Below are 922,746 nucleotides of genomic sequence, written 5' to 3' on the forward strand. Positions count from 1 at the left end.
AAATCAGAACGGGTCGTGCTCATCCTGATATTTTGGCTCATGTAACTATAGACTATTATGGCTCTGCCACACCGATTACTCAGGTGGCAAATGTTACAGTGCTTGACGCAAGAACGTTGGGTATTACTCCATGGGAGAAAGGCCTTTCTGGGCAAATTGAGAAGGCTATTATGACTTCTGATCTTGGTCTTAACCCAACTAACCTTGGTGATAGTTTGAGAGTTCCGATGCCTGCTCTTAATGAAGAGCGTAGAAAAGAAATGGTTAAGCTTGTTAAGTCTGAAACAGAAAGTGGTAGAGTTTCTATTAGAAATATTCGTCGTGATGCTAATAGTGACATTAAAGAGCTTCTTAAAGAAAAAGAAATAACTGAAGATGAAGCTAAGAGAGCAGAAGATAATATTCAAAAAATTACAGATAAAATGATTGCTCAAGCTGATGCGTTAGCGGTTAAAAAGGAGCAAGATTTAATGGCTGTCTAATTATTAGATTTCTTAATAAAACTTGTATTTCACTCTATTCTTTCTTATTATTTACGTAGTTTAAATATTTATATAAGTATTTGTCATGACCTTGGCTAAGGAAAATGCTCTTAAGCATGTTGCTATAATTATGGATGGTAATGGGCGTTGGGCTAAAAGTAAGCTAAAGCCAAGAATATTTGGTCATAGAAATTCTATATCTAGTGTAGATGCTTCTATAGAGTATTGTGCTGAGCGTAATATTCAGATGCTGACTCTCTTTGCTTTTGGTCGAGATAATTGGCTTAGGCCTGCTAAAGAAGTTTCTGATTTGATGGATCTTTTCTATAAGACTCTCAAGGATAAGACTCCAAAACTACATAAAAATAATATTGTTCTTAAAGTTATTGGTGATCGATCTAGGTTGCCAGACAAGCTTGTACGTATGATAGAGTATGGTGAGTCTGTTACAAAAGACAATACTGGGTTGCAGCTTAGGTTGGCAGTTGATTATGCTGGAAGATGGGATATTGTTACTGCTATGAAATCTATCTTTGAAGATGTAAGTAATGGTAAGATGCGTTTGAGTGATGTGACAGAAGAAAATTTTGCTAGTTATACGATCGCTGGCGAGATGCCGGTTGATTTACTTATTCGTACTAGTGGCGAGGTTAGGTTAAGTGATTTTATGTTGTGGCAGCTGTCGTATGCTGAAATGTATTTTACTGATGTTATGTGGCCTGAGTTTACTAAGTTTGAATTTCAGAAGGCAGAAGAATATTTTAACTCACGCCAGAGAAGATTTGGTAAGAGTGGTGAACAACTTGATAAGAGGGATGTATGAAAGAAAGGATAATAACAGGAGTATTGTTAGTAATTTTTGTTTTTGCGGGGCTTGTGTATGCAAGTGACTATCTTTTTGGTGTTGGTGTCTTTTTGGTTGTAATGCTTTCGGCATATGAGTGGCTAAAGTTCACAAAGATTAGTCAGCAAGAGACGGTTAATTATCTTGTGATATTTATGATAATCTTGTTTGTTGTTTCTGAGTTTTTTGTTTATATTCAGTATGTTTTTCCAATATTTTGGCTGTATGCGATTTATAGGCTTAGTGGTTATGAGCGCCAGAAGTTTGATGCATTGTCTACCAATGAAATGTTGATACTTGGTGTTTTTGCGATTTCGCCATTTGCTGCTTCATTATATGTGTTGCACACCAATTCAATTTCTTGGATATTTATGTTTATTTTGGTTGTGGCTGGGGCTGATAGTGGAGCTTATTTTACAGGTAAAGCAATGGGTAAGCGTAAAATGCTTCCTCGCTTGAGCCCAAATAAAACTATTGAAGGCCTTTTGGGTGGTATGGCTTGTGCGGTAGTTATTGCGGTTATATTTCTTTTATTTATGGATTTGAGCATTTTTGAATATGTATCTATGGTTGTTATTTCGGCTGTGGTTGCTGCTTTGTCAGTGGTTGGAGATGTTTTTGAGAGTATGATGAAGCGAATCGCTGGTGTAAAGGATAGTGGTAATATTTTGCCTGGTCATGGTGGTGTGCTTGATAGGTTGGATGGCTATATGCCTGCTCTGCCTATTTTTGTTACATTGGGTTACCTGGCAGGTGTATTTGTTGTGTAGGAGAGCTGTTTTGAATATAGAGCTAAAAATTTTAAATAAAGACATTGTCAAGGAGGTGCCTGAATATGGCACAGAGGGTTCAGCCGCAGTTGACCTTAGAGCTTGCATATCTCAGAAAGAGGTTTTGAATCCTGGCGAGTGTAAACTTGTTGGTACTGGTATTGCAATTAATATCGCAAATTCAGGTTATGCAGCTATGATTTTACCTAGATCAGGTTTAGGGCACAAAAAAGGTTTGGTATTGGGTAACGGTACAGGCCTTATTGATTCTGATTATCAAGGTGAATTGATGGTTTCTTGTTTTAACCGTTCTCAAGAAGTTATAGAGATAGAGCCTCTGATGAGATTTGCTCAGCTTGTTATTGTTCCCGTGGTTCAAGCAAAGTTTGATGTTGTAGAAGACTTTTCCCAACAGACAGTCAGGGCGGCTGGTGGGTTTGGTCACACTGGAGTTTGATTTATGTTTTTTAATATTCCAAATATTCTAACTTTTGGACGTTTGTTTCTAATACCTTTTATTGTAATTTGTTATTATTTTGACTTTCCTCATCATCATGGTATTACAGCTACTTTATTTTTGCTTGGGGCAGCTACTGACTGGTTGGATGGCTATTTGGCGCGTAAGTGGGAGCAAACAAGTAAATTAGGTGCTTTTTTGGATCCTGTTGCTGATAAGTTGATAGTGGCTACTGCATTATGTCTTTTTATTGAAATGTATCCTTATTGGTGGGCAACAATCCCAGCAATTATTATGATATGTCGAGAGATTTTGGTATCAGCACTGCGTGAGTGGATGGCTGAGCTTGGTCAGCGTAGTGTCGTTAAGGTGGGTGTTTGGGGTAAGATCAAAACAACAGCCCAGATGGCGGCTCTATTTATATTTTTGATTAAGCCTGCGATAGATTTTAGGCACTCTTTGGATTATGCTAGCTTTAATACTTGGTTTATCTTATTAGGTTTTTTAATGCTTTATGTTGCGGTAATTCTTACGGTTTACTCTATGTGTAACTATCTTTATGTTGCGTTTAAGTCTGTTTTTGGCAACTCTGATAAATAATACTTTTTCTTTTCTTTCTTTTGCTTTTTTGTTATTATGTCTGTCTAATGCTATTTTTGCAGGGATCATATCCTTGTGAGGCATTTGAAATCAATTTAAAACAAAACTGATAAAAAACGGAGAATAATAACTAATGGCAACTATTAATCAGTTGGTGAACAACCCTCGCAAGAGATCGGTTGTTAAGTCTAAGGTTCCTGCGTTAAAGGCGTGTCCACAAAGAAGAGGTGTGTGTACTAGGGTGTATACTACAACTCCTAAGAAGCCTAACTCAGCACTTAGAAAAGTAGCTCGTGTAAGATTGACGAGCGGATTTGAGGTAACAAGCTACATTGGTGGTGAAGGTCATAACCTACAAGAGCATAGTGTTGTGCTTATCAGAGGTGGTAGGGTTAAAGATTTACCAGGTGTGCGTTACCACATTGTTAGGGGTGCTTTAGATACTTCAGGTGTTAATAATCGTAAGCACGGTCGTTCAAAGTATGGTACTAAGCGTCCTAAGTCTTAATTTGTGTTTAAAGTTTAACATTTGAAGAAGGTGTAAAAATGTCTAGAAGAAATAGAGCTCCTAAGAGAGATATTCTACCTGATCCTAAGTTTAAGAGTCAGGTTGTTGCTAAGTTTGTGAACCATATTATGCTAGATGGTAAGAAGTCTGTAGCAGAAAAGATTGTGTATGGTGCATTTGATAAAATTAAAGCTAAAGATGCATCCGCTAACGAGGTGGAAGTGTTTGAGAATGCTTTAGAAAGTGTTAGTCCAATGGTGGAAGTTAAGTCTCGTCGCGTTGGTGGTGCTACATATCAGGTTCCTGTAGAGGTTAGACCAGAGCGTCGTCAAACTCTAGGTATGAGATGGATAATTGATGCTGCGCGTAAGAGAAAAGAAAATACTATGGGTGATAGAGTTGCTGCGGAAATTCTAGAGGCTGTAGAAGGTAGAGGTGCTGCTGTCAAGAAGAGAGAAGATACTCATAAGATGGCTGAAGCTAACAAAGCATTTGCTCACTTTAGATGGTAATAGGAGAATAGAAAATGCCTCGTAAAACAGCTTTAGAAAAATATAGAAATATTGGTATCTGTGCTCACGTTGACGCAGGTAAAACAACTACTACAGAGCGTATTCTATTCTATACTGGTCTTTCTCATAAGATTGGTGAGGTGCATGATGGTGCTGCTACTATGGATTGGATGGAGCAAGAGCAAGAAAGAGGTATTACAATTACTTCTGCTGCTACTACAACTTTCTGGTCTGGTATGGATCAGCAGTTTCCAGAGCATCGTATAAATATTATTGACACTCCGGGTCACGTTGACTTTACTATTGAGGTTGAGCGTTCACTACGTGTACTAGATGGTGCGGTAGTTGTCTTCTGTGGTTCATCTGGTGTTGAGCCTCAGTCAGAGACTGTATGGCGTCAAGCTAATAAGTATGGTGTACCAAGAATCGTATTTGTAAATAAAATGGATAGATCTGGTGCTGACTTTGAAAGAGTGTGTGGCCAGATTAGAACGCGTTTAAAAGCAAATGTTGTTCCGGTTCAGTTAAATATTGGTGCTGAAGAAGATTTCAAAGGTGTTGTTGATCTTATGAAGATGAAGGCCATCATGTGGAATGAAGAAGACATGGGTCTAACTTATGATCTTGTTGATATTCCAGCTGAGCTTCAAGATAGGGCTGAAGAACTTCGTATGGAGATGATTGAGGCTGCTGCAGAAGCTTCTGAAGAGCTTATGGAAAAATACCTTGAAGAAGGCGAGCTTTCTGAAGATGAGATTAAACAAGGTCTTCGCACTAGAGTGTTAGCTAACGAAATCGTATTGGCATTCTGTGGATCTGCGTTTAAGAACAAGGGTGTTCAAGCTGTACTTGATGGTGTTATTGAATACTTGCCAGCTCCTAACCAAGTTGCTGCTATCAAATGTGAGACAGAGGATGGTGAGCCAGCTTCTCGTCCTTCATCTGATGAAGAGCCATTTGCAGCTCTTGCGTTTAAGCTTGCTACAGACCCGTTTGTTGGTAACCTAACATTTATACGTGTTTATTCGGGTGTGCTTAAGTCTGGTGATGCTGTATATAACCCTGTAAAAGGTAAAAAAGAGCGTGTCGGTCGTATTGTACAGATGCACTCAAATAAACGTGAAGAGATTAAAGAAGTACGAGCTGGTGATATTGCTGCTTGTATTGGTCTTAAAGATGTTACTACTGGTGATACTCTTTGTGATCTTGATAAGCCAGTAATTTTAGAAAGAATGGAATTCCCTGAGCCAGTAATTTCTGTTGCTGTTGAGCCTAAGACTAAGGCTGATCAAGAGAAGATGTCTATTGCGTTAGGTAAGCTAGCTGCGGAAGATCCATCTTTCAGAGTTAAGACAGATGAAGAGTCTGGTCAAACAATTATCTCTGGTATGGGTGAGCTTCATTTAGATATTATTGTTGATCGTATGAAGCGTGAATTCAAGGTTGAGGCAAATGTTGGTAACCCTCAGGTTGCTTACAGAGAAACTATCCGTGGAACTGTGGATCAAGATAGTAAGTTTGTTCGTCAGTCTGGTGGTAGAGGTCAATACGGTCATGTTGTTGTTAAGTTTGAACCATTGGCTGTTGAGACTAACGATGCTGGTGAAGAGAAAACTTTTGAGTTTGTTGACGAGATTGTTGGTGGTGTGGTACCAAAAGAGTATATTAGTTCAGTTGCTAAAGGTATCGAAGAGCAGATGCAAAATGGTGTATTAGCTGGCTATCCTATGATTGGTGTTAAGGCTACATTGTTTGATGGTTCTTACCATGATGTTGACTCATCTGAGATGGCGTTTAAAATTGCTGCTTCAATGGCTCTTAAAGAGGGTGCTAAGAAAGCAAATGCTTGTATACTTGAGCCAATCATGAAGGTTGAGGTTGTGACTCCTGAAGATTATTTAGGTGATGTTATGGGTGACCTTAACAGAAGAAGAGGTATTATCGAAGGGATGGACGAAAACCCAAGCGGAAGAGTTATTAATGCTCTAGTTCCTCTTTCGGAAATGTTTGGTTATGCTACGAATGTGCGTTCTATGAGCCAAGGTAGAGCATCATTCTCTATGGAGTTTAAGAAGTACTCTGAAGTGCCAAATAATATTGCTGATGAAATAATCAAATCACGTAACTCATAATAAAAGGATATAATTAAAATGGCTATAAATAATCAACGTATTAGAATTAGATTAAAAGCCTTTGATCATAAGCTTATCGATATTTCTACTCAAGAAATTGTTGATACAGCTAAGAAAACAGGGGCTCAAGTAAAGGGACCAATCCCTTTACCAGTTCGTAAAGAGAAATTTACAATTCTTATTTCTCCGCACGTAAACAAAAAAGCAAGAGATCAATATGAGATCAGAACTCACAAGAGGTTGATTGATATTGTTGAACCTACGGATAAAACTGTAGATGCTCTAATGAAGCTTGATTTGGCATCAGGTGTTGATGTTCAGATCAGTTTAAGCTAATATATACGATACTTTTTTGGAAATTCCAGAAAATAGTATTAGCTAGGTCTCTGCAGTCAATCGTAATTGCAGAGTTAATATAATAATAATAGAGGATATAATAATGTCTTTAGGATTAGTTGGTCGCAAATGTGGTATGACTCGTATATTTACTGAAGATGGTGTTTCTATTCCTGTTACAGTTGTTCAAGTTGAGTCAAACAAAGTTACTCAAGTTAAAACTGCTGAGACGGATGGTTATAATGCTATTCAAGTAACTACTGGTTTTAAAAAGCGTTCTAATGTAAACAAGCCTGCTGCAGGTCATTATGCGAAAGCTGGTGTTGAGCCGGGTAGAGGTTTGTGGGAGTTTGCTATTGATAATGCTTCTGAGTACGAAGTTGGTGCATCTATTGATGCTACTATTTTCGAAGCAGGTCAGAAAGTAGATGTCAGAGGTGTATCTAAAGGTAAGGGTTTTGCAGGTGGTGTTAAGCGTCACAACTTTGCTACTCAAGATGCTACTCATGGTAACTCTCTTTCTCATAGAGTTCATGGTTCTACTGGTCAAAACCAGACTCCAGGTAGAGTATTCAAGAACAAAAAGATGGCTGGTCACTTAGGTAGCGAAAACGTTACTATTCAGTCACTTGAAGTTGTGAGAGTGGACGCGGAAAATGGTTTATTACTTTTGAAGGGTGGTATTCCAGGTTCAGTTGGTGGAGATATTATCGTTACTCCAGCTGTTAAAAGTTAGTAGATAAATATTAATTATACCGGAGAGTTGTTGTGGACTTAAATATAAAATCTTTAGCTGGTGCAGAGGCTGGTGTAGTGGGTGTTGCAGATGGTATATTTGCAGCTGACTATAATGAAGCCCTAATTCATCAGGTTGTTGTTGCTTATATGGCAGGCGCTCGTCAAGGTACTAAAGCTCAGAAGACTAGATCAGAAGTATCTGGTGGTGGAGCTAAGCCTTGGAGACAGAAAGGTACAGGTAGAGCGAGAGCGGGTACGATCCGTTCACCTATTTTCAGAAAGGGTGGTGTTACATTTGCAGCTAAGCCTAAGAGCTATAAGCAAAAAGTAAATCGTAAAATGTATTCAGGTGCTGTTAAATCAATACTATCTGAATTGGTTAGATCTGACAGGATGACTGTTGTTGAGCAGTTGAAGTTAGAAACTCCTAAGACAAAAGAATTCAAGGCAATTGTTGATTCTTTAGGTGTTAAAGATGTTCTTTTTGTTGTTGGTGTAGAAGAGTTTAATGAAAATTTATACTTATCTTCTAGAAACCTTAAGAATGTTGCAGTATGTGATTCTGTGGAAATTAATCCAGTTTCTTTAGTTTGTTTTGAGAATGTTGTATTCACTAAGCAAGCTATTAAAGAAGTAGAGGAGAAACTAGTATGAGTTCTCAAGAAAAATTATTAAAGACAGTTGTTAGACCTCACGTTTCTGATAAGACTTATGGTCTTTCAGATGCTAACTCTACTATAGTGTTCGAAGTAGCAAGAACTGCGACTAAGCAAGATGTGAAAAGTGCTGTAGAGAAGCTTTTTGAGGTTAAAGTTGAATCTGTGAACATCCTTAATGTTAAAGGTAAAGCTCGTAGATTTGGTCGTGTTGAGGGTAGAACAAAGGCTTGGAAAAAGGCTTATGTAAAGCTTGCTGAAGGACATGACATCAATTTTGTTGGTGCAGAGTAACTTAGAGAAGGTTTGTAATCATGATTGAAATAAAAAAAGCTAAACCTACTTCACCTGGCCGTCGCCACGTAGTGAGCGTAAAGAATACAGAATTACACACAGGTAAGCCGTTTAAGGGTTTGGTAGAAGCTAAGAAGAGTAAGGCTGGTAGAAACAATACTGGTAGAATTACAGTTCGTCATCAAGGTGGCGGACATAAGCAGCATTACCGTGTTGTGGACTTTAAAAGAAACAAAGATAATATCGTAGCTAAGGTTGAGAGAATCGAGTACGATCCTAACCGTAGCGCAAATATTGCTTTAGTACTTTATGCTGATGGTGAAAGAAGATATATCATCGCTCCTAAAGGTTTAAAGAAAGATATGTCGATAGTTTCTGGTGAAAAAGTAGATGTTGCTGTAGGTAACTGTATGCCATTGAGAAATATTCCTCTTGGTACAGTTATTCATAATATCGAAATGAAGCCTATGAAAGGTGCGCAAATGATCAGAAGTGCTGGTACTTTCGCTCAGTTGGTTGGTAAAGATAATGCTTATGCAATTATTCGTTTAAGATCAGGTGAGATGAGAAGAGTGCTTCTTGATTGTAGAGCTGTTATTGGTGTGGTATCAAATTCTGAGCACAACTTAAAATCTTTAGGTAAGGCTGGTGCGAAGCGCTGGAGAGGTGTAAGACCTACTGTAAGAGGTGTTGCGATGAACCCAGTAGATCACCCGCATGGTGGTGGTGAAGGTCGTACTTCCGGTGGTAGACATCCTGTGTCTCCATGGGGTGTGCCTACTAAAGGTTATAAGACGCGTAAAAATAAGCGTTCTAATAAGTTGATTGTTCAAAAACGTAAGTAATTAGGGAGAAGGTTGTGCCTCGTTCATTAAAAAAAGGACCTTTTGTAGATCATCATCTTTTAAAGAAGGTTTTTGAAGCGCAAGAAAGTAATTCTAAAAAGCCAATCAAAACGTGGTCGAGAAGATCATTGATTGTGCCGGATATGATAGGTTTAACTATAGCTGTACATAACGGTCAACAGCATGTGCCAGTTCTTATGACTGAAGAAATGGTAGGTCATAAGTTAGGTGAGTTTGCTGTAACTCGTAACTACCGTGGTCATGCAGCTGACAAAAAAGCTAAGAAGAAATAGTTGGGGTTATACACATGGAAGTACAAGCTAAATTAAAAAATGCTAGAATCTCAGCTCAAAAGGCAAGACTAGTAGCAGACCAAGTCAGGGGCTTACCTGTAGAGCAAGCTATTAATCTTTTGACTTTTAGTAATAAGAAAGCAGCAGTGCTAATTAAAGATGTTTTAAATTCAGCTATCGCTAATGCAGAGCATAATGATGGTATGGATGTTGACTCATTGTTTGTTTCAACTGTATTTGTAGATGAGGGTCCTACTATGAAGCGTTTTGAAGCTAGAGCAAAAGGTCGTGGAAATCGTATTTTAAAAAGAACTTCGCATATCACTGTGAAAGTTGCTGAGAAAAATTAAGAGGTGTAGTAAAAATGGGTCAAAAAGTAAATCCTAATGGAATTCGATTAGGCATAGTAAAAGAGCATAATTCAACGTGGTATGCTGACTCTTCTGACTACGCTACTAAGCTTAATGAAGATATTAAGGTTAGAGAGTTTTTGCATAAAAAACTTGCATCAGCAGCAGTTAGTAAGATTCAAATTGAGAGACCTGCTCAAAATGCTAAAATCACAATACATACAGCAAGACCTGGTATCGTGATTGGTAAGAAAGGCGAAGATGTTGAAAAATTACGTTCTGATGTTAATAAGTTAATGGGTATACCTGTTCAGATTAATATTGAAGAAGTGCGTAAGCCAGAGATTGATGCTAAATTAGTTGCTGATAGTGTAGCTCAGCAATTAGAAAAAAGAGTAATGTTCAGAAGAGCTATGAAAAAGGCTATGCAAGCTGCTATGAAATCAGGTGCTAAAGGTATCAAGATTATGGTTAGTGGTCGTTTAGGCGGTGCTGAGATTGCTCGTTCTGAGTGGGCTAGAGATGGTAGAGTTCCTCTACAAACTTTTAGAGCAGATGTGGATTATTCTACAGCTCAAGCGTTGACGACTTATGGTATCATAGGCGTTAAAGTTTGGATCTATAAGGGTGAAGTTCTTCCTGGTCAATTGAATCAGAAAAATAATAAAAAAGGAGCTAAATAATGCTACAGCCTAAGCGTACAAAGTTTCGTAAACAGCAGAAGATGCGTAATAGAGGCTTGGCTCACAGAGGTAATAAAGTAAGCTTTGGTGAGTTTGGTCTACAGGCGACATCTAGAGGTAGAGTTACTGCTAGACAAATAGAAGCAGGAAGAAGAGCTATTACTCGTCATATTAAGCGTGGTGGTAAAGTTTGGATTAGAATCTTCCCAGATAAGCCAATTACACAAAAACCTCTTGAAGTTCGTATGGGTAAAGGTAAAGGTTCTGTTGAATATTGGGTTGCTCAAATTCAGCCGGGTCGTGTACTATATGAGATCACTGGTGTAAAAGAAGAATTAGCGCGTGAAGCTTTTGCTAGAGCTGCTGCTAAGATGCCAGTGCAGACAACTTTTGTTGAAAAGCAGGTGATGTAATGAAAAGAAAAGATACTTTAAAAGATTATAGAGGTAAAAGTATTGACCAATTGCAAGAAGCGAAAATAGAGTTATTGCAACAGTTATTTTCTCTTCGTATGCAGAAGGGTACAGGGCAATTAAAAAAGAATCACTTGTTTAAAAGTGCAAAAAGAGATATTGCTCGTATAAATACAATAATATCAGAAAAGAATAAATAGGTGCCTTGAAGATGAGCGATAAAATTAGATTGTTAGAAGGTAAAGTTTCTAGCGTAGCTATGGATAAAACTGTAGTTGTAAGAGCTGAAAGATATGTTAAGCACCCTTTATATGGTAAGTTTGTTAAAAAAACTACAAAATACTATGTTCATGATGAGAAAAATGAATGTAAAGAAGGTGATGTTATCAAGTTCAAAGAAACTAAACCGTATTCAAAAACTAAGAAATGGTGTTTAGTCGATATTATCCATAGAGAAAAATAATAAATTTGATTTTATTTTTGTTTATTGGTATATTTATCGGACTGCAAATTACTCAGCAGTCTTATATAATAATAATTAAGGGTTATTTGTATGATTCAAATGCAAACAGAACTCCAAGTTGCTGATAACAGTGGCGCTAAGAGAGTAGAGTGTATTAAAGTTTTGGGTGGTTCACATCGCAGATATGCATCTATTGGAGATGTTATAAAAGTGACTGTGAAAGAAGCTGCTCCAAGAGGTAAAGCTAAAAAAGGATCTGTATATAATGCTGTAGTTGTTAGAACAGCTAAAGGTGTTCGTAGAAAAGATGGTTCTAAAGTCCGTTTTGATGGCAATGCTGCCGTGCTTCTAAATGCTAACGGTCAACCTATCGGGACACGTATTTTTGGCCCTGTTACTAGAGAACTACGTACAGAGAAGTTTATGAAGATCGTATCTTTAGCACCAGAAGTACTATAGTTATATTTATTGAGGTGTAGATAATGAATAGATTAAAAAAAGGTGATGACGTAATAGTTATTGCTGGTAAAGATAAGGGTCGTAGAGGCGTTGTTAAATCATTCGCTAAAGGCGGTTCTTTAGTTTTGGTGGAAGGTGTTAATATTGTTAAGAAACATGTTAAGCCTAACCCTAATAGAGGTGTGGAAGGTGGAGTTGTTGAGAAAGAACTTCCTGTTGATGCTTCTAACGTTGCTATCTTTAACCCTGCTACTGAAAAAGCAGATAGAGTGGGTTACAAGTTTGTTGATGAGAAAAAGGTTCGCTACTTTAAATCTAATGGCGAGCTTGTAGACTTATAGGACTAAGTTTTTATGGCAAGATTAAAAGATTATTATCAAAAAGAGCTTGTAGCTAAGTTAAAGTCTGAGCTAGGGCTGGATAATATAATGGAAGTACCTGCTATTGAGAAAATTACTCTTAATATGGGTGTTGGTGATGCTGCAAAAGACAAGAAAATTATGACTTTTGCGTTAAATGATTTGACAGCGATTGCTGGTCAAAAACCAGTTGTTACTAAGTCTAAAAAATCAATTGCTGGTTTTAAAATTCGTGACGGATGGCCAATAGGTGCTAAAGTTACTTTACGTGGTGAGCGTATGTATGAATTTTTAGATAGACTTATAACAATTGCTATTCCTAGAATCAGAGATTTTAGGGGGTTAAGTGCTAAATCTTTTGATGGAAGAGGTAATTATAGCTTAGGTATGAGAGAGCAAATTTCTTTCCCTGAAATTGATTATGATAAAGTTGACTCTATCAGAGGTTTAGATATTTCGATAACTACTACAGCTAAAAATGATGATCAAGGAAGAGCTTTGCTTAAAGCATTTGGTTTTCCTTTTAAGTCTTAATTTAAATTGGGGTTTTAAATGGCAAAAAAATCAATGATTCAGAGAGAGTTGAAGAGAGAAAAATTAGTAGCTAAATATGCTCAAAAAAGAGCTGAGCTAAAAGCTATTATTCTTGATACAAACTCTACTGAAGAACAAAAATGGGAAGCTCAAATTAAACTGCAGAAGTTACCGGTAAACTCTTCAGCTTCTAGAGTTCAAAGAAGATGTAAAGTTACAGGTAGACCACATGCTGTATACAGAAAGTTTGGTTTATGCCGTAATAAGCTTAGAGAGTATGCAATGGCAGGTGATGTTCCTGGTTTGAAAAAAGCTAGTTGGTAATAAGGAATTTAAGTTATGAGTATGCAAGATCCTATCGCGGATATGTTTACAAGAATTAGAAATGGTCTTTCTGCAGAGAAGGAAGTTATTTCTGTACCATTTTCAAAAATGAAGATGGAAATCGCGAACTTTTTAGTTAACGAAGGTTATATTAAAGGTTGTTCAAAAGGCACAACTTCAGCAGGTCATCCTTCAATTGAAATTGAACTTAAGTATCATGCAGGCACGCCTGTAATTGAGATGATAAAGAGAGTTTCTAGACCAAGTTTGAGAATTTATAAGTCTCATGAAGAGCTACCTAAGGTATATGGTGGTTTTGGTGTTGCTATTGTCTCTACATCTAAAGGTTTGGTAAGTGATAGAAAGGCTAGAGATCTTGGTGTTGGTGGCGAAATTATCGGCTACGTAGCTTAAGTTAGCAAGGAGATTTGATATGTCAAGAATAGGTAAAAAACCTGTTGCTATCCCTAGTGGTGTTACGATAAATGTTGCTGCTGGTAATCAGGTTGAAGTTAAAGGAGCTAAAGTAACTTTAAGCAAAACTTTTTCTACAGAAGTAACTTTTAATGTTGAAGATGGCGTTGCAACTGTATCACCTAATAATAGCAGTAAGAATGCTGTTGCTCAGTCTGGTACTGCAAGAGCTATACTCAACAATATGGTTGAAGGTGTAAGTAAAGGTTTTGAGAGAAAATTAAAGATTATTGGGGTTGGTTATCGTGCTAAAGCTCAGGGTAGCGAACTTAATCTTACTTTAGGCTTTTCACATCCTGTGGTTTACAAGTTGCCACAGGGTATAACAGCTGAAACTCCAGCTCCAACAGAAATTGTTCTTAAAGGTGCTGATAAAGAGCTTTTAGGTAAAGTAGCTTCTGAAATCAGAGATTATAGAAAGCCTGAGCCATATAAAGGTAAGGGTGTTCGCTACGAAGATGAGTATGTGGCGAAGAAAGAAGCTAAGAAGAAGTAGTTAGGTAAGGGATAGTATAATTATGAATAAAAAAACTGCTCGTTTAAGTCGTAGTAAACGTACTAGAATTAAACTAAAAGAGCTTGGTCATACTAGACTGTGTGTTTATAGAACACCTAAGCATGTATATGCTCAAGTAATATCTGGTGATGGTTCTACTGTAATAGCTGCGGCGTCTACTGTAGAAAAAGACGTGAAGGCAAAGTGTAAATATACTGGTAATGTTAATTCTGCTGCAATTGTTGGTGAAGTTATTGCTAACAGATGTAAGGAAAAGGGTATTTCACAGGTTGCTTTTGATAGATCTGGATATAAGTATCATGGACGTGTTAAAGCTTTAGCAGAGGCTGCTAGAGAGCATGGTCTTCAGTTTTAATAAATAAAATATGGATGATTATTCATTATGTCTAATGAAGTGAAAAAAAACGAAGAGCTGATTGAAAAGTTAGTTAGTGTTAAGAGACACTCTAAGACAGTAAAAGGTGGAAGAATTATGAGCTTTGCCGCTTTAACTGTTGTGGGTGATGGTAAAGGTAGAATTGGAGTAGGTAGAGGTAAATCAAGAGAAGTACCTGCTGCTATCCAAAAAGCTATGGAAAACGCTAAGAAAAACATGGTATCAGTTAATCTTAATAACGATACGTTATGGTATGCTACTATGTCTAATCATGGTGCTTCAAAAGTATTTATGCAACCTGCATCTGCTGGTACTGGTATTATTGCTGGTGGTGCTATGCGTTCGGTTTTTGAGGCTGTTGGTGTACACAACGTTTTAGCAAAAACTTATGGCTCAACTAATCCTGCAAACGTTGTAAGAGCAACGATAGCTGGTTTGGCAAAAATTAAATCACCAGAAGAGATCGCTGAGAAAAGAGGTTTGTCTGTTGAAGAGATTCAGGGGTAATTAAAAATGACTCAAGCTAAAACATTTAAAGTTACTTTAACAAAAAGCTTAATTGGCCGTAAAGAAAACCATATAGCATCAGCTAGAGGTTTAGGTCTTAGAAAAATAAACCATACTGTTGAGGTGTTAGATACTCCTGAAAATCGTGGTATGGCGAACAAAATATATTATATGGTTAAGATAGAGGGGTAGTATAAGATGAAATTAAATACAATTGCTCCTGCTGCTGGCTCTAAGAGTGCTCCGAAAAGACTTGGACGTGGTATTGGAAGTGGATTAGGTAAAACTTCTGGTAAAGGTCACAAAGGTCAAAAAGCACGTTCAGGTGGCTATCATAAAGTAGGTTTTGAAGGCGGTCAGATGCCTATACAAAGAAGACTACCAAAGTTTGGTTTTACTTCTGCGTCTAAAAGATTTGTTGCTGAAATTAGACTACATGAATTGAATAATGTAGCTCTAGAAGAAGTAACTCTTGATGCTTTAAAAGACTCTGGTCTTATAAGAAAAGATATTAAATCAGTAAAAGTAGTAGCAAGTGGAGAAATCCAAAAAGCTGTTAGCCTTAAAGGTATAGCTTGCACAAAAGGTGCTAAAGAAGCTATCGAAAAAGCTGGTGGTAAGGTAGAGTAAGATTTAAGATATGTCAAAGTATAACAGTGCTTCTGGTACAACAGGTGAATTAAAATCTAGATTAATTTTTGTGGTTATCGCTATATTAGTATTTAGATTAGGGGTATATATTCCTATTCCAAATATTGATCCTACTAAATTGGTCGAGATTATATCAAATCAGCACTCATCAACAGGTGGTTTGATGAGTATGTTTAATATGTTCTCTGGTGGCGCTCTTACTCAAATGAGTATCTTTGCATTGGGTGTGATGCCATATATTTCGGCATCTATTATTTTTCAGATGCTTTCAGCTGTATATCCTAAATTTATAGAGCTTAAAAAAGAAGGTGAATCTGGTCAAAAGAAGATAACCCAATATACAAGATATTTGACACTTGCTTTGGCTATAGTACAATCATTTGGTATTGTTGCATTTGTATTACATCAAGATGGCTTAGTGACTACAAGCAATATGGGGTTATTTTATTTAACTACAATTGTTTCTGTTACTACTGGTAGTATGTTTTTAATGTGGTTGGGTGAGCAAATTACAGAAAGAGGTGTAGGTAACGGTATATCACTACTAATCTTCTCTGGTATCGTTGCTAATCTACCATTTGAAATTTCTAATACGCTATCTCAAGCTAATCAACATGTAATATCTTACTTATCTGTTTGGGTTCTATTGATACTTCTTTTGCTTGTTATTGCTTTTGTGGTATTCATGGAGAGTGCTCAAAGAAAAATTACAGTAAACTATGCTAAAAGGCAGCAGGGTAGAAAAATGTTTGCTGCTCAGACTAGCCATCTACCATTAAAGTTAAATATGGCAGGTGTGATTCCAGCAATCTTTGCATCATCTATACTTATGGTGCCCGGTGTTTTGCTTGGTTGGTTATCTAACTATAATTCACTTGGTTGGTTTGCAGATGTTGCAGAAATGTTGCAACCTGGAAGTATTGTCTATACTGTAGTATTTGCTGCGACAATTATTTTCTTTTGTTTCTTCTATACTTCATTGGTGTTTAATCCAAAAGAAACAGCAGATAATCTGAAAAAATCTGGAGCTTACATTTCTGGTGTAAGACCTGGTGAGCAGACAGCTAAGTATATTGATGCAGTTATGACTAGACTAACTTTAGTAGGTTCACTTTATATTACAGCTATATGTTTATTACCAATTTTTGTGGTTAAGTTCTTCGCTCAAGGACTTTCTTTTACATTTGGTGGTACATCTTTGCTAATTGTAGTAGTTGTGATGATGGACTTTATGGCTCAAGTTAGATCTCATATGATGTCAACACAATATGATTCTTTACTAAAGAAAGCAAATCTTAGTGGTAAGAGAAAATAGAGAAATATTATTGGAGAAATTAAAATGAAAGTTAGAGCTTCAGTTAAGAAAATGTGTAGAAACTGTAAAGTTATCAAACGTAATAGAGTAGTTCGTGTGATATGTACAGACCCTAGACATAAGCAAAGACAAGGTTAAACAATCAAGCAAATTAAATAAAGCTTGATTATTTGTTTTTAAAAAGCTATCCTAGCAAGTTACAAAATGCGATAGATAGTAACTAAATTAAGAATAATTATTAGGAGTGAATTAGATGGCTCGTATAGCTGGTGTTAATATTCCTGTTCATAAACATACAGTGATAGGATTAACTTCAATTTATGGAATAGGTAAAACAAGAGCGCAACAAATTTGCCAATCTTGCAAAGTAGATCCAACTGTTAAAATTAAAGATTTATCTGAAGAACAGATTGAAATTTTGAGAACAGAAGTTGCTAAATTTACGGTAGAAGGTGATTTACGCCGTGAAGTTTCTATGGACATAAAAAGACTTATGGACTTAGGTTGTTTCAGAGGTAGAAGACATCGTCGTAGCCTTCCTGTAAGAGGACAAAGAACGAAGACTAATGCACGTACTCGTAAAGGTCCAAGAAAGCCAATCAAGGCGTAAAATACAATTATAACTATAAAGATTAAAGGGTAGATTATATGGCTAAGTCTGTTAGATCATCAAAGAAAAAAGTAAAAAGAGTAGTGACTGATGCAGTTGCTCATATTTACTCATCTTTTAATAACACTATAGTAACTATCACAGATAGACAAGGTAATGCTTTATCTTGGGCTACTTCTGGTGGTAGTGGCTTTAGAGGTTCGAGAAAAAGTACACCTTTTGCTGCTCAAGTAGCTGCTGAAAGAGCCGCTGATATGGCTCTTGAATATGGTGTTAAAAACGTAGATGTTTTAGTAAAGGGACCAGGTTCAGGTAGAGACTCTGCTGTTAGAGCTTTAAATGCTAAAAACTTAAAAGTTACAAGCATAACAGATGTGACTCCATTACCGCATAATGGTTGTCGTCCTCCTAAGAAACGTCGTGTTTAATATTTTAAAGGGAAATTAATAATGGCTAGATATCTAGGACCAAAATGTAAGCTTTCTAGAAGAGAAGGTACTGACTTATTTTTAAAAAGTGGTGTAAAAGCTAACGACGAAAAATGTAAAATGAATACTGCACCGGGGCAACATGGAGCAAGAAGAGCGCGCCTATCTGACTATGGTTTACAGTTAAGAGAAAAGCAAAAACTTCGTCGTATGTATGGTGTTTTAGAAGGTCAATTCAAAAAATACTATCTTGAAGCTAATAGAAGAAAAGGTAACACAGGTGCTACTTTATTAGAGATTTTAGAGTCAAGACTAGACAATGTTGTTTATAGAATGGGTTTTGCTGCTACGCGTGCAGAAGCTAGACAACTTGTTGTACATAAAGGTATTATGCTTAATGGACATACTTGTAATGTTCCTTCAGCGCAAGTTAAATCTGGTGATATAGTTGCAGTTAGAGAGAAAGCTAAAAAGCAGTTAAGAATTCAAAATGCTGTTGAGCTTGCTAAGCACAGAAAAGAACTTTCTTGGATTGATGTAAATACTGATTCACTAGAAGGTACTATGAAGTCTTCACCAGATAGATCAGAATTATCTGCAGATATAAATGAACAATTAATCATCGAGCTTTACTCTAAGTAATAATTTTATTATTTTTTAAAGACTCGTAGATAGCCTTATTTCAAGGAGATTTTTTTAGTGAGTAATAATAATTCAAATCAGGAATTTGTACCTAATATACAGCTTAAAGAAGAGTTAGGGGCTTTTGGATATAAAATTCAAGTTTCTCCTGTAGAAAAAGGTATGGCTCATATCCTTGGTAACTCTATTAGAAGATTTTTGTTATCTTCATTATCAGGTGCTTCTATAATCAAAGTCAATATAGATGGTGTGTTACACGAATATTCGACTTTAGAAGATGTTAAAGAAGATGTTGTTGAGATTGTTTCTAATCTAAAAAAAGTTGCAATAAAGCTTGATAAAAGTGTAGCAAAAGTAGAATTAGAACTATCAGTAACTAAATCTGGTGTTGTAACTGCAGGAGATTTTAAAACAACTCAAGGCATAGAAATTATCAACAAAGATCAGCCTATTGCTACTCTAACTAACGAAAGAGAGTTTAGTCTGATAGCTACTGTTAGTGTGGGTAGAAATGTTGGAATTCTTTCGGCACTACCAACTGAGCTAGAAAATGTTGGAGACATCGCTGTTGATGCGGATTTCAATCCTATAAAAAGAGTTGCTTTTGAAATTTTTGATAATGGAAATAGTGAGACATTAGAAGTGTTTGTGAAAACAAATGGTACTATTGAACCACTAGCAGCTGTTACAAAAGCATTAGAGTATTTCTGTGAACAGATATCTGTATTTGTATCTCTTAGAGTACCAAGTAATGGTAAGACTGGAGATGCACTATTGGATTCTAATATTGATCCTATATTACTTAAACCAATTGATGACCTAGAGTTAACCGTTAGGTCATCTAACTGCTTAAGAGCAGAGAATATTAAGTATTTAGGTGACTTAGTACAATATTCAGAGTCGCAGCTTATGAAGATACCTAATTTAGGTAAAAAATCTCTAAATGAGATCAAGCAAATATTAATAGACAATAGTTTATCTTTAGGTGTTCAAATTGATAACTTTAGAGAACTAGTTGAAGGAAAATAAATATATAGTAATCATATAATATTAACTATAAAGGAGTAATTACTATGAGACATCGTAAAAAAGGAAGTAAGTTCGGAAGAACTAGTAGTCATAGAAAAGCTATGTTTAAGAATATGTCAGCATCTTTGATTAATCATGAGCTTATCAAAACTACTTTACCTAAAGCAAAAGAGTTAAGAACTATAGTTGAGCCTTTAGTTACTTTAGCTAAAAGAGAACATAAGCTAAGAAATGAATTAGATGTCAACTCTAATGAGTTTAAAGCACAATCTGTTGCTCTTAGAAGACAAGCTTTTGATTTCTTAAGAAATAAAGCTGCTGTTACTAAGCTTTTTGAAGAGTTTGGTGCTCGTTACGCAGAAAGAGCTGGTGGTTATACTAGAATTCTTAAGTGTGGTTATAGATTTGGTGATAAAGCTCCTATGGCTTTCATTGAATTGGTTGATAGACCTCAGGTAGAAGAAGCTGCTGACGAAGAATAATAATCTTTTTTCTGTATTCTATATTTATCTCAAACAGATATATCTATTTTTAATTTAACTTACCCTTATAAATTTTGCTAAACTCTTAATAATAGAGTTTTGAAAAATATTATCTTATTATATGCTACAAAAAATTTATCAGAGTATAATAGTCATTCTTGTTATTATAAATTCATTTACTTTAATTGCTCAGATCGATTATGGCGATATTAATTATTTGAATTATATAAATATAGCTTTTTCAGCTATTTTTTCTATAGAATACATTATCAGATTTTTTTTAGCACGTAGAAAGTTTGTTTTTGTTTTTGGTTTTTATAATGTTATTGATTTTATAGCGATATTTTTACCATTAATATTATCATTGTTTGGTATTAATTCTCATGAATTAATAGCATTGAGGTTACTAAGAGTATTCAAAATTTTCCAAAATACAGCGATAATGAATAGATTGATTAATGTATTTAAAAAAATCTATCTCGAACTGTTAGTATCATACTGCTTAATTTTTGTGATATTGATAATATCTTGTATCTTGATGTTTTATGCTGAGCATGAAGCCCAACCTCAGGTTTTTTCATCTATATCTAATACTTTGTGGTGGGGTGTTATTACTCTAACAACAGTAGGTTATGGAGATATGTATCCAATTACACTCTTGGGTAGATTAATAGCAGCTATAGTTTCTATGTTGGGAATTGGCGTTTTTGCTATTCCAAGTGGTTTGATTGGAGGTGCTTTTATTGACGAAATCCGTCAAGAAAGAGAGGTGGTTGCCAAAAATAAACAAAAAGTAGAATAATTATCTAAAAAGACATTTTTTATATACTAAAAAATCTTGAAAAAATAGCAATGACTCTCATATAGATACTTGTGATTAAGTTATTTGAAAAAAGTATAACAAAAGAGGGTTATATAAATGTCAGAGAAAAAATATACATTTGAAACAGAAGTTGATAAATTACTTCATCTTGTGATCCATTCACTATATTCAAACCGTGAGATATTCTTAAGAGAGCTTGTATCTAATAGTTCTGATGCTATCGAGAAGCTAAGATATGAAAGTATCTCTAATGCAGCTTTGAATGAGAATGATACTGATTATGCTATTAGAATTGATTTTGATAAAGATGCAAAAACAATTACTGTTAGTGATAATGGTATTGGTATGACTGAAGAAGAGGTTATTGAAAATCTTGGTACAATTGCAAAGTCTGGAACTAAAAAATTCTTAGAAAGCTTAACTGGCGACAAGAGTAAAGATAATGAATTAATTGGTCAGTTTGGTGTTGGTTTCTACTCTTCATTTATCGTTGCTGATAAGGTTACAGTTAGAACAAGAAAAGCAGGCCAAGATAAAGCTCAGGCAACTAAATGGATTTCTGATGCAAAAAATGGCTTTACAGTCGAGACTATTACTAAAGACAAGCGTGGTACAGAAATAACTCTTCATATAAAAGAAGATCAATTAGATCTGCTCGAGTATCACTTACTAAAAGGTTTAGTTAATAAGTATTCTGATTGTATTAATACACCGATTCAAATGAAAAAAGTTGAAACTAATGATAAGGGTGAGCAAACAATCAAAGATGAGTATGAGACTGTAAACAATACTAAAGCTATTTGGTTAAGATCAAAAGATGAAATAAGTGACGAAGAGTACCAAGAGTTTTATAAGTATATATCTCATGATTTTGCTAATGCTTTGATGTGGTCTCATAATAAAGTAGAGGGTAATCTTGAGTACAACAGCTTGCTATATATTCCAGAGAATAAGCCTTTTGATTTTTGGAATAGAGATAAAGATTATGGTTTATCTTTATATGTGCGTAGAGTATTTATTATGGAGAATAAAGAACTATTACCTCCATATTTAAGATTTGTTAAAGGTGTTATTGACTCTGCTGATTTACCACTTAATGTATCGCGTGAGATTTTACAGCATAACAAGGTTATTGATAAAATCAGAAAAGCTACTGCATCTAAGATATTAGGAGAGCTTAAAAAGCTTGCAAATAAAGATACTGAGAAATATCAAAAATTCTGGGATAACTTTGGTCAAGTGCTTAAAGAAGGCGTTTCTGATGATCATTCAAATAAAGAGAAAATTGCTGGTTTAATGAGATTCGCAACTACAGAAAGTGGTGATGCCAAGCAAACAGTTTCTTTAGCTGACTACATCTCACGTATGAAAGATGGTCAAGATACTATCTACTATATTACATCTGATAGTTATAAGGCTGCTGCAAATAACCCACAACTTGAAGCATTCAAGAAGAAAGGTATCGAAGTTATCTTGATGACAGATAGAATCGATGAGTGGATGATGTCTACTTTGACTGAGTTTGATGGTAAGCATATGAAGTCTATTATCAAGGGTGATATCGATCTTGATAAGTTTGAGACTCCAGAGAACAAAGAGAAATTTGAGAAAGAAGCGAAAGACTTTGAAAGTGTTTTAAAAGAAATTAAAGAAGTTCTAAAAGATAAGGTTGAAGATGTACGCTTGTCTAAGCGTTTGACAGATTCTCCAAGCTGTGTGGTTGTAAATGACTATGGTATGAGTCTACACATGCAGAAGATGATGGAAGAAGCTGGTCAAGGGTTTATGCCTGGTATGGGTATGAAGCCTATTCTTGAGCTTAATGCAGAACATAATTTAGTACAAAAGCTAAAAGATGAAGCTGATACTGAAGTATTTGGAGACTTATCAGAGCTTTTACTTCTTCAGGCAATGTTTGTTGAAGGTGCTAAGATAGAAGATCCAATGGCCTTTGTTAAGCTTGTGAACAAATATATCAAATAGTTTTTCTTTTTATTCTATTCTTTTTTCTTAATCATCTTATCTAGAAATATATTTTTTAATTTGTTTTTAAATCTCCCATCATAATGTATAAAAGAGCTTTTTGCACAAATTTTCTATTTAAACTTTGTTGGAAAATAACCGAACATTTATCATCTGGGAGATCTTCGCTAACTTCTTTGCCTCTTTCCATAGGCATACAATGCATAAAGATAGCATTATCATTTGCATATGACATTAGCTCTTTATTTACCTGAAATCCTGCGAAAGAATCTTCTGCTGTTGGTTCAAAGCCCATGCTACACCAGACATCAGTATATACAGCATCACATCCTTTCACAGCTTCTTTAGGGTCATCAAAACCTTTTGCGATACTTAGATCTTGAAGTTGATCTAAAATCTTTTGATCTGGTTTATGACCTTTTGGACAAGCGTAATGTACTTCCAAGCCGATAGTATTAGCTAATAATAACAAACTGTATAAGATATTGTTAGAATCACCTATATAAGCTATTTTTAGTGAGTCTAAACTACCAAAAACTTCTTTTAATGTTAGTAAGTCTGCTAATGTTTGACAAGGATGATATAAATCTGTCAAAGCATTTATAATTGGAACTTTAGAGTAAGAAACCATTTCCTCAACATCGCTATCTGCGAAAGTTCTAATCACAACAGCAGAACAATAGTTTTGTATCACTCTAATAAAATCTTTGGGTTGTTCATTTTTTCTAGAGGCAGAGACGCTCTCGATTAGATTACCACCCATTTCGATAATAGCAGCAGAAAAACTAAAACGAGTTCTAAGAGATGGTTTATCAAAAATCAGCGCAATAATCTTATCTTTTAAGGCATGGTTATATTTTTGAGGATTAATTTTCATATCCTGGGCTATTTGAATTATATTTTCAAAATCCTTAGTTGTTATTTCTGCCCCTGAAAGTAGATGATTAAAAGATAAGTTTTTCATATTCCTCCTCCAAATACACAAGTTGTTCCTAGTTCTTCTGCATTAAATAATATTTTTTTGGTTAAAATTTTTTCTTGATTACCATTTAGTATGCTGATGGTTTTTTTTGAGCAATTTAAAAAGTTTTTTATTGAGTCAAGTTTGATACTCATTCCACCAATAGCTGTTTTACTTTCAATTAGTTTTGAAATATCTTTCACTGAAAGGCTTTTGATTAAATTACCATTATTATCAAGTACACCATTTTGATCAGTTATATAGATAAGCTCATCGACATCACAAATAATAGCAAGCTCTGATGCAACATTATCTGCATTGACATTTACTGACTCAAATTTATCGGTAAGACAAATCGTTGCAACTATAGGTATTAGCCCTTGAGGTAGAGATTTTAGAATAACTGTAGGATCAACATCTTTGACTAAACCAACATAACCATATTTATCTTTATCGATTAGGCTACAAGTAACTAAGTTACTATCCTCACCAGATATGCTAATACCATCTAAATTGATACTACTAAACATTTGCGAGAGCTTTTTGTTAACTCTGTATAGAGCCATTTGAATTATCTCCATATGTTCTTTTGGAGTAACTCTTAAACCATCTAGAAATTTTGTTTGAACATTGTGCTTTTCTAGACACTTGGTTATAAATTTACCACCACCGTGGACAATGATTATTTCTGCCCCAGCTTCTTTTAGGTTTTTTATATCAATACATAGGTTTTTCATCACTTTTTCATCTTCAAGTACTGAGCCACCTAGTTTTATTAAGATTCTTTTATTTGCTAATTCTTTCATGATAAATAATCCGCATTTATATTTACGTATTGCTGAGTTAGGTCACAGCCCCATGCTATTGCTTGTTGGTTTCCTTGAGAAAATGTGACATCAATAGTTACAGTATCTTCTTTCATGGCATTTTTAAGATTTGTTAAATCATCTAAAACAGGTAGACCGTTTGTGAAGATCTTCTGTCCTTGCATAAATATCTGACAACTTTCTAGAGTTTGCTCATCTATATCAACTTCGCCAATTTTTGCTAAAACTCTTCCCCAATTTGGAGATTCCCCATATACTGCTGTTTTGACTAAAGAGCTAGAGATTATTTTCTTTGCTAACTCTTTGGAAAGTGTTTCATCGTTTAGACCTGTAACTTTTGCTTCGATAAGCTTGGTTGCTCCTTCGCCATCACGAGCAATGCTTTTAGCTAAAATCACAGCTATTTCATGTAATGCTTCTTTGAATATCTTTATATCTTCATCAGATGAAACTTCAATACCACTTGCGCCATTTGCCAGCATAAATACACAATCATTTGTAGACATATCACCATCTACTGAGATCATATTGAAACTGTTATCACTTGACTCTCTAAGGATTTCTTGAGCTAAACGAATATCTATATCAGCATCTGTTAGAAAATATCCAAGCATTGTTGCCATATTTGGGTTTATCATTCCAGAACCTTTGCAAATTCCAGTAATAGTGATTTCCCCTGTGGATAGCTGTATTTTCTTATAGACAGATTTAGGTAGTAGGTCTGTTGTTAGTATTGAGATTGCAAATTTATCAGCAATATTAGATACGCTATTTACTAGTTTTGGTATAGCAGATGTTATTTTATCAGTAGCCATTGGTTGACCAATAACACCAGTGGAGGCAATCAAGACTTGCTCAGATGAACAGTTTAGTTCTGTCGCTAAACTATCAACCACCTGCTGGTTGTGTTTATCGCCTATTTCTCCTGTAGCAGCATTAGCTTGACCACTATTTGTTATGATCGCTTTGATATTACCTGCTGGTAACAAATTCATACAATATTTAATCGGTGCAGCTTTGTATTTATTTTTTGTAAAAACTCCTACAGCTTTACAGTTTTCTTCTGAAATTATAACTCCTAGATCTGGACGATAGAGCCTAACACCACAGTTTACACCACCTGCTAAAAATCCTTTTGGTAATTTTGTTCTAAATAAGCTCTCCATGTCTATCTCCTTTTTTATAATCCTGTGGTTATAGGAAGCCCGTAATAGCTGTTTAAGTTTTCAATCGCTTGAGTAACAGCGCCTTTTAGTAAGTTATCGATAAAAGAAAAAATTATGATTTTATTATTTTTAATCGAAAATCCTAAATGAGTGCGGGGTGTGCCAACTATGCTTTTAATTGACAGAAATGATGATACTTCTGTACTATCTGTCTCTGCTGCTATATCAATGAATTTAAATAAAGGATAGTCAGCATATTCTTTGTTATAAGCATCGCTAACTAAACCTCTAATATTCTCTTCTGAAGTTGTAGTTTCTAAATTTAAATCAGCATAAATTGTCATCGCAATTCCAGAATGAATCGGTAACATACTTGTGTTGAAATAAAGCTCATCTTCTTTAATATCAAACTCCGTTAAAGCTTTTAGAATCTCAGGAATATGTTGATGTTTACCAATCTTATATGGAAAAAAGTTGTTAAGCATCTCTGAGAACATTAGATCTTGTCTTGGTTTTTTCCCTGCTCCAGAGACTCCTGATTTGGCATCTATAATTATATTGTTGGATTTTATTAGATTATGCTTTAGTAGGGGAAGTAGTGATAATAATGCGCATGTGGCATAGCATCCAGGGTTCGCTATTATGGTATCTTGCTGAGTAAATTTAACATATGGAGAAAGTCCATATTTGGCACCTTGTTCTATGCCTTCAATAGAGTGAGACAATCCATACCAAGATGCTAATAAACCTTTATCTAGTCTAAAGGCGCCACTTAGGTCTAAGACCTTTGTTTTTATATTCTTCTCATAGAGTTTTTGTAGTATCTCTATAGAAATTTCTGCTGGTGTAGCTAATAATAAAAAATCCACATCGAAGTTTTCAGCACTTAATTCATCCAAAGAGTATGTGTATTCTTTATTTTCTTGCTTAGATATTCCTAAGCTCCCAACTAATTTAAAATGGGGGTGTTTACTTATTAATTCTTTAAGAAGCTGGCCTGTGTAACCATTTATTCCAGCTATGCATATTTTCGAAATCATTATTTGCTCACAACTCGTAATACTTGATGAACACTGTAACATTTTAAAAACTTGCTGTGAATAATTATTTACCAAAAAAGAATAAAAATTTACAATAAAGATTGATTTGTGTTTATTTATTCATTTGATGTGAGGGAAAAAGTTATGAAAGCAGTTGTTAATATTACAAAGCAGTATGGTGCAAATATAGTAGCAGCCATGCCTATAAATATAGTCAAAGGGGAAAATGCTTATGTATATGATGGTTTGGGTAAAAAATATATCGATATGGCAACAGGTATTTCATCTGTAAATTTTGGACATAATAACCCTAAAATTTTGTCAGCTCTGTTTGAGCAAGTGAATAAAATTTCAGTTGTGCCAAGACTTTTTCACAATGAGCCTTTGGCAAATTTATTAAAGAAAGCTTGTGAGCTAACAAGTATGGATAAGGCTATAGTTATGAATAGTGGTGCTGAAGCTATAGAGACTGCAATAAAAGTAGCTAGAAAGTGGGGATATGTGAAAAAGCAGATTCCAGATGGTTTGGTAGAGATAATAACTTTTGATAATAGCTTTCATGGTAGAACAATAACGGCAATAGGTACATCATCGAATCATGCGTATAAAGATAAGTTTGGTCCAATGCCTCAAGGTTTTATCTCAATACCTTATAATGACTTAGATGCTCTTGAAAAAGCTATTACAAAAAATACAGCAGCAATAATTATTGAGCCTATCCAAGGTGAGGGTGGAGTGATTATTCCAAATGAGGAGTATTTGTATAAGTGCCAAGAAATTTGCAAAAAGAATAATGTGTTGTTTATTCTAGATGAGATACAAACAGGTATGGGACGTACTGGCAAAAATTTTGCTAAAGAGCATTATGGTTTAGATCCTGATGGGATGACATTGGGGAAATCTTTGGGAGGAGGAGTATTACCTATTTCACTGTTTCTAGGCAAAGAAGATCTTATGGAAGTGTTACACCCTGGTGATCATGGTAGTACTTTTGGAGGAAATCCATTGGCTTCTGCTATAGCGTATAAGGCTCTTAGTATTTTGGATGAAGAATCTTTAGCTGAGAGAGCTGAAGCTTTAGGAAGCTTATTTGTAGATCAGTTAAAAAAAATAAATTCTAAATATATCCAAGAAATAAGAGCAAAAGGTTTATTTATTGCTTTGCAAATATATCCGCAATATTTTGAGAGTTTTTATCAAGAACTTTTAAATCTAGGAATACTTGCTGTAAAAACTAGAAATAATACTATTCGACTTCTACCACCATTGACTATAGGCGAAGAAACTATTTTAGAAGCTGTGAGTATAATAAAAAATCTAAATCTTTGAAAATAAAAAGTTTTCTATGTTCGTTTTTAATTTTTTAATATTTTTGATTGATGATGGAGCAACAAAAATTGTGTCATCACCGGCTACTATACCAATTATTTCAAAGCTATTTTTATTATAGTCTAAAGTCCTTGCTACTAATTGTGCAGCACCTGGTGCAGTATCGATTATAACAATAGCTTCATTTGCATCAATCTTGATAACTAAAGATGAAATATTATCAGTCATTATTGGAGGAGCTGGCTCATTGGGTATTTTATATACTAGAGTACTTTTCTCATTTTTGACTTTAACGGCACCGATTTTTTTGAGCATTCTATTAACTTTTGACTGGCTAGCACTATAGCCTAGGCGCTCCAAAGTATCACAGATATCGTTCTGAGAAGAAAATTCTTTGCTAAGAATGAGCTGTCTTAGATCGTTATAAATATCAGATTTATCCATAAATTTCCCTTATATAAACTAACCACTGTCTTATTTCAGCCTTCGTTATTTTAACGATATTGAGATATCGCAATTATAAGCTTTTCAGAAGAATATATCTATTTTTTGCAAAAATACTAGAATTATTTATTTAGTTTAAGTTTGATAGCTACATAAGCATCACGGAAAGACAGACCTTGTTCTACTAATTTATATACTTCTTCGGTAGCATGCAAGTCAGGGGTCATTGCTTGCTCTAGTTTATCTATATGAACATTCAAATCCTTGATTGTTGAGTTAAATAATAAAGCGGTATCTTCGATTAGAGTTATAGCTTCAAAGAATGGTAGTTTTGTTAGTTGGTAGTCACGATTATAACCACTAGGGACACTATCAATTATAGAAGTGATTTGTTGGAGGTAACCTTGATACAATTTTGCATTGCCTCTCATGATTTCAAATAAATCATAATTACGTTTTTGAGGCATAATTGATGACCCTGTCGTATATGAGTTGTTTAGACTAAAGTAATCAAATTCTGCCATTGTAAATAACATCATATCATTAGCAAATCTTGAGTAGATGCTTATAGGGTTTGAGAATGTTTGTAGTGTCAGCTTTTCAAAATACCCTCTAGAGAATGCGCAATAAATAGGGTTGTCTTGTGTTCTATTAAAGCCAAGCAGTTCGGTAGTATATTCTTTATCATGTTTGAAGTTGTTGATACCAAATCCTGATGCTGATCCTAGGGGGTTTTGGTTAATAACTTTGCTAGTAGCTGATATTAGTAATAGAGTGTCTGCTAGTGCATCAGCAAAAGAACCCAACCAAGTTGCAACCGTAGTTGGCATTGCTTTTTGCATGTGCGTATAGCCAGGCATGGGTATGTTTTTGAATTTACTAGCTTTAGAGCGAAGAGTGTAGATATTCTCTTGAATAGTTTTTTCTAAGAATTGAATCTTATCTATCATGAAAAGACGTAGCATCACTAATGACTGATCATTTCTACTTCTACCTGTGTGTATCTTTTTGCCAACTTCACCATAATGCGTACATAAATACTGTTCAATTGCAGTATGACCATCTTCTTGACCTTGAGTTATTCTAAATTCATTGTTAGATAGGAGCTCTTGTATTTCTTGTAATCCTTTTTTGAGAAGATTAAGTTCATCTTTAGTAATGATTTTCATCTTATAAAGCATTTTTGCATGAGCTAAACTAGCTTGTAGATCGTATTTTAATAGTTTCTGATCAAGTATATGGTCCTGACCTACAGTATATTTTTCAACTATAGGTAAGAGCTTATCTGTTTCTGTTTGCCAAAGTTTTTTGCTCATAATATTACTTCCTATTTTTCGTTATTGAATATGCTGTACGTTGAGCTAAGCTGTGAAGTTCTATAAATCCAGCAGAAGCATTATGATTAAATAAATCGCCACCAGCTTCAAAAGTTGCTAACTCAGGTTTTAGCATAGAAAATGGTGATTCGACTGCTACTACTTCTATATTACCTTTATATAAAGATACAGTCACTTTTCCTGTTACTTTTTTATTTTGCTCTTCGATAAATGCAAGAATATTATTCATAACAGGGTTATACCATTCAGCAGCATAAGCAAGGTAAGCCCATTTGTTGTCCATAAATGTTTTTAGCTCATTTTCCTGACGGGTAGAAACAAGTTGCTCAAGCTTTTTGTGAGCAGCTATTATAATGCTAGCACCTGGGTTTTCATAAATACCTCTAACTTTTAGACCAATCAATCTATCTTCAATAAGGTTAAATACCCCAACACCATGTTCGCCACCTATTTTATTAGATTGCATTATTAGCTCTCCTAAAGGCATAGCTTTTCCATTTAGCTTGATTGGTATACCTTCGACAAACTCTAGGGTAACATTTTGTGGTTTATCAAGAGCATTTTCGGGAGTCTTACACCATTGTAAAATTGCCTCTTTAGGAGCAATTAAATTTGAATGTTCTATTTCGCCACCTTCTGCGGTATTACCCCACATATTTTCATCATAAGAGTAAGGTTTATCTTTTTGTTGCTTAACTGGAATACCATGTTTTTCAGCGTATTCTAATTCTTGTTCTCTACCCATTCCCCATTCTCTAACAGGAGCAATTGTTTTTATATTTTCATCTAATGTTGTTAGATAGCTTTCAAAACGAACTTGATCATTACCTTTGCCTGTACAACCATGAGCAACAACTTGACAATCATATTTCTTAGCTACTTCAACAGCTATCTCTGAAATAATAACTCTGCCAAGAGGAGTTGAAAGAGCATAGCCACCTTGATAATCAGCATTTGCTTTAATAGCTTTGCTTATAACCTCATCTGCAAAACGATTTTTGGCATCATACACCACAGCATCTATAGCACCTAAGCTGATAGCTTTTTGTTTTATTTGTTCTAGATTATCAGCAACTTGACCAATATTTATAGTTAAAGCAACAACTTCAACATCATATTCTTCTTGAATCCACTTGAGCATAACTGATGTATCAAGCCCACCTGAGTATAGCAGAAGACAACGTTTGAAATCACCTTTTTTTGCTTCATGACTTGCGACTTTTTGATATGAGATTGACATTTTTACTACCAGTTGTTTATTTGAATATTTATTCATATTATCAAATTAATATTCGATATCAAGGATTTTATTGCGTATAATTTGAATAAATATTTACATGGTTGAGATTTTATTTATATCCTATGTACACAGCTATAATTATCATAATAGAGCTTAAAGTCATTAGATATAGATAGAATTTAAAGATGAATTTTAGCCATAACCCATAAGGTATTCTTGCAACACCAAGTACAGCCATAAGTGTAGCTGATGTAGGCATTAAGCAATGTGTCCAGCCATCACCAAGTTGGAATGCTAAGACAGCAATTTGCCTACTTAGGCCCGTTAGGTCTGCTAATGGCGACATAATTGGCATGGTAAGAGCTGCTTGGCCTGAGCCAGATGTAACAAAGAAGTTAAATATTGATTGGAAGAAAAACATCCCTATAGCAGATACATATTCATTGGTACCTGATATAGCTTCTGAAGCATAGTGTAATACGGTGTTTAGCATAGTGTAATCTTGGGGGTTAGAGCCTCCCATAAGATATATCAGACCATAAGCAAAACCAATAATTAAACAAACAGGTAAAAGATCTTTGGCACCATTTTTGAAAGCATCAATAACAATGCTTAAGTTCATACCATTTACTTTACCAACTATAGCAAACAGCCCAGTTAATAGTCCTAGTATTGTAAAAAGTGTCGCAATTTCGGGGATATAATAGCCTAGTTCTACTACGCCATACACTAGCCATATTATCGTAGCGATAAAACTCAAGAGTATTAACCATGAATAGATACACATTTTTTGTGTTTGTTCTAAAGTATGGTCATCAGAGTTTCTATAGAAATTATCATAAATATACATAGGTGAGGATTGAGGTTTCTTTTGTATTTTTAGTGCATAGATGATTGCAAAAAAACTTATAGATAGAGTAAATACAAACCACATAATAATTCTAAAAAGGCTACCTGATAATATTGGAATTTCTGCAATTCCTTGAACAATACTAACTGAGAAAGGATTCATCCAAGAAGTTGCAAACCCTATTTGAGTCGCTAAGTAGATAACCACAGTGCAAGTCAGAGCGTCAAACCCAATAAGTACAAAAATTGGCACAAGCAACATTATAAAAGGAATGGTTTCCTCTCCCATACCAAATACAGCGCCGCCTAAAGAAAAAATAAAACATAAAACAGGCAGTAGGATGATTTTGTTATTTTGGAATTTATTTACTACTCTAAGAATTGATTGGTCAATAACTTTTGTTTTAAGAAGAACTCCGAAAGAGCCTCCTATAATTAATAAGAAAGCTATAATTGCAACAGCGCCACCATCTTTTGATCCTGAGGTTATACCATTGTATATAAAATTAGTAAAACCTCGACTTTGACTATTTTCAGTTGCAAAGACTTTGACAGGAGATGTTTCTGGATTGCCTTGAGAATCTAATTTATATTGAAAGCTATCAGCAACTAATACATTTCTAGAATATGTTTGGCCATCTGAAGAGTATTGGATTTTTTTTACATCAAATTTACCAACTGGTATGAAATAGCTTGTGATTGCTACGAGGATTGCGATACAGAATAGTATCACTAAAGTATCAGGCATTTGTATTTTTTTCATAGGGATATAGGTGATAGCAATTTATTTGTACATTAAGAGTATCAGTATTTCATAAATAAATTTTTGAAATTTTTTATAAAAATTAATATAAAAAATATATAGATATATATATATTGATAATATTCTATTATTTAATGGTGTTGTGAAAAACTAGAATGTCAAAATATTTTATAGCAGAAGTATATTTATTAAAGTAGTATTTAGTAGATGATAAGGGAGTTAATGTTGGTTACGTATATTCTACTGAGCACTTCAAACGAAGATTTATAAATTATTATAAATTAATTAAAAATATATCATTTTTCACCGTTTTTATTCTTATTTTTGTTTATGCAATACTATTGGTGCAGGTATTAAGCCTGAATTTTTGAAACAATATAGATAAGGAGCTTATCATGAAACTTAAAAAACTAACAATATTAACGGGGTTAGCATTATTAGCTAGTTCTGAAGCATATTCGCATGGATGGGTTACAGCACCAGCTAGTCGAGTTGATTTGTGTGATAGGGGTATAAACAAGGGTTGTGGAAATAGAGCAATTTATGAACCACAATCAATGGAGTATGGAGATGGTAGATTTCAAAATGGCAAAATGGATGGCGAAATCGGTGGGTCTGGAGTTAGTGGTTATGAACTAATGAATGAACAGAGTTCAAGTAGGTGGGCAAAAGTTGTAGTTAGATCTGGCCCAACAAAATTTACATGGAAATTCACGGCCCCTCACGTCACTACCGATCTATCATCTTTTCGATTTTATATAACAAAACAAAACTGGAATCCTAATGAGCCTTTAAAGAGGGATGAATTTGAGACACAACCTCTAAACTGTTACAATCCAGAACCTTATTTTGCAGGCAAGTCACAACCAAATAATCCTCAGTCACTTACTTGTGATTTACCTGATAGATCTGGTTATCAAGTTATTTTTGCTGAGTGGGATGTTGGGGATACAGGTGCAAGTTTTGGTAATGTAATAGATGTTGATTTTACTAATGAACATCCAGCTGGAACAGTTATCTTACCTGACGGAGATGCTGATAACGGAGGTGGTACTGATAACGGAGGTGGTACTGATAACGGAGGTGGTACTGATAACGGAGGTGGTACTGATAACGGAGGCAGCACTGGTGGACCTCAAGAGTATGATCCAAATAGCAGCTATCCAGATCCAGGCACAGAAGTTATTTATGAAGGTAAAATTTATGCTAACAAATGGTGGGTACAACCAGGAGTGGTCCCGGGAGCTACTCAATGGGGCCCATGGGAATATATTAGAGATCATGAACCAACAAACCCATCAGATAAATTCCCAGTTGAAATGAACACTTTTACAATTAACGAGGAAAATGTTCGTGAAGGAGATAGAGTAATTTTACAAGTCTCTAAAGATGGGGTGATGAAAGAGTATGAACTTGTAACAGTTCCTAGAGGTATGACTAGAAATCAGTTAATTAAACAAATGACTGATAAAATTAATCAAATCAGCTCTCAAGAACTTAATGATAGCATTATCGCTGGAGTCAAAAATAATAATGGTGAGGTTGTACCAAATGATGAGATGGTAAGCATTTATCAAGTTTCGGCTAAGCCATATAGTGATACGAGTTTCCAATATTATCAAGGAAATAATCATGTTAAAAATGAACTTCATTTAATGGACTTCAAAGATCAATATGATTTAGATTTAAATGGAACGGTTAATATAACTGCTAAGATTATGTCTCATGCTTCTGATAAAACAAATGTTTTCGTAACATTGCAAGATAGCAATGGTAAAGCAGTCTATGATAAGAGAGATATACAATTATCTCCTATGGAAACATATAGCTTATCGTTAACAGTAAACAACTTACAGCCTGGTGAATATGATCTTATAGTTGGTAGTATTCTTCAAGGGGCGCCAACTTGGCAAAAAGATAAGAAAATTAAGCTTGTTGATCCAAACCAAGATGGAGATGAAGCTACAGGAAACTGGATTTCTAACAAGCTTTATACTAAAGGTGATAGGGTAGAAGTTAATGGAGTAACATACGAAGCTCAATGGTGGACTAAAGGAAATAACCCTACACAATCAGGAAAATGGGGTGTATGGAGAGTGGTTGATGGTCAAGATCAGGGTAGTGATGATCCAAGCCAAAATGGAGATAATCCTACAGTTTTAGGAGTTTGGGATTCTAATACTGTCTATACTAAAGGAGACCAAGTAACTTATAAGGGTCAAGAATATACTGCTAAATGGTGGACTCGAGGTAATAAGCCATCTAAAAGCAGAGCTTGGGAAAAAGTATAATAAATCCTAACTTAGCTTATCTTAAGTGATAAGTTGAGTATCTGAATAATATAAATATAAATCTCATACAAATCTTAAATAATCTCTGTTCAAAGTAAAAGTACTGCAAATTAAATGTTTGATAGTTTTACTAGGTTAAAATAAGTGAAAATCAAATGTTGTTGATTTAATGTCTTGAATCTTGATTTTTTATAAAACACAGATGCTGAAGATGTTTGTATTTTAGTTACCATAGATTTTTTCTTTTTAGTTTAGGTTTAGAAGAATCACTCGGTATTGATAATAAATTTGTAAAGTTAAACAAACTAGTAGACTTTGAAGAGTCTCGTGAAAGTATGTGTAAGCCTTGTTTAAAGCTGTCAATTCAATGGTTTGATTAATAATATAAGTCAAAAAAATACAACAAGTCTCTTTACTCAAAAGGCTTTTATTGCGGTTACTGTTAATTATTAATAATAAAGATAACTAACGATAATTTTAGCAACTAGAACTAATTGTTGTTTATTTGAGCATTTTAGTTTTTTACAAAGTGTCATCATTGTTGTCTCTATCGAACGACTAGATTTATTTAGTTGAAGAGCAATCTCTTTAGCAGTATTTCCAGTAGCTATTAATTTTAAATATGATAAGTTTAGAGGAGTCAAATTATAAGTATTTATAATTTCAGTCTCTATTTCTCCAAAAGAATCTTTATAGAAAGTAGCATTAAGTTCTTTTACTTCAAAAGTTTTTTCTAGAAAAATTGACTGGTACATTAAAGAGATAACAGAATCAAGCCTTTTTCTAAGAGCAATTTTTGACTTAGTATCTAAACTGTTATAAAAATCTCTACCAATTTCAAATGAGAAGTAGTCATATATATTTTGAAAGTGTTTGCAATTATATATTGACAATAAATGTTTGTTTTCTAGTGCATAAGTATTATTAGGATTTAAAGTATAATAATCTATCACGCCTTCAAAATCAGAAGTGTATGATACAGTTACCTTGTCATATTGCCATAAACCACTATGACTGTAATTTAATGAGGCATTAACGTTAATATTACTTGTAACTGTTTGAAATTTATTATCATCAATGATTCTAATCCATGATAAGTTTGTAACTTGATCTAATTTTAACAAAGACAAGAAAGCTATAAGTTTTTCTCTATAAGCTATAGAGTCACTAATAACTAAGTTTACATCATCTGTAGTGAGTCTATATAAAGAATTAAATTCTATTTCGCATGACTTCTTTTTAAAATTCATTTAACCAGTCTTAATTAGGTTATATATATAAATAATAACTTTTCTCACTTGAAATATAAATATTTTTTCAATGTGCAAGCTTTGTTAATGATGATGTGCTTTAACGTTCTAAAAGCTATTAATTTAATGGTTTAGCTAAGATTGGTGTATCTATTGTTAGCAAAGGGTATATTAAGCTTATCAAAACAAACTATTTGCTAGATTCTGTGGCTAGGTACATTCGATTACGCTCAGTAATCACTTGACGGAATGACGTACTACATTTATATGGTTTTAGCTATATAGGTGTTTTGAACATTAGATAGTTACTAAATTGAAGTTAATCTGATGATAAAGCATTTTCAAATAGCAACGATCTCACAAAAATGCTATAATCAGGTTCCATGATTTTTTATATTTTCATGTGTTCAAATGAATCCAAATACTAAAATTATTTTTGTAACAGGTGGCGTTGTATCGTCGTTGGGTAAAGGTGTAACGGCAGCTTCTTTAGCTACTCTTTTAGAAAGTCGTGGCTTAAATGTAACTATGATGAAGCTCGACCCATATATAAATGTTGATCCAGGGACAATGAGCCCATTACAGCATGGTGAAGTTTTTGTAACTGAAGATGGGGCAGAGACTGATCTTGATTTAGGTCACTATGAGCGTTTTATTCGTAATAAAATGACTCAAGCAAGCAACTTTACAACTGGTAAGGTTTACCAAAGTGTTTTAAGAAGGGAGCGTAAGGGCGACTATCTCGGTGCTACTATACAAGTAATACCTCACATCACAGATGAAATAAAAAGACGAGTATGTGAAGGGATTGCTGAGGATGTCGATGTGGCAATTGTTGAAATTGGTGGAACTGTTGGTGATATAGAGTCTCAGCCATTTTTAGAAGCAATACGACAGCTAAGAATTGAGCTTGGTAGAAATAGGACATTATTTGTACATCTGACTCTGCTCCCATATATAAAAGTAGCTGGAGAGTTGAAGACAAAGCCAACGCAGCATTCAGTTAAAGAATTACGAGGAATTGGAATTCAAGCTGATATGTTAGTTTGTCGCTGTGAGAAAAAGTTTGATGAAAGTGAGAAGCGTAAAATTGCTCTTTTTACGAATGTTGATCAAGATTGTATATTCACAGCTGAAGATGTTGATACTATTTATGAAGTGCCACTTAAATATAATCATCAAGGTTTTGATGCTAAGTTGGTTGAACTATTAAACCTTAACACAAAAGAAGCAGATCTATCTGAGTGGCAAAATGTTGTAAGTACCATTAGAAATGTCAAAGGTGAAGTAACTGTCGCAATGGTAGGTAAGTATGTATCTCTTACAGAAGCATATAAGTCTCTTAACGAAGCCCTTTATAATGCAGGTTATAAAAGAGGTGTTAAAGTGAAAATAAAATTTGTTGACTCTGAAGAGGTTAATGATACTAACGTAGAGTCATTCTTTAACGATGCTGATGCTATTTTAGTACCTGGTGGTTTCGGTAGCAGAGGTGTTGAGGGTAAAATAGTCTCTATTAGGTATGCTCGAGAAAATCAAATTCCTTTTTTGGGTATTTGTTTGGGGATGCAGTTAGCAGTTGTGGAGTATGCTAGAAATGTATTGGGTATACAAGATGCACATTCAAGTGAATTAGATCCATCAACCTCTAATCCAGTTATAGGTTTAATAACAGAGTGGCAAGCAGAGGATGGTACTATACACCAAAGAACTCATGAGTCAGATCTAGGTGGTACAATGCGTCTAGGTGGGTATAAATGTGTGTTAAAAGCAGGTTCCCGTGCTAGAGAAATTTATCAGGCAGATGAGGTAATTGAAAGACACCGTCATAGATATGAAGTAAATAATAATTATGTTGATCGTTTAGAAAGTGCGGGTCTGATTTTCTCAGGAAGATCTGAAGATGATAAGTTAATGGAGCTAATAGAAATTTCTGAACACAAATGGTTTATAGCTTGCCAAGCTCATCCAGAATTTACATCTACTCCTAGATATGGGCATAAATTATTTGAATCATACATTCAAGCAGCTGTCGAAAAATCTAATAAATAATCCCTAGTTTTGAAATTTTGTCAATAAAAGTGATATAATCTGAATTAACTAAGAATTGGAGAATTAATTAAATGAGTAATCAAAGAACTTTATCTATTATTAAACCTGATGCTGTAGAAAAGAATATAATCGGAGAAATTTACAGACGTTTTGAGAAGTCTGGTTTGAAAGTTGTTGCAGCTAAAATGAAACATTTGTCAAAAACAGAGGCCGAAGGCTTCTATGCAGTGCATAAAGACAGACCGTTTTTTAGCGCTCTTGTAGAGTTTATGGTTTCAGGTCCTGTGATGATACAGGTATTAGAAGGTGAAAATGCGATAGCTAAGAATCGTGAGTTGATGGGTGCTACAAACCCTAAAGAAGCAGATGCTGGAACAATTAGAGCTGATTTTGCTGATAGCATTGATGCTAATGCTGTGCACGGTTCAGATGCTCCAGAAACAGCAGCACAAGAAATTAAGTATTTCTTTAGTGATATAGAGATTGTTGGCTAAGCCGGTCTATATCGAATAATACCTAGGAGGAGATTGATAATGAGTTGGTTAACTAGAGTAATTGGTAGAAGTCTTGGTTTAGAAGCACAGAAAAAAGATATGCCTACAGGAGTTTGGAGTCAGTGTCCAAGTTGTGGAGTAACGTTGTACTCTGAAGAGTTAAGCAATAATAAGTCAGTGTGTCCAAACTGTAATTATCATTACAGAATATCTGCTAGACACAGACTAAACTTATTCTTCGATAGAGAGAGTACAAAAGAGCATTTTGCTAATATATCTCCTGTGGATATGCTTAAATTCAAAGATACTAAGTCTTATAAAGATAGACTTTCTCAAGCACAGAAAAAAACTGAAGAACAAGATGCATTGGTAGTGATGGAAGGAACTGTGAAAGGATTCCCAGTAGTTGCTGCAGCATTTAACTTTATGTTCTTGGGTGGTTCTATGGGTTCTGTTGTAGGTGAAAAATTTACTAGAGGTGTTAAGCTTGCTATCGAGAAAAAAGTTCCTTTTGTATGCTTCACAGCAAGTGGTGGAGCTAGAATGCAAGAGTCATTATTCTCATTGATGCAAATGGCAAAAACTAGTGCTGCTTTACAGAAATTGGCAGAAGCTAAGCTACCATACTTAGTTGTACTGACAGATCCTACTACAGGTGGTGTGTCTGCGTCTCTAGCTATGCTTGGTGATGTACATCTTGCTGAGCCAAAAGCTCTGATAGGTTTTGCTGGACCTAGAGTGATTGAACAGACAGTAAGAGAAAAATTACCTGAAGGATTCCAAAGAAGTGAGTTTTTGGTAGAGAAAGGCATGGTAGATATGATCGTTGATCGTAGAAACTTAAGAGAAGAAGTTGCAAAGTTAATAGATAAGCTTATGCCTAACTTGACTAAAATTAATCATTCTCAATCTCTAGAATATAAATCTGAACAGCAAGTATAGTCCTAAATTAAAAATGAGCATTGAAGTCAAAATAGATAAAATAATGGCTAAGCCAGATGCTCGTAACTGTGATCTTTTAGATCTGTTACTTATTCTTGATAGATTTAACTTTACCAAAAAGTTTAAAGTAATAACAATTGCGGGGACAAATGGTAAAGGTACTACAGTAGCTATGTTAGAAGAGCTATTAGTGTCGAATAACAAGCAGGTGTTAAGTCATACATCTCCGCATGTTTTTAAATTTAATGAAAGAATATCTCTAAATAAGAAATCGATTCCAGATAATGTTTTATTAGAGCTATTAGAAAGATTAGATGAGATAACTCCTGAATATCGACTATCTTATTATCAAATAGCTTTTTTGTGTGCTTGTATGTATTCTCAGAAGGTTGCTATTGATTATCTGATTTTAGAAGTCGGTATAGGTGGTCGTTTAGATGCAGCAAATATAATAGATGCTGACATTACAGCTATTACTAATATTGATTTTGATCACTGTGAAGTTCTTGGTGATACGTTAGATAAAATTGGACATGAAAAGGCTGGTATAGCTAGGGCAGGAGTACCTTTGTTCTTAGGAACAAAAATGCCTGATAGTGTTTATAAATATGCAGAAGCTTGTGGTGCAATAATTTATGAAGAAAATCATGAGTATAGTTCTAGTGAGTGCTTTATACATAGTTATAATATTGCCGTAAGTATAGCTAATTATCTTTTTAATAAGTTGTTGATATCTTATATTCCAAATTTAGAAGAGATAAGAGCTAAAGCAAGATTTTCAATATTAAAAAATAATAGTTTCAATAATAGTTATGTTGTTGTTGATGTTGCACATAATCCAGCTTCCGTGAGGCACCTATTTGAGCTTTTAGATGCAAAATTTGGCAATAATAATGTCAGGTATGAGGCGGTATTTGGGGTTTTAGCAAGTAAGGATCTACATGAGATACTAAATATAGCAAGAGACCGTATACAGAAGTGGGATATTGTGGATCTTAAATATTTAGATGGTCGAGCGGCTGATTTAGACAAAATAAAGCAAGAGTTTGAATCACAAAAAATTGTGCGAGTTGATTTTAACACAGACCTGGGTAGTATATATTTGTCAAAAAAAGATACGGTAACAGTTGTTTTTGGATCATTTGTATTAGCTGGAGAGTTTATAAAGCAGTATGAAAAGTATAATAGTGAAAAGTGAAAAGCAGATGTTTGAGTTTACTCAAGAGTATGCTAAAAAACTTCAAGCAGGTCAGATTATATATTTACATGGGGACTTGGGTGCTGGCAAAACTACTTTTGTAAAAGGAGTGCTTAAGTCTTTGGGCTATAAAGGTAATGTTAAAAGTCCAACTTATACGTTGGTTGAGAGTTATGAGTTTGATAATTTTAATATTTATCATTTTGACTTGTACAGGTTGGCAGACCCTGAAGAACTTGAATGGATAGGTGTTAGAGACTATTTCAATAATGATTCAATCTGTTTTGTTGAGTGGCCAGAAAAAGGTAAAGGGTTCCTGCCAAAAAACAGTACTGATATATATATAAAATATTTACCTAATGGTAGGCAAATAGATTTTTGTTAAAAATCTCTATAAATATGGTATGAAAGTATATTATACTGTTAAAAATATTTTGTATTTATATTATTTGTCTGTGGGAGAGAAGGATGAAAGTTAGGTTTATAATCACCTTTTTATCAGTTATGTTCTTTGGTTCATCATACGCAACTTTAAAAGAGTGTTATAAAGATGGTGTTGATCAAGAGTATGAAAGAGTCTTAGAATCATGTAAGCCATATCTTAAAACTGATGCTAGAGCTACAGGGCTTTTGGCAGAAGCAAATGTTCAACTTGATATGAGTGATAAAAATGCTTTAGGTTATGCTCTTTGGGCTGCTGATTTCTATGAGAAAAATGGTGCCCCAACTGATCCTGAAGGAGTTAGGTCTTATTCATATTTGGTATATTTGATTGGTGAGTTATATTTCTTTGGAGCAGATGGTATTGAGGTTGATCAACCTAAAGGGATTGAATATATAACCAAGGCTGCGAATTTGGGCTATGATATTGCACAAAATCAACTAGGTAACTTATATGTAAGAAATGATAAAGTACCAGGTATGAATGTTGCTAAGGCTTATAAGTGGTATAAGCTTGCTATAGCTAATGGTAGTTTAGAAGCTAGAGGAGCTTATTTAATTAACAATCAGCAAAAATTTATCCAAGAGTATCCATACTGTATGTCTTTGGGTAGAGCTTTTATCGCAGATGCTTATTTAAATGGAGCTGGTGGACTTCCTCAGAGTCCTGAGTATGCTATCAAATGGTACCAAAAAGCATATGATTTAGACCATTCAGCTGAGATTGAAGCTGGATTGGCTGAAGTATACTACAAAGAGTATAAGAATATTAATCATGGTAAGCATGCATTTAAGCATGCAGGAATGGCTCAAGCACTTATCGCGAAAAATGATAAGCAACGAGCATATAAGTACGCACGTGAAGCTATAATGCAACCGTATGCTCCAGCATTTGTTATTATGGCAGAATTGACTGATAATAAAGTCGCTAAGTATGCTTATTTGTCAGAAGCTATCAAATTATATAATAATCCGTTGTTTGGTTTCTGGCGTCAGTTTAATCCTTACTGTATGCCAGATCTTTCTGATAAGCGAGGGCTGAAGAAAGCTGAGCAGGAGTTAGCTAAAATAAAGCTCACAGCAGAAGAGAAAGAATTAGCTGTTAAAGAGCAGGAGAGTTTAGAAGTATATTGGAATCCAAATGTTCAGTCTAAACAAGAAGGGCAAAAGCAAGAATCTTCTGAGGTTCAGCAGCAAGTTAGTGAAAAAACACAAGTAGAGTCAAATTAATCTTAATGAGTATCTCTGTGACTTGAGAAAATGAAAAAGTTCTTCTCAAATAGTTTAATTGTATCTGTATTCTTATTTTTATCGAAATTATTAGGTTTTGTTAGAGATTTATTATTAGCTAGTTTTTTTGGTAGTGGATCAGCTTTACAAGCGTTTTTGGTAGCTTTTAGGTTTCCTGAATTCATGCGCAAGGTTACGTCATCTGGTGTTTTGACACAAATAATTAATCCATATTTAAATGGTAATACTAATGATAGAAACAGAAAGTTTATTATAACTGTACTTTATTTCATAGCTTTATTGTTATTGGTTTTGACTATTGTAGCAATAGTCTTTAGTAATGTTTGGGTGGAAATATATGCATATGGCCTGGTTGATGATAGAAGTGTTTTGAGCTTAGTCAAAAGCATGTTTGTGATCATGATCCCGTACTTGTTGTTCAATGGGGTTATGGGAGTGATATCGGCTATCTTAAATAGTTATAGTAAATATCTAATATCGTCAATCTTACCAATTGTACTAAATATTTTAATGATAGTGGGTATAATTATCTCACCAATGTTTAATATTCCTATCTTTAGTGTTGCTTATGCGGTTCTCTTAGCAGGGATTATCCAAGTTATCATTGGAGGGTATAGTCTTAAAAGACTAATGGGTAAGGTTAAGCTTAATCAAGATGTGTTTTTGGTTAAAGATCTCAGGTCAAGAACATTCTTAAAAAAACTTCCTTCAGCATTTTTCGGAACAGCAATATTACAAATAAATGGATTGATAGAAACATTTTTTGCATCTTTTTTGCTATCTGGAAGCTTGGCGTGGCTATATTATGCAGATAGAGTTAATCAATTTTTATATGGAGTTTTTGGGACAGCTATAGCAACGGTTATGATTCCGTACCTGATTAACTATAAGAGAAACCAGCAGAAATTTTTCCAGACATTAAGCTTTATTATGAGGTTTACTTTAATAATAACAGTTCCTGCCGTTATAGGTCTATTTATATTGGCTAAGCCTATCGTTATTTCACTATTTTTCTATGGTAAGTTTAATTTGCAGGATATCGATTTTACTTATCTGGCTTTGCTTGGTTATTTAGTATCATTGTTTTGTTTTGTAATCGTCAGAGTAGTTGTTTCAGCACTTTACATACAGAATAAAACCTCAATAGTTTTTTATATTAGTTTAATATGTCTAATAATTACTATAGTTGCTGATATGCTAGTTGTGAATTTGTTTGCAAAAGATGATCATGCATTTTTGTATTTAGCGTTGGTAAGTTCCTCTGTTGCATTAATCAATTTGGTTATTCAGATGTGGGTGCTTTGTGATTTTAATATTAGATTATTTGTTGATAGTTATTTAGATTTGATGACAATTTTTAGGATAACAATTGCTAGTATATGTATGGTTTTAGTATTAAAATCATTTAATCTAAGTGATAGTTATTGGATTACTTTATCAATGTTTGATAGACTCAAAAGTATAGCTCTAATAGTGTCTAGTGGTATAATTGCTTATTCTGTAGTTATGATAGTACTGGGAGGTTTTAGATCTTTGAAAGATTTAAAACAGTAATAGTTTTATCAAGCTATCAGGACAAATTTATTTAGGATAAAAATGTACGATTTCAAAAAAATAAATAATCTTAGGGGAATAGAAAGAGAAACTTTGAGAATCACTTGTAGTGGAGTGCTTGCTGATTCGTGCCACCCGTATGCTCTTGGGCATAAACTAACTAATAGTAGTATAACTGTTGATTTTTCGGAGAATCTTCTTGAGTTGATTACTAGACCTCATGAGAGTATAGAAAGTACTTTTTGTGAGCTATATGACCTTTCAGCTTTCACATTAGCGAATATGGCAGATAATGAGATTATACTTAATACTAGTATGCCTCTTTCAGCTGATGAAAGTGAAATAGAAGAGGCTGATTTTGGTAGTTCGAACTCTGGACAGATGAAGAGACTTTATCGCAAGGGATTGTCTGTTCGATATGGTAAGATTATGCAAATAATCTCAGGCATACACTATAATTTCTCTTTTGATAGAAAGCTAATAGAAAATATCGCTAGTGATAAGCAAAGTTCAGTTTCTGATGTTTATTTTGATGTTCTTAATAAATATTTTGAATTTATGTGGTTATTACCATATCTATTTGGAGCTAGTCCAATATGTGCTAAGACTTCTGTTAAAAATAAGCCTAACTACTTGTCAGATTTAGATGATGAGTTTTTTGTTGGCAAATATGCTACAAGCTTGAGAATGAGTGATCTTGGTTATACGAGTCCAGCACAAAAGGATCTGGCTATATCATATAATAACGTTAAATCTTATGTTAAAGATTTGATACATGCGACTGATGATATTTTTGATGATTATAGAAATTTGGGTTTATATGATGCTGAAGGTCAAAGAGTGCAACTAAACGAGAGTATTTTACAGATAGAAAATGAGTACTACAGTGCGATTAGACCTAAGCAGATAGCTAAAAGGTGTGAAAGACCTGCATGTGCATTATATAACCGAGGTGTAGAGTATATTGAGGTTAGAGTTCTTGATGTTGACCCGTTTACTCCAGTTGGAATAAGTAAAAATACAGCTCTTTTCGTTGAAGCAATGTTGATGACTTGTTTGGAGGAAGGCGCAGTAAGATATAGTAAAGAACAAATCAAGCAGGCTAAGCAAAATTTGACTGCTGTGGCAATACAGGGTCGTAATCCACAGCTTAAGCTAAAAAAACTAGGTGATGCTAGAGAAGTCTTATTAAAGGATTATGCATTAGAGTTGTTTGATAAGATTGAAGCAACGGCAGAAAAGATGTCATCTGAGTATCTTGAAGCAGTATATCTAGAAAAGCAAAAGATTTTGGATATTAATAAAACACCATCTTCTAAAATAGTTAAGATTGCAGAGGAGCAAGGATATAAAAAATTTGCATTAAAGGTATCTCAAAAAGCATCTGAAGAGTTCAGAGGCTATGCGCTATCAGCAGATGTTGAGTCTGAACTACAAAGTCAAGTTTCTCAGTCTGAAGTTGCAGAAAAAGAGTTGGTTGCAAATGATAGCATATCTCTAGACGAATATATTAATAGGTATTACGAATCTTCAAAAGGGTGCTGTTAAACTTTGTTTTAATTTGTTATTTCTGTATAAATTGATGGGCATAAAAAAACCAGCTCAAGGCTGGTTTTGATATTGTGATACAAGTGAAGTAAAAAACTATACTTTCTTGATACCACCGAATCTCTTCTTGAACTTATCAACACGTCCAGCTGTATCAACAATTCTTTGCTTACCAGTGTAGAACGGATGACATTGTGAACAGATATCGATGTTCATAGCATCTTTACCAGAAGTTGATTTAGTAACAAAAGTATTTCCACAACTACAAGTTACTTTTACTTCAGTATATTTAGGATGAATTTCTTGTCTCATTTTTATAGTTTCCTTATATTTATAATCTGACATCGCCACTTAGACTATCTCATCTAAGCACCATATCCCTTATTAGAATAGCTCAGAGATTGTAGCTTAAAATATCCACAGTATCAAGCTTAATTCGAAGAAATATACTTCTCTCTACGTACACTCTTAGGTCCAAAACCTGCATTTGTAAGCATCTCATATGATTGATCAATCATATTGGGATTGCCACAAACGTAAACAATATCAGTCTCAGGGTTTAGCCCTATACTTTCAAATTGATTTTGAACATATCCAGAGATCTCATAATCTTTAAGATCTTGAGTTTCTCTACTAAGGCATAACTTAAAGTGAATGTTATCATGCTTTTTTGCAAACTCTATAAAATCATCTTGATAAAGAGCATCTTTGCGATATTGGACTCCTAGTAGTATATGTATTTCAGTGTTGTCAGCCCTTTCTAACAGCTCTGGGAACATTGCTTTGTATGGTACAATACCAGTACCAGTACCAACCAGAACTAATTTATTAATTTCTTCTTCTTTTAGAACAAGTCTACCTGCTGGTCCCATAGCAGGAGCAGTATCACCAATTTTCATATTAAAGAAAGTGTCAGTTGCTACACCGCCTTTTACATAAGTGATACCTATTTCTAGAAGCATATTATCAGAAGGTAGTGAGCCTAAGCTGTAGCTTCTGCGTTTTAGGTTACCTTCCTTATCTGTTAATAGGAATGTAATAAATTGCCCAGCGATAAAGTTAAGAGGTTTACCATCAGTTCTTTTGAATACGAAATGTCTAACATTGTCTGTAATATCTTTAAATGAAACTAGTTCAAGTTCAAATTTTTCCAAAGCCATTTTATTAAAAATTGTCATGTGTATTTATAACAGCAATAATTATATACTCAAAATACCTAGAAATATAGATATCTATCAAATCATATTGTTAGATAATTAGTAAAATACATTAGAACAAATTTATGCATTTAGAGTGCTTTTGTGTATATAATAATTTTATATAGGTAGTAAACTTAAACTTAGAAAATGTATAAAATACTAGTGTTTTTGTTGCTTCTTCCTTGCTTAGGATTGGCAGAAATGACTCAAGCAGATATAGAAAAGATATATACAAAACCAATCGTTCTAGATAGTAGGCACTATACTTTTAATGTTGAGTTACCTGTAGATTCGATAGATGGATATAGATGGTTTCTTATTCCACCAGATTATGATTATATAGATGATAGTGGCTATACCCATGAGAGTGTTAATGTTGAAAAATCAAAATGGGCTGGTATGGATAATTTTAAACTTAAACTCACTAAAAAGTTTAGGAAAGTACCTCATAAAATCATATTACATTTTGAATGTTTTCGACCGTTCGAGGAACATCCTAAGATTTTAACAAAAGATGTGACAGTATTATCACTTTTAGATTAGGAGCATATATGAAGAAAATACTGATGATAATATCTGCGATGTTGGTTGCTTTGAGTGCAACTGCTGCAGATTGTGCTGATAAAAGCTTTACTATAATAAGAGATAAAGCTAAGCAAATGGAGCAAGCCTGGGATGCGGCTGACCTTGATAAAGTTGTATCATTCTATGATGATGATTTTATGTATATGAGTGGAGGTAAAACTTATACAAGTAAAGATGCTGTGTTAAAGCATTATCTTGATGGATTTGCCGCAAATAAAGCTGGCAAAAGAGATATGGGTAAGTTAAAACTTAACTATGAGTATTGTCGAAACCTTGATGAGAATCATCAGTTAGTTATATTAAAGTTTATATGGGATGGTTCTGATGGTAAGGTTGTTACAGGTCACGATTTACTTGTTTGGCAAAAAGATGGTAAAGATAACTATACTATAATAGTAGATTTTCCACAGTCATAGTTTATATAAGGTATAAGAGGAGAAGTTATGTTTTTTTTGATATTTTTGGTAATAGTTTCTGTATTCTTATTGGCTTTTTCAATAAGTATAGTTGAGACTCAGTCAGTAAATGTAATAGAGAGATTTGGTAAGTTTGTTAGAATCCAGCGCGCTGGACTTAATTTTAGAATACCTTTTATTGAAAGAATAGCTGGTAGAGTCAGTTTGAGGGTACAACAGCTTGATATAGTTGCAGAGACCAAAACAAGAGATAATGTATTTGTGCATATGAAAGTTTCTGTACAGTTTCTAGTTGAAGAGACGAAGGCTGTGGATGCTTTTTATAAGCTAACAAATGCCAGAGCGCAGATGGAGTCGTATGTTTTTGATGTGATTAGATCATCACTGCCGCGTATGAGTTTGGATGAGTCTTTTGAAAATAAAGATGCAATAGCACTAGATATTAAAAAAGAGTTATCAGAGGAAATGAGTACTTATGGATATACGATAATTAAGTCATTAGTTGTTGATATTAATCCTGAGGAAAATGTTAAGCGTTCGATGAACGAGATTAATGCTGCGCAAAGACAGCTTGAGGCTACAAAAGCAAAAGCAGAAGCAGAGAAGCTTATCAAAATCAAAGAAGCAGAAGGGCAAAAAGAGTCAATGAAGCTACTTGGTGAAGGTATCGCAGAGCAGCGTAAAGCAATAGCTAGAGGTTTGCGTGTATCGATAGAGGATGTCAAAGAGGGTACTGGAGGAAATATTTCTTCTGAATATATTTCATCTTTAGTAATGATGTATCAATATCTAGATACGTTAGAGAATATGACAAAATCAGGTAAATCAAATGTGATTTTTACTCCAAATTCTCCAAAAGGCTTCAATAATCTAACATCAGAAATGATAAGTGCGTTATCTGCTGTTAAAGATATCTAAACTTTTTGTAACTATATTTCTTGAGAAATTGTGCTATTATAGCACAAGCCTTTTTAGGTAGTTAAATCCCTTATTTATATTTATGATTTTTAGGTTTATAAACGACATGAAAAGAATTTTATGTAGATTATTTATTTGTTTCTTATTACTTATGGAATCAAATTATTCATGGGCACTTATAGGCAAACTAAGTTTGCAGAACGATAATCTGAAGCTCGTAACAAAAGATAGAGAGTATAGTGTACTAGGTAGTTCAAGTGTTTTAAGTGAATCAAAAAGTATGGCTTATCTTGATACGTTGGTATTCATAGATAGTCAAAACCAAATTAATGATAATGCTTTGTATATTAATGATGTCCCGACTGCTATTAGTGGGAGCGAGCGATTGACGGGTGTTTTGGTTAAACGAAGTCATGACCTATATTTAATAGTTGATGATCAAGAGATTCCAGTTAAATTTATAGACGCAGTTGATTTTAGAGGTAATCATTTTGATCAAAAATCCATAGACTACTATCTTAATAAGAAAGTTAATGTTATAGCTGAATTTGATCATGGGGTCCTTTACATATCAGCGATTGTGATTAGTAATGTTTTTGAGAGTATAAATAACCTCTTCCCTTTAGATAGTAACTATAAAAAACTTATCGAAGAGGATTATGTAGAGTTTGTGACAGATACTTTAATGGAAGATGCTCTTAGTAAAAATCTAGAGCCATTTAAGGCTACTTTATTTGATAATGCAAAAGTTAAAAATGGTGATCATGTTTTGATTATTTCTTTGTCGGGTCGTCAAGGCGATGATCTAGTTACAGTTGGAGGACATTTTGTTTTAGGTGAAGCAACTGTTAAACATGGACAGCTCGAGAATTTTAGCTTTTATAATTTTTATACTACTAAGAATAAGAAACTAATGATGCCAGCAAAGGTTTCTTATGAAGATTATTTTGGACATTTATCACAAGGTCAGCAGAACTATAGACCTACGTATACTCTTTTGGTATATGGTGTAGATAAGGATAAAATTAAAAAAATGGCTGAGGTAATAGGTAGAGATTTAGAATATATGCGCACCTCTGGAGATACTGGTGGAATATCTTATGATTGTGTTAATACGGCCTTACATGCCCTATATAAGTCAGAATTTATAGAAAATCCCAACTTTTTGGGATTGGAGAGTTTTTATACCCCTCCAAAAGATTATACAGAAGGAAAATATTCATATTTTAATAATAGCTGGTATTACATTTTGAACACTAAGAGAGTGTTTTTACCAAGGTCTGGTTTTGAATATGTTTTGGAAAATATCGAAACATTTAACCCTAAAAGAGTTGATTTTGTATTTTATAATCAAACACCATCAGGCAGACCTGTTGGTGGGGCACCCATTGCCGGAGTGCTCAAATACTTTAGAATATCACTTCATTCAAATGAGCTTAGTGAGCAAAATACTGTTTATGATATAGCTACTTTTTTAGATGGTTTGGGAATATAGGCTTTATATAGGAAAAAGATACTTACAAAAGCATGTTTAAAATTTCCTGAGTTTTTCTACTTTCTGAAAAAGGCTTTTTAGACACTAAGAAAATGTCAAACCTCTGAGAAGTATATTTTTCAAAAATTTCTACAAGCTCTCCTTTTTGTATTGCATCATCTACACTAAATGATGGGAGGTAAACTATTCCTAGTGAGTTAATTGCCATACTGGTTAATAGTCTAGAGAAAGAGCATTTTTGTTTTAAATTTATGCTATATTCTTTACCAGATATTCCCCAAGTAGATTTGAAGTTTTGATAGTGGTCTAAGCATTGGTAATTTACTAGGTCTTTTGGACTGTTTGGTGTCCCATAACTTTTGAGGAAATCGGGTGAAGCGCATACAACTTTTTTCCATTCTCCTATTTTCTTTGCATAGAAGTCACCATCTGGTAGAGTTCCACAGAAAATAATAGCATCAAAATTTTCATCGTATAATCTATTTAAGTAGTTTCCAATTTTCCACTCAACAAAAACACTTTCATTATTTGTTGTATAAAGCTTTACTTTATCAAGAATTGATTCAAAAAATGAAAAAGGAATGCCTATTTTTAAGTTTCCTATAAATTGGTAATTAGTGTTAAGATCTGTTTTGATTTGATCTTCAATAAGTATAAGCTCTTTGATTCTTGGTAATATATTGATACCTGTTTCGGTTAAAAAAACTGATCTTGTATTTCTGTAAAAGAGAGTGGAGTTGTAATATGTTTCTAGTTCTTTAATTTTTTTAGATACTACTGATATCGATAGGTTTAATTCTTTTGCGGCTTGTCTGAAATTCAGAGTATGTGCGAGTTTATCAAAAATTTTATAGTGTAAAATTTCTATTTTCATTGATTCTTTTTTGATATCAGTGTTTCTATATTTTGATTATTAATATCATATAAGAATCATTGTAATATTTCTATGTTAATTTGAAACATGAATAATTAGGATAAAAAATGATATTGATAAATGTTGAATATAAGAAGAGTTTGGATGTTGTAGATAAGTATAGACAGTCACACATGAATTATCTTTCAAAGTTTTATGATGATGGGTTGATTTTGGCATCAGGCCCTTATAATAACCGCTCCGGAGGGTTCATCATTTCAGTAATGGATCTTGAGTCAGCAAAAGAATATGTTAGAAATGATCCTTTTTATCTAAATGACATAGGTGATTTTGATATTAAGGATTTTATACCTACTAAATCATCACTAGGTTTTAGGAATTTAATTAATGGTGAAAACTTTAGTAAAGATGGTAGAGAATTATTTAATCAGTTACATGGTAAACATGCTGGAGAACAGTTGATTAAAGCTTTATCGAAAATAGCCCCAGATTTCTCAAAGTTAACTTTTGATTTTGCATTTGAAAGTATTTTTGCTAGAGATACTGAGATGTCTATGCTGACAAAAGAATTAATTACAATTGCTGTATGTTGTGCAATAGGTGACTGCCAAGCACAAGTGCAGTCGCATCTAGAAGCTGCTATTAATCTTGGTGCTTCTAAAGATATGATAGTTGAAACTTTACTATTAGTATCTCCATTTGCAGGATTTCCTAGAGTTGCAAAGAGCTTACTTGCGATAGATTTGGGTTAAATAAGTTAGGAGTATTTTAAAAAAAATGTATATAAAAGACAAAAAATACTTTTTTAGGTATATGGTCATCTTGGCTATGATGAGTAGCATGGGATTATTAGCTTCCGATATATATGTGCCAGCGATGCCTAGTTTATCAAAAGCTTTATCAACAACTAGTTCGTCATTACAGTTAACATTGGGAGTTTACTTATTTGGACTTGCTATATCTCAGATATTTATAGGTTTTTTATCTGATATTTATGGACGCCGTAAGACTTTATTAATAGGTTTTGGTATATATACGATTGCTTCTATTTGCTGTGGTTTATCTTCTTCTGTACATGTGCTGATAATATGTAGATTTGTTCAAGCGATAGGAGCTTCTGCAGGTTTGGTTGTTGGAAGGGCAACTATTAGTGACCAGTTTAATCTCAGTGAGGCAACAAAAATATATAATATAATTTATCCAATAGTTGCAATCTCACCTGCAATAGCCCCATTAATTGGTGGATATATTTCTAGTTTTCTAGGGTGGCAAGCAACTTTTGAGTTTGTCGCAATATATGGCATAGTATTATTCATTATAAGTTTTCTATTCTTGAAAGAAACGAATCATAATAGAGAGCAAAAGAAGATAATATATATTTTTCATGATTATCCTTTACTGATATCAAACTATGCTTTTTTGAGTTATCTTATTCCTGTATGTTTAGTATATGGTGCATGGTTTACATATTTATCCCAGTCGACTTTTTTGTTTAATCAAATGGGTTATTCACAATATACTGTTGGATACTTTTATATACCTCTTGCGATAATGATTTATTTAGGAAATTTTTTTAGTAAGAAAGTAATAAATATTTGGGGGAGTGAAAAAGTATTTTATATTGGGTTGCTATCTTTCTTAATTGGTGGAGTATTGTTTACAGCTTTTTATTTTTTGTCGAGTATGAATTATGCTTTTGAAATAATAATACCAATGTCCATTGTTTCAATATCAAACGGCATAGTCTTACCGTTGGGGATAGCTTCTGCAATAAATATATTTAAAGATAAATCAGGAGTAGCCTCTGGACTAGTTGGTTTTGCTCAGATTGGTTTTTCAGGTCTATGTGCTTCATTTATTGGTAAATTATTTGGTATTAATACTTTTGTTCTTGTAATAACTATATTCTGTATGTCTATCTTAGCTTTTCTAAGTCACATATTGAAATCAAAAAATATAAACAAGAAGTAGATATTAACTTTATAATCTGAAAATATTTTGTTGGGGAAAATAAGTGGTAGCTATGAGTGGACTTGAACCACCGACCCCAGCATTATGAATGCTTTAAAATGTATTTATTTTTGTATATGAAATATCATGTGTTTAATTATAAGTATTGCAATATAAAGGTTTTTGAAAAGTTTTATATATTTTAGAACTGTAATTATTTATAATTTGTGTTACCCAGTTTGTTACCCAGTTTGTTACCCAGTTTGTTACCCAGTTTGTTACCCAGTTTGTTACCCAGTTTGTTACCTACGATTAGATAAGTGCCAAATATAAAATTTACCAAAAGTGAGCTTAATAAGATTAAGCCATCAAATAATATAGTCGATTATACTGACCCTGAGTATAAAGGATTAGTCTTAAGAGTTACACCTTCTGGAGGTAAAACATGGAGATTAAATTATAGAAATAAAAATAAAGTACAAAAGCGCTATACAATAGCAAACTATAATTCATTGACATTAACTCAGGCAAAGTTAGAATCACAGCGACTAAATGGGTTAATTTCTCAAGGTATCGATATTCAAGCAGACGAATCTCAAAAAAATAAGGATATGTCTTTTAAAGAATATTTATATGATTTCTATCTTGACTGGTATAAAGATAATAGAAAATCTTACAAGACAAATAATGATATTTTGACTAAGCAATTACAGTCAATACATGATACAAAATTGAAAGATATAACACCAAGCTTGGTTAGTGGCATCCTTTATAAGTATCAAAAAGACACAAATATATCTGACAGTCGTGTTAATAGAATTATGGCTTGTTTAAAAGGAGCTATTAGTAAAGCTTCTGAGTTTGGTTATATAGATAATAATAGCCTTAGTAAATTGAAATTAAAGCCAGTATCATCATCTAAAATAAGATACTTAGATAAGCAAGAAACTCAAAGATTCTTAGATACTCTTAGTAAGCAAAAAAACATGTTACTAAAGGGAATAGTAACTATTGGATATTATACTGGGATGAGAAGGGGAGAAATTTTTAGTTTAAGATGGTCTGATGTTGACTATACAACTAATCAGATAATATTAGACTCCAAAAATACTAAGAGTGGAAAGTCGAGGGCTATCCCAATTCATTCAGAAGTAAAGAAAATTTTATTAAAACTTACTAAAACTTGTAAAAGTGAACTTGTATTTAAATCACCAGTTACTGGAGCTGCTTTAGATAATATAAAAAAATCATGGTCTCGCTTTATAGCTGAAGCTGATATCGAAAATTTCAGATTCCATGATCTTCGACATAATTTCTGCTCAATGCTCGTTATGAAAGGTGTGCCAATATATACGGTAGCTCAGCTTGCGGGTCATTCAGATGTCAAAACTACTCAGATATATGCTCATTTATCACCAGATATAAAGAGAGCAGCCGTGGATTTGCTATAAAAGGTATTTGGGTTATTAGAATAATGATTTCCAGAAAGCTTTTAAGTGATCCAAAGGTTTAATGGGTGTTTCTTTCTTATCTTCTTGTTCTTGTGTTAAAGTTATTGGAATATTTCTGTCTAAAAAAATATCTAATTGGTTATCAATATTAAGACCTGTAATTTTCAAATCTGGTTTAGAATTATTGTTGCACGGCTCAGTTACAACATAGCTATTGTATGGATAAAAGACTAATGTTTCATCATCAACTTTGCCAGCGACTCCGTAGCAATGAACTATTTTACCGCTTATAGATTCTATGTTTCTCAGCTTAATATATAGGTTTTTAAAAGAGTGATTGCTTTTCTCATCAAACTGTTTTTTTAAAATATACCCGTCATTGCACTTATATATGGATTGAATTTTACCGCTGATAACACAGGGAGTAGATATGTTTGATATATATTTTAAATACGGTAGAAAGCTCCAAGAAATAATAAATTTGTCTAAACCTATGGTTATTTCACCATTATGAAATCTAATCTCTTTGAATTTAAAATCATTGTTAGCAAGTTCTTTTTTGTTGTAGTTATATTCTTTAACTTTTAAGTATGAATACTGGCAAAGAGCTTTGAAGGTAGGGTAGTCAAGGTCTTCCTTTAGAGTTAACTTTTCTAACACAATTAATTCGACTATTTCTTTCGGTAAGTCTGATATGTTGTATTGCTTATCTATGTTTATTACTTCAGCATTATTGTTGATAGTATCAGAGCGTTGAGAATTTACAGTTAAATGATTTGACAAGAGTTTTTATTCTTCAATTGTGTATATTTATAAAGTAATACGATTATGCGTTTTTTTCAACATGGTAATGCTCTTAGCAGAAACATTTTATTTTTATATTAATATAGTTAATCATTTAACCATCTATCTTTTCTAATCAAAAATACTTTGCCTACAATTCTATTTTTATTAAGCTCTTGATTTGTATCTTTTACTTGAGCTATAGAGTTTAATGGCATTAAGGTTGTTTCATAACCATTGTTATATAGAACTCTAACATTTACTTTATTGTCAGCAATACAAACCACGAGATCTCCATTGTTAAGATTATTTAGAGCGTTATCTGAGCTATCAAAAACTATTAAAGAGTTATCTTCTATTGAGTATTTTGCATAGTCTTCAGGCAGTAATGAGTTACTGTCTCGCCTCATATCTGTACCATTATATTTAAATGCAAAACATTTATCTTTTATACTACTTGGAGCTTTTAATGAAATTGCATCAATTTCATGAGCATCATTAAGAGTAATAACATCATCTCTTTTAATAACAGGTATAGTTAAAAAAGCAGTATTACTTTTTGCTATTGGGCTTTCACTAATATTTACATTTGAGTTATTTCCAAATGCATTATTTCCGCCAGATATAGTATTTCCAAAAGAATTATTTGATCCGCCAACATTATTATTGATAATTCCTTTGTGAGCTGTCTGATTGTTTATTTTATTATTATTATCATCAAGACCAAGAACCTCAAGTATTTGAGTGTATCTTTTCATGGTTGGGTGTGATGTGCCATTGAACCATTTTTGTATAGCTGTAAGGCTAACTCCTAACATTTCTGAGAACTCTTTTTGCGTAATACCAGCTCTAGCTAGCTCGCTCTTTACATCATTCATTGTAATCATATAATAAACTCCTAGTTGCATTTCAGAGTATATAAAAGTATAAGTATATAATCAAGTAAACTATAATTCTGTAAAATCTCTAAAAAATAAACTAAAAGTTGTTGATTAAAGAAAACTTTTATTATAGTATTGCGTTATGTAGAAAACTATAGGTTTATAAAGATGAGGAAAAATATATTAAAAAAAGGAAAGGTTCCTTTTACACAAGTTCCTAATATTTTAATTGATGATTTAAATACATCATTGAAAGCCAAAGGATTATATCTGCATATGGTATCTAAGCCGGATGATTGGAACTTTACAATTTTTTCAATGTCGAGACAAATTAAAGATGGTGAAACATCAATCCGTAATGCTTTAGCTGAGTTAAAAAAACTTGGTTGGATAATTTATAAAAAATATAGTGATGGTACAGGAGAGTATTTTATAAATTATGAGCCAAAACTTGAAAATCCACATATGGAAAAATCCAAAATGATAAAACCCACATGTGGAAAACCAACAGCTATTAATAATAAACATATAAACAATACTAATAAAGAAAGTAATAAAGAACATACAAACATAGATATTATTGAAGGCTTAGACCCTCAATATTTGGTAAATTATCTTCAGCATATAGGGTTATCAAATAAATTGGCAAAAAATGTGCTTGAGACAAATAAGGATAATTTAAGTGTTGTGTATGATGCATGTATTCATACAGAAAGTGCTATTGCAAAAAAATCAATAAAAACAACTAATCAGAACTATTTTTTTGGAGTTCTTCAGAAATTGCAAGGAGCTAGTCTATGAGTTTAGAAAAATTACTGAGTCAGCAAGTTGTTGAAATTATTCAACCGATTGTAGATGAATATAGCACTAAGTTGAAAAGTTATGATATGAGGGTTAATACAATACTTGATTTACCAATAACTCCAAAACAAATTGCTTTAGTTTTGAATTATAAGACTAATAAATCAGTAGATAGGTTATTTGAGCTAGGTAAGCTTAAAAATATATCGACAAATTCAACAAGAATGGCAACTGTACAAGATGTGCTGAACTACAAGAATAGTATAGAAAAATAATTTAATTATCAGGAATTTTACTAAAATGAAAAATAAAAATATATCTAGAAATAAATCAAATATAAGCATTACCTTCTATCTGGCAATAGCATTACCGATAGTTTCATGCATAGTAATACTTGTATCATACAATATAAATGGATTAGATATGGTCTTATCTACTATATCAAGTCTGATTGATTATTCAGGCTTTAAGACAGATGGTGGGTGGCACTTTAAATTATTATTGATATTGCCTTTGATAAGTGTGGCTCATTATATTGCTTTTTCTATCTTAAAAAAGCATGAGGTACCATTTGAAATACAGTTGTTACAAGGTTTCATGGTGATCTGCTATGTGGTTGTATTATCTATATTTTTTATAGGGGTGGGTTATACAATGGCTGTTTTTGTTATTAAAGCATTTAGTCATATGAACTTCTTTGGAAATCCATTTGATAGGTTAAATGAGATCTTTGCATCTCATGCTTATATCAAAGCATATGAAGATTTATCAAACCATCTATGGGCTAATATAGTTAACTTCTATACTGTTGTTATAATACTTTGCATAGCTCAAGTGATATTGGCAAAAACTTTATATGCTAGAAAAATTGAGCCTTTCTTTGCGGAGTATATAAATAATAGAGCTAATAAAAATACGAAAAATGAAAGGTTAACAAGCTCGCAGCAAGAATATGACTCTTTAGTAGATCGAGTTAAAGATGCCAAAAAATATTTACCAGTTAAGTATTTTAAAAATAATCAGACTTTCATCGGTAAAGATATTGATACTAATAAGCCAGTCTATATAGATGATGGAGAAATTTTTAGAAAAGAGTTACCACACTTTGCAATAGTTGGAGCTAGTGGCAAAGGAAAAGGGTCTTTTTCACAAACCTTTTTAAGTCAGATGATTTTAAAAGGATATCCTGCTATAGTTTTTGATCCAAACGATGATACTCACCTTATGAAAAACTTGAGCTTTCATGCAAACAAAGTTGGTAGGAAATTTAGATTAATTAATTTCAAAGATTATCTTGTAAGTCAGATTGATATTTTACAAAAATGCTCAGCTTATGAGTTTGAGGAACTTATGGGTAATATGTTCCCTTATTTGGAATATAAAGATAGTGACGGAAACTATTACAACCAATATTCACGTGATGTTATTCAAAAATATTATATAAAAGAACTTAACGATGCTGAGTGCATGCATGACCTTCATCAAAAAGTATTTGATAAATATGGTGAAGATGCGCTTAAAAATCCAAATGGTGAGCTCCCACAGTTTGTGAGTGAATTTCTGAGTCTGAGTAATAGACCGTTAGTAAAAGTGAGAAATAGTATTTCTATTAAAGAGTCTATAGAAGCGGGTGATGTAGTTTATATATCATGTCCTAGGTTAAATAAACGCACTGAGTTAGCTGTATTATGTAAAGCTTTTATGATGAGGATAGTTCAAATTTTACAAAATCGAGATGAAAACTCTAAGCATGTATTTATGTTTATAGACGAGTTTCCAAGCTTTGCAAACCTATTAGTTAAAGAATCTATTGAACAGCTGAGAAAGAAAGCTTGCACTATGTTGGTTAATCTTACTAGTTTTGAGAGTTTAGACGGTATTAGAAGTGATGTTGACGGAGGTTCTGTAAAGACTGCTATTATAACAAATTCTATAAAGCTTATTTATCAGCAACCAAATGCAAAAATATCAAAAAGTATAAGTGATATGACTGGAACAAAAATTGTTTATAAGGAAAACAAGATCATAAAACGTAATTCAGCGATGAAAGAAATTGAAGAAGCCTATGAAACTACAAAGATACCAGTAGAAGTTAATGTTTTTAGTCCTACATTAATAGAGAATTTACCAAGTAATGTGGCTCTATTTTTAAACTATGGATTACCAAAGATGGTGCATACAGAAGTGCTTAAATATCCAAGTGATACTGAATACCCAACCCTAATAGAAGCTGAGCCTTATAATGCAAATGACTCTGAAACAGATTCAGAAGATGACAATGATATTATGGGGGCTTTATAATGATTGAAACAAGAGGTAGGAAAGATCTTATAGAACAAGGTAATAAAAGAATAAAGCTTGCTTTAGATTTCTTAGCTGATGAAGTTTATACCAATAGACAAATATTGAAAGAGGTAACTGGAATTACTTCATCACAAGGTATTGGTGGATTTATCAAAAGACTAGAAAAGCTAGGTTTTGCTAGAGAAATAAATCTACCAAGTGTAGAAGAACCAAACAAAAGTTATAAAATCATAGGTATCACCTCACAAGGTATGGCTGAGACTAATCACCTTGACAGAAGAGGTTTTGAAATAAGCAAACTTAAACATAGCCAACTATTACATAAGTTTCTTTGTCAGCAGATACATTTACAAGCAATTAAACAAAACCACAAATATATTAGTGGTAGATGGTTAACTGATGAATGGTTTGGTGGTAAGAATGTTAAAAGACCTGATGCAATTATCATTACACAAGATAATCAAAAGATAGCTATAGAGGCTGAGAGAACTATAAAAAGTAAACATCGCTATCAGCAGATAATAGTGCAGTACCTTAAAATGATAAAAGCTAATCAAATATCTAAAGTTAGATATGTCATGCCAGATCAAGCTAAGGCTCAAATGGTTGAAAAAGCTATAAAATCTATAAAGTCAGTAACTGTATCAACTAATGGACAGAAACGACAATTCAATCTAACTGAAGATGTTTGGAAGTGGTTTCACTTTGAGACCATGTAAAATGTAAACACCTAAACTTGTGCAAAAATTGCATAAGCTCAAAAAAGGCATCTTACTTCATACTTATGCAATATATGCATATTGCAACTAGTAAAATAATCCTTACAAATTCAAATACATCTATCTAGAGTATATAAATACCAAATACACTATATAATAATCCTCTAAAAACTACCATATCTACAATAACTACTATAAATAGTCACTTCCAATACTCAAACAAACCGACAAAATCTTATTCATACCAGCCCAACAGAACTAACATAGTCACTACTAAAATCAGCATTTCTAACTTCTAAAAACACCTAACTTTGCTAATCCATAAATACCCAGATAATCACAGTATAGCTTTAGCTAATGCGATGACTAAAATAAGCTCTTCGTTTGTATTTTTTGACTAATACCTTTTGTCACTGTATTACACCAAACCAGTTTGCCAATACCATATAAAATCAAGGTTTTGCCTGTAAGTTCCACCATGATTTTCTATGTTTTTTAATTGGCTGTCCTTCAAGTTGTTGTAACAGTGAAAGCAAAAGGAGCAAAAAATGACAACAAACTACGAGCCACAAATTTATATCGCATGTTTAGCCAGCTATAACAATGGTATCCTATACGGTAAATGGATTAATGCAAACCAAGATGTTTCTGCTTTAGAAGAAGAAATTCAAGAGATTTTAGCAGATTCACCTATGCCAGATGCTGAAGAATGGGCAATACATGATTATGAAGATTTTGACAGTCTAGGTTTGTCAGAATATGAAAACTTAGAGACTATTTCTCAAGTAGCTCAAAACATAGTAGAACATGGTGAGCTTTTTATAGAAGCTTATAAGTATACAAATAGCATTGATGAAGCTATCGAAATGATAAATGATCGTTTCATAGGCTTATATAACTCAGTTGAAGACTATGCAGAAGAAACTACTGATATCTCATCAGTTCCAGAATATCTAAGATACTATATCGACTTTGAATCTCTAGCTTGTGATATTGAGCTATCAGGTGATATCACAACTTTTGCAGTTGATAATCAAGTAGCTGTTTTCTTTTAATATTTAGTTTATCCTTTTATACAAGTTACATATCAAACTTATTCAAAATGTCTATAAGTTCAATCATAAGCATATCTCTTGGTTTGGATAAATTATTTCTATCTAAAAAAGAAAAAAAGCGAAGAAAACTTGAAGTGATTAATGCTCTAAATGAGGCATCAAACTCAATACGGGAAATTTTAGATTTAGAAGAAAATATTGAAGAAATGGCTCTTGTATTAGAATCAAATTATAAGAAGGCTAATGACTCACTTGATAAAGCTAAAGATTTGATAAGAGTATATTTTAGTAAGAGAAAAGCTAACAAAACTAAAGAAATGTATTTAAGGTTATCAAAACTTAAAGTAGAGATTGCATATATAAGAGCAAATGAATATGAGCCAGAGTTTATACAAGAATATATGTCTGAACTGATTACAGCTCTTACTGACTTCATTGATGCGAAAGATAACTATATAAATCAATACTTCTAGCAATAGCCAAACCAATTAAATATAATAAAATCATACACTTATTTTCTATTTAAAATTCAAGCAAATGGCAAAAGCAAAAAAGACAGTTTCAGAGTCTATCGAAGTCACTCTATGGAAAGCAGCAGACAAACTTAGAAAAAATATCGATGCAGCAGAATATAAACATGTTGTACTAGGTTTGGTATTTTTGAAATATATCTCAGATAGCTTTGAAGAGCGATATGCAGAGCTACAAAGTGAAGAGTGGGCAGATCCAGAGGATAAAGATGAGTATTTAGAGTCAAATATTTTCTTTGTACCAACTAAAGCAAGATGGTCGTATCTCTTGGCAAATGCAAAACTACCAGAGATTGGTAAGCTAGTCGATGAGGCAATGGATGAGATCGAGAGAGAAAATAACTCTCTAAAAGGTGTATTACCAAAAGTTTATGCGCGTGATAATCTTAACTCGACAACACTAGGTGAGCTAATTGATATAATTGGTAATATTTCTATTGGTGATACTCAAAGCCGTAGTGCTGATGTACTTGGTCATGTGTTTGAGTATTTCTTGGGAGAGTTTGCTCTAGCAGAGGGTAAGCAGGGTGGACAATTCTATACGCCAAAATCTGTAGTTGAGCTACTTGTGAAAATGCTTGAACCATACAAAGGTAGAGTATTTGACCCATGTTGTGGTAGTGGTGGTATGTTTGTCCAATCTGAGAAGTTTGTTGAATCTCATCAAGGGCAAATCAATGATATTTCTATCTATGGGCAAGAGTCAAACCAAACTACTTGGCGACTATGTAAGATGAACTTAGCAATACGAGGTATAGATAGCTCGCAAGTTAAATGGAATTCTGAAGGCTCATTTTTGAATGATGCACATAAAGACTTAAAAGCTGACTATATCATTGCAAATCCACCATTTAATATATCAGACTGGAGTGGTGAGCTACTGCGAAATGATGCAAGGTGGCAATATGGCACACCACCAGCAGGTAATGCTAACTATGCTTGGATACAGCATTTCTTGTATCATCTAGCACCTACTGGAGTAGCTGGTTTTGTATTAGCAAAAGGAGCTTTGACATCAAACACTTCTGGTGAGGGTGATATTCGCAAAGCTTTGGTAGAGGCAAATTTAGTTGACTGTATAGTCAATCTACCTGCTAAGCTATTTTTGAATACACAGATCCCAGCATCGCTATGGTTTATCAAAAGAGGACGTAAGATAAAAGATATACTCTTTATAGATGCAAGAAATAAGGGACATCTAATCAATCGTAGAACTAAAGAGTTTAGTGATGATGATATTACAGAAATAGCACAGACATATCATAATTGGAAAGTCGACAAAAATTATGAAGACATCAAAGGCTTCTGTAAGTCGGCAAGCTATGAAGAAGTAGCAGAGTTAAATTATGTACTAACACCAGGTAGATATGTTGGGTTAGAAGAGGTTGAAGATGATTTTAACTTTACAGAGAGATTTACAAGTTTAAAAACTCAACTAGCAGAGCAAATGGCACAAGAAGAAGTTTTAAATCAAAGGATTATGGATAATCTAGCGAAGATAAAAATAGCAGAGGAATAAAGGTACAAAAATGTCATACTACGGCACCGACCGTAGTATCCATAGACAAAGTGATAATATAGATGTAAAAATGGATTCTATGGTCAAGCCATAGAATGACCAAATAAAGGTTATATATGAGTGATATAGTTATTTATGAAGATGGTAATGTCAAACTAGAGCTATCTATAGAAGATAAAACAATTTGGCTAAATGCTGATGATATAGCATCTATATTTGGTGTAAATCGTCCAGCAATAGTTAAGCATATAGCCAATATTTATAAAAGTGATGAATTAGATAAAAATTCAACTTGTTCCATTTTGGAACAGGTTGCAAAAGATGGCAAAAATAGAAAAATAAACTATTACAATCTTGATATGATTATATCTGTTGGTTACAGAGTAAATTCAGCGAAAGCAACTAAGTTTAGAAAATGGGCTACTGATGTATTAAATAGGTATTTGATACAAGGCTATGCACTAAACAAAGACAAACTCAAGCAACAAAAACTACAAGAGCTAGAGCAAACTATACAGCTTATAAAACAAAGCTTACAAAATAATGCTATAGGTACAGATGAGGCAAAGGGTTTTGTAGAGATAGTATCTAACTATGCTAAGAGCTGGGCACTTTTACAAGGCTACGATGATCAAAGCTTAGAAGAGATTACACAAACTAAAGAGTCAAAATTTATACTTGGATTTAATGAGGCTAAAGCAGCCATAGCAGAGCTAAAAAGTACACTAATAGCCAAAGGCGAGGCTACAGAACTTTTTGGACAAGAAAAAGCAGGCGAGCTAAAGGGTAATTTACAAAATATCTATCAAAGTTTTGCAGGTGAGGATCTTTTACCCTCAGTTGAGGCAAAGGCTGCAAACTTACTATATTACATTATCAAGGGACATCCATTTAATGATGGTAACAAACGCATAGGTGCTTATCTTTTTGTATTGTTTTTGCACAAGAATGGCATCTTATATAAACCAAACGGCGAGACTAAAATAAATGACAATGCTCTAGCTTCTATAGCGCTACTAGTGGCGCAATCTGCCCATAGCCAAAAAGAGATAATAATTAAACTAGTAATGAACATGCTATATGAGGGAGAGGCTAATGAGTAATTCAGAATTACCAAAGAGCTGGAAAGAATGTAAGTTGGGTGAGATATCGACAGATATATCATATGGATATACTGCAAGTGCTACTTTTGAAAACACTGGTACTAAATTTTTACGAATTACAGATATTGTTCCAAGTAGAATTAACTGGAAAAATGTTCCATTTTGTGAGGTTGATGAACTAAAAAAAGAAAAATATAAGTTGGATGTAGGAGACTTAGTAATAGCTAGAACAGGAGCAACAACAGGTTACAATAAAGTAATAAAAGATAGTAAGGATGCTGTTTTTGCCTCGTATTTAATTAGATATAAGCTAGATAAGAGTATAGTAATCCCTAATTATATTGGTTACTATTTACAATCTGAGATATGGGATGGTTTTGTTGGAGGAATTAAAGGAGGTTCTGCTCAGCCTGGAGCTAATGCTAAGCAGTTTGCAAGTTTTGAAATCAATCTCCCACCACTAGCCGAACAAAAAGCCATAGCCGAAGTGCTATCTAGCCTTGATGATAAAATTGACTTACTCCATCAACAAAACCAAACCTTAGAAGATATGGCACAGACTCTTTTTAGAGAGTGGTTTGTTGAAAAAGCTGATGAGGGGTGGGGAGAGGTGCCTTTGAGTGAGGTGGCAGATTTTTTAAATGGCTTAGCTTGTCAAAAGTTTCCACCTAAAAATGATATTGATAAATTACCAGTTTTAAAAATAAAAGATTTAAAAGCTGGCATTAGTGATAGTTCTGATTGGGCTTCAAATGATGTTGATAGTAAGTATATTATAGAAAATGGAGATGTTATATTTTCTTGGTCAGCTTCATTGGTTGTAAAAATATGGGATGGTGAGAAATGTATTCTAAATCAACATCTTTTTAAAGTAACATCAGAAAATTATCCAAAATGGTTTTATTATCAGTGGTGTAAGTACCATTTGGATAGATTTATTTCTATATCTCAAGCTCATGCTACAACTATGGGACATATTAAAAGAAAAGATTTAGATAATGCTTTATGTTTTGTTCCTAGTGATAATGTGCTTGAAAATATGAATAAAAAAATTCAGCCAATCATAGAAAAATTAGAAATTAACCAAAAACAAATAAAAACACTAGAACAAACTAGAGATACTTTATTACCTAAATTGATGAGCGGACAGGTGAGGGTGTGATGTGGTAAGAAACCACCCTACCGACAAGTCGGCACCCCTCCACGGGAGGGGAATTTGGTACTAGCTAAAATTTAGGATATTCCCCTTCTGTGAAGGGGTGGCAGTCGCTAGACTGACGGGGTAGTTTTTTACAAAAACATAGAAAAATTATGAGAAACACGAAAAAGTATTTTACATTACCATATAATCCAAAGCTCAAACAACGAGCAAAAGAGCTACGCAAAGCTGGCAATTTATCAGAAGTACTATTGTGGCAGAGAATAAAAAGTAAACAGCTGTTAGGGTTTGACTTTGATAGACAAAAAATAATAGGTAATTATATAGTGGATTTTTATAGTGCTGATATAAATGTCGTAATAGAAATCGACGGCTCTAGTCATGATGATAAACAAGAGTATGATACTATTAGACAAGGCTATTTAGAGGGCTTAGGGCTAAAGGTTATTCGCATACTAGACAGAGATATCAAAACTAATTTGGAAAATGTGGTGTTGTACTTACGAGATGAGCTTAAAGTAAGGTTTGTGTAAAAGGATGTGAAAATGAAAAGTAATTCAGAGATATTAATTTATCAAACAGAAGATGGTAAGACTAAGATACAAACAAGATTAGAAAATGAAACTGTTTGGTTATCTCAAGAACAGATGTCTGATCTTTTTCAAAGAGATAGAACAGTTATAACCAAGCATATTAACAATATTTTTAAAGAAGGTGAATTAGATGAAAAAAGCAATGTGCAAAATTTGCACTTTGCTCATTCTGATAAACCAGTTAAGCATTACAATCTAGATGTGATTATCTCAGTGGGCTATCGAGTTAAGTCATTACAAGGTACCAAGTTTCGCCAATGGGCAACTGCGAGGTTAAAAGAATATATAGTAAAAGGGTTTACTATGAATGATGAGCTTTTAAAACAGGCTGGTGGTGGAAACTATTTTGAGGAACTACTTGCTCGTATTAGAGATATTCGCAGTAGTGAAAAAGTTTTTTGGCGAAAAGTTTTAGATATCTATGCAACTAGTATAGACTATGACCCTAAAACTGAAACATCTATCAAGTTTTTTCAAACAGTGCAAAATAAAATGCACTGGGCAGCTCATGGCAATACAGCTGCTGAAATTATTTATCAAAGAGCAAATAGCTCAAAACCTAATATGGGATTGACAAACTTTAAAGGTAATCATCCAACAAAGGCAGAAACTAATGTAGCTAAGAACTATCTAAACGAAAAGGAACTAGATATATTAAATAGAATAGTTACAGCTTATATTGAAATGGCGGAGTTACAAGCACTAAACCAAAAACCAATGTATATGGCTGATTGGATTTCTAAGTTAGATGACTTTTTGAAAATGACTGGAAACTCAATTTTAGAAGATGCTGGTAAAATAAGTCACAAGATGGCTACTGAAAAAGCTAATAAAGAATATTCTCTATATAAGAATAAAACAAAAGATGAATTGACGAAGGTTGAAAAAGATTTTGTTGAATATATAGATAGCACAGCAAAAAAACTAAAGAAAATGTAACAGAGTTTTATTTATGAAAGAAGACAATATAGAAAACTACGCAATCGATCTATTTAAGTCAGAGGGCTATAACTATATATATGCTCCTGATGTAGCACCAGATACTGATAATCCTATTAGAGCTACATTTTCAGATGTGGTATTAGAAAATCTTCTGCGAGATAAGCTTCTAGAAATTAACCCACAAATTCAGCCAAATTTAATAGATGATGCTATCAAAAAACTTTTGCGTACTTCTTCTGATGAGCTTTTAGCTGATAATGAGCTTATTCATCAATATATTACTCAAGGTATCAAGGTTGAATATACTAAAGATGGTGCGACTAGAGGCGAGATTGTCAAACTTATAGATTTTGATAACTCTAGTAATAATGATTTCACGGTAATGAATCAGTTTACTATTATTGAGAATGATAATAATAAACGCCCAGATTTAATTATTTTCGTCAATGGTTTGCCATTGGTAGTTATAGAGCTAAAAAATGCTACTGATGAAAATGCAACTATCAAATCAGCATTTGACCAAATTCGTACTTATAAGGCAACTATTCCAAGCTTATTTAGATATAACGCTATTTGTGTGATTAGTGATGGGTTAGAAGCAAAGGCTGGGACTATTTCAGCTGATATTAGCCGTTTTATGACTTGGAAGTCTAGTGATGGTATAGCTGAGAGTTCAAAACTAGTACCACAATTAGAAACTCTAATTTTAGGGATGCTAAATCCTATAACCTTATTAGATCTTATCAAAAACTTTATCGTATTTGAGAAAGATAAAAAGCAAGATGAGAAAGGACAAACTCAAGTTTTCACAATCAAGAAGTTAGCAGCATATCATCAATATTATGCAGTTAATAAAGCTCTTGAGAGAACACTACAAGCTAGCCACAAAGATGGTGATAAAAAAGGTGGTGTAGTATGGCATACTCAAGGTAGTGGTAAATCGCTATCGATGGTTTTTTATACAGGTAAAGCTGTACTAGCACTAAATAACCCAACTATAGTAGTTATTACAGATAGAAACGACCTTGATGATCAGTTATTTGATACTTTTGCAGCATCAAAAAGCCTTCTAAGACAAACTCCAGTGCAAGCTAACACTAGAGAAGATCTCAAAAGGCTACTTAAAGTAGAAAGTGGTGGTATTGTATTTACAACTATCCAAAAATTCCAACCAGAAGAGGGTAATGTTTACGATACATTATCAGCAAGAGATAATATTATCGTAGTAGCAGATGAGGCACACCGTACCCAATATGGCTTTAGTGCAAAGACTGTAGATGATAAGGATGAACAAGGTAATATCATCGGTAAAAAGACAGTTTATGGCTTTGCTAAATATCTGCGTGATGCTCTACCTAATGCTACATATCTAGGCTTTACAGGTACCCCAGTTGAGGCGAATGATAAAAACACCCCTATGGTTTTTGGTGATTATGTTGATATTTATGATATATCACAAGCTATAGATGATGGTGCAACTGTGCCGATATATTATGAATCTCGTTTGGCTAAGATAAATCTAAGTGAAGAGGGCAAAGAGCTTGTCAAAGAACTAGATGACGAGATCGGTGAGTTAGATGAATCACAAAAGACAAAAGCAAAATGGACAAGGCTAGAGGCTCTAATTGGTGCTGAGAATCGTATCAAAGAAGTAGCTAATGATATTGTTAATCATTTTGAAGCTCGCCAAGAAGTCTGTGATGGCAAGGCTATGATTGTTGCTATGAGTCGTAGAATAGCTGTTAGATTATATGATGAGATTATCAAACTTCGCCCAGCATGGCATGATAAAGATTTGGATAAAGGTGTTATAAAAGTTGTAATGACAGCTAGCTCTAGTGATGGGCCAGAAATGGAGCAACACCACACAAGCAAGCAACAACGCCGTAATCTTGCAAACCGTATGAAAGATACTAAAGATGAGCTAAAACTAGTAATAGTCCGTGATATGTGGCTAACAGGTTTTGATGCACCATCTATGCATACTCTATATATCGATAAACCTATGCAAGGTCATAATCTAATGCAGGCTATAGCAAGAGTTAATAGAGTCTACAAAGACAAGCCAGCAGGATTGGTAGTTGACTATCTAGGTATAGCAAGTGATCTTAAAAAAGCTCTATCTTTCTATAGTGATAGTGGTGGTAAAGGTGATCCAGCACAGACACAAGAAAAAGCAGTTAGCCTAATGCTTGAGAAATTAGAAGTAGTCTCACAAATGTTTCATGGTTTTGACTATGAGAAATACTTTGATGCTGATACAAGGCAGAAATTAGCTATTATCTTAGAAGCAGAGGATTTTATTTTAGGCTTAGAAAATGGTAAAAAACGCTTTGTAAATGAAGTGACAGCTTTATCAAAAGCTTTTGCAATAGCTATGCCACATGATGAGGCAGTAGATGCCAAAGATGAGATAGCATTTTTCCAAGCTATTAAAGCAAGATTGGCAAAATTTGACTCTACAGGAACAGGCAAAACTGATGAGCAGATAGAGACAGCTATTCGCCAAGTTATTGATAAGGCTCTAGTAACAGATCAAGTTATAGATATATTTGATGCAAGCGGTATCAAAAAACCAGATATATCAGTATTATCAGATGAGTTTCTAGCTGAAGTTAGAGATTATAAGCATAAGAACATTGCTTTAGAAACACTCAAAAAGCTTCTAAACCAAGAGATAAAAGCTCGCTCTAAAACTAATCTAGTCCAAGCAAAGACTCTTAAAGAGATGCTCGAGGATTCGATTCGCCGTTATCATAGCAAGGCTATTTCATCAGTTGAGTTTTTAGATGAGCTAATAAACCAAGCTAAAGAAATTAAAAACATGGATACAGAGTATCAAAAGCTAGGTTTGACAGAGTATGAGTATGCTTTCTATACAGCAGTAGCAAATAATGAGAGTGCTAAAGAGATTATGCAGACTGACAAGTTGCGAGAACTAGCGATAGAGTTATTTAATCGCTTAAAATCATCAGCTTCTATTGATTGGACTAAAAAAGAATCTGTGAGGGCTAAGCTTAGAGTTACAGTCAAAAGAACTCTCAGACAATTTGGCTATCCACCAGATATGCAAAAGATTGCGACAGATACTGTACTTAAACAAGCAGAGCAAAGCACCCTGTCGCAAGCTAAGGGCACAGTAACAAGTTTGCTAGCCTAAGTCCTTCACGTTTCACTGGTGAAACCCGTTGGTCAACCCTATCGGGCCGACGGTGGGCAATGCGTAATGCTTCGCATGATTAATATTTAGAAACGCTATTGTAAAAGATTTATATAGCCTCAGGGCTATCTAAATCAACTAGCGTTTCTATTTTCCTTAGTTAATTAAATTATATATAATTAATGGTGTGAAATTGTCTAGTGTTTTCCTGCTAACTAGTTAATAAAAATAAAGCTTAATCAATATTTTATGAGTTTAATATAATGAAAAACACCATTAAACAACCATCTTTATGGGTATATCTATCCGCGATATTGCTTCCTTTAAATGGAGGATTGATAAATGTTATTACTCTAATGAGTTTTTTACATAATTCAGTAGGGTATGTAACAGGAAATATTTCTAATGCTTCTATTTATTTACATGATGATGATCTGATTCTATTCTGTAGAATGATCTTACTAATATTGTTTTTTTTATTTGGAGCAGTTACTAGTAGTTTAATTACATGTAGAGAGAGGTTTGAGAAAGATATAAGATATGTATTTATTATATTAATACAATTGATATGTATAACTGTAGCCATAATATTGCTTAGACTTGAAAAGCAATATAGTGATTTTGTTTTAGCATTTTTAATGGGTGCACAGAATGCTATGACAACTCATTATGGAACAGCTATAATTAGAACAACACATATGACAGGAACAACGACAGATTTAGGTATATCAATAGCTAGGTGGTTGAAATATAGAGATGAGCCTGTGTGGAAAATTAAATTATATTTGGTTCTTATACTATCTTTTATAGGAGGCTCTATTTTAGGAGCTATTTTATTTAGATATTATGGGGTTAATGTTGTATTTATATCAATATTAATTTATTTGATACTATTAGCTAAATATTATTTACGTAAACTTACTAATGGGTAAGTAAACCTGTTATTGGGGAGCATTCCTTTGTGAAGGATCTTTCTTCATACTTGGAGTCAATTTTTCAGGATCTAACTTTTGCTTTAACTCCTTTGTGGCTTGAGCCCACCATTCTAATTGTAAAAATGATCTTCCCATATAGTTTTGCCAAGATTCATGGTTGTTTATTAAGTCACCATTTTCTAAAAAGACTTCGTGAGCTTTTGGGATATGAATCATCGCAGATACTGGTAAACAGCCAAGTTCAGATAAAAAAGTTCGCATAGAAACAGCTGCTCTTGCTCCACCCCATTGCCCAGCAGAATATGTCACAATAGCGCTTGGTTTATAAGAAAATAATGAGCTACCAAAGTGATTAAGTAAGTTTGTTAAAGCTGGACTAATTGTGTGATTATACTCAGGACTTATCATGACATAACCATCAGCATTTTTTATTTTCTGAGCCAATAAATCTAGATTTTGAGGAACTTTATTTTTGTGATAAGCAAAATGTGGTTTAAATATTCTCTCTAATTCAAAATCCAAAGGATCAACAACTTCTACACTATGTGTAGTATTCACTATAAAGTATTTCTCGCATGCTAAAGCTACTCTATGACCTAATCTAATTGGAGAAGGAGGGGTTGATTGTCTTACAGAGCCTAAAAATATTAAAAAATGCATTTTTAAAACCTATAAATATTTTACAAAGTCAGTCTGAAGATATCGTTTTATCTGATCTCTGACTTTTCTATAGATATTTAACCTTTGCTCACCATCTAATCCTTCTGCTAACTTTGGAGGGTCTTGAAATGAATGATGAATTATATTTTTACATCCAAAAAATGTAGGACAGGTTTCTTTTGCATTATCACAAACAGTCAAAACTAAATCGAATTTAATATTAGCTAAACTATCTAAATGTTTACTAAACTGTTTAGAATAATCTAGATTTATTTCTTCACATACTTGTTTAGCAAACTCATTGATACCATGTATTTCTACTCCTGCAGAATAGAAGTTATGTTCCGGGTATAATTCTTTAGCAATCGCTTCCGCCATTTGACTGCGACAAGAGTTGCCTGTGCATAAAAATAAAATATTCATAATGAGTATTTGAATTTATTTAGTAATATAACTATAATACCAATATATTTACAAATTTAAATATATAAATGGATAAGGTAGTAAATTTTCTTAAAACAATAGCAGATAAAAATCGATTAAGTATTTTATTTTTATTAAAGGATAGGGAGTTATGTGTTTGTGAGTTAATGCAAATTATTCCACTTACGCAAGGCGCTTTATCAATCCAGCTAAAAAACCTTGCAAACATTAATCTTTTGGTCTCTCGTAAAGAAGGTAAGTGGGTGTTTTATAAGCTTGCTAATGATATTGATGTTTCTTATAAAAATATACTTAATCAACTTTTTTTAGAAATGACTAATAATAAAGGTGATCTTTTTATAGAAATATTAAAAAATACTAAAATTAAGGAGCAAATATGCAAAAACTAGGTTTTTTAGACAGGTTTCTGACTCTATGGATATTTATTGCAATGGCTGTAGGAGTGTTTATAGGCTATTTTATACCCCAATCGCAGGATTTTATTAATAGTTTTAGTTCTGGTAGTGGTAATTGGTTAATAGGGATAGGATTAATACTTATGATGTATCCACCATTAGCCAAAGTAAAATATTCTAGTCTACCTATTATTTTTAAAGATAAAAAAATATTAGGTTTATCACTTGTACAAAACTGGTTGATAGGACCAGTATTAATGTTTGTTCTAGCTGTTATATTCTTTCATAATGAACCAGCTTTTATGTCTGGTCTTATTATGATTGGACTAGCTAGATGTATAGCTATGGTAATTGTTTGGAATGAATTAGCAAGAGGAGATAAAGAATACTGTGCTGCATTAGTTGCTTTTAATTCTATATTTCAAATACTTTTTTATGCAGCTTATGCTTATATATTTATTACGCTTATACCAAAACTTCTTGGATTAGAATCTCAAATAGTGAATATTAGTATGTTTGATATTGCTGAGAATGTAGCTATTTATTTAGGTATTCCATTTTTAGCTGGTGCATTAACAAGGGTTATCTTGATATCTAAGAAGGGTGAATCCTGGTATAATAGCGTTTTTATTCCGAAAATCTCACCAATTACATTAATAGCATTACTTTTCACAATTGTATTGATGTTTGCTACTAAAGGAGAAACTATTGTACAGTTACCAATCCAAGTAATAAAGGTAGCTATACCATTAGCTATATACTTTTTGATTATGTTTTTTGTATCATTTTGGTTATCTTATAAGTATAAAGCTACTTATGAGCAATCTGTTTCATTAAGTTTTACAGCAGCGTCAAATAATTTTGAATTAGCTATTGCTGTTGCTATTGCAGTATTTGGAATAAATTCGATACAAGCTTTTGTTGGAGTAATTGGGCCTTTAGTTGAGGTTCCTGTACTTATCTCTTTAGTAAATGTTGCATTATGGATACAGAAAAAATATTTCAAATAATTAATAACAGTAAGGTTTAAATGTTAAATAGAAATTATTATAATTAATTCAAACCTGATAAAATAAGTTAATGATGAAACTTATTACTCCGCCTTAGTTTATTCATTTTTCATTTCAAATAATATTTATTAGTTAATTGCTATTTAAGTGATAAGCATGATTGTGCTTATTATTTTTCAAATAATTCAAGGTTTATAAAATATGAGACAAAGTATTAATAATTTTTTATTACCACATGGAGGTGTATTTAGAATAGATTTTTTATCTGGTTTAACTGTAGCTTTAGCCTTAGTTCCAGAGGCGGTTGCCTTTTCTTTAGTGGCAGGCGTTAACCCAACTGTTGGGTTATGGGGCGCATTTTTTATGTGCATTATTACAGCTATATTTGGTGGTCGTCCTGGTATGATATCAGGTGCTACTGGATCAATGGCTGTTGTGATGGTTTCTATTATGTTGCTGTTTCCTGGTGATCCCGTAACAGGTCTAAGCTATTTGATGGCAACTGTATTACTTACAGGTGTTATAGAAGTCATCATAGGAGTGTTAGGATTTGGTAAGTTTATCCGAATGATGCCAAAATCTGTGATGGTGGGCTTTGTTAATGGTTTAGCTATCGTTATATTTTTAGCACAAGTTGAGTCATTCAAAATCACACCACCAGGGGTAGAACCATCTATATGGATCAGTGGCTCTAGCCTTTGGGCTATGTTAGGATTGGTAATATTAGCTATGGTTATTACTCATTATTTGCCGAGATTTACAAAGCTGTTACCTTCAGCTCTTACAGCAATTATAGTGGTTACATTAATCGTAATATTTGTTCCATTCCCAAAAAGTATTAGTTTGCCAACTGTTGGTAGTCTAATGGCAATGAGTGGAGATAGTGTTTCTCATGGTTTTAGTTTTCCACATATTTCTTTATCTCTTGAAGCATTAAAAATAATTATACCGTATGCTTTTATCTTGGCAATTATTGGTTTATCAGAATCATTAATGACTTTAGCTTTTATTGATGAGCGTACTAAAACTCGTGGTCAAGGCAATAAAGAATGTATAGCTCAAGGTATAGGAAACATAGTGTCTAGCTTTTTCAAAGGAATGGGTGGCTGTGCTATGATTGGGCAAAGTATGATTAATATCTCTTCTGGAGGTCGTGGTCGCTTATCGGGTATTACAGCAGGTATTTTCTTGTTAGTGTTTATTCTAGTTGCAATGCCATTAATCAAGATAATTCCCTTAGCTGCTTTAGTTGGTGTGATGATGATGGTTGTTATAGAAACATTTGAATGGGCATCTTTTAAAATGATGCGTCGTGTTCCTAAAAAAGATGTGTTAATAATAGTGGTGGTTACTGTTACTACAGTAATGTTTGATTTGGCTATAGCTGTTATTGTTGGGATTATAATAGCTTCATTAGTGTTTTCATAGGAGACAGCTAAAAACATATGGGCAGAAGAAAAAACCAATGATGCTGGAGAGAAAGAATATATTATTCATGGACCATTGTTCTTTAGTTCTACAACAGGTTTTAGAGGATTATTTAAATTTGATAAAGATCCTCAAGAAGTGATTATAGACTTTAAATACTCACGTGTTGCAGATCAATCAGCGATAGATACTATTCAATGGGTCGCAGATGAATATACAAAACTAGGTAAAAACTTGCATTTACGTCATTTAAATAAAGAATGTAAAACTTTATTAGGTAAGGCAGGTGATCTTGTTGAGTTAAATATATTAGAGGATAAAGACTACCATATTGCTACTGATAGGTTAGCTTAGAAGATAAGATAATCAAACATCTTTAATAACTTTATTGTTACCTATTTGTTACCTAGTAAGTATTTCAGGGTTTTATTTTTATGGTTATCTGGTGTGCTGAAGGCATTGAAAATAAAGAGAAAAACTTGTGGTAGCTATGACTGGACTTGAACCAGTGACCCCAGCATTATGAATGCTGTGCTCTAACCAACTGAGCTACATAGCCACAAAAGATGATTGATATTATATGTAATTTAGTTAAATTGTCAATATTAATTCATATCGATGTTAAAAAAAATATTACTGATGTTTTATTACTTGCTAAATATATTAGTTTTGTAGTACGATATAAACCAAGTATACACAGGGTTTACCCTATATAACTATTAATAAAATAAGAAATGTCTGAAGGTAGAAACAAATTAAACGATTTTTCATTGTTACAATCATTGTTAGGTGGGTCATCTAAGATAGAAGAGAAGGCTTCTAGAATGAAGCAAGCTAGAGATAAGAATATCTCTAAGAGTAAAAATACTCCTAAAGCTCCTGCTAAGAAAGTAGAAGATAGAGATACCTCTTTTATACGTATTCCACAATATGGTCATAGGATAAACAACAAGACAGTAAATGAGCTACAGAATCCTCAACTAGAAGATGCTCAAGAAATTGTAGTTACTGTTGATGTTGAAAAAGAAAGACAAAAAGAAGAAGCTAAGCTATTTAAGTGGCTATGTCATCGTTTTCCAAAATGTTTTGATCCGATCAATAAAAAGCCACTAAAAATTGGTATAAGCGAAGAAATTGAAATAATTTATCAAAATGAGCATTTCGCTCCTGTAGATAAAATGGTTCTTAGAAATGTATTGCGCCGATATGTTGGTGATACACGCTATCATAGAGCTGTTTTTGAGCTTAAACAGCGATTTAATCTACAAGGTCAACCGGTTGAGGATTATGCTCCTGAGCATGTTGAGTACTCTAAAAAACGTCTTGATGAGATTGCTGAGAAAGCTGAGTTTAGAGCAAAAGGTTTGACTATGAAAGATTATTACGAATACAAAAAGCAGCAGCAAGAAGAAAAAGTAGATACAGAAGAGTAAATTCTTAAATCATTTTAAATCACCGTAAATTATTGCCTCTTTTGTCTTTTAAGTTTATTCTTTTACGTATGAATTACTAATTTATATTATGTTGTGAATTCAAAAATAAATAAAATTTTCTCTAAAAATTTTTTAATAGTTTCGGTTTTATCGGTATTTTTTGTGCTACTAACCAGTTGTGCAACTGATGATGGCTATCAAGGTCAACCGCTTCCTGTCATAAAACATGGTTATTCAAAGAAAAAACAGATAGCTTATAATATATACGGCTTTAAGTTCGAAAATACGCCTAGAGGTATTTACAATATTCTTGACAAAAAGCCTACTCAGTTTTTGGTTAACGTATATATTGGCGATAATTATGGCTGTAAGTTTATTTATACTATGAATAAAGATGGCAAAAAAGAAGAGATTAGCAAAACTAGTTCTTTTGAGTCATACTTGTCAGGTAGTAATGAGTTACTGAAACTTGAATGTAAGGGTGAAGATTCTAATATTGATTATAAAATTGTTGTCTATGCTAATAATACTGAGTACGACAAAATAGGGAATCTGTCTTATTTGGTTGCTTCTGGAGGACTCTAGCTCTACTTTCTCCAAAAATCTGGCATGAATAATACTAAAATAGTAAATATCTCAAGACGTCCTGCAATCATTGCAAAATCACATATCCATAGAGCCTCTTTGGGAAGGTTCTTGAAATTAGAGCCTATTTCTCCTAAACCTGGACCGACATTTGATAGCGTAGTTGCGATAGTGGAGAATGCTGTAGTGACGTCTAGACCGCAACCTAATAAAGCTAACCAGCCACCAGCAAAAATTATAATATAGACGGAAATAAATCCTGATACTCTATTTAGAGCTTGCTCAGAGATATGGATGTCACCAAGCTTAACAGTAAATACTCCTTGAGGGTGAATTACTCTTTTAGCTTCTAGAATAGCTTTTTCCTTAAAAAGAATTGCACGAATCATCTTCAAGCCACCGGCGGTTGAGCCACCACAACCACCAATTATTCCAATAAACATTAGCATTATTGGTAAGAAGCTAGGCCATAAGTAGTAGTTCGTATCAGAAACAAAACCAGCACTAGAGGATATTGATATCACTTGAAAAATACTATTTGTAACTATGCTAAAAACATTAGACAGGTCATCAGTGTGAGCAATCATTGTTATACATACTATAAAAGACGCAAAAAATATAAAATAAAAATATGCTTTAAATTCAACATTTTTGAAATAGTGACTTATCTTGAATTTTGATAAAGCTATATAGTGTGCTTTGAAACTAGTAGCACCTAAGAAAAGAAAAATACCACAAACTAGAATCATTCCAAAAGGTTTATCAGCCATACTTGAGTCAGATGGAGCAAATCCTCCTGTAGATACAGTTGAGAATGTGTAGCATATAGCATTAAAGGGATCTACGCCAACTAATAAATAAGAAATAAAGCATAGGAATGTTAGCAATAGATATACTAGCCATAGAGCTTTGGCAGTACTTGAAATTTTTGGAGCGATTTTGTCATCTTTCCATTGTCCAGATATTTCAGCTTTATATAGCTGCATACCACCTACACCTAAAAGTGGTAAGATGGCAACTGACAAAACGATAATTCCCATACCGCCAAAAAATTCAGTTTGTTGACGATAAAATAGTATACTGTGTGGTAGTTTGTCTAGTCCTTCAATTACGGTACCACCCGTAGTTGTAAAGCCAGAGACTGATTCAAATACAGCATCAGTGAATGAGAGGTTTAAGCCAGGAAATGACATATAAGGAATAGCACCAAATACAGTCACAAACATCCAAACTAAAGTTACTATCAAAAACCCATCTCTATTCGAAAGTTTTTTTTGGGTGTTCCTGGAGATAAACCATAAAAAGAAGCCACATGAAAAGGTCACAGCAAAGCTTAAAATATAAGGATAGGCATTTTTTTCGGCATATATGTAGTCAACTAATAATGGACTAAGCATAGTGATGCTTAAAAACATTAAGAATATACCAATTATCTTTGGTTTTTGACTCAACATAATCTGCTAATACTTAAAAGCTTAATGTTTTGTATATGACTTTGATGTTTAGTTTAGTATAATTATACACAAGCTACAAGATAATTTATATTTAGTATTTTAGGAGAGGTCGTCGTATGATGAAGCTTATATTGCGTTTGGCTCACTTGTTCGATAACAAAAAAGATAGAGCCTATGTGAGTGAAATAGACCAGTTTTTACAGGAATTCGATAAAGCTAACCCACAGAAGTCGGAATCACAAAAAAAAGAAATATTAAAGCACAGAAATATCTACAAAAGAGAAGCTAAGCCTAAGACAGATTTTCTTGATGGTTAGTTCTTTTATAGAAGCAACTTAAGGCACTCTTAGTTAGTTCTACTTTTACAGTCAGCTTTTATTAGTATCCCAAATATAATACACTTATGGTACATTTGCGTACCTTTTTGATTATTAGTAAGTTATGAAAAAGAATTATTTTATTATCGCTACTATATCGGTTTTTATAGTTGCATTTTTTTTGCTTCTAAATTATCTGCAACCAATGAGAGCAGATGATTTTGGTAGAGCGAATACGGATACCCTGGTAAAGGGGTTAATAATTATGGTTCACTCTATTCAGGCTGATTATTTTACTTGGACAGGTAGAGTTTCTGCTCAGGCTTTAATCTACTTCCTGATGAGTAAAACATATATAACTTTGTCACTATTTATAGTCAATGTGGTTAATTCGATAGCATTTTATATATTCATGTTGCTGACCTTCAAAATAGTCACTTATGATCGAGGTAGAATATTATCTAAAGATTTTGTTATATATAGTTTTTTCTTTGTTTTTGTCTTTTATCAAACAGGGTTTATGGCAAATATCCTATGGAAAACAGGAGCTATTCAGTACTTTTGGGGATTAACATTACTTACTGTTTTATACTATTTCTCTATAGTCAAAAATAAAAATAGCATGTTGCTTGGCTTATTTATTGGCTCGATTATTGGTTTATATAATGAGATATTTGTATGTGTCAGTATTTTACTTTGTCTAGCATACTTTTTTGAAAGAGTGCTAACAAAGAAAGTTATAAACGATACGCTTGTTGCTTTTTTTGTGGCGTGTGGAGTCGGAGGGATTGTATTAATAACAGCACCTGGAAACTATGCAAGGTTAGATCATTTATCATCAGGAGTTCAGTCATCACTATTGCAAAATGTTACTCGCTTGATAAGTGAGCTAATATTTACGCCACAGTATACGCTTATACTGTTGATTATGATTGTGATCTTTTTAATATTAGCTTTCACTAATAAAAATTTCAAAAAACTATCAATAGTTGTATATTCTGCAGCACTTGTATTATCACTGTTTGTATTAGTGCCAGTGGCAAAGTCATACGATCTAAATCAAAGAGTATTACTTATTTATTATGCGATATTTTTTATGGCTGCTTATATGCAAATTTATAGTCATAGTAGTTTATTTGTTATTAAACTATATGTAGCTCTCAAAAAGCTAAGTCCGATATTTGTGTTACTGTTGGTAGCACAATTATATTTAATATTTAGTATGAGCTTGTTTTTTTATAACTTCGAGCAAAAGCGTGATGTTTTAGTAGAACAATATCAACATTCGGGAGTTGCTGATCCAACATTACCGTGTATAGTTGATTATATATCACCAACTGTTTTTATTGATGATATTACACCTAATAAAGATCTTTATGATAATCAAGCTTATGCTGATTTTTATGGTTTTAAAAGTGTCGCTTGCAAGACTGTTGGTTAACTAAAAGTAGGATATGAAATAATGTTAAATAAAAGTTTTTTTATAAAAATATTGCTGCTGATTGTTTTTGTTATAACTTTTTTTATTGGTGTTGCAATTTATAGTTATGTGTTTGCTAGAGTGCAAAATTCAACAATATTTTTTAAAATTTTAGATGTTATAAGAGTGCATAGTTTGACTCAGGTAGTATCTTTTGTATGGATTACTTCATTGCCGGTGTTGCTAGCTGCTTACTACTATTTTTTCTTTAGAGTGATTTTTAAGAAGTATATAAAATAAAACTATCAATCTTTAGTTTCATCAATTACATCAGTATCTTTAGGGATGTCAAAATCAAATTTAGTATTATCTATGTCAATATCGGTTTTCACATCTGAGAAAGAGATTTTGGTAAATTGATTTAAAGATGTAGATATAGCTAGGTATTCAAGATTTTCATTATTAGAGAATTTAATTTGTATACTATCAATCATTTGATCATTCTTGGGTTTTAGTAGGTATGTGTTCTTGTCGAGCTCTTTAACAGTAAACAGTTTATTTATATTGTTAGTATTTTTAGAAAGCAAAATAAGATAAGGGAATTGAGCTATATTATTAGATACTTTCTTTATGATAACCTGTTCTAAGTCGCCATCATATATCCAAAGCTTTGATCCATTTGAGATGATTTCTTGATTATTGGGAGAAGTGGTTATCCACCTGAAAAATTTAGGCTTTTTTAAACTCATGTGGCCTTTTGAGCTAATATTATCGCTAGCTCTTCCACCATTAATGAGTTTTTGATCAAAGCTTGCAGTCATTGAGTGAATGTTTTTGATTTTATTTATAAGATCATCACTAGCATTAGCAAAACTATAGTTGATGCCAAATATAAGAGTTAGGAGTAAAGTTATTTTTTTCATTTAAGAGTCTCTTTTAATTAGAACTTCGCGCATACCATTTTGATTCATTTCTGAAACAATACCGTTTTCTTCCATTTCTTCCATCAGCCTTGCAGAACGGTTATAACCTATCTTTAATTTACGTTGGACAGCCGATATAGATGCCTTTTGTGTTTTGATAACAATTTCTACAGCCTCATTATATAGTGGATCTTCGCTGTCTCCGCTACCATTGCTAGAGCCACTACTACCATTATCAGCATCCTCAGAGGCTTCTAGAATATCTTGTACATAGTCAGGCTCGCCATACTCCTTCCATGATTCTACTACTCTATGTACTTCATTATCATCGACAAAGGCACCATGAATACGCATAGGAGCCCCAAAGCCCGGCTTTAAATAGAGCATATCACCTTGTCCAAGAAGTTGCTCGGCACCTTGCTGGTCAAGGATTGTTCTAGAGTCTATCCTTGAAGATACTTGGAATGACATTCTTGTTGGAATATTTGCTTTGATTAGTCCTGTCACAACATCAACTGAAGGTCTTTGAGTTGCTAAAATGATATGGATACCTGCAGCACGAGCTTTCTGTGCGAGTCTTGCAATTAGCTCCTCAACTTTCTTACCGACAACCATAATCATATCGGCAAATTCATCTGCAACAACTACAATGTATGGCATTTTTGTAAGAGTTGGAGCCTCGTGAGCTCTTTCTGGATTCATTTTGATGAACATTGTATCTTTGAGAGGTCTGCCAGCTTTTTCTGCCTGTTCAATTTTATCATTAAGTAATGCGATATTTCTAACTCCAGCAGCAGACATTAGCGCATAGCGACGCTCCATCTCTTTAACACACCAACGCAAAGAGTTAGCAGCTTCTGTCATATCTGTAACAACTGGTGTTAGTAGGTGAGGTATGCCATCATAGATAGAAAGCTCAAGCATCTTGGGATCAATCATAATAAATTTAAGCTCATCAGGGCTACATTTGTATAGCATACTGAGAATCATCGCATTAACACCAACAGATTTACCAGATCCTGTTGTACCAGCTACTAGTAAATGAGGCATTTTAGCAAGTTCAGCAAAAGTTGGCTTACCGGATATATCGACACCTATTCCCATTAAGGTAGGTGCTTTTGACTTCATGAATTCAGGTGAGGCAAGTACTTCTTTGATGCGTACCATTTGTCTAGTTGGATTTGGTAATTCTAAACCTACATAAGGCTTACCTGGTATAACCTCTACAACTCTAACAGCTGTAGTTGATAAGGCTCTAGCTAAGTCTTGAGCAATATTGGTAAGTTTGCTAACTTTTGTACCTCTTGCTAAATCTATCTCGTATCTGGTAATTACAGGACCAGGATAAGCGGCGACTACCTTAGCATTTATGTTAAAGTCATTTAATGTTTGCTCTAGTAAAGATGATGTTTCATTAAGCTGTGTCTGTGAAATAACAGTTTGCTTTGGCTCGGGTTCTGTAAGTAGATCCAGTGATGGTAAACTAGACTTTTTTAGAGGCTTAGTAACAGTTTGAGTGCGTGTAATTTCTCTTAGATCTTCTTTAGTCATTCTATTTGAGGGGGAAGACTCCTCAGCTTTGACGTCATCAAAATCGATATCAAGGTCCAAGATAGGTTCTTGTTCTATTGAAGTTGTTTTATTCAAATCTTTTTTAGGATCTTTGAATGAAAGCTCGTTATCAATATCTGTATTTTCTAGAACTTCACGGAAATTATCATTCTTTTTTGGAGAATTATCCTTTTTTATATCAACAGATAATTCATTTGAATTATTTTTTTCAAGGTTTTTTGTTGAGTTTGTTTTTCCTTCGAATGCGTCAAAATCATTTATGTCAGGTATATCTTTATCATCTTTAGGTTTAGCTTTTGATAAGTAGTTCAAGGCTCTGCCCAAAAACATAGCTATGTTTTTGAATATATAAATCCATGTTGTGCCTGAATATAGTATTAAGCCAACAAATAGTGATATTAGTAATGTAAATGTCCCACCTACGGAACCTAAATATTTTATAACAAATTTTGCTGTTTCATATCCTAAGATTCCTCCTGAACGTTGAGGTACCCAGTAGTTAAAAAAATTAAGATAAAGCTCAGATAATCCACAACAAGAGAGTATAAATGTAATGATTCCAACTGTTTTGATCGTGAACATCAAGTAGCTGAGGCTTTCTTGTTTTCTTTTTAGCAGAAGAATCCTAACAAAATCGATAAGCAGAAAAGGTAGAATGAAGCCAATAATTCCAAAAATTGCGAGTATAAAACTAGATATGTAAGCTCCGACAGGACCTGCATAGTTCTTGATTGTAGTTTCAGAAGAAATACTGCTCCAGCCTGGATCATTTATATTAAAGCTAAATAGTGCTATGAATAGATATACTATTATCGCGGTTAATATAACTATGAGAGTTATCTTAAGCCTACCTACCGCATGATTTGTTTTGTTTATATTGTTGTCAGCCATGATTTTGTAAAATGTTTAAAAATTAATGATAAAAACCAATTCATAATTCTAACAAAAAAAACTCTAAAAATGTTAGACTATACTACTAATTTATCAAGCATAAGTATTAAAGGGACAAGATTTGGCTAGATTTCATATCGTATTGGGTTTTATAGTTTGCTTTTTTGCGTGGGTATTTTTTTTAATATTTCCACATCTTGACATACAAATAGCAGGCTATTTTTATGATTCATCTATGCACCAATTTACGGGTGGTTATGATGGTTTTTTGGGTTTTCTTCACTGGTTTGCGAGATTTTTTCCAATATTTTTTTCTATAGCTGTTATTTTATTTTTGTTGGGATCCCTTTTCATAGATAAGCTTAAGATTAAGGCTAGAAAGGCTATATTCTTTGTGGCTGTTTGCTTATGGATTGGACCAGGTTTGGTTGTCAATTATGTATTCAAGGATCACTGGGGTAGACCTAGACCAGTTATGGTTCAGGAATTCAGTGGTGATAAGGTCTTTCAACCCCCGTTTGTGATATCATCACAGTGTGATAAGAACTGCTCTTTTGTGTGTGGTGATGCTTCGATGGGCTTTTGGATATTTGCATTTATGCCACTGGTTGCTACACGTAGAAAAAAAGCCATAGTATTTACTGCTGCAATATTAGCCGGAGGTGGTCTAGGGTTGATGAGGATAGCACAAGGAGGCCATTTCTTTAGTGATGTGGTGTTCTGTGGAGTATTCGTTTATATATGTACATGGATTGTTTATGCAATTATGTACCGGAAAAATAACGTTGATTTATAGGTTATAAACATACATAATTGAAGATTGAAGATATTGGTTGGAGCAGTATTATGGATTTAGGTTTTATTTTTATGGCAGAGGTTTGGAATATCTAGAGAAGCATTGTTTTATCTCTAACTTTCTAACTATTTAATCGCTCTAAAAAAATCTTAAATTTCCTAGATACCGACCTAATTGTAAAGAGTAGCTTATTAATTTGCCTCTTTGATTTTTTAATATTGCCTATGGGAGAGAAAAATAATAGATGTCACAAAAGCTTAAACGTGGATTACATACTCGTCATATGTCAATGATAGCCTTAGGCGGCTGTATAGGGACAGGTTTATTTGTAGCACTTGGTGGGGCCATAGCCGATGCAGGGCCTGGTGGTACTGTTTTAGCGTATGTCATAATTGCAATAATGGTATATTTTTTAATGGCTAGTCTTGGTGAGATGGCAGCTCATAGTCCTGTTAGTGGAACATTTTGTGAGTATGCAACTCGCTATGTTGATCCTGCTTTGGGTTTCAGTACAGGTTGGAGTTATTGGTTTAATTGGGCGATAACCGTGGCAACTGAAGTAATTGCAGCTGCGATAATTATGCAGTACTGGTTTCCAGGAAGCTCTATATTATTATGGAGTGCATTTTTCTTTGTACTCGTATTCGCTTTGAATATATTTTCAGTGAAAGTGTACGGTGAGGTTGAGTATTGGTTATCATTTATCAAAGTTTCAACAGTTATTATATTTATTATAGTTGGTTTCTTATCGATTCTCGGTATGGTTGGAAATCATGGCAGTATAGGTTTTGAAAATTGGCGTATAGGCGATGCACCATTTCATAATGGCTGGTGGGGATTTATCTCTGTATTTATGATTGCCGGATTTTCATTTCAAGGGAGTGAACTTATAGGTGTGACAGCTGGTGAAGCTAAAGATCCTGATACGTCTATTCCTAAAGCTATTAAACAAACTTTTTGGCGTTTGTTTATATTTTATATATTAGCAGTAGTGATAATTAGTTTCTTGATTCCATATAATAATCCTTCTTTGATACAGTCTAGTGCTGGAGATGATGTCTCGGTTAGTCCATTTACAATGGTTTTTGAGAGCGTTGGCTTAAGCTCAGCAGCTACTATTATGAATGTGATTATTCTTACTGCGATAATATCAGCATGTAATGCTAGTATGTATAGTGCGACTAGGGTATTATGGCATTTGGGTAAGATTAAGCAAGCCCCTCAGTTTTTTGCAACTACTAATTCAAAAGGCACGCCAATAATTGCTCTTTTAATTACAGCTTTAATTGGTAGTTCGTTCTTTTTTGTATCATTTGTCGGAAGTGGGAAAATATTTACATGGTTAGTTAATGTATCAAGCTTAGCTGGTTTTATAGCTTGGTTCACAATTGCCTTGAGCCACTATCGCTTTAGAAGAGCATATATTAAACAAGGTAAGAGCTTGAATGATTTACCATTTGTTGCGAAGTTCTTCCCTTGGGCTCCGATTATTGCATTAATTTTGGTTTCTATCGTAATAGTTGGTCAAGGAGCAACTATGCTGACTATGGAGGGTAGAAGTTGGTCTAGTGTTATAATTGAGTTTCTATCAACTTATGTAGGTTTCTTTGCATTTGTGATACTATATTTTGCATATAAAATAATCAAAAAAACAAAACTAATAAAACTTGAGGATTGTGATCTTTCAAGGGAGTCGTAGTTGTAGCATTATGAACACTTTTTTTATTCAAGGCAGGGCTGGCCGAGTTGAAGCAGTCTATGATAAAGACAAAGGTGCTAATCAAGAAATTGTAGCAGTTATATGTCACCCTCATCCGTTATATCAAGGCAGTATGCACAATAAGGTTGTGACAACTCTTTCTAGAGCTATGAAGACATTAAATATTGAGTCATATAGATTTAATTATAGAGGTGTTGGAGATAGTCAAGGAGAGTATGGAGATGGGGTTGGTGAGCTGGAAGATCTTCTTTCTGTCTGTAAATGGATTAAGGAAAATACTTCTTTCAAAAAAATCATATTGTGCGGTTTTTCATTTGGTGGAGCTATAGCTTATATGGGTTTGAATAAACTTGATAATGTTGTGGGTCTAGTAACCATAGCGCCAGCTGTTGACAGGTTTGATTTGACTAAGTTTGGTGAGCCTAATAACATTCCTTGGCTTGTTGTACAGGGAGTAGATGATGATACCGTAAATCCTAATTCTGTGTTTGATTTTACTCTTAAAACAGTTAAATCAGATTTAACATTAGTTAAAATGAATGAGGTTGGACATTTTTTTCATGGTAAGCTTATACAGTTGAAAGATGAGGTAGAAAAATTTTTAATACCAACCGTAGATGAACTATAAAACAAAAAAGGACCAAAGCAAATGAATAGAAATGTAGCACTAGAAGCAGTAAGAGTCACTGAGCTAGCAGCTTTAGCATCATGGAGTCAGATGGGTAGAGGCGATAAAATTGCTGCAGACCAAGCAGCTGTTGATGCGATGAGAAAGGCATTAAATGAAGTAGCTATTGACGGAACTGTTGTTATTGGAGAAGGTGAATTAGACGAAGCTCCTATGCTATATATTGGAGAAAAGGTTGGAGCAGGTGGCTGTGAGGTTGATATAGCTTTAGATCCACTAGAAGGTACAACTATAACATCTAAAGGTGGCCCAAATGCGCTTACAGTTTTAGCTGTAGCAGATAAAGGAGGTTTTTTAAATGCTCCTGATGTATACATGCAAAAAATTGCTGTTGGTGGTATTGATGCACCTAAAGGTATAGTAGATTTGGATGACTCAGTTACTGAGAACCTAAGAAGGGTTGCTGAGTTTAAGGGTGTGCATATGTCTGCGCTAGTTGTTTGTACTATGGATAGGCCTCGTCATGAACATATTATCAAAGAAGCACGTGAGTGTGGTGCTAGAGTTGTGCTTATTGATGATGGTGATGTATCAGGAGTTATTTCTACAGCTACGGAAGGATCAGGTATTGATGTGTTTATTGGTACTGGTGGAGCTCCTGAAGGAGTTCTTTCAGCTGCAGCTCTTAAATGTCTTGGTGGTCAAATGCAAGCTAGGCTTGAATTTCATAGTGATGAAGAAGTTCAGAGAGCGCATAGGTTAGGCGTTACAGATCTTGATAAAAAGTACGATATTGATGATTTAGCATCAGGAGATATAGTTTTTGCTGCTACAGGTGTTACAGATGGTAATATGCTTAGAGGCGTGAAGAGAGTTAATAGTACTCGTAGAGGATCTTATGCAGTTACTCATAGTGTGGTTATGCGTTCAACAACTAAGACTGTAAGACATATCACAGCAGAGCATAGCTTTGATTTTAAGGATGGTGTTGAGAAGTTTATGTCTTAAACTTACTTCAAACTCCTATTATTCTATTTTATATTTATCCAATATATAAATCTCTATATTGTTAAGCTTGCATAGTAAACTTTAAAATGACTTTTGAAAATGTTAAGTTTATAGGATGTATTTTTTAAATAGTCACTAGATAATGAGTCAAAATAGTATACTCTGGGTTACATTCATAATATATATTCTAATTATATTTAGTATAGGAATATATTCATATTTTCAAACAAAAAAAGTTTCGGATTATATGTTGGGCGGGCGGTCTTTGAGTGCTCCAATAGCAGCGTTAGGTGCTGGCGCATCTGATATGGGATCTTGGTTGTTATTAGCTTTGCCGGGAGCATTTATGGCTTCGGGATTTAACCAGATATGGTTGCCATTAGGTTTAACATTAGGGGCCTTCGTTAACTGGGGAGTTATCGCTAGGAGATTGCGTATTTACACGGAAATTGCCAAAGATTCGATAACAATTCCTGCATATTTTGAAAATAGGTTTCATGATAATAAAGGAGTAATAAGATCGTTAACAGCCATAGTAGTAGTTATCTTTTTTACGATATACACAGGCGCTGGATTTGTATCAGGTGGTATTTTGTTTAGCTCAATGTTTGGTATTTCTTATCATGAAGCACTGTTACTAACGGCAACAATTATATTTATTTATACATGTGTTGGTGGTTTTTTAGCTATATCTTGGATTGATTTTTTCCAAGGAACTTTAATGCTTCTGGCATTATTGGTTGTACCAGCTGTAGTCTATTTCAATTTAGGCAGTGTGGATATTATAGATAATTTATCAAATATAAAAATTCAAGGTTTTTATGATGTTACTTCAGGAGTGCCTTTGATTACTATAATATCGTTACTTGCGTGGGGATTGGGATATTTTGGTCAGCCACATATAATTGTGCGTTTTATGGCAATAAAAGATCCAAATAAGACTTCACAAGCAATGTGGATTTGTATGATATGGATGATTTTAGCATTGATAGGAGCAGCTTGTGTAGGTATTCTTGGAGCTGCCTATTATAGTGATGGCTTGACTAATCCGGAATCTGTATTCTTAAAACTGTCGGCAGTATTTTTTAACCCTTGGGTGGAAGGAATCTTGCTTGCTGCAGTTTTATCAGCGGTGATGAGTACGTCATCAGCACAATTGTTATCATTATCAAGTGCTTTCTCTGTTGATGTGTATGCCAAGTTTCTTAGGAAGAATGCTTCCCATAAAGAACTTCTTAATATTAGCCGCTTGGTAGTGTTATTGGTGACAGTTTTTGCGATTATACTATCGTATAATCCAGAGACAAGTATTTTAAAGTTAGTAGGTTTTGCATGGGCCGGACTTGGTAGCTCATTTGGTTCTGTGGTCATTTTTTCACTATTTTGGTCTAGGATGAATAAAAAAGGCGCCATTGCAGGGATTCTGGTAGGATCGCTGACTGTTTTGATTTGGCCACTGTTTAGTGATTTAGGAGGATGGTTTAAAGTTTATGCTATGGTTCCAGGATTTACTTTAAGTAGTATATGTATAGTATTGGTTAGCTTACTAACATCTAAGCCTGAAGAGTCTGTGCAGTTAGAATATCAAAAATATAAACAATCATTATAATTACTTATTGTGAGAGTTACTTTTTTCAAGTAAAATTCTCATCATTTGAATTCTATAATTTTTTATGAAAAAACTGTTATCATCTATAACAGCCTTGCTAGTTTTTTATGGTCTTTCTCAAGCTGGTGAAGATCTTGCAAGTATAGCTTTGTTGTCACTATTGTGTTGTTTTGTTATTTATCTTTTTGTAACATCTAAATCTCGCAGGTTGAATTTTGTAACTATAGTATACGTATGCTTGAGCTTTGTTTTTGTTACATTTGTGACAAAAGCTATATTGAATGTTGATTATGGTTCTCATCCTTTCATATCCATCTTGATATTGTGTATTTTATTGCCTACCTTTTTTTTACTTGGGTATAGAATTATTTTGAGTATCCATTGCTTTATTGATAGTCTTTTTGGTAGAAGTACGAGTTATGAGGGAATTGAGCAAGAGTTAGGATGCTCCGTAGTTATAACTACTCGTAATGAACCTTTTGAAGTTTGTAAGTTAACTTTTGATTCGGCGTATCAGCTTGATTATCCTGCTGATAAATTTGAGATAATAATTGTTGATAACAGTGACTTAGATCATCCAGACTTCTTAAAATGGCAAGACTATGTTAGTAAACATAATATGAAAGGTGACGTTAGCTGTAAATTTATCCATAGAAAAGGCACAGAGGGATTTAAGCCACGCAATCTTGATATTGCCATGGAGTATATTTGCTATGACTATGTTTTATTTTTAGATGCTGACTCAACGTTACCTAAAAGTACATTAAAAGTCGGGTTACCAGAGTTTAAAAAAGACGTTAAGCTTGGTTTTGTTAGCTTTTTGATAGAAAGTACTAACTATAGCACTAATTTAGTTACAAAAGTGGCCAGTATTTTCCAAAATACAATTCGCTATTTTAACGAGTTCGTAGGTAAATATGGATATTGTAACTATCAAGGGCATAATGGTATTTGGAGTAAGCAAGCTCTGATGGCGACATCTAAATGGGAAGAGTACTATAGATCTCAAGTAATGGTAACAGAAGATATTGCTGCTGGATTCAGATGTTATGAAGCAGGGTTCAATAGTAAGCCGATATTTCTTAAAACAGGTGAGTGGGTTCCTACATCTCTCAAAGAATTTGAGAAAATGTGGTTAAGGTGGTCTTTTGGTGGTATGCAAGTTATGCATAAGTATATGTCAAAGATAATAAGCTCCTCAAATCTGAATTTTAGAGTTAAGCTTGATATGTTGTATTTACTTTTTAAGGTTGTAGCTTCAGGTTTTCCAATATTTGCATTATTATTAGTGCTTTTTCCAAGAAGTAATGTAGCTTTTGTATCAATAGTAAATGTTACCCTTATCCCATTAGTTATATTGAGTGTATGGTATTATTTATATGGAGATATTAAAGGTAATTTTATAAGTAAAATTTCTCAGATTTATATAGCGATGTTTATGTTATCATCATTTGTATTTTGGTGTGGTATAAAAGCTGAGATTAACTACTATTTGAATAAACCCCAAGGCTGGAAACCAACAAGTAAGGTTTTTGATAAGGTTGAAGGCTGGACTCAGGTTATCTATGATAATTTTGGTAAATTAAGCTTTTCTATTTTAGGTCTTTCAATAGCAATATATTCTATTTCTAAGCTTTATAGCCAAGTAGATTTTTATCTATACTTGTTATGTATGTTGCCAAGTATATTGCTTTTTTTAAATACTATACTGTGTGTGTTAGTATTAGGTAGGGCGAAATACTAGAGTAATATTGATGATGGAGTATGATAATCTTATTTTTTTGATTGTGGCCTTTGGTTTTGTCCTTCTTAATGCTTTTTTTGTTATAGCTGAATTTTCATTAGTTAAGATAAGAAGTTCGCAAGTTGAGGTTTTAAGTAAGAGAAATGGATTACAGGGTAGAATACTTTACAAGGTTCATAGCAATATAGATATCTATCTTTCTGCTTGTCAATTTGGTATAACACTAGCTTCATTAGGTTTGGGATGGGTTGGAGAACCTGCCTTTTCTGAACTATTAGAGCCAGTTTTTGTATTTTTTGGAGTTACAGGGAATCTTTCAAGAATTATTGCTTTTGCAATTGGGTTTGCGATTATATCATTTTTGCATATAGTGATCGGCGAGCTTATGCCTAAGTCAATGGCTATCAGGCAAACTGAAAGGCTATCCTTGCTTACTTGTATACCTCTATATGTTTTTTATTGGTTAATGTTTCCATTTATTTGGATATTAAATATTACAGCAAACAAGCTTTTGAAGTTATTTAATTTAGACACTGTGGCAGAGGCTGAGTATGGGTATACTACAGATGAGGTCAAAATTATTTTAAAAAGTAGCCACCTAAAAAAACCTCTTACAGAAGAGCATAGAGATATTTTATTAAGAATGGTTGAGTTTTCACATCTACAGGCAATCGATGCTATGAGGCCTATAGAAGAGATGGTAGTTATTGATTATGATTCATCAGTTAGACAAAAGCTCGAAGTAGTCAAAGACAATCTTTATACCAGATACCCTGTTTATCAAGGAGATAAAGGTAATATTATTGGGGTAATTCATACAAAGGATATTCTATGTGCCTTAGATAATGATTTACGACAAGAGAGTTTAAGGCCGATATTAAAAGTGTCTCATCATGATCAATTAATTGGTGTTTTGCGAAAATTCCAGCAAGGTAAGCCTCACTTTGCATTAGTCTATAAAAAAAATAAACCTATAGGGTTTATTACGTTAGATAACTTATTAACAATAATGATTGGTAGAATCTCTGATGAATTCCATCTTGTTAAAGAGCCATGGGTAACATTAGCGAATAACAAATTCTTGATAAAAGCTCAGGCACCTGTGTACGCAATAGAAAAATTAGCAGATGTTGATCTTTCTGAATATCCAGTAGATACTGTTATTGATTTGCTAATTGCTTTATTTGGGCATCAGCCAACTATAGATGATGTATGGGAGCAGGAGAGTTTTTATATTAGACCGTATAGGTTTGAGGGTAATTCTCTAGAAGAGGTTATTCTAGAGCTTAAGTAGGATGCCTAAAATTCAAAGTATGAAAAAGTGACTTAAAAAAATAGCTGTGTTAGTATATGGCAGAAATTTTATTAAGAAAAAATGATTAAATGGTTAACTTTAGGTTCTATAAAACTAACAAACAAAAAGGAATATCTTTGGTTGAGAGTATAATCTCATCAGGGTTGATTTTGTTTGTTTTGTCATCATCATTTTTGATAATAAATTCCTCGATAACCACTTCAGTAATAGCAGAAAAGAAAACACAACTAATACAGGAGTTAGATAAAAAAATAGCTATTTATGTTTTAACTGGTAAATTTAATACTAAGGCAGTCAGTAGTGATTATTTTTTTCAGAAAAGAGTTAGTAATCCTAAAATGATTAAATTTATCGCTAAAAATAAGAATTTTGATATTTGTGTTTCTAAGGAAGTTATGAAATATGTGTCAAATTCATAGGAATCGGCTGATTTCAGGCTTTACACTAGTTGAGCTCATGGTTGGTATCACTATTTCTATCATAGTGATTACGATGGCAGTCAATATATATGTGTCTACAAAAAGGAGTTATCAAAAAGCAAAGCTTAATATTGAGCAAAATATAAAAGTTATTTCAGCGCAGAAAGTGCTTTCTGATGCTATTGTAAATGCAGGTTTATCATGTAAATATGGATCAGATCATCAACTTTATGTCAATAGAACTGGAGAAGACTCTCGTAGATTTAAGTTTTTTTACGATAATTACTCAGTTAGATTAGGAAAGTTATCGACCATAGAAAATTTATTAAAAAACTCTTCTAAGCAAAAATTTTTGTTCCATTCTGGTACAGATTACTTGATGGTTAAAACAGAAAACTCATCTGCAGAACTTACGCAAAAACCATTAAATTTAAGTTTGTATTTAGACAAAACTCAGCAATGGCAGAATGGTGATTATCTAGCACTTTGTAATAATGACTATATAGATATTGTTAAAATATCTAGCACTAATAATGAAACAAAACAAATAAGACTTGCCTCAGCGCCAGCTAATGAATTTAACAAGGGTGATTATATAGGTAAGATAAATATTCAAATTTTTTTTACAGCTGCTACAGTCGATCCTAAGAAACCAAGTGAATATAAGTATTCTTTGTATATGTTAGTTAAAAATGGTCAAGCTCATGCAACAGTATATCCCATCGTGGAAGGGGTTTCTGATCTTAAGTTAACTTATGTTGTTTCAGATAACAAGAATCTTTCTTGGAAAGAAATATATCAAGATACAAGCTTGAATGAAATAGGAGCTAAAGCACTAAAAATATCATTTAAATTGGATAATCAGTATTATGATAAAGTAGTTTTATTATGAAATATTTTCGTTTAGTGAGTTTGATAAGAGAATCAGGATCTTCATTATTATCGGCAATGATATTTGCTTTTGTGGTGTTAGTTACAGTATCAAGCCTTGCATATATTGTTAGGTACAATTTATTGAGCATAAAAAGTCTCCAGTCACAAGAAATAATATCAACGGTGGAGCAGCAATATATTCAAGAAATATCTCGCAAAGGAGCTATAGCTACGGGACGTTCTGAATTCGGCGATTATCTCATAGAAAATGTGTTACAGCGTAATAGACAAGCTATTTTCTCTAATAGTAATACTATGGTAAATTTATATGATTCGGAGCCGACTGCAATAAGCATGGATATACAGCATAAGCTTTTTTATAAAGATAAGCTAATGTTAACTAAGAAAATAATCTATAAAGAGTTACCAAAACATTCGATGACTGACTATCACTCATCTTTGATACCAATTAATGTTCCGTATGTTGATGTTGCAAGAATGAGTAGTTCACAGAAGTTTTATAGACTTAATACAAATCAGGAGATTAGTGACTCAGAGCGAGGCTATATAGGATACATCAAAAAAGAGTATGAATGGCTGTTGGTATCGATTAATAATAATATCCAAATTATAAATCTGAAAAATTTAGATTTGTCTGAAAATTATAATGTTAAAGTTGGTTGGCAACTTCGTAAAGGTAATTGGCACGTATTATTAGCCATATATGATAGTCAGCATTTGTATATATTCAAAACTAGGCTAAGCGATCTGACAAATAATTTTTCTAAGGCAATTCTAGATTTGTCAACGCCATGTAAAATAATTAATACACCCAAGGATATAGCAGCATTAAGTTGGTACTATCAATTAGATGAAACGCAACCTAGTTTGGTAGTTTTATCTACACGTAGAGATAGTTCAGGTAGTATGAGTATTATTGTGCAAGATGTTGAATATGACGAGTCTAATAGTAGATATACAGTTTTGATAAAAGATATAATAAATACGAATAAGGAAACTAATAATAGTAATATTTATGTACAGGCATTAGATCCAAGTAGAACTCTTTCAAAAAGCTTACTGTATCTATTCATTGGAAATAAATTAATAGTTTATGGTTTGGATAACTCTTTCAAGGCTAGTAAAAAAGAGGTTGATTTAGGTAAAGTTGTTGAGAACCCTCCTATAATTGTTAGGAAAAATCAATATAGTAATTATATTTTGGCTTATAATGGGGATCACTATTATCAGTATTTATATACTAATAATACTAAGCTCATTAGAGTTGTAAAAGTAATAAGATATCCTAAAGAAAAAATCCAAAATATAATAGTTAAATACAGTCTAAAGTTTATAGTTACTAGGATGAAAGTTTATATAGAGGACTTTAATAATGAGCGTATTGAGACAGTTGAGATATAGGTGAATAACTTGATAAAGCTAAAATATATTGTATTAGTATCTATTTTTTTTCTGGTCTCTAATTTGGTATATGCTAGTAGTTGTCAGCTTATTGATAATCAGAGTGGCTATAAGGGATTTTTAGAGTTTAGTTGTGATGCGGAAATATCGCTTGATGATAATAAAATTGTTTTTTATCTAATAGGAAAGGGTGTTGATGTTGATTCAATAGATCTTGCAAATGCAGATGTTAAATACTCTGTTGATGATATTGCTGAAAATGTTAAAAGAGTTGGTTTAAATATCTCAAAAAAAACTTTGTTTATCGACTTTGATTATTTTGCATATAAGGATAAACCAGTAAAACTAAAAATAACTGTGAAAAAGAATAGTAACTTGAATTATGAGGTTCTTTGGGGCGGAATTGTAAAAAACTCATACAAAATTCAAAAAAGTAGTGGTAATAATCTTCAGTTTTATAGAACTACATCAAAAGATATCTTTGCAATTAAAGATGGCTTCAAATGTACATTAAATGACGATTGTGATGGTAGGATAAAGCTTCTAAATCAAAATAATTTAGAAAATCATAAATCGTTACAAAAAGTTTTGGGTTATCTAAATTTTGGCATTATTTACCAAAAATTAGATTAATATTAAATTTAGTAAAGGATAGATGAGTGTTTTTATGATATTATATTAGTTATCTATATAGAAATGCTGATGTGATTTATATCTTGAGAAAGTACAAAAAGAACTTAAATACTAAAAAATATAAAGGATTTACCTTTCTTGAAGTTCTAATTGCTTCATTACTAGGTGTATTTGTTCTTATTGCGGCTTTCTATGCGATTGGCAATATACTCTCGAATGCTGTTTTATCTGAAAAAAAAGTTGAGCTTGTAGATGAGTTAGAGGCTAGAGTTGACAACTATATGTTAACAGGAAATTTTGATGATAGTGCGCAGGGTAATATTACTTTCTCAAGAGTTGATGATGGAAGTAGTGCAATACGTGAGTTTGTTGCTACTAATCCAGATTATTCGCTACAGGCGGTTAAACGAACATATTCAGCAGTTACACCAGCAAATGATGCGATAACTCAGGTTCTCGGTCCTTATATGGCTGCCGTATGGGAGATATATCGTAGTGCTGGAGCGACTCGCCTTGATGAGAGCCCAGAGCTTAGAGCTGCAGTCGAGCAAGCTAGAAGAGATCATTTAGATGATGGAGGTAGTACAATGATTTCTTCAGGGCATATAACAAATGTGTTGTTAAATGTTGGAACTACCGCGGTATCTAGTACTGTACCAATGGATAATCCTCCTATTGATCAAGCAAATGTTGCTCTTAGGATAGAGCTTAGAACAGATGCTGATGTTACCTCAGAAGGATTAACTTGGCATTGTGTAGCAGTTGGTGGGTTTGATGGTGATTTACTACCTTCATGGTGTGTTTTATAGCTAGGTAATATATGAATTTGAAGTTTAATAGGCGTAAAATAATTGGGACTTCATTACCAGAGCTTTTGGTAGCTACTGTGATAGCTATAGTGGTACTAACTGCTTTAATTAGTACTTATATAGGAGTTAAAAACTCTTATCAGAAGTATAAAGATAAAACTACAGCTGACGCTAAAGAACTACAGGTTAAGAGTATTTTTTATAATTTTATTAAAAGAACAGGATTTGCATGTCAGTTTGGTAGTCAGAATCAAACGTATCATGATAGAACATCAGATTCTTTAGATGATTTTTTTCATGACTCTTCAATGATTCGAGTTGGCCAGTTACCTTTGGCAACGTCTGATCATATCTCTGAAGCTCTTGAGACTGGTTGTTCAGGTGAGTGTTTTCAGCCTGGTACAGACTATATCATGATAAAAAGAGAAGAGTCTAGGACTTTTCTTACTGATGTGAATTCTCTTAGCTCAAACTTATCCTTAGACTCGGTGGAGGATATTTCAGTAGGAGATTACTTGCTCCTATGTAATAAAAATGATATTTTTTTGTTAAAAGTTGCTAGCATAAGTAGTGGTAGTAGTGTTGTTAACTTATCAGAGTCTCCTCAAGGAAGTGATTATTATCCAGGTGATTATGTTGGAAGATATTCTTTAGAGGTGTTATACATACGAGATAGTGGTGCTGTAGATGAATCTGGGCAAGCCATTTTCTCTTTATACGTATATATCAAGGATAGTGACTCTAATGGAATATCTTATGAGTTAGTTAGAGGTGTGCAAAATTTACAAATTGAAACGGCGACAGTTGCTAATAGTACTTTGACGTGGAATAGCATTCCTTCAGAACTAGATTTAAATGGCTCTAATTCGCCAGCATTAAGAATATCATTTAGTATTGGTGAGCAGACATTTAGCAGAATAATTAATTTATAAGGGTTAGCTATGTATCAGAATATCAAAGGTTCAGCATTATTAGCATCTTTAATATTTGCCTTTGTTATATTGGTAGTAATATCAGCACTTGCATATAATTTTAGAATGGATTCTTTGGCAATAGAAACTATCGTTAATGAAAAACAAAGTTTGCATGTTGATGAGGGTTATTTTAATAGCATACCTGTAGCACTTGATCTTACTACTGGAGATGATCAGACAATCGATAATTTTAGGTTTTTAACAAGATCGAATTCCGTTACATCTAGGTTTGATCATCGTAATACTAATTCCGAACTTTATTATGGAATCCCTTATCTGATAAGTTATGATATTTCGCATGAATTCTTTGAAGGAGATGTTTCAAGGTATGTTAGGAGTTTAGTTTATAACACATTGCCGGGCACTTTGATGAATCGCTATGACGAGGATTATTTTCCAGTAAATGTACCATTTGTCAATACAGCTGGTATGAGCGGAACTCTAGCAAGCTATAAGTTAGATCAAGAGGGTAGATTACAAGATTTAGAAAGAGGTTATATAGGCTATATCCATAAAAACAGCAGTATTTTAACTATAAGTAACGCTGGTGGTAGTTTTAATGTTACTGTACCAAATGACTTATCGCTTCTCAGTTATACTCTGGCTATTGGTTGGGACCTACAAGATGGTCGTTGGAGTATATTTTTAGCTATATATGATGGTAATAAAGTATATACCTCTTCTACAACCTTACGAAACCTTGTGGCAGGACAGGTCCAAGCACAACAAGATTTATCTAACTGGCAAGCTATTGCTGATTTACCAGGAGGGTATGCTTCAAACTTTCCTACGTATTCGCCAGGTACAGATTATGAAGTTGGTGATGTAGTTAATTCAGGTGGTGATTTATATAGTTGTAAAGTTGTCTCGTGGTGTTCTAGTGATGCTCGAGCTAATATTGACGCCTATGCTCCAGGCACAGGAAGTGCATGGTCGTCTGCATGGGATCTTGTTGAGTCTGGTGGTGCTCCTAGTGAGGGAGAAGGTTCGGATAGTTATCCAACATACTCAGCAGGGACATCGTATCAAAACGGAGATATTGTAATATCTGGAGAGAATTTATATAGCTGTAAAGAATGGGGATGGTGCTCTAGTACGGCTGCATCGTATTATGCACCAGGTACAGGAAGTGCGTGGTCATCTGCATGGGATCTAGTAGGACCTGTTGATTCAGGAGATGAAGATGGTGGCGATGATGGTGGCGCTGGGAGTGATCCTGAAGGCAATATTATATTAGTTACTTGGTATCATGACTTCAATAATCAGGTACCTAAGCCACTGGTATTAAGAAAAATGCCTCGTGACGGTAATTATGACTTAGATGTATATCGATCGACTTATGATAGTATTACTAGGATTTTTACAGCAATTTTATCAGATACTTTTACAACTGGATCTACAGATTTTGATGAGTCACATGTTCATGTTGTGATTCCTGATACTATGTTTATGTTAGATGCTGGAGTTCCTCTTATATTTCAAGGTAACAATATATTTGATTATAATAGGCTAGGTACATATCTATTAGGTACGAGTAACTCTTTGACAATAAGAAGTACACTAGATGTAGAATCAAGTCAGAAACCAGTTTTAGTCAAGAAAAATACAACACAGATGTATATTATATTTTTCAATGGAGATAAATACTATAAGTACTTGTATTCACATAGTTCTGAAGCACCATCTCTGACAGAATTACCTGAAGAACAATTTCCAGGAGAAGAAATACAAAAGATAATAGCTAAGTATGGCGTGATTTTTGTTATTACGGATAGTTATATTTATCTCATGAATCCTACAGATAATTCGCGCATTAGTAGATTAGTAGCTACTGGATCAAATTATCAAATACATAGAGCTAGTGATGGTAGGATATATGCATTAGATGATGGCTTGAACTGTACAGTAAGCTCTAGCTGTGGTAGTAGAGTCTATTTTGAAGATGGTTGTGCTAGTTATACTGGTGGTTGTGAGGCTCTTGCTGAGTTGACTAATGTTGATCCATATCTAAATATAGTCCATAAGAGCTTGGACAGTTAAGATTTTTTCCAAAAATACTAAAATTTAGTTATACTGATAGCTTATGATATAAGACTTATGATATGGATAATTACTATATGATTTTTTATAACTCGTTATCTGGTAAAAAAGAAGAATTTAAGCCAATTGAGCCTAATAAAATTAAGATGTATGCATGCGGGGTTACAGTGTATGATGATTGTCATATCGGTCACGCTAGAACATACATAGCTTTTGATGTTATTAATAGATATTTCAAGTATCGTGGCTTTGATGTTACATTCGTGCGTAATATTACAGATATAGATGACAAAATTATCAAAAGAGCTAAAGAAAATAGTGAATCTACTACTGAGCTAGTTGATAGAAATATTAAAGCAATGCATGAAGTATTTGATAAACTTAACATTCTTAAGCCATCTTTTGAACCTAAAGCAACAGAAACCATCCCAGAAATGATAGCTATGATTGAAACTCTCGTTGAGAAAGGCTTTGCTTATCAAGGTGCAAATGGAGATGTGTTTTATAGAGTAGCTGAGTTTGCTGATTATGGTAAATTGAGTAAGCAAAATCTCGAAGCACTTGAGCAAGGATCAAGAGTAGACGTTGTTGAAGAAAAAGAAAACCCAATGGATTTTGTACTTTGGAAAAAAGCAAAAGAGGGTGAGCCTGCTTGGGAGTCGCCTTGGGGTGCTGGTCGTCCGGGTTGGCATATAGAGTGTTCAGCAATGTCAAAGAAGATTTTGGGTAATACCTTTGATATTCATGCTGGTGGCTCAGACCTTAGATTTCCACATCATGAAAATGAAGTAGCTCAATCAGAAGCTTGTAATGATTGTAAATATGTAAATTATTGGCTACATTCTGGCATGGTAAAAGTTAATGCAGAGAAGATGTCAAAGTCTTTGAATAATTTTTTTACTATTAAAGAGGTATTACAAGAATATCATCCTGAAGTTATAAGATATTTCTTGGCTTCTACTGTATACAGAAGTGAAATCAACTATTCGAAAGAGAATCTTGATAATGCCAAAGCGTCTGTCGAAAGGCTGTTTAATGCTCTTCGAGATATAGAGCCAGTTGAGATAAATCTGCCTGATGATGCTAACGAGTATGAAGAGAAGTTTATCAAAGCTATGGATAATGACTTTAATACTCCGGAAGCTTTAGCAGTTCTATTTAGCTTGGCTAAAGAGATAAATACATTAAAAACAACAAATAAATATAAAGCTAGTGGTTATGCATTTTTACTACGCAAGCTTTGTGATGTATTGGGTATTTTATTTACTGATACAGAAGATTACTTCAAGCAGGGTGATGGTGTAGATGCTAGCGAAATTGAGAAGCTTATAGCAGAGCGTGCTCAAGCTAAAAAAGATAAAAATTATGCTAGAGCTGATGAGATTAGAAATGAGCTTCATAATCAGGGAATAATATTAGAAGATAGTGCAACTGGTACTACATGGAAGAAAGGTTAATAGATGTATTCAAGTGAAAAACAACAAGATATTATAGATAATCTACATACAATTAGAGATTATATCCGTTGGACAATCTCAGAGATGACAGCAAATAATGTTTATTTTGGTCATGGTTCTGAATCTATTTGGGATGAGGCTGTACATCTTGTACTTAGTGCAATAAATGTATCTCATGATATTGATAGCAATATGGTAGGCTCAAGATTGCTCAAAGAAGAGAAAAAAATAATTATTAATTATGTTTATCAAAGAGCTTGTCAGCGTAGACCTTTACCATATATTCTAAAAAAAGCTTGGTTCGCAGGTATGGAGTTTGATATTGATGAGAGAGTTATTATTCCTCGTTCACCAATAGCTGAGCTTATACGTAATGAGTTTTCACCATGGATTAATGATATTGATGATGTTAATAATGTATTGGACTTATGTACGGGTAGTGGCTGTATAGGCATCGCTTGTAGTAATGTTTTTGAAGATGCAAATATAACTTTGGTTGATATATCTGATGATGCCTTAGCTGTAGCAAATCATAATATCAAAAAGCACCAGTTAGGTGATAGGGTAAAAGCTGTTAAGTCTGATTTATTTGGTAGTCTTCAGGGCCAAAAGTTTGATTTGGTTGTCTCAAATCCTCCTTATGTTGATAGAGAAGATTTAAATAGTATGCCACAAGAGTATCATTATGAACCTAAACTTGCTCTAGAGGCTGGAGATGATGGGTTAGACTTAGCAAAAAGAATAGTTCTTGAAGCTGACCAGTATATGACAGAAAAGGGAGTGTTGATCGTTGAGGTAGGCAATAGTCAGTATGCTCTTATGGAGATGTGTCCTGATATTCCTTTTACGTGGTTAAGCTTTGCTGATGGTGGTGATGGTGTGTTTTTACTTACTTATGATGAACTAGTTAAATATAAAGATTCATTTAAAAAATATTTCCAAAGCTAATATTTAGTCTATAATCTCTTCAGAATTCAATCTTTTAAAAATTTAGGATTAGTAAATGCCTAATGATCCTTTTAAAAAAATATCATCTGATAAAGCAGTTATTCTCATAATTTGTCTTTTTGGTTTGATGTCACAATTTGCTACTGATAGTTTTACACCGTCATTACCTCATATTGCTGACTATTTTCATGCTGCTGCAAAAGATATCAAGTTAACTGTCGGGATATATTTCTTCGGTATGACGTGCTCTATGCTTGGGTTTGGTTATTTATCAGACAAATATGGACGCAAACCGACATTGCTAGCAGGTTATTTTGTATTTTGTATTGCAAGTATACTTTGTATGTTAGCTCAGAGTGAATCTCAGTTGCTATTTTTTCGCTTTTTGCAAGGGATCGGAATGGGTAGTTCTTTTGTATCTTTTCGTGCAATTATGAAAGATGTTTTCAGTGATAGTCAATCACTTGCGAAAGCTAGTCTTGTAATCACTAGTATAGTTTCATTAACGCCGCCTCTAGCCCCGATTACTGGAGGAATTATCCAAGAGACTATTGGTTGGCGTGGTAATTTTGCTTTACATTCAATAATGGCACTTGTGATTACAGTTTTGATTGTTAAGTATTTACATCTAGAAGCTATACCAAAAAGTAGCTATAAGCTTCTAGAGTCATATAAGAAAATATTATCTCATAAAGTCTTTGTCTTTAACGCAATATGTAGTGGTTTGGCGTTATCGCTTGTTTTTGTGTTTGCAACACTTTCACCATTTTTCTTCCAAGTAAAATTAGGATTTTCTGCTGTTGAGTTTTCATTTTTATCAGCAGCAGTAATTATACCCTCAGCAATATTTTTAATAATCTTTAAAAATAAGATCAGTAAACTAGATATGGATAAGGTAATACTTTATTGTGGATCTTTTTCTGCATTAAGTGGTATATTACTGGCTTTATCATATTTTATTTTTGGATTAGATGCTAAGGTAATTGTTGTATTATGTGCTTTAGCCTTTTGTGGGAATGTCTTTCAGTATACAGCTACTTACATTTGTGCTTATAATGATATACACACAGAGATTGGCGTAGCATCGGCAATATTTGGATTTATACAGATAGCTGTTACAACTATCTCATCATCGCTTGTTTCTAGTATTAGCCTTAATAATCAATTTTTATTTGGATTATTAATGATGGTACCACCCTTATTGATAGTCATACTCAAGACTATAGATATTAAAAAATACAAGATATAAAGTTAAATTATCTCTTTTTTAACTCTCAGAGCATTAAGCTTAGTGAGTGCTTCATCTTTAGTTATATTGTACATACTGGCATGTTGTTCTAAGCTTAGGCTATTAGGTCCAAATAGTTCAATCATATCAAGCATTTTTAGTTGATGTTTAATCGCTGATATATCTACGTATAAATAATCCATATTTATTGATAGGATAGGGCACTTAGTAGCTTTGATAAGTAGATATGAGTCATGATGAATTCCACAACCTAGACCATCAGCATAACCAATATTTAAAATAGCTACGGTAGTATCCGCATTACAAAAATATTCATTACCATAACTTATATATTCACCTTTTGGAATATCCCTGATAGAGATAATACAAGCTTTAAGAGATAAGCTAAATTTGATTTCTTTAGGCTCTTGGTCATAGCCTAATACTGCCGAGCTAGAACGAATATACTCTTGTTGAAAATCAGTATCAAAAAGAGAAACTGGTGAGTTAGAAAAAGTATATTTAAGTTTGGTTTCTTCAGCTAACGAAAGAATTTTATCAATATATTTTTTAGATTTATTATAGCCGTTATATCCCGTTGGGATATGTGAAAATAATGTTATATTTGAAAATCCGGAAAATTTTAGCGTATCAAGATGTTTTATAAAGTCATCTCTATAAAAACCAAACCGTCCCATACCACAATCAAAATCAAGCATAATTGGTTTTGACTTATCATCTTCATACTTTATATAGTCTTTGATTAGTAATTCATTACCAAGTATTGGAATAACATTTTTAGGTATTTTAAAGTCAAAGCATTCTGCATATATACCACTTAGGAAAATTATATCTTTTGTACAGTCTAAACTCTTTAAAACATAGTACTCTTCTATGCGAGCTATGCCGTAAGCATCAACTAGATCCTTGGTTACCTTATAGATGTTTTCTATACTTATGCCATAGGCATTAGCTTTGACGATAAACATTATTTTTGAGTGAGGATTTTTATTACGTAGATACTCAATATTTGACTTTACTAATTTGCTATTTATTTCTACTATAGGACTTAAATTCATAAAAGATCAATGTTGATGAAAAATAATCTATCTCTATTAATGTTAACAGGTTTGATAATTATATCAGTAGATTCTGTGAGAAATTTGCCTTCTTTAGCTGTATTTGGAGAGTATTTGCCATTATTTTTTATAATTGGTGTTGTGTTTTTTCTTATACCCGTAGCATTTATTTCGGCTGAACTTAGTGCAAACTTCGCCGATCAGTATCAAAATGGAATCTTCCAATGGTGCTCTAAAGGTATTAGTGATAATGCCGGTATGTTTGCAATTTGGGCACAATGGAGTAGTAATGTAATCTGGTTTCCTGCTAGTTTGCTATTTATGTCATCAACTATATGCTCGGTTTTTGGTTTTGCCAGTCCTCTAGCTATCGCTAGTATTATGATAACTTTGTATTTGTTAATAATGGCAATTAATCATTTTGGTGTCAAAGAATCTGCAGTGGTATCGTTTATATGTATGATTCTTGGAGTAGTAATTCCTGTTTTAGTACTTTTTATATTTCTTGGTTTTTGGTTGGTAAAAGGGTATCCTCTGGAGCTTAAAGTATCACAGATATCATTTAACCTATCAGCACTGAAAGACATATCTGCATTAACGGTAGTTATTATTTCTTTTTTGGGGATAGAGTTATGTTCGGTATATGTTCCGATGCTAAAAGACCCTCAGAAGACATTTACGAGAGCAATTTTCTTAGCTGTAATATTTATTGTATTAATGATGTTTTTGGGAGCTTTGACTATAGCTTTTCTAATTCCAGCTGGTTCTATAAGTTTATATAATGGTCTTTTTGAGACTTTTAAGATTGGTTTTGAAAGGCTAGGCTTACCAGCTGTAATGCCTTTGATTAGTATTGGTTTGGTTTTAGGAGCATTTGGCTCGGCTATCAGTTGGGCTTTAAGTCCCGCTGTGAGTTTGCGCCAAGCTGCTGAAAGAGGCTACTTACCAAAGAGATTTTCTACAAATAATAATTATGGTGTTCCTAGTAATATTTTGTACATACAAGGGTTAATTGTTATTGGATTATCATTGACGATAACTATGGTGGATAATATGAACTCTTTTTATTGGGTGGTAATATCACTTAATACAGAAGTATATTTGACTATGTATATCTTGATGTTTTTAGCAGCTTTACGACTTAGAAGAACATCAAAAAAGACTATAATACACAATGAGCTAGTTTTTTATAGTTTATGTATTATGGGTATTTTAGGTATCTTAGTTGCCATGATAGCAGGATTTGTTATGCCGAAAAATTTGGTAAGTATAGATTCATTAACTTATGCAGGATTATATTTATGCGGATTTTTATTCGTTTGCTCATTATTTATGCTTTTTGTTTATTGGCGTAACAAGCATTTGAGAGATCCGTTATAGATTATTTACGAGTGTTTTTTGCAATTTCTTTGAGACTATCGTTAATCTTAAAAAGTACCATAAGTATTTCACAAAAAATTTTAGCGAAAATTGAACCAAAAATAATCTCTAGAATACCGGATAAAATATAACCCGAAAATATAGCTGCTAAACCGCTTAAACACACTCCAATAATACTAAGCCAAAAAATAAAAACGATAATCGTTGGTGTAATAAAATTCTCAAAGCTTATAAATTTTTTTAGAAAATTAGTAACAGGGTTATTATTTGACTGTGTAGATTGATTCATTTTTATTCCCTAGTTTTTTTGTTTAAAATTAAAATCTTATAATTTTTGAAATTTCCTTATTTAGCTCTGGTAGGAACATATATTTTAATAATGAGCGTAAAAAGTTTAGCTTTCTATAGTCTTTAGAATATATATTAAGATTGTCATACATCTTTGAAATACAAGCTTTTATCGAACTAGGAGTATAATTCATCAGTTTTGCTATTTGGCTATATTCTAGGTTGTGTTCAATTAGATATTTAAGAATACGGTATTCTTTAGATGTGAATTTCAATGTTTCAAAATAATATTTAAACTCAATTATTGGAGCATCATTGAGCGTGTAAATTCTACATTTGGTTAAATCATTATTTTCTAGAGTCTTAATTCTGACCAAAATATAGTTTTTACCATCTTCATCATAAAATGGAATCTTCTCTGTTAGAATTGTTATTGGTTCAATACTTGTTTGATTTGCTAGAGATTCAGTCGAAAGATAATATGATTTTGAATCAATCGATATCTTCTCTCCTATAGCATAGTCATAGACATCATCTTTCCACAGGTCTATATCTTGATCTGATAGACCCTGTAGCTCTTTCAAACTAGCCACTCCTGTGCACTCTAAGAACATGCGATTACAAGTTATTACTTGTCCTTTAGCATTCTTTATAGCGTAACCAAAAGAGCTGTTTTTATTATCATTAACTACATCTATAGCTGTTTTAAGGTTAATTAGCTTATCTACTAACATTTTTTAGATATTCAAAATATTAATTTGACCTAGAGTTTAGCTAAAATGTTCGCTTATAACAAGCTAGGTAAGATGAGGATTTTAGTTAGATAATTGAGATATTTTAATCTTCAACAATATTATCTTTATTAGCTGTTTCTTTACAATATGCAACATAACGCTTATCAGTAACTATAATATAGAATATAGCCCCCACAATAGCATTAACTATATAGTTCTCAATAGGAGCTGTGGCACATATAAATATTATAAAAGGAAGTACTAGTATCATTAGAGTTTTGATACCGACACGTTTATATTCAAAAAAGCAGAATATAATAACCAGTACAGCGAGAATTACACCAAGATAAATATTTGACAGGATATCAACAGTATTTAATAGAAGAGTTAAAAGTACAAATACAACTAGGCCGAATATTCTTAGTTTAGGAGCAATAGCGCCCATACTAACAGGAGCCGCCATATAACCTATAATATTGAAACCCGTGACAAATAGCATCAAAGCAGCCCAGTTATCAGCAAACATTAAGAATACTGCACATAAAATAAAGTTAGCAATCAGTGATCTTCTCGAAATATTAACTTTTTGATTTATTTTCGCAAAAAATCTTGGCATTTGACCTTCAGCAGACATTGCATATAACATTCTAGAAGAAGCACCAAGATAACTATAGCCAGTTGCAGAAGGGCTAACAATACTATCAATGATTAGCAGTACTGCAATATATCCTAGTCCTATCATTGTCGCAACCTGTAGTAAAGGAGACTCAAAATCTAGTCCTGCCCAACCACCTTTTTCTATAAGGTAGCTATGAGGTACAGCCTCCATAAAGGCATATTGTAAAGCAATATAGAGTATTAAAACTATTGTTAGTGATAATATTATTGCAATAGGAACATTTCTAGAAGGATTTTTGATTTCACTACTGTAGGCAACGACTATTTGGAAGCCATTAAATGTATATACAAGTCCACCAGCGACAATTGCAGTAAGAGCATTGTAGGCTGTGAAATTATTATTAGGTATTTCTGGGGATAGTAAGCTATGATGTTCGCCACTATGTGTAAATGCGTAGATGATAAATATAAAAACTATAATTGCAGGTACTGTCATCTTAAATATGGTTATACCATTGTTAACACTTGATAATAGTTTTACACCGTAGAAGTTGATAATCAGATAAAGAAAAAGAATAAATAATGATAATATCATTCCATAAGTAGAGATTACTCCGCCGTCCATCAACCAGCTAAAACTTTTTAGCCCGGCCAAATATTGGGTAGTTGCTTGAGCCTCTGTAGAAATCATAACTACAACACCAAACCAGTTAGCAAATGAGAAAGGCATAGCAAAAAGGCTATTATGAGAGAGGGCGCTTGATCTTGTAGTAGCACCCCTTACTGGAAATACAGAAACAACTTTAGCTAGACATAGACCAACCATCATAATCATAATTGATGCTAGTACCCAAGCTAAGAAAGCCCAGTTTCCTGCTGCTTTTGCTGTAAGTTGGGCACTAAATAACCATCCAGAGCCAACCATTGATGTCACTCCTATAAGTACCGCACTCATTAGTGACATTTTCTTCGAATTAATCGTCCCCATTATAAGTTTTCCTATTTTTAAAAAATACACAGGTAATTTAGAATATACACTTTAATGGAGCTATTTAGCAATAGAGTTATTTGGTAAACTGAAAAATTAGAAGGTAAAGTTTTTGCTAATACCAGTATAAAATCCTGCTAGACTATTTTGACCTTGAAGGTTGACTTGATAAGGAGAAGAGTTTGTTTTAATAGGTTGATATTGTTGATTATAGAGTGGACCATAGTTACTAACATGGGGGCTTAGATTTTTATCATACTTGAAGTCTGGTTGTTCTGTAGACCCTGTATAAGGGTAGGTTGATGGGATTGCAGTTGCTAGATTTATGCTAAGTAAGTATGAAAAGAGTAAGAGTAGTTTATATTTGGGTGTCATCTAGCACTATCTTTAAATTGAGTAAAATAGTAAATTTAATGGAGAAAAGTGTAATGTCTCTCTAAAGGGATTATCAACTTTCTTAATATATTTTTTTACCATTTTATAATGGATATTGTTGATTTTCTCTAATGGCTTAAGCTTTTTGCTCAGGCTTATCTTTTTGTAATGTTGCAACCATTGATTAGCTATATTTCTAAAATCATCTTTAGTTATAGTTGGTGCAATCTTATTATCAAAAGAAATTTGATTATAAAAATGTTTAGGCATACAGAAAATATGTCTTATTATTTCATTATTAATATTAACTTGTCTAATCAAAGATTCATCAATTGCTGCAAAATCATTTAGATATGTAGCTTTCAAAGTTTCTATACCCAAAAAATTATTAGATATGTGCTGATTAAAATCTCTCTCTGTAGCGCTACTACTATCTATAGATGTACCTATATCATCTGCTAAATGTTTGTATAAAATTTTAGCATCAAAAACTTCAGCTAATCTTTTTAGTTGAGGAGACGAAATATTTTTATCATTATTTAAGTTATTTACCTCTTTTAGCCACCAATTCATTTTTTCATTGGCAATCTCTAAATTATTATATAGCTCTGTGCATGAAATAATTTGAGACTTTATCTGATCTAGTAAATAAAGTATTTGTTGTTTATCAGTATCTAATTTACGATATGCAAAGTACATCACAGACCCATATGGAGGCAGTTTCTCATTAGGATAGTTAAAATAGTTATACTGCATATTTATACCTTTTTGAATGCGACAATATAATTAACATCAGTACCTTTACCAAGTTTAAAACTGTCAGTTATAGGATTGTAGTGTACGCCGATTATTTCCAGAGCACTAAAACCATAATTTTCAGCTGTTTTTATAAGCTCATAAGGTTTAATAAATTTAGCGTATTGGTGTGTTCCCTGAGGTACCATTTTTAAGATGTGTTCAGCAGCAACTATAGATAATAGATAAGACTTAATATTTCTATTTAGTGTTGATGCAAAAAATAGTCCATCTTTTTTGATAAGCTTTGAAATAGAGGCAATAATGCTTTCAGGATCTGGGACATGTTCTAACATTTCCATACAAGTTATAACATCAAATTGAGTATCATTATTGGTAATAAAATCTTCAATAGTGGAACTTATATATTCTATTTCAAGATTATTTAGTTTTGCATGCTCTTTAGCCACATTAATAGCTTGTGAGGAAGCATCTAATCCACAAACATTATTTGTCTGATTCTTCAAAGATTCAGTTAGAATTCCTCCGCCACAACCAACATCAATTATTTTTTCATTACTCAGATTAGTAAATTTTTTTATAAACTCTAATCTTAGGGGATTCACCTGGTGTAGAGTTTTTAGTTCACCTTTTGGATTCCACCAATCACTAGCTAAACGAGAAAATTTATCAACTTCATTACTATCAATATTACTCATAGTTAATATTCTTTTATTATGTATATATTTTTTAAATAATACCAAAGATATAATATCTAAGAAAATTTTTATTAGAGTTTTTGGAGTTAATTTACTATAATAGGCTCTGTATATTTTTGCCAACCTGAAATAAGAGATTAATTTTAATGAAATTTAATGTTAAAAATATTTTAATGCTATCTGTCATTGGAGTAACTTTAGGTAGTTGTTCTAGTATGAAAGCAACTAAAGATAATAGAGATCCTTTTGAGAGCTATAACAGATCTATGTATGCTTTTAATGACAAAGCTTACGATACTTTGACTCCAGCAGCAAATGCGTATGATACTGTTGTTCCAGATTCATTCAAGAGTGGTATATTCAATATATTCCAAAACTTAGCAGAGCCAGCAAGAATCGTGAATGATTTATTCCAAGGTGAAATAGATTATGCAGGTGATGATAGTGTGAGATTTTTAACAAATACTACTTTAGGTTTAGCTGGTTATTTTGATGTTGCTGATAGCTGGTTTGATAAGCCAATGAGATATCATCAAAGCTTCGCTGTTACTTTACATAAATGGGGTGTGTATGATGATAATGAAGCATCTCCTTATGTAGTGTGGCCTCTGATTGGTCCAGGTACATTAGAGGATGTTACAACAGGTGTTGATGCACTATTTAACCCATTAACATATATATTCTTCTTTGCCCCTGTTGCACCAGCTATTTCTTGGGGTGTAAGTGTTGGTACGACTGGTACATATTATGTAAACCAAGGTGTATCATACTTACCTTCTTATTCGAATTTGAAAGAAGTATCTGTAGATCCATATATAGCAATGAGGAATGCTTATTTACAAAGTTATGACTATGGCATAGCTAAGGTTCTTAAGCAAGATTTACGTAAAGACGATGCGGCACTTCAGACAGATATGGCTGTATTAGGTGTACTAGGAATGGATAGTGAGAATGTAGAAGGTAAGATTGCTAGCACAGGGTCTGCTGCGACTAAGTCTTCAGAGCCACCAGTTATATTCAAAAGTAATATTGGTACGGTTAATAAAGCTACTCAAGTTCAAGAGGCCTTCGATCAAAGTTACTCAACTGATAGTAGTGCTCTTGATTTGGCTAATGTTGATAAAGATGACACTATCGAAACAGAGTCTGAAAAGCTTCAAACTAAAATTAATGATGCTAAGGCAGATCTGCCAGGCGATGCAGATTCACCAGCTTCGACTATACAAACTCTTGCAGAGCAAGGTTAATTCTTCACAGTCATAGAGATTTTTCTGCTAATGTCATAAGTTTATCTCTATTCTCGCCTTTTAACTGCAGAGACATACATCTAACTGATCCTCCAAGCTTAGAAATTTCAGCGCAGTTAATAGGGATTATATTTTTTGTAGTAATCTTCTCCATCTGGCTTATAGCTACCATGTCGGTGTCAATATCATACTGTGGAAGATATATGTTATTATTAGTGACTAGCATATTTACATATAGCCCAAACGCTGATCCAAAATTTTTGTCGTAAGTAGTAGATTCACAATGTGAAGTAACTATCTCTGAGATATTAACATTAGGTAAAGCATTAGATATATCAGATTTTAGTTTGGTTGTGTATCTCCTATCTTGATAAGTATTAATTATAACGTTATCTTTATTGATAAAACTTATTATTCCATCAGAATGTTGTAAGCCATATGGCTCATCAGGCTCTATAAATGCGACTCTATCAAAACCAAGAGCTAAGAGTTTCTTCGTTGCTTGTGAAATATTTAATTTATTATCAACAAGAAATTTCTTACTAAGAATGGCATCACCATAATAGTTATCAACTAGATTTCCGCCATCATTTAGTAGACCGGTTTTGATAAAGGAAAGTTTAGATTTGTTTGCTAATTTAAGAAATTGATATTGAGTATTGTCAGCAAGCTTTTGTGCATTTTTCGATACTCCCTGTCCAGCAGCAGTGTATCTAAACATGATAGGTTTATGAGGGTTTGTTATCGTAAAGTCTCGCATCCATATATCATGCATTGGGAAATCTAATACTCGATTTTTACCTAATGACTCGCTATATGTAGACATATTAGGCTTATTAGTAAGTATGATAACATCATCTTTACTAGCTAAAATCTTCTTGGCATATTCTATCTGAAAGCTAATTATTTGTTTTTTAAATTTTTTATAATAATTTGAAATTGGTGCTGCTAAAACGATAAGTTCATTGCTCTCTTTATAATGGTCTGTCATTAATCTTTTAGTATAGTAAGATTATTAGGATTTAAGTATAGAGGAATATTGGCTTTGACTTAAGTTTTTAAGAGCGGGTGTAATAAATATTACTTAGCTTCATCTGTAGCAATAGTTTTCATTGCAATGGCATGAAGCTCGCCAGAAAGAATATATTCATTTATTTTAGAATAAACTAACTGCTGTCTTTTAACTTTACTTTTCATATCGTTAAAATCATCGGCAATTATAGTCGCTGAGAAATGTACATTGTCATCGCTTTGAATGTCAGCGTTACAGTTTGTTAGTGAGTTTTCTAAAATGTCTTTAAGTTGTTCTTTTGTCATATTTTCTCCCAATATTACTAAATTAAGTACTCTTCTAGTATAGTATCTGCGCCGTGAACTTTAGCTAGAGAAAATGTTTTCTGATCAATGTTTTCTAGCTTTAGTTGTATACTATTTCTTTTGGCATATTTTATATATTCAATTATGAGTGATAAACCGGAACTATCAATTTTTGTACATGGTGAAAAATCGATAATCCATATAATGTCTAGCTTAGTTAGATCCTTTTTGTATGTCTTATAGAGTTGTGAAACTGTTTTTAGAGTCAATTCTGATTCTATAATCCATTTATTATTATTTATTGTTATCATTCTATACTTTGAAGATTATAGTTCTTGTCCAAAAGTTTTGGATATGTCTTTTCTTTAATTTTTTGAGTAACTTTTTTAGCGGCTTCTGTCATTTCTGGAACAGTTTTATAGGCTGCAAATTGTTGTTGGTATGTTCTTAGAATACTTACACCTGCAACATCAAAGTCATATATATGCCATTGATTATCTTTTTGGAACATTTTCACTGCAAAGTCAGAGCTTTGATTGTTATCAATGTTAGTAATTTTACCATTTACTACAACTATAGGTTTTTTCTCCCAACTATTGTCATCCTTGTTGAACGGGAATAGTGTTAACTTGTATTTGCCTGCGTATGCCACATTTTTGGCATACATAAATGCTAACATCTCTGTTGCTGAACGTATAAATTGTTTTTGTTCCTCTGGAGTTGCTTGTTTCCATTTTGGTGTGCCAACTACAAGCTGAGCAATTACTTTGGGTGCAACTATTGGAATAATTTCTGCATCGACAAGACGTAACAATTTATAAGGGTCTTGCTTGTACTCTTCAGCATTCTTGATTAGCTTATCTTGAGTTTTTACTATAGTTCTGTTGAGCATATCAACTGGGTTCTCTATAGCCCAAGCACTTGATATAGTTAACACCATAATCATAAATAAAATTGAAATTTTACGTAGCATAGTCAGTTTTCCTAGATTTAATTTACCAGCGTAGATTTTAATACAAAAATAATATATTTTAAAGTAGCAAATCTTATCACTTGCCTTTATCGTCATCCTTTCCTGCTACAAAGGTGTTTATTAATGATCCTAGATCTAAAGCAGATTGCGTGTTTTCAAGTTCTATTACACTGCCTTGATGTAAGTACTTATCTTGCTTAGAGTTACTTTCAGTATCACCAATACCTGCTATAGACATTATATCTTCACTAGGTGGAGTTAGTGCAACATAGTTATCTCCTAAAATGCCTGACATTGCTACTGCAGCAGAGTAGTTGGCAGGAATTTTCTTATCGCTATTTATTGTGATAGTGACTGCAGCCATAAAGCCGTTATAAGTTTTTTCTAATGAAATTTTTGTAACTCTACCTACTTCTACACCAGCAATTTTTACAGAGGCATTTGTGCGTAGGGATCCTACATTTTTAAAATCTGCTTCAATTGTGTATTCGTTTGATCCAAATGATTTAAAAGAAGTTCCACTTACCTTAAATGTTAAAAATACAAGGCATAAAACACCTATAATAATAAAAATTCCTACAGAGGTTTCAAAATGTTTGTTCCTCATTAAATTCCTCCAAACATAATCGATGTTAAAATCAGATCTGCACCTAAGACACTCATACAGCAGTATACAACAGTTTTTGTAGTAGCTTTAGCAATACCATTTGAGTCAGCGATACAGTAGTAGCCTTGGTATAGCGCTATCCATGCAGTTATAAATGCAAAAACAAGGCTCTTAATAATACCGTTTGTAATATCTGAAATTGTAACAGATGATTGGATATTGCTCCAGAATTCCCCATAACTGATTCCTAATCCAGCCTCTGCAAGTACGAACCCAGCAAGTATTGCAACAGTTGCAAAGATAAGTGCTAAGATTGGTCCGCTAATTACACATGCCCAAAATCTTGTGGATAGTATAAAACTAATAGGATTAACATTCATAACTTTTAAGCTATTGATTTGATCTGTTGCTTTCATCAATCCAATTTCAGATGTGATCGAGCTACAAGCTCGTCCAGCAAAAAGCATAGCAGTAACTACAGGACCAAGTTCTCTTAGAACACTTAAAGCAACCATTACACCTAGTAGTGAGTGAGCTCCAAATTTTGATAGTGTATAATAGCCTTGTAGACTTAATACTAGTCCTATAAAAATTCCAGATGTAACTATAATAATAATAGAGTTTACACCAACAGCTTTTATCTGTGTTATGCAATCTCTTATGTTTAGTTTACTGAAAATTATTCTTAATATAAGATCAACAGATCTTAACAAGTTATACGATAGAGAGATTGTAAGTTTATATATATTACTAAAAGCTAACATGGTTCACCTTAAAATCTCATTGTAAAAGAAGTTTTTATCTACTGATTTTTTATCTCTATTTTCTAGAGGTCTACCAGCCAAGAAGTCTTGTATTTGCTTATCTTTACTATTTTTTATATTTTCAGGCGTATCGCTAGCTATGACTTTTTTGTTACCTACTATAATAATATGATCAGAGATACTTAATGACTCTTGTATATCATGAGAGACAATTAAAGAAGTCATTCCTAATGATTCATTTAGTGTAGAAATAAGTTCTAATAATTTGTTAAAAGAGGCTGGGTCTTGACCTGTGAATGGCTCATCATACATCATGATGTCAGGATCCATAGCTATTGATCTTGCAAGCGCAACTCTGCGTGCCATTCCTCCAGATAGTTCACTTGGCATCATATCAATTGTGTGTGCTAGCCTAACAGCTTGAAGTTTTAGTAAAACGATATTATGAACTAATTCTTCACTAAGGTTTGTATTTTTTCGTAGCGGGAAAGCAATATTATCATAGACACTTAGATGTGTAAAAAGAGCCCCTGATTGAAAGAGAAACCCCATTTTCTTGCGTAGTTGGGCTAATTGTTTCTCTCGTGTGCTTTTGCTGATAACAGAATTATCAATATATATATCACCTGAATTAGGTTTTATTAGCCCTGCAATGAGTTGTAAGATAGTTGTTTTCCCAGCTCCGGATGGTCCTAAGATTGTAGTTATTTTATTAGATGGTATTAAGAATGAAATATCATCATAAATACAGCGCTCATCTCTATAAAAGGAAACATTCCTAAACTCAATATTACTCATTATAAAATAATAGACTAATTAAAAGGAATATTAACTTCTATTGTTGAATTCTTGCTACTATCTTCAACTTTTATATCAATGTCACGAATATTATCTTCGGATAAAGCGACATATTTTTTAACAACTTCAATGATTTCATCTTTAAGTTCAGCGAGTAGATGACTACTGATTTTTGAAGATCTTGGATGCAACTCATTTCTTTGATGTGCAACAATGATTTGAAGTCTTTCTTTTGCTAAAGAGGCACTCTGTTGTTTTTTGCCTAATCCAAAAAGTTTAGCTAACATAGTTACGATTTACCTATTAATTTTTTAAAGAAACCAGTTTTTTGCTCTGTGTATCTCATTGGTATATCTTTACCAAGAATTCTATCTACTGCATCAAAGAATGCTTTGGCAGCTATAGTATCGTCAAGATGAGTTACGGGATGGCCACTATTTGAAGCTTCTAGAATATCTTTAGATTCTGGAATTATTCCTACGATAGGAGTATATAGTATCTCACTAACATCCTCAGCCCTTAGCATTGCTCCAGCTTTTGCTCTAGCTGAATCATATCTATTCAGAAGTAGATGAATTTCTTTAAACTCCCCTTCTTTTTGTGCCTTTAGAGTTTTGCTAGATAGCATTCCTAATATTCTATCAGAGTCTCTTACAGATGAAACCTCTGGGTTAGTTACTATAATTGCAGCATCTGCACATCTCATAGCCATTAAAGAACCTTTTTCAATACCTGCTGGCGAGTCACAAATAATTATATCGAAAGACTGTTTTAATTCTTCGACTACTCTATCTACACCTTCCTCAGTAAGAGCATCTTTATCTCTAGTTTGTGAAGCAGGTATAAGATATAAGTTATCAATTCTCTTATCTTTGATAATAGCTTGGTTTATAGTAGCTTCTTCTCTTACAACATTTATCAAGTCATAAACAACTCTTCTTTCACAACCCATAATAAGATCGAGGTTTCTTAAACCAACATCGAAATCAATAACAACTGTTTTAAGGTTTCTTCTTGCGAAAGCGTATGCAATAGCTGCACTAGAAGTTGTTTTACCAACGCCGCCTTTACCTGAAGTAACTACGAAAACCTTACCTTGTTTTTTTTCACTCATTTAAGTTTAAGCCTCTTATTTTTAATTACTTTAAAAACCTTCTATATGGATTTTATCATCTTGTAGATATACTATATACCCATCAGTTTTGGAACTATCAACAGGTATACTTTCATTGTTGAGTGTAACATATTTTCCTGCGATAGAGACTAATTCTGCTTTTAGGTCTTTACATACTATTTTAGCATCTTTGTTTCCTGAGCTGCCAGCAATTACTCTACCACCAACCCTGCCATATACAATAATACTACCATCGGCTATAATCTCAGCACCATTATTAACATTTGCCGTGACAATCACATCTGCATCTCGGGCATTAATAGACTGACCAGTACGCACAGGAGAGGTAATTATTTTTGTTGAATAGGATTGTTTAGCCTCATCAATAGCTGCTTCTTTGGCTTTACCACTTTTAAGAATATTGTGACCAGACTTGGCTAGTTGGGTTTTTATCTCTTTGTTATCAACCACAAAGCCTATTGGAACCATACCATTGTTTTTGAATGATTCTATAACTTTCTCTAAAAAATTGAGAGAACACTTTTCACTTTTATCTATATCGCGAATATCAATCGCAAAAGGAGTGTTTTGGAAAAAAGATGGTGATTGCGAGAGTTTTGAGTTGAGTAAACTCTCAATCTGTGTAATTTCAGTTACATTAATATTAATGGCACTGATAGTATAGTTACCACCTTTAAAATGAAAAGCTTGCTTCATGTGTAAGGCCTTAAAAGTTTAAGAATATATTATTTCTATTTGATTTTAGCTTCTTTATACATTACATGTTTGCGAACTACAGGATCAAACTTTTTAATTTCCATTTTGTTTGGCATTTCTCTTTTATTTTTAGTAGTAGTGTAGAAGTGTCCAGTCTTAGCAGAAGATACTAATCTAATCTTTTCTCTCATTTTTCTTATTCCTCTTTATACAAAGCTTAATTAAATTTTGTGACCTTGAGCTCTTAGGTCAGCAAGAACGGCATCAATACCTTTTTTATCAATAATTCTCATACCTTTTGAGCTAACCTTTAGCTTGATATACTTATTTTCACTCTCAACCCAAAATCTATGAGTGTGAAGATTAGGTAAAAATCTTCTTCTTGTTTTGTTTTGTGCGTGAGAAACATTATTACCAGTAGCAGGTCTTTTACCTGTAACTATACAAACTTTAGACATCTAGAAACCCTCCCTGGGCAAATTTATTTATTATTTTTATACAATATCTCGATGATTTTATTATTTTTTGTCCAAAAAGTAAACTAGTAATATAAATAAGTTTTACTGTTTATTTTTGATTATAAGCTTTAATGTTTATACAAGAGGCATTCCTCCTGCTTGAGCAGAGTCTTGAATATTATTGTTATAGGTGAAATTAGTTTCTCCTTCATATCCCTCGGCTAGAGTTGGATTAACGTATCTTGGTGGGGTGTTTGGGTCATTATTTATTTTGTCATCGCTGTTGCTTGATGATGAACTTTGTTGTTTTGATTTGTTCATCATGCTAGAGCCTGAAGTGGCAATTGTAGAACCTGAGCTTGCATTCTTTTCATCTGGTAAGTATAAGGCTCCAGTTTGACCACAAGCAGTTAATCCTAAAATTGATGCGATTGAAATAGTAATTAGTAATTTTCTCTTCATGATGTTTATATTTTTTAGTTATAAATTGCTTATTCAAATTTAACAATAAATGGTACTATTAGCAATTGAATTGTTAATTTAACTTTTGAGATGTTAAAATTCAGTTTAGTCGACTTTCTAGTTTAAAAGTTTATGCAATTTAATGAAGTCAAAGGTGTTGGTGAGGCAACTATTAAAGTGCTAGCTAAATATAATCTGTATAATCCGGATGACCTTTTGACAATCTTCCCTAAAGAGTACAAAGATACTCGTTTTGTTAGCTCCATAAGTTCTTTGGTGGCAGATAAGAAGTATCTCATTGAGGGTAGAATAACTAATTTAACATACAAGAAGTTTGGTAAGAAATTCTTACGCTTTGTAGTAAATGATGAGACTGGAATTTGTACTATTGTAATGTTTAAATTTTACCCTAATCAAATAGTTGTACTTGAAAATGCTGAATATGTGCGTTGCTATGGTAAAGTCGATTTATCTTTGAGTCCACAAATGGTTCATCCAGAATGGGCGGTTATAAAAGATGGTGTATGTGCTATCAAAAAAGAGTTTTCACCAGTTTATCGGTTAAAAAAGGTCTCTGATAAAGTGGTGTCTAGAATAATTTTATCTTGCCTTAAAAGTAAAAGTGTTGCAGATATTTTACCAAGACAGCTGTTGCGTGGATTTGGTTTGATGAGTTTTAGTGATGCCTTGTATTATGTCCATGCTCTTACAGATTCTATAGATGACAGATTTATAAATATTGCTAGATCTTCTATAAAGTTTGAAGAAATGCTTGCCTACAAACTTGCTGAGGAGAGTATTCGTAAAAGCATAATAAATAGTAGTGCTCCAAGATTGTCTTTAGAAGAGTCTCAGCAAAATGAATTTTATAAAAAGTTACCTTATCAATTAACCCAAGCTCAGCAACGTACAATGACAGAGATTTTAGCGGATATAAGTCAATCAAGTGCAATGATAAGGCTTCTGCAAGGTGATGTTGGCGCTGGTAAAACAATTGTGGCAGCTATGGCTGTATATACTGCAGTTAAGTCTGGATACCAAGCAGTTGTGATGGCGCCTACAGAGATTTTGGCTGAGCAACATTATAGTTTTTTTGCATCATATATGGCAGATTTGGATATTGAGGTTGTACCACTATTAGGTAAGTTAACTGCAAAGCAAACTAGAGAAAGTTTAGAGGTTATTAAGTCTAAAAAAGATTGTGTTATTGTCGGAACTCATGCTGTGTTTCAAGAGCGTGTTGAGTATTGTAATTTGGGTTTGGTAGTTGTTGATGAGCAACATAGGTTTGGTGTCGAGCAGCGTTTAGCTTTAATTAATAAATCATCTCTAAGTGATAGGCATTTGGTGCCTCATCAGCTCATAATTTCAGCTACACCTATTCCTAGAACTCTAGCGATGACTCTGTATGGAAATTTGCAATTATCAATACTTGATGAGTTACCGCCTAATCGTAAACCTATAGTAACGACAGTCTTAAACAGAGCTAAAAAACAAAGTTTGATAGCTAAAGTTAAAGAAGCAGTATCTCGTGGCGAACAAGTATATTGGGTTTGTCCTTTGGTTGAAGAGTCTGAAAATATGGACTTTTTACAGGATGTCAAAACTTTACATAAAGAACTAGCAGAAGCTTTAGGACAGGAAAATGTAGGTCTTGTATACGGCAGCATGAAATCAAAAGATAAAATACAAGAGATGAGTGATTTTAAAGCCAAAAAGTACAAGGTATTGGTTGCCACTACAGTGATTGAGGTTGGGGTAGATGTGCCAAATGCGAGTATTATGATTATCGATAATGCCGAAAGATTAGGTATATCTCAGCTTCATCAGCTAAGAGGAAGAGTTGGTAGAGGGGCAAAGGAGAGTTATTGTATACTGCTTTATAGTGATAGGATAAGTGAAGTTGGCAAGAAAAGACTATCGCTTGTAAGAGAGTCGCAAGATGGTTTTTATTTGGCTGAGAAAGATCTCGAGATACGCGGAGCGGGAGATATCTTAGGTAAAGAGCAGTCAGGAGTGTCAACATTTAAGACTTTTGATATAAATGAGTATTATGATAATTATGATAAAATATCTAGTGCTACAGCTATAGTAGAAAGTGAATATCCACATCTAAAAAAGAAATTGGTAGATAAGTGGTTTGAGCAAAGAGTGAATTACGTGGATGTGTGATTATTATGTTATTGGCTAGTGTGGTTTCAATTTTAATTGGTTTGATAGCTACGATGGTAGTTGTTAGGACTTTGTATAAGCAAAGTGTTAGGAAAGGAGCACTTAAATCTAAGAAAGATAAAGTTATTAATGGAGTTATCGTTGGCTTAGTGTTTTTTTGTGTAAGTAGTTTCTCATATGTGCTAATCATAAATATTTGAGGCTTACTTGGTTGCTTTAAGAACTATAGCAAATGGATATAATAAGATTATAAACTTAAAAAACATTCGCTAATATTGGTATAATAAAGGTGAATATTGTATTTAAAAACAAGAGGATTAGCTAATGGCTGTTATCAAGACAGAAGATCTAATAAATAGTGTTGCAGAAGCATTGCAGTATATTTCATATTATCACCCGAAAGATTTTATTGATGCAATGTATGAAGCGTACCAACGTGAGGAATCAAAGCCAGCAAAAGACGCGATGGCACAGATTCTTATCAATTCAAGAATGTCTGCTATGGGTAAGCGTCCAATCTGTCAAGATACAGGTATGGTGTGTGCGTTTGTAAAAGTTGGTATGGATGCTAAGCTTGATAAAACTGATAGAACAATTACAGAGCTTGTTAATGAGGGAGTGCGTCGTGGCTATAATGATCCACATAATCCTTTGAGAGCATCTATGGTTTTTCCACCTCATGGAGCTAGAAAAAACACAAAAGATAATACGCCAGCAATTGTACATATTGATTTGGTTCATGGTGATAAGATTGAGATTGATATCGCTGCAAAAGGTGGTGGATCTGAGTTTAAGTCAAAATTTAAAGTTTTAAATCCTAGTGATAGCATTATCGACTGGGTAGAAGAGATGCTTCCACAGATGGGAGCGGGTTGGTGCCCACCAGGAATTATTGGTATCGGAATTGGTGGTACAGCTGAGAAAGCTATGCTTCTTGCAAAAGAATCTCTAGGTGAAGAGATTAATATGCAAGATATCATCAAAAATGGTCCTCAAAATGAGACTGAGCAACTAAGATTAGATATTTATAATCGTGTCAATGCTCTTGGTATAGGTGCTCAAGGTCTTGGTGGTTTGACAACCGTGCTTGATGTTAAGGTTAATGAATACCCAACTCACGCAGCATGTAAGCCTGTAGCTCTTATTCCTAACTGTGCAGCTACTCGTCATGTGCATTTCACATTAGATGGTTCTGGGGCTGTTGATTTACCAGCACCTAAGATCGAAGATTGGCCAGTAATCGAGCAAGCACAAAATGATGATGTTAAGAAAATCAATCTTGATACAGTTACTAAAGAAGAAATTGAAGCTCTTAGATCTGGTGATAATGTTTTATTGACAGGTAAGATCTTGACTGGTCGTGATGCGGCGCATAAGCGTTTACAGGATATGTATAATGCTGGCGAAGAGTTCTCTGTAGATCTTAAAGGTAGATTTATCTATTATGTAGGTCCTGTTGATCCAGTTGGTGATGAAGTTGTTGGCCCTGCTGGTCCTACTACAGCTACGCGTATGGATAAATTTACACCATTTATGTTAGAGAAAGCTGGTGTTGCTGGTATGATTGGTAAATCAGAAAGAGGTCAGGCTACTATTGACTCTATTGCAAAAAATAAGGCTGTTTATTTTATGGGAGTAGGTGGCGCTGCTTACCTAATCTCTAAATCAATCAAGAAAGCGGAAGTTGTCGCTTTTGAAGATCTTGGTATGGAAGCTATTTATGAGTTTGAAGTAGAAGATATGCCAGTAACTGTTGCTGTAGACTCTCTTGGTGTTTCAGCGCATCAGCAAGGTCCTAAGCTGTGGAAAGCTAAGATTGCTGAAATCAAAAAAGGATAGTTTTCCTCGTTACTAGTGTATATTACGACAATTTGATAATATGAATTTATATCTTTTGAATATTGATAGTTGTTATGAAAATCATAAAAATAACCTCTCAAAATAATCACATATACGAAAATCTAGTTCAACTCTACGAGTGTGAGTTTGCTCCTTTAACAGGTGAAAAACCAGATTCTAATGGTTTATATGTTATCCAAACGCCTATTAAAGGTGGTGTGATAGGTTATCTTGTATATATAGATAACTTGCCAGTGGGTTTTATGGTAATCAAGGAGCTCGAAGAATGTCTTGATGTTGCAGAGTTTTTTATTTTACCAAGCTATAGACGTAATAGAATTGGAATTGATTTTGCTAAAGACATTTTTTTAAGGAATAAAGGCAATTGGCAGATTAGACAGATTCAAGGAGCAGACTATGCGACTAGATTTTGGCGTAGGGTTGTGAAAGAGTTGGTCTGCCTGGATTTTATCGAATCTTTCGAGTATGATTCTGAGTGGGGCTATGTAACTATCCAAAGGTTTGCTATTTAGGTTCTTTATATAGTTTAATTATTAATCTTGATGTTTATGTGTGCTATATTCAATCTATAATTCTTTTCATTTTTGATAGTTTAGGGAGCAAGATATGAAAAAAAGGTTATTAATATTACTATTGGCTTCTCCAGTACTTGTTTTTGCTGCAGATAGTGCAACAAATTCGAATACAAATGTAGATAATCAACAGGTAAAGCAACAAATTCTTAAAATGTTGCAAGAAAAACAAGCCTGTGTAGAAAAAGCCAATTCAAAAGATGATTTAAAGAAATGTAAAGTCCATGGTGGTAAAAAACATAAAAACAAAAAAGATTAATTTATAGTGGGTTTTGATTTTTGGTATAACGATTTTTTGTTAAGTTGTAATTTCTATTAAATTTTGTTCTGGGTCAAGTACACAGCTTTCATAATATCCATCGCCTGTGATTCTAGGTTCTCCTGTAATTTTGAAACCATCATTCTTTAGTTGTTCTGTTAGTTGATCTACTTTTTCTTTAGATCCTACTGATATAGCAAGATGAATTAAACCAAATCTTTCTGTATTATCGAGACTTAAATTGTTCATGTTTTTTGAGTGCATAATTTCTAATCTTGCTCCAGATTCAAAAGATAAGAAATAAGAAGAAAAGCCTTTTATGGGGTTTATATATTTATCATTTGGTTTTGCATTAAAGTATTTACAATAAAAATCTTTCATTAGTTCAATATCTTTCACCCAAATTGCAATATGTTCTATTCTCATATATTGTGATTCCTTTATTATATTGTAAATAACACTGTAGCTAAGTTTAGCCATTAATCTTAAGTTGTATATGTGATATATTTTACTTTATTTGCTTTGAAAAAATAAATTGATGCATAAAGATAAAATATTTGAGTTTATAAAGAAAGTCCAAGCAATATCACATACAGGTGTTGTTTACTCTAAATGTCCATATGCTTTGGATAATTACCATGAACTACTAGAGTTAAGTTCAAAAATGTTACATGAGTATATCAAATCTGATGTGCAACCTTATGATATATACAGGGGTATGTATTATCCAACACCACAGCCAGGTGTGCGAGTGGTTATTTTTCAAAATAATAAACTTCTAATGGCTGAAGATGCTGATACTCCAAGTGAATGGACTATTCCAGGTGGTTGGTGTGATATTGATCTTTCGCCAGTTGAAACATGTATCAAAGAGGTTAAAGAAGAAACGGGTTATGATATTAAAGTGACTAAATTTTTAGCGCTCATGGATAGAAATAATTATACTCAAAGTGAAATTTATAATGTTTACAGTTTGGTATTTGTAGCAGAAATTGTAGGTGGCGAGAATAGCCCAAATTTTGAGGTTAATAAGGTAGATTTTTTTGATGTTAATGAGTTACCAAAATTATCGCATAAACTTACAAAAGAAGAGCTTGATATTATTCTAAAAGTATATGATGAAGACTCGGTCTATTTTGAGTAAAATTTTTGATTGTGGGTTTACATTTAGTTTCTAGGTAAATAGTATTTGTGTAACGTTTTATAAATTGAATTTTTATATTGTGATTTTAGGAGTCAAAATAGCGATTATTTTAAAGTTTATTATTAGCTTATTTGCGATAATTAATCCATTTTCATTAGCTGGAATATATCTTGATACTGTAAAACAATCAGATCAAAAAGAAAAAAGTGCAATTGTCTCTATGATGATATTAGCATTTTTGGCGATACTTAGTATGATGGTGTGGTTCGGTGATGATATATTGTCAGTTTTTGGTATTAATCAAGATGCTTTTCGTGCTGGTGGCGGAGTAATTGTCTTGTTTTTTGGCTTGAGAATTTTGGGAGTATTAACACAGCCTGAATCAAATGCTAATGTAAAAGCTGTTTCTGCTAGAGATTTGGCAGTTGTGCCTTTGGCTATACCTTTATTGGCAGGACCTGGGACAATAGCAACGGTAATTACAGAGTCTCATAAGTACTTTATTACATTTCAAGCAAAAATTATTGGTAATATATGCTTAGTATTTGTGGCAGTTATATTATGGTTGTTTTTTAGGTATCTTCCTAAGATATCTGCATTTTTAGGAGAGCATGCTATAGATGTTATTTCAAAGGTTATGGGTTTGATGCTAGTAGCTATTTCGGTAGAAATGATTTTTGATGGAATCAAAGGTTTCTTTTATTAGTTTAAGAAGGAGAATAATATGATAAAGGTATTTGGGATAAATAATTGTACAAGTGTTAGAAATGCCCTCAAGTTTTTTGAAGAAAAGGGTAAGAAAGTTGAATATATAAATCTCAGACAAAAAAAACCTACTTGGCAAGAAATGAAAGAGATAAAACAAATTGGTAATTTTCAGGTAATAGACCTATTCAACTCTAAGGGTAAGCTTTTTACGGAAATGGGCCTTAAAGAAAAATTTGGTAGTTTGTCGGAGCAAGAAGCATTTGAGCTTTTAGTTACCGATGCCTTATTATTTAAAAGACCTCTAGTTGTAGATGGCAGCTATGCTAGAACTGGCTGGAATAAAAAAGAATATGAAGAAAAGTGGGGTTAGAATAATTTAAAATTTGAGATGTTTTATTCCGTTGCGTCAGATTTTGCTTTCTCAATTTGTGCATCCAGACTAGCTGCTTTTGAGAGATTTTGTTGAGCTTCAGCATCTAGAACATTTGCCTGATCTTTGTCATACTGAGACTTAGAAGTATCAGCCTTAGCTTCTTTATCAAGATTTCCAGCATCAGTTGTTAGTGTATTAGCTTGTAGTTGATCTTGTTTAGCCTGTTCGTTTAATTGGCTTTGTTGTTGCTCAAGATCTTCTAGCGCGCGCTCTTTTTTATTTGGACCGCATGAAGCAAGTAAACTTACGCATACAACAGAAGTAAATAATATTCCTGATAATTTCTTTATAGTCATTGGTTATATTCTCCTAACAGTTATTAAAATTAAATTGATACAAATTAATTGCTATCATTTTAATTATGCTAAATGAATATTTATTAGTAAATACTAAACAGTTAATTTTTTATTAAAAAAAATGGCGATGCTTTAGTTCTTTAAGTAGATGTGTCTTTAGAATAAATTAACGGCATGAAGAAACATGATTGCACAGAAAATTGTAATAATCCCGGCAGTAATATTTAGCTCTTTTCTATTGCAAAAAACAGATATTAAGAACCAGACTAGAATACCCGTAGCAATACCTGTTGATATCGATGATGCAAGAGTCATCATTATTATGGTGAAAAATGCCGGTGTTGCTTGAACAAAGTCGCTCCAATTAACATTTGCTACTTGTTGCATCATCATTATACCTATTAGTATTAATGCTGGAGAAATGACTTCTATTGGGATAGAGCTAATTAATGGTGATAAGAATAAAAATGGTAAAAACATTAAACCCGCAAATATAGCTGTAAGGCCAGAGCGAGCTCCTTGAGCAATACCTACACCGGATTCTACAACTACTGTAGATGGACTAGAGCCTAGTATGCCAGATACTGTAGCGCTTGTAGCATCAGCAAGGAAGGTTTTCTTTAGTTCTTTATCTCTATGATTGTGCTCTTTTTGCATACTTCCATATAAGCTTGATATGGTTCCAGTACCATCAAAAAGACTTAAGAAGCAAAACGTGAATATTGTTGGCAAAATAGCAAATTTTAAGCCACTTGTGAAGTCTATTTGACCTATCAAAGAGAAATCAGGAGCACTTACCATAGTGGTTGGTAGAGCTATTATTTTTTCATGAGAAAAATGCTCTAAAGGTATAGAGAATATATAGCCTATTATGATTACTATGATAATTGGGGCAGGAATTTTTTTTATGAAAAGTATTACTAATAATATTAAACAGGCCATAAATAATATGGTATGTGGATTGATGCTATTTAAAGCTAATAGGCCTTCGTTAGAAGTAATAAAGCCACTATTTATAAAGCCGATATATGCAATAAAGAGTCCAATGCCAGCTCCTAGGGATTGCTTGATTGACTTAGGGAGGCTTAGCATGATTTTTGTACGAATATTTAAAATTACTAATAAGCTAAATATTATTCCTGACCAAAATGTTGCGCCTAATACGGTTTGCCATGGTAAGTGATATACTGATACAGCAGTATATGAGAAGAAAATATTCATTCCCATACCAGGAGCTACTACAAAAGGATTGCGTGTAAATAATCCCATAATTATGCTGCCAAAAGCAGATACTAAGATTGTGCTTGTTACCAAAGCATTGCTAGGCATACCAGCAGCAGCTAGTATTTTTGGATTTACTACGATGATATAAGAAATCGCTAGAAAGGAAGCTAATGCTGCTAGGAATTCTTTTTTTATTGAGGTGTTATTTGCTTTTAGATCAAAGAATGATTCTATTGTTTTCAACATATTTTACAGCTAAATCACTAAAAGCTATATTGTAGTAATTAGTATGATAAAAGTCTATTTGGTTTTGATTTTTAGCAAGATTTTTTATATTCAGAATATAAGTTGTCTAATTGTTGTCTAATATTGATTCCTATATTCCTATAGTCACATTCACGTAAGTTTGCTAGAGAGACTCTAGCGGAAGGGTGTGAGTCATCAAAGCCATTACCAGGTAGAAGAACTACTCCTGTCTCAGATGCTAAAGTTTTTAGCATATTATTAACACTATGATTTTGTATTAACCATCTAGAAAAAAACTTATCATAAATTACAGTTGAGAGATATTCTAAATCTAGAAGTGTATAATATCCAACATTATCTGAATTATAATGGTGCTGTATCTTAGGTGATATGGAATTAAATAAGATATTGTAGCGCCTTCTGATAAGCTTTTTTGCTTCTTTACGATAAATATCTTGACTATCTAGTAAGCTAGAAAGCGCAAAAAGGCTCATTTGTAATTGTTGAGGTAGTGAGATACCAGCGGTATGATTTAGTGCAACAGAGCGACTATCAGCTACTAATCTATCAATAAACTTTAATGCTCTTGAATTTGTTGTAAGAGAGCTGTAATGCTTATCAAGCTCACGCAGCTTTCTATCATCAAGTTCGCTAATTAGTTTATCAAAAATATTGTCTTTGTGTAGGGCAATCGTACCGATACGTCAGCCAGTTGCTCCAAAGTACTTGGAGAATGAGTAAACGCAAAGGGTGTTGTAGGCACATTTTGAGAATAATGATTCAAAGTCATCTGAAAAAGTTGCATAAACATCGTCGGTAATAATCATTAAATCGGATCGATGATCTCCGATGATATTCGCTATTTTGTCTAGAACAGAGTCACTAATTTTGACAGATGGTGGATTACTTGGGTTTACTAAGCAAAGAATCTTGATGGTAGGATCAAGTAGCTTTTCAAGTTCTTTGTCAGTAACCTACCAGTCTGCTTGTTCATCAGCATAGATGTGAACTATAGTATTGTTATATTCTGGAAGTTCTGGAATTTCTAGATATGGTGAAAAAATAGGACTAATCATTGCTATTTTATCATTGGCATTAAGCAGACCATTTATTTTCGCAGATTGGAAAATATATGTCATGGCAGCAGTACCACCTTCTGTCGCAAAAATATCAAATTCTAGTGGGATATCCGTATTCTTATAGAGTTCTTCACGCAGATAGTACATTACTATTTTTTCGGTGATAGAAAGCATCCTTGGTGGCGAAGGGTAGTTGCATCCAAGATATGCATTAGTCATTTCATATAAAAAGTCTTCTTTATTGATGCCTAAATGATCATCAACGAAAGAGATTGCAGCTTTAAGAAAACTAATTCCATCTAGCTTATCATTAGCCATGCAGTAGAAATCAAATCTTTCTAATATGCCTTTTTTCTCAGGTAAGCCACCAAAAATGTTATCAAGATAGGAGTAAGATCTTTCAGATTCTTTAAGTGCAAAGTCTCCAAGACGTAAGAAAGCATGTCTTGGAACTGTTGCCAAAAAATTAGGATTGCCACGACCAGCATTCAACATTAATCTATCGGCTTTACTTGTTGCTAATTTTATTAATTCATCTTTAAATTCAAATGGACTTAAATCTTGTTGACTCATAAAAATATCCTTTTATTTGGGTATGATTGTGACTAATGCAACTATAATAGGGCCCCATAGTGTTAGCCATATATTTGCTAAAGCATAAGATGATGTGAATGGAATTACAGGGGTAGCGTTGCTAGCTCGTTCTAATAGAGCCGCAAAACCAGGATTTGCGCTTCTACCACCAGCAATAGTTGCTAATAATACAATAGGGTTTTTGATTTTAAGTAGATAGTACGATATGTAAAAAGAAATTACTTGAGGTATGATAGTTACACCAATACCCAAGAAAAATAGTGTAAGTCCGTGCTCCTTGATGGCGATTATGGCTTGAGGTCCAGCAGTAATTCCAACACTAGCTACAAATATTGCTAAACCGAAGTCTCTGATAAAATTAGAAGCCCCTAATGGTAGATTGCTAAATTGAGGTTTAACTGATCTGATCCAACCAAAAATCAAGCCTGATAGCAAGCAACCAACGCCAGCCCCTAAAGTTATTGAAATACCAAAGATATTGAAACTTATTAAGCCCAAAATATAGCCTAAAACCATTCCTAAGCCAAAGAAGATGAAATCAGTGATCGGAGCTTCAGAAATATAAGTCCCTATCTTGTTGCTAATTTTATCAAGATCTTCTGGTTTGCCTACTAATACAATTTCGTCACCTCTTCTTAGCTTTAGCTCGTCAGAAATAGGAAGCTTTTGACCAGAGCGAATAATTTTTTGTAAAAATACTCCATAGTAGTTTTTGTCTTGAATTATGGTTTTGATTTCTTGGATAGTTTTGTTGAAAAGATTTTTGTTTGTTAATATCAAAGATCTTTTTTCTTCAATGAAGTTGAATTGCTGAGGTTTGGTAACTTCATCATCATTTGAAATGATAGATTGTATGTCTAAATCTTCGTAGAATGTTATGGCTACTATATCATTAGTATTTATGGTGATTTCAGGAGTTATGGTTAGTAGCTTATCATTACGAATGATATTTTCTATTACCACTTTATACTCATATGCTTTATATATTTCTACAGCTGATCTGTTTAGTAGTTCTGAGTTGTGATTAACTCTATATGCTCGAGTAGTGTATTCGCTAAAAGCAGAGAATTGACCAGCTTCTAAATCCAAGCTACCATCTGATTGTTCGGTTGCTAGCTTAATAGCTTCTTTTCTGATATCCCACTTCATTGTAAGTGGGAAGATTGTAGCTAATAGGATAATTGGCCCAAAAGATCCAAAGATATAACATACTGCATATCCAACGGCGACGTTAGCTTGCATTGTATGAATAATTGACTCTGGCAGTGAGCTTATGGCAGCTATTGCATTATTTGCTGAACCTATCATGGCTGATTGAGTTAATCCTCCAGCACCTAATCCAGCTGCAGTACCTTTATCTAATCCGAATATCCAAGCAAAAGTTAATACACATATTAACCCTAAGAGACATGTTATAGTCGAAGAAGCTAACAATAAAAGAGTACTTTTATTTAAGGATCTAAAAAATTGTGCTCCTCCTTGATAGCCAACCGCATATATAAATAAAGCAAAAAACAAAGAGCCTATCTCTGGTGGAATCATAATATTAAGTTGTCCTATGATCACTCCAATTATCAGAGATCCTGAAATACCACCTAATACAAAAGTCTTATATTTTATCTTTCCGAGTAGATAACCAATACTCACTGTTAAAAATAGTGCTATGAAGGGATTTTTGAGTATGTTGAGTATTGACTCTAGAATCATCTTAAACACCAGTATGACCACATAGATAGAGTATAGCAGACCCCTGTGGCTATAGTAATTACTGAGTTGCGATTTATTGCGTATTTATATATCCACCTGGTACTGATTCGATCAGCGATTTGAGTTCGAGTTCAAATAGGATTGGAGTTATTTCCATATAAGGAAGTTTTGACTCAGTAACTATTTTGTCAATTGTTGTGAGCCCCTGACCTATAATGTCTAGAATCACTTTTTCGGAGTTGCTTAGGTTTATATTATCGTCAGCTATTTTTGTAGAAGTTTCTTGTAAAGAGTTGTTTGGGTCAATATTTATCTCTTCTAAAATATCATTAATATCACAAACAAGTTTCGCTCCTTGTTTGATTAACTCATTGCAACCTTGACTAGATGTACTAAAAATACTTCCCGGTACTGCAAATACTTCTTTATTTTGCTCAAGAGCATGTTGAGCAGTTATTAATGAGCCACTTTTGCTAGCTGCTTCAATTACAGCCACTCCTTTAGATAGTCCACTAATTATACGATTTCTCTGAGGGAAAGTATAACGTGAAGCTGTTGTTCCTAAAGGTAATTCAGATATTATTAGTCCATCGTTAGAGATAATATTGCTATAGAGCGCTCTGTTTGAGCTTGGGTATATCATATCAACTCCTGTACCTACTACAGCAATAGTGTTTAAACTGTTTTCAAGAGCATATTTATGAGCTAGTGTATCTATTCCGTATGCCAGTCCACTTGTTATTGTGATATTTGAGTCTTTAAGTTCTTTGCAAAGTTTGTAAGTAGCATTCTTTCCATAAGTAGAATTATTTCTTGCACCAACAATTGCTAATTGAACAGTATCTAGAAGCTTTATGTTACCTGTGCAATATAATACAAAAGGAGGATTGTTAATATGTTTGAGATTTTCTGGATAGTCTTGATCTGTGTATGTTACTAATTTGTTATTGCTGTTTTCTAGCCAGCTATACAGTTTGTCTAGATAGCTTTGGCACTTTCTATTGTTGAGATATTCTATACTCTCGTGACGCAATAATAAGCTTTTGGTATATTTGCTTGGATTATCGATAATCTCACTAAAAGTAACACCAGTTTCTAACGCTTTTAGTAGGCGACTATTGCCAAAATATGGTGTGCATGAAAGAATTACTATGGATTTGGTAGTATTATTCATTACAGTCGAGTTGTTGCCATTGAGCTGCTAGTTATTTCCTGCAGTGAGTTAACTATTATTGCTATAGAATAGTTATTTGATTCCCTATATACAAAGCCATAACCTATATATTTCGGAGGAATAGGGAAGCCATCAGTCCTACTTTCAGGCTCGTATAATATTACTTCAGCTCCTAGTTTTAGTCCATCAGTAGCACCCTTGTTAAGTAGGATACTATTATAAGATGAGGAGAATGTATTCGTATTCATAACATCTTCAAGTACATTTGCAGTTACTTTGCTTTTCATTTTAAAAGTTTCACTTGGAAGCTTTTGATCTGCAATAGCATCAGGTATTACGTAATCACCAACACTAGCCTCCCTGGTTAGATTAGTGATTGTAAGAGCTGTTATACCTTTGTAAGTATGATCATATTTTGCTGTTCCTAATCTGTAATATTTGGTATCGTCGTTAAAAGATGCTATTGGTTTAGGCTCTGATATGATTATAAAGTTTTTATTATCAACATTCTGAGGGTATTCTTTATCTGCGAATATCTTGTAGTTAGTACTTAGTACCGGTCTTTTTTCTCTAGAGTCGTATATTCTTGATACATCATCGACTTCGTTACCATTTAATAGGTAAACGTTTGAGAAGAATTTGGTGTAGTCTGCAGGTTTTACATGTTTTAGGTTTTGTTCTATGTTATCTATTTGTTCAACGAGTCTACTTTTTAGAGTAATTTCGGCTCTTTGGTTTATCGCTCTATTTGAACTTGTATCATTTGGTGCAATAGGGTCTTGGTATCCTAGGGCTTTAATTATAATTCCATTGTCCTTATCTAACCCTCTTCTAACAAGATACTCTTCAACACTTTCTGCACGATTTTTGGATAGTCTAATATTATACTCAGTCAATATGTGTTTATCGGTTAGTAGTTTTGATTCTACTTTTCCAGCATATCCCCTTATTGTGAATGTTGTAGTGTCTGTAAGCTTTAGGTAAGCATAGAGTTTGTTGAGAACTTGCTTGGCTTGTTCATTAAGATTGTAACTATCTGCATCGAACTTAATATTTGTTTGAATTAAGTCTGGACCTTTTTGTTCTTTTAAACATATAAAAGATTGGTTGGACTCTATTAATTTTTCTGTACAAGGTCCTAATGTAGGAAAAGAAAGGTTTTCATCACTAGGATTTTCACTTCCTGTAAATGTTTCACAACCTGTTATAATTAACGTTGACAGTATTATTGAAGTAATGCTTAGTAGTTTTTTCATAGATGGTAATAAAACTTATGGACTTATTAATAGGATTCTACTATAAAGTTTTTGATGAGAATAGTATTTGTAGCTTAGGTTATTGATTTATATTGATAAAATCAATTTGTTATATAAACAAAAGATGAATAAAATCTCTAAATATGGTATCTTGAAGTTCAAAAAATACAATTAGAATTTATATGAAAATAACTTCAGACAGCTTTGTGAAAATGCACTTTAAATTTAGGTTGAAAGATGGTTCTATCGCTGAGGATACAGAGAACTATAATAGGCCTTTCATATTTCAAATGGGTCAAGGATGCTTTACTGATAAAGTTGAAAGTGAGCTAGAGGGAGCATCTGTTGGAGATAGTAAAAGAGTTGTTTTGATGCCAGAAGAGGCTTTTGGCGAAAAGCATCCTGCGAGCATTTATTCTGTGCCTAAATATAGGTTTCCGAAGGATATGGAGTTAGAAGAAGGTTTAATTGTATCATTTAGCCAAAAAGATGGCTCTAAGTTACCAGGATTGATTACTGAAATTAATGAAAATGATGTTACAGTAGACTTTAATCATCCTTTATCTGGTCAGATAATTGTATTCGAAGCTAAGATTTTAGATATAGCTGAAAAAGAGGAGGATTTAGGTGAAGATATTACTAGCTAATCCTAGAGGTTTCTGTGCAGGAGTCAGTAGAGCTGTGGAGACTGTAGAGAAAGTTCTAGAGGTTGAAAGGTCCCCTATTTATGTGCGCCATGAAGTTGTCCACAATAAGGTTGTTGTTGATTCTTTAAAGAAAAAGGGCGTGGTTTTTGTTAAAGAGGTCGATGAAGTTCCTAATGATGCTGTGTGTATATTTAGTGCTCATGGTGTTTCGCTTCGAGTTGAAGAAGCTGCAGCTAAAAAAAATCTTGTGTTATATGATGCAACATGTCCATTGGTTACTAAAGTCCATAGAGGTGTTCGCTTAGCAAGTAATAATGATGCTGAGTGTGTTTTGATTGGACATAAGGGACATCCTGAGGTTCAGGGTACTATGGGTCAGTATCGTAGTGAAAAAGGAGCTATATATTTGGTCGAAAGTGAACAGGATGTTGCTAAGCTAGATATAAAAAATCCTGATAATTTGTATTACGCGACACAAACTACTTTATCTGTGGATGAAACTCAAGGAATTATAGAGTCCTTAAAAAATAGGTTCCCAAATATCAAAGGACCAAAAAAAGAAGATATTTGTTATGCAACACAGAATCGTCAAACAGCAATAAAATCAATGCTTAAAGAAATAGATGTTTTAGTTGTTGTTGGCTCACAAAATAGCTCTAACTCTAATAGATTGAAAGAGTTAGCGACACTGGAAGGGATTAATGCTTATTTGGTAGATAATCCTGCGGATATCAAAAGAGCATGGTTTGATAATAAGAAAGTTTGTGGAGTCAGTGCTGGAGCCTCTGCGCCTGAATATCTTGTTCAACAGATAATCTCTGAAATATCTAATGTCTGTAAAGGTGGTGTTGATGTGGAGGAGTTTGATGGTATCAAAGAAGAGGTTTACTTCCCTCTTCCGAGACTTCTTAAACAAAAAATTATTGGTACTAATTGAGGAAGACCTTATGCAGAGATCAGTCAGGGGTGCAACAACAATAGATAGTGATACTAAAGAAAATGTAATAAGTATTACTAGAGAACTTTTGCATGAGATGATAAATCATAATGATATTGAATCTGAAGATATCGTTAACATCATATTTACAGCAACCCAGGATATTAAATCAGAGTTTCCTGCCGTTGCAGCTCGTGATATTGGCTTGGTGGATGTGCCTTTGATTGACTGCCAACAAATGACGCGTGAGGGAGCATTAGAATTTTGTATTCGGATTATGTTGACATATAATACAACTAAGTCGCAAGTTGATATAAATCATATATATCTACGTGGGGCTAAAATATTAAGACCAGATTTGTTAAGAAAATAGTAGGGTTAAGGTTATGTGGTTATTAGAAAATATTGATATGAAGAGGTCGAAGTATATACTTCCTAGCTTATTTACGAGTGCTAGTTTATTATTTGCTTTCTTGGCTATTATTGCCGCTTTTCAAGGTAATTTTATTTCATCAGCGGTATATATGTTATTGTCAGGGTTTGCTGATGCATTTGATGGTAGAGTAGCAAGATATACTCATACTCAAACCGAGTTTGGTGCTGCTTTAGACAGTCTCGCAGATGTTGTTTCATTTGGGGCTACTCCTGCATTGGTAATGTATTTTTGGATGTTGCATCATCTTGGACCTATAGGAGCTGCTATTTCATTTTTATATTTATTAGCAGTAGCCCTAAGACTAGCAAAGTTTGATACTATGATTGAAGTTCCAGCGGACTCAGAGGAACAAAAACTTGAGAGAAGATTATATTTCTATGGTATGCCATGTCCAGCGGGTGCTGTTACAATATGTGGTTTAATCTGGTCTGGCCAGTGGCTGATTGGTAGAGCTGGAGACACAGGTCATGACTTTATTATATTTTTACTAGTGTGTGTTACTATATTTACAGCTTTATATCTTGCTTTTATGATGGTTAGTGATATTAAATTTAGAAGTTTTAAAGATAGTGATGGTAAGGGAAATATAAGTAAACTTTACATAATATGTTTTATATTGATAATTTTGATGTTATTTACTATGCCTGAGAGATTATTATATTTAATAATGATTGGATATGCATTGTCTGGTCCAATATCTCATTATAGGTATAAGCAAAAAATTAAAAATAGCGATCTAAATGAAGATTCAGTTGTCGATGGTAAAAAAATAATAGACGCAGATAAGTAAAAAAATTATTCTTTAATTGTGACAAAAGCATCATGGCTTGCGTGACCTTGTTCGCCTATAATACCTGCAGAAACGCCACCCGGTTGTTGCATATATCCTAGCTCATTAGAGTCTAAGTTTTGTTCAGTTGGTGGTGGAGCTACATAGCCAAAAGAGTCTCCGGTTGAATTTGTACATGAGATTAAAGCTGTAGCAACAAAAGCTAGTATAAGTAAAGTCGTTTTTTTCATTACATATCAATCTGAAATTTTATTATTTATAAATAATAACAGATTTATATTTAATTTAGATGCATTAAATAGTTTATAATTTATATTAGTTTACGTATAATTAGCGACAACACGCGCGAAAATATATGAAAATATAAATCTGTCAGGAATATTTATGGATAATTCTATTTCTTTAGTTCAATTAATTTTACATGCTAACTTTATAGTTCAGCTTATTATGTTAGGTCTAGTTGGTATGTCTGTTTACTCATGGGCTATTATGTTTGAAGTCAACAATCGTGTCAAAAAATATCGTAATGAGCAAGTTCAATTTGATAAGTTGTTTTGGGCAGGACATCATATACAGAAATTATATGATTATTATCTCCAACATAAAGAAAACATCTTTGGTAAGTCAATAATATTTTGCTCAGGCTTAAGAGAGTTTAATAACTTAAAGGATACTGGAGTATTAAAGGGCGATACTATTCTAGAAGGTATGGAAAGGACAGTTGGTATAGCTATAGCTCAAGAAGCAAAAGAGCTGGATAGAAAACTCCCTGCTTTAGCTACTATAGGAGCAGTATCTCCATATATTGGTTTAGTAGGCACGGTTTGGGGTATTATGTCGTCATTTAATACTTTAGGCGGTGTAGAGCAAGCTACTATTTCTGTAGTTGCTCCTCATATTGCAGAAGCACTGATTGCTACAGCATTAGGTCTTTTCGTAGCAATTCCGGCAGTTATTGGCCATAGTAGGTTGTCTAATCAGGTTGATGATGTTTTGTCTGGTTATGAATCATTTCAGGATGATTTGTGTATCCTATTGTTAAAAGAAGCTCATAGAGATGAAGTGCAACAGCAACATCAAGAAAGCTTTTAGATAAAGGCTTTTAGTATGAAAAAGAGAAATAAGAGATTCTTCAGAAAAAAGAGACCAATGGTGCAAATCAATGTAGTACCTTATATTGATGTAATGTTAGTGCTTTTGGTTATTTTCATGATTACAACACCTATACTGACTCAGGGTGTAAAGGTCGATTTGCCTAAAGCGCAATCAGAAAAAATACCCTCTAATGATAGTAAGCCAATTGTGGTTACAGTAAACAGAGAAGGTGAGTATTTTGTTAATCAGGGAGTTAGTGATCCAAAGGCATCATTAAGCGCTAGAGATCTTACGAATGCAGTTGTTAGTCTGTCACAGCAATCTCCAGGTAAGCCTGTATACGTGCGTGGTGATAGTAGTGCAAACTATGGTGAGGTAGTAAAAGCTATGGCTCTTATTCAAAGAGCTGGTGTAGATAAAGTGGGGTTAGTCACTGAAGATGGCAAATCTTAATTATCAAAAAGTTATTACTTTCTGCAAAAAAACAGTCGATGAAAACCCATTTCTAGTAAAGGCAATACTTGTACATGTTGGCATAGTGATTTTGCTATACACACTGGCATTTATTAGTGATTTAAAGTTTGAAACAAGCCAGGCAGCTTTGAGTGCTCAGGTTGAAAAAGCTCCCAAAAAGCTTCAAATTATTCAAGCAACATCGATAAGTAGTAGTGAATTAAATAAGCAGCTTTCGGCTTATGAAAATCATCAGCAAGAGTTAAAGCAAGCTAGAGAAGATATTAAGCAAGCTAAACGACAAGCTCTCATAAAACATCAGCAAAAATTAAAAGCACAAGCTGAAGCTGAGAAAAGGGCTAAATTAGAAGCAAAAAGAAAAGCTATTCTAGAAGCAAAGAAAAAAGCACAAGCTGAAGCAAAACGTCAAGCAGAGCAAAAGAGACAGGCTCAAGAAGAGGCTGAGCGTAAGAAAGAGCTAGAAGAGAAAAAGAAGGCTCAAGAGGAAGCAAAACGTAAAAAAGAACAAGAACTAAAAGCAAAACAAGAAGCAGAAGAAAAAGCTCGTCAAGAAAGATTGGCAAAGGCAAGAGCTGAGGCTATCGCATCAGCTAAGCGTGAAGCAGCTAAGAATCAGGCTGATTTAGCAGTGAGTAAATATGTCACCGAATATACGGATAGGGTAGGCTCAAATTGGATTAAAGATGATTGTAGAGGTATATACGATTTACCAAGAGCAATTATTAGGAATGGAAAGTTCATAAGACTTACAGGAACGTCAGGTGATTATGGTTGTGACCAGTCATTGATAGATGCTATTAAAAATACTACACCGCCAGACATCTCCAATCCTGTGGCAAGAAGAACTATACAAACAGAGAATATAAGTTTTATATTTAAACAAAGTTAATGAGGAATAATATGAGAAAAATCATTACAGGCTTTTCGATATTTGTTTTTTTAATTTCTAGTCTATATGCAGATTTAGTTGCTGAAGTAACGACTGGAGTTATTCAAAAGCCGCTAGTAACGGTAATTAGTAATAATGTTGTAGATCAATTTCCTCAACAAGTAAATTCTATAATACTTTCAGATCTTAATCATAATGGTAAGTTACAAGGTGATGACTCTATTAAGTATGAAATTAATCAAAGTCAGAATATACCTTGGAAGAGTTTGAAGTCTGATTATGTTGTTTTAACAAAATATACAAAAAATTCAAATAATAGTTACACTGTTGAAGTGCAAATATATAAGAGAAATGATACAAGCTATATCAGATCAATAACGTACAAAAATATAAGTGTATCTTTAGTGAGACCTTTAGCGCATAAGATCGCTAATTATGTATACCAAAAACTTACTGGTGAGCAAGGCTTTTTCTTAACTAAATTAGCATATGTACAAGTAAGCAATCCTTATGCTAGGTATGGTAGAGTTTATGAGCTAATAATATCTGATTATGATGGATATAATAAACATACTGTTCTTAGACAAAGTGATAATCCGATAGCTACGCCATCATGGTCAAATGATGGTAGGTATCTAGTCTACTCAAGTTATAGTGGTGGTAGCATGGGTGTATATACTTTAGAGATAGCTACAGGAAAGGTTAGGAGGATAACTAACTTTAAAGGTATTAATAGTTCTCCATCATTTTCTCCAAATGGCAAAGAAATTGCCTTGGCTTTATCTAAGGGATATTCTGATCAGACAAACATTTATATATTAAACCTAGCTACTAAAGCACTAAAGAGAATAACAATAAATGGGATAAATACAGCTCCGAAATTCTCTCCAAATGGTCAAAGTATAGTGTTCACGTCTGATAGAGGTGGGCGTCCAAATATTTATGTTGCACCCGTAAACTCAAGATATCCTCAATCATCTAAATTGAGCAGTAGGATCTATCAGGGTTATGAGCCAAATTATACTCCAGATGGTAAAGACATTATTTTTATGAATCAATTAAGATCGAAGGGTACTCAAATTGCTGATTTCAATTTAGCTAATGGGACTGTAACAAATATCACAAATGGTAAATCAGATAGTTCACCTACAGTTTCACCATTTGGTAATATGATTGCGTACATATCGACAAACTCTAGAGGTTATAGTTCATTAGATATGGTATCATTAGATGGAGATAATAAATTTAATGTTGATTCAGCTAACAATGGTAACATTTTAATTCAGTCGCCTAGTTGGTCGCCAAAAAACTTTTAGGGAGCTTGTATGAAGGTTTTAGTTAAAAATTATGTTGTTTTAGCTTTAGCTTTGTTAATTACAGGTTGTGCGTGGTATAAGGGACCTCCACTGCAAGCTAATGCAAATGGTAGTTTAGATGGATCATCTTTAAATGAGACTAGTGGTCCAGGTTTTATCAGTACGCTTAAGAGTGGTGAGAATTATGGATCAAGTTATTCAGGTTATGCAGATAATGGCGGTAATTATGAAGTTTCAGGTTTTGAAAATAGCTAAAAACAGGAGTTGAATATGATGAAAAAAAGTATTATGAGTGTAGCTGTTGTAGGTTCTATACTTATGTTAGCAAGTTGTTCTAGTACTAGACCAGACAATAGTGATTTGATTAAAGATAAGTACTCTGGTGTTGATAGTTCTCAAGCATTAGAGATGTCTTCGCAAATATATGGTTCTGATAATATGAGTTCAGATCAGGTAGAACAAATGAAAAAAGAACTTATGGATATCAACTGTAGATCAGTATATTTTGGTTTTGATAGTTATAATATTACTGATGATGCTAAAGAGTGTTTGGATAAAACTGCTGACTACTTGATTGCTCATCCAGATCAGCCTATTAAGTTATCAGGTAATACTGACCCTAGAGGTAGTGAAAAATATAACTTTAATCTAGGTCAAAAGCGTGCTGAATCTGTATACAACTATTTACTAGGTAAAAATGTAAATAAAGACCAAATTTGTGTTGTTAGCTATGGTAAATTAAAACCAGCTGCAGAGCCAACTCAGTTCTATGATGAGTTCTGTACAGACGGTGTTAATGATGCATGTATGTATAAAGCATCTGAGAAAGCTTACTATCTAGATAGAAGAACAGAAATTGATTTTGGTGTTAAATGTGATGAAGATAATTCATCAAATTAATTAGTAATTTTCATATCTAAGTTTGTAATTCTATCTTTAACTATTTTTTTATATTAAATTGTTCTACAATATTCGCATAATTTTTGTTTGAAATTAAATATTATGATTAAAATTCCTAAAATTGGTTTTGTGAGTCTTGGCTGCCCAAAAAACCTTGTTGATTCTGAGCGTATCATAACTAAGCTAAAAGCCGAAGGTTATGACTTGGTAGATAGTTATGATAATGCTGATATGGTTATCGTTAATACTTGTGGATTTTTAAATTCTGCTATAGATGAGTCTTTGGAGGTCATTGGTGAAGCAATTGCAGAGAACGGCAAGGTTCTTGTAACAGGATGTCTTGGAAATAAGGCAGATCTTATCAAAGAGAAACATCCTGAAGTTCTGAGTATTACAGGGCCTCAAGATTATGAGAACTTAATAGAAGCTGTGCATACTCATGCACCTATATTTGCTAATGATTTTGTCTCACTAGTACCACCACAAGGTATTAAGCTTACTCCAAGACATTATTCGTACTTGAAAATATCAGAAGGGTGTAATAATACTTGTACATTCTGCATTATTCCAGACATTCGTGGTAAGTTAAAAAGTCGCTCGATTGATAATATCATGCGTGAAGCGGAAAAGCTTAAAAATGCTGGTGTTAAAGAGTTACTTGTAATATCACAGGATACTTCTGCTTATGGTGTTGATATCAAATATAAATCAGGAGTTTGGAATGATAAAGAATATCAAAGTAATATCTTAGATCTTTCAACAGCTCTTGGTGAGTTAGATATGTGGACAAGGTTGCATTATGTGTATCCATACCCTCATGTTGATAAGATCGTACCATTGATGGCTCAGGGTAAAATAAATCCATATCTTGATGTGCCATTACAGCATTCATCACCAGATGTTCTCAAAAGGATGAAACGACCTGCTCATACTCAAAAGACACTTGATAGAATTAATAAATGGCGTGAGATTTGTCCAGATATAGCTATTCGAAGTACTTTCATTGTAGGTTTCCCAGGCGAGACCGAAGCAGATTTTGAGCATTTACTAGACTTCATCGATAAGGCACAGCTTGATAGAGTTGGTTGTTTTAAATACTCAGAGGTAGAGGGTGCAAGGGCAAATCAACTTGATAATTTAATCTCTGAAGAGGTTAAACAACAGCGTTTAGATGAATTTATGAGTCTGCAAGCTCAAATAAGTGCTAATAAGTTAGAAAACTTTGTTGGTACAGAGCAAAAAATTATAATCGATTCAATAAACCTTGATGAAAATTATGCGATTGGTCGTACTAAATATGATGCTCCAGAAGTAGATGGACAAGTAATTATCGGCGATGCGCTAGAAAGAAATCTAAAAGTTGGTGAATTTGCGACTGTCGAGATTACAGAATCTACTGAGTATGATTTAATAGCTGATTAGTTTCTGTATATTAAACTTTCTTAATATTTATCTATCCATATAAAAAATCCATAATCTTATTTGTATACTTAAAATACTAAACCATCGTTGGGGAAAGTATTATGAGTAGTAATCTAGTTGTTATCGGAGCTTCAGGTTCTATAGGCAGTGCAGTTATTAAAAGATTAAAACAGTTATATCCTAATGCTAATGTATATGCTTTTTCACATTCTAAAGTAGTTGATTGTGTAGAAGGTGTAGTTTATGAACATATTGATTACTCGAATGAAGCAATAATCGAGAAAGCAGCAAAATATGTTTATGATAAGTCAGGAGCTATTAATCTGGTTTTTGTAGCTACTGGTATACTACATACTTCCGAGATAAAACCAGAAAAATGCTTAAAAGAATTATCTGCGGACAAATTTATTGAGCTCTTTAAAGCAAATACAATATTTCCAGCTTTGGTCGCAAAGCATTTTATACCCAAGTTAGCTAAAGATACTAAGTCTGTATTTGCAGCTATTTCTGCAAGAGTTGGTAGTATCTCTGATAATCAGCTTGGTGGTTGGTATGCTTATAGAGCCTCAAAGGCTGCTTTAAATATGTTTATCAAAACAGCAAGTATTGAGGCAAAGCGCTTAAACCCTAATGCTGTAATAGTTGGGCTTCATCCAGGGACTGTTAATAGTCATCTTTCAGAACCTTTTCAAGCAAGAGTACCTCAAGGTAAGCTTTTTACACCTGAGTATTCAGCTAGTAAGTTAGTTGAAGTATTAGATGGTTTAAAAGTGGAGGATAGTGGTAAATGTTTTGCATGGGATGGTAAAGAGATTATTCCATAGTTAAAGTTTTGAGAGGTATTTATGAGTGATAAAAGTATAACAAGCAGTGAAATTATAGAAATGGCTTGGTGTGATAAAACATCATTTGATGCAATCAAAAATATAACTGGATTGTCAGAACCACAAGTTATAAAAATCATGCGAAATAATCTTAAGCCAAATAGCTTTAGACTTTGGCGTAAAAGAGTATCGGGCCGAGCTGCAAAACATCAAAAAAAGCTAAATCATACAAATGCAAGTAGTCTGGTTTAAGCGTGATTTACGCATAGATGATAATTTAGCCTTAACACAGGCAGCTACAAAAGGAGATGTTTTACCAATATATATAATTGAGCCTGAGCTTTGGCAACAGCCTGATATGAGTCATAGGCAATATTTGTTTCTGTTAGAATGTTTAGAAGACTTAAATACTGAGCTTACGAGATTAGGACAACCTTTAATTATAATGGTTGGTAATGCTGTCGAGGTTTTTGAGCAGTTAATACAAAAATATCATATCAAGAGTGTTTGGTCGCATCAAGAAACTTGGAATAATTGGACATATCAGCGTGATATTAAGCTTGAGAAGTTTTTTAAACAGAATGATATTACATGGCATCAACCATATCAAAACGGTGTAGTTCGTTGTTTAGCTGATAGAGATAAATGGGCTTTAGTATGGCATAAACGCATGAGCGAGAAGATCGTTGAAGCACCTAATAAACTTAAATTTATTTGTGAAAATCAAACTAAAATACCTACGGCTGGAAGTCTTGGTATAGAGTATGATAATGGCTATAAACGGCAAAAAGGTGGTCGGGTTCGCGCACTTAGAATCCTTGATAGTTTCTTGTATCAAAGAGGTTGTGGTTATACTAAAGAGATGTCTTCTCCGGTGACAGCTTTTAAAAGTTGTTCCAGATTGTCGCCATATATAGCTTTTGGAGCTATTTCAATTCGAGAGGTGTATCAGTTAGCTAGTCAGCGTAAAAATGAAATCAAAGCTAGTAGTATAAAAAATAAAACAAAATGGTTAAGCGCAATGCGTTCATTTTTATCGCGTCTACGCTGGCATTGTCACTTTATGCAGAAGTTAGAGGATCAACCAAATATTGAATATGAAAATTTGCATTCAGCCTATGATCAACTACGCACAGAGCCGCTAAATAAGCAATATTTTGAGGCATGGAAAACTGGTAATACTGGTTTCCCGATGATAGATGCATGTATGCGAGCATTGATTGCAACAGGGTGGTTAAACTTTCGTATGCGTGCAATGCTCATGAGTTTTGCAAGCTATCATTTGTGGTTAGATTGGCGTGTTACATCGATATATTTGGCAAGATTATTTACTGATTATGAACCAGGCATTCATTACTCACAAGTACAAATGCAATCTGGGACTACAGGTATAAACAGTATTCGTATTTACAATCCTATTAAGCAAAGCATTGACCAAGATCCTGATGGCGAATTTATCAAAAGATGGATACCTGAGCTAGAAAATGTAAGTAATGAAAATATTCATACTCCATGGTTAGAAAAACATAATGCTATAGATTATCCAGACCCAATCATTGATGAGAAACAAGCACGGAAATTTGCAGCAGATAATATTTATAAGATTAGAAAAGACTCAAAGAATAGTCAAGAAACTAAAAATATTGTTAAAAAACACGCTAGTAGGAAAACGCTCAGAGAAATCAAATCTAAACAACAAAAGGTAGAGAATATTCAAGGAGAGTTATTTTGATGAGGACTTTACGATTGATTCTAGGAGATCAACTTTCGCAGAGTATTTCTAGCTTGAAAGATTGTGATAAGACAAATGATGTTGTGATGATGTGTGAAGTTATGCAAGAGGCTAGTTATGTTAAACATCATAAAAAGAAGCTTGTATATATTTTCTCAGCGATGCGTCATTTTGCACTGCAGTTGCATAAATTAGGTTATAAGGTTTGCTATACAAAATTAGATGATCCAAAGAATACTGGTTCATTTTATAGTGAAGTTGAGAAGGTTGTTAAAAAGCTTGGTATACAAAAGCTTATTGTAACTGAGCCAGGTGAATATCGTGTATTAAAAGATATTCAAAGTTGGCAGAAAGATTTCTCTATAGATGTTGAAATACTTACAGATGATAGATTCTTAGCGCCAATTGATGAGTTTGCAAAGTGGTCAAAAAACTATAAGCAAATACGCATGGAATATTTCTATCGTTATATGCGTACTAAACATAATATTTTGCTTGATAATGATGGCAAGCCAGAAGGTGGACAGTGGAATTATGATAGTCAAAACCGTAAAACACCAACTTCTGATATGCAAATCCCAAAACCATATAAAAGTACAGCAGATGATATAACTAAGCGAGTAATTAAGTTAGTCGAGAGAACATTTGCTGATAATTTTGGAGATATTGAGCCATTTAATTATGCTGTTACTAGAGAGCAGGCGCTCGAAGCACTAGATTTATTTGTTAAAGAAAGACTTAGTGATTTTGGAGATTATCAAGATGCAATGCTTGAGGGGCAGGCATGGATGTATCATTCACATATTTCTATGTATATTAATAGTGGCCTGCTATTACCTATGGAGTGTATCAAGGCTGCTGAAAAAGCATATTATAATGACAATGCTCCTTTAAATGCTGTTGAGGGTTTTATCCGTCAAGTTCTTGGTTGGCGAGAGTTTGTACGCGGTGTTTATTGGTTAAAAATGCCAGACTATCGCGATATGAACTATCTTGAAGCAACGCGTAAATTACCAAGCTTCTATTGGGACACTGAGACTAAGATGAATTGTCTTCATCAGTGTGTCAAAGAAACTAAAGAGAATGCTTATGCGCACCATATTCAAAGACTAATGGTTTTGGGAAATTTTGCATTGTTAGCTGGAATTGATCCTAAGTGTGTCAATGAATGGTATTTGTTAGTATATGCAGATGCCTATGAGTGGGTTGAGTTACCAAATGTATCAGGAATGGTACTTTTTGCAGATGGTGGGTATTTTGCAAGTAAACCCTATGCTGCTAGTGGGAGCTATATCAAAAAAATGTCAAACTATTGTGATAATTGTAGTTATAAAGTCAGTGAGAAAAATGGAGGTGGTGCTTGTCCATTTAATTACTTATATTGGGATTTCTTAGCTAGAAATAAATCAAAGCTCGCTAATAACCCACGCTTGGCAATGATTTATAAATCTTATGAAAAGATGACTAATGAGAAGAAAGAACTAATTAGACAAGATAGTAAAAAGTTTCTTGAGGAGTTAGGTATATGAAAAAACAGCATTTGCCTACGAAGGTTTGTGTAGTATGTGGTTTACCATTTACTTGGCGTAAGAAATGGGCAAAAGTATGGGATGAAGTAAAATACCGCTCTGAAAGATGTCGGAGAGCAAAAAATAAAAAATAAATCTTATCTGAAAATATTCAATTAACGTTCTCCAAGCCTATTTCTTATTTTAATTGCTATAAAAGATAACAATCTATTCTTATATTTAATTTAGTATGTAAAATAATTTTAAATAATATAGTTAATAACCATAAAAATGAATTTTATCCAGAAATATTTTGCAATTATAGTGATACTAGGAGTTCTTTTAGCTATATCAGTACCTTACATATTTATACCATTAAAGCCATATATTACTTATTTGTTAGCTACTATTATGTTGGTAATTGGACTTCATCTACAACCAAAAGATTTTGTAAAAGTCGCTAACCTCAAGGGAAAGCTACTTGTTATTTTGTTTTTGAAATTAACTGTTACATCAATAGCTGCTTTTATAATTGGTAAGCTTTTTGGGTTGAGTTTAACCGCATTGATAGGTCTAGTTATTGTTGGCGCTTGTCCAGGAGGCACGGCTTCAGGAGTTATGGCTTTATTAGCTAGAGCAAATATTTCACTTACTGTTAGTTTAACTTTCTTAACAACATTGTTAGCACCAATAGTTATGCCACTAATCATCTATTTTTTCTTTGCGAAGAGTATTGAGTTAGACTGGTTTGGTATGTTTGAAACAATGGCAATAATAGTTATCTTACCGATAGTTTTAGGAATTTTAATTAGTAAATTTACTAAACTAAATGATTCAACTTTAAAGAAAATCTTTAGTATTCCAATCCTCTTGATTATGCTAATAGTAATGGTTGTAACAGCTTTAAATAAAGAGGCTATTATACTTGTACCTTTAGATATTATTTTAAGCGTTATAATCCTTAGTATATTTGCTAATGTGTTTGGATATTTAATAGGTAAAGTTTTGGGTCTAGATTCTGATAGTAGATTAGCTTTGCTATTTGAGTTTAGTATATTAGATGTTGGTTTAGGGATTGTAATAGCTTTGACCTTCTTTGGTAATCAAGCAGCTATTGCTGCAACTTTTTATGCAATTTGGCAGAATATTATTGGACCTATAATTGTTAACTTTATAAATATATGTCGCAGTACTAAGTTTAAATCTTCTTAAAATATTTTGTTGACAAAAAAGTCTAAAATAGACTAATATATCTAAAAAATGGTTTTAGATATCAAAATGAATCCTGAGTTAGAAAAATTTATAAATGTCGCGGAAGCTATAAGTAGGCTTTTGCATCCTTTTGCAGAAGTTGTAATTCATGATTTATCTAAGAACAAGATAGTTGCGATTTTTAATCCTATCTCTAAAAGAGAAGTTGGAGATATATCATATTTAAATCATATAGATTTAGATGCTTACGATGATTTTGTAATAGGGCCGTACGATAAAATAAATTATGACGGGCGGAAAATGAAATGCATTATCACTGTAATTAAAAGCTCAACAAATGATGTTATAGGGACATTATGCATAAATTTAGATATTTCTGTGTTTGATAGATATCAAAATTTAATAAACGTATTTCTAAATAATAACAATATGCAAATGTCGCAGCAACAACAGAGCCTTTTCAGAGATACTCTTTATGAAAAAATTAACAATTTTGTGCAGAGATATTGTATAGATAATAATTTATCAATTGATAATTTAACAAGGGATCAAAAGAAAAACTTGATTTTAGAACTTAAACAACAAGGCGCACTAGATGGTAAGAATGCAAGTAAATACATTGCAAACGCACTAAATATTAGTCGAGCTACTGTCTATAACTATCTTAAATAATCATAGGAAAAAAATAATGTTAATCATATTAGGAGCAATTGTTGGTTTTGTAGCTAGTTTTATTTCTACGCTACTTGGTGGAGGAGCAGGTTTGATAGCTGTTCCAGCTTTTTATTTTATAATTGTACATACTTATGGAGCTGACTTTGCTATGCAAATAGCTATAGCAACTTGTTGTGGGATGTCTATATTTTTAAGTTCTATAGCAACATACAAACACTATCGTAAAGGTAATATACACTTGGGAGAGTTAAAGTATTATTTAGTATATTTATCTATAGGGGCGCTAGTAGGCTCAATAGTTGCAAAACATATAAATACAGATCTTTTGAAAATAGTCTTTGCAATATTGTTATTTGGAAGTGGTATCTGGATGATATTGCACAATGATAATAAGGTTGTTAAATTACCCAGAAGTGCTAGATATAGTATTTTTGGATTTTGTGGTATTTTGAGTGTTTTGGCAAGTTCAACAACCTTTGCAACAATGTTTTTTATAAAGATTGGTACTGATATCAAAAAAGCTATAGCTATAACTAGTGTCTGTGTGCTTATAAACTCATCAATTGCAGCATTTGTGCTTACTTATGGAATTAGTGTTAATGTACCATCAACACTTGGATATCTAAATATTCCATTGTTAGTATCATCGGGTATATTTGCATTGGCAGGTAGTCTTTTGGCAGTTAATTATTTAGGGATAATTTCTCCAAAGCTTCTAAAGAATTTATTCATAGTTTTGATGTTTGTTTCTGGTGGTGTAATGGTTATCTAAAAGTTGAAAATATAAGCTTTTGCTGTATACTTAATATCTCTTTGGAGAGGTGTCCGAGTGGTTGAAGGAGCACGCCTGGAAAGCGTGTATAGTTTAACGACTATCGAGAGTTCGAATCTCTTCCTCTCCGCCAGTTTTAAATAAAAGAATAATCTGTCTTTGTGTACGTTACTAAGACACTTTCTTGATGATATGTTTTCTCGTAGACATTGACTAGATTGTTTACTTTTTGTTCAAGTTGTTTTGATTTATCATCTGCAAGTATTGTGACAACTTTTGTTTTTTCACTATACGTAGTTCCTGTTGGGCTACGCCAATAGCCTCTAGCATCATTTTCAGTATAGCCATCAGGGAAAGCGGGTGTTATGTATTTGTTCTCAAAATTTTTGAACATCTTATCTGAAACGTAAGAGATATTATCTTTATCATCTTTCATAGTTCTGCCAAAGTAAAGTTTGACTATATATCCTTGATTATCTTTGGTATCTGCAAAGCCAGTATCCGATAATACAAATATACATAATGCTAGTGTAATTATATATCTCTTCATAAGTTTCTCTTTAGGTTCTTCTTCAAAAAAACAGCAGCTAAAATTAGCATTAGCCAGCCTATCATCAGTGTGGTACCACCTAATGGTGCTAGCTTCAAAATAATAGGTATATTATAAACCACAGAAATATAAATACTAAAACTAAATAATATTGTACCAACTATAAAAAATAAGTTGCTTAGTTTAAGAGTTAAACATCGTGATAAGCTCTTACTACTTAAAAGAGCTATACCAATACCGCTAATTACGATAGCATAGATTTGATTATAACGTATAGCTGTCATTATAAATTCAAAATGTTCAGCTGAAATTTGTGATTTTAAACCATGTTCTGCGTAAGCACCAAAAGCTACTGATATAAAACCTAAGATCGCACCAATTATTAAGTTCATCTATTCTCCAGTTTAGGTTACTTTATTTTACAATGGGTTAAACGATTAAAACGCCATTTCGCAAACAGACTATATATAATTTTAGCAAAACTATATATTAGTGGTAGTTTAATAATAGTTGCTAACTTTCTCCATTTGTTTAATTGGCTCCATATTATGATAAAGGCATCAACCCCAGTATGAAATTTATCTTCGTTATCTTTGACATGAAATAGCTTCAGACAAGATAGAGTATCTAAATTTTCTTTGTTAAGACTTTCTTCAGATATTTCGGTAATATCGATCCATTCAAAAATATTTTCTGGGGCTATATTTTTATAGTGATTTATCTCTTTTGAGCATAATCCGCATTTACCATCATAGAAAACTTTAATCACAAAAAAATCCTTTACTAAAGATATTGTATAACCACTACGATAAATATTATCAAGCCAATCCAGTGATTATCAGAAAAAGCCTTTATACAGTTAGCTATACCTAGTTTTTTGTATAAGAAATAATTTCTGATAAATAAAAAAGCACTAATAATAACACCTATGTAAAAAATAATATTAAAGCTTAGATATATACCTAGAGCTATCAAAAGTATTAATGATATGAAATTGAATAAAAAGATGTACTTAAATACTTTATCTCCAAATAAAACAGCTGATGACTTAATACCAATTTCTAAATCAAAATCTCGATCAGCTAATGCATAGATAGTATCATAAGCTATAGTCCAGCAAATAGTAGATAAATAAAATATCCAAGCTTCTAAAGGTATTTTGTTTTGTGTAGCAGAGAAGGCCATAAAGATACCAAAATTAAAAGCCAAGCCAAGCACTAATTGAGGAATTGCAAAAAATCTTTTACAAAATGGATAAAGTACGGCTAAAAATAAGGCGACAAATGATAATAAAATTGTGTATAAGTTTAAAAACAATACACAGATAAAAGCAACTATCGTAAGAGCTAGACACAAGTATAATGCATTCTTGACATTAAGTTTACCACTGGTTAAAGGTCGAGTATTGGTACGCTCTACATGTTTGTCAAAATCTATGTCTGCAATATCATTAACAATACAACCCACTGTACGCATTACAACCACACCAATAGTGAAGATAATCAAATATTTAATATCTGGAATACCATGACTTGCCAAAACTAGTGCAGTAAGAGTTGGCCAAAGAATTAGCAGTATTGGAATAGGGCGATGCAATCTCATTAGCATAATATATGCTTTGAATTTTGTATTACTCTGCATTACATAACTCCGGTAAAACTAGAAAATATTCTGTAATTAAAAATTTAAGCTCTTGATTATCTTTGTATGTAAATATTGAACTACGAGAAAAGATCTCTTGCTGAATATGCCTACTTGTTTCTTGATAAAAATCATCACTAGATAATTTACGGATTATAAATTCATCACGAGTAAATTTAGATTTTTCAAAAAGTAGATTATCGCCAATTGGTTTTGTACCAAGATTATCAACTTCTTGTGAAAAAAAATCATAAGTATCACAGGGAATAATTGTCCTAGCAAAAATTAATGTTTCATTGATACTTGAAAGAGTTATTTGCCGTACTAATGCAGACTTAATATCTAATAGTGATGCTTCTAACTGATTAACATTTGTAAAACACTGAGAGATCTTATCTAATATAATTTCACCATAGCCTTTTGATAGGCTTGTAACTAAGTTTTTTGCATCATTAAGCCAGTATCTTTCTACTTTTGATAAATTTTGTTTGTTAATAATATTCATATATCAGAAATACCTTAAACTTAAGGTTTCTTATTTTAATATCGATTTGTATAATTATACACTTAATACTTATGAATTTAATTAAAAGGGTTCCAAAATGCGTCCAAGTGGAAGAAATAACGATCAATTACGTACTTTAAAAGTTACACATAATTTTACGAAACATGCTGAAGGTTCAGTTTTAATAGAATTTGGTGATACTAAAGTTTTATGTACAGCTTCTGTAGTTGCTGGTGTACCAAGATTCAAAAAAGATTCTGGTGAGGGGTGGTTAACTGCTGAGTATGGTATGTTACCGCGTTCAACTCATACTCGTATGGATAGAGAGGCTGCTAGAGGTAAGCAATCTGGTAGAACACAAGAAATCCAAAGGCTAATTGGTAGAGCATTACGCGCAAGTGTTGACTTAACAAAGATAGGTGAGAATACTATCAAAGTTGACTGTGATGTAATCCAAGCAGATGGCGGCACGCGTACAGCATCTATTACTGGAGCATCATTAGCTATCAGGGATGCTATAGATTATATGAAGCAAAATGGTATGCTTGATGAACAAACTAATCCATTAATGTCTCAGGTTGCTGCAATATCTGTAGGTATTTACAATAATGAGCCTGTACTTGATTTAGATTATGATGAAGACTCTAATGCTGAAACAGATATGAATGTAGTTATGAATTCAAATGGTGGTATGATTGAGATTCAAGGTACAGCAGAAGGCAAAAACTTCTCAGAAGAAGAATTTGCTAAAATGCTAGGTCTTGCTAAAAAAGGTATTAAAGAAATATTTGAAAGTATATTCTAGTTCTTAATAAGCATAATTCTTATAAAATAAAATCTTAAAGAGTATTTATATGAGAATTTATCTTTGCCAGTAATGCAAAATCTTTTGTTTTCAATTCAAATAGAAATTCTTGTAATGGTTCACTTTTTGCAAAAAGAAGTCTTTGCTCAATTTGTTTAATTTGGTCTTCTAATGTCTGTCTTTGTTGATATAATTCACGAAGCTCTTTATCAGCGTTATTAAAAAAGTTTTGAATATTATCTTCTTTTTTGGCTTGTAGTCTAGTTTTGAGGTTTGTGCTTAGACTAGAAGTTCTGTTTACTGATAGCTTTTTTCTACTACCTAAAGAAAGTTTTTTACGTGGTTCTTGCTCTGACATTTATTTCTCTTAGTTATTAAATTTTAGACTTAATGTTTGAATTGTATAAGAATAACAATATAAATAGGAATTATAATATATTTGTTACTAAATTTATAGCTCCAAGCTTTAGAACTTTAGGTGATTTTGTTAGGAGTCACTCTAATTGATTCTAAATCTATTAGTGCACCGTAACTATCATCTTTTCCGGACTCTCTTAGTGTTAAGGTCTTACCTGAAGCACTAGTATTTTGTAAATCTATGTCAATTGTTTGCCAACCTTTAGAGAAGCTATCATGTGTATAGACAAGCTCATCACCTAAATAAACTTCAAAGTTACTTGAGTCATCACCAGTTCTAGAGTAAAAATCAAATGACATTTGCATACTATCAAAACCTTTTGATGCTAAATCATGAGAAAAGTCAACAATCTCATTCCTATCGCCGTCAAGCTCAGCAACATTTGGTCGGATATCATCAATATTATCAAAATTATTCCAAATTTCTATTTGCTCATCACCACCAGTTATATACCATTTTCCAAGGAAGTCACTGCCTGTATCAACCTTACCCCAATCATCATCTACTGTTGTTTCATCGTATTGGAAGCTATCTTCACTAAAAATCATATTATTTTCTTTAAGTATCCTAAAGAACGTAGCATCACCAAGTATACAATGCTCAGGTATGTTAGATTCATTTAGAGTATTGCCTGCAACTACACACCTCCATCTTACCATATCTGTTGGTACACTTTCTGGGCGTACCATAATCTCAGCATATCCATTTACTATGCCACTTCCCCCAGCTGTACCGATATTTTTCGTAAGAGCTGCATACTCATTAACTTCAGAGTAATCACCTTCAAGGTAAAAGTTTTTATTATCTTTTTTTAAAGTCCCATATTTCTTTTGCGCGTGCTGTTAATACAGACACTTCAGTAGCTATTTTTGTCTTAATTATGTAGTCAGAGTATGTTGCATAACCAAGAGTTGCTAAGATAGTAATTATTGCTATAGTTATAATTAACTCAACTATAGTAAAACCATTATGTTGAGTTTTTATATTCATATAGAGGAGTAGTTTGTTTGTATGTCTTATTATTATATCTTATTTTTAGGTGAAAATAGATTAAAAAAATATTAAAGGATAGTTTTTGTTTTACTTGGATTTGACTCCAATCGAAGCAAGTCTTTTTTCGATAGATGGATGAGTAGAGAACATATCAGACATATCTCCACTGCCTATACCAGCACTTAGTGGATCAAAGATATATGACGCACGACGGAGATTTTCATTTTTATTATGCTTATAGCTATATTGAGCTTCTGCTGTTTTACTATCGCCAGCAATCTTTAGTAGAGCATTTGCCATTGGTACATTTGTACGCATTAGCTCAACTGCTCCAGCATCTGCCATATACTCTCTTGTACGACTCAAGAATAGCATCATAAATATTGTGAAAATTTGTAACACATATCTTAAAATCATAATAATGATAAAAAATACGGCAGCATTATTGTTACGATTATTGCTGTTGCTATTATTATTGTTTCCTGAGAAAAGAGCTGAGTAAAATAAGAAATCCATAATAATAAGCATCATATTGGATAAAACCATAGTGAATAAGTTGAGCTTAATATCTTGATTTCTAATATGAGTTAACTCATGCGCCATAACAGCTTGTAGCTCATCACGGTTAAGAGCATTTGCAAGTTTTGTTGTGATAGCAACCATTGCGGACTTTTCAGAGTAACCTGATGCAAAAGCATTCATATAATTGGCGTCAATTAAAAAAACCTTTGGCATATATCGCATACCCGCAGCTACTTTCATTTCTTCAACAACATTATATACACGACGAGCTAAAGGATCTTGGTTATCTGCTGAAACCTCATGATATTCAGTGCCAGATAGCATAATTTTGTCATACATACTAAAAGTGATGAATATCCAAATTACTGCTATAGCAGATATGATCATAGTAGCGTAAGGAGGTATTTGAAATGTTGCTAATGCATAAAATACTTTTGATATAGGTAGCTCAATACCATATTTACTATAGTAAGCATTCGCAAACTCACCATATCGCCAAAAGGTATCAACAAAAATTCCTAGCAGAAAAAAAACAATTAGGAATGTTGCTATGACAAAATATGTGCGATAAGTATTTTTACGAACAACTTCACGCCAGTTAACAGATCCATATTTTAGATTATCAGTATTTGACATCTTATAGTTCCACTCTAGAGTCTTCTAGTTGTTGTTTTTTCTCTTCTGAGATATTCCAGTATACAAATTCTTCATTTAGCTTCTTGAAGATATTAACTACCATCCCAGCAAAGAAGGATTTTTTATGAGCATTGTATCTTTCTATTGAGTCATTAAGAGCTTGTTTAGCAAAAGCTAATTTATTTTCAGTAGATGTAATTTCCTCTTGTAACTGAATTACGTTTTGATTAGCTTTTAATTCTGGATAGTTCTCAAATTGAACATTTATACCTTTTGCTAGATCAGAGATCTGATTTTCAGCATTTATTCTTTCTTGAATATCGCCATTTGCTTTAGCTAAATTAGCTTGGTTTCTTAGTGCTACAACTTGCTTTAGTGTTGTTTGTTCGTAGTCCATATATTTTTTAACAACATTTACTAATGAGTCAAATACTTTGGCTCTGCGATCAAGTTGTACATCGATTTGTTTTTCAGAGTTTTTGACTGTTTCGATCTCTGCTATTAGTTTGTTGTAAGTCATAACTATATATACAGCGGCTATAGCTATTATTATCAGTAGTATTATCCCTATAGACATATTATCTCCATTTATTTGAATTTGTGTTACCTATGTAAAGATGACTCCAAAGTCTAAAATTTTCAAGTTTTATCTTAGCTATTTGATATCATCTTCTATGAATTTACAAAAAGCTTGTGTTAAAGCGGTGTGATATTTTTTCTCATGTAATAATTTGTAGAAGTTTCTAGACAGATCGAGTTCTTTAGTTTCAAGTATATAATATTTAGCAGTATCTAAAGCTTGGGTTGTAATTACCTCGGATATACAAGCCAGGCAATCACTATATGCAATATACTGTTTTATTGCTTCTGAGCTACGCAGAGTTATAGCTTTTTTTATACTTGATACTTTATCTTCAAGAGCATTAAAAAATATTTCAAATGTTCCAGATCCTTGTTCTCTCATTGCCCACTCATAATCTAAAAGATCTTTTATCTTAATATTTTTTTTCTTAGTTAATGGGTGGTCAATACGACAAATTATTTTTAGACTATCTTTTGTCCAAAGGTAAGTCTCTAATGTTTTACTATTACATTCGCCTTCGACAAAGCCTACATCACAGTTTAGTGACTCAACGCTATTTATAATTTCTTTTGTATTACCTGAGATAATCTCAAAATCTGTATCTGGATGTAACTTTCTAAACATTGCTACATATTTTGGTAATACATAATTGGCTATTGTGGTACTAGCACCAATAACTATTTTCCCAGATAATTGAGTGCTATTTAAGCTAAATGATTCAAACTCTTCAATTTCATCTAAAATTTTAATAGCCTTTGCTAGTAGGTTTTTACCATTATCATTTAGTTTCATTCTTTTACCAACACGATCAAATAATGTTGTATCAAGCATGTTTTCAAGTTGAGATAGAGACATACTTGCGGCTGCTTGTGAGATGAAACATTTTTCAGCACCAACACTAATGGATTCTGACTTAGCTGTATTTACAAATACTTGTAACTGTTTTAATGTGATTCGCATATTTATATTTTAGTAATACTTATATTACAAAATTTTATTATAAGATTTTCTGATATTCAATATAGATAAGATTTATTAAGACAGTATATTGATGATTGAGTATAATATGTCTTAGGCAAATAAATTAGGTTAATTATGGAAAGCTTTATAAAATATAAGTGGGCAGTGGTAGGTGCTGGTCCTGCTGGTATGGCAACTATCGGACAATTATTAGACAGTGGTATAAATGCAAAAAATATACTTTGGATTGATCCGAATTTCGGTGTTGGTGATCTTGGTAAAAAATGGGGCGAAGTTAGTAGTAATACAACAGTAGAGTTATTCTTGAGATTTCTGAATGATATAAAATCTTTTGAGTTTGAAAAAAGATTACAAAAATTTGTCCTAGAAAATTATGATAAACAAGGATTTTTACAGTTAAAAGATGTTGCAGAACCTTTGCAATACGTTACTGATAATCTACTTCAAAAAGTTGATTATAGTTTAGATACTATAGCAGAAATGAAAGTAGCCCAAGGTGTATGGAATCTGTATGGTGCAAGAGAAAATTATATGGCTGAGAAAGTTGTTTTAGCAACAGGTTCTATACCTAAAACTTTGAATATTCATAATCCTGAAACTACAAAAGAAATTGATCTTGCTACAGCATTATCTCCAAGTAAACTGAAAGAAGAGCTTATTGAGGGTGATAGAGTTGCAGTTTTTGGTTCATCTCATTCGGCAATGATAATCATTAGAAATTTAATTGAGCTTGATGTTGAAGATGTGGCTAATTTCTATCGTCAACCATTGAGATATGCTATCAATATGGGAGATTGGATTCTGTACGATAATTCAGGTTTAAAAGGTGAGACAGCTAAATGGGTTAGAGCAAATATCTCCCAAAATTTAGATAGTCGAGTCAAAAGATATTTATCAACTAATGAAGAGATAAATAAGCATTTACATGAGTATAATAAGGTTATTTATGCAGTTGGCTTTGATCAAAGAATACCTTGTGTAGAGAATATGGATGCTAGAGTTTATGATCCTACAACGGGAATTATAGCGCCAGGACTTTTCGGTGCGGGCATAGCATTTCCACGCAAAGTAACAGATCCTAATGGTAATGCTGAGCTAAATGTTGGTTTATTTAAATTTATGAATGATATTAAGCGTTTTCTACCATTGTGGATGAGATATGATATTTAGCTTATTTTAGTAATCTGAGTGAATTTATAATTATAATCAGAGTAGCTCCCATATCAGCAGCTATTGCCATCCATAAAGTAGCTAAATCAGTTATTGCAAGAGATATAAAAATCGCTTTTATAGCAATAGCACAACTTAAATAGTAGCTTTTACTCTGCCAATATTATTACAGGTGCTGGAAATGACTTAGATGAAAAACTATTTATCTGATGTAAGTTATTAGCATTAGATACCGAAATAATACTAAAAATTGATGCTGCCGCAAACATAAATTTTTTCATTTTTATTACCTAAAATACTTTCTAATATTTGATGTGTGTATTATCCCAGTATATTCTTATAAAGTTAAATATATTAAATTTATAATTTTGATAACAGAAAATTATAATATATGGGTGTTTACAGTTTAACAACTATAGAGTACAAAAGAGAAATTAGTCATAATCTATATACAAGAAAGTATTGTTTTTAATTGCTGAGCTTAATAATAATACTATTACCATTTTTAATAATAGAGCCTTGTTGAGGGTATACTGGTAAGTTTGTTGATATTTTTTTAGCTATATCAATTTGCTTCTCTGTAGGCATTTTGTAGTAGTCATTCAGCCAGTGGAGAAAGTAATAAACTCTATGGTTTAGATTACTTTCTTGCCATGAGCTATCAGGAAATATACTGCTAAATAAATCAAGATTGCTATTTAAGTAAAAGGGTTGGTTTATAGTTGTTTTTATAAAGTAACTATTGTCAATATGCTTTGAGGCGATGAAAATGATTGCCGTATTATATATTTTTGTGCCTATTTTATCATAGATGTTTTGGTATAAAGAATTTAGAGTTATATGCTTGTGTCATATTTTTACTGTAAGTCAAGAGACATATTTGTTTGAAGTTTATTAAAGCTATTATTATGGCTACTATTAATATAAGTTTTTTTCTTCTAAATACTTCAAAACAAACACTCGCTAGCATCGCTATACTAAGTGGTATAGTAAATAAAATTCTTAATGGCAATGGCGATATAAGGATTATTGGGAGTAATAGGGGTGTAATAATACCAATTAAAACTATAAAACTATCAAGTTTTTTAAGTTTGAACATCAATGCTAATAGTATGATATAGCATAAGCCGTAACTAATTGTAAGGCTTGAATCTAGTGTGTTTAGTATATATCTAAATAATAGACTTAATTGATTTGCTAAGTTAGTAGTATGCCAACCATCGTAAAAATTAGTAAGGTAATTTGACTTACCAACAAAAAAGTAAGATATATGCGTTGTAATAAAATATAGCACTAAGGCAATTATAGCCACGAAAATGGAATAATAAAAAAGCTAGCTACCTCTTTAGGAGTCAGATTTTTTTTGATGGAGTTTAATATCAACACAGTTATCATACCTTCTATATAGTAAACTATAAAAGATTGATATATACCCAGAGCAAAATATATCATAAGACTACTAAGTAGTATATTAGTAAGCCAATTTTCTTTTTGGAAAAGTTGTGCTAAAAAATATACTGATAGCGAGCTTAATAAAAAACCTAGTCCTATTTCTATACTTTGGTTAACGAAATTCAGTTGAAAAATATATACCGGAGATATAAGGTAAAACAATCCGAAGATGATTGTTGATAGTTTATTGTTGCTAATGTTATTGAGTATTGCTATCCAGACTATATAAGAGCAGAAGATAAAACCTAAAGCCAATATTGAATTAAAGTAAGGAATTGGTACTGTTCCAATTATCGAAACTATTAAACTAAGTATAGGTCTTCCAAGCCTTAAAAATTGTACATCTAATGGGTATAGATACTTACTATTACCTAAACCGTATGTTGCAAGCTCGGTATCAATAGATATTGTCCAAGATGCTATAAAGTATGCGTATGCAGTAATTGAGCAAAGAAGGGTAATTTTTATTACTAGATTATTTTGAATAATAACTTCTTTAAGATCTGCTAGTAGTTGTCTCATTAAATATTTGGCCACGAACTATACTTTTTTATTAGACGCAAATGTTACAATATATTCAGTAGAAAGTGAAACATAATTGATAGAGACTAATATGAAAAAAAATATACTTATATTAGGGGCTGGTGCTTGGGGTACTGCACTGGCATTGCAGTTAGCTTATAAAGGCCATGAAGTAAGAATTAACTCTTGGAAAGCAGGGCATAACGATCAAATGCTCGCAGAAGGTAATAACCAAAAATATTTACCAAGTATAGAAAAATTCCCAGATACTTTAACAGCTATACAAGACTGGAAGGCTAGTATTGATGATTTCGATGACATATTAGTCGCTACTCCAAGCTCAGGCTTTAAAAAGATTATTTTTGAGCTAAAAGACTGTATGCTGCCTAATCAAAATATTATTAGTGCTACGAAAGGGTTTTGTCATGATACCTATGCTCTATTGAGTGAAATAGCAGAAGATATTATACCAAATACAAAATTCGCCTTATTAACAGGTCCAAGTTTTGCCAAAGAGGTAGCTAATAAACTTCCGACAGCTGTTGTAGTAGCATCTAAAAATATTGAGTACGCTAAATATACACAAAAGCTTTTCAGCAATGAAAATTTTAGGTGTTATACAACTACTGATATTATCGGTGCTCAGGTTGGTGGTGCTGTTAAGAATGTTTTAGCTATTGCCGCAGGTACTGCTGCTGGTATGGATTTTGGTGTTAATGCTCATGCAGCACTAATTACAAGAGGTCTAGCAGAAATTAAAAAATTAGGACTTAAGCTTGGAGCAGATGTTGAAACATTTATGGGCTTGAGCTGTCTTGGTGATTTGTTGCTTACTTGTTCAGACAATCAATCGCGTAATCGTAGATTTGGATATTACCTAGGTCAAGGTATGTCTATAGAAGAGTCTTTGCTTAAGGTAAATAATGTCGTAGAAGGATATTCTACTGCTATAGCAGTGTATAAGCTTGCTCAAAAGCATGGAGTAGATATGCCTTTGGTCTTTGCTACTTATAGAGTTTTATATGAGAATGTAGATCCAAAAGATATGGTTAGACAACTTATGACTAGACAATTAAAAAATGAAAATTAATCTCCTCCAGCAACTTGTTTTGGTACATAATCTTTGAAGTTAGTTTCTTGCATTTTTACTTTAGTATTAAAAGCGTAGTCACCAAACTTAATTAGAGGTTTAGCTATAACCGAATTTTCCCATAAAGAAGAGTTTTTTACATAATCAATAGAGTTGAGAGTTGAGCAAGCGATTGCAAATATAAAGCTAAAACGTACTAAAGCTATAAAAAATGCTAAAAGCGTATTTGATAAACTCTCTTTTTCTTTGTTATTGCGCATAAATACTTTCATTACACCAAATATGATTAAGTATGCGCAGACTAGAACTAATATAAATGAAGTTATATAGGAGGTATTGTTGTCTGTGATCAGAGAGTTAAGGTATGCGTTTTGTATTTTTTGAGCAAGTATACCTGCTAATACTACGGCAAATATCATAAGAATAAATAACACAATATTTTTGAATAATCCTTTCACAGCTGCAAAAAGACTTAGTATAAAAATAAAGATTATTATAAGAATATCTAAAAAGTTAAGACTTGTTAAAAAATCCATTTTTTATCCCGTGATTATATCTTTGATTTGATTTAATTTTGTTATCCCAGTAATCTCAATACCATCAGTCTTTAGTGATTTTGAAACATTAGATTGAGGTATAATAATTTTCTTAAAACCATGTTTCTTAGCTTCATTTATTCGTTCTATACCATAAGGTACTGGTCTAATTTCACCTGATAAACCAACTTCTCCCATTATTAGCATATCATGAGGAATCTCTATTTCCTTTATACTAGAATATATAATCAATATTAGTGCTAAATCAATACTTGTTTCACTAATTTTGATTCCACCAACAACATTTAAAAATACATCTTTGTCATATAGGTCAATATGCATATAACGTTGAATAATAGCTAGTATCATTGCTAAACGATTGCTATCGATACCTACACATAATCTTCGTGGAGGCTGATTGATATTTTTGTCCACGACTAATGATTGTAGCTCAACAAGTAGAGGGCGTGTACCTTCCCAAACTGATACTATTACGCTACCAATTAAATTTGTACGACCATTATTCAAAAAAATTGCGGATGGGTTTTTGACTTCTTTCATGCCTTTATCAGTCATTGCAAAGACACCAATTTCATTTACAGCACCAAACCTGTTTTTTAAGGCACGCATCATTCGGTATCTGCCGTTGTCTTGGGACTCTATAAATATTACAGCATCAACTATGTGCTCTAATACCCTTGGCCCTGCAACCTCTCCAGATTTAGTGACATGTCCTACCAAAAAAACAGATATTTGATATTGTTTTGCAATTTGAGTAATATACGCTGCCGATTCTCTTACTTGTGATACACCACCAACCATAGATGATATATCAGGGTTATACATGGTTTGGATTGAGTCTACTACAACCACTTCTGGTTTATGTTCAATCATATAGCTAGCGATTTGCTCTATGTTTGTCTCACACATTACTAGTAGATTATCTTTTGGGAGATTTAACCTTTCTGCTCGTAGCGCTATCTGTTCAAGAGACTCTTCACCACTGACATATAGAACTTTCTTTTGTAAAGATAAAAAAGACATAATTTGTAGAAGTATCGAAGATTTGCCTATACCTGGCTCCCCTCCAACCAGTGTTACAGACCCCTTAACAATTCCTCCACCTAGGACTCTATCAAATTCGGATATATGCGTAGACATTCTAGAGTGCTCTTTGCCTTTGATATCAGCTAGTGCTGTAGCTTTTGAAATGCTGCCAGCAAAACCAGATCTAGCTATGGGTGTTTTTTTTGAATCAGGTTTGATTTCTTCAACAAAAGTGTTCCATTGATTGCAGCTGTGACACTGTCCTTGCCATCTAGGAGAAGTAGCTCCACACTCTTGACAAATAAATATAGTTTTTTGCTTAGCCATAGCTTAATTTACTTTGCCTTATAACCTAATAAGTACTTAGATAGTACTCTTTCTGTTTCGGAGGCATTAGGACCAATGAATTGTACAATATAGCGATATTTTTCTGGATTCTTATCATTAACTGTAATACTTGGTGGGAATACGGAAATAACTTGAGCCTCACAACCTACTTGTTCCTTTAGTTCAGATAAGGTTACAGACACTCTTACTATATCATGTAAATATAATAGTTTAGAGCTACTAATTTCTATTCCACCATTTTTAATAAGTTTTACGAAGTGGTTATATAGCTGTTCACGTTGATCAAACATATATTCTTTCTCAAACTTAATATCATCTTCACTATAGTCAACACCTGCGTGTCCTTCTACAATTTCACTAGATTCATCTTCATCTTTTATTTCGACTTGATCATTGCCTATATTATTTTCATCTAGGACTTCGCTACTTTCATCATCTTCATCAATAAGTTCAGGGTCTATGTCAAGTCCTTTATTATCTCCAAGATCAATTTCAATAATATTTACATTTTCATCATCAATATTATCATCAATATCATCATCTACTTCATATTCATTAGTAGTATTATCAGCCAAATCATTTTCAAAATCATCTTCTTGTAAAATATCATCAGATAGTTCATCTAAGCTTTGTTGAGACTTTTGTGGTTTTTGACCTAACATTCCACCACGATGATTGCTTTTAGTATTAGCTTTTTTTTGACTACTCGAAGAGCCTTTCTTTAGAAGGTCTAATCTACTCATTTTATATGCCTCCTAGCCTTTAAGCGAATTTTTCTATAAATGAAATATGAAATGCTAGAAATAAGAATAAGGATAAGTATAGATAGAAATTTGTGTTCATATATCCAGTGTTTGATATCAGCTTTATCTACTAGCTGTAATAAAGCGTTGCCAAAAATATATCCTAAAGATATATATATAGTTGACCAAATAAAGCTACTGATAGCATCTAAAGTCATAAATTTAAATCTTTTTACTTTGCTAATACCTACAATCAAAATAGTAACTGTTCTTAAACCATATAAAAACCTTATGCTTAGAATTGCTAATGTTTCATGCTTATCTAAGATTGCTAAAGCTTTTTGGGCTTTGTAATGCCATGAAGCTTTTTTTGTTAAGATTCTTTCGCCCATAAGCTTAGAAACTGTAAAAATAGTATTGTCATGAAGTATAGCACCAATTGTAGCAGCTAATATAACTAGGGGATAACTAAACATTGCAGCAGCTGTGGCGATGCCAACCATAATAAGAAATATCTCTCCTTCAATAAAGACTGCCAATATTACCGCCAAATATCCCCATTCCATTAGGAGATTCCAAAATTCAGCCTGTGTCATGGTTATTTCCCGTAAGAGTTAGTGATTAGTAATTCATCAACCAAAACTAGTGCAAGCATAGCTTCAGCTATAGGAACACCTCTAATGCCGACACAAGGGTCATGTCTACCTTTTGTGATAACTGTCGTATCATTACCATTTACATCTATACTTTTACCAGGTTGTAAAATGCTTGATGTTGGTTTGAATGCAAGCTTAGTAATTATGTCTTGCCCTGTAGAAATTCCACCTAAGATTCCACCGGCATGGTTTGTTAAGAAACCCTGGTTTTGAGTTATTTCATCGCGATGTTCACTACCTTTTTGAGCAACACAGTCAAAGCCATCACCGATACTTACAGCTTTTACAGCATTTATACTCATCATAGCGTAAGCAATAGTAGCGTCAAGCCTATCAAAAACTGGTCTGCCAAGTCCTGCTTCTAAGCCAGTAGCGATGACTGTAACCTCTGCACCAATCGAGTCTCCTTGCTTACGAATACTGTGAATTAAGCTTTCACAATTTGTAATAGCATCTCTATTTGCTATGAAAAATGGATTTTCATTAATAAAGTTTTTTTCTATAAAGTTGATCTTAAGATCACCAATTTGGGAGCAGAAACCAAAAACCTCAATACCATTATGTTTTAGTATTTTTTTTGCTATTGCACCAGCTGCAACACGCATTGCTGTCTCTCTAGCAGAAGACCTTCCACCACCACGATAGTCACGAATCCCATACTTTTTGAAATATGTATAATCGGCATGGCCTGGGCGAAATTTATCTTTTATTTCACCATAATCTTTTGATTTTTGATCTTGATTCTTTATTATTAGACCTATCGGTGTTCCAGTTGTTTTGCCTTCAAAAACACCTGAGATGATTTTAACCTCATCAGGCTCTTTACGTTGAGTTGTGAATTTTGATTGACCTGGCTTACGCCTATCTAGCTCAAATTGTATATCTGCCTCACAGAGAGAGATATTACTTGGGCAACCATCGATAATTGCCGCAAGTGAATCACCATGGCTCTCGCCACATGTCGTTACTGTAAAAATTTTACCGAAAGTATTTCCTGACATACTTAATAATAATATATGATGTATTTTTTTATGATAGCATAAATGATGAGTAAATTTAGCTAATCTAATCTTGATTTTAGATAAAAACTTTTTTGGCTATTAAGATGTAGTATTAAACTTGATTGAATTATTTTTTTAAACTAGCTTCGAAGAGTTTCTGTATACTAATTTCTGAAAAGCTAATAAAGGTATTGTTACAGCTATTGCAATTAATCCGAGTTTTATGATCAAAGGGGATGAGAGTAAGAAACTGTTTATTAAGTGACATAAAGATCCTAGCCATGCCAGCACAATAAATAACAAGCAGTACCCTGTAAAATGTTTTTGCTTGTAGTTTTTGTATGTCTGAGGTAACCAATATACAAAGCATATTGAGACAGAGGTGATAGTTGTAATTATATATATAGCACTAGGCTTATATCGAATTGCTAATATTGCAATTGTAATAAGCATAACAAAAATTAAATTAATTACTTCGGGCATTCTTTTATTGTTAAAAGATATCTGTAATTGTTGTACTGTGATTCCAATTAGATAGCCTATAGAGATAACAAGTAACCTCCAATCGAGATTTAAGTCTACTATTTGTACAATGCAGCAAAGAGTGAATATGAGCATGCTAAACTGAGTAAGCATACTTATATTATCTAGAGATTTCTTATTTTTTGCATTGTAAATGATTTGAGGAACAAACTGTATTAAATATATTATAAGCGATATGTTTAAGATTAATTCGCTAAGCTCTTGGGTGTTGGTTGATAGTTCCATATAAAAGTAATAAATAATCAAATTCTGAAGTTAATAATATTCTATTTAATTATATGTTTGTAATTGATTAAAATCCACCTGTTTAGATAAGTACTATGTTATTGTGAAGATAGTTTTTTATAATAGAATTTTTGTATTAAAAGAATTGTTATTGCAGGCAAAATGATTAGTGCATTTGGTGTAAATGTAGGTTCTGATAAAAGCATGAAGCTACTAGCAATATAAAGACTGGTTCCAACCAGTGCTATTAAGACAAAGCTTAAGCAAAAACCATCTGCTCTTTTTTGTTTATAATTTTTATAAATTTGCGGTAGCCAATAAAGTGTATTTATAGTAAATCCAACATATTCTATTAAATTATAGATGCTGTCATTATCCGATCCCATAGCAAGTAGTGCAATTGCAAATAGAATGATAAAGCTAAAGTTAATTATCTCTGGCAATTTTTTGCAAAAAATGGATATTTGTAATTGTTGTATAGACACTCCTATAAGGTAGATTATAGCAACACTAGCATATTGCCACTCATATCCGAAGCTAATAGTTTGGATAATATCACATAGTACAGTGATAAATATTCCAAGTTGTGTCAACATGCTAATGTTAGATAAAGAGTTTTTGTTTCTTACATTGTGAATGATTTGGGGTATGAACTGGATGCAATAAAGCAAAATGGAAATATTGAAAATAAGTTCTCCAAAAAATGGATTGTTCATTATCTCTACTCCAGTTTGAATACTACATAATTTTATAGTAGCACTTATTTATTTTTTAATAAATAAATATGCTTATATTGAGATACTTATTTAAACAGATATAAGTATTTACCATAACCCTTACTCTTCATCTCATCTTTAGGGATAAATCTTAAGGCTGCAGAATTCATACAATATCTTTTACCAGTAGGTTGCGGACCATCATCAAAAACATGACCTAAATGAGATCCTCCATACCTAGATAGGACCTCTGTTCTATTCATAAACCAACTATTATCACTCTTCGTTTTTATGAATGAATTATTTATGGGTTTTGTGAAGCTTGGCCATCCAGTTCCAGAGTTATATTTGTCTGTTGAGCTAAATAGAGGTTCGCCAGAAACAACATCTACGTATATACCTTGTTTATGATTGTTCCAGTATTTGTTGTCAAATGCTCTTTCAGTGCCACCTTTTTGTGTCACATAGTATTGCTGCCTACTTAGATTAGCTAAGGCTTTTTGTTTATCAAAGTTTTGCCAATTAGGTGTATCTGCAAAGCTAACTAATGGAATAATCATAAAAATGATTGATAGTATTCTGTTCATAAAAGTTCTCCTCTTAGCTATATATTTATAGTTGATAACATTAATTGCAATTTAAACTCTAGATTAAAAAAATAAATATTTGTATGATTATTTGTGTATGAACTACAATTTTTAGAGGTATATGAAATGTATAATTTTTTATAAATTATTAGGTGTCAGTGTGTTTACGTTTTTGTTAGCGGATTGTTCACTTCTACCTGGGAAGAAGCCTTATGATCGTGGCCATGATTTTGAGTTGATTGTGCATATGAAAGATGTTAAAACCCAAAAAGAAGTGGGCACGGTTACAATATCTCCTTACATTCATGATGGTAAGCAAGAGGGTATGCTGATTACCCCTTATTTATATAATCTGCCAGCATCAAGTGTACACGGGATGCATATCCATATTAATCCAAGTTGTGATGATAATGGTCAAGCAGCAGGGGGGCACTGGGATCCTCAGCACAATGACAAACATCTTGGACCATACAATGACAATGGCCATAAAGGAGATTTACCTGTATTAGTTATTGATGCTGATGGAACGTCTACAAAACCTGTTGTTGCACCAAAGCTAGATTCTTTAGAGGAACTAGTTGGGCATAGTTTGATGATTCACGAAGGTTCCGATAACTATTCTGATAACCCTAAGCCTCTAGGAGGAGGTGGTAATAGAATGTGGTGTGGAGTTATAGGTGATTAACTAATATTGCTTTAGAGATTAGTCACGCCTATGAAATTAATCTAAAATAATTTGTACTTAGAGATTGGATCTAATGATTTTGTTAGGTACAATTCCTATACTCTCTAAAAATAATGAAAGTAATGAAATGAAAAAAATACTATTAATATGCATGATTTTGTTTTGGTTTAACTGTTATGCTGCTGATAAAAATGAGGTGATTTTAGAAAATGCTTCTTTTATAAGAATTGATTCTAGTTCTGGTTCAGACAATAAAATGAAAATAACATCTGAAGGTGATAAAATTATTTTTGAAATAGATAGAAAAGCTAATATTGAAAGTACTAAATTCTTTTTTGATGGTTTGAAATACAGATATAATAAGTTGGGTCTTTTAAGTAAAGATATAGAGTCTAATTTCTCTGCTAATTTAGATTTAACAATTTCTCTAGAAAAAGGTGATTACCAGCTTAATAAAATTAGATTTGTTCAATTTCATGCAGGATTGAGAAATTCATGGAGAATTGCTGGAGAAGATTGTTTTACTTATGCCGAAAAAGATCCTCGAGATCAACATGGCCCTGCTCTTTTATGTAAAGCGACAAATTTGTCTACGAATAAACCTACATTCTTGATAATCTCTTCAATTGATGATTCTAACAAATATACGATTAGAGCAGATAATATGCTACTTTAATCAAACACTGTTTGATTTATGTTGATAAGCAAATAAATTTTAATGGTTATTATAGAGACGTGACTGTGCTATAAAAGTTATTTAGTATAATCTAGCAACTGGAATTTACTCCTGGAGAAAACTTGCATTAATAGTGCTTTTATTTGATAATGTTGTTTAGCTGAAAAATACTATAAACACGGGAGTTAAAATGTCTAATTTAAATGAGGTTGGTAAGATTTATGAGCGTCCTTGGGGAACTTATCAAACAATTAATTTTACCGATAAGAGCCAAACTAAAATAATCACTGTAAAGCCTAAAGGTCAGCTTTCTCTACAAAAGCATTTCAAAAGAGCTGAACACTGGGTGGTTGTTACTGGCAAGCCAACTATCACAGTTGATGATAGTGTTAAAGAATATAGTGTTGGTGAGCATGTTTTTATCCCCAAAGAATCTGTACATAGATTAGAAAATTTCACAGATAATGATATTCAAATTATTGAAGTGCAAGTTGGTGATTATCTTGGCGAAGATGATATTGTTCGTTTAGAAGATATTTATAAGCGTGATTAATTTTCAAATATTGTCCTAAAAAGTCTACCTATTATTTCTCTATCATCTAAAATAACTAGTATAAATTTTTTGAATAATCCGGAGAAATAATGTCTATAAAATCAAAAGCAGCTGTTGCTTATAAAGCTGGAGCACCTCTCTCAGTTGAAATAGTAAATGTTGCGTTACCAAAAGATGATGAAGTTTTAGTAGAAATAAAAGCTACTGGAATTTGCCATACTGATGCTTTTACATTATCTGGAGCAGATCCAGAAGGGCTTTTTCCTGCTATATTAGGACATGAAGGCGCTGGTGAGGTTGTAGCAGTTGGTAAAAATGTAACCTCTGTTAAACCAGGCGACCATGTCATTGCACTTTATACGCCAGAGTGCAGGGAATGTAATTTTTGTCTAAATCCAAAAACTAACTTGTGTCAATCAATAAGAGAAACTCAAGGTAAGGGTCTAATGCCGGACGGTAGCTCTCGATTTACAACACAAGACGGTAGAGAGATTTTCCATTATATGGGTTGCTCAACTTTTTCAAACTATACTGTCTTACCTGAGATAGCGGTTGCTAAAATTCGTAAGGATGCACCATTGGATAAGGTTTGTTATATTGGTTGTGGTGTGACAACTGGAGTTGGTGCGGTTGTTAAGACGGCTAATGTTGAAGCTGGTGCAAGCGTTGTTGTATTTGGTCTAGGCGGGATTGGATTGAATGTGATTCAAGGAGCTAAACTGGTTGGAGCAGGGCAAATTGTTGGTGTAGATATTAATAATGATAAAAAAGAATTGGCTGAAAAATATGGTATGACAGACTTTGTTAATCCAAATGAGATTGATGAAGATTTGGTGCAACACCTTATTAGATTGACTGGTGGTGGTGCTGATTATAGTTTTGAGTGTATTGGTAACACTGAAGTAATGCGCCAAGCTCTTGAATGTGCCCACAAAGGCTGGGGTGAAAGTATAATTATAGGTGTTGCTGGATCTGGACAAGAGATTTCTACTCGACCATTCCAGCTTGTGACAGGCCGTACTTGGAAAGGCTCAGCTTTTGGTGGTATGCGTGGTAGAACAGATGTACCAATGATTGTTGACTGGTATATGGATGGTCGTATTGATATTGACAACCTTATTACTTCAAATATTAAAATAGAAGATATTAATAAAGGTTTTGAAGAAATGCATAATAATATAAGAACAGTAGTTACTTTTTAGATTATTTATATATTCAGTTGCTTTGGTCAACCTCGCAAATGCTAGAATTTCTTGGCTTATCAGTAAGTTAATTGCTCAGGTACTACTTTAGGTATAGTAGGCTATATTTGTAAGTTAGAGAAATATTTAGGTTAATTCATTATCAATATTGATAATGAATTTATTAAGTAAGGAATTATAGGATAAGAAGAATTTAGAGAATAAATTATTTATTGTTATAAACTTTAATAGCTTTGTCTAGAAGTTCTAGAGCTCTTTTAAGAGCCTTTTCTTCTAAGATGTATGCAATTCTTATTTCGTCTTTACCAAGACCTTTAGTTGCATAGAAATCTGCAGCAGGAGAGACCATAACAGTCTCTTTATTATCATCAAAGTCTGTTAATAACCATAATGCAAACTTCTCAGCGTCATCAATAGGTAGTTTTGCAATTACATAAAAAGCACCTGTAGGCTTTTCACAAACTACATTATCCATTTTTGAAAGAGCTTCAAAAGTGATGTCTCTTCTTTTTTGGTATTCTGTGTTTACTTTTTTTAAGTAATCTTCTGATACTTCATAAAGAGCGGCTGAACCTATTTGTTCAAGAGTTGGTACACATAGTCTAGTTTGGCATAGTTTTGTAACTTCTTTGATGAAGTCTTTGTTTTTTGTACAAAGAGAGCCGATTCTAGCACCACAGGCGCTATATCTCTTAGATACAGAGTCAACGATGATTACGCGATCTTCAACACCTTTGATATTTCCAAAAGATGTACAAGTAAGATCATCATAAGTGAACTCTCTATAAACTTCGTCACTTATTATAAATAAGTCTTTTTCTTTAGCTACTTCTGCTAGTGTTTCTAACTCTTCTTTAGAGTATACAACACCAGTAGGGTTGCCAGGGTTAGAGATCATAATAGCACGAGTTTTGTCAGTTACACATGCAAGTATTTCTTCTTTTGAAGGTAAATGAAAGCCTTCCTCAGCTTTTGTTGTGATTGGCTTAATTGCTACGTCAACAGCAGTTGTAAAACCGTTATAGTTTGTATAAAAAGGTTCTGGTACAAGTATTTCATCACCAGCGTTACAAATTGCAATAGCAGCAAATATTAGAGCCTCTGAACCACCGTTTGTGATAAGGATTTCATCTTCAGCGAAGTCCATGTCAAATCTTTTGTAGTATTTTGATATAGCCTTGATTAAGCTAGGCTCGCCGTTAGCTACTGAGTATGCGATAGTCTCTTCATCAAAAGCTCTGATAGCATCCATAAACTCACTAGGAGTTTTGATATCAGGTTGGCCTATATTTAGGTGATAAACCTTTTTGCCTTGTTTTTGAGCGGCTATGGAATATGGCACTAACTTACGTACAGGAGAGGCTTGCATAGCCTTAACTCTTCTTGATAATTGCATTTAGTAAATCCTTTTTGTTTGATATTGGTTTAAGATATACAAGTTGATTATAATATATTTTCAAAGCTTAAAAAATTATAAATTAGTAAAAATAAGCTAATTATTCAACCTTTTCACTTATTGTTGATTTTACATCAAGTTTAACTTGTTTACCGGAACTATTTGTTGCTTTGATTTCATAAGCGCCGTCATCATACTCTATTTTTGATATTCCATGATATCCTTCACTTTCTAATCTTTTGAGTATACTTATCAAGGTATTAATACTATTTCGATATTAAATGTTTAAATACAGTCTTGCAAGTGGTTTGATATTAATCGATTTAGAATTCTTACAAAAGCATATATAATAATTAAGTTACAATATTTCGAGTGATATTAGTATGCTACAACATCTGGCTATTAAAAATTTTGCGATCATAAAATCTACAGAATTTGACTTTAGAGAAGGTATGACTGTCCTGACTGGAGAAACAGGGGCTGGTAAGTCGATTTTGCTTGATGCTTTGAGCTTTGTGCTTGGTGCAAGGTTAGAAAAAACTTTTATACAAGATGGTAGTGTAACCGAAGTTTCGGCAACATTCTGTATCAAAGATAATAAAAAGGCAAAAAAACTTTTAGATGAGCTTTTTATTGATTATGAAAATGATGAGTGTACATTTCGGCGAGTAGTTAATAAATCTAAACAAAGTCGCTTATTTATAAATGGTAGTGTTGCCAAATCTACTGATGTCAAAAAAATCTCAGATAAGCTTATAAACATTTATAGTCAAAACTCTCATCAGGATTTGCTTGATCCCAAGTCACAACTAAGTTTACTAGATAGTTTCGCAAATAATGATGATATATTGAGAAAAGTTTCAACGGTGTTTTATCAACTGCAAAAAGTAAATTCTGAGATATCAGAACTTCAGGAGTATGTTGATGGGCAAAATAGCCAAAGAGAGTTATTGGAGTATAAGCTTGATGAGCTTGTAGCTCTAGAGCTTGAAGAAAATGAGTTCGAAGAGTTATCTAAGCATCAAAAGAATCTCTCGAGTGTTGATGATATTGGCTATAGTCTTAATCATATCTCTAATTTGATGTATGATGCAGATATTAATATTATAGCAATGCTAACAGAACTTGAAAAAGAAGTGTTAAAGTTAGATGAAACATCTTTCAAAAGTCTTCAGGAGCTGATTTCTCAAACTAAGGTGTATGCTCAAGAAAGTTATGATGAAGCACAAAATAGACTAGAATCCTTGGAGCAAGATCCAGAAGCACTATCAAGAGTCGAGCAGAGAATGGGTGAGATATATGATTTTGCACGTAAACATAAAGTTGAGCCAAACTATATGTATCAGTATATCCAAGAGCTTCATGGTGAGCTAGAGAGTTTTAGTCAAGACGGTGAAAGGTTGGCTCAACTAAATGAACAAAAGCAAAAGCTTGAGCAAGAATATGATAGCTATGCACAAGAGCTAAGCCAAGCACGCCAAGCCACAGCAAAAGAATTTTCTAAGCAAGTTGAGAAAAATATTCGCTCCCTAAATATACCGAAAGGTAGCTTTGTTGCGCAGATTCTATCATCTCAGAATAAGACATCTAAAGGTATAGATGAGTGTCAATTTATGATTAACTTTAATCTAGGTGAGCAACTTGCACCAGTTAGAAAGGTTGCTTCGGGTGGGGAGCTAAGTAGAATAGGGTTATCAATACAAGCAGTATCGGCTGCTAAGAGATCTTATCCAACTTTAGTATTTGATGAGGTTGATGTCGGTATATCAGGAGCTACGGCAGAGATTGTTGGTAAGTTACTAAAGAAGCTCTCAGAGAGACTGCAGGTGTTGTGTATAACACACCAGCCACAGGTAGCAGCTCAAGGTCATACACATTTGCATGTTACTAAGAAGTATCTCAAAGATACTACAGAATCAAAAATTATAGAGCTAAATCAGCAACAGCGTATTGAAGAAATAGCTAAAATAGTAGGGGGAGTAGATATTTCAGAAAATACTTTATCACATGCTAGAGAGCTTTTGGGTTTATGATTGCTACCGGTCTTATTTTGATCTTTTGGATTATCTTTACAAAACAAGCAGACATTCCCAATTAGGTGTGAATCTTTTGGTTTTATTTACCCCATTTTTTATTGATGTTTGCACCACCACTTTTTTAGATTTATATAAACATTGAGTTATGAGAACATAGATACAAAGTGCAGTATAATTAGGGTTAGTAGTATTAGAATTTTAACTTCTAATCTGATTATACTGCCAAGAGCTATATTTATCAGAAGTTTGAGTAAAAGCACTTGGAGATATATCTTCAGCTTGGTTAGTATCTAGTCTTTCAACATTTACTGAACTATTAACACTAGATTGTAGTGAATCCATGGCACTATTATATTGCTCATAAGAGCCATTATAGTCACTATCGAACCCTTGACTTTCAATGCCATTAATTGAGCTAGATACGTTTCTTTGTTCATTTTGAAGCTCTAAAGATCTTGCATTTGCATCTTGCCTATTTGTGTCATATATGTCTCTTTGTTGGTTGAAGTATTCAGCAGCTTCTGTAGCATTGTTATAGTTGCTGCCTGCTTGGCTAGACATTGTCGCTCGTGTACTATCAATTCTACCTTGGTAGTAGTCGACACTATTTTGCCAAGATGTTGTATCAATATCATCTGCAGCATTATCAATTAGTCCTTGATAGTAGTCTAAATTAGATTGATTACTTTGTATGTTTTGATATTTTTGGTAATCACTGAAAGCAGTATCTGCATTGCTTTCAGCTGAGCTCATAGCACTTATAAGGTCATTGTATTGACTATCTTGTACTAAGGCTTCTGTTGTTCTATTTTGCCATGCTGTGACAGCATCGTTATGATCATTCATTAAGGTATTATCAAAATTTGCTCTTTGGGATTTATATGCTTCATAATCACTGTCTTGATTTTCGCTAGATGAGTTACAGCCTTTTGGTAAGACATTGCTACTTGGGGCAATGTAAGAACCGCTATTGTTATAAAATTCAAAATTAAGTCCAAAGTAACCATCATTAATACTAGACTGTTCTTCAACTATAGATACTGAACAAGTCCATTTAAAAGTATTGTCTTGTATTCTTGGAGTTAAGGCTATTTGATAGGTTGTGCCTTTTATGTTGCTTACACCTACGATTCTACCATTATGTCCAACTATATCACTCATCACACTAGTATTGGCATTACCAATATTAGCATCATCTGTGACATCATAGTTTTCTAACTGTTCTTGAGTGGAGACACCATGCGAAAAAAAGTAGTCTTGCACATCTTTTTTATAATTCTCTAAGGTGATGAGACTCTCGGTCAGCCTAGTTCTAGTGACATAATTTGAATATGCTGGTACTGCTATCGCTGCTATAACAGCTATAATAGCGATTACAACCATTAGTTCAACAAGAGAGAATCCTTTTTTGATTTTGTGGTTTAGCATACTATTATAAATAATAAAAAATTAATTTAATTATATATTATAAAAGTATAAACTCAAATACTTAATTTATACCGATATATCAAGTCCAAAATGATGGAGAAGTCTAAAGATATACCCGCCTTCACGGATGTGGCAGAGGTGTATGAAATACAGTTATTCCCAAGCAGGTGGGAATCTTTAGGTGATTAGTAATATATGTAGTGACAGATCATTGATCTGTCAGTTGTTATATATGGCTATGTAAGACTGTACGTTGTGCTATTACTACAAAACAGAAATCTGTCATTCTATGGCTTGACCATAGAATCCATAGAAAAAAGATGATTATGGTCCAAAAATAGATACTACAGTCGGAGACGTAGTATGACGCATTACAACTAATTAAAACCTGTCATTCCGGACTAGATCTGGAATCTCCTAAGTACTAACAAAAGTAGTTGCGCAAGTGTGTGGAACATTACTAGCTGTTAATGTTGACGCATTGATATTATGAGAACATGTCCACTGGAATGTACTACTACTAACTACACCACTAAGTCTGATAATATCTTGATCATTGGTGAAATACTGTGGAGAAGTTTGGCTTAGGTTTATGTCTATTGTTGCGCCTGAAGTGCTTCCCGTTACGGTGACACCTGTAGGTAGATCATAAGTCTGTTGTGAGATGTCTTTGTTATTGTTAATATCATTTTGGATACTGGCTTTGACATTACCAATTATATTCATTGACTCAATTATTGAGGCACGTTCTTTGTGGTTTGAGTATATTGGTATTGCTACAGCTGCTAAGATTGCGATTATTGCGATCACAACCATTAACTCAACCAAAGAAAAACCTTGCTGTTTTTGCATATTTTTATAAAACTAAAAAACTATAGTGAAGAAATTATAGCAAAAAAAATCAAAATAGAAATTAAGATAAAATTTTAGAGATAAAAAAGCCGCTCTAGGCGGCTTTTGATTATTAGATTTTTATAATTATTTAATAATTCGGTTAAATAGTGTTTTATATCTTGTTACACACTTAACCATTTAGAGATGTATTAGCTCTGAGTACAGTTGGATGGTGCTTGAGATGATGTTACACCATTGATGTTACAAGCCCATGTAATAGAACCAGAACCTGCTGTAGGAGTTAATTGGATTGTTGCACCAGATACTGATGGAGAAGTATATTCAATTCGACTGTTAGCAAATGTGGCACCACTTGGAGCATCATTTAGAGTCAGAGTTGTTGGTACAGTACCATTATTGTTAGCAATTTCTTCAGCTACTTGAGTCTTAACTCCACCTAAAGCAGATAAGTCGGAACCTAACTGAGCACGAGTAGTGTAGTTAGAGTACATAGGGATAGCAACTGCTGCCAAGATTGCGATAATTGCGATTACAACCATTAACTCAACAAGTGAGAAACCTTTTTGCATTTTCTTTTTCATAATTTGTTTTCCTTTTAGTTTTTGTTTAAATTTTAACAATCCAGCAAATTAAACCTAATTAACTGTAAGCTACATTATATTCTCTAGATTATATTATGCAAGTATTTTCATTATTATTGCATTAATTTAATATTCCAAAATTTAATTTTAACTAAACTAATGATTTTCATTATCACTTAACAGCAATTGTCGTAATATTTAACTTGATAGTCTAGGTTTTATACAGCAATATACGATTTATTTATAACCTAACAAAATATGTTAGCGATATGATATTCTGCTATAATTAAAAGTTCTGATGAATATTGACTGTTGAGCGCTTATGCTTAAAGATGTACTAAAAACTAATTTCCAAAGTTTAAAAGAAACTTTCAAAAGACCGAAACAACATAACTATCATCTACCCAATTATTTACAGCTCAGATACTTATTTGTACCTATATTAATCTTAGTGGTCTTTGCATTCTACAACTTGGATACTCCTGTTGAAAATTATATTAAGCATTCTATGCCAAAGGCTATTGACACCGCTTTTAGGCATATTACTGATGTAGGTAAGGCTGAATATATCTTGATAATATGTGGTCTGATAGTTTTAGTAAGACTATTTACCAATATTGATAAGCTTTCTGAAAGTGTCAAAGCTTCTTTTAATAAGATTTGTATATATTCAGGGTTTATTTTAGCAACTGTAGCGATTAGCGGTATTGTGGGGCAAGTGCTTAAAGTTATAATTGGTAGAGCTAGACCAAAATTTTTCTTGGAGTACGGATCACACTATTTCCAGCACTTTCATGCACCAGGTTATGATTTTGCGAGTATGCCTTCGGGGCATTCAATCACTGTTGGAGCTATGTTTATAGCATTTTTTTATATTTTTCCAAAATTTAGATATTTATGGTACGTACTTATAGTTGTGTTTGCAGGTAGTAGAATTATAGTTGGTTCTCATTACCCAAGTGATGTGATTTTTGGAGTGGCTTTAGGCTGTTACTGTACTGCATATATATACTACTGGATGTTAAATAGAGATCTATTTCCCAACAAATTGTGATAGTTGATTTTGGTTAACTATATGTTAATTTAAGTTTATAAAAAGATTTCTAAAAAAGCTCCAAAGATTCTGATAAATTTGGTATCATATTGCATATCATTTTTATTCATTAAGTTAAGTAATCAAAAAATGACTTTAATCGATGGCAAAAAGCTTTCTATAGATCTAAAAGAGAGATTAGCAGAGCAACTTCAAGAGTATAAAGATCAAACAGGTATAGTTCCCAAATTAGTCGCAATAATAGTAGGTGATGATCCTGCAAGCAAGACTTATGTGGGCTCAAAAGAAAAGGCTTGTAAAAAAGTTGGGATAAATTCAGAAGTTATAACACTTCCTGATGCGACAACTGAACAAGAGTTGCTTGAGCTTATAGACAAGCTCAACAATGACTCTAGCGTGCATGCAATTTTGGTACAGCTTCCGCTACCAACTCATATTAATAAGCAAAAAGTTATTTATGCAATCAAACCAGAAAAAGATGTTGATGGTTTTCATCCTACAAATGTTGGTAGGTTGCAACTTAGAGATAAGAAATGCCTAGAATCTTGTACACCCAAGGGAATCTTAACTATGCTCAAAGAATATGGCATACAGACAGAGGGAGCTCATGCTGTTGTTGTAGGAGCTAGTAATATTGTTGGTAAACCAGTTTCTCAATTATTATTAAATGCTAAGGCAACAGTTACAACATGTCATAGATTTACTCAAGATCTTAAATCTCATACTACTAAAGCTGATATACTAGTAGTAGCTGTAGGTAAACCAAACTTTATCACAGCAGATATGGTCAAAGATGGTGCTGTGGTCATAGATGTTGGTATTAACCACGTTGATGGTAAAATAGTTGGTGATGTTGATTTTAAAGCAGTGAAAGATAAAGTTGCGGCAATCACTCCAGTACCAGGTGGTGTTGGTCCTATGACTATTACAGAGCTTCTTTATAACACTTTTCAATGTGCTCAGGAATTAAATAGGTAGTATCTAGTAAAGATTTGAGATTGTTAAGAGATTTTTATAGTAAAACTTAGTATAACCAGTTCATTAAAAAAGGAAGAAAAATGGCAGGCTTAAAATATGAAGATGCTGGTGTAAATATCGAAGCTGGAAATCAGGCTGTAGATAGAATGAAAAATCATGTGAAAAAAACATTCACAAAAGATGTCTTAACTGGTTTAGGAAGTTTTGGATCACTTTACTCACTAAAGAGTGTCATAAATAACTATGATGATCCAGTGCTAGTCCAATCAATTGATGGGGTTGGTACAAAAACAAAAGTTGCTGTTATGTGTGGCAAGTTTGAGAATCTTGGTTATGATCTTTTCTCAGCAGCGACAAATGATATTGTTGTAATGGGCGCTAAACCAATCACTTTTTTAGATTATGTTGCTCACGATAAGCTTGATCCTGTTATTATGGAAGAGCTTGTCAAAGGTATGTCAAAAGCATGTGCTGAATGTGGAGTATCTCTGGTAGGTGGTGAAACTGCTGAGATGCCAGGGGTGTATCAATCGGGTGAGATTGACATGGTAGGTGTCGTCACGGGTATCGTTGATAAGAATAAAGTCATCAATGGCGAGAATATCAAAGAAGGCGATGTGGTATTTGGTCTTAGTTCATCAGGTCTGCATACGAATGGATATTCATTCGCGCGTAAATTATTCTTTGATGTCGCTGGTAACAAACATACTGATACATATCCAGAGCTATATGGCAAAACTATTGGTGATGTATTGCTAGAGCCACATATTAACTATACCAATATTATCCATGACTTCTTAGATAATGGTGTTGATATCAAAGGTATTGCACATATTACAGGTGGCGGTTTTATAGAGAATATCCCAAGAGTGCTACCACAAGGGTTAGGTGCTGAGATTGTTAAAGATAGCTTTGAAACTCCTGCTATCTTTAGAGTTATGCAAAGAATTGGCGATATTAGTGAGTTTGAGATGTATCGCTCATTTAATATGGGTATAGGTATGACTATAATAGCTAGCCAAGATCAATTTGATAAGATGAAAGAGTTAGCCAGAAAGCATACAAATACCAAACTATATCAAATAGGTAAGATTACAAATACAGGTAAGGTGGAAATTATCTAATGATTGATAAACAAATCATCATCAATAATATACAAAATGTTTTAAAATCAACTGATCTTAATATCAAAGATAAATACACTGGTAAAGTTAGAGATATGTACTTTACTGATGATAAAAGTATTTTGATATCAACTGATAGACAGTCAGCCTTTGATAGGTCGTTAGGGTTTATTCCATTTAAGGGTCAGATTCTTGCTCAATCATCAGTTTGGTGGTTCAAAGAAACTGCTCATATTGTCAAAAATCATTTTATAGCTTCTCCAGATGCAAATGTCGTAATAGCAAGAAAAGCAAAGGTCTTACCGATTGAGTTTGTAGTCAGAGGTTATATAACTGGCTCAACTTCGACATCATTGTGGACTCATTACAAAAATGGTAGTCGTGACTATTGTGGTAATATTCTCCCAGAGGGTTTGAAAAAGAATCAAAAGCTACCACAAAACATTTTAACACCTACAACAAAAGAACAAGACCATGATAGACCAATTTCAGCCGAAGATATCGTCAAAGAAGGTTGGTTAACTCAAGAGCAATGGGATTTTGCTTCACAAAAAGCCTTAGAGTTATTTGAATTTGGTCAGCAGAAAGCCTTAGAACATGGTTTGATATTAGCCGATACAAAGTATGAGTTTGGAGTTGATGAAAAGACTGGTGAAATTATTATGATAGATGAGATTCATACACCTGATAGCTCAAGATTTTGGCTAAAAGATAACTATGCCGAGAGATTTGAAAATGGTGAAGAGCCAGAAAATATTGATAAAGAATTCTTTAGATTATGGTTTGCAAAAAACTGTGATCCGTATAATGATGATGTTCTACCACAAGCACCTCAAGAGCTAGTTGTAGAGCTATCACAAAAATACATAACACTTTTTGAGATGATAACTGGTCAAAAGTTTGAAGTGCCTGTGGATATCAAAAATATTAGTCAAAGAATTGCAAAAAATGTTGCAAATTATTTAAATACGGAGAGTCAAGTGAAAATTCTTTTAGTAGGTTCAGGAAGTAGAGAACATGCAATAGCTGAAGCGGTTAAAAGAAGTGCTATTAAGAATAACCTTTTTTGCATAAGCACAGCGGTAAATCCTGGTATTGATAGAATAGCTCAGGGATATAAGGTTGGTGATATTTGTAACTGTGAAGAGGTTCTTGAGTATGCTAAGGTAGAGAATGTTGATATAGCTATTATTGGTCCAGAGGCGCCGCTTGAAGTTGGTCTTGCTGATACTCTTAAAGCAAATGGTATAGGTGTGGTTGGTCCAACTAAGAAGCTTGCTCAACTTGAAACATCAAAAGGTTTCACAAGAGATCTAATCCGTGACTACGATATAGGAGCAAATCCTTTCTTTAGGAAGTTCTCAACTATGGATGGTGTAGAAGAAACCCTCAAGGAGTATAGAAATCAGTTTGTCATAAAAGCAGATGGTCTAATGGGTGGTAAAGGAGTTCTTGTCTGGGGAGATCATTTACATACAATGAGTGATGCACTTAAGCATTGTCAGTCATTGATAGACGCAGGTAAGGAATTTGTGATTGAAGAGAAGCTCGTTGGTCAAGAATTCTCTTTGATATCTTTCACTGATGGAGAGCATTTTATTCATATGCCAGCTGTACAAGATCACAAACGTGCACATGAAGACGATAAAGGCCCAAATACTGGTGGTATGGGTACTTATTCAGATGCTAATCATAGCTTACCATTTTTATCAGACTCTGATATAGCTAGAGCAAAAGAGATAAATGAGAAAGTTGCAAAAGCCTTGAGTGACAAGTTCGGCGAACCTTATCAGGGTATTCTGTATGGTGGTTTTATGGCTACCAAAGATGACACAAAAGTTATTGAGTATAATGCTAGATTTGGCGATCCAGAGGCTATGAATTTGCTAACTTTACTTGAAACAGATTTTGTTGAGATAGTGCAAGCAATAACTAACGGTACTCTTGATAAGGTAAGAGCTGAATTTAAAAATCAAGCTAGTGTATGTAAATATCTAGTACCATTAGGATATCCAAATCAGTCAGTCAAGAATTTTGAAATAGATATTTCAAAATGTCCTGATGATGTCGAAATATTCTTAGGAGCTGTAGATTTTAGAGATGGCAAGTTAATTGGTACAGGTTCTAGAGCAATTGCAGTATTAGGTCTAGGTGATACAATAGCTGAAGCTGAGCAAAAAGCTGAAAACGCAGTCAAAAACATTTATGGTAAGCTATTTCACCGTCCTGATATAGGTACCAAAGAGCTTATTAATAAGCGTATTAAGCATATGAATTTATTGCGTGGTAATAAGTATCAGGAGCTATAGAAGTGTCTAGGCTAAAACTTGTTGTATTGGGTTCTACGCGTGGGACTAATATGCAGGCTATAATAGATGCTATAGCCGATAAGCAAATAGATGCTGATATAAGTTTGGTCATTTCTAATAAGCAAGATTCTTATATTTTACAAAGAGCAAAAGATCGAAATATAGCTAATAAATTCATAGCTTCAAAAGGTCTATCAAGAGAGGTTTATGATAAGCTTCTTGTCGAAGAAATCCAGAAATATAATCCAGATTTGATTTTACTAATTGGTTTTATGCGTATTTTAAGTCCAGTCTTTATAAAGGCTTTTGAGGGTAAAATTCTAAATATTCATCCATCACTATTACCAAAGCATGCAGGATTAATGGATTTGGCAGTGCATCAGTCAGTTATTGACGCTGGAGATAGTGTATCTGGATGTACTATCCATCAAGTAAGTGAAGAGGTTGATGGTGGTGATATGGTTTTACAGTTGAAATGTGATGTAAGAAAAGATGATATTGCTGAAAGCTTAAAAGAAAAAGTACAAGCTCTCGAGAGTAAAGCTTGGATAGAAGTTATTAAAAATTGGAAGCAAATAATTCAGTAGTGTCATTCTACGACTTGATCGTAGAATCTAAGTAAGGTGTTGAGCATCATTATAAATGGATCCTATGGTCAAGCCATAAGATGACATATAAGGGAGAAAAAGAGATGAGTATAGATGTTGGTGTAATCATGGGCTCTAAATCTGATTGGAGCACAATGAAAGAGTGTTGTGATATTTTAGAGAATCTAGGCATTAGCTATGAATGTGAGGTTGTTTCAGCTCATAGAACTCCTGACAAAATGTTTGATTATGCTGAGACAGCCAAGTCTAGAGGTCTAAAAGTCATAATTGCAGGTGCTGGCGGTGCAGCCCATCTACCTGGTATGGTTGCTGCAAAAACAGACCTGCCAGTCTTAGGTGTACCTGTGAAGTCTAGCACATTAAGTGGCAAAGATAGTTTATTATCTATTGTACAAATGCCAGCGGGTATTCCGGTTGCTACTTTTGCAATTGGTGTGGCAGGGGCTAAAAATGCCGCTCTTTTTGCTGCAAGTATTTTGCAACTTGTAGATTCTAAAGTAGGTCAAGCTCTTGCTAAGTTTAGAGCAGATCAAACTCAATCAGTACTAGATAATCCTAATCCGAGGGAACAGTAATATGAAAATAGGTATTATTGGAGCAGGTCAACTTGCAAGGATGCTAAGTATAGCTGGTACGCCTTTATGTCTAGAGTTTCACTGTCTTGGTAAAACAGGTGATTGCGCCGAAGAGGTTGTAAAAAGTGTAACAGATATTGATTTAGAACAAGTTAATGATGTTGTTGTATGGGCAAAACAGTTTGATGTGATAACTTTTGAGAATGAAAATATATCTCACGAGCTTATTAAAGCAATTAACCATGAGGTGAATGTATATCCATCTGCGAAAGCCATTGCTATCTCTCAAGATAGATTACTTGAGAAATCTTTTATGCAAGATCATGGTATAGCTACTGCTAAATTTGTAAATATTGATAGTCTAGATAAGCTTGAAAAAGCTGTACTAGATTATGGGCTACCGGCTATAGTCAAAACACGTAGATTTGGCTATGATGGTAAAGGTCAATTTATGCTAAAATCTCAAGAAGATGTATCAAAAGCTTGGGATGCTCTTAAAGATGCTCCAGATGGTCTTATTTATGAGGCTTTTGTCGATTTTGATTATGAAATCTCACAAATTTGTACCGCTGATATTAAAGGCAATATAGCTTTTTATCCATTAGCTAAAAATACTCATAGACAAGGTATTATAGTTGAGTCAGAAGCGCCTTTTGAAAATCAGGTTTTAGCTGAAAAAGCACAACAGATAGCTAAAACCTTAGTCAAAGAGTTTGCCTATGTTGGTACTTTAGCTATAGAATTCTTTGTCAAAGGTGATGAGTTAATAGTCAATGAGATAGCTCCTAGAGTGCATAATAGTGGACACTGGAGTATTGATGGCTCAATTACTTCACAGTTTGAAAATCATGTTAGAGCTATCGCAGGTTTGATCTTGGGAGATACAACAAGTCGTAAAACAGTGATGTTGAATTGTATTGGTGGTATGCCAGCTACAAAAGATTTAGCAGCACTTGATAGAGTTAAGATTCACAGTTATAACAAAGAACCACGTAAAGGCAGAAAAGTAGGCCATCTAAACCTTAATCTAAATGATGAAACCGATGCTTATCAGTTATTGCAAGCTAAAAAGCTTATAGAACTTTCTCAAGAGCTTTAATTTAAGATAAAAGCATTTTTTATCCAGTTAATATTTTCTTTGTTAATTGCTATTAAATCAAATCTACATTCGTAGTTTTCAAGCTTAGGATTCTTTTGTAAGAAAATATTTGCTGAATTAATAATTTTTTGCTGTTTACTGTAAGTTAGCATTTCTTCTGCTTTAGCAAATTTTGTTTTGCTACGATATTTTACTTCGATAAATACAAGAGTGTTTTGGTCTAAAGCAATAATATCAATTTCACCATAAGGCAAGGCTTTAAAATTTTGAGCTAGAATTTCTAGATTTTTAGCTTGCAAGAATTTAGAGGCTTGTTCTTCAGCTTTATTACCTATTTCAATTGCTTTCATATTTTTAGAAGTTTTTATTAACTGTGGTATATATTGTAGGAATAAATGTTGCTGGTAGATTAAAGATCTATAGCCACATTTAGCTTTGTTACTTTAATTAATTCCACTATGTCGAAGCAAGGCTTCTTCATTTGGTTTACGCCCCATAAATGCTACAAAGTTATCCATAGCATCACGTGAAGAGCCCTTTGAAATTATGTTTTCTAACAAGTCATTACCAACTTCATTACTAAGGATTCCTTCATTTTCAAAACGTGAAAACACATCTGAAGAAAGTATTTCAGCCCATTTGTAGCTATAGTATCCAGCAGCATAGCCTCCAGCAAAAATATGCGAAAATCCATTTTGGAATCTATTGTAGCTAGGAGTTTTAAGTAAGCTGACTTTTTCTCTAATGCTATCTAATTCATCTTGAACTTTAGCTACCGTAATTAATTTTTTGTAGTGGATATTCATATCAAATATAGCAAACTCAAGCTGTCTAACCATCATTAATGCAGACTGAAAATGTCTCGTGCCTACAAGTTTATCAATTTGTTTGTCACTGAGAGCTTTATTATCGCGTGATCCAGATATAAGTGCTAGTCCTTCTTCGCACCAGCAGAAATTCTCCATGAATTGGCTAGGTAATTCCACAGCGTCCCATTCAACTCCATTGGTTCCAGAAATTGAAGCAACAGTTACACGTGATAAGATATGATGAAGAGCATGACCAAACTCGTGAAATAATGTTACAACATCATTATGCGTTAGGTTTGCACCATCTTTTGATGGTGGTAAGAAGTTGCAATTAACATAAGCTACAGGTTTTTGAGCTAAGCCATTCGGCTGGATAAACGCTGTGCGTGAGCCATCCATCCATGCGCCACCACGTTTATTATCACGAGCAAAAAAATCACAAATTATACTGCCAATATATTCTCCATCCTTGAAAAAATCAAAAGTCTGTTGTTCATCTATATATTTTGTATAGCTTGAATTTTCTTTTATTTCTAAGTTATAGATTTTATTAAGTATCTTGAATAGTCCTTCTAAAACTCTCTCTAATGGGAAATATTCTCTAAGTTCTTCTTCTGTAAAGTCAAATTTAGCTTTTTTGAGTTTTTCAGAATAATATGCTGTATCCCATGGTTGAAGGCCATCTACAAGCCCAGCATCTTCAGCAAATCTGCGCAATTCATTAATTTCTTTTTTTGCTTGAGGCAATGATTTTTCAAGAAGGCTATTAAGTAGTTCAAGTACTTGGGTTGGTGTTTCTGCCATTTTGGTAAATAGAGAATTCTCTGCATAATTATCAAAACCCAATATTTGCGATTTTTCAGCACGTAGCTTTAGGATTTTTTCAATATTGTCATCATTATTGAAGTTTTTGTTATCTGCCTCTTTTGATGCTCTAGTACAGTATGCTTTATAGAGTTTCTCACGTAATTTGCGATTGTCAGCTTGTTGCAATACTGCTAGGTATGTCGGAATATCTATTCCTAATGCATATTTTTCAGAAATATTTTTTTGTTTTGCTTTATTTATTGCTGATTCAATAGTATTTTGGGATAGCCCTTTTAGCTCTTTCTCATCATTTGTGGTGTAGAGCCAGTCCATAGTAGCATCTAATACATTATTCTCAAATTTTGTAGTTAGTTGAGCTAACCCTTGCGAGATCTCTTGCAATCTTTTTCTTTTTGATTCGTCAAGATTTACGCCTGATTGCTCAAATCCGACAATAGCTTTTTTTATAGCTTGTGCTTGTTCAGCATTAAGCTCGTGATTTTGAATTTGTTTATATAAATTGTATAAATCTTTATTTTGTCCAAGTTTGGTATAGTAATCGGTAAGCTTTGTTACAGCGTACTCGTAGCTCTCGCGTAACTCTTTAGAATTACAAACAGCATTCATGTGAGCAATTGTAGAAAATGCTTGGCTTATTTTCTCATCATCTACTTCTAGTTGTAGGAGAGTTTGCCAGCTAGGATTTTGTTCTTGCAGTGCCTTTTGTAGATTGATTTCAGCATGTTCAAAAAGATAGTCTATTGCTGGCTTGACTTCATCAGTTTTAAATTCAGCAAGTTTCGGTAAATTAGATTCTTCTAGTATTGAATTCATGGTAGCCTCAAAATAATGTTTAGATATAATATTGATAAGTTATAATTTATATATGTTAGCTATATTATTATAATCAAGGTTTTTTTGCTATGATGACTTTACAAGAAGAAAAAATTCAAGCTCCAGTTTTTTTTAAAGAATATATAAATGGGCGAATTATTCTTAATATTGGTGAATATGATCATCCTTTGATTTTATCCTCTACAGAGATACTAGAATATCAAGATGAAATTAGTGACATAAATAGTATTAACAAGAGTCATCTTGATCTTGTGCTATCAACTGGCCCAGAAATTATCATTATTGGAACAGGCAAAAAACAGTTATTGCCTCCAATAGAAATAATTAATGAGTTAGCAAAAGCGGGTAGAAGTGTTGATTTTATGGCGAGTGATACTGCTTGTAAAACATACAATTTGCTTGTTAATGAGAATCGTAGTGTTAGCTGTATAATCATTTGATAAACAGCTGTTTATTTGGTGCAAACTAATGTTATAATCGATTTTGAGTGTATAACTTGTAAAAGGAGTAATTTGTATGAAAAAAATAATTAAACTTAGTCTATTGTCTTTATCAATCGCCGGTCTTGCTAGTTGTTCGACTGTTGCAGGTGAAAATTCTGCTGCTCAGGATCAAGCACCACAAGCTTCAGATGCTACAGCTGTTCAAGATTCTGCTACTAGTACAGCGCCTACAGCTAAGATAAAGTTAAAGAAAACTAACCAAGATGATATCAAAGCTACTATCTACACTACTTACAATAACAACCCTCAAGGAAGTGTAAGATTGCAATGGCAAGCTCCTGAGGGATCTAAGTGTTATGATACTAGTTTCCCTATCACTAAGTATGCTGAGAAAAATGATAAAACATGGGCAACTGTAGAAATTAAACAGGGTAATAAATATTGTAGCGGTAAATGGACAGCAAATGTTCTGTTTGATAAGCAAGTAATTGCTACTGATTCAATCACTGTATAGTTATTGTAAAAAACACATTATACTTTTTTCTGAGATGCTTATTCTTTAATTATAAAATCAGATTATTATTAAATAGCAGTTTTTGCTATACTAATTATTTATAAATAATTAAGATAGTAGTTTTATGAAAAAGATTTTAATAGTATCAGTAGCTCTGTCGGCTATATTAAGTTTTGGTTCTTGTGGATCTAGTACTGCAGATCAAATTCAGCAGCTTCAGCAAACTCAAAAACAATTAAGTGAACAAGCATCTCAGAATCTTGCTAATATTGATAGTCTACAGACTAAAATAGCTAAATATAGATTGCAAGCTGATGATCTGCAAAAAAAATCAGATAAGTTAGGTAGTGATATTGATGATCTGAAGAAAGCGTATAGTAACTTTAGTGATCCAAATAATGATAGTGCAATAGCAGTTAACAAAGAGCTGGTTCAGAAGACTCTTCAAAAAGCTAAAATTGATGAAAAAATAAATGAGTATCGAACTCTTGCAAATGGGTATCAATCTCAGATAAATAATCTAAAAGCTACTTCACAAACTCAGGCTAATCAAGCATCTAAAATATCTCAACAAATAGCGGAACTTAAATCTCATTCAAAATAATGAATTATTTTATTATCTTGAGTTGTTAATCTTCTTTACTTAAAGCTTCTAGCTGATAAAATATATGCTTATGATACTGTAGAGATAGATTTAACTTATGAAGAAAACTATATCTGTTCTGCTGATGTGTGTGATTTCTGTATCAGCTTTAATGTTAACAAGTTGTGCTACCGATAGTGAAAAGATGGCAAATTTGCAAGATAATCAGCAACAGCTAGAGCAACAAACGCAAGTGCTTCAAAAAGAAGCTCAGGAAGCTGAGCAAAGAGCTGAAAAATATGAAAAACTATCGCAAAAATATAAAGGTCTATTAGACCAAAAAGTGCAGGAGCTCAATCAGCTTCAAACTGAATACTCTAAACTTAGTGAAGAACATAATGAACAAGTAGCAGCTAAAAAACAAGAGATAAAAGACAAGCTCTTAAAATCTGCACAAGATTCGACGGTTCTTAAGAAGAGATTTAAACGATATACTAAAAAAGCGAGTGTATATAAAGAAAAGTCTTTGAAGCTTGAAGAGCAAGCAAAGCAGACGCAAGATAATCTTGAGAAAACAACTCAAGAGATACAGCAACTTAAAGGTCAATCAGTGATTGAGAACAAAGTAAACTAAAAGTGATAGGTAACAATATAATGAAAAAATTTTTACTATTAATATTAATAGCTACAGGGTTAGCAAGTTGTAGTACATATAATAACTTTATTGATAAGCTATATAGCTCAGATGATTCAATACAAGTTAATCCAGATGATAATCTTGATAATCCTGATCAAGAAGATCGTCAAGATAGCTCCGAAGATAAACCAACAGCTTCTCTAAATATGATTTATAAGCCTGAATCTCATGAAATAGAAGCTAAGATTATAACTAATTGGAATGGTGCTCCTCAGGGTACCATCTACTTGACATGGAGAGCTCCTAAAGATACAAACTGTTATAGCACTTCTTTCCCTATTACTAAATTTAAAGATGCTCAAGACTATACTGTTGATAATCAGAGTGTTCTTAGTGATGATAAAGTTTGTGATGGAGTTTGGACTGCAACTGTTGTCAATAAATCAGATAACTCAGAATTAGCTAAGTCTTCACTTGAAATTAAATAATATTTCTAAAAAATCTAAATTATTATATTTTAATTAACTCAAATTTCTAACTCGAGAAGTAACTGTGAAAAACTTTATAAGAAAAATAAACTTTGATGATTGTATATTTTATTTTCTTACTATTTCAATATTTTGTGTGTTTTTAATGCCATTTATGAAATATATACCTTTGAATTTAGTGCCCGTATCATCTGGAGGTAAGATTACCGGCTATTTTAATGATACTTTTACAGCTAATCTTCATTTGTTTTTTAATAGATACTATATTTTTTTCTATACGCTTTGTACAGCTAGTATAGCTATTTTGCTAAATAAGCAGACCTTCTATAAGCTTATACAAACATTTATGAGCTTTAGTGGTATAGTAAGATATGCGATTTGTATGTTTTTTGTACTTGGTGTTATATCCTCAGCTTTTGCAATTTCTCCATCGATTGCATTTAAAGGAGTTAGTGTAACATTTTTGCAATTTTTTTGTGTGCTATTTATAGCTGGGTATGTGAGAGATAATTTTAAGTCTGTACAGTATTTTTATGTGATTATATTGCTATCTTTGATTTTTTTTGGAGGAGCGTTGTTTCTACAGTTATCATTGGCTAATTATTCGGTGTATGGAGCTGTAGTTGCTGGTAACATCCAAAAAGTTTTATTGTTCATATATAACTGCTTAAATCCAAGATTTTTGGATAATTACTTTAGTTGGTTTCTGCCTTTGTTATTGTTACCATGGTTTATTGATCTAAGACCTATTTACAAGATAGGTTCTTTTATAGCATTAACTATAGTTTGGTTCGTATTGATAAATCATGCTTTTAGAACAATATTCGCTGAGTATATTGTAATAATACCTTTGCTTTTTATTTTTGCTCGCAAGTATTTTAAGATAGTTGTCTTGATACTTGGCTTAACTCTAGTTTGTGGATGTTTACTAGATTTATTCTACACTCATTTCATATCTGCGGTTGATAATACTAATATTAAATCTTCTGCTGATCTTATTCGAGGTGGGTTTAGTGGTAGGATCCCTCTTTGGAATGAAGCTTTTTGGGTTGGGGTTGAGCATCCTTTTACTGGGGTTGGGCAATGGAATTATTTAGCAATTACAAAAAGACCTGATGGGTATCCACATAATTTACTATTAGAAATATGGTCACAGTGGGGGATCCCAGCCTTTATTGCTGCGATTATAGTTATTATTACAGCGGTTAAGAATTTACTTAAAAAACGTATAGATATTTGTATCAATCCTTATCACTGTATGTTTGTGATGATGCTAACAGCTGGAATGATAGATGGTATGTTGAATGCTATGTTTAAGACATCATTAGGGCTCTTTGGTTGTGTGTTTGTATTTGGCTTTTGCTTATCAATATTTAGTAAGCAGGTTCAAAAAATAGATGGTATGATTTCATATAAGCATTATTTGTTGGTTGGTTTACCTGTTGTTGCTAGTATATTTTGTATAACAGTATTACCTCTTATTTTCCCTCCTATGTGGATATGAGCTAGTCATTCTAAAATTGCAGATGCAAATTTTAGCTTATAAACTTTAAAGATACTAGAGAAGCTTAGTATGTGGGATGTGTTGGTTACTAATATTTAAATAGAAATTTTTTAGATAGCAAAATGTTATTATTTGTTTTCTTCCCATGGTACAGCATAATCACATTCTGGATTAGGACATGCTTTTTGTTCACCGTCTTTTTTAGTTGTTTTATGTAGAAGTATTGGTGATTTGCATTTTGGACATTCTTCTTTTATTGGAGGATACCAGTAAGCATTTTTACATTTAGGGAAACCAGAACAAGCATAAAAGACTTTGCCTTTACGAGATTTTTTCTCAACAATATTATTTTTATTGCATTTTGGACACACTACGCCTGTATCTTTTGGCTTCTCAAGTGGCTCCATGTGCTTACAAGTTGGATAGTTTGAGCAACCAATAAATTTACCATAACGTCCTTGCTTGATATGTAAATTTGATCCGCACTCTGGGCACTTTCTATCTTCGACAACAGTAGGTTCTTCTTTTTCTATTTCTTTGCCGTCACTGTCGACACGACGAGTATATTTACAGGTTGGGTAGTTTGTGCAGCCTATAAATCTACCATTTTTGCCTAAGCGAGATGATAGTTTGCTACCACATTCAGGACAGTCTTCATCAAGCTCTTCTTGGACTACATCTTTACGAGATACATCTTCAGCAATTTTGTTAATTCTCTCAATGAAAGGCTTCCAGAAGCTGTTTAATACGGTAAGGTAATCATTTTTATGATGCGCAATTTCATCTAATTCTTTTTCTAAGCCAGCAGTATAAGAGTATTCAACATATTTTTTGAAATATTCTGTCAAAAATTTATTTACGACACGACCTTTATCGGTAGGTATGAATCGACGTTTTTCAACTTCAGCATAGTCTCTTTGTTGGAGTGTTGAGATTATAGTCGCATAAGTCGAAGGTCTACCAATGCCGTACTTCTCTAAGGCTTTGACTAGAGATGCTTCAGTGTATCGAGGTGGAGGTTCAGTTGAATGAGCTTTTGTTATAATATCTTTAAGAGGAACTTTTTCACCTTTTTCAAATTTTGGTAAAGTTTGTTCATCATTAGACTCTTTTTCATCTTCATCTTTTTCGACATTGTAGATTTTTAAGAATCCTGCATCGACAATTACGGTACCAGTTACTCTAAACTTGTGTTTTTCATTTTCTGTGATTAAATCAACAGATGTGCTATTCAATGTTGCGTGCTTCATCTGACAAGCAATTGTTCTGTTATATATTAGGCTATATAACTTAAATTCATCAGTAGTTAAATAAGGTTTCATAGACTCAGGAGTTTTACTAGCAGAAGTTACACGAATTGCTTCGTGAGCCTCTTGAGCGTTTTGTGATTTTTTACCAAACACTCTTGGTTTAGATGGCAACATATCCTTATCAAACTTAGACTCAATGAAGCTTCTGATATCATTAAGGGCGTCATTAGATAAGTTGGTTGAGTCTGTTCTCATATATGAGATAAGACCAACAGATTCGCCATTGCCTAAGTCCATACCTTCATAAAGCTTTTGAGCCGTAGACATTGTTCTCTTAGCAGTGAAGCCTAGCTTCTTTGAAGCTTCCTGTTGTAATGTTGATGTTATAAATGGAGGGTATGGGTTTCTTCTAGTTTTTTTCTCAGTAATACCTTCTACTATCAAAAAACCATTAGCATCTTTTGTGATGGTTGCTTTTGCATTTTCAGCATCTTTTTCTGCGGTGAAAGTGAACTGTTCAACTTTAGTGCCGTCAAACTCAGTCAGATTTGCAAAAATTTGTTTTTGCTTGAATATATCAGCAGTCAAGCTCCAGTAATCTTTTTTAACGAAATTCTCACGCTCAATTTCACGTTCAACTATCATTCTAAGAGCAGGGCTTTGAACTCTTCCAGCAGATAAACCACTAGTTATTTTACGCCATAGTAGAGGTGAAAGGTTAAATCCTACAAGAAAGTCTAATGCCTGACGAGCTTTTTGAGCATTAACTAAGTCCATAGATAGTTCTTTTGGATTTTCTATAGCATTCGTTACAGCTGATTTTGTGATCTCATTAAATGTAACACGATAAACATTTTTATCCTTCAGTAAGCGTGCATTTTTAAGTACTTCTTGTACGTGCCAGGATATGGCCTCTCCTTCTCTATCTGGATCGGTAGCAAGATATATATTTTCTGCATTTTTTGCAGATTTTTTTATTGCATCTAAATGTTTCTTGCTCTTTTCACTTGTTGTAAATTTGATTTTAAAATTATCGTTTACATCAATTGATGTATCTTTAGAGGGTATTTCTCGAACATGACCAAATGAAGCCAAGATATCAAAATTGTTGCCAAGATATTTTTTTATAGTCTTCGTTTTGGCAGGAGACTCAACAATTACTAAATTTTTTGCCATTTTAAACCTTTGAGATAATTTTGTATAAAAAGAGTATTTTTGCGAATACTCGCGAATGAATTAATAAAATATAAGAAAACACTCAGCTTATCAATAGCTAATGTATAAAAGTTGGTTTTATAGCAGGCAAATATAGACTATAATTTCCTAAGTACTCTATATAATAAGTTAATTTATATATTTTAAGGTTTTTTTAAAATGAATCAAAAATGTGCAAAAGTTGTGTCTTTGTTGCAACAAAAAGGTGGATCGGGAAAAACAACAACGGCAATTAATATTGCGTGTGGCCTAAAAGAGCAAGGCTATAAAGTTGCTATAGTTGATATGGATAAAGATAAACCTGATGCATACATGTGGATGACAAAAAACAATGATGCTGGTGATTTTGTTTATAGCCTTGACGAGAAGAATGTAAGAGAAAAGGTTATAGAATTAAAACAAAACTTAGACTTTGTTGTTATTGATACTCCACCTAATTTCCAAACTGCAGCTCTAAAGTCAGCTTTGCTCTCTGACTTGGTGGTTATACCATGTTCTCCAAGTGGAATGGACTTATCAGGTCTGATAGAGGCTAAGGATTTGGCTTTAACAGCTGAAAAGCCATACAAGTTTTTTGCAAATAGAGTGCAGATGCAATCGAATATGGCAAAGAGTTTACTAGAGTTTTTTGAAGAGGATGGGAATTATTTTGAAGCTTATGTATCTCAAAGTGTTAAGTTTATAGAAGCTGAAGCTGAGGGTGTATATGTGGGTGAGTATGCAAGGCAAAGTAAAGTACATATTCAAGTTAAAAAATTAGCTAGAGAAATAGTTGAGTTTTTTGGGGAAGAAAAATAATGGCCAAGAAAGTTTCTTTAATGAATCGTAAAACTAATTCTAAAGTTCATGATGCAGTAGCTCAAGAAAAAAAAGATATTCTCAGAGCTATGCAATTACAAGAGCTTAGTGATCAAGCAAGTAAAGTGGGCCAGCTTTTTGAATTACCTTTGAATCTTGTTAAACCTGATGCTAATCAGCCAAGAAAGACATTTAAAAATATTGATTCTCTTGCGGAAAGTATCCGAGAAAATGGTGTTATTCAGCCAATTATTGTTACTGCTAAAAAAGATGATGGAGCACATCATATCATTGCTGGAGAGAGAAGATATTTAGCAAGTCAAAAAGCAGGATTGACAACTATACCGTGTATTGTAAGGCAAGAAGAGTCTGATGCAAGTATTATTTTATTACAGCTTTTAGAAAATGATCAAAGAGAGAATGTATCACCATTTGAAGAAGCAGATGCATTAAGAGATCTGATCGAAAATAAGAATGTCAAAAAATCTGATATAGCTAAGGTTTTAGGTCGAGATAATAGTTGGATATCGATGCGTCTAAAAATAGCTGATGCAGAAGACAATATCCGTGAATTATCAAATAAAGGTATTATTGAGGATGTAAGGACTCTATATGAGCTTAAAAAGTTCGCAGAAGAAATACCTCAAGGGGCTCAAGAATTTGTAAAGAAAGCTTTAGAAAATAAAATATCAGGCTCGTATCGTAGTGCTATTACTAGATATAGAGATAACTGGAAGCGTAAAGCTGAGGTCCTAGATAGTGAAAGAATTGATGTGATAAATATCAAAAACATTTCTAAGGATGGTAATCTTTTAACTATAAAAGGTGCTCGTGGTGGTTCTAAGAATCATAGCTATACTTTTGAAATGACAGAAGAGTTTAAAAAAATACTATTTGATGCACTAATAAACTAATGTAAATATAAGATGAAAATAGCAATATTACAAACAGATCACATTCCTGAGCATCGACGTGGAGTTGCAGGTGGTAATTATCCTGATATGTTTGCCAATCTTTTTTTTAAGTTATCAGTGGTTGTTGATTTTGATATTTATGATGTGACTATCCAAGAATATCCCGATAATTATGATGAATATGATGGCTTTATTATTACAGGCAGTAAAGCTACAGCTTTTGATAATCTTTCATGGATAGTTAAGCTAAAAACAGAGATAAAGAATCTCTATCAGCAAAACAAAAAAATTATAGGTATATGTTTTGGACATCAAATTTTGGCTCAAGCCTTAGGTGGTAGAGTCGAGAGAGGGCCTATGGGGTTTGCTGTAGGGGTACGTAATGTTGAAGTTCTTACAAAAAAACCGTGGATGAGTCCATTTCATAATTATTTGAGCTTATTGTTTTATCATCAGGATATGATAGTCGAGTTGCCTGAGGGTGCAGAGCTAATAAGCACAAGTGACTACTGCAAGGTACAGATGTTTTGTATTAATAATCATGTTTTGGGGATACAAGCACACCCTGAGATGCTAAAAGTACATAATCATGCTCTTATAAAAGAATATCAAGATGATATAAAAAATGAGTTTCATCATGCTTTAGAAAGTTTGAGGATTAGGGATAATAGTTTGATAATAGCCCATTGGATGGCTAATTTTTTTGAGTATAAGGATTAGATATGCAACAAATAGGTAGAATTGTAGTCTTCGGGGACAGCCTTTTAGATAATGGTAATATTATGAAGACATTAGATATACCGGGTAAACCATATCATAATGGAAGATTTTCAAATGGTCTTGTTTCGACTGAGGTACTGGCCGAAATATTGGCTAAAGACCAAAAAACGCAGGAAATTAAGCATAAAAATTATGCTATTGGAGGTGCTTTAACTCATGGAGCCAATCCTTCTTCGCTATTAAAATTTCATTCTTTTTCAGTATCTGATCAGGTTGCTAGATTTGAGAATGAAGAAGGTCGTTTTGCTAATGATGACTTGGTTATTGTGAATGGTGGAGCAAATAACTTCATGTTCATGGTATACAATGAAATACCATATATAAATTTGATGCCGAAATTCAGAGTAGCAAGAGATTTGAGTAAAATCGTCCGTAAAGTTATAAAAATGGGAGCTAAAAATATAATCTTGTGGAATATTCCTGATGTGACTAGAGCTCCGGGGTACAAAGAGTATCTTTCTAACTGGGTTGGTAAGTTCTTTAAATCATATTTGAAGACTAATGTGAATTTGCAAAATGGACTATTAAGAAATCGTGTTGCAGAGTTACAGATGCTTTTTCCCAATGTTAATCTTAAGCTTTTTGATTTCTTTACCTTATTAAACGATTGTATTGATTCTCCAAGAAAATATGGGTTTGAGAATGTTACTGATGCATGTATTGATAGCTATGGCGGTGCAGATTCTTTAGGTAATATCCAGTATGATATAGATATACTTGGTGATCCTGAAAAATACTTGTGTTGGGATTATTGTCATCCAACAGCAAAAGCTAATAAGGTTGTTGCTAATAGGATGCTAGAGTTATGGAAGCATGATATTTAGATTTAATAATAGAATCTCTTAAACCCTTTTGTGAATTCAGTTAAATGCTTATGCAAGATACTTTAACTACTGATTTTGATCTGGAAAACTATCCAAATGCTTTAATTGTAGGAAAATCTCAAGTTAAAGACTGTGATGAGGAGTCTGAATATCATAGTCATTCTAAAGCTCAATTAATATTGCCAACTAAGGGGCTTATTCAGTCAAATGTCGAGGCTAATATTTGGGCAGTACCTTTAGGCAGTGCATTATGGACTCCTTGTTATGTTTATCATAGTAATTTAATCACAAAAGGTGGTGAAGTGTGTATGGCTTTCGTAGATAAGTCAATGCTTGCTAATATGCCGAAGAAAGCTTGTGTGCTATACATATCTCCTCTAATAAAAGAGTTGATTCTATACTTATCACAACAAAGAGTTTTAGACCAATTGAGTTATGAAAATCAAAAAATAGCTAGTGTTTTAGTTGACCAATTATCAAAAATGTTACCAACATTTTATAATTTTTCTTTACCTTCAGAAAAGATTTTACAAGAAGTAGCTCTTCAATGGCTCGGTAAACCAACAAAATATAAATATATATCTGATATGGCTTATGAATGTTCTGTTAGTAGTAAGACTTTGGCAAGGAAAATCAAAAAAAATATAGGGATGAATTTTAGTGATTGGAAAAAACAATTGCATATTGTTGTAGCGCTACAAAAATTATATGAAGGTTATTCAGTAAATTGGGTTTCTGAGTACTTAGGGTATGAATCGACGAGTACTTTTGTTACTTTCTTTAAGAGGATTTTTAAATGTTCTCCTAAAAAGTATGTTAAAGACTATTGTCAGAGTAATTTTTAAATATCATCAACGCTTATTTTTTCAGGATTTGCAACAAAAAGTGAAAAAATAACCATAATAACCGTTACACAAAGACAAATAATAAGAGGTAACTTCCAGCTAGAAGTTATTTGATGGAATGTCCCAGTTATAATAGGACCTAAAGCGGCTAATATATAGGCTATTGATTGAGATTTACCAGAAAGGACAGCAGCTAGTTGTGTATTACTAGTTCTGATGCCTATCAATATTAAGCTGACCATAAATGCACCACCAATTCCTACTCCTAGCATTATAATTGCAATAAAAGTAAATACATTAAGTAAAAGCAATAAAGTTCCTAAAAAATTACATAATGCAAATACTAATGTAAGAATATTTTTGTTTTTTAATATTCTCATAAGAGGAGTTATCATCAATACAGGAAGGCTTGATGATATTTGAAATAACCCTGCTAAATAACCAGCATTCTGAATAGAGTATCCTTTGCTTTCTAGAATGGAAGAAATCCATGTGGAAAGAGTGTACATAAGTATACCGCTACATGATAAGAATATACTTATTTGCCATGCGATCTTAGATTTCCAGATGTGGCTATGGAGATTTGTGGAGTTATTATTTTTTGGTAATAGGGTTTTATTCTTAAGCTGAGGTAGCCATATAATTAAAGTTATTATACCAAGTATAGCAACACTTGATAGTGCTAGTGTTAAGCCAGAATTGTCTGAGTAAGAGAGTCTTTGTGCTAGATGCATAATTGGTATCATTAAACTAATGGTTAGCCAAGATCCTAGCCCCATCATTAATCCATACACGGATATCATAATGGGTATATTGTTTGGAAATTTTTTCTTTATAAAAACTGGGATAAGAACATTAGATATGGTGATACCAATACCGATAATGATGGTACCTAAAAATATTGAATATATATTAATATGAGAGCGTATTAATATACCAAGAGTTATCAATATTATAGATACTATTAAGCTTGTTTCCAACGAGAGTTTTTTTGTAAAAGAAAAAATAAATACAGATAATGTTGCAAAAATTAGTAATGGTAGGCTAACTAATAGTCCGGTGGTTACTGGAGAAATATTAATTGTATTTACAATATTTGTAAGTAGTGGTGATACTGATGTAATAGGGGCTCTTAAAATAGAGGCTATTAGAACAATTCCAATAAAGCAAATAAATAACTGTTTAGTATTTTTCATTTAATTATATTGATATGTTTTGGTACTTATATCTTATGATATTTATTTTTTTAGGAGGGACTATTTATTTGGTTTAGAGGACATTTCAGCTGTGAAGAACCATCTTAATAAAATATCTACCCTTTAAATCCGTCAGCCACTATATAGAATTCTCTAGATTTGGGTCTTGATGATTTAGGTTTGAACTGTACAACTTTGTTAAAAGATTCTCTCACTAGTTTAATATACTCATCACTACCTTGACCTTGAAATACTTTTGCAACAAATGAGCCGTTTTTGTTGAGATTAGTATTGGCAAAGTCTAAGGCCAGCTCAAGGAGGTGGATAGATCTAGCTTGATCAGAAGTTTTGTTACCACTAAGATTAGGAGACATATCAGATATTACACAGTCAATTTTTCTATTATTGATGAGTTGAATTAGTTTATCGTAAGTTTCATCACTTGAAAAATCACCTTGAATAAACTCTACTCCAGCAATTGGAGTCATATCAAGCAAATCTAAAGCAATAAGTTTACCATTGTTGCCTATAAATTTTATTACTTGCTCTGACCAGCCTCCTGGAGCAGCTCCAAGATCAACTATAAACATATTCTGTTTAAATAAATTGTATTTATCTTGTATTTCAAGGATTTTAAAACTTGCTCGACTACGATAGCCAAGTTTATTAGCTTGAGCTACATAGTAGTCAGAAGTATGCTCTTGAATCCATTTTTTAGTAGTAGAACCTTTAGACATGGTTATCTTAGAATTTTTTCTTTATATTGTATGGATATTTTGTACATAAATAAAGCATGCTGATGATATTGTTTTTGTGTATATCAAAAGCTTATAAAATAGGTGTTTTAGAGTTATAATTAGTCTATTGGGATTCTCGTGTTTTGAGTTTGAAATGTATAAAAGAATATTTGTGCTGAGTTTAGTGGGTTTGTCTATGGCTTCTTGTACTATAAAAGAAGATATTCAGGACAATATTGATCACTATGATAAGTTAACAAGGTATAGTAAAGCTAGAGAAGTTAGTTATAGTAAGCATACAAATGATATCGATGGAGCTAGATTTTTAGTTGCGAACTATCCAGATCAAGTTATTCGTCTAGATGGAAAGGATTTTAATGATAGGTATAAGAAGTTGATTGAGTATCTTAAAGATAACGGTTATACAATCATGATTAATGAGAAGTTACCTCAAACGGCTACTATTATCGCGGAACTTAATAAGCCTCTTCCTGATATGAAGTATATGGGAGTTATTATGGAACAGGATTCAAAAATGGGCCAAACTGTATATAGTATTTCTTACGGAGGGAATGAGTTTAAAGCTAGGCAGTTCTATACTGACTATAAGAAAACACTATGATTTTTTGGTAAATAACGAAGCAAGTATCAGAAGTATTACGCCACAGGTTATTGCTGAATCAGCTATATTAAAAGATGGCCAGTGATAATTACCGATATGAAAATCTAAGAAGTCGATGACATAACCTTGAAAAGCCCTATCATAGAAGTTACCTAGAGCTCCTCCTAATATAAGTGAGAATGAGATTAGGTTAAGTCTTGCACTAGTTGGTTGTTTGATTATCAGATATATAAGCACAATTGCAGCGATTAATGAAATAGTGGCGAACATAATCATTTGCCATGATGTTTGATCATTGCTTAGTAAACTGAATGCGGCTCCATGGTTGTATAATAAAGTAAAATTAAAGAAGCTAGTCACCTTTACAGGTTGTGCAAATTCTAATTGTGTATTAGCCAAATATTTTGTGTATAAATCAGCAATTATAATAGCAATTGCTAAAATAAAATATTTAAGCTTATATTTAAGCGAACTCACGTGATTCTCCGTTTTCGGTAGTAATATTTTCAATACAGCGACTACAGATATCTTGATATTCTTGATTTTGACCTACAGTGGCACTACGGTGCCAACATCTTTCACATTTCGGTTCTTCAATCTTATTAACTTCAACATTTAGGCCTGTGATATTTGATTCAATAGAGTTATTTGTTCTTTCCTCAATAGCTCTCAGACTCGCTTTTGATGATATCAGTAAAAATCTAAGCTCATTACCAAGTTTCTCTAAAAGCTTATAATTGTCATTATCTGCATAGATGATGATTTCTGCTTCTAATGATGCTTTAATTACATCTTCATTTCTTTTAATCTCAAGTATTCTATTAACTTCTGAGCGTATTTCTTGAATTTTTGCCCAGAATTCTAGATTTAACTCATCTTGGTTATTAAATGATTTTAGATCAGTATACCACTCACAAAGTTGAATAGGTAGGTCAGTAGTCTTTGGTGTAGCCTCCCAAATTTCATCGGCTGTATATGAAAGTATAGGAGACATCCATCTTACTAGAGCATGTACTATATGATATATGGCAGTTTGAGCTGATTTACGTGGATGGCCATCTGCTTTTGCAGTGTATTGTCTATCTTTGATGATATCTAGATAGAAGCTACCCATTTCAATAGAGCAGAAGTGATGAATCAACTGGGCTACAGTATGAGTTTGATATTTATCGTAAGCTTCAATTATTTTGTCTTGGAATTCTTTTGTTTTAGCTATTGCCCATTGATCTAACTTGACTAGTTTGTCAAACTCAATAATATCTGTTTCTGGATTAAAGCCTTCTAGGTTTGATAATAAGAATCTAGCAGTATTGCGTAATCTACGATAAGTGTCAGCAGTTCTTTTTAGAATTTGATCAGAAACAGCCATTTCACTCTTGTAATCAGTAGATGCTGTCCATAGACGAAGTATATCTGCACCTAAAGTATTATAAATATCTTGAGGTGAGGTTACATTGCCTAGAGATTTGGACATTTTGCGTCCATGTTCATCAACTACAAAACCATGGGTGAAAACTTCTTTATATGGTTGGCTACCTTTAGCAGACATAGCAACTAATAGAGATGTTTGGAACCAGCCACGATGTTGATCAGAACCTTCTAAATATAAATCGGCCGGGTAGCTTAAATTTTTATCTATATCTAAAATGCACATACTTGATGAGCCAGAGTCAAACCATACATCCAAAGTATCTTTTACGCGCTTGTATGTATCTGTTTCAGATATGAATTCACTATCGTCTGCATTAAACCACGCTTCAATACCACCTGCTTCTATCTTTTGAGCTACTTTGTCAAGTATTTCGATAGTGTTAGGGTGTAATTCTTCAGTATCTTTGTGAATAAATAGAGGTAATGGTACCCCCCAAGTTCTTTGACGAGATATACACCAATCTGGTCTATCTTTAATCATACCCTCTATACGGGCTTGTCCCCAGCTAGGAGCCCAGCTAGTTTCTTTGATTGCCTCAATAGCCTTTTCGCGCAAACCTTCTTTTTCCATACTAACGAACCATTGAGGTGTGGCTCTAAATATCAAAGGAGTCTTATGACGCCAGCAATGAGGATAGCTATGTTTAATTTTGTCAAAATTCATTAAGCGCTTCTTTTCACCTAAGAGCTCAATGATTCTGTCGTTGGCCTTAAAGACAAATTCACCGGCAAAGAGCTTAGTATTCTCACTATAACAACCGTTGCCTTTTACAAAAATTTCCATAGATAAATCATGTTGTACGCCTAATGCAAAATCCTCGACACCGTGAGTTGGAGCTGTGTGAACCATACCTGTACCAGAATCATCTGTTACATGGTCTCCGTGTAAAATTGGTATATGACGACTATAGAAAGGATGTTCTGCTATGATTCCTGTTAGCTTGTTGCCGCTTGTATTAGCTATAACCTGAGCATTTTCGATTGCATATCTCTTGATAGTCTGCTCAACAAGGTTCTCAGCTAGTATGATGTATGAGTCTTCAACTTTGATTAGACTATAGTTAAGTTCGTTGTGAACAGCTATGGCTTGGTTCGCTGGTAACGTCCATGGAGTAGTTGTCCAAATAACTGCAAAAGCATCATGATTCAGTGACTCAAGACCAAAGGCTTTAGCAAGCTTCGCTTTGTCTTTAATTTTGAACTTTACATCAATGGCTGGAGAAACTTTGTCCATGTATTCTACTTCGGCCTCTGCAAGTGCTGATCCACAGTCAGTGCACCAATGTACAGGCTTAAAACCTTTACTTAAATGACCATTTTCAATAATCTTTGCCAATGTTCTAATCATGTTAGCTTCATAATTAAAGTCCATAGTCAGGTAGGGGTTATCCCACTCACCTAATACACCTAATCTCTTGAAATCTTTCTTTTGTATTTCTACTTGTTTTTTTGCATATTTACGACATTCTTTTCTAAATGCATTTTCAGATATTTTTTGTCCAGCTTTACCGTGCTTTTTCTCTACTTGTAGCTCTATAGGCAGGCCGTGACAATCCCATGTTGGGATATAAGGGGCATCATACCCACTTAGTGTTTTTGATTTGACAATTATATCTTTCAGAATCTTATTAACAGCATGTCCAACGTGTATACTTCCATTAGCGTATGGAGGACCATCATGTAATACAAACTTATCTCGACCAGCAAAATGTTCTCTGATTTTTCTGTAAATACCTTGTTTTTCCCACTTGTTAAGAATCATAGGTTCTTTATTTGCCAGGTTGCCTTTCATTGAGAAAGATGTTTTTGGAAGGTTTAAGGTGTCTTTGTAGTCACTCATGAGGGTTCCTTAGATATTTATAAATAGTTTATATTCTGAAATTAAAATTACTTAAGCTGAGATTATAAAGTACAAAGGTTATTATGTTAATACTCTTTATAATGTAGTTATTAATTTTTTTGCAGTTTCTGTATCTTTAGAAATCTGAGCTTTAAGTTCATCAAACGAGTTAAATTTTTTTTCTGGTCTAATAAAGTCAATAATTTCAGTTGTTATGTGTTTGCCGTAAATATATTCATCAAAGTTAAATATGTGTGTTTCTAGAAGATTATTTTTACCATCAATAGTAGGTCGAGTGCCAGCATTGGTAACTCCATAGAATATTTCGTTACCAATGTGAACCTTTGATAAATATACTCCTTTTAATGCTGAATTCTTGAGCAGCTTCTGATTTACTGTGTGAAACCCGATTTTTCTACCGTTTTTTTGTCCGTGTAAAACTCTCGAATTAATCTTTAGTGAGTTTCCAAGTAATTTGTTTGCTTGTTTGATATTGTGCTCGGCAATAGACTGTCGAATTTGGCTACTGCTTATACGGTGATTATCAAGATTAAGTGTAGAAATTCTATCAACTGTAAATTTGTGAGTCAGGGAGTATTGTTTTAATAGTTCATAGTTGCCAGTTCGGTTTTTGCCAAATTTGAAATCATCGCCAACTATTATATGTTTTGTATTTAGCTTTTTAACAAGAAATTCCTCAATAAAGTCTTTTGCTTCTATATTTGCAAATTTTTCATTGAATTTTTGGCAGATTATATATTCAACTCCTAACTTACTGAGATTGATAATCTTATTCCTAAAATCATATATTCTCGAAGGCGCAATTTCTTTGAGAAAGAACTCTTTAGGTAAAGGTTCAAAAAACATAATACAAGGTACTAGGTTGTTCTCCTTAGCTATATTGATAAGCTTTTTTATGATTGCTTGGTGTCCTAGATGAACACCGTCAAATGAGCCTATAGCTACAGCTTTGGCTGAAGAATTATTAGTTTTGGTTAAGTTTGTAATAATTTTCATTATAAAAAAGAAGGTTTAAAGCTATTTTATTTAGGAGTATAATAGCCTATAGTATTCATTTTTTGTTGAAAAAAAGCAACTACTGATAGATACTTATCTGTTAGATGTTTAGGTTATCGTATAACACAAATTATTATTGAGTGGTTTAAATCATGGCACGTGAGAAAAGAATTAGAAAATTAAGGAATAAGATTGGTAAGGTTTTTGCGATTGAGACAAACCTTACTGGTAGGCAATTATTAAATAATCGTGTTTTAAATAAAGATGTTGCTTTTAGCCAAGAGGAAAGAATTGCATTTGATTTAATCGGTTATCTTCCTGAGAAAGTTGAAAGTTTGGACGAGCAAGCTGCTAGAGTTAAAAGGCAGCTTGATCAAAAGCCAAATGCTCTTGAGAAATATGTATTTTTGAATAGGTTGCATGATTTAAATACAACTCTTTTTTATCATTTTGTCCGCGAAAATATCGAAGATATAATGCCTACTATATATACACCTACAGTTGGGGAAGCAGTACAAAAGTATAGTAGCTCATTTAGAAAACAGAGCGGACTTTTCTTATCTATAAGCCACAAAAAACATATTGCTAAGATCTTAGAGAGATATGAGTATAACAGTATTGATTTAGTCCTTGTAACAGATGGTGAAGCTGTTCTTGGTATTGGCGATCAAGGTATTGGTGGTATGAATATCAGTATTGGTAAGATCATGGTTTATGTTGCTGCTAGTGGTATAGATCCTGCTAGAGTTTTACCAGTTCAGTTGGATATGGGTACTAATAACGATCAGTTGCTAAGTGCACCTGGCTATCTTGGTATACGCCTGCCAAGGGTTTCAGGTGAGACTTATGATGAATTTATTGAAGAATTTGTAAGTCAGGTCAAGACAAGGTTTCCTAATGTGTTTTTGCACTGGGAAGATCTGGGTCGTGATAATGCTACACGTATCCTTGAGAAATATAAGGATAAGCTATGTACATTTAATGATGACATAGAAGGTACAGGTATTGTGGCAGCAGCTAACTGTATAGCCGCTGTCAAGACTGCTAGTGCAAAAAGGATAGAGGTGGGAGAGTTGACTCCCGAAGAAGCTATAAGTGGTATATGTGATATTAGAATAGTTATCTATGGTGCTGGAAGTGCAGGATGTGGTATTGCAAGACAGCTTGCAGATGTAATATCAGATAGAGCGGGTGTATCTATCGAAGAAGCTATGAAGAGTATCTATTTGGTTGATAGATATGGTTTGGTATGCGATAAGTTAAGAGCGAAAAGAATTACACCTGAACAGAAGCCTTTTGTTAAATTTAGTGATGAGATTGATACCTGGAAAGTCGAAGATCCAAGTTATATAACATTAGAAGAAGCTGTCAAAAATACAAAATGTGATATTTTAATTGGAACCTCAGGTCAGCCAGGATCATTTAATGAGGAAATCATTAAAACAATGGCTAAAAATAATAATTATCCTATTATTATGCCTTTATCTAATCCAACTTCGCTATGTGAAGCATTACCTGAAGATATTATTAAGTGGACAGAAGGTAGGGCACTGATAGCCGCAGGTAGTCCATTCCCAGATGTAACATATAATGGGTGTAAATATAGAATTTCTCAAGGTAATAATGCCTTTATATTTCCTGGTTTGGGTCTCGGTTCAGTTGCAGTGCATGCAAAAATTCTTACAAAAGGTATGATTAGAGCTGCTTGTTACAGGTTGAGTGAATTATCTCCAATGGTAATCAATGAAGACATAACACAGCCATTGCTTGCTAAAATATCTGACTTAGTTGAAGTAACGAAAGAGATAACTAAAGCAGTAGCTAAGCAAGCTATTTTGGAAAATGTTCATGGTGTAGACGTTGATTTGGAAGATCTTACAGAGGAAGAGTTTGATAGTGAGGTAGAAAGATTAATTAATTTATCGTCTTGGACACCAACTTACGCCCCTTATATGCCTATCTAAAATTAATAAATCTTATCTTATATTGATGCATAAAATTTGTTGAAACCAACCATAAAATTATGCTAGACTCAAAAAGATTTTTCTATGTCACTAGTTAAATATTTTTTGAGGAAGAGTTGTGGTAGGTAGATTGAAAAGAACTTGTATGTTGGTTGGCAGCTTACTAGCTTGCTATGGTTATGCTTATTCAGAAGACTCCCCACAAGTGGTTTCTCAGGGAGGGCCTTTGGGAGCTACAAGTATTGGAGATCAGAGTCTTGGTCAATCATCACAAAATAGTACAAGCTCAACTTCGACTTCAGCAAATGCTTCTCAGCAGTCAAGTGGTAGCGTGAATGAGAGAGAGCTATTGCTTAGTTTACAGAAGCAGGTTCAGCAGCTTCAAGGTCAGTTACAGCAGTTAAAATCACAAAATGCTAATGGTGGTTTAAAGAATACATCTAATGGTAGCTCATCGTTTACTACATATAGTTCAAAAGTAGATGGCAATAAAAACCCTGGATCTCTTGGTGGTAATGGTAATGGTGAAGGTAGAGATTTAAGTCGAGCTCTAGTGTCTGATAGTGATCCTTCTGATATTATGCAAAATGTTAGTGCTAGCGACTCAATTGTAAGTTTAGGAGATCAGCCAGCTGGAGGTATTTTCAGCTCAAATGGTGGTATTGACGTAGGTGGGGCTCCAGCAATTACTACACAAGGTCAGGTAACTTACTTAGGTTCATACTCTGGTAACAACAGTATCCCTATTGGACAGATTTCTTCAAACCTTTTTGCATCTACATTATTAGGTCAAAGAGAGAAATTTGATGATTATTCGGTATTCTTTGGTGGCTTTATCGAGGCAGATGCACAAGCATGGTGGGGTAGTGGAATTACTAAGAATAATCCTAACAATCAAAGATTATCTGCTAATGGACAAAACATATATCTAACGAATGCAAAACTGTATTTCCTATCAAATCTAGGGCATTATGTAACAGCGCAGTTTGACTTTGATACAGATGAGTCAGGAAGCTTTGGTTTAGGTAACGCTTTTGTTATATTTGGTAACCTTGATACATCGCCATTCTTTGTAACAGCAGGTAGAAACAAACCAACTGTTGGATCTTATGGTGGTGGTGGTTCATGGACAGGTGGTATTACCGGTTTCTTAGCTCCTGATAATGTTACTAACGTTTCATTAAACTATAAGGATGCCGTATGGAACGCATCTGTGGCTGTGTTTGGTTCAGATGACAAGCATGCAAACTTCTCTACAGGTCTATTCTATGCGGATAGTTGGACTCCTAATCTAGGTGCAGGTTTTAACGTTGGTTATGTATATAATATTGCAGGTGCTGGAAATAGCTCTATTCCATTAGCTCTGGATAATTTGAATAGAAAAGGAGATACAGTTGGTGCTATTAACGTTGATGGAAACTTGGCTTATAGTATGTGGGGAGGAATATTCCAGATAGGTGCCGGATGGGCAAGTACCACAAATGCTGAAGAGTTTAACGGTGTTGGTAATGGTAATGTGTTAGCAGGTGCATGGTACGGAGCACTCAACTACGCAGCTATGCTAGGAGGTAGAAATACTAACTTTAACGTTACTTATGGTCAATCATACAATTCTCAAGCAATACCAATGGGTACAGCAAATGCATCACCGAACTTTGGTAATACTGCAACGGGCATTAAAGAGCAGCTTATTTTCTCTGCTCAGAGAGCATACTTTGATGATAACGTTCTATTTGGTCCAGAGTATGCATATCAAAGACTATATAGTGGTGAACATATGAATACAATTACTCTCGATATGTCAGTATACGTATAGAAATATATTATGAATGCTTAAAAAAAAGATATATGCTTCAGCATTAATTTTTTCAATTTTTGACATCTCTTATGCAGATGATCAGCAACAGTTGAGTCAACAGGAAGTTGCTCAATTAGCAAGTCAAATTAAATTGCTACAAGCAGAGATTAATAATTTAGATCAGCAAGAAAATACAGAAGTCAAGGTTGGCTTAGGCTCGCAACAAAAAGCTAATATTGAATTTAGTGATTTTGATAAAAATGTAAGAGTTAGAGAGCAGTATTTGCAAGAGCAAATGGTTATAGGCGCCCCTGCTAATAGCGATAGCGACCAGGTCGATGTTGGTGATCAAGTTAAGATTACTACGCAGGGTGAAGTTACTTATGTGGGCTCATTCTCAAGTAATAACACTGTACCGATTGGTCAGTTACCAAGTAACCTTTTTGCATCAAGTATTCTTAGGCAGAGAGCATTCTTTGATGATTATGCAATCTTTTTTGGTGGATTTATTCAGGCAGATGCTCAGACATGGAATGGTAGCAATATTACAACAAGGTCAGGTGGAACCTTTGACGGTAATGGCGAAAACATATACCTAACAAGTGCAACACTATATTTTTTGGCAAATCTTGGGCATTATGTAACCGCTAATATGGATTTTGTCGCTGATCAAAATAATAACTATGATCTTCAGGATGGTTTTGTTATTTTTGGTAATCTTGACACAACACCAGTATTTGTATCTGTTGGTAAGTATAGACCTTCTGTTGGATCTTATGGTGGTGGTGGTCCATGGACAAATAGTATTACTGCGAACATGTTTAGACCAAATAGAATTACCAATGCAGCTATAAACTATAGAGGTGACACCTCAAATGCCAACTTTACGCTTTTTGATGCGGAGAATCATGCAACTTTTTCATTAGCATACTTCGATGCTGTAAAAATTGATAATCTAGGACAAATTGGTTTTAACCTGGGATATATGCATGATATTAGAGGAGCTAATAGTAGGTTTAGTTTTATAAATAATCGTGTTGGTGAGTTTAATGTCGATACAGCAATTAGTATCCAGAGTATACCTTTTTTACCTGGTAATCTAAATCTTGGGGCAGGTTGGGCAACGACTACTACGCAAAGTACACAGTTTAACGGTTATGGTAATGCTTATGCAGGAGCTTTTACAGTACAGGCTGCGTATACATTAACATTGTTTGGTAAGGGGCAAAATATTAACGCCAGTTATGGACACTCTTATAATGCTGATAATATTCCTATGCCACTATCTGCAGGGGTTGGGACTTTCAAAACAGCTTCAGGGATTAAAGATCAGATTTTGATATCTACCCAAAGGTCTTTATTTGATGATAATGTACTGGTTGGCCCAGAGTACTCTTGGCAAAGCTTGTATAATGGTCAGAAAATGAATACGTTCACTATAGATTTATCTGTGTATGTTTAATATGAGCTTTAGCTTTATAAAAATCGATAAATAGAGTAAGATTAGTAATTAGTATATATAATAAATTTATAGGACATATATGTCTTTCTTGGTTGCAATAGTTGGTAGAGCTAATGTTGGTAAATCTACTCTTTTTAATGTTTTAACAAACTCTCGTGATGCATTGGTTTTTGATTTTGAGGGAGTAACTCGTGATCGTCAATATGGTCAGGCTAAATACGATGGCTTAGATTATCTTGTTGTCGATACTGGAGGTATATCAGATCAAGATGCAGGTTTTGATGAGTTTATGGCAAAACAGTCTCAGATGGCAATAGATGAAGCGAATTTAGTTTTCTTTGTGGTTGATGGTAGATCAGGTTTAACAGCTGGAGATGAGTATGTTGCCGATCTTTTGCGTCAGAAAGATAAGAAAGTAGTAGTTGTCGTGAATAAAGTAGATGGTGTTGAAGAAGAGTCTGCAATGGCGGATTTTTATAAATTTGGCTTTGAAAAAGTATTTTCAGTATCAGCAGCACATCGTAGAAACACCCAAAAACTTATCGATAAATTTCTTAAAAAACCTCTGAATGAATACTATCTGGACTACACTCAGACACAAGAACATAAGGAGCAACTGCGCCATGGTATACACTTCTCGCTTATTGGGCGTCCTAATGTAGGCAAATCAACACTTACAAATAGAATGCTTGGAGAAGACAGAGTGGTGGTTTTTGATATGCCTGGAACTACTATCGATAGTGTTAGTATTCCGTTTGAGCGCCATGGGCATAAATACACTATTGTTGATACAGCAGGTGTGCGTAAAAGGGGTAAGGTAAAACAGACATTAGAAAAGTTTTCTGTTATTAAGACTCTACAAGCAATACAAGATTCAAATGTTGTGGTTGCTGTGGTTGATGCAAGACAAGGAATTTCAGATCAAGATTTAAGTTTGATACATTTTGCTATCAAGAATGGTAGAGCACTTGTGTTGGCTATAAATAAGTGGGATGGTATGACTGAAGAAGATCGCAATCAAGTTAAACAAGATTTGAAGCGAAAATTATTCTTCTTAGAAGATTATGTCGATATGCACTTTATTTCAGCATTGCATGGTACAAATGTGGGGCATGTGTTTGAGTCTATAGATACTGCATATAATTGTGCGAATAAAAAAATAACTACAGCAGATGCAACTCGTTTGATGCAACTTGCTGTTGAGGCTCATTCACCCCCGATGGTTGGTAAATTTAGAATTAAGCTTAAGTATGCTCATGTTGGTGGGCATAATCCTCCTGTCATCGTTATACATGGTAACCAAGTTAATAGATTACCTAATTCATATAAAAGATATTTAGAAAATTTCTTTAGAGAAGCTTTAGATTTTCGTGGTACTCCTATAGTATTTGAATTTAAACAGTCAGACAATCCTTTTGCAGATAGAAAAAATAAGAGAACAAAAGATGAAGGCAGTAAGAGTAAAAAAGCTAAATAAAATTGCTGAAGAAGTAACGATTAGTATTAGTGGTGCAAAAAATGCTCTGCTACATTTAATTTTTGCAGGATTGATTCCAGATACTAAGACCAAGTTTTGTAATGTACCTACAACTCTTTTAGACTATAAAGGAGCTAAGGAAATTTTAAAAAATGTTGGTGCTAGAGTTGTAGAGAAGGGAGAGTGTGTAACTATTGATACTAGTTCTATCTCGAATGAACCTCTTGAGTTATGCGGTGAGATGACATCTAAAACTAGATGCTCACTGATGCTACTAGGCTCTATGTTGAAGAAGAAGGGTCGTGTAAGAATTGGCTTTCCTGGAGGTTGTAGCTTTAGTGAGAAAAGACCTTTTGATATTCATCTTAATGGGTTGGAAGCTCTTGGTGCAGAAGTGAAGTTGGCGGATGATTATATAGATGTTATCTATAAGGAAGAAAAAGACGCTGAGTTTAAAATGCTTTTTCCTTCTGTTGGTGCTACTATGAATTTGGTCATGTATGCTGTCATAGGTAGTTCTGAGGTAGTTCTTGAAAATGTTGCCTTAGAGCCGGAAGTTGTTACTTTAATTGACTATCTAAATCAATGTGGTGCAAATATTTATTTTGATACTGATAGTAGGAAGATCAGAGTGATTGGTGTTTCTAGGTTGTCAGGATGTGAGTTTGAGATAATTTTTGATCGAATTCAAGCTATGACCTATGCTGCTATGGCTTATTTATATAAAACAAATGTTACAATTACGAATATTAATACTAATGATACTTATAACATTGAAAAGCCTCTTGAAAAGCTCACAAATATAGGTGCTAGATGGGAGTATGATCAAGCTGGTAATAGTATTAAATTCTTCGGTAAAGATAGCATTATAAAAGGTGATGACATAATAGCAGCACCTTTTCCACATTTTCCTACAGATTTGCAGCCTATATTTGCAGTTATGTTATTTATGGCAAATAGTTCAAGTACTATTCAAGATACCGTATATCCTGAACGCATCAATTATGTGTACCAGATCCGTAAGATGGGTTTCAATATTTCAATAGATAATAATTTAATAAAAATAATCCCTGTTAGCGATTTGGAAAATATACGTCCTGCTGTAATGAGTGTAAAAGATTTGCGAGCAGGCATGGCATGTTTAATGGCTGGATCATTGTTGGATGAGTTTTCGACTATTAATAATGCTCATCAAATTTTTAGAGGGTATAATAATCTTATAGAAAACATGTCTCATTTTATGCAGATTGAGATTTTAGATGGTAATGTTTAGGTAGCAGATGTCAAAATATATATCTTTAGAACAGTATAATACATATCGCATAAAATCTTATGCTAAGCATGTTTATTTTCCAGATAATGAAAAAGAGTTATTAGAAATTGTGAATAGGCATAATCAGGTATTTTTTCTTGGTAACGGTAGTAATGTTATTTTTTCAAAAGAATATTATGATGATGTTGCGTTTGTGGTATTTTGTGAAAATTTTAATTCCTTTAATATTGATGATAAATGTGTAAAAGTTCAAGCAGGAGTCTTATTACAAGATCTTGCACTTGCGACCTATGAGGCTGGTTTAAGCGGCATAGAGACTTTTTATGATGTTCCAGCTAGTGTAGGTGGTGCACTGATTATGAATGCCGGCGCTTATGGAGATGAAATATATACATATGTGAAAAGTGTTACGATTCTGGATCTCAAAACAAAAAAAATAAAGAAATATCTCAAAGACGATATTGAGTATGGTTATAGATACTCTATGTTTAAATATTTTAATGATATTTGTATCTTATCAGCGGAGTTTGAGTTTGAATCAAAATCTAAGCAAGAGATTAAAATGAAACTTGATGATATCTATTCGAGAAGATTATTGAATTTGCCTCAAAAACCTACAGCGGGAAGTGTTTTTAAGAGACCTCAAGCAAATATGCCTGTAGGAGTTATGGTTGAAGAGCTGGGACTTAAAGGTAAGCAAGTTGGAGGAGCTCAGATATCCCCTAAACATGGAGGTATTATAGTTAATAATGGTCATGCTACGGGTGAAGATATACTGCGACTTATAGAGCTCATAAAACGAGAGGTTTTAGAACACTATAGTATTGAACTACATGAAGAACAGATTGTTATTTAATATCTTTAGTTAAAAGCTCTTTTTTATATGTCTAATATCGAATATACTTTGTTTAGGAAAAATATTTTTAATAAATTATGAAAATAAAGATTTTATCTTCTTTCATTATGGTATCTTTATTTTTTAGCAGTTCTTTTGCTGATACTATTACAGCTAAAGCTAATCAAGCAGTTAATGTAGACACGAGTGATAATCCGTTACGAGATTATGCTCAAAAAACATCTATAAATACAGATTCAGCAATTAATACGGCGCCCACATCATCTAATAACACTCAGATTCTCGATACAAATCAGAGTGATGATAATGTTCCTAAGGCAAATGATTATGGAGATGCATTGAGTAGTTTGGTTGATACAAGTGATGATGATTATGATAAGCTGATTGCAGAAGCAAATGCTATTTTAGCAGATAGCACACCATCTGAAACCAAAAAAAAGATTGATGCTTTCAATAAAGAATTAGAAGAAAGGTCTAAAAAAGAAAAAGACAATTTTATTAAGAATACAGCAGGTAATACTTTGAGTAAAGCGAGTGATATAGTCAATAGTAACCAAACACAGAAAGTAGATCAGAAATTTGATGAGTCCTATAATACATATTCAGAAAAATCATCAGGTGATTATATAAATGAAAATGTTAAAAACTATGATGAGGATTATAAACCAAAAAACCATGATGGACTTCTTGAAAGTATTAGTACTCCTAAGGATATTGAAGAATCTTTCAATGATATAGATAAAGATGAAAATGATGATTTTAAATATAAACTAAAAGATGGTTATCCTATTGAGCAAATAACAACAGTTGGTTTATTAAGTGGTGAACAGAAGCGCTATAAGAAATGTTTGATAATGAAGACTTATGGTGGTGGTACATGGAGAACATATTGTCAGCCACTTAAAAAGCCTACTAAATGTCCTGATTATGATTGGCAACAGCTATCATCTATGTCTATCATGTACTGCTAAAATAAAACTATTAATTCTTTTTAAACTCCGTTATTTGTTTTTTAAGCTCGTCTAGGCTTATTCTATTAGGATTTGCGCGTGGGGTTATATTATTATCTTCATTCTTGCGAACCGCATAACCGTATAGAGCTTCTATTTCTAATTGTAGATTTTGCTTAAATTTATTAATAAAAGTATTCCACATGTTTTTACCAGTCAAACAAGTATGCATATTTGTATCTGCTAGAGGCTCATTGAGATGTCTAATATCTTCAAAGACAGTATTAGTGTTCTCATAAGTAAATGTAATAAGATCTGATTCGATAGCAGGAGTTTTGTATCTACTAGTTTGTAGGGTATTACCCCATGTTAGAAGATCTATCATATCATTTGTATGCTTTGACTTACTAATAGTTGCAAAAGCCTTTTTCATAGAGTCAAAAGATTTATCGCCAAAGGTCGAAAATAAAAGGATGCCATCATCATTTAGTAGCTCATAGTAGTCATCTAATTCTTGAGCTAAATTATCGGTTAGATGGATAATACTATTTGATATAATTATATCGAAAGATTGGATTTGATCTTGGTTTTTATGTATTCTTGTATTAGGAAAGCGACTTTGTAAACTGTTTAAATAATCGTCATCACAATACCCAGTTACCAAGATATCTGATGGATTAAGCTTTATGAAGTCAAGTCTTTTGAGTAGCCTATGAGCTATCTCATTTTTAATAAAAGATTGTCGATATAACTTTCTGTTGGATATTCTATTTAAGAAGAGATTATAATTAAACATAAGTGATCGCAATAACATATTTGTATGAAGATTATAACAAAAATACTGCAAATACTCTCTATTCAGAATTGTTTATTATGTAGACAGTCAGCAGAAGATATAGTTTGTAATTACTGTTTACATAATCTAGAAGAAGACTTGAATACACAGCAGTACAAGTTAGATTTTGATATTGAGTATGATTACTATCATCTACTTAGTTACACTGCAGAGGTTAGATATTTATTACAAAAGCTTAAGTTTCAAAAAGATTTGTTAGTAATGCGGGTGTTCAGTAAGCTTATGCAGAAATGGTGGGATAAGATCGGCGATAAATACTTCGCTGATGTTGATGCCATTGCTACAGTGCCCATACATAGGCTTAGATATGTCTATAGAGGGTTTAATCAGTCTGAGCTTCTTGCTAGTGAATTAGCAGAATATGCTGATATTAGAACAGTGTTTTCAAATTGCTCACGTACGAAATATACAAAGTCACAAGCTAAATCATCCAAACAAAAAAGAGCTTCACAGATAAAAAATGTATTTAAACTTAAGGAACCAGTAAGAGCCAAGCATCTTTTAGTTTTTGATGATGTGTTAACGACAGGGGCAACGATTAGAGAATTTATAGAAACTATATCAGAAAGTAGCCAGATTGATAAGATATCTATAGTTACACTGGTGCATCCAGAATAAGTAATATGGAATGTAGCTAATCCGAATAACTTTTGAAGCCGTTTTGTTATCCTATGGCTTGACCTAGGATCCACTTATTATGGGTTTTAAACTTGGATTCTACGATCAAGTCGTAGAATGACATTTTTCTTTCTGATGAATTATTTACTATAAGAAAATGTTATAAGTATGATAAAATCAATATATTTAATAATCGTATATAATTTTGTAATAATACTATCAACAAATTAAAAGATTATATGAAAAGGTATCAAAATGAAAAAATTAGTATTATTAGTGGTTTCAGTTATGGGTTTAATAAATGTGAGCTTTGCTAGTGGTTTACATGAGCTAAATAGTTTCTCAAGTAGCTCATTCCCACCACCAGTGATGATATTAGCCGAGTAAGGCTTACTCAGGAAGTTTTAGTTTAATTCTACCACCTAGTATATGAGCATGAATATGAAAAACCATCTGTCCACCTTCTTTACCAGTATTAAAAACAGTTTTAAAACCTTTTAAACCAAGTAGTTTAGCAACCTTAGGTATACTTAACATAAATTTACCCATAAGCTCTTCATCTTCTTCAGTTAGCTCATTCAGGCTAGCTATATGTTTCTTTGGAATAACTAAAACATGAGTATCAGCAGCTGGATTGATATCATGAAAAGCAAAAACATTTTGATCTTCATAAACTTTCTTTGATGGAATCTCGCCTGTGATAATCTTACAAAAAATACAATCAGACATTTATTTCTCCTTTTTGAAAATATAATAAGCCAAGCAAACAACACCTGCTATCAATATGGTTGTACTATGAGTAGTGATTAAATCCTGCAACTTAGTCAGAGAGCTAGTATCTTTAGTTATATTTGCTATAGCGCCTGTAGATATTAATAAAGCACTTGCACCCAATGCAAATCGATGCTTTTTCTTAGGTTCTTTAGCTTTACTAACTTGGTGTGATGGCGTGGTTTTTAAATTCATCTGCGTATGTTGTAATATATCAAATACCATACGTGGCAGTTCTGGTAGTCTATCACTAACTCTAGGCATATTCTCTAGCGAACGATGATAAAAACCTCTTAATCCCATTTGTTCTTTCATCCATTTCTCTAATATTGGACGAGATGTTTCCCATATATTAAGTTCTGGACATAGTTTTTGTCCAAGACCTTCAACATGAAATAGAGTTTTCTGCAACAATGTAAGTTGAGGTTGTATATTCATGTTGAAACGACGAGCAACAGCAAATAGCTGCATCAAAGTATAGCCTAGTGAAATTTCTTTCATAGGTTTTTCAAAAATTGGCTCACAAACTGTTCTGATAGCAGACTCCAATACATCTTCACGCGTATCACTAGGAACCCAGCCTGACTCTATGTGTAGTTCAGCCACTTTGCGATAGTCACGTTTAAAAAATGCCAAAAAATTACCTGCTAGATAACGCTGGTCATCACGATTAAGTGTACCAACAATACCAAAGTCGATAGATATGTATTTTGGGTCAGCTGGATTTGTGACATCGATAAACATGTTACCAGGGTGCATATCTGCATGGAAGAAGCAGTCATCAAACACTTGAGAGTAGAATATCTCCACACCTCGCTGTGCTAATAAACGGCGATCTACTCCTAGCGCATCGAGAGTTTCGATATCAGATACTCTGACACCACTGACACGCTCCATAACCATTACTGTAGAGCTAGTATATTCCCAATATATCTTAGGTACATAATGTATGGTTGAGCCCTCGAAGTTTCTGCGTATTTGAGATGCATTAGATGCTTCGCGTACTAGATCAAGTTCATCAAAGAAGCTTTGATTAATTTCTTTGACAATTTCAACAGGCTTGAAACGCTTAATTTCTTTTAGTTTGCTAAGTAGTGTTGCAAAGAAAAGCATCAAAGAAGTATCAAGTTTTAGGATTTTCTCTATACCTGGTCGCAATACTTTAACTACAACTTTTTCATCATTTTGAAGTACTGCACCATGAACTTGAGCAACTGAAGCAGAGGCTAGCGGGGTGCTTTCAAAACTTTTGAATATCTTAGTTATTGGTTTTTTTGCAGCATTTTCAATTTGTTGAGCAGCAATATCGTTATCAAAAGGAGGCACGTTATCTTGGAGCTTAGATACCTCTTTTATAACTTCAGGAGGAAGCAGGTCAGCACGGACAGATAACGCTTGTCCAAACTTAATAAATATAGGTCCAAGTCTCTCTAATGCCTCTCTAATTCTGACACCGTGCTCTAGTTTGCGTATTCTTGGAGAGTAATAAAAAGGGTTTACTAAAAGTATAAGCTTAAGACTTCTTATTTTAGTTGCTTTAATTGGTTCATTGAGAAGGCAATACCTATTTATAATATAAAAAATATATATAAGTCTTAGAAATTTTCTAATCATTGTATAAGCTCTGTAATAAGTTTAGTTTGGCTTCTATTCTATCAGTAGCCTGTTTTAGCTCTTGAACTTGACGATAAAAAATATTTATCTCATTTTGTGATATTAATGTTCTTTTTTCTTCAGTTAAAAAATCTTTAATATCTACTATAGTTTCTTGGCGTGATGTTCTAAGATATTGTTTCGCTTTAGTGAAAGGTTTCGCTATTGTCGCTGCAAATTCCGGGCTAGTAACTTCAGATATCTTATATACTAAATCAATATCAATAGCACTTATGAACTTATTGAACTCATTTAGGTCTTTAAGGCTACCTTGGTAATCAAGTTTATTGGCAATTATAAGTTCCTGAAGGTTCTTGTTGAATACTAGCTCAAGAATATGAGCTAGTTTACCTTTTAGCACATTTTTGGAATGCTCATCAGTAGCATGAATTTTTGATTTTTCAACTTTTAGTGTAACCGAAAAATCAATATCAGTAATCTCTACCCTTAATGTTTTATTATTAAGAGGTAGCAACAAACCACTCATTTGTGGGTCAAGTTTAGATAATAATATTAGGAAGTTATCTATTATTTGAATCATTTTAGTACTTATATCCAATATGTAAAGCTACGATTCCACCAGTCATGTTCTGATATTCCACATTATCAAAACCAGCATCATACATCATTTGCTTTAGTGTTTCTTGATCTGGGTGTTTGCGGATTGATTCAGCAAGATATTTATAACTTTCAGCATCTTGAGTGATGATTTTGCCTAAAAAAGGTAAAGCTTTGAAAGAGTATTCATCATAAACCTTAGACAGCATAGGTACTATGGGTTTTGAGAATTCTAGTACTAGTAATCTTCCACCAGGTTTTAGTACTCTGCACATTGATGCTAGAGCTTTAGCTTTGTCAGTGACATTTCTTAAGCCAAAAGATATTGTTATACAGTCAAAATAATTATCAGGAAATGGTAGAGATTCAGCATTAGCTTGAACATATTCAATATTACCTACACACCCTTTATTGGTAAGCTTCTCTTTACCCACTTCTAACATTGATGAGTTGATGTCACTCAAAACCACTTTACCCTGTGAGCCTACCATTTGACAGAATTTATATGCTAAATCACCAGTTCCTCCAGCTAAGTCAAGAACTCTGTCTCCTTTGCGTATGCCAGTCTTTGCAATAGTTTGTTTTTTCCAGATGCGATGGATACCAAAAGACATTAAATCATTCATTAAGTCATACTTAGCCGCTACTGAGTGGAAAACTCCGGCAACTTTTTTTTGTTTTTCTTCCCAAGGTACTTCTGTAAAACCGAAATCTGTTGTTTTATTTTCTTTAGACATTTAAACTAAAAATTATAATATTAAGATATAATTTCATTATAGCAGAATATCAAGTATTTGTATTGGCAAGATACCATTAAATAGGGAGTGTAATAATGTATATATTATCTGGAGATATCGGTGGAACTAATACTAGATTAGAGGTTTCTCTTCTAGAAGATGGATTAACACAGAGCATTGCCATCAGGAAGTATAAAGGAGCAAACTTTAATTGTTTGTCTGATATTATTGATAAGTTCTTACTAGAAGTTGATCTAGTGGGGCAGATTGATTCTGTGTGTCTTGCTGTTGCTGGATTTGTCGCAAATGGAGAAGTTCAAGTAACAAATTTACCATGGTTAGTCTCAGAGCAGTATATCTCAGAAGGCCTTGGGATAGATAAAAGTAAAGTTAAAGTTATAAATGACTTTGAAGCCATAGGTTATGGTATAGAATCTTTAGATAGAGAAAAAGATCTTATTACTCTCCAAGAAGGTAAAAAAGATGATGAAACATTGTGTGCTGTAGTCGGTGCTGGTACAGGTCTAGGTATGTGTCTAGTTAGTTATGATAAAGATCATAATCCTAGAGTGTACAAAACTGAAGGTGGGCATGTTGACTTTTCACCAGTTGATGATGAGCAAATTCAACTCTTTAGATTTATGCGTAGAACGTTTCATCGTATATCACCAGAGAGATTTTGCAGTGGCTATGGTATTTTCAATATATATAAGTATGTTGTACGTAATCCTTTATATGATCAGCCAGAGTGTCAATCGCTACGAAGAGAATTATTTAGCGTATCAGATTCTGATAAAGCAGCAGTTATTGTTAAGTATGCCATAGAGCATAGAGAACCTTCTGCGTTGAGAACTATAGATATATTTTTAAGTATATATGGATCAGTGGCAGGTAATTTAGCATTATCAAGTTTACCTTTTAGAGGGTTGTACATCGCTGGAGGTATTGCACCTAGACTTATCAAACAAATCAAAGAAAGTAAGTTTTTAGAGAAGTTTAGAGATAAAGGTAGAATGTCTAGTATGATGAAAGATTTTCCAGTTCATATAATTATGAATACAGATGTTGGTTTAATTGGTGCGCGTACTTATGCAGCCGGCTTAGTCAAAGTAGAGTAAAATTATTTTTTTTCTTTGAGATATTTTGAAAGTCTCAGTACTCCCAACCATATTAGATAAGCTACTACACATCCTGCTATTGCTACATAAAAAGTAGCAAATACGAAAAAGATCCCAACTAGTATAGCTAATTCAGTAATAAAAAATATAGCTAATATAGCAATCAGGCAAATACAGCTGAAAACATTCCTGTATGTACAGATTTTATTTGCTGAATTTGGTTCTTGGTTTAAGCTTTCTTGATTCATGTTATTTATATATCGTTATAATAGGTTAATTATACAGTTGGTAATTATTGCATTGCAAATGAAATATTAAGATTATCTTTTTATATGTTTTGATAGATAAATAGACTGAATTATTAAGAAAATAAAAGTTATGCCAAGAAGGCCAAAAAGTTTAAAGTTCATCCATATATTCGTTGAAAAAAAGTAAGCAACAAATAAGTTAAGAGTTCCTAGCACTGTAAAGTAAGCACCCCACATATTGTTGATTTCTCTCCATTTATGTCTTTTTAACTCAACGGCTTCTTTGAGAATTTTTTGCATTGGTGTTTCTTTCATTGTATATGTTGATATTATCAAACCAACTCCTATTAACCAGTTGATTATGCTAACTTTCCATTTGATAAACTCTTCATTATGGAAGTATAAAGTGGCTCCGCCAAATACCACAACAAGTACAGCTATTAGAATTTGTGCTTTAGCAATTTTTCTATGAACAAGATATTCCCAAATTACTTGAGCAACTGTAACTATTATTAATGCGGCAGTAGCATAAAAAATGTCATAAACCTTATAAACTGTAAAAAATACGATTGCTGGCAGCAAATCATTAATCATTTTATTCATTTGTATTATTGTTAAGTGTTGTATAATGTCATAAAAGTATAACTCTTGTTGCTAAGATAATGAAGAAATTAATTGAACTATATAGTTATGGTAATAATGTAACTGAATTAAAAGAGATAGCTAATATTTTGGATGGTGATGGTGTTCTTGCTGTACCAACTGATTCAGGATATGCTTTAGCTTGTAGGATGAAATCAAAAAAGGCTATAGATAAGATCATCAAAATACGTGAATTAGACGGAAAACATAACTTTACTTTATCTTGTAAAGATTTATCTGAAATATCTGAGTATGCAAGGGTTGATAATAGCGCCTATCGAATTCTAAAAAGATATACACCAGGGCCTTTTACTTTTATCTTAAATGCAACAAAAAAGGTATCATCATTATTGGTTACTAAATCTAAAAATACAGTTGGTATAAGGGTAAGTGAGCATTATGCTCTTCAGGCAATATCAGCAGAAATTGGTGAGCCATTAGTGATTGGGAGCTTTATTTTACCTGGGCAAGATCATGTTGTTACTGACTGCTCAGTTATTGATGATGAAGTTATGAATTATATAGATGTGGTTATAGAGTCGGATTATTGTGGTTATGAGTCAACTACTGTTGTGGAAATGCTTGAATTACCATATCAGATTTTAAGACAAGGTGCCGGAGAAATAGATCTCTAATCCTAAATGTCATAGATATTGAACATTAATAAGATAGTTAAATATGAACTCTTACAAAACTATATTTGAAAATTTAGAGTTTGAAATTTCACCAATAAAAAAATCTCGCTTTATATCTTTTGTCTACAAGGTAGCTAGTCACGAAGAAGTGCTAGAGGCAATAGATAATGCAAAGATTATTTATCCTGGAGCTAATCATTATTGCTGGGCATACTCTTTAGTAGATAATAATCGGCTTAGATTTAGTGATGATGGTGAGCCAAATGGTTCAGCGGGTAAGCCCATACTTTCACATATTCAAGGTCTTGGTATATCAAATGTTTTGGTTGTGGTTGTAAGATATTTCGGGGGGACGAAGCTTGGTGTTGGTGGACTTGTTAGAGCGTATGGGCAGGCAGCTAAAGAAGGGTTGGCTTTAGCCAAAATTATCGATGTAGAGCCTCAGAGTGAAGTTTTAATAGAATATGACTATTCAGAAACAGCAAGTGTTGATAATCTACTAAATCGTTATAATATTCAAATTATAAGGGAGAACTATTCTAATTTGATATCCAAAGTTATCAAGATATGTACATCCGAAAAATCTATCTTCTTAGAAGAAATAACAAATATAACCAAAGGTAGAGTGAAAACGTTAGAGTACTAAATTAGTTTGGTTTCAACTCTACTATTACGAATAAGCATATATATAAATGAGCCAAATAAACAAATAACCCCACTAAATATAAATACAAACATAAAATTATCATTTGTTGATTGTAGTATTATTCCAGTAATAAGTGGGGCAAGTCCAGCACCAACAAAATTAGCAAAATTCTGTAATCCACCAATTGTTCCTACTAAACTATATGGAGAGATATCAGCAACTAATGCCCATGTTGGAGATATTCTTAGACCAAGACAGAAAATGGTAACACTAATAACACAGACAATAATAAAGATGTTGTCTATAAATGGTAGCGCTAAGATTGCTATAGATGCAACTAGACATCCGATGATTATAGGTGTTAATCGTGAAAATACTGCTGTAAATCCTTTTTTTATCATAAGGTCAGATACTATACCACCTAACATTACAGAAGCGATTCCTGAAATAAAAGATATAGATGTTGCTATACTCATTTGAGAAAGGCTTAGGTGTTTTACTTTAATAAAATAAAAAGGTAACCATGTTAGAAATAACCAGTAAGCGTAAGATGAACATAGATTTCCTATACATAAAAAAACTACATTCTTATTCTTTAGTGCATAAGAGATAGAAACCTTTTGAGTCTTTTTGTAAGTTGGTCTACATTCAATAGTTTCTTCTGTATGTAGAAGCTTCCAACCTAATGCAGCTAGCAATCCGATAATACCTAACAAAATAAACATACCGCGCCAATCTATCAGTAGCATTAAACCAACTAGGATTAATGGTGCTAGGATGTTAGCTAATCTAGGACCTAGAGCTACTATTGATGACATTAGTCCCCTTTGAGAACTTGGAAAACGGTGTTGTATTATTCTAGTAGCGACTATGAAAAAGGGAGCTTCAGCGAGACCGAGTAATATCCGTGTTAGTAATATTGAATAAAATCCTATTACTAAGCCTCCTAATACACAAGCTACAGACCATGCAACCATACTTATTAGCATTACTTTATTTACACCAAGACGATCAACCATGTATCCCGCCGGTAGACTAGCGATAGCATACGGCCACATAAATGCTGATAACAATATTCCCATTTCTGTTGGTGTTATATTAAAAGCATTAGCAATTTCTGTATTTGCAATACTTAGGGTAGATCTGTCAATATAATTTAATAATGCTAAAAAGAATAATAGAAAAATTATTAAAATATTATAGTAGGATTTTTTCATTACTAAATACTTAGCTTATTTAACACGCATACCAGGCTGAGCACCTTCATGCGGTTCTAGTATGTATATTCCTTTGCCATCACCAGCTGCTAAAACCATACCTTCTGATATTCCAAATTTCATTTTTCTGGGAGCTAAGTTTGCTACCATTACAGTATGTTTGCCTACCAAATCTTCTGGCTTATAGGCTGATTTTATGCCTGCAAATACTTGTTTTGTAACTCCGCCTAGATCTAATATTAGCCTAAGTAGTTTGTCTGCACCTTCAACATGTGATGCTTCAGCAATTCTAGCTACACGAAGGTCTACTTTCATGAAGTCATCAAAAGTACATTCTTCAGCTATATCAAGTTTAGACCCTTCTTTTTTAGGCTCTGTCTGTTTTTGTGATTGCTCTTTTTCTAGCATTTTTTTAGTATCCTCTAAAATCTTGTCTACTTTTTCTTTTTCTATACGTCTAGCAAGTGGTTTGAATTTGTTGATTTTATGATTCTTTAAGAATGTTGGAGTATCATTCCAGTTTGCAATTTCTATATTTAAAAAAGCCTCTGCTTTTGCAACAATGCTAGGAATTATAGGTTTTAGATATGAGACTAAAACTTTGAACATATTTATTCCTTGTGAGCATACTTGATGGACTTTTTGCTCTTGATCTTCTTCTTTAGCTAGTTGCCATGGCTTATGATGATCTATGAATTGATTTGCTTTATCTGCCAAGGCCATTATTAGTCTTACAGCATGCGCAAATTCTCTTTTCTCAAAAGCTTCTGTAATTGCGTGATGATTTTTAGCAAACTCTTCTTCCAACTCTTTATCAAAGACTTCATTAGCTAAAGTTGCATCAAATTTTTTGTATATAAAGCCAGCACAACGACTTGCTATGTTTACTACTTTACCGACTATATCAGAATTTGATTTGGTGACAAATTCTTCAAGGTTTAAATCTATATCATCTATACGAGATGTTAGTCTAGAGGCAAAGTAGTACCTTAAGTAACTAGGCTCTAGATTGTCAAGATATGTTCTGGCTTGGATAAATGTGCCGCGAGATTTTGACATTTTTTTGCCATTTACGGTTAAGAATCCGTTTGCGAAGACACTTGTAGGAGTTTTGTAGCCTGTAGATGACAGTATTGCCGGCCAAAACAATGCATGGAAATAAATAATATCTTTACCAATAAAGTGATAAAGCTCGCTTTCACAAGAGTTATCTCCCAAAAATTCATTGAAATCAACATTACTTTTGTTGCAATAATCTTTGAAGCTTGCAATGTAGCCCATCGGAGCATCTAACCAAACATAGAAGAACTTCTGTTCATTTGTGCCAGGGATTGGATAGCCAAAATATGGCGCATCACGAGATATATCCCAGCTTTGTAATCCTTGTTCAAACCATTCTGCTAATTTATTAGCTACTTCTGGTTGTAGGCTTTTATTAGACTCAATCCAATTTTTAATATCTTTTTCTAATGCGGGCAGGTCAAAAAAGAAGTGTTCAGAGTTTTTTTGTATTGGTGCTTTTCCTGATACTACTGATTTTGGGTTTATTAGTTCTGTTGGATCATAAGTTGCACCGCAAACCTCGCAACTATCTCCGTATTGATCTTCAGCCTTACATTTTGGACAAGTACCTTTTACAAATCTGTCTGGTAAAAACATCTTTGCTTCAGGATCATACGCTTGAGCTATTTCTTTTTTTGATATGAGTTTTTGAGCATTCAGCTTACCGTAGATATCTTCAACAATTTCTTTGTTTATTTGACTATGAGTTGAATGATAATTATCAAACTCAATTTCGAAGCTTAAAAAATCTTTTTGGTGATTGTTTGAGTATTTTTCAACAAGTTCTTCTGGTGTGATACCTAAGCTTTTAGCTTTAAGCATTATTGGAGTGCCGTGTGTATCGCTGCCACAGACAAATATACATTCATTACCTTGTAGTTTTTGAAATCTAACCCAAATGTCTGACTGTATATACCCAAGCATATGGCCTAAATGAAGATCGCCATTTGCATATGGCAGTGCATTAGTAACTAGAATTTTTCTCATAATATAAATACTTATATAATTTATGTATGTTTAAAGTAATGGTTGTATTATAAAGTTTTTTCAAAATTTTGTTTAGTAATATATTAGTAAAAATAATAGTTAATGTAAAAAAAGATAGGAGTACTCTTGACACATTGTTATATGTATATATAATATCCTTTCACATGGTTTAGGAGAGGTGGCCGAGTGGCTGAAGGCGCTCCCCTGCTAAGGGAGTATAGGCGTTAAACCCTATCGAGAGTTCGAATCTCTTCCTCTCCGCCATCAAAAAAGTTTTCGATCTTTTCAAAATCGGGTGCTTAGCTCAGCTGGGAGAGCATCGCCCTTACAAGGCGAGGGTCGGGGGTTCGAACCCCTCAGCACCCACCACTAAATTAAAAGCGACTTAGGTCGCTTTTTTTATGTCTTAAATTTTTGTATATCACTTTTATTGGATTTTACTTTTTCTTATGTGCCTGGTGCATAGAGAATGTCTTGTAATTTATGTTTTATCGACCATATTGGATGCTTCTAAGGTAAGTTTCTGAAATCTGTTTATTAATAAATGATTTTTTTAGTTTAGTTATGAGGATAAAAGTCATTTAAATTTGCTAATAATCTAAGTAGGAATAGTTCGGGGTATATTTGTATGTGAGTTCAATTGAAATTTAATCTTATTGATTTTCAGATTCAAAACTATGTCTGCAAGTTTTTAATATCATGTGATTTGTTAGAGTTATATTTATCAAAGATGTAAGTGCTATATCTGGACTTATGTGAGTTTATTGTTGTTTGTGTGCAGTTTTATAGACTTGAGTATTATGAAGTTAAACAAAGTACTGTTTTTTTATTTAGTATGGCGCGGTGTCTTAACAGTAGATTAGATTGATTTCAATATTATAAACATTGGTAGGAGCACATTAATATTTATTACCGTATATTGAAAAATAAACTTGTTAATAAATCTATTTCAAAAAAATCTTAACAACTTTTAAATATAATTGCCGCTAGAACTGAGGTATTAAGTATTGAAATTAATGATACGTGTAATCAATATAAAAATAATCAGGTTAGTTGGGATAGTGGGTCTTGGTATATTTACTGAAAGGAAGTTAAATAATATTTTCTAAATAGTGTGAATAAGAGCTTTTTATTCTAAAGCATAGTGGATAAGCTTTAAGATGGTTTAAAAGGCTATGTGGATGGTAGTTTTTGGTGTTGAAATAGCTATTGAAATAAAAAAGTTGCAAAAACTTTAATTTTTTTGAAGAAAGTGGTTGCATTTTGGAAGAGTGATGCGTATTATATGTCTTCACCGGCTGACGAGTGATGTTAACGGTTGGGAGCTAAGGCTTCTAAGATATTTAAGAGATATATTATATACAAACACTTTGTTAAAGAATTTGAGTATCAGTAGTTAGAGTCAGAATTTGAGAATTAAACTGAAGAGTTTGATCCTGGCTCAGATTGAACGCTGGTGGCATGCTTAACACATGCAAGTCGAACGGTAACAGGAGAAGCTTGCTTCTTGCTGACGAGTGGCGGACGGGTGAGTAACGCGTAGGAATCTGCCCATCTGTGGGGGATACCAGTTGGAAACGACTGTTAATACCGCATAATATCTGCGGATTAAAGGTGGCCTTTGTGCTGCCGCAGATGGATGAGCCTGCGTTGGATTAGCTTGTTGGTGGGGTAAAGGCCTACCAAGGCTACGATCCATAGCTGATTTGAGAGGATGATCAGCCACATTGGGACTGAGACACGGCCCAAACTCCTACGGGAGGCAGCAGTGGGGAATATTGGACAATGGGCGAAAGCCTGATCCAGCAATGCCATGTGTGTGAAGAAGGCTCTAGGGTTGTAAAGCACTTTAGTTGGGGAGGAAAGCTTATGAGTTAATAGCTCATAAGAAGGACGTTACCCAAAGAATAAGGACCGGCTAACTCCGTGCCAGCAGCCGCGGTAATACGGGGGGTCCGAGCGTTAATCGGAATTACTGGGCGTAAAGGGTCTGTAGGTGGTTTGTTAAGTCAGATGTGAAAGCCCAGGGCTCAACCTTGGAACTGCATTTGATACTGGCAAACTAGAGTATGGTAGAGGAATGGGGAATTTCTGGTGTAGCGGTGAAATGCGTAGAGATCAGAAGGAACACCAATGGCGAAGGCAACATTCTGGACCGATACTGACACTGAGGGACGAAAGCGTGGGGATCAAACAGGATTAGATACCCTGGTAGTCCACGCTGTAAACGATGAGTACTAGCTGTTGGATTCGGTGTAAAGGATCTAGTGGCGCAGCTAACGCGTTAAGTACTCCGCCTGGGGACTACGGCCGCAAGGCTAAAACTCAAAGGAATTGACGGGGACCCGCACAAGCGGTGGAGCATGTGGTTTAATTCGATGCAACGCGAAGAACCTTACCTGGTCTTGACATCCTGCGAACTTTCTAGAGATAGATTGGTGCCTTCGGGAACGCAGTGACAGGTGCTGCACGGCTGTCGTCAGCTCGTGTTGTGAAATGTTGGGTTAAGTCCCGCAACGAGCGCAACCCCTATTGATAGTTACCATCATTAAGTTGGGTACTCTATTGAGACTGCCGCTGACAAGGCGGAGGAAGGTGGGGACGACGTCAAGTCATCATGGCCCTTACGACCAGGGCTACACACGTGCTACAATGGGTATTACAGAGGGCTGCGAAGGTGCGAGCTGGAGCGAAACTCAGAAAGGTACTCTTAGTCCGGATTGCAGTCTGCAACTCGACTGCATGAAGTCGGAATCGCTAGTAATCGCAGGTCAGAATACTGCGGTGAATACGTTCCCGGGTCTTGTACACACCGCCCGTCACACCATGGGAGTGGGTTGCTCCAGAAGTAGATAGCTTAACGAATGGGCGTTTACCACGGAGTGATTCATGACTGGGGTGAAGTCGTAACAAGGTAGCCGTAGGGGAACCTGCGGCTGGATCACCTCCTTAACGGAAATACGAAAAAAATAGAAATAAGCTCTAATTACATATTCAAGTGATTTAGCATAGTGTTTGTAGATAATATATTTTAGTGTAAATAGAATACGGGTCTGTAGCTCAGTTGGTTAGAGCGCACCCCTGATAAGGGTGAGGTCGGTAGTTCGAGTCTACTCAGACCCACCAGTTTTTTTGGGGCCATAGCTCAGCTGGGAGAGCACCTGCTTTGCACGCAGGGGGTCAGCGGTTCGATCCCGCTTGGCTCCACCATATTTATTTACATGAAGATAGAGATATTTAACAATTTAGTATAGAAATAGACTTAAGAAAATAAGTGCAAGCGGTGGATGCCTTGGCATTCAGAGGCGATGAAGGACGTGATAATCTGCGATAAGCTTCGGTTAGTTGGTAAATAAACTTTGATCCGGAGATTTCCGAATGGGGGAACCCACCTAACACAAGTTAGGTACTCACTTGACATAGAGTGTAGAGCGAACGAGGGGAACTGAAACATCTAAGTACCCTTAGGAAAAGAAATCAATTGAGATTCCCATAGTAGCGGCGAGCGAAGTGGGAAGAGCCTGGTATGATTTAGCTGTAATTATAGTAGAACAAGTTGGGAAGCTTGACGATAGAGGGTGATAGTCCCGTATACGAAATAATCATAGTGGAACTAAGCATACGAACAAGTAGGACGGGGCACGTGGAACCTTGTCTGAATATGGGGGGACCATCCTCCAAGGCTAAATACTCCTGAATGACCGATAGTGAACTAGTACCGTGAGGGAAAGGTGAAAAGAACCCTTATAAAGGGAGTGAAATAGAATCTGAAACCGCTTGCATACAAGCAGTAGGAGCATGATTTAGTCATGTGACTGCGTACCTTTTGTATAATGGGTCAGCGAGTTACTTTTAGTAGCGAGGATAACTGAATAAGGGATCCGTAGCGAAAGCGAGTCTTAATAGGGCGAATAGTTGCTAGGAGTAGACCCGAAACCGGCGCGATCTATCCATGGCCAGGTTGAAGGTTGGGTAATACCAACTGGAGGACCGAACCCAATACTGTTGCAAAAGTATGGGATGAGCTGTGGATCGGAGTGAAAGGCTAATCAAGCACGGAGATAGCTGGTTCTCCCCGAAAACTATTTAGGTAGTGCCTCGTGTATAACTCATTGGGGTAAAGCACTGTTTCGACGATGGGGGTTTTACGACCTTACTGACTCGATGCAAACTCAGAATACGATGAAGTTCAATCACGGGAGACACACTGCGGGTGCTAAGGTCCGTAGTGGAAAGGGAAACAGCCCAGACCGCCAACTAAGGTCCCCAAGTCATAGCTAAGTGGGAAACGAAGTGGGAAGGCCCAGACAGCCAGGAGGTTGGCTTAGAAGCAGCCACCCTTTAAAGAAAGCGTAATAGCTCACTGGTCGAGTCGGCCTGCACGTAAGATTTAACGGGGCTAAGCTATGCACCGAAGTTGCGGAATATATTTAGTATATTGGTAGGGGAGCGTTCTGTAAGCCGATGAAGGTGAATTGAGAAGTTTGCTGGAGGTATCAGAAGTGCGAATGCTGACATGAGTAACGTAAAATAAGTGAGATTCTTATTGGCCGAAAACCCAAGGTTTCCTACGCAATGTTAATCAACGTAGGGTAAGCCGGCCCCTAAGGCGTAGCTGAAGAGTGAAGTCGATGGGAAACAGGTTAATATTCCTGTGCCGCTTATATAAACGAAGGAGGGACGGAGAAGGTTAGGTAGGCCTGGCGAATGGTTGTCCAGGTGAAAGTATGTAGGTAGAGGTGCTAGGCAAATCCGGCATCTTGTTGATCTGAGATACGAGACGAAGTCAAACTTGTTTGACGAAGCTATTGATACCATGCTTCCAGGAAAAGCTTCTAAGTATATTGTATAAGTGACCGTACTGTAAACCGACACTGGTGGGTAGGTAGAGAATACTAAGGCTATGAGATAACTCTGGTGAAGGAACTAGGCAAAATGACACCGTAACTTTGGAAGAAGGTGTGCCCTTGATGGTGATGAGACTTGCTCTCTGAGCTGTTGGGGGTTGCAGATACCAGGTGGCTGCGACTGTTTATCAAAAACACAGCACTCTGCTAAATCGTAAGATGAAGTATAGGGTGTGACGCCTGCCCGGTGCTGGAAGGTTAATTGAAGGGGTTAGCGCAAGCGAAGCTCTGGATCGAAGCCCCAGTAAACGGCGGCCGTAACTATAACGGTCCTAAGGTAGCGAAATTCCTTGTCGGGTAAGTTCCGACCTGCACGAATGGCGTAACGACGGCCACACTGTCTCCACCAGAGACTCAGTGAAATTGAAATCGCTGTGAAGATGCAGTGTACCCGCGGTTAGACGGAAAGACCCCGTGAACCTTTACTACAGCTTTGCACTGGACTTTGAATATTTATGTGTAGGATAGGTGGGAGACTTTGAAGCAGTCACGCTAGTGATTGTGGAGTCGTCCTTGAAATACCACCCTTGAATATTTGAAGTTCTAACTCAGGAGAGATTCGAGGACAGTGTATGGTGGGTAGTTTGACTGGGGCGGTCTCCTCCTAAAGAGTAACGGAGGAGTACGAAGGTGCACTCGGTACGGTCGGAAATCGTGCCAAGAGTATAAAGGCAAAAGTGCGCTTGACTGCGAGAGTGACGGCTCGAGCAGGTACGAAAGTAGGTCTTAGTGATCCGGTGGTCCTGTATGGAAAGGCCATCGCTCAACGGATAAAAGGTACTCCGGGGATAACAGGCTGATTCCTCCCAAGAGTTCATATCGACGGAGGAGTTTGGCACCTCGATGTCGGCTCATCACATCCTGGGGCTGAAGCAGGTCCCAAGGGTATGGCTGTTCGCCATTTAAAGTGGTACGCGAGCTGGGTTCAGAACGTCGTGAGACAGTTCGGTCCCTATCTGCCGTGGGCGTTAGAGATTTGAGAAGAGTTGCTCCTAGTACGAGAGGACCGGAGTGAACGAACCACTGGTGTTCCGGTTGTTTCGCCAGAAGCATTGCCGGGTAGCTACGTTCGGAAGGGATAACCGCTGAAAGCATCTAAGCGGGAAGCCTCCTTCAAGATTAGATCTCTCTGATGTAAATCAGTAAGGAACGTTGGAGACTACGACGTTGATAGGCTGGGTGTGGAAGTACAGCAATGTATGAAGCTTACCAGTACTAATGATCCGAGAGACTTAAGTCTATTTCTATGCTGAATTGTTAAATATCTTTATAAGATATATTATCCAAAACACAGTTTTGGCGATAATAGCTTGTAGGAACCACCTGATCCCATTCCGAACTCAGAAGTGAAACTACAAAACGCCGATGATAGTTTGGCTCCGGCCAGGTGAAAGTAGGTAATCGCCATCTTATTCAAATATCAAAGACTTATCGTGATAAGCAATACAAAAGCCTCATAGTAATATGGGGCTTTGTGTTTTTATAACTACCAAATTTAAATACCTATGTCATCTATATTAAACAGCAACTTTCATCTATAATCTCCTGACATTTATATTCATAACTTATGTACTATGATTCTGTCAAAAATATTTGAGCAACAAAGAATTCCTACTATGGAATTATCTAAAGAAATAAGAAAGAAAATTTGGTTAAATAAATTTATTAAATCATATTTAGTCGTATTTATAGGCTATCTTAGTATGTATATGATTCGTAAGAATTTTAATATAGCTCAGAATGATATGATTCAAGATTATGGTCTTTCTTTTACTGATTTAGGACTGATTGGTTTGGGTTTTTCAATTACTTATGGTCTTGGTAAGATTGTGACAACTTATTACTTTGATGGTAAAAATACTAAGCAAGTATTGCCTTTTATGCTTATATTATCTGCAATATGTATGATAGGCTTTGGCCTAAGCCTAGGTAGTAGTACATATAGTATATTTCTTATGATTGCCTTTTATGCTATGAGTGGTTTTTTTCAAAGTCCGGGAGGCTCTTGTAGTTATTCTACTATCACTAAATGGACGCCTAGAAATAGAAGAGGATTCTTTTTGGGACTGTGGAATATGTCTCATAATATTGGTGGAGCATTAGCTGCGGCTGTAGCACTTTTTGGGGCACATGTAGTCTTTGATGGTAATGTGGTTGGTATGTTTATATTTCCATCAGTTCTTTGCTTGATTATTGGTTTTATTGGATTGAGGGTTGGTAATGACTCTCCTGAATCATATGGTCTTGGACCTGTTGAAGAAATATTTGATGAACCTATTAGTGAAGAAGATGCTTATGTTAAAAAAGTACAAATTTCAAAGTGGGAAATTTTTAAGAAATATGTGGTTTTTAATAAGATAATCTGGGTTTTGTGTTTTGCAAATGTCTTTCTATATGTAGTTAGAATTGGTGTGGATCAATGGTCACCTGTTTACGCTCATGAAGTTTTAGGTTTTACAAAAGAAACTTCGGCATGGAGTTACGCATTATTTGAATTAGGAGCTTTAACTGGGACATTATTATGGGGATTACTATCAGATCTTATTAATGGTAGACGTGGATTGACAGCCATTATATGTCTTATAGCTACTATCATCTTAATTTTCTTATATCAGTCCGCTACTAATCAGTATGTATATTTAACGGTTATGTTTCTTTTAGGATTTTGTGTGTTTGGGCCACAGCTTCTTATAGGTGTAGCTGCTGTGGGATTTGTTCCAAAACAGGGGATTGCAGTAGCAGATGGTATAAAAGGTACTTTTGCTTACTTGCTAGGCGATAGTTTTGCTAAACTTGGCTTGGGCATGATTGCCGATAAAAAAATTAGTCTATTTGGATTTGATGGTTGGTATGGAACTTTTATAGCATTATATTTAGCTGCGATTGTATGTTTCGTGCTAATGATGTTTGTAGCTATTGCAGAAGAGAAAAAAATTAAAAGGAATAAAGAGTATTATTCTAAGGCATAACTAAATAGAGATCTAGAATATACCATTATTATTTTTAGCTTCTTTTGGAATAGGTTCCATAAGCTCCCAATGTTCGATAATCTTTCCATCTTTTACTCTAAATGTGTTAATTGCAGCTGTTCCTAAATCATTTTTTGATGAGTAAAAAATATTTTCTAATATTACATAATCATTACAGGCAAATATTTTTCTTGTCTCAACTCGTGTAAATACTTTTTTATCACCAAGTCCTTTAAGATAGGTAATTAAACCATCTGGTCCATCCTCTGCTGAAGGGTAATGTTGAATGTATGTTTTTCCTAAATATTTAGAAACTTCATCTACATTAGCTTTATTAAATATTACATTTAATACAGCATTCTCAAAATCAATTACAGTGTTAACATTTTTTTCATTATATTTACATTTGATAATATTAGATTTAGGTATTATTTCTGGTACGGGATTATCTTGTTTATCTGCTAATAATATTGTAGGCATTAGAGTGGCTAAAATTCCTAATGATATATACTTCCTCATACAACTCTCCATATTTATTAAAGGGTTAAACCTTTTATTTGTTGCTCAACTTGTTTTAAAGATTTTTCTCGTATTTCAGCATTTAAATCAACTCCTTCAGCACAGATCACAGTTATGTCATTTATACCAATAAAATTAAGAATTGTTTTTAAATAGTTTTCTTGGAAATCTAAAGGTTTTGCAGCTCCTTCACTATAGATATTTCCTTTACTAAGAACAAGGATAGCTTTTTTATTTTTTACTAAGCCTTCAGGTCCATTCGCTGTATATAAGAATGTTTTTCTTGCAATCATTATATTATCAATCCAAGATTTTAGTGTCGAAGGGATACTAAAGTTATACATCGGCGATTCAATAACAATAATATCATTTTCAAAAAGCTCTTCTATAAGCTTGTTTGAGGTAGCAAGTCTATCTTGATTATTATTTGCCATGGCATTAATAAAGTCTGGATTTATATGTTCTACAGAATTATCTACAAGATCTCTCTCTGAAACTTTCACCTTGTCAGTGCTTTTTAAATGGCTAATTAAATCATCACCAATTTTTCTTGAAACCGAATTTTCTTCTTTAATACTTGATCTAATATGTAGCACTTTTTTCATTTTATTTCCATGCCTGAGGTTAAAAAATATATACTTATAATTATCACTATATTTACCAAATAAAACAAGAATGCACAACTATGATAGCTACTAACAAAAATGTAACTGAAGATCGATATTCTAAAAATTCTTGTAAACCTTTTAGAGAAATCTTAGGTTTAATAGGTGATAAATGGAGTATTATATTAATATCAATACTTGAAGATGGCACTAAAAGATATAGTCAGATTCAGAGAGACCTTAGAGAAATATCCCCAAGAATATTATCGCTAAAGCTTAGAGAACTAGAAAAATGTGGATTAGTATTTCGCGAGGTTGAACCTACCGTTCCACCTAGTGTCTTTTATTCTCTTACAGATCTTGGAAAATCTTTACTAATTCATACGAAAAATATAATACGTTGGGTAGAAGAAAATCAAAATAAGATTGAACAAGCTAATGTGGAATTTAACAAATTAAATTCAAAGTAATTGTAAGTAAGTAACTAATTTTTATAAAATTTTTATACCTTTGCTAAAGTTCATAATAGAATCTTTATATCACTTGAAACTATAATCTATCTCCTAAAAATATATGTTTAAAGAGGTTGATATGATTATTGTTTCAGGAGTTACAATGATAAGTTTGGCGATATATATGACAGCTACGCTTATATATCCAGAGAAATTTTAACTTATAGGAGAGTATAGCTATGAGTTATAATTTTATTTTGTTTGTGGTTTTTATATTTACATTAGTGATTATTACTAAACCACTAGGAACTTATATATTTAAAGTATTTAATAATGAGAGAACATGGCTTGATTGGTTTGCAAAGCCTTTCCAAAGAGTATATCTATTAATACTTGGCGAGAGCTCAAAAAAAGAACAATCAGCGAAAAGTTATTTTTTTAGTTTACTAAGCTTTTCGATTATGGCGTTTATCTTTGTTTTTATGGTATTACTTTTGCAGGGTCTACTACCTTTTAATCCGCAAGGAATTAAGGGAATGGGATTTTCTCAAGCATTTAATACCGCTGTAAGTTTTGTTACGAACACTAATTGGCAGAGCTATAGTGGTGAGACAGGTGTTAGCTATTTCTCACAGATGCTTGCCCTTGCTGTCCAGAACTTTGTTTCAGCAGCAGTTGGGTTATGTGTTGCAATAGTGTTGATAAGGTCTGTAGCAAGGCATGAGGCTGCTAAAGTTGGCAATTTTTGGAATGATTTGGGTAAAGCTATATTTTGGATTTTACTGCCAATATCTATCATAATCGCTATTGTATATATATTACAAGGTGTGCCACAAAACATTATGGCATATTTACATGTACATACTTTAGCTGGTAGTGATCAGATCATTGCTCAGGGACCTATAGCTTCACAAGAAGCTATTAAGTCTTTAGGTACAAATGGTGGAGGTTTCTTTAATGCAAACTCTGCTCATCCTTATGAGAATCCAACTATAATTACAAACTATATTCAGATGGTTTCAATACTTGCTATAGCTGTGGCATTAACTTATACCTTTGGTAAGTGGGTTGGCAATACCAAGCAAGGCTGGATGATATTTGCAGTAATGTTAGTACTATTTGTGATATCTCTAATGGTTATGACAATATCAGAGCTTCATGGCTTAGATTTTTTACATAGCAAAAATATCCAAGATATCTATGGGCAAGTTGGTCATTTATCAAATATGGAAGGTAAAGAGACTCGCTTTGGGATATTTAACTCAACTTTATATAATACTGTTTCAACGTCTGCTTCAGATGGCGGTGTAAATAGTGTTATGGATAGTTATTCTGCTATAGGTGGCATGATGGCGATGCTGAATATGGCTATTGGAGAAGTTATCTTTGGTGGTATTGGTGCTGGATTTTATGGCTTCTTTATGTTTTTGATGTTAGCTGTATTTATCGGATCATTGATGATAGGTAGAGCACCAAGCTTTTTGGGTAAGCGTATCGAAGCTAATGATATGAAATGGACAATGTTTGCTCTACTTATATCACCATGTTGTGTATTAGTATTTACAGGTTTGGCAGCAGTTATTCCAAGTGTGCATCAAGCATTAACTAATAGTGGTGCGCATGGTTTTTCAGAGATTCTTTATGCTTATATCTCAGGATCTAATAATAATGGTAGTGCTTTTGCCGGCTTAGCAGCAAATACTAGCTGCCTAAATATAACTATAGCTTTAAGTATGCTTATCGGACGTTTTGGAGTTATATTTGCTGTAATGATGCTAGCAGGGTCATTGGTTAAGAAAAAACGTAGTTCACAAATGAGTGAAATAAGCTCACTTGATACAACTAGTTTTATTTTCTCGGTCTTAGTGTTTTTCACAATAGTGCTAATAGGTGGTCTAACTATATTCCCAGCTTTAAGCTTAGGACCAATATTAGATCAACTAAATTTAAATTTCTAATCGGTGATAGTTATGAGTACAAAAAAATCTCCTAATTTATTGTCAAAAGAACTTGTAGTTCCGGCTATAAAGAAGTCTTTTACAAAATGTGATCCTCGTCAGATGATCAAAAATCCAGTAATGTTCTGTGTCGAAGTTGTGACTATTTTGTGTACACTCTATCTAGTTTCAGAAATTGTACATAAACAAGATATTGGCTTTACATTACAAGTTGTAATATGGTTATGGTTTACAATATTATTTGCAAACTTTGCTGAAGGCATCGCTGAAGGAAGAGGTAAAGCCCAAGCTGATACTCTAAAAGCTGCAAAATCTAAGCTTTTTGCATTAAGAGTTGAAAGTAATGGTAATGTCACAAAAGTAGATGCAGAGAGTTTAAAGATAGGTGATACTGTTATTGTTGAAGCAAATACTCTAATTCCTTGTGATGGTGATGTTATTGAAGGTATGGCAACAATTGATGAATCTGCTATTACTGGTGAATCTGAACCTGTTGTTAAAGAAGCCGGCTCTGATAATTCTGCTGTGACTACAGGTACAAAAGTTCTTTCAGATGCTATCAAAGTTAGAGTTACATCTAATCCAGGTGAGAGCTTCTTGGATAAAATGATAGAACTTGTTGAGGGAGCAAAGCGTCTTAAATCTCCAAATGAGATTGCCTTAACTATTCTATTGTCAGGATTAACACTAATCTTTATATTTGCGATTTGCTCTTTATATGGCATGGCAATGTATAGTAATACAGTTTTATCAGCTGTTGTTTTGATTGCTCTTTTTGTGACATTGATACCAACTACAATAGCAGGCCTACTATCAGCTATCGGTATATCTGGTATGGATAGACTTCTAAAGTTTAATGTTGTGGCGTTATCTGGGCGAGCTGTTGAGTCTTCTGGGAATATTGATTTATTACTTTTGGATAAAACAGGTACGATAACTCTAGGCAATCGCTTTGCTACGGATTTTATTGCTTTAGGAGCAACATCTCCAGATGAATTAGCGCATGCTGCTTGGTTAAGCTCACTTGTTGATGAAACACCAGAAGGTAAATCTATAGTTAAGTTAGCAGAACAGCGTTTTGGGTTTAAACAATCCTCTGTAGATATATCTGAAGCTGAAATCATACCTTTCTCAGCATATACAAGAATGAGTGGCATAAATTACCAAAGTCTTGAAGTAAGAAAAGGGGCGATTTCATCAATAGAAAATTATCTTAAAGATAAGCTTGATAAAGGCCTTCTAAAAATGTTTAGAAAAGTAACAGAGCAGATATCAGAGCAAGGAGGGACTCCTCTAGCAGTGGCTCATAAAGATAAGCTTTTGGGTGTAATTCATCTTAAAGATGTTATAAAGCCACATATTAAAGAGCGCTTTGAAGAGTTACGTAAAATGGGTGTGCAAACTGTTATGATAACAGGAGATAACCCATTAACAGCCGCTGCGATAGCTGCAGAGGCGGGAGTTGATGATTTCGTTGCTCAAGCATCGCCACAGGATAAATTAGACTTTATAATCAAAGCACAAAAAGATGGCAAAACAGTTGCAATGTGTGGAGATGGTACCAATGATGCGCCGGCTCTTGCACAGGCGGACGTTGGTATCGCTATGGCAACAGGGACGTCTGCAGCTAGAGAAGCTGGTAATATGGTTGATCTAGATTCAGATCCTAAGAAGATAATTGAAATAGTTAAAATTGGTAAACAAATACTTGTAACTAGAGGAGCATTGACAACATTTAGTATAACTAATGATATTGCTAAGTATTTTGTGGTGATTCCAGCACTATTTGTGACAGCATTTCCTAGTCTTGGTGCGCTTAATTTTATGGGGTTACATTCTTCAACAAGTGCAATACTTTCAGCAGTTATATTTAATGCTCTAATCATTATCTTTCTGATACCTATGGCATTGGTGGGCGTGAAGAATGTTGTAGCATCATCACAAACTTTATTACGAAGAAATCTTCTATATTATGGTTTAGGTGGTGTGATAGTACCTTTTATAGCTATTAAGCTGATAGATATGCTTATAACAGCTATGCATATAGTTTAAGCAAGGAGTTAATCTTATGAAAAACTTATTTAAATCTTTTATGGCGATGTTTTTCCTTACCATTGTGCTTGGTTTAGTTTATCCATTTTTTATAATGGCAATTGGATATGGTGTCGCACATGATCAAGCTACAGGATCACAAGTTTATTATAATGGTAATGTAGTTGGTTCAGAGTTGATTGGACAAACTATGCCAGATAGTCTGTTCCAGTCTAGACCATCAGCATCAGGATATAATCCGTTAGCTACGGGTGGTACTAATTATGCAGTTAATAATCAGACACAGTTACAAGATGTTAAAAATAGAATTAAAGACTTACAAGCTAAGTATGGTGTTAAGACTATTCCAGAAGATTTAGTTTTTGCATCTGGTAGCGGAGTTGATCCAGAGATAAGTCTGCAAGCTGCGCTATATCAATCAGCATATATAGCTCAAAAGAATAACCTTTCTATAGATCAGGTTAATAAACTTATCAAAGAGAATACTGAGGAGCATCTGTTTAATGTGGCTACTGTAAATGTTTTACCATTAAATATAGCTCTTTTACAACTGATAGGTAAAAATTCTCAAGGTATATCTAGTCTGATATAATTATATTCTGTGAATATTCTCAACAACTTTAATAGCATTGCTTAAGGCCTCTATGGATAATCAGCAAAAAGTAGATGCACTACTAAATCTAGCAAATAAAAGCCAAGAATCTAAGAAAGGTAAGCTAAAGATTTTTTTAGGTTATGCCCCTGGTGTTGGTAAAAGCTATGCGATGCTTAATAATGCTAGAGCTCTACAAAAAGATAATAAAGATGTGGTAGTTGGGCTTCTTGTTAGTCATGGTAGAGCTGATACGCAAGCGCTATTAGAGGGATTAGAGGTAATGCCACTTAAAAAAGTGACATATAGGGGTAAGGTGTTTGAAGAGCTTGATATAGATGCAATAAAAGCAAGAAAGCCAGATATAGTAATAATCGATGAATTACCACATTCAAATTTGCCGACATCGCGAAATAAAAAAAGATATATTGATATTGAAGAGCTTCTTGACGAAGGCATTTCTGTTTATACTGCGATAAATATTCAGCATATTGCTAGCTTATCTTATGAAGTTACTCAATTAACACAGGCTAATGTGAATGAAATTGTTCCTAATGATTTTATTCAGTCTGCAGATGAGCTTGTTGTTGTAGATGTTAGCCCAGAAGAGCTTATCAAGAGATTAAAACAAGGTAAAGTTTATAAAAGTGATGCAATAAATAGAGCGTTAGAAAGATACTTTCAATATACGAACTTAACTATATTGAGAGACTATACATTTAGGATGGCAGCAAACCATGTTGGTCAAGATATTCAACAATATAGAAAGTTGTATCAAAATGGTAGTGCGATACCTACATCACCATACGTATTAGTTTGTTGTGGTTATGATGAAGCAACCCCTAGTTTACTGCGTAAAGGTAAACTTTTAGCTACAACATTAAATGCTCGATTAATAGCTATATTTGTCCAAAAACCAAATAAAGTTACAAAGACTAGATTAAACTTTGCCGTTATCAGACGCTATAAGATGTTAGCAAATAGTTTAGGTTATAATATTGAGCATATTCTTGGGGATAGGATTTCTGATACGATACTAGAATATGCAAAGTCTATAGGCGCTACTGATTTAGTTATAGCCAAGTCAATACGCCCTAAGTGGAAAGATAGGTTTTTTGGATCTCTTGTCTATGATGTTGTTCGTAATAACAATACGGGAATGCAAATCCATATTGTTTCAATAAACAAAAAAGAATGTAAGGCTGAAGAGCCACAGCCACATAATAAGGCAAACATAAAAGAGTTAGTTCTAGATACTATAAGGTCGGTCTCGATAACTGCAATATCGGGAATATTTATATTTTTTAGTTTGAATATGGCTGGACTAGTATCACAGACTCTCTGTTTCTTGTTAGTTCTTGCCGCTTCTGCATATAGGTATGGCTTGATACCATCTATATTATCCTCTCTAGTGGGACTGTTCTTATATATGTATTTATACCTGGAACCTAACTTTGTATTTCATATATCTAGCTTAGCGGGAATAATTACATTTGCTTTGTTTATGGCTATCGTTATCTTTTCTAGTCATGTGATTCTACGTACAAAAAGAGCATTCAATCTTCTCCAAGAGCGAGAAAATAATATTTCTGTATTATATCGATTTACAAAGATATTTAATGAGAAAAGTTTAGATAAAGATTTACGTCCAATATTTTTAAATGCTTTGGAAGAATATTTTAAGTGTGATTTTGTATTTTTAAGTGTTTCAAATGGTGAATTAGAATCTTCAGCATTTCCACAACATCCAAATTTTAACCAAAAAGAGTTAGCAGCAGCAAAGTGGAGTTTTAAGTATAAAGATAGTTGCGGTAAGGGGACTAATACTTTCGCGGGATTGGACTGGGCGGTTGAGCCACTAGTTATAGAGAGTAGAGTTCTCGGTGTAATAGCTGTTTATCTAAGTTCAGAAGAAGCTGTAGAGAGGATAGTCACAGATAGTGTAATTCTAAGTAGCATGCTATCTCATATATCGCACTTACTACTTAAAAGAAATCTTGAAAAGGAAGAGAAAAAGTCTCTAGTTCTAGATGAGCAGCGAAGACTACAAAAATCGATGCTATCTTCTGTTTCTCATGACCTAAAGACTCCTCTAGCGTCTATAATGGGAGCCTTAAGTAGTGTTAAATCATTTAAAGAATCTTTTACTCAAGAGCAACAAGATGAAATGATTGACTTAGCTTTGACAGAGTCTAAAAGATTAGATAACTATATAGATAATATAATCCAGATGTTAAAAGTCGACTCAGGAAAACTCTCTTTGAGTATAAGAGATGTTGATAGTAATGATTTCCTTGTAGAAATTGAACAGGTTTGTAAAAGAGTTTATAGCAAGCAGAAATTCAAATTTATAGTCCCACGTGAATCATTTAAAATACAGTTGGATCCTATCCTATTCCAGCAGGTTATTCTTAATTTGGTTGATAATGCGGTTAAATTTACAGCTAATTTTGATAAAGAAGTAATGGTTTCTCTTGTAAGAAAAGGTAACGAAGCTTGTCTTTTTGAAGTAAAAGATCAAGGTATTGGCTTGAAAGAGGCTGATATGGAGAAGATATTTACAATTTTTCATAGAATTGAAAAAAGAGACAGCTATACCCATGGAAATGGTTTAGGTTTGGCTATATGTAAAGGGATTGTTACTGCACATAATGGTAAAATACGTGTTTATAGTGATGGCGAGGGTAAAGGAAGTGTTTTTAAAGTTACATTGCCTTTGCAATCAAAATTAGACAATAAGAAAAGATAGATGCTTTAGAAATGATAAAAAAAATACTAATAGTAGAAGATGAACCTCAAATTAAGAAGCTTTTAGAAAAAACTTTTTTGGTACTAGGGTATGATGTTGAGAGTGCACCAACAGCTTCAATAGCGACTAGCTTGCTAGGACAATATCATCCTGATGTTGTCATTCTTGATCTTGGACTTCCTGATCAAGATGGTCAAGATTGGCTTGAGGCTGTAAGAGTTAGTAGTGACGTACCTATTATTGTAGTTTCAGCAAGAAATGATACAGAAGAGGTTGTCAAAGCTTTAGAAAATGGTGCAAATGATTACGTTAAAAAGCCTTTTGATATGCCTGAGCTGATTGCTCGAGTTAGAAGACAGTTGATTGCTGTTATTAAAAAAGATCTTGAAATAGCTAATGTATATAGCTTTGATAATCTCATAGTTGACTTAAATGATCATAAGGTTATTTTGGATAATCAAGAAATTCACTTATCAAAAAAAGAATTTTCGATTTTGAGCTATTTAGTTAAACATTCAGGTAAGTTGGTAATGCAGAATACTCTTTTACATGAGGTTTGGGGAGATTGCTATGGAGACGGGGCTCAGTATCTAAGAGTGTATATTGGACAGTTAAGGAAGAAGCTTTCTGCCTGTAAAAAGCAACCATTAATTATTACAGAGAATGCCATAGGTTATCGCTTTATACCAGCTGATTAGGAAGTATACTTATAGTTTATAAGCTCATCTTTTTTTGGTCCAGATATTTTCCATACTAGACTAATCTCACTCTCTAAATTGTAAAGTTGGGCTGAATATAAATCATCAACACATACATGAGCCTGCTCACTCTGCCATAAGTTATCATCTATATGTATTAAATCAAAAAGTTTGACAAGATTATTATAGCCAAATCGAGCATGAGATAAGCTTATACGCTGTGAATTTATCTTTTGCCAGATATATTCGTTAGAAATATTTATAGGTTTGTTTGAGCTATCAAGTATAAAATAACCTTCTTCTTTGAAGTATATACAATTATCTTTTTGTTGAGTTATGACAGTACCATATCCATCTCCATTCCAGCCTGTTTGAGAGTTTTGGCCACTCTTAGATTCATACTTAAAGTGCCGTATATTAAGTAGCTTAGAGAATAGTTCCATAGTATTAGTAAATTTGGTTTTTATGAATATAGATTATAATGAAAAAATGTTTGGATAAGTCAGCATTATTTGCTTAGTTGTTAAAATAGAGTTATTATTTTAGCGCTTAATAAGAAATTATAATAAACCTTATGAACTCCAGATCTATCGGCTCAGTTTTTTTGATAATAGGTACTACTATTGGAGCAGGAATGCTATCTTTGCCTTTGATAGTTGCTTCATGTGGCTTTACCATGGCTGTAATTCTCTTAATACTTTCTTGGAGTGTGATGTACACAACTGCTCTTAAGCTTTTGAGAGTTTGTGCCGAGTATCCGTTAGGGGTTAATTTCACAACAATGATGCAAGCTCGAGTGTCTAAGGGATATCTAATATTTTTTAGTATTATCTATTTGTTACTACTTTATTCACTTATGTCTGCATATACCACACAAGGCTCATCACTAGTTGCCACACTTGGAGGTGTTGGTGACTCTTCTAAGACATCAGTAGCAATAGCAGCTATTATTTTTACACTAATTTTTGGTGCATTAATGTTCAGCTACAGAGTCAGTGATTATGCTAATAGATTGTTTGTGATGCTTAAATTTCTGTTTTTTGCGATTGCTATAGTGATTATGCTGTTTTATATCAATACAAGTTATTTGGAGAGAGCACCTCTTAGCTTTTCAGCATTTATTTTTGCGTGGCCGACATTATTACCATCTTTTGGTTTTCATAATATAATTCCAGTTATTTATGAGTATCAAAAAGGAGATGTTAAAAGTTTAAAAAAAAGCATACTTATCGGTAGCTTATGTGTTTTAGTAATATATATAGTATGGATTCTTTTAGCTTTAGCCCTTATTCCTCAGCAAGGTTTACACAGCTATCAAATATTATTTAGCTCTGGTAATAATACACCTATGGGTCTTGCTTCAGAGATTAGACAAGTCTCAAAGTCTGCTTCCTTAGAGGTTGGATTAAATGTATTTATGCACATAGCAATTATTACGTCTTTTATCGGAGTAGGAATTTCTTTACTACATTATATTCGTGATTTATTCTCTCGTTATAATAAGAAAATAACTAATTTAGCATCAGGTCTTGTTTGTTTCATTCCGCCTTTAGTATTTACTGTTTTCTACCCTAGAGGGTTTATACTTGCGTTACAGTATGCTGCAATATTTGCTGTGATAATATTTGTTTATACGCCAGCATTTTTAAGTAGAAAGGCAGATCTTAAGGTGTATTATTCAAATATCTATGTGATATCAATGGGAAGCATAGTAATATTTTTTCAAATTTTTAATCTGTGTTTCGATATCAATCCATTTACTGGTTTTTAAATAGTCGATGATAATTTAAGCTAGAACATATATAATGTATGATTAGCATTTTTATAAGTATAAGATTATAGAGTTATGAGATTCGTAGATGAAGTAGTGATTAAGCTTCAAGCCGGTAAGGGTGGTAATGGTTGTGTGAGCTTCCGTAGAGAAAAATATGTTCCTCGTGGTGGACCGGATGGTGGAGATGGCGGTCATGGAGGTAGTATTTATCTCAAGGCAGATGAGAATGTAAACACTTTGATTGATTATCGTTACAAAAGAGAATACTACGCTGAAAATGGACGTCCTGGCGAAGGTCGTAATTGCTATGGTAAAGCCGGAGAAGACTTATATCTTGTAGTGCCGGTTGGTACTAGCGTATTTGATGCTGAAACCAATAAAAAAATTGGCGAAGTTCTAAATAATGGTGAAATCTTCAAGCTAGTTTCTGGGGGTAAAAGAGGGATAGGTAATACGCACTTCAAGAGTAGTACAAATCAAGCTCCAAGAAAGTTCACCTTAGGAGAGGAAGGCGAATATAAAGAAGTTCGCCTAGAGTTAAATTTATTGGCAGATATTGCATTGCTAGGATTGCCAAATGCTGGAAAATCAACACTTATTCGTTCTGTATCTGAAGCTACGCCAAAAGTTGCAGACTATCCATTTACAACAATGTATCCACACTTAGGAGTAGTCAAGGTTGGTGTAGATAGTTTTGTGATGGCGGATATCCCAGGAGTTATTGAGGGTGCCGCTGAAGGCGCTGGACTTGGTCTTAGATTTTTAAAGCACTTAACTCGAGCAAGATGCGTGTTGCATGTTGTAGATATTTGTCCATTTAACGAGTCTGATCCTGTAGAGAACTATTTTGCAGTTGAGAAAGAGCTTAAAAAATATAGTGAAGAACTATATGATAAGCCTAGATTTTTAGTTATTAATAAGATTGATTTGCTTGCTGATGAGGTAGAAGGAAGGTGCCAAGAATTTGTCAAACAGATAGGTTATGAAGGTAATTATTACACGATATCAGCAGCTATGAAAAAAGGAACACAAGAGTTAGCGAAAAAGCTTAATGAGTTTTTACAAAAACAAGAATAGGCTGTAGATGAAAATAAAGAATCTTATATTTGGCTCACCAATTCCTAATGCAAAGCAACAGGATCAAAAAATTGGCTTATTTGCTGGGTTTGCAATATTATCATCAAATGCATTATCTTCAGTCTCTTATGCCACTGGAGAGGTATTTATAGTTTTAGCCACGGCAGGTGCTGCGGCTGTTTCACAGTACTCTATTGGAGTATCTGTGATGGTTATATTATTAATGTTACTGATGGGTTTTTCTTATGCTCAAGTCATAAAAGCTCATCCAGAGGGTGGTGGGTCTTACTCAATAGTAAAAGCACACTTTAGTGAAAAATTAGTTTTATTGACCTCAGCATCATTGATTATTGATTATATACTTACTGTAGCAGTATCAGTATCAACAGCTGCGGTAGCAATTAGCTCAGCATTCCCAGCCTTAGAAAATTATAGCACTAAGTTAGCATTATTTTTCTTGGTTTTTTTGATGATTATGAATCTAAGAGGGGTAAAGTCTACAGCTAAAATATTTGTATGGCCAACATATATGTTTATTGTCTCAATAATTGTGATGATAATAGTGGGTATATATCAATATAATCAAGGCACTTTAGAGACATTTGCTTACCAACAAGACTATCTTAATCAAATGCAAGCATCGATGGGTGTTTTAACAATAACTCTTGTTCTTCGAGCTTTTTCTTCAGGAAGTGCTGCTTTGACTGGTATAGAGTCCTATGCTAATGGAGTCGCTGCTTATAAGTCTCCAGGACTATCTAAGGCTATTATTGGCCTATTATTAATGGTTTTTTTGTCTATAGTGATGTTCGCAGGAGTTACTTTTATTGCTGCAAAAACTGAGATACTTCCTAACTTCTCTGAAAGCGTATTATCTCAAGTAGCTCATCAAGTATTAGGGAATGGCTTTTTTTATTATTTTTTACAAGCATCAACATGCTTGATTTTGCTTATGGCTGCTAATACATGTTTCACAGGTTTTCCTATTCTTGCTGCAATCATGAGTAAAGATAATTATCTGCCTGAGCAGCTTCAGCGTTTAGGCGATAGATTTGCTTTTAGAAATGGTATTCTTATTTTGACAGTTCTGTCAGCTATTTTACTTATTATTTTTGATGCTAAGGTTAGTAGGCTAATACCTTTGTATGCATTTGGCGTTTTTATCGCATTTACTCTTTGTCAAGCTGGCTTGGTTAAATATTGGTATAAGAATAAACGTACTTACAAGAGCTGGGGTATTAGAGCGTTCGTTAATGCTTTTGGTTGTGTGGCAACTTTTGTTGTCTTAATCACTATTATTGAAAGTAAGTTTTTCGAAGGTGTTTGGATAGTAATAATTGCTATATTGATAATAATGTATGGCTTATATTCAATCAAAATGCATTATATCAAGAGAGAGCATAGCTTAGCGCAGAGTGTTGATGAAGCCATAGTCAATGCTTGTATACATGAGAGCTTGAAGCCAAAGATAGTTATATTAGTATCTCGTATTCACAGGGGTACAATAGATGCGTTGACATTGGCGAGAAATATCTCTGATGATATAACACCAGTATTTGTTTCAGCAAATGAGAAGAAAATTGAAAAAATAAAAACAGAGTGGAAAAATCTTGCTTTTAAAGAAAAGCTCTTGGTTATGCGTCCAGTTTATAATTCGTTTATCACACCGGTACTGCAGATTTTACACAAGAATGATTTAAGAGACCCTGAGAAAGGATATTCTGTGGTAATAATTCCTGAGGTTGTAAATACAAAGTGGTGGCACTTTTTATTACATAACCAAAATTCGCGAATGGTTAAACTAGCTATTGCTGCAATGGATAAAAAAGATAATAAGACAGCTACCAGAGTGGTTATCTCTGTACCGTATAAGGCAGAGTAGCTGATGTTGAGATTTTTTGGAAATTTCTGGCATATATCTGATTTTTTCTGGAAAAGTAAGTACGGTAAAATAGCTCTGGCAATAGTAGCTTTGTTGCTGGTTCTTGAGGGCTTGGGGGTTGCTCTAAGTGTTTACTTAAACTCGTGGAATGTTGGGTTTTATAACTCAATTCAAGAATATAATAAGGCATTGCTGATACATCAATTAATTATCTTTATAGTCTTGATATCATTAATGATGTTTAACTTCTTTCTATCATATTTAGTTAAGCAGTTTTTTGTTATTTTTATCCGTAAACCAATGACTGATTTTTATACTAAAAATTGGCTGTACTCACGATCATACTATAGAAGTAAACAGGTTGATAATCCAGAAGAAAGGATTGATGAAGATGTTACAAGATTTATTACCGATTCACAGTCATTATTTTTGGGAATTACAAGAAGTATTTTTAGTTTTTTCTCATTTGCGGTAGTTTTGTGGGGATTATCAGGAGACTATACTTTCAATATTTTAGGTGTAGATATTACCATCTATGGCTATCTTTTTTGGGTGGCTTTTTTATTAGGTCTTTTGAATATAGTTGTAGTATTTTGGGTTGGTAAACCCTTGAAAAAACTGGTGTATCAAAAGCAGAAGTTACAAGCTAACTTCAGATATCACTTATCTACCATCAGAAATAATAGACTTTCAGTTAGAGATTATAACGCTGAAAGATATGAATATGCTCGTTCTAGAAGGAATTTCAAAGCAATTGTAACTAACTTCTATAGTTTAATGTTTCGTAATGCAAAAATAGATGTTGTAAATACGCTATTTAGCCAAGTCTATGCGATTATCGGTACAATTTTGTCATTGCCTAGATATTTTGCAAAACAGATAAGTTTTGGTCAGATGATGCAGGTAAACTCAGCAGTAATGCAAGTTATATTCCCTATGGTTTATCTTACATATGTGTATGAGACATTAGCTAGTCTAAGGGCTAGTATGTCACGGCTTACTGAGTTAAAGCATGAAATTTCATCAGAAAAACTGAGTGATGATGAAACAGATTTACTAAACTGTGAAGAAAGTATTTTAGAGGTAAATAGTTTTTCGTTAAAGAAATCACAAGACTCGCCATTTTTGTTAGACAATATATGTTTCAGGCTAAAGAACCACGAAAGGTTGCTTATAAGCGGACATTCTGGGATTGGAAAAAGTACTTTGTTAAGAGCCATTGCTGGGGTGGGATGTGGTAGTCATGAGGGAGATATTATCTTTGCTAGGAAGTGTCTCAAGATTTGTTTACTACCTCAGAAGCCTTACTATCCTGAAGATGACTTTAAGAGAGCTGTTTTTTATCCAATACAAACAGGTTTACCATCAGATGATAGATTTATTGAGATTCTAGAATTATTAAATGTTGGTTACCTGACCAAATATATAAATACAATAAATGATTGGCGAAATTTTCTATCGTCTGGTGAACAACAAAAGCTCAATTTCTGTAGGATTTTTGTTAAGGAGTATGATTTGTTGTTACTTGATGAGGCAACTTCAAACATTGATGTGAACTCTGAAAGAAAAATATATGAAATTCTACAAGAAAAGGGCTTTGCGTATATTTCAACAAGTCATAGTGAGAGAGTAAGAGAGTATCATAATAATTTTTTAGATTTTTCTAATGATTAATTAATAGGTGAACAATAATACTAGCAAAATATCCTAAGGCGATAACCCAAGTCCATTTGAGGTGTCCCATGAAGGTATATTTACCTTTGGATTTGCCCATCACAGCAACACCCGCTGCTGAACCTATAGCTAGTAAGCTACCACCAACTCCTGCAGTTAGAGTTATTAATAGCCACTGGGCATGCTCCATTGTTGGATTCATACTAAGTACTGCAAACATAACAGGTATGTTATCAATGATTGCTGAAAGTATACCAATGATGGTATTGGCTTGAGTGTGAGCAGAGAATATGCTTGGAGCAATTGACTGCATGTCTGTGTAAATATATTGAGAAGCAAGGCCAAGATAGCCTAAAGCGGCTAGCCCCTGTACAGAAACTAATATTCCATAGAAAAATAATAATGTATCCCATTCAGCTTCCTTGACCTTATCAAAGATATCAAAAGCATGGGGAGGCATTTTGTGTTTCTTTGGATTCCTATTTTCATAAGCAATTTTCAATCCATAGATATAGTTATATATCATTACATACCCAAAACCTGTCATCATTCCTAGAGATGGTGGTAAGTGAAGTAAATGCTCAAATGATACAGCTGTAGCGATCGTTAAGATAAATAGTAAAATAACGGGAATGGCACCTCGCTTTAGCTCTACCTTTTCTTCTATTATCGATTGAGATTCCATTTTTGGCACAAAGAAGCTCATGATAATGGCAGGTACAAGGAAGTTTACTAATGATGGAATAAAGATTGCGAAAAACTCAGTGAATTTAACAATGCCTGTTTGCCATACCATAAGTGTTGTAATATCACCAAATGGCGAGAATGCACCTCCAGCATTTGCTGCAACAACTACATTCACACATGCCATTGTTATAAATTTTTTATTGTCTTTGCCAATAGATATCACAACGGTGCTCATTACTAGTGCTGTTGTTAGGTTATCAGCAACTGCTGATAAGAAAAAAGATATAATACCTGTAAGCCAAAATGTAGCAAGATATCCGAAACCAGCTCTTAGTAGTGTGCTTTTTAGCTTGGCAAAGACATTGCGATCCTCCATTAGGTTAATATATGCCATTGCGACTAATAAGAATAATAAGAGCTCACCATACTCGGTCATAATATGGTCAAAGTTTGAGTGAACAATATTGTTCGCTCCAAGTGACTTTCCAACTATTGCAACAAGTATCCAAATAATACCTGCCGCGAGGATTACAGGTTTGGACTTATTGAGTTTTGTGAAATCTTCTGTCATAACGAATAAGTAAGCAATTACAAAAACCACAACTGCGGCTATAGCTAGTGGCTGATCAATAGCATGAACACTCACAGCACTCAGAGACTCTGTCCCTTGGGCAAATGACAAAATAGGTAAGATACTCATAAGTATTATGAGTGAGAGTTTTTTATACATCATATCTAAACAAAAATTATTGATGGCGCTATTATAACATTGTCAGCTAGAGAGTTAAGAATAAAACATACTTTTACTTTCAGGAGCACTACTATACTAAATGAGTAACATATTTATATTATTCTGATATAATAACCCGCTACTTACAAATAAAATACAAGGGGTGTTTCTATGTGGAAATATTCTCCAATAAAAACTATTCTTATTCTTGGTCCTATGGTCTTTGCTTTTGCATTGGCTATGGATGTCTATATGCCCGTTCTACCAGATATGCGCGAAGCGCTAAATACAACTCAGCAAATGGTACAAGTTACATTGTCTTTATTTTTGGTTGTTACAGGGATTGGTCAGCTTATTTTAGGTCCTCTATCTGATCAATTCGGTAGGTTCAAAGTTATATTAACTTCTTCAATTATATTTTTAGTTGGATCAGTTTTATGTGCGATTTCTCAAGATATTGAGTTTTTGATATTTTCGAGGGTTATCCAAGCGGTAGGCTGTTGCGGTTTATCTGTATGTGCTTTTGCAATTATTAGAGATGCATTTTTTGGTAAAACTAGTTCGATGATATATAGTTTTATTAATGCGATAATTTCAGTCTCGCCAATAATTGGGCCATTAATTGGTGTACAGTTAGCGATACATTTTCCATGGTATTCAGCTTTTATATTTCTAGCAATATTAGCTTTTGTGGCATTTTTGATAATAGTATTTTTTGTTAAAGAAAGCTTACCGATTGAGAGACGTAAAAAAATGTCATGGAGTGTATTTGCGAGGTATTTACACGTCATAAAGTCTCTGCAATTTTGGGCATACTCTTTAGCAGCGGTATCAGGAATGGTTTCATTTTTTATATTATTTTCAATGACACCATATATTATTAACTATTTAGGTTATCCAATTTCAGAGATATATATTGTATTTGGCTCAGCAGGGGTGGCATTTCTGATAGGTTCAATATTTGCTGGAGTTATAGTTAACGCACTTGGTGTCTATAACACCGCCTTTCTTGGTGTGGTGTGTGTATTTATTGCAGGTGTTTTGTCATTTAGTATATATGAAATATGGGGATTAAGTTTATGGGGCTTTTTTGCTCCGTGTTTCTTAGCGACATTTGGTTGTGCCCTTACCGCAGGTACTGGCGCTAGTGGTAGCATGGAGCCATTCTATGAAATGGCGGGTGTTGCAGCAGCATTATTTGGAACTATGGAGTTTGCTATTAGTGGAACTATAGGCAGCATAGCCATGTTATTCCCAGCAACTAGCTCTTTACCAATAGCAATTACAATGATTATTATTTCTATTATTGCGGCTTTATTGTTAATTCTAGTCAAAATCACACAGACAAAAGAATAGCTAATATTTATAAATCTTAGAAGTTACTTATGCTAAAAATATTAAAAACTATATTTAGTGCAGTCAAATCGATATGGAGTTCTTACTGGAACTGGTATATGGATTCATGGAGGAGAATTGCTCCAATAAGATACTTTGGTATTTTTCTTATGATATTGATAATAATATACGAAGTTTTCTTTAAATCTTAACTTAATAATGCTCGTGAAGCATAGTCTTATGAATTGTGGTTAGTTTCTGTCAATCTTTAAGCTTTAATATGCATATATGCATGACAGCTATGCGTATATAGATATTTTTATCTATTTTGAAATAAATTAGAATCACTGGTATTGAGTCATCATAACCTTAATTATTGCCTTTTGAATAAATATAGATGTTCTTATAGATCAAAGGCAAAAGTTAGATACTCTAATTTCAAGAATTGATTTTATAAGAAACCAAAGGATAAACTATGAAAAAAACATCACTTGTTGTAGTGGCGCTATTTACGTCAACATTAGCCTTAGCAACACCATTCACTTTGAATATTGATAATTAATCTGAAGCACAGGGATTGCAACTTCATTCATCTACTGATGGGGATAAGAACCTTGAAAAAGGCATTAATACTTTTAACCTTGATACTCAAAATCAGTATGAGATCCGTATACTAAATGTTCAGATAATAGGATCATTGAAGCAAGATGCAAGCTTTTTTACTATGCAGAGTGTTCCAATGAATCCAAAATATTATCAAAATTTGAATGTTGAAATCTCATCTCCAAATGGTTCATATAAAACTGTAACGCCTAAGCAAGCTAGTGGCATATGTGGTATTGATACTCAAGGGCAGGGCATTACTTGTAGAATATCAAAAGTAGCACCAAGCGAGCTTAATATTATCCTCACAGGAAGTAAAGCTCCTGAGCCAGTAGCTGAGTATACTTACGATGCGGGTGTTTGGGATGGTTCAAAAATATATCAAGTCAAATATAATCCAACTTTGTACCCTAAAGTAATATATTCGGTAGATGGAGGAAGGAACTATATGTCATATGTAGCTTGTTGGTATGCAGATGCTTCAAATACTCCAGGAAATGGTGATCCTTGGAGAGAGTACGATCCATCAAAAAATGTTTGCTTGTAAAATCTCCATGATTAAAACTATACTCTAAAGCTATCTAGACACTATTTATTTCATAAATTTCTTATTATTAAGGCAAACTTCATATCATCAGGTGTGACATTATCAAATCTAACTTTAGCTTGATAGCCACTGCCTTTTGCCTCTTCCATAGGATTACCATCTTTGTCTAGCATATTGTCTAGTGTTATTTCACGACTACCAGATGGCAACATAAGTTCGATACTATCGCCGATTTTCATTTTGTTACGGACATTGATATCAGCATAGCCAGTATGCTCATCGAAGTTTGTTATTTCACCAACAAACTGCTGAGTAGAACTACGTGAGTCTGAGTTTTCATACTTTTGATACTCATCATGAACATGGCGACGATAGAACCCTTCGGTATAACCTCTGTGAGCTAGACCTTCAAGTTTATCCATAAGCGTCATGTCAAAAGGCTTGCCTGCAAGAACATCTTTGATAGCTTGATCATATAGCTGAGCAGTTCTAGCAGCATAAAAGAACGATTTGGTGCGCCCCTCAATCTTGAAGCAATCAACACCCATTTTCATCATTGCTTCTACATGCTGTATAGCTCTTAGGTCTTTTGAATTCATAATATAAGTACCATGCTCATCTTCAAACATTGGGTTATATTGTCCTGGCTCTTTGTCATTCTCTATAAGCACTACTTTATCAGAAGGTGTACCGATTCCAAGAGTTGACTTGACTTCAACAGGTTCAAAGTCTCCCCACTCGTTTTGTTTTGCTTCAGCAACTTTGTAGTTATTGCGACAAGCATTATTACATACACCTTGGTTAGGATCTCTATGACTGTAGTATCCTGATAGCAGACATCTACCTGAGTAAGCCATACATAATGAGCCATGAACAAATGTTTCAATTTCCATATCTGGAACATGCTCTTTGATCTCTACGATTTCTTTTAGAGATAGTTCTCTTGATAATACAACGCGGGTAATACCAAATTTTTGCCAAAATCTAACAGTTTCATAGTTCACAGCATTGGCTTGAACTGATAAATGTATCTCTTGGTCTGGGAAGTTCTCTCTAACTAGCATAATCATGCCAGGGTCTGACATAATCATTGCATCAGGTTTAAGAGCAAGTACAGGAGCTATATCTTTGATGTAAGTTTTGATTTTAGCATTATGTGGAGCTATATTATTAGCTAGCATTATCTTCTTGCCTTGCGCATGAGCTTCAGTAATTGCTGTCTCAAGAGTCTTTAATTTTGAGAACTCATTATTTCTAGCCCTTAGGCTATAGCGAGGTTGTCCAATATATACTGCATCAGCCCCATAAGCAAAAGCATAGCGCATAGCTTTTAGGGTGCCTGCCGGTGACAATAGTTCAGGTCTTTTCATGTATTTTTATCCTTTGACTTAATATTTACTAAGCTTTTTTCTTAGAAAGCGAATGATTCAACTCTATATTTTAACTTTTTATTTTTTGTCTATAAAGATTTATTTTGATACAAAGAATTGTTGAATTAATTCTAATTTACAAAAAAATAAGATGGTAGGATTCAGTCAAAGTCTGGTATTTTGGAGATTTAGATATATCTAAATTAGTAACCTATAAATTATAATCCAAAAGGTCGGTAAGACCGCTAATATAATATAAGATATTATTAGTCCATCATAACCATACTTTGTTAAAAAAGCTCCAAGACCACTAAAAGCAAATGCTGCTAGGTTTTGCAATAATCCTAATGCTGATGCTGCTGTTCCTCGTCTATGAGGATGTAAAGATAGTGCTTCACTACTTATGTTAGGAGCTCCGATCCCAGAGCCTATTGTGAAAATGAAAAATGGTATTGCTAATAGCCACCCAGAGAGAGGTAGGTTGATTATTTTGGTAACTAAAACAATAGTCAAAGATGTTATGAATAGACAAATAGGAAGTATAATTTTATTTTCAAATTTAACTCCCTTTCTCAACATGAGTTTAGAAATTATTCCACCTAATATAAATGCAATCGATATCGGAATAAAAAATAAACTAAATTCCCCTGTCGCAAAATGAAGTTTTGTCAACAAGAAGGGAACTTGAGACAGGTATACATATACAGATATATATATCGAAGTACTAGCTAAAGTTAAGATGATAAATTTAAAATCTTTCAATAAGTGTCTGTATTGATTTAGTACAGCTAAAATAATATGCTGTTGAGTAATGCTATGCTCTTTTACATCATGGATACTTTTCGGAGGGGTAGGTAGCTTTATAGTTATTAAAAATAATACTGCAGCTATTACTATTAAAAAAATAAAAATCCCATACCATGTTGATAATGTTAAAATTATACCGCCAAATACTGGTGCTATAGCTGGCATTGAACCAATGAGGATATAGCCTGTACCAATAATATGTGCGGCATGCTTCTCGAAATAACTAAATGCTAGAACTTGCCATAGACACAATGCACTTGCTGCACTTAATCCTTGAGTTAGTCGAGCTATAAGGAAGGTTGAAATATTAGGTGATAAGATGGCTATAAGATTAGCAATAATATACAAGATAAGACCAAATGCTAGAACCTTTGATGTTTTGATGTGATCAGATAATGCGCCATATATAGGAATACCAATAGCGAGACCTAGCATGTAAAAGCTAATAGTCAAACTCATACTTGCTTTTGTTGTCGAAAAAATGTGCTGCAATATTGGCATTGCTGGTAAATAAATATTAGCTGTTAAGATTGATAAAAAAGCTAATGTGTAAATAAGAGTTTTAATATTTTTGCTCATGTGAGATTCCTGAAAAGAGTTTTGATATTAGACTTAGCTACTATTAAAATTTATTGTTCACTATTTATAAATTTTGAGGCTTTTAAGTTTTAAGCTTTGCTATTGTAGATCTGGTACAGAGAGTGAGAATCTTCAAGAACTCTATAGTTTAGTATTTTCTGATTTTTTACTTCATATATCGATACAATGTAAGTTTCAAAGATTTGGTTATTATGTGAGAACATAACCTTTAGTTTCCCATATTCGTAAACAAGATTTGTATTTTTACTAGCTATTAAATCTATAGATGTTTTATTAAACTGGCTAACATCTTTTTTGATGCTTTTGATGTTTTTGAAGTGTTCAATGATGGCTTGTTTGCCAAGGTGTGAGCCACTCCAGGCACCATTGATACTATCAGAATGCCATTCTGCATTATCATCAATTAGGTTTAGTGCAGCATCTAGGTTGCCATTTTGCTGATACTCAATAAAGTTTTGAATTATTTCAAGGTTGGTTTTAGTCATTTTAAATACCTCTAGGTTTATGTTGTGTTGAGAGTTTAAATTAGATTCTTAAACATATAAATTGAATAATTTTTAGCATTATGTTAACTTTTGGTTAACACTAGGTTTTTAAATTACTTTGTCTATGCAGTATACGTTACATCAACTCAGAGTATTTGCAGCTGTTGTTGAAAATAAGAGTTTAAGAAAAGCAGCAGAACAGCTTTTTATCACACCACCTGCGGTGACTAAACAACTTCAAAATTTAGAAGATATCATAGATTTAGAGCTCTTTAAGAGAAAAAATAATAGTCTAAATTTGAACAATGAGGGAGAGCGTTTCTATGATTTAGTCAAGCCTATACTTGAAAAAATAGATCAAGTTAATAGATTAGAGCTACCAATTTTGAGGAATAGAAAGTCAAAGATTAGAATAGGTCTGTTACCAATATTTGAAAAAAGTATCTTTGATGCAATAAATAGATGTATAGATAAAGAAACTATATTTGAATATGATTTAAAAGTTTGTAAAAAAACTCGATTAATAGAGAAGCTTGAGAATAATGGTTTAGATGTTGTATTGGCAGTAATGAGCGATGAAGAGGTTCATGACCTTAAGAGTAAAGGTTATAATGTCAAGTTATACAATAGAATTGATTTTGAAATGTATGTTTCAAAAAAATTATTAAAGCGTTACAGTAGTTTAGAGACAGTTTTTAGAGAGTCGGTGTTAATTTTAGAAAGTAAATATCGAGATAAATTTCGTTTATCAAATGTAATAAGCTTTGATTGTTGTTTAAGTGTTTATAATGCTATTATCCAAGGAGTTGGTTATGGTTTTTTACCAACATTTCTCGTTAGATCTCAAGAGGGTAAAGATTTAGTTAATATGGATACAGAGTTATCGTTAGTCAGTCTTTATAGTTATTATGTTTATCATACAAAAGAGTCTGCAAAGATTGATACTATTGGAAATCTCTTTCAAGTATCTTAAGAATATTAAATGGCAAAAATTAGCAAGTTCCCTTTACCGTAGTATTATGATAATATACTTTTTCTAAATAGTAGATGAAATTTACTTCTTAATAAACAGGGGTTAATGATGAATTTTGAGCTTGCTAGAGAGAATATGGTAAAGCAACAAGTCCTCACGGAAGGTCTTTCTTTAGATGGTGTTGCAGAGATTATGGCGGATATCCCTAGAGAGATTTTTCTACCCAAGGAGTATCAATCTTTAGCATACTGTGATACTAATCTTGTGATAGATGATAGAGAGCTTAGAAGCCCTATGTTTACAGCTAGGCTAATAGAAGCTTTGGCTATGAAAAAAACTGATAATATATTAAAACTTGGTTTAGAAACTGGATATCCAGTAGCGTTGATAGCAAATCTATGCAATAGCGTTGAACTTGTTGATTATGATGAAGAAAGACTAGCTACAGCAAGGCGTAATTTAGCAAAAATAGATGTTTATAATGTCGAATTTAATAGCGCTGAGCATCTTACAAACATTATAAAGAATGCCAAGAAATATAATTGTATATATATATCAAATGTTGTAGAAGAAAATGAGGTGGATGAGTCTCTGCTAGATCTTCTTGAGGTTGGTGGTAGATTAGTTTTTGTTGTAAGAACTGATGTGTGTGACAAAGCTTACCTTATAACTAAAACAGTAAAAGAAACGCACCAAAAGAGTTTTCTTTTTAATGTTTATAATAGATAAAATATTATGAAGAAATTAACTCTATGCTTTATTGGTTTGTTTTGGATGTTTACGGCATTTGCCAACGAAGATACTCCTGTGCCAGAATATAAATATGCTGGAAGGCCTGTTGGTACAAATATAAATCAAAATCCCTATAGTGTAGAAAAGCAATATGCGAAAGCTGATGAAATCAAGGTAGATAACAAGTTTTATGATCTTAAAAAGGCTGATGAAGTCGCAATGGTTCGTAATACTGAAGATAAGTTTTATAGTTTAGTTGATATTTATAAGTTGGCTGCTGAACATAATGCAGATTACCAAGCCGCTAGATCAACTTTTGCCGCTAATGTTGAAACAGTACCAGCTGCTTTGGGTGCATTGTTACCACAAATTGATTTTAACTATAACCTTAGACGAGATCTATATAATCAGTTTGGTGGTAGGGTTAATGATACTTCAAATAATCTTAATTTTAGTGGTTCACAGGTACTTTTTGATTGGAGTAAATGGAAGACATATACCCAGGCTACATATTTGCAAAAATCTTATGCAATGATTTATGCAAAAGCAGAGCAAACTCTTATTACAGACACGGTTACAGCATATTTTGAGCTTCTAAGAGCAGAGCAGGCGTTACAGTTCCAATTTGCGAACGAAGCATGGAACAAAAAGCTATATTTGACACAAAAGTATCAATATAATTCTGGTATGGTATCTTATGCGGATTTCAAGACCACAGATGCTCAGTATCGTCAAGCCGTGGCTGATAGAGTTAGTGCTCAGAGGAACTTCATTAATGCAAAAGCAGTAATGGCAAAACTTATAGGTAAACGTATTAGTTCGATTCTGTATATTTCAAAAGATACTGAATTTGGTAATCCTGTACCAGATGATATTAACTATTGGCTGAATACTGCAGAGAAGTACAATCTTGATATTGCACAGAAGAGATTTGAATATCAAGCAGCTCAAGAAGGTGTTGGCATAGAGTGGGGTAATTTCTTTCCTAAGGTTAACCTAACAGGTGGTATGTTGATGTCAAGAAATGCTCTTTCTGGAAATCAACAGCAGATAGAAAAAATCCCTACTAAATATGATGTTGCTAATATTGGTGGTGAGGCTAATTGGAACCTATTGAGAGGTGGCTCTGATTATGCGAAGCTTAAACAGGCAAGCTATAATAATCAAGCAGCTAATTACGCACTACTTCAAACACAAAGAGAAGTTTATGCAGGGACTGTTGAAGCATATCAAACAGTTGTTTTAGATGCTGTGAGAATAGATGCCTTCAGGAAATCAGTATATGCTGGTATTGCTTCTGTAAAAGCCATATTAGACGGTTTTGAGGCTGGTACACAGACTATTGTTGATTTGCTTAACCGACAGGCGATACTTGTACAGGCGCAGCTTTCATTCGCTGATGCTATATTTAATTATGTTGAGGATTATGTTAGGTTGAAACAGTTGCAAGGTGGTTTAACCTATAAGGATGTTGAATATATAAATAATATCCTTGGTAAAACAGATATAATCTCGCAGATTGCTACGGAGTAATTATTGTAATGTCTCAAATTTCAGCTTTTATTTTAGACTTTGAAAAATATAAAGCTGAGACTCTTAAAAACTATCTTTCCTCTAAAAAAAATATCAACTTAGAAAAGCTAACTAATAAGCAAAAAATATTCTCACAGTTTATTCGTTACTTTGTGTTCGAAAGGTTTTATGGTATTGATAATCTAGAGTTTGAATATAAGCATGGTAAACCATATCTTGATGGCAGTAAATTTTTTTTTAATATAAGTCATACTTATAACAAGGCGATAATGGTTGTTGCCTGTAATGAGATTGGAATAGATGCTGAGATTGTATCAGCAAAGAGAAATGTTCTTTTGATAGCTGAGCGATATTTTACTCAGCAGGAGTATCAAAGTATAGAAAATAGTGAGGATGTTTATAGCGAGTTTTATAAATTATGGACTCTCAAAGAAGCACAGGTGAAAAGAAATGCTCTTGGAATTGCTAGGGGGCTTTCTGATGCGAAATTTACTAAGAAGAGTACTCAATGGGTAAGTAATAACTATCCTGAGGATTTTTTTTCATTTACCTATCAAGAGTTATTAATTTCTATTTGCTCACAAAATATTGAGAATCAAAAGATAGATTTATATGAAATACAGGATTTTAATTTTATAAGTAAGAATTATTAGGGGGATAGTTATGGCGTTGCATGCTAAAAAGAGCACAAAAGATAAGTTGTATAAAGAATCATTACCAAAGTTTGAGATTCCAAAAAAATCAAATGATGCTTTTGAAGCATATCAAGAAATCAAAGATGAGTTGATGTTGGATGGTAACTCAAAGCAAAATTTGGCAACATTTTGTCAAACTCAAGTGGATGATTTTATCCACAAACTTATGGAACTCTTCAGCAGAAAATGCTATCGGTTGTTCAACTACTGGCTCATCTGAAGCGGCTATGCTTGGTGGTATGGCAATGAAGTGGCGCTGGCGAGATAAGATGAAGGCGCAAGGCAAAGATTACTCAAAGCCTAACCTTGTTACAGGACCTGTGCAAGTATGTTGGCATAAGTTTGCTAGATACTGGGATATCGAGCTTAGAGAAATCCCTATGTCCAAGGAGAGTCTAATAATGACACCAGAAACGACGCTTGAGTATTGTGATGAAAATACTATAGGTGTTGTGCCTACTTTTGGGGTTACATTTACAGGTCAGTATGAGCCTGTTGAGACTATTTGCGAAGCTCTAGATGAATTTGAGAAAGAAACTGGTATAGACATTCCAGTGCATGTGGATGCTGCTTCAGGAGGGTTTCTGGCACCATTTATAGAGCCTAAGCTTAGATGGGATTTCAGGTTACCAAGAGTCAAGTCAATCAACTCATCAGGACATAAGTTTGGACTATCTCCTCTAGGGGTAGGTTGGGTTGTTTGGGCCGATAAGAAATATTTACCTCAAGATTTGATTTTCAATGTTAATTATCTTGGTGGAGATATGCCAACATTTGCTCTAAATTTCTCTCGTCCTGGAGGACAAATAGTTGCTCAGTACTATAATTTTGTCAAACTTGGGTTCGAAGGTTATAAGAATATTCATAAGCTTAGTTATGATGTTGCAAAGTATATCTCTAAAGAAATCAAAAATATGGGTATCTTTGATATTATTCATGCTGGTAAAGGTGGTATACCAGCCGTGAGTTGGTCACTTAAAGCTAGCAAAAGTTATGATTTGTTTGATATCTCTGAAAAAATACGTGCCAAAGGTTGGCAAATAGCCGCATATTCGATGCCAAAGCATAGAGAGAATTTGGTTGTTATGAGAGTGCTAGTTAGAAGAGGTTTTAGCTTTGATTTGGCAGAGTTAATGATTCGCGACTTAAAAGATGTTGTTGATTCTTTAGAGAATAAATCTAAAGATATTGAAAGATCTAGTTTTTCGCATTAGTAGTATTAGAAGATTTTGATTAATTTATCATGATAAATATTGCTATAATATGTTTGTTAATGAAAGTAAATTGTATTAAGAGTAGTTGGTAGTTTTATGTGTGGAGTTATAGGAGTCGCTGGACCAAATCAGGTTAGCTATGCATTATTTTATGGTTTAAGTCTTTTGCAGCATAGAGGGCAAGATGCTGCCGGTATCGCAACAATGGATGATGGTCATTTTTTCATGCGCAAAAATACAGGACTTGTAAGTGATGTATTTACAGATGAGAAGTTAGAAAAATCAAAAGGTAAAATGGGTATAGGACATGTGAGATATCCTACAGCTGGTAGCTTAGGAGCTGCAGATAGTCAGCCTTTTTATGTCAATAATCCTCATGGTATAGTTTTTGCACATAACGGAAATCTTACGAATGTTGATGAGCTTGCGCAGATGTTACATGATATCGAAAGACGCCATCTAAACACAACTTCCGATTCGGAATTGCTTCTGAATTTTTTTGCATGTGGTATGAATAAGTCCAAAGGTTGTCCAACGACAGAAGCTGTATATAAAGCATGTGAGTTTGTTTTTGAGCATGCTAAGGGTGGTTATGCTTGTACTGCGATGATAGCGAATTTTGGCTTAGTCGCTTTTAGGGATCCGTATGGGATACGTCCTTTGATACTAGGTGTTAAGGAATATGACAATGGCGAGAAAGCTTATATGGTCGCTAGTGAAAGCGTTTCTTTGGATATATCAGGGTTTAAGATACTAAGAGATGTTGAGCCAGGAGAGGTGATAATTATCACAGAAGATAGGCAGGTCCATTCTAGAATATGTGCAAAAAATCCAGTTTTAGCACCGTGCTTATTTGAATATGTATACTTTGCACGTCCTGATAGTGTTATGAATGGCGTAAGCGTATATCAAGCTAGAGTTGATGCTGGTAAAGTTTTAAGCCAAAGAATCAAAGAAACTTGGAAAGATAAAGAGATTGATATTGTAATCCCGGTACCGGAGACAGGTAGAGCATCTGCTCAGGAGATTGCAACTGCATTAGGTGTTGAGTACCGTGAGGGGTTTGTCAAAAACCGTTATGTTGGTAGAACTTTTATCATGCCTGAAAATGTTGATAGAAAGAACTTCGTTAGAAGAAAGTTAAATCCAATACCAGCAGAATTTAAGGATAAGAATGTTTTGCTGGTTGATGACTCAATAGTTAGAGGTACAACATCTAAGCGAATTATTGAAATGGTTAGAGATTTAGGCGCAAAATCTGTATATCTTGCTTCTGTATCACCAGCTGTTTGTTATCCAAATGTCTATGGTATTGATATGCCTGTTAAGTCAGATTTAGTTGCTCATGGTAAGTCATTAGAGGAAATTCGCCAGTGGATTGGTGTTGATGGCCTTATATACTTGCCATTGACTGATCTTAAAGAGATTGTTCAAAAGCAAAATCCTGATATTACAGAGTTTGAAGATAGTGTTTTCTCTGGTAACTATATTACAGGTGATGTCGATGAAGCATATTTGGATGAGCTAGAAAGACATAGAAAAGAGTTAAAAGAATTGGAAAAGAAATATAAAGGGTTTGATAGCTAATGATTAGGTTTTTTGAAGGATTAAGTGCATTATCCCCGTTTAAAAGAGAGAAAATTTTAGCAGATGCTAAAAAGATATCTAATAAAGTTGAGTCTGTATCTACTCAATATATCCATGTAGTAGAACTTGAGTCAGAGTTAAGTGGTGAGCAAGAAAAAATAATTAAATCTTTACTTAACTACAATATAGAGTATGGTTCGACAGAGCCTAAGGGTCATACTTTTATTACGGCTCCAAGAGCAGGCACGATCTCTCCTTGGTCATCAAAGGCGACAGATATTATCCGTAATACGGGTATCAGTACCGTCAAGAGAGTAGAAAGAGCAGTTTTATTTGGTGTTGAGGGACAGGTTTCTGATAGTGAGCTAAGAGCTATAGAAAATTTAGTACATGATCGTATGGTTGAGGAAGTCTTTAGCTGTAGAGATGACTTACATAGATTATTTGGTGTTACAGCTCCAAAAGAACTTGAGTATGTCAATGTCTTAGAGAATGGTATTCAAGCTATCAAAGATGCCGATAAGAAACTTGGTTTAGCTCTAAGTGAGCAAGAGATTGACTATCTAGCAGATGAATATACAAAGCTTAATAGAAATCCTACAGATACTGAGCTATATATGTTTGCTCAAGCGAACTCGGAGCATTGTAGACATAAGATTTTTAATGCTAAGTGGACTATTGATAATCAAGAGCAAGACAAATCATTGTTTAAGATGATTCGTAACACTACTGAGAGATCTCCTAAAGGTGTGCTTTCAGCATATAAAGATAATGCTGCTGTGATAGAGGGTACAACGGCTCAGAGATTTTACTCAAATACTCAAACAGGTGTTTATAACTTCAATCAAGAAGAAGTCGATATCTTGATGAAGGTTGAGACTCATAACCACCCTACAGCAATTGCACCATTTAGTGGTTCGGCGACTGGTATTGGTGGTGAGATTCGTGATGAGGGAGCGACTGGTTTAGGAGCTAAACCAAAAGCTGGTTTGACTGGTTTTACAGTTTCAAATCTTAATATCCCAGGTTTTGAACAAGCTTGGGAGTCTACTAAGTACGGTAAACCTTATCATATTGTAACACCTTTACAAATCATGCTAGAGGCACCTATTGGTGGAGCTCATTACTCAAATGAGTTTGGCCGACCTAATATAAACGGTTATTTCCGTACCTTTGAGCAAGAGGTAAATACTTCTGCTGGTAAAGAGATGTTTGGTTATCATAAGCCGATTATGATTGCCGGTGGTATGGGTAATATCAAGAGAATGCATGTTGAGAAAGGCGATATTGATGTCGGTGCTAAGCTAATCTGTCTTGGAGGGCCTGCTATGCGTATTGGTCTTGGCGGTGGTGCTGCATCTTCTGTTGTGTCTTCTGATACTAACTCAGAGCTAGATTTTGCTTCTGTTCAACGAGACAATGCTGAGATGGAGCGCCGTTGCCAAGAGGTTATCGATAGATGTTGGCAAATGGGTGAGCATAATCCAATTACATTTATCCATGATGTTGGTGCTGGTGGTATTTCTAATGCATTCCCTGAGCTTGTTAAAGATGGTAATGTTGGTGGTCATTTTGAGCTTAGAAAAGTAAATGTCGGCGAAGAAGGACTTTCTCCATTAGAGATATGGTCAAATGAGTCACAAGAAAGATATGTATTATCGGTTGATCCTGAATCGCTAGAGCTTTTTGAACAGCTTTGTAACAGAGAAAGATGTCCATTTGCAGTGGTTGGTGAGGCAATTTCTGAGAAGCATATTACGTTAAATGATGAGTACTTTGATAATAAGCCGGTTGATTTACCAATGGGGTTATTATTTGGTAATACTCCTCAAATGCATATTGATGTTAAAACTGTCAAAGTAGAACAAGATGCTTTTGATACAAGTTCTATCAAGCTTGATGATGCGATTGAAAGAGTGCTAAAAGTACCGGCTGTAGCTTCTAAATCTTTCTTAATCACAATTGGAGATAGAAGTATAACAGGTATGGTTGCTCGTGATCAGATGGTTGGTCCATGGCAAGTACCTGTGGCTGACTGTGCTGTGACAACTGCTACTGTAGATAGCCAAGCAGGTGAAGCTATGGCAATGGGTGAAAGAACTCCTGTTGCTAGTATCAATGCGGCTGCTTCTGGTAGATTGGCAATTGCTGAGACTGTAACAAACTTATTAGCTGCGGATATCGAAAAGCTAAGTGACATTCGCCTATCTGCAAATTGGATGGTTGCTGCAAATCAGGGCGATGAAAACCAAAAGTTATATGAGACTGTAAAAGCTGTTGGTATGGAGTTTGCACCAGAGTTAGGTATTGCTATACCTGTTGGTAAAGACTCAATGTCAATGAAGACTAAGTGGTCAGATAATGGTCAAGCCAAATCTGTTACATCGCCTTTATCGTTAGTGATCTCAGGTTTCTCGCCCGTGACAAATGCGCGTAAGACTCTTACACCAGTTTTAATTGATGATAATGATACAACTCTTTTGCACATTGATCTATCAAATGGTGCCGGTAGACTTGGAGCTTCATGTTTAGCCCAAGCTTATAACCAAGTTGGCAATGTTGTACCAGATGTTGAAGCAAGTAAGTTGAAAGTGCTATTTGAAAATATCACAAAGCTAAAAGCTGAAAATAAAATCTTAGCATATCATGATGTATCTGATGGTGGTGTATTTGCAACTCTAGCAGAAATGTCATTTGCTGGGCGTAAAGGTTTAGATATTAGGCTACAAACTCAAGACATATTAGCAAAACTTTTCGCAGAAGAAGTTGGCGCTGTTATACAAGTTAAAAATAGTGATGTAGTACTAGTTGAAGAAATGTTTGACGATACTCAAATTCACTTGTGTGCAATAGCTAAACTAAACTCTAGTGATGAGTTAAACACCTTTGCAAATGGTGAGAAAGTATACTCAAATACGCGTGTAAACTTACAAAGATGGTGGGCTGAGACTTCTTATCAAATCCAATCAATCCGTGATAATAGCGAATGTGCTAAACAGGAGTTTGATAGTATTTTAAATACTAATGATAAAGGTATCCATGTTGAGGCGACATTTGATCTTGAAGAGGATATTACAGCTAAGTTTGTCAATGTTGAGAAACCAAAAGTTGCAATCCTAAGAGAGCAGGGAGTCAACGGTCAAGTTGAGATGGCAGCAGCATTTACTACAGCTGGTTTTGAGGCTCATGATGTCCACATGTCAGATTTGCATACTGGGCGTGTAACTTTGGCAGATTTCAAAGTATTAGTAGCTTGTGGTGGTTTCTCGTATGGTGATGTCTTAGGTGCTGGTGGCGGCTGGGCGAAGAATATCCTATTTACGGAGAAGCTAAGAGATGAGTTTAGCAAATTCTTCAGTCGTGATGATACTCTAGCACTAGGTGTGTGTAATGGTTGTCAAATGCTGGCACAGCTTAAATCACTAATCAAAGGTGCGGAAAACTGGCCGATATTTATTAAGAATAAATCAGAGCAGTTTGAGGCTAGAGCTTCTATGGTTGAGATTCAAGAGTCTGACTCTATTTGGTTTGCTGATATGGCAGGCACAAAAGCACCAATTGCGGTAGCTCATGGTGAGGGTCGTCCATTATTTGAAAATGATAGTCAGCAACAAGCTATGTTAGCAAGTTCGCAAGTAGCTCTTAAATATATCGATGGGCAAGGTCAAGCAACAGAAATGTATCCATACAATCCAAATGGTGCAGTAAATGGTCTAACAGCTGTGACAGCACTAGATGGTCGTGTACTTGCAATGATGCCACATCCAGAGCGTGTCTATAGAGCGATTACAAATTCGCATATCTCAGCGGAATATGATGAGTATTCTGTATGGATGAGAATGTTTAGAAATGCTAGGAAGTGGGTTGGCTAAACTACCCTCGTCAGTCTGCGACTGCCACCCCTTCATAAGTGAAGGGGAATTACAGTAGCTAAAATTAGCATTTGTTGCTTAATCTATTCATTTATATTGTGCTAAAATACTAATAGAGTATTTTAATAATTCATAGTTTTGAACTACTCGTTTTTACTGACGGTATTTATGTTAACCCTGAAGAGGGTATTGTCAAGTATGCTACTTTTAGTGAAATCAAACCTGACACAATTACACCTCTTCACTAACAGCGAAGGGGAATTCTTATGATTAAAATCAAAAATGATAATTTATTAGTAGAGATTAGTGAGCTAGGGGCAGAAGTCAGAGCTGTCGTAAATATCGAGACAGATCATCAATATATGTGGTCTGGCGATGGACGAGTTTGGGCTGGAGTATCACCAGTACTATTTCCAGTAGTTGGGAAATCTCATGGTAATAAGATCAAATACCAAGGTAGAGAATATCCTATGGGAAATCATGGTCTTGCTCGTCATACTGTATTTGATATTGTTTTACATAGTGAAAATAGTGTTGTCTTAGCTATGGAGACTACCAAAGAGGACTATCCATTTAGACTAAGATTTGAAGTCACATACACTCTTGAAGCTAATAAACTTCTCACAGAGTATAATATTATAAACCTAGAGGATAGTGTTGCATCATGTGGCTTTGGAGCTCATCCAGCATTTGCTTGTCCTTTTGATAACAAACATAAATTTAGTGATTATGAGATTACATTCTCTGAGCAAAAATTAGATTTTCATCCTATTACACCAGAAGCATTTTATACTGGTGAAACCAAGCATTTCAAACTATCTAAAATTGAACTAGATAATCATACTTTTGATAATGACGCTCTTGTGTATAGTGGTTTCACAGATAAACGAGTCAGATTGGCTGAGAAAGGTTCAAATCGTTATATTGAAGTGACTTTTGATGGCTTTGAATATCTTGGTTTATGGTCAAAACCTAAGGCTAATGCACCGTACGTATGTATTGAACCATGGTGTGGTAGAAGTGATACATTAGGTATGGATGTTGATATTGAGTATCGTATAGGTAATGTTGAGATAGAGCCTAAACAGGCTTTTTCTCGCTCATATACTATAGAGTTTGGTTACTAATTATATTTATTTGCGATAATGTTGTAATGTTGGGGCTATTCTAGTATCTTTTTTAAAAATATCTAAGCGTTAGTTAGTAATTTGTTTGGATATTCATTTGAATTATTAACTTTTAAGCTAAAAAATAAGGAGATAGTGTGTTAGCGAACACTCTAGGAGTTGGTGGAGATATTCTCGTGATAATCGCCTTCTTCCTATTACAAACAAATCGTGTCAAATCTAGTGATTTAAGTTACTTACTTTTAAATATAATAGGCTCTCTAGGAGTACTATTCTCACTGATGTATTACTGGAACCTACCGTCATTTATTATTGAGACTTCATGGGTTGCTATTAGTTGTTGGAGTTTATACAACTATCTGAAAAAGAGAGCTGTTAGTAGCTAGCTTAGTATCCAAAATATAGTCGGTATATAGATAATCTAATTGTGAGTGACAGATTCTAATATATCTAAGTATGTATCTATAAGAATAAACCCTTCACTATCAGTTTTTACATTTTTTTGTCCAAAAGGTCTAAGAAAACCTACAGGTGCCATATCTTTACCGATGCTTTTGGTAGCTGCGAACTTCATCACGCTATCATTTATCTCTTCTGCACTAGTGTTAGGATGTTTAGGTCTATATGACATTTGCATTTCTTTTTGGACTGAGCCAATACCTTTGCAAGTGATCTCATCAGTTATTAATTTTAGGTCAACAGACTCTGTTGGGGTTGTTGATACAAACAGAATGTTTACACAATTTTCATATTTATGATTATTCACCTGTATTTTAGGAATAAGCTTATGAGCAAGTAGTTTTTCTTGAACAGCACCATATCTATCACCATTATTCAAAAGCATTTCTTGGTTTAGAGTAATTCTAGCTGGTAAAAGTCGAGTGCTGTTAGGATATACTTTGTCGGTTAGATATACATCACCAAAGAAATTTACATAATATGTTTCGTAATATTGCTCTAATATTTTGTTTTTATTGTTTTTTACTGTTACAAAGTATTTACATTTTGAGTCGCCACTATTGCAAGACTCTATATCGATATCAATAAAAATAGACTTATTTGCTTTTAGTGCAGTTCTTTTGTAGCGATACTTAGTATCTGGTTGCATAGATATGTAATCACTACCGTTAATTATAGTTGTAGAACAGCTGGATAATAATATTATTGAAATTAAAGCAAAGGTTACTTTTTTCATAAGTTTTATTTTGTGATAGACATAAGAACATTCTTATAGATTATAGGAGCCTCTGAGTTAAGAGTTTCTTTCAAGTTTTCTTTGACAAGCCCAACTCCTTTACAATAGGTTTCTAAGCTTTGAGTTTTTTCGACTTGTTTTTTGTATGTGACAACTGAGTTGGCTTCTAGTTCTATACAGTTCTCATAGTCTTTACCGTTAACAGTCAGTTTAGGAATTTCTTTTTTAAATTCATAAGTATTTGAGAACTGGCTATTGCCTATAGTTATATTTTCTTTTCTAAGCTTGTTGAACTTTATATTGGCTGGTAAAAGCAGAGTTTCTTTGTCAGTATTAGGATGCTGAATATAGACATCACCATTGTTTTTTACGGTATAACTATACTCATATTTTGATTGAGTTATTTCTTTTTCAGAAGGATCTTTAATTTCGCTGACATATTTGCATGATGTTTTATCATTGTTACAGCTTTCTATTTTTGTTTGAACTAGAAAATTATCTTCATCATTGGCTTCAATACGTTGGAAATTATATGTTGTACCAACATCCGTTGAAATGTAGTCACTACCTTTTAGCTCTGAGCTATAGCCTGTAGATGCTAGAGTCATAATTGCGACTGATGATAATATAAGCTTTTTCATGCTATCTCCTTTTGCTAGGCAATCCATTTTGATTTGTATATTGAATACAATAGGTATTTTTAATCATAATCTTTAAGATAATATTATAGCAAATGAGTTGAAAAAAATTAGTAAAATCGTCGAAGAGTAATATTTATAAAAATGTTGACAATATAGTTCTATTTGAGAAAATTAAGATATATTTATGTTCAATCAAGTAAATCATTGTATACAGTGTCTTCTGAGTTTTAGTATTTAGTTTTGAGTCCGAGCTGATCAGAGTGCTTATACATGTTTGTCAAATAGGGTAGTAAAATGATAAAAAGGTATGATGTAGCAGAAATCTCAAAGATTTGGGCAGATGAAAATAAGTACGCAAAAATGCTTGAGGTTGAGTTAGCAATTCTTGAAGCTTTGGAAGACAAAATGGTGCCTAAGGGCACTGCAGCAGAGATTCGTGCTAAAGCAGAAATTAGACCTGACAGGGTTGATGAGATCGAGAAAGTTACTAAGCATGATATTATAGCTTTTTGTACTTCTATTGCTGAGCAGTTCACTGCTGAGACTGGTAAGTTTTTTCATTTTGGTGTTACATCTTCAGATATTATTGACTCAGCACTTAGCTTGCAGATTCGTGAGTCTATGGACTACGTTGTTAGAGATCTAGAAGCATTGTGTGATTCGTTATTAGCAAAGGCTCAAGAAACAAAAGAAATCATTACTATGGGTAGAAGTCATGGTATGTTTGCAGAGCCTATGAGCTTCGGTCAGAAGTTTTTAGGTGCTTATGTTGAGTTTAAACGTAGACTAAAAGACCTTAAAGACTTCCAAAAAGATGGTTTGACAGTGCAGTTCTCAGGTGCGGTAGGTAACTACTGTATTTTAACTACAGAAGATGAGAAAAAGGCTGCAGATATCTTAGGTCTACCAGTTGAAGAAGTTTCTACTCAAGTTATCCCAAGAGATAGAATCGCTAAATTAATTTCTATTCATGGGCTTATTGCTTCTGCTATTGAGAGATTGGCGGTTGAGATTAGACATTTACACAGAAGTGATGTTTTTGAAGTGTATGAGGGTTTCTCTAAAGGTCAAAAAGGCTCTTCAACTATGCCACATAAGAAGAACCCTATCTCTACAGAAAATCTAACGGGTATGGCAAGAATGTTAAGATCGCATGTATCTGTTGCATTAGAGAACTGTGTATTATGGCATGAAAGAGATATCTCTCACTCTTCAGCTGAGCGTTTTTACTTACCAGATAACTTTGGTATTATGGTTTATGCTTTGCGTAGAATGAAAAACACTATTGATAACCTTGTGGTTCAAAAAGATATCATCGAGGATAGAGTTAGAAGCACAAGCGCATACTTATCAAGTTTCTATCTACACTTCCTAGTAGCAAACACACCATTTATGCGTGAAGATTGCTACAAGATTGTTCAACAGGTTGCTTTTGATCTTAAACAAGGAGAATCATTCTCTAAAAACTTGCAGAAAGTAATGCAAGATGAACACAACATTATCCTAAATGTTCCAGAAATGGACTTCGAGGGTATCAAAAAGACTTATCTAAAAGAAATTGATAATGTATTTGAAAGATCAATCAAAAGTTAAGGATAATCTATAACACTTTTCTAATCGTCTCTTAACTATAAATATATCTTTGTTAGATACAAGTAGTATCATTACATAAAATTAATATCCCAGTATAGACATTATTTAAAACAATATTATACTGAAGTAATATATTCACCTTGATGTTGTACTCTGCTTATTATGTTGTATAAACAAATTAAAACGGTTTTAAAAATTCCTAAGCATACTGTCTATATACTCATAATATATAGTTTATTACTAGGTTTTTTATCGCTGACAATACCTGTATCAGTTCAGACACTAGTTAATCTTGTTGGTGTCAGTTTGTCTATTAGACCTGTTATATCACTTATTACTATTTTATTTATTTTACTAACAGCAGCTTTTTTTGTGAGAATTTTACAGTTAAAACTTGTTGAGGATATCCAAAGAAAAGTCTTCGTAGATGTTGTCTTACGCGTGATGACAGCTATTTATAGAGTTGATTTTAACAAGTTAGATGAGATAAATGTTCGGGAAAAGATTAATAGAGCGTTTGAACTCAAGTTCTTGCAAAAATCCGTATCAGTTATATTTATAATACTTCTTGATATATTTCTGCAAACTCTTTTTTGTGTGATTATTTTAGCATTTTATCATCCGCTATTTTTGGTATTTGATATTTTGCTTATTACCTGTATTGTATTATCCATTTTTGTTCCTATGAGGGCAGGCTATAATGCGGGAGTGAGAGAGTCTAGCAAAATATATAGTATAGTTGACTCTTTGGAAGAGAAGACAGCTGAGTTTCTGTCATTCAAGCAGCGTCCTTTAGAAAATTCTATAAACAAAGTAGATGCTAAGTTATGTGGCTATATCGAAGCTAGATCAAGTTTTTTTGGTGTGGTTCTTAGACAGCATATCTATATAGGCTTAACGTACATCTTCATAAATATATTGCTGTTGGGTATTGGTAGTTACCTAATCATAAACGGTCAGCTATCTATTGGTCAATTAATCGCTGCAGAAATATTGGTAAATATAGTTCTACTGGGGTTATTGAAATTTAGTCAATATCTCTATGATTGTTATGGCTTCATGGTAGCTGTACGTAAAATATTAGATCTACTCGAGATTTCTGAAGGACAAAAAGATAGTATACAACACAAAGAAGCTAGTATAGTTAATACAATTTCATCGATTGATATCAGTGTCTCTGACGATCAAAGATATTATCTTGATTATGAAAAAGATAACTTTCACCAACTGTGCTTGTCAGTAGGTGGTGCTCAAAAAATATTAGATTCATTCTTTGATGATGATTCTTTGGGAGTGATAAAGCTTAATAGTATTTGTTTGAATAACTATAGTAAAAAAGAAGTAGCTAAAAAAATTCATATAGCTAGCGGTATTGAAATTATTGCCGGTATAGTATTAGATAATCTCTGCGAAAGTGACTTTTCTCAAGAGAGACTGAGCTATCTAAGCGAACTTCTTGATGCTTTTGATGTGAAGTTTCTCGAGAAATATTTTGAAATGGAAATTGATTCTCAGACTATAAAATATAATCTAGAATTTAATACCTTAGTAGTATTGAAAATGAACTTGATAAGAGCTATTTTGAAGCAGCCTAAACTGTTGATATTGGTTGATTCGTATGGTTTAACAAATAGAAACGGTGATATGGCGATTACGAACATACTTCGTAAAATAGCGTTACCAACCTTAATTATATCTATTCAGTAGGTGACTTATTATGCAGTTAAAATCATCTGAAATGCTTAGGAAAGATCCTAGTTTTAAAAAGATTATATTTTTAGTTTTATTAAGTATTATAGCAGTTGGTGTTATCTTGGCTATTATTCCTTGGCAGCAAACTGTTGATGGTTATGGAGATGTGACAACCTTATCACCGTCTGAACGTCAACAAAATATTTCTGCGCCAATAGGTGGTAGGTTGGGCAAGTGGTATGTGTTTGAGGGCGATGCTGTTAAAAAAGGAGATCCTATTGTTGAGGTACTAGATCTTGATCCTGAGGTTGTCTCACGCTTAGAAGAAGAAAAAGCAGCGATAGAGTTAGGTGTTAAATCTGTTAAGCTGGCTATTAAAAATACTCAAAACAATATCGAAAGACATAAGTATCTAATAGATAAAGGAGCGAGTACTCAGAGGATATATGAGCAAGCTCAGATGGAGATGGTTAATTACACACAAGAATTATCAAAGCTTAATGTCGATCTAGCAAAAGTTAAGGTCCAGATAGCTCGTCAACAAAGTCGATTAGTTAAAGCGCCTACTGATGGGGTAATAATGGATCGTATCCATGGTATGGGTGGAGTGATTGTAAAAGATACTGATGTGCTAGCGACAATTGTGCCAGAGAGTAAGTCTAGAATAGTTGAGTTGTGGATCAATAGTATGGATGTTCCTCTTGTCAAAGTTGGTGATAAGGTAATGCTACAATTTGAGGGGTGGCCAGCAGTTCAGTTTAGTGGTTGGCCACAAGTCGCTATAGGTACTTTTGAAGGAGAGGTTATATTCATTTCTCCTCAAAATAATGCTCAAGGACAGTTTAAAATATTTGTTAAGCAAAGCGGAAGTAGAGATTGGCCATCGCCAGATGTATTAAGGTTAGGTACCAAAGTACATGGTTGGGTATTGCTTAATGATGTTAGTCTGGGTTATGAGTTATGGCGTAGATATAATGGTTTCCCTATAAATCTAAACAGTAGTCAGCTACATATAGGTGTCAAAAAAAGTGAACCGGTGCTCAAGCCAGCAACGATAAAAGAACAAATTCAGAACCAACCATCTAATATAAAATAGTAGTCGTATATCTTTCTTTATCATTATGAGTATTCTATAATTTAGGAGTATTTGTTTCTAATGATTTATTTAGGTGTTTAAATGGATAAAAAACTAGTAAAACATATTGCTAAGCTATCTTGTTTTGATTTGAATGAGCAGCAGTTAGAGCAATATACTCAAGATCTTACCAATATTTGTGAGATTCTTGATGCCGTCAAGAATTTTGATGCTAATGGAGTTACGCCGATGGTTTCTCCAATTAGTGTTGATTTTAAATTTCGTGAAGATATTCCTCAAGATCAAGATAATCGAGCAAGTTTTGATAAATTTGCTTGTGAAGTAGTTGATGATTATTTTATGGTGCCACAGGTTGTTAAATAGGGTGAGCAATGTCATATATTAAAAAATTGAGAGCAAGGTTAGATAGTGGTGAAGTCACAACAGTTGAGCTGACTAAGCAATATCTAGCAAAAATAAAAGACCAAGATAAAACCATAAACTCTGTAATTACACTATGTGAAGCAGAGGCACTAAAAGAAGCAGAAAATGCTGATGCTATTATTTCTGCAGGTAAGCAAAGTTTGTTGACTGGTATACCTATTTTGCATAAAGATCTTTTTTGTACAAAAGGTATCAAAACAACAGCAGCTTCTAAGATGTTAGATAACTTCGTAGCACCATATGATTCAACAGTTACAAAAAACTGTAAAGATCAAGGTATGGTAACACTTGGTAAGTTAAATATGGATGAGTTCGCTATGGGTTCAACTAATGAGCATAGCTATTATGGAGCTGTTAGTAATCCTTGGGACTTGGAGAGAGTACCAGGTGGATCTTCAGGTGGCTCAGCAGCTGCGGTTGCTGCAGGCTTTGCTCCTGTTAGCACAGGTTCAGATACAGGTGGATCTGTGAGACAACCAGCGAGTTTTTGTGGTCTAACAGCTATGAAGCCAACTTATGGAAGTACTTCAAGATTTGGTATGGTAGCCTTCGCATCATCTTTTGATCAAGCAGGTATCTTTGGACATTATGCAGAAGATGTAGCTATTATGTTGGATACTATCTCTGGAGAGTGTCAGTATGATTCTACCTGTGTTGGTGTAAAAGAAAATCATTTTACACAAGACTTAGAGAAAGATATCTCAGGTAAAGTAATTGGTGTTGATGAAAGTTTGATCAAAGACCTGCCAGCACAAATACAAGAAGCTGTGTCAAAAACTCTTGATAATTTCAAAAAGCTAGGAGCCGAAATAAAGTCAGTTAAGGTCCCTGACTTAAAAGAGGCTCTTTCAACTTACTATATCATAACACCAGCAGAAGCAGCTGCTAACCTAGCTAGATATGATGGTATTAGATATGGCTACCGTAACCCAGAAGCTAGAGACTTAGATGAATTATACAGAAAATCTCGTACTGATGGTTTTGGTGAAGAGGTTAAGCGTAGAATCATGATAGGTAACTATGTGTTAGCATCAAGTCAGTATGACTCTTATTATAATAAGGCTCAGCAGCTACGTAAGGTAATGACTGATCAAATTAATCAAATATTTGAGCATGTTGATGTTATATTCATGCCTGCAGCTCCAAGTGAAGCTTTCAAAAAAGGCGATAAGTTAGATCCTGTTTCGGCATATTTATCAGATATTTATACTATACCAGCTAATATATCAGGTCTACCAGCAATAGCTTTTCCGATTGGTTTTGCTAATGATTTACCTGTTGGTGGTCAGTTCATGGCTAAAGCATTTAATGATAATGTTTTGACACAAATGGTCACACAATATCAAAATAGTTATGGTATTGAAGAATTTATTTTAGAACAAGCGAGGATTTAATAGTGAATTGGGAAATGGTGATAGGGCTAGAGGTCCATATTCAGTTAAGTACTAAATCTAAGCTGTTTTCGACTTCTGCAACAAAATATGGGCAGCATCAAAATACTCAGGCTGCATTTTTAGATTTAGGTTTGCCAGGAACTTTGCCTGTAGTAAATAAAGAAGCTATTCGTAAAGCTGTTATATTTGGTTTAGCTGTAGATGCTAAGATATCAAAGGATAGTTTCTTCGCACGTAAGAATTACTTTTATCCAGATTTACCAAAAGGCTACCAGATTAGTCAATCTCATAATCCAATAGTACAAGAGGGTAATCTAGAGATTGAAACTTCTAATGGAACCAAAACTATCAGAATTGAGCGAGCTCATCTAGAAGAAGATGCTGGGAAATCAGTTCATGGTTATGTAGCTGGCGAGACAGGATTAGATTATAACCGTGCAGGTACACCACTTTTAGAAATAGTTACATATCCTGATTTTAGGTCATCTGAAGAGGTGGTTTCTTATCTTAAGAAGCTTCATCAGCTAGTCAAACATTTGGGTATATGTGATGGTAATATGCAAGAAGGCTCGTTTAGATGTGATGTCAACTTGTCAATTAGACCACAAGGCCAAGATAAGTTTGGTACTCGGGCAGAACTTAAAAACATAAACTCTTTTAGATTTATTGATAAAGCGATTGAGTATGAATATGCTCGTCAAATAGCTGTGCTAGAGTCTGGAGGAGAAGTTGTTCAAGAAACTCGTCTATATGATGCTGATGCAAATGAAACACGTTCAATGCGTGCAAAAGAGGATGCTTTTGATTATCGTTATTTCCCAGATCCAGATTTATTACCATTGATAATAACTGATGAATATATCGAAAGTATCAAAAAGCAGATGCCACTCAAGCCAGAAGAGCGTGAAGCAGTCTATTGTGAGCATTTAGCTGATCAAGAAGTTGAGTTTTTATTATCAAATCTTGAGATAGCAGATTACTATGATCAGGTAGCGACTGTGATAGGTTATAAGCCAGCGTATAACTGGATAACAGTTGATCTAATATCAACTCTTAATAGAGCGGAAAAAGAGTTTTCAGCAAATATAATCCCTGCTGAGATTCTATTAGAGATTATTGATAATGTCCAAAAAGATGTTATCTCACAAGCGAGTGCTAAGAAAGTCATAGCAGAATATATTGAGTCAGCTACATCTGTTGCTAATATTATCGAGAAACTAGGTTTGAAACAAGTATCAGATGAGGGTGCAATAAGAGAGCTAGTTCAAGGTATAATTGCTGCTAACCCTCAACAAGCTGCTGACTTTAAAGCTGGTAAAACTAAGCTTATGGGATTTTTCGTAGGTCAGGCTATGAAAGCTAGTAAAGGCAAGGCAAATCCTAAGCAAGTTAACCAAATAGTTCAAGAAGAGCTTAATAAATAAAATAGGAAAATCAAATGAATACAAATAAATTTTACTATCATCTTATGAAGCTAAATGTTTTGAGTAGTGACTATGTTGATGATAGTTATAAAGTTGCTTGGAAAGGAAATGTATACCCATTTTTTCATGATAGTAAGTATGAGTTTCATTATGAGGTTGCAAAATACTTTGACAGAGCTGATGAGAAAACTATAGATAAGCTTTGTTCTTTATTAGATGATTATATTGATGAGAAAACGGACTTTTCTAAGTTTGAAGAAAAGGTTGAAAAGGTAGTTGGTAAGGGAAATGTTTTTTATGTCCTTGATTATATTTTTAAGTCAGGCCAATACCAACAACTTTTGGAAAATGTTAAATTGAATAAAATGCACTTTAGCCAACATTTTATTGATCGTTTTGTTGCTGGTGGCTATTTCGATTAAGTCTTCTATCTATATATTTATTCCTAAATACTCGTTAGCGATATATTCAAATAGCGCTTTATGCACTTGATAGGTTGGATGGACACCATCCCAGAATATATATTCTTGAGGATTATCACATAATTTACCAGTTTCAGCAGCTAAAATTGCACTAGTAATATCTGGAGTCAGAGGAATTTTACTCATATCTAGCTCTCCTGATGAAATATTCTCAGATTCTTGAAGTAGAAGAGGCTTGGAGTTGCTTCTTAATAGGTTTTCATAAAAATCTTTTGGATTTTGACCATCTGGATTATAAGAGAAATAACCACCACTCCAACAACTTTGGTTGGTCTTGTTTGGGTTTATCGAAGTGTGATATTTTTTGTTGAAACTATCGGTATCATTAACAAGCATCTCGAATATTGGATTCATATCTACAAACTCTATATTAGTCTGATTTTCAGCAAACTGTTTTAGAATTTGGTTATGTAGCGAAGATACTTCTTTTAAGAGGTTTTGGTTACCTATATTTTTTGACTCTGGTGTCAATCCTAGATTAGGCAGTCCAATAACTAGAGTTTTTTGTGCATTCACAGTTTTGATAGCTGCTATAATCTTGTCAGTAACCTCGGTAGCAATATTCTTGAGTAAGCTAGGGTCTTGATTGGCTGATATTGTTAAATAGTCATTTGCACCAATAAAAAATATTGCTAGATTTTTATTGGTATCGTGAGCCCCGTCATCTAGAGAATATGCTTGAAGCTCAGTACCTATTGTATAGGGTAGGCCAAGATCTGTCCAAGATGGCTCAAAGACAGCGGTAGCTCCTCCAACAGCATAATTACTGATTGGGATTTTATTTTCTAGAGTTCCACTTAACATCGTTGTCCAAACTGAGCCATTAGAAAACATACCTCTATAATAAGGAGTTGATCTTGGGATAATTCCATTTGTATAACCATATAAGTTGCCTGTATCGCTTAGACTATCTCCAAATATAAGTATTCTTTCTATGTCTTTGAGTTTTGAATTTTGTGGACTTGTGAATTTTGGACATGCGGAAATTGTAAATATAGGTATACGATATTTTAGTGTTGTTGTGTAGCTATGCCAACTATAGTCAAAATCATTATTTTGATGCTCTATAGCTATATCACCATTCAAATTATCAAAATTCGCACTATTAATAGTCCAACCATTTTTTAGATTATATTGTATTGAACCATTATATTGTAAATTCTCAGAATGGAAGTTTATATCTATAACTGAGTTGTAATCCACAAATTTATTATTGGTATACTGTCCAACATTGATATACTGATTTGTATCTAATACTTGGTTATTTATGGCATTTCCAGTGCTATTTCCTGGAGATATACTGAATGATATTGGGACTGAACAGTTATTCTCTATAATAATTTGTGATCTTGCATCGGCATAACATAATTCAGTTAAGGAAGTGGTTAACGTCAAAAAAACCAGGCTAAGTTTTCTCATGTCTACAAAAAATAAACTAAATAATAGTAATACTTTAGCTTAGTCTTAACTTAGTAACTACATGTATACAGCAATGTCTATAGTGAAAGTATTCATATGTTTATTGTTATATAACTTTTGATATGAATACTCTGGGCCTATTAAGACATTGTTGTCAAAATATGCACGTTGAGTTGATAAAATTAGCTGGTTTTTGATTCCAGATGGAGATTGGCCAAATAACAGTGGAGATGCTGGTAATGACATCGGTATATTAGCAGAATTATATGTTTGCCCATATGATATGCCAAAGTTTGTGTTTCTACCGCCAAGTTGTAATGAATAGTTTGCTGCAGCATACCAACCTCCAGCTAAGACATTTTGATTACTACCGTTAAAGTCTTTTCTATTTGTAGTACTTGCCCAACCTGTTCCTAGGTTTAAAAAACCGCCGCCTATGGTGTAAGTAAGGTTACCATTAATGTTGAAGCTGCCAATATTATCTTTTGAAGAGTTTTGATTCTCCAGAAACTTGCTAAAAGAAGCATTACCAGCTCCAGCAATATTAAAGACATAACCTGTATTAAAGCCAACAGCTAGGCTCTCAGTCCAACGCTCAGCATAGAATAGTCCAGTTGAAAAATTTATACGATTATCATCAGATCCAAAGACTGCTATATTAGCATTTAGAATGTCATCTTTATAATTTAATGATATATTCGTTGTTCTACCTGGTGCCAGAAATCCTGTTATACCACCAGTCCATGGACCACCACCACCAAAAGCACCCACAGAAAGCCTACTTCTTCCAGCAGTTACAAATATTGGCGATGTATCTAGGTTACCAAATATAACAAAAGCATTACCTAAACCAAAATTGTTAAGCTCACTAGTGCTGATATCAAACTGAGCAGTAACGTAGTGTCCGACATTGGCTAAAAAGTATAGTGTGGAGGATGTCAGAGAAATATTTTGACCATTGCCAGAGAGAGTGTAACCATTTGAGATTCCTTCACTACCAGACCATACTTGAGCATCGACTTCTATTTTTCCACCTAAAAATATAGCATAGTCATCAAATTTGTTGCGTTGTCCGATTACCGTAGATGAGAATAGACTACCTGATATCATTCCTATAGGTATACTATTATTACCTGAATAAGCTCCTAAAAATGTTACTTGTCCTCTTGTCGTGATAGCAGGAGCATCTCCAACGTTGATAGCACCATTGTGACCAAAAATACCACCAACTGGACTATTTCTTAAATCGATGATTGAGTTATTTGAATTTATACTAGTGCTAATTTCGTAAGCATTTGCACTATCTCCAAATACCAAATTTATATCATTAGGATCTTGCTTCGTTATTCTTGATTCGTATGTCGTTAATTGGTTAGCATTTTGCGAGCTTTCTTCCATATCACTAATATCGGTTTGTAATTTACGTATCTGATGCTGTAGTTCAATGATAGCTTCTTCATTTAAGCTAAGCTCTTGACCATTAGTGTTTGAGAAAGATGTGCTGTAAGATAATAAAATAAGTATATATATAACTATAGGAGCTGTGATTTTAGAATTCATGATAATGTTATTGCATTGGGAGTAACAAATTAGAACTTAGATAATATCACTATGATAATGATAATCAATATCATTTATGGCAAATAAATAAATTAGATTATCTATTCAATAGAATAGGCTTAGCACTCTTGCTAGGGAAGAGTTTTTGTAATAATAGTAATGCTATTAAATACCCTGGTATGGAAATAATACCTCCTAGTGTGAAAAGCATTGAGTAACCAATATTCGCAGCTAAGAAACCACTAAGTGACATTCCTAGTATATAGATTAGAAGTTCAGCACATACTAAAACCGTAAAGTCAGTGCCTGCTTGATCTTTTGAGCTAAATTTCATGAATATAGTATATAGAACTATCATCTCCATAAGTCGAGAAGCCATATTTAATAATACAATTCCAAAGATAAATATTTGATTATCAATGCCATAAAAACTTATAAATCCTAGAGAGAAATAGCAAAAGCCTCTGATTACTGCCAATATTGTCAAAAGAATAGTTTCTTTATAAAAGTTAAAGAGATAACTAATAACAGCTGCACCACAAACACCTATTAATGCACTACCAGTTCCCATAACTATGCCTATCGTTGTTAGCGGAATGTGAGAATCTACCAAAAATGATGATTGCATTCCCATAACTAAACCTTCACAGGCTCTGTAGCTCAAACACATAAGTAACAATATTCTGGTTTCTTTTCTACTAAAGAAAGACTTTAGAGATGGTATGTGGTGCCGATATTCTTCGTTTTGATGACTTTCATTTATAAGAAACATATAGGCACAAATGCATAAACTTATCAAAGTCATATATAGAGTAATTTGATGCCAGCCTAAAATTTTGTATAGCGCAATTAGAGATGCTCCACCAATCATGCTACCTAGAGTAGTGCCAATTACTCTACAAAAGTTGCTCCACTGTAAGCTTTTAGCTTTTGTTTGTTCTATTGAAAATCCATCAATTGCTATATCTTGAGTTGCTGCAATGGAGGACAATAAAAACGCAAATAAGAAAATATAGTTGGTATAGTCTTTTGGAGTGTAAATAGAGAATATTAAAAATAGACTTATGGTCAAAAATTGCATTACAATAAACCAGCTTTTTCTTCGGCCTATTTTTTTGATATATAACCTATCTACATAAGGAGCCCATAGGAATTTGATAACCCATGGTAATAGTAAGATACTAAAAAGGCCTATTTTTTCTAAAGAGACTCCTTCAGAACGTAGAATCGTTGGTAATCCAAAGGTACAGAAATATAGTGATATAGCTTGTGCTAAATAAAGAATGGTTATATCAAGTTGTTTTTTCATATCAAGTTATCTTCTATTAGAATTTGTTGAGCTTTTTCCCATGCTGAGCATGTATTACCAACAGCAATACAGCTAAAGGGCATACCCTTAGCCATTGCTGGAGCATTAATCTTTTTGATCATAATAGGATCATTTGTGACACGAATCATACCTAGACACCATTTAGCAAGTTCAGGTTTAGACTCTTTAAACCATTTTGCTTGTTTTAATCGTGCTTTATGCTCAAACTGATATTGTTCAGAAAAAGTACTAATTACTAAGAATTTTTGTTGTTTCTTTAGTATTTGAGAACATTTATCTAACCAGCTAAGTACATCTTTATAGCTTGGGGAGCTACCAAAATGCATTTTAACTATTGGCCATTTTGAAATATCGCAGTCTACCATAATGTTTCACCCTCTATAAAAGAGCTCCTTGAACAACTAAATAGATATGCTTGTTTTTCAGGTAAGGCTATCTCACCAAGATTTGAATATCCGATTTTAGGAGCGATTTTTTGAAAAGGGATCACTCTGACATCAGGTTCAAAGATAACATTATTAGCACCAAGCATATCAAAGCAATATTTGCTAAGAGCTTCTACAAGTAATTTAGAATATCCTTTGCCTATAGCTTTTTCAGGGCCAATTAGTAGGTGCCATCCATATTCATTATCATAAGTAGAGAAATAATTAGCGATACGATCAGTCTGAGTGTTATAAATTTCAGCATAGGCGATTTCTGAATTATCTATCGATAATATAAGTAATTTTTGGTTAGGCTTTGAAAGCATATTGCAAAAATGTTTTTTTAGCTCTGACTTTGATTTATTCAGGCTCCAGAATTTTGCTACGTGAGGTTTATTCATCCATGAGTGAATAATATCTAAATCATGTTCTAAGTCAAATGCTCTAAAAGATACTCTATTATGCTTGAATAAATATTTATCTACATTTCTAGTGCTTTGGGCAAGATAAAGAGGATTATCAAGTTGACCTGTAGATATTACCTTAGGTCTTGCTGAATAATCACTATATCCAACTTCAAAAATTCTTAGCCTATTCAGACATAGTTTTGTAAAAGTCGGTTTATATAGATCAAAACGTTCAAAACGAGATTTTAGCTCAGGATTGCTTGTCTGATATTTTTGTATACAGTCATCTAATTTTTGATAGAAGTAAAGTTCGGGGTAGTTTAGTTTGTCTGCTAGTATCGAAGAGATATATCTATAGTGAACAACAAATAATCCTGTATGAATAAATTGCAGAAGATAATCATCTTCAACTTGAGGAATGGCGTTTTTTACCTGTTGTGGAAGCGATCTTAGTTCATCAACAGGATTTTTGCATATATTTATATCATCGACAAAATCTTTCATAGCCAGACCAACAGGGAGATTGTCCTCTATGATTAATATACTATTTTCTCCATGAGGAGAGAAAACCATGCCATATTTGTATAAGAAATGTAGTAGAGCAGGAACAGTATTTTCAAAAAACATTTCTAGCCATTTATCAATATCTAAAGATGATTCTTTGATCATTTCGCAAATGATACTTTTATCATTAGCATCAACATAAGTTAAAGCAGCCATTGTTATAGCTTGCTCACTACTTTTAAGTCTAGTGTGAATACTTTCTCTCCAGATTGCACCTAACTGCTCTGTAAAGTAGTATGGTACCTGAGGAACTTCTGACTGATAAGGATGATGGCAGTAGGCACTAGCTAACTCTCCTAGAAGTATGAAATTATATTTAGCTAAAAACTCATCTTTTTGGACTATATTTTTAACCCATTGTGTAAGCATTGGAGCATTAATTGTTTGATCTTTGGGTAGACCTCTATAAACTGCAGTATTTAGTATGTTTAGAGGTAGTTTTATACTATGTTTTTCAGGGTAAGAAATATTAGACATAGTTCTTATTGATTGCATAGCTAGATGCTGATCAGTTGACTTACCAAGAAATATAATATCTTTATCAGCTATATATTTCGTGAATTGTTGCATTACAGCATTTTTCCACTGCCATGGATGAACAGGTAAAATATAAAAATCACTAGGGTCTTTGTTATTCATTTTTATAGTTTTATTGAAGCTAGCTAAAGTTTCTGAATTGATTTCTTTATTGGTAATTTGTAGATAGTTAGTAGTTGTTACAGATGAAAACGTTACTAAATCTTTGCTTACGGCGATCCACACTAAATTGATGATTTTTTGCATCTCTGGGGCGTAGTTTGTATAGTCTGATGCATTAAAGCCAATACGACCTTTATTAATCACAAACCAGGGGTGACCAGTCATGTTCCCTTCTATGTAAGCGTATGGAAGTTTATAGATGTCTTTTGCTGAGATATTGTCTTTTTGTAAGATAGCGATATCTGCAAATATCGTATTATTTAGCTCTTTTATGAGGTGTGCCGTTGTGACAGAGTCAATATTTGTTATAGGTAGTGTATCAATGATAAGTCTTATAGCATCATCAGCAGGTTTTGTACTATTACTCTCATGTCTTGTTACAGAGTCCTTTTCAATAGTTAAGTTACCGTATATTCTTTGTACAGCCTTAAATTTGTAACATAGATCTGAGTTTATCTCTAAGGTATATACTTCTTGATCTATATCTTTTTGTAGTGGGCGAAAAATTCCTTCATAACTAAATTCTGAAATTATCTTTTCCAATAGTCTTGTGCTAGCTATCTTGTAGTAGTTTATTTCCTTTTTCATATAAATAGTCTCCTGTAATTTATGCGACTTTAATATTTGCTCTTTGTGTTAAGTATTTTCTTGGAACACCAAATGTTGAGAAAATCGTTCGAGAAGATACTTTGTATATCTCTTCGTTGAGAAGGGTATTTACTATCACAGCATTTCTATAACCCCCTAATCCTAAATCAGGAGTACCTACACCATGAGAGTTGATCTCAGCATTTTGGACAAAAATGTTTAAAGACGTATTTTGCGTGATTATTTTATAATCACGAGATATTTTGAGATTATTGCTATCATCTCGTTGAATTAGTGCTTCTATATTTTTGAGGACATTATTTATATTTGCTTTATATCCGGTTGCTGCAATAACTCTATCTGTTGCGATTGAGAACTCTTGATTTTGCTGGCTATGATAAAAAGAGCAGAGAAGTTTATCTTGTGAGTTATCAACATTTAGGCATTCACAGTTTGCAATCAATTCAGCATTGTTTTTATTTTCTATAGATTGTTCATAAAGGACATCATAGATATCTGATATTGTTTCAGCACTAATTCCTTTATAGAGTAAATCTTGTTCACTTAGAAGTTTAGGCTTTTCTAAATTAGGTAGGCTATAAAAATACTCAATATAATCAGGTGAGAAGTGTTCCAGACCAAGTTTGGAATACTCCATTGGGAAAAAGCCTTTACTTCTAGTTAGCCAGCTAATTTTTGTAGAATCGTCTTTTGACTTCATCAAATCTAAAAATATCTCTCCAGCACTTTGACCAGAACCTATCAGCGTTATGTGCTGATCTTTTAGAGCTTGATTTTTTATATTTAGATATTCACTACTATGGTGAATATTCGCTTTATTCTGAAGTTTACTTGGCAAATATGCGGATGTGCCCAACCCAAGTACAATGTTCTTTGTTAAGTATTGTTGCTCTAGGTTATCTTTATCTTTTACTGTGATGCACCAAGCCTCGTTCAGGGAATCAATTTGATGCTCTATATTTATAACTTCAAAGCCAAATTTACAAGAATTACACTTTTGTGATACCCACAAGCAATAGTCGTTATACTCTTGTCTAGGTATAAAGAAATTTTCTTTGAAGTAAAATTTATACATACGGTTTTTTTGATGTAAGTAATTTAGAAAAGTAAACTCACTAGTTGGATCAGCCATAGTTACTAAGTCAGCTAAGAATGGTACTTGTAATGTTGTCCAGTTCATCATCAACCCTGGGTGCCAAGAGAAATTATCTTTTTTATCAAAGAAAAGGCTGTTGATAGGTTTATCGTTTAATAATGCCGCTAGTCCAAGATTAAAAGGACCAATTCCTATGCCAATAATGTCATAGATTTTCATATAACCTCCTTAAAAGGATTATTTGTATTTACATAAATAGATTGATTAGTTAAAGGAGCCTGTAGTTCATCAAGCCCACTAAGTCTTGTGCGTAGATTAGCCTTTAGAGGTAATTGACCTATATTTAGAATCTTTTTGATAAATTTATCGCAGGTTTTATACTTTTCTAGGAAGCCTTCTAAGAAATCTATAGTTATTTTTATTAAATCTTGTTCGCTAATATAGCCAGTATTTGTAATGGTTTCTATTACAGAAAAAAGTTGATTCACAATGAAATAGTAGCAAAAATGATGATCTATAAACTCCTCAGATTCTTCACATAGACTACTGATATCCCCAAAACTAGCTTTTTTGAGTTCTGGATGATCTTTTATATAATAATATCCTTGGCTATCACGATAGTAGCTTTCAACTGGTAGTCCATGCTCTAGTTTGACTAGCAAGTTTTGTTGATGAGCTTCTAGAGCGATACCATATTTTGAGTACAGCCATAGTATAGGGGTAATAGCTACTGTTAAGTAAGTCTCAAACCAGTAGATAGTGGCTTCATAAGTAGAGATATTATTGTGTACGCTGAAGTACTGAATTAATGAGCCAATACGCGTAGCTTCATTAAATGGGTTGGGTTCAGTTAGACTTGCAATACATGCAATATCATCTTGAGGATTAAAGTTAGCACTGCGTATAATGCAGATACTCGGATCAAAAATTTTATTATTAACTTTTATTGCACAATAAGCAGGATCTGTAATTAGCTTAAAGAATGGGAACTCATTATTTAAGATAGTCTGTAAATGATTTGTATATAGTTTATGAACCGTCAAACTTCTGTTACATTCTTTGGCCAAATTCGTTCTTACTGAATTTGTTATGGCGATATTTAGCGAGAATTTCAGCATAATGTTGGCTTGTGGAGAGTACACAGTTCTAACAGAGGTTGTTGGATAAAACCAAGGGCCTGTTATGCCAATATCTATTATCTTTTTTTGAGCTTTATACTTTTGGATTTCATCATGTTTTGCCAAGTATTTTGCTTGCCAAGGATGTACAGCAAATAATTGGTAATCTTTATCAGATTTATAGTATATACTCTCATTTTTTAGGAAGTCTGAAAAAATCTCATCTGTATTTTTTTCAAGTAATGATTGTGATTCTAAAATATCTTTACTTATATACATATAATAAAGCTGAAACTTGCCATTTGTTTCTGGAGAATATTGTACGAACTCTTCCTTAGAAAAGCCTTCTCTACTCTTAGGGTCTGGTTGTAATCTATGACCTCTTATTAAGTTTTGCTCATTTGTGATAAATGAGTTTTCATATCCAAAGGCATCATCAATTTTGTGTTTTCTGTAATGTAATATCTGAGCAATATTTGTTGCGGAGTTGGTTATCCTCTCTAATAACTCATCGAAGGCGATTACATTAGAGCTTTCTAACTCCTTGCTAATTAAAAATACAGCCTCAAGAGGATCTAGCTTTATTTTTTCATCTTGTTTTACTAAATAGCATGGTAACTCCCATATTGGTGATTTCAATATTGGAGAAATTTTTACATTAGTTTCAAAACTAGAATCTATAGATTTCAAAAAGATATTAAACTTATAACCACCATCATTGTTTTGGGATAATTCATAATTGTTAAACTCACGGTAGTAACAATTTAAAAAATTTTTTAGAGTTATTCTATTTGCGTATTTATTCATTGTTGGCTTGCCTCTATTTGATTTTTGACTAAGTTGCCATAGTGTTTTATTTGCTTGAGACAGGCACTTATCAGTTCTGATGTTATCATTGGATTAACTAAGGTGATTTTTAAGTAAATATTCTTATTTATTTTTGTCTGAGCTATAGCAAATTTGCCACTATGAAATATAAGTTTATGAATCTCTCTATTAATTAAATTTAGAGTGTTAGAACTTAAATTTTTATCATAATACCTAAAAACAATTGTATTTAGATGATTGCTTAAATGTTGTTGCTCTTCAAAGGCTGGTTGTAGGCTATTGTCTTCTCCTATAGTTGTAATTGTTATATTTGTAATCTCAATAATATGATCAATCCATTTTGCAAATAATTCAGTACCACTATTTTGCAATGAGATAAATATTTTTAGAGCATCAAACCTACGAGTTGTTTGTATCGATTTATCTACTAAATTTATACTATCAAAGCCATCTTCATCAGGGTTTAAGTAGTCAGCATGGTAGCTTAGAAGCTTGAATGCTTGTCTATCTTTACAGAAAAAAGCACCACAACTTACAGGCTGGAAAAATAGTTTATGAAAATCAATAGTTACAGAATCAACAAATTCAAGACCTGCTAGTCGATCTTTGTGTTTATTTGAAAGTATTAGAGCTCCCCCAACAGCGGCATCTGCATGAACCCATATGTTATGTTTATTTGCTATTTCTGCTATTGACTTGATATTATCAATACAACCAAAGTCAGTATCTCCAACAGTTGTAACTATACATATCGGAATCAAGTCTTGTACTTTCAGAGAGTCTATTCTTGAGACTAAATCTTTAACATCTAATTTCAGATTCTCATCTGTTTTTATTAGTTCGATTGAGTTTTTACCTAATCCCAATATTGATAGAGATTTGTGCACAGAGAAGTGCGTTTTTTCTGTGCATAAGATACGAAATTTATTAGCAATATTTGGCAAACCTAAATCTGCTATTTTATGATTTAGAACATTTTCACAATAATGATCTCTTGCTAAAAGTAGTCCCATTAGGTTTGACTGAGTTCCACCACTTGTAAATATACCATCTGAGCATGGATTATTTTTGTAAATTAAAGAGCTAAACCAGTTAATAACAGCTTGTTCAATATATGTGGCAATAGGGCTTTGATCCCATGAATCCATAGATTGATTTAGAGCTGAGATAAATATTTCAGCAACTAATGAGGGTAACATTACAGGGCAATGTAAATGAGCCATAGAAGTTGGAGAATTAACATTCAGCGAATGTTTAAAAAACTCGCTAAGCTGATTCTGGATTATATTCTCTAACTTTTTAGGTTCTTTATCTATCTTATATTGAGTAGTTAGACCTTCTAATTGTCTTGCCTCTTGCCCACTAAAAATGTTAGAGCTCTTTAAGTTAGCTGTGATTATTTCTAACGTATCTTTTATACTTTGTTTATATGCATTAGTACTTTCTATAGAGCTGTTTAGAAAGTAATTATCAAGATTTAGACTCATATATTCTCCTTAATTGAGTCTTCTAATATTTGAACTACTTCATTGATTTGTTCAATAGTTATTGTTAAAGGAGGTAATAGTCTAATAGTTCCTCCAAAGCGACCGCCTAACTCAACTATCAATCCCATATCAAAACAAGTTTTTTTGATTGCTAGAGCTTTTTTTCCATCAGCAGGCAAGCTACCGATTGAGTCTGGCTTTGAAGATATATCAACTATTTCCATACCAATCATCAAGCCCGAACCACGAACATCACCAATAATGTTATATTTGTTTTTTAGGCTATGGAGTTTGTCGAGTAGATAATTACCTTTTTTACTTACTTGTTCTAGGAAATCAGTATTGTTTACTCTTTTTAGAACAACACTTCCTGCAACCATTGCAAGCACGTTACCACGAAATGTTCCTGTATGAGCACCAGGCTTCCAAGTATCTAAATAGCTTTTGTATAGTATTACAGATATTGGCAATCCTCCACCAAGTGCTTTAGATAGAACAATTACATCTGGATCAATACCGGCCTTTTCAAAAGCATATAAGTATCCCGTTCTGCCAATACCACACTGAACTTCATCAACAATTAGAGGTATATCTAGCTCTTTAGTTAGCTCTCTTATTGCCTTTAACCATTTTACAGGTGCAGGGATTACACCTCCTTCACCTTGGACGGGTTCCAGTATGATTGCGGCTGGTTTTTTTATACCACTTTCAGGATCTTTTAATAAGCGAGAGATCATTTGAATATTTACGTCTAGGCTTTGTTCATCTTTTAGACCAAAAGGGCAACGATATGAATAAGGGTAAGGTAGGAAATGTACATAGGGAGTAAGTCCGGCAATATCTTGTTTTGGTTCTAAATTACCCATAAGAGAAAGTGTTCCATGAGTCATACCATGATAGGCACCATGAAAAGCAATTATATTCTCTCTACCTGTTGCTGTTTTGCACAGTTTGATTGCTGCTTCAACTGCATCAGAGCCACTTGGGCTACAAAATTGAACTTTTGTTTTGCCATGATAAGACTGGGGTAGAGTATTTAGCAGCTCTTCCATAAAGCTATGTTTTTCTTCTGTAAGCAAGTCTAATGTATGTATTGGGACTCCTTTATCTAGAGTTTGTGATATCGCATTTGTAATTTCAGGATCATTGTGTCCAAGAGCAATAGTTCCAGCTCCTGCTAGGCAGTCTATGTAGTTCTTATTTTCAATATCTGTTAGATAAATACCTTGTGCTTTTTTTATGACTAAAGGATTTTTTCTTGGATAGCTTCTTGCGTTTGATTCCCAGATTGTTTGATTTTTTAACATGGTTTGTTGAGGTTGTAAATTCATATTTTAATCTTTGCTGTTTAATATTGATAATGATTATCATTTACATTATATTAAAAAGCAACATTAATTAGCAAAAAAATATATGAAAAATCAAATCGGTGTGGCTAAGTTTGGTGGAACTAGTGTAGGAACGGTTGCATCAATATATAAATGTGTTGATATAGTCAAAAATAATCAAGATATAAAAGTTGTTGTTGTCAGTGCTCAAGCAGGAGTTACTAACTTATTGGAAAAGCTTATAAAAAGTGATGTTTATACTTACAAAAAAATATTTGCAGACTTGTATTGTATTGTAGATCCTATTGTTCAAAGTATTATGCAAACAAGAAATGAGAAGATAGCATCATTGTTTAGAGAGCTTGAGAAACTTTGTCAGGAATTATACCTTGATAATAAATCAAAGTTTCGGTTACAATCACAAATTTTGTCTTTTGGTGAGAGGATTTCCGCTTATATTTTCGATCATGCTCTAAAACAACAGGGTATAAGCTCAGCACACATCGATGCTAGAGAAATTATAAAAGCTGATGGCAGTTATATTAAGGCCAGACCTTTGTTAAAAGATATAAAGTCTCAGGCAAAGAAATATTTTTCTGATTCACGAAAGCTATACGTTATGGGTGGCTTTATGGGTTCAAATTTAGATGGTGAAACCGTAGTGCTAGGTCGTGGAGGAAGTGATTATTCTGCTGCATTGGTTGCTGAGGCGGTCAATGCGGATATGCTTTACATTTGGACTGATGTGGCGGGTATACATCAAGCTGATCCAAGATTGATACCTAAATCACAAGTAATAAAGCAGATAAATTTTGAAGAGGCTATAGAGCTTATAGGTTTTGGAGCAAAAGTTTTGCATCCTGATACACTTTGGCCAGTTATGCGAAGTGGTACTAAAGTATTTGTAGGGTCGACATTTGATCCAGCTAGTGGTGGTACTTATATTACAAACGATAATGAAGGTATTGTAACAAAGGGGGTAAGAGCTATTGCTGAGAGGCGAGGGCAGAGTCTAATTAAAGTTAATTTGGTGAGTCTAGATTTATCAGATATAGTTTATAAAGTTCTGGCTGTTTTAAGAAAGTATGACATCACACCTGATGTTATCAATCTCACAGATGTGGAATTAATTCTTGTAATTGATGACACTAATAATATTACATACCAGTCTATAAATAATGAGTTAATAGATTTGTGTGAAGATGAGTTTGAATTCGAGAAAAATCTTTCTTTGACTGCTTTGGTTGGCGATAAGTTGGACACGATACCACAATTCTTTAATGAACTATTAAATGGACTTGGTGATTTGGATGTTAAATACTCAGGATATAGCTCTAGGGGTAAAAGTTGGTGCTTGATAACAGCTGACGATGCATTTGAAAAAGTCTATAAGGCTTTGTTTTAAGATTGTGATGGTTTGTTTTTATTTTTACAGTTTTTATTTTTACAGTTTTTATAGCATTTGATATAGATGTTTAAACTGTGATCCACCATTTCTGCACCCATTGATTTTACGACTTCCTTTTGTAGCTTTTCTATTTTTTCATTATAAAATTCTTGTATCTCATTGCACTCAATACATATGATATGATCGTGGTGATCTCCTTGATTTAGTTCGTACATAACTTGATCAGAGTCGAGTTTGAGTTTGTTTATTATTCCTGCTGATTCAAACTGATTTAGTACTCTGTAAACTGTAGCTATTCCCGTACTACTTCCTTGAGATTTGAGCTTAGAAAAAACATCATCAGGACTAAGGTGTCTATCTTTATTTTCTTCAAAAAGCTTAAGTATTTCAATACGTGGTTGAGTAACTTTAAAACCAAACTCTTTCAGGTTGTAACTATTTCCCGACATTTTGTTCATAATTAATTTCCTACTTTACTTAGATTTTGACATAAGTATGGCTGTTATTGCAATTTATATATTGTCTATATCAATAAAACACTATCTTTTGTGTAAACGATATATCAAAAGTTAAGGTGTTTATAAGTGTATTAATAGACAAAGTTTTAGAGAAATCTTTATCATCAGTCTATCTTGAGTCAACATTATTTTTTAATATGAAGATACATCTTCAGGAATTGATTTCTAATAATATTTATAATTATGATAATAGAAATAGGTTTGAAGATTCTTATTTTTGTGGCTTTCATCCTTGTCTACTATGTATGTTTTAGGTTTTTGTAATTGATATGTAATTGTGATATCATTGTCAGACTGGTGATTTTAAATCAATCTTTCTTATGAATACTAATATTTACGCACAATTTGCGCCTATACTTATATTCCTCATAATAGCTTTTGGTTTGGGTGTGGCATTTGCAATGATTGGTAAGATTTTGTCAATGATTGTTGGTGCTAACAACCCAAGTGCAACAAAAGGAGAAACATTTGAGTGTGGTTTTCCTACTTTTGGTGACGCTAGGGAAAAGCTAGATGTTCGTTTTTATCTAATTGCGGTACTATTTTTAGTGTTTGATTTAGAGTTAGCGTTCATTATTCCTTGGGGTATAAATTTGAGAGCTAGCGCTGGAATGCCAGCTATTTCAGATCACGCTTTCTTTGCGATGATTATATTTTTAGTGGTACTATTTTTAGGTTTGATATATGCCTGGAAGAGAGGAGCTCTGGAGTGGGAATAGGTAACGAAAATAAAGGTTTTATAACTGCAAGTGCTGACGCGCTTATAAATTGGGTGCGTACGGGCTCGTTGTGGCCTGTAACTACAGGGTTGGCTTGCTGTGCGGTTGAGATGATGCATGCTGGTGCTGCCAGGTATGATTTGGATAGGTTTGGTATTGTTTTTAGGCCTTCTCCTAGGCAGTCGGATGTCCTTATCGTTGCTGGTACACTTTGTAATAAGATGGCTCCGGCACTACGTCAAGTGTATGATCAGATGCCGGATCCTAAGTGGGTAATCTCTATGGGTTCGTGTGCAAATGGTGGGGGGTACTATCACTATTCCTACTCTGTGGTGAGAGGGTGTGACAGGATTGTTCCTGTAGATATATATGTTCCTGGTTGTCCTCCAACTGCAGAAGCCTTAGTTTACGGGATTATACAGTTGCAGAATAAAATTATTAGAAAAGACACTATAGCGAGGAAGTGATCGTGAATGCTAAGTTACAAGATCATTTTAATAATGTAGAAAAGATATTAAACGGCTTTGGTGTTGAATGTCGTATTTTTTATGGAGAGATTAATGTCTCTATAAAGGATCAGCGTGATATACATCTTGTCCTAAAAAAGCTTAAGAAAGAGTATCATTTTAAGCAACTTACTGACATTACGGTTGTTGATTATTTAACTTATGGTCAGTCAGACTGGCAGGTAGGTAAGGTTGTCTCTCAAACAGGTTTTTCGAGAGGGCGCCAGCAAGGTTTTAAGACCGCTGATGTTAATAATAGATTCGAGATTGTTTATCAGTTGCTAAGTATGGCTAACAATGTTCGAGTTCGTGTGAAATGTAAGCTGAGAGATGCTCAAATCATTATGGTTGATTCGGTTGAAGATCTGTGGCCTTCGGCTAATTGGGCTGAGAGAGAGGTTTATGATATGTTTGGGATTTATTTTAATAATCATCCAGACTTACGTAGAGTCCTTACTGATTATGGATTTGTAGGCCACCCTCTGAGAAAAGATTTTCCTCAGACAGGTTATGTGGAGATGCGTTATGATGAAAATCTTGGTAAGGTTGTCTATGAACCTGTAGAGATCGATGATAGGGTCAATGCGCCAAGAGTGATTCGCAATCAATAAAATTATGGGTTTGTAACAATGGCAGAGTATAAAAACTATACACTAAATTTTGGTCCAGTCCATCCTGCTGCGCATGGTGTTCTAAGACTTATTTTAGAGCTAGATGGAGAGACAGTCGTTAGAGCTGATCCGCATGTCGGCTTACTTCATAGAGGGACAGAGAAGCTTGCTGAGTTTAAGCCATATAATCAGAGTATTGGTTATATGGATAGGCTAGACTATGTTTCGATGATGTGTAATGAGCATGCTTACGTAATGGCAATCGAGAAGCTTTTAGAACTTGAAGTTCCTGAAAGAGCTCAGTATATCCGTGTAATGTTCGCCGAGATGACAAGAATTCTTAACCATTTGCTTTGGGTTGCCGCGTGTGGTATCGACTTGGGTGCTATGACAGTATTTCTATATGCCTTTAGGGTTAGAGAAGACTTATTTGACTGTTATGAAGCTGTTTCTGGTGCTCGTATGCATGCTGCGTATTTTAGACCAGGAGGTGTTGCTAGAGATTTACCAACACAAATGCCACAATATAAGCAGACTAGATTTACAAGCAAAAGAAAAACCAAAAAAATCAATGCTAATAGACAAGGTAGTATGTTGGACTTTTTAGATTCTTTTGTTGTTGATTTTGATAAATCTCTAGATGAGATAGACACGCTTTTAACAGATAACAGGCTTTGGAAACAAAGAACTGTCGATATTGGTGTTGTTACGGCAGAAAGAGCGGTTGAGCTTGGTTTCACTGGACCGATGTTGAGGGGGAGTGGTGTTGCTTGGGATCTTAGAAAATCTCAGCCTTATGAAGTATATGACAAGCTTGATTTTGATATTCCTGTTGGCGCTAATGGTGATTGTTATGATAGATATCTTGTTAGAATGGCAGAGATGCGTGAATCTAATAAGTTAATCAAGCAATGTGTTGATTGGTTGCGAGCTAATCCAGGATCAGTTCTTTCAGATAACCACAAAGTTGCGCCTCCGAAAAGAAATGCAATGAAAAATAATATGGAAGAGCTTATCCATCATTTTAAGCTTTTTTCTGAAGGTTATTGTACTCCTGAGGGAGAGGTTTATGTTGGTACGGAGCATCCTAAAGGTGAGTTTGGTGTATATATTAAGTCTGATGGAGCAAATAAGCCTTATAGACTTAAGATGAAAGCACCGGGATTTACTCACATAAGTGCTATGGATGAGTTGTTGTCAGGACATATGTTAGCAGATACTCCAGCGATTATCTCTACAATAGATGTTGTGTTTGGTGATGTAGATAGATAGAGGAAAAAGATGTCTTTAGTAGATTTGATATCGCCACAAGCGAAAGAAGATATAGACAGGGTTTTGAGTAAATTTCCAGCGGATCAGCGTAGATCTGCGATTTTGGAAGGATTGCATATTTTACAAGATCAAAATGGTGGCTACTTAACTGATGATTTACAAACAGCTCTTGCTGAATATTTACGAGTTAGTAAGGTTGATGTTTATGAGGTTGCTACGTTTTACTGTATGTATGAACTGAAGCCTGTGGGTAGACATAAGTTGAATTTATGTACGAATGTTTCGTGTATGTTAAATGGCGCGTATGATATATTGGCGCATATTGAGAAAAAACTAGGAATCAAACCTGGAGAGACTACGAAAGATGGTCGCATAACTCTAAAAGAAGTTGAATGCCAGGGGGCTTGTTGTGGCTCGCCTATGCTTGAGGTTGATAAGATTTTTTATGAAAATCTAACTATAGAAAAAGTGAATCAAATAATTGATTCGTTGGAGTAGTTATATATGGCAAATGAAGTTTGTTTTCGTACCCTGCATCTAGATAAGCCGTACAGCTTAGAGTCTTACTTATCGGTGGGTGGGTATTCTTATTGGAATAAGATTTTGACAGAAAAGATCCCACCTGAGCAAATTATTGAAGAGCTCAAGATATCAGGTCTTAGAGGTCGTGGTGGTGCTGGTTTTCCTACTGGTCTTAAGTGGAGCTTTATGCCACGCAATACACCGGGGCAGAAATATGTTGTATGTAATTCTGATGAAGGTGAGCCTGGGACTTGCAAAGATAGGGAAATAATGCGCAATAATCCTCATCAGTTAATAGAGGGTATGGCAATTGCTGGATATGTAGTTGGCGCTACTGCAGGTTATAATTATACGCGAGGAGAATTTTACGAACCTATTGCAAGGTTTGAGGATGCCTTGATAGAGGCTTATCAAGCAGGGTTGCTAGGTTCAAATATTAAGTCTTCTGGTATTTCATTTGACTTATACTCAGCAGTTGGTGCTGGAGCTTATATATGTGGAGAAGAGACGGCGTTGCTTAATTCTTTGGAGGGCAAAAAAGGCCGTCCAAGATTTAAGCCACCATTTCCTGCATTCAAAGGTCTTTATGGCAGACCTACAAATATAAACAACACAGAGACTTATGCGTCTGCACCAGCAATTTTACAGCATGGTGGAGAATGGTTCAAAAGTCTTGGGACTGAAAAAAGTGGTGGTACTAAACTTTTTTGTATTTCTGGTCATGTTAAGCATCAAAAAGTCATGGAAATAGGTCTAGGCACTCCATTCAAAGATGTCTTAGAGATGTGCGGTGGTGTTCGTAATGGACATAAGCTAAAGGCTGTGATACCAGGCGGAAGCTCTTCTAAAATTCTTACAGGTGAAGAGATGCTTAATGTTACTATGGATTATGAATCCATTGCTGAGGCTGGTTCGATGCTTGGATCCGGTGCAGTTGTTGTTTTGGATGAAACGACCTGTATGGTCAAGACATTGGCTAGGCTAGCAGATTTTTATTATGAAGAGTCATGTGGTCAGTGTACACCGTGTAGAGAAGGTACTGGCTGGTTGGCTCGTACGCTACACAGGATTGTTGCTGGTGAAGGAAAGCCTGAAGATATTGATACTTTAGTGAGAGTAGCAACAAACATAGAAGGTAACACTATTTGTGGTCTTGGAGATGCTGCAGCATGGCCAGTCCAAAGTTATATACATAAGTTTAGAGATGAGTTTGTGTATATGATTGAGAATGGTGGTAAGAGTATAGTGGATCAATAGTTGATTGAGGTATTTCAGTGTCAGACAATAAAGAATCCAAAAAAATAAATGTAGAGATTGATGGTAAAAACTACGAAGCTTTGCCAAATCAGTCAATAATAGAAGTAGCAGATGCTAATGGTATCTATATTCCTAGGTTTTGCTATCATAAAAAGCTATCTGTAGCTGCTAACTGTAGAATGTGTTTGGTCGATGTAGAGGGTGCTAGACGTGCCTCCCCTGCATGTGCTACTCCAATTATGGATGGGATGAAGGTCAAGACTCGCTCTGAGAAAGCTTTGCAGATGCAAAAAGATGTGATGGAATTTCTACTGATAAACCATCCGTTAGATTGCCCAATCTGCGATCAGGGTGGGGAGTGTGAACTTCAGGATATTGCTATGGGATACGGCAATACGACTTCTGAATATTTAGAATCAAAAAGAGCTGTTGAGGATCCTGAGTTGGGTCCTTTGGTCGCTACGGATATGACTAGATGTATTTTATGTACACGCTGTGTTCGTTTTGGTGAAGAAGTAGCTGGAGTTAAAGAGTTGGGTGTGATGGGTAGAGGAGATCACTCTGCCATTAGCACATATATTTCAGGAGATATGGTCGATTCAGAAGTCTCTGGAAACGTGATTGATCTTTGTCCTGTTGGTGCGTTGACGTCTAAGCCATTTAGGTTTAAAGCTAGAGCATGGGAGCTAAAACAGCTCCCTACAGTATCTTCAGGAGATGCTTTAGTCACAGAGATTAACGCACATATCTATCAAAATCGAATTGTCAGAACTGTTCCTAGAGAGAATGAGATAACTGGAACGTGGATAGCAGATAGAGATAGATTTGAATATACAGGATTATATAGCCCAGAAAGAATTGAAAAACCAATGATCAAGAAATCTGGTGGTTGGGTTGAGGTGTCTTGGGAAGAGGCGCTAGACTTTGTTAAAGTAGCTATTGAAAAAACTAAAGAAAAAGATGGTGTCGATGCAATATCGGCAATCGTGTCTGAGTCTGCTACTTCTGAAGAAATGTATCTGATGAAAAAGCTATTGGCAAGTGTTGGATCTACTAACATTGATGGTAGAGTAAGGCAGTATGCCGATATACCAGGGATTAGTGCTGGTAAAGGCTTTAATTGTTCGTTAGAAGATATTCGTGAAAGTGATTTTATCTTGGTTTTTGGGTCAAACATTAGAAAAGAGTATCCACTAGTTAATATTGCGGTTAAAGATGCTGTAGAAAAAAATAATGCCAAGGTAGTTGCTTGGAATGTTTGTGATTATGATTTTAACTATGATGTTAAACAAGTCAAACTAGCTGCTGATAATATTCAATATATTGCACTATCTCTATTAAAAGCTATTTTTGTAAGGGCAAACCTACCATACGGCGACTTGGATGTAATTCTAAGAAAGGTTGATCCAGCAGCGGAGGTTAGAGAGACCGCCGATAGAATTGTTGCAGCGGAAAATCCGAAAATTATAGTTGGCCAAGATATCGTTAATAGTAGTGGCTTTGAAACAGTATTTAGTATTTTAGAAATATTAGAAAAAGTTATTGGGGTGAAAGGCGGTGTTTTAGCTAGTGATGTTAACTCGGTAGCTGCAGAGAGAATATTTAGTTCTTCTAAATCTAAATTCAGTACGTATAAGTGTCTAAATGGACAAACAAACACCAAGCTTTTATTTGCTGCTCATACTGAGCTATCGAAGGATAGTTTGTATGGTGAGCAAAAATTGAGAGAAGCATTTGAAGGTATTGATATAACAGTTAGTTTCTCAGCATTTGCCGATAAGTTTACAAAAGATATTTCAGATATTATCTTGCCTGTGGCGACTCACTATGAAACAAGCGGAAGTTTTGTTGATTTATTTGGCAATACTAAAGAGTTCAAGCAAGTAGTAAAACCATATGCTGATAATAAAGAGCTATGGCGTGTCTTGAGAGTTATTGGTAATCTACTTGAGTTAGATGGTTTTAAATATAATTCTATATCAGAAGTGACTACTGACGCTTATGCTCATAGAGCTAGAGTTGGTGTTAATCATGTGGCTCAGATTCTTAATGCAAATTTAGATTATCAGAAAGAAATTGCACTTGTAGCATCAAATTCCATGTATGGTACGAGTAGCTTACTTAGAAGAGCAGAGCCTTTACAAAAAACCTATGATGCCAAGCGTTTCGCGGGTGTTAGAATATCACAGGAACTAGCAGATGAAATAGGTTTAAGTGCTGAGTTTGGTGTTGTAAAAGTTTATGATATTGATAATGAGATAACTCCAAGGGTTACGGTTGACTCCAGTTTACAAGCTAAAAATATCATGATACCAAGATCATTGTATAAGTCATTTTTATCAGGTGATAATGTAAGTATTAAGCTTGTGAAGGAGGGAAAGTAGTATGCTAGCATATATATTATGGACAGTACTTTATGTATTGCTAATAGTTATTCCTCTTATACTTGTGGTTGCTTACTATATTTATGCTGAGCGTAAAGTTATAGGATATATGCAAGATAGATTGGGCCCAAATAGAGTAGGGTCATTTGGATTATTGCAACCGATATTTGATGCTTTGAAACTTTTTCTTAAAGAGATTGTTGTTCCGACTAATTCAAATAGATATTTGTTTTTTGTAGCACCAATTTTAGCATTTGCACCTGCTTATGCGGCATGGGCAGTTATTCCTTTTTCGAAAGGTGTAGTGTTGTCCGATATGAATCTTGGATTGTTATATATATTGGCAATGACATCTTTCTCAGTATATGGGATTGTAATAGCAGGATGGGCATCCAATAGTAAATACTCTTTGTTTGGTGCCCTCAGAGCAGGTGCTCAAGTTGTGTCTTATGAATTAGCTATGGGATTTGCAATAGTTGGTGTTGTAATTGCGGCTGGCTCTATGGGCATAACAGGCATTATTGAGTCTCAAGCCGGAGGTCTGTGGCATTGGTACTTTATACCTTTGTTCCCATTATTCGTAGTGTACTTTATCGCAGGTATTGCTGAGACTAATAGGGCACCTTTTGATGTGGTTGAGGGTGAGTCGGAAATTATTGCTGGTCATCATATTGAGTATACGGGATCTAGATTTGCACTATTCTTTTTAGCAGAGTATGCAAATATGATTTTGATTAGTATTTTAACTTCAATCATGTTTCTGGGAGGTTGGTGTTCACCATTTGAGGCTACTCCTTTAGAAGCTATATTTAACTTTGTGCCAGGAGTTGTATGGTTGTTTGCTAAGACGGGTATATTTATGTTTATGTTCTTGTGGGTGCGTGCGACATTCCCTAGATATAGATACGACCAAATTATGCGCTTAGGCTGGAAGATATTTATACCTTTAACATTTGTTTGGGTTGTAGTAGTGGCTTGTATGGTTAGGTTTGGTGTAGGACCTTGGTGGTAAAAAGGATAATATTATGAGAAATATAACAAGTTTTTTTAAAACCTTTCTACTTTGGGAACTTCTAAAAGGGATGAAGGTCACAGGTAAGCACTTTTTTACACGTAAAGTTACTGTGCAATATCCTGATGAGAAAACTCCTATCTCTAATAGGTTTAGAGGGTTGCATGCCTTAAGACGTTATGAGAACGGTGAAGAAAGATGTATTGCTTGTAAGTTGTGTGAGGTTGTATGTCCAGCATTAGCAATTACAATCAACTCTACTGAGAGAGAGGATGGATCACGTAGAACATCTAGTTATGAAATAGATTTATTTAAGTGTATTTTTTGTGGTTATTGTGAAGAATCATGCCCTGTGGATTCTATTGTTGAGACTAATATTCTTGAGTATCACTTTGAAGAACGTGGTGAAAATATTATGACAAAGGCTAAGCTTTTAGCTATTGGTGATAAATATGAAGCGCAGATAGCAGCTGATAGATTACAAGATAAGGATTTTAGGTAGAGAAATGGTAGTAACAGATATTTTATTTTACATATTTGCATCACTGGCTATTATTTCTGCTTTAGTGCTGGTTTTGGCAAATAATCCAGTAAACTCTGTAATAGCAATGATTTTCACATTCATCTTTACGGCAGCTGTATGGATAATTTTTCAGCAAGTATACTTGGCATTATTGTTGATAGTCGTATACGTAGGTGCGGTTCTAGTAATGTTTTTGTTCGTGGTATTCATGTTGGATCTACACGTAGAGAAACAAGGTAGAGTAGGGAGATTCTTCTATGCTTTTGCAGCTATTATAGTTTGTGCAATATTTGCTACAGTGATTAGCTATGCCGCTACTAAAGTATTCGCGGGAGACTCTATGCAAGGTGGTGTTGGTGGACTTAAGGTTATAGGATTAACTATGTTTGATAATAGCAATCTATATGTATTTGAGTTGGTTGATTTTATTTTATTAGCAGCAATGACAGCAGCAATTACACTAACATTGAGATCTAAGCGTAAAGGTAACAAGTCTGTAAATCCTGCACAACAGGTCAAAGTTAGAGCAAAAGATCGTCTAACTATGGTTAAGATACCAAGTAATAGAGAGGGCGCTAGAGATGAATAGTATTTCAGTTTCGGTTACGAATGGTTTGATTTTTAGTACATTGCTATTCGTAATAAGTGTTGCGGGCATAATTATTAACAGAAGAAATATTCTTATACTTTTAATGTCTATAGAGTTAATGCTTCTAGCAGTTAATACTAATTTTCTGATATTTGCTAATATGCACCATCAAGCGATGGGTGGCGTTTTTGTTTTCTTTATAATGGCTGTGGCAGCAGCTGAGACAGCAATTGGTTTGGCAATTGTTGTGGCAATATTTAGGAAACGTAAAACTATTGATTTAAGTAAACTCAATACACTAAGAGGTTAAGAGCAAGCTATGATAATAAATACTCAAGTAGCAGCTGTACTAATAGCAGTCATAGTGTTATCACCATTGCTTGGTGCTCTGATTGCTGGATTTGGTGGCAAGTCTGTAAAGAATGCAGGTGTTAACTTTTTTACAATTTCTTTATGTGGTCTTTCTTTTGTCCTTAGTGTAATTTTAGCCTATGGTGTTTTTGCTGGGTCAGAAGTTTATTCTGTAAGTTATTATCAGTGGGCTCCGATTTCAGATAAGTTTACATTTGATGTTGGTTTTACTGTAAATAAAATAACTGTATACATGATGTTGATAGTAACTTTTGTATCAACATTAGTACATGTTTACTCTATTGGTTACATGAAAGGTGAAGAAGGCTATGCAAGATTTTTTGCATATATTTCAGGATTTACCTTTGCAATGCTCTGCCTAGTTATGGGCAATAACTTCTTATTGCTATTTTTTGGATGGGAAGGTGTTGGTTTATTTTCATACCTATTAATTGGCTTTTATTTTAATAGAGATAAGGCTAACGTTGCTAGCTTGAGAGCGTTCATCGTAAATAGGATTGGTGACTTAGGCTTTTTGTTAGGTATTGGGGCGGTTATTTTATATACTGGATCTGTTGACTATACAACGGTATTTGCAGCTTTATCAAATATTGATAATACTCAAACTATTCACTTCTTAGGTTTGAGCTTCAGCCCTGTTACATTGATGTGCTCGCTTCTTTTTGTTGGTGCTATGGGTAAATCTGCTCAATTTCCGCTACATTCATGGTTAGAGGGTTCAATGGAAGGTCCGACACCAATTTCAGCACTAATCCATGCTGCTACAATGGTTACAGCTGGTGTATTTATGGTTGCTAGACTTTCTCCAATGTTTGTACTATCACCTGCTGCACTAAGTTTTGTGCTTATTATTGGTGCGATTACATGTTTGTTTATGGGCTTAATTGCGATAGTACAGACAGATATAAAAAGAGTAATTGCATATTGTACACTTTCTCAGCTTGGATATATGATGGTAGCTCAGGGCGCAGGAGCATTTTCTATTGGGATGTTCCATCTGATGACGCATGCTATGTTTAAAGCATTATTATTCTTGGCGGCTGGTTCTGTAATAGTTGCGATGCATCACGAGCAAGATATTCGTAGAATGGGTGGCTTAAGAAAGTATATGCCTGTTACATATTTATGTATGCTTATAGGTGCTTGGGCACTTGCAGCATTACCGCCATTCTCAGGTTTCTTTTCAAAGGATTTAATTATTGAAGCGGCGCAGTCTACGACTGTATACGGTCACCAGTTTGCGTACTACATGGTATTAGCATGTGCATTTGTGACATCTTTCTATATTTTTAGAATGTTTTTCTTGGTATTCCATGGTAAAGAGAGAATGTCAGAAGAAGAGAAGTCTCATATCAAAGAGTCGCCGTTTAGTATACTAATTCCATTGGTATTATTGGCTATACCTTCAGTATTCGTTGGCGAGTATTTCTTCACAAGTATTTTATCGCAAAATCATGGTTTATTTGGTGATACTATAACTTCATATATTCAGGCAGGACTAGGTGGAGAGTCTGTTACAGCTCATCTTGCTAGTGAACCTGCTACAGCTAGTTCTATGGCATTTATAAAACATTCAATATCAACGGCACCATTCTGGTTAGCTTTTAGTGCTTTGGCTTTGGCTTATATTTTGTATATGTGGTTGCCAGTTATACCAAGAGTGCTTGCAAATGCTAAGTCTGGGTTTGGTATTGTTTATCATATTTTAGTTAAGAAATACTTTATTGATACTCTTTATGATGTTGTATTTGTTAATATCTTCTTGGCTATTAGTACTTTCCTATGGAAAGCAGTAGATATCTTTATCATAGACAAAACGATTGTACATGGCACATCTAGTCTGATCTATCATACTGGTGATAGTTTTAGAAAAATTCAACGTGGATATCTGTTTGACTATGCTTTTGTAATGATGGTCGGTGTGTTGTTATTTATGATTTTGCTAATATCAGTATAGGTAGAGGGTAAACTAGTATTATGAATTTAGGTAATTACTTATTAAGTTTAATAATTTGGCTTCCAATAGTTGGTGGCTTTGTTGTATTAGCGACAAGAACAAAAGAGTTGCATGGTGATGCTGCACGTTGGGTAGCTTTGGTATTTAGCTGTTTAACTCTGGCTTTATGCATACCTCTGGTGGCATCTTTTGATTATAGTAGTTCTGCAATGCAGTTCCAAGAATCAGCAAAATGGTTCAAGGTATTTGGCATGCATGATATTTATTATGGTCTAGGCGTTGATGGGTTTTCAGTTTTATTTATTGTTTTAACAAGTTTTGCTACTTTAGTTATTGTTCTAGCAGCTTGGACTTCTATCAAAACAAAAGTTAGACAATACATGGCGATATTTTTGATTACTTGTGGTCTAACAAATGGTGTCTTCTGTGCAACAGACTCTATACTTTACTATGTTTTTTGGGAAGCGTTATTGATTCCAACTTGTTTAGGTATAGGTATTTGGGGTGGTAAGAACAAAGCGTATGCGGCTGTTAAATATTTTATGTATACTTTCTTTGGTTCGGTATTTTTACTAGCTGCGATTTTATATATTCAAACAAGAGTAGCGGCATCTCCAGCTGACTTATTGGTAAGTGCAGACACCTATTCAATCCAAAACTTTATCGCGTGGGCTGCTCAGTCAAATGGGTTGGCAGACTCTGTTAAGTTTACACTTACTGCTCAATGGTTAATATTTGGTGCTTTCTTCTTAGCTTTTGCTGTTAAAATTCCGATGTGGCCGTTCCATTCATGGTTACCAGATGCTCACTCAGAGGCTCCAGCTGGAGGTTCTGTTATACTTGCAGCACTTATGCTTAAGCTAGGTGCTTATGGTTTCTTAAGATTTGCAATACCAATGCTACCTGAAGTTACAGCATCATTAGAGTACGTACTGATAATTATGTCTTTGATAGCTATTGTATATGTAGGTGTGGTTGCAGTTGCTCAGACTGATGTCAAAAGACTGATAGCATATTCATCAATTTCGCATATGGGTCTTGTTACATTAGGTTTGTTCTCTATTTTCATACTTAAGAGTGCCGATCCTGTACTTGGTACAACTAATGCGCAATTAGCACTACAGGGTGCTGTATTTCAGATGATTGCTCATGCGTTTTCTTCTGGTGGCATGTTTATTGGTATTGGTTATCTATACTTAAGAATGCATACAAGAGAAATATCAGATTTCTCAGGTGTGGCTAAGACTATGCCAATATTCGCAATGTTTTTCTTACTTTTCTGTATGGCTAATGTAGGTTTACCAGGCACTAGTGGCTTTGTCGGCGAGTTTATGATTTTGTTGGCTGTATTCCAGTACTCTCCATTAATAGCATTAATTGCTGGTTTAACTTTGGTTATAGCGCCAATTTATACTCTATGGATGTATAAGAGGGTGTTTTTTGGAGAAGTGGTATCTACGCAAGTAGCGAACCTGACTGATTTGAATAAGATGGAGCTATTTGTATTTATATTGTTAGCGGTACCAACTTTATTGTTTGGTTTTTATCCAGAGCCGATACTGCATCTTTCAGAAGCTGCTTCGGCTAATATTGTTGGTTTATCTCTATAGGGTGGTGTTTTGATTATGAGTTTATCAATTCTTTATATATTGCCAGAAATACTATTAGCACTAGGTGTGATAGTTGTAATGTTTTCTGGGCTTTTTTTACACGGTAAAATTAGGAATATTAACTACATATTCTTTCAAGTATTTACGCTACTTGCTCTTGTTGCTACTTTTGCCAAAGAATACTTAATCCAAAATAGTAGCTCTGTTTTTGAGGGGCAAGTTGTATTCAGTGGTTTTGCTTATACGTTACAGTTAGTGATACTTGTATTGGCAGTATTCGTGGCGCTATACTCAAGAGAGTATGTGAAAGATAGAAAAATATCTGACGGTGATTTTTATACACTTTTGATGCTGTGTGTGTTAGGTGCGATGGTTCTTACAGCTGCACATAGTTTGGTTACAATCTATATTGGTTTAGAGTTATTGTCATTACCAATGTATGCACTAATAGCAATTTATAGAGATTCTAGTACAGGCCTTGAAGCTGCTATTAAATATTTCGTATTAGGAGCTATTGCTTCAGCTTTATTGTTATTTGGTATGTCATTTGTATATGGTATGACAGGTCAACTTGATATTACTGATATTGCAACTGCACTTTCACAAGGAAATTTCACAGGCTTAGAGCAGCAGTTCTTACTTGTATGTTTAGTTATGATGATAGCAACTTTCTTATTCAAGTTAGGAGCTTTCCCATTTCATATGTGGTTGCCGGATATTTATCAGGGAGCGCCAAATGCCGTTGCCAATATTGTTGCGACTATTCCAAAAGTAGCAGCATTTGCTATGCTTGTTAATATTTTATTTGTAGGCTTTCCATCGCTTAAAGATTCTTGGATATACTTATTCAGAGTTATAGGTATATTGTCGATATTCTTTGGTAGTTTAGTGGCTTTATCGCAAACAAACGTTAAGAGACTTTTGGGTTATTCTACAGTATCGCAAATAGGTTTTGTTTTGTTAGCTACTACACTTAATCCGCAAGGTTATGCCTTAACAGCAGCTAGCTTCTATGTAATAGTTTATGTTTTTACTACTCTAGCAGCATTTGGGGTATTAACTACAATCTCTGTTGGCGGTTATGAAGTTCAAGATCTTAAAGATCTAAAAGGTTTCAATACAAAAGACTCTTGGTTAGCATTTATACTGCTGATAGTTTTGTTCTCTATGGCAGGGATTCCTCCATTCGGTGGTTTCATAGCAAAATTATTTGTTATTATGGGCTTAATTAATGATGGCAGTTATGTATTGGCATGTTTTGTGCTATTTATGGCTGTTGTGGCATCATTCTATTATGTAAGAGTTATTAGAACTATGTATTTTGATGAGCCAGAGAATAATGAGACAGTTAAGCCTCCAATGACATCTCTTATAGCACTAAGTATCAATGGTTTAGTTCTTTTATTCTTAGGTATTATGCCAATGCTTCTTCTTGGTGTTCTTACTCAAGTTACTAACGTTATTTAAGTTTCAATAGTTTATTGCCTATTCTTGTCATAACTTTTATACTTTTATGTAAAGATGATTTAATGCTGTTTTTCTATGAAAGAAATTTTAGGTCCAATTAATGATGTAATCAAAAACTCGAAAGATAATATTATTAATAAAAGTTTAAAAAAACTTGATGTAGTGAGTAGAGAAGAGTTTGAAATACAGAAAAAAATTCTTTTGAAAACACGTCAAAAATTAGAGCAGATCGAAGCTAAGTTGGATAAATTAATAGCTGAGAAAGAGTGAGATGTCTTTAGCAATTCTAAAAAGTCGAGCTCAATTGGGTATTGAAGCACCGCTTGTCTCGATAGAAGTTCATTTGTCAAATGGTCTGCCTGGCTTATCAATAGTAGGCTTACCAGAGGCAGCTGTCAAAGAGAGCAAAGATCGTGTTAGAAGTGCTATCATAAACTCGGGATTTAATTTTCCAAATAAACGTATCACAATTAATCTTGCCCCTGCAGACTTACCTAAGAGTAGTGGAAGATTTGATTTGCCTATAGCATTAGGTATTTTATATGCATCAGGCCAAATAAATATTGTTAGAAATGTTGGAGATTTCGAGTTTGCTGGAGAGTTGTCTCTAGGTGGTGAGCTTAGGAAAATTTCTAGTGCGATACCGATGGCTATTAAGTGTGTTGCGAATAACAAAAAACTTGTGATACCTATTCATAATGAAAAAGAGATTGCTTTAGTTGAAGATGTTTGTGCTTATTCTTTTGAGACTCTAAAAGAAATCGTAGGTTTTTTATCTGGTGACGATAAAACTTCGGTAGAGCAATTACAAGAAATTGACTTTGAGAGACTGTATTCTGATTTAGAAGATGTAAAAGGACAATATCAGGCTAGACGCGCTTTGGAAATTGCAGCAGCAGGTGGTCATAATATTCTTTTAGTTGGTCCACCGGGAACTGGTAAGACTATGCTTGCTAGTAGGCTTAATTCTATTTTGCCACCATTAAACAAGAAAGAAGCCCTTTCATCAGCGATGATTGCTTCAATTAAAGGTGAATCAGGGATAGCAGAAAGTTTTTATAAAAGACCATTTCGTCATCCTCATCATACTTCTTCAGGTGTTTCTTTGGTTGGAGGTGGTAGCAATCCTATGCCTGGTGAAATATCTTTAGCTCATAATGGCGTGTTATTCCTTGATGAGTTGCCAGAGTTTAATCGCAAAGTTTTAGAAGTTTTAAGAGAGCCTCTTGAGACTGGAGTTGTAAATATTTCTAGAGCAAAGTGTCAGGTAGAGTATCCAGCGAACTTCCAATTGATAGCTGCTATGAATCCTTGTCCGTGTGGGTATTTAGGATCGCAGTATAAAGAGTGCTCAGATTCAATTCAATCAATTAAAAGGTATCAAAGTAAGCTTTCAGGACCTCTTTTAGACAGAATTGATTTACAAGTTGAGGTTCTTGAGCTAGCAAAAGAGGATCTAACAAATCAAGAATTAAGAGGTGAAAAAAGTAGTATAATTAGGGAGCGAGTTAAAAAGGCAAGAGATATCCAGATCACTAGGCAAGGTAAAATAAATTCAATGCTAACAAGTAAAGAGCTAGACGAGGTTTGTGACCTTGATGAAGAAAGTAAAAAAATGCTAACACTAGCTATAGAAAAGCTTGGACTATCAGCCAGAGGGTACTATAAAATACTCAAAGTTGCTCGAACAATAGCAGATTTAAGCGGATGCAAGAAAATTGAAAAACTAGCAATTCAAGAAGCTATAGGTTACAGAAAAATGGACAAGTTTTTTAAATAGTCCTTCATAATAAATTTAAAGGTATGTTAAGTATGAGAGAGTTGTTTTTGGATGCTTTTAAGCATGAGAAATTAGAAAAACCACCGATATGGATAATGCGTCAAGCTGGTAGATATTTACCAGAATATCGTGCAGTAAGATCAAAGTTTGAGAACTTTATGGATATGTGTCGCAAAGCAGATGCTTGTTGTGAGGTGGCACTACACCCGCTAGAAAGATATGATCTTGATGCTGCAATTGTATTTTCAGATATTTTAACTATTCCTGAAGCAATGGGTATGGATCTGAAATTTATCAAGGGTGTTGGTCCTGTATTTTCAGATCCTATTGAGTCAGAAAAAGACTTGAGTAGGTTGAAATCTATTGATAATAGTGTTGGTGATTTGGAATATGTTTACAATGCTGTTAGAACTACGAAGGCTGCTGTAAATGTACCTCTTATAGGTTTTACTGGAAGTCCATGGACACTTGCTGCATATATGGTTGAGGGCTCTGGCTCAAAACAGTTTAATAAACTAAGAAAAATGATGTATGCAAATCCTCAATTGATGCACGCACTTCTTCAAAGGTTAGCGGATATAACAGTGATTTACCTGCTTGAGCAAGTCAAAGCCGGTGCTAGTTCTTTAATGATTTTTGACACTTGGGGAGGAATTCTACCTTTAGAACAATATAAAGAATTTTCATTAAAGTATATGGAGTATATTGCTAAAAATGTGAAGCAGAAATCTAATGTTCCTGTAGTTTTCTTCACAAAAGGAGGGGCAAACTTTTTTGAGGAGTTTAAAGATAAGTCATGTGATGGGGTTGGCGTTGATTGGAGTGTAACTCTAGATCAAGCACGCCATAGGATAGGTGTAGGTAAAGTTCTGCAAGGCAATTTTGATCCGGCATTTTTGTATGGCACACCTGATAGTATCAGAAGTACGGTTAAGAAAAGTATGGAGTTTATTCAGTCAGATAAGCTGAATAATTATATCGTAAATTTGGGTCATGGAATATATCCTGATATTGACCCTGACAATGTAAAAGTTATGATAGATGCTATAAGAGAGTTTAGTATTTAAAAAAAGAGATTATTATAAGGCTTGACATCTACTAAAATGTTGTTATTATATATTCTCATAGACGCGGGGTGGAGCAGCTTGGTAGCTCGTCGGGCTCATAACCCGAAGGTCGTAGGTTCAAATCCTGCCCCCGCTACCAAAAGTTTTTATTTTATAAAGGCCCTTCAAGGGCCTTTTTGCTATCTAGAGGGTATGCAAAATCTAAGGGGTGAAAATGTTACTAGATGATTTGTATGAAATAGTAGAACCCATCACAGCTGATTTAGGCTATATTTTATGGGGAATAGAGGTTGTAGGTACTGGTAAGCTTACAATACGTATCTTTATTGATCATGAGAATGGTGTTTCAGTTGATGACTGTCAGGTTGTAAGTAAAGAGGTAAGTGCAATTTTTGATGTGGAAGATCCTATCTCAGATAAGTATGTTCTAGAAGTATCTTCTCCGGGTATGAATCGCCAAATTTTTAATATTATTCAAGCACAAGCTTTGATAGGATTTAATGTTAAGGCAGTTACCTTAACACCAGTTGAGTCTCAAACAAAATTTAAAGGTGTGCTTGAGAGAGTTGAAGGCAATGATGTTACTCTAAAGCTTGATGATGGTAAAGAAGTCAGTTTTGATTTTGATGAGCTTAAGAAGTTTAGAGTTTCGCCAGATTTTAGTTAGATAGAGGGATTAGGTATGAGCAAAGAATTATTGTTAGTATTAGAGACTGTAGCAAATGAAAAAGATATTTCAAAAGATCTTTTGTTCGAGGCTATGGAAGAAGCATTGGCTATTATAACTAAAAAAGAGCTTGATGAGCACATGAATATCGAAGTTAAAATCGATAGGGTTACAGGAGATTTTAAAGCAGATCGAGTTTGGCATATTGTCTCTGAAGATGAAGATTTGATTGATTATTCAAAAGAACTTTATGAAGATGTTGCACAAGAAAAGGGCTATGATGTTAAAGCTGGTGACGTAATACGTGAGTCTGTCGAGGTCAAAGAATATGGGCGTATTGCTGCTACTATGGCAAAACAGATTTTAATGAAAAAAATCAAAAATTTTGAAAGAGAGAAAACAGCTAAATTTTATCAAAGTAAAATTGGTGATATTGTTTACGGAGAGGTTAAAAGAGCAACCTATGAGATCCTTGTTATCGATCTTGGTAATAACGCTGAAGGTATCCTACCTAAAAAAGACTTGATTTCGAGAGAAAGATTCCGTGTTGGTGATAAAATTAGAGCATGTGTTGAGAATGTCGAGGTTGATGAGTTTGGCAAACCAAGCACAGTCATGCTTAGTCGTGCTAGCAATATGATGCTTAAGGCGTTGTTTAAGCTTGAGGTTCCTGAAGTAGAAGAAGAGCTGATAAACGTAGTAAATGTTGTTCGTGAACCAGGCTTTAGATCAAAGGTAACAGTTAAAAGTAATGATCAGAGAATAGATCCATGTGGTGCTTGTGTTGGTGTTAGAGGATCTAGAATACACTCTATTATGAGTGAGCTAAGTGGTGAAAAGGTAGATGTTATTCTATGGGATGAGGATATGGTTCAATATGCAATCAACTCTTTGTCACCAGTTGACTCTGAAGATATCTTGGAAGTAAATGTTGATGAAGAAACTAGCTCAATGGATATTGTAGTTAAGCAAGAAAGCCTATCAAAAGCTATTGGTAAGAATGGGGTTAATGTTAGATTGGCAAGTGCTCTTATTGGTTGGAAGATAAATGTTTTATCTGATACTGAGCAAGAAGAGAAACAAATGACGATAGTTGAAAAGTTTGTGGACGCATTGGATATTGATCATGACTTTGCACTAGTGTTAATCGAAGAAGGTATCGAAACATTGGAAGATTTAGCGTATCTTGATAGAGATGAGCTGCTAGAGATTGAAGGTTTTGATGAAGAGATAGTAGATGAACTTCAAGAGAGAGCAAAAGCTGTAATATTATCTCAGGCATTAGGTGGTAAGAAGCCTGCAGAAGACTTGCTTAATATGCAAGGTATGGATGCGGAGCTGGCTAATAAGTTAGCTCAAAATAATGTAGTAACAATGGAAAATCTAGCAGAGCTATCTGTAGATGAGTTGCTTGATATTGTTGCTATTGATGAAAAACAAGCAACAGATTTGATAATGCAAGCAAGAGCCCCTTGGTTTGAATAGGAAGTACGAATCAAAATAGTACAAAGGAGAGGGAAATGGCAGAAATTACAGTTGGGCAGTTGGCACAACAAACAAATAAAGATGTAAGCACTTTGCTGAATCAGCTTAAATCTTTTGGTATTGAAAAGAATAGTGAAAAAGATACTTTAAGTCCAGAAGAGATGAAGACTCTTTTAGAGAAGGTTAATAGTACAAAGAATTCAGTTGCTAGGAAGAAAGTGACTTCACTTAAGCTTGATGGTAAACATAAGATAAATGTATCAGTTAAGAAAAAGAGACGAGTTGCAAAGAAGGTAGAAGAACAACCTGCTATAAAAGTAGAGAAGTCTAATACTGAAGAGTCTAAGCCAATAGTTGATAGTAAAGAAAATCAAGTAGCTGATAGTGTGAATGCTCAAGAGCAACATGTTAATGCTGAACAGCAAAAGCAGGAAAAAACTGTCTCAAAACCTGTTGTCAAAGATAGTGGCTTTAAAATCACATCAATGCCTGAAGTTAAGGTACAAGAAACTAAGTCTCAAGATGATGAAAAGTCTGCTGCTGCTAAACAAACTAAGAAAAAAGCTACAAAGAAAGTTTTCTCTGAACCTGCTAATAGTAATACTAAGTACAAGAGGGAAGAGGAAGAGAGAAAATCAAAGGCTAAAAAAGCTGGTGGTAAAGGCTTCAAAAAGGCTAATCCAAGACAATTGTCACAGCTTGCAGGTGATATGGATTCATTTGATGAGTTTGGCAGTAAAAAAGGTAAACTAAAAGCTCCTAAAGTTAAAAAACAAGAGTTTACAAAACCTGTTGAAAATACAGTGAAGACAGTTGAAATACATGAAGGTATTACGGTTAGTGATTTAGCTAATAAAATGGCTGTAAAAGGTGCTGAAATTGTTAAAGTATTGTTTAATATGGGTGTGATGGCTACGATTAATCAGTCATTAGATCAGGAGACAGCTGTCCTGATTGTTGAAGAAATGGGTCATAAGTATACATTGCATAATGAAAACGCTCTTGAAGAAGCTGTTACTACAGTTGATAGAAGTTTGCATAAAAAGATTTCTCGTGCACCAGTTGTGACTATTATGGGTCATGTGGATCACGGTAAGACCTCATTGTTGGACTATATACGTAAAGCAAGGGTTGTAGCAGGAGAGGCAGGTGGTATAACACAGCATATTGGTGCATACTCTGTTGAAACGAGTAAAGGATCGATTACATTCTTAGATACTCCGGGACATGAGGCATTTACATCAATGCGTGCTCGTGGTGCTAAAAGTACAGATATTGTGATTCTAGTTGTTGCCGCAGATGATGGGGTTATGCCTCAAACTGAAGAGGCTATTCAGCATGCTAAAGCAGCAGGTGTTCCAATTGTTGTAGCTGTAAATAAGATTGATAAACCAGAAGCTGATCCAGATAGGGTTATTGGTGAGCTAGCTCAGCGTAATGTGATTCCAGAATCTTGGGGGGGAGATGTTATGTTTGCTAATGTTTCCGCTAAAACTGGTGAGGGTGTTGCTGAACTATTAGATGCTGTATTATTACAATCAGAAGTTCTGGAATTAGAGGCGTTTGCTGAGGGCTTGGCTGAAGGTGTTGTTATTGAATCTCGCTTAGAGAAAGGGCGTGGTCCAGTCGCGACTGTACTGGTTCAAAACGGTAGTCTTAAGCAAGGCGATAATATCTTGTGTGGTACTGAGTACGGTAGAGTCAGAGCTATGCATGATGATCTAGGTAAGAAGATTAAAACAGCAGGTCCAGCTACTCCTGTAGAAATACTTGGTCTGTCTGGTGTTCCAGCAGCTGGTGATGATGTAGTCGTTATTGATAATGAGAAGAAGGCTAAAGAGCTTGCGGCACAAAGATCTCAAAGACAGAAAGAAGCTAAAATAGCTCAAGAGCAAGCACTTAAGTTGTCCAATATGTTTAGCAATATGGGCAAAGAAGGTGAACAACAAACTCTTAAAATTATTCTTAAAGGTGATGTGCAGGGTTCAGTTGAAGCAATTAGAGAGTCTTTACTTAAACTTTCGACAGATGAGGTTAAGGTTGATATTATCGCAAGTGGAATTGGAGCTATTACTTCTTCTGATGTGACACTAGCAGTTGCGTCTATGGCTGTGATTGTTGGTTTCAATGTGCGTGCTGATGGTGCTGCGAAAAAGCTTGCTGAAACAGATGGTGTAGAGCTTCGTTATTATAATATTATCTATGATTTGATAGATGATGTTAAAAAAGCAATGACTGGTCTTCTATCTCCAGAAATGAAAGAACAAATTATTGGTATTGCGGAAGTTAGGGAGGTCTATAGATCTTCTAAATTTGGTTCAATTGCTGGTTGTATGGTAGTTGAAGGTACTGTTAAACGTACAAATCCTATTCGTGTCTTGAGAGATAACGTGGTTATTTATGAAGGTAGCCTTGAGTCACTTAAGAGATTTAAGGATGATGCTAATGAAGTTAAAAAAGGTATGGAGTGCGGTATCGGTGTCAAGAATTATAATGACGTCCGTGAAGGTGACCAGATAGAAGTATTTGAAGTTATTGAGGTTGCTAAGGAGTTATAGTTATGGCTGCAGAAGGTAGAGTGCAACGAGTGGCGAGTGAGTTACAAAAAGTAATATCTTTACTATTGCGTACAAAAATTAAAGATCCCAAGCTTGCTACTGCAACTATTACAGAGATAGAGCTTTCTAAGGATTTATCTTATGCAAAGGTATACTATACCTGCTTAGACACTCAGGAAGCTCAATATATATCTAAAGCTTTTGATAAGTCAAAGGGCTTTTTTAGATCATCTATAGCTAAATCACTAAATCTTAGAATAGTTCCAAATCTTAAATTTATTTATGATAAATCTCTTGATTACGGAATGGAGATGGAAGGAAAAATCCAACAAGCATTAGATGCTGATTCAAAGATAATTAAGCAAGATAACGAGTCATTACAAGAAAACTATAAAGATAGTGTTACAGAAACTAAAGTTGAAAAATTAAGGTAGGTAGCTTATGAGCAAACTTACTATTATCCGTGGCTTTAATGATATTCTTCCTTCTGATAGCTTTAAGTGGCAATTTCTAGAGTCAAAAATAAAATCAATTCTTGGTAGATATAATTATGATGAAGTTAGACTACCTGTCTTAGAGAAGAGTGAGCTATTTCATAGAAGTGTCGGAGAAACTTCAGATATAGTTTCAAAAGAAACATATGATTTTGTAGATAGAAGTGGAGAAAGTCTAACGCTCAGACCTGAAGGTACGGCCGGTTGTGTGCGTATGGTAATTGAGAATAGTTTGGCTAATAGGGGGCAAACACAAAAGCTTTGGTATTCTGGGCCTATGTTTCGCTATGAGAGACCTCAAAAAGGTCGGTATAGACAATTTTATCAACTTGGTGTTGAAGCTTATGGTTATGATAATATTGCGATAGACTTAGAAATTCTTACTATTGGCTGGAACTTATTTAGAGAGCTGGGTATTTCTGGATGTGTAAAGTTGGAGTTAAATAGTCTTGGATCTAGTTCTGATAGACAAGAATATACTAAAGCACTGTTAGAGTATCTAAAACCATATCATGCTCAACTGGATGAAGATTCTATCAAGAGGTTGGATAAGAATCCTTTGAGAATACTCGACTCTAAGAATGAGCAAACTCAACAGATATTGGTGAATGCTCCTAAGCTTATTGATTTTATTGACGAAGACTCGTTGCTTAAGCTTAAACAAACATGTGAGTACCTTGATAATCTAGGGGTTGGATATAGAGTTAATCAGAAGCTAGTCAGAGGTCTAGATTATTATAGCGGATTGGTTTTTGAATGGACTACTGATCAGTTGGGTGCTCAAGCAGCAGTATGCGCTGGTGGTCGTTATGATAATTTAGTAGAAAACTTAGGTGGTCAAAAAACTGGTGCTATCGGCTTTGCTATTGGTCTAGAGCGATTAATACTTTTACTTGAAAGTGAAGGTAAGCTTCCTCTAGATAATGATGCTTGTGATGTTTTTTTCGTGCTAGATAGTAGTCAGTTGCATAGATCGTTGCTGACGGTTGAGAGTATACGCCAAGAGTTACCTATGCTAAAGGTAGGTATGGATTTGAAATTCGGTAGCTTTAAGTCGCAGTTTAAGAAGGCAGATAAGTCTGGTGCTGAAATTGCTGTGATAATTGGTCAGGATGAACTGTTGCAACAAGCTGTTGGTGTGAAATATTTACAACAAGATAAGCCGCAAGAGCAAATTCATTTGAATGAATTAATAAATTTTCTAGAAAAAATAGTTATATGAAGTTACATAATATAAAAGGTTATGCTTGGATAGTTGTGGGTCTGAGCTCATTTTTACTGATTGATAAATACATAATGAATGTATCTCCTAGTCTTATAGCAAATGAGCTGATGACTAGTTTTTCGATAAATGCTACAGAAATGAGTGCTATGGTATCGCTATTTTTGTGGTCAGTAGTATTTTGTCAGTTTTTTGTAGCCGGCCCAATTATAGACAAGTTAGGGTTTAGAAAAGTCAGTTTTTTTTCACTGATTCTTTCTGCAATTGGGCTAATGTTATTTGTTCTTTCGGCAGATATTCATAGTTTTGAACTTGGCTGTGTTTCTCGATTAATGATTGGAATAGGAGCATCTTTTGCTACTGTTGGTTATATTAAAGCAGCAGCAGTTTGGTTCGATCCACGTAAATTCGCCTTTGTTTGTAGTTTTTTGATGACTGCTGCAATGCTGGGAGCTTTGCTAGGACAAGTTCCGCTTGTTTATCTTATTGAAATTACAGGGTCATGGCATAGGGCCTTAATTGGTTATGCATGCTTTAGTATAGTTATGGCTTTGCTATATCTTGCCTTGGTAAGAGACTATAACCCTGAAGCATCATTTGCTAATGATACTAGAGGGAATGCAGGAACTCTCGCTGGTATAAAAAAGGTACTTATGAACAAGAATAATTGGTACCTTACACTATATACGGGATTAACATTTACAACGATAGATGTTTTTGGTGGTATTTGGGGTAATAACTACTTCAGGGAGTTATATGGAATTCCTGCTAAAGAAGCTTCATTTATTGTATCTATGATGTTTCTTGGACTTGCTATAGGCTCTCCTGTTATTGGTAAGCTTTCTGAGAAATTTGATAGTAGAGTTAAGATTATGGTCATTTTCCATATAATTGCAACAATTTGTTTGGCTTTGGTTTTACAATTTAAGCTCACTCCCGGAGTTTCAGGAGCATTATTGTTTGTATTTGGATTTTGCCTGGGGGTATATATGCTAGCTTTTGCCATAGGTAATCGCATAAACCCAATAGTTGTGGCCGCTACTGTAGCTGCTTTAATTAATACAGGTGAGCCATTACTAGGTGCGTTATTCGATCCTCTTATAGGGCATCTACTTGATCTGACATGGACTGGTCAATATATAGATATTCATAATCAAATTACAAATGTTGCTACGGAAGGCACTCATAGGTATTTTCATATAAGTGCTTATCATAATGCTTTTTTGATTTTGGTTTTTAGCATGTTTGTGTCTTTTTTCCTATTAGTTTTAGTTAAAGATAAAGAAGTCAAATAATGAAATTAGAGAACGCTTATCTCAAAAAAGTTCGAGAACTTAATCTAAAAGTGGATTCTTTGCAGCTTGAGGCTATAAAGAATTTGCAGGAAATAATGAATCAGATATCAGTAGATAAGAAAAAGAAGTTCGGTTTTCTCAAGAGGTCATTATATTCTCATATCAAAGGACTTTATATGTGGGGAGGTGTAGGTAGAGGTAAAACCTTCATCATGGATATTTTTTTTGATAATTTACCTATTAAGCAAAAAAGAAGACAGCACTTCTCTCATTTTATGAAGGAGATTCATTCAGAATTAAGGAAATATCAAGGTTATAAGAACCCCATATCGAAGGTTGCATATGATATGGCTAAGGATATGCGAATTATTTGTTTTGATGAGTTCTTTGTAGAAGATATTGCTGATGCTATGATTTTGGGAAGTGTTTTCACAGAATTGTTTAAGCTTGGTGTAATACTTGTAGCCACCTCGAATATTGAGCCTGAAAATTTATATAAGAGAGGTTTGCAAAGAGAGCTATTTTTACCAGCTATAGATATTCTTATTAAAAATCTTAATGTTTTGAACTTAGATTCAGGTGTTGATTATAGGTTTCGTTTGCCTACGGAATACTTAAATTACCTCTACCCATATAACGAGCAAAATCGTAAAAACTTTTTTGATAAGTTTTTCCTTAGAAATGAGCACTTTGATAAAGATCTAAGTATAGATGTTTTGGGTAGGAGAATTGCTGCGCTACTTATAAGCCATAAGGATATTTGTTTTGACTTTAAGGTTATTTGTGGTGATGGTAGAAGCTCTTATGATTATATTGATATTTGTAGTAAGTATGAACAAGTTTTTATTTATAAACTGACTGGTTTTGATCAGTATAATGAGGATATGGCGCGACGTTTTATTGCCCTTATTGATGAGTTCTATGATCAAAACAAAAAAGTTGTTATATTGGCGAATAGTGATTTTACTCAGCTTTATAAAGGTGAGCGTTTAAGATTCGAGTTTCAAAGAACGATAAGTAGGCTGAACGATATGCAGAATAATAATTTTGGTATCTCAAATGAATAAGGTTCAACTTATTAAAGTTGCTGAAGATATTGTAGAGCAAAGGATTGATAATTTTTTAATAGGTAGATATTCTCGCTTGCCAAAACCGCTTATTTACCGATGGATTCGCAAGGGTGAATTACGTGTAAATAAAAAAAGAGTTAAGCAGACAACTCGTGTAAGTGCGGGGGATATCGTTAGGATACCGCCATTCAATTTAGATGAAAAAGTAGAAAATATAAAGGTTCCTAGGTCACATTTAGATTTTTTAGAACAACGAATTTTATATGAGACAGATGATTATATTATTGTAAATAAACCATCTGGTATGGCTGTTCATGGTGGGTCCGGTGTCAATTCTGGCTTAGTAGAAAGGTTGAGACAGTTACGCCCTAAAGCAAGGCGTTTAGATTTGGTGCATAGACTCGATAAAGAAACTTCTGGTTGTGTACTGTTGGCTAAAAAACATAGCTCGCTAGTATATTTCTTTGATATCTTCAAAGAACGTAAAGTGAAAAAAATTTATTATGCTTTAGTTCATGGCTATTGGGATAAAAAGATTTTAATGATTGACCTACCTTTGAGTCGTAGAGAGACAAAAGATGGTCAAAGAATAGTCAAAGTTGATAAACGAGAAGGTAAAAAAGCTCTTACAAGAATATTATCGGTGCAAAAAGTTGGAGATTATAGTCTTTTAGAGATTAAGTTGGAAACCGGCCGTACTCATCAAATCAGGGTTCATACTAAAGCTATGGGACATCCTATTGTAGCTGACAAAAAATATGGCTACATAGATAAAGATAAAAAACTACTAGCAAGGGGTGTAGATAAATTGTTACTTCATGCTGGAAAGTTAGAGTTTTATGATGAGAAGCAACAGAAGCTTGTAACAGTCGAGGCTAAATTAGATTCAAGATTTGACATGTTGCTTAAGTAAGATACCTTTTAGTCTTTACTATCTTTTATTAATAATAGGACTATCAAGGATGCTGCCATACTTATCACAAGAGTTGTAAAAGCAAAATGGTATGAACTTAAATCAAAATATTTAATATCATCAGGACTTGTGTGTTGTGAAATAACCTCTCCTGCTTTGTTTAGGTATTTTCCAGTCCACGACCAGTCTAGGAAATAGCCAATTAAAGGGTCAAAGATAGCTCCTAATATTGGTTCCCCTGTATTGATGAATGCTGCTACTGTGGCTGTGATAACGATAGGATTTATACGATTTCCTATTGCAAACGATAGCATGTATATGCCTAGGCATAAGCCAAATACGAAAAGTAGTATTGCTGATAGCGTTGCACTAGTTTTGGTTAGTAGTACAAAGCTTAAGGCGATAGATCCTATAATGTGAAAGAAAATCATGACCCCTTTTCGGCTATCAAGAATTTCAGATAGCTTTCCTATGATTGGAGATCCTATTGCCATACCTATGAATATCATTGATATGATGCTAGCAGCTTCTTCACGAGATATGTGGTAGGCTTCTCTAAAATAAGCATTGCCCCAAAATCCAGCAAATGCATCAACAGCTGTAAAGCTTAGTCCTACATAAAAAGTTAAAAGCCAGTTATTTTTATTTTTGACAACTTCTTTTAGCGCATCTAATGTTTTTAATTGATTACTTGGAGAGCTAGCTTCAGGCTGTTTTGGGTTAAAGTCACGTACAACTATATAGTAAAGAACACCGATAAATAAACTAGCAACTGCGAATAGAAGCATAGCCATTTTCCAGTCGCCACATAGTGTTATTAGGTATGCTAGAGGTGCTTGTGCGCAGAGTGCGCCAATCATTGCTGCAGTTGCTAAAAAACTAGCAGCGAATGCAAACTTACGGGGTTCAAACCAAACGGAAACAGCTTTTAAGTAAGATATGGTGGCAAATGAAACTCCTAGCCCTGTAATAATTCTAGCAATATATGCCATGCTTAAGCTACCTAGATTTGAGGCTACAACAAAAAGTATGACCCCTATTGCAGAGATGGTTATTGATATTGGGCTTATTAGTCTAAATCCAAATTTGTCTATAATTGGGCCTGCAAGAAATAGCTGACAGATAATTATCGACCAAAAAAAAGCTGAGCCTAACGCCCCTGTTTGAGTGGCGTTGGTATGAAAGCTGGACATCATATCATCAGTAATTAGGCTTGGAAATACTTGCATAATATATTTGTCAAAGAGCAAGAAAGAACTAAGTACAATTATTATCCATGCATATCCGCGAATGTTGTGAATTTTTTGTTCCATACCGTGCCTATTTTAGGTAGTTTAAGGATATAATTTTAAGTTCCAGTAATATATAAATCAAGCCTAAAGCTTTTCTTTGTTAAATATATGCTTTTTTGATATCATAGCTTTAATATTTTTTATTAACAGTGATAGTTGAGTTGTGTTGTCAAATATTAGGGTAAATGAGAAAAGATTTATTTTAATTCAGTTTTGTTTGGGTATCGTTGGATATCTTGTTATTTTGTCAATATATGGCTATGTATACGCTAATTCTTTTGCGTTTGGTGCTGCAACAATGTTTTTAGCCAATTTTATTTTTTTCTTCAGATTGTTTGTTGAAAAGCAGTTCAGTCCAGGAGTTGAGATAGTCATTTTTTATATGAGCGAGCTTCTAAAATTAGGCATTGTAGCATTGATTACAATACTGTTGGCAGTTTATGTCAAACCCAAATTATTTTCTTACATTTTTGGATTACTTTTGTTACAATTGGTTGTATGTTTTGTGCCTATCTTGTTTAGAAGGGTAAGATAGGCACGTTTTAGGGTTGTTAAATATAAAAAATATTTAAAAATTATTGGTGGATATGTAATGGCAAATACAGAAGCAGGTTCTCAAGTAGCTACTGAGTACGTTCAGCATCACTTACATCATTGGCAAATAAGCCTTGGCGAAGGTTCTTTCTGGCAATTAAATGTCGACTCTTTGCTAGTTAGTGGGGTTTTGGGAGTTGTATTCATCTTAGCTATGTTTATGGCGGCAAGAAAAGCTAATGCAGGAGTTCCCGGAAGGTTTCAAAATATGATCGAAGCAGTATGGGAATGGATGGATGGTATGGTTGCTGAAAACTATCATCACAAAAGAGATTTTGTTACGCCACTGGCCTTAACAATCTTTGTCTGGGTTGTTCTTATGAATTTGATGGATTTACTCCCTGTTGATCTTTTTGGTTGGATTATTAGCTTTTTCACAAGTAGTCATGATGTGTATTTTAGGGTGGTGCCTACAGCAGATCCTAACGTTACTTTTGCGATGTCTATCGCGGTATTTTTCTTGGTGGTTTTTTATAATCTTAAAGCTAAAGGATTTGGTTTGCTGAAAGAGATTTTAAGTTCTCCTTTCGGGATATGGTTATTCCCTTTAAATATATTCTTTAGACTTGTAGATGAGATAGTTAAGCCAGTTTCGCTGTCGCTACGTTTATTTGGTAATATTTTTGCAGGAGAGTTAATATTTATCTTGATTGCTCTGTTACCGTGGTGGTTCCAGTGGACACTTGGCGGAATATGGGCTATTTTCCATATATTGATAGTTTTAATACAAGCATTTGTATTTATGATGCTGACTGTGGTTTACCTAAATATGGCGCAGGAAGCTCACTAAGTTTAAATCAACCTAAATAAAATTAAATAAAACAGGAGAAATAAGAAATGGATATGTCTTTACAGGTTTTAGGTAACTTAAATGGTTTGACTGCTATAGCGGTTGCTTTACTAATCTCTTTACCAGCATTAGGTACTGCGATAGGTTTTGGTGTGTTGGGTGGTAAGTATCTAGAGGGCGTGGCTCGTCAGCCAGAGCTAGGTGGTATGCTACTTGGTCGTATGTTTATTGTTGCTGCTTTCGTAGATGCATTCGCTGCTATCTCAATCGCTATTGGTTTCTTAGTGTTGTATGCTAACCCATTAGCTATCCCTGGCTTAGCAGAAGCTGCTCAAAAAGTTGTTGGTGCATAGTAAAAAGAATATAAAATCATAAATTTGTTATCTAAAGGATAAGTAGATGGATATTAATATAACTCTAATTGGGCAGATGATAACATTTGCAATCTTCGTTGGCTTTACAATGAAGTTTGTATGGCCTCCACTGCGCAAGGCTTTAGATGAGCGTAGAGAAAAGATTGCTGAAGGTTTGGCATCTGCTGATAGAGCATCTAGAGAGTTAGAAGTTGCCAAAAGACAGTCTGCTGAAGTATTGCGTGAAGCTAAAGCAAAGGCTACTGAAATAGTTGAGAATGCTTATGTTAGAGCTCATAAAGTAGATGAACAAGCTAAAGAAGAGGCTATTGCAGCAGCTGATAAAATCAAAAGCATGGCTATGGCTGAAATCGAGCAAGAAAAAATCAAAGCTAAAGAAGAACTTAAACATGAAGTTGTTAGCTTGGCTATGGCGGCTGCTAGTAAGATTATATCAGCAAATGTTGATGAGCAATCTAGTAAAAAGATTCTGAAAGACTTCGTAGAGAAAGTATAACTTTTGGGTATAAAAGGTAGGTACATGACAAATCTAAGTGTAATTGCTAAACCATATGCAAAGGCTGCGTTTGAGTTTGCAAATGAGTATAATCTTCTGCAAGAATGGTCAAAGCATCTTCAGTCTTTTTCTGAATTAGTACAAGATGATTCTGTCGCAGCTATTATTGCTAATCCTGAAATTTCTCAGGATGAGATTATAAGCGCTGTAAAAGGCCAGTTAGATGTGAAGTTTTATAACTTTGTTGCACTAATAGCAGAAAATAAAAAGTTATCTATACTGCCTGAAATAGCATTCCAGTTTGAAACTATCAAAAACACACACAATAATATAAAAGTAGCAGATGTTACCTTGGCTTATAAAGCTGATAAGAGCACGCTTACTAAGCTAAAAGCTAAACTTGAAGAGAAGTTTAACTGCGCTATTGAAATGAATGTGAGTGTTGACCCTGTTATAGTGGGTGGAACAGTAATTAAGGTTGGTGATACAGTAATAGATGATTCTGTATCAGGTCGTATAGAGACATTAAAAAGTATTTTGTTATCATAAATTATAGGAAGTGAGCTTATGCAATTAAGTCCATCAGAAATAAGTGGTTTAATAAAGAAAAGAATTGAAAAGTTTGATAATTCAGTTGAACTTAAATCAGAAGGTACTATTGTCAGTGTTGCTGATGGTATTGTTACTATTTATGGTTTGGATGATGTAACTGCTGGTGAGATGATTAAGCTACCAGGAGACGTATATGGTTTAGCGCTAAACCTAAATACTGACTCAGTTGGGGCTGTTGTCTTAGGTGAGTATGAACATATTAGAGAAGGCGATAAAGCATATTGTACAGGTAGAATATTAGAGGTGCCTGTTGGAGAAGCTCTTTTAGGTAGAGTGGTTGACGCTTTGGGCAACCCTATCGATGGTAAGGGTGAGATTGAAACTGATCACTCTTCACCAATTGAAAAAATTGCACCTGGTGTGATTTGGAGAAAATCAGTAGATCAGGCATTACAGACTGGCGTTAAGTCAATTGACTCGATGGTTCCAATCGGTAGAGGCCAAAGAGAGTTAATTATCGGTGATAGACAGATTGGTAAAACTGCCATTGCTATCGACGCGATTATCAACCAAAAAGGTACTGGTGTAAAGTGTATTTATGTGGCGATTGGCCAAAAAGCATCATCGATTGCAAATATTGTTAGACAGCTTGAGGAGCATGGGGCTATGGAGCATACAATTATTGTAGCTGCTACAGCTTCTGATTCTGCTGCATTGCAATATATTGCACCTTATGCTGGGTGTTCTATGGGTGAATACTTTAGAGATCGTGGTGAAGACGCTTTGGTTGTGTACGATGATTTGACTAAGCAGGCATGGGCATATAGACAGATTTCTTTGCTTCTAAGAAGACCGCCTGGACGTGAGGCATATCCTGGTGATGTATTCTATCTTCACTCAAGGCTTCTAGAAAGAGCAGCTAGGGTAAATGAAGAGTATGTGGAAAAATTCACAAACGGTGAAGTAAAAGGTAAAACTGGTTCTTTAACTGCACTACCTATTATTGAAACACAAGCTGGTGATATTTCTGCATTTGTACCTACAAACGTAATTTCAATTACAGACGGTCAGATATTTTTAGAGACAGACTTATTTAACTCTGGATTAAGACCAGCAATCAACCCAGGTAACTCGGTATCTCGTGTTGGTGGAGCTGCGCAAACAAAGATTATTAAAAAGCTTGGTGGCGGTATCCGTTTAGCACTAGCTCAGTTTAGAGAATTAGAAGCATTCTCACAGTTTGCATCAGATCTTGATGAAGCAACTAGAGCACAGCTTAACAGAGGCCAAAGAGTTACAGAACTTCTAAAACAAAAGCAGTTCTCGACATTGTCAATTGCTTTGATGGCATTATCATTGTATGCGGCAGATAATGGCTATCTAGATAGTCTAGAAGTTTCTGAAGTGATTCCATTTGAATCTGCGCTACATGCTCTTGCAGAAAGTAATTATGCAGAAGTGGTTGCAGAAATTAATGAGACAGGCAAATATGATGCTGAGATAGCTGACAAGTTAAAAACAATTGTTGAAGATTGTAAAGCAAATCAAGCTTGGTAATAGGAGTATAGACTATGTCTAACGCTAGAGAAATAAAATCCAAGGTATCGAGTGTTAAAAATACACAAAAGATCACTGGTGCTATGGAATTAGTTGCGGCTAGTAAGATGAGAGGAGCTATTGTTAAGATGAACAATGTTCGCCCTTATGTTGAAAGTGCAAATACTATTATCAAAAATGTTACATCTGCAAGTATAGATTATCCGAACCCTTATCTATTCGATAGAGAAGTTAAGAGGGTTGGCTATATAGTTACATCTACTGATAGAGGCCTATGTGGTGGGCTTAATATTAACTTGTTTAAGCATGTTCTTAAAAATATCAAAAAGAATGTTGAAGATAGAGTTGAGATTGATGTCTGCGTAATTGGTTCAAAAGCAGCAAGCTTTTTTGCAAAGCTAAAAGATGTAAATGTAGTGGCTACAGCTCATTATAACGATAAAGATAAAGAAGGCAGTATTAGGGCTATTAGCGGAGCTGTTAAAGTGATGTTAGACAAGTTTACTGCTGGTGAGATAGATAGACTATATATGAGTAGTAACGAGTTTGTTAGTACAATTAAGCAAAAGCCAAGATTGCAAACGCTATTGCCTATACAAGATATCTTCACAGAAGAGGAGCTAAAAGAAAACAAAAAAAATGCTTCTAAAGGCCATTGGGACTATATCTATGAGAGGGATATAGAAGAAGTATTAAATGCTCTGTGTATTAGGTATATTGAAGCTCAAGTTAGAGGCGCAATATTGGAAAATGCAGCATGTGAGCAAGCAGCTCGTATGATGGCTATGAAAAATGCAACTGATAATGCTAGTGATATTATTGATCAGTTAAAATTAGATTACAACAAGGTAAGACAAGCTATGATTACCCAAGAGCTTGCGGAAATTTGTTCAGGTGCGGCAGCAGTTTAGGAGAGGTAAATGAGTACAGGTAAAATTATTCAAGTAATTGGTGCTGTTATTGATGTAGAGTTTTCTCGAGATAACACTCCAAAAGTATATGATGCTTTAGATGTAAATGAAACAGGTTTAGTGCTAGAAGTACAACAACAGATTGGTGATGGCGTAGTACGTACTATCGCTATGGGTTCTAGTGATGGTTTAAGACGCGGAATGGTTGTGGAAAACACAAATGCTCCAATCTCTGTGCCAGTAGGTCAAGGTACTTTAGGTCGTATTATGAACGTATTAGGTGAGCCTATCGATGAGGCTGGACCTGTTCAATACACAGAGACAAGATCTATACACCAAGCTCCTCCTGCTTATGATGAGCTTGCACTAAGTACTGAAATATTAGAAACAGGTATCAAAGTAGTTGATCTTATTTGTCCATTTGCAAAAGGTGGTAAAGTAGGCCTCTTCGGTGGTGCTGGTGTTGGTAAGACAGTTACAATGATGGAGCTTATCAACAACATTGCTAAAGAGCATAGTGGATATTCTGTATTTGCTGGTGTTGGTGAAAGAACTCGTGAAGGTAACGACTTCTACTATGAAATGAAAGACTCTAATGTATTAGATAAAGTTGCCTTGGTATATGGTCAGATGAATGAGCCACCAGGAAACAGATTAAGAGTGGCTCTTAGTGGTCTAACAATTGCTGAAGGTTTCCGTGACGAGAAGCGCGATGTCTTGATGTTTATTGATAACATTTATAGATATACTCTTGCCGGCACAGAAGTATCAGCACTACTAGGACGTATGCCATCAGCAGTTGGTTACCAGCCAACACTTGCTGCTGAGATGGGTGCTTTACAAGAGCGTATTACATCTACTAAGACAGGCTCTATTACATCAGTTCAGGCTGTATATGTACCAGCAGATGACTTAACGGATCCATCACCAGCTACAACATTCTCACACTTAGATGCGACTATTGTATTATCGCGTCAAATTGCAGAGTTAGGTATTTATCCAGCTGTAGATCCACTAGACTCAACTTCTAGACAGTTAGATCCACTAGTAGTTGGACAGGAGCATTATGAAACTGCTCGTGCTGTACAGAAAGTACTTCAAAGGTATAAAGAGCTGAAAGATATCATTGCTATTCTTGGTATGGATGAATTATCTGACGAAGATAAGAAAACAGTTGATAGAGCTCGTAAGATTCAAAGATTCTTATCCCAGCCATTCCATGTTGCTGAAGTATTTACTGGTAACCCTGGTAAGTTTGTGTCACTTAAAGATACTGTAGCGAGTTTTAAAGCTATAGTTAATGGTGAGTATGATCACTTACCTGAGCAAGCTTTCTATATGGTTGGTTCAATTCAAGAAGCAATTGAGAAGGCAAAAACTCTATAATAGGGTGTAGATATGACAAAAAAATACCTAAAAGTTGATGTTGTTAGTCCTCAAGGTTCTGTATTTAAAGGTGAGGCTGATATTGTAAGTCTTCGCGGATCTGCTGGAGAGATGGGTATAGCGTATGGACATACTGAACTTTTATCTACTCTCCCTGCGGGTGTTGTAAATATAAGAAAAGATGAACATACTGATGTGCTATATGTTTCAGGTGGTATTGTTGAAGTTACTCCTACTCGCGTTACAATTATGGTAGACGATATGGAAAGGGCTGAAAATTTAAATCAAGCAGAAGCAGAGAAAGCTAGGAAGCGAGCACAAGAAGCTCTTAAGAAGCCAGATGCTTCTAAGCTTGATATTGAAGCTGCGACAAAAAGGCTTCAAGAGGCTGATGCTCGTCTTAAGGCGCTTAATTCTTCTAAAGGATTATATTACTCAAAAGACGACTAAAAAGTTCTACTAGTTATCTAATTTTCTTCTACATCCTGTTCCATTTTAGTCAAAGTATTAAATCAGTTATTTGATTTATATGATAATAGTGTAATTAAAAAATGACTATTGTTAACATATTTATATAAAATTATTTATAATTATGTAATTAGTATTTATATTTATATAGTAATGAAAAGATTTTTTACTCTGGTTGTATTTTGCTTTTTGACTATACCTTTTTATATAGCTGCAGAGTCTGTTACAGGAACACAAAAAAATATTTCTAAAGCGAATCTGCTTCCAGATAGAATCATAGCAGGATTTTTGGATGTTAGAACACCTAGCTCTACCTCTAGAGTCGATATTCAGAAGGCAAAGAGTGATGGGTATAATGTTGTTGTTATTGCTTATGGTGAGGTATATGGTACTGACATAGGTCTTTATACTTCTAGTCCTACATCGATACAGACTATCATAGATAAAGTTAGACAAGCTAAAAATTCTGGAATGAAAGTGTTACTAGCAGTGGGAGGTGTTCCAAATACATTTTATCCTGGCGTAAGTAAAACAGATATTGAGCCAAAAGTTTTTGGTAAAAAAATGACAGAAGCTCAAATTAACACTTTAGCAAATAATATTGTTAATTTTTTACATAAAAATAATATTGATGGAATTGTTTATAGTTTTAGAAAGTTTACTTCAGCAGATTTTATTAATCAGCTTTCTCTTGATATCAAGAAACTGGATTCAAAAATTGTAATTGTTGCAGAGCCTCAAGTAAATGACTATAAGCTAGTGACAACGGGTAAGAGTAATGACTATGACAAAGTCATCCAGAATGGATATATAGATTATTTATTTATTCAAGAGTGTGACACATATCCTGAATATGAACCTGGCTTTATAGCTGATAGCTATTCAAGAATTGTCAATGACCTGCATATCCCAATTCATACTAAAATTTTGATAGGTGAGCCAACAAATGCAGTTTCAGGAGGCACAAATACAGTATATCATCCTGAAGGAAATGCTACTTTGTCATTAACAACTGAGCAGGCTGTTAAACTCATGTTGCCCCAGTTTGAGAAGCTTAAGTTTAAACCAAGGTTCGCAGGTGTAACAGGCTGGTCTCTAAATACTGATTATGCCGCTGATTTATATGGAGATTCTGAGCATAGTTCAGGAGCATTTGCTAAGAGTCTTAGAGAGTGTATTTATAATAATGCTTGTGCACAAGTCGATAAAACAATAAAAGGTCCAGTTATCGCAGGAATTTTACCCTTATGGGCTAAAAGTAGCTCTTATGATACTGTTGGTAAGCAGATTAATACAACCCCTGTAGATATAGCTATGCCAAAAACTAAAGAGTATTGTGAGCAAAACCCCGAAGTATGTAAGTATAATGTGATAATAGCAGCATATGCAACATATATACACGGGAAAGGGTTTGAGCTTTCATTTGGTGAAAAAAATAGGGGCTCAGATAGATTGTATAGCCCAGAAGAGCTTAAAGAGTTTATTGGCTATATGGAGTCAAAAGGAAAGCATGTTATTGTTTCGATTGGCGGGGAATCTTCTCATATTGATTGGCAAGCTGTGAATTTTGATAATTTAGCTAGTGTTGTTAAAGAGTATGGTTTTGATGGTGTAAACTTCAATTTACCACATTCAGCTATTCCAAAGAATGACAAAACAGTTGAAATTGCAGCTATGAAAATAAGTAGCTTAATATCAAGTCTTAGGAAAAATAATAAGCAGTTTTGGTTAACTTTCTCACCTGAGTGGGAATATATTGTTGCGCCATTAGCAAAAAATGGTGAAGATAACTTGTATAGAGAAAGTGGTTATGTTGAGTTATTAGATGCTATTGGTATTGATAAAATAAATTACCTGTTTGTAAGTACTTTCTCAGGGAAGCCATCTGAGGGAATTATAGGGTTTGATAAAAATGTTAATAATGATTATGTTAAGATTTCACCAATTGATGGTTATGATAAATTTATAGCTTCGCTTGCTTGGGCACTGACGACTCAAGATGGTTTTAGAGTAAATAAGCCTAAATATAGTAAAATAGATAAACCTATTGTTATATCTCCCAAAAAGCTTGTTTTTGTTATTCCTGCTACACAGGGTGCTGTTCATGGAGGAAGGATATATGTGTTATCAGAATCTAAAATAAATAAAGCAGTTACGTTGATGAAAGAAAATAAGGCATCATTTGCAGGATTCGCTATTTGGAGTATGGACTTTGATGCAAGTAATATCAAATTAGAAGATTTGAGTGATGATTATAAACATAAGCCTTGGAGTACTACTAATATAATAGCCAGTGTTAAATTGCCACCAGTACTTTCGAATATTTATATGGATAGTCAGGTTGATAGTATAAATAAACGCTCTATACAGCCACAAAAGTATATTGGAGATACACATATTATTAGGTATCCATATAATATCGGAACTTATGATGCTGATACTATAGTAAGTTTTGCGGGTAAGATGTATAAATGTAAGTCTATGCTAGAAGTTAGGCTTTGTAATGATGATGCTTATATCCCTAATGGTTTATATGGCGATCTTGCATGGCAAGAGCTTAAGTCGAATAATACTAAAAAGTCCTCAAAAAACAAGAAATATAAATTAAAAGCAGGTAAGGTGGCTAATTATCCAAAGGGAATGGGAAGTTATAAGGTTGGTCAAATAGTGCTAGCTGAAGGAAGAGAGTTTGAATGTCAGAAAGAAAGATACTGTAATGACTTATCCTATAGTCCCATGAATAAAAGAGGATTTTTAGCATGGAGTAATATTACAAATGATATCACTCATGTTGCAGCAGATAGACAGGAGATTAAACCTAGTGGTGCTGAGTATATTTATCCATATAGTATTGAAGACTATAAGGGAGGCACCGTAGTTGCTGTAGGTAGTGATTTATACAGATGTAATATCGGTCCTGAGTCAAGCTTGTGTACCATGAGTGCATATAAGCCAACTGGTAAATATGGCACAGATGCTTGGACAAAGATAAGTAATAGATGATTAGATTGATTCTATAAGCTCTTTCAATTCGCCAGATTCATTCATTTCCATGATTATATCGCATCCACCCACTAATTCACCTTTTACCCATAGTTGAGGAAAGGTTGGCCAGTCTGCATATTTTGGTAGAATAGCTCTGATGTCAGGATTTTCTAAGATATTGACAAAAGCGAATGGTTTTCCGCATGATCTAACAGCTGTGGCAGCATGAGCAGAGAAGCCACATTGAGGAAGGTTTGGAGAGCCTTTCATGTATAGTATAATGTCATTTTCTTTAAGTTGTTTTTCTATTCTATCAACAACTTTTTGCTCTTCAGGTGTATACATATTTATTTCCTTTTTATTTGATTAAACAACTAAGCTTAGAAATTTTATCTAAAAAATGATAGCATATTATACTAAACGGGTATAGTACTAAGATGCTATAATAATTAACTTCAATTAGTTCGAGGAGAATGATTAAATGAAATTTGAATTACCAAAACTACCTTATGCACTAGATGCACTAGAGCCTACTATTTCAAAAGAAACGATTGAGTATCACTACGGTAAGCATCATCAAACGTACGTGACAAACCTAAACAATTTGGTTGAAGGTACAGAACATGCTGGTAAAAATTTGGAAGAAATAGTAAAAACTTCTTCTGGTGGTATATTTAATAATGCTGCTCAAGTATATAATCACACATTTTACTGGAACTGTCTAACACCTAATAAGACTGAGGCATCTAGTCAATTGAAAGCAGCTATAATTGAGACTTTTGGGTCAATAGATGGTTTTAAAGAACAGTTTTCAAAAGCTGCAGTGACTACATTTGGATCTGGTTGGGCATGGCTAGTTAAAAATACTGATGGTAAACTTGAAATTGTGACTACTAGTAATGCAGGTTGTCCTCTAACAGAGAGTAAAAAGCCATTACTAACATTTGATGTTTGGGAGCATGCATACTATATCGATTACCGCAATGCTAGACCTAAGTATGTTGAGTCTCTGTGGGATATTGTAAATTGGGAGTTTGTTTCTGAGCAGTTTGCAAAATAGGCTGTTATAAATGATTAAGAATAATCTACCACTTTTCTCTTTTATAGCAGGTGTGCTTTCTATAGTTCTTGTTTTGGTGGTAATTATATTATTCCCAAGTCTTCAGATAACTGCTATTACAAAAAATGTTGTGTTAGCGATTCTTTTGCTACCATGGATAGTTTTTATTATTTCTTTATTGTTTTTCAGAAAAGATAAGTGAGTTAACCTATTCAATATTTGCCATTAATTTGATTCTGTTTCTGAAGATATAAATGATTGTAGATATTAGTATGCCGATTATGAAACTAGCAATGAAGAGTCCCTCCCAGTTATAGTGGCTTTGAACATATCCGGCAAATGGTCCTACAAGAACTCTTCCTAGTGAGTCAATCGAACTAAGTACGGCAAATTGGGTTGCTGAAAACTTTATATTTACAAGGCTCATTATCATTGCAACAAGTATTGCTGTGCCCATTGCTCCACAAAAGTATTCGACAGCAACAGAGCTTACCATTAAGTAGTAGTTCTTACCAACGATTGCGAGTAGTACGTACATTAGATTTGCTGACGCCATAATAATGCTAAAGAAAAGAAAACTTTTAAAAATTCCTATCTTGTTAGCGATTAATCCACCAGTAATAAGTCCTATTAGTGTGGCTGCTAATGAGAAGGCTTTGTATGAAACAGCTATCGTGGTTTTATCAAAGCCTAAGTCGGCGAAAAAGACCGTATTAAGTGAGAACGCAATCGCATCTGCAAGCTTATAACCAATTATTATTAACAGTATTATGATTGCTGTTTTAATTCCTTGTCGTTTAAAGAATTCGATAAAGGGTTCTGTAAAGGCTTCTTTAAAGTTTTTTGGAGCAATGGTTGATGCGGATTCTCTCAAGAATATGCAATATAGTGGGCAAATTATAAAAAATGCAAGTATTGTTACTAAAGCTAAGCTCCAGCCATTGGATATAAGATTCTGAGTTGAAACTATATCAATATTGGTAAATAAGGTACTTGCACCGTAGTATTCGGTAAGTTTTGGGGTGCATATTTTTATAGGCTCGGCACCTCCACTGTAGTAGTCAGCAAATATTAACACTAATGAGCCTGTAACAAGCATGGCGATGCGGTAACCCATCACTGCTATAGCGTTACCTAAAGCTTTCTCTCTTTCATTTAGGACTTCTGTTTGGTATGCGTTGATAGCAATATCTTGTGTCGCAGATGTAAAGCATATCATAAAGCCAATGAATGCAATCAAAAGAGGTTGATTTGCAGGGGATAATTGACTCATGAGTGCGATCAGTATTATTAGAGTTACTTGTGTTGTAAGTATCCATCCTTTGCGCCTACCTATGTTTAAGATATTGATTTTATCAAGAAATGGGGCCCATAAATATTTGAAAGTATATGGTATAGCTATTAGTGTTAGAAAGCTTATATTTTGAATGTTGATGCCGCTATCTCGATACCAAAGTAGTAATGATGATGCTGTAAGCATCAAAGGTAATCCTGATGCATAGCCAAGGATTAGCATTGTAAGCATTTTAGGCTGTTTAAATGGTGCGACTAACTTTTCACCAAATGTTGGAGAGCTATTCATTATACATAAGGTAGAAATTTACTGATAAAGGAATCGTAGTTTAATTGGATAGAAAAGTAAATAAAATAAGAATGTAGTTTTGATTAAATTAAAGATCTCTACTAGTTGCACCAGTGTATAACTGTCTTGGACGCCCAATTTTTTGTGCAGGATCATTAACCATTTCGATCCATTGAGATATCCAGCCAGAAGTTCTTGCAAGAGCAAATATCGCTGTAAACATGCTTTCTGGGATACCCATAGCTTTTAAGATAATTCCTGAGTAGAAATCTACATTCGGGAAAAGTTTTCTATCGATAAAATAGCTATCTTGTAGAGCAATTTCTTCTAATTTTTTAGCTATGGCAAGAAGCGGATTGTCACTGTTACCTAGCTTAGCTAGAATTTCTTCGCAGTTAGCTTTCATAGCTGTGGCTCTCGGATCAGTGTTTTTGTATACTCTATGCCCGAAGCCCATTAGCCTAAATGGATCATTTTTATCTTTCGCTTTCTCGATGAATTTGTCGATATTATCAACGCTACCAATTTTTGATAGCATCTTTAATACAGCTTCATTAGCACCGCCATGAGCAGGACCCCATAGAGCAGTAATACCAGCAATGATAGCAGCATAAGGAGAGTTACCAGTTGAACCAGAAAGTCTAACGGTTGATGTTGAAGCGTTTTGTTCATGATCAGCATGAAGCATGAAGATAGTATCCATAGCCTTAACATGTAGCTCGTCAGGTTTAAAGTTTTCATCTTCACCAAACATCATATAGATAAAGTTTTCTGCGTAGCCATACTCTTTCTTAGGTTCTAAGAACTTTTTGCCTTGGTTATGTCTGTAAGCCATTGCTGCAATAGTAGCAATTTTAGCAACAATATTTTTAGCAACATCGTCTTGAGCTTCTATTTGACCATTGTGTATATGCTCAGCAGCTAATACATTAACACCAGCAATTAACCCAGACATTGGGTGTGTATGCTGTGGCATAGACGATATAGCAGCTTTGACATGCTCACATACTGGCATTTTTGAAATGATTTCGCTTCTAAAATCGTTAATTTGAGTATCATTGCCAAGCTCTCCATATATTAAAGCATAGCAAAGACTTCTATAGTTTGACTTTTGTGTCCATTCTTCTATTGGATAGCCCCTGTGAAGAAGAACACCTTTGCCACCGTCGATATATGTGATTGTAGACTCACACGCAGCAGTTGACATAAATCCAGGATCGTAAGTAAAGACACCATGCTTTACCAGAGATGATACATCGATGCAGTCATTACCAAGGCTAGGAGTGTAGACTGGTAATTCTATTTCAATATTTTTTTCTGCATACTTAAGAGTTGCATATTTACTCATTAATAGGCCTCCAAGTGAGTTGATCAAAAAATACAATGCAAGTGGTTTGCAATAAAAAGATACCTTTTAAAAATATGCTTATTAGGTATCGTTACAGGGGAATAATAAGCTAAAGATTTCTCTTTTGCAAATAAAAAAAATATAAGCCTAAAGTGTTCTCGCTATATGTGATAATGTTTTGTAGCTTGTGTTGTTGTAATTTAAACTAAATAAGGATTAAAAAACTGTTTAAGTATTTGAATTTGTTTTAGTAAAAATATATTATTTAAGGGTTGTGGTATGACATTGGTTTACATCCAATTTACTGATATACATATAAAAATTGCTTCGGAGGAATGTCGAGCATGAAAAGAATTACAAATGTTGATTTAATGTCAATTAAATCTTATAAGTTTCCTATCACCGCCATTAGTTCTATACTACACCGTATCTCTGGTGTGGTGTTGATTTTTGCAATCCCTTTGGCAGTGGTTGGTATGAACTATACTCTAGCGGGTCCTGATGGCTACCAGCAAACAGTTGCTATATTAACCAAAGGTTGGTGTAGCGTGTTTTTTTGGCTTTTTTTGGCATCTATTACATATCATGTTTACGCAGGTGTTAGACACATGATCATGGATTTGGGCTTTGGTGAAAGTATGAAGGTTGCTAAATTTACTTCGCTATTAGTTATTGTATTAGGTGTTTTATCGGCTATTTTATGGGGGTGCTACTTATGGCTGTAATTTCATTAACTTCATCGGGTATTAAAGACTTTTTTGTACAAAGAGTTACTGCAGTAATTATTGCGGCTTATTTTGGTTATCTTATCGTTGAGGCTTTATGTTTGTCCTACTCAGGAACTCTTAATTACGATAGCTGGAGAGGTTTGTTTACTGATGGTATGTTCTTCAGAGTTGCTACATTGATGGCTTATTTGGCAATGTTTTTTCATGCTTGGGTAGGTATTTGGATTATCTGTGGTGACTACATTAAGTGTGCTTGGGCATCAGCTCTTGTTATGCTGAGTTTTGTTTTAGTTTATGTATTCTGCTTTTTTTGGTTGTTTGCAGTTTTATTTTTTTACTAAGAGGTTATTTTTATGAGTATAGCTACGCAAGAATTTGACGCTATTGTAATAGGAGCAGGTGGTGCTGGTATGAGAGCATCTTTCCAGCTTTCGCAGTCAGGTTTTAAAACAGCTGTTGTTTCTAAAGTTTTCCCTACTAGATCGCACACGGTTGCGGCTCAGGGTGGTATCGCAGCAGCTTTGGGGAATATAGATTTTGATGATGATCTTCCTTCAGATGATTGGAAGTGGCACATGTATGATACTGTTAAGGGTTCTGATTATATTGGTGATCAGGACGCTATTGAGTATATGTGTGAGCATGCTCCACAATCAATTATTGAGCTAGAGCATATGGGTATGCCTTTCTCAAGACTCAAAAATGGCAAGATATATCAGCGAGCGTTTGGTGGTATGTCAAGAAACTATGACCCAGCTAATCAAGCTGAGAGAACCTGTGCGGCAGCCGATAGAACAGGTCATGCTCTTTTACATACTTTATACCAAGGTAATTTGGCTCATAAAACAGATTTTTATACAGAGTGGTTTGCTGTTGATTTAGTTAAAGCTGATGATGGAAGTGTCGCAGGTGTCATAGCTTTAAGTATCGAAACAGGAGAAACTGTGTTCTTAAAGGCTAAGATCACAATTTTGGCTACTGGTGGGGCTGGACGCATATATGAGTCTAGTACTAACGCTTACATTAATACTGGGGATGGTATGGGTCTGGCACTAAGAGCTGACCTTCCCCTTCAGGATATGGAGTTTTGGCAGTTTCATCCAACTGGTATTGCAGGAGCTGGAGTTCTTGTTACTGAAGGCTGCCGTGGTGAAGGTGGTGTGTTGCGTAATAAAGATGGTGAAAGATTCATGGAGAGATATGCTCCAAATGCTAAGGATCTTGCTTGTCGTGATGTTGTATCTCGTGCGTCGCAGCAAGAAATTATGGAAGGTCGAGGCGATACTTTCTCCGGTACAAGCTGTGTTTGGTTAGACTTAACACACTTGGGTGAAGATGTCATTGATGAAAGGCTTCCTACAGTTAGAGAATTGGGTAGAACTTTTGCTGGAATTGATCCTGTAGAAAAACCGATACCTGTTGTACCTACTTGTCATTATCAGATGGGAGGTATACCGACTAATAAGCATGGCCAAGTGATTACTCAAGTTGATGGTGAAGATAAAGTTATTGGCGGCTTATATGCTGTTGGAGAATGTGCTTCTGTATCAGTTCATGGTGCTAATAGGCTTGGTAGTAACTCATTGTTAGATTTGGTAGTATTTGGTAGAGCTGCGGGTATGCACGCTGAACAAAGCCTTAAAGAAGGTATGCCTATGAAAGAAGTTTCGCAAGAGAATGTTGAGAAAGCAACTGCTAGAATCACAAAGTGGGATACTTCTGAGCAGAGAGGTTGTCAAGAAAAGATCGCGGTACTTAGAAAAGAGTTGCAACAAACAATGCAGCAGTATTTTTCTGTGTTTAGACAGGAAAGCACAATGAAAGAAGGTCTCGATAAGCTATTTAAGATTAGAGAAAGGCTGGATAATGCAGTTCTTGAAGATAATTCTAGAATTTTCAATATGATGAGAATAGAAGCGCTAGAGCTAGATAACCTAGTATTAACTGCGATAGCAACTGCGAAGTTGGCTCTTGAAAGAAAAGAGTCTAGAGGGGCGCACTCAAGAGTAGACTATCCTGATAGAGATGATAAAAACTGGATGAAGCATACGCTATATTTCTTAGATGGTGATAAAACATCACAGCGTGATGTGAATATGTCACCTACTAAGGTTAAAGCTTTCCAACCAGCAGAACGTAAGTATTAATTACGAGGATTTAGTGTAATGGACGTAAGATTTAAAATTTATAGATATAATCCAGAAGTAGATAAAAAGCCATATTATGATGAATATACTATTACGGTAGAAAATGAGGGTGTTAAAGTTTTAACAGCTCTTGAGCTCATTAAGGAGCAAGACCCTACATTAGCTATGAGAAGATCTTGTAGAGAAGGTGTTTGTGGTTCTGATGGTATGAATATTAATGGTAAAAACCGCTTGGCTTGTATTACTTCAGTTGGCGAGTTGAAGCAGCCAATCAAGGTTAATCCTTTGCCGGGTTTACCTGTGGTTAGAGATTTGATTGTTGATATGAAGCAGTTTTATAAAAACTATGAAAAAGTAAAACCATATCTTATTAATGATGAAGAGCCACCAGTTAAGGAAAGATTACAATCTCCTGAAGATAGAGCTAAGCTTGATGGTCTTTATGAGTGTATTTTATGTGCATGTTGTACTACTTCATGCCCATCATTCTGGTGGAATCCAGATAAGTTTATAGGTCCGTCAGGCTTATTGCAGGCATATAGGTTTATCGCAGACTCAAGAGATACAGCTACAGAGCAGAGATTAGATGATTTGAAAGATCCTTTTAGTCTCTTTAGATGTAGAACAATTATGAACTGTGTATCTGTGTGTCCTAAAGGTCTTAATCCTACAGAAGCAATTGGTAAGATTAGGTCAGCACTACTAAGTAAAAATGTGTAAAATTTAAAACCTGTTATTTAGGTATTTATATGAAAAAACAACAACCGGATTTTAGTCAATGGTTGGAAACAACCCAGCTCTTCGGAGGTAATCTAGAGTATCTTGAATCAATATATGATGACTATGTAATGGGCAACTATGAGGATATTGATCCAAAATGGTTGTCCTTTTTTGATTCTATAGCTAGCTCAACTGATACTGTACATCGTGATTTGGTAGATGAGTTTAAGTTTCTGGCTAAAAATAAAGCTACATCCACAGCTATCGTTAATGGCGAAGGAGATGTTGGGCTAAAGGCTAAGGCTCTTGTCAAAGCCTATCGTTCACATGGCTATAAATCAGCAAATATTGATCCATTAGGACTAATGAAATACCAGAGAGATTCTGATTTGGAATTGTCTGCTCATGGACTTTCTGAAAAAGACTTGTCTGAAAAGGTTAATCTTGGTGATTTTACTGATAATAAAGCTATTAGTCTGAAAGAAGTGGTAGAAAAAGCTAAATCAATTTATGAGTCTAGTGTCGGCTATGAGTATAGATACATAGGAAATAAAGAAGAAAAATTATGGCTTCAAGACAAGATTGAAAAAAACTTGTCTACGTCTCAATCAGATAAGAAATGGATTTTACAGCAGTTAGTTGCGGCTGAAGGGTTAGAAAAATATTTAGCTCTAAGGTATGTTGGTCAGAAGAGATTTGGCTTAGAGGGTGGTGAATCCCTAATACCTTCACTTCAGCATGTTATTGAAAAAGCAGTTTCTAGACACTCAACAAGATTCATTCAGCTAGGTATGGCTCATAGAGGACGTTTAAATGTTCTTGTAAATGTGATGGGTAAAAATCCTAAGGATTTGTTTGAAGAGTTTGAAGGTAAGCAAAGTGAAAAAAGTTTATCTGGTGACGTTAAGTACCATATGGGATACTCGAATTATAGGTGTGTTGATGGTAAAGAGGCAAAAATTGCACTAGCATTTAACCCCTCACATCTTGAAACTGTTGATCCTGTGGTTGAAGGTGCAGCTAAAGCTATACAAGATAAGCTAGATGGTAATGTTCATAACAAGGTTTTACCTATATTGATACATGGTGATTCGGCTTTCTGTGGACAAGGTATTGTTATGGAAACTTTTGGTTTTTCACTCACAGAAGCATATGGAACTGGTGGTACGGTTCATCTTGTAGTTAACAACCAGGTTGGGTTTACAACTAGTAGTACATTTGGTGTAAATAGAAGTAGTAATTATTCTACTGATATTGCTAAGATGGTTGATGCACCAATATTTCATGTAAACTGTGATGATCCTGAAGCTGTTCTTAAGGTTGCTGATATAGCTCTTGAGTATCGTATGAAATTCAATAAGGATGTGGTTATTGATTTGGTTTGTTATCGTAGGAATGGACATAATGAAACTGATGAGCCATCAGGAACTCAGCCACAAATGTACGAGGTAATTAAGAAGCTTCCTACAACATTAAAGTTATATAGTGAAAAACTTATCAACGAAGGTGCTATTGATGTAGGCCTTCTTGCACAGTTGAATGCTAATTATCGTAGCAAGCTTGATAATGGTAAAGTTACTATAGATATTCTTGATAGAAAAACAGTGAAAGACAAACTTAATGTTTGTGATTGGCTTCCTTATATAGGTAAGCAAGAAACTAAATATAGCTATAACGCAATAGCAGAAGAAGGTCTTAAAGAGCTAGCATTAAGAATGAGTGAAGTGCCTGAAGAAGTTAAGGCGCAGATGCAAGTTAAAAAGGCATTAACAGATAGAGTGAAGATGGCAAACGGAGAGCTTCCTTTAAATTGGGGATTTGCAGAATCTCTTGCTTATGCAACACTACTTGATGAAGGTTATTCAGTAAGAATATCTGGAGAAGATAGTGGTAGGGGTACTTTCTCTCATCGACATGCTGTTGTTAAAAACATGAACACTAGTTCTCAGCTAAAAGAATATGTACCACTGAAGCATATTAATGAAAATGTTAGGTTTGATATTATTGATTCTACACTTTCAGAGTATGGAGTGTTAGGCTTTGAATATGGTTATAGTTGCTATAGTCCCGACTCTCTAGTAATTTGGGAGGCGCAGTTTGGTGACTTCGTAAATACTGCTCAGGTTGTAATAGATCAATTCTTAGTGGCAGCAGAAGAAAAATGGGGTATTTTGTCTGGCTTGACATTATTTTTGCCTCATGGTCAAGAAGGTGCTGGTGCTGAGCACTCTTCAGCGCGTTTAGAACGATTCTTGAGTTCATGTGCCAATAAAAATATGCAAGTGTGTACACCTACAACACCAGCACAAATTTATCATTTATTAAGACGTCAAGTGATTAGACCGCTTAGAAAGCCATTGATCGTAATGACACCTAAGAGTTTATTAAGAAATCCTATGGCTGTGTCTACACTAGAAGAGCTTTCAAAAGGTAAGTTTGAGCCTATTATAGATGATGTAAATGCTAGTGAAAATAAAGTTAAGAAATTAATACTTTGTAATGGTAAAGTTTATTATGATTTGATTGCTAAAAAGCAAGATACTCATAAGGATATTGCTGTAGTAAGACTCGAAGAGCTATATCCATTCCCACAAGAGGAATTAGCAAATATCTTTGCAAAATATAAGCAAGTTGACAAAGTTGTATGGTTGCAAGAAGAACCGCAGAATAAAGGAGCTTGGTATAATATTAGACACTTTATAGAGAAGCTTGTATCTAAAAACCAAGAGTTGCTATGTGTAGCAAGGGAAAGATCATCTACTCCTGCAGTCGGTTACCACGCTTTGTATGTTAAGCAGCAAGAAGAAATTATTAATAGAGCTTTAGAAATATAAAATTTGAATTATTACTAGGAGTAAGAAATGGTTGAATTAAAAGTACCTATGTTTCCGGAGTCCGTTGCAGATGGCACATTAGCTCAATGGAATAAGAATGAAGGCGACTTTGTTGAAGAAGGTGATATTATCGCTGAAATTGAAACTGATAAAGTAGTTATGGAAGTTCCAGCGACAGCGAGCGGAGTCCTTAAAGGCATTAAAAAGCATGAAGGAGATACTGTGCTTTCTGAAGAATCTTTAGCAAGCATTGATACAGAGGCTGTGGCTGCTGACTCTGCTCAAGAAGTGGTTGCTACTGAAGAAACAGCTCAGGCTACACAATCATCAGGCAAGGAGATCGATGTTAAAGCACCTGTTTTCCCAGAGTCTGTTGCAGATGGTACAGTTTCTGAGTGGCATAAGCAAGAAGGTGAAGCTGTTGCCGAAGGTGATATTTTAGCTGAGATAGAGACTGATAAAGTAGTTATGGAAGTTCCAGCGACATCAAATGGTGTATTGTCTAAAATATTGAAACCTGCTGGTGAAACAGTTCTTTCATCAGAATTAATTGCAAAAATTTCAGAAGGTGCAGCTGTTGCTACAGTAGCCAAAGAAGAAGTGAAATCTCAAGCTGATAGCACAGGTAATGATCCGCATCTAGTCCCTTCTGCGCGTAAGGCATTTAATTCAAGTGGATTAGAATCTGCCGCTAGTATCGAAGGTACTGGTAAAAAGGGGCGTATAACATCTGAAGATGTTAAAAAGGCAGCATCTAGTAGTAAACCACAACAGCCGACTGTAGTTGCTAATCAAGGTCCAAGATATGAAAAAAGAGTTAAAATGACTCGTCTGCGTCAAACAATTGCAAACAGGTTAGTTGAAGTTCAACATACTAATGCGATTTTGACTACTTTTAATGAAGTAGATATGACAGCAGTTATGGAGCTTAGAAAAAAATATAAAGACATGTTTGTCAAAGAGCATGATACTAAGCTTGGATTTATGTCATTCTTTATAAAAGCTGCGACTGAAGCTCTTAAGAAGTTTCCGGATGTTAATGCTTCAATTGATGGTGATGAAATTGTTTATCATAACTTCTTTGATATCGGTATTGCTGTTGGTACAGATAGAGGTTTAGTAGTACCAGTTTTAAGAGATACTGACAGTAAATCCTTAGCGGAGCTAGAGGCTGATGTGCTTGATAAAGCAATTAAAGGTCGTGATGGTAAGTTAAGCTTAGAAGATATGCAAGGCGGTACGTTCACTATCACTAATGGTGGTACCTATGGATCTATGCTATCTACACCAATCATTAACTCACCACAGAGTGCAATCTTAGGTATGCATAACATTGTCGAAAGACCTATGGTAGTTAATGGTGAGATCAAAATACGTCCAATCATGTACTTGGCATTATCTTATGATCATAGAATTATTGATGGTGGAACATCTGTAAGATTTTTAAAGATGATCAAAGAATTGCTTGAAGATCCTAATAGAATTCTTTTACAAGTTTAATTATTTTATTCAAACTTATTCTAAAGGTATTATATTTCCATGAGTTTAGATTTTATAAAAGATAGAATTGTAGCCGTGCCTGATTTTCCAAAGCCGGGTATAATTTTTAGAGATATTACTCCATTACTAGCGGATCCTGAAGGTCTGAAGATAACTGCTTTGGCTATGGCTAAAGAACTTAAAGCAAAGGGTATAAACCCAACAATTATTGCAGGTACTGAAAGTAGAGGTTTTATTTTTGGGGTTGCACTTGCGGAAGTCTTAGGTTTAGGATTTGTGCCTGTTAGAAAGCCAGGCAAACTTCCTAGAGAAACTTATAGTGTAAGTTATGAGCTAGAGTATGGTAGTGATAGTTTAGAAATTCATAAAGATGCTTTTAAGCCGTCAGATAGTGTGCTAGTTGTTGATGATTTGTTGGCAACTGGTGGTACGGCAAAAGCCACAGTACAGCTTATCGAGAAAACTCAAGCAAATGTTGCAGGCCTTATATTTGTAATAGAGCTTGATGGCTTGAGTGGTAGAAAAGTTCTTGAAGGGTACAAAGTTTCAGCATTAGTAAAATATTAGGAGATTGTTATGGCTAAGTATTTTGGTACAGATGGTATTCGTGGTGAGGTTGGTAATTCTGTCATACAGGCAGAGTTTATGCAAAAACTTGGGAATGCGGTTGGTACATTCATAATTGATAAAGGTTATCCTAAAATTGCTATTGTTGGGCAAGATACGCGTAGCTCTGGAAAGTTCTTAAAATTTGCCTTAGTCTCAGGTTTAAATGCAGCAGGGATTGATGTTATTGATTTAGGAGTGGTTCCTACTCCTGTTGTAGCATTCATAACAGTAAAGCATAAAGCAGCTGCTGGGTTTGTAATTACTGCATCACATAATAAATTTACTGATAACGGAGTTAAGCTTTTTTCATCAGATGGTTTTAAGTTGGATGATGCGTTAGAAGAAGAGATTGAAGCCAAAATAGATTCAGACTTTATTTATCAACCAGAATATAGATTTGGTAGTTATAAAGTTGCTGATGGTTTTATGCGTGAGTATATCGAAAACCTATTTGATAGATTTGGCTCTTTAGTTAAGTATAAAGGAAAGGTTGTTATCGATTGCGCACACGGAGCTGCCTCAAAGCATTTTGAAGTTTTGCTTGATAGATTTGGTATTGATTACATTTCTATAGCATCTAATCCTGATGGGTTAAACATAAATGTTGATTGTGGAGCGACTTGTATTTCTAATATTCAAAAAGCTGTAAAAGAGCATAATGCTGATTTAGGAATATCATTAGACGGAGATGCTGATAGAATCATTATCGTTGATGAAAATGCTCAAGAGATTGATGGTGACGGAATACTAAATATTATCGCGCAGTATAGTGATATCTGTGGAGGTACCGCTGGTATAGTAGGTACACAAATGACAAATATGAGTTATGAAAATCACTATAAGTCAAACAACATGTCATTTATTCGTTCTAAAGTTGGCGATAGATATGTTTTAGAAGATTTAGTCAAGCATGGTTATAAGATAGGTGGTGAGTCATCAGGTCATGTTATTAATCTAAACTTTGGAACTACTGGTGATGGCTTGTCCACAGCTATACAGTTACTAGCTATTTTTTCACAAAATGATAAACCAGTATCGGCATTTAAGCTAGATGATGAGTTGATGCAACAAACAATGATCAATGTTCCACTGAATTTTAAAGTAACATCTGATCACTTAGCTAAGCTAGCTAGTGATGTTGCAGAAGTTGAAGAGCGTTTGAGTAATCGTGGACGTGTATTGTTGAGGCCTTCAGGGACTGAGCCTGTCTTGAGAGTTATGGTCGAAGCAGACAATAAGAATTTAGCTACAAAAGAAGCAGAATATTTGGTTGAAAAAGTAAAACAAAAGTTGGTATAGATATGCAAAAATTAATAATGGGCAATTGGAAGATGAATGGTAACTCTGCAAGCATAGAAGAGCTTTGTAGAGGTATTTCACAAGCGGAGTACAATAGTAACAAAGTCGCTGTAGCTGTGTTTCCATCAAGTGTATATATCAAAGAGGTGCTTGCACAACTTCCTAAAGAAATTGGAGTAGGTCTACAAAATATTACTTTTTATAATAATGGTGCATATACTGGAGAGCTATCAGTTGATATGCTTCATGACATTGGATGTAATTATCTACTTATAGGACATTCTGAAAGAAGATCTTTGTTTGGTGAGACTGATCAAGATGTTTTCAAAAAACTTAATAAGATTATAGATACATCAGTTGTGCCAGTTGTTTGTATAGGTGAGTCACTAGAAGATAGACAAGGTGGAAGGTTAGAAAGAGTATTATCAACACAATTAAGTCTAATACTAGAAAATTTGTCTATTGAGCAACTTGCTAAGGTTGTAATAGCGTATGAACCTGTTTGGGCTATAGGTACAGGAGTTGTAGCATCATTAGAACAGGTGCAAGAAACACATCAGTTTATTCGTTCGCTAGTGGCCAAAGTAGATGAAAATCTTGCTAAAAATATGAAAATAGTGTATGGTGGTAGCCTAAAAGCTGAAAATGCTAAAGATATATTAAGCCTACCAGATGTTGATGGTGGTTTGATTGGAGGAGCATCATTGAAAGCTTCTGAGTTTAACGAAATAATAAATCAAGCAAATAAAATATGTACGGAATAATTTTAACTATAGATATTATCGCTGCTATTGCTATTGTGGCACTTGTGTTGTTGCAACAAGGTAAAGGAGCTAATATGGGTGTTTCTTTCGGTGGTGGAGCGTCTAATACTGTTTTTGGTAGTAAAGGTGCGGCTTCATTTCTATTTAAAATGACAGTGTTTTTCACAGCGGTATTTTTTGTATGTTGCCTTACTTTAGGATACCTAGGAAAGTCGCACACTACAATCACTAGTGTAAGTACTGCGAACACTGATAGCTCAATAGCTAGTCAGTATGACCAATATCAAAAAGAGGTTGCAAAAACTTCTACGACTAAAGAAGCAGCATCTAAGTAAAGTTTAATTGCACCGGTGGTGGAATTGGTAGACACGCCATCTTGAGGGGGTGGTGTCCGAAGGACGTGCGAGTTCAAATCTCGCTCGGTGCACCAAACTTAATTTCTAACAAGTTTCAACAAGTATCAAAAACCCTTTAAATTCAATACTCTTAGCTAGTTTTATGGTTTTATATAGTCTCAAACTGTATCAATAAAGCCCTTGATAAGGTGTATCCTAGACTGTATCCTGATTATAAAAGATACACTTTTTAAAACAAACTGGGATACACTTAGATGGCTAAAACTCTTACAGTAAGCAAGTTACAGAGCTTAAAAGCAACTGGTAAAGATTATAGATTAAATGATGGTAACGGCTTATACATCAAAGTTAGTAAAGCTGGTAGTAAGTCATGGCAATTTAGATATAAAGGTAAGTGGCTAGGTATTGGAAGCTATCCCGCAGTAAGTTTAAAACAGGCTAGAGATGAGGCTTTTAAATATAGTCAAATGCTAGTAAGTGGTAAAGACCCTAAGTTAGAAAAAGAAAAAGCTAGCTATAAAGATGATAGTATTTTTAAAGAAGTTGCAAAAAATGCTTTAGAGTCAAAGCACCCTAGCAAGCCAAATGGATGGAAAAGTGAGAGTGATTATAAAAGAAATTTATCTATATGCGATAGGTTTATATTACCAGGTTTAAAAACATACAATATAAGGGAAATAATACCAAGGCAGTTAACAAAAATATTAGAGAAAGAAACGCCAGCCAATCAAAAGAAAATAAAAACAATCTTAAATCTAATATGGGGCTATGCAATTGGAAAAGGTATTGCAAACTTTAATATAGTTAGAGATATACAAATTGATGTAGCTAAAACTGATGGTTTTGAGTTTGTAGACCCTATAGAGGATAAATACAACTTTAGCCAGCTACTTAATGATATTGATAACTACAAAGGACAATATAATACAAAGATGGCTTTAAAGCTTGCTGTACTAATTGGCTTTAGACCAAAAAATATAGCTACTTTGAAGTGGGAGAATATCAAAGAAACTAAGTTAAAAAATGAAGTTATATATTATATTTCTTTATCTGTAGATGATATGAAAATGGGGAGAGACTTTAGACAGCCATTAAGTAAACAGGCTATCGAGATAATAGAGCAAATGAGAGCTTATAACGGCGGTTGTGAATATGTTTTTTACTCTACAAGCTCAAAAGATAGGCATATATCGATAGAAAGTTTGTCAAAGGCTTTAAGAGAGACACTAGGCTATAATGGTAAAGATAAGCCTAAACAGGTTACACATGGCTTTAGAAAGTCTGCTAGGACTTATATTAGTAGTATTAGAAGTAAATATAATTGGTGTAGTGATAGTATCAGAATGATATTAAGCCATACTAAAGAAAATGCTATAGATAACATCTATGATAAAAATGATTTTCTATTAGAGCGTAGCCAAATGCTACAGCTATGGGCTGACTATGTAGATGATGTTAAAGCTAGTGCAAATGTAACAAAGTTTGATGATGTAGTTTAGTGATATGGAAGTTTTAGTAAATGATATAAAAGTCCATTTAGAAGAAATGTTGGCAAACAATAGTATTTCAATTAATGAAAAAGACAAACTTATAAACAGAGTAATGCTTTTTATTAATGATATTAAAAGTCAAAGTATTAAAATAGTTACTAAAACAGAATACGACAAAGATATTAATAATATTTTTCATTTAGTGAGTGAAACTAAAAATAAATTAAATAGTATTATTGATAAATATAATATAAACCATTATTCACTATATGAGAATAGGCATATAAATATGGAAGACCTAGAGCCTAATTATACGATACCAGTACATAATCATATAGAGCAGTTAGAGGAAATAGAAAAAACACTTGATTGGAATTTTAATAGAATTGAAAAAATATCGCACCCAAGTATATGTACGGAAAGAGATAGAACTACAAGAACAAGAGAAACAATACTCAAAGCTATAATATACTTTTTTAAGTCAGCTAAGTTAGAAAAATTAATATCATCATCAACATATAATCAAGATACAAATAAAGAGTATGACTTTTACAAATTATATCGCCTTATATGTAATTATGCTGGTATATTCACACCACAACCTACAACTACTAAAAATGGAGGAAAAACCCAAATAGACAATTATTTCAATAACAATTGTAAAAGATTTATGAAAATATATAGCTTTTAGAATTTACCTTATTTTTTTTCAAAATTCAGTCAAAAAATTATAGTAAATATTATCTACAAATATCCTTATCATTTATAGCAAGTACCAAGCCAAATCAGCAGTATTTAAACGGTACTAATCTTTAGTTGCTGCAGCAATTAGAAAAATAAAATAATTGAACTAAAGAAAAAGGTTATAAAGATATGAAAATATTAAGATTAAGCCAAGTAGTAGAAATGACAGGAACTAGCAAAAGTACTATCTATAGATGGATTAATTCTAGTCAATTCCCAAAACCGTTAAATCTATCTAGTAGTAGCGTAGGTTGGTTAGAAACTGAGGTTAATGACTGGATACAGTCAAAGATACAGGCTAGGGGGTAAGTTATGGCTACTATTACTACTAGACAAAATACTATCAATAATTTATCATCTACTTTGTTAAAGGGCGTAGTAACCCAGAAAGCGAGTAGTGATATTGCCACTAATAAAAGCAATAATAAAGTGAAATGTAATAACAGCCATGATGATATAGATAATACTATATCTATCAGTAGCGGGCTTTATTATGTACTTTTAAGATATGTTGATCAATATATCTATCACATAACGGCTAAACTCTTTTGTTTTGTCGGGAGGTGTAGGAAATACAATAGCCAATTTATTGGTAAATACCTACAGCTAGTCTCGTTTCTAGTTACTAACCGCCCCGATACACTTAGTAAACAAAAACGAGGAAATATAGCCATGTCTAAATATAATCAGAATACAGAAAACTTATTTTTTATCGATATCAAAAATGATTGCATGGAATGTAAAGACCATAAATACAATCTAGATATTAATGATACAGTCTTATTTGATAAATCAATTAAAGCAGAGCCTAACAGCCTTGCTATCATCAAAAATTATCAAAATGAACATACTATAGTATTACTCAAAGAAACGGCTACTAGCGAGCTTGTAGGACTATATATTAACCCTAAATATAACGATTTAGTTATAGATATTAAAGAAGTTGTAGCGATTGGTATTGAAGTTAGAAAACAGGTTAGATTTTTGAGGGGATAAGACAATGAATAATATTAAATTTGAAAGTTATATATCAAATCTTGGTTACTCATTGCCTAATAGCTTTAATTATAGCATAGGTATTGGGGAGCTGATTAGATTTAGTGATAAAAATAAGAAAAATAATAATAAAAACTTATGGTTAAAGAATATTGATAATAATATATTTGTCTTTGGCGATTGGAAAACAGGCGAAAAGTACACTTATATAGATAATGACAATCAATATAACTATCATGACAAAAAAGAAACTAGTTATAAATTGCAGCAACTAAAACAAGCTGAATTACAAGAAAAGAAAATGCTAGCAAGTAAATTAGAAAGTTATTATTTATCTTTACCTAAAGCAGATGATAACCACCAGTATTTAGTCGCTAAGGGTATAAAAAGCCATGAAGCTATCAAACAGGATAAAGACAAATTAATTATCCCATGTATTGGAATAGATGAGCCTTTCAAAGGTAAGCTACAGAGCATACAAACTATATTGCCTAATGGCTTTAAACAATTTTTTAAAGGTGCTAATGCTAGTAGTAGTTATCTACCATTAAATGAGCCTAAAACTACAGATTGTTTTGTATTTGTAGAGGGCTTAGCAACTGGTTTAAGTATACTAAATAGACTTAATTCTATTTCTACAAAAGGAAGCTTATTTAATCAAGAGGTTAATAATGATACTTGTATAATAGTTTGTTTTAATTGTAATGGCTTAAAACCTATTATTAGTTATTTCTATGGCTTATATCCTGAATCAGAGTTTTATATATTTGCTGATAATGATTTAAGCGGTGTAGGTATTCAAAAATCTAAAGAGGTTGCTGCAATAGTCCTAAATGTAAATATTAATCCCCCACCGCTAACAGATGAGCAAAAACAAAGCGGTTTATCTGATTGGAACGATTATTTAGAATCTAGGAGGGTTATATAATGAATGTTTTAAAATATGCGAGTGATATAGCAGAGCCTAAACCTTTACCATTACCAAGCGACAGAAAAGAACTACCAATATTTAATATTGATTGTTTACCAAAAGTTATAGCTGATTATGTAAATAATTTAGCAAATGCAATGCAACAGCCTAGACAGTATATAGCTACTTCATGTTTAGTTAGTATTGCTGGTTTACTAGGTAATAAAGTTTGTTTAGATGTTGATGATAGAAAAGCCTATCCTATTCTTTGGGGTATGCTGATTGGCGATAGTGGAACTGGTAAAACGCCTAGTATTAATGAGCCTATGCAACCAATAAAAGAAATAGATAAAGAGTTTGTCAAAAAATATAAAAAAGCTTTTGAGGAATATAGTAAAAAGTTATCTATTTGGAAAATGGATGTTAAAGATTTAGAATCTAAATATAAAAGTGCAACAGATGACTTTAAAAAGCAACCTATAGAAAAAGCTTTAAATATCAAGTATGGGGAAAAACCAATAAAGCCATATTCTAGGGAAATATGTATTAATACAGCTACTAAAGAAGCTTTACTAAGTCAATTAGCAGATGACAGCCCTAACGGTTTGATATTAGAAATTGATGAGCTTATGGACTTTATACATTCAATAATTAGAACTGAAAAAGTAGAAGACCATAAACTTTATGTAGAAGCTTATAATTGTGGAAGCTTTAAAGATAAAACCCAAAAATATGGTACTAAATATGTTGATAATATAACAATACATATTATTGGAGGAGTACAAACTCAAAGGTTATTAGAATTTACCAATAAATATAATGGTAGTGGCTTATTAGCTAGGTTTCAATTAATCCCTATAGCTGAAAAACAGCAAAGAACATATAAAGATATTAAATTAGATTTTAGGATAAAAAGCGAGTATTTAAACTTACTTAATAAGCTAAAAAATATCCCGCAGAGGTTTAATATAGTTGATAATGAAAAAGTCAAAGCAGAACCTAAAAAGTGCAGTTATACAAATGAAGCCAAGAGCTTATATATTGACTGGTTTAATAAAAATGAAAAAGTAAAAAATGAGAGTGGGCAGAGTGATTTAATGATAGAGTATCTAGGCAAGGCTAATAATACTTTTCATGCTTTGGCTTTGATATATCATCTAGCAGATAATCACGATAACGACCATATAAACAAAGAAGTAGTACAAAAGGTTATAACTACCTTAGAGTATTTTTATAATTGTGCAGATTATCTCTATGGTTATAATTTCAATAAGTCGTTAGATTTAGCCAAAAAGATTGTTAATATCAAAACTAAGTTAAAAAAGAAAAATGGCTTTAGTATTGGCGATGTTACTAGGGAAACTGTTTTTAGAAAGCTAGATAAAGAACTAGTACAAGAGGCTTTGGATATATTAGAGCAAAACCACCATATAAAGAAAACTGATAAGAAAGGTACTAAATATACTAAATATGACTGGTTATAATATCTTTTTTCTAATCTCTTAACACAACTAACACAATAACACAATTACCCTAGAAACCTTTTAAATAAAGGCTTTGCAGTGTGTGATACCCTTAACACAGAAAATAGCTAAAATAACACAACTCTAAAAATCAGCCTAATTTATAACATCATATAATTACTTTTAGCATTGTATAACTAACAAAATGTAATACTCATAATGACAATCAATATACAAAAAGTAAGGTTAAAAGATGGATAAAATACTAAATTTTAATGAAAAGCCCACGCCTATAGAAAGTTTATCAATAAGCGAGATATACGAAATTTTATACCAAAATGGTTTAGAACATATACTAACAGAGGGTACAGATAATCAAAGAGATGTATTAACCGCAATTTTGTTAAATATTCTAGGTAAAGATTTAGATTTATTACTTGGTTTACTTTTTGAGCTTGGAGATGTAGCAGATAGAGGGTATCAAGACAACAGTATTAAGAAGTTAGAACTTAAACAAAGACTTATCAAGTTATTTGACTATATGGAGGTTATTTAAATGAGTGTGGAGGCGATAGCATGGCAATATGGTTATACATTACCCGATAATGTAGAAACTCAAACTATGGCTAAATATAGGTGGTTTGATAAAAGCAAATATATAGTAAGAGTAGACTTTGATAGCTTTGTCTTTGGTAATAAGAGAACAGGCGAAAGATACAAGGTAGTTAATGGCGAGTTAGTAGAAAAAGAGCAAGGTATACAAATATGACAGAGCAAAACCATAATATAGAGTTTAAGAGTAAGACTATACTAATTACACTTAGAATAAATGAAAATGAATTGCAGCAACTTAAAAATACAGCTAATCAACATGGTGTAGGCTATTCTGTAATAGTCAAATCATTAATTTATAAATTCAATAGAAACTTAATCAATTTCTTATAATTCTACTATACTAAGGTTTTCATAAAGGTATAAATAATAGTTGTGTTAAAATCATGTTTTTATGTGTTAGTATACCCCCACAGCTCAAACCCTTATATAGCAATGCTTTTGGCTATGTTGTGTTGATTGTGTTGGTTGTGTTAAGGAAAATAAAAAATACAATTACAAAGCCAAAATTAGACAATCTAATAATTAGATATAATATCTGTTATCAAAACTATCTATCACTTATCTATGACAACTAAATTAACAGCTAAACAATTAGAATTTTGTAAGTATTATTTGCAAAGCGGTTGTATGACAGAGGCATATATACAAGCCTATGATACCGAAAACATGAAAGACCAAACTATTTATAATGAAGCTAGCAAATTACTAAAACATGAAAAAGTAGCAGAGTTTATAGAAACTATCCAAAAAAGGGAAATGCTAGGGGCTTTTAATACTAGACAAAAGTATTTAGATAAACTAGATGAGATTATAGATAGTGATGATAGTACTATGGCGGAAAAGATACAGGCGATTAATACAATCGCTAAGCTTAAACAATGGGATAAAAGAAAAGCAGGTTTACAAATAGACTATCAAGAGGAATACGATTTAATACAAAGAAGTCTAGCTACAAGTTTACTAGGCGACCCTGACAGATACCCTAGAAAAGATATCTAATTACCGCTATAATACCCTTAGTTTTTTGGCTACAAAATATAGGGTACTTTGTTTAAAGTGTATCCTAAACTGTATCCAAGAATCAATATTTTAAACTTGAGTGCCTATAAGTAAAGGCTTTTGGCTGATAGTTCGTATCCCGCTCGGCACCAAATATGATTTCTAACAAGTATCGAAAAATCTTTAAAATCAATATTCTTAGCTAGCTTGATAGTTTTATATAGTCCCAAATCATATCAATGAAGTTCTTGATAAAGTTTTGCTTATAAAAACGGAATTAGAGCAGGCATATTATTAGATTTAATTATCCTTAAATTTCCAAATCTAATATAGTGACTTTAGATCATTATTGCAAGAAAGGCTTTTCATGAAAAAGTTATTGTAATAGTTTCAAAATATACCCACAAATAAAGAAAAATTATTAAACTTCTTTGAGGGTAAGTAGATAAATATGTAAAAACTATTTTGAGAATGTAAATTTTGTGACTTTGTTAGAAATAATTTTTAAAATACCTGTATTGAGAGCTGTTTAAGTAAATATATCGATAGCATCTATAAAATATTTTTTATTATTGATAACATAGCTATAGTGTATTAGGTATATCTAATTAAATTAGCTATCTATGAGTAGACAAGTCAAAGAAGTTGTAGACAAAAATATAATAGAAGGTACAAGGTATTTTATATCATTAGTAGAGCTGGGATCTTATGCAGCGGTAAAGAGTTATTATTCGGTCGAAGTTAATACTATTAGAAATAAGTTAGAGCTGTTGGAAAGTTATCTAGGAGTTAAATTAATTCAATCAGGTAGCAATAAAGTCGAAATAACAAAATATGGTAAAAAATACTATGCATCTTGTCATAAGCTATATATAGATTTAGAGAATAGTATTCTTTCCAGTAAATATAAAGGTGTTGATAAATTAAAATATATAAGAATTTTTGGTACTAGAACATTTGTTAATTATATTTCTCCAGCTATCCATGAGGTAGACCCTAAGAATGAGTATACTTTTACATTTGATAGCTATCTTTTATCTCAAGCAAATAGTTATATTTATCAGTTGAATAACTATGATATAGCATTTATAGCGTTTAAAGATTTGGATAAAATAGATCAAGATCATTGGATGGTCTGTGCAACTATAGATTCAGTAAATTTGCCATCTAAGATTTATGTTAACCAAGAGCTATTAGATAAGTACGATTTAAAATCAAATCCTCTGAATGTTTTTGAACTTCCTTTCATTATGCGTAGAGATCAGCCTTCATTTAGCTTAAATATTACGGTAGATGGTAAATCTGTAAATCAACAGATTAAAAATATAAAGTATTTGGTTGAGGATGATGGCCATAAAGTATCTCTTATTGATAAAGGTTTAGGAGCAGGGGTTCTTTTGGATAACTATGCCAAAATATCAAATTCATCTATAATTAGTATAGACAGTATTACAACGGAAACTTTTTATGATATGCAGGCAGTAATAGTGTCAAAGCACCTTAGAAATAGAACAAGGATAATAGAGTTTCTTCGTAAACAAATGAATAATTATGTCAGTACTGTTTTAGGACAGTAGCTATTGCTTTATATGCCATTGATATTATAAGTTCGTAATGGTAATTTAAAGTCATCTTTCAAAAAAAAATAAGTTAAAAAATGAGAAAAGTTCTAATAGCTTCTAAGATGATTTTATTGATAGTAATATCTACGTCAGTTATGTACGCAGATGATATTCCACCAGCTAATTCTATACCTATGGATAAAGTTATTTCTAATATTTATGCCAAGGGATATGATGGAATTAACAAAATAGAATACGATGATGGAGCTTATAAAGCGAAAGTTATCAATAATGCCGGTAAAGAAGAATATATATACATAGATCCAAATACAGGTGAAGTTCCCTTGCCAAAAAAAGGCTCAAAAGAAATCAATATGAGCGAAGCTATAAGGGCGGTTCCTAGTGATAGGTGTAAAACTATTACTAGTGTTGAAAGTAAGAATGGTGTATATGAGATTGAATGTGTAGATAATAGCCAGCAGGAAGTTAAGGCGTATGTTGATGCAATTAGTGGTAAGTTATCTCAGATTAGATATGATGATTAGATAAAAAGGTTAATACAATCATTTAGAAATAAATAACCTTTGTCTGTTGGCTCGATCTTGTTGTTAGGAAAACTTAGTAACCCTTTTTCTACCCCTTGCGATAATCTTTGGATAATTTCATTCTTAGATAAAAAAGTTTGTTGCTCAAAAGTGCTGATACCAAAGCCATTTTTTAATCTTAAAGCATTTAACATAAACTCATATATTAGTTCATTTTTACCAACAGTATTAAAATCTTTTATACAGTTATTTGCTTGTGAATATATTTTGGGATGTTTGTGTTTCCAGGTTCTTTTAATCTCTTTGGTTTGAAGGTTTGTAATCTTGCTATGAGCTCCAGCACCAATACCTATATAGTCGCCGAAATTCCAATAGTTTGAGTTATGAATAGATCTTAAATTATCTTTTGCATAAGCGGATATCTCATATTGATAGTACCCAGATTGTTGGAGTAGTTTTTTACCAGTTATTTCAATTTGCTCTAAAGTTTCTTCGTCTGGTAGTTTTGGAGGCTTTGCTGCAAAAAGAGTATTTGGTTCTATAGTTAGTTGGTACCAAGATATATGAGTTGGCTTCATTGTAATTGCTTGAGAAATGTCAAAAATACCATCCTCAAAGCTTTGATTGGGAAGCCCATGCATGATATCAATATTAAAATTCGAAATTGTTGAATTCTTAATCTCTTCAATAGTTGTATAAACATTGTCGCAATTATGGATTCTACCCAATGACTGCAGCTTTTCATTTTGAAAGCTTTGTACACCAACTGAGATACGGTTTATACCAATATTTGCATACTCTGAAATAGAGCCACGTTCGACAGTACCAGGATTCATTTCTAGAGTTATTTCACAATTGGGATTAAGCTTTGAATTATCTTTTATGTTTTGTAAAACTTTACCAAGATAATCAGCTTTGAAAAGTGAAGGTGTGCCACCCCCTATAAAAATACTTATAACTTCTCTATCTTGTAGATCAGTTAGATGAGTATCAAAGTCGGCAATCAGCTTTTTGTAATAATCTTGTGAAAGATATGTATCATCTTTGATTGCATGAGAGTTAAAATCACAGTAAGGGCATTTACGGACACACCAGGGAAAGTGTATGTATATTCCTATTTGCTTGTTTATATTAAACATCTTATGCCTTGAAGATGAGGAATTTACTAACAACAAAAGTATATACTGCGACTAACCCCATCGTTATAAACAGTGCAAGTAGATATTGTATATGCAGAAGATGAAGTAATACGTAATATATGCCTTCATTGAGCGCTAAACCAATCATTACATTGATGAAAAACTGTGTAGCAGCCTTTTTATGTGATTGAGTTGTTGTGGAGAATGTCAAAAATCTATGTCCAAAATAGCTGACATTAAAAGCAATAAGAAATGCAAAGAAATTTGCAACCATAGGCTTAAAGATATCAAGTTCAACCAAGAACCATACAATAACAAAGTTAGTTATTGATGCTAATATACCTATAATAATAAAATAAGATAGTTGTTTTTTTAACATTAGTTTGTGGAGTTTTATATTAGTTGTTTATATTATAACTATTAAAGAGAATTTTATAAGGGAAAGTTAGATGGAAATAATTAAATATCAATTGGGAATTACTGAGGGTTTACCATCATCTGCTTTATATATGATGTTTAGTATCAATAAAGATAATGATGTCAAGTTTGGATTGAAGGTATTACAAAAGTTTGTCGATGGTAAGAGTGTGGTTGCTGGATTTGGTAAAGATCTTTTGCAAATGTTTGATCTTCCTAGTGATGATAATTTCAAAAGAGCTAAATTCAATAATGAAAGAATGCCTGATAATGATGGTTATAACTTGGTACTTTGGCTAAGAGGTGATGATCGAGGAGAGCTATTTCATAACGCATTAAACATCAGAAAAGCATTGCAAGATTTCTTTACTGTAGAAAAAATAGTTTCTAGCTACACCTATCATGGAAAGTATGATTTATCAGGATTTGAAGATGGTATTGAGAATCCTAAGGGTGAAGAGGTTGTTCCAGCATCGGTAATACCAGAAGGCAAGTTAGAGGGGTCGAGCTTTTGGGTTCTTCAGCAATGGTTACATGACTTTGATTGGTTAAATAGTGCAAGCCAATCAGCGAAAGAAGAGTGTATTGGTAGATCTTTGGATGATTCTCATCAATTTAAGGATTTGAAAGACTTCGCTCATGTTAAGAGATCTGCTAAAGAAAACTTTGATCCAGAAGCAGAGTTACTAAGAAGATCAATGCCTTGGTCAGATGATAATCTAAATGGAGGCTTCATGTTCTCTGCGTTTGCATTATCATTTAGATCATTCAATTTACAGATGGGCAATATGCTCGGTGGTAGTGATGGTATTGTTGATGGAGTGTTTAAATTTTCAAAAATTATTGAGACAAGCTACTTATGGTGTCCACCTTTCAAAAAAGGCAAGCTTGATATTTCACTATTAAAGTGATGCAAAATAGCTGAAAGATTATATTTTATATACAAATAGTCATTAACAGGTTAAAATATACGCGTGTTATGCAAAAATTAATTAGTATCTACGGAGGTTAAAGCATGTCTGATATTAAAAATATCACTAAGCTACAGATAGAGGAAAAAGGAAAGAAATACTCTCTGTATAGCTTAAAGAAACTTTCTCAAGAGCTTGGTAAAGATGTAACTCGTCTTCCTTACTCTATCAGAGTATTACTTGAAAACCAACTAAGAAATATAGATGGCTACAAAGTAAAAGAAGATGATATGCATAAGGTTTTAGATTGGGACGCTAAAGCTAGCTCAAGACCTGAAATTCCACATATGCCAGCTAGAGTGGTGATGCAAGACTTTACAGGTGTACCAGCGGTTGTTGATTTAGCTGCTATGAGAAAGGCTATCAAAGACGCCGGTGGTGATGCTGATAAGATTAATCCTCTTGTAGATACAGCTATGGTAATTGACCACTCTGTACAAGTTGATTTCTATGGTACAAAAACAGCTCTAGCACAAAACGTGGCTAAAGAGTTTGAAAGAAATGGTGAAAGATATAGTCTACTTAAGTGGGCACAAAAGGCATTTGATGATTTCACTGTAGTACCACCTGGGATGGGTATTATTCACCAAGTTAACTTAGAGTACCTTGCAAAAGGAGCACTAGTTAAGAATATTGATGGTGAAGATGTAATTTATCCAGACACATTAGTAGGTACAGACTCTCATACTACCATGATCAATGGTGTTGGTGTAGTAGGCTGGGGTGTAGGTGGTATCGAAGCTGAGGCTGTAATGCTGGGTCAGCCGTACTACATGGTACTTCCAGATGTGGTTGGTGTTAAACTAACTGGTAAGTTAAAAACTGGTGTAACGGCAACTGACTTAGTACTTGAGATTACAGAAGCACTTAGAAAGCATGGTGTTGTAGGTAAGTTTGTTGAGTACTATGGAGAAGGCCTCGAGAGCTTATCTCTACCAGATAGAGCTACTATCGCTAACATGGCTCCAGAGTACGGTGCTACGATAGGTTTCTTCCCAGTTGATGAAGTAACATTAGACTTCTTTAACAATACAAACCGTAGTGAGCTTGTTGATGCAGCTCGTGATATGTATAAAGAGCAATTACTATTTAGAGAGAATCCATCAGAAGAGCCTGAATACTCTAGTATTGTAGAGATAAACTTATCTGATATTGAGTCTAACCTTGCTGGTCCTAAGCGTCCACAAGATAGAGTTGCTTTCCATGATATGAAAAAAGCATTTGCAGAGGCTCTGGTTCATGAGCAGGGTCTACATGGTTTTGGTTTGACAGAAGAGCAACTTAAGAAATCTGCAGGAGTAAAAGGTTTGGGTGAGAAAATCACTCATGGTTCTCTTGCTATTGCTGCAATTACTTCATGTACAAATACATCAAACCCATCACTACTTTTAGGTGCTGGTTTATTAGCTAAAAAAGCTAATGAGAAAGGTCTTAAAGTTAAGCCTTTTGTTAAAACATCTCTAGCACCTGGATCTCAAGTAGTAACTCAATATCTTGAGAAAGCTAACTTATTGCCAGAGCTAGAAAACTTAGGCTTCAACTTAGTAGGTTATGGTTGTACTACTTGTATTGGTAACTCAGGACCTTTAGATGAGCCTGTTGTTGATGCAATCAATGAAGCTGATCTTGTAGTATCTTCTGTAAGTTCAGGTAACCGTAACTTTGAAGGTCGTATTAACCCTCATGTTAAAGCAAACTATCTAGCATCTCCTATCCATGTGGTTGCTTATGCTTTAGCTGGTACTGTTGATTTTGATCCTGTTGAAGATGCAATTGGAACTGATGCGGAAGGTAATGCTGTATACTTGGCAGATATTTGGCCTACTACAGAAGAAATTGCTGCAATCCAATCAGATGTAATCAATTCTGCAATGTTTGAAAAAGCATATGCTACAGTTCTTGATGGTACAGAAGATTGGAGGAAACTTGATGCTCCTGAAGGTAAACTTTATGAGTTTGACAGTTCTTCTACTTATATCCAATGCCCAAGCTTCTTTGAGAAGTTCGCAGAGGGTAATGATGACCTAGATATCAAGGGTGCTAGAACTTTACTTATGTTGGGTGACTCTGTAACTACAGACCATATTTCACCTGCTGGAGCTATTCCAGAAGAGTATCCTGCTGGACAATATTTGAAGTCTCATGGTGTAGAGAAAAAAGATTTCAACTCTTATGGTTCTCGTCGTGGTAACCATGAAGTTATGATGAGAGGTACATTTGCTAATATCCGTATTCGTAACTTACTTCTTGATGGCGTAGAAGGAGGATATACTAAGTATCATCTTGATGGCTCTCAACAGTATGTATTTGATGCTGCTATGAAGTATAAAGAGAAAGATATTCCTCTTGTTATTTTGGCTGGCAAAGAATATGGTACTGGCTCATCACGTGACTGGGCTGCAAAAGGTACTTTCCTATTAGGTGTTAAAGCAGTTATAGCTGAGAGCTATGAGAGAATTCATAGATCTAATCTTGTAGGTATGGGTGTGTTACCTCTTCAATATCTTGATGGTCAAAGTGCTAAGACTCTTGGTCTAGATGGTACTGAAATGTTCAATATCAAAAACTTGAATAATATTCAGCCTCGTCAAACAGTTGTTGTTGAAGCTGTACATCCTAAGACTGCTCATACTACAACGTTTGAAGCATTAGCTCGTTTAGATGCAGATGTTGATGTTGATTATCTGAAGAACGGCGGTATCTTGCAAACAGTTCTTAAAGATATGATGGATCAAAAAAAAAAATCTAGTTCAGTAAACACTGATAATAATTCTTGCTCTAAAGACTCTGAAGAGTCTTCTTGTCCATTTGCAAGAATAGCTAATTTCTTCAAAAAATTATTCAAATAATTTATCTCTAAAAATAATTTAATTCTTTGTTTTTTTTGTTTCTTAATAGTGATAAAGTTTTACTATAACTATTAATTTTATTTTTTATATATGATAAGAAAATTATTAACTCTGTGTGTGCAAAAAAAAGCGTCAGACTTACATTTATCATCTGGTTGTAAAGCTAAGTATAGAATTGATGGGGACTTGATTGATATCGAAACATCTCCTGTATTAAATGATAAGATGATCTCTCAAATGCTCTTGGAGATTATGACAGATGATCAAAAGGATGAGCTTGTAGAGACCTATGAATGTGATTTTTCAATTGATGATAAAGATAATGATGCAAGATTTAGGGTTAATGCATTTTTTCATAATCGTGGGTATGGTGCTGTATTTCGTCGTTTAGAGAATACTATCCCCACTCTAGATCAGTTCGGGGCTCCTAAGATTCTGAAAACAGTTCAAGCTAAAAAGGGTGGTTTGATACTTGTTACTGGGCCTACAGGTTCTGGTAAAAGTAGTACATTAGCAGCCTTAGTAAATGAGATAAACCAAAAAGAAGATTCTCATATCCTAACGATTGAAGACCCTGTTGAATTTGTACATACAAGCCAAAGAGCTTTAGTTAACCAGCGTGAGGTCAAAAGAGATACAAGAAGCTTTAACGCAGCTTTGAAATCAGCACTAAGGGAAGATCCTGATTGTATCCTTGTTGGGGAAATGCGTGATTTAGAAACTATACGTTTGGCTCTTGAGGCAGCTGAAACAGGTCACTTGGTACTAGGGACATTGCATACAATGTCAGCAATCAAAACAGTGGATAGGGTAATATCGGTATTTCCACCAGCTGAGCAGGAATTAGTCCGTAATATGTTAGCAGAATCTTTACAGATTGTAATATCTCAGCGTCTTCTTAAGCGTAAAGGTGGTGGGCGTGTTGCTGGGTACGAGGTTCTTATTTCTAATACTGGTATCAGAAATATGATAAAAGATAATAAGCTTTCTCAAATATACACAGCTCTTCAGACTGGTACGGCAAAAGGTATGGCAACTATGGAGCAAAGTATAGAAAACCTTCTTAAAGCGGGAACAATAACTCCTGAAGAGGCAGTTAAGTATATAATAATAAGATAGGGTATGTTTCGATAATATTTGATTCTGTGTTTGATATTATAATAAATTTTTAATCTGATTGGCCAATATTAAAGCACTTGTAAATGCAGATTCAACACGCCCCTTTATACACCAGTCACCACATGCGGATATATTTTGGTTTGTATCAATAAAGTAACCAGGTGTATTTTGTTTACCTATATTTGCATAACGCCAGGCATGTAGTGTTCTATAATCTGGCTGATTTAGATTTATAGCTAATATCTCTTTGACTCTTTCAAAAATTGTTTCTAGGATTTGTTCACGATCGTAATCAATATATTGATTAGCCCATTTATTTGCAGAGTGTATAATTAAGTAGGGGTATTACGATCTGGTTTTGAGCTGTTGAGAGATATCCAACTAATTATCTCGTCATGTACTAGAGCAGCATCAAAATTCAGATTAATCTTTTTATCATAACCAAGCATTAGTGAAAAGCAGCTATCCATTTTTATCGAGCTAATTTGGTTATAGAAAGAAGTATTTTGAGGTAGTAAATCTTTAAGTTGGTCTGATGGGATTGCAAAAATAATCCAGTCAAAATATCCTAAAAATTGGTTGTTATTATCCTTAACAATCCAAAGTCTATCTTCTTTGGTGATAGAGCTAACACGTGTGTTCAGAGATATATCTAGATCTTGAGCTAAGTATTGCGCTACGGCATTCATTTTAGGAGAGCCAACATAATGTTTATATTCATTACCCCAAGGTTTTTGATTTATTATCTCAGAGTTTTTGATTTCAACAAAATTTGCTTGCCAGTTTTTGATTATGCCTTGATCTATCATTGGTTTAAGGAACTCTTTAAACTCAAGGGATTTAGCAGTGAAATATTGAGCTCCATGATCAAAGTAGTAAGGGTCAGCATATCTTGTTGACATTCTGCCACTAACTCCACGAGATTTCTCAAAAATAGTTATTTGTGCCAAATCTTTTAGAATATTTGCAGCGGTTAATCCAGCAAGACCAGCACCTATTATTGCCACTTTCATACAAGACTCCAAGAAACTGCTAGTGAAATAACAACGCATAGTGTTATTGGTAGTCTTATACATTTGAAATATTTTGAACTAATAAGGTTTAATTTAAAGAAGTAGTAATCGACTTTGAGTAGTATTAAAAATTCTGCTATGAGTAATAATATAAAATCTTGTGGATCTAAGCTTAGATATCCAAGCCAAATTATTATGGCAATTAAATTACTAGCAACTTGTATCAATGTCTTTGTGAAGCTAGGCTCTAAATTAATTTGTCTGCCCCAATGGGTTCCAGCCATAAAACATGTAATAACTAATCCATATACGGATAGAGCTTTTGCTATATTTTCAAATATTAGAAAGCTGTTGTGGCCTAGTAGTATACATGAGGAAAAGAATATGAAAGGAACTAAACCTAGATAGGCAAGATATATGTCTAAGCTCTTGTAGCTTTTCAAATTATTCCTCCTAGTAACTTAATTTTTCTTTGGTTTTTCCTCTAAAGATATAATAAGCATAGCTGGTGTATAACAACAGTAATGGGATCATAATTACAGCTGGAATTAGCGTAAATAGTAGTGTGGTATCACTAGCTTGTGCTTGAGTGTATGTAATGTGATAAGGGATAATATATGGAAATATTAATGCCAGCATACTTGTATATGTAAAGACAAATATTGCTACAGCCGACCAATATGGTAAAGCATGATTTTTAGCATCTATCACTTTGATAAGGACTAAGAAGCTTATAATGGTAAGTACAAAAAGTGCGCCAAGGACAGTCATCTTATAGAAGCTATCTAAAGGTAATTTAGTATATATAGGAGTAATTGCTCCAATAATTAACATTAATATCGCAAGTACTATACTACATGATTTAGCTAGTCTTTTAGCTTTATCATAAAGCTCTCCTTCAGTTTTAAGTATAAGACGGGTTGCGCCAAGTAAGCTATAACCAAATACTAGAGCTATACCCGTAAGTATGGAAAAGCCAGCACCATAAAAAGTACTATGTGGGAAACCTACTATCAATTCGCCAACTATGTAGCCTTGCAGAAAAGTTGCCGTTAATGAAGATATGAAGAAAAGCTTATCCCAGTTTTTGATACCTTTATGAGATTTTAGTCTAAACTCAAAGCAAATACCTCTGAAGAGTATCATAACTACTAAAAGTATCGCGGATAAGTAAATCTTAGGGAATATGTAGGCAAATGCGATAGGAAACATCCCATAAAAGCACGCTAAAGCAAAAACTAGCCATGTTTGGTTACCATCCCAAGTTGGTAGTAATATACTCACTGCAATATCTTTTTGATGATCATCAAAAAATGGAAATAGTGACCCCATGCCTAGAGCAAATCCATCTAATACAATATACAGTAGTAGAGCAAAAGCAATTATAAATAACCAAATTAATCCTAAGTCCATAATTATTCCTCCTCGCCTGTAGTCTTCTCAACTGATTGGAAGTATGAGTAAGGCATTCTTTCTTCTCCACCAGTACTTGGACCACCATTTATAATTCTAAATAAGTATCTGAAGTAGAAGAACCCAAATATAATGAAGTAAACAATGATTATTGCTGCTAATGAGCTAAACACTTGCCAGAAGTTAATATCACTGACGGAATACTCAGTCCTTAGTATGTTATATACAGTCCAAGGTTGTCTACCAAATTCTGCTGTGAACCATCCTGTGATGATAGCAACAAAACCAAGTGGTGTAGTTAGTGTACAGAATCTTAGGAACCATTTTGAAGTTTGTAGTTTTTTTCTCGCTAAGAGTATAGTTCCTACAACACCCATAAGTATCATTAGTGTACCAATACCTACCATTATTCTAAAGCTATAGAATACGACAGCAACCACTGGTCTATCTTTTTCCGGAACAGATTTAAGACCTATTAATTCTCCGTCTAACTCATGAGTGTTTATTAGAGAAGCAAGCTTAGGAATCTTTATAGCGAATAAGTTCTTTTCTTGTGATTCGCTTGGGTATGCAAATATTACAAAAGGAGCGCCTTTCTGAGTATCCCAAACACCTTCCATTGCCGCTGTTTTAAGTGGCTGATGTTCATGTACTTCTCTACCTACATCGTCACCCACACCAAGTTGACCTATACTTAAAATTAGAATGGAAACTATCGAAAATTTGATGCATGTTTTTGCAAAGGTGTGATGTTTATCCTTGATAATGTAATATGCACTAACACCTAGTATAACCATTAGAGTGCTCAAGTATGCAGCCATAAGCATATGGATATACCTTGGAATCACAGAGGGGTTAAAGATTACATGATACCAGCTATACACTTCAAACTTACCATTGATATAGTTCACACCATCAGGTGTTTGCATCCATGAGTTAGCTGATAATATCCAAAAGGCTGATAATGTCACACCAACAAATATTGTGAAGTTAGCCAAAAAATGAACATATTTGTTTATTCTACCCCAACCGAAAATCATAATACCTAATGCTCCAGCCTCTATGAAGAAAGCTGTAAGGACTTCATATGTGAACAGAGAGCCAAGTACAGGACCAACTTTTTCGGCAAAGCCTGCCCAGTTAGCACCAAATTGGAACTCCATAACAATTCCAGACACAACGCCCATACCAAACGTAAGAGCAAATATCTTTGTCCAGAATTTCACTATAGCGAGGTATTTATCATTTTTGGTAATTAGCCATAAAGCCTCGAAGATCATCAAAAATGTTGATAACCCAATACTGAAGGCTGGAAACAAAATATGAAAACTTACCGTAAAGGCAAACTGTATTCTTGATAGTATTTCGACCCAGTACATAGAAAAAACCTCTATTTTTTGTTGTTATTAAAACTATCCTACTTATATATTAGGCTAGTAACTTTTATTATGATTTTCAGCTGGGAGGCTACTATAAATAGAATCTCACAATAGTTTACTATTCTCAAGTAACCACAAACTAGATTAATAAATTGTAATGTTACTTAGTCAAATTTTACAAATATAATAGTAGTATAAGTTAAGATTTTAGGAGATCTTATGAAAATACTAGTAGCAGGCGGATCAGGATTTGTAGGTAGGGAGTTATCAAAATATTTAAGTCCTAAGTATAGATTGACATTACTCACTAGATCGCAAAAATCTAAAATTGGATACTATGATGATTTATTAACTTGGTCTGAACTTGATGAGATTAAGATATCCGATTTTGATATTGTCATAAACTTATGTGGTTATAACATTGGTCAGAAGCGTTGGAGTAACTCTGTTAAGAATAAGATTATATCTAGTCGTATAGAACCAACTACTAGGTTGGTTGAACTAATAGGTAATAAAAATATTTGGCTAATTAATGCTAGTGCTATTGGCTATTATAATTTTTCTGATATTCCTCAGGATGAAGAAAAGCATGATAGAAAGTTTGATAACTTAACTTTTGGTCAGCAAGTTGTTGATAGTTGGGAGAAATGTTTAGTGGATTCTCCGCTAGCTAGGTACACAATCATGCGTTTTGGGGTTGTTATTGGTAACGGTGGTGTTCTTGAAAAAATGATTATGCCTGCTAAATTTGGCTTTTTGACAATGTTTGGTAATGGACATAATTATATGACTTGGATAAGTGTCTTTGACTTATCGAGAGCGGTTGAGTTTATTATAGACAACAAGTTGGACAAGAAAGAAGTATATAATCTGACATCGCCCGAAGCTAGTCAGCATAGGCACTTAATAGAGCTTTTGGGTAAATATCTAGCCAAAAAACGTATAATTAAGATTCCAAGTGCAATGATTAAGCTAATGTTTGGACAGATGGGGGAGGAGCTTTTGTTATCTAGCCAAAACATAAAACCAACTAAATTACAAAGAGAGGGTTTTGAGTTTGAGGATCCTGAGATTTCAAAGGCTCTAGAAAGATATATTTAGTCTTCTTGTTTATGCTCAATAGGAATTTTGACAGTAACAGTGATACCACTTCCATCAGTATTGTTTTGTGCAAATATCTTACCGTCATGGAGCCTTACGATTTCTGAAACTATTGCCAGTCCAAGTCCGCTTCCTTCTTCACCGGTGCCTGTCTCCCTATAGAATCTATCAAAAATACGTTCGATATTTTCAGGAGGGACACCTATACCATTATCTTTAATTTCAACAACGATATTATCATCCTTTTGGAAAGAGTGTATCTCAACGAGTCCACCATCTGGAGTATATTTTATAGCATTTGATATTAGGTTCTTAAACATTATTCCTAATAGGTATTCGTTACTATAGCAATATAAATTTTCTTGTGATGGATAGAAGGCAATTTCTATATTTTTCTCGATAGCTTTAATAGCATTATCAGCAATGAATGTTTCAAGTACAGTATTGATCATAAGTTTTTTACCAAATGTGATTTGCTCATTCGGCTGGATTCTACTTAATGTTAATAACTGGTCTATAATGTGAGAGTATCTATTGGTGGAGTTTTTGATTCGTTCGAGTTTTTGTTTAATCTCATTTATGTCATCAGATGCAAGCGCAATCTCAACCAAAGTTTTTACTCCTGCTATAGGAGTCTTAAGTTCGTGTGCAGCATCGCCTGAGAATCGCTTTTCCCTCTCTAATGTTGCATGAAACTTTTCTATTAATGAATTAATCTGTTCAACGATAGATTTTATCTCAAAGGGAATAATATCCTCATTAAGTTTCTCATTTCTACGAGGATTAATTTTTGCTACACGCTTATTTATTCTTTCTAGAGGATAAAGAGCAGTTTTTAGTATGTAATAGATAAATCCAATAAGGATTATATATATTGATGCTAAAAGTATTGCAAACTTAAAAATTATTTGTCGAGATAGTTTATCTTTATCAGAATTATTTACGAATACTGTTACTACATCTCCACCGTCTGTTTTTAGAGTATATGTATACCAGTGTTTATGAATACCATCAGTATCTGTATAAATCCATTCAAACCCTGTAGTAGATGTAATTCCATCATAATTCTTATGAAATGATGGCAAGTTTGATGTTTTTAATAGTAGCTTTTTGTGTTTTCTATCATATACGATAAAGCCAACGCTTTCATTATAATTCTTGATATTCAAAAAAGAAGAGGATATTTTGTTAACAATCATATCGGTAGTATTTTCATCATCTTCTAATGGGTATATTTTTAGAACAGTTTCAATAACTTGCGCTGCGGTTTTTAATTGATAGTTAAAAAGAGAGTTGTTTTGGTGCTTAACCTGATAAAAGCTAAAAATAGAGATAACAAGCATAAAAATAGCAAAAAAGCTTGCAAAAGAAACAACTAGAAAGCTTAAGATGGAGCTTTCTTTTTTATTCTTAAAAAACATACCGATATAGGATTAAATATTTAGTAAAAATAATTATAATCAATTTTGAATTTTATTATTAGTTTTATAATTGCTATAATCGAATATTATCATAAATAATAATTATATAATTTTGTTAGATAGCATGAATAAAGTAGTTGAGCCTTTCTACGTAAAATACTATGAAGCGGCTACTCTATACTTCTATACCCAGGAAGATTTAAAGTTTGACTTAGTCATTACATGCCCTCATGCAGAATTAGGTAAAGATTTTGTTGAGTTTGATTTTCCTGCTATTGGACAGCTTGTCAAACTTAGTAAAGAAGAGTTTGATGATTTTTTATCAATAGAATATGATTTCGGTACACATTCGCTCTCTCATGCAATAGCCCAGAGGCTCTATTCAGAATATGGGTTGTACACACTTATTGCAGAGCCTTCTTTCCCTCGCTCCATATTAGATGCGGGAAGATTATATCCAAACTGTATAAGAGATATCATCGACTATAATCAGCATATAGAACTTAAACAAGAGCTTATGAAGTTATTTGATAAGTATATGCAGAAATTATGTCATATTGTTGCTGTGGCCAAAACTTATAATGCAGTTGCCATAGATTTACATACTATGTCTACTTACTCTCCAAATGTTGTACAAGAAAGATATTCAGAAGCTATTATAGAAACTCCTGATACGTTGAGAAAATATATTGAGCTGTATAGAAATGCTCATAAAGAGGGTGAAAAAAGAGTTACTGAACTCTTTACGGGAGATGCTCGTAACGGGATATTTGCCTCCAAAGATTTGATTGAATCTCTATCTCATGAACTTAAACAGATTGATATTGATATAGAGTATGATAAACCGTATATCCTAGCGGAACATTTGGTGGCTCACTATCTTGTGTGCGAGCTTGAGGCAGTTTGTATTGATATACCGAAAGACTTGCTGTCTAAAACAACAACTGCGGATGAACATTATGATATAGCTAATTTAGAAGTTGATCCGGATAAGTTAGCATCAATGGCTGACGCATTTGCTAAAGCTGTAGCGTATAAGCGGCAGAAACAACTAATAGGAGCTTAAAATATGGCAATAAAAAAGACAAATGCTGTCTCTGAAAGAATATGGGGTAAAAAAGCTATTCATGTGCCTAATACAACAGATATATATGGTGCAGATCTTGTTAGCTCTTTTGTAAATAAATATGTTACACGTACTTTGTGCTTACTTGCCAAAGATCACAAAATTATCCTGCCAAAAAAGACACAGAGTGAAGTTGAAGAAATTGTTAGTTATTTTAATAGGATTGGTCTTACGTATATAACCATGGATAACTTTATATTTTTAGACAAGCTGATGGAGCACTATAGGCTGTCTACAATAGTTATGAATTATGCTGATCAAATTCCTGAGTTTAGTAATCCTGAGTATACTCATATTGTGCCATTTACAGCTGCTACAGCAATTGAACTAATCGGAATCAAACATAATAAAAACTATGGGCTATCAGAAGCATTATCACAGTTTTTAAATGATAAATCATTCCTTAGGCAAATGTTGTATGATAGGGGTGTGTTAGTTCCGAGTGTTAATATTATATCGACAATTAGTGATGAAGATTATGTTAAAAAAGCTCTACAGACTTATCGTGACTATGAGAATAAAGGTATTTATGAATGTGCTGTAATTATGCCTCGAGCTTGTTCTGGATACGGTATTCATAGGTTTGAGAGCGAAAAGGAATTAAGAGATATTCTAAAGCTTATGCATAGGGTTGAGGTATTTATGATTGACCCTTGGCTTGATAATTTAGGTTCACCTGCTTTTCAAGTAAGTATTGGTGATAAAAAAGAAGACGATGTCTGTCTTGGTTTAAGTGATCAAATGCTTGATGGTCAGACACACTTAGGCAATAAGTATAAGTCTAAATTTAGTGAAGAGCCTGCAGTAATAGAAATTTGTGATCAAATGACAGAAATTCTTCGTGACATGGGTGTTAGAGGTGTCGTGGGTGTTGATCTTCTTATCCGTGAGATTAATGGTAAGATTGTACCTTACGTACTTGAAGTTAATGCACGACAAACAGGCGCTATTTATGCAGGCTTTTTAGCGCACGAATTGCGCAATGGTGAGCATAAGCCTTGGGTGGGCCATAATAATGTGTTAGTCCCTAAAGGATCAACTATAGATGACTATTATCAGTATCTTAAAGATAATGGAGTTGATTATACATATGGTGATACTGAGGGCGTAATTATAACATGTATAGGCAATCTTGATCTAAATAACAAAGTTATGATTTTAGTGCTTGCAGATACAGATGATCGACTTGAAGAGATTCTTAATATAGCTACTTCTTTTGAATAAATATCTTTATTATCTTGATATCTAATCTATAATTTAATTAATATTAGTTAAATTAGGTATAAGATTTGAACAAAATACCAATAGGTGTCAGTAGTTGTCTAGTAGGAAATAATGTTCGATATAATGGCGGCAATTGCCATAAATCATACATAACTGGTACGTATGCTGAATATTTTGATTACAAAATAGTTTGTCCGGAAGTTGCTGCTGGTCTTGGAGTTCCTAGGCCTACTTTATTTCTAGTTGAAGATATTCAGACAAATGTTTTGTCAGTTAAAACCAATAAAACTCATGATTATGTAACAGATAAGATTCAGAAAGCTGTCGCTATGCTTATATCGAAACTTGATACTGTATATGGTTTTATATTAAAGGCGAAATCTCCAAGCTGTGGTGTTAATACAGCGAGAGTTTTTGATGAGAATCATGGCTATACAGGTGAAAAAGCAGATGGTTTGTTTGTAAGAGCATTAAAAGAATATGACCCTCTTTTGCCTATAGAAGATGATGGTAAGCTTACTGATAAAACATTACGTGATCATTTTCTGCGTAAAGTTTTTTGCTACCATAGTCTTAGAACAGAGTTTATGCGGTGTTCTAATATTACTGAAATGATGGAATATCACTCAAAGCATAAAATTTTATTACGAATGCATAACAATAAGACTAAGAAAATTCTTGGGAATATGTTGTCAGAGGCTGGTAATAAGGTAGATGTCGAAGCTATAAAGCATAAATACATCGAGCTTTTTATGCAAGCAATAGCTAAGCCTGCTAAGAGAGGGGCTCATTATATGGCACTTCAAAATGTTCTCAGAGAAATAAATAAAAAAGTTTCAAAAGCTCAGAGACAATATCTACAAGAGCTACTTAATAAGTATCGTGATTGTAAAATATCTTGGGAAGTTCCTGTCAGTGTAATTAGAATGTATCTTATTGAGCTGGATTTGCCGTATTTAGAGAAGCAGAGTTATTTAAATCCTTATCCAGAGAATTTAAATTATATATAAAGCTAAAATATCTGATTAGTGATCAAGATCCGCATCTACTTCTTTGGGAATTATCATAGCGATAGGAAGGCAAATTAATAGAAATACTATTACCATATCAAGAGCGTTTTGGTAACTAGAGATAGTATAGATGGTGGTTGAATTATCTATTAGTGAGCCAAAATGAGTAAGTATATACCCTACAAGTGGCAATAATATAATTGGAATAAAGTTGTTTATCATATTCACACCAGCTGTGGCAGAGCCCGCAGTTCCTTTAGGTGAGATTATCTTGGCTATACCAAAAGTGACAGCTTGAGGTCCAGCTGCGGCACCAAGCAAGAAGTATAGTAAGGTGAATAGCGATAAATTAACGGGAACATATAAAATAATAGCTAAAATTACAGCAAGTGATATTATGCTCAAAATTAACATACGACGATATCTGTTTGTTAATGAGGCAATAATTGCTGCAATTGTGAAGCCTACTGCAGCACCAATAAATAAAACACCATTTATATGTGATGCAGTTTCTTGGCTAAGGCCAAATTTAGCTTGGATTAAGCCAACCCCCCAAAGCGAGCCTAGGACATTAATAGGTATAAATAGTACTGCACCAATAATGCTTGCTGACCAAAATCTTATATTACAAAAGATTTTTAAAACTTTAATGATAGTTTCTTTGAAGTTGGCTTCACTTAGATGAGTGAACTTCTGAACATGTTTTGGATTATCACGAATAAATAAAACTATTAGTAGTAATATTCCGACACCAATATATGTAAATACAGCATTACCTTCTTTCCAACCTAATTCAGAAACTAAGCTAGATAGCATTGTGTCAGTAACTAGACCACCCAGTATTCCTACAACAGTTGCAAATCCTATAAATGTTGAAAAAAGTCTTTCAGGTAGCCACATAGCGGCCATTTTAGCGGCGCCAATAAATCCAAAAGCAGAGCCTATACCCATAAAGATTCTACCAATATAGGCGATTTCATAATTATCTGTAGCAGAAAATAAATAGTTACCAAGAACACAAAATGCTGTAGCAACACTGATTACTACTTTACGATTATATTTATCTAGTATTACACCAGCCGGAATTTGCATTATTGTATACGATATAAAATATGCCGAAGATAACATTCCAAGTTGAGTATGGCTAATACCAAAGTCACGAATTAAATTATCTCCCATTACACCAGGGGCAGCCCTGATAAAGAAGTCGTAACTATAGTTAAGAGTAGCGATTAAGCATATTACCCACGCTAAAGTCGCCAATAGCTTGGTCTGAGGAAGGTGAGAATTATTCATTCATTAAGATATATTAAATTAGAGTAATTTTCATTTTAGCAAAAAAAAAATAAATTTACTAATAACAAAAGGCTCTATAAATACTTATTCTTCAAGATTATCGATGATTTTTTGTTGCTCTGAATCGGTTTTTACAGCACTTGATTTATCACTAGCAATATACATATATACCACAGGTAAAACAAATAGTGAGAAGATCGCTCCTATCACAAGTCCGCTAGATATGACCACACCTATACAGTTTCTACTAATAGCACCAGCTCCTGATGATGTTACCAGAGGTATGACGCCAACCACCATTGCTGAAACTGTCATCAATATAGGTCTTAAACGTTGTGATGATGATGTTACAATAGCATTATACTTATTCATTCCTTCATGTTTTTGTAAGTGATTAGCAAATTCAACAACCATGATACCCTGTTTGGATATTAGACCAATCAAGGTTACGAGACCTAGTTGAGTGTAGATATTTAGCGATGCCCATCCAGCACCCATGTATTGACCGATATATAAAGGTATTAGCGCTCCAGATATTGCCATTGGTATAGTAACTAAGATCACCAAAGAATCTCTAAAGCTCTCAAACTGAGCAGATAGTGCTAAGAAGATAAGTACAATTGCAAATGCAAAAGCTACCATCATAGTGCTACCGTTTTCAATATATTGACGAGCAGAGCCAGAGAAGTTAAATGAGAACCCTTCCGGCAACTCACTTCTAACTACACTTTTAACATAATCAATAGCTTGGCCTTGAGTTATTCCCGGAGCCATAACAGCAGAAATCGTTGATGAATTTAATTGCTGGAAAGTGTTTAAGGTAAGAGGTTGGCCCTCTGTTTTAAAGGATACTAATGCCGACAGAGGCAATTCTGAGTTGAACAAGTCACTAACCTCATCCGAACGAATGTATATGTTACCTAATTGTTCTTGAGTTAACATTTCATTACGAGCTAATTGGGGAATTACTTGGAAGCTGTATCCTTTTAGGAAGAAATAGTTAATATATCCTCCTGCATAAGAGTAACCTAATGTTTTGGCAATATCTGACATAGTGATGCCTAATATACCAGCTTTTTCACGATCAATACTGATATCAACAACTGGGTTATCAAATTTAAGATCACTTTGAGCGAATACAAATAATCCACTTTTCATCATTTTATCAATTACTTTATTAGTAATTTCATCAATAGCCTCATAATCATTAACACTCTGAATAACTAATGATAGTGGGGCACCTCTTGGTATTCCTGGTAGTGCAGGAGTTTGATATGTATATGTTTGTATTCCTGGTAGTTCTGTAACCTTTGCCTGAGCTATCTGAGCAGCTTTTTGTTGAGAGATTTCTCTCTTATCCCATGGTTGCATAATAAAGCCGCCAAAAATCACATTTGACCCCATTACTCCATTAAGAATAAAGGTATCTTGTTTGCCAGGTACTTCATCTAGTGTACTAGCTAATTTTGTACCAAAAGTTTCTAGGTAATTAATATTTGCAGAAGATGGAGCTTGTCCCATAATTCCTAGGAAGCCCATATCCTCATTAGGAGCTAATTCAGATTTAATCCCTTTACCCATTATGAAACAGCTAGCTAGTACAATCAGTCCTACAACAGCTATTGCAGGTTTGATATCTAAGACAAACTCTAAGATCGCTTTATATTTCGCAGTTAATGCTGTAAAGAGTTTATCAATAAATTTAACAAGTTTTGTGCTCATCATTTCTCTATTTAAGATTTTTGAGCATAACATTGGTGAAAGCGTATACGCAACTATACCAGATATTACTACAGCTCCAGCAAGTGAATATGCAAACTCTGTGAATAGTTGTCCTGTGAAGCCTCCCATCATACCAATTGGAGCATATACTACGACTAGGGTTAGAGTCATCAATATAACAGGATTGGCTATTTCTCTAGCTCCTTTTATGGCGGCTGCAAAAGGCTCCATTCCTTCTTCAATATGTCTATAGATATTTTCTAGTACAACGATGGCGTCATCAACCACAAGACCGATTGCGAGAATCATGGATAGAAGGGTTAGAAGATTGATTGAAAAGCCCATAAGCGACATTAAAAAGAATGATCCAATAATCGAAAGGGGAATTGCAACAATTGGAACAACAATAGCTCTAAATGATCCTAAGAATAAAAACATTACTACAGATACAATTATCACAGCTTCAAATAATGTGTGTAGAACTTCTTCAATAGAAACTTCAATAAATGTTGTTTGGTTATATGCAATATTGACATCTAGACCATTTGGTAAAGCGGCTTTAATATTTGGTAGCTCTTCAACTAGTCTATCAACCACATCTAGAGGGTTTTCCTCAGGGGAGACTACAGCACCTGCTAGGACAGCATTTTTGCCATCAAAATATACTGAAGAATTGTAGTCTTGAGCACCAAGCTCAACTTTCGCAACATCCTTGAGTCGTACTACCTGTTTATCACTTTTTTTGATAATTAAGTTTCTATACTCTTGAGCTGTAGACATACTTGTTTCAGGATTAAGTGTATAGTTTAAGTATGGTCCTTGTATTTGACCACCTGCTGAAACTAAACTGTTCGAGCCTATTGCTGTTGCTAATTCTGTAGGAGTAATTCCATATTCTGCCATGCGAGTTTTATTTGGATAAATACGCATTGCATAAGGCTTATTGCCCCAAACATCAACAGATGAAAGCCCCCCTTGAGCTAATAGTTTAGGTGTTAGCTCGGAGTTGATATATGCAGATATCTCAGAAGTATTCATGGTCTTACTTGTGAAAGCTAGAATCAATGAAGGGAAGTTATCCGCAGGATTTAATTTAATAGCCGGAGAATAAGCGTCCTGAGGAAGTTGGTTAAGTACAGAGTTTACATTCTGGACTACTTCTGAAAGTACATCGTTAGTATTTTGGCCAAGCTTTACATATACTGTAATTGTACTTGTACCTAGTGCTGATGATGATGTCATATAATCAATACCTTTAGAGGAGCCTACAGCTGCCTCTATCGGTCTAGTTACAAAAGCTTGTATCGTAGCAGGGTTTGCACCTGGATATGCTGTTGTAACTGTAATAGTAGCACTATCTATATATGGGTATTGTCTAACTTGTAATTGAAAAAATGAGCCAACTCCTACAACAATAATCATAAAGCTTATTGAAAGAGATAGAACAGGTCTTCGAATAAAGAGATCAATTAAACGCATTACTGGATTCCCTGATTATATATATTATTGTCAATCTTTACACTATTGTTCAGTATTGCATCCATTCCTTTATGCACTTTATTTTGTCCTGACGTAATAATCGTAGTACCAGGCTCTAAGCCTTTAACAAGAGCTAAGTTATTTCTAGTTTCTAAGACTTCAACATTAGCTTGTCCCACCTTGTATAAAGTCTTGTCGGTATCAACAGTTTTCATTCCCCCATCAGCGGTGGATGTGTAAGACGCTGTGACAGGTTTGCCATCTTTCATTACAGGGTTGAGTGTAAATACTGATTGACCATAAAGGCTATATGAAACAGCATTTCTAGGAATCACAATAGAGTTTTTCTTAACTGGTAAGCTAACATGAACAGTTAAAAACATTCCTGGGACAATTTTATGATGTGGGTTTTGGTATGTTGCTTGAACAGTTATAGATCTATTTGAATCATTAATAAAAGAGTTTATTGCCGTAATTTTAGCCGTAAAAGTTTCACCAGGATATGAGTCAGAATAGAAGTTAATTTCTTGACCAACATCAATCATGCTCACTTTGTTTTGTGGCACTGGGAATGTAATAAATATAGGATCAATCTTTGTAAGTGTAGCAGCATTATCACCGTTGTTGAAATATTGTCCTAAACTTATGTTTCTGATACCTATCTTACCGTCAAATGGAGCTCTAATTTCTTTGAAGCCTATTTGTGACTCTATATTTTGAACTTGAGCTAATTTAGAAAGGTAATCAGCATTAGCTTTATCAGCAGATTCTTTTGAAGTTGCTCTTTGTTCAACAAGTTTGTTATAACGATCTTTTGTGATTTTGGCAAGTTTAAGGTTTGATAACGCCTCTTCTAAACTAGCTTTTAGTTGACTGGTGTCTAGTTTAAATAAAAGATCGCCTTCTTTAACTTCTTGTCCACTCTTAAAATTAATTTCACTTACAATACCACCAGATTGAGAAGATATCTCTGTGGATTGAATAGCTTGTGCTTCACCAATAGTATTTATGACCTGTTTCCAGTCTGTTTTTTCTACAACTGAAGATGTTACAGCTACAGGCTGAGGCACGTATGAAGCCATACCTTTTTTAATCATGCTTTGAATAAGTTCGGCAAATCCAAAAATACTTCCAAAGAGTATTAGTGTTGCTACTACAACAGCTATTGAGGCGGTACGCTTGTTTTTGAGAAGAGAAAGTTTTGTTTTTATATAGTTGATTTGGAAAATAAAGTAGACAATTGCTAGAGATATTCCAAGTTTGCCTAGTATGAGCCATGCTATGACAATAGTTGCTAGTACAAAAATCAGATAGTTTCTCTTGCTAGAATTAATTTTTTCTTTAAGGTCTAAAAAAGTTTTTTTAAAATCCACTGTTATATCCCACTATTTTTTAAATATTCTTATAAATAAGCTAATACAATTTATGCCTAATAGGCAAATGAAAAATATCAAGCTATATACTGCCAAACTAACACCAGAGATCTCTTCGGAAATACTAGTACAGCTACTAACAGTTCCTGTTAATGATTTTGTAGCATCAATTAACAATGGGTTACTAATAACACCACAGTCTGTTGGATCATTGGATATTGTTGATGAGAAGTACTGTAAATAAGCTTGATCGGCAGCGATATAGCAACCAACAATAGTGATTAATACAATTACTATCAGTACTATTGAACTAAATCCTTTTGAGCTGTTTTTGATTAACCCTAGAATGCTAAATATCATAATGCATATAACACATAGTTGTTGAATTAGGCACATTGGGCAGGGCTTCCAGTTTAAACCGAAAATGGTAATCATAACTACAGCCAATGCGATTAAGCAAACAAAAGTATTAAACAAAAAAATATTTCTAAATATGAATCTCATCATTAAATTTTTCTAAAAACAAAGAAGTTTTTGTAATTGTATCATAGATTTAATTCCTTTTTTATATTATCAATATAAAGCGATTCTATAGCGTTTGAGAGATCTTCTTTTGGCACTGTTATGGTCAGGTCTTTAATATTAGAGGTATTTATGGCATGGAAAGTGTTTTTTAGCTGTTCAATAGCTCCGTTTGAAGTATTGGAATTATTTATTGTTAGATATTTTCTGTAAGTATTTGTGCTAACTTGTTGTAGCTCTTTATTTCTTATTAAATTTGCTTTTTTTAATAGTCTAAGAACATCTCTGGCACTTATGTTTTTAAGTTCAAAAATTTTTCTTATAGTTATGACTGCATTTAAGAGTTTGTATTGTTTGTTTGATAGAAGTAATTCCAGCTTTATATGTTTAACAAACTCATCTTTAATGTCTAGAAGACATAGGCATATTTTCTCATCATTTGAAGATTTTAAGTAAATTTTGCTCTCAAAGAAACTTGTGTTTGGTATTGTGTCTAAAGATTTTTTTATATATGGGAATGTCACCTCCAAGGCTTCAAGATTGTCTAATGTCTCAAAAAAAATCCTTGGGTTTTTAAGTGCCTTGATAAACTCTATATGCAAGCGCTCCTTAGTTAGGTAGTTTAGCTCTCCTGACTTGATAACAGAATCGACTATATTTATAGTTTCGTCAGCAACTGAGAAGTTAAAAGCGCTAAGTTGGGCTTTGAAGCGAGCTAGTCTAACCACGCGTAAAGGATCTTCGATAAAGGCTTCTGAAGTATGTCGAAGTATCCTCTTCTTAATATCAATCTGACCGTTAAAGGGATCGATTATCTTGTTATTTTTATCTATGGCTATAGAGTTGATAGTTAGGTCTCTGCGTTTTAAATCTTCTTCTAAAGAGATGTTGCTTGAAAAATTAACTTCAAAACCATGATAGCCTTTAGCTATTTTTTTTTCTGATCTAGCTAAAGCATACTCTTGTTTTGTTTTCGGGTGAATGAAAATAGGGAAGCTTGAAAGTACTTTTATAAACCCAGATTCAATCATTTGATTTTCTGTTGCACCAATCACCACCCAGTCTTTGTCTTTGGGGGTTATCCCGAGTAGCAAGTCTCTAACAGCACCACCAACTAAGTAAAACTCCATCGCTTAATAAACATCTTTCTGTTTGCTTTATGTTAACAGAAAAAAGTGTATAATTATCTGTTATTCGCGTTGGTTTTTTAACGGCTTTTTGTATTCTATGGCAAATTTGATTGATAAAATTGATCTTAAATCTCAGGGTTCGGGTAACCTAAGTGGTGAAATGACAAGTAAGCAAAGGGTGGGAACCCTTTATAAAAGGTTGTTGTCGCAGGTTAAACATTTGTGGCACTTTCTTGTTATTGCAGCTGTGGGTAGTGTGTTTTTCTCTGCTGCTGATGCTTCAATGATATATCTTATTAACCCTATATTGAATTATGGGTTTGGCCCTGGTGGCGATATTACTAAGCAAAGTGCTAGTATACTTATGCTTATGGGTGTTGGTATGGTAGGACTTTTGACTTTGAGATCAGTAGGATCATTTTTGTCACAATACTTTATAGGGTCTTTAGGGCAGAAGGTTGTTTATAAATTTAGAAAAGATATTTATAAGAGATTTATGAATCTACCTGCTAGCTTTTTTGATAAACATTCTTCAGGTCAGATTATATCGAGACTATTATATAATGTTGATCAGGTTACTGAGGCTACATCAACAGCTATTATCACAGTTGTGCAAGATGGTACTTTTGTTATAGGTCTTATAATAGTTATGGTGGTTTCAAGTTGGCAATTATCATTGTTTTTAATAATTATTGGACCATTTCTAGGTTTGTTTATTTCTATAATAAATAAGAAATTCAGATCATTAAGTAGAAATACTCAGTCATCAATGGGTAATGTCACTCATACGGCAGAAGAAACAATAAGAAACTACAAAGAAATTAGAATCTTTGGTGCGCAACATAAACAACAGAATAAATTTTTTAGAAATCTTGATTATACTTACTCTCAGCAGATTAGAACAATTGCGTTAGATGCTCTTACATCACCTGTTATTCAGATTATTGCTTCACTAGTTCTTGCTTTTTCACTATTCACAATCGCAATCTTTGGGACTAATGAAGGAGGAGGTTCGTCTTGGTTAACAGCAGGTTCTTTTGCGTCATTCTTCGCTGCTGCTGCTGCCATTCTAAAACCAATTAAGAATCTTACTAAGGTTAATGTCGTTATTCAAAAAGCTGTGGCAGCTACAGAAGATATATTCTATATTTTAGACTATCCGGCAGAGAAAGAAACAGGTAGTAAAGAGCTTGATAAGGTTCGTGGTAAAGTAACGATCAGAGATGTTAGTTTTGCATTTGGAGAGCAAAAAGTTCTTAATGGTGTAAGTACAGAGATTGAAGCAGGAGAAACCGTAGCTTTTGTTGGTAAATCAGGAAGTGGTAAGACAACGCTTACGAGCATTATTTCAAGATTTTATACCCAGCAGAAAGGTGAAATATTATTAGATAATGTTGATATACGAGATTTGACTTTAGAAAACTTAAGATCGCATCTATCTATGGTTTCACAAAATGTCCATTTGTTCGATGATACAGTATTTAATAATATAGCATTTGGACTTTCAAGAGATGTTTCTGAAGATGAAGTTGTAGATGCTCTCAAGAGGGCAAATGCTTATGAGTTTGTTCAAGAACTTTCAGATGGTATCCATACTAATATTGGTAATAATGGTTCTAAACTATCAGGTGGTCAACGCCAGAGGCTATCAATTGCTAGAGCTCTATTGAAGAATGCTCCAGTATTGATATTTGATGAGGCAACTAGTGCACTTGATAATGAATCAGAAAGAGTGGTTCAGCAAGCATTAGAAAGCTTGACTAAATCTTGCACCACTATAGTTATTGCACATAGGTTGAGTACGGTTGAAAATGCCGACAAAATTGTAGTGATGGATGACGGTAAAATGGTTGAAAGTGGTAGGCATGAAGAGCTTCTGGCGAAAGGTGGACTTTATACTAGGCTATATCAATCAGGACTTCAGTAATAATAATGATAGATAAGATTTGGTATAGACCAAAGCCGGGGATACTCAGTTATATTTTAAGTCCTATCGCTTTTATTTTCTCAAAGATTGCTCATAATCGTAAAACTAGGCTACAGAATAATCAATATAAGTCAAAAATTCCTGTAATTATCGTGGGTAATATCTCTGTTGGTGGAACAGGTAAAACTCCTGTAGTGAGGATGTTTGCTAATCAATACCTAGAGCAAGGTAAAAAGCCAGTTATAATTAGTCGTGGCTATGGTGCTAAGGCAGAAAAATATCCTTTTGAAGTCGGCTCAAAGACACCCGCAAGTGTATGTGGTGATGAGCCGGCAATGTTATTTGATGCATTAGGCGGTAAGGTGCCAATAGTAATATCTCCACACAGGGTTGATTCTGTTAAATATATTGAAAAGAATTATCCTGATACTGATGTTATTATATCTGATGATGGTTTGCAGCATTATAAACTAGCTAGAACTAAAGAGATGGTAGTAATCGATGCCAGTAGGATGTTTGGCAATGGATTATGTCTACCAGCTGGGCCTCTCAGAGAACCGGTAGAAAGACTAAAATCAGTGGATCAAATAATCGCTATAGGTAATCTTGATAACCAAAACTATAGTCAGTTATTAAATTATAATTCTAATATTGTCAGAGCTAAAATCAAGGCGACAAAATTTGTAAATCTTGTAACAAAACAAAGCATACCTATAGATAGTTTCTATGGTAAATCAATAGATGCTGTTGCTGGTATTGGTAACCCTGATAAATTTTTTAGCTCGCTTGATGAGCTTGGAGTGAATATCTACCATGAGCATATCTTCAGAGATCATCATAAATATACGCCCAAGGATTTTGAACATTTTGATCCTGAACAGATAGTTATTATGACTTATAAGGATGCAATTAAGTGTAAAGATTTTGCCAAGAGTAATTGGTGGTATCTTGATATAGCCTTAGAGCCTTATTGATTATTCGGTTAAGCTGAAATTTGTCACTAGAATGGAAGTCTAGAGTATAAATCAGTTTGATATACCAAAGCATATATATTACTATTAACCTGATAAAAAAGTAGCTGCAAAATCTATGAAAAAAATTGTTTTAGTTGATGGATCATCATATCTTTTTAGGGCATATCATGCTTTACCAAACCTTACTAATAGTCAAGGTGAGCCAACAGGGGCTATTATAGGCGTGATTAATATGCTTAAGAAACTGCCTGCTATGTATGATACCGAGTATGTCACAGTAGTCTTTGACCCTAAGGGTAAGAACTTTCGTCATGAGATGTATCCTGAATACAAAGCAAATCGTAAAGCGATGGATGATGAGCTTAGAGTACAAATCCAACCGTTACATCAAATTATCGAGAATATGGGATTTCCATTGATAATAAAAGATGGCGTTGAAGCAGATGATGTAATAGGAACATTGGCAAGAGATCTTGAGCAACAAGGCTATGATGTCATTATATCAACCGGTGATAAGGATATGGCACAGTTAGTCACGGATAATGTGACTCTTTATGATTCTATGAAAAATGTAACTACTGATGTGGTGGGAGTTATAGAAAAATATCAAATTAGACCAGATCAAATTATAGATTATTTAGCTTTGATGGGTGATTCTTCAGATAATATCCCAGGAGTACCAAAAGTAGGTCCTAAAACAGCAATTAAATGGCTACAAGAGTATGATGATATTGATGGTGTTATTGCCAATCAAGATAATATCAAAGGTAAAGTTGGAGAAAGTTTACGCAATAATATCGAGTTACTCAAATTATCCTATAAATTAGCAACTATAAAGTGCGATGTGGAGCTTAATCTATCTATAGAAGATTTAAAATGTAAAAATGCAAATAAAGAATACTTATATGAGGTATTTACACGTTATGAATTTAAATCTTTACTTAAAGATTTAAGTATTCCATCTTCACTAAAGTTAACAAAACCGCAACCTGAAAATATAGAGGTTGACTATAAGATAGTTGCAACACTAGAGCAACTTAATGATTTGGTCAAAGAGTTAAAAAATAGCAGTAGTTTTGCTTTTGATACAGAAACAGATTCTCTTAATACTTATGAGGCGAACCTTGTTGGTCTATCATTTTGTGCAAAAGAGGGTCGAGCTTATTATATTCCTTTGCAGCATAGATACCTTGGAGTTCCACAGCAATTAGAACTAGAGATTGTTTTAGATAGTTTAAAACCTATTTTCGTAGATTCTCAAAAGTCTAAAGTTGCCCATAATTTTAAATTTGATGAAAAAGTTTTGTCAAAATATGGAGTTAAGATAGTTAATCTAGTTAATGATACTATGATTATGGCATATGTGCTAAAAAGTAGTGGTAAACATGATATGGATAGCTTATCAAAAGAGCACTTAGGTATTGAGCCAATCGCATATACGACATTAGCTGGAACTGGTCGTAATCAGTTGATATTAGATCAAATAGATATAGAAAAAGTAGCTAAATATGCTGCTGAAGATGCTGATATTACATTTAGACTTTATAATCATTTCTTGAAAATGCTAAAAGATGATGAAGTGTTATATAGTCTATATTCTAAGGTTGAAATGCCGTTGACTATTATCCTTAATAATATGGAAAAAACAGGCGTTAAAATAGATGCTGATAAACTTATAGAACAAAGTGCTAATCTTGAGGACTCTATAAAGGAGCTTGAAGTTAAGTGCTATGATCTTGCTGGTCAGGAGTTTAATTTAGCTTCACCTGTACAGTTAAGAGAGATTTTGTTTGAAAAGATGGGGCTTCCCCCAGTCAAAAAGACAGCAAAGGGTCAGGCTTCGACATCTGAAGAGGTTTTGGTGCAGCTAGCTGAAGAGTATGAAATAGCAGCATTAATAATGAAGTATCGCCACCTATCAAAGCTTAAAAATACTTATACAGATAAGTTGCCAAAAATGCTTGATATAAATGGTCGCGTTCATACTTCGTATAATCAGACAGGTACTGTGACTGGAAGACTTTCTTCATCAGATCCGAATTTACAAAATATTCCTATTAAGAGTCCTGAGGGGCGTAAAATTAGACAGGCATTTATTGCTGAAAATGATTTTTGTGTAGTTGCAGCGGATTACTCTCAGATTGAACTGAGAATTATGGCGCATTTGTCAAAAGATAAAAACCTTTTAAAAGCTTTTAATCAAGGCTTAGATATTCATAGTGCTACTGCGGCTGAGGTTTTAGGTATAGGTCTTGATGAGGTTACTAGTGAGCAACGAAGAAGGGCTAAAGCAATAAACTTTGGACTTATTTATGGTATGAGTGCTTTTGGATTGGCTAAACAGTTGGAAATACCAAGAGCAGAAGCTCAAGAATATATAGATGTGTATTTTAATCGTTATCCAAGTGTAAAAGAGTATATGACTACAGCTAAAGAATTTGCAAAGCAAAATGGTTATGTTGAGACTATACTTGGAAGAAGGTTGTACCTACCAGAAATTAGTGCTAAAAATGCAATCCAGAGAAATGCTGCTGAAAGAGCTGCTGTTAATGCTCCTATGCAAGGTACAGCAGCAGATATTATTAAAAAAGCTATGATAGATGTTAACACTGTTATTTCACAAGAGTATAATGATGACATTAAAATGGTCATGCAGGTGCATGATGAATTAGTATTTGAAGTTAGAAAGCTCGATCTTGATGAAGTAACTGCGAAAATAAAAAGTATAATGGAATCGTCTATTAAGTTAAGTGTTCCCCTAGAGGTAAATGTTGATTCTGGTGAGAGTTGGGATCAAGCACATTAAATTATAGTTATAGGATGTTTTATGTTATTAGTAATGGATGTGGGGAACTCTCATATACATATAGGTGTTTTTGAGGGAGAAAATATAGTTTCTCAAATAAGATATGCTACTTCATCAGTCGATTCCACATCGGATCAGATAGGTGTATTTCTAAGGCAGGCATTAAGAGAGAACTCAGTAGATTTAGCTCAGATAGAAGGTTGTGCTATATCATCAGTTGTTCCTCACTTAAATTATTCTTTAGGCTCTGCTGTCATAAAATACTTTGATATGAAGCCATTCTTTATTAGTATGGAGACTACTGATCTTGATATGTCTTCTGTTGAAGCTCATCAAGTAGGAGCAGATAGAATAGCTAGCTGCATTGGAGCTATAGCTGATTATCCTAATAAAAATTTACTAATTATTGATTTAGGTACAGCAACTACTTTTGATTTAGTAACTAAGGATAAAAAGTACTTAAGTGGCTCAATTATGCCGGGTGTTAAGCTTTCACTGAATGCTTTGTGTCAAGGAGCTTCACAGTTATCGTCAATAACTATTGTCAAACCAGAAGTTGCTATAGGTTATGATACTAAGACTAATATTCGCTCAGGCTTGTATTATGGTCATTTAGGAGCATTAAGAGAGCTTAAAGCCAGAAGTTTAGAAGAATTTGAAGCCCCTGTTTATACTATAGCAACAGGTGGATTTGCAGGATTGTTTAAAGATGAAGGAATCTTTGATGAGATATCTCCTGATTTGATTTTGCGGGGGATTAGAATTGCATTCCTAGAGAATAACAAAAAAGGTGTTTAGTGATTATGTTAAAGAATAAAAAAGCCGTCATTTTATTATTTGATTCATTTGGTATAGGACAAGCACCTGATGCTGCTGATTTTGGCGATGAAGGATCAGATACTTTAGGTCATATTGTTGACTATTTTACTAACAATGGCATGAGTATCAAACTCCCAAACTTAGCAACAAAAGGTTTGTTGAAGGCTGCTGAATACAATAGGTGTAAAGAATTTAGTCAACAAGTTGGTCATATAGATGTTATTGAAAATGCAAAGTATGGCTATTGTGCTGAGGTTAGCAAAGGTAAGGATACACCGAGTGGTCACTGGGAGCTAGCTGGCGTGCCTGTTATGTTTGATTGGTACTATTTTACCAATAAAGGTGATCAAGGTTATTTTGATAAAGAGTTTATTGATGAATGGGTTGAACGAGCTGGACTTACCGATGGTTTTATAGATGCTGGTCATGCATCAGGAACTGAAGTTCTAAAAGAGCATGGTTGCGAGAGTTGTGTTACTAAGAAGCCAATTGTTTATACATCTGCAGATAGCGTTTTTCAGGTTGCTGCTCATGAAGATTATTATGGTTTAGATAAATTATTGAATATCTGCAAAATAGCTAGAGAAATTCTTGATGAGATGGGAATGAAAGTTGGTAGGGTTATTGCTCGTCCATTTATTGGGGAGTCTGCCGATGAATATACTCGTACTGGTAATCGTAAGGATTTTTCGATATTGCCACCGGCACCAACATTACTTGATAAGTTAACTAATCAAGGTGGTAAAGTTGTTTCAATAGGTAAAATTGCTGATATTTATGCTAATCAAGGTATATCTAAAAAAGTAAAAGCTACAGGACTAGAAGAGTTATTTGATAATACGATTAGAGAGTATGAATCAGCAAAAGAAAATACATTGGTGTTTACAAACTTTGTTGACTTGGATTCAAGTTATGGTCATCGTAGAGATCCTAAAGGGTATGGTAAAGCATTAGAGTATTTAGACTCAAGAATTCCAGACTTAGATGCTAAGCTAGATGAAGATACTATTGTTATACTGGCAGCAGACCATGGTTGTGATCCAACTGCACCAGGCTCAGATCATACAAGAGAATGTGTACCGTTTTTATTATGGGGCAGGAATATCGAAGCAGAGTTCATTGGGGCAAGGGATACATTTGCGGATATTGGTCAAACAATTGCTGATTATATGGGTGTAGAGCCTCTGAGATATGGTAAGTCAATCTTTGGAGCTAATAATGACAACTAGACAGAAGATAGTATCATTAATGGACTTGACTCAGCTAGGTGAGAGTGACACTGATGCTGATATCGTTAAGCTATGCGCAAAAGCTAAAAATTCTTTAGGTGAAGTTGCTGCAATATGCGTTTATAAACAATTCGTCCCTGTAGTTAAAAAAACTTTAGGTAGTGATTTTAAAGTTGCAACTGTGATTAATTTCCCTAAGGGGAATAGCTCAGTTGAAGATATTGTCTTAGAAGCTAAAGAAGCAGTATCATTGGGAGCAGATGAGATTGATTTAGTAATTGATTATAATGAATATATCCAAAAAGATCATTCACAAAAATCATGTGATATGATCGAGAAAGTCAAAAATGTATGCCAAGATCGTGTCTTGAAAGTCATAATTGAATCAGGCGAATTGAATGAAGATAACTTAATCAGTAAAGCAAGCCATGATGCTATAGTAAATGGAGCTGATTTTGTTAAAACATCTACAGGTAAAACACCAAATGGCGCAAGCTTAGGAGCCGCTAAAGTGATTTTAGAGACTATAAAAAACTCTGGATATGAGGTTGGTTTTAAAGCTTCTGGTGGTATTAGAGAAGAAGCTCAGGCCTTAGGGTATATTAAACTAGCGGAAGAGATTATGTCAAAAAAATATGTAGTAGCAGATAGCTTTAGATTCGGAGTTAGTGGTTTACTCGATAACCTTTTAAATGGAGAAGTTAGTAGTGGCTACTAGGATATTGTTTTTTATACTCGGTATTGTTGTTGTTTTTGTTTTAGCTTATATATGGAGTAGTGATAGGAAAAAAATCAGGTACAAAAACCTAGTGGTTATTTTGGTTGTACAAATAGCTCTTGGCTTTTTCATGCTTGAGTCTGAAGTAGGTATAAAGGTTGTTGGTTTTATTGCCGAAGGTTTTGAGCATTTGCTTAACTATGCACATCAAGGATCAGCATTTATTTTTGGTGATCTTACTGATATGTCTAAAAATGGCTTCATTTTCTTTTTCAATGTGGGAATGCCTATTGTTCTAGTATCTTCACTGATTGGTATCTTACAGTACTTCAAAATACTACCTCTTGTAATTAAGGGCATAGGTTGGATTCTATCAAAAGTTACGGGTATGGGTAAGTTAGAATCATTTAATGCTGTTAGTTCACTTGCTGTCGGACAATCAGAAAACTTTATTAATTACAAAAAAATTATTGGCCATCTTCCTTCAAATGTATTGTATACAATGTCTGCAACGGCAATGTCTACAGTATCTTTAGCAGTTGCAGGTGCTTATATGTCATTATTAGATCCTAAGTATGTATGTGTTGCTCTAGTGATGAATATGTTTGGGACTTTCTTTGTGTTAAATATTATTAACCCTTATGAAGCTTCCGAAGAGTTTAGTTATGATAAGTTACATGAAGAGTTTGAAGAAGAGAAGCAAGGCTTCTTTGAGATGCTTGCCGAGTACATACTAGATGGTTTTAAAGTTGCTGTTATTGTTTCTGCAATGCTTATTGGATTTATTGCTCTAATTGCAATGTTAAATGCGATATTTAGTAGTCTATTTGGTCTAAGTTTTCAGGATTTGTTGGGTTATCTGTTTTATCCTATGGCTTGGATACTTAATGTTAATGGCGATGAGTTGCACGCAGCAGGACAGCTTATGGGTACTAAAATGGTAACTAATGAGTTTGTGGCGATGCAGATGATGAGTACTCAATCACAGCAATTTACAGAGCACACTAAAGCGGTTATATCAGTATTTTTGGTTTCCTTTGCAAACTTTAGTTCAATTGGGATAATCATAGGAGCGATTCAGGCTTTGAGTAAAGAAGCATCTGTTAAAGTTTCTAAATTTAGTTTGAAAATTCTTTATGGTGCAGTGTTGGTTAGTTTTTTATCAGCATGTGTAGTCGGATTAATAGTTTAAAGGTAAAGTTGTGATCTCAAGACTTTTGTTCTTTATTCTTGGAGTTGTAGTTGTTTTTTTATTAGCTTTTATTTGTAGCTCAGATAGAAAAGCTATCAAATACCGCTCTTTATTTATAATAATGACTGTGCAACTAGTGATGTGTGTGGTTCTACTAGAAACACGTTTTGGTGTTGTTATTATGAATGGTTTTGCTAGTGTTTTTGATTTTCTGATTGATAAGTCTCAAGTTGGCGTAAGATTTGTTTTTGGTAATATTGATACTAATGAGAATAATGGTTTTGTTTTATTTTTAAATGTTTTGATGCCAATAGTCTTTATTTCTGCACTCATTGGTATCTTACAGTACCTTAAGATTCTACCTTTAGTCATTAGAAGTGTTGGGTTTTTATTATCCAAGGTTAGTGGTATGGGTAAGTTAGAATCATTTAATGCTGTAAGTTCAATATCACTTGGGCAAGCAGAGAATTTCTTAGCATATAAAAATATTATTGGACATTTATCTCCGAATGTTTTGTATACAATGGCGGCTACGGCAATGTCAACAGTATCTTTGTCGATATTAGGATCATATATGACTATGATTGATGCAAAATATGTATGTGTGGCAATTATTATGAATATGCTAAGTACTTTTTTTGTACTACATATCATAAACCCCTATGATTATAAAAAAGAGTCTAGTTATGAAGAGTTAGAGGTTGATTATGATACGGACAGTAAAAGAGCTTTTTTTGTAGTATTAGGAGAATACATCCTCGATGGTTTTAAAATAGCTGTTGTAGTTGCGGCAATTTTAATTGGCTTTATGGCTCTAATAGCTACACTAAATTCAGTTTTTGAAAGTATATTAGGTATTTCATTTCAAAACTTATTAGGTTATCTGTTTTATCCATTTGCGTGGGTTCTACATATTCCTGCAAGTGAGCTTTTATTTGCTGGAAAAGTGATGGGTACAAAATTAGTATCAAATGAGTTTGTGGCGATGTTGATGGTTAAAGATAATATGGCTAATTTATCATTACATACTCAGGCGGTTATTTCTGTGTTTCTAGTGTCTTTTGCAAATTTTAGCTCAATTGGGATTGTGGTTGGTACAATATACTCGTTAAGTAAAAGGTCTGGGGAGATAGTGGGTGCTTTTGGTTTAAAAATGCTGTTTGGAGCCACCTTAGTTAGTTTTCTATCAGCAGTAATTGTAGGATTGTTTATATAAAAATTATGTCAAAATTTATAGTTATAGAAGGTCTTGATGGTGCTGGCAAAAGTACAGCTATTGGTATTATTAAGAAATATTTAGACTCTAGATCTTTAGCTACAGTGTATACTCGTGAGCCAGGGGGTACTAAGGTCGCCGAAGAAATAAGAGCTCTAGCACTTAAGGATTGTGAAGAAGAGATGGTCGCTTCGGATACTGAGCTTTTATTGATGTATGCAAGTAGAGTGCAGCATGTTGAAGCTCTAATTAAGCCAGCACTTGAAAGCAATCTTCATGTAGTATCAGATAGGTTCTACTGGTCTAGCATGGCTTATCAAGGTGGTGGCCGAGAGCTTGGTTTTGATAAGTTAAATGCTCTAAATGAGACATTCTTAAAAGATTGTCAGCCTGATTTAACAATATATTTAGATATTGATCCTGCTGTTGGATTGGCTAGAGCAGGTAAAGTAGGTTCTCCTGATAGAATTGAGAAAGCAGGTTTAGCATTTTTTGATAGAACAAGAGCTGTTTTTAAGAGTTTAGTGACAAAAAATAATAATGCCTATGAAATTGATGCTTCTCAGTCTATAGATGTCATCGAAAAAGAAATCTGCACCATTTTGGATAAATATTTTTAGTTTTAAATAAAAATATTTCTAGTAAAATCTTTGTTAGTTGATTTATATAAGAAGATAAAAATTATGAGTGATATTTTAAAAGAAATTGCTAAAAGAAGAACTTTTGCAATTATTTCTCACCCTGATGCGGGTAAGACAACAATTACTGAGAAGATGCTTTTGTTTGGAAATGCTATTAAAACAGCAGGAACAGTAAAAGCTAAAAAAAGTGGTGTGCATGCGACATCTGATTGGATGGAAATGGAAAAAGAAAGAGGGATATCTATCACAACCTCTGTAATGCAGTTTCCTTATAATAATAAAATTGTAAATCTACTTGACACTCCAGGACATGAGGATTTTTCCGAGGATACTTATCGTACATTAACAGCAGTAGATTCAGCATTGATGGTTGTTGATGCTGTTAAGGGTGTAGAAGATCGTACAATTAAGCTTATGAATGTTTGTCGTCTCAGGGATACACCTATTTTGACTTTTATGAATAAATTTGACCGAGATACAAGAGATCCATTAGAGCTTCTGGACGAGGTTGAAGATATTATGAAAATCAAGTGTGCTCCTATGAATTGGCCAATAGGCATGGGTAAATTTTTCAAAGGAGTTTATGATTTGTATGAAGATGAAGTTACTCTTTTTGAAGGAGGGCATGGTCATGAAATTCATCCTTATAAAAAAATTAAAGGTTTAGCTAATGCTAAAAATGAAATTGGTACAGAGCTATTTGATGACTTGGAGATGGAAATAGAACTAGTACGTGGAGCTAGTCACGAGTTTGATCAAGAAGCATTCTTAAAAGGAGAGCTAACACCTGTATATTTTGGAACAGCGTTATCTAACTTTGGTGTAAAAGAGATGATGGATGGTTTTACAGCTTATGCACCTGATCCGCAGCCACGCGAGACAAATGAAAGGCTTGTAAATACAGATGAAGGTAAGTTAACAGGCTTTGTGTTTAAAATACAGGCTAATATGGATGATAAGCATCGCGATAGAATTGCCTTTTTTAGGATATGTTCAGGTAAATATGAGAAAGGAATGAAAATTTATCATGAACGAACAGGCAAAATGATGCAAATATCAAAAGCTTTAACATTCATGGCAGGTGAGCGCGAGCAAGTTGAAGAGGGTTATGCTGGAGATATAATTGGTTTGCATAATCACGGTAGTATTCAGATAGGTGATAGTTTTACTCAAGGCGAGAAGCTTAAGTTTAAAGGTATTCCAAATTTTGCGCCAGAGATTTTTAAGAGAGTTAAGCTGAATGATCCACTCAAGATGAAGGCTTTACAAAAAGGACTGGTGCAACTATCGGAAGAGGGTGCAACTCAAGTCTTTAAGCCAGTGATTTCTAATGATCTTGTACTTGGAGCTGTTGGTATACTTCAGTTTGATGTGGTTGCTCAACGTCTCGCCTCAGAGTATAACGTTAAGTGTTCTTATGAAGGGGTCAATGTATCATTAGCTCGCTGGATTTTTTGTGATGATGAGAAAAAGCTTAATGATTTTAAGAAAAAATATGAGGCTAATCTATCATATGATGGTGCTGGCTATCTTACATATCTTGCGCCAACAGGAGTAAACTTGCACTTAGCGCAGGATAAAAATCCTGATATTATATTTAGTGCTACAAGAGAGCATTAAAATCATATACTTTTTAAGTAAAAAAAATATGCTATAATTTTCAAGTATTTGTTTATAAATTTATATTAGGGTGCTAGATGTTTAAGGGTATCAATAAGATTCTTGCCGCTGGATGTGCGTTGGTTATGGTAGCGCCTGCATTCGCGATGGAGATATATACAGTTAAGTCGAATGACTATCTGTATAAAATAGCAAAAAGCCATTCAGTGAGTGGTGTAAGTACTTCTGAATTAACTGATGCAATAAAGGGCATAAATAAATCTGAGATTCCAGGAATCGTTGATAATAGAATCAAAATTGGTGATAAACTTGCCATTCCTACTACTAAAGGTGAAGTTGAAGATGGTCTAACCTTGACAAGAAATCGGATGATTCAAGGTTCGTATAATCAGCCTTCTTCTAGTAATGATTCATCAAGTACACCTAAGCTTGGCGATCAAACAATGGTTTCAACAGATTCTGAATCTGATAGTTCATCATCCCCCAATGTATTAAGTGAGGATAAGATTCCAACCTTAATACCTGGAGAAGAAAATGCTCACGAAGCATATAAAAGTAATCTAGATAGCCAAATAAGTTCAGCAAATATTCAAGAAAATGAATCATATGAAGAAAGCACATTTTCATTTTTAGGCTCACTATTTAAGTTTATCGTTTATATCGTAGTTTTAGCCGTGGCTGTTATTGTCGGTAGGAGATTTTGGGAAACAAGAAACTCGAAGAAAGAACAGGAGTTAGAAATAATCTCAAGAAAGAAAAGAGATCACCTAATGTCACGTATTTCTCCTGTTGTTTCGGGAAATGAGTTTTATAGTTCTCGAAAGTCTAATAGCGGCCCTCAAGAAGAGTTTGATTTTTTTGATAATGCTAATAAAGTTAATTCTAATAGCCAAAACAAGGCTAGTTCAGAAGACTTTGAGCATGAGCTAAATCAAGATATTTCTGAGAACAATGAATCTGCTGAAATAACTAATAATATATACTCTGAGAGAGATAATGTTGTAGTTAAAACAGAACGAGGAGTTGTATTTGAAACTAATACTGATGAAGCACTTTTAAATGCTGATGATGAATCTAAAATTCAAGAATTAGATTCTCAAGAGCAGGCCGAGCAGGAGCTTCAATATGTAAATGAGCTTGTTGAGCAATTTTTGGATAGTGAGAAGTATGTTGAAGCAAGTATTACTATTCAAGATTCATTAGAGAAGAATCCTAATAATATTGATTTACGTTATAAGCTTTTAGAAGTTTATGCTCAGGCAGGGGATGAAATTGCTTTTGAAGGAGAAGTTCACTTTATAAAGTCTAAAAACATTGTAAGCATGTTTGATCCTTTGCATCAAAAGATAGCAAAGCTTAGAGATAAATATTTTGAGTAGTCGATTTTTATAATAATTTTTCTAGAGTATAACTAAATGTTTTTTAAAAAGAAGAAAGAAGTTCAGTCATCACCTGAAATAGAAAAAGTTCACGAACAAGATAATAAAAAAGGACTATTTTCAAGGCTTCAGTCAGGTCTGTCAAAGACAGCTAGTAAGTTTGGAAGTGGCTTAAGCACCATTCTTATGGGGCAAAAAGTAGTTGATGAAGAGCTGCTAGAAGATATTGAAATGCAACTTTTAACATCTGATGTTGGTGTTGAGGCTACTGACGAAATAGTTGAGTATTTACGTGGGAAAGTAGCAAGAAATGAGCTTCAGACGGCAGATAAGCTTAATGAAATTATTCAGGATAAACTGACAGAAATTATTTTGCCGTGTCAGCAACCATTACAGATTAATCATGAAAATACTCCTTATGTAATACTTATTGTCGGTGTAAATGGTGTAGGTAAAACAACAACTATAGGTAAGCTTACCAAAAAACTACAGTCTGAAGGTAAATCAGTGATATTGGCAGCTGGAGATACTTTCCGTGCAGCAGCTGTTGAGCAGCTTCGAGAATGGGGTGATAGAAATAATACGCAAGTTGTCTATCAAAAAGAAGGAGCTGATAGCGCGTCAGTTATTTATGATGCTATAAGCTCTGCAAAATCTAGAGGTATCGATGTAGTAATAGCAGATACTGCAGGACGTTTGCATAATAAAGATAATCTGATGCAAGAACTAAAAAAAGTTGTTAAGGTAATTAAAAAAGTCGATGATTCTGCACCTCATGAAACAATGCTTGTTGTAGATGCTACAACTGGTGGTAATGCTCTTAGTCAAGCTGAGGCATTTAATGAGATTGTTAACCTAACAGGTATAACAATCACTAAACTTGATGGTACTGCAAAAGGTGGAATAGTCTTCTCAATTGCTAAGAAAATGGGACTACCACTTAGATTTATCGGTGTTGGTGAGAAGATTGACGATCTGCAAGTATTTAATGCAAAAAACTTCACAAGCGCATTGTTTAGCTCTAATTCACAACAGTAATAAGTTTAGTTATTGAAACTTCACATTAGTAGAATATTTTTTGTTAAAATATTGTCTATCTAGTTATATAAAATATTGATTCTAATGTCTAATAAAGACTTTCTTTCAGGGTTAAATCCCCAACAAAAAAAAGCGACCTTGCTAGAGGATCGTAATTCTTTGATACTTGCTGGAGCCGGTAGTGGCAAGACAAAAGTTTTAACTTCTCGTATAGCGTATCTTTGTCGTGATAAAGGAGTATCTGTAGAAAATATTCTAGCTGTAACATTTACAAACAAAGCAGCTAAAGAAATCCAACACCGAGTTGAGAAAATGCTTGGCATTTCAACTTTTGGTATGTGGATAGGTACTTTTCACGGTATTGCTCATAGGTTATTGCGTAAGCATGCTCATGAGTTGGGTCTGGATAAGAACTTTAGAATTCTTGATCAAGATGAGCAGGCTCAATTAATCAAAAAAGTAATTAAGAGTTTGGATCTTGATGATAAAAAATATCCACCAAAATTATTGCAAAATTTTATTAATAAGCAAAAAGATAAGGCTATTCGTAGTAACAAATTAACAAAGCAGTATGACATTAATTATGCTCATATTTATACTGCTTATGAAGAGAGGTTGCTGTTAGATAATGCTTTAGATTTTGCCGACTTACTTTTGTATTTATATGAATTGTTTTCTCTTAACCAACAGCTTAGAGAATACTATCAGAGTTTATTCAGGTATATTTTGATAGACGAGTTTCAGGATACTAACCAAGTCCAATATATGTGGTTGAAGTTACTTGTTACAGATAATAACTACATGATGGCTGTTGGTGATGATGATCAGTCAATATATGGTTGGCGTGGTGCAGTCGTTGATAACATTCACAAATATGTCGCAGATCTAAACGATGTTGAAATCATAAAGTTAGAGCAAAACTATCGTTCAACAAAGAATATTCTTAAAGTAGCTAATTCTGTAATCAAAAATAACGATAATAGAATGTTAAAAGAGCTATGGTCTGCTGCTGAAGATGGCGAAAAAGTTGAAGTATATTGTGCAGTTAATGAGCGTGATGAAGCGAAATATATTATAGATAAAATTCGCCAATTACATGATGGTGGAGTCGATTACTCTGATATAGCAATTTTATATCGTTCAAACTATTTGTCGCGTGTCCTTGAGGAGAGTTGTATTTATGCAAGTATACCTTATAGGATTTATGGAGGTTTTCGTTTCTTTGATCGAGCTGAAGTTAAGGATGCCTTAGCATATTTGAGATTAGCTCTTACAAGTAATGACAACTTAGCATTTGAGAGAATTATTAACACACCAACACGAGGAATTGGCAACAAAACTTTAGATACAATTCGTAATTTCTCACAGATTAATAATGTATCATATTGGCAAGCCACTATAGATATTATCCAGAAAGAAATTGTAACAAAAAGAACCGCGTCTCTTCTGTTGAAGTTTATAGAAATTATAAATGCTATTTCATCACAAATAAAAGACTTAAGTCTAGATAAGCTTCTTGAAACTGTAATCAATGAAAGTGGTTTGTTGGCATCATATCAAGAAAAAGATACTGAAAAAGATCGTCAAAAAATTGATAACTTGAAAGAGTTAATCAGTGCAGCTAAAGATTTTGAACCGCAGATAGAATTACTTGATGATAATACTGATATACTACAAGATTTTTTGTCTTTTGCAGTGCTAGAAGCTGGTGAGATGCAGGCTGATGAAAATACAGATAGTGTTCAGCTAATGACAATACATGCGTCAAAAGGTTTAGAATTTCGCTATGTTTTCTTAGTAGCAGCAGAAGAAGGAGTATTTCCTCCTAACTCGATTATTAATGCTGAAGAGGCATATACTAGTGCAGAATCTAAAAAAATCCAAGAAAAGCTAGCTGAAGAGAGACGTTTATTTTATGTTGCTGTTACAAGAGCTATGAAGGCTCTAACCATTAGCTATGCTCAAGTGCGTAATATCTTTGGTAGAAGTAGTTTCCAAGTTAAATCACGCTTTCTGATGGAAATAGACTCTGAACATGTTAATGAGGGTAAACTAACTGTAAGATCTCAAAATAAACCAAAGTTAAAGCAAAAATCAAACTTTGGTGTATCTCCTTTTGACTTTCTTAAGTCAAATGATAAGAAAGGTAATAAGTTCAAAAAAGGAGATAAGGTGTTTCATAAGGTCTTTGGTAAGGGGGGGGTTGTCAAAGCACAATCTCAAGGTTCAAAAGAGTTTTATACTGTGGACTTTGGTACAGATGTTGGTCAGAAAATACTGTTAGCAGATATTGCAAATTTAGTTAAGCTTTAATATTTTTGACCATGCTTCTCATGATAATGAATGCTAAAGTCAGAACAGTAACAAAAGCAATCGTTATACTTGTACTTGCGTTTATATTAAAATGATCACCACCATCAATAGCTAGTCCAGCACTGAGTTGTCCAATCTCTATTACTAATGTTATAAGCATATTTGTGATTGCAATCCCAACCGCAGCAAAACTTGGAGAGCATATCTTATTAAAGTAATACCACACTAAGACTTGTGATGCTGAAAAAGTGCCGAATAAGAACGCAATACTAATAGCATAATTCTTAAATAAATGAGCATTTATTAGTACGGATATTAGAATAATTCCGACTATTGAAATGGTTATGATTTTTTTTCCACTGAATTTGTTACACATATGTGTCATTATTGGTGAAAAAATAATCCAACCAATGAAAATCGCAGTTATCATGGTTGTTGAATATATACTGTCAAAACCGTAAGACTGCTTGAAATACAGTACACCATATTGTGATGTTAAAATTACTGTTGGTGTATATAGAAGTCCTGCCCACATTGCGTTTTTCCAGATTAAACTATTTTTTATTAGCTGTTTACCTCGTTTTAGTATTTCACTAAACTTTGGCATAAGTGTCGAAGAATATCTTTCTTGTGGGATTATGATTTGAAAAAGCAGTGCTAGGGGCAGGGCTATAACCCCAGAATAGATAAAGATATTTATCCAAGAAGTATCATAGTGAGATATGATGACACTTATGTTTTGAGAAAATGCTGCAGCGAGTGTTCCGAGTGATATAACTAAACTTGTTATTATCGGGAAATATTTTGATTCAAAATTTTCTAAAGTAAGTTTTAGAACACCAATAAAAGCAAATGAAGATCCTAGTCCTACTAGTAATCTACCGAATAGTGCTAATTCGTAACCACCTGAGACAAAAATGATGTTACCAACTCCACAGAGTATAGTGGCACTGATAAGTACTTTCTTACTACCGTATCTATCAAGTAGTATTCCAGCAGGTATTTGCATTAGGAGGTATGTAATATTGTAACTAGATACTAAAAAAGAAAATCCAATATGTGTTGAAAGATTAAAGTGTTCAACTATTTGTTCTTGATAAGCACCTGTCAGTATTCTCAGAAAAAATTCATAGCAATAAAAACTAATTCCTACTACTAATACTAACGATAGTTTAAATTTTTGCATTACCAAATACCTAAAATGAATATTTCTTTAATTTATCTTTTCATTAGCTAAAAGTCTAATTAACTTTTTTTAACATGATCTAATTAGTATTAAATTATGATAATATTGGTTTTAAATATGGAGGTGTCAATTATGAAGAATGTAGTAGCTTTTTCTGTGTTATTTTTATGTTCTTTTTTTGCTTATTCTGATAATAAACTTGATCTAAAAACAGGTAAGTATTACATAACAGCAAATGATGCTTTTTATCGTCCAAGTACAGAGCGTGGAAATGAAGTGATAGATAGGGAAAATGCTTCCGATTTTTTGGTTAATGTTTCTGATAGTGCTATTGATATTACTGATAGCCTTACTTTTGATGCATATACTAGCTCTACTAACCTAATAGCTGAAGGATCTATGGGAGATCTCAAAGATACAAAGTTTTATACCCAGGAAACAAAGTTAGTTAAAAAATTGTGGAATGATAAGTTTGAGCTCTATGGTGGTACTGTGTTAGGAGCTAATCCATATCAGTTAAATAATGTTAATTCTGCATATGATACAGGGTCTCGCATAGCAGCGTTTGCTAGTGGAAGAACAGGTGCTAAATATAATCTATCAGATAACTTTGGGCTTCTCTTAGAAGGGCAATATAACTTAACTGGTGAAATGGCAGATAATACGGATATGTTTACAGGATTCGATGGAGCACAATATAAAGGCTCAAGAATGTTGAAAACAGGATTTGAATGGAATTTCTAAATTAGTTTTTAATGCTATCTAGATAGAGTAGCTAGTTTGGGCTCAAGAGAGATTATTTTATTTACATGTAGAGGGTTTTCTAGCATAATTTTTTAAATAATTAATCTCTATATTTCAAACTATGCAAAAAATTACCAGAGTTGGATTTACGATATGGTTTATATGTGCATTTTTTTATGCACTTGAATTCATAATACGAGCTTCAGGAAATTCACTTTATAATGACTTTTCTACAGCACCATATAACCTAACGCCAGAGCAAATTAGTGTTTTAAGCTCAGCATTTTATTGGGCGTATGTTGCTTCACAACTTCCAGCAGGTATTTTATTAGATAAGTTTGGTGTCAAAAGAATTATGGCAGTCAGCACCTTCATATTTTCTATAGGGGTTTTTATCGCAACTAGAGCGACATCTCCAGAATATCTTATTTTATATAGAGTATTAGCAGGTATTGGTGGAGGATTTGCTTTCTTATCTGCACTAAAAGCGATAGCTATATGGCTTCCTAAAAGAACTTTCCCTCTATTCACGGGGGCGACTCAGATGCTCATGTATGGCGCGGGAACTCTGACTGGATTGCCACTAGTTATTTTGGCCAATAATTTTAGTATCCAAGTTATAATGTCTGGAATTCTTATTGTCTCAGTAGTGTTATTTTTAAGTGTATTGTTTTTTATACCGTTTAAGGAGCCGCATAACCAGACAGATACAGATGAGTTGGCTGATACTCATACAAAGATTGAAGATATTCCAATAGTTTTTAAAATTAAACAAATATTATTAAATGGTTTTTTTTGTTTTACAATTTATGGGACTACAGCTATATTTGCTGATTTGTGGAGCTATAGATTCTTAAGTTTGGATGGATATCCTGAGCACTATGCTGGTTTAGCATCATCTATGATATTTATTGGGATTGCAATTTTTAGTCCTTTATGGGGAGTTGTAGCAACGTTGTTAAACAAACAAAAAGCCTTACTTACATGGGCTTCAATTTTTGGTTTGTTTATCGTTGTGGCTGTTGTGTACCTACATGTTAATCCAATAATTATGTGTATATTGTGCGTGCTATGGGGTGGGATGCAAGCAGCTCACGTGCTTAATTTTACAATTTTGCGCCAACACATCAGTCCAATGTATATAGCTACTGGTATCGCGGCAGTCAATTTATTTATACCTTTAAGTGGTGCTGTGCTTCAGCCATTTGTTGGATATATGGTTTCATCTTTGGAGAATTATGGTTTTGCGCAACTAGAGGCGTTTAAATATTCATTATTCATTTTACCAGTATTAATGTTTTTATCTGTGTTGCTGTCTCTTTTTATTAAAGAGAAAAAAGCATAAAATATTTATTTAGAAATTTGTAGTTTTTTTACTTATGGAGTTTTTTTATGTCAAAAGAATTTATATTAGCAGTAGACCAGGGGACCACTAGTTCTCGTGCTATTATCTTTGATAAGCAAGGTAATATTAAAAAGATAGCGCAAAAAGAATTTACTCAAATTTACCCAAAGAATGGTTGGGTAGAGCATGACCCTATGGAAATTTGGGCATCGCAAAGTAGTATTGTTAGAGAAGCTCTAGAGTATGCTAGAGTTTCTCCGCGAGATATAGCTGCAATAGGTATTACTAACCAAAGGGAAACCACAGTAGTTTGGGATAAGAATACAGGCCAGCCAGTTTATAATGCTATAGTTTGGCAGTGCCGAAGAACATCTCATATCTGTGATGAAATCAATAAAGATAAAGAATTTACTAATTATATTCGTAAAAATACAGGTCTTGTGGTCGACGCATATTTCTCCGGTACAAAAGTTAAGTGGATACTTGATAACGTAGATGGTGCTAGGGGAAAAGCAGAAAAAGGAGATTTACTTTTTGGAACAATCGATACTTGGTTAATCTGGAATTTAACTAAAGGTGAAGTTCACGCTACTGACTTTTCAAATGCTTCAAGAACAATGTTATTCAATATCAATACACTTGAATGGGACAAAAAAATTCTAGAGTATTTAGATATTCCTGTATCAATGCTACCAGAGGTTAGATCTTCAAGTGGCGATTTTGGGCACACTCATCCAAGTACTTTGGGCGGCGCTAGAATTCCAATAGCTGGTGTGGCAGGTGACCAGCAGTCAGCTTTATTTGGTCATTGCTGTTTTGAGGAAGGTATGGCGAAAAACACTTATGGTACAGGGTGCTTTGCTTTAATGAATGTTGGTGATAAACCTGTGTTTTCTGATGCAGGGCTCCTTACGACTATTGCTTGGGCTGAGAATGGTAAGCCAACTTATGCTCTTGAAGGTAGTGTATTTATCGCGGGAGCAGTTATTCAATGGATTCGTGATGGTCTAGGTCTTGTACGCTCTGCTGAAGATAGTGAGTACTATGCTACAAAAATTGATTCAACGGATGGTGTTTATTTGGTCCCAGCTTTTGTTGGTCTCGGTACGCCATACTGGGATATGTATGCTCGAGGGACTATTGTTGGTATTACTCGTGATACTAGGCGGGAGCATATCATAAGGGCAGCACTTGAGGCTATAGCTTACCAGGCAAAAGATGTTTTAGATTGTATGAAAGAAGGCACGGGTCTTGATTTAGCAGGGCTTCGAGTAGATGGTGGAGCGGTTCAAAATAATTTTCTAATGCAGTTCCAGTCAGATATACTACAATCAAAGATTTCCAAGCCTAAAATTAATGAGATTACAGGTTTGGGGGCTGTGTTCTTAGCGGGTCTATCTGTAGGTTTTTGGAAAGATAAAGAAGAATTGAAATCTATTCTCACAACAGAGAAGACTTTTGAGCCACAAAAAGACCCTCAAACAGTAGCCCATGATTATAAGGGTTGGAAAAAAGCAGTAGATAGAAGTAAGGCTTGGGCTGAGTAATATTAGCAAATTTTGTGGTTGCTCTGTAAGAGTGGCGATTTTTTAGATATAAAGATTTGAAAAAAATAAATGAAAAACGAATACGATATAATAGTTATAGGTGGTGGTGCAACTGGGTTTGGTTGCGCTGTAGAGGCGGTTTCTAGAGGCTACAAAACTTTGCTTTTAGAAGCCTATGATTTTGGTAAAGGTACATCTTCAAAGTCAACTAAGTTGATTCATGGTGGCCTGAGATACCTTGAGAATTTTGATTTTGCTTTAGTGAAGGAAGGGCTTGAGGAAAGATATTCATTCTTACACAATGCTCCACACTTGACTCATAAGCAGTCTTATCTTATTCCAACTCGTAGTTATTTTGAGACTATTAAATATACAATTGGTGTGAAGCTATATGAGTTTTTATCAGGTAAGTATAAGATTGGCAAAAGCTATAATCTAAATAAACAGCAAACATTGGCAGAGCTACCAAATATTGATGATTCGAAATTGCTGAAAAGTTTAGTTTATTATGATGGTCAGTTTGATGATACTAGATTACTGATCTCATTGATGAAAACTTTTGAGGCAAAAGGTGGTACAGCTCTTAATTATCATAAGGTTGAGAAGGTCTTTAGCCCTACAAATTCAAAATTAGATACTGTAAAAGTGGTTGATACTCTGTCAGGCGAGCAAAAAGAATTTACAGCTAAACATATAGTGAATGCTACAGGGACATTTACAGATAAAACTATTGATATCGCAAATCAGCAAGATTCTCATAAATATGTATCGGTTGCTCAAGGTACACATATAGTCTTTGATAGAGAAAAGTTTCCGACAGAGCATGCAATTTTAATTCCAGAAACAGAAGATGGTCGAGTGTTATTTATATTGCCTTGGCATAATCATTTAATCGTTGGTACTACAGATATCAAAAAAGAAGCTCCAAGTATTGAGCCAAGAGCTGAGAAGTCTGAGATTGATTTTATCCTAGAGACATTTAACCAGTATGCTAAAACTAAAGCTACAGTAGCAGATATCAAGTCTGTCTATTGTGGCCAAAGACCATTGGTGTCGCCAAAGAATGCTAAAAATACAGCAAAAATTTCGCGTAAGCATGAGGTTGTAGAGTCAAAAGATGGCTTAATCACAGTTGTTGGTGGTAAGTGGACAATCTTTAGAAGGATGGGGCAGGATGTTATAGATTTTATCGAGACTAAAAAAATTGCTCAAAAGACTTCCAAGACTTCTAATGAGTTACTTGTTGACGCTATTGAACCAAAAGATGCTTATCCACTAAAGGTTTATGGTAAAAATGCTGAAGATATTAAAGCAATCCAGACAGAGCTTGATAATTTTGAGTTGTTACATGATGATTTACCATATTATCAGGCAGAGGTTGTTTATCATGTTAGAGCTGAGAAGGCTCAAACTGTTGAGGATGTTTTAGCTCGCCGAACTAGAGCAGCCTTTTTAGATATTAAGGCTAGTATCGATGCAGCCCCAGTTGTTACTAAACTTATGGCAGAAGAGTTGGATAAAGATGAAGCTTGGCAAAATCAGCAAATTGATAGCTTTATGGAATTTTCTAAGAACTTTAATGTTGATGAGTTGTATAGTTAAGGGTTATTTATGTTAGAAGCGTGCATAGCTGAATTTATCGGCACAATGATTTTGATACTGCTGGGAAATGGTGTGGTTGCCGGAGTTGTTTTAAAAGGCACTAAGTCAGAGAATGGTGGTTGGATTGTTATCACATTCGCTTGGGGTTTGGCAGTGTTTTTGGGCGTGTTGGTTGCTGGCCCTATTAGTGGAGCTCACTTAAATCCAGTTGTTACATTAGCACTTGCTATTGCCGGTAAGTTCTCATGGGGGTGGGTTGTACCATTTGTTATTTCACAGATATTAGGTGCTATGGTTGGTCAGCTTCTAGTGTGGACTATGTATTATCCACACTACTCAGCTACTGATAATACTGACTTGAAATTAGCTACTCATTGTACATCACCAGCTATTAAGCATTTACCCTCAAACTTTGCTAGTGAGGTTATTGCTACTTTTGTACTTATTTTTGCAATTTTAACAATGCATGGTGTGGTTGCTCATGCTGGTGAGGCTAGTGTGACTACGGCTTATCCGATAGATATGGGAGCTTTAGGGGGAATTCCTGTAGCCTTTGTAGTTATTGCAATTGGTTTGTCACTTGGTGGTACAACTGGTTATGCTATAAATCCTGCTAGGGATTTTGGACCTAGATTGTTTCATGCTATCATGCCAATACAGGGCAAGGGCTCTTCACAGTGGAGTTATGCGTGGGTACCAATAGTTGGCCCGGTGCTGGGAAGTGTCATTGCTACAGGTTTATATTTATTTCTGAGAACAAAAGGAGTTTTCTAATAAAATGTGTGAGATGATTTATTTACCATTGTTAGCTGATGATATTCTGAGGTTATTTATTTCACTTATGCTATTTTTATGCTGTGCAATTTTAAGTTATATTTTTGCAAAGAAAAAGCCTTGGGATGCAGCCTTTTGGATTTGTTTTTCAATATCTTTGTTAGCTATGGGTGGTTTTGGATATGTTGCGCATCGTATATATTTAGAGAATACTTTTTCTTATGATGGATTTATTTCTGGTGCTGCTTTTATTACGGTATGTGGACTCTTGTTTTCAAAAAAAAGATATCATGACTTTAATGATAGTGTTTTTAGTAGAGATGCTCCAATACTATTTGCAACATTTTTTGTTTTTGCACTTATATACATATCTACAATTAAATATAATTTTGAGTGTGTAGAAACATTCGAGTATTTCTTTATAGATGCTTTGCAGATAGTTATGTATCCATTATTGCTGTTGTTTGCAATATCAGCTTTTTTATATAGATTTTCTATATGCTTATCTGTTTTTGCTATAAGTATGGCATTATTTGTTGTGGAGAATGTGATTTTTATATTGAACACTTTGATGGGGAGAGTAAATCATCTCGAAGCTTTTGAGGAGGTTTTGTTTGCCTCAATATCAATAGTCCTTAGTTGCGCTGCTATTTTTATGCTTGCCAGTGCTAAAAAAACATATATGGAGAATAAAAAGAAATGTTTGATCAGATAGGTGTTGGAGGATCATTTTGGATGAACCTAATTATTTCAGTTTTAATTTTAGGTATAGGTTTTTGGATATCTAAATATATAAAAAAAGTAGTTTACCACTTACTTGAGGAGTATGATAAGACGGTATCACAATTTTTATCAAGCGTTGTGTATACCATTTTCTTAGTTTTAGTGGTGGTTATTGCACTAGCGAAGCTTGGAGTGCCTATATCGCCTGTTACAGGAGTTTTAACAGGGATCGTTTTTGGTATTTCTATGTCTCTTAAGACATCTTATAATATTGTGGCATCCGGGATTATGCTGGCGTTTAGTAAGCCTTTTGAGATAGGTGAGAAGGTGGACTTGGGTGGTGTAAAAGGTCAAGTTAAATCGATCGGTTTCCTGTATACAAAACTAAATGATGAAGCTGGTAATGAAATTGTTATGCCAAATAATCTAATTCTTTCTAGGATTATTACGAGGTTTTCCGAGTCAGAAAATAAATAATGCAAAAAAACTTTCTCAATTCTGAAAATTATTTATATTTGCCGAATGGGCAGAAAATAATTCTTAATCAACAGCAAATAGAAGCCATTCGCATTATAAAAGAATTTATTGCGAGTAGGGAGTCTTATTTTTTACTCTCAGGTTTTGCAGGTACAGGCAAAACTACTGTGGTCAAAAAGATTTTGGATGAATACCCCAAAAGAGCAATAGTTTCTGCACCAACTCGTAAGGCAAATGCTGTTATTTCACAATCAACTACTAGGCAGGGTTATACTATTCATTCTTTACTTGGTTTGCAGCCTGATATAAATCTTGCTGACTTCAATCCGAATGAACCTGTCTTTGGACAAATTAATAAGGCGAGTATCAAAAATTATGACTTAATAATAATTGATGAAGCTAGTATGATAAATAAATCACTATTTGAGCTTATTGATTCAGAAATTACTAAATCATTATCATCTAAGGTTATATTTTTGGGCGATAAAGCACAAATACCACCAGTTGGCGATCAGGTTAGTCCAATTTTTCAATTAGAGAATAGATGTGAACTTACTCAACTTATGCGACAAGCAGATAGCAACCCACTAGTAGAATTAAGTCAGCAACTAAGAGACGTTAGTGAAGAGCTACCTTATTTTTTGAATAAAAAAGAAACTGTCTTGAATAAAGAGAATGAGGGTGTACTCTTTGTTAACTCAAATGATGAGTTTAGAGAGCAAATAAAAAAAGTTTTTGGGTCATCTTATGCAAAGACTGATTTGAATTATGCTAAGTTAATAGCTTGGCGCAATAAGACAGTCATGTTGGCGAATAGGATAATCAGGGACTTGGTGTTTGGAGAAGGCGCTGACTTAATTGAGAAAGGTGATGTTTTAATTGGCTATCGAGCCATAAAAGCTAATTCTAAAGAATCTTTCTTGATAAATAATTGTGTTGATTATAAGGTGGTTGAGGTATCAAAAAAGCAAAAAAATATGAATGGCCTTGTGGGATATAGTGTAAAGGTGCATGAAAAAGCAAAAATTTATAAGGGTTTTGATGAAAAAAGTATTTTCATAATAGATTCAGGTGATACTTGTAATTTAAATCAGTATGCTGAGATACATGATAACTTACTAGATATTGCTAGAAGCGATAGGATGTGGTCAACGTATTATGAGTTTCGTAAAAATAACTTATTAATGATTGATGTTGAAAGATATTCTGATGGTAGTTTAAGGCCCAAGAATAGTATAATAAAAAAAGACTTGGATTATGGCTTTGCTGTTACGGCTCATAAAGCACAAGGGTCGACTTATAAAAAGGTATTTGTGCTTTTAAAAGATATTTCATTAAATAAGAATTTTATAGAAAGAAATCAAATACTTTATGTGGCAATGACAAGAGCGCAAAAAATGTGTGTGGTTTTATAAAAAACGATATAATAACTTTACATTTACACCTACGCATAGTAATATAACCTTAGTTTTTTGTTAGATGAGTTGTTGGCGTAAAGCAAAATGCAAATTATCATAAAAAAGCTTGATTTTTAGTCAAATAAACTTTATAGTTATCTAAAAGTTTTAGGGGAGGGATTCCCGAGCGGCCAAAGGGATCAGACTGTAAATCTGACGGCTCAGCCTTCGCAGGTTCGAATCCTGCTCCCTCCACCATGCGGGTGTAGTTCAATGGTAGAACTTCGGCCTTCCAAGCCGATAGTGTGGGTTCGATTCCCATCACCCGCTCCACCTAAATCTAATTTATAATAAAATATTAATAAGCTCGCATGGCTCAGTTGGTAGAGCACTCCCTTGGTAAGGGAGAGGTCACCAGTTCAAGTCTGGTTGTGAGCACCATATTTAAACTATTGTTTTTTGTTGAAAAAAAATGGAGCATGAAAATGGCTAAAGAAAAATTTGAACGTTTGAAGCCGCACGTAAACGTAGGTACTATTGGTCACGTTGACCATGGTAAGACTACTCTTACTGCTGCGATCACTAAAGTTATGGCTGAGAAAAATGGTTCTGCAGCTAAGAACTTTGATGAAATTGATAACGCACCAGAAGAGAAAGCGCGTGGTATAACTATTAATACTTCTCACGTTGAGTATGAGTCTCCAAATAGACACTATGCTCACGTTGACTGTCCAGGACACGCGGACTACGTTAAGAATATGATTACTGGTGCTGCTCAGATGGACGGCGCTATCCTAGTATGTTCTGCAGCTGATGGTCCTATGCCACAGACTCGTGAGCACATTCTACTTTCGCGTCAGGTTGGTGTACCAAAGATCGTTGTTTTCTTAAACAAGTGTGACATGGTAGATGACGAAGAATTGTTAGAGCTAGTTGAAATGGAAGTTCGTGAGCTTCTAGATCAGTACGAGTTTCCTGGTGATGATACTCCAGTTGTTATGGGTTCTGCTCTTAAAGCTATCGAAGGTGAAGAGCAGTACGTTGAGAAAATTGTTGAGCTTGTACAGGCTATGGATGACTACATTCCTGCACCTGAGCGTGATACAGAGAAGCCGTTCATTCTTCCAATTGAAGATGTGTTCTCAATCTCAGGTCGTGGTACAGTTGTAACTGGCCGTGTTGAGCGTGGTGTTATTAACGTTGGTGATGAAGTTGAAGTTGTTGGTATTCGTCCAACTCAAAAGACTACAGTAACAGGTGTTGAAATGTTCCGTAAGCTTCTTGATAGAGGAGAGGCTGGTGATAACGTTGGTATCCTAGTTCGTGGTCTTAAGAGAGACGACGTTGAGCGTGGTCAAGTATTGTGTAAGCCAGGTTCAATTAAGCCTCATACTAAGTTTGAAGCTGAAGTATATGTTCTTTCTAAAGAAGAAGGTGGTAGACATACTCCATTCTTCAAAGGATATAGACCACAGTTCTACTTCCGTACTACAGACATTACTGGTGCTGTTGAGTTGCCAGAAGGTGTTGAAATGGTAATGCCTGGTGATAATGTTAAGATGACTATCACTTTAATCAACCCAATCGCTATGGACGAAGGTCTACGTTTTGCTATCCGTGAAGGTGGTAGAACAGTTGGTGCTGGTGTTGTTGCTAAAATTATCGAATAATAGGTGATTTAACAAAAATATAGGTCAGTAGTTCAATTGGTAGAGCAGCGGTCTCCAAAACCGCAAGTTGGGGGTTCGAGTCCCTCCTGGCCTGCCACATAATTAAGGCGGTGTTGTATAAATTGCAACTCCGCCTTTTTTATTTCTTGATATTGTCTATTTGCTATGGTATTTTATTGCCTACGTTTATAATTTCTCTAATTAAAAATACTCTTTTTAAGAAAAAGGATGTCTTGTGAAAAAGAATCAAGGTTTTAATGATAAGGTTTGGATAAGTGGTGCCACGAAGACCACAGAAGTTAAAAAGATTTCTAAGTCTAGTAGTGCGTTGTTGTGGTTGGTGGCTGTAGCGATAGTGGTTGCTGGTGTTGCTGTTACTATGTATTCTGATGTTTTAGGTTCAAGCTACAGTTCGTATAACACTTCTTTGGCTGTAGTGGTGGTTCTGGCTGCATTAGTGGTCGCAAGATTTACAAATCAGGGTCGTCGTTTTTGGGCTTTTTTCCAAGCATCTAAGCTTGAATTAGCGAAAGTCGTATGGCCTACGCGAAAAGAAACTATGACAATATCAGCTATGGTTATAGTTGTAGTTATAATTTTTGCACTAATTATATCTTTATTTGGTGTTATATTTGAGAATTTTATTCAGTATTTTCTGGGTTAATAAAAGGATATTGGTATGCTTTGGTATGTTGTGCAGGTGCACTCAGGTTATGAAAAAAGAGTTAAAACTCAGCTGGAAGAAAATATAGAAATAGCAGGCTTGAAAGAGAATTTTGGTAGAATACTTGTGCCGACTGAAAATGTTGTTGAGATGAGGGGCGGGCAGAAACGTAAAAGTGAAAGAAAATATTTTCCTGGATATGTTTTGATTGAAGCTAATTTGACAACAGAAGCTTGGGATATTATTAAAGCAGTTCCTAGAGTTTTAACAGTTGTTGGTTCAAGAGGGAAGCCTATTCCTCTTAGTAAGCCTGAGGTTGAAAGAATCCTAGGTTTTGTGGAAGGAAATGCTTCTGCCGTTGAGCCAAGATTGAGAAAAACGTACCATGTTGGTGAGGTTGTTAGGGTTTTAGAAGGACCGTTTAATGACTTTACGGGTGTTATTGAAGAAGTTAACTATGAAAAGTCAAGATTGAGGGTTGCGGTATCTATTTTTGGTAGATCTACTCCTGTTGAGCTTGAGTTTTCACAAGTTGAAAAAGAGTCTTAGTAGTATTTACTAAGATGATAGGGAGCTTATATTTTCATATAAGTGCTATTAACCTAAATTTGGAGAATAAAAATGGCTAAGAAAAAAATAGAAGCTATTATTAAGTTGCAAGTTGCAGCTGGCAAGGCAAACCCTAGTCCACCAATTGGTCCTGCGTTGGGTCAGCATGGTGTTAATATTATGGGTTTTTGTAAAGAGTTTAATGCTAAGACACAAGGTATGGAACCTGGTATGCCAATACCTGTAGAAATATCTGTATATAGTGATCGTAGCTTTACATTTGAGATGAAGACGCCACCAGCTTCTTATCTGATCAAGAAAGCTATTAAAGTTAAGTCTGGTTCATCAAACCCTTCAAAAGACTTTATTGGTACTATTACTCGTGAGCAGTTAGAAGAAATTGCTAAGGTTAAGGATCCTGATTTAACAGCTGCAGATGTTGATGCTGCTGTAAGAATTATTGCAGGTTCTGCACGTAGTATGGGTGTAAAAGTAGAAGGGGTTGAATAATGGCTAAAATTTCAAAAAGAATGAAAGAGATCTCGGCTAAAGTAGACGCTGAGAAAAAATATCCTGTATCAGAGGCTTTTGATATCTTAAGAGATGTTTCTTCTGTTAAGTTTGTTGAGTCAGTTGATGTTTCTGTGGCTTTAGGGGTAGATCCTCGTAAATCTGATCAGGTCGTCAGAGGTGCTTCAGTTCTTCCTAATGGTACTGGTAAAACTGTGAGAGTGGCGGTTTTTGCTAAAGGCCCTGCTGCAGATGCTGCGAAAGCTGCTGGTGCTGATATTGTTGGTATGGAAGATTTGGCTGATGAAGTGAAAAAAGGTAATATGGACTTTGATGTTGTTATTGCTTCTCCTGATTCCATGAGAGTTGTGGGTCAGTTAGGTCAAATACTTGGTCCAAAAGGACTTATGCCTAACCCTAAGGTTGGTACTGTAACTATGGATGTTGCCAAAGCTGTAACAGATGCTAAAGCAGGTCAAGTTAGATACAGAGTTGATAAAGCTGGTATAATTCATACTACGATTGGTAAAGTAAACTTTACTACTGATGCTTTAACACAAAACTTAGAGCAGCTTTTAGCTGATCTTAAAAAAGCAAAACCAGCAGTATCAAAAGGTATTTATCTGAAGAAAGTTTCTGTATCTAGCACAATGGGTCCAGGAATAAGTGTTGACTTTTCGGATTTAAATATATAATATACTGCTTTGCAATTTCTTTGGGTTGTATGAAAATACAACGATCAAAGACCGTAGGAGCTGAGCTTGCTTGGCTTAATAATTTATCCTACGCAGACGATGTTGACAACCTTTTCGGTCTAAATATCGTGTTAATTAAATAAAGTGTAGACAATAAAATAAGGAGTCGATATGGCACTTAGAATAGAAGACAAAAAAGCAATTGTCGCTGAAGTTGCTGAAAATGTCTCTACAGCATTGTCTGCAGCAGTTGCAGATTACCGTGGCTTGACGGTTAATGAAATGACTTCATTAAGAAAGCAAGCTCGTGAGTCTGGAGTTTATTTAAGAGTTGTGCGTAACAACTTAGCACGTTTAGCAATTAAAGGAACTGATTTTGAGTGTCTTGGTGATGCTCTTAAAGGTCCTCTTGTTCTTGCTCTTTCTAAGGATGAGCCAGGTGCAGCAGCTAAGCTATTCAAGAACTTCCAAAAAGAGCACAATGCTTTTGAAGTTAAGAATTTAGCTATGTCTGGTGAACTGTTTGGTCCTGAAAAGTTAGATGACTTTGCTAAGCTTCCTACTAGGGAAGAGGCACTTGCTACATTACTTAATGTTATGCAAGCACCAGTTACTAAGTTTGTTCGTACTCTTAATGAGATTCCGTCTCAAGCGGTACGAGTATTTGCTGCTGTTGGAGATAGTAAATAATTGCACTGGCTTATGAAAAAGCTGAAAAAGAATTAATTGTTAAATAAATAGGAGTTATAAAAATGTCTATAACAAAAGAAGATATCCTAAATGCTGTTGCTGAAATGAGTGTAATGGATGTATGTGATCTAGTTAAAATGATGGAAGAAAAATTTGGTGTATCTGCTGCTGCTGCTGTTGCTGTTGCTGGCCCTGCTGCTGGTGGCGAAGCTGCTGCTGCTGAAGAGAAAACTGAATTTGACGTTGTTTTAGTTGAAGCTGGTTCAAACAAAATTGCTGCTATTAAAGCAGTAAGAGGCGCAACTGGCCTTGGTCTTAAAGAAGCTAAAGAAGCTGTAGAAGGTACTCCTTTCACAGTTAAAGAAGCTGCATCTAAAGATGAAGCAGAAGCTCTTAAAAAGCAACTTGAAGAAGCTGGCGCTAAAGTTGAGCTTAAATAATAAAATTCTAAACTATAGTTTTTAGAAATTTACGACTAGTGGTCAGTTTTGGCCTCTAGTCTTTCTAGTATTGAAAGATACATAGATATTGGTGCAAATATAATCATATTTGCTTTTTATTTTGTGTAAACAAAATCTTAGGGATGTTTTTGATGTCTTACTCATACGCTGAGAAAAAAAGAATTCGCAAAGAGTTTGGGGTTCTTCCTCATATCTTAGATGTGCCATATTTACTTTCCGTTCAAACAGAGTCTTATAAGAAATTTTTAAATGCAGATGATGCAAAAGGTAGACTTCACTCTGGTCTTGAATTAGTGTTAAAGCAATCTTTTCCTGTCGAAAGTAAAAATGGTCAATATGAACTTCATTATGTTGATTATCAAATTGGGGAACCTACTTTTGATGAAACAGAGTGTCAAGTCCGCGGTGCTACATATGATGCGCCATTAAATGTAAAGTTAAGGTTGGTTGTATATAATAAAGAAGCTCTTCCTAACGAAAAGGTTGTAGAAGATATTAGAGAAGAATATGTCTACATGGGAGATATTCCTCTTATGACAATTAACGGTACTTTTATAATTAACGGTACTGAAAGAGTTGTTGTTTCACAATTACATAGATCTCCTGGTGTATTCTTTAGCAAGGATGATTCAGAAGATGGAGCGTTTTCGGCGCGCATTATCCCATACAGAGGTTCATGGCTTGATTTTGAGTTTGACTCCAAAGGTATTGTATGGGCTAGAATTGATAGAAAGAGAAAGTTTTGCGCTACAGTGATTTTAAAAGCTCTTGGATATACACAAGAGGAGATACTAAGTAATTTCTCTGATAGTAAGACAATTAGTTTTGATAATAAAGGTTTTGCACTTAAGCTTGATAATTTATCAGGAATGAAAGGTGAAGTGCTTAAATTTGATATTGTTGATGAAAATGATAAGACAATAGTCAAGAAAAATAAGAAATTAACATCTAGAGATATCAAGAAAATCAAAGACGCAGGCGTTGACTCTGTAGCAATTGATTTTGATTTGGTTAGTACTCTTAGAGTAGCAAAAGACATTGTTAATGAGGTAACAGGTGAAGTTATAGCTTACGCTAATGACGATGTTACAGAAAGTTTATTAGAAGCGTGTGTAGAAGTTGGCATGCTTGAATTAGAAGTTATTGATTTTATAACTACTGAAAGAGGTAGATATATATCAGATACTCTTAAATACGATCTTACTAAAAATACAGATGAAGCACTTGTAGAAATATATAAAGTTCTTAGACCAGGTGATCCTCCAGCAGCAGCTTCTGTGAAAGCTCTTTTTGAAGGACTTTTCTTCATCGAGAGTAGATATAGCTTATCTGATATCGGTAGGATGAAGCTGAATGCAAGATTGGGTTCTGATAAAGTATCCGGAGATATTTATACTCTGGAGAATAGTGATATTGTAGGGGTTATAGAAGAGCTTATTAATATTCGTGATGGTAAAGGAAAGATTGACGACATTGATCACTTAGGGAATAGACGTGTGCGTTCTGTTGGTGAAATGGTTGAGAACCAATTTAGAATAGGTCTTTACCGTGTCGAGAAAGGTATTCGTGAAAGTATGTCGTTAGTTCATAAAGATAAGCTTATGCCTAAAGATATCGTGAATTCTAAGCCTATTACAGCAGCAATTAAAGAATTCTTTACATCAGGTGCTTTATCGCAGTTTATGGATCAGGATAACCCTCTATCTGAAGTAACTCACAAGAGAAGAATCTCAGCACTAGGTCCAGGTGGTTTATCCCGTGACAGAGCAGGCTTCGAAGTTCGTGACGTTCACGCAACTCACTATGGTAGATTATGTCCTATTGAGACTCCCGAAGGTCCAAATATTGGTCTTATTAACTCATTGGCAAGCTATGCAAGAGTTAATGATTATGGCTTCTTAGAAGCACCATATAGAAAAGTCGTAAATGGTAAAGTAACTAATGAAATTGAGTATTTGTCAGCTATAGATGAAGATCATTATGTAATTGCGCAGGCATCGACTAAGCTTGATAAAAATAACCACTTTGTAGAAGATCTTATTCAGTGTCGTTCTGGTGGTGAAGCTATATTTACTGAGTCAAGTAGGGTTCAGTATATGGATGTTTCTGCCAAGCAGATGGTTTCGGCGGCGGCGGCATTGATACCATTTTTGGAACATGATGATGCTAACAGGGTATTGATGGGTGCAAACATGCAACGCCAAGCTGTACCAACTCTAAAATCTGAAAAACCTTTAGTGGGTACAGGTATGGAGAAGATAGTCGCTAGAGATTCAGGTAACTGTATTGTTGCAAGAAATGCTGGAGAGATAGCTGAAGTAGATTCTAATAGAATAGTTATTAAAGTTGATACTGAAAAATCACAAACAAGTAAGTTAGTTGATATTTATAGCTTGACAAAGTTCAAACGCTCTAACAAAAATACTTGTATTAATCAGCGTCCAATAGTTAATGTTGGTGATAAAGTTGAAGCAGGAGATATTCTAGCGGATGGTTTTGCAACAGATTTTGGCGAGTTGTCGCTTGGTCATAATCTTATGGTTGCATTCATGCCGTGGAATGGTTATAACTTTGAGGATTCAATTTTACTTTCTGAAAGAATAGTAAAAGATGATAAGTATACTAGTATCCATATCGAAGAATTTACTTGTGTTGCTCGTGATACTAAATTAGGTCCAGAAGAAGTAACAGCAGATATTCCAAATGTGAGTGAGTCAAGTCTTGCTAAGCTTGATGAGTCAGGTATTGTTCATATTGGTGCTAATGTTGAGGCGGGTGATATCTTAGTTGCTAAGATTACACCTAAGGCTGAGCAACAATTAACTCCAGAAGAAAGACTTCTAAGAGCTATCTTTAATGAAAAAGCTTCAAATGTTGCTGATAGTTCATTAAGAATGCCAAGTGGTACTTCTGGTACTGTAATCAATGTTCAAGTCTTCGAAAATGATAAAGGCGGTAAAAGCAAAAGAGCCCTTAAGATTGAGAAAGAGTTAATTGACAAGGCGCGCAAGGATTTTGATGAGGAATTTGCTGTAATAGAATCTGTAGTTAAATCATCAATTGAAGCAGATGTTATAGGCGCTAAGATTCAAAAAGCAAAAGGTCTTAAGAAAGGTGCTGTTCTTACAAAAGAGTTCTTAGAAAAGCTACCTTTTGCTAAGTGGTTGGAAATATCTTTTGAAGATGAAAAGCTTGAGCAAAAAGTACAGGATGCTAGAGAATACTATGAAGAAGCTAAGGTAGCTGTAGACGCTAGATTCGAAACTAAGAAGAAATCAATCACTCAAAGTAATGAGCTATCTCCTGGTGTGCTTAAGACTGTTAAAGTTTTTGTTGCTATTAAGAAGCGTATTCAGCCTGGTGATAAAATGGCAGGACGTCACGGTAACAAGGGTGTAGTTTCAAGAGTACTTCCTATTGAAGATATGCCGTACATGGAAGATGGTACTCCGGTAGATGTTTGTTTGAATCCATTAGGTATACCGTCGCGTATGAATATAGGACAGATCCTTGAAGCGCATTTAGGTCTAGCATCTTATGGTTTAGGTAAGAGGGTAGAGCAAACACTTGAAAAGACAAGAAAAGCAGCTGAGTTAAGAAAAACTTTAGAAGAAGTCTATAATAGTGTGGGCGATAAAAAAGTTAATCTTAAAACTTTAAGTGATGAAGAAGTGCTTAATCTTTGTGAAAATCTAAAAGGAGGGGTGCCGATTGCAACTCCTGTATTCGATGGTGCAAAAGAGGAAGATATTAAATCATTACTAAAAATAGGTGGTTTTGCGGCAAATGGTCAGATGAAACTATTTGATGGTCGTACTGGTAAAGCATTTGATAGGCACGTAACGGTTGGATACATGTATATGCTTAAACTAGACCATTTGGTAGATGATAAAATGCATGCTAGATCAACTGGATCTTATAGTCTAGTTACGCAGCAACCACTAGGTGGTAAAGCGCAATTTGGTGGTCAAAGATTTGGTGAGATGGAAGTTTGGGCATTACAAGCATATGGTGCTGCTTATACATTAAGAGAAATGTTAACGGTTAAATCGGATGATATAGCTGGTAGATCTAAGATGTATAAGAACATAGTTGATGGTAAGTTAACTATGAATGTAGATGTTCCAGAGTCATTCAATGTTTTAAGAAATGAAGTTAGAGCGTTGGGTATAGACATGGATTTTGACTATTCATCTGAGGAAGAATAAGCATCTTAATTTAAAGCTACTTATTTTTTGTTATTTAAAATAAAAGTATAGGAGAATTACCTGTGAATAACGGTATCCTACATCAAAATTACAATAGTAAAAAGTTTGATATTATTAAAATATCTTTAGCATCTCCTGAGGTCATTCGTTCGTGGTCTCACGGTGAAGTTAAAAAACCAGAAACTATAAATTATAGAACATTTAAGCCTGAAAGAGATGGATTATTCTGTGCAAAAATCTTCGGCCCAATTAAAGATTATGAGTGTCTATGCGGTAAGTATAAGAGACTTAAGCACCGAGGCGTAGTATGTGAGCGTTGTGGTGTTGAGGTAGAAAAAGCTTCTGTCCGTAGAGAAAGAATGGGACATATAGATTTGGTATGTCCTGTAGTACATATTTGGTATTTGAAATCTTTACCTTCTAGAATTGGCTTATTCCTTGATATGCCATTGAAGAATGTTGAGAAAGTTTTATATTTCGAGTCTTATATAGTTACAGATCCCGGTATGACTCCGTTAGAGAAGAAGCAGCTTCTTACGGATGATGAGTACGCAGAAGCTTTAGAGAACTATGGTTATGAGTTTGAAGCATCTATGGGTGCAGAAGCTATTAGAGATCTATTATCAGATACTGATCTTGAAACTGAGATTGAGACTTTACAAGCTGAATATGAAGAAAGTAAGTCTACAGCCAAAAGAGAAAAAGCAATCAAGAGATTGAGACTTCTTGAAACTTTCCAAGCATCAGGTAACAAGCCAGAGTGGATGGTAATGACAGTATTACCAGTTTTACCGCCAGATTTAAGACCATTAGTTCCAATTGAAGGTGGTAGATTTGCAACTTCTGATCTTAATGACTTGTATCGTAGAGTAATTAATAGAAACAATAGACTTAAAAAACTGTTGGATTTAAATGCTCCAGATATCATTGTTAGAAATGAAAAGAGAATGTTGCAAGAAGCTGTTGATGCATTATTGGATAATGGTAGACGTGGTAGAGCAGTAACAGGCTCTAATAAGAGACCTCTTAAATCATTAGCAGATATGATTAAAGGTAAGCAAGGACGTTTCCGTCAGAACTTACTTGGTAAGCGTGTAGATTACTCTGGTCGTTCTGTGATTACAGTAGGTCCATCTCTAAGATTGCATGAGTGTGGTTTACCTAAGAAGATGGCATTAGAACTATTTAAGCCTTTTGTATACTCTAAGTTAAGATTAGGTGGTTACGCAACAACTATTAAGCAAGCTAAGAGAATGGTTGAGCTTGAAGAAGCAGTTGTATGGGATATCTTAGAAGTTGTTATCAATGAACATCCAGTTTTATTAAACCGTGCTCCTACACTTCATAGACTTGGTATTCAAGCTTTTGAACCTAAGCTAATTGAAGGTAAGGCGATACAGCTACATCCTTTGGTTTGTGCGGCATTTAACGCCGATTTCGATGGTGACCAAATGGCAGTCCATGTACCATTAACTGTAGAGTCTCAATTAGAAGCTAGAGTGTTGATGATGTCTACAAATAACATCTTATCTCCAGCGTCTGGTCAGCCAATTATTACTCCTACTCAAGATATTGTACTAGGTTTGTACTATATCACTAGAGAGAAAGAGGGTGCTCGAGGTGAAGGTAAATTATTCTCAAACTATGATGACGTTAGTAGAGCATATAACTCTGGCACTATAGATATCCATGCTAAAATCAAGCTTAGAATAGATAGACAAGTTTTTGATACTAAAGGTAATACTTATAACGAGAAAGGAGTTGTGAATACTACTGTTGGTAGAGCATTACTTCTTAATATATTGCCTGAAGGATTATCATTCTCGCTATTAAATAAAGTGCTTGTTAAGAAAGAAATTTCTAGAATCATTAACCAGGCATTTAGAGTGTTAGGTGGCAAAGCAACTGTAGTTTTAGCTGATAAACTAATGTATGCAGGTTTCAAATACTCAACATTATCAGGTGTTTCTGTAGGTGTTGATGATATGACAATACCTGAAACTAAAGAAGCTAAAGTAGAAGAAGCAGAAAAAGAAATTAAGCATATTACAGAGCAATATCAGTCATCATTAATTACAGAAAATGAGAGATACAACAATATCATTAATATTTGGAGCAAAACTTCTGATGAAGTTGGTGCTTCAATGATGGATGCTATATCTAAAGATACTGTAATGGTGAATGGTGAGAATAAAGAAATTGAATCGTTTAACTCTGTATATATGATGGCAAAATCAGGTGCAAGGGGTTCTTATAACCAGATGAGACAGCTTGCAGGTATGCGTGGTCTAATGGCTAAGCCAGATGGAACGATGATTGAAACTGCTATTACAGCGAACTTTAGAGAAGGTTTGTCAGTATTGCAGTACTTTACATCTACTCACGGTGCTCGTAAAGGTTTGGCCGATACAGCATTGAAGACGGCTAACGCTGGTTACTTAACTCGTAGACTTGTGGATGTTGCTCAAGATTTAGTTGTTATCGAAGAAGATTGTGGTACTGATGATGGTTTAATGTTTTCAGCTATCGTTGAAGATGGTGAAGTTAAAGTTCCTTTAGTAGAGAGAGCTTTAGGTAGAACATTAGCTGCTGATGTTGTGACTGAAAAAGGAGTAGTTCTATTAGAAGCTGGTACTCTACTTGATGAAAATCTTGTTGAGATATTTGATGATAATGGTATTGACATGATCAAGGTTAGATCTCCAATTACATGTAAAACTCGTAGAGGCTTATGTGCTAAATGTTATGGTCGTGATCTTGCTCGTGAGAGAAAGGTTAATGTAGGTGAATCTGTCGGTGTAATTGCTGCTCAGTCAATTGGTGAGCCAGGTACACAGCTTACGATGAGAACGTTCCATACTGGTGGTGCAGCATCATTAGGCATTACAGTATCAGATATCAAAGTTAAAACTGCTGGTAAGATTAAGTTCAAAAACATCAGAACAGTTACAAATAAAGATGGCCAAAATATAGTTATATCAAGAGCTGGTGAAATTATAGTTTCTGATACTATGGGCCGTGTTAGAGAACAACATAAAATCCCTATGGGTGCGGTTGTTCCTTTAGCAAGTGGCAAGGGTGTTGAGATTGGCGATGTTATTGCTACTTGGGATCCGCATGCTCAACCATTGATTACAGATGTTGCTGGTAAAGTAGTTTTAGATGATGTTATTGATGGTATCACATCAAAGCATACATATGATGATCTAACAGGTCAGCAAACTATTGAGATAACTTCAATATCTCAAAGAACAACATCTAAGAACTTAAAACCTGTAGTTAAGATTGTTGATGAAAAAGGTAATGAGCTTAAATCAATTTCATTAGCTGTAGGTGCTGTATTGAATGTTGCTGATGATTCGGTTCTAGAGGTTGGTGATGTGGTTGCTAAGATTCCTTTAGAAGGGTCTAAGAACAAGGATATTACAGGTGGTCTTCCGCGTGTTGCTGAACTTTTCGAAGCTAGACGTCCAAAAGATGCTGCTATATTATCACCTTGTGATGGTGTGGTTAGATTGGGTAATAGAGATACTAAAGAGAAGCAAAGAATTGAAATCTTAGATAAGAATGGTCATATTACAGAAGAAATACTGTTACCTAAGTCTAGACATTTGGTTGTTTTTGATGGTGAACCAGTATCAAAAGGTGATGTTCTGGCGGATGGACCTACTGATCCACATGACCTTCTAAAGTATAAGGGGCTTGAGGCGTTTGCTGATTATATCTTAATTGAGGCTCAGTCTGTATATCGTATGCAAGGTGTTGTAATTAATGATAAGCATATTGAGACTATTGTCAGACAAATGTTAAGAAAAGCGACAATACTTGAGGAAGGTGATAGTAAGTTTGTCAAAAATGAAAGTATTGAACTAGTAAGAATACTTGAAGAAAATGACAGATTATCTAAAGAGGATAAATCATTGGTTGAGTATGAACTTACTTTAATGGGTATTACTCGATCATCTTTATCTACAGAGTCGTTCTTGTCTGCTGCATCATTCCAAGAAACGACTAGAGTATTAACAGAGGCTTCAATACATTCTCAAGTTGATCAGTTAAGAGGACTTAAAGAAAATGTTCTTATTGGTAGGTTGATTCCGACGGGTACTGGCTTAGCAGTTAGAAAAGAGTCTAATAAGATTGAGAAGATGAGAGAAGAGCTTGGTGTCGAAGATAATACACTGTTTACAGATGCATCATCATTTGACACTGAAGAGTCTTCTTCGTTTGAGAATCAAATTGAAAAAGAAGACAAGGATATCAATGAAGATATTGAAGAGTCATTGAGAAACGCCTTGGAATCTTTAGACTTCTAATAATTTTCAATAAATCCATATCACATATCTTATATATGTGATATTAAATAGTTTTTCTAATTTATCTATCAAATTAAGTTTTATAATTTCAAAAAAATTAACTATAATGTTGTCAATATATTTTTTTAAGAATGTAATTTATGTTTAGTACAGTTAAAAAGTTATTTTGGCAAATATTGTTTGGTTTGGCAATTATTGTAATTGTGTTTTTGTCTATATTAAATACTGACAACGTTAGCTTTGATTATATATTTGGTAGTACAACATTACCCCTAATGGTACTTTTGTCTATAGCTTTTGTTATTGGCTTAGTTGTTGGTTCTTTTATAACCAAGTTTATTCAGATTACAAAAACTAATGGTGGTGCAGGGACTGCTAAGAAGTAATGCTTGTTCTCGGTATAGAAAGCTCTTGTGATGAAACTGGCGTATCTGTTTATGACTATAAGTCTAAGACTATTATTGCAGATACTTTATATAGTCAAATTGAATTGCACAAGAAGTATGGTGGTGTCGTTCCAGAACTTGCATCTCGAGAGCATATAGCTAAGCTTAATGTGTTGACTAAACAAGTCCTTGAAGAGGCTGATTTAAGCTTTGATCATATAGATTGCATTGCATATACAGCAATGCCCGGACTGGTCGGCGCTTTGATGGTGGGGGCAACTTTTGCTAAAACTTTAGGGATGATTCATAATATTGATACTGTTGCTGTGCATCATCTCGAGGGACACCTACTATCTCCTCTTCTAGATCAAAATAGTGTTATAGAGTATCCATTTGTAGCACTATTAGTGTCTGGAGGTCATACACAGTTATTTGAAGTCAGAGGTTTTGGTAACTATTCTCTGCTGGGTGAGTCTATTGATGATGCTGCCGGGGAGGCATTCGATAAAACTGCCAAGCTTTTAGGAATGCCATACCCTGGTGGAGTTGAAGTGGCTAATCTTGCTGATAAAGCTGCAGATAAAAATAGGTATAATTTACCTCGCCCAATGAAAAATAAGCCTAACTTAGATTTTAGTTTTAGTGGTTTAAAGACTGCGGTGCTAAATACTTGGTATTCAGAAGAGGATAAATCTCAAGAAAATAAGGCAAATCTTTGTTATGCTTTTCAAGATGCAGCTGTAGATGTCTTAGTATCAAAATGTAGCAAGGCTTTGAAGCAAACAAAAAATAGAAGATTAGTGATTTCTGGTGGTGTTAGTGCAAATAAATTGCTACGTTCTAAGTTGGATATACTATCCAAGAATAAGGGTTATGAGATATTTTTCCCTCCAATGAAATATTGCACAGATAATGGTGCTATGATAGCCCTTGCTGGCGCCTATAGATATGCTAATGGCTATAAGGATTCTGACTTAAGTATTAACGTCAAAGCAAGAGCTCAAATTTAGGGCTACTATAAATAACTATCAAAAATATTAGTTTCATGATATTATAGTATCGTAAATAATAAATTCCATACTCACATCATGTGGGTTAAATTCAAAAAAAGGTTAAAGGTTCTAAATGAATAATAATGAAATAATACATCAGACCATTGAAAAAGAAGGTAGTATAGTCTGGAAGAGTGTCTTTGGACTTCTGCTTTTACCGTTGGTTACAATTATTGCTGTCCCATGGTATGCAATGACTATTGGGTTCACTACTGCTGATTATGTATGTCTTGTAGTTTTCTATGCACTTACGGGTGTGGGTATTACAATGGGATACCATAGGTTATGGTCTCATAAGACATACAAAGCTAATAAGATTGTAAGTTATGCACTTTTGCTTTTTGGTACTGCAGCATTACAGAATAGTGTAATTCAATGGTCATCAGATCATAGAAAACATCATAAAGATGTTGACGATCCTGTCAAAGATCCTTACGCTGCGACAAGAGGATTCTGGTTTTCACACTTTGGTTGGTTGCTAAGACATAGTAGCCCAGATGTTCAAGAAATTAGAGGTATTAATGATTTATTGAAAGATAAGGCATTGGTATATCAGCACAATAACTACACTGTGCTAGCTATTCTAGCATGTTTTGGTTTACCTGCGCTGCTTGGATTTGTTTTTGGTTTCTTATCTGGCGGTACATTAACTGCTGCTTGGCATAGTGCTTTGGGCTTCTTAATTTTGGGAGGTCTATTGAGAGTTGTATTAGTTCATCATGCGACTTTTTGTATTAACTCTTTAGCACATACTATAGGAAGAAGACCATACTCTACAAAAAACACAGCTAGAGATAGTTGGATAACAGCTATTGTAACTGGTGGAGAAGGTTATCATAATTATCATCATGCTTTTGCCGGAGACTATAGAAATGGTATAAGATGGTTTGATCTTGATCCTTCTAAATGGTTCATTGCTGGATTAGCAAAGATAGGTTGGTGCTATGATCTTAAAACTACGCCTAAGCATTTGATTGAAATTGCAAAAGCAAAGGTTAAACTTGATGAGGCATTAACTAAAAAGAATAAAACATTCCACTTAGGTATTGAAGAAATGTACGCTAAGTTAGTTGCAAATGTCAAAAATATGTATAGTGCTAAGCAAGAATACTTAAAAGCTAAGAAAGAGAATGTATTATCTAAGGCTGATATAAGAGAAATTAAATCAAAGTATAAAGATTTAAAAATTGAATTTATTCAAGCAAAGAAAAAATATAATAAAGCTAGTACGACAGCATAATCTAAATAAATATTTCTTAAGTATTCTCTTTCAAAAACTTTCCCTCTAATCTTTTATAAATATAAGTCTTAAAACTATGTATCAAACGTTGTAGGTTATTTAGTAAATTTGTTCTTAATGCACATAATAATTTAAGTGATAATTGACTAGATGGTTCATATCTAAGCTATTTACTAGATTCTGTAGTCAAGCTCTAACAGAATGTAATATTGCCTTGATACTATATCCAAAAAGGTGTGTCTATAATCTTTTAACGAGCTTTATAACCAAAATATGCTATAACTTTATAGAAACTAGTAAGGGGTATTTAGACTTGTTGCTTTCAAGAACTACTCTTAAGATATAAATATTTAGTGATTAACGAACTATTAAATTATCTAATCTAGTCAGAGCCATCTGACTTAGAAATTTCATGAGCACCTATAAAAGTCTATCTTAAAATTTCTAATTGAGCCAATTATATTTCCTAATATAAGTCTTTTTGCTATTATTTTGTATTTTCGATTAGATTGAAAAATAGATACTAGAAATGCTGGAGTATAGTTGCATACGAGTTTATATAATTATTCTCAATATTATATAAATAACATATAAGGTTAGTTATAAACTCTTAATAAAAAGATAATCATTTTCATATTCACAAAGTGTTGTCATATTATTGTAATAGATTCTAATAATATAGGTGGTTGATTTTATTGAAATATAGAGAGTATAAAGAATAAATTAGATTTTAGCAGCAGACTTAAGATTATCTGCCTTATCTATTTTTTCCCAAGAGAATTCTGGTAACTCACGACCAAAATGGCCATAGTTAGATGTTTTACGATAAATTGGTCTAAGTAGATCAAGATTTTCGATAATCTTACCGACTCTAAGATCAAAAGTTTCTGAAACTAGTTGTTCAATTTTGCTATCAGTAATTTTGCCTGTACCAAATGTATTAATCATAAGTGATACTGGCTTTGCCACACCAATCGCGTATGCTACTTGAACCTCGCATTTATCTGCTAGGCCAGCTGCAACAACATTTTTAGCGATATATCTACCCATATAGGCACCAGAACGATCTACCTTAGATGGATCTTTACCAGAGAATGCACCACCACCATGATGAGCTGCTCCACCGTAAGTATCAACAATGATTTTTCTACCCGTAAGACCGCAATCTCCTTGAGGACCTCCTATTAAGAATACACCTGTTGGATTGATGTGATACTTCGTATCTTTTGTAATTAGCTCAGCAGGAATTACCTCTTTTACAATTTCTTCTATTACAGCATCATGAAGATCTTTTTGTGAGATTGATTCATTGTGCTGAGTGGAAAGTACGATTGTATCAATAAATTTAGGTTTATCATTTTCGTAAGCAAGTGTAACCTGAGCTTTTGCATCTGGTCTTAACCATCCAAGTTTGCCTGATTTTCTATGTTCTGTTTGTTTTCTCATTAGTAAATGAGAGTAGTAAATCGCAGAAGGCATCAAAGTTGGTGTTTCATTGGTAGCGAAACCAAACATTAGTCCTTGATCACCTGCACCAAGATCTTCTAGCGAGCCACGATCAACACCTTGGGCAATGTCACTAGATTGTTTACCAATAGCATTGATTACAGAGCAAGTTCTGCCATCAATACCTTTGTTTGCATTATCGTATCCAGTTTCAACGATTACTTTTCTAACTAGCTCTTCAATATCAATCCAAGCAGAAGTTGTAATTTCGCCAGCAACTAGAGCCATACCAGTTTTTACTAAAGTTTCACACGCAACACGAGCGTTTTTATCTTGTTTTAAAATTTCATCTAAGATTGCATCTGATATTTGATCAGCTAGTTTGTCTGGATGTCCTTCTGAAACCGACTCAGATGTGAATAAATAATTTTTTGACATTTTGTTCTCCCTTTTAGTGTTGCTAAAAGGTCTCTAGAAAATTTTGAATAAAAATTTAGTAGAAACGCTTTAGCTTATTATTTAATGTCGCAAGCAAGTTGTTTGTTAAATTCAGCGACTTCGGGTATTATATATTATGTTTATGTGAAGTCAACTATTGACATTTTAGTTAAGAGACTTTAAAGTATTGCTATTAAATTTTTGCATAATTTTTGCTAGGTTTATGGCTGCTAAGCTTAGCTAATAAATTTTAATAATTAAAAAATTAAAATATAAAACCGGAGAATAAATAAATGGTAGTAATTCGTATGGCACGTGGTGGTGCTAAAAAGCGTCCTTTCTATAGAATCGTAGTTGCTGATAAAAGAAGCCCAAGAGATGGTAGATTTATCGAGAAGCTAGGTTTCTTTAATCCTTTAGCTAAAGGTGGTGAAGAAAGATTAAAGCTTGATGTGGCTAAAGCTGAAGCTTGGCTTGCTAAAGGTGCTCAGCCTTCAGATAGAGTAGCTAGCTTGATCAAAGAAGCAAAAAAAGCTGCTTAATAGCATCATTTTCATAATAAATTTTCTTTTATGTCACAGGACTTCGTAGAAATAGCTAAGATTGGTGCTACATATAAGCTTGATGGTGAGCTTAATTTATATCCTTTGGCGAATTCAATTGAAACTCTTTTAAGCTATGGTGACTGGTATATTCAATTGCCAGCTAATAATATTTGGCAACCCCTCAAAGAAGAAAGTGTTTTTAGAAGAGGGGATAAGTTGTATATTAAACTTGCTAGTGTTGATAGTGCAGAAGTAGCTAAGAAATATGTAAATTCCCTAATTGGTGTACCAAAAGAAGCCTTACCTAAGGTTGAAGAAGATGAAGCTTATTTCAAGGATTTGATAGGTTGCTCAGTAGTTAATACAGCTAATGATTCATTTGGTAATATCATTGATATTATTGAAACTGGAGCTAACGAGGTTCTTGTTTGTAAGAATGATTCTGGTGAATACTTAATTCCTTATGTTAAGCAATATATAGTTAGTCAGGATCTTGAGTCTAAAAAAATAGTTGTTGATTGGGAATATGATTATTAGTCAATAATTCTTTCTTAATAATATGTCGCTACCTGCTGCGTAAGCATTAGCGACATACTCTTTTTATCTCGAAAAAAGTATGTGAAATTACTTAGCACTGCGCTATCGTATTTTATAAAATACTAATCGTTAATGTGCATTCATTGCTACAAAGTGTATTTTATCTCTCGAATATTTGTGTTTGTTTGTTCTAGGTAATACAATTAGGGAAGATTTAGAATAGGTGTTCAAAATGAAATTCGGAATAATATCTATATTTCCAGAAATGTTTAGGGCGATAAGTGACTTTGGGGTTACTGCTAGAGCAGTTAAAGACTCTAAAGTATCTATAAATTATTTTAACCCTCGTAGTTATGCAACAGATAAGCATGCTACTGTAGATGACACTAGTTTTGGTGGTGGCGCTGGTATGGTTATGAAATATGAACCTTTATCTGAAGCTATTAAAGAAGCAAAAAGTACTTTAGGTTATAATGCAAAAGTAGTATACTTGTCACCTCAGGGTGGTGTGTTTAATCATGAGAAGGCTCTTGAGCTTTTGCAAAATGATTCACTGATACTACTTTGTGGCAGATATGAAGGGGTTGATGAGCGCCTTGTACAAGATCATGTTGATGAGGAAATCTCTGTAGGTGATTTTGTATTAAGTGGTGGTGAGCTCCCTGCTATGCTAATTATGGATAGTCTAATAAGACTATTGCCAGAGGTGTTGGGTAACAAGGATTCCATGATTGAGGATTCTTTTTATGATGGTCTTTTGGACTACCCACACTATACAAAGCCAGCTGTTTTGCCTGATGGTAACGCAGTACCTGGTGTTTTGTTATCTGGTAATCATAAGGAAATAGCGAAATGGAGGCGTAAACAGAAGTTGATAAGGACTTATGAGCGTCGTAAAGATTTAATCGAGTGCCTATGCCTATCTGAAGAAGATAAGCAAATTATAAATGATTATAAAATGGATATGGTAAGCACAAAAGGAGAAAACAATGAAAAATAAATTTGTTGAATTAGTAGAAAAATCACAAATCAGAACAGATCTTCCAGAATTTAATCCAGGTGACTCAATCACTGTTAATCTATGGATTAGAGAAGGTGATAAGCAAAGAATTCAGGCTTTTAAAGGTTTTGTTCTTAGAAAAAGAAACAGAGGTCTTCACTCTGCTTTCACAGTGAGAAAAATGTCTTCAGGTATGGGTGTAGAAAGAACTTTTCAAACGCATTCACCTTTGATTGATAGTATCACTGTTGAGAAGAGAGCAGATGTACGTAGAGCTAAGCTATACTACATGAGAGGTCTTACTGGTAAGGCTGCTAGAATTAAAGAAAAAGTATAATTCTAGGAAAATCAAAAAGTGTCTACAGCTGTTGATGCTTTTCTTGATAATCTTTGGCTTGAGCACGGTTTAAGCCAAAACACTATTTCATCTTATCGCACAGATCTAAAGTTCTTACAAAGTTATTTCTCACAAGTAGAATTGATTAATCTTGATTTTGAGCAGTTATATGCTTTTATATCTTATCGTTCTAAGAATGGTTATAGTAGTCGATCTAATGCGCGTATGATATCTACATTACGTAAGTTCTATAATTGGCTTATATCGACAGGACAAGCTACTACTAATCCTACTACAAAATTAACCTTGCCGAAGTTAGCTAAAAAGTTGCCTAAAGATATGACAGAGACTGATGTCGAAAGACTACTTCAAGCTCCTGATTTAACAGATGATATCGGTATTCGTGATAAGGCAATGCTAGAGCTTATGTATGCCACAGGTTTGAGAGTTAGTGAGTTGGTTGGGCTAAATACTCATGATATTGATTTGAATATCGGAGTAATACAAGTAATGGGCAAAGGCTCGAAAGAGCGAATTGTGCCGATAGGAGAGTATGCGCTTGAATATTTACACAAGTATTTTGAAGAGTCGCGTGAGTCGTTAGCAAAGAACTTTAAAGAAAAAACTGTTTTTATTAGCAAACATTCAAAGAGAATAACTCGTCAGTCTTTTTGGCATCGTATTAAGAGCTATGCGCTTATTGCGGGTATAAACACAGATATATCACCACATACTCTAAGACATGCTTTTGCAACACATTTGCTCAATCATGGTGCCGATCTTAGATCGGTTCAGTTATTGTTAGGTCATAGTAATGTATCAACAACAACTATTTATACACATATATCTCAAAATCGCTTACAAGAAATATACCAAAAACATCATCCAAGAGGTTAAAATTATTAGAGCCAGTGTTATTTGCTTAACTTAGAAGGTATGTTTAAAAGTGATACTGAAACTTAAAAGTATAGTAAAAGCTAAACCAGGAAAAAGGTTTTATTTATTGCATAGATATTCTCGTAAGAAATTATCTAATCCTCTAGTTTTATTAATGTTTTTAATAATTTCAATTGTGGCTTTGATACTTGGTCTAATTATGCTATTTACTCCTGGACCAGGATTGTTTTTTATAGGGTTAGCTTTATTACCATTTATTGCAATAAGTAAAAAGCTTGCAAGATCACTTGATAAGTTAGAGATATATTTGCGTAGAAAAATAAAGAAGAAGCTATAGAAGTTTATTTGATTAAGTTTTCCTATCTAAGATATCATCAAATTAATGAAACATAAAAGTATTATTGATATAATTAAAGGCGGTCCTTGAATTGTTTCCCTCTAAAAATATGGAGTAAAAATGAATATTCGTAGCGTTGATTACTATGCAGATAATGCAGCTGAAGAGTTTACAAAGTCTTTGAAAGAAACTGGTTTTGCGGTTTTAAAGACTCATCCTATTGACTGGAATCTTATCCAAACTGTATATAATGAATGGCAAGATTTTTTAAAGTCAGGTGATGCTGATAAATATTTATTTGATGTTGAAAATCAAGATGGATATTTTCCAAAAGATGTCTCTGAGGTTGCAAAGGGTGAAACAGTAAAAGACATTAAGCACTTCTATCATTTATATTTTCCTAATGGGCGATATCCTGAGGAAGTAAGTGGTGCAGCTAGAGAAATGTTTGAAAAAATGATGAAGCTTGGCGAGACACTTCTTGAATGGATAGATGAGCATATGGATCCAGCTGTTGCTAGTAAGCTACCACAACGATTAAGAGATACTGTTTCTTATGAAAGTACGTTGTTAAGAATATTACATTATCCTGCTATGAAAGGTGATGAAGAGCCAGGTGCAGTAAGAGCTGCAGCACATGAAGATATTAACTTAATTACATTGTTGCCAATAGCTTCTTCACCAGGTTTACAAGTTTTGTCACCAGTAACTAATCAATGGTATGATGTGCCATGTGATAGTGAGTCTCTAGTTATAAATATCGGTGACATGCTTCAAGAAATGACTAATGGTGAGTATATTGCAACTAAGCATAGAGTTGTAAAGCCAGAAGATGAAATAGAAAATCTTGATCGAGTTTCAACACCGTGCTTTATACACCCTAAACCAGAAGTATATTTATCTGAAAAATATCCTCAAGCTGGAATATTTCTAGAAGAAAGATTGAAAGAATTAGGTCTAAAATAAGCGTATATATGACACAAGAACAAGTTGTTTCTTATTATGAGAGTCAAGCTCATGAAGATGAGGTAAGCAGTATTCTTGAAAAAGCTAAGCAAATAATAGATGCTCAATCCTCATTAAAAAATCATGCCATAGTTCTTGATATTGATGAAACTTCATTGAATCATTATTATCCTTTTAAAGAAGTAGGCTTTCCTCAACAGGAGAATCATCAAATTTGGGATGAACTACTTGCAAAAACTAGTGCTTATCCAATCAAGGCTACTTTAGACTTCTATCTTTACTGTTTTGCTAAAGGAGTTAAAATATTTTTCATAAGTGCGCGTATTGCTAAGCATCTAGAAGCGACAAAACAGGCATTGTCTAATGCTGGTTATGTAGGTTTTGAAGATGTATTTGTTTTTCCAAATAACCTGACAGAATATGATTCCAAGGGCTTTAAAAATTTTAAGGCAGAGAGAAGGGCTTATATTGAATCTCTAGGGTATAAGATACTTATCTCGATAGGAGATCAATCATCTGATCTAGTCGGAGGTTATGCTCTTTATACCTTTCAGTTACCTAATTATTTATACGGAGAAAATTCAGTTTTTTAATAAACTGATTTTGATTTAAATATTAGATAATTGCCTATGAATATTAAAATCGCACAAGCTATAAGAAGTAGGATACTTATACTTTGATCGAATAATATAAATGCAAATAAAGGCCCCCAAATAATATAAGTAATATTTAGTGACATTGCTAAAGTTACATTTGAGTACTTAAATGCTTGCATATATGCTAGATCTGCAATATAACCAATAACACCAATAGCAGCTATAAGTAATAGTACATAAATACTAACTGTATCGATTATAATCCAAGTGAATGGTAAAAATATGATAACTGTAGATATCTTGCGTAGAAAAAGTAATGTATTTGCCGAGACATCAGCATTCAACACCATTTTGTAAATAACTCCCTCTAGTCCCCAGAAAATAGCTGCTAAAATTGCAAAGCTAAGACCTATAATGCTATTTGCCTGATCAAATAATTCATTATATGCTGTTAGGGTAATACCAATTAAAACAATTATAAATCCTAATATTTTCAGAGGGGTTAAGCTTTCCTTGAGAAAGATTCTCGCGCATATCATTCCTACAGCAGGATAGCATGATGATATTATGATTGCCGTCCCAGTAGAGATATCTCTTGTCGAAAGCATATACATAGTCATCGCAAGTCCACCTAGAAGTGGGATACAGCATATACTTATAATTTGCCAAAGTTTTAGGTCTTTAACTCTTTTTACAGATGATTTTGATACGACACTAACAGTTGCTGCAACTCCCAAATCATGTATGGATGTAAGCCACATTGAAACTAAAAAAGTCATTGTGAGAAGTGTGTGAACTTGTCCTGCTAATGTATAGTCAAGACCCCAAAATATTCCAGACAGCGAGCCAAATAGAAAAGCTCGTTTTTTAAAATTCAAACTAAAAAACCTGAGAATAAGAATAATTTATCTATACATTAGCTAATTGAATGAAATATTACAAGTATAGAAGTTTATATAGTTTGAAGTTATCCGCTGATAGGCTCTTTTTGAGGTTCTATTAGTATTTCATTTATGGCAACATTTTTAGGTTGATTCATCGCAAAAATTATTGTCTCAGCTATTTGTTGTGGCTGTATGAAATTATCTGAATCATCGCTAGCATATTTTTTGACAGCCTCACTATCTGTAGACATGTTTTGCAGTGGAGTAGCAACATTACCAGGCTGGATGTTGATAATTCTGACATTTTTATCAATTAACTCCAAACGAATTGCTCTAAGTGTATATTCCATAAAAGCCTTTGAACCTGAGTAAATTGCTAGACCTGGAAAGGCTTGCCTAGCAGCATCAGATGTTATGTTGATTAGCATGCCTTTATTTTTGATTAGTGATGGTAGTACAGAGTATAAAAGATTAGTAAATCCTATGACATTAGTATTTATGGTAGTTATCCATTCTTGGTAATTTCTATTCTCTATACATTGATAATACATAACACCTGCGCAGTTAATGACATAATCAAATTCACCAAAGTTATCTATACTTTGGTTTATAAAACTTTCTACTTGAATTAAATTCTGGATATCTACTGATTGAAAAAATACATTATCACCTTGAATATCAATTTCACGACGCGAGCATAAAGATATTTTCATTTGCTTTTCTCTGCATGCATTAGCAATAGCTTTACCCATACCACTAGAGGCACCGACTATTAATACATGTTTATTTGTAAGTAAGCTCATCTTTACCTCCTAGAAAAATATTATTTATATATTCAGCAGTTATTTTTGGATAATTGATATTGATTTCTTTCATGATTCTTTGGTAATTGGTTCTATCATAGTTACATATTGATGAGTCGATATTTAGCTTATCTTTTGCTAAGAATTTTGTTGAGCCATCTATAATAGCATCAAGCCAATTATTATATTCGATAGTTTCATAATTGAAACATTTAGCTAATATGTTTGCGTTAAGAAAATTTTTGTTAGTAATATTAAGGATGTTGTAGTCTGGTTTAGTCAATATAAGATGTTCTACAATCTTAGTTATATGATCTACTGGAGTCATTTCTAAGTTTATATTTTGAGGTACTTTTTTCTGAGTAATTATTTCTTTTAGTAGTAACCAGTTCGTATCAGACTTATTTATATAGCTAGGTGTTTGAGGTGAGATATTTCCTAGTCTTAAAACACTTGCATTAAGACCTTTTTCAATCATTTTATGAACAAGTTTTTCTGCTGCCCACTTTGTTTGCGAGTAGCCAGACTCTAGTGATTCAATCCAATTAATGGAATTAGATTCATCAAAAACTTTATTTAGATGTAATGGAAATATTCCATTAGTGGATATGTATATTAAATGTTTACTCTTATTAGTAAGACAAAAATCAATACAATGTGCTGTTCCATCAAGATTGCTTGGTTTCAAAGCATTATAAGGTAATAGTAGGTTAACAGATGCTGCTGTATGAATAACAGTATTTATCTCTTTAGATAGGTCTAACCATTTTTTACTATCTAAATCAAAGTTTGTTTTAGTAATATCTCCATTTAAATATACTATTTTTGAGTTTGTTTTAACGTCGAGTTTTTTAAGAGTTTTTTCGACTCTTTGTCTTGCTTGGTTTTTATCTGTAGCTCTTACCAAACAGTAAATTGTTTGTATTTTCTCATTTGATATTAATTGAGCTACAAGGTGAGAACCTAAAAATCCTGTTGTGCCTGTCAATAAGATATTTCCAGTATTTGTAGAGGGTAAATCTTCGCAAATATTTGATTTTATTGTGGTTGTGAATTTATTAATGTCATCTAAGATCTCTTGGGTTATCTTTTGTTTTGTTGAGGATTGATTATTTGTTACTAGATTATAACTATCTTGCAAAGAACTTTTTTCAACAAAATTGCTGATACTAATATCAAAGCCAAACTCTTTTAGATTACTTATAAGTAACATTGCAGATAAGGATGATCCACCAAGCTCAAAAAAACAGCTTGTTTGAGATATATCATCCTCAGATATATTTAAAATATTTGACCATAGTCTTTTATAGTCTTGTAAATTATTGATTGCTTGAACTTCTTGAGTTTCAATGATTAAATCGTCATATTTAATACTATTTCTATCAAGCTTGTTTGAATATCTATTAAGAGGTATTTCATCGAGTAGAACAATATATTTAGGGAGCATGTAGTGAGCTAGATGAGGAGCAATTTTGTCTAGTAGTTTTTTAGAAGGCTTATTGTTATCTTTTAGATTCCATTGTTGGCGAAAAGTATCTTGATTCTCTTTGGGGATCTCTAAATATGCAATCAGTGATTCTGACATTCTTGTAGCACCAGTTTTATCGACTATACAGTGCATTATGTCAAGTTTATCCTTAATAACAGATTCAATAAATGGTAGTGAAAGGGTATAACCTCTTAGTTTAATAATATAATCACATCGACCATATATTGTTATTAACTGTCCATCATCTGATAGCTTGCCAAAATCTCCAGTTTTATAAAGTCGCTTTTTGATTGGACTATTTGCTGCGGTGATAAATCTTTCTGCATTCAGATCTGGTCTATTGATGTATTCATTAGCTAATCCTATAGAGTGGATATAGACTTCTCCTTTTTGACCATTTTTAACTATTTCTTTATTCTCATTAAGCACAACAGCATCAACCTTTGGTAGTACATGACCAACAGGTACAATGCCATCTTCTTCTAAATATTTATCATTTGGGTGTAATTTATATACAGCAACATCGTGACATTCAGATATCGAATATAGATTATATATATCTGTGGAGCTCATGAATTTCTCTAGTTTGTATTGTAACCAGCTAGAAACTACTTCACCATTTAACCAGCATGTATCAATATCATGAAATATTTCTATTGCAGTATCTTCAGAGCTTGATAATAAAGTTTCAAGATACGAAGGTGTAAAAAGAATCTCATTAATCTTCTTGTTTTTGATATATTTTGCAAGAGCTTTAAAATCATAAAGAACTGTATCTGGAATTATATTAGTTCTTCCACCTTTTAATAAAGGTCTAAAAGCTTCCCAGAGATAGTAAATATTACAACCAATCGAACTACTATTATCATATGGTTTGATAGTTTCTCTAATCCTATACGATTCTAGGATTGCTCTATGAGATATTGAGATGCCTTTATTTTTGCCTGTAGTACCCGATGAGTATACTAGCCAAAAATCTTTTTCTGGATCTGTGTTTATATCAGTAGGTACTTGAATCTTAGAGTCATCACATTTTGAGATGATACTTATATAATTTATACATTTAACTGATTTAATATCTGGTATCTCATCACATAGGATTAGGTCTGAGTTTGTGTCGTTAATAATATCTTTAAGCAAAGGTAAAGGAAATGATTTATCTAACTGTACGCAACTTGCTCCTATACTTGATACTGCTAAAAAGGCAATAATAATTTCATATCGTTTTGAACTATATATAGAGATTATACTATTATGATTATAGCCATTTTCTGACAAGTATCTCGCTAGATTTATAATTTGGTTAGCTGTTTGCTGATATGTAAGCTCAATGTTTTCATCAGTAATAGCTATATTATTAGGTGTTTGTTTAGCTTGTATAAAAAAGCAATTACTAAGAGTGTTCGGAATCACTATTTTAAGAGTGTTTATCTGAGTATTAATAACTATGTTAAATGATTTGACTGATGAAGATAAGTAAAGAATCAAAAAATGCTCATTTTATTAATATTTATGGAAGCTATTGTTATGAACTAAATATAATTATAAATTATCAAACTTACAAAAATTAGTTTACAATAAGGTTAGGAAGAAGATAGTTTTCTTTGAATAATGATAGATAAAAGTGGGTATCGAGCAAATGTAGCGATAGTTTTACTAAATAGACAAAATAGAGTGTTTTGGGGTCAAAGAAAGAGTAGAACTTCATGGCAATTTCCTCAAGGTGGAGTCGCAGTGGGTGAGACACCTTTGCAAGCGATGTATAGGGAATTGTATGAAGAGATAGGTTTACGCCCTCATGATGTTGAAGTGATTGCATCTACTAGAGACTGGTTTAAGTATGACATTCCTGATTCGTTGGTAAGAAGTCGTGAGCCGGTATGTATAGGGCAGAAGCAAAAATGGTTTTTACTAAGGTTAAAAACTTCAGAAAATAATATTAACTTGGAGGCTAACGACTCGCCTGAGTTTGATAATTGGCGATGGGTAAGTTATTGGTATCCAATAAATCATGTGGTTTACTTTAAGCAAGAGGTTTATAGAAAAGCTTTGACCTATTTCAAAGAATATATAAATTGATTATTTGTTCAATCTTTTGTTTTCAACAAATGCTTTCGACCATAAGTAGGTAAAAATACCTATGTATCCAGCAAGAATTACGTCAGAAATGAAATGGTCTAATATAATAATTCTACTAGCAGCAACAAAACAGCATATTACCAAAGCTATGACAGTGATAAATTTTTTATCAAAAAAGTTGGCTATCGCAAGTAAGCCAGCAAAAGTTAATGCTGTATGGCCAGATGGCATAGAGTTATAGGCCTTTTTAAGAGAGAAAAAGTGAAATCCATATCTATTATCAAAAAGTAACATTTCTGGTCTGTATCTTGCTAGTATGATTTTTATTATGGTAGTAATTATAATAGTCATTATCAAAGTTAATGACATAATATAAAGCTTCTCTGAAGGGTTTTTGGTTATATGCTTATATATACAAATTAGTGTTACTATAATTGCAAGTATAGCCCAAACCTTAGGGGAGAATACTTTAGATGTCATAGCAGCTACTGTACTAATTCCAGTGCCAAAAAAGTCACTAGTATGTATAAAGTTTGCTACTTTTATATCTAAGAAGCTATAACTGAGTGATACAACGATTAATGTTACGATACCGTATAAAAAAGTTCTTTTTGCAAGCTTACAATCAAGACATTTCATAGCTAAATTTATTCAAAATTACCAAATTAGTTGATAAAGTATAATACTATTGTAAGTAATTTTAAATACTAAGATGTTTGATCAGGGCTGGTATAAAAAAGCTAAGCATATAAAAAGTCCTAACTTTAATCAAAGACCTAATGGTGATGATATCAGTCTAGTAGTTATACATTGTATAAGTTTACCAGAAGGTGAGTATGATAATACTAATGTTGAGAAGCTTTTTACCAACAAGCTTGATTGTAAACAACATGAGAGCTTCTTGAGTTTGCAAGGTGTTGAGGTATCAGCACATTTTTATATTAGAAGAGATGGTGATGTAATACAGTTTGTATCCGTGGCTGATAGGGCTTGGCATGCTGGAGTAAGTCAATTCAATGGTCAAGAAGGATGTAATGATTTTTCGATAGGGATAGAGCTGCAAGGCACTGATAGTAGTTTGTATAGTCAACAGCAATATGAGTCGCTCAATATTTTATTAAAAGATTTACAACAAAGTTATCCAAGCTTGATTGATATTGCAGCTCATAGTGATATTGCTCCTGGTAGAAAAACAGATCCAGGTAGTTTTTTTGAATGGGAAAAAGTAGATTTTAAGTCTAAAGGAGGTCGCAGAGATGAGTAGAGAACAACAGTTAATAGATTTGTTGTACAAAGAAGTTGTGCCAGCAGAAGGCTGTACAGAGCCAGTTGCTTTGGCGTATTGTGCTGCAAAAACAAGAGATGTGCTAGGGCATATACCTGATAGGATAGATGTTTTTGCCTCTGGTAATATGATTAAAAATGTAAAAAGCGTAACTGTACCGAATAGTGGTGGAATGATTGGTATAGAAGCCTCTGTTGCAATGGGTACAATCGCAGGCAATGCAGCTAAAGAGCTTATGGTTATTTCTGGAGTGACTGATGCAGAGTTACCAAAAGTACAGAAATATTTAGATAAAGATTGCATTAAAGTGTTTAATGCATCTGTACCCGTAAAATTATATATACGTATAGAAGCATATCACAACGAAGATAAGGTTGTGGTTGAGTTTAAATATACACATACAAATATTACTCTAATCAAAAAGAATGATGAAGTTATTTATGAAGTTAATGATGAAGATAATAAGAGTAATCTTGTTGATGAAATAATTTCTAAATTTTCAATTAAAGAGATTTATGGAATCGCATTACAATTAGATACATCTAAAATTAGTGATATGTTAGATAAAATTGTTAAAGATAACTCTAATATATCTAATGAAGGCTTAGCTCATCAGTACGGTATCCAAACAGGTAGAAATATTCGTTCAGGAATTGATAACGGTTTCTATGGTGATGATATCCGTAATCGTGCGGCAGCTGCAGCATCGGCTGGAAGTGACGCTAGGATGGGCGGTTCGGCTTTGCCTGTGATGACAGCTGCAGGTAGTGGTAATATAGGTTTAACATTATCTTTACCATTGATCGAATTTGCTAAGTCAAGAGGTAAGTCTCAAGATAAGCTTTATCAAGCTTTATTTTTTGCAATTGTATCAACGGTTTATATAAAGTCACGTATCGGTAGACTATCTGCGTTATGTGGTCCTACATGCGCATCAGCAGGAATTGCTGGTGGTCTTGCAATGATGCTAGAACTATCGGAAGAAAAAGTTGAGAAATCTATTATTAATGCCTTAGCAGGAATTATTGGTATTATGTGTGATGGCGCTAATTCATCATGCTCTATTAAGATAGCAAACTCCGTATATGCAGCGTTTGATGCTGTAAATGCTGCAATGCTTGGTAATACGGTAACTCCACATGACGGTATTGTTGGTGATGATGTAGAAGATACTATCAAAAATATTGCAATATTGGCTACGGGCAAAGGAATGAATGAAACAGATGATGCTATCTTAGGGGTGATGACAGGAAGATTAGCTGAAGTTTGCAAATAAATTGCAGAATTTATTCAATTTCAGCTTTATCACCATGATTTTCAAGCCAATCACGACGGTCTTTGGCTCTTTTTTTCGCCAAAAGCATATCTAAAATTTCAGCATCATCATAAGTATTAGAAACTGTAAGCTGTAAAAGTCTTCTCGATGAAACATCCATTGCAGATTCACGTAATTGGATAGGATTCATCTCGCCAAGACCTTTGAAACGCATGATATTTATTTTGCCAGTTAGTTTAGAATTTTCAGCTAAGATTTTTTCTTTTTCATTTTCATCAAGAGCATAAAAGGTATTCTTACCAATATCAACTCTAAATAGTGGTGGTTGGGCTATATAAATGTGTCCACATTCAATAAGTTTTTTAAAATGTTTAAGAAACATGGCACATAAAAGAGTGGCAATATGCAGACCATCAGAGTCAGCATCGGCGAGGATACAGATCTTATTATATCTTAAACCAGAGATGTCTTCGCTATCTGGATCAACACCAATTGCTGTAGCGATGTTATGAACTTCTTGAGAGTTCATAATGGTATCTGCATCAAGCTCCCAGCTGTTTAGGATTTTACCTTTAAGAGGTAGGACGGCTTGAAAATTTTTATCACGAGCTTGTTTAGCGGAGCCTCCAGCGGAATCACCTTCTACTATAAAAAGTTCAGTAGAACTAACATCAGAGCTGATACAGTCTGTAAGCTTGCCGGGTAACCGAATTGAAGTATTCATAATACGCTTACGAGCTGTTTTTTTATCAGCGTTGATTCTTTTTTGAGCAACACTATTAATATTTTCAATAATTTGACGCGCTTCTTCAGGATTTTGGTTTAGCCATATTGTTAGTAAATCTTTGACAGCAGTGGCTACAAATGATGTTACATCCTTATTGGAAAGTTTCTCTTTTGTTTGTCCTGCAAATTGAGGATTTGTTATTTTTACTGATATTACGTAGTTTAATTTAGCAAAGGAATCATTAGCTGTAACTTTGATGTTCTTTGCTCCAAGAGAGTTTTTTTCAATATACGCCTTAATTGCATCATAAACTCCATTTTTCAGACCTGTAACATGTGTACCATCTTGTGGTGTTGGAATTAGATTAACATAACTATTTTTGATGCTTTCTAAAGGATCTTCACACCAGCAAAATACAGCATCTAAATAAGAATCACCATTTGAAAAATTATCTATCATAAAAGGCTCAAGAGGAAGTGTTTCAGCCTCTAATTTATGATCAAGATAACCTTTTAACCCTGTTTCAAAATGCCATGTAATCCTTTCTTTTTTTATTTCATTTAAATATTTAATTGTAAGAGCTTTACATAGTATGGCTTTGGCTTCCAAGAGATTTTTAAGAGCTTTGATATTAACTTTGATATCATCAAAATATTTTTTGTTAGGCCAAAATCTAATTTTAGTACCAGTATTTTTTTTACCAACGCTATCAATGATCTCTAAATCTTTAGTTTTTAGACCATCTTCAAAAGTTATTTGATAAACATTACCATCACGTTTGATTTCTGCTTCAAGTTTGCTTGACAGAGCATTGACAACGGACACCCCAACTCCATGAAGACCACCTGAGTGAGTATAGTTTTTGTTACTAAATTTACCACCTGAATGTAGTTTGGTCATAATAAGCTCAATCCCAGACATTTTATGCTCAGGATGAATATCTACAGGCATACCTCGACCATCGTCAGCAACTTCTATACTGTTATCATTATATAGAGTGATATTTATTTTACTGGCATGTCCCGCTAGAACCTCATCAACACTGTTATCAACAATCTCTTGTATAAGGTGATTCGGGTTTTCAGTATTTGTATACATACCTGGTCTTTTTTTTACAGGATCTAATCCTGTGAGGACCTCGATAGATTTAGCATTATAATTTTGCATTTATAAATTATTAAATATTTGAAATATATTACTTAGAGTAGATTCTATCATATAATTATTTTAATTCGTAAGCCTAAGACTATAAAGGCTTTGGATATTTACTTCTTAAGGAAGTAACAACTATAAGGGAAGAATATTATTAGTCCAATAAGTGGTAGCAATACAAAAGCAAAAGCTAAAGTAAATTCACTACCAAAATGAATTTGACTAATTACAGCAGTTGTGATTGAAGCGATTCCCATCTGCATAAACCCCATGACTGAAGATGCAGCACCAGCAGTAGTAGTAAAGTTTTCTAAAGCTATTGGTGTTAATAAGGGTACACTGAATGATACACCTGTGAATGTGAGAGAAAGAACACCGGTTAAAGCTATAGAAAGAGTTAGTCCTGATAATTTTTGGAAGGCATAAATAAAGAGTATTCCTGATATCAAAGTACAAAGCATACCAAAATTAACTAGATGCTTGTATGCTATTACGCGACTTAATTTTGAGCAAATAATTGATCCTAATACTACTGCTGTAACCATAATTGTAAGTAAGTATAGGAAATTAGCTTTTTCAAGTTTCAATATATTTATAAATATATCTGGAGCTGTAACTAAACATGCGTATATCACACTAATATTTATTCCTAATACAAAGGTTGCGAAGAAGAATTGATGATCCTTAAAAAGAGAGAAGTAGTTCTGAAAGAATGATTTGATAGTCAGTGCATCCATGTTTTTTTCCTTGACAGTTTCTGGGAAAAAAAGTGCTACTTTGATAAATAATAATGTAGCTGCGACTAGTAGGATCCAAAAAATTAAGTTAGGACTAAGAAATACTCCTAAAACTGCGCCAAACGCTGGAGCTAAAGCAAAAGCGATATTCATAATAGCAAATATAGCACCCTGTTCATTAACTTTGAAAGCATCTTTAACAGCGACTGTTGCTATAACCCCTCCAGCTGCAGCACCAAACCCTTGTAGTAATCTTGCATAAATTAGAGTATCAATATTTGTACTAAGTAAACATATTATTGAGCTAATGATAAAAAAGCTTGAGCCTACTAGCATTACAGGCTTACGTCCAAATCTATCTGAAAATGGACCATATAGAAGTTGGCTAACTGAGTAACCAAGTAAATAAGAAGTGATGGTTAGTTGTACGTGTGGATAATCAGTACCTAAAATAGTTTTGATCTCTGGTAACGCAGGAGCATAAATAGTATCGCCAAAAGGTCCTAGTGAAACCATTAGTATTAGAATAAAAATTGATGGTCTTATACCTTTATACATTAGTCAGAGTCGCCTTTACTAAAATCACCAATAATTATAGTAGCATTTTTACCTTTTGGTGTAGGTTGTACTTTGTTGGATGTAACAACTCCTTCAGCTATTGAAGAGTCAGTATTTTCATTTTTCTCAGCCTTTGTTGAGGTATTTGATACCGGGGTTGAGTTTATCATTTCTTGATTTGCTGGGTTTTGTATATCTTTAGTGCTTGTAGCAGTAGTAGCAGGATTTGAGTCAGTATCGTTTTTGCTGGTTTTATTAGAATCTACTTTTTTGTCTGGTAGAGCTTTTGGAGAGCTTTCAATAGAGCCTGATTTTGGTTGTTCTAGAGGATATATGAATTTGACATTTTTGCCCCTGTTGACTTTGTAGTCGCCAAGGATATTTTCATAAATAACTCTATCACTATGAGCATCGACTAAGTATGTTGTTCCACTGTCAGCTTCTATCAGTATACCTTTTTCAGTTGGAACCAGCTGTCCTGAAATTCCATAATCAAAAAAGTCACTTTTAGGTGTAAGTTTGTATCTACCTAAGTAATCTCCATTCAATGAGTTAAAGAAATGTAGGAAGCCTTGATAGTCAGCAACTACTATTAATCCTTTGTAATAAATGGGAGCAGTTATTTTACGCCATTCTAGTGTACTTTGGGTCCAGACAGTATCCCCTGTTTGGATATCATAAGCCTTGAGTTCGCTATTGGCTTGTGCTGTGAAAATCACACCGTTGTTGATAGCCATATTATTGATTATAGAGGCTTTCTTTGCCCAAAGCATTTTGCCAGTATCTTTGTCTAGAGCTACAATAGCACCTTGAAAAGCAGCGAAAATCAGGTAGTTACCGTATAGCATTGGATTAGCTGTAATATCAACCATTTTGTCAGCTGGGGACGAGCCATGTGCTATGGCAACAGGTAGGTTAATAGTTCTATCGCCACTTTCTAAAGTGAAGCCTAATACTGTACCAAAAGCAGACCCCACCATCACGGTGTCATTAAGTATGATGGGCGATGAGTCACTTGGTAGAGTTATCTCTGGTATGTTATTCGTTACATTCCATACTTTGGATCCATTTGTGGCATCAAAAGATGTTACGGAACCATCATGAGTATGAGTATATAAATGATTACTATATATTGTTGGTTGAGAAAAAATGCTACTTGGAGCATCAGTACGCCATAGTATTTTTCCATCTTTTTGATCAACAGCAGTTAATACACCTTTTACAGACCCAAAAATTACTGCATTTGCTATCGTGTTTGGTTGTGACGATAGTATGGTACCAGTATCATGTTTCCAAACTATTTTACCGTCTGTAATTGATAAACCATAGGCTACACCGTTTTGGTTGGGGACAAATACTGTATTATTTGCATAAGTAGGGGATACATTATAAATGGGTAGTCCACCGTTGCCATTACCTGTTTTTCTACTCCATTTGACTTTTACTTTTGCTTCCTTAGGAGGTTTTTCAGCAAGCGGGGTTGGTGGAGGAACATTACTTGTAGAACAGCTAGTAGCTAATAATGATAGTAGCAATGGAACTATTACTAGAAATAATTTTTTCATGATTAATTGGCGTTATTTAGAAGTTGAGTAATTATTTGCTTGAATTCAGGTGAACTGTTAGGATCTTTTAGAGCTTTGTTCCAAGCTTCTGATGCTTTAGCTTTATCTTTTTTCTCACTATAAGCTTCGCCTAATAACATTAACGGGTATGCATTGCTATCTAGAGAGCTAATGCTTTGAAGCGTACTGATAGCTTTATCTGGGTCATTACTGGATATGTATAGTTTAGCAAGTCTAACTTTTGTAATATCAGTTAAGCTATCATCAGGGTTGCTTTGGACACTCTGTTGTAATACATCAATAGCTTTAGGAAGGTTGGATATATTAATATTGAAACTCTTAGTATCTAGATCTGTTGGAGCCATATATAAATCTGCTAATTGCCAACTAGCAAATATTCCAAAACTAGTATTTGAATAGTTTTTTGTTACCTCTTCAAATTTTGATATCTTTATACTTGTCGGAGATTTTGGATTTTCGTTTGCAATCAGAGCTCTTTGGTACATATCAGATGCAGCAAACATCTTTTTTTCATTATTCGAGTTATAAAATTGTAAAATTATAGCGCAGATGATAGCTACAATTATTATGCCCGCTATAGTATAGAGAGCTTGACTTTGTTTTTTAGATAGATTTTTCATAATTAATTAGCGTCTACAAATTAAGTTTGTTTATAGTAAACTTACAACATCTTAACATAAAAGTTGCCAACGTTCTAAGTTTATTGATTAGATTGGAATGTAATGTTCGAGTCTTTTATGTTAGAATATTAATTTATTTTTCTAAGTTTAATTACTAGTTATTTACATTTAAAAATTATTTGAACATGGCATTAATATCTTTAGCAATTGATTATAAAAAATCCCCAATAGAAGTTCGTAGTGAGTTTGCACTTTCAGGGCTTGATGTATCGATGTTATATAAATCAATATCAGCAATAGATAATGTCATCCATGCGGTTATTCTATCAACATGTAATCGTACTGAAGTATATCTTGAAATAACAGATCTAAGAGTCGTTGATGATGTCTTGGTTTGGTGGCAAGGGTATGTTAGGAATCCAGATTTCAAAATAAGAGATTATTTTAAATTACGTCAAGGTACAGAAGTAATTATGCACTTGATGAAACTAGCTTGTGGCTTGGAATCTATGGTTTTAGGAGAGCCACAGATATTAGGACAAGTTAAGGATTCATATACTCTTAGTAAAAAAAATCATGCTATAGGTAAAGAATTAGATAGAGTTTTTCAGAAAGTTTTTGCAACTGCTAAAAAAGTTCGTAGTGAAACTAGAATAGGGCATTGTCCAATATCTGTAGCATTCTCAGCAATTAGCTTAGCTAAAAAGCAATTGGATAATATTTCTGCTAAAAATGTGCTCATAATAGGTGCTGGTCAAACAGGAGAGCTTTTATTTCGACACGTAACAGCTCTTAATCCTAGGCATATTATGCTAGCTAATAGAACTATAGAGAAGGCCGAAAAAATTACATCTAATTTTAGTAATGCTAGTGCCTATTATTTATCAGATTTGTCTAAACTAATTAAAAAAGCCGATATTATAATTGCAGCAGTTAATGTTACTGAGTACATAGTTAAATGTGAAGATGTAGGAGAAAAGCCAAGAGTTTTTATTGATATTTCTATACCGCAGGCATTAGATCCTAAACTTGGAGATCTAGAGCAAAATGCGTATTACTGTGTCGATGATATTAATAGTGTTATAGAAGGCAATAAAGATAAAAGAAAGCATGAGAGCTCAAGAGCTCAAAAAATTATCGTAAAATCATTAGAAGATTATCTAGAAAAAGAAAAGGTAATTATTTCTAATAGTGCTATTAAGGAACTGTTTCAGAAAGCTGATGGTTTAGTGGATTTATCATTAGAAAAAAGCTTAGCAAAAATAAGAAATGGTAAGGATCCTGAAGAAGTACTAAAGAGATTTGCTTATGAAATTAAAAAGAAAGTATTACACTATCCTGTTGTTGGCATGAAAGAGGCTTCTAAGCAGGGTAGAAGTGACTGTCTTGTATGTATGAAACGAATGTTTGGTTTAAATGTGGAAAAGTAAATGAAAGATTCTATTAAAGTAAAACTACAGAGTTTGATAGAAAGACATGAAGAGGTTAGTGTTCTTTTGGGTGAGGCTGACGTTATTTCAGATCAGAATAAGTTTAGAGATTTATCGAAAGAGTATTCTCATCTTGAACCTATTGTAAAGGCATTTAAGGAATATACGCAAGCTCTTGAAGATAAAGAAGCTGCTTATGAAATGTTAAATGAGAAAGATGCCGAACTTGTTGAAATGGCAAAAGAAGAGTTAAAGTCAGCTAATGAGGCTATCGAAAGACTTGAGGACGAATTGCAGATACTTCTTTTACCTCGTGATCCAAATGATGACGCTAATATATTCTTGGAAATTAGAGCTGGAACAGGTGGAGATGAAGCATCGATATTCTCTGGAGATTTGTTTAAGATGTATTCAAAATATGCTGAGCAAAGAGGTTGGAAAATAGAAGTTATTTCAGCTAGTGAAGGAGAGCATGGCGGCTATAAAGAAATTATCTCAAAGATAAATGGTGATGGTGTATATTCTCAGTTGAAGTTTGAATCTGGTGCCCATAGAGTGCAAAGGGTTCCAGCTACAGAGTCTCAAGGTAGAATCCATACCTCAGCATGTACTGTTGCAGTTATGCCTGAAGCAGATGAGGTTGAGGGAATTGATATAAGTCCTGCTGATATTAAAGTTGACACTTTTAGAGCATCTGGAGCAGGGGGACAGCACGTCAACAAGACTGACTCAGCAATTAGAATTACACATATCCCAACAGGTGTAGTTGTTGAATGCCAAGATCAAAGATCACAGCATAAAAATCGTGCAGCTGCAATGTCAATGCTTAAGTCAAAACTTCTACAAGCAGAGATTGATAAACAACAAAAAGAGCAATCTGATACACGTAAGAATCTAGTAGGTAGTGGTGATAGATCTGAGAGAATTAGAACGTATAACTATCCTCAAGGTAGAGTTACTGACCATCGTATTAACTTAACTCTTTATAAACTTGATGAGGTTATGGAAGGAAGCCTAGATAGTATTATCCAGCCATTAATCTTAGAGCATCAAGCTGATCTTCTAGCAACTATGTCAGATGAGTAATATCTCAATATCTAAACTGTTAGCTTCAGCTGTAGCTAAATTTCCTCAAAGTGACTCATCAATAAAATATGATCTACAAATGATTATTTGCGATGTTTTGAGTGTTGATAAGACTTATCTTTATCTAAATTCTGATAAGCAGTTAGATAATGCCATACTTACAAAAATAAATGGGAAAATTTTACGTCTTTTAGCGGGCGAGCCATTAGCTTATATTCTTGGTTATAAATATTTTTGGAATCAAAAGCTATATGTAACTAAAGATACTCTTATACCCCGAGCAGATACTGAAGTTATAGTTGCTGCAGTGTTAGATGATATACAAGATAATAATGCTCAACTAAAAATATTAGATCTTGGTACGGGCTCTGGCGCGATTGCTTTAGCTTTGGCCGATGAGCTCCTTAAGAGTCAAGTTGTGGCTGTTGATTTATACTCTAAGACTCTAGATGTTGCTAAAAAAAATGCTCACGCCAATAATATTACTAATGTTAAATTTATGCAAAGTAGTTGGTATGAAAATTTAGATGCGACTAAGTTTGACATCATTGTATCAAATCCACCATATATAGATATTGACGATGCTAATGTTGATGATAGTGTTAGAGAGCATGAACCATCAAAAGCTTTATTTGCAGCAGATAGTGGCTTAGCAGATATTAGAATAATTATATCCCAAGCAAGTAGTTTTCTAAAGCAAGGAGGATATTTATATATAGAGCATGGCTTCACGCAAGCGGATGATATAGCAAGTATATTTTCTCAGTATAGTTTTTGTGACATTCAGACTATTAAAGATTTAAATCATAAAGATAGGTGTACAAAAGCTAGGTTTTGTGGTTATTTATGATACGGATGACCTTCTAATATTGTATAGGCTCTATATAACTGTTCAGCAATAATGATACGTACTAGAGGATGAGGGAAAGTCATTTTTGATATGGATATTCTCTCTTTAGCAATATTTTTGATACTTTGATCTATACCATCTGGTCCACCAATTAAAATCACAACATTTGGATGGTTAAACTTCCAATTTTGCATTTTTTCAGCTAGTTCTTCCGTTGAAATTATTTTAGAGTTAACATCAAGAATTACTAAGTGATCAGAGTCACTAAGTTTAGTAAGGATAGTTTTAGCTTCTTGTTCTATCCAAAGTTTGGGATTACCAGTTTTAGTTCGTTTAGCTATTGGTAATTCAATCAGTTCAAGCGGGATTGATTTGCTTAGGCGTTTTTTGTATTCATCGTAACCGTCACTAACCCATTTGGGTGGTTTTTCTCCTAAAGAGAGTATTCTAATTTTCATAAACTATCTCGTAAAGCACATAAGATTTTCATTTGAAAGTTCTGGACTATATTTATAGTTAGCTATATTGAAGTTTTTAATATCACTGATATTTTCTATTCTATTTTCAAGAATGTACCTTGTCATTAAGCCACGTGCTTTTTTAGCATGAATCCCTATAGTCTTATATGTGCCATTTTTATTCTCCTTAAAATCAATATTTAACCACTTTGCATCTAACGATTTTTTATCTATTGCTTGGGAATATTCATTAGAAGCAAGGTTTATCAAAACTTTATTTTGTTGCTGGCTAAAGTATTCATTTAATTGAGCAGTAATCTTATCTTGCCAATACTTATATAGAATTTCTCCATCAATTTTAGTTTTTGTACCCATTTCTAATCTATAAGCTTGCATTAAATCAAGAGGGCGTATCAGTCCATACAGTCCAGATAACATCAAAAGATGATTTTGAGCATATTCGATAGTTTCTTTATCTAGTGTATCTGCCTCAAGACCTTTATAAACGTCTCCACTAAATGTAAAAATAGCAGCTTTTGAATTTGATTCGTTATAACTCTTAGGGTCAAAGTTATTATGTTTAGTAAATACTTCTTCAGCTAGTTTGGGACTAATTTTCATTAGCTTTTCAATCTCGTCAACCTCATAGTGTTTAAGGGTATTTATAAGCTTAGTTATCTGATCTTTGAATATTGGCTGTGTAAATTGATATTTTGCTGTTGCGGTTTCAAAATTTTGACTTTTAGCAGGCGATATAACTATTATCATGATATTTGTCGAATTTAACTATTTTTGATAATAATACCAATTTATCTTAGATAATGGAATTTGCTTTGTTAGCTTGTAATTTTAGGATATATCTAGTAATATACCTAACGCTGACTTGGTTTCCACGCAATGATAGATTGTGAACCCCGCCAGGTCCGGAAGGAAGCAACGGTAACTTTTGATTCATGTGCCGTGTCAAGGCTAAGTCAGCACTTTTTAGAAAAAGTCAGTATTTTTGATCAGAAATTATATATAATAGTTTTCTATTATGTAAATTGTTTAAACTTTATAGATGTTCAGTACAAAATCAAATTTAAGATATCAAATTTTTATTTATGTTTTGATATTTGCTTATTTCTTAGTTCTAAACTTATGCCAACCTCTGATGATGGATGATCTTTGGCGTTCAAATATAAATGCACTTTATAATGGAACAGTTTTTGCCCATTTAAAAAGCGATTATTTATATTGGACTGGTAGAGTTTCGGCACAATTACCAGTTTATATTCTTTTTAACAAAAGTTACACTTCTTTGATTTATGTTGTAGATATGCTAAATGCACTTGCATTAACAGTGTTGGTTGTTTACTTATATAAATTAATATTTAGAGATCAGGTAAGTATTTTATCTAGAAAGTTCGTTATATATGCTTGTTTATTTATGGGTTACTTCATAGAGAATACTTTTTTGGGTAATGCAATGTGGAAGACCATAGGCATTCAGTATCTTTGGGGTATTAGCTTGCTTGTATGGGGTTTTTATTTTCTTTTCGTAGAGAACAAGCACTCAAAAGTATTAAGTATTATTTTGGGTATTTTTCTTGGTTTATATAATGAAGCATTTTTCATGGTAATTTTTACCATTTGCTTTTACTATATAATTCATCAAATTGTCAAAAAAGATAAATTAAACCGTAATACTCTATATTTTTTGATACCATTTATTATTGCTGGAATTGTTATGATGGCAGCTCCTGGGAATTTTGCTAGAACTAATGGGATGCTTGAAGGACAATCTCTTTTAGGGTATATATTTCATAATTTACTTGATATAACTATGAAGTTTTTTTCAAAATTTGAACTTTCACTACCATTTATTCTTTCTATATTTATGGTTTTTGCTTTTGAAAAGGATATAAAAACCAAAATAATTACATCACTATGCTTAGTATCTGTGTCTTTAACAACATTTCTTATAATGTTTGGAATTGCCGTAAGAGTCGAAATGATATACATGCTTATATATTTCTATATTATATGTAAATACTTATTTCGCTCAGGTTTTTCATATTTATTTGATAAGTTATATTTACTGTTTGCAGTTGCTTTATTATTCTTTGCAGGAAAGTTTTTTTATGCATATCTTCAATTAGGGTATTATAATCATCTCAGAATGAGTGAAGTAAAGCACTATCAGCAGTTACATGAGAAAAATATATTTTTGCCATCTCTTCCTCTGATGAAAAATTCGGGAGTAATTTATTTTGAACTTATGCCTTATTCTGATGATCAGGAGTATATCAAAAGAGTAGGCTGGCATACTCAGTTATTTGCGGAGTACTATGGTTTTGATAGTGTTTTTGCAAAGTAGAGTAGTGTCAAGAACCATTAATTTAGATTTGTTATATTAATAGTATAGTTGTAGTGATAGTTGCGAATAGTTATTTTATTATTATCACTGTATTTTATTGTCAGAATTTTTTTGCCATCTTTAGAAGTTAAAATCCTTTCATTTGCTTTTTCTGATACGCTAATATTTGTATTAGCAAACATCTCTTTGACAATATTGATAGGTGCCTGGCTTATAATAAACTCTGTGAGGCTTTGTTTAACACCAATATTTTGGTTTGGCATTGGCAGGCTACTACTTTGGATATCTTTACCATTATAGTCAAGCTTAAATAAAGATCCACCCCAAGCTGATAATGCTACCATTATGATATGTTTTGAGTTGGCTTCAATAATCATATTTGTTGTTAGATTTTTTTGTTTGCCATCTTTATTATAATAAGTAGCAGAGACTATTTGCGATATTGTTTTATCAATACCTAGTTGTTGTGGTTGGGGTAGTGTTACAGTTGTATCTGGTGTTATAGCTACCTTTACATCGATTTGCTGTTTTGTTTGCAACAATGAGCAACCGCTTAAAAAGATAAGTATAAAAATAGTTGAAAGAATTTTACTTTTCATAACCTTGTACCTTAATTGCTATAGGAGCTAATAAAAATGCTACCGAAATACCTATTAGTACAGTTAGACCAAAATATTCAATAGCTGGAGTATTACTTAATGCTAAAAGCCCAAATGATAGTATAGTAGTAATAGCTGATAGTGCTAATGCTAGCATAGTACTACTGAATCTATTATGGCTCTCAGCTAAGAATAAAACATAATCCATACTTATTCCTAAAACAAGTATTATCGCAAGGATGCTAAATAATGTCAGAGGAATATTTAGTAATCCAAGAAATGCTATAGATATTAGACATGATAATAATGGTACTACAATATAAACTATAGACTTTCTAAAAGAATATCTAACAGTTAATCCCAAGCATAGCAAGACAAATACAATTGCCATTATGTAAGAAATCATATTGCGATAATGACCAAAAATATCACTTATCTGACTTACTTTATCAACAATATAAACATTATCGATAGAGCTAAGCAAACTTTGTAGTTTAGCAATATCAATATCTTTTGAAAGTGCTATTGCCACAGCTTTATAATCATTTGGTTGGTCTCCTAACCACAAAAATCTCATCTGTGCTGAAACAGGTTTGTCTAACCATGCAGATAGTTCCAGAGGCTTAAATTTTGTATTTTTAATTTCATCTATTACTTTTACTTGTTGAGCCTCTGAGAAACCTATTTGTTTAAGGTACTCTTGTGGATATTTGGTATTAATAAAGTTTTGTATAAGATTATAGTTTTGTTGCTGCTGCTCTAAGCCTGGTACATAGTCACTTATGCTAATTAATGGATTTTTAATATTAGCAAAGTTACTACGAATAATGCTTGTTACATGATTAGCTTTTGACAGAAGGGTATTATCATTTTTAGCTAATACGATAATATAGCTGAGACCTATATCACTGCCAATTATGTTTTTAAGCTGTTGTTCTTCATCCTTGAGCTCTTTAGGAGTTGATTGTAATATATGAATATCATCATTAGGTTTTATTTTATATATTCCCGCAATAATTATTATCACTAGAGCTAGTAAGATCAGAATAATTTTTTTTGTACTAATATTTTTCCACAGATTTACATATTTATCCGTAAGCCTTAATAGAGGAATACTCTTATGGCTTTTTGATTTGATATTGATAATATATGGGAAAAAGCATATCACTGTTAGGTATGACACAGCTAAGCCAACGATACCAAAAACGGCTAGTTGATGTAGTCCAGGAAAAGGTGCAATTGCTATGACTAAAAAAGCTATAACAACATTTAAAAGTCCTAATGTTATGCCTTTGAAAATACGATTTAGTCCTGTTTTTGGAGTCCAATTAGCATCAGCTAAAAGCTTTTCAGAATAGTAAAAGAAAGCATAGTCGACAGATATACCAATCAAACTTGCACCGAAAACTAACGTAAATAAGAAGACACTACCAAATATATAGTGTGTAACAACAAACGCAGCAATAAATCCACAAAGTATTGAAAATAGTGTAAAAAAAAGTGGAATAATTGATCTAAATGTTAGAATTATCAAAATCAAGACGCCTATCATAGAGCCAATACCAATAGTATTTATCTCATGATGAGCATCTTCGGCTCCAGCATTTGCATAAAAGAGCATTCCAGTTTTTAGAATATTAATGTCATTTGATTTAATCTGTTTGATAGCATTATTAATGCTTTTGATAATTTCAGTTTGAGTAGTTAATGAAAAGCTTTGTCCTTTAATTTCGGCTTTAATAAGAACATAATAAGTATTGTTTTTTTCGGCTACTAGAAAGCCATTTCTAAGCTTAAGGTTGGAGCTTGGTTTAGGTAAGTTTAAAAGAAAGTTTTGATATGTAAAGAAAGGATCATTATTAAGTAAGTTACGATTAACCACTCCTGTTGGGTTATATATATTTGCTAGAGCATTTTGGTATAGTCTTTCGTAGTTTTTATCAACTAATAGTTGTTGGTCTTTATCGTTAAGTAATTGTAGTCTGTATGGGAAATAAAATTTTGCCCAAGATAATTGCTGGTCTTGGTTTATTCCAGTATTTACCGTTGTGAAGTTATTACTTTGTTCTAGTAAATGGCTAAACTTTGCTGCAGCATTTGTAGCTTTAGTTTGATCTTTAGAACTTATTAAAAATACAACATCATTACTTATACGGTCAGAAAACTTATTTGATGCTGAGGTAAGTTCAGGCGAGGTCTCTTGGTTTGGTAACAAAGATAGAATGTTTGTATTTAAGTTTAGTCCTTTTGTAATGATGGCTATAAATAGGGTTATGCTACTTAGAACAATGACACTCCAAATAATAAGACGGATAAGATATTTATTAATCATAATATTTAGTTTGTTATAATATCAAAAAGTTTTATTTTGATTATATTATCTTGGGTATCAGCGACGTCAATATTTGTAATATATCTATTACCTTTTAGAGTTATCTCTTTTATAGCTTTATTAAGAGGGCTAGATTTCGGTGTGAGGGTGATAGTCCAGTTTTGAGTATTACCCTCAAAATTAATATTAAAAAATTCTGATATGGTTTTTGTATCACCTTTAAATACAGACATAAAAACACTTGTGAATGTGAACACTACAGGTTGGTCTTCGCGTGTTAGAACCGTAGGAGGATTATCCATAATAGTTTGTGTGAGCTTATTTTTAGACATTTGCATTGTGGTTTTGATCGGTTGTAGCTGTTGCCATAGCAGAGATCCATCAGTAGTTAGTTTAAATGTTCCTGAAGATTTTAAACTTGAGTTTAAACCTGCAATTTGTCGGATTTGTATAAATTTACCCGAGATATTAGTATCTTTGGTTAATTGCTTTTCAACTGCTTGGAAGTCTGAATTATTTGTAAGGTCTGAAGCATACAAAGGAGCCACAATAGTTAAAAAAATGCTAATTAAAGTAAATAGTTTCTTCATCTTCTAATAATCTCTTTTATTTTTTGTTGCCATTGGTGAGGTGTTACGAAACAAGTTTCTTTCTTGTTAATATCAACAGCAAGCTGTGTAGTATAACCTTGACATAACTTTATTTTAGTTAAGCTATCTAAGATAGTATAGTTTATTTTTAATCGGTTCTCGAACTCTATTAGATCACAATAAATATCAATATCTTGTCCAAATCTTGCAGATTTAATAAATTTGGCTTTTATATCAACTATAGGCCAAGCGAAGCCATCTTTCTTCATAGCTATATAATCATAGCCAATTTCTTTGAGCATACTGCATCTAGCCATTTCAAAGTACTTGATATAATTACCATGCCAAACAATTTCGAGCATATCAACATCAAAAAATGGGATAGTCATTTTGTAAACATGGGTAAATAAACTATCTTTAAGCATTTACTTATTCTCCTTGATGCCAAAAATCAAAAAAATTAAACCATTGTTTTGGATACTTTTTACAATATGATTCAAGCATTTTGGCATATTTTTGTACATATTTTTCTAAGTCTTGTTGTTTTGTTTTTCTATTTAAAATAATGCTATTTTGATCAAACTCTCTGAAAATAAAGTCAAAGTCATTACGATCTTTTTTTGGACATAGCATAAAGTATGTTGGGCATTTTAGAATGCTTGCTAATATAAATGCACCTTGTGGGAAAAATGCCATATCATCTAAAAATGATAATCTAAGATTTCTCTCTGGTTTAGTTACAGAAGTCCTATCTGCGGGTATAACGATAAATTCACCATTAGCAACACGCTCATATAACTCGATTGCTAGATCTGGAGTAACATCTTGTATACATATCATATTGATCGAGTATTTAGGATTAATCTTTGTCAAAAGTTTGTTAAATGTAGGAGCTTGCTTGCTAAATACTAGAGCATTTATCTTCATACTACTATCAAAGTCTGCTAGAGATCTTGCAACATCAAGATTACCAAGATGAGCCGTAAAAATAACACCACCTTTTTGTGATTTGATAGCTTGGTTCATGATTTTGCGATCTTGTAATGAGAAGTCTACATTATCTATAGTGATCTTATTACTCCAAACAGCTATTTTGTCTATAACCATCTCACCAAATGCTAAAAAATGTTTAAAGCTATAAAACCATAATTTTGAAGTTTTAATATTTTTATCGAGGTGTTTAATATATTTAAAAGAATAGTTACGTGCACTTTTGTACAATAAAAAATAATAGATCATAACTACTGACATGATTGAGTAGGTGAGTTTACGACCTAACAAACGAAATAAAATAAAAGTAGTTCTAAGCCCGAATAGACCACCGGCTTCTTTTATCTTAGTCCAATGTTTCACCTGATTTTTCTCCATAATAGTAATGGTAATCTAATAATCATACCAGTAACTAATTTTGTATGAGTCCAAGATATTCTGACGTTATCTCGAAACATTCTGAAATTGGAGTAACCATCTTGAGGGTAAATTACTTTGGTATTTATATAGACTATAGGAAGACCTAGCCAGTACATTCTCACGATTACATCTATATCGAAATCCATCTTCACTGAGAAAGTTTTTTTCTGCATAAGCTTTGTATAAGCCTCTAGTGGATATATACGAAAACCACACATTGATTCTTCGAGATCAAACGATAGAGTTTCTATTGCTACCCAAAAATTTGTAATTTTTCTACCATGAAGTCTACTTTTGGGAATACTATCATCATAGATAGGCATACCAGATATTAGTGCATGAGGGTTTTGCTGCATTGCTTGTATAAATTTAGGGATATCGGTCGAATCATGCTGACCATCAGCATCTATTTGAAGCATATGTGTATAACCCATTTTAAAAGCTAAATTGGCACCATAACTTACAGCAACACCTTTACCTTGATTTTTATCAAGTGATTCTGTCAAAACAATATTATTAAATTCACCAGCAACTTCTCTCATGATTTGTTTAGTGTTATCTTGGCTACCATCATTTATAAGTATGATAGGTAAGTCATATCTAGCAATATTCTTAATGGTGTTACGTAGTTGCTTTCCATGGTTATAGATTGGTACTACAATACATAAACTACAATCACTACTACTCATATTTTATTTTACCCTGAGATGCTACTTGATTATTGACAGAAATTTCAAAAGTAATTGTATTGTTGTTATTTGTGATTTTTATTTCTATATCATCATTAGGTAATATAACTTTTTTGAATTTTACTTGTGGAATATTACCAAAAGAGAGTTTATTAATATCGAATATCTGGCTTGCCAAGTTTATGACAAAATCAACTTGAGCAATACCCGGTAAAATGGCCTGCTCTTGAAAGTGACCTTTAAAAAAATCACACTCGTGGAGTACTTGCGCCGATACTAAAACACAGCAATCATCAATATTTTGTATATTATTTATCTTAAGATGTTTGTTCATAGTTTATTTCGCCATAAATTTTAAATAAAGTCTCCTTAATAAGCTTAAATCTTATCAAACTTATAAGCTCTAACCTATTTAATTATCATCTAATAATTCAACTAATAGTTCTAGAGTTCTTTTTCCTTGAGAGTTAGTCGGTATTTCAGTTACAAAGCGCCATTGTTTAGGTATAACTACATTTGAGTAATAGTTTAATAGATAGCTCTTTATTTGTTTAATTAAATTTTGTTTACCAAAATTTTGTAATAAGTCTTGTCCAGCTTGATTTAGACATATTATTGCTGCTATGTATTCACGATAGCTTTGACGTTTGATACATACACAATCTTGTATTAAGTCATAATCAATTAATATATTTTGCATTTGTGATATTGATAAACGATTACCAGCAATTTTGACAATCTTATCGACTCTACCTTTTAGTTCAAATTTATCGTTGTATAATGCAACGATATCTGCCATTAGTTGTTTTTCTTGCTTAAAAAAAGGAGATCTAACAACTAGTTGATCAGACTTTGTAGTAATACAAACATTATCAAAAGGCTTCCATAGTTTATCAATTAACTGTTGTCTATACGCAATAATTCCAGTTTCACTACTGCCATAAGCTTCAAGAATAGGGATGTTGTAACTATTTCGAAATTTAGTCGCGATATCGGCACTTAATGCACTAGCTGATGAAATGAGCAAAGAGTTAGTGATAGGACTACTGATACTACCATCAAGGTGAGAAATAATTACAGGTGTTGTTATCAAAATATTATTATCTTGAAGTAGCTTTTTGTGGATAAGTTCGGGTACAAATAGCCTTTCTGTGTGAATGATTTTTTGGTATAGCAGTGGCCATACTATAGCCCAGCTAAAGCCATACAGGTGCTGATGTGATACTGTTGTAAGCACATTGATATTCTTAAGATTAAAGCTTTGTATGACACTGTTGATCGCGAAAGACTCTTGTTCAAGATTGTCTATGGCTTTGCTATAGCTTTTATATTCACCAGTAGATCCAGATGTGAAAAATATAGTTTCACAATCTTTTAATGTATATTCATTGATGATTTTTGCTGATAAATCAAGATCATTATCAGTTATTAAAGAGTCGTAATATTTTGCAAGCTTGGCAATTGTGCCAGGTTTGTCATTTGGTATCATTATAGTAGTTTTACCTAAAAACTGACATGCTATCCATGTGCAACAAAATAAGTACATATCATCAACTGATAATGCAACTTTGCAACTATTGCTTAGAATGATATCAAGATGATTAGCTAAAGTTTTTATATCATTTAAAAACTCTTTTGCGATAATATTATTTGAATCTTTGATAAATATGATTTCAGAAGGGTTTTGTGCATAAAACTCTAGTATTGATTTAAGCGTGCTTTTCAAAATATCTCCTAACAACAATTCTAATTATAATCTCACTCAGCATCATTAATCCTATAAGGATATAACTGATAAAACCGTTATAAAGTGTCCAAAATTGTATCGAACCTAATATAACAGTATATGTTGAAATACTGGCATTTATAGCAAAAAACACACACCAAGCTAATGTTACATACCATGTGTATTTTATTGCATAGTCAGGTAGAGGCTCTTTGCTCATACGAATTGCAAGTTTGGAAATCAAACTTTTGTCTTGGAATAATGAATAACAAAAAACACAGAAGAGGCTAATACTTACAAAGACAGGGTATAGTAGCATAACGGTGATATTATCTACAATGATGGCTATACCTGCAAGAAGTATCCCTACAATAGTAATAAGTTTCCAAGTGATGCTAGGATCTTTTTTTAAAATTAGTAATCTTAGTATAAATATTAAGACGACAATTAAGCCAAGATACTTTATCGAGAGTGAATTTAGGCCAATATAGACTATAAATGGATATAGTATAATAATTATCAATATAAAGAATTTAAGTAGAGATTTCATTAAGTGTGTATTTAGTCTTGTGCTAGAGCTGCAATTATAGTATCAACAACATCCCCAACAGTACGAACAGATTTAAATTCCTCGGGTTTAAACTTGCGACCTGTGAAGTTTTGCAGTTGTACTACTAAATCAACAGCATCAATACTATCTAAATCAAGATCTTCGTATAGTGTTGAATCTAGAGTGACATCATCCTTATCTATTTCAAAAAGATTATTAAGAATATCCTGTAATTGTGCGAAAATTTGTTCTTTAGAAAAGCTCATCAGTATATCCTTAAGATTTATTTTCTTCTACAAATTTAGCCAAAGATGCCACTGATTCAAAGTGTTTTTTGACATCTTCATCAGCAACTTCAAGACTTATATTATAGCGTTTTTTTAACGCAACCCCTATCTCTAAAGCGTCTATTGAATCTAGTCCTAAACCCTCTCCAAAAAGTGCTTCATCAGCATCTATTTCATCAGCTGTAATATCTTCAAGATTTAAGACCTCGATGATCATTTCTTTTATTTCTTGTTGCATGTTTTAAAGTACCTATTTTATAAAAAATCTAATTTAGTAGAGAGGTTATACTGTAAAAATTTAGTTAGCCTACGAGCAGCTAGAGATGGTATCCCATCTGCCTCATCAATAAAATCTTGAGGACTGACCTTGTCTCCTACAACTACTCTAAACAATGGCGTTGTTTCGGCAATGTTATACCATTTGGTATTTTTTGTCAAAGTAACGGGAGAGCATGAAATATGTATCATTCTTATAGGAGCATTTGTTCTAATTGCTAGTTGTGCAGCACCTCGTTTTAGTTTTGGTAATTGGTTAGGGCTAGTTCTAGTACCTTCTGGGAACATTAACAAATTTCTACCTTCTGCAAATATTTCATTTAAGCGTGAGAATGTTTGGTCAGGATTGATATTTGGGATATATCCAGCTGTTTCTATTACATGCTTATAATATGGGTTTTCCCATAAACTTTGTTTGACAATATTATCGCAAAGCTTGAGTCTAGACACTATTGCAACATAGTCGATTAAAGTAGGGTGATTAGCTATAAAAATACAACCTCTATCTTGATATAGTTTTTCAATACCTTCAAATTCAAATCGAATAATTCTAAAATGATGAATAATTCCAATAAAAATCTTAAAACCAATGTTTATAGTGTGTTGAGCATGTACTGTGCGAGCACTTTTATCTTTTATAAATATTCTAACTAGAGGGAAGTATATATAGCCTAATATAGCTCCAAAAAAGCTAAATAAAAAGAAACATGTTCCTGTAGCAATTCTGCGATAAAACCTATTTAAGTATTTATACATAATTACATCTTCTCTATAGATATACTCTTCAAAAATAATGGATTAAGTTCATTACAAGCATACCAGTTTGCGAAAATAATTGCAGATGGGAGTCGATTAAATTTTTGTAATAATGTTTTGTTGTTATTAATCTCTAATTTTAAGCCCATACTTGACTGTGATAGTGGTTCTCTTGATATGACAAAACTAATTCCATAAGCAAAATTATCTGAGATATTAAGTTCATCGAAGATTTCCGGCACATTATCATCATAACAAGTAAACAAAACATTATCATAGTCTTGTAACTGTGTGATAGCGTCAATTAAACCCATTTCAAAAGTATCAGAACTAGCAGCTATTGAATTAAAAGGTATTTTTAGTTTTTGTTGGATTGATAGAAGTCCAGAAGGAGCATTATGCACAGATTGAGAAAATGCGTTTGGTGAAAGGATTTCTTGATTAGAAATATCTTTGAATATAGATAGTGTATTCGCTAGTTCACCATGTTGAGATGCAAATACTACGGCATCTATTTTATATTTATGGAGTTGAGGTATGGATACTGAAAGAGCGATTTTGCTAGATTTACTACATCTTCTTCTCATCCCTGCAGCTATGAGGCTAGTATCAATGTTGATGTCCTGTTTTATCATTTCAAGGTATGATATATCTTTAAAATCAGAGATATCATTCTTTCCTTGAGCTATGGCTAGAACTGAATCTATATAAAACTTCATTAAGTATCTTTTAAGTTATTTTGATTAAAATCTATCATATTGAAGTAAAAAAATGTATCTCTATAAGCTTTTTAAGTATTAAATACAGTTAATATACACTTAATTGTATTTAAACTAATCGTAATTGTATTTATACTTATAGGAAGTTATTCAAAATTATACAGAATATGAGTGGCAATGAAATTTATCTGAATTCACTAGGTATAATCAATTGTTTAGGTGATTCTAAACAAGCTGTTTTGCAATCATTGCTTAGTAATCAAACTGGCTTGGTAACTGATAAGAATCTATTGTCGGGTCGCAAGACAATGGTAGGGCAAGTAAATGATAATATACTTCCAGAAATTCCTCACCGATTAAAAGAATTTGATTGTCGTAATAACCAAATGGCTCTTCATGCCTGTATGCAAATAAATCATGATATAAGTCGAGTTATAGATAAATATGGAGCTGATAGAGTGGCTGTGGTTTGCGGTACTAGTACATCAGGTATAGATAATGGTGAACGAGCTTTAACTAAAAAGTTTATATCAGGTCAATTCCCCAAAGAATTTAGCTACAAGCAAGAAGAAACCGCAGGTCTTAGTGAATTTTTGAGGGAGTATTATAATCTTGAGAATATTGCTTATACTATATCAACAGCTTGTTCATCAAGTGGTAAAGCATTTGCCTCAGCTGCTAGATTATTAAAACAGAATTTGTGTGATGCAGTTATTGTTGTCGGTTGCGATACTCTTTGTGAATTAACATTAAATGGCTTTGATTGTTTAGATGCGATATCTCAAAACTTATGTTTACCCTTTCATAATCAAAGAGACGGTATAAATATCGGTGAAGGCGCTGCAGCATTTATTATGTCTAGAGATTGCTCAGAAATAGTACTTTTAGGTGTTGGGGAATCATCAGATGGTTATCATATTACAGCTCCAGATCCTAGTGGTGAAGGTGCTAAATTAGCTATGATACAGGCATTGAGCTCTGCAAGTCTAGCTCCTGATGATATCGGTTATTTAAATTTGCATGGTACAGCAACCATACTAAATGATAATATGGAAAGTAATGCAGTAAGGGATATATTCAAAGCACCTGTTGCGTGTAGCTCTACTAAATCTTTGACAGGCCACACACTAGGTGCAGCGGCAGCTACAGAGGTAGGGATGTGTTGGCTATTATTATCAGATAATTACAATCCTAACAAAAAACTACCAATGCAATACGATTCAGATAAGGATATTATTTCTGATATTGGTATAATAACTAGTGATATTCGATACCACAAGCCAAATTTCATGAGTAACTCGTTTGCTTTTGGCGGTAATAACGTAAGTGTAATTATAGGAAAGAAATAGATGCATAATATTGGCGATTTGATACCGCATGAACCACCTATGAGACTCGTTGATGAGTTTATCGCTTTTGAAGACAATACAGTGCATTGTAGAACTATTGTGACTGATGGCAATATATTTTTCGATAAGCAATTAGATGGTATACCACACTGGGTAGCGGTTGAAATCATGGCTCAAACGGCTGCTTCCTATGGTAGAGTTAGTAAGTTTGCTACATCTGACGCTAGTACCAATGAACCTCCAGTAGCATTTTTACTCAGTGTGAGAGGTTACAAGACAGATGTTAAAAGATATAAAACTGGTAGTGTTTTAGATATATTTGCTGAATGTATTATTCTTGATAAAGGGACAGGGGTATTTAGTTGCAAAGTAGTATTGGATCAACAAGAAGTTGCATCACTTACGATCAATGCCTATCAGCCACAAAGTTTTGAAGATGTAAAAAAAGTTATTAGTAGAGAAATATAAAATATGAAAAGAATATTAGTCACAGGTGCGAGTAAAGGAATCGGTAGGGCTATAGCGCTGAAACTTGCGGCTGAAAATAGGCATATAACTATACACTATAATACAGACAAAGTTGGTGCTGAAAACGTTCGTGATAGTATTATTGATAAGGGTTTTCAAGCGGATATTATAAGTTTTGATATCTCTAATAATCAGCAGACAGAACAAGCTATTGGCGAGTATATCGAAAATCATGGTGCATTTTATGGAGTGATTAATAATGCCGGTCTTTGTAGGGATACTGCATTTCCAGCAATGACAAAAGATGATTGGTCAAGAGTTATAGATACTAATTTGGATGGTTTTTATAATGTTTTAAAGCCTAGTATTATGCCAATGATACAGCTTAGAAAAGGTGGCAGGATTATTACTATGGCTTCTGTATCTGGTATCGTAGGTAATAGAGGGCAGGTCAACTATAGTGCTGCAAAAGCTGGTATTATTGGAGCTACAAAAGCTTTGGCTGTAGAGTTAGCAAAAAGAAAAATTACAGTTAATTGCATAGCACCAGGTTTGATAGATACAGAAATGACTGATGATATTGAGCATTATGATGAGATTATTAAGCACATACCAATGAAAAGGGCAGGTAGTGTGGATGAGGTAGCAAGCTTAGCAGAGTATCTAATGTCGGATGCTGCAGCTTATATAACAAGACAAGTAATTTCTATTAATGGAGGACTTGCTTAATGCATAGAGTTGTTGTTACTGGTATGTCAGGCGTTACAGCTCTTGGTAGTGATGCTGATACTATTTTTGAGTCACTATTAGCTGGAAAAGTTGCAACTAAGAGAATGCCTTGGGATGATATTCAAGGTCTTAACACTAAACTTGCTGCTCCTGTAACAGATTTTAAAATGCCAAATTATCCTCGTAAAAAAATACGTGGTATGGGTATGGTGTCAAAGTTAGCAACCGTAGCAACCTCGCAAGCATTAGCGGATGCTGGTTTACTTGATAAGACAGATATATTAACTAGTGGTAGAACAGGTGTTGCTTATGGATCATGCTCTGGCAGTCCACAACCATTAGCTGATCTTTTGATGATTCTTACTGACAAAAAAATTGGCAATGTTAATGCAACAACTTATATCAAAGGTATGAGTCATACTTGTGCAGTTAATGTAGCTTTGTTTTTTGGGTTGACTGGTAGATTGATTCCGACATCTAGTGCATGTACCTCAAGTAGTCAAGCTATAGGATATGCTTATGAAGTTATTAAATATGGTATGCAGGATGTGATGGTTGCTGGTGGCGCAGAAGAGCTTTGTGTAAGTCAGGTTGCAATATTTGACACATTATTCGCGACAAGTCAGATGAATGATACGCCAAGTCTTGCACCTAAACCTTTTGATCGAGATAGAGATGGCTTAGTTATAGGAGAGGGAAGTGCTACTTTGATATTAGAGTCATTAGAGCATGCTCAACAGCGTGGAGCAAAAATTTATGCGGAGGTTGTAGGTTATGGCACAAATTGTGATGCTGAGCACGTTACACAACCAACAGCCGAAAAAATGCAGATTGCTCTTAAACTTGCTTTAGAAGATGCACAGATAACACCAGATATGATTGGCTATGTTAATGCTCATGGTACATCAACAGAGGTTGGAGATATAGCTGAGAGTATTGCTACGCGTGAAGTTTTTGGTAGGGATATTAGCATCAGTTCATTAAAGGGCTATTTTGGTCATACGTTAGGTGCTAGTGGCTCGCTTGAAGCATGGCTAACTATAGAGATGATGAATAGAGGTGTATTTATCCCAAATGTGAATTTACAAAATGTAGATCCAAGGTGTGATAGCTTAGACTATCTTGTAGATAAACAAAATATAGAGACTGAGTATGTGATGACTAATAACTTTGCTTTTGGTGGGGTTAATACATCTTTGATTTTCAAAAAATTTTAGAATAAAGATTATACTTTAGTCACAAAATTGATATGATATTAAAAATGAATTTAACACATTTTTTTAGACTTATAGGAAGTAGAGTATGAAAAAAATATTGCTTACATTAGTTGCTGCAGGCTGTTTTGTTTTACCTTTATCTGTTTATGCTTCGGATGATATTCATGATGTGAGTATCAAGAATGCTATGGAAGTAATGCCTGAGAAAGTCAAAAATAAACTTGGAGATTTTAAGTTTTATTTTGGTAAAGATTCAAAGCCATTTGATTACTCAGCTGGAGGAACAGTATATACTAGTAAAAGGACTAATGGTGTCTTTAAAAACTATCAGAAGTCTTGTAATTGGGCTTTTTATTCAGCATTAATTGATCTAAAAGAGCAATCACAAGCTGCAGGTGGCAAAGGCGTTGCAGATATCGAATCTAATTGGAAAAATAATCCTACATCAAGTAAAGATACTTATGTTTGTGGTGATGGTCTTTTAATGTCTGGAGTTGCATTAAAAGGAGTTGTTATCAAATAGTATTTTAACAGCATAACCTTGATAATGCTTTAATTCCTTGTCTAGGATTTTTCACAAAGGGGTTATTTTTATCCCAAGCATATCCCGCTAAGATTGATACGATTTGTTCTTTTATGTTTTCGGTGCTATTTTTATGAAATATTATATCCTGCAAGCTACCTTCATACCAAGCGCTAACAAATTCTCTAAAAGTATTTATACCTATATATAACTCATCAACAAACTCTTTTTGCCAATCTACATCTATACCCCTTAGATGTCTATCAAGAGCATTTGCTGCTAAGGATGCGGATTTAACAGCAATGGTTATACCTGATGAAAATACAGGGTCTAAAAATTCAGCGGCATTACCAAGCAATGCAAATCTTTCGCCATAAAGTTTAGAAACATTTGATGAGTAACCTTTGATAGTTTGAACATCAGATCTAAGTATTGAGGCGGATGTTAAGTTTGCTAAATATGGCATTTGCTTTATAAAGCAATCTAGATTCTGCATATTGGTATTGTTATCAATGAAGTTCTCTGGCTTTGCAACTACTCCAATGGATGATGTTCCATCAGCAAAAGGTATTAGCCAGTACCAAATATCTCTATGTTCTGGATGAACGCTTATAAGAATTTTATCGCGATCAAAACTTCCAGCAACAATATTATCCTCTATATGACAAAAATATGATTGTCGTATTGGAAAGTTAGAGGGTTTCTCAAGATTAAGTAATTTTGGTAGCACCCTTCCAAAACCACTAGCATCAAGTACAAAATCAGCTTCTAATTCATATTGTTTTTGAGTTTCAAGATTTCTGACAGTCAGAGTGATACTATCTTTTTCTTCAGCTACATGGGTAACTTCAGTATTATAAAATATTTTTGTACCTAGACCTTGAGCCTTATCAGCTAAAGCTTTGTCGAAGATCCCTCGCTTAACCTGAAAAGTATCACCATAACCTGCCGTGAATTTTTGATTAAAATTTATAGAAATAGAGTCAATATTATTATTGAAAGCAGCTCCATTTTTATGCTGAAATATTGCTTGTTGTTTAATTACATCAAGCATATCAGCTTCTTCAAAATACTGCATTGATTGAGGTAAGAGACTTTCACCTATTGAAAATCTTGGGAATATTTGTCTTTCAATGATAATTACATCATAACCTTTTTTGACTAGTATTGCTGCTGCAACCGAGCCGGATGGACCAGCGCCAATTATTGCAACCGTAGCCTTTAAATTATTATTGAGCATGCAAGCCTTAAACTTAGATTTACATGTGAATTTTAGCACTATTAATTATTATTAGATACTTTCATCGCAATTTTAGTCATAGTTTATGTACAAGATAAATACTCAGAAGGATGAGATATTTTTATTTTCTGACCTGACAACTTGAGCAGCCAGTTAAGTTTGCAACAAATTTGATTCTGGTTGATAAATATCTCATTATGGCAATTACAATACCTAACCCAACTATCGCAATTGCTGTATACACGATAGATTTAACTGGTGTATTAAGTATATTGCCTAGCTGATATACCACAACTGCAGAAGTATATGCCATTGCTGAGCTCCATATAATAGATAAAATAGCCCATCCTCTGGTAGATTCTCTAACTGTGGCACCAATTACAGATATACAAGGTATATATAATAGTACGAATAGTAAGTATGAAAATGCAGCTAGACCAGAGCTAAATTTACTTGTCATATTGCCCATAGCAGAGCTACTCATGTTAGCATCTGCCTCGTTACTTGTGATTGGGTTAAGATCCATATTGAAAAGGTTATCCCAAGTACTATATATAGCGTCTTTAAAGTTATCTGTAATACTGTAACTATCTGGAATACCCTGACTATCATCTTGTGTATAAAGAGTATTTAAAGTACCTACAACAACCTCTTTTGCAAGCACCCCAGTCATTAAACCAACAGTAGCTTGCCAGTTATCATTATTAACTCCCATAGGTGCAAATATTGGAGTTATCTCTTTACCTGCATAGCTAAGAGCAGATTCGTTTTTAGTTACATTGATGCTATTTAGGCTTCCGATGATAACTGCTATTGGTACTATAACTTTACCTGCTTTAAGTAGAAATGATTTTAGACGATTCCAACTGTAGAGCATAATTGTACTAAGGTGAGGTAAGTGATATTTTGGTATATCTAATACAAAAGGAGTTGCTTCATTTTTTAGGAATGTAAATTTAATAACATATCCTGTCAAAATTGCTGCAATAATTCCTAGTAAATAAAGTAAAAATATTACTGAAGCACCGTGGTCAGGAAAAAATGCTGTTGCAAATACTGAGAAGATAGCAAGCCTAGCGCCACATGACATAAATGGTGACATCATGATTGTCATTAAACGATCTTCTCGAGTTTCTAGAGTTCTTGAGGCCATAATTGAAGCAACATTGCATCCAAAGCCAACAATCATAGGTACAAAAGCTTTACCAGAAAGTCCTATAGATTGCATAAATCTATCAATGACAAAAGCGGCTCTTGACATATATCCAGAGTCTTCAAGTAGAGATAAGAATATAAATAGGAAGCCAATTTGAGGGATGAATGCAAGTACTGTGTTAATACCTGTACCAAAGCCTTGGGATAATATCATAGTCAATTGTTCAGGTAGACCAATCATATTCGAGTAATATGCAACACCATCAATAAATACTGAAGCTGTAAAATCATCAAACAAAGGCTGTACTGCAGAACCAAATGTTATTGAGAAAAAGAACATTAGGTACATCATCATTAGGAACACAGGTATCCCTAAAAAACGGTTCATACATACAGAGTCCAATACTTGTGTTATGCTTCTACTGGATTTTGAAGCTGTATAGCTAACCGTGTTTTTAAGGATATCATCTACTATGCCATAGCGAGTTTCTGGTATTTTGTGTCCAGATTTAGCTATTAATTCTGAGTGCTCTGAAAGTAGTGCTTCAATATCAATATCTTGATTATCCTGTTCAAGTTGGATAGTTCGACCCTCATAAAGCTCTCCAGCTAGCCATAAGTTTGCTGTATCTGATTGACGTAGTTCTTGAAGTTGATTATCTAATCTCAATATCTCTTTAGGATAGTGAGATTTTAAGTCATAGTGTGAGGCCGACTGTGGTTTAGTGAGAGCGTTTTTAAGTTCATTTATTCCAACACCTTTTGAACCAATTACTGGAAAAACATTTATTCCTAAGAGTTTAGATAATTTGTCAAAATCAATTATAGTTCCACTTTTATTAGCGACATCCACCATGTTTACAGCTAGTATTATTGGAACATTTAACTCTAGTAGTTGTATGGTTAGATACATACTTCTTTCAAGATTAGATGCATCTAAAACATTTATTATTGCATCCGGTTTTTCTTGTATAACATAGTTGAAAGCTATTTGTTCATCAATAGAGCTACTATCGGATGCTGATAGGCTGTATATACCGGGTATATCAACTATTTCAACTTGTTGATCATCAACTTTAAAATAACCAACTTTTTTATCTACTGTAACGCCAGACCAGTTACCTACCTTTTGATTAAGTCCTGTCAGTACATTGAAGATTGTTGTTTTACCACAGTTTGGATTACCAACTAAGGCATATCTCATGATTTGATCTCCTCTAGATCTAATAGGTCTAGTTCTTTTACACGTATGGAAATATCAGCATTTCTTACACTGACTTGGCATGGACCACCAAAAATAGCTTTACGTTTTATTTCTAGAGTTTTACCAGGCAATAAGCCTAAGGATAAAAGTCTGTTTTTATAGGCGACTGGACAACTTTGGAGGTATCCTTTGATTAAATATTTAGTATTAGTCTTATATTTTGACATTTACCTATTCCATAAATGATAATTATTATCAGTATCGGTGAATTGTAATTCATATCCCATTTTTTTTCAATATTTTTTGATTATTACTTAGGTGCTACCACTATTTCCATCTCAAAAGTTTTTATAAGAGTAGTAATTATTATTTGTGCTGAAATTTTAGTAGTAATATATGTTTTAAGTAGGATTGTGTAGCGTATAACTCAAATTGTTGTCTTGATTTGGCACACCCAGAGGGACTCGAACCCCCGCATCCGCCTCCGGAGGGCGACGCTCTATCCAGTTAAGCTATGGGTGCTATATCTAATTATGTATAAAACCGAAGTAAATCTTATCAAAAATATAATTATACACAAAAGCATATACAAGATAAAAAATAACAAAGCCAATATCAACAATAACTGCTTCTATTAGCCCCATATCTAGCATATATGCAACAAGAGGGATAGTAACAATTAAAAGACCAGCTTCAAAGAGAATGGCATGCAACACTCTTATAATAACTCCTCTTTTTGAGCGACACCCGCCTGTTTTATTCTCGACGATGTCAAAAATATAGTTATATACAAGATTCCATAGCATGGCTATTATTGATACTATGATAGCTAGTCCTGCGATATGAAACATATCTTTGTGTAGGACAAACATGGCAAATGGGGTGAAAATCACTATTCCAAAAAATTCAAAGCCTATTGTGTGAACTAAACGGGCAGTGAAGCTCATACTTTTATTGTTCAAAGTTATACCTCATGTTTTGTTGTTAATACTATATGTTTAATTATGCTAAGTTATTTATGATATTTGCTAATTTGAGAGATTGATCCCAATCAATAGCATGTCCGGATTTATTTAGATAAATTGTACTTACTATAGATTTATTTTTTACTAAAGATATGGTTTTTTGAATACTATCAATATGCTCTATTTGATCATTATTTGATAAGAATATTACAGTAGGTATATCAATATTAACAAAATTATTAATAGCATCCTTATTTGAAACCCATTCGTTTCGAGCTATTTTCTGTTTCGCATAAACTTCTGGAGTAGGAAATAAAGTGCTTATATCAGAGTTTATGAATCTAGATTTTTCAGTGGTTAGATCTTTAGGAGAGTATTTATATAAATTATTGTTAAATACATAATTATAGATATCGTCATTACTATTGAATTTAGGAGTTTTTTTAAACTTTGTAGAGTTGTCATTAGCATTTGTTGGCAAAGGTGGAGATATTAAAAAGATTTTTTTAAATGATTTATTTTTATCAAAAGCTGTTTGTAGGGCAATTGTAGTTCCCATTGACCAACCTAATAGATACGTATTTTTCAAATTTAGTTTCTTGATGAAGGAGTTAGTATCATTTGCTAGATCATAGATGGAATAGTTTACATTTGAATTATCTTGACTTGTATTTATACCACGATAATCAAGAATATATAAGTTATACTTTTGCGAGAGTATATCTATAAAATCTTTTGGCCAAAAGTTAGCAGTAGTACCAATACCAGTTAACATAATAAGATTTAAGTCGCTCTTGGAATTGTTAACTTGATAATAATGAACCTTATTTTTGTTTATCATTATTTCTTTACTTTGGATATCTAAAGCAAAAATACTTGTTGTAATAGTAATAAGGAATATGGTCAGTACTATTTTCTTCATCTTTTTGGTGTATTTGATTTTTATCAAGGAGATTCTAACAAAAAAAAATACAAAAAAATCTTGAAAATGACTTTTTTGGCTCAATATCTAGTCATGCAAGAACTTAGAATAGGAAAATTTCTAAGCTGCACAAAAATTAAAAAATTTTTGAAAACACAAAATAGCAATAATTAACAAAGGAGTAAGATTGTTATGAACATTCGTCCATTACAAGACAGAGTATTAGTACGTCGTGCAGAAGAAGAAACAAAGTCTGCAGGTGGAATTATCTTAACTGGTAGTGCTCAAGAAAAGCCAAGTGAGGGTGAAGTTGTAGCTGTTGGGAATGGTAAGAAATTAGACAATGGTTCTACTCAACCTATGGATGTGAAAGTAGGCGATAAAGTACTATTTGGTAAATACTCAGGTAGTGAGGTAAAAGTAAATGATGAGACTCTTCTTATGATGAGAGAAGACGACATTATGGGTATTATCGGATAATTAAAAAGAATCTTAGAAATTTCAAAGGAGAAATAAAAATGGCTGCAAAAGAAGTTTTATTTTCAGATGACGCTCGTGCAAAAATGCTAGATGGTGTTAACACTTTAGCTAATGCTGTAAAAGTTACTTTAGGTCCTAAAGGTCGTAATGTCGTATTAGACAAATCATATGGTGCTCCAGCAATTACTAAAGATGGTGTATCTGTTGCTAAAGAAATCGAACTAGAAGATAAATTTGAGAATATGGGTGCTCAGATTGTTAAAGAAGTAGCATCTAAAACTGCTGATGTGGCGGGTGATGGTACTACTACTGCCACTGTATTAGCTCAAGCGTTACTTACAGAAGGTCTAAAAGCTGTTGCTGCAGGTATGAATCCTATGGATCTAAAAAGAGGTATTGATAAGGCTGCTGCTAAACTAGTAGAAGAGCTAAAGGTACTTTCTAAGCCGTGTTCTGACTCTAAGTCAATCGAGCAAGTAGGCACAATCTCTGCTAACTCTGACTCTACTGTAGGTAAGCTTATCGCTGAAGCTATGGCAAAAGTTGGCAAAGAAGGTGTGATCACTGTAGAAGAAGGAAAAGGTTTTGAAGATGAACTTGATGTCGTTGAAGGTATGCAGTTTGATAGAGGCTATTTATCTCCATATTTCGCGACAAACCAAGAGAACATGACTACTGATCTAGAGAGCCCATATATACTACTAGTTGATAAGAAAATCTCTAACATCCGTGAGTTACTTCCTGTATTAGAAGGTGTTTCTAAGTCTGGTAAAGCTCTATTGATCATCGCTGAAGATGTTGAGAGCGAAGCTTTAGCTACTTTAGTTGTTAACAATATGCGTGGTGTAGTTAAAGTATGTGCAGTTAAGGCTCCTGGCTTTGGTGATAGAAGAAAAGCTATGTTAGAAGACATTGCAATCTTAACAGGTGCTACAGTTATATCTGAAGAGCTTGGCATGAAGCTAGAAGAAGCTAATATGGAGCACTTAGGTACTGCAAATAGAGTACAAGTAACTAAAGATGATACTACAATCATTGATGGTGCTGGAGATAAAGATGCTATTGCAAATAGAGTTTCTCAAATCAAAGCAAATGTTGCAGAAGCTACTTCTGACTATGATAAAGAGAAGCTACAAGAAAGATTAGCTAAGCTATCTGGTGGTGTTGCTGTAATTAGAGTTGGTGCTATTACAGAAGCTGAGATGAAAGAGAAGAAAGACCGTGTTGATGATGCTTTACATGCTACTCGTGCAGCTGTAGAAGAAGGTATCGTCGCTGGCGGCGGTGTTGCACTTATTAGAGCGCAAAAAGCTCTTGATGGCTTGACTGGTGATAATGATGATCAAAACCATGGTATTGCTTTACTTAGAAAAGCAATCGAAGCGCCTCTAAGACAAATTGTACAAAATGCTGGTGGCGAAGCTTCTGTAGTTGTAAACGAAGTTAAAGCTAAAGAAGGAAGCCATGGCTATAATGCAGCTAATGATACTTATGGTGATATGGTTGAAATGGGTATCTTAGATCCTACTAAGGTTACTCGTTCAGCTCTACAACATGCTGCTTCAATTGCTGGTCTAATGATCACAACAGAAGCTATGGTTGGTGAGATCAAAGAAGATGCTCCAGCTATGCCTCCTATGGGTGGTGGTATGGGCGGTATGCCAGGCATGATGTAATAAAGTCTTAATATCCAAAAGTATCTCTTGTTGGATATGTTTTTGATATCATCTAAAGACTACATTTCAAATTCTCATATATCTTTTATCTAAAAATTAAATTCATCATTAAAAAATAAGCTTCTAGAATATTTATTCTTAATTATGATGTATATAATCATTCTATGAATTATTAGCGAGTAATATATTTTATGGGTTCAATCTCAACAGATAATAAAGTTCTTGGATTAAAAGATGTAACTATAATGGCAGTCACTGCTAACTTTGGTATTCGTTGGATACCTGTTGCCGCAGGCTTGGGGGTATCTGCAATATTCTTTTGGATACTTGGAGCTTTAGTATTTTTCCTACCATTGGTTGTTATAGCTACACAATTGTCACGTAAGTATCCTGATGAGGGCGGTATGTATGCTTGGACTACTAGAGCTTTGGGTGAAAAATCAGGCTTTATGGTTGCATGGCTTTATTGGATTAATACAATATTTTACTATCCAGCAGTTCTAATATTCTTGGCTACAAATTTTGCTTACTTTATAGGTAAGCCTGAGTTGGTCGAGAATCATTATTATATTACTGTGGTGGTATTAATCGCTTTTTGGTTGATTACGGTAATTAGCTTTTATGGTCTAAAGGCAAATAAATATCTAGTAGATATTGGAGGTATTTTAGGCTCATTTATACCTGCTATTGTGATAATCATTTTAGGGGTGGCAGCATATATAGCCGTAGGGCATAGTGCTACTGATTTTTCTATGGCTAATATAGCTCCTCATGGTAGCTCGTGGGACAATCTTTCTACTTTGACTATTATTATGTTTGCTATGGCGGGTATCGAGATAATTCCTACTTTTGCCAACTCTGTTAGAGATGCTAAGAAAAATCTCTATTATGGCTTGATTTTATCTGCTTTTATATTACTTGGACTATATATACTAGGTACCGTAGCTCTGAATCTGGTAGCATCACCTGATGATATCGGTAAAGCATCTGGTTTGATGACTGCATTTGAGATTATAGGCCATCAATTTCATTGGGCATGGTTTCCTAAACTCATGGCATTTTTATTAACATTTGCTGAATTTGCCGCAGTTAGTATTTGGTTATTAGCACCTGTTATTATGTTTTTTAAATGTACTCCTAAAGGAATTTTGCCGGACTGGTTGCATAAAACTAACAAGCACGATTCTCCAAGAAATGCTTTGATATTTATGGGAGTGTTGGTCACCTTTATAGTCGTATTTACAAACTTGTTGCCATCAGTTGATGCGATGTATCAAATCTTGATTCTCATGGCAACTGTACTTTATTTTATCCCTTATTTATATCTTGTAATCGCTTATATCAAGCTTATGAATCATAAGATAAAATATCTGTTTGCAGTACTAGTTTTTGTATCGACATCATTAGGTATAATATTTAGCTTTCAACCTCCAAGCGATATGACTGATGCTTATGAGATTGCAATATATGAATCAGAACTAATTTTAGGGCCAATGATTTTTATATTTGTAGGATGGTTTTTGTATAAGTTTAGAAAATAATGGTTAATATTTTCCTACAACCTTGTCGAAAGTTTTTGTTGTCAAAAATCTTTTGAGAGTAATCATAATCCAAGTTGCTTTCGTTATAAAGTATCTAGGTCTTGGTTTTTTTGCTACAAGAATTTTTTCAACAACTTTTGCTACTTCAATTGCTGGTAGGTTAAAAGGGATAGGTTTGTGATTACCAAGCATTATTCTATAGTATTCTTTATTGTGAGGTGAATTTTCTACTTCAACATTATCGATAGTCTTTAGAGCATTCTCTCTAAATTTGCTTGTTACAGGTCCAGTATTTAATAGGCTAATGAAAATATTAGTATCCCTAAGCTCAAGTCGCATAGTATCAGTCATACCTTCTAGTGCATATTTACTAGCCACGTATGATCCACGATACCTCATACCAATAAGTCCTAGTATTGAACTATGCTGTATTATTTTCCCATAACCTTGTTTACGCATGATTTTTATAGCTTTGTTAGTTAGATTATGTACGGCAAATACATTGGTTTCAAACTGCTTTTTGATAAATTGCGTATCTATATCTTCTAATGCGCCTACTTGTCCAAATCCAGCATTATTAAATACAGTATCTAATTTGCCACCAGTTTTAGCTAAAATAGACTCTAAAGCTTGATCAACTTGTTGATAATTAGTGACATCTATCAAGTAAGTATCAAAGCCTTCAGCTTTGAGCTTATCTACATCTTCTTGCTTTCTAGCAGAAGCAAAAACTTGATATCCCTTATCTCGAAGATAGATGGCTGTAGCGTAGCCAATACCACCATGAGAGCAACCTGTTATTAGAATATTTTTTTTGTTATCCATATTTATAAAATCTAAAGTATCCTACTAAGTTAGTTTATTTTAAGTCTATCGAATAGTCAAAATAAGGGAAAATTAAATTCTAAGCTGCTGTAAAAATATTTAAAAAGATTTGCTTTTATATAATGATATTGTAAACCATTAAAATAAATAATGGTTTTCAATTTGTGAAATATACAACTTAAGGACAAACTATATGTTTAAAAAAATATTTTTAATAGGAGCTTCTTTGTATGCCTCAGCGTATGCAAACGATATTGAGTTAATCGTTAAGTATAAAGATAATCAAAATAAAATAGGGACTGTTAGTGCTAATTCTGTAGCTACTATGAGTACAGTTCAAAACTATCAAGTCCTTGAAGACATAGATTCGAGAACAAAAGTTGTAAAAGTAAGTGATGGCCAGGCTTTACGGCCAACTACTACTAGTTTAAAAACTCAGTCAAGTAGTGCAGCCCAAAAGGTATCAAACAATAATGCTTATGCCGCGGCCAAAAATTTTATGGATAGTAATCCAAATGTTGAATATGCTATCCCAAAAAATTCAAAAATGTATGCTTATGATTTAAATAATACACAAACAACCAATACGACTAACTTTCAAAATAACATCATAAGCTGGGGACAACAGTGGGATATGCAGAGTCCGAAAGAGGTCACAGGTGGGATTGATGCTTATGGTGCATGGGACTTGGTTTTAGATAACCCAAAGAGAGTTGATGTCGCTGTAATTGATTCAGGATTAGCTTATGCTGCTCCTGAAGATATATCAAAAAAAATAGATAGAGATCATAGCCATTACTATTTTTTTATGAAGAATAGAGAGCTTAGAGTATCTAGCAATATCTATGATAATGGTAGTTTTCATGGTACACATGTAGCAGGGACAGTGGCTGCAAATGGTCCTGAAGTCAAAGGTGTTGCAGGGCCAATAGATAGTATTAAGATTTTGCCTATTAGAGCTTTAGGAGATGATGGTAGCGGTGATACTTATGCTATTTTAGAATCTGTCAAATGGGCAGCGGGAGCGCAAGTATATGCAAAAAATAGTAGTGGGCAATATTTAGAGGACAACAAAGCTCCAGTTAAAGTTATCAATCTTAGCCTTGGGATGTCTAGAATTGATCCATACACTGGACAGCCTATAGTTAGTCAAGATGAGTGGGAGGAGAACTATATGGGCACATTATGCCCAGCATGGGAAGAGGCCATTCAAGCTGCACATGAAAGAGGTGTAACAGTAGTTATTGCCGCAGGTAATGATGGTAAAAATTTATCTAATGACATACCATCAGGCTGTAAATATATTAATGCTATAGTTGTTGAATCTACAGGGCCGGAAGGATTGTTAGCACCTTACTCGACATACTATGCTCCTGATGGGATACTAAAGTGGGTAGTAAACAGTCTAGTTGTTAGAGCTCCAGGTGGAGATAGTTATAATTATGGCAAAACCGCCGAAATATACTCTACTCTAAATAACTATGAATATGGTTATATGCAGGGTACATCTATGGCTACTCCTCATGTTGCTGGTATCATTGCATTATTGTACGCCAATTTACAAGAGTCTCAGTCTTTAGGGCAAGATGTAAGTGTAGTAAGAAAAGCATTGCAAGATTCTAAAGATATTTATAGCCCCAATATTGTTAATGCGAAGAATTCATTGAATAATTTGAAGAGTACTACACAAACAATAGCAGCATAGAGATGACTTTGAAGACAAAAATTATTTAAGATTCTTAAGGGCTTCTTTTATTTCTAGATTTCTAATATTGGCATCAAAAATACATTCTGTTTTCTCTAAAATAAATTTTTGGATTTTCTCAACATCATTAGTAAAGTGAGCAATTAACTCTTTTACAGTTTCTTCTGATATATGGTTTTTATGTGCAAATTCTGCAACGTCTTCAATAATTTTTGTCATGTTCTTTCCTTAAATTATCTTTTTTATTTTGCCAAAGACTTTGTTTAGAAAACCTTTTTTAGTTCGCGATTTATTGGCTCTCTTCAGTTCGTTAAGCTTATGCATTTGATCTACGGAGTTTTGAATAGATTCTATATTTTCTGAATCGTTACTTTGCAGACAGTCTTCATTAGGAGAAGTCTCTTCTTCAGTTAGTTGTATTTCTTCAGAGTAAATATTTGGGTCATTTAAATCAGTATATTTCAAATCAAGGCTAGCAGTTTTTGGGGCTTCGGGTTTCATAGAAAATTTATTCTCAGTTATAACATAAACATCATTTTCATTTTTTTTGATGAAACCCTGGTCTCTGAGTGCCCTACGATATTTGTATATTAAACTTCTAGAAACTCCAAAACCATCTGCTAATTGGGCAACACTATAGCCCTGTTCAATAGCTTTTAGAATAGCTTTTTTTATAGCAAATTCTTTCTCATTAGGTATTTTCATATTAAAATATTTGACCCAAAAAATATTTATTTAATTATAGCTTAGCTATTAGATTTATACAACTTGTCCCGAGGCCCAACCAGAAGCCCAAGCCCATTGAAAGTTATATCCACCTAGCCATCCAGTTACATCAATAACTTCGCCAATAAAGTATAGGCCTTTGACTTTATTTGCTTCAAGAGTTTTTGATGATATTTCATCACAACTAATACCACCCAAGGTAACTTCTGCAGTTCGGTAGCCCTCTGTTGTCTGAGGGTATATTACCCACTCATGTAGCTGTTGATGAATCTTATTTATTTGTTCAGCAGACAAATCACAAATTCTTTTTTCAAGTAGAAAGTTCTCAAAAAATGTACTAATAAGATTTTTTGGTAGTAGCTCCGATAGAGTGTTTTTTAAAGTGACTTTTGAACCTTGTTCTTTTTTCGAAGTCAAAAAATCAGCAATATTTATATTTGGAGAAAGATTAATTTCAACACTTTCTCCTGAGTGCCAATAAGATGATATTTGTAAAATTGCTGGACCACTTAATCCCTTGTGTGTAAAAAGAATGTTTTCATCGAAGCTTGCTCGATTGTTTGAAACTCTACAATAAGTTGATACCCCACGTAACTGTCCAAACTTTTGTTGATCTTCTGAGCTGAAAATAAAAGGAACAAGGCCAGCTCTTTGAGGATTAACTTTTAATCCAAATTTTTTAGCGATTTTATAACCAAATCCAGTTGCACCCATAGTGGGTATAGATAAGCCACCAGTAGCAATCACCAGTGACTGACATACATATTCGCCAGAATTAGATTTTAGATAAAATAAGTTTTCTTTTTTTATGGTACTATCAATAGTTGTATGTAGTTGTATCTTAGCTTGATATTTTTGGCACTCATCTAGAAGTATATTAACGATATCTTTAGCTTTGTTATCACAAAAAAGTTGGCCTAGAGTCTTCTCATGATAAGGAATATTGTATTCACTAACCAAGCTGATGAAATCCCATTGTGTATATCTTGATAGTGCGGATTTCATGAAGTGCTGATTATCTGCTAAGTATCTATCAGCGGCTATGTTATAATTTGTGAAATTACACCTTCCACCACCAGACATTAGAATCTTTTTGCCTACTTTATTGGCATGGTCTAATACTAGTACACTTCGACCTCTTTTAGCAGCTTCTATAGCACACATAAGTCCAGCAGCGCCTGCACCAATTATTATTACATCATAGCTTTTTATAGACATAAAACTTTAAAGATCCTTTAGTTTATACCAGTATAACCCAACAATTATAAACATTAAAACCAAGTAAATGCTTATAATATTTGTAATACTGTGAGCATGAACGTAGCTTTGTAAAAATGATGTTAGACTAGTCATTGAGATATTCACAAAATACATAATTGCTGCTGCAGTTCCAGGGATATGGCGAAACATTGATATACCTTTACCCATCGATAATGGAAAAATTGATCCACATGTGAAATAAACAGCCATAGTAGCAATAATGATCAAAGATATACTATTGCTTATTAAGCTAATTATAAAGAAAATACTAGTTAATACTATAAATAGATGTATAACTACAAAAAATATTTTACCAACAGAGTAGTGATCTAATAATTTACGCCCAAGTATCGGTGCTGGTAGGAAAGCGCAGCCTAAAAATATAGCTAATTTACCAAAGTAAGCGGCTGAATATCCCATTATATCTTGAATTAAAAAAGGTCCCAAAGTATTGAAACTGATGATAAGTGAATAAGCTATTCCCATGACCACACAGAGAGTCATAAATTCTCTATTAGTTACAACTTCTATTATATCTTGTTTGATTTTAGTTATGCTTAGTTTTGATTTTTTGCCAAGCGTTTCTGGGATATAGATAAAAACTAATATTGTCAGCAATGCTACTACTATGCTAAAGAAGTAAAATCCAGATTTCCAACCAAAAGTATCTTGTAAGAAGCCGCCGATTATAGGTCCTGCAATAGGTCCTAATCCCCATAAAAATCCCATTGTTGGTCCAAGTTTTAGTAGCTTCTCAGGTGGCAGAATATCTGAAAAAACTCCTCGAGTAACAACTCCCATTGACCCCATAAGGAACCCTTGAGAAAATCTTGAGCTTAGCAAGACATATTCGTTTGGTATTAGAGTAGGTAGTAAGCTAACTATGACAAATAGTACGCATGATGATCTAAGTAGAACTTTGCGACCTATACCATCAGTAATGATACATATTAGCAGATTACCTATAGCATATCCTATCAGATATATTGAGATCACCATCTTTGAAATAGATGCTGTAGTATTTAATGAAATACTTATACCTGGTAAAGATGGTGCAAATAAATCTATACTCATGCCCATCAATATGGGGAATGACAGTAATATAAGCATTCTTACCCTATGCTTATAATTATTGGACGTAAAATTATTTTGTTTAATCAATTTGTTTTAAGAAAGAACTTTAAGAGAAAGTGATTTTAGCAGATTTTGCTAGTGATTGAATAGTCACTAGCAGTATATATGTAATATAAATTTTAGATACTAATATCTACCTTGTTGAATCATAGCTTCTGCAACTTTCTCAAAGCCGGCCAAGTTTGCACCAGCTACTAAGTTGTAGTCATAACCATATTTGCTGCTTGCATTAACACATGCTTGAAATATGTTAGCCATAATTTCACGAAGCCTAGTTTCTACTTCTTCGGCAGTCCAAGATAGTCTGCTAGAGTTTTGAGACATCTCAAGACCAGAACAAGCTACACCACCAGCGTTAGAAGCCTTACCTGGAGCAAGGTTAATTTTTTTACTTTGCAATAAGGCGATAGCTTCATTAGTTACAGGCATGTTAGATGCTTCAACGACATATTTAACACCATTGTCTATTAACTGCTTAGCTTCTTCTTCATGTATCTCGTTTTGAGTAGCGCTAGGAATTGCTATATCAGCTTTCACACCCCAAGGCTTCTCACCTGGGTGCCAAGTTGCGCCAAAGTCTTTAGCATAATCTTGCATAGTTTTTTCACCAGCACGAATTTTTAATAAGTATTCAATTTTTTCTTCAGTGTTGATACCTTCTGGATCATGTACAAAACCTTTAGAACCTGAGATAGTAACAACCTTACCACCAAGTTGAGTTACTTTTTTACATACACCCCATGCAACGTTACCATAACCAGACGCGAGTACAGTTTTACCTTCCATAGTTTCACCATCATGCTTAAGCATTTCGTCTAGGAAGAATACAGCACCATAACCAGTAGCTTCTGGACGAATTAAGCTTCCACCTGATTCTAATGACTTACCAGTTAACACACCATTTTCAAAACATGCTCTAATTCTTCTGTATTGACCATACATATAGCCAATTTCTCTACCACCTACACCAATATCACCAGCTGGCACATCGATATCTGGACCAATGTGACGTTGTAATTCCATCATAAAACTTTGACAGAAGTTCATGATTTCTTGCTCTGTTTTGCCTTTAGGATCAAAGTCAGCACCACCTTTACCACCACCCATTGGAAGTGTAGTTAAGCTGTTTTTGAAAACCTGCTCAAAACCTAAGAATTTGATAATTCCAGAATATACGCTAGGATGGAATCTAATACCACCTTTGAAAGGACCGATAGCTCCGTTAAACTGGTATCTGAAACCTCTGTTAACTTGTACGTCACCATTTCTATCAACCCATGGTACTCTAAAAGAGATGCCTCTTTCAGGTTCAACAATACGTCCTAAGATATTTTCTTCGATATACTTAGGGTTTTGTTCTAGAGCTGGTTTAAGAGTAGAAAATACTTCTTTAACGGCTTGGATGAATTCCTTTTCATGTCCATCTCTTTTTTCAACATCAGCAATTACGCTATCAATATATTTCTGAGCATTCATTTGTGCATCTCCTTTGTGATTTACATTTAATTGGGATATTCATTCATGTATATAGTCTATTAATGAAATGAGTATCCTACCAGCTTGGCATGTCACTGTGAAGTGAGTCTACAAGCTAAAGCTTAATATCAATCTATGATAATCCTTTATTATTAAAAAGCAACCATAATAGATGTATAAAAATAAAGCTTGAATATAGCATGCTGTTCCTTGACTTTATTAATGATTTGACTATAATCATGCCTTTTGTGAAAGGGAGTGTAATAATTATGAGAAGATTGTTTTATATTATTTCTATCTTTATAGTTGCGCTTGATTTTGCTAAAGCTGTTAACAGTGATAATTTTCAATCATGGAATAATATTACAGTTCTGGGTAATCTTGGATTTGTAGATGATGATTACTCAAAAATTCAATATGAATTAACTTATCAGGAGCGTTTAGCAAATGCTTCCTTAACCTCTTTCCAGACTCTTTATAGAGGTGGCTTAGGATATAGTTTAGACAATGAAAATAGTTTTTGGGTAGGTGCAGATTATCTGGTAACAAGAAATTTAGTACCTGAAGATGTGAATACTAGTGGGATTTGGCAGCAGTATTTGTATAAAAGCCATTACGAAGAATTTAAATATCTTTTTCGTGCAAGATTTGAACAATTACTAATATCGAGTGCTAATTATTTAACTCTTCGTGCTAGAATAATGGTTCGTGGATCATACCCAATTTCAGAAAATAAAAAGTGGAAAGTTATTGGTTTTAATGAGTATTTTCAAAATCTTAATGGAGATGGTGTAGTAGAAAATGCATCGTTAATTCAGAACAGAGCATTTGCAGGTTTTGGATATGAAGTTACTGAGAGTGCTAATATTGAATTAGGATATATGAATCAATTTATACATAGCTCTCAAAGAGATGATTTTATGGCAAATGTTTTGTTAGCATCATTGGTACTTAATTTTAATTAACTCATAATAAGTAAATTTTTAAACAATTTTCTTTAAGATAAAAAATATTTTACAAGTTATTGATTATTGTTTAGTCTAGTAGGATAAATGATGTTTTTCGTTAAATTAAACCAAAAGGAATAGAGCATGAGTATGTCATTTGGTTATAACTTTATGAGTCGTATTTGGAACCTCTAACATTAGGAGAATAGTGTATGTATATTTCAAACTTTTATTTCAAAATAAATTATTCATTAATACCCAAAAACCATAAAACATACACAAAGCGAAAACCTCTTATCCTTTAAATTTATTTTATTGATTGAAGTTTAGGAGGACAAAATGGTTAGTCAAAATCTAAGTATACAAAAAATATCAAAGGTTAAGCAATTAATTGTAGTAACCACATCAAATTGGCAGAGTGTATCGGGGAAGCTTTGGTTTTTTGAAAAAGACAATCAAAATAATTGGTTGGCTAAGAAATTAGCAACTGCTGTAGTAGTTGGTAAGAATGGCTTAGCTTGGGCAGATAGCATATATCAAAATCTAGCAGATGCTGACTTAAAAAAAGAAGGTGATAGTAAGTCACCAGCAGGTATTTTCGATATTGGTAAAACTTTTGGATTTGCTAATATCTCAGCAGTTGAATATGTACATCTAAAAACTGGAATCGAATGTGTAGATGATAGTAATTCAAAATACTATAACCAAATAGTTAATAGTAATCTTATTGATGATAAAGATTGGCTATCAGCTGAAAATATGTCAGAGATTGCTATCTATAAATATGGTGTAGAGATTTTGTACAATACTAATCCAGCGATAGCCAAAAAAGGCTCTTGTATTTTTATGCATATCTGGAAGTCTCTGACGACGGGTACAGAAGGATGTACTGCTATGGCAGAGGATGATATTAGAGATATTCAATCTTATTTGGATATGAATAAAAATCCTATATTGGTGCAATTAACTCAAGATGTTTATAAACAAGTACAAGATGATTGGCAGTTGCCGATTTTATATTAAAAAGGATAATTAAATGAGTAACTATATAGTTTTTGATAAAGCTAGACTAGCTAATTATATAAAAGAGCATAAACTCACAACACCATGTTATATATATGATAGTACACTTTTAGAAGATACATTTGCCAGTGCAAAAAAAGCATTAGATAAAAATTTCAAAAACGCTGAGATTCATTATGCAATTAAGGCAAATCATCATCCAACGATAGTAAATATTGCTAAGAAATATGGTATGGGAATTGATTGTGTAAGTGGAGGTGAGATTAAAAGGGCACTTGAGCAGAATGTAGATCCTCAGTATATTGTTTTTGCAGGAGTTGGCAAAGCTGACTGGGAGATTGAGTTAGCTATTGATAATAATATTTTTGCTTTCAATAGTGAGTCTTTAGAAGAGATAGAAGTTATTAGCCAAATAGCATCCTCGAAGAATAAACAGGTAAATATTTGTCTGAGAGTTAATCCAAATATAGATGCACAGACTCATCATTATATAAGTACAGGGCAATTTGATGATAAGTTTGGCATTGCTTTTATTGATGTTCTTAAGTGGTTAAAAAATGATTTTCAAAACTTTGACAACATAAATATTATAGGATTGCATTATCATGTCGGTTCACAGATATTGAATTATCAGGTTTTTCAATCACTAGCTATAACCACAAATGAGCATATAAAACTTCTCAAGCAAAATGATATTAATATTGAGCATATTAATTTTGGTGGTGGTTTGGGGATTGATTATCAAAATCCACAACAGAATCCTATAGTAGACTTTGATAACTATTTTGCTAGATTTAGAGAGTTTTTTGAGTATTGTGATGATGTTAAGCTACATTTTGAGCTTGGTAGATCATTAGTGGGGCAGTCAGGCGTGCTTGTATCACAGGTATTATTTAATAAAGTGACTCAAGGCACTCATTTTGCGATTATAGATGCAGGTATGACAGAGCTTATTAGACCAGCATTGTATCAGGCACAACACAAGATTGAGGCTTTGGTTGATGAAAGTGTGAATGAAAAGCAACATTATCATATAGTTGGGCCTATCTGTGAATCCAGTGATGTATTTGCAAAATATTATCAGCTTCCTAAAATAAAGCGTGGTGACTTATTAGTTATATATTCAGCAGGAGCTTATGGTAAGGTTTTAGCTAGTGAATACAATCTAAGACCAACTGTTCAAGAGTATTTTATATAAGGTTTATTTAAATTATGCATATATCTAACAAAAAAATTTCGACACTATCGCTAACAATGCTAAATATCTCAGCGATAATTAGTTTAAGTTCGATAGCTTATATGGCAACAATTGGTTTACAAAGTGTTTTCTTTTATCTAATTGCTGCAGTTACATTTTTACTACCAACATCGCTTATCTGTGCTGAGCTTAGTAGTATGATAACGCAAAATAATGGTGGCGTATTTAGCTGGGTCAAAGCAGGTCTTGGTGAAAAAGCCGGTGTACTTGCGATGTGGTTGGAGTGGTTTAATAATGTAGTAGGCTTCCCAAGTTCGGTGACAGCATTAATCGCGACATTTTCATATATTGGCTTTAGAGGTTTTGCTGAGAATACTCAAACAAGTATTACTTTTTGGTTAATAATGGTTGCTGTATTTATCGCTATAAGTTTATTTAACTTTTTACCAATGCGCAAAGTAGTACTATTGAATATAATTGGTGCAGTCTTTGGTATGATAATACCAGGAGTACTATTAGTTTCTGGTGCAGTATATTTCTTAGTTACTGGGCAAAGTAATTTGGAATATCATGGTTTTAGTGATCTTTTACCAGTGTTTTCTGTAGGTACTTATGCTCTTTTAGTTAAGACTTTATCTTCATACTCAGGTATTCAGTCAGTAGCTTTCCATATGACAAATATCGAAAATCCTCAGAAAAATATTCCCAAATCAATACTTATAGCTACTTTGATAATAGTATCATTAACTATTTTAACAACTATTGGTTTAACTATTATTATTCCTGTACAAGATGTTAATGTTTTAAATGGTTTGATACAGGGTATCTCACAAGTATTAAACATAATAGGTTTAGGTAATGTTAAGCCGGTAGTTGTGATAATGATAAGTTTGGGTATGTTAGCTGCTCTTAGTACATGGGTGTTAGGACCTGCTCGTGGTATGCAGACAGCAGCAGAACAGGAGCTTTTCCCAAGAATTATGGCAGGTAAAAATAGATTTGGTATGCCAGTAAATATGCTAGTTATTCAGATTTTGATAGTTTTGGTTTTATCTTCGGTATTCTTAGTAATGCCTTCAGTATATGCAGCATTTGCGTTATTGATTGCTATTACATCACAGTTCACTGTAGTTATGTGGATAATGGTTTTTGCTGCAGCGATTAGACTTAGGTTTACCCAACCAGATACTCATCGAGTATTTCATGTAGGTAGGAGAAATTCTAATTGGCTACTTGTAACTATGTCTTTAGTTGCAATACTTATGTGTATGTTAGGCTTTATACTTGGGTTATTTCCACCAAGCTTCTCACATGTTAAGAATGTCTTCCAATATACAATGATTTTGGTTGTGGCGGATATTATAATTATAGCAATTCCATTGATATGGATTTGGTTACATAGAAAAAGAATTTTATAATAAGACCTTATATGCAAGAGTTGCTTCTAAGCGCTAATTAGCTTCTAAATTTAACAAAAACTCTTTTTTATCTAATCCACCAGTATAGCCACCAAGTTTACCGTTGGAGTTGATTACTCGATGACAAGGAATAATTATGGGTAATAGATTCTTACCGTTAGCATTAGCTACAGCTCTAAAAGCAGTTGGTTTACCAATATTTGTAGCTTCTTTACGATAGCTGATTGTTTCTCCATAAGGGATCTTTATCAACTCATGCCAAACTTGTTTTTGAAAGTCAGTACCTGTTAGTCGTAAGGGGATAGAGAATGTTTTTAATTCTTTGTTAAGGTATTTATCAAGTTGATTTCTGGTTTGGTTGATTATGTCATTTGTTTTGAATGATATCTTTGCATTATAAGTTTTTAATAATTTCTCTATAGCATAAATATTTGAATCATTAATAAAAAAGCAAGCATATAGGTAATTATCATCAGCAATAGCAATGAGATTACCAATAGGGGTTTTAATTTCTTCGATATAAAATACTGTTTTATAATTTCCTTTGTTAATTACAGCTAAATAAATTTGATGAGTTTCTTTGAGCATAAGTATATTATGTAATTTAGATACATTAGATAATAGCGAAGTAATGGCAAATAGTAAATTTTATAAATTTTTTCCAATAGCAATACTAATCATTGGTATAATTTCTTTCTTTAGTTTTGGGGGGCAGCAGTATTTATCTCTTGAAGCACTCAAAAATAACTATCAAACAATATTGGACTTTGCTAATCAGCATTTTTTAGCTTGTATATTGGTGTTTTCGGTTGCATACATAGTTGTTGTAGCATTATCTATACCAGGGGCTACTATTATGACTTTGTTAGGTGGTTTACTATTTGGTTTGGTATTAGGTTCAATTATTGTTGTATTGGCTGCAACATTAGGAGCAAGTGTAGTTTTCATTGCTGTTAGAACAGCGTTGGGAGATTCACTAAGGAACAAGGCTAAAGGCAGTATCGAAAAAATGCGACGAGGTTTTGAAAAAGATGTCTTTAATTATTTATTAATACTTAGATTGATACCTATATTTCCATTTTTTATTATAAATATCGCAGCGGGTATGTTTGGTGTGAAATTCAGAGATTTTTTTTGGGCAACACTACTGGGGATAATTCCTGGTAGTGTTGTTTATGTATGGGTTGGTACAAGCTTTGCTTATGTAATTCAGCAAGGAGCAGATATTAACTTAGGCATCATATTAGAGCCTCAATTTATTTTGCCATTAATAGCCTTGGCTGTACTGTCAATTGTTCCAGTAATTATTAAAAAGAGAAAGTAGCTATGATTAAAACAGATATTTGTATTATAGGTGGTGGTTCAGGTGGACTTTCTGTAGCAGCTGGTGCAGTACAAATGGGTGCAAGCGTAGTTCTTTGTGAAGGTGGTAAGATGGGAGGTGATTGTCTTAATTATGGTTGTGTACCATCTAAGGCAATTATAGAAGGTTCAAGAGTTATTACAAAATTAAATAAGGCTAAAGACTTTGGTATAAATGTAGATGGCATAGATATTGATTACGCCAAGGTACAAGCACATATCAAAGCTACTATAGCAAAAATAGAGCCACATGACTCAGTCGAACGTTTTGAGAAATTAGGCGTCAAAGTTATCCAAGAATATGCGGAGATAGTCGGTCGCTATACGGTCAAAGCGGGTGATAATATTATCAAGGCTAAATATATTGTTATAGCTACAGGTTCAAGAGCAAGTATTCCTAATATTAAAGGTTTAGATACGGTTGATTATCTGACCAATGAAACAATTTTTGAGCTTAAAGAAAAACCAGAGCATTTAATGATTATCGGTGGTGGACCCATAGGTGTAGAGCTAGCACAGGCTTATGCTTTGTTGGGTAGCCAAGTTACAATTTTTGAAGCTTCAGATACTATCTTGGGTATGCTTGATAGTGAATGTCGCAAAGTTGTGATTAAGGAGTTTGATCGTCTAGGTATCAATATAATTACAAATGTAAATATCACAGAGATTGAACAGCAAAACCAACAGATAAATGTTTGTTGTGGCGATAAATACTACGAGGGGTCGCATCTATTAGTTGCAGCTGGGAGACAGCCAAATTTAGCTAAGTTAAATTTAGATAATGCGGGTGTTAGATATACTTCTAGAGATATAAATGTTGATAAGCGCTTGAGAACAAACTATAAAAATATCTATGCTATAGGTGATATTACCGGAGGGTATCAGTTCACTCATGTGGCAGGCTATCATGCTGGTATAGTGATCCAAAATATCTTATTCAAGTTACCAGCAAAAGTTGATTATAGTAGCTTACCATGGTCTATATATACTAGCCCTGAAATCGCACATGTTGGTCAAGATATCTCACAGGCTCAAGATCAAGGTGCAAAAATTCTGAAACTGTCATATCAAAATAATGATAGAGCAGTCGCAAGCCTAGCAACTAATGGCTTAGTCAAAGTGGCTGTTAGCCGAAAAGGTTATATATTAGGGGTTACTATTGTTGGTGAAAGCGCTAGTGAGCTAATTGTACAGTGGACTTTAGCAATCAAAAATAAATTAAAGATAAAAGATATAGCCTCTCATATTGTGGCGTATCCAACTTTGAGTGAGCTAAATAAAAGAATTGCTGGAAGTTATTTCACACCGAAGCTATATAGTAACAAAGTTAGACGCTTAGTTAGACTGTTAATGAAAGTATTTGGTAAAAGATTATGATAGAACAAAAAATCAGACCAACTTTTCAGAAAATCTTCGTTGATAATGTCGCTAAGCTTGTAGCGCCTATAATAGTTCCTAACGTGGTTACAATACTATCTTTAATCTGTGGTTTAGTTGCTGCAGTATCATTTTTTATGAATCAATACTTGTGTGTGTTTTTGCTACTGTTATCAGGATATCTAGATATTTTAGATGGCTCAGTTGCGCGTCTACAAAATAGTTCATCATCATTTGGAACTATGTTAGATATATTAAGTGATCGTTTTGTAGAGAGTTTTATTATTATCGTTATTTTTATTAATCAACTTGATATTGCATGGGTTGGTTTATTAATGATGATGTCTATTATTGTCTGTATTAGTAGTTTTTTGCTAGTAGGGATATTCAGTCAAAAAGAGTCTTCTAAAAGCTTTTACTATAGCCCAGGTTTAATTGAAAGAGCTGAAACATTTATCTTTTTTATAGTTATGATTTTATTACCGAGCACAGTATTTGTACTAGGCTTGATTTATACACTGTTAGTTTTATGGACTACGCTGTACCGTTGTTATGAATTTTACTGTTACGAAAAAATTAAGGAGCAATTATAATGAGAAATTTTTTAAATAAAACTTTTGTGGGCTTTATGGCGGGATTAATTAGTGCCTGTGTTTTATATTTTTTGTTTATTTTTATTCGTCAGCATGGAGTTGAGCTTAATGATGAATTTAAATATACGCTTTATCGCTTAATGGTATGGGGTGGTGTTTGGGCTATATTATTTGCATTACCTATATCCAAAAATATTCTTATCAAAAGCATAGTTATTGGTTTAGCTGTTATATTGTTTAACTTTTTGGTTAAAATGCCATTAGCTGGTCAGGGTTTCTTTGCTATAAATGCTGGCACAGCAGTATTTGTTATGAATATTGTTTTTAATTCTTTATGGGCATTACTCGCTGGTGTTATTTATAGTATTGCGACAATTCAGCAATAGAGTTGGAGAAACTGTTATGAATAGTTTTAGAGATTTGTTGAGTAAAGTATTTACTGCCTATATGGCAGGATTAATCAGTGGACTGGTTATAGAGATTATTTGGATTTTGGTTACAACTCATAGTTTAAACCTAAATGAAGATCTAAAGCTAGAGTTATACCGTATGATGATATGGGGTGGTGTATGGGCACTACTTCTTGTTTCACCATTTCCAAAGAATATTTGGGTAAGAAGTGCTGCTATGGCTTTGATAGTTATACTTTTTAACTATATGATAAGAATGCCTTATTCCGGCGATGGCTTCTTCGCATCAAATGCTGGAAATGATGTGTTTTACGCTAATCTTATATTTAATTGTCCATGGGCTTTGTTGGCTGGATTTATATATACACTTGCTAGTAATAAGTAATATATAAAACTTTTAATAATTTTTAGATAATTTAACCATATCACTTGTTTTTCGCTAATTAATCCCTATATCTAATAGCAGGAAATTTTATAACATTAATTGTGTATCCATATTATCTATTTGTTGGATATGTTTGAAAGTATTTGGGAGTTTAAAATATGGCGGATTATTATTCTTTACTAGGAGTTAGTAGAGATGCTTCAGAAGCTGAGTTAAAAAAAGCATACAGAAGATTAGCAAAAAAATATCACCCGGATGTCAACAAAGAAAAAGGGGCTGAAGATAAGTTTAAAGAAATTCAAACAGCTTATGATGTCTTAGGTGATAAAGAAAAGAGAAAACTCTATGATGCGTATGGAGAAAACTGGGACAAAGTTCAGCAAGGCGGTTTTGGTGGGGCTGGAGGCGGCTTTGGAGGTTTTTCTCAAGGTGGAGGAAGCTCTCAAAGTTTCAATTTCGAGGATTTAGGTGATATTTTTGGAGATCTTTTTGGTAGCAGTGGAGCTGGTGCAAGAGGCTTTGGTGGAGGTCAACCAAGAGCTAGAAAAGGTGAGGATATAAATATCTCTTTACGTTTGAATGTTGAAGATGCTATCAAAGGTGGCTCTAGAACAGTTTCGTATAGCTATCAAGAAGCAGGTGCTAACGGTATGCCAACTATGCAGCACAAAAGTGTAGATGTCAAAATACCACCTGCTATGGGTAATGGTAAAAAACTACGTGTCAAAGGTAAAGGTGGTGCAGGCATTGGAGCAAACGCTCCAGCTGGAGATTTATATATCAAAGTTGAAGTGGTCGATCATAAAAACTATAAGATTGATGGCAATGATATTTATGAGCATATTAATATAGCACCTTGGGAGGCGGCTCTTGGTACATCACTAGAAATAGATACTCCATATGGTAAGAAGAAAATGAAAGTACCAGAGGGTAGTCAATCGGGGCGTAAAATGCGTATCAAAGGTAAAGGTCTTGGGGATGGAGATTTTTATATTGTCTATGATGTCAAATTACCAGCTGCTGATACTGATGAGAAAAAAGAGTTCTATAAACAAATGCAAGAAAAAATGAATTTTGATCCAAGAGCTTAGACTTGCCTTTTTCTATTTCCTATTTCAATTATAAAGTAACTTACCAGTATTAATGAGCCTCCAATAATCGTTGATAAATATATTTTTTCATCATTGATAAGCTTCCCAAAAATTGTTGCAAAAATAGGCTCAAAAGAGAAGATAACAGCAGCTTGGGACATACTTAGGTGTTTTTGATAAGTGTTCTGTAAGTAGTAGCAAGTAATTGTTGAAATTGAGCAAAAAACTATAGCGATTACTAATATATAGTTAAAGTGAAGATACATAAACGATGATACATCTGTTATCAAAGGCATAGGTATACCAAAAGCTACTTGCAGTATTATTAGTAGACGCAAGTCTTTAAAAGCCTCGCTGCGATAATCTTTTCTAGTTTCATAGCTAAGATATACCACTGATACAGCATACATCAGAGCGCATAATACTGACCAAAGATAACCTATAGTAAAGTTATCAAAACTTGCGCCAGATAGTGCATATATCCCTAATAATGAAACACCAGAAGCAACTATTCCATAAATTGTTAATCGATCTACCTTAAAAAGACTTCCTATGAAAGGAATCATAATTACACTCAAAGCTGTCAAAAATGCAGAAACACTTGATGAAACGGTGTATAGTCCTTGAGTCTGAAAATAAAAACTCATACCTTCAAGTGAGTCAAATATAGCCCCCACTTTTAGTAAGTAGAGCTTATTATTAAACCTAGCTCTTAAAATTAAAGGTAAGAATAATAAGCATGATAACCCTAGTCTAAAAGCTACAAAAAGCCCAGGTGAGACATACTCAAGAGAGATCTTAACTAGAGGAAATGTTGTTCCCCAAAGAATGGTGACTATAAAAAGGCAAATACGGCCTTTCTTTGTATATTCATGATATTTTTAAATATGATTTAGAAATTTAATTAGCAAGTTTGTCTTTATCTGCTATCAAAATCAACAAAGAAATTATGAAATTTAGGTTATCAGCTCAAGTTATGAATTAAATATAAATTTGAGCAAAAAGACAAAGTGTTATATGTAGATTAGATTTTTATTGGAGTAGTACTAATTATGATAATAAAGTTGTTAATTACTACTCTTATATTTTATAGGCTAGTAACTTCTCATATTTCTACAACCCAAGTTATCGCCAGTAGATGTTCCGATGATATCAGCTAAACGGGTGTAGAAGTTATTTCTATTACTAACTTGATAAGATTCGGTATTTCCACCTTTATTACACTCGATTCCCCCGTTTATAATATTTGCAGTCATGCCGAAACCCGGCACACGATTAGCATTTAAGTCATCATTACTTGGTCTCCAAATACCCAGTAAAGCATCATGAGCTGATGGTTTAGGAGGCTGTGGAGTCATCCAAAACCATAATGCAGAAGTCCATGCTATTTTGTAGTCCCTAAGTACTAAGCCTGGGTTAGCAAGTAGGTTGATAGGGTTGTTACCTGCAAATTTCTCATTATAGAAATCTTGGAATAGACCGTAGTTATAGTTCCACGATAGTTGGATCATACCTCTACCATGGTAAAATTGTCCTGGAACTCCCTTGTGGGCTGGGTTTCTAGGATTTTGGTCAGTATATTGTGAGCAACCACCGTTTTGACATCCGACCTCTTCTATAAAACATAGTCCCCAAGCATATTTGCCGCCCGGGGCTGTAGCCCAGCCACCATTTGTTTCTTGCGATACATTTGCCAAAAATGCTGCAATTTCTCGTTTAGCTAGCTCTATTTTTTGTTGCTGGCTTTGGGCAACTCTATCAGGAATGGCTTCTGGGTTAGCAAAGCTAGGGAAGTTGGCAGCAGCAGCTATTAGACCATCATATAAACCTTTTAGGCCATTATTTTTGGCTGTACATGCTCCGTTTGTGGCATATGGAAATGCTTTTTCAAAATCACTGAAAGGCAATAGCTTTTCTAGTTCAGAATTAGTTACCTCTGAATGGTCTTCATCTGATGTATAATTCTCATATGCTAGAGTTATTTGAGCATCCTTAGTCACTGCTACAATTTCTCCATCAAGTTTTAGTAATTTACTACTTTCAGGAGATGCATCGATGATGCTGTAATTACCCACTGGTAGGTTTATTTCGTTAGTACCTTCTTTAAATTCATAAGATTTTACGAGCGTGGAGTCTTGTATTGAGGTGAAGATTACAGTTTCTGTATTTTGTCCTAAACCAGTTACTGTTACAGCAGCTTTTACAACATTGTTGGTATCTTCTGTATTATTGCTATTGTCATCACTATCTGGAGCAGGGCCAATTTTTTTCCATACTTGAGCATTACCAGGAGTATCACCCTTTGTCCACCATTGATTTTCGTACAATATACCTTTATATTCTACAACATCGCCTTTTTGGGAATATGTTTTATTACTATCCCAACTTTGGTTATCACTATTATTGACACTATCTTGAGTATTGTTATTATTTGTAGAGTCATCGGTATTGGGTGATTCAATTAGTTCCCATACATTTGCGGAGCCCGGAGTGTCACCTTTTGTCCACCATTTAGCCTTATATGCTTTACCATTGTATGTAACATGATCTCCACCAACAAAGACTTTATTAGCCTGCCAAGAACCGCTAGTGTTAGAGCTGCTTGAGTTTCCAGGATTGCTGTTATTTGTGTTAGTGTTGGTATTATCTGTAGGAGTCTGGTTGTTATCTGATGTGTTGGCATTACTTATTTCTGTCCAAGCATCTTGCCAATGGCTACCACTACCAGGAGCATAATGTGACGCAGACATTCCACACCATCCACTAGCAGGGAATGGTTTACATTGATATTGATTGCCATCTGTACCTACTACAATTTGTCCAGCTGTATAGGATTTTCCTTGTTGATATGTCGTCGCTGAGTTTGCGGGTACTACATAACAGAATATTGTAGCCAAGATACTGCTTATTAATATTTTTTTCTTTGATCTCATAATTGATCTCCTTCTTCATAAAAATTAAAATAATTCTATTTCGTGAGTATTTTGTAAATACTCACACTTATACTTTAGCATATTTTTTATTAAATTAAGGTATCAAAAAAATAATCTCTACAGTGTATTTTTGATGGTGATATTTGTTCTGACAAAGCAGTCTGGGTTGCCTTTTTTTAATTAAAATTGCTATAATTTAGTGTTTTGTAATTACCAAGTGAGAAGAAAGTCGGTGAAGGATGTTTCGAAGGTTAAACAGATAGGCGCAGTGGCTATCATAGCTGGTACAGCAATAGGTGCTGGCATGCTTGGTATTCCGTTTGCAGTAGCAGCTGTTGGGTTTAACTATGCGCTTATGGCGCTGTTTCTAGTTTGGATTATAATGTATGCAACAGCTTTATTGATTGTCGAAGCAAATGTTTCACAGCCACTAGGTACTGATATGGATTCAATTGCTCATAATATACTAGGTAAGTCTGGTAGAGTAATGAATTTGTTGTTTTATTTGTTATTGCTCTATTCGTTGCTTACAGCTTATATCTTTATGGGGGGACAGCTTTTTAAGACATATATCACTAGTTGGTTTAATTTTGAAAGTGATAGTTTTGCAAAGCTTCTATTTACATTTATTTTTGGATTTTTCCTTTATAAAGGAATTAAGGTTGTATTTAGAGTTAATGAACTATTCTTGAGTCTTAAAGTTTTGGCTTTTGTATTGTTTATATATTTTGTTGCTCCACAAATACGCCCAGCTATACTAGAGAGTAGAGCATTAGGTGTTGAATATGTTTGGTTTTCTATCCCAATACTTGTAACATCTTTTGGATTTCATATTGTGATTCCTGCGATTAGGAACTATTTTGAAAATGATATTGTATTTAAAAGAACAGTAGCTGTTGGGGCATTAGCTCCACTAGTTGTCTACTTGGTTTGGGTTATGGCAACTCTAGGGACTATAAATTTATATGGTGGCAATGGTTTTATTGATCTAAGTCATTCAGGTAAAACATTAGCAGAAGCTTATGTAAGTTTAGGACAAAGAGCTCCATTAGTTTTTATTAGACTTTTTGAGAATTTTGCAATTATTACATCTTTTCTCGGTGTGGCATTAGCATTATTCTCATTTAATCAAGATTTGTATGCTCTAAATTCTAGAAAAAAGCTGATTACTCTGGTCGTTACGCTATTACCTCCATTATTCTTTGCGATATATTTTGTTAATAGTTTTATAGCAGCTCTGGGATATGCAAGTATTTTTGTGTCTGTGCTTTTGATTGTGCAACCTGCACTAATGGTTTGGGTTATAAGGTCTAAGCAGGGGCAAAATAGTATTATTAGTAAGTTTTATTTATCTTTGATATTATTCTGTGGTGTAGGTATTATTGCGTTGCAATTATTAGTAGCCTTTGGTAGATTACCTCATATATAATTTTATTAACTTTCAAATCTTTTATATTTCTATGAAAAAACCTACTTTTGATTACAAAAAAAGATCACATGTTAGTGGTAGTTATCAATTTGCAAATAACCATAATAACAGAAAACCTGATGTAGCTGAGTTTAGTGTACAAAAGCTTCAGCAGTTTCCAGATGAACTAGTTGAAATATTTAATCTAATACAGGCTGTTCGCTGTGATAGGATAAGTCTACAAGAGGAATATAATAAATACAGACTAAAACTAAGTAACGATAGAATGAATCTTGAATCTGAAGTTATAAGAATAAAAAAGCAGTATAATGCTAAGATATCTGCTTTGCAGGAAGAATATAATTCGGTAAAATCTAATTATAACATTGAGTTAGCAAAAATTAGAGAAAGCTAATAATACAAAGTCAGTCGGACAGTCGCGCTTTTTATAAGTGAGGAAAGTCCGGGCTTTATAGAGCAAGATGCCAGATAACGTCTGGGGGGCGTGAGCCTACGGAAAGTGCAACAGAAAGTATACCGCCTTTGTTTAAAAGGTAAGGGTGAAAAGGTGCGGTAAGAGCGCACCGCATTGGTGGCAACACTCAATGGCATTGTAAACCCCATCTAAAGCAAGACCAAATAGCGCTACTAAGATGTTGCTCGTATTGTAGCAGGGTAGGTCGCTTGAGCTTGTTGGCAACAGCAAGTCTAGATAAATGACTGTCTATTACAGAACCCGGCTTATAGACTGACTTTGTATTTTTTTTAAAAAAGTGGGAAATTATGCAAGTTATTGACTCTAAACTTTTGGATAGTGATGGTCAGATAAAAGATGATCTTTTAATATCCGAGCTTAAAAGTTTTTATACTAGCGATAAGTTTGGAATTATAGCAGCGTCATTAGAGCTTCTGAAAAGCAAGAGTGCCAAATCAGTACGTCATCCAACCGGTATTAGTTCATTTTTATATGCTATCGAGATGGCATATATGCTTTTTAAAATCAAAGCAGATGAAGAATCAGTATCAGCAGGTATTTTATATGAACTATATAATTTTGGTGATATATCTGATGAAGATGTTGAGCAAGCGACTAATCAAACAGTAGTTAAAATTTTGCAAGGTACTCGCAAAATGTCAGCTATTAGAATGTATCGTTCAGATAATATTTCATTAGAGCAAATAGATACTTTTAGAAAAATGCTTTTGACAATCATAGAAGATGTCAGAATCGTTTTAATTAAGATAGTTGATAAATTATGTACTATAAGGCATCTAAAGTCATTAAATAGTAATACACAAAGAGTTATAGCTAGAGAAACTCTAGATATCTATGCACCATTAGCAAATAGGCTTGGATTAGGGGCTGTTAAGTGGGAGTTAGAAGATAGAGCTTTTTTCTTTTTGAAGCAAGAAGAATATAAAAAGATAGCTAAGAGTCTAGGTTTTACACGTAAAGAAAGAGAAGAGTTTCTTAATCATGTTATCGATGAGTTAAAGCAAATACTTAAGAAATATGGTTTGGATGCGGGCATTCAGGGTAGAGTTAAACATATATATAGTATATATAAAAAGTTTAAAAACAAAGGGTATCAAAATATCAATGAGCTGTACGACATTACAGCGGTTAGGGTTATAACAAATAATGTTGACGAGTGTTATAAGGTACTAGCTGAAGTTAACAATCTATACTCGCCTATTCCTGAAGAGTTTAGTGACTATATCGCGAACCCTAAATCTAACGGTTATAAATCTATACATACTGTTGTCAAAGTAGGTCAGCAGAATATTGAGGTTCAAATTAGAACGCATAAAATGCATGAGGAGTCCGAACTTGGCTTTGCTGCGCATTGGCGTTATAAAGAGGGTGTTAAGTTTGATGCATCTTATGAAGCTAGAGTGGCATGGTTAAGATCTCTTCTAGAATGGGAAAAAGAAATCAACGAAGATGATAGTCAAATTACAAAAGAGCTTAATAAGAGGCTTTATGTATTCACACCTGCTAATGAGTTAATTGATTTGGCTGAAGACTCTACAGTTCTTGATTTTGCATATTCAGTACATACAATGGTTGGTCACCGTACTAAAGGTATTAAACTAAATGGTAAGATAGTTCCATTAACAACAAAGTTAAAAACTGGTGACAAAGTTGAGGTTCTGACAGGAAAGGAGCCAAATCCAAGTAAGGATTGGGCCTCAGAGAGTCTAGGATATTTATCTTCTGCTAGAAACAGATCTAGAGTAACTAAATGGTTTAATGAGCAAAACAAAGAAGATAATATAGTTCTGGGCAAAGATAGGCTACTTAAAGAGCTAAAAGGCTATGATCTTAAAGAAATTGATTTTGTAGAAGTAGCAAATAAGTTTAATATGAAAAGTGGCGATAGTTTATTTGTTGCTGTTGAGAGCGGTACTGTTAGAATCAATAGTATTGTTAATCATATAATTGATACGTATTCAGCAGAAGAAAAGCTTGTCAAGAAGCAAAATAGAGCAAATACAGCCAAAACTAAAATATCTAAAGTTCTAGTATCAGGATTTAATGGTATGAAGTATGAAATGGCAAAATGTTGTCAACCAACTTATCCAGATGAAATTGAGGGCTATATGAGTGTCTCAAAGGGAGTCGTTATACATACATCAAGCTGTCCTAACCTAAAACATTTAAAGGAAAAAAGTCCTGAGAAATTTATAGAAGTTAACTGGGATGAAGAGTAGTAATAAAAAAGAATGAATTATTATTTTCCTCTGTAGTTTCCAGTGTTTTTTGCTTGTTGTAACCAACCATTTTTGATGTAGAAAGTTACTTCATTTGTTGATTTAATTTCGCTACCGTTAGCTGTTTGTCCAGCTATGCTAAGTCTGTTTTCTCCAGGTGTTGGTCTAGCAATTTTCCACTGGCCATCTTCGAATGTTGCTGGCATAACAGTTCCATTAATTATAAAAGTTGGCTTGTCATCAGCAGCTATGGCAGGATTTGTCGATATAGCTAGCTTATCTTCTTTGGTGAAAATATTAGCATCATTAGCTGGAGAAGTTATTTGTACGCTTAGATTCCCAGATTGTTGATTCTCTTCTAATACTTCCTTATTTTTTTCAGCTAAACTAGAATTATTCAGTTTAGATATATCATTTTGATTAATTTTTACAGGCTTACTAGAATTGATATCTTTAGTGGCTTTGGTATCAACAACTGTAGGTTGGCCAACCTCAATAATTTTGTAATCAGTACCATCACTAGGCTTTTCTTCCGAAAATACGACAGTGCCACTCTCAGAGCGCCATGAATAAATAGTAGTGTCGTCAGCGGCTTGTGCAAGAAATATAAAGCTAAATCCTGACATAAGAGCAGTTAAAATAATTTTATGAAAGTTAGACATTATTGAAATCTCAAATTTTTAGCTATCTTAAAGTATATATAAAATTGATAATAATCAAAAGCCTAGATAGATTAATTTATCGACCTAGAACTTGACGTCTGAAGAATTCCGAGTCATTGGAAGTAATGATTTTATGATCTTTAGTACTTCCTCTAACAGAGATTGTGACAGGTCCTGGGTTTGGTCTGTTGATTCTCCATACTCCATTTCCAAAGTGAGCGGGATAAGGTATGCCATTTACTACAAATATAGGATGATCTTCCGCAGTTAATGTTGGCTCTAAAACTATAGGTAGCTTTTCATTATGTACAAACCTATTTTCGCCATTTGCAGGAGAAATTATTTTTACTTTTAATGTACCTGAGTTATTTGTTTGGGTTTGGCTATCGGTTTGAGTATCATCAGAGTTTAAATATAAGTTGTTTTGTTTTAATGATGCAAGTTGTTGCTCTACGGGTGATTTTTGATGAATTTGGTTCTTGTGTGTTACTCCAACTTTTTCATATTCCTGATCAAAGACAGGAGTAGCTTGAGAGAATACTACTGTACCATTGGGCGCTTTCCATGTGTAGACGAAATCATCTTCACTTGCATATAGAATACTATTAGTGAGAGCTAATAATATTAGTGGATATAAGTATTTTAAATAAATCATAAAACAAATAAATTTTAAAACTTTATATTTACAATTATATATGTTTATACTACATCAATTAAGAAAAAGTTTTACTAATAGTATGATTACATTAAATTATGTTATTTATGATTGTATAGCTAATGCATGTTTACTTGGGTTTGCAGTTTTACTTTATAAGAAAAATAAATATGCTTGGATATTTATGCTTGCTAGTTTGATTATAAAGGTCTTTATTTATGGTAAATATGGGATTACAACCTCATTTATCTACTTATCAGCACAAATATTAACAACTGTGGTAGCTGGATATATTTGGCTCAAACAATCTAACTATACTAAACCGACTCAAAAAGTAAGATTGCTAGCGATAGTTGCTAGTTTGATTGTCCTATTATTATGGGTTGGTGTGATGTATAAATATGTTAATCCATATATACTCGATTACGAGTTATTATTTGGATTTGATTATCTATGCTATATGCTAATTGTAATAGGAGCTATATTTGTTGCATTTAGGTTAGCTATAGGGTTATTATTCTTTTCTGTAGTATTTATTAGCTATGCTGTTAATTATGCAAATTCTGCGATGGTTATTAGTAATGCGCCTCAAAATATAAGAGATTTTATTCCATATTACTGGGTATCAGCTGTACTTTTGTTCATTGCTGGAGTTACCATTGTAGCAGCATATACAAACGCTAAGAGAAATGTTTAATACAGTTATAGACTGTATACATCAAATCTATTTGTTTTACCTTTAAGTTGAGATGTTGGTTTTTTACCAAAAAGAAAATCAGCATTAATAGGTCTCTTTACAACAGCTTTTTTGGTTTTTTTCGATAAGATAATATTTTTGAGTAAATTTGTGTTAGATTCATCGTTATTAAAGGCAATATCGTGTAAGACTTGCATTCCTTGTTTGACTTTGGCGCTTTTGTTGCGTGGCGGAAACATTGGGTCTATATATATACAGTCAAAAGAAATACTAGTAGTACTTATATATTCATTAGCATCTATATTAATTAGTTCTATTTGATTGGCAGTATCTTTTAAGTTAGGAGTTTGTCTTGCTCTATTGAGTGCATCTGCGAGTAATACGAAAATATAAGAATCTTTCTCTAGTGAAGTTAATTTATGTCCTCTAGCTGCCAGTGTAAATGTATCTCTGCCTAGACCAGTTGTTGTATCTAGAATATTTAGTTTGTCTTTTGAGCGACCCTCAACTGCTTGGACAATACTGCATTTTTTAGTTTTAGGATTTATCCTATTTAGAGTTTCGTTACTATTAAAATCTATAAATAACTCTTTATCTTTGTAATGTAGTTTTAGGATATTATCCTCGACATATAAGTACTTATTGTCTTGGTTTGATAAAATATATTCAAATTTAATATCTATAATATTTTCAATATGAGATTTTACTGCTAAATCGTAAATATTCATGATTTCTTTTTCGCTCGTGGATGTGCTTTATCAAAAACACTTGCTAACTGCTGGAAGTTTAAATGTATGTATATCTGTGTACTAGAAATATCAGCATGACCAAGTAAATCTTTTACAGCAAGTAAGTCTTTGGATGAGTCTAAAACATGGGTAGCAAAAGAGTGGCGTAACATATGAGGATGTATATGTTTTGTTGCATATTTTTGTGCAAAGATCTCAATACGTTTTTGGATTGATCTATTTGTTAAATGCTCACCATTTTGTGAGATAAAGAGATAGTTACATTTTGGATTATAAGCATCTCTGATATTGAGCCATCTGTCTAAATTTGTTAATGTTTTGTTACCAAAGTATGCAATTCGTTCTTTATTGCCTTTACCAATTACACGTATACTTTTTTGATCTATATTGATGTCTTTTAACTCTATTGAAGCTAGCTCACTAAGTCTTATCCCACAACTATATAAAAGATCAAATGATGCAATATCTCGAGCCTCTATATTATTGGTTGGTTTGATATCTAGTAAATATGCTAACTCATCTGTATTTATAGCTTTTGGCAGTTTTTTGCTATTTTTAGGTGCTTTGATACCTGTTGTAGGATTGTTTTGTATAATTTCATTATTTACTAGGAAATTATAAAAGCTTCTAAGAGAACTTAGTTTGCGTTGCAAGGTTGAAGATGAGTTACCTTGAGCGTGAAGCTTCTTAATCCATGCTAGAATATCATTATTTTTTAATTGACTTATATCTTTGTTATTATCAATTGAGTCATTTAATTGTACCAAATCTCTGCGATAATTATCGATGGTTTGTTGTGAATAATTTTTTAGGTAAAGTAAATTTTCAAGAAAACTATTAATGTGTTCAATATTCGTCATTATTTAATTAGATAACTACACACAGTATTACTATTACACCAGAAAGTAAAGAAATTAGCCATAGGCTTTTATGAGTTGATATCTTATAGTTAAAGCTCTCGCCAAGGCTATTTATCTTAAACGCCATAAGAGCGGGCATAATCATCAACAAAACAGCTATTGATAGGCCAACGCAGGTCATAGCATAAATAAATATATCAGGATCCATTTGATTTATTATCAGTGGTATAGCAAAAGTCAAAATTGTTGCTATAGAATATCCAATGACCTTTTTTGTTTTATATAATTTATATGTGTCTAAGTTAAAGTGGAATAAAGACAGATTAACACTTAAAAAGGATGTCATAATAGCGACATAAGTGAAAATATGAAGTACTGCATCAGTTGTAGGGGTTTTTACTTTATCTCCTAAAGTTTTAAGGATGTCACCGATATTGGCTTTATCAACAGGTATATGGTTAAATATCGAGTCCATAAAGCTTACGGGACCATGTAAAGGTAAGACACCTAAGATAGTAAATACCCAAATTATATATAATATAAGAGGGATAATGCTACCAATTATAACTATGCGTTTCATATCTTTGGCATTTTTGCCAAGATAGTCAGAAAGCGCAGGGACTATGATGTGTGATGTAAAAGAGGTTGTAAAAACTGGAATTGCAATAATTAGAGAAACTCCCAAATCAACTGGAGCAACAAAAAGATTAGGAACTTCAATGTAACTATTAAATACTACACATAAAATAACTAGAACTAGTATTTTTAGTATTATAAAAAACCTATTGGCATAATCAACAAACCTTGTTCCTAATACTACAATGCTTCCAAAAATAACTACAAAGATTAAGGATGATATTTTTTCATCAAGATTTGGAAATGATGATGATAATGATGAAGCAGCAGCTGATATATATGCCGTACTAATAAAATACATTAATACTAGGAAAGCTATACTAGCTACAATACCTCCAGCTTTACCAAGATATTTTTCAGCAATAGTTTTAAAGCTACTACCATAAGGCATTGAGCAAGAAATATCTGAGATAACGACAGCAGTATAAGTCATTATACTCCAGATAAGAATTATAAGAATAGATCCAATCACAAAACCAAGTTTAGCAGTTATAATAGGTAGTGCGAGTATTCCTCCTCCTATCATAGTACCTACTATGATCATTATTGATCCTAAAATTTTGATGAAACTATTCTCGGGGTTATTCATATGCTACTCTTAACTTAGTGTGCTGGTTGTTGAGATTGGTTTGCTTTTTTTTGCATGTATATAGCATCAAAGTTGATTGGTGCTAGATTAAGAGGTAAAAAACCCCCTTTAATTATAGACGAATCAATAACTCTTTTTGCGTAAGGGAAAAGAGTATTGGCACAGTATGTATTAAGTACTGATTCAACCTGTTCCTCACCCATGCCAGTGATTGTGAATATGCCAGACTGAGTAACTTCAGCTATATAAGCGTTAGATTGCTTATTTTTGGTTGTTACTGTAATTGTTAGGTCAAGTTCAAAAGTCTCATCATTGATTTTCTTTGTGTTTATATCAATATTAAAATCTGAACTAGGATCCCACTGATCTTTAAAACAAGCTGGAGAATTAACTGTTTCTAGTGAAACATCTTTTGTGTACACTTTTTGAATTAAGAAAGAAGGTTGATTTTCATTGTCTTGCATAGTTTTTCCTAAGACTTTACAAATTTATATTTAAGAAATTATAGCAAATTGAAAAAGTTTATATAACTAAATTAGAGTTTTTTTAATTCAAAGAGAATATTTAATGCTTCTATAGGAGTTATAGTATTGATATCTATGTTTTTAAGCTTGGTTTTGAGTGTGTTTTCATCGTTTGCTATTAGTTCAAGTTTGAGATTTTTCTGAGGTTGCTTCGGTGAGCTTGGTTTTGATTGGTTTTTTTCTAAGTCACGTAGATTTTTCTTTGCTGACTCTAAAACATCTGCTGAAATACCTGCTAGCTTAGCTACTTGGATTCCGTAAGATTTTTTAGCAGCACCGGCTATTGCCTTATGCATAAAAAAGATATCATCTTTATATTCTTTTGCTTCAAAGTGTATGTTTTTTATATTTTGATACTGGTTAACTAATTCTGTAAGTTCAAAATAGTGAGTGGCAAAAAGAGTGAGTGAGCTTATTTTTGCAAATTTTTCAGCACAAGCTTTCGCAAGAGACAAACCATCAAACGTACTTGTACCTCTACCAATCTCATCCATGATCACTAGTGATTTTTCAGTTGCGTTATTTAGGATATAGGCAGTCTCTGTCATCTCTACCATAAAAGTTGATCTACCACTAGAGATGTCATCTGAAGCACCAATTCTGGTATATATGGTATCTATGTCACAAATATCCGCATAATTAGCTGGTACAAATGAACCGATATATGCCAAAAAAACAAGCTGAGCAACTTGGCGCATATATGTGGATTTGCCGCCCATGTTGGGTCCAGTTATTATTTCTAGTGTATGAGTGTCTGCAGTTAATAGCGTGTCATTAGGTATAAAAGGTTCATCGATATTTTGCTCAATTGCTAAATGACGAACTTCTTTTATGTCGAGTTTACCAAGTTTATTAAACTTAGGTTGATTTAAGTTTAGTTTGATAGCTCTTTCTGCAAAGTTTGCTAACACATCTATTTTTGCAATACTTACTGCAGTTTCTTGGATTTGACAGTAGTACTCTAGAATTTTATTTAATAGAGTATCGTAGATAAGTTTCTCTCTAGCCAAAGCCTTTTCTTTTGCTGAGAGAATTTTATCTTCAAATGTTTTAAGTTCATCAGTAATGTAGCGTTCACTTGCTTTAAGAGTCTGGCGTCTAATATACTCGGTTGGAACTCTATCTGCGTACTGTTTTGATAGCTCTATGTAATAACCATGTACACGGTTGTAGCCAACTTTTAAGGTGTTTATACCTGTTTTTTGTTTTTCTTGTGTTTCAAAGTTAAGTAAAAAACCGTAAGAATTATCTTTTAACCCTTTTAGTTCATCGAGCTCTTGATCAAAGCCTTGTTTGATAACACCTCCATCACGAATGGTCGCCGGAGGATTATCTATAATAGCTTTATCTAGTAAGTCTGTGAGTTCATCGATTTGATGAATATGATTATTTATATTTATAATTTCATCTGTATTTTTTTGATTAAGTAAATCTTTAAGTTTAGGTAGTTGTTCAAGGGATGTGTGAAGCGAGACTAAATCTTTGGGTTTTACTGTTCCTAGAGCAACACGTGAAATTATTCTTTCAATATCATTTATGTAAAAGAGGACTTCTTGGATTTTTAGGAAATAATACTGTTCTTTAAAGGCTTTTATAATATTGTGACGAGAAGATATTTTATTTAGATCTCTAGTAGGATTTTTAAAGTATCTTCTTAAAAGTCGACTTCCTAGACTGGTTTTACATTTATCTATTATGTTTAAGAGGCTACTTTTTGAGTTGTTGTCTAATTCTAAGTTAGTTCTACTATTAGCATCTATTTTTAGTGTGTTTTGGTCTTCATCTAAGCAAATATCTGTTATATGTTTGGGTGTGTTTTTTAGTGTACTTGTCAAATAAGCAAGTATTGATCCGATTGCTATTAACTGCTCTTTTTTATAAAGACTTAAAATGTTGTTTGTAAAACTTTTATCAAAGGAATTAGTTATATGTTTTTTTGTTTCAAAATCACTAAAGTACCATTCTTCTAGAACTTTTGTTGGTTTGTCAAAAATATTTTGTTCAGCAAGATCTTGGGAATTGGTTACTATTTCTTGTGGCGAGAGTTTCAAAATTTGGCTTTTTAGTTCAGAGAGGTCTTTTATAGTATTTGTTAAGTATATTTTACCTTGAGTATAGCTTGTGTATGCTATGTGATATTTATCACTTTTTTTATAGATGCTTACTAAGATACTGTCTTGATTACTATCTAAAAAAGCTTCTTCTGAAACTGTTGCTGGAGTTATTATTCGTGTTACTTGCCTGTCAACGGGACCTTTCGACATGTTTGGATCACCTACCTGTTCACATATAGCGATCGAAAGTCCTTTTTTGACAATCTTAGCTATATAGTTTTCAGCAGCATGATAGGGAACTCCAGCCATAGGTATCGATTCACCATTAGACTTACCACGTGCTGTAAGAGTAATATCCAATAGATTTGCAGCCTTTTTCGCATCATCAAAAAAAAGTTCATAAAAGTCACCCATCCTATAAAATAGTAATATGTCTGGATATTGAGATTTAATTTTTAGATATTGTTGTATCATAGGTGTGTGATTAGAGGTTTTTTGCATAGCTGTTAATATTCAGATTTCAAAATTTTATGTTTGAGATTATATTATAATTAACTACTATAACAAACCTTCAAAATGATTCGTTGTAGCTTTTTTATTTTGTTAAAATGCTTTAGAATATAATCTAGCTATTTTTACGAATTGATTTGTATTTAGAAAGGAGAAAGTAATGAATTATTTAGACTTTGAGTCAAAGATAAAGGAAATCGAAGATAAAATTACGTCATTATCTCATGTGTATGAAGATGATAAAACAGAAGCTGAAATTAAGAAGCTTGGTAAAAAAAGACTTGAGCTTATGGAGTCAACTTACTCTAAGCTTACAGACTGGCAGGTAGTTCAGCTATCTCGTCATCCAGATAGACCATATTTCAAAGATTTACTATCACTAGTTTTTACAGATTTTCAAGAACTACATGGCGATAGAGCATTTGGTGATGACTTAGCTGTGATTGGTGGTTTAGCAAAATTAAATAATAAGCCTGTCATGGTTATAGGCCAAGAGAAGGGCCGTGATACTAAAAGTAAGATTAAGCATAACTTTGGTATGATGCATCCGGAAGGTTATCGTAAAGCGCTAAGACTTATGAAATTAGCTGAGAAATTCAACATGCCAATCGTTACTTTTATTGATACTCCAGGTGCGTACCCAGGTATCAAAGCCGAAGAGCGTGGTCAGAGTGAAGCAATCGCAAGAAACTTATTAGAGATGAGTGCGCTTAAAGTTCCTGTGGTTTGTATCGTGATTGGCGAAGGTTGTTCTGGTGGGGCGTTAGGTATAGGTGTTGGTGATAGATTACTTATGCTTCAATATAGTTACTTCGCTACTATCTCTCCTGAAGGATGTGCGTCAATTCTACATAAGACAGCTGAAAAGGCGTCTGAAGTTACGCAAATGATGAATATAACTTCAGGTCGTCTTAAAGAGTTAGAAATAGTTGATGCAGTTATTCCAGAGCCGTTAGGTGGAGCGCATAGAGACTATGATACAACAGCTGCTAATATCAGAAAAGCAGTTGCTGCAGAGTTGAAAGTATTGTCAGAAATGACTGTAGAAGAAAGAAATGCTAAAAGATATGATAAATTAATGTCTTTTGGAAGATTCAAAGAAGCTTAATTTTCTCAATTTTAATCTAATTTATTTCAATGCTTCTGAAAAGTATAAGATCGCAGGCAGGATTTGGTATTGTAGAATCAATGATTGCTGCTCTGATTTTATTATTTGTTTTATCATCAGGATTTATCTTATTAAACAGTATTCTTGTGAATATAACTCTTGAAAATAGGAAAGATGAGATAGCAACTCTTCTTGATGAAAGAGTGAGTATATATCGTCTTACAGGAGTATTTGATGATTCTAAGACAGATGATGGTATAGAGTTTATAAAAACTGTTGTTTTAGAGAAAGAAAATGATATAAGGCCGGAAGAAAAAAAACAGCCTGTGAATAGATTTAAATCACTAAGTGTATCTGATATCAAAAAAATGGCAGCAAAAGCTGATAAGAAAGCAAAAAAAGACGCTGCTAATAGTGTCGATATTGTATACAAGGTAGTAAATATTGCGGCAATAGATGATCAGATGGGAGTGGCTGATAGGGTCAAAATTATTGAGCGAGATATAAAGGCTGATGGTGTTGAAGAGAGTTAGAAAGTTTGCAGGTTTTAGTTTGCCAGAGCTAATGGTTGCAATGGTTATAGCTGCTATAGTGATGGGTATGGCTATTGGAATATATATTGATATGAAAAAGCAATATATAAGGCTCAGTGATAAACATAGGATAAACTCTGATCAACTATTGATTAAGCAAATTTTCTATAATGCAATCGGACAAGCAGGCTTTACAACTAAATATGGAGACATATATCAACAGTTTGTGGATAACTCAGGGGATAACTTTGGAGATATCTTTGGGAAAATGGGTATAGTTACAATTGGTAAGTCACCTGCGCAAAATTTTGAAAGCCTTCCTAAAGGATTAAGTATGCCTGTTGAGCTATGTAAGGAACGAATGCTAAATGATGAAGCTCTCAGAAATATGAATATTGACGAGGACATCCACTGTGTACAGCCTGAGAGTGATTTTTTAATGATTCAAAGAAGTAGCTTAGATTCCACTTTAAAGTCAAATTCATCAAATAATATTTTTAAAGTAAATGAATTTCAAAAGGATACATTGCCTGAAAAAGACCTTTCTATGAATGATTACTTGGTATTATGTAACTCATATGAATGTGATCTTGTTAAAGTTGGGGCTGTTACGTATGATTTTGTTTCTACAACTAAGCGTGTAGAAAGTAAATTTAAAATTGGTGATTACGTTGGTAAGTATATATTAGAGGTATTCTTTGTCGCATCTACTAATAAAAAAGACAAAGATGGTAATGAAATATACTCACTGTATGAATATGTGAAGCAAAATGCAGACGATTCACAAATATATGAATTAATAAGTGATGTGACTGATTTAAAGATTGAGTATGTTTTAAATTCAGATATTCAACAAGGAAATGCTAAAATAGACTGGAAGTCATTGAAAAAAGAGCTTGTGAATATAAGAAGTGACTCGACTGCTGCACTTAAGATCTCTTTTAAAGTAGCCGGTGAAGAAACAAGTAAAATTTATTTATTAGGCCAAGATTAGGTGGGTATATGAGAAATAGACTAAGCCCAAATATGAATGGTTCGGCATTGTTAATGGCCTTAATACTTTCGTTTGTGATTATGATAATGCTTGGAGGTCTTTTATACACATTCAAGATGGGGATGTTAACTACCAAGAGTATTATCAGAAATAGTAGTGATAAAGTTCTAGGAGAGACGTACCTTTCTAAAGCAAAGGATGATATTAATTTTACAAAATCTAGTGAGTTTGAAATTGGTAAGAGTAAATTTGAAATAACTGTCGATGACGATGATATATCATCATTCTATCCAGCTATGACAAATGCTGAATTATTCCAGTCACAGGAATACAAAAGTTATGATGTTATATACAAAGCTTTTAATCAAGGAACAAAAGTAGATTTAACAGAGAGAATTATTTATAACGCGCTTGCAGCTAATACGTATCAAAACTTTGATGGTGATTATACCCCAATAAATGTTCCAATGATAAATCCAGATTCAGTGACTAATTATCAAGCAAGAAGCTATCGTCTAAAGAGTGATGGTAGTATTGAAAATTCACCAAAAGGGTTTATTGGATTTGTAGAAAAGCAAAATAAGCAATTGAATATCTTTACAGATAAGGCAAAAATAGGAGTGCCAATTCCAGATAGTATGGGGACTGATTATAAAGTTAGGATAGGTTGGAACCTTGAAAAAGGGAAATGGACTTTATATTTGTTGTTATATGATACTGATAAATTGTTTACATCAAATATAGAATTAGAAAAATTGCTTAGTGAAGATGTGAAAGGGCTTGAGAAAGACAATAAAGCAATAGGTGAAGAAATTGGAAATTGGCAAGCAGTTTTGGTTGGTAATGGAAAGGGTCGATCCTCATCAGGAGCACAATTTGTAAAAGATAATATACTTGGGGTAGTTTGGTATTTTGACAATAATGATGGTGCTCCAGAAATAATGTTGGTAAGAAAAGATAGTCAGAAAAAAGGTAATAGACAGGTCTTAGAGGTTTATTATTCAGAATATTCTACAACAAATAAGAGTTATATACTTAAGTTAGCAGAGAAAATTAACTTTAAAGGCGATTTGGATGAGGATAATATAAAGCTTCTAGTACCTGATATGTCAAATAATTTAGAAGCTAATATGGTTTTAATATTTCATCCTAATAACCAAAGTAAAACTCTTATGGGAATAAGTGATTTTAATTTTAATGGAGATCATAGGGTCGGTAAAAGTCTAGATACATATATAGATGGTGAAAGCTTTGGCAAACCTGTTATAGTTTCTAAATCTGATGAGTCGATGTATATTATAACGTATGAACCAAATAAACTTCATAGATATGAATATCAAAAAGGTTTTGGTAGTTTTGTTAGTTTAGATTTTGGTTCTAATGGTTTGGAAAAAGAGTTTAATTTTGAAGATAATGATAATCTAAATGTTGTAGTAGGGCTTCCTAAGAAAAAAAAGAATAAGCCTAAAAGGCTTGGTGGAGACAAAAGTAAGAATACGGAAGATCAAGATGATAATGGTATTCAGCTAGTTGTACCTAAGTTTGGTTATCTGTTTGTATTTACACCAGATAAAGTTATGCAACTTAATTATGATTTTGATGTACTTCAAGAGGTTGATTTAGGACCTCAATCTCCTCAGATTCTTGCTGATTTTGATGCTGTCAAAAATACTGTTAACAAAATATATATTCAATCAGAAGCTTTGGACTTTAAAGCACAAGAAATGAAAGATGAAATAGGTGATGAAGCACAACCTGAAGATAAGTCAGAAGTTAATGATAAGTCAAATAAATCTAGGAGTAGGTCAAAATCTATTTCTGAAAGAAAAAAAGAGCAAGCAAACAGAGGTAAGAAAGCTGAAGATGAGGTAGAACCTGCCGCTCCAGTTTATTTGGAGAGTAAATATCTTTATCCGTTAGGAATTGTTAAGGAAGTTAAAATATGAGTATGCTAGAAAATATAAATACAGAAAAAAGGAATCCAAGGAGCTTTAATCTTGATTCGATGTCAGTCCAGGAATCTGTGAATTTAATGATAGATGAAGAGTATGGTGTGATTGAAGCATTAAAAGAGCAAAGTTTAAACATTGCTAAGATAGTCGAGGTTACATCACAAGCTTTGAAAAAAGGTGGTAGGATAATATATATAGGTGCCGGAACAAGTGGTCGATTAGGAATACTCGACGCTGTTGAGTGTCCACCAACATTTAGTGTTGATTATAACACTATTATTGGATTAATCGCAGGTGGCGAAAAAGCTTTTATTCAAGCTCAAGAGGGTGCAGAGGATAATCCTGATTTTGGTAAAGCAGATTTACTAAAAATAGATTTGACAGTTAAAGATGTTGTAATAGGTATCGCAGCTAGTGGAAGAACACCTTATGTTATAGGGGCTCTTGAATATGCAAATTCTATCGATGCTACTACTATTGCGATTAGCTGTACTAAGCAAGCTAAGATATCTAGTTATGCTGATTATAATGTCGAGGCAGTACCTGGTCCTGAAGTTTTGACTGGATCAACTAGGCTTAAGGCGGGAACAACACAAAAACTTATTTTAAACATAATATCAACGTTATCTATGGTATCGGTTGGCAAGGTGTATCAAAATTTGATGGTTGATGTTAAACCAACCAACGAAAAGTTAGTTGAGCGCTCTAAGAATATTATATGTGAGGCAACAGGAGTTGATTATGTAACAGCCCAAGACTTTTATATGAAAGCTAATAAGTCTGTAAAAGTCGCGATTGCAATGATATTAAATGATTGTGATTATGAACAAGCTTTGGCAATATTAAAGAAGAATAATAACTTTATAAAGAGTTAATATGAGATTGTTTATATTATTTGTTTTAGCATTAGTAAGTTTAGATGGATACTCTGCCGTTTATGAGTTGCATAAAAATGGGGTGCCTGAGTTTACCAATACTCCATCAAAAGGAGCAATTAAATTAGACTTAGCTAATGACAATGTTACTGTGGTAAATGCAGACGACATTCCAAAGCAAATTGTGTGGCGTAATAATCAGCAACAGCAGGGTTATGCAAACTATTCACAACCTTATCAAGATACACTGCAGTCTGCTTTCCCTGAAGAGTTTACGGATAATTATTTTGATTTTTACGGCAGAGATTATCAATATCATAGTCTAATGGCATCAAATATGGGCCAAAGTATGTATTCTGAAAATGGAGCTAATAATAGACGTTTGCGCAGTAGCTACTAAGTACCATAAAATTCTAAAGTTTAGATATTAAAAAAATTACTTTAATTGTTCCAGAGATGTATTTGCTGCTTGCTTAGTTGGATTATGAGGATAAATCATATTTAAAACTATCTTCAGCGTTGAGCCCTGAGCTAATATTGATAATATCACGACAGTATAAGTCATACTGACTATAACATGGCCCTCATCAGGTAGTGATAATGCTAGAGCTAGGGATATTCCACCCCGGACTCCAGACCATGCAACAAGTATATTATCCCTAGCAGATGCTCTGGAGAGTTTTTTATCTATAACGGTTATAGGGATTGAAATGCTGATTAATCTAGCAAATGTAACTATAAATATACCAGCAGCACCCACCCAGAAAGCGCCATGATCAAAAGGTATGCTAGTCAGTTCAAGACCTATCAGTATGAATAGAAATGAGTTCAGCATATTGTCAATAATCATCCAAAACTTATCAATTTTTTCTACCTGGTTTGGGTGAGTTTTTTTGCGATCAGAAAGGCTGTTACCTATAACTAGGCCAGCAACAACCATGGCAATTGGTCCTGATACATGTAGGCTATGAGCTATTACATAGCCCATACTAGCTATTGCTAGTGTTACAAATATGGAAGTTTCTGAGTCATCATTTGTTTTTAGGAAGATTAAAGCTACTTTTGCAAATATATAACCAAGTAGTATTCCTCCACCTGCTTCAATACCAATCTGTTTGGTAATAACCCAAATATAGTTAACACCAGGGCTAGTTATTCCTTGACCGAAGTCTCCTCCACTACCAAAAAATACAATGTTTGAAAGTATTACAAATAATACAATACCAGTAGCATCATTAAATAATGATTCACCTACCACACGCGTTTTGAGATGTTTAGGAATTGACTTATTGCCGGCAAGGGTACTAATGACTGCTATTGGATCCGTAGGTGAAATAAGTGCGCCAAACACCAAACAGTATCCAAAGCTTATATCAAATCCAACTAACAAGCAGAATCCATAGATTAGAATGGCTGTTGTTAGAGCAGACAAAATTAAACCAATACTGGCAAGTCCAAATATAGCTTTTAGCTCTTTTTTTAGATCAATCATATTGAAATGCAAAGCATTTGCGAACAACAGGAAAGACAGCATTCCATCTAAGACTGTTTTTTTGAAGTCAAAACTAGACAGGGCAACTACTAAAAAGTTCGATGGACTAAGAAAGGATGCACATAGTGCCGAAAATGTTATTGATAGTATTGTTAGTCCAATTGCTTTTGGTAGTTTCAGAAATTTTGTATTGATGTAACTCATCAATGCAGCTACAACAGTAAGTAAACTAAATAAAAAAAACTCACTCATATTATTCCCCTACAGTCCACAGCTATATTCCCAGCTACAGGCCTTTGATAATTCTTCCAAAATATTGCCATGAATAAAAGCATGGCCATCTAATTTGTCGAAAGGTACATTATTAAACATAAAGCTGTTTGTTTCATTTTCTAGTGCTGAAACTTTTTTCACATCAGCTTTTGTCATTTTTTCAAACTCTTGCTGTGTTAAGTGTATACAAGGTTGGCACTCAAGACTATGATAAAACGCTTTAAAAGGCAGGTTTTTAGTTAATTCTAAAATATCATCATGATTTAGATCCAATAAAGGGTATTCTAGTGATCTATAGTCATATTTTTCCTCTTCTTCTAGGTTTCTCAAAAGCTCTGAAACCTTTGATAAGTCTTTTCGGTGACTCAGAAGTATAGTAGCTTCAGCATCAGGATCAACCTCATCAATTTTATTTAACAATGTGATACCTTTTAGGAAGCCAGCACACCAACTGAACTGTTGTGAAGGAAACTGTTTACGTGCTTCGACTAGTTCTTGAAAAGTATTTTCTGATTTTAGGTGATAAAATTCTATAGCTTCATTTTTGAGCCATGTGAATACATTCTCTAAATATTTATCCCAATTCTCAGCAGCAAAACCAGTATCTACGGATAGTACACAAAAGTTATTGTGTAAATTTTTCTTTGCCCAACATATAAGAGCCAAAGAATGGATGCTATAGTTAGCTATAATTACATTATCTAACCTTTGCATTTTTACATTCCTATTAAATCTTTAATTTCTCTAAGTTTACTCATAGCTAAAGGACGCATTTTCTCTGCGCCTTGATTGAGAATATCATCTACAACTTTCGAGTTATTGATATAGTAATCATATTTCTCTCTAGCGTCTGTCAAATATTCATTTATTTTTTCAAAGAGTATTTGTTTGGCATCTCCCCAACCTAATCCACCAGCTAAATATTTTTCTTCTAGAGAAGAGACTTCAGCTGTGTTAGCGATACTTTTATATATTGCAAAGACAGTACAGTTTTTTGGATCCTTTCTTTCTTCAGGTGTTTGGGAGTTTGTGATGATTTTCATAACCTGTTTTCTAAGCTTTTTCTCTGTGGAGAATATAGGTATGGTATTATCATAACTCTTTGACATTTTGCGACCATCTAAACCAAGTATTGTTTGACTGTCTTCATTCGTTAGAGCTTGAGGTGCTTTTAATATTTGTTTTTTGTATATATGGTTAAATCTATTTGCAATATCACGGGCTATTTCTATATGTTGGATTTGATCTTTTCCTACTGGAACTAAGTCTGCATCAAACATCATAATATCTGCAGCCATAAGTACAGGGTAGTTAAACAGCCCCATAGTTATGCCTTTATCAGGATCAACATTTTCTTCTTGAATATTTTGGTCTACTAATGCTTTGTATGCATGAGCACGATTCAATAAGCCTTTAGCGGTGGTTGTACTGATAATCCATGTTAGCTCCATTATTTCGGGTATGTCTGATTGACGATAAAAAGAAGCTTTTGTAGGATCAAGTCCTAGAGCTAACCATGAAGAAGCTATTTCATATATATATTGTTGGCGTAGCTTTTTATCCCAAAGCTTTATTAATGAGTGTTGATCAGCTATGAAATACATACAATTGTATTCATTACTTTGAGACATTTCTATTGCAGGCTTAATGGCGCCTATATAGTTTCCTAGATGTGGTGTGCCAGAAGGAGTTATGCCTGTAAGAACTATTTTTTTAGACATTATAGGTATTTAGTTACTTAGTATAATAGTCTGTTAATTTTATCATATAAGAAGTTTATTTACTCTATCGCTATAAAATAAAGTTAACTAAACTAAAGACATTAAATATTGATAAAATATGTTAGAAATAAATTTAAGAACAAACTTTTTAATTACCATACTCACAGTTAGCAACATAAGTTCCATTTTGCTCAGCTACATATATTTCAGCACGAGTATATTTTGTTGTATCCATTTTTGTAGGACAAGTTACAGGAGCTTTACCTGACTCTTCATACCATGTTATTTTTGGTGATAGAGTTATACTTGTTCCAATAGGAGCTTTAGCAGAAGTAGTACCCGGTCTCTTATTAGTAGTTGGAGCTATATAGCCTTGTGTATATACGGTACCTTCAGGACCTGAGAAGGTTATACCATCGAAACCTGTCTTTGGACTGTTGTTATGTACTAAAACAGTTGCTTCTTTAGGAAGTTCTCTTTCATCAGGAATCTTATCGCATTTATTACTATCTAAAGCACAAGGAGACATGTAATAGCCAAAGTCACCTATGCCGTGAGCCGGGTATTTGACCGAACCTGTATTATATGCTTCTGGGACATAATCAACATTTAAAGACCAGCCCATGAAACCAGCGAATTTTGTATCTTTAGGAATGTTTCCTAGGTTGTCATATACTGATTTCATAGCATCATAAGTTTGTAAAGCCGAAGAGTTTGGAGGAACATTACCATAGTTACCGTCAAACTGAGGGAAATATACTGTAGCAGCTCCACCACCTTGAGCAGCAGTAGGATAGCCTATAACTATTTTAGCTGTTTTTGCTCTAATATAATCTTTAGTAAGTGTGTATGCATTTTGAATAAAATCAGGATTTTGTTCAGGTGTAGTGTTGTAGTTCTGTACATATATATAATCAACTAAGTTTAAGACTTTATTGGTGGCATTAAATAATGGGGCATAAAATTCATCATTACCGGTTGAGACTAGTTTATCATTATTAATCTGAGGAGCTATTACTACTAGCTTTGAACTATCGATATCTTTTATATTTGTAATTACATCTTTTAGGTATGTACCATTGTTTGTTGCTGTTTCTGGTATTTCAATATCAAAATCGATACCATCTAATCCATATTTATTTAGGAAGTTAACTATATTTTGAGCAAGTCCTTTAGCATCAGAACCATTGGGGTTGTAAGTATTAACATTACTTTGTCCGCCAACTGATACTACAACTTTTAATCCGGCATCTTTTGCTTCTTGGATTTTTTTAGCTGCAAGAGCTTCATAGTCACTTTTAAACGATATATTATTGTTTGCATCTATTGTGGCAAATGCTACAACAGCCTCGTTATAACCATCTTTAGCAACTTCAGATAAGTCCACACTATCAGCAGAGCTCATGGCGGTAATATCTAAATACCCAGCCATTACTCTATCATCAGAATTTGCAGAACTAGCAGTTGCTGGAGTAGAAGTATTAGCAAAAGCTATAGCTGATGATGCTATAAGTATACTTGTTATAATTGTTTTTTTATCATTGTGATCTTTCCCTTTTGTTATGTATATTAAAAAAAGCTTTATACATCACAATTATAATTACGAGGATATCTATTTTTATATAGACAATAATGCATAGCTGTTATGCATATTTGCTAGAGGTTGATATCTTTGTTTTATAAGTATTAAAAAAAATGAATATTAATACATAGTCAATATTGGAAAGAATTAGATAAAACTTCTATAAAAAAATATAACAAGTTGAAAGCGTACAGAGAAAAAATGGAGCGGGAAACGAGGCTCGAACTCGCGACCCCAACCTTGGCAAGGTTGTGCTCTACCACTGAGCTATTCCCGCTTAAAACTATGGCACACCCAAAGGGATTCGAACCCCTAACCGCTCGGTTCGTAGCCGAGTACTCTATCCAGTTGAGCTATGGGTGCAAAAGTTGAAGCATATTATATGCAAAAAATATTAGTTAGTCAAGTTTGTGATGTTATTAATTGTCTCAATTAATTTATCTTCTAACTCTTGATCGCTCAGGCTAGTATTGTCTATTACGAAGTTGGCGATTTTTTCTCTTTCATTATCGGATATCTGTAGATTAATGAAAGCAACCGCTTGTTGTCTGCTTTTGCCATCACGCTCCATTAGCCTTCTGATTCTGGTTTCAAGATCGGCCTTAATTACAATTACATTTTTCAAGTAATCGTAGTGACGAAAATTATATGGACCAAGTAAAGGGATGTCGACAATAGTCATAACAGTATCGGATTCTTTTACTTGTTTTTTGATTTCTCTGTTAATAACAGGGTGAAGATAATCTTCAAGCCATTTTTTAGCTTCTTTGGATTCTGTAATAATTGCTCTGAGCATAGCTCTGTTTATTTGCTTATTCATTACAATATCATTGCCAAATTTTTCGACTATTTTTTTAATTACAGAAGGTTTTTTGGTAATTTCTCTGCTTATTGTGTCTGCACATACAACATTTAAATTCATTTTTTCTTTTAAAATTTTTGTTGCTGTTGATTTGCCACTAGCTATACCGCCAGTTATACCAATTGGATAAGTTTGTATCACGCTCATCTACGCCTTCATTATAAAAAAATTATTTGAGCACAGATTTTAATATTTTTTTCTAAGAAAGTCATACATTTTTTTGATTAAAATCCATTTTAAACTTAAAATAATTATATTTTTACTGAAAATAATTATGATTTTGTGTCTATTGAAAATATAATTCTAAAAAAAATAAAGTCTAGCAGCAATCCACTTTTATTTAGAGATTTTATGCAGCTGGCTTTATATTATCCTGAGCTTGGTTATTATTCGGGTTCGAAAGAAAAAATATCTTCATCTGGAGATTTTATCACTGCGACATCTCAAACATCTTTATTTGCGCGTACATTAGCAAGACAATTTGCATTAGTTCTGTCTGAATTGGGTAGTGATTGTAATATTATAGAGTTTGGTGCTGGTAATGGTAAATTTGCTACTGACTGTATGCGAGAGCTTAGTGATTTAGGAGTTCTGCCTCAAAAATATATAATAATTGAATTAAGTAATGACTTGAAGTCCAGACAGCAAGAGAGCATAAGGAAAAATATTCCAGAACTATATGACAGATTTGAGTGGTTTGCAGAGCTTCCTCAATATAAGCTTAAAGCTGTAATTTTTGCCAATGAGGTTTTAGATGCAATGCCGGTGGATATTTTTAGAGTCCAGGATAGTCAATTAATACAGCAAGGTGTGGATTTTATTAATGGTAAATTTGAACTTGCTGATGTACCCGAAAATGATGCTCGGTTTAACTATGAACTAAATAAGATTGAAAGTGATGGAGTGATTTTTGAGGATGGTTATGTAAGTGAAATTAATACTTGGATACGTCCATGGGTCAAATCTTTGTGCGCTACTTTAGATAGAGGGGTGGTGTTCTTATGTGATTATGGCTATCACAGAGATTTATACTATTCAAAAGAAAGAAGCATGGGGACCTTGGCCTGTTACTATCAGCATAAAGTTAATTTTGATCCATTTATAAATATAGGCCAACAAGATATTACTGCGCATGTTGACTTTACAACTGTTGCTGAGGCGGCTGTGGAGAGCGGTTTTCAACTTGATGGTTATATGACACAAGCAAACTTTTTAAAAAGAGCTAGTGTTGTTGATGTTTTTGAAGATATCTTTAAGAATCTTAATTTCAAAGATCAATTAAGATATGCTAATGATATTAAGGAACTTCTACTCAATGACAAGCTTGCAGAAGTATTTAAGGTGATTGGCTTTTCTGTTAATTTTGATTATGTATTAGATTCGTTTGATAATGAGGATAATATCGACTTTCTGCTTTAGATAATAAGTTATTAAAGTTTGTTAAATAATTTTTGTGTAAGTTTGTGCTAAAATAATTTTACATTAATAGAAAATATTCATTATGAAAAAAGTTGCGATAATTGGTTACAGTTTTGTGTTACCTGAAGGTATTGATAGTGATAAGGATCTGTGGGAAGCTTTGGAACAAGGACAAGATTTAGTTTCTGAAATTCCAGACTCTAGATTTGATAAAAGAAAATTTTTTCATCCTTCACGCAAAAAAAGTGGTAAGTCTTATACTTTTTCAGCTGGGATTCTTCCAAATATAGATCAATTTGATCCTAGTCTTTTTAATATTAGTTCTAGAGAAGCTAATCAAATAGATCCGCAACAGAGATTATTATTAAACCATACCTACTTTGCATTGCAAAAAGCAGGATATTCTCCAGAGCAATTCTCTGGTTGTAATTGTGGTGTATATATAGGAGCATCAAATATTGACTATACATATTTTGCTGTTGAAGATTGTCATGAAATGACCTCTTATGCTATGACAGGTGGTGCAAAAAGTATTATAGCAAACCGTATATCATATAGCTTTAATCTTAAAGGCTCTAGTATGGTTGTTGATACGGCGTGTTCATCATCGCTAGTTGCTTTAGATTTGGCTGTGAAGGCTATACAGTCTGGTCAACAAGATACAGCAATTGTAGGAGGTGTTAACGCATTATTACATCCTATGGCATTTGTTGGGTTCTCTAAAGCTTATATGATGTCACCTACTGGTCGTTGTCGTAGTTTTTCAGAAGATGCTGATGGTTATGTGCGTTCAGAAGGTTGTATTGTATTTGTTATAAAAGACTATGAAAAAGCTATAAAGGATGGCGATACTATTTATGGTCTTATAAATAAGACAGGTGCAAATAGTGATGGTAAAACATCTGGTTTACCTTTACCTAGTTTTGAAGCACAAAGAGATTTGTTAAATGAAATCTATTCAGATACTGATTTAAATAAGATAGTATATCTTGAGGCTCATGGTACAGGGACTCCTGTAGGTGATCCTTTAGAGATACAGGCTATAGCTGAAGCTGTTTCTCTTAAACGTAAAAATCATCTTATAACAGGGTCTATAAAATCTAATATTGGGCATCTTGAACCAGCTTCTGGACTTGCTGGTGTGCTAAAGTCTTTAATGATTTTTGAGCATAAAAAAGTACCTGCGAATATCCACTTTGATAAACCTAATCCAAAGCTTAATTTAGAAACTAATAATATTATTATTTCAAATGAAACTATCCCTATTGAAATAACATCAGAGAGTTTGATTGGAGTTAACTCTTTTGGTTTTGGTGGAACTAATGCACATGTGCTGTTACAAGCGCCACCATCAGGTATTTCTGCTACAAAAAAGTATTCTGACAATAAATACTTTCATAATAGTTTGATAATAAAGAGCCATTCAGCTATTACATTAGAGAAGCAAAGGCAAATTCAGGCAAATATTATTGATAGTGAAGATACTTATAATAAGTATGCTTTAGCTTCTAAAATTAATCGTGGCTACAAAGATTTTTATGCTATTTATAATAGTTTTGAAGATTTCCAAAAAAATAAAGGTCAGGATTATGAAATAGATTTTGAAGCGCAAAAAGTTGCTTTTGTTTTTTCTGGTAATGGGTGTCAATACCCTGGTATGTTAAGAATATTAAATAACTCTAAAGAGTTAAAGAGTTATTTTAAGAGTATTATTGATGAATTATTTGTAATTAGTCAGAGAAGCTTAGAAGATTGGTTGTTAATAGATCAAGAATCATATGATGATACAACAATAGCTCAACCAGCTTTATTTATTTTCCAAGTTACTATTGCAAGATATCTTTTAGAAAGTGGGTTAAAGATTACTAATGTTCTAGGGCATAGCATTGGAGAGTTAGCAGCAGCGTATATAAGTGGAAATATCGCACTTAATGAAGCTTATCAATTAGTGGTTGCTAGAAGTCAGGCTCAGGCGACTACCAAAGGTCAAGGATCAATGCTTGCTATTAATGTAAGCATTGATGATTTTAAAGATTTAACGACAGAATTATCTTTACAAAATCTAGATATTGCTGCTATTAATACAAATGATTCTTTAACTATCGCTGGAGAGTATAAAAAACTAGAAGCCTTAAAAGATCATTGTGAAAAACAGCAAATATTCTGTCGACTGTTAGATGTTGATTATCCATTTCATTCATCATTTATGAATGATAGTGTGAAAGATTTGTTTTTACAAAAACTACCTAAGTTTGATAGTAGTTTTACAAATAAAAATATTGAATTTATTTCAACAGTTTTAGGTAAAAATATAGAATCTGAGCAGTTAAGAAGTAGTGAGTATTGGTGGGATAATATTGCTAAGCCTGTTAATTTTAGCGCAGGTATAGAGAACTTAATTTCTAATGATGTTGACGTGTTGATAGAAACTAGTCCTAAGAGTGTTCTTAAGTATTATATTAATCAAATATCACAAAAAAGTAAGTCAACTTATTTTGGTACAGTTGAGAATAATAAGCTGGTGCTTAATGAGATTGCTCAGCGTTTATATCTTGCTGGAGCTCCATGGCAGAATGAAGTTGTTGAATCAGAAAATGTTCCTCTTACTCGATCTGAACTTAATTTGCAAAAATATTGGTTTCATACATCTGATCGGGTTATAACATCAGAAGTTGATCATATTCTTTTAGGTTGGAGAATAAGTAATAAATCAAATACATGGGTAAATCATATTGACTATCAAACAGCAATTGATTTTCAAGGTCATCAAGTTCATGGTGTTGCAGTTTTGCCAGCATCGGCTTGGATAGAAATGGCATATCAACTGATTAAGCATGTAAAAGAGCTAGAGTCCACGGATGTTGTTATTTTAAAAGATATACAGATTTTATCGCCACTATTACTCCAAGAGGATGATATGAGGACTGTTATAAGTACATGCGATGATAATGGAATTCTTACAATTAAAAGCTTATCCCAATATGGTGAAAATGAAGTTGTTCATATTAAGTCTAGATACTTACTAAAAAATGTAATATCAACGTTTAATTTACCCTCTGAGTCAAGTACCAGTTTACATGATTTTTCTATAGAAGATCACTATACTAATGCTAAAGCTGTTGGTTTAAATTATACGGATAATTTTAGAATAATAGATCAATTGAAGCTTTTTGAAAATAAAGCTGTAGCATGTTTTAATTCAAATATTAAATCAAATAACTATACACTATCTCCATTTGCATTAGATGGAGGTTTTCAGACTATTTTTTCATTAATATATAAAGATGGAGATCAAGATATCGCACTACCTGTGGGCTTTGATTTTGTCAATATTATTAACCCCTGTGGAAAAATTCAAAGAGTATTCACAGAACTTAGTTATAGGAATGACTATATAGCTATTGCTAATTTTTATTTTTTTGATGATGAAAATAATATTGTTAGCTTTATTAAGGGAGCTAAATTTGAAAAAGTTGCGGGAACTCATAGTAATTTACAACTTAAAGAGTGCTATATCGAGAGCTTACAACCTATAGCTTTAGTTGAACAAAACTATCACTTTAAACCTGTTTTATCACCTAAAATATCTCAAAATAATGAATTGATCAATCAGGAAGAAAAGATAATATTAAGCTTTACGCGTTTATTACTAGTAAATCAAGCATATCAACAATATTTAGAAAATAATAACATATCATTTTCAGAAGAAATGATGATGTTAATGCAAAGTTATTTAGATGAGGATGGTTCATGGGAAAATACAAACTTTATTGATGAGATTCACGAGATATTGCAATTAGCATTTGTAGAACATCCGAATTTAGTAAAACTATTATTAAGGCTTTATACAAAAAGTATAGATATGAATCTTGATACGTTACAAGTCAATGATTCAATAGATGTTATCGAGAGTTTATGGCAGTCTTATTTTGGTCAAGCTATTAAACAAGAAGTTAGAGCAGTTATTGATGCTCTACATCAAGGTTATGAAAATAAAGAAACCCCTTTAAGAATATTGGTTGTAGGGGATGGCTTGTATAATGAGGCATTACAACAATTAGATAATTGTTCAATAGATGCTATTACATTTAGAAATGGTTGGGCAGATCTCTATGAGGAGTATAAATCTTATTATGATTGCTTACTTATAGAAAGTGTCCCAACTTTTGCCAAGAAAGATTTCGTAGATTTATTGATGGATAAGCTTAAACCAGGAGGTGTAGTAAAACTTCATCTTTGGTTAGACAGTATTGAAGTTAGATTTTTGATAAATATATTAAAACCTAAAATAAAATGTGTTAGGAAAAATGTTATAGCAGATTTTATTAAACAGGCAGAAAATCGTGAAAGCCAGCTATCATCAAATGCTTTTATACAAGAGTTATTATTGCAAAAGGATTGGCAATATACTTCTAAGCATGTTGAATCTACAAATTTAGAATGTCAGCTTTATCATTATGGTAGAAGGCTTAAAAATGTTTTTGATAAGCAGGGTGTTGGTTTACCAATAGTGTTTACAATAGGGAAAGATGTAAAAGAGCAAGACCTTTGGGATATTATTCGAAAGGTGTATAAGACCTCAGGGGAAGAAATTTATGTTATTATTGAAAGTCAATTTCATAATAAGATTCTGATATCTCCAGTACATCAGTCATTCTTGGCAACTTTAAGAGTTATTGTGAATGAGAAACCTTCGGTATCAATAACTAGGGTAGTCATTGATGATTTTGACTCTCAGCAAGACTGGAGTGCTATTTTTGATGAATGTAATAAGAATCAAGAGCTCTTTGTTAAGGACAATACTTTATATAATCATGCAATTATACCATTGGATAATACAAACCTATCTCAAGAGTATAAGTTACATATAACACATAGAGGATCTTTCAATAATTTACAGTGGCTTGTAAAAGAAGCATCTGTATCTGTATGCGGACAACAAGATGTACGTGTTAAGGTCTACTATACGGGATTAAATTTTAGAGATGTAATGTATGCATTAGGACTGATACCACAGGAGTCTTTAGAGTTTGGTTACTTAGGAGCCTATCTAGGTATGGAGTTTAGTGGAGAGGTTGTCGAAGTTGGAAGAGGAGTTTCTCAGTTTAAAGTAGGTGATAAGGTTTTTGGATGTGCAAGACAAAGCTTTTCAACAGAGTTAGTAGTCGATAGTAATTTTATTAGTCATTTACCAAAGCATAGTTCCATGCAGCAGGGAGCAACAATATCTGTTGCTTTTATGACTGCTTATTATGCGATAAATAAAGTTGCAAAAGCTCAATCTGGGCAAAAGATACTTATACATGGTGCTGCAGGGGCTATTGGCTTAGCAGCTATTCAAGTGGCTCATCTTTTGGAATTGGAAATACATGCAACAGTAGGGTCCAAGCAGAAACGTATTTTACTTGAGTCTTTAGGTGTTGAAAATATTTATGATTCACGAAGTACAGACTTTTTCATGCAGATGAATCAAAATGAAATACAAATGGATATCGTTTTGAATTCACTTTCTAGTGATTTATTAGAAGCAAGTCTTGCTGTGTTAGCTCCTTTTGGTCATTTTATAGAGTTAGGCAAAAGAGATATTTTTGAGAATAATACTTTGGCTATGAAAGTATTTCGTAATAATATTACATTCTCTGGTATTGATTTAGATCAGTTGATTAAATATAAACCTCAAGTAATCAAACAAATGCTATCCGAGTTGAAACAGTATCTTGATGAGCAGGATTTTGTTGCTTTGCCGTATCAAGAGTTTCCTATGCATAAAATAGAAAGTGCATTTCGCTATATGCAACAAGGCCAGCAATTAGGTAAAGTCATTGTTAATATGCAGCAAAAAGACTTTATTAAACTTGATCAATGGTCTTCTGAATTTGCTACTGTAAAAGGAGCATATTTGATTACAGGAGGAACACAAGGATTTGGTTTTTATACAGCTAAAGAGCTAGCAAAGCATGGAGCAGAACATCTAATATTGGTTAGTTACAGTGGTAAAATTACATCAGAAAATAAGAAACAGTTAGATGAATTAGGTATTACTTATGAAGTTCATGCTGTAGATGTAAGCAAGGAGTCAGGTGTCAAAGAATTCTTACAAAATCTTTATCAGGATGGAGTTGATCTACAAGGGATCATTCATGCTGCTGTGGTATATGATGATCAAGCATTAGATACATTGACAAAAGATTCTTTTGATAAAGTTTTTGATGTTAAAGCATTAGGAGGGCTTTGGTTAGATAAGTTTTCGCGGGTATGGGATTTAAAACATTTTATAGTGTTTTCTTCTATTGCTACAACAGTTGGAAACCTTCATCAAGCAAATTATGTGGCTGCGAATGCATATTTAGAAGGGGTGATGGCTAAAAGACAGTTTGAAGGGTTATCTGGGCAGTATATTGCGTGGGGACCTATTGCAGATGTTGGGTTATTAACTAGGAATGAATCATTAAAGCAAGTAATGTCTGGTAGCTTAGGATTGGTTCCATTATCTTTGTTAGATTGTAAGAATGTACTTAATCAGGCTCTTAGTAACTCAGAGCAAAGTTTTATAGCAACAAAACTAGAAGGGAATAAGTTATTAAAAGCACTGCCTATATTAAAGACTTCAAGATATCATCAGTTTATTCAGGATTCTGAGTCTGAGATTATAGGGAGCTTAAATGCAGATATGTTGAGAGAGTTATCTAAGGATGAGTCGCAGGCTTTAGTAGAAGATAATGTAGCATCTCAAGTTGCTCATATATTAGGTATTAGTAAGTCAGCTTTAGATATATCTGCAGATCTTAAAGAGTTAGGTATGGATTCTTTGATGGCATTTGAACTTGCTGTCAATTTGGAAGAAAAGTTTACAGGGGTTTCTATTCCAGCTATGTCTATGACTCAGTTAAAAACTTCTCAAGATATTGTCAATATGATTATGCGCAATGTATATGGCAATGATGAGAATCAAGATGTTAATGATGTTATACAAATAATTAAGCAAAGGCACGGTGAGGAATAAATGGCAAAAAAGATATTTGGTAATTTATCTAAGATAAAATCAAAACTTATAGAAAATAGTGATATTACAGAAAGTTCATCAACTAACAATAGTAGTTATGACTTTACAAAGCACCCATCTTATCAAGAATTAAATTATGGTTTGCAAACATCAGAACGATTTAAAATAAAAAATCCATTACATAGAGTGTATACAGGGTTAGCATCGAATTATATAAATTATAATGATAAGAAAATTGCTAATTATGGATCATATAACTATTTAGGCTTAAATGGGCATCCTAAAACAGTTTCTGCAATTTCTGAGACAGTTAGAAAAGAAGGAACTTCTGTTTCTGCTAGTAGAATTACATCTGGTAACAGAAAAATTCATTTAGATTTAGAAAATCTAATAAGTCAGTTGTATCAAACAGATGCGGCAGCAGTTTTTGTTAGTGGACATGCAACTAATGTTTCTGTCATTAGTTGCCTGACATATGAGAAAAGTTTAATTTTATATGATCAACTATCTCATAATAGTATTATGCAAGGAGTTAAGTTGTCTAATGCTAGGGCAATTGGTTTTCGTCATAATGATTTAGGACATTTAGCTCAGTTATTACAACAAAATGCTCATGAATATGAACAAGTGTTTATAGTTGTTGAAGGGATGTATAGTATGGATGGTGATATCCCTGATCTTCCAGCGCTTATTCAACTTAAAAAAGAATATGGAGCAGTATTAATGGTTGATGAAGCTCATGGTTTAGGGGTGTTAGGCCAGACTGGGAAAGGCATATTTGAGCATTATGAGATATCACCGAAAGATATTGATATTTGGATGGGAACATTAAGTAAAACCTTATCTAGTTGTGGAGGCTATATCGCTGCAAATCAAACTATAATAGATATATTGCGTTATTATGCTCCAGGATTGGTGTATAGTGTTGGATTATCTCCTTGTGATACTATTGCTGCTACAAGCTCTTTGAAACTTATGTTAGATGAGCCTGATAGAGTTACTAGATTACAAAAAAATAGTGAATATTTATTATCCAAACTAAAAGAAAAAGGATTTGATACTGGAGATGCTATTGGGAGAGCTATTATTCCTGTTATAGTAGGCAGCTCAAGAAAAGCAGTTATTTTATCAAATAAATTGTTTAATGATTATGATATTAATGCTGTTCCTATCATGTATCCTGCTGTTGAAGAGAATAAAGCAAGATTACGTTTTTTTGTTTCTAGTGAACACACTAGAGATCAACTTGGTTATGTTGCAGATACTTTAGGAAGGATTATGTAATGGATATAGAAGTTTATGGAAATAAATTGAAAAAGTTATGTAATTATGATTTTAAAAAAATATTATGCTTACTAAAGGATAATTTTGTTGATGATCCGCATATTAAAGAATATTTTTCTCCTAAATATTTAGACAAATTAACATCTGATAAAAAGTATGATACATTTATGCTTTATAATATATGGCATGCGTATACTCAAGGTTTTGTTGTTAGTACCGCTGATAATAAAAGCGTTGCTTTATATGCGTGGCATGGGAAAATGAAATTTTCCTTAAGATTTCATATTTATTTACATCTTAAGATGTTTTTTAGATTTGGTATTTTGGGTATTTATCGTATTTTAAAAATACAAGGAAAGACTATTAAATGCTATAAGGATGATAAATTTTTACATTTAGTTCTTTTATGTACAGCTGTTGAATCAAGAAATCAGGGGTTAGCTAGAAAATTAGTAGAATATGGTGCTGAGCAAGCAAAGCTTAAGGGAGTACCATTATTACTAGAGACAGCAAAAGAGGAGAATGTATACATATATAAGAAGCTAGGGTTTGACTTATATGAAACTCTTGTATTGGATAAAAGAAGAAATATGAAGATATTCCTTTTAAGAAAAAGATAGTTTTTGTTAAGAGAATTTCTCTACTTTAGTGGTTTGTTTACTTTATCATTAATTATTCTAAAGGCAGCTTCATTTGTAATATCCTCTAGTCCAGATTTACAATAATAGGTACCACGAATTTGTATTGTACTGTCTAGCAGTTTTACGAAACTTTCTTTTAATGTTTTATTTGGTTTAGGTTTGTTATCCCAAAATTTATTTAATTCAGCTTGATGAGTTAGACCTTTTATATCATAAATAGCATCACCTAAAGTATGAGTGGGTATATCTCTAATGATTGATTGCAATCCGACAGTACTATTTATTGTAATTACTCCTAAAGAGTGTGCTATTAGCACCATGAGGTTTCCTCCATCAAAATAAATAACTCGCCCTTCAATGTTGTATTTTTTTTCTAATTTGGAAATCCTTTTTTTCCAATTAATTACGCCTTCATCGAGAGGATGTACTTTTATAGCAAGCTTAGTATTTTCTGGAGCTGATATAGCAAAAGATTTTATAACCTCCTCTATGGCATCTGACATGTCATCATATTTTGAGTATGCTAATATTTGATAATCTAACCGCATTTGTAATGGAAATAAGTAATAGTTAATGTTGTCTGTTTCAATTAACTCTAATTGTTTGGTTAACATAGCATTTTTTTTAAACTTTAGTTTAAATAAGCGTAACCCTATACATGGGAACATTATAAAGGGATGATATCTTACATAGCGTTTATATCTTGGGTAAAATATATTAAATGGCAAGATTGATCCAAAACTAAATAGTATTTCCCAAATTGATTCTTCTAAAAAGCTAGGTTTATAAGATTTTTGACTAGGAGGATGAGGAGTAACTTCTTTAGCTAGCTTTATTATCTCATCAGGATCTCTTGGAAATAAAGATTGGCTTGACATCCCATTAAGCTCAAAGGTTATCCAGTGAGGCCTTAAGTATCCAAAATCAGTAGTTATGACTTTGATGTTTAATTCTTTAGCTACTTTGATAGCAACTTTATGGTAAGGCCTATTTTCTCCTATTAGTACAATATCTGTAATAGATTTTTTTATAAAAAATTTTTTAACATAATTTTCCCAGTTATTGAAACTACCTCTATAGGCATATGCTTTGCCAAGTCCCCATACAAGCCTATCGCCAAGACAAAGATTAATTTTATATATATTGTGCCCTTTATCGTGTAGTTTTCGAGCTAATATTTTAAAAAATGAGCTAGGAGGGCCTTGTAGGAAACATACAGATCTTTTCATAAAAAGGAATAGGGACACACTATATTATGCTATTTTATTTAGATTATAACTACTTCTGATAAATATTGCTAAAATTTTTAAGAAAAAATAAAGAATAAGCTAGTTTTTGTTAAGTTTAAAAAATTATTTTTCGTATCTATTATAGCCTAGCATTGTTAGTATTATGGCTTTAATTTTAAGTGGTAAAAAATTTAGAATTCTTATACTTATACTTAGAGAATATGGAAATTGTATGATAAATTTATTTTTCTTAATGCCCGTAATAATTTTTTTGGCTGCAGTATGTGGAGGCATTAATTTTAGTTTTGGAGCGGTTGTTTCATGAGCCATTGTAGAATTTACTGGTCCAGGTAAGACCAGATTAATTCTTATATTATATTTACTAAGCCAGATTCTTAAAGATTCAGCATAAGATTTTATGGCAGCCTTACTTGCAGAATAACTTGGATTTACAGGAAGAGCAGTATATGCCGCTAATGAACTTATGAAAACAATCTGCCCATTTTTCTTTTTCTTAAAGAATGGAATTAATTTGTTAGCAAAGCAAATGCTAGATTCGATATTTATACTTATTAATTTTCGGATATCATTATGATTTTCACCATCAAGTTTTCTATTAATACTCATTCCAGCATTTAGAATAACTACATCAAGAGATTCTAATGGGTAATTATTTAACCACTCTTCTAAAGTATTTATATTTGCTAAATCAAGTTGGAAAATAGAAACTGTAGCATCTTTCTTTTCACAGTTTAGTTTTACTAGCTCGAGGTGTTTTATATTTCTACCTAAGAGAATTAAATTAGTATTTTTATTTGATAGTTCTAATGCTAAAGCGGAACCTATAGCTCCACTAGCACCAGTAATTAAAATATTTCTTTTTCTTTGATTATTTTTTGTCATATGAGTTTTATTAATTATTTAATATATCCATTCAAAATTTTTTTTATCAGAAAATACTTTTTCTAATATTTTTGCATTCATGGCATGAGAAGTATTAAAAGTTTCTATATGTCCTAAAATATAATTAGTGCCACATAATGTTATATCTCCAATTAAGTCAACAACTTTATGTCTAATATGTTCATCTTTATATTTTAGGCCTCCTTTGACCCATGACTTATTTTTGGTTGTGAGAATGATGTTGTCAAATCTCATTCCTTGTACACATGGTACTGGAAAGAATTTTGTAAAAATTTTTCCTAACATAATCATATGCATCTCTCCAAAAGATCTAGCCTTAATACACTCTAATATATCATCAGATACTTTTTCGGATTTATATTCTTGGACTCCTGCACCTAAAAGATTAATCTTTAAGTGTATAGAGAAATGGTCTTTAGGTGTTATTCTTATATACTTGTCACCGTCTTTATGTTCGATAGTTCTATTGATTTTTAGTTTTTTAAAGGGGGCTTTACTAACTAATGTGCGTCCTACATTTTCTATTTGCTTATAGAACTGGAAGCTTGAACCGTCTAAAAAAGGAACTTCTTTTTTATCAACAGTAATATAAGCATTTTCAATTTTTGCAGCATATAGGGCTGTAATTATATGTTCAACTGTTCTTACATAGTGTTTTTTATTAATACCAAGATTTGTACATGCTCTCTTATACATTACGTTAGTATAGGAGGCTGGAATTTCAATATTATTGTCATAAAAAACAAAACCTGTATTTGCTGGAGCAGGAAAAATACCTGCTAAATTTTTTTTGCCTTCATGTAGGCCTTTCCCATAGAAAAAAGTAGGTTTTTTTATTGTATATTGCATATTTAAAACCTTTAAACTAAAATGTTATAGGTAGTAATTTTACGCCAAAAAGTTTTTAAATTATACTGTTCTTGATATTTTAGGTATATAAGGATGTATGTTAATTTAATGATTGTTGGGTTTTTAGAGGTTTGTGTTCAAATCTATATTTTAAGTTGAGTATTAATATCTAGTATATAAAGAGGTGCTTTTTTGAAGAAAAATAATCAGAAAGTTTACTTGTTTGGTTTTTTGAGGATTAAACACAGTTCTACTAGATGTTTTCTAAAGAAATATGACAAATCTAAAATATTTTTTATAAACCCTATATTTTCTAGCCATTATAAGGCTGCAATTAAAAAAGGGCTTGATAAAGATAGTGTAATATTTATATGGGGTAAAAAAGAGTTTCCTGAAGTTGAAAATTATGCAAAAAATAATCGCATAAATATCATTAGGGTTGAAGATGGTTTCATTCGCTCTATTGGGTTGGGTTCTAATTTTACTAGGCCATATTCATTGATTTTTGATGATATTGGAATATACTTTGATTCAACGAGGCCTAGTAGGCTTGAGAAAATATTAAATAATCATTATTTTGATGATGAGTTACTTACTGAAGCTGATAGTCTTCATCAAGACATCATTTCAAATAAAATTACTAAATATAATAGTGCAGCCCATGTGGAATTTAATGTTTTTACAGATAAAATTAAAATTTTTATCCCTGGACAAGCTGAAGGGGATGCATCAATTAAATATGGTGGTGGAGATATAGCTACAAATTTAGGGCTTGTAAAAACAGTACGTGAGAATAACCCTGAAGCATATATTATATTCAAACCTCATCCAGATGTTTCTAGTGGTAATAGGGTTGGTAAGATAGATGAGCAAGTTGCTATGAAATATTGTGATAAAATTATTGATAATATTTCTATCGCATCCATACTTCAATGCGTAGATGAGGTTCATACAATAACTTCACTAGTAGGTTTTGAAGGTTTATTGTATGGCAAGCGAGTAGTAACTTATGGAATGCCTTTTTATGCTGGTTGGGGGCTTACAGTTGATCACAGAATTGAGTCTAGAAGAATTCGCAAGCTCAAACTAAAGGAGTTAATAGCAGGAGCTTATATTTTATATCCTAAGTATATTCATCCTGAAACTTTAGAATACTGCCACCCAAGTACTTTAATAAAATTATTAACACGGCAAAAAAATGATTTGGAAAACAGTTTTTTTTATAAGCTAGGATTTCGGCGAATATATTTATTAAGTACATTGCTGAAAATGGTTTATAAAGATTGATCTTTTAAATATATTGTTATGTAGCCTTATTCTCGGATTAATAAATTGAATTTTTTGATTGGTTCAAGTATAATGTGTAGAGTTTTAAATCAATAATCTAAATTACACATATTTCTTTGCAAATATGTTTTTTTATTTATAATATGAAAAGAATCTTTTTTAATTTACTTATACTATTAATTGTTTTATTTCGTAAGAATACGAAAGTAATTACTTTTTTTAAAAAAAATATTATTATATTTTTCATTTTTTTATTTTTTGGATTTTCACTAGCTAATGCAGCTGACCCATTATTGGCGGCTCAAAGCTCTATGAATGCGATTACAAGCCAGTTTGCTACTGCGCAAGGGGGTGTCCCGGCAGCATCTAAACAGACTGATGACCCACAGCTGGATAAAAATGCTGGTTTAGCGTCAGTTACGGCGATGGATCAGGGAAATGGAATAGAGGACAAGGCAGGTTCACAGTTTTCTAATAAGGTTATAAATGATGATTTTGTACCACAATTAAAGGGTTTGCAGGTATTTGGAGCTAATTTGTTTAGTAGTCAGTGTCAGAATTTACCGCAGATAGCGTTGTACAATCCTAATTACCTGCTGAGTATAGGGGATAAGATTTCTATTACACTGTGGGGTGCATTTGAGTACAGTGCTGTAGCGGAGGTGGATAGTCAAGGTAATATATTCATACCTAAGGTTGGACCGGTTCATGTTGCAGATATTCCAAATAAGGATCTAAATAAGGTCATAGGTGATGCAATCAAGAGGACGTTTGAGAAGAATGTAACAGTGTATGCTAATCTGATGAGTGCACAGCCTGTACAGATATTTGTATCAGGATATGTATCTAAGCCTGGTTTATATGATGGTATGTCGTCAGACTCTGTTCTGTATTTTTTGTGTAAGGCTGGGGGAATAGAGCCTGATAAAGGAAGTTTTAGACATATAGATTTGATTAGAAATGGCAAGGTTATTTCCCATATTGATTTATACAATTTTTTGGTTGATGGTGTTATACCATTTTCGCAATTACAACAGGGTGATAGTATAGTGGTTAGACAAAAGGCTGCATCCGTTTCAGTTATAGGTCAGGTGAAATCACCGGCGATGTATGAGCCTAAGGATGGACAGTTTGACTTGCCTGGATTGCTTAAGCTGGTGGGGGTATTGCCAGAAGCTACTTATGTGCTTATAGAAGATAATAGGGGGTTAAATCCTAGTAACAAATATATTCCATTAAGTGCGATAGGTGATCAGGTAGTTAAAGGAGGTGAGCAAGTAACTTTGACATCAGATCAAAATATTAAGCAGTTAACGGTGTCTGTAACAGGAGCTATATTGGGACCACATCAATTTGTTGTGCCGATAGGAACTACATTAGAGGACGTAGTAGAGAAGCTTAAGTTCAGATCAAGTGCAAATGTTGATGATCTACAGTTGTTTAGAAAGAGTGTAGCGGCGGCACAGAAGGCGGCTATTGATGCTAGTTTGAATTACTTGGAGCAGCAAGCATATACTAAGAGTGCATTGACGAAAGATGGTTTGATAATGCAGCAGCAGTATGCGGGATTGGTGTCCACATTTGTTGAGAAGGCTAAGAAGGTACAGCCTAAAGGTCAAGTTATAGTAGGATCTAAGACGAAGTGGGAGCATATAGCGCTACAGAATAATGATGTGATAAATATTCCTAACCAGAATCAAGTAGTTACAATTAGTGGTCAAGTAATGGCACCGATGGCGATTAATTATAATGAGAAGTTTAGAGTTAAAGATTACATTAATGCTGTTGGTGGATATACACCGAGTGCTGAGACTGGCTATGTGTTGTTGTTACATGAGAATGGTACAGCGGAGCGAGTAGATACAGGTGTATTTACATCTTGGATGTCGTATACGACGGCAGTTAAAGGTGGAGATCAGATAATAGTACCTAATGAAGGTATGTCAGAGGCATTGCCAATTATGGCGACGATATCGCAGATTGTATTCCAGATTGCGTTTGCAGCGAGAGTGTTTATAGCTCCTGTGTAACTTTTAATTGTTAGATTTGTATTTAAGTCGTCACTCTTTTTGACAAAAAGTATCTTAAATATATGAAAATTTATAAAAATTGTTCATATAGCATTATATACACCACGTTTTTTTCCTAAGATAAATACCTTGAACAAACGCTATTATCCAATATTTCAAGAGGTTCTGAAGCATAATTTTTCAAGCAACTTGTGTGGTATTAAATTTTATAATCAAGCTATGAAACTTTTTGATGATGATTTGTATACTAATTATTACAAACTTATTTGTGAAGTTGCTTGTGGTTATGTAGGTGGTCTGAAATGTGCATCTGATCATATTAATGCTCAGGTTATTGGTTATGGCTGTTCTTCGTTAGCTTTGAAAAAGCTCGTAAGCAAGGGATAAATGCTCAATACTGTCTTGCGCCACACTTACCAAGTACAGATTAGAGTATCGATTGTATGATTAGTGTAGATAGTATATATTACTATTTCAATAAGGCTTTTTTTGATGAAGTATTGCGAGTTCTCAACTGTGGTAGATAATTTATAGTTACTATGTATTTAGCAGCTGGATATGGTGCTGGTATTGATAAAATTAGATTGCACATAAGTGATACTGGCCTGACATTTGTCAGTGGTATTGATATATCTGCTAATATCGAGGTAGCTTGTGAAAAAAATATATTAGGTTTTGTCCAGAATTATCTGAGAATAGCTCGAGAGTTTCGTGGGGGCAAGTGGAGTAAGTCTATGCAGTCATTTAACTCTGGCAAGAGAGCCTTTGCTATTGTGGAAATGCGTAAGGATATTGTTTGCTAGATGTTATCAAAACATTGATGGATCTAGAGAGTCTTGCTACAATACTTCAAGTTTTACAATATTTTCATAATTAGAGATTTTTATGCAGAAAAGAGTTTTAAATTTGGTTATGTTCGTTTGTTTGGCTAGTATGGTAAATTCCAGCTATGCAGATGACTCTAGCAAATGTGATAATGTACCTAGTGTGGTTAAACAATTTAAAGGAGCCGATCAAGATAATTGGATAGGATATCGTAATGGTGATTTCGTTAGATATGATAATAAAGTATATCAATTGAAAAATGATTGGTGGACTGCAGACTCTCCAGACATTAATCAACATTGGGTATATTGTCAAGATGTTTTGCAACCTGCAATATACTTGCATACTCCTTCTAGACCAGCTTATGTAAGCAGTACTGGTAAACCGCATGTTATTATTTATGATAGTAATCACAATCAAGTTGCTGATCTAAAAAATCTTAAATGGGGGGCTACAAAAAAAGTTAGACTACCAATAGGGCAATTTACTATAGTTGTGGAAGGTATTGACTCTAGCCAAGGATATGCCAGCCAAGGTATAGTTAATTTGGCTATGGGTCAATCTAAGAAAATATCTGTTAACTATAAAAATATACATGCAGCTAGTTTAAGTATTTATCCTAAGGCTGCTATATCTGGTAGTGTTGGAGTCAAAATCTTAGATTCAAAAGGAACAGTGGTATATCAAGGCTCACTAGTTTTTAATCAAGAAAATACAATCTATGATATTGATGTTACAAAAGGTAAGTATATGATTCATGCTAACTCTTATATTGTAGCAGGTAAGGTTTATAAGGCTCCTGATACACTAGTATCATTATCACCAGATAAGACTACCAATGTTAATCTTAATTTTGATAATTGGTCTATAGCTACTTCTAGGGTTGATGTAGTAATTTCAAATTTACCTAAAGGTAAAGAAGCTAAGCTGAAGTTTATGAATAATACCGGAGATGTGCAAACAGTTGATATTAAAGGTAATGGAGTTTACACACAAATGTTTGCCAAAGATGGTAGTCAGTGGAGATTAATGGCTGACGGTATTGACCGGGCTAGTATTTTCCCTAAGAGCTTTAATGCTAATCAAAGCTGTGTTAATGCAACTATTACAACGCAGTCAAAATAATTACTTCCTAGTCAATAACTGTTGTATCGCATTATAAGTATAAGGTCTATATTCTAATGGAGACTCTGGATCAAGTATGGAACGACTTCAATGAGCTAGATATCGGGATGCAGTACCCCAAATAGTTGGGCTGTTTGATCAAGTATTACTCGTATATACTAATCTTGTCCTAGCTTCTAGTTAAGTCTCATCTTGCCATTCAAAATTACTTTGATCTGCAAAAATCTTCTCAAGTAGTTTGGCATTCATCGCATGCGATGTGCTAAAGGTCTCAAAATGTCCACTAATATGGCGTGTACCGCATAGCATAAGATCGCCAACCAAATCCATAACTCTATGTCGAACATGCTCATCTGTATAGCGAAGACCATTTCTGACATATGATTTTTTCTTGGTTAATAGGATTGTATTTTGAGTACTTGCACCTTGAGCAACAGGAGTTTTACTGAGTTATGTCAAGATTTTTGCCAGAATACCCTTATATAGAGGTCCAAAAGTTCGTGAATCGATGCAGTCCTGCAACAGCTGCTAATAGATGTTCGATAGTACGAATATAGTGCTCTTCATCGGCAGCTATACATGTGCAGCGGTTTATCGATTACATGGCTGTAGTGTGTGGGTATGGCTTTGCCACTTATACAAAATACTATTCCAGTGTCAGCAGGAGCCGGAGAGATTATGATAGTATTGTATCTATTCGTATGTAGACCTTTGCCGGATATGTATACTGGATTTGTTAGAGTGTATTGCATATGGCGCGATTATCTATTTTCTAAGATGATAGTTATAATCATGCGACCTAAGCCGTATAATGCGCTTAGGATAGCAAACATTGTGATGAGATTGTATATGATGCGAGGATATTTAGCTGAGTCTGGTAAAGTTGGTTTGACAACATCTACAAGATAGCTTTGTTGATTTTGGCTGTCTAATTTAGCTGTTTCAAATGATTGTAGTGCTGATTGGTACTCCGTCATTGCAAATTCAGCATTAAGTTTTAACCATGTATAATTAGATACCATATCATCAAGTTGCGATTGCTTTTTATTGTCTTTATCCTCTGCTAAGAAATCTGCTTTTTCTTTATCAATTTGCTTTTTCAGAGCGATGATTTGCTGTTCAGTGGCTTTTACTTCACTAGAGTTAGGTGATAAATATGATTTTAGATTTGTCAGTTGTGTCTCTGCAGCGGTTAATTGTCCTTGTAGGCTACCTATTACTGAGGCTTTAGTTGATACAGAACCTTCTGGATCGACTATTCCACGACTATTTTGGAACTCAACTAATGCATCCTGAGCTTTCATGGCTTTAGTTTTGATTATATCAAGTTGTTCTTTGTTAAACTTCATTCTATTTTCTGCTAGAGTGTGCGAGATATGGTCGATTATTTCCTGACTATCTTTTGTGATAGTATCTAACACTTTTTGTGCTTGCTCTGCGGTATAGCCTTGTACGTTTATTGTGATAGCATTAGACTGTTGGTTATAGCTTAGAAATACCATCTTGTTATAGTAATCTAAGAAATCAATTTGATCAGCATTATGCGATAAGCGTGAGAAAAAGTCTACTTTGGGGTTTTGGTACATGGCTTTAATATTTAAGTCGGCTTGTAGTTTATCAAGCATTTGTGGCGATAGTATATAGTCTATCAGTAAGTAACTATTCGCAGAAGTATCAGATCCGCCTCCACCAAGTATGCTTGATAATGAGGTATCAACCATAGGTGCAGTATTGTTTTGTCTTAGTGATACTATTGCTTGGCTCTCATAGCGAGGCGACGCTAGAACTATATAGTACATAGCAATAACTAGAGTTGGTAATACTACAAAAGAGAAGAAACTGTGCTTCTTGGCTAATATATATGTTTTATTTGCTTTGATTATGGTCTCATGTTTATAGTGGATTTTTTTGTATGTATAAATATCTCTTAGAGAGGTTGTTTTAAATCTCTTGCTTAGTTTTTTGTATACTGTGACTAAGGCTTTTTTATATCTTACTTTGAGTGATTCTATTTTGCTCATCTTATATCAACTTATTTGTTACAAAAATTACTTTTGATATGATGCTATTGCTTCATCCATACCATCAAATATATTTATTTTACCATTATCTAGCACAACTGCGATATCACAGTTATCTTTAATTTCTTTCATATTGTGAGATACCATGATAACACAGGCGCTTTTCTTCTTTTCATTAAATGCGTCATTGGCCTTTTTCATAAACTGGGGATCACCTACACCTGTAACCTCATCCACTAGATAATAATCAAAATCAAATGCCATTGACAGTCCAAAATTAACTCTACCTTTCATACCTGAGCTATATGACTTGACCGGCATATCAAAAAACTCGCCAATCTCGGCAAAATCATAGACAAATTCTTCAATCTCTTTCATCTCACGACGATTTTTGTTATGAATTCGACAGACAAATCTGATATTCTCACGAGCTGTGAGACTTCCTTGGAATCCTGCTGTTAGCCCTACTGGCCAAGAAATTGAGCTGGTGGTAATTATTTTTCCTGAGTTTGGGTACTCTAGACCACCTAGCATACGCAGAAATGTAGATTTACCAGCACCGTTACGACCGAGTATACCTATGCTCTTACCCTTTGGGAAGGTATAGTTCACATCTCTGAGGATATAATGCTTATGCCCACGGATATTATAAAACTTAGTTGCATTTACAAGTTGTATCATATCTATAGTTTACCTTGATCTTGCATTCATCATAATATTCTTTCTTGCTACATAGTAACACATAACACCTAAAAAAAGAGTACAAATTGTAAAAGCGATTAAGTACTCATAGCTTAGATAGACATTAAGATGCTCGACACTAAATGCAGAGCGAATAAATTCAATAACTTGAAGAATTGGATTAAATGATAGGTAGTATGATATATTAGGGGGGAAGTCATTTAGGCCAAAAAATACTCCTGATGTGAAGAACAGTACGCGGTTTACAAGTCCCATAAATTTGGGTAAGTCTATATAGTAGTATGAAACTACGGCAAGTATTAGTGAAAATCCAAGGGTTATGGCAAGGAGTATAAAAATCATATATATAATTCTGATAGGGTGATATAGAGTGGCTCCACTATTTAGATATATGATTAAAGCTGTTAATATTATTGCAGATAATAGAGAGGTGGCTGCTTGAAGTAGTATTCGAGCTAAAATTGTGTCAATAATTTTGACTTGTCTGTATGCTAATAAGGCCTGATTAGCAGCGATAGCACTAGAAGCACCTTGGAATGAGTTTCTAAAAAAGAAATACGGCACAATTCCTGTTAGTAGGAATAACAAAATTGGCATATTGCCAGTAGCTCTGCCTAGAAATGTAAACATTGCGTAGAGCATCATTATAAAAAGCATTGGCTCTACAGCAATCCATGCATAGCCAAAGTAACTATCGCCAAATTTTGTGGTAATTTCTCGATTGAGTAATCCCCATATCACAGCTTTGTGTTCTATTAGAGATTTTTTGAATTCCGTCGTCATATTGTTGTTGTGATATAAATATTTTTCAATAATTGAATAACTATAGTCTAAGAATACTATCACTTTGAGAAAAAAATAGCTAATTTAAATTTGCATAATTGTTCTAAATATTAGATACTTTGAGCCAAATACCTCACTGATGATTAATATCCAATTATGAAAAAAATATTTATAACTTTCTTGCTATTCTGTCTAGGTGGTTTGGCATTTGCTAATAGTGTTATGCCTGGTTTAACAGAATTTGACCAAATTGCTGAGAAAGGGGCTGGTCTTCCTGAAACCAAAAATAATCCGCCACCATCTATGGCATCTGGCTTAGCGTCAGTTACGGCGATGAATCAGGGAAATGGGATAGAGGATAAGGCGGGATCACAGTTTTCTAATAAGGTTATAAATGATGATTTTGTACCACAATTAAAGGGTTTGCAGGTATTTGGAGCTAATTTGTTTAGTAGTCAGTGTCAGAATTTACCGCAGATAGCGTTGTACAATCCTAATTACCTGCTGAGTATAGGGGATAAGATTTCTATTACACTGTGGGGTGCATTTGAGTACAGTGCTGTAGCGGAGGTGGATAGTCAAGGTAATATATTCATACCTAAGGTTGGACCGGTTCATGTTGCAGATATTCCAAATAAGGATCTAAATAAGGTCATAGGTGATGCAATCAAGAGGACGTTTGAGAAGAATGTAACAGTGTATGCTAATCTGATGAGTGCACAGCCTGTACAGATATTTGTATCAGGATATGTATCTAAGCCTGGTTTATATGATGGTATGTCGTCAGACTCTGTTCTGTATTTTTTGTGTAAGGCTGGGGGAATAGAGCCTGATAAAGGAAGTTTTAGACATATAGATTTGATTAGAAATGGCAAGGTTATTTCCCATATTGATTTATACAATTTTTTGGTTGATGGTGTTATACCATTTTCGCAATTACAACAGGGTGATAGTATAGTGGTTAGACAAAAGGCTGCATCCGTTTCAGTTATAGGTCAGGTGAAATCACCGGCGATGTATGAGCCTAAGGATGGACAGTTTGACTTGCCTGGATTGCTTAAGCTGGTGGGGGTATTGCCAGAAGCTACTTATGTGCTTATAGAAGATAATAGGGGGTTAAATCCTAGTAACAAATATATTCCATTAAGTGCGATAGGTGATCAGGTAGTTAAAGGAGGTGAGCAAGTAACTTTGACATCAGATCAAAATATTAAGCAGTTAACGGTGTCTGTAACAGGAGCTATATTGGGACCACATCAATTTGTTGTGCCGATAGGAACTACATTAGAGGACGTAGTAGAGAAGCTTAAGTTCAGATCAAGTGCAAATGTTGATGATCTACAGTTGTTTAGAAAGAGTGTAGCGGCGGCACAGAAGGCGGCTATTGATGCTAGTTTGAATTACTTGGAGCAGCAAGCATATACTAAGAGTGCATTGACGAAAGATGGTTTGATAATGCAGCAGCAGTATGCGGGATTGGTGTCCACATTTGTTGAGAAGGCTAAGAAGGTACAGCCTAAAGGTCAAGTTATAGTAGGATCTAAGACGAAGTGGGAGCATATAGCGCTACAGAATAATGATGTGATAAATATTCCTAACCAGAATCAAGTAGTTACAATTAGTGGTCAAGTAATGGCACCGATGGCGATTAATTATAATGAGAAGTTTAGAGTTAAAGATTACATTAATGCTGTTGGTGGATATACACCGAGTGCTGAGACTGGCTATGTGTTGTTGTTACATGAGAATGGTACAGCGGAGCGAGTAGATACAGGTGTATTTACATCTTGGATGTCGTATACGACGGCAGTTAAAGGTGGAGATCAGATAATAGTACCTAATGAAGGTATGTCAGAGGCATTGCCAATTATGGCGACGATATCGCAGATTGTATTCCAGATTGCGTTTGCAGCGAGAGTATTTATAGCTCCAATGTAATTCTAAATTCTAAACGCTCGGTGTTTAATTCTTGGCTCTTTGGAGTGTCAAAATGTATTGTCATGCTGAATACTTGATCAAGTTCAGCATGACAATTTTCCTTCAAGTGTTGAAGAAGTTGATTGCGAAGCAGGACGAGGTAGTATATTAAAACATTCCATCTTTATTATAGAAGGCTGCAGCCTTCTATATCTAAAAGCAGTACTTGGCCAAATGGTTTGTTGCTAAGCTATTTATTCAACGGCTTTTTATGGCATGAGACGGTTGGTAACATTGAGTAAAAAATACGATTTTTTTAAAATCTAAAATCTAAAATTTATTTATATTTATATTTGTATTTATATTTGTATTTTTGTAATATTTAAATCATCTGTAATATATTTTGACTTCTTATGTTTGATATAAAGGCATCGCTTAGTATAGATGAGTCTGTTCGATCTCAATCATTCAATAAAATTCTATGTGTTGGCTACGGTAATCAAATCTCTTCTAATATTAGAGATATTTTGATTGATATGGGAGTTGCCCCTGCTAAAAATCTTGCGAGAGATAATATCAAATCAGATGATATAACTAATATTATCAAAGATGCTAAAGGAATTGAGCATGGTTATAACAAGCCGATAAGTGTAGATAAGATATGGAACTTCTTAGCAGAAGAGTTAGTAATGGCTAATTATAAATCCAAGATATGGTGCTGGTCAGATCAGGCAGCTATATCACTACTGGATTACTGGGCTTCTATAGATAGTAAAATTGGATTTGTGTTAGCTTTTTCATCTCCATATACTCTTATGAGAAATCTATTTTCAGAAGATGTATCGGTATCTAGTGATAAAGTCTCGCAAGTTATGAGTGATTGGGTGACCTATAATAGATCACTACTTGATTTTTATCACAGAAATATGCAGCGCTGTGTTCTTGTTGACTATGATGGTGTTGTTAGTGATATTGCACAGTTTGTGACGAGCTTTACGGAGAAATTTGCGATTAGTCTGAAGTCAGTCAATGTAGATGTATCTAGATTTGAGGTGACAAGTGATTCTGTGCTTGAGTATTTTTTAGACAAGATTATATCTCAATCTGATGATTTGATTAATCTCTATGAAGAGTTGAAGTCTAGTGCAAGTGGTGTTGTCGTTCAATCAAATGTAGTATCTTATGTGGATGTTTTGGGAGAATATATATCTCAAAAGACAGATACTCTTGAGTATATTGTCGAGCTTCAGAAGAGTATTCGAGATAATGAGTTACAGTTTGATAACATAAAGCAACAGCTTAAAAGTCAAGATAAAGACATCACAGATCAACAAGTAAAGATAGCTAGATTAGAGCAAGAGAAAGCTAGCTTATCGAAAGCTGTGAAAGAGCAAGAGCAATTAGTAGCCAGTTTAAATGAAGACAAATCTGGACTAGTGGCAGATGCTAAGGCTAAGCAAGAGCAGTTGGCGAGGATAAGTAGAGAAAATGAGAGTTTACTGAGCAATTTATTTACGGTTCAAGAAGAGCTAGCTGGTAAACTAGAGATATTGACTAAAGAACAAGCAGAAGCAGCAAAAGCTAAAGAAGAGTTACAAAAGATAGCAAAAGAAAAAGCTTTGCTGGTTAACAATCTATCTGCTGTTAAGAAAGATTTGGATGCGATGCAAAGTTCTCTAAATCAGGAACAAGTAAAGACAGCGAGACTAGAGCAAGAGAGAGCTAGCTTATCGAAAGCTGTAAAAGAGCAAGAACATTTGGTAGCGAATTTAAATAAAGAAAAATCTGTACTAGAGTCAGATGTTAAGGCTAGACAAGAACAGCTATCAAAGCTTAGTAAGGAAAATGATAGCTTGTTGAATAATTTATTTGCAGTGCAAGAAGAACTAGCTGGTAAACTAGAGATATTGACTAAAGAACAAGCAGAAGCAGCAAAAGCTAAAGAAGAGCTGCAAAAGATAGCAAAAGAAAAAGATTTGCTGGTTAAGAATCTATCTGCTGTTAAGAAAGATTTGGATGCGATGCAAAGTTCTCTAAATCAGGAACAAGTAAAGACAGCGAGACTAGAGCAAGAGAGAGCTAGCTTATCGAAAGCTGTGAAAGAACAAGAGCAACTAGTAGCTACTTTAAACAAAGATAAAGCTGCATTGGTAGTAGATACCAAAGCTAAGCAAGAGCAGTTAGCAAAGTTAAGTAAAGAAAACGAGAGTCTGCTGAATAATTTATTTGCAGTGCAAGAAGAGTTAGAGAGATATTTTATATGTAGTAAGAGTTTAATGTCAGAGAATGAAATATTAAGAGAAGAATTACTTAAGTTGTTATAATTCATATTTAAGAGAGATTGTTGATGAAAAATATTATACAAGCAAATGAGCTTTTAAAATCTAAAAAACACATAGATGCTTATAGGCTTTACATGTTGAATGTACCTGAAGATCTTAGGCATTGCTTTAAATATAATGTTGAGAGTTGTATAGATGGTATGAGCTATGAAGAGCTCGAACAGGTTGAAAAGAAGATGCTAAACAAGCCACCTAAAAACTTAGTTATTAGGAGGGCTTCGGAGATTATGAATGCTGGTTTTGTTAGGCATGGGATAGAGTATGCGAAAAGATACTGTAGTGATGAAGAGAGATCTGCTATAGAACTATTAAAAGCAAATCGAGCACTTACTGTTGATAATGAAGATGACTGGCTGAAATATTTGAATACATATTTGGCTTATTTAGGAGCATCACCATTAGAGTTAAATAAAACTGGTGTCAACAGATTTCTGAGAATAGATAGTAGCATTGGTGATTTAAAGAAAGTATATAAAGAACCTTTGGTATCGATATTAATGCCGGTATTTAATGCAGAAGAGTATATAGAACATTCTGTGTATTCTTTACTTAATCAAACATGGGTTAATATTGAAATTATTGCTATTGATGACTGTAGTAGTGACTCTAGTTTAGAGATTTTAAGAAATATAGCCCAAAAAGATAGTCGTTTAAGAATACTAAGTAATAAGTCTAATGTCGGACCATATGTCTCTAAAAATTATGCTCTTGGTATTGCTAAAGGTAAGTATATTACAGGGCATGATGCTGATGATTGGGCACATCCGCAGAGGATAGAAAAACAAGTATTATTTATGGAAGTTAACTCTAATGTGAAAGCATCTATTGGTAAGATGATAAGAGTTAATACTAATGGGATAGTCGAAGATTTTGCAAAGGTATCTCATTTAGTGAAAGATGGAGGTCTTAGAACAGCTTTTGTGTCTTGTATATTTGAATCATCTTTTTTGAAAGAAGAGCTTGGCGCATGGGATAGTGTCCGATTTGCTGCGGATTCTGAGATAATGGCTAGAGCAACAGCATTATTAGGCGATAGTTTAGTTTATACTGATATCTTTTGTATGATTTGTATAAATCTTGAAACTGGTTTAACTAACTGTAAAACTAATGGTATTAGGTCTGGATTATCTGAAAGTAGAAAAGTATATAAAGCTAACTTTCTAAAATGGCATGAAGAGCTTCGGGTAAAAGGTACTTATAGATTAGACTTTCCGTTGAAAAAGCGTCCATTTGAGGCTCATCAGAATGCATTAGTAAGTATAGCTAATGTTTTTTCTAATTTAAGAAAAAAAATACTATACTTAACCGTGTCAGGTCAAAACCCTAATGATCCACTGTCTATGGCACAAATTGCTGATGGCAAATATAAAATTGATAGATGTTTTTTTTACGAGAATGACCTTGGATTAAAGCCAAATAGTACGTTTAGACTTAATGTTACAAACTATCAAGCATTAGAGTTATTAAGAGATAGGTATGATATAGAGTATATATCTGTAAGGGGAGCGTGCAAAGATATAGATTATAATTGTTATGATGTTGTAATAATAAATACTAATGCTTCTCCTCGAGCTGTAGGTGATTTTATTAAGTCATTTCATGAGGATAGTTTTAAATCTAAAGTTGTTTTTGGTACGGAATTTACATGGATCGCAGCCTTTAAAAAAGGATTAATATCGGATCGAGAGATGAGAATAGCTTATAGAGATAATCTTTTGCTAAGACATACTCATAAAACAGATCGCCATGTTTACTCAGATGATTCTTTTATGAATACTAATATTAGAGAGTTTGAGATAGGACTTGATACAAATATTTTTAAAAGTACTACTAATATTGGGAATAGGCGATATATTACGTTTGTAGCTGGACCTGAGGGACGAGTAACGAAGAATAATGACGCTATTTATGAGATTGCAGCTGAAATTGAAAAAGTTGCTAGTGATTATAATTTGGAAGTTAGGATACTTAAACCTCCTTATGCACCTCAAGACTTCTGGAATATTATGGGTGAAACCTTGTTTTTTGTATTTACATCCAATGGAGAAACTTTTTCCTATGTGTTGAATGATGCTAAGTCCTTAGGGGCTATTACCTTTTATCCAAGTCATTTATATTATACTGATGTTGATAACAGATATGTTATTGAGAGTTATCCTAGGTCGGGTATAAAATATGATAGTAGTGATGACCTGATTGTGCAAATGACAAGTTTGTTGAAGGATGAAAAGTTACTTCAAGACGCATCTGAACAATCTAGAAGTTTTGTTGTTGATAATTTCTCTGTAGATAAAATACGAGATAATTTTATTTCTATTATAGAAGGTACATATGAGTCAGTTCATATGTTGTTTGTTATTGGAGAGGTTTCTCGAGATAAGATTCTAGAAATTAAGAAAAAATATAATATATCAGTGGTTGTTTCATATTTAAATGAGTTGGGCACTTTTGATAATAGTAATAAATTTACTATATATGATAGAGAAAATGATATAGTATACTTAAGGTACTATCTTGATCAGATTAATGGCGAAAAATATCTTAGTATATGTAAACAACCATATATACATGCTGTAAAAGGTTATAAGAAATTTAAAGAAGAAAATATTAAGTCTTTGGGTTATCTTCATGCATGGTGTAGGTCACAGAAAATTACGGATATGTATATATATGGTAATTATAAGGATAATAGTACATTAAGATATGTTTTTGATGAAATATCAAAGAGAATTAGTGTTTATGAAATTTAATCTGATGGATTGTATTTAATTAAAGAATTGGAGAATTCTATGAGTAAAAAAATATGTGTAGTTGGTTTGGGTTATGTTGGGCTTCCATTAGCTCATGCATTTGCTAAAAAGTTTGATGTGGTTGGTTTTGATATTAGTAAATCTAGGATTGCAGAACTTGAGAGATGCTATGACAGAACATTGGAATTAACTACAGAACAGTTAGAAGATATCAAGGATGTTATTACTTACACTTGTGACATAGATGTTGCAAAAGACTGTAATGTTTATATAGTTACAGTCCCGACACCTATTGACTCTATGAATAATCCAGATTTAACTCCGCTTAGAGACGCATCTTTGATAGTAGGTTCTGTTTTAAAAGAAAATGATATCGTGATATACGAATCTACAGTATATCCGGGGGTTACTGAAGAGGTTTGTGTGCCATATTTAGAAGACAGATCTGGTCTGGTTTTTAACAAAGATTTCTTCTGTGGTTATTCTCCAGAGAGAATTAACCCAGGTGATAAAGAGCATACTGTTACAAATATCCTAAAGATAACTTCAGGTTCTACTCCTGAGGTTGCGACAATAGTTGATGATTTATACAACGCTATAATTGTAGCTGGTACTCACAAGGCAAGTTCAATAAGGGTTGCTGAAGCCGCTAAAGTTATTGAAAATACTCAAAGGGATGTAAATATTGCTTTAATCAATGAGTTAGCAATGATCTTTGATAGTATGGGTATTCCAACTCATGATGTGATTGAAGCAGCAGGTACTAAGTGGAACTTTATTAAGCTAAAGCCTGGTCTGGTTGGTGGGCATTGTATCGGAGTAGATCCATATTATCTAACATACAAAGCAGAAGAGCTAGGGTACAAACCAAACTTGATTTTGGGTGCTAGACAGATTAATAATGGTATGGGCAAATATATTGCTGAGAAGACAGTTAAATTGATGATCAAAGAGCGTAAGCATGTATGTGAATCTAATGTTTTAGTACTTGGATTTGCATTTAAAGAAGACTGTCCTGACACTAGAAATACAAAAGTAGTTGATATAATAACTAATCTTAAAGAATTCGGCGTAAATGTGTCTGTGTTTGATCCACAGATGGATGAGGCAGATGAGAAACATTATCCAAATATTAAATTTATCAAGAACCCATTTGGTGGTAAAACTACCTATGATTCGGTAGTAGTTGCTGTAGGACATAGAGAGTTCAAAATGTATTCTACAATGGATTATAAAGCATTATTTGCAAAAGATGATAAGCCAGTATTAGTTGATGTCAAAGGTATACTAAAAGATTATAACTGGAGATTATAACTTATATCTTTTAAAATTTTATTTCTAGTTGTTGAACTATTTGGTCTTATCTTTTGGGCAAGTTTCTTATTTGCATAGTCCTATCTATAAATCACATAGCTAAGACTGTTGATTTAATCTTTCATTAAACTTATGAACTTTTATAAAATATAGGTATCGTAGGTATTTATATTTTTAGTAGTTATGGATTTTTTCTTTTTAGGTTTAGAAGAATCATTAGGTAGTGATAATAAATTTGTAAAACTAAATAAGTTAGTTAACTTTGAAAAATTCAGAAGAACACTTAAAGGTATCTATACTCAAGATATAACAAGGCAAGGTAGACCAGCCTATGATTGTATAATGATGTTTAAGCTTTTATTGTTAGGACAGTAGTATAGTCTAAGCGATAGAGAATTAGCTTCTAGTTTAAGGCTAAGAATTGATTTCATGTATTTCACAGGTTTTACGCCAACATCTAACTTACCTGATTATAGTACTATTAATAAGTTCAGAAACTTATTAATAGAAAAGAAAAAGTATAAAAGGCTACTTAAAGATTTTAACAAACAGTTAGAATCATTAGGCTTATCGATAAATAATACCAAAGGAGCAATTATAGATGCTACCTTAGTTGAATCTGCTGGTAGACCTAATAGACATATGGATAATCCAGTAGAAGATAGAAAAGAAGATAAAACCTTTACCCCTGATATTTCATACGGTAAAGATACTAATGCTAGATGGATAAAGAAAGGCAGTAAGAGTCATTATGGCTATAAAGTCTTTGCTAGCGTAGATGATAATTATGGTTTCATACAAACAATCCATACAGAGTCAGCAGAAGTCTATGAGGCTCATAGATTAGAAACAATATTAGAAGATATTAATTGTAAACAGTTACTAGCAGATAAGGCATATGACACTACTGCTAATAGAGAATTACTAAAAGTTAACAAAATTAATAATCGTATACTAAAAAAAGCAGTTAGAAATAAACCTCTAACTAAAAGGCAAAATTCACGAAATATTCTTATATCTAAAGTTAGATATAAGGTTGAACAATGCTTTGGCACAATGAAAAGGAAGTTTAATTTTGCTAGAGCTAGTTACTTTTCTACAGTAAAAGTAAATGCACAAGCTTTGTTAAAGGCTATCTGTTTTAATGCATTAAAAGCTGTCAATTTAATGGCTTAACTAGAATAGGTGTATTCATATCAGCATAAAATGCTGATATGAAACACAAAAGGAAGATTTTTGAGTCAGATTTATCTAAAAAATACTCAAGATTAAAAGATATGAAAAAGGTCTTTCATTAACTCAACAGCCTTTAGCTGATTATATATTTACTACAAAATTTTTATTAAATAGTTTAAACTATTTAATAGTTATTAATGTAAAAGTACTTTTTTGATGTTTGATTTTTCGTATATAAAAGATTTACCTATATTTTATAATCAATATAAGCCAAAGGATGTTATCCTTGTGGATGCAGATATTAGTCAGTGGAGTAAGGTTGTAGCTAATGAGAATGAGGCGACAAAGCTTCACTATATTGCTAGCCCTATATCTAACCTTGTAGATAAGCAGATTTCAGAAGCTTGGAAGTTCTATGAGACTATTTTATCGAATGATGGTGAAGAAGTACAACTATACAAATATAGCCTTAAATTTCTAGACGGTCAGATACCCCAAGATGTTTTACAGGGATATTGGCCGAATGCTCATCTGAAAGAGCAGTTTAAAGGTCAAAGTATATCGTCAGAAGATTTTTTTACGACAAATTTTAAGCCAGAATCAAATAAGTTTATAATCTTTGAAAAATTAGGAGCTATATCTAGTATTAAGAATTTAGACTTTGATGTAAATAATATAGTGCTAATAGCAGCCAGAATACTAGAGTCAGAAGATGAGTGTGTATCGAAATTAGCTTTGAGTAAGTGTTTAGAGACAAAGGGGTTTAAAGAAGTGGCATTATATGCAGATCATTTTCCAAAGATGGGGATGGTTGTATATGTTAGGGATTTTGAGAGTGAGAGTAAATCCTATAAGCAAAAGATAGAGTCGTTAGATGAGATTGTTGCTACAAAGAAAGCAGACATTGCTAAGCTACAACAAGAGAATAAACTTCAATCAGAAAATATAGTAAAACTAAATTTTAGGGTTGGTAGCCTTAATAATTCTTTAGAGTCTGTTAGTAACGATATTAAATCAAAAGATATCAGTATTGATGAATTATCAAAAGATCTTGAATTGTATAAAACTAAGCTTGATAAAGTGACTTCAGAATATGTAGAGAGTGAAGCAAAATACAAGCAAGCACTTGGTGAAAAAAACACATCATTAGACAATATAACTGAAGATGTTAAAAAACTAAGAGAAGTAATATTAGAACTTAATTCAGCTAAAGAAAGCTTAGCGTTTAAAACTAGAGAGTTAGAAGCAATGCAGTCTAACTTGTTAGATGTTAATAAAAAAGTTTTTGATAGGTCTGAGCTAAATGAGGAGTTAAAAGCATCCTTAAACAGAAATAACCAGCAAATATTTAATAATATACAGTCTTTTATAAATTTGCAAAATTATTTTATCCATGGTTCGACTCCAATGTCATTTTATGGATTTCCAATAAGTCCTGATGTGGGATTATTTCTAATCGAAAGGTTACAATATGATAAGTATGACTTAATCATAGAGTTTGGAAGTGGGACTTCAACGATTTTGTTCTCAAAAATTTTAAGGGAGCAACAAAAGCGTGTTAGTAATTTCCCAAAAGTGATATCATTTGACCATAATGAATATTATTATAAGCGAACTCTCAGTAACTTGAAGTCAGAGGGGCTAGAAAGTTATGTTGACTTGGTGTATGCGCCGTTAAGTAAGTACAGTTATGAGGGTAATAGTTATATGTATTATAATTGTGGAGATATACTAAATACTATAGCTATGGATATGGTTAAGTATAAAAAAGTATTAGTATTAGTAGATGGACCCCCTCAATCTACTGGAAAGAATGCTAGATTTCCAGCGCTTCCATATTTATATAATCATCTAAGAAAATGCCATGTGGATCTAATGCTAGATGATTTCAATAGACCTGAAGAGAATAGTGTCGCTAAAATGTGGAGAGCTTTTTTAGATGCAAAGAAAATAGAGTACTCTTCGGAGGAGAAAAAATTTGAAAGAGGTATGTATATTTTAAAGTTTCAACTATGAAACCATTTCGCTGTATTGATTTTGAAAGTATAGAAGTCTTGGAATATGTATTCCTGAAGCAGCTATATTTCTGAAGGAGTTAATTTGATTATGTATAAAGGAGTTGACACTAACTCTCTACTGAAGAATGCTCAATACCTAAGGTCATTAGACTTTCTTGAGAGTCATCATCGCTTAATCAGTGAGCTTGTATTAGAATGCTTTAATAAAATGACTAATGATCAAAAAAAGTTTATATCAAATCAAATTGTTGATGTGCTGCGTCGTACTCAGGATCGTGAGATTATAGATTCTCTTCTAAAAAATGATCTAGAGTTTTTTCAAAGTCTTGATTTATCACCTAATTTTAAGAGCAAATACATAGAGGTCGATATTTCTATTGATAATTATGGTATAGATAAGCATTTGTTGTATGATTTTTATAATACCCCAGCTGAGATAATAAATAAGCTAGTACGCGAGAGTAGTTTTGATAAGATATTTAAAAATATCGATTATATGCTTATATTGGCAAATGATAGTCTAATCAAACAAAATCAGCAAATGTATCTTAAGTATTTCAATAAATATCTTGAGTCATACGATCTTTATTTAGTTGATAAGGTATCGTTGAGTGATAGCAATATTCTACAAAATATTGGGTTTAATTCTAAGCCAAGCCCAACCATAAAGGAGAAGTTATCAAAAGTTTCTATTATTATGTCAGCTTTTAACTCCGCAGATACTATTGTTTATGCTATTAAATCACTTTTAGTACAGACATATACTAATTTTGAGATTCTAATTTGTGATGACTGTTCTAGTGATGATACTTTAAGTATCGCAAAAGAGTTGGCGGCTAAAGATGCTCGAATTAAAGTCTTTAGATCTAAAGCAAATCAGGGTACTTATAATATCAGAAATGCTCTAATTGAGTATGCTACAGGAGACTATATAACATTTCATGATTCTGATGACTTTGCACTACCTACTAGGATTGAGTTTCAAGTTGCAAAGATGCAAAATCCAAAAGTTAAAGTATGCTATACAAGACTTCTAAGAATAGATGAGCAAGGTTCCTTTGTATTTTTTTTTGATGGTGAAGTTAGTCGCTTTTGTGCATCTTCAATGATGGTTAGAAAATCTATTTTTAGGGAGTTATCCAAATTTAGATCATCTTCAGTATCTGCGGATACTGAGTATTTTAAACTTATACAGCACTATTATGGTAATTTGGCGATATCAATTATTGACAAGCCTTTAGTTTTGGCTCTTTGGAGTAGAGGTTCGTTAACACAACAAAATGGGTTAGTTGCAGATAATAGTGGATTTGTATCACAAAAAAGAAGAGCCTATGCTGAGATAACTGCACAACAAAGAATATTTGGTAAGGATATTGTTTTAGATGCTCAAGTTAATGCTTTGCTGCAGAATTGTGGCATCTATAGAGAATATACGGATCTTATAGAATTATAGTATTCAAATAATAATATTAACTATGTTAAAATTAATGTGAATCTAGCCTAATCTATACAGAATTAATATTAGCTTATAAATAATGGAGAACAGATGAAAGGAAAAGTCCTCTTAGTTTTTGGTACGCGTCCAGAGGCAATTAAAATGCTTCCTCTTGTGAGAGAGTTTCAAAAGCATGCGGAAGTAACTGATATGAAAGTGTGTGTAACTGGTCAGCATCGTCATATGCTGGATCAGATTCTTAATCTTTTTGAGGTTGTACCAGATTATGATTTGAATGTTATGAAGCCTGGTCAAGATTTATATGATGTTACGACTAAGATATTGCTTGGCATGCGTGATGTTTTGATTGACTATAAGCCTGATATTGTCTTGGTGCATGGTGATACAACCACCACACTTGCAACATCCCTAGCATGCTTTTATCTGCAAATAAGAGTAGGCCATGTTGAGGCAGGTCTTAGAACTGGTAATCTTTATTCTCCATGGCCAGAAGAAGCAAATAGACTTCTTACAACGCAGATTTCAAAATTCCACTTTGCTCCTACAGAAAAAAACAAAGAGAATCTGATTAAAGAACATATTATGGATAACAAAATATTAGTTACTGGCAACACAGTAATTGATGCTTTGTTTATGGTGTTAGATCAGATTAAATCTAAGCCAGAGCTTGAACAAAAAACTATAGATTTTATAAAAAAAGAAGGCTACTTGATCACTGATAGAAAAATGGTTCTTGTTACAGGACATCGTCGTGAAAATCATGGTGATGGTATGCTTAATATCTGCAAGGCTCTGAAGACTCTTGCTCAATCATATCCAGATGTTGACTTTGTATATCCTGTACATCTAAATCCAAATGTCCAAAAGCCGGTGCAAGACCTTTTATCTGATATTGATAATGTATTCTTGATTAAGCCTTTAGATTATTTACCATTTGTATATCTGCTTAGTAAGTGCTATTTGGTGCTTACAGATAGTGGTGGTATTCAAGAAGAGGCGCCATCACTTGGTAAGCCAGTATTAGTTATGAGAGATACTACAGAGCGACCAGAGGCAGTAGATGCTGGTACCATTATGTTAGTAGGTGCTGAGACAGATAGTATAGCGGCTAATGTATCTCGTCTACTTGATCATGAGACTCATTACAACAAAATGGCTTATGCGCATAATCCATATGGTGATGGTAATGCTTCGTTGAAAATATTACACTTTATAGAAAACTGGATTCGTAAAATTAAAGGATAAATTTATATGATGAAATTTGAGTCAGTATGCATGATAGGTTTAGGCTATATTGGTCTTCCAACAGCAGCGGTGTTTGCTCGTGGTGGTATGCATATCAAAGGTGTGGATGTCAGTAAGCATGCCGTAGATACTATCAATGATGGTCGTATTCATATCGAAGAGCCAGGTTTAGCTGAGCTAATCAAAGATGTAGTTAGCAAAGGCTTGCTAAAAGCATATACAGAGTCACAAGAGGCTGATGCATTTATCATAGCCGTACCTACACCATTTAAAGGTGATGATTATGAGCCAAATCTTGACTATATCGAGTCAGCAGCCAAATCATTGGCTAAAGTTTTGAAAAAAGGTGATCTAGTAATACTAGAGTCAACATCTCCAGTAGGTGCTACTGAAAAAATGTCTGCATGGATGGCTGCTGAAAGACCAGATCTTACATTTCCACAAACACATGGTGAGGACTCTGATATTAGAGTTGCACATTGCCCAGAGAGAATATTACCAGGTCAGATGATTAGAGAGTTAGTTGAAAATGATCGTATCATAGGTGGAATGACACCAAAGTGTAGTGAGTATGCTGCAGCACTATATGGACTAGTGGTTGATGGCGAGTGTAGTATCACAACTGCTCGTACAGCAGAGATGTGTAAGCTTACAGAGAACTCTTTTAGAGATGTAAATATTGCATTTGCTAATGAGTTAAGTATGCTTTGTGATAAGATGGGAATCAATGTTTGGGAGCTTATAGAGATGGCAAACAAACACCCTAGAGTAAATGTGTTACAACCTGGTTGTGGAGTTGGTGGGCATTGTATCGCAGTAGATCCGTGGTTTATTGTAAATGCATTTCCAGAGGATGCTAAGATTATTGGTACAGCAAGACGCGTGAATGATAGCAAACCACATTATGTAATCTCTAAGGTAAAAGAAGCTATCAAAGCTATCAAGAGCCCTAAGATAGCATGTCTAGGTCTGGCATTTAAGCCAGATATTGATGATCTCAGAGAGTCTCCTGCTCTAGATATTACGAAGATGCTATCAGATATTGAGGGTGTTGAGATATTAGCAGTTGAGCCAAATATCAAAGAGCTACCAGCAGTATTAGCAAATCGTAAAAATGTGCAGCTGGTTTCATTTGAGCAAGCTAAACAGCAGGCTGATGTATTGGTATCGTTAGTCAAGCATAGAGAGTTTATCGGTTTTAAATCTGATAAACTAATTGATTTTGTTAATTTGTAGTTTTTGATTAGATTCCTGCTAAATATAGTTTAGATAGAATCTAAGCTTTATTTTGGCTGTAAGTAGTCATTTATAGAATATCAATAATCTTTTTTTAATATTAAATCAACAGTCTTGACTATTGCTTTTAATTTTTTGCAATATGTCTATTGTAGATATGATAATCTTGGTTTAATTCTGTCCTTTATGTCTTTGTAGTTGAGATTTTTTTTAACTTATAATACAAACTTATTTTGATATAATTAGTGGATAGATTTATTAGAAGTTGGTATTATTCGTAAATATGAATTTGTTTGATAAGAAATTTACATTTGATGTAGAGTCAAGTAAAAGCTATATTTTAGTTGGCGCCTTATTCGGAGATGATAGTTATAAAGATGCTAATCTGATTGTATCAATTGACTTCTCAGCTACAGAGCTTTCAGATGAGTTGGTGGCTCTGAATATGTTAGAGTTTTCAGAGGATTATGGTTACTATAGACCTTTGGTAGTAGAAAAAGGATTGACACTCTTTAATGTATTTCTCAAAGTTCCTAAAGATGTTAATCATATTGAAGTTAAGTTTATTGAACTAGAAAAGTCTGGAAAGTTAGATTTATTGTCTTTGTCAATCTATGACAATACTATTGCTAATAACTATATACAAAAGCACTATTTGTCATCAAAATCAAATCAAGAAAATTTTAAAAAACGACAGATATATAAAGATAGGTGGTTGAAGCAGCTGCAAAACAATATCTTGCTGAAAGATGGTTTTATTTATAAGTATGCACAAATATCTATTGATTCTGTTACATCTATCAAGGGTTTTGTACTGTGGCCACTTAAAATCTTTGCTCTTATAAATACATTTGTAAAATTCAAGCAATCAAAATTGGCTTATGATAAATGGTATCAGCTAAAGCAAAAACCATTGTCAAAAACTATCAGAACCAATATTAGAAAGATATTTATCAGAGGGGAGTATTTCTCACTTGATGGCGAGAAAAATAATGCCATGCTAATCAAGTATGATTTTTATAAAGATTTGGATATTGATCTGCTCAAACAGTTAGGCTTTTCATATTCAGAAAAAGTAGGTTTCTTTAACTATGTTGATGTATCAAAAGATGGTCAAAATGCTTTTTTAAAGCAGGTGCAGGTGCCAGAGGGTATATCTAAGTTTACGATAAGTTTTGTCAATTGGTATAGTAGAGGTAAGATTTTGTTTAAAATCGATGATATTAGCCCTCATCAGAGAAAATCACTCTCTCAAAATATAATTCAGCAGAGTGACAAGCCTAGTGATAAACAAAAACCTACAGTAATATATTCTGATGAATTAACCCAACAAGATGAATTGTCAGTACTTGGTTGGCCAAAAATAGAGAATCCTAGGCAAAAGCCAATAGTTCTTGGTGTGATGGATGAGTTTACAACAGGATGTTTTGAGCAAGATGTATGCTTGATTCAGCCAAGACCAGATAACTGGTTAGCTCTAGCAAAGAGATATAAGCCAGATTTGGTATTTATTGAGTCAGCATGGCAAGGTAATCATGGTAGTTGGCAGTTTAGGGTTGCAAATTATACCAATAAACCTGGTGATGAGATAGCACAGCTATCGGAATATTGTAAGCAGAAAAATATCCCGATGATTTTTTGGAATAAAGAAGACCCAGTACATCACCAGAAGTTTATGTGTACAGCAGAGCTCGCTAGCCATATCTTCACTACAGATGCAAATATGATACCTTCATATAAAGATAAGACAGGTAATAATCAAGTTTCGGTATTACCATTCTCTGCTCAGCCGTCATTGCACAAGCCAAAGCCTCTAGCTGGTAGAAAGCAAAAAAGCTGTTTTGCAGGTAGTTGGTATGGTAACAGACACGCAGAGCGTGGCGCTATGATGGTGTGGCTTCTAGAGGCTGCAAATGAGTATGGTCTTGAGATCTATGATAGGAACTATGATCGTGGTATTATGCCGTTTCCAGATAAGTATAAAGATGGTATCAGAGGAGCTCTACCATACAAAGAGTTATGTCAAGAGTATAGCAAATATCGTATATTCTTAAATGTAAACTCTGTAGTTGACTCACCGACTATGTTTTCGCGTAGAGTGTTTGAGCTTATGGCTTGTGGAACACCGATAGTTAGTACTTATGCGAAGGGGATTGAAGATTTTTTCGAGTCGGATGCGATATGGCTTGTCAAAGATAAGCAAGAAGCGCTAGAAGCTATCAAGACTCTGATGAATGATGATGAAGAGTGGCGTCGTAGAAGTTTACTAGGAATCCGTGAGGTGTTTAGTAAGCATACTTATGCTCATAGATGGAATCATATTTTTGAGTTTGTCAAATCTGATAAGCATATAGATGTTGATCCACAGATAACACTAATTGCTGTAGCTAATAATCACCAAGATATGGCTAGACTAGTACAGATGGTATCAGCACAAAAATATCAAAATTTCCAATTATATATACGACCACAATTTTCAGATGCAGTAACAATGTCTATGCCTGCTAATATACAGCTATGTCGAGATTTCAGTGAGTGTGCAGATGATTTTGCTAACTATATAGGTTGGATTGATAGCAATATTGAGTATCAAGAGTTCTATCTAAGAGATTTGGTTAATGCTATTCTATATGAGCCAAATGCTAAAGGTTGGGCAAAAAGTGCTACAGAGGATGTGTTTGCTTATGATAAGCAAACTATAAACAGTCTTGTAATATGGTCTAGAGATGTAATAGCAGCAGAGTTTTTTGATAATCAAGTTACTAGCTCTAAAGTTTGTGATGTTAATCTGTTTGTTATTGACTCAGATCAGGTTGAATTGAAATCAAAAGACAATCCGGTGCATATGAATTCAAAAACTAGTACATCTAGCGTAAATAAATCAAAAAAAAGAAATAATAAAAATAAAAGGGGTAGAAAATAATGAGCAAAAAAGTACTTGTTTGTGCAAACCCTGACTTAAATTATATTGATGGTTCATCAATCTGGCTGCAAACTATTATGCTTGTGATATCTGCTACAGGTGATGCTGATATAGACTTCATAGCAAAAAGCACCCCAGATAGAGATGAGTTATATGCAAATATTAAAGCAGATAAAAATATCAATATTATAAATGGTACTGATAAAACATTTTGGAATGGCAAGGGTTTTAAAAGACTTAATCATGATATGATGGCTGATTTAGCTGCTAAACTAGATGACTCTAATAATTATGATATTGTGATTGTTAGAGGTTATGATATAGCTAAAAAATTAGCTGATTATCCTATTACATTATCAAAGTGTTGGTTATATTTAACAGATATACCCCAGTCGATAAATGATTATAGCCTAGAATTAAGACAAGATATATCAGAACTTGGACTAGGTTGCCGCAGAGTGTTATGCCAAACAGAAGGTTTCAAAGATATTTGGCTACAAATTGAGCCACGACTTGAGAGCGAAAAAGTATATATATATTCGCCAGTTATTCCTGATTTTGCACAATTTACACCGATATCTCAGCGCAAGCAAATAGCAGTATATGCGGGTAAGTATACTGCAGATTGGAATACATTAGAGATGGCACAGGCATGGTCTGATATATATAAAAAACTACCAAAAGCTAAACTTGTGATGATTGGTGATAAGATTCATGATGATTCCAAACCAAAAGATTTTGCTACTAAAATGAGATCTGCTTTAGAAAACACTGATGGACTACAGTGGCTTGGTGCTCTATCTCGTGAAGGGGTGTATGAAAATTTACTACAAGCTAGAGTAGGTCTGTCTTGGCGTGATGAGAGTTTAAATGATATTGTTGAGTACTCTACTAAGCTATTAGAGTATGGTAGCGCAGGTTGCGCGGCTATAGTAAATAGAAATCCATTACATGAAGAGTTGCTTGGTGAAGATTATCCACTATTTGCTAACTCAGATATAGAATTTACAGATAAATTATATCTAGCATTAACCGATGATGATGCTTGTCAACAAGCTGCTAATAGAGTTATAGACTTAGCAACTAGACATACATTTAGTCAAAGAGTTGAAGTTGTGAGATCATGGTTACAAAATAATCACAAATTAGCATCAACAAAAAAGATAGTATTAGTTGCAGGCCATGATCTTAAATTTTTCAATTTATTGCAAAATAAGCTAGAAGCAACAGGTAGGTATATATTTATTGTAGATAAGTGGATTCATCATAATAAATTTGATGAAGAACAGAGTAGAATGTTGCTGCCAAAAGCGGAGGTCATATTTTGTGAATGGTGTCTAGGTAATATTAGATGGTATTCTCATAATAAACTGCCACATCAAAGGCTAGTTGCTAGATTTCATGGTCAAGAAAGATTTTTGCCTTATTTGACAGAGTCAAACTGGGATAATATAGATCATATTGCTTATGTTAGTGATGTTGTTAGAAGAACAGATGAAAGTAAGTTTCGTATCGAGAAAACATCCATAATAGCTAATTATGTTGATAGCGAAAAATTTAAGATTAATAAAAAAACTGGTGAGTCAAGATACACCCTTGGTATAATTGGTGTGGTGCCAATGATGAAGAGGTTGGATCGCGCTTTAGATCTTCTCGAAGAGCTTTTGGAAGAAGATTCACGCTATTGTTTACGAGTTAAGGGTAAAAATCCACTTGAGTATGGTTGGTTATTAAAAAGAGAAGAAGAGTTAGAGTATTATAAGAAAATACTTGAGAGAATAAACTCTAATGAAGAACTAAGATACAAAGTAATATTTGATCCAGCTGCTGATGATGTTAATGAGTGGCTTAGTCTGGTAGGTTTTATATTATCACCATCTAATTTTGAGTCGTTTCATATGGCAATAGGTGAAGGTATGCTAACTGGAGCTACTCCTGTTGTATGGAACTGGGATGGTGCCAATGAGATATGGCCTGATTATAGTATAGTTAAGAGCGTTGATGAAGCTAAAGAACTAATTCAAAAGGTTAATCAACAAGATGCGCTAGATAGGGTATATCAGCAGAATAGAGCTTGGATGCTTGATAATTATGTGAGTGAAGGCATAGTAGATAAATGGAGAGCATTGTTAAATGTTGAGTGATATAAAAAATCTTGGGGAACTATCTCAACATATTGTCAAGAAATACATAAAATTTGGAAATGGCAAAAATACGATTGATTTTGATAAACTAAAAAAAGCTTGTGATGGAGTGGTTGTTGCAAATCGTTTTCAAGATCAACAGATATTCTTAGATACTTTTGATTGGCAGAATGGTCATGATGATAGGAACTGGTGGTGGCAATTACAAGCATTACCATTTTTGCTTTGGTATGTTAACTCACATAATTTAATGAATAATGATGAGAAAAAAGCATTATTGTTTTTTACTAAAAAAGCGTTGCTTAGATGGGTTGAGTGTTCTGAAGTAGAGAGTATTAGTTCTCCACTTATCTGGCATGATCATGCTAGTGCATTTCGCTTGCGAAATATTGTCAAGTGGATTAATTTTTTAATTATTAATGATTTGTATGTGGAGTTACTAACAGATGCTGAGCAGCTTAAGATTATAAATGTTATAGATAAACATTTGAATTTTCTAAAAGAAGAAAATAACTATTCTCAATATACAAATCATGGCTTTGATCAGATGATGATCGTTTATGAGGTATCATTGCTTTGGCAGAAGCAGAATATTTTACAAGAGATTGGTGATATTGCGGAGTCTAGATTAGAGGATGAGCTTGATCATGCTTTTACAGATGAGGGGGTGCATGTTGAAAACAGCCCTCATTATCAAAGATTTATGCTCTCAAGAGCTAAACAACTCATAGCATTTAAAGAGATCGGTGATAAAAAACTTTGTCAAAAAGCCACTTTGGTAATAGATAAAGCAACAGACTTTTTGAGAGCTATTACTATGCCAAATGGCTATCTACCAATGATAGGAGATACTGTTGAAGATGATAAAGGGTTGTTAGAGTCATTGGATAGTAGTATAAAATTTTATGACTATAGTCAGTCAGGTTATTATGTGGCTAAAGGTAGAGCAAAAAATGGGAAATCACTGCATTTAGTATTCAAATGTTCATATATTAGTAACTATCATCGTCATGATGATGATTTGGCTTTTCATCTATATTACGATGATCAAGTGGTTTTTGGTGATGGAGGGCTTGGTATATATCAAGAGCAAGATAGTCGGCGAAAGTTTCTAAGAAGTTCTGCGGCACATAATACTATATATCCTCGAGATATAGAAGCGATAAGAGAACCTGATAAACTATTGAGCAAATCTGTAGCTAGTGTTCTAGAACCAGGGTTGATTGTTGCTACTACTAGTATGTATGGGGGTACGCTACAGAGAGTATTAGATATTAGGAATCTAGAAGATCTGGAGATAGTTATCAAAGATAAGTGGCTTGAACTACCAACAGCAGATGCTAGTATATCTATGATTAATTTTTTTATTCCAGCAGTTGTTAGAGCCAATAAAATATCAGAAAAGGAGTTGGCTTTTGATATGGCAGGTAAGTTGGTAAATGTCAAAACTTCAACTGATAAAATAAGTATGTACTTAGATGAAGTAATAGTTTCTAAAAAATTTGCTCAGTTTGATAAAGCAGTAAAATTTGGATGGCAATTATTTCTTTCACTTAGAAAGACAATAGTAACGAATATTAAAATAGCTAACAGTGATAAAATTTTTGAAAAGGAATTACAGGCTGATCCTAGAATCAAAACCTCCCAAGAACTAAACTTAATAAATGATTTCAAAAACAACGCGGTGATGCTTAAAAGAGAAATTATTATCAAGAGCAATAAAGTGGTCTTAAAAACTGAAGGAGAAGGCGATTTAGTTTATGCATTTTATTTGTATTATGCAGATAAGCTACTAAAAAGTTTATACAGCGATGAGAGAGAGCATAGCTTTAGTGTGCCTATTAACAGTGATATTGAATATAAAGCAGTTTTTTATTATAAGCATCAAAATGGTGAGAAGTGTTCATGTGGAGTTAGTTTTCGGATATTTAATGATGAAGTAAAAATTATAAATCCTAAGAGGTGAAGTGTGTTAATTGCTACTAGTGAAACAATTTTCGATAGATATTTATACTGTTGTGGCTATGGTTATAGTGCTAGAGATATAGTTTTAGGTAAAAAGGGTCTTGAAGAGTATATACATAAAGGAGGTGATCCCTTGAAATTATCCGATGGTAGATATGTCATAGGATATTTAGATAATCAAGATCAGTTAATATATTTCTCAGATAGTCATGGGACTGATTTATTGTTTTATTACAGCGATGATCACTTTTGGGCTGTATCATCATCAGTCTATGCACTGGCGAAACTATTGAAAAATAAAGGTATATCTCTTACTCTTAATAGAGCAAATTTGTCATCATACTTTGTACAAAGCTCTATTTTTGAACAACCACTATCTGATAAGCAAATCTTCGAAGAGATTAAAATTCTAGATCGCAGATATTATATAAGAATAAAGGCTCTTAGTTTAGATATAGTGAAGAAGCCAAGGTCAAGAATTTATGATGAAGTGTGTGGTAAGAGTATTTTAGGTAGAATAGGATATTTTATTTCCTTCTATAGGAAAATGTTTGAGCAGCTGCTCTCATTGAATATGAACGTTGAGTTAGAGTTGTCGGGAGGGGTGGATTCAAGGCTTAATATGGGTTTATTCTTACCTTATATGAAGACTAAGCAAGTTAAGGTGACAACAGACAAGAGTAAAGTAGATGACTATCTTGTAGTACAAAAATTAAAGTCAAAATTTGAATTTGAATATTCCTCTTCGATGCCTGTTACAAGTAATGTGAATGATAAAATATACAAATATAATATCTATAAGTTAGCACATCTCTTTGTAAGTAGGACAGTTAAGCGTCCAAACTCCAGACTAAGGACAGACAATCCTATTTACAGTAATATTAGAATTAATGGAGGCGGAGGAGAGGTTGGGAGATTATTCTATAATATAAATGTTGAAGCTTATAGAAACTGTATAGATAGGTCTATTCTATCTCAGGAATATAAAGAAATTTTAAAACAAGAGTTGAGTGATGTTTGTAGACATCTTGATTATGACGGTAATCCATCTAAGGCAATGATAGAGTTATACAAGTATAGAAATATATATTTTGTAGGTAGATCTTGGTATCACTTTTTGATAGGTGTCACATTTACACCTATGATATCTTCTATCTATAGTTCAATAACAGAACTTAGTCGTGATAGTGAATTTGGAATTGAATTAAATTCATTTATGGAGTCTAATTTTTTACAAAATTTTATAATATATCAACTAGAAAAAGAACTTTTAAATTTGCCATTTGATAATCATGTAAAGAATGGTAATGCTAAATCTTTTTTAGATAAGAATATGTATAATATTGACATCAGTGATATATACCAAATTAAAGATTTCAATATTTATGGTAATCTTGAATCTATAATTAATTTATCTGAGACTAGAGATTTTATAAATATAAATATGCCTACATATGATTTAAAAATGAGCTATGAAGATATGATATATAGCGATATTGGAGATGATGGTTTGGAGTTATTAAGAGTTTCAGGTGTCTTAAGCGATGATGCATTCTTAGATATAAAAGCTAAGTACGAAGCTCGAGAATTGAGTAAAATCGATGAACTAAGTATTTTAAATGCAGTTGAAGCACTTAGGATAGCGGAATGATTATTAATATTTGTACTGTTGCATTTAGGAAATTAGGTGTAAAATTTAGTTGGATTGTTAACATTTAAAAATAAGGTAAAATCTAACAAGATAGGCAGTCAAATGAAAATTTATAAAAAAAAAACTGTTAATAATAAATCTCTTTGTGAGTTGAATAGAGAAATATTTATTAATGAAAAAAATAAGATATCTTTTGCCACTGAATTTTTGGAAGGAATTGAATATGCTTATTTTCTAAATTATTTTTGTGGTGTTGAGAAAAACTTTTATACTCAAAAAATTAGTTCTGAGTTTAATCTAGAGCTTCGAGAAGGAGAGTTTGAGGCTGTATTTTATTATAGAAAAATAGGTACTCTAGATGTAAAAGCGTATAGAAAGAATTTTTTTGTAAGAAAAATAGCCAATAATTATGTTATTGAAGAAAGTGAGAATGTTAATAGTTATATAGAAGATGAGCAGGGTAGGCGAATGAGCTATAAGTTTACACCAGCTAAAGATCCTCAAAACTCTCCACTTTTGGTTATACTGCATGGACATACTTTTAATGCAAGACCAAGTAAATTTAGAGATGAAAATTGGAATGTTTTATGTCCTATAGATAATTTTGGTGTAGATAACGCTGGTAGCTGGTGGCTTGGTGAGAATGGCGACTACTTTGTAAAAGACTTGCTTCATGGTTTGATAAAGGACATTCAAAAACAGATTGGTACTGTTAAAGGACTATATTTTTGGGGTAGCTCTATGGGGGGGTATGGTGCTATACTTCATGGTTGTATTTTAGGTGCTACAGCAGTCTATGCTAATATTCCACAAATAAAGTTACTAGGTAGTACCTATGATAAAAAGCAAATGAATAAATTTTTTGCTCCTATTTTTGGTTATGATACTGAGAGTGTTTATAATGATGTTACTAATTTTATCAAAGATAAGGATAACCCTTTGTTTTTTTTAGTACAATCAAGATTTGATTATCCTAATTATCTTGAGGAACAAGGACTATATTTTTTGGAAAAATGTAGAGAAAAAAAAGTAAATATTTCCTTTGAGATAGTTCCTGAGAGCGGACATAAAACTTTTTATACTATAGCAGAAGCAGTTGAAAAGATTGAGAAATATATAATCTAGAAAAAAATTTCATTATTTATCTAATTGTTATATTATTTATTAAAACATTGAAGAATTGGGACATATGAGTTTAGAAGATTCTAAGAATTTTAAGCGAGAAATTTTTGTCAGAGAGGGTAAGATTGTTGCTGGTACAGACTATATGGATGGTATGCTGTATTCATTTTATTTATATAAGGATGGTGAATTATTGGCTAATCCACTATACTCTGAGCTAAATCATAAAGAGTTTGATATTGATCTTGGTATTGGTGATTATTCAATAAGATTTTTTTATAAGTTTGATGAAAAAGCTATAGGTATCACCGAGAGTTTTAGCATAGTTGAGAAAGACGGTAATATGGTCGCTGCTAAGGAGGCTAATAGCTATTTTGTAGATTCTGATAATAATCCTATAACAAAACGACTATCTAAAAGCATTATACAAAATGAGGCAGTGTTAAAAAAAGAGTCAAAAAGCCTAGATGATAGTTATCCAGGTCAGAAATTTAATATTGTTATAATGACACTACCTACTAGTGATGTGTTGACTGATAAGTACTTATTTTTGGGCATCGATGATTTTTCAAAAGAATTATATATTGGTGCTTATCCTAGTGATAATTATATTTTTGTCAATAAGTTTGTAGATATGCTAAGAGTTGAGTGTCCATATACTATAGATCAAGTTATTATTGATGATAATATCCAAGTAAAAGGACTATCTAAGTTAGCAAAGTCATGTAAAAGTGCTGATATTAAATATGATTTAGTTTCTATGGAGCAATTTATTAATAACTCTAAATCTTTATCAAAAATAAATGAACTTATTGAACGGTTATATAAAAATATTAATATTGAGTCAAGGCAAGACTTTGTTGATCAGATGATCTCATTGACAAATAATTATAACTTTTTTGAGAAAAATATAGAAGTTGGAGATATGACACCCTACCAAAAGTTAGAGAAGCATTTTGGAAAAGTTTAGCTCATAACTAGTGAATTAAATTTCATATTTATTTTTTAAAATAATTGCTTCATAATGTAAGTAATAGTTTTAATTGAATGTAGGATACCTATAATGATTAAAAAAAAGAAATTTTCATTAGAAGACTTTAAAAGTGAACTTAATAACTTTAAAACAAAAAAAGCTCCATTTTTTGAAATAGAACAGTATATTTTGAGCTGTATTAATAAACATCCTGCGGAAGAAATTAATATAGAAGGAGCAGTATTTTCAGAGCTTAAAGATGCATATACAAAGGAAGTATTATCTTATGGAGAAGAGTTTGTAAAAGCGAATCCTAAGAATGATAAATATAAGAATGTATTAGCAGATAGGTATAAGAAGCTAGGTAATATAAAAAGACATAATGAGCTGTTAGGGATAAAAGAACTATCATCTAATGAATTTAAAACTAAATTAGCCGACTTTAAGAGTAAAAAGGTAGCATTTACTGAAATACAAAAATATATTGCGGAGCAGCTTAAGCAATACCCTAGCAATGAGATTGAGATTAAAGGAGCAGTATTTTCAGAGCTTAAAGATGCATATACAAAGGAAGTATTATCTTATGGGGAAGAGTTTGTAAAAGCGAATCCCAAGAATGATAGATATAAGAATGTATTAGCAGATAGGTATAAGAAGCTAGGTAATATAAAAAGACATAATGAGCTGTTAGGGATAAAAGAACTATTATCGGATGAATTTAAAGCTAAATTAGCCGACTTTAAGAGTAAAAAGGTAGCATTTACTGAAATACAAAAATATATTGCGGAGCAGCTTAAGCAATACCCTAGCAATGAGATTGAGATTAAAGGAGCAGTATTTTCAGAGCTTAAAGATGCATATACAAAGGAAGTATTATCTTATGGGGAAGAGTTTGTAAAAGCGAATCCCAAGAATGATAGATATAAGAATGTATTAGCAGATAGGTATAAGAAGCTAGGTAATATAAAAAGATATAATGAGTTGTTAGGAATTAAAGAGTTTTCTATTACCGATATTAAGAATGAACTTTTAGTATTAAAAGATTTAAAGCCTGATTTTAGTGATATTGAAAAGTATATTGATAATATATTGAAATCACATCCGGATAAGATGGTTATAATTAAAGTTATGTTTTATGCTATGTTTAAGGATCTTTATCCAAATCAAATAGAAAAATATCGTAAACTTGTATAGTTGTCTGAAAGAAATATTCTGTTCTATGATTGATTTCTGAGCGTAGTTTGAAGTATGATCTGGAATTTCTTTGGAGAGTTGACTTTACGGTGAGATACTGAAATAAAATCAAGTATTGTTGATAATTAAAATTAATCAATAATATTCAAATTAATCATCTGCTCAGGTAAATGAAATTGTGCGCTATCTCCAGACATAGTCGGATTGTATGCTAGATATTTTGAGTTAAGTTCATTATTTGGCCAATTTTTATCTTGAGGCTCTTGGATAGCTACTATTCTATAGAAGTTGATTCTGAAGTCTTTTGAGTTACCTATTAGCATAAAAGGTATGCTTATGCTTCCTGAGTAGCTTTTGTTTTCTGTGGATACTTTATGATGTATCAACTGTTGTTGAGCATCGATAAAATTAGCTTTTAGAGAAGTCCCTTTTTTGTCAGAGTTGAGTATCTTTGCACAAAATATAGCACCATTAGGATTAACCTCAAACTTAAAATACTCTCTTGGAGTATCTGATCCTGCTGCTACAAATACCTCAAAAACTTCTTGTCGCCACATTTCAGAATTATTATCTGTATAGCGGTTGTAGTCTGTATAGAGATTATTCAAACACTCAAATTGAATGTGCAAGTATTTATCACTTGCTTGTAAATTGACTATAGTTGGGTAGTCTCTCTCGATGCGACCATCTAAGGTATTATAGAAATGATTACAAATATTTGAGTTTGAGTTTGATTTCAGGGTTATATCGTTATTTTTTGTCATGAGTATAATCCATCTTGGTATTCATGTAATATGCTACAAATAGAGAATTCAAATATAGCTATTTATTGTAGCTCACATTTCGCGTATAGTTCTTCAAAATATTTATCAATATCATTTTGTTGAGAGATAATACTTTTGGCAAGAGTATATTGAGTCTTTGCGCGGACTAGATTATGCTCGGGGTATGCCACTTTGAAATACCTATCACTATTTAGATAATCTGTTATAAAGCGTAAGCATAATAGGTAAGCTAGTAGACTAGCACTATTTGGTAGTGTTTGCTTCTCATCTTCTGTTAAATTGTGGTATATAGGGGTTATAAAACCTTCTGTAAAAGCTTTGAAATACTCAAAATTCATATAAACTTTGGTTAGATCTTTCTCATCCTCATCTGCACTGTTTGTAACAGTTCTGATAGTATCTGAATAATCAAAGTGGATAAAACCAGGCATGACAGTATCTAGATCTATCACAGTTACAGCATTATCTTGATCGTCAAATAAGACATTATTGATCTTGGTATCATTATGTGTCGCTCGCACAGGGATGTTAGCTGTTTTTGCAATATGTTTAAGATTTATAATATTGTCATATAGTGACTTTATATCATCGACAAAACCCGTAATACCATCTAGTCTTGATTCGTTGTTATACTCCATAGCAGTGCAAAAATCATGATATTTTGTATCAAGATCATGGAAGTTAACAATAGTGATACTTAGATCATCAGCATTAATATCATCTAGCATATACTGGAATTCACCAAATGATTTGCCACTCTCGTAAGCAATCTTAGCAGACTCTACTTTATCATAGCTCTTGACATCTTTGATTAGGTTATTAAGTCTCCAGAAGTTACCGTTGTCATCTTTGAAGTATGGTTTGTCATCCGTGGTCAAGATTACTTTTAGGCAATTTTGATAACATTTATTATCGTTTTTGTGCTTATTGACTATATGATCTGTGACTATTTGCATATTCTGCATTAGAGCAGGAACATCTTTGAATACATAGTGATTAACTCGCTGAAGTACATAGTCATCACCATCTTCTGTATATATAAAAAAAGTATCGTTAATATGTCCAGCTTCGATTTCTTGAGCTTTTACTATTGTTCTATGTGGCAAAAAAGCATTGAAAACTTTAACTAAATCAGATTTTTTCATAATCATAAATACACAAAAAACTTATATTAGCTATTCAAGTTAGCATATTTATTTGCTTACAATGTTAAGTAAGTATTTTTTTAAGATAAAATTATGTTAAAATCTCATCTAATCATAATCACAAAATAAGCATGTGTTATAGTGAAAGTAGCGCTTATAGCAGATAAATTAACAACTACAGCACTTAGTTACGAAGATAACTGCACTTCCTACAATATTACTTCGTTTAATTATAAGTTTGTTTTTAAGATTTTTAAGCCGGATATATTGTTTGTCGAGTCAGCTTGGCAAGGCTATCGCAATAGCTGGAAGTTCAAGATAGCTTCATATCCAGATCACCCTAAGAGATCAAACGCTAGGCTTATCAAGGTAGTTGACTATGCTAAGAGATTAGGCATACCTACTGTGTTTTGGAACAAAGAAGATGGTGTACACTTTGATAGATTTATAGATAGTGCTAAGCATTTTGAACATATATTCACAGTTGATAAGAATTGTTTACCTAAGTATCAAACAGTGGTTAGCTCCAAGACTACTCTAAATACAATGATGTTTGCTGTACAACCTAAGATACACTATTTCAAAGGTTTTGATTTTAAACACAAGCGAGCTAATTTTGCAGGTAGCTATTCGCATCACATACATTCCAAGCGTAGAGAAATTCAAGATATGATGTTTGAGTCAGTATGCTCAGCTGGGCTTGGGTTGACAGTTTATGATCGAAACTCTGAGCGTAACTCTGAAAACTATCGCTATCCAAAGTTGGATAACATGAGTGTTAAAAAATCTGTAAGTTACAGTCAGACAGCGCAGATCTATCGTGATTATATGTTGTCGCTAAATGTAAATACTATCGAAGATTCTCCAACAATGTTCTCGCGAAGGCTCATAGAGATACTTGCTTGTGGTGGAATTGTGATCACTAATAATACTTTAGCGGTTCAGAAGATGTTTGCTAAATATTGTCATGTGGTCGAGACCAAGCAACAAATAGATGAGATAGTAGAGCGTGTATCTAGGGAGGGTTTAATTGATGATGATCTGGCTATGGCAAAGGCAGGATCAGAATATGTATTAGCAAATTTTACATGGACAAACAATCTAGACATGATTAAGCAAGTTGTGGGACTCAAATAAACTATAATGCTCTATCGTTATCGCTACTATATCAATAACTTCTATATCAATAACTTCTTACAACTTTTCTACAAGCGTAGGTTTGCTGGTTGGGGTCGCAAAAAAACTGGGCGACTGGCACTGTGGTGTAACGCAAAATTTGGCGGTACTGTGACATTGTATGAAGATGGTTTTATTCGCTCACTTGGCTTAGGTGTCGAGGGTTCTCCAGCATTTAGTGTAGTAGAAGATGATATCGGTATCTATTATGATGCTACCATGCCAAGTAGGCTTGAGAATATCCTAAATAGATATGACTTTATCGCAGATAGAGAGCTAATGTCAATAGCTCGAGAAGCTATGATGATGATTAGAAAGTATAATGTTTCTAAGTATAACAATGCCCCTGAAGTGGATGAGAAATTTTGTCAAAAATATGATCTGTATAAAAACAAAAAGAATATATTAATTATTGCTCAAACTGCAGGAGATTGTAGTCTTGAATATGGTCTAGCTAATCAGTATAGTACAGGTGATATGCTTAAAGCATCTATTATTGAGAACCCATCTGCTAAAATATATCTCAAGATACATCCGGATGTCTTTACAGGTAAGAAACAGTCTGATATTGATATTGCAAATATCCCCAAGAATATCACTATAATCAGTGAAAATGTTAATCCAGTATTATTACTTAAGCACTTTGACAAAGTTTATACTAAGACATCTGGTATGGGCTTTGAGGCAATATTGTTGGGTTGTGAATGTGTGTGCTTTGGAATGCCTTATTATGCTGGTTGGGGTATTACAGATGATAGGGTCAAATGTGATCGTAGAGTCCGCAAGCTATCAATAGAAGAGGTTTTTGCAGCTGCATATATTCTTTACTCAAAATATTATAATCCTTACAAAGAAAGGCAGTCCAATATTCTTGATACTATTAATGAGATTGTCAAAAGGCGGTGGTGAGAAGGGTTCAGAGATCAGGGTGAATAGTGAAGAACTAATTTCCACCATTCCGGACTCCGATCCGGAATCTCATTATGATGCAAACCTTCTGGTAATATGCTGAATCAAAGCTTATACTGAACTTGATTAAGTATTCAGAGTTCGGGGCTCATGTGCAAGAGAGATAGCAAGGCTCAAGCGTTGATTAGTATGAGTTTGAAATTTAAGGTACTTTAATTGATGTCGTCAATGATGCTCATAAAAGACGCTTATCTGATGATATTGAAGAGATTAGAGTTATGAAAGATGTTAGAAATACCATAGCCCGTGAATATGTTGAAGATGATTTAGTTGATATTTTTGAAGATACTATTATATTCTGAGAAATTAATAAGTATCATAAATAATACTTTGAGCTATATTGATAGATATGTTTGATTTATGAGTCAAAAAATAACAGATTCTAAGAGAATTTTTTTGTTTGGTTTCTCAAGATGGAAACACAATTATATTAAGCCATTCCTTGCGCAGTATTCAAATGCTAAGATTTGTTTTATAAATCCTATATTTGCTAGTGAGTATAATCTGGCATGTCGCAAAGGACTCAAGAAATACGCTGATGTCGAGGTTTTTATTTGGGGTCGCAAAGAGTTTGCAGAAGTTCAAGAATTTGCTCAATCTAATAATGTCAAAATAACACGCGTAGAAGATGGTTTTATCCGCTCAGTAGCATTAGGATCTGATTTGACACAGCCGTACTCACAAGTTTTTGATGATATCGGGATATATTTTGATGCGACATGTCCAAGCAAGTTAGAAAATATTCTAAATCACCATAAATTTGATAAACAGATCTTAAAGCAAGCAGATACACTTATTACTAAGCTCAAAAATTCAAAACTTTCTAAATATAATAAAGATGCACACCGTGAGCTTAATCTACCTACCAAAATGCGAAAAATCCTAGTACCAGGTCAAGTTGAGAATGATGCATCTATCAAGTTTGGTGGTAGAGGTGTGACTAACCTAGAGTTACTCAAAAAGGTCCGTCAAGCCAAGCCAGATGAGTATATTATCTATAAACCACACCCAGATGTTCTAAGTGGTAATAGACTAGGCAATGTTCCAGAGGCGCAAGCACTACAATATTGTGATGAGATTATAACTAACATTAGTATGGCATCTGTACTATCTGTGATTGATGAGGTTCATACTATTACATCGCTTACTGGTTTTGAGGGACTTTTGTATGGTAAAGATGTCTATACCTATGGTATGCCTTTTTACGCTGGCTGGGGTCTTACAAATGATGCTTTAGTTGAGTCACGTAGACAGCGCAAACTTAGTTTAACAGAGGTTGTTGCTGCGGCATATATCATCTACCCTAGCTATATTCATCCAAATACACTCAACCCATGTTCGGCAATAGAACTTATTAATGAGCTTATCAAACTTCAGCAGTCACCTGCACCAAAATACAATACCAAATTAAGAGCAGCTTATGCAGGAGTGATGCTTTATTTGCAGAGGGTTTTGAAGAATAAGTAAAAAATTGTGCTATGGATAAAAGATTCTTAATGCTTGGCTAATTTTAGGCAATATAGTAAATCATAAATTTTCTTCACTTAACCATTCAACAGTGTTATATGGTTGATGTTATTTATAGATTAACTTATAATCGAGTGGTTAAGTTTTATTTTCGTTAATATTCGATTAATTCGGAGGATAAAGGATGTCGGATTTCACTAAAGATATTGATGTTTTAGAAACCCAAGAGTGGCTTGAGGCTTTTGAAGATGTCATTAAAAGAGAGGGTGCTGATAGAGCTAAGTTTTTATTCGAACAACTACTTAGTAAGGGTGCTGAACTTGGTATAGAGAGTGCTTACTCATCAGCAAAAGTTAAGAGATATATAAACTCTATAGATGTTTCTGAACAACCAAGTTATCCTGGTGATATGGAAATTGAGCAAAGAATCGAAGCTATTAATAGATGGAACTCTGCTGTAATAGTTGCATCCGCTAACAAGAGAGAGGGTTCTATTGGGGGGCATATTGGTACTGGTGCTGGTGCTATGACTTTATATGAAGTTGGTTTCAATCATTTTTGGAAAGCTCCAAATGAGAATCATGCTGGTGATTTGATTTTCTACCAAGGACACCTTTCTCCAATTGTATATGCTCGTTCGTATCTGGAAGGTAGAATTACTAAACAGCAGCTAGAGAATTTTAGAAGACAAGCTTTTGATAAAGAGAATGCTGTTTCTTCTTATCCGCACCCATATTTACAGCCTACGTATTGGCAGTTCCCAACAGTATCAATGGGTCTAGGTCCACTGCAAGCTATTTATCAGGCTAGATTTATGAAGTATCTTGAAGCCAGAGGATTAGCTGAGACTTCTGATCGTCGTGTTTGGGCATTCTGTGGCGATGGTGAGATGGATGAGCCGGAGTCAATTGGTTCTATCACTAGAGCAGGACGCGAAGGTTTAGATAACTTAATTTTTGTAGTTAACTGTAACTTACAAAGATTAGATGGTCTTGTGAACGGTAATGGTAATATTGTTGAAGAGTTGGCAGATGTATTTGCTGGCGCTGGCTGGAATGTTATCAAAGTATTGTGGAGTAGTGATTGGGATAGGTTACTACAAGATCAAAAAGGCGGCAAAAAGCTTGCTCAAAGGTTGAGTGAACTAAATGATGGTCAATTCCATACAATCAAGGCTCATGGTGGTGCTGAGTGTCGTCGAGTAGTATTTAGTGGTGACGAAGATCTTGAAGCCTTGGCTAAGGATATGACAGACGATGATATCCAGGCATTGCGTCGAGGTGGCCATGATCCTGTCAAGATATATGCAGCATATAAAAAAGCTGTTGAGCAATCAAATGGTAAACCAACGCTTATCTTACCTATGACTGTTAAAGGTTATGGCTTAGGAGAGTGGGGTGAGTCTAAGAATATTGCTCATAATGTTAAAAAACTTGATACAGATGCTCTTGAGCATATCAAAAATAGATTTGACGTTCCTGCAACAAAAGATGATGTTGAAAATTACAAGCTTGTATCATTGCCTGAAGATTCTCCGGAGATGAAATATCTTCACTCTAAGAGAAAGAATCTGGGTGGTTATATTCCTAAGAGATTGGAAAATAATGAAGCTTTAGAAATTCCGAGTCTTCAAGATTTTGCTAAAAACTTATTAGATGATAGCGGTGATAGAGAGTTCTCTACTACTACTGCATTTGTGAGAATATTATCTCACTTAGCAAAAGATAAAAAATTAGGTAAGCATATTGTACCGATTACTGTTGATGAGTCTCGTACTTTTGGTATGGAAGGCCTATTTAGACAATTAGGTATTTATAACCCTAAGGGTCAACAATATGTACCAGAAGACAAAAAACAAGTGATGTTCTACAAAGAGGCTCTAGATGGTCAAATACTTCAAGAAGGTATTAATGAGCAAGGTGGGTTCTGTTCATGGATAGCGGCTGCTACCTCATATAGTGTACACAAAGTTCCTATGATCCCTTTCATGATTTATTACTCTATGTTTGGTTTCCAAAGATTTGGAGATTTGGCATGGGCAGCTGGTGACTCTATGGCAAAAGGTTTTGTGATTGGTGGTACATCTGGTCGTACAACTCTAAATGGTGAAGGTCTGCAGCACGAAGATGGTCATAGCCATATCCAAGCTGGTCTTATTCCTAACTGTATCTCTTATGACCCTACTTATGCTTATGAGTTAGCTGTGATTCTTGGCGAAGGGATGAATAGAATGTATGTTAGAGGTGAGCATGTTTACTACTATATCACTGTGATGAATGAGAATTATTCTCACAGAGCTATGCCAGAAGGTTGTGAAGAAGGTATTATTAAGGGCTTATATAAGCTTGAAAATACTAAGCCAGCTGGTAAGCATGTACAGTTGCTAGGCTCAGGTTCTATATTGAGAGAAGTTGAAGCAGCTGCTAAGATGCTGAAAGATGAGTATGGTATTACTTCAAATGTATGGAGTATGACTTCTGCTAATGAGCTTCATAGAGAAGCTAAAAAAGTAGCAAGAGAAAATATGCTTCATCCAGATGCTGAGAGAAAAGAAAGTTATATTGAGAAATGCTTGAAGAATGAGCAAGGCCCTGTGATCGCTTCTACTGATTATATCAAGCTATACACAGATCAGCTAAGAGAATTTATACCACAGACTTATGTTAACTTAGGTACTGATGGTTTTGGTAGATCTGATACTCGCGAAGCTCTAAGAAGCTTCTTTGAGGTTGATAGATATCACGTGGTTGTTGCATCTTTATATGCTTTATCACTTGATGGTAAAGTTAAAGCTAGTGAAGTTAAAGAAGCAATTAAAAAATACAATATAGACCCAGAGCGTGTAGCTCCATTATATAGCTAATTGAGGAGATATTAATGTCTATAGAGATAGTTAAAGTTCCTGATATTGGGGATTATGATAGTGTTGATGTGATCGAAGTTAATGTCGCAGAGGGTGATGTTATCGCCGAAGAAGATTCTTTGATTACATTAGAGACTGATAAGGCTAGTATGGAAGTTCCGTCTCCAGTAGCTGGAAAAATTGTTAAACTAACTGTCAAGGTTGGTGATAAGGTGGCTGAGGGTTCGGCAATTATGGAAGTCGAAGTTGAAGGTCAAGCGTCAGCAGAAAAGCCTAAGCAAGAAGCAGCTGCACCTGCAGCGCCTGCAAGCCAACAACCTTCACAAACTGTAGATGTCAAAGTCCCAGATATTGGTGACTATGATGCTGCTGAAATTATTGAGATAGCTGTTAAAGTTGGTGATCAGATTGCCGAAGAAGACCCTCTAATTACTTTAGAAACAGATAAAGCTAGTATGGAAGTACCATCATCTGCTGCTGGTAAGATTACTGAAATAGCAGTTAAAGTTGGCGATAAAGTCGGTGAGGGTGATCTAATACTTAAGGTTGCTAATGCATCTAATTCAGAACCTGCTCAAGAACAGGCTCAACAAGAAGCGCCTGCGTCAGCATCAGGACAGATTGTAGATGTTGAAGTTCCAGATATCGGTGATTATGATAGTGTTGATGTGATTGAAGTGGCTGTAGCTGTTGGTGATAAGGTGGAAGAGGAAGACTCTTTAATCACTTTAGAGACAGACAAAGCTAGTATGGAAGTTCCATCTCCTGTGCCTGGGAGAAGTTACAGAAGTTATCACAAAAGTGGGTGATAAGGTTGCTCAAGGTACTCTAATTCTTAAAGTCAAAACACAAGGTTCAGCTCCTGCTGCAGCTCCTAGTCAAGTGGCTAAATCTGAAGCGCCTAAGCAAGAATCGGCAAAACTAGCTCCTGCACCAGTAGCGCAAAGTAGCGTAAATGAGTATGCGGTAGATAACTCTAATGCTCACGCTTCACCAGCGGTTAGAAAACTAGCCAGAATCTTGAATGTTGATTTAAGTAAGGTCAAAGCAACTGGTCGTAAGGGTCGTGTAACGAAAGAAGACTGTTATAATTATATCAAGCATGCTGTAACACAAGTCCAGACTGGTAAAGTTGCTGCAAGTGGAAGTGGTTTGGATCTTTTGGATGATCCAGTTGTTGATTTCTCTAAATTTGGTGAGATTGAAACTCAGCCTCTAACTCGCATCAATAAAATCAGTGCGAAAAACTTACATAGAAACTGGGTAAAAATTCCTCATGTAACTTTCTACGATGATGCGGATGTTACAGATCTTGAAGAGTTTAGAAAAGCTAAAAAAGGTTTTGCTGAGAAAATGGGTGTTAAGATTACTCCATTATCATTCTTGGTAAAAGCTGCTGCTGTAGCTCTACAAGAGTTCCCAAGAATGAACAGCTCATTATCAAATGATGGTGAGAATTTAATATTGAAGAAATATTACAATATTGGTTTTGCTGCAGATACTCCAGCTGGTCTTATGGTTCCAGTTATCAAGGATGCTGATAAGAAAGGTATTATAGAAATATCAAAAGATATTATGGAGCTAGCTGGTAAGGCTCGTGATGGTAAATTGGGGTCTAAGGATATGTCTGGTGCTACATTTACTATTTCAAGTATCGGCGTGTTAGGTACTACAGCATTTACACCAATTATAAATATGCCTGAAGTTGCTATTATGGGTGTATCTAAGACAGCTGTTAAACCAATTTGGAATGGTAAAGAATTTGAACCTAGAACTATGTTGCCACTATCTATGTCAGCAGATCATAGGGTTATTGATGGTGCACTAGCTGCTAAGTTCTTGACAAGATATAGTCAGATTTTATCTGATTTACGTGAAATCATAATGTAAATACGGAGTTTTAAAATGAGTGATATTAAAACACAATTAGTAGTGCTAGGTAGTGGTCCTGGTGGGTATAGTGCGGCATTTAGGGCTGCAGATTTAGGTCTAGAAGTGGTTTTGGTTGAGAGATACGCTGAGATTGGAGGTGTGTGTCTAAATGTTGGGTGTATCCCTTCAAAAGCTATGTTGCATATTGCTAAAGTTATCAATGAAGCTCGCCACTTAGAGTCTCTAGGTATAATCGAGATGGGTGGTCTTAATATTAATAGAGAAAATCTATTGAAATATAAAGATGGTGTGATCGGTAAGCTTACTGGTGGTTTAAAAGGCATGGCTCAGATGCGTAAAGTAAAAATCGTACAGGGTTATGGTAAATTTACTTCTGATAAAGAGCTGGCTGTAGAAGCTGTAGATGGTAAGGTTACAAAAATTGCATTTGATAATTGTATTATCGCTGCTGGGTCAAGTGTTATAAACTTACCGTTTGTGCCTGAAGATGACAGAATTATCGACTCTACTGGTGCTCTTGAGATGAAAGAGATCCCTGAAACTATGCTTGTAGTGGGTGGTGGTATCATCGGTCTTGAGATGGCGCAAGTTTACTCTGAACTTGGTACAAAGATCACTGTAGTGGAATTCGCTGATCAACTTATGAATGGTGTGGATAAGGACTTGGTTAAAGCATACCAAAAAGTGAATAGTCAGTATGATGTTCGCTTGAAAACAGGTGTTACAGCTATGGAAGCTAAAAAAGATGGTATCTATGTAACTATGGAAGGTGATCATCCAGCAAAAGATGAGCGTTATGATAGGGTTCTTATGGCTATAGGTCGTAAGCCTAACGGTAAGCTTATCGATGCTGAGAAAGCTGGTGTAAATGTTGATGAAAGAGGTTTTATTGCAGTGGATAAACAGCTTCGTACAAACGTACCGCATATCTACGCAATCGGAGACATTGTTGGTCAGCCTATGCTTGCTCATAAAGCAGTGCCGGAAGGGAGAACAGCTGCAGAAGTTATTTCTGGTCTGAACCATAGTTTTGATCCGTTAGTAATTCCTTCAGTTGCTTATACTGACCCTGAAGTTGCTTGGGTTGGTGAGACAGAGACTTCTGCAAAAGCAAAAGGTATCAAGTATGAGAAAGGTGTATTCCCTTGGGCTGCTAGTGGTAGATCCCTAAGTATCGATAGATCAGAGGGTATGACTAAGGTTCTATTTGATGAGAATCATAAGATTATCGGTGCTTCTATCGTTGGTACTAATGCTGGAGAGCTTATTTCTGAAGCTGCACTTGCTATTGAAATGGGCTGTGATGCTGAAGATATAGCTCTTACAGTACATCCACATCCAACTCTATCTGAGAGCTTGATGATGGCTACGGAAGTGTTTGAAGGTACTGCAACAGATCTTCCTCCTCAAAAGAAGAAAAAATAAACCTCTCTAATTAAATATTAATCTTATATTTTTATCTTACTGTATTTTCATTTTGTTATAATTTTATAAGTTATAGAATTTATAGAATATAAGAAATGAATTGGTCAGATATCTTAGCAGAAGAAAAGCAGAAACCTTATTTTAAAAAAATATTAGAGTTTTTGACTAGTGAAACATCTGTTGGTAAAATTATTTTTCCTACAAAAGAAAATGTATTTAGTGCTTTTAAGTATACCGAGCTAGATGATTTAAAGGTCGTAATTTTGGGGCAGGATCCTTATCATAATTATAATCAAGCCCATGGACTTGCTTTTTCTGTGCAGGAAGGAGTTGATACCCCACCATCACTACGTAATATTTGCAAAGAATTAGAGCGCAGTATCGCAGAATTTAAGATTCCTGAGCATGGTTGTCTGATAAATTGGGCAAAGCAAGGAGTATTTCTGCTAAACACGACACTTACGGTAGAAGCTCATAAGGCTAATTCACATAAAGATATTGGTTGGGAGATTTTTACAGATGCTGTAATTCAAAAGATATCTAACAATAAGCCAAATGTTGTGTTTATGCTGTGGGGCTCACATGCTCGTAAGAAAAAAAATCTTATTGATGATACTAAGCACTTAATTCTTGAATCATCACATCCATCGCCTCTATCTGTATATAGAGGATTTGAAGGTTGTAATCATTTTGTGAAAGCTAATCAATATTTGACTTCAAAAGGTCTCAATCCTGTAGATTGGAAATTATAAGGGGAAAATTAGTCGACTATTGCGGTTGTTGAAAGTGTGCTACCATCTTCTAAGATTAGCATCACAGGTATTTTTTGACCTTTTGTGATTTTTTGTTTAAGGCCTATTAGCATTACATGTAACTCTTGATATGACAGATCAACACTATTATGAGGATATATTTCAATTGTCTTGATTTGCTTCATTACACGTTTATTGCCGACTGTTACAAAATGGTGAAGTTGTGTTTGGGTGTCCACTGGCGAATATGCTGCGATAATATCAACAGTTTCATTACCGCTATTCTTAATGTGCATTTTTATAGCTGTATTATTGCCTTTGGTTTCTTTTACTTCTGCATGAGTTATGCTAAGTTCGCATGATTCGATTTTACATTTTTGTTTTACATCGTCGCAAAATCCGTATGATATTAGGGTTATTATAGCTGTTAATGCTACTAGTATCTTTTTCATAAAAGTCATTTCCCTTAAATTTAAGTTTATTTGCTAATAAGCTTTCTCAAAGTATATCATTTTAGTGCTGTGTGTTGCTAGTAATGAAAGTTATTTGGGTGTTAAAGCTTTTTATGTTTAAGAGATATTTTGAGTTTTAAAGTTACTGTTTTGTCCAAGGGCAACCGTACTCACAGTTATTATCTTCTGGATTTTTATTTTTATTCCAAAAATTAGATTTGTAATTTATTCCATTCACTTTTGCAAAATCACCTTCAACATATGTTTTCTTAGGATCCCAGTCACCTTCTGGAACTGGAGGAGTTGGTTGAGGATTTAGATTTTGCCATGCTGAGTCAGAGTAATCACCTACTGGAGAATATGTGGAATCGTTACACCAGTTTGCAACTTTACACTGGTATGTGCTATCACCTGCGCTAACAACTGTACCAGCTACATATTCACCAATACCATCAGGATACTTATACTGTGGCTTTGGTGTTGGGCCAGGTTGTGGTCCAGGACCAGGCTGCTTGTCATATATTGCTGTGAAATCTATGTTGTCATTTTTTGCTAAATTGGCAATGGCTTTGTTGATGATTTTATAGATTACTAGTCTCTGTTGATTTTTTGTCTTAGGAGTATTTGAGAAGCTTAGTTCAGTTTCTGTTATTTTTAGTTGCTTTATGGCTTGATCAAAAGCTGTATTAGCATCTGAAATATTAATATATTGAAGTTCATCATTGCTATTTCTATAGGATAGTTTGTGCATTACCATTCCAAATACTGCTTTAAGCCTTTCAATTTTGAATATTACTTCATTGTTGACTTGAAGTTCAGTTTTTTCTAGCTTTGCATTGTTGTTATTAAATATCTGATTAATATAGAAAGATACTTGTCTAGGGTAGCGATAGTATGTTGCTTCACCATCATTAGGCTTTTCAGCACCTACTTTAGTTTGATAAGTGATTGTGTCTAACATCCAGTTGTTCATATTTTTGTATTCTTTTGAATCTGTAGATCCGTTTGCACAAATATTTAGGTATGTTTTAAGTACTGGACTGTATGAACCAGCATTGTATACAACATTCATAACAAATGGGAAGTTTAAGCCACTAGCATCACTTTTTTGTGAGTTAGCTAAACAGTCTTTCCATTGTTGGTGATACACAAACCAGTCATTAGAAGCATTAATATTCATCCTGTTGATATCATTGAAATGATAGAATGTCGTAATCATTGGTCCTGCATATATATTGTCTAAAGCTTTGGGTCCTTGGCTGTCAGTTTGCTTACCACTATCCTGATCTTCGATAGAGTAGCCTAGAACCTTTGCAATAGAGTTGTAGTTTACTAGACCAAGTGATCCTTCTTGTCCTACTCCTGGTAACCTTTTTGAATAGTCATTGATTTGATAAGGACCACCTTGTCCTTTTGATAAAAGAATATTGGCATAAGTTTCATTCTGAATTAACTGATCAGGATCATTTGGTTTAAAATCTTTGTTAATCTGAGTTGTCATGTCTGATTCTTGCATTAGCTGTCCGATTAATGAGCCATATAAGTAATCTTTGTTGAATTTCATGTCAGGATATTTTTGTTTAATTAAATATCCGTACATAACACCAGCAATGGTATTAGACATTATTACAGTATTTGCGTATTCAGTATTTGTAGTAAAAATATCGTAAGTTGCTGACTTGCTGAAGGGGAATGTGTTGTGATAAGCAACTTCGCCTTCTTTGAGCGATGTGTTTGCTAGTGATGCTACTGGTAGTGCCAGTGATGCTAATATTGAGCTTATGATAATTTTTTTCATATTTAGTAATCTCCTCAAAAGAATGTAATATTTCATGTTTGGAATTTTGTGGACATATTATATATTAAAATTAGAGTTGCTAATTTATCATATATTGATAGTCCTTATCAAAATTTGATAGATGTTGTTTGGATAATGTTACTACGTAAGTGTTTGGTTCTTGCTTAGGCTTAGTACGGTCTCTAAAGAGTGCTTTTTGCTATTGAATGTGTTAGAATATCGGCTATATGTTTTATCTTTGTAATAAGCGATAAGTAATGTCTATACCTACTAAAGAATCATCATCTATAAATATAGAGAAAGAACTTAAACAATCATATCTTGATTATGCAATGAGTGTGATCGTTGGTCGTGCCTTGCCAGATGTGAGAGATGGTTTGAAGCCAGTTCACCGCCGAGTGCTTTTTGCAATGAATGAGTTGTCTAATTATTACAATAGACCATATAAGAAGTCTGCTAGGGTTGTCGGTGATGTGATAGGTAAGTATCATCCACATGGTGATACTGCGGTATACGATACTATCGTTAGAATGGCTCAGCCATTTTCTCTACGTTATACGTTGGTAGATGGGCAAGGTAACTTTGGTTCTGTAGATGGCGATTCTCCTGCAGCTATGCGTTATACTGAGATTAGAATGCAGAAGCTGACGCATGAGCTTTTGATTGATATAGAAAAAGAAACTGTAGATTTTTCTCCAAACTATGATAATACAGAATTGGTTCCTGATGTTTTACCGACTAGAGTTCCAAATCTTTTAGTCAATGGGTCATCAGGTATTGCTGTGGGTATGGCGACAAATATTCCTCCGCACAATATGACAGAGGTTATTAATGGTACTATAGCTTTGATTGATGATTCAAAATTAACTATAGAGGATTTGATTCAATATATTCCTGCACCAGATTTTCCTACTGGGTCTTACATAAATGGTACTGATGGTATCTTGGAGGCGTATAAGACTGGTCGTGGGCGCGTTATTATGCGTGCCAAAGCTTATATTCATGAAGATGAAGCTTCTGGTAAGTCTCAGATTGTGGTTACAGAAATACCATATCAGGTTAACAAAGCCAAACTAGTTGAAAAAATAGCGGAACTTGTAAAAGATAAAAAGGTAACAGGTATATCTGAATTAAGAGATGAATCGGATAAAGATGGTATTAGGGTTGTTATTGACCTTAAGAGAGATGAGTCTCCAGAAGTTGTTTTAAATACTTTATATGCTCAAACTCAGCTACAGTGTAGTTTTGGTATAAATATGGTGGCACTAAGCGACAATAGACCTAAGTTACTTAATCTTAAGGAAATATTAGAGCAGTTCATTAAACACAGAAAAGAAGTTGTTACAAGAAGAACAATTTTTGAGTTAAGAAAATCAAAGGAACGTGCGCATATATTAGAAGGCTTATTGCTTTCGTTGGCTAATATTGATGAGATGATTGAGCTTATTAAGGCTTCTCCAAGTCCTGCCGATGCAAAAGAGTCAATGCTTGCTAGATCATGGAATGGTTCTATGGTTAAGAGTATGCTTGAGGGAGTTGATGTTAAGATGTATCGTAAAGAAACATTAGCATCTTACTATGGCATTCAAGTTGATAGCTCTTACAATCTTACAGAAGAGCAGGCTGAGGCAATACTTGCTTTAAGATTGCATAGATTAACAGGTTTAGAACAGGATAAAATTACTAACGAGTTTAAAGAACTTATTGAAAGAATTAAGTATCTAATAGGTATCTTGAGTGATGTGAATGAGCTGATTCGTGTTGTGAAAGAGGAGCTTGTTGAAATCAGAGATAACTACGGTGATACAAGGAAGTCTGAGATTATAGAATCAAGACTTGATCTTACAAGAGAAGATCTTATAGCAGAAGAAGACATGGTTGTGACTTTGTCAATGGATGGTTATGTTAAAACTCAACCGCTTAGTATGTATAATGCTCAAAAACGTGGTGGTGTTGGTAAGTCTGCAACTAAGACTAAAGAAGAAGATAGTATCTTTAAATTAATGCTTGCTTCGACTCATGACACAATGCTTTGTTTCTCTAGTTTGGGCCGAGTGTACTGGTCAAAAGTATATGATTTCCCTGTAGCAAGTAGAATTTCTAAAGGTCGACCTATTAATAATATTTTACCACTTGATAAGAATGAAAGAATAACCGCTTTAATGCCAATTTCTGAGTTTACAGAAGGTTGGTATGTGTTTATGTCAACTAAGCTTGGTAGGGTTAAAAAAGTTGATTTATCAGAGTTTGCGAGACCTCGCTCTACAGGTAAGATAGCAATTGGATTAAATGACGGTGATGAACTGTCATATGTTGCTCTTACAGACGGTTCTAAGGAAATTATGATGTTCTCAGATGCGGGTAAGGCAATTCGTTTTGGTGAGTCAGATGTTAGAGCTATGGGGCGCTCGGCTGCTGGTGTAACTGGTATGCGTTTACATGCTGATCAAAAAATAGTCTCTATGATCGTAACGAATCCTGATGAAGGCGTTGTCTTGGCAGCAACTGAGAATGGTTATGGTAAACGTACTGCAGTATCAGAATATCGTAGAACTAAAAGAGCTAGTCAAGGTGTAATAGCTATATCAACCTCTGATAGAAATGGTAAAGTTGTTGTTGCTGTTTTGGTTGGTAATGATGAAGATATAGTCATGATTACCGATAATGGAACTCTGGTTAGGACTTCATCTGATCAAGTTAGAGAATGTGGCCGTTCTGCTCAGGGTGTTAGACTTATTAATCTTAGGAATAATGAAAGGCTTATAAGTCTAAAAGTAGTCAAAAAAGATGATGAAGTTGATAGTGATAATGTAGAAATTTCTGAAGCAACAGAGCAGAGTGAATAAATTAATATGCTAAAGAAAAAGGTAACTATACTGGGTGCTACAGGTTCAATAGGAGATAGTACATTAGCTGTAATTAGAGAGAGTAATGACTTTGAGGTTTATGCGTTATCAGCTTTTAGTAATGTAGAAAAGTTGGCGAGATTATGTGAAGAATTTTCACCAAAATTTGCTGTAGTTTCGGATTTACCTAAAAAGCAACAATTACAAGCCCTGATATCTGATGTTACTATTTTGGTTGGTGAAAGTGCTTTAGAGGAAGTTTCAAGTGCGGTAGAAGTCGATTTGGTGATGTCTGCTATAGTCGGCATAGCAGGTCTTAAGCCTACCTTTGCTGCAGCTAGAGCAGGCAAGAAAATTTTGCTTGCAAATAAGGAGTCTCTTGTAACAGCTGGACATCTTTTAATTGAAGAAGTTGAGAAAAATAATGCTCAGCTTATACCTGTGGATAGTGAGCATAATGCTATATTTCAATGTATTGACAACTCGGATAAGAAATATACTAAAGAAATTAGTGAAATAGTTTTGACAGCATCTGGTGGGCCTTTTAGGGATAAAGAATTAAGCGATTTGATTGATATCACACCTGCTCAGGCTTGTGCTCATCCTAATTGGGAAATGGGAAGAAAAATTTCTGTTGATTGCTCAACTATGGTAAATAAAGCACTAGAAGTTATCGAGGCATATTGGCTTTTTTCTGTTTCAGCTGATAGAATAAGCGTTCTGATTCATCCTCAAAGTGTAATCCACTCTATGGTTAGATATGTGGATGGTAGTTATATAGCGCAATTAGGTGTACCAGATATGAGAACACCTATAGCAAACGCAATGTATTACCCAGTTAGAGGGTCGATTAATGTTGATAGATTGGATTTTACAAAATATGAGCTTACTTTTAGGGAAGCCTGTTTTGACAGATTCGAGGCTTTGAAAATAGTTTTTGATAATTTAAAGAATGAAAATTATTCAGCAAATATTGTTTTTAACGCTGCAAATGAAGTTTTGGTGGCAGCGTTTTTAAACGAAAGAATTAAGTATTTAGATATAATAGAAGTAAATAAAAAAGTAACAAAAGAGTTGATTTTTGAGAATCCAACAAATATAGAAGAAGTTTTTGAAATAGATAGAAAGACTCGAGAATATGTGGATTCTGTTTTGGGGTAAATTGAGTGTTTTTTTTGAGAAAGAAGTTTGTATTAGCCTCTCTTCTTATGGGTATTGCATTAAATAGCTGGGCAGATAATGACAGTTTTATATTAGACAATGTTTCCATAAAAGGTTTGGAAGGTTTACAGAGTGATGTGGTAAAGAGCCGAATTGGCTATAAGAAAGGTAGTTATATCACTCCAGAAGATACAAACCAAATTATTAATAATCTTTACGGTACAGGATTTTTTAATAGTGTTGATCTATATCGTAAGGGTAGTAACCTCTTTATTAATGTTAAAGAGAGACCAATTATTGCTGGTTTTAATTTCACAGGAAATAAAAAACTTAAAAAAGAAGATCTGGAAAAGGTCTTTACTGATGCGGGTATATATGTTGGTAATGTATATAACCCGAATACGATGTTTTTGCTTAAGCAGTCACTACTAAATCAATACTCTATGATGGGCCTATATGGTGCAGAGGTTGATGAAAATATTAGAAAACTCCCTAATAATAGGATTGATATAAACATTACCTTTAAAGAAGGGAAGCCTGCAACTATTGATTCTATAAATTTTGTAGGTAATAAAAACTTTGATGATTCAGAATTAGATAGTAGTATGGCCTTCGAAGTTCCATCTATATGGAATTTGTGGGGCTTTTTGTCGTCGTTTGATAGTTACTCTCCTGAAGGTATGAATCAATCTGTTCAAGGGGTAACTAATTATTATCTTGATAGAGGTTATCTTGATTTTAAAGTTACATCTAAGCAAGCATCAATGTCTAAGGATCGAGAGCATTCATATATCACTCTTGATGTCGCAGAAGGTGATGTATATAAGGTTGGTGACGTATCTTTGACCGGAAAATTTATTTTACCAAAGTCTGAGTTAGAATCTTTGATAAAAATAAAGCGAGGCGAGGTTTTTTCTAAAAGTAAGCTTGTTGATACGGTTGAGAGTATAAAAACCTTGTTGGGAAGTAAAGGTTATGCATTCGCTACAGTTAACCCTATTCCGACAATTGATAAGAAGAAGCGTATAGTTTCTTTCAAGTTTGTTGTAGATGCCGGTAAAAAAGTATACGTAAATAGAGTTAATTTCTTTGGTAATAATGTTACTAATGATTATGTTTTTCGTAGACAGTTGCAGTACTATGAGCAAAGCCAGTATAATAAAGAAGCCATAGATAAGTCTCAAAGAAGGCTTGATCAGCTTCCATACGTCGCAGGTGCAGATATGGAGCTTGTGCCTGTAGAGGGCTCTGATGACTTGGTTGATGTCAACTATAATATCAAAGAGAGAAATGCGAACTCAGTTAGTGGAAGCTTAGGTTTCTCGGACTTATATGGTTTCATGATTGGTGGTAGGCTTAATATGCCTAACGTTTTTGGTACCGGCAATACCTTTAACCTTAATGCGCAGTTATCGATTCCATTCCAACAATTAGATATAAGTTATATTGATCCTTATTTTACTACTTCTGGAGTTAGTCAGAGTATTTCAGCTTATATTAATAGATCAAACTTTGCAAAAACTAATGCGGTTGCGGCATATCGATTAGATACTATCGGTGCAAGACTAATGTATGGTGTGCCAATATCAACATTTAGTAACGTTTCAGCGGGTATAACATTTGCAAATAATACTGTTAACCAATCTAATGGGTTTACTTCATCAATTGTACAATGGTTTATACAGCAACAAGGTGGGAGAAATAGCTTTAATGAGCCTGCTTTAACTGCTGGTTGGAGTTTTGATAATTCTAATAAATATATGTTCGCTACAGATGGTGGCTCATTCGATATTAATGGCTCAGTCAATATACCAGTTATTAGTAATATTGAAGCTTATAAGATTGAAGTTGGAGGTAAGTATAATATAGCTATACCAAATACAGATATGTCTGCTCTAACTATCAGGGGTGGTGTGCAGTATGGTGGTGGATATGGTGGTACTGATAACTTACCTTTTTATGAGAACTTCTACGGAGGTGGTTGGGGAAGTGTTCGTGGTTTCCTACAAGGTTCTTTAGGTCCGCGTGATATAAATTTACAAAATGGTCAAATAGGTAACTCAATTGGTGGTAACCTTAATATCTACAATAACTATGACTTACTTTTTCCAGTACCATTTATCAAAGATAGCTCAAAAATGCGAATAGGTGCATTTGTTGACATAGGTAACACTTATACTACTTATGATCTGAAAGGGGTTGTAGCACCTCAGCCAAAACAAGAGACTACTCCATCATTTACTAACCTTAAATATTCTGTGGGTGTTGAGTTTAGATGGGCTTCGCCAATGGGGCCTTTGGCAGTATCAATAGCACAGCCATTTAATGTTCAGCCTGGAGATGTTACGCAAGTTTTCCAGTTCTCACTTGGTCAAAACTTCTAAAAAAAATAATTAATCTAGAAAATATTTATCGAAATCTAATACCAAAACGATTTAACAAGGTCTATAATATTGTGTTAGAATCTGTTATTGAATATATAATAAAAATTAAGGGAGATCTTAAAATGAAAAAAATTGTATTATCGTTGTGCATTTTGGCTAGTGCTGTGACGGGAGTATATGCAGATACTAAGATAGCGGTAGTTAACCCTGTAGAGATCTTCAATGATTCTGATTTGGGATCAGTTAGCGTAAAGAAAATGGAAAATGACTTAAAGCCAGAGGCAGCAAAGCTTAAGCAAGAGCAAAATGATATTATGCAACAAATGAGAACGCTTCAAGAAAATTCAGCTACTATGACAAAAGCTGAGCTGGAGAAGAAGCAGCAGCAGATTCAACAAGAGCAACAGAGCTTTGCTCAAAAAGCTCAAGTTCTTCAGCAAAAAGAGTATGCTGCAAAAGATAAGTTATCTAAGAAATTCCAAGCATCTTTTGATAGTGCGGTAGCAACAGTTGCTAAACAAAAGGGTTATAATATTGTTATGACAACTCAGGCGCTAGCTTATGTAAATAATGTTGATGATATATCAAACCAAGTAATTGAAATTATGAATAAGAACTCTTAATTGTTTGGGGAGTTTTGGAATGTATTCTTTAGATTTTTTGGCCTCGAAACTAGATGGTGAAGTTAAGGGTGACAAGAGTATTGAAATAAATAGGATAGCTACTTTAGAGAAAGCAGGTGTCGGAGATATTTCTTTTTGCACGAATCCTAAGTATTTGAAGGCGCTATCAGAGACTAAAGCTTCTGCTGTGCTAATTACAGAGGAAGCCTTAGAGTTTTGTAATACAAATGCAGTTGTTTTATCAAACCCATATATGGCATTGGCTAAAGTTATGGAGTTGTTTGATAAGTCACCAAAGCCAGATGGTAAAATACATAGTAAAGCTGTAATAGCCTCAAGTGCTGTTATAGGTGAAAATGTTACTATTGGAGCAAACTCTGTTGTCGGTGAAAACGTTACTATTGGAGATAATACTTTTATTGGTGCATGCACCACTATTGATGAAGGTACTAAAATAGGTAGTGATACTTTTATAAAGAGTAATGTTTCTATTGCTCATGATGTTCAAATTGGTGCTAACTGTATAATACACCAAAATGCAGTGATTGGGTGTGATGGGTTTGGTAATGCCAGAGATGATGATGGTAGTTGGACTAAGATTCCTCAGTTAGGAAGAGTTGTAATAGAGGATGATGTTGAGATTGGCTCAGGGACTACGGTTGATAGGGGAGCTATCGACGATACCATTATTAAAAAAGGTGCTCGTATTGATAATTTGGTACAGATAGCCCATAATGTAGTTATTGGTCGAAATACTGCCTTGGCAGGTGTCACAGCAGTAGCTGGGAGTACTACTATTGGTGATAATTGTTTGATAGGTGGACAATCTGCTATAACAGGTCATATAAGTATATGTGACAATGCAGTTATTGGCGGAGCATCTAACATAGGCAAATCGATTACTCAACCTGGAATGTATTATGCTGCATTTGAAGCTAAGCCAAGGATTCAATGGGGACGATTCGTAGCGAGATTATCTAAAATCGACAGTTTGATTAAAAAAGTAAAACAATTAGAAGATAAGTTAAATAAGTAAGGATTATTCATGAGCCAGTTTGATGAAAAAAATAAACAAATAGATGTAATGGGGATTAGAAAAATTTTACCTCATAGGTATCCTTTTGCTCTTTTAGATAAGATTGTTGATTGGAGTATTGAAGATAGAACTATTGTGGCCCATAAAAATGTAACGATAAATGAAGATTTTTTTAATGGTCACTTCCCGGAGTTTCCAGTCATGCCTGGTGTTTTAATTGTAGAAGCTATGGCTCAGGCAACTGCTATACTTGGTGAATTGATGGCTGAGACACTGTTTGCTCATGTTGTTGCTAAAGCTGGTGGTGGAAGAAGAACGTTTATGCTGGCGGGTATTGATAAGGTTAGAGTCAAAAGACCAGTCGTTCCTGGAGATGTTTTGGTTATCGAGTCACGTATGGTTAAGCAGAAAAATATTATCTGCACGGCGGAGTCTGTAGCTAAAGTTGATGGGCAAGTCGTTTGTTCAGCTGAGTTAATGGCAGCATATAAGGATTATTGATTGTGATACATAGTTTGGCAGTAGTACATGAAAGCGCCAAAATAGCCGAAAGTGCTATAATAGGACCATTCTGTGTTATTGGAGAGAATGCCGTTGTAGGTGAAGGTACAGAGCTTAAGAGTCATGTTACTGTTGGAGATAATACAGTAATAGGCAAGAATAACCGTATTTTCCAGTATGCATCAATAGGTGATGATCCTATTGATTATACTTATAAACTGGGTGACTTTTCTCAAGTTATTATTGGGGATAACAATATCATTAGAGAGTGTGTTACTATACATGGTGGCACATCAAAAGAGACAGGTATTACAACAGTTGGAAATAATAACCTCATTATGTGCTATGTTCATATAGGTCATGATTGCAAAGTTGGAAATAATATTAGTCTTGTAAATGGAGTTGGTCTTGCAGGTCATGTCCATGTCGATGATTTTGCTATTTTGAGCTCAAATGTTGGTATTCATCAGTTTTGCAGAGTTGGTAAACATGCGTTTATAGCTCATGCTGCTCTTGTTGGAAAAGATGTTCCACCATACTTAATGGTAACAGCTGTAACAGCAGGTGCAACCCCTTGTGGAATAAATACAGAAGGTCTGAAACGAAGAGGGTTTACTCCAGAGCACTTAAAGAAAATAAAAGAAGTTTATAAAGTGCTGTATAGAAAGGGCTTGATGATCAAAGAGGCGTTTGAAGTCATTAAAGAAATGGCAGATGAAGAGCCTGTGCTAGAACCATTCGTTGATGTGATAAGTACTTCACGTAGAGGCATACTAAGATAATGAGAATAGGTATTGTAGCAGGAGAGCTCTCAGGAGATCAGCTGGGTGCAACTCTTGTCGAAGCTCTGAGAAAAAAATATCCTGATGCTATAATAGAAGGCATTGGTGGCCCTAAAATGGAAAGTCAAGGGTTTAAGAGCTTATATCCTATGGATGCCTTGTCTCTAATTGGTTTTTTTGAGATTATTTCAAAAGGTCTTAATATACTAGGTATTCGTAAAAAGATAATTAATCACTTTAAACATAATAAGCCTGATATATTTATTGGTATAGATGCACCTGACTTTAACCTAACCGTAGAAAGAAAGCTAAGGTCTGCTGGTATCAAGACTATACACTATGTTAGTCCTAAAATATGGGTGTGGAGAGAGTATCGTATCAAAAAAATCAGAAAAGCGACTGATAAGATTTTAGCAATTTTACCTTTTGAAGTGGAATACTACAAAAATAGACATGATTTTGAAGCTATATATGTAGGGCATCCGCTTGCTAAAAATATACCAATCAAGATTGATAGAGCGAAGTATAGAGAGCATCTTGGTCTTGAAAATGTAGGATTGCCAATACTATCTGTATTACCAGGTAGTAGAACTACTGAAGTAACTAGGCTGTTACCATTATTTTTGGAAGCATTGCAAAAGTTACAGGAATCTGGATATAAATTCAAAGCTATTATGCCATTAGCTAAACCGTCACTTAGATCAATATTTGCTGAGTATGATACACAAATTAGAGACTTGGAAATTGAGGTTTTTGAAACAAACTCTCACGAAGTGTTAAAAGCTTCGGATTTGAGTTTATTGGCATCTGGTACAGCAACCTTAGAGGCTATGTTGTGTAAGTTACCTATGGTAGTTGGTTATAAGTTGTCTAAACTTTCAGCATTTATCGGTAGAATTCTTATACGTGGTCATAGTTATTGGGCTTTTCCAAATATTTTGCATAAAAGTGAAATAATAAAAGAACTAATTCAAGAAGATTGTACTGCAGATAATCTTTTTTATGAATTGAAAAGACTGTTTGATGATAAGCAAAGAAATGATTATATAGTTCAAGAGTTTGAAAAAATTCATGAAGATATGATTGTCGACACCGAAGAAAAGATCATAGAAGTATTGGATACAATGATAGAAAAATCTTAATTTTTATAATCTTTAAATATATAATACATGAGTATGAAAACACCAAAGGTACTAAATAAATGACATTGATATTGGCTTTAGTTTTAATTTTAGTGGTCTTAATCATAATTGATTTATTCCGTAAAAGTTTGAGAGTTAGACAAAAAGATATTCTAGCAAATATTGAACATGCAAATAGTCAAGAGCTGATAAGTCAAGCTAAAAGTTCACCAAGCAATGCACGCGTCGAGGATGTTCAGCGTGAGTATCCTTTATTGAGGGATGGTTTTTTATTAATCTATTTTGAAGGAACTCAATCTATACAGGTAAAAGATTTAGCAACATTTTTGAAGTATTATGGTATTAAATTTACAGAAGAGAAGGTCTTTCAAAAGATAAACTATAAAGATGTTATTTTTAGTGTTTTGCCTGATAATGAAGGTCAAGAATTTTTGGCTAGTAATGAAGGTGAGGTAAATGGGATAGTGGCAGTAATGAACTATAGAAAGCTTGCCAATATAGGATATGATGTTAAAACCTGCTATGAACTCATGCTTGATATTTTGGAAGCTTTAGGTAAATCATTTAATGGTACACTAATGAATGAGCATAAAGTTAGACTTACAAAAAAAGATAAGCAAAGTTATTTGGCAGCTATATTGTAGATAGGCATATCTAATTTTAAAGAGTTTGTTCCATTTTATTATTTTCTTGTACTTTTTGATTCCTAAAAAATAGTCAATCAAATAGAGTTTAGTCTGCTTAACAGCAAAAAGTATTTCTGTAGATATGAGTTTTATTTTTTTAAATTTGTATGGGGACTATATCTTGATAAATTTTATAGTTTGGTGGGCCCAGTAGGACTCGAACCTACGACCTACGGATTATGAGTCCGGCGCTCTAACCAACTGAGCTATAGGCCCAAAACTATAGTCAAGATTATATTTTAAATATGGTGTTTAGTCAATAGAAATTTTGCTTAAGTTTATTGTTATTTATATATTTTTGATGATGTTCCTACGATAAGAGGGTCTGGTGCAATTGCTACCTCAGGATCTTTGTTATCATAATCAATACTATTTAGTATATATCTAATAGCATTTATTCTTGCTCTTTTCTTATCATCAGACTTCACAATTACCCAGGGCGCATAAGGCTTGTCTGTATATATAAACATCCTTTCTTTAGCTTCTGTATAGTCATCCCACTTATCTAAGGATGCTTTATCAATAGGGCTAAGTTTCCATTGTTTAAGAGGATGATTTTCTCTAGCTGCAAATCTATCTTTTTGTTCTTGTTGGCTTACAGAGAACCAAAACTTAATGATTATGGTACCGCTATCAACTAACATTTTTTCAAGTTGAGGAGCCTGCTCCAGAAATAAAAAATATTCTCTCTCGGTACAGAATCCCATAACTCGTTCAACACCAGCTCTATTATACCAAGATCTATCAAACAGTATTATATCGCCACCAGATGGTAGATGTTCGATATATCTTTGGAAATACCATTGATTTCTTTCTCTTTCAGAGGGTTTTTCTAAGGCTATTACTTTAGCTCCACGAGGATTTAAGTGTTCCATAACTCTTTTTATTGTTCCACCTTTACCAGCAGCATCTCGTCCCTCAAAAATTATTAGAACTTTTTTATTATTTTCTTTAACCCATTTTTGAAACTTTAATAATTCTATTTGTAAATGATGTTTTTGCTTTTCATATACTTTACGAGGGATTTTATGTTTGTATGGAAATATATTCTCGACAAAGAGCTTTTGACGCTCCTCTTGGCTTAATACTTTCATGTGTAGATTAACTAATATTTACCATAGATAATATATTACCATAAGGGATAGCTATTCGCTAAAGAGATTAGTTTTTTACTGGTTTAATATTAAGTTTGAGGCTAAATAATATATAAAAAATAGAGAAAATTAGTATTATTGATATAAAAGGAGTTGGAGTTTTTATAGGATATATTAGCACTGCTAGGAATGTGGAAATTGATGCAAGCATTGTAAATATAAAAGTAAATGATTTGATAAGCTTATTTGTACTTATATGCTCAGTTCTTGATAGGTAAATATATTTTATTGGTACAAATGAAAATATCGAAAGAATGACTATTACAATCTCGTTAACCCAGTATGGAGATTGAAAACATAGCATGTACATGACTATTACATTCCAGTAGCTAGGAAAACCAACAAAAAAGTGGTCATCAGTTTTGGCATTAGTTTGGCAGAACTGATATGAAGATGAAATCGTTATCATTACTACTACTGGAATTAACCATTCCTGAGAGACTATCCCTGAGACATATATCCAAATGCATGGGACTATGGAGTATGTTGTAAAATCTATAATATTATCAAGTAAAGCACCGTCTAGAGGGGCTAATTTTTTTATATCTACCAATCTGGCCAAGCTACCATCAATAGAATCAATAAAAATAGCCATGATTATGCTAAACATTGATAGCTTAATGTAATAGTGGTGAAGATCTACTTGGTTAATCACACTGGCTTTAGCAGCTTCTATGGAGAAAATGATAGCGAGTATGCCAAATACTGCACCTAATGAAGTGAATAGGTGTACTAGCCAAGCATAAATTTTTTGTATTATTTGCATTGTTGTTATTTTTTTAAATTTACTATGAAATAAATAATTACGGAATTGTAACAAAAATAGTTAATAGTTTCTATGAATAACTAGTTCAATAAGTTTTTCTAACTTTTGTGTAGAAAGTTGTCTTTCATTTAATTGAGTAAGTAGTTTTTTGATTTCACTCTTATTGCGACTTAAGTGATCACCTGCTTTATCAAGACCCATTAGAGATACGTAGGTGGATTTATTTGCGTTAATATCTTTCGCACTAGTTTTACCAAGTTCTTTTGTCGATTTTGTAACATCTAAAATATCATCTTTGATTTGAAAACATAAGCCAATTAAGTCAGAAAGTCTTGTCAAAATGATTTCTATCTCTTTGCTATTATTCTCGGAAATGATGTAGGGTATTATTACGCTAGCTCTAAACATTTTCGCAGTTTTGTTTATATGCAGTTTTTGTAAATCTTTTAATTCTAGACTTTGGTTTTCGCCGTCTATATCTAATTGTTGGCCACCAACCATACCTTCTAGACCACAGCATTTTGCAAAAAATATATTTATTTTCTTTAGCTTGTCAATGTTCGATACTTCAATATTGTTTAGAATTTCAAAACCTAATGACTGTAATGCATCTCCAGCTAATATCGCTGTTGCTTCATTAAATTGTATATGACACGTGGGCTTGCCTCTTCGTAAAGTATCGTTATCCATTGCTGGAAGATCATCATGTATAAGTGAGTAAGTATGTATGCACTCTATAGCAAATGCAACTTTATGACAGTTCTGAAGACTTATATCCAATGCTTCACCTAGAGCATATACAAATTGTGCGCGTATTCTTTTACCACCGCTGAAAAAACTATATTTCATCGCTTCTTTGAGTCTTTCGGAAGGCGAGTTAATTTCAGAAAATATCTTTTCTGAAAAAATATTGAAGCTTTCTAGTGTAGGAGTGGTACTCATAAGAACTTCACTATATTGTTGTATTGCTTTTCTAGAACATCACTGTGAGCTTCAAATGTTTTTAGAGAGCCCTGAGACATTTGTTGCGAATATTCTTTATTATCTAGTAACTTAACTATACTCTCAGCAAGTTCTGTATGGGTTTTTACTCGTATTAGTGCTCTATTGCGAATTAATTCTTTTGATATCTGACTAAAGTTGTAGAGACTTGTGCCACTTATAATTGGTTTTGTTAGGGCTGCAGGTTCTAATAGATTGTGTCCACCGTTGTCTATCAAAGAACCGCCTACAAAAGTGATGTTAGAAATGTAGTATAGATGAAGTAACTCTCCCATAGTATCACCTAAATATATCTGAGTATGGTTAAAGATTTCATTGGTAGATGACGATCTTTTTTGGTAAGAGAATCCTTCATTTGCAATGAGTTTCTCTACTTTTTGAAAACGTTCTTTATGTCTTGGTACTATTATTAATAGGCAGTTTGGGTAAGTGATTAACACTTCCTTATGAGCGGCAAGTATTATCTCTTCTTCTCCTTGGTGAGTACTACCTGCAATCCATACTGGTCTACTATTTATGCTTTGTTTGATGCTAAGCATCTTATCTTCTAAATTTTCAGGGGTGATAAGATTATATTTTAAATTGCCAGTTACTGTGATTTTTTCTTTATCAACACCTAATGAGCAAAATCTTTTTGCATCTTTTTCAGTCTGAGCGTTTATTTGACTTATGTTTTTAAATAGGAAATGTTTTCCAAATGGTATTTTGGTGTAGTTTCTAATCGATCTTCTTGATAGTCTTGCGTTTGTTATAACTACGGGAACATTTTCTGCAAAACATTTATTTAAAATATTTGGCCAAATTTCAGTTTCAATTATCAAGAAAGCCTTAGGATTAACTTTCACAAAGAAGCTGTTTATGAATGGTATTGTGTCATATGGGATGTACATATGGTATACATTATCGTATTTGCTGTACAAATTTTTAACAACATCACTACCTGTAGGTGTTGTAGTAGTAATAACAAAATTTTCATTTGGAAAGTTTTTTAAGAGCTCTTTCACTAGAGGTTCTGCTGAAACAGTTTCGCCTACTGATACTGAATGAATCCAAATTGAACTCTTTAGTCGAAGTTTTGTTTGAGCAAATCTTTCTCCCCATCTTTGCCTATAGCTACTATTTTTGAGGCTTCTTTTGAGTTTTTTGAGATATATGAAAGGTACATATATAATGAATAGGCTAGAGTATATATGAGCAAGAGAAACGTATAATATTCTTTTTAAATGTTCCACACTTCGACCCAAAAGCTTACTTGTTTAGTAAAAATTATCAAACTAATTAAGCTATTTTAGCATATATGATAAGAAATTATATCATCAAGGATGAAAAAACATTAAGGCCTCATATTTTGCTAATAATTTTATCAAGCGCTATAGCTCTATGACTTATTTTGTTTTTCTCACTATTTGATAGTTGTGCTAAAGTTTTTTGTAATTCAGGTAAAGAGAATACCGGATCATATCCAAAACCATGTTCACCTAAGCAAGTGTGTGCGATCTCGCCATCTAAGAAGCCATATTCTAGTACTGGGGTAGGATCTTTTTCATTTCTGACATAAGCCAAGGCGCATACAAACCGAGCTGTACGATTATCTTTATCTTTTAGATTGGTCAGTAACTTTTGTATATTAGCATCATCATTGCCATGCTCCCCAGCGTATCTTGCAGAGTAAATACCAGGGTCGCCTGCTAATGAAAATACTTCAAGCCCAGAATCATCTGCTATTGCAGGCAATCCAGTGTGTCTTGAACAGTGTCTTGCTTTAATGATTGCATTTTCTATAAAGCTAAGCCCTGTCTCTTCAGCATCACTAATATTGAATTCTGTTTGAGGGATTATTTGAATGTTTATTTTTTTAAAAATATCTGTAAATTCTCTAATCTTTCCTTTATTGCTTGATGCTAGAACTATTTCTCTCATTTTTGAATGTTTTTTAAGGTTTAAGTCTGTGTATATATTAGCAATAATTATCCGAAATGTTATAGTTATATAAATTAAAGAATGTATATAGAGTATATTTATGAAAGTTTGTTTTGTTGGTGGTGGTAATATGGCTGCTGCAATGATCGCGGGAATGGTTAATCATGGCTATGATGGTCAGAATATTATCGTTTTTGATAGAAATGAAGATAAAAGAGAAAATTTAGTTAGTCGATATGGGATACTGTCTTCGGACTCTTTACTAGAGTCAATTGCTATAGCTGATATTATTATTTTAGCTGTAAAGCCACAAGGTATGATTAGTCTAATCAGGGATATTAGAGATCATACTAGAGATGATCAGACAATAGTTACGGTAGCAGCAGGCATCAAAGCTAATGATTATGAGAGAATGTTTGCTAAGAATATTTCTTTCGCAAGGACTATTCCCAATACGCCTAGTAGCTTAGGCTACGGTGCTACTGGAATATTTTTTAATAAAAATATTAGTGATGATAATAAGTCAGAAGTTATTAATATTATGAAGACAATGGGAGAGGTCGCTGTAGTTAAAAAAGAGGATGAAATTGATGTTATTGCAGCTATAGCAAGTTCTGGTCCAGCATATTATTTTCAATTTATGGAGCATATGGTCAATGCTGCTGCTAAAAGAGGACTGGATAAACAACAAGCTGAGAAGCTTGTTGCTCAAACGTGTCTTGGTGCTGCGCAGATGGTCTTGAAAAGTGACGAGGATATGGCTACTTTAAGAAAAAATGTAACATCTAAAAAAGGTATAACTTTTGAAGCTTTATCTACTTTTGAAAGACTTGATCTTGGTGGAACTGTTGATAAGGCAATACAAGTAAATATCAATAGAGCAGAAGAACTTTCCCAAGAGTTTAGTTCACAAATTTCTTGAACACTCATATTAGTTTTAGGGTAATATTTCTCATAATTTATAAGTTTAAATAAATATTTATTTTATGTACCTTATGCTATATACTTTAGCTGATAAATGTTTTTTTAGAATCTTATAACGAATAAAGGTGAATATATGAGGCTATTATTGGCTGAAGATGATCTTAACTTAGGTGAGGGCTTACTCGAAGCGCTGCAAAAAGAAGGTCTTATTGTTAATTTGGTTTCTGATGGCGAAGCTGCACAGACTTTCGTTGAATCAGGATTGTATGATATTGTGGTTCTTGATATAGGTATGCCAATTAAAACAGGTTTGGAAGTTCTTAGGAATGTTAGGAATAAAGGTATTAAAGTGCCAATTATTCTTTTAACAGCTAGAGATGGTTTGGAGGATAGAATCAAAGGCTTAGATTTAGGCGCGGATGATTATCTTACTAAACCTTTTGAGCTTAAAGAATTGGTAGCAAGAATTAAAGCTATTTCTCGTAGAATAGACACAAGATCTGGCAAAAGTACTAAAGAAGAAATCAAGTTTGGCGACTATAGCTTTAACCCTAGCTCTGAGACAGTAACTAAAGATGGTGTTATTATTCCAGTTTCAAAAAAAGAATTAGCGCTTTTGGCTATTTTGGTGCAAAATGCTGGCCGTGTTGTACCAAAAACTCAGCTTCTGGAAGAAGTGTATTCTACTGATAAAGAAATGGACACTAATACTCTAGAAGTACACATGCACAATCTAAGAAAGAAAATAAATATTCCAAACTTTATTCAAACTATTAGAGGCGTTGGTTATTTTGTTCAAAAGGATAAAATAGTTAAGTGATTTCATGGAACTATTGAACTATATCCTAAGTCTAGGTTTTACTTTTTGGCTACTGTTTTTAACTATAGCAAGTGGTCTGATTTATTTGATGGACCTACTTTTTTTTCAAAGGCCAAGATTAAAGCCTTATGCTAAGGAATTAAAGGGTCTATCTAAGAAACAGAAGCGTCAGTTCTATAAGGACAGTGGCCTTAAGGCTCCTTTGATAGCAGATCAAGCAAGATCCTTGTTTAGTGTATTCTTGGTGGTTTTTTTGCTTAGAACATTTCTAATAGGGAACTTTCTTATCCCTACAGCATCTATGACACCAACACTACCTGTTGGAGATTTTATATTTGTTAATAAAGCTGCTTATGGTATTCGAGCACCTTTTACTAATGAAACTCTGATAAAAACAGGTGAGCCTAAAAGAGGCGACATTTTAGTGTTTCACTTTCCAGTTAATCCAAGTGTGGATTTTGTCAAAAGAGTCGTTGGTGTACCTGGAGATGTGATTTCTTACAAGAATAAGATGTTGACGATTAATGGTAAAAAACTTGAGTACACAAATTGTGATAAAGATGCTATTAATTATTACAATCAATCATTAGCTAATGGCAGTGGTGATACAATTTGTACTGAAAATCTTGATGGTGTTAAGCATCAAGTTGATTGGATTGAATCCGTAAAAGGTACTGATTTTGAAAATCTTAAAGTACCTGCTGGACATTATTTCGTAATGGGAGATAACAGAGATAATAGTGAAGATAGTCGTTATTGGGGTTTTGTTTCTGAGAAGGATCTTGTAGGTAAAGCAAAGATTGTATGGATGAGCTGGGATAAGGTTGATAAAAAAGTTCGTTGGAGTGAAATTGGTAAGGTCTTTTAAATAAATGATTCCTGAATATTCTCGATTATATAAAATTCTTGGTTATAACTTCAAAAATTATACTCTCTTGGTCAGAGCATTAACTCATCGTAGTAAAACAAAGAAAAACTATGAAAGATTAGAGTTTTTGGGAGATTCTATTTTGGGATTTGTAATTGCCGAAGCGTTGTATTTAGAGTTTCCAGATTTAGCAGAGGGCAAGCTCTCACAAATTAGGTCTAAGCTAGTTAAAGGAGTAACTTTAGCAAATTTAGCTCTAAATTTTAAGTTGGATGAATATGTTATCTTAGGTGCTAGTGAACAAGGTGGACATAAGCGAGAAAAAATATTAGAAGATGTATTTGAAGCTATTATTGGGGCAATTTATTTAGATAGTGATTTTGCTACTGTTAAAAAGGTTATACTAAACTGGTATAAGCCAGTTATATCAACTCTTAATTTGGATGATGTAAGAGTCAAAGATGGTAAGTCTAAGTTACAAGAAATCCTATTGCAAAATGGTTTAAGTCTTCCTGAGTATAGTATTGAAACTATCGACGGTAAAGACCATGAACAAGAGTTTACAGTGAAAGCATTGTCTAATGATTTAAATATTGAAGTTAGTGCAAAAGGCACATCGCGAAAAAAAGCTGAGCAGAAAGCTGCTGAGAAGATGATACAAATACTATCACAACAAGGCTTACATGAAAAAAAATAGATTAAATCTCAATGGTGTGATTGTCATAAATAAGACTCAAGGTCTTAGTTCAAATAAAGTTTTACAGCAATTAAAGTATATATTTAATGCTCAAAAAGCAGGTCATACAGGAACCTTAGATCCTATGGCAACAGGAGTTCTGCCTATATGCTTTGGTAGAGCCACTAAAATAGCACAATACCTTTTAGACTCTGATAAGGAATATATTGCAACTATTAAGCTAGGTGTTGAAACAGATAGTGGAGATGCTGAGGGTGAAATAGTGGCAAGAAATGCTAATATTCCAGAATTGTCGGCAGAGTACCTAGAAACAGTTTTGAGAGATTTTCGGGGGAACATAGTTCAAATCCCTCCAATGTATTCAGCTTTGAAGTATAATGGACAACCTCTCTATAAGCTAGCTAGAGAGGGTAAAACCGTTGAGGTTAAGCCGCGTAATATCTGTATATATGAGTTAGAGTTACTGGAGTTTAATACAGATTCATTAGAAATAAGAGTTAAATGTTCAAAGGGCACATATATTCGTAGTCTAGCTATAGATATTGGAAAAGTTTTAGGCTGTGGTGGACATTTGTCCGCTCTGCAAAGAACCCAAAGCGGACCTTTTGGAATTGAGGCTGCTCATAACTTAGATAACTTAAAAGATTTAAGTTTTGAACAAAAACTTGCTAGTATAGCTAGTGTAGAGAGTGTATTTATTGACAAGCCAATATACTCTTTAGTAGAAGAAGAAAAAGGTGATTTATACAAAAGAGGACTCTTCGCTGACAAACCTCATCTTGATGGAACGGTCAGGATATATGATGATGAGAAGTTTGTTGCTATAGCAGAGTTTGATAAAGGTAAGTTAATAAGTAAAAAATTTTTTGACCAGGATATATTCATAAGTGAGTAAATATAATATACATAATGATCCTAATAGGGATGTCGAAGCACAAAAGTACGAGAATCCAATTCCAAGTAGAGAAGTGATTCTAAAATATATAAAAGATACTAATATTCCTGTTAGTATAGAAAACATCGCAAATGCTTTAGAAATTTTTAAAAAAAATCTTTTTGATGGTCTTGTAAATCGTTTAGGTGCAATGGTTAGAGATGGACAGTTAGAAAAAGACAAATCATACTATAATCTACCAGAAATGACGCCAATATATATAACATCTAAAGTAACAGCTGATAGAGACTCCCGTTTAGAGTTATTTAGCCATACTTTAAATACTAAGGTTGGAGTTGTATCTCATCAGACAAAAATGGTAATGGCTGGTGATGAAGTAACAGCTAAAGTTCTTGGACTTAATAAACGTGGTCGAATAGATGCAGAAATTAAAACAATAGTTTCAAGATCACAAAAAACCATCACTGGATACTACTATAAGAGTTTTGATTGTGATTTTATTAAGCCGATAAGTAAGAGTATGACAAGTGATATAGTGCTATTACCACCGAGGCAGAAAATAGAACACAATTCTCTAATTGAGGCCGAGATTGTTGTTTATCCTAGTATAAATAGTGCAGCTGTAGCTAAGTTTAAGCAAGAGGTCGAAGCAGTATCTCCAGTTAAAGAAGCAATGATGATGGCGACACAGAAGTATGACTTAATAGAACAGTGGAGCAAAAAGGTTTTGCGCTATTTAGATAATATTTCTGATGATGTGATTGTTGGTAATAGAGTTGATTTGCGTAATGAAAATTTTGTAACTATCGATGGTGAAGATGCCAAAGATTTTGATGATGCTGTTTATGCACACAAGACTAAAAGTGGTAGCTGGAAACTATATGTTGCGATTGCAGATGTGTCAAACTATGTTGAGAAAGATTCAGGCCTAGATTTGGATGCTAAGCGTCGCTCAACTTCTGTTTATTTTCCTGGATATGTTATTCCGATGTTACCAGAGAAGTTATCAAATGGATTATGTTCGTTAAAACCTAATGAGGATAGATATTCTCTAGTTTGTGAGATGAACATATCTAAAACTGGTAAGCTTTCTAGATACAAGTTCTATTCTGCAGTAATAAACTCAATGGCGCGCTTAACTTATACAGAGGTTGCAAAACTTTTAGAGAAGAAACAAAATTCTATAGTTGATAAAACTCCTGAGTTGATACCAAATCTATTTGATTTATATGAGTTGTATAAAGTGCTACATGGAGCTAGGCAAGAGCGAGGTGCTATAGACTTTGATACCGTTGAAACACAAATAATATTAAATGAGCATAATCATATTGAGTCAATAGTACCAAGACATCGTAATGATGCGCATAGATTAATAGAAGAGTGTATGCTTGTGGCAAACGTTGCAGCAGCTAAATTCACCATTAAGCATAAAAAAACATCGCCATTTAGAGTTCATAGTGAGCCTAAAGAAGATAGGATGGAGACTCTTAAGAAGTATCTTGCTAAGCATGGTATACATCTTGCATATGGTAAAAATGGCAAAGTTACACCAAAGGCTTTGGCAGAAATGTTAGATAGCATAAAGGATCGTCCTGATTATGATGATATTCAGATGATGACTTTGCGTAGCATGAATCAAGCGGTGTATAGTATAAATAATGATGGACACTTTGGATTGGCATATAGTGAATATACTCATTTTACATCGCCAATTCGAAGATATCCTGACTTAGTAGTACACAGAATAATTAAATCAATTATTGGCGAATATGAGCATGGTGGTGCTGATTATAAGTCTTCTGAATTAGCAAATATTTGTGAGAATGCTTCTAATCAAGAACGAAATGCAGATGGTGCATCAAAGCAAGTTGAGAGCTGGTTGAAATGCTATTTTATGCAAGACTATATTGGTAATGTTTTGGAGGCTCAAGTTAAGCATGTTAATGGCTTAGGTCTATTTGCTGAGCTAAAAGATATGTATATAGAAGGTTTGATACACGTTTCTGCTATTCCAGGGGATTATTATATTTATGATGAAGCTAAAGATATATTGATTGGTAAGAGAACTCATAAAGTTTATAAGATAGGTCAAGATATTACTGTAAGAGTTGTCAGAGCAGATTTAGAAAGAATCCACATAGATTTTGAATTATATGATCCACGTAAGCCAAATTTAGATAAAAATAATGATAAGCCGTATCCCAAGAAGTCAAAAAAACCGAATAAGGCTAAGAAAAAAAGAGCTAGACGTAGAAAAAAAGCAAAAACAAAAGCGGTTCAATAAATTTATTCTATGAATATTTAATCTAAACAGTTTTCTTTGGTTCTTTAAATCCCCATACTATTCTAAATTTTCTCAATACACAAAGAATTATGTATGTAATATCAATTTGCCATGCTTTGAGATTATTTCTAACAGAGTAAGCAAATTTATGGTGATTGTTGTGCCATCCTTCACCAAATGTAATTAGTGCTATGAACCAATTATTACGACTATTATCTGAAGTTTCATAATCTTTTTCGCCAAAAATATGACAGATTGAATTAACACTAAATGTAGTGTGATATAACAATACTGTACTTAAGATACCGCCCCAGAATACAAATGCTAAACCGGATGTTTCGAGGTTAGGGAAGAAGTGGTTAACTAGGCTACCTACAACAAAGAGACCTACTAAGTATAAAGCAAATGAAATATGGTCATACTTATCTAGCCAAACTAGTTCAGGATATTCTATCCAGTCTTTGGTAAACTTGGGATCAACATGATCACTTCTAGATTCAAAAACCCAGCCAACATGCGACTGGAAGATACCGTTTTTAGGTGAGTGTAGATCTGTGTCTTTATCAGAATGAATATGATGATATCTATGATGACCTGACCACCAAAGAGGTTCTTTTTGAGATGCCCAAGTACCAACCAATGCTAAAATAAATTGAAATACTCTAGAAGTCTGAAAAGCCTTGTGTGCAAAGTAGCGATGGTACCCAGCGGTCAAAGCAAATGTTCTAGCTGAAAATGTAACAAGAAATACAACTAAGGCAGTAATATTATAATTTACAAAAAATATTGCTAGGCAAGCAATATGCATAATAGCAAAAGCTATTATAGTAAGTTTATTAGATTGTGTTTCCATGGTTTCTCCGGTTCTAAATCATCTTTTTAGCAATTTTAAAGTAAAGTTTGTAAGGTAAAGTTGCAATAAGTTTTAGAATTATCGTGAATTTTTTTGTAAAGTGAACCTCAAATTTATTTGACTCTAAACCTTTGATGATACTGATAGCAGCTTCTTCTGGCTGAAGTAGAGCTGGCATTTTAAAATTATTCTTGTCAGTAAGCTTAGTTTTAACAAAGCTTGGATTTATCAGACGGATATCAAGCTCAGGATTTTCTGCTTTTAGGCTCTCCACTAAATTTATAACACCAGCCTTAGTAGCAGCATAAGGTTGTGATCTAGGTAAACCGATATAGCCAGCAACACTAGCTGTAATAGCTAGCTGACATTTATGGTTTTTTTTGAGATATGGTAGAGTAAATCTTATTAGGTAAAAAACAGCAGTTAGGTTAGTTTGGATCGTTTTATTAAGATTTGAAATGGCAATGTCAGCAATTAATGAAGGCTCATAGAATGCTGGCAAATATATAATATAATCAGGATTATAGCTAAGAGCTATATCACTTCCTTTTTTGAAGCTCTCAAAATCTGCCACATCAAGATCAACAGTATGAGCAGTATTTTTTAGACTTGCAGATATACTTTGTAGTTTGTCTAGTGAACGAGCTGATATTATAAAATTAGCTTTTATTGAATTATCAAGTTTCTTAAGTAATGCATTACCAATACCATCTGTTGCGCCAATTAACCATATAGTTTTACCTGCAAATTTTTGCATAGTTATTCTCCAGATTTTTCTTTATGCATAAATAGCGTTAATGAACCAACTGTTAGTCCAAATTTTTTGAATGTATTTTTATTTATAAGTACACCATCGTTCATTAAGTACATCCAGTCATCGAAACTAATTTTGTATTTTTTGTCGCCAACTGGGATGTTCATTTGATACTGCCAGTTCATAGCGTTGCCTTCAACATAGATTTTAGCAGTACCAATTACGTCGCCTGTTGTACCTTCGTAGTAGTTATCAGAAATTTTCTTAATCGTCCAAATACGGTGATCTTTCTGGCCGTCATAGTAGACCATGTGCTCATCAAATGTGCCGACATCACCATTCCAGCTAGCAGTTCCAGAGAAGTCAAACTGCTTAGTGACTTTTCCTTTATAGTCTTGAATAATCCCTGTGCCAACAATTTTACCTTGTAAATACTGTTGTAGGTCAAGCTTTGGACCGTCTCCTTTGTAACTTGATATATCAGCTGAGCATCCAAATAATCCTAATGCCATAATAATTACTCCTATTCTAGATATTAATTTTTTCATAAGCCCCTCAATTGTCTTGATAATTTTTGATATGATGAGTTATCGCTAAGCCATATTTCAAAAAAATATTTTGAAAGATCTTTGTCTGGTATTTGACCAATTAGACCATTATCTGAATATATATATCCTTTACCATCCTTATCCATATAACCGTACAGGTTTGTACCATTTTGGACGTTGGGAATTAAATGATCAAAGGTATCTCTATATTTTTGGTAATTTGCCTTAACTTGTTGTGGATGTTGGTATGATATTTCTTTAACAGTATGTTTAGAGATAGTTTTCCCATCCATATTTCTAAGGTAATGAATTTTTAGTAAAAATGGTTTATCCCAATTAAAACTTCCATCTTGAGTGTAAAGTTCAGCATCATAAATATCAAAAAACCATTTAGAAAAATGAATTTTACCAACTTGTTGTACTTGTTGAGATTTTACTTGCTGCAAAGTTAATTCTTCAGCGTAAGTGAATAAAGGAAAACTAATAATGATAAATATTAGTAGTCTTTTAAGCATGGACAATCTCCAACTGTACAACATCAATACGCCCATGAGTAAATGCAGCACTACAAGAGTTTAAGTAGAAACGCCACATTCTCTGAAAACGCTTGTCAAAACCTAGTTTTATTAGCTCAGGCTCTACATTTACGAAATTTCTGTCCCATTCATCAAGTGTTTTAGCATAATCTTTTGCAAAAGATTCAGTACCTACACATTTAAGCCCAACCTTATCCAGTTCCAGATTAATTTGTCCCATAGATGGTAAGAAACCACCAGGAAAAATAAAGGTTCTAATCATATCAGTACCTTTAGCATAATCCGCAAAAAGCGCATCATCAATGACAATGGCTTGAATAACAATCTTACCATCTTCTTTAAGTAGTGATTTAAGTTTAGAAAAATATGTATTCCAATATTCTCTACCCACTGCCTCGATCATCTCGATTGAAACGATATAGTCATATTTACCAGTTTGGATACGGTAATCTTCAATAACTATATCAGCTTTTTTCCCAGCTAGTCGCTTCGTAGCATAGTCATGTTGTTCTGTCGATAGTGTGATGCCTTTGAGTGTGTAGTCACTACTATTTAGAGCTGTTTCAGCAAATCCACCCCATCCACAGCCAATTTCAATGATTGAGCCATTTTTTTTATCAAATTTATCAATTATGTTTTTGTATTTATTGATTTGAGCCTGCTCTAATGTTTCATTTTGATTTTTGTACATCGCAGATGAATAAGTCATGGTTTTGTCTAACCACAAACTATAAAAGTCATTACCTAAGTCGTAATGATCGTAGATGTTTTTCTTACTCTGTTTGATGCTATTGCGTTTAGTAAGGTAGCCAAGTTTTTGTAATAATTTAAAAAGAAAATTTGGCTTCATGTATTGACCAAATGCTTCTTCATTAACTAAGCCTAGTAGAATCAGAGACTTAAGATCGGAGGTTTCCCAGTAGCCGTCTCTATAGTCAGCAGCAAATCCAATATCTGATTTTAATTGTAAGTTTACTACTGTGCGCCAATCTTTTAGTTTTAGATCGGCTGTTGGACCTTGTTTTTCGCCTTTTGTATAAATAGTTTCGTTTTCTGGAGTTGTTAAATATAGCTCACCACATTCTAATTTGTTAAGTGATTCTAATAAATTTTTTCTAACGGTTTTTTCAAACATTTCAAAAGGCAAGAGTTAATTATTCTATGCGTAAATATTAGCAAATAAATATTGAGGTAATATTGCTGGAATATTAAATTTTGTTAATAAATTTATAAGTAAGCTTTATATTTCTGATATGGGTATAATATTGTCGGGAATCTAACTATTTGGACTTATAATATTAGCTACACTAACGCGAATATCTTTCTGCTCAGGTTTTGGAATATATTTTATGCGTTTAAATACGATTTTTAGAGCTTGCCAGTGAATTAGATAGATAACTTTGAAAGTTAGAAGTGGAGATCTAAAAAATTCTTTGACTAAGTTTATACTTGATAAAGGTTTGATTTGACCATTAATTGCTGTACCAAGTTGGAGCTGATTATTATCATAGTAATTGATAATAACTTGATTTTTTGCATTATTATCAAAATCAAGTGCGAAGTTGAATTTATAAAAGCCTTGTCTTGGGTAAAATGGCGATACATGAAATATTTTTTCTGCTTTGAACCATGTTTTATCTGTAATTTCGTTGCCATTGTCGTGGCAAATATAGCTATGAGTTTCTTTGAATGTGTTGTTGACTTCAGCTATCATAGCTATAAGTTTTTTTTCACTATAGCAAAGCCAAAAGCTAACGGGGTTAAATAGGTATCCTAGAACTCTAGGCATAGTCATCAATTTGTTTTCATCATATTTAAGGTTGTGCTGGTCTAATAAATTAGTTGCCCATTTTAGACTACTTGAACCATCTTTTAGGCCATGATCCTTATCATAGAAAGAATACAAGTTAGGTTTATTGATACTAAAAAAACTAGTCTTACTTTGCTTAAGATTAAGCATATCCAAAATAATATAATATGATTTATATCTAAAAGAATTTTGCTTTGGATGATGTCTCTTATGAAAAACTTTTGAGCTTAAGATAAAGTTTTTTACCATGGAGTTTTGATTCCTAATTTATTTGCAACATTTACTGCACTAAGTATACCATCTTCATGGAAACCATAGCGTAGATAAGCTCCACAATAGTATGTGTTGTTAAGCCCTTGGATTTTATCAAAGTCTTTTTGAGCTTGAATGGCTTTTTTATCAAAAACAGGATGATCAAAAGTATGTTCGTTGATGATTTTTTGTGGATCAGGTTTTTGATCCGGGTTAACTGTAACAAAATAATCTATATTAGTATCTAATGGTTGAAGATTATTCATCCAGTAGCTAAGTGAAACTACATTACGTTTGTCTTTAGTTTCAGCACTTAGATAATTCCAGCTTGACCACGCAGCTTTGCGTTTTGGCATAATACTAGCATCTGTATGTAATATTACGGAGTTTGGTTGATATTTTATGGCGGATATAAGTTTTTTTTCATCACTGTTGGCATCACCTAATAGTTCGAGAACTTCATTGGAATGGCATGCAAAAATAACCTTATCATATTCTATGGTGTTATTGTTGATATCAGTTATCAAAGTTCTATGGGTTCTAGTTACATTGGTAGCTTGGGGTGCAAATTTAACATTAGCAGATTTTAGTTGAGTTATGATTTTGTCAACATATACTTTGCTACCGCCTTTGACTGTGTACCATTGGACTGGTTTGGTAGTTGTAAGTAGCCCATGATTATCAAAAAATCGAATAAAACTAAGGGCAGGAAAATCATACATCTTTTCTAATGGAGTGCTCCAAATACATGCTCCCATTGCTAGTAGATAATAATCTTTGAAGCAGTTACCAACATTTATAGATTCTAGATATTCAGCAAGGCTTATATTTTTATCAAGAGTATTGTTTTCAAGATGCTGTCTTGAGATCTTATTAAATTTTAGAATATCTTTTATCATTTTATAGTAACTTGGTCTGAAAATATTTGACCATTGAGCGAATAAACTTTTGATACTACTAGATCCATACTCAAACTTACCATTTTTGATAGATACACCAAAAGACATATTGCTCTCAGCGACGGGCACATTTAAATGTTTGAACAGTCTCGATAAGTGATAATACGTATGGTAGTTAAAGACAATAAAACCAGTATCTACAGTGATGCTATTTACCTCTAATGTACGAGCATGACCACCGTAATAATTATTTTTTTCGTACAGAGTAGTGTCATATTTTTCTTTGAGAAGATAACTGACGGCAAGTCCAGATATTCCACTTCCTATTACTGCTATTTTTTCCATATTTTAAATTGATTATAAGAATTTTAGTTAGTTACAAGAGTAATTTTTAAATTTTAAAAAGCATAGTTAAAAATTGTTAATGTAATGGTAGTGACACCTCTACAATTAAACCGTGAGGTTCGTTATTGGTGGCTGAGATATCGCCATTATGAAGGTGTATAATTTTTCTTACAAGAGAAAGTCCCAGACCATTGCCTATTTGGCTGCGGCTTTTTTCTTCACGAAAGAATCTTTCAAAAATCTTATCAATATTTTCTTCATTTACACCAATCCCTTGGTCGGTAAATGTGATGATATATTTTGAGTTCTGGATTTTTGTAGAAATTGTTATTTCAGTATTATCTTTTGAGTATTTATAGCTGTTGTCTAGGATATTTGTAATACTTTGGAAAATAAGATTTTTATCGGTATTTAAATTTTTTGAAATAACAGAGATATCTAATTTGATATTCTTTTGTTCAAACATTGGTTCATAAAGTTCAATAGCATCATCGATAATTTTTTTTACATCAGAATTTTTTTTGAGTAAGTTTTCACGACCATGTTCAAGACGATTAAGTCTTAGGATACTATTAAAGATATTAAGCAATTGATTACACTCTGCCAATGCCTCAGCGGTGTCATCATTTGGGCAAGTTTGCTCAAGGCTTTCAAGCTTGTTTTTTAAACGAGTTAGAGGAGTCTTTAGATCGTGAGCAATATTATTTGAAACGCTTTTGATATCTACCAAAAGCTCATCGATATTAGCAAGCAGGATATTGAGTATATTAGCTAAATTACTAAGATCATCCCAGCTTGTATCAGATTTGATTCTTTGGCTAAAGTTGCGAGTGTTAACAATAGAGGCAGCAGAGCTAGCTATAAAATTGATTTTCTTGACAACAAAAACACTGATCAAATAACTGATGATGACAACGCTTGCTGTACAGAAGATACCAATACTTAGGGGGATTATATGCTCAGTAACTCTATTACCAAGCGCGGAAAGAATTATATAAATCCAAGATGCTATACTTAAACCTAAAAGTATTGTAAAAAGCACTGCCATTTTAAAGCTTGAGCTAATTATATACCTACGTTGAATAGTGTCGTTGAATTTATTCTTGGATGACATATCCAAAGCCTCGTATAGTTTTTATAGGATCTGGTAGACCATTCTCAGTGAGCTTGTTGCGCAAGCGAGAGATATGTACTTCAACTACATTTGTCTGAGGGTCAAAGTCATAATCCCATACCTCTTTAAGTATCATCGTCTTGCTAACCACCTCATTTTTATGTTTAAGAAGTAGATGTAAAACTTTGTATTCTCTTTGTTGTAATAATATTAATTCATCATTGCGACGTACTTCATGAGCGAGTTCATCAAGAACTATATCTCCGCAGGTCAGTTTATGAGACTGTGCATCAGCAATTTGTTTAGTTCTTCTGTATAGAATATTAACACGAACGATTAACTCATCTATTGAAAACGGCTTAGTTAAATAATCATCACTACCTGATGTAAGACCTTGAATTTTATTCTCAGTGCTATCAAGTGCACTTAGAATAATCACAGGAATTGTTACATTTTGTTTACGTAAAATTTTTAGCAAAGATATTCCGTCTAAATACGGCATCATCCAATCTATAACAACCACATCATAATTATTGGTATTGATTAGGAATAGTGCTTCTTTGCCATCGTGAGCTAATGTTGTTTCAATACCATTTTCTTCAAATTTGGTTTTTATAAACTGAGCAATTTTTTTATCATCGTCAGCAACTAAAACTTTTGGTTTATCAGTCATTGAGTCTATATACATATTCAATTCACATACTATAATTATAGCTTATTAATAGTCATGTAACTTGAAAAAAATAGCTATAAAACTTATTTATAATTTTAGACTATTTGTGTATAAAATATTTACATCAAAAAGATGGAGGTTGAAATGAAGAAAATTCTAGCAACAATATTCGGTTTAATGGTTGTGTCGGGAGTATATGCTGAGAGTTATCAGATGTATGCAAAACCAGATGAAAAATCGAAAAAAATTATGACAGTTGATGATCAAAATCCTCAATTTAGAGCTATTTTTTCAAAGGGTAAATGGATTGAGATAGTTGATCAAAAAGATGGTGCTGTTGGTTGGGTAAAACAAAAACCTCAAAACAGTACGCAAGTACCTAATAATAAGCCTATAGAAAAGATGATGGCAGATTTTCAAAAGCAACAGCAGATGATAGATGAAAACTTCAACAGAACAATAGCAAACATTGATCAGAATATTGCCCAAATACAAGCTGAATCTAAAACATCAAAAGTTACTAAAAAGCCAGATGTGTATAAAGAGTTTAGTTCTATAACGATTAACTCAGATGGTAAAACTGCTAAAATTGTCAAAAAAACAGAAGATAGCACTGGAAAAGTCGAAACAGTAGAGAAGGAAGTACCGGCTGATCAGCTAAATACTATTAAAATCTAGCGTTAGATTTAATTTTACTATTGATGATGTTTGCAAATAATAAACCCTTATTTAATATCTTTTGTTTCTAAAGTGTTTTCAATAAGTTAAAATTACTGTGTAAATGCCACACCAGTCGGGAGTACATTATGTATGAAGAAGAGTTCTTATCAGAAAAATTACAGCATTTCACATTAGTAGACATTGCTCTTGTTAAAATAGTCTACTTCTTGGTGGGCTTGCTTGTAGCTACAAACTATCTAGTTCTAACTGAAGTGAGTTGGATTTTTTATTTATTAATGTTTTTAACGGCAGTATTTCCAATAGTGATTCATCTATTTTCATTTGAGGGATCATATATTGAGAAAGCTAGAATGTATCTAAAGACAAATAAGCCATCATACCAAGTTCTTCTTTTTTTTAGCCAGTTCTTCTTTGGATGTATGGTAGTTGTACTTGTTCCGGTATTAATATTAGTTCCTTGGTATGTTTATTGTATCTTGATAGTTATTCTTGCTATTAAGCCAATGCGTTCAAATATGTTTTGGTAGAGTGAGGTTATGGCATTGAAAAAAAGCACACACGATGGCCAAAAGGTTTACTCAAAATTGGTTTTAAAGGTTTATAACTTTTGGGTTTTGTTTTTTAATAATACTTTTTTATGGAAATGTAAGACTTCCAAGTTGCTTAAATTATACAAAACCAATGTCTCTAAAAATCATTTAGATATAGGTGTGGGCTCTGGATACTATTTAAAAAGAGTTAATAACCAGCTCCAACAAGTAACACTTATGGATTTAAACCCAACATGTTTGGATTATGTAGCAAAGGCTTTGCCAGCTAAAAGTGTTTTGACTTATAAGGTAGATATTCTTGAAGCTATTCCTGAGAAATTTCATTCCGAATTTGACTCTATATCATTTAACTATCTAATTCATTGTTTACCTGATAATGGTAACAAACAAGTTGTTTTTGAGAATGTTGCAAAGATGCTTAAATCTGAAGGTATAGCATTTGGATCAACTATCATTAATGACTATAGCTCAAATCTTGCGATTAAGGTGGCTAATAAATTTAATGACAAAGGAATATTCGATAATAAAAATGATACTTATGAATCGATAGAAAAATATATAAAGAATAATTTTGCTGAATATACTATAAAGCAAATAGGCTCAGTTTGTGTATATATTATGTCTAAACCTCTTAGATGATCTTTACTATTTATAATCAATAACATTCTTAATTATTTTTGTTATAATCGCTATATAGACAAATTATTCTGTTCACAAAAATAATGAAGAAAAAGCTTTTATTTGTAACTTTATCGGCAAGCTTAATTTTGTTGGGCTCATGTAGTAAAACAACTGTTGCTTATGAGGATCCAAATGGTGTAGATACAACATCTATTAATTTTAGTTCTACTGATTTGCAAGCTATTACAAACAAGATGACTGAAGATATGCTGAATTCACGAGCGGTTAAGAGAATTACTGCTATGGATACACCAACATTATTCTTTAGTAATATTCGTAATGAAACAAGAGAGCATATCAATACGACAATGTTATCAAATACAGTACAGACACAGATTATCAAATCTGGATTATTCCAAGTTACTGATATGTCTCAAATCAAAAATGTACGTGAGCAGCTTGGATATCAAGCTAATAGTGGTATGGTTGATCAAACTACAGCTACTAAGATTGGTCAGCATATTGGTGCTAGATATATGGTTTATGGTTCTATTCAAGATATTGATAATACTAATGTTGATGGAGATAAGAGATCTAAATTCTTCTTGGCAACATTGAAGATGATGGATCTAAAAACAGGTCTTGTTGTATGGCAAGATGATAAGCAAATTCGTAAATCACAGACTAAATCAACATTTGGCTGGTAGTTAGATTTCAAAATGGTTATTTCAGAGTAGATCTGAAATTTCTTAAAACATAGGAGATAAAATACTATGAAAAAGAAAATATTAAGTTCATTAATTGTTTCATCATTATTAGTAAGTCCTTTAGTTGCTGCAGAAACAACTGTAGATACTAAATCTACAGCTGAGCAGTCGCAATCTGTTGATATGGGTTCAGATGTGTCTAATCTTAATAGTGCTATCTCATCAGATTCAAAAGCAGTTGCAACAACTGCAGAAGATAAGAGATCAGCAGAAGAAATATTAAGTGATGTAATGGAGAGTTATATCGATCAGAATAATCTTAGAGATAAATATGATTATGTTGGTTCTGCTATAGGTACAGCCTCTGTTAATCAAACAAATTCAAATTATGTCGACAGTGCTCAGTTGGCATTTGAGAAAGCTCTAATAAAAGCACAGGCAGAATACATATCATTTATATCAGCAAATACAAAAGTTGATAAGAGTCTAAGCATAGATAGTACACAAGGTTCTAATGTAAATGACATTAATACAGATTCTGATAAGCCCAAAGAGGGTACTCAAGCTGCGATTGATGCTAAGCAACAAGCATTAGAAGAAGCAAAGCTAGATAAACAATTAAAAGATCAAGGTTTAAACCCAGATGATTTTGCAACACCAGATGAGAAGAGAAAAGCTCTTTTAAGCCAGCAAATGACAGTCAAAAGCTTGACTACAGGATTTGGTAACTTATCAGGTCTACTACCAATTAAGACTTTTGTTGTAGAAAAAAATGGTAATGCTGCTATTGGTGTAGTGGTTATTTATTCAGATAAAATTAAAGGAATGTTTGAGGATATCAAACATGGTAATGAACCTGTAATCGTTGGTAAAGGCGGACAATCTCCTTCTGACTTATATAAGGATAAGTCAGGTGAAGATATGATGGGTGATTATGGTATCCGTGTTGGTTTTGGGGAAGATAATAAGCCATATATCTTATCATATGGTCAGGGCTCGTATACAGGTCCAAAGCTTCAAGGAGTTTCAGCTGGAGATTATGGTTATAAGCAAGCTGAGATTATGGCAAGAGCAAATTTAGTTACACTAATAGCTGGACAAATGTCAACTAAAGAAGCTTTGACTATGTCTGAGGATATCTCTAGCACTCTTGCTAAAAATACTAAGACGCAGCAAACACGCAGAATAGATGCGACTGATATTGAAAAGACACTATCTACATATTACAAAACAAAAGCAAACCTAGATATTATTGGTCTTAAAACTGTTAAGAGATGGCGTTATAAGTTACCAAGTACAGAGAATACTGTATATGGTGTTGTATTAAAGTGGGATCCTAAGCAAGTAGCTACAGCAAATAAGATCAAAAACTTTAACTATGATGAGTATCGTAAACAAAATGCTAAAAGTACAGAAAGTGGAGAAACTTCGTTAAATGGTAAAGTAATTATTAGACAAAGTGATGATAATAAATATTTAAACCAGTTCTAGGATAATGTGATGCAAAAAATATTGATTTTTTTTTCTTTCTTACTGATTTCTATAGTTACTAATAATGCTTTTGCTGCAGATTCTGCTACAAATATTGTGTCTGATAGCTCAGCTAATTTGTCAAATAACTCATTAGATACTAATTCTGGAAGTACGCTTAAATATAAAGGCGTAGATGAGCGTAATAATCTTAAAATGTTCACAGTTGCTATATTACCTTTTGATACGAAAGGAGCAACTAATGAAAGTATTTACAGTGAGAAAGAGCTTCAAAAAGGACTTAATCAGAATATCATAGCTCAAATAACTCAATCACGTAAGTTTAGAGTATCAAATAGAGATGCTAAAGATGAGAAAGCTTATGAAGAGGAAATTAGACGTATAATAAATTCCAATGATACCAGTGAGAAAGCTAAGCTAAATCAAAGAATAGGCGCTGATTTTATATTAACTGGCGATATCCTGGGATTAAACATTAGTAAGAAAAAGAGTTCGTATTATGGAGAAGACTTTACAACATTGAATGTCTCAGCTAGTGTAGCTTATCGGATGATTGAGCTGGCTACGATGGAGGTTAAATGGTCGAATGTAGTTAGATTGCAAGTACCAGCAAATATCGCTAACGAGTATGCTAACTATGATAATGGTGATCACTCACAGATATTAAGCTATGTAGCTGAGCAAATCGGTCAAACAATATCTGAACAAATTGTTGGGGCTATATACCCTCTTCAAGTGTTAAAAGCAGATGATGGTGAAATTTACTTCAACCGTGGTGGTAATGGAGTCGTTAAGGCTAGTACTTATGAGATTCGCCAAGAAGGGGGTACTAGTGTTGATCCGGCAACAGGACAGCATATTGTCTTAGATAGTAAAGTTTTAGCAAAAGTACGAATTACAGATGTGATGCCTAAGTATTCTGTAGGTATTGTAATTGATGGTAGCTTATCTAAAGTACATCCAGGTTTACGTGCTTACCTATCCAAGTAGTATGAAAGTTAAAGTCTGTTTGTTATCTATTGTATGCTTAATAATTTCTAGCTGTGCGACATTCAGTGGTAGCCATCCTGATAAGGTAGAAACTGCCAAAGATGCTATTGAAACATGCAGATATAAGCCTATTGAAACTAAATTTGACAATGCTTTTAGTGGTGATGGTGTTAATGCTTCTATCGGTTTCTTAGAAACAGGACGTTTTGATCAGCTACTTGGTAAAACTGAACTATCACAAGCTAAATATACCAAGGCAACGGATTATGTTGCAAAGTCAGAAGCAGAAGCAAAAATAAGAGTTAGGAATATACTTAAAAATACTCAAGCTACTCTTTTAAGCGATAAAGAGAGATATTACTATATATCTGATTATGAAATTACTTTTTTATATGCTTATCAAGCACTAAACTATTTAAAACAGCATGACTTAGAAAATGCTGCTGTCAGTATTCGTAACTTATCATATGCACAATATGCCACTTATGAAGCAAAAGATTTAGCTGCTCAGACAAATAAAACCAGGTATGAAGAATTTAATCATGTTAATTCTAGACAGGTTTCATCAAATATATCTAGTTCAAAACAATATAGACAGTTAGTGAGTATAGCTGATAGAGTAAAAAACTCTTATGAAAATGCTTTTGGATATTATCTAGAGGCTTTGATATATCAGTCATACGATACCGATCTAAATAATGCTAACTTATCAATGAGTAATGCTCTAAGGGTTGTTCCAAATAATCCATATGTTAGAGAAGACTATGACGAAATTAAGAACGCTTTTGACACTGGTCATAATATCTATCCACAAGGGCAAGGTAAACTTGTTGTAATATATGAGAGTGGTTGGGTAGAGCCTATTAAAAAATTTGATATACCAATCGTGATATTTTTCCAACAAGCTGGAGTTCAAAAAATTTCGTTACCATACTATGGCTCTTATAGGTTAGCATCTAATGCCGATGTACAAATCTTAAAAGATAATAAGATTATTGATAAAGGCAAAACTGCACTATTGGTTGATACAACTGCAATGGCAGCTAAGTCATTATCAGATCAATATCCTGCGATTGTAACTAGAGAGGTTTTGCGTCTGGTTACAAAAACAGCTATTTCTGTGGCGGCTATTAGATCATCAGGTGACTATGCAGCATTGGCAGCAATTGGAACTTCGATGTATAATATGGCGACAACCCAAGCAGATCTCAGAAGTTGGAATCTTTTGCCCAAAAATGTTGATTTATTCTCTAAGAATTTAAGCCAAGGTGAATATACGCTCAAAATTAATAATAAAGATACAACTGTAACTATTATGCCTCAAAAAATAACTTTGGTATGGTTAACTAGTGAAGGTTGCTATCAAAGGATATTATTAAACGAAATTTTATAACATTGATTGTAAATAAGTTTTGAAAATTAATCTTTTAAAAATGCTCAAAAGTATTTTTTAGTTGTAATAATACATTCTGTCGAGAAATAAATAATTGCATAAGTTTCTATTGATTAATCCTATTCTTGAGAATATATTTAAAAGGTTAAATTTTTTTAAAATAAAGCTATTTAATAGTAAATTGGAGAAGATATGAGAATCTTATCAGTTCAAGATATGGCAAAAATAGTGCAGAAGCACGGCTTTGATAATTTTATTAAAGACCTAGTTGAATATACAAAACAAGACTTTATAAGATGGCAAGAGTTTGATAAATCACCAAGATATGCAGCTCATGTTCCGGGAGGTGTTCTGGAACTTATGCCAACTGCTGATAATAAATTATTTACATATAAATGTGTAAATGGGCATCCTGCAAATCCGTTTGAAGGTAAGCAGACAGTAGTAGCTACAGGTCAATTAAATGAGATTAAACATGGTTATCCATTACTTATATCTGAAATGACTGTTCTTACTGCTCTAAGAACTGCTGCTGCGACTGTCTTAGCAACAGATTATTTAGCACGTAAAGATAGTAAGACTATGACGCTAATAGGTACAGGTGCTCAAAGTGAATTTCAAACTTTAGCTCATAAATTAATCAGACCTATTAAAACAGTAAGATATTTTGACACAGATCCAGAAGCGATGAAAAAATATGCTAACAATATGAAAGGTGTTGATCTTGAATTTATCGCTTGTGATAGTGCTAAAGAAGCTTGTGAGGGTGCAGACATCATCGTCGTATGTACGGCTTGTAAACTTCATGCAATTGTTATTGAAAATGATTGGGTTAAAGAAGGTGTACATATAAGTGGTTTAGGTGGGGATTGTCCCGGTAAGACTGAGCTTGACATGGATATTCTTTTTAGAGGTAAAGTAGTTGTTGAATACAAAGAACAATCAATGATTGAGGGAGAAATCCAGAATTTATCACCACAAGAAGTTGAACAGGTTTTACATGCTGAAGTATGGGAAATTTTAACTGGTAAGAAAAAAGGTCGTGAAAATGATAAAGAAATTACCATCTATGATTCAGTAGGTTTTGCTGTTGAGGATTTCTCAGCACTTCGTCTTACTTTAGATTTAGCTGAGAAATATGATATCGGTAGCCAAATGGATATGGTACCACCGATTAAAGATCCTAAAAATTTATTTTCAGTATTATAGTATTGGAGTAATAAGATGAAAAAAGTAGAAGCTGTAGGAATAGCTATTGGTAATGCTGGCAGAGAAATTGGTTGTGGAAGAGCACCATACGCTTTGTTGAATGAACTAAGAGATAGACGTATAGATGCACAAATTATCAACTATATTGGTGGTAGGGCTGAAGTACCAACTATGGGTAAGTATTTTACTAAGGTTGCTCAGGCGGTATCTGAGATTCTTAAAGAAGGTAAGTTTCCTTTGGCTCTTGGAGGAGACCACTCATGTGCAATAGGTACATGGAGTGGGGTTTATGACTACCTTAAAGATCAGAAAAAAGAACTTGGTTTGATTTGGATTGATGCGCATATGGATAGCCATAGGCCAGAAACTTCTGAGACTGGTAATATACATGGTATGCCTGTAGCACATCTTTTAGGATATGGGCATGAGGAATTAACAAAAGTACTAAGTGATAATCCAAAGTTAAAGCCTGAGAATATTGTTTTCTTTGGAATTCGTTCTTATGAAAAGCCAGAAAGAGACTTTTTGGAAAAATTAGGAGTTAAGGTTTATTATCAAAGTGATTTAACCGATAGAAACTTTGAAGAGTTATTTTCACAAGAATTTGAACGTCTTGAGAAGATTACAGAGGGTAATGTCGGGATTAGTTTTGATTTAGATGGTTTAGATCCTACTAATCTTGATGCTGTAGGAACTCCAGTTGAAAATGGTATTGCCCCTCAGGTTTTTTACAAGACTATTGAAAAAATTAATTTTAATAGTTTGGTATGTTTTGAAGTGGCAGAATATAATCCCCTGATTGATAAAACAGAAATCTCTCTTAAATATATGTCAAAACTAATAAGATTAGTTGAAGGCAGTATAAAAAATCTAACTCAAAAATAGTTTATCTTTACAACATTTGATAACATTATCTTACAAGTTTCTCTTTATATATATCTGATGCATAGAAACAACCTTTTATTAATGACTGATAGTTATAAACATTCTCATCCTTATCAATATCCTAGTGATGCTAACTATCTTCATTTTTATTTAGAAAGTCGTGATACTGTAAATAGTGATTTAGGGGCGCATACTAGATTTTTTGGCTTACAGTATTACATCAAGAAATACTTATCTCAGCCAATTACACCAGAAATGATAGATGAAGCTGAAGAAATTCTAAAAGCTCATGGTTTGGTATTTTATCGAGAAGGCTTTGAGAAAGTCCTAAAAAAATATAATGGTTATTTACCAGTTAGGATTCGTGCTGTTAGAGAAGGAAGTTTAGTACCTTTACATAATGTATTGATGACTATAGAAAGTACTGATCCAGAGTTATTTTGGTTGCCTGGATTGCTAGAGACACTACTTTTAAAAGTGTGGTATCCAACAACAGTTGCAACAATCAGTTTTAATATCAAAAAACTAATCAAAGAGTATCTTCTAGAAACCGCAGATAATCTCGATAAGCTAGAATTTATGCTTCATGATTTTGGCTATAGAGGTGTTTCATCAGAAGAGTCAGCAGGGATTGGTGGAGCGGCACATCTGACTAATTTTCTAGGAACAGACACTTTGGCAGCATTACAAATTTGTAAAGAGTATTATCATGAAGATATGGCAGGTTATTCGATTCCTGCAAGTGAGCACTCAACAATGACTAGCTGGGGTATTGGTTCTGAGTGTGAGTGCCAAGCCTTTGAAAATATGGTTGAGCAATTTGGAGATAACAGTGTTTTCTATGCTTGTGTTTCTGATAGTTGGGATTTTAAACAAGCAATACAAACTTGGATTGATTTAAAAGATAAGGTCAAAGCTAAAAAAGCAAACTTGGTAATTAGACCAGATTCGGGAGATGCTATAGATAATATTTTATATGCGCTTAATGAATTAGAAAAGGCTTATGGTAGTAATGTAAATGCTAAGGGATATAAAGTTCTACAAAGGGTAGCTTTGATACAAGGTGATGGAGTGAGTCTTAGTTTAGCAAAGAGCATACTATCAGCGATGAAAACAAACGGGTTTTCTGCTGAGAATATAGCTTTTGGTATGGGTGGAGCATTGCTACAAGGAAATCATGAATCATCTATAAATAGAGATAGTTTCAAGTTTGCTATTAAATGCTCAGCAATCAAACGAGGGGATTCTTTAATTGGAGTTAAAAAAGAGCCTATCACAGATCCTACAAAGAAATCTAAACAAGGACGTCTAGATTTGATTAAAGATGCTAAAGGTAATTATCAAACAATAGTTCTAGATGATCAGTATGCTATAGGAGAATACCATAGCAACTCAATTCTTGAGACTTATTATGAGAATGGACAAATTAAATTTGAACAATCCTTGTCAGATGTGAGAAAATATACTTAAGTTAGGTATAAATGTAATTTATTTGTATCTATTGCTGTATCTGTATGCAGTTAATTTAATTAATCAATAAAGATAAGGAGTATCTACAATGTTAGAACATCATCCATTAGTTAAAGAATTCCCTGAGTTAAGAGATCAACTTCATAATATTAAAGAAGATCATCATATTAGTAATCAAATGAAAAAGTATGAAGATCTAGATAAGAAAATATATAACCTTGAAAGTTCTGGTATGTTTGAAGATATGCAATTAGAAGAGCTAAAAAAACAAAGACTAGAAATCAAAGATACTATCTACAAAGCCCTAAAAAGCTAATCATTGAATAATTTCTATATGAGATTTGATTCTTAAATAAATTACTTTTTTCTATAATTTCTTATAAAACTTTAGTTCTATTTAGTATATCTTTATAGTTATATGTTTATTACTTAGTTGTTAAGTATTTATTATATATTTTATAAAGAGGGTCTAATGTTAGTAACTAAATACCAAAAAATCGTTATAGCTTTGATAGTTTTAACTGGCGTATGTTCAGGCTTTGATATTGGAGTGATATCAGGGACATTACCTGTTATAAAAGATGAGCTATCTCTTAATCTTACGCAACTATCTGAGATAGCTGGTATTGTGTTTTTTGGAGCTTTGCTATCCAAACTAATATCAGGACCGTTAATGGATATCTTTAGTAGAAAAAATATTTTGGCTTTTGGGGCATTTCTATTTACAGTATCAATGATATTGATGATGATATCTAATACTTATACAACTTTGATGTTATCAAGGCTTCTACAGGGGGTGTCGATTGGGTTCTTGTTGACAGTAATTCCTGTTTATATTTCTGAAACTAGCGTAGCTAAGTTTAGAGGTAGGGCGATGGCTATATTTCAATTATCACTAGTTTCTGGAATTTTTTTGGCTAACTTTTTTGCAAGCTTATTTGTCGCAAGTTTTGGTTGGAGACTGATATTTGCTTGCGCTATCCCTTTTTCAATTTTACTTTTCATCACTAGCTTAATAGCACCATTTTCACCATCTTGGTTAATTTTAAAGGGTAGAAATGAACAGGCACTAACTATTAGTGAGCAATTAGCTCTCAAAGTTCAGCATTCATTAACCGAAAAAAATAAAACAGGTTTTGTTGAGTTTATTAAAATTGTTATCAAACAAAAATACTATTTATCTGTAATACTGATTAGTTTAATGGCAGTTTTAAATGGCTTTGTTGGTATTAATGTCTTTATAAGTTATGGTCCTACTATGTTTGGTCAACTCAGTAGTTGTAATAATTGTGATGCTACTTATTATGGAACAGCAATGACATTAGTCAATCTTATAGCTACTGTATTTGGCTTATTCCTTGTCGATGTTATTGGTCGAAGAAAACTTATTATTAGTGGGTTATTAATTTCATTTGTATCTATATTTACAATGATCTTTTGTATAACAGCTGGGTATAATAATTTAGGTCTTCTGATGTTGATTATTGTTGTATTCGGAGGAGCTGTAGGTCCTGGAGTGTGTATATGGTTGGTATTATCAGAAGTTTTACCTGTACATATACGTGGTATAGGGATATCTGTAGCTCTTGTTTCAAAAGCCTTAATAGAAAGTATGTTTATCTCGAGATTCTTAGATCTTACTCATAATTATGGTTATGCTCCTGTATTATATTTCATGGGAGCATGTATTGTTGTATTTATCTTTATTGTGTATAAGTTTTTGCCAGAAATGACAAATAAAGAGCTTATTTAAGATGTGCCACTAAATCATCAAGCTTATAGCTTGCAATATCTTTTTGTTTTGCATGATGCTCTTCTAAGAGTGCAAAGTCTGCATCAGCATAAGCACATAGATCGCCTTTTTCATTGAAAATATCAACTTTAATCCACACGGTAGTACGGCCTTTACGAATTACAGTGGTTTTGAAAATATGTGCTACTTTACTATAGGTTGGTTTTAAGTATTTGATATTTAAGTTGCGGGTCATACAAAATGACTTACTAATACTTAAAACATGTTTGCCAAGAATATCATCACATATAAGTGCGATAATACCACCATGAATAACATTATCCCAACCGACATGATTTGGTAGACATTTGAACTTTGTATACATATGTTCGCCAATATGATACAAAGGTAACTTCACACCAAGAGGATTCTTGGCTATGTCACTAAAGCAAGTAAAACTCCATAGAAAATCAATTGGTTTATAGTTATCTAGATTTATCATTTTAGTTTAACCTATTGGATATTTAGTTATTTTTATAATGTTCAGGATTATTGGCTGCTAACAAGCTTCAATAATACCAGCTGCGCCCATACCAGTACCAATACACATCGTAATCATAGCATATTTTTTACCAGTACGTTGTAGTCCATGTAATGCTTTGACAGTTAGTATCGTACCAGTCGCACCAAGAGGATGTCCTAAGGCAATAGCTCCACCACAAGGGTTAACTTTGGACTTATCAAGTTTTAAATCATTAATCACAGCTAGTGACTGAGCTGCAAAAGCTTCATTTAGCTCAATCCAGTCAATGTTATCGATATCTAAACCAGTTTGTTTAAGCACTTTTGGTATAGCTTTGATTGGGCCAATACCCATAATGCGTGGATCAACACCAGCTACAGCAAACCCCAGAAACTTACCTAAAGGTTTTAGGTTGTGCTCTTTTAGGTATTTTTCACTAACTAAAATTACAGCTGCAGCACCATCTGATACCTGTGAGCTATTACCAGCAGTCACAGATCCACCATTTGCAAAAGCAGGTTTTAGTTTAGCTAATGCCTCTAAAGAGGTATCTTTTCGAGCGCCTTCATCTTCAGTTATAGTTTGTTTGTGATTAATGATCTCACCAGTAGCTTCATCTGGTTTATTGTGATCAACATCTATAGGTAATATTTCATCTTTGAAATAACCGTTTTCAATAGCTTTGATTGCTTTTTGATGACTCTCAAGAGCAAAAGCATCTTGATCTTGTCGTGATACATTCCAATCTTTAGCAACCATCTCAGCAGTGATACCCATACCATAAGCTATGGCAACATTTTCATCTTTAGCAAAGATTTCTTTACTAAAAGACATTTTGTTACCACCAAAAGGAATCATACTCATACTTTCAACACCAGCACCGATAGCAACGTCGATATTACCTTGAGCAATCTCATTTGCTGCAATAGCAATTGACTGTAATCCAGAGCTACAATAGCGATTGATTGTAAAAGCAGGAACACTATTAGGTAGTCCTGCCAAAAGAGATGATATTCTTGCGACATTTAGCCCTTGTTCAGCTTCAGGCATCGCGCAACCGACAACTATATCTTCTATATCATTAGGGTTAATATTAGCTTCAGCGACAGTTTTTCTGAGTACATCTGCCAATAATTCATCAGGACGTTTTTTTGCAAAACCACCTTTTTTACCTTTTGTAACAGCAGAGCGTTTTGCAGCGACTATATATACGTTTTCACTCATGTCAATTACTCCTTAATTTCTTAGTGGTTTGCCAGTTTCTAGCATATATTTCATTCTAGCTTCTGTTTTCTCAGATATCGCAAGTTCTTTGAAGTTTATTAGCTCTCTTTCTAGTAGCCAATCTTCCGAAACTTCAGTATCTTTTTCTATCTGACCGCCACACATAGTATCTGCTAAATTTACTGCAATTTTATAATCATGTTCAGATATTTGATTACCATCACGCATATTTACTAATAAAGCTTTGATTGTAGCGATACCAGTTTCACCAAATACAGGGACTTTTTGTTTCAGAGGTGGTTGATAACCAGCTAGAGCCATAAGTTGAGCTTTTTTAATTGCTACAAGTAGGATCTCTTTAGTATTCATTACGATTATGTCATCATCACGCAAAAAGCCCATTTCTTTCGCTTCATAAGCACTTTTTGCAACTTGAGCAAGAGCAAGGCTCTTATAGCGACTCTCGAAGTCTTTCCAGTGATCTTGAGCTTGAGATGCTCTAATAGCCATTTCTTTTGAACCGCCCCAACCAGGGATAATTCCCACAGCAGCTTCAACAAGACCAATATAGCTTTCATACGCAGCAACAGCAGTATCACTATGTAAGATAGTTTCACAACCACCACCAAAAGCAAAGCCTTTCACAGCTGCGACAACAGGTATTTTGCTATAGCGTAATTTTTTGCTGATAATTCTATGACCTTTACGGATTACCTCTTCGATAGCAGCTTCGCCATTCATTGCAAATTTGATACCAAATTCTTCTAAGTTGGCACCTACCGAAAATACATCTTGCTCTTGCCAAATAACAAGACCATCAAGATTTTCTTCAGCATAGTTGATAGACTCGGATATACCATCTAAAACATCATCGCCAATAGCACACATTTTGCTCTTAAATGAGAGTATTCCTATATTGTTATAGTCATTAATTTGCCATAGTTTGACACCATCATTTTCATACAGTGTTTGTGTTGCTAAAGTACTAGTATGTTCAACTATATTATCAGCGAATAGTTGACGCTTATAAACATCTAGGCTATCACGAGATATTAGGGTTTTATCCTTAAAGCTAAACTCTTTATTATTTTGATAAACACCGATATCAAGAGTATCAATCCAGCTAAATAGAGTATTTTTTGATAATGCCTTACCAGCTGAAATATCATCTTTTAGCCAACTAGCTACTTTGTGCCAACCAGCAAGTTGCCATATCTCGAAAATACCTTGTTTCCAACCAAACCCCCAACGAATTGCTAAATCCATATCTTTAGGGAAATTTGATATATCCCCAACTAGATGAGCAGCATACAAAAACATTTCTCTAAAAGTTGCCCACAAGAATTGAGCTTGGGGATTATCGCTATTACGCAGATCTTCCAGTTTTTTGCTCCAATCTCTCTCAGCTAGTATATCTAAGACTTCTTTATCAGCTTTTTTATCAGAAGGACGATATTCTTTTGTATCTAAATCAAGTACTTTGATACCGTCAGACTCTTTGATATATAAGCCTTTTTTAGTTTTTTGACCAAGTGAACCTGAGTTAATTAGGTTTTGAATCCAGCTAGGTGTGTTGTATAGTTTTTGCCAACCATCTTCGAGATTATCTTTCATAGTTTCAACAACATGAGATAATACATCTAATCCAACCAAATCAACAGTTCTATAAGTAGCACTTTTTGCTCGCCCTAGTTTTTTACCAGTTAGTTCATCCACAATTTCTAAAGGGATATTCATCTGCTCTGTATAGTAGCAAGTGACTAGCATTGAAAAGACACCTAATCTATTAGCGATAAAATTTGGTGTATCTTTTGCGCGAATTATACTTTTACCAAGTTTTTCAACTAAGAATGTTTCTAGTTTATCCAAGATTTCAGAATTAGTATCTGCATGAGAGATTAGCTCAACTAAAGGCATATAGCGCGGTGGGTTAAAAAAGTGTACACCACAGAAATTAACTTTGAGATTCTCTGGTAATACCTCAGCTAGTTTTGTGATACTCAAGCCAGAAGTATTTGATGCTAAAATTGCATTTTCTTTGATGTGAGCAGAGATTTTAGAGTAAAGACTCTCTTTGATATCTATACGTTCGGCTACTGCTTCTATGATTAAGTCACAATCTGCTAAAAGTTCAAGATTATCCTCATAATTTGCAGGAGTAATATATTTGATAGAATCTTTTGAACCAAAAGGTGCTGGGTTAAGTTTAGTAAGTTTTGCTAGTGAATCTTCAATAATAGCATTAGCGCTACCTTGTTGCGATTTTAAATCAAATAATACAACGGGGAATCTAGCATTTGCAAAATGAGCGGCAATTTGAGCTCCCATAGTTCCAGCACCGAGTACTGCAATTTTATCAATAGCTTTACGCTGTGATTTATTTTCTACAGGTTCTAACTTATTTGCTATAGTGCTACTTGAGGTATTGCTACTTTCTCCAGCTTGGAGATATTCTTCGCCAAAAACTTTAAGATAACCACGCATAGCATCTTCTTTTGACATACCTTTAATCGCATCCCAAGCCATCCACTTAGCTCGTTCAACCATTTTCAGTGCAGAAGGTTTTTTAGTATTATTATCACCTTCTTTTACTTGTTTATAAAAAGCATAGAGCTTTAGCTTTTGGCTATTATCAGGTTTGAAATCAATAGTTGCATCACGAACAGCTATCAACACTTCTTCAAACTTTTTCTCTAACTCTGTCATATTTTCCTCCCGATGTTGGTTTATACATCGTTTTTAGATTCCGTTATTTAAACGAAATGACATTGGTACATATTATTTTTCGCTATTTTTTTGCCATTCTGGGTGAGCATTTTTAGGTCCTAAAGCATAATCGTCAAACTCATCTGTTTGAATTATATTATTAACCTTTGTAAGCATCTCATTAGCAATATCTGCCTCTTGTTGAGAGATTATTTTATTCTCTAAAGCTATTTCAATAGAGTCTTGCCAGCTTGCTTTTGGTAGCTTAGCAGTTTTGATAGCATCAATAATTTTTTTCTTAATAGGTTGTGTAGTTAGTGATGCAAGATAAGCATTCTCAACTCTACCAATTGGATCATTATCATCATTTGGTATATAGCACTTATCTTTCATCCATTGTCTTGTATCGCTATTGCTGACTAATGATTTACAAATTTGTGCTTCAAGCTTGTCAGATGGTCTTCTGAATTTTTTACCGTAAGGAAAAACAAAAAGCTTCATCTTGGTAGCAAATATTCTATTTGGGAAATTTCTAAATAAGTCTAACATTGCTTGTTGAGCTTGATATAGACAGTGCTGAATACTCCAGTCAACATAGATATCATCACTTTGAGGTTCGCCTGTGTCCTTATAGTATTTCAATACAGCTACAGCCATGTATAGATAACTCATGATATCTCCCAAGCGAGCAGATAATCTTTCTTTACGTTTTAGGCCTGCACCTAATACTGTTATTGAAATATCATTGACATAAGAATAAGCAGTACTCATATGTGAGATATAGCGATAGTAACGCTTAAATTTAGAAGGATAGCTAGGAGCAGTGAAACCACCACTTAAACCATACCAGAGAGTACGTGAGCCATTTAGAGCCATGTATTTAAAATGACCTTTGAAATTGTCTGTAAATTGTTTTTCATCCTCATTCATTAGGCTTTCTATCTCGTTACGAATATATGGATGACATTTCATCGCACCTTGACCAAAGATCATTAGATTTCGAGTCATAATGTTGGCACCTTCAACTGTTATGCCAATAGGAGTTGCCATATATGGAATAGCTAGATAGTTATTTGGACCCATAATGATTGCTCGACCACCATGGATATCCATAGCATTGTTGATAGTTGTACGTCCCATCTCAGTTAGATGATATTTTGCAATTGCAGATGATACAGATGGTCGCAAACCACTATCAACAGCAGAAACTGTGAATTGACGAGTAGCATTGGCAATATAAGCAAGTCCTGCAGTTTCAGCTAGTTTTTCTTGAACTCCTTCAAATTGAGCAATAGGAACTTTGAACTGTTCACGCACACTTGCATAAGCTGCTGTCATTACAGCTGACATTAATGTGTTGGCTGTACCACATGCTGGCAATGAAATAGCTCTACCTATAGATAAGCACTCAACTAGCATTCGCCAACCCTCACCAGCCATTTTTTGTCCGCCGATTATCCAGTCAATTGGGATAAAGACATCTTTAGCTTTGATATAGCCATTCATAAAAGCTTGACCTAGAGGAAAGCCACGTCTACCAATTTCTAAACTTTTGTGATTATATGGTAGTAGGGCGCATGTTATACCTTCATTACCTGTTTCACCAAGTAAACCATCAGGATCTTGTAGTTGAAAAGCTAAACCAACTAGAGTGGCAATAGGAGCTAATGTAATATAACGTTTGTTGATATTTTTTAGTTTGATACCTAAAGTTTTTTTGCCATTGAACTCTTCATGGCAGACAACACCATAGTCAGGTAATGAAGTCGCATCAGATCCTGCTGTTGGTCCTGTTAAAGCAAAACATGGTATCTCTTGACCAGAGGCTAATCTAGGTAGATAGTGATCTTTTTGCTCATCTGTACCATAGTGAACTAGAAGTTCACCAGGCCCGAGTGAATTAGGTACCATTACAGTGATTGCTGCAGTGACACTTTTGGTTGCTAGTTTCATAACCACTTCTGAGTGAGCTGCTGCTGAGAAGCCTTTACCACCGTATTCTTTGCTAATAACTAAACCTAAAAAGCCTTTTTCACGCATGTATTTCCAAGCTTCAACGCTTAGATCTTTGTCTTGATAATTAATCTTCCAATCATCAATTAGCCTGCATAACTCGGTTGTTTCATTATCTAAAAATGATTTCTCTTCAGCTGTTAGTTCAAATTTCTTTAAACTATGTAACTTATTAAAATCAGGTTTCCCTTGAAATATATCTTGTTCAAACCAGTTATCACCAGCGTTTAGGGCAGTTTGTTCAGTTTGAGAAATACTAGGAGTAGCCTTTTTTGCAATATTATAAATTTTGTTGAACATCTTTAGCTCCTTAAGCAAAAAGCTGTTTAGTTATTTATTTTCATATTTTTCAGCATATTCTTTTTGTAATGCATTTACATCTATTTTTCCAACAGTATTTTTAGGTAACTCATCTATGAAAATTATTTTTCTAGGTAATTTATAATGAGCTAATTTAGTTTCACAGTATTTAAAAATTTCTTTTTCAATAAGTTTTTTGTCATTTTTTAGTACAACAAAAGCAACTGGCATTTCACCTGTTTCGTTAGAGTGTCCTTTGATAACTGCTGCATCCTTAATCTCTTCTTTTTCAGTTAATACTAATTCAACTTCTTTAGGAAAAACATTAAAGCCTGAGACGATAATCATGTGTTTAATGCGTCCTGATATTACTAGGCGACCTTGCTCATCAAGATAGCCCATATCGCCAGTTTTAAGCCAACCATCCTCAGTGAAGTGCTCTCTATTAATCTCTGGAAGACTCCAGAATCCCGGTGACTTTTGTGGGCCTGCCACCCATATCTCTCCTGTTTCACCTTGTGGTAACTCACTACCTTTATCATCATAAATTTTGATATCAGTATTTGGCAGTGGAAATCCAACACTACCACTGAAATCTTCCTCAAGTAACGAGTTTACAGTTACAACAGGCGACATTTCTGATAGACCATATCCTTCTTTAATATTTACACCGGTGATTTTTTTCCACTCGCTAGCTACAGCTTCGGATGTTGACATGCCACCACTTATTGAGAGCTTGAAATTAGGGAACTTACTTTGTCTAAATTTTTTATTGTTTAATAGAGCAATATAAAGAGTATTTACAGCAAATATAGTTGAGAAATTACTTTTTCTCATTTCAGCAACTAAGCTTTTGATATCTTTAGGATTAGGTATAAGTATTTGAAAGGCTCCAGAACAGTAAAAAAGAAATAGATTAGCAGTTAAGCTAAATATATGATAAATCGGTAGGGCAGTTAAGACAATTTGTTCACTAAGTTCGATATCAAAGCCCTCTGTCCAAGCTTTCACTTGATAGATATTTGCTACAATATTCCTATGTAGAAGTATTGTGCCTTTAGGCGTGCCTGTTGTACCGCTAGAGTATTGAAGTGCAGCTATATCATCAGACTTTAATTCAATATTTGTATAGTTTGGAGTGTAGTCAGATTTTAGAGCATCTGTAAATGTATCAAACTTATCTTTTGAATATTTATCTTTCATACCTTTGATATATTTTACTACAAAGGAGATTATTTGTTTTTTTGGAGTAGGATAAAGATCAGCAATATCTGTAACCATTTTATATTTTAGATCTTCACATTCATCAGCTATAGCTTCGACATTATGCGCAAGTCCAGATAATACAATTACTCCTTTAGCTTTTGAATCTTGTAGGATTCCTTTGACTTCTCTACTTGTATAGAGTGGGTTTATATTTACAAAAGCACAACCAAGTTTTACCAAAGCGAAAATAACAATTGGGAACTGTAATAAATTAGGCAGCATAATGGCAATATGGTCGCCTTTTTGTAATTTCCATTTGTTTTGTAAGAATCCTGCGAATTTATCAGAATAGCTGTTAATCTCGTCAAAAGTTAGTTTTTCACCGTGACAGCTAAGGGCATTTTTATCGTTGAAGCTTTTAGTAGCTTTTTCAAGCATATCTTTTAGAGTAATATTAGGGATATCTATATTCAGAGGAATCTTGTCGGGATAGTTTTTTGTCCATGGCTTAGTAATCATAAAGACCTCCTGATATCTTATAACTTGTTTGTTTTTATTATCTTTATACTATTCTTGCACTCCAGTTGTTTCTTATAAAATAATATAATTTATAGTTAAATATTATATGTTATTTAAGCGTATTTATATAATAATCATTCTTAATCGATTATTTTTATGATTTATACACCAATGTAATTTATAATAATGATAACGTTAATTGAATCACTATTTTTATGAAAATTTATCATAATCCAAAATGTTCAAAATCACGTCAAGCAAAGCAAGTTTTGGATCAAAACAGTATCAATTATGATACTCATTTATATTTAGATAATCCTTTGACAGTAAAAGAGATCGAAGAATTATTGGCAAAATTGAAACTTTCTATAACAGATATCATTCGTACTAAAGAAGCTATTTGGAAAGCGAACTTTAAAGATGGTGAATTCACCAATGATGAGCTTATACAAATAGTAGCTAGCAATCCTAAGTTATTAGAGCGACCGATTATTGAACACAATGACTTTGCTGTAGTGGCAAGGTCTGACGAGAAAATACAAGAAATATTAAATACGTACTAGTTTTGTGTTAGTATTTGAAAGATGAAATTCTATCAATAGGAGATTTTTTTATGCATAAAATATTTTATACATTCACAGATGAGGCACCAGCTTTAGCGACAGGTTCATTTTTACCGATAGTTGAGAGCTTTACTAAAGTTGCTGATATCGAGTTAGAAACAAAAGATATATCTTTAGCAGCGCGTATATTGGCTAACTTCAATGATTGTCTTACAGATGAGCAAAAGTGCTCTGATAATCTAGCAATACTTGGGGAGCTAGCGAAAACTCCAGATGCTAACATTATCAAGCTTCCTAATATTAGTGCATCAATCCCTCAACTTACTGCAGCTATCAAAGAGCTTCAGTCAAAGGGCTACAAAATTCCAGACTATCCATTTGAGCCAAAAGATGACGAAGAGCAAGAAATTAAAGCTCGTTATGCAAAAGTCTTAGGTAGTGCGGTAAACCCTGTCTTAAGAGAAGGTAACTCGGATCGTAGAGTTGCAGATGCAGTTAAAAAGTACGCTGAAAAACATCCACACTCTATGGGTGCATGGACAAAAGATTCTAAATCTCATGTCGCTAGTATGGCAGATAATGATTTTTATGCTAATGAGAAATCTTATATTGTACCAAAAGCAACTAAGGTTAAGATAGTTCATACAGATACTAAAGGTACTCAAACAGTACTTAAAGATAATCTTGCTTTAGAAGAAAAAGAAATTATTGATGCTACTAAGATTTCAATAAAAGCACTAAGAGAGTTCTACAAAACTGAAATCGCTAAAGCTAAAAAAGAAGGTACACTACTATCACTTCATCTAAAAGCTACAATGATGAAAGTTTCTGATCCAATATTATTCGGCCATGCAGTAGAGATTTTCTTTGAAGATGTTTTCAAAAAGTATGCTAAAGAATTTAAAGAGCTTGGTGTGAATCCTCGCAATGGTTGGGGTGATGCAGTAGAAAAAATTAAGCAACTACCTCAAGATCTTCAAGATAAAATCAATACCGATATCGAAAAGGTATTTGCTAAGCAACCTGATATTGCGATGGTTAACTCTGACAAAGGTATTACAAACTTGAATGTCCCAAGTGATGTGATTATCGATGCTTCTATGCCTGCAGCTATTCGCTCATCTGGTCAAATGTGGAACAAAGACGGTAAGCTTCAGGATATGAAAGCTATGATTCCTGATAGATGTTATGCAGGTGTATATGCCGCAACTATCGATTTCTGTAAAGAAAACGGTGCTTTTGATGTTGCTACTATGGGTGATGTTTCCAACGTTGGTCTGATGGCTAAAAAAGCAGAAGAATATGGCTCTCATGATAAGACATTTGAAATTCAAGCAGATGGTAAAGTAGAGGTTATTGATATTGAAGGTAATGTAATACTCGAGCATCAGGTTGAGAAAGGTGATATTTGGAGAGCTTGTCAGACTAAGGATATCGCAGTTAAAGATTGGGTTAAACTAGCTATTAATAGAGCTAGAATTACTCAAAATCCTGCGATTTTCTGGTTAGATTCAAAAAGAGCGCATGATAGAAATTTAATTGCTAAAGTTAATGAATATAAAGTGTTGCATGATACTACTGGTCTAGATATCCAAATTTTAGCGCCGATAGAAGCTACAAAATACTCTTTAAAGAGAATGAAAGAAGGCAAGAATACAATTTCAGTAACTGGTAACGTTTTGAGAGATTACTTGACAGATTTATTCCCTATCTTAGAGCTTGGTACTTCTGCTAAGATGCTTTCTATTGTGCCTCTTTTAGCTGGTGGTGGATTATTTGAAACTGGAGCTGGTGGTTCTGCACCTAAGCACGTTGAGCAACTTATCGAAGAAAATCATTTAAGATGGGATTCTTTAGGAGAGTTTTTGGCGTTAGGAGCTTCATTAGAAGACCTAGCAATCAAAACTAGAGATCCTAAAATCAAGGTATTAGCAGAAGCATTATCTCAAGCAAACCAAGACTTCTTGGATAATGATAAATCACCAAAACGTAAGGTAGGTGAGCTAGATACGAGAGGAAGTCATTTTTATTTGGCCTATTATTGGGTTAAAGCTTTAGCTGAGCAAACTGGTAATGCTGAAATTAAGGCTAGATTTGAACCAATTTATGCTGAGCTAAAAACTAATGAAGATAAAATTGTCAAAGAGCTTAACGACGCTCAAGGTAAAAAAGTAGATGTTGGTGGTTATTACTTTATGGATAGTGATAAGCTAGCAAAAGTAATGAGACCAAGCAAAACTTTAAACTCAATTTTAGCTAAGCTATAGTCCTTTATTAAGTCAATTATTTCTTATTCATGGTATAATTCTTTACTAAGAATATGCAATTTCTACCATAAAATTATGAAATTTAAAACGCTATTATCGTTATCAGAGCTTTTTTGGAATATTTTTAAAGATATATTAGTTTTATTATTTTTGGCTATTTTTGTACTTGTGAGTAGGGTCGTGATGATTTTTATGAGATTAATTAATAAGATTCTAAAAGTTACAGGTATCAAGAAGCGTTTAATGCAGTAGCATGAATACGAATAAAACTTTATTTAATGATTATCTTAATCAGATACCAACTAAGCTTCGTGGTAAATTTATATCAGCTATAAAAAATAACAAGCTTCCAAGACAGCAAGTACTGAATGATTTGCAGCTTTTGGCTGAGCAAGCTAGCCAAAAGGTTTTGCCTAAGATAACTTATCCGGATCTTCCTGTTGCTGAAAAAGTAGATGATATAAAAAAGCTTATACAAGATAATCAAGTTATAGTTGTAGCAGGAGAGACAGGTTCTGGTAAGTCAACACAATTGCCTAAGGTATGTCTTGATTTGGGGCTAGGCAAACGCGGATTAATTGGACATACTCAACCGAGAAGACTTGCTGCAAGATCTATTGCTAGTAGGGTTGCTACTGAGATTGGTGATCAATCAAAAGTGTCTTTTAAAATACGTTTTTCAGATCAAACTTCTGAAAATACTTTAATCAAAGTGATGACAGATGGTGTGTTACTATCTGAAATCAAGAATGATAAGTTTTTATCACATTATGAGGTTATCATTATTGATGAGGCTCATGAAAGAAGTTTAAATATTGACTTTCTACTTGGTTGTATAAAAAAGATATTACCATATAGACCTGATTTAAAAGTAATCATTACCTCAGCAACTATAGATCATCAGAAGTTTATAGATTATTTTCAGAATGCTAAAGATATTACAATTAGTGGTAGAACATACCCTGTTGAAATCCGTTATCAAAATGATGAGGATTTTGAAGAGTTTTCATTACAAGAGAGAATATTGTATGCTCTTGATGAACTTGGCAGAGGAGATGTTTTAGTTTTTTTGCCTACAGAAAGAGATATTCATGAAACATTGGCATATTTAAATAAACAAGATCTTAGATTTACAGAAGTTTTACCTTTGTTTTCGAGATTATCAAATAAAGATCAAAACAAAATATTCAACCCAGAAGGATCTATACGTAGGGTTATTTTAGCAACTAATGTTGCAGAAACATCTCTGACAGTGCCGCGCATAAAATATGTGATAGACTCAGGCTTAGCGCGAATAAGTAGATACAGCTATCGCACCAAGGTACAGCGCCTACCGATAGAGAAAATATCTCAAGCAAGTGCTAATCAAAGAGCTGGTCGCTGTGGTAGATTATCAGCTGGTGTTTGCATACGTCTATATAGTGAGGAAGATTTTAATAATCGTAAAGAATATACCGATCCTGAGATTTTACGTACTAATTTAGCGGCTGTTATTTTGCAGATGTTGTTTTTAAAATTAGGAAGTATTCAAGATTTTCCATTTATAGATTCGCCTGATTCAAGATTTGTTAAAGATGGCTTTAAGCTCTTGTTTGAATTACGAGCTATCTCCGAGCTTAATTATTCAAAGCCTAAAATTACTGATGATGGTATCAAAATGGCAATTATGCCTTTAGATCCTAAGTTGGCAAAAATAATTATAGAAGGTTATAGACAAAATACTCTTAAAGAGATTGTCTCAATTGTTAGCTTTTTAAGTGTACAGGACCCGCGTGAGAGACCTTTGAATTTTCAGCAAAAAGCTGATAAAAAACATGCTATTGATAAAGATAAATCTTCTGATTTTATAGCGATTTTAAATTTGGCAAATAGACTTAATTCTGATTTAAAAGGTTTATCAAATAGAGAAAAAAAAGAGTATTTTAAAAAGAATTTTATTTCACCAGTCAGATTTAATGAGTGGAATGATATTTATCGACAAATTGTTGAAGTTGTTCATCAGTTTAAATGGAAATTATCATCAAATGAAAAGCTTGATTATGAAAACCTACACAAAGCCATAGCCAGTGGGTTTTTGAGTAACATTGGATTTAATTATGAAAATGCTGAGTATCTAGGAGCCAGAGGGCTCAAGTTTTTTATATTCCCTGGATCTTCTCAGTTTAAGGCAAAGCCAAAGTGGTTGCTTTCATCAGAAATAGTTGAAACTACCAAGACATACGCTCGGAATGTTGCAAAAATAGAGCCTGAATGGTTAGAGGATTTAGCGGAGCATCTTATCAAAAAGCATTATGACGAGCCTATTTGGAGCAAAAAGCGTAGAGCTGTTGTAGTTAATGAAAGAGTAACTCTTTATGGCTTAGAAATAGTTTCAAAAAGATCTGCGCAATATGCTAAGATAAATCCTCAAGAGGCTAGAGAAATATTCATTCGAGAAGCTCTTGTAAGAGGTGACTTTGATTCTAAAGTGTATTTCTATCAGCAAAATCTCAAGCTTATAAATCAAGTTGAAGAGCTCGAAAACAAATCACGCCGAAAAGATATTTTGGCTGATGAAGAGGTAATGTTTGCACATTATGATAGCTTTATCCCAGATGATGTTTGTAGTGGTGCAACATTTGACAAATGGTTAAAGTCGGTCACAAAAGAGCAGCAAAAGGGCTTTATCTTTGATATAGAAAGTCTAATGCAGCATGATGCTAAAGAAATTACGCAACAGAAGTTTCCAGATGTTTTGACTGTTGGAGATATGCATTTGCCATTAGAATATCACTTTGACCCATTGGATGAGAGGGATGGTGTAACAGTTACTGTACCAATAGTTTTTATCAATGATATAAGCCCTACTGTTTTAGAGTGGGGAGTCTATGGTTTTTTGTATGACAAGATTGTCGCTTTGTTACGTGCTTTACCAAAAAATATTCGCAAAAATTGTGTGCCAGTGCCAACTTATGCTCAAGCTATATTTGAATCAATAGATTTTGATAAGGATAGGTACTCTCCTTTGAAGTCTGTTATTGCTAAACATATTACGCGAATAGTGGGTTTTGTGGTAGATGAGACAGTGTGGCAGGATGGGGAGTTGGAGAAACATCTCGTGCTGAATGTAAAAGTTGTTGATGAGCAAGGTAAAACACTAGCAGTTGGTAAGGATATTCATATATTAAAGCAAAAGCTTAAAAACCTTGTAGCTAAACCAAGCCAAGAAGTTGATGAGATGGTTTATTATGATTGGGATTTTGCAGATATTGCCATGACTAGTCAAATCAAAGAGTACGGTATAACGGTCAAAGTCTATAATTGTCTGGAGGAGTATAAAGATGGTGTGAGGCTATCTTATAAGGCAACATTCGATGAAGCCAAGCTATGTATGCAAAAGTCTTTGAAAAGGTTAATTAAACTACGCTTACAGAATCAGTTATCAAAAAATATCAAAAGTAATGACCTAACAAGCTTATCAATGTCGTTAAAACTAAGTGACTCAAAAGATAAAGTGATTGATAAAGCTATAGATTTGAGTTTTTTTGATAATATTGAATTGCCATATACCAAAGCAGATTTTGAAAAATTCTATGCTTTGGGGATGCAGAACTTTGCTTTAAATAAAACCAAAGTTGAAGCATTGCTTTTAGAAATAACAAAGTCTAAGTCGCAGCTTGAAAAAAAACTTAATGTTAAAAAAATACCACTTAATTTTATCGAGCTTTTTACAGATGTTAGGAGTGAGTTTACTGAGCTTTTTACAGATGATTATATCTCTCAACCCGTAGAGTTTTTACAGAGGTATAAATATTATCTTCAAGCTTTAGAAAATAGGTTAGAAAAAGCTAAATTAAATCTCCAAAGAGATCGAGGATATCAAATAGAGGTTGATGAGCTAAGATCTAAATTAGCTAAAAAAATAACAGCTAATCATATTGGTAAAAGTGAGTTTGTTGTTGTAAAAATTTATAATTTAATACAAGAGCTATGGATATCATGGTATTTGCAGAGTGTTAAGACTATCGAATCAGTATCATATAAGAAAATTTTAGCTTACATAAATGAGATATAGTTATGATACTTTGATATAATTAATAAACTATAGGTATTATTTTTGCTTTATGAAATATTTGTACGATAAGAGAGTTCTTAATTTTGCAGTGATTATAGTTCTGACTATTGTGACTGTTAACTGGACTTCTTATATTTTTAAGCAAGATGTTAATACATATCTTCTACTTACGCTTATTTTTTTGAGATGCTTAGCATCATTTTTACTTCTGCGTGACTACATGGCTAGTTGGCGTAAGTCGACACAGAAGACCTTTTTGCGTAAGGTGTTTATTAATGTTCCAGTGTTTTTTATCGTTGCTTTTGCCTTTTATGGTCAGGTTAGATTTGCGCTTATTTTCTCTGAGTTTCTATCTTATGTATTTTTAATCAATTTGAGCGTATATTTTTATTGGTACCTTACAAATAGAAGTCAAATAGAGAAAACAAAAACAGCTGTTATTTATGGGGCGGGTGCAGCTGGAACAAAAATAGCCCAAGAGTTATCGGCGACAGGTTATCGTATCAAGTTTTTTGTTGATGATGATAAGGCGCTACAAAAGAGAAGTATTGATGGCAAGAGAGTTTTATCAAGCTCGAAATTGCGTAAAGAGCTACGTTCTTCAAGGTTTGACTTGTTAGTTGTTGCACTGCCTAAGAGTGCTAATCATATAGTTAAGAAAATTTATAAAAAACTAGAATCAAACTTTAATCAGATTAGGATTATGCCTCCTCTTGAAGATGTACTTCAAGATGAAAGTTTTATGTCACAACTAAAGCCTGTTTCAGTATATGATCTTCTATCAAGAGATTCTAAGAGCCTTGATCAAAAATCTATCTCAAAATTTATCAAAGATAAAGTTATCCTAGTTACAGGTGCTGGTGGCAGTATAGGCTCTGAGATTGCTAGACAGTGTATTAAGTATGAGGCAAAACAGATAGTTTTACTTGATCATGGCGAGTTTAATTTATATAAGATTACAGAAGAATGTCATGGATATAATATCAAAAGTATCCTATGCTCAGTATGTGATCGAGAGTCATTTGCTAAAGTTTTTAGTAAATATTCGCCAAATATAGTTTTTCATGCAGCGGCATATAAACATGTTCCTTTGGTTGAGGAGAATATATCTAGAACTATCAGAAATAATATTCTAGGCACAAAAAATGCTATAGATTTAGCTATTGATTCAGGGGTTGGCTCATTTATCTTGATATCTACAGATAAAGCTGTGCGCCCAACTAATGTTATGGGAGCTACTAAAAGGGTTTGCGAGTTATACTTACAAAATGTTGATTCAAAAAGTACCAAGCTTGCTGCTGTTAGGTTTGGTAATGTGCTAGGAAGTAGTGGTAGTGTTATACCAAAATTTGAAGAGCAAATTCGAAACGGTGGTCCTGTTACTGTCACTCACCCAGAGATTACAAGATATTTTATGCTTATTCCTGAGGCTTGTGAATTGGTATTGCAAGCTGGTGCAATTGCCAAAAACTCAGAGGTTTTTGTGTTAGATATGGGTCAGCCTGTCAAGATATTAGATCTTGCTAAGCAGTTTATTAAACTATCAGGTAGAGATGATATTGGTATCGAGATAATAGGACTGCGTCCAGGTGAAAAGTTGTATGAAGAGCTACTTATTGATGAAAATGATATTAGTACTGAGTACAAAGATATTTTCATTGGTAGAAGAACATATTATGATATCAAAGTGTTAGAAAGTGATCTTCAAACGTTGTTTCAAGAGCGGCCAAATAAACAGCTCGTATTGCTAAAAACAATAGTTCCAGAGTTTGATCATAAATTGAATGGGTAGATGGTTATGTTGTATAAGTTTCTAAAAAGATTTTTAGATATTGTTTTGTCTTTTGTTGGTCTGGTTCTTTTAAGTCCGGTGTTTTTGATTGTCATATTTATGATAAAAAAAGATTCAAAAGGTCCAATACTCTTTAAACAAAAGCGCTATGGTAAGGGTAAGAAATTCTTTTATATATATAAGTTTAGAACGATGTATGTTGATACTCCTAAGGATATGCCGACACATATGTTACAAGATCCGTCTAAGTGCATTACAAAAGTTGGTGCTTTTTTGAGAAAGACCTCTCTAGATGAGTTACCTCAGATTATAAATATCCTAAAAGGTGAAATGAGTATTGTTGGGCCAAGACCTGCATTATGGAATCAAGACGATTTGATCGCTGAGCGAGATAAGTATGGAGCTAATGATGTGCCTGTTGGATTGACTGGATGGGCGCAAATTAATGGTCGTGATGAGTTGCCGATTGCTCAAAAAGCTAAGCTTGATGGTGATTATGTTAAATACAAAAGTACTTGGTTTGATATTAAATGCATATTTTTGACAGTCCTTTCAGTATTTGCTAGTAGTGGTGTAGTAGAGGGTGGTACTGGTTCACTAGATAACAAAAAAGATAATAACTAATAATGAAAAAAGTTCTAATTACTGGTTTAAATAGTTATCTTGGTAATTCTTTTGAGAAGAATTGCGGAGATGATTTTATAGTGGAAAAAATATCACTAAAAGATGAGTCATGGCAAACATTAGACTTTAGTAAATATGATGCTATATTGCATGTTGCTGGTATTGCACATACTTCAAAAGATCCTTCTTTAAAAGATAAATACTATGCTGTAAATACTGAATTAACTTATGAGTTAGCCAAGATAGCTAAAAGCTCAGGTGTCAAACAGTTTGTATTTATGAGTAGTATAATTGTATATGGAGATAGTGCGCCAATTGGGCAGCAAAAAATCATCTCAAAAGATACTCAGCCGCGACCGGATGATTTTTATGGAGATAGTAAGCTTCAAGCAGAGCTTAAGCTAAAAACTTTAGTATCAGAGGATTTTGGTGTTGCAATAGTTAGACCTCCAATGGTATATGGAGACGGCTCGAAAGGTAACTATCCTAAGCTTGTTAAGCTTGCTAAGTATGCTTTTATTTTCCCTAAGATAGCAAATCAGAGAAGTATGATACATGTTGATAACCTTACTAGTCAATTGAAAGATATTATAAGTAATAATTATGTGGGAATATTTTTACCCCAAGATGATAAGTATTTTTGTACATCTGAATTTATCAAAGAGTATCGACAGAAATTAGGTAAAAAAACATATTTAACAGTCATTTTTAATCCATTAATCAAGTTAATGGCGACTAAAATAGGGTTTTTGAATAAAGTTTTTGGTAGTATGGTATACAAGAAATAGCATATTTAGACTGTTTGGGTTTGTAGAAAAATGCTTTTAAAAGTAATATAATTTCAGGATGTATGGTTTCGTTGTCTAAAGCGATGTTAGAGGAGTGGTAGTGATAAACCTAATACTTTGTGGTGGTAGTGGTACTAGGCTTTGGCCTATTAGTAGGAAATTACTACCAAAACAGTTTGTGAAGATGTTTAGTGATAAATCACTGTTTCAGTTAACTGTTGAGAGAAATTCTAGTTTGTGTGATTCAACAATGGTTGTCTCAAATGAGGGGCAATTATTTTTAGCAAAAGATCAGTTGGATGAGTTAGGTATTCTAGATAAAAGTATCTTTCTAGAAGAGCCTGTTGGTAGAGATACTGCTCCTGCAATTGCTCTGGCATGTATGAAATTAGATCCGCAAGAAATAGTATTTGTAACTCCATCGGATCATGTTATTAATGTTGATGATGAGTATAGAAGTATATTAATTCAAGCTAAGAAATTAGCTAAAGAAGGTTCTCTAGTGACATTTGGCATTACACCAACTTTTGCTAATACTGGATTTGGATATATCAAGTCAGCTGGTAATTTTGATGTAGAGAGTTTCCATGAAAAGCCAAATGCTGCTACAGCAGAGAAGTTTTTGGTAGATGGCTCATATTACTGGAACTCGGGGATGTTTATGTTTCAGGCAGGAGTTTTCTTAGAAGAGCTAAAGAAATATTCTCCAGAAATATATGATGCGTGTGTTGAAGCATATAATAATAGCGACCTAGATAATTCTGATGCTATTAAGCATGATGATATGATGAGTATTCCAGCTAAATCTATAGATTATGCTGTGATGGAGAAATCCAACAAAATAAAGATGGTTGTTGCTGATATTGTGTGGAATGACGTGGGTAGCTTTGACTCGCTATTTGATCAATTACCTAAAGATGACAACAATAATACGATAAATAGTAATCATATTAGTATTGATAGTAAAAATAACCTGATCCATAGTGAAAAAGGTCCTAAAAAGGTTGCTACTATTGGTGTTGAGGATCTGATAGTTGTCGACAGTGGTGATGCTCTTTTGATTGCTAAAAAAGGTAGTTCTCAACGAGTTAAAGAGGTTGTTGAGCTTCTAAGTGACGATCTTAAAAACATCCACTTAACAGCACATAGGCCTTGGGGCACGTATACTGTGCTAGAGGATACTCCTGGCTATAAAATCAAGAAGATAGAAGTTAAGCCTGGCAAAAGATTATCTCTACAGAAGCATTATCACCGTAGCGAACATTGGATAGTGGTTTCAGGTACTGCTACAGTGACTAAGGGAGATCAGGAGTTTATTGTTAGACCTAATGAATCTGTGTATATTCGTATGGGTGAAGTGCATAGGTTAGCAAATAATGGTAAGATTCCAGTGGTACTGATAGAGGCACAAGTCGGTGAGTACACTGGTGAAGATGATATCGTTAGATTAGAAGATGATTTTAATAGAATTTAATTTGATAAAGTAAATATAAGGATTGCAGATGAAAAAAGTAGCATTAATTACAGGTATTACTGGTCAGGATGGTTCATATTTGGCTGAGTTTTTATTAAAAAAAGGCTATATTGTTCATGGTATCAAAAGAAGAAGTTCGCTTTTTAATACAGATAGAATTGATCACTTATACCAAGATCCTCATGTTGAAAATAGAAATTTGATTCTACACTATGGTGATATGACTGATTCTATGAATCTAACGAGAGTTATTGCTGATACTCAACCAGATGAAATCTATAACCTAGCTGCGATGAGTCATGTGCATGTATCTTTTGAAACTCCAGAATATGTTGCTAATGCTGATGGTACTGGTACTTTGAGAATTCTTGAGGCTGTTAGACTTCTTGGATTAGAGAAAAAGACTAAAATCTACCAAGCAAGTACTTCTGAGCTTTATGGTAAGGTTCAAGCAATTCCACAAAGTGAGACTACGCCATTCTATCCAAGATCTCCTTATGCAGTAGCTAAGATGTATGCATTTTGGATTACAGTTAACTATAGAGAAGCTTATGATATGTTTGCTTGTAATGGTATTTTATTTAACCATGAGTCTCCAGTGCGTGGTGAGACTTTCGTAACTAGGAAGATTACAAGAGCAGCATCTAAGATAGCCCTTAACCTTCAGGATAAACTGTATTTAGGTAATCTAGATGCCAAAAGAGACTGGGGTCATGCAAAAGATTATGTAAGAATGATGTGGATGATTCTGCAAGCAGATCAACCAGAAGATTGGGTAATTGCTACTGGCCAGACTACTACCGTTAGAGATTTTGTCAAATTATCATTTGCTTATGCAGGTATTAACCTTAGATTTGAAGGTGAGGGTGTTGATGAGATCGGTGTAGTTGATTCTGTAGATTCAGCTAGAGCTGAAAGAGCGGGTGTTGATTTATCCCATATATCAGAGGGTCAAGTAGTAGTTTGTGTAGATCCTAGATATTTTAGACCTACAGAAGTAGATCTATTATTAGGTGATCCTACAAAAGCTGAACAAAAATTAGGTTGGAGTAGAGAATATGATCTTGAGCATCTTGTAAATGATATGATGGAGAGTGATTTAAAGCTGATGACGAAAGATGTTTACCTAAAAGATGGTGGCTATAAAATTATGAGTTATTTTGAGTAAGGAATTATTTAAAATGCATAAAGATAGCAAGATATATGTAGCTGGTCATAGAGGTTTAGTTGGCTCAGCTATTGTTAAAAACCTTCAATCTAAAGGCTATACTAATCTAGTATTGAGAACTCATGCTGAGCTTGATTTAACTAATCAAAAAGCTGTTGAGGATTTTTTTAAAGTTGAAAGGCCTGAGTATGTGATTTTAGCGGCAGCTAAAGTTGGTGGAATTGTTGCGAACAATACTTATCGAGCAGAATTTATCTACGATAATATTCAGATTCAAAATAATGTTATCCATCAAAGTTATGTAAATGGCGTGAAGAAGCTTCTATTTTTGGGTAGTACATGTATATATCCTAAACAGGCTTCACAGCCTATGCCAGAAGATTGCTTATTAACTAGTCCATTAGAGTATACTAATGAGCCGTATGCTATCGCTAAGATAGCTGGTATCAAGATGTGTGAGAGCTATAATCTGCAGTATGGCACAAATTTTATATCTGTGATGCCAACAAATCTATATGGGCCTAATGATAATTTCGATCTTGAGAAATCTCATGTGTTACCAGCATTGATAAGAAAGATACATCTTGCGAAACTTCTAAATGAAGGGAAGATAGAACAAGTATTGTCAGATTTGAAAGTAAATTCTGTTGAAGAAGCTAGACAGTATTTATCTAAATTTGGTGTGGATGAAAGTTCTGTAGAAATATGGGGAACAGGTAAACCAAGAAGAGAATTCTTATACTCTGAAGATATGGCAGATGCATGCGTGTTTTTATTAGAAAATAGAGACTTTAAAGATACCTATTCTAAGGATGCTAAAGAGATAAGAGATACTCATATCAATATCGGTACTGGAGTTGATATCTCTATCAGAGAGTTAGCTGAGCTTATTAAAGATATTGTTGGCTTCAAAGGTGAACTTAAATTTAATGTAGATAAACCAGATGGTACTATGGTCAAGCTTACTGATCCATCTAAACTACATTCTCTTGGTTGGAAACACAAAGTAGAGCTTGAAGATGGTATTAGAAAAATTTACGGCTGGTATCTTTCAAAGTCTTAAATTCTAATTTAATATTAAAAGTCTTTTATTTCTCAGAATATTTTCAACATACTTAGTTCTTCGATTGAAATTATGGCTGGCTATTCGTATACTATCATATAAGTATAAAGATTGTTTTATTAGGTGTTTTTATGAAAGGTATAATTCTAGCTGGCGGAAGTGGTACAAGATTGTACCCGATTACAAAGGGCGTGAGTAAGCAACTTACGCCGATATATGACAAGCCGCTTATATATTATCCACTTTCTGTGCTTATGTTGGCTGGTCTGAAAGATATACTTATAATTACAACAGAACAAGATCAGCCTAGTTTTAAGAATCTTTTAGGAGATGGGTCTGATCTTGGTATCAATCTTGAGTATATCACACAGCCTAGTCCAGATGGGCTTGCTCAAGCTTTTATATTAGCTGAGGAATTTTTGGCAGGTGATTCAGCTTGTCTTGTGCTTGGGGATAATATTTTTTATGGTCATGGTCTACCAGAAATGTTTGCTGAAAGTATCCAAAATGTAGAAAAAGAAAATTGTGCTAGTATTTTTGGCTACTATGTTGATGATCCAGAGAGATACGGTGTTGCAGACTTTGATGTAGATGGAAATGTAGTTAGTATCGAAGAGAAACCAAAGAAGCCAAAATCAAATTATGCCGTTGTGGGGCTGTATTTTTATCCTAGTGATGTCGTAGCTAAGGCTAAGCAAGTGCAACCATCAGAGAGGGGAGAGTTGGAGATCTCTACTCTTAATCAAATATATCTTGATGAAGCGCGTCTTAAAGTTAAGACTATGGGTAGGGGATATGCATGGCTTGATACTGGTACACATGAGAGTATGTTGGCTGCGAGTAACTTTATCCAAACTATAGAAGATAGACAAGGGCTAAAGGTCGCATGTCTTGAAGAGATCGCTTATGAGATGAGGTATATCTCGAAAGAGCAACTTCTTAAATTAGCACAACCACTCAAGAAAAATCAATATGGTCAGTATTTGATAAAAAGAGCAAAAGAACGAGCAGTACCACGATGAGATTTACACGTACGCATATTGAAGATATAATTATATGTGAGCCAGCGGTTTATGGTGATGATAGAGGTTATTTTGTAGAGACTTTTCGTCAAGATAAGCTCTTTGATTTCTTGGGTTATCAGATTGATTTCTGTCAAGATAATGAGTCTAAGAGCTCCTATGGTGTACTTAGAGGCTTACATTATCAGCTAGCTCCACATGCGCAGACCAAGCTTGTTAGAGTGATCCAAGGTAGAGTGCTTGATGTGGCTGTGGATATCCGTAAGGGTAGTCCTACTTTTGGTCAATATGTCGCGGTTGAATTAAGTGATGAGAATAAAAAACAAATACTTATACCAAGAGGTTTTGCTCATGGTTTTATCGTTTTAGAGGATGATACTGTATTTGCATATAAAGTTGACAATTATTATGCTCCCGAGTGTGATAGAGGTATTGCTTTTGATGATGAGAGTATTGCTATAGACTGGCAAGTACCTACAGATAAGCTCAAGCTTTCAGCAAAAGATATAGCTCAGCCTAAGTTGAATAACACAGTTGATTTATTTGAGTATGGTAAAAATTATTATTAATGCTAAATTTTGAGCTTTAGATTAGTAATTACGGAATATCAAATTTAACCTAAAATACCTATTAAGAATTAAGTAATTATGAATGTATTAATAACAGGTGGTAATGGCCAGTTAGGTTCTGAATTAAAAGAATTGGTATCTAATTCAGAATTAGAAACTCAAAATTACACATTTATATTTGCAGATAGTAAGTCGTTAGATATCACAGATCATAAAGCTGTTAAGCAATTTACTATTGATAATGACGTACGTTTTATAATTAATTGTGCTGCATATACTGCTGTGGATAAAGCTGAAACTGATATTGAAATGGCAGATAAAATAAATCATCTTGCTGTTGCAAATATTGCTAAAATTGCAAAAGAGTATGCTATTAAACTAGTCCATGTATCTACAGATTATGTTTTTGATGGTCATAACTATAGGCCGTATATTGAATTGGATGTTACAAACCCACAAGGTGTTTATGGTGTTACCAAGCTTGCTGGTGAACAAGCAGTTTTGGATATAAATCCTAAAGATTCAATAATTATTAGAACATCGTGGGTTTATTCGTACTATGGTAATAATTTTGTCAAAACAATGCTTCGTTTGGGTAGGGAGCGAGACTCTTTAGGTGTGATATATGATCAGGTTGGTACTCCTACCTATGCTAGAGACTTGGCTCATGCTATTTTAGATATAATTCCAATAATTCAAAATTCAAAAGTAGAAATTTATAATTATAGTAACGAGGGTGTGACTAGCTGGTATGATTTTGCTAAAGAAATCATGAGCATTGCAAAACTAGACTGTCAGATCAATCCCATAGAAACAGTCGACTATCCAACACCTGCGAAGCGTCCACATTATAGTGTACTCAATAAGAGTAGAATAAAGTCTAATTTCAACATAGAAATACCGTATTGGAAAGATTCATTAAAAGATTGTATAAATAGATTACAGAAGGAATTATAAAATGTATAAAGCAAAAAACATATTGGTTACAGGAGCGGCTGGCTTCATAGGTAGCAACTATGTACGTATGATGTTATCAAGACATAATGATGTGAAAATAGTATCTTATGACAAACTTACTTATGCAGGTAGTTTAGATAATCTAAAAAATCTAGAAAATGAACATAATCATACTTTTATCAAAGGTGATATATGTGATGAGACTTTAGTATATGAAACTCTTAAGAATCATAATATTGAAACTATAGTGCATTTTGCAGCAGAATCCCATGTAGATAACTCAATTGCTAATCCTAAGGTATTTTTGGAGACTAATGTAATAGGTACATTTACACTTTTAAATTGTGCTAAAAGATACTGGTTGGATGAGTTAGGATTAGATGAAACTAATTGTAAGTTCCATCATGTATCTACAGATGAAGTGTATGGTACATTATCAAAAGATGATCCGGCATTCACAGAGACAAAGGCATATGAGCCTAACTCACCATATTCGGCATCTAAAGCAGGATCTGATCATATTGCTAGGGCATATCATCATACTTATAAATTACCAGTTACGATTTCAAACTGCTCAAATAACTATGGACCATATCAACATCCTGAGAAGCTAATACCAGTTGTAATTAATAGCTGTATTAACCAAAAGCCTATTCCGGTATATGGAGATGGTTCAAATATCCGTGACTGGCTGTATGTGGTAGATCATTGTGATGCTATACAAACGGTAGTTGAAAAGGGTGTGATAGGAGAAGTTTATAATATAGGTGGTATTAATGAGGTTGATAATCTGACACTTATAAATACTATATGTAAGCTGATGGATGAGTATAAGCCTGAGCATGCTCCACATAATAGGTTAATATCATTTGTAGAAGATAGAAAAGGACATGACTGGAGATATGCTATAGACAATAGCAAGATCCAAAGTGAGTTAGGTTGGAAACCATCTCAAGATTTTGAGAAAATGTTTAGAGAGACTATAGAGTTCTACTTATGATAAATGTAACCAAAACATATTTACCTAATATTGATAAATATAAGCAATATGTAGATCAGATATATGCTAGTGGACAGATTACGAATAATGGTCCTTTAGTGAGAGAACTTGAACATAGACTTGCTAACTATTTAGGAGTTAAAAATATAGTTTTGGTCTCTAATGGTACGGTAGCCTTAGAAATAGCATATAGAGCTTTAGGTATTAGGGATTTTGCTATAACTACACCATTTTCATTTGTGGCAACGACAAGTTCGTTAGTTGCTAATGGTATTAAGCCAATATTTGTTGATATTAATGAGAAAACATTTAATATTGATTCAAATAAAATAGTTGATCAAATAACCCCAAATACTACGGCTATTGTTGCTACGCAAGTATTTGGCAATCCTTGTGATGTTGAGATGATTGGTAAAATTGCTGAAGAGTATAATCTAAAAATAGTGTATGATGCTGCACATGCTTTTGATGTAAAGTTTAACGGTCAAAGTGTTCTAAACTATGGCGATATATCTACATTGAGTTTCCACGCCACTAAGCTTTTCCATACTATTGAAGGAGGAGCACTTATTACAAATGATGATGAGTTCGCTGAGAAAGCAAGATTTTTAATAAACTTTGGTATCAAAAATGCTGAAGAGATACCGCATCTTGGTACTAATGCAAAGATGAATGAGTTTGAGGCTGCAATGGGTCTGTGTGTGTTAGATGATATAGAGATTATTCATAATGCTAGGAAAGCTATTGCAGAAAAATACAAGTCAGATTTGCAGGGATTAGTTGAGTTTCAAGAGTTCAATTCTAGTGCTACGGAAAATTATAGTTACTTTCCAGTGTTATTTAAGTCAGAAGAAGAGCTTAAAAGAGTACAGCAGGCATTGAATAATCAGGATATTTTTCCTAGAAGATATTTTTATCCATCGTTAGATACTCTTAGCTATATAGAGCCAAAACAGTATATGCCAGTATCTAGAGATATATCAAAAAGAATTATGTGTTTGCCTATATTTGCTGGATTATCTGATAAGGTTCAAAAAAAGATAATCTACATAGTTAAGAGGGCAATAAGGTGAAAAATGGTTTTTATAATCAAGAAGAACTTGAACTCTTAGGGTTGGGCTCGTATGGAACCAATGTTTTAATTAGTCGTAAATCTTCTATATATGGAGCTTCGAGGATACATATTGGGGATAATGTGAGAGTGGATGATTTTTGTGTATTGTCTGCAGGTAAAGGAGGGATATATATCCATAGCTTTATTCACATAGGAGTATATAGTTCTCTGATAGGTGAAGGTAAGATAACTCTTAAAGATTACTGTAATATATCATCTAAAGTCTCGGTATATTCGAGTAATGACGACTATTCTGGTAGATATATGACTAATCCTTTGATACCTTCTCAATATACTAATGTTATGGTTGGAGATGTTATAATAGGCAAGCATGTTATAATAGGAACAAACGCTACTATTTTGCCAGCAGTTGTTTTGAATGATGGAGCATGCGTAGGTGCTTATAGTCTTATTAAAGATAGTTGTGAAGAGTTTGCTGTCTACTGTGGTGTTCCAGCCAAAAAAATTAAGTCCAGAAGTAAAGATCTTCTTGATAAGGAAAAACAGTTTTTAGTAAAGGTTGAGGCTATTTAAAAGGGTTTATCAGTATTATGTCTATAAAAAAATTATCTAGGCAGAGTGAGATTGTCAGTAAGTGGAAGTCAAATAATGTTTTGCTAAGTATATGTTGTATAACTTATAATCATGAAAAGTTTATTGCGGAAGCTCTCGATAGTTTTCTAATTCAAGAAACTAATTTTGCATATGAGATAGTTATCGGTGAGGATTGTAGTAGTGATAATACTTTGAAAATAATTAATTCCTATAGACAAAAATATCCTGATATTATTAAGCTTGTTACTGGTGAGTATAACGTTGGAGTAAGTGAGAATTTAAAAAGAACGCTTGCTAAGTGTGGAGGTGATTATATTGCATATTGTGAGGGAGATGACTACTGGACGGATCCTCATAAACTACAAAAGCAAGTTGATTTTTTAGAAAATAATTTCGAATATGTCATTTGTTATACGGATGTTAAAGCTATCGATGAAAATGGCGGCTCTATAGATGATTATGTTGGTGGTGCGGAATGTGACTTAGCTAGTATAGAGATGCTAAGAGGTGCTCCAATCAATACGCTTACTACGGTGTTTCGTAATGTTATTAAAGGATTTCCTCCGGAATTCAACTTTACGATGATCGCTGATATGTTTATTTGGTCATTACTTTCTGAATATGGTCAGGGTAAGTATTTAGAGGGAGTGAGTCCTTCTATTCATAGAAGGCATGGGGGCGGAGTACATTCGCTAGTGGGAGAAAAGCATAGGTCTTTAATGAATTTAACTCTTTTTAGCTCTCTATTAAAGTATCATTATCGTAAGGGATGCTCAGATGATCTAAAAAATTATTTTTTGGGTAAAATAGATACTTGCTTAAATGGAGTTACACTAGAAAAAATTTCGTCATCAAATAAAAAGGATGAGATTATCAAGAATAATGAAATCTTAATTAGAGAGAAGAGTAATGCTATTAAATATCTTGAAAAAGATTTATGTGACTATAAAGAGCAAGTAAATCGTATATATGATTCTTTAGGCTGGAAAATTACGAAGCCACTAAGAGTGGGAATTAGATTAATTCGAAGAATATTTTTTAAATAATATATCGATTTTTCTATGTTTAATTATCATACTTGAAAGCGTTTTTGACTTATATCCCTAATGGTTTTAATAAATATCTCTGTGATATAATTTTGGGGATTTATATTATTTATTTTTAGGAAGGAATTTGATACGTGTATCACATACGGAGTAATAGATATGGGTAGTAGTGGTAAAAGCTCGGTAGTTTTTAGTGTTTTGATAACTTTTTTTATATTTGCAATAACATTATCTATATATACTCCAATTTTTGAGACAAATGATGATGTTGGTTTATCGATGATTTCAGCTGGCTATGGAATAGCGGCAAACGCAACTCCAAATCTAACATTTTCTAATGCACTATATGGAGAAATACTGAATCATTTGCCAGTCATTGCGGGAATACTTCCATATTCATATATGACTTTTTTTGCTTTGTTTGTCGCTTCATATACACTGTTGGACTGTTTGAGTAAATTTAATGTTAGTCGCTCGATATCGTGTATTATAGTTTTAGTTATATTCGTTAGAGCAATATCAATGCCTCAGTTCACTGTTAATAGTGGATTGCTGGCTCTTGCTTCAGCACTATCCTTGTTATCATACAATAAGGAGCCAAAACTCAAATATGCATTCTTATTTATAATATTGGCTTTTTATTCTTATCTTATTCGATATGAGGAGTTGTATTTTGTCTATTTGGTTGCTATTCCTTTTATTTTATCTAAAGAGCTTCTTAGTAAAAGCTATTTAAAGCTATTTATGGTTTTATTAATTCTTTGCCTGTTTGCTAAGTATTTTGATAGTTTGCATTATTCAATGGTTTCGTTTGATAAGTTTAATGGGTTAAAGAAGTATCTATCTATTTTAATTGATTATGGTGGGGCATCATATTTAATTCAACATCCAGAATTATTAAAGAGCCATGGATATTCTGTAAATGATATGAGTTTAATAAGAGCTTTTGTTTTTATAGATCCTTATGTGGTTAATCAAAGTCGACTACATGATTTACTAGTCTATTATACTCCAACTGCAAGAGTTCATGCTAATATCTGGTTGGGAGTAGAGGCAATTAGATCAATTTTCTCTGATAGTATGAGTTATTTGGTGATTTTTGGATTAAGTATAGTACCGTTCAGTAAGCATAAGTATAAATTGATTTTTTCATGGGTGATTTTTTCATGTTTAATTGCATTTTTGGGTATAGAGGGTAGACCATCTATTCTTCGGGTCTATTATGCTGTAATCTGCCTTTTAGCATTATTGCCACTAATTTCCTTGGATAATAAGAATATAAGAAATATATATTGCTGGATTATTTTGGTAATATCTTCAATTTTTATATATGGTATAAACTCCTATCTAGCATATTCAGCTATAGTTTTAGCTATAGTTTTTATGGTGGTTGATATATTTAGAGGGACTAAAGTAGTCATAAATATAATTATAGTAGCCTTATTTTCATTAGTTATAGCAGTGTCTTATAATTATGAATTAAATCGTAGCTTAGTGGTCCAAGCCAACAATGCTCAAAACGATTATAAGCAACTGCCTAAAGGAATATATTATATATTTGGTGACTCATATCCATTTCAGTATATATATACTCCTCTTGATAATGATTTAGATATAACTCATATAAAACTAAACTCTTTTGGTGGTCTATATTATATGCCTGGAACAAATAGTTATAGCTACTCTAAGTCAGGAGAGAGTTTACATGATATGTTTAAAAGTTCTATTCCTGTGAAAATAATTGCAAATCAGATGTATGTTGATTTGTTAAGTAAATATTGTAGTGAACATTATAGCAAAAGTCTAGATGTACTAAAAACTAAGACATATAGCACTTTTACTACATATGTTTTAGTATGTAAATAAAATGTATAATTTTACCTTTGGGAAGAAAAAATGATTTCATTTAATAAACCACCTTATACAGGAGTAGAAGATAAATTTGTAATTCAGTCAATGAATACTGATAAGATTTCAGGCGATGGCCCATTTACTAAAAAATGTTCCACTTGGTTCGAAAAAAAACTCAACGTACCAAGAGCGTTATTAACTACATCATGTACGCATGCTTTGGAAATGGCTGCTATATTATTAGATATACAATTAGGGGATGAGGTTATAGTTCCTAGTTACACATTTGTATCAACTGCTAACGCTTTTGCGCTAAGAGGGGCGAAAATAATTTTTGTAGATATTCGACCAGACACTATGAATATTGATGAAACAAAAATTGAAAAAGCAATTACTTCTAAAACAAAAGCTATAGTTCCTGTTCATTATGCTGGAGTAGCATGTGAGATGGACATAATTATGGGTATTGCTAATAAGTATGGCCTATATGTTGTAGAAGATGCTGCTCAAGGGATGATGAGTACTTATAAAGGTAGGCCACTAGGAACTATTGGTCATATTGGTGCATACAGTTTTCATGAAACTAAAAATTATACAAGTGCTGGCGAGGGCGGTCTTTTAATAATTAATAATAAAAATTTTTCTGAAAGAGCGGAAATAATTAGAGAAAAAGGAACAAATAGAAATCAATTTTTTCGAGGGATGGTTGATAAGTATTCTTGGGTTGATATTGGTAGTAGCTATCTTATGAATGATGTTAGTGCAGCATATCTCTGGGGTAATATTCAAAATGTAGACCATATTAATAGCAATAGGCTATTGGCATGGAAAACATATTATGATAGTTTACGACCTCTAGCTAATAAAGACTCCTTTGACTTACCTTCTGTTCCTGATGAATGCGTACATAATGGACATATGTTTTACATAAAAGTTAAAAATTTAAAGCAAAGGACTGAATTAATTAATTACTTGAAAGAAAATGGTGTTAGTGCAGTCTTCCATTATGTACCTTTACATTCATCGGAATTTGGGAGAAAAAATACAGTATTTTATGGAGAAGATATCTTTACTACTAAAGAAAGTGAAAGGTTGATTAGGTTGCCAATGTATTTTGGATTAACTATAAAAGATGTTAATCAGGTTTGTAATACTATCAAGGAGTATTTTAGTGCTATATAAATTATCTAGATATTCTATATCTATAATTTTGTCAGTATTGATTTTCACAGTGTTAATCAAGCTAAATTATAGCTATGAAACTACATCTTTCGGTTCTATTTTTGTTGGATTGGCTATAGGATTTCTCACACTCAAAAAAAGTTTTTTTTTAGATAAAAAGTTATTAGTAATTCTGATTGTATCTACTTTATCTATACCAATTCAAAAAATATTTTTGCATATATTCGGTTTTCAACTTAGATATGCTCAAATCACTACAGTATTATTTTGTTATGTTGTTTGCTTTTTTTTAAATAAGAATATAGTATTTTTACATTTTTTAATTGCAAAGATATTTAGATTAGGTGTGAAGTGCAACAAAATTATTATATCTAATAGCTCAAATATTAATAGTTGTTTGATGAAATCTATATGGATGATATCTGTTGCGATGGTATTGTTTATTGTTTTTTATATGATACCGCATAGAGGATTTGATTATACTGATACGGGATATGTTCTATATGATAATATTAATTTGATAAATGGTGTCATTCCAGGGCCTGGGTATGCTGGTATCTTGAATATTCCTTTATATTTGATTGGGTTAAATTATTATCTTGCGTATGAGATCTATTATTGTATAATTGCCATTATATCTATACTCTTGATTTTTTATGCTTTTGATAAGCATAAAAGTGTTATGTTACCAGTAACTATAGTCTTAGTTATAACTTGTATCCCTATATACATATTAAGTTATCAGCAAGCTCCTCAGTTTTTATTAATAATAGCGATAGCTTTATTATTAGTAGGTAATGAAAAGGGTGGTTACATTGTTACGTTTATAGCTGTTGTAACATTGAGCTTATCAAGCTTTTCAAACATAGCACTATTACCCGCATTAGCTTCAAATTTTTTTGCTTTATTTTTTATAAAAAAACACAAGAATATATTTATTGCTTCGTATATTCTTTTTTCTATAATGCTGGCATATTTATATTTTAATTCAAGCCTCAATATATTTTTCCATGGAGGACATACTGTTGAAGATAAAAGCTTTATATTATCGCAATGCTACTCATTATTTAATTTGATAGTAAGTGAAAATGGCTTTATATATCTTTTGTTAGTTTCAGTTGTTTATAGAGTATTTGCTCATAAACGTAAAATAAAGTCTTATATTTCTCTATATATATTCATTTTATTAAGTTCAGTGGTAGTATATTTGCAGTGGAGTAATACAACTCAGATGAAATGGTCATATGATAATTATATACCTGTGTCATATTTCAGGCTTATTGAATACCAGATCTTTATTTTGTCTTTAATTTTATTATTTAAGAATAATTTTGAATCATACTTAAAGGTATTTATAGGCTTTTTAGTTACGGTGTTTATAGTTGGACTATGCGTGACATCTACAACTGAACCAGTTTTTCATCTTAGCTTTGTAGCAGCGGGATACATTTCCATTGCTGTTCTTATATCGTTATCATATGTGGATACTCTAGAAGATAAGTATAGAAGTATTGCTAAAACATTTGTTTGTTTATTATTCTTTTCTTTGGCATGTTTATCTTTTGTGATACAAATCAATTCTAACTATAATTCAAATCAAATGAGTGAAAATAGTTACTATATCGATAAAGGGTACCTTACTGGAGTATTTTCATCTGTAAATAAAGCTAACAGTTATAATGATATTTTAGAATTTTATGGTCAAGCAGCATGTAAAGGTAAAACTTTTGTCGCTATACCTGCTTTGCCTCTAGTCTATGATATCTTTGATAGGAGGGCATTTGGCGACCAAGCTTGGGTATCTCCAATTGTTGGTAATGAAGTTACTATAGAAAAAGTAACAGAATATATTAAAAAACAAAAACATTGGTGTGTGATTGTCGCTCCTGAGTATTGGGATTCGATATTTAGTCAGAATTATACCCAAGAACTTACAGCTTTTTTATCTAAAGAGTCTATTTGTAAAGAAAAGTTTTATGATGAAGATGGTGTTGGTAATACACCAAAGAGACTAGTATTTTGTAGTAAATGATGCTTGTTTGTATAAAATCGTTTTAGAGCTGTTATAGTTGCTTAATATTTACTACAGCATACGATTTATTACTATTAACAAGAATAAGACTGATCTTATAGCTTTTTTCGATTATAGCTTTTAGATTAGCCTCGAATCCTGAGTATTCGATGTTATTTAAATTTTTAAATGCTTCTGCAACATCTGGTCTTTTTGAGGTTCGAGTTGAGTAAAAACTTGTCAGTTTGGTGTGTGGATTATATATCCTTATATAGTATTTAGTCTTTTTAGGATTTTCTGATTTGATAAAGGCCCAACCAGCAATAAAAGTTTCTTTTTCATACTTTTTATAAATATCTATGTTAGATAGGATATCATTTTTTGGAAGTTTCTCGTAATCATTTAAATTAAGCTGAACAGGGTGTGATATTTGATTATTAGAAAGTTTTATAATTATTAAGTTTTTAGTTTCTTTGATATATCCTTTGCTTGGATAGCTAGGCATCTTGATTGATATTTCTCTTGCTGCTGAAATCTGTTCTTTTGTTGGGTGTACAAACTCTTTACCTAGCCAAGTCATAAAATCAGTTGCTCTATTCTCGTCACCATAAGTAAAGATTGATCTGCTAAGAGTTTCTTCTTCGAAACTAAAAGGTTGTTTAATATTGTCATGGGGACCGATAATAATTAATGGTTTTGTTTCTATATTGCTTCCTACTTTATCGACAGTATGGTTATAGATGTGGTTAGCTAAGTTAATATCGTATTCTTGACGCATTACATCACTATAAAATATTCTATTTATAAATTGGGCATTAAAGAAACTAGAAATTATAACTACTGAAAGAATGATTAATTTAATTTGAGCTTGCTTAAGTATATATGTTAGAAGCGTCCATAATCCTGCTAGCATTAAAGGGACTGCTATTAAAGAACGTAATGGTACAGGTGTTCCTAGAATGAATATTAATGTAAAAGGTAGAAAAGGAGTTAATATTATAAGAGTAAATAAGTGAAACCTTTTTTTGTATATAAAAAATACAATAAGCAGTAATAAAGGAATAATGCTTAATGTGAACATAAAATTGAAGCTAATATTTATATATGTATGGAAAAAATACATGATGGTTTTAAATATTGACATATAGTCATCTTTATTCCATGCATAGAAGCTTTCAAGATAATTAGATTTAGGTATATATAAATAGATAATTTTCATCAAAATTTCATATAACGTTAAAGCTAAGATTAAGATTGTAGCACTAGCAATAGCTTCTTTCACACAGCAGGAAATATTTCTGCATTTATGATTATCTACTTCACGAGTTAGTATAATGAATACAATAGCGGTTATATAGTATGCTACTAAAGCTTGATATATAGATATTGCTAAAAAAGTATAGATAAAGCAAAAGGCTAAATTTCTCTTTGCTTTAAGATTGAAGAAGTTAGATAAGTAGTATGCTGATAATGCAATAAATAAAATAGACAAAGAAATTGAAATATTAAATGTTGTAAATCTTAAGTAAAGGCAATACAAGGGGGATATAGAAAAAGTAAGCGAGAAAACAAATGACGATGTATCAGAATGCTTTTGGTTTTTACTTAAGATAGTAAGCCATGTTAGGTTTGATAAAAAAATTAGGATTATAGATATTAAATCATTCCAGAACGGTAATATTTCTTGGTTATCTAATAGATTTATAAAAGGGATTAATAGACGTCCTTCTTTAAACCAACTCTTAGCTAAAAATGTTGAAGATGCAAATGTTTGCGTCTCACTATCTATTGATAATGTCCAATGAGTTATAAAATAACCATAAGCCAATATATTAAAAAAGATTAGCCATAAAACAATAACCTTATTCTCTTCACAGAATTTTTTTAATTCAAAAAACAATGTTGATTTCTCCTATTAAAAGACCAACCATTTAACTAACTTAAAGTTTAACAATGTTACAAATATTATTACGAAAATTTGAGATAGTATAATATCAAAACCAAAGTAGTTTACAAAGCAGTAAAGCATAAAAATGTTTATTATGTATGATACAACATATACAATAGAGTATTTAGATAATCCGGATAACTTAAGTTTTGTATTAAATACAAAAAGACCATTAAATATAAATCCTTCTACTATCCCTAGAGCATAACAAATAGAAGATGCAATAAGATAGTTAACACTAAGTTTTATAAGCACAACATATATCAAAAAAGTTATCAGTGTGTTTAATGCACCAAAAAATAAATACTTCAAAAACTGAGGTGATATTTTTTTAGTTGTCATTATTAAAGACTTTCTTCTCTATACATATCGCTAAAGGCCTTTGCTTTGTGTTTTCGTATATTCTCCAAGTATATGAGCCAATTATACCTAAGCCAAATAGATTCATAGCACCAAAAAATCCTACGGTCAAAAACGTTGTAGTATACCCTTCTACATTAATCACACCAAATAACTTCGATAAAAAAGTAAATGCTCCACATGTAGCAAAAATAAACATACCTAAGAAACCAACTCTGGTTAATAACTTCAAAGGCAAATCAGTAAAACTAAATACGCTATCCATCATATAGTTAACTTTTTTCTTAAAACTCCAAGCAGAAACCCCACTTTCACGTTCTAGCCTATTGTATTTAATAACCTTTCTTCGACAACCAAGCCAAAATATTTGTGCGATCAAAGATGAGTGTGACTCTTTTAGATTTAATAGCTGCTGTCTAAAAATATCATTACAGCTAAACATATCTACCCCACCTTCTGGCATATCTTTAACAACCATTTTACGGTACAGATACCAAAACATTACGGATGGTAGTCTACTAAAAATAGGGTCTTCTCTAGAATTTCTAGCAGCAACAACCACATCTACATTATCTTTTTCTAAGGATTCAAAAGAGTTTATAACTAATTCAGGGGGCTCTTGTAAGTCTGCAGCCATAACACTAAATAAAACACCTGTTGCATTTTCTAAGCCTGCTCTAATCGCTGCAAAAGAACCAAAGTTACGAGATAATAGAATTAGCCTAGCAAATAAAGATGTTTGAGGAAGCATTTTAGTTAAAAGAGAATATGAGTTATCTGGACTACCATCAACTACAAACACAATTTCTACTCGCCCACTTATTTTATTAACCATAGTTTCTAAGGCTTTTAGTAATGCAGGTATATTACTTTCATTTTTATAAACAGGAATAATAATTGATTTAGTTATATTTTTTTCTAAGCTAGTCTCACTATTATGCATATTACTATACCCAATTATTCAGTACACTGACAATATGTTTTAATTGTTCTAACGACAAGTGTTGCCCTATAGGCAAACTAAGCACTTGATTATGAACTTGCTCACTAATAGGGTAACTATTATTTGCTAACTCGCTATAAGCATCTTGATGATGAGGTGCAATAGGGTAGTGAATAACTGTTTGAATACCATTATCTAATAGATATTTCTGTAACTCATCCCTATTTTCAGTTCTAATAACAAACACATGCCATACATGGTTTTGGTAACTTTGAATGTTTAATTGTGAGTTTTGAATTGGAAGAGTAATACAGGGACTGGAAATATTTTTAATATAAAAATCTGCAATCTGTCTTCGGAAGTCTGCATCTTTGTCGAGATGTCTTAGCTTAACTCTTAGCATAGCTGCTTGGATTTCATCTAATCTACTATTTGTACCTTTATATAGGTTTTTATATTTCTCATGGCTACCATAGTTTGCTAATGCTCTGATAGTGTCTGCCAAATCTTTGTCATTTGTTGTGACAGCTCCACCATCGCCTAGTGCACCTAAGTTTTTACCAGGATAAAAACTAAAACCACTAGCATTGCCTAGATTACCAGATCTTTTTTCGCCAAAATAAGCACCATGTGACTGAGCAGAATCTTCGATAACTTTTAAATTATGCTTTTTAGCTATAGAATTTATCCTATCCATCTGACAAGTTTGACCATATAGATGCACAGGCATGATTGCTACTGTTTTATCTGTAATAGCAGATTCTACCTTGTCGGCATCTAATAGATAATCACCTAAGTTTGGTTCTACTAGTACTGGTACTAAATCATTAGCCGATACAGCTAAGATACTTGCGATATAAGTATTTGCAGGTACTATAATCTCATCACCAGACTTAAAAATACCTAGCTCCTTATACGCTCTGATAATAAGTATTAAGGCATCTAAGCCATTAGCAACCCCTACACAGTATTCTGTACCACAGTACTCTGCAAATTCTTTTTCAAAGTTTTCACATTCTGTACCACGAATATACCAGCCACTATCTATAACCCTGTTACAAGCATCTTTGAGTTCTTCTTGATACAAATTATTTATCTTTTTTAAATCTAAAAAATTAATCACTAACTAAACCACCTTAAAAACATCATATCTAAGCTTTAAAAAAACCACCTAATAGATAACTTCAAAACCATATAAATAACTATAATACAGACATAAGAAAAAAAATAAAACTTAAAAAATATCTATGTTCTACCTTTCTAACCTAGAACTCAATATATTTTAAATTTCTAAAAAAACATCTACTGTTCATAATATTATAAACAAACCATGGCTAGAGATATTATATAATTAATAGTAAAATTAATATTGATATCAATTAAAAACTTAGTCCGGTTTAATCGTGATAAAGTAGAGGAATGCTAATGAAGTTATCAATAGTTACAACACTTTACAAGTCTGCAGCTTATATAGAAGAGTTTTATCGTAGAGTATCTCTTGAGGCTAAAAACATCACAGAAGATTACGAAATAATATTTGTAGATGATGGTAGCCCTGATAATAGTCTGCAAAAAACCATTCGTATTCAGAAAGAAGATGCCAAGGTTAAGGTTTTAGAACTGTCAAGAAATTTTGGTCATCATAAAGCTATACTAACAGGGCTAGCACATGCTAGAGGTCAGTTTGTATTTCTTATTGATAGTGACCTTGAAGAAGAGCCTGAACTATTAGGTAAATTCTGGAAAGAAATGCAAAGTAATAAAAACATAGATGTTGTATATGGTGTTCAAGAGTCTCGAAAAGGTAATTCTTTTGAGAAGTGGAGTGGAGACTTATTTTATAGCTTTTTTAATAAAATTAGTGATGTTAAAGTTCCTCGAAATGTTCTTACTTGCAGACTTACTACACAAGACTACAACAAAGCTCTTACTTCACACAAGGAAAGAGAGGTGTTCTTAGCTGGACTATGGATTATAAGTGGGTTTAACCAAAAGCCCTTAGTCGTAAAGAAACATTCTCACAGTGAAACCACATATAGCTTAAGACATAAGTTTTCTATGCTTTTTAATTCATTAACATCATTTTCAAGCTTTCCATTAAAATTTATTTTTTATTTAGGATCATTTATAAGTATATTTTCTTTTATTTTTGCTGCCACAATTATTTTTAAAAAATTGTTTTTGGGTGTTCAGCTTGAGGGATGGAGTTCACTAATTGTTTCTTTATGGTTTTTAGGAGGAATAATAATATTCTCAATAGGTTTAGTTGGTATTTACATATCAAAACTATTTTCTGAGGTAAAGCAAAGACCTTATACTATTATCAGAAAAACATATAAACAATAATGGTTGGAGCAACTTTATTATGAAAAACTTAATTATTTTTGGAGTTGGAGAGCAAGCTGAGATGGCATACTATTACTTCTCTAATGATAGTGATTACAATGTTATAGCATTTACTGCTGATAAAGAATATATAACTCAAAAGAAAATATTTAATCTACCAGTTATCAATTTTGATGAACTTGAAAGTAATTACCCTATAGATAAAGGCTATTATATATTTATAGCTATAGGATACAATAATCTAAATAAAATAAGGACTCAGAAATACCATTTATGTAAAAACAAAGGGTACAAAATAGCATCTTACATTAGTACTAAAGCAAATATATTTACAAAAAAAATTGGTGAGAATGTTTTTATTCTCGAAGATAATACTATTCAGCCATATGTAGAAATAGGTAATAATGTAACAATATGGAGTGGTAACCATATAGGACATCACTCAACACTAGAAGATAACTGTTTCATTACATCTCATGTTGTTATATCAGGAGGTTGCAAGGTGGGTTGTGACACATTTATAGGAGTGAATGCAACAATAAGAGATCATGTAATAATTGGGAAGTCTAATATTATAGGTGCAAGCTCTTTAATTTTAAAGAATACTGAAGATAATAAAGTGTATATGGAAAAGGCTACTGAAGTATCTCGAGTACCTAGTAACAGGTTAAGGAGTATATAACAGAATGCAAAATTGGAAAAAAATAGGGAAAATATTTGAACCTTATAATAACTATGACTGGATGATTTCACATGCTTCGGTACCATTTGCTGAAAACATACAGAATGACTTATTTAAAATATATTTTAGCTGTAGAAACAAACAAAATGAATCATCTATTGGTTATGTAGTTATAAATATCAATAAACCTAATGAGATAATAGAAGTTTCAAAAGAACCTGTATTAGAAAGAGGTGAGCTAGGAGCATTTGATGATAGTGGTGTCATGGGGTGTTGTATATTAAACAATCAAGACAATAAATATCTATACTATATTGGATGGAACTTGGGAGTGACTGTACCTTTTCGTAACTCTATAGGTTTAGCAGTGAGCTCGGATGCTGGAGATACGTTTAAAAGGATGTTTAATGGTCCGATAATAGATAGATCAAGAGATGAACCTCACTTTGTAGCAAGTAACTGTGTTTTAAAAGATGAGGGGATATTTAAAATCTGGTATTTATCCTGTACTGAATGGATTAAGATCGATGAAAAAATAATGCATAAATATCATATAAAATATGCAGAGTCGAAAGATGGTATTAATTGGGATAGAGAAGGCACTATAGCAATTGATTACAAAGATGAATATGAATATGCAATATCTGTTCCAAGAGTCATTAAAGAAGATGGTATATATAAGATGTGGTTTTCTTCTCGAGGAACAAAAGATATACCAACATATAGAATAAAATATGCAGAGTCGAAAGATGGTATTAATTGGATAAGAAAAGATGAAGATGTTTGTTTTGATGTGAGTGAAAGAGAATGGGACAGTGATATGCTATGCTACCCCTTTATATTTGATCATAACAATAAAAGGTATATGCTATATAATGGTAATGATTATGGTAAGACAGGTTTTGGCTTAGCTGTTTTGGAGAATGATTAAGTGAAAAAATTAGCAATACTTCAATCAAACTATATCCCATGGAAGGGTTATTTTGATCTTATAAACCAAGTTGATGAATTTATATTGTATGATGATATGCAATATACTCGCAGAGATTGGCGTAATAGAAATAAGATAAAAACTTTACAAGGCTTAAAATGGTTGACTATACCTGTTGATGTTAAAGGTAAATTTTTTCAGAAAATTAATGAAACGAAAGCATCGGATAGAAACTGGGCAAAAAATCATTGGCTACAAATAAAACAGAATTATTCAAAAGCAAAATATTTTAAAGATTACAAAGATGTTTTTGAGGAATTGTATCTAAATTGTAATAAAGAATATTTAAGTGAAATAAATTATAGGTTCATAGTTGCTATAAATAAAATACTTGGTATAAATACAAAAATAAGATGGTCTAGTGAGTTTGATCTGGTAGATGGACAAACAGAGCGACTTTTGGGAATTTGTAAAGATTGTAAAGCAGATATCTATATTAGTGGACCAGCCGCAAAAGATTATTTTGATGAAAGCCTAGCAAAAAAAGAAAATATACAAGTTGAGTGGATGGACTATAGCGGCTATCCAGAATATAGTCAGCTATATGGTGATTTTGAGCATGGAGTAACTGTTTTGGACTTGATATTTAATGAAGGAGTAAATGCTACTAACTTTATGAGGAGCTTTAAATGTTAAGGTTTATAATCAATAATCTATATATTTTTATGACAGTAGCATTTGCTGTATCAAGTCAGCTTATAATAAAATGGCAAATGTCATCAGTGAATCTTGATAGTCATATTACTGTCTTAGATAAGTTTATCTTTGCATTTAGTATGCTTTTTAAGCCTTATATAATTTTGTCCCTTATATTGACTTTACTGTCAGGTTTGAGTTGGATGATTGCTATGACAAAGTTTGAAATCAGCTATGCATATCCTTTTACAACTCTAGGCTTTGTACTAATATTGTTTTTCTCAAATATTTTGTTCCATGAGCCATTAACATGGCAAAAAATTGTTGGGGTTGTGTTAATTATTACAGGCTTAATAATATCAAGCAAAGGGTAAGTAATGGATAAAATTAGTCAAATTATACACTTTAAAACAATGGGCGATCACAGAGGAGCTCTAATCGCTTTAGAAGAAAATAGGCAAATACCATTTGATATCAAAAGAGTATTTTATATTTATGGTACACAAAAAGGCGTTCCTAGAGGTCAGCACTCTCACCACAAAACAAAACAGTTGCTAGTTGCTGTAAATGGAAGCTGTAAAGTGACATTAGATGATGGTAAAACCAAGCAAACTTTTTTGCTGGATTCTCCTAATATTGGTTTATTTCAAGATGCTTTAATTTGGGGTACTATGCATGATTTTAGTGACGACTGTGTTCTTCTTGTTTTTGCCAATGACTTTTATAATGAAGAGGATTATATTAGGAGTTATGATGACTTTTTAAAAGAGGTTAATAATGAATAATTTTATTCACCCACTTTCAGATGTTCAGTCTAAGAAGATAGGTGCTGACACAAAAATATGGCAGTTTGTGGTTGTTCTAAAGGGCGCTACTATTGGAGATAATTGTAATATATGTTCACACTGCTTGATTGAAAATGAAGTTGTGATAGGTAATAACGTTACTGTAAAGTCAGGAGTGCAAGTATGGGATGGTATAACCATAGAAAATGATGTGTTCATAGGCCCAAATGTAACATTCACTAATGACAAGATGCCAAGATCAAAACAGTATATTTCAGATTATCCAAAGACGATTGTGAAGCAGGGGGCTTCAATTGGTGCAAATAGCACAATTTTGCCTGGGGTTGTTGTTGGTGAAAACGTAATGATAGGAGCGGGTTCTGTTGTTACTAAAGATATTCCAGACAATGAGCTTTGGCTTGGAAATCCAGCTAAATTTTTTAAAAAAGTATAAAGTTGCATTCAAGCTTATAAGCATATTTAGGTTTTACTAAGATGTTTTTTTATAAAAAGTTGTGTGTTTGAATTAATGAGGTTATCCAATGCAAGGCATTCAAAATAGATTATATTTCCTTGATTATCTTAGAGTTTTCGCTTTTATAAGTGTATTGATATGTTCTATATGTTTTTTTTATGACTATTTGTGGGATTATATATAGTGTGATGTTACACCTGAATATTGATATTAAGATTTTTGTTGCTCCTATACTGTTTGTGCTTTGTATTATCATAAACAAGGCTGAAGAAAATCCAATGAATAAGATGGGAAAAATGATATTAAAAAAATATAAGGATTAGATATATAAAAGGAGCATTTTTTTGTTAAAATGCTGTGGAATAAATCTGAACACGGTTGAAAGTGATGAGTGGAAATCAATTAGCGTTAAAAGTTTTCCCTATGGGGAGTAAAAGAAGAGAGTATTTAGCTAAGATTTATAGAAAAGTTAAATTTATAAATACAATTGAGTCAGATAGGCAAGGATTTTTTGGAGGCCGTAAGAAATTTGATAGAAATAAGGAAACTATTGTATTAGTTACTCATCAGACTTCTTCTACGGGAGCACCTTTGTTAGGTTTAAACATTGGAAAAAAGCTTAGTGAAAAATATAACTTAATAAACTATATTATGCTAGCGAAAGAACTTAATGACTCTTTTGTGGATGATTGTTTTTTATTGATTGAAGAGAGGGGAAGAAGCTCGCTTGAGATATTAAGAAAAATAATAAAATATTATGATATAAAAGTAGTTATAGGGAATTCTATAATTACGCACTCAGTAATCTATGGTGCTAATTCTCTAGGCTTAGCTACAATATCTTTGATACATGAATTCGCTGATTATATATATCCTAGATCTAATATATTAGATAATATAATAGTCTCTGATAAAGTAATATTGCCAGCAGAAATTATTTTAGATTCCATTATTGATGAGTTAAAAGTTACAAAAGGTTCTAGTATTATTCCTCAAAACATCTCTATACAGCCTCAAGGAAAGCTTCCGTATTTTCCAGATGCAAATGGAAAAACTTATTCTATAGAAAACATATATAAGCGGTTAGGAATAAATAGTGGATCACAGTACAAGGTGATTGTTGCCGCGGGAACTATAGATATTAGAAAAGGCGTTGACCTATTTATATCAGTGGCTCGATATATTAAAAAAATATCATCATTAAATTATAAGTTTGTCTGGGTTGGTGAGCGAGTTGGTGGTAATGCTGCATTTGATCAAGTATTTTTTGAAAGACAGTTAAAGCAATTTAACTTGCAGAATGAGTTCATATTTCTGAATCATCAACAGAGTTTAGATAATATTTTTTCGATCGCAGATTTATTCTGTATGTCATCTCGTTTAGATCCATTTCCAAATGTTGTTATAGATGCATTAGAAGCAGACTTGCCTATAGCATGTTTTAAGGGTGCTTCAGGGTGTGTAAAATTTTTAGAGGATAATAATGCAGACTGTGTTCTAGCTAGTTACTTAGATACCTACGAATTAGCTGAAAAAATAGTATATAGGTTAGAAGATAGTTCTTATAAAAAAGAGTTTGTTAATTCTACTCTGGTTTCGAGAGCCTTATCATTTGATAAGTATGTTGATTTTTTGGATAGAAAAATTGAAGAGGCTTATGCTTTTAATAAGCAAAATCTACAAGTTTATTCAAATCTTAAAAAAGCTTCTTTTTTTGATGAGAGTTTTGCTGGAGTAGGTACGACAGATGCGCCTTCACTGTATCACTCGATATTGCTTTCTAGAAAGGGGCTAGTCAATTTTACAACAAACCCTAAGCCTGGGTTCTCCAATCTTAAGTGGATCTTGGAAAGCTGTTGCGGGGACTGTACTGTTCCTATGGAACAGGCGATTGCAAAAGGCATAGATTCGACACATAATTGCCATATACTTTCAGGGAAGGTTAACGAAGATATAAAGTTAAGGATTGCTGTGCATTTACACTTATATTATATTGATTTATCTGATGAATTTGTTGAATATTTTAAACATCTTCCAGTTCAATATGACTTGTACATTACAATAGTAAAGAGTGAGAATGTTGCTCAAGTTGAAAAATCTTTTAAAGGCTGTGGTGCTGCAAATATTAAGGTAATTATAGTTGAGAATATTGGTAGAGATGTAGCTCCTATGATCTTTGACTTAAAGCCATATATTGCTGATAATAATTATGATGTAATAGGGCATTTTCATAGTAAAAAATCTTTAGATACAAATAATGATATGGGAGATCATTGGAGAAGGTATTTATTAGACAATTTGATTGGCACAAGTACTAAGAATGCTACAGAAATTTTAAGTATATTTAATAACAAAGATGTTGGTTTAGTTTTTGCTGAAGATAGACATTACATAGATATAGGTGAAAACAGAAGCTTTCTTAACTCGCTTTGTAATATTATTGGAATGGAAACAGTAGAGAACACACCTCTATTTCCTCTTGGTAATATGTACTGGGCTAGAGTTGATGCTATCAAACAGTTATTCTTTTTGAAAAAAGAGGATATATTGCAAAAAGAGCCTTTACCGTATGATGGTAGTTATATGCATGCAATTGAGAGAATAACTCCCTGTTTAGTAGAAAATAATGGCTACTTATATAAAACTGTATACCAGAATGGAACACTATGGTAGTTAGTGCTTCTTTAAGAAAAAAATTAGAAACTTTGGGAATAGTATAGTGTTAAAAAAGATTTTAGAAAAAGTTCTTCCAGTAGATACACGTAGGAGACAGTTTGTTGGTAATACTTATCGTAAATTCATAAAAAGTAACAGGGTTGATGATATAACGGCTCAATTTCAAAGCGGCAAAAAAAAATATGACCCTTCAAAAGAAACAATAATTATTGTTTCTCATGTTAGTTCTGCTACAGGAGCTCCACTACTTGGTTTAAATATTGGTAAATCAATGAGTCAGTATTTTAATGTAATACATTATATAATGCTTAAATCAGATATACATACATCATTTTTTGATGATAGCTTTTTGGTTGTCGAAGAAGTCTATAACAGGCCTGACTTGTCCATACAAATGATTAATGAACTTGATTTAAGTTATAAGATAAAAACGGTATTGTGCAATTCTATTGTTACATATCCAATATTAAGTATAGCTAGAGATTTAAAGATACCAACACTTTCTCTCATTCATGAGTTTACAGGCTATGTTGTCCCTGCAAGTGTTATGAGAGATACTTTGGTTGCTGCAGATAGGGTTGTGATCCCCGCAAAAATAATAGAAAAATCTATATTGGATTATCTTAGAACTCAAGAAGTAATATCTACAAAACCAAATAATATTTTAATTCAACCACAGGGAAAGCTTCCATATATTCCTCAAACATATGGAGAGAGTGATAACAAATATCAAGTGTTAGATAAAATTGGCGTGCATGATAGTCAAAATTGTAAGATAATTGTTGGAGCTGGCTCTATTGATATAAGAAAAGGAGTCGATTTATTTATATCTTTGGCAAGGTATATTAAAAAATATTACAAAGGTAAATGTAAATTTGTTTGGGTTGGAGATGGTCTTAAAAATAATGATTATGCATATTCATTTTGGCTAGAGAGAGAAATTGCCTTATATGAGCTTGAAGAAGATTTTGTTTTTTTAAAACATCAGCAGAGCCTGGATGTAGTATTTTCTGTAGCTGATATGTATTGTTTAACTTCTAGGATGGATCCTTTTCCAAATATAGGTATTGATGCATTAGAAGCTGACTTACCAATAGCTTGTTTTGGTGATGCAACAGGAACAGTAGAGTTTTTGGAGAAGTATAAGGCTAACTATATTGTGGCTGACTATTTAGATACACATCATTTAGGGCTGAAAATTGCTAAATACTTGAGTGAAAAAGCTGTCAGTACTAATGTTAATTCTAGTTTAGTGAAAGATTATTTGAGCTTTGATAGGTATATTGATTTCCTTCTGAATGTTATAGATCAGTGTGTTACTGATAATAAACAAAGTTTGAAAATATTAGAGCTATTAGAGAGTTCTGAGGATTATGATCCAAAATATATAGGATTATCATATCAGAAGTCTTCTTCAGCATATTTTTATACACTGGCACACAAAAAAGGATTGCATAGATTAACTTCTAATCCAAAACCAGGATTCTCAAATCTTAAGTGGCTTGTTGATAATAGAGATGGAAAGACATCTGTTCCATTGTATGAGGCAATCATTAAAAATATAAATGCAACACATAAATGTGTTGAGGTGCCTTATGTTAATCCAAAGATTATTCCTTACAAGATTGCTGTCCATCTGCACTTATTTTATATAGACCTAGTTGATGAGTTTAGTAATTATTTTAAAATGTTGCCTAAAGGATATCATTTATATGTAACAATAGTTGATTCTTCACAGTTAAAGCTTGTGAAAGAAAAATTTGCTAATTCAGGACCTGGGTTAGTTGAAGTTATTATCGTAGACAATATTGGTAGAGATGTTGCTCCATTAATTTTTGATCTAAAGAGTCATCTGATAGAAGATAATTATTATGAAATAATAGGGCACTTTCATAGTAAAAAGACTATTTCAGCTTCTGATGATCTTGGAGCTAAATGGAGAGCATATATATTAGATAATTTGATTGGAGACAGTCAAGAAATTGCTAACTCAGTGCTAGGAATATTTAATGATGAAAAAGTCGGACTTGTATTTCCTGAAGATAAAACATATGTTGATATTGGTGAAAATAAAAGTTTTATTAATGATCTGTGTCAAAAAATTGGTATGAATCAAGTCAATGAGACACCTATATTTCCATTAGGAAATATGTTTTGGGCAAGAACTAATGCTATTAAAGACCTATTTTACTTTGATAAGACAGATATTCTTGAGCAAGAACCTCTACCAAGAGATGGTAGTTATATGCATGCTATTGAAAGATTAACTCCTGCCCTTGTTGAGAAAAATGGGTATAATTATGTTACAGTGTATAAAAGTGGAACATCATGGTAATTGGGAATGGTCAGTTAGCACAAGCATTCTATAAGTATAAAGATAATGACAGCATCGTTGTTTTTGCTAGTGGAGTCTCTAACTCTAGCTGTACTGAGCAAAAAGAATTTGATAGAGAAAGAAAGCTTCTTGAAACTATACTTAAAAATAATTCTGATAAAAAGTTTATATATTTTAGTAGTTGTGCATTATCTGCTGATGAGTATCCTAAAAACTCTTATTATGCACATAAAATACAGATGGAAAGTATTATAAAGGAGCTTTCTGATAAATATTTTATCATTAGGCTTCCGCAACTTTTTGGAAATCTAAAATTACATAATACTTTAATAAATTATATTTATCATGCTATTAAGAGTAATAATATAATCAATGTGTATTCAGAAGCATATAGATATGTTATTGAGATAGAAGATGTTAGGAGGTTTGTTAATTCATATTTGGCAAATGGTACATTATGTTCTACTATTGATCTTGCTAATCCATATAGATATAAGGTTTTGGATATTGTAGAGATTTTTGAAAATCTTCTTAACAGAAAAGCTAACATTACTATCATACATAAACAAGATAAATATATTTTAGATTTAAGTGAGCTTAATAGTTATATCGAAGCAAATGATGTAAATATAGAATTTGGAGAAGATTATCTAAAAAATAAACTTCATGAAAAAATAAAAAATATAAATGGCGTATAGAGTAAAACCAGCGAGTTATTTAATCTTATTGTATTTATGATTATAATGTCTAGCATGTAGTTATCCAAGTTTTATAAGTAATGCCTAAATTAAGAAGTGAGAGTCAAATATTATCATCTTGGCAAGATAATAAACCAATATTGAGTGTTTGTTGCACTGCATATAATCAAGAGAAATATATTGAAAAGGCTTTAGAAGGTTTTTTATCTCAACAAACAGATTTTCCATTTGAAATAATTATAAGTGATGATTGCTCGACTGATGGGACTACAGAGATACTTAATCGTTATCTCAAACGATATCCAAATATTATTAGATTAGTTTATCAAGAAGAAAATCGATACTCAAAAGGTGCTCTACCTATAAGAGACTTTATTTTACCTGTCGTTAGAGGTAAATATATAGCATTGTGTGAAGGAGATGATTATTGGACAGATTCTACCAAATTACAGCAGCAAGTTGATTTTTTGGAGCAGAATCCAGAATTTATGGGCTGTGGTCATAATACGAGATTTCTAATCAATGGAGAGTTGACTGATAGATTATTTGTAGATTCTAGTAATAAAAAAGATATCTATAAATTCGATGATTTTATAGATTCAGCCTATTTGCATACGACATCTTTAGTTTTTAGATATGATGCAAATAAAAGTCAAATTAATGAATACCTTGCTAAATACTCATCTGTTAAACGTAATGATGTGTATATGTTGTTGGTATTTTCAAAATTTGGTTCAATAAAATATATAGATAAAGTCATGTCTGTCTATAGAATGAATGATGGTGGTATATGGAGTGGCGCGGATGAACAAGCACAGCTAATTATGTTTTTGCATGGTTGTGTAGATTTTAGTTACATGTTTGGTGAGGATTACAGAGATAAATTTCTCTACTCATTCGCTAATACATTAAGTGAAAGTATAGGTGCCACTACACCAAATTTTATGTCAGAAGTATTAAAAGAATTCTCAATAAGAGATTTTAAAGTTATTGTAGAGAGTTTTTCAAGATTTAAAAATCGTGATAATGGAACTATTAGAGAATGTAGTGAGTATATTAACTTTCTTGAAAAGCAAGTTAATGATAATAGCGTCAAATCACTGATTATAAAGTTTGCTAAAGTAAGTCGACTTTATAATATTTTTGAGAAACTAAAGAGATAAGATAGATAATTATTTTAAAAATGAAATGAAAAATTATTTTATGTAGTATTATTATTTATAAGTGCAACTTTGAGATTAATATATTGAGTTACATAAAGTACAGAAAAGATATAGATGGTTTAAGAGCATTAGCAGTATTATCAGTAATATTTTTTCATTTAGATATAAGTTTTTTAAGTCTGGCTTTTTAGGTGTAGACATTTTTTTTGTAATATCAGGATATCTTATAACTTCAATAATTATTAGAGATCTTCAAGAAGAACATTTTTCTCTTAAAAATTTTTACTTAAGGAGAGCTAGAAGGATTCTGCCAGCATTGATTACAGTTCTAGTATTTACGAGCTTCTTCGCGTGGTTGGTGCTGTTACCAGCAGAGCTAAGACAGTATGCTAAAATAATGGTAAGTGCATTAGCATCGGTCTCTAATATATATTTTTATAACTCTTTATCATTTGGCTATTTTGCTTCAGATGCATCTATAATTCCTTTATTACATACATGGTCACTAGGCATTGAGGAGCAGTTTTATCTCTTTTGGCCAGTAATGTTGATATTTGTATTTAACCTTGGCATCTCATGGAAACAAAACGAAAGCTTCGGTGTAAAATCTAAAATGTTAGTAGTTACTCTGTTACTTTTTTCGTTTTCTTTGTATTTTTTCTTCTATAAAAGTGCTCAATCATATTATTACTTCCCTACCACAAGAGCATTTGAGCTTTTAGTAGGTTGTTTAGTTTCTGTTTATAGTTTAAACAGAAAGCCTATACAAACTAGTGTTTTTGCAAATATGTTGAGCGTGATAGCTCTAATACTTATGCTAGTGCCAATATTGTTTATAGATGTTCAATATCCAAGTTATTGGATGTTGGTAGTTTGTATTGGCGCTGCTTTATATATTTATGCTGGCTTTTCTGCTATAGAATTACCATTGGTAAATAAATTTTTCTCACTTAATATTGTTGTAGCTATAGGGCTTATATCTTATTCTTTATATCTATGGCATTGGCCAATTATTGCGTATGTCAACTATTTGAGTATAGAGAAAACTACAGTTGTAAAAATTGTCATATTGTTATTAAGTTTTGCTTTATCTATTTGTTCATATTATCTTGTTGAGAAACCATTAAGATTTAAATATAAATTTTCTATACTAAAAACTCTTGGCTTATTATGGTTATTGCCCATGATTGTCGCTATTGCTTTTGCATTAAGCACTAAATATATTCCAAATTTTGGATTTAATAAAGCGATAGGAGACTTTAAAATTGTTTCTCAGCATGAAGATGGATCTTTTGTTTATGAATATCCAGAGTGGCAATCAAAGCATAAGCTTAAGTATGACAGTATTTGGCAAGATCAAGGATATAAGAATACAGCTGAGCTTAGCTCTTTGATTAAACATCACTATGATGTTGTAATATTTGGTGACTCGCATGCAAAAGTTGCAGCACCAATGATAAGTAAATGGACAGCTGATTTGAATATGACTACGCTTGTAGCCGGTGGGACTCAGCTAGCTGTTTATAATATGATCCAAGATAAGAAAGTCGAAAAGTATATCGAAGTATTGTTGAATAAGACACGTCCTAAGTATTTTGTACTAGCCGGTTGGTGGAATTCATATACTGTTCATGCCAAGCTTCCAAAAGATAACAAAGCTTTGTTTTTTATGGACAGAATAGTAAGTATGCTTGAAAAGAGAAATATTCAGCCTGTTATTTTGTTGGATTGGCCTTCACTTAAGGGTATAAGGCCTGCTTGTGGAATGACACGGGTTGATAAATGGTTGGGAATAGATGGATGTGGCAGACCTTTGTCTGATATTTTAGCATCACAAAGTATTGAGCTTAAGTATATAAATTCATTACAAGAGAAATATAAAAATTTGATAGTGATAGACCCTAAAAAAGTTATATGTAAAAATAGTTATTGCTCTAATCAGATTGATGGTGTAATACTTTATCTTGATGGTATGCAAATGGATTATTATGGACTTAATAATGCGCATCTAAATGACTATGGCTCTTATATGATTGGGAATACATATATGAAAAGATATGGTAATCCATTAATACGTTAGCTTTTGTTAGTTTTTAGATAAATGCTTTGGTATAATTTATCCGTAAAATTTATAAATAGGGTTATATATGAGGTACTTAAAAGAGTTTTATAGATTTATCGAGCATCTTTTAAATAATCATAGGCTTATATTTGTTTTGGCCTACAATGATTTTAAAGAGCAGTATTTAGGTTCATATTTAGGTATAGTATGGGCTGTTATAAGACCTGTAATGTTTATTTTTGTGATATGGCTAGTATTTACATATGGTATAAGACCAGGAGGAACCCTGAATAGTAGCTCAAATATGGTTCTTTTCTTATTAACGGGTATGATACCTTGGTTCTTCTTTTCAGAAGCATTGACAAAAAGTTGTGAAACAATAATCGCTAATGAGTTTCTTGTTAAAAAGGTGGCTTTTAGTGTTAATATACTTCCATTGATAAGCATTCTATCGTGCCTTATAATTCATATTGTTCTTATTTTTATTCTAGTGCTAGTATTTATTTTGAATGGCCACTACCCAAGTATATATTGGCTACAGTTACCGTATTATATTTTGTGTGTAATATTGCTGCTTCTAGGTTTAGGTTGGCTAACTTCTGCGATTAGAGTGTTTGTTAAAGATACAACTGAGATAGTTGCATTGATAACGCAATTTGGTTTTTGGTTTACTCCAGTATTTTGGTCTCCTGATAAAGTGCCTGAGAAATTAAGATTTATTCTAGATCTCAATCCAATGGCATATATAATTCAAGGCTTTAGAAATGCGTTTATAGATAATTTATGGTTTTGGCAACAACCTGTTCAGACATTCATATTCTTGATAATGATGACTAGTATTTTATTTTTAGGAGCTGTTGTTTTTAAGAAATTAACTCCTCATTTTGGAGATGTTATTTAATGGATAAAAATATAATAATAAAGTTAGAAAAAATATCAAAATACTACAAAATTTATGAAAGAGCTAGAGATAGAGTAAAAGAAGCATTTAGTCCATTTCGTAAAAAATATTATAAAGAATTTTGTGCTATAAAAGATATTGATTTAGAGATAAAAAGAGGAGAGGTCTTAGGTATATTTGGACTTAATGGGGCAGGTAAATCTACACTTCTTAAAATAATAGCTGGTGTTGTTACTCCTACAGCTGGTAGTGTCAAAGTTCAGGGTCATGTTAATGCAATGCTTGAACTGACTGGTAGTCTTAATCCAGAGTTGACTGGCGAACAAAATATAAAATTTAATTTAAATTTTAACAATATCGCTAATGAGAAAAGAGCACAGATAACACAAGAGATTGTTGAGTTTGCTGAGATTGGCAGGCATATAAATCAGCCTGTTAAAAACTATAGCAATGGCATGAAAGCAAGACTTGGCTTTGGTATTGCTACTGCTACGAAACCAGAGGTTTTGATAGTCGATGAAGTGTTAGCAGTAGGAGATGCAATTTTTCAAAATAAATGTTTTATTAAGATTAGAGAGCTCTTAAAAGAAGGAACAACAGTTGTTTTTGTTTCTCATAATGTACCTCTTATGGTAGAGTTTTGTACCAGAGCAATCTTTTTGCATGACAGGCAAATTTTAATGGATGATGAGCCGCGAAAAGTAGCACATTATTATCAAAAAGCACTTTTTAGTTCAGATAAGAATAAGGTTATAGAAGAATTATATATATTGAGTGGTAAAAAATCTGATTATGAAGGAAGAGTTAAAGTTAAAGAATCATCTGGTACTGTAAATGATATAGCTTATATTACTAACTTGAAAATAAATGATGCTAGAGGAGTAGAAACAAGTTTTTTAGAGATGGGTTTTGAATATACTATATCATTCGATGTTACATTTAATAGAAATTGTGAAAAAGTTAAAATAGAGTTTGTTGCTCGAGATATAACAGGTAAATTTTTAACCTTGTTTAATTCTTATTCAAGTAAGAATATAATAGAATCTATTGAAAAAAATGAAACATATCATGTTGAAAATACTTTTAAATGCGATGTCTACAAAGGTCAATATTCTATAGAAGTAGATGTTATTGAAATCACTGATGATAGGCTTGCTGAATCTGTTGATAGTTTCAAGGCAGAGATAAAGTTTGAAGCTGGCTCTATAAGTAAAGAAAATAAACTTTATATAAAGAAAATTTAGTTTAATATTTATGATAAAAGGGAAAAAATGAAATTTTCTATAGTAACAGTATCATACAATTCTGAGAAATATATTGAAGAAACTATCTTGAGTGTAATCACTCAAAGAGGTGATTTTGATATTGAGTATATTCTTGTAGATGGTAAATCAAAAGATAGCACTTGTGATATTATCCAAAAGTATGTCGATAAACATAACAAAAGCGAATTAGATATATTTTGTAATAATCTTGATATCAAGTTTATATGTGAGAAAGATAATGGCATGTATGATGCTTTATCAAAGGGATTGTCGATAGTAACTGGTGATATGGTTGCTTATATAAATTCGGATGATTTTTATCTACCAAATGCTTTTAAAGCGATAGCTGCTGAGATGAAAAAGCATGGCGAAAAAGCACAGTGGATAAATGCTAAAAACACTTGGTACAACAAGGATGGTATTATTGAAAACTCAATGTTACCACTTGTGCCATCGAGAAAGAGAATACTAAAAGGTATCCATGGTACGAGTTTGCCATCGATACAACAAGAGTCAACTTTCTGGACAAAAGCATTACAAGATAAGATGGATATGAAAAAGTTTGCTGAGTATAAACTAGCTGGCGACTTTTTTATGTGGCATGAGTTTGCAAAACATGCAAACTTACATATATGTAATAGTAATGTTTCGGGCTTTAGACATCATGAAACTAACAAAAGCCATGATCTAAGCGGTTATATGAATGAGTTTTATGATATTGTTGGCGGCAAGCCTAGAAAGAATATTTTTGATCTCTGGCATATATTTATGTATAAGTTTTATGTCAAATATACTTCAGATAATATGATTAGAAGACACAATGAGTATGTTAGAATATTCAGACATATAGGCTACAAGCTTAGTGAAAAACTAGGTAATAAAAGTCACTAATATATCTTAGGAGCTATCCTTGTCAAATTCTCAAATTCAAAAATCTAATTATCCTTTGGTTACAATTATAACAGTTGTATATAATGCCAAAGAGCTTCTAGAAGAGACTATTTTAAGCGTATTAAACCAGACATATTCAAATATTGAGTACATTATAGTTGATGGTGGTTCTACTGATGGTACGCTTGATGTTATCAAAAAATATCAAGATAAAATTACTAAGTATATCAGCGAGCCAGATCAAGGTATTTACGATGCTATGAATAAGGGTATGGCATTGGCTAAAGGGCAATGGTTAAACTTTATGAATGCCGGAGATAGTTTTTATTCTAATGATGTTTTGCAGGAGATATTTGAGCACGAATTTTCTCAAGATACTGCTGTCATTTATGGAAATACTGATATTGGACATAAAATCTTAAAGTATAAGTCTGGCTTGAACTTACAAGATATGGTGCTAGGAATGATGTTGTGCCATCAATCTACTTTTTATAGGCTAGATAAAGCAATAAAATACAACCTTAAATACAAGATATGTGCAGATCAAGATTTTACAATGCAGTACTTTAAGCTTGGTAAAAAATCTAAATATCTAGATATGACTGTTTCTAAGTATGATCTTGATGGTATATCATCACAAAACTTGAATAAGATTCTCAAAGAAAAATTTCAAATAAATAAATCTTATAATCTTTCCTATCTGCCTGTAATCAAGAGTTATATTATTTCGCTGTTAGTTAAGCTACGCAGTTACTTTAGGGGTTACTAAAAGCTAGTATTGTTATATCATATAGTTAGATATAGATTTAATTAAAGGCAAGATAGATATCATGTATGATTATGTCATAGTTACTCATATCCCAGCTTTTTATAAGGTTAACTTGTATAATCAGTTAGCTAAAAAGCTAAATATCTTTGTTGTTTTCTTAGCCTCGAATACAAATGAAAAAAGAGCAGATGATTTTGTTGGTTTAGATAATGTATCTTTTGAGTATCAGGTTTTATTCTCAGGCAACTTACAACAGCGAAACTCTTCAGCAAATATCAAAAGATTAAGAAGTATCTTAAAAAGTATTCAATATAAAAGAATGTTAGTAAGTGGTTGGGATTTGCGTGAGTTTTGGTATGTTATATTTGCTAATCGTAAAAACAAAAATTGTCTAGCTCTTGAGTCAACTATTAATGAAAGTAAGGCTACAGGAATACAAGCATTAATAAAAAAAATATTTCTATCGCGAATAGCTACAGTTTTTGCATCTGGTACTCTTCATCAAGAATTATTACTAAAACTTGGATATCGTGGTGATATAAGAATTACAAAAGGTGTTGGTATTATCAATAAACCAAGCTTCAATAAAGAAGTAAGAGAGTATTACAAAAAGTTTCTTTATGTTGGAAGATTATCCGCGATTAAAAATTTAAAAATATTAGTTCAGGTATTTAATAGCTTAAAAGATTATAGTCTAACTATAATCGGAGAGGGTGAGGAGAGAGAGTATTTACAAAAAATTGCTAATGATAACATTGTGTTTAAATCAGCTATTGAGAATAAGAAACTCAAAAATGAATTTCTTAGTCATGATGTTTTTGTGCTACCTAGCTTGGTTGAACCATGGGGATTAGTAGTTGAAGAGGCGTTTTATTTCGGTTTGCCTGTGATTATTAGCCAAAACTGTGGAGCTAGAGATATTGTCAAAGATAATATAAATGGCTATTGGATAGACCCACAAAATATTGATGAACTAACTTCATTAATCCAAGCAATTAACTCAGATAAGTATCATGAGCTTATCACTGGTGTGGAGAAATTCTCTCTAAATGCAAAGGATATTCAGCAAGTTGAGGCTTATTTATGAAAATTTTGATTGTCCATAACCGCTATCAGTCAAATAATATTGGTGGCGAAGATATAGTTTATGATAATGAGTTAAAGTCTTTGCGAGAATTACATGGCGAAGATAATGTTTTGGCATATCAGGTTTGTAATGATGATATTAGCAAATTTAGCTTATTATTTGGAATATGGTTTTCACGCAAGCATTATAGAAATATTAAAAAGATAGTTAGAGATAACAATATTGATATAGTCCATGTGCATAATTTTTTTCCTTTGTTGACACCAAGTGTTTTTAAGGCTGCAAAAAAATCTGGTACTAAAGTGGTGCATACACTTCACAATTACAGACTATGGTGTATATCTGGTATTTTGTATAGAGATGGCTTTGGTGCATGTGAACTATGTACCAAAAGTAAGTTACCTATTTTTGGTATCAAAAATAAATGCTATAGGAAGTCAAGATTACAGAGTTTGGTTGCACAAGCAGCATTTAGTTTTTACAGACTCTTCAGAATGTTTAAGAATATTGACTATTATTTCGTGTTGACTGATTTTCAAAGGCAAAAGGTTAGAGAGCTGGGTATTCCAAGCCATAAAATCATCCTCAAGCCAAATAGTATCTCTTTGGCTGTAGATCAACATACTCAAAAGACTAGACAAAACTATATTTATGTAGGTAGGCTTGAAGAATCTAAAGGCATATTTGAGCTTTTAGATATATGGAGATCTCTAGATGATAAGTTTGTGTTGACAGTTGTTGGCGATAGTCCCGATAGTGATGAGATAATTAATAAGTACTCATCTGAAAATATTATTTTTAAAGGAAAATGTACTAGAGAAGAGACGCTATCTTTGATTTCACAATCAAAATATCTAATTCAACCGTCTGTTTGGTATGAAACATTTGGTTTGACGATAATAGAAGCAATGAGTTTTGGCGTTCCTGTTCTTGGTTTTGATATTGGTACGCGTAGAGATTTTATCAAAAATCGAGAAAATGGCTTCATAACTACAAAAAATGACTTACAAAGAACTATACAAAATTCTTATGACTATAGTAATTATGAGCTGATGAGTCAAAATGCAAAAAATACTGCAAAGCAATATCAAAATGACTATATAATAGCTAAGCAGTTAGAGATTTATAAAAATATTTTAGAAGGTTGATAGCTTGAAAGTATCGATAATTACAGTTTGTTACAATTCTGCAGAGACTATTGAAAAGACAATTCAGTCAGTAATTTCACAAAGCTATCAGGATATTGAATATATAATAGTTGATGGTGGTAGTTATGATGGCACTTTGGATATATTAGCAAAGTATCAGTCTAAACTCTCAAAAGTAGTAAGCGAATCAGATGATGGTATCTATGATGCTATGAATAAAGGTATCGCTTTAGCAACCGGGGATATTATTGGTATCTTAAATAGTGATGATTGCTATAGTAATAGTGATGTTATAGACAATATTGTGAGCACGTTTAGGCAGAATGGTAAAGATATGCTTTTTGCAGATTTGAAATTTGTTAATGATAATGGCAAGATCCTGCGCTATTACTCAGCTAAGCGTTTTACTCCAAATAGATTGAAGTTTGGAATTATGCCACCGCATCCGACACTTTTTGTCAAAAAAGCTATTTATCAGAAATATGGAGTCTACAGTTTAGATTTTAAGATTGCTGCCGATTATGAGATTTTTGTGAGATTCTTGCTTGTAAATAGACTTTCGTATACATATTTAAATAAATGTATAATTAATATGTTGGTAGGTGGGGTTAGTACTAGTAATTTGCAGAGTAAAAAGATTATTAACCAAGAAACGATTAAAGCTCTAGAGCTAAATGGTATCAAGGCAAATTATTTGTGTATTTCGACTAAGTATGTCACCAAAATACTAGAAATACTGAAAGGTCGACTGTTAAACTATTATAAGAAAAACTAAATTTATAAGTATATAAGATTATTTCGGGAGATTTGTGTGGAAAAAGTAGTTATAAAAGATGTTATTAACTCTAGTGGTGTGAAGTTCGGTACTAGTGGGGTTAGAGGCTTGGTTGTAGCAATGACTGATAAAATTTGTTGGCTATATACTAAGGCTTTTATTCAGTTTTTGGAGCAGAAGTACTCAATAACCAAAGGTTCAAAGGTTGCTATAGCTCATGATCTGCGTGATAGTAGCCCTAGGATGACTAAGGCTGTGATTAAGGCAGTCAAAGATAGTGGCTATGAACCAGTGTACTGTGGAGAGATCCCATCTCCAGCTGTGATGCTATATGGTATAACTAATCAAATACCATCAGTTATGGTTACAGGTAGTCATATCCCAGAAGATAGAAATGGTATCAAGTTTAATACTCCTTATGGCGAAGTTCTCAAAGAGGATGAAGAAATGATTGTAAGCCAAGCGATTACGGTTAATGATAATACTTTTGATGAAGATGCGATGTTTTTGCAAAAAGTAGAACTACCAAAAATCTGTAATCAAGCACATGTACAGTATGTGGATAGATATTTAGATTTCTTCCCGCGAAATTGCTTGTCGGGTAAGACTATTGGATTGTATGAGCATTCATCTGTAGGGCGTAAGATAGTCAAAGAAATTCTTGAAAAGCTAGGTGCTAAGGTTATCTTACTAGGATTCTCAGAGAGATTTGTATCAGTAGATACCGAAGCAATTCGTCAAGAAGATGTGAAGCTTGCAAAACAGTGGGCTAATGAGTATGAAATTGATAGTATTGTATCAACAGATGGCGATGCTGATAGGCCTCTGGTTAGTGATGAGTATGGTAACTGGTTAAAAGGCGATATTCTAGGTGTATTGACAGCTAAATATCTTCAAGCTGATGTTATTGCGACACCAGTAAGTAGTAATACTGTAGCAGAAAAGATAGGTTATTTTAATAATGTGATTAGAACTAAGATAGGCTCACCGTATGTAATTGCTGCAATGAATGAGCTACTTACTAATAATCAAAATGCTGTAGTTGGATATGAAGCAAATGGTGGATTTCTATTAGCTAGTGATATATCAAGAGATGGCAAAGTACTAAAAGCATTAGCTACAAGAGATGCTGTGATACCTATGCTTGCTGTGATGATGCTATCTATTAATGCTAATAAAACAGTTTCAGAGCTTTTATTTGATTTACCATCTCGATATACAGCAAGTAGTAAGATTGATGATTTTGCCACTGAAAAAAGCCAAGAAATCCTGAAATCAATATTAGCTGGCGAGTCAGATCTTTTAGATAAGGTTATATCTACTCATTTCGATGGTAAAAACAGCATTGAAAATATTGATACTACAGATGGTGTTAGAGTAACTATGACAAATCAAGATATTGTCCATCTTAGGCTGTCAGGTAATGCCCCAGAGTTAAGGTGCTATACAGAGGCCACTACTGAAGAATCAGCTAAGAAACTAAATCAGTGTTGTGTTGATTTGATTAATAATATTCACTAATATTAGCTAATAATACTAAATTTCTATTTGAATTTAATCTTATGGAATTTGATTTCCAAGAATAATAAAAAGATAAAATAGGTTGATAGATAAAAAAATGACCTATGTTTAAATAGCTCCTCTTTTCATAGTTTCGAAGAACTCTTCATTAGTTAGTGAACCTTTCATTTTTTCTGTCAAGAATTCCATAGCTTGAACATCTTCCATACCACCAAGAATCTTGCGTAGTACCCAAAGTTTTTGTAGTTCTTCTGGAGTTGTAAGAAGCTCTTCTCTACGCGTACCAGATCTATCAAAACTAATAGCAGGGAATACGCGACGCTCTGCAATCTTACGATCAAGATGAAGTTCCATGTTACCAGTACCTTTGAATTCCTCAAAGATAACCTCATCCATCTTAGAGCCAGTCTCTACAAGAGCTGTTGCAATGATTGTCAAGCTACCACCTTCAGCAGTATTACGCGCAGCACCAAAGAATCTCTTAGGCTTTTGCAGAGCATTCGCCTCTACACCACCAGATAGTACACGACCAGAAGCTGGTGATACAGTGTTATAAGCACGTGCAAGTCTTGTGATTGAGTCAAGTAGAATTACTACATCTTGTTTGTGTTCAACCAGTCTTTTTGCTTTTTCGATCACAATTTCAGCTAACTGGACATGACGAGCTGCTGGCTCATCGAAAGTAGATGCTACTACTTCACCACGCACTGAGCGTTGCATTTCTGTAACTTCCTCAGGACGCTCATCGATCAGTAGCATGATTAGATTACATTCAGGATGGTTCTTAGCAATTGATGTTGCGATATTTTGCATCATAATTGTTTTACCAGTCTTAGGAGGCGCAACAATTAGACCACGCTGACCTTTACCAAATGGAGCAGCTAAGTCGATGACTCTTGCCGTAATATCTTCATTTGAACCATTTCCTATTTCCATAGTTAGCCTTTCTTTAGCATACTCAGGAGTTAAGTTTTCAAATAAGATTTTTTTCCTAGCTAATTCTGGTGAATCAAAGTTAACACTGTCAATATGCTTTACTGCAAAGTATTTTTCATTATCACGAGGTGGGCGAATCTTACCAACAATACTATCACCAGTTCTTAGATTTAGCTTTCTGATAAAAGCAGGTGAAACATAGATATCATCTGGAGATGCAAAATATGAGCTATCAGAAGATCTCAAGAAGCCATAGCCATCTTGTAGAACCTCTAAGATACCTTCGCCATATATATCTTCACCCTTATCGGCATGGTATTTAAGAATTGAGAAGATAAGTTCTTGTTTTCTTGCACGAAGTGATTCAAGATCTAGACTTTGAGCTATATCCATTAGCTCATTAACAGATTTATACTTTAATTCATTTAAGTTCATTTGATTCTCTATTTATAAAAAAATAATATTGATCTAACTAATTATAGATACTTGTCTACGATTGAGATTAATTGAGTTTTTTGTACTACACCAACTTTAGTTTCTTTATTTTCGCCATCTTTGAAAACCATAAGAGTTGGTACACCACGCACACCAAATTTCATTGCTGTTTCTTCGTTGTCATCGATATTTATTTTGCATATTTTAACTTTGTCGCCATAATGCTCAGCAACTTGCTCTAGTATTGGAGAAAGCATCTTACAAGGACCACACCAAGGAGCCCAAAAATCTAATAATACTGGAGTATCACTATTTAATACTTCGCTTTCGAACTGGCTATCTAATATATCGATACATTTTGACATGCTTTGATTTTCCTTTAAGTTTTTGATTCTAAAACTGATTAAGCAGAAGCTTCTGCTGTATTTTTGATAATTTTATAAGAAGTTAAACTAATTGCTAGTTATTATAAACAAAAAAACTTCTTAGACAAATTTTTTTAGCTATTTTACAGATATTTTTTTATAATGGGGATAGTTATAAAAATAAGCTTTTGTTTTATATGTCAAAGATAGTCGCAACGGTAGATTTAGGTTCAAATAGTTTTCATATGTTGATAAGTGAAATCAAGCCTGACGGTGAGGTTGTTACATTATCAAAACAAAAGCAAAAAGTTCAGCTAAGAGCAGGTCTTAATAATAACCTAACAATTAGTAAAGATGCTCAAGAAAGAGCTATTGAGTGCTTGGGGTTTTTTGCTCAAGAAATTCAAAAATATAAAGTTGAGCATGTAAAAGCAGTAGGTACATATACTCTTAGAAAGGCTAAAAATAATATAAAAGGTTTTAAAAAGAAATTAGATAAAGCTTTAGGGACTAAAATTAAGATTATTTCTGGTCCGGAAGAGGCACGTCTGGTCTATGTTGGGGCTAGAGATAATCACGATGCAAAGCAAAAAACATTAGTTATAGATATCGGAGGAGGTTCCACCGAGCTTGTAATTGGAAGAGGTGATAAGATATTAATTGCTCGTAGTTTAGATATGGGCTGTGTAGGTATGCAAAAAAATCACTTTAGTAATGAGAAGCTTAATTTTGCTAACTTTTACGCAGCTACTGATAGGGCTAGAGAAATTCTCTTACCTGTTTTGCGCAAGTACAAAAAAGTTGGTTGGAGTAGTGTATTAGGCTCTTCTGGGACAATTACATCAGTTGTTGGTGTTTGCCAAGAAATTACAGGAGGCTCTACTATTACTAAGGATTTTCTTAATGGTTTGATTACAATGATGATGGATAAACGAGAGGTTGAGCATATTCGTTTTGAGGGCTTGAGAGAAGATAGAGAGAGCGTTTTGGCTGGTGGTGTGGCGATTTTGTATGCTATTTTTGACTGTCTTGGAATTTCTGAAATGAAATTGTCTAATGGTGCAGTGCGTGAAGGTATGCTTTATGAGCTTGTTAAGCGTAAGTACAAGATTGTTATAGATTAGACAATAAAAAGATTTAGTTAAAATCAAAAAAGGATTTATTTATATGAAGTATGTTCCATTGGCAGCTCGATTAAGACCTCAGAGTATTGAGGAGGTGATAGGTCAGGAGCATATACTATCAAAAAATGGATCATTAAGAAAAATTTTGGCTGGAGATGGGGTTTGCTCGCTGATACTATGTGGAAAACCAGGTGTTGGTAAAACTACCTTAGCTAAAATTATAGCTAGTTCTAAACAGTTGGAATTTTTTGAGCTATCTGCAGTTGATTCTGGTGTTAAAGATGTTAAAAAATTAATCGCAGATAATCAACATTTAGGTAGTTTTGTATTATTTTTGGATGAAATTCATCGATTTAATAAATCCCAACAGGATTTACTCCTACCTTATGTTGAGTCTGGCAAAATTATTTTAATTGGAGCAACTACTGAAAATCCAACATACTACTTAAATAATGCTCTAGTTTCACGAGTATTTATTTTACGATTGAAAAGGCTGAGTATCTCAGATACCCGTAAGCTTATTCAAAGAGCTATAACTAAGGATGAATCATTAGCAAAACATTCTTTTGAAATTGATGATGATTTATACAATGCTATACACAACTATAGTGAAGGTGATTGTCGTAGAATTTTAAACTTGCTTGAGAGGATGTTTTTGATTAGTGATAGAACTAGTAATATTCATCTTGATAGCGATCTTTTTGATCAAGCTGTTGGTGAGGCATCAAGAGATTTTCACCGTGAGGGTAAAGAGTTCTATGAGCAACTATCAGCCTTTCACAAGTCTGTCAGAGGTACTGATCCTGATGCGGCTATATTTTGGCTGAGTGTAATGTTAGATAATGGGGCTGATCCTCTAGTTATCGCAAGAAGAATGCTCTGTATAGCATCTGAAGATATCGGTAATGCTGATCCTCAAGCCTTGAGAGTCGCCATAGATGCTTGGAATGCTTATGAAAAATTAGGTATGCCAGAGGGAAGGTTGGTTTTGTCGCAGGCAGCTATATATTTAACAGTGGCACCCAAAAGTAATGCTTGCTACAAGGCGCTAGCAGATGCCCAACAGATTGTTAAAAGTTTGGGCAATATTGAAGTTCCTCAGCATCTAAAGAACTACAAAGATAGTAACTACTTATATCCACATAATTATCCGAACGCCTATGTGGTGCAGCAATACTTGCCAAAAAATATTAGTCAAGCTTTTTATAATCCTACGAATGCTGGTTTTGAATCTAAGATAAAAATGAAGCTAGAGAGCATAAACAAAATCAAGAAGTTATAATTAAGCTATTAAAATTCTATATTTGTATGTTATAATCTTTGGAATTAAATTATATCTAATAAAATTATAACTAGGTTTTATACTGCTATGGCATTGGAAAATTTACTACATCCTACTAATATTAAAATTGATGAATATGCGAAAAATGCTACTAAGTTTTCTTTTGAGGCTATAGAAAGAGGCGTTGGTTATACACTTGGTTATGCGCTTAAACAGACTATGCTGTATTCTATCTATGGTGCATGTGTTACTAGTGTGAAAATTAATGATGGTAAGATTACTTCTCTTGAGGATGTAATTCCTTGTGATGAGACTGTTGCAGATATCATTTTAAATGTGAAAGCTTTACCTGTGACTTTAGCAGATGATATTGAGTCTGGAACTATTACTTTTGAATTATCAGGTTCAGGAGAAGAAGTTTTTTCAGAAGAGGCTAAACTATCTGAAGGTTTAACAATTACAGAAGAAGTATTTATATGTAGCTATAATGGTGGCAAGAAACTCAAGATTGAAGCTAAAGTAGAGAAAGGTGTTGGCTATAGACAAGCTGAAGAAAACTTCAAGGATGGAGAATTTCTTCTGGATGCTACTTTTTCTCCGGTATCTTTCTGTGAGTATGAGATTAAAGATGCTCGTGTAGGTAGACGTACAGATTTGGATAAGCTTGAGCTTAATATTAAGACAAATGGTAATATTAACTGTGAAGAAGCTCTAAGACTAGCAGCAACAAAAATTCAAAATCAATTGAGAAATATAGTTGATGTTGAAGAAATAAACAAAGGGATTTTTGTAGAAGATCCTACTAAAGATATAAACCCTGTTTTACTGAAGCATGTTGAGGAGTTAAACCTTACTGCTAGATCTTCAAACTGCCTAAAAGCAGTTAATATTAGATTAATCGGTGAACTTGTACAAAAAACAGAAAATGAGCTTCTTAAAGCACCAAACTTTGGTAAGAAGTCATTGACAGAGATCAAAGACAAATTGTCTGAACTTGGTTTATCTTTAGGTACAATGATTGATAATTGGCCTGAAGATCTGTAATATATAACCAGCTACTCTTGCCGGAGTGGTGAAATTGGTAGACGCGCCGGATTCAAAATCCGGTTCTGGCAACAGAGTGCCGGTTCGAGTCCGGCCTCCGGCACCATATTGATATTTCTAGCAAACTCAACTAACATCAAAACACTAACAAAGCCTATTAAACAAAGGTTTTTTTAATTTCATACACTATCAACTAGAATCAACTGAGAGCTTGACAATTTACATACTATTTTACATACTATTTTAAGTCCGAACTTTTGTATCAAAAAAATAGTATGTAAATTATGGCTAAAAAGATAACAGAATTAACACTTAAAGCACTAAAGTATAAAGACCAAAAAAGTAAATCTTTAGGTAATAAGTTATATATTAGAATCGATAAGAATAATAGCAAATATTTTTTTTATAATTACATGATTGCAGGCAATCGCTATAGTATTGGTATTGGTGGCTATCCTGCGGTTAGCTTAGCTAATGCAAGAGTTATAGCATCAAAGTATAGCGAACTCTTAGCTAATGGAGAAAATCCAAAAGATTACGTAGAGGGTTTGAAAGCAAATGATGATAAATTATTTAGTAATATTATAGATAAATATATACAACACAAGATAAAAATAATGATTGGGCAGAGGCTACACAGAAAAAACACATTAATAGATTCAATAATAAAATCAAGCCGGTATTTAAAAATAGACATATAAATAAAATTAGACCTATAGAATTATCAAATTTTATTAAAAGATTTGCAGATACACCAAACGAACAGGACAAGATATATAATTTATTAAGTGGCGTTTATGCTTATGCGGTGGCTAGTGGCTATCATGATAATAACCCAATTAGAGAACTATCGACTATTAAAACAAAAGTATCTAATAAAAAATACCCTTTCATAAATCCGATAACACAGAGAGCTTATTTAAGCTCATTATTAAATGATATTGATAATTACAACGGACAGATACAAACAGTAAAAGCTTTGCAGATATTACCATATATAGGATTTAGACCAAGTATGTTAGCCAAATTAAAATGGAGTGAGGTATATTTAGATAGTAATAATCATAAAAAAACACCTCATATATTAGTTTCAGGCGATAGAATGAAATCTAAAGATGATTTTGCACAACCATTATGCAATGAGGCGGTTAAGATATTGCAAGAGTTAAAGGCAATAAATGGCAATAAAGAGTTTGTTTTTTCATCATATAAGGGTAAACCTATCAGTACGGGAGCGTTGGCAGATGCTATACAAGATAGGCTAGGATACAATGGAGTAGATAAACCAAAACAAACTACACACGGCTTTAGACATATAACTAGTACAATCCTTTACAGTTTACAAGGTAAATATAGATGGAGTGATACAGCTATAGAAACTGTGTTAGACCATAAAAAACAATCAAAAGTACAAACCACTTATAATTCATATAATTATTTTGATGAAAGGGTGGAGATGATAAGAGCATTAGCAGATTATATAAATGAAGTCAAAGAAAGCTCAAATATTATAAAGCTTGGTTAGTTGCTACAATTCTAGTATAAAATAATCATCTACAGCCCATTTTTTCAATAATTGGGCAGTCAACAAAATCATCATTACAGTATATTTTTATCATTTTAGAGTATTGCTAGTAACACATGAAATAACACAAGGTAATAAATATATCTCAAATAGTAGTATTTATAAGGTATACAGCTATATTTTATTAATTTAATCAGAAAATATCTAAGATGTTAAAAGCCTTTGTATTATTGGTTTAGCGGTTAATTTTTATCAAGTCCTTAGCTTTTTTGTATATCTAGTATAAAAATGACTATATATAGCTACAAAATGTCATAACCTACAAAGCCCACTAGAAAAAAATAATTTAATCAAAATAGAGATATGGACAAATAATTATAACTTTCTAAATGATATCTCTACATTACAAGCTTTTATCTAATGCTATTGGAGTTGATGAGGCGGATAGACTTTGTGAAAAGATGGAACAAAAAGGCAACACTAGATATAGAATAATGATACCAATATCTAGATATGCTGTTAAAGCTGAAAGGTTTTATGCTTTTGTAGGTAATGAGTGGACAGCTAACAAGCTTATTGATTGCTTTGGAGGCGAACGCATTAAGTTTAAAAAATATAAGTGTGATAATCAGATAGTCAAAATGCTAAACCAATGTATAGAAGTTCTAAGAAGTGGTCGGCTACAGCCTAATGAAGTAGAAAAAGTATACAAAGTTCTTAGCCATAGGGCAGAGATAAAGCAGTAAAAAGCAATCATGATTCAGTTATCTTTATTAAGAAAATATTAATAATAAAATTAATTAAAAATACTTAAATAATTAATAAAATATTATGATAGAGATATTTATATTAAGAAATAACAAAAAGGTACTTCCAAAATCTCGAGGTGCCCGCAGGTCAGAAACGCGCGGGATTCACGTTCTGCGAGGGGTTTAAAAAGGGGTTTCGCTTCGCAAATAAGGCTCATAGAGCTAAAAATAGCTTAAATGATGTGAAAGTTACAAGCGAAATGCAAAAACGGGGCTTAAAATCGATTTGTTAAAATTCTTAATATAGATTAAGGTTTTTTGATAGGGTTAGAGGTTGTTAAGAATAAGCTTATAAAAATTAATATACATTAAGAGCATAAATTTAAATAATATTAATATAGGTTAAGATAAAAGGGGAGGTCATGGAGGATTCAGACAGAATAGTATCTAGTGGGGTATTATCGGAATATCTAAAGATTGGAGAGCGTAGAATACAACAACTAACAAGCCAAGATATTTTAAAAAAAACAGGTAAAAACCAATATCCACTAAAAGAGAATGTCAACCGCTATATAGGATATTTACAAGACAGAGCAGGCGGAAAGAGTGAGCAAGAGCTAAATATCGAGTTTAAAAAGCAAAAGCTTAGACTTACTAAGTTTCAGGCAGATGAACAGCAAGTCAAAGCAGAGCTAGCACAAAAGAAAGTTGTAGCTGTAAATGATGTAATAAGCTCATTAGCTGATTTATTCGCACTTATGCGGGAGAAACTCTTGAATATTCCAGAGCGTGCAGAATATGAAATATTCGGAGAAACTGACAAAGATATATTTAATGAAAAGCTATCAATAGAAATCAAAGAGGCACTATTTGAGATATGCGACAACTACACCAAAACAGTTAATAAAGTAATCCAAGCGGAGAATATAACAGATGATGAAATCTAATAAAGATACAAGATTTGAAAAGCTAGAAAAAGATTTAAAAAATGCTACAACCCGCAATGAGTTTTTTAAAATATTATTATCATCTATCAAAGATGAGCTATTGGATATTAGCAATGATGATATTTTGGAGATGTTGGGGGAAACTAACGGCGAAAAATTAAATCAAAAAGTAGCTAAATTATTAGATGATAAACTAAATAATACTCAAAAAAACATACAAAAAGTAGCTATCAAAGCTTGTAGTTAGTGCTATTTTCTTTAGCTGTAATAGATGTATCATCTATGTTTTTGGTGGTAGCTGTATCATTACTAGAGCTAGAAAAGAAAATCAAAAATATTACAAAAGATATTATCAAAAACCAAAAAACATCTCTAACTAGCTTGGATATATTAAACCCTCCAATAGTAACATCTACCAATAGTAAAAACACTATGACTAAAAATACAATCATCAAAGCTATTTATAGCATAATAATAATGATTTTATGATAGCTTATTTATTCTAAACTAACAAAAAAACATATCTTTATAACTCTTGATAATATACATATTTGAGGTTATCACAGTATCAAAAGATGGTACTTGTATATTATTAGAATTAGCTATACTATGTATATATAACATATATTAAATATACTAAAATGATATTTAGATGGAGTACGGAAAAGAATAAGCAGTTAATAGCTAAAAGAAGTATGTCTTTTGATGAGATACAGGAGGCTATAGAAAGTGGCAATTTAATAGATGCTAGAGTTAATACCAAAGAAGACTATAAACATCAAATAAAGCTACTTGTATTAATTGATGGGTATATATGGGAAGTAGCTAGCATAGTGCTACAAGAAAAACCAAAGGTAATATACCTAGTTACAGCTTTTAGAAATAGAAAAGAGAATAAAAAATACTGGGGTGCTAAAGATGAAAAATAAGAAAGATTTTACACTAGAAGAGTTAGAGGTTTTAGAGAAAGAATTTATAGAAAATGATAATGATTTTGTATCTATGGCTAGTAATGAGTTAGAAGAGTTTAAAAATGAAATAAGAGCTAGTGCTAAACAAAAACAAATAAGCCTAAAGATAACTAGCTCCGACCTAGAAAGTGTCAAAGCTAGAGCAAGTGAGCAAGGCTTAAAATACCAATCTGTTATTAAGGCATTAATACACCAGTACGCAACTGGTAAAATAACTATTTAATCATTGGGTATAGGTTTGAATGTTAAATTTTTTAAAAATCTACTGCGGCAACGACACTACAAAAACAACCTTTTGATAAACAAATAAATCCTAGCTTGGTATACTAAAAATATACTAAATGATTGGGGTTTATCATCATGGGGAATAAGTCAAAATATCAATCGCAAGAACCGCCAAAAGGCTTTGATTTAGGTTATTATCAGGAACTATACAAGACACTTAAAACGCCAAAGGATTGGGCAGTCGCAATATATGTCAGACAACTAATATATCTCGGATGGTTTAAATTTTTTGACCGTAGTAAAAAAATAACCCAAGCCAATTTTTTTAGCAAAATAAATAATCTTCATATAAATATGATTAATAAGTTTATCAATAATCATGAAAATTTTGTATATCATCTAGCTGAGTGTAATGATGACTTATTAAAACCAATTTCTTATTTAAATAAGTTAGAAGTTTTGCATGAAAGCTTTGACATAATAAACGAGTATAAGCAAAAAAAAGCAACGCCAATAGAGTTTACAGATGATTTACTAGAAAATATTGAGGATTGTTTAGGAGTTGATTATCTCATAGATACTAAGTACGACTTAAATAATCATTTGAAAACTATTGAATTAGATAAGGTATACTTCATAGCTGTTAAAGCTAACTTGTCAGCCCCTAAAAATCTACTAATGAAAGAGTTTGAAAAGCTTATAGATGAAGTACACAAAAGCGACTTATACAAAGATAGAGCAACTATTAAAAAACCTTTTTCAGCTACTTATGAGCAAGAGCTCAAAAAGCTACTACCTTTAGTAGATATGATGTTATTTAATCAGCATTTCAACTACGCCATGACAGCAAGCCAGTATAGTAGGTTTATATACCCATACTATGCTTATAGCGATAACTATATTCGTGATTTTATCAAAAGAATAAAAATAACCATTTTAACAAGTGAATATCTACTTTGGTTATATCAAAACAACGTAGATTTATAGCCTAAAATCTACATACGTAAATTTTTATCAATTTATTCTGTGTCTTAATTTTTAATTCTATCTCATATCATAAAGCCCATTACAAAAAAAATAAATCTCTATGATTTTAATTGTGCATACAAACACGATTAACAAGGATTAAAAAAAAGGAGCTGTGAATATGGAGAATAATTTAAATAATGAATTACCAAGACTATTAAGAGCTGAGGAAGTAGCTAGATGTATTGGTATGTCTAAGCCATCTGTTTTTAGAATGGCAAGAGCTGGAAAGTTCCCAAAACAAATAAGAGTATCAGGACAGACAACCGCATGGCTAGAAAGTGAGGTTAGAGAGTGGATAGCTAAGAGAGTGAAAGAAAGAAACGAGGCTGGCAAATAATGACTACTAAGAAAGATAAAAAAGGAACTATACATATTGCTAATTCTAGTATTGAGATAAGAGCAGATAAAAAAGAATTGTTGGAACTCTATAGAAAATCACTAGCTAAAAAAGAGTGCTTTCATGATGTTTTAAAGACCTTTCTAATTAATGCTATAGAGCAAACAAACAGTATTACCGTAGATAATATTTAGGCTTTTGGGGGAGTTATGAATATTACAAAAATTAACCATAGCGGTAAATCTACACATGATGAAAAAGTAAAGCTAGATACTAACCTGTATTTAGTAATCAAGCCAACTAATACAAAATCATTTATGTATCGCTACTATTTTAAGGGTAAGGCTCAAAGCATGGGGCTTGGTGGCTACCCTACCATAACACTAAAAAAAGCTCGTGAAGAGGCTCTAAAGCTCAATATTGCAAAAGAGCAAGGCATAAATCCAAAAGATTTTAGAAAAAATAGAACAATTGACCAAGACAAGCTATTTGAGAATATCGCCAATGATTGGTTTAGTAGGAAAAAATTAGAACTAAGAAAGGTTACATTATCAGGGTATGAGAAAGCTTTAGAAAAGGACATAATCCCATATTTTAAAGATAAAAGTATAGATACTATCAAACTTAGAGAAATAGCTATATTTTTGCAAAAGAATTGTAGTAATTCCAACTCTAAACAAATGAAGTATAAGACCATACTATCAGGAATATACAACTATGCTACTTTGCTAAATCTTTGTGAGCATAACCTAATGCTGAATGATTTTAAGCACATTCTAGCACCTAAAACTAATGGACATTTTAAGTTTATAAATCCAATACTAGATAGTGATAATTTTAGCCTTTTGCTCAATAAAATACATGGTTTAGATAATGTTACTACAGCAATCAAAACAGCACTACAAATAGTACCATTACTAGCATTTAGACCAAAATTATTAACTATTCTTAGATGGAGCTACTACAAGTCAAAAGAAGCTATTTTAGTCATACCAGCTAAGAAAATGAAAGCTAATCAAGATTTTATACAACCACTATCAAGACAGGCTATACAGCTAATTGAGAGTATGAAAGTTTATAAAAAAAGTGATTATATTTTTGCTAGTAAGAAAGGTAAACCAATCGACCCTAACAGGTTAAGAAATCTTATACAAAAAGATTTAGGTTTTGATGGTAAGACTTTACCACGCCAAACAATGCACGGATTTAGACATATTGTATCTACTTTGCTTTATTCACTACAGAGAGAATACAAATGGCAAACAGAGGCTTTAGAGCTAATCTTAGACCACCGTAAACGTAATCAGATACAAGCTATCTACAACACTTATCAATACATAGAAGAGAGGAGGGAAATTTTACAGACATTAGCAGACTATTTTGACACTTTAAAACTTAACAACTAACCAAAAAGGGGAATAAATAAAATGAAAGTAAGTAAAGAATGCAAAAATCAAAAAGTATTTGAACATCTGAACAGTGGTATGACACTAACACCAGCAGAGGCATATAGAGAGTATGGAACTATGAGGCTGGGGGCTATTGTCTATGACTTAAAGCAAAAGGGTTATCACATAGAAAATACTAACCCTAGAGGCAAATACGCAGTCTACAAGATGGTTAAATTCACAAAATAACCAACCCACCACTAACTAAAGATACGGGCATTTTTGCCTACATTAAAATAAATCACAGAGGTTTAAGAAAATGAATACCACTTTACAAATACAATCCAATAACCTAAAATGCTCAATATCGGGCGTCGAAACCCAAGTGCAGAGTAGCAATAACACAGCTCATAAAATTAGTGTTAAAAGTAATGAAAATATAAGTAATAACTGTAATTTTGTATCTAATCAATATACACTATCACAGCTTATTTATTGGTATATAAATCTATATATCATCAATTCATTATTAGCGATGGCTAAACTCTTTTGTTTAGTCGGGAGGTGTAGGGAATACAATAGCCAGTTTATTGGTAAATACCTACAGCTAGACTCTGTACTAGTTTCGAACCTGCCCGATTATATTTCGAAAAACAAAACAGAGGAGCAAAAACCATGCTAATTAAAACAATTCATTTAGATAAAAATTTTGAAGCAACTAATCCAAATGATAAAGATTATAAACTTTCTATTGATACAGTCCTAACCGAGTTAGACAGTGAGGGTGCTATAGGATTATTTGTTGAGCTAGATAGTATTCATCATTGCATTTTTAATAATAAAAATAAGAATGGCGAACTAGGACACTCTAAAGATATTATAGAAATTACTACTAATTCGGCACATTACCGAGATATAAGTATTAATGGCTATAAAAAATTCTTTTTAGATTTTGAGTTTTTAAAATCACATTTAAGATTTCTTCTTGAGTTTTATTCAGAAGAACTAGAACACCCTCAAATATTAGCGGAGGCTCATAGTTCAATACCTTTTACAATCATTACAGAATGGAATAACCAAGCTTACAAGCTCAAGAAAGCCATAGCTGAACTAGATATAACAATCGCTAATACTTTTGATAATTCAAAGGATATTTTCAACTTACTAAGCTATTTTTCAAATAGAGTATCTTAAGGGGGAATGTTCGGCATGAATATTACTAAATTTAATCAATTTATTAGTCAATTGGGGTATCAACTACCGAACGACTTTAATTATAGCATAGGTATTAATCAGATTGTAAGATTTAAAGATGTAAACAAGGTAAAACATAATAAAAACCTTTGGTTACATAGAGTTAGTTTAAATTCTTATGTATTCGGAGATTGGAGCTTAAACGAGAAGCATATCTATAATGACAATCGAGAGTATACCAAACAAGAATATAAACATTATTACAAGGCAAAGCAAAAGCAAGAATACTTGGAATATAAAGAGCATAGAGCTATTGCTAATGCGTGTATTAATGAATATAACAAGTTGGCAGATGTTGACCCACAGCACCCTTATTTAGTCAAAAAGCAAGTCCTACCATGTTTTGGTATGAAACAAAAAGGAAATGCTATAGTAGTACCTATCTTTGGAACTATCGCACCGTTTGAAGGAGATTTGCAATCATTACAATACATTCTACCCGATGGATTCAAACAGTTTAGAAAAGGAGCAAAATATAAAGGTGGGTGCTTTAATGTAAATGATAATGGAACGGATTATTTTATCTATGCAGAGGGCTTGGCTACTAGTCTAAGTATATTACGCTATTTACAAAAAAGACTAATTAGAGCTACCATCATCTGCTGTTTTACGTGTGGGAACTTAGAGCCTGTTATCTCATATATGAGGCGGATATATCCAAAAGCATATTTTGAAATATGGGCAGATAAAGACAAAAGCAGAGTAGGACAAGAAACCGCAATGAAAATAGCCGATAGATTCGACAATATCAAAGTAAGACTTCCAGACCTTACACCTGAACAAGTAGAGCAAGGCTATAGCGATTTTAACGACTGGTTTAATCTACACGGAGTATTTAACAATGAAAAATAGTATGTTTAAAAGTAAACCTTTAAAAATTGAAGATAACAACAAGCCAATCCCCCAACTTGATATTAATATATTACCTACAGTTATTAAGGATTATGTAGAAGATTTAAGTAAAGTATTAAGACAGCCAAAAGAAGCTTTAGCAGTGAGTGTATTAGTATCATTAGCTGGACTTTTAGGTAATAAGGTTGCATTAAACGTTGATGATTCGGATAGATTCCCAATATTATGGGGTTTGATATATGGCGAAAGCGGAGCGGGTAAGACACAGTGTATATATGAGCCAACCGAACCCGTAAGAAGTTTAGATATAAAAAATCGCCTCAAATATGAAGAAATCAAAAAAGATTGGAAAACTGTTATACAAGTGCGAGAGGCTGAGAAATCCAATATCTTAAACAAAATCAAAAAGACTGATGATAGATTAGAAAAAGAGAGCCTAGAAAATCAGATTATAGAAATTAATAAGAGAATACCACCTAAGCCATTTTCTAGAGAAATAGTGGTTGAAAAAATAACACCTGAGAAAGTAGCTGAAAAAATAGCCAACTACAGCCCAAACGGACTATTTCAGATAGAAGATGAGGGCATACAGTGGCTAAACAATATAGCAAAATCACAAAACCAAGTAGCAGAGGGTTTTTATAAGACCGCATACAATGCTAAATCATATAAGGTTGATACTTTGGGCAGAGGTACGCAATTAATTAGTATATTGAATGTATCGCTAATTGCTGGAGTACAACCTGAAGACTACAGAAAGTATCTGAACAGTTATACAGGGGGCGGAATTGTCGCAAGGTTTCAGATGATAGCTATAGTTAAGGACATTATCAAAGAGCGTGTTAAATCTAAAAAAGATACTCTTATTGAGCAAAAATACAAAAGTTTAGTTGATAAGTTACATAATATATCAGAGCGTATCACTTATGTAGGTAGTGAAAAGAAAATCGCAGAGCCTAAGAGGTTTTATTATTCTGAAAATGCAGATTATGTATTTAGCGATTGGTTTAAGAGCTACCAACTCAAAAGAATTAATGAAAAAACACCATTAATTAAAGAGTGCTTAAACAAGTTAGATAATACTTTTCATACTTTGGCTTTGATATTTCATTTAGCTGAAAATGGCGATAATGAGCAAATAACAGAAAATGTAGCAAATAGAGTTGTAACTTTTATAAATTATCTCATGGCTTGTTTTAAGTATCTCTATGATGATGATTATAGCGAGTTAGACAGATTGGCGATGGATTTACTAAAAGATAAGGATAAAATCATAGATAAATTTAAAGATGGTTTTACTATCAATAATCTAAAACAGAGTAATAGCAAGTGGAAAAGATATAGCAAAGAGCTACCCTATATAATGGACTATTTAAAAGAACAAAACATATTAAAAATAGCGGGGAAAAATAGCAAGAGTTACGATGTTTTTACATGGTATTAGAGATATTTATGTTAGAAAGTAGACACGATAGGCACGATAGACCAAAAAACCACCTCAAAGCATTGATATATATAGCTTTAAATCGTGCCTATCGTGGCGGGTTTTAGAAAAATATATTTAATAAAACATATTTTAAGAGGATAATTTAGAGTGAAAAAAAGTAAAAAATCTAATCAAAAAAATGAACCAAAAGAGCTAATACAATTAGTAGAAATTGAGCCTAGAAGTACAGCAAGTGAAGACCCTGACACAGTAGAGCAAAACCACTATAAAGAGATGATAAAGATTATCAAAAGAAAACCTTATCATTATATGGATATGCTACAAGATTTACCTATACCAAATGGATATCAAATAGTTATCAAACACCGACTTAAACACCTAGAGGAACACCAAAGAACAAGAATACTAAACAAATATATTAAAAAATGGTGGCTATTTTGGGAGATAGACCCCTACACCCCGCACCAAAAATGCGACCATTGGCTAGAAAGCTATTTAAAAGAATTCAAAGAAAAGAACTAAACGCAGATTTGCGTTGGGGGTACTGACTTTTCAGGATACTATAAACTATATCAAATAATTAATAACGAGTGCAGATTTGCGTTGGTTGCTGCAATTCCTAAATGTATCCAAAGTTGGATATGTCTATTAATAATATTTAATGAAGACTTTACCACAATTTTGGGGAAAAGTACTGGCGGAATGTAATTTGTTAGATTCAAAACTTATAGGCTCAAATGTGAGCGTATCTTATTACAAGTACACTAAATAGAGTATCATATATAAAAACATCTAATACTATATGATATGGAAACCAAAGAGCAAAACAGATTAAATCTATTCGATATTGTCAAAACTATTAGAATATCTAAAAATATCACTCAAACAGAGCTAGCAACCAAATTGGGAATATCTAAGCAATATATTTGCGATATAGAAAATAATAGAAAACCTATCACTATAGAACTAGCCAAAGAATTTGCAAAAGTATTGGAACAGTCAGAGCGGGATTTTGTAGAAATGACATTACAAGAACTACTAGTCAAAAATAATCTAAATTATTGTGTGATATTGATATAAATTTCTATTATTATTAATTTCATGAAATTTTACCAAAATTACTAAAAATCATGACTTTAAAAATCATTTTACATACTATTTTACATACTATTTTAAAAATTAAAATTTTAAGTTATTGAAAAATATAGTATTATGTAGGAATATTAGGGGATGGCCTCCGATCTTATTATAAGTAATCAACTTGTACTCTCATAATGTTCCTATCTCATAAATTTTATATACAAAAGAGAATTAGTGTATGAAAAAACCTAGCTTTAATATTGTAGTAATTGCGATCATAACTATTATGGGTATGGATCTTATTGATACAACTGTTATGAATAATATCTTACCTAAGATAGCAGAAAGCCTTCATACTACACCTGAATTTCTAAAGACGGGTATTAGTATTTATATGATTGTTATGGGTATGTTTCTGCCTCTTAGTTCATGGATGGCTGAGAAGATTGGCTTTAGATATACATTAATGTTTGCAGCATCTGGTTTTGGATTATTTTCATTGCTATCTGGATTAGCGATGACTGATACTCAGCTTTTTGCATTTAGAGCAATTCAGGGCTTATTTGCAGCATTTTCAGCGCCTGTAGCAATGCTTGCTTACTTAAAGCTTTCGGAGAATATGCTTGAGGGAACGGCTTCATTATCTAACTATACTTTGATAATGGCCATATCAGGACAGATTATGGGAGGTATTTTTGCATCTATATCACCAGAGTCATGGCGTTTGGCATTTGTGATGCAAGTGCCATTTGCCTGCTTTGCAGTTGTAGCTATATACAAATATTTCCCCAAACAAATATTAAATAATCAAAAGCAGAGAATCGACTTTGTTGGTCTTTGTCTGTTAGGTTTTTCAATATCAGCACTTTTTGTGCTAAGTGAGATTCTCTTAAAAGAGATTGACTTGTCAATTAAGATATATATTGCGATATGTGTAGTTGTATCGATATCTTTATATGCGATTACATACAAAAAAATTAGAAATCCAATAATTGATTTAAGTATCTTTAGTAATAAAAATTTTACGATAGCCTTTGTTTCAAATTTTTTGTGTAGACTAACAACTTACTGGGTGTTTTTTGCTTGGCCTGTTGTCTTATATCATCTTAGCCATTTGAATACTATATACATATCTATTATGTCCGTATGTTTGATGATTGGTACTATTTTTTCTAAAAAAACTGCTAAACATATAGTTTATTTCTATGGTTATAGAATATGTATGGTGTTAGGTTTGCTAGGTGTATCTTCAGTGATGTTAATCTCAATTTTGTTTGATATTCACTATAATTATATTACATTCTGTGCAGTCGCTATGGGGTATGGATTTGTGTTGGGTTTATATCAGACATCATCAAATGCAGTAATGTATACTGTAGCGGATAAAAATAAGTTAGATAGTGTCAATACACTCAAAAGTTCAGGAAATATGATTTCATCGGCATTTGCCCTAACTATATTTACTATAACTTATGACTTATATTATAGATATGATATTAGTCATCATTGGTTAAGTAGATTCCTAAATGTCTTTACGCAAACATATTATCATGTGGTTGTTACAGCAGCATTAGCTCAGATTATTTTAGTAGTATGGATAATTTTGAGAATGGATAATATAAAGGAGAATACACTTTGATTCTCTTATTTCTTCTTCGCTTTGATATGAACAACAGAAGTCGGATTGTGGAGTAATTTACCGTTTTTTACGCCTCTAATTGTGCCTACAGCCGCTGTAGTCCATGCAAATAATAGAACAACAAAAGAACTTATTGCTGCAAACTGAAAGAAGGTTAAACCTGTATGTAGAGATAGTTGTGTAGTACCTGTAACACATGTACCAACCGGGAATGTAAATGCCCACCATGTTAATGCAAATGGCATCTTTCTTTGTAATGCTCTTAAAGTAAGCAAAGTAGCTATGAAGAACCACAGCATAGCAAATCCCCAAACTGGTACACCATAAAGAATAGCCATGACATTCATACCTGTCGCAATAGGCTCACTAATTGTAAACACAGCTGCAGTACCCAAACATCCTGCAGCTGTAATTGATTGACCTAATGGACCTAGTATAATCCATAATGTCGGGACTCTTGCACTACCTGAAGTGCCAGAGTGAGCTAAGCGATTCCAAATTAGAGTTATAATAATAAGTGAAGCTATCAGACTAAGACCAAAGCAAGCATACATACCATAGAGCAATGTTTGCTGTGCTTCGCCATGTTGCATATATTTAAGGAACATTGAGCCAATAGTTGCCGATACCATTGGTGGGACAACAGGCATTAGCCAGCCACCAAATGCAGCATCTGCATGTACCTCATTGTATGTAAATAAACGATATGGGATAACAACAGCAGTAATAATACCACTAATAGTACCAATCCAAAAAAGTGGCCATGCAATATCTAGAGCTAACTGTTGACCAAAAAGGTTAGGTCATAGTAGCAATGTACCACCAGCTATGGTCAAAAAAGCCATAGGGTGAGCACCAAAAAATTGCGACATTACTGGATCATTGAATTGACGTTTGATAATTTGTGGTTTAGTTATTGTTTGGTAACTTTTAAAAATAGTCATAAAGATAAGCATAGCAAATGCAATAAGCCAAATAATAGTTGCAAAACCTGTTAAACTCTTCCCAATAAGAGGTAGTCCGACAGCAGCATTTGCGATAATGCCAGTACCCATTACTGAGGCAAACCAGTTGGGCCCCATTTCTTTTTGTAACTCAATTTGTTTATCTGTAGACATAACTCTCCTAATATTAATTAAAAATCAGCTAATTTTGTTTTTAGTGATATGATAATAGTTTTAAAAGTTAAAATGTGTAATCCAAATTTAAAAATCTCTTTTAATTAACTGTTAAATTACTATTTAATTGTAGTCTTATATCTATAAACTTACAATTTAAAAGTCTCTTGTGATTGGTCTTGATCATAAAACAAATATAGCTTGTCAGATGTGTTTGATTAGGTATGGGAATAAGATAGAACTTGGAAAATAAGAAGTAAGATGTCTCTTTTATCTTTAAATTGTTATAATACCTCACATCATTTGATAAATTATAAAACTGTTTTATGATAGTAGATTCGCATTGTCATCTAAATTATTTGAAACTAGAAAACATAAGCCTCGAGCAGGTTATTAATAATGCAAAAAGTGCTGGTGTTGAAAAAATTGTTTCAATAGCTGTTGCATGGGATGAAATTGCTGATATAGAGAGAATTACAGAAAATTTTAATAATATTTACCATTCTGTAGGAGTTCATCCTAGTGAGCTTGATACATATCAGCCAACTGTGGATGATATAATAGCGCGCTCGCTACATGATAAATGTGTTGCTATCGGTGAGACTGGTTTAGACTACTACTATAATGGTAGTGACACTAGAGAAGCTCAATTAGAAAAGTTTGTAAATCACATGCAAGCAGCAAATGAAGTAAATAAACCAGTCATAATACATACTAGATCTGCAAAACAAGATACCTTGGATATACTAAAAAGCGAAAACGTAGAGAAATGTGGAGGTATACTGCATTGTTTTACGGAAGATTATGATATGGCTAAAAAAGCTATTGATATGGGTATGTATATATCATTTTCTGGTATCTTAACCTTCAAAAATGCAAAGGATATTCAAGAAACTGCCAAAAGGTTGCCATTAGATAGAATATTGATTGAAACGGATGCACCTTATCTAACCCCAGTACCTTTGCGCGGTAAACCAAACTATCCAAAGTATGTTAAATATGTGGCTCAGTTTTTGGCGGATCTTAAAGAAATATCTTATGATGTGGTTGCTAAGCAAACCTACAAAAATACCTGTGAGATTTTTAAATTTTAGTTTTGTAAATTCTTTTAAGGCGCACTTTTGTGTTACTATGAATTAATACCTTATAGTTTTTTATTTTTTATGAATAGATTTTTTTGTTGCTTTCTGATTTTACTGTTGAGTTTAGGGTATCTTCAGGCAAATACACTTAATAAAGATGGGCAGCTAAATCAAAAAATATCACAGATTAATTTATTTGCAGAGTCTATTTATAACTCCAAAGAATCTAACAATGAGCAAACACTATCGTATCAAAGAAGTAAGCTTCTTAAAGACAGATCTTTTATAAGTAAGCATATTGCTGAACTAAATACTCGACTTGAAAGAGTTGATAGTATTCTGAGATTTATTGATGGCAAATATCAAAATGAGCAGTTTTCGGAGTTTATAAATGAGAGAGTTGAAAATAACAAATACCTAAATGTTAAGCTAAAAGAGTATACTCGAAAGAGGGCGTTGATATTAAACGAGCTAGTACTTTTGAAAGAGGTACATCTGAACATAGAAAATGCCCTAAAACATATATCAAGTATAAGAACATATTTGCGCAATCAATTTAGGTTTGAAAAGAATAATGTTCTTTGGGAGCCACAAGCATGGTATTTTGCATTTCATACATTCTGGGATAATATTACTCAAGTAATTAAAGATATTGTGTTTTTCCTTACTCTATTGGGAATGTATTTTTTTTCAAAGACAGTTTTCTCTCTCGATAAGTGTTTGTTTCAGAACCCTAAATTGAAGACAAAAAAGAAACTATTTAAGGCAACTCGTAAGCTTAATGGTATTTATTTCTTACTTTTTAGTGCAGTGTTGTATCCGTTGGTTGTTCTTGGTATAGGGCATTTATTTAGGTATTTAGAAATAATTTCATCGGATACTTATTATGTTATGACCATAGTATCCCAAGTTGTTGGTATTTATGCTTTTTTGATATTTATTTTAGAAAATTTTGCACAGATCTACATATCTAAGTTATTAAAGACTTTGTTTATAATTGCTTATTCTACTTTTGGTATGATTATGTACATATTCAGATCAAACTTAGTCAGCTTTACAAGAGGTAGCTTGACGTCAATACTCTCTAGAGAGGAGGCATTAATTTTGGTCTTCTTTTTTATGTTGGTAATGTTGATACCAATAGTATGTATTTTTATAAAACTAGGTAAGGTTACAACTTCTAATAAGTCAGATATAAGAGTGGTACATTTAGTTAAATACTTCATGTTGGGAACATTGTTGTTTAGTATCTTAATGATGACTCTTGGAGGTTATCCAAATTTTGGGATGTCTGCAGGGTTTGATATGTATCAGATTTTATATGGATCATTATATATTTATGTTTTTTATAAAGTATCTGTAATTATTGTTGATATGTTGATGTGTAATAAAACTAGAGTAGTAGTTATTCGTAGTCTTGCTGAGACAGCTATCGGCGGGGTTAAGCGAGCTGGAGTAAGGTATTGGATAAAAAATTTAATATTTATTCTCTCTATAGTAATGTTTTTGATTATTTTGCCTTTATGTTTAAATATCCAGTCTGAGAGATTAGAAGATATATGGAATACTTTTTTTTATGAAGGTGGTGATATTTTAGGATTACAATTAATTCCACTTATTACACTAATGAAGTCAATATTAGTCATTATAGTTGCATTTTTTATCTATAGGTTTATTATTCTAGTCGCTAATAAAAGAGTATTTCCATATACAAACATGGACCTGGGGACTCGTGAAGCAATTTTATCGATTATTAAATACATTTTTGTAGTTATTGCAATTTTCTTGTTTATTAAGTCTTTAGGAATAAGTAATACAGCTATTACATTTATTATTTCTGGTTTGTCAGTGGGTCTCGGTTTTGCCATGCAAGATTTAGTTAAAAATTTCTTTGCAGGTTTAGTTATGCTTATCGAAAGACCTGTAAAAATAGGTGACTGGGTTAATGTTAATAATGAGATCGGAGTTGTTAAAAAAATTAGTATTAGAGCGACAGAGGTTTTGACTTTTGATAATAATTCATTAATAGTTCCTAATAATGTCATGATAACTAATGTGGTTTCTAATGAGACATTAGATCCTACATCTAGATTAGTCTTACCTTTAAGAATTTCTTATGCTCAACCCCCCCAAAGAGTTATAGAAGTTTGTAAACAAGTTGTGGAATCAGAAAAAAGAATATTTAAAACCCCAGCTCCTGAATTTTTACTAACCAGCTATGATGAGTATAGTATGGAGATAGCAGTTAGAGCATATTGTCTTAGAACTGTGAAGATATATTTATTGAGTGATTTGAGGCTTAAGATACTAGATGCTTTAAAAGATAATAATATAAGGATTGAGTATCCTAAGCTTGATATATACATAAAAGATACTGATAAATAAGGTTATTTAGTCGATAAAAAATATAAAAACTTAGGATCATAAATATAAAATTTGATGAAAAAAGATAGTGATAAACTTAATTTGTATAATATTGACCCCATAATCTCTGAAAAAGAGGTTTTTATAGATCTCTTTAAAGATAATAGTATTCATATAGAAAAGATTGTATCTTATGGACAGGTTACGCCTATAGATGAACCGTATATCCAGAGTCATGATGAGTGGGTTGTTGTTCTTAAGGGTATGGCAAAGCTTAGGTTAGATAATAATGATTATATTTTGGATGAAGGAGAGCATTTATTTATCCCTAAAAATACTAAGCATTGGGTTACATGTACAGAAAATCCGACCGTTTGGCTCGCGTTACACTTATTGATATAGTAGGATGAATTTATTTATTGAGAAAATATTTTACTCGCTTTACTGAATCCTCTATTTGAGGAGGTATTATGCCAGTGAAATTAATTTGTATATTTTCCTTAGCTAATTCTTCTTTTAATGTTTTGATAAAAATACCATTACCGGCTACTTCTTGGTCGTCAGCCCAAGTAGTTTCAACACCACATGTTGGAGACATATTTACACCAAGAATCCCAACAATTTCAAAATTATACGCTTTATACTGTTTTAACTGGAGTATGACGTGTTTAGCTAAATCTATACAAAGTTGCTTTTGATTTGTCATAAGTTTTGAAACTCTTGTCTTTTCACTCTTAATATCATCAGCAGTAGTATCTTTAACACACTGTCTATCAATCCCTAGTCCTAATAACTCTGGACAAGGCATCTGTACAATCCCAACTCCAGAATTTATTATTTCTCCCATTACTAAAGGAAGTGCGCCAGGTCTAGATGCGAGATGATCTAATTTTACATTTTGATTTAATAAGCAGTGTGACATGAAGAGTATTCTTTTGCTTCTGTTATCTGTATCAAACATAGATATTAATCCCTTAGAAGTATTGTGAGAGTAAGTTGGTCTAATTTGTATTTATTTAGCAGTATTGCAACCAAATATATTGTAATATTGAGTTAGTCTATCTTATATGATTATAGTTTGTAAATGGTTGAATTTTTTTCCGAGCATTTTTATATTTTATGTCTATTTGTTGTATCTATGGGTTTTTTGGCAAGTTTCATTGATGCTATAGCTGGAGGTGGGGGGTTGATAAGTATACCAGCTCTAAGTATGACAGGTTTGCCAATTGTAACAGTACTAGGTACAAATAAGTTTCAAGCTAGTATTGGTACAGCCATGGCGGTGTTGAAATATTATAAAAGTGGTTTGATTAACATCAAAACAGTTCTAAGAGGACTTATTGCAGGATTTATTGGTGCTTGTTTGGGCACTATATTAACCTTGGTTATTCATAATGATTTTATGAATACTTTGGTTCCGATTCTTTTGATAGTTGTTTTTATCTTTAGTATTTTGAATAAAAACTTAGGTGTTAATCAAGGTAAAAAAAGAATGTCAGAGGTGACTTTTTTTACAATATTTGGTTTTATACTGGGTGCTTATGATGGCTTTTTTGGTCCCGGAACAGGTAATTTTTGGATTATTGCTATAGTTTATTTTCTTGGTTATACATTTTTACAGGCATCAGGATACGCGAAAGTTCTTAATCTAAAAAGTAATCTATTTTCTTTAGCTGTATTTGCTTTATCTGGTCAGGTAAATATAGCATTTGGATTGTTAATGGCTGTTGGTAGTTTCTTTGGTGGGATTGTTGGTTCGAGAATGGTTATACTTAAAGGTTCAAAATTAGTGCGACCAATATTTATAGTAGTTGTTGGTTTTAGTATATTGATGATGCTATTTTAGAATTTTTCACATTAATGGTTTGTAATATCTCTATTATTTATTTCAGGAACTTCAAAAAAACACCTATTAAATGATTAATATTAAATTATAATATATGATTGATATGCTTAATTGTTTAAGTGTTTAAATTTAATATAAAATATAAAGGAGTTATTAATGAGAAAAAATATTCTAAAGAAAGTGGCTGTAGCTAGTATATTATTTGTACCATTTCTAGGATGTGCGGCTGCAAATTTCGAAGTGCAAGTCAGTGATGGTCTTGCTGATGAATTATACTTTGGTAATGCTTCGTCAATAGATCCAAACTGTAAGGTTCTAAGTATCTCTAGTAAGCAAAAAGTAGTAGTATCATGTGATGGTTTGGGTCAAGCTACTTTCCCTGTGATTTCAGTAAATGAAGATAGAGAAGTGGCAGTGATTAAGATGAATAATCCTTGGTATGCTTCGGCATCTACATCTTTAATAATTGATGAGACAAATGAGAGTTCTAAGTGCGATATGGATGGTAACTGTACCAGTACGCCAGTTAACGATTATTACCTTTTAGCTCAAGGTTTAGATGGCAGTAGACCTGATTATGCGGATGAAAACGCTATTATTAAGCTGAGAAAATTATAATTTTTTATTTCTAGAGTTTGTCTTATAAGTTTCCAAAAAAAAATTCTGAAGTGCTATAATATGCAGATATTTTTCTAAATAATTAATTATTATGGACAATCAAAACGCGTTAGAAATAAAAAATCTTACCAAAGTTTATAAGGGTGGCTTAAAGGCGGTTGATGATATTAGTTTTGAGGTGAAAAAAGGAGATTTTTTTGCTCTTTTAGGACCTAATGGAGCCGGTAAATCAACAACTCTAGGAATGATATCATCACTTGTAAACAAAACTTCAGGGCAAATAAAAATTTTTGGATATGATATCGATAAAGATTATATCCAAGCGAGAAAGCATCTAGGTGTAATGGCTCAAGAGATTAATCTAAATATCTTTGAGAAGCCAATGGATATCCTTGTTACCCAAGCAGGCTTTTTTGGCATCTCTAAAAAAGAAGCGATCCCTTATGCAGAAGAGTTACTAAAAAAAGTAGACCTTTATGATAAAAGAAATACTCAGGTTAGATTTCTATCTGGAGGTATGAAAAGAAGATTAATGGTTGTTCGAGCTCTTATACATAAACCTAAGCTTCTTATACTTGATGAGCCAACGGCTGGTGTTGATGTCGAGCTTAGAAATTCGCTGTGGGAGATGATTTCAGAGTTTCACAAAGAAGGTTTGACAATTATTCTTACAACACATTATTTAGAAGAAGCTGAGTCAATGTGTAAACATATAGCACTAATTCATAAAGGTAAATTATGTGTCAATACTGATATGAAGACTTTTTTAAAGTCAGCCGATAAGCATACTTATATTTTTGATCTTAAAGAAAAGTGTCAGCATGATTTGAAACTAGATCTTGGTGAAGTCAAGCGAATAGATGATTATACAATTGAAGTTGAAGTTACTAAGGGGGTTGTACTTAATAATATATTTGCAGAATTAACGAGCAAATATAGTTTAGATGTTTTAGATGTGCGATCAAAAGAAGCAAAATTAGAGAAGCTATTTATAGAAGTAGCAAGAAATAAGTAGGTGAATTTATGAGTTTAAGAGATTTTTGGATAACATATATCACAATTTTGGATCGTGAGTGTAAAAGAGTTTTTAGAATTTGGCCACAAACATTACTACCGTCAGTTATAACGATAATTTTATATTTTTTGATATTTGGTAAGGTTGTAGGCTCACGTATAGGTATGATGGATGACGGTATTACTTATATGCAGTATATTACACCTGGCTTGATAATAATGGCAGTGATTCAGAACTCTTACGGTAATGTAGTAAGTTCTTTTTTTGGAATTCGCTTTAGTAAAGCTATAGAAGAACTATTAGTATCACCTGTTAGTAATCATGTGATTGTGCTTGGATATATCTCTGGTGGAATCTTTAGAGGCTTTTTGGTTGGTATATTTGTTAGTATTGCAGCATTCTTGTTAGGTGGTTTCAGTGCTATACATAATTTACCTCTTGTCTTGGCTGGGTTTGTTTTTTGTGGAGCATTATTTTCACTTGGTGGACTGATAAATGCAATATTTTCACAAAAGTTTGATGATACTACGATATTCCCTACATTTATTCTGACTCCACTAATATATCTAGGAGGAGTATTCTATAACATAAACAATCTTACAGGATTTTGGCACTTCATCTCATCATGTAACCCATTATTTTATATAGTTGATTTTGTGAGATTTGGATTTTTGGGAGTTTCTACAGTTAATCCATATTATGCATTTGGAGCAATAGTGATTTTTACATTTATTTTGTATTATGCTTGTTGGTATTTGTTAGATAAAGGTATTAGATTAAAAGCTTAAAAGAGAATTATTTTTCAGATCTGTGGACTTCACGCACTATATATAACGGACGATGTTTTGTTTCTATAAATATTCTGCCAATATAACTTCCTAACATTCCTATACCAATCATCTGTAATCCACTAAAGAATAGTATAAAAGTTATTAGAGATGGGTAGCCGGGAACATCTATGCCAAAAATAAGAGATTTTAATATAAAGAATGAGCCGTACAAAAAGCTCATAAAAGCAACAAAAACACCAATATAAGACCATATTTCTAATGGTGCACGGCTGAAGCTTGTAATACCATCTATAGAGAATTTAAATAGTTTCCAGTAGTTCCATTTAGTCTGTCCAGCAACTCTTTCTTCTCTAGCATGGTAGACAATTTTTTCCTTGAAGCCTATCCATGTAAGAAGACCTTTGTTAAAACGTACTTTCTCCTTTAGCTCAAGAAAAGCATTAATTGCTGCTCTATTCAATAACCTGTAGTCTCCAGCATTAGGAGTAAGTTTAGTTTCACTAATCTTGTTCATGACTGTATAGAAAAGTCCAGCAGTGTGTTTCTTGGTTGAAGTGTCTGTGTCACGATTTTCTCTAACGGCGGTTACAACCTCATAGCCATTTAGCCAGTGCTCAACCATCTCTAGAATAAGTTCGGGTGGATCTTGTAGATCTGCATCAATAGAAATAGCAGCATCACCTTTACAGTTGGCAAAACCGGCGAATAATGCAGCTTCTTTACCAAAGTTACGAGATAAATCAACTATAGCAATTTCTGGAATACTTTTTTGTTTTTCTAGAAGAAGCTCTAAGGTGTTATCATTACTTCCATCATTTATAAATACTAGTTCATAATTAGTCGGCAGTTGATTTAAAATTGGCATTAATCTATTAAAAAGGTGATCAATACCTTCTGATTCATCTTTTACAGGTATAATTATACTCGTAAGTTTATTCACTTTGTCCATCTGTTCAATCGAAATTTACTAATCTTATACTTTATTTTAAATATATTAACAGATTTGAGCAACTTATATTTGATGGCTATTGTACGTTAACCTATTAGTATTATAAATATTGGGTTAAAGATTTTCGGTGCTAGTAGGTATTTTGGTATAATCACAGTTAATGTCAGTTTAAATATATGAGTATGATCTATAAATATAGTAGAGTTGCTATTATCGGTAAGCATTATAAAGAAGAAGTAAGTCAAACAGTAGAGATCCTATATGCTTATTTACAGCAACAAAATCTAGATGTGGTGGTAGAGGATGAAACTGCATCTGATACGACTTTGGAAAATATTACAACCGCAAGCTTAAAAGAGATAGCTTTGGTATGTGATGTTGCTATCGTTGTTGGTGGAGATGGTAATTTTCTTAAAGCATCTAGGGTTTTAGCATTATATAGCAATATTCCTGTTATTGGTGTAAATAAGGGTAAGCTTGGCTTTTTAACAACTCTTGCTGCAGATAATAATGCCTTAAGAAGAGACCTTGATGCTATATTAAAAGGGGACAGTTCAGTTACTAAAATGAGTATGCTGAAATGTCGTGTTGATGATAATTTACGTGCACCTCTAGAGGCGTCTATCGCATTAAATGAAATTGCTATAACTTCTAGTAGGGGGTTGATGTTTGGTTTGAAGGTATATATAGATGGTCGATATGCTTTTGATCAAAGAGGTGATGGACTTATTGTTGCTACACCAACAGGCTCAACAGCACATGCAATGTCAGCCGGTGGACCTATTTTGAATCCTAATCAAAGTAGTGTGGTTTTGGTGCCAGTATGCTCTCATTCATTAAATAGTAGACCTTTGGTTATATCAGATACAAGTGTTATAGATATTTACATAACAGATTACAATGACCCAGAACCTGTTTTAAGCATTGATGGTAGACATGATACTATTTTAAGATCACATCAGAAAGTAACTATTCAAAAAGCACAGAAAAAAGTCACTGTCTTGCATACTAAAGATTATAATTATTATGATACTCTAAGAGAAAAGTTAGGTTGGAGTAAAGTTCTATTCTAAAAAAGCTCAATTAATATAATTACTACAAAAATAGTTATAAAAATAGCAGACACAAATTCAATTTTTTTGATGTTTCTAAAGAACACTTGCCTAAGTTTATTATTACCAAAGAAAGTAGCAACAATTGCGAACCAAATAAATGTACTTAGAGCTATAGCAATCCAGACAGCAATTTTGCCAAAGCTTGGAAGTTGAGCAACTAAACTAAGCATCGAGCTAAAGAAAACCAGTACCTTAGCATTAGCAAGATTTGTAAAAGCACCGTTCAAGAAAAGTTTAATGTTAGTAGGCTTATCAAAATTATCAAGGTTTTTTATATGCTCATTTGCATTAGGGTTTAATTGTTGTTTTGTAAAAATATTCTTGTATAAGTTATATGCTATGTACGCAAGATAAATGACACCTAGAAGTATTAATGCTTTGAACAGTAATGGCTGTTTATAAAGGAGGAATGAACCAAACCAGTAGACTATAAAAGTATTTAGAAGAATTCCACTAGCAACGCCAAATGCGGTATATATTCCTGATCTATGTCCAAATTTGATAGAGTTGCTTATAGTTACAAAGAAGTCAGGACCAGGTAATATAAGACAACTTACTTGTAAAGCTAGAATTGTTAAAAAGATTAGCACAGTTATACTCTTATTTTTGTTTTACTTGCGATAGAATAGTAGTAATAAAATTGCAATAAATCTAGAAAAATGAGTGATAATTCTAAAGAAAATTTACGCCAGATAAAAAGTTATGTCCAAAGAGCTGGCAGAGTGACAAAAAAGCAGCAACAAGCCCTTGATGATTATGCATCTAAATATATGGTTGAATATGATCAAAATAAAAGTTTAGACTTCTCTGAAATCTTTAAAAATTCTAATGATGTAGTATTAGAGATAGGTTTTGGAATGGGTGGATCATTGGTGCAAATGGCTCTAGAAAATCCTAAAAAAAATTATTTAGGGATTGAAGTTCACAAAGCAGGAGTTGGTAATATTCTCTATGAAATTGAGCATCAAAACATATCTAATCTTTTAGTTATGAGTCATGATGCTGTAGAAATATTAGAAAATATGATATCTGATGATTCTTTGTCAGGAATGCAGATATATTTTCCAGATCCATGGCATAAGAAAAAGCATAATAAACGAAGATTAGTGAATCAATCAAATGTTGATTTATTTGCTAAAAAACTCAAAATAGGTGGTGTGTTTCATTATGCTAGTGATTGGTTACCATACGCAGAGGAAGTTTTAGAACTTCTTGAAAATGATGATAAATACAAAAATCTATATGATGGATTCGCACCGCGACCAAAATGGCGACCTTTGACAAAATTTGAAAAGCGAGGTCAGAACCTCGATCATCCAATATCAGATATTCTTTTTGAAAAGATTTAGGGATAAAAAGTGAAAACAGCTAGATATAAAAGAGGGTTCATAAAAGCTAGTGAGTATAACAGCAAACTCCATTTTGATAATATTTTTTGTCCAGATTGTGGCAAAGCTAAACTAAAAATAGTACGTAAAGCTGATCAAGAACCATACTTTGCTTTTGTGGCAGACCAAAAACATGATGAGCTCTGTCCAAGGGTTGCTAAGCCAATTCAAGATGAAAAAATTAAAGAATTAGTTTTAAGTGATTCAAAAAAAGACATGAGTAAGTTGAATTTTTTAGTAAATAAGAATTTAGAAAAATGTATAAATCTTGTTACTAAACTAGAGAATGATGGCAAGCTTAACAAAGAAGAAGAGCTTAATCTGATGCCACAAAAGAAGCAGCAACTTACGGAAAATCGTATTAGAGAGTATTCAAGACAAGATATTTTAACTATTAATATCCTTGATTTAGGCTCTATCGATACTAATGTACTTAACAACAAACACTGCTTGATCTATGGTATCGCGGGGATTACATTATCTGATATTGGAGAAAGTAAAAAATTGTTTTTTAAGGCAGATCAAGACTCTAGGTTTTCAATATTTGTGGTACCTAGTCAGATTAAGTATCTTGATTTTGATAAAGGTAAGAGAGCAAAGTTTGCAGTATTTGGTAAGTTTAAAAAATCTGGTAAATTTCTAAATTTAGAAATTCGTTCAACGCGTGATCTAGTTATTGGAGATTAGGGTATGCACGTAAAAATAAGATATGAAACTTTAAAGGATCAAGAACAGATATATAACCTAATATCTGAAGCATTTGATACCAAAGATGAAGAGAGATTAGTTAGACTTTTACATACTGACCATCAAAGTCTAATATCTTTAGTTGCTGAGACTGATAACGGCAATATAATAGGTCAAGCAATTCTTTCAAAAATGACAACGGAAAAATCTACTAATCTAAAAATATATGGATTGGCTCCAATGTCTGTCGTACCTGAATATCAACATAAGGGGATAGGTACTAAGCTTATAGAGATGATGATAAAAGAAGCTAGAGTAAATAGTATTGATGCAATATTTGTTTTAGGGCACCCTAGTTATTATCCAAAATTTGGTTTTAAGTCTACTACAACATATAAAATAAAGTGTGAATATGATGTGCCCGAAGATGTTTTTATGGTGTTAGATTTATCGAATAAATTGGATCAGTTAAAAGATCAGAAGGTTTATTATGCCGAAGAGTTTAGGAAAGTCTTTTAGAGGTTGTATAAGAAAATGGTTCAGTTATTTTATTGCTATTGAGCAAATGTTTTTTATTAGATATAGGGAGAAGTAGATGAAAATCCTCACAAATTGTAAAATATATAGTGGACTAGAAATATTGAATAATCATTCTGTTGTTATGAATGGCCAAACTATTCAAGATATAATCCATAATTCTAATATAAAGGATTATTCAGATTATGAAATTATAGACTTAAAAGGTGAGAATATTGCACCAGGATTCATTGACCTGCAAGTAAATGGTTTTGGAGGGTTTCTTCTAAATGATGATGTCAGTGAGGATTGTCTAAAAGGCATATTTGAGTCTTCAAAGAAATATGGGGCAACAACAGTGCTGCCAACATTGATTACAACTTCTGATGAAAATATCTTAAAAGCATTGAAATTGGTGAGGGATTATAAAGATAAATATCAATATAATATTCCAGGTCTTCATCTTGAGGGTCCCTATATTAGCAGAACTAAAAAAGGGGTTCATAATATTGATCATGTTAGAGGACCTGATTCTAAAATTATAGATACAATAATAGAATACGCTGATTGTGTGAAAATTCTGACCCTGGCTCCAGAAGTTTGTGATTCATCTACTATCAAGAAACTAGCTAATGCTGGAATAACTGTTTCTTTAGGTCATACAAATGCAACTTATGAAGAAGCATTTAATGGCATTGAATCAGGTATAACCATGGCAACACATTTGTATAATGCTATGAGTGGATATCAAGGTAGAAATCCTGGTGCTATAGGTGCAGTCCTAAACTCATCAAATGTATATGCTGGAATCATCGCTGATGGGTTTCACTTAGATTATTCATCATTAGAAGTTGCTAAGAAGTTACTCAAAGAGAAATTAATTCTTGTAACAGATGCAGCAGCTCCGGCAGGTACAGATATGGAAGAATTTGTCTTTGAGGGCGCGGTTGTCTATCACAAAAATGGTAAGCTAACTACAGCTGATGGGACTTTGGGTGGATCTGCTTTGACAATGATGGGTGCGGTTAAAAATACAGTTGAGAATACTTTTATACCTCTTGATGAGGCACTAAGAATGGCGTCTACTTATGCAGCAGAATCGATTAATTTAGGGAATTTATTAGGGAAGATAAAGTCCGGATATATAGCGAACTTGGTTATATTTGATAATAGTTACAATATTTCAAAGGTAGTTGATAAAGGTGAGATTAGTACTTATGGCTAATAAGAAATCTAAAATTTTTTTAAAATAATTGACTTCTCAATTTCATATAAATATAATTACAGTGTTTGTCTATTTGGTTAGATAATTCAATTAGGCCCGGTGCTTATCTGCTGGTTATATAATCCTCATTGACCCGAATGGATTTATTTAGTTTAAATAACGATAAATCAACGAGAGGATAATAATTATGAAAACAATATATCGTGCAAGTATCTTTACATTCAACAAAAATGCAACGCTTCAGTCACTATTAGGTCATAAGGTTGACAACTTATTTTCTGATTCAAAAGACTATACATTTCTAAGAGATGGTGCAGTTGTTGTAGAAGATGGTTTGATAACTGAGGTTAACGATTTTCATAAGATTAACATAGGTGATAATGATAAGTTGATAGACTACTCTGGTAAATTAATTATGCCAGGACTTATCGATACACATATGCATACAACTCAAACAAAAGCTGTAGGTGCCTATGGGGAGAAGCTTTTAGAGTGGTTAGATGGATATATTTTTCCAAGTGAAGCTAGTTTTAACAGTAGCTCTTTAGCTCATAAGGAGTTTGATATACTTTTCAAAGAATTATTTAAGAGTGGAACTACAACTATATGTGGATACGCTCCAAGTGCTTATGACGGTACAGATATAGTTTTTGAAATAGCTCAAAAATATAATATGAGAGTAGTGCTTGGAAATACTATTATGACTCAAGGTAATAAAGAAATAATTACAGATGCTCAAACCAGTATGAAAATCTCTGAGAAGCTTTGTAATAAGTGGCATAATAGAGGACGTGCTAGTTACGCTCTTACCCCAAGATTTGCTCTTAGCTGTGATGATGAAACTCTTAACTTATGCAAAGAGTTCATGCAATCGCATAAAGATGTTTATGTACAAACACATTTAAGCGAAAATTTAAATGAAATCAAAGATACTTTAGCGATGTATCCAAATGCTACTGATTATCTAAATGTTTATGAGAACTATTCATTAATTACGGATAAAACTATTTTAGGACACTGTATCCACTTGTCAGATAGTGAATGGAATAGAATGAAAGATCAAGGTGTTGTTATAGCAAGTTGCCCAACTAGTAATAACTTCCTTGGCAGCGGTCATTTTGACTACAAAACGGCCATTGAAAAAGATATCAAGCTAACATTAGCTACTGACTGGGCAGCAGGTAATACTCTAAGTATGCTTCGTGTAATGGATGATGCTTATAAGGCTGCATTATTAAATTCCTATAAACTTGAAACTTTGGTACGCCTGTTCTCTTCTACTCTAGGTAGTGCAAAAGCGCTAGGTTTAGGCGATAAAATTGGCAGCTTAGAAAAAGGTAAAGAAGCTGATTTTATAGTTATCAATACTGACAATAATTCTCTACTTAAATATAGACTTGAATCTGCATATAATCTTCAAGACTACTTATTCTCAGTTATTTCTTTAGGAGATGATCGTTTAATTGATGCTACATATATATATGGAAGCAAAGTTCATTAATTACGATTATTAACTAATTCACATTACAAAACGTTAAATCAATAATTATAAATAGTGTAGTATCTTATTTGTAGATGGCATATTTTTAATTATTGGTTTGTAGGTTTGTACCTAAGGAGAATATCTATGAGAGCTATAAATTATACGCGTTGGGCTATTACAGAGTTGTTTTTTACAATGAGTGTTTTTTCAGCTGTATTATTTGGGACTTATGCGTTATCAATAAGATTGGATAATCATTTGACAGATACTAATCTGTCAATATTATCAGGAGTTTTTTTTGTAGTATTTGCTCTTTCTCAAGTGTGTGCTGGGGTATTAATAAATAAGTTATCACCTAAATTATTGCTTAGTAGTTCAGCATTTGTATCTGCTTTGGGCGCATTTTTGTTTGCACACACTACCGTATTTGAGCTACTGGTAGTTGCAAGGATAATGCTTGGTTTGGGTTTGGGGTGTACATTTGTAGGAGTGCTTTATGTTGTGCAGACTAATTTTTCAGATCATCAATTTGCATTTTTTTCATCCTTGAGTCAGAGTATTGCTAATATTTTTGCAGGTATGTTGGCACTATTTGCAGGTAAGGCTTTGAGTCAATATTCATATACTTATGTTTTTGATATTCTTGCAGTAATGTTTATTATCTGTACTATTGGTCTTAGTATCTTGTTACCTCATAAGACAAGAACTACGAGTGACAGTGATCTACAACAACCAGTAATATCTAGAATATGGAGTATTCTTTCAAAACGAAATTTTTGGTTAGCATCATTTTACTTTACAGGTTTGTTTGGATCAATTTTGACATTTGCAGATCTATATAATGTCACCTATGAAATGAAGGTGTTTGGTGTACCTCATGATACAGCTATCATGATGAATGGTTTGGTACCAATAGGAGTTGCAACAGGAGGAATTATTGCTGGATTTTTGGTATCAAGATACCAAAATAATAGACTTACAGCTATATGTTTTAGTTTGATTACACTCATTTTTCTTTTTTTAATTATGTATATAAGATGGCCAAATAGAAGTTTTGGATTTGAAATGGCTTTCTTGTTTAATTTTCTATATGGTGTTGGGTGTGGAGGAGCTATGCTAGCATTCCAAGAAATTCAGCTACTGTTCAAAGAGTTTTCAATAAGACCATTAGCTAATTCATTAGTGCTAACATTTGCTTATCTATTTAATGGAATGATTATACAACCATTGACGGGATATATCATTGGTGAAACAAGAGTTGTGCACTATTTTAACCAATCTTCGCCTTATTCAAGATGGCTATATGATACTAGTATTCATAATGAATGGCATAAGTTTAATAGTGGTTTACTTATTATCGTATTGATAATAGTAATTAGTTTCGTAAGTAGTATTTTCTTTACCAAGAAAAAATCAAGCTAATTATTTTCTATATGCTGAATTATATTATTGATTACTAAATTAGAATTTGCTAATATTTGTAGTTAGAAATTAACAAACATTGATCATAACTATGGATTTGATACAAATGAAAGATAATGCAAGCAAAGCTTCGTCTTTATTAAGAGCAATATCTCATGAATCTAGACTTTTGATACTTTGTTTATTACTAAGACATGAAATGAGTGTTGGGCAGTTAGCAGAGTTTTCTGATCTTAGCCAGTCGGCATTTTCTCAGCATTTGTCTGTTTTGAGGAAGGAGGGACTTGTTAAAACTAGGAAAGAATCACAAACAGTTTTTTATAGTTTAAATGACCCTGCAGTAACTAAAATATTAGAAGCGTTATATGGCATATATTGTGGTGATGATAACAATTAAAAAATTTGAATAAAATATTAGTAATAACTAAATTAGAAGTAGCTTAATAATATAAAGGAGAGCAAATATGAGTAAAGTAAAAAATATTTCAGTTAAAGACTTTTTGGAATTACAAAAAAAAGAAAAAGTAAAATTAATAGATATCAGAACAACAGGTGAACATAACAGAGAGTGTATTGATTGTGCTGAAAATATAACAGTTGATGAAATATATGATGCAGATATTAAACCTGATGAGATTGTAGTACTTCACTGTCAGTCTGGTAACAGAACTAATCAGGCAGCAACTAAAGTAAAAGATCTAAATGCAAAAGCAGTATATTTGTTAGAAGGTGGCTTGAATGCTTGGAAACAACACAAACAACCCACAAAAAAAAATGTTAAAGAACCTCTACCAATAATGCGTCAAGTACAAATAATAGTTGGTTTTATGGTTCTGTTAGGTGTAGTACTTTCGTTTACAGTATCACAATACTTCGCAATTTTGAGTGGATTCTTTGGTGCAGGACTTTTATTTGCTGGGTTAACAGGCACATGTGGTTTAGCAGTTATGTTAGAATTTTTACCATATAATAAAAGAAAATAACACTTTATATAATATTTCTAGAGGAGCTCAGTAATGGCTAAAAAATATCTCATAATTGGTGGTGTTGCTGCAGGTGCATCAGCAGCTGCAAGACTAAGAAGGCTTGATGATAAAGCAGAGATAGTAATGTTTGAAAAAGGACCACACGTATCATTTTCTAACTGTGGTCTACCTTATCATTTAGGTGGGCATATCGAACCAGCTGAAAAATTAATCTTAATGACGCCTGAAAAGTTTGATACAAGATATAATATTGAGGCTCGTACAAATTCGGAAGTTGTTAGTGTTGATAAATCAAACAAAACTGTAACTGTTATAAACCACATAACTGGAGAAGAGTATACTGAAAGCTATGATAAGCTAGTGTTAGCTGTAGGTGCTAAGCCGATAGTTCCTCCTTTTAAGGGTCTTGAGACAATCAATCACTTCATATTAAGAAATGTTGTCGATGTCAAAAAAATCCATAAAGCTGTTTTTGATAGTGAAAAATCTGTCAAAGACGTGACAGTTATAGGAGCAGGCTTCATTGGTATTGAGGTTGCAGAAAATCTTAAAGAAAGAGGCTTTAATGTAACTATAGTTGAGATGGCTAACCAAATTATGCGTCCGTTTGATTATGAAATGGTTAAGTATCTAGAAAAAGAGTTATTAGATCATGATATAAACTTGATGCTATCTGAGAAAGTAGTTGGTTTTGAATCTGATAAGGTTCTGCTTGAATCAGGTAAAGAAGTTAAGTCAGATTTAGTGGTTTTAGCTATTGGTGTGGCACCAGATACTGCATTTCTAAAAAATGTAGGTATTGAGCTAGCTAAAAGTGGCCATATACTTGTTAATGAGAATTATCAAACATCAGATAAAGATATTTATGCAGCAGGTGATGCTATATTGGTTAAAAATGCTCTTACAGGTCAAGATTTTAATTTGCCGTTAGCAGGACCAGCTAATAAGCAAGGTCGCTTAATTGCAGATCATATAAATGGTAGAAAAATTGTAAACAAAGGTTATATTGCTTCATCAATCATTCAGATATTTGACTATACTGGCGCAGCAACAGGCTTAAACGAAGCTTGGATTAAGTTTCATAATTTAGATATCGATTATCAGGTAGCATATACAGCACCATTTGATAGAGTAAGTATCATGCCTAATGCTCAAAATGTATTTACAAAAATATTGTTTGAGAGTAACACAGGTAAACTTCTAGGTGCTCAGACAATTGGTAAAGGTATAGTTGATAAGAGGGCGGATGTGTTTGCAACAGCTATCAAAGCGGGTATGACAGTAGAAGATCTTCAAGATCTTGAGTTATGTTATGCTCCTCCATATTCAACAGGTAAAGATGTAGTTAACCATACTGGTTATGTTGCTAATAATCTTTTAAATGGAGATTTTAAACAGGTTTTATTTACTGATGTTGAAAAGCTTTTAGCTGAGAATGCTCAAATTATTGATGTTAGAGAATTTGGTGAGATATCTAAGGGTATGTTAGCAGGTGCTAAAAATATACCAATGTCTGAGATTAGAAATAGATTGTCAGAGCTTGATAAAACTAAGCCGGTATATGTACATTGTCAGTCAGGTCAAAGATCATATAATGTAACTCTAATGTTACAACATCATGGCTATGATGTTTATAATATTGCAGGTGGTTATGCTATGATTTCTAATTATTATGGCACTATTGAGCGTATTACAGGCGAGCGTCGTATTTCAATAACTCAAACAAACTAGAACAGATAATATATCTAGGAGGAACTATGATTTTTAGACAACTAATTGATAGAGATACTTATACCTATACTTATATTTTAGGTTGTGAGCAAACTAGGGAAACTATAATAATAGATCCTGTAAGATTTAACGTTGAGCAGTATTTAAAATTATTGAAAGAACTTGATCTTAAATTGATTTATGCTGTAGATACGCATGTTCATGCAGATCATGTGACGGCGGCAGGTATCCTAAGGAAAGAAACAGGCTGTGATATAGTACTAGGTGGTGAGAGTGCTGCTCAATGTGCTACTAAAAAAGTATTTGATGGAGATATACTAACATTTGGTAATTATCAGATTAAGGCAATATATACACCAGGTCATACAGATGACTCTTACTGTTTTATAACAGAGAATATGCTTTTCACTGGAGATACCTTGCTAATTAGAGGTTCGGGTAGAACTGATTTTCAAAATGGTGATTCTTATGCTGCATATGAGAGTATTATGACTAAACTTATGACTTTACCAGGTAGTACAATTATTTATCCAGGTCATGATTATAATGGTGTTACTAGTAGTAGTGTTGCAGAGGAAAAGAGAAATAATCCAAGACTACAAGTAAACTCGCCAGAAGAGTATGCTAAGATCATGGATGATTTAAAATTACCTCCACCAAATTATATAGATATTGCAGTTCCAGCCAACCTAAAATGTGGTATAGAAGAAGAGTAATATGTTTTTGATTATATTTGGATTTATTTGTGGAATTGCTTTGGGCTTAACTGGTGGTGGCGGGTCTATATTAGCTGTTCCATTACTCACTTATGGTGTGGGTTTAGACTTTCATACTGCAGTTCCTATTTCTCTACTTGTAGTGGGATTTACAGCTATTTTTGGTCTTGTAGTTAACTATAAGCAACATGATATTAATTATTTAGCTGCTGCAGTAATGATTACTACAGGAGTTATTTTTGCTCCAATTGGTAGTTATGTATCTCAAGGCTTATCAGACAAGGTGCTAATGATTAGCTTCTCTATACTTATGATTACAATAGGTATTTGGAGTTTGATAAAAGCTAAAGTGATGTCAGGTGCTGAGAAATCAATATGTGAGAGTGTCGCTCCGAAATGTATTATCGCATTATTAGTAAGTGGTGCAATTGTTGGTACTTTGACTGGATTCTTTGGAGTTGGTGGTGGATTTTTGATAGTGCCTGCGTTGGTATTTATAACAGCTATGCCAATTAAAAGAGCTATAAATACTTCTTTATTAGTAATATTTGTTGTATCAATATCTGGGTTTATATCGCATTACGAAGAAGAGCATATGAGTTGGTATGTGGCTGGTATGTTTATAATTGGCAGTGTAATTGCGATGTTAATAGCTACTAAACTTAAAAAAAGACTTAATGATAAAATCTTACAAACATTATTTGCTATTATGCTGGTAGTGCTCGGAGCAGTGATTTATTTTATTAATTAACAATCTTCAGCTTTAACTGTTTTAAATCCATAGAATGCGGCGAAAGCTTGGTTATTTGTGTTATTGCTATCACATGTTATCGCTTCAAAAGTTATACCATATGGTTGAGCTTCTCCATGAAGCTCGAACGTTGGTATAGTAATATTCTCTATATTTTTGTTGTGCAATTCTGTAATAAGCTTTTGTCTATTTTGATTAAACTTATAAATTGAGTAATATGCACTTCCCATAACTCCCATGATAATTAATAAACCTATCAGAAAAAGGATATAAATTTTTTTGAAGGCTTTATAGGTGGTTGTAACTGCTATGCTCTGATTGTCATAAAATTGTTGCATCATTGCAATAAAAAATATTATGTAATAAATTAGCATTAATCTAATCTGTATGCCGTAACTATATGCTAAAGGAGCCATAACAAAAATGACTGTGATTAGAGCTAAAGAGTATATGACTATACTGATTTTTTTATTATTCTTGTTGCTAATGGCGAGAGCAAAATATAGTATGAATATCCAAACTATAATTAGAGTATGAGGCCATAAGTTGTATTTAAATATATGAATAAAATAAATAAGTTGACTTAGAAGAGAAATACTTTGATCATTCGACATTTGATCCATTCTAACGTAATTACCTGGAGCAGCTATTAAAATAGCCCCTCCAATCAAAAGACCTTTCAAGAAAAACAGAATCCCTTTGTTTATAATTTTGTTATTTATTTTTCTCTCAATAAAGTATGCTAAACAAAATAAGAGTAGTACTGCAACAAACTGCTCATTATATAGGCCTATAAATAGGCCTCCTAACAAGCTAATTAAGTAGAAGCTTTTATTTTCGATTATTAAATAATAATACAAAACAATAAGGATTGTATATCCCCATAAGTATTGTATAGCAGCAGTTTTCCATATTACTTGACCTATGAAACCTGTCCATGTGAACATTAAAGCAAAGAAGAATGAATATATAATAAAATCTTTTGATGCTAAACTATACTTGTTTCTAGTCACAATTTTAAAGATAAATATTATAAATAAGCTCATGGATATTGAGCTTATAATATTTATAGTTAGCAATGATAATGTTAAGTATTTTTTTGAAAATAGTGCATACACTAAAGCTTGTGCAGATATTCTACCCGTCCAGCCTGTATAATCTTGGATTAGAAAATGAAAGAAAGTACCATTTACTAGAGTATCATTAATAGCACGCCAAAAATCATCCATAGCCAATGGTTGACAAAAATTCAAAAATAGAAAATAAGAGAAAATAGCTAAAATTATAAGTAATTTAGACTTTAAAAGATTATTCATTATTTAAGATTTATAATTTAAAAATTAAATTATTATAACGTATATGAGACAATTTTTGCAAAAATAGTATTACGTGGTAGTGTAAAATAGTCAAGAGGTTTTTGTGTTAAGTATACGATTTAATTGGTTTTTAACCATCCAGTAATGCTAAGTCTTTTATTTTTCATAAGTACAGGTAACACTTCGTGTTCAATGGTTTTGCTATCAAAGAGAACTATTTTTCCATTAGTTGGAAATATTTGTAATGTTTGATTATTAAGATATAGTTTTAACTCTCCACCGAAAAATTCATTCCAAATTTCATTAAGATAGCAGACTATAGATATCGTTCTTCGATCGTCATTTTGAAAGGTATCGATATGTTTTTTATAGAATGATCCTTTAGGATAAGCTGCGTAGTGAAATTCCTTTGTTACAATTCCAGCAAAACACGTTTTATTAAGGTAGTCAATAAAACTATTTATCTTTTTAAAGAAGGTTGCGGCATGTTTTGTTTCATCTAACCAAAAGATAAAGTCATTACGTATTGATCTTTCTAAGTTTTCATTCAAGCGATTACCTATTGCGGATTTTTTAAAGCAATCAGCATCATAAAAATGATTAAGCTCTTTGCATAGTTGAATAGTTTCATCATTAGTTAGCCAATTATCGATAACGCAGAAACCATTGTTAAGATAATCACTAATTATTTTTTCATAAAAAAGATTAATTTCGGATAAATCAGACATACGATGCCCAATTAGTAAAGAGTAAGGAATTATATATCAGAAAGTAAAAATCAGTTATCTATTTTTATGATAAAGTCTTCTAAATATTCATCAACATCTAACTCATATTCAGAAATAGCAAAATGCTTAGCAGATTTTTTTTGTTTGTGCATCTCATCCGTTGAGCCTGTGTTTAAATGATGCCAGTCAGGTAGGTCTTTATTTTGTAGTAAAAGCTTATAGCTACAACTGTTAGGTAGCCATTTATGGGCATGATTTTTAAGTTGTTTATATGTTAGGTTTATACAGTCAGGCACAATCTGCTTTCTTTTTTCATACATGCTGCATTGGCATTTTCCGATATCTAAAAGCTTACAGCTAACTTTTGTATAGTAGACATCATCAGTTTCATCATCTTGAAGCTTATTTAAACAGCAAAGGCCACATCTATCACAAATGGATTCCCATTGCTCTTTACTCATATCTTTTAGATCAATTTCTTGCCACCATTTACTCATAATTTATTCATCTATGATAGTTTGAGAAGTATTAAACTAAATTATTTAAGAAAAATATAGTCTAAAAAGAAAAGTAATACATTCTGATTATCTTGAATTAACTTTTAGCATTCCAATAAAATCAATAGTTACAGTGATAAATTTAGTATGATATTTTGTGTTTTAATAGAAAATATTTAAGAAACTTGTTGAACTGATTGAGTTAATACTGGAGAAATACCTGTTTGCACAAAAATTTGCTGTTGAATTTTTGTAAAAGCATTTTCGTAGGCTTGAGGATTAAGAATTGCATAAGATGTATTTATCGGAGCAGCTCCCTGATTAGGATCAGGAGTTGACTGATAAACTACAAAATTAATTCTGATGCTAGAGTCCTTATTTGACTGCCTATAAGGTTGTATAAATGCTGTAGCTTCAGTATATTCAGATTGTCCCCAGCCATTAGCATTTTCAGTACTTTTAGCTGTAATAATGCCAGTGTTGAAGTTAGCATCTTGAATGATATAACCTAGATTTTGCATAACAGTAACTGTAGCATCAAAAGCTGTTCGTAAATCAACATTAAAAACTTTTGTTTGCATAAGTTGGATTTGTGGAGGTGTTAGATTTGGTCGTTGTGGTCCTGATGATATACATCCTGATAAAGCTAAAACAACTAAGTAAACTAAAAGACTAAATTTCTTACGCATATTATAAAAGCCTCATCTAGAAGTTAGTTGATAATGATTTATAGTTAGAGACAATATTACCCTTGAATGTGATAATTATAGTCATAGTTTTTTGTGATTGCATAAATCCTGATTCTTGTGTATTTTCACCGGTTATCAGTAGAGTCAAAAAACCATCTCTAGAAGCATCGTTCTTAACAGTTGCATTTGTTTGATATGTCCAGACTGATTCTCCATTTGCGTTTTGAGTAACTATATTAGGAGAGCCAAAAGCATTTATGACTTCATCTTTAGTTGTTACACCTTTTTTAAGTGTTAAAGAAACATTTCCAGAAGTATAAGGAGTTTTTACAAATCCAACATCTTGTGGGTTGGTATTATTTACTCAAGAGTTAAGGATAAATACTATTCCTATTAAACATATAATCTTAAATTTCATAAGAGTCTCACTAGTTACAAGAAGTAGTTTTAATCAAAAATCATTTTATAATAGATCGGATAATAATGATATCTAAAACTTATAATTTAAAGTACTAATCACTCATAAGAACTATATATATTATTGTTAATAATGTATAATCTAGAACCATAAAATTCCCTAATAAATTATATCTATATAACAATTATGAAAACTACTGCTAGAGCTAGAAATAACGCTCGTTTATATACTGTGCAGGCTTTGTACCAAAAAAAGGTCGCAGATCATACATTTTCTGAACTAAAAACTCAATATTATGCAGATAATGCAGAGAGACACTATACTGACTGGGATCTTTTTTATAGATTAATGGATGCAGTCAGAGAAAATCAAGATACTATAGATGACTATATACAAGATAATTCAAAAAATGGTATTGAGTCTATAAATTATGTTGATTATGCAGTACTTCAAGTCGCTATAGCAGAATTGATAGAGTGTCTAGAAAATCCATATCAAGTTATTATAAAAGAATATGTTGAAATTTGTTATAGTATGGGGACAGAAGAGGGATATAAATTCGTCAACGCTGTTTTACAAAACCTTGCTAAGTCGATTAGAGGTGAAGAGTAAACTTATCTTGTGATGCAAGAAAATTAAACTTATCACGATGTTCTTGTTGTTTGTTTTTATCTAAAGTTGCTGTTAGTATAGTTTCTTTATATTCGTCATGAGCTAAAACATCTCCATTATAGTCAATAATCATACTATCCCCAGAATAGCTAAAGCTAGGGTCATTTCCGACTCTATTGCATGCAATAACATAGGCTTGATTTTCTATAGCTCTTGCTTTTAGTAATGATTTCCAATGCTCACGACGAGATTCTGGCCAACAAGCAACATTTAGTAGTACATCATATTCATTATTATTACAATTAAATACAGGGAATCTTAAATCAAAACACACTGTTAGCAATATGTTGAAACCTTTGTAGTTAATAATTTGACGATTATTGCCGCTAGTATATTTTTTATCTTCTCCTGCATGTATGAAAAGATGATTTTTGTCATAAGTAAAAACTTGCTTGTCAGGAGTTACAAAGTAAAGTCTATTGGCAATTTTATTTTCTGTAAAAGTTGCAGCACTACCTACAATTGCATAGTTTTTACCTTTTACTTGATTATACATCCATTCGATAATATCTTCTTCAGAGCTAGCCTCATTAGTAGGATTCATTATAAAACCAGTGTTAAACATTTCACAAAGTACTACAAGATCAGTTTCTTTATGAATATCTGCAATCTTATTCTCGATAGCTCTATAATTTGCTTGCTTATCATCCCAAATAATATCTGATTGAATTATGCTAACTTTTAGTTTTGACATATATGTTCCTTATTCGGAGTTAGGGTATCTTCTGAGAGTTTAACAATATTTCTCATAATCGTTAAGAATAAAATGCTATATACAAAATATAATTTGTTGACAAATAAATAGCACAATAACATAATAATCCTAATTTATTTTGATACCTATATGAGGAAATTATGAAAATTATAAAACTAAGAAATTATGCTCTATTATCTATACTAGTATTTGCTTTTGTTACCGGCTGTTCAACCGTCGAAAATAATAATGGTATAAAATATGTAGAGGGTTATTACATTGTAAATATGCCATATAGTTTTGACAAAGTTTATAGTTCTGCATATCAATCAATAAAAGCAGGGGAAACTTATACTTCTACTAGCGGTGCTCCTTATAATCTTGTTGTTAACAAGAAGACTAATGAAACAGCAACTTTAGAGGGTATAAACCCAAATGATCCGAGAGATACCATTAAAATAAATATAAAGAAAATATCTGATACAAGTACCAGCTTGGCTATCAAATATGGTAAAGATGGAAATTCTATGAGGTCTTCGGCAGAAGTACAAATTATTGAAGGAAATATCAAGTACGACTAGTATTTGTCATTAAAGAAGTAAAAACTTTTATATCTTTGCAAGAATTTTTGCGCCTTTAATTATCTCATCATCTTTTTTTGCGAAGCAAAGTCTTAGTAGTCCATTTTGTGGTTTTTCAAATAATGACGATATTGGAACTAGGCCAATGCCATATTCTTTGATCAAATTAGAGGCAAAATCTTCATCAAACTCATTACTAATATCACTATAGTCTAACATCTGGAATGGAGAGCCATGCCATTCAAGAACTTTAAACCTAGTTCCTTCCAGATTTTCTCTTAAAAGCTGATTCTGTTTTTTATACAGTTTATTGAGATCTTCATAATACTCAGGGTGTTCAATTATACCTTCTGCTAATGCTAACTGTAATGGATGCACTGCTGAGAAGGTTGCAAATTGCTTTACTGATAAGATATTTTTTATAACTTCAGCTGGAGCAATAGCTACACCTTGACGCCATCCAGTAACATTATAAGTTTTGCCTAAGGATTGAAGAACTATGAGCTTATCTCTAAGTTCAGCTATTTGTATGGCACTAGTGAAGTTTTCACCTGCGTAAATATGTTCATAAACCTCATCAGAAATTACTAAAAGATTTTTATTTTTAACTATTTTAGCAATTTCCTTGAATTCATCTTCTGATATCACAGTACCCATAGGATTATGAGGCGAGTTTAAGATAATAAGTTTTGTTTTATCTGTAATTGCATTTGCAATAGCTGGGATATCAATTCTACCATCTGCTAGTAGTTTCAGCCTTACGCATTTACCTTGATTAAGTTTTGTAGCTCCAACATACGTATCAAAAACTGGATCAAACATGATAACTTCATCATCTTGTCCGATATAAGCAGATATTAAAGTAAATAAGCCTTCTTGGGCTCCTGCTGTAATAGCCACATTTTCAATACCTATCTCTGCATCATAGCATTTTTTAGTTTTCGTTATTATAGCATTACGCAATGCAATAGTACCTGGTATTGGGGAGTATTGATTTTTTGCATGTTGCATATGAAAGTTAGCCCTATCAATTAACCATTCAGGAGTATCAAATGCAGGAGCTCCCTGAGTAAAGTTAAGGGCTTTATGTTCTGCCGCTAATGTTGCGAATCTGCCATAGACAGAAGGGGAAGTATCAATATAAGACTTAGCTTTAGTCATATTATTCGTTATAAATTATTAGCATATTTACAGTATATAATAGAAATGTATTTATCAAGAAGAGTTTTGTGCGAAAAATATATTAAATGATGCCGTATATTAGTGTTTTTGGGTAAATTCAAGCGGGTTACCATGCATTTTTAAATATTGTTTTCCTAATAGTTTTGAACCTATATAGTTAAGATGATTTGAATCAGCATAAATGGGGATGTTATTTATTTCAATATCACAGTATTTGTCATTACAGAGTACTTTTTTCGGATCTATAATTACTAATCTAGGAAACTCTTTTTTAAGTTTTTCAATAAGATTAGAAAATACTAATTGTTGTTGTTTGACAAATTCGATATTTAATTTGCATGAATTATCTCCGAAAATAAATGGTAGTTTATTTTTTTCTAATGGACAAAGATTAGTGACATCTGTGTTGAGTATTGGAGTATCTAAAATAAGTATAGGTATACTACCATTATCTATTACTAATTTAATGGATTCTTGTATTGAGTTAATCGAACTAGAGTATAGTGCATTTGACCATTCACCAGCAAGAATAACATATTTATATTTTTTTGATTTTATCAAATTAGCAATGGCCTTATTTCTATCAGTAACAGAAACATATTCAACAACATTTTTGAAAGTCGGTAAGAATGGAGTAGATTTTTGGGTTACAACGTAAGCTTTCTGGCTTATGTTATCAAGCCAAGTAGTTATCATAGGTATTTCAGATCTTGCATGAGAGTCACCTACCAACAGAAAATTAGTATTTTTAGCTTTAGGACTTCCTATTGAACAGATATCCTTATTAGGGAGTTGTTTTGATTGGAAGCTAGAGGATTGAATCATAAGGAAACAATTGTTTTGATCGATTTTATTAAACCCATAGTTATATGTTAGTTTATTTTGATCAATAAGATTTGACGAATTAAAACCAAATTTATTATTAGTTGAGGCTATATAAAAGCAGCAAGCCAAAATTATAGGCATTATCCATAGTAGTATAAAGCTTTTAGTAAAGCTAAGCATATATTTGTGTCTAAAAGGTTTTTCTACAAATAAATACGTTAATGTAGCAAGGGCTAAACTAATAGTAAAAATTATGATACATATAGTGACAGTTTTATTGATACTTAAATAGTTAACATAAGCAATAATAGGCCAATGCCATAAATATAAAGAATATGAGATAAGGCCTATAGCAACAATAGGTTTTAGAGAAAGTATTCTATTTATAATAGGTATATGATTAGTATTTGCGCCAGAATATATATAAATAGTCGCCCCAATACATGCAGTAATAGTCCAAATACTTGGGAAACTCACATTGATAAAAAATATAGGCGCTATCATCATTAAAGCACCTATTACAGAGAGTATATTAAGAGTCAGTTTGTTATTGTTTAAAGTAGCTGAATTATTAAGGTATATGGCTAAGCAGCAACCAAATAAAAGTTCGAATGCTCTATGAGTTGGAAAGTAATACCATCTGTCAGAGCTCAGAATATATAAATTAAATTCGCCAGAAAGGAAAATCAAGCAAGATATAATTAACAGTATTATTGAAGTGGCTAGAAGTTTTGCTTTTGCTGAAAATCTTAGTTTAAATAGTAGTATTAAGACTAATGGCCAGATCATATAAAACTGTTCTTCTACACCTAAAGACCATGTATGAAGTAATGGTATTATTTGCGAGTTTTGACCGAAGTAACCAAAATCAAGTTTTACAAAGAAATAGATATTAGAAAAGGATGCTATTGCACTAACAAGTGATTCGGCGTAGTCTATTAAATCTTGCGGTAGTAATATAAGCCATGCAAAAAAAGTAGAGAAAATTAAGACAACTATTAATGCAGGTAGAATTCTTCTAATTCTTCTTAGGTAAAAGTTTTTGATAGAAAAACAATTGTTTTGTAGGTCTCTAAGAATTATAGCTGTAATTAAATATCCAGAAATTACAAAAAATATATCTACACCAAGAAAGCCAGATTTAATCCAACTTATATTTAGATGGAATAGAACTACAGATAATACCGCAAAAGCCCTTAATCCATCTATATCTTTTCTATACTTTATATTGCTCATTAGTACTTTTTATAAGAGTTTCTATATATTATGATACATTTTTATTGGTTTTTATAAAATATAATTTAATTTGGGTGCTAAGAATCACTTTTATCAGTCTTTATTTAAGTATAGAGATAATATAGACTTCTTCAAAAGGTTTATTATTTATAGTATTGATGAAAATTTCACGTACAAATGTAATAATAGCTATTTTGATAATAGCTTTTTTCTTTGTTATAAACTATTTACAGCCCTTAAGAGCTGATGATTTTGGTAGAGCTTATACTGATGCTCTTGATAAGGGTTTTATTATATATCTTCGCGGTATTGCATCAAACTATATTCATTGGACAGGGCGGATATCAGCACAGGCATTAATTTATCTGTTTTTGAGTAAAAAATATATTCATTTATCAGTATTTATGATCAATATGATTAACTCGATATGCTTTTATCTATTTGTACTATATTCATATAAAATAGTAAGATTTAAAACAAAAGTTGAACTATTTTCGAAAGACTTTTTAATATATTTTTTCTTTTTTATCTTCCTTTTTTATCAAACAGGATTCATTGCTAATGTCATATGGAAAACAGCGGCGGTACAGTATTTTTGGGGTATAACACTTTTAGCTATCTTTTATTACATATCAGTAGTGAAAAATAAGCAGAACATATGGTTTAGTTTATTCACAGGTTTTTTTATTGGACTGTATAATGAGATATTTGTTGGTGTTGCAATTATTTTGTGTTTGGCGTACTTTTTAAATCAAAAGCTTTCTCAAAATAAAATAGGTAAGAATATAATATATTTTTTTATAGCTTGTGTGGTCGGAGGTATAATTCTGATAGCAGCTCCTGGTAACTATGTAAGACTAAACACAATGTTGGCAGGAGAGCATATTTCTGTATTAAATCAGCTCATAAATTTAGTTACACAAATTGTAACAAGACCTGGGGATACACTTGTGCCTATGTTAATGCTGCTGACTTTCTTAGTTCTTATTTTTACAAACAAAAATATCACTAGGAAAGCTTCTTTTATATATGGGGTAGCAATTGCATCCTCAATATTTGTATTGACACCTGTGGCTAAGTCTTATGATTTGAATCAAAGAGTTTTATTAATTTATGATGCAGTATTCTTTATAATAATGATGCAGCAATTTTATAATCATAGTACTAGTTTTGTTCTGAAGTTAAGGCTACAATTAAATTCTTTAAGTTGGGTATTTTTAGTATTATTAGTAATGCAACTCGCATTAATGGTAAGTATTTATTTTGAAATATATAAGTTTGAAAGATATAGAGATACTTTGGTTACATATTATCAGCAAAATGAGATCTCTGATCCTATCTTACCAATGATTCCTGAATTTAGTCAAATAACTTTTATAGATGATATCACATCTGATGAAAACGCTTATAATAACGATGCTTATGCTAAGTTTTATGGTTTTGATAAGGTTTATGGAAAAGAATTAGGCTAGAATGTCGAACAATTTCTCTAATGTGATTTCTTGTTTTTCTTGAGTTTTGCGATTTTTATACTCAATCAAACCTTGCTCTAAAAGTCTATCACCAATAACCACATGATGAGAGTAGCCGATAAGATCTGCATCAGCAAACATCACACCTGGTCTTGCGCCTCTATCATCTAAAATCACATCTATTCCTTTTGCAAGTAACTCTTGATAGAGTTTGTCAGCTGTTTGTTTGACATTTTCAGATTTGTTGTAGTTGATTGGTAATATTGCTACTTGATATGGAGCGATAGCCTCTGGCCAAATGATCCCATTTTCATCATGAGACTGTTCAATTGCAGCAGCCATGACTCGAGATACTCCAAAACCGTAGCAACCCATAAGCATAGACTTAGGCTTGCCATCTTGACCAATTATATTGGCATTCATTGGTTTTGAATAAACATCTTCAAGCTCAAAAATATGTCCAACTTCGATACCGTTTGTGAGCTCTAGAGTTCCATTATTATCTGGAGATATATCTCCTGTAACTACGTTTCTAATATCGGCAATTTGATAACTAGTGATATCTCTATCCCAATTCACATTTGTAAAATGATAGTCATCTTCATTTGCGCCACAACAGATATCTTCAATCATCATTGCACTATAATCAGCTATAATTTGTACAGGACAGTTAACTATCCCTAATGAACCTGGATTAGCATTAAAAATAGAGAAAATTTCATCTTTGGTTGCAAGAGTGTATGGTGCTACAATTTGTTCGAGCTTATTGATTTTTGTCTCGTTAAGTTCATGATCTCCTCGGATAACTAAAGCGAAGAAGTTACCTTTAGCATCTTTTATAACCATAGTTTTGATAGTTTTTTTGATATCAAAATAAAGTTCACTACAAAGTTTTTCGATAGTCTTAATATTTGGAGTATGAATTTTTGTTATAGTATTCTCAGAAACTGCTCTTGTGCTTAAATCTGGTTTCGCATATGTTGCTAGCTCAATATTTGCAGCATAGTCGGAGCCATTGCTGTAGCATATAATATCTTCACCAGCATTAGCTAATACTTGAAACTCATGACTATTGTCGCCACCGATTGCTCCAGTATCAGCACGGACGGGACGATAGGCTAAGCCAATTTTATCAAGAATTTTACAATAAGTTTCATACATCTTGTTATAAGTGTTATGTAAACACTCACTATTTTCATGAAATGAGTAAGCATCTTTCATGATAAATTCACGGGCCCGCATCACACCAAAACGAGGGCGGATTTCATCTCTGAATTTTGTTTGAATTTGATAAAGATTTAGAGGTAATTGTTTGTAACTCTTGATAGTATCACGAGCCATGTCTACAATTGGCTCTTCATGGGTTGGCCCATAGCAAAAATCTCTTTCATGTCTGTCTTTTAGCTTTAGAAGCTCAGGGCCAAATTTATCCCAGCGGTGGGTTTCTTGTAATAACTCAGAAGGTAGTACACTTGGCAGTAATAACTCACTTGCTCCAGCTTTATTCATCTCTTCACGGACTATATTCTGGATTTTCTGTAGAACTTTTAGTCCTACAGGCATCCATGTATAAATTCCTGAAGCAAGTTTTTTTATCAGACCAGCTTTTAGCATGTATTGATGGCTAGTAAGTACGGCTTCTTTAGGAAGCTCTTTTGTAGTAGCAATAAGGGTATGTGTAGCTTTCATGACTATCTAAGTTTCAAAATAAAAATATGAGCTAAATTATAGCAAAAAAATAATTATAAAATATAAAAATTGACTCTAGATGAAGGAAGTTAAGGAGATATGAAAAAACTAAGGAGTATCACCTAGAGTAATCTTTATATATTAAGACTCAATCAAACCAAAGTCTGTAAATTTTTGGATATGATTTTGCTTAGGATTTTATATTCTATACTTAATAAATTTTATGTCAATTATTTTTTTATAGACTTAACAACCAATAACTATCTGGATCAGATGGGCAAAGATGTGGACCACATTCAATAAATACACTTATTGTATTGGCAAGAGTTAAAGCTAGTATCAAGAATATTGCTACTTTAGCGAATAGACTTAAACTTTTCTTTTTATCTTCATTTGGAGTAAAGAATCCACAAATAGTCGCATATATTATGAAAATAATACTTACAATAAAATTCCAAGTATACATATGTAGTGAGAATACAGCATCTCCATAATTTCCAGTGCCAGGAACAATATGTAAAAGTATTTGTGTCATTGCCATTGCAGCATTTAGGATGGCTACTAACGTTACGAACAAATAGTTCTTATATTTATTACCATGCGACAAGTTTAGTAGTAACCCAAAAGTTAATAAGCTCAGTGACATTCTTTGGAACACACATAAGGCACAAGGCAGTTCTTGGAAGTAAAGTTGATAATAAAAAGCCATTGCTAATACAACACTTATACCAATAATAGCTATAGAGTCGAATAAATCTAAAATATTATCTTTCATAGCTAGCCCCTTAAAGTTGAATATTTATATATCGAATTGTATGAGGAATAAATACTACTAGTAATAATCCTAAAGATACAAGAAAAAGAGTGGTAGCTAGCTTATGCTTATTCGTTATAGCAAATATTAAGCTAAGAAATGTTGTCAAAAATATTAAAAATATCATGCTATTAAACTTTTTAAAACTTTAATGCTGGGATTATAGTCTTATTTTAAGTATAAGTGAAATTGAAAAAAATTAATTGTGTTATAAGTAAAACTGATGTTTTAATTCTGAGCACACTTAGGGCCATCTAGAATTCATAAATTTAGAGATAAGAAAGGAGGAGAAAAATATAAACTACTAAACAGCCCTAAGTAAAAACTTTTAGTACGATGGAAAATTTTTCTTGAAATTGTTTGGCTCCCCGAGACGGACTTGAACCGCCGACCAATTGATTAACAGTCAACTGCTCTACCGACTGAGCTATCGGGGAACTTGTGAGGTATTATATGGCTGTTTTGTTATACTGTCAACAGTATTTTTAGTTTTTTTGAGAAAATATGATGTTTTATCAAGTTTATATGAATTTTGGTGTGTGATAACATATCATAAGTTTCAAAATATCGTTATTTAAAGCAAGTAATAGTTAGTATGGAAAATCAAGTTATACAAAGACAGCAAGAATTAGTTGAAGAGTTATCTTTTTTTGAAGATTGGGAAGATAAGTATGATTATGTCATATCATTGGGTAAGCAATTACCAGAGTTTCCTCAAAATAAAAAAATTGAGGAGAATTTGGTTAAAGGCTGTCAATCGCAAGTCTGGTTCGACAGCAGTACAAAAGATGGTAAGTTACATTTTATAGCTACTAGTGATGCATTGATTGTTTCAGGGTTGATTGGAATGCTACTAAGAGTATATAGTGAAGCAACTCCAGCAGATATACTTAATTCAGATACTAATTTTATTAAGGAAATTGGTTTTGGCAATAATTTGAGCTCTACAAGAGCTAATGGTCTAAAGTCAATGCTAGACTATATCTATGCAACTGCACAAAAAAACCAGTAAATGAAAATACTTGTTTGTAGACCTAAAGATGATGCTGATATTCTCTCAAAGCTATTAATATCTAAAGGCTATGATACTGTATGCTTACCATGTATTAATATTGATTATATAAATGTTGAAAGTTCAGTGTTGAGCTATACAAGTTATATATTTACTAGCAAATATGCTGTAGAAAGCTTATTTGCTCAATATAATCCTGAATTGTTCGACGGTAAAAAAATTTATAGTGTAGGTCAAAGCACTGCAAAAACTCTAAAAAAATATGGTTTAGATGCTATATATCCACATGATCATGGTTCACAAGAGCTTTTGAAACTAATCTTGGAAGAAGATGTTTATGATGATAGTTTTGCGGTTATCTCTGGGGTTTCTGGAAATGAATTGCTTGTCAAAGAGATATCGCAACTAACAAAGTGCGATAAATTTGAGACTTATCAGAGAGTTTTTGAGAGTGTTGCTACGCTTAGTCAAGCGTATTTAAAATTCATTGATGATGGTATAAATCCTAATGTTATTGTCACCACAAGTATCGATATTTTTAAGTCTTTGAATAGGATTTTTGATGAAATAGTAGCGCCTGAGGCTGCAATTGTTACCATAACAAGTCCAAAAATGCTAGAATTTGTTAATGAACAAGGCTTTGAAAATACTTTGAGTCTTGAAAGATTAGACAATGATTATATCTGTCAAAAAGTACGAGAACATATAGAGGCAAAAAATGTCACAAGAAAAAAATATTCAGCAAGAGCAAGCGAATGACGCTGCTGATAATGTTGCTCAAAAATTAGAACCAATTAAAAATAAATCTTCGTTTAACATCTTGTCTAAAATTAGCATAGTTGTATCTTTAGTAGCCCTTGGTTTAGCCAGCTACTCTGTTATTGATTTTGAAAGAAGTGATAACAAGCTTGGTGTTAATGATCAAGCTTTAGCTAGTTTGCAAAATCAACTTGAGTCGCTTAAGTCTTTACAAACTGAGCAAAAAGAGGCTATCAATGACCTTGGCGAACAAAATGATTTTTTAACACAAAATATTAAAGCGACACAGTCGCAGGTTACTACTTTAGGTAATCAAGTGGCAGTTCCGACTAAGGACTTGTATCTGCAGATGAGTATAGTAAATATTCAGTCGGCTATTAACTACTTAGTATTAGCTAAAGATGTTGCAGCCTTTGATGGTGATGCTCAAAAGGCTAATGAGCTGGTTGATAGTGCATTTGATAAAATAGAAGCTAGTGGAGTTGCAATTGTAAGTGTTAGTGAGCGTCAAAAGATAAAAGATACATTAGGGAAAACTTTGTCAAAAAGTGATGTTATTAAACATTTTATCTCTATTCAGCAGCAGTTTAGTAAGCTTAAATATATTACTCCAGAAGATATTTCTACTGATGTTAATACTTCTTCACAAAGTAACTATATGAAGCTTTTGCACTCAGTAGTTGAGATACAGAATATTCCTGAGAATCAGACTCTTGTTGCTACAAATCAAGCTAAGCAAGTTGTTTCAAGTAATCTGTATAACTCATTGATACAGTTACAGAGTGCTATGTATAGCAACGATCAAGGTAGTATTGATAAGGCCAAAGACAATCTTATTGCTATTATCAATCAATATTTTGTACAAGATAACAATGCAAAAGAGCTTAAAAAAGATATCAAAAGCATTAACTCTCAGAATTTAGATAATGTAGATAGTAGTTTAGATAAAGTTATTAATCAGCTATCTGAACAACAAAATAAGCTTTTGATAAAAGAATCAAGTCTAACTAAAACTAATGTAAGTGCACAAGGAAGTGATAAATGATAAGAGTCTTAAAACTTATAATAGTTGTTGCTCTAGCTACCTTGATTGGTATATGGGCGACTAAAAATCATGGATATATTATGTTAGTGATGGCCGATAAAGCTATCAAAGTAAACTTAGTTGCCTTTGTATTTATCGTTTTTGCACTATTGTTTGCCTTAGTTTTTGGCTTTAGGATAATTAAACTAAGTTTTCAGTTTCCTTATTTGTTGTTTAACTGGCTTATTGGTTTGTTTACAGTAAATAAGCAAGAAAGATTTGCAGATTTATTTGCTGATATGGTTCTAGAAAATAATAGAATAACTAATAAGTTGAGCGTTTCAAGTATTGCTAAAATTTCTCCGAGATCTTTCAAGGATTATGTGCTTTTTAGAAAAATTTGTATGATTGCTAACAGTAAAGATATCAAAGAATTAGATAAAGCTCTGAAGCAGATTAATGGTGACACAATCGTATATAAGTTCTTTGAGGTTTATAAGCTTTATCTGGTTCAGAAATTTTCAGAAGCACGCACGAAAGTAAGCTTACTTTTGGAGAGAAATAATTGTAGATTCTTACCTAATATTGCAAATCTGGCTGGAGATATTGCTTTAGCTGATGAGGATGCGGTGTTTGCGCTTAAAGTCTTGGAGAAATATGATGTTTATCTCAAGCAAGATCTTGGCGAGAAGTTAATTGTTTTAGCTCTAAGAAAAGCTAAAGATGTTGATGAATTATCAGATATTTATAATAAGGCAGAAACAACTAATATAATAAGTAGGGTGTACCTAGAACAACTTGTTGACTTTGAAGAAGTTGTGTTGGCTGAGAAATTTGCTAAAAAGCAGTTGGCAGGGGGCAACATCTTGCCAGAGATGCTAAAAATTTATGCTAACGCATTTAGCATTCCGATAGCTAAATTATCTGAGAAAGTTCTTGATAGAGCTAATCATGACTATGATAGTATTCTTATGTTGCTAGAGCTTGCGACGATTAAGTCAGATAACTATAGTTTTAAAATGGCTTATGATTATATCGAAAGACATATTAAGGACTTGCTAAATACTACACAACTAGAAAGATACCATCATATATTATGTAAGTTTTTTATAAAAAATGGCGATGTGGCAGGTATAGATATCTCAGCTACACAATTAATTTATTGAAATAACTAAAAGGTATGTTTAAATGCAAGTTAAAAGATGGTTTTTGAATAATAGTTTGAGAAATTATCAGTATTTATTATATGATGATAGTCACGCTATTGTCATAGATCCTCTCAAAGCAGATATATTTGATGATTTTATCAAACAAAATAATTTAAAGCTCGAGGCAATACTTATTACACATAGGCATGGTGATCATATTGCAGGTGTCAAGAAATTGCTTGAGATTTATCCAGGTACTAGAGTATATGCTTATGCTGATAATGATCTCTTTAAGCCAGATGTTTATGTCGATGAGGGAGATTCTATAGACTTTGGAGTTACAAATTGTAAGGTAATGTATACTCCTGGGCATATTGATGATCATGTATGCTTCTTGTTTGAAAAAGAGAAGGCTCTTTTCTGTGGAGATACTTTATTTAATGCTGGAGTTGGCGGTGTACATGCAGCATCTGCAGATGTGGGACAGTTATATGACTCATTAGTCAAGATTTCTGACTTAGATAAAGATATAAAACCATATCCTGCTCATGATTATTGGCAAAATAATCTGGATTTTGCACTTAGTATAATGCCAAATGATGATGCTTTTAACTATTATAGGAATCAAGTTGCAGAGCTTGCAGGTGAAGATAAGTCAATTGTAAATTTAGCAGAGGAGAGTAAGCTTAATATTTTTATTAGATCAATTGATGATGAATCTTTACTACGAGCTTTGCCAGAGTGTTCATTAGGAAAGGAGATGTTTGTTAAGCTTAGAGAGTTAAAGAATCAATTCTAAACCTAGTCTTTAGAAGTCTTGTTGCTTGAGGATTCCTCCGAATTGTCTGAAGATTTGTTTTTAGAATCTTTCTGAGCATCTTTTGGTTCAATTTTTGTTCGACTTATTTCGCGTGGGAAACCACCATTTAAACCAATTCTCTGAAGCTTGATTATATCCGGAGCCATCGCGCGTTTGCTATCATAAGGTCCTATATACATTCTAATCCAACTGCCTACTCGCTGGAATTGTGGGTTAAGACCATCCTCTTTCATTTTTTTAACATACCAGGATGTTTCATCCATATTTCTGAATGATGCAATTTGATAAATATATTTATATTTATACTGAGCTCTTTGTGCATCAGGTTGAACATCGACCTCAACACTATCATGTTTAAGGCTATTGTAGAATGTAAACACCATTTTTCCGCCACTACCACTTTCAGTAAAGTCTGGCTTTTGATCACTGTTTGTTGAATTGGTTTTGGTATTATCTTCTGTGCTATCTTGCTCTTTTATTGAATCGCTGTTTTGATCCGCTTGAAGTTCTACTTTTGCTTTTTCTTCTTCAGCTTTTACTTTTTTAAGGTGTTTGTTTATGAGTTTAGATGCTACAGCTATTACCAATAAGCACGCTACGGCTATAATTACGATTTTCTTTCTCTTGGAGCCACTAGGTTTTTGTGGCTCTTTGTTATTTTCTTTTGTAGGCTTTTTAGGGATATCTAATCTTGATAGATCTTTCATAAGTGTAATTTTTTTAATAAATCCATTAAACTTGGTAGGCGTTTAATATCATAATGTTATACTAAAGAAAGATTATAAATAATACTTAAGTAAATATATAGAGTTTTGTTATTAGTTGTACTAAAAATAGTATATTTGTTGAAAATGTTTTCTAAAATATATTGTGATTGTTAAAGACTAATATATAAATAATATAATTAGCCTTAGAGAATTGCTGGTCTATGAGATAAATTCCAGCTTACTTTTAGGAAAGTAGATTAAACTAAATTTTTTAAAAAAAGAGGACATATAATGCGTTTGCAGAAAAAAATATTATTAACATCTTTGTGTATGGCTACTTTTATAGCAACAAATTTATATGCTGCAACAGATGCTCAGGTCTCTAAGCTAACTAGCCAAGAAAAGTTTGATAATAAAGAGATGCTTATAAGTAACTTGGATTCTTTATTTGCATATCAAACAAAAATAACAGTTGGTAATGTTTCGCAGGATAAAAATGGTAACTTAGTAGCAACAGATATTTGGATTATAAGTAGTGATTCAAAAAATCCAAATATTAGTATTAATAAAGCTATATTTGAGGGACTGAAGGCAGGAGAGGCTGTTAAGAATAGTTTTCATATAAAAATAGAAGGCTTGAGTGTAGCAAATTTGGCAACAGCGGTTGCTAATAGTAATGTGGTTAGCTCAAAGACAGACCCTAAAGATCTTGCAGATAATCAAGGTCCATTTGCTATTATAATGAATGATGTCGGTCAAGGAATATATAATCTTGACATTAACTATGATTACGATGAGAGTACTATTAATTTTGTATTGAACTCAACCATTGGCAAAAAAACATTTATAAAAGCAGATGCAAAATTAAAAGATATAGATTTATCTGGTACTGAAGTTGACATGGACTTCTTAGCATCGTTAGTTACAGAGTGTATGAATTCGAAGATACAAAATCTTAGTTTTGATGCAAACTTCTCAGAAGTTCTAAAAGAGGTAACAAGTAAATATCTTGGTAAAAAGTATAAACAAGATCCAGTCCTTGATATAAATGGTAAGTTAGGTAATAAGCCAGGAGAGCTTGTATTAAACCTTGACGGTAAGCTAGGCACTAATAATTATGGTAAATATAATATTGTAATTGAGGGTATAGATCTAGATAGTGGTTCTATCAATGAAATTATTGATGGAACTGGCAAGGCTTTGGATAATGCTTATGTACAATCTAATACTGCGGATTCAAAAATTCAGCTTAATTTTCAGAAGGATTTTTTCCCAGAGAAGTCACCAATAAGAGAAGTATTTTCAATACTTGATACTAATAATATCAATATAAAAATTAATTCAGATCGCCAATTTAAGAATAATAAATATAATACTAATTTTGATATACAAGCAGAGGGATTAGCAAGTCTAAAAGGTAGTGCTGAAGCTATGGTAAATGACAAATTAGGCTTATTACCATATTTAGGTGCCGGAGCTCAAGATCAAAAAGATTTATATGATTGTGATAATGAATTATGTTTGAAAAGTGTAGATGTTACATTTGCTAACTATGGGTTACTTGAAAAAATTGCTAGACTTGCAAATCAAGATCCTAATACAACGCCACAGCAGATATTAGGCTCATATGGAGCATTGTTACAGCTTTTTGCTGTACAACAACAAGATAGGTTCTTACAGCAGGTACTATCATCATTTGCAATGTTTTTACAAAATCCTAAAAATATAAGTATACATGCGAAAGCGAATAAACCAGTTAATGAAATGGCTTTATTAAATATGCTGGTTAGTGATGCAAAAACACTAAAAAGAAATAATCCTATCAAGAATAATGGTAACGTTGATTTGAGTAAGAGCCCTAATGTCAAACTTATAAATAATATTCAAAATCTCTTCAAGATTAGTTTTGATGTTAATCAGAACTAAAAATTAATATTTCTTGAAAATTAAAGCTATATCTCTATTGACAACTTTTGAAAATAAGGTAATATATCACCCTATAAAGCGGGAATAGCTCAGTGGTAGAGCACAACCTTGCCAAGGTTGGGGTCGCGAGTTCGAGCCTCGTTTCCCGCTCCATACTCTTAGGTTTGTGTGGCTGAGTAGCAAAATGGTTATGCAGAGGCCTGCAAAGCCTTGGACGCCGGTTCGATTCCGGCCTCAGCCTCCACTAACTGCCCGGGTGGTGAAATTGGTAGACACAAGGGACTTAAAATCCCTCGGAGCTTAACCTCCGTGCCGGTTCGAGTCCGGCCCCGGGCACCATTATTAGTCATGTATTTTCCTTGTAACATCTATGCGTAAATAATATTTAAATGATCCTAGTGTTGTTTTATGGTGTATTATTGAATTAAGTTACATTAATTTTTTGAAATTTCTTTTTTAGCAAGTTTAATTTCTTGTTGGAATTCTGGGCTTGTTTGTAGTTGAGAGAACATGATGCTTCCTACTAAATACCCTGCATTAACATCGCTTGGATAATGAACTCCACAAACAATTCGACTTTGACCAAATTCATAACCTCTCTTCATGATTTGATTTGTTCTTGAGGGGTTTATCTCACTTAAAGTAAGAGCAATTGCCCACCCTATAGTTGTATGCCCAGAAGGGTACGATCTATGAATATTATCTGTTTTCACACATGCTTTTTCATGAAAATACGCAAAAGGTCTTGTGCGATGATAGAATAATTTAGCTGGTTTTGTGAACTCTCCCTCAGCTATTTCTAATTGATTTAGAATTTTCCATATTGCGGGTGTTTCTTTTTTACTTATCTGATGACCAAAAGCTTTTTCAAAAGCTTGAGCAAATCCTTCTGGAGAATAGTTTGCATCTGATTGAGCTAGTTTATATCTATTGGTGTTTTTGATAAAAAAACTAGCGTGAGAAATATTCATGTCATTTTGATATAGTAATGTTCCAGGAGTTGGAGGAGGTGGTATGATTTGTTTTATGTCTGGGATATCTATGTTGAGTCTATCGGCTGCAAAAGCTGAACTTATTATAGCTGTTAATGACCCTACAAATAGTATTTTTCTAATCATATTTTTATTTCCTTGGTTAATTATCCAAAGAAAATGATAAATGATAAATTGATTTAAAAATGAAGAAATCAAAAAATTAAAAATTTGTTACTAATTACAGCTAAAGTATGATATTTTTATATTCCTTTTTTTCTAAAAGATCACTATTCTAGAAAAAGGCTTATAAGTATGTTGAAAATTAAAGCAAAAATCAATAGTTTATTTAAAACTAGAAATTTTTATATCAAATATAAAATAGAATTATTTTTTCAAGGGTAGACGAATTATGTTTTATTGCCTTTTATTTTCAGTGAGTTTTGAAACACAGTTTTAGTTAGCTATATTCCTTATCAAAAACTTCTAACATTAAAAGAATTAACAACTCTACCAATTATTACCGCATCAGCTGGTGATTTGATTTCATCATTATTTTGAAATTTTGAGTTTAGTGGCATCAAGTATAAGCGGTTATTATCTTTGTATAGTAATTTAACTGTGGCTCCATCGGAGTTTCTAGCAACTACAATTTTATCAACTAAATTTTGAGGACTAATTTCGCTAGGGTCAACTAAAATATTCTCGTCTTCGTAAAGAGTATATTTAGCATATTTAGGACTAAGCAGTTGAGATTCTGATGAATCATAGAGCATGCTCTCGCCTTGTACTCTAAGTGAAAAACCGTTTTTTGGTACAAGACTATCTGGTATTTGCAAATAGTCAATCGGGTCAATATTCTCTTGAGATTCGGTAAATTCACCTGCTTGTACATAACTTAGTACTGGTACGTTAGTTACACTCATTATAGATATATCATTAGGGTAATAATTATCTTCGAGACCAAGTATCTTCATAACCTCTATATGTCCATCATATGAGGGACAGTTAGTACCGGCAACCCAACCCTTAATAGATCTATCGCTTTTGCCAAGCTTTTTTGCCAATTCTATTTGTGTCATGCCTATTCTTTTTAAGGCTGGTTTTAGATCGGTTTTGTAATCAAACATCTCTAATCCTAAGTACAACAATCTAATTCTAAGTATATTTATATAAAATCAGCAATTCAATAATTTTTTGAAAAATAGTGCTATATTACTTCCCTTTACAGCAAAAAGTGATTAATATTGAAAGTGTAATAAAACTGCACTTTTATAAATTGAGGGAGTTAAATAAAATGATAAGAAAAAGCATTCTAGTAGAAAATCAGGAAATTAAAGATTTACTATCTGTCATCAAACATCATTACACATCTGATAATAAGAATACCATTCAAGATGTAAGCTTAAACCATGTAGTAAACAGAGTATATAAAGAAAATGTAAGAAAATATATAGTTGAGGTTGGCATGCTCTAGAAACAAAAGTTGGACATCAAGTAACACTTTTAGAAAACAACTATAATAAGAGTATTATCAATAAGTTATACAAAAAGTCTCGTGATCTAAATTTTGTGATTAAAACTCGACCTGATGATTCATCAAGAGATTTACACGATTCAATTAAAAAAGTATCTAACATAGATATAGTTATAAGAGAGTTTTCTTTCTCTTAGAGTCTACTTAGTTACTTGTTTTTCTAGCACTTTTTTACCTAAATAAACTGATAGTATGATTATAAACATTCCAATCAGTTGCTGTATTGAGAATGTCTCTCTAAACAAAATATAGCCATATAGTAAGGCAAATACTGGACCAACTAGTAAAACTAAAGAGCTCATAGCTAATGATATATATTTGACACGACTTATGTATAAAATATTTCCGAGTAGGTGTCCAAATATAGCTATAGCTAATAAAATTAGAACGCCACTTAAAGTTGTCGGAATTATCTGTTCATTGAAAATAAAAGCTAATATAAATAGTGTTGCTGAACCACTTAATGATGCTATAAACATCATTCTAAAAGTTGAGCAAGAATCTCGTAGCTTTTTAGAAAAGATAATAAAGAGTGCATAAAATACCGCAGATATGATAGCTAGCCAGTTTCCTAAAAGGTGCTGAGAGCTTAAGCCTGATTGACTCATAAGAAGTAATAAACCAATAAATGCTACTAGAAGAACTAAGTAATATTTAAGGGATACTTTTTCTTTGAGAAATATAATGGCTATAAAAGTAGTAATAAAAGGACAGAGATTTGTTAAAAGGCTAGCCTCAGCTATTGATGTATAAATCAAAGATATACCATAAAAAGCTAAATCTAAAGCTAGGAATAGACCAGTTAATGCGGCAATGTATATAGATTTCTTTGATAGCTTATCTTCATCTTTGGTAATAGCTAAGAATGAGTATAAGAATATACAGGGTAATAATAGTCTATAGCCAAAACTTGCAATTGGACCAACTTCTGAATATCTAATTAATACCGATGCTATAACAAGGTTGGAAAGTGCAAACAATATTATGAAAAAATCTCTATTCATGATGGTGTCCTGGCTAAATGCTTATTAAGCAGATGATATCATGAAATTAGCTAAATACTTGTGATAATTAAAGGTAAATACTAGTGTTATCTAAACTTAGAGATTTTAACTTTAAGAGATACATGCTAAATTAGCTTTAGAATTAAATTTTTTGGCTAAGTTTTAAGGTTAAAATAATGCATATAAGTGAGCGCCGTAAGTGGTATGTAGGCTTTGCTGTTTTTGTAATAATAGTTTTATTATCTCTTTCATTACTCCACGCATCAATATGGGTCAGTATAGGCTTTATAGCTGTTTTGGTAGTTGTCGCAGTATATGATGCTACGCAAACAAAACATGCTATCTTGAGAAACTTCCCGATAGTTGGGCACATGCGTTTTATACTTGAGTTTATTCGACCTGAAATTCAGCAGTATTTTATCGCGGATAATGAAAGTGAAAAGCCATTTGGTAGAGAAACTAGGTCAACTATATATCGTCGTGCTAAGGGTATTAATGATACAGTAGCATTTGGTACTGAAAAAGATATTGATAGAGTTGGCTATGAGTGGGTAACACATTCGCTTGTGCCGAAGCATTTGGATGAAGTTGAAACGCGTGTTAAATTTGGTGGCTCTGATTGTAAACAACCATATATGGCATCACATCTAAATATATCAGCGATGAGTTTCGGAGCACTGTCGGCAAATGCAATTATGGCTTTGAACAAAGGTGCTAAGTTAGGTGAGTTTTGTCACTGTACAGGTGAGGGTGGTTTGACAAAGTATCACTTACAAGGTGGCGATATAGTCTTTCAAATTGGTACAGGATATTTTGGTTGTCGTACCGAAGATGGTAACTTTTCTGCTGAGAAGTTTGCTGAAAAGGCAAATTTAGATAGTGTTAAGATGATCGAGATTAAGCTGTCTCAGGGTGCTAAGCCTGCTCATGGAGGTGTGTTACCTGCTGCTAAGATAACTCCAGAAATCGCTGAAATCAGAGGAGTGTCTATGGGTAAAGATGTCTTGTCACCACCAGCACATAGCGCTTTTTCAACACCAATTGAGTTTTGTCATTTTATAAAGCAATTAAGAGATTTATCAAATGGTAAGCCAATAGGATTTAAGCTTTGTATTGGTAGTCATGTGGAGTTCTTAGCTATATGTAAGGCAATGCTTGAGACAGGTATCAAGCCTGATTTTATAACTGTGGATGGAGCCGCTGGTGGTACTGGTGCAGCACCTTTAGAGTTTTCTAATCACATAGGTATGCCGTTAGAGGATAGCTTGATATTTGTGCATAATGCTTTGGTTGGTTGTGGCTTACGCGATGAGATTCGTATTGTTGCAAGTAGTAAAGTAGCTACTGGTTTTGATATGGTTAGATTATTTGCTATGGGAGCAGATACTTGTAATTCTGCTAGAGCAATGATGATGGCAGTAGGGTGTATTCAATCACGCCAATGTAATAACAATACTTGTCCGGTTGGTGTAGCAACCCAAAATGAGCGTCTTGCAAAAGCACTGGTAGTAGAGGATAAGATGTATCGTGTATATAACTTCCATAAAGCTACAATTAATTCATGCTTAGAAATCGTTGGAGCAATGGGCTTAACATCTACAAATGATATTGGTCCAGAAAATCTCAAAAAGCGTGTATCTGTAAATGAGATTAAATCATATATTGATTTGTATGATTTTATACCAGAGAATAGTTTGATAGATGGTAATATGCCAGCTAGTTTTGGAAGATCTTGGGAAAAAGCCCGAGCAGATTCTTTTTAGTTTTTCAAACCGAAATAATAATTTTTTGCCTACTCAATTTGCTAAAATAACTAATATAAATATTCTTGTTAGTTAAATATGGCGTTATACACCTATCCATCAAATAAGCTTGAGTATCTGGTTCAAGTTTTATCTAAACTTCTAGATGTTGAAAAAAAAGGTTTGTTCACACCGACACAGCTAATAGTTGGTAGCCGTGGTATGCAACATTGGTTAAGTATGCAATTAGCACAATATCGTAATATTGCGATGAATCTTAAATATGACATGATAAATGGTTATATACTTGATATCTGCTATGAGCTCACAGCAAAACAAGAATATAAAAAAGCATACACAAAAGATATTTTAGCTTGGAGAATTTTTAGAGGTTTAGATAGTATCAATAATCCTAAGCTCCAAGAATATTATCAAAATAGTGATCTTAAGAAATATCAACTATCCGTTAAAATAGCCGAGACTTTTTCGAAATATATATCATATCGAAGTGAGTGGTTGCAAAAATGGGAGCAGGGCGAGTATATAAATCCTGCTAAACCAGAGAGTGATGAAGATTGGCAAATGCTACTTTGGCAGAAGCTTGTTGAAGATGTCGCTGAAACACCATATAAAGTCCAATCAGAAGCACTCCAAAAGCTTAATCGACAAAACTTAGAAAAGCTAAATATACCAAGTGATATCTATATATTTGGGGTTAATACTATATCTCCCAAAAATCTTGGCTTTGTATTTGAGTTGGCTAAATATATTGATGTTAATATTTTGTATATTAACCCATGTAGCGAGTATTGGTATGATTTACACAAGAGTAAAATCTCAGCTTGGTTAGATAGTGATGACTATGAGCTTCAACCTCTTTTGGCTAATCTAGGTCAACAAGGTAAAGAATTTTTTAATCAGCTTTTAGAGAATCAAGAAAAGCAGGAATTAGAAGTTTTTGAAAAGTTTGATAAAAATTCGTTAGATTTTGAGAAACTTGCTGATAATAATCAAACACAGCTAGTAAGCCTACAGCGAAATTTATTGGAACTAGATTGTCAAAGCCATGCTAAGCAAAAAGATTTAAGCATCAGTATTAATTCATGTCATAGTCCACTTAGAGAAGTGCAGGTTTTACATGATAAGCTTTTGGATATGATCAAAGCAGATCCTAGCATTAAGCCTCGAGATATTTTGGTAATGTGTCCAAATATTGAAGACTATTCACCGTATATTGATAGTGTTTTCTCAAGGTTTTCAACAGATAAAAAGTTACCATGCTCGATCGCAGATAGGACATTATTAGATTCAGAGCCTTTAGCTGCTAGCTTTATTGAGCTTTTGCAACTACCAGAGAGTAACTTTGAGGTTAATAAGATACTTGATTATTTATCAGTTCCAGCAATTCAGCAAAAGTTCAAAATTAGCGATGAGCGACTAGAAACTATTCGCTATTGGTTAAAAGAGTCATGTATTCATCATAGTAATAATGGTCAAACCTTCTCATGGAGTTGGGGGCTTAAGAGATTGATGTTTGGATTTAGTTATAGTGATAGTAATCATATTGTCGATTTAAAACTACCCCGTCAGTCTGCGACTGCCACCCCTTCGTACCAAAGGGGAATATCTATCAATTATCAAGAGTTAAATCAATTGATGACTATACCTGTGATTGAAGGTAGTGAGATTGCCGAACTTGGTGGCTTGTATGAGTTATTAGAGCTACTTGAGAGATATTCTCAAGAGTTGCTTAAACCAAGAAGCTTAGAAGCATGGCAGGACTATCTTTTGGAGATGTTTGATGATGTCTTTGATGTAACTAATGATGAGCAATATATTGCTAAGAAAATCAAAGATATAATCGTAAAGACAGTCACTACAGCTAAAGATGTATTGCTAGTAGAAGAGATTGATTTGTATACAATTAGATATTGTCTGATTTCGCAGTTATCTGAACCAATTATTAATAACCATTTCTTAAATGGTAAAGTAACATTCTGCTCAATGACACCTATGCGTAATGTTCCTTTTAGAGTGATAGCGATGTTGGGTTTAAATAATGGTAAGTTCCCACGCCAAGAATCTGCGATTAGTTTTGATTTGATGGCAAGACTTGGAAGAGTTAAAGGCGATAGGACTAAGCGAGATGATGATAGATATTTATTTCTAGAGGCTATTACATCTGCGCGTGATTATTTGTATCTTAGCTATATTGGTAGAAGTGTTAAGACTAATGTTGAGCAACAACCAAGTCTAATACTCAAAGAGTTGACTAGCTATTTGGATTTGAATTATGGCTGGGGAAAGGCTGATATCAAAGAATATCCATTACATCCTTTTAGTTCTAAATGTTATGCTGATGAATACAGAAGTTATGATGAGGCTTGGCTGAAGTTATTACAATCAGAGCCTAGAGAGTTCTATGATATTAAAAGACTACCCCGTCAGTCTACGACTGCCACCCCTTCGTACCAAAGGGGAATAGATAGTTTGAGTGTAGCTTCTAAGCTCCCACAACAACTATCTATCTCTAAATTAGTCAAAATCTTTGAAGACCCAATTAAAGCTTATACAAATTATGGCTTAGAACTATATTTAGAGGATGACTTTGAAGAGCTAGAAGACAGTGAGCCATTTGATATAAATAGTTTAGATAAGCATAAATTTAAACAAGACTTACTAAATACTCTTGAGAATAATAAAGACAAAGAATTAACGATAAAAACAGCTAAGCTAAGTGGCAAGCTTCCAGAATCTGTACTTACTGAAAATGAGATTGATAAGGAAGTTGAGAATATTCAAAAGTTATTAGATAAGGCAAGTTTAGCAAATTATGAGTCTAAATATTTTCATCAAGAGATATTTGGATATGAGTTGGAAGCTAACTGTTATATTAGAGATAATCAAATTTTGCTATATACAACTTCAACTTTTGGTATTAAGCATCGATTTGAATTATATTTGACAGCACTATTAGTGGCATTATCAGAGCAACAAGATATCTCTGCTACTTATGTTTATTTTAATAAAGACAAAAATCAAGCAGATGCTAATACTTTTGCTATAAGTCATTTAGGTGCAAAAGAGTTATTAGAGAAATATCTATCAAGTGCAGAAAAGATAGTATCTAAGCCAAGCTTAGTACATTTAGATTTAGCCAAAGCTATAATGGAGCATATAAAAGAAAGTCAGAAAAAAGATGCAAATTTTGTTGAAAAAACAACTAAGCAAAAACAACAAGCTTGGGAGGGTGCAATCAAATCTTCAGAGTCTAATTACAAAGCATTAGAGAATAATAGTTATTTCAAACTTTTTTATAGTGAGCATCCAAAGATAGAAGATTTTGAAGGTGAAGAAATTTATAGAGACTTTTTTGAGATCATCAATAATAGAGATTAAGTCTAAGTTAGTATAGCTAATAATTTTTGATTATAAATTCAATGTATATAGACCTAAATAGATTTTGTAGCTAAAATAGATTTTCATGTGATTTGTAGAAATACTTTAAAAATTAGTTTTATGGCAATTATAGAAAATTTACTGCTTAGTGATGATAATGTAGCATTTCATCCAAATCTTGGTAATAGTTATCAGCTAAATAGTGTAGCTAAAGAGATAATAGAGTTATTACAAATAGATAAGACCAAGATGGAAATAGTTAAACATTTAAGTAAAGATTATGATATCTCTTTAGAAGAGCTATATATAGACGTGAGTGACTTTATATCAAAGCTAAAGTTCTATGGATTAATTTAGATGAAAATAGCGATAAGTGGCTTAAATAATACAGATAATCCCGCTCCTGGTATTCCTGTCGCAAAGAGTCTAAAAAAAGAGTACAATTTAATAGGTCTGAGCTATGATGCAAATGAGCCGGGTAATTATCAAAAAATATTTGATAGCATATATATCATGCCTTACCCATCATCTGGTTTTGAAGAGTTAAAATCTAGACTCCAACACATTAAAAAAGATCATGATATTGGAGCTATTATCCCAAATCTTGATTCTGAGCTACCTCTATATATTAAATACCAAAAAGAAATTAATAAACTAGGTATAAATCTTTGTATACCATCTTTGGAAAGTTTTGAGCTTAGAAATAAAAGTAAGCTTAGTGAGTTAGCGAATCGATTAAATATAAAGTATCCACAAACTTGGGAGATAAACTCTATATCAGACCTTCAAGATATATTATATAAGCATAGTTTTCCATTAATGATTAAAGGAGCTTATTATAAATCTATAGAAGCTTTTAGTTTAGGTGGTGCGATTGATGCTTTTATAAAGATTTCAAATGAATGGGGTTTTCCTGTATTGCTACAAAAACATGTTTATGGCGAAGAGCTTAATTTAGTGGGTGTTGGTGATGGTCAAGGAGAACTCAAAGGTGCAGTAGCCATAAAAAAGCTTACAACTACAAATATAGGGAAAATTTGGCTTGGATTGACTATTCGGAATGAGAAACTATTAAAAGTAGCAAAAGACTTTGTCAAGCAAACATTATGGAATGGACCTTTTGAACTAGAGTGTATGGTAAATTCAGACAATGATATACATTTGATAGAAATAAATCCAAGATTTCCATCATGGGTATATTTTGCTACTGAAATAGGTGTGAATTTACCTAAAATGGTAATAGATATCATGAGTGGTAAACAAGTTAAGCAAAATTTGGATTATCCAATAAATAAAATGTATGTTCGGTACGTAGAAGAATTGGTTACAGATTTTGATAATTATAAAAAGTTGTTTTTAGCAAAGGAAATAAATGATTGTGAAAAAAGCATATAACAAACCAAGCATTAACAAAATTGACTTTTCAATGTCATCAAAATATGGGTGTACTTTTAAAAAACAAAGAGTCAGAAAAGATATTGATGGCGTTTTAATTGAGGATTTAGTAAAAAAATTTGGTAGCCCAATATTTGTATTTTCTGAGAAAAAAATAATAGAAAAATATGATACTCTTTATAATGCTTTTTCAAGTAGGTATTCCAATATCGAATTTAGCTGGAGTTATAAAACTAATTATCTAAATCAGATATGTAAGATATTCCATAAGCTTGGCTCTTCTGCTGAGGTGGTTAGTGAATTCGAGTATCAAAAAGCTAGAGCTTTAGGCGTAGCTGGTAAAGATATCATTTTTAATGGACCTTACAAGCCTAAACAAAGCTTAAAAATAGCAGTTAAAGAAGGAGCAAAAATACATATAGATAATCTATTTGAGTTAAATGACTTAGAAGAAATAGCTGATGAATTAGGTATGAAAATTCCAGTAGCAATTAGAATAAATATGGATACTGGTATATATCCTTTATGGAGTAGATTTGGTTTTAATTACGAAAATGGTGATGCTCTAGATGCTGTTAGACGTATATATGATAACAATAAGCTATATTTAATAGGAATACATACGCATATTGGTACATTTATGTTAGATGTGAATGCTTATAAGATAGCAACTAGTAAAATCATGAAATTGAAATCTCAAGTAGAAAATAATTTTGATTGTGAGATAGAGTATATTGATTTAGGTGGAGGTTTTGCGAGTAAAAGTAGTCTTAAAGGGATATATCAGTCTCCAGAAGTAGTTGTACCATCTGCTGATGAATACGCTTCAGCAATTACAGATACTATTTATGAATTTAATCAAAGTCACAAATTTCCAAAATTATATATAGAAGCTGGAAGATATCTAATAGATGAGGCTGGATTTTTGTTAACTTCTGTGTGTGGCTGGAAAAGATTTCCTGATGGTAAAAAAGGATACATATTAGATGCAGGTGTTAATAATTTATATACCTCAACATGGTATAACTTTAACGTTGAGTTGGATAAAGAATATATGGGAGAGAATGAGCCGTCACTATTAAATGGTCCATTGTGTATGAATATTGACATTATTGAAGAAAATTTAATGCTACCGCCACTAGATAGAGGTACTGTCATATCTATATCACCTGTTGGTGCATATAATTATACCCAATCAATGCAGTTTATCAGATATAAACCAGCTGTAATTTTGATTGATAAGAATTCTCAACCACATGTCATTAAAGAAGTGGATAATTTAGAAACTGTTAACTTTAGAGAAATCTAATGAAAGGCTGAAGATTGAAAGATTCATTAATAGGTATACTAAGATCATATAGCTCTATCTTATTTTTAGATAGCCGTGTTGCTGCAGTGATTGTGTTATTTGTAACTTTTATAAACCCAAATATTGCAATTAGTGGTGTTTTAGCAATAATCACAGTAGTTTTTTTTAGAAAATTAGTCTGTGTTAATAGAGAATACTTAACAAGTGCATTTATTTATAATCCACTTTTGTCAGGTATGGCAGTTGGATTTATCTTCCCTTTATCATTAGAGAGTATTTGTCTAATAGTTATATCTGCAATTATTACTTTTATACTAACTTTTTTATTTAATAAACTTCTAAGTGTGTATAGGTTGCCAGTATTGTCACTACCATTTGCAATTGGATCTATAATTGTCTACTTAGCATGCACTAAATATCATGGGCATTTAGGATTCTTTATCCATGATTTTTCTAAATATGATATTAATTTAACATTAGAAATTAGTGGTTTTTTGAAATCTTTAGGTAGTATTTTCTTTTTAGCAAATAATATTGCTGGTTTAGTTCTACTATTGCTTATTTTATTATTCTCTAGAATTATGTTTATTATGGCTTTAGTTGGATATTATTTTGGTGTTTTTATTCATGGAACATTGATAAATTCATATACTCTAGCATTTCACGATATGTACGCTTTTAACTATATCTTAGTTTCTATAGCTATTTGTGGTATTTTTTTGATAGCAACTTTGAGGAATTTTTTAATAGCTCTTATAGCAGTAGCAGTTTCTGTTATTATTACAGATGGTTTAAACGCATTTTTTTATCATTCTATTCCTGTGTTTACATTGCCTTTTAGTATAGTTGTCATTTTTTTTATATTTATTCTTTATTTAATAGGTTATAAAGAATTTAACTACAAAATTGAAACGACACCAGAGAAATCTTTATTGTACTACTTAAATACTATCTTTAGGTTTGGAGCAATTTATACAAAGATATCATTACCATTTGCAGGCAAGTGGACTGTGTATCAGTCATTTGATGATGATTGGACTCATAAGGGACCATATAAATTTGCTTATGATTTTGTTAAACAAAAAGATGGAAAAACATATATAAATGATAAAGCATGCTTAGAGAATTATTTAAGCTTTGGTGAATCTATTTTATCTCCGGTAGAAGGTTATATCATAGCATGTAGACATGATTTGATTGATAATCCAATAGGTCTGGTTGATAAAGTCAATAATTGGGGGAACTATATTCTTCTTAAGAGTAATGCAGGATTTTTTGTTGAGATTAGTCATATTATGCAGTTTTCTCTTAAAGTTAAAGTAGGTGACTACGTTAAAGTAAATGATATTTTGGCAAAGTGTGGTAATAGTGGTTATTCTCCAGAGCCTCATATACATATTCAAGTCCAGAGCGATGCTGTTCTTGGAAGTGCTACCAGAGAATTTTGTTTTAGAGAGTATCTTAATGGTCAAAGATTACATTTAAATTCTTGGCCTAGCAAATATCAGGAAATTAGTTCTGTAATAATAGATAGGGGAGTTAGTGCAAGATTACATTTTATTTTAGATGATAAATTTAGATATGATGTTTTTGAAAAAGGCTTGTTTAAAGAGGAGATTATTCTTACTGTTAAAATGAGTGATATGGGAGGATTTTATTTAGAAGATGAGCATAAGAATCAGTTATATTTTTATAATGATATAAATGAGTTTTATTTCTATGATTATATTGGTAAGGATTCTTATTTAAAGCAATTATTCATACTAGCTCCGAGAATACCATATATTAATAATAGAGTTTTATTTGATGATTTTCTACCTGTTGGAATCATCAAAAGCTCACTGCAGACTAAGATAATTGGATTAATATCTAGTATAAATAAAAGCTTTTCAAAATTTAGAGTAGAGTATAAGTATGCTGATAACTCTATTAATTCATTATATGGTAAAGTTTCATTCGATTTGAATTATAAGGGTTTTAAGAGCATAGAATATAAAAATATTAAGCTAGAGAGAGTATTGTAAATTAGATATAAATAAGTTCTACGTTCTACCATATATAAATACTAGACTCTTTATTCAAAATTGATAATGTCTGATATTCTTTGCAAGCAGTCTTATTTGCACTATAACAGACATGTAAAGGAATTAAATGTTCTTCACGTGGATGGCAGTATCTTGCATTTGGAGCATCTTCCCAGTTAATCAATCTATTAGTTCTTTCTTGTTCTGTTAAATTTTTATTTGAGCAAGTATTGACTAGCCATTTTTCAAAAGATTTATTCATTTCATTATTTTTGTCTAAAGATGTATTAAAAAAGGCTCTCATATTATGAAATGAAAAACCTGATCCAATAATTAATAAATTAGGCTGATCTAATTGTGAAATTGCTTCACCTATATTTATATGTTGAGAAGGATCTAAGTTTTGGTTTAAAGATATTTGAATACAAGGTATATCAGCATTGGGATACATTATTTTAAGAGGTACAAAAAGGCCATGATCGAAACCTCTATCAAAATCAAGTTTGCTTGGTATTTTAAGGTTATTAAAAATGCTATATAACTTATTTGCTAATTCAGGATTTCCGAAAGCTGGATATTTTATGTTATAAGATTCTTCAGGGAAACCATAGTAATCATATATCAAGGAGGGATTTTGTTTAGCTGTAATTGTTACTATAGGCTCTTCCCAGTGAGCACTAATAACAATTATTGCTTCAGGCTTTTTGAATTTTTGAGATAATGTTTGTAGAGCATTAACGAGTTCTTGATGGTTTTTATCACCTAGTAAAGGAAGAGGTCCGCCTCCGTGAGATATAAATATTGTTTGGTGTTGATTTTGTTACGTAGACATATCAAAAGATTTCCTTCTAAGATAATTATTTATATAGAATTATGTTATACAGTTTTAATTTTATGAAATAAAGAGCTATTTTGAGATCAATAGTTTTAAGGTCTAGGATTATATGGAAAATAGAACTACAGAAATAAAAAAAATATATAAAGATATTTATATTAGCTTTGAAATTGCTATTGCTGCATGTATATGTTTTTTGTTTGGTTTTTATATGTCAAACCTCTTGCATGGAGGACAGTCGATAATTGGTGGTTTTTGGTGTTTGATTACAGTTTCTACAATTTTACAGTTGAGTATTAGAGATTCTTACTTGGCAGCTTTTCAAATTCTTGTGGGTTCTGTAATAGGTGGTATCACAGCATTTATTTTTACATATATTTTGGGTTATCACTATTATGTCATGATTTTGGCTGTGGCAATTAGTGTTCTTATCACAGCGACTCTACATCTTGAGAATGCTATCAAAATGAGTAGTGCAAATGCTGGGGTAATTGTTGCATTAGGATTGTATCAGCCAAGTTATTCACCTTTTCTAAATACTGGTTTACGTTTGATAGAAACATTCAGTGGTACAGCTATAGCATTATTTTTTATATTTATTAGTAGACTTCTTAAAGTAAGATCCGACTAGTTGTTAATACTTCTATTACCTATACTGTATTTTATTTTAATTTTTGCAAAATTATGATTAAATTGTTTGGGTAAGTATTAGTTTTTATATAGGAAATTTACAATGAAAAAACTTTTAAAATCAGTGCTGTTGCTCTCAACTGTGTTAGCAAGTTCTGCAATGGCATGTACAGCGATAACACTCAAAGGTAATGATGGAGATGTTGTTGCAGGTAGAACGATGGAGTGGGGATTCACTTGGGATTGGAGTCTAACATATATTCCAGCCGGTACTTCACATACACTGACTGCACCTGAAGATCTAAACCTACCAGCAAAACAATACTTATCTAAATACTCTGTATTAGGAATAGGTTTGACAATAGATAAAAATAATTTTGTAATACTTGATGGACAAAATAATCAAGGGCTTAGTCTCAGTGCTAATTATCTACCTGGTTTTACTCAGTATCAACAAGTTGACAAAGGTGATGAAAATTACGCTTCAATTTTAGAAATAGTAACTTATATTTTAAGTCAATATAATAGTATTGATGAAGCTAAGAAAGGTTTAGAAAACATCAAAGTTTGGAATGATAAGTCTACAGATGTAAATGGAGTGGTTCCAGAACTTCACTTTTTGATATCAGATAAAAGTGGTAATGCGATAGTTGTAGAGTATGTAAAAGGTGAAGTTCATTTCTATCAGTTAGAGTTAGATCTCAAAGTTATGACAAATGCTCCTACTTATGATTGGCATTTAGTAAATATTAGAAACTATCTGAACTTGTCAAATAAGACTGTATCTCGTATGAAACTTTATAATGAGAATGATGTAGTGCCAAACCATACTTATAAAATTGTGGATGCACTAGGTCAAGGCAATGGGTTGTTGGGTATGCCTGGTGATTACTCTCCACCATCTAGGTTTATTAGAACAGCAGTATTAGGTTACTATTCTAATAATGATAATATCAAAGATGAAAGTACTCTAAACAAAGTGGCTCACATCTTGCATAATGCTGATATACCTAAAGGTGTAGTGGCTGAAAACATAGATGGTAAAACATATTATGATCATACAGTATTTACTAGTATCAAAGATCTAACAAACGATACTGTTTATATAAATATTTATAATAATCCGCTTAACTCTGTTTCTATAAATCTAGATACTTTAGATAAAGATCATGCCAAAGCTTTTGTTAAAAATATTAAGCAGTTACCTTATCCAAAGTCTGATATAACAGATTCTTTGGTTTAGTATTGTACTCATATTTTTTAATTTCATATTCTTAAATTTTTAAAGGAGTAATTTGCTAAAATATCTCAAAGACTTTTTTGAAAATTATAATTGGTTAATATGACTAATCTAAACGCAAACACAATAACCCTACAAGGTCGCCATATTATCGAGGCTAGTGCTGGTACTGGTAAGACTTTTAATATTACTACTTTGTATATCAGGTTATTACTTGAAAAAAAGCTATTACCCAAAGATATCCTTGTAATGACATTTACCAAAGATGCTACCCAAGAGATTATCGGTAGAGTGGAAGCTAAGATTAGAGGTGTGTTAGCAGATCATAAAAGTGGTAAAGAAGTTTTATCCGATGAAGACTATAAACATATCAAAAGAGCCTTATTAGAAGTTGATGAGGCTGCCATTTTTACTATTCATGGGTTTTGTAAAAAAGTCCTAAGTGAGCAAGCATTTGCTAGTGGTATGGAGATGGATGTCTCTATGGAGGTTGATACTTCAGATATTTTGCAAAAAGTAGTAGAGGATTTTTTTAGAAAACATATCAATAAAAACAAAACAAACTTTGAATATTTGCAAGCATATAAGCTACATACTCCAGAGAAGTTTTTGGATAAGCTAAGGAATGTTATTAGGTCTAGTTATGAACTATTAACAAAGCAAGCTATAAGCTTAGATGAATTTAAAATACTTAAAAAGCAACAGCTGGAATTATTTTTAAATAATCATGATATCGTAGATGATTTCTTATCTAAATTAGGAAAAGGTGAGCCACAGGGCAAGAGAGTAGATGAGTATCATAGAGTTTTAGAATGGTTGAGATTAGATAATGAAGATCCATTTCCAGATAATATATCTATAATCACAAATGGTAATAAGACTAAAGGAGCTAAGGTAAAGCCTATATTTACTGGCATTAAAGAATTAAGAGACTTACAGGAAGAAATAAAGAGAGCAAATGCAGCCCAATTTATCAAACAAGCCTGCCTGCAAATCCGCCAAGATTTTATAAAAGCCAAAGAGCAAAAAGGTGTTTTAGACTTTGATGATTTGATTACTAAACTTTGTCATAGTGTCAAAAAGTCATCAGATTTAGTCAAGACATTACAACATCAATATCCAGTTGCTCTTATTGATGAGTTTCAAGATACCGATGCTGAGCAGTATGAGATTTTGGATACTATTTACCCTTTGAAGAATAGTAGCCATTCCCACGAAGGTGGGAATCTTCTTACCAATGGATTAAATTTAAAAGATACCAGCCTACGCGAGTATGACAGTAGCTCTGATCAGAATGATAGCAGTCTTCTGCTCCTAATGATAGGCGATCCAAAGCAAGCAATTTATGGTTTTAGGGGTGGTGATATCTTCACATATCTAAAGGCTAAAGATAGTTGCTCTAGTGACAATCAGTGGAGCATGGATACTAACTGGCGTTCAACTAGTGAGATGATAAAGGCTTACAATAGACTTTTTTATAAACAAGATTATCTGTCAGAAGAAGAGGGTCAAATTGGAGCTAATATCTTTAGTGATGGTATTGGCTATCAGCTTGTTAAAGCATCACCAAAGGCAAATGAGAAAGCAAAAGACTTTGATGATAACCTTAAACCAATAAATTATTTCTATTATCAAGTGGCTGAAGATGATAACAAAAGTGATGTTGATAATAGTTTATCAGCATGGACTGCTAATGAGATTGTCAGGCTATTAAATTCGAAAAAAGTTGTAGAAAGTGATATCGCAATTTTGGTAGAGAATGGTAAGCAAGCAAAGGTTATTCAAAAAGCTCTACAAGCTAAAAAACTAAGCTCGGTATATCTAAGTCAGCGCGATAATGTCTATCATAGCCAAGAGGCTACGGAGATATTAGCTCTTATGGAAGGTATAAACGATCTTGAAAATAAATCTATGCTAAAAAGAGCGTTATCAACTAGTTTACTTGGTGGTAGAGCTGATAAATTTATTAGTTATATTGATGAAAATGATGTCTCAGCATGGGATGAAGAGATAGAAAAAGCAAAATCTCTAAGACAACAATGGCATAAATATGGTTTTATGGCATTTATTATGCAAATTATACATCAGAATTTCACTCAAAGATCGGATTCAAAAGAGCGTGTTATCACAAATATTCTCCATTTAGCTGAGCTTATAAAAGTAGCTGAGAATAAATATAAACACCCAAATCAGCTAATCAAATGGTATCGCCAACAGCTAAATAGTACAGCTACAAGTGAGGGCGAACTTCGATTAGAGAGTGATGATAATCTGATTAAGATAATTACAATTCACGGTTCAAAAGGGCTTGAGTACTCAGTTGTATTTATACCATTTGCAAGTTATGTCAGCAAAAAGAAATTTGAGGCGAGTGATTTCTCTAAATACTATGATAAACACCTTAAACAGACAGTCTATAAAATTGGTAAAGATGACAGTATAAAACCACAAATAGAAAATGAAGTTATAGAGGAATTAATGCGCCTGTTTTATGTGGCTGTTACACGTGCAGAGCATAGATGTTATATTGGGATTGCAAAATATAGTAATAGCGAAAAATCACCATTAGCAAGATTCTTAGATTATCAAAAAGATGATGATTGGTTAGAGAAAATCCAAAATATAACAGCAAAACATGTTAATCAAAGTTCGCTTATAGATGTGGCTACAAGTCATTGTTATGAAAGTGAGAATTTAATTACAAATGACCAATTTGACCATGATACTTTACAAAACCTCAAAGCAAATGATATTAACAAGTTAGCAAGTGACAATTGGGAGATGCTGTCTTTCTCAAAAATATCCAAGTCAAAAGTTCAAAATACTGCATTAGAAAAAGAAAACGATGAGTCAGAAGATGATAGTGCTCAAAAATCTCAGCAGGAATTAGAGTTTAGATTTATAGCTCCCAAAGGAGCAGATATTGGTAATATTTTGCATAATGTTTTAGAGCATACGGATTTTAGCCTAGGCAAGATAGATGATAATCTTTTACAAGAGCAAATGGATAGATACAAGGTAGTTGCTGCAGAAGATTTTGATAAGCTTAAAGTATGGTTAGAAGAGTGTTTAGTCGCGTCTATACCTTCTATAGAAACTGCAGATTTTAGTTCTAATGATATTCAATATGGTTTGTTTGATATCAAGGATAAAGGCTTTTGTTTAAAAGATATTCCAAATACAAAAACCTTAAAAGAAGCAGAGTTTTATTTTCCTATATCAAATGAAAAACTATACAAGAAAAATATTATAGAGATTTTAGCAGAATATCGTAATCAAACTATTGATTATGATGAATTTGCAAGTCAAAAGATTTTTGGTATGCTGCATGGTTTTATTGATTTGATTTTTGAATATGATGGTAAATTTTATGTGGCAGATTATAAGTCAAATTATCTAGGTGATAAATTAGAAGATTATAATCAAGCTGCTATGAGTGAGAAAAATCAAAGTAGCTTTTATGATTTACAATATCTAATATATAGCGTTGCCTTGGATAAGTACCTGCGACAAAACATTGAAAATTATAATTATGAAAAGCATTTTGGTGGAGTATATTATTTCTATCTTAGAGGTATGAAAGATGGTTATGGGGTTTATCGAGCTAGACCAACTTTAGAGATTATTAACAAAATTGCTAATCTATTTAATGGGTGTGACTATCATGTATAAAACTTTCCATCAAGCTTGTGAGCAATTAGCAGATATTAGAGCTATAGATTTTTTCTTTGCTAAAGAAGTGTTTGATTTAGTCAAAAAGACTACTCCATCTATAATCACTTTATCAAGTGAGTTATATCCACCCCTTCACGGAGCGAAGGGGAACAATTTGGAACAAAAAAGTAATGAAGTTTTATTTCATATTTTGATAAAGCTTATGCATGTATATAGCCATGGTCATAGCTGTTTGAAGATAGTAAATATATCAAATAAAACTATTTTTGCTTCAGAGAAAACTAATCAAAGCGATGCTAAAGTAGGCTTTAAAATGCCAAGTTTTGATGAAATTGTAAGTATTTTCGAGTCCTTAGATTATGATAAATTACCTATATATTTTGCTAAAGAGTATGATTCCTTATATATCAAAAGATTGTGGAATTATGAGGTTGAAATAGCTAACTTTATAAAATCAAGAACAATCCAAAATACTCAACAAGATAACCATATTGAAGAAGTTGTAGATAAGCTGTTTGAACCTGCTGATGAGATAGATTGGCAAAAACAGGCAGTTATCAAAAGTCTAAATTATAATTTTAGTATTATCTCAGGTGGGCCTGGTACAGGTAAGACAACTACAGTCGCAAAGCTTTTGCTTGCTATACAAATGAGTAATCAAAATCAGCAAAGAATAGCTCTTTTAGCACCAACAGGTAAGGCTGCCCAGAGAATGACGGAATCCTTAAATAGTGTATTAAGTAAAAGGGTAGACAGTGATAATTATTTAGGATTATCTAATCTAGAAGCTCAAACTATACATAGATTTTTAGGCTTAAGGCCAAACTCTACTCATGTTAAATATAACGAGCAGTCAAAAGCACCATACGATGTGATTATTGTTGATGAAGCTTCGATGCTTGATATGAATATCTTTATTAAGTTGATTAGAGCAGTTGCTGATAATACCAAGCTAATTTTGATAGGTGATACTAATCAGTTACCATCAGTTGAGGCTGGTAGTCTTTTTGCAAACTTTACACACCACAGAGATGGAGATATTACGCCATATACAACATTACTTATCAAAAACTATCGTTCACAACAATATATAAATAATCTTGCAGCCTCAGTTCTAAAAGGTGATATTAATATTGATAGTCATCAAAATGAGAATATTAATTTTCATAGCATAAGGAATTTAGATACTTATTTAAGAGATTATGCAAAGAGATATTCACAGCTTGAAAAGTGCCGTGACTACAAAGAGGCTCTTACCGAGCTAAATAAATTTAGAATACTTGTAGCTAATAAAAATCTAGAAATTGGTACAGATAAGTTAAATCAGAAAATTGAGAAATTTATGTGTAAACCTATAGATTCTAACTATAAGGGTAAACCAATTATGATAACTCAAAATAGTTATTCATTGGGATTATTCAATGGAGATGTAGGGATTATCTGGCCAGATGATACTGGTAAGCTTCGAGCTTATTTTGATGGTAAAGATGCTAAGGCTTTTAGTCTAAATATGCTACCAAAATATGAAAGTGTCTATGTGATGACAATTCATAAGACGCAAGGTTCAGAGTTTGATGAAATCGTGATTGTTCTTCCAGCAGAAGATAATGAAGCGTTAAGTAAACAACTTTTGTATACAGCTATTACCAGAGCGAAACATAAATTAACGATTATTTCTGAACAAAGTAGTTTAAGAGATATTGCTCAGAAAGATATTAAGAGAAATTCAAATATTAGTGAATTGGTTAGCTTGAGCACTCAATAGCTTAGAAATTACTTATTCATTTGCCAGATTATTCTGAGTCCATGAAGTAATAAATCAGAGATAATTACATCAAAGTATTGTTCTTTCTCAAATAAGTGAGCATACCCTCCAGTTGCGATTAGCACGGGTGGTTTATCTGAGAAATTCTCTTGAGAGATTCTACTAATTATCTCTTTTATGGCTCCTAATTGACCATATATAAGACCAGATTGAATTTGAGATATAGTTGTCTTACCTAAGGCAGAGCTAGGTTTTGATATAGTCACATTTGATAGTTTTGCAGTTTTTTGCGATAGGCTATCCATTGATAGGTTAATTCCAGGTAGAATTGCACCGCCTATATAAGATTTATTTTGTTTGATAGCGCATATAGTTGTTGCAGTACCAAAATCAACAATGATAATGTTCTTAGATGGAAAGTTAGAGATAGCTGCAACTGAGTTTGCAACACGATCTGCACCTAAATCTAGAGGGTTTTTGATATCAAGTTTTAATCCTGTTTTTATGCCAGGTTTTAACTCAAGAGGTGTTATCCCTAAGTATTTTTTACAAGCAGAATTGACAGAATACTCTAGATGAGGAACAACAGATGAAAGTACAACTGCTTCAATATCTTCAATATCAAGCTTTTTTCTCTCAAAGAATGATAACAGAAATATGCCTAGCGTATCGGAGGTACACGGAGTAGTAGAAGGGTAGCGAAAGTTGTGCTTAATTTGATCTCCTACAAATACTCCACCAAAAATATGTGAGTTACCAATATCTATGCATACTATCATTTATTATTCTCCAGTTTTTAGATCAACAAGCTTAGGTTTTATATTTTCTCTAGTAGGATCAATTTGCGCATAACTAATTATAAACAGCTGATCACCTATTTCACATCTTCTAGCAGCAGGGCCGTTTAGTGCGATAGTTTTACTATTTGGCTCGCCCTTGATTACATAAGTTTCAAGACGCTCACCGTTATTTAAGTTTACTACTTGTACTTTCTCATTTTCAATAATATTTGCCTGTTTCATTATCTCACTATCAATAGTGATACTACCTACATAAAATAAATCTTTGCCAGTTACAGTAGCGTATGAGATTTTTGATTTTAAAACTGAAATTAACATGATGGTCCTGTCTCCTTTAGGAAGTTGTCAATTAAACGTACTTTACCAATGTAAAGTGCCAAAAATATTCTGTTATTAATTTTTTGAATGTATTCTGTTGTTGCACCAGTAGAATTAATCTTATTAGTTAGTTCTTCTAAGTCTGAGAAACTATCTTGTCTAAGTATTTCGTATACCTTATTAGCAATCTCTATGTCAGCAGATGTTAGATTTTTATTTCTAGAGCTAAGAGGAAGCCCTGTTGATTCTCTTTGTGTTGGGCAGATTATGACTTTTGTATTGATAAAAAAATCTTTAACAAGTTGTTTGATTAGCATAACTTGTTGATAGTCTTTTTCGCCTAAGTAGAGATTATCAGGCTTAGTAATTTGTAGTAGCTTTAGTACTACAGTTAGCATACCACTGAAATGTCCAGGTCTAGCTTTACCTTCTAGGATATTCGCAATTTCAAGCTCAGGTTGTATTCTCAATAGGTTACCATCGGGATAGATATCTTTTTCACTAGGGTTAAATAATATATTGACATCAAGAGATTCTAATATTTGTATATCTTGTTGTAGTTGGTTTGGATATGTTTGATAATCATTTGGATTATTAAATTGAGTTGGATTTACAAATATACTGACAATAGCCACATCATTTTCTGACTTAGCTTTTTTGATTAGGCTTATATGACCACTATGTAACGCACCCATTGTTGGGACAAAGCCTATTTTTTGCTCTTTAGTGAAACTTTCTCTTAGCAAATTAAATTGCTCAATATTTTTAGCAATAATCATAACTATACTCCTTAGTTGGAAAAATATTAGCTTTCGTCTCTTTAACATACGTATTTATAGCCTCGGAAAATATCTCAGAAGCATTTATATATTTCTTGACAAATTTTGGTTGAAAGTCAGTATTCATACCTAGCATATCTTGGAGAACCAAAATCTGACCATCGGTATCACTGCCAGCACCAATACCTATTGTTGGGATATTCAAATTTTGTGTAATATTTTTAGCAATATTTGTTGGTATACATTCTAGAACTATCCCAAAACATCCTGCTTGCTCAAGAAGCTTAGCTTCTTCAAGTAAATGCTTAGCAGCTTCTTCAGTTTTACCTTGAACTTTAAAACCACCAAAACTATTTATAAATTGAGGAGTCATACCAATATGACCCATTACTGGAACACCAGAATCTACGATATGTTTGATAATATCTAAATTTCCTGAACTACCTTCAAGCTTAACCGCATGAGCTCCTGACTGTATTAAGGTTGTTACAGCCTGCATTGTTGTTTCTAATGATTGACGATAACTCATAAATGGCAAATCAGCGATTATGAATTTATCTGTAGCACCATTAGCTACCGCTTGAGTCATGAACTGTATATCAGCTAGAGTTGTATAGGTAGTATTTTTTTTACCCAGTAATACCATACCACCACTATCTCCAACGAGTATACAATCTATATCTGTTGAGTTTATGATTTTAGCTAAAGTATAGTCATAGCAAGTTACCATCGAGATTTTTTCTCGATTCGCTTTAGCTTTTTTGAAGCCTAAAACTGATTTCATCTTTTCTCCTTATTTGAAAATTGATTAACAATGGCTCTAAAAACATCATAGAAGTCATCATTGATTAAAGCGTTGAGGTCCTTTTGTAGTGTAAGGCTATCCCCTCTAGCTATAGGTCCTGATAGGGCATGATGATTGTGTTTGATATTTTTAAAAGTGGTTTCTAAAAATGGTGTTAGACAGTCTTGATTTATACCAAAGCGATTTTGCATTTCTGTATAGAATTTCTGCCAGATTAATGTGCTTACATTATTAGCTAAAACACACATTGAGTGATAATACGCTTTTTGACTTTTATTGATACAAAAATTAGCGTTAGGTAGCTTAGGTAAAAGCTCACTAAATGCGATACTTCTATCACAAGTTACAAAGGCAACTGATTTGTACTCATCTAAGGAGTATAAGTTTTTATCGGGGAAGCTTTGCAAAGGATGTGCTGTATAAGCATTTTCGATATCCAAAAGACCAGAGAAGTGAATTATTATGAGTCTTTTTGATTTATTTGTGAGATATTTATCTACAAAATTTTGTATCTCAGAGTCTTTGATTAAGACTAAAACATGAGTTGCATTATCTAATAATTTATCAAGCTGAACTAACGATTCATTTCGAGACCATTGTCTGAAATCTAGTTTTAAGCATTCAAAATAATAGCACATATGTGCTGCTACATTGCCGTTGCCGACAATGACATATCTAGGTACCTGTTGCATAAATCAAGTCCATTTTTAAATTAAACTAAAACTGTGATTATTGCCTTTTTAAAAGGTCAATATTGTTTACAAATCATAAGTACCGTTACAAAATTGTATACAGTCTTATTTTTGTAATGCAGATTTATACCATATTGCAAAAAATCATACAATCTTTTGATAGCATTATTATTATATTTACCTAAGTTAAATAAATAAGAAAGCTCACAAATCTAGAGCTCTTTCTCTTATGCAAAAGCTACTAAATTAGTATAAAATAATCACTATAAAAAATTATGAAAAACTTTTCTTGTAATGACTCCGAGTGATTTTATTTCTACAGACTATAAAACTTTAACTAAAGCACAATTAAAATCATATATTGATGATCTTGCAGAGTATCTAGGCGAACAAAGCTATTTGTATCATACTATAGATAAGCCAGTTATTACTGACTCAGACTACGATAAGTTATTCCGATTATTACAAGATTTAGTTGATGATAATCCGCAGCTTAAGCCATCAAACTCAGTATTAGATCGCGTTGGAGGTGATGTTTTAGCAGGATTTGAGACTATCAAGCATAAGAAGAAAATGACATCTCTGGCAAATGTTTTTAGTCTAGAGGAATTGCGTGATTTTTATGACAAGATAAAGTATGACATTGAGCTTGAATGTGAACCTAAAATGGATGGCTTGGCTATTAGTATCTTTTATAAAAATGGTAAGTTTGATTATGCTGTTACGCGTGGTGATGGTATTCAGGGTGAAAAAGTATCCGAAAATGTCAAAACCATCCGTAATGTCCCACTTAAACTAAATACTTCAAATCCTCCAGAAGAACTAGAAGTTCGTGGTGAGATTATCTTAGATAAGCAAAGTTTTCTATCTCTTAATGAGTATATGCAAACTCATGAGAATAAAACCTTTGCAAATCCGCGTAATGCAGCAGCTGGAAGTATTCGTATGCTTGACTCAAAAGTTGTAGCAAAGCGACCACTTAAGCTTTATAGCTATGGTATTGGCTACTTTTCTAAAGACTTTGTACATCCTGAAACTCAATTTGAGCTTATGAACCTATTACAGAGTTTCGGCTTTACTATCAGTGACAATATGTTTTTGGCAAAAAACTTCTCAGAAGTTGAGAGGTATCACCATAAGATGAGTCATCAGCGTGCTGATTTAGCTTATGATATTGATGGTTTAGTTTTTAAAGTTAATAATATTAAACTACAAGATACTATTGGCTACACTGCTAGAGGGCCTAAATGGGCTATAGCATATAAGTTCCCAGCTGAAGAGGTTGAGTCAGAAGTGCTAAATGTAGAGTTTCAAGTTGGTAGAACAGGAGCAATTACCCCAGTTGCAAGACTTAAGCCAGTTGCAGTTGGTGGTGTAATAGTTTCAAATGCAACTTTGCATAATATCAATGAAATCAAACGCAAAGATATCCGAGTCGGTGATAGAGTCATCGTACGTAGGGCAGGGGATGTAATTCCAGAAGTTGTCAAAAGCTTATCACAATACCGTAAGCCTGATGCACAGATGGTTGAGATGCCAACAAATTGTCCAGTTTGTGATTCAGCAATTGAGAATATCAACGATCAGGCTATATATCGTTGTACAGGAGGGTGGCATTGTCAGGCTCAAACTACTGAGCGCTTGAAGCACTTCGTCTCACGTAAAGCAATGGATATTGATAAGCTTGGAGCTAAACTGATTGAGCAACTTGTTGCTGCAGATTTGATCAAGTATCCAGCTGATATTTATAAACTCAATTTTGAGCAATTGACAGGCTTAGAAAGAATGGGTGCTAAATCATCGCAAAATGTTTTAGACTCTATTACAAAAAGTAAAGAGCCAAGCTTAGCAAGATTTATTTTTGCAATAGGGATTAAAGATGTTGGTGAGGTATCATCAGAAGCTTTAGCCAATCATTTTGGTAGTTTAGAAAGTTTCCGTGAAGCTAAATTTGAGCAATTAATAGAGATTAATGATATTGGTGAAATTATTGCTAAAAATATTGTTTCATTTTGGCAAGATTCCCTAAATGTACAAATTGTTGATGAACTATTAGGCAATTCTATTAGTATCCAAAATCCAGAAAAAATTGAGCAAGCACATAATGAGAGTTTTACAAATAAAACAATTGTGATTACAGGAACTTTTGAAAACTATAACCGTACAGAATTGACACAACTTCTTAAATCAATGGGTGCAAAAGTTACCTCAAGTGTCTCTAAAAAAACGGATATGGTTATTTGTGGTGATAATGCTGGAAGTAAGCTTACCAAAGCACAACAATTAGGTGTTGAAGTTATTTTAGAAGAAGGGTTAGCAGGTTTAATATAGATGATTATCTCAAAAGCTATTGAAGCTGATTTTGATCAAATGATAGAGGTATGGGAGAGTTCTGTTAGGGAAACTCATGGCTTTTTAGCAGAAGAAGATATAGTAAAGTTAAGAAGCTTAATAAGAAATGAGGTTTTCTATATAAATAGTATAGAAATATATGTTTTAAAAGATTTAGATAAGGTTATTGGTTTTGTTGGAACTTCTGATGTTACTATTCAAATGTTATTTATTTCTCCAAATTACTTTGGTAAAACAGTCGGGCGAATTTTACTTAAATATGCTTTAGAAAATAAAAAATGTACTAAAGTTGAGGTAAATGAACAAAATCCAAGAGCTCTAAGATTTTATCAAAAGCATGGTTTTCAGATAAAAGCGCGCTCAGAGCTTGATCATCAAGGAAATCCTTTTCCTATTCTCTTTATGGAGTTATAGCGAAGTGTTCAAGAAAGGAGATGTGATTTTTATAGTAGATAATGCAGAGAAGAATATCTCTAGTTTATCTACTGGATTTAGTGGCTATAGCTACTATCATTGTGCTTTATATATAGGCAATGGAGATATTATAGAAGCTATTCCTGTCGCGGGAGTTATACAAGCTAAATTATCTAAATACTCAAATAAAAAAACTCTAGTAGCTCGCGTATCTGAGAGTGAGGAGTTTTTACAAGAAGTAGTTAATAATGCTAGTGAATTTATTGGCTTTGCTTATAATGATTTATTTTTACCGAATATAAAAGGCAAGCTCTATTGTTCAGAGTTAATTCATTTAGCTTTTAACAGTGTGTGTGGGGATAAATACTTTGCTCAGCATACCCTTAACTATATAGCACTTAACGATATTGAAGTATCGAAATATTGGATAGATTTTTATGGTGAGCATGGTTTAAAAGTCCCTCAAGGAGAACCTGGTTCACATCCTAATAATTTATCATTAGATAAAAAGTTTACTCATCGATTTTTTTTAGGTAGTATTTAATAACAGCGTAACTTTATATTTTGATATACAAGTTAGGTTGTGAGATACTTTTTATTGAATCACTTATAAAATAGCCTAAGGATTACTATGAAAATAAGAAAAGCGACATCTAAAGACTTCAAAGATATGCTATATATATGGAAAGAATGCATATCTACAACTTGTCAATTTCTTACAACAAGTGAGATAAATAAAGAAGTAGAAATTTTAGAAGAAAAATATTTAAATACACCAGAAACCAAGTGTTTTGTTCAAGTTGTAGATGATGAAAACGTCGGTTTTGCATGCATCAGAGATAAGGAGTTACTATTTTCTCCTGTACTACCAAGTTTTTTTGGTAAAGGTCTTGGTGAAGCAATGGTTAAGTACTTATTTGAGAGTCATGATATAGATACTGCTTATGTCTATTGTTCTGATATGCACTCTCTAGCATTTTATACAGCATTAGGATTTATTATTGATGATAGAATAGATGATATTTTCTTTGATAATAGATATAAACTGAATAGACTAAAATTATCTATATCTCCAAAGGAAGCAGCTGAGAGAATTGCAGCTAAGAAGAAATCTTCTTAATCAAACAATAATAAAATCCATCACCCTTATCTTCTGTAGGTAATATCTGATAACCATAATCAGTTTTATAATTTTCTAGAATTTTAATTTCTACAATCTCAGCATCTTGATGTTTTGATAGGAAATTCTTTATTTGTAATTGATTTTCTTGTTGTAATATTGAGCATGTAATATATAGCAGATAGCCATCAGTTAGCAGATTATTACACCATAGATTATCAAGTATTTGAGCTTGGAGTGTTTGTATGGATTTTATATCTTGAGGCTTTCGTAATACTTTGATATCAGGATTTCTCTTAAGTGTGCCAAGAGCAGAACATGGGGCATCTAGGATAATTTTATTATACTGTCCCGCTAGAGGTTGTGTCAGATCATGCTTGATTACATTTACATGATTATTTTTGGCTATTCTTGTTATATTTTCTTTAAGTAATTCTAAACGTTTATCAATAATATCTATAGCTGTAATTTTAGCTTGTGGAGCTAATTCTAGGATATGAGTTGTTTTGCCACCAGGAGCAGCACAAGCATCCAGTATAATATCATTAGATTGTGGATTAATGATATGACCCATATACTGAGCAGATATATCCTGAACAGTAAAATAACCTTGTTGAAAAAGAGTATTATTTCTAACATCAATCGCTTTATCTAATTTGATGCAGTTCTTTAGCTCAGTTTTTGAATAGCTAATATTGTTTTTATCAAAATAATCAATAACATATTGAGGCTCTTTTGCTTCGTTCAGGCGAACAAACATATCTGCTTTTGAGTTTACAGCTTTAGCAATTTTTTGATAATCAATAGGGTATTGTTCTTTAAGTATATTATTAAGCCATGGCGCAAGATCATGGTTTTTATGCTCTGTGTAATTCGGCGTAATATCCTCTAAATCACGAACTACTTGTCTTAGTACGCCATTAACAAGTTTTTTTGCCCATAGTATCTTTAAATTTCTACAAGCTGCTACAGTTTCATTAATGCTAGCATAATGAGGTTGATTGATCTCAAAAATCTGTAGGATACCCAACATTACTAATATTTTAGCTTTTAGCTTAGTTTTTTCAGCTAAATATAAACTAGCTACATTCTCTAAAGAATAATAATTTCTAAAGAATTCATAGCATAATAGTTTTACGAACGATTTATCTTTATCTGATAAATTATATTCAATAAGTTTATGTTCTATAGTTAACAGAGAGTATTTGTTATCAATGATATCTAAAATTGACTTAGCTGCAATAGCACGGGTATTCATTATTTGATATGTTTTGCTAAAATTTTGATAAGCTTAGGTTGGACTTTTTTATTACCTGCTACGATTAGACCAGATTCAAGATTGCTAGTACCATGAATATCAGTAACTATAGCACCAGCTTCTTTCATGATTATATATCCAGCTGCTAAATCCCATATTTTGACACTACCACAAGCCCATAATCCATCGATATAACCAGCCGCTAAGTAAGCCATGTCCATAGCTATACTTCCAGAATATCTATAGCCAGAAATCACTTGTTGAAGTTTGATAAGTTCAGCAACATAAGTATCTTTGAATATTCTACGTGAATATTTTAGAGATGCTGAAATCAAAGCCTTCTCCAAGTCTTGACTTTGTGCAACTCTAATTTTCTTGCCATTAAGTAGAGCGCCTTGTCCTTTATAAGCACAAAACATTAAATCTAAGAATGGATTATAAATAACACCTAAGACAATATCTCCATCTTTTTTAGCAGCTATTGAGATACAGCAGTGTGGTAAACCATGGACAAAGTTATTAGTACCGTCGATAGGATCTATAATCCATGTGAAGCGGCTGTCTTTATTACCAAACTCACCACTTTCTTCAGTTATGAAATAGTCATTAAATCCAGATTTTTTGATATTATCGATGATAAAATTTTCTACGGCCACATCAATATTTGAGACTGTTGTATTATCAGACTTTTGAGAAATTTGGATAGTACTAGGATCATTTTGAGCTTGTAGAATAATTTTACCTGCTTTTCTAGCAATAGTTGTTACAGCATTAAGAATAGGTTTCATTGTTTGTGAAAATTATCAGATTATTATTTTTAGATATGATACATTATTTAGCTTCAAAATAGGATAGCTTTGGTCAAATAAGAGGCTATATTATACTAGTAATACCATAAGTGATTGCTATGCCGCCAAAAAATAACCATGCGAATAATATTAACGCTAATACTAAAGGTTTTATTCCAGCTTGGATAAATTTAGATACATGAGTTTCAAGTCCTAAAGCAGTCATCGCCATAGCTAATAAAAACTGGTCAGCTACTCTTATACTACTAACTGCTGTTACTGGTAGTAAGTCTAAAGAGTTGAATCCTGCAACTATTATAAAACCAATAGCAAACCAAGGAATGATTTTCTTGATTGATCCTTTTTCAGGTTTTGAACCACTAATCCCACTCACAGTTGCCGCAGACTTAGCTATCCATATACCTATCACGATTAGCATAGGGGCTAACATCATCACACGAATCATTTTAACCGTTACGGCAACTTCTTCAGCATGAGCACTTACAGCACTACCAGCAGCTACTACTTGAGCTACTTCATGTATTGAACCACCAGCAAAAATACCGTACTGAGCATCAGTCATATGACCTAAAAGACCAGCTTTCATTAGAATAGGGTATAAGAACATTGCTGTAGTCCCGAATAATACAACTGTACCTACAGCCATAGCAGCTTTATATGGTTCTGATTTTAAAGTCCCTTCAGTAGCTAATACAGCAGCAGCACCACATACAGCACTACCAGCAGCAACTAGAATAGAGCTATCTCTATCTAATCCAAATATTTTAGTACCTAGCACAATACCTATAACCAAAGTTGAAACCAACATAATTATTGATACTGAAAGACCCGCTAAACCAACAGAAGCAATTAATTGAAAAGTCAGGTTAAAACCATAAAAGACTATTGCAAATCTAAGGATTTTTTTTGCACTAAATACAATACCTTCCTTCCATTTGTGAATAATCTTACTTGCAGGTGTGTGAGTTAAGGCCATACCTAGTACAATCCCTATAATTAGTGGGCTAATTCCAAGGTCTTCAATTGCAGGAATTTTCGCTATAAAATAAGCTATGCTAGCAAGAAATGCTACTAATAGCACGCCTAGGATCATTGGTTGAGTAAAATTTTTTTTCATGGTTCTCTATCGTTACTTTAAAAATAAATTTTGTATAAATATACACGATCAGATTACCATTTTATAACTAAAAGTATTTATATCCTTTATTAGAAAAACTTATAGTTAATGCAGTTACATTTAGGCATTTTTTTGTTCTTTTGAGAATAAAACAGCAAGGATTACAAGTATGAAAGATATTATATAAAAGATCACTACAGCATGCATTACACTAGTAAGTCCAAAATATTTGTTTATAAAGGCGCCTGTAGTTGTAGATAGAGCCGTACCTGTTGTACCAAATAAAAGAATTGTTGTAATAAGTGTTGGAGGAGCATTTTCCATTTGGAAAGTTCCATAAGCAAGTAAACCAGCATATATATAACAATTAAATAAACCAAATATTATAGCCGCTTTTATTACTGTGCTCATATCAGGAATATATAATATGCATGATAATGCTACCAATCCAACTAGCATAAATGTTGGTAGAATATATCTTAAAGGTACAAATCTTGTTATAAGTGGGCTTATAAACAATCCGACACATTGAGCTGTCCAGAAATATGAAAGAGGTTTGTTTGCATCAATAGTACCCCACCCTAATATTTCTTGGAAATAAGATTGAGCATAGCTAGTCATAGTTAATTGAGCTAGTAGAAACAAGAATGCAGCAAAAGCTATACAGTATAAACTTAAACTCCATGATGAAAAGCTTAGGTTTGTTTTAACATCGCTTTCAGTCTTATGTCTGTTTAGTATTGTGAAATCAGAAAAGATAACTAGAAGCAAAATTATAACAGCAGTTATTTGTAGTATTGAATAAATGGTATACCATTGAAAATTTTGTGTGATCAGGTAGGCTGCAAAAATTGGAATCAGAGCTCCACCAAAACTAAAGAAGAAATCTGTAAAAATAACATTCATTGCTCTAATCTTATGATCGTTATAGATATGTACAATCATGTAGCTTGCTATTGCCATAAATAGTCCACCTGTTATACCTACACAAGTTAGCAACACCTTAAGAGTAAACATTGATGGAGCAATAGCAGTAACTAGTGATGAAACTACACCAATAGCCACAGCTGCTATTAATAATAGTTTTATTGAGAATCTATTCATCAAAATACCAATAATCAATATAGCAAACCACATTGCTACGTTGATAAATGTGAATGCAAAGCCAATATTACTATTATTAAAATATTCAGATAGGGGTTTCATGACAGCCCCTGTTACTAGAACGACATTGGCAGTATAAAAGTAACAAAGGTAACATATAAAAGTTATTAGTAGTTTATTCTTGAATGATGATGAATTATTTATTCCACTTTCCATGTTGATTTTATATTGTGAAGATATAGAATGGTTATTTTTGCACAAGTGGTTGCTTTTAGCAAGATAGGAGTCTTGTTAATTGATAGCAGACTTTATTTAAAAGTAATTAAGAATATGTATACAAAAATAATATGGCAAGATGACACTCCAAAATCAGAATTGTTTGATGATTTTTATTTCTCTAGTACATCAGGCATTGGTGAAAGTACTTATAACTATTTAGAGCATAATCATCTAGAGAATAGATTTAAGAATTTAACGAATCATCAAGTCTTTAGAATCTGTGAAACAGGGTTTGGTAGTGGATTAAATTTTATTCTAACTATGAATCTTTGGGAAAGCTTAGCTCCCAATAATGCTAAATTAGAATATATCTCGTTTGAGAAACATCCTATTTCACCATGTGATTTAAAAGAGATATTTATAGCACTAAATGGTATAGCAGGGCATGAAAAACTTTTGAGTACTTATGACCCCAAACCTGGGTTAAATATACTTAAATTTAATAATATAATTCTAAAATTGATTATTGATGACGCAAAATACATTGGTACTTATGATTTAGATACAATAGATGCCTGGTTTCTTGATGGATTTTCACCTGCAAAAAATAGTAGTATTTGGGATGAATCATTTTTTGTAGATATGGCAAAAGTCTCTAAAAAACAAACTAGCTTTGCAACTTTTACATCAGCATCAAAAATTAGAAAATTACTTCAGAAATATGGTTTTGAAGTTAAGAAAGATACAGGGTTCGGTAAAAAGAGGGAAATGATGTATGGTACTTTTATTGCTTAGCTAATTCTTTTATATGCTTGACAGCATCAAAAGTACTAAAGTTATACTCGGCGATTTTATTAACATAAAAAGGATCATTTCTAATAAATTTTTTAATTTCCTCAATACTGCCTTTAGCTAGTATAACACCTCCAGTCTTATCTGATTTGGGTCCTGAAGCTAGAAGGATGCCTTTGTCATATCCAATATCTAAAAACTCTCTATGTTGAGGCCTAATATTTGCTACCTGATTTTCATTAACGATATATTTCAAATCTATAATATGGATTTGCATGATATTTTCCTTATAAATAAAAAAAGCCACAAATGTGGCTTTATGATAATATGAAATCAGAGACTTCTAAATTAAACTTTTTTGAAAATGACTGATCCATTTGTACCACCGAACCCAAAAGAGTTATTAAGTACATAATCAATCTTCATTTTCTTAGCAGCATTAGCAGCATAATCTAAATTACAACCATCGTCTAGGTTCTGAAGGTTAATTGTAGGAGGAGCTACTTGATCTTTTATCGATAGTACACTGAATATTGATTCAATTGCACCAGCAGCACCTAACAAGTGTCCAGTCATAGACTTCGTAGAGCTCATTACAAGATCTTTTCTATACTGGCCAATTATTTTTTCTGCAACTTGAGATTCTTGTACGTCGCCTAGAGGAGTAGAGGTGCCATGAGCATTTACATAGTCAATAGCATCAGGATCATTTTCAAGACCAGCATCTGCCAAAGCGTTTTGTATACATCTCTCTTGTCCTGGAGCATATGGCATAGTCATGTGATAGCCATCAGCAGACATACCAAAGCCAAGTACTTCAGCATATATCTTAGCTCCACGTGCTTTAGCCTTTTCATACTCTTCGAGTACAACAACACCAGCACCATCACCTAGAACAAAACCATCTCTATCTCTATCCCAAGGTCTAGAAGCACCTTGAGGATCATCATTACGAGTTGATAATGCTCTAGCTGCAGCGAATCCACCCATGCCTATAGCGTTACTAGCCTTCTCAGAACCACCAGCAAGCATAGCATCTGCATCACCGCTAGCAATTAATCTTGCAGCCATACCGATGTTGTGAGTACCAGTTGTACAAGCTGTAACTATAGGAACATTAGGTCCACGTAAACCATGGTTTATTGAAATAATACCAGATAGCATATTAACAATAGACGATGGAATACAGAATGGTGATATTTTAGAAGGTCCTTTTGTATCTATTATAGATTTAGTAGTCTCTAATGTTTCGATACCACCAATACCAGAACTGACACAAACACCAAACTTATATGAATCTTCTTCAGATACCTTATCAATACCAGCATCTTTTAAAGCTTCATTAGCAGCAGCAATACCATAGTAGCAGAAAGGATCTACTCTTTTGGCATCTTTCTTGCCTACAAGTGCATTTACATCAAAGTTCTTAATCCTTGCTGCAAACCTAACTTTAAATTCGCTAATATCTGGAGCAGGTGTATCGAAACCAGTTAATGTTTCTACACCACTCTTACCAGCCAAAATATTAGCCCAAGTTGTAGGGACATCATTTCCTAAAGGTGTTACCATACCAAGGCCAGTAACAACTACTCTACGATTAGATTTCATAATTTAAATTAACCTGTTTATATTCATTTAGAAAAAAGTACGAATATATCGTACGGACTTGGAGATTAATTTTGATTAGTTTACTTTAGAATCGATATAATCGTAAACATCTTTAACAGTTCTGATTTTCTCAGCATCTTCATCTGGAATTTCAGTATCGAATTCTTCTTCTAGAGCCATTACAAGTTCAACTGTATCTAAAGAGTCAGCACCTAAGTCATCGATGAAAGAAGCTTCTGGTTTAAGATCTTCTTCTTTAACACCTAGTTGCTCAACGATAATAGAGTTTACTTTAGCATATACTTCATTTGCGCTCATGTTTTTTTCCTTCTTATTTTTGTTTTGAAAAAATTAAAATTACTATTCAAATCCAATGATATTATTTTTTAATCAGTTTTGCAATAACTTTGCAAAATTTAAGCCATATACATTCCACCATTTACGTGGATAGTTTGTCCTGTTATGTATTTTGCATCATCAGAAGCTAAGAAAGCAACAGTTGTTGCGATATCTTTTGGTTCACCCATTTGACCTGATGGTATTTTAGTTGAAATGAATGATTTTTGTTCATCTGTTAGCTTATCTGTCATATCAGTTGTGATAAAGCCAGGGGCAACAACGTTTACTGTGATATTGCGTGTAGCAACTTCATAAGCTAATGACTTTGAAAAACCAATAACACCTGCTTTAGCAGCACAATAGTTTGTTTGTCCAGGGTTACCAGCTGAGCCTACTACAGAGCCAATTGAGATGATTCTACCCCATCTTTTTTTCATCATGCCTCGGACGCATTCTTTTGACATGCGGAAAATTGAGCTTAAATTTGTGTTGATTACTGCTTCCCACTCATCCTCTGACATTCTCATCATTAGATTATCTCTAGTTATACCTGCATTATTAACTAGTATATCTATAACTAGTTTTTCAGCTTTTACTTCAGCAAAGAAGTTTTTGATGCTCTCAATATCAGAGATATTTAAAACTAGGCCTCTAGCTTGAAAACCCTTGTTTTTCATTTCATTTTCAAACTTTTCTGCAGAGCCTTGGCTAGTGGCTGTGCCTATTACCATAGCTCCTCTAGTCGCTAGTGCTTGAGCAACTTCAAAACCAATACCTCTACTAGCTCCCGTAACTAGAGCAATCTTACCATTTAAAGACATTGTTAATCTCCTTTTAAATATTTTCTAAACTATCAACATTATTAGTGTCTTTGATAGTTAATGACTTATCGATTCTTTTTATTAGTCCTGACAAGACTTTATTAGGTCCGCATTCAATAACTTCAGTAACGCCAAGTTCAACTAACTCTTCTATTGATTGAGTCCAAAGTACAGGCTTGTAGAGTTGTTTAACAACGGCTGATTTTATCTCTGTTGGAGTTGCATGTGATGTTGCATCATAGTTTTGTACTATAGCAGTAGTGGGTTCTTTAAATTCTACATTATCAAGCTCTGACTCAAACTTATCAGCAGCATTTTTCATAAGTGAGCAGTGCGATGGTACGCTTACAGCAAGAATTTGCGCTCTTTTAGCACCTTTTTCTTTTGCAATTATATTCGCTTTTTCAACAGCAGCTTTTTCACCAGATATTACGACCTGACCAGTTGAGTTGAAATTAGCTGCTTCAACAACTCCAGCATCAGCAGCTTCTTCACAGCTGCTTATAACATCTTCATTTGATAGCCCTAGGACTGCACTCATCGCACATTCTTTATCAGTTACTGCATTTTGCATTAGTTTTCCGCGAGTTGATACTAGCTGCAGGGCATCTTTATATGAGATACATTCAGCTGCTAGAAGGGCAGTGTACTCTCCTAGGCTGTGTCCAGCAAAATATTCTACTTTGAGTTCTGGATTTTGCTCTTTCAATACTTTGTATATAGCATAACTTGTAGCTAGTAATGCTGGCTGAGTAAACTCAGTTTTGTTTAGTGTTGACTCATCATTTTGGATGATATTCCATAGATCGTAGCCTAAATGTGTTTTAGCTTCGTCAATAATGCTTCTGAACGTTTCAAATTTTTCATAATAATCTTGAAGCATCCCTAGTTTTTGTGAGCCTTGACCTGGGAAAACCACAGCTATTTTTGACATAATAATTCTCCTTTATGATATTGAAGTAACTTTCAAAAAAAGATTAAATTTTTGCAATAAATCCACCCCAGACAAATCCAGCTCCAAATGCTTCTGAGATGATTGTCTCGCCAGGTTTAATTTGGTTTGTTCTGACTGCATGGTCTAGTGCTAAAGGTATTGATGCTGCCGATGTATTACCATGATCTTGAAGTGTTGTAACTACTTTTGACATAGGCATATTTATTTTTTTAGCAGTTGAATTTAATATTCTATAGTTTGCTTGATGTGGTACTAACCAGTCAATTTCATTAGACTGTATCCCTGCTTCTTTAATTAAATCATCAGCAAGAGATGAAAGTCTTGAAACAGCAAATTTAAAAACTTTATTTCCTTCCATGATTAAGTATGGATCTATGTTTATTCCTTCTCCCCTCGATGTTGGAAGGTTGTTAGGCACATTTAGCATATCTAGACATGAACCATCAGTATAAAGTAAAGATGATAAAATCTTCTTCTCATGACTGGTTGAGATAACAACAGCACCAGCACCATCACCAAAAAGTACACAGGTAGAGCGGTCACTCCAGTCAAGAACTCGAGTCATTTTCTCAGCGCCAATTACTAAGATGTTTTTTGATGTTCCTGTTTCTACATATTGTTTTGCTATGTCAAGAGCGTATACAAACCCGCTGCAAGCTGCAGATATATCGAAACATCTAACGTTAAAATGATCAATCTTTAAGTTTTGGTGTACCATTGATGCTGTCGATGGCATAATAAAATCTGGTGTGCTCGTTGCTACTATTATCATATCGATGTCATTAGCATTAATCTCAGCAGACTCTAAAGCTTTTTCAGCAGCTTTAGTTGCCATGAAACTTGTAGTTTCTTTTTCATTTGCACAATGGCGTCTCTCTATACCAACTCTTTGTTTAATCCATTCGTCCGAAGTATCAACAAATTTACTTATATCTTCATTGGTTAAGATTTTTTCAGGTAAGTAACTTCCTGTACCAAGTATTTGCGAAAACATTATATAGTCATACCTATTTAGTTAGATTAGTAACAAAAACCATTATTGTAAGCAATCCAAAGAAAGCCTACTATCCTGAAATATTGTATCATGATTGAATGTGATTAAAGAACTTTTTCTAATGATTCTTGAATTGTTTTTGGTATATTGTGTTTGATTTCTTTGATTGCTTCATAAATAGCAGTTTCAAATGCATTGGCACTTGCACTACCATGACTTTTAACGACAATACCCGTTAAACCTAATAATGATGCGCCATTAAAACTATCTAGGTTCATTCCTTTTTTCATCTTTTTGAATAAAGGTAGAGACATGATTACAGGTATTTTCATAAGTAGCGATGTTTCTGTAATCGATTTTTTAATTAATGATTCTATAAGTCTTAAGCTACCTTCCATTGTTTTAAGGGAAACATTGCCGACAAAGCCATCACATACAATCACATCTGTACTATCATCAAAAATATGTTTTCCTTCAATATACCCTTGATAATTGATAAAATCACAACTCTGTAAAAGTTTTGAAGCATTTTTGATGTTATCTAAGCCTTTCATCTCTTCTTCACCAATATTTAGCAGAGATACTCTGGGTTCAGCTAAGCCTTTTGAGCTGGCAGCAAGTATTGAGCCCATGATTGCGAATTGGAAAAGCTGTTCAGAAGAGCAAACCACGTTCGCACCTAAGTCTAACATATAAGTTTTGCTGAGCTGTTTGGTCTCTCTATTAAATGCTGGAAGTGCATATACTATAGCAGGGCGATCTACCCCGTTCACAGTTTTTAAGACAAATTTGGAGGTTGCCATTAATGCGCCTGTATTACCAGCACTCACACATGCATCCACTGTACCATCTTTAACAAGGTTTATTGCTACACGCATTGAAGAATCTTTTTTCTTTCTTACGGCAATTGATGGAGACTCATCCATACCGACAGTTTCGCTAGCATGATGAATGGCAATTCTTTGTAAAACTGGCAGTTTTATTTTTTTGACTTTTGAATATCTGTCTAAAGCTCTTTTCACCTTGTGGTGGTCTCCGACTAATACTATTTGTAAGTTAGAGTCTTTCTTAACTGCTTCAAGAGCTGCTGGGATAGTGGTGTTTAGACCATTATCTCCACCCATTGCATCTATAGATATTTTGTAACCCATAATAAATAAAACTTCCTATGTCGCTAATTGATATATTTCTAAATACTCACTAACCAAGGCATAAGTAATAGTGTGAGATGATTCTAAAGGTTGACTGGAATGATATTAGTCTTCAGATTTTGTATCTACTACTTTTTTACCTTTATAAAAGCCATTTGGCGAAACGTGATGTCTTAAGTGCAGTTCACCTGTAGACTTATCAGTAGATAGAGTTGGAGTTGTTAAAGAATCGTGAGACCTTCTCATGTCTCTTTTTGATCTGCTTTTTTTGTTTTGTTGTACAGCCATTTTTAGATAACCTCTTTTATTTATATTTTTAAATTCTGTGTTACTTAAGCTTTTTGAGAACCTCAAAAGGATTCACTTTTTCTTCGGTAACAATTTCTTGCTCGCTATAGTATGAATGTTTTTTTGTCTTTTTACAAGAGCTAGAGTCTTTTTTTGGCGCCATGGGTAGTTCTAAAAGTATTTCTTCTTTGATAATATCTTGTAAATCTATTATTGCGCTTTCACAGATGAACGGTTCATGTAAGCTGTCTTGTACGAGCCTATCATCCTCAGTGATTATTATGCTGTTTGACACAGAGATAGGGTAGTTAAATTGCTCGAGTGATTCTTGGCAAATTAGTTTAAGTGAACCGTCTATGTGATATTTAATGCACGCATGATTTTTTTCTTCAAAAAAAGAGAATGAGCAGTTAAATATGTGTGTTGTATTAGCTATAAGTTTAGAAATGTTGTTTAAATTTTCTACAGCAATATTGATATTTTCTAAGTCTCTTTTTTGCTTTGCATATATGCCATAATTTACCTGGCTATGTTTGCCTTTCATACATTATATTTTCATTGTCGTATTGTTATACTATTCTATATACATTTCTTGTTTTATGAAAGTCTCTACTGTATCATCTTACTAGTTATATTTTTTTAAATTGACAATACAGTAAAAGGATCAAGTAATAATGTCTTTATCTATCCCTAGAGAATTTTCAAATGCTATAAGATTTCTATCTATCGATGCAACACTTAAAGCCAAGTCAGGACATCCTGGTATGCCAATGGGTATGGCGGATATCGCTACAGTTTTGTGGACCAAGTTTCTTAAACACAATCCTCAAAATCCAAGCTGGACGAATCGTGATAGATTTGTACTTTCAAATGGTCATGGTTCTATGCTTTTATACTCTTTACTGCATCTTAGTGGTTATGATTTGAATATAGACGATATTAAAAGCTTTAGACAGCTTCATTCTAAAACTCCAGGACATCCTGAATATGGTTATGCGCCTGGTGTAGAGACTACAACTGGACCGTTGGGTCAAGGTGTGGCTAATGCTGTTGGTATGGCACTAGGTGAAAAACTATTATCAGATAGATACAATACATCTGACTTGAAAGTAATAGATCATCACACTTATGTATTTTTAGGCGATGGGTGTCTAATGGAGGGTGTATCTCATGAAGCTTGCTCATTAGCTGGTACCTTAGGCCTAAATAAACTAATAGCATTTTGGGATGATAATAGTATTTCTATAGACGGGGATACAAAAGGCTGGTTTACTGATAATACAGTTGAGAGATTCAAAGCCTACGGATGGAATGTGATTGAAAATGTAGATGGTCATAATTTCGAAGCTATCGAAAAAGCTATAGCTAAAGCACAATCTGAACAAAGTAAGCCAACTTTGGTTTGCTGTAAAACGGTTATTGGGTTTGGCTCTCCAGAAAAGGCTGGTACCGCTTCTGTACACGGCTCACCTTTGAGTGAGCAAGAAAGAACCTCTGCTGCAAAAGAGCTTGGTTGGAATTATGCTCCTTTTGAAATTCCTAATGATGTATACAAATTCTGGGATGCTAAAGAAAAAGGTCAAGCTTTAGAGGCAAATTGGCAGAAACAATTGGATTTATATAAGAGTAATCCTAAGTTTGAAGAATTTGATAGAGTATTGAAAAAGCAGTTGCCTGCAAATCTTGAGCAAGAAGTTAATCAATATATTGCTTCACAATTAGCGAATCCTGTAAAAGTGGCTACGCGTAAAGCATCTCAGATGGCTTTAGAAGTGTTGTGTAAGAATATGCCAGAAATGTTTGGTGGTTCAGCAGATTTAACAGGATCAAATAACACTAATTGGAGTGGGTCAATTTGGCTGAACAATATTGATAAAGGAGCTAACTATCTTTCTTATGGGGTGAGAGAGTTTGGTATGGCTGCTATTATGAACGGTCTAAGTTTATACGGTGGTTTAAAGCCATACGGAGGTACATTCTTAGTATTTAGTGATTATTCTAGAAATGCTATTAGAATGTCTGCTCTTATGAAACAGCCTGTTGTGCATGTGATGTCACATGATTCAATCGGGTTAGGGGAAGATGGCCCTACTCATCAACCTATTGAGCACGTTCCTAGTTTAAGATTGATACCAAACTTGAATGTTTGGAGACCAGCAGATACTATAGAAACAATGGTTGCTTGGAATGAAGCGGTTAAGTCTAATGAGACTCCAAGTGTTATGGTACTAACGCGTCAAGGTTTAGAGCCTGTGGTTCAGACTAAAGAACAAGTTTCTAATATTGTGAAAGGCGGATATTTAGTCAGAAATAATAACGATGCTAGACTAACTATTGTAGCTACTGGCTCAGAAGTCGAGTTAGCTATTAAAGTAGCAAAAAAATATGAAGACAAAGGGGTGGAGGTTAATGTTGCTTCTATTCCATGTGTCGACGTTTTCGATACTCAAACTCAAGAGTATAAAAAATCAGTAATAAGAGATGATATTCCAGCGATTTTTGTTGAGATGGCTCAGCCTGATGGATGGTATAAGTATATGCCTAAAGCTGGTGGTGAAGTAAAAGGGATTTATAGTTTTGGTGAGTCCGCGCCAGCTGAGGATTTATTTAAGCATTTCGGTTTTACTGTAGAAAATATCAGCAACATAGTTGCTAAATATGTGTAATAAACTTTCGAAAGATAATATCTTAAGGAGATTAAAATGAGAGTTGCAATTAATGGTTTCGGTAGAATTGGTCGTTTAGCTTTTCGTCAAATGTTTGACAAGGCTGGTATAGAGATTGTTGCGATCAATGATTTAACAAATCCAAAAATGTTAGCACATTTATTAAAATATGATTCCGCTCAAGGTAGATTTTCAAAAGTAGCTGTTACAACTGCAAAAGATGATGCTATTGTTGTAGATGGTAAAGAAATTAAAATATATGCTGAAAAAGATGCAGCTAATTTGCCTTGGGGTGAATTGAAAGTGGATCTAGTATTAGAATGTACAGGTTTTTATGTATCAAAAGCAAAGTCACAAGCTCATATTGATGCTGGTGCTAAAAAAGTAGTTATTTCAGCTCCTGCTGGTAATGATTTGCCAACAGTAGTTTTTGGTGTTAATCATGATATATTAACTGCAGATGAGAAAATTATTTCAGCAGCTTCTTGTACAACCAACTGTTTAGCTCCTATGGCTAAAGGTCTTCATGATTTAGCAACAATTGAAAGTGGATTTATGACAACTATTCATGCTTACACTGGTGACCAAAATACTTTAGATGCACCTCATGCTAAAAATGACTTCCGTCGCGCAAGAGCTGCAGCTGTAAATATTGTACCTAACTCAACTGGTGCTGCTAAAGCTATTGGTTTGGTAATTCCTGAACTTGCAGGTAAGTTAGATGGAGCTGCTCAACGTGTTCCCGTTCCTACTGGGTCATTAACAGAATTAGTTGCTGTAGTGTCTAAGAGTGTAACAGCTGAAGATGTAAATGCTGCTATGAAAGCTGCTGCTAATGAATCTTTTGGTTATACAGAAGAAGAGTTAGTATCTAGTGATATCATAGGAATCTCTGAAGGATCATTATTTGATGCAACTCAAACTAAAGTTACTTCACTTGGAGATAAGTCTCTAGTTAAAGTTGTATCTTGGTATGACAATGAAATGTCATATACAAATCAAATGATAAGAGTAGTAGAGTACTTTGGAGCTCTGTAAACACTTATAGGTGGTATAAATGAGTTTTCTAACATTAAAAGATGTTGATCTTAAGAACAAGAAAGTCTTAGTTCGTGTTGACTTTAATGTGCCTGTCAAAGATGGCAAGGTTACAAGCAAAGTCAGAATAGAGGCAGCTATTCCAACTATTCAGTATATTTTAGATCAAGGTGGAGCAGTGATTTTAATGTCACATCTTGGTCGCCCTACAGAAGGCGAGTATGACTCTCAGTTTTCACTTGAACCTGTTGCTGAAGCATTATCCCAAATCATCAATAAACCAGTTAGATTTGCTAAAGATTGGCTAAATGGTGTTGATGCTAAAGCTGGTGAAATTGTTATGTGCGATAATGTACGTTTCAATAAAGGTGAGAAAAAGTCTGACGATGAGCTATCAAAAAAAATAGCAAGTCTTGGTGATGTATTTGTTATGGATGCATTTGCTACAGCTCATAGAGCTCAAGCATCGACTTATGGAGTAGCTAAGTATGTGCCTGTAGCGTGTGCCGGTCTACTTTTGGCTAATGAAATCAAAGCACTAGAAAAAGCTTTGAAGGCTCCTAAGAAACCAATGGCTGCTATAGTTGGTGGATCTAAAGTTTCAACAAAGTTATCTGTTTTACACAATCTTCTTGATAAGGTTGAGATTCTTATTGTTGGTGGAGGTATTGCAAACACTTTCATAAAAGCTGAAGGATTTAATATTGGTAATTCACTATATGAAGAAGATCTAGTTGGTGAAGCTAAAGATATCTTGGCAAAAGCGAAAGAGTTTTGTGTAAACATACCTGTACCGGTAGATGTAAGAGTTGCCAAAGAGTTTAGCGAAAATGCTGTTGCAGTAGTTAAAGATGTTGCTGATGTTGCTGATGATGAAATGATACTAGATATAGGTCCAAAGTCTGAAAGAAATATTGCAGAGCTTTTAAAATCTGCTAACACTATTCTATGGAATGGTCCTGTAGGGGTATTTGAATTTGATAATTTTGCAGAAGGTACAAAAGCTCTATCATTAGCGATAGCTGAATCAGATGCTTTCTCTGTTGCAGGCGGTGGTGATACTATTGCAGCGATTGAGAAATTTGATATTAAAGAAAAAGTGTCTTATATATCAACTGCTGGTGGAGCATTTTTAGAGTTTCTTGAAGGTAAGAAACTACCTGCTGTAGAAATATTTAAAGAGAAAGCAACTATATAACTGTAGGTTATTTATATGAGAAGAACGAAAATTTTAGCTACGCTTGGTCCTGCTAGTGAATCTAGAGAAGCGTTGACAGAGATGATTAAAGCAGGTGTTAATGCGGTAAGATGTAATTTTTCGCATGGATCTGCTGAAGATCATCGTAAAAGAGTTGATCTGATACGTCAAATTGCAAAAGAACAAGATACTTATGTCGGTATTTTAGCGGACTTACAAGGTCCAAAAATAAGACTATCGAAGTTCAAGAATGGTTCTGTGATAATCAAGAAAGGTCAAAAATTCACACTTGATGCAGATCTTGGTATCGAAGATGGTGATGAAAATACAGTTGGTATTGACTATAAAGAGCTTATTCAAGATGTTAAGAAGGGCGATATACTATTGGTAGATGATGGTAAAATTGTTCTAGAAGTTGATTCTGTTAAAGGTAACAAAGCTGTAACAAAAGTTGTTATCGGTGGTAAAGTTTCTAATAACAAAGGGATCAACAAAAAAGGCGGTGGACTTACTGCACCAGCTTTAACAGATAAAGATAAGCAAGATATCAAAGTAGCAGCTATGCTTCAGGTGGATTTCTTAGCTGTTTCATTTGTTAGAGATGGCAAAGATATGGAATATGCTCGCCAGCTTGTTAATGAGGCTGGTTGGAAGCCTGCAATGGTTGCTAAAATCGAGCGAGCAGAAGCCGTATTAGAAGATAACCTCAAAGGCATTGTTGACGCTTCTGATCTTGTGATGGTGGCTCGTGGTGATTTAGCTGTTGAAATCGGCGATGAAAATGTCCCTACTGTACAGAAATTAATTATTAGTACAGCCAGAAGAAATGAGAAGGGTTCTATCACAGCTACTCAAATGATGGAGTCAATGATTGAGAATTCATCTCCTACTCGTGCTGAAGCATCTGATGTAGCAAATGCTGTATTTGATGGTACTGATGCAGTGATGTTATCAGCTGAAACAGCTGTTGGTAAGTATCCTGTTGAAACTATTTCTGCAATGTCAAGAATTTGTGAGTCTGCAGAAAGAAGTAAGTATACGCATATTACTAAAAAGCAAAAAATTGCTGATTGTGATAGAGTGGATCATGCTGTATCAGTCGCTGCTGTTAAAATAGCCAATGACATTGGAGCAAAAGGTTTAATTGTATTGACAGAGGGTGGGAATACTTCACGCTGGATGTCACGTATAAATTCTGATTTACCTATTTATGCACTATCACGTAATGCTACAACATTAGGAGCAATGACATTGTTTAGAGGAGTTGTTCCTCTATATTTTGACTCTACTAGAATGTCTAAGCTGTATGTCAATAGATCTGCTTCTATGGAGTTGGAAAGCAGAGGCTTGGCCAAGGATGGTGACATTCTTGTTTTAACAAGTGGTGATAGTATGGGTGTACATGGAAGCACAAACAAAATTAAAGTAATAATTGCAGGTCAAGTAAGATAAGGAGATAAACATGGCTTTAGTTTCATTGCGTCAACTATTGGATCATGCTGCAGAGCATGGATATGGGTTGCCAGCATTTAATGTAAATAATCTTGAGCAAGTAAGAGCTGTTATGGAAGCTGCTGATAGAGTTAACTCACCAGTTATTCTACAAGGTTCTGCGGGTGCAAGAAAGTATGCAGGAGCTCCATTTATAAGACACTTAGTTCTTGCAGCGATTGAAGAGTATCCTCATATTCCAGTTTGTATGCACCAAGATCATGGTACATCTCCATCTGTTTGCCAAAGATCTATTCAATTAGGTTTTTCATCTGTAATGATGGATGGCTCATTAAAATCAGATGGTAAAACTCCTTCTGATTATGAGTATAATGTTAATGTTACAAAAACTGTTTCTGATATGGCTCACGCTTGTGGTGTATCAGTTGAAGGTGAGCTTGGATGTCTTGGTTCATTAGAAACTGGACAAGCAGGAGAAGAAGATGGTGTTGGTGCTGAGGGTACTTTGTCTATGGATCAAATGCTTACAGATCCAGAAGAAGCTGCTGATTTCGTTAAGAAAACAAAAGTTGATGCTTTAGCAATTGCTATAGGTACTTCTCACGGTGCTTATAAGTTCACTAAGCCACCTACAGGTGATGTATTATCTATCAAGAGAGTAAAAGAAATTCATGCAAGAATTCCTGATACTCACTTAGTAATGCATGGCTCATCTTCAGTACCTCAAGATTGGTTAGAAGTAATCAATACTTATGGTGGTGCTATGGGTGAGACTTATGGCGTGCCAGTAGAGGAAATCGTTGAAGCAATTAAATATGGTGTGCGTAAGGTAAATATTGATACTGATTTACGTATGGCTGCTACTGGAGCGATTAGAAGATTTATGGCAGAAAATCCTGCTGAATTCGATCCACGTAAATATAATGCAGTAGCAAAAGCAGCAATGTCTGAAATTTGTCAGGCTAGATATGAAGCGTTTGGTAGTGCTGGTATGGCTAGTAAAATTAAGCCAATTTCACTTGAAACAATGTTCCAACGTTATGAAAGTGGTGAACTTGATCCAATCGTGAAATAATATTTCTTTCTAATTTTTCTATATTTTCAGCAAGAATTTTTTTAGTTAGTTACATTAATTTAGCTTGGTATTCTTAATGGTTTAAGAATGTTAAGATTCTGTATATTTATAATTTATACATTTTGATAAAGCTTGCGACAACACCATTTGTCCAACCGAAGCCATCTTGTACTATATATTCTCCACCACCAGCATTTGCTTTGGGATCAACTACATCATATTTTTCACGGATCTTTCCAGTCTCTTTAAATTTCTGATTAACTGTATTTACAAATCTTTTAGCAATGGTTTCTGCAAGCTTGTCAAAACCATAATTTCTTAAACCTATAACAGCTTCAAAATGTAATGGTGCCCAGCCATTTGGAGAATCCCATTGTTGAGAAGTATTTAAAGTTGTTGTAATAAGTCCATGCGCTGTTAAAAATTGATTTTCTATAACCTTAGCAACCTTTTGAGCTTGTTCTTGAGTAGCTATATTTAAGAATAGTGGTGTCACTCCTGCTAAGCTTGTAATGCTGGTAACCTTATTTGTCTTAGTATTTAGATCATAAAAAAAATCTTTTTTATGATCCCAGAAAGTATTTTGAATAAGTTTTTTTCTTTTTTCAGCTAACTCTGAATATTTAGTCGCTTTTTCTTGGTCTGAAATTTCAGTGAACCATTTACCTAGTAGATTCTCTAATCCATATAGATAGCTATTTAAATCAATAGGTAGAATATCTATTGTTTGAATAGTACTAAAGTCATTTGTATTAGCAAACCAACGACTAGAAAAATCCCACCCAGATTCACAAGCTGCACAGATGTTACGATAGAAGTCTAGTTTGTTTGCTATATTTTGCGCATGCTCAATATCTTCGCGATATGATTCTGGTCTAGGAGTAGCTGATTCATCCCAGTATCTATTTAAACCGTTTACATTTCTTTGCGTATTCATCCAAAATGAATATTCTTTTTCTAAAGTTGGTAAATATCTTTCAATAGCGGAAATACCTAGTTCTTGATATAGGATATTTACAATTAAGTAAAATAGAGGTGGTTGCGAACGAGTTAGATAGTATTTTCTATTTGCATTTGGTACAAAGCCAACAGTATCTATTAAATATGCAAAGTTATCTGCAATATCTTTAATCATCTGTATTTCACCATCAACTCGCAAACCTTCACAAGTAAAGTAGCAGTCCCAATAATAAACCTCTCTAAATCTTCCACCAGGGATTATATAAGGTTTTGGAAGTGCTATAAGAGAACTTAGAGAGTTTTGTTTGTCAGATGACTGATGCAAAAAATGCCACATTTGTTTGATATAAGATGATAGAGATAATTCTTTACTATTATTAAAAGTTTTTTCCGATATTGGAGGGTAAAAGTTATCCTCAATAAAAGCTTTGAGATCAAAATCACCAGAGTCTTTGAGCTTTTTGTAATCATTTAAGATATCTTGAGAAGATCTTTTAGGAGTCATATCGACAAAGTATTTTGAGTCTTTAAAACATGGTTTTAATTGAACTGCACCAAAAAGTTTACCTGATAGTTGTATTAGTTGTTCTTGATTATTAGACATAATTATTTATTCCTATGAAGTTTAGCATAAGGGGGTATTAATAGTACTAAAAGTGCTATCGGTATAAGTACGCAGTAAAATGCGGTTACACCACCAAAGTGTGCAAATATTTCACTAATTATCCTAGAACCAATAGTACCACCCAAAGCGGAAAATATGATTATTAAACCAGCCATAGCACTTTGTAAGTTTTCAGGTTGGCTACTAAGAATACTTGAGCATAATGTTGGATATATTGGAGCCATGAAAAAACCAATCATAGGAAACAGTAGTGCTATAACTACAGCTAAATAAGAATCTGTTTGATTAGTATCTATTAGTTTAGATAGTTGTAAGGTTGATATTACTAATATTCCACAGCATATAAGACCTATGATAATAATTAATTTCCAGTCAATCTTTTTCATTATGAAGCCAAAAGTGATTCTACCAGCAGCTATGCTTAAAGCAAAAATACTTGCCATAAAGACACTGGTTGATGTAGAAAGGTGAAGTACTCTAGTGTTAAATGTTGGAAGCCAAGATTGTACACCTTGTTCGATAAATACATAAAAAAATACACTAATTATAAATAACATCACAATTGGTAGTTTTATGAGTTTTAGCATACTTAAAGTATCTGCTAGAAAATTAGAATTTTTAGATGTTCGTACTGCTGATTCATCAAGTTTGGTAAATAAAAGTAGCAAAAATGCAACTAAGCATAAGCCAGCTAATAACCAGTATGTGCCAAGCCAGTTACCAAAGTGAATAAATATGCTAAATACAAAAAAGCATAAAACAACCCCAACCTGAAAGACACCCTCTAATAGACTCATTAAGCTAGCATGTGCTTTTGAGTCATTGGTAATTAATCCAACAGTTGAATATACAGATACTTTAATAAGAGCAAAAGCTACGCCTATTAAAACAAATAGTAGTTTAGCTGTAAAGAAACTATCTAGGCCTGCCATGGTAATACATCCTATAGCAATAATTGCTAGTCCTAAAAGCATGGCATTCTTATAACCAAATCTTGGAATAAATGAACAAATAGCAAATGAAACTATTGCTATAGTAAGATCTTTGCATGCCTCAAGAATACTTGCTTGAACTTCTGTGACTTGATAATGAGTGACCGATTGTAGAATCACAATACCAACACTATTAAGTAAAATAGCGCTAATAAAGAAGATAAGAAATAGCGAAAGCTTGAGCTGAAAGTATTTCATATGATTAACAAAAAATTGTTTCTAACTTTAGGATAAACAAAGTTATATATGTTAACAAGTCTAAGAGAGAGTAATTCTAAAAAGTAATGGGACTTTAAAAATTGAAATAATCAGTGTTTGTGAATTAGCTAGTAGGTTATAATAAAATTAAGATTTTACTATTGGGATATCAAGGATGAATGAGTATAAATACTGTATTGGAATTATGTCTGGAACATCGCTAGATGGAATTGATGTGGCTTTATGTAAGATTAAAGGGCATGGACTGGATACTGATATTAAATTAGTCAGTTTTAGAACATATTCATACTCAGAAGATTTATTAAACGATATTAAGCAATCTTTAGATTTAACAAGAAGTAATGCTCAGCTATTATGTAGTCTTAATTTTAAGCTTGGAATTGAATATGCTAATGCTGTAAAGAAATCAGTAGCTGTAAATAACCTAAAATTAGAAGATATCGAGTTCATAGCTAGTCATGGGCAAACTATATATCACCAGGCAAAAAATGAAGATGGATTTATTAAATCATCATTACAGTTAGGAGATGCTGCGACGATAGCTTATGAATGTCGAACAACAGTTGTGTCAAATTTTAGAGCCGGAGATATTGCAGCTGGAGGAGATGGAGCCCCTTTGGTACCTTATGTGGACTATATTCTTTATAGTGATAAAAATAAATCACGTGCTCTACATAATATTGGTGGAATAGCTAATACTACAATTATTCCTAGAAATGCAAATATTAATGATATATATGCATTTGACACTGGTCCAGGTAATATGATGATAAATAGGGCAATGGAAGTTTTGTTTAATCGAGATTATGATAAAGATGGCGAAATAGCAGCTTCTGGTATAGTTATTGTAGAAATGTTGCAGGAGCTTTTGCAAAATCCATATTTATCTTTGAATCCACCAAAATCAACGGGTAGAGAGCTTTTTGGTATTGGGTATACAGATTATATTCTTGATAAATATAAGCAAAGCAATCCTAAAGATATAGTTCATACGTTAACTATATTTACAGCGGAGAGTATAGCCAAAGCATATAATGATTTTGTACTTGATAAAGTTGAGTTGGATGAAATAATTTTCACAGGGGGAGGGGCGTATAATAAGTTTTTGATAGAAACTATTAAAAAACTGATAGATGTCGAAGTCTTAACATTTGAAGATATTGGGCATAGTAGTGATGCAAAAGAAGCTATAGCCTTTGCTGTGTTAGGAAATGAAACTCTTAACAATAGCTATAATAATATTCCATCGGCAACAGGGGCAAAAGATAGAGTGATATTGGGACAGGTTAATATATATTAGAAGTGCTGTAAAATAGTTTAATTAGTTACGTTGCTCATGTAAGAATAACAAGTATAAAGGGTTTGTTATTTGGGATTTACATGGCTGAAGATATTAACGATATACTATATGATACTGATGACTTAAAGAAAGAAAAGGTTAATGGAGGCTTTTTTGATTTTATAAAAGCGTGGTTTTATAATGACATCGAAAGGCATATGTTTTTCGAGGATGAGATTATTGTTGCTCAAAAGTTAAAAACAATAGATGTCATGGCTAATACTTATGCCGTAGAAAGGAAAAAATATTTTGAAAGGTTTCTGAAGGATTCCCATAAACAAAAAGGCATTCTTACAAGGATTAAGGATAGGGATTTTGCTTTCTATAAAGACCCTAACAGAGTTAAGCTGTGGAGCAGTATTACAGATACAGAGGTTTACAATTTTTTTATAAAATCAAGTGTTAATCAGATGCTTGGTGGTGGAAATGTTGCGCAATTAACTTCACTGCCAAAATTTAAGTTTAATGCCAAATTAACTGCATCTATCAATAGCGAAAATGCATCAGCTGCTGCGAGTCTTGTTGCTGCAGGTGAGAAAAGTTTTATGGGTAGTTCATGTATAAATATCTGGTCTAATTTACCTGTATTTGATAGTGCGAGAGGAGATGTTAAGTCATTTATACCTTTATATCTTAGAATGAGTGGTAAAGCATCATCAGCAATGTTTAGTTACAATGTTGATATTAGTGCAAATGCAAGTAAATTGAATTTTACAGACTCGAAGTCTTTTGAGTTACTGGATAATTTTAAAGGAAACGTGAATCTTAAATTAGTAACAGCAAAAGGTTCAAAAGAAGCTAAAAGCTTTGTTTATACACCTAAATTTAAAGAAGATTATAAACTTTTAAATGAGCTAGGTTTCGTTTTGAATGCACCAGAAGGGTCATACAGATATTTAGTTCCAAAAACTAGAGATGGCCTTGACTTGATTAGAGAATATACTTATCCAGAGATTGAACAAATCTACTTTGGTAGAAGTGCTTTGACGGGTTATTCAAAAGCTAACTATAAAAAACAGAGTTTAGGGGTTGAAAAGAATGGTGAAGGGCTAATGACTCTTGGATTGAGTTCTAGAGATTATGAAAACCCATTAATTCAAGTTAAGACCTCTACTAATACAGCGAGCTTTGACCTATTATCTGGTGAAATAAAAGGAAAGATATTAGCAGATAATTTGATAGGTTTTGCTGATGCTAAAGGTTCTGTCAATAAGTTTAGAAATCAGGTTGATTCAATCATAAAAAAGAATATCGGTGAGAGTTATGAGTCACCTTTTAAAATACCAAATTTATCTGAATTTAGTGATATGGAAATTAAGGCTAGATTTGGACTATATTCCAAGCAATCAGCTTCTAAGCTTAGAACATTGAGAATTTCTATACCGATGACTACTAAGATGTTAGATCTTAATCAAACATCTGGGTCGTATGATGTCAAATCAGGAATGGGATATTCGATGGCTCAAAGAAATGATTTGAAGGGAGCTATTGCACATAAGCAAGGGTTATTGGAAAATTCTGCTCAAAGGCTATTAACTGGTGAAAATTTAGATTTGAAGGGTCAGTTGACATCAACAGCTAAAGATTTAACAAGTGATTATATGGATTTTGGTAAATATGCAAAAGATAAAGCAAGCTCAATGCTTGAGAATATTTCTAGTGCGGCTCAAAAAGACTTTGATCTTGCTAAAACAACAGGAACGAATGCGTATGGAGCTGCACAAAATATATTATCTAGTATATATGATAAAGGAAGTACCTTTGACTCTGTAATTGGATCTTTGAGTGAAGTATATAAGCTTAAAGGAGGGCAATTATCTAATATCGATTCAGATGAGATTCTTAATGCCTTATCAAAGAGCTCTTCATTAGCTAATTTATCTGGGAAAGCTGGCGCGGATCTTAATGAACTTAAATCAAAATTTAAAGATATTGCGTCATTAGATATAAAGAAAAAAGCTTCTGATGCGATATTGTCATCTAGTAATCAGCAGTATAATCCAAGCTTTAATAAAGCTAAGACTTTTAATGATCCGGATTCATTTTATGTTCAAGATACTTTGATAAACTATTCTCAAACGTTAAAAAAAGAAGAATTTAAAGATCAGATGTCTGTTATCAACGTTATAGAATTTGATGATAGTAGTGATTTACCTATCTTATTTAACCTTTGTAGAATGATGACTAGTGAATCAACGAAGCAGGATGCAAAAGATTTTCTTAGTAAGAAAGAGAACTCAGATAAAACTAAGTCGTTTATAGATGCTTTGGAAAATCGTACAACAGTTATAAGTCCTGAGTCTAATATTAGTTATACTTCTATAAATGTTTTATCTAATAAGAGTGTAGGGGCTATTTTTACGGAAAATACCAAAGCATCATCAGTTTCTTTGGGTTCAACAGTAAGTTTAGCTGAATTTAATAGGATGTATTCACTAGACTCAAGAGTTTCAAGAATTGGAGCATCTCCACTTGAGGAATTATCGAATTTCTCTGCGAAGAAAGATAAGTATAAGTCAACGTTTGAGGAGTATTTTACAAAGTTATCTATTCAGAGATATATAGAAGTGATGATGATAGACGATGAAGCTGATTTTATCAAGTCTTTTGTATCTCCTATGATGGAATGTCAAAAAAAACTGCTAGATAATCTTGTAATATTGAATAAAGAAGCTAAGTGGAAGAGTAGTTCGACTTTTAAGAGCGTGTTTTCGAGTAGTGATAGCTTCAACTTTACTGGGTGGCTTAAAGAAAGGCTCCCTGGTTTTGATTTTGAGTTATCCCAAGAGTACGCATATTTTACTGGTTTGGTAATTAACTTTTCTATAGAAGAAGATAGTTCGTCTGCTGAAACAGTTATCAAGCTTTGTAAAATTATTAGGTCTTTAGATAGATTAACTAGAGGGTTTTATTTGTTGTTAAGAAGGATGGCGAAAAATAGGAACTTAAGAGTCGGGTCTCATGATGTCTCAGAAAGTCATCTGAATATTACTAAACAAATCTTAACCTCCTTGTGTGAACCGTATCAAAGTTTTGCAGAGAGGGTGGGTGATGATAACGAGCTTTTATCTGCATTGGTTAATATGCTTAATTTTATGGATAGTTTTGTCGAAGTGCAGAGATTATGTGCTTCAATATGTGTACCTAGTGATTCTTTCTTCACTTTAGTGAATGATAATAAAGAGCTACTTAAGGATATTTGTTATACAGTTGAGAAAAGTGGTGTTACAGGTATTGTATTTGAATCAACGTTTGGTTATTCATCAGAACTCTTTGGCTCGAGCAATCATAATATGAAGCTTAATATTAAGAGCTCTTCTGTTAGATCTGGAGATGGTAAAGTAAATGAGTTTACTAGTATTGATAGAGAAGCTAATACTGAGCAGGTTTTACAGAATATTTACAGTAATATAGCTAAGCTTGATGAGCAAGAGTTAGACAGATTATTTAGAGGCTTTAGGATACTAAAGCAGGAGAATTCTACTAATACTGATAAAACTGGTTTTAACATAGGTCTAACATATGATCCTATATCTAATGATGTATCTGTTGATGTTAATAAAGATAATGAAAATCTTTACTCATATAGTAATATTAGCAAAGATGAGTATGTTAAAAAAATTAAAAATATAGTAGAAGCTAAAGTTGCTCTTAATCTTGGTTTTGAACATGAAGAAGTAAGGAGTTCGCAAGGATTTAGTGTTTTAGCAACAATACCAGCTAAAGGATATTCTATTGATGACTTAAATAGAATTTATAGGCCAATGATTTGGGTTTAATTTGAGCTGTAGAAAGTATTGTTTTACGGCAGATCATAATGTAGTTTTTCTATTAGAAAGTTCTTAAACAGGAGATAGTGATAATGGCAAAAAATAAGATTCCAAATTCAAGGTTAATGATAAATTATGAAACTAATGTAGATGGCGTGTTGAAGAAAAAAGAATTGCCTTATAGAGTTTTAGTAGTCGGAGATTTATCAAAAGGAAGGTCTGTAGATGCAAAAAAAGAATTTGCAGATAGAGAAGTAAGAAGAATAGATAATGGAGTTGATAGGGCTTTAGAGGATATGAATATATCTTTTGATTTTGAAGCTCCTAATTTTGTCTCTAAAGATCCTAGCAACTTGAAGGTTAATTATAGAATCCAAAGTATAAAAGATTTTAGACCTGATGCGGTCGCTAAAAAAGTTCCTGAGATTAGAGCTTTGCTTGAAATGAAAGAAATATTAGCATCTTTTGCTAAGGATATAGAAAATAATCGTAATCTTAAAAAAACGATAGATATGATTTTTTCTGATAGTAATGAGTTAGAAGCTTTAAAAAATAAGATTCCTGCTTTGACAAACTATACGATTAAAGATTCTGATGATGCAGAAGCTGTTGAGTCTCTTGAGACAAGCAAGCAAGAAGAAATAGAAAATAAGTAGGGAGATTTTTTGATGTCAGAAAGTAAATTAAGTCTTACAGATGAGCTTTTGAACAATTTTGGTGGATCAGCAGAGGTTGATAATGTACTTAAGAATATAGACTTTGATGTTTCAGGTGATGCATCTAAAGTTTTATCTTTATCTACAGACTACAATGCTAGAAACCTTATGGCTTTATCTCTAGTGTTAGCAAATAACGATGCTATTAATAATTATAACCAAAAGTATATTCAAAAAGTTATTACAGTTATTGATAAGCTTATTGATTTACAAGTTAACTCTATAATATCAAATGATGAGTTTAAAACTCTTGAACAGGAGTGGCTTAAAGTTCAGGAAGTTTGTCAAGATGACTACGATAATGTAGAAGTAAGTATAATAGATGTTAAGAAAGAAGAGCTACAATATGATTTTGAGAGAAATTTATATGATATATCTAGTAGTGATTTCTTTAAAAAAGTATATGTTGCAGAGTTTGATCAATATGGTGGAGAACCATATGGTGCAATACTAGGTTTATATAATTTTGAAAATACTACAAATGATATAATTTGGCTAACTGGAATGGGTATGGTCGCAAAAAGCTCTCATGCACCATTTGTAGCATCAATTGATAAATCATTTTTTGGGGTAAAAGATCTTTCGGAAATAACTCATATAAAAAGTTTTGAATCTTTATTAGAGCATCCAAGATATAAAGAATGGAATGATTTTAGAAACCTTGATGTTGCTGCGTATATAGGACTGACTGTTGGAGACTTTATGCTACGTCAGCCATATAATCCTGAAAATAACCCAGTTCAATACAAACTCATGGAAGGTTTTAATGAATTCGTTGATTATTCAGATAATAATAGTTATCTGTGGGGACCATCTTCTATTCACCTAGTTAAAAATATGATGAGATCGTACGATAAAACTAGATGGTTCCAGTATATAAGAGGGGTCGAAAGTGGTGGCTATGTAAGAAACCTAGTATCTTGTGTCTACGATAATAAAGGGGTTTTAGAAACAAAACCTCCTTTAAATGTGTTATTTGCTGACTATATGGAACTATCACTGGCGAATATTGGCCTAATACCATTTGTAAGTGAAAAAGGTACGAGTAATGCATGCTTTTTTAGTGTGAATTCAGCTAAAAAAGTTGAAGAGTTTGTAGATGAGTTTGATTCAGCAAATTCAATGTTGATAGCAAACCTTTCTTACACAATGTGTATATCTAGGATATCTCACTATATCAAATGTGTAATTAGGGATAAAATCGGAAGTGTGGTCGGTGCTGAGGAAATTCAAAATATTCTTTCAGATTGGATATCAGAGTTTGTTACTACTGTATATCAACCAACACCTCTAGAGATGGCAAGATACCCTTTTAGAAATGTTTCTATTGATGTTAAAACTATACCAGGTAAACCAGGTTGGTATTCATGCAAAATAAATGTGATTCCACATATCCAATTTGAAGGTATGGATACTACAATGACTATTGATACTAGGCTTGAACCTGAATTATTCGGTGCTAATAATAACTAAAAACAAGGAGAGTGGTTATGAGTGAGATGATAACAAGACAACAGGTAACAAGTGGAGAAACTATTCATGTTAGAACAGATCCTACAGCGTGTATAGGCTCTCATCCACATCGTAGATTATTTATAGATTCGTTTTCTATGGCGGGAGTTAATCTTGATAAAAACATTGTTGCAATTGAAGGAGGAGAAGATGTTACAAAAGCAGATTCTGCAACAGCTGCAGCTAGTGTAATACGTTTGTCAATAACACCGGGATCTATAAACCCAACAATTAGTATTACACTTGGTGCCCTAATTAAGTCGAGTGTTAGAACATTACTCGAAGGTGCTGTATCTAGTATACTTCAAGCGGGTGCAACGGATATGAAGATTAAACTTGGTAGCTCTAATAAAAAGCAAGAGTACAAGACAGATGATGCTTGGGGTATTATGATCGATATATCTAACCTAGAGTTATATCCAATTAGTTCAGAAGCCTTTAGTATAAAGATAGAGCCAACAGAGTTAATGGGTGTTTCTAAAGATGGTATGAGATATCATATAATATCGATTGATGGGCTCACAACTTCACAAGGTAGCTTGCCTGTATGCGGTGCTGCAAGTACAGATAAAGGTGTTGCTAAAATAGGATATATAGCAGCTGCTTAGTAAATAGGAGTGATGTCTTAATGTTTCTTGAAAGGGTATACTGGGAAGATGGGGTAAGGTTAGATAGAGATATTTTAGATCAGTCAAACCTATCTATTTTAGAAAGTTCAAGAGTTGCAAACTATTTGCCGATGAATCTTAATAAAGGAATTATTAGCTTTAATTTAGATATTGAAAGTTTGTATACTGGACTTATTCTCATAAAAGATCTTGAACTGTATTTAGATGAAAAGATATTTATTTCTTATGATAGGTCTTACCCTTTATCCTTACAAGTAACAACAGATGAGTTGGTTGGTGATATTCCAATATTTTTAGATATTAAAGAAAGGGTAGTTGAAAAAGATGGTACTAAGTATATCTATAATCAACTATCTCTTTCGTTAGAACATGATTATAGCTCTAAATATAGTACACAAATTGCATTATTTAAGTTAGACAGAGGTCGATTAGTATCGGATATTTACGACTTTCCAGTATTAACTCTCAATCATTACTCGATGCAGGATATTTTTGTAAAGCTTAATAGGCTCGTTTCTGAGTTAAAGTCTTTTAACCGTTTTGTCTTCTCGACCTCCAGATCTTATGCAGCTATTATATTGGTATTTCTAATTAATAAGTTAGAGAGAGAGCTTAAATTTGCAGAATCAAATAGATTGAATAGCTCTCCGAAACAAATATTTGATTTGGTGCATGATATTTATAGTCTAATTCAACTTAACTTAGATAAAGTTGAGGAGATTGATAGTATTGAATTTGATTTTTATAAGCCTTTGAGAAAGCTTGATTCACTTGCTGATAGGCTACTTAGTCTTTGTGAGTATAGAAAAATTAATAACTTTATTAAATTTGATTTGCATGGAAGAAAATATATATGTGAGAATTTCCCAGAAGAGTTCTTTGTCGCTTCTAGGTATTATATTTTTATAAAAAGGAAAGCGACTGCTCCAGCTAATGTGAAGTTTGAAAATAAAAAAGTCTTACGAATCACGAGCATTAGTAGGAATAAAAATGTTGTTACTCTGTCTCTTTCTGGAATTAAGCTGGTTGAAGTTGAGAACTCGATGATGAATTTTACAACAAGAGTTGATAATATTGATGCAATATATGAAATTCAAAAAGGTTCAGAGTGGGATTTTATACTCGCAGATAGTAGTGCTGTTTTTACCGCTTTTGAAGGCAGCGAAAACTTTGATTTCTTCATAGCTTTTACCTAAGAACTCTTTAACTATAAATATGTGTAACCAGCATATTTATTATTTGGTTTATTATTTTCTATCGTTATGTTTAGTTTTATTCTTATCGAATTGTTCTTGATACTCTTTTTGATTACTTTGACTTTATTTTTTATTCTCTTTATATCGCTATTATTTTTGTTTATAACTATTATGTTTACTTTAATCAAATAAATAAAAGAAGGAATGTATCCACCTAGATATATATTGCCTATATTTTTTTGACCTACTGAAGAAGGAGGTCTTCTAATTTTAATTAATTCCTTTTCATAGTTAATAATAGTGCAGTAATCTTCACTAAGAGCTTTATATAGAGCATTAATTGTATTATCAATAGTAAATCTGGGAGCTGCTTTAATATAAGCATTATCTTGAGTCAGTCTATATAATTCCTTAGTTCTAATTATATATCTGTATAATAGAGATCTAATACCGTACTCTAATACTTCAATTGCTAAATCATTATTACTACGAATATATTTTTGGTATTTTGTTTCTAGCTCTGCAAAAGGCTTAAGTTTAAAAACATTTATATCTATATATATACGCTCATTTTTCTTTGATATTCTTAGGATAGTGGCTGATAATGTGCTATCTATTAAGACTGGTTCAAATCTCATCTTCTGGGGAGGAATATTATAAACAGAAAAAATTCTAAGAAGATGATTTAAAGAGAGTTTATGAGATATTTTATTCAATTTATCTATATTCATAACTATTTATACTTTAAAAGTCGAATAATTTATTTAAATCATCACCACTAATATTATCGACATCATCTCTTGTATTATTTTGCTTTAAAGTATCTTGATGGGTATTATTAACTTCTTGATTTTTGGGCTTTGTGTTTATATTGGGCTTATGAGCATCACTATCTTCTAATACTTTATTTTTTTCACGATACTCTTTCTTTGCTTCAGAGTTTGTTTCATAGAAGTGTTCTTTAGCTATTGAAGAAGATGTACTATTGATAAAGTTGTTTTCAGGCATTTTCTCAAGGTCATCCAAAAACTGGCTATAATCGATTTCATACATTTTTTTTGCTACACTCCATTGAATACTCGAAGAGTAATAATCTATATTTTTATGTATATCACCTATTATTGGTGCAATCTTTTTATATAAAGGGAAAAAAACTTCAGGGAAATATTCTTTAGGATCAAAATTTGCTAGTAGATTCTGAATATCATCATAGACTATGGATGTTTCAAATATTCTCTCATCATCAACTAGACTTTTTAGAATTTCTATCTTTTCAACAAGAGACTGCCACTTATCTGAACCTTGTAAATTCTTTTTAGTGACTGGTATCAACTCTTCACTTTTTGTTACGGACTGTTTTATATCCTTATGAGGTTCTTGTTCTACACTTTGATTTTGTTGCTCTTGTGTAGCTATTGATTTTTTTATTTTGTTTAATGTTTTATCTAGTTGTACCTTTAGATCAGAATTATAACCTAGATTATTTTCATCGAAAAATACTGTAAATTTATTAATTAGATTAACTATGTTTTCAATAGTAGTGGATGATTGAGGGTCTAGATTTTTAATTTCAGCAAAATTGATATCAACTACTGCTAAAAATTTGTTAATACCTTTTTCAGCAAGTTCACTTTTCTGTTTAGAATCTAAGGGATTTATAGTTGAAAAGTTTTCTTCTATAAAAGAAAAGTAATCTTCAATGATTTCGGGGGTTGCACCGATTTGATCTAAGTTCAAGCATATTTCTGAATTCAAGCAAAGAAATAAGCTATATACATCTATACTTTTAGTATCATTAGAATTATCGACTATTTTCTGGACAAATGTATCATATTCGGCATTCTCATATATTGAGTGAGTTCGCATGCTATTAATAAGATTTATCTTATCTTGAGTTTCTAACTCTATATTGTTCAGTGCTGATATTAGTCTACTCATGCTAATCTCCCTAAATTACCAAATCATAAAAATCAATAAACTTATAAGGAATAATCCAAGAGGGACCCCAAACCTTAATAAGATTTTTGCAATTTTACGATATCTCTTTGGAGGAGGGGTACTATTAGAAGTATCAATAAAGCTAACTGAATCAATTGCAGATTTATCTATATATTTATCAACTTCTTTTTTGTAAGCAAGAAAATTATGGTTATAAATGTTTTCATAATATTTACCATAGAAATCATTATTAAGAATTAGAGATATTGTTTGATAGCATAATTGAGGATAGATATTGTCTGATAATAAATTATCAATTATTTCAAAAACATATTCACCACCATCTTTTCTATCATAGTATTCAAGTTGTAGCAGTCCCCAAGAAATATTACTTCCTGCTTCTTCTTTTAGAATCATTAGTTTTTCATCAACATATGCAATTAATGGAAATGTTATGTATTTACATATAGTTTCACTATATTTTTCTAATAATTCTTCTTGAAGGAAAAATATACTTTTTCTGATGTTATTACGATAGTATGCAATTTGCTCATTATCAATGTGATCTGCTTTAACAATTTCCTTTGTACTTTTAATAATCTCTAGAATGATCTCTACTTCTACAAAATCTGCCATTTTTATATCCTTTCTCAAGAGTTATTCAAAACAATTTTTTTAATAAAACTGAAGGTGTTTTGGTTTATGAATTTACATATAATACCTACAAAAAAATCTAAGAAATATTTATATTTCTCATTGTACCTATCGCTAGTGGTTAGCATTAGTTCATTAGTAACAGAATCAATTTCCACTTTATCTAATAAGCTTGATAATAATGATATATTATTATCATCGGTCTTTAAAAGCTTTGCTATAGCTATAAATGTTGTTTTTGAATACATATTCTTAGATATAATCATATCAACCATATTAAACATATCTCTAGAGTTATTGTTATAGTTATTTAATCCTCTATTTATAAAGATTGGAGAAATACTTGAATTTATAGAAGCTATTGCATTTGAGTTAATCTCTATAAGATCAGATATTTCTACTATCTGTGTCCATGTTGTGTATGTGTGTATTTTTGTCTCTAATATTTTGTTATCAAGTTCAGGGAAGACAACATTGTAGTTTAGTGATTGAGAGTTTCTATTAAGATAGTATTCATTTTGACCAGAAAAGACAAAGCCATCAAATGAACAAGGAGTATTGTTTTCATACACTGATAAAACCTCTATTGCTTGAGCATCATCTATTTGATGATGTTTTAGTTTACTATTTGATAGACTCATAGAGGTAAATGTGGCGCTTGAATAATCATCGAAGCTATTAAATATTGGTACCAAATTGACTCTAAATAATGAAGAAAGTCTTTCTTCGTTGTAGTTATCTATTTTTAGATTAAAGTAGAAGTCTATTTTTTGTAGATTATTGTATTTATATTTAAATAAATCTTTGATTCGTATATTAAACCCATACATCAGACTAGGGTTATGAATATTCAAAATCAGTTTTTCAGTTGGTTTAAGTTGTAGGTTAATAGGTTCTACTATTATATCCTTGGTTGAGTATGAGTAGTCTAAAAATCTAATTTTTGCGGAACCGCTATCTACTAGTATTTGATTGAAAATATATGTGGCAAAAAAAGGATCTTCTTCACATAGTCTTGGATCAAGCCATATAGTAAGATAATCATATTCAAAATTATTTTCAAAATCTAATGATATATTTATTAGAGTGTCACTTTTTTTTATGGTTGCTACATTCTTTACAGGTAAGATAAGACTTTCTGATCTTGTTGTATATGTTAAGGATTTATTAGTTCTTTTGTCCTCAATAAAAAAATACTCTTGAGGACGGATATAGTAGCCATTATGACCTTTGTCTCTTATTTCTAATAAACATGATTTAGGAAGAAAATAATATAAACTACTATAATACTTGAATAAAAGGCTACTACTATACTCAGAGATTCTTTTATCAAAATCATTTTTAATATCACTACTTAATTTGTCAAAAGTTTTTTTTAGGATGGCTGCATCATTTGTGCTTAGGTTATCTTTTATTTCATTCATGCCAATAGTCCTTTAAGATGTTTTTGCATTAATCTGCCCACTACTTATGAAGTTCACCATACCTCCAGCAGCAAATGTACATATTGCTTTGTTATTCATAGTATTTATTGGGGCACCTTCTAATAGCGTGGTTGGGTTCGTTGGTATAAATGGTGTAAGGTTCGGTATACATACCCAAGGAAAAACGAAAGGGTTCATTGTCGGGTTGGCTGGGTTTGTACACCCTGCAAAAGGTAGTATATTAGCGCCTAGCTTAGAGTCAGTAATATTAGATGCTGGTAGATTTCCTGCAAGTGTTTTTATTCTTGTACTTAAATAGACTCCTGGAGCGAGACTGAATGAACATTTGATTTGAGCAGTCATAGAGGGAGTTAATGTCGAGGCACTGCCTGAAAGGTTGAGATTTGTAGGGCTTAACAAAGTCTTAATATTATTAAGCTCAGATATCAGATTGGATATTGCATTACTAATACTATCATCATTGTTAGGTGCGGTTTCTAGTCGTTTTAATGAGTCGTTTATTATGTCTAGCATTATATCCTCCAATAAGCATCTTGCTTGCTTTTTAGATCATTAATAATTGGATCGTCTGTAATTTCTTTAAGTGTTAGGAAGTAATCATTGGAAAAAGGTGGTAAATTATATATACCTATAAGAGAAGGGCACTTGTAGCATGCTTGATTTAAAAGGAATAAAGTAAGTTCTTTAGCTTTCTCAGAAGCATTTTCATAATTGGCATTAGAAATATTTTTATTTATTTTTGTTAAATATTTATCAATATTAATTCCCTTGTTGCTAGGATTAGATACTCTAATTTCTTTATATGTTAAAAACTTTTTTTTGCTAAAAAAACAGTTAAGTCTACTTATACCATTTTTATTTTTAATTAATTGTTGTTCAATATCTTTTAATAATGAGTAATTAGACTTTAGTCTAGGATATATCTTATTTAGATGCTTTATATCTTTGTAAAATCTTTCATGATTAAACTCATGTTTTTTGGATATTTGTGAGGTTATTAAATTAAAATTCTTTTCGAACTCGATGAAAGGGCCAATTACCTCGAGGTTTTCATCGGATATGGCGATGTTTATAGAAGTAGCTATTTCTAGCAAAGCTTGAAAATACTTATTAGATATTTTTGTAATTAAGTTATTAGGTGACTGTTCTATAATTTTCTCTATAGGCTTGTCATTATTATTTGTAAAAAGGTTTTCATAGAGCTCTCTTTCTTTATGGACTTTTTTATATAGTGTTTCATCATCAAATATTGTATCTGGGATACATTTTAAAGTTATCAAGAGCTGTTCAAAAGACTCAAGTTTAGGCGTGTTTGTTGTATGAGTCTTATGAAAGAAAATATTTTCTAAATTAAAATCATTAAAGTATCGAGATATGCCAAAAATTTGTAGGTCGATAAAATCTATAATCTTTTTTAACTCATCAGAAGGCTGTGTTTCTTGTAGAGATGTTAAAGAGGTGCTTAGAGTATCTGTATTTATTCTTTCGTTAATAATGTTTAGTTTAGTAATATCACTATTTGCAGAATAATAAGCTTTTAAAAGTATGATGTCACTAGCTAAGTAGGTATCTACTTTGAAGATCCCATTTTTAATTATATAAGCAAGATTTATCAAGCTTAAAATAGGGTTTTTCCTTAATGGAAGAAAGCTATCTGTGCTTTGTATCTGTTTTACAAAAGTTTTCAGTGTATTAAAATATGTCTCGTACTCAATTATATGTTTATCTGAGTCAGGTTTTTTTAGGGTTTTAGTATATAACTGTGTAAGCTTATCAGTATTAACTTCTATATTAGTATCTTTTGTAACATCTAAAAAAATAGTACCCAATTCATCATTACTACTTGTTATGATTTTTTTTCTATCAGCTATATCTTTGTCAATTACTAACTTATAGTTATCAACTAACTTTCTTAAATCTTTCAAGTAGCCAACAAAAAGTTCAGTATCAGTAGAGTCTAAAATATTGTCGATAACTTTTAATATCTGATTATAAAGCCTCTTAGACATATCAGATAAGTTGAGATTTACTGAATATTTTATATCTTCAATAAGATACCTAATATTATATATATCAAATTTCTTATAATATTTTTTATTTTCAAGTTTAATGATATCGCTGATACATTTATCAAGCTTGTCTACTCTAAAAGACCTTTCTTGGTCATAGTAGAAGTTGATATTTTCAAATAAACGCTTAAGCGCTTTATCAGCAATACTATCCATAAACATTAACCAACCATTGTTGCTGCAGAACCTTTTATACTTGCTGTAGCACTTCCTTTGATATTGACATTTACACCTTCTGCATTAAGGCTTACATCAGCTTTTATACTATTATTTAAGCCTTTTATGCCGATGTTCTGTGCAGCTTGAATATTTGTGTTTGCAGAGCTTTTTACATTAATTGTTCCTGACTCTATAGAAATACTCGAGTCATCAAGCACAATAGTCGAATTACCTATTTTTAGCACAATTTTGCTATCATTAAGCATGATGCTTGATTTTTTCGTAGCTAATAATATTTCTTTTTCCGTTATTGAAATTTTTGAGTCTTTTACATTGTCGATTATTTGCTTGTCAGCAGTTGATTCAATTGATTCAGTTGCGTTATGAGAGATTTTTCCTGAGGATTCTAACTTAGTAGTACAGCCTTTTGACTCATCTTTTATGTCTATGAGTAAACCCTGTTCTTCTAAATTAAAAATATGATCTGCTTTTGACATAAGAGTTATCTCCCTTAATCTTTTTCTATATTGCTATCATTTTTAATAGTAAATTCATTTACTGAATCAGAGCTAATAATATACTTCCAGTTTTCAATATTGTTATTATCCGGCAATATGAAGTATAGAGCATAATCTTTACTATCTTTATTTAACGGAATTTCATTTTCTCCAGTTTTTAGGTTTAATACTTTTACGTTATCATTATATATTCTTTGAGAGATGGACTGATAGTTGTCAGAGTAAAAGGTATTTTTATCAGGTTTAGACTCTAATACGACTTTTGTTTTAGGGACATTGTTTTTGATATACAAACCATCACTTGCACAACTACTAAGTCCTAGAGCTATAATTAATATTAAAAAGGCTTTTTTAAATAAGTTATTGTACATTAGTATCTCCTTGTTTCTGCCAACCTAATACTTGTAAAAATTTTGATTCGACTTTAAAACTTACAGGGTATGTTTTACCGTTATGTTTAACTTCCCAAGAACAAATATTATTTTGATCACAGTTAGCATCTTTAATAGCTTTTAGTATCGACCATTTACCGTGGTAACTTATTTGGTCTGTACTACCGTCTTCAAATTTTATAGTTATAGTCGTTGATTCAAGTGAGTTCCAATTGTAACTAATTTCCATACTATTTGAGTATGCTATATTCAGAGAGTTTACATAGTTTTGCTTATCGAGAATTATACTGAAGAAGGTATAGTCATTATCTTCATTTGGTATGGGAGTTATCTCAAATTTGATAGCTTGAGGATTTCTTTTGTCATCCCATAATAGTTTGTTCAATAAGTATACTTTGTTAAACTTATTTAAGTAATCTACCTGCTCAGAAGTTGAGAAATCGTTACTATACCATTTATCGTTAGTTTTATTATAAGATAATAGTGGCGATAGTTGCTCTATAAATGTTGAGTATATATAACCGTTGCTATCAAAATCTTTTGTTATTGCTTCATTTGTGGCAAAAGTATTACTATTTTTATTGAATGGGAATTGATCAGTTATGAATTCATATTCAATATTAACAGTATTATCAAGTTTAGTTATAGCATCTTTTATAGCTATAGTTTTTATCGCTTCAATAGCTATATCTAGATGTTTTTTAAGTAATTTATATAGGTTGTTATTGTTTGGATTATTTATTTCAGAAAGTCCGGAGTAAACTTTTTGTAGAGGTTTATATCCTTGCTTAATTTCCTTATAAGTATCTGAGTAACCATGCTCTCTTATTAAATTATTCAATTTTTTGAATATCTCTCTATATTCAGCATAGTTTTTTGATTTTAGATAGTTATCATTTTCGTGGAAATGACTATCTATTGGGGTCCATAATGATATGTCTTGATCTTTATTATCTTGTTTACCTAGCTTAGTCATTTTTCCATAGAATTGTTGAAGCTTATTAATCTTTTTAGTAGGGTTTACTCTAGATTCATCAGATACCAAATCGGTATTTGTGTTATAGAATTCTATCAAATTATTGAAAGAGGAATCTTTTGATGACATAGCCAGTAGATAAAGATTTAAAGCATTTTTATTAGAGATATTTTTACTGAAATCAGAGTCACTATTAAGCTTATCAATCATTCTGTTGTAAGACTCTATATATCTTGAGTTATAGTTATTTATGGAACTTTTGTAGATAGCAATCATAAAGTCAGGCTCTATATTGAAGTTATCCTTAAGATTATTAAGAAGTCTATTAAATTTTTTATTTATAGGCTCTATGTTGTCTTTAATATATTCTTTTGAATATATTGGAGATATCAATATTTTTTTACTATAGAAATTAGGTGCAAATTCCATATATAGCTTCTTACTTACAGGATTGATTAATGGAAGTTCGTCTTTATTATATGTTGAGTTGACGACACTATTGAGAACATAGTTTACTAAAGACGTAGTTATAGAACCAGTTTGCTCTTTACCCTCATCTGTAACATCATTAGCATTTTTCTCTAAAGATTTCACTAAATAGTAAATATGATCGAGCATGTCACTAAAGCTTTCAAACTTCCTCTCGTTCTCCTCTTGGTTAAATATCAAAGAAACACTTTTTGTTATTGAATTTATGTATGATGAATTACATAGTTTCTTTGATGAAGTATCAAATTGCTCTTGATAGGTTGAGAAAATATTATTTACCTCAATCGGTATTATATAGTTGTTTTTTAAATCTAGAATTGAGTTGTCGATAGTACATCTGTACAAGTATTTTATATATATATCATTAATGATTTTTGCTCTTTTAGTATTTGATATTCCTAAGTATTCAGCATTGAAGCCTTGTGTGCTTAAATAGCTTTCAGAGTCTTCTCCAATAACTAGTAATCGATTAGTATATAATTTATTAGCTCTATTAGTAACTGCTTTAATAGTTTCAGTTTTTAAGTTTTGATTTGTATACTTGATCACAATTTTTAGTTGTTTTTCAGAAAGATTTGTAAAACTACTTATTATTTTAAGCATAGCATCAGTCTTTTGATTCATGTCTTTGTTGTCTAAATATTCGAAAAATATTAGAAATGATGTGACCAATGATAAGTCATATGAATCATTGTATTTCGGTAAAATTACACTCTTTAGCAACGTATTAGCATATTGTTCATAAATGAAGTGATATTTTACTGATTTTGGGTATAGAATATCCAAAAGGATGGTGTCATCAATTTTCTTTCTAGCTTCTTTTAACACTTGGTGAGAGTTAGTTTCAGATGACGGATCTAAATTTTTGATGGAAGCTTTCTCTTTTAGTCCAATCTCTTGAAAAATATTAATAATAAATATGAAGCTAAACAATAGAGAGATTAAGTTTATGATGATACCTCTAGGGGAACTGCTAAAAAAGATGGTATCTCTTCTCGCTATTATATTATCTGGAATGTTTAAGCCAAAATTAAGAAATATTTCCTTATCAATAGATTTTAATTGAGGAGATATATTTTTTAGTGATTTTCTTATTTGGTTTAATATTATTGTATTATTGTATTTATCTCCAATACTATCTTTATGGCTAAGGATTTTTGACAGTATTGCTTCATCAATTTTGTTATTTAGGCCTTCATTTGAGCTTAGTTTGACTATAGATTTCTTACCAATAGCATTGTTATAGCTTTGACTATGTTCAGATGAACTGTAGAATGATATTATGAAATTTTTTAATCTTAGCTTTGTAAGTTGTTTATAAACCTCACTTATACTATTGTCCTCCTGAAAGTGAGGGTTAGAAATATCAAAGCAGAAATTGAGTTTATAAAACTGTAGATTTAATTTTCTTCTTAATTTACACAGGTCCGAAAGGTCTTCGGTCCCAAATACTAGTGAAGTATTGGTTTTATCGATAGCTATTAGTGGCAGTTCATTGTTATCAATAATTTGGACGTTAGGTTTTAGCTTTTTTATGTGGTCTTTTGCAGCAGAATAGTCTCCATAGAATATATACAGCTCAGCTAAGCTATTCTTTATTTTATTTGTTCTAATAACCGATTTTGCACGTTTTATAATATTTGCAATAGGCTTTTTGCTGGAGGTTTTTGATGTTTTTAGCCACTTCCTTATAAGGAAAATGCTAACAACGGATAGAATGATTACTACTATTATCAGAGAAATTAGTAATATTTGATGATTTTTTATAAAAGTCATATTTTAATTCCCTTTTGATTTGTATCTAAGAAAAATTCCTTTTTTATCATTTATTAAAAAAGAATTCTCACTAGCTTCGTTAAGTTGAGTTAATGAGAATGTCTCACCATCGCTTGTCTGTGTATATGCCATTTCACAGTTTTCCTTAGCACCAAGAAGTTGTCTTTGTAATAACTGTTGCTGTGCTTTTTCTGTTGATATTGCTGAGTTAGAAATTAACTCAACTATTTCGCCGTCTGTGAATGATTGAGCCTCAACTAAAATAATATCATCATTTCTAAGAGGCATGAATTGGTTATTAGCAGAATTTATATTTACCTTCATTGGTAGGTATATAATTGGTTTTTCAGAAGATTTATCTGGTAGTAATTCCTTGATAACTTCTATTGCATAAAAAATACTGGCTTTACTATTTTGTATAGCAGAAGTGCCTTTTTCACCATTTCCTTGAAACTCAGCAAATGAGCTCTCTTCAGGTTTATAGTTTTTAAAGAATTTATATGCTTTTTTCGAATCGTTATTAACATTTTCTCCGATAGTCACTCTACCATTTATATAGAAATTATGAAAAGACTTGTATTTAGGATATTCAGGAGCTAGGTTGTTATAGTCTTTTATTTTGTAGGTTACTAAATTATTGTGTGTTAGATTAAGAGTTTTTGTGAAGGCTATTTTCTCATATACATCAGCCTCAGAGGTGCTCTTGTAGTGAAGCTTATTTATGTTTTTATAGAGTTGTTGAGTGCTATATTTACTTCTAGTGAATGATAACTCTCTTTCATATATGAATAAATTTTTTATATTTGTTGCTCCTAGTAGGTAATCTTTATCATTTTCTAGTTTGGATAGGGTGATCTCACTATCTATAAAGGGAAGAATATTTCTCGAGGTTAAAAGTATTTCGAATTCCGAAGTCTCAACCTCTTTTTTTTCATCATCCTGATTCTGCAAATATTCAATAGTACTGAGGTTATCTTTATATATAGATGAAAAAGGTTTTATTGAGCCTTTAGAATTTTTTCGCTCTTCTTTTCTCTTATTGCTGATAGTTACATCTGGAGAAATATCATTTTCTTTAACGTAGAAGTTTGGTTTGTTAGAGATTAGATGTTGTTTTTTTAGGCAACTTATATCATAGGGAGATAACTTATCCTTCAAGTTATCATCAGAGTTTGCAATATTGTTTTGTAGGGAACTGTCTACTTTATCAAAGATATAGTAGGTCACTTTACCATTTTTCTTGTTGCAGAAATATTTTAGGTAGCTTTTATTTTGTTGGAGTTGCTCAATAAAAAAATCATAGAAACTTCTATTTATAGTTGAAATAAATGTTTGAGGTATTCGAGTTTTTAGGTTATTACTTTTATTAGTGTCTAAAGAAAATAAACTGTCAAAGAAAAAATTATCTTTAAGAATGTCGTCCAAACTTTTATTGATGTCAATATAAGATGGTTTGTGTTCCATCCAAAGTGCTTTGAGAGGGTCATGGAATTTTATTTTAAATTCTTTTAAACCAGATGAAACACTTTCAGCATAAGAGTATATGCTATATTCGAATTTTTCTTCAGTATCTACATAGTTTGTAGTAGATCCAATAGTTATAAAACGAGTTGATCGTGTGTGATGTTCTTTTTTAGAATCTTTCTTATAAAAATTAAAATCATCATTTATTTGGATATCTATCAGTATAGGTTGATTTGGAGTCAGTAGAAAATCAAAGTCTTTGTGATTGTTTATATATGCCAAATTAAAAGTTAATTCCCCACTAATCCCATAAATATTTTCACATATTTCTAAATTTTTAATATGCGAGTTCTTAATTGTTAGAGAGTTCTGTTTGAAGTATTGCTTATTGTTTGTAGATACAAAGTTGATATTCTCTATTTCAAAGCCTTGATTAATAGGCTTTATATTTATCGTGAGTTCTTGTTTTTGCAGTACTGGGTTGTATCCAATATATTTAGCAAGAATGTTCTTGAGTTTATTAAACTCGTTCAAAGTAGATTTATCTAGCGAGCTAGATCTTTGTATTGAGTTATCGATAACGTTTAGTAATTTATCTATTTTTCTTATGTAATCGTAAGGAAGTTCTAAAATTAGTTTTGATTTGCATGAATTTTCTAAGTCTAAAATAGCCAGTTCTAGACTCTGATTATCTTTATTGTTTGTAGAGAAATATTCAATAAATTGATTTATGATGTTTTTAAGTTTAGTGATTTTACAGTATTGTTGATACTTTTTATAATCAAGCCTGGATATTAGATTATTATCATATAATGTTTTAGTTGTTTTTAGTTGCGTGCTAACTAGGTTTATGTTCTCTATATTATGTCCAACTATAAAATAATTGATCTCACAAGCAAGTTTAGCAGAATAAGAAGTTACACCTTTATTTGTAACATCAGAAGCTAATTGACCAACTACAGTATCAATATTAGAGTCTGTTATATTGCTAATATTTATCATTGCTAACTTAAGTGATTTAAATCTAGTTAAAAAGCATTGTACATAAGCAAATATCTCTAAGCTATATGTTTACAGCTTATATTTTACTAATTTTAATATGTTTTTATGAGTTTGAAAACTAGTGGATGGACAGGGAATTTGGTTGTAAAGATCTAAATTTGAGTGGTATTTACGAGTTATTTGGCTAGATGTTAAAAAAACTTTAATTTTTTTGAAGAAAGTGGTTGCATTTTGGAAGAGTGATGCGTATTATATGTCTTCACCGGCTGACGAGTGATGTTAACGGTTGGGAGCTAAGGCTTCTAAGATATTTAAGAGATATATTATATACAAACACTTTGTTAAAGAATTTGAGTATCAGTAGTTAGAGTCAGAATTTGAGAATTAAACTGAAGAGTTTGATCCTGGCTCAGATTGAACGCTGGTGGCATGCTTAACACATGCAAGTCGAACGGTAACAGGAGAAGCTTGCTTCTTGCTGACGAGTGGCGGACGGGTGAGTAACGCGTAGGAATCTGCCCATCTGTGGGGGATACCAGTTGGAAACGACTGTTAATACCGCATAATATCTGCGGATTAAAGGTGGCCTTTGTGCTGCCGCAGATGGATGAGCCTGCGTTGGATTAGCTTGTTGGTGGGGTAAAGGCCTACCAAGGCTACGATCCATAGCTGATTTGAGAGGATGATCAGCCACATTGGGACTGAGACACGGCCCAAACTCCTACGGGAGGCAGCAGTGGGGAATATTGGACAATGGGCGAAAGCCTGATCCAGCAATGCCATGTGTGTGAAGAAGGCTCTAGGGTTGTAAAGCACTTTAGTTGGGGAGGAAAGCTTATGAGTTAATAGCTCATAAGAAGGACGTTACCCAAAGAATAAGGACCGGCTAACTCCGTGCCAGCAGCCGCGGTAATACGGGGGGTCCGAGCGTTAATCGGAATTACTGGGCGTAAAGGGTCTGTAGGTGGTTTGTTAAGTCAGATGTGAAAGCCCAGGGCTCAACCTTGGAACTGCATTTGATACTGGCAAACTAGAGTATGGTAGAGGAATGGGGAATTTCTGGTGTAGCGGTGAAATGCGTAGAGATCAGAAGGAACACCAATGGCGAAGGCAACATTCTGGACCGATACTGACACTGAGGGACGAAAGCGTGGGGATCAAACAGGATTAGATACCCTGGTAGTCCACGCTGTAAACGATGAGTACTAGCTGTTGGATTCGGTGTAAAGGATCTAGTGGCGCAGCTAACGCGTTAAGTACTCCGCCTGGGGACTACGGCCGCAAGGCTAAAACTCAAAGGAATTGACGGGGACCCGCACAAGCGGTGGAGCATGTGGTTTAATTCGATGCAACGCGAAGAACCTTACCTGGTCTTGACATCCTGCGAACTTTCTAGAGATAGATTGGTGCCTTCGGGAACGCAGTGACAGGTGCTGCACGGCTGTCGTCAGCTCGTGTTGTGAAATGTTGGGTTAAGTCCCGCAACGAGCGCAACCCCTATTGATAGTTACCATCATTAAGTTGGGTACTCTATTGAGACTGCCGCTGACAAGGCGGAGGAAGGTGGGGACGACGTCAAGTCATCATGGCCCTTACGACCAGGGCTACACACGTGCTACAATGGGTATTACAGAGGGCTGCGAAGGTGCGAGCTGGAGCGAAACTCAGAAAGGTACTCTTAGTCCGGATTGCAGTCTGCAACTCGACTGCATGAAGTCGGAATCGCTAGTAATCGCAGGTCAGAATACTGCGGTGAATACGTTCCCGGGTCTTGTACACACCGCCCGTCACACCATGGGAGTGGGTTGCTCCAGAAGTAGATAGCTTAACGAATGGGCGTTTACCACGGAGTGATTCATGACTGGGGTGAAGTCGTAACAAGGTAGCCGTAGGGGAACCTGCGGCTGGATCACCTCCTTAACGGAAATACGAAAAAAATAGAAATAAGCTCTAATTACATATTCAAGTGATTTAGCATAGTGTTTGTAGATAATATATTTTAGTGTAAATAGAATACGGGTCTGTAGCTCAGTTGGTTAGAGCGCACCCCTGATAAGGGTGAGGTCGGTAGTTCGAGTCTACTCAGACCCACCAGTTTTTTTGGGGCCATAGCTCAGCTGGGAGAGCACCTGCTTTGCACGCAGGGGGTCAGCGGTTCGATCCCGCTTGGCTCCACCATATTTATTTACATGAAGATAGAGATATTTAACAATTTAGTATAGAAATAGACTTAAGAAAATAAGTGCAAGCGGTGGATGCCTTGGCATTCAGAGGCGATGAAGGACGTGATAATCTGCGATAAGCTTCGGTTAGTTGGTAAATAAACTTTGATCCGGAGATTTCCGAATGGGGGAACCCACCTAACACAAGTTAGGTACTCACTTGACATAGAGTGTAGAGCGAACGAGGGGAACTGAAACATCTAAGTACCCTTAGGAAAAGAAATCAATTGAGATTCCCATAGTAGCGGCGAGCGAAGTGGGAAGAGCCTGGTATGATTTAGCTGTAATTATAGTAGAACAAGTTGGGAAGCTTGACGATAGAGGGTGATAGTCCCGTATACGAAATAATCATAGTGGAACTAAGCATACGAACAAGTAGGACGGGGCACGTGGAACCTTGTCTGAATATGGGGGGACCATCCTCCAAGGCTAAATACTCCTGAATGACCGATAGTGAACTAGTACCGTGAGGGAAAGGTGAAAAGAACCCTTATAAAGGGAGTGAAATAGAATCTGAAACCGCTTGCATACAAGCAGTAGGAGCATGATTTAGTCATGTGACTGCGTACCTTTTGTATAATGGGTCAGCGAGTTACTTTTAGTAGCGAGGATAACTGAATAAGGGATCCGTAGCGAAAGCGAGTCTTAATAGGGCGAATAGTTGCTAGGAGTAGACCCGAAACCGGCGCGATCTATCCATGGCCAGGTTGAAGGTTGGGTAATACCAACTGGAGGACCGAACCCAATACTGTTGCAAAAGTATGGGATGAGCTGTGGATCGGAGTGAAAGGCTAATCAAGCACGGAGATAGCTGGTTCTCCCCGAAAACTATTTAGGTAGTGCCTCGTGTATAACTCATTGGGGTAAAGCACTGTTTCGACGATGGGGGTTTTACGACCTTACTGACTCGATGCAAACTCAGAATACGATGAAGTTCAATCACGGGAGACACACTGCGGGTGCTAAGGTCCGTAGTGGAAAGGGAAACAGCCCAGACCGCCAACTAAGGTCCCCAAGTCATAGCTAAGTGGGAAACGAAGTGGGAAGGCCCAGACAGCCAGGAGGTTGGCTTAGAAGCAGCCACCCTTTAAAGAAAGCGTAATAGCTCACTGGTCGAGTCGGCCTGCACGTAAGATTTAACGGGGCTAAGCTATGCACCGAAGTTGCGGAATATATTTAGTATATTGGTAGGGGAGCGTTCTGTAAGCCGATGAAGGTGAATTGAGAAGTTTGCTGGAGGTATCAGAAGTGCGAATGCTGACATGAGTAACGTAAAATAAGTGAGATTCTTATTGGCCGAAAACCCAAGGTTTCCTACGCAATGTTAATCAACGTAGGGTAAGCCGGCCCCTAAGGCGTAGCTGAAGAGTGAAGTCGATGGGAAACAGGTTAATATTCCTGTGCCGCTTATATAAACGAAGGAGGGACGGAGAAGGTTAGGTAGGCCTGGCGAATGGTTGTCCAGGTGAAAGTATGTAGGTAGAGGTGCTAGGCAAATCCGGCATCTTGTTGATCTGAGATACGAGACGAAGTCAAACTTGTTTGACGAAGCTATTGATACCATGCTTCCAGGAAAAGCTTCTAAGTATATTGTATAAGTGACCGTACTGTAAACCGACACTGGTGGGTAGGTAGAGAATACTAAGGCTATGAGATAACTCTGGTGAAGGAACTAGGCAAAATGACACCGTAACTTTGGAAGAAGGTGTGCCCTTGATGGTGATGAGACTTGCTCTCTGAGCTGTTGGGGGTTGCAGATACCAGGTGGCTGCGACTGTTTATCAAAAACACAGCACTCTGCTAAATCGTAAGATGAAGTATAGGGTGTGACGCCTGCCCGGTGCTGGAAGGTTAATTGAAGGGGTTAGCGCAAGCGAAGCTCTGGATCGAAGCCCCAGTAAACGGCGGCCGTAACTATAACGGTCCTAAGGTAGCGAAATTCCTTGTCGGGTAAGTTCCGACCTGCACGAATGGCGTAACGACGGCCACACTGTCTCCACCAGAGACTCAGTGAAATTGAAATCGCTGTGAAGATGCAGTGTACCCGCGGTTAGACGGAAAGACCCCGTGAACCTTTACTACAGCTTTGCACTGGACTTTGAATATTTATGTGTAGGATAGGTGGGAGACTTTGAAGCAGTCACGCTAGTGATTGTGGAGTCGTCCTTGAAATACCACCCTTGAATATTTGAAGTTCTAACTCAGGAGAGATTCGAGGACAGTGTATGGTGGGTAGTTTGACTGGGGCGGTCTCCTCCTAAAGAGTAACGGAGGAGTACGAAGGTGCACTCGGTACGGTCGGAAATCGTGCCAAGAGTATAAAGGCAAAAGTGCGCTTGACTGCGAGAGTGACGGCTCGAGCAGGTACGAAAGTAGGTCTTAGTGATCCGGTGGTCCTGTATGGAAAGGCCATCGCTCAACGGATAAAAGGTACTCCGGGGATAACAGGCTGATTCCTCCCAAGAGTTCATATCGACGGAGGAGTTTGGCACCTCGATGTCGGCTCATCACATCCTGGGGCTGAAGCAGGTCCCAAGGGTATGGCTGTTCGCCATTTAAAGTGGTACGCGAGCTGGGTTCAGAACGTCGTGAGACAGTTCGGTCCCTATCTGCCGTGGGCGTTAGAGATTTGAGAAGAGTTGCTCCTAGTACGAGAGGACCGGAGTGAACGAACCACTGGTGTTCCGGTTGTTTCGCCAGAAGCATTGCCGGGTAGCTACGTTCGGAAGGGATAACCGCTGAAAGCATCTAAGCGGGAAGCCTCCTTCAAGATTAGATCTCTCTGATGTAAATCAGTAAGGAACGTTGGAGACTACGACGTTGATAGGCTGGGTGTGGAAGTACAGCAATGTATGAAGCTTACCAGTACTAATGATCCGAGAGACTTAAGTCTATTTCTATGCTGAATTGTTAAATATCTTTATAAGATATATTATCCAAAACACAGTTTTGGCGATAATAGCTTGTAGGAACCACCTGATCCCATTCCGAACTCAGAAGTGAAACTACAAAACGCCGATGATAGTTTGGCTCCGGCCAGGTGAAAGTAGGTAATCGCCATCTTATTCAAATATCAAAGACTTATCGTGATAAGCAATACAAAAATCCTCATAGTAATATGGGGCTTTGTGTTTTTATAACTACCAAATTTAAATTATCCTTATCAATTAGTTTATATACAAAATGATATTAACTAATAATTATGATTAACTACCTTATTACTATACATTTCAAAAGAATCATCATCAGCCTTAGTTTGTTGTTGTTTATTGATCAAAGATTGTGTTTCTATTTCAGCATTAGTTAATTCTTTAGATATTGATTGTAGTATCTGGTTGTTGGATGTTTCTTTATTAATAGGTGATGCACATAGGTAGGCAGAATATGATATCAATAATATGTACATTAATAGCTTCGACTTCATATCTTAAGCTCCTTATAATACTTTGCTATAAACAGTATCAGATATTACATCTATTAATTATATATTATTTTATTGCTAATAAAGAAATATCTTATTAGGATAAATCATGTAGCATTATTTAGAGTTTATGCGAGAATGTATTTTGTTGGATTATCTGGGCATTCATGTATACCACATTCAATAAAAGTTGAAGCAATATTAGCAAAAATAGCAATTATGAAAATGACAAATATAATATGACTTAATGTTCGGATTTTATTATTTTTTGCATCTGCTATTTCATTAGGATCTTTATTAATTTTATATTGATTAGGATAAGACATAACTACAGAAATATAAATGATAGCAATCATGCATATTATGAATACCCATGTATACATGTGTAGTCCAAAAACTGTTGAACCAAAGCCAACTGGATCTGAAACATGAAGAGCAATTTGACGTAATGAAATAAATGCTGTTAATACAGAAGCTAGTAGCGATAGCGCATAATGGCTAGGTCTGATATGATAATGCATATTCAATAAAAATCCGAATCCTATTGCTAGTAGTCCTAATCTTTGCAAAAGGCATAATGGGCAAGGGATTTCTCCCATTACAAACTGAAAGTAGAATGCAGAAATAATTGTAACTGTAATACCTGCAAGTTCTATAGCACTTAGGAGTTTTACTAAATCTTCTTTAAAATATTTTTTCATATTTGCTCTCCTTATCTATAGATAAATTGACAAATGATCACTAGCATGATGAAGAAATACTAGTGATGTTACGATTAGAAAAATACAAAATGCTATAAGTCCCCATCGTCTATTAAACCAAGCGAATATGACTGATAAAAAGAGCAGTATGAAACTTATTAATATACCTGGCATATGAAACACTCCTATATATTGATACATCAATTTAATAATAGCAGTATTTGAATATCATTTCATTTTATATTTTCTAAGACTAGTCGAAACTATATTTCATACCATTATCCAAAATCATAATTAAGATGTTGTAGCTTTTGTCTTTAGGAAGCTTTTCAATTAGCTTTTTGGCTATAAAATAATTTGCACCACTACTGTGTCCAGCGTAAATACTTTGCTCTTGGGCTAGTTCGTTACATCCTTGTATAGCTTGTTTATCTGTGAATTGAATTATTTCATTAATGTATGATAAGTCCATAGACTTACAAAATACGGGATTGCCTGGACCCTCAACTTTATAACTGTATATATTTTGCTCTATTGGTTTGCCATGATAAAAAATATCGTAATAAACAGATCCTTTAGGATCTGGCATAAGAATTTTAGTTTCTGGGAATATCTCTTTTATTTTTTTAGCACAACCAGTAATAGTTCCACCAGATCCTCCAACTGTTATAAAAAAGTCTATATTTTTTGAGTGAGTTAAAAAATAGTTGACTATTTCTTGTCCTGTAGTTTTGTAATGACACTCTGTATTTAGTAGGTTGTCATATTGATTAATTAACACCCCATCTAAATCTTTTGCTAAGTGCTTAGCTTTATTTACATAAAAATCAGCATCTGTGTGATTGGCAGTATTTTTGCATATTGTTAAATTTGCTCCAAAACTTTTGATCATTTCTCTTTTTATTCTTCCAGTTTTTTCTGGACACGTAATATATACGGGATGATTATATAATTTTCCAATTGCAGCTAGCGAAGTTCCCATATTTCCAGAACTTGCTTCAATAATTGCTTGTTCAGGATTTATTTTTTTATTTTTGATTAAATTATCTAATATATATTTTGCAACTCGATCTTTTATACTTCCTGTAGGGTTAAGCCATTCGCACTTGGCATATAAGTTATGAGCATTGTCGGTTTTTAGTTTGATAATAGGAGTTTTGCCTATTAGAGAGATCATGATATTTTTACTATATTTTAAATTAGGTAATTTTAGCAAAATGTTTGCTGTAGAATCTTTTAATTATCTGTAATGAGTATAATAATGAGTTGCTTTTGTGATATTGTGAGACTCATAAAGTGATATATGATTACGCTTGATACCAACAGAGTAAGATCTTAACTTTGTTGGATTAGCATTAGCAAAAGTAGTAGTTATAACTGATATCAAAATTAATAGAAGTATTTTTTTCATCATTTGCTCCTTTATGGTTTTATTATAATCTAGTTAATATTTAGTCTATATGTAGTAGTGGTGATATGTCTCTAGCAAAAGCTACATAGCAGTTATGCATAAATGAACATAGTCACTAAAACTTATATTGATTTTGGATAGTTGAGAAATTACTGATCAAAAGCATTAAAGCTTAGGCCTAAGTTTTACTTATCTTTAGGAGTTAGTTTGCTAGTTACATCTCCAGTTAAAGATTTATCCATAACTGATATGCTTTTAATTGGTTGTCCCTCACTTAAATTAGTCTCATTAAGGTTAACAGAAACTCTATTACCAACTAATGTATCAGAAATATAGATAGTATTCTGAGATAAGGATGTTACTGACTTCCATTGTGTTGGCCATTTATCTTCTAAACTTGGGTTATTAAAACTCTCATTTCTGTAGCCTTTGATAAATGGAACAGATACAGAGTCAGCTGCTGCAAACATGTAATTGACAGCTTGATCAGCAGAGTCTGCATCTGGTAAATTTTCATTTATAAAACTACCCCTTACAAATCTATATCCAGAGTTGGCACCACCTGGTAGTTTATCTATATTATAGAATCCCAAATCTTTGGCTTGTTTTAAAATTTTAAGTTGCTTATCATAGCTAGGTTCATTACTAAGATTTTTTACACCTCTATGTATAGTTAACTTTCCATTAATATATTCAATAAGCGCACTATCTCCAGTTTTATCTTCTACTAGATAATGAACTGGTAAATAACTATCTTTACCATTAATTTTTACTGGCGGATTGTATATTTGATATTTATCTAAGTTTTCTAGAACTTCTTGAACTGTAGAATAGTTTCCTAGTACATATCTAACCCAATCAACGCCATTGATTCCTGGTTTGCTTAGATCTCTTTTAGGTTGAACAGTATCCCCTAAATAAAGCAGGTGGGCAGCTAGGCCTTTTTCATTTACACCTTCACCTGTTAAATTTTCTAAATTAGTTTCATCAATTGATACATAACCATATTTATCAGTCCAGTTAAGAGGGTTTTTATTTAGACCACCACTTTCTTTTGTTCCTCTAGGATATACAGTTAAGTTTGGTTTTAAGTCAATAAAGATATCCATAGTTCTAGTAGTATAAACTCCAATATTTTTTCCAAAATCATGATTGATTTCAGAGCAAGCCATAGCTGGTATTGATGCTGCTAATATTGCGCTACTTAAAATAATTTTTGATAGTGTTTTTTTCATTATTTATTTCCTTATTTGTTATTTAAAAAGCTAAAGTTAATTTATCAGCTTACATGGCTATTATATTTGTAGTAGTATTAATTTGTCTGTAGCAAAAAATGCATAACAGCTATGCGCAAATGAGGTTAGTGATGAATTTTGATGATATTTTTATTTTTATTAAGCTTATCAATATAGGTACATTTACAGAATTAGCTAAACATTTAAATATTTCTCAAAGTACAGTTTCCCGTCGAATTCAAAGCTTAGAAGAATCTATAAATATGAAATTGATTAAGCGTAACTCAAGAGGCTTAATAGAAATGACTGAAGATGGAGAGTCATTCTATAAAAACTTTAAAGATATTGAGCAAGAAGCAAGTACAATATTTCAGCAGCTAATGAATAAATCTAAAGAAATAACGGGAACTTTAAAGGTAGGTATACCAAAACTTTTTCTTGATAACATACTAGCTGATAGGTTGGATTTATTTTATGCTAGATATCCTAATGTCCGATTAGTATTTAGTTATACTGCAGGAGTAGTAGATCTGGTTAAGGATGACATGGATGTGGCAATTACTATTAAAAAACCTTTAGTTACAAACTGCACTATAAAAACGTTAGTAAGAGCTAAAAATAAACTTTACGCTAGTGAAGAGTATATTCAAAAATATGGACAACCAAAATCTCTGAAAGATTTAGAAAATCATGATGCTGTTGGGTTCTTAAGTCATGATAAATATCAGACTAGTCTGATAGGTCTTTTAGAGAGAGATGACTCTAAAGAAGAGGTTAATATTAACCCAAATCTATTTTTTAATAATTTTATATGTGATATTAATTTAGCAACTAAGTGTAATAAGATTGTTAATACTTTGGATATTTTTGCTAATAGTAGATTAGATATATTACCAGTGCTTAATGATTATTATTTTGGCGAAACTAACTTTTATTTGGTAAGAGCAACTGGAGTTAGAAATAATCTTGAGCAAGAGTTTGTTAAATTTGTTAATGTTTGTTTACAGGATTATTAAATGAATAAAGTATTAGTAGTTTTTGTTATATTGATTATTAGTGCAGATTTGTATGCGATAGTAGCTGGTAATTCATTAAATATAACTAGCAGTAAAGTTAAAACAGTAGAGGTTGATAAGAATATTAACAAACCTTTTAATAGTCGTCAGTTAGAAGATGATATAACTATGGTTAAAGCTAATTATAAGTAAAAAAGAAGTTTTTTATACTATTTTCCAATACAAAAGCTTGAGAAAATCTCTCCTAATAGGTCATCAGAGCTGAACTCTCCTGTGATTGAGTTAAGATGCTCTTGAACTATTAATAATTCTTCTGCTAAGAGTTCTCCATTCCCAAGTTCTAATTGTTCTCTAGCAAGTTTGATATGTTCAAAAGCATTATTTATAGCTGTAACATGTCTCTCACGAGCTGTATAAACACTCTCATTTTGAGTTGTATAACCAACTTTGGCAAGAATATGATCTTTTAGCTTATCAATACCTATGTTGTTACCTGCGGATATATAAATATGATTATTATGATTCATAGGCGCTTCTTCAAGAAGGTCTATCTTATTGTGAACATAAGTAATATCTATATCTTTAGGTATTTGATTATAAAATTCAGGTATTATATCCTTTATATCACTAAATTTAACCTGGCTATTTGTATAGTCATCAGTTACAAATAATATTTGATCTGCCTCTTGAATCTTTTTGATTGCTCTTTTGATTCCTTCGCTTTCGATAACATCATCACTGCTACGTAATCCAGCAGTATCGATAATATGCATTGGAACACCATTTATTTGAATATGCTCCTTTACAATATCTCGAGTTGTACCTGCTATTGATGTTACAATGGCAGACTCTTTACCAGCTAGAGCATTTAAAAGACTAGATTTACCGGCATTAGGCTTACCGACCAGTATTAGTGTTACGCCTTCAACAAGGATCGCTCCTTGTTTACAACTATTCTTAACATCAAGTATAGTTTTATATATTTCTTGTAAACTGGTATGAACCTTTTGATCTTCTAAAAAGTTGATTTCCTCTTCTGGAAAGTCAATAGATGCCTCAACATACATTCGTAGATAGATAAGTTTTTCTAAAAGACTATTAATCTCTCTAGAAAAATCTCCTTGAAGAGACTTTGCTGCTGATTTTGCAGCTATTTCTGAAGATGCATTAATAATATCAGCTACAGCTTCAGCTTGAGCTAAATCAAGCTTATTATTAAGAAATGCTCTTTCTGTAAACTCTCCAGCATTTGCCATTCTAGCGCCACATTCTAGGGTGGCTTTGATTATTAAGTTAAGTATAAAAGGATTGCCATGTGCTTGTATTTCAACAACATCTTCACCAGTATATGAATTAGGAGAATTGAAAAATATTACAATACCATGATCAACTATTTCATTTGCATTATAAATATTACAGAATGTGGCATATCTAGATTTGAGACGTTTTTTTGTGAGCTTTTCGGCTATTGATAAAGCATTTACGCCAGAGATACGTATTATACCTATACCACCATTACCTTGGGGGGTTGCAACTGCAACTATAGTATCTTTAGTATACATATTTATTTTATTTTGTAGTTTGAGTTAATATCAGTATCATCTTCTTCTTGATCTATCACACGACCTTTTTTATTTGTATATTGCTTAAAAAAATCGGGATTTTCTTTAATTATTTTCCTACGTATAAAAAATGAGAAAATCATAAAAAAAATAATTAGAAAAACAAATAAAGGAGCAAAAATAATGAATGATATAACTGCTACTGCAATAAGACCTAGAGAGGTTAAAATTTGTTTTACATTGTTGTTCATTGCTTTGCTTTATAGTATTTAGCTTGTATAATATGAATACAAGTATATCACTTAGGTGGTTATTAAAACAGAGCTCCATATAATTCTGTGGGCGTGTTATTCAAAATCTGGAGGTTTATATGAATATTCAAATTACTGGTAGACATGTTGAAGTTACTGACCCAATCAAAAGTTATGTTAATGAGAAAATTGGTAAGGTAGGACATTATTTTGACAACATCACTTCAACAAAAGTAATTTTAGATGTTGAAAAAGATCATCAAGTGGCAGAAGCTATAGTTACAGTTCCAGGTAGTGAATTTGTGGCAAAGGCGGAGGATAAAGATTTATATGCAGCTATTGATATGCTTGAAGATAAGTTGGCTCGTCAGATAAAAAAACATAAAAATAAATTGAGAGATAACCACGCGACTGGTCATTCTGAATAAGTATCTTGTTATATTTTTCTATATAAAATTCATGAACTTAAAAGCCCTAATAAGTAAAAAAGATATAATTTTAAATTTAAATATTGAGTCAAAAAAGCGCTTAATTGAGTTTTTAGCAAATCGAGTATCTGATAGTTATCCAGATATAAGTGAAGATATCGTTCTAAAAAACATCTATAAGCGTGAGAGAATAGGTAATACATATATTGGCAAGAATATTTATATTCCTCATTGTAGGGTTGAAAACCTTATGACTACTAGAATAATGATAGTTACATTGAAAAATAGTTATTATGATAATTCCATAGACGATGATATTAAAATAGCTATTGGTGTTTTCTTTCCAGATAAGATATCAGATATTCATATGGAATTATTAAAGCAGTTAGCCCTTTATCTGAAAGAGGATCGAACCCAGCAATATTTTCAGCAAGCTGAAAGTTCTGATGATTTGTATAATTTAATTATTAATACTAACAATGACTAATTTATCTAATAATATACGCATAGTTCTAGTTGAACCATCTCATAGTGGCAATGTAGGCTCTACTGCTAGAGCAATGCTGAATATGGGATTAACAAATTTGTGGCTAGTCAATCCTAAAAAAGGCATAGATGACGAAGCCATAGCATTATCATGTCATGCTACAGAAGTTGTGAAAAATGCTAGGATTGTACCTAATCTTCAAGAAGCGCTTGACGATATAGATTATGTAGTAGGGACTAGTGCAAGAGTGCGTAGAGTATCTCTGCCTATAGAGCCTATATATAAAGTTGCTACAAACATACTTAATAAAATCCAAAAATCTGATGAAAAGATAGCCATATTATTTGGCAGAGAAAGAACGGGACTTTTAAACGAAGAGCTTTTGATGAGTAATGTGCATGCGTATATTCCGTCAAATGAAGGATATACATCTCTTAATCTAGCCCAAGCTGTACAACTAGTAGCTTATGAGATTTATAAGCAAGCTGTAGAGATTAGTGACTTAAAAGAAGTTCCTGAATATACTCATTTGCATAAAAAAGCTTCTGTCAAAGAGCTACAAGGGTTATATCAACATTTTGAAGATAGTATGCTTCAATCTGGATTTTTGGATAAAGATAAACCTGGTCATGTAATGGATAAGGTGCGTAGACTTTTTCAAAGATCTGAATTAGAGAGTCAAGAGGTTAATATCTTGAGAGGCTTTTTAACATCACTAGATAATTTGGATAAATTAAAATGATTATACTTGGTATAGATGAAGCAGGGCGTGGACCACTATCAGGACCTGTAGTTGCTGCTGGAGTAATACTAGATCCTGAAAAAACTATTGATGGTCTTACAGACTCTAAAAAATTAACAGAAAAAAAACGTCAATCACTATATGAACTAATAATTGCTCATGCAAAAGCATATACAATAGTTGAAGTTTCACCTCAGCAAATTGATGAATTAAATATCCTTCAAGCAACGCTCAAAGCGATGAATCAAGTTGCAGATAATTTAAAAGGACAATTTGACAAAGTGCTGGTCGATGGTAATAAATTACCAAACTGGGATTATAATTCAGAAGCTATTGTGAAAGGTGATTCAAAAATTCAAGAAATATCTGCAGCTTCGATATTAGCAAAAGTACATAGAGATAATATTTGTCTCGAGCATGATAGATTATTTCCACAATATGGTTTTGCTAAGCATAAAGGTTATCCAACAAAAGAGCATCTTGAAAATATAAGAAAATATGGTGTATTAGATATCCATAGAAAAAGCTATAAACCAATTCAACTATTGTTATAAATGAATAACTCTGAAAACTACTACACTGCAGGAAAGAGTTTAGGGCTTTTTGCACTTACAGCTACTCTTGTAATGACGGAGTTAAATGTATCAACTCTAATAGGTTTCTCGAGCTTGGGGTATTTATATGGATTCTCAGCACTATCTCTAGGAATTGTGTTTTTAGTTGGATTATTATTTTATTCTTTTAGTGTCGCTAAAAAGTGGAAAAACTTTGATGCAATTAGTGTGTCTGAATTTTTTTCTCAACGTTATAATCCAGTATTTGGATTAGTAGTAGCATTATGTTTATTAACTGCGATGGCGGGGTTTGGAGCTAACTTTATATACTCTACTACAATTTATCTACAAGAGATTTTTCCTGCTTATAATCATTGGTTAATAAGTGGGGTTGCTTGTAGTTTAATGTTGTTATTTACCATAAGAGATGGGCTACTGATGATAGTAAAAATAGATAAATTGAGCTTTTTATTATCTATAGTTCTATTTATATATTTAGGGTATTCAGCATATAATGCTGATGCTTCTGCACTTGGATATATTAATAATGCACAAATACCAACTTTATCAGTTTCTTTTTCTATATCTTTAGCAATTCTTACAGCATTTACTTACATACTTTCACCATGGTATGGACAAAAAATATTTGCTGCAAAATCTAAGAAAGTAGCTTTTTATGCTGTCCTGATTACATCATTTATTGTAAGTTTGATTTATCTGATAGCTGTCTATACTACAGCTAAATATGCAGGTGTGATTAGCTCTACAAATCCTGATAAAGCTTTTGTGTATATTGTGCGAAATCTCTTCAGTAAACCTATGTTAGTTATATTTTATCTTATGATGTTTATGATAGCTTTGACAACTATAGCAGCATTATGGAATACTATGGCATCAATGTGTTCTGTACATTTTCAAGATAATAAAAGCGAGCACAAAAATATCATTACAGTAATTATTATTGCAATTTTTAGCTACATACTTGCTAATACTTTTATAGACCAAGTTCTTGATAAAATGTTACTTTTTAATATTCCTATAGCTGCCTTAGCATTTAGTTTGCTATATGGGTTTTATGGTAACAAGACTAATTTATTAGGAGCTATTCTAAGTACTGTAATAGGTGTGATAAGTGCTTTATGTTGCTATTTGATTTTTAATCAAGATGATTTTGTTTTCTATTGGGCAAGTGTGTGTATACCTTTAAGTTTTATGATTGGGTATTTGCCTGTGGTATTAGGATATTTTAAAAAATTATAGTCTATCGTTTCTGAGTTTTTTTAAGTAATATGAATTCAGCAAGTATTCCAAGGCCTATACCAATTAGCGTGTCAAAAATTCGTGCTATAGTAAATCTGATTACTGTCATATCTGATTTGAGAAAATAAAATAATGCAATTAACCAAATCGTTGCAAAAACAATACCAAGTCCATAATTATGATTAATCATAAAATATGTAAGAAAAATGAAGATAAAACAGGAGTATATTGCTAATGGATATTTATCAAAAATAAAGTGTGATAATACAATACCTATAACGGCACCAATAAGAGTACCAATTAATCGATGCAGAGATGTTTTTATCGATATTATATAATTTCCTGTAGATACTATAACTATAGAATAGCAAATCCAAGCTGGATTAGTTATATGTATAAATCTAGCAGTTATATAAACAGAGACTATAAGGATGGTAATGATAATAGCTTGTTTAAAAACAAATGAGTCATTATTAATAGTCGGAGTTTTGATATCAACACTTGGCATAATTATTGTAAATAATGAGGTTGATATGTAGCCCATTAATAATCCAGTTAGACAGTAATTAAGAGAAGGTAATAGAGTATTCTCAGATAGAATTGGATCAAGATAGAAAAAAAGTAGTACATATACTATCAAGAATATAATTAAAATACGCCCACCATTGAAATATCGTTGTGAACATAGACAATAAAAAACTAAAATTCCACGAGCTAGTTCTTGCAGTATTGGCGAACTTATCAAACTGACAAAAGATGCTAGAAGCATCATTATTAGAACTAGAATTATATTTGTGGTTAGGCTTTTGATTTGTTCAAGTTTAGTATTTCCAAAGCGATAAAAAGGTAGAAATATCCCAAAAACAAAAGCCCAAATCATAGGTAGCATTTGATGATTGTAAAGGTAGGATGAGCTTAAGCTAGAAAAAAATACAGAAGCTGTAATCGTCGAAGCAAAAATATAATTATTTTTATCTGTGAAAATATTTTTTGTCATATAAATTAAATTTTGATGGCTGCAATTTTTTCTATGAAGTTAGTTATATCAGCTCTAATTCCAGATACTCCGATAATTTTATCCTTATCATAGATAGGTTGTCTTAATATAAAATATGCTCTTGTAACGCCTTTTTTATCAGTGAAAATATCAATAGGATTAATGTCTTTACCAGCAATTATATCTTGATCTTTTTTTCGATATATAGCCCCAATTTCAGCCCCAAAAATTTCTGAGTCATCGAATCCTATAAAATCTTCTGGAGTTAAATCTGCTAATGCGGCTGCTTGATGATTTATATAGATATATTTTCCAGCAATATCTTTTATGAAAAAAGGTGATTTTTGTTGCATGATAGCTTTTTCAAGTAGGATTTGTGTATGATTTAATGTGATCATGTTTCAAGACTAGTTAGATAATTACGGATGAAATATTATCATTAGTTGAAATATAACGCAATGCTTCATATTATTGTAAATAAAAAAATATATAGCTTTTATGTTACTAGATAAATTTACAAATTTGAGTCAACAATGGAGAAGAATTAATGCCTTATGGTATAAAATATTCATGAATTATTTGGAGCAAAGAAATTTTACCTACACAGAGTCTATTATTTTACTAGCTACTTTATCACTTAATAAACCTTCAAAGTCGGATATTTCTAATTATATGAGATGTGAGCCTCAGAGTATTACTAGAGCGATTAACAGCCTGCTATCTAAAAAGTTATTGAAGCGATATGTTGATACAAAAGATAAAAGAGTTGTGCGTTTTGAATTAACAGAACTAGGAAAAGAGTTTTCGGTTAAGACTCAAGATTTTATAAACATAAATTGGCAAAAGTCTTTGAGACATCTCGATAATAAAGATTTAAATATCTTTACTAAGCAACTAGATGAGATGATTATTAATCTAGAAAGTTTAACAAATGTTGATAAAACCGAAAAAGAATCTAAATAATCAAAAAAAGGTAATATAAAATGGCTAAGATTATATTAAAAAATGCAAATGTTTTTAATGGTAAAGACAATCAAATTAATCACTATAATTATGTTTATGTAGAAGATAATAAGATTTTATCATTGACTGATAATGAAATTTCTAATTTTAGTGCTGAGGTAATTATAGATTTAAAAGATAGGTTTTTGATGCCTGGGCTTTATAGATGCTCATGTGCATTTATCTTCAGCAGCATCAGTGGATCTAGCAAATGATAATATATCAAATGATTTCATGGCTATAGAGTCACTACAAGCAGCAGAAGAGTCATTGCTGAGAGGATTTACGACATTACGAGATGCTGGTGGAGTTGGTTATGGAATAGCTCGGGCTTTTGAAAAAAGAAAAGCAACAACACCAAGATTGTTTTATAGTGGTAAGGCCCTCAGTGCTACTGGAGGTCATGGAGATTTTAGAGGAACTACTGAATCAAAAATTTGTTCTTGTCAAGTCAGTGGTTCAAATATTTCTACAATATGTGATGGTGTGCCAGAGGTAGTAAAAGCTACAAGAGAGCAGCTAAGAGAAGGTGCTACTCAGATTAAAATTATGGCAGCTGGAGGTATTGCATCACCAGCAGATAAAATTACTAACTTACAATTCTCTGATGATGAAATAATAGCAATTGTTGATGAAGCTAAACGTAATGGAGCTTATGTCATGGCACATGCTTATACTCCAGAAGCTTTAATACGCTGCGTTAAATTAGGTGTAAGATCTTTAGAGCATGCGAATCTCCTTGATGAAAAGGCAGCAAAAATAATTGCTGCAAATAATGCTTTCATTATACCTACGTTAGCAATTTATGAAGCATTTTATCTTCATGGTAAAGAGTTTAATACCCCAGATCATGTCTTAGAGAAGCTAGGTGGAGTTCGATCAAATAGTCTTGAGGCTATTAAAATTGCACATGATTATAGTGTTAATGTTGGTTTTGGTACAGATCTACTAGGTGGATTGATGAAGTATCAAAATACTGAGTTTAAGATTAGATCTCAAGTTGAAACACCATTCCAAACTCTATACTCAGCTACCTATAAAAATGCAGAGCTATTAAATATGGTAGATAAACTAGGCATAATAAAATCAGGTGCATTTGCTGACATCATTGTATTTGAAGGAAACCCTTTAGAGGATATAGACTTATTGGTAAATCCTGATGAAAGCATAAAATTAATAATTAAAGATGGCTATATTGTTTCAGATAAATTGACTACATGAAATTTCTGATAAGATAGGAAAAATTCCTAGAGAATTAATCTAGTGAAAGAACATTATCCGAGTTTGTTTCTCCTAATTTTTTAGGATTAACTGTTTCATCATCTTCACCTTCATTAATATTGATTCCATAACCAAATTCTCGAGCATACATTCCTTGTTCTGTTTCTTTAGAAAAAACTTCTAAAACAGCTTCCATAGGAATATTTATCGAAATTGGTTCACCATCAAAAGTAGCATCAAAGCTAATATGATTATCGTCAATTTCTAAGCCCTGTATTGCTTGAGGAGATAGGTCTAGTAAAATCTTATTATCTTCATCAATATAGTTGTTAGGTACGATTACACCTTCATATTCAGTATCAACTAAGACATATGGTGTAAATCCGTGATCAACTAGCCAGTTGTATGTAGCTTTAGCCACATAAGCTCTAAGCATAGCCATATCAAGCTCCTTGTGCTTTAATTGTTTTAATGAAATTAGGCTCACTAAGTAGCTCTTTGATTTCTTTAATAATATTTTTATCTTTTGTAGGTATAGAAATCTTAAGCTTAATAAAGTAATAAAAAACGAAGGTTATGATGAGAGTCAAAACGTTAATGTTTTGCGCATCAGGATTACTTTCTGCATTTGTCTCTCTTTCGCTAACAACTGTTTTATAAGTACTAATAATATCTTTTTGCATTTTTACTTTTATCTCAGATGCCTCTTCGTCTATCAAATCTGAGCTCTGTAATTTAATAATATTTTGTAGAAATGTTTTATTAACATATTCTAATAATATTCTTGCATTAGCTCTTTGCTTTGGAAAAACTGGAAACATCGGAGGAAAAGGGTACAAATCTTCTATAGCCTCTATAATAACACTAAGCCTATATACAGCAAATTCATCTGTACTAAGAGTAGGGATGTTACCATTAGGCGTTATGATATTTAATTCTTCTAAGTGTTTGGAGTTTTCTTCTTCAGAAACATCTATAATCTTTGCATTAGCTCCTTTGATAAGAAGAATCATACGAACTATGTCGCTATAGATATCATCCTTTTTTGTATATAATAACAAGATTTTATCCTCCTAGTGATAAAAAATAAAAAGAATAATAGAAAGGTAGTATGACGTATATTAACGCTTAGAGAACTGTCTTCTTCTACGAGCTTTTCTAAGACCAAATTTCTTACGCTCAACTTTACGTGGATCACGAGTCACAAAGCCTGCTTCACGAAGAGCTGGTTTTAAATCTTCATCAAATTCGATAAGAGCTCTAGTAACACCTAAGCGAATAGCACCAGCTTGACCTGTAGTCCCACCACCTTTTACAGTTACTTTAAAATCAAAGCTATCAGTGTTGTTAGTTAACTCTAAAGGTTGTTTTACAACCATGCAATCTGTTTCACGACATAAGTACTGTTCTAATGGAAGTCCGTTTACGATGAATTGACCAGTACCTTTTTTCATAAATACACGAGCTACAGAGCTTTTGCGACGACCTGTACCATAATTATATTCTGACATTTTTACCATCCTTTATTAAATATTGTGAGCTTGAGGTTGTTGAGCTGTATGTGGGTGATTTTCACCAGCATAAACTTTTAACTTTTTGTACATAGCACGTCCAAGAGGAGTTCTAGGAAGCATGCCTTTAACAGCTTTTTCAATAGCTCTTTCTGGATGAGTTGCAATTAGCTTCTCAAAAGAGATTGATTTGATACCGCCAATATATCCAGTATGGTGGTGGTAAATTTTGCCTTTTCTTTTGTTACCAGTTACAGCTACTTTTTCAGCATTGATGATAATAACATAATCACCAGTGTCCATGTGAGGAGTATATTCTGGTTTATTTTTACCTCTTAGGATCATTGCTACTTCTGTAGCTAGACGACCTAAAGTTTTATCTGTAGCATCAATCAAAAGCCACTGTCTTTTGATGTCTGATGGTTTTGCAGTAAACGTTTTCATCTTTTTTCCTTTATTTTATTGTTGTCAATTACTCAGTTTTTGCAAAAAATTCTTAATTTTGTGAACAGATACAGTTCACCACACTTTAAAAATTTAAGCAGTCTATATGGTACACTGTCTATGTGAGATAAGCAAATAAAATTGATACAGAAAAATTATATATAGCTTATTTTGTATCTGGCCACCTCCAATTTGGAGTATTTAGAAGATTTTGTCCAATAATTTTAGTATGTCCAAGTTCTTTCTCTATTTCAATTAGGCTATGAGTTGGTAGTTGTCTTAGATATTTTATGAGTTCTTTAGAGTGTGAGATTACCCAAATTTGAGTTTTAGTAGATGCTTTTGCAATTAGTCTTGCAAGAGGAGGTATCAAGTCAGAATGTAAGCTCGTCTCAGGTTCATTTAGAACCATAAGTTCAGGAGGTCTTGGAGTGAATAGCGCAGCTGTTAATAATAAGTATCGTAGTGTTCCGTCAGAGAGTTCACGAGCGGATAGCGGGCGAAGTAGACCGTGTTGACTTAGCTCTGTAATGAATTGCCCATCAGCATGTTTTCTGATATTTAGATTACTACCTGGGAAAGCATCTTCGATAGCTTCATTTAGAGATTGTTGGTCTCCAATGTCAATAATAGTCTGCAGTGCTGAGGCAAGATCGTGGCCATCATGACTTAGCACTGTCGTAAGAGTGCCTAATTGAGGAGTCCGTACTGGAGCATCAATATCTGTGCGAAAGTGATCGTAAAAACGCCATTTTTTGATTTTCTCTCGTAGGGTTATAATTTCAGGTGTTTTATCAATATACGAAGCTTGAGTAAATATACTTTCATATTTAGGACAGTGTTGCTCGATGACTTGCCATTGTCTTTGTTCTCGGATCTTTATGATATGACTATCTCTATCGACTAGGGTGCTTGGATGCTTATAATTTTCACCAACCCAAATTGTTTCACGCTTGATTTCGGCATCTAGAGAAAAAGAAGTTGCAGTTAGTGGGCCTGGGTAGCCGAGAGAAATAGCATAGCCAAATGTTTCATCACTAAACCCTAAGCGTAGACGAGGTTCTTTTTGTTTGGGTCCTCCTTGTATTGGAATTTTACCTTCAAGCATTTCTTTGGAAATTTTTTCAGGACCTGCCCAAAATGTTGTGGGTAGACCACCTTCCTTAGCAAGTGAGTTTACTACACCCCCTTGAGCTGTTTCTGCTAGTAGTCTCAAAGCTTTGTATAGATTTGACTTACCGCTTGCATTAGCGCCAGTTATAATATTTAGTTGTGATAATGGTATCACTAGGTTTAATAATGAACGATAATTGTTGACAGCAAGGGTTTTTATCATTGGTTTGTGGATCCTAGAACTGAGTATGATTTAGCTCATTCTTTTTGAGAGCAGATTAATCTATCGGCTTCTTTGTTTGACCGTCTAATACAGTTTTCAATTGCTAATCTATCAAAAAAATTACCTGTAATATACAAGTTAGATAATTGAGAAAGCTCTTTTTCTAAATCCTGTAGGAAAGTGCTATGATTACGATGATAGCAGGGTAATGTGTTCTGTTTTGTATATGTATGGAGAATATCTTCGTCAGTTATATTTAGAAGTTTTGTGATTTTATATGCTAACTCTTTTTGAGGGTAATTACCTTTACAATGAAATACTATAGCTCTGTAGTTGGGGTTATCGACGACGTCACGGGAGACGGCTGAGAAAAAGAACTGTTCTTTACCAATTAAGCCAGCAATACTTTTAATATGTTTTAGTGATTCTTTATTAGTAACAATTCCTATACTTGTTAGATTTGACATGACAGGTCGGTATTGATGTTTTGCTATATTTGGTAGTATATCTTCTAGCAAAGACTCCGTTATATTCCATGGTGTTGCAATGCATAAGTTATCACAGTGATAATTAGCATGGTTTGTTTCAATTATCCATGTATCTTGTTTTGAAATCCTGATAACTTTTTCTTTGATAATTTTTTGTTTTTGATTATTAAATAATTCAGATAAGCCATTTTTGAATGTAAAACTTCGTGGTAAAGAAGTATCTCTATCATATTTTTTAAATAGGTATTCCATTGGGAAGTTTTGGCTATTTTGAGATAATACAGCATCAAAACAAAACTTTAATGTTCGGTTGTAATTTTTTTTGCCAAATAGCTTTATTGCATATTCGCCAACAGTTTTATCTTCTTTTGAGATATTTCTATTCTTTAAGAAACTAAAAGCAGCCGTAAAAGGATTTATATTAGTAAAAATACTTTGAATTTTATTATTAGGCTGTACAAATAGGAACGGAGCTTTTTTCCTTGATTGAATGTTTTGTTCAAGAGAGTTATTACAAATATAGTCTATAGTTTCGTTATAAGAGTTGTATATTGTATGTGCCCCCATCTCAAACCAAAAGTCTTTATATCTTTGTGAGTCTATACAACCTCCGATACTATCTGACTCAAATATGCAGCTTTCAATGTTTGCTTTAGATAGTTTTTGTGCAAGAGATATGCCTGAGATACCAGCACCAATAATTATAGTATCAAAATGTTTAAGATTATTCATTTGGTAACAGAATCCATAGTTTACCTTGATTGTTCATGTGTCCAGCGTTAAATTCAGCCTGTTGGCCATGCCCCCAGAATACATCACCTCGTATAGGACCTCGAATTGCCCCTCCTGTATCTTGAGCTATCATTAATCTATCAAGTGGTTTAGTGTCATGATGGTTATCTTCGTAGTAATCGGTTTCTAGCCAAAGAGGAACTCCATACAAATAGTATCTGTCATCAACAGCCAGAGAATAACCAGGAGTTAGTTCAACATCTTGAGCACCAACCGCATTCTTGCGATCTATATATCTAAAGAATACAAAAGAGGGGTCATAATTTAGAACTTCATCCATTTTACTTTTATTCTTTCTTAGCCACGCTTTAATTGCTTGCATCGACATCTCATCTCTACTCATATAGCCATTATCGAGCAGATACCTTCCAATCGGCTTGTACTCATGTCCATTTTGACTATCGTAACCAACTAAGATATCACCACTATCTGTTTCTATTCTTCCAGAACCTTGAATTTGCAGGAATGTTCTATCAACTTTCGATTTCACCCATACCAAAACATCTTTTTTGGTAAGGAGGTTACCATTTGATATTTCTGCGCGCGTGTAGTAGGGAATAAATTTACCATCCTTGTATCTGCCAAAAGCAAAAGAATCATCACCTTTAGATTTTTTAATTAAGTCATTGGGAGTTCTATAGATAGGTATAGTGTATTGTAGAGTTTTTACTAAGCTACCCTTTATGGTAGGTTCGTAGTATCCGGTGAATGTTCCAGTATCTTTATTTTTATATACTATTTGGTATGGGGTGAAGTTCTGCTCAAAAAATGCTTTAGCTTCATCTTCTGTTTTTATTTTAGCATTTATTACTTTATTACAAATGTTTATCCAATTTGCATATTCTGACTTGTTTTCATCAATTATTTTTACACATGACTTTTTAAATGTATTAAAAGATATAAGATGGTTGTTAGAGTTCCAATTATTTAAGTCATTGAAAGTTGCTTTTTTATAATCAACCTTATCAGAGTATTTTTTAGATAGATAGCGCTGCGCTGTTATATTGGTACAACTACTTATGAGAATTAGAAGAGTTATAACACCTATTTTTTTAAAACTCTCTTTTACTTTTTTAATATTCATAATAAAAAATGCCAATAATTTCTTGAAAATATAAAAATAACCACTATGTATAAAAACATCTAACAAATTGTAGTATTAACAAGATCAAAAGAAAAGGTTGTTTTATGGGTAAAGAAGAAAAAAATAATACAGAAGATAAGGTTCTAGATAACGCAGAAGAAGTGAATCAGGATTCTTCTAATAATTCTGTTGAAGAAATATCTATTGAAGAGCAACTAGACAAAGCAAAAGATACGATTAAGGAATTAGAGGGAACTTGCGATTCTTTTAAAGATGAAGCTTTGAGAGCTAAAGCAGAGATGGAGAATATTCGTAAGAGAGCCGAAAGAGATGTATCTAATGCTCGTAAATTTGGCATAGAAAAATTTGCTAAGGAACTTTTGCCTGTAATTGATAGTATTGAACAAGCTCTAAAGCATGAGGTTAAGCTTGAAGAAGCTATAGCAATGAAAGAGGGGATTGAGCTAACATCTAAAATGCTTGTGGATATCCTTAAGAAAAATGGCCTGGAAGAGCTAGATCCAAAAGGCGAAAAGTTTGATCCCAATATTCATGAGGCTATGGCTATGGTTCCTAATCCAGAGCTTGAAGATAATATTATTTTTGATGTATTTCAAAAAGGTTATATGTTGAATGGTCGTGTAGTTAGAGCTGCTAAAGTAGTTATAGTAAAAAATTAAAAAAATACTTGAAAAGCTAATAGATATACCCATCTATAAGTCGAGATTGAAAAAAAGTTTAAAAAATAAAATTAAAATAATACAGGAGAATTTTCATGGGAAAAATTATAGGAATAGATTTAGGTACTACTAACTCTTGTCTTGCTATCATGGATGGTAAGAATGCTAAAGTTATAGAAAATGCTGAAGGCCATAGAACTACACCATCTGTTGTTGCATACACAGATGGAGGAGAAATTTTGGTAGGTCAGGCAGCTAAAAGACAGGCTGTAACAAATCCTGATAATACATTCTTTGCAATCAAGAGACTAATTGGTCGTAAGTATGACGACAAAGTCGTTCAGGATGATATTAAGAAGAAAGTACCTTACGCGGTAGTTAAAGCTGATAATGGAGATGCTTGGGTTGCTACTAAAGAAGGCAAAAAAATGGCTCCACCACAAGTTTCTGCAGAAGTTCTAAGAAAAATGAAAAAAACTGCAGAAGACTATCTGGGTGAGTCAGTTACAGAAGCTGTAATTACAGTGCCAGCATATTTCAATGATAGTCAAAGACAAGCGACAAAAGATGCTGGTAAAATAGCAGGTCTTGAAGTAAAAAGAATCATTAACGAGCCTACAGCTGCTGCGCTAGCATATGGTGTAGACTCTAAGAAAGGCGAGCAAACTGTAGCGGTATATGACCTAGGTGGTGGTACATTCGATATTTCAATTATTGAGATTGCTGATGTCGACGGTGATAACCAAATCGAAGTATTATCAACAAATGGTGATACTTTCTTAGGAGGTGAAGACTTTGACGTTGCCTTAATGAACTACTTAATTGATGAGTTCAAAAAAGAGCAAGGTATAGATCTTCATAATGATAAGCTTGCTTTACAAAGAGTAAGAGAAGCAGCTGAAAAAGCTAAGGTGGAATTATCTTCAGCTCAGCAAACTGATGTTAACCTACCTTATATTACAGCAGATGCTACTGGACCTAAGCACTTAAATATTAAAGTGACTAGAGCTAAGTTTGAGTCTTTAGTTTCTGACTTAGTAGTTAGATCTTTAGAGCCTTGTAAAAAAGCTCTTGAAGATGCTGGTTTAAGCAAATCTGATATTACAGAAGTACTATTAGTGGGTGGACAAACTCGTATGCCTCTAGTACAAGAAAAAGTAAAAGAGTTCTTTGGCAAAGAACCACGTAAAGATGTAAACCCTGATGAAGCTGTAGCAGTTGGTGCAGCTATCCAAGGTGGTGTACTTTCTGGTGATGTTAAAGATGTACTATTACTTGATGTAACTCCTTTGTCTGTAGGTATTGAGACTATGGGAGGTGTGATGACTAAGCTTATTGAGAGAAATACAACGATTCCTACTAAGAAGTCACAAGTGTTCTCTACAGCTGAAGACAATCAGCCGGCAGTAACTATACATGTACTTCAAGGTGAGCGTGAAATGGCCTCTGCAAATAAATCTTTAGGTAGATTTGACTTGGCAGATATTCCACCAGCACCACGTGGTATGCCACAAATTGAGGTAACATTTGATGTGGATGCAAATGGTATAATGAATGTATCTGCAAAAGATAAAGCTACGGGTAAAGAGCAAAATATTGTGATTAAATCTTGTGGTGGTATATCTGAAGACGAGATCGAAAAAATGGTACAAGATGCAGAAGCTAATGCTGAAGCAGATAAAAAGTTCCATGATCTTGTAGGAGCTAGAAACACTGCTGATAACCTAATCCACAGCTCAAGAAAAGCAATTGGTGAGTTAGGTGATAAAGTAACTGCTGAAGAAAAAGAGAAGATCGAAGAAGCTTGTAAAGATTTAGAATCAGTAGTTAAAGGTGATGATAAAGATGCTATCGAAGCTAAAACTAAAACTTTAGAAGAAGCTTTTGCTCCAGTAGCTCAAAAAGCATACGCAGATCAAGCTCAAGCAGCAGGAGCTCAAGATGGTGCTCAAGCTGAAGAGCCTAAGAAAGATGATGATGTCGTTGATGCTGATTTTGAAGATGTTGAAGACGATAAAAAATAATTAATTCTTAAGTAATCACTAAAGTGTGGTTTATCCACACTTATCTTTTTGTTATAATTATACGTTCCAAAATTTTAGGTTAATTAAAATGCAACAGAAATGTTACTATGAAATTCTAAATGTATCAAAGACAGCTTCAGGTGTTGAAATTAAAAGAGCTTATAGAAAGCTTGCAATGAAATATCACCCAGATCGTAACCCTGATGATAAAGAAGCTGAGATCAAATTCAAAGAAGTCTCTGAAGCTTATGAGATATTAAGCGATGACCAAAAAAGGTCAAGATATGATCAATTTGGTCATGCAGGTGTTAACCAACAAGGTGGTGCTGGAGCAGGTGCTGGTGGTTTCGGTGGCTTTGAAGATATCTTTGATACTTTCTTTGGTGGAGGAGCTTCTTCTCGTGGAGGTGCTGGTAGATCTAGAGCATCTAGAGGTAGCGATCTAGAGTATACGTTAGAGATATCATTAGAAGAAGCTTTCTTTGGTGTAGAAAAAGAGATAACTATTCCAAGAATGGCTGCTTGTGATACTTGTGAAGGTACTGGTTCAAAATCTAAAAGTAAAACGACTTGTCATGCTTGTCATGGACAAGGTACTATCAGAAGACAGCAAGGTTTCTTCGCTTTTGAGCAAACTTGTCCAGCTTGTAATGGTTCTGGGTCTAATATTTCAGATCCATGTGATGCATGTTATGGAAATGGTAAAGTTAAAAAACAGAAGACTCTAAAGGTTAAGATACCAGAAGGTGTTGATAGCGGAGATAGAATCAGGCTGCAAGGCGAGGGTGATTCTGGATCTGATGGCTCTATGAGTGGTGACTTGTATGTACAGATATTAGTCAAAGAGCATAAAATCTTTGAAAGAAGAGATATGAATCTATATTGTGAAATGCCAATTAGTTTCACAAAAGCTTGCCTTGGTGGTGAGATCAAAGTACCAACTCTTGATGGCGAGGTGGTTCTTAAGGTTATACCCGAAACACAAACAGGTAAAGTTTTTCGTTTAAGAGAAAAAGGAATGAAGTCTCTAAGAGGCCAAAGAAGAGGTGATCTTCTTTGTAAAGTAGTTGTTGAGACGCCTATTCATCTAAATGCAGAACAAAAAGAGCTATTAGAAAAATTTGCTAATAGTCTAGGTGAAGATTACCAAAATAAACATTCTCCAAAAAGCAAAACTTGGTTTGATAATGTCAAAGGTTATGCCAAGAAATTTTTTGAATAGTAGTAGTTTTTATTAGAACTAGCTTCTTCAAATTTTTATTAACATTAGTATTCTATTAATTTATTTCTCTAGGCTTCTTTTAGGACTTATCCATGTCTAATTTTTGTTGAAGCATAGTAAGTTGTATCATTTGAAAGAAGTTTTATTTTTAGATCATATATTTCACCAGCTTTGCCTTTACCATTATTTTTACGACAATCAATCCTAACAATATCCCAGTCTCGAGCATCACCTATAAATATTTGACTTTTTCCTGGTTCATCGATTTTTTTACTACCATAATCAAAAACATTACAGTTAGCTATTGCAGAGCCAGAAACTATGACGCTGTAATAGCTTTGGTGTTCTATATTTGTTGGAAGGGTACCTAATTTATTAAAGCTTATATCTTGGATATTTGGAGTTTTCTTATCAACATAAAGCTCGGTCATTTTGTCGTTGTTGTCCAGGTGAGCACAAGCAATGAGTGACAGTAGAAGAGGAAATATTGTAAATAGTTTTTTCATAATGATTTTTAGATGATTATTTTTAATTATGATATATTAGTTTTTTGATTTTAGTCAAATATAATTTTAGATAAGCTTTATTAAAAATTAGGGGTAAAAGCCATGGATCTTTTATGGTGACTACGATTATGCCAGAAGCTTATTCTTTCGAGAGCTTTTTCTGAGACTTCTTTACCGTCTAAGAAGTCATCAATTTCTTTGTATGTGACACCCATTTCATCCTCATCAGTTTGACCTTGCCATAGACCGGCAGAAGGATCTTTTTGGATAATGTTTTTTGGCACTTTTAAGTATTTACCTAGTTCAAAAACTTGAGATTTTTTGAGATTAATAAGTGGTAATATATCTGCTGCACCATCACCAAATTTAGTGAAATATCCCATGTACCATTCACATGCGTTATCTGTACCTATAACAATTCTATTATTTTGCTGAGCATAAGCATATAAATACATCATTCTAAGACGCGCTTGGGCATTTCCTTTGATAACATGTTGGCGATCATTTTGTGAGTTTGTAAAGTTAAATGTTGACTCTATAAACGTGTCATAAGCAGGTTGTATTGAAACAGTATGATACTCTATATTAAGATTTTCGATTAGTTCTATTCCATCTCGCATATCTTGGTCTTGATTGTTCTTCGATGGCAATATTAGAGCAGTTGTAGGTAATCCTGTTTTGACTGCTAAAGATGCGGCTACTGCCGAATCGATACCACCACTAATACCAATCACAAAACCTTCAGCAGGATATTTTATGCAATTCTCTTTTAACCATTTTATTAAATTATTAGAATACTGTTCTACAATAAAGTTTTTTACTATTTTCATGATTATATAGCCTTTATTAGATGTTTTTTAAAATTTGCAGGGATTCTATCATAACAAAAAATATTACGAAATTAATATATACCTTTTTAGAAGGAGTTATTTATCAAAAGCAGGGTTGTTATAATGAGGGTCTTTATAGTTGTCTACATTATAGCCAGCACCTAGAGCTTGATATAGGTTAACGATACTTATTAAAGATTTTAGTTTAGCTTGATTTACTTGCATTTGCTGATATAGAACATTGAGCGTGATACCTGTATATTGAGCTTTACTAATAGCACCTGAACTATATTTTTTAGCAAATATATTCTCTTGCGTTTCAGTTGATTTTAGAGAGATTGTTTGTTTTTTATAATTTTTTTCATTTGCAGATCTTTCAGACAGGGTGTCGTCAACATCTTGGAATGCCTTCTGTAGAGTATTTATATAATCATAGTACGCTTGGTAGAACTGAGCTTTTGCTTTGTCACTGTCAGCTAGGATGCTCAAGTTAAATATTGGTACAGCAGCTACAGCTTCAGCAGCCCATGCCCATGCATTCATTGTAGCTAGCTCACCAAGTGCTAAAGTGGCGTTTCCGAAAGTACCTGTTAAATCAATGCTTGGGAAAAATTGAGATCTGGCTAAACCAATATTAGCATTAGCTGTTTCAAGTTTGTATTCTGCAATACCCACATCAGGTCTGTTTTCTAGTACTTGAGAAGGCATATTAACAGGAACTTTTACATTTGCATTTATGTCATCAAGGGTTCTTGAAGTCACAATTTTACCCGGATTTCTACCCATCAAAATTTTGAGAGTGTTTTGGAAATGGACTATATCATTTTCGATCATAGCTACTTTCCCTTTTTGAGCCTCAAGCTGTTGTCTTATTATTTCCTCAAGCATTGGGGAAGTAGCTCCAAGTTTGTGCTGGTTTTGGGCATAGTGAAAGAGTAGCTCTAATTGATTTACCATTCTAGTTTGTAATTTTAGTTGCTCTTGAGCAGTGATTAGTGAGAAATAAGCAGCACTGACCTGACTTATAATTGATAGTCTTGTAGTATTTTTAAGGTTGACCTGCATTTTCTTGCTTAATCTAGAGATTTCTCCTAGCTTAAACTGTCTAGCAATATTTATTGTATAGCTGGGGATGATACCTACTAAAGAACCACCAGCAGTTTGAGTGCCAACATTGTTGAGTTGAGGGATACTTGAGTTTGAGTTGATATCAAAGGCTTGAGCTACAAATCCGCCACCACCAACACTTGCCGTGGGTAACCAACCATAATTAGCCTTATTTATTTCAGCGTTAGCTTGGAGAATATTTCCTATAGAAACTTGTAACTTGTTGTTATCTTTTAATGCTGTAGTTATTAGATTATTTAATACAGGGTCGTGAAATTCTCTCCACCATGCAATTTTTGTAAGATTCCAGTTTTTTGTTACTTCAATATTTTTATCTTGGCTATTCCAAAGAGCAGGAGATTTAACCTCAGGTCTTTCATATTTGGGATTAAAAAAACTACAGCTAGAGATTAATAATGTTGCTGTAATTAGTGTAAATGAAATAAATTTATTTTTTATCATAGTATAGCCACCTACAAAGTATCTACTTTTACTGTTGCACTTGCACCAACCCTTAATGGATATTTAGGATCATTTTTAAGCACTATTTTGACAGGAAAGCGTTGTGTAACTTTAACCCAGTTACCAGTGGCATTTTCAGGAGGCAGTAGTGAAAATACCGAACCTGTGGCATAACTTATACTATTTACTTTACCAGTGTATGTATGACTATACATATCTAGTTCAATTTTTACTGGCTGACCAGGTTTGATTCTATCAAGATCAGTCTCTTTAAAGTTAGCATCTATCCACCATGTTCTGTTATCGATAAAACCAAATAAAGGTTGCCCTGTTGAAACTAGCTGTCCTTTGTATATTTTTAGGTTAGAAACATAACCATCATCTGGAGCGAAAAGAGTTGTGTAGCTGAGATTTAAGTTTGCGTTATCATAACCAACTTTTGCAGCACTAACTTGAGCTTTAGCTATTTCTACTTGTACAAGAGCTTGTTTAAGAGATGAGTATGCTTCATCTTTAGCTTTTTCGGCCTGTATTTTCTGGTTTATGTATTTTTGAGCATCTTGTAAAGAACCGGCATCTTCTTTATAGAGTTTTATATATCTATCAGCCATACTTGTAGCTGTATCCAGAGATGATTGGGCTTTAGTAAGGTTTGATTTTGCAACACTAACTTGCTCTTGAGCTACGGCTAACTGACCTTTGGCTTGTATGATTTTTGTATTAGCATTAGCAACTTGTAGTTGATAATCTTTTGGATCTATTTGCACTAGCTTGTCGCCTTTATGTACATATTGATTATTTTGTACATAAACCTTTTCAATATATCCTCCAACCTTTGGAGAAATATTAATAACATCAGCTTTTACATAAGCATTATCAGTATTTGGAAAAACTTTATTATATTTATAATATCCATAGATACCAAAAGCTGTTGCTGTGATTATACTTAGTCCAATAGCTATTTTCTTAGTTGAAAATTTAGACTCTTTTTTAGTATTAGGGTTTTGCTCTTCTTTTGATGTTTGATTATCAAGTTTCTTTTCTTCTGACATTTTAAATTATTCCTATAATAAAATTAATGCATTGCTGGAACAGCAGCGTCTTTAGGAGGTTCTTTTAGCAAAAATGGTACAATAGCTAGTAATAAGCTAAGAATACCTACAACATAAAAAGAATTGACATAACTCAATAAGCTACTTTGATGTAACACTTGTTGTTTTGCCATGGCCATTGCTTCGGTATTATTGGCTATTGGTAATGTGCTAGTCCAATTTTGAAAACTATCGTTCATATATGAAATATTCTGTGATAGTTCTTGATATGTGGTTTGTTGGTTTCTTGATATAAAAGTTGCTACAAAAGCAGTACCTACCGAACTACCAAAGTTCCTGAAAAAGTTGAATGATCCTGACATATCGCCCATATCTTCATCAGCTACTCCAACGACAAGCACACTCATGAATGGAACGAAAAACATCATCATGCCTAGTCCTTGAATAGCAGTAGTTAAGACTATATCAAATTCACTAGCTGTGGGTGAGAAACTTGCTTGCATTAGACAAGAGACTCCGAATGTAAGCATTCCTAAGCTTATCGTTGTCCTAACTCCCAGTTTTTTCACTAAAAAATTTTGTGTGATTACAGCACCAAAAATTGCGGCAACTCCTCTAGGAGCTGTTATGTAACCAGCTAAATCAACTGGGTAGCCATATACTTGTTGTAGCATTGTTGGTAAGTACGCCATAGCAGCAGAAAATAATAGCACAAACATAAAGCATAAAAAGCATGCTAAAATAAAATTGAAATTCTTAAATATTCTGAATTTTACAACAGAAGAGTATATTAAACCTCTCCAGATAAAAAATCCTAATGAAACAATCGATATGCTTAAAAGTATAATCATCTCTATAGAAGAGAACCAACCATTGGTATTTCCATTATCTATGAAAAGTTCTAGGCATCCGACACCAATAGCCATAAATCCAAAGCTAATGTAGTCAATTTTGATTTTTTTGATTTTTGTGGCTTCCATCATAAAGAAAATAATTATAAAAGCTACGACACATAAAGGAACGTTTACATAGAAGATCCATTCCCAAGACATATTTTCACAAATAGCTCCACCAAGAACAGGCCCTATGATAGGTCCCATAACGATAACCATACTGTATACAGTCATCATTTTGTTGTATTCTTCATTTCTGAAGTTTGTAGAGATATATGTCTGTGCTACTGATGGTAGAAATGCTCCTCCCATACCCTGAAAAGCTCTAAATACAATCATTTCAGCTAGAGATGTTGATAGCCCACACATGATTGATGAAATTCCGAAAATTACAGATGAAACTAAAGCTACACGCTTTATGCCATATTTCTCTATAATTAACCCTGATAATAATATAAAGATTGCTGCAGTAACAATATATACTGTAGTAACATCAGCAATAGTTTCAACGTTTGCACCAATTGCTCCCATGATTTGAGGTATGGCAACAGCTACAATTGTTAAGTCAACAATTTCAGCTAATGCTAACAAGCTTATTGCTAGTGCAACTATTGTTCTTTTCTGACTCCAGAAGCCGGTGTTTGCTGTATTATCAGTCTGCATAACCCTATTATTTTATAGTTAGAATCTTGTTAATATACTATAGCTTTTAGCTATATTACTAAGGAATTTAATTTTACAGTTTATTTTATTGTAGAATTATTGCACAATTTTAGTAATGTATTATAGCATTGTATGGACAATAAATATTGAAAATTGGCCAAAATATTATTGATGAAGAAATATCAAATTATAGTCAATGGCTTGATGGGCCGTCAATAATTGCTATAAAGGGTGGCAATACTTCTGATAGTGAAAATAGAATAAGTAATCAAGAAACTGACTGGCATGAACATTCTCGAGGTAAAATATTTTGTATTGAATCTGGACTAGTACACGTAAGTACGCCTGATGGGTCATGGGTGCTCCCATCTAATAGGGCAGGTTGGATTCCACCTAGTACATCTCATAAAATTCGTATAAGTGGATTAGTAACTGGCTGGGTTATTTTTATACTACCTAGTATGTGTGAGGAAATGCCGAAAAGCTCTAGGGTTATTCCAATGAGTGAAGTACTTAGAGCACTTGCACTTAGAGCTACAGAATGGGATAAAAAACAAAAGTTAAAAGTAGATCAAGAATATATTACAAAGATTATTTGCAATGAAATTAGCTCTGCGCCGGAAGAGGCTCTTCACCTACCGATGCCAAAGACTGAAAGGGCTTTAAAAGTTGCTAATGCAATTATTGATAATCCATCAATAGCAACAAGTTTAGAGCAGTGGGCTTCATTTGGTGCAATGTCAGCTAGAACGTTAAGAAGAATCTTTTTATCTGAAACAGGTCTTAGTTTTTCACGTTGGCGTCAACAAGCTCAGCTAGCACGTGGATTAGATATGTTAGCTAGAGATATATCAGTTACTGAAGTTGCAGATTCACTTGGTTATGCATCACCTAGTAATTTTATAGCCATGTTTCGTAAGGCTTTTGGGAAAACACCAAAGCAATACTTTTCTAAAGAAAATTAATAATGTCTTTTATAAAAAGTCTTTTTTTAGTTTTTTGATATCTATTTTACCTGTGTTGTTTTTTGGTAAAGTCTCGACAAAAATACATGATTTAGGGATTTTATAGCTAGCTAATTTTTCCTTACAGTGCTTTATAATATCATCTTCCGTTGCCTTAGAACCTTTTTCTAAAGATATGAAAGCGATTGCTCTTTCTCCAGAAACTTTAGAGTTAACACCTGTTACGACAACTTCTTTTATGTAATCTAGTTTTAGAATGCATATTTCAATTTCACGAGGATAAACATTAAATCCAGATACAATAATCATGTTTTTTATTCTATCTGATATGGTTAGGCGACCTTTTTTATCTATATAGCCAATATCACCCGTTTTTAACCAACCATCAGTTGTAAAATATAGTTCATTATTCTGTTTATCATTCCAGAAACCATGACATTTTTGAGGTCCTTTAAGCCAGATTTCTCCTTCTTTGTAGCATTCATCTATTTCTTGATTTGTCTCAATATCTCTGATGCTAAGTTCTGTGCCTGGGATAGGATAGCCGCATGTGCCAAAGTAATCATCTTCTGATTCATTAAACTTATTTAGGGCTATAGCTGGAGACATTTCTGTCATTCCATATCCCTCTTTGAGTTCTACACCAGTTTTATCTAGCCAGTGCAAGTATATCTTACGAGAAATAGGCATGCCTCCACTTAGTGAATACTGATATCTTGTCTTATTTATTTTTTCAAAGTCAGGATGTTCTAGCATAGCCATATAAAGAGTATTTAGGCCATTAAAAATAGTAAACTCATTTTTTGACATGGTTTTAATCAAATCTTTTATGTCTCTAGCATTAGGAATCAAAACATTCTTAGCTCCAGCAAAGAAAAAACACAATAAGTTCGCACTCAAAGAGAATATATGATAGAGAGGTAAAGCTGTTATTATAACTTGATCGGACATGTCCATATCATGTTTTACCCAAGCCCATACTTGTTGAATATTGGAGGCAAGATTATTGTGAGTTAATATTGCTCCCTTAGGCTTACCAGTAGTGCCACTTGAGTATTGTAAGCATAGTATATCTTCTTTATCTATATCTGGTTTTTTATATAGTTTTTTATTAGCCTTAATAGCTTTAGTAAATGGGATAAAGATTTTTTTGTTATACTTTGGTTTATCTTTTATTAAGTTTTTTGATACGAAGCCAATAATTTGTTTTTTAGGGAATGGGTATAAATCAGCAATATTTGTAACAATTATATTTTCTAATGAATTAATATTTAGCTTAGCTTTTTGAATGTGGTGCGCAAACATATCCATGACAATAGCTGCTTTAATATCACAATTATTAAAAATTGATTCGAGCTCATCAGCTTTGTAAAGTGGATTAGTATTTACAAAAACAGCACCAATTTTGATACAAGCGAATAAACAAACTGTAAATTGCAAGCAATTAGGTAGTACAATAGCTACTCTATCTCCCTTTTCAATCTTTAAGTCATTTTGTAAGAAACTTGCTACTCTGGTAGCTAAGTCATCGAGCTTGGAGAATGATAAATTTACATCATGACATGAAACTGCGTCTCCATATGGAAATTGCATAATCGACTTTTCATACATATCAAGGATTGTAAATTGATTTTCTTGGATATTTGCTGGTGCATACTCTGGATAATTCGATATCCAAGTCTTGCTAGAAAAAGTACTCATAGTCAATATTATTTCTAATGTGTTATTAGATATTCTAGCAAAAATAGAACGTTTTGAAATGATTTTAAGAAATTAAATCCATGAAGGAATATAAGTATGTGAGTGATTATCGTTATTTTTGTTTAATTACAACGCTAGGAGCATCTGCTCTATGATCGTCAGTTACATCTATTTTTTTAATATATCTATTAAGTAGAGGTGTTAAAATAACCATTATAATAGTAACTATTAATATACATATAGCAACATATCCAAATACAGATGTATAAGTATCTAAGCTTTGTTGACTAGTGATATTGTTATCAAATAGAGGTAAAGCTATAAATGATCCGATATATGAAGCTAAATAAGAAGCTACCATTGTTGCAAGGAACCAGAATCCCATAACAAAGCCTGATATCGCTGCAGGACATAGTTCTGCAACCATAGCTAATCCTAGACCAGATATTAATAGTTCTCCAAGAGATGAGGAGGCATAAGTTAGAATTAGCCAGTATCCTGAAATAATCCCATTTGTAGCAAAATATTTTGTGCAATAAAGGATAGCATAGGAAACAAACATAAGAGCTATACCAATACTGAATTTAGTTGCATGAGTCATTTTGCTTTTCTTATATAAAATAGCAAGAATCGGAGACAGTAGCATCAACCAAAGAGGGTTTAAGAACTGGTATTGTGCGGCTGGTACATGCCATCCAAATATAGATAGGTCAACATTGTGTAGTGCAAAAAATGTTAGAGTTGTTGGCATCTGGAAGTACAATGCATAGAAGAATATTGCTTCAATAATTAGTACTAATGCAACTAACATTCTATTTCTTTCGTATGGATTGAGTTTTATCGCTACTTCTAAAAAATAAATAGTAGCAACAATAACAACAATAGCTGTTATTGTGATACATAATCCAGTGTTCGGAAGAATATTTGCTATGAAAATTATAGATATGATGCTTCCAATTATTACATATGCTGCATGAGTAATGTTTAGAGGTTTTTTACCTGGCTCTGATCCTAAGTCTTCAAGATGTTTGAAGAACATAATAAAACCTAGTATGCCTATAAGCAAACCAACACCACAAATTATAAAAGCTTCTGTGTATCCATAGGCCTGAGATATTATAGGGGTTAAGGCCATACACAAAAGACCACCCATATTGATAGCAAGGTAGTAAAGTGTCATAGCACTATTTAAACGACCATCACCCTTATCAAACATTTTTGATATTAAAGAAGAAGGGTTCGCTTTAAATAGAGAGTTACCAACAATAATACCTGCAAATATGTAGTATATTGATTTTTCATTAGCAAAAATGAAGCTTAGGTAAGATAAACAAAGGATCACCGCCCCAATAAGTATTGTACGTTTTGTTCCAAGAACTTTATCACCAATAATGCCACCAACCCATATAAATCCATATGTAAAAGCAAAAAAAGACCCCATTAGGTAAATAGTTTCTAATTCGCTAAGATGTAACTGTTGGGTGAAATATAATGCGATAATCGCCTGAAAACCGTAGAAACCAAATCTTTCCCAGAACTCAATTGCCCAAACTATCCAAAAAGGACGAGATAAGGTATGATAATTTTTATCCATGAATGTACCCTGAAAATTAACAGTATTTAGATACTTAATTAAATCATTACAACAGATGTTTTGCAATAATTATATGTCAGGCATTATAACTATTTGATGAAGTTGATTATTGAAAGAATATTTATTGGGGCAGTCTCTGCTTTGAGTATTCTTTTACCTAAATTTATAGTATTGAAATTCTTAATCTTAAAAAAATCCATTTCTTTACTACTGAAACCGCCCTCAGGACCTATGAAAATATTAAATTTATCGTTGTCTTTGACAATGCTCTCAAAGTTTTTAGGGGTATCTGAATATGGGCAAAGAGTCAAATTAATATAATTATCTGGTAGTTGTATAGTCTTAAGTTCAGTAGGGTGGTGTATTTTGGGTACAAAGACTCTACCGCATTGTTCTGCTGCAGCTATAGCTATTTTGTTCCAACGATCTAACTTTTTATCAAAACCTTTCTTATCAAATTTGTGGTTTGTAAACTCTGTGATAATCGGATAAATATTATCTATACCGAGTTCAGTAGCTTTTTGTACAATAAGATCAAAGTTTTCATTTTTGACAATAGCTTGATAGATATTGGTAATGTAGTCATTTTCATTATGGATTTCTTTTTTTTCTAATACTTGTAATGCTATATTTTTATTAGTTATATCAATGATTTTTGTTTTGTATTGCAAGCCATCACTATTATTAAATAACTCTACAGAATCTGATTTTTTGAGTCTTAATACATTTTTGAAATAGTTGTAATATTCACCAGTGATTGAGATATGCATTGTTTTTGTTGAAATTTCTGCAAAAAAGCCTCGAATAGTTCTCATAAAGTTAAAATTTGATAGAATACTGTTCTTATTATAAATTCTAAATCATTTAAAGAGTAGGGTATATTTATGGGTATTTTTAATAAAAGTTTTGTTACTAATATTGTTGCTGTGATATTGGCAGTAGCAGGGTGGTACTTTGCTGAGCAGCATATTAAGAATATAGGCTTTTATGCTTTGTCAGGAGCATTAACTAATTGGATAGCGATATATATGCTTTTTGAAAAAATACCGTTTCTATACGGCTCAGGAATAATTCCCAATAAGTTTGAAAGCTTTAAAAAAGCCATAAAAAAGATGATTATGGAGCAATTTTTCTCTCAAGATAATTTGAGTAAATTTCTTAGTAATAATGATATAAAAAAGTATATTGCAGATAATATAGCCGCAAAAATTGATTATAACAAGATTTTTGATAGTTTCGTTGATATGCTAATGAGTAGTAAATATGGTTCAATGATTGATATGTTCTTGGGTGGTAAAGATGCCCTAGAAGGCTTGCGTGAGCCATTTATAAATAAGCTAGATGCTAAGATTATTAACCTTTTAGATGAGATAGATATTGATACTAATAAAATTTCTCAAAAAGCATCTGAGAAAATAGAAAAACTTATTGATAGTAGACTAGATGAGTTAACGCCGTTAATGGTAAAAGAAATAATTCAACGAATAATTCGTGAACATTTAGGCTGGTTAGTTGTTTGGGGCGGAGTTTTTGGCGGTATAATAGGATTAGTAGCTAGCTTTATTGCTTAGTTGCTAGTAAGGCTTGGATATTATTAGGCATAGTTTTTTGTCGTTTCTCAATTTGCTTGTTTTTATGTTTTTCTTTTTCAAGGTTTTCTAATAACCAAGGTTTTAATTGAGAGAATATATGAACTAAAGCTTTATTTGTCATTTCAGCATAACTATCAGGAGTTATGTTATCACTATCAATTTTATGATGATACTTTATAGTCTTTATATCTGTATAGCCCGTTCTTTCATTTTTTAAATAGAAAGTAATATAGAAGAAGAATTGTTTATTGTCTAAATCTAGTATAGGACCATAAGTGGTGGTTCCGGATAACGTGAACTCTTGTCTAATATTTATATCTTGGAAAGCAAGATTCTTGACAATATTATTATCTAAAATATATTCAAATGTAGCAACTGTAAGCATTTTTGATACAGGTAAAGCCCACTCACTATTTTTAAAGGTGTATAAACGATTACCCTTGATATAGAACATCTGTGTTGATTTAGATGCTTGAGTTTGGATGTTATAGATAAGTAAAGTTGTATTTATATAAGCATCACCGGTATCAGGAAGCTTTTTTGACTCCATCTCTTGATTATAAATTACATATTGTTTTTGTGCAGGTAATTCTAAAGGGTCACCAAATATCGAAAAAGCAAGCAATTGAAAGGGTAAAAGTATAGTAAATAATATTATATATTTTTTCATTATTCTAATCCTCATCCTTATGGGTTACACCTCTAACAATTGTCGAAGGATCATATTCCAAAACACTAACTACATTATTAAGTCTAGTTAGAGTTTCTTGTCCTTCGATCATTGTTTCATTAAAGTTCATAAGAGTTCTATTGAAATATATTGATGAATTACTTAGATTGTATAGAAGAATGTTCAAACTATCTGCAAATTCGTTGAATCTTTGAATATTTTCCTTAGACATCATCTTATTAAACTTACTAGAGATCTCTTCTAGAGATCCAGCAATGCCATTGACTTTACCTAAAATAGTTTCAAGCTGTGATGGCTTTGATTTTATTTCTGGTATTTGACCTTTTCTTAAGTCAATTAAATCCAAGCTAGTGTTTTTCTCTGAAATGTTTAGTGAAAGCTCAACCTTAGATTGGCCTGTGATACCTACACTTTGTAGAGTTGCTACAGTCTGTTTATATATAGGAATTTGACTATTTATTTTCATGTAAACACTAACAAGTTTAGGGTTTTCTTTATTTATTGAAATATCAGATACTTTACCGATATTAAACCCCTTGTATGAGACATCAGAACCTATGTTTAGTCCAGAAATACTTTTGAAGTTTGTGACAAATGTGGTGGTATCTTGGTTTTTAAAACCTCCCGATAGAAAAAAACCTATAAACACCATTACGAATACCATAAAAATCACAAATAGTCCTGCAATTAGGTTTTTTATACTATTTTCATTCATTATAAGCTCCTAATACTTACCATCATTATGTGAGTCAAAAAACTTCCTGATACTTTCATATTGAGTTTGTTGTGATACGAACTCAACAGTATCATGAAGCATAATCTTTTTTTCATCCATGTATATAATATCATCAACAATATGCCAAATAGTGTTTAAATCATGAGTAATCATCACAACAGACATCTTAAGCTCTTCTTTTAGATATAAAATAAGATCATCCATAGCCCTAGCAGAATATGGATCTAGACCCGCATTCGGCTCATCCAAAAATACAACCTTGGGATCTAGTACTATAGTTCTAGCTAGAGCGACTCTTTTGAGCATACCACCACTTATTTCTGACGGATATTTATGGAATGCTTCTTCTTTTAATCCTACCATCTTTAGTTTGATAATAGCTATATCAGTTAAAACATCTAATGGGAGGCTTGTATGTTGTTTAAGTGGAAATATTACATTTTGTAGGTTTGTTAAAGATGAAAAGAGGGCGCAATGTTGAAACATCATACTCATTGTGCTTGATATTGCTTTACGCTTAATCGGATTGTCTGCTAGTTTTGAGATCTCTTGACCTAACAAAAAAATCTTGCCAGAGTATATTGGTTGCAACATTAAAATTTCTCGCATTAAGGTCGTCTTACCACAACCACTAGCACCGATAATACAGCTAATTTTTTCGAAGTGGATATCTAAGTTTAGATCTTTATGAATCCATTCCTTACCAAATTTTGTACTCAAATCTCTTACTTGAATTAGGCTTTCATTCATCTTTTTCTCCTAAGATCCATTTAGACCTACTGCGAAGATAGCATCAACCAGTATTATCAAAAATATTGAGTAAACAACACTTGTAGTAGTTGCTTTACCAACACTTTGGGAGTCCCTTTTAACAGATAATCCTTGATGACAACCTATTCCAGCAATTACTAATGCAAAAAAAGGTGTCTTTAGAAGACCTATATAGAAGTGATTTACATTTACATTGGAAAATAGTCTTTCTATAAACTGTAGTGGTGTGATTCCTGCGATTAGGTCGGCAATAATAATACCGCCAGCGATATTAGCAATCATAGCTATAACCGTGAGTACAGGTAAACTGATAACTAGTGCTGTTATTCTTGGTAAAACAAGACGTTGCATAGGGTCTTCACCTATTGTCTGTAGAGCATCGATTTCTTCATTAACTTTCATTATGCCAATTTCTGAGGTAAATGCTGAGCCACTTCTACCAGCAATTATTATAGCTGTGAATAGTGGGGCAAATTCTCTAAATGAGGAGATTCCAAGCATATCAACTACAAATATTTGAGTTCCATACTGCATTAGTAAATTAAGAGGAAGATAGGTTAATACCAAGCCTATAATTAGTGATAATAGTATTACTATACTTAATGCTCTGATTGTAGAGTCGTAGCAAATATTTAGAACAATTGAAAAAAAAGCTTTATAAGGTCTACGAATTAACGTTATGTAACCTAAAAAGATAGCTCCGAGGAAGCTTATGCTTGTTTTAACTTCTGATAATAAGTTATTTGTGTTTTTACCAAGAGTATAGATACTATTGAAAACAACGTTTGATTTATTCGATAATTGTTCCTCAGCAGTAGTTGGGAAGTTTTTAAATACAATATCTACAAGGTTTTTATCTTTCTCATTAGCGAAAATAATATTCTCTTTTGATAAGCTTAGATCCTTTGCTGTTTTGATAATTATATAAGCACCAGCAGTGTCTAATGATGTAACTTTAGTTAAATCAACTTGTTTTATATCGTCTTTATTACGACTTATTTTTTTATCAATGAGCTTAGAGTCAATTTGTTTTAGAGTTAATATACCTTCAAAATAAATAGTATTTTGCTTGATTATTATTTCCATTTATTTTCTGTATAGTATTATCTTTATTAATCAAATATACTAAAAATTATCACTAATACCAACTAGAAGCAGGCTATTTGCAGTATTTAATAGAGTCATATTGAGTCAAATTGTTATGCTCAATAACTGAAATAAGTCTGTTTTTATATTCATCACCACCGAGAGCAGAGTAGTTTTCTAGAGTATTCAATAAGTCTTGTTCGGGAAGTTCATTATTATTGATTTTATCTCTAATTATTCTAAAGTCTTTAAATTTAGAGCCGGTATTAAGTCTATAATAATACCCAAGAACGCTTTCTGCGGCACTATTGAATGTTTCAAGATAAACATTCGCTGATTTAGCTTTGGCACCACAGCCCTCATAAAAACAGTGTAATCCAAAGTAATTATTATAATCTCTGGAGAACCTAGATGTTCCCCAGCCACTTTCAAGAGCTGCTTGAGCTAGCACAAAACTCGTTGGAATTCTTTCTGCTTTAATATCAAGATAACTTAATTCGTCAGCAGTATTATGCGCGGGATCAATTTTATAATATCTTAAATATAGATCTAGTTTATTAAGCTGTCTGCTACTAAGAGTATTGCTTTCAACCAAATCTTTTTGTAGTTTATGTATTTGCTGTCTTTGTAAGCATATTTCATTATTAGCTTTTTCAATAGCAGAGAGCATATATGATATAAAAGCTTTTTTTCTTTCTTTGAAGTCTTTTATTTCAGAAAAATTAGGTTTTTTGACTATAAAAGGAGCTCTAGATTCTAAGAAATAGTTCATTTTTTCATGTTTGGAGCTATTTATAGATGATAGTATTGCAGCTGATATGATTATGAGTAGTAAATAAAGGCAATACTTTAGAATTAGTTTGTTATCTATATTACTCATAATCGTAATAATCTTCCTCATAGTCATCGTCGACTTCGATTGTTTGTTGTAGTTCTAGTTTTAAATTTAGCATATCTTCAGGAAGTTTGCTTTTAAATCGTACCATCTTTTGAGATATAGGGTGGATGAAAGAAAGTTTATATGCATGTAGAGCTTGTCTATGTATATTTTCTATTCCAATTTTTTCTAGCTTTGTTGATGATTTGTTATATGTTTGATCACCAACTAAAGGATGCTTGATACTTTTCATGTGAACTCTTATTTGATGAGTTCTTCCAGTCTCTAGTTGGCACTCAATTAGAGTGAAACCATCATATACCTCTACAGGCTTATAGTAAGTAATAGCTTCTTTACCTCTATAATTGACAGCCATTTTTGTGCGATTATTTGGATCTCTTCCTATGGGTTGGTTAACTGTTCCTTCTTCATAGATTTCACCCTCTACTATTGCAAGATATTTTCTAGACACTTGTCTTTCTGATAGCTGCTGAACTAGGCTATGATAAGCAATACTACTTTTAGCGGCAACCATTAAGCCTGAAGTGTCTTTATCTAGACGGTGAACGATACCTGCTCTTGGTAATTTGTCTTGATTAGAATATTTATGGAGTAAAGCATTTGATATGGTGCCAGTTATATTGCCAGCACCAGGATGTACAACCATATCGATAGGTTTATCAATTACTACAATGTCATCATCTTCAAATACGATACTTAAATTAATATCCTCAGCTATCCACTCATTTGTTGGTAAGAGTTCAACATTGATATCAATTTCTTCATCTCCTAATATGATATATTTAGGCTTTGTAGCTTTTCCATTAACCGTAATTAGGCCATCTTTAATCCATTTTTGTATTTGTGAACGGGAAAATTGATCAAACATCTCATTTACTGCCGAGTCGATTCTCTTGCCTGCATAATCTGGATGCATCATAAATTTTTGATGAAATTCGTTAGATAGTGTATTATTTGCCATGTTATATGCTTAATATAAGTATTTTTTATTAAATAAATTGATTTTTACGTAGAATTATATAAGAAAATTCTAAGGATAGTTAAATTAAATGAAAAGGTTTTTATATTTAATAACCATTATATCTATGGTAATGATGTTAGTATCTTGTGGACCCAAAAAAGATAGTGAGCTTCCGCAAGTTTATACAGGTTTTACGGCGAGCTTCATTTATGCAAAAGCTCATGAGCAAATGCAAAATGAAAAGTACTTTGATGCTATTCGATCATACAAGTCATTAGTTGCACAGTATCCGTTTACTCCACTGGCTGAGAAAGGTATGGTTGATTTGATTTATGTTTACTATATGGATGATGAATCAACTATGGCTCTAGCATTAGGACAACAGTTTATTAAGATGTATCCGTATAGTTCATATAAGGGCTATGTATACTATATGATTGGTGTTGTTGGGTTTGAAGATGGTAGGGGTATCTTACAAACTTATGCTCCTTATGATATGAACTATCATGATCCAACCGGTTATCAAGATGCTTATGTTAACTTCGAAAAAGCGATAAAGCTTGATCCTAAAGGTAGTTTTGTCCCTGATGCAAAGCGCAGAATGTTGTATATAAATAACATAATCGCGGAGCATTATTATGATATTGCTATTTTCTACTATAAAAGAGGCGCATATAACGCGGCTTTGGATAGAGCTTCTCAAATTATAAGAAACTATCCTCAGAGTACAGCTACTCAAGATGCTTTGGTATTAACAATTAAGGCTTATAATAAGCTTGGATTGTATGATCAGGCTAAAGCAAATATACGAGTGCTTAAGAAAAATTATCCTAAAAATAAATTTGTAAATAACCTACGTCCAGATGGTACGGAAAATCCCACTTGGTTTGATAGATGGTTTGGTTGGTTATAAAAAAATGTGGAAAATTTATTTTTGAAAACGCATGATAACTTTTCTTTAAAATATTAATCCTTTAGTATATTTATTATCACAGAGTAATTTCTTGGTAAAATGTACAAAAAAATTATTACAAGCTGTATTTTAACCTCAATGTTTGGTTTTGCTCATAGTCAAACATCTTCAAATCTCTCAAATGAGACTTCAAAGTCTAGTTGTCGCTGCTTACCTTCAGAGGTATGCTGGCCTGATTCTAAACAATGGGATGATCTGGCAAAATCACTTAAAGGTAAACTCATAAAGCCAACTTCTTTTTTTTCCACATGTGAAAAAGATTCAGAAAATGATAGCTGTAAATCAGTTTTACAAAATATGAAAAATCCTTTTTATATGCAGTCAGATTCTAGTAGAAATGAATCTCAAGGGTGGTATGGAGCATGGCATATTCAGCCAAGTAGCTATGCTGTTGAAGCAGAGGATACTCAAGATGTTGTGAATGCTATTAACTTTGCTAGAAAACATAATCTACGTATTGTTATCAAAGGGGCTGGACACGACTATTTAGGGCGTTCTAGCTCTCCAGATGCCTTGTTAATATGGACTCACAATATGCGTGATATTAAATATGATAAGCATTTTCACCCTAAGAGTTGTCCAAAGGATAAAGAGTATTCAGCTGTTACAGTTGGAGCTGGGACAAGATGGCTTGAGGCTTATGATGTTGTTACTAACAAACATCATGAATATGTCCAAGGAGGAGGTTGTACAACTGTTGGGGCAGCTGGCGGTTTTCCTCAAGGTGGTGGTTTTGGTAGCTGGTCTAAAAAATATGGTACAGGTGCAGGAGGAATAGTACAGGCTGAGGTTGTTACTGCAGATGGTAAGACAGTGATTGCTAATGAGTGTCAAAATCAAGATTTGTTTTGGGCAATTAAAGGTGGTGGTGGAACTTATGGAGTTGTTACAAATTTAACACTAAGAACACATCAGCTTCCTAGTCACTTTGGTTTGATTAGTGGTGAAATAACAGCGAGCTCAGATGAAGCATATAAGGCTTTGATAAAAGAGTTTCTTTCATTTTATTATTCTAACTTGAATAATGAAAACTGGGGTGAACAGTTTGCTTTTCGTCCAAATAATAAAATGACAATAGCCATGGTCACACAAGATTTAAGTCAAAAAGAGGCTTTAGAAATTTGGCAGCCATTTAAAAAGTGGGTACAAAATCAACCTGGTCTTCATTATCAGGCCAAATATATAGATATTCCACCAACACAAATCTGGAACTATGATTATTGGCATAAAAATTATCCTGATATGGTTGTTAAAAATACTGGTCAAGATGCACGTGATGGAGAGTTTTGGTGGGCTTCTAATACAGGAGAAGTTTCTGCATATTGGTATACTTATCAGTCTTGGTATTTACCAGAGAAGTTGTTTGATCCTAAAAATATTGATAAAACGACAGAAACTTTTTACAAGGTTTCTCAGCTTGCACCAGTATCTATTCAAATTAACAAAGGTTTGGCAGGAGCTTCTGAACAAGCTCTAAAGTTAACTGAGCAGACATCTATGCATCCAGGTGTTTATAATGCTGGAGCTTTGGCTATCATGAGTTATAGTACAGATAAACCTCAGCTTGGCAAACCAAAAATGACTCCACAAATACAACAAAAAGTAGATAATATTTATAAGGCTATGGGAATGATAATGGCACTAGCTCCTAATGCGGGAACTTATGCAAATGAGGCAGATTATTTCCAAAAAAACTGGCAACAAGTTTTTTGGGGTGATAATTATAATAAGCTTCTTAAAATCAAAAACAAATATGATCCGAATGGTTTATTTTACTGTCATCACTGTGTAGGTAGTGAATATTGGCAAGAAGGTGGTATGTGTCGTAAATAAACAATTGCTCTAATGTAAAGATTTAAGAATGACTTTTATTTCTTTTCTATAGTTATGTAAACCTAGTTTTAGCTGTTAGTATTAATAATTTGTCTTATTAGCAACTATTTGTTTCAGTTGGAGGTGCTGATACTAGCAGGATTTAAAATATATCTATTATGTTAGAAATTGTGTAACAGCTTATCCTTTATTTGATTTGTCTAGATAGTATCCCTCAATTAATGAGGTTTACGATAGTTAATGATAGCTAAAATAGAGCTTAGATCATTTGTTAAAAAAAAGATGTTGAGTGATTTAAATTAAAAGATATTAAATTAAAAATTATTATACGAAAAGAGATTTTTTACTTATAAACTGGATATTTGTCACAAAGTTCTAAAACTTTTGCAGCTGTTTCAGTTTCAACTTTCTCATCTCCGCAGTTGTATACTACATCTGCTAGCCAATTTGCGATTTGCTCACACTCAGCTTCTTTGAATCCTCTAGTTGTAATAGCGGGGCTTCCTATTCTTAAACCACTTGTCACAAATGGAGAGCGAGGGTCATTCGGTATAGAGTTTTTATTCACAGTGATATTCGCTCTACCTAAAGCAGCCTCAGCTTCTTTGCCTGAGAATCCTGTATTTGTTATATCTAGTAATAATAGGTGATTATTCGTACCGCCTGAAATAATATTAATATTACGTTCTTTTAGAACTTTTTCGATAGCCTTAGCGTTTCTCAATACCTGCTTTTGGTAGTCAATAAAGCTAGGTTCTAATGCTTCTTTAAATGCAACTGCTTTAGCTGCGATTACGTGCATCAAAGGTCCACCCTGAATACCTGGAAAAATAGCAGATTGGAATTTTTTAGCTAGGTCAGGATTATTGTTACAAAGTATTAATCCACCTCTCGGTCCTCTTAAAGTTTTATGAGTAGTTGTGGTTGCAACATCGACATAAGGGAAAGGGTTCGGATATAATCCTGCTGCTACAAGACCTGCAACGTGAGCAATATCAGCCATAAGTACAGCATTTACTGAGTCTGCGATTTCTCTAAATTTTTCCCAATTAATGATTCCTGAAAAAGCTGAAAATCCAGCGATTATCATTTTTGGTTGATGCTCTTCAGCAAGTTTAGCTACTTGTTTGTAGTCAATGTCACCACTTTCATTTAGACCATATTGGATAGAATTATAAATCTTACCTGAAAAATTCACTTTACTACCATGAGTCAAATGTCCACCAGCACCAAGATCCATGCCAAGGACAGTATCGCCTGGTTTTAGTACAGCATTATATACCGCGGCATTTGCTTGTGAACCAGAATGAGGCTGAACATTTGCATAGTCAACGCCAAATAGCTTTTGAGCTCTTTCAATAGCTAGTTTCTCAGCTATATCAACGAATTCACAGCCGCCATAATATCTTTTACCATGATATCCTTCGGCATACTTATTTGTGAGTTGAGAACCCTGAGCCTCCATTACGGCAGGGCTAGCATAGTTTTCTGATGCAATAAGTTCAACATGCTCATGTTGTCTTTTAACTTCAAGCTCTATAGCATCAAATATTTCTTTATCAGTGTTTTTTAAGCTATTTTTTTCAAAGCTAAACATATTTGGTAGTCTCCTGATATCTTTTAGGTGGATAAAATAAATTAAACGTTTAAAATTATAGCTTATATTATATACATATTAGCAAATTAAAATAATAGCCATGAGCAAAGTAATTGACTTAGATGAAATAGAACGTTTAGAGCGAGAAGAAGAAAAATCTCATTATAAAGCTGTAAAAAGTAAAACAACTATAAAAAAAGATGCTCTAGAAATAACTGACTTTGGTAAATCTCTCACTGAACTAAGTAAAGAACAGTTAAGTAAGTTACCAATAGATGAAAATCTAAAAAATAATATTCTTAATGCTAAAAATTTACAAAAGATAGCTTTAAAAAGACAAATACAGTTCATAGGTAAGCTACTAAGAAAAACAGACAATCTAGAAAAAATTTATCAAGCTTATGATGTTCTAGTGAATAAAGATAAAAGTACAAACCTTATGCTTCAACGCTTAGAGAATATTCGTAGTAATCTCTTGGATCCTAGCAAATCTAACGCTACTTTAGATAAGCTTATAGAAGAATATGTTAACATAGATGTACAGAAGTTACGTCAGTTAATTAGAAATCATCATAAAGAGATTGAGAAAAATAAGCCAAATAAGTCATTTAAGGAAATATTTAAACTACTAAAAACTTTAGTTTAATTAACAGAATCGTTTTATTATTAAAAATAAGAGCTGTTATACTATAATTTGTAGTATCGCAGTAAAATTATATATTTTATGTTGGGAGAAAAGTTTTGAGATCTGAAATATACACCAAGATAGTATTTATGCTTATGTTGGTAATGTTTGTAAGTATTTTCTTTTTTGCTAGATTTTTTATCTCGGTGGGGTTTATATTAATTATTTTTTTCTCTCTTTTTAATAAAGAGGTTTTTAAAGTCCTCAAAAACAATAAGTCACTTCAGTTTTTACTGTTATCTGCGATAATGATAAATATTGGTATGATTTATGCATCTTTTGCTAGTGGCAATTTAGATATTAAGTCAATATTGGGTTTTTCAAATCCTATATTTATATTTCTATACATATGTTCAGCTAGTTACTTTCTATCTAAAAATACTAAGTATGCTAATTATCTTTTGAATTTTTATCTAGCTATTGTAGTTATATTTTCTTTGTATGCGTTATTTAGATATGTACTACATGCAAATTTTGTAGTTAGTCAGATATACTTTGGGATACATGGAGGTAGTGTTATCCAGTCAATAGTGGCATTGACATTTCCTTTTTCTGCTGTGGTAATTATTGGTAAAGCTATTAGAATGCCAAATTTACTGTTAAAAATATTGATGTTTGCTGCTGGATTATTAGTAATTTTTATTGATCTTTTTGTAAATCGTAGTAAGGCAGGCTATGTTATTGAATTTGTAGTATTTATTTATTACTCATTCATAGCCTTAAAATACTTTAGCTTTAAACATAATAAGTTAAGTATAAAACGTTTGGTTAGTATTGTAACTACCTGCATCATAGTGATTATTATTATCTTTGGAATTGTTTATAAGTTCTCTGGTATTTTCCATTATAGATTACAAACCTCTGTTGAAGAGTCGCAAGTGTTCTTTAATCAAGACTATAACAATATAGATGCTAGGAAACAATATGAGACTTCGACAGGGCTTAGATTGTTATACTATAGCTCTTCATTTAAGGTTTTAAGACAATATCCTAAACTTTATATACTGGGGTGCCCTTATCTTACAAGTACTACTGATGTTATTCAATGTACTAAAATTTTGATAAATGAAAATAAACGATTAAGAGATGATCCTCGTGTAGTTAATGACGGTATTATGGCTCATGATGAATTTATCAATTATATTTTTAGGGCAGGTATAGTCGCTGGAGTTTCCCTTTTATTATGTTTTGTGGCATTTTTTGTTGAAGCAAGATGGTTGGACTATCGAAATCGAGTCTATTTTAGAGTTTTAATATTAGCAATGTTTATTGGTTGTTTATTCGATTATTTCTTTACTACACAGATAATGGTTATTTTATTTGCTAACTTAACGGCAATATTCTTAGCTCAAAGAAAGTGTGAAGAGAATAAAGATTCTAATATTATAACTTCTTAATAGTTTAAATCTTATTACTATATTTGCAAAAAACGTATTTTGAGTTAGTATATTTTCATAGTATTTGTTAAATTTTATACTGGAATAACTTAGCGTATAAACATTAAACCTATTTGGACTTTTATTTATGTCAACTTCGATTAAAAAAATTCCGGCTTTTATTCCTTCAAGAGCTAAATTATCAAATTCTATAGAATACCAGTACATTACCAAAAAGATTTTTAAAACTTGGAGAACAAGTGAGGTAAGTCAAGAGATGTATAATGCAGTTTATACATGGATTGATAAAAATCCTGATTGGGAGTTTCATTTCTTTGATGATGAAGCGTGTCGCGGGTTTCTCAAAGAGAACTTTGAAAAAAATGTTCTTGAAGCTTATGATAATATAATACCTGGGGCTTATAAATGTGATTTATGGCGATATTGTGTATTGTATATTCATGGTGGGGTATATAGTGATATTAAGCAAGAATTATTAGTTAGTCTTGATGATGTTTTATCCAATGATATTGAGTTTGCTTCAGTTAAAGATAAATATAAATCAGACTATGAGTTTGATGGCTATATTTATCAGGCGTTTATGTGCTCAAAGCCAAAGCATCCATTCCTAAAAAAAGCTATTGATATGATAGTAGAGAATTCAAAGAATGGTTTTTATGGTAATGATCCTTTAAGCATCACAGGTCCAGGTTTGTTGGGCAAAGCAATTAATCTAACAGTTAATCAACAAGAAAAGACTCCATTACACTCAGGTGCTAATAATATAAATAACTTTAGATTTGAGCTTTTTCCATATATAAAAGACGCGATATATACACATCAAAACGCGATGTTTATAAAGCCTGAGTATAATCGTTCATATAAAAAAGACCTTCATGTAAATCTAAAGAAAAATTTTGCTGGTAATTATTCGTTATGCTGGTTTACTGGTAAATGTTTTGCTTCTGGAAAAATTGATAGAATTAAGTCAAAATTCTTTAATAAGAGAAAAGGGCGCTATATTATCGATTCACTCTATCTTGAAGGTAAGCTTAATAAGGCTAGATTGACAGGTATCAAATATATCCTATTACAACCAACTCGTAGTTTATTTCTTATTAGAAAAATAATTAAGAACGAAAAGCAATTCAAGAATTAATGCCTATTTTTAATTTCGCATTGTAAATTTTTCAGTGATTGGCAATATAGTTGATCTGAGTATTCTTTGAGGTTTTCGCGTATTTGCAAATAATCGTGCCGAGATAACTCTATTGCTCTAGCCATAGCTTCTGCATAATCATCATCTTTTTTATATAATATGGCGTTATCTTGATTAAAGCCATTTATTGGAGCAAAACTTTCTCTAATAATAATTGGCTTTAGAAAACCATAGACAAGCTGAAATGTACCACTAGTCTTACAAGTAATATATTTGATATGATCAGGATTATCTTCGTATGCTGATAGGATAAAGTCAGCTTTTTCAATTTCAGTATACATTTTTTTGAAATCAAGACGTCCTTTAATATCAAAATACTTTTGCAGGTATGTTGGTAAATCTTTGATATTTCCTTTACCAATAACGACAATTTTAAAGTTAGTAACACCCGTATTTATTAGTTCTTCTACAGCATTTACAAGAAGTTTAGTGCTTTTTCTTTTTTCTGAAATTGCACCAATAGTAACAAAAGTTGTCAGAGAGTTTTTATTATTTAGCTTGAACTGTCCAAAATAGTGAGGATTAACAGCGATAGTAGTCGCATTTTTGTAGTCCATTGTTCTAAGTGTGATAATATCCTTACGTGTTTCAGAGTTATTATCAAAGTAGCTATCAATTTCATGTTCAACAAAGAAAAGTTTATTTCTATCTATTTGTTTATTAAACGAGTTATATGCTTGGTTTATATCTTTACCATCATATAGTTTGCCAATTGTTGTGATTAGTACTCCTTGTACATTAGCCAAACTATTTTTTTTGAAAAACTTGCGAATTTGTCTTTTAGACATTTTATTGTACGAGATATTTTCATTATCAAATCTACAGAATAACCCTTCATTGTATCTTTTAGGGTTGATTAGGATAGAAACATGGTAACCCAAATCAAGTAAGTATTTCGCAAATCCAGGAACTATTTCAGCATGGCTGTGTGTGCAAGGCTCCCATAGCAAGAATGTATTGTCTTTTATGATGGGTTTTTTGTAAGAAAAAATATTATAAATTTTTTTTAAAAAGGACATCTATTACTTCAAACAAATAACTAATATATGAAAACATTATAACACTTTAAGCCAGTAATTCTTAGATTACAATTATTAGAGATTAATAAATATTAGTAATCACTATTTCTTGGATTTTGAGACTCTTGTAAATAATCAGATATTGCTTTAGTATGTCTGATATAACCTATTATTATAATTAAATCAGTGGAAACTAAAGATATAAAAGATATTGAAGTCGTTGCCTTGTCATTAGGTCGTAGATTTTCTGGGATTAATGCTAGTATGTTAGCTGTGATGCCAGAGCAGGCTAAGCTAGTAAATATTGTAGGTATGGGGTTTAATATTGATTCAAACGGTATTAAAACGATTAGATTTAGAGACTTTTTATTTAAGTGTTGGCGTGATAAATGGCGTATTTGGCATGCACGTAGAAATATCGATATGCTTGTGGGCATTATCTTAAAATACGTTTTTAGATATAAGATAATATTGGTTTTTACTTCTGTAGCACAAAGGCATCATAAAAAACTGACAAAATTTTATATAAACAGAATGGAAGCAGTTATATGTCCATCTGAAATATCTGCGAAATATCTTGAGAGACCGCCATATATAGTGCCGCATGGAGTTAATACGGAAGTTTTTTATCCTGCTGACAATAAGGCTCGAGAGTGGCAAAATAGAAAGTTACCAGGTAAATACGGTATAGGAATATTTGGCAGAATCAGAAAGTCTAAAGGAACTTATGAGTTTATTGAAGCAGTAGTAGCTATGCTAATAAAATATCCTGATTGGACAGCAGTAGTTATTGGTGAAGCAACACCTAAAGATTTAGAGTTCAAAAAACAACTAGAGCAAATGGTTCAGCAAGCGGGTTTGTCAGAACGGATAATATTTACAGGGTTTATCAAGAATAGCAAAGAGATTCCAAGTTGGTATAGGGCATTAGATATCGTAGTTTGTGCTAGTCATAAAGAAGGCTTTGGCTTGCCAGCTCTTGAAGCTATGGCATCTAAATGTGCTGTGATTGCTACTAAAGCTGGTGCTTGGCCTGAGATTATTTCTGATGCTCAGAACGCCTATTTAATAGAACCAAAATCAAGTCAACAGATTGCTGAAAAGTTAGATACCTTAATGTCTAATGATGAATTAAGATATGAAATAGCTCAAAATGGCTATGATTTGGCGTCATCAAAATATAAAATCCAAAATGAGGCTGAAGGAATTCAGCAGGTTTATAACCAACTTTTGAAAAGAAAGTGATTAGATATACTGTTTAGTTTTTATTCATAGTAACTAATTTATTTGTAATATCATTATTTGGGAATGGTAGTTTTTCTAAGATAACATCAAAACTTTTTGTATTATCTTTATCTAGAGTATTTAAGTCCACAATAACAGGATTATTAGGTTTGTTATATGTTGTTATGTATAGTTTATTATTATTTAAATCTTTGATTACTACGTATGCTGTATGATCAAACATTTTCTTATTCTGTATTTCATCGGCTACAACACCTTTCGGAATATCAACATTATGTAATATATGAGTTACTTTTGATACAAGACTATCATCATTTTTAGGACTTTTGTTATTTGTATAATAAGCAATTGCAGCTGTTCTAACAAATCTTGACGGAGGAGAATAATCTCCAGGAATTCCAAGTAATCCGCCACCTAGAAAACCACTGATATCTTGAACTGTTTTTTCATGTTTTTCAGTATTTATAACATCACTGATTTTAAGATTTGTTGGGGTTTTATTATCTAGTGATAAGTAATTCTTTAAGTTTAGTAATTGCCAGTCATATGTTGGTGCATTTGTCATTACTTTAACGTTTGAGTTTACATTGTAGAATTTAACTTTACCATCTATGTACTCAACAACTAAGCCAGCACCATTTTTATCTGTTATTAAAAAATGAACTTCTGGAGATATTCCATCAATTTCTATATTTTTATCAGACCATACTTTATATTCTTTTAATGCTTGCTTTACTTCATTAACATTGGCAAATTGACTTAATATAAGGGTGGTAGACTCAATTATTGATGCATATTTAGAGTCACTCTTATTTACAGTCTGATATTTTGTGAATCCAGGTAAATAGTTTGCGCTTAGGCTTAGCCCTTGGCTATTTTGTCCATCAATTACAAGAGTTTGTCCATTTTCTGATAAGCCTGTGGCTAATACTGGATATTTTGATTTGTATTCCTGTTTCGGCAGGTTAGTGCTACTAGGAGCTGTTAAATAGTGAGAAGTGTTTTTAGGAATGTAGAGAAGCTGCCAGTTCCAATCAAGAGCCCACTCCATGGTTCTTCCCGATACTACATCACCTTTTTTATTTACTAGAGTTACAGCTGTGCATGCTATAGATTGCGAAAATAACATAAATAATAAAGAAATATAGGTAAAAGTTTTTTTGAGTAAAGATTTCATTGATAACTATCCTTTGTTTATATTAGCTATGCTGATATTAGCATAGTTTTAATAAACTAATACCATTCATATTTTGATGCCAATATATAATTTTTAATAGCTGAAATTAAACTTTCACTGACTAACTTGTTTATTTATAATCTATTTAGATATAAATCAAACTTGTTAGTTAATGGAAGAAACAGTCCACCATTCAAATAAACACCCTAAAGCTTTGTGGTATATTATAGCAATTTATATGTGGGAGTATTTTAGCTTTTATGGGATGAGAGCTTTGTTAATATTATATTTGGTTGATCACCTTAAGTTTGGTGATACAACCTCTTATGCAATTGCTGGGGCGTATGTGACTCTGGTATATCTTTCGCCGATTGTTGGAGGAGTTGTCGCAGATAGAGTATTAGGGTATAAAAAAGCTGTTATTTATGGAGCAGCACTTATGTCTATTGGACATATTATTTTAGGTTTTGGAGGAGATGCTAAATTATATCTAGGAATGGCTTTTATAGTTTGTGGTTATGGTTTTTTTAAGAGTAATGTTTCATGCCTACTGGGGCAGCAGTATAGTTCCCATGATCCTAAAAAAGATTCAGCATTTACATTACTATATTTAGGAGGCAATTTTGGAGGTATATTCGCTCCTATGATATGTGGCTTGATAGCCCATTATTATGGTTGGCACTACGGTTTTGGAGTCGCTGGTATTGGTATGATATTTGGGTTAATAGTATTTATGCTCGGTTCTAAATATATTCCAGATATTCTTCCTGAGAAACCCTTACCTAGATATTTTAATAGCTTTATACTTCTTTTAAGTATAGTTATTATGGTTGTGCTTGCGTATTTTGCTTTAGAGTATCTTTTTGATGGTTATCTTTTAGCCGTGGTTGCTTGTATAACAACATTATTTTTTATAATTATTTTTATTAAGACAGATTTCTCTACGCGTAAATCATTAGTTACTTTATTACCTTTTTATATATTTGGTATAGTTTTCTGGGTTTTTGATGAGCAGCTGTATACTTCTGTCGAAATATTTATACATAGAAATGTCGATACTTACTTGTTTGGGATTGATATACCGGCTAGTACATTCACTTCTATGAATTCTCTGTCAATATTATTTGGAGGTTTGATTCTTGCTTGGATTTGGAAGAGAGTAAAGTCTTTAGATGATGATTTTGGTCGGATGATGAAATTTTCATTTGGCTTTATATTTCAACTAATCTGTTTTATTTTATTCTTTATAGCTGCCAAAAATGCTAGTTTGGATGGTACGACATCAGCGCTATTGGTAATTATTGCTTTGGCATTCTTAGGAATATCTGAATTATTTATAGATCCTATTGCTCTTTCTGAGATTACCTCCGTTGAAGATAAAAAATATACAGGTTTTTTAGCAGCATCATATATGCTTTTTACAGGAAGTGTTGCAGGATTCATAGGGGCAAAAGTTGCTGACTTAGCTGCATTTAAAGGAGCGGGTGAGGATATTGATTTAGTTAAACAAGCTCATTTATTTGAAGGATTGTTTACTCATATTATGATTATCTTAAGCGTGACTATTTTACTATGGTTTCTAGTAGCATTTCTTATAAAAAAACTAAGATAATAACTTTAGTTACAGATAAAAAAAGGATAAACTGCGATTATTTTATCATTTAGTAATATAACTCTTGCTTTAGAGCGTTCTGATGCTGGTATTTTCAGCTCTTGGAATAGTACTTTTAACTTATTTGCTTTGTTTCTGCCTTGATATCTACATTTATCAGAAGCTTGTCTTTTTCTGACTATAATCTCCTTAGTATTAAAGTCATTATTCAATTTCTCTTTGAGCCATTCAATTATGTCTTTATTATTTAAGATTAAATTTAATTGGTTATTACTTTTAATTATTAGTTGATTATATTCTACGGATATTTGATATTGTTTACTGATATCAAACTGGCAGCCAGTGTGAATATTGCTAAGAGCTTTATGTATTTCTTCAATTTGTTTACTTTTTAGACTTTGATTTGTTGTTTCTTTAAACCAATGATGAATCAAACTTTTTTGTATATCATTATCTAAGGTAAGTAATTCAGAGATAAATAGACCATTATCTTTAGAAATCTTCTGTAATTTTTCATTAAGTAGCTTTTGTAATATGTTATTACTTCCTGCGCAGATCTTAGCACTACGAGAAAGAGTTCTGCTAATATTTGGATTAATTTGCTCTAATATTGGCATTATCTGATTGCGAATAAGATTTCGACGATATTTTATATCCTCATTACTATCATCATAGATGTGACTAATCTTGTTTTGGTTTGCATAGTCTTGAATATCTTTCTTTGTATAATCTAAAAGAGGGCGAAGTACGCTCCCATGATTTAATTCTTTATAGTACGGCATACTAGCCAAGCCAGCTAATCCTGACCCTCTTATTGCTTGAATTAAGAATGTTTCAGCTTGATCGTCTAGATGATGACCTAGTAGAAGAATCGGATTAGAATACTGACTCATGATCTCAATGAAGAAATCCATTCTTTGCTTACTTGCCCAAGCTTCAAAACTTTCTCCTTTGGGGGCTTGATCTAGAGAGTGAGCTATGAATTTTATATTTGTATTATTACATTTTGCTTGGCAATGTAATTGCCATTTTAGTGCATCAGGATGGGTATTATGATTAACATAAGCTGCTATGATAGGAATATCTAAATCTTTTGTTATATCTAATAAAACACTAGAATCTACACCACCACTATAACCGATAACTATGTGTGAAGGGGAGTGTTTTAAAATTTGAGAGATAATTTGAGTTTTATCTAGAGACATTTATACAAGAAAACGAGCTTTTATTGTTGTTTTTATTTTTTTGAATTCATCAACAAGGTCTCTTGCCTCATCAGATGTTGATTTAATATCCATTACAACGTAGCCAATATCTTCTAGAGTTCTAAGATATTGACCTTCAACATTAATATTTTTTGCTGCCAGTATCTTGTTTAGCTCATTCATAGTACCAGGTATATTTTGGTGTATATGTAGTATTCTATGTGTTTCAGTATGACTAGGTAATGATAATTCCGGGAAGTTTACAGCATTTAGGGTCGAACCATTATCAGAATATTTAATAAGCTTGGCACTAACTTCATTAGCAATGTTTTCTTGTGCTTCAATAGTACTACCACCAATATGTGGAGTTAAGAAAACATTATCAAAACCTCTTAGTGGACTTTCAAATATTTCACCCTTTGCAGAAGGTTCTTTAGGGAAAACATCTATAGCTGCACCTTTGAGCTTACCGCTTTCTAAAACCTCAACTAAAGCTGCGATATCGATCACATTTCCTCTGGATGCATTTATCAATACAGAATTTTCTTTCATAAAGCTCAATTCTTTGGTAGAAATCATATTTGCAGTTGTAGATAACTGAGGTACATGTAGTGAAACAACATCAGAGTTTTTAAGTAGAGTCTCTAAACTTTCTACAGCATTGGCATTACCTAAAGGAAGCTTTTCTTCAACATCATAAAAGATGACATTTAAGCCTACACTTTCAGCTAATATACCAAGCTGCATACCAATATGACCATAGCCAATAATTCCAAGAGTTTTACCTCTCACTTCATTAGCATTGTCAGCTGATTTGTGCCATTCACCACGATGAGTTTTAGCATTTTTATCAATTACATTACGAATCAATAAGATAGCTTCAGCTAATACAAGCTCAGCGACACTACGAGTATTTGAAAATGGCGCGTTGAATACAGGTATTCCTAGGTTTTGAGCTGTTTTTAGATCAACTTGGTTAGTACCAATACAGAAGCAACCGATAGCTGTTAGATGTGGGGATTTTTCAAGTACTTCTTTTGTTAATTGAGTACGAGAGCGCAAACCAACAATTTTAAAATCCTTGAGTTTATTGATAAGTTCTTCGCCCTCAAGAGCTGTGTTTAGTAGTTCAATATTTTCATATCCAGCTGCTTTGAATGTCTCAAGAGCATTTAAGTGAATACCTTCTAATAGAAGAATTGGAATTTTCTTTTTATTAAGAGATAGTTGGCTCATTTTATAATATCCTTATACAGAAATTTTGGCTTTTATAGCTGGGTGATATTTATAATTCTGAAATTCAAAGTCCTCATATTTGTAATCAAATATAGAGCTTGGCTTTCTTAAGATTTTGAGTGTTGGTAAGTCTAAAGGCTCTCTACTAAGCTGTTCATTTACTTGCTCAATATGGTTGTTATAAATATGGCAATCGCCACCAGACCAAATAAATTCACCAACATCAAGGTCGCATTGCTGAGCAACCATATGCGTTAGTAATGAGTAGCTTGCTATATTAAATGGAACGCCTAAAAATGCATCTGCACTTCTCTGTGTGAGCATACAAGATAGCTTGTTATCAGCAACATAAAATTGGAACATTGCATGACAAGGTGGTAGGGCAGAATTACCTTTTGTAACATTCTCTTGAGGAGAAATTTTTTCTGAAGGTACAACACAAGGGTTCCATGCTGAGACTAGGATTCTGCGTGAATTTGGATTGGTTTTTAGCATTTCAATTACTTCAGTAATTTGATCTATACCTTGATCATTAAAATCACGCCATTGCTTACCATATATCGGACCCAACTCTCCATCTTCAGTTGCCCATTCATTCCATATTCTAACTTTATTATCGTTTAGATATTTTACATTTGTGCTACCACTTAAAAACCATAATAGTTCATGAACCACACTTGGGATATGAATTTTTTTTGTAGTAACTAAGGGGAAACCTTTTTGTAAGTCAAAGCGCATCTGATAGCCAAAAACACTTTTAGTCCCAGTACCAGTTCTATCACCTTTTATAGTACCATTTTCTTTAATATACTTGAGAAAATTTAGATACTCTCGCATTTACTCTTCCTTGTTTTAATAAATACCATAATAAGAATTGCAGCTCCTAATACTATCATTGGAATAGATAATATTTGTCCCATAGTCATCCAGTTAAAGAATATATAGCCATATTGAGGATCTGGTTGCCTAAAGAATTCACAAATAAACCTAGCGCTACCATATAAGAACATAAATAACCCTAATATTAAGTAGCGTGGTCTTTTTTTGATACTAACTATCCATAATACTATAAATAGTACAACACCTTCTAAGAAGAATTCAAAGAGCTGGGAAGGGTATCTAGGTAAAGGACCTCCAGTGGGAAATACCATACCTATTGGTGAGTCCGTAACTTTGCCCCACAGTTCACCATTGATAAAGTTACCAATTCTGCCAGCACCTAAACCTATAGGCACAACTGGAGCTACAAATTCACCAAGGTCAAAGAAGTTTACTCCAAGTTTGCGTGCATATAGTGCAAATGCTATTAATACACCTATAAATCCCCCATGGAATGACATGCCACCATCCCATAAGAAAAACATTTGAGCCGGATTATGGAAGTAATAAGGAAGGTTGTAAAAGATTATATATCCAATCCTACCTCCCAGTATAACACCTAAGGCAATATAAAATGTTAAATCTCCTGCTTGCTCTGGTTTGATAGGTGCCCAAGTTTTAACTTTTGCGCGATACCTCATTAAATACCATCCAGCAAAAATACCGAATAAATACATTAAACCATACCAATGAACTTTAATTGGACCTAAGTGTAAAGCAACTGGGTCAATTTGAGGGTAGTGTAACATTAGATTTAATAGCCTTTTAGTTTAGATTATTGTCTGAGACTCAAAATCAATAGCTGGAGAGTAATTTATATATTCTGGCTTAATTTGATCCTGTTTATTAGCTTTTTCTACCGCTTTCTCTTTTTTATTATTTTTTACAGCTTTAGGCTTTTCTTTTTTAAGATCATTTTGTTCAGAAGTTTCATTACTTTTATCTATTTTTTTTATTCTTTTTGGCTGCTCCTCTTTGACTACAACTTTATCTACTACTTCAACTGTTTCTTTTACTTGCTCTTCTTGAACATTGTCAGTCTCTATAATTTTTTTATTATCAGCTTCTACATTACTAGCTTGTTGTGCAGCTTTTAAAGTACTTATTTCTTTATCTACAGAAACAGTATCAAATTTTAGATATTTATTTGTTTTAGCTCTTTCCTGAGTAGCAACCTTAGTAGCTCCATCATCTTTTAGACTATCATAATTTTCTAAAACATCTTTAACCATAACAGAGACGAACTCTTCAGGGTTTTTAGATATTACTTTTTTGATGTTATCAGTTTTTTCAGCTGTTTGATTTTGATATTTGAGCTGAGTAATATCGACAACTTCTTCTGCATTATTAAGATTTAAGTTATTGCTTCTGTTATTGCTACGGTTATTTGACTTTTTATCAAATTTATCACTTGATCTATTTTTGTTACGATCATTCTTATTGCGATCATTCTTGTTGTCATTATTTTTACGGTCATTGCGTTGGCCGTTATCTCTTTCTTGTCTATTATCTTGAGACTTATGATGTTGAGGCTTTTGACCTTTGTTATTATTTTTATTATCACCACGATCGTTTTTGTTATCGTTTTTACGGTCATTACGTTGACTGTTATCTCTTTCTTGTCTGTTATTTTGAGATTTATGGTGTTGAGGCTTTTGACCTTTATTTTTGTGTTGTTTATCCTGAGGCTTAGTCTTCTCAATAGTCGTATCTTCAGCATTACCACCAAGTTTACCTAGCAATTTACTCAAAAAACTTTTTTTCTTTGGTTCTTCTTTGATAGTCTCTTTTTTAGTGTTCTGAGTATTTTTATTAGCTATATTGTCTTGGGCTTTTTTATTCTCCGTCGGAGCTTGATTTTGACTGTTTGATGTTGTCTTACTTAGCTCTACAGCAGCTACTTTCTTTTTACCTGCTTTAGGAATTTCAACATTGTATACATCTTCTATCAAATCAGAGCTTGTACGATTAGACTTGTAGCTTGCTCCCCAGATTCTTTGCATTTGAAATTTTGGAGATTCCATGTTGAAGTTAGGGATTAGCATTATTTTAACTTCAGAGATTCTTTCAATCTCAACAATACTATCTCTTTTCTCATTTAGGATATATGCAGCTATATCCACAGGTACTTGGACACGTATTTCATTAGTATCTTCTTTGATAGCTTCCGCTCTAATTTTACGTAAGATAGTAAGTGCTGTAGCTTGAGTAGTTTTAATAAAGCCATGGCCGTCACAACGAGGACACTTTTGCATTACACTCTCGTTGATTGATGAACTCAAACGTTGTCTAGAGATCTCAACAAGTCCAAGTTTAGATATACGAGACATTTGGATACGTGCTTTATCTTGCTGTAGAGCTTCCATTAACTTTTCTTCAACTTGCTTTCTATTTGGATAGAATGACATGTCGATAAAGTCAACTATAACAAGTCCTCCGAGGTCTCTAATTCTAAGTTGACGAGCAACTTCTTCAGCAGCTTCTAAGTTTGTTTTGAAAGCAGTAGTTTCTACATCCTCTGCTTTGTTAGCTCGAGATGAGTTAACATCAATTGCGACTAAAGCTTCTGTAGTATCAATAACAATAGATCCACCAGAAGGTAATCTAATCTCTCTCTTGTATGCATTTTCTATCTGTTGATCGATACCAAATTGAGCAAATATTGGTAGCTCTTCGTTGTACAGTTTAACCTTGTTTGTGTCAAAGCTTTGTCTAAGTAGACCAAGTTGTCTTTTAACATCTGCAAAACATTCCTTAGAGTCTACAATAATTTCTTTAACATCTTCTTTTAGATGATCTCTAACTGTTCTTACAATTATGTCGCTCTCTTTGTGAAGTAGGGCAGGCTTTTTGATTTTGTGATAAGCCTTGAATATTGAGCTCCATAATTCAACTAGATTGTCGAAGTCATGCTTTAATTCTTCAAATGAGCATTCTACGCAAGCAGTTCTTGCGATTACGCTCATACTTTTAGGGATATTTAAGTCCTTTAGATATTTTTTTAATTTCTCTCTATCTTCACCTTCAACACGACGAGAAATTCCGCCACCATCTGGGTTGTTTGGCAGTAAAACCATGTATGAACCAGCTAGTGTGATAAATGTAGTTAGTGCAGCACCTTTATCACCACGCTCTTCTTTGTCAATCTGTACGATTAATTCTTGTCCTTCAGAGAGAAGAGATGCTATATTTTCACCATTTGGCACATCTTTTAGATAATACTCAGAAACTTCTTTAAATGGTAAAAAACCATTTTTATCCTCACCATAGTTAACAAATATAGCATTTAAGCTAGGTTCAATTCTAGATATGTAACCTTTGTAAATGTTAGCTTTCTTTTGTTCTCTATCTACGTTTTCGATATCTAGATCAATAAGTTTTCCGTTATCCAGAGTAGCAATTCTTGTTTCTTCACTACTTTTACTATTTATTAGTATTTTCTTCATTTTTTTATTAATTCCTTCAGTAATATAATGTTCATAACTAACCGTTTAACGAGTTAGTTCGTTTTGTTTAGACCTATTTCGGCCATTTTAATAAATCGTGCTAACAGGCTATTTCTTTGAATATGAAACCGACCAAATTTACCATCTTTAGTCAAGCGCCAATTTAGCTTGCGATTTTGTTAAAGTACTATGTACGCAATTATTTGATATAATAGCAATATTAGATATTAATTAAAAGAATTATTGGGTTTAATGAGTCTTATTTACTTAGATTATGCAGCGACAACGCCTCTCAGTGCAAACGTTAAAAATTTAATGCTAAGCTCAATTAATAATGATGTTGACTTTTTTAACTCGGGGTCATCCACATATGAGCAAGCTGAGTTTGTTAGTAATAAAATTGAAGAGGCTCGATCATTAATTGCAACAACTTTGTCTGTCTTGCCTAGAGAGATTGTTTTTACATCAGGAGCTACTGAGTCGAATAACCTTGCAATAAAAGGGGTTGCTTATGCATACCAAAACAAAGGTAATCATATAATTACTTCAAAGGTTGAGCACAAGGCTGTACTTGATGTATGTAAGTCTTTAGAGACTCAAGGCTTCAGGGTCACATATTTGGATGTTGATAAGTTTGGACAGATTAATTTAGAGCAACTTAAAAATGCTATTAAACCAGAGACTATACTTGTAAGCTTAATGGCTGTAAATAATGAGCTAGGGACTCTAAATGATCTTTGTGGAATTGGTCAGGTAACTAAGCAAAATGGTGTGATATTCCATGTTGATGCTGCTCAGGGGTATGGTAAGGTTGATATTAATATAAATGATATGAATATTGATTTACTATCAGTATCTGGTCATAAACTTTATGCCCCAAAAGGTGTGGGATTTTTATATGTAAGGTCTAAAAAACCAAGAGTTAAACTAGAAAAACAGATTCATGGTGGTGCGCAAGAGTTTAATCTAAGGGCTGGAACACTGGCGAACTATCAAATATTTGCTTTAGCTGAAGCTGCTAAAGAGATATTTGCTAATAGACAGAATAATCTTCAGTACATAAAGGATTTACGAGATACTTTTTTAGGTACTATTAAAGAAACTGATGATATAAGGATAAATACAAAACTTGATAATAGCTATCCAGGTATACTAAGTATTACTTTTATTGGAGTAAAAGGTGAAACTTTATTAGCAATGCTTGATGGTATTTGTATGTCTATGGGGTCAGCATGCAATTCTCAGGCTGTTGAGCCATCCCATGTTTTAGCTGCTATCGGCCTGAGTGCAGATCAAGCGGAATCTACAATAAGAATCTCATTCGGTTTGCAAACATCAAAAGAGCAGGTCATCTTCGCAGCTAATAAAGTGGTTGAAAAAGTACAACTTTTAAGAGCTATATCTCCAGAAGGAGAAGAGAATGTATAATGATATAGTAAAAAAATTTCTATTAGATGTTAACTTTGATGATGCTATTATTCTACCTGAGCAAATTAGGTATGAAGTAAAGGATAGTTTTTCGACAATACAGATGTATATTTGTGATAAAAAGATATCATTTAGGGTTTATGGAGATGCTTATATAGTCGCAATGACAAAATGGCTACAGCAAAAGCTAAAGAGTAAATATGATATTAAACAAATAACGATCCAACAGCTTGTAGATAAATTTAACTTGCCTGATTTTAAATATAGAAACGCTTCTCAACTAATCGAGCTTATCGAGAAAATCAATGCAACAACTATATGATTTTTATATATTACATCAACGTAAGTATAAAGAGAATTCTCTACTAGTGAGTATATTTACTCGAGAATTTGGCAAAATTTCTGGATTAATAAGAGTTAATAAAAAAACAATAAATTTATATCAACCCTTGATCAAGTTAAGAGGACAAATTAGTCTTGCGAAAAAGTCAGATGGATTATCTAAAATTTACAACGTAGAGTTTGTTGAGTCATTTTATCAAAGTTCATATATTAATTTATTGTCACTGCAGTACATGAATGAGTTGATATATTTGTTATTAAACTATTCTAATGAAGAGGAGTTTTTATTTGAAAAATATGCTTTTATTCTAAAAAATATAAATGAAATTAATTATAAATATTTGCTGAGAATGTTTGAGCTTGAGTTACTAGATAGTCTTGGACAGGGAGTTTATGTTGATTGTGATGTCGATGGTGTGCTTATTGATGAAAGTCTTAATTATTCGATATATGCCACTGGATTTAAAAGAACTCTATCGTCTATACCAAATAGCATTGTGGGTAAAAGCCTCTTGAAAATCAGTCAATCAGTCAGTTCATGGACAGCTGAGGATTTAAAAGCCATTTCTAAAGTTACTCGTGCCCATATTGATTATGCTTTAGCTGGTAAGCAATTAAAAAGCCGGAAACTTTTGATAGATTATTTGAATTTGGGCAAAAAATAGTCTTTGTAATTATGTTTTGTTAGATAGCTTGTTCTTAAAAGCTTTGATGAAAGATACTGTAGGTGGTATTAAAGATACAACAATAATTAAAATGACAAATAAACCGAAATATTTTTTGACAAAAGCATTGTTGCTAAAGAAAAATGCTAGGTAAATAATAGAATAAACCCATATAAAAGCACCTATAATTCCCATTAATACAAATTTAGGATATTTCATGCGTGCCATACCAGCTGTAAAAGGCATGAATGTTCTTACAAGTGGCGTGAATCTTGCTAATATAATTGCTGCAGCACCGTACTTATTAAAGAACTCTTGTGCTTTAAGTAGGTGAGCTGTTTTGAGGATTTTTGCATCATCTTTAAATATCCGTTTACCAACCATTCTTCCAAGGAAATAATTGCAGGAGTCACCAAAAACGGCAGCAGTTACAAGTATCGGAGCTAATATGTGTACATTTAAACTAGTCGCAGCACCTGTAAGTCCTAGTGCAAAGAGTAATGAGTCACCTGGTAAAAAAGGGGTTACAACAAGTCCTGTTTCGCAAAAGATGACTAAGAAAAGTAACAAGTAAGTCCAGTCACCAAGTATATTAATATATGTGCTAATAAATTGATCTAGATGCAGGATAATATGAAACAACGCTGAAATGGTATCCATAAATTATTCATTTTGAATGTTTTGTCGTTAGATTATAAAAAAATAATACTTAAAGGTTAAGCTCTTTTTGCTTTTATTTTATTTATAATGCCTTTGAGAATCATTTGAATCATAAGTGCTGTTATGACTATAACAATAATCAAGCTTAGATATTGTTTAACAAAATGGTTATCACTAAAAAAGTATACTGTATAGGTAATTGAGAAAGACCATATAACTGCCGATATGATACCTAATGTGACAAATTTTGCATAGTTCATATTGCTGACTCCAGCAACAAAAGGAGTAATTGTTCTAACAAAAGCTATGAAGCGTGAAAAAATTATTGCTTTTGTACCATATTTGTCCAAAAACTCTTTGGTTTTGATCAAGTATGCCTTTTTGAGAATTCTAGCATGTGTGCTAAATAGTTTCTCTCCTATAAATTTACCCGTAATATAGTTGCACGAGTCTCCTATAATAGCTCCTAAGCAGATTGACAGAACTGCTAAATGGATGTTGATGCTTGTTGCAGCGGCAGTTAAGCCTATTGTGAATAAAAGCGAGTCACCAGGAAAAAAAATACCTAGGACTATGCCAGTTTCACAAAAAACTATAAAAAACAGTAGTATATAAAACCACACGCCTAACATATCTATAAAATAATTTATGTATTCATTAAAGTGTATAATAAAATCAAACATTACTTTACTCCGGCTTGATTTTTATTGATAACGCATGGATATATGGCATGAGCTTTTCTACAGATTTAAATACTTCCTTATGAGCTTTGATCTTTGAGGTGTCGCTCAACTTTTTAGAAGAGATATTAATGACATAATGGTATTTGCCTTCAACAAACCCTTTATGTTTAGCATGCTTGTGCGTCTTATCTATTACTTCAATTAATGCTTGAGAATCAATTTTGGATAGTATTTCACTTTTAATTTGAGTTGCTACAGCTGTACTATCCATGTCTCATAATATCCTTGTCGGTGTAATAATTAAATCAAGCTTAATATCATATATGTCTATGATAATATCATTATTTTGCTGTTCATCAAAGGCTATGCCTATAGTTAAAGGGGAATTAGAGTTCTTTTTGAAGCTTAGAGTATAGTCGTAAAAGCCTCCTCCCATTCCCATTCTGAATTTGTCACGATTAAAACCAACAATTGGCACTATAACAATATCAAGCTCCCAGGCTGAGATAATATCCTTTGCTGAATATTTAGGTTCTTTTATTTTATATTTATTTAAATAATATTTTTTTGAATCCTTAGCAAACCACATTCCATGCTTTATGAAAGGATGAACTATAGGTAAATAAATATTTTTAAAGCTGTCATTGATCAGTGATGTGTTGACTTCATTTTTGAGTGAAACAAAACTAGCTATTTTTGGATCTGAAAAGTTGTTTTGAATATAGTCTATAACTCTAAGGTTTATTTTAGAGGATAACTTATCCTTGTTACCTAAACTATTTCTAATGTTTAAGAGCTTTTGGCGTATATTATCTTTATTCATGACTAAGACTATAAATAATTAGTTGTCCGGAGTACCGTTTTAGCCCAATATTCTTGATCCCATTTGGTATCAAGTGGGTGTCATAATCTCAACGTTGGGCTTCTTTGTAAGTGCTAGGCACCAAAGCTTGCTCTCTAGTTGGGATACCAAGACTCCCTATTCTAAGTAGTATCGGCTCAAGATTGTAGCTAAATCACCAATAACCCAGACAACTAAACTTTTGAATACGTGATTATTATAAACGACTAAATGCGGCGTTTGAATGATTTATGGTAAAAAGTTTATAGATATATTGCTTGACTTTGTTTGATTTAAGCTATCTGTTTTTTTGTTTAAGAAATGAATATTTTTTTAGACTAATACTATTAAAAAAGACCTATAACTAATTATCTATATGAAGTAAAATATCAGTTAGTAATATATAAAATAAATTCTAATCTATGAAAAATGAGAAACCTAATTTTGAAGATGTTGTAGAAGCTCTAAAAGTAATGCAAGCCTTGACTTCTGCCTCAGAAGCACATGGCTTACTGTGTGCATTATTTAGTTTTGGTGCTGAAGTTAAATTTACTGCTTGGTCGGATTCTTTGATGACAAAGTCTATACAAGAAGGAGACTTAGTAGCTACATCGGCACTACAAACTATGAAAAAACTATATGATTATACAAAGTCGCAATTTGATGAGAAAGGTTTAACTTTTGACCTTTTCCTACCAGAAGATGAAGAAGAGCTAACTTATAAAGCAGAAGCTCTTACATATTGGATAAAGGGTTTTTTATCAGGTGTTGGGTTATTTGGACTAGATTTCGAAAATTCAAAAGATAAAGAAGTAAAAGAAGCAATTAATGATTTAATGCAAATATCATATATGGATTATGAAGCTCTTGAGGATAATGATGAGTGTGAACAAGATTTTATAGAGTTGTTAGAGTATACAAAGGTTGCAGTGTTATTGATTGATAGCGAAAAAGTTTAGGTTATTCTATGAATATTAAATACGATATAGCAATTGTTGGTGGCGGAGTTGTTGGTTTACTTACATCCTTAGCCCTTGCAAAGACAGGTTGTACAATTATTCATATTGAAAAAGATGAACTAGAAGTCAAAAATGATAACCGTAGTATAGCTGTGTCTTATTCATCGATTGCATTCTTGAATACTCTTGGTTTGTGGGATAAAGTTGCTAGTAAAACTCAATCCATAAAAAAGGTTCATGTCTCTGATAAAGGACGATATGGTAGAGCTGAGATTTTTGCTAAGGATGAGAATCTGCCATTTCTTGGGGCTATTGCTCCAATGCAGGAACTATTAGCAGTTGCACTGCAGAGTGTTGCTGAAAATGAAAACATCGAAAAAGCTTTTAAGACTAATGTAGTTAGCTTGCAAAAGAATGCTGATGATTATTCGCTAGTTGTTGAGCAAGAACAACAAGATAAAATAATACAGGCTTCATTAATAATCGCTTGTGATGGTGCAAGCTCAAGTATACGTAAAATGCTAAATGTAGGAGCTCAAACTACTGATTATAAACAAGATGCAGTCGTTTTTGATATCCAAACAGATCTTGATAATGATAATACAGCGTTTGAGAGGTTTATGACTGATGGTGTGCTTGCAATACTTCCTAAGTCAAAAACTACAATGGGCTGTGTTTGGACTGTTGATCGAGAAGACTCAAAAGCAAAGTTAAGCATAGGTAAAAAAGAGTTTGAGGAACTGGTTCAAGATAGATTTGGTTATAGATTAGGTCAGATTGAAGTTGCTACTAAGCCTGCTGTTTTTCCTTTATATCTTGTTCAATCAAATGAAGTATATAAAGATAATGTACTATTTTTTGGTAATGCTTTGCATTTTTTACATCCTGTATCTGGTCAAGGCATGAATTTAAGTATTCGAGATATCGGCTTTTTATATGATTTACTTGTTGAAAGTGATTTTTCACAAAGCTCTATAGCAGCAGTTTTAGAAGAGTTTGCCAAAGTTAGAAAGCCCGATCATGATAGAACAATTAATATTACACATGGATTTGTGAAATGGTTTGTATCAAATGATCTTAAGTTTGTGGCAAGTAGAAATGTTGGATTACACTTGTTACAAAGAAGCAAATTGGCCAAAAAAGTTCTATCTCGAGTGATGATGGGTAAGCTGACAAGAGGTTCAACACTAATGAGAAAGGTGGTTGAAGATGAACATTAAAAATCTCCAAAAAGATGTGGTGATTGTTGGTGGTGGTATGGTTGGGCTTAGTTTAGCTTTATCTTTGCATCAAAATGGTCTACAAGTCGCTGTAATAGAAGCAAGAGAAATGAATTATAAGCATCTCAATTCAGATAGAGTAGAAACAAGAGTAAGTGCGGTTAATCATACCTCTAAGAGATTGCTACAAGATTTGGGTGTTTGGAATGCCATTAAAATCAATCGTATATCACCGTATTATCAAATGCATGTTTGGGATGATATTCCTAGTGAAAGCATTACTATTTCAGCAGAAGAGATATCTGAGCATAGTTTGGGTAATATTGTAGAAAATGATGTTATAACACAAGCGCTCATTACTGAAATTAGTAATACGGGTATTGAAATTTTTACGAATCAGAAAATAGAAAAAATTCAAAAAAATGGTAACACGGAATTAGTTGTCTTAGCTGATAAAATTATCGAAACTAGCTTGATCGTCGGCGCAGATGGAGCTAACTCTTTTGTTAGAGATTATTTTAATTTTGAAACTAAAGTTAAACCATATAAACATACTGCGATAGTAGCAACTCTTGAGCTTGAAAAACAACATAATCAAACAGCATATCAAAGGTTTTATGATAAGGGAGTTTTAGCATTTTTACCGTTAGAAAATCCTAATAAAGCTTCGATAGTTTGGTCTGTAAAAACTGATTATGCTGATTTCTTAATGAGTTTAGCTGATGAGAAGTTTGAATTAGAGTTAGCAAAAGCAATTAATAATACTCTTGGGAGTGTAAAACTTTTATCAAAAAGATTTAGCTTTGAACTAATTCAACGTCACGCTAAGAGCTATATTAAAAGTAATGTTGTACTAGTTGGTGATGCAGCACATACTATTCATCCTTTAGCTGGTCAGGGTGTAAATATTGGCTTTAAGGATGTTATAGCTTTGAGTAAAGTTGTAAGTGAAGCTTTTGCCAAAGGTAGATTAATTGGGCATATCTCAACGTTAGATAAATACCAACGCGAAAGAAAGCTTGATAATACTAAGATGATAGCTCTTATGAAAGCTTTTAAAGAAGTATTTGGTAGTGAGAGTGACTATATTAAAAAAGCTCGTAGAGCTGGATTTGAGTTTGTTGATAAATATAGTATCGTCAAAAGTTTGGTAGTAAAACAGGCGTTGTAGACTTATTGATTAATTTCTTGTCTAGCTTTTTCTAAATCTTTTAGAAATTCTTGGTTTCCATTCAAAATTGCAAAGTTTGCCAAAGCTACAGTTCTAGCAGCTTGGACATCACTTTTCCAATGTACTCCGCAAATAACTCGACTTTGGGATTTTCTATCAGCTAACTCAAAAAGCTGCTTAGCTATTTGAGGCTTTAGTTCTGCTAGAATCATAGCGTAATTCCAAGCTCTAGATGAGTGTCCAGAAGGGTATGAATAGCTATTAGGATCCTCATTAGGATCGCAAGGTTTTTTATCAAAAAACACGAAGGGTCTTATTCTCTTGTATTTTTCTTTAGCTGATTGCTTTATATTCGATACATCAGTCGTTGATCTGTTTAATAAAGTGTATATTGCAGGAGTTTTGTCTTTAGTAATTTCTTGGCCAAAAGCTTTGCTAAAATCAGCAATATGAACATCTTGGTCATTAGATGCGTCATGAATTGCTATTTTATAATCAGTAGTATTTTTATTTTGGCTAAATACTGCTTCTGATATCGCTTTGTCACTAGAGAATGCTAATGAATCTGTACTTGGAGGAGCTCCGATAATACTATCTATATTTATGATTTGATTTTTGGGTATATATCCACTAGGCCAGTTACTAGCAAAAGAGGCTGATAATGTTACAAATATAATAATTGTAATGGATAGAAATTTTTTCATAGTTAGCTTTTTGGGTATTAAATTAGTTTTGGAAAATTATATTAACATATTCAGATGTATAGGAAATATTAGTTAAGAGTAAATCTTTATAAATTTATCCCTTAGTTATCACTTCTAACAGTAACTTTATATTGTTGTAAATATAAAAACAGATGATTTTGATTATAAATTAGATTTTTAAATAGGTGAATTTACAAATATTAAAACTTCTTAATATCAATTCCTAACTTCTTTTGTAGTTTTTCAATATAAGAGAATTCAGTTTCTTTAATAATTAGAATACTATTGCCGGACTTACCCATACGACCTGTTCTACCTGCTCGATGTTGGTAATCTTCTGCTTTGGATGGGATATCATAATTTATTACAAAATCAACATCATTAATATCAAGTCCTCTAGCTGCAACATCAGAGGCAACTAAAACTTTGATTTGTCCACTTTTGAATTTTTTGATGGTATTAGCTCTATCAATTTTATTTTGTTCACCATGAATAGAGCTAACCCCACATTCTAGTTTATCTATTTTTTTTGTGACGAAATCAACATCATTGTTTCTATGTAGAAATACTATAGATTTGGAAGGAGATATTTTGTTTAGTAACTTTCGTAATGTATCGGTTTTACGATTACCATCAGCTGTGATATAGCTATGTTCTATAGTTTCTTTTTCTTTGGAGTTATCAATAAGCTCTAAATTTTCGATAAAACTACTCGCAATATCAAAGGCGTGGTTTTTGATAGTAGCAGAGCCTAATATATATTGTAGATTTGTGGTTTTAGAGATGATTTGTTTTAAAAGCTTTAAGCTGTCATCTTCAAGCATACGATCCGCTTCATCAATAATACAGTATTGTAGATGAGCAGCCTTTAGTTTTTTTTGATCGATAAGTTCTAGAATTCTGCCAACAGAGCCAACCACAATATTTGGTTTTTTCTTTAATTTTTCTTTTTGTCTGTCTATCGATGCTTTACCAATTAGTGCTAGTGATTTAATGCCTATACTTGAGAATGTCTCATTTATAAAATTACTAATTTGAATGGCTAACTCATGAGTAGGTGTGAAAAAAACAACTTGTGTAAGAGGTTTTTTATCTATTAATAATTTATTCATAATTGGCAAAATATAAGCAAGTGTTTTACCGCTACCAGTTGGTGACTTTAGCCAGATATTTTCTCCATTTGAGACTTTTTCAAAACTTAAAATCTGTGAGTTTGTAGGTGTTTTGATATTTTTATTTTCTAATATTTCTATGATGTTTTGGCTTAAGTTTAAGTCTGAAAATAACATGAACATTTATATTTAAATTGTTATATATGGATAATAGCATATTAGGATGATAATGGCCTAAATTGTTATATCTATTATCTAAGATATGATAATATTTTGCTCAAAAGATTTTTTTAAAATAAATTTATTAAATGAGAACGGACGATTTTGATTATAAGTTACCAGAAGAGTTAATTGCTAGCTATCCTTTAGAAAACAGAGATGCTAGTAGGTTGCTAAAGTTGAATAAGCAAACTGGCGAGATCGTAGATCATAAATTTACTGATTTTATTGATTTTATTAATCCTGAAGATCTGCTTATCTTTAATAATAGTAAAGTAATGCTAGCTAGACTATATGGTGAAAAAACTACAGGCGCAAAGCTTGAATATCTTATAGAAAGAGTTAAAACACCTAAAATTTTTGAAACACATATTAAAGCAAATCGCTCACCAGCGATAGGTAGTGAAATATATGTCCAAGACACTTTAGCAAAAGTATTAGAAAAAGATGGCGGAATGTATCTACTTGAACTGCAGGGTAGTAAAGATATCTATCAATTGATGGAAGAGTTTGGGCATATTCCTTTACCTCCATATATGAAGCGAGATGATGAAGAATTTGATGCTGAACGATATCAAACAGTTTATGCAAAAGATTTAGGCTCCGTAGCCGCACCTACAGCTGGCTTACACTTTTCAGAAGAACTAATCCAACAAATAAAAGCTAAGGGTACTGATATAGCTTATATAACTTTGCATGTTGGGTCAGGAACTTTTAAACCTGTCCAAGTCGATGATGTTAATAATCATAAGATGCATGCCGAGGTAATATCTGTATCTGAAGATGTTTGTGAGAAAATTCGCCAAACTAAAGCTAATGGTGGTAGAGTAATAGCTATTGGTACAACTTCTGTACGCTCACTTGAAACAGCAGGTCAAAGTGGAGAAATTCAACCTTACCAAGGTGAGACTGATATTTTCTTATATCCAGGTAAAAAGTTTAATGTGGTTGATGCAATGATTACTAATTTTCACTTGCCTAAGTCGACTCTAATTATGCTAGTCAGTGCATTTGCGGATAAAGAAAAGATTATGAAAGCATATGAGCATGCTATAGCTGAAAAATATAGATTTTTTAGTTATGGTGATGCGATGTTTATTTTTTAAAAAATAAGGAGTGTTTCAAATGAAGTACTTAAAAACAATAGTGTGTGTAATATCAATTGTTTTATTAGGTTCATGCTCAAATGAGCAAGATACTTCAAGTGCTAGCAGTAATGCATCAATTAAAAGTAACTTTAAAGATATGGGTGACTCAATAGGACATGCAGCAAGAGATGTGACAAGAAGCATAGGTCACGATTCAAGAAATATAGTTGATGGTGAATAGTCACTTTTAACACCTTTAAGATAATTATAATCTTTTCTTTGCAATAGCTATATCCTTTTAGCTTTTAGTAATTTATTATTATCAATATTAATGAAAATTAAGTTAGTTAGAGAATGAAGAAAGCATTTTTTTTTGATATTGATGGCACTCTAGTATACGAACATAAAGGAGAGCTTTTTGTCTCAGATAAAAATATCCAAGCAATCAAAAAATTAAGAAAGCAAGGTTATAAGACTTTTATAGCTACGGGTAGATCGCCGAGTTTCATTCCTTCAGCAGTCCTTGATTTGCCTATGGATGGTTATGTTACAGCTAATGGTTCTGTAGTTAGTGTTGGTGATAAACTTGTTTATGAGAAGCTATTCCCACAAAGTGCGATTGATAATGTTTTAGAGTTTTGTGAAAAACATAATCATGATTGGCTTTTTGAAGGTGAATTTGCGTATGTGAACAACCTTGAATCAGAAGATCTTAGTTACTTTTATGATAATGTGATAGTAAGTAAAGATAAGATTATCACAACACATAACTTATATAACGTAACAATTTACAATGCTTTAGTTTTGGGTAGAAATGTTGATACTGTAGCCTTAGAACATACGCTTGGAGACGAGTGTGTGATAGCTCCGCATAATGAAAATGGTTATGTTGACTGCTATTTAGCAGGACATACCAAAGCAGATGGTATAAATAAGGTTGTAGAATATCTAGATCTTGAAGGATATGAGACATACGCATTTGGTGATGGTAATAATGATCTAGAAATGTTTGATCGAGTTGATGTGGCTGTTGCTATGGATAATGCTTCCCCTCAATTAAAAGAAAAAGCAAGTCTAATAACTAAAGCAAACTATAATGATGGTGTATATTATGGTTTATTAAAGCTAGGCTTGATTTAGACTTTATTCTTCTGTAGTTTGTTTAGTAGTGGGGGCTAAAATTAACAAACAAAGGAAGATAAATGAATAAGAAAATTATATTTACTCTAAGTTTTTTACCTCTACTAGCATTAGCAGCAGATCAAAATCAAACATCTTTAAAGGGCTCTGATTTAATATCAACAGATACGGGAACCATCTATACTTATATATCTCCAAACACTCCTGATCAAAAATTTGAAACAGTTGTTGAAAATTGTAATGAAAACAAAATAGAGTGTACTTATCAGTTAAGAAACTACGATAAAGAAGGTAAGGTTAATGGATATAGTGAGTATACCTATGTCATTAAGAATGGTGCAGTTTTTCAAACGAATACCATGAAAATTAAAGATAATGATGGAGCTATTCGGACAGTGAAGCTTGGAGATTCTGAACTTCAAGATACTCCTTTATTTCCTCAAAAAATAGAGTTAAACAAAGCTGAAACTAGCATAGAAACTTATGATAACTATACTATTAAAGAAACATCAGAATATACTAAATTGATTCCTGAAATTAGTATTAATGATAATCTCTACAAAAATTGTGTGCAACTCGAATTAAATAATGTTGTTGATTTTAAAGATCATCCTGACAAAGATACAATATACAAGTCTAAGATTATTTACTGTGAAGGTATTGGAGAGGTATATCGTAAATACAGCATGTTTAATTACAAGGGAGAATATGTTTTGGGTCAAAAAGATGTTGTTCAATCTTTACATTCAATAACTAAAAATGGCAAAAAGGAAAGTTAACAATGAAAAGAGAGTTAGCTGTATTAGCTTTTTGTTTTTTGGCTTTATCAACAGCCTATGCAAATGAAGAAGCATTGAAAGGCAGTGATTATATTACAACAGATGTTGGAGCTACTTATACTTATGTTTACAATCGTTTAGATAAGCCTGCTAAACTTACCGCAGCATTTGATCTGACTGTTAAAAGCTGTAATGAATCTAAGACAAAGTGTGTTTATGAGACGGTAACTAAAATGGGTAGTGATAAACCTTATTTAGCTAACGAATCAGTATATAAAATTAAAGATGGTGTAGTTTATTTCTCATCTATTAAAAGTGGTAAACCTGATGGCACAATAGAAAATATTGATAGTAAACCACAAGAGCTTTTTCCTAAAGAAATTATTCTGATGAGATGTCTGATAGTCAAGGGACTTCGGTATTTACTAAAGTAATTCCAGAGATAGTAATAAATAGTAATACTTATAAAGATTGTATACGTATGGATAATAACGTTACCAATTGTTACAAGAATAAAGAAGATAATAGTAAGAATTGTCATCATACAATAGATTATGAGATTTATTGCAAAGGTGTTGGTTTGGTTACAGAAAATATTGACGGAGATACTTTGTTGCTTGAAAAAATTACTAAAAAGTAACTCTGTCAATCTTATTTTTATCTAAATAGTCTCTTGATATAGATCTTATTTAATAGGTTGGGTGTTGAATATGTTTGTTATAGTTTTAAGCTTTGTATTAATTGGTGTTTTGGTGGGTGTGTTAGCAGGCATGTTTGGCTTTGGAGGAGGCTTAATTATTGTTCCAGCAATTGTAACATTTATCTCTATTCATGAATCATTATTTGTATCTAATTCTATGCATATTGCTGTTGCAACATCCTTATTTGTTATGTTTTTTACCTCTATAAAAACAACATATGCTCACTATAAAGCTAACAATATAATCTGGAGTATTGCCTTAAAGCTAAAGATGGGGTTAATAATTGGTACAATTTTAGGAGCTACTATGGCAAGTTATCTTTCTAGCAGTCTATTAGAATCTTTGTTTATAATATTTTTGATATATACAGTTATTAAGTTAGTCTTAAAAATGCTAAATAGTGCGAAATCCACAGCTGATGAATATTATACTAATGTAGATAAACCTTTGCCGATATTGCTGTATATTTATGGAATTTTCACAGGTTTTGTTTCAGTTGTATTGGGTATTGGAGGGAGTATAATTATTGTTCCTTTTTTAAGAAGCCGTAACTATAGACTCACAACAGCAGCTGCAATTGCATCATCAATAGTACCTTTTTTAGCACTTTTTGGAGCTATCTCATATATTGTAGCTGGTTATGGGTTATCAAATCTACCTTATTATTGCTTAGGGTTTGTATATCTACCAGTAGCGATTAGTTTGATAGTTGGATCATTCATGGGGGTATCAATGGGAGTTAATTTATCAGGTAGAGTCTCTCAAAAAATACAAAATAGGGCTTATTTAGTGATTATGATTACTATACTTATAGTTATGATTCTCTAGGCTTTGTAAATGCTAAAATATAGAAAAGAGGAGCATTTATAAGCGCAATTATATATTTAATAAATAATGTTGAAATTATAACTTCAAAAACATATTCCATTGGGATAATACCAGCAAATGCAAATCCATAAGTTATAAGCGTAGTATCAAGAATCTGTGATATCAAAGTTGAACCAGTGTTTCTTAGCCATAACCATTTTATATCAGAACTAAAGTTTTTTATCTTAGAGTATATAAGTACATCAAATAGTTGAGATACAAGATAAACTAGGTTTCCGATAATTACAGCTTTTAAAGCGCCACCATCTATTGAGAAAAATAAATTTAAAGAGTTATTTATATCATTATAGAAATCATCATTTAAGCTTTTGTATAGCGTTGAGATAAACATCAAAAGCACGAATGATAGACCGAAAAAGATCGATTTTAGGACAGCTTTGCGTGCTTCTTGCCGACCATATTTCTCGTTAAGCAAGTCATTTGCTGTAAATATGCCACCAAACATTACATTACCGAGTGTTGCAACAATATGAAAACCAGCAATATCGTAAGCAACGCCTTTGTTAACTTGGATATTTGCGGCAATAACACTAATAACTATAAATATATGTAATCCTTTTTTGCCAAAAAGCTTATAAGCTAGAAACAAGACAAAGAAGTCTACAAAAGTAAATAGTATTAAAAGATTGAAATTTGTCATTTATATTCCTTTAGTTTTGTTAACCCTGGATAGTTACGAACAGGGGATCAAAAATCTGCTATAATATAGCAAAATAGTTTATCAATAACAAATAAACTTTATAAAGGAGTTAAAATGCGTTTTGCTCATGTGATGTTGAGAGTTAAAGATTTAGATAGATCTATAGATTTTTATACAAAGATATTAGGTATGACTGTTCAAAAAAGGATGGATAACTCAGAGTATAAATATACTTTAGCATTTCTTGGTTATGTGGATGTTTCGGATCATACTGTATTGGAGCTGACATATAACTGGGGCGATCATGATTATGATCATGGTAATGCTTTTGGTCATTTGTGTATGCAGGTGGATGATGTCTATAAGGCATGTGAAGATGTCAAGGAAAAGGGCGGGGTTGTAACTCGTGAAGCAGGTCCTGTAAAAGGAGGTACGCAAGTTATAGCATTTATAAAAGATCCAGATGGTTATCAAATAGAGCTTATCGATTAATGAATAAAGACAAGTTAAATATACTAGTAATTAGGGGATACTATAGTAAAGGCGATAGTGTTGAGCATATTGATATTGATGGTATCAAAATTAAAGTAACAACTGTGGCTTTAGGTCGACCAGTATTTGTAAAGCGTAAGCTTAAAAGAATTATCAATAAGTATAAAGTTAGTGCTGATAATTACGATCTTATCTACGCGATATCAATGTCTGCTGGGATTTCATCTTTAATTGATGAAGCCTTATATCAAAGACTACACTTAATTACACCATTTTTTATTCATCATAAAACAATGAGAGTTCTTGGTAAGATCAAGATTAGAAAGATGTTAGGAGCATACTTATTACTATTGTTTAATGGAAAACTTGGGAAATTCCATGAAGCAATAAAGGTTACTTTAGCTGAGAACGATAACGTTGTTGATAATAAATTCTTTGAGAGTACTTGGGGAAGTGTCAATCTAATCAAAGGAATAGATCATACCCTGACTAAAGAGGTAGTTGAAGATATTATTAGAAAAGATATTGAGAATTTGAGAAAAGAAGTTTTTGGTGGAGAAGAAGTCTGTTAGCTATTGTGTCTTATAGGCAATAATTCTTAATCGGACATAATCTGCATACCACTTATTGTTTTTGTACAGATATGGTTTAGCAATTCTTTCAGCATATTCTAAGAATTCATCAGTATTAGTTACTTTATCTAATAAATTCTTTCTAAAAGTCATAGCCCAGTTTCTAAAGCCATCAGAGCCTTCTAGTAGAGTAGGTCTTTCAAATAAGATGGCATATTTGACTAAAAAGCCATTACTTTCAAGTAGAGAAGTATACTCCGAAATACTTGGGTAAAAATTTTCAAGAGCATAGTCTTGGATAGCATATTTTTGAGATGCTTTATCTAAACTTGCTAATAGATTTTTTATATTTCCTTTACCGCCCATCTCCAAAACAAATCTGCCATTTTTCTTCAAAATTTTATTTACATTTTTTATGACAGCTGTTGGGTTTAGCATCCAATGTAATGCGGCATTTGAAAAAACAGCATTAAAACTCTCTGAGTTAAATGGTAAATTTTGTTGAGCATCTGCTTCTATGAACTCTATATTTGGATAATTTTTCTTAGCTTGATTTAACATCTGATTTGAAACATCAATACCAACTATGCTAGCTCCTTGTAATCTTATTTTATTAGTAAGCTCACCCGTACCGCATCCAATATCTAAAATTTTCTCATCTTTTTGAGGGCCTAGAAGCTCAACAATTTCGTTGCCATATTCTGTGACAAACTTACCTATTGAGTTATATGATTTTGGTTCCCATAAATTATTATTGCTCATGGTTTATTTTAACCTCTTGATATAGTTGAGTGATGAAATAACCAGTATATAAGCAAGCCCCATATACCAAAGACTAATCCAACAAGTATCCAAATGTTTTTTGGTAAAAGTATTGTGGTTATTCTTCTGTCTAAGACTCTGGGGATATCTTTAGCTATCCCTAAACCACAAAAAATATGAATCAAAACTGTAAAGGCAGTAATAATGGGTAGTGAATTGTTGATTAATGTTGTTGAAATAGTACTTACATCCATATTTAAAACCTTTAAAATACAATTTTTGAGTGTGCTTTTGAACTATAGGTATGCATATAATGTTCAGCTACTACTTCTAATACTTCATCAATACTATCTACAAGGGTTAGAAGGTTAACTTCTTCTTTACTAACTACGCCTTTTTGAACCAAGGTGGTTTTTATCCACTCCATTAATCCGCCCCAGAAATCTTTACCATAGAGTATAATTGGCATTTTGACTTTTTTACCTGTTTGTATCAGGGTTGTAATATCAAAAAGCTCATCTAGAGTACCAAAGCCACCAGGCATAACTATATATGACATAGAGTGTTTGATAAACATCGCCTTACGCGTAAAAAAGTATCTGTAGATTAAAAAGACATCTTGATAGCTGTTAGGTTTTTGCTCATGCGGTAACGTTATGTTAAGACCAACACTGGAGCAGGAGCCTTGCTGTGCACCTTTATTTCCTGCTTCCATAATTCCAGGACCACCACCTGTGATAACAGCAAAGCCATGATTTGACAAAGATTTAGCTAGTTCAACAGTATCTTTGTAGTACCTATCATCTTCGGAAATTCTTGCTGAACCAAATATACTGATAGCCGGAGATATCTTATCTAATCTTTCATATCCTTCGACAAGTTCGGATGATATTTTCATAATATCCCAACTTGCTTTAGCCTTGTCAAACCCCATTTCGCTAGATGGTGCCGAGACTATTTTTTTTTCTTTCCAATGCATTGATAATCGCCTTTAAATTAAACTAGTGTTTTATAATACTATTAAATTATTATATAATTATATCCATTAGCTTGAGATAATACTACATTGTCGATGCCGGTTGTGTATGTTCGGGCGGAGTTTAAATTTAATCTACTAAAGGAGATATTAAATGGGTTTTTTAGCAGGAAAAAAGATACTTGTTACTGGTCTGTTAAGTAATAAATCAATCGCTTATGGTATTGCCAAAGCTCTTCATAGAGAAGGTGCAGAGCTTGCGTTTACTTATGTTGGTCAATTCAAAGAAAGAGTTGAAAAATTAAGTGATGAGTTTAATCCAGCTGCAGTTTTGCCTTGTGATGTAACCTCTGATCAAGAGATGAAAGATCTATTTGTGGAACTTGGTAAAGTTTGGGATGGTCTAGATGGTATTATTCATTCGATCGCATTTGCTCCACGTGATCAGTTAGGTGGAGATTTCGTTGATACTGTAACTCGTGAAGGTTTCTCTATAGCTCATGATATTAGTGCATATTCTTTTGCAGCTTTAGCTAGAGAAGGCCGTGAAATGATGAAAGGTAGAAAAGGCTCTATCGTAGGTCTTACATACATTGGAGCTGAAAAAGCTATGCCTAGTTATAATACTATGGGTATTGCTAAAGCATCTTTAGAAGCTACTATGAGATATACAGCTCTTGCTTTAGGTCCAGATGGAATAAATGTAAACTGCGTTTCAGCAGGTCCTATTAAAACTTTGGCAGCTTCAGGTATTTCTAACTTCAAAAAGATGTTAGATTATAATGCTACAGTATCACCACTTAAGAAAAACGTTGATATTATGGAAGTTGGTAATACAGTTGCATTCTTATGTTCTGATATGGCTTCTGGTATTACAGGCGAAAATATTCACGTTGATGCTGGTTATCATAGTGTTTTGATGGGTAATGTTCTTTAGTTTTAAAATATCTTAATTTAGTTTTATCTAACTCAATCTTATATATTTCATATAATAAAAATTGATATATTTTATAAAAAATATTAGTTTTAATTATTTGTTCTGATCGTTGATAATAACCTTACAAAATTAAATTTATAAGGTTGTTTATGAAAAAAAGAGCTTTAAACTTTGTGTTTGCTTCAATATGTGCTTTTGGAGTATCACAAGGTGTTGCACAAACAAATCCACAGTGTTTAGATAAATCTTTCACTCTACAGCTTCTTGGTTCTGGCGGGCCAATTACAGATGATGCCAGAGCGTCAGCAGGTGAGTTAATATGGATTGATGGAAAATCTAAAGTTTTGATTGATGCCGGTGGTGGTACATATCTTAGATTTGGTCAATCAGGAGCTAGATTAGAGGATTTAGATTCGATCAATATGACTCATTTTCATGCTGATCATTCAGCAGATATTCCAGCAATATTAAAAGGAGCATATTTCTCCAAAAGAACAGAAAATCTCCCATTTTCAGGCCCTACAGGCTCAGGCTTATTCCCTAGTGCGACTGATTTTCTTCAACGAGTTTTTGGTGAAGAGCATGGTTCTTTTGCATATTTACATGGAATACTTACAGCTACTGATGGCTTCCCATTTAAGCTTGACCCTGTGAAAAATATTGACTATACAAAATTAGAACCAACGAAGGTCTTTTCAAATGATGAGTTTACTGTTTGGGCGTTAGGTATTCCTAAAGGCGATGTTCCAACTTTGGCATATAAGATTGTATCTAAGAAAGGTACTATCGTTGTAACAGGTGCCGGTGGTAGTAATGATCATGATAAGTTTAGAGATGCGTTTGTTAAATTTGCAAAAGATGCAGATATTCTAATGATGCCAATGCCGATTGATGAAAGTGCTGATGCAGCAGGTAGTTTCTTACATGCTAAACCATCAGTCATTGGACAAGTTGCTGCGGCAGTTAATCCAAAAGCATTAGTTTTAAGTCATTTCTTAGGTAAAGGTTTAGTGCTTAAAGATGAATCAACAAAAATAGTTAAAAAGTATTATAAAGGACCTGTTTATGAAGGTCGAGATTTAGCATGCTTCCCAGTTAATGGAATTAAATAGGAGAATTTAATATGAAAAAAATACCTTTAACAATTGCTTTAACAGCTTCTATTTCGTTTGGTATTGCTTTAGCAGAAGAAGCAAAAGCACCAGTTACACAAGCTCAAAGTCTTCAGGATTCATCTGAGAGTAGTCCAATAGCTCAAGGAGAAGGTAAATGCGCGAGTGGTAAATGTGGCTCACTTAAAAAATTTGGTGTGGTTGATGTTGATGCTGATGAGCAAGATGGAAAACTTGTCAGAGCAAGAGATGGTAACTGTGGTACAAAGGTGTGTAAAAGTTATGGTAAGCAAGATAAAAAAGAGATAGCACAGTTGGGTAAATGCTCTAATGGAGTTTGTGGACAATGATCGGTAAATGTCAAGGTATAGGTTTAAGATCTGAACATCAATCAATATTATCAACACAAAAAGTTGAAGGGATTGATTTTCTTGAGCTTTCTCCAGAAAACTGGATGGGCTTAGGCGGGTTTAAGCAAGACTACCTTGACAAGGTCGCTAGTATTTATCCTATCATAGCTCATGGTTTGAGCCTATCTATAGGTGGATTTCAGCCACTTAATAAGAAATTTCTGAATAAAATTAGAGCATTCTTAGATGATTATAGTATTGAGATATATAGTGATCATTTATGTTTTTCTGATGATGAAAAAGGGTATTTATATGATCTTTTACCAGTTCCTAGAGAGAAAGAAAATATTTCTTATATTTGCAATCGCATAGAGCAGGTTCAAGAGATTATAAAAAGACCACTTACATTAGAAAATATATCATATTACTACCAATATGATAATGATATGAATGAGCTAGATTTTATCAATGAGATTCTACAGAGAAGTGGTGCGAAAATGCTTCTTGATATAAATAATGTTTATGTCAATGGACATAATCATAACTATGATGCTTATGAATTTATAAAGGGTATAAATAAAGATAACGTCAATTATTACCATATAGCAGGGCACTATAAAAAAGATGATTTCATTTTAGATACTCATGGTAAAGATGTAATACAGGAAGTAAAAGAGCTAGCTAAGTTTGCTGTAGAGCAACATGGTTGGCACCCAATGTTACTTGAGCGGGATCATTTTGTACCAAAGCTTGATGATTTGGTGAGTGAGTTAAATAGTATAACAAATGTTATAGAGGACAAAATATGAATATATCAGAATCTATCAAGACTAAAATGCAAAACTTTACTCATGCTATTCGTTACGGTAGTGCTAGTGATGAAAAGATACAAATGTATCGTGAGTTTATTGTTGGTAATGTATCTAGTGTTTTAGAAAATACTTTTCCTTACTTTAATAAACATGCTTCTCAAGAGTTAAAAGATAAGATTTTAAAAGTTTTTTTTGAGGACAATATATCATCTGAGCCAGCATTTCATCAAATAGCTACAGAGATACTAAAATCTTCAAAGTCCGTGAAAATGAATGAAAAATTATCCAAATTAATAGAGTTTGAGTGGCTACTTTTCTCTATAGAAATAGATGAATCTAAAGTTGTTGAAAATATAGAAATCACTAAAAGTATAAGTTTTAAAGATATCCGAAATATAAAAGAAAATCCAACACTAACTTTTATACTACTTCCTTTTGATATAAATGATTTGGATGAAGAAATAAGTACAGAGCAAAATATTATGTACGCGCTTTATCGCAATATAAACCATAGAACTTCATACCAAAGAATATCTACACTTGAGTACGCTGTGTTAAGTTCAGCATTAGAAAAAGGAGTGGATATTTTTGAATCAGATGATTTTAAGCAAATAAAAAATGAACAACAAGAGTACTTAATTAATCGTTTAGTCTCTTGGCATAACCAAAATATGATTACTTTATCAGTATAAGGAGCAATTTATGATAAATAGAATATATGATATATATTACAAGATTATCCAAAAGTTTCAGTCTATCGACTTTTTACTTTTGTTAGGTATAAGACTCTATTTAGTACCGACTATGTTTGTAGGGGCTAGATCAAAAATAGAGGGTTTTAGTACAACTGTGGCATGGTTTGGTGCTCCAGCTTCTCAAGGTGGTTTAGGTATGCCTATGCCAGAAGTTATGGCATTCTTAGCAACTTCTGCAGAAGTTATCGGCTGTGTTGGTATCGCATTAGGCTTATTTACTAGACTTGTTTCTATTCCAATGATGTTTGTAATGGGTGTTGCTGGTGCTGCGGTTCACTGGGCTCATGGATGGCCTGCGATTGCAGACAAAACTGCAGAATCTACACAGAGACTAAATGATCTATTTGTATGGTTATCACAAAACTTCCCAGATAGATATAACTATGTTACTGCGCTAGGTGATCCTGTAATGCTTAATGGTGGTATGGAGTTTTCTGTTACATACTTCATTATGTTATTTACATTATTCTTATACGGTGGTGGAAGATATGTAAGTGCTGACCATTGGCTGAAGAAAATTTTTATAAGAAACTAGTGTTATCTAAGCCCTAACTTAACTAGGTCGTGCATGGTAATTATACCTTCAACATTATTCTTACCGTCAACCACTGCTAAACTAGTGATCTCAAATTTTTCCATTTCTTCAAGTGCTATAATTGCCATTTCATCACTTGAAACTGTTTTAGGATTCTGACTCATAACTTCACTAATCGCTCTCTGAGAATTAAAGTTCTCGGCTTCAAACATTCTTCTTAAATCACCGTCAGTAAATATGCCTAAGAGCTTGTCATCATCAACAACCAATGTGCTGCCGACTCCTTTATCACTTATTTCTAATATTGCTTTACGTATGTTATCCGTAGATTTGACTTTCGGTATTTCATTACCTTTGCGCATAATGTTTTCAACTTTTAGTATTAGTTTTCTACCAAGTGCGCCACTAGGGTGAGAAAAAGCAAAATCTCTAGCAGAAAAATTTTTAGCCTTAAGCAAAGCGATTGCTAAGGCATCACCTAGAACTAATGTTGCAGTTGTACTAGATGTGGGCGCAAGATTAAGAGGGCAAGCCTCTTTATCAACACCTAAATTGAGTGTTACATCACTATTTTTAGCCATTAGTGAATTTTTATTACTAGTAATAGAAATTATAGGTATACTAAGATGTTTGATCATCGGCATAATTCCCATAATCTCACTAGAATTACCAGAGTTAGATATTGCTACTACAACATCTTTGTTTGTAATCATACCAAAATCACCATGACCAGCTTCGCCAGGATGGACAAAGAAAGCAGGTGTTCCTGTGCTTGCAAGTGTGGCAGCAATTTTTTTGCCAATCTGGCCTGATTTTCCCATGCCAGTTATAATCACTCTACCTTGATTGTTTTTCAAAATGATGTCGCATGCTTTTTTAAAGTCATCACCAATAGATTCCTTTAATTTCTCTAAAGCTTGTATTTCAAGTTCAAATGTTTGTTTGGCATTTTCAATATGATCCATTTTGTTATTTTCCTTTATTTATTATAAAAAGCAATTAGCACTAGATATTATAGTTTTTGAGATTTATTAGCTCAAATATTTTTTATTGTTATGTTAAAATTATTTTTAATTTTTATATGTTTAGATAATTAGCAATGAGAAAATTTCAGGTTAACCCTTCGATACTATCTGCTGACCTGGCAAGATTAGGAGATAATGTTAAGACAGTTTTGGAAGCAGGAGCTGATAATATTCATTTTGATGTAATGGATAACCACTATGTGCCTAACCTTACGTTTGGCCCTATGGTTCTTAAGGCTTTGAGAGATTATGGTATTACAGCTGGCATGGATGTTCATCTTATGGTTAAACCAGTAGATAGCTTGATTGAGAGCTTTGCTAAAGCTGGTGCTAGTAGTATTGTATTTCATCCAGAAGCTAGTGAGCATATAGATAGAAGTTTACAGCTTATCAAGTCCTTTGATATTGATGCGGGTCTAGCTCTAAATCCAGCTACAGGAATAGATTGTCTAAAATATGTTGAAAGTCATATTGATAGGATATTGATAATGTCAGTAAATCCAGGCTTTGGCGGTCAAAAATTTATACCAGCAATGCTAGATAAAGCTAAAGAAGTTTCTCAGTGGATTAAATCAACTGGTAGAGATATCTTACTAGAGATAGATGGTGGCGTTAACCCTAATAATATTGCAGAGATTGCAGCTTGCGGAGTTGATGCTTTTGTAGCTGGGTCGGCTATTTTTAACTCAGATAGCTACAAACAAACTATTGATAAGATGAGAGATGAGCTCAAGAAAATCTAGTATGATACTTAAGCTTAAAATTATAGAACTCTTTTTTTCTTCAATAATAGTTTTATTGAGCTATTTTATACCTCTACATATTTTTGATTATGATATTAGCAACTTTAGTAGCTTCAACTTTTTAGCATCATTTATAGTAGCTATTGCACTGCTAACATTTCTTATTGCTGAATACACAAATGGTGAGAAGATTTCAAAATCAAGAAATATACTAAAAGTAATATTATGTTCATTTACGATAGCAATAGTGATTACATCTTTAGCCTTTTTTTTGAGAGGTTTTGCTTTTCCTCGTAGTATTATTCTTATTGGTTTTATTATTCAGTTTATAGCTTTATCGGTATTACGTGTCTACTTTAGGAGGCTGATGCGGAATACTATTTATAACAGTGTATTGATTATAGGATGTCATGGTGAACAAGACTGGCTTTTTGATAAAGCAATGCATTCTAAGTTGCCTAATGAAACCGTGAATGGCTATCTATGTATAGATATAGATGGTTTAACGTTGGTTGATATTATCAAAAGTTATACTAAAGTTTTTATTTCAGATAAAGCTCTAAAGCAACTTGCTGATAATGATTTATCACTTTTGAGTCAGTGTAATGTTGAGATGGTGATTATACCTCGAAAGTATGAAATATCTATTTGGGGGGCTGTACTTATACCTCTTGGTGATAGTCTAGCGATGAGTATCAAAAACTTTGGTCTATCTTATGAGGCTAAAGTTATAAAAAGAATTTTTGACATTATATTTAGCTTGATTGCTATAGTGTTAATGGCTCCAATAGTGTTTATAACAGCTCTGGCAATCTATATCGAAGATAAAAGCTCTCCTTTTTTTATCCAAGAAAGAGTTACTAGAAATGGTAAAAAGTTTAAATTGATAAAATTTCGTAGTATGAGAATAGATGCAGAGTCGCAAACCGGAGCTATATGGGCAAGTAATAGTGATGATAGAATTACAAAGATTGGAAGAATAATTCGTCCTATATGGTTAGATGAATTACCACAATTTTTTAATGTATTAAAAGGTGATATGTCAATAGTAGGGCCAAGACCTGAAAGACAAGAGTTAATCGATGAGTTTGCAAAAGAGACTCCTGAGTTCTTGTATAGAACCAAAGTTAAAGCTGGAATTACAGGATATGCTCAAGTTTTGACAAGCTATGCAACTTTGCCGGAAAATAAGCTTAAGCTCGATCTTGTATATATTAGAAGATGGAGTTTTGTTTTTGATTTACTTATTATTATCGAGACAGTTAGAGTTATTTTTATGAAGATTTTCAGTATATTTCTATCAAAAAAAGAGACAATAGATAGTAAAGTATTAAATCAGGTGGATGATAACTACATAGAATATACGCATAGGTAACGGCTGTATGAGATTAACAGAGTTTGAGATAAAGTCTATAATCGCAAGTTTTAAACAATGTTTTGATTCGGGGGATATATACTTATTTGGTAGTAGGATAGATGATACTGCCAAAGGTGGAGATATAGATCTTTATATAGATACGCAAGATACTTCAGATTTAGTTACCAAAAAAATACAATTTATAAATATTCTTAAATGTATAATCGGTGAACAAAAAGTTGATGTGATTCTATCTATTGATAAAACTAGAGATATAGAGAAACAAGCATTAAAAGAAGGTATAAAGTTGGATATAAATAAACTCAAACAAGATAAGATTATTAATGAATGTGAAAAGCATTTACAAAGGCTAAACTATGCTAAAAAGGAGCTTAAAAGTAAGTTTCCATTGAGCCTAGAGGCTTATCAAAATTTATCTCAAGAGGATATGCAGGCTATTGATCAATTTATTTATAGATTCTCTAAGCTTCAAGATACTATTGGGGAGAAGCTAATAAAAATAGCTTTTGCAAAATATGAGGAAAATGTAGACAAATACTCATTTATAGATATTTTAAATCGTTTAGAAAAAGCAGAGATATTGATTGCTCAAGATTGGAAAGATCTTAGAAACATAAGAAATGAGCTATCACATAACTATGAAGATGATCCTGTGCAGAGTACAGCTATTTTAAATTTAGTATATGAAAAAGAGCAAGTTTTAGAAGGTATTTATAGTTCAATGAAAAAGATATTAGCAAATTAGTTGAGTAAAATTATGAATAAAAAAGTATTGGTAACAGGTGGTGCAGGCTACATAGGTAGTCACACGGTTGTTGAGCTTCTTGATAGAGGACATCAAGTTGTTGTCGTTGACAATCTTTCAAATAGCAAACTATCTGTAGTTGATAGAGTCAAGACAATCACAGGCAAAGATTTTGATTTTTATCAGATAGATCTTTTAGACAAAGATAAGTTAGAGAAAATCTTTCAAGAGCATAGTATAAATGCGGTGATTCACTTTGCAGGTCTCAAAGCTATTGGCGAGAGTGTACAGAAGCCTTTGGCTTATTATCATAATAATCTATTAAGTACACTAAATTTGCTTGAGTTAATGCAAGAGTACCAAGTTTATGATTTCGTATTTAGTTCTTCAGCAACTGTATATGGCATGAACAATACACCACCATTTGTAGAGGACATGCAACTTAGTGCAACTAATCCGTATGGTGCTACTAAGCTAATGATAGAGAATATTTTAGCAGATTTGTATAAGGCTGATAATAATTTTAATATTACATGTCTCAGATATTTCAATCCTGTAGGGGCTCATAGTAGTGGATTGATTGGTGAAGACCCTCAAGGTATTCCTAATAATTTAATGCCTTATGTTGGGCAAGTGGGGTCAGGTAAATTGCCTAAACTTAGCATTTTTGGTGGCGACTATGATACTAGGGATGGTACTTGTATTAGAGATTATATCCATGTAGTAGATTTGGCTATAGGGCATATATTGGCAATTGAGCATATCTCAAAAGCTAAACCAGATTGGCGAGCATATAATTTAGGTTCAGGTCATGGATGTAGCGTACTAGAGATTGTCACAGCTTATGAGAAAGCACTTGGTAAAAAGATTCCATATCAAATAGTAGCTAGAAGAGCGGGTGATATTACAGAGATGTCCGCGAGTGTTGCCAAAGCTAAACAGGAACTAGGTTTTGAGACACAAAAAACTATCGATGATATATGTGTTGATATTGTTAGGTGGCAGAATTACGCCAAAGAGAATGATATTTAGAGAATGAAAATCTTACATGTATTTAAATCATTTTATCCAGAGACTTATGGTGGTATTGAAAAGTTCATACATGAGCTATCAGTTGCTATGTTTAAAAAGTATGATTTAGATATACATATTCTGGCTATGGGTAAAGAGAATCAAACTATACACAAAGATTTTTATACATTGCATTTTGCTAAAACAAATTTGAATATAGCTTCAACAACTTTTTCATTATCGGCAATTAAGAAATTCAAAGAGTTAGCTAAACAAATTGATATTATTCACTATCACTTTCCATATCCTTATGCTGACTTGTTGCAGACTATTTGTAGAGTAAATAAGCCATATGTAGTTACTTATCACTCAGATATTATCAAGCAAAAAAAGTTGATGATATTGTATAAACCTTTAATGAGAAAGTTTCTCAATGGTGCAAAATATATTTTACCAACATCTCCTAATTATCTTGAGAGTAGTGAGATTCTTAGGGAAATAAAAGTACCTAAAAGAGTTATTCCAATGAGTTTGGATAAATCAGATTATAATATTGATGAGAAAAACTATTTATATTGGAAAAATAATATTGGTTTTAAGAAATTCTTCATTTATATTGGAGGGCTTAGATATTACAAGGGATTAGATGTGTTGATCGATGCAATACAAGGGCAAGATTATCCACTTGTTATAGTTGGTGATGGTGATCAAAGTGATCTGCTGGAGCAAAAAGTTAAGCAAAATAGTCTGCAAAATGTAAAATTTGTCGGTGCATTAGATGATAAAGATAAGCTATCTTTGTTGAAACTAAGCTATGCTTTAGTACTACCATCAAATGTGCGAACAGAAGCTTTTGGATTGGTTTTACTTGAGGCAAGTATATTTGCTAAACCAATGATAACCTGTGAAATTGGTACAGGTACAACTTTTGTAAATATTGATAAGCAAACTGGATTAGTAGCTAAGCCAAATGATAGTCAAGATTTAGCTAAAAATCTCAAAGAGCTTTGGCAAGATGAGCAAAAAGCTCAAGAGTATGGTAAAAATGCTAGAGCTAGATTTGATGATATATTTGATCTAGATAAAATGGTTGAAAGTTATAAATTAGTTTATGATGAAGTTATAGAGAGCGGTGTTAAGTGAAACAATTTTTTAAATATTTCTTCGGTATTTTAGAAACCACTCAGAAAAAAAAGTTTTTTTTATACCTTGTTTTATTATTTCTAGGTTCTACATCCTCTATGCTAGGTGTTGGGGCAGTTATTCCTTTTGTGAGTGTCTTAGTCAATCCAAATCAGTTTGATAATATAAGTTTTTTAAATGGTATTAGCCATTTTCAAATAGTGCTTATAAGTATAGTATTATTGATCTTAGCTTTTTGGATCAAGAATATAATTGGTGTAGTATTATTTTGGTTTCAAACCAAATTTTTAAACTCTATAGTTCTTAGTATTCAAAAGAAGCTATTCAAACTATATATATCGATGGATTATGAATCTCATTTATCTAGAAGTACGCCAACACTTATACGTAATATAAATGCTGAAACTAATCAGTTATCTGGAGGAATAATTAATCCTCTAGGAATATTAGCTACTGATTTATTTTCATGTATATTTATAGTTGCTTTATTGTTATATATAAACTTCTTATTTAGTTTTTTTACTTTGCTTATTTTGGGAGTTTCATTATTTATCTTTATGTTAAAAATAAAAGGAATTTTGACTAAATACGGTAAACAAAGAGCAGAAGCTTGGAAAAGCATGACTCAAACAACTATGAATGGTTTATCAGGGATCAAGGAAATAAAACTTTATAACAAAGAAAAAGTATTTATAAATGAGTTTGATGAAAAAGCAACCATGCTTAACACGTCATCAGAGTTTAATCAAATATTTCAAATTCTTCCAAGATTTTTTATAGAAGCTATAGCGATTACATTTGTTTTGGTTACTTTGTTAGTCCTAATAGCTTTTGGTGAGTCGACAAATTCAATTTTTATACTGTTATCAGTTTTTGGAGTTGCTGCAACACAGCTACTACCGGCTCTTAATAGAATTATGCAAGCGATAACCAGTATCAGATACTCTCTTCCAGCTTTAAAAGTAATAAATGAAGAGTTAGGAAAATATCAAAGCTATTCAGATAGTGTAGAAGATAGTTTTAATTTAGATATAAAGTTTGAAAAAAATATCCGTTTAGAGAATATTAGTTATAGCTATCCTGATGGTACTCAAGCTTTGAAAAATATTTCTGTGACAATAGAAAAAGGTAAAAAAACAGCTTTTATAGGACCTTCAGGCTCTGGTAAAAGTACCTTAGTTGATTTGTTAATGGGATTTTATATCCCACAAAGTGGAAGTATTTATATAGATGATAAACAAATTAATAATACTAGGGCAATACAAAGACTATTTGCATATATTCCACAACAAATTATACTCTATGATACATCCATCAAAGAGAATATTGCTTTTGGTGAGCCAAAAATAAACATAGATGAAGCTAAGGTTTGGGAGTGTCTAAAAATGGCACAACTTGATGATTTTGTTAGTAATTTAAATAAGGGGATAGATACTTTTGTTGGTGAAAATGGTATTAGACTCTCAGGTGGTCAGCGCCAACGACTTGGTATAGCTAGAGCATTGTATCAAAATCCACAAATATTAGTGATGGATGAGGCAACATCAGCTCTAGACACAGAAACAGAAAAAGAAGTAACAAATGTTATAAAAGAATTAAAAGATATAACTATAATAACAATAGCACATAGACTTTCTACTATAGAAGGGTATGATAAAATATATAAGTTTGGAAAAGATAATGAAATATTTTAAGAATATTTGGATTTGATGGTAATAAATATGATTTTTTTAAAAAAATATATTAAAAAAATATTATTTACATTAGATAAGAATATTTATAAATATGGTGATGCTGAGTTAGAGCTTTCTATACTACAGAATAGACATTTATCAAGTAGTATAAATAGAATCGAAATAAATGGACTACTAAATGGGCACTATAAAGTAGGGATTTACGCTGATATTGAAATCATATCTAGCTGGATGAGAGGGTTGCTTAAGATTTTTTCAAATTCAGAAGTTACCACTAATGTTTTTGAAGATCATAATATTGATTTCTTTGTAGTGTGGGGTATGAGTACATATCAGAAAAGAGAATATTTTAGATATTTAATAAATTTTAATAAAAAAGTAATTTTTATGGAAGATGGATTTATAAGAAGTATATATCCTTATTCTAAGAAGAATAATTCTTTATTATCTATTAGTTGTGCGTATGTTATGGATACTAAAACTCTTTACTATGATGCTACAAAAGAGTCAGATCTTGAAAATCTTATTAATTCTGATTTTAAGTTGTCAGAAGATATGTACAGTAGAGCATCAAGTTGTATACAGAAAATTATTAATAATAATATCTCAAAGTATAATCATCAGCAAATTATTGATCTTAATTTTGCAAAAGACAAAAAGAAGGTTTTGGTCGTTGGGCAAAGTCAAGGAGATATGTCTCTAAAATATGGATTATGTGTAGATAATTCTTTCAATGATATGCTTTTATCAGCTATAAATGAAAATGAAAATTCAGAAATAATTATTAAAATTCATCCTGATGAATTAATTAAAAATAAAAATAGTAGCTATATCAAAAATCTTAAAAAAAAGCAGAATGTGAAAATTATTGATTATGAGATAAATCCTATTTATTTAATAAAACAAGTAGATATAGTGTATGTTTTGACATCACAGTTAGGTTTTGAAGCATTGATGTGTGGTAAAAAAGTTGTTTGTTTTGGAGCTTCCTTTTATTCTAATTGGGGCTTGACTGATGATAGAATTATAGTTAGAAGAAGGCATAAAAAAAGATCAATTGAGGAGATTTTTTATATGACTTATATTATTTATTCAAAATACTATAATCCTCAGACAAATGAAAAAGAAACATTAGAAGGTATTTTAGACTTTATAATAAATCAACGAGTTAATTTTTTAGGATACTAAGTATTTTTATAAATAAGGGGTAAAACATTTAATGAGTTATTGTGAATTTATAACTATAGTTATACCTGTATATAATATACAAAAATATTTATCTAGATGTTTAGATTCAGTTATTAATCAAACTTACAAAAATCTAGAGATTATATTGGTAAATGATGGCTCTACTGATAATTCTCTGGAAATATGTGAGAATTATGCAAAAAAAGATAGTCGTATAAAAATAGTTAATAAAAATAATGGTGGATTATCTAGTGCAAGAAATGCAGGGCTAGATATTTGTAAGGGTAAATATATATCTTTTATAGATAGTGATGATTGGGTTAGTTTGGATTATATTGAGATTTTATATAAAAATATTATTGATAATAATGCAGATATTTCTATTATCAACTCAATCAAAGTAAAATCGCAAAGTGATTTTAATTTTAAAGAGCAAAAAAATATACCAGATAATTATCTTAGTTCTATAGAATTTGCTTTCGATAATACTCTACCAGTAATGGCTTGTGCGAAACTATATAAAATAGAATTGTTTGAGAATCTTAGGTTTACTAATTATATTATCTTCGAAGATGAAGACATTATGTATAGATTGTATTCTCAAGCTAATAAAATAGTATATACTGATTATGTTTGTTATTTTTATTTACAACGATCTGATAGTATAATTGCTAGCAAAATGTCTAGACAAAATCTTATAAAATCAATGAAGAGTTTAGCTTTTGTTATAGATAAAAAAGAGAAGTTTTTTAAGGATAAAATTAATATTCCGTATAACTTCTATCTGGATTCTCTTGGTTTATTAGGTCGATATTATGCAAAGAGCTTTTTATATTATGATAAAGAATTAAAAATGCAAAGAAAAAAAATAAAGATTTTTATTAATGAATTTCTTGATAAATCAAAAAGTGTAGATAGTTTTCGCTATAAAATAAAAAAGATAGTTATTAGGTACTTTATAGTTCTTTTCTTATTTAAAAAATAAAACTGGTAGTAAATTATGCATAGCCATTTAGTATCTATAATTATTCCAATATATAATACTGAGGAATATCTTGTTAGATGTTTAGAATCAGTAATTAATCAAACATATCAGAATCTAGAGATTATTCTAGTAAATGATGGGTCTACTGATGATAGCTTATCCATTTGTAAAAAATATAAACTAACAGATAAGAGAGTTATTTTATTAGATAAACAAAATTCTGGACAAGCATTCGCTAGAAATAGTGCTTTAGATATAGTAAAAGGTGATTATGTTACATTTATTGATAGTGATGATTGGGTTTCTTTAGATTATATCGAGGCTTTATATTCAAATTTAAAAAAATATGATGCTGATATTTCTATATCCGCTACTATGTTATGTAATTCTAAGGATATTTTTGTATCAGATTATGATAATGTAGATATTTTTGATAATAATTATCAAGTTATTAAAGCTTTTTTAACGCGTAGATTATCATCTATGACTTGTGGTAGTTTGATTAAATCTCAAATTATAAATGATCTTAGATTTAGACATTTTATAGCTTATGAAGATTTGGATTTTTTTTATAAGATCTATGCAAAAGCACAAGTAGTGGTTAAAAGTTATAAAGTTAGATATTTTTATTATCAGAGAAATGATAGTGTGATGGGTAACAACCGTTTAAATTTCTCAGATGAGCATCTTGCTTGTTTAAAAAAAATATCAGCAGATTATGAGATTTATTTTGTTAAAAATCATCCTATGTTTGGGGGTGATATTTATATGTACATTTTGGGTCATATAATCAATAATTATATGAAAGAGTTAACTGGAAAAAATGAGTTATCCAAAGGAATTCTAAAATTATATCGGAAGCTTTATACTAACTGTCGAAATTCTAATTATGATCTAATGCTAAGATATAGGGTATTTTTTTTATTCCCTAGGTTAGCAACTTGGTCATATTTATTGGTAAAGAAAATATTTAAAAATTCAGAAATTAGAAAATAATCTCAAGAGTGATAATTATGGTAATAGGAATAGATGCTTATATTTTAAGTAAAAAAGTAATTACTGGTATAGGTAGGTATACTTTAGAAATGGTCAAGGCATTATCTAAAAATACTAATGTTTCTATAATTCTTTTTTCACCACAAAAATTACAAAACGATATAAAGAGTCAATTAGATAGTAATATTAAGATAGTTGAATTTAATTTATCAAATAAGGTGCTGCATATTTTCTGGTATCTTTTTTTACATAAGATTATTTCAAAATACAATTTAGATTACTTTTGGGGACCTTCTCATAAACTTCCTAAAAAACAAAAGGATATAAAGTATATAGTTACTATTCATGATTTGGTTTACAAAGTTTATCCAAATACTTTAATGAGGAAAACAAGGCTTTTAGATACATTTAGAGTACCTCAGTCCATTAAAAAGGCAGATATTATTTTGACTGTGTCAGATTCAACAAAAAACGATGTTATAAAATACTTTGGGGATAATAACAAAGTTCATAGAGTATACTTAGGTAATAGTTTTACTAATGTGAAAACAAGAGAGAGTAATATAGAGCAAAAATATATTCTTTTTGTAGGAACTGTTGAACCAAGAAAAAATATTGAAAACTTAGTAAGAGCTTATTCAAAACTGTCACAAGACATTAAAAATAAATATAAATTGCTTATAGTTGGAGCAAAGGGCTGGGGCAAAGTTGATTTAGATAGTTTATTGGATTCTTTAAACTTAAATACTAATATTAAAGTTTATAATTATATAACTAATGAAGAGCTAGCAAGTCTCTATAAAACTGCTAGTTTATTCGTTTATCCTTCATTATATGAAGGTTTTGGTTTACCAATTCTAGAAGCTATGAGCTATGGAGTTCCTGTTATATGTTCAAAAACATCATCTATGTCGGAAGTGCTAGGTGATGCTGGCATTCTTATAGATCCTCAAGATTATTATAGTGTTGCAGAGGAAATCCAAAAAGTTTTAGATAATGATGATTTACAAAGTCAAATGTCTATGATGTCATTAATGAGATCTAAATATTTCTCTTGGGATAAAGCAGCAGCCGAGATGTATGATATATTAGTTTCTAAGATGTTATAATGTTTGCAACTTTAGTCTAATTATGAATTAATAATGAAAACCTACATATTTGATTTAGATAACACTCTTTACTCTTACAGAAATGGTCTGTTTGATAGCCAAATGGAGAGAATGAGTGATTATATCAAGCTAAAACTAAATATTTCAGATACCGACAAAGCTAATATAATTCGTGATGAACTATATTATGAGTTTGGATCTACTATGCTTGGGATGATGCGTTATCATAATATCGAACCTAAAGAGTTTCTTGATTATATTGATAATATTGAGATTAGTCATTTCAAGCCAAATGAGAAACTAAATAAATGTATTAATGATTTGAGAAAAAATAATCGTACTTATATTTTTACTAATGCTTCTAATTTTCATACCTATAGGGTTTTAAAACAGTTAGGTTTAGATGATAGTTTTGATGGTATCTTGACTATAGAGGATACTGGCTTAGTATCTAAGCCAAAGACTAAATATTTTGAGATAGGACGAGAGAAGTTTGATATTGATTTTGATAATGCTATCTTCTTTGAAGATTCTTCACATAACTTAGTACCCGCTAAGCATTTAGGAATGGAAACTGTATTAATTCACGCTGATGACCATAAATCAGAGGCTAATTTCTATGATAATCAAGAAATTGATTATTATGTTGCAGATGTTGAGTCATTTTTTGAGGGTGATTATTTAGCTAGGAGATAACAATAAATGATACCGTCATCCTGAATTTGATTCAGAATCTCCTAGATAGGGCATATGTTTAGAGATTCGTTCATACGAGAGAATTACAAACATGTATAGTCATACCCGCGTAGGTGGATATCTTTAGGCTTGTGGTTATGATTTATGAGATTCCCATCCTCATGGGAATGACGCAGTGAAATACAGAGAATGACGAAATAAATAACAAAGAAAAAATCTATAATTTAATCCGAAAGAAATATGTCATTCTACGACTTGATCGTAGAATCCAAGTCTCAAACTCATAATACGTGGATCCTATGGTCAAGCCATAGGATGACAAATGTAGTTTGAAAAGTTATTCAAATTAGCTATATATAGATTTTTTAAACAGATCGCACCTTGTGTTATAATAATACCAGTTATCATAATCTGTGTTATTATATGAATTTTTATAACCGTGAGCAAGAGTTGGCTATTTTGTCAAAAGCAGATAAATTAAAATCCAAAAGATCTGTAATGACGATGCTTATTGGTAGAAGAAGAATCGGTAAGACAACCTTAGCATTACATACTTATACCGATGACAAAGTTCTGTATTTGTTTGTAGCAAAAAAAGCAGAGTCATTATTATGTCAAGATTTCTGTCGAGAGATATCGGATAAATTAGGTGTTAAAATATTTGGAGAATTGACAAGATTTGAAGATATTTTTGAATATCTTATAGAACTAGCTAAAAGAGAATCATTTACAATTGTTATTGATGAGTTTCAAGAGTTTTTCAAGATTAACCCTTCGATATACTCTAGCATGCAAAAAATATGGGATTTAAATAAGGACTCTACAAAAATTCATTTAGTAACATGTGGTTCAATATATCATCTTATGAAAAAAATATATGAAGATGCGGGAGAACCTTTATTTGGACGTTGTGACTTTAAGATAGAGCTTAAGCCTTTTAAGCCACAAGTGCTGAGAGAAATTTTATCAGATAATCAAAGCTATACATCTGACAACATGCTTGATTTCTATACTTTGACAGGTGGGGTTGCAAAATATATTGAGCTTTTTGCGCTAAATAGCAGTTTTGACTTGGTATCTATGCTAGATGTTATTGTAGAACCAAACTCGATGTTTTTAAGTGAGGGTAAAAATAGATTAATAGAGGAGTTTGGTAAAGATTATGGAACCTACTTTTCTATACTAAGTTTAATAGCAGAATCAAAGACATCTAGGTCAGAGATTGAATCTGTTCTTCAGAGTAACATTTCTGGACATTTACATCGATTAGAGCATGACTATTCTATTATAAAAGCTATAAAACCAATTAATTCAAAACCTAATTCAAAAGTACAAAAATATGAGATTGTTGATATATTTTTAGCTTTTTGGTTTAGGTTTGTATTTAAATATCAATCCTTGGTAGAGGCGGAAAATTTTATAAAGCTAAAAGAGCTGATTTATCGGGATATTTCAATATTCAAGGGTAAAATTCTCGAAAAATTATTTATAGAAATTTTCAAAGAAAAGCAACTATATACAAAAATAGGCTCATATTGGGAAAGAGGCAATAAAAATGAGATTGATATAGTAGCTCTTGATGATATCAATAAGAAATTACTAATTTGTGAAGTTAAGTTGAATTCTCACAAATTGAATCTTCAGCAACTAATTTTAAAGTCTCAGAAGTTGATAGATTTTTATAAAAACTATAAGGTTGAATATGAGTTATTATCATTAGAAGATATAGATAGGTTACTAGACTAAAAAGCATAAATATGTATAGTCATATCCATGGATGTAAATATCTTTTAGTTAGTGGTTATGGTTTATAGATTCCCATCTTCATGAGAATGACGTAGTGAAATGGAGGTAGGTGAAGACAATAGCTTCAAAATTAAGTTACCAAGAAGTAACAGTAATTTTTTTATCCAACCCACAGTTCATTTTTGACTTTATTCTTTCAAGACTTTCAGATGTTTGTAGACCAGACTTTGCATCAGAATGCTGTATCACATGACTAGAATTAATCAGAGCATATTTAATAGCTTCTTCTATAGCTTTACCTTTGTAAATATTTGCACAGAATGTTGAGCTAAATGAGTCACCTGCACCAAGAGTGTTAACAACGTTATTAATTCTCAAAGATTCACTATGGTATATCTTGTCTTTAGAAGCAGCATATACACCATTAGCACCATCTGTAACTACAATTATTCTTACACCTAAATCTAAACAGATTCTAAAGAAATCTTTAAGTCTAAAGGTAGAGTTCAAAAAGTCACTCTTATTACTGTCGAGAGGAGTTTCTAGTCTATCTTTTGATTCTATAATATCTTTGTCATCAGATGACAAAAGTGACAACATCAGTTTTTGAGCTTCTTGGAAATTTAAAACGAGAATATCTATACCAAACATTGAATCTTTGATAAAACTTTCACCAACGCTTAGTTGACTAGAACCTGGGTTTATGGCTACTTTTGTGTTGTTATCCGCTGCTAATTTGACTATCTCTGGTAGTCTAGCAGCAGATGACTTGCTCAGCGATGTGATATAGATAAAGTCTCTCTCTATAATTGCTTTGGATGGTAGGTCATCTTGCAAAATATCTTTGTTAGCACCCCTATAGGCAAAAATTGTTCTATCTCCACTTAGAGTGGGTACAACGTAAGATGTTGCTGTACCATAACTGTTTGAATAACGAATGTTAGAAATGTCAATACCGTGTTCTTTAAGTTCGTTAGTTATTTGTTCACCTGCAATATCTTTGCCAATCTTTCCAAAGAAACTAACGTCTATATTTTGTTTCTTAAAAGAGACTGCCGCATTAGTTGCTCCACCACCTGAAAAAGATTTTTGCTCAGTAACTTCAATTTTAGCTCCTTCTTCGAGAAGCATAAAAGATTGAGTTGTATCCTTTTTTTGCATATTCATAGTGAACATTTCTTCATATTCTATAATGGTGTCAAGAGTTGCGCCACCGATTGTTAGAGCTTTGATCTTTTTCATTTCACAGATACTTGAAAATTAATAATAATATTTACCGCATAGCATACCATCAATTACAATAAGGGTAAATAATATTAACTGCGTATCAATTTATATGCTAAAAATAAACCTTTTTTATAGAAAAATGTCTAATAAATTAGTATTATTTTAACAAAATATTATTATGCATAGTTTTTATAAATTTTATAAAAGGAGATTTCCAAGATGCCGTCTAAGCCAGTAAAAAAGGATCACCGTGGGTATATTATGCCAATTGGTGGTGGAGAAGATAAGTTTGCAAGCCCAACGGTACTAGAGAAATTTGTTGAGCTTTCAGGTGGAAGCGACGCAAAGATAGCTGTTATTCCTACAGCATCAAAACTGCCAGATACAGGAGATATATATGTTGATATTTTCTCTAAGATGGGAGTCAAAGATGTTTATAACCTAAAGATTGAAACTCGCTTAAATGCGACTACTAATAAAGATTATCAAGATCAGCTTGCTCAAACCACAGGTATCTTTATGACAGGTGGGAATCAACTTTTACTTTCTACTACTCTTGGTGGTACCCCAATAGCACAGCTTATTCGTAGATTAAATGCAAAAGGTGTAAATGTTGCAGGTACTTCTGCCGGTGCGGCCTTTATATCTGGCTTTATGATTGCTGGTGGTCAGGCAGGTCTTATGCCTAGGTGCAATATGGTTAACCTTGCTCCTGGATTAGGTTTAACTAATAAGTTATTAGTAGATCAGCACTTTTCTCAAAGAGATAGATTAGGGAGGCTTCTAGCTGCATTATCATACAATCCTTACATGGTTGGTGTTGGTATTGATGAAGATACATCAGCATTACTAAATTCTGAAAATGTGATTGAGGTTGTTGGTTCTGGTATGGTAACTATTATAGACTTCTCTCACCTTAAGCATTCATCACTACATAATGCTCGCAACAATGCTCCTATTAGTTTAGTTGATATTCGTATGCATATGCTTTTAGAAGGTCAAAAGTTTGATCTTAATACTTGTCTTGTAGAGTTCTAATACTTTATTTATACCTATTTATTTATCTTCTAATCTTTTAGCCAGTTTCATTTATATTTGTTGTATGACATTTTAAGTATCTTAGATATAATCGTTATTTAATATGGAGTGATAATTTGAAACTGGAGCTATTATGCAAAAAATTATAATTCATGGTGGGTGTGGAGCTAGAGAAGATAAAAACACATCATTTGGCGACTATCACCAACATTTATTACCAATTGTTCAAAAAGCATATAATTACCTAAGAGATATCGACGATGCAAACGAGGCTGCAGTGTTTGCAGCTAAACTTCTCGAAGACGATGAGATATTTAATGCTGGTACAGGTTCAAGAGTTCAGCAAGACGGACAAATTAGAATGTCTGCATCTATAATCGATAGCGAAAAACAAAAGTTTGCGGGTGTAATAAATATTCAAAATATAAAGAATCCCATAGATGTTGCAAATAGATTAATGCAACAACATCATAGTGTTTTGGGTGGGAATCAAGCTTCTACATTTGCGCATGATGTCATGGGTTTAGCAGAATATGATCCAATGACTAAAAAAAGATATCAAGAATATTTAGAACTTAAAAAAGGTTACACAGGTACAATAGGAGTTGTAGCTTTAGATTCTAAAGGCAAAATCTGTGCAGTTACTTCAACTGGAGGAGCAGGCTTTGAATATCCTGGTAGAGTAGGAGATAGTCCAACTGTAGCAGGTAATTTTGCGAACGAATGTATGGGCATATCATGTACTGGTATTGGCGAGCATATTATCAATCAAGCAGTAGCTGCAAAAATAGCGACAAGAGTCAAAGATGGGATGTCATTATCGCAAGCAATAGATAAATCTATTGCTGAGAGTGATGTTTATGGAGATTATGTTGGTCTTATAGCTATTGATAAAAAAGGAAATATTTGTTCAGGATCGACATCTGTAGCACAGACCTTATATGCTTATGCAGATGGAAATGATCTAAAAACTTTTTATGAAGAAAAAATGTAATAAAATACTTATAAAAGTGTTGACTTAAACATGTAGATGTATGTATAATACTCGTCATTGGCCTGATAGCTCAGTCGGTAGAGCAGAGGATTGAAAATCCTCGTGTCGGTGGTTCGATTCCGCCTCAGGCCACCATTAAGTTAAGATTGTCGGAGCATAGCGCAGCTTGGTAGCGCATCTGGTTTGGGACCAGAGGGTCGGGGGTTCAAATCCCTCTGCTCCGACCATTTTTTGATGCGTCTGTAGCTCATCTGGATAGAGCATCGGCCTTCTAAGCCGAGGGTAGCAGGTTCGAATCCTGCCAGACGTGCCATTACAATGTAAATTAGCAATTTGTAATGGTGGTTGTAGCTCAGTTGGTAGAGCCCCGGATTGTGATTCCGGTTGTCGTGGGTTCAAGTCCCATCAATCACCCCAGAATATTGCGGACGTGGCGAAATTGGTAGACGCACTGGATTTAGGTTCCAGCGGGCAACCGTGGGAGTTCGAGTCTCCCCGTCCGCACCACAAAAAAAACTATTTATTTTTCAATATTCACAAAGTTTTTATCATATCTATTTTGTGATTGAAAAGTCATATATTTAAATATAAAGTATAATTCTCAAATATATAAATTTTTTATAATAAATGAATCGTTTTTCAAAAAGACACGTTTTTTTTGCTTCAGCAAGTACGATTGTTGAATGGTATGATTTTATGCTTTTTGCTTACTTAACACCTATCATTGCAAGCGTGTTTTTTCCAGATTTTAGCAAATATACTGCTATATTGATGACTTTTGGTGTTTTTGCTGCGGGCTTCTTTATGGGTCCTATTGGCAGTATGGTTATGGGGAGTTTTGGTGACCGTTTTGGTCGCAAAAAAGCCTTAATTATTTCTGTGGTTATGATGATATTACCAATATTTGTAATCGCTATACTTCCTACATATCAAAGTATTGGAGTATTGGCTCCAATTATTTTGGTTGTGATGAGGCTACTACAAGGGTTTTCTATTGGAGGATCTTATGGTGGTGTTATGGTTTTTATGATTGAGTCTACGAAACCAGATCGAAGAGGGTTTATTGCAAGTTTTGCTACGATGTCTTCAGGTACGGGAGTGTTTTTAGCATCATTAGTCGCAATGA

General features: G+C 33.3%; 876 protein-coding genes, 28 tRNA genes, 6 rRNA genes, 3 other RNA genes and 11 pseudogenes (2 of these 924 only partly in view). 603 read left to right on the forward strand and 321 right to left on the reverse strand.

Going from position 1 to position 922,746, the window contains the following annotated elements; translation table 11 throughout:
• The 38 genes from frr to htpG all read left to right on the forward strand — a co-directional run.
• A protein-coding gene (frr, locus tag F7308_RS01100; RefSeq protein WP_013922011.1) for a ribosome recycling factor crosses the window boundary here: on the forward strand, window positions 1-482 show its 3' portion. The gene continues 76 nt to the left of window position 1, outside the view; 482 of the gene's 558 nt are visible here — the last part of the coding sequence; the start codon falls outside the window, past its left edge; it ends in the stop codon at window positions 480-482.
• Window positions 483-567: 85 nt separating this feature from the next.
• Window positions 568-1,305, forward strand: coding sequence for a polyprenyl diphosphate synthase (gene uppS, locus F7308_RS01105; protein ID WP_013922012.1), 738 nt, complete (start codon window positions 568-570; stop codon window positions 1,303-1,305).
• Entirely contained in the window at window positions 1,302-2,096 is a 795-nt protein-coding gene (locus F7308_RS01110; RefSeq protein ID WP_013922013.1) for a phosphatidate cytidylyltransferase, read from the forward strand. The genes uppS and F7308_RS01110 overlap by 4 nt, the downstream gene beginning before the upstream one ends.
• 10 nt (window positions 2,097-2,106) lie before the next feature.
• Window positions 2,107-2,553, forward strand: a complete 447-nt coding sequence (gene dut, locus F7308_RS01115) for a dUTP diphosphatase (protein ID WP_013922014.1) — start codon at window positions 2,107-2,109, stop codon at window positions 2,551-2,553.
• A 3-nt stretch (window positions 2,554-2,556) separates the two neighbouring features.
• Complete coding sequence (pgsA, locus tag F7308_RS01120; RefSeq protein WP_013922015.1) at window positions 2,557-3,153, forward strand: CDP-diacylglycerol--glycerol-3-phosphate 3-phosphatidyltransferase; 597 nt, start codon at window positions 2,557-2,559, stop codon at window positions 3,151-3,153.
• 133 nt (window positions 3,154-3,286) lie between these two features.
• Complete coding sequence (gene rpsL, locus F7308_RS01125) at window positions 3,287-3,661, forward strand: 30S ribosomal protein S12 (protein ID WP_003035357.1); 375 nt, start codon at window positions 3,287-3,289, stop codon at window positions 3,659-3,661.
• 38 nt (window positions 3,662-3,699) lie between these two features.
• Window positions 3,700-4,173 carry a 30S ribosomal protein S7 gene (gene rpsG / locus F7308_RS01130; RefSeq protein WP_013922016.1) on the forward strand — a complete coding sequence of 158 codons (474 nt, stop codon included), beginning with the start codon at window positions 3,700-3,702 and terminating at the stop codon, window positions 4,171-4,173.
• A 14-nt stretch (window positions 4,174-4,187) separates the two neighbouring features.
• Window positions 4,188-6,305, forward strand: a complete 2,118-nt coding sequence (gene fusA / locus F7308_RS01135; protein ID WP_013922017.1) for an elongation factor G — start codon at window positions 4,188-4,190, stop codon at window positions 6,303-6,305.
• Window positions 6,306-6,323: 18 nt separating this feature from the next.
• On the forward strand, window positions 6,324-6,641 hold the full coding sequence (gene rpsJ, locus F7308_RS01140) for a 30S ribosomal protein S10 (protein ID WP_004286618.1): 318 nt from the start codon (window positions 6,324-6,326) through the stop codon (window positions 6,639-6,641).
• Window positions 6,642-6,744: 103 nt separating this feature from the next.
• Entirely contained in the window at window positions 6,745-7,377 is a 633-nt protein-coding gene (gene rplC / locus F7308_RS01145; RefSeq protein ID WP_013922018.1) for a 50S ribosomal protein L3, read from the forward strand.
• A gap of 32 nt (window positions 7,378-7,409) precedes the next feature.
• Entirely contained in the window at window positions 7,410-8,033 is a 624-nt protein-coding gene (gene rplD / locus F7308_RS01150) for a 50S ribosomal protein L4 (protein ID WP_013922019.1), read from the forward strand.
• Entirely contained in the window at window positions 8,030-8,329 is a 300-nt protein-coding gene (gene rplW, locus F7308_RS01155) for a 50S ribosomal protein L23 (protein ID WP_013922020.1), read from the forward strand. The genes rplD and rplW overlap by 4 nt, the downstream gene beginning before the upstream one ends.
• A gap of 20 nt (window positions 8,330-8,349) precedes the next feature.
• A complete protein-coding gene (gene rplB / locus F7308_RS01160; protein ID WP_013922021.1) occupies window positions 8,350-9,174 on the forward strand; it encodes a 50S ribosomal protein L2 in 825 nt (274 codons plus the stop codon).
• A gap of 14 nt (window positions 9,175-9,188) precedes the next feature.
• Window positions 9,189-9,467: a 30S ribosomal protein S19 gene (gene rpsS / locus F7308_RS01165; protein WP_004286613.1), complete on the forward strand. Its 279-nt coding sequence runs from the start codon at window positions 9,189-9,191 to the stop codon at window positions 9,465-9,467.
• A 14-nt stretch (window positions 9,468-9,481) separates the two neighbouring features.
• Window positions 9,482-9,817 carry a 50S ribosomal protein L22 gene (rplV, locus tag F7308_RS01170; protein WP_013922022.1) on the forward strand — a complete coding sequence of 112 codons (336 nt, stop codon included), beginning with the start codon at window positions 9,482-9,484 and terminating at the stop codon, window positions 9,815-9,817.
• 14 nt (window positions 9,818-9,831) lie between these two features.
• On the forward strand, window positions 9,832-10,500 hold the full coding sequence (gene rpsC / locus F7308_RS01175) for a 30S ribosomal protein S3 (RefSeq protein WP_013922023.1): 669 nt from the start codon (window positions 9,832-9,834) through the stop codon (window positions 10,498-10,500).
• Complete coding sequence (gene rplP / locus F7308_RS01180) at window positions 10,500-10,913, forward strand: 50S ribosomal protein L16 (RefSeq protein ID WP_013922024.1); 414 nt, start codon at window positions 10,500-10,502, stop codon at window positions 10,911-10,913. The genes rpsC and rplP overlap by 1 nt, the downstream gene beginning before the upstream one ends.
• A complete protein-coding gene (rpmC, locus tag F7308_RS01185; protein ID WP_003017801.1) occupies window positions 10,913-11,113 on the forward strand; it encodes a 50S ribosomal protein L29 in 201 nt (66 codons plus the stop codon). The genes rplP and rpmC overlap by 1 nt, the downstream gene beginning before the upstream one ends.
• Before the next feature lie 11 nt (window positions 11,114-11,124).
• Window positions 11,125-11,376: a 30S ribosomal protein S17 gene (gene rpsQ, locus F7308_RS01190; RefSeq protein WP_013922025.1), complete on the forward strand. Its 252-nt coding sequence runs from the start codon at window positions 11,125-11,127 to the stop codon at window positions 11,374-11,376.
• 90 nt (window positions 11,377-11,466) lie between these two features.
• On the forward strand, window positions 11,467-11,835 hold the full coding sequence (gene rplN / locus F7308_RS01195) for a 50S ribosomal protein L14 (RefSeq protein ID WP_013922026.1): 369 nt from the start codon (window positions 11,467-11,469) through the stop codon (window positions 11,833-11,835).
• Between the two features lie 23 nt (window positions 11,836-11,858).
• Window positions 11,859-12,176, forward strand: a complete 318-nt coding sequence (rplX, locus tag F7308_RS01200; RefSeq protein WP_013922027.1) for a 50S ribosomal protein L24 — start codon at window positions 11,859-11,861, stop codon at window positions 12,174-12,176.
• A gap of 12 nt (window positions 12,177-12,188) precedes the next feature.
• Entirely contained in the window at window positions 12,189-12,728 is a 540-nt protein-coding gene (rplE, locus tag F7308_RS01205) for a 50S ribosomal protein L5 (protein ID WP_013922028.1), read from the forward strand.
• Window positions 12,729-12,746: 18 nt separating this feature from the next.
• Window positions 12,747-13,052 (forward strand): 30S ribosomal protein S14, encoded by a 306-nt coding sequence (gene rpsN, locus F7308_RS01210; protein WP_013922029.1) that lies wholly within the window; start codon window positions 12,747-12,749, stop codon window positions 13,050-13,052.
• A 15-nt stretch (window positions 13,053-13,067) separates the two neighbouring features.
• On the forward strand, window positions 13,068-13,466 hold the full coding sequence (gene rpsH / locus F7308_RS01215; RefSeq protein ID WP_013922030.1) for a 30S ribosomal protein S8: 399 nt from the start codon (window positions 13,068-13,070) through the stop codon (window positions 13,464-13,466).
• Between the two features lie 19 nt (window positions 13,467-13,485).
• Window positions 13,486-14,022: a 50S ribosomal protein L6 gene (gene rplF / locus F7308_RS01220; protein ID WP_013922031.1), complete on the forward strand. Its 537-nt coding sequence runs from the start codon at window positions 13,486-13,488 to the stop codon at window positions 14,020-14,022.
• A gap of 22 nt (window positions 14,023-14,044) precedes the next feature.
• Window positions 14,045-14,398 carry a 50S ribosomal protein L18 gene (rplR, locus tag F7308_RS01225; RefSeq protein WP_013922032.1) on the forward strand — a complete coding sequence of 118 codons (354 nt, stop codon included), beginning with the start codon at window positions 14,045-14,047 and terminating at the stop codon, window positions 14,396-14,398.
• 27 nt (window positions 14,399-14,425) lie between these two features.
• Window positions 14,426-14,926, forward strand: a complete 501-nt coding sequence (gene rpsE / locus F7308_RS01230) for a 30S ribosomal protein S5 (RefSeq protein ID WP_013922033.1) — start codon at window positions 14,426-14,428, stop codon at window positions 14,924-14,926.
• A 6-nt stretch (window positions 14,927-14,932) separates the two neighbouring features.
• Window positions 14,933-15,118 (forward strand): 50S ribosomal protein L30, encoded by a 186-nt coding sequence (gene rpmD / locus F7308_RS01235; RefSeq protein ID WP_004286599.1) that lies wholly within the window; start codon window positions 14,933-14,935, stop codon window positions 15,116-15,118.
• A 6-nt stretch (window positions 15,119-15,124) separates the two neighbouring features.
• On the forward strand, window positions 15,125-15,556 hold the full coding sequence (gene rplO / locus F7308_RS01240) for a 50S ribosomal protein L15 (RefSeq protein WP_013922034.1): 432 nt from the start codon (window positions 15,125-15,127) through the stop codon (window positions 15,554-15,556).
• Between the two features lie 10 nt (window positions 15,557-15,566).
• Window positions 15,567-16,892: a preprotein translocase subunit SecY gene (secY, locus tag F7308_RS01245; protein ID WP_013922035.1), complete on the forward strand. Its 1,326-nt coding sequence runs from the start codon at window positions 15,567-15,569 to the stop codon at window positions 16,890-16,892.
• Between the two features lie 24 nt (window positions 16,893-16,916).
• Window positions 16,917-17,030 carry a 50S ribosomal protein L36 gene (gene rpmJ, locus F7308_RS01250; RefSeq protein WP_003017816.1) on the forward strand — a complete coding sequence of 38 codons (114 nt, stop codon included), beginning with the start codon at window positions 16,917-16,919 and terminating at the stop codon, window positions 17,028-17,030.
• A 115-nt stretch (window positions 17,031-17,145) separates the two neighbouring features.
• Entirely contained in the window at window positions 17,146-17,502 is a 357-nt protein-coding gene (gene rpsM / locus F7308_RS01255; RefSeq protein ID WP_013922036.1) for a 30S ribosomal protein S13, read from the forward strand.
• 38 nt (window positions 17,503-17,540) lie between these two features.
• A complete protein-coding gene (gene rpsK, locus F7308_RS01260) occupies window positions 17,541-17,930 on the forward strand; it encodes a 30S ribosomal protein S11 (RefSeq protein WP_003021583.1) in 390 nt (129 codons plus the stop codon).
• Window positions 17,931-17,951: 21 nt separating this feature from the next.
• On the forward strand, window positions 17,952-18,572 hold the full coding sequence (rpsD, locus tag F7308_RS01265; protein ID WP_013922037.1) for a 30S ribosomal protein S4: 621 nt from the start codon (window positions 17,952-17,954) through the stop codon (window positions 18,570-18,572).
• Window positions 18,573-18,629: 57 nt separating this feature from the next.
• Complete coding sequence (locus F7308_RS01270; RefSeq protein WP_013922038.1) at window positions 18,630-19,601, forward strand: DNA-directed RNA polymerase subunit alpha; 972 nt, start codon at window positions 18,630-18,632, stop codon at window positions 19,599-19,601.
• 44 nt (window positions 19,602-19,645) lie between these two features.
• Window positions 19,646-20,083, forward strand: coding sequence for a 50S ribosomal protein L17 (gene rplQ, locus F7308_RS01275; protein WP_013922039.1), 438 nt, complete (start codon window positions 19,646-19,648; stop codon window positions 20,081-20,083).
• 121 nt (window positions 20,084-20,204) lie between these two features.
• Complete coding sequence (locus F7308_RS01280) at window positions 20,205-20,885, forward strand: ion transporter (RefSeq protein WP_041263576.1); 681 nt, start codon at window positions 20,205-20,207, stop codon at window positions 20,883-20,885.
• Window positions 20,886-21,002: 117 nt separating this feature from the next.
• Complete coding sequence (gene htpG / locus F7308_RS01285) at window positions 21,003-22,889, forward strand: molecular chaperone HtpG (RefSeq protein WP_013922041.1); 1,887 nt, start codon at window positions 21,003-21,005, stop codon at window positions 22,887-22,889.
• Between the two features lie 55 nt (window positions 22,890-22,944).
• On the opposite strand, the gene argF is transcribed toward htpG, so the two are convergent.
• From argF to argC, 4 genes are read right to left on the reverse strand one after another with little or no spacing between them, the layout of a single operon-like run.
• On the reverse strand, window positions 22,945-23,853 hold the full coding sequence (gene argF / locus F7308_RS01290; protein WP_013922042.1) for an ornithine carbamoyltransferase: 909 nt from the start codon (window positions 23,851-23,853) through the stop codon (window positions 22,945-22,947).
• A complete protein-coding gene (gene argB, locus F7308_RS01295; protein WP_013922043.1) occupies window positions 23,850-24,656 on the reverse strand; it encodes an acetylglutamate kinase in 807 nt (268 codons plus the stop codon). The genes argF and argB overlap by 4 nt, the downstream gene beginning before the upstream one ends.
• Window positions 24,653-25,843: a bifunctional glutamate N-acetyltransferase/amino-acid acetyltransferase ArgJ gene (gene argJ / locus F7308_RS01300; protein ID WP_013922044.1), complete on the reverse strand. Its 1,191-nt coding sequence runs from the start codon at window positions 25,841-25,843 to the stop codon at window positions 24,653-24,655. Before argJ ends, argB begins: the two co-directional genes overlap by 4 nt.
• Before the next feature lie 14 nt (window positions 25,844-25,857).
• Complete coding sequence (gene argC, locus F7308_RS01305) at window positions 25,858-26,883, reverse strand: N-acetyl-gamma-glutamyl-phosphate reductase (RefSeq protein ID WP_013922045.1); 1,026 nt, start codon at window positions 26,881-26,883, stop codon at window positions 25,858-25,860.
• 144 nt (window positions 26,884-27,027) lie between these two features.
• Here argC and rocD point away from each other — a divergent pair, with 144 nt between their 5' ends.
• On the forward strand, window positions 27,028-28,212 hold the full coding sequence (gene rocD / locus F7308_RS01310; protein ID WP_013922046.1) for an ornithine--oxo-acid transaminase: 1,185 nt from the start codon (window positions 27,028-27,030) through the stop codon (window positions 28,210-28,212).
• Here rocD and F7308_RS01315 read toward each other — a convergent pair.
• The 4 genes from F7308_RS01315 to yfcC all read right to left on the reverse strand — a co-directional run bounded on the left by F7308_RS01315 (window position 28,201) and on the right by yfcC (window position 32,830).
• Complete coding sequence (locus F7308_RS01315) at window positions 28,201-28,656, reverse strand: arginine repressor (RefSeq protein ID WP_013922047.1); 456 nt, start codon at window positions 28,654-28,656, stop codon at window positions 28,201-28,203. The genes rocD and F7308_RS01315 overlap by 12 nt on opposite strands.
• A gap of 122 nt (window positions 28,657-28,778) precedes the next feature.
• Complete coding sequence (argH, locus tag F7308_RS01320; protein WP_013922048.1) at window positions 28,779-29,972, reverse strand: argininosuccinate lyase; 1,194 nt, start codon at window positions 29,970-29,972, stop codon at window positions 28,779-28,781.
• Window positions 29,973-29,976: 4 nt separating this feature from the next.
• Complete coding sequence (locus F7308_RS01325; protein ID WP_232215352.1) at window positions 29,977-31,269, reverse strand: argininosuccinate synthase; 1,293 nt, start codon at window positions 31,267-31,269, stop codon at window positions 29,977-29,979.
• A gap of 73 nt (window positions 31,270-31,342) precedes the next feature.
• Window positions 31,343-32,830, reverse strand: a complete 1,488-nt coding sequence (gene yfcC, locus F7308_RS01330) for a putative basic amino acid antiporter YfcC (RefSeq protein ID WP_408610312.1) — start codon at window positions 32,828-32,830, stop codon at window positions 31,343-31,345.
• A gap of 410 nt (window positions 32,831-33,240) precedes the next feature.
• On the opposite strand from yfcC, the gene F7308_RS09975 reads away from it, so the two are divergent.
• Window positions 33,241-35,136, forward strand: a complete 1,896-nt coding sequence (locus F7308_RS09975; protein WP_013922051.1) for a lytic polysaccharide monooxygenase — start codon at window positions 33,241-33,243, stop codon at window positions 35,134-35,136.
• Window positions 35,137-35,585: 449 nt separating this feature from the next.
• Here F7308_RS09975 and F7308_RS01340 read toward each other — a convergent pair whose 3' ends face one another.
• Window positions 35,586-36,386, reverse strand: a complete 801-nt coding sequence (locus F7308_RS01340) for a helix-turn-helix domain-containing protein (protein ID WP_013922053.1) — start codon at window positions 36,384-36,386, stop codon at window positions 35,586-35,588.
• A gap of 411 nt (window positions 36,387-36,797) precedes the next feature.
• On the opposite strand from F7308_RS01340, the gene F7308_RS01345 reads away from it, so the two are divergent.
• The 8 genes from F7308_RS01345 (at window position 36,798) to gshA (ending at window position 45,866) form a co-directional block, all read left to right on the forward strand.
• Entirely contained in the window at window positions 36,798-38,438 is a 1,641-nt protein-coding gene (locus tag F7308_RS01345) for a CTP synthase (protein ID WP_013922054.1), read from the forward strand.
• Between the two features lie 71 nt (window positions 38,439-38,509).
• Window positions 38,510-38,932, forward strand: coding sequence for a nucleoside-diphosphate kinase (gene ndk, locus F7308_RS01350; RefSeq protein ID WP_013922055.1), 423 nt, complete (start codon window positions 38,510-38,512; stop codon window positions 38,930-38,932).
• Window positions 38,933-38,971: 39 nt separating this feature from the next.
• Window positions 38,972-39,874, forward strand: coding sequence for an acetyl-CoA carboxylase, carboxyltransferase subunit beta (gene accD, locus F7308_RS01355; RefSeq protein ID WP_013922056.1), 903 nt, complete (start codon window positions 38,972-38,974; stop codon window positions 39,872-39,874).
• Between the two features lie 13 nt (window positions 39,875-39,887).
• Window positions 39,888-41,072: a bifunctional folylpolyglutamate synthase/dihydrofolate synthase gene (locus F7308_RS01360; protein WP_013922057.1), complete on the forward strand. Its 1,185-nt coding sequence runs from the start codon at window positions 39,888-39,890 to the stop codon at window positions 41,070-41,072.
• On the forward strand, window positions 41,047-41,457 hold the full coding sequence (gene tsaE, locus F7308_RS01365; RefSeq protein WP_041263577.1) for a tRNA (adenosine(37)-N6)-threonylcarbamoyltransferase complex ATPase subunit type 1 TsaE: 411 nt from the start codon (window positions 41,047-41,049) through the stop codon (window positions 41,455-41,457). Before F7308_RS01360 ends, tsaE begins: the two co-directional genes overlap by 26 nt.
• An 83-nt stretch (window positions 41,458-41,540) precedes the next feature.
• Window positions 41,541-42,743 (forward strand): tetratricopeptide repeat protein, encoded by a 1,203-nt coding sequence (locus tag F7308_RS01370; protein ID WP_013922059.1) that lies wholly within the window; start codon window positions 41,541-41,543, stop codon window positions 42,741-42,743.
• Window positions 42,744-42,773: 30 nt separating this feature from the next.
• On the forward strand, window positions 42,774-44,318 hold the full coding sequence (gene murJ / locus F7308_RS01375) for a murein biosynthesis integral membrane protein MurJ (protein ID WP_013922060.1): 1,545 nt from the start codon (window positions 42,774-42,776) through the stop codon (window positions 44,316-44,318).
• Between the two features lie 42 nt (window positions 44,319-44,360).
• Window positions 44,361-45,866 (forward strand): glutamate--cysteine ligase, encoded by a 1,506-nt coding sequence (gene gshA / locus F7308_RS01380; protein ID WP_013922061.1) that lies wholly within the window; start codon window positions 44,361-44,363, stop codon window positions 45,864-45,866.
• A 96-nt stretch (window positions 45,867-45,962) separates the two neighbouring features.
• On the opposite strand, the gene rpmE is transcribed toward gshA, so the two are convergent.
• Both rpmE and F7308_RS01390 read right to left on the reverse strand, forming a co-directional pair.
• Window positions 45,963-46,178, reverse strand: coding sequence for a 50S ribosomal protein L31 (gene rpmE / locus F7308_RS01385; RefSeq protein ID WP_013922062.1), 216 nt, complete (start codon window positions 46,176-46,178; stop codon window positions 45,963-45,965).
• Window positions 46,179-46,297: 119 nt separating this feature from the next.
• Complete coding sequence (locus F7308_RS01390; RefSeq protein WP_041263877.1) at window positions 46,298-47,026, reverse strand: ferredoxin--NADP reductase; 729 nt, start codon at window positions 47,024-47,026, stop codon at window positions 46,298-46,300.
• A 186-nt stretch (window positions 47,027-47,212) separates the two neighbouring features.
• Between F7308_RS01390 and F7308_RS01395 the strand changes: the two genes are divergently transcribed.
• The 4 genes from F7308_RS01395 to F7308_RS01410 all read left to right on the forward strand — a co-directional run bounded on the left by F7308_RS01395 (window position 47,213) and on the right by F7308_RS01410 (window position 50,479).
• Window positions 47,213-47,608 (forward strand): hypothetical protein, encoded by a 396-nt coding sequence (locus tag F7308_RS01395; protein ID WP_041263578.1) that lies wholly within the window; start codon window positions 47,213-47,215, stop codon window positions 47,606-47,608.
• Between the two features lie 8 nt (window positions 47,609-47,616).
• Entirely contained in the window at window positions 47,617-48,066 is a 450-nt protein-coding gene (locus F7308_RS01400) for a nuclear transport factor 2 family protein (protein WP_013922065.1), read from the forward strand.
• A gap of 27 nt (window positions 48,067-48,093) precedes the next feature.
• Window positions 48,094-48,984, forward strand: coding sequence for an SPFH domain-containing protein (locus F7308_RS01405; protein WP_013922066.1), 891 nt, complete (start codon window positions 48,094-48,096; stop codon window positions 48,982-48,984).
• A 106-nt stretch (window positions 48,985-49,090) separates the two neighbouring features.
• Entirely contained in the window at window positions 49,091-50,479 is a 1,389-nt protein-coding gene (locus tag F7308_RS01410) for a hypothetical protein (protein WP_013922067.1), read from the forward strand.
• 22 nt (window positions 50,480-50,501) lie between these two features.
• Here F7308_RS01410 and F7308_RS01415 read toward each other — a convergent pair whose 3' ends face one another.
• A complete protein-coding gene (locus F7308_RS01415) occupies window positions 50,502-51,353 on the reverse strand; it encodes a LysR family transcriptional regulator (RefSeq protein ID WP_013922068.1) in 852 nt (283 codons plus the stop codon).
• Between the two features lie 107 nt (window positions 51,354-51,460).
• On the opposite strand from F7308_RS01415, the gene F7308_RS01420 reads away from it, so the two are divergent.
• From F7308_RS01420 to F7308_RS09890, 3 genes are all read left to right on the forward strand, one after another.
• Window positions 51,461-52,105, forward strand: coding sequence for a carboxymuconolactone decarboxylase family protein (locus tag F7308_RS01420; RefSeq protein ID WP_013922069.1), 645 nt, complete (start codon window positions 51,461-51,463; stop codon window positions 52,103-52,105).
• A gap of 25 nt (window positions 52,106-52,130) precedes the next feature.
• Window positions 52,131-53,324: a multidrug effflux MFS transporter gene (locus tag F7308_RS01425; RefSeq protein ID WP_013922070.1), complete on the forward strand. Its 1,194-nt coding sequence runs from the start codon at window positions 52,131-52,133 to the stop codon at window positions 53,322-53,324.
• A gap of 299 nt (window positions 53,325-53,623) precedes the next feature.
• Window positions 53,624-54,754, forward strand: a complete 1,131-nt coding sequence (locus F7308_RS09890; RefSeq protein ID WP_013922071.1) for a site-specific integrase — start codon at window positions 53,624-53,626, stop codon at window positions 54,752-54,754.
• A 15-nt stretch (window positions 54,755-54,769) separates the two neighbouring features.
• Here the strand turns inward: F7308_RS09890 and F7308_RS01435 are convergent, their stop codons facing one another.
• Both F7308_RS01435 and F7308_RS01440 read right to left on the reverse strand, forming a co-directional pair.
• Window positions 54,770-55,537, reverse strand: coding sequence for a hypothetical protein (locus F7308_RS01435; protein ID WP_013922072.1), 768 nt, complete (start codon window positions 55,535-55,537; stop codon window positions 54,770-54,772).
• A gap of 107 nt (window positions 55,538-55,644) precedes the next feature.
• Window positions 55,645-56,424, reverse strand: a complete 780-nt coding sequence (locus F7308_RS01440) for a helix-turn-helix domain-containing protein (protein ID WP_013922073.1) — start codon at window positions 56,422-56,424, stop codon at window positions 55,645-55,647.
• A gap of 162 nt (window positions 56,425-56,586) precedes the next feature.
• On the opposite strand from F7308_RS01440, the gene F7308_RS01445 reads away from it, so the two are divergent.
• The 13 genes from F7308_RS01445 (at window position 56,587) to F7308_RS01505 (ending at window position 71,235) form a co-directional block, all read left to right on the forward strand.
• Window positions 56,587-57,219 (forward strand): helix-turn-helix domain-containing protein, encoded by a 633-nt coding sequence (locus F7308_RS01445; protein ID WP_041263579.1) that lies wholly within the window; start codon window positions 56,587-56,589, stop codon window positions 57,217-57,219.
• Complete coding sequence (locus tag F7308_RS01450) at window positions 57,216-57,494, forward strand: hypothetical protein (protein ID WP_013922075.1); 279 nt, start codon at window positions 57,216-57,218, stop codon at window positions 57,492-57,494. Before F7308_RS01445 ends, F7308_RS01450 begins: the two co-directional genes overlap by 4 nt.
• Before the next feature lie 25 nt (window positions 57,495-57,519).
• Window positions 57,520-59,520 carry a type IV secretion system DNA-binding domain-containing protein gene (locus tag F7308_RS01455; RefSeq protein WP_013922076.1) on the forward strand — a complete coding sequence of 667 codons (2,001 nt, stop codon included), beginning with the start codon at window positions 57,520-57,522 and terminating at the stop codon, window positions 59,518-59,520.
• Window positions 59,520-60,242, forward strand: coding sequence for a hypothetical protein (locus F7308_RS09980; RefSeq protein ID WP_013922077.1), 723 nt, complete (start codon window positions 59,520-59,522; stop codon window positions 60,240-60,242). The genes F7308_RS01455 and F7308_RS09980 overlap by 1 nt, the downstream gene beginning before the upstream one ends.
• Before the next feature lie 548 nt (window positions 60,243-60,790).
• Window positions 60,791-61,297 carry an antirestriction protein ArdA gene (locus tag F7308_RS01465; protein ID WP_013922079.1) on the forward strand — a complete coding sequence of 169 codons (507 nt, stop codon included), beginning with the start codon at window positions 60,791-60,793 and terminating at the stop codon, window positions 61,295-61,297.
• A gap of 47 nt (window positions 61,298-61,344) precedes the next feature.
• Entirely contained in the window at window positions 61,345-61,770 is a 426-nt protein-coding gene (locus tag F7308_RS01470) for a hypothetical protein (RefSeq protein ID WP_013922080.1), read from the forward strand.
• 64 nt (window positions 61,771-61,834) lie between these two features.
• Window positions 61,835-63,346 carry a type I restriction-modification system subunit M gene (locus tag F7308_RS01475; RefSeq protein WP_013922081.1) on the forward strand — a complete coding sequence of 504 codons (1,512 nt, stop codon included), beginning with the start codon at window positions 61,835-61,837 and terminating at the stop codon, window positions 63,344-63,346.
• A gap of 116 nt (window positions 63,347-63,462) precedes the next feature.
• Entirely contained in the window at window positions 63,463-64,449 is a 987-nt protein-coding gene (gene rhuM / locus F7308_RS01480) for a virulence protein RhuM/Fic/DOC family protein (RefSeq protein WP_013922082.1), read from the forward strand.
• Entirely contained in the window at window positions 64,442-65,611 is a 1,170-nt protein-coding gene (locus tag F7308_RS01485; RefSeq protein WP_013922083.1) for a restriction endonuclease subunit S, read from the forward strand. Before rhuM (F7308_RS01480) ends, F7308_RS01485 begins: the two co-directional genes overlap by 8 nt.
• Before the next feature lie 149 nt (window positions 65,612-65,760).
• The gene (locus F7308_RS01490; RefSeq protein ID WP_013922084.1) at window positions 65,761-66,141 is read left to right on the forward strand and encodes an endonuclease domain-containing protein; all 381 of its coding nucleotides are present in this window, start codon (window positions 65,761-65,763) and stop codon (window positions 66,139-66,141) included.
• 12 nt (window positions 66,142-66,153) lie between these two features.
• Window positions 66,154-67,140: a virulence RhuM family protein gene (rhuM, locus tag F7308_RS01495; RefSeq protein ID WP_013922085.1), complete on the forward strand. Its 987-nt coding sequence runs from the start codon at window positions 66,154-66,156 to the stop codon at window positions 67,138-67,140.
• 13 nt (window positions 67,141-67,153) lie between these two features.
• Window positions 67,154-70,303: a type I restriction endonuclease subunit R gene (locus F7308_RS01500; RefSeq protein ID WP_013922086.1), complete on the forward strand. Its 3,150-nt coding sequence runs from the start codon at window positions 67,154-67,156 to the stop codon at window positions 70,301-70,303.
• 263 nt (window positions 70,304-70,566) lie between these two features.
• Complete coding sequence (locus F7308_RS01505; RefSeq protein ID WP_013922087.1) at window positions 70,567-71,235, forward strand: YoaK family protein; 669 nt, start codon at window positions 70,567-70,569, stop codon at window positions 71,233-71,235.
• Between the two features lie 9 nt (window positions 71,236-71,244).
• Here the strand turns inward: F7308_RS01505 and F7308_RS01510 are convergent, their stop codons facing one another.
• On the reverse strand, window positions 71,245-71,898 hold the full coding sequence (locus F7308_RS01510) for an NADPH-dependent FMN reductase (protein WP_013922088.1): 654 nt from the start codon (window positions 71,896-71,898) through the stop codon (window positions 71,245-71,247).
• Window positions 71,899-71,907: 9 nt separating this feature from the next.
• Window positions 71,908-72,321: an arsenate reductase ArsC gene (locus F7308_RS01515; RefSeq protein ID WP_041263580.1), complete on the reverse strand. Its 414-nt coding sequence runs from the start codon at window positions 72,319-72,321 to the stop codon at window positions 71,908-71,910.
• A 68-nt stretch (window positions 72,322-72,389) separates the two neighbouring features.
• Between F7308_RS01515 and F7308_RS01520 the strand changes: the two genes are divergently transcribed.
• The 4 genes from F7308_RS01520 to F7308_RS10455 all read left to right on the forward strand — a co-directional run bounded on the left by F7308_RS01520 (window position 72,390) and on the right by F7308_RS10455 (window position 75,529).
• Window positions 72,390-72,731 (forward strand): ArsR/SmtB family transcription factor, encoded by a 342-nt coding sequence (locus F7308_RS01520; RefSeq protein ID WP_013922090.1) that lies wholly within the window; start codon window positions 72,390-72,392, stop codon window positions 72,729-72,731.
• Window positions 72,719-73,747 (forward strand): ACR3 family arsenite efflux transporter, encoded by a 1,029-nt coding sequence (gene arsB, locus F7308_RS01525; RefSeq protein ID WP_013922091.1) that lies wholly within the window; start codon window positions 72,719-72,721, stop codon window positions 73,745-73,747. Before F7308_RS01520 ends, arsB begins: the two co-directional genes overlap by 13 nt.
• A gap of 201 nt (window positions 73,748-73,948) precedes the next feature.
• Window positions 73,949-75,175 (forward strand): SulP family inorganic anion transporter, encoded by a 1,227-nt coding sequence (locus tag F7308_RS01530; protein ID WP_013922092.1) that lies wholly within the window; start codon window positions 73,949-73,951, stop codon window positions 75,173-75,175.
• Window positions 75,176-75,250: 75 nt separating this feature from the next.
• Window positions 75,251-75,529, forward strand: coding sequence for a sodium-independent anion transporter (locus F7308_RS10455; RefSeq protein ID WP_332244778.1), 279 nt, complete (start codon window positions 75,251-75,253; stop codon window positions 75,527-75,529).
• Between the two features lie 128 nt (window positions 75,530-75,657).
• On the opposite strand, the gene F7308_RS01535 is transcribed toward F7308_RS10455, so the two are convergent.
• A tRNA-Met gene (locus F7308_RS01535) sits at window positions 75,658-75,734 on the reverse strand.
• Window positions 75,735-75,909: 175 nt separating this feature from the next.
• Between F7308_RS01535 and F7308_RS01540 the strand changes: the two genes are divergently transcribed.
• Window positions 75,910-76,608 (forward strand): ProQ/FINO family protein, encoded by a 699-nt coding sequence (locus F7308_RS01540; RefSeq protein ID WP_041263581.1) that lies wholly within the window; start codon window positions 75,910-75,912, stop codon window positions 76,606-76,608.
• 93 nt (window positions 76,609-76,701) lie between these two features.
• Window positions 76,702-77,193: an FTL_1709 family lipoprotein gene (locus F7308_RS01545; RefSeq protein ID WP_013922094.1), complete on the forward strand. Its 492-nt coding sequence runs from the start codon at window positions 76,702-76,704 to the stop codon at window positions 77,191-77,193.
• A 2-nt stretch (window positions 77,194-77,195) separates the two neighbouring features.
• Here F7308_RS01545 and F7308_RS01550 read toward each other — a convergent pair whose 3' ends face one another.
• The gene (locus F7308_RS01550; protein ID WP_149377251.1) at window positions 77,196-78,650 is read right to left on the reverse strand and encodes a potassium transporter TrkG; all 1,455 of its coding nucleotides are present in this window, start codon (window positions 78,648-78,650) and stop codon (window positions 77,196-77,198) included.
• A 113-nt stretch (window positions 78,651-78,763) separates the two neighbouring features.
• On the opposite strand from F7308_RS01550, the gene F7308_RS01555 reads away from it, so the two are divergent.
• The 3 genes from F7308_RS01555 (at window position 78,764) to F7308_RS01565 (ending at window position 80,684) form a co-directional block, all read left to right on the forward strand.
• Window positions 78,764-78,964 carry a CBU_0585 family protein gene (locus F7308_RS01555; protein WP_004286565.1) on the forward strand — a complete coding sequence of 67 codons (201 nt, stop codon included), beginning with the start codon at window positions 78,764-78,766 and terminating at the stop codon, window positions 78,962-78,964.
• Between the two features lie 124 nt (window positions 78,965-79,088).
• On the forward strand, window positions 79,089-80,405 hold the full coding sequence (locus tag F7308_RS01560; protein WP_013922096.1) for a DUF6056 family protein: 1,317 nt from the start codon (window positions 79,089-79,091) through the stop codon (window positions 80,403-80,405).
• A 21-nt stretch (window positions 80,406-80,426) separates the two neighbouring features.
• Window positions 80,427-80,684, forward strand: a complete 258-nt coding sequence (locus F7308_RS01565) for a hypothetical protein (RefSeq protein ID WP_013922097.1) — start codon at window positions 80,427-80,429, stop codon at window positions 80,682-80,684.
• Between the two features lie 5 nt (window positions 80,685-80,689).
• On the opposite strand, the gene lolA is transcribed toward F7308_RS01565, so the two are convergent.
• Window positions 80,690-81,307 (reverse strand): outer membrane lipoprotein chaperone LolA, encoded by a 618-nt coding sequence (gene lolA / locus F7308_RS01570; protein WP_013922098.1) that lies wholly within the window; start codon window positions 81,305-81,307, stop codon window positions 80,690-80,692.
• The gene (locus F7308_RS01575; protein WP_013922099.1) at window positions 81,308-83,770 is read right to left on the reverse strand and encodes a DNA translocase FtsK; all 2,463 of its coding nucleotides are present in this window, start codon (window positions 83,768-83,770) and stop codon (window positions 81,308-81,310) included.
• 121 nt (window positions 83,771-83,891) lie between these two features.
• On the opposite strand from F7308_RS01575, the gene lpxF reads away from it, so the two are divergent.
• From lpxF to F7308_RS01660, 17 genes are all read left to right on the forward strand, one after another.
• Window positions 83,892-84,566: a lipid A 4'-phosphatase LpxF gene (lpxF, locus tag F7308_RS01580; RefSeq protein WP_041263582.1), complete on the forward strand. Its 675-nt coding sequence runs from the start codon at window positions 83,892-83,894 to the stop codon at window positions 84,564-84,566.
• 244 nt (window positions 84,567-84,810) lie between these two features.
• Window positions 84,811-86,265: an amino acid permease gene (locus F7308_RS01585; protein WP_013922101.1), complete on the forward strand. Its 1,455-nt coding sequence runs from the start codon at window positions 84,811-84,813 to the stop codon at window positions 86,263-86,265.
• 10 nt (window positions 86,266-86,275) lie between these two features.
• Window positions 86,276-86,914: an alpha/beta hydrolase gene (locus F7308_RS01590; RefSeq protein ID WP_013922102.1), complete on the forward strand. Its 639-nt coding sequence runs from the start codon at window positions 86,276-86,278 to the stop codon at window positions 86,912-86,914.
• A gap of 21 nt (window positions 86,915-86,935) precedes the next feature.
• A complete protein-coding gene (gene glpX / locus F7308_RS01595; protein ID WP_013922103.1) occupies window positions 86,936-87,922 on the forward strand; it encodes a class II fructose-bisphosphatase in 987 nt (328 codons plus the stop codon).
• Between the two features lie 142 nt (window positions 87,923-88,064).
• The gene (gene putP / locus F7308_RS01600) at window positions 88,065-89,531 is read left to right on the forward strand and encodes a sodium/proline symporter PutP (RefSeq protein WP_041263583.1); all 1,467 of its coding nucleotides are present in this window, start codon (window positions 88,065-88,067) and stop codon (window positions 89,529-89,531) included.
• A gap of 64 nt (window positions 89,532-89,595) precedes the next feature.
• The gene (locus F7308_RS01605; RefSeq protein WP_013922105.1) at window positions 89,596-91,275 is read left to right on the forward strand and encodes a glycosyltransferase; all 1,680 of its coding nucleotides are present in this window, start codon (window positions 89,596-89,598) and stop codon (window positions 91,273-91,275) included.
• A 10-nt stretch (window positions 91,276-91,285) separates the two neighbouring features.
• Window positions 91,286-92,569: a hemolysin family protein gene (locus F7308_RS01610; RefSeq protein WP_013922106.1), complete on the forward strand. Its 1,284-nt coding sequence runs from the start codon at window positions 91,286-91,288 to the stop codon at window positions 92,567-92,569.
• A gap of 89 nt (window positions 92,570-92,658) precedes the next feature.
• On the forward strand, window positions 92,659-93,009 hold the full coding sequence (locus F7308_RS01615; RefSeq protein ID WP_013922107.1) for a type II secretion system protein: 351 nt from the start codon (window positions 92,659-92,661) through the stop codon (window positions 93,007-93,009).
• Complete coding sequence (locus tag F7308_RS01620; protein ID WP_041263584.1) at window positions 92,993-93,901, forward strand: PilW family protein; 909 nt, start codon at window positions 92,993-92,995, stop codon at window positions 93,899-93,901. The genes F7308_RS01615 and F7308_RS01620 overlap by 17 nt, the downstream gene beginning before the upstream one ends.
• Window positions 93,898-95,304, forward strand: coding sequence for a hypothetical protein (locus F7308_RS01625; RefSeq protein WP_041263585.1), 1,407 nt, complete (start codon window positions 93,898-93,900; stop codon window positions 95,302-95,304). Before F7308_RS01620 ends, F7308_RS01625 begins: the two co-directional genes overlap by 4 nt.
• Complete coding sequence (locus F7308_RS01630; protein ID WP_408610308.1) at window positions 95,305-95,937, forward strand: hypothetical protein; 633 nt, start codon at window positions 95,305-95,307, stop codon at window positions 95,935-95,937.
• An 83-nt stretch (window positions 95,938-96,020) separates the two neighbouring features.
• Entirely contained in the window at window positions 96,021-96,746 is a 726-nt protein-coding gene (locus F7308_RS10245) for a prepilin-type N-terminal cleavage/methylation domain-containing protein (RefSeq protein WP_013922112.1), read from the forward strand.
• Window positions 96,747-96,757: 11 nt separating this feature from the next.
• Window positions 96,758-97,678: a hypothetical protein gene (locus tag F7308_RS01640; protein ID WP_013922113.1), complete on the forward strand. Its 921-nt coding sequence runs from the start codon at window positions 96,758-96,760 to the stop codon at window positions 97,676-97,678.
• Window positions 97,679-97,687: 9 nt separating this feature from the next.
• Entirely contained in the window at window positions 97,688-99,760 is a 2,073-nt protein-coding gene (locus F7308_RS01645; protein ID WP_013922114.1) for a membrane protein, read from the forward strand.
• Between the two features lie 77 nt (window positions 99,761-99,837).
• Window positions 99,838-101,217: a cysteine--tRNA ligase gene (cysS, locus tag F7308_RS01650; RefSeq protein ID WP_013922115.1), complete on the forward strand. Its 1,380-nt coding sequence runs from the start codon at window positions 99,838-99,840 to the stop codon at window positions 101,215-101,217.
• A gap of 3 nt (window positions 101,218-101,220) precedes the next feature.
• Window positions 101,221-102,165, forward strand: coding sequence for a 50S ribosomal protein L3 N(5)-glutamine methyltransferase (gene prmB / locus F7308_RS01655; protein WP_013922116.1), 945 nt, complete (start codon window positions 101,221-101,223; stop codon window positions 102,163-102,165).
• Window positions 102,166-102,220: 55 nt separating this feature from the next.
• Window positions 102,221-103,414 carry an MFS transporter gene (locus F7308_RS01660; RefSeq protein ID WP_013922117.1) on the forward strand — a complete coding sequence of 398 codons (1,194 nt, stop codon included), beginning with the start codon at window positions 102,221-102,223 and terminating at the stop codon, window positions 103,412-103,414.
• Window positions 103,415-103,416: 2 nt separating this feature from the next.
• Here F7308_RS01660 and F7308_RS01665 read toward each other — a convergent pair whose 3' ends face one another.
• On the reverse strand, window positions 103,417-104,472 hold the full coding sequence (locus tag F7308_RS01665; RefSeq protein ID WP_013922118.1) for an alanine racemase C-terminal domain-containing protein: 1,056 nt from the start codon (window positions 104,470-104,472) through the stop codon (window positions 103,417-103,419).
• A gap of 15 nt (window positions 104,473-104,487) precedes the next feature.
• On the opposite strand from F7308_RS01665, the gene F7308_RS01670 reads away from it, so the two are divergent.
• Window positions 104,488-105,852, forward strand: coding sequence for an APC family permease (locus F7308_RS01670; protein ID WP_013922119.1), 1,365 nt, complete (start codon window positions 104,488-104,490; stop codon window positions 105,850-105,852).
• 1 nt (window position 105,853) lies between these two features.
• Here F7308_RS01670 and F7308_RS01675 read toward each other — a convergent pair whose 3' ends face one another.
• The 6 genes from F7308_RS01675 to ubiG form a co-directional block, all read right to left on the reverse strand.
• Entirely contained in the window at window positions 105,854-106,141 is a 288-nt protein-coding gene (locus F7308_RS01675) for a DUF4282 domain-containing protein (RefSeq protein WP_013922120.1), read from the reverse strand.
• A 28-nt stretch (window positions 106,142-106,169) separates the two neighbouring features.
• Window positions 106,170-106,874: a hypothetical protein gene (locus F7308_RS01680; RefSeq protein WP_013922121.1), complete on the reverse strand. Its 705-nt coding sequence runs from the start codon at window positions 106,872-106,874 to the stop codon at window positions 106,170-106,172.
• Window positions 106,875-106,977: 103 nt separating this feature from the next.
• Entirely contained in the window at window positions 106,978-108,480 is a 1,503-nt protein-coding gene (locus F7308_RS01685; protein WP_041263586.1) for an APC family permease, read from the reverse strand.
• Between the two features lie 96 nt (window positions 108,481-108,576).
• The gene (locus tag F7308_RS01690; RefSeq protein WP_041263587.1) at window positions 108,577-108,855 is read right to left on the reverse strand and encodes a hypothetical protein; all 279 of its coding nucleotides are present in this window, start codon (window positions 108,853-108,855) and stop codon (window positions 108,577-108,579) included.
• 12 nt (window positions 108,856-108,867) lie between these two features.
• Complete coding sequence (locus F7308_RS01695; RefSeq protein WP_013922123.1) at window positions 108,868-109,611, reverse strand: hypothetical protein; 744 nt, start codon at window positions 109,609-109,611, stop codon at window positions 108,868-108,870.
• A gap of 2 nt (window positions 109,612-109,613) precedes the next feature.
• Window positions 109,614-110,309 carry a bifunctional 2-polyprenyl-6-hydroxyphenol methylase/3-demethylubiquinol 3-O-methyltransferase UbiG gene (gene ubiG, locus F7308_RS01700; RefSeq protein WP_041263588.1) on the reverse strand — a complete coding sequence of 232 codons (696 nt, stop codon included), beginning with the start codon at window positions 110,307-110,309 and terminating at the stop codon, window positions 109,614-109,616.
• A gap of 146 nt (window positions 110,310-110,455) precedes the next feature.
• On the opposite strand from ubiG, the gene F7308_RS01705 reads away from it, so the two are divergent.
• A complete protein-coding gene (locus tag F7308_RS01705; protein WP_013922125.1) occupies window positions 110,456-111,556 on the forward strand; it encodes an MlaA family lipoprotein in 1,101 nt (366 codons plus the stop codon).
• A gap of 10 nt (window positions 111,557-111,566) precedes the next feature.
• On the opposite strand, the gene F7308_RS01710 is transcribed toward F7308_RS01705, so the two are convergent.
• From F7308_RS01710 to lptM, 13 genes are all read right to left on the reverse strand, one after another.
• A complete protein-coding gene (locus F7308_RS01710; RefSeq protein ID WP_013922126.1) occupies window positions 111,567-112,547 on the reverse strand; it encodes an agmatine deiminase family protein in 981 nt (326 codons plus the stop codon).
• Between the two features lie 89 nt (window positions 112,548-112,636).
• On the reverse strand, window positions 112,637-112,873 hold the full coding sequence (locus F7308_RS01715) for a BolA/IbaG family iron-sulfur metabolism protein (RefSeq protein ID WP_013922127.1): 237 nt from the start codon (window positions 112,871-112,873) through the stop codon (window positions 112,637-112,639).
• A gap of 17 nt (window positions 112,874-112,890) precedes the next feature.
• Complete coding sequence (locus tag F7308_RS01720; RefSeq protein WP_013922128.1) at window positions 112,891-113,184, reverse strand: STAS domain-containing protein; 294 nt, start codon at window positions 113,182-113,184, stop codon at window positions 112,891-112,893.
• The gene (locus F7308_RS01725; protein WP_013922129.1) at window positions 113,181-113,846 is read right to left on the reverse strand and encodes an MlaC/ttg2D family ABC transporter substrate-binding protein; all 666 of its coding nucleotides are present in this window, start codon (window positions 113,844-113,846) and stop codon (window positions 113,181-113,183) included. Before F7308_RS01725 ends, F7308_RS01720 begins: the two co-directional genes overlap by 4 nt.
• 76 nt (window positions 113,847-113,922) lie before the next feature.
• Window positions 113,923-114,453 (reverse strand): outer membrane lipid asymmetry maintenance protein MlaD, encoded by a 531-nt coding sequence (gene mlaD / locus F7308_RS01730; protein ID WP_013922130.1) that lies wholly within the window; start codon window positions 114,451-114,453, stop codon window positions 113,923-113,925.
• Window positions 114,453-115,217, reverse strand: a complete 765-nt coding sequence (locus F7308_RS01735) for an MlaE family lipid ABC transporter permease subunit (RefSeq protein WP_013922131.1) — start codon at window positions 115,215-115,217, stop codon at window positions 114,453-114,455. Before F7308_RS01735 ends, mlaD begins: the two co-directional genes overlap by 1 nt.
• Before the next feature lie 3 nt (window positions 115,218-115,220).
• Window positions 115,221-116,015, reverse strand: coding sequence for an ABC transporter ATP-binding protein (locus tag F7308_RS01740; protein WP_013922132.1), 795 nt, complete (start codon window positions 116,013-116,015; stop codon window positions 115,221-115,223).
• A 14-nt stretch (window positions 116,016-116,029) separates the two neighbouring features.
• The gene (gene minE / locus F7308_RS01745) at window positions 116,030-116,302 is read right to left on the reverse strand and encodes a cell division topological specificity factor MinE (RefSeq protein WP_012279974.1); all 273 of its coding nucleotides are present in this window, start codon (window positions 116,300-116,302) and stop codon (window positions 116,030-116,032) included.
• A 2-nt stretch (window positions 116,303-116,304) separates the two neighbouring features.
• A complete protein-coding gene (gene minD / locus F7308_RS01750) occupies window positions 116,305-117,129 on the reverse strand; it encodes a septum site-determining protein MinD (protein ID WP_013922133.1) in 825 nt (274 codons plus the stop codon).
• 30 nt (window positions 117,130-117,159) lie between these two features.
• Window positions 117,160-117,846, reverse strand: coding sequence for a septum site-determining protein MinC (gene minC / locus F7308_RS01755; RefSeq protein ID WP_013922134.1), 687 nt, complete (start codon window positions 117,844-117,846; stop codon window positions 117,160-117,162).
• A 35-nt stretch (window positions 117,847-117,881) separates the two neighbouring features.
• A complete protein-coding gene (rpmG, locus tag F7308_RS01760) occupies window positions 117,882-118,037 on the reverse strand; it encodes a 50S ribosomal protein L33 (RefSeq protein WP_004286519.1) in 156 nt (51 codons plus the stop codon).
• 30 nt (window positions 118,038-118,067) lie between these two features.
• On the reverse strand, window positions 118,068-118,304 hold the full coding sequence (gene rpmB, locus F7308_RS01765; RefSeq protein WP_013922135.1) for a 50S ribosomal protein L28: 237 nt from the start codon (window positions 118,302-118,304) through the stop codon (window positions 118,068-118,070).
• Between the two features lie 135 nt (window positions 118,305-118,439).
• Complete coding sequence (lptM, locus tag F7308_RS01770) at window positions 118,440-118,766, reverse strand: LPS translocon maturation chaperone LptM (RefSeq protein WP_013922136.1); 327 nt, start codon at window positions 118,764-118,766, stop codon at window positions 118,440-118,442.
• A gap of 132 nt (window positions 118,767-118,898) precedes the next feature.
• On the opposite strand from lptM, the gene F7308_RS01775 reads away from it, so the two are divergent.
• From F7308_RS01775 to F7308_RS01795, 5 genes are all read left to right on the forward strand, one after another.
• Complete coding sequence (locus tag F7308_RS01775; RefSeq protein WP_013922137.1) at window positions 118,899-120,938, forward strand: ATP-dependent DNA helicase RecG; 2,040 nt, start codon at window positions 118,899-118,901, stop codon at window positions 120,936-120,938.
• Window positions 120,939-120,943: 5 nt separating this feature from the next.
• Entirely contained in the window at window positions 120,944-121,138 is a 195-nt protein-coding gene (locus F7308_RS01780; protein ID WP_013922138.1) for a hypothetical protein, read from the forward strand.
• 124 nt (window positions 121,139-121,262) lie between these two features.
• Window positions 121,263-122,777: a fumarate hydratase gene (locus F7308_RS01785; protein ID WP_013922139.1), complete on the forward strand. Its 1,515-nt coding sequence runs from the start codon at window positions 121,263-121,265 to the stop codon at window positions 122,775-122,777.
• 74 nt (window positions 122,778-122,851) lie between these two features.
• Window positions 122,852-123,310 (forward strand): hypothetical protein, encoded by a 459-nt coding sequence (locus F7308_RS01790; protein ID WP_013922140.1) that lies wholly within the window; start codon window positions 122,852-122,854, stop codon window positions 123,308-123,310.
• A 94-nt stretch (window positions 123,311-123,404) separates the two neighbouring features.
• On the forward strand, window positions 123,405-123,629 hold the full coding sequence (locus F7308_RS01795; protein WP_013922141.1) for a hypothetical protein: 225 nt from the start codon (window positions 123,405-123,407) through the stop codon (window positions 123,627-123,629).
• A gap of 39 nt (window positions 123,630-123,668) precedes the next feature.
• Here F7308_RS01795 and F7308_RS01800 read toward each other — a convergent pair whose 3' ends face one another.
• On the reverse strand, window positions 123,669-124,055 hold the full coding sequence (locus tag F7308_RS01800; protein ID WP_013922142.1) for a VOC family protein: 387 nt from the start codon (window positions 124,053-124,055) through the stop codon (window positions 123,669-123,671).
• Between the two features lie 112 nt (window positions 124,056-124,167).
• On the opposite strand from F7308_RS01800, the gene F7308_RS01805 reads away from it, so the two are divergent.
• The 3 genes from F7308_RS01805 to F7308_RS01815 all read left to right on the forward strand — a co-directional run bounded on the left by F7308_RS01805 (window position 124,168) and on the right by F7308_RS01815 (window position 125,851).
• Window positions 124,168-124,773, forward strand: coding sequence for an NUDIX hydrolase N-terminal domain-containing protein (locus F7308_RS01805; RefSeq protein WP_013922143.1), 606 nt, complete (start codon window positions 124,168-124,170; stop codon window positions 124,771-124,773).
• Between the two features lie 64 nt (window positions 124,774-124,837).
• Window positions 124,838-125,479, forward strand: coding sequence for a MarC family protein (locus F7308_RS01810; protein ID WP_232215353.1), 642 nt, complete (start codon window positions 124,838-124,840; stop codon window positions 125,477-125,479).
• An 18-nt stretch (window positions 125,480-125,497) separates the two neighbouring features.
• Window positions 125,498-125,851, forward strand: a complete 354-nt coding sequence (locus F7308_RS01815) for an arsenate reductase family protein (protein ID WP_013922145.1) — start codon at window positions 125,498-125,500, stop codon at window positions 125,849-125,851.
• A gap of 23 nt (window positions 125,852-125,874) precedes the next feature.
• On the opposite strand, the gene F7308_RS01820 is transcribed toward F7308_RS01815, so the two are convergent.
• From F7308_RS01820 to F7308_RS01845, 6 genes and pseudogenes are all read right to left on the reverse strand, one after another.
• Window positions 125,875-126,210 carry a hypothetical protein gene (locus F7308_RS01820; RefSeq protein WP_013922146.1) on the reverse strand — a complete coding sequence of 112 codons (336 nt, stop codon included), beginning with the start codon at window positions 126,208-126,210 and terminating at the stop codon, window positions 125,875-125,877.
• A gap of 156 nt (window positions 126,211-126,366) precedes the next feature.
• Window positions 126,367-127,680, reverse strand: coding sequence for an NCS2 family permease (locus tag F7308_RS01825; protein ID WP_013922147.1), 1,314 nt, complete (start codon window positions 127,678-127,680; stop codon window positions 126,367-126,369).
• 71 nt (window positions 127,681-127,751) lie between these two features.
• Window positions 127,752-129,332, reverse strand: a pseudogene (locus F7308_RS01830) (bifunctional aspartate transaminase/aspartate 4-decarboxylase).
• A 12-nt stretch (window positions 129,333-129,344) separates the two neighbouring features.
• The gene (gene aspT / locus F7308_RS01835) at window positions 129,345-131,060 is read right to left on the reverse strand and encodes an aspartate-alanine antiporter (protein WP_013922149.1); all 1,716 of its coding nucleotides are present in this window, start codon (window positions 131,058-131,060) and stop codon (window positions 129,345-129,347) included.
• Window positions 131,061-131,133: 73 nt separating this feature from the next.
• Window positions 131,134-132,234 (reverse strand): DNA-processing protein DprA, encoded by a 1,101-nt coding sequence (gene dprA / locus F7308_RS01840; protein ID WP_013922150.1) that lies wholly within the window; start codon window positions 132,232-132,234, stop codon window positions 131,134-131,136.
• Window positions 132,234-133,490, reverse strand: coding sequence for an OmpA family protein (locus F7308_RS01845; protein ID WP_013922151.1), 1,257 nt, complete (start codon window positions 133,488-133,490; stop codon window positions 132,234-132,236). The genes dprA and F7308_RS01845 overlap by 1 nt, the downstream gene beginning before the upstream one ends.
• Window positions 133,491-133,672: 182 nt before the next feature.
• Here F7308_RS01845 and fkpB point away from each other — a divergent pair, with 182 nt between their 5' ends.
• From fkpB to F7308_RS01865, 4 genes are read left to right on the forward strand one after another with little or no spacing between them, the layout of a single operon-like run.
• Window positions 133,673-134,137 (forward strand): FKBP-type peptidyl-prolyl cis-trans isomerase, encoded by a 465-nt coding sequence (fkpB, locus tag F7308_RS01850; RefSeq protein WP_013922152.1) that lies wholly within the window; start codon window positions 133,673-133,675, stop codon window positions 134,135-134,137.
• A complete protein-coding gene (gene ispH, locus F7308_RS01855) occupies window positions 134,118-135,074 on the forward strand; it encodes a 4-hydroxy-3-methylbut-2-enyl diphosphate reductase (protein ID WP_013922153.1) in 957 nt (318 codons plus the stop codon). The genes fkpB and ispH overlap by 20 nt, the downstream gene beginning before the upstream one ends.
• A 10-nt stretch (window positions 135,075-135,084) precedes the next feature.
• Window positions 135,085-135,447, forward strand: coding sequence for a chorismate mutase (gene aroH / locus F7308_RS01860; RefSeq protein WP_013922154.1), 363 nt, complete (start codon window positions 135,085-135,087; stop codon window positions 135,445-135,447).
• 13 nt (window positions 135,448-135,460) lie between these two features.
• Window positions 135,461-136,300, forward strand: coding sequence for a CDP-alcohol phosphatidyltransferase family protein (locus F7308_RS01865; protein ID WP_013922155.1), 840 nt, complete (start codon window positions 135,461-135,463; stop codon window positions 136,298-136,300).
• Between the two features lie 5 nt (window positions 136,301-136,305).
• Here F7308_RS01865 and F7308_RS01870 read toward each other — a convergent pair whose 3' ends face one another.
• Entirely contained in the window at window positions 136,306-136,530 is a 225-nt protein-coding gene (locus F7308_RS01870; protein ID WP_013922156.1) for a hypothetical protein, read from the reverse strand.
• Between the two features lie 154 nt (window positions 136,531-136,684).
• On the opposite strand from F7308_RS01870, the gene tolQ reads away from it, so the two are divergent.
• From tolQ to F7308_RS01945, 16 genes are all read left to right on the forward strand, one after another.
• The gene (tolQ, locus tag F7308_RS01875; protein ID WP_013922157.1) at window positions 136,685-137,392 is read left to right on the forward strand and encodes a protein TolQ; all 708 of its coding nucleotides are present in this window, start codon (window positions 136,685-136,687) and stop codon (window positions 137,390-137,392) included.
• Between the two features lie 15 nt (window positions 137,393-137,407).
• A complete protein-coding gene (gene tolR / locus F7308_RS01880; RefSeq protein ID WP_041263589.1) occupies window positions 137,408-137,848 on the forward strand; it encodes a protein TolR in 441 nt (146 codons plus the stop codon).
• Window positions 137,835-138,758 (forward strand): cell envelope integrity protein TolA, encoded by a 924-nt coding sequence (gene tolA, locus F7308_RS01885; protein ID WP_013922159.1) that lies wholly within the window; start codon window positions 137,835-137,837, stop codon window positions 138,756-138,758. The genes tolR and tolA overlap by 14 nt, the downstream gene beginning before the upstream one ends.
• Before the next feature lie 11 nt (window positions 138,759-138,769).
• Window positions 138,770-140,074, forward strand: coding sequence for a PD40 domain-containing protein (locus F7308_RS01890; protein WP_013922160.1), 1,305 nt, complete (start codon window positions 138,770-138,772; stop codon window positions 140,072-140,074).
• Window positions 140,075-140,083: 9 nt separating this feature from the next.
• Window positions 140,084-140,329 (forward strand): hypothetical protein, encoded by a 246-nt coding sequence (locus tag F7308_RS01895; RefSeq protein WP_013922161.1) that lies wholly within the window; start codon window positions 140,084-140,086, stop codon window positions 140,327-140,329.
• 15 nt (window positions 140,330-140,344) lie between these two features.
• Complete coding sequence (locus F7308_RS01900) at window positions 140,345-140,974, forward strand: OmpA family protein (RefSeq protein WP_013922162.1); 630 nt, start codon at window positions 140,345-140,347, stop codon at window positions 140,972-140,974.
• 102 nt (window positions 140,975-141,076) lie between these two features.
• A complete protein-coding gene (rimO, locus tag F7308_RS01905) occupies window positions 141,077-142,396 on the forward strand; it encodes a 30S ribosomal protein S12 methylthiotransferase RimO (RefSeq protein ID WP_013922163.1) in 1,320 nt (439 codons plus the stop codon).
• Window positions 142,397-142,497: 101 nt separating this feature from the next.
• On the forward strand, window positions 142,498-143,220 hold the full coding sequence (locus tag F7308_RS01910; RefSeq protein WP_013922164.1) for an SDR family NAD(P)-dependent oxidoreductase: 723 nt from the start codon (window positions 142,498-142,500) through the stop codon (window positions 143,218-143,220).
• 21 nt (window positions 143,221-143,241) lie between these two features.
• Window positions 143,242-143,472, forward strand: coding sequence for a TIGR03643 family protein (locus F7308_RS01915; RefSeq protein WP_041263590.1), 231 nt, complete (start codon window positions 143,242-143,244; stop codon window positions 143,470-143,472).
• Window positions 143,453-144,952 (forward strand): FAD-binding domain-containing protein, encoded by a 1,500-nt coding sequence (locus F7308_RS01920; RefSeq protein ID WP_013922166.1) that lies wholly within the window; start codon window positions 143,453-143,455, stop codon window positions 144,950-144,952. The genes F7308_RS01915 and F7308_RS01920 overlap by 20 nt, the downstream gene beginning before the upstream one ends.
• A complete protein-coding gene (locus tag F7308_RS01925) occupies window positions 144,952-146,481 on the forward strand; it encodes a cryptochrome/photolyase family protein (protein WP_013922167.1) in 1,530 nt (509 codons plus the stop codon). Before F7308_RS01920 ends, F7308_RS01925 begins: the two co-directional genes overlap by 1 nt.
• Window positions 146,478-146,615: a DUF2256 domain-containing protein gene (locus F7308_RS09985; RefSeq protein ID WP_013922168.1), complete on the forward strand. Its 138-nt coding sequence runs from the start codon at window positions 146,478-146,480 to the stop codon at window positions 146,613-146,615. The genes F7308_RS01925 and F7308_RS09985 overlap by 4 nt, the downstream gene beginning before the upstream one ends.
• Window positions 146,616-146,751: 136 nt before the next feature.
• Window positions 146,752-147,672 (forward strand): bile acid:sodium symporter family protein, encoded by a 921-nt coding sequence (locus F7308_RS01930; protein ID WP_013922169.1) that lies wholly within the window; start codon window positions 146,752-146,754, stop codon window positions 147,670-147,672.
• Window positions 147,673-147,720: 48 nt separating this feature from the next.
• Window positions 147,721-148,344, forward strand: a complete 624-nt coding sequence (locus F7308_RS01935; RefSeq protein WP_041263591.1) for a helix-turn-helix transcriptional regulator — start codon at window positions 147,721-147,723, stop codon at window positions 148,342-148,344.
• Between the two features lie 16 nt (window positions 148,345-148,360).
• Window positions 148,361-149,119 carry a sulfite exporter TauE/SafE family protein gene (locus F7308_RS01940; protein WP_013922171.1) on the forward strand — a complete coding sequence of 253 codons (759 nt, stop codon included), beginning with the start codon at window positions 148,361-148,363 and terminating at the stop codon, window positions 149,117-149,119.
• Window positions 149,120-149,162: 43 nt separating this feature from the next.
• A tRNA-Ser gene (locus F7308_RS01945) sits at window positions 149,163-149,252 on the forward strand.
• A 3-nt stretch (window positions 149,253-149,255) separates the two neighbouring features.
• On the opposite strand, the gene F7308_RS01950 is transcribed toward F7308_RS01945, so the two are convergent.
• The 5 genes from F7308_RS01950 to F7308_RS01970 are packed head-to-tail and all read right to left on the reverse strand — an operon-like array spanning window position 149,256 to window position 151,815.
• Entirely contained in the window at window positions 149,256-149,669 is a 414-nt protein-coding gene (locus tag F7308_RS01950) for a DUF3574 domain-containing protein (RefSeq protein ID WP_013922172.1), read from the reverse strand.
• On the reverse strand, window positions 149,666-150,061 hold the full coding sequence (locus tag F7308_RS01955) for a DUF423 domain-containing protein (protein WP_013922173.1): 396 nt from the start codon (window positions 150,059-150,061) through the stop codon (window positions 149,666-149,668). Before F7308_RS01955 ends, F7308_RS01950 begins: the two co-directional genes overlap by 4 nt.
• 17 nt (window positions 150,062-150,078) lie before the next feature.
• Window positions 150,079-150,438 carry a thiol-disulfide oxidoreductase DCC family protein gene (locus F7308_RS01960; protein WP_013922174.1) on the reverse strand — a complete coding sequence of 120 codons (360 nt, stop codon included), beginning with the start codon at window positions 150,436-150,438 and terminating at the stop codon, window positions 150,079-150,081.
• A gap of 14 nt (window positions 150,439-150,452) precedes the next feature.
• Window positions 150,453-151,310, reverse strand: a complete 858-nt coding sequence (ubiA, locus tag F7308_RS01965; RefSeq protein ID WP_013922175.1) for a 4-hydroxybenzoate octaprenyltransferase — start codon at window positions 151,308-151,310, stop codon at window positions 150,453-150,455.
• A complete protein-coding gene (locus tag F7308_RS01970) occupies window positions 151,300-151,815 on the reverse strand; it encodes a chorismate--pyruvate lyase family protein (RefSeq protein WP_013922176.1) in 516 nt (171 codons plus the stop codon). The genes ubiA and F7308_RS01970 overlap by 11 nt, the downstream gene beginning before the upstream one ends.
• A 97-nt stretch (window positions 151,816-151,912) precedes the next feature.
• Here F7308_RS01970 and rph point away from each other — a divergent pair, with 97 nt between their 5' ends.
• Window positions 151,913-152,620, forward strand: coding sequence for a ribonuclease PH (rph, locus tag F7308_RS01975; RefSeq protein WP_013922177.1), 708 nt, complete (start codon window positions 151,913-151,915; stop codon window positions 152,618-152,620).
• A gap of 34 nt (window positions 152,621-152,654) precedes the next feature.
• Here the strand turns inward: rph and F7308_RS01980 are convergent, their stop codons facing one another.
• The 6 genes from F7308_RS01980 to F7308_RS02005 all read right to left on the reverse strand — a co-directional run bounded on the left by F7308_RS01980 (window position 152,655) and on the right by F7308_RS02005 (window position 156,732).
• Window positions 152,655-152,978: a hypothetical protein gene (locus tag F7308_RS01980; RefSeq protein ID WP_013922178.1), complete on the reverse strand. Its 324-nt coding sequence runs from the start codon at window positions 152,976-152,978 to the stop codon at window positions 152,655-152,657.
• Window positions 152,979-153,094: 116 nt separating this feature from the next.
• A complete protein-coding gene (locus F7308_RS09990; protein ID WP_232215354.1) occupies window positions 153,095-153,727 on the reverse strand; it encodes a hypothetical protein in 633 nt (210 codons plus the stop codon).
• Between the two features lie 112 nt (window positions 153,728-153,839).
• A complete protein-coding gene (locus F7308_RS10250; RefSeq protein ID WP_013922180.1) occupies window positions 153,840-154,028 on the reverse strand; it encodes a prepilin-type N-terminal cleavage/methylation domain-containing protein in 189 nt (62 codons plus the stop codon).
• 90 nt (window positions 154,029-154,118) lie between these two features.
• Window positions 154,119-155,189 (reverse strand): zinc metalloprotease HtpX, encoded by a 1,071-nt coding sequence (gene htpX / locus F7308_RS01995; RefSeq protein WP_013922181.1) that lies wholly within the window; start codon window positions 155,187-155,189, stop codon window positions 154,119-154,121.
• Window position 155,190: 1 nt separating this feature from the next.
• Complete coding sequence (locus F7308_RS02000) at window positions 155,191-155,766, reverse strand: LemA family protein (protein ID WP_012279935.1); 576 nt, start codon at window positions 155,764-155,766, stop codon at window positions 155,191-155,193.
• Between the two features lie 78 nt (window positions 155,767-155,844).
• Window positions 155,845-156,732 carry a LysR substrate-binding domain-containing protein gene (locus F7308_RS02005; RefSeq protein ID WP_013922182.1) on the reverse strand — a complete coding sequence of 296 codons (888 nt, stop codon included), beginning with the start codon at window positions 156,730-156,732 and terminating at the stop codon, window positions 155,845-155,847.
• A 135-nt stretch (window positions 156,733-156,867) separates the two neighbouring features.
• Here F7308_RS02005 and F7308_RS02010 point away from each other — a divergent pair, with 135 nt between their 5' ends.
• On the forward strand, window positions 156,868-157,923 hold the full coding sequence (locus F7308_RS02010) for an FAD-dependent oxidoreductase (protein ID WP_013922183.1): 1,056 nt from the start codon (window positions 156,868-156,870) through the stop codon (window positions 157,921-157,923).
• Between the two features lie 149 nt (window positions 157,924-158,072).
• Here F7308_RS02010 and F7308_RS10380 read toward each other — a convergent pair whose 3' ends face one another.
• Both F7308_RS10380 and F7308_RS02020 read right to left on the reverse strand, forming a co-directional pair.
• A complete protein-coding gene (locus F7308_RS10380) occupies window positions 158,073-158,204 on the reverse strand; it encodes a hypothetical protein (RefSeq protein WP_013922184.1) in 132 nt (43 codons plus the stop codon).
• Between the two features lie 1,021 nt (window positions 158,205-159,225).
• A complete protein-coding gene (locus tag F7308_RS02020; protein WP_049775474.1) occupies window positions 159,226-159,897 on the reverse strand; it encodes a glucosyltransferase domain-containing protein in 672 nt (223 codons plus the stop codon).
• A gap of 91 nt (window positions 159,898-159,988) precedes the next feature.
• Here F7308_RS02020 and F7308_RS02025 point away from each other — a divergent pair, with 91 nt between their 5' ends.
• Entirely contained in the window at window positions 159,989-160,987 is a 999-nt protein-coding gene (locus F7308_RS02025) for an NAD(P)H-dependent glycerol-3-phosphate dehydrogenase (protein ID WP_013922188.1), read from the forward strand.
• Here F7308_RS02025 and F7308_RS02030 read toward each other — a convergent pair.
• The 8 genes from F7308_RS02030 to msrB form a co-directional block, all read right to left on the reverse strand.
• Complete coding sequence (locus F7308_RS02030; protein WP_013922189.1) at window positions 160,984-161,523, reverse strand: CvpA family protein; 540 nt, start codon at window positions 161,521-161,523, stop codon at window positions 160,984-160,986. The genes F7308_RS02025 and F7308_RS02030 overlap by 4 nt on opposite strands.
• A gap of 3 nt (window positions 161,524-161,526) precedes the next feature.
• Window positions 161,527-162,897 carry a DNA repair protein RadA gene (radA, locus tag F7308_RS02035; protein WP_013922190.1) on the reverse strand — a complete coding sequence of 457 codons (1,371 nt, stop codon included), beginning with the start codon at window positions 162,895-162,897 and terminating at the stop codon, window positions 161,527-161,529.
• A gap of 8 nt (window positions 162,898-162,905) precedes the next feature.
• Entirely contained in the window at window positions 162,906-163,661 is a 756-nt protein-coding gene (locus F7308_RS02040) for a PilZ domain-containing protein (RefSeq protein ID WP_013922191.1), read from the reverse strand.
• Window positions 163,658-164,257 carry a DedA family protein gene (locus F7308_RS02045; protein WP_041263593.1) on the reverse strand — a complete coding sequence of 200 codons (600 nt, stop codon included), beginning with the start codon at window positions 164,255-164,257 and terminating at the stop codon, window positions 163,658-163,660. The genes F7308_RS02040 and F7308_RS02045 overlap by 4 nt, the downstream gene beginning before the upstream one ends.
• A 2-nt stretch (window positions 164,258-164,259) precedes the next feature.
• The gene (gene aroC / locus F7308_RS02050) at window positions 164,260-165,318 is read right to left on the reverse strand and encodes a chorismate synthase (RefSeq protein WP_013922193.1); all 1,059 of its coding nucleotides are present in this window, start codon (window positions 165,316-165,318) and stop codon (window positions 164,260-164,262) included.
• Between the two features lie 135 nt (window positions 165,319-165,453).
• Window positions 165,454-166,086: a PQ-loop domain-containing transporter gene (locus F7308_RS02055; RefSeq protein WP_013922194.1), complete on the reverse strand. Its 633-nt coding sequence runs from the start codon at window positions 166,084-166,086 to the stop codon at window positions 165,454-165,456.
• A gap of 98 nt (window positions 166,087-166,184) precedes the next feature.
• On the reverse strand, window positions 166,185-166,802 hold the full coding sequence (locus F7308_RS02060) for a PQ-loop repeat-containing protein (RefSeq protein ID WP_013922195.1): 618 nt from the start codon (window positions 166,800-166,802) through the stop codon (window positions 166,185-166,187).
• Between the two features lie 86 nt (window positions 166,803-166,888).
• Complete coding sequence (msrB, locus tag F7308_RS02065) at window positions 166,889-167,389, reverse strand: peptide-methionine (R)-S-oxide reductase MsrB (RefSeq protein ID WP_013922196.1); 501 nt, start codon at window positions 167,387-167,389, stop codon at window positions 166,889-166,891.
• A 121-nt stretch (window positions 167,390-167,510) separates the two neighbouring features.
• Here msrB and F7308_RS02070 point away from each other — a divergent pair, with 121 nt between their 5' ends.
• The 4 genes from F7308_RS02070 to F7308_RS02085 all read left to right on the forward strand — a co-directional run bounded on the left by F7308_RS02070 (window position 167,511) and on the right by F7308_RS02085 (window position 170,505).
• Entirely contained in the window at window positions 167,511-168,074 is a 564-nt protein-coding gene (locus F7308_RS02070; RefSeq protein ID WP_041263594.1) for a superoxide dismutase family protein, read from the forward strand.
• A 127-nt stretch (window positions 168,075-168,201) separates the two neighbouring features.
• On the forward strand, window positions 168,202-168,750 hold the full coding sequence (locus F7308_RS02075) for a hypothetical protein (protein ID WP_156796580.1): 549 nt from the start codon (window positions 168,202-168,204) through the stop codon (window positions 168,748-168,750).
• Between the two features lie 190 nt (window positions 168,751-168,940).
• Window positions 168,941-169,303 (forward strand): phosphomannose isomerase type II C-terminal cupin domain, encoded by a 363-nt coding sequence (locus tag F7308_RS02080; protein ID WP_013922199.1) that lies wholly within the window; start codon window positions 168,941-168,943, stop codon window positions 169,301-169,303.
• Between the two features lie 89 nt (window positions 169,304-169,392).
• Window positions 169,393-170,505 (forward strand): S-(hydroxymethyl)glutathione dehydrogenase/class III alcohol dehydrogenase, encoded by a 1,113-nt coding sequence (locus F7308_RS02085; protein WP_013922200.1) that lies wholly within the window; start codon window positions 169,393-169,395, stop codon window positions 170,503-170,505.
• A 205-nt stretch (window positions 170,506-170,710) separates the two neighbouring features.
• Here F7308_RS02085 and F7308_RS02090 read toward each other — a convergent pair whose 3' ends face one another.
• Together F7308_RS02090 and F7308_RS10000 are read right to left on the reverse strand one after the other, a co-directional pair.
• Window positions 170,711-171,901: a pyridoxal phosphate-dependent aminotransferase gene (locus F7308_RS02090; protein ID WP_013922201.1), complete on the reverse strand. Its 1,191-nt coding sequence runs from the start codon at window positions 171,899-171,901 to the stop codon at window positions 170,711-170,713.
• 100 nt (window positions 171,902-172,001) lie between these two features.
• The gene (locus F7308_RS10000) at window positions 172,002-172,157 is read right to left on the reverse strand and encodes a PepSY domain-containing protein (RefSeq protein WP_013922202.1); all 156 of its coding nucleotides are present in this window, start codon (window positions 172,155-172,157) and stop codon (window positions 172,002-172,004) included.
• Window positions 172,158-172,284: 127 nt separating this feature from the next.
• Between F7308_RS10000 and recN the strand changes: the two genes are divergently transcribed.
• Window positions 172,285-173,934 (forward strand): DNA repair protein RecN, encoded by a 1,650-nt coding sequence (gene recN, locus F7308_RS02095; RefSeq protein ID WP_013922203.1) that lies wholly within the window; start codon window positions 172,285-172,287, stop codon window positions 173,932-173,934.
• 201 nt (window positions 173,935-174,135) lie between these two features.
• Here recN and F7308_RS02100 read toward each other — a convergent pair whose 3' ends face one another.
• From F7308_RS02100 to F7308_RS02110, 3 genes are all read right to left on the reverse strand, one after another.
• Window positions 174,136-175,365: a pilin gene (locus tag F7308_RS02100; RefSeq protein ID WP_013922204.1), complete on the reverse strand. Its 1,230-nt coding sequence runs from the start codon at window positions 175,363-175,365 to the stop codon at window positions 174,136-174,138.
• 417 nt (window positions 175,366-175,782) lie between these two features.
• Window positions 175,783-176,217, reverse strand: a complete 435-nt coding sequence (locus F7308_RS02105) for a prepilin-type N-terminal cleavage/methylation domain-containing protein (RefSeq protein ID WP_013922205.1) — start codon at window positions 176,215-176,217, stop codon at window positions 175,783-175,785.
• A 191-nt stretch (window positions 176,218-176,408) separates the two neighbouring features.
• Window positions 176,409-176,801, reverse strand: coding sequence for a pilin (locus tag F7308_RS02110; RefSeq protein WP_013922206.1), 393 nt, complete (start codon window positions 176,799-176,801; stop codon window positions 176,409-176,411).
• 322 nt (window positions 176,802-177,123) lie between these two features.
• Between F7308_RS02110 and lpxE the strand changes: the two genes are divergently transcribed.
• The 7 genes from lpxE to F7308_RS02145 all read left to right on the forward strand — a co-directional run bounded on the left by lpxE (window position 177,124) and on the right by F7308_RS02145 (window position 184,548).
• Window positions 177,124-177,855: a lipid A 1-phosphatase LpxE gene (gene lpxE, locus F7308_RS02115; RefSeq protein WP_013922207.1), complete on the forward strand. Its 732-nt coding sequence runs from the start codon at window positions 177,124-177,126 to the stop codon at window positions 177,853-177,855.
• Between the two features lie 129 nt (window positions 177,856-177,984).
• Window positions 177,985-178,833, forward strand: coding sequence for a bifunctional methylenetetrahydrofolate dehydrogenase/methenyltetrahydrofolate cyclohydrolase FolD (gene folD / locus F7308_RS02120; RefSeq protein ID WP_013922208.1), 849 nt, complete (start codon window positions 177,985-177,987; stop codon window positions 178,831-178,833).
• 80 nt (window positions 178,834-178,913) lie between these two features.
• Window positions 178,914-179,957, forward strand: a complete 1,044-nt coding sequence (purM, locus tag F7308_RS02125; protein ID WP_013922209.1) for a phosphoribosylformylglycinamidine cyclo-ligase — start codon at window positions 178,914-178,916, stop codon at window positions 179,955-179,957.
• On the forward strand, window positions 179,957-182,266 hold the full coding sequence (locus F7308_RS02130; protein ID WP_013922210.1) for a phosphoribosylaminoimidazolesuccinocarboxamide synthase: 2,310 nt from the start codon (window positions 179,957-179,959) through the stop codon (window positions 182,264-182,266). Before purM ends, F7308_RS02130 begins: the two co-directional genes overlap by 1 nt.
• Window positions 182,267-182,268: 2 nt before the next feature.
• Window positions 182,269-182,853, forward strand: a complete 585-nt coding sequence (purN, locus tag F7308_RS02135; RefSeq protein ID WP_013922211.1) for a phosphoribosylglycinamide formyltransferase — start codon at window positions 182,269-182,271, stop codon at window positions 182,851-182,853.
• A gap of 104 nt (window positions 182,854-182,957) precedes the next feature.
• Window positions 182,958-183,449, forward strand: a complete 492-nt coding sequence (gene purE / locus F7308_RS02140; protein ID WP_013922212.1) for a 5-(carboxyamino)imidazole ribonucleotide mutase — start codon at window positions 182,958-182,960, stop codon at window positions 183,447-183,449.
• A gap of 1 nt (window position 183,450) precedes the next feature.
• Window positions 183,451-184,548 (forward strand): 5-(carboxyamino)imidazole ribonucleotide synthase, encoded by a 1,098-nt coding sequence (locus F7308_RS02145; RefSeq protein WP_013922213.1) that lies wholly within the window; start codon window positions 183,451-183,453, stop codon window positions 184,546-184,548.
• On the opposite strand, the gene F7308_RS02150 is transcribed toward F7308_RS02145, so the two are convergent.
• Both F7308_RS02150 and F7308_RS02155 read right to left on the reverse strand, forming a co-directional pair.
• Window positions 184,545-184,898: a YraN family protein gene (locus F7308_RS02150; protein ID WP_013922214.1), complete on the reverse strand. Its 354-nt coding sequence runs from the start codon at window positions 184,896-184,898 to the stop codon at window positions 184,545-184,547. The genes F7308_RS02145 and F7308_RS02150 overlap by 4 nt on opposite strands.
• A gap of 93 nt (window positions 184,899-184,991) precedes the next feature.
• A complete protein-coding gene (locus F7308_RS02155) occupies window positions 184,992-186,998 on the reverse strand; it encodes a M3 family metallopeptidase (protein WP_013922215.1) in 2,007 nt (668 codons plus the stop codon).
• A gap of 89 nt (window positions 186,999-187,087) precedes the next feature.
• Here F7308_RS02155 and F7308_RS02160 point away from each other — a divergent pair, with 89 nt between their 5' ends.
• The 6 genes from F7308_RS02160 to F7308_RS02185 all read left to right on the forward strand — a co-directional run bounded on the left by F7308_RS02160 (window position 187,088) and on the right by F7308_RS02185 (window position 191,188).
• On the forward strand, window positions 187,088-187,459 hold the full coding sequence (locus tag F7308_RS02160; RefSeq protein ID WP_013922216.1) for an Mth938-like domain-containing protein: 372 nt from the start codon (window positions 187,088-187,090) through the stop codon (window positions 187,457-187,459).
• Window positions 187,460-187,535: 76 nt separating this feature from the next.
• Window positions 187,536-187,976: an outer member lipoprotein TUL4/LpnA gene (gene lpnA / locus F7308_RS02165; protein WP_013922217.1), complete on the forward strand. Its 441-nt coding sequence runs from the start codon at window positions 187,536-187,538 to the stop codon at window positions 187,974-187,976.
• 124 nt (window positions 187,977-188,100) lie between these two features.
• Window positions 188,101-188,580 carry a hypothetical protein gene (locus tag F7308_RS02170; RefSeq protein ID WP_013922218.1) on the forward strand — a complete coding sequence of 160 codons (480 nt, stop codon included), beginning with the start codon at window positions 188,101-188,103 and terminating at the stop codon, window positions 188,578-188,580.
• Window positions 188,581-188,677: 97 nt separating this feature from the next.
• Window positions 188,678-189,193 carry a hypothetical protein gene (locus F7308_RS02175; protein ID WP_013922219.1) on the forward strand — a complete coding sequence of 172 codons (516 nt, stop codon included), beginning with the start codon at window positions 188,678-188,680 and terminating at the stop codon, window positions 189,191-189,193.
• A 20-nt stretch (window positions 189,194-189,213) separates the two neighbouring features.
• Window positions 189,214-189,684, forward strand: a complete 471-nt coding sequence (gene lpnB, locus F7308_RS02180; RefSeq protein ID WP_013922220.1) for a TUL4 family outer member lipoprotein LpnB — start codon at window positions 189,214-189,216, stop codon at window positions 189,682-189,684.
• 145 nt (window positions 189,685-189,829) lie between these two features.
• Window positions 189,830-191,188 carry an O-antigen ligase family protein gene (locus F7308_RS02185; RefSeq protein WP_013922221.1) on the forward strand — a complete coding sequence of 453 codons (1,359 nt, stop codon included), beginning with the start codon at window positions 189,830-189,832 and terminating at the stop codon, window positions 191,186-191,188.
• Between the two features lie 128 nt (window positions 191,189-191,316).
• Here F7308_RS02185 and topA read toward each other — a convergent pair whose 3' ends face one another.
• Window positions 191,317-193,614 (reverse strand): type I DNA topoisomerase, encoded by a 2,298-nt coding sequence (gene topA / locus F7308_RS02190; RefSeq protein WP_013922222.1) that lies wholly within the window; start codon window positions 193,612-193,614, stop codon window positions 191,317-191,319.
• A 198-nt stretch (window positions 193,615-193,812) separates the two neighbouring features.
• On the opposite strand from topA, the gene F7308_RS02195 reads away from it, so the two are divergent.
• Genes F7308_RS02195 through F7308_RS02215 form a run of 5 tightly spaced genes read left to right on the forward strand, consistent with a single transcriptional unit; the run spans window position 193,813 to window position 197,814 of the window.
• Window positions 193,813-194,451: a ParA family protein gene (locus F7308_RS02195; protein WP_013922223.1), complete on the forward strand. Its 639-nt coding sequence runs from the start codon at window positions 193,813-193,815 to the stop codon at window positions 194,449-194,451.
• Window positions 194,451-195,365 (forward strand): ParB/RepB/Spo0J family partition protein, encoded by a 915-nt coding sequence (locus F7308_RS02200; RefSeq protein ID WP_013922224.1) that lies wholly within the window; start codon window positions 194,451-194,453, stop codon window positions 195,363-195,365. Before F7308_RS02195 ends, F7308_RS02200 begins: the two co-directional genes overlap by 1 nt.
• Before the next feature lie 12 nt (window positions 195,366-195,377).
• Window positions 195,378-196,085: a glutamine amidotransferase-related protein gene (locus F7308_RS02205; RefSeq protein ID WP_013922225.1), complete on the forward strand. Its 708-nt coding sequence runs from the start codon at window positions 195,378-195,380 to the stop codon at window positions 196,083-196,085.
• 2 nt (window positions 196,086-196,087) lie between these two features.
• On the forward strand, window positions 196,088-196,969 hold the full coding sequence (locus F7308_RS02210) for an SGNH/GDSL hydrolase family protein (protein ID WP_013922226.1): 882 nt from the start codon (window positions 196,088-196,090) through the stop codon (window positions 196,967-196,969).
• A 50-nt stretch (window positions 196,970-197,019) separates the two neighbouring features.
• On the forward strand, window positions 197,020-197,814 hold the full coding sequence (locus F7308_RS02215) for an AraC family transcriptional regulator (protein ID WP_013922227.1): 795 nt from the start codon (window positions 197,020-197,022) through the stop codon (window positions 197,812-197,814).
• On the opposite strand, the gene F7308_RS02220 is transcribed toward F7308_RS02215, so the two are convergent.
• Complete coding sequence (locus F7308_RS02220) at window positions 197,811-199,010, reverse strand: MFS transporter (RefSeq protein ID WP_013922228.1); 1,200 nt, start codon at window positions 199,008-199,010, stop codon at window positions 197,811-197,813. The two genes, F7308_RS02215 and F7308_RS02220, sit on opposite strands and share 4 nt — an antisense overlap.
• Before the next feature lie 116 nt (window positions 199,011-199,126).
• Entirely contained in the window at window positions 199,127-199,747 is a 621-nt protein-coding gene (locus F7308_RS02225) for an RlmE family RNA methyltransferase (RefSeq protein ID WP_013922230.1), read from the reverse strand.
• Window positions 199,748-199,901: 154 nt separating this feature from the next.
• Between F7308_RS02225 and F7308_RS02230 the strand changes: the two genes are divergently transcribed.
• Window positions 199,902-200,369 (forward strand): hypothetical protein, encoded by a 468-nt coding sequence (locus F7308_RS02230; RefSeq protein ID WP_041263596.1) that lies wholly within the window; start codon window positions 199,902-199,904, stop codon window positions 200,367-200,369.
• Here F7308_RS02230 and lspA read toward each other — a convergent pair.
• From lspA to ribF, 3 genes are all read right to left on the reverse strand, one after another.
• Window positions 200,364-200,846: a signal peptidase II gene (gene lspA / locus F7308_RS02235; RefSeq protein WP_013922232.1), complete on the reverse strand. Its 483-nt coding sequence runs from the start codon at window positions 200,844-200,846 to the stop codon at window positions 200,364-200,366. The two genes, F7308_RS02230 and lspA, sit on opposite strands and share 6 nt — an antisense overlap.
• Window positions 200,833-203,640: an isoleucine--tRNA ligase gene (gene ileS, locus F7308_RS02240; RefSeq protein WP_013922233.1), complete on the reverse strand. Its 2,808-nt coding sequence runs from the start codon at window positions 203,638-203,640 to the stop codon at window positions 200,833-200,835. Before ileS ends, lspA begins: the two co-directional genes overlap by 14 nt.
• A 96-nt stretch (window positions 203,641-203,736) precedes the next feature.
• The gene (ribF, locus tag F7308_RS02245; RefSeq protein WP_013922234.1) at window positions 203,737-204,657 is read right to left on the reverse strand and encodes a bifunctional riboflavin kinase/FAD synthetase; all 921 of its coding nucleotides are present in this window, start codon (window positions 204,655-204,657) and stop codon (window positions 203,737-203,739) included.
• Between the two features lie 149 nt (window positions 204,658-204,806).
• Between ribF and F7308_RS02250 the strand changes: the two genes are divergently transcribed.
• The 7 genes from F7308_RS02250 to F7308_RS02280 all read left to right on the forward strand — a co-directional run bounded on the left by F7308_RS02250 (window position 204,807) and on the right by F7308_RS02280 (window position 214,458).
• Window positions 204,807-206,621, forward strand: coding sequence for an NAD-dependent malic enzyme (locus F7308_RS02250; protein ID WP_156796581.1), 1,815 nt, complete (start codon window positions 204,807-204,809; stop codon window positions 206,619-206,621).
• A gap of 118 nt (window positions 206,622-206,739) precedes the next feature.
• Window positions 206,740-208,437, forward strand: coding sequence for a DUF3573 domain-containing protein (locus F7308_RS02255; protein WP_013922236.1), 1,698 nt, complete (start codon window positions 206,740-206,742; stop codon window positions 208,435-208,437).
• A 13-nt stretch (window positions 208,438-208,450) separates the two neighbouring features.
• Window positions 208,451-209,881 (forward strand): DUF3573 domain-containing protein, encoded by a 1,431-nt coding sequence (locus F7308_RS02260; RefSeq protein ID WP_013922237.1) that lies wholly within the window; start codon window positions 208,451-208,453, stop codon window positions 209,879-209,881.
• Window positions 209,882-209,960: 79 nt separating this feature from the next.
• Complete coding sequence (gene der, locus F7308_RS02265; protein WP_013922238.1) at window positions 209,961-211,358, forward strand: ribosome biogenesis GTPase Der; 1,398 nt, start codon at window positions 209,961-209,963, stop codon at window positions 211,356-211,358.
• Entirely contained in the window at window positions 211,327-212,631 is a 1,305-nt protein-coding gene (locus tag F7308_RS02270) for a UDP-N-acetylglucosamine 1-carboxyvinyltransferase (RefSeq protein WP_013922239.1), read from the forward strand. Before der ends, F7308_RS02270 begins: the two co-directional genes overlap by 32 nt.
• Window positions 212,632-212,638: 7 nt before the next feature.
• Window positions 212,639-213,487 (forward strand): UDP-N-acetylmuramate dehydrogenase, encoded by an 849-nt coding sequence (gene murB, locus F7308_RS02275; protein WP_013922240.1) that lies wholly within the window; start codon window positions 212,639-212,641, stop codon window positions 213,485-213,487.
• 77 nt (window positions 213,488-213,564) lie between these two features.
• Window positions 213,565-214,458, forward strand: coding sequence for a hypothetical protein (locus F7308_RS02280; protein ID WP_041263597.1), 894 nt, complete (start codon window positions 213,565-213,567; stop codon window positions 214,456-214,458).
• A 10-nt stretch (window positions 214,459-214,468) separates the two neighbouring features.
• On the opposite strand, the gene F7308_RS02285 is transcribed toward F7308_RS02280, so the two are convergent.
• The gene (locus tag F7308_RS02285; protein WP_013922242.1) at window positions 214,469-215,233 is read right to left on the reverse strand and encodes a methyltransferase domain-containing protein; all 765 of its coding nucleotides are present in this window, start codon (window positions 215,231-215,233) and stop codon (window positions 214,469-214,471) included.
• A gap of 24 nt (window positions 215,234-215,257) precedes the next feature.
• On the opposite strand from F7308_RS02285, the gene F7308_RS02290 reads away from it, so the two are divergent.
• Complete coding sequence (locus F7308_RS02290) at window positions 215,258-215,911, forward strand: ComF family protein (RefSeq protein WP_013922243.1); 654 nt, start codon at window positions 215,258-215,260, stop codon at window positions 215,909-215,911.
• Window positions 215,912-216,166: 255 nt separating this feature from the next.
• On the forward strand, window positions 216,167-216,298 hold the full coding sequence (locus tag F7308_RS10385; RefSeq protein ID WP_013922244.1) for a hypothetical protein: 132 nt from the start codon (window positions 216,167-216,169) through the stop codon (window positions 216,296-216,298).
• Between the two features lie 3 nt (window positions 216,299-216,301).
• Here the strand turns inward: F7308_RS10385 and F7308_RS02295 are convergent, their stop codons facing one another.
• Genes F7308_RS02295 through ubiE form a run of 4 tightly spaced genes read right to left on the reverse strand, consistent with a single transcriptional unit; the run spans window position 216,302 to window position 219,630 of the window.
• On the reverse strand, window positions 216,302-216,640 hold the full coding sequence (locus tag F7308_RS02295) for a histidine triad nucleotide-binding protein (RefSeq protein ID WP_004286395.1): 339 nt from the start codon (window positions 216,638-216,640) through the stop codon (window positions 216,302-216,304).
• A complete protein-coding gene (gene ubiB, locus F7308_RS02300; protein WP_013922245.1) occupies window positions 216,641-218,296 on the reverse strand; it encodes a ubiquinone biosynthesis regulatory protein kinase UbiB in 1,656 nt (551 codons plus the stop codon).
• Complete coding sequence (locus F7308_RS02305) at window positions 218,289-218,876, reverse strand: ubiquinone biosynthesis accessory factor UbiJ (protein WP_013922246.1); 588 nt, start codon at window positions 218,874-218,876, stop codon at window positions 218,289-218,291. The genes ubiB and F7308_RS02305 overlap by 8 nt, the downstream gene beginning before the upstream one ends.
• A 1-nt stretch (window position 218,877) precedes the next feature.
• A complete protein-coding gene (ubiE, locus tag F7308_RS02310) occupies window positions 218,878-219,630 on the reverse strand; it encodes a bifunctional demethylmenaquinone methyltransferase/2-methoxy-6-polyprenyl-1,4-benzoquinol methylase UbiE (protein ID WP_013922247.1) in 753 nt (250 codons plus the stop codon).
• A gap of 95 nt (window positions 219,631-219,725) precedes the next feature.
• On the opposite strand from ubiE, the gene glk reads away from it, so the two are divergent.
• A complete protein-coding gene (gene glk, locus F7308_RS02315; protein ID WP_013922248.1) occupies window positions 219,726-220,748 on the forward strand; it encodes a glucokinase in 1,023 nt (340 codons plus the stop codon).
• 2 nt (window positions 220,749-220,750) lie between these two features.
• Here glk and F7308_RS02320 read toward each other — a convergent pair whose 3' ends face one another.
• Both F7308_RS02320 and F7308_RS02325 read right to left on the reverse strand, forming a co-directional pair.
• Window positions 220,751-220,996 (reverse strand): hypothetical protein, encoded by a 246-nt coding sequence (locus F7308_RS02320; protein ID WP_013922249.1) that lies wholly within the window; start codon window positions 220,994-220,996, stop codon window positions 220,751-220,753.
• Window positions 220,997-221,068: 72 nt separating this feature from the next.
• Entirely contained in the window at window positions 221,069-221,599 is a 531-nt protein-coding gene (locus tag F7308_RS02325) for a septation protein A (RefSeq protein WP_013922250.1), read from the reverse strand.
• 59 nt (window positions 221,600-221,658) lie between these two features.
• Here F7308_RS02325 and F7308_RS02330 point away from each other — a divergent pair, with 59 nt between their 5' ends.
• The gene (locus F7308_RS02330; RefSeq protein WP_013922251.1) at window positions 221,659-222,273 is read left to right on the forward strand and encodes an L-threonylcarbamoyladenylate synthase; all 615 of its coding nucleotides are present in this window, start codon (window positions 221,659-221,661) and stop codon (window positions 222,271-222,273) included.
• Between the two features lie 43 nt (window positions 222,274-222,316).
• Complete coding sequence (locus F7308_RS02335) at window positions 222,317-222,919, forward strand: YigZ family protein (protein ID WP_013922252.1); 603 nt, start codon at window positions 222,317-222,319, stop codon at window positions 222,917-222,919.
• Here F7308_RS02335 and F7308_RS02340 read toward each other — a convergent pair.
• The gene (locus tag F7308_RS02340; protein ID WP_013922253.1) at window positions 222,916-224,136 is read right to left on the reverse strand and encodes an MFS transporter; all 1,221 of its coding nucleotides are present in this window, start codon (window positions 224,134-224,136) and stop codon (window positions 222,916-222,918) included. The genes F7308_RS02335 and F7308_RS02340 overlap by 4 nt on opposite strands.
• 15 nt (window positions 224,137-224,151) lie before the next feature.
• Window positions 224,152-226,185 (reverse strand): methionine--tRNA ligase, encoded by a 2,034-nt coding sequence (metG, locus tag F7308_RS02345; RefSeq protein ID WP_013922254.1) that lies wholly within the window; start codon window positions 226,183-226,185, stop codon window positions 224,152-224,154.
• Between the two features lie 172 nt (window positions 226,186-226,357).
• Between metG and F7308_RS02350 the strand changes: the two genes are divergently transcribed.
• The 8 genes from F7308_RS02350 (at window position 226,358) to uhpT (ending at window position 234,061) form a co-directional block, all read left to right on the forward strand.
• Window positions 226,358-226,449 (forward strand) — tRNA-Ser (locus F7308_RS02350).
• Window positions 226,450-226,478: 29 nt separating this feature from the next.
• Window positions 226,479-226,554, forward strand: a tRNA-Val gene (locus F7308_RS02355).
• A gap of 1,049 nt (window positions 226,555-227,603) precedes the next feature.
• Window positions 227,604-229,137, forward strand: a 16S ribosomal RNA gene (locus F7308_RS02360).
• A 97-nt stretch (window positions 229,138-229,234) separates the two neighbouring features.
• Window positions 229,235-229,311, forward strand: a tRNA-Ile gene (locus tag F7308_RS02365).
• 8 nt (window positions 229,312-229,319) lie between these two features.
• A tRNA-Ala gene (locus F7308_RS02370) sits at window positions 229,320-229,395 on the forward strand.
• A gap of 50 nt (window positions 229,396-229,445) precedes the next feature.
• Window positions 229,446-232,332 (forward strand): 23S ribosomal RNA (locus F7308_RS02375).
• A gap of 55 nt (window positions 232,333-232,387) precedes the next feature.
• Window positions 232,388-232,502: ribosomal RNA gene (gene rrf, locus F7308_RS02380) — 5S ribosomal RNA — on the forward strand.
• The 16S, 23S and 5S rRNA genes sit together here with 2 tRNA genes alongside, the layout of an rRNA operon.
• A 164-nt stretch (window positions 232,503-232,666) precedes the next feature.
• Window positions 232,667-234,061: a hexose-6-phosphate:phosphate antiporter gene (uhpT, locus tag F7308_RS02385; RefSeq protein ID WP_013922255.1), complete on the forward strand. Its 1,395-nt coding sequence runs from the start codon at window positions 232,667-232,669 to the stop codon at window positions 234,059-234,061.
• Between the two features lie 12 nt (window positions 234,062-234,073).
• Here the strand turns inward: uhpT and F7308_RS02390 are convergent, their stop codons facing one another.
• Both F7308_RS02390 and F7308_RS02395 read right to left on the reverse strand, forming a co-directional pair.
• Window positions 234,074-234,580: a nuclear transport factor 2 family protein gene (locus F7308_RS02390; RefSeq protein ID WP_013922256.1), complete on the reverse strand. Its 507-nt coding sequence runs from the start codon at window positions 234,578-234,580 to the stop codon at window positions 234,074-234,076.
• A 17-nt stretch (window positions 234,581-234,597) separates the two neighbouring features.
• Complete coding sequence (locus F7308_RS02395) at window positions 234,598-235,185, reverse strand: FMN-dependent NADH-azoreductase (protein WP_013922257.1); 588 nt, start codon at window positions 235,183-235,185, stop codon at window positions 234,598-234,600.
• Between the two features lie 80 nt (window positions 235,186-235,265).
• Here F7308_RS02395 and F7308_RS02400 point away from each other — a divergent pair, with 80 nt between their 5' ends.
• The 6 genes from F7308_RS02400 to F7308_RS02425 all read left to right on the forward strand — a co-directional run bounded on the left by F7308_RS02400 (window position 235,266) and on the right by F7308_RS02425 (window position 243,686).
• Window positions 235,266-235,655, forward strand: a complete 390-nt coding sequence (locus F7308_RS02400; RefSeq protein ID WP_013922258.1) for a winged helix-turn-helix transcriptional regulator — start codon at window positions 235,266-235,268, stop codon at window positions 235,653-235,655.
• 221 nt (window positions 235,656-235,876) lie between these two features.
• Window positions 235,877-237,595 (forward strand): potassium-transporting ATPase subunit KdpA, encoded by a 1,719-nt coding sequence (gene kdpA, locus F7308_RS02405; protein ID WP_013922259.1) that lies wholly within the window; start codon window positions 235,877-235,879, stop codon window positions 237,593-237,595.
• 12 nt (window positions 237,596-237,607) lie between these two features.
• Entirely contained in the window at window positions 237,608-239,647 is a 2,040-nt protein-coding gene (gene kdpB / locus F7308_RS02410) for a potassium-transporting ATPase subunit KdpB (protein ID WP_013922260.1), read from the forward strand.
• Window positions 239,648-239,663: 16 nt separating this feature from the next.
• Window positions 239,664-240,239 carry a potassium-transporting ATPase subunit C gene (locus F7308_RS02415; protein ID WP_013922261.1) on the forward strand — a complete coding sequence of 192 codons (576 nt, stop codon included), beginning with the start codon at window positions 239,664-239,666 and terminating at the stop codon, window positions 240,237-240,239.
• Between the two features lie 52 nt (window positions 240,240-240,291).
• Window positions 240,292-242,988, forward strand: coding sequence for a sensor histidine kinase (locus F7308_RS02420; RefSeq protein WP_013922262.1), 2,697 nt, complete (start codon window positions 240,292-240,294; stop codon window positions 242,986-242,988).
• An 11-nt stretch (window positions 242,989-242,999) separates the two neighbouring features.
• Window positions 243,000-243,686: a response regulator transcription factor gene (locus tag F7308_RS02425; protein ID WP_013922263.1), complete on the forward strand. Its 687-nt coding sequence runs from the start codon at window positions 243,000-243,002 to the stop codon at window positions 243,684-243,686.
• On the opposite strand, the gene F7308_RS02430 is transcribed toward F7308_RS02425, so the two are convergent.
• Entirely contained in the window at window positions 243,683-244,129 is a 447-nt protein-coding gene (locus F7308_RS02430; RefSeq protein ID WP_013922264.1) for a DUF6314 family protein, read from the reverse strand. The genes F7308_RS02425 and F7308_RS02430 overlap by 4 nt on opposite strands.
• Window positions 244,130-244,260: 131 nt before the next feature.
• Between F7308_RS02430 and F7308_RS02435 the strand changes: the two genes are divergently transcribed.
• The 4 genes from F7308_RS02435 (at window position 244,261) to F7308_RS02450 (ending at window position 250,093) form a co-directional block, all read left to right on the forward strand.
• Window positions 244,261-245,457, forward strand: coding sequence for an amino acid permease (locus F7308_RS02435; RefSeq protein WP_013922266.1), 1,197 nt, complete (start codon window positions 244,261-244,263; stop codon window positions 245,455-245,457).
• 75 nt (window positions 245,458-245,532) lie between these two features.
• A complete protein-coding gene (gene cgtA, locus F7308_RS02440; RefSeq protein ID WP_013922267.1) occupies window positions 245,533-246,537 on the forward strand; it encodes an Obg family GTPase CgtA in 1,005 nt (334 codons plus the stop codon).
• A gap of 7 nt (window positions 246,538-246,544) precedes the next feature.
• Window positions 246,545-248,419: an APC family permease gene (locus F7308_RS02445; RefSeq protein WP_013922268.1), complete on the forward strand. Its 1,875-nt coding sequence runs from the start codon at window positions 246,545-246,547 to the stop codon at window positions 248,417-248,419.
• A 3-nt stretch (window positions 248,420-248,422) separates the two neighbouring features.
• Window positions 248,423-250,093: an ABC transporter ATP-binding protein/permease gene (locus F7308_RS02450; RefSeq protein ID WP_013922269.1), complete on the forward strand. Its 1,671-nt coding sequence runs from the start codon at window positions 248,423-248,425 to the stop codon at window positions 250,091-250,093.
• On the opposite strand, the gene nhaD is transcribed toward F7308_RS02450, so the two are convergent.
• A complete protein-coding gene (gene nhaD / locus F7308_RS02455; protein WP_013922270.1) occupies window positions 250,083-251,510 on the reverse strand; it encodes a sodium:proton antiporter NhaD in 1,428 nt (475 codons plus the stop codon). The two genes, F7308_RS02450 and nhaD, sit on opposite strands and share 11 nt — an antisense overlap.
• A gap of 171 nt (window positions 251,511-251,681) precedes the next feature.
• Between nhaD and F7308_RS02460 the strand changes: the two genes are divergently transcribed.
• Window positions 251,682-252,866 (forward strand): multidrug effflux MFS transporter, encoded by a 1,185-nt coding sequence (locus F7308_RS02460; protein ID WP_013922271.1) that lies wholly within the window; start codon window positions 251,682-251,684, stop codon window positions 252,864-252,866.
• Between the two features lie 556 nt (window positions 252,867-253,422).
• Window positions 253,423-253,995 (forward strand): hypothetical protein, encoded by a 573-nt coding sequence (locus F7308_RS02465; RefSeq protein ID WP_013922272.1) that lies wholly within the window; start codon window positions 253,423-253,425, stop codon window positions 253,993-253,995.
• A 50-nt stretch (window positions 253,996-254,045) separates the two neighbouring features.
• On the opposite strand, the gene trhP is transcribed toward F7308_RS02465, so the two are convergent.
• The 3 genes from trhP to F7308_RS02480 form a co-directional block, all read right to left on the reverse strand.
• Window positions 254,046-255,365, reverse strand: coding sequence for a prephenate-dependent tRNA uridine(34) hydroxylase TrhP (trhP, locus tag F7308_RS02470; RefSeq protein WP_013922273.1), 1,320 nt, complete (start codon window positions 255,363-255,365; stop codon window positions 254,046-254,048).
• 198 nt (window positions 255,366-255,563) lie between these two features.
• Complete coding sequence (locus tag F7308_RS02475; RefSeq protein WP_013922274.1) at window positions 255,564-256,751, reverse strand: MFS transporter; 1,188 nt, start codon at window positions 256,749-256,751, stop codon at window positions 255,564-255,566.
• Between the two features lie 89 nt (window positions 256,752-256,840).
• Window positions 256,841-257,257, reverse strand: a complete 417-nt coding sequence (locus F7308_RS02480) for a nuclear transport factor 2 family protein (protein ID WP_013922275.1) — start codon at window positions 257,255-257,257, stop codon at window positions 256,841-256,843.
• 124 nt (window positions 257,258-257,381) lie between these two features.
• Here F7308_RS02480 and F7308_RS02485 point away from each other — a divergent pair, with 124 nt between their 5' ends.
• From F7308_RS02485 to F7308_RS02525, 9 genes and pseudogenes are all read left to right on the forward strand, one after another.
• Window positions 257,382-258,230 carry a LysR family transcriptional regulator gene (locus F7308_RS02485; RefSeq protein WP_041263602.1) on the forward strand — a complete coding sequence of 283 codons (849 nt, stop codon included), beginning with the start codon at window positions 257,382-257,384 and terminating at the stop codon, window positions 258,228-258,230.
• Window positions 258,231-258,338: 108 nt separating this feature from the next.
• A complete protein-coding gene (locus tag F7308_RS02490) occupies window positions 258,339-258,959 on the forward strand; it encodes a protein-L-isoaspartate O-methyltransferase family protein (protein WP_013922277.1) in 621 nt (206 codons plus the stop codon).
• Between the two features lie 6 nt (window positions 258,960-258,965).
• Complete coding sequence (locus F7308_RS02495) at window positions 258,966-260,495, forward strand: TolC family protein (protein ID WP_013922278.1); 1,530 nt, start codon at window positions 258,966-258,968, stop codon at window positions 260,493-260,495.
• A gap of 8 nt (window positions 260,496-260,503) precedes the next feature.
• The gene (locus F7308_RS02500; protein ID WP_013922279.1) at window positions 260,504-261,148 is read left to right on the forward strand and encodes a 4'-phosphopantetheinyl transferase family protein; all 645 of its coding nucleotides are present in this window, start codon (window positions 260,504-260,506) and stop codon (window positions 261,146-261,148) included.
• A gap of 10 nt (window positions 261,149-261,158) precedes the next feature.
• Window positions 261,159-262,404: pseudogene (locus F7308_RS02505) on the forward strand (glutamate decarboxylase).
• A gap of 96 nt (window positions 262,405-262,500) precedes the next feature.
• Window positions 262,501-263,991 carry an amidophosphoribosyltransferase gene (gene purF / locus F7308_RS02510; protein ID WP_013922281.1) on the forward strand — a complete coding sequence of 497 codons (1,491 nt, stop codon included), beginning with the start codon at window positions 262,501-262,503 and terminating at the stop codon, window positions 263,989-263,991.
• Entirely contained in the window at window positions 263,991-267,863 is a 3,873-nt protein-coding gene (purL, locus tag F7308_RS02515) for a phosphoribosylformylglycinamidine synthase (RefSeq protein WP_013922282.1), read from the forward strand. The genes purF and purL overlap by 1 nt, the downstream gene beginning before the upstream one ends.
• 266 nt (window positions 267,864-268,129) lie before the next feature.
• Complete coding sequence (locus F7308_RS02520; RefSeq protein ID WP_013922283.1) at window positions 268,130-268,990, forward strand: aldose 1-epimerase family protein; 861 nt, start codon at window positions 268,130-268,132, stop codon at window positions 268,988-268,990.
• A 137-nt stretch (window positions 268,991-269,127) separates the two neighbouring features.
• Window positions 269,128-269,376: a CBU_0592 family membrane protein gene (locus F7308_RS02525; RefSeq protein WP_013922284.1), complete on the forward strand. Its 249-nt coding sequence runs from the start codon at window positions 269,128-269,130 to the stop codon at window positions 269,374-269,376.
• Between the two features lie 35 nt (window positions 269,377-269,411).
• On the opposite strand, the gene F7308_RS02530 is transcribed toward F7308_RS02525, so the two are convergent.
• Window positions 269,412-270,185, reverse strand: a complete 774-nt coding sequence (locus F7308_RS02530) for a hypothetical protein (protein WP_041263604.1) — start codon at window positions 270,183-270,185, stop codon at window positions 269,412-269,414.
• Window positions 270,186-270,190: 5 nt separating this feature from the next.
• Window positions 270,191-270,826 (reverse strand): hypothetical protein, encoded by a 636-nt coding sequence (locus F7308_RS02535; RefSeq protein ID WP_013922286.1) that lies wholly within the window; start codon window positions 270,824-270,826, stop codon window positions 270,191-270,193.
• A 294-nt stretch (window positions 270,827-271,120) separates the two neighbouring features.
• Here F7308_RS02535 and purB point away from each other — a divergent pair, with 294 nt between their 5' ends.
• The 7 genes from purB to F7308_RS02570 all read left to right on the forward strand — a co-directional run bounded on the left by purB (window position 271,121) and on the right by F7308_RS02570 (window position 278,870).
• Entirely contained in the window at window positions 271,121-272,419 is a 1,299-nt protein-coding gene (gene purB / locus F7308_RS02540; RefSeq protein ID WP_013922287.1) for an adenylosuccinate lyase, read from the forward strand.
• A gap of 162 nt (window positions 272,420-272,581) precedes the next feature.
• The gene (locus tag F7308_RS02545) at window positions 272,582-274,126 is read left to right on the forward strand and encodes an ATP-binding cassette domain-containing protein (RefSeq protein WP_013922288.1); all 1,545 of its coding nucleotides are present in this window, start codon (window positions 272,582-272,584) and stop codon (window positions 274,124-274,126) included.
• 10 nt (window positions 274,127-274,136) lie between these two features.
• Window positions 274,137-275,207 (forward strand): HlyD family secretion protein, encoded by a 1,071-nt coding sequence (locus F7308_RS02550; RefSeq protein WP_013922289.1) that lies wholly within the window; start codon window positions 274,137-274,139, stop codon window positions 275,205-275,207.
• An 81-nt stretch (window positions 275,208-275,288) separates the two neighbouring features.
• Entirely contained in the window at window positions 275,289-275,570 is a 282-nt protein-coding gene (gatC, locus tag F7308_RS02555) for an Asp-tRNA(Asn)/Glu-tRNA(Gln) amidotransferase subunit GatC (protein WP_013922290.1), read from the forward strand.
• An 8-nt stretch (window positions 275,571-275,578) separates the two neighbouring features.
• Window positions 275,579-277,024 (forward strand): Asp-tRNA(Asn)/Glu-tRNA(Gln) amidotransferase subunit GatA, encoded by a 1,446-nt coding sequence (gene gatA / locus F7308_RS02560; protein WP_013922291.1) that lies wholly within the window; start codon window positions 275,579-275,581, stop codon window positions 277,022-277,024.
• 2 nt (window positions 277,025-277,026) lie between these two features.
• The gene (gatB, locus tag F7308_RS02565) at window positions 277,027-278,448 is read left to right on the forward strand and encodes an Asp-tRNA(Asn)/Glu-tRNA(Gln) amidotransferase subunit GatB (protein WP_156796582.1); all 1,422 of its coding nucleotides are present in this window, start codon (window positions 277,027-277,029) and stop codon (window positions 278,446-278,448) included.
• Window positions 278,449-278,462: 14 nt separating this feature from the next.
• On the forward strand, window positions 278,463-278,870 hold the full coding sequence (locus F7308_RS02570) for a hypothetical protein (protein WP_013922293.1): 408 nt from the start codon (window positions 278,463-278,465) through the stop codon (window positions 278,868-278,870).
• A gap of 9 nt (window positions 278,871-278,879) precedes the next feature.
• Here the strand turns inward: F7308_RS02570 and F7308_RS02575 are convergent, their stop codons facing one another.
• The 9 genes from F7308_RS02575 to F7308_RS02615 form a co-directional block, all read right to left on the reverse strand.
• Entirely contained in the window at window positions 278,880-280,349 is a 1,470-nt protein-coding gene (locus F7308_RS02575; protein WP_013922294.1) for an SGNH/GDSL hydrolase family protein, read from the reverse strand.
• A 57-nt stretch (window positions 280,350-280,406) separates the two neighbouring features.
• On the reverse strand, window positions 280,407-281,909 hold the full coding sequence (gene fslE / locus F7308_RS02580; RefSeq protein ID WP_013922295.1) for a rhizoferrin import outer membrane protein FslE: 1,503 nt from the start codon (window positions 281,907-281,909) through the stop codon (window positions 280,407-280,409).
• 97 nt (window positions 281,910-282,006) lie between these two features.
• Complete coding sequence (locus tag F7308_RS02585) at window positions 282,007-283,218, reverse strand: MFS transporter (RefSeq protein ID WP_013922296.1); 1,212 nt, start codon at window positions 283,216-283,218, stop codon at window positions 282,007-282,009.
• Complete coding sequence (locus F7308_RS02590; RefSeq protein WP_013922297.1) at window positions 283,215-283,604, reverse strand: hypothetical protein; 390 nt, start codon at window positions 283,602-283,604, stop codon at window positions 283,215-283,217. The genes F7308_RS02585 and F7308_RS02590 overlap by 4 nt, the downstream gene beginning before the upstream one ends.
• Entirely contained in the window at window positions 283,598-285,922 is a 2,325-nt protein-coding gene (locus F7308_RS02595; protein ID WP_013922298.1) for a GNAT family N-acetyltransferase, read from the reverse strand. The genes F7308_RS02590 and F7308_RS02595 overlap by 7 nt, the downstream gene beginning before the upstream one ends.
• 19 nt (window positions 285,923-285,941) lie before the next feature.
• Window positions 285,942-287,258, reverse strand: a complete 1,317-nt coding sequence (locus tag F7308_RS02600) for a lysine N(6)-hydroxylase/L-ornithine N(5)-oxygenase family protein (RefSeq protein ID WP_013922299.1) — start codon at window positions 287,256-287,258, stop codon at window positions 285,942-285,944.
• The gene (locus F7308_RS02605) at window positions 287,255-288,964 is read right to left on the reverse strand and encodes an IucA/IucC family protein (RefSeq protein WP_013922300.1); all 1,710 of its coding nucleotides are present in this window, start codon (window positions 288,962-288,964) and stop codon (window positions 287,255-287,257) included. The genes F7308_RS02600 and F7308_RS02605 overlap by 4 nt, the downstream gene beginning before the upstream one ends.
• Window positions 288,961-290,472 (reverse strand): pyridoxal phosphate-dependent decarboxylase family protein, encoded by a 1,512-nt coding sequence (locus F7308_RS02610; RefSeq protein ID WP_013922301.1) that lies wholly within the window; start codon window positions 290,470-290,472, stop codon window positions 288,961-288,963. Before F7308_RS02610 ends, F7308_RS02605 begins: the two co-directional genes overlap by 4 nt.
• On the reverse strand, window positions 290,469-291,803 hold the full coding sequence (locus F7308_RS02615) for a diaminobutyrate--2-oxoglutarate transaminase family protein (protein WP_013922302.1): 1,335 nt from the start codon (window positions 291,801-291,803) through the stop codon (window positions 290,469-290,471). The genes F7308_RS02610 and F7308_RS02615 overlap by 4 nt, the downstream gene beginning before the upstream one ends.
• A gap of 82 nt (window positions 291,804-291,885) precedes the next feature.
• Between F7308_RS02615 and F7308_RS02620 the strand changes: the two genes are divergently transcribed.
• Window positions 291,886-293,205 (forward strand): aspartate kinase, encoded by a 1,320-nt coding sequence (locus F7308_RS02620; protein ID WP_013922303.1) that lies wholly within the window; start codon window positions 291,886-291,888, stop codon window positions 293,203-293,205.
• Here F7308_RS02620 and F7308_RS02625 read toward each other — a convergent pair.
• Window positions 293,202-293,657 (reverse strand): Fur family transcriptional regulator, encoded by a 456-nt coding sequence (locus F7308_RS02625; protein WP_041263886.1) that lies wholly within the window; start codon window positions 293,655-293,657, stop codon window positions 293,202-293,204. The two genes, F7308_RS02620 and F7308_RS02625, sit on opposite strands and share 4 nt — an antisense overlap.
• Window positions 293,658-294,046: 389 nt before the next feature.
• Between F7308_RS02625 and ndhC the strand changes: the two genes are divergently transcribed.
• From ndhC to F7308_RS02755, 26 genes are all read left to right on the forward strand, one after another.
• On the forward strand, window positions 294,047-294,445 hold the full coding sequence (gene ndhC, locus F7308_RS02630) for an NADH-quinone oxidoreductase subunit A (RefSeq protein ID WP_013922306.1): 399 nt from the start codon (window positions 294,047-294,049) through the stop codon (window positions 294,443-294,445).
• A complete protein-coding gene (locus tag F7308_RS02635; protein WP_003017394.1) occupies window positions 294,436-294,912 on the forward strand; it encodes a NuoB/complex I 20 kDa subunit family protein in 477 nt (158 codons plus the stop codon). Before ndhC ends, F7308_RS02635 begins: the two co-directional genes overlap by 10 nt.
• A 2-nt stretch (window positions 294,913-294,914) precedes the next feature.
• A complete protein-coding gene (locus F7308_RS02640; protein ID WP_013922307.1) occupies window positions 294,915-295,562 on the forward strand; it encodes an NADH-quinone oxidoreductase subunit C in 648 nt (215 codons plus the stop codon).
• 18 nt (window positions 295,563-295,580) lie between these two features.
• The gene (locus F7308_RS02645) at window positions 295,581-296,834 is read left to right on the forward strand and encodes an NADH-quinone oxidoreductase subunit D (protein WP_013922308.1); all 1,254 of its coding nucleotides are present in this window, start codon (window positions 295,581-295,583) and stop codon (window positions 296,832-296,834) included.
• Between the two features lie 9 nt (window positions 296,835-296,843).
• Entirely contained in the window at window positions 296,844-297,332 is a 489-nt protein-coding gene (locus tag F7308_RS02650) for an NADH-quinone oxidoreductase subunit NuoE family protein (RefSeq protein ID WP_013922309.1), read from the forward strand.
• A 6-nt stretch (window positions 297,333-297,338) separates the two neighbouring features.
• A complete protein-coding gene (gene nuoF, locus F7308_RS02655; RefSeq protein ID WP_013922310.1) occupies window positions 297,339-298,613 on the forward strand; it encodes an NADH-quinone oxidoreductase subunit NuoF in 1,275 nt (424 codons plus the stop codon).
• A gap of 17 nt (window positions 298,614-298,630) precedes the next feature.
• Window positions 298,631-300,997 (forward strand): NADH-quinone oxidoreductase subunit NuoG, encoded by a 2,367-nt coding sequence (gene nuoG / locus F7308_RS02660; RefSeq protein ID WP_013922311.1) that lies wholly within the window; start codon window positions 298,631-298,633, stop codon window positions 300,995-300,997.
• Between the two features lies 1 nt (window position 300,998).
• A complete protein-coding gene (gene nuoH / locus F7308_RS02665; protein ID WP_013922312.1) occupies window positions 300,999-302,009 on the forward strand; it encodes an NADH-quinone oxidoreductase subunit NuoH in 1,011 nt (336 codons plus the stop codon).
• Window positions 302,010-302,022: 13 nt separating this feature from the next.
• Window positions 302,023-302,511 (forward strand): NADH-quinone oxidoreductase subunit NuoI, encoded by a 489-nt coding sequence (gene nuoI, locus F7308_RS02670; protein WP_012280348.1) that lies wholly within the window; start codon window positions 302,023-302,025, stop codon window positions 302,509-302,511.
• 4 nt (window positions 302,512-302,515) lie between these two features.
• Window positions 302,516-303,121 (forward strand): NADH-quinone oxidoreductase subunit J, encoded by a 606-nt coding sequence (locus tag F7308_RS02675; RefSeq protein ID WP_013922313.1) that lies wholly within the window; start codon window positions 302,516-302,518, stop codon window positions 303,119-303,121.
• Window positions 303,114-303,431, forward strand: a complete 318-nt coding sequence (gene nuoK, locus F7308_RS02680; RefSeq protein ID WP_004286961.1) for an NADH-quinone oxidoreductase subunit NuoK — start codon at window positions 303,114-303,116, stop codon at window positions 303,429-303,431. Before F7308_RS02675 ends, nuoK begins: the two co-directional genes overlap by 8 nt.
• A gap of 9 nt (window positions 303,432-303,440) precedes the next feature.
• A complete protein-coding gene (nuoL, locus tag F7308_RS02685; protein WP_013922314.1) occupies window positions 303,441-305,450 on the forward strand; it encodes an NADH-quinone oxidoreductase subunit L in 2,010 nt (669 codons plus the stop codon).
• A 20-nt stretch (window positions 305,451-305,470) separates the two neighbouring features.
• Window positions 305,471-307,060 (forward strand): complex I subunit 4 family protein, encoded by a 1,590-nt coding sequence (locus tag F7308_RS02690; RefSeq protein WP_004286963.1) that lies wholly within the window; start codon window positions 305,471-305,473, stop codon window positions 307,058-307,060.
• A gap of 15 nt (window positions 307,061-307,075) precedes the next feature.
• Window positions 307,076-308,527: an NADH-quinone oxidoreductase subunit N gene (locus F7308_RS02695; RefSeq protein WP_013922315.1), complete on the forward strand. Its 1,452-nt coding sequence runs from the start codon at window positions 307,076-307,078 to the stop codon at window positions 308,525-308,527.
• A 75-nt stretch (window positions 308,528-308,602) separates the two neighbouring features.
• Window positions 308,603-308,797: an accessory factor UbiK family protein gene (locus F7308_RS02700; protein WP_012280351.1), complete on the forward strand. Its 195-nt coding sequence runs from the start codon at window positions 308,603-308,605 to the stop codon at window positions 308,795-308,797.
• A gap of 1 nt (window position 308,798) precedes the next feature.
• Window positions 308,799-310,307, forward strand: coding sequence for a YifB family Mg chelatase-like AAA ATPase (locus F7308_RS02705; protein WP_013922316.1), 1,509 nt, complete (start codon window positions 308,799-308,801; stop codon window positions 310,305-310,307).
• A gap of 32 nt (window positions 310,308-310,339) precedes the next feature.
• Window positions 310,340-311,374 carry a uroporphyrinogen decarboxylase gene (gene hemE, locus F7308_RS02710; protein ID WP_013922317.1) on the forward strand — a complete coding sequence of 345 codons (1,035 nt, stop codon included), beginning with the start codon at window positions 310,340-310,342 and terminating at the stop codon, window positions 311,372-311,374.
• A gap of 62 nt (window positions 311,375-311,436) precedes the next feature.
• Window positions 311,437-311,513, forward strand: a tRNA-Met gene (locus tag F7308_RS02715).
• Window positions 311,514-311,588: 75 nt separating this feature from the next.
• On the forward strand, window positions 311,589-312,041 hold the full coding sequence (rimP, locus tag F7308_RS02720) for a ribosome maturation factor RimP (protein WP_013922318.1): 453 nt from the start codon (window positions 311,589-311,591) through the stop codon (window positions 312,039-312,041).
• Between the two features lie 15 nt (window positions 312,042-312,056).
• Window positions 312,057-313,526, forward strand: coding sequence for a transcription termination factor NusA (gene nusA / locus F7308_RS02725; protein WP_013922319.1), 1,470 nt, complete (start codon window positions 312,057-312,059; stop codon window positions 313,524-313,526).
• A gap of 35 nt (window positions 313,527-313,561) precedes the next feature.
• Window positions 313,562-316,084 (forward strand): translation initiation factor IF-2, encoded by a 2,523-nt coding sequence (gene infB, locus F7308_RS02730; protein ID WP_013922320.1) that lies wholly within the window; start codon window positions 313,562-313,564, stop codon window positions 316,082-316,084.
• Between the two features lie 2 nt (window positions 316,085-316,086).
• Window positions 316,087-316,518 (forward strand): 30S ribosome-binding factor RbfA, encoded by a 432-nt coding sequence (rbfA, locus tag F7308_RS02735; RefSeq protein WP_013922321.1) that lies wholly within the window; start codon window positions 316,087-316,089, stop codon window positions 316,516-316,518.
• 7 nt (window positions 316,519-316,525) lie between these two features.
• Complete coding sequence (gene hisS, locus F7308_RS02740; RefSeq protein ID WP_013922322.1) at window positions 316,526-317,800, forward strand: histidine--tRNA ligase; 1,275 nt, start codon at window positions 316,526-316,528, stop codon at window positions 317,798-317,800.
• Window positions 317,797-319,095: an MFS transporter gene (locus F7308_RS02745; protein ID WP_013922323.1), complete on the forward strand. Its 1,299-nt coding sequence runs from the start codon at window positions 317,797-317,799 to the stop codon at window positions 319,093-319,095. Before hisS ends, F7308_RS02745 begins: the two co-directional genes overlap by 4 nt.
• Window positions 319,095-320,162, forward strand: a complete 1,068-nt coding sequence (gene zapE / locus F7308_RS02750; RefSeq protein WP_013922324.1) for a cell division protein ZapE — start codon at window positions 319,095-319,097, stop codon at window positions 320,160-320,162. Before F7308_RS02745 ends, zapE begins: the two co-directional genes overlap by 1 nt.
• Window positions 320,155-321,078: an RluA family pseudouridine synthase gene (locus F7308_RS02755; protein ID WP_013922325.1), complete on the forward strand. Its 924-nt coding sequence runs from the start codon at window positions 320,155-320,157 to the stop codon at window positions 321,076-321,078. Before zapE ends, F7308_RS02755 begins: the two co-directional genes overlap by 8 nt.
• A gap of 8 nt (window positions 321,079-321,086) precedes the next feature.
• Here F7308_RS02755 and F7308_RS02760 read toward each other — a convergent pair whose 3' ends face one another.
• Window positions 321,087-322,391: an MFS transporter gene (locus tag F7308_RS02760; RefSeq protein ID WP_013922326.1), complete on the reverse strand. Its 1,305-nt coding sequence runs from the start codon at window positions 322,389-322,391 to the stop codon at window positions 321,087-321,089.
• A gap of 142 nt (window positions 322,392-322,533) precedes the next feature.
• Here F7308_RS02760 and F7308_RS02765 point away from each other — a divergent pair, with 142 nt between their 5' ends.
• The 10 genes from F7308_RS02765 (at window position 322,534) to F7308_RS02810 (ending at window position 332,501) form a co-directional block, all read left to right on the forward strand.
• Window positions 322,534-322,905, forward strand: a complete 372-nt coding sequence (locus tag F7308_RS02765) for an ATP synthase subunit I (RefSeq protein ID WP_083817021.1) — start codon at window positions 322,534-322,536, stop codon at window positions 322,903-322,905.
• Between the two features lie 57 nt (window positions 322,906-322,962).
• A complete protein-coding gene (atpB, locus tag F7308_RS02770) occupies window positions 322,963-323,754 on the forward strand; it encodes a F0F1 ATP synthase subunit A (protein WP_013922328.1) in 792 nt (263 codons plus the stop codon).
• A gap of 47 nt (window positions 323,755-323,801) precedes the next feature.
• Window positions 323,802-324,107, forward strand: a complete 306-nt coding sequence (locus tag F7308_RS02775) for a F0F1 ATP synthase subunit B (protein ID WP_013922329.1) — start codon at window positions 323,802-323,804, stop codon at window positions 324,105-324,107.
• Between the two features lie 46 nt (window positions 324,108-324,153).
• Window positions 324,154-324,624 (forward strand): F0F1 ATP synthase subunit B, encoded by a 471-nt coding sequence (locus tag F7308_RS02780; protein WP_013922330.1) that lies wholly within the window; start codon window positions 324,154-324,156, stop codon window positions 324,622-324,624.
• 24 nt (window positions 324,625-324,648) lie between these two features.
• Complete coding sequence (locus tag F7308_RS02785; protein ID WP_013922331.1) at window positions 324,649-325,173, forward strand: F0F1 ATP synthase subunit delta; 525 nt, start codon at window positions 324,649-324,651, stop codon at window positions 325,171-325,173.
• 18 nt (window positions 325,174-325,191) lie between these two features.
• The gene (gene atpA / locus F7308_RS02790; protein ID WP_013922332.1) at window positions 325,192-326,733 is read left to right on the forward strand and encodes a F0F1 ATP synthase subunit alpha; all 1,542 of its coding nucleotides are present in this window, start codon (window positions 325,192-325,194) and stop codon (window positions 326,731-326,733) included.
• 14 nt (window positions 326,734-326,747) lie between these two features.
• A complete protein-coding gene (locus F7308_RS02795; protein ID WP_013922333.1) occupies window positions 326,748-327,644 on the forward strand; it encodes a F0F1 ATP synthase subunit gamma in 897 nt (298 codons plus the stop codon).
• Window positions 327,645-327,653: 9 nt separating this feature from the next.
• The gene (gene atpD / locus F7308_RS02800) at window positions 327,654-329,030 is read left to right on the forward strand and encodes a F0F1 ATP synthase subunit beta (protein ID WP_013922334.1); all 1,377 of its coding nucleotides are present in this window, start codon (window positions 327,654-327,656) and stop codon (window positions 329,028-329,030) included.
• Between the two features lie 12 nt (window positions 329,031-329,042).
• On the forward strand, window positions 329,043-329,480 hold the full coding sequence (locus tag F7308_RS02805) for a F0F1 ATP synthase subunit epsilon (protein ID WP_013922335.1): 438 nt from the start codon (window positions 329,043-329,045) through the stop codon (window positions 329,478-329,480).
• Window positions 329,481-329,651: 171 nt separating this feature from the next.
• Complete coding sequence (locus F7308_RS02810) at window positions 329,652-332,501, forward strand: glycosyl hydrolase family 18 protein (protein WP_013922336.1); 2,850 nt, start codon at window positions 329,652-329,654, stop codon at window positions 332,499-332,501.
• Here the strand turns inward: F7308_RS02810 and grxD are convergent, their stop codons facing one another.
• Window positions 332,502-332,828, reverse strand: coding sequence for a Grx4 family monothiol glutaredoxin (grxD, locus tag F7308_RS02815; RefSeq protein ID WP_013922337.1), 327 nt, complete (start codon window positions 332,826-332,828; stop codon window positions 332,502-332,504).
• 136 nt (window positions 332,829-332,964) lie between these two features.
• On the opposite strand from grxD, the gene F7308_RS02820 reads away from it, so the two are divergent.
• Together F7308_RS02820 and F7308_RS02825 are read left to right on the forward strand one after the other, a co-directional pair.
• Window positions 332,965-333,543 carry a superoxide dismutase gene (locus tag F7308_RS02820; protein ID WP_013922338.1) on the forward strand — a complete coding sequence of 193 codons (579 nt, stop codon included), beginning with the start codon at window positions 332,965-332,967 and terminating at the stop codon, window positions 333,541-333,543.
• A gap of 10 nt (window positions 333,544-333,553) precedes the next feature.
• Window positions 333,554-333,745 (forward strand): hypothetical protein, encoded by a 192-nt coding sequence (locus tag F7308_RS02825; RefSeq protein ID WP_013922339.1) that lies wholly within the window; start codon window positions 333,554-333,556, stop codon window positions 333,743-333,745.
• Window positions 333,746-333,751: 6 nt separating this feature from the next.
• On the opposite strand, the gene F7308_RS02830 is transcribed toward F7308_RS02825, so the two are convergent.
• Together F7308_RS02830 and F7308_RS02835 are read right to left on the reverse strand one after the other, a co-directional pair.
• Complete coding sequence (locus F7308_RS02830) at window positions 333,752-335,125, reverse strand: AmpG family muropeptide MFS transporter (protein WP_013922340.1); 1,374 nt, start codon at window positions 335,123-335,125, stop codon at window positions 333,752-333,754.
• An 88-nt stretch (window positions 335,126-335,213) separates the two neighbouring features.
• Window positions 335,214-336,473 carry a citrate synthase gene (locus tag F7308_RS02835; protein ID WP_013922341.1) on the reverse strand — a complete coding sequence of 420 codons (1,260 nt, stop codon included), beginning with the start codon at window positions 336,471-336,473 and terminating at the stop codon, window positions 335,214-335,216.
• 344 nt (window positions 336,474-336,817) lie between these two features.
• Here F7308_RS02835 and sdhC point away from each other — a divergent pair, with 344 nt between their 5' ends.
• The 23 genes from sdhC to F7308_RS02950 all read left to right on the forward strand — a co-directional run bounded on the left by sdhC (window position 336,818) and on the right by F7308_RS02950 (window position 356,754).
• Window positions 336,818-337,198, forward strand: coding sequence for a succinate dehydrogenase, cytochrome b556 subunit (gene sdhC / locus F7308_RS02840; protein ID WP_013922342.1), 381 nt, complete (start codon window positions 336,818-336,820; stop codon window positions 337,196-337,198).
• The gene (sdhD, locus tag F7308_RS02845) at window positions 337,174-337,542 is read left to right on the forward strand and encodes a succinate dehydrogenase, hydrophobic membrane anchor protein (RefSeq protein WP_146420897.1); all 369 of its coding nucleotides are present in this window, start codon (window positions 337,174-337,176) and stop codon (window positions 337,540-337,542) included. The genes sdhC and sdhD overlap by 25 nt, the downstream gene beginning before the upstream one ends.
• Before the next feature lie 12 nt (window positions 337,543-337,554).
• Complete coding sequence (gene sdhA, locus F7308_RS02850) at window positions 337,555-339,348, forward strand: succinate dehydrogenase flavoprotein subunit (protein ID WP_013922344.1); 1,794 nt, start codon at window positions 337,555-337,557, stop codon at window positions 339,346-339,348.
• Window positions 339,349-339,366: 18 nt separating this feature from the next.
• Window positions 339,367-340,068: a succinate dehydrogenase iron-sulfur subunit gene (locus F7308_RS02855; RefSeq protein ID WP_013922345.1), complete on the forward strand. Its 702-nt coding sequence runs from the start codon at window positions 339,367-339,369 to the stop codon at window positions 340,066-340,068.
• A gap of 29 nt (window positions 340,069-340,097) precedes the next feature.
• Window positions 340,098-342,902, forward strand: a complete 2,805-nt coding sequence (locus F7308_RS02860; RefSeq protein WP_013922346.1) for a 2-oxoglutarate dehydrogenase E1 component — start codon at window positions 340,098-340,100, stop codon at window positions 342,900-342,902.
• A 27-nt stretch (window positions 342,903-342,929) separates the two neighbouring features.
• Window positions 342,930-344,402 (forward strand): 2-oxoglutarate dehydrogenase complex dihydrolipoyllysine-residue succinyltransferase, encoded by a 1,473-nt coding sequence (odhB, locus tag F7308_RS02865; RefSeq protein WP_013922347.1) that lies wholly within the window; start codon window positions 342,930-342,932, stop codon window positions 344,400-344,402.
• 39 nt (window positions 344,403-344,441) lie between these two features.
• The gene (locus tag F7308_RS02870; protein ID WP_013922348.1) at window positions 344,442-344,969 is read left to right on the forward strand and encodes an adenine phosphoribosyltransferase; all 528 of its coding nucleotides are present in this window, start codon (window positions 344,442-344,444) and stop codon (window positions 344,967-344,969) included.
• A gap of 9 nt (window positions 344,970-344,978) precedes the next feature.
• Window positions 344,979-346,310, forward strand: coding sequence for a phosphoglucosamine mutase (gene glmM / locus F7308_RS02875; protein WP_013922349.1), 1,332 nt, complete (start codon window positions 344,979-344,981; stop codon window positions 346,308-346,310).
• Between the two features lie 2 nt (window positions 346,311-346,312).
• The gene (tpiA, locus tag F7308_RS02880; RefSeq protein WP_041263610.1) at window positions 346,313-347,074 is read left to right on the forward strand and encodes a triose-phosphate isomerase; all 762 of its coding nucleotides are present in this window, start codon (window positions 346,313-346,315) and stop codon (window positions 347,072-347,074) included.
• The gene (secG, locus tag F7308_RS02885) at window positions 347,062-347,409 is read left to right on the forward strand and encodes a preprotein translocase subunit SecG (RefSeq protein WP_013922351.1); all 348 of its coding nucleotides are present in this window, start codon (window positions 347,062-347,064) and stop codon (window positions 347,407-347,409) included. The genes tpiA and secG overlap by 13 nt, the downstream gene beginning before the upstream one ends.
• Window positions 347,410-347,418: 9 nt before the next feature.
• Window positions 347,419-347,504 (forward strand) — tRNA-Leu (locus tag F7308_RS02890).
• 180 nt (window positions 347,505-347,684) lie between these two features.
• Complete coding sequence (locus F7308_RS02895; RefSeq protein ID WP_013922352.1) at window positions 347,685-348,929, forward strand: tyrosine-type recombinase/integrase; 1,245 nt, start codon at window positions 347,685-347,687, stop codon at window positions 348,927-348,929.
• A gap of 4 nt (window positions 348,930-348,933) precedes the next feature.
• The gene (locus F7308_RS02900; protein WP_013922353.1) at window positions 348,934-349,611 is read left to right on the forward strand and encodes a hypothetical protein; all 678 of its coding nucleotides are present in this window, start codon (window positions 348,934-348,936) and stop codon (window positions 349,609-349,611) included.
• A 182-nt stretch (window positions 349,612-349,793) separates the two neighbouring features.
• Entirely contained in the window at window positions 349,794-349,973 is a 180-nt protein-coding gene (locus F7308_RS02905; RefSeq protein WP_013922354.1) for a helix-turn-helix transcriptional regulator, read from the forward strand.
• Between the two features lie 3 nt (window positions 349,974-349,976).
• The gene (locus F7308_RS02910) at window positions 349,977-350,660 is read left to right on the forward strand and encodes a hypothetical protein (RefSeq protein ID WP_013922355.1); all 684 of its coding nucleotides are present in this window, start codon (window positions 349,977-349,979) and stop codon (window positions 350,658-350,660) included.
• A 4-nt stretch (window positions 350,661-350,664) separates the two neighbouring features.
• Window positions 350,665-351,588, forward strand: coding sequence for a DNA primase phage associated (locus F7308_RS02915; RefSeq protein ID WP_013922356.1), 924 nt, complete (start codon window positions 350,665-350,667; stop codon window positions 351,586-351,588).
• Window positions 351,588-353,054: a DUF3987 domain-containing protein gene (locus F7308_RS02920; protein WP_013922357.1), complete on the forward strand. Its 1,467-nt coding sequence runs from the start codon at window positions 351,588-351,590 to the stop codon at window positions 353,052-353,054. Before F7308_RS02915 ends, F7308_RS02920 begins: the two co-directional genes overlap by 1 nt.
• 232 nt (window positions 353,055-353,286) lie before the next feature.
• Window positions 353,287-353,589, forward strand: coding sequence for a hypothetical protein (locus F7308_RS02925; protein WP_013922358.1), 303 nt, complete (start codon window positions 353,287-353,289; stop codon window positions 353,587-353,589).
• A complete protein-coding gene (locus tag F7308_RS02930) occupies window positions 353,590-353,802 on the forward strand; it encodes a hypothetical protein (RefSeq protein WP_013922359.1) in 213 nt (70 codons plus the stop codon). It abuts the gene before it with no gap.
• The gene (locus F7308_RS02935) at window positions 353,799-353,978 is read left to right on the forward strand and encodes a CopG family antitoxin (protein ID WP_013922360.1); all 180 of its coding nucleotides are present in this window, start codon (window positions 353,799-353,801) and stop codon (window positions 353,976-353,978) included. The genes F7308_RS02930 and F7308_RS02935 overlap by 4 nt, the downstream gene beginning before the upstream one ends.
• A 234-nt stretch (window positions 353,979-354,212) precedes the next feature.
• A complete protein-coding gene (locus tag F7308_RS02940) occupies window positions 354,213-354,647 on the forward strand; it encodes a terminase small subunit (protein ID WP_083817022.1) in 435 nt (144 codons plus the stop codon).
• A 623-nt stretch (window positions 354,648-355,270) separates the two neighbouring features.
• Window positions 355,271-356,224 carry a LysR family transcriptional regulator domain-containing protein gene (locus F7308_RS02945; protein WP_013922362.1) on the forward strand — a complete coding sequence of 318 codons (954 nt, stop codon included), beginning with the start codon at window positions 355,271-355,273 and terminating at the stop codon, window positions 356,222-356,224.
• An 80-nt stretch (window positions 356,225-356,304) separates the two neighbouring features.
• The gene (locus tag F7308_RS02950) at window positions 356,305-356,754 is read left to right on the forward strand and encodes a PepSY domain-containing protein (RefSeq protein WP_013922363.1); all 450 of its coding nucleotides are present in this window, start codon (window positions 356,305-356,307) and stop codon (window positions 356,752-356,754) included.
• Here the strand turns inward: F7308_RS02950 and hemW are convergent.
• Window positions 356,751-357,893, reverse strand: a complete 1,143-nt coding sequence (gene hemW / locus F7308_RS02955; RefSeq protein ID WP_013922364.1) for a radical SAM family heme chaperone HemW — start codon at window positions 357,891-357,893, stop codon at window positions 356,751-356,753. The two genes, F7308_RS02950 and hemW, sit on opposite strands and share 4 nt — an antisense overlap.
• Window position 357,894: 1 nt before the next feature.
• Complete coding sequence (locus F7308_RS02960) at window positions 357,895-358,272, reverse strand: GtrA family protein (protein ID WP_013922365.1); 378 nt, start codon at window positions 358,270-358,272, stop codon at window positions 357,895-357,897.
• A gap of 70 nt (window positions 358,273-358,342) precedes the next feature.
• On the opposite strand from F7308_RS02960, the gene F7308_RS02965 reads away from it, so the two are divergent.
• From F7308_RS02965 to F7308_RS02975, 3 genes are all read left to right on the forward strand, one after another.
• Window positions 358,343-359,221, forward strand: coding sequence for a Dyp-type peroxidase (locus F7308_RS02965; RefSeq protein ID WP_013922366.1), 879 nt, complete (start codon window positions 358,343-358,345; stop codon window positions 359,219-359,221).
• A gap of 104 nt (window positions 359,222-359,325) precedes the next feature.
• Entirely contained in the window at window positions 359,326-362,130 is a 2,805-nt protein-coding gene (acnA, locus tag F7308_RS02970) for an aconitate hydratase AcnA (protein ID WP_013922367.1), read from the forward strand.
• 90 nt (window positions 362,131-362,220) lie between these two features.
• On the forward strand, window positions 362,221-363,249 hold the full coding sequence (locus tag F7308_RS02975; RefSeq protein ID WP_041263614.1) for a type IV pilus twitching motility protein PilT: 1,029 nt from the start codon (window positions 362,221-362,223) through the stop codon (window positions 363,247-363,249).
• 332 nt (window positions 363,250-363,581) lie between these two features.
• Here F7308_RS02975 and F7308_RS02980 read toward each other — a convergent pair whose 3' ends face one another.
• Genes F7308_RS02980 through F7308_RS02995 form a run of 4 tightly spaced genes read right to left on the reverse strand, consistent with a single transcriptional unit; the run spans window position 363,582 to window position 367,054 of the window.
• Window positions 363,582-364,262, reverse strand: coding sequence for an NAD(P)/FAD-dependent oxidoreductase (locus F7308_RS02980; protein ID WP_013922370.1), 681 nt, complete (start codon window positions 364,260-364,262; stop codon window positions 363,582-363,584).
• On the reverse strand, window positions 364,259-364,705 hold the full coding sequence (locus F7308_RS02985; protein ID WP_041263615.1) for a DUF3429 domain-containing protein: 447 nt from the start codon (window positions 364,703-364,705) through the stop codon (window positions 364,259-364,261). The genes F7308_RS02980 and F7308_RS02985 overlap by 4 nt, the downstream gene beginning before the upstream one ends.
• Window positions 364,706-364,715: 10 nt before the next feature.
• On the reverse strand, window positions 364,716-365,675 hold the full coding sequence (locus F7308_RS02990; protein WP_013922372.1) for a cytochrome d ubiquinol oxidase subunit II: 960 nt from the start codon (window positions 365,673-365,675) through the stop codon (window positions 364,716-364,718).
• Between the two features lie 2 nt (window positions 365,676-365,677).
• The gene (locus F7308_RS02995) at window positions 365,678-367,054 is read right to left on the reverse strand and encodes a cytochrome ubiquinol oxidase subunit I (protein ID WP_013922373.1); all 1,377 of its coding nucleotides are present in this window, start codon (window positions 367,052-367,054) and stop codon (window positions 365,678-365,680) included.
• Between the two features lie 219 nt (window positions 367,055-367,273).
• Between F7308_RS02995 and F7308_RS03000 the strand changes: the two genes are divergently transcribed.
• Window positions 367,274-368,155, forward strand: a complete 882-nt coding sequence (locus F7308_RS03000; protein ID WP_013922374.1) for a TIGR01777 family oxidoreductase — start codon at window positions 367,274-367,276, stop codon at window positions 368,153-368,155.
• On the opposite strand, the gene F7308_RS03005 is transcribed toward F7308_RS03000, so the two are convergent.
• Window positions 368,152-369,576 carry a sensor histidine kinase gene (locus F7308_RS03005; RefSeq protein ID WP_013922375.1) on the reverse strand — a complete coding sequence of 475 codons (1,425 nt, stop codon included), beginning with the start codon at window positions 369,574-369,576 and terminating at the stop codon, window positions 368,152-368,154. The two genes, F7308_RS03000 and F7308_RS03005, sit on opposite strands and share 4 nt — an antisense overlap.
• A 112-nt stretch (window positions 369,577-369,688) precedes the next feature.
• On the opposite strand from F7308_RS03005, the gene F7308_RS03010 reads away from it, so the two are divergent.
• The 3 genes from F7308_RS03010 (at window position 369,689) to F7308_RS03020 (ending at window position 372,936) form a co-directional block, all read left to right on the forward strand.
• Window positions 369,689-370,642 carry a hypothetical protein gene (locus F7308_RS03010; protein ID WP_149368846.1) on the forward strand — a complete coding sequence of 318 codons (954 nt, stop codon included), beginning with the start codon at window positions 369,689-369,691 and terminating at the stop codon, window positions 370,640-370,642.
• A gap of 3 nt (window positions 370,643-370,645) precedes the next feature.
• Window positions 370,646-371,926 carry an ATP-grasp domain-containing protein gene (locus tag F7308_RS03015; protein ID WP_013922377.1) on the forward strand — a complete coding sequence of 427 codons (1,281 nt, stop codon included), beginning with the start codon at window positions 370,646-370,648 and terminating at the stop codon, window positions 371,924-371,926.
• A gap of 65 nt (window positions 371,927-371,991) precedes the next feature.
• Window positions 371,992-372,936 carry a YbgA family protein gene (locus F7308_RS03020; RefSeq protein WP_013922378.1) on the forward strand — a complete coding sequence of 315 codons (945 nt, stop codon included), beginning with the start codon at window positions 371,992-371,994 and terminating at the stop codon, window positions 372,934-372,936.
• 15 nt (window positions 372,937-372,951) lie between these two features.
• On the opposite strand, the gene F7308_RS03025 is transcribed toward F7308_RS03020, so the two are convergent.
• The 5 genes from F7308_RS03025 to F7308_RS03045 form a co-directional block, all read right to left on the reverse strand.
• Entirely contained in the window at window positions 372,952-374,232 is a 1,281-nt protein-coding gene (locus F7308_RS03025) for an MFS transporter (protein WP_041263619.1), read from the reverse strand.
• A gap of 84 nt (window positions 374,233-374,316) precedes the next feature.
• A complete protein-coding gene (locus F7308_RS03030) occupies window positions 374,317-377,433 on the reverse strand; it encodes an efflux RND transporter permease subunit (protein WP_013922380.1) in 3,117 nt (1,038 codons plus the stop codon).
• The gene (locus F7308_RS03035; protein ID WP_013922381.1) at window positions 377,433-378,806 is read right to left on the reverse strand and encodes an efflux RND transporter periplasmic adaptor subunit; all 1,374 of its coding nucleotides are present in this window, start codon (window positions 378,804-378,806) and stop codon (window positions 377,433-377,435) included. The genes F7308_RS03030 and F7308_RS03035 overlap by 1 nt, the downstream gene beginning before the upstream one ends.
• A 12-nt stretch (window positions 378,807-378,818) precedes the next feature.
• Window positions 378,819-379,310, reverse strand: a complete 492-nt coding sequence (locus tag F7308_RS03040) for a disulfide bond formation protein B (RefSeq protein WP_041263888.1) — start codon at window positions 379,308-379,310, stop codon at window positions 378,819-378,821.
• A gap of 41 nt (window positions 379,311-379,351) precedes the next feature.
• Window positions 379,352-380,458: a CCA tRNA nucleotidyltransferase gene (locus tag F7308_RS03045; protein WP_013922383.1), complete on the reverse strand. Its 1,107-nt coding sequence runs from the start codon at window positions 380,456-380,458 to the stop codon at window positions 379,352-379,354.
• 97 nt (window positions 380,459-380,555) lie between these two features.
• On the opposite strand from F7308_RS03045, the gene msbA reads away from it, so the two are divergent.
• From msbA to F7308_RS03110, 13 genes are all read left to right on the forward strand, one after another.
• The gene (gene msbA, locus F7308_RS03050) at window positions 380,556-382,385 is read left to right on the forward strand and encodes a lipid A export permease/ATP-binding protein MsbA (RefSeq protein ID WP_013922384.1); all 1,830 of its coding nucleotides are present in this window, start codon (window positions 380,556-380,558) and stop codon (window positions 382,383-382,385) included.
• Between the two features lie 5 nt (window positions 382,386-382,390).
• Complete coding sequence (gene lpxK, locus F7308_RS03055; protein WP_013922385.1) at window positions 382,391-383,359, forward strand: tetraacyldisaccharide 4'-kinase; 969 nt, start codon at window positions 382,391-382,393, stop codon at window positions 383,357-383,359.
• A gap of 115 nt (window positions 383,360-383,474) precedes the next feature.
• On the forward strand, window positions 383,475-386,165 hold the full coding sequence (polA, locus tag F7308_RS03060; protein WP_013922386.1) for a DNA polymerase I: 2,691 nt from the start codon (window positions 383,475-383,477) through the stop codon (window positions 386,163-386,165).
• Window positions 386,166-386,186: 21 nt separating this feature from the next.
• Complete coding sequence (locus tag F7308_RS03065; protein WP_013922387.1) at window positions 386,187-386,963, forward strand: type III pantothenate kinase; 777 nt, start codon at window positions 386,187-386,189, stop codon at window positions 386,961-386,963.
• 5 nt (window positions 386,964-386,968) lie between these two features.
• Entirely contained in the window at window positions 386,969-388,213 is a 1,245-nt protein-coding gene (locus F7308_RS03070) for a phosphopentomutase (protein ID WP_013922388.1), read from the forward strand.
• Window positions 388,176-388,931, forward strand: a complete 756-nt coding sequence (gene deoC / locus F7308_RS03075; protein ID WP_198006051.1) for a deoxyribose-phosphate aldolase — start codon at window positions 388,176-388,178, stop codon at window positions 388,929-388,931. The genes F7308_RS03070 and deoC overlap by 38 nt, the downstream gene beginning before the upstream one ends.
• Window positions 388,921-390,123, forward strand: a complete 1,203-nt coding sequence (locus F7308_RS03080) for a NupC/NupG family nucleoside CNT transporter (RefSeq protein WP_013922390.1) — start codon at window positions 388,921-388,923, stop codon at window positions 390,121-390,123. Before deoC ends, F7308_RS03080 begins: the two co-directional genes overlap by 11 nt.
• 10 nt (window positions 390,124-390,133) lie before the next feature.
• On the forward strand, window positions 390,134-391,339 hold the full coding sequence (locus F7308_RS03085) for a NupC/NupG family nucleoside CNT transporter (protein WP_013922391.1): 1,206 nt from the start codon (window positions 390,134-390,136) through the stop codon (window positions 391,337-391,339).
• A 2-nt stretch (window positions 391,340-391,341) separates the two neighbouring features.
• Window positions 391,342-391,959 carry a dTMP kinase gene (gene tmk, locus F7308_RS03090; protein WP_198006058.1) on the forward strand — a complete coding sequence of 206 codons (618 nt, stop codon included), beginning with the start codon at window positions 391,342-391,344 and terminating at the stop codon, window positions 391,957-391,959.
• 63 nt (window positions 391,960-392,022) lie between these two features.
• On the forward strand, window positions 392,023-393,600 hold the full coding sequence (locus F7308_RS03095) for a peptide chain release factor 3 (RefSeq protein WP_013922393.1): 1,578 nt from the start codon (window positions 392,023-392,025) through the stop codon (window positions 393,598-393,600).
• Between the two features lie 77 nt (window positions 393,601-393,677).
• Window positions 393,678-394,979, forward strand: coding sequence for a LysM peptidoglycan-binding domain-containing protein (locus tag F7308_RS03100; protein ID WP_041263623.1), 1,302 nt, complete (start codon window positions 393,678-393,680; stop codon window positions 394,977-394,979).
• Window positions 394,980-395,015: 36 nt separating this feature from the next.
• Window positions 395,016-396,017, forward strand: a complete 1,002-nt coding sequence (gene ftsY / locus F7308_RS03105) for a signal recognition particle-docking protein FtsY (RefSeq protein WP_013922395.1) — start codon at window positions 395,016-395,018, stop codon at window positions 396,015-396,017.
• Window positions 396,018-396,101: 84 nt separating this feature from the next.
• Window positions 396,102-398,330 carry a UvrD-helicase domain-containing protein gene (locus F7308_RS03110; protein WP_013922396.1) on the forward strand — a complete coding sequence of 743 codons (2,229 nt, stop codon included), beginning with the start codon at window positions 396,102-396,104 and terminating at the stop codon, window positions 398,328-398,330.
• On the opposite strand, the gene F7308_RS03115 is transcribed toward F7308_RS03110, so the two are convergent.
• Window positions 398,320-399,516, reverse strand: a complete 1,197-nt coding sequence (locus tag F7308_RS03115) for an MFS transporter (RefSeq protein WP_013922397.1) — start codon at window positions 399,514-399,516, stop codon at window positions 398,320-398,322. The two genes, F7308_RS03110 and F7308_RS03115, sit on opposite strands and share 11 nt — an antisense overlap.
• A 132-nt stretch (window positions 399,517-399,648) precedes the next feature.
• Here F7308_RS03115 and F7308_RS03120 point away from each other — a divergent pair, with 132 nt between their 5' ends.
• The 24 genes from F7308_RS03120 to F7308_RS03235 all read left to right on the forward strand — a co-directional run bounded on the left by F7308_RS03120 (window position 399,649) and on the right by F7308_RS03235 (window position 424,566).
• A complete protein-coding gene (locus F7308_RS03120) occupies window positions 399,649-400,260 on the forward strand; it encodes a hypothetical protein (protein WP_013922398.1) in 612 nt (203 codons plus the stop codon).
• Window positions 400,261-400,381: 121 nt separating this feature from the next.
• Window positions 400,382-401,605 (forward strand): MFS transporter, encoded by a 1,224-nt coding sequence (locus F7308_RS03125; protein ID WP_013922399.1) that lies wholly within the window; start codon window positions 400,382-400,384, stop codon window positions 401,603-401,605.
• Between the two features lie 47 nt (window positions 401,606-401,652).
• On the forward strand, window positions 401,653-403,152 hold the full coding sequence (gene glpK / locus F7308_RS03130) for a glycerol kinase GlpK (RefSeq protein WP_013922400.1): 1,500 nt from the start codon (window positions 401,653-401,655) through the stop codon (window positions 403,150-403,152).
• A 69-nt stretch (window positions 403,153-403,221) separates the two neighbouring features.
• Window positions 403,222-404,754: a glycerol-3-phosphate dehydrogenase/oxidase gene (locus F7308_RS03135; protein ID WP_013922401.1), complete on the forward strand. Its 1,533-nt coding sequence runs from the start codon at window positions 403,222-403,224 to the stop codon at window positions 404,752-404,754.
• 9 nt (window positions 404,755-404,763) lie between these two features.
• Window positions 404,764-405,528: an MIP/aquaporin family protein gene (locus tag F7308_RS03140; RefSeq protein WP_013922402.1), complete on the forward strand. Its 765-nt coding sequence runs from the start codon at window positions 404,764-404,766 to the stop codon at window positions 405,526-405,528.
• Window positions 405,529-405,532: 4 nt separating this feature from the next.
• Window positions 405,533-406,243 carry a hypothetical protein gene (locus tag F7308_RS03145; protein ID WP_013922403.1) on the forward strand — a complete coding sequence of 237 codons (711 nt, stop codon included), beginning with the start codon at window positions 405,533-405,535 and terminating at the stop codon, window positions 406,241-406,243.
• The gene (locus tag F7308_RS03150; RefSeq protein WP_013922404.1) at window positions 406,228-406,728 is read left to right on the forward strand and encodes a mechanosensitive ion channel family protein; all 501 of its coding nucleotides are present in this window, start codon (window positions 406,228-406,230) and stop codon (window positions 406,726-406,728) included. Before F7308_RS03145 ends, F7308_RS03150 begins: the two co-directional genes overlap by 16 nt.
• The gene (locus F7308_RS03155; protein ID WP_013922405.1) at window positions 406,728-408,143 is read left to right on the forward strand and encodes an ATP-dependent DNA helicase; all 1,416 of its coding nucleotides are present in this window, start codon (window positions 406,728-406,730) and stop codon (window positions 408,141-408,143) included. Before F7308_RS03150 ends, F7308_RS03155 begins: the two co-directional genes overlap by 1 nt.
• Before the next feature lie 155 nt (window positions 408,144-408,298).
• Window positions 408,299-408,383 (forward strand) — tRNA-Tyr (locus F7308_RS03160).
• A gap of 1 nt (window position 408,384) precedes the next feature.
• Window positions 408,385-408,458: transfer RNA gene (locus F7308_RS03165), tRNA-Gly, on the forward strand.
• A gap of 32 nt (window positions 408,459-408,490) precedes the next feature.
• A tRNA-Thr gene (locus F7308_RS03170) sits at window positions 408,491-408,566 on the forward strand.
• 44 nt (window positions 408,567-408,610) lie between these two features.
• Window positions 408,611-409,795, forward strand: coding sequence for an elongation factor Tu (tuf, locus tag F7308_RS03175; RefSeq protein ID WP_013922406.1), 1,185 nt, complete (start codon window positions 408,611-408,613; stop codon window positions 409,793-409,795).
• A gap of 21 nt (window positions 409,796-409,816) precedes the next feature.
• A tRNA-Trp gene (locus F7308_RS03180) sits at window positions 409,817-409,892 on the forward strand.
• Window positions 409,893-410,030: 138 nt separating this feature from the next.
• On the forward strand, window positions 410,031-410,459 hold the full coding sequence (gene secE / locus F7308_RS03185; RefSeq protein ID WP_013922407.1) for a preprotein translocase subunit SecE: 429 nt from the start codon (window positions 410,031-410,033) through the stop codon (window positions 410,457-410,459).
• A 15-nt stretch (window positions 410,460-410,474) separates the two neighbouring features.
• Complete coding sequence (gene nusG / locus F7308_RS03190; protein WP_013922408.1) at window positions 410,475-411,008, forward strand: transcription termination/antitermination protein NusG; 534 nt, start codon at window positions 410,475-410,477, stop codon at window positions 411,006-411,008.
• A gap of 72 nt (window positions 411,009-411,080) precedes the next feature.
• Window positions 411,081-411,518 carry a 50S ribosomal protein L11 gene (rplK, locus tag F7308_RS03195; RefSeq protein ID WP_013922409.1) on the forward strand — a complete coding sequence of 146 codons (438 nt, stop codon included), beginning with the start codon at window positions 411,081-411,083 and terminating at the stop codon, window positions 411,516-411,518.
• Complete coding sequence (gene rplA / locus F7308_RS03200) at window positions 411,518-412,213, forward strand: 50S ribosomal protein L1 (protein WP_013922410.1); 696 nt, start codon at window positions 411,518-411,520, stop codon at window positions 412,211-412,213. The genes rplK and rplA overlap by 1 nt, the downstream gene beginning before the upstream one ends.
• 171 nt (window positions 412,214-412,384) lie before the next feature.
• Window positions 412,385-412,903 (forward strand): 50S ribosomal protein L10, encoded by a 519-nt coding sequence (gene rplJ, locus F7308_RS03205; protein WP_013922411.1) that lies wholly within the window; start codon window positions 412,385-412,387, stop codon window positions 412,901-412,903.
• Between the two features lie 62 nt (window positions 412,904-412,965).
• Window positions 412,966-413,343, forward strand: coding sequence for a 50S ribosomal protein L7/L12 (gene rplL, locus F7308_RS03210; protein ID WP_013922412.1), 378 nt, complete (start codon window positions 412,966-412,968; stop codon window positions 413,341-413,343).
• 152 nt (window positions 413,344-413,495) lie between these two features.
• Window positions 413,496-417,572, forward strand: coding sequence for a DNA-directed RNA polymerase subunit beta (rpoB, locus tag F7308_RS03215; RefSeq protein WP_013922413.1), 4,077 nt, complete (start codon window positions 413,496-413,498; stop codon window positions 417,570-417,572).
• A 62-nt stretch (window positions 417,573-417,634) separates the two neighbouring features.
• The gene (gene rpoC / locus F7308_RS03220; RefSeq protein WP_013922414.1) at window positions 417,635-421,888 is read left to right on the forward strand and encodes a DNA-directed RNA polymerase subunit beta'; all 4,254 of its coding nucleotides are present in this window, start codon (window positions 417,635-417,637) and stop codon (window positions 421,886-421,888) included.
• A 140-nt stretch (window positions 421,889-422,028) separates the two neighbouring features.
• Window positions 422,029-422,274 carry a lipopolysaccharide assembly protein LapA domain-containing protein gene (locus F7308_RS03225; RefSeq protein ID WP_013922415.1) on the forward strand — a complete coding sequence of 82 codons (246 nt, stop codon included), beginning with the start codon at window positions 422,029-422,031 and terminating at the stop codon, window positions 422,272-422,274.
• Window positions 422,274-423,284, forward strand: coding sequence for a tRNA (adenosine(37)-N6)-threonylcarbamoyltransferase complex transferase subunit TsaD (gene tsaD, locus F7308_RS03230; protein WP_013922416.1), 1,011 nt, complete (start codon window positions 422,274-422,276; stop codon window positions 423,282-423,284). Before F7308_RS03225 ends, tsaD begins: the two co-directional genes overlap by 1 nt.
• 115 nt (window positions 423,285-423,399) lie before the next feature.
• Window positions 423,400-424,566 (forward strand): acyl-CoA desaturase, encoded by a 1,167-nt coding sequence (locus tag F7308_RS03235; protein ID WP_013922417.1) that lies wholly within the window; start codon window positions 423,400-423,402, stop codon window positions 424,564-424,566.
• A gap of 723 nt (window positions 424,567-425,289) precedes the next feature.
• On the opposite strand, the gene metK is transcribed toward F7308_RS03235, so the two are convergent.
• Window positions 425,290-426,450 carry a methionine adenosyltransferase gene (gene metK / locus F7308_RS03240; protein ID WP_013922418.1) on the reverse strand — a complete coding sequence of 387 codons (1,161 nt, stop codon included), beginning with the start codon at window positions 426,448-426,450 and terminating at the stop codon, window positions 425,290-425,292.
• 293 nt (window positions 426,451-426,743) lie between these two features.
• Here metK and rpsP point away from each other — a divergent pair, with 293 nt between their 5' ends.
• From rpsP to F7308_RS03280, 8 genes are all read left to right on the forward strand, one after another.
• Window positions 426,744-426,992: a 30S ribosomal protein S16 gene (gene rpsP / locus F7308_RS03245; protein WP_003023081.1), complete on the forward strand. Its 249-nt coding sequence runs from the start codon at window positions 426,744-426,746 to the stop codon at window positions 426,990-426,992.
• A gap of 30 nt (window positions 426,993-427,022) precedes the next feature.
• Window positions 427,023-427,532: a ribosome maturation factor RimM gene (rimM, locus tag F7308_RS03250; RefSeq protein WP_013922419.1), complete on the forward strand. Its 510-nt coding sequence runs from the start codon at window positions 427,023-427,025 to the stop codon at window positions 427,530-427,532.
• Window positions 427,533-427,764: 232 nt separating this feature from the next.
• A complete protein-coding gene (gene trmD / locus F7308_RS03255) occupies window positions 427,765-428,532 on the forward strand; it encodes a tRNA (guanosine(37)-N1)-methyltransferase TrmD (protein ID WP_013922420.1) in 768 nt (255 codons plus the stop codon).
• Entirely contained in the window at window positions 428,522-428,869 is a 348-nt protein-coding gene (gene rplS, locus F7308_RS03260) for a 50S ribosomal protein L19 (RefSeq protein ID WP_013922421.1), read from the forward strand. Before trmD ends, rplS begins: the two co-directional genes overlap by 11 nt.
• An 18-nt stretch (window positions 428,870-428,887) precedes the next feature.
• Window positions 428,888-429,766 carry a site-specific tyrosine recombinase XerD gene (xerD, locus tag F7308_RS03265; RefSeq protein ID WP_013922422.1) on the forward strand — a complete coding sequence of 293 codons (879 nt, stop codon included), beginning with the start codon at window positions 428,888-428,890 and terminating at the stop codon, window positions 429,764-429,766.
• 106 nt (window positions 429,767-429,872) lie between these two features.
• Window positions 429,873-430,103 (forward strand): hypothetical protein, encoded by a 231-nt coding sequence (locus tag F7308_RS03270; protein WP_232215355.1) that lies wholly within the window; start codon window positions 429,873-429,875, stop codon window positions 430,101-430,103.
• A gap of 120 nt (window positions 430,104-430,223) precedes the next feature.
• Window positions 430,224-431,069, forward strand: coding sequence for a 2OG-Fe(II) oxygenase family protein (locus tag F7308_RS03275; protein WP_013922424.1), 846 nt, complete (start codon window positions 430,224-430,226; stop codon window positions 431,067-431,069).
• Window positions 431,070-431,077: 8 nt separating this feature from the next.
• On the forward strand, window positions 431,078-431,662 hold the full coding sequence (locus F7308_RS03280; RefSeq protein ID WP_013922425.1) for an HAD family acid phosphatase: 585 nt from the start codon (window positions 431,078-431,080) through the stop codon (window positions 431,660-431,662).
• Here F7308_RS03280 and F7308_RS03285 read toward each other — a convergent pair.
• The 3 genes from F7308_RS03285 to F7308_RS03295 form a co-directional block, all read right to left on the reverse strand.
• Window positions 431,659-432,543, reverse strand: coding sequence for a DMT family transporter (locus F7308_RS03285; RefSeq protein WP_013922426.1), 885 nt, complete (start codon window positions 432,541-432,543; stop codon window positions 431,659-431,661). The two genes, F7308_RS03280 and F7308_RS03285, sit on opposite strands and share 4 nt — an antisense overlap.
• Window positions 432,544-432,632: 89 nt before the next feature.
• Complete coding sequence (locus F7308_RS03290) at window positions 432,633-433,352, reverse strand: SDR family oxidoreductase (RefSeq protein WP_013922427.1); 720 nt, start codon at window positions 433,350-433,352, stop codon at window positions 432,633-432,635.
• On the reverse strand, window positions 433,333-436,254 hold the full coding sequence (locus F7308_RS03295; protein WP_013922428.1) for an SDR family oxidoreductase: 2,922 nt from the start codon (window positions 436,252-436,254) through the stop codon (window positions 433,333-433,335). The genes F7308_RS03290 and F7308_RS03295 overlap by 20 nt, the downstream gene beginning before the upstream one ends.
• 198 nt (window positions 436,255-436,452) lie before the next feature.
• Here F7308_RS03295 and F7308_RS03300 point away from each other — a divergent pair, with 198 nt between their 5' ends.
• Complete coding sequence (locus F7308_RS03300; protein WP_013922429.1) at window positions 436,453-436,920, forward strand: RNA pyrophosphohydrolase; 468 nt, start codon at window positions 436,453-436,455, stop codon at window positions 436,918-436,920.
• Here the strand turns inward: F7308_RS03300 and F7308_RS03305 are convergent, their stop codons facing one another.
• A complete protein-coding gene (locus tag F7308_RS03305; protein WP_013922430.1) occupies window positions 436,921-437,559 on the reverse strand; it encodes a phosphatase PAP2 family protein in 639 nt (212 codons plus the stop codon).
• Window positions 437,560-437,632: 73 nt separating this feature from the next.
• Here F7308_RS03305 and ampD point away from each other — a divergent pair, with 73 nt between their 5' ends.
• Together ampD and F7308_RS03315 are read left to right on the forward strand one after the other, a co-directional pair.
• Window positions 437,633-438,184: a 1,6-anhydro-N-acetylmuramyl-L-alanine amidase AmpD gene (gene ampD / locus F7308_RS03310; protein ID WP_013922431.1), complete on the forward strand. Its 552-nt coding sequence runs from the start codon at window positions 437,633-437,635 to the stop codon at window positions 438,182-438,184.
• Entirely contained in the window at window positions 438,177-439,481 is a 1,305-nt protein-coding gene (locus tag F7308_RS03315; RefSeq protein ID WP_013922432.1) for an L-cysteine desulfidase family protein, read from the forward strand. The genes ampD and F7308_RS03315 overlap by 8 nt, the downstream gene beginning before the upstream one ends.
• A gap of 10 nt (window positions 439,482-439,491) precedes the next feature.
• On the opposite strand, the gene parE is transcribed toward F7308_RS03315, so the two are convergent.
• The 4 genes from parE to F7308_RS03335 form a co-directional block, all read right to left on the reverse strand.
• Window positions 439,492-441,375: a DNA topoisomerase IV subunit B gene (gene parE, locus F7308_RS03320; RefSeq protein ID WP_013922433.1), complete on the reverse strand. Its 1,884-nt coding sequence runs from the start codon at window positions 441,373-441,375 to the stop codon at window positions 439,492-439,494.
• A gap of 98 nt (window positions 441,376-441,473) precedes the next feature.
• Window positions 441,474-442,655, reverse strand: coding sequence for a multidrug effflux MFS transporter (locus F7308_RS03325; protein WP_013922434.1), 1,182 nt, complete (start codon window positions 442,653-442,655; stop codon window positions 441,474-441,476).
• Entirely contained in the window at window positions 442,655-444,220 is a 1,566-nt protein-coding gene (locus F7308_RS03330) for a PQQ-binding-like beta-propeller repeat protein (RefSeq protein ID WP_013922435.1), read from the reverse strand. The genes F7308_RS03325 and F7308_RS03330 overlap by 1 nt, the downstream gene beginning before the upstream one ends.
• 2 nt (window positions 444,221-444,222) lie before the next feature.
• Window positions 444,223-444,861, reverse strand: coding sequence for a YfgM family protein (locus F7308_RS03335; protein WP_013922436.1), 639 nt, complete (start codon window positions 444,859-444,861; stop codon window positions 444,223-444,225).
• Between the two features lie 185 nt (window positions 444,862-445,046).
• On the opposite strand from F7308_RS03335, the gene F7308_RS03340 reads away from it, so the two are divergent.
• The 3 genes from F7308_RS03340 to prmC are packed head-to-tail and all read left to right on the forward strand — an operon-like array spanning window position 445,047 to window position 448,227.
• Entirely contained in the window at window positions 445,047-446,291 is a 1,245-nt protein-coding gene (locus F7308_RS03340; RefSeq protein ID WP_013922437.1) for a glutamyl-tRNA reductase, read from the forward strand.
• Entirely contained in the window at window positions 446,292-447,377 is a 1,086-nt protein-coding gene (gene prfA / locus F7308_RS03345) for a peptide chain release factor 1 (RefSeq protein WP_013922438.1), read from the forward strand.
• The gene (prmC, locus tag F7308_RS03350; RefSeq protein WP_013922439.1) at window positions 447,370-448,227 is read left to right on the forward strand and encodes a peptide chain release factor N(5)-glutamine methyltransferase; all 858 of its coding nucleotides are present in this window, start codon (window positions 447,370-447,372) and stop codon (window positions 448,225-448,227) included. The genes prfA and prmC overlap by 8 nt, the downstream gene beginning before the upstream one ends.
• Here the strand turns inward: prmC and rlmH are convergent.
• Together rlmH and yaaA are read right to left on the reverse strand one after the other, a co-directional pair.
• Window positions 448,218-448,685 (reverse strand): 23S rRNA (pseudouridine(1915)-N(3))-methyltransferase RlmH, encoded by a 468-nt coding sequence (gene rlmH / locus F7308_RS03355; protein ID WP_013922440.1) that lies wholly within the window; start codon window positions 448,683-448,685, stop codon window positions 448,218-448,220. The two genes, prmC and rlmH, sit on opposite strands and share 10 nt — an antisense overlap.
• A gap of 3 nt (window positions 448,686-448,688) precedes the next feature.
• Window positions 448,689-449,453: a peroxide stress protein YaaA gene (gene yaaA, locus F7308_RS03360; RefSeq protein WP_013922441.1), complete on the reverse strand. Its 765-nt coding sequence runs from the start codon at window positions 449,451-449,453 to the stop codon at window positions 448,689-448,691.
• Between the two features lie 113 nt (window positions 449,454-449,566).
• On the opposite strand from yaaA, the gene ffs reads away from it, so the two are divergent.
• An RNA gene (gene ffs / locus F7308_RS10005) (signal recognition particle sRNA small type) lies at window positions 449,567-449,663 on the forward strand.
• An 82-nt stretch (window positions 449,664-449,745) separates the two neighbouring features.
• Window positions 449,746-451,044: a DUF6056 family protein gene (locus F7308_RS03365; RefSeq protein ID WP_041263630.1), complete on the forward strand. Its 1,299-nt coding sequence runs from the start codon at window positions 449,746-449,748 to the stop codon at window positions 451,042-451,044.
• Between the two features lie 17 nt (window positions 451,045-451,061).
• Here the strand turns inward: F7308_RS03365 and F7308_RS03370 are convergent, their stop codons facing one another.
• The 13 genes from F7308_RS03370 to F7308_RS03430 form a co-directional block, all read right to left on the reverse strand.
• Window positions 451,062-451,643, reverse strand: coding sequence for a DUF3261 domain-containing protein (locus F7308_RS03370; RefSeq protein WP_013922443.1), 582 nt, complete (start codon window positions 451,641-451,643; stop codon window positions 451,062-451,064).
• Entirely contained in the window at window positions 451,633-453,975 is a 2,343-nt protein-coding gene (locus F7308_RS03375; protein ID WP_013922444.1) for an MMPL family transporter, read from the reverse strand. The genes F7308_RS03370 and F7308_RS03375 overlap by 11 nt, the downstream gene beginning before the upstream one ends.
• Window positions 453,976-453,980: 5 nt before the next feature.
• On the reverse strand, window positions 453,981-454,565 hold the full coding sequence (locus F7308_RS03380; RefSeq protein WP_013922445.1) for a LolA family protein: 585 nt from the start codon (window positions 454,563-454,565) through the stop codon (window positions 453,981-453,983).
• Window positions 454,562-454,990 carry an acyl-CoA thioesterase gene (locus F7308_RS03385; RefSeq protein ID WP_013922446.1) on the reverse strand — a complete coding sequence of 143 codons (429 nt, stop codon included), beginning with the start codon at window positions 454,988-454,990 and terminating at the stop codon, window positions 454,562-454,564. The genes F7308_RS03380 and F7308_RS03385 overlap by 4 nt, the downstream gene beginning before the upstream one ends.
• Before the next feature lie 4 nt (window positions 454,991-454,994).
• Window positions 454,995-455,918, reverse strand: a complete 924-nt coding sequence (locus tag F7308_RS03390; RefSeq protein WP_232215356.1) for an LpxL/LpxP family acyltransferase — start codon at window positions 455,916-455,918, stop codon at window positions 454,995-454,997.
• Window positions 455,915-456,664: a glycosyltransferase family 2 protein gene (locus tag F7308_RS03395; protein ID WP_013922448.1), complete on the reverse strand. Its 750-nt coding sequence runs from the start codon at window positions 456,662-456,664 to the stop codon at window positions 455,915-455,917. The genes F7308_RS03390 and F7308_RS03395 overlap by 4 nt, the downstream gene beginning before the upstream one ends.
• Window positions 456,657-456,998 (reverse strand): ApeI family dehydratase, encoded by a 342-nt coding sequence (locus F7308_RS03400; protein ID WP_013922449.1) that lies wholly within the window; start codon window positions 456,996-456,998, stop codon window positions 456,657-456,659. Before F7308_RS03400 ends, F7308_RS03395 begins: the two co-directional genes overlap by 8 nt.
• A 78-nt stretch (window positions 456,999-457,076) precedes the next feature.
• Window positions 457,077-458,390 (reverse strand): AMP-binding protein, encoded by a 1,314-nt coding sequence (locus tag F7308_RS03405; RefSeq protein WP_013922450.1) that lies wholly within the window; start codon window positions 458,388-458,390, stop codon window positions 457,077-457,079.
• Entirely contained in the window at window positions 458,374-458,940 is a 567-nt protein-coding gene (locus tag F7308_RS03410; RefSeq protein WP_013922451.1) for a COG4648 family protein, read from the reverse strand. Before F7308_RS03410 ends, F7308_RS03405 begins: the two co-directional genes overlap by 17 nt.
• A gap of 11 nt (window positions 458,941-458,951) precedes the next feature.
• Entirely contained in the window at window positions 458,952-459,206 is a 255-nt protein-coding gene (locus F7308_RS03415) for an acyl carrier protein (RefSeq protein ID WP_012280472.1), read from the reverse strand.
• 10 nt (window positions 459,207-459,216) lie between these two features.
• Window positions 459,217-459,465, reverse strand: coding sequence for a phosphopantetheine-binding protein (locus tag F7308_RS03420; RefSeq protein ID WP_013922452.1), 249 nt, complete (start codon window positions 459,463-459,465; stop codon window positions 459,217-459,219).
• 17 nt (window positions 459,466-459,482) lie between these two features.
• Window positions 459,483-460,259 carry a lysophospholipid acyltransferase family protein gene (locus tag F7308_RS03425; RefSeq protein ID WP_013922453.1) on the reverse strand — a complete coding sequence of 259 codons (777 nt, stop codon included), beginning with the start codon at window positions 460,257-460,259 and terminating at the stop codon, window positions 459,483-459,485.
• Between the two features lie 2 nt (window positions 460,260-460,261).
• Window positions 460,262-460,978, reverse strand: coding sequence for a beta-ketoacyl synthase chain length factor (locus tag F7308_RS03430; protein WP_013922454.1), 717 nt, complete (start codon window positions 460,976-460,978; stop codon window positions 460,262-460,264).
• A gap of 167 nt (window positions 460,979-461,145) precedes the next feature.
• Here F7308_RS03430 and F7308_RS03435 point away from each other — a divergent pair, with 167 nt between their 5' ends.
• From F7308_RS03435 to F7308_RS03455, 5 genes are all read left to right on the forward strand, one after another.
• The gene (locus F7308_RS03435; protein WP_041263633.1) at window positions 461,146-462,327 is read left to right on the forward strand and encodes a beta-ketoacyl-ACP synthase; all 1,182 of its coding nucleotides are present in this window, start codon (window positions 461,146-461,148) and stop codon (window positions 462,325-462,327) included.
• The gene (locus F7308_RS03440) at window positions 462,328-462,795 is read left to right on the forward strand and encodes an ApeP family dehydratase (RefSeq protein WP_013922456.1); all 468 of its coding nucleotides are present in this window, start codon (window positions 462,328-462,330) and stop codon (window positions 462,793-462,795) included.
• Between the two features lie 3 nt (window positions 462,796-462,798).
• Complete coding sequence (gene fabG, locus F7308_RS03445; protein WP_013922457.1) at window positions 462,799-463,524, forward strand: 3-oxoacyl-ACP reductase FabG; 726 nt, start codon at window positions 462,799-462,801, stop codon at window positions 463,522-463,524.
• Window positions 463,524-464,741 (forward strand): beta-ketoacyl-ACP synthase, encoded by a 1,218-nt coding sequence (locus tag F7308_RS03450; RefSeq protein WP_013922458.1) that lies wholly within the window; start codon window positions 463,524-463,526, stop codon window positions 464,739-464,741. The genes fabG (F7308_RS03445) and F7308_RS03450 overlap by 1 nt, the downstream gene beginning before the upstream one ends.
• A gap of 85 nt (window positions 464,742-464,826) precedes the next feature.
• Window positions 464,827-465,264, forward strand: a complete 438-nt coding sequence (locus F7308_RS03455; protein WP_013922459.1) for a hypothetical protein — start codon at window positions 464,827-464,829, stop codon at window positions 465,262-465,264.
• A gap of 4 nt (window positions 465,265-465,268) precedes the next feature.
• Here F7308_RS03455 and F7308_RS03460 read toward each other — a convergent pair whose 3' ends face one another.
• The 6 genes from F7308_RS03460 to F7308_RS03485 all read right to left on the reverse strand — a co-directional run bounded on the left by F7308_RS03460 (window position 465,269) and on the right by F7308_RS03485 (window position 470,750).
• Window positions 465,269-466,504 (reverse strand): NAD(P)/FAD-dependent oxidoreductase, encoded by a 1,236-nt coding sequence (locus F7308_RS03460; protein WP_013922460.1) that lies wholly within the window; start codon window positions 466,502-466,504, stop codon window positions 465,269-465,271.
• A gap of 121 nt (window positions 466,505-466,625) precedes the next feature.
• Window positions 466,626-468,863 carry a Fe(2+) transporter permease subunit FeoB gene (gene feoB / locus F7308_RS03465; RefSeq protein ID WP_013922461.1) on the reverse strand — a complete coding sequence of 746 codons (2,238 nt, stop codon included), beginning with the start codon at window positions 468,861-468,863 and terminating at the stop codon, window positions 466,626-466,628.
• Window positions 468,860-469,090 carry a FeoA domain-containing protein gene (locus F7308_RS03470; RefSeq protein WP_041263635.1) on the reverse strand — a complete coding sequence of 77 codons (231 nt, stop codon included), beginning with the start codon at window positions 469,088-469,090 and terminating at the stop codon, window positions 468,860-468,862. Before F7308_RS03470 ends, feoB begins: the two co-directional genes overlap by 4 nt.
• 219 nt (window positions 469,091-469,309) lie before the next feature.
• Window positions 469,310-469,385 (reverse strand) — tRNA-Arg (locus F7308_RS03475).
• A 5-nt stretch (window positions 469,386-469,390) separates the two neighbouring features.
• A complete protein-coding gene (locus F7308_RS03480) occupies window positions 469,391-469,825 on the reverse strand; it encodes a PACE efflux transporter (protein WP_041263637.1) in 435 nt (144 codons plus the stop codon).
• Window positions 469,826-469,865: 40 nt separating this feature from the next.
• Complete coding sequence (locus F7308_RS03485) at window positions 469,866-470,750, reverse strand: alpha/beta fold hydrolase (protein WP_041263639.1); 885 nt, start codon at window positions 470,748-470,750, stop codon at window positions 469,866-469,868.
• A gap of 192 nt (window positions 470,751-470,942) precedes the next feature.
• On the opposite strand from F7308_RS03485, the gene F7308_RS03490 reads away from it, so the two are divergent.
• The 3 genes from F7308_RS03490 to F7308_RS03500 all read left to right on the forward strand — a co-directional run bounded on the left by F7308_RS03490 (window position 470,943) and on the right by F7308_RS03500 (window position 474,447).
• On the forward strand, window positions 470,943-471,230 hold the full coding sequence (locus F7308_RS03490) for a co-chaperone GroES (RefSeq protein ID WP_013922465.1): 288 nt from the start codon (window positions 470,943-470,945) through the stop codon (window positions 471,228-471,230).
• Window positions 471,231-471,268: 38 nt separating this feature from the next.
• Window positions 471,269-472,906, forward strand: coding sequence for a chaperonin GroEL (gene groL, locus F7308_RS03495; RefSeq protein WP_013922466.1), 1,638 nt, complete (start codon window positions 471,269-471,271; stop codon window positions 472,904-472,906).
• 191 nt (window positions 472,907-473,097) lie between these two features.
• The gene (locus tag F7308_RS03500) at window positions 473,098-474,447 is read left to right on the forward strand and encodes an APC family permease (protein ID WP_013922467.1); all 1,350 of its coding nucleotides are present in this window, start codon (window positions 473,098-473,100) and stop codon (window positions 474,445-474,447) included.
• Window positions 474,448-474,450: 3 nt separating this feature from the next.
• On the opposite strand, the gene F7308_RS03505 is transcribed toward F7308_RS03500, so the two are convergent.
• On the reverse strand, window positions 474,451-475,272 hold the full coding sequence (locus F7308_RS03505) for an SDR family NAD(P)-dependent oxidoreductase (RefSeq protein WP_013922468.1): 822 nt from the start codon (window positions 475,270-475,272) through the stop codon (window positions 474,451-474,453).
• Between the two features lie 193 nt (window positions 475,273-475,465).
• On the opposite strand from F7308_RS03505, the gene F7308_RS03510 reads away from it, so the two are divergent.
• Window positions 475,466-476,977, forward strand: a complete 1,512-nt coding sequence (locus tag F7308_RS03510) for a S8 family serine peptidase (RefSeq protein WP_013922469.1) — start codon at window positions 475,466-475,468, stop codon at window positions 476,975-476,977.
• 21 nt (window positions 476,978-476,998) lie between these two features.
• Here F7308_RS03510 and F7308_RS03515 read toward each other — a convergent pair whose 3' ends face one another.
• The 5 genes from F7308_RS03515 to gdhA form a co-directional block, all read right to left on the reverse strand.
• The gene (locus F7308_RS03515; protein WP_013922470.1) at window positions 476,999-477,196 is read right to left on the reverse strand and encodes a hypothetical protein; all 198 of its coding nucleotides are present in this window, start codon (window positions 477,194-477,196) and stop codon (window positions 476,999-477,001) included.
• Between the two features lie 9 nt (window positions 477,197-477,205).
• Complete coding sequence (locus tag F7308_RS03520; protein WP_013922471.1) at window positions 477,206-477,682, reverse strand: FTL_1293 family small RNA FtrC-regulated protein; 477 nt, start codon at window positions 477,680-477,682, stop codon at window positions 477,206-477,208.
• A gap of 54 nt (window positions 477,683-477,736) precedes the next feature.
• Window positions 477,737-478,921: a BaiN/RdsA family NAD(P)/FAD-dependent oxidoreductase gene (locus F7308_RS03525; RefSeq protein WP_013922472.1), complete on the reverse strand. Its 1,185-nt coding sequence runs from the start codon at window positions 478,919-478,921 to the stop codon at window positions 477,737-477,739.
• 6 nt (window positions 478,922-478,927) lie between these two features.
• Window positions 478,928-480,073 (reverse strand): MFS transporter, encoded by a 1,146-nt coding sequence (locus tag F7308_RS03530; RefSeq protein ID WP_013922473.1) that lies wholly within the window; start codon window positions 480,071-480,073, stop codon window positions 478,928-478,930.
• A 150-nt stretch (window positions 480,074-480,223) separates the two neighbouring features.
• A complete protein-coding gene (gene gdhA / locus F7308_RS03535; protein ID WP_013922474.1) occupies window positions 480,224-481,573 on the reverse strand; it encodes an NADP-specific glutamate dehydrogenase in 1,350 nt (449 codons plus the stop codon).
• A gap of 269 nt (window positions 481,574-481,842) precedes the next feature.
• Here gdhA and F7308_RS03540 point away from each other — a divergent pair, with 269 nt between their 5' ends.
• The 4 genes from F7308_RS03540 (at window position 481,843) to F7308_RS03555 (ending at window position 486,159) form a co-directional block, all read left to right on the forward strand.
• The gene (locus tag F7308_RS03540; RefSeq protein ID WP_013922475.1) at window positions 481,843-482,538 is read left to right on the forward strand and encodes a DUF2490 domain-containing protein; all 696 of its coding nucleotides are present in this window, start codon (window positions 481,843-481,845) and stop codon (window positions 482,536-482,538) included.
• 321 nt (window positions 482,539-482,859) lie between these two features.
• A complete protein-coding gene (locus F7308_RS03545; RefSeq protein WP_013922476.1) occupies window positions 482,860-483,543 on the forward strand; it encodes a L,D-transpeptidase family protein in 684 nt (227 codons plus the stop codon).
• Between the two features lie 13 nt (window positions 483,544-483,556).
• Window positions 483,557-484,741, forward strand: coding sequence for a diaminopimelate decarboxylase (lysA, locus tag F7308_RS03550; protein ID WP_013922477.1), 1,185 nt, complete (start codon window positions 483,557-483,559; stop codon window positions 484,739-484,741).
• Window positions 484,742-484,755: 14 nt separating this feature from the next.
• Entirely contained in the window at window positions 484,756-486,159 is a 1,404-nt protein-coding gene (locus F7308_RS03555) for an APC family permease (RefSeq protein WP_013922478.1), read from the forward strand.
• Between the two features lie 33 nt (window positions 486,160-486,192).
• Here the strand turns inward: F7308_RS03555 and F7308_RS03560 are convergent, their stop codons facing one another.
• The gene (locus F7308_RS03560) at window positions 486,193-486,747 is read right to left on the reverse strand and encodes a methylated-DNA--[protein]-cysteine S-methyltransferase (RefSeq protein ID WP_013922479.1); all 555 of its coding nucleotides are present in this window, start codon (window positions 486,745-486,747) and stop codon (window positions 486,193-486,195) included.
• 43 nt (window positions 486,748-486,790) lie between these two features.
• Here F7308_RS03560 and F7308_RS03565 point away from each other — a divergent pair, with 43 nt between their 5' ends.
• The 6 genes from F7308_RS03565 to F7308_RS03590 all read left to right on the forward strand — a co-directional run bounded on the left by F7308_RS03565 (window position 486,791) and on the right by F7308_RS03590 (window position 491,377).
• Window positions 486,791-487,483, forward strand: coding sequence for a TVP38/TMEM64 family protein (locus F7308_RS03565; protein ID WP_013922480.1), 693 nt, complete (start codon window positions 486,791-486,793; stop codon window positions 487,481-487,483).
• 2 nt (window positions 487,484-487,485) lie between these two features.
• Window positions 487,486-488,898 carry a dihydrolipoyl dehydrogenase family protein gene (locus tag F7308_RS03570; protein WP_013922481.1) on the forward strand — a complete coding sequence of 471 codons (1,413 nt, stop codon included), beginning with the start codon at window positions 487,486-487,488 and terminating at the stop codon, window positions 488,896-488,898.
• The gene (locus F7308_RS03575; protein WP_013922482.1) at window positions 488,895-489,491 is read left to right on the forward strand and encodes a CDP-alcohol phosphatidyltransferase family protein; all 597 of its coding nucleotides are present in this window, start codon (window positions 488,895-488,897) and stop codon (window positions 489,489-489,491) included. Before F7308_RS03570 ends, F7308_RS03575 begins: the two co-directional genes overlap by 4 nt.
• Entirely contained in the window at window positions 489,491-489,877 is a 387-nt protein-coding gene (locus F7308_RS03580) for a hypothetical protein (RefSeq protein WP_004287132.1), read from the forward strand. Before F7308_RS03575 ends, F7308_RS03580 begins: the two co-directional genes overlap by 1 nt.
• Before the next feature lie 16 nt (window positions 489,878-489,893).
• On the forward strand, window positions 489,894-490,286 hold the full coding sequence (locus F7308_RS03585) for a hypothetical protein (protein ID WP_013922483.1): 393 nt from the start codon (window positions 489,894-489,896) through the stop codon (window positions 490,284-490,286).
• A 158-nt stretch (window positions 490,287-490,444) separates the two neighbouring features.
• Window positions 490,445-491,377, forward strand: coding sequence for a DnaJ C-terminal domain-containing protein (locus tag F7308_RS03590; protein WP_013922484.1), 933 nt, complete (start codon window positions 490,445-490,447; stop codon window positions 491,375-491,377).
• Here the strand turns inward: F7308_RS03590 and F7308_RS03595 are convergent.
• A pseudogene (locus tag F7308_RS03595) lies at window positions 491,374-492,251 on the reverse strand (DMT family transporter). The gene F7308_RS03590 and the pseudogene F7308_RS03595 sit on opposite strands and share 4 nt — an antisense overlap.
• 220 nt (window positions 492,252-492,471) lie before the next feature.
• A complete protein-coding gene (locus tag F7308_RS10390; RefSeq protein WP_013922486.1) occupies window positions 492,472-494,310 on the reverse strand; it encodes a glycoside hydrolase family 19 protein in 1,839 nt (612 codons plus the stop codon).
• Window positions 494,311-494,542: 232 nt separating this feature from the next.
• On the opposite strand from F7308_RS10390, the gene F7308_RS03605 reads away from it, so the two are divergent.
• The 4 genes from F7308_RS03605 to F7308_RS03615 all read left to right on the forward strand — a co-directional run bounded on the left by F7308_RS03605 (window position 494,543) and on the right by F7308_RS03615 (window position 498,433).
• Window positions 494,543-495,739: an amino acid permease gene (locus F7308_RS03605; protein ID WP_013922487.1), complete on the forward strand. Its 1,197-nt coding sequence runs from the start codon at window positions 494,543-494,545 to the stop codon at window positions 495,737-495,739.
• 31 nt (window positions 495,740-495,770) lie between these two features.
• A complete protein-coding gene (locus F7308_RS03610) occupies window positions 495,771-496,133 on the forward strand; it encodes a hypothetical protein (RefSeq protein WP_013922488.1) in 363 nt (120 codons plus the stop codon).
• Between the two features lie 6 nt (window positions 496,134-496,139).
• Window positions 496,140-496,478: RNase P RNA component class A (rnpB, locus tag F7308_RS09945), an RNA gene on the forward strand.
• Window positions 496,479-496,501: 23 nt separating this feature from the next.
• Complete coding sequence (locus tag F7308_RS03615) at window positions 496,502-498,433, forward strand: RelA/SpoT family protein (protein ID WP_013922489.1); 1,932 nt, start codon at window positions 496,502-496,504, stop codon at window positions 498,431-498,433.
• Window positions 498,434-498,453: 20 nt separating this feature from the next.
• On the opposite strand, the gene F7308_RS03620 is transcribed toward F7308_RS03615, so the two are convergent.
• Window positions 498,454-499,095 (reverse strand): DUF4124 domain-containing protein, encoded by a 642-nt coding sequence (locus F7308_RS03620; RefSeq protein ID WP_013922490.1) that lies wholly within the window; start codon window positions 499,093-499,095, stop codon window positions 498,454-498,456.
• A gap of 76 nt (window positions 499,096-499,171) precedes the next feature.
• Window positions 499,172-499,750, reverse strand: a complete 579-nt coding sequence (locus tag F7308_RS03625) for a DUF4124 domain-containing protein (protein ID WP_013922491.1) — start codon at window positions 499,748-499,750, stop codon at window positions 499,172-499,174.
• Window positions 499,751-499,832: 82 nt separating this feature from the next.
• Here F7308_RS03625 and F7308_RS03630 point away from each other — a divergent pair, with 82 nt between their 5' ends.
• On the forward strand, window positions 499,833-500,447 hold the full coding sequence (locus tag F7308_RS03630) for a hypothetical protein (RefSeq protein ID WP_013922492.1): 615 nt from the start codon (window positions 499,833-499,835) through the stop codon (window positions 500,445-500,447).
• A 5-nt stretch (window positions 500,448-500,452) separates the two neighbouring features.
• On the opposite strand, the gene F7308_RS03635 is transcribed toward F7308_RS03630, so the two are convergent.
• From F7308_RS03635 to mutS, 5 genes are all read right to left on the reverse strand, one after another.
• Entirely contained in the window at window positions 500,453-501,175 is a 723-nt protein-coding gene (locus F7308_RS03635; protein WP_013922493.1) for a class I SAM-dependent methyltransferase, read from the reverse strand.
• Window positions 501,172-502,056, reverse strand: coding sequence for a site-specific tyrosine recombinase/integron integrase (xerA, locus tag F7308_RS03640; protein ID WP_013922494.1), 885 nt, complete (start codon window positions 502,054-502,056; stop codon window positions 501,172-501,174). The genes F7308_RS03635 and xerA overlap by 4 nt, the downstream gene beginning before the upstream one ends.
• A 7-nt stretch (window positions 502,057-502,063) precedes the next feature.
• Complete coding sequence (locus tag F7308_RS03645; protein WP_013922495.1) at window positions 502,064-503,281, reverse strand: amino acid permease; 1,218 nt, start codon at window positions 503,279-503,281, stop codon at window positions 502,064-502,066.
• Window positions 503,282-503,295: 14 nt separating this feature from the next.
• Window positions 503,296-503,745: a protein-export chaperone SecB gene (gene secB / locus F7308_RS03650; RefSeq protein ID WP_013922496.1), complete on the reverse strand. Its 450-nt coding sequence runs from the start codon at window positions 503,743-503,745 to the stop codon at window positions 503,296-503,298.
• Window positions 503,746-503,816: 71 nt separating this feature from the next.
• A complete protein-coding gene (mutS, locus tag F7308_RS03655) occupies window positions 503,817-506,360 on the reverse strand; it encodes a DNA mismatch repair protein MutS (RefSeq protein WP_041263644.1) in 2,544 nt (847 codons plus the stop codon).
• Between the two features lie 169 nt (window positions 506,361-506,529).
• On the opposite strand from mutS, the gene F7308_RS03660 reads away from it, so the two are divergent.
• From F7308_RS03660 to F7308_RS03685, 6 genes are read left to right on the forward strand one after another with little or no spacing between them, the layout of a single operon-like run.
• Window positions 506,530-507,477, forward strand: a complete 948-nt coding sequence (locus tag F7308_RS03660; protein ID WP_013922498.1) for an acetyl-CoA carboxylase carboxyltransferase subunit alpha — start codon at window positions 506,530-506,532, stop codon at window positions 507,475-507,477.
• 29 nt (window positions 507,478-507,506) lie between these two features.
• A complete protein-coding gene (locus F7308_RS03665) occupies window positions 507,507-508,010 on the forward strand; it encodes a type IV pilus modification PilV family protein (protein WP_041263646.1) in 504 nt (167 codons plus the stop codon).
• Window positions 507,991-509,004: a PilW family protein gene (locus tag F7308_RS03670; RefSeq protein WP_041263648.1), complete on the forward strand. Its 1,014-nt coding sequence runs from the start codon at window positions 507,991-507,993 to the stop codon at window positions 509,002-509,004. The genes F7308_RS03665 and F7308_RS03670 overlap by 20 nt, the downstream gene beginning before the upstream one ends.
• Before the next feature lie 8 nt (window positions 509,005-509,012).
• Window positions 509,013-510,950, forward strand: coding sequence for a hypothetical protein (locus tag F7308_RS03675; protein ID WP_013922501.1), 1,938 nt, complete (start codon window positions 509,013-509,015; stop codon window positions 510,948-510,950).
• Window positions 510,947-511,831, forward strand: coding sequence for an N-acetylmuramic acid 6-phosphate etherase (murQ, locus tag F7308_RS03680; RefSeq protein ID WP_041263649.1), 885 nt, complete (start codon window positions 510,947-510,949; stop codon window positions 511,829-511,831). The genes F7308_RS03675 and murQ overlap by 4 nt, the downstream gene beginning before the upstream one ends.
• Before the next feature lies 1 nt (window position 511,832).
• Window positions 511,833-512,231 (forward strand): hypothetical protein, encoded by a 399-nt coding sequence (locus F7308_RS03685; RefSeq protein WP_013922503.1) that lies wholly within the window; start codon window positions 511,833-511,835, stop codon window positions 512,229-512,231.
• A gap of 36 nt (window positions 512,232-512,267) precedes the next feature.
• On the opposite strand, the gene F7308_RS03690 is transcribed toward F7308_RS03685, so the two are convergent.
• The 4 genes from F7308_RS03690 to F7308_RS03705 form a co-directional block, all read right to left on the reverse strand.
• The gene (locus F7308_RS03690) at window positions 512,268-513,575 is read right to left on the reverse strand and encodes a cation:proton antiporter (protein ID WP_013922504.1); all 1,308 of its coding nucleotides are present in this window, start codon (window positions 513,573-513,575) and stop codon (window positions 512,268-512,270) included.
• Between the two features lie 9 nt (window positions 513,576-513,584).
• The gene (locus F7308_RS03695; RefSeq protein WP_013922505.1) at window positions 513,585-514,310 is read right to left on the reverse strand and encodes a hypothetical protein; all 726 of its coding nucleotides are present in this window, start codon (window positions 514,308-514,310) and stop codon (window positions 513,585-513,587) included.
• A gap of 2 nt (window positions 514,311-514,312) precedes the next feature.
• The gene (trpS, locus tag F7308_RS03700; protein WP_013922506.1) at window positions 514,313-515,317 is read right to left on the reverse strand and encodes a tryptophan--tRNA ligase; all 1,005 of its coding nucleotides are present in this window, start codon (window positions 515,315-515,317) and stop codon (window positions 514,313-514,315) included.
• Window positions 515,318-515,465: 148 nt separating this feature from the next.
• Window positions 515,466-516,722, reverse strand: coding sequence for a glycoside hydrolase family 18 protein (locus tag F7308_RS03705; RefSeq protein WP_013922507.1), 1,257 nt, complete (start codon window positions 516,720-516,722; stop codon window positions 515,466-515,468).
• Here F7308_RS03705 and F7308_RS10270 point away from each other — a divergent pair.
• Window positions 516,721-516,864 (forward strand): hypothetical protein, encoded by a 144-nt coding sequence (locus tag F7308_RS10270; RefSeq protein WP_013922508.1) that lies wholly within the window; start codon window positions 516,721-516,723, stop codon window positions 516,862-516,864. The two genes, F7308_RS03705 and F7308_RS10270, sit on opposite strands and share 2 nt — an antisense overlap.
• 237 nt (window positions 516,865-517,101) lie before the next feature.
• Here F7308_RS10270 and F7308_RS03710 read toward each other — a convergent pair.
• From F7308_RS03710 to coaE, 3 genes are all read right to left on the reverse strand, one after another.
• Window positions 517,102-517,176: transfer RNA gene (locus F7308_RS03710), tRNA-Gly, on the reverse strand.
• Window positions 517,177-517,185: 9 nt separating this feature from the next.
• A tRNA-Arg gene (locus F7308_RS03715) sits at window positions 517,186-517,262 on the reverse strand.
• Window positions 517,263-517,293: 31 nt separating this feature from the next.
• Entirely contained in the window at window positions 517,294-517,908 is a 615-nt protein-coding gene (coaE, locus tag F7308_RS03720) for a dephospho-CoA kinase (protein WP_041263653.1), read from the reverse strand.
• Between the two features lie 135 nt (window positions 517,909-518,043).
• On the opposite strand from coaE, the gene F7308_RS03725 reads away from it, so the two are divergent.
• The 4 genes from F7308_RS03725 (at window position 518,044) to F7308_RS03740 (ending at window position 528,087) form a co-directional block, all read left to right on the forward strand.
• On the forward strand, window positions 518,044-519,180 hold the full coding sequence (locus F7308_RS03725) for a class I SAM-dependent methyltransferase (protein WP_041263655.1): 1,137 nt from the start codon (window positions 518,044-518,046) through the stop codon (window positions 519,178-519,180).
• A gap of 82 nt (window positions 519,181-519,262) precedes the next feature.
• Complete coding sequence (locus tag F7308_RS03730) at window positions 519,263-526,183, forward strand: type I polyketide synthase (protein WP_013922511.1); 6,921 nt, start codon at window positions 519,263-519,265, stop codon at window positions 526,181-526,183.
• Entirely contained in the window at window positions 526,184-527,467 is a 1,284-nt protein-coding gene (locus F7308_RS03735) for an aminotransferase class I/II-fold pyridoxal phosphate-dependent enzyme (protein WP_013922512.1), read from the forward strand.
• The gene (locus F7308_RS03740; protein ID WP_013922513.1) at window positions 527,467-528,087 is read left to right on the forward strand and encodes a GNAT family N-acetyltransferase; all 621 of its coding nucleotides are present in this window, start codon (window positions 527,467-527,469) and stop codon (window positions 528,085-528,087) included. Before F7308_RS03735 ends, F7308_RS03740 begins: the two co-directional genes overlap by 1 nt.
• Window positions 528,088-528,107: 20 nt before the next feature.
• On the opposite strand, the gene F7308_RS03745 is transcribed toward F7308_RS03740, so the two are convergent.
• The 3 genes from F7308_RS03745 to F7308_RS03755 all read right to left on the reverse strand — a co-directional run bounded on the left by F7308_RS03745 (window position 528,108) and on the right by F7308_RS03755 (window position 531,110).
• The gene (locus F7308_RS03745) at window positions 528,108-529,337 is read right to left on the reverse strand and encodes a capsule biosynthesis protein (protein WP_049775475.1); all 1,230 of its coding nucleotides are present in this window, start codon (window positions 529,335-529,337) and stop codon (window positions 528,108-528,110) included.
• A 123-nt stretch (window positions 529,338-529,460) separates the two neighbouring features.
• On the reverse strand, window positions 529,461-530,240 hold the full coding sequence (locus F7308_RS03750) for an SDR family NAD(P)-dependent oxidoreductase (RefSeq protein WP_013922515.1): 780 nt from the start codon (window positions 530,238-530,240) through the stop codon (window positions 529,461-529,463).
• 18 nt (window positions 530,241-530,258) lie between these two features.
• Window positions 530,259-531,110 carry a UDP-3-O-acyl-N-acetylglucosamine deacetylase gene (locus tag F7308_RS03755; protein ID WP_013922516.1) on the reverse strand — a complete coding sequence of 284 codons (852 nt, stop codon included), beginning with the start codon at window positions 531,108-531,110 and terminating at the stop codon, window positions 530,259-530,261.
• 192 nt (window positions 531,111-531,302) lie between these two features.
• Here F7308_RS03755 and F7308_RS03760 point away from each other — a divergent pair, with 192 nt between their 5' ends.
• From F7308_RS03760 to F7308_RS03780, 5 genes are all read left to right on the forward strand, one after another.
• Window positions 531,303-532,397 (forward strand): capsular polysaccharide export protein, LipB/KpsS family, encoded by a 1,095-nt coding sequence (locus F7308_RS03760; RefSeq protein WP_013922517.1) that lies wholly within the window; start codon window positions 531,303-531,305, stop codon window positions 532,395-532,397.
• Window positions 532,398-532,540: 143 nt separating this feature from the next.
• Window positions 532,541-534,427 (forward strand): polysaccharide biosynthesis/export family protein, encoded by a 1,887-nt coding sequence (locus tag F7308_RS03765; RefSeq protein WP_013922518.1) that lies wholly within the window; start codon window positions 532,541-532,543, stop codon window positions 534,425-534,427.
• Window positions 534,428-534,646: 219 nt separating this feature from the next.
• On the forward strand, window positions 534,647-534,814 hold the full coding sequence (locus F7308_RS03770; protein ID WP_156796585.1) for a hypothetical protein: 168 nt from the start codon (window positions 534,647-534,649) through the stop codon (window positions 534,812-534,814).
• 152 nt (window positions 534,815-534,966) lie between these two features.
• Entirely contained in the window at window positions 534,967-535,230 is a 264-nt protein-coding gene (locus F7308_RS03775) for a hypothetical protein (protein WP_013922520.1), read from the forward strand.
• 82 nt (window positions 535,231-535,312) lie between these two features.
• Window positions 535,313-536,377, forward strand: coding sequence for a hypothetical protein (locus F7308_RS03780; RefSeq protein ID WP_013922521.1), 1,065 nt, complete (start codon window positions 535,313-535,315; stop codon window positions 536,375-536,377).
• Window positions 536,378-536,557: 180 nt separating this feature from the next.
• Here the strand turns inward: F7308_RS03780 and F7308_RS10275 are convergent, their stop codons facing one another.
• The 5 genes from F7308_RS10275 to F7308_RS03800 form a co-directional block, all read right to left on the reverse strand.
• Window positions 536,558-536,782: a UDP-3-O-acyl-N-acetylglucosamine deacetylase gene (locus tag F7308_RS10275; RefSeq protein WP_232215363.1), complete on the reverse strand. Its 225-nt coding sequence runs from the start codon at window positions 536,780-536,782 to the stop codon at window positions 536,558-536,560.
• Between the two features lie 158 nt (window positions 536,783-536,940).
• Window positions 536,941-537,129, reverse strand: coding sequence for a UDP-3-O-acyl-N-acetylglucosamine deacetylase (locus F7308_RS10280; RefSeq protein WP_013922523.1), 189 nt, complete (start codon window positions 537,127-537,129; stop codon window positions 536,941-536,943).
• Window positions 537,130-537,138: 9 nt separating this feature from the next.
• Window positions 537,139-538,398, reverse strand: coding sequence for a sugar ABC transporter (locus F7308_RS03790; RefSeq protein WP_013922524.1), 1,260 nt, complete (start codon window positions 538,396-538,398; stop codon window positions 537,139-537,141).
• A gap of 27 nt (window positions 538,399-538,425) precedes the next feature.
• On the reverse strand, window positions 538,426-539,079 hold the full coding sequence (locus F7308_RS03795) for an ABC transporter ATP-binding protein (RefSeq protein ID WP_013922525.1): 654 nt from the start codon (window positions 539,077-539,079) through the stop codon (window positions 538,426-538,428).
• Between the two features lie 9 nt (window positions 539,080-539,088).
• Window positions 539,089-539,946 (reverse strand): ABC transporter permease, encoded by an 858-nt coding sequence (locus F7308_RS03800; protein ID WP_013922526.1) that lies wholly within the window; start codon window positions 539,944-539,946, stop codon window positions 539,089-539,091.
• A 93-nt stretch (window positions 539,947-540,039) separates the two neighbouring features.
• Here F7308_RS03800 and F7308_RS03805 point away from each other — a divergent pair, with 93 nt between their 5' ends.
• The 17 genes and pseudogenes from F7308_RS03805 (at window position 540,040) to F7308_RS03880 (ending at window position 567,309) form a co-directional block, all read left to right on the forward strand.
• Window positions 540,040-541,821 (forward strand): polysaccharide biosynthesis/export family protein, encoded by a 1,782-nt coding sequence (locus F7308_RS03805; RefSeq protein ID WP_013922527.1) that lies wholly within the window; start codon window positions 540,040-540,042, stop codon window positions 541,819-541,821.
• Window positions 541,822-542,213: 392 nt separating this feature from the next.
• Entirely contained in the window at window positions 542,214-544,124 is a 1,911-nt protein-coding gene (locus F7308_RS03810; protein ID WP_013922528.1) for a coiled-coil domain-containing protein, read from the forward strand.
• Between the two features lie 23 nt (window positions 544,125-544,147).
• The gene (locus F7308_RS03815; protein ID WP_013922529.1) at window positions 544,148-546,892 is read left to right on the forward strand and encodes a glycosyltransferase; all 2,745 of its coding nucleotides are present in this window, start codon (window positions 544,148-544,150) and stop codon (window positions 546,890-546,892) included.
• A 39-nt stretch (window positions 546,893-546,931) separates the two neighbouring features.
• Window positions 546,932-548,206, forward strand: coding sequence for a nucleotide sugar dehydrogenase (locus F7308_RS03820; RefSeq protein WP_013922530.1), 1,275 nt, complete (start codon window positions 546,932-546,934; stop codon window positions 548,204-548,206).
• Window positions 548,207-548,389: 183 nt separating this feature from the next.
• A complete protein-coding gene (locus tag F7308_RS10285; protein ID WP_013922531.1) occupies window positions 548,390-548,581 on the forward strand; it encodes a hypothetical protein in 192 nt (63 codons plus the stop codon).
• A gap of 12 nt (window positions 548,582-548,593) precedes the next feature.
• Window positions 548,594-549,382, forward strand: a pseudogene (locus tag F7308_RS03825) (IS5 family transposase); the annotation flags it as partial.
• A gap of 216 nt (window positions 549,383-549,598) precedes the next feature.
• Window positions 549,599-551,398, forward strand: coding sequence for a coiled-coil domain-containing protein (locus tag F7308_RS03830; protein WP_013922533.1), 1,800 nt, complete (start codon window positions 549,599-549,601; stop codon window positions 551,396-551,398).
• Window positions 551,399-551,488: 90 nt separating this feature from the next.
• Window positions 551,489-552,853, forward strand: coding sequence for a glycosyltransferase family 2 protein (locus F7308_RS09900; RefSeq protein ID WP_013922534.1), 1,365 nt, complete (start codon window positions 551,489-551,491; stop codon window positions 552,851-552,853).
• Between the two features lie 93 nt (window positions 552,854-552,946).
• Window positions 552,947-554,101, forward strand: a complete 1,155-nt coding sequence (gene wecB / locus F7308_RS03840; protein ID WP_013922535.1) for a non-hydrolyzing UDP-N-acetylglucosamine 2-epimerase — start codon at window positions 552,947-552,949, stop codon at window positions 554,099-554,101.
• A 6-nt stretch (window positions 554,102-554,107) separates the two neighbouring features.
• The gene (gene wecC / locus F7308_RS03845) at window positions 554,108-555,337 is read left to right on the forward strand and encodes a UDP-N-acetyl-D-mannosamine dehydrogenase (RefSeq protein ID WP_013922536.1); all 1,230 of its coding nucleotides are present in this window, start codon (window positions 554,108-554,110) and stop codon (window positions 555,335-555,337) included.
• Between the two features lie 283 nt (window positions 555,338-555,620).
• A complete protein-coding gene (locus F7308_RS03850; protein ID WP_013922537.1) occupies window positions 555,621-558,260 on the forward strand; it encodes a CgeB family protein in 2,640 nt (879 codons plus the stop codon).
• Window positions 558,260-560,404, forward strand: coding sequence for a glycosyltransferase family protein (locus tag F7308_RS03855; RefSeq protein WP_013922538.1), 2,145 nt, complete (start codon window positions 558,260-558,262; stop codon window positions 560,402-560,404). Before F7308_RS03850 ends, F7308_RS03855 begins: the two co-directional genes overlap by 1 nt.
• Complete coding sequence (locus tag F7308_RS03860; RefSeq protein WP_013922539.1) at window positions 560,394-562,370, forward strand: heparinase II/III domain-containing protein; 1,977 nt, start codon at window positions 560,394-560,396, stop codon at window positions 562,368-562,370. Before F7308_RS03855 ends, F7308_RS03860 begins: the two co-directional genes overlap by 11 nt.
• A 3-nt stretch (window positions 562,371-562,373) precedes the next feature.
• The gene (locus tag F7308_RS03865; RefSeq protein WP_013922540.1) at window positions 562,374-564,020 is read left to right on the forward strand and encodes an asparagine synthase (glutamine-hydrolyzing); all 1,647 of its coding nucleotides are present in this window, start codon (window positions 562,374-562,376) and stop codon (window positions 564,018-564,020) included.
• Between the two features lie 102 nt (window positions 564,021-564,122).
• Window positions 564,123-565,145, forward strand: coding sequence for an alpha/beta hydrolase family protein (locus F7308_RS03870; protein ID WP_013922541.1), 1,023 nt, complete (start codon window positions 564,123-564,125; stop codon window positions 565,143-565,145).
• A gap of 64 nt (window positions 565,146-565,209) precedes the next feature.
• Window positions 565,210-566,112: a hypothetical protein gene (locus F7308_RS03875; protein WP_013922542.1), complete on the forward strand. Its 903-nt coding sequence runs from the start codon at window positions 565,210-565,212 to the stop codon at window positions 566,110-566,112.
• 93 nt (window positions 566,113-566,205) lie between these two features.
• On the forward strand, window positions 566,206-567,309 hold the full coding sequence (locus F7308_RS03880; RefSeq protein ID WP_013922543.1) for a hypothetical protein: 1,104 nt from the start codon (window positions 566,206-566,208) through the stop codon (window positions 567,307-567,309).
• 131 nt (window positions 567,310-567,440) lie between these two features.
• Here the strand turns inward: F7308_RS03880 and F7308_RS03885 are convergent, their stop codons facing one another.
• A complete protein-coding gene (locus F7308_RS03885; protein WP_013922544.1) occupies window positions 567,441-568,073 on the reverse strand; it encodes a carbohydrate-binding family 9-like protein in 633 nt (210 codons plus the stop codon).
• Between the two features lie 62 nt (window positions 568,074-568,135).
• On the reverse strand, window positions 568,136-569,239 hold the full coding sequence (locus F7308_RS03890; RefSeq protein WP_198006053.1) for a phosphotransferase enzyme family protein: 1,104 nt from the start codon (window positions 569,237-569,239) through the stop codon (window positions 568,136-568,138).
• Between the two features lie 141 nt (window positions 569,240-569,380).
• Between F7308_RS03890 and F7308_RS03895 the strand changes: the two genes are divergently transcribed.
• The 8 genes and pseudogenes from F7308_RS03895 to ung all read left to right on the forward strand — a co-directional run bounded on the left by F7308_RS03895 (window position 569,381) and on the right by ung (window position 579,784).
• The gene (locus tag F7308_RS03895; RefSeq protein ID WP_013922546.1) at window positions 569,381-570,376 is read left to right on the forward strand and encodes a CgeB family protein; all 996 of its coding nucleotides are present in this window, start codon (window positions 569,381-569,383) and stop codon (window positions 570,374-570,376) included.
• A gap of 6 nt (window positions 570,377-570,382) precedes the next feature.
• Entirely contained in the window at window positions 570,383-571,324 is a 942-nt protein-coding gene (locus F7308_RS03900; RefSeq protein ID WP_013922547.1) for a capsular polysaccharide export protein, LipB/KpsS family, read from the forward strand.
• A 420-nt stretch (window positions 571,325-571,744) separates the two neighbouring features.
• Window positions 571,745-572,851, forward strand: a complete 1,107-nt coding sequence (locus F7308_RS03905) for a capsular polysaccharide export protein, LipB/KpsS family (protein WP_013922548.1) — start codon at window positions 571,745-571,747, stop codon at window positions 572,849-572,851.
• 184 nt (window positions 572,852-573,035) lie between these two features.
• Complete coding sequence (gene aceE / locus F7308_RS03910; protein WP_013922549.1) at window positions 573,036-575,714, forward strand: pyruvate dehydrogenase (acetyl-transferring), homodimeric type; 2,679 nt, start codon at window positions 573,036-573,038, stop codon at window positions 575,712-575,714.
• Window positions 575,715-575,728: 14 nt separating this feature from the next.
• Entirely contained in the window at window positions 575,729-576,523 is a 795-nt protein-coding gene (locus F7308_RS10475; protein WP_013922550.1) for a biotin/lipoyl-containing protein, read from the forward strand.
• Window positions 576,524-576,635: 112 nt separating this feature from the next.
• Window positions 576,636-577,604 (forward strand): annotated as a pseudogene (locus F7308_RS10480) (2-oxo acid dehydrogenase subunit E2); the annotation flags it as partial.
• 15 nt (window positions 577,605-577,619) lie between these two features.
• A complete protein-coding gene (lpdA, locus tag F7308_RS03920; protein ID WP_013922552.1) occupies window positions 577,620-579,032 on the forward strand; it encodes a dihydrolipoyl dehydrogenase in 1,413 nt (470 codons plus the stop codon).
• A gap of 95 nt (window positions 579,033-579,127) precedes the next feature.
• Window positions 579,128-579,784: a uracil-DNA glycosylase gene (gene ung / locus F7308_RS03925; RefSeq protein ID WP_013922553.1), complete on the forward strand. Its 657-nt coding sequence runs from the start codon at window positions 579,128-579,130 to the stop codon at window positions 579,782-579,784.
• A gap of 8 nt (window positions 579,785-579,792) precedes the next feature.
• Here the strand turns inward: ung and F7308_RS03930 are convergent, their stop codons facing one another.
• Together F7308_RS03930 and F7308_RS03935 are read right to left on the reverse strand one after the other, a co-directional pair.
• Window positions 579,793-580,236 (reverse strand): copper chaperone PCu(A)C, encoded by a 444-nt coding sequence (locus F7308_RS03930; RefSeq protein ID WP_013922554.1) that lies wholly within the window; start codon window positions 580,234-580,236, stop codon window positions 579,793-579,795.
• Between the two features lie 142 nt (window positions 580,237-580,378).
• Window positions 580,379-582,034, reverse strand: a complete 1,656-nt coding sequence (locus tag F7308_RS03935; protein ID WP_013922555.1) for a chitin-binding protein — start codon at window positions 582,032-582,034, stop codon at window positions 580,379-580,381.
• Between the two features lie 257 nt (window positions 582,035-582,291).
• Between F7308_RS03935 and gyrA the strand changes: the two genes are divergently transcribed.
• The 9 genes from gyrA (at window position 582,292) to F7308_RS03980 (ending at window position 593,153) form a co-directional block, all read left to right on the forward strand.
• Window positions 582,292-584,880 carry a DNA gyrase subunit A gene (gene gyrA, locus F7308_RS03940; protein WP_013922557.1) on the forward strand — a complete coding sequence of 863 codons (2,589 nt, stop codon included), beginning with the start codon at window positions 582,292-582,294 and terminating at the stop codon, window positions 584,878-584,880.
• 6 nt (window positions 584,881-584,886) lie between these two features.
• On the forward strand, window positions 584,887-586,041 hold the full coding sequence (gene dxr, locus F7308_RS03945; RefSeq protein WP_013922558.1) for a 1-deoxy-D-xylulose-5-phosphate reductoisomerase: 1,155 nt from the start codon (window positions 584,887-584,889) through the stop codon (window positions 586,039-586,041).
• Window positions 586,042-586,046: 5 nt separating this feature from the next.
• Window positions 586,047-588,425, forward strand: a complete 2,379-nt coding sequence (gene bamA / locus F7308_RS03950; RefSeq protein WP_013922559.1) for an outer membrane protein assembly factor BamA — start codon at window positions 586,047-586,049, stop codon at window positions 588,423-588,425.
• Window positions 588,426-588,547: 122 nt separating this feature from the next.
• Window positions 588,548-589,048: an OmpH family outer membrane protein gene (locus tag F7308_RS03955; protein WP_013922560.1), complete on the forward strand. Its 501-nt coding sequence runs from the start codon at window positions 588,548-588,550 to the stop codon at window positions 589,046-589,048.
• A gap of 19 nt (window positions 589,049-589,067) precedes the next feature.
• On the forward strand, window positions 589,068-590,084 hold the full coding sequence (gene lpxD / locus F7308_RS03960) for a UDP-3-O-(3-hydroxymyristoyl)glucosamine N-acyltransferase (protein ID WP_013922561.1): 1,017 nt from the start codon (window positions 589,068-589,070) through the stop codon (window positions 590,082-590,084).
• 9 nt (window positions 590,085-590,093) lie between these two features.
• Complete coding sequence (gene fabZ, locus F7308_RS03965; protein WP_013922562.1) at window positions 590,094-590,585, forward strand: 3-hydroxyacyl-ACP dehydratase FabZ; 492 nt, start codon at window positions 590,094-590,096, stop codon at window positions 590,583-590,585.
• Window positions 590,586-590,587: 2 nt separating this feature from the next.
• Entirely contained in the window at window positions 590,588-591,367 is a 780-nt protein-coding gene (gene lpxA / locus F7308_RS03970) for an acyl-ACP--UDP-N-acetylglucosamine O-acyltransferase (protein WP_013922563.1), read from the forward strand.
• Complete coding sequence (gene lpxB / locus F7308_RS03975; RefSeq protein ID WP_013922564.1) at window positions 591,367-592,509, forward strand: lipid-A-disaccharide synthase; 1,143 nt, start codon at window positions 591,367-591,369, stop codon at window positions 592,507-592,509. The genes lpxA and lpxB overlap by 1 nt, the downstream gene beginning before the upstream one ends.
• 59 nt (window positions 592,510-592,568) lie before the next feature.
• Complete coding sequence (locus tag F7308_RS03980) at window positions 592,569-593,153, forward strand: cell division protein ZipA C-terminal FtsZ-binding domain-containing protein (RefSeq protein ID WP_013922565.1); 585 nt, start codon at window positions 592,569-592,571, stop codon at window positions 593,151-593,153.
• 181 nt (window positions 593,154-593,334) lie between these two features.
• Here F7308_RS03980 and F7308_RS03985 read toward each other — a convergent pair.
• From F7308_RS03985 to rdgB, 6 genes are all read right to left on the reverse strand, one after another.
• Window positions 593,335-593,411, reverse strand: a tRNA-Ile gene (locus F7308_RS03985).
• Between the two features lie 68 nt (window positions 593,412-593,479).
• Window positions 593,480-594,289, reverse strand: a complete 810-nt coding sequence (gene ppk2, locus F7308_RS03990; protein ID WP_004287226.1) for a polyphosphate kinase 2 — start codon at window positions 594,287-594,289, stop codon at window positions 593,480-593,482.
• 67 nt (window positions 594,290-594,356) lie between these two features.
• On the reverse strand, window positions 594,357-595,115 hold the full coding sequence (locus F7308_RS03995; RefSeq protein ID WP_013922566.1) for a CDP-alcohol phosphatidyltransferase family protein: 759 nt from the start codon (window positions 595,113-595,115) through the stop codon (window positions 594,357-594,359).
• Between the two features lie 60 nt (window positions 595,116-595,175).
• Complete coding sequence (locus F7308_RS04000; RefSeq protein ID WP_013922567.1) at window positions 595,176-596,057, reverse strand: polyprenyl synthetase family protein; 882 nt, start codon at window positions 596,055-596,057, stop codon at window positions 595,176-595,178.
• Window positions 596,054-597,349: a lipid IV(A) 3-deoxy-D-manno-octulosonic acid transferase gene (waaA, locus tag F7308_RS04005; RefSeq protein WP_013922568.1), complete on the reverse strand. Its 1,296-nt coding sequence runs from the start codon at window positions 597,347-597,349 to the stop codon at window positions 596,054-596,056. The genes F7308_RS04000 and waaA overlap by 4 nt, the downstream gene beginning before the upstream one ends.
• 109 nt (window positions 597,350-597,458) lie before the next feature.
• Window positions 597,459-598,037 (reverse strand): RdgB/HAM1 family non-canonical purine NTP pyrophosphatase, encoded by a 579-nt coding sequence (gene rdgB / locus F7308_RS04010; protein ID WP_013922569.1) that lies wholly within the window; start codon window positions 598,035-598,037, stop codon window positions 597,459-597,461.
• 100 nt (window positions 598,038-598,137) lie between these two features.
• Here rdgB and proC point away from each other — a divergent pair, with 100 nt between their 5' ends.
• From proC to rnr, 6 genes are all read left to right on the forward strand, one after another.
• Window positions 598,138-598,959 carry a pyrroline-5-carboxylate reductase gene (proC, locus tag F7308_RS04015; protein ID WP_013922570.1) on the forward strand — a complete coding sequence of 274 codons (822 nt, stop codon included), beginning with the start codon at window positions 598,138-598,140 and terminating at the stop codon, window positions 598,957-598,959.
• Between the two features lie 135 nt (window positions 598,960-599,094).
• On the forward strand, window positions 599,095-599,781 hold the full coding sequence (gene qseB / locus F7308_RS04020; protein WP_013922571.1) for a response regulator QseB: 687 nt from the start codon (window positions 599,095-599,097) through the stop codon (window positions 599,779-599,781).
• A gap of 4 nt (window positions 599,782-599,785) precedes the next feature.
• A complete protein-coding gene (gene lepB, locus F7308_RS04025; RefSeq protein WP_013922572.1) occupies window positions 599,786-600,649 on the forward strand; it encodes a signal peptidase I in 864 nt (287 codons plus the stop codon).
• A 4-nt stretch (window positions 600,650-600,653) separates the two neighbouring features.
• The gene (gene rnc / locus F7308_RS04030; protein WP_013922573.1) at window positions 600,654-601,346 is read left to right on the forward strand and encodes a ribonuclease III; all 693 of its coding nucleotides are present in this window, start codon (window positions 600,654-600,656) and stop codon (window positions 601,344-601,346) included.
• On the forward strand, window positions 601,333-602,241 hold the full coding sequence (truB, locus tag F7308_RS04035; protein ID WP_013922574.1) for a tRNA pseudouridine(55) synthase TruB: 909 nt from the start codon (window positions 601,333-601,335) through the stop codon (window positions 602,239-602,241). The genes rnc and truB overlap by 14 nt, the downstream gene beginning before the upstream one ends.
• Window positions 602,234-604,525 carry a ribonuclease R gene (rnr, locus tag F7308_RS04040; protein ID WP_013922575.1) on the forward strand — a complete coding sequence of 764 codons (2,292 nt, stop codon included), beginning with the start codon at window positions 602,234-602,236 and terminating at the stop codon, window positions 604,523-604,525. The genes truB and rnr overlap by 8 nt, the downstream gene beginning before the upstream one ends.
• Before the next feature lie 22 nt (window positions 604,526-604,547).
• Here the strand turns inward: rnr and F7308_RS04045 are convergent, their stop codons facing one another.
• From F7308_RS04045 to bfpR, 9 genes are all read right to left on the reverse strand, one after another.
• Window positions 604,548-605,378 (reverse strand): acyl-CoA desaturase, encoded by an 831-nt coding sequence (locus F7308_RS04045; protein ID WP_013922576.1) that lies wholly within the window; start codon window positions 605,376-605,378, stop codon window positions 604,548-604,550.
• A 13-nt stretch (window positions 605,379-605,391) separates the two neighbouring features.
• Window positions 605,392-606,135 (reverse strand): SDR family NAD(P)-dependent oxidoreductase, encoded by a 744-nt coding sequence (locus F7308_RS04050; protein ID WP_013922577.1) that lies wholly within the window; start codon window positions 606,133-606,135, stop codon window positions 605,392-605,394.
• Between the two features lie 2 nt (window positions 606,136-606,137).
• Window positions 606,138-606,680, reverse strand: coding sequence for a DUF3833 domain-containing protein (locus F7308_RS04055; RefSeq protein WP_041263665.1), 543 nt, complete (start codon window positions 606,678-606,680; stop codon window positions 606,138-606,140).
• On the reverse strand, window positions 606,677-607,195 hold the full coding sequence (locus F7308_RS04060; protein WP_013922579.1) for a chalcone isomerase family protein: 519 nt from the start codon (window positions 607,193-607,195) through the stop codon (window positions 606,677-606,679). The genes F7308_RS04055 and F7308_RS04060 overlap by 4 nt, the downstream gene beginning before the upstream one ends.
• Window positions 607,188-608,351 carry an SAM-dependent methyltransferase gene (locus F7308_RS04065; RefSeq protein WP_013922580.1) on the reverse strand — a complete coding sequence of 388 codons (1,164 nt, stop codon included), beginning with the start codon at window positions 608,349-608,351 and terminating at the stop codon, window positions 607,188-607,190. The genes F7308_RS04060 and F7308_RS04065 overlap by 8 nt, the downstream gene beginning before the upstream one ends.
• 141 nt (window positions 608,352-608,492) lie before the next feature.
• Entirely contained in the window at window positions 608,493-609,275 is a 783-nt protein-coding gene (locus tag F7308_RS04070; protein ID WP_013922581.1) for a DUF1365 domain-containing protein, read from the reverse strand.
• Window positions 609,269-610,522, reverse strand: coding sequence for an NAD(P)/FAD-dependent oxidoreductase (locus F7308_RS04075; RefSeq protein ID WP_013922582.1), 1,254 nt, complete (start codon window positions 610,520-610,522; stop codon window positions 609,269-609,271). The genes F7308_RS04070 and F7308_RS04075 overlap by 7 nt, the downstream gene beginning before the upstream one ends.
• 76 nt (window positions 610,523-610,598) lie before the next feature.
• Complete coding sequence (locus F7308_RS04080; RefSeq protein ID WP_041263666.1) at window positions 610,599-611,636, reverse strand: sensor histidine kinase; 1,038 nt, start codon at window positions 611,634-611,636, stop codon at window positions 610,599-610,601.
• A complete protein-coding gene (gene bfpR, locus F7308_RS04085; protein WP_041263906.1) occupies window positions 611,620-612,309 on the reverse strand; it encodes a two-component system response regulator BfpR in 690 nt (229 codons plus the stop codon). Before bfpR ends, F7308_RS04080 begins: the two co-directional genes overlap by 17 nt.
• Window positions 612,310-612,453: 144 nt before the next feature.
• Here bfpR and F7308_RS04090 point away from each other — a divergent pair, with 144 nt between their 5' ends.
• From F7308_RS04090 to F7308_RS04145, 12 genes are all read left to right on the forward strand, one after another.
• A complete protein-coding gene (locus F7308_RS04090; protein ID WP_013922585.1) occupies window positions 612,454-612,987 on the forward strand; it encodes an SH3 domain-containing protein in 534 nt (177 codons plus the stop codon).
• 128 nt (window positions 612,988-613,115) lie between these two features.
• Window positions 613,116-613,517 carry a hypothetical protein gene (locus tag F7308_RS04095; RefSeq protein WP_013922586.1) on the forward strand — a complete coding sequence of 134 codons (402 nt, stop codon included), beginning with the start codon at window positions 613,116-613,118 and terminating at the stop codon, window positions 613,515-613,517.
• Between the two features lie 9 nt (window positions 613,518-613,526).
• Complete coding sequence (locus F7308_RS04100) at window positions 613,527-614,180, forward strand: class I SAM-dependent methyltransferase (RefSeq protein ID WP_013922587.1); 654 nt, start codon at window positions 613,527-613,529, stop codon at window positions 614,178-614,180.
• Window positions 614,181-614,263: 83 nt separating this feature from the next.
• Window positions 614,264-614,869: a penicillin-binding protein activator LpoB gene (gene lpoB / locus F7308_RS04105; RefSeq protein ID WP_013922588.1), complete on the forward strand. Its 606-nt coding sequence runs from the start codon at window positions 614,264-614,266 to the stop codon at window positions 614,867-614,869.
• Window positions 614,870-614,935: 66 nt separating this feature from the next.
• The gene (locus F7308_RS04110) at window positions 614,936-616,360 is read left to right on the forward strand and encodes a DUF6844 domain-containing protein (RefSeq protein WP_013922589.1); all 1,425 of its coding nucleotides are present in this window, start codon (window positions 614,936-614,938) and stop codon (window positions 616,358-616,360) included.
• 9 nt (window positions 616,361-616,369) lie between these two features.
• Window positions 616,370-617,350 carry a CsgG/HfaB family protein gene (locus F7308_RS04115; protein WP_013922590.1) on the forward strand — a complete coding sequence of 327 codons (981 nt, stop codon included), beginning with the start codon at window positions 616,370-616,372 and terminating at the stop codon, window positions 617,348-617,350.
• A 1-nt stretch (window position 617,351) separates the two neighbouring features.
• A complete protein-coding gene (locus F7308_RS04120) occupies window positions 617,352-618,743 on the forward strand; it encodes a COG3014 family protein (protein ID WP_013922591.1) in 1,392 nt (463 codons plus the stop codon).
• Between the two features lie 192 nt (window positions 618,744-618,935).
• A complete protein-coding gene (locus F7308_RS04125; RefSeq protein WP_013922592.1) occupies window positions 618,936-619,952 on the forward strand; it encodes an ornithine cyclodeaminase in 1,017 nt (338 codons plus the stop codon).
• A 15-nt stretch (window positions 619,953-619,967) separates the two neighbouring features.
• The gene (locus F7308_RS04130; RefSeq protein WP_013922593.1) at window positions 619,968-620,837 is read left to right on the forward strand and encodes an arginase; all 870 of its coding nucleotides are present in this window, start codon (window positions 619,968-619,970) and stop codon (window positions 620,835-620,837) included.
• Between the two features lie 57 nt (window positions 620,838-620,894).
• A complete protein-coding gene (locus F7308_RS04135; RefSeq protein ID WP_041263670.1) occupies window positions 620,895-622,307 on the forward strand; it encodes a nicotinate phosphoribosyltransferase in 1,413 nt (470 codons plus the stop codon).
• An 88-nt stretch (window positions 622,308-622,395) separates the two neighbouring features.
• Complete coding sequence (locus F7308_RS04140) at window positions 622,396-622,623, forward strand: YdcH family protein (protein ID WP_013922595.1); 228 nt, start codon at window positions 622,396-622,398, stop codon at window positions 622,621-622,623.
• A gap of 156 nt (window positions 622,624-622,779) precedes the next feature.
• A complete protein-coding gene (locus F7308_RS04145; RefSeq protein ID WP_013922596.1) occupies window positions 622,780-624,060 on the forward strand; it encodes an MFS transporter in 1,281 nt (426 codons plus the stop codon).
• Here the strand turns inward: F7308_RS04145 and F7308_RS04150 are convergent.
• The 5 genes from F7308_RS04150 to F7308_RS04170 form a co-directional block, all read right to left on the reverse strand.
• Window positions 624,053-624,541: a PaaI family thioesterase gene (locus tag F7308_RS04150; RefSeq protein ID WP_013922597.1), complete on the reverse strand. Its 489-nt coding sequence runs from the start codon at window positions 624,539-624,541 to the stop codon at window positions 624,053-624,055. The genes F7308_RS04145 and F7308_RS04150 overlap by 8 nt on opposite strands.
• Before the next feature lie 57 nt (window positions 624,542-624,598).
• Window positions 624,599-625,786 carry an acetyl-CoA C-acyltransferase gene (locus F7308_RS04155; protein ID WP_013922598.1) on the reverse strand — a complete coding sequence of 396 codons (1,188 nt, stop codon included), beginning with the start codon at window positions 625,784-625,786 and terminating at the stop codon, window positions 624,599-624,601.
• Between the two features lie 12 nt (window positions 625,787-625,798).
• A complete protein-coding gene (locus tag F7308_RS04160) occupies window positions 625,799-628,492 on the reverse strand; it encodes an acyl-CoA-binding protein (protein WP_013922599.1) in 2,694 nt (897 codons plus the stop codon).
• Window positions 628,493-628,564: 72 nt separating this feature from the next.
• Window positions 628,565-630,805 (reverse strand): acyl-CoA dehydrogenase, encoded by a 2,241-nt coding sequence (locus F7308_RS04165; RefSeq protein WP_013922600.1) that lies wholly within the window; start codon window positions 630,803-630,805, stop codon window positions 628,565-628,567.
• Window positions 630,806-630,835: 30 nt separating this feature from the next.
• Window positions 630,836-632,530 carry a long-chain-fatty-acid--CoA ligase gene (locus tag F7308_RS04170; protein WP_013922601.1) on the reverse strand — a complete coding sequence of 565 codons (1,695 nt, stop codon included), beginning with the start codon at window positions 632,528-632,530 and terminating at the stop codon, window positions 630,836-630,838.
• A gap of 215 nt (window positions 632,531-632,745) precedes the next feature.
• Here F7308_RS04170 and F7308_RS04175 point away from each other — a divergent pair, with 215 nt between their 5' ends.
• The 20 genes from F7308_RS04175 (at window position 632,746) to F7308_RS04265 (ending at window position 657,651) form a co-directional block, all read left to right on the forward strand.
• On the forward strand, window positions 632,746-633,093 hold the full coding sequence (locus F7308_RS04175; RefSeq protein ID WP_013922602.1) for an arsenate reductase family protein: 348 nt from the start codon (window positions 632,746-632,748) through the stop codon (window positions 633,091-633,093).
• A 50-nt stretch (window positions 633,094-633,143) separates the two neighbouring features.
• Window positions 633,144-635,360, forward strand: coding sequence for an NADP-dependent isocitrate dehydrogenase (locus F7308_RS04180; RefSeq protein ID WP_013922603.1), 2,217 nt, complete (start codon window positions 633,144-633,146; stop codon window positions 635,358-635,360).
• Window positions 635,361-635,435: 75 nt separating this feature from the next.
• The gene (locus F7308_RS10170) at window positions 635,436-635,612 is read left to right on the forward strand and encodes a hypothetical protein (protein ID WP_013922604.1); all 177 of its coding nucleotides are present in this window, start codon (window positions 635,436-635,438) and stop codon (window positions 635,610-635,612) included.
• 1 nt (window position 635,613) lies between these two features.
• A complete protein-coding gene (gene hrpA / locus F7308_RS04185; protein ID WP_013922605.1) occupies window positions 635,614-639,414 on the forward strand; it encodes an ATP-dependent RNA helicase HrpA in 3,801 nt (1,266 codons plus the stop codon).
• A 49-nt stretch (window positions 639,415-639,463) separates the two neighbouring features.
• Window positions 639,464-641,206: a polysaccharide biosynthesis protein gene (locus F7308_RS04190; RefSeq protein WP_013922606.1), complete on the forward strand. Its 1,743-nt coding sequence runs from the start codon at window positions 639,464-639,466 to the stop codon at window positions 641,204-641,206.
• 6 nt (window positions 641,207-641,212) lie between these two features.
• Window positions 641,213-641,830, forward strand: a complete 618-nt coding sequence (locus tag F7308_RS04195; protein ID WP_013922607.1) for a sugar transferase — start codon at window positions 641,213-641,215, stop codon at window positions 641,828-641,830.
• Window positions 641,831-641,832: 2 nt separating this feature from the next.
• On the forward strand, window positions 641,833-642,618 hold the full coding sequence (locus F7308_RS04200) for an NAD-dependent epimerase/dehydratase family protein (protein WP_013922608.1): 786 nt from the start codon (window positions 641,833-641,835) through the stop codon (window positions 642,616-642,618).
• A gap of 100 nt (window positions 642,619-642,718) precedes the next feature.
• Window positions 642,719-644,092 (forward strand): mannose-1-phosphate guanylyltransferase/mannose-6-phosphate isomerase, encoded by a 1,374-nt coding sequence (locus F7308_RS04205; protein WP_013922609.1) that lies wholly within the window; start codon window positions 642,719-642,721, stop codon window positions 644,090-644,092.
• Window positions 644,093-644,120: 28 nt separating this feature from the next.
• On the forward strand, window positions 644,121-645,260 hold the full coding sequence (gene gmd / locus F7308_RS04210) for a GDP-mannose 4,6-dehydratase (protein WP_013922610.1): 1,140 nt from the start codon (window positions 644,121-644,123) through the stop codon (window positions 645,258-645,260).
• Window positions 645,261-645,273: 13 nt separating this feature from the next.
• Entirely contained in the window at window positions 645,274-646,323 is a 1,050-nt protein-coding gene (locus tag F7308_RS04215; RefSeq protein ID WP_013922611.1) for a GDP-L-fucose synthase family protein, read from the forward strand.
• 131 nt (window positions 646,324-646,454) lie between these two features.
• Complete coding sequence (rfbA, locus tag F7308_RS04220) at window positions 646,455-647,345, forward strand: glucose-1-phosphate thymidylyltransferase RfbA (RefSeq protein WP_013922612.1); 891 nt, start codon at window positions 646,455-646,457, stop codon at window positions 647,343-647,345.
• Window positions 647,342-647,914 carry a dTDP-4-dehydrorhamnose 3,5-epimerase gene (gene rfbC / locus F7308_RS04225; RefSeq protein WP_013922613.1) on the forward strand — a complete coding sequence of 191 codons (573 nt, stop codon included), beginning with the start codon at window positions 647,342-647,344 and terminating at the stop codon, window positions 647,912-647,914. The genes rfbA and rfbC overlap by 4 nt, the downstream gene beginning before the upstream one ends.
• Window positions 647,915-647,992: 78 nt before the next feature.
• Complete coding sequence (rfbD, locus tag F7308_RS04230) at window positions 647,993-648,871, forward strand: dTDP-4-dehydrorhamnose reductase (protein ID WP_013922614.1); 879 nt, start codon at window positions 647,993-647,995, stop codon at window positions 648,869-648,871.
• A gap of 1 nt (window position 648,872) precedes the next feature.
• Window positions 648,873-649,871, forward strand: a complete 999-nt coding sequence (rfbB, locus tag F7308_RS04235) for a dTDP-glucose 4,6-dehydratase (protein ID WP_013922615.1) — start codon at window positions 648,873-648,875, stop codon at window positions 649,869-649,871.
• On the forward strand, window positions 649,868-650,944 hold the full coding sequence (locus F7308_RS04240; RefSeq protein WP_013922616.1) for a DegT/DnrJ/EryC1/StrS family aminotransferase: 1,077 nt from the start codon (window positions 649,868-649,870) through the stop codon (window positions 650,942-650,944). Before rfbB ends, F7308_RS04240 begins: the two co-directional genes overlap by 4 nt.
• Complete coding sequence (locus tag F7308_RS04245; RefSeq protein ID WP_013922617.1) at window positions 650,941-651,519, forward strand: acyltransferase; 579 nt, start codon at window positions 650,941-650,943, stop codon at window positions 651,517-651,519. Before F7308_RS04240 ends, F7308_RS04245 begins: the two co-directional genes overlap by 4 nt.
• A 17-nt stretch (window positions 651,520-651,536) precedes the next feature.
• Window positions 651,537-652,586, forward strand: coding sequence for a glycosyltransferase (locus F7308_RS04250; RefSeq protein ID WP_013922618.1), 1,050 nt, complete (start codon window positions 651,537-651,539; stop codon window positions 652,584-652,586).
• 159 nt (window positions 652,587-652,745) lie between these two features.
• Complete coding sequence (locus F7308_RS04255) at window positions 652,746-654,452, forward strand: hypothetical protein (RefSeq protein WP_013922619.1); 1,707 nt, start codon at window positions 652,746-652,748, stop codon at window positions 654,450-654,452.
• Window positions 654,453-654,482: 30 nt separating this feature from the next.
• Window positions 654,483-655,619, forward strand: a complete 1,137-nt coding sequence (gene rffA, locus F7308_RS04260) for a dTDP-4-amino-4,6-dideoxygalactose transaminase (protein ID WP_013922620.1) — start codon at window positions 654,483-654,485, stop codon at window positions 655,617-655,619.
• Window positions 655,620-656,019: 400 nt separating this feature from the next.
• The gene (locus F7308_RS04265; RefSeq protein WP_156796586.1) at window positions 656,020-657,651 is read left to right on the forward strand and encodes a hypothetical protein; all 1,632 of its coding nucleotides are present in this window, start codon (window positions 656,020-656,022) and stop codon (window positions 657,649-657,651) included.
• A gap of 31 nt (window positions 657,652-657,682) precedes the next feature.
• On the opposite strand, the gene F7308_RS04270 is transcribed toward F7308_RS04265, so the two are convergent.
• The 4 genes from F7308_RS04270 to F7308_RS04285 are packed head-to-tail and all read right to left on the reverse strand — an operon-like array spanning window position 657,683 to window position 662,004.
• A complete protein-coding gene (locus F7308_RS04270; protein WP_013922622.1) occupies window positions 657,683-659,530 on the reverse strand; it encodes a glucosyltransferase domain-containing protein in 1,848 nt (615 codons plus the stop codon).
• A gap of 15 nt (window positions 659,531-659,545) precedes the next feature.
• Window positions 659,546-659,920 (reverse strand): GtrA family protein, encoded by a 375-nt coding sequence (locus F7308_RS04275; protein ID WP_041263673.1) that lies wholly within the window; start codon window positions 659,918-659,920, stop codon window positions 659,546-659,548.
• Window positions 659,910-660,881: a glycosyltransferase family 2 protein gene (locus tag F7308_RS04280; RefSeq protein ID WP_013922624.1), complete on the reverse strand. Its 972-nt coding sequence runs from the start codon at window positions 660,879-660,881 to the stop codon at window positions 659,910-659,912. The genes F7308_RS04275 and F7308_RS04280 overlap by 11 nt, the downstream gene beginning before the upstream one ends.
• Window positions 660,882-660,885: 4 nt before the next feature.
• Complete coding sequence (locus F7308_RS04285; protein ID WP_013922625.1) at window positions 660,886-662,004, reverse strand: DegT/DnrJ/EryC1/StrS family aminotransferase; 1,119 nt, start codon at window positions 662,002-662,004, stop codon at window positions 660,886-660,888.
• Between the two features lie 302 nt (window positions 662,005-662,306).
• On the opposite strand from F7308_RS04285, the gene F7308_RS04290 reads away from it, so the two are divergent.
• The 20 genes from F7308_RS04290 to F7308_RS04385 all read left to right on the forward strand — a co-directional run bounded on the left by F7308_RS04290 (window position 662,307) and on the right by F7308_RS04385 (window position 684,087).
• On the forward strand, window positions 662,307-663,227 hold the full coding sequence (locus tag F7308_RS04290) for a glycosyltransferase family 2 protein (protein WP_013922626.1): 921 nt from the start codon (window positions 662,307-662,309) through the stop codon (window positions 663,225-663,227).
• A gap of 19 nt (window positions 663,228-663,246) precedes the next feature.
• Complete coding sequence (locus F7308_RS04295) at window positions 663,247-663,909, forward strand: acetyltransferase (protein ID WP_013922627.1); 663 nt, start codon at window positions 663,247-663,249, stop codon at window positions 663,907-663,909.
• Between the two features lie 4 nt (window positions 663,910-663,913).
• The gene (locus tag F7308_RS04300; RefSeq protein WP_013922628.1) at window positions 663,914-664,840 is read left to right on the forward strand and encodes a glycoside hydrolase family protein; all 927 of its coding nucleotides are present in this window, start codon (window positions 663,914-663,916) and stop codon (window positions 664,838-664,840) included.
• Complete coding sequence (locus F7308_RS04305; protein WP_013922629.1) at window positions 664,841-665,536, forward strand: WbqC family protein; 696 nt, start codon at window positions 664,841-664,843, stop codon at window positions 665,534-665,536.
• Window positions 665,530-665,910, forward strand: coding sequence for an SMR family transporter (locus tag F7308_RS04310; RefSeq protein ID WP_013922630.1), 381 nt, complete (start codon window positions 665,530-665,532; stop codon window positions 665,908-665,910). The genes F7308_RS04305 and F7308_RS04310 overlap by 7 nt, the downstream gene beginning before the upstream one ends.
• 3 nt (window positions 665,911-665,913) lie before the next feature.
• Window positions 665,914-666,321: a sugar 3,4-ketoisomerase gene (locus F7308_RS10175; RefSeq protein WP_013922631.1), complete on the forward strand. Its 408-nt coding sequence runs from the start codon at window positions 665,914-665,916 to the stop codon at window positions 666,319-666,321.
• On the forward strand, window positions 666,314-666,775 hold the full coding sequence (locus tag F7308_RS10180) for an acyltransferase (protein WP_013922632.1): 462 nt from the start codon (window positions 666,314-666,316) through the stop codon (window positions 666,773-666,775). Before F7308_RS10175 ends, F7308_RS10180 begins: the two co-directional genes overlap by 8 nt.
• 408 nt (window positions 666,776-667,183) lie before the next feature.
• Complete coding sequence (locus tag F7308_RS04325; RefSeq protein WP_156796587.1) at window positions 667,184-669,469, forward strand: rhamnan synthesis F family protein; 2,286 nt, start codon at window positions 667,184-667,186, stop codon at window positions 669,467-669,469.
• A 46-nt stretch (window positions 669,470-669,515) separates the two neighbouring features.
• Window positions 669,516-671,807 carry a rhamnan synthesis F family protein gene (locus tag F7308_RS04330; protein WP_013922635.1) on the forward strand — a complete coding sequence of 764 codons (2,292 nt, stop codon included), beginning with the start codon at window positions 669,516-669,518 and terminating at the stop codon, window positions 671,805-671,807.
• Window positions 671,801-672,505: an NAD-dependent epimerase/dehydratase family protein gene (locus F7308_RS04335; protein WP_013922636.1), complete on the forward strand. Its 705-nt coding sequence runs from the start codon at window positions 671,801-671,803 to the stop codon at window positions 672,503-672,505. Before F7308_RS04330 ends, F7308_RS04335 begins: the two co-directional genes overlap by 7 nt.
• Before the next feature lie 80 nt (window positions 672,506-672,585).
• Window positions 672,586-673,668 carry a glycosyltransferase family 2 protein gene (locus F7308_RS04340; RefSeq protein WP_013922637.1) on the forward strand — a complete coding sequence of 361 codons (1,083 nt, stop codon included), beginning with the start codon at window positions 672,586-672,588 and terminating at the stop codon, window positions 673,666-673,668.
• Window positions 673,669-673,903: 235 nt separating this feature from the next.
• The gene (locus F7308_RS04345) at window positions 673,904-675,748 is read left to right on the forward strand and encodes an acyltransferase family protein (protein WP_408610313.1); all 1,845 of its coding nucleotides are present in this window, start codon (window positions 673,904-673,906) and stop codon (window positions 675,746-675,748) included.
• Between the two features lie 67 nt (window positions 675,749-675,815).
• Complete coding sequence (locus F7308_RS04350) at window positions 675,816-676,631, forward strand: ABC transporter permease (RefSeq protein ID WP_013922640.1); 816 nt, start codon at window positions 675,816-675,818, stop codon at window positions 676,629-676,631.
• Complete coding sequence (locus F7308_RS04355; protein WP_013922641.1) at window positions 676,631-677,875, forward strand: ABC transporter ATP-binding protein; 1,245 nt, start codon at window positions 676,631-676,633, stop codon at window positions 677,873-677,875. The genes F7308_RS04350 and F7308_RS04355 overlap by 1 nt, the downstream gene beginning before the upstream one ends.
• Window positions 677,876-677,902: 27 nt before the next feature.
• On the forward strand, window positions 677,903-678,787 hold the full coding sequence (locus F7308_RS04360; RefSeq protein WP_013922642.1) for a glycosyltransferase: 885 nt from the start codon (window positions 677,903-677,905) through the stop codon (window positions 678,785-678,787).
• A gap of 19 nt (window positions 678,788-678,806) precedes the next feature.
• A complete protein-coding gene (locus F7308_RS04365) occupies window positions 678,807-679,556 on the forward strand; it encodes a glycosyltransferase family 2 protein (RefSeq protein WP_013922643.1) in 750 nt (249 codons plus the stop codon).
• Between the two features lie 61 nt (window positions 679,557-679,617).
• Window positions 679,618-680,643 (forward strand): glycosyltransferase, encoded by a 1,026-nt coding sequence (locus F7308_RS04370; protein WP_013922644.1) that lies wholly within the window; start codon window positions 679,618-679,620, stop codon window positions 680,641-680,643.
• Window positions 680,640-681,791 carry a glycosyltransferase gene (locus F7308_RS04375; RefSeq protein ID WP_013922645.1) on the forward strand — a complete coding sequence of 384 codons (1,152 nt, stop codon included), beginning with the start codon at window positions 680,640-680,642 and terminating at the stop codon, window positions 681,789-681,791. The genes F7308_RS04370 and F7308_RS04375 overlap by 4 nt, the downstream gene beginning before the upstream one ends.
• Before the next feature lie 4 nt (window positions 681,792-681,795).
• Window positions 681,796-682,566 (forward strand): glycosyltransferase family 2 protein, encoded by a 771-nt coding sequence (locus tag F7308_RS04380; RefSeq protein ID WP_013922646.1) that lies wholly within the window; start codon window positions 681,796-681,798, stop codon window positions 682,564-682,566.
• Between the two features lie 36 nt (window positions 682,567-682,602).
• Window positions 682,603-684,087: a phosphomannomutase gene (locus F7308_RS04385; RefSeq protein ID WP_013922647.1), complete on the forward strand. Its 1,485-nt coding sequence runs from the start codon at window positions 682,603-682,605 to the stop codon at window positions 684,085-684,087.
• 108 nt (window positions 684,088-684,195) lie between these two features.
• On the opposite strand, the gene rho is transcribed toward F7308_RS04385, so the two are convergent.
• Together rho and trxA are read right to left on the reverse strand one after the other, a co-directional pair.
• Window positions 684,196-685,458 (reverse strand): transcription termination factor Rho, encoded by a 1,263-nt coding sequence (gene rho / locus F7308_RS04390; RefSeq protein ID WP_004287296.1) that lies wholly within the window; start codon window positions 685,456-685,458, stop codon window positions 684,196-684,198.
• A gap of 41 nt (window positions 685,459-685,499) precedes the next feature.
• Complete coding sequence (gene trxA / locus F7308_RS04395) at window positions 685,500-685,823, reverse strand: thioredoxin (protein WP_013922648.1); 324 nt, start codon at window positions 685,821-685,823, stop codon at window positions 685,500-685,502.
• A 197-nt stretch (window positions 685,824-686,020) separates the two neighbouring features.
• Between trxA and F7308_RS04400 the strand changes: the two genes are divergently transcribed.
• The 24 genes and pseudogenes from F7308_RS04400 to F7308_RS04515 all read left to right on the forward strand — a co-directional run bounded on the left by F7308_RS04400 (window position 686,021) and on the right by F7308_RS04515 (window position 702,716).
• Window positions 686,021-686,947, forward strand: coding sequence for a Ppx/GppA phosphatase family protein (locus F7308_RS04400; protein ID WP_013922649.1), 927 nt, complete (start codon window positions 686,021-686,023; stop codon window positions 686,945-686,947).
• 43 nt (window positions 686,948-686,990) lie between these two features.
• Window positions 686,991-688,229 (forward strand): AAA family ATPase, encoded by a 1,239-nt coding sequence (locus tag F7308_RS04405; RefSeq protein ID WP_013922650.1) that lies wholly within the window; start codon window positions 686,991-686,993, stop codon window positions 688,227-688,229.
• 87 nt (window positions 688,230-688,316) lie between these two features.
• Window positions 688,317-689,273, forward strand: coding sequence for a DNA-directed RNA polymerase subunit alpha (locus F7308_RS04410; protein WP_013922651.1), 957 nt, complete (start codon window positions 688,317-688,319; stop codon window positions 689,271-689,273).
• Between the two features lie 19 nt (window positions 689,274-689,292).
• A tRNA-Leu gene (locus tag F7308_RS04415) sits at window positions 689,293-689,379 on the forward strand.
• 178 nt (window positions 689,380-689,557) lie between these two features.
• Window positions 689,558-689,974 carry an Arm DNA-binding domain-containing protein gene (locus tag F7308_RS04420; RefSeq protein WP_013922652.1) on the forward strand — a complete coding sequence of 139 codons (417 nt, stop codon included), beginning with the start codon at window positions 689,558-689,560 and terminating at the stop codon, window positions 689,972-689,974.
• A pseudogene (locus F7308_RS10485) lies at window positions 689,923-690,063 on the forward strand (tyrosine-type recombinase/integrase); the annotation flags it as partial. The gene F7308_RS04420 and the pseudogene F7308_RS10485, both read left to right, overlap by 52 nt.
• A gap of 18 nt (window positions 690,064-690,081) precedes the next feature.
• Entirely contained in the window at window positions 690,082-690,798 is a 717-nt protein-coding gene (locus F7308_RS04425) for a tyrosine-type recombinase/integrase (protein ID WP_013922653.1), read from the forward strand.
• 389 nt (window positions 690,799-691,187) lie between these two features.
• The gene (locus F7308_RS04430) at window positions 691,188-691,544 is read left to right on the forward strand and encodes a hypothetical protein (protein WP_013922654.1); all 357 of its coding nucleotides are present in this window, start codon (window positions 691,188-691,190) and stop codon (window positions 691,542-691,544) included.
• 425 nt (window positions 691,545-691,969) lie between these two features.
• Window positions 691,970-692,494, forward strand: a complete 525-nt coding sequence (locus F7308_RS04435; RefSeq protein WP_013922655.1) for a hypothetical protein — start codon at window positions 691,970-691,972, stop codon at window positions 692,492-692,494.
• Complete coding sequence (locus tag F7308_RS04440) at window positions 692,481-692,741, forward strand: hypothetical protein (RefSeq protein WP_232215357.1); 261 nt, start codon at window positions 692,481-692,483, stop codon at window positions 692,739-692,741. Before F7308_RS04435 ends, F7308_RS04440 begins: the two co-directional genes overlap by 14 nt.
• Window positions 692,741-692,983, forward strand: a complete 243-nt coding sequence (locus tag F7308_RS04445; RefSeq protein ID WP_013922657.1) for a hypothetical protein — start codon at window positions 692,741-692,743, stop codon at window positions 692,981-692,983. The genes F7308_RS04440 and F7308_RS04445 overlap by 1 nt, the downstream gene beginning before the upstream one ends.
• A 152-nt stretch (window positions 692,984-693,135) precedes the next feature.
• Window positions 693,136-693,423: a BrnT family toxin gene (locus tag F7308_RS04450; protein ID WP_041263675.1), complete on the forward strand. Its 288-nt coding sequence runs from the start codon at window positions 693,136-693,138 to the stop codon at window positions 693,421-693,423.
• Complete coding sequence (locus F7308_RS04455; RefSeq protein WP_013922660.1) at window positions 693,413-693,688, forward strand: CopG family antitoxin; 276 nt, start codon at window positions 693,413-693,415, stop codon at window positions 693,686-693,688. Before F7308_RS04450 ends, F7308_RS04455 begins: the two co-directional genes overlap by 11 nt.
• Before the next feature lie 137 nt (window positions 693,689-693,825).
• Entirely contained in the window at window positions 693,826-694,677 is an 852-nt protein-coding gene (locus tag F7308_RS04460) for a hypothetical protein (RefSeq protein WP_013922661.1), read from the forward strand.
• A gap of 160 nt (window positions 694,678-694,837) precedes the next feature.
• The gene (locus tag F7308_RS04465) at window positions 694,838-695,056 is read left to right on the forward strand and encodes a helix-turn-helix transcriptional regulator (protein ID WP_013922662.1); all 219 of its coding nucleotides are present in this window, start codon (window positions 694,838-694,840) and stop codon (window positions 695,054-695,056) included.
• Window positions 695,056-695,250, forward strand: coding sequence for a hypothetical protein (locus tag F7308_RS04470; RefSeq protein WP_013922663.1), 195 nt, complete (start codon window positions 695,056-695,058; stop codon window positions 695,248-695,250). The genes F7308_RS04465 and F7308_RS04470 overlap by 1 nt, the downstream gene beginning before the upstream one ends.
• 15 nt (window positions 695,251-695,265) lie before the next feature.
• Window positions 695,266-696,462 (forward strand): tyrosine-type recombinase/integrase, encoded by a 1,197-nt coding sequence (locus F7308_RS04475; RefSeq protein ID WP_013922664.1) that lies wholly within the window; start codon window positions 695,266-695,268, stop codon window positions 696,460-696,462.
• Between the two features lie 21 nt (window positions 696,463-696,483).
• Complete coding sequence (locus F7308_RS04480) at window positions 696,484-696,693, forward strand: helix-turn-helix domain-containing protein (RefSeq protein ID WP_013922665.1); 210 nt, start codon at window positions 696,484-696,486, stop codon at window positions 696,691-696,693.
• Window positions 696,694-697,119: 426 nt separating this feature from the next.
• Complete coding sequence (locus F7308_RS04490; RefSeq protein WP_013922666.1) at window positions 697,120-697,638, forward strand: hypothetical protein; 519 nt, start codon at window positions 697,120-697,122, stop codon at window positions 697,636-697,638.
• A gap of 15 nt (window positions 697,639-697,653) precedes the next feature.
• On the forward strand, window positions 697,654-698,550 hold the full coding sequence (locus F7308_RS04495; protein ID WP_013922667.1) for a toprim domain-containing protein: 897 nt from the start codon (window positions 697,654-697,656) through the stop codon (window positions 698,548-698,550).
• A 1-nt stretch (window position 698,551) separates the two neighbouring features.
• Complete coding sequence (locus F7308_RS04500; protein ID WP_232215358.1) at window positions 698,552-699,994, forward strand: DUF3987 domain-containing protein; 1,443 nt, start codon at window positions 698,552-698,554, stop codon at window positions 699,992-699,994.
• 150 nt (window positions 699,995-700,144) lie between these two features.
• Window positions 700,145-700,519, forward strand: coding sequence for a hypothetical protein (locus F7308_RS04505; protein WP_013922670.1), 375 nt, complete (start codon window positions 700,145-700,147; stop codon window positions 700,517-700,519).
• 285 nt (window positions 700,520-700,804) lie between these two features.
• The gene (locus F7308_RS04510) at window positions 700,805-701,077 is read left to right on the forward strand and encodes a helix-turn-helix domain-containing protein (protein WP_013922671.1); all 273 of its coding nucleotides are present in this window, start codon (window positions 700,805-700,807) and stop codon (window positions 701,075-701,077) included.
• Window positions 701,078-701,315: 238 nt separating this feature from the next.
• On the forward strand, window positions 701,316-702,716 hold the full coding sequence (locus tag F7308_RS04515; protein WP_013922672.1) for an MFS transporter: 1,401 nt from the start codon (window positions 701,316-701,318) through the stop codon (window positions 702,714-702,716).
• 5 nt (window positions 702,717-702,721) lie between these two features.
• Here F7308_RS04515 and F7308_RS04520 read toward each other — a convergent pair.
• A pseudogene (locus F7308_RS04520) lies at window positions 702,722-703,834 on the reverse strand (TDT family transporter).
• A gap of 326 nt (window positions 703,835-704,160) precedes the next feature.
• On the opposite strand from F7308_RS04520, the gene F7308_RS04525 reads away from it, so the two are divergent.
• The 3 genes from F7308_RS04525 to F7308_RS04535 all read left to right on the forward strand — a co-directional run bounded on the left by F7308_RS04525 (window position 704,161) and on the right by F7308_RS04535 (window position 707,682).
• Window positions 704,161-704,928, forward strand: a complete 768-nt coding sequence (locus F7308_RS04525; RefSeq protein WP_013922675.1) for a TatD family hydrolase — start codon at window positions 704,161-704,163, stop codon at window positions 704,926-704,928.
• A gap of 69 nt (window positions 704,929-704,997) precedes the next feature.
• The gene (locus F7308_RS04530) at window positions 704,998-707,301 is read left to right on the forward strand and encodes a mechanosensitive ion channel family protein (RefSeq protein WP_041263679.1); all 2,304 of its coding nucleotides are present in this window, start codon (window positions 704,998-705,000) and stop codon (window positions 707,299-707,301) included.
• A 54-nt stretch (window positions 707,302-707,355) separates the two neighbouring features.
• A complete protein-coding gene (locus F7308_RS04535; protein ID WP_013922677.1) occupies window positions 707,356-707,682 on the forward strand; it encodes a cupin domain-containing protein in 327 nt (108 codons plus the stop codon).
• Window positions 707,683-707,692: 10 nt separating this feature from the next.
• Here F7308_RS04535 and F7308_RS04540 read toward each other — a convergent pair whose 3' ends face one another.
• The gene (locus tag F7308_RS04540; RefSeq protein ID WP_013922678.1) at window positions 707,693-708,241 is read right to left on the reverse strand and encodes a CD3072 family TudS-related putative desulfidase; all 549 of its coding nucleotides are present in this window, start codon (window positions 708,239-708,241) and stop codon (window positions 707,693-707,695) included.
• A 123-nt stretch (window positions 708,242-708,364) separates the two neighbouring features.
• On the opposite strand from F7308_RS04540, the gene F7308_RS04545 reads away from it, so the two are divergent.
• From F7308_RS04545 to F7308_RS04560, 4 genes are all read left to right on the forward strand, one after another.
• Window positions 708,365-709,126: a TSUP family transporter gene (locus F7308_RS04545; protein WP_041263683.1), complete on the forward strand. Its 762-nt coding sequence runs from the start codon at window positions 708,365-708,367 to the stop codon at window positions 709,124-709,126.
• 156 nt (window positions 709,127-709,282) lie between these two features.
• Entirely contained in the window at window positions 709,283-709,744 is a 462-nt protein-coding gene (locus F7308_RS04550) for a hypothetical protein (RefSeq protein ID WP_013922680.1), read from the forward strand.
• 91 nt (window positions 709,745-709,835) lie between these two features.
• Complete coding sequence (locus tag F7308_RS04555) at window positions 709,836-710,759, forward strand: ABC transporter ATP-binding protein (protein WP_013922681.1); 924 nt, start codon at window positions 709,836-709,838, stop codon at window positions 710,757-710,759.
• An 8-nt stretch (window positions 710,760-710,767) separates the two neighbouring features.
• Window positions 710,768-711,547: an ABC transporter permease gene (locus tag F7308_RS04560; RefSeq protein WP_013922682.1), complete on the forward strand. Its 780-nt coding sequence runs from the start codon at window positions 710,768-710,770 to the stop codon at window positions 711,545-711,547.
• A 7-nt stretch (window positions 711,548-711,554) separates the two neighbouring features.
• Here the strand turns inward: F7308_RS04560 and F7308_RS04565 are convergent, their stop codons facing one another.
• Window positions 711,555-712,499 (reverse strand): glycosyltransferase family 2 protein, encoded by a 945-nt coding sequence (locus F7308_RS04565; protein ID WP_013922683.1) that lies wholly within the window; start codon window positions 712,497-712,499, stop codon window positions 711,555-711,557.
• Between the two features lie 182 nt (window positions 712,500-712,681).
• Here F7308_RS04565 and F7308_RS04570 point away from each other — a divergent pair, with 182 nt between their 5' ends.
• A complete protein-coding gene (locus F7308_RS04570) occupies window positions 712,682-713,572 on the forward strand; it encodes an NAD(+)/NADH kinase (RefSeq protein WP_041263912.1) in 891 nt (296 codons plus the stop codon).
• Here the strand turns inward: F7308_RS04570 and F7308_RS04575 are convergent.
• Window positions 713,569-714,204 carry a LysE family translocator gene (locus tag F7308_RS04575; RefSeq protein WP_013922685.1) on the reverse strand — a complete coding sequence of 212 codons (636 nt, stop codon included), beginning with the start codon at window positions 714,202-714,204 and terminating at the stop codon, window positions 713,569-713,571. The genes F7308_RS04570 and F7308_RS04575 overlap by 4 nt on opposite strands.
• Before the next feature lie 69 nt (window positions 714,205-714,273).
• Here F7308_RS04575 and trmB point away from each other — a divergent pair, with 69 nt between their 5' ends.
• From trmB to F7308_RS04630, 11 genes are all read left to right on the forward strand, one after another.
• The gene (gene trmB / locus F7308_RS04580) at window positions 714,274-714,963 is read left to right on the forward strand and encodes a tRNA (guanosine(46)-N7)-methyltransferase TrmB (protein ID WP_013922686.1); all 690 of its coding nucleotides are present in this window, start codon (window positions 714,274-714,276) and stop codon (window positions 714,961-714,963) included.
• Between the two features lie 9 nt (window positions 714,964-714,972).
• Entirely contained in the window at window positions 714,973-715,689 is a 717-nt protein-coding gene (locus tag F7308_RS04585; protein WP_013922687.1) for a hypothetical protein, read from the forward strand.
• A 3-nt stretch (window positions 715,690-715,692) separates the two neighbouring features.
• A complete protein-coding gene (locus tag F7308_RS04590; RefSeq protein WP_013922688.1) occupies window positions 715,693-716,208 on the forward strand; it encodes a GNAT family N-acetyltransferase in 516 nt (171 codons plus the stop codon).
• Between the two features lie 76 nt (window positions 716,209-716,284).
• On the forward strand, window positions 716,285-717,430 hold the full coding sequence (nagA, locus tag F7308_RS04595; RefSeq protein ID WP_013922689.1) for an N-acetylglucosamine-6-phosphate deacetylase: 1,146 nt from the start codon (window positions 716,285-716,287) through the stop codon (window positions 717,428-717,430).
• A gap of 187 nt (window positions 717,431-717,617) precedes the next feature.
• Complete coding sequence (guaD, locus tag F7308_RS04600; RefSeq protein ID WP_013922690.1) at window positions 717,618-718,931, forward strand: guanine deaminase; 1,314 nt, start codon at window positions 717,618-717,620, stop codon at window positions 718,929-718,931.
• Between the two features lie 126 nt (window positions 718,932-719,057).
• A complete protein-coding gene (locus F7308_RS04605) occupies window positions 719,058-720,335 on the forward strand; it encodes an MFS transporter (protein WP_013922691.1) in 1,278 nt (425 codons plus the stop codon).
• A 91-nt stretch (window positions 720,336-720,426) separates the two neighbouring features.
• Window positions 720,427-720,732, forward strand: coding sequence for an ArsR/SmtB family transcription factor (locus tag F7308_RS04610; RefSeq protein ID WP_041263685.1), 306 nt, complete (start codon window positions 720,427-720,429; stop codon window positions 720,730-720,732).
• A gap of 67 nt (window positions 720,733-720,799) precedes the next feature.
• Entirely contained in the window at window positions 720,800-721,318 is a 519-nt protein-coding gene (locus F7308_RS04615; RefSeq protein WP_013922693.1) for a rhodanese-like domain-containing protein, read from the forward strand.
• Between the two features lie 33 nt (window positions 721,319-721,351).
• Window positions 721,352-723,052, forward strand: a complete 1,701-nt coding sequence (locus F7308_RS04620; RefSeq protein ID WP_013922694.1) for an FAD-dependent oxidoreductase — start codon at window positions 721,352-721,354, stop codon at window positions 723,050-723,052.
• Window positions 723,053-723,078: 26 nt separating this feature from the next.
• A complete protein-coding gene (locus F7308_RS04625; protein ID WP_013922695.1) occupies window positions 723,079-723,768 on the forward strand; it encodes an MBL fold metallo-hydrolase in 690 nt (229 codons plus the stop codon).
• Window position 723,769: 1 nt separating this feature from the next.
• Window positions 723,770-724,519: a sulfite exporter TauE/SafE family protein gene (locus tag F7308_RS04630; RefSeq protein WP_013922696.1), complete on the forward strand. Its 750-nt coding sequence runs from the start codon at window positions 723,770-723,772 to the stop codon at window positions 724,517-724,519.
• Here the strand turns inward: F7308_RS04630 and F7308_RS04635 are convergent.
• The 5 genes and pseudogenes from F7308_RS04635 to F7308_RS10020 form a co-directional block, all read right to left on the reverse strand.
• Window positions 724,516-725,835 (reverse strand): DUF6056 family protein, encoded by a 1,320-nt coding sequence (locus tag F7308_RS04635; RefSeq protein ID WP_049775477.1) that lies wholly within the window; start codon window positions 725,833-725,835, stop codon window positions 724,516-724,518. The genes F7308_RS04630 and F7308_RS04635 overlap by 4 nt on opposite strands.
• A 119-nt stretch (window positions 725,836-725,954) precedes the next feature.
• A complete protein-coding gene (locus F7308_RS04640; protein ID WP_013922699.1) occupies window positions 725,955-726,563 on the reverse strand; it encodes a 2OG-Fe(II) oxygenase in 609 nt (202 codons plus the stop codon).
• Window positions 726,564-726,613: 50 nt separating this feature from the next.
• Window positions 726,614-727,060, reverse strand: coding sequence for a YcgN family cysteine cluster protein (locus tag F7308_RS04645; protein WP_013922700.1), 447 nt, complete (start codon window positions 727,058-727,060; stop codon window positions 726,614-726,616).
• A 176-nt stretch (window positions 727,061-727,236) separates the two neighbouring features.
• A complete protein-coding gene (locus F7308_RS04650; protein ID WP_013922701.1) occupies window positions 727,237-727,749 on the reverse strand; it encodes a hypothetical protein in 513 nt (170 codons plus the stop codon).
• A gap of 16 nt (window positions 727,750-727,765) precedes the next feature.
• Window positions 727,766-728,167, reverse strand: a pseudogene (locus F7308_RS10020) (hypothetical protein).
• Window positions 728,168-728,353: 186 nt separating this feature from the next.
• On the opposite strand from F7308_RS10020, the gene nusB reads away from it, so the two are divergent.
• Window positions 728,354-728,779, forward strand: coding sequence for a transcription antitermination factor NusB (gene nusB, locus F7308_RS04655; RefSeq protein WP_013922703.1), 426 nt, complete (start codon window positions 728,354-728,356; stop codon window positions 728,777-728,779).
• Here nusB and F7308_RS04660 read toward each other — a convergent pair.
• A complete protein-coding gene (locus F7308_RS04660) occupies window positions 728,763-729,533 on the reverse strand; it encodes an amidohydrolase (RefSeq protein WP_013922704.1) in 771 nt (256 codons plus the stop codon). The two genes, nusB and F7308_RS04660, sit on opposite strands and share 17 nt — an antisense overlap.
• 161 nt (window positions 729,534-729,694) lie before the next feature.
• On the opposite strand from F7308_RS04660, the gene F7308_RS04665 reads away from it, so the two are divergent.
• On the forward strand, window positions 729,695-730,114 hold the full coding sequence (locus F7308_RS04665; protein ID WP_013922705.1) for a DUF3568 family protein: 420 nt from the start codon (window positions 729,695-729,697) through the stop codon (window positions 730,112-730,114).
• Window positions 730,115-730,141: 27 nt separating this feature from the next.
• Here the strand turns inward: F7308_RS04665 and F7308_RS04670 are convergent, their stop codons facing one another.
• Together F7308_RS04670 and F7308_RS04675 are read right to left on the reverse strand one after the other, a co-directional pair.
• The gene (locus F7308_RS04670; RefSeq protein ID WP_013922706.1) at window positions 730,142-731,275 is read right to left on the reverse strand and encodes an aminotransferase class I/II-fold pyridoxal phosphate-dependent enzyme; all 1,134 of its coding nucleotides are present in this window, start codon (window positions 731,273-731,275) and stop codon (window positions 730,142-730,144) included.
• Window positions 731,276-731,374: 99 nt separating this feature from the next.
• A complete protein-coding gene (locus F7308_RS04675) occupies window positions 731,375-733,357 on the reverse strand; it encodes an acyltransferase family protein (protein ID WP_013922707.1) in 1,983 nt (660 codons plus the stop codon).
• A gap of 158 nt (window positions 733,358-733,515) precedes the next feature.
• Between F7308_RS04675 and F7308_RS04680 the strand changes: the two genes are divergently transcribed.
• Window positions 733,516-734,829, forward strand: a complete 1,314-nt coding sequence (locus F7308_RS04680) for a DUF6056 family protein (protein ID WP_013922708.1) — start codon at window positions 733,516-733,518, stop codon at window positions 734,827-734,829.
• Here F7308_RS04680 and F7308_RS04685 read toward each other — a convergent pair.
• The 3 genes from F7308_RS04685 to F7308_RS04695 form a co-directional block, all read right to left on the reverse strand.
• Complete coding sequence (locus tag F7308_RS04685) at window positions 734,821-736,518, reverse strand: proline--tRNA ligase (protein WP_013922709.1); 1,698 nt, start codon at window positions 736,516-736,518, stop codon at window positions 734,821-734,823. The genes F7308_RS04680 and F7308_RS04685 overlap by 9 nt on opposite strands.
• A 238-nt stretch (window positions 736,519-736,756) precedes the next feature.
• Window positions 736,757-737,293, reverse strand: a complete 537-nt coding sequence (locus F7308_RS04690; RefSeq protein ID WP_013922710.1) for a disulfide bond formation protein B — start codon at window positions 737,291-737,293, stop codon at window positions 736,757-736,759.
• Window positions 737,294-737,693: 400 nt separating this feature from the next.
• Window positions 737,694-737,769 (reverse strand) — tRNA-Asn (locus F7308_RS04695).
• A gap of 158 nt (window positions 737,770-737,927) precedes the next feature.
• Here F7308_RS04695 and F7308_RS04700 point away from each other — a divergent pair.
• From F7308_RS04700 to F7308_RS04720, 5 genes are read left to right on the forward strand one after another with little or no spacing between them, the layout of a single operon-like run.
• A complete protein-coding gene (locus F7308_RS04700) occupies window positions 737,928-738,344 on the forward strand; it encodes a SufE family protein (protein ID WP_013922712.1) in 417 nt (138 codons plus the stop codon).
• A complete protein-coding gene (locus tag F7308_RS04705) occupies window positions 738,345-739,103 on the forward strand; it encodes a uroporphyrinogen-III synthase (protein ID WP_013922713.1) in 759 nt (252 codons plus the stop codon). It begins immediately after the preceding gene.
• Window positions 739,063-740,148, forward strand: a complete 1,086-nt coding sequence (locus tag F7308_RS04710) for a membrane protein (RefSeq protein WP_013922714.1) — start codon at window positions 739,063-739,065, stop codon at window positions 740,146-740,148. Before F7308_RS04705 ends, F7308_RS04710 begins: the two co-directional genes overlap by 41 nt.
• Window positions 740,145-741,293 carry a hypothetical protein gene (locus tag F7308_RS04715; RefSeq protein WP_013922715.1) on the forward strand — a complete coding sequence of 383 codons (1,149 nt, stop codon included), beginning with the start codon at window positions 740,145-740,147 and terminating at the stop codon, window positions 741,291-741,293. Before F7308_RS04710 ends, F7308_RS04715 begins: the two co-directional genes overlap by 4 nt.
• Before the next feature lie 22 nt (window positions 741,294-741,315).
• Complete coding sequence (locus F7308_RS04720; RefSeq protein WP_013922716.1) at window positions 741,316-742,074, forward strand: hydroxyacylglutathione hydrolase; 759 nt, start codon at window positions 741,316-741,318, stop codon at window positions 742,072-742,074.
• 2 nt (window positions 742,075-742,076) lie between these two features.
• Here the strand turns inward: F7308_RS04720 and F7308_RS04725 are convergent, their stop codons facing one another.
• Window positions 742,077-742,802, reverse strand: coding sequence for an SPOR domain-containing protein (locus F7308_RS04725; protein WP_013922717.1), 726 nt, complete (start codon window positions 742,800-742,802; stop codon window positions 742,077-742,079).
• Window positions 742,803-743,093: 291 nt separating this feature from the next.
• On the opposite strand from F7308_RS04725, the gene F7308_RS04730 reads away from it, so the two are divergent.
• The 4 genes from F7308_RS04730 to F7308_RS04745 all read left to right on the forward strand — a co-directional run bounded on the left by F7308_RS04730 (window position 743,094) and on the right by F7308_RS04745 (window position 745,067).
• Window positions 743,094-744,728 (forward strand): hypothetical protein, encoded by a 1,635-nt coding sequence (locus tag F7308_RS04730; protein WP_013922718.1) that lies wholly within the window; start codon window positions 743,094-743,096, stop codon window positions 744,726-744,728.
• Between the two features lie 78 nt (window positions 744,729-744,806).
• A tRNA-Gly gene (locus F7308_RS04735) sits at window positions 744,807-744,881 on the forward strand.
• A gap of 17 nt (window positions 744,882-744,898) precedes the next feature.
• Window positions 744,899-744,972: transfer RNA gene (locus tag F7308_RS04740), tRNA-Cys, on the forward strand.
• A gap of 6 nt (window positions 744,973-744,978) precedes the next feature.
• Window positions 744,979-745,067 (forward strand) — tRNA-Leu (locus F7308_RS04745).
• 95 nt (window positions 745,068-745,162) lie between these two features.
• Here the strand turns inward: F7308_RS04745 and F7308_RS04750 are convergent.
• Both F7308_RS04750 and F7308_RS04755 read right to left on the reverse strand, forming a co-directional pair.
• Entirely contained in the window at window positions 745,163-745,846 is a 684-nt protein-coding gene (locus F7308_RS04750) for an acid phosphatase (RefSeq protein WP_013922719.1), read from the reverse strand.
• A gap of 329 nt (window positions 745,847-746,175) precedes the next feature.
• Window positions 746,176-746,829 (reverse strand): LexA family protein, encoded by a 654-nt coding sequence (locus F7308_RS04755; RefSeq protein WP_013922720.1) that lies wholly within the window; start codon window positions 746,827-746,829, stop codon window positions 746,176-746,178.
• 167 nt (window positions 746,830-746,996) lie between these two features.
• Here F7308_RS04755 and F7308_RS04760 point away from each other — a divergent pair.
• Window positions 746,997-747,373: pseudogene (locus F7308_RS04760) on the forward strand (normocyte binding protein 2b).
• A 3-nt stretch (window positions 747,374-747,376) separates the two neighbouring features.
• On the opposite strand, the gene F7308_RS04765 reads toward F7308_RS04760, so the two are convergent.
• On the reverse strand, window positions 747,377-748,240 hold the full coding sequence (locus F7308_RS04765; protein ID WP_013922723.1) for a DMT family transporter: 864 nt from the start codon (window positions 748,238-748,240) through the stop codon (window positions 747,377-747,379).
• Between the two features lie 176 nt (window positions 748,241-748,416).
• Between F7308_RS04765 and F7308_RS04770 the strand changes: the two genes are divergently transcribed.
• The 6 genes from F7308_RS04770 (at window position 748,417) to F7308_RS04795 (ending at window position 758,109) form a co-directional block, all read left to right on the forward strand.
• Window positions 748,417-750,003 (forward strand): FMN-binding glutamate synthase family protein, encoded by a 1,587-nt coding sequence (locus F7308_RS04770; protein ID WP_013922724.1) that lies wholly within the window; start codon window positions 748,417-748,419, stop codon window positions 750,001-750,003.
• Window positions 750,004-750,081: 78 nt separating this feature from the next.
• Window positions 750,082-753,381 carry an exodeoxyribonuclease V subunit gamma gene (gene recC, locus F7308_RS04775; protein ID WP_013922725.1) on the forward strand — a complete coding sequence of 1,100 codons (3,300 nt, stop codon included), beginning with the start codon at window positions 750,082-750,084 and terminating at the stop codon, window positions 753,379-753,381.
• Between the two features lie 120 nt (window positions 753,382-753,501).
• Complete coding sequence (locus F7308_RS04780) at window positions 753,502-753,738, forward strand: PqqD family protein (RefSeq protein ID WP_013922726.1); 237 nt, start codon at window positions 753,502-753,504, stop codon at window positions 753,736-753,738.
• Window positions 753,739-754,776 (forward strand): ATP-grasp domain-containing protein, encoded by a 1,038-nt coding sequence (locus tag F7308_RS04785; protein WP_013922727.1) that lies wholly within the window; start codon window positions 753,739-753,741, stop codon window positions 754,774-754,776.
• Window positions 754,754-756,085, forward strand: coding sequence for an alanine racemase (locus tag F7308_RS04790; RefSeq protein WP_013922728.1), 1,332 nt, complete (start codon window positions 754,754-754,756; stop codon window positions 756,083-756,085). Before F7308_RS04785 ends, F7308_RS04790 begins: the two co-directional genes overlap by 23 nt.
• Before the next feature lie 14 nt (window positions 756,086-756,099).
• On the forward strand, window positions 756,100-758,109 hold the full coding sequence (locus F7308_RS04795) for an urea transporter (RefSeq protein WP_013922729.1): 2,010 nt from the start codon (window positions 756,100-756,102) through the stop codon (window positions 758,107-758,109).
• A gap of 25 nt (window positions 758,110-758,134) precedes the next feature.
• Here F7308_RS04795 and F7308_RS04800 read toward each other — a convergent pair whose 3' ends face one another.
• Window positions 758,135-758,911: a DODA-type extradiol aromatic ring-opening family dioxygenase gene (locus F7308_RS04800; RefSeq protein ID WP_041263691.1), complete on the reverse strand. Its 777-nt coding sequence runs from the start codon at window positions 758,909-758,911 to the stop codon at window positions 758,135-758,137.
• A 142-nt stretch (window positions 758,912-759,053) separates the two neighbouring features.
• Here F7308_RS04800 and F7308_RS04805 point away from each other — a divergent pair, with 142 nt between their 5' ends.
• From F7308_RS04805 to recD, 4 genes are all read left to right on the forward strand, one after another.
• Complete coding sequence (locus tag F7308_RS04805) at window positions 759,054-759,575, forward strand: FUSC family protein (RefSeq protein WP_013922731.1); 522 nt, start codon at window positions 759,054-759,056, stop codon at window positions 759,573-759,575.
• Between the two features lie 102 nt (window positions 759,576-759,677).
• Complete coding sequence (locus tag F7308_RS04810) at window positions 759,678-760,817, forward strand: choloylglycine hydrolase family protein (RefSeq protein ID WP_013922732.1); 1,140 nt, start codon at window positions 759,678-759,680, stop codon at window positions 760,815-760,817.
• 99 nt (window positions 760,818-760,916) lie between these two features.
• Window positions 760,917-764,486, forward strand: coding sequence for an exodeoxyribonuclease V subunit beta (gene recB / locus F7308_RS04815; protein ID WP_013922733.1), 3,570 nt, complete (start codon window positions 760,917-760,919; stop codon window positions 764,484-764,486).
• Window positions 764,479-766,254: an exodeoxyribonuclease V subunit alpha gene (gene recD / locus F7308_RS04820; protein ID WP_013922734.1), complete on the forward strand. Its 1,776-nt coding sequence runs from the start codon at window positions 764,479-764,481 to the stop codon at window positions 766,252-766,254. Before recB ends, recD begins: the two co-directional genes overlap by 8 nt.
• Before the next feature lie 8 nt (window positions 766,255-766,262).
• Here recD and F7308_RS04825 read toward each other — a convergent pair whose 3' ends face one another.
• Genes F7308_RS04825 through panG form a run of 5 tightly spaced genes read right to left on the reverse strand, consistent with a single transcriptional unit; the run spans window position 766,263 to window position 769,648 of the window.
• Complete coding sequence (locus tag F7308_RS04825; protein WP_013922735.1) at window positions 766,263-767,033, reverse strand: type III pantothenate kinase; 771 nt, start codon at window positions 767,031-767,033, stop codon at window positions 766,263-766,265.
• A gap of 3 nt (window positions 767,034-767,036) precedes the next feature.
• Window positions 767,037-767,372: an aspartate 1-decarboxylase gene (gene panD / locus F7308_RS04830; protein ID WP_012280696.1), complete on the reverse strand. Its 336-nt coding sequence runs from the start codon at window positions 767,370-767,372 to the stop codon at window positions 767,037-767,039.
• Window positions 767,366-768,151, reverse strand: a complete 786-nt coding sequence (gene panC, locus F7308_RS04835) for a pantoate--beta-alanine ligase (RefSeq protein ID WP_013922736.1) — start codon at window positions 768,149-768,151, stop codon at window positions 767,366-767,368. Before panC ends, panD begins: the two co-directional genes overlap by 7 nt.
• Window positions 768,138-768,935 (reverse strand): 3-methyl-2-oxobutanoate hydroxymethyltransferase, encoded by a 798-nt coding sequence (gene panB / locus F7308_RS04840; protein WP_013922737.1) that lies wholly within the window; start codon window positions 768,933-768,935, stop codon window positions 768,138-768,140. Before panB ends, panC begins: the two co-directional genes overlap by 14 nt.
• Window positions 768,932-769,648, reverse strand: coding sequence for a 2-dehydropantoate 2-reductase PanG (panG, locus tag F7308_RS04845; RefSeq protein WP_013922738.1), 717 nt, complete (start codon window positions 769,646-769,648; stop codon window positions 768,932-768,934). The genes panB and panG overlap by 4 nt, the downstream gene beginning before the upstream one ends.
• A 294-nt stretch (window positions 769,649-769,942) precedes the next feature.
• Between panG and ligA the strand changes: the two genes are divergently transcribed.
• The 4 genes from ligA (at window position 769,943) to F7308_RS04865 (ending at window position 773,534) form a co-directional block, all read left to right on the forward strand.
• Complete coding sequence (gene ligA / locus F7308_RS04850; protein ID WP_013922739.1) at window positions 769,943-771,979, forward strand: NAD-dependent DNA ligase LigA; 2,037 nt, start codon at window positions 769,943-769,945, stop codon at window positions 771,977-771,979.
• Entirely contained in the window at window positions 771,980-772,414 is a 435-nt protein-coding gene (locus F7308_RS04855) for a GNAT family N-acetyltransferase (RefSeq protein WP_013922740.1), read from the forward strand.
• A gap of 4 nt (window positions 772,415-772,418) precedes the next feature.
• Entirely contained in the window at window positions 772,419-772,958 is a 540-nt protein-coding gene (locus tag F7308_RS04860) for a YiiX/YebB-like N1pC/P60 family cysteine hydrolase (protein WP_013922741.1), read from the forward strand.
• An 87-nt stretch (window positions 772,959-773,045) separates the two neighbouring features.
• On the forward strand, window positions 773,046-773,534 hold the full coding sequence (locus tag F7308_RS04865) for a GNAT family N-acetyltransferase (protein WP_013922742.1): 489 nt from the start codon (window positions 773,046-773,048) through the stop codon (window positions 773,532-773,534).
• Here the strand turns inward: F7308_RS04865 and rsmB are convergent.
• The 4 genes from rsmB to tsgA form a co-directional block, all read right to left on the reverse strand.
• Window positions 773,515-774,792, reverse strand: coding sequence for a 16S rRNA (cytosine(967)-C(5))-methyltransferase RsmB (gene rsmB, locus F7308_RS04870; RefSeq protein WP_013922743.1), 1,278 nt, complete (start codon window positions 774,790-774,792; stop codon window positions 773,515-773,517). The genes F7308_RS04865 and rsmB overlap by 20 nt on opposite strands.
• On the reverse strand, window positions 774,792-775,580 hold the full coding sequence (locus tag F7308_RS04875; RefSeq protein WP_013922744.1) for an inositol monophosphatase family protein: 789 nt from the start codon (window positions 775,578-775,580) through the stop codon (window positions 774,792-774,794). Before F7308_RS04875 ends, rsmB begins: the two co-directional genes overlap by 1 nt.
• Window positions 775,581-775,665: 85 nt before the next feature.
• Complete coding sequence (locus F7308_RS04880; RefSeq protein ID WP_013922745.1) at window positions 775,666-776,718, reverse strand: YeiH family protein; 1,053 nt, start codon at window positions 776,716-776,718, stop codon at window positions 775,666-775,668.
• 120 nt (window positions 776,719-776,838) lie between these two features.
• Window positions 776,839-778,038, reverse strand: a complete 1,200-nt coding sequence (gene tsgA, locus F7308_RS04885) for an MFS transporter TsgA (RefSeq protein WP_083817025.1) — start codon at window positions 778,036-778,038, stop codon at window positions 776,839-776,841.
• A 114-nt stretch (window positions 778,039-778,152) separates the two neighbouring features.
• Between tsgA and mnmD the strand changes: the two genes are divergently transcribed.
• Window positions 778,153-778,836, forward strand: a complete 684-nt coding sequence (gene mnmD, locus F7308_RS04890) for a tRNA (5-methylaminomethyl-2-thiouridine)(34)-methyltransferase MnmD (RefSeq protein ID WP_041263916.1) — start codon at window positions 778,153-778,155, stop codon at window positions 778,834-778,836.
• Here mnmD and F7308_RS04895 read toward each other — a convergent pair.
• From F7308_RS04895 to F7308_RS04935, 9 genes are all read right to left on the reverse strand, one after another.
• Window positions 778,826-779,110 carry a YciI family protein gene (locus tag F7308_RS04895; RefSeq protein WP_013922748.1) on the reverse strand — a complete coding sequence of 95 codons (285 nt, stop codon included), beginning with the start codon at window positions 779,108-779,110 and terminating at the stop codon, window positions 778,826-778,828. The two genes, mnmD and F7308_RS04895, sit on opposite strands and share 11 nt — an antisense overlap.
• Before the next feature lie 71 nt (window positions 779,111-779,181).
• Window positions 779,182-780,441, reverse strand: a complete 1,260-nt coding sequence (fabF, locus tag F7308_RS04900; RefSeq protein WP_013922749.1) for a beta-ketoacyl-ACP synthase II — start codon at window positions 780,439-780,441, stop codon at window positions 779,182-779,184.
• 75 nt (window positions 780,442-780,516) lie between these two features.
• Window positions 780,517-780,759: an acyl carrier protein gene (acpP, locus tag F7308_RS04905; RefSeq protein WP_004287370.1), complete on the reverse strand. Its 243-nt coding sequence runs from the start codon at window positions 780,757-780,759 to the stop codon at window positions 780,517-780,519.
• A gap of 98 nt (window positions 780,760-780,857) precedes the next feature.
• Complete coding sequence (gene fabG, locus F7308_RS04910; RefSeq protein ID WP_013922750.1) at window positions 780,858-781,601, reverse strand: 3-oxoacyl-ACP reductase FabG; 744 nt, start codon at window positions 781,599-781,601, stop codon at window positions 780,858-780,860.
• 13 nt (window positions 781,602-781,614) lie between these two features.
• Entirely contained in the window at window positions 781,615-782,535 is a 921-nt protein-coding gene (gene fabD / locus F7308_RS04915; RefSeq protein WP_013922751.1) for an ACP S-malonyltransferase, read from the reverse strand.
• A gap of 43 nt (window positions 782,536-782,578) precedes the next feature.
• A complete protein-coding gene (locus tag F7308_RS04920; RefSeq protein WP_013922752.1) occupies window positions 782,579-783,550 on the reverse strand; it encodes a beta-ketoacyl-ACP synthase III in 972 nt (323 codons plus the stop codon).
• 104 nt (window positions 783,551-783,654) lie between these two features.
• Complete coding sequence (gene plsX, locus F7308_RS04925) at window positions 783,655-784,701, reverse strand: phosphate acyltransferase PlsX (RefSeq protein WP_013922753.1); 1,047 nt, start codon at window positions 784,699-784,701, stop codon at window positions 783,655-783,657.
• 105 nt (window positions 784,702-784,806) lie between these two features.
• A complete protein-coding gene (gene rpmF / locus F7308_RS04930) occupies window positions 784,807-784,989 on the reverse strand; it encodes a 50S ribosomal protein L32 (protein ID WP_013922754.1) in 183 nt (60 codons plus the stop codon).
• A 40-nt stretch (window positions 784,990-785,029) separates the two neighbouring features.
• Entirely contained in the window at window positions 785,030-785,533 is a 504-nt protein-coding gene (locus F7308_RS04935) for a YceD family protein (RefSeq protein ID WP_013922755.1), read from the reverse strand.
• A gap of 130 nt (window positions 785,534-785,663) precedes the next feature.
• Between F7308_RS04935 and tkt the strand changes: the two genes are divergently transcribed.
• Genes tkt through fba form a run of 5 tightly spaced genes read left to right on the forward strand, consistent with a single transcriptional unit; the run spans window position 785,664 to window position 792,418 of the window.
• Window positions 785,664-787,655, forward strand: coding sequence for a transketolase (tkt, locus tag F7308_RS04940; protein ID WP_013922756.1), 1,992 nt, complete (start codon window positions 785,664-785,666; stop codon window positions 787,653-787,655).
• 36 nt (window positions 787,656-787,691) lie between these two features.
• Complete coding sequence (gap, locus tag F7308_RS04945; RefSeq protein WP_013922757.1) at window positions 787,692-788,693, forward strand: type I glyceraldehyde-3-phosphate dehydrogenase; 1,002 nt, start codon at window positions 787,692-787,694, stop codon at window positions 788,691-788,693.
• Between the two features lie 19 nt (window positions 788,694-788,712).
• The gene (locus F7308_RS04950; protein WP_013922758.1) at window positions 788,713-789,891 is read left to right on the forward strand and encodes a phosphoglycerate kinase; all 1,179 of its coding nucleotides are present in this window, start codon (window positions 788,713-788,715) and stop codon (window positions 789,889-789,891) included.
• Between the two features lie 15 nt (window positions 789,892-789,906).
• Complete coding sequence (gene pyk / locus F7308_RS04955; RefSeq protein WP_013922759.1) at window positions 789,907-791,343, forward strand: pyruvate kinase; 1,437 nt, start codon at window positions 789,907-789,909, stop codon at window positions 791,341-791,343.
• A gap of 10 nt (window positions 791,344-791,353) precedes the next feature.
• On the forward strand, window positions 791,354-792,418 hold the full coding sequence (gene fba / locus F7308_RS04960; RefSeq protein ID WP_013922760.1) for a class II fructose-bisphosphate aldolase: 1,065 nt from the start codon (window positions 791,354-791,356) through the stop codon (window positions 792,416-792,418).
• Between the two features lie 106 nt (window positions 792,419-792,524).
• Here the strand turns inward: fba and F7308_RS04965 are convergent, their stop codons facing one another.
• Window positions 792,525-793,982, reverse strand: coding sequence for a trehalase family glycosidase (locus F7308_RS04965; protein WP_013922761.1), 1,458 nt, complete (start codon window positions 793,980-793,982; stop codon window positions 792,525-792,527).
• Between the two features lie 2 nt (window positions 793,983-793,984).
• Window positions 793,985-795,193, reverse strand: a complete 1,209-nt coding sequence (locus F7308_RS04970; RefSeq protein ID WP_013922762.1) for an MFS transporter — start codon at window positions 795,191-795,193, stop codon at window positions 793,985-793,987.
• 175 nt (window positions 795,194-795,368) lie between these two features.
• On the opposite strand from F7308_RS04970, the gene anmK reads away from it, so the two are divergent.
• From anmK to tssK, 6 genes are all read left to right on the forward strand, one after another.
• Window positions 795,369-796,514 carry an anhydro-N-acetylmuramic acid kinase AnmK gene (gene anmK / locus F7308_RS04975; RefSeq protein WP_013922763.1) on the forward strand — a complete coding sequence of 382 codons (1,146 nt, stop codon included), beginning with the start codon at window positions 795,369-795,371 and terminating at the stop codon, window positions 796,512-796,514.
• Window positions 796,515-796,594: 80 nt separating this feature from the next.
• A complete protein-coding gene (locus F7308_RS04980) occupies window positions 796,595-800,332 on the forward strand; it encodes a hypothetical protein (protein WP_013922764.1) in 3,738 nt (1,245 codons plus the stop codon).
• Window positions 800,333-800,415: 83 nt separating this feature from the next.
• On the forward strand, window positions 800,416-800,979 hold the full coding sequence (gene tssB, locus F7308_RS04985; RefSeq protein ID WP_013922765.1) for a type VI secretion system contractile sheath small subunit: 564 nt from the start codon (window positions 800,416-800,418) through the stop codon (window positions 800,977-800,979).
• A 12-nt stretch (window positions 800,980-800,991) separates the two neighbouring features.
• The gene (gene tssC, locus F7308_RS04990) at window positions 800,992-802,512 is read left to right on the forward strand and encodes a type VI secretion system contractile sheath large subunit (RefSeq protein WP_013922766.1); all 1,521 of its coding nucleotides are present in this window, start codon (window positions 800,992-800,994) and stop codon (window positions 802,510-802,512) included.
• A 17-nt stretch (window positions 802,513-802,529) separates the two neighbouring features.
• Window positions 802,530-803,159: a type VI secretion system tube protein IglC gene (iglC, locus tag F7308_RS04995; protein ID WP_013922767.1), complete on the forward strand. Its 630-nt coding sequence runs from the start codon at window positions 802,530-802,532 to the stop codon at window positions 803,157-803,159.
• Between the two features lie 20 nt (window positions 803,160-803,179).
• Window positions 803,180-804,376: a type VI secretion system baseplate subunit TssK gene (tssK, locus tag F7308_RS05000; RefSeq protein WP_013922768.1), complete on the forward strand. Its 1,197-nt coding sequence runs from the start codon at window positions 803,180-803,182 to the stop codon at window positions 804,374-804,376.
• A gap of 11 nt (window positions 804,377-804,387) precedes the next feature.
• Here tssK and iglJ read toward each other — a convergent pair whose 3' ends face one another.
• From iglJ to F7308_RS05050, 10 genes are read right to left on the reverse strand one after another with little or no spacing between them, the layout of a single operon-like run.
• Window positions 804,388-805,107, reverse strand: a complete 720-nt coding sequence (gene iglJ, locus F7308_RS05005; RefSeq protein WP_013922769.1) for a type VI secretion system baseplate protein IglJ — start codon at window positions 805,105-805,107, stop codon at window positions 804,388-804,390.
• Window positions 805,108-805,120: 13 nt separating this feature from the next.
• The gene (locus F7308_RS05010) at window positions 805,121-806,314 is read right to left on the reverse strand and encodes a type VI secretion system protein IglI family protein (protein ID WP_013922770.1); all 1,194 of its coding nucleotides are present in this window, start codon (window positions 806,312-806,314) and stop codon (window positions 805,121-805,123) included.
• Between the two features lie 15 nt (window positions 806,315-806,329).
• Window positions 806,330-806,950: a DotU family type IV/VI secretion system protein gene (locus F7308_RS05015; RefSeq protein WP_013922771.1), complete on the reverse strand. Its 621-nt coding sequence runs from the start codon at window positions 806,948-806,950 to the stop codon at window positions 806,330-806,332.
• A gap of 14 nt (window positions 806,951-806,964) precedes the next feature.
• Complete coding sequence (gene iglH, locus F7308_RS05020) at window positions 806,965-808,392, reverse strand: type VI secretion system baseplate subunit TssF/IglH (RefSeq protein WP_013922772.1); 1,428 nt, start codon at window positions 808,390-808,392, stop codon at window positions 806,965-806,967.
• A 12-nt stretch (window positions 808,393-808,404) separates the two neighbouring features.
• Window positions 808,405-808,926, reverse strand: coding sequence for a type VI secretion system PAAR-like protein IglG (gene iglG, locus F7308_RS05025; RefSeq protein ID WP_041263696.1), 522 nt, complete (start codon window positions 808,924-808,926; stop codon window positions 808,405-808,407).
• On the reverse strand, window positions 808,926-810,638 hold the full coding sequence (locus tag F7308_RS05030; protein ID WP_013922775.1) for a hypothetical protein: 1,713 nt from the start codon (window positions 810,636-810,638) through the stop codon (window positions 808,926-808,928). Before F7308_RS05030 ends, iglG begins: the two co-directional genes overlap by 1 nt.
• A gap of 5 nt (window positions 810,639-810,643) precedes the next feature.
• On the reverse strand, window positions 810,644-811,138 hold the full coding sequence (tssI, locus tag F7308_RS05035; protein WP_013922776.1) for a type VI secretion system tip protein TssI/VgrG: 495 nt from the start codon (window positions 811,136-811,138) through the stop codon (window positions 810,644-810,646).
• 14 nt (window positions 811,139-811,152) lie between these two features.
• Complete coding sequence (iglE, locus tag F7308_RS05040) at window positions 811,153-811,530, reverse strand: type VI secretion system lipoprotein IglE (RefSeq protein WP_013922777.1); 378 nt, start codon at window positions 811,528-811,530, stop codon at window positions 811,153-811,155.
• Complete coding sequence (locus F7308_RS05045) at window positions 811,520-814,792, reverse strand: hypothetical protein (RefSeq protein WP_013922778.1); 3,273 nt, start codon at window positions 814,790-814,792, stop codon at window positions 811,520-811,522. The genes iglE and F7308_RS05045 overlap by 11 nt, the downstream gene beginning before the upstream one ends.
• Before the next feature lie 3 nt (window positions 814,793-814,795).
• Window positions 814,796-817,258, reverse strand: coding sequence for a hypothetical protein (locus tag F7308_RS05050; RefSeq protein WP_013922779.1), 2,463 nt, complete (start codon window positions 817,256-817,258; stop codon window positions 814,796-814,798).
• 386 nt (window positions 817,259-817,644) lie between these two features.
• On the opposite strand from F7308_RS05050, the gene F7308_RS05055 reads away from it, so the two are divergent.
• The 5 genes from F7308_RS05055 to rrf (F7308_RS05075) all read left to right on the forward strand — a co-directional run bounded on the left by F7308_RS05055 (window position 817,645) and on the right by rrf (F7308_RS05075) (window position 822,543).
• Window positions 817,645-819,178, forward strand: a 16S ribosomal RNA gene (locus F7308_RS05055).
• Window positions 819,179-819,275: 97 nt separating this feature from the next.
• Window positions 819,276-819,352, forward strand: a tRNA-Ile gene (locus tag F7308_RS05060).
• Between the two features lie 8 nt (window positions 819,353-819,360).
• Window positions 819,361-819,436 (forward strand) — tRNA-Ala (locus F7308_RS05065).
• 50 nt (window positions 819,437-819,486) lie between these two features.
• A 23S ribosomal RNA gene (locus F7308_RS05070) occupies window positions 819,487-822,373 on the forward strand.
• Window positions 822,374-822,428: 55 nt separating this feature from the next.
• Window positions 822,429-822,543 (forward strand): 5S ribosomal RNA (rrf, locus tag F7308_RS05075).
• Between the two features lie 130 nt (window positions 822,544-822,673).
• Here the strand turns inward: rrf (F7308_RS05075) and F7308_RS05080 are convergent.
• The 6 genes from F7308_RS05080 to F7308_RS05095 all read right to left on the reverse strand — a co-directional run bounded on the left by F7308_RS05080 (window position 822,674) and on the right by F7308_RS05095 (window position 826,248).
• Window positions 822,674-822,904 (reverse strand): hypothetical protein, encoded by a 231-nt coding sequence (locus tag F7308_RS05080; protein WP_013922780.1) that lies wholly within the window; start codon window positions 822,902-822,904, stop codon window positions 822,674-822,676.
• Between the two features lie 125 nt (window positions 822,905-823,029).
• Window positions 823,030-823,602, reverse strand: a complete 573-nt coding sequence (locus F7308_RS05085; RefSeq protein ID WP_013922781.1) for a disulfide bond formation protein B — start codon at window positions 823,600-823,602, stop codon at window positions 823,030-823,032.
• A gap of 15 nt (window positions 823,603-823,617) precedes the next feature.
• Window positions 823,618-823,803, reverse strand: coding sequence for a DUF5993 family protein (locus F7308_RS10290; RefSeq protein ID WP_306669292.1), 186 nt, complete (start codon window positions 823,801-823,803; stop codon window positions 823,618-823,620).
• Window positions 823,804-823,855: 52 nt separating this feature from the next.
• The gene (locus F7308_RS05090; protein WP_013922782.1) at window positions 823,856-824,779 is read right to left on the reverse strand and encodes a PLP-dependent cysteine synthase family protein; all 924 of its coding nucleotides are present in this window, start codon (window positions 824,777-824,779) and stop codon (window positions 823,856-823,858) included.
• A 63-nt stretch (window positions 824,780-824,842) separates the two neighbouring features.
• The gene (locus F7308_RS10190; RefSeq protein WP_013922783.1) at window positions 824,843-825,013 is read right to left on the reverse strand and encodes a hypothetical protein; all 171 of its coding nucleotides are present in this window, start codon (window positions 825,011-825,013) and stop codon (window positions 824,843-824,845) included.
• 185 nt (window positions 825,014-825,198) lie between these two features.
• Window positions 825,199-826,248: a linear amide C-N hydrolase gene (locus F7308_RS05095; RefSeq protein ID WP_013922784.1), complete on the reverse strand. Its 1,050-nt coding sequence runs from the start codon at window positions 826,246-826,248 to the stop codon at window positions 825,199-825,201.
• A gap of 131 nt (window positions 826,249-826,379) precedes the next feature.
• Between F7308_RS05095 and F7308_RS05100 the strand changes: the two genes are divergently transcribed.
• Together F7308_RS05100 and F7308_RS05105 are read left to right on the forward strand one after the other, a co-directional pair.
• A complete protein-coding gene (locus tag F7308_RS05100) occupies window positions 826,380-827,264 on the forward strand; it encodes a LysR family transcriptional regulator (protein ID WP_013922785.1) in 885 nt (294 codons plus the stop codon).
• Complete coding sequence (locus F7308_RS05105; RefSeq protein WP_013922786.1) at window positions 827,265-827,456, forward strand: hypothetical protein; 192 nt, start codon at window positions 827,265-827,267, stop codon at window positions 827,454-827,456.
• Window positions 827,457-827,473: 17 nt separating this feature from the next.
• Here F7308_RS05105 and mnmE read toward each other — a convergent pair whose 3' ends face one another.
• Together mnmE and F7308_RS05115 are read right to left on the reverse strand one after the other, a co-directional pair.
• Entirely contained in the window at window positions 827,474-828,826 is a 1,353-nt protein-coding gene (gene mnmE, locus F7308_RS05110) for a tRNA uridine-5-carboxymethylaminomethyl(34) synthesis GTPase MnmE (RefSeq protein WP_013922787.1), read from the reverse strand.
• Window positions 828,827-828,828: 2 nt separating this feature from the next.
• Window positions 828,829-829,077 (reverse strand): hypothetical protein, encoded by a 249-nt coding sequence (locus F7308_RS05115; RefSeq protein WP_013922788.1) that lies wholly within the window; start codon window positions 829,075-829,077, stop codon window positions 828,829-828,831.
• A gap of 119 nt (window positions 829,078-829,196) precedes the next feature.
• Here F7308_RS05115 and hpf point away from each other — a divergent pair, with 119 nt between their 5' ends.
• From hpf to F7308_RS05140, 5 genes are read left to right on the forward strand one after another with little or no spacing between them, the layout of a single operon-like run.
• Complete coding sequence (gene hpf, locus F7308_RS05120; protein ID WP_013922789.1) at window positions 829,197-829,505, forward strand: ribosome hibernation-promoting factor, HPF/YfiA family; 309 nt, start codon at window positions 829,197-829,199, stop codon at window positions 829,503-829,505.
• A gap of 31 nt (window positions 829,506-829,536) precedes the next feature.
• Entirely contained in the window at window positions 829,537-829,992 is a 456-nt protein-coding gene (locus F7308_RS05125) for a PTS sugar transporter subunit IIA (protein WP_013922790.1), read from the forward strand.
• Window positions 829,985-830,734, forward strand: coding sequence for an RNA methyltransferase (locus F7308_RS05130; RefSeq protein ID WP_013922791.1), 750 nt, complete (start codon window positions 829,985-829,987; stop codon window positions 830,732-830,734). Before F7308_RS05125 ends, F7308_RS05130 begins: the two co-directional genes overlap by 8 nt.
• A complete protein-coding gene (gene rnhB / locus F7308_RS05135) occupies window positions 830,731-831,288 on the forward strand; it encodes a ribonuclease HII (protein WP_013922792.1) in 558 nt (185 codons plus the stop codon). Before F7308_RS05130 ends, rnhB begins: the two co-directional genes overlap by 4 nt.
• Entirely contained in the window at window positions 831,289-832,548 is a 1,260-nt protein-coding gene (locus F7308_RS05140; protein ID WP_013922793.1) for a sodium:solute symporter family transporter, read from the forward strand.
• A 1-nt stretch (window position 832,549) separates the two neighbouring features.
• Here the strand turns inward: F7308_RS05140 and F7308_RS05145 are convergent, their stop codons facing one another.
• Both F7308_RS05145 and F7308_RS05150 read right to left on the reverse strand, forming a co-directional pair.
• A complete protein-coding gene (locus tag F7308_RS05145) occupies window positions 832,550-833,545 on the reverse strand; it encodes an FUSC family protein (protein WP_013922794.1) in 996 nt (331 codons plus the stop codon).
• A gap of 5 nt (window positions 833,546-833,550) precedes the next feature.
• Window positions 833,551-833,943, reverse strand: coding sequence for a PAS domain-containing protein (locus tag F7308_RS05150; RefSeq protein ID WP_013922795.1), 393 nt, complete (start codon window positions 833,941-833,943; stop codon window positions 833,551-833,553).
• 100 nt (window positions 833,944-834,043) lie between these two features.
• Between F7308_RS05150 and F7308_RS05155 the strand changes: the two genes are divergently transcribed.
• Genes F7308_RS05155 through F7308_RS05160 form a run of 3 tightly spaced genes read left to right on the forward strand, consistent with a single transcriptional unit; the run spans window position 834,044 to window position 835,768 of the window.
• Entirely contained in the window at window positions 834,044-834,508 is a 465-nt protein-coding gene (locus tag F7308_RS05155) for a MarR family winged helix-turn-helix transcriptional regulator (protein WP_232215336.1), read from the forward strand.
• 20 nt (window positions 834,509-834,528) lie between these two features.
• Window positions 834,529-834,762 carry a Prolidase gene (locus tag F7308_RS10105; protein ID WP_013922797.1) on the forward strand — a complete coding sequence of 78 codons (234 nt, stop codon included), beginning with the start codon at window positions 834,529-834,531 and terminating at the stop codon, window positions 834,760-834,762.
• The gene (locus F7308_RS05160) at window positions 834,722-835,768 is read left to right on the forward strand and encodes a metal-dependent hydrolase family protein (protein WP_232215337.1); all 1,047 of its coding nucleotides are present in this window, start codon (window positions 834,722-834,724) and stop codon (window positions 835,766-835,768) included. Before F7308_RS10105 ends, F7308_RS05160 begins: the two co-directional genes overlap by 41 nt.
• Before the next feature lie 34 nt (window positions 835,769-835,802).
• Here F7308_RS05160 and mglB read toward each other — a convergent pair whose 3' ends face one another.
• The 7 genes from mglB to mltA all read right to left on the reverse strand — a co-directional run bounded on the left by mglB (window position 835,803) and on the right by mltA (window position 841,423).
• On the reverse strand, window positions 835,803-836,210 hold the full coding sequence (mglB, locus tag F7308_RS05165) for a transcriptional regulator MglB (RefSeq protein WP_013922799.1): 408 nt from the start codon (window positions 836,208-836,210) through the stop codon (window positions 835,803-835,805).
• Window position 836,211: 1 nt separating this feature from the next.
• The gene (gene mglA, locus F7308_RS05170; RefSeq protein WP_083817026.1) at window positions 836,212-836,829 is read right to left on the reverse strand and encodes a transcriptional regulator MglA; all 618 of its coding nucleotides are present in this window, start codon (window positions 836,827-836,829) and stop codon (window positions 836,212-836,214) included.
• Between the two features lie 60 nt (window positions 836,830-836,889).
• Window positions 836,890-837,279, reverse strand: a complete 390-nt coding sequence (rpsI, locus tag F7308_RS05175; protein WP_013922801.1) for a 30S ribosomal protein S9 — start codon at window positions 837,277-837,279, stop codon at window positions 836,890-836,892.
• A gap of 15 nt (window positions 837,280-837,294) precedes the next feature.
• Window positions 837,295-837,723: a 50S ribosomal protein L13 gene (rplM, locus tag F7308_RS05180; protein ID WP_013922802.1), complete on the reverse strand. Its 429-nt coding sequence runs from the start codon at window positions 837,721-837,723 to the stop codon at window positions 837,295-837,297.
• Window positions 837,724-837,889: 166 nt separating this feature from the next.
• The gene (locus F7308_RS05185; RefSeq protein WP_013922803.1) at window positions 837,890-839,059 is read right to left on the reverse strand and encodes an AAA family ATPase; all 1,170 of its coding nucleotides are present in this window, start codon (window positions 839,057-839,059) and stop codon (window positions 837,890-837,892) included.
• Window positions 839,060-839,094: 35 nt separating this feature from the next.
• Window positions 839,095-840,279: an NAD(P)-binding protein gene (locus F7308_RS05190; protein WP_013922804.1), complete on the reverse strand. Its 1,185-nt coding sequence runs from the start codon at window positions 840,277-840,279 to the stop codon at window positions 839,095-839,097.
• Entirely contained in the window at window positions 840,272-841,423 is a 1,152-nt protein-coding gene (gene mltA / locus F7308_RS05195; protein WP_013922805.1) for a murein transglycosylase A, read from the reverse strand. Before mltA ends, F7308_RS05190 begins: the two co-directional genes overlap by 8 nt.
• A gap of 104 nt (window positions 841,424-841,527) precedes the next feature.
• Between mltA and grpE the strand changes: the two genes are divergently transcribed.
• The 3 genes from grpE to dnaJ all read left to right on the forward strand — a co-directional run bounded on the left by grpE (window position 841,528) and on the right by dnaJ (window position 845,349).
• Window positions 841,528-842,103, forward strand: a complete 576-nt coding sequence (gene grpE, locus F7308_RS05200; protein ID WP_013922806.1) for a nucleotide exchange factor GrpE — start codon at window positions 841,528-841,530, stop codon at window positions 842,101-842,103.
• 95 nt (window positions 842,104-842,198) lie between these two features.
• Window positions 842,199-844,127, forward strand: a complete 1,929-nt coding sequence (dnaK, locus tag F7308_RS05205; RefSeq protein ID WP_013922807.1) for a molecular chaperone DnaK — start codon at window positions 842,199-842,201, stop codon at window positions 844,125-844,127.
• Window positions 844,128-844,215: 88 nt separating this feature from the next.
• On the forward strand, window positions 844,216-845,349 hold the full coding sequence (gene dnaJ / locus F7308_RS05210) for a molecular chaperone DnaJ (RefSeq protein WP_013922808.1): 1,134 nt from the start codon (window positions 844,216-844,218) through the stop codon (window positions 845,347-845,349).
• A gap of 86 nt (window positions 845,350-845,435) precedes the next feature.
• Here the strand turns inward: dnaJ and F7308_RS05215 are convergent, their stop codons facing one another.
• The 5 genes from F7308_RS05215 to F7308_RS05235 all read right to left on the reverse strand — a co-directional run bounded on the left by F7308_RS05215 (window position 845,436) and on the right by F7308_RS05235 (window position 850,862).
• Window positions 845,436-845,855: a hypothetical protein gene (locus F7308_RS05215; RefSeq protein WP_041263699.1), complete on the reverse strand. Its 420-nt coding sequence runs from the start codon at window positions 845,853-845,855 to the stop codon at window positions 845,436-845,438.
• An 80-nt stretch (window positions 845,856-845,935) separates the two neighbouring features.
• A complete protein-coding gene (gene nadE, locus F7308_RS05220; RefSeq protein ID WP_013922810.1) occupies window positions 845,936-846,685 on the reverse strand; it encodes an NAD(+) synthase in 750 nt (249 codons plus the stop codon).
• A 96-nt stretch (window positions 846,686-846,781) separates the two neighbouring features.
• Complete coding sequence (locus tag F7308_RS05225; protein WP_013922811.1) at window positions 846,782-848,254, reverse strand: TolC family protein; 1,473 nt, start codon at window positions 848,252-848,254, stop codon at window positions 846,782-846,784.
• Between the two features lie 11 nt (window positions 848,255-848,265).
• Window positions 848,266-849,306 (reverse strand): HlyD family secretion protein, encoded by a 1,041-nt coding sequence (locus tag F7308_RS05230; RefSeq protein WP_013922812.1) that lies wholly within the window; start codon window positions 849,304-849,306, stop codon window positions 848,266-848,268.
• Window positions 849,307-849,329: 23 nt separating this feature from the next.
• Window positions 849,330-850,862 (reverse strand): MDR family MFS transporter, encoded by a 1,533-nt coding sequence (locus tag F7308_RS05235; protein ID WP_013922813.1) that lies wholly within the window; start codon window positions 850,860-850,862, stop codon window positions 849,330-849,332.
• Window positions 850,863-851,005: 143 nt separating this feature from the next.
• Here F7308_RS05235 and F7308_RS05240 point away from each other — a divergent pair, with 143 nt between their 5' ends.
• Window positions 851,006-851,827 carry an AraC family transcriptional regulator gene (locus F7308_RS05240; RefSeq protein WP_149368522.1) on the forward strand — a complete coding sequence of 274 codons (822 nt, stop codon included), beginning with the start codon at window positions 851,006-851,008 and terminating at the stop codon, window positions 851,825-851,827.
• A gap of 9 nt (window positions 851,828-851,836) precedes the next feature.
• Here F7308_RS05240 and F7308_RS05245 read toward each other — a convergent pair whose 3' ends face one another.
• The 3 genes from F7308_RS05245 to F7308_RS05255 all read right to left on the reverse strand — a co-directional run bounded on the left by F7308_RS05245 (window position 851,837) and on the right by F7308_RS05255 (window position 855,937).
• Window positions 851,837-853,528, reverse strand: coding sequence for a long-chain-fatty-acid--CoA ligase (locus F7308_RS05245; RefSeq protein WP_013922815.1), 1,692 nt, complete (start codon window positions 853,526-853,528; stop codon window positions 851,837-851,839).
• Window positions 853,529-853,640: 112 nt separating this feature from the next.
• A complete protein-coding gene (locus tag F7308_RS05250; RefSeq protein WP_013922816.1) occupies window positions 853,641-855,122 on the reverse strand; it encodes an oligopeptide:H+ symporter in 1,482 nt (493 codons plus the stop codon).
• Between the two features lie 89 nt (window positions 855,123-855,211).
• Window positions 855,212-855,937, reverse strand: coding sequence for a 16S rRNA (uracil(1498)-N(3))-methyltransferase (locus F7308_RS05255; protein ID WP_013922817.1), 726 nt, complete (start codon window positions 855,935-855,937; stop codon window positions 855,212-855,214).
• Window positions 855,938-856,006: 69 nt separating this feature from the next.
• Here F7308_RS05255 and F7308_RS05260 point away from each other — a divergent pair, with 69 nt between their 5' ends.
• Window positions 856,007-856,693 carry a DUF445 domain-containing protein gene (locus F7308_RS05260; protein ID WP_013922818.1) on the forward strand — a complete coding sequence of 229 codons (687 nt, stop codon included), beginning with the start codon at window positions 856,007-856,009 and terminating at the stop codon, window positions 856,691-856,693.
• On the opposite strand, the gene F7308_RS05265 is transcribed toward F7308_RS05260, so the two are convergent.
• The 6 genes from F7308_RS05265 to F7308_RS05290 form a co-directional block, all read right to left on the reverse strand.
• On the reverse strand, window positions 856,683-857,384 hold the full coding sequence (locus tag F7308_RS05265; protein WP_013922819.1) for a hypothetical protein: 702 nt from the start codon (window positions 857,382-857,384) through the stop codon (window positions 856,683-856,685). The two genes, F7308_RS05260 and F7308_RS05265, sit on opposite strands and share 11 nt — an antisense overlap.
• Before the next feature lie 4 nt (window positions 857,385-857,388).
• A complete protein-coding gene (locus F7308_RS05270) occupies window positions 857,389-858,120 on the reverse strand; it encodes an MlaD family protein (protein ID WP_013922820.1) in 732 nt (243 codons plus the stop codon).
• A 9-nt stretch (window positions 858,121-858,129) separates the two neighbouring features.
• A complete protein-coding gene (locus F7308_RS05275) occupies window positions 858,130-858,891 on the reverse strand; it encodes an ABC transporter ATP-binding protein (protein WP_013922821.1) in 762 nt (253 codons plus the stop codon).
• Window positions 858,892-858,900: 9 nt separating this feature from the next.
• Window positions 858,901-859,998 carry an MlaE family ABC transporter permease gene (locus tag F7308_RS05280; RefSeq protein WP_013922822.1) on the reverse strand — a complete coding sequence of 366 codons (1,098 nt, stop codon included), beginning with the start codon at window positions 859,996-859,998 and terminating at the stop codon, window positions 858,901-858,903.
• Window positions 859,999-860,071: 73 nt separating this feature from the next.
• A complete protein-coding gene (locus F7308_RS05285; protein WP_408610305.1) occupies window positions 860,072-860,899 on the reverse strand; it encodes a glucosaminidase domain-containing protein in 828 nt (275 codons plus the stop codon).
• Window positions 860,871-861,857, reverse strand: coding sequence for an RluA family pseudouridine synthase (locus tag F7308_RS05290; RefSeq protein ID WP_013922824.1), 987 nt, complete (start codon window positions 861,855-861,857; stop codon window positions 860,871-860,873). Before F7308_RS05290 ends, F7308_RS05285 begins: the two co-directional genes overlap by 29 nt.
• An 88-nt stretch (window positions 861,858-861,945) precedes the next feature.
• On the opposite strand from F7308_RS05290, the gene F7308_RS05295 reads away from it, so the two are divergent.
• On the forward strand, window positions 861,946-862,770 hold the full coding sequence (locus F7308_RS05295) for an outer membrane protein assembly factor BamD (RefSeq protein WP_013922825.1): 825 nt from the start codon (window positions 861,946-861,948) through the stop codon (window positions 862,768-862,770).
• A 99-nt stretch (window positions 862,771-862,869) separates the two neighbouring features.
• A complete protein-coding gene (locus tag F7308_RS05300) occupies window positions 862,870-864,663 on the forward strand; it encodes an FAD-dependent oxidoreductase (RefSeq protein WP_013922826.1) in 1,794 nt (597 codons plus the stop codon).
• Window positions 864,664-865,006: 343 nt separating this feature from the next.
• On the opposite strand, the gene glyA is transcribed toward F7308_RS05300, so the two are convergent.
• Complete coding sequence (gene glyA / locus F7308_RS05305) at window positions 865,007-866,260, reverse strand: serine hydroxymethyltransferase (RefSeq protein WP_013922827.1); 1,254 nt, start codon at window positions 866,258-866,260, stop codon at window positions 865,007-865,009.
• 100 nt (window positions 866,261-866,360) lie between these two features.
• Here glyA and yjgA point away from each other — a divergent pair, with 100 nt between their 5' ends.
• From yjgA to F7308_RS05320, 3 genes are all read left to right on the forward strand, one after another.
• Complete coding sequence (yjgA, locus tag F7308_RS05310; RefSeq protein WP_013922828.1) at window positions 866,361-866,906, forward strand: ribosome biogenesis factor YjgA; 546 nt, start codon at window positions 866,361-866,363, stop codon at window positions 866,904-866,906.
• A 95-nt stretch (window positions 866,907-867,001) separates the two neighbouring features.
• On the forward strand, window positions 867,002-868,342 hold the full coding sequence (locus F7308_RS05315; protein WP_041263703.1) for a membrane protein: 1,341 nt from the start codon (window positions 867,002-867,004) through the stop codon (window positions 868,340-868,342).
• A gap of 127 nt (window positions 868,343-868,469) precedes the next feature.
• Window positions 868,470-869,480 carry a glycosyltransferase family 32 protein gene (locus F7308_RS05320; RefSeq protein WP_013922830.1) on the forward strand — a complete coding sequence of 337 codons (1,011 nt, stop codon included), beginning with the start codon at window positions 868,470-868,472 and terminating at the stop codon, window positions 869,478-869,480.
• On the opposite strand, the gene F7308_RS05325 is transcribed toward F7308_RS05320, so the two are convergent.
• Entirely contained in the window at window positions 869,477-870,559 is a 1,083-nt protein-coding gene (locus F7308_RS05325) for a hypothetical protein (protein WP_013922831.1), read from the reverse strand. The two genes, F7308_RS05320 and F7308_RS05325, sit on opposite strands and share 4 nt — an antisense overlap.
• Before the next feature lie 186 nt (window positions 870,560-870,745).
• Here F7308_RS05325 and F7308_RS05330 point away from each other — a divergent pair, with 186 nt between their 5' ends.
• Window positions 870,746-871,804: a glycosyltransferase family 4 protein gene (locus F7308_RS05330; protein ID WP_013922832.1), complete on the forward strand. Its 1,059-nt coding sequence runs from the start codon at window positions 870,746-870,748 to the stop codon at window positions 871,802-871,804.
• A 13-nt stretch (window positions 871,805-871,817) separates the two neighbouring features.
• On the opposite strand, the gene F7308_RS05335 is transcribed toward F7308_RS05330, so the two are convergent.
• A complete protein-coding gene (locus F7308_RS05335) occupies window positions 871,818-872,981 on the reverse strand; it encodes a linear amide C-N hydrolase (RefSeq protein WP_013922833.1) in 1,164 nt (387 codons plus the stop codon).
• Window positions 872,982-873,153: 172 nt separating this feature from the next.
• On the opposite strand from F7308_RS05335, the gene F7308_RS05340 reads away from it, so the two are divergent.
• Window positions 873,154-874,593, forward strand: coding sequence for a peptide MFS transporter (locus F7308_RS05340; RefSeq protein ID WP_083817027.1), 1,440 nt, complete (start codon window positions 873,154-873,156; stop codon window positions 874,591-874,593).
• A 5-nt stretch (window positions 874,594-874,598) separates the two neighbouring features.
• On the opposite strand, the gene tilS is transcribed toward F7308_RS05340, so the two are convergent.
• The 6 genes and pseudogenes from tilS to F7308_RS05365 form a co-directional block, all read right to left on the reverse strand.
• Window positions 874,599-875,798, reverse strand: coding sequence for a tRNA lysidine(34) synthetase TilS (tilS, locus tag F7308_RS05345; RefSeq protein ID WP_013922835.1), 1,200 nt, complete (start codon window positions 875,796-875,798; stop codon window positions 874,599-874,601).
• Window positions 875,799-877,034 (reverse strand): phosphoglycerate dehydrogenase, encoded by a 1,236-nt coding sequence (gene serA / locus F7308_RS05350; RefSeq protein WP_013922836.1) that lies wholly within the window; start codon window positions 877,032-877,034, stop codon window positions 875,799-875,801. It abuts the gene before it with no gap.
• Window positions 877,035-877,046: 12 nt separating this feature from the next.
• The gene (locus tag F7308_RS05355) at window positions 877,047-877,871 is read right to left on the reverse strand and encodes a thymidylate synthase (protein WP_013922837.1); all 825 of its coding nucleotides are present in this window, start codon (window positions 877,869-877,871) and stop codon (window positions 877,047-877,049) included.
• Entirely contained in the window at window positions 877,856-878,662 is an 807-nt protein-coding gene (gene lgt, locus F7308_RS05360; RefSeq protein ID WP_013922838.1) for a prolipoprotein diacylglyceryl transferase, read from the reverse strand. Before lgt ends, F7308_RS05355 begins: the two co-directional genes overlap by 16 nt.
• 21 nt (window positions 878,663-878,683) lie before the next feature.
• Window positions 878,684-878,899, reverse strand: a pseudogene (locus tag F7308_RS10490) (hypothetical protein); the annotation flags it as partial.
• 108 nt (window positions 878,900-879,007) lie between these two features.
• A pseudogene (locus tag F7308_RS05365) lies at window positions 879,008-881,359 on the reverse strand (Rne/Rng family ribonuclease); the annotation flags it as partial.
• Between the two features lie 252 nt (window positions 881,360-881,611).
• Here F7308_RS05365 and F7308_RS05370 point away from each other — a divergent pair.
• The 3 genes from F7308_RS05370 to recO are packed head-to-tail and all read left to right on the forward strand — an operon-like array spanning window position 881,612 to window position 883,794.
• Entirely contained in the window at window positions 881,612-882,787 is a 1,176-nt protein-coding gene (locus F7308_RS05370; protein ID WP_013922840.1) for a cysteine desulfurase family protein, read from the forward strand.
• Window positions 882,780-883,109 (forward strand): hypothetical protein, encoded by a 330-nt coding sequence (locus F7308_RS05375; protein WP_013922841.1) that lies wholly within the window; start codon window positions 882,780-882,782, stop codon window positions 883,107-883,109. The genes F7308_RS05370 and F7308_RS05375 overlap by 8 nt, the downstream gene beginning before the upstream one ends.
• Window positions 883,093-883,794, forward strand: coding sequence for a DNA repair protein RecO (recO, locus tag F7308_RS05380; RefSeq protein WP_041263706.1), 702 nt, complete (start codon window positions 883,093-883,095; stop codon window positions 883,792-883,794). Before F7308_RS05375 ends, recO begins: the two co-directional genes overlap by 17 nt.
• Before the next feature lie 9 nt (window positions 883,795-883,803).
• On the opposite strand, the gene F7308_RS05385 is transcribed toward recO, so the two are convergent.
• The 5 genes from F7308_RS05385 to ssrS form a co-directional block, all read right to left on the reverse strand.
• Window positions 883,804-884,454, reverse strand: coding sequence for a VTT domain-containing protein (locus F7308_RS05385; protein WP_041263707.1), 651 nt, complete (start codon window positions 884,452-884,454; stop codon window positions 883,804-883,806).
• Between the two features lie 56 nt (window positions 884,455-884,510).
• Window positions 884,511-885,137: a VTT domain-containing protein gene (locus F7308_RS05390; RefSeq protein WP_013922844.1), complete on the reverse strand. Its 627-nt coding sequence runs from the start codon at window positions 885,135-885,137 to the stop codon at window positions 884,511-884,513.
• A 4-nt stretch (window positions 885,138-885,141) separates the two neighbouring features.
• Window positions 885,142-885,408, reverse strand: a complete 267-nt coding sequence (locus F7308_RS05395) for a BolA/IbaG family iron-sulfur metabolism protein (RefSeq protein WP_013922845.1) — start codon at window positions 885,406-885,408, stop codon at window positions 885,142-885,144.
• A 3-nt stretch (window positions 885,409-885,411) separates the two neighbouring features.
• Window positions 885,412-885,960: a 5-formyltetrahydrofolate cyclo-ligase gene (locus F7308_RS05400; protein ID WP_013922846.1), complete on the reverse strand. Its 549-nt coding sequence runs from the start codon at window positions 885,958-885,960 to the stop codon at window positions 885,412-885,414.
• A 19-nt stretch (window positions 885,961-885,979) separates the two neighbouring features.
• Window positions 885,980-886,174, reverse strand: a non-coding RNA gene (gene ssrS / locus F7308_RS10025) — 6S RNA.
• A 226-nt stretch (window positions 886,175-886,400) separates the two neighbouring features.
• On the opposite strand from ssrS, the gene F7308_RS05405 reads away from it, so the two are divergent.
• From F7308_RS05405 to F7308_RS05415, 3 genes are read left to right on the forward strand one after another with little or no spacing between them, the layout of a single operon-like run.
• Window positions 886,401-886,937, forward strand: coding sequence for a UPF0149 family protein (locus F7308_RS05405; protein WP_013922847.1), 537 nt, complete (start codon window positions 886,401-886,403; stop codon window positions 886,935-886,937).
• Window positions 886,938-886,945: 8 nt separating this feature from the next.
• The gene (locus F7308_RS05410; RefSeq protein ID WP_013922848.1) at window positions 886,946-888,157 is read left to right on the forward strand and encodes an FAD-dependent monooxygenase; all 1,212 of its coding nucleotides are present in this window, start codon (window positions 886,946-886,948) and stop codon (window positions 888,155-888,157) included.
• A complete protein-coding gene (locus F7308_RS05415) occupies window positions 888,147-889,328 on the forward strand; it encodes an FAD-dependent oxidoreductase (RefSeq protein ID WP_013922849.1) in 1,182 nt (393 codons plus the stop codon). The genes F7308_RS05410 and F7308_RS05415 overlap by 11 nt, the downstream gene beginning before the upstream one ends.
• A gap of 2 nt (window positions 889,329-889,330) precedes the next feature.
• Here the strand turns inward: F7308_RS05415 and F7308_RS05420 are convergent, their stop codons facing one another.
• On the reverse strand, window positions 889,331-890,032 hold the full coding sequence (locus F7308_RS05420) for an acid phosphatase (protein ID WP_013922850.1): 702 nt from the start codon (window positions 890,030-890,032) through the stop codon (window positions 889,331-889,333).
• 200 nt (window positions 890,033-890,232) lie between these two features.
• Window positions 890,233-891,321 carry a DEAD/DEAH box helicase gene (locus F7308_RS05425; RefSeq protein WP_013922851.1) on the reverse strand — a complete coding sequence of 363 codons (1,089 nt, stop codon included), beginning with the start codon at window positions 891,319-891,321 and terminating at the stop codon, window positions 890,233-890,235.
• A gap of 131 nt (window positions 891,322-891,452) precedes the next feature.
• On the opposite strand from F7308_RS05425, the gene queA reads away from it, so the two are divergent.
• From queA to F7308_RS05455, 7 genes are all read left to right on the forward strand, one after another.
• Entirely contained in the window at window positions 891,453-892,469 is a 1,017-nt protein-coding gene (gene queA, locus F7308_RS05430; RefSeq protein WP_013922852.1) for a tRNA preQ1(34) S-adenosylmethionine ribosyltransferase-isomerase QueA, read from the forward strand.
• Window positions 892,470-892,488: 19 nt separating this feature from the next.
• On the forward strand, window positions 892,489-892,692 hold the full coding sequence (locus tag F7308_RS05435) for a hypothetical protein (RefSeq protein WP_013922853.1): 204 nt from the start codon (window positions 892,489-892,491) through the stop codon (window positions 892,690-892,692).
• A 113-nt stretch (window positions 892,693-892,805) separates the two neighbouring features.
• Window positions 892,806-893,591, forward strand: coding sequence for a Cof-type HAD-IIB family hydrolase (locus F7308_RS05440; RefSeq protein WP_013922854.1), 786 nt, complete (start codon window positions 892,806-892,808; stop codon window positions 893,589-893,591).
• Window positions 893,592-893,653: 62 nt separating this feature from the next.
• A complete protein-coding gene (locus F7308_RS05445) occupies window positions 893,654-894,370 on the forward strand; it encodes a hypothetical protein (RefSeq protein WP_013922855.1) in 717 nt (238 codons plus the stop codon).
• 2 nt (window positions 894,371-894,372) lie between these two features.
• Complete coding sequence (locus tag F7308_RS05450; protein WP_013922856.1) at window positions 894,373-894,804, forward strand: hypothetical protein; 432 nt, start codon at window positions 894,373-894,375, stop codon at window positions 894,802-894,804.
• On the forward strand, window positions 894,765-895,010 hold the full coding sequence (locus F7308_RS10295; RefSeq protein ID WP_232215338.1) for a hypothetical protein: 246 nt from the start codon (window positions 894,765-894,767) through the stop codon (window positions 895,008-895,010). The genes F7308_RS05450 and F7308_RS10295 overlap by 40 nt, the downstream gene beginning before the upstream one ends.
• A gap of 70 nt (window positions 895,011-895,080) precedes the next feature.
• Entirely contained in the window at window positions 895,081-895,899 is an 819-nt protein-coding gene (locus F7308_RS05455; RefSeq protein WP_013922858.1) for a sulfite exporter TauE/SafE family protein, read from the forward strand.
• Here F7308_RS05455 and F7308_RS05460 read toward each other — a convergent pair.
• Window positions 895,886-896,599, reverse strand: coding sequence for a queuosine precursor transporter (locus tag F7308_RS05460; protein ID WP_013922859.1), 714 nt, complete (start codon window positions 896,597-896,599; stop codon window positions 895,886-895,888). The genes F7308_RS05455 and F7308_RS05460 overlap by 14 nt on opposite strands.
• 114 nt (window positions 896,600-896,713) lie before the next feature.
• Between F7308_RS05460 and gloA the strand changes: the two genes are divergently transcribed.
• A complete protein-coding gene (gene gloA, locus F7308_RS05465) occupies window positions 896,714-897,091 on the forward strand; it encodes a lactoylglutathione lyase (RefSeq protein ID WP_013922860.1) in 378 nt (125 codons plus the stop codon).
• Window positions 897,091-897,663: a hypothetical protein gene (locus F7308_RS05470; RefSeq protein WP_013922861.1), complete on the forward strand. Its 573-nt coding sequence runs from the start codon at window positions 897,091-897,093 to the stop codon at window positions 897,661-897,663. The genes gloA and F7308_RS05470 overlap by 1 nt, the downstream gene beginning before the upstream one ends.
• Here the strand turns inward: F7308_RS05470 and F7308_RS05475 are convergent, their stop codons facing one another.
• Genes F7308_RS05475 through F7308_RS05485 form a run of 3 tightly spaced genes read right to left on the reverse strand, consistent with a single transcriptional unit; the run spans window position 897,664 to window position 899,404 of the window.
• Window positions 897,664-898,425: a class I SAM-dependent methyltransferase gene (locus F7308_RS05475; RefSeq protein WP_013922862.1), complete on the reverse strand. Its 762-nt coding sequence runs from the start codon at window positions 898,423-898,425 to the stop codon at window positions 897,664-897,666.
• Between the two features lie 8 nt (window positions 898,426-898,433).
• Complete coding sequence (locus F7308_RS05480; protein ID WP_013922863.1) at window positions 898,434-898,679, reverse strand: hypothetical protein; 246 nt, start codon at window positions 898,677-898,679, stop codon at window positions 898,434-898,436.
• An 11-nt stretch (window positions 898,680-898,690) separates the two neighbouring features.
• Window positions 898,691-899,404, reverse strand: a complete 714-nt coding sequence (locus F7308_RS05485) for an LOG family protein (protein WP_013922864.1) — start codon at window positions 899,402-899,404, stop codon at window positions 898,691-898,693.
• Between the two features lie 151 nt (window positions 899,405-899,555).
• Between F7308_RS05485 and F7308_RS05490 the strand changes: the two genes are divergently transcribed.
• From F7308_RS05490 to F7308_RS05515, 6 genes are all read left to right on the forward strand, one after another.
• Window positions 899,556-900,338 carry an enoyl-ACP reductase FabI gene (locus tag F7308_RS05490; protein ID WP_013922865.1) on the forward strand — a complete coding sequence of 261 codons (783 nt, stop codon included), beginning with the start codon at window positions 899,556-899,558 and terminating at the stop codon, window positions 900,336-900,338.
• A gap of 149 nt (window positions 900,339-900,487) precedes the next feature.
• On the forward strand, window positions 900,488-901,450 hold the full coding sequence (locus F7308_RS05495) for an MBL fold metallo-hydrolase (protein ID WP_041263710.1): 963 nt from the start codon (window positions 900,488-900,490) through the stop codon (window positions 901,448-901,450).
• 11 nt (window positions 901,451-901,461) lie between these two features.
• Window positions 901,462-901,800, forward strand: coding sequence for a hypothetical protein (locus tag F7308_RS05500; RefSeq protein ID WP_013922866.1), 339 nt, complete (start codon window positions 901,462-901,464; stop codon window positions 901,798-901,800).
• Entirely contained in the window at window positions 901,797-902,609 is an 813-nt protein-coding gene (locus tag F7308_RS05505; protein WP_013922867.1) for a DUF692 domain-containing protein, read from the forward strand. The genes F7308_RS05500 and F7308_RS05505 overlap by 4 nt, the downstream gene beginning before the upstream one ends.
• Entirely contained in the window at window positions 902,606-903,304 is a 699-nt protein-coding gene (locus tag F7308_RS05510) for an HvfC/BufC family peptide modification chaperone (protein WP_013922868.1), read from the forward strand. The genes F7308_RS05505 and F7308_RS05510 overlap by 4 nt, the downstream gene beginning before the upstream one ends.
• 10 nt (window positions 903,305-903,314) lie before the next feature.
• Window positions 903,315-903,902, forward strand: a complete 588-nt coding sequence (locus F7308_RS05515; RefSeq protein WP_004287493.1) for an HvfX family Cu-binding RiPP maturation protein — start codon at window positions 903,315-903,317, stop codon at window positions 903,900-903,902.
• 2 nt (window positions 903,903-903,904) lie between these two features.
• On the opposite strand, the gene F7308_RS05520 is transcribed toward F7308_RS05515, so the two are convergent.
• Window positions 903,905-904,867 carry a KpsF/GutQ family sugar-phosphate isomerase gene (locus tag F7308_RS05520; RefSeq protein ID WP_013922869.1) on the reverse strand — a complete coding sequence of 321 codons (963 nt, stop codon included), beginning with the start codon at window positions 904,865-904,867 and terminating at the stop codon, window positions 903,905-903,907.
• A gap of 134 nt (window positions 904,868-905,001) precedes the next feature.
• Here F7308_RS05520 and rpe point away from each other — a divergent pair, with 134 nt between their 5' ends.
• The 12 genes from rpe to F7308_RS05585 all read left to right on the forward strand — a co-directional run bounded on the left by rpe (window position 905,002) and on the right by F7308_RS05585 (window position 918,361).
• Window positions 905,002-905,670, forward strand: a complete 669-nt coding sequence (gene rpe, locus F7308_RS05525) for a ribulose-phosphate 3-epimerase (protein ID WP_013922870.1) — start codon at window positions 905,002-905,004, stop codon at window positions 905,668-905,670.
• Window positions 905,651-907,045: a sugar transferase gene (locus F7308_RS05530; RefSeq protein ID WP_041263711.1), complete on the forward strand. Its 1,395-nt coding sequence runs from the start codon at window positions 905,651-905,653 to the stop codon at window positions 907,043-907,045. The genes rpe and F7308_RS05530 overlap by 20 nt, the downstream gene beginning before the upstream one ends.
• Window positions 907,046-907,052: 7 nt before the next feature.
• The gene (locus tag F7308_RS10195) at window positions 907,053-907,793 is read left to right on the forward strand and encodes a nucleotidyltransferase domain-containing protein (protein WP_013922872.1); all 741 of its coding nucleotides are present in this window, start codon (window positions 907,053-907,055) and stop codon (window positions 907,791-907,793) included.
• Between the two features lie 12 nt (window positions 907,794-907,805).
• Window positions 907,806-908,825: a UDP-glucose 4-epimerase GalE gene (gene galE / locus F7308_RS05545; protein WP_013922873.1), complete on the forward strand. Its 1,020-nt coding sequence runs from the start codon at window positions 907,806-907,808 to the stop codon at window positions 908,823-908,825.
• 3 nt (window positions 908,826-908,828) lie between these two features.
• Entirely contained in the window at window positions 908,829-909,947 is a 1,119-nt protein-coding gene (locus F7308_RS05550; protein ID WP_013922874.1) for a glycosyltransferase family 4 protein, read from the forward strand.
• Window positions 909,944-911,641: an ABC transporter ATP-binding protein gene (locus tag F7308_RS05555; RefSeq protein ID WP_041263713.1), complete on the forward strand. Its 1,698-nt coding sequence runs from the start codon at window positions 909,944-909,946 to the stop codon at window positions 911,639-911,641. Before F7308_RS05550 ends, F7308_RS05555 begins: the two co-directional genes overlap by 4 nt.
• Before the next feature lie 27 nt (window positions 911,642-911,668).
• Window positions 911,669-912,829, forward strand: a complete 1,161-nt coding sequence (locus tag F7308_RS05560; RefSeq protein WP_041263922.1) for a capsular polysaccharide export protein, LipB/KpsS family — start codon at window positions 911,669-911,671, stop codon at window positions 912,827-912,829.
• A gap of 31 nt (window positions 912,830-912,860) precedes the next feature.
• Window positions 912,861-913,814, forward strand: a complete 954-nt coding sequence (locus tag F7308_RS05565) for a glycosyltransferase family 2 protein (protein WP_013922877.1) — start codon at window positions 912,861-912,863, stop codon at window positions 913,812-913,814.
• A gap of 15 nt (window positions 913,815-913,829) precedes the next feature.
• The gene (locus F7308_RS05570; protein ID WP_013922878.1) at window positions 913,830-914,810 is read left to right on the forward strand and encodes a glycosyltransferase family 2 protein; all 981 of its coding nucleotides are present in this window, start codon (window positions 913,830-913,832) and stop codon (window positions 914,808-914,810) included.
• 17 nt (window positions 914,811-914,827) lie between these two features.
• Complete coding sequence (locus F7308_RS05575) at window positions 914,828-915,919, forward strand: glycosyltransferase family 4 protein (RefSeq protein WP_013922879.1); 1,092 nt, start codon at window positions 914,828-914,830, stop codon at window positions 915,917-915,919.
• Window positions 915,920-915,952: 33 nt separating this feature from the next.
• Window positions 915,953-916,615 carry a pyrimidine 5'-nucleotidase gene (locus F7308_RS05580; protein WP_013922880.1) on the forward strand — a complete coding sequence of 221 codons (663 nt, stop codon included), beginning with the start codon at window positions 915,953-915,955 and terminating at the stop codon, window positions 916,613-916,615.
• 423 nt (window positions 916,616-917,038) lie between these two features.
• Entirely contained in the window at window positions 917,039-918,361 is a 1,323-nt protein-coding gene (locus tag F7308_RS05585) for an ATP-binding protein (RefSeq protein ID WP_013922881.1), read from the forward strand.
• 135 nt (window positions 918,362-918,496) lie between these two features.
• Here the strand turns inward: F7308_RS05585 and F7308_RS05590 are convergent, their stop codons facing one another.
• On the reverse strand, window positions 918,497-919,603 hold the full coding sequence (locus F7308_RS05590) for a carbohydrate kinase family protein (RefSeq protein ID WP_013922882.1): 1,107 nt from the start codon (window positions 919,601-919,603) through the stop codon (window positions 918,497-918,499).
• 204 nt (window positions 919,604-919,807) lie between these two features.
• Here F7308_RS05590 and F7308_RS05595 point away from each other — a divergent pair, with 204 nt between their 5' ends.
• The 8 genes from F7308_RS05595 to F7308_RS05630 form a co-directional block, all read left to right on the forward strand.
• Window positions 919,808-920,626, forward strand: a complete 819-nt coding sequence (locus tag F7308_RS05595) for a cyanophycinase (protein WP_013922883.1) — start codon at window positions 919,808-919,810, stop codon at window positions 920,624-920,626.
• A gap of 133 nt (window positions 920,627-920,759) precedes the next feature.
• Complete coding sequence (locus tag F7308_RS05600; RefSeq protein ID WP_013922884.1) at window positions 920,760-921,620, forward strand: isoaspartyl peptidase/L-asparaginase; 861 nt, start codon at window positions 920,760-920,762, stop codon at window positions 921,618-921,620.
• A 59-nt stretch (window positions 921,621-921,679) separates the two neighbouring features.
• Window positions 921,680-921,755 (forward strand) — tRNA-Phe (locus F7308_RS05605).
• 15 nt (window positions 921,756-921,770) lie between these two features.
• Window positions 921,771-921,847: transfer RNA gene (locus tag F7308_RS05610), tRNA-Pro, on the forward strand.
• Between the two features lie 9 nt (window positions 921,848-921,856).
• A tRNA-Arg gene (locus F7308_RS05615) sits at window positions 921,857-921,933 on the forward strand.
• Window positions 921,934-921,961: 28 nt separating this feature from the next.
• Window positions 921,962-922,037 (forward strand) — tRNA-His (locus F7308_RS05620).
• Between the two features lie 7 nt (window positions 922,038-922,044).
• Window positions 922,045-922,127: transfer RNA gene (locus tag F7308_RS05625), tRNA-Leu, on the forward strand.
• A 120-nt stretch (window positions 922,128-922,247) separates the two neighbouring features.
• Window positions 922,248-922,746, forward strand: partial view of an MFS transporter gene (locus F7308_RS05630; RefSeq protein ID WP_013922885.1) — the 5' end (the start) only. 758 nt of this gene lie beyond the right edge of the window; 499 of the gene's 1,257 nt are visible here — the first part of the coding sequence; its start codon is at window positions 922,248-922,250; the stop codon falls past the right edge of the window.

It is taken from the genome of Francisella salina (genome assembly GCF_000219045.1).
In the GTDB taxonomy this organism is placed as follows: Bacteria; Pseudomonadota; Gammaproteobacteria; order Francisellales; family Francisellaceae; genus Francisella; species Francisella salimarina.

Bases quoted from the DNA above. Each gene is read 5' to 3' on its own strand.
- uppS (WP_013922012.1), top strand. From the start codon at position 568: ATGACCTTGGCTAAGGAAAATGCTCTTAAGCATGTTGCTATAATTATG.
- F7308_RS01110 (WP_013922013.1), top strand. From the start codon at position 1,302: ATGAAAGAAAGGATAATAACAGGAGTATTGTTAGTAATTTTTGTTTTT.
- pgsA (WP_013922015.1), top strand. From the start codon at position 2,557: ATGTTTTTTAATATTCCAAATATTCTAACTTTTGGACGTTTGTTTCTA.
- rpsL (WP_003035357.1), top strand. From the start codon at position 3,287: ATGGCAACTATTAATCAGTTGGTGAACAACCCTCGCAAGAGATCGGTT.
- rpsG (WP_013922016.1), top strand. From the start codon at position 3,700: ATGTCTAGAAGAAATAGAGCTCCTAAGAGAGATATTCTACCTGATCCT.
- fusA (WP_013922017.1), top strand. From the start codon at position 4,188: ATGCCTCGTAAAACAGCTTTAGAAAAATATAGAAATATTGGTATCTGT.
- rpsJ (WP_004286618.1), top strand. From the start codon at position 6,324: ATGGCTATAAATAATCAACGTATTAGAATTAGATTAAAAGCCTTTGAT.
- rplC (WP_013922018.1), top strand. From the start codon at position 6,745: ATGTCTTTAGGATTAGTTGGTCGCAAATGTGGTATGACTCGTATATTT.
- rplW (WP_013922020.1), top strand. From the start codon at position 8,030: ATGAGTTCTCAAGAAAAATTATTAAAGACAGTTGTTAGACCTCACGTT.
- rplB (WP_013922021.1), top strand. From the start codon at position 8,350: ATGATTGAAATAAAAAAAGCTAAACCTACTTCACCTGGCCGTCGCCAC.
- rplV (WP_013922022.1), top strand. From the start codon at position 9,482: ATGGAAGTACAAGCTAAATTAAAAAATGCTAGAATCTCAGCTCAAAAG.
- rpsC (WP_013922023.1), top strand. From the start codon at position 9,832: ATGGGTCAAAAAGTAAATCCTAATGGAATTCGATTAGGCATAGTAAAA.
- rplP (WP_013922024.1), top strand. From the start codon at position 10,500: ATGCTACAGCCTAAGCGTACAAAGTTTCGTAAACAGCAGAAGATGCGT.
- rpmC (WP_003017801.1), top strand. From the start codon at position 10,913: ATGAAAAGAAAAGATACTTTAAAAGATTATAGAGGTAAAAGTATTGAC.
- rpsQ (WP_013922025.1), top strand. From the start codon at position 11,125: ATGAGCGATAAAATTAGATTGTTAGAAGGTAAAGTTTCTAGCGTAGCT.
- rplN (WP_013922026.1), top strand. From the start codon at position 11,467: ATGATTCAAATGCAAACAGAACTCCAAGTTGCTGATAACAGTGGCGCT.
- rplX (WP_013922027.1), top strand. From the start codon at position 11,859: ATGAATAGATTAAAAAAAGGTGATGACGTAATAGTTATTGCTGGTAAA.
- rplE (WP_013922028.1), top strand. From the start codon at position 12,189: ATGGCAAGATTAAAAGATTATTATCAAAAAGAGCTTGTAGCTAAGTTA.
- rpsN (WP_013922029.1), top strand. From the start codon at position 12,747: ATGGCAAAAAAATCAATGATTCAGAGAGAGTTGAAGAGAGAAAAATTA.
- rpsH (WP_013922030.1), top strand. From the start codon at position 13,068: ATGAGTATGCAAGATCCTATCGCGGATATGTTTACAAGAATTAGAAAT.
- rplF (WP_013922031.1), top strand. From the start codon at position 13,486: ATGTCAAGAATAGGTAAAAAACCTGTTGCTATCCCTAGTGGTGTTACG.
- rplR (WP_013922032.1), top strand. From the start codon at position 14,045: ATGAATAAAAAAACTGCTCGTTTAAGTCGTAGTAAACGTACTAGAATT.
- rpsE (WP_013922033.1), top strand. From the start codon at position 14,426: ATGTCTAATGAAGTGAAAAAAAACGAAGAGCTGATTGAAAAGTTAGTT.
- rpmD (WP_004286599.1), top strand. From the start codon at position 14,933: ATGACTCAAGCTAAAACATTTAAAGTTACTTTAACAAAAAGCTTAATT.
- rplO (WP_013922034.1), top strand. From the start codon at position 15,125: ATGAAATTAAATACAATTGCTCCTGCTGCTGGCTCTAAGAGTGCTCCG.
- secY (WP_013922035.1), top strand. From the start codon at position 15,567: ATGTCAAAGTATAACAGTGCTTCTGGTACAACAGGTGAATTAAAATCT.
- rpmJ (WP_003017816.1), top strand. From the start codon at position 16,917: ATGAAAGTTAGAGCTTCAGTTAAGAAAATGTGTAGAAACTGTAAAGTT.
- rpsM (WP_013922036.1), top strand. From the start codon at position 17,146: ATGGCTCGTATAGCTGGTGTTAATATTCCTGTTCATAAACATACAGTG.
- rpsK (WP_003021583.1), top strand. From the start codon at position 17,541: ATGGCTAAGTCTGTTAGATCATCAAAGAAAAAAGTAAAAAGAGTAGTG.
- rpsD (WP_013922037.1), top strand. From the start codon at position 17,952: ATGGCTAGATATCTAGGACCAAAATGTAAGCTTTCTAGAAGAGAAGGT.
- rplQ (WP_013922039.1), top strand. From the start codon at position 19,646: ATGAGACATCGTAAAAAAGGAAGTAAGTTCGGAAGAACTAGTAGTCAT.
- F7308_RS01280 (WP_041263576.1), top strand. From the start codon at position 20,205: ATGCTACAAAAAATTTATCAGAGTATAATAGTCATTCTTGTTATTATA.
- htpG (WP_013922041.1), top strand. From the start codon at position 21,003: ATGTCAGAGAAAAAATATACATTTGAAACAGAAGTTGATAAATTACTT.
- argF (WP_013922042.1), bottom strand. From the start codon at position 23,853: ATGAAAAACTTATCTTTTAATCATCTACTTTCAGGGGCAGAAATAACA.
- argB (WP_013922043.1), bottom strand. From the start codon at position 24,656: ATGAAAGAATTAGCAAATAAAAGAATCTTAATAAAACTAGGTGGCTCA.
- argJ (WP_013922044.1), bottom strand. From the start codon at position 25,843: ATGGAGAGCTTATTTAGAACAAAATTACCAAAAGGATTTTTAGCAGGT.
- argC (WP_013922045.1), bottom strand. From the start codon at position 26,883: ATGATTTCGAAAATATGCATAGCTGGAATAAATGGTTACACAGGCCAG.
- rocD (WP_013922046.1), top strand. From the start codon at position 27,028: ATGAAAGCAGTTGTTAATATTACAAAGCAGTATGGTGCAAATATAGTA.
- F7308_RS01315 (WP_013922047.1), bottom strand. From the start codon at position 28,656: ATGGATAAATCTGATATTTATAACGATCTAAGACAGCTCATTCTTAGC.
- argH (WP_013922048.1), bottom strand. From the start codon at position 29,972: ATGAGCAAAAAACTTTGGCAAACAGAAACAGATAAGCTCTTACCTATA.
- F7308_RS01325 (WP_232215352.1), bottom strand. From the start codon at position 31,269: ATGAATAAATATTCAAATAAACAACTGGTAGTAAAAATGTCAATCTCA.
- yfcC (WP_408610312.1), bottom strand. From the start codon at position 32,830: ATGCCTGATACTTTAGTGATACTATTCTGTATCGCAATCCTCGTAGCA.
- F7308_RS09975 (WP_013922051.1), top strand. From the start codon at position 33,241: ATGAAACTTAAAAAACTAACAATATTAACGGGGTTAGCATTATTAGCT.
- F7308_RS01340 (WP_013922053.1), bottom strand. From the start codon at position 36,386: ATGAATTTTAAAAAGAAGTCATGCGAAATAGAATTTAATTCTTTATAT.
- F7308_RS01345 (WP_013922054.1), top strand. From the start codon at position 36,798: ATGAATCCAAATACTAAAATTATTTTTGTAACAGGTGGCGTTGTATCG.
- ndk (WP_013922055.1), top strand. From the start codon at position 38,510: ATGAGTAATCAAAGAACTTTATCTATTATTAAACCTGATGCTGTAGAA.
- accD (WP_013922056.1), top strand. From the start codon at position 38,972: ATGAGTTGGTTAACTAGAGTAATTGGTAGAAGTCTTGGTTTAGAAGCA.
- F7308_RS01360 (WP_013922057.1), top strand. From the start codon at position 39,888: ATGAGCATTGAAGTCAAAATAGATAAAATAATGGCTAAGCCAGATGCT.
- tsaE (WP_041263577.1), top strand. From the start codon at position 41,047: ATGAAAAGTATAATAGTGAAAAGTGAAAAGCAGATGTTTGAGTTTACT.
- F7308_RS01370 (WP_013922059.1), top strand. From the start codon at position 41,541: ATGAAAGTTAGGTTTATAATCACCTTTTTATCAGTTATGTTCTTTGGT.
- murJ (WP_013922060.1), top strand. From the start codon at position 42,774: ATGAAAAAGTTCTTCTCAAATAGTTTAATTGTATCTGTATTCTTATTT.
- gshA (WP_013922061.1), top strand. From the start codon at position 44,361: ATGTACGATTTCAAAAAAATAAATAATCTTAGGGGAATAGAAAGAGAA.
- rpmE (WP_013922062.1), bottom strand. From the start codon at position 46,178: ATGAGACAAGAAATTCATCCTAAATATACTGAAGTAAAAGTAACTTGT.
- F7308_RS01390 (WP_041263877.1), bottom strand. From the start codon at position 47,026: ATGGCTTTGGAAAAATTTGAACTTGAACTAGTTTCATTTAAAGATATT.
- F7308_RS01395 (WP_041263578.1), top strand. From the start codon at position 47,213: ATGTATAAAATACTAGTGTTTTTGTTGCTTCTTCCTTGCTTAGGATTG.
- F7308_RS01400 (WP_013922065.1), top strand. From the start codon at position 47,617: ATGAAGAAAATACTGATGATAATATCTGCGATGTTGGTTGCTTTGAGT.
- F7308_RS01405 (WP_013922066.1), top strand. From the start codon at position 48,094: ATGTTTTTTTTGATATTTTTGGTAATAGTTTCTGTATTCTTATTGGCT.
- F7308_RS01410 (WP_013922067.1), top strand. From the start codon at position 49,091: ATGAAAAGAATTTTATGTAGATTATTTATTTGTTTCTTATTACTTATG.
- F7308_RS01415 (WP_013922068.1), bottom strand. From the start codon at position 51,353: ATGAAAATAGAAATTTTACACTATAAAATTTTTGATAAACTCGCACAT.
- F7308_RS01420 (WP_013922069.1), top strand. From the start codon at position 51,461: ATGATATTGATAAATGTTGAATATAAGAAGAGTTTGGATGTTGTAGAT.
- F7308_RS01425 (WP_013922070.1), top strand. From the start codon at position 52,131: ATGTATATAAAAGACAAAAAATACTTTTTTAGGTATATGGTCATCTTG.
- F7308_RS01440 (WP_013922073.1), bottom strand. From the start codon at position 56,424: ATGATTACAATGAATGATGTAAAGAGCGAGCTAGCTAGAGCTGGTATT.
- F7308_RS01445 (WP_041263579.1), top strand. From the start codon at position 56,587: ATGAGGAAAAATATATTAAAAAAAGGAAAGGTTCCTTTTACACAAGTT.
- F7308_RS01450 (WP_013922075.1), top strand. From the start codon at position 57,216: ATGAGTTTAGAAAAATTACTGAGTCAGCAAGTTGTTGAAATTATTCAA.
- F7308_RS01455 (WP_013922076.1), top strand. From the start codon at position 57,520: ATGAAAAATAAAAATATATCTAGAAATAAATCAAATATAAGCATTACC.
- F7308_RS09980 (WP_013922077.1), top strand. From the start codon at position 59,520: ATGATTGAAACAAGAGGTAGGAAAGATCTTATAGAACAAGGTAATAAA.
- F7308_RS01465 (WP_013922079.1), top strand. From the start codon at position 60,791: ATGACAACAAACTACGAGCCACAAATTTATATCGCATGTTTAGCCAGC.
- F7308_RS01470 (WP_013922080.1), top strand. From the start codon at position 61,345: ATGTCTATAAGTTCAATCATAAGCATATCTCTTGGTTTGGATAAATTA.
- F7308_RS01475 (WP_013922081.1), top strand. From the start codon at position 61,835: ATGGCAAAAGCAAAAAAGACAGTTTCAGAGTCTATCGAAGTCACTCTA.
- rhuM (WP_013922082.1), top strand. From the start codon at position 63,463: ATGAGTGATATAGTTATTTATGAAGATGGTAATGTCAAACTAGAGCTA.
- F7308_RS01485 (WP_013922083.1), top strand. From the start codon at position 64,442: ATGAGTAATTCAGAATTACCAAAGAGCTGGAAAGAATGTAAGTTGGGT.
- F7308_RS01490 (WP_013922084.1), top strand. From the start codon at position 65,761: ATGAGAAACACGAAAAAGTATTTTACATTACCATATAATCCAAAGCTC.
- rhuM (WP_013922085.1), top strand. From the start codon at position 66,154: ATGAAAAGTAATTCAGAGATATTAATTTATCAAACAGAAGATGGTAAG.
- F7308_RS01500 (WP_013922086.1), top strand. From the start codon at position 67,154: ATGAAAGAAGACAATATAGAAAACTACGCAATCGATCTATTTAAGTCA.
- F7308_RS01505 (WP_013922087.1), top strand. From the start codon at position 70,567: ATGAAAAACACCATTAAACAACCATCTTTATGGGTATATCTATCCGCG.
- F7308_RS01510 (WP_013922088.1), bottom strand. From the start codon at position 71,898: ATGCATTTTTTAATATTTTTAGGCTCTGTAAGACAATCAACCCCTCCT.
- F7308_RS01515 (WP_041263580.1), bottom strand. From the start codon at position 72,321: ATGAATATTTTATTTTTATGCACAGGCAACTCTTGTCGCAGTCAAATG.
- F7308_RS01520 (WP_013922090.1), top strand. From the start codon at position 72,390: ATGGATAAGGTAGTAAATTTTCTTAAAACAATAGCAGATAAAAATCGA.
- arsB (WP_013922091.1), top strand. From the start codon at position 72,719: ATGCAAAAACTAGGTTTTTTAGACAGGTTTCTGACTCTATGGATATTT.
- F7308_RS01530 (WP_013922092.1), top strand. From the start codon at position 73,949: ATGAGACAAAGTATTAATAATTTTTTATTACCACATGGAGGTGTATTT.
- F7308_RS01540 (WP_041263581.1), top strand. From the start codon at position 75,910: ATGTCTGAAGGTAGAAACAAATTAAACGATTTTTCATTGTTACAATCA.
- F7308_RS01555 (WP_004286565.1), top strand. From the start codon at position 78,764: ATGATGAAGCTTATATTGCGTTTGGCTCACTTGTTCGATAACAAAAAA.
- F7308_RS01560 (WP_013922096.1), top strand. From the start codon at position 79,089: ATGAAAAAGAATTATTTTATTATCGCTACTATATCGGTTTTTATAGTT.
- F7308_RS01565 (WP_013922097.1), top strand. From the start codon at position 80,427: ATGTTAAATAAAAGTTTTTTTATAAAAATATTGCTGCTGATTGTTTTT.
- lolA (WP_013922098.1), bottom strand. From the start codon at position 81,307: ATGAAAAAAATAACTTTACTCCTAACTCTTATATTTGGCATCAACTAT.
- F7308_RS01575 (WP_013922099.1), bottom strand. From the start codon at position 83,770: ATGGCTGACAACAATATAAACAAAACAAATCATGCGGTAGGTAGGCTT.
- F7308_RS01585 (WP_013922101.1), top strand. From the start codon at position 84,811: ATGTCACAAAAGCTTAAACGTGGATTACATACTCGTCATATGTCAATG.
- F7308_RS01590 (WP_013922102.1), top strand. From the start codon at position 86,276: ATGAACACTTTTTTTATTCAAGGCAGGGCTGGCCGAGTTGAAGCAGTC.
- glpX (WP_013922103.1), top strand. From the start codon at position 86,936: ATGAATAGAAATGTAGCACTAGAAGCAGTAAGAGTCACTGAGCTAGCA.
- putP (WP_041263583.1), top strand. From the start codon at position 88,065: ATGAGTCAAAATAGTATACTCTGGGTTACATTCATAATATATATTCTA.
- F7308_RS01605 (WP_013922105.1), top strand. From the start codon at position 89,596: ATGAAAAAACTGTTATCATCTATAACAGCCTTGCTAGTTTTTTATGGT.
- F7308_RS01610 (WP_013922106.1), top strand. From the start codon at position 91,286: ATGATGGAGTATGATAATCTTATTTTTTTGATTGTGGCCTTTGGTTTT.
- F7308_RS01615 (WP_013922107.1), top strand. From the start codon at position 92,659: ATGGTTAACTTTAGGTTCTATAAAACTAACAAACAAAAAGGAATATCT.
- F7308_RS01620 (WP_041263584.1), top strand. From the start codon at position 92,993: ATGTGTCAAATTCATAGGAATCGGCTGATTTCAGGCTTTACACTAGTT.
- F7308_RS01625 (WP_041263585.1), top strand. From the start codon at position 93,898: ATGAAATATTTTCGTTTAGTGAGTTTGATAAGAGAATCAGGATCTTCA.
- F7308_RS01640 (WP_013922113.1), top strand. From the start codon at position 96,758: ATGAATTTGAAGTTTAATAGGCGTAAAATAATTGGGACTTCATTACCA.
- F7308_RS01645 (WP_013922114.1), top strand. From the start codon at position 97,688: ATGTATCAGAATATCAAAGGTTCAGCATTATTAGCATCTTTAATATTT.
- cysS (WP_013922115.1), top strand. From the start codon at position 99,838: ATGATTTTTTATAACTCGTTATCTGGTAAAAAAGAAGAATTTAAGCCA.
- prmB (WP_013922116.1), top strand. From the start codon at position 101,221: ATGTATTCAAGTGAAAAACAACAAGATATTATAGATAATCTACATACA.
- F7308_RS01660 (WP_013922117.1), top strand. From the start codon at position 102,221: ATGCCTAATGATCCTTTTAAAAAAATATCATCTGATAAAGCAGTTATT.
- F7308_RS01665 (WP_013922118.1), bottom strand. From the start codon at position 104,472: ATGAATTTAAGTCCTATAGTAGAAATAAATAGCAAATTAGTAAAGTCA.
- F7308_RS01670 (WP_013922119.1), top strand. From the start codon at position 104,488: ATGAAAAATAATCTATCTCTATTAATGTTAACAGGTTTGATAATTATA.
- F7308_RS01675 (WP_013922120.1), bottom strand. From the start codon at position 106,141: ATGAATCAATCTACACAGTCAAATAATAACCCTGTTACTAATTTTCTA.
- F7308_RS01680 (WP_013922121.1), bottom strand. From the start codon at position 106,874: ATGTTAGTAGATAAGCTAATTAACCTTAAAACAGCTATAGATGTAGTT.
- F7308_RS01685 (WP_041263586.1), bottom strand. From the start codon at position 108,480: ATGGGGACGATTAATTCGAAGAAAATGTCACTAATGAGTGCGGTACTT.
- F7308_RS01690 (WP_041263587.1), bottom strand. From the start codon at position 108,855: ATGACACCCAAATATAAACTACTCTTACTCTTTTCATACTTACTTAGC.
- F7308_RS01695 (WP_013922123.1), bottom strand. From the start codon at position 109,611: ATGCAGTATAACTATTTTAACTATCCTAATGAGAAACTGCCTCCATAT.
- ubiG (WP_041263588.1), bottom strand. From the start codon at position 110,309: ATGAGTAATATTGATAGTAATGAAGTTGATAAATTTTCTCGTTTAGCT.
- F7308_RS01705 (WP_013922125.1), top strand. From the start codon at position 110,456: ATGAAATTTAATGTTAAAAATATTTTAATGCTATCTGTCATTGGAGTA.
- F7308_RS01710 (WP_013922126.1), bottom strand. From the start codon at position 112,547: ATGACAGACCATTATAAAGAGAGCAATGAACTTATCGTTTTAGCAGCA.
- F7308_RS01715 (WP_013922127.1), bottom strand. From the start codon at position 112,873: ATGACAAAAGAACAACTTAAAGACATTTTAGAAAACTCACTAACAAAC.
- F7308_RS01720 (WP_013922128.1), bottom strand. From the start codon at position 113,184: ATGATAACAATAAATAATAATAAATGGATTATAGAATCAGAATTGACT.
- F7308_RS01725 (WP_013922129.1), bottom strand. From the start codon at position 113,846: ATGCTACGTAAAATTTCAATTTTATTTATGATTATGGTGTTAACTATA.
- mlaD (WP_013922130.1), bottom strand. From the start codon at position 114,453: ATGAGGAACAAACATTTTGAAACCTCTGTAGGAATTTTTATTATTATA.
- F7308_RS01735 (WP_013922131.1), bottom strand. From the start codon at position 115,217: ATGTTAGCTTTTAGTAATATATATAAACTTACAATCTCTCTATCGTAT.
- F7308_RS01740 (WP_013922132.1), bottom strand. From the start codon at position 116,015: ATGAGTAATATTGAGTTTAGGAATGTTTCCTTTTATAGAGATGAGCGC.
- minE (WP_012279974.1), bottom strand. From the start codon at position 116,302: ATGTTAGCTAAACTTTTTGGATTAGGCAAAAAACAACAGAGTGCCTCT.
- minD (WP_013922133.1), bottom strand. From the start codon at position 117,129: ATGAGTGAAAAAAAACAAGGTAAGGTTTTCGTAGTTACTTCAGGTAAA.
- minC (WP_013922134.1), bottom strand. From the start codon at position 117,846: ATGAAGCAAGCTTTTCATTTTAAAGGTGGTAACTATACTATCAGTGCC.
- rpmG (WP_004286519.1), bottom strand. From the start codon at position 118,037: ATGAGAGAAAAGATTAGATTAGTATCTTCTGCTAAGACTGGACACTTC.
- rpmB (WP_013922135.1), bottom strand. From the start codon at position 118,304: ATGTCTAAAGTTTGTATAGTTACAGGTAAAAGACCTGCTACTGGTAAT.
- lptM (WP_013922136.1), bottom strand. From the start codon at position 118,766: ATGAAGAGAAAATTACTAATTACTATTTCAATCGCATCAATTTTAGGA.
- F7308_RS01775 (WP_013922137.1), top strand. From the start codon at position 118,899: ATGCAATTTAATGAAGTCAAAGGTGTTGGTGAGGCAACTATTAAAGTG.
- F7308_RS01780 (WP_013922138.1), top strand. From the start codon at position 120,944: ATGTTATTGGCTAGTGTGGTTTCAATTTTAATTGGTTTGATAGCTACG.
- F7308_RS01785 (WP_013922139.1), top strand. From the start codon at position 121,263: ATGGCTGTTATCAAGACAGAAGATCTAATAAATAGTGTTGCAGAAGCA.
- F7308_RS01790 (WP_013922140.1), top strand. From the start codon at position 122,852: ATGAAAATCATAAAAATAACCTCTCAAAATAATCACATATACGAAAAT.
- F7308_RS01795 (WP_013922141.1), top strand. From the start codon at position 123,405: ATGAAAAAAAGGTTATTAATATTACTATTGGCTTCTCCAGTACTTGTT.
- F7308_RS01800 (WP_013922142.1), bottom strand. From the start codon at position 124,055: ATGAGAATAGAACATATTGCAATTTGGGTGAAAGATATTGAACTAATG.
- F7308_RS01805 (WP_013922143.1), top strand. From the start codon at position 124,168: ATGCATAAAGATAAAATATTTGAGTTTATAAAGAAAGTCCAAGCAATA.
- F7308_RS01815 (WP_013922145.1), top strand. From the start codon at position 125,498: ATGATAAAGGTATTTGGGATAAATAATTGTACAAGTGTTAGAAATGCC.
- F7308_RS01820 (WP_013922146.1), bottom strand. From the start codon at position 126,210: ATGACTATAAAGAAATTATCAGGAATATTATTTACTTCTGTTGTATGC.
- F7308_RS01825 (WP_013922147.1), bottom strand. From the start codon at position 127,680: ATGTTGAAAACAATAGAATCATTCTTTGATCTAAAAGCAAATAACACC.
- aspT (WP_013922149.1), bottom strand. From the start codon at position 131,060: ATGATTCTAGAGTCAATACTCAACATACTCAAAAATCCCTTCATAGCA.
- dprA (WP_013922150.1), bottom strand. From the start codon at position 132,234: ATGAATAATACTACCAAATCCATAGTAATTCTTTCATGCACACCATAT.
- F7308_RS01845 (WP_013922151.1), bottom strand. From the start codon at position 133,490: ATGAAAAAACTACTAAGCATTACTTCAATAATACTGTCAACGTTAATT.
- fkpB (WP_013922152.1), top strand. From the start codon at position 133,673: ATGAAAATAACTTCAGACAGCTTTGTGAAAATGCACTTTAAATTTAGG.
- aroH (WP_013922154.1), top strand. From the start codon at position 135,085: ATGCAGAGATCAGTCAGGGGTGCAACAACAATAGATAGTGATACTAAA.
- F7308_RS01865 (WP_013922155.1), top strand. From the start codon at position 135,461: ATGTGGTTATTAGAAAATATTGATATGAAGAGGTCGAAGTATATACTT.
- F7308_RS01870 (WP_013922156.1), bottom strand. From the start codon at position 136,530: ATGAAAAAAACGACTTTACTTATACTAGCTTTTGTTGCTACAGCTTTA.
- tolQ (WP_013922157.1), top strand. From the start codon at position 136,685: ATGGATAATTCTATTTCTTTAGTTCAATTAATTTTACATGCTAACTTT.
- tolR (WP_041263589.1), top strand. From the start codon at position 137,408: ATGAAAAAGAGAAATAAGAGATTCTTCAGAAAAAAGAGACCAATGGTG.
- tolA (WP_013922159.1), top strand. From the start codon at position 137,835: ATGGCAAATCTTAATTATCAAAAAGTTATTACTTTCTGCAAAAAAACA.
- F7308_RS01890 (WP_013922160.1), top strand. From the start codon at position 138,770: ATGAGAAAAATCATTACAGGCTTTTCGATATTTGTTTTTTTAATTTCT.
- F7308_RS01895 (WP_013922161.1), top strand. From the start codon at position 140,084: ATGAAGGTTTTAGTTAAAAATTATGTTGTTTTAGCTTTAGCTTTGTTA.
- F7308_RS01900 (WP_013922162.1), top strand. From the start codon at position 140,345: ATGATGAAAAAAAGTATTATGAGTGTAGCTGTTGTAGGTTCTATACTT.
- rimO (WP_013922163.1), top strand. From the start codon at position 141,077: ATGATTAAAATTCCTAAAATTGGTTTTGTGAGTCTTGGCTGCCCAAAA.
- F7308_RS01910 (WP_013922164.1), top strand. From the start codon at position 142,498: ATGAGTAGTAATCTAGTTGTTATCGGAGCTTCAGGTTCTATAGGCAGT.
- F7308_RS01915 (WP_041263590.1), top strand. From the start codon at position 143,242: ATGAGTGATAAAAGTATAACAAGCAGTGAAATTATAGAAATGGCTTGG.
- F7308_RS01920 (WP_013922166.1), top strand. From the start codon at position 143,453: ATGCAAGTAGTCTGGTTTAAGCGTGATTTACGCATAGATGATAATTTA.
- F7308_RS01925 (WP_013922167.1), top strand. From the start codon at position 144,952: ATGAGGACTTTACGATTGATTCTAGGAGATCAACTTTCGCAGAGTATT.
- F7308_RS09985 (WP_013922168.1), top strand. From the start codon at position 146,478: ATGAAAAAACAGCATTTGCCTACGAAGGTTTGTGTAGTATGTGGTTTA.
- F7308_RS01930 (WP_013922169.1), top strand. From the start codon at position 146,752: ATGAATTTTATCCAGAAATATTTTGCAATTATAGTGATACTAGGAGTT.
- F7308_RS01935 (WP_041263591.1), top strand. From the start codon at position 147,721: ATGGTTTTAGATATCAAAATGAATCCTGAGTTAGAAAAATTTATAAAT.
- F7308_RS01940 (WP_013922171.1), top strand. From the start codon at position 148,361: ATGTTAATCATATTAGGAGCAATTGTTGGTTTTGTAGCTAGTTTTATT.
- F7308_RS01950 (WP_013922172.1), bottom strand. From the start codon at position 149,669: ATGAAGAGATATATAATTACACTAGCATTATGTATATTTGTATTATCG.
- F7308_RS01955 (WP_013922173.1), bottom strand. From the start codon at position 150,061: ATGAACTTAATAATTGGTGCGATCTTAGGTTTTATATCAGTAGCTTTT.
- ubiA (WP_013922175.1), bottom strand. From the start codon at position 151,310: ATGCAGAGTAATACAAAATTCAAAGCATATATTATGCTAATGAGATTG.
- F7308_RS01970 (WP_013922176.1), bottom strand. From the start codon at position 151,815: ATGAATATTATTAACAAACAAAATTTATCAAAAGTAGAAAGATACTGG.
- rph (WP_013922177.1), top strand. From the start codon at position 151,913: ATGCGTCCAAGTGGAAGAAATAACGATCAATTACGTACTTTAAAAGTT.
- F7308_RS01980 (WP_013922178.1), bottom strand. From the start codon at position 152,978: ATGTCAGAGCAAGAACCACGTAAAAAACTTTCTTTAGGTAGTAGAAAA.
- F7308_RS09990 (WP_232215354.1), bottom strand. From the start codon at position 153,727: ATGGTACGCCCAGAAAGTGTACCAACAGATATGGTAAGATGGAGGTGT.
- F7308_RS10250 (WP_013922180.1), bottom strand. From the start codon at position 154,028: ATGAATATAAAAACTCAACATAATGGTTTTACTATAGTTGAGTTAATT.
- htpX (WP_013922181.1), bottom strand. From the start codon at position 155,189: ATGTCAAATACTGATAATCTAAAATATGGATCTGTTAACTGGCGTGAA.
- F7308_RS02000 (WP_012279935.1), bottom strand. From the start codon at position 155,766: ATGTCTATAGGGATAATACTACTGATAATAATAGCTATAGCCGCTGTA.
- F7308_RS02005 (WP_013922182.1), bottom strand. From the start codon at position 156,732: ATGCGAATCACATTAAAACAGTTACAAGTATTTGTAAATACAGCTAAG.
- F7308_RS02010 (WP_013922183.1), top strand. From the start codon at position 156,868: ATGGAAAGCTTTATAAAATATAAGTGGGCAGTGGTAGGTGCTGGTCCT.
- F7308_RS10380 (WP_013922184.1), bottom strand. From the start codon at position 158,204: ATGAAAAAATTTATGTTTGCGGCAGCATCAATTTTTAGTATTATTTCG.
- F7308_RS02020 (WP_049775474.1), bottom strand. From the start codon at position 159,897: ATGAGACAACTACTAGCAGATCTTAAAGAAGTTATTATTCAAAATAAT.
- F7308_RS02025 (WP_013922188.1), top strand. From the start codon at position 159,989: ATGAAAAAAAATATACTTATATTAGGGGCTGGTGCTTGGGGTACTGCA.
- F7308_RS02030 (WP_013922189.1), bottom strand. From the start codon at position 161,523: ATGGATTTTTTAACAAGTCTTAACTTTTTAGATATTCTTATAATAATC.
- radA (WP_013922190.1), bottom strand. From the start codon at position 162,897: ATGGCTAAGCAAAAAACTATATTTATTTGTCAAGAGTGTGGAGCTACT.
- F7308_RS02040 (WP_013922191.1), bottom strand. From the start codon at position 163,661: ATGAGTAGATTAGACCTTCTAAAGAAAGGCTCTTCGAGTAGTCAAAAA.
- F7308_RS02045 (WP_041263593.1), bottom strand. From the start codon at position 164,257: ATGACACAGGCTGAATTTTGGAATCTCCTAATGGAATGGGGATATTTG.
- aroC (WP_013922193.1), bottom strand. From the start codon at position 165,318: ATGTCAGGAAATACTTTCGGTAAAATTTTTACAGTAACGACATGTGGC.
- F7308_RS02055 (WP_013922194.1), bottom strand. From the start codon at position 166,086: ATGGAACTATCAACCAACACCCAAGAGCTTAGCGAATTAATCTTAAAC.
- F7308_RS02060 (WP_013922195.1), bottom strand. From the start codon at position 166,802: ATGAACAATCCATTTTTTGGAGAACTTATTTTCAATATTTCCATTTTG.
- msrB (WP_013922196.1), bottom strand. From the start codon at position 167,389: ATGAACAGAATACTATCAATCATTTTTATGATTATTCCATTAGTTAGC.
- F7308_RS02070 (WP_041263594.1), top strand. From the start codon at position 167,511: ATGAAATGTATAATTTTTTATAAATTATTAGGTGTCAGTGTGTTTACG.
- F7308_RS02075 (WP_156796580.1), top strand. From the start codon at position 168,202: ATGAAAAAAATACTATTAATATGCATGATTTTGTTTTGGTTTAACTGT.
- F7308_RS02080 (WP_013922199.1), top strand. From the start codon at position 168,941: ATGTCTAATTTAAATGAGGTTGGTAAGATTTATGAGCGTCCTTGGGGA.
- F7308_RS02085 (WP_013922200.1), top strand. From the start codon at position 169,393: ATGTCTATAAAATCAAAAGCAGCTGTTGCTTATAAAGCTGGAGCACCT.
- F7308_RS02090 (WP_013922201.1), bottom strand. From the start codon at position 171,901: ATGCAATTATCAAGAAGAGTTAAGGCTATGCAAGCCTCTCCTGTACGT.
- recN (WP_013922203.1), top strand. From the start codon at position 172,285: ATGCTACAACATCTGGCTATTAAAAATTTTGCGATCATAAAATCTACA.
- F7308_RS02100 (WP_013922204.1), bottom strand. From the start codon at position 175,365: ATGCTAAACCACAAAATCAAAAAAGGATTCTCTCTTGTTGAACTAATG.
- F7308_RS02105 (WP_013922205.1), bottom strand. From the start codon at position 176,217: ATGCAAAAACAGCAAGGTTTTTCTTTGGTTGAGTTAATGGTTGTGATC.
- F7308_RS02110 (WP_013922206.1), bottom strand. From the start codon at position 176,801: ATGAAAAAGAAAATGCAAAAAGGTTTCTCACTTGTTGAGTTAATGGTT.
- lpxE (WP_013922207.1), top strand. From the start codon at position 177,124: ATGCTTAAAGATGTACTAAAAACTAATTTCCAAAGTTTAAAAGAAACT.
- folD (WP_013922208.1), top strand. From the start codon at position 177,985: ATGACTTTAATCGATGGCAAAAAGCTTTCTATAGATCTAAAAGAGAGA.
- purM (WP_013922209.1), top strand. From the start codon at position 178,914: ATGGCAGGCTTAAAATATGAAGATGCTGGTGTAAATATCGAAGCTGGA.
- F7308_RS02130 (WP_013922210.1), top strand. From the start codon at position 179,957: ATGATTGATAAACAAATCATCATCAATAATATACAAAATGTTTTAAAA.
- purE (WP_013922212.1), top strand. From the start codon at position 182,958: ATGAGTATAGATGTTGGTGTAATCATGGGCTCTAAATCTGATTGGAGC.
- F7308_RS02145 (WP_013922213.1), top strand. From the start codon at position 183,451: ATGAAAATAGGTATTATTGGAGCAGGTCAACTTGCAAGGATGCTAAGT.
- F7308_RS02150 (WP_013922214.1), bottom strand. From the start codon at position 184,898: ATGAAAGCAATTGAAATAGGTAATAAAGCTGAAGAACAAGCCTCTAAA.
- F7308_RS02155 (WP_013922215.1), bottom strand. From the start codon at position 186,998: ATGAATTCAATACTAGAAGAATCTAATTTACCGAAACTTGCTGAATTT.
- F7308_RS02160 (WP_013922216.1), top strand. From the start codon at position 187,088: ATGATGACTTTACAAGAAGAAAAAATTCAAGCTCCAGTTTTTTTTAAA.
- lpnA (WP_013922217.1), top strand. From the start codon at position 187,536: ATGAAAAAAATAATTAAACTTAGTCTATTGTCTTTATCAATCGCCGGT.
- F7308_RS02170 (WP_013922218.1), top strand. From the start codon at position 188,101: ATGAAAAAGATTTTAATAGTATCAGTAGCTCTGTCGGCTATATTAAGT.
- F7308_RS02175 (WP_013922219.1), top strand. From the start codon at position 188,678: ATGAAGAAAACTATATCTGTTCTGCTGATGTGTGTGATTTCTGTATCA.
- lpnB (WP_013922220.1), top strand. From the start codon at position 189,214: ATGAAAAAATTTTTACTATTAATATTAATAGCTACAGGGTTAGCAAGT.
- F7308_RS02185 (WP_013922221.1), top strand. From the start codon at position 189,830: ATGCCATTTATGAAATATATACCTTTGAATTTAGTGCCCGTATCATCT.
- topA (WP_013922222.1), bottom strand. From the start codon at position 193,614: ATGGCAAAAAATTTAGTAATTGTTGAGTCTCCTGCCAAAACGAAGACT.
- F7308_RS02195 (WP_013922223.1), top strand. From the start codon at position 193,813: ATGAATCAAAAATGTGCAAAAGTTGTGTCTTTGTTGCAACAAAAAGGT.
- F7308_RS02200 (WP_013922224.1), top strand. From the start codon at position 194,451: ATGGCCAAGAAAGTTTCTTTAATGAATCGTAAAACTAATTCTAAAGTT.
- F7308_RS02205 (WP_013922225.1), top strand. From the start codon at position 195,378: ATGAAAATAGCAATATTACAAACAGATCACATTCCTGAGCATCGACGT.
- F7308_RS02210 (WP_013922226.1), top strand. From the start codon at position 196,088: ATGCAACAAATAGGTAGAATTGTAGTCTTCGGGGACAGCCTTTTAGAT.
- F7308_RS02215 (WP_013922227.1), top strand. From the start codon at position 197,020: ATGCAAGATACTTTAACTACTGATTTTGATCTGGAAAACTATCCAAAT.
- F7308_RS02220 (WP_013922228.1), bottom strand. From the start codon at position 199,010: ATGAAAAATACTAAACAGTTATTTATTTGCTTTATTGGAATTGTTCTA.
- F7308_RS02225 (WP_013922230.1), bottom strand. From the start codon at position 199,747: ATGTCTAAAGGTTCTACTACTAAAAAATGGATTCAAGAGCATACTTCT.
- F7308_RS02230 (WP_041263596.1), top strand. From the start codon at position 199,902: ATGTATAAAAGAATATTTGTGCTGAGTTTAGTGGGTTTGTCTATGGCT.
- ileS (WP_013922233.1), bottom strand. From the start codon at position 203,640: ATGAGTGACTACAAAGACACCTTAAACCTTCCAAAAACATCTTTCTCA.
- ribF (WP_013922234.1), bottom strand. From the start codon at position 204,657: ATGAAAATTATTACAAACTTAACCAAAACTAATAATTCTTCAGCCAAA.
- F7308_RS02260 (WP_013922237.1), top strand. From the start codon at position 208,451: ATGCTTAAAAAAAAGATATATGCTTCAGCATTAATTTTTTCAATTTTT.
- der (WP_013922238.1), top strand. From the start codon at position 209,961: ATGTCTTTCTTGGTTGCAATAGTTGGTAGAGCTAATGTTGGTAAATCT.
- F7308_RS02270 (WP_013922239.1), top strand. From the start codon at position 211,327: ATGAAGGCAGTAAGAGTAAAAAAGCTAAATAAAATTGCTGAAGAAGTA.
- murB (WP_013922240.1), top strand. From the start codon at position 212,639: ATGTCAAAATATATATCTTTAGAACAGTATAATACATATCGCATAAAA.
- F7308_RS02280 (WP_041263597.1), top strand. From the start codon at position 213,565: ATGAAAATAAAGATTTTATCTTCTTTCATTATGGTATCTTTATTTTTT.
- F7308_RS02285 (WP_013922242.1), bottom strand. From the start codon at position 215,233: ATGTTTAATTATAATCTCTTCTTAAATAGAATATCCAACAGAAAGTTA.
- F7308_RS02290 (WP_013922243.1), top strand. From the start codon at position 215,258: ATGAAGATTATAACAAAAATACTGCAAATACTCTCTATTCAGAATTGT.
- F7308_RS10385 (WP_013922244.1), top strand. From the start codon at position 216,167: ATGAAAAAATTAGTATTATTAGTGGTTTCAGTTATGGGTTTAATAAAT.
- F7308_RS02295 (WP_004286395.1), bottom strand. From the start codon at position 216,640: ATGTCTGATTGTATTTTTTGTAAGATTATCACAGGCGAGATTCCATCA.
- ubiB (WP_013922245.1), bottom strand. From the start codon at position 218,296: ATGATTAGAAAATTTCTAAGACTTATATATATTTTTTATATTATAAAT.
- F7308_RS02305 (WP_013922246.1), bottom strand. From the start codon at position 218,876: ATGATTCAAATAATAGATAACTTCCTAATATTATTATCTAAACTTGAC.
- ubiE (WP_013922247.1), bottom strand. From the start codon at position 219,630: ATGTCTAAAGAAAATAAAACAACAGATTTCGGTTTTACAGAAGTACCT.
- glk (WP_013922248.1), top strand. From the start codon at position 219,726: ATGTATATATTATCTGGAGATATCGGTGGAACTAATACTAGATTAGAG.
- F7308_RS02320 (WP_013922249.1), bottom strand. From the start codon at position 220,996: ATGAATCAAGAAAGCTTAAACCAAGAACCAAATTCAGCAAATAAAATC.
- F7308_RS02325 (WP_013922250.1), bottom strand. From the start codon at position 221,599: ATGAATAAAATGATTAATGATTTGCTGCCAGCAATCGTATTTTTTACA.
- F7308_RS02330 (WP_013922251.1), top strand. From the start codon at position 221,659: ATGAAGAAATTAATTGAACTATATAGTTATGGTAATAATGTAACTGAA.
- F7308_RS02335 (WP_013922252.1), top strand. From the start codon at position 222,317: ATGAACTCTTACAAAACTATATTTGAAAATTTAGAGTTTGAAATTTCA.
- F7308_RS02340 (WP_013922253.1), bottom strand. From the start codon at position 224,136: ATGAAAAAATCCTACTATAATATTTTAATAATTTTTCTATTATTCTTT.
- metG (WP_013922254.1), bottom strand. From the start codon at position 226,185: ATGAGAAAAATTCTAGTTACTAATGCACTGCCATATGCAAATGGCGAT.
- uhpT (WP_013922255.1), top strand. From the start codon at position 232,667: ATGATTCTGTCAAAAATATTTGAGCAACAAAGAATTCCTACTATGGAA.
- F7308_RS02390 (WP_013922256.1), bottom strand. From the start codon at position 234,580: ATGAGGAAGTATATATCATTAGGAATTTTAGCCACTCTAATGCCTACA.
- F7308_RS02395 (WP_013922257.1), bottom strand. From the start codon at position 235,185: ATGAAAAAAGTGCTACATATTAGATCAAGTATTAAAGAAGAAAATTCG.
- F7308_RS02400 (WP_013922258.1), top strand. From the start codon at position 235,266: ATGATAGCTACTAACAAAAATGTAACTGAAGATCGATATTCTAAAAAT.
- kdpA (WP_013922259.1), top strand. From the start codon at position 235,877: ATGAGTTATAATTTTATTTTGTTTGTGGTTTTTATATTTACATTAGTG.
- kdpB (WP_013922260.1), top strand. From the start codon at position 237,608: ATGAGTACAAAAAAATCTCCTAATTTATTGTCAAAAGAACTTGTAGTT.
- F7308_RS02415 (WP_013922261.1), top strand. From the start codon at position 239,664: ATGAAAAACTTATTTAAATCTTTTATGGCGATGTTTTTCCTTACCATT.
- F7308_RS02420 (WP_013922262.1), top strand. From the start codon at position 240,292: ATGGATAATCAGCAAAAAGTAGATGCACTACTAAATCTAGCAAATAAA.
- F7308_RS02425 (WP_013922263.1), top strand. From the start codon at position 243,000: ATGATAAAAAAAATACTAATAGTAGAAGATGAACCTCAAATTAAGAAG.
- F7308_RS02430 (WP_013922264.1), bottom strand. From the start codon at position 244,129: ATGGAACTATTCTCTAAGCTACTTAATATACGGCACTTTAAGTATGAA.
- F7308_RS02435 (WP_013922266.1), top strand. From the start codon at position 244,261: ATGAACTCCAGATCTATCGGCTCAGTTTTTTTGATAATAGGTACTACT.
- cgtA (WP_013922267.1), top strand. From the start codon at position 245,533: ATGAGATTCGTAGATGAAGTAGTGATTAAGCTTCAAGCCGGTAAGGGT.
- F7308_RS02445 (WP_013922268.1), top strand. From the start codon at position 246,545: ATGAAAATAAAGAATCTTATATTTGGCTCACCAATTCCTAATGCAAAG.
- F7308_RS02450 (WP_013922269.1), top strand. From the start codon at position 248,423: ATGTTGAGATTTTTTGGAAATTTCTGGCATATATCTGATTTTTTCTGG.
- nhaD (WP_013922270.1), bottom strand. From the start codon at position 251,510: ATGTATAAAAAACTCTCACTCATAATACTTATGAGTATCTTACCTATT.
- F7308_RS02460 (WP_013922271.1), top strand. From the start codon at position 251,682: ATGTGGAAATATTCTCCAATAAAAACTATTCTTATTCTTGGTCCTATG.
- trhP (WP_013922273.1), bottom strand. From the start codon at position 255,365: ATGAAAAGACCTGAACTATTGTCACCGGCAGGCACCCTAAAAGCTATG.
- F7308_RS02475 (WP_013922274.1), bottom strand. From the start codon at position 256,751: ATGAGCAAAAATATTAAAACTCTTATTTACACATTAGCTTTTTTATCA.
- F7308_RS02480 (WP_013922275.1), bottom strand. From the start codon at position 257,257: ATGACTAAAACCAACCTTGAAATAATTCAAAACTTTATTGAGTATCAG.
- F7308_RS02485 (WP_041263602.1), top strand. From the start codon at position 257,382: ATGCAGTATACGTTACATCAACTCAGAGTATTTGCAGCTGTTGTTGAA.
- F7308_RS02490 (WP_013922277.1), top strand. From the start codon at position 258,339: ATGAATTTTGAGCTTGCTAGAGAGAATATGGTAAAGCAACAAGTCCTC.
- F7308_RS02495 (WP_013922278.1), top strand. From the start codon at position 258,966: ATGAAGAAATTAACTCTATGCTTTATTGGTTTGTTTTGGATGTTTACG.
- F7308_RS02500 (WP_013922279.1), top strand. From the start codon at position 260,504: ATGTCTCAAATTTCAGCTTTTATTTTAGACTTTGAAAAATATAAAGCT.
- purF (WP_013922281.1), top strand. From the start codon at position 262,501: ATGTGTGGAGTTATAGGAGTCGCTGGACCAAATCAGGTTAGCTATGCA.
- purL (WP_013922282.1), top strand. From the start codon at position 263,991: ATGATTAGGTTTTTTGAAGGATTAAGTGCATTATCCCCGTTTAAAAGA.
- F7308_RS02520 (WP_013922283.1), top strand. From the start codon at position 268,130: ATGATTAAAATCAAAAATGATAATTTATTAGTAGAGATTAGTGAGCTA.
- F7308_RS02530 (WP_041263604.1), bottom strand. From the start codon at position 270,185: ATGAAAAAAGTAACCTTTGCTTTAATTTCAATAATATTATTATCCAGC.
- F7308_RS02535 (WP_013922286.1), bottom strand. From the start codon at position 270,826: ATGAAAAAGCTTATATTATCATCAGTCGCAATTATGACTCTAGCATCT.
- purB (WP_013922287.1), top strand. From the start codon at position 271,121: ATGATAAAAAGGTATGATGTAGCAGAAATCTCAAAGATTTGGGCAGAT.
- F7308_RS02545 (WP_013922288.1), top strand. From the start codon at position 272,582: ATGTTGTATAAACAAATTAAAACGGTTTTAAAAATTCCTAAGCATACT.
- F7308_RS02550 (WP_013922289.1), top strand. From the start codon at position 274,137: ATGCAGTTAAAATCATCTGAAATGCTTAGGAAAGATCCTAGTTTTAAA.
- gatC (WP_013922290.1), top strand. From the start codon at position 275,289: ATGGATAAAAAACTAGTAAAACATATTGCTAAGCTATCTTGTTTTGAT.
- gatA (WP_013922291.1), top strand. From the start codon at position 275,579: ATGTCATATATTAAAAAATTGAGAGCAAGGTTAGATAGTGGTGAAGTC.
- F7308_RS02570 (WP_013922293.1), top strand. From the start codon at position 278,463: ATGAATACAAATAAATTTTACTATCATCTTATGAAGCTAAATGTTTTG.
- F7308_RS02575 (WP_013922294.1), bottom strand. From the start codon at position 280,349: ATGAGAAAACTTAGCCTGGTTTTTTTGACGTTAACCACTTCCTTAACT.
- fslE (WP_013922295.1), bottom strand. From the start codon at position 281,909: ATGAATTCTAAAATCACAGCTCCTATAGTTATATATATACTTATTTTA.
- F7308_RS02585 (WP_013922296.1), bottom strand. From the start codon at position 283,218: ATGAAAAAACAACTTGATATAACCATTCTTTATTTAGCACAAGCTATA.
- F7308_RS02590 (WP_013922297.1), bottom strand. From the start codon at position 283,604: ATGGTAGACTGCGATATTTCAAAATGGCCAATAGTTAAAATGCATTTT.
- F7308_RS02595 (WP_013922298.1), bottom strand. From the start codon at position 285,922: ATGAAAAAGGAAATAAACTACTACAAGATAGCTAGCACAAGACTATTG.
- F7308_RS02600 (WP_013922299.1), bottom strand. From the start codon at position 287,258: ATGAAAATCTATGACATTATTGGCATAGGAATTGGTCCTTTTAATCTT.
- F7308_RS02605 (WP_013922300.1), bottom strand. From the start codon at position 288,964: ATGAATAAATACGCAAATAGAATAACTCTAAAAAATTTTTTAAATTGT.
- F7308_RS02610 (WP_013922301.1), bottom strand. From the start codon at position 290,472: ATGAGTCTAAATCTTGATAATTACTTTCTAAACAGCTCTATAGAAAGT.
- F7308_RS02615 (WP_013922302.1), bottom strand. From the start codon at position 291,803: ATGAATTTACAACCTCAACAAACCATGTTAAAAAATCAAACAATCTGG.
- F7308_RS02620 (WP_013922303.1), top strand. From the start codon at position 291,886: ATGAAAAATCAAATCGGTGTGGCTAAGTTTGGTGGAACTAGTGTAGGA.
- F7308_RS02625 (WP_041263886.1), bottom strand. From the start codon at position 293,657: ATGTCGGGAAATAGTTACAACCTGAAAGAGTTTGGTTTTAAAGTTACT.
- ndhC (WP_013922306.1), top strand. From the start codon at position 294,047: ATGAATACTAATATTTACGCACAATTTGCGCCTATACTTATATTCCTC.
- F7308_RS02645 (WP_013922308.1), top strand. From the start codon at position 295,581: ATGGCAGAGTATAAAAACTATACACTAAATTTTGGTCCAGTCCATCCT.
- F7308_RS02650 (WP_013922309.1), top strand. From the start codon at position 296,844: ATGTCTTTAGTAGATTTGATATCGCCACAAGCGAAAGAAGATATAGAC.
- nuoF (WP_013922310.1), top strand. From the start codon at position 297,339: ATGGCAAATGAAGTTTGTTTTCGTACCCTGCATCTAGATAAGCCGTAC.
- nuoH (WP_013922312.1), top strand. From the start codon at position 300,999: ATGCTAGCATATATATTATGGACAGTACTTTATGTATTGCTAATAGTT.
- nuoI (WP_012280348.1), top strand. From the start codon at position 302,023: ATGAGAAATATAACAAGTTTTTTTAAAACCTTTCTACTTTGGGAACTT.
- F7308_RS02675 (WP_013922313.1), top strand. From the start codon at position 302,516: ATGGTAGTAACAGATATTTTATTTTACATATTTGCATCACTGGCTATT.
- nuoK (WP_004286961.1), top strand. From the start codon at position 303,114: ATGAATAGTATTTCAGTTTCGGTTACGAATGGTTTGATTTTTAGTACA.
- nuoL (WP_013922314.1), top strand. From the start codon at position 303,441: ATGATAATAAATACTCAAGTAGCAGCTGTACTAATAGCAGTCATAGTG.
- F7308_RS02690 (WP_004286963.1), top strand. From the start codon at position 305,471: ATGAATTTAGGTAATTACTTATTAAGTTTAATAATTTGGCTTCCAATA.
- F7308_RS02695 (WP_013922315.1), top strand. From the start codon at position 307,076: ATGAGTTTATCAATTCTTTATATATTGCCAGAAATACTATTAGCACTA.
- F7308_RS02700 (WP_012280351.1), top strand. From the start codon at position 308,603: ATGAAAGAAATTTTAGGTCCAATTAATGATGTAATCAAAAACTCGAAA.
- F7308_RS02705 (WP_013922316.1), top strand. From the start codon at position 308,799: ATGTCTTTAGCAATTCTAAAAAGTCGAGCTCAATTGGGTATTGAAGCA.
- hemE (WP_013922317.1), top strand. From the start codon at position 310,340: ATGAGAGAGTTGTTTTTGGATGCTTTTAAGCATGAGAAATTAGAAAAA.
- rimP (WP_013922318.1), top strand. From the start codon at position 311,589: ATGTTACTAGATGATTTGTATGAAATAGTAGAACCCATCACAGCTGAT.
- nusA (WP_013922319.1), top strand. From the start codon at position 312,057: ATGAGCAAAGAATTATTGTTAGTATTAGAGACTGTAGCAAATGAAAAA.
- infB (WP_013922320.1), top strand. From the start codon at position 313,562: ATGGCAGAAATTACAGTTGGGCAGTTGGCACAACAAACAAATAAAGAT.
- rbfA (WP_013922321.1), top strand. From the start codon at position 316,087: ATGGCTGCAGAAGGTAGAGTGCAACGAGTGGCGAGTGAGTTACAAAAA.
- hisS (WP_013922322.1), top strand. From the start codon at position 316,526: ATGAGCAAACTTACTATTATCCGTGGCTTTAATGATATTCTTCCTTCT.
- F7308_RS02745 (WP_013922323.1), top strand. From the start codon at position 317,797: ATGAAGTTACATAATATAAAAGGTTATGCTTGGATAGTTGTGGGTCTG.
- zapE (WP_013922324.1), top strand. From the start codon at position 319,095: ATGAAATTAGAGAACGCTTATCTCAAAAAAGTTCGAGAACTTAATCTA.
- F7308_RS02755 (WP_013922325.1), top strand. From the start codon at position 320,155: ATGAATAAGGTTCAACTTATTAAAGTTGCTGAAGATATTGTAGAGCAA.
- F7308_RS02760 (WP_013922326.1), bottom strand. From the start codon at position 322,391: ATGGAACAAAAAATTCACAACATTCGCGGATATGCATGGATAATAATT.
- atpB (WP_013922328.1), top strand. From the start codon at position 322,963: ATGGCAAATACAGAAGCAGGTTCTCAAGTAGCTACTGAGTACGTTCAG.
- F7308_RS02775 (WP_013922329.1), top strand. From the start codon at position 323,802: ATGGATATGTCTTTACAGGTTTTAGGTAACTTAAATGGTTTGACTGCT.
- F7308_RS02780 (WP_013922330.1), top strand. From the start codon at position 324,154: ATGGATATTAATATAACTCTAATTGGGCAGATGATAACATTTGCAATC.
- F7308_RS02785 (WP_013922331.1), top strand. From the start codon at position 324,649: ATGACAAATCTAAGTGTAATTGCTAAACCATATGCAAAGGCTGCGTTT.
- atpA (WP_013922332.1), top strand. From the start codon at position 325,192: ATGCAATTAAGTCCATCAGAAATAAGTGGTTTAATAAAGAAAAGAATT.
- F7308_RS02795 (WP_013922333.1), top strand. From the start codon at position 326,748: ATGTCTAACGCTAGAGAAATAAAATCCAAGGTATCGAGTGTTAAAAAT.
- atpD (WP_013922334.1), top strand. From the start codon at position 327,654: ATGAGTACAGGTAAAATTATTCAAGTAATTGGTGCTGTTATTGATGTA.
- F7308_RS02805 (WP_013922335.1), top strand. From the start codon at position 329,043: ATGACAAAAAAATACCTAAAAGTTGATGTTGTTAGTCCTCAAGGTTCT.
- F7308_RS02810 (WP_013922336.1), top strand. From the start codon at position 329,652: ATGAAAAGATTTTTTACTCTGGTTGTATTTTGCTTTTTGACTATACCT.
- grxD (WP_013922337.1), bottom strand. From the start codon at position 332,828: ATGTATACACCTGAAGAGCAAAAAGTTGTTGATAGAATAGAAAAACAA.
- F7308_RS02820 (WP_013922338.1), top strand. From the start codon at position 332,965: ATGAAATTTGAATTACCAAAACTACCTTATGCACTAGATGCACTAGAG.
- F7308_RS02825 (WP_013922339.1), top strand. From the start codon at position 333,554: ATGATTAAGAATAATCTACCACTTTTCTCTTTTATAGCAGGTGTGCTT.
- F7308_RS02830 (WP_013922340.1), bottom strand. From the start codon at position 335,125: ATGAATAGCTCTCCAACATTTGGTGAAAAGTTAGTCGCACCATTTAAA.
- F7308_RS02835 (WP_013922341.1), bottom strand. From the start codon at position 336,473: ATGAGTAAATATGCAACTCTTAAGTATGCAGAAAAAAATATTGAAATA.
- sdhC (WP_013922342.1), top strand. From the start codon at position 336,818: ATGAAAAGAATTACAAATGTTGATTTAATGTCAATTAAATCTTATAAG.
- sdhD (WP_146420897.1), top strand. From the start codon at position 337,174: ATGGGGGTGCTACTTATGGCTGTAATTTCATTAACTTCATCGGGTATT.
- sdhA (WP_013922344.1), top strand. From the start codon at position 337,555: ATGAGTATAGCTACGCAAGAATTTGACGCTATTGTAATAGGAGCAGGT.
- F7308_RS02855 (WP_013922345.1), top strand. From the start codon at position 339,367: ATGGACGTAAGATTTAAAATTTATAGATATAATCCAGAAGTAGATAAA.
- F7308_RS02860 (WP_013922346.1), top strand. From the start codon at position 340,098: ATGAAAAAACAACAACCGGATTTTAGTCAATGGTTGGAAACAACCCAG.
- odhB (WP_013922347.1), top strand. From the start codon at position 342,930: ATGGTTGAATTAAAAGTACCTATGTTTCCGGAGTCCGTTGCAGATGGC.
- F7308_RS02870 (WP_013922348.1), top strand. From the start codon at position 344,442: ATGAGTTTAGATTTTATAAAAGATAGAATTGTAGCCGTGCCTGATTTT.
- glmM (WP_013922349.1), top strand. From the start codon at position 344,979: ATGGCTAAGTATTTTGGTACAGATGGTATTCGTGGTGAGGTTGGTAAT.
- tpiA (WP_041263610.1), top strand. From the start codon at position 346,313: ATGCAAAAATTAATAATGGGCAATTGGAAGATGAATGGTAACTCTGCA.
- secG (WP_013922351.1), top strand. From the start codon at position 347,062: ATGTACGGAATAATTTTAACTATAGATATTATCGCTGCTATTGCTATT.
- F7308_RS02895 (WP_013922352.1), top strand. From the start codon at position 347,685: ATGGCTAAAACTCTTACAGTAAGCAAGTTACAGAGCTTAAAAGCAACT.
- F7308_RS02900 (WP_013922353.1), top strand. From the start codon at position 348,934: ATGGAAGTTTTAGTAAATGATATAAAAGTCCATTTAGAAGAAATGTTG.
- F7308_RS02905 (WP_013922354.1), top strand. From the start codon at position 349,794: ATGAAAATATTAAGATTAAGCCAAGTAGTAGAAATGACAGGAACTAGC.
- F7308_RS02910 (WP_013922355.1), top strand. From the start codon at position 349,977: ATGGCTACTATTACTACTAGACAAAATACTATCAATAATTTATCATCT.
- F7308_RS02915 (WP_013922356.1), top strand. From the start codon at position 350,665: ATGAATAATATTAAATTTGAAAGTTATATATCAAATCTTGGTTACTCA.
- F7308_RS02920 (WP_013922357.1), top strand. From the start codon at position 351,588: ATGAATGTTTTAAAATATGCGAGTGATATAGCAGAGCCTAAACCTTTA.
- F7308_RS02925 (WP_013922358.1), top strand. From the start codon at position 353,287: ATGGATAAAATACTAAATTTTAATGAAAAGCCCACGCCTATAGAAAGT.
- F7308_RS02930 (WP_013922359.1), top strand. From the start codon at position 353,590: ATGAGTGTGGAGGCGATAGCATGGCAATATGGTTATACATTACCCGAT.
- F7308_RS02935 (WP_013922360.1), top strand. From the start codon at position 353,799: ATGACAGAGCAAAACCATAATATAGAGTTTAAGAGTAAGACTATACTA.
- F7308_RS02940 (WP_083817022.1), top strand. From the start codon at position 354,213: ATGACAACTAAATTAACAGCTAAACAATTAGAATTTTGTAAGTATTAT.
- F7308_RS02945 (WP_013922362.1), top strand. From the start codon at position 355,271: ATGAGTAGACAAGTCAAAGAAGTTGTAGACAAAAATATAATAGAAGGT.
- F7308_RS02950 (WP_013922363.1), top strand. From the start codon at position 356,305: ATGAGAAAAGTTCTAATAGCTTCTAAGATGATTTTATTGATAGTAATA.
- hemW (WP_013922364.1), bottom strand. From the start codon at position 357,893: ATGTTTAATATAAACAAGCAAATAGGAATATACATACACTTTCCCTGG.
- F7308_RS02960 (WP_013922365.1), bottom strand. From the start codon at position 358,272: ATGTTAAAAAAACAACTATCTTATTTTATTATTATAGGTATATTAGCA.
- F7308_RS02965 (WP_013922366.1), top strand. From the start codon at position 358,343: ATGGAAATAATTAAATATCAATTGGGAATTACTGAGGGTTTACCATCA.
- acnA (WP_013922367.1), top strand. From the start codon at position 359,326: ATGTCTGATATTAAAAATATCACTAAGCTACAGATAGAGGAAAAAGGA.
- F7308_RS02975 (WP_041263614.1), top strand. From the start codon at position 362,221: ATGATAAGAAAATTATTAACTCTGTGTGTGCAAAAAAAAGCGTCAGAC.
- F7308_RS02980 (WP_013922370.1), bottom strand. From the start codon at position 364,262: ATGAAAGTGGCAATAATAGGTGCTGGTCTTGCTGGATTAACCGCTGCA.
- F7308_RS02990 (WP_013922372.1), bottom strand. From the start codon at position 365,675: ATGGACTTAGGATTAATTTGGTTATTTATAATTGCTTTTGCTCTACTA.
- F7308_RS02995 (WP_013922373.1), bottom strand. From the start codon at position 367,054: ATGTACTGGGTCGAAATACTATCAAGAATACAGTTTGCCTTTACGGTA.
- F7308_RS03000 (WP_013922374.1), top strand. From the start codon at position 367,274: ATGAAAATACTAGTAGCAGGCGGATCAGGATTTGTAGGTAGGGAGTTA.
- F7308_RS03005 (WP_013922375.1), bottom strand. From the start codon at position 369,576: ATGTTTTTTAAGAATAAAAAAGAAAGCTCCATCTTAAGCTTTCTAGTT.
- F7308_RS03015 (WP_013922377.1), top strand. From the start codon at position 370,646: ATGGCAATAAAAAAGACAAATGCTGTCTCTGAAAGAATATGGGGTAAA.
- F7308_RS03025 (WP_041263619.1), bottom strand. From the start codon at position 374,232: ATGAATAATTCTCACCTTCCTCAGACCAAGCTATTGGCGACTTTAGCG.
- F7308_RS03030 (WP_013922380.1), bottom strand. From the start codon at position 377,433: ATGCGTTTAATTGATCTCTTTATTCGAAGACCTGTTCTATCTCTTTCA.
- F7308_RS03040 (WP_041263888.1), bottom strand. From the start codon at position 379,310: ATGAGATTCATATTTAGAAATATTTTTTTGTTTAATACTTTTGTTTGC.
- F7308_RS03045 (WP_013922383.1), bottom strand. From the start codon at position 380,458: ATGGAGTTTTACTTAGTTGGTGGTGCTGTTAGAGACTTGCTACTCGGG.
- msbA (WP_013922384.1), top strand. From the start codon at position 380,556: ATGGCAAATTTGATTGATAAAATTGATCTTAAATCTCAGGGTTCGGGT.
- lpxK (WP_013922385.1), top strand. From the start codon at position 382,391: ATGATAGATAAGATTTGGTATAGACCAAAGCCGGGGATACTCAGTTAT.
- polA (WP_013922386.1), top strand. From the start codon at position 383,475: ATGAAAAAAATTGTTTTAGTTGATGGATCATCATATCTTTTTAGGGCA.
- F7308_RS03065 (WP_013922387.1), top strand. From the start codon at position 386,187: ATGTTATTAGTAATGGATGTGGGGAACTCTCATATACATATAGGTGTT.
- F7308_RS03070 (WP_013922388.1), top strand. From the start codon at position 386,969: ATGTTAAAGAATAAAAAAGCCGTCATTTTATTATTTGATTCATTTGGT.
- deoC (WP_198006051.1), top strand. From the start codon at position 388,176: ATGGTAAGTCAATCTTTGGAGCTAATAATGACAACTAGACAGAAGATA.
- F7308_RS03095 (WP_013922393.1), top strand. From the start codon at position 392,023: ATGAGTGATATTTTAAAAGAAATTGCTAAAAGAAGAACTTTTGCAATT.
- F7308_RS03100 (WP_041263623.1), top strand. From the start codon at position 393,678: ATGTTTAAGGGTATCAATAAGATTCTTGCCGCTGGATGTGCGTTGGTT.
- ftsY (WP_013922395.1), top strand. From the start codon at position 395,016: ATGTTTTTTAAAAAGAAGAAAGAAGTTCAGTCATCACCTGAAATAGAA.
- F7308_RS03110 (WP_013922396.1), top strand. From the start codon at position 396,102: ATGTCTAATAAAGACTTTCTTTCAGGGTTAAATCCCCAACAAAAAAAA.
- F7308_RS03115 (WP_013922397.1), bottom strand. From the start codon at position 399,516: ATGCAAAAATTTAAACTATCGTTAGTATTAGTAGTAGGAATTAGTTTT.
- F7308_RS03120 (WP_013922398.1), top strand. From the start codon at position 399,649: ATGAAGAATGTAGTAGCTTTTTCTGTGTTATTTTTATGTTCTTTTTTT.
- F7308_RS03125 (WP_013922399.1), top strand. From the start codon at position 400,382: ATGCAAAAAATTACCAGAGTTGGATTTACGATATGGTTTATATGTGCA.
- glpK (WP_013922400.1), top strand. From the start codon at position 401,653: ATGTCAAAAGAATTTATATTAGCAGTAGACCAGGGGACCACTAGTTCT.
- F7308_RS03135 (WP_013922401.1), top strand. From the start codon at position 403,222: ATGAAAAACGAATACGATATAATAGTTATAGGTGGTGGTGCAACTGGG.
- F7308_RS03140 (WP_013922402.1), top strand. From the start codon at position 404,764: ATGTTAGAAGCGTGCATAGCTGAATTTATCGGCACAATGATTTTGATA.
- F7308_RS03145 (WP_013922403.1), top strand. From the start codon at position 405,533: ATGTGTGAGATGATTTATTTACCATTGTTAGCTGATGATATTCTGAGG.
- F7308_RS03150 (WP_013922404.1), top strand. From the start codon at position 406,228: ATGTTTGATCAGATAGGTGTTGGAGGATCATTTTGGATGAACCTAATT.
- F7308_RS03155 (WP_013922405.1), top strand. From the start codon at position 406,728: ATGCAAAAAAACTTTCTCAATTCTGAAAATTATTTATATTTGCCGAAT.
- tuf (WP_013922406.1), top strand. From the start codon at position 408,611: ATGGCTAAAGAAAAATTTGAACGTTTGAAGCCGCACGTAAACGTAGGT.
- nusG (WP_013922408.1), top strand. From the start codon at position 410,475: ATGCTTTGGTATGTTGTGCAGGTGCACTCAGGTTATGAAAAAAGAGTT.
- rplK (WP_013922409.1), top strand. From the start codon at position 411,081: ATGGCTAAGAAAAAAATAGAAGCTATTATTAAGTTGCAAGTTGCAGCT.
- rplA (WP_013922410.1), top strand. From the start codon at position 411,518: ATGGCTAAAATTTCAAAAAGAATGAAAGAGATCTCGGCTAAAGTAGAC.
- rplJ (WP_013922411.1), top strand. From the start codon at position 412,385: ATGGCACTTAGAATAGAAGACAAAAAAGCAATTGTCGCTGAAGTTGCT.
- rplL (WP_013922412.1), top strand. From the start codon at position 412,966: ATGTCTATAACAAAAGAAGATATCCTAAATGCTGTTGCTGAAATGAGT.
- rpoB (WP_013922413.1), top strand. From the start codon at position 413,496: ATGTCTTACTCATACGCTGAGAAAAAAAGAATTCGCAAAGAGTTTGGG.
- F7308_RS03225 (WP_013922415.1), top strand. From the start codon at position 422,029: ATGTTTAGTACAGTTAAAAAGTTATTTTGGCAAATATTGTTTGGTTTG.
- tsaD (WP_013922416.1), top strand. From the start codon at position 422,274: ATGCTTGTTCTCGGTATAGAAAGCTCTTGTGATGAAACTGGCGTATCT.
- F7308_RS03235 (WP_013922417.1), top strand. From the start codon at position 423,400: ATGAATAATAATGAAATAATACATCAGACCATTGAAAAAGAAGGTAGT.
- metK (WP_013922418.1), bottom strand. From the start codon at position 426,450: ATGTCAAAAAATTATTTATTCACATCTGAGTCGGTTTCAGAAGGACAT.
- rpsP (WP_003023081.1), top strand. From the start codon at position 426,744: ATGGTAGTAATTCGTATGGCACGTGGTGGTGCTAAAAAGCGTCCTTTC.
- rimM (WP_013922419.1), top strand. From the start codon at position 427,023: ATGTCACAGGACTTCGTAGAAATAGCTAAGATTGGTGCTACATATAAG.
- trmD (WP_013922420.1), top strand. From the start codon at position 427,765: ATGAAATTCGGAATAATATCTATATTTCCAGAAATGTTTAGGGCGATA.
- rplS (WP_013922421.1), top strand. From the start codon at position 428,522: ATGAAAAATAAATTTGTTGAATTAGTAGAAAAATCACAAATCAGAACA.
- F7308_RS03275 (WP_013922424.1), top strand. From the start codon at position 430,224: ATGAATATTCGTAGCGTTGATTACTATGCAGATAATGCAGCTGAAGAG.
- F7308_RS03280 (WP_013922425.1), top strand. From the start codon at position 431,078: ATGACACAAGAACAAGTTGTTTCTTATTATGAGAGTCAAGCTCATGAA.
- F7308_RS03290 (WP_013922427.1), bottom strand. From the start codon at position 433,352: ATGAGCTTACTTACAAATAAACATGTATTAATAGTCGGTGCCTCTAGT.
- F7308_RS03300 (WP_013922429.1), top strand. From the start codon at position 436,453: ATGATAGATAAAAGTGGGTATCGAGCAAATGTAGCGATAGTTTTACTA.
- F7308_RS03305 (WP_013922430.1), bottom strand. From the start codon at position 437,559: ATGAAATGTCTTGATTGTAAGCTTGCAAAAAGAACTTTTTTATACGGT.
- ampD (WP_013922431.1), top strand. From the start codon at position 437,633: ATGTTTGATCAGGGCTGGTATAAAAAAGCTAAGCATATAAAAAGTCCT.
- F7308_RS03315 (WP_013922432.1), top strand. From the start codon at position 438,177: ATGAGTAGAGAACAACAGTTAATAGATTTGTTGTACAAAGAAGTTGTG.
- parE (WP_013922433.1), bottom strand. From the start codon at position 441,375: ATGCAAAATTATAATGCTAAATCTATCGAGGTCCTCACAGGATTAGAT.
- F7308_RS03325 (WP_013922434.1), bottom strand. From the start codon at position 442,655: ATGTATAAAGGTATAAGACCATCAATTTTTATTCTAATACTAATGGTT.
- F7308_RS03330 (WP_013922435.1), bottom strand. From the start codon at position 444,220: ATGAAAAAATTATTTCTAGTAATAGTTCCATTGCTACTATCATTATTA.
- F7308_RS03335 (WP_013922436.1), bottom strand. From the start codon at position 444,861: ATGAAAAATCTATCTAAAAAACAAAGTCAAGCTCTCTATACTATAGCG.
- F7308_RS03340 (WP_013922437.1), top strand. From the start codon at position 445,047: ATGGCATTAATATCTTTAGCAATTGATTATAAAAAATCCCCAATAGAA.
- prfA (WP_013922438.1), top strand. From the start codon at position 446,292: ATGAAAGATTCTATTAAAGTAAAACTACAGAGTTTGATAGAAAGACAT.
- prmC (WP_013922439.1), top strand. From the start codon at position 447,370: ATGAGTAATATCTCAATATCTAAACTGTTAGCTTCAGCTGTAGCTAAA.
- rlmH (WP_013922440.1), bottom strand. From the start codon at position 448,685: ATGAAAATTAGAATACTCTCTTTAGGAGAAAAACCACCCAAATGGGTT.
- yaaA (WP_013922441.1), bottom strand. From the start codon at position 449,453: ATGATAATAGTTATATCGCCTGCTAAAAGTCAAAATTTTGAAACCGCA.
- F7308_RS03365 (WP_041263630.1), top strand. From the start codon at position 449,746: ATGTTCAGTACAAAATCAAATTTAAGATATCAAATTTTTATTTATGTT.
- F7308_RS03370 (WP_013922443.1), bottom strand. From the start codon at position 451,643: ATGAAAAGTAAAATTCTTTCAACTATTTTTATACTTATCTTTTTAAGC.
- F7308_RS03375 (WP_013922444.1), bottom strand. From the start codon at position 453,975: ATGATTAATAAATATCTTATCCGTCTTATTATTTGGAGTGTCATTGTT.
- F7308_RS03380 (WP_013922445.1), bottom strand. From the start codon at position 454,565: ATGAAGAAACTATTTACTTTAATTAGCATTTTTTTAACTATTGTGGCT.
- F7308_RS03385 (WP_013922446.1), bottom strand. From the start codon at position 454,990: ATGCTTAAAGATAGTTTATTTACCCATGTTTACAAAATGACTATCCCA.
- F7308_RS03395 (WP_013922448.1), bottom strand. From the start codon at position 456,664: ATGAGTAGTAGTGATTGTAGTTTATGTATTGTAGTACCAATCTATAAC.
- F7308_RS03400 (WP_013922449.1), bottom strand. From the start codon at position 456,998: ATGAACAAACATCTTAAGATAAATAATATACAAAATATTGATGATTGC.
- F7308_RS03410 (WP_013922451.1), bottom strand. From the start codon at position 458,940: ATGAAATCTCTACTTAAATTCTTTATATTGATAATTATTATACTATAT.
- F7308_RS03415 (WP_012280472.1), bottom strand. From the start codon at position 459,206: ATGAGCTTTTCTAAAGAACAAATTTTCGCACAATTACAGGATATTCTT.
- F7308_RS03420 (WP_013922452.1), bottom strand. From the start codon at position 459,465: ATGCAACAAGAAATAAAAGAAATGATCATCGAGGTCTTAAATCTTGAA.
- F7308_RS03425 (WP_013922453.1), bottom strand. From the start codon at position 460,259: ATGTATAAATACTTAAATAGGTTTTATCGCAGAATTGCTACAGGAACA.
- F7308_RS03430 (WP_013922454.1), bottom strand. From the start codon at position 460,978: ATGAAGTTTTATATAGATTCAGTTCTAGCCATAGCTCAAGGAAAGAAT.
- F7308_RS03435 (WP_041263633.1), top strand. From the start codon at position 461,146: ATGAGTGGCAATGAAATTTATCTGAATTCACTAGGTATAATCAATTGT.
- F7308_RS03440 (WP_013922456.1), top strand. From the start codon at position 462,328: ATGCATAATATTGGCGATTTGATACCGCATGAACCACCTATGAGACTC.
- fabG (WP_013922457.1), top strand. From the start codon at position 462,799: ATGAAAAGAATATTAGTCACAGGTGCGAGTAAAGGAATCGGTAGGGCT.
- F7308_RS03450 (WP_013922458.1), top strand. From the start codon at position 463,524: ATGCATAGAGTTGTTGTTACTGGTATGTCAGGCGTTACAGCTCTTGGT.
- F7308_RS03455 (WP_013922459.1), top strand. From the start codon at position 464,827: ATGAAAAAAATATTGCTTACATTAGTTGCTGCAGGCTGTTTTGTTTTA.
- F7308_RS03460 (WP_013922460.1), bottom strand. From the start codon at position 466,504: ATGCTCAATAATAATTTAAAGGCTACGGTTGCAATAATTGGCGCTGGT.
- feoB (WP_013922461.1), bottom strand. From the start codon at position 468,863: ATGAGATATGCCTTAGTTGGTAATCCAAACTGTGGTAAAACAACAATC.
- F7308_RS03470 (WP_041263635.1), bottom strand. From the start codon at position 469,090: ATGTCAAAATATAAGACTAATACTAAATATTTAATCAAAGGATACCTC.
- F7308_RS03485 (WP_041263639.1), bottom strand. From the start codon at position 470,750: ATGAAGAAAATAGTACTGACCATATTCCTTATTACTATTACAACAAGT.
- F7308_RS03490 (WP_013922465.1), top strand. From the start codon at position 470,943: ATGAACATTCGTCCATTACAAGACAGAGTATTAGTACGTCGTGCAGAA.
- groL (WP_013922466.1), top strand. From the start codon at position 471,269: ATGGCTGCAAAAGAAGTTTTATTTTCAGATGACGCTCGTGCAAAAATG.
- F7308_RS03500 (WP_013922467.1), top strand. From the start codon at position 473,098: ATGGGTTCAATCTCAACAGATAATAAAGTTCTTGGATTAAAAGATGTA.
- F7308_RS03505 (WP_013922468.1), bottom strand. From the start codon at position 475,272: ATGGATAACAAAAAAAATATTCTAATAACAGGTTGCTCTCATGGTGGT.
- F7308_RS03510 (WP_013922469.1), top strand. From the start codon at position 475,466: ATGTTTAAAAAAATATTTTTAATAGGAGCTTCTTTGTATGCCTCAGCG.
- F7308_RS03515 (WP_013922470.1), bottom strand. From the start codon at position 477,196: ATGACAAAAATTATTGAAGACGTTGCAGAATTTGCACATAAAAACCAT.
- F7308_RS03520 (WP_013922471.1), bottom strand. From the start codon at position 477,682: ATGAAAATACCTAATGAGAAAGAATTTGCTATAAAAAAAGCTATTCTA.
- F7308_RS03525 (WP_013922472.1), bottom strand. From the start codon at position 478,921: ATGTCTATAAAAAGCTATGATGTAATAATAATTGGTGCAGGCGCTGCT.
- F7308_RS03530 (WP_013922473.1), bottom strand. From the start codon at position 480,073: ATGCTTATATTACTGTCATTCCCCATATTGATGGGCATGAGTATAGAT.
- gdhA (WP_013922474.1), bottom strand. From the start codon at position 481,573: ATGAATGCTCAGAAATATATTGATAGCGTAATTGCTGATGTTGAAAAA.
- F7308_RS03540 (WP_013922475.1), top strand. From the start codon at position 481,843: ATGAGAAGATTGTTTTATATTATTTCTATCTTTATAGTTGCGCTTGAT.
- F7308_RS03545 (WP_013922476.1), top strand. From the start codon at position 482,860: ATGGTTAGTCAAAATCTAAGTATACAAAAAATATCAAAGGTTAAGCAA.
- lysA (WP_013922477.1), top strand. From the start codon at position 483,557: ATGAGTAACTATATAGTTTTTGATAAAGCTAGACTAGCTAATTATATA.
- F7308_RS03555 (WP_013922478.1), top strand. From the start codon at position 484,756: ATGCATATATCTAACAAAAAAATTTCGACACTATCGCTAACAATGCTA.
- F7308_RS03560 (WP_013922479.1), bottom strand. From the start codon at position 486,747: ATGCTCAAAGAAACTCATCAAATTTATTTAGCTGTAATTAACAAAGGA.
- F7308_RS03565 (WP_013922480.1), top strand. From the start codon at position 486,791: ATGGCAAATAGTAAATTTTATAAATTTTTTCCAATAGCAATACTAATC.
- F7308_RS03570 (WP_013922481.1), top strand. From the start codon at position 487,486: ATGATTAAAACAGATATTTGTATTATAGGTGGTGGTTCAGGTGGACTT.
- F7308_RS03575 (WP_013922482.1), top strand. From the start codon at position 488,895: ATGATAGAACAAAAAATCAGACCAACTTTTCAGAAAATCTTCGTTGAT.
- F7308_RS03580 (WP_004287132.1), top strand. From the start codon at position 489,491: ATGAGAAATTTTTTAAATAAAACTTTTGTGGGCTTTATGGCGGGATTA.
- F7308_RS03585 (WP_013922483.1), top strand. From the start codon at position 489,894: ATGAATAGTTTTAGAGATTTGTTGAGTAAAGTATTTACTGCCTATATG.
- F7308_RS03590 (WP_013922484.1), top strand. From the start codon at position 490,445: ATGGCGGATTATTATTCTTTACTAGGAGTTAGTAGAGATGCTTCAGAA.
- F7308_RS10390 (WP_013922486.1), bottom strand. From the start codon at position 494,310: ATGAGATCAAAGAAAAAAATATTAATAAGCAGTATCTTGGCTACAATA.
- F7308_RS03610 (WP_013922488.1), top strand. From the start codon at position 495,771: ATGAAAAAACCTACTTTTGATTACAAAAAAAGATCACATGTTAGTGGT.
- F7308_RS03615 (WP_013922489.1), top strand. From the start codon at position 496,502: ATGCAAGTTATTGACTCTAAACTTTTGGATAGTGATGGTCAGATAAAA.
- F7308_RS03620 (WP_013922490.1), bottom strand. From the start codon at position 499,095: ATGTCTAACTTTCATAAAATTATTTTAACTGCTCTTATGTCAGGATTT.
- F7308_RS03625 (WP_013922491.1), bottom strand. From the start codon at position 499,750: ATGATTTATTTAAAATACTTATATCCACTAATATTATTAGCTCTCACT.
- F7308_RS03630 (WP_013922492.1), top strand. From the start codon at position 499,833: ATGATTACATTAAATTATGTTATTTATGATTGTATAGCTAATGCATGT.
- F7308_RS03635 (WP_013922493.1), bottom strand. From the start codon at position 501,175: ATGAATATTTACGATTTAGCAGTAAAATCTCATATTGAAAATATTATA.
- xerA (WP_013922494.1), bottom strand. From the start codon at position 502,056: ATGACGAATATTGAACACATTAATAGTTTTCTTGAAAATTTACTTTAC.
- F7308_RS03645 (WP_013922495.1), bottom strand. From the start codon at position 503,281: ATGAATAACCCCGAGAATAGTTTCATCAAAATTTTAGGATCAATAATG.
- secB (WP_013922496.1), bottom strand. From the start codon at position 503,745: ATGCAAGACAATGAAAATCAACCTTCTTTCTTAATTCAAAAAGTGTAC.
- mutS (WP_041263644.1), bottom strand. From the start codon at position 506,360: ATGCAAAAAACCTCTAATCACACACCTATGATACAACAATATCTAAAA.
- F7308_RS03660 (WP_013922498.1), top strand. From the start codon at position 506,530: ATGAATTATTTAGACTTTGAGTCAAAGATAAAGGAAATCGAAGATAAA.
- F7308_RS03665 (WP_041263646.1), top strand. From the start codon at position 507,507: ATGCTTCTGAAAAGTATAAGATCGCAGGCAGGATTTGGTATTGTAGAA.
- F7308_RS03670 (WP_041263648.1), top strand. From the start codon at position 507,991: ATGGTGTTGAAGAGAGTTAGAAAGTTTGCAGGTTTTAGTTTGCCAGAG.
- F7308_RS03675 (WP_013922501.1), top strand. From the start codon at position 509,013: ATGAGAAATAGACTAAGCCCAAATATGAATGGTTCGGCATTGTTAATG.
- murQ (WP_041263649.1), top strand. From the start codon at position 510,947: ATGAGTATGCTAGAAAATATAAATACAGAAAAAAGGAATCCAAGGAGC.
- F7308_RS03685 (WP_013922503.1), top strand. From the start codon at position 511,833: ATGAGATTGTTTATATTATTTGTTTTAGCATTAGTAAGTTTAGATGGA.
- F7308_RS03690 (WP_013922504.1), bottom strand. From the start codon at position 513,575: ATGAGTGAGTTTTTTTTATTTAGTTTACTTACTGTTGTAGCTGCATTG.
- F7308_RS03695 (WP_013922505.1), bottom strand. From the start codon at position 514,310: ATGCAAAGGTTAGATAATGTAATTATAGCTAACTATAGCATCCATTCT.
- trpS (WP_013922506.1), bottom strand. From the start codon at position 515,317: ATGTCTAAAAAAATAGTTCTTACAGGCATAACTCCTTCTGGCACACCA.
- F7308_RS10270 (WP_013922508.1), top strand. From the start codon at position 516,721: ATGGCGGTAATATCTAAATACCCAGCCATTACTCTATCATCAGAATTT.
- F7308_RS03705 (WP_013922507.1), bottom strand. From the start codon at position 516,722: ATGAGCTCTGCTGATAGTGTGGACTTATCTGAAGTTGCTAAAGATGGT.
- coaE (WP_041263653.1), bottom strand. From the start codon at position 517,908: ATGAGCGTGATACAAACTTATCCAATTGGTATAACTGGCGGTATAGCT.
- F7308_RS03730 (WP_013922511.1), top strand. From the start codon at position 519,263: ATGAAAAAAGTTGCGATAATTGGTTACAGTTTTGTGTTACCTGAAGGT.
- F7308_RS03735 (WP_013922512.1), top strand. From the start codon at position 526,184: ATGGCAAAAAAGATATTTGGTAATTTATCTAAGATAAAATCAAAACTT.
- F7308_RS03740 (WP_013922513.1), top strand. From the start codon at position 527,467: ATGGATATAGAAGTTTATGGAAATAAATTGAAAAAGTTATGTAATTAT.
- F7308_RS03745 (WP_049775475.1), bottom strand. From the start codon at position 529,337: ATGAAAAGATCTGTATGTTTCCTACAAGGCCCTCCTAGCTCATTTTTT.
- F7308_RS03750 (WP_013922515.1), bottom strand. From the start codon at position 530,240: ATGACAAAAAATAATCAAAGAAAAAGAAATATTTTAATTACTGGTGCT.
- F7308_RS03755 (WP_013922516.1), bottom strand. From the start codon at position 531,110: ATGCAATATACAATAAAAAAACCTACTTTTTTCTATGGGAAAGGCCTA.
- F7308_RS03765 (WP_013922518.1), top strand. From the start codon at position 532,541: ATGAAAAGAATCTTTTTTAATTTACTTATACTATTAATTGTTTTATTT.
- F7308_RS03770 (WP_156796585.1), top strand. From the start codon at position 534,647: ATGAAACTTTTTGATGATGATTTGTATACTAATTATTACAAACTTATT.
- F7308_RS03775 (WP_013922520.1), top strand. From the start codon at position 534,967: ATGTATTTAGCAGCTGGATATGGTGCTGGTATTGATAAAATTAGATTG.
- F7308_RS03780 (WP_013922521.1), top strand. From the start codon at position 535,313: ATGCAGAAAAGAGTTTTAAATTTGGTTATGTTCGTTTGTTTGGCTAGT.
- F7308_RS10280 (WP_013922523.1), bottom strand. From the start codon at position 537,129: ATGCAATACACTCTAACAAATCCAGTATACATATCCGGCAAAGGTCTA.
- F7308_RS03790 (WP_013922524.1), bottom strand. From the start codon at position 538,398: ATGAGCAAAATAGAATCACTCAAAGTAAGATATAAAAAAGCCTTAGTC.
- F7308_RS03795 (WP_013922525.1), bottom strand. From the start codon at position 539,079: ATGATACAACTTGTAAATGCAACTAAGTTTTATAATATCCGTGGGCAT.
- F7308_RS03805 (WP_013922527.1), top strand. From the start codon at position 540,040: ATGAAAAAAATATTTATAACTTTCTTGCTATTCTGTCTAGGTGGTTTG.
- F7308_RS03810 (WP_013922528.1), top strand. From the start codon at position 542,214: ATGTTTGATATAAAGGCATCGCTTAGTATAGATGAGTCTGTTCGATCT.
- F7308_RS03815 (WP_013922529.1), top strand. From the start codon at position 544,148: ATGAAAAATATTATACAAGCAAATGAGCTTTTAAAATCTAAAAAACAC.
- F7308_RS03820 (WP_013922530.1), top strand. From the start codon at position 546,932: ATGAGTAAAAAAATATGTGTAGTTGGTTTGGGTTATGTTGGGCTTCCA.
- F7308_RS10285 (WP_013922531.1), top strand. From the start codon at position 548,390: ATGGATTTTTTCTTTTTAGGTTTAGAAGAATCATTAGGTAGTGATAAT.
- F7308_RS03830 (WP_013922533.1), top strand. From the start codon at position 549,599: ATGTTTGATTTTTCGTATATAAAAGATTTACCTATATTTTATAATCAA.
- F7308_RS09900 (WP_013922534.1), top strand. From the start codon at position 551,489: ATGTATAAAGGAGTTGACACTAACTCTCTACTGAAGAATGCTCAATAC.
- wecB (WP_013922535.1), top strand. From the start codon at position 552,947: ATGAAAGGAAAAGTCCTCTTAGTTTTTGGTACGCGTCCAGAGGCAATT.
- wecC (WP_013922536.1), top strand. From the start codon at position 554,108: ATGATGAAATTTGAGTCAGTATGCATGATAGGTTTAGGCTATATTGGT.
- F7308_RS03850 (WP_013922537.1), top strand. From the start codon at position 555,621: ATGAATTTGTTTGATAAGAAATTTACATTTGATGTAGAGTCAAGTAAA.
- F7308_RS03855 (WP_013922538.1), top strand. From the start codon at position 558,260: ATGAGCAAAAAAGTACTTGTTTGTGCAAACCCTGACTTAAATTATATT.
- F7308_RS03860 (WP_013922539.1), top strand. From the start codon at position 560,394: ATGTTGAGTGATATAAAAAATCTTGGGGAACTATCTCAACATATTGTC.
- F7308_RS03870 (WP_013922541.1), top strand. From the start codon at position 564,123: ATGAAAATTTATAAAAAAAAAACTGTTAATAATAAATCTCTTTGTGAG.
- F7308_RS03875 (WP_013922542.1), top strand. From the start codon at position 565,210: ATGAGTTTAGAAGATTCTAAGAATTTTAAGCGAGAAATTTTTGTCAGA.
- F7308_RS03880 (WP_013922543.1), top strand. From the start codon at position 566,206: ATGATTAAAAAAAAGAAATTTTCATTAGAAGACTTTAAAAGTGAACTT.
- F7308_RS03885 (WP_013922544.1), bottom strand. From the start codon at position 568,073: ATGACAAAAAATAACGATATAACCCTGAAATCAAACTCAAACTCAAAT.
- F7308_RS03890 (WP_198006053.1), bottom strand. From the start codon at position 569,239: ATGAAAAAATCTGATTTAGTTAAAGTTTTCAATGCTTTTTTGCCACAT.
- F7308_RS03900 (WP_013922547.1), top strand. From the start codon at position 570,383: ATGCTCTATCGTTATCGCTACTATATCAATAACTTCTATATCAATAAC.
- F7308_RS03905 (WP_013922548.1), top strand. From the start codon at position 571,745: ATGAGTCAAAAAATAACAGATTCTAAGAGAATTTTTTTGTTTGGTTTC.
- aceE (WP_013922549.1), top strand. From the start codon at position 573,036: ATGTCGGATTTCACTAAAGATATTGATGTTTTAGAAACCCAAGAGTGG.
- F7308_RS10475 (WP_013922550.1), top strand. From the start codon at position 575,729: ATGTCTATAGAGATAGTTAAAGTTCCTGATATTGGGGATTATGATAGT.
- lpdA (WP_013922552.1), top strand. From the start codon at position 577,620: ATGAGTGATATTAAAACACAATTAGTAGTGCTAGGTAGTGGTCCTGGT.
- ung (WP_013922553.1), top strand. From the start codon at position 579,128: ATGAATTGGTCAGATATCTTAGCAGAAGAAAAGCAGAAACCTTATTTT.
- F7308_RS03930 (WP_013922554.1), bottom strand. From the start codon at position 580,236: ATGAAAAAGATACTAGTAGCATTAACAGCTATAATAACCCTAATATCA.
- F7308_RS03935 (WP_013922555.1), bottom strand. From the start codon at position 582,034: ATGAAAAAAATTATCATAAGCTCAATATTAGCATCACTGGCACTACCA.
- gyrA (WP_013922557.1), top strand. From the start codon at position 582,292: ATGTCTATACCTACTAAAGAATCATCATCTATAAATATAGAGAAAGAA.
- dxr (WP_013922558.1), top strand. From the start codon at position 584,887: ATGCTAAAGAAAAAGGTAACTATACTGGGTGCTACAGGTTCAATAGGA.
- F7308_RS03955 (WP_013922560.1), top strand. From the start codon at position 588,548: ATGAAAAAAATTGTATTATCGTTGTGCATTTTGGCTAGTGCTGTGACG.
- lpxD (WP_013922561.1), top strand. From the start codon at position 589,068: ATGTATTCTTTAGATTTTTTGGCCTCGAAACTAGATGGTGAAGTTAAG.
- fabZ (WP_013922562.1), top strand. From the start codon at position 590,094: ATGAGCCAGTTTGATGAAAAAAATAAACAAATAGATGTAATGGGGATT.
- lpxB (WP_013922564.1), top strand. From the start codon at position 591,367: ATGAGAATAGGTATTGTAGCAGGAGAGCTCTCAGGAGATCAGCTGGGT.
- F7308_RS03980 (WP_013922565.1), top strand. From the start codon at position 592,569: ATGACATTGATATTGGCTTTAGTTTTAATTTTAGTGGTCTTAATCATA.
- ppk2 (WP_004287226.1), bottom strand. From the start codon at position 594,289: ATGAAAGTATTAAGCCAAGAGGAGCGTCAAAAGCTCTTTGTCGAGAAT.
- F7308_RS03995 (WP_013922566.1), bottom strand. From the start codon at position 595,115: ATGCAAATAATACAAAAAATTTATGCTTGGCTAGTACACCTATTCACT.
- F7308_RS04000 (WP_013922567.1), bottom strand. From the start codon at position 596,057: ATGAGTACCACTCCTACACTAGAAAGCTTCAATATTTTTTCAGAAAAG.
- rdgB (WP_013922569.1), bottom strand. From the start codon at position 598,037: ATGAGAGAAATAGTTCTAGCATCAAGCAATAAAGGAAAGATTAGAGAA.
- proC (WP_013922570.1), top strand. From the start codon at position 598,138: ATGAAAGTTTGTTTTGTTGGTGGTGGTAATATGGCTGCTGCAATGATC.
- qseB (WP_013922571.1), top strand. From the start codon at position 599,095: ATGAGGCTATTATTGGCTGAAGATGATCTTAACTTAGGTGAGGGCTTA.
- lepB (WP_013922572.1), top strand. From the start codon at position 599,786: ATGGAACTATTGAACTATATCCTAAGTCTAGGTTTTACTTTTTGGCTA.
- rnc (WP_013922573.1), top strand. From the start codon at position 600,654: ATGATTCCTGAATATTCTCGATTATATAAAATTCTTGGTTATAACTTC.
- truB (WP_013922574.1), top strand. From the start codon at position 601,333: ATGAAAAAAAATAGATTAAATCTCAATGGTGTGATTGTCATAAATAAG.
- F7308_RS04045 (WP_013922576.1), bottom strand. From the start codon at position 605,378: ATGGAAACACAATCTAATAAACTTACTATAATAGCTTTTGCTATTATG.
- F7308_RS04050 (WP_013922577.1), bottom strand. From the start codon at position 606,135: ATGCAAAAATTTGCAGGTAAAACTATATGGTTAATTGGCGCAACAGAT.
- F7308_RS04055 (WP_041263665.1), bottom strand. From the start codon at position 606,680: ATGAAAAAATTAATATCTAGAATAGGAGTAATTATTATGGCATTAGGA.
- F7308_RS04060 (WP_013922579.1), bottom strand. From the start codon at position 607,195: ATGCTTAAAAGACTACTAATATTTATCATTATTAGTTTTCCTTTATTC.
- F7308_RS04065 (WP_013922580.1), bottom strand. From the start codon at position 608,351: ATGTTTGAAAAAACCGTTAGAAAAAATTTATTAGAATCACTTAACAAA.
- F7308_RS04070 (WP_013922581.1), bottom strand. From the start codon at position 609,275: ATGGTAAAAAACTTTATCTTAAGCTCAAAAGTTTTTCATAAGAGACAT.
- F7308_RS04075 (WP_013922582.1), bottom strand. From the start codon at position 610,522: ATGGAAAAAATAGCAGTAATAGGAAGTGGAATATCTGGACTTGCCGTC.
- F7308_RS04080 (WP_041263666.1), bottom strand. From the start codon at position 611,636: ATGTCATCCAAGAATAAATTCAACGACACTATTCAACGTAGGTATATA.
- bfpR (WP_041263906.1), bottom strand. From the start codon at position 612,309: ATGACTGATAAACCAAAAGTTTTAGTTGCTGACGATGATAAAAAAATT.
- F7308_RS04090 (WP_013922585.1), top strand. From the start codon at position 612,454: ATGAAGAAAATTCTAGCAACAATATTCGGTTTAATGGTTGTGTCGGGA.
- F7308_RS04095 (WP_013922586.1), top strand. From the start codon at position 613,116: ATGTATGAAGAAGAGTTCTTATCAGAAAAATTACAGCATTTCACATTA.
- F7308_RS04100 (WP_013922587.1), top strand. From the start codon at position 613,527: ATGGCATTGAAAAAAAGCACACACGATGGCCAAAAGGTTTACTCAAAA.
- lpoB (WP_013922588.1), top strand. From the start codon at position 614,264: ATGAAGAAAAAGCTTTTATTTGTAACTTTATCGGCAAGCTTAATTTTG.
- F7308_RS04110 (WP_013922589.1), top strand. From the start codon at position 614,936: ATGAAAAAGAAAATATTAAGTTCATTAATTGTTTCATCATTATTAGTA.
- F7308_RS04115 (WP_013922590.1), top strand. From the start codon at position 616,370: ATGCAAAAAATATTGATTTTTTTTTCTTTCTTACTGATTTCTATAGTT.
- F7308_RS04120 (WP_013922591.1), top strand. From the start codon at position 617,352: ATGAAAGTTAAAGTCTGTTTGTTATCTATTGTATGCTTAATAATTTCT.
- F7308_RS04125 (WP_013922592.1), top strand. From the start codon at position 618,936: ATGAGAATCTTATCAGTTCAAGATATGGCAAAAATAGTGCAGAAGCAC.
- F7308_RS04130 (WP_013922593.1), top strand. From the start codon at position 619,968: ATGAAAAAAGTAGAAGCTGTAGGAATAGCTATTGGTAATGCTGGCAGA.
- F7308_RS04135 (WP_041263670.1), top strand. From the start codon at position 620,895: ATGCATAGAAACAACCTTTTATTAATGACTGATAGTTATAAACATTCT.
- F7308_RS04140 (WP_013922595.1), top strand. From the start codon at position 622,396: ATGTTAGAACATCATCCATTAGTTAAAGAATTCCCTGAGTTAAGAGAT.
- F7308_RS04145 (WP_013922596.1), top strand. From the start codon at position 622,780: ATGTTAGTAACTAAATACCAAAAAATCGTTATAGCTTTGATAGTTTTA.
- F7308_RS04150 (WP_013922597.1), bottom strand. From the start codon at position 624,541: ATGATAAATCTAGATAACTATAAACCAATTGATTTTCTATGGAGTTTT.
- F7308_RS04155 (WP_013922598.1), bottom strand. From the start codon at position 625,786: ATGAGTGAAAACGTATATATAGTCGCTGCAAAACGCTCTGCTGTTACA.
- F7308_RS04160 (WP_013922599.1), bottom strand. From the start codon at position 628,492: ATGACAGAGTTAGAGAAAAAGTTTGAAGAAGTGTTGATAGCTGTTCGT.
- F7308_RS04165 (WP_013922600.1), bottom strand. From the start codon at position 630,805: ATGTTCAACAAAATTTATAATATTGCAAAAAAGGCTACTCCTAGTATT.
- F7308_RS04170 (WP_013922601.1), bottom strand. From the start codon at position 632,530: ATGATTACTAAGCCATGGACAAAAAACTATCCCGACAAGATTCCTCTG.
- F7308_RS04175 (WP_013922602.1), top strand. From the start codon at position 632,746: ATGAAAATTTATCATAATCCAAAATGTTCAAAATCACGTCAAGCAAAG.
- F7308_RS04180 (WP_013922603.1), top strand. From the start codon at position 633,144: ATGCATAAAATATTTTATACATTCACAGATGAGGCACCAGCTTTAGCG.
- F7308_RS10170 (WP_013922604.1), top strand. From the start codon at position 635,436: ATGAAATTTAAAACGCTATTATCGTTATCAGAGCTTTTTTGGAATATT.
- hrpA (WP_013922605.1), top strand. From the start codon at position 635,614: ATGAATACGAATAAAACTTTATTTAATGATTATCTTAATCAGATACCA.
- F7308_RS04190 (WP_013922606.1), top strand. From the start codon at position 639,464: ATGAAATATTTGTACGATAAGAGAGTTCTTAATTTTGCAGTGATTATA.
- F7308_RS04195 (WP_013922607.1), top strand. From the start codon at position 641,213: ATGTTGTATAAGTTTCTAAAAAGATTTTTAGATATTGTTTTGTCTTTT.
- F7308_RS04200 (WP_013922608.1), top strand. From the start codon at position 641,833: ATGAAAAAAGTTCTAATTACTGGTTTAAATAGTTATCTTGGTAATTCT.
- gmd (WP_013922610.1), top strand. From the start codon at position 644,121: ATGAAAAAAGTAGCATTAATTACAGGTATTACTGGTCAGGATGGTTCA.
- F7308_RS04215 (WP_013922611.1), top strand. From the start codon at position 645,274: ATGCATAAAGATAGCAAGATATATGTAGCTGGTCATAGAGGTTTAGTT.
- rfbA (WP_013922612.1), top strand. From the start codon at position 646,455: ATGAAAGGTATAATTCTAGCTGGCGGAAGTGGTACAAGATTGTACCCG.
- rfbC (WP_013922613.1), top strand. From the start codon at position 647,342: ATGAGATTTACACGTACGCATATTGAAGATATAATTATATGTGAGCCA.
- rfbD (WP_013922614.1), top strand. From the start codon at position 647,993: ATGAATGTATTAATAACAGGTGGTAATGGCCAGTTAGGTTCTGAATTA.
- rfbB (WP_013922615.1), top strand. From the start codon at position 648,873: ATGTATAAAGCAAAAAACATATTGGTTACAGGAGCGGCTGGCTTCATA.
- F7308_RS04240 (WP_013922616.1), top strand. From the start codon at position 649,868: ATGATAAATGTAACCAAAACATATTTACCTAATATTGATAAATATAAG.
- F7308_RS04250 (WP_013922618.1), top strand. From the start codon at position 651,537: ATGTCTATAAAAAAATTATCTAGGCAGAGTGAGATTGTCAGTAAGTGG.
- F7308_RS04255 (WP_013922619.1), top strand. From the start codon at position 652,746: ATGGGTAGTAGTGGTAAAAGCTCGGTAGTTTTTAGTGTTTTGATAACT.
- rffA (WP_013922620.1), top strand. From the start codon at position 654,483: ATGATTTCATTTAATAAACCACCTTATACAGGAGTAGAAGATAAATTT.
- F7308_RS04265 (WP_156796586.1), top strand. From the start codon at position 656,020: ATGAAATCTATATGGATGATATCTGTTGCGATGGTATTGTTTATTGTT.
- F7308_RS04275 (WP_041263673.1), bottom strand. From the start codon at position 659,920: ATGACAACTAAAAAAATATCACCTCAGTTTTTGAAGTATTTATTTTTT.
- F7308_RS04280 (WP_013922624.1), bottom strand. From the start codon at position 660,881: ATGCATAATAGTGAGACTAGCTTAGAAAAAAATATAACTAAATCAATT.
- F7308_RS04290 (WP_013922626.1), top strand. From the start codon at position 662,307: ATGAAGTTATCAATAGTTACAACACTTTACAAGTCTGCAGCTTATATA.
- F7308_RS04295 (WP_013922627.1), top strand. From the start codon at position 663,247: ATGAAAAACTTAATTATTTTTGGAGTTGGAGAGCAAGCTGAGATGGCA.
- F7308_RS04300 (WP_013922628.1), top strand. From the start codon at position 663,914: ATGCAAAATTGGAAAAAAATAGGGAAAATATTTGAACCTTATAATAAC.
- F7308_RS04310 (WP_013922630.1), top strand. From the start codon at position 665,530: ATGTTAAGGTTTATAATCAATAATCTATATATTTTTATGACAGTAGCA.
- F7308_RS10175 (WP_013922631.1), top strand. From the start codon at position 665,914: ATGGATAAAATTAGTCAAATTATACACTTTAAAACAATGGGCGATCAC.
- F7308_RS10180 (WP_013922632.1), top strand. From the start codon at position 666,314: ATGAATAATTTTATTCACCCACTTTCAGATGTTCAGTCTAAGAAGATA.
- F7308_RS04325 (WP_156796587.1), top strand. From the start codon at position 667,184: ATGAGTGGAAATCAATTAGCGTTAAAAGTTTTCCCTATGGGGAGTAAA.
- F7308_RS04335 (WP_013922636.1), top strand. From the start codon at position 671,801: ATGGTAATTGGGAATGGTCAGTTAGCACAAGCATTCTATAAGTATAAA.
- F7308_RS04340 (WP_013922637.1), top strand. From the start codon at position 672,586: ATGCCTAAATTAAGAAGTGAGAGTCAAATATTATCATCTTGGCAAGAT.
- F7308_RS04350 (WP_013922640.1), top strand. From the start codon at position 675,816: ATGAGGTACTTAAAAGAGTTTTATAGATTTATCGAGCATCTTTTAAAT.
- F7308_RS04355 (WP_013922641.1), top strand. From the start codon at position 676,631: ATGGATAAAAATATAATAATAAAGTTAGAAAAAATATCAAAATACTAC.
- F7308_RS04360 (WP_013922642.1), top strand. From the start codon at position 677,903: ATGAAATTTTCTATAGTAACAGTATCATACAATTCTGAGAAATATATT.
- F7308_RS04370 (WP_013922644.1), top strand. From the start codon at position 679,618: ATGTATGATTATGTCATAGTTACTCATATCCCAGCTTTTTATAAGGTT.
- F7308_RS04375 (WP_013922645.1), top strand. From the start codon at position 680,640: ATGAAAATTTTGATTGTCCATAACCGCTATCAGTCAAATAATATTGGT.
- rho (WP_004287296.1), bottom strand. From the start codon at position 685,458: ATGAACTTAAATGAATTAAAGTATAAATCTGTTAATGAGCTAATGGAT.
- trxA (WP_013922648.1), bottom strand. From the start codon at position 685,823: ATGTCAAAATGTATCGATATATTAGATAGCCAGTTCGAAAGCGAAGTA.
- F7308_RS04400 (WP_013922649.1), top strand. From the start codon at position 686,021: ATGTCAAAGATAGTCGCAACGGTAGATTTAGGTTCAAATAGTTTTCAT.
- F7308_RS04405 (WP_013922650.1), top strand. From the start codon at position 686,991: ATGAAGTATGTTCCATTGGCAGCTCGATTAAGACCTCAGAGTATTGAG.
- F7308_RS04410 (WP_013922651.1), top strand. From the start codon at position 688,317: ATGGCATTGGAAAATTTACTACATCCTACTAATATTAAAATTGATGAA.
- F7308_RS04420 (WP_013922652.1), top strand. From the start codon at position 689,558: ATGGCTAAAAAGATAACAGAATTAACACTTAAAGCACTAAAGTATAAA.
- F7308_RS04430 (WP_013922654.1), top strand. From the start codon at position 691,188: ATGATATCTCTACATTACAAGCTTTTATCTAATGCTATTGGAGTTGAT.
- F7308_RS04435 (WP_013922655.1), top strand. From the start codon at position 691,970: ATGGAGGATTCAGACAGAATAGTATCTAGTGGGGTATTATCGGAATAT.
- F7308_RS04440 (WP_232215357.1), top strand. From the start codon at position 692,481: ATGATGAAATCTAATAAAGATACAAGATTTGAAAAGCTAGAAAAAGAT.
- F7308_RS04450 (WP_041263675.1), top strand. From the start codon at position 693,136: ATGATATTTAGATGGAGTACGGAAAAGAATAAGCAGTTAATAGCTAAA.
- F7308_RS04455 (WP_013922660.1), top strand. From the start codon at position 693,413: ATGAAAAATAAGAAAGATTTTACACTAGAAGAGTTAGAGGTTTTAGAG.
- F7308_RS04460 (WP_013922661.1), top strand. From the start codon at position 693,826: ATGGGGAATAAGTCAAAATATCAATCGCAAGAACCGCCAAAAGGCTTT.
- F7308_RS04465 (WP_013922662.1), top strand. From the start codon at position 694,838: ATGGAGAATAATTTAAATAATGAATTACCAAGACTATTAAGAGCTGAG.
- F7308_RS04470 (WP_013922663.1), top strand. From the start codon at position 695,056: ATGACTACTAAGAAAGATAAAAAAGGAACTATACATATTGCTAATTCT.
- F7308_RS04475 (WP_013922664.1), top strand. From the start codon at position 695,266: ATGAATATTACAAAAATTAACCATAGCGGTAAATCTACACATGATGAA.
- F7308_RS04480 (WP_013922665.1), top strand. From the start codon at position 696,484: ATGAAAGTAAGTAAAGAATGCAAAAATCAAAAAGTATTTGAACATCTG.
- F7308_RS04490 (WP_013922666.1), top strand. From the start codon at position 697,120: ATGCTAATTAAAACAATTCATTTAGATAAAAATTTTGAAGCAACTAAT.
- F7308_RS04495 (WP_013922667.1), top strand. From the start codon at position 697,654: ATGAATATTACTAAATTTAATCAATTTATTAGTCAATTGGGGTATCAA.
- F7308_RS04500 (WP_232215358.1), top strand. From the start codon at position 698,552: ATGTTTAAAAGTAAACCTTTAAAAATTGAAGATAACAACAAGCCAATC.
- F7308_RS04510 (WP_013922671.1), top strand. From the start codon at position 700,805: ATGGAAACCAAAGAGCAAAACAGATTAAATCTATTCGATATTGTCAAA.
- F7308_RS04515 (WP_013922672.1), top strand. From the start codon at position 701,316: ATGAAAAAACCTAGCTTTAATATTGTAGTAATTGCGATCATAACTATT.
- F7308_RS04525 (WP_013922675.1), top strand. From the start codon at position 704,161: ATGATAGTAGATTCGCATTGTCATCTAAATTATTTGAAACTAGAAAAC.
- F7308_RS04530 (WP_041263679.1), top strand. From the start codon at position 704,998: ATGAATAGATTTTTTTGTTGCTTTCTGATTTTACTGTTGAGTTTAGGG.
- F7308_RS04535 (WP_013922677.1), top strand. From the start codon at position 707,356: ATGAAAAAAGATAGTGATAAACTTAATTTGTATAATATTGACCCCATA.
- F7308_RS04540 (WP_013922678.1), bottom strand. From the start codon at position 708,241: ATGTTTGATACAGATAACAGAAGCAAAAGAATACTCTTCATGTCACAC.
- F7308_RS04545 (WP_041263683.1), top strand. From the start codon at position 708,365: ATGGTTGAATTTTTTTCCGAGCATTTTTATATTTTATGTCTATTTGTT.
- F7308_RS04550 (WP_013922680.1), top strand. From the start codon at position 709,283: ATGAGAAAAAATATTCTAAAGAAAGTGGCTGTAGCTAGTATATTATTT.
- F7308_RS04555 (WP_013922681.1), top strand. From the start codon at position 709,836: ATGGACAATCAAAACGCGTTAGAAATAAAAAATCTTACCAAAGTTTAT.
- F7308_RS04560 (WP_013922682.1), top strand. From the start codon at position 710,768: ATGAGTTTAAGAGATTTTTGGATAACATATATCACAATTTTGGATCGT.
- F7308_RS04565 (WP_013922683.1), bottom strand. From the start codon at position 712,499: ATGGACAAAGTGAATAAACTTACGAGTATAATTATACCTGTAAAAGAT.
- F7308_RS04570 (WP_041263912.1), top strand. From the start codon at position 712,682: ATGATCTATAAATATAGTAGAGTTGCTATTATCGGTAAGCATTATAAA.
- trmB (WP_013922686.1), top strand. From the start codon at position 714,274: ATGAGTGATAATTCTAAAGAAAATTTACGCCAGATAAAAAGTTATGTC.
- F7308_RS04590 (WP_013922688.1), top strand. From the start codon at position 715,693: ATGCACGTAAAAATAAGATATGAAACTTTAAAGGATCAAGAACAGATA.
- nagA (WP_013922689.1), top strand. From the start codon at position 716,285: ATGAAAATCCTCACAAATTGTAAAATATATAGTGGACTAGAAATATTG.
- guaD (WP_013922690.1), top strand. From the start codon at position 717,618: ATGAAAACAATATATCGTGCAAGTATCTTTACATTCAACAAAAATGCA.
- F7308_RS04605 (WP_013922691.1), top strand. From the start codon at position 719,058: ATGAGAGCTATAAATTATACGCGTTGGGCTATTACAGAGTTGTTTTTT.
- F7308_RS04610 (WP_041263685.1), top strand. From the start codon at position 720,427: ATGGATTTGATACAAATGAAAGATAATGCAAGCAAAGCTTCGTCTTTA.
- F7308_RS04615 (WP_013922693.1), top strand. From the start codon at position 720,800: ATGAGTAAAGTAAAAAATATTTCAGTTAAAGACTTTTTGGAATTACAA.
- F7308_RS04620 (WP_013922694.1), top strand. From the start codon at position 721,352: ATGGCTAAAAAATATCTCATAATTGGTGGTGTTGCTGCAGGTGCATCA.
- F7308_RS04625 (WP_013922695.1), top strand. From the start codon at position 723,079: ATGATTTTTAGACAACTAATTGATAGAGATACTTATACCTATACTTAT.
- F7308_RS04630 (WP_013922696.1), top strand. From the start codon at position 723,770: ATGTTTTTGATTATATTTGGATTTATTTGTGGAATTGCTTTGGGCTTA.
- F7308_RS04635 (WP_049775477.1), bottom strand. From the start codon at position 725,835: ATGAATAATCTTTTAAAGTCTAAATTACTTATAATTTTAGCTATTTTC.
- F7308_RS04640 (WP_013922699.1), bottom strand. From the start codon at position 726,563: ATGTCTGATTTATCCGAAATTAATCTTTTTTATGAAAAAATAATTAGT.
- F7308_RS04645 (WP_013922700.1), bottom strand. From the start codon at position 727,060: ATGAGTAAATGGTGGCAAGAAATTGATCTAAAAGATATGAGTAAAGAG.
- F7308_RS04650 (WP_013922701.1), bottom strand. From the start codon at position 727,749: ATGCGTAAGAAATTTAGTCTTTTAGTTTACTTAGTTGTTTTAGCTTTA.
- nusB (WP_013922703.1), top strand. From the start codon at position 728,354: ATGAAAACTACTGCTAGAGCTAGAAATAACGCTCGTTTATATACTGTG.
- F7308_RS04660 (WP_013922704.1), bottom strand. From the start codon at position 729,533: ATGTCAAAACTAAAAGTTAGCATAATTCAATCAGATATTATTTGGGAT.
- F7308_RS04665 (WP_013922705.1), top strand. From the start codon at position 729,695: ATGAAAATTATAAAACTAAGAAATTATGCTCTATTATCTATACTAGTA.
- F7308_RS04670 (WP_013922706.1), bottom strand. From the start codon at position 731,275: ATGACTAAAGCTAAGTCTTATATTGATACTTCCCCTTCTGTCTATGGC.
- F7308_RS04675 (WP_013922707.1), bottom strand. From the start codon at position 733,357: ATGAGCAATATAAAGTATAGAAAAGATATAGATGGATTAAGGGCTTTT.
- F7308_RS04680 (WP_013922708.1), top strand. From the start codon at position 733,516: ATGAAAATTTCACGTACAAATGTAATAATAGCTATTTTGATAATAGCT.
- F7308_RS04685 (WP_013922709.1), bottom strand. From the start codon at position 736,518: ATGAAAGCTACACATACCCTTATTGCTACTACAAAAGAGCTTCCTAAA.
- F7308_RS04690 (WP_013922710.1), bottom strand. From the start codon at position 737,293: ATGAAAGATAATATTTTAGATTTATTCGACTCTATAGCTATTATTGGT.
- F7308_RS04700 (WP_013922712.1), top strand. From the start codon at position 737,928: ATGGAAAATCAAGTTATACAAAGACAGCAAGAATTAGTTGAAGAGTTA.
- F7308_RS04705 (WP_013922713.1), top strand. From the start codon at position 738,345: ATGAAAATACTTGTTTGTAGACCTAAAGATGATGCTGATATTCTCTCA.
- F7308_RS04710 (WP_013922714.1), top strand. From the start codon at position 739,063: ATGTCACAAGAAAAAAATATTCAGCAAGAGCAAGCGAATGACGCTGCT.
- F7308_RS04715 (WP_013922715.1), top strand. From the start codon at position 740,145: ATGATAAGAGTCTTAAAACTTATAATAGTTGTTGCTCTAGCTACCTTG.
- F7308_RS04720 (WP_013922716.1), top strand. From the start codon at position 741,316: ATGCAAGTTAAAAGATGGTTTTTGAATAATAGTTTGAGAAATTATCAG.
- F7308_RS04725 (WP_013922717.1), bottom strand. From the start codon at position 742,802: ATGAAAGATCTATCAAGATTAGATATCCCTAAAAAGCCTACAAAAGAA.
- F7308_RS04730 (WP_013922718.1), top strand. From the start codon at position 743,094: ATGCGTTTGCAGAAAAAAATATTATTAACATCTTTGTGTATGGCTACT.
- F7308_RS04750 (WP_013922719.1), bottom strand. From the start codon at position 745,846: ATGATTAGAAAAATACTATTTGTAGGGTCATTAACAGCTATAATAAGT.
- F7308_RS04755 (WP_013922720.1), bottom strand. From the start codon at position 746,829: ATGTTTGATTACAAAACCGATCTAAAACCAGCCTTAAAAAGAATAGGC.
- F7308_RS04765 (WP_013922723.1), bottom strand. From the start codon at position 748,240: ATGAATAGAGATTTTTTCATAATATTGTTTGCACTTTCCAACCTTGTT.
- F7308_RS04770 (WP_013922724.1), top strand. From the start codon at position 748,417: ATGCATATAAGTGAGCGCCGTAAGTGGTATGTAGGCTTTGCTGTTTTT.
- recC (WP_013922725.1), top strand. From the start codon at position 750,082: ATGGCGTTATACACCTATCCATCAAATAAGCTTGAGTATCTGGTTCAA.
- F7308_RS04780 (WP_013922726.1), top strand. From the start codon at position 753,502: ATGGCAATTATAGAAAATTTACTGCTTAGTGATGATAATGTAGCATTT.
- F7308_RS04785 (WP_013922727.1), top strand. From the start codon at position 753,739: ATGAAAATAGCGATAAGTGGCTTAAATAATACAGATAATCCCGCTCCT.
- F7308_RS04790 (WP_013922728.1), top strand. From the start codon at position 754,754: ATGATTGTGAAAAAAGCATATAACAAACCAAGCATTAACAAAATTGAC.
- F7308_RS04805 (WP_013922731.1), top strand. From the start codon at position 759,054: ATGGAAAATAGAACTACAGAAATAAAAAAAATATATAAAGATATTTAT.
- F7308_RS04810 (WP_013922732.1), top strand. From the start codon at position 759,678: ATGAAAAAACTTTTAAAATCAGTGCTGTTGCTCTCAACTGTGTTAGCA.
- recB (WP_013922733.1), top strand. From the start codon at position 760,917: ATGACTAATCTAAACGCAAACACAATAACCCTACAAGGTCGCCATATT.
- recD (WP_013922734.1), top strand. From the start codon at position 764,479: ATGTATAAAACTTTCCATCAAGCTTGTGAGCAATTAGCAGATATTAGA.
- F7308_RS04825 (WP_013922735.1), bottom strand. From the start codon at position 767,033: ATGATAGTATGCATAGATATTGGTAACTCACATATTTTTGGTGGAGTA.
- panD (WP_012280696.1), bottom strand. From the start codon at position 767,372: ATGTTAATTTCAGTTTTAAAATCAAAAATCTCATACGCTACTGTAACT.
- panC (WP_013922736.1), bottom strand. From the start codon at position 768,151: ATGATTATTGCTAAAAATATTGAGCAATTTAATTTGCTAAGAGAAAGT.
- panB (WP_013922737.1), bottom strand. From the start codon at position 768,935: ATGAAATCAGTTTTAGGCTTCAAAAAAGCTAAAGCGAATCGAGAAAAA.
- panG (WP_013922738.1), bottom strand. From the start codon at position 769,648: ATGCAACAGGTACCTAGATATGTCATTGTCGGCAACGGCAATGTAGCA.
- ligA (WP_013922739.1), top strand. From the start codon at position 769,943: ATGACTCCGAGTGATTTTATTTCTACAGACTATAAAACTTTAACTAAA.
- F7308_RS04855 (WP_013922740.1), top strand. From the start codon at position 771,980: ATGATTATCTCAAAAGCTATTGAAGCTGATTTTGATCAAATGATAGAG.
- F7308_RS04865 (WP_013922742.1), top strand. From the start codon at position 773,046: ATGAAAATAAGAAAAGCGACATCTAAAGACTTCAAAGATATGCTATAT.
- rsmB (WP_013922743.1), bottom strand. From the start codon at position 774,792: ATGAATACCCGTGCTATTGCAGCTAAGTCAATTTTAGATATCATTGAT.
- F7308_RS04875 (WP_013922744.1), bottom strand. From the start codon at position 775,580: ATGAAACCTATTCTTAATGCTGTAACAACTATTGCTAGAAAAGCAGGT.
- F7308_RS04880 (WP_013922745.1), bottom strand. From the start codon at position 776,718: ATGAAAAAAAATTTTACTCAACCAATGATCCTAGGCGTGCTATTAGTA.
- tsgA (WP_083817025.1), bottom strand. From the start codon at position 778,038: ATGGAAAGTGGAATAAATAATTCATCATCATTCAAGAATAAACTACTA.
- mnmD (WP_041263916.1), top strand. From the start codon at position 778,153: ATGTATACAAAAATAATATGGCAAGATGACACTCCAAAATCAGAATTG.
- F7308_RS04895 (WP_013922748.1), bottom strand. From the start codon at position 779,110: ATGCAAATCCATATTATAGATTTGAAATATATCGTTAATGAAAATCAG.
- fabF (WP_013922749.1), bottom strand. From the start codon at position 780,441: ATGAAATCTAATCGTAGAGTAGTTGTTACTGGCCTTGGTATGGTAACA.
- acpP (WP_004287370.1), bottom strand. From the start codon at position 780,759: ATGAGCGCAAATGAAGTATATGCTAAAGTAAACTCTATTATCGTTGAG.
- fabG (WP_013922750.1), bottom strand. From the start codon at position 781,601: ATGTCTTTAAATGGTAAGATTGCTCTAGTTACGGGAGCTAGTAGAGGT.
- fabD (WP_013922751.1), bottom strand. From the start codon at position 782,535: ATGTCAAAAATAGCTGTGGTTTTCCCAGGTCAAGGCTCACAAAAACTA.
- F7308_RS04920 (WP_013922752.1), bottom strand. From the start codon at position 783,550: ATGTTTTCGCAAATACTTGGTACAGGAAGTTACTTACCTGAAAAAATC.
- plsX (WP_013922753.1), bottom strand. From the start codon at position 784,701: ATGGGTTACAAAATATCTATAGATGCAATGGGTGGAGATAATGGTCTA.
- rpmF (WP_013922754.1), bottom strand. From the start codon at position 784,989: ATGGCTGTACAACAAAACAAAAAAAGCAGATCAAAAAGAGACATGAGA.
- F7308_RS04935 (WP_013922755.1), bottom strand. From the start codon at position 785,533: ATGAAAGGCAAACATAGCCAGGTAAATTATGGCATATATGCAAAGCAA.
- tkt (WP_013922756.1), top strand. From the start codon at position 785,664: ATGTCTTTATCTATCCCTAGAGAATTTTCAAATGCTATAAGATTTCTA.
- gap (WP_013922757.1), top strand. From the start codon at position 787,692: ATGAGAGTTGCAATTAATGGTTTCGGTAGAATTGGTCGTTTAGCTTTT.
- F7308_RS04950 (WP_013922758.1), top strand. From the start codon at position 788,713: ATGAGTTTTCTAACATTAAAAGATGTTGATCTTAAGAACAAGAAAGTC.
- pyk (WP_013922759.1), top strand. From the start codon at position 789,907: ATGAGAAGAACGAAAATTTTAGCTACGCTTGGTCCTGCTAGTGAATCT.
- fba (WP_013922760.1), top strand. From the start codon at position 791,354: ATGGCTTTAGTTTCATTGCGTCAACTATTGGATCATGCTGCAGAGCAT.
- F7308_RS04965 (WP_013922761.1), bottom strand. From the start codon at position 793,982: ATGTCTAATAATCAAGAACAACTAATACAACTATCAGGTAAACTTTTT.
- F7308_RS04970 (WP_013922762.1), bottom strand. From the start codon at position 795,193: ATGAAATACTTTCAGCTCAAGCTTTCGCTATTTCTTATCTTCTTTATT.
- anmK (WP_013922763.1), top strand. From the start codon at position 795,369: ATGAATGAGTATAAATACTGTATTGGAATTATGTCTGGAACATCGCTA.
- F7308_RS04980 (WP_013922764.1), top strand. From the start codon at position 796,595: ATGGCTGAAGATATTAACGATATACTATATGATACTGATGACTTAAAG.
- tssB (WP_013922765.1), top strand. From the start codon at position 800,416: ATGGCAAAAAATAAGATTCCAAATTCAAGGTTAATGATAAATTATGAA.
- tssC (WP_013922766.1), top strand. From the start codon at position 800,992: ATGTCAGAAAGTAAATTAAGTCTTACAGATGAGCTTTTGAACAATTTT.
- iglC (WP_013922767.1), top strand. From the start codon at position 802,530: ATGAGTGAGATGATAACAAGACAACAGGTAACAAGTGGAGAAACTATT.
- tssK (WP_013922768.1), top strand. From the start codon at position 803,180: ATGTTTCTTGAAAGGGTATACTGGGAAGATGGGGTAAGGTTAGATAGA.
- iglJ (WP_013922769.1), bottom strand. From the start codon at position 805,107: ATGAATATAGATAAATTGAATAAAATATCTCATAAACTCTCTTTAAAT.
- F7308_RS05010 (WP_013922770.1), bottom strand. From the start codon at position 806,314: ATGAGTAGACTAATATCAGCACTGAACAATATAGAGTTAGAAACTCAA.
- F7308_RS05015 (WP_013922771.1), bottom strand. From the start codon at position 806,950: ATGGCAGATTTTGTAGAAGTAGAGATCATTCTAGAGATTATTAAAAGT.
- iglH (WP_013922772.1), bottom strand. From the start codon at position 808,392: ATGAATGAAATAAAAGATAACCTAAGCACAAATGATGCAGCCATCCTA.
- iglG (WP_041263696.1), bottom strand. From the start codon at position 808,926: ATGCTAGACATAATAAACGACTCATTAAAACGACTAGAAACCGCACCT.
- F7308_RS05030 (WP_013922775.1), bottom strand. From the start codon at position 810,638: ATGGATAGTATTGCTGATAAAGCGCTTAAGCGTTTATTTGAAAATATC.
- tssI (WP_013922776.1), bottom strand. From the start codon at position 811,138: ATGTCAAAAGCAGATCATATTTTTAATTTAGAAGAACAGGGTTTACTC.
- iglE (WP_013922777.1), bottom strand. From the start codon at position 811,530: ATGTACAATAACTTATTTAAAAAAGCCTTTTTAATATTAATTATAGCT.
- F7308_RS05045 (WP_013922778.1), bottom strand. From the start codon at position 814,792: ATGACTTTTATAAAAAATCATCAAATATTACTAATTTCTCTGATAATA.
- F7308_RS05050 (WP_013922779.1), bottom strand. From the start codon at position 817,258: ATGATAAATATTAGCAATATAACAGACTCTAATATTGATACTGTAGTT.
- F7308_RS05080 (WP_013922780.1), bottom strand. From the start codon at position 822,904: ATGAAGTCGAAGCTATTAATGTACATATTATTGATATCATATTCTGCC.
- F7308_RS05085 (WP_013922781.1), bottom strand. From the start codon at position 823,602: ATGAAAAAATATTTTAAAGAAGATTTAGTAAAACTCCTAAGTGCTATA.
- F7308_RS10290 (WP_306669292.1), bottom strand. From the start codon at position 823,803: ATGTATCAATATATAGGAGTGTTTCATATGCCAGGTATATTAATAAGT.
- F7308_RS05090 (WP_013922782.1), bottom strand. From the start codon at position 824,779: ATGATCTCTCTAATAGGCAAAACTCCTATTATCAAACTAAAAACCGAC.
- F7308_RS10190 (WP_013922783.1), bottom strand. From the start codon at position 825,013: ATGAAAAAAATACTTCTATTAATTTTGATATCAGTTATAACTACTACT.
- F7308_RS05095 (WP_013922784.1), bottom strand. From the start codon at position 826,248: ATGAAAAAAACACTATCAAAAATTATTTTAAGTAGCGCAATATTAGCA.
- F7308_RS05100 (WP_013922785.1), top strand. From the start codon at position 826,380: ATGAATTTTGATGATATTTTTATTTTTATTAAGCTTATCAATATAGGT.
- F7308_RS05105 (WP_013922786.1), top strand. From the start codon at position 827,265: ATGAATAAAGTATTAGTAGTTTTTGTTATATTGATTATTAGTGCAGAT.
- mnmE (WP_013922787.1), bottom strand. From the start codon at position 828,826: ATGTATACTAAAGATACTATAGTTGCAGTTGCAACCCCCCAAGGTAAT.
- F7308_RS05115 (WP_013922788.1), bottom strand. From the start codon at position 829,077: ATGAACAACAATGTAAAACAAATTTTAACCTCTCTAGGTCTTATTGCA.
- hpf (WP_013922789.1), top strand. From the start codon at position 829,197: ATGAATATTCAAATTACTGGTAGACATGTTGAAGTTACTGACCCAATC.
- F7308_RS05125 (WP_013922790.1), top strand. From the start codon at position 829,537: ATGAACTTAAAAGCCCTAATAAGTAAAAAAGATATAATTTTAAATTTA.
- F7308_RS05130 (WP_013922791.1), top strand. From the start codon at position 829,985: ATGACTAATTTATCTAATAATATACGCATAGTTCTAGTTGAACCATCT.
- rnhB (WP_013922792.1), top strand. From the start codon at position 830,731: ATGATTATACTTGGTATAGATGAAGCAGGGCGTGGACCACTATCAGGA.
- F7308_RS05140 (WP_013922793.1), top strand. From the start codon at position 831,289: ATGAATAACTCTGAAAACTACTACACTGCAGGAAAGAGTTTAGGGCTT.
- F7308_RS05145 (WP_013922794.1), bottom strand. From the start codon at position 833,545: ATGACAAAAAATATTTTCACAGATAAAAATAATTATATTTTTGCTTCG.
- F7308_RS05150 (WP_013922795.1), bottom strand. From the start codon at position 833,943: ATGATCACATTAAATCATACACAAATCCTACTTGAAAAAGCTATCATG.
- F7308_RS05155 (WP_232215336.1), top strand. From the start codon at position 834,044: ATGTTACTAGATAAATTTACAAATTTGAGTCAACAATGGAGAAGAATT.
- F7308_RS10105 (WP_013922797.1), top strand. From the start codon at position 834,529: ATGGCTAAGATTATATTAAAAAATGCAAATGTTTTTAATGGTAAAGAC.
- mglB (WP_013922799.1), bottom strand. From the start codon at position 836,210: ATGGCTATGCTTAGAGCTTATGTGGCTAAAGCTACATACAACTGGCTA.
- rpsI (WP_013922801.1), bottom strand. From the start codon at position 837,279: ATGTCAGAATATAATTATGGTACAGGTCGTCGCAAAAGCTCTGTAGCT.
- rplM (WP_013922802.1), bottom strand. From the start codon at position 837,723: ATGAAAACGTTTACTGCAAAACCATCAGACATCAAAAGACAGTGGCTT.
- F7308_RS05185 (WP_013922803.1), bottom strand. From the start codon at position 839,059: ATGATAAAAACCCTTGCTGTCAACAATTATCGTTCATTATTAAACCTA.
- F7308_RS05190 (WP_013922804.1), bottom strand. From the start codon at position 840,279: ATGAATAATCTTAAACATTTTGATACTATAATTATTGGTGCTGGTATC.
- mltA (WP_013922805.1), bottom strand. From the start codon at position 841,423: ATGAATATTAAAAAAGTAAAAGAGAGTTTTAAAAAAATAGGTGTTATA.
- grpE (WP_013922806.1), top strand. From the start codon at position 841,528: ATGGGTAAAGAAGAAAAAAATAATACAGAAGATAAGGTTCTAGATAAC.
- dnaK (WP_013922807.1), top strand. From the start codon at position 842,199: ATGGGAAAAATTATAGGAATAGATTTAGGTACTACTAACTCTTGTCTT.
- dnaJ (WP_013922808.1), top strand. From the start codon at position 844,216: ATGCAACAGAAATGTTACTATGAAATTCTAAATGTATCAAAGACAGCT.
- F7308_RS05215 (WP_041263699.1), bottom strand. From the start codon at position 845,855: ATGAAAAAACTATTTACAATATTTCCTCTTCTACTGTCACTCATTGCT.
- nadE (WP_013922810.1), bottom strand. From the start codon at position 846,685: ATGAAAATAGTAAAAAACTTTATTGTAGAACAGTATTCTAATAATTTA.
- F7308_RS05225 (WP_013922811.1), bottom strand. From the start codon at position 848,254: ATGATAAAAAATAAATTTATTTCATTTACACTAATTACAGCAACATTA.
- F7308_RS05230 (WP_013922812.1), bottom strand. From the start codon at position 849,306: ATGTCAGAAGAAAAGAAACTTGATAATCAAACATCAAAAGAAGAGCAA.
- F7308_RS05235 (WP_013922813.1), bottom strand. From the start codon at position 850,862: ATGCAGACTGATAATACAGCAAACACCGGCTTCTGGAGTCAGAAAAGA.
- F7308_RS05245 (WP_013922815.1), bottom strand. From the start codon at position 853,528: ATGAGTACTTTTTCTAGCAAGACTTGGATATCGAATTATCCAGAGTAT.
- F7308_RS05250 (WP_013922816.1), bottom strand. From the start codon at position 855,122: ATGGATAAAAATTATCATACCTTATCTCGTCCTTTTTGGATAGTTTGG.
- F7308_RS05255 (WP_013922817.1), bottom strand. From the start codon at position 855,937: ATGAGAACTATTCGAGGCTTTTTTGCAGAAATTTCAACAAAAACAATG.
- F7308_RS05260 (WP_013922818.1), top strand. From the start codon at position 856,007: ATGGGTATTTTTAATAAAAGTTTTGTTACTAATATTGTTGCTGTGATA.
- F7308_RS05265 (WP_013922819.1), bottom strand. From the start codon at position 857,384: ATGAAAAAATATATAATATTATTTACTATACTTTTACCCTTTCAATTG.
- F7308_RS05270 (WP_013922820.1), bottom strand. From the start codon at position 858,120: ATGAATGAAAATAGTATAAAAAACCTAATTGCAGGACTATTTGTGATT.
- F7308_RS05275 (WP_013922821.1), bottom strand. From the start codon at position 858,891: ATGAATGAAAGCCTAATTCAAGTAAGAGATTTGAGTACAAAATTTGGT.
- F7308_RS05280 (WP_013922822.1), bottom strand. From the start codon at position 859,998: ATGGAAATAATAATCAAGCAAAATACTATTTATTTTGAAGGTATATTA.
- F7308_RS05285 (WP_408610305.1), bottom strand. From the start codon at position 860,899: ATGAGGAAGATTATTACGATTATGAGTAATATAGATAACAAACTAATT.
- F7308_RS05290 (WP_013922824.1), bottom strand. From the start codon at position 861,857: ATGGCAAATAATACACTATCTAACGAATTTCATCAAAAATTTATGATG.
- F7308_RS05295 (WP_013922825.1), top strand. From the start codon at position 861,946: ATGAAAAGGTTTTTATATTTAATAACCATTATATCTATGGTAATGATG.
- F7308_RS05300 (WP_013922826.1), top strand. From the start codon at position 862,870: ATGTACAAAAAAATTATTACAAGCTGTATTTTAACCTCAATGTTTGGT.
- glyA (WP_013922827.1), bottom strand. From the start codon at position 866,260: ATGTTTAGCTTTGAAAAAAATAGCTTAAAAAACACTGATAAAGAAATA.
- yjgA (WP_013922828.1), top strand. From the start codon at position 866,361: ATGAGCAAAGTAATTGACTTAGATGAAATAGAACGTTTAGAGCGAGAA.
- F7308_RS05320 (WP_013922830.1), top strand. From the start codon at position 868,470: ATGTCAACTTCGATTAAAAAAATTCCGGCTTTTATTCCTTCAAGAGCT.
- F7308_RS05325 (WP_013922831.1), bottom strand. From the start codon at position 870,559: ATGTCCTTTTTAAAAAAAATTTATAATATTTTTTCTTACAAAAAACCC.
- F7308_RS05335 (WP_013922833.1), bottom strand. From the start codon at position 872,981: ATGAAATCTTTACTCAAAAAAACTTTTACCTATATTTCTTTATTATTT.
- F7308_RS05340 (WP_083817027.1), top strand. From the start codon at position 873,154: ATGGAAGAAACAGTCCACCATTCAAATAAACACCCTAAAGCTTTGTGG.
- tilS (WP_013922835.1), bottom strand. From the start codon at position 875,798: ATGTCTCTAGATAAAACTCAAATTATCTCTCAAATTTTAAAACACTCC.
- serA (WP_013922836.1), bottom strand. From the start codon at position 877,034: ATGAGCCAACTATCTCTTAATAAAAAGAAAATTCCAATTCTTCTATTA.
- F7308_RS05355 (WP_013922837.1), bottom strand. From the start codon at position 877,871: ATGCGAGAGTATCTAAATTTTCTCAAGTATATTAAAGAAAATGGTACT.
- lgt (WP_013922838.1), bottom strand. From the start codon at position 878,662: ATGTTACACTACCCTCAAATTGACCCAGTTGCTTTACACTTAGGTCCA.
- F7308_RS05370 (WP_013922840.1), top strand. From the start codon at position 881,612: ATGAGTCTTATTTACTTAGATTATGCAGCGACAACGCCTCTCAGTGCA.
- F7308_RS05375 (WP_013922841.1), top strand. From the start codon at position 882,780: ATGTATAATGATATAGTAAAAAAATTTCTATTAGATGTTAACTTTGAT.
- recO (WP_041263706.1), top strand. From the start codon at position 883,093: ATGCAACAACTATATGATTTTTATATATTACATCAACGTAAGTATAAA.
- F7308_RS05385 (WP_041263707.1), bottom strand. From the start codon at position 884,454: ATGGATACCATTTCAGCGTTGTTTCATATTATCCTGCATCTAGATCAA.
- F7308_RS05390 (WP_013922844.1), bottom strand. From the start codon at position 885,137: ATGTTTGATTTTATTATACACTTTAATGAATACATAAATTATTTTATA.
- F7308_RS05395 (WP_013922845.1), bottom strand. From the start codon at position 885,408: ATGGATAGTACAGCTGTAGCAACTCAAATTAAAAGTGAAATACTATCC.
- F7308_RS05400 (WP_013922846.1), bottom strand. From the start codon at position 885,960: ATGAATAAAGATAATATACGCCAAAAGCTCTTAAACATTAGAAATAGT.
- F7308_RS05405 (WP_013922847.1), top strand. From the start codon at position 886,401: ATGAAAAATGAGAAACCTAATTTTGAAGATGTTGTAGAAGCTCTAAAA.
- F7308_RS05410 (WP_013922848.1), top strand. From the start codon at position 886,946: ATGAATATTAAATACGATATAGCAATTGTTGGTGGCGGAGTTGTTGGT.
- F7308_RS05415 (WP_013922849.1), top strand. From the start codon at position 888,147: ATGAACATTAAAAATCTCCAAAAAGATGTGGTGATTGTTGGTGGTGGT.
- F7308_RS05420 (WP_013922850.1), bottom strand. From the start codon at position 890,032: ATGAAAAAATTTCTATCCATTACAATTATTATATTTGTAACATTATCA.
- F7308_RS05425 (WP_013922851.1), bottom strand. From the start codon at position 891,321: ATGTTATTTTCAGACTTAAACTTAAGCCAAAACATCATAGAAATATTA.
- queA (WP_013922852.1), top strand. From the start codon at position 891,453: ATGAGAACGGACGATTTTGATTATAAGTTACCAGAAGAGTTAATTGCT.
- F7308_RS05435 (WP_013922853.1), top strand. From the start codon at position 892,489: ATGAAGTACTTAAAAACAATAGTGTGTGTAATATCAATTGTTTTATTA.
- F7308_RS05440 (WP_013922854.1), top strand. From the start codon at position 892,806: ATGAAGAAAGCATTTTTTTTTGATATTGATGGCACTCTAGTATACGAA.
- F7308_RS05445 (WP_013922855.1), top strand. From the start codon at position 893,654: ATGAATAAGAAAATTATATTTACTCTAAGTTTTTTACCTCTACTAGCA.
- F7308_RS05450 (WP_013922856.1), top strand. From the start codon at position 894,373: ATGAAAAGAGAGTTAGCTGTATTAGCTTTTTGTTTTTTGGCTTTATCA.
- F7308_RS10295 (WP_232215338.1), top strand. From the start codon at position 894,765: ATGTCTGATAGTCAAGGGACTTCGGTATTTACTAAAGTAATTCCAGAG.
- F7308_RS05455 (WP_013922858.1), top strand. From the start codon at position 895,081: ATGTTTGTTATAGTTTTAAGCTTTGTATTAATTGGTGTTTTGGTGGGT.
- F7308_RS05460 (WP_013922859.1), bottom strand. From the start codon at position 896,599: ATGACAAATTTCAATCTTTTAATACTATTTACTTTTGTAGACTTCTTT.
- gloA (WP_013922860.1), top strand. From the start codon at position 896,714: ATGCGTTTTGCTCATGTGATGTTGAGAGTTAAAGATTTAGATAGATCT.
- F7308_RS05470 (WP_013922861.1), top strand. From the start codon at position 897,091: ATGAATAAAGACAAGTTAAATATACTAGTAATTAGGGGATACTATAGT.
- F7308_RS05475 (WP_013922862.1), bottom strand. From the start codon at position 898,425: ATGAGCAATAATAATTTATGGGAACCAAAATCATATAACTCAATAGGT.
- F7308_RS05480 (WP_013922863.1), bottom strand. From the start codon at position 898,679: ATGGATGTAAGTACTATTTCAACAACATTAATCAACAATTCACTACCC.
- F7308_RS05485 (WP_013922864.1), bottom strand. From the start codon at position 899,404: ATGCATTGGAAAGAAAAAAAAATAGTCTCGGCACCATCTAGCGAAATG.
- F7308_RS05490 (WP_013922865.1), top strand. From the start codon at position 899,556: ATGGGTTTTTTAGCAGGAAAAAAGATACTTGTTACTGGTCTGTTAAGT.
- F7308_RS05495 (WP_041263710.1), top strand. From the start codon at position 900,488: ATGAAAAAAAGAGCTTTAAACTTTGTGTTTGCTTCAATATGTGCTTTT.
- F7308_RS05500 (WP_013922866.1), top strand. From the start codon at position 901,462: ATGAAAAAAATACCTTTAACAATTGCTTTAACAGCTTCTATTTCGTTT.
- F7308_RS05505 (WP_013922867.1), top strand. From the start codon at position 901,797: ATGATCGGTAAATGTCAAGGTATAGGTTTAAGATCTGAACATCAATCA.
- F7308_RS05510 (WP_013922868.1), top strand. From the start codon at position 902,606: ATGAATATATCAGAATCTATCAAGACTAAAATGCAAAACTTTACTCAT.
- F7308_RS05515 (WP_004287493.1), top strand. From the start codon at position 903,315: ATGATAAATAGAATATATGATATATATTACAAGATTATCCAAAAGTTT.
- F7308_RS05520 (WP_013922869.1), bottom strand. From the start codon at position 904,867: ATGGATCATATTGAAAATGCCAAACAAACATTTGAACTTGAAATACAA.
- rpe (WP_013922870.1), top strand. From the start codon at position 905,002: ATGAGAAAATTTCAGGTTAACCCTTCGATACTATCTGCTGACCTGGCA.
- F7308_RS05530 (WP_041263711.1), top strand. From the start codon at position 905,651: ATGAGCTCAAGAAAATCTAGTATGATACTTAAGCTTAAAATTATAGAA.
- F7308_RS10195 (WP_013922872.1), top strand. From the start codon at position 907,053: ATGAGATTAACAGAGTTTGAGATAAAGTCTATAATCGCAAGTTTTAAA.
- galE (WP_013922873.1), top strand. From the start codon at position 907,806: ATGAATAAAAAAGTATTGGTAACAGGTGGTGCAGGCTACATAGGTAGT.
- F7308_RS05550 (WP_013922874.1), top strand. From the start codon at position 908,829: ATGAAAATCTTACATGTATTTAAATCATTTTATCCAGAGACTTATGGT.
- F7308_RS05560 (WP_041263922.1), top strand. From the start codon at position 911,669: ATGATTTTTTTAAAAAAATATATTAAAAAAATATTATTTACATTAGAT.
- F7308_RS05565 (WP_013922877.1), top strand. From the start codon at position 912,861: ATGAGTTATTGTGAATTTATAACTATAGTTATACCTGTATATAATATA.
- F7308_RS05570 (WP_013922878.1), top strand. From the start codon at position 913,830: ATGCATAGCCATTTAGTATCTATAATTATTCCAATATATAATACTGAG.
- F7308_RS05575 (WP_013922879.1), top strand. From the start codon at position 914,828: ATGGTAATAGGAATAGATGCTTATATTTTAAGTAAAAAAGTAATTACT.
- F7308_RS05580 (WP_013922880.1), top strand. From the start codon at position 915,953: ATGAAAACCTACATATTTGATTTAGATAACACTCTTTACTCTTACAGA.
- F7308_RS05585 (WP_013922881.1), top strand. From the start codon at position 917,039: ATGAATTTTTATAACCGTGAGCAAGAGTTGGCTATTTTGTCAAAAGCA.
- F7308_RS05590 (WP_013922882.1), bottom strand. From the start codon at position 919,603: ATGAAAAAGATCAAAGCTCTAACAATCGGTGGCGCAACTCTTGACACC.
- F7308_RS05595 (WP_013922883.1), top strand. From the start codon at position 919,808: ATGCCGTCTAAGCCAGTAAAAAAGGATCACCGTGGGTATATTATGCCA.
- F7308_RS05600 (WP_013922884.1), top strand. From the start codon at position 920,760: ATGCAAAAAATTATAATTCATGGTGGGTGTGGAGCTAGAGAAGATAAA.